General features: G+C 70.8%; 865 protein-coding genes, 8 tRNA genes, 7 pseudogenes and 1 riboswitch (1 of these 881 only partly in view). Of the genes and pseudogenes, 499 read left to right on the forward strand and 381 right to left on the reverse strand.

What is annotated here, in order from left to right:
- Positions 1-542: 542 nt before the first annotated feature.
- Both mycP and eccCa read right to left on the reverse strand, forming a co-directional pair.
- Complete coding sequence (mycP, locus tag JKJ07_RS08985; protein ID WP_236028684.1) at positions 543-1,796, reverse strand: type VII secretion-associated serine protease mycosin; 1,254 nt, start codon at positions 1,794-1,796, stop codon at positions 543-545.
- A 118-nt stretch (positions 1,797-1,914) separates the two neighbouring features.
- Entirely contained in the window at positions 1,915-5,883 is a 3,969-nt protein-coding gene (gene eccCa / locus JKJ07_RS08990; protein ID WP_202990841.1) for a type VII secretion protein EccCa, read from the reverse strand.
- A gap of 142 nt (positions 5,884-6,025) precedes the next feature.
- Here eccCa and eccD point away from each other — a divergent pair, with 142 nt between their 5' ends.
- Entirely contained in the window at positions 6,026-7,459 is a 1,434-nt protein-coding gene (eccD, locus tag JKJ07_RS08995; RefSeq protein WP_202990842.1) for a type VII secretion integral membrane protein EccD, read from the forward strand.
- Between the two features lie 102 nt (positions 7,460-7,561).
- On the opposite strand, the gene JKJ07_RS09000 is transcribed toward eccD, so the two are convergent.
- Positions 7,562-8,065: an inorganic diphosphatase gene (locus JKJ07_RS09000; protein WP_202990843.1), complete on the reverse strand. Its 504-nt coding sequence runs from the start codon at positions 8,063-8,065 to the stop codon at positions 7,562-7,564.
- A 936-nt stretch (positions 8,066-9,001) separates the two neighbouring features.
- Here JKJ07_RS09000 and dacB point away from each other — a divergent pair.
- The 6 genes from dacB (at position 9,002) to folE (ending at position 16,254) form a co-directional block, all read left to right on the forward strand.
- Complete coding sequence (gene dacB, locus JKJ07_RS09005; protein ID WP_307834180.1) at positions 9,002-10,375, forward strand: D-alanyl-D-alanine carboxypeptidase/D-alanyl-D-alanine endopeptidase; 1,374 nt, start codon at positions 9,002-9,004, stop codon at positions 10,373-10,375.
- 84 nt (positions 10,376-10,459) lie between these two features.
- Positions 10,460-11,521, forward strand: coding sequence for a zinc-dependent metalloprotease (locus JKJ07_RS09010; protein ID WP_202990844.1), 1,062 nt, complete (start codon positions 10,460-10,462; stop codon positions 11,519-11,521).
- Positions 11,522-11,535: 14 nt separating this feature from the next.
- Entirely contained in the window at positions 11,536-12,588 is a 1,053-nt protein-coding gene (tilS, locus tag JKJ07_RS09015) for a tRNA lysidine(34) synthetase TilS (RefSeq protein ID WP_202990845.1), read from the forward strand.
- 138 nt (positions 12,589-12,726) lie between these two features.
- A complete protein-coding gene (hpt, locus tag JKJ07_RS09020; RefSeq protein WP_184954633.1) occupies positions 12,727-13,302 on the forward strand; it encodes a hypoxanthine phosphoribosyltransferase in 576 nt (191 codons plus the stop codon).
- A gap of 289 nt (positions 13,303-13,591) precedes the next feature.
- Positions 13,592-15,610, forward strand: coding sequence for an ATP-dependent zinc metalloprotease FtsH (gene ftsH / locus JKJ07_RS09025; RefSeq protein ID WP_202990846.1), 2,019 nt, complete (start codon positions 13,592-13,594; stop codon positions 15,608-15,610).
- Positions 15,607-16,254 carry a GTP cyclohydrolase I FolE gene (folE, locus tag JKJ07_RS09030; RefSeq protein ID WP_202991765.1) on the forward strand — a complete coding sequence of 216 codons (648 nt, stop codon included), beginning with the start codon at positions 15,607-15,609 and terminating at the stop codon, positions 16,252-16,254. The genes ftsH and folE overlap by 4 nt, the downstream gene beginning before the upstream one ends.
- On the opposite strand, the gene JKJ07_RS09035 is transcribed toward folE, so the two are convergent.
- Positions 16,251-16,745, reverse strand: coding sequence for a carboxymuconolactone decarboxylase family protein (locus JKJ07_RS09035; protein WP_202990847.1), 495 nt, complete (start codon positions 16,743-16,745; stop codon positions 16,251-16,253). The genes folE and JKJ07_RS09035 overlap by 4 nt on opposite strands.
- 64 nt (positions 16,746-16,809) lie before the next feature.
- Between JKJ07_RS09035 and JKJ07_RS09040 the strand changes: the two genes are divergently transcribed.
- Together JKJ07_RS09040 and JKJ07_RS09045 are read left to right on the forward strand one after the other, a co-directional pair.
- On the forward strand, positions 16,810-17,283 hold the full coding sequence (locus tag JKJ07_RS09040; RefSeq protein WP_202990849.1) for a MarR family winged helix-turn-helix transcriptional regulator: 474 nt from the start codon (positions 16,810-16,812) through the stop codon (positions 17,281-17,283).
- Between the two features lie 39 nt (positions 17,284-17,322).
- Positions 17,323-17,727 carry a RidA family protein gene (locus tag JKJ07_RS09045; protein ID WP_307834181.1) on the forward strand — a complete coding sequence of 135 codons (405 nt, stop codon included), beginning with the start codon at positions 17,323-17,325 and terminating at the stop codon, positions 17,725-17,727.
- Here the strand turns inward: JKJ07_RS09045 and JKJ07_RS09050 are convergent.
- Positions 17,720-18,418 carry a hypothetical protein gene (locus JKJ07_RS09050; protein ID WP_307834182.1) on the reverse strand — a complete coding sequence of 233 codons (699 nt, stop codon included), beginning with the start codon at positions 18,416-18,418 and terminating at the stop codon, positions 17,720-17,722. The genes JKJ07_RS09045 and JKJ07_RS09050 overlap by 8 nt on opposite strands.
- Positions 18,415-21,039 carry an FtsK/SpoIIIE domain-containing protein gene (locus tag JKJ07_RS09055; RefSeq protein WP_202990851.1) on the reverse strand — a complete coding sequence of 875 codons (2,625 nt, stop codon included), beginning with the start codon at positions 21,037-21,039 and terminating at the stop codon, positions 18,415-18,417. Before JKJ07_RS09055 ends, JKJ07_RS09050 begins: the two co-directional genes overlap by 4 nt.
- Before the next feature lie 163 nt (positions 21,040-21,202).
- Between JKJ07_RS09055 and JKJ07_RS09060 the strand changes: the two genes are divergently transcribed.
- A complete protein-coding gene (locus JKJ07_RS09060) occupies positions 21,203-21,688 on the forward strand; it encodes a hypothetical protein (protein WP_202990853.1) in 486 nt (161 codons plus the stop codon).
- A gap of 2 nt (positions 21,689-21,690) precedes the next feature.
- Here JKJ07_RS09060 and JKJ07_RS09065 read toward each other — a convergent pair whose 3' ends face one another.
- The 7 genes from JKJ07_RS09065 to JKJ07_RS09095 all read right to left on the reverse strand — a co-directional run bounded on the left by JKJ07_RS09065 (position 21,691) and on the right by JKJ07_RS09095 (position 30,209).
- Positions 21,691-22,296, reverse strand: a complete 606-nt coding sequence (locus tag JKJ07_RS09065; RefSeq protein WP_202990855.1) for a hypothetical protein — start codon at positions 22,294-22,296, stop codon at positions 21,691-21,693.
- Complete coding sequence (locus tag JKJ07_RS09070; protein WP_202990858.1) at positions 22,293-23,408, reverse strand: M23 family metallopeptidase; 1,116 nt, start codon at positions 23,406-23,408, stop codon at positions 22,293-22,295. The genes JKJ07_RS09065 and JKJ07_RS09070 overlap by 4 nt, the downstream gene beginning before the upstream one ends.
- Complete coding sequence (locus JKJ07_RS09075) at positions 23,405-23,950, reverse strand: hypothetical protein (protein WP_202990860.1); 546 nt, start codon at positions 23,948-23,950, stop codon at positions 23,405-23,407. Before JKJ07_RS09075 ends, JKJ07_RS09070 begins: the two co-directional genes overlap by 4 nt.
- 4 nt (positions 23,951-23,954) lie before the next feature.
- Positions 23,955-25,895, reverse strand: coding sequence for an MraY family glycosyltransferase (locus JKJ07_RS09080; protein ID WP_202990862.1), 1,941 nt, complete (start codon positions 25,893-25,895; stop codon positions 23,955-23,957).
- A 1-nt stretch (position 25,896) separates the two neighbouring features.
- Positions 25,897-29,448 carry an ATP-binding protein gene (locus tag JKJ07_RS09085; protein WP_307834184.1) on the reverse strand — a complete coding sequence of 1,184 codons (3,552 nt, stop codon included), beginning with the start codon at positions 29,446-29,448 and terminating at the stop codon, positions 25,897-25,899.
- Positions 29,449-29,551: 103 nt separating this feature from the next.
- On the reverse strand, positions 29,552-29,914 hold the full coding sequence (locus JKJ07_RS09090) for a hypothetical protein (protein WP_202990866.1): 363 nt from the start codon (positions 29,912-29,914) through the stop codon (positions 29,552-29,554).
- A gap of 1 nt (position 29,915) precedes the next feature.
- Positions 29,916-30,209, reverse strand: a complete 294-nt coding sequence (locus JKJ07_RS09095) for a hypothetical protein (protein WP_184954644.1) — start codon at positions 30,207-30,209, stop codon at positions 29,916-29,918.
- A 341-nt stretch (positions 30,210-30,550) separates the two neighbouring features.
- Between JKJ07_RS09095 and folP the strand changes: the two genes are divergently transcribed.
- From folP to JKJ07_RS09135, 8 genes are all read left to right on the forward strand, one after another.
- Complete coding sequence (gene folP / locus JKJ07_RS09100) at positions 30,551-31,384, forward strand: dihydropteroate synthase (RefSeq protein WP_202991768.1); 834 nt, start codon at positions 30,551-30,553, stop codon at positions 31,382-31,384.
- Positions 31,385-31,401: 17 nt separating this feature from the next.
- Positions 31,402-31,782: a dihydroneopterin aldolase gene (folB, locus tag JKJ07_RS09105; RefSeq protein WP_236028685.1), complete on the forward strand. Its 381-nt coding sequence runs from the start codon at positions 31,402-31,404 to the stop codon at positions 31,780-31,782.
- Positions 31,779-32,306: a 2-amino-4-hydroxy-6-hydroxymethyldihydropteridine diphosphokinase gene (folK, locus tag JKJ07_RS09110; protein ID WP_202990870.1), complete on the forward strand. Its 528-nt coding sequence runs from the start codon at positions 31,779-31,781 to the stop codon at positions 32,304-32,306. Before folB ends, folK begins: the two co-directional genes overlap by 4 nt.
- A gap of 35 nt (positions 32,307-32,341) precedes the next feature.
- Entirely contained in the window at positions 32,342-32,821 is a 480-nt protein-coding gene (locus tag JKJ07_RS09115; RefSeq protein ID WP_202991769.1) for a DUF3180 domain-containing protein, read from the forward strand.
- Positions 32,822-32,949: 128 nt separating this feature from the next.
- Positions 32,950-34,191: an ABC transporter permease gene (locus JKJ07_RS09120; protein WP_202990873.1), complete on the forward strand. Its 1,242-nt coding sequence runs from the start codon at positions 32,950-32,952 to the stop codon at positions 34,189-34,191.
- Between the two features lie 31 nt (positions 34,192-34,222).
- Positions 34,223-34,507: a DUF3053 domain-containing protein gene (locus tag JKJ07_RS09125; RefSeq protein ID WP_236028686.1), complete on the forward strand. Its 285-nt coding sequence runs from the start codon at positions 34,223-34,225 to the stop codon at positions 34,505-34,507.
- Between the two features lie 51 nt (positions 34,508-34,558).
- On the forward strand, positions 34,559-35,050 hold the full coding sequence (locus JKJ07_RS09130) for a hypothetical protein (RefSeq protein ID WP_202990877.1): 492 nt from the start codon (positions 34,559-34,561) through the stop codon (positions 35,048-35,050).
- Positions 35,051-35,265: 215 nt separating this feature from the next.
- Positions 35,266-36,510: a hypothetical protein gene (locus JKJ07_RS09135; RefSeq protein WP_202990879.1), complete on the forward strand. Its 1,245-nt coding sequence runs from the start codon at positions 35,266-35,268 to the stop codon at positions 36,508-36,510.
- 3 nt (positions 36,511-36,513) lie between these two features.
- Here JKJ07_RS09135 and JKJ07_RS09140 read toward each other — a convergent pair whose 3' ends face one another.
- Together JKJ07_RS09140 and JKJ07_RS09145 are read right to left on the reverse strand one after the other, a co-directional pair.
- On the reverse strand, positions 36,514-37,638 hold the full coding sequence (locus JKJ07_RS09140) for an NADH-quinone oxidoreductase subunit D (protein ID WP_202991770.1): 1,125 nt from the start codon (positions 37,636-37,638) through the stop codon (positions 36,514-36,516).
- Positions 37,639-37,655: 17 nt separating this feature from the next.
- The gene (locus JKJ07_RS09145; protein ID WP_202991771.1) at positions 37,656-38,600 is read right to left on the reverse strand and encodes an SAM-dependent methyltransferase; all 945 of its coding nucleotides are present in this window, start codon (positions 38,598-38,600) and stop codon (positions 37,656-37,658) included.
- A gap of 846 nt (positions 38,601-39,446) precedes the next feature.
- Between JKJ07_RS09145 and JKJ07_RS09150 the strand changes: the two genes are divergently transcribed.
- The 10 genes from JKJ07_RS09150 to JKJ07_RS09195 all read left to right on the forward strand — a co-directional run bounded on the left by JKJ07_RS09150 (position 39,447) and on the right by JKJ07_RS09195 (position 50,981).
- Positions 39,447-40,313, forward strand: coding sequence for a Rossmann-like and DUF2520 domain-containing protein (locus JKJ07_RS09150; protein WP_202990881.1), 867 nt, complete (start codon positions 39,447-39,449; stop codon positions 40,311-40,313).
- Between the two features lie 56 nt (positions 40,314-40,369).
- Positions 40,370-41,227, forward strand: coding sequence for a pantoate--beta-alanine ligase (gene panC / locus JKJ07_RS09155; RefSeq protein WP_202991772.1), 858 nt, complete (start codon positions 40,370-40,372; stop codon positions 41,225-41,227).
- Positions 41,227-41,652, forward strand: coding sequence for an aspartate 1-decarboxylase (gene panD, locus JKJ07_RS09160; RefSeq protein ID WP_202990883.1), 426 nt, complete (start codon positions 41,227-41,229; stop codon positions 41,650-41,652). Before panC ends, panD begins: the two co-directional genes overlap by 1 nt.
- A gap of 119 nt (positions 41,653-41,771) precedes the next feature.
- The gene (locus tag JKJ07_RS09165; protein WP_307834185.1) at positions 41,772-42,677 is read left to right on the forward strand and encodes a septum formation family protein; all 906 of its coding nucleotides are present in this window, start codon (positions 41,772-41,774) and stop codon (positions 42,675-42,677) included.
- Between the two features lie 62 nt (positions 42,678-42,739).
- Entirely contained in the window at positions 42,740-44,383 is a 1,644-nt protein-coding gene (locus JKJ07_RS09170; protein ID WP_202990887.1) for an L-aspartate oxidase, read from the forward strand.
- A gap of 14 nt (positions 44,384-44,397) precedes the next feature.
- A complete protein-coding gene (gene nadC / locus JKJ07_RS09175) occupies positions 44,398-45,249 on the forward strand; it encodes a carboxylating nicotinate-nucleotide diphosphorylase (RefSeq protein WP_202990889.1) in 852 nt (283 codons plus the stop codon).
- Between the two features lie 30 nt (positions 45,250-45,279).
- Positions 45,280-46,038 carry a type III pantothenate kinase gene (locus JKJ07_RS09180; RefSeq protein ID WP_202990891.1) on the forward strand — a complete coding sequence of 253 codons (759 nt, stop codon included), beginning with the start codon at positions 45,280-45,282 and terminating at the stop codon, positions 46,036-46,038.
- 55 nt (positions 46,039-46,093) lie between these two features.
- The gene (gene lysS / locus JKJ07_RS09185) at positions 46,094-47,602 is read left to right on the forward strand and encodes a lysine--tRNA ligase (RefSeq protein ID WP_202990893.1); all 1,509 of its coding nucleotides are present in this window, start codon (positions 46,094-46,096) and stop codon (positions 47,600-47,602) included.
- 149 nt (positions 47,603-47,751) lie between these two features.
- Positions 47,752-48,108, forward strand: a complete 357-nt coding sequence (locus tag JKJ07_RS09190) for a histone-like nucleoid-structuring protein Lsr2 (RefSeq protein ID WP_202990895.1) — start codon at positions 47,752-47,754, stop codon at positions 48,106-48,108.
- A 350-nt stretch (positions 48,109-48,458) separates the two neighbouring features.
- Entirely contained in the window at positions 48,459-50,981 is a 2,523-nt protein-coding gene (locus JKJ07_RS09195) for an ATP-dependent Clp protease ATP-binding subunit (RefSeq protein ID WP_202990897.1), read from the forward strand.
- 105 nt (positions 50,982-51,086) lie between these two features.
- Here JKJ07_RS09195 and JKJ07_RS09200 read toward each other — a convergent pair whose 3' ends face one another.
- From JKJ07_RS09200 to JKJ07_RS09210, 3 genes are all read right to left on the reverse strand, one after another.
- Positions 51,087-52,466 carry a glycoside hydrolase family 43 protein gene (locus tag JKJ07_RS09200; protein ID WP_202990899.1) on the reverse strand — a complete coding sequence of 460 codons (1,380 nt, stop codon included), beginning with the start codon at positions 52,464-52,466 and terminating at the stop codon, positions 51,087-51,089.
- Positions 52,466-54,961 (reverse strand): alpha-L-arabinofuranosidase family protein, encoded by a 2,496-nt coding sequence (locus JKJ07_RS09205; RefSeq protein WP_202990901.1) that lies wholly within the window; start codon positions 54,959-54,961, stop codon positions 52,466-52,468. The genes JKJ07_RS09200 and JKJ07_RS09205 overlap by 1 nt, the downstream gene beginning before the upstream one ends.
- 128 nt (positions 54,962-55,089) lie before the next feature.
- Complete coding sequence (locus JKJ07_RS09210) at positions 55,090-55,986, reverse strand: iron-sulfur binding domain-containing protein (protein ID WP_202990903.1); 897 nt, start codon at positions 55,984-55,986, stop codon at positions 55,090-55,092.
- Between the two features lie 21 nt (positions 55,987-56,007).
- Between JKJ07_RS09210 and JKJ07_RS09215 the strand changes: the two genes are divergently transcribed.
- The 4 genes from JKJ07_RS09215 (at position 56,008) to JKJ07_RS09230 (ending at position 58,445) form a co-directional block, all read left to right on the forward strand.
- Positions 56,008-56,511 carry a glycine cleavage system transcriptional repressor gene (locus JKJ07_RS09215; protein WP_202990905.1) on the forward strand — a complete coding sequence of 168 codons (504 nt, stop codon included), beginning with the start codon at positions 56,008-56,010 and terminating at the stop codon, positions 56,509-56,511.
- Positions 56,508-57,038: a peptide deformylase gene (gene def, locus JKJ07_RS09220; protein ID WP_202990907.1), complete on the forward strand. Its 531-nt coding sequence runs from the start codon at positions 56,508-56,510 to the stop codon at positions 57,036-57,038. The genes JKJ07_RS09215 and def overlap by 4 nt, the downstream gene beginning before the upstream one ends.
- A 93-nt stretch (positions 57,039-57,131) precedes the next feature.
- On the forward strand, positions 57,132-57,929 hold the full coding sequence (locus JKJ07_RS09225) for an adhesin (protein WP_202990909.1): 798 nt from the start codon (positions 57,132-57,134) through the stop codon (positions 57,927-57,929).
- Positions 57,930-58,445: a 2'-5' RNA ligase family protein gene (locus JKJ07_RS09230; protein ID WP_202990911.1), complete on the forward strand. Its 516-nt coding sequence runs from the start codon at positions 57,930-57,932 to the stop codon at positions 58,443-58,445. It begins immediately after the preceding gene.
- Between the two features lie 284 nt (positions 58,446-58,729).
- Here the strand turns inward: JKJ07_RS09230 and JKJ07_RS09235 are convergent, their stop codons facing one another.
- From JKJ07_RS09235 to JKJ07_RS09260, 6 genes are all read right to left on the reverse strand, one after another.
- Positions 58,730-59,062: a DUF6518 family protein gene (locus tag JKJ07_RS09235; RefSeq protein WP_236028687.1), complete on the reverse strand. Its 333-nt coding sequence runs from the start codon at positions 59,060-59,062 to the stop codon at positions 58,730-58,732.
- Positions 59,063-59,118: 56 nt separating this feature from the next.
- Positions 59,119-59,466 carry a hypothetical protein gene (locus JKJ07_RS09240; RefSeq protein ID WP_307834235.1) on the reverse strand — a complete coding sequence of 116 codons (348 nt, stop codon included), beginning with the start codon at positions 59,464-59,466 and terminating at the stop codon, positions 59,119-59,121.
- A gap of 11 nt (positions 59,467-59,477) precedes the next feature.
- Positions 59,478-60,668 carry a DNA integrity scanning diadenylate cyclase DisA gene (disA, locus tag JKJ07_RS09245; protein WP_202990915.1) on the reverse strand — a complete coding sequence of 397 codons (1,191 nt, stop codon included), beginning with the start codon at positions 60,666-60,668 and terminating at the stop codon, positions 59,478-59,480.
- 73 nt (positions 60,669-60,741) lie between these two features.
- Positions 60,742-62,160: a DNA repair protein RadA gene (gene radA, locus JKJ07_RS09250; RefSeq protein WP_202990917.1), complete on the reverse strand. Its 1,419-nt coding sequence runs from the start codon at positions 62,158-62,160 to the stop codon at positions 60,742-60,744.
- Positions 62,161-62,189: 29 nt separating this feature from the next.
- The gene (locus tag JKJ07_RS09255) at positions 62,190-62,927 is read right to left on the reverse strand and encodes a hypothetical protein (protein ID WP_202990919.1); all 738 of its coding nucleotides are present in this window, start codon (positions 62,925-62,927) and stop codon (positions 62,190-62,192) included.
- Positions 62,928-63,027: 100 nt separating this feature from the next.
- Positions 63,028-63,855, reverse strand: a complete 828-nt coding sequence (locus JKJ07_RS09260; RefSeq protein WP_202990922.1) for a UbiA family prenyltransferase — start codon at positions 63,853-63,855, stop codon at positions 63,028-63,030.
- A 25-nt stretch (positions 63,856-63,880) separates the two neighbouring features.
- On the opposite strand from JKJ07_RS09260, the gene JKJ07_RS09265 reads away from it, so the two are divergent.
- Genes JKJ07_RS09265 through JKJ07_RS09280 form a run of 4 tightly spaced genes read left to right on the forward strand, consistent with a single transcriptional unit; the run spans position 63,881 to position 67,325 of the window.
- Positions 63,881-64,615 (forward strand): methyltransferase domain-containing protein, encoded by a 735-nt coding sequence (locus JKJ07_RS09265; protein WP_438871376.1) that lies wholly within the window; start codon positions 63,881-63,883, stop codon positions 64,613-64,615.
- Positions 64,612-65,766 (forward strand): acyl-CoA dehydrogenase family protein, encoded by a 1,155-nt coding sequence (locus tag JKJ07_RS09270; RefSeq protein WP_202990924.1) that lies wholly within the window; start codon positions 64,612-64,614, stop codon positions 65,764-65,766. The genes JKJ07_RS09265 and JKJ07_RS09270 overlap by 4 nt, the downstream gene beginning before the upstream one ends.
- 49 nt (positions 65,767-65,815) lie before the next feature.
- Entirely contained in the window at positions 65,816-66,877 is a 1,062-nt protein-coding gene (locus tag JKJ07_RS09275) for a type III polyketide synthase (protein WP_202990926.1), read from the forward strand.
- Positions 66,867-67,325, forward strand: coding sequence for a DUF6023 family protein (locus tag JKJ07_RS09280; RefSeq protein ID WP_202990929.1), 459 nt, complete (start codon positions 66,867-66,869; stop codon positions 67,323-67,325). Before JKJ07_RS09275 ends, JKJ07_RS09280 begins: the two co-directional genes overlap by 11 nt.
- A gap of 14 nt (positions 67,326-67,339) precedes the next feature.
- Here JKJ07_RS09280 and JKJ07_RS09285 read toward each other — a convergent pair whose 3' ends face one another.
- Positions 67,340-68,110, reverse strand: coding sequence for a hypothetical protein (locus JKJ07_RS09285; RefSeq protein WP_202990931.1), 771 nt, complete (start codon positions 68,108-68,110; stop codon positions 67,340-67,342).
- Positions 68,111-68,445: 335 nt separating this feature from the next.
- On the opposite strand from JKJ07_RS09285, the gene JKJ07_RS09290 reads away from it, so the two are divergent.
- Genes JKJ07_RS09290 through ispF form a run of 3 tightly spaced genes read left to right on the forward strand, consistent with a single transcriptional unit; the run spans position 68,446 to position 70,148 of the window.
- Complete coding sequence (locus JKJ07_RS09290) at positions 68,446-68,931, forward strand: CarD family transcriptional regulator (protein ID WP_030443670.1); 486 nt, start codon at positions 68,446-68,448, stop codon at positions 68,929-68,931.
- A 38-nt stretch (positions 68,932-68,969) separates the two neighbouring features.
- Complete coding sequence (gene ispD, locus JKJ07_RS09295; protein ID WP_202990933.1) at positions 68,970-69,665, forward strand: 2-C-methyl-D-erythritol 4-phosphate cytidylyltransferase; 696 nt, start codon at positions 68,970-68,972, stop codon at positions 69,663-69,665.
- A 9-nt stretch (positions 69,666-69,674) separates the two neighbouring features.
- Positions 69,675-70,148 (forward strand): 2-C-methyl-D-erythritol 2,4-cyclodiphosphate synthase, encoded by a 474-nt coding sequence (gene ispF / locus JKJ07_RS09300; RefSeq protein ID WP_202990935.1) that lies wholly within the window; start codon positions 69,675-69,677, stop codon positions 70,146-70,148.
- Positions 70,149-70,197: 49 nt separating this feature from the next.
- Here the strand turns inward: ispF and JKJ07_RS09305 are convergent, their stop codons facing one another.
- Positions 70,198-70,431, reverse strand: a complete 234-nt coding sequence (locus tag JKJ07_RS09305) for a hypothetical protein (protein ID WP_202990937.1) — start codon at positions 70,429-70,431, stop codon at positions 70,198-70,200.
- Positions 70,432-71,032: 601 nt separating this feature from the next.
- Between JKJ07_RS09305 and JKJ07_RS09310 the strand changes: the two genes are divergently transcribed.
- Positions 71,033-72,187, forward strand: a complete 1,155-nt coding sequence (locus JKJ07_RS09310) for a tetratricopeptide repeat protein (protein ID WP_202990939.1) — start codon at positions 71,033-71,035, stop codon at positions 72,185-72,187.
- 19 nt (positions 72,188-72,206) lie between these two features.
- On the opposite strand, the gene JKJ07_RS09315 is transcribed toward JKJ07_RS09310, so the two are convergent.
- The 6 genes from JKJ07_RS09315 to JKJ07_RS09340 form a co-directional block, all read right to left on the reverse strand.
- Positions 72,207-73,196, reverse strand: coding sequence for an N-acetylglucosamine kinase (locus JKJ07_RS09315; RefSeq protein ID WP_202990941.1), 990 nt, complete (start codon positions 73,194-73,196; stop codon positions 72,207-72,209).
- Entirely contained in the window at positions 73,193-74,449 is a 1,257-nt protein-coding gene (locus JKJ07_RS09320) for a family 4 glycosyl hydrolase (protein ID WP_202990943.1), read from the reverse strand. The genes JKJ07_RS09315 and JKJ07_RS09320 overlap by 4 nt, the downstream gene beginning before the upstream one ends.
- Positions 74,446-75,327 carry a carbohydrate ABC transporter permease gene (locus JKJ07_RS09325; protein WP_307834186.1) on the reverse strand — a complete coding sequence of 294 codons (882 nt, stop codon included), beginning with the start codon at positions 75,325-75,327 and terminating at the stop codon, positions 74,446-74,448. The genes JKJ07_RS09320 and JKJ07_RS09325 overlap by 4 nt, the downstream gene beginning before the upstream one ends.
- Positions 75,324-76,262, reverse strand: a complete 939-nt coding sequence (locus JKJ07_RS09330; protein ID WP_202990945.1) for a carbohydrate ABC transporter permease — start codon at positions 76,260-76,262, stop codon at positions 75,324-75,326. The genes JKJ07_RS09325 and JKJ07_RS09330 overlap by 4 nt, the downstream gene beginning before the upstream one ends.
- A gap of 1 nt (position 76,263) precedes the next feature.
- Positions 76,264-77,580 (reverse strand): ABC transporter substrate-binding protein, encoded by a 1,317-nt coding sequence (locus JKJ07_RS09335; protein WP_202990947.1) that lies wholly within the window; start codon positions 77,578-77,580, stop codon positions 76,264-76,266.
- Positions 77,581-77,798: 218 nt separating this feature from the next.
- Complete coding sequence (locus JKJ07_RS09340; protein WP_202990949.1) at positions 77,799-78,980, reverse strand: ROK family transcriptional regulator; 1,182 nt, start codon at positions 78,978-78,980, stop codon at positions 77,799-77,801.
- A 205-nt stretch (positions 78,981-79,185) separates the two neighbouring features.
- Here JKJ07_RS09340 and JKJ07_RS09345 point away from each other — a divergent pair, with 205 nt between their 5' ends.
- Both JKJ07_RS09345 and JKJ07_RS09350 read left to right on the forward strand, forming a co-directional pair.
- Positions 79,186-80,376: a chitosanase gene (locus JKJ07_RS09345; protein WP_202990951.1), complete on the forward strand. Its 1,191-nt coding sequence runs from the start codon at positions 79,186-79,188 to the stop codon at positions 80,374-80,376.
- Positions 80,377-81,072: 696 nt separating this feature from the next.
- Positions 81,073-81,741: a hypothetical protein gene (locus JKJ07_RS09350; RefSeq protein WP_202990953.1), complete on the forward strand. Its 669-nt coding sequence runs from the start codon at positions 81,073-81,075 to the stop codon at positions 81,739-81,741.
- On the opposite strand, the gene JKJ07_RS09355 is transcribed toward JKJ07_RS09350, so the two are convergent.
- Positions 81,738-82,895, reverse strand: coding sequence for a homogentisate 1,2-dioxygenase (locus JKJ07_RS09355; RefSeq protein ID WP_202990955.1), 1,158 nt, complete (start codon positions 82,893-82,895; stop codon positions 81,738-81,740). The two genes, JKJ07_RS09350 and JKJ07_RS09355, sit on opposite strands and share 4 nt — an antisense overlap.
- A gap of 73 nt (positions 82,896-82,968) precedes the next feature.
- Between JKJ07_RS09355 and JKJ07_RS09360 the strand changes: the two genes are divergently transcribed.
- The 4 genes from JKJ07_RS09360 to JKJ07_RS09375 are packed head-to-tail and all read left to right on the forward strand — an operon-like array spanning position 82,969 to position 86,263.
- Complete coding sequence (locus tag JKJ07_RS09360) at positions 82,969-83,814, forward strand: hypothetical protein (protein ID WP_202990957.1); 846 nt, start codon at positions 82,969-82,971, stop codon at positions 83,812-83,814.
- Positions 83,811-84,911 carry a fumarylacetoacetate hydrolase family protein gene (locus JKJ07_RS09365; RefSeq protein ID WP_202990959.1) on the forward strand — a complete coding sequence of 367 codons (1,101 nt, stop codon included), beginning with the start codon at positions 83,811-83,813 and terminating at the stop codon, positions 84,909-84,911. The genes JKJ07_RS09360 and JKJ07_RS09365 overlap by 4 nt, the downstream gene beginning before the upstream one ends.
- A 33-nt stretch (positions 84,912-84,944) precedes the next feature.
- Positions 84,945-85,403 (forward strand): SRPBCC family protein, encoded by a 459-nt coding sequence (locus tag JKJ07_RS09370; protein ID WP_202990961.1) that lies wholly within the window; start codon positions 84,945-84,947, stop codon positions 85,401-85,403.
- A gap of 14 nt (positions 85,404-85,417) precedes the next feature.
- On the forward strand, positions 85,418-86,263 hold the full coding sequence (locus JKJ07_RS09375) for a PQQ-binding-like beta-propeller repeat protein (protein ID WP_202990963.1): 846 nt from the start codon (positions 85,418-85,420) through the stop codon (positions 86,261-86,263).
- On the opposite strand, the gene JKJ07_RS09380 is transcribed toward JKJ07_RS09375, so the two are convergent.
- Positions 86,256-87,566 (reverse strand): aspartate aminotransferase family protein, encoded by a 1,311-nt coding sequence (locus tag JKJ07_RS09380; RefSeq protein WP_202990965.1) that lies wholly within the window; start codon positions 87,564-87,566, stop codon positions 86,256-86,258. The two genes, JKJ07_RS09375 and JKJ07_RS09380, sit on opposite strands and share 8 nt — an antisense overlap.
- A 76-nt stretch (positions 87,567-87,642) precedes the next feature.
- On the opposite strand from JKJ07_RS09380, the gene JKJ07_RS09385 reads away from it, so the two are divergent.
- Positions 87,643-88,410 carry a LysR family transcriptional regulator gene (locus JKJ07_RS09385; protein WP_236028689.1) on the forward strand — a complete coding sequence of 256 codons (768 nt, stop codon included), beginning with the start codon at positions 87,643-87,645 and terminating at the stop codon, positions 88,408-88,410.
- Between the two features lie 1,049 nt (positions 88,411-89,459).
- Here the strand turns inward: JKJ07_RS09385 and JKJ07_RS09390 are convergent.
- Positions 89,460-90,707, reverse strand: a complete 1,248-nt coding sequence (locus JKJ07_RS09390; protein WP_307834187.1) for an ROK family protein — start codon at positions 90,705-90,707, stop codon at positions 89,460-89,462.
- A 52-nt stretch (positions 90,708-90,759) separates the two neighbouring features.
- On the opposite strand from JKJ07_RS09390, the gene JKJ07_RS09395 reads away from it, so the two are divergent.
- A complete protein-coding gene (locus JKJ07_RS09395) occupies positions 90,760-91,971 on the forward strand; it encodes an MFS transporter (protein WP_202991777.1) in 1,212 nt (403 codons plus the stop codon).
- Here the strand turns inward: JKJ07_RS09395 and hisC are convergent.
- From hisC to hppD, 4 genes are read right to left on the reverse strand one after another with little or no spacing between them, the layout of a single operon-like run.
- The gene (hisC, locus tag JKJ07_RS09400) at positions 91,968-93,053 is read right to left on the reverse strand and encodes a histidinol-phosphate transaminase (RefSeq protein WP_202990967.1); all 1,086 of its coding nucleotides are present in this window, start codon (positions 93,051-93,053) and stop codon (positions 91,968-91,970) included. The two genes, JKJ07_RS09395 and hisC, sit on opposite strands and share 4 nt — an antisense overlap.
- Before the next feature lie 4 nt (positions 93,054-93,057).
- Positions 93,058-94,056, reverse strand: coding sequence for an RDD family protein (locus JKJ07_RS09405; protein WP_202990969.1), 999 nt, complete (start codon positions 94,054-94,056; stop codon positions 93,058-93,060).
- Entirely contained in the window at positions 94,053-94,601 is a 549-nt protein-coding gene (locus JKJ07_RS09410; RefSeq protein WP_307834188.1) for an RDD family protein, read from the reverse strand. The genes JKJ07_RS09405 and JKJ07_RS09410 overlap by 4 nt, the downstream gene beginning before the upstream one ends.
- 10 nt (positions 94,602-94,611) lie before the next feature.
- A complete protein-coding gene (gene hppD / locus JKJ07_RS09415; protein WP_202990971.1) occupies positions 94,612-95,766 on the reverse strand; it encodes a 4-hydroxyphenylpyruvate dioxygenase in 1,155 nt (384 codons plus the stop codon).
- 180 nt (positions 95,767-95,946) lie between these two features.
- Between hppD and JKJ07_RS09420 the strand changes: the two genes are divergently transcribed.
- A complete protein-coding gene (locus JKJ07_RS09420; RefSeq protein ID WP_307834189.1) occupies positions 95,947-97,278 on the forward strand; it encodes a PQQ-binding-like beta-propeller repeat protein in 1,332 nt (443 codons plus the stop codon).
- 70 nt (positions 97,279-97,348) lie between these two features.
- The gene (locus JKJ07_RS09425) at positions 97,349-99,016 is read left to right on the forward strand and encodes a fumarate hydratase (protein ID WP_202990973.1); all 1,668 of its coding nucleotides are present in this window, start codon (positions 97,349-97,351) and stop codon (positions 99,014-99,016) included.
- A 3-nt stretch (positions 99,017-99,019) separates the two neighbouring features.
- Here the strand turns inward: JKJ07_RS09425 and JKJ07_RS09430 are convergent, their stop codons facing one another.
- Positions 99,020-99,535, reverse strand: a complete 516-nt coding sequence (locus JKJ07_RS09430; protein WP_202990975.1) for a hypothetical protein — start codon at positions 99,533-99,535, stop codon at positions 99,020-99,022.
- A gap of 296 nt (positions 99,536-99,831) precedes the next feature.
- Here JKJ07_RS09430 and JKJ07_RS09435 point away from each other — a divergent pair, with 296 nt between their 5' ends.
- The 5 genes from JKJ07_RS09435 to rlmB are packed head-to-tail and all read left to right on the forward strand — an operon-like array spanning position 99,832 to position 109,735.
- Positions 99,832-102,777 (forward strand): AfsR/SARP family transcriptional regulator, encoded by a 2,946-nt coding sequence (locus JKJ07_RS09435; RefSeq protein ID WP_498370748.1) that lies wholly within the window; start codon positions 99,832-99,834, stop codon positions 102,775-102,777.
- A complete protein-coding gene (locus JKJ07_RS09440) occupies positions 102,774-105,779 on the forward strand; it encodes an AfsR/SARP family transcriptional regulator (protein WP_202990979.1) in 3,006 nt (1,001 codons plus the stop codon). Before JKJ07_RS09435 ends, JKJ07_RS09440 begins: the two co-directional genes overlap by 4 nt.
- A gap of 38 nt (positions 105,780-105,817) precedes the next feature.
- On the forward strand, positions 105,818-107,173 hold the full coding sequence (locus JKJ07_RS09445; RefSeq protein WP_236028779.1) for a class II fumarate hydratase: 1,356 nt from the start codon (positions 105,818-105,820) through the stop codon (positions 107,171-107,173).
- 31 nt (positions 107,174-107,204) lie between these two features.
- Positions 107,205-108,617 carry a cysteine--tRNA ligase gene (cysS, locus tag JKJ07_RS09450; protein ID WP_202990982.1) on the forward strand — a complete coding sequence of 471 codons (1,413 nt, stop codon included), beginning with the start codon at positions 107,205-107,207 and terminating at the stop codon, positions 108,615-108,617.
- On the forward strand, positions 108,617-109,735 hold the full coding sequence (rlmB, locus tag JKJ07_RS09455) for a 23S rRNA (guanosine(2251)-2'-O)-methyltransferase RlmB (protein ID WP_202990984.1): 1,119 nt from the start codon (positions 108,617-108,619) through the stop codon (positions 109,733-109,735). The genes cysS and rlmB overlap by 1 nt, the downstream gene beginning before the upstream one ends.
- 584 nt (positions 109,736-110,319) lie before the next feature.
- On the opposite strand, the gene JKJ07_RS09460 is transcribed toward rlmB, so the two are convergent.
- Positions 110,320-110,393: transfer RNA gene (locus JKJ07_RS09460), tRNA-Thr, on the reverse strand.
- 136 nt (positions 110,394-110,529) lie between these two features.
- On the opposite strand from JKJ07_RS09460, the gene JKJ07_RS09465 reads away from it, so the two are divergent.
- The gene (locus JKJ07_RS09465) at positions 110,530-111,615 is read left to right on the forward strand and encodes an ABC transporter ATP-binding protein (RefSeq protein WP_202990986.1); all 1,086 of its coding nucleotides are present in this window, start codon (positions 110,530-110,532) and stop codon (positions 111,613-111,615) included.
- 51 nt (positions 111,616-111,666) lie between these two features.
- Here JKJ07_RS09465 and JKJ07_RS09470 read toward each other — a convergent pair whose 3' ends face one another.
- Positions 111,667-114,462 carry an Hsp70 family protein gene (locus JKJ07_RS09470; protein WP_202990988.1) on the reverse strand — a complete coding sequence of 932 codons (2,796 nt, stop codon included), beginning with the start codon at positions 114,460-114,462 and terminating at the stop codon, positions 111,667-111,669.
- Positions 114,463-114,500: 38 nt separating this feature from the next.
- On the opposite strand from JKJ07_RS09470, the gene JKJ07_RS09475 reads away from it, so the two are divergent.
- Positions 114,501-114,920, forward strand: coding sequence for a GNAT family N-acetyltransferase (locus JKJ07_RS09475; RefSeq protein ID WP_202990989.1), 420 nt, complete (start codon positions 114,501-114,503; stop codon positions 114,918-114,920).
- 254 nt (positions 114,921-115,174) lie between these two features.
- The gene (locus tag JKJ07_RS09480) at positions 115,175-118,453 is read left to right on the forward strand and encodes a S8 family serine peptidase (protein WP_202990991.1); all 3,279 of its coding nucleotides are present in this window, start codon (positions 115,175-115,177) and stop codon (positions 118,451-118,453) included.
- A gap of 85 nt (positions 118,454-118,538) precedes the next feature.
- Here JKJ07_RS09480 and JKJ07_RS09485 read toward each other — a convergent pair.
- Together JKJ07_RS09485 and JKJ07_RS09490 are read right to left on the reverse strand one after the other, a co-directional pair.
- Positions 118,539-118,705, reverse strand: a pseudogene (locus JKJ07_RS09485) (IS30 family transposase); the annotation flags it as partial.
- A 356-nt stretch (positions 118,706-119,061) separates the two neighbouring features.
- A complete protein-coding gene (locus JKJ07_RS09490; RefSeq protein ID WP_202990993.1) occupies positions 119,062-119,934 on the reverse strand; it encodes a hypothetical protein in 873 nt (290 codons plus the stop codon).
- 96 nt (positions 119,935-120,030) lie between these two features.
- On the opposite strand from JKJ07_RS09490, the gene JKJ07_RS09495 reads away from it, so the two are divergent.
- Entirely contained in the window at positions 120,031-121,812 is a 1,782-nt protein-coding gene (locus JKJ07_RS09495; RefSeq protein WP_202990995.1) for a potassium channel family protein, read from the forward strand.
- Here the strand turns inward: JKJ07_RS09495 and JKJ07_RS09500 are convergent.
- A complete protein-coding gene (locus JKJ07_RS09500) occupies positions 121,795-123,012 on the reverse strand; it encodes a DUF4032 domain-containing protein (RefSeq protein WP_202990997.1) in 1,218 nt (405 codons plus the stop codon). The genes JKJ07_RS09495 and JKJ07_RS09500 overlap by 18 nt on opposite strands.
- 117 nt (positions 123,013-123,129) lie before the next feature.
- Here JKJ07_RS09500 and JKJ07_RS09505 point away from each other — a divergent pair, with 117 nt between their 5' ends.
- Positions 123,130-124,584 (forward strand): trypsin-like serine peptidase, encoded by a 1,455-nt coding sequence (locus JKJ07_RS09505; RefSeq protein WP_307834190.1) that lies wholly within the window; start codon positions 123,130-123,132, stop codon positions 124,582-124,584.
- Positions 124,585-124,594: 10 nt separating this feature from the next.
- The gene (locus JKJ07_RS09510) at positions 124,595-125,311 is read left to right on the forward strand and encodes a phosphatase PAP2 family protein (RefSeq protein WP_307834191.1); all 717 of its coding nucleotides are present in this window, start codon (positions 124,595-124,597) and stop codon (positions 125,309-125,311) included.
- Here JKJ07_RS09510 and nagA read toward each other — a convergent pair.
- From nagA to JKJ07_RS09525, 3 genes are read right to left on the reverse strand one after another with little or no spacing between them, the layout of a single operon-like run.
- On the reverse strand, positions 125,277-126,368 hold the full coding sequence (nagA, locus tag JKJ07_RS09515) for an N-acetylglucosamine-6-phosphate deacetylase (protein WP_202990999.1): 1,092 nt from the start codon (positions 126,366-126,368) through the stop codon (positions 125,277-125,279). The two genes, JKJ07_RS09510 and nagA, sit on opposite strands and share 35 nt — an antisense overlap.
- On the reverse strand, positions 126,365-127,288 hold the full coding sequence (locus JKJ07_RS09520) for an ROK family protein (RefSeq protein ID WP_202991001.1): 924 nt from the start codon (positions 127,286-127,288) through the stop codon (positions 126,365-126,367). Before JKJ07_RS09520 ends, nagA begins: the two co-directional genes overlap by 4 nt.
- Positions 127,285-128,208: an SIS domain-containing protein gene (locus tag JKJ07_RS09525; RefSeq protein ID WP_202991003.1), complete on the reverse strand. Its 924-nt coding sequence runs from the start codon at positions 128,206-128,208 to the stop codon at positions 127,285-127,287. The genes JKJ07_RS09520 and JKJ07_RS09525 overlap by 4 nt, the downstream gene beginning before the upstream one ends.
- Positions 128,209-128,400: 192 nt before the next feature.
- Between JKJ07_RS09525 and JKJ07_RS09530 the strand changes: the two genes are divergently transcribed.
- The 4 genes from JKJ07_RS09530 (at position 128,401) to JKJ07_RS09545 (ending at position 131,632) form a co-directional block, all read left to right on the forward strand.
- Positions 128,401-129,186 carry a DeoR/GlpR family DNA-binding transcription regulator gene (locus JKJ07_RS09530; protein ID WP_202991004.1) on the forward strand — a complete coding sequence of 262 codons (786 nt, stop codon included), beginning with the start codon at positions 128,401-128,403 and terminating at the stop codon, positions 129,184-129,186.
- Between the two features lie 47 nt (positions 129,187-129,233).
- Entirely contained in the window at positions 129,234-130,220 is a 987-nt protein-coding gene (locus tag JKJ07_RS09535; RefSeq protein ID WP_202991006.1) for an ATP-binding cassette domain-containing protein, read from the forward strand.
- The gene (locus JKJ07_RS09540; RefSeq protein WP_202991008.1) at positions 130,217-131,209 is read left to right on the forward strand and encodes an ABC transporter permease subunit; all 993 of its coding nucleotides are present in this window, start codon (positions 130,217-130,219) and stop codon (positions 131,207-131,209) included. The genes JKJ07_RS09535 and JKJ07_RS09540 overlap by 4 nt, the downstream gene beginning before the upstream one ends.
- A gap of 96 nt (positions 131,210-131,305) precedes the next feature.
- On the forward strand, positions 131,306-131,632 hold the full coding sequence (locus JKJ07_RS09545) for a DUF3263 domain-containing protein (protein WP_202991010.1): 327 nt from the start codon (positions 131,306-131,308) through the stop codon (positions 131,630-131,632).
- On the opposite strand, the gene JKJ07_RS09550 is transcribed toward JKJ07_RS09545, so the two are convergent.
- On the reverse strand, positions 131,629-133,812 hold the full coding sequence (locus JKJ07_RS09550; RefSeq protein ID WP_202991012.1) for an AAA family ATPase: 2,184 nt from the start codon (positions 133,810-133,812) through the stop codon (positions 131,629-131,631). The genes JKJ07_RS09545 and JKJ07_RS09550 overlap by 4 nt on opposite strands.
- A gap of 112 nt (positions 133,813-133,924) precedes the next feature.
- Between JKJ07_RS09550 and JKJ07_RS09555 the strand changes: the two genes are divergently transcribed.
- From JKJ07_RS09555 to JKJ07_RS09570, 4 genes are all read left to right on the forward strand, one after another.
- Positions 133,925-136,678: an alpha/beta fold hydrolase gene (locus tag JKJ07_RS09555; protein ID WP_202991014.1), complete on the forward strand. Its 2,754-nt coding sequence runs from the start codon at positions 133,925-133,927 to the stop codon at positions 136,676-136,678.
- Entirely contained in the window at positions 136,675-137,541 is an 867-nt protein-coding gene (locus tag JKJ07_RS09560; protein WP_202991016.1) for an ABC transporter permease, read from the forward strand. Before JKJ07_RS09555 ends, JKJ07_RS09560 begins: the two co-directional genes overlap by 4 nt.
- A gap of 77 nt (positions 137,542-137,618) precedes the next feature.
- A riboswitch (SAM riboswitch) is annotated at positions 137,619-137,742 on the forward strand.
- Between the two features lie 11 nt (positions 137,743-137,753).
- Positions 137,754-139,037: a threonine synthase gene (gene thrC / locus JKJ07_RS09565; RefSeq protein ID WP_202991018.1), complete on the forward strand. Its 1,284-nt coding sequence runs from the start codon at positions 137,754-137,756 to the stop codon at positions 139,035-139,037.
- A gap of 290 nt (positions 139,038-139,327) precedes the next feature.
- Positions 139,328-140,305: a GNAT family N-acetyltransferase gene (locus JKJ07_RS09570; protein WP_202991020.1), complete on the forward strand. Its 978-nt coding sequence runs from the start codon at positions 139,328-139,330 to the stop codon at positions 140,303-140,305.
- On the opposite strand, the gene JKJ07_RS09575 is transcribed toward JKJ07_RS09570, so the two are convergent.
- A complete protein-coding gene (locus JKJ07_RS09575; protein ID WP_202991022.1) occupies positions 140,244-140,735 on the reverse strand; it encodes a hypothetical protein in 492 nt (163 codons plus the stop codon). The two genes, JKJ07_RS09570 and JKJ07_RS09575, sit on opposite strands and share 62 nt — an antisense overlap.
- The gene (locus tag JKJ07_RS09580; protein WP_438871377.1) at positions 140,735-141,277 is read right to left on the reverse strand and encodes a GNAT family N-acetyltransferase; all 543 of its coding nucleotides are present in this window, start codon (positions 141,275-141,277) and stop codon (positions 140,735-140,737) included. The genes JKJ07_RS09575 and JKJ07_RS09580 overlap by 1 nt, the downstream gene beginning before the upstream one ends.
- 61 nt (positions 141,278-141,338) lie before the next feature.
- On the opposite strand from JKJ07_RS09580, the gene JKJ07_RS09585 reads away from it, so the two are divergent.
- A complete protein-coding gene (locus JKJ07_RS09585) occupies positions 141,339-142,256 on the forward strand; it encodes a hypothetical protein (protein WP_202991026.1) in 918 nt (305 codons plus the stop codon).
- Positions 142,257-142,566: 310 nt separating this feature from the next.
- Positions 142,567-144,189: a chaperonin GroEL gene (groL, locus tag JKJ07_RS09590; RefSeq protein ID WP_202991028.1), complete on the forward strand. Its 1,623-nt coding sequence runs from the start codon at positions 142,567-142,569 to the stop codon at positions 144,187-144,189.
- Between the two features lie 64 nt (positions 144,190-144,253).
- Here the strand turns inward: groL and JKJ07_RS09595 are convergent, their stop codons facing one another.
- Complete coding sequence (locus tag JKJ07_RS09595) at positions 144,254-149,617, reverse strand: Ig-like domain-containing protein (RefSeq protein WP_202991030.1); 5,364 nt, start codon at positions 149,615-149,617, stop codon at positions 144,254-144,256.
- Between the two features lie 140 nt (positions 149,618-149,757).
- Here JKJ07_RS09595 and JKJ07_RS09600 point away from each other — a divergent pair, with 140 nt between their 5' ends.
- Together JKJ07_RS09600 and JKJ07_RS09605 are read left to right on the forward strand one after the other, a co-directional pair.
- Positions 149,758-151,557: a glycerol-3-phosphate dehydrogenase/oxidase gene (locus tag JKJ07_RS09600; protein WP_202991031.1), complete on the forward strand. Its 1,800-nt coding sequence runs from the start codon at positions 149,758-149,760 to the stop codon at positions 151,555-151,557.
- Positions 151,554-151,814, forward strand: coding sequence for a DUF4031 domain-containing protein (locus JKJ07_RS09605; RefSeq protein WP_202991032.1), 261 nt, complete (start codon positions 151,554-151,556; stop codon positions 151,812-151,814). Before JKJ07_RS09600 ends, JKJ07_RS09605 begins: the two co-directional genes overlap by 4 nt.
- On the opposite strand, the gene JKJ07_RS09610 is transcribed toward JKJ07_RS09605, so the two are convergent.
- Entirely contained in the window at positions 151,798-152,475 is a 678-nt protein-coding gene (locus tag JKJ07_RS09610) for an HD domain-containing protein (RefSeq protein WP_236028691.1), read from the reverse strand. The two genes, JKJ07_RS09605 and JKJ07_RS09610, sit on opposite strands and share 17 nt — an antisense overlap.
- Before the next feature lie 505 nt (positions 152,476-152,980).
- On the opposite strand from JKJ07_RS09610, the gene JKJ07_RS09615 reads away from it, so the two are divergent.
- Positions 152,981-154,168, forward strand: coding sequence for an FUSC family protein (locus JKJ07_RS09615; RefSeq protein ID WP_202991034.1), 1,188 nt, complete (start codon positions 152,981-152,983; stop codon positions 154,166-154,168).
- 1 nt (position 154,169) lies between these two features.
- Here JKJ07_RS09615 and JKJ07_RS09620 read toward each other — a convergent pair whose 3' ends face one another.
- Entirely contained in the window at positions 154,170-156,329 is a 2,160-nt protein-coding gene (locus JKJ07_RS09620) for a PrsW family intramembrane metalloprotease (protein ID WP_202991035.1), read from the reverse strand.
- A gap of 45 nt (positions 156,330-156,374) precedes the next feature.
- The gene (locus JKJ07_RS09625) at positions 156,375-156,671 is read right to left on the reverse strand and encodes a GroES family chaperonin (RefSeq protein ID WP_184957120.1); all 297 of its coding nucleotides are present in this window, start codon (positions 156,669-156,671) and stop codon (positions 156,375-156,377) included.
- Between the two features lie 111 nt (positions 156,672-156,782).
- Between JKJ07_RS09625 and JKJ07_RS09630 the strand changes: the two genes are divergently transcribed.
- Together JKJ07_RS09630 and JKJ07_RS09635 are read left to right on the forward strand one after the other, a co-directional pair.
- Entirely contained in the window at positions 156,783-158,039 is a 1,257-nt protein-coding gene (locus JKJ07_RS09630; protein ID WP_202991036.1) for an AI-2E family transporter, read from the forward strand.
- Between the two features lie 40 nt (positions 158,040-158,079).
- Entirely contained in the window at positions 158,080-158,679 is a 600-nt protein-coding gene (locus JKJ07_RS09635) for a hypothetical protein (RefSeq protein WP_202991037.1), read from the forward strand.
- Positions 158,680-158,741: 62 nt separating this feature from the next.
- On the opposite strand, the gene JKJ07_RS09640 is transcribed toward JKJ07_RS09635, so the two are convergent.
- The 5 genes from JKJ07_RS09640 to JKJ07_RS09655 form a co-directional block, all read right to left on the reverse strand.
- Complete coding sequence (locus JKJ07_RS09640; RefSeq protein WP_202991039.1) at positions 158,742-159,077, reverse strand: DUF1416 domain-containing protein; 336 nt, start codon at positions 159,075-159,077, stop codon at positions 158,742-158,744.
- A gap of 2 nt (positions 159,078-159,079) precedes the next feature.
- A complete protein-coding gene (locus JKJ07_RS09645; protein WP_202991041.1) occupies positions 159,080-159,928 on the reverse strand; it encodes a sulfurtransferase in 849 nt (282 codons plus the stop codon).
- Positions 159,929-160,112: 184 nt separating this feature from the next.
- Complete coding sequence (locus tag JKJ07_RS52200; protein ID WP_369076995.1) at positions 160,113-160,289, reverse strand: Ms5788A family Cys-rich leader peptide; 177 nt, start codon at positions 160,287-160,289, stop codon at positions 160,113-160,115.
- Positions 160,261-161,055 carry an LmeA family phospholipid-binding protein gene (locus JKJ07_RS09650; RefSeq protein ID WP_307834192.1) on the reverse strand — a complete coding sequence of 265 codons (795 nt, stop codon included), beginning with the start codon at positions 161,053-161,055 and terminating at the stop codon, positions 160,261-160,263. Before JKJ07_RS09650 ends, JKJ07_RS52200 begins: the two co-directional genes overlap by 29 nt.
- A gap of 69 nt (positions 161,056-161,124) precedes the next feature.
- Positions 161,125-162,126, reverse strand: a complete 1,002-nt coding sequence (locus tag JKJ07_RS09655) for a hypothetical protein (RefSeq protein ID WP_307834193.1) — start codon at positions 162,124-162,126, stop codon at positions 161,125-161,127.
- 257 nt (positions 162,127-162,383) lie between these two features.
- Here JKJ07_RS09655 and JKJ07_RS09660 point away from each other — a divergent pair, with 257 nt between their 5' ends.
- The 6 genes from JKJ07_RS09660 to pstB all read left to right on the forward strand — a co-directional run bounded on the left by JKJ07_RS09660 (position 162,384) and on the right by pstB (position 168,350).
- Entirely contained in the window at positions 162,384-163,106 is a 723-nt protein-coding gene (locus JKJ07_RS09660) for a winged helix-turn-helix transcriptional regulator (protein WP_179854978.1), read from the forward strand.
- A gap of 10 nt (positions 163,107-163,116) precedes the next feature.
- Entirely contained in the window at positions 163,117-163,989 is an 873-nt protein-coding gene (gene mshD, locus JKJ07_RS09665; protein WP_202991045.1) for a mycothiol synthase, read from the forward strand.
- Positions 163,990-164,269: 280 nt separating this feature from the next.
- Positions 164,270-165,367, forward strand: a complete 1,098-nt coding sequence (gene pstS, locus JKJ07_RS09670; RefSeq protein ID WP_202991047.1) for a phosphate ABC transporter substrate-binding protein PstS — start codon at positions 164,270-164,272, stop codon at positions 165,365-165,367.
- Between the two features lie 41 nt (positions 165,368-165,408).
- A complete protein-coding gene (gene pstC / locus JKJ07_RS09675) occupies positions 165,409-166,482 on the forward strand; it encodes a phosphate ABC transporter permease subunit PstC (protein WP_202991049.1) in 1,074 nt (357 codons plus the stop codon).
- Positions 166,479-167,564, forward strand: coding sequence for a phosphate ABC transporter permease PstA (gene pstA, locus JKJ07_RS09680; RefSeq protein ID WP_202991051.1), 1,086 nt, complete (start codon positions 166,479-166,481; stop codon positions 167,562-167,564). Before pstC ends, pstA begins: the two co-directional genes overlap by 4 nt.
- Before the next feature lie 9 nt (positions 167,565-167,573).
- Positions 167,574-168,350: a phosphate ABC transporter ATP-binding protein PstB gene (pstB, locus tag JKJ07_RS09685; RefSeq protein WP_133874204.1), complete on the forward strand. Its 777-nt coding sequence runs from the start codon at positions 167,574-167,576 to the stop codon at positions 168,348-168,350.
- A 113-nt stretch (positions 168,351-168,463) separates the two neighbouring features.
- Here the strand turns inward: pstB and JKJ07_RS09690 are convergent, their stop codons facing one another.
- Positions 168,464-169,255 (reverse strand): NUDIX hydrolase, encoded by a 792-nt coding sequence (locus tag JKJ07_RS09690; RefSeq protein WP_202991053.1) that lies wholly within the window; start codon positions 169,253-169,255, stop codon positions 168,464-168,466.
- Positions 169,256-169,302: 47 nt separating this feature from the next.
- On the opposite strand from JKJ07_RS09690, the gene JKJ07_RS09695 reads away from it, so the two are divergent.
- Positions 169,303-170,280, forward strand: a complete 978-nt coding sequence (locus JKJ07_RS09695) for a Gfo/Idh/MocA family protein (protein ID WP_202991055.1) — start codon at positions 169,303-169,305, stop codon at positions 170,278-170,280.
- Positions 170,281-170,326: 46 nt separating this feature from the next.
- Here JKJ07_RS09695 and JKJ07_RS09700 read toward each other — a convergent pair whose 3' ends face one another.
- From JKJ07_RS09700 to JKJ07_RS09710, 3 genes are all read right to left on the reverse strand, one after another.
- A complete protein-coding gene (locus JKJ07_RS09700; RefSeq protein WP_202991057.1) occupies positions 170,327-171,340 on the reverse strand; it encodes an inorganic phosphate transporter in 1,014 nt (337 codons plus the stop codon).
- A 3-nt stretch (positions 171,341-171,343) separates the two neighbouring features.
- Positions 171,344-171,970, reverse strand: coding sequence for a DUF47 domain-containing protein (locus JKJ07_RS09705; protein WP_202991783.1), 627 nt, complete (start codon positions 171,968-171,970; stop codon positions 171,344-171,346).
- Positions 171,971-172,049: 79 nt separating this feature from the next.
- Positions 172,050-173,012 carry a PI-PLC domain-containing protein gene (locus JKJ07_RS09710; RefSeq protein WP_307834194.1) on the reverse strand — a complete coding sequence of 321 codons (963 nt, stop codon included), beginning with the start codon at positions 173,010-173,012 and terminating at the stop codon, positions 172,050-172,052.
- 89 nt (positions 173,013-173,101) lie between these two features.
- Here JKJ07_RS09710 and sigJ point away from each other — a divergent pair, with 89 nt between their 5' ends.
- Positions 173,102-173,968, forward strand: coding sequence for an RNA polymerase sigma factor SigJ (gene sigJ / locus JKJ07_RS09715; RefSeq protein WP_202991059.1), 867 nt, complete (start codon positions 173,102-173,104; stop codon positions 173,966-173,968).
- Here sigJ and JKJ07_RS09720 read toward each other — a convergent pair.
- Positions 173,948-174,454, reverse strand: a complete 507-nt coding sequence (locus JKJ07_RS09720) for a DUF402 domain-containing protein (protein WP_202991061.1) — start codon at positions 174,452-174,454, stop codon at positions 173,948-173,950. The two genes, sigJ and JKJ07_RS09720, sit on opposite strands and share 21 nt — an antisense overlap.
- A gap of 112 nt (positions 174,455-174,566) precedes the next feature.
- Between JKJ07_RS09720 and JKJ07_RS09725 the strand changes: the two genes are divergently transcribed.
- The gene (locus JKJ07_RS09725) at positions 174,567-176,555 is read left to right on the forward strand and encodes an ATP-dependent DNA helicase (protein ID WP_498370750.1); all 1,989 of its coding nucleotides are present in this window, start codon (positions 174,567-174,569) and stop codon (positions 176,553-176,555) included.
- A 477-nt stretch (positions 176,556-177,032) separates the two neighbouring features.
- Positions 177,033-177,902: a hypothetical protein gene (locus JKJ07_RS09730; protein WP_202991063.1), complete on the forward strand. Its 870-nt coding sequence runs from the start codon at positions 177,033-177,035 to the stop codon at positions 177,900-177,902.
- Here the strand turns inward: JKJ07_RS09730 and JKJ07_RS09735 are convergent.
- On the reverse strand, positions 177,896-178,270 hold the full coding sequence (locus JKJ07_RS09735) for a DsrE family protein (protein ID WP_202991065.1): 375 nt from the start codon (positions 178,268-178,270) through the stop codon (positions 177,896-177,898). The genes JKJ07_RS09730 and JKJ07_RS09735 overlap by 7 nt on opposite strands.
- Before the next feature lie 14 nt (positions 178,271-178,284).
- On the opposite strand from JKJ07_RS09735, the gene mtfM reads away from it, so the two are divergent.
- The 10 genes and pseudogenes from mtfM to JKJ07_RS09780 all read left to right on the forward strand — a co-directional run bounded on the left by mtfM (position 178,285) and on the right by JKJ07_RS09780 (position 184,424).
- A complete protein-coding gene (gene mtfM / locus JKJ07_RS51070) occupies positions 178,285-178,389 on the forward strand; it encodes a small membrane protein MtfM (protein ID WP_268919125.1) in 105 nt (34 codons plus the stop codon).
- Entirely contained in the window at positions 178,386-178,988 is a 603-nt protein-coding gene (locus JKJ07_RS09740; RefSeq protein ID WP_202991067.1) for a heme-binding beta-barrel domain-containing protein, read from the forward strand. The genes mtfM and JKJ07_RS09740 overlap by 4 nt, the downstream gene beginning before the upstream one ends.
- A 49-nt stretch (positions 178,989-179,037) precedes the next feature.
- On the forward strand, positions 179,038-179,433 hold the full coding sequence (locus JKJ07_RS09745; protein ID WP_133876919.1) for a Fur family transcriptional regulator: 396 nt from the start codon (positions 179,038-179,040) through the stop codon (positions 179,431-179,433).
- Position 179,434: 1 nt separating this feature from the next.
- Positions 179,435-180,469 (forward strand): CAF17-like 4Fe-4S cluster assembly/insertion protein YgfZ, encoded by a 1,035-nt coding sequence (gene ygfZ / locus JKJ07_RS09750; protein WP_202991069.1) that lies wholly within the window; start codon positions 179,435-179,437, stop codon positions 180,467-180,469.
- Positions 180,470-180,479: 10 nt separating this feature from the next.
- Complete coding sequence (locus tag JKJ07_RS09755; protein WP_202991071.1) at positions 180,480-181,313, forward strand: beta-keto acid cleavage family enzyme; 834 nt, start codon at positions 180,480-180,482, stop codon at positions 181,311-181,313.
- A complete protein-coding gene (locus JKJ07_RS09760) occupies positions 181,310-182,212 on the forward strand; it encodes an asparaginase (RefSeq protein ID WP_202991073.1) in 903 nt (300 codons plus the stop codon). The genes JKJ07_RS09755 and JKJ07_RS09760 overlap by 4 nt, the downstream gene beginning before the upstream one ends.
- An 84-nt stretch (positions 182,213-182,296) precedes the next feature.
- Positions 182,297-182,671, forward strand: a pseudogene (locus JKJ07_RS09765) (helix-turn-helix domain-containing protein); the annotation flags it as partial.
- 20 nt (positions 182,672-182,691) lie between these two features.
- On the forward strand, positions 182,692-183,162 hold the full coding sequence (locus JKJ07_RS09770) for a hypothetical protein (RefSeq protein WP_202991077.1): 471 nt from the start codon (positions 182,692-182,694) through the stop codon (positions 183,160-183,162).
- A 66-nt stretch (positions 183,163-183,228) separates the two neighbouring features.
- Positions 183,229-183,543: a DUF2516 family protein gene (locus tag JKJ07_RS09775; protein ID WP_202991079.1), complete on the forward strand. Its 315-nt coding sequence runs from the start codon at positions 183,229-183,231 to the stop codon at positions 183,541-183,543.
- Entirely contained in the window at positions 183,540-184,424 is an 885-nt protein-coding gene (locus JKJ07_RS09780) for an alpha/beta fold hydrolase (protein WP_202991081.1), read from the forward strand. Before JKJ07_RS09775 ends, JKJ07_RS09780 begins: the two co-directional genes overlap by 4 nt.
- On the opposite strand, the gene JKJ07_RS09785 is transcribed toward JKJ07_RS09780, so the two are convergent.
- The gene (locus tag JKJ07_RS09785; RefSeq protein WP_202991083.1) at positions 184,421-185,458 is read right to left on the reverse strand and encodes a PKD domain-containing protein; all 1,038 of its coding nucleotides are present in this window, start codon (positions 185,456-185,458) and stop codon (positions 184,421-184,423) included. The two genes, JKJ07_RS09780 and JKJ07_RS09785, sit on opposite strands and share 4 nt — an antisense overlap.
- A 199-nt stretch (positions 185,459-185,657) precedes the next feature.
- Here JKJ07_RS09785 and JKJ07_RS09790 point away from each other — a divergent pair, with 199 nt between their 5' ends.
- Positions 185,658-186,077: a hypothetical protein gene (locus tag JKJ07_RS09790; RefSeq protein ID WP_202991085.1), complete on the forward strand. Its 420-nt coding sequence runs from the start codon at positions 185,658-185,660 to the stop codon at positions 186,075-186,077.
- A gap of 47 nt (positions 186,078-186,124) precedes the next feature.
- Complete coding sequence (locus tag JKJ07_RS09795) at positions 186,125-186,934, forward strand: EI24 domain-containing protein (RefSeq protein WP_202991088.1); 810 nt, start codon at positions 186,125-186,127, stop codon at positions 186,932-186,934.
- Here JKJ07_RS09795 and JKJ07_RS09800 read toward each other — a convergent pair.
- The 3 genes from JKJ07_RS09800 to JKJ07_RS09810 all read right to left on the reverse strand — a co-directional run bounded on the left by JKJ07_RS09800 (position 186,899) and on the right by JKJ07_RS09810 (position 190,219).
- On the reverse strand, positions 186,899-187,909 hold the full coding sequence (locus JKJ07_RS09800; protein ID WP_202991090.1) for a LacI family DNA-binding transcriptional regulator: 1,011 nt from the start codon (positions 187,907-187,909) through the stop codon (positions 186,899-186,901). The genes JKJ07_RS09795 and JKJ07_RS09800 overlap by 36 nt on opposite strands.
- A gap of 16 nt (positions 187,910-187,925) precedes the next feature.
- Positions 187,926-189,344 (reverse strand): GH1 family beta-glucosidase, encoded by a 1,419-nt coding sequence (locus JKJ07_RS09805; RefSeq protein WP_202991092.1) that lies wholly within the window; start codon positions 189,342-189,344, stop codon positions 187,926-187,928.
- Between the two features lie 116 nt (positions 189,345-189,460).
- Positions 189,461-190,219, reverse strand: a complete 759-nt coding sequence (locus JKJ07_RS09810) for a maleylpyruvate isomerase family mycothiol-dependent enzyme (RefSeq protein ID WP_202991093.1) — start codon at positions 190,217-190,219, stop codon at positions 189,461-189,463.
- 68 nt (positions 190,220-190,287) lie between these two features.
- On the opposite strand from JKJ07_RS09810, the gene JKJ07_RS09815 reads away from it, so the two are divergent.
- Positions 190,288-191,331, forward strand: a complete 1,044-nt coding sequence (locus JKJ07_RS09815; protein ID WP_307834195.1) for a UDP-N-acetylmuramate dehydrogenase — start codon at positions 190,288-190,290, stop codon at positions 191,329-191,331.
- Between the two features lie 4 nt (positions 191,332-191,335).
- On the opposite strand, the gene JKJ07_RS09820 is transcribed toward JKJ07_RS09815, so the two are convergent.
- Entirely contained in the window at positions 191,336-191,866 is a 531-nt protein-coding gene (locus tag JKJ07_RS09820; protein ID WP_202991097.1) for a CAP domain-containing protein, read from the reverse strand.
- Positions 191,867-192,223: 357 nt separating this feature from the next.
- On the opposite strand from JKJ07_RS09820, the gene JKJ07_RS09825 reads away from it, so the two are divergent.
- The 25 genes from JKJ07_RS09825 (at position 192,224) to JKJ07_RS09945 (ending at position 214,094) form a co-directional block, all read left to right on the forward strand.
- Positions 192,224-192,922: a response regulator transcription factor gene (locus JKJ07_RS09825; RefSeq protein ID WP_184954773.1), complete on the forward strand. Its 699-nt coding sequence runs from the start codon at positions 192,224-192,226 to the stop codon at positions 192,920-192,922.
- 89 nt (positions 192,923-193,011) lie between these two features.
- On the forward strand, positions 193,012-195,357 hold the full coding sequence (locus JKJ07_RS51655; RefSeq protein WP_202991099.1) for a chemotaxis protein CheW: 2,346 nt from the start codon (positions 193,012-193,014) through the stop codon (positions 195,355-195,357).
- A gap of 1 nt (position 195,358) precedes the next feature.
- Positions 195,359-195,796 carry a chemotaxis protein CheW gene (locus JKJ07_RS09835; protein ID WP_184954775.1) on the forward strand — a complete coding sequence of 146 codons (438 nt, stop codon included), beginning with the start codon at positions 195,359-195,361 and terminating at the stop codon, positions 195,794-195,796.
- Positions 195,796-196,668 (forward strand): hypothetical protein, encoded by an 873-nt coding sequence (locus JKJ07_RS09840; protein ID WP_202991101.1) that lies wholly within the window; start codon positions 195,796-195,798, stop codon positions 196,666-196,668. The genes JKJ07_RS09835 and JKJ07_RS09840 overlap by 1 nt, the downstream gene beginning before the upstream one ends.
- An 11-nt stretch (positions 196,669-196,679) precedes the next feature.
- Complete coding sequence (locus JKJ07_RS09845) at positions 196,680-197,870, forward strand: protein-glutamate methylesterase/protein-glutamine glutaminase (protein ID WP_202991102.1); 1,191 nt, start codon at positions 196,680-196,682, stop codon at positions 197,868-197,870.
- Positions 197,867-198,712, forward strand: a complete 846-nt coding sequence (locus JKJ07_RS09850; protein ID WP_202991105.1) for a CheR family methyltransferase — start codon at positions 197,867-197,869, stop codon at positions 198,710-198,712. Before JKJ07_RS09845 ends, JKJ07_RS09850 begins: the two co-directional genes overlap by 4 nt.
- Before the next feature lie 5 nt (positions 198,713-198,717).
- Positions 198,718-199,104, forward strand: a complete 387-nt coding sequence (locus JKJ07_RS09855; protein ID WP_184954779.1) for a response regulator — start codon at positions 198,718-198,720, stop codon at positions 199,102-199,104.
- Positions 199,101-199,586 carry a chemotaxis protein CheX gene (locus JKJ07_RS09860; RefSeq protein ID WP_202991109.1) on the forward strand — a complete coding sequence of 162 codons (486 nt, stop codon included), beginning with the start codon at positions 199,101-199,103 and terminating at the stop codon, positions 199,584-199,586. Before JKJ07_RS09855 ends, JKJ07_RS09860 begins: the two co-directional genes overlap by 4 nt.
- Positions 199,583-199,945, forward strand: coding sequence for a response regulator (locus tag JKJ07_RS09865; protein ID WP_202991111.1), 363 nt, complete (start codon positions 199,583-199,585; stop codon positions 199,943-199,945). The genes JKJ07_RS09860 and JKJ07_RS09865 overlap by 4 nt, the downstream gene beginning before the upstream one ends.
- 7 nt (positions 199,946-199,952) lie before the next feature.
- Positions 199,953-200,441 (forward strand): hypothetical protein, encoded by a 489-nt coding sequence (locus JKJ07_RS09870; protein ID WP_202991113.1) that lies wholly within the window; start codon positions 199,953-199,955, stop codon positions 200,439-200,441.
- A gap of 137 nt (positions 200,442-200,578) precedes the next feature.
- The gene (locus JKJ07_RS09875) at positions 200,579-201,025 is read left to right on the forward strand and encodes a flagellar hook assembly protein FlgD (protein WP_202991114.1); all 447 of its coding nucleotides are present in this window, start codon (positions 200,579-200,581) and stop codon (positions 201,023-201,025) included.
- 24 nt (positions 201,026-201,049) lie between these two features.
- Complete coding sequence (locus JKJ07_RS09880; RefSeq protein WP_202991116.1) at positions 201,050-202,333, forward strand: flagellar hook protein FlgE; 1,284 nt, start codon at positions 201,050-201,052, stop codon at positions 202,331-202,333.
- Positions 202,334-202,442: 109 nt separating this feature from the next.
- Entirely contained in the window at positions 202,443-202,730 is a 288-nt protein-coding gene (locus JKJ07_RS09885) for a flagellar FlbD family protein (protein WP_202991118.1), read from the forward strand.
- The gene (locus tag JKJ07_RS09890; protein ID WP_202991120.1) at positions 202,730-203,521 is read left to right on the forward strand and encodes a flagellar motor protein; all 792 of its coding nucleotides are present in this window, start codon (positions 202,730-202,732) and stop codon (positions 203,519-203,521) included. Before JKJ07_RS09885 ends, JKJ07_RS09890 begins: the two co-directional genes overlap by 1 nt.
- Positions 203,522-203,525: 4 nt before the next feature.
- Complete coding sequence (locus tag JKJ07_RS09895; RefSeq protein ID WP_202991122.1) at positions 203,526-204,542, forward strand: flagellar motor protein MotB; 1,017 nt, start codon at positions 203,526-203,528, stop codon at positions 204,540-204,542.
- Between the two features lie 12 nt (positions 204,543-204,554).
- The gene (locus tag JKJ07_RS09900; protein WP_202991124.1) at positions 204,555-205,013 is read left to right on the forward strand and encodes a flagellar basal body-associated FliL family protein; all 459 of its coding nucleotides are present in this window, start codon (positions 204,555-204,557) and stop codon (positions 205,011-205,013) included.
- Positions 205,014-205,130: 117 nt separating this feature from the next.
- Entirely contained in the window at positions 205,131-206,078 is a 948-nt protein-coding gene (locus JKJ07_RS09905; RefSeq protein WP_202991126.1) for a flagellar motor switch protein FliM, read from the forward strand.
- Entirely contained in the window at positions 206,075-206,830 is a 756-nt protein-coding gene (gene fliN, locus JKJ07_RS09910) for a flagellar motor switch protein FliN (RefSeq protein ID WP_202991128.1), read from the forward strand. Before JKJ07_RS09905 ends, fliN begins: the two co-directional genes overlap by 4 nt.
- Positions 206,831-206,835: 5 nt before the next feature.
- A complete protein-coding gene (gene fliO / locus JKJ07_RS09915; RefSeq protein WP_202991130.1) occupies positions 206,836-207,279 on the forward strand; it encodes a flagellar biosynthetic protein FliO in 444 nt (147 codons plus the stop codon).
- On the forward strand, positions 207,276-208,133 hold the full coding sequence (gene fliP / locus JKJ07_RS09920; RefSeq protein WP_202991132.1) for a flagellar type III secretion system pore protein FliP: 858 nt from the start codon (positions 207,276-207,278) through the stop codon (positions 208,131-208,133). Before fliO ends, fliP begins: the two co-directional genes overlap by 4 nt.
- Positions 208,130-208,894, forward strand: a complete 765-nt coding sequence (locus JKJ07_RS09925) for a flagellar biosynthetic protein FliR (RefSeq protein WP_202991134.1) — start codon at positions 208,130-208,132, stop codon at positions 208,892-208,894. The genes fliP and JKJ07_RS09925 overlap by 4 nt, the downstream gene beginning before the upstream one ends.
- Before the next feature lie 8 nt (positions 208,895-208,902).
- The gene (locus tag JKJ07_RS09930; RefSeq protein WP_202991136.1) at positions 208,903-209,994 is read left to right on the forward strand and encodes an EscU/YscU/HrcU family type III secretion system export apparatus switch protein; all 1,092 of its coding nucleotides are present in this window, start codon (positions 208,903-208,905) and stop codon (positions 209,992-209,994) included.
- A gap of 164 nt (positions 209,995-210,158) precedes the next feature.
- Entirely contained in the window at positions 210,159-212,213 is a 2,055-nt protein-coding gene (flhA, locus tag JKJ07_RS09935; protein ID WP_202991138.1) for a flagellar biosynthesis protein FlhA, read from the forward strand.
- On the forward strand, positions 212,191-213,858 hold the full coding sequence (locus JKJ07_RS09940) for a flagellar biosynthesis protein FlhF (RefSeq protein ID WP_202991140.1): 1,668 nt from the start codon (positions 212,191-212,193) through the stop codon (positions 213,856-213,858). Before flhA ends, JKJ07_RS09940 begins: the two co-directional genes overlap by 23 nt.
- On the forward strand, positions 213,855-214,094 hold the full coding sequence (locus JKJ07_RS09945) for a hypothetical protein (RefSeq protein ID WP_202991142.1): 240 nt from the start codon (positions 213,855-213,857) through the stop codon (positions 214,092-214,094). The genes JKJ07_RS09940 and JKJ07_RS09945 overlap by 4 nt, the downstream gene beginning before the upstream one ends.
- 63 nt (positions 214,095-214,157) lie before the next feature.
- On the opposite strand, the gene JKJ07_RS09950 is transcribed toward JKJ07_RS09945, so the two are convergent.
- The 14 genes from JKJ07_RS09950 to JKJ07_RS51665 all read right to left on the reverse strand — a co-directional run bounded on the left by JKJ07_RS09950 (position 214,158) and on the right by JKJ07_RS51665 (position 227,143).
- A complete protein-coding gene (locus JKJ07_RS09950) occupies positions 214,158-215,981 on the reverse strand; it encodes a flagellar hook-length control protein FliK (RefSeq protein ID WP_202991145.1) in 1,824 nt (607 codons plus the stop codon).
- A gap of 31 nt (positions 215,982-216,012) precedes the next feature.
- Complete coding sequence (locus JKJ07_RS09955) at positions 216,013-217,023, reverse strand: transglycosylase SLT domain-containing protein (protein ID WP_202991147.1); 1,011 nt, start codon at positions 217,021-217,023, stop codon at positions 216,013-216,015.
- Positions 217,020-217,463 carry a flagellar FliJ family protein gene (locus JKJ07_RS09960; RefSeq protein WP_202991149.1) on the reverse strand — a complete coding sequence of 148 codons (444 nt, stop codon included), beginning with the start codon at positions 217,461-217,463 and terminating at the stop codon, positions 217,020-217,022. The genes JKJ07_RS09955 and JKJ07_RS09960 overlap by 4 nt, the downstream gene beginning before the upstream one ends.
- Before the next feature lie 96 nt (positions 217,464-217,559).
- Positions 217,560-218,867, reverse strand: coding sequence for a FliI/YscN family ATPase (locus JKJ07_RS09965; RefSeq protein WP_202991151.1), 1,308 nt, complete (start codon positions 218,865-218,867; stop codon positions 217,560-217,562).
- 15 nt (positions 218,868-218,882) lie between these two features.
- Positions 218,883-219,563, reverse strand: coding sequence for a FliH/SctL family protein (locus tag JKJ07_RS09970; RefSeq protein WP_236028697.1), 681 nt, complete (start codon positions 219,561-219,563; stop codon positions 218,883-218,885).
- Positions 219,547-220,572, reverse strand: coding sequence for a flagellar motor switch protein FliG (fliG, locus tag JKJ07_RS09975; RefSeq protein ID WP_202991153.1), 1,026 nt, complete (start codon positions 220,570-220,572; stop codon positions 219,547-219,549). The genes JKJ07_RS09970 and fliG overlap by 17 nt, the downstream gene beginning before the upstream one ends.
- An 85-nt stretch (positions 220,573-220,657) precedes the next feature.
- The gene (gene fliF, locus JKJ07_RS09980; protein ID WP_202991155.1) at positions 220,658-222,286 is read right to left on the reverse strand and encodes a flagellar basal-body MS-ring/collar protein FliF; all 1,629 of its coding nucleotides are present in this window, start codon (positions 222,284-222,286) and stop codon (positions 220,658-220,660) included.
- Position 222,287: 1 nt separating this feature from the next.
- Positions 222,288-222,662 carry a flagellar hook-basal body complex protein FliE gene (fliE, locus tag JKJ07_RS09985; protein ID WP_202991156.1) on the reverse strand — a complete coding sequence of 125 codons (375 nt, stop codon included), beginning with the start codon at positions 222,660-222,662 and terminating at the stop codon, positions 222,288-222,290.
- An 8-nt stretch (positions 222,663-222,670) separates the two neighbouring features.
- Positions 222,671-223,063: a flagellar basal body rod protein FlgC gene (locus tag JKJ07_RS09990; protein WP_202991158.1), complete on the reverse strand. Its 393-nt coding sequence runs from the start codon at positions 223,061-223,063 to the stop codon at positions 222,671-222,673.
- Positions 223,064-223,065: 2 nt separating this feature from the next.
- Positions 223,066-223,413, reverse strand: a complete 348-nt coding sequence (locus JKJ07_RS09995; protein ID WP_202991160.1) for a flagellar basal body rod protein FlgB — start codon at positions 223,411-223,413, stop codon at positions 223,066-223,068.
- Positions 223,414-223,600: 187 nt separating this feature from the next.
- Positions 223,601-223,924 (reverse strand): hypothetical protein, encoded by a 324-nt coding sequence (locus JKJ07_RS10000; protein ID WP_307834196.1) that lies wholly within the window; start codon positions 223,922-223,924, stop codon positions 223,601-223,603.
- Positions 223,925-223,940: 16 nt separating this feature from the next.
- Positions 223,941-224,327 (reverse strand): flagellar export chaperone FliS, encoded by a 387-nt coding sequence (gene fliS / locus JKJ07_RS10005; protein WP_236028698.1) that lies wholly within the window; start codon positions 224,325-224,327, stop codon positions 223,941-223,943.
- Between the two features lie 46 nt (positions 224,328-224,373).
- Positions 224,374-225,765: a flagellar filament capping protein FliD gene (gene fliD / locus JKJ07_RS51660; RefSeq protein WP_202991164.1), complete on the reverse strand. Its 1,392-nt coding sequence runs from the start codon at positions 225,763-225,765 to the stop codon at positions 224,374-224,376.
- Positions 225,766-225,901: 136 nt separating this feature from the next.
- Entirely contained in the window at positions 225,902-227,143 is a 1,242-nt protein-coding gene (locus JKJ07_RS51665; RefSeq protein WP_202991166.1) for a flagellin N-terminal helical domain-containing protein, read from the reverse strand.
- A 270-nt stretch (positions 227,144-227,413) separates the two neighbouring features.
- Between JKJ07_RS51665 and JKJ07_RS10020 the strand changes: the two genes are divergently transcribed.
- The 8 genes from JKJ07_RS10020 to JKJ07_RS10055 all read left to right on the forward strand — a co-directional run bounded on the left by JKJ07_RS10020 (position 227,414) and on the right by JKJ07_RS10055 (position 234,611).
- On the forward strand, positions 227,414-227,899 hold the full coding sequence (locus JKJ07_RS10020; protein ID WP_202991168.1) for a flagellar protein FlgN: 486 nt from the start codon (positions 227,414-227,416) through the stop codon (positions 227,897-227,899).
- Positions 227,899-229,308, forward strand: a complete 1,410-nt coding sequence (gene flgK / locus JKJ07_RS10025; RefSeq protein ID WP_202991170.1) for a flagellar hook-associated protein FlgK — start codon at positions 227,899-227,901, stop codon at positions 229,306-229,308. Before JKJ07_RS10020 ends, flgK begins: the two co-directional genes overlap by 1 nt.
- Positions 229,309-229,323: 15 nt before the next feature.
- Complete coding sequence (locus tag JKJ07_RS10030; protein ID WP_202991172.1) at positions 229,324-230,220, forward strand: flagellin N-terminal helical domain-containing protein; 897 nt, start codon at positions 229,324-229,326, stop codon at positions 230,218-230,220.
- A 41-nt stretch (positions 230,221-230,261) separates the two neighbouring features.
- A complete protein-coding gene (fliW, locus tag JKJ07_RS10035) occupies positions 230,262-230,660 on the forward strand; it encodes a flagellar assembly protein FliW (protein WP_236028700.1) in 399 nt (132 codons plus the stop codon).
- An 88-nt stretch (positions 230,661-230,748) separates the two neighbouring features.
- The gene (gene csrA, locus JKJ07_RS10040; RefSeq protein WP_202991176.1) at positions 230,749-230,991 is read left to right on the forward strand and encodes a carbon storage regulator CsrA; all 243 of its coding nucleotides are present in this window, start codon (positions 230,749-230,751) and stop codon (positions 230,989-230,991) included.
- Positions 230,992-231,125: 134 nt separating this feature from the next.
- Complete coding sequence (locus JKJ07_RS10045; RefSeq protein WP_202991178.1) at positions 231,126-232,670, forward strand: methyl-accepting chemotaxis protein; 1,545 nt, start codon at positions 231,126-231,128, stop codon at positions 232,668-232,670.
- A gap of 316 nt (positions 232,671-232,986) precedes the next feature.
- Positions 232,987-233,730 (forward strand): hydrolase, encoded by a 744-nt coding sequence (locus JKJ07_RS10050; RefSeq protein ID WP_202991180.1) that lies wholly within the window; start codon positions 232,987-232,989, stop codon positions 233,728-233,730.
- Positions 233,731-233,813: 83 nt separating this feature from the next.
- Positions 233,814-234,611, forward strand: coding sequence for an SRPBCC family protein (locus tag JKJ07_RS10055; protein WP_236028701.1), 798 nt, complete (start codon positions 233,814-233,816; stop codon positions 234,609-234,611).
- Positions 234,612-234,660: 49 nt separating this feature from the next.
- Here JKJ07_RS10055 and JKJ07_RS10060 read toward each other — a convergent pair whose 3' ends face one another.
- Positions 234,661-236,076 carry a PAS domain-containing sensor histidine kinase gene (locus tag JKJ07_RS10060; protein ID WP_307834197.1) on the reverse strand — a complete coding sequence of 472 codons (1,416 nt, stop codon included), beginning with the start codon at positions 236,074-236,076 and terminating at the stop codon, positions 234,661-234,663.
- A 57-nt stretch (positions 236,077-236,133) separates the two neighbouring features.
- Positions 236,134-236,346, reverse strand: a complete 213-nt coding sequence (locus tag JKJ07_RS10065) for a DUF7455 domain-containing protein (RefSeq protein WP_202991182.1) — start codon at positions 236,344-236,346, stop codon at positions 236,134-236,136.
- A 294-nt stretch (positions 236,347-236,640) separates the two neighbouring features.
- On the opposite strand from JKJ07_RS10065, the gene JKJ07_RS10070 reads away from it, so the two are divergent.
- Positions 236,641-237,048, forward strand: coding sequence for a response regulator (locus JKJ07_RS10070; protein WP_202991184.1), 408 nt, complete (start codon positions 236,641-236,643; stop codon positions 237,046-237,048).
- Here the strand turns inward: JKJ07_RS10070 and JKJ07_RS10075 are convergent.
- Both JKJ07_RS10075 and JKJ07_RS10080 read right to left on the reverse strand, forming a co-directional pair.
- Positions 237,003-237,788, reverse strand: a complete 786-nt coding sequence (locus JKJ07_RS10075) for a class I SAM-dependent methyltransferase (protein WP_202991187.1) — start codon at positions 237,786-237,788, stop codon at positions 237,003-237,005. The two genes, JKJ07_RS10070 and JKJ07_RS10075, sit on opposite strands and share 46 nt — an antisense overlap.
- 2 nt (positions 237,789-237,790) lie before the next feature.
- Positions 237,791-238,546, reverse strand: a complete 756-nt coding sequence (locus tag JKJ07_RS10080; protein WP_202991188.1) for an SDR family oxidoreductase — start codon at positions 238,544-238,546, stop codon at positions 237,791-237,793.
- 124 nt (positions 238,547-238,670) lie between these two features.
- Between JKJ07_RS10080 and mshA the strand changes: the two genes are divergently transcribed.
- The 3 genes from mshA to JKJ07_RS10095 all read left to right on the forward strand — a co-directional run bounded on the left by mshA (position 238,671) and on the right by JKJ07_RS10095 (position 241,279).
- Positions 238,671-239,939 carry a D-inositol-3-phosphate glycosyltransferase gene (gene mshA, locus JKJ07_RS10085; RefSeq protein WP_202991189.1) on the forward strand — a complete coding sequence of 423 codons (1,269 nt, stop codon included), beginning with the start codon at positions 238,671-238,673 and terminating at the stop codon, positions 239,937-239,939.
- Positions 239,933-240,421 (forward strand): type III secretion system chaperone family protein, encoded by a 489-nt coding sequence (locus JKJ07_RS10090; protein WP_202991190.1) that lies wholly within the window; start codon positions 239,933-239,935, stop codon positions 240,419-240,421. The genes mshA and JKJ07_RS10090 overlap by 7 nt, the downstream gene beginning before the upstream one ends.
- A gap of 363 nt (positions 240,422-240,784) precedes the next feature.
- Complete coding sequence (locus tag JKJ07_RS10095; RefSeq protein WP_202991191.1) at positions 240,785-241,279, forward strand: GNAT family N-acetyltransferase; 495 nt, start codon at positions 240,785-240,787, stop codon at positions 241,277-241,279.
- Between the two features lie 40 nt (positions 241,280-241,319).
- On the opposite strand, the gene JKJ07_RS10100 is transcribed toward JKJ07_RS10095, so the two are convergent.
- Positions 241,320-242,537: an MFS transporter gene (locus JKJ07_RS10100; RefSeq protein WP_202991192.1), complete on the reverse strand. Its 1,218-nt coding sequence runs from the start codon at positions 242,535-242,537 to the stop codon at positions 241,320-241,322.
- A gap of 26 nt (positions 242,538-242,563) precedes the next feature.
- Positions 242,564-243,898, reverse strand: a complete 1,335-nt coding sequence (locus tag JKJ07_RS10105; protein WP_307834198.1) for an MDR family MFS transporter — start codon at positions 243,896-243,898, stop codon at positions 242,564-242,566.
- Positions 243,899-244,023: 125 nt separating this feature from the next.
- On the opposite strand from JKJ07_RS10105, the gene JKJ07_RS10110 reads away from it, so the two are divergent.
- On the forward strand, positions 244,024-244,779 hold the full coding sequence (locus tag JKJ07_RS10110) for a phosphoglyceromutase (protein ID WP_438871379.1): 756 nt from the start codon (positions 244,024-244,026) through the stop codon (positions 244,777-244,779).
- A gap of 76 nt (positions 244,780-244,855) precedes the next feature.
- Here the strand turns inward: JKJ07_RS10110 and phoU are convergent, their stop codons facing one another.
- Positions 244,856-245,509 carry a phosphate signaling complex protein PhoU gene (gene phoU, locus JKJ07_RS10115; RefSeq protein WP_202991195.1) on the reverse strand — a complete coding sequence of 218 codons (654 nt, stop codon included), beginning with the start codon at positions 245,507-245,509 and terminating at the stop codon, positions 244,856-244,858.
- Between the two features lie 200 nt (positions 245,510-245,709).
- Between phoU and JKJ07_RS10120 the strand changes: the two genes are divergently transcribed.
- Together JKJ07_RS10120 and JKJ07_RS10125 are read left to right on the forward strand one after the other, a co-directional pair.
- Positions 245,710-246,999, forward strand: coding sequence for a sensor histidine kinase (locus JKJ07_RS10120; protein WP_438871380.1), 1,290 nt, complete (start codon positions 245,710-245,712; stop codon positions 246,997-246,999).
- 31 nt (positions 247,000-247,030) lie between these two features.
- Entirely contained in the window at positions 247,031-247,714 is a 684-nt protein-coding gene (locus JKJ07_RS10125; RefSeq protein WP_020512993.1) for a response regulator, read from the forward strand.
- Here the strand turns inward: JKJ07_RS10125 and JKJ07_RS10130 are convergent.
- Positions 247,711-248,574, reverse strand: a complete 864-nt coding sequence (locus JKJ07_RS10130; RefSeq protein ID WP_307834199.1) for a DUF3109 family protein — start codon at positions 248,572-248,574, stop codon at positions 247,711-247,713. The genes JKJ07_RS10125 and JKJ07_RS10130 overlap by 4 nt on opposite strands.
- 111 nt (positions 248,575-248,685) lie before the next feature.
- Here JKJ07_RS10130 and JKJ07_RS10135 point away from each other — a divergent pair, with 111 nt between their 5' ends.
- Entirely contained in the window at positions 248,686-249,507 is an 822-nt protein-coding gene (locus JKJ07_RS10135; protein ID WP_202991196.1) for a sugar phosphate isomerase/epimerase family protein, read from the forward strand.
- A 3-nt stretch (positions 249,508-249,510) separates the two neighbouring features.
- Here JKJ07_RS10135 and JKJ07_RS10140 read toward each other — a convergent pair whose 3' ends face one another.
- Positions 249,511-250,071, reverse strand: a complete 561-nt coding sequence (locus JKJ07_RS10140; RefSeq protein ID WP_202991197.1) for a CGNR zinc finger domain-containing protein — start codon at positions 250,069-250,071, stop codon at positions 249,511-249,513.
- Positions 250,072-250,187: 116 nt separating this feature from the next.
- Here JKJ07_RS10140 and JKJ07_RS10145 point away from each other — a divergent pair, with 116 nt between their 5' ends.
- From JKJ07_RS10145 to JKJ07_RS10165, 5 genes are all read left to right on the forward strand, one after another.
- Positions 250,188-251,105 carry a proline dehydrogenase family protein gene (locus JKJ07_RS10145; RefSeq protein WP_202991198.1) on the forward strand — a complete coding sequence of 306 codons (918 nt, stop codon included), beginning with the start codon at positions 250,188-250,190 and terminating at the stop codon, positions 251,103-251,105.
- Between the two features lie 198 nt (positions 251,106-251,303).
- A complete protein-coding gene (locus tag JKJ07_RS10150) occupies positions 251,304-251,516 on the forward strand; it encodes a helix-turn-helix domain-containing protein (protein WP_127498359.1) in 213 nt (70 codons plus the stop codon).
- Positions 251,517-251,679: 163 nt separating this feature from the next.
- A complete protein-coding gene (locus tag JKJ07_RS10155) occupies positions 251,680-251,781 on the forward strand; it encodes a 30S ribosomal protein bS22 (protein ID WP_007465623.1) in 102 nt (33 codons plus the stop codon).
- A 69-nt stretch (positions 251,782-251,850) separates the two neighbouring features.
- Positions 251,851-252,915 carry an NAD-dependent epimerase/dehydratase family protein gene (locus JKJ07_RS10160; RefSeq protein WP_202991199.1) on the forward strand — a complete coding sequence of 355 codons (1,065 nt, stop codon included), beginning with the start codon at positions 251,851-251,853 and terminating at the stop codon, positions 252,913-252,915.
- Positions 252,912-253,919: a lysophospholipid acyltransferase family protein gene (locus JKJ07_RS10165; RefSeq protein WP_202991200.1), complete on the forward strand. Its 1,008-nt coding sequence runs from the start codon at positions 252,912-252,914 to the stop codon at positions 253,917-253,919. The genes JKJ07_RS10160 and JKJ07_RS10165 overlap by 4 nt, the downstream gene beginning before the upstream one ends.
- 105 nt (positions 253,920-254,024) lie before the next feature.
- Here the strand turns inward: JKJ07_RS10165 and JKJ07_RS10170 are convergent, their stop codons facing one another.
- Together JKJ07_RS10170 and JKJ07_RS10175 are read right to left on the reverse strand one after the other, a co-directional pair.
- Entirely contained in the window at positions 254,025-255,221 is a 1,197-nt protein-coding gene (locus tag JKJ07_RS10170) for a DUF5667 domain-containing protein (protein WP_307834200.1), read from the reverse strand.
- A gap of 166 nt (positions 255,222-255,387) precedes the next feature.
- Positions 255,388-256,251 (reverse strand): ECF subfamily RNA polymerase sigma factor, BldN family, encoded by an 864-nt coding sequence (locus tag JKJ07_RS10175; RefSeq protein ID WP_202991792.1) that lies wholly within the window; start codon positions 256,249-256,251, stop codon positions 255,388-255,390.
- A gap of 423 nt (positions 256,252-256,674) precedes the next feature.
- Between JKJ07_RS10175 and JKJ07_RS10180 the strand changes: the two genes are divergently transcribed.
- From JKJ07_RS10180 to hemB, 8 genes are all read left to right on the forward strand, one after another.
- Complete coding sequence (locus tag JKJ07_RS10180) at positions 256,675-258,168, forward strand: AMP-binding protein (protein ID WP_307834201.1); 1,494 nt, start codon at positions 256,675-256,677, stop codon at positions 258,166-258,168.
- Entirely contained in the window at positions 258,165-258,413 is a 249-nt protein-coding gene (locus tag JKJ07_RS10185) for a glutaredoxin family protein (protein WP_202991202.1), read from the forward strand. Before JKJ07_RS10180 ends, JKJ07_RS10185 begins: the two co-directional genes overlap by 4 nt.
- Before the next feature lie 10 nt (positions 258,414-258,423).
- A complete protein-coding gene (locus JKJ07_RS10190) occupies positions 258,424-259,065 on the forward strand; it encodes an HAD family hydrolase (protein ID WP_202991203.1) in 642 nt (213 codons plus the stop codon).
- A gap of 215 nt (positions 259,066-259,280) precedes the next feature.
- Positions 259,281-260,039, forward strand: coding sequence for a redox-sensing transcriptional repressor Rex (locus JKJ07_RS10195; RefSeq protein ID WP_202991204.1), 759 nt, complete (start codon positions 259,281-259,283; stop codon positions 260,037-260,039).
- The gene (locus JKJ07_RS10200) at positions 260,036-261,325 is read left to right on the forward strand and encodes a glutamyl-tRNA reductase (RefSeq protein WP_202991205.1); all 1,290 of its coding nucleotides are present in this window, start codon (positions 260,036-260,038) and stop codon (positions 261,323-261,325) included. Before JKJ07_RS10195 ends, JKJ07_RS10200 begins: the two co-directional genes overlap by 4 nt.
- Complete coding sequence (hemC, locus tag JKJ07_RS10205; RefSeq protein ID WP_202991206.1) at positions 261,322-262,251, forward strand: hydroxymethylbilane synthase; 930 nt, start codon at positions 261,322-261,324, stop codon at positions 262,249-262,251. The genes JKJ07_RS10200 and hemC overlap by 4 nt, the downstream gene beginning before the upstream one ends.
- Positions 262,248-263,834 carry a bifunctional uroporphyrinogen-III C-methyltransferase/uroporphyrinogen-III synthase gene (locus tag JKJ07_RS10210; protein WP_202991207.1) on the forward strand — a complete coding sequence of 529 codons (1,587 nt, stop codon included), beginning with the start codon at positions 262,248-262,250 and terminating at the stop codon, positions 263,832-263,834. Before hemC ends, JKJ07_RS10210 begins: the two co-directional genes overlap by 4 nt.
- 8 nt (positions 263,835-263,842) lie before the next feature.
- Entirely contained in the window at positions 263,843-264,829 is a 987-nt protein-coding gene (gene hemB, locus JKJ07_RS10215) for a porphobilinogen synthase (RefSeq protein ID WP_202991208.1), read from the forward strand.
- A 1-nt stretch (position 264,830) separates the two neighbouring features.
- On the opposite strand, the pseudogene JKJ07_RS10220 reads toward hemB, so the two are convergent.
- The 3 genes and pseudogenes from JKJ07_RS10220 to JKJ07_RS10230 form a co-directional block, all read right to left on the reverse strand.
- Positions 264,831-267,152, reverse strand: a pseudogene (locus tag JKJ07_RS10220) (lamin tail domain-containing protein); the annotation flags it as partial.
- A 106-nt stretch (positions 267,153-267,258) separates the two neighbouring features.
- Positions 267,259-268,275 (reverse strand): GNAT family N-acetyltransferase, encoded by a 1,017-nt coding sequence (locus JKJ07_RS10225; protein WP_202991210.1) that lies wholly within the window; start codon positions 268,273-268,275, stop codon positions 267,259-267,261.
- An 87-nt stretch (positions 268,276-268,362) separates the two neighbouring features.
- Positions 268,363-269,418, reverse strand: coding sequence for a lytic transglycosylase domain-containing protein (locus JKJ07_RS10230; RefSeq protein WP_236028705.1), 1,056 nt, complete (start codon positions 269,416-269,418; stop codon positions 268,363-268,365).
- 654 nt (positions 269,419-270,072) lie between these two features.
- On the opposite strand from JKJ07_RS10230, the gene JKJ07_RS10235 reads away from it, so the two are divergent.
- Complete coding sequence (locus JKJ07_RS10235; protein WP_202991212.1) at positions 270,073-270,291, forward strand: FmdB family zinc ribbon protein; 219 nt, start codon at positions 270,073-270,075, stop codon at positions 270,289-270,291.
- Between the two features lie 862 nt (positions 270,292-271,153).
- Positions 271,154-273,784, forward strand: coding sequence for an adenylate/guanylate cyclase domain-containing protein (locus JKJ07_RS10240; RefSeq protein ID WP_202991213.1), 2,631 nt, complete (start codon positions 271,154-271,156; stop codon positions 273,782-273,784).
- On the opposite strand, the gene JKJ07_RS10245 is transcribed toward JKJ07_RS10240, so the two are convergent.
- Complete coding sequence (locus tag JKJ07_RS10245) at positions 273,781-274,281, reverse strand: phospholipase (RefSeq protein ID WP_202991214.1); 501 nt, start codon at positions 274,279-274,281, stop codon at positions 273,781-273,783. The genes JKJ07_RS10240 and JKJ07_RS10245 overlap by 4 nt on opposite strands.
- Positions 274,282-274,445: 164 nt before the next feature.
- Here JKJ07_RS10245 and JKJ07_RS10250 point away from each other — a divergent pair, with 164 nt between their 5' ends.
- Positions 274,446-275,459: a potassium channel family protein gene (locus JKJ07_RS10250; RefSeq protein WP_202991215.1), complete on the forward strand. Its 1,014-nt coding sequence runs from the start codon at positions 274,446-274,448 to the stop codon at positions 275,457-275,459.
- Here JKJ07_RS10250 and JKJ07_RS10255 read toward each other — a convergent pair.
- The 3 genes from JKJ07_RS10255 to JKJ07_RS10265 are packed head-to-tail and all read right to left on the reverse strand — an operon-like array spanning position 275,456 to position 279,148.
- A complete protein-coding gene (locus JKJ07_RS10255; RefSeq protein WP_202991216.1) occupies positions 275,456-276,259 on the reverse strand; it encodes an SAM-dependent methyltransferase in 804 nt (267 codons plus the stop codon). The genes JKJ07_RS10250 and JKJ07_RS10255 overlap by 4 nt on opposite strands.
- A gap of 14 nt (positions 276,260-276,273) precedes the next feature.
- Entirely contained in the window at positions 276,274-277,296 is a 1,023-nt protein-coding gene (locus tag JKJ07_RS10260) for a 2-oxoacid:ferredoxin oxidoreductase subunit beta (protein WP_202991217.1), read from the reverse strand.
- Positions 277,289-279,148, reverse strand: a complete 1,860-nt coding sequence (locus tag JKJ07_RS10265) for a 2-oxoacid:acceptor oxidoreductase subunit alpha (RefSeq protein ID WP_202991218.1) — start codon at positions 279,146-279,148, stop codon at positions 277,289-277,291. Before JKJ07_RS10265 ends, JKJ07_RS10260 begins: the two co-directional genes overlap by 8 nt.
- 178 nt (positions 279,149-279,326) lie before the next feature.
- On the opposite strand from JKJ07_RS10265, the gene ndhC reads away from it, so the two are divergent.
- The 6 genes from ndhC to JKJ07_RS10295 all read left to right on the forward strand — a co-directional run bounded on the left by ndhC (position 279,327) and on the right by JKJ07_RS10295 (position 282,954).
- On the forward strand, positions 279,327-279,704 hold the full coding sequence (gene ndhC / locus JKJ07_RS10270; protein WP_202991219.1) for an NADH-quinone oxidoreductase subunit A: 378 nt from the start codon (positions 279,327-279,329) through the stop codon (positions 279,702-279,704).
- Between the two features lie 69 nt (positions 279,705-279,773).
- Complete coding sequence (locus JKJ07_RS10275; RefSeq protein WP_202991220.1) at positions 279,774-280,301, forward strand: DivIVA domain-containing protein; 528 nt, start codon at positions 279,774-279,776, stop codon at positions 280,299-280,301.
- Positions 280,298-280,795 (forward strand): SRPBCC family protein, encoded by a 498-nt coding sequence (locus tag JKJ07_RS10280; protein WP_202991221.1) that lies wholly within the window; start codon positions 280,298-280,300, stop codon positions 280,793-280,795. The genes JKJ07_RS10275 and JKJ07_RS10280 overlap by 4 nt, the downstream gene beginning before the upstream one ends.
- A 108-nt stretch (positions 280,796-280,903) precedes the next feature.
- The gene (locus JKJ07_RS10285; protein ID WP_307834237.1) at positions 280,904-281,482 is read left to right on the forward strand and encodes a DNA-3-methyladenine glycosylase I; all 579 of its coding nucleotides are present in this window, start codon (positions 280,904-280,906) and stop codon (positions 281,480-281,482) included.
- A gap of 13 nt (positions 281,483-281,495) precedes the next feature.
- Positions 281,496-282,044: a hypothetical protein gene (locus JKJ07_RS10290; RefSeq protein WP_202991223.1), complete on the forward strand. Its 549-nt coding sequence runs from the start codon at positions 281,496-281,498 to the stop codon at positions 282,042-282,044.
- Positions 282,045-282,147: 103 nt separating this feature from the next.
- Positions 282,148-282,954 carry a S1 family peptidase gene (locus JKJ07_RS10295; protein ID WP_202991224.1) on the forward strand — a complete coding sequence of 269 codons (807 nt, stop codon included), beginning with the start codon at positions 282,148-282,150 and terminating at the stop codon, positions 282,952-282,954.
- A gap of 391 nt (positions 282,955-283,345) precedes the next feature.
- On the opposite strand, the gene JKJ07_RS10300 is transcribed toward JKJ07_RS10295, so the two are convergent.
- Both JKJ07_RS10300 and JKJ07_RS10305 read right to left on the reverse strand, forming a co-directional pair.
- A complete protein-coding gene (locus JKJ07_RS10300) occupies positions 283,346-284,179 on the reverse strand; it encodes an enoyl-CoA hydratase-related protein (RefSeq protein ID WP_202991225.1) in 834 nt (277 codons plus the stop codon).
- Positions 284,176-284,985, reverse strand: a complete 810-nt coding sequence (locus JKJ07_RS10305) for a PaaX family transcriptional regulator (RefSeq protein ID WP_202991226.1) — start codon at positions 284,983-284,985, stop codon at positions 284,176-284,178. The genes JKJ07_RS10300 and JKJ07_RS10305 overlap by 4 nt, the downstream gene beginning before the upstream one ends.
- A gap of 257 nt (positions 284,986-285,242) precedes the next feature.
- On the opposite strand from JKJ07_RS10305, the gene JKJ07_RS10310 reads away from it, so the two are divergent.
- The gene (locus JKJ07_RS10310) at positions 285,243-285,410 is read left to right on the forward strand and encodes a DUF3117 domain-containing protein (RefSeq protein ID WP_014694782.1); all 168 of its coding nucleotides are present in this window, start codon (positions 285,243-285,245) and stop codon (positions 285,408-285,410) included.
- A 77-nt stretch (positions 285,411-285,487) separates the two neighbouring features.
- Entirely contained in the window at positions 285,488-286,900 is a 1,413-nt protein-coding gene (locus JKJ07_RS10315) for a leucyl aminopeptidase family protein (protein ID WP_202991227.1), read from the forward strand.
- On the opposite strand, the gene JKJ07_RS10320 is transcribed toward JKJ07_RS10315, so the two are convergent.
- Positions 286,890-287,498 (reverse strand): O-methyltransferase, encoded by a 609-nt coding sequence (locus tag JKJ07_RS10320; RefSeq protein ID WP_202991228.1) that lies wholly within the window; start codon positions 287,496-287,498, stop codon positions 286,890-286,892. The genes JKJ07_RS10315 and JKJ07_RS10320 overlap by 11 nt on opposite strands.
- A gap of 229 nt (positions 287,499-287,727) precedes the next feature.
- On the opposite strand from JKJ07_RS10320, the gene JKJ07_RS10325 reads away from it, so the two are divergent.
- Together JKJ07_RS10325 and JKJ07_RS10330 are read left to right on the forward strand one after the other, a co-directional pair.
- A complete protein-coding gene (locus JKJ07_RS10325) occupies positions 287,728-289,005 on the forward strand; it encodes a S1C family serine protease (protein ID WP_438871381.1) in 1,278 nt (425 codons plus the stop codon).
- A gap of 66 nt (positions 289,006-289,071) precedes the next feature.
- Positions 289,072-289,494: a twin-arginine translocase TatA/TatE family subunit gene (locus JKJ07_RS10330; RefSeq protein ID WP_202991230.1), complete on the forward strand. Its 423-nt coding sequence runs from the start codon at positions 289,072-289,074 to the stop codon at positions 289,492-289,494.
- 4 nt (positions 289,495-289,498) lie between these two features.
- Here the strand turns inward: JKJ07_RS10330 and JKJ07_RS10335 are convergent, their stop codons facing one another.
- Genes JKJ07_RS10335 through JKJ07_RS10345 form a run of 3 tightly spaced genes read right to left on the reverse strand, consistent with a single transcriptional unit; the run spans position 289,499 to position 292,494 of the window.
- The gene (locus JKJ07_RS10335; protein ID WP_202991231.1) at positions 289,499-290,647 is read right to left on the reverse strand and encodes an Mrp/NBP35 family ATP-binding protein; all 1,149 of its coding nucleotides are present in this window, start codon (positions 290,645-290,647) and stop codon (positions 289,499-289,501) included.
- Between the two features lie 21 nt (positions 290,648-290,668).
- Positions 290,669-291,214: a DUF1003 domain-containing protein gene (locus tag JKJ07_RS10340; protein WP_202991232.1), complete on the reverse strand. Its 546-nt coding sequence runs from the start codon at positions 291,212-291,214 to the stop codon at positions 290,669-290,671.
- Complete coding sequence (locus tag JKJ07_RS10345) at positions 291,211-292,494, reverse strand: magnesium transporter MgtE N-terminal domain-containing protein (RefSeq protein ID WP_202991233.1); 1,284 nt, start codon at positions 292,492-292,494, stop codon at positions 291,211-291,213. Before JKJ07_RS10345 ends, JKJ07_RS10340 begins: the two co-directional genes overlap by 4 nt.
- A gap of 27 nt (positions 292,495-292,521) precedes the next feature.
- Here JKJ07_RS10345 and JKJ07_RS10350 point away from each other — a divergent pair, with 27 nt between their 5' ends.
- Positions 292,522-293,394, forward strand: coding sequence for a PhzF family phenazine biosynthesis protein (locus JKJ07_RS10350; protein WP_202991234.1), 873 nt, complete (start codon positions 292,522-292,524; stop codon positions 293,392-293,394).
- 370 nt (positions 293,395-293,764) lie between these two features.
- Here the strand turns inward: JKJ07_RS10350 and JKJ07_RS10355 are convergent, their stop codons facing one another.
- Together JKJ07_RS10355 and JKJ07_RS10360 are read right to left on the reverse strand one after the other, a co-directional pair.
- Positions 293,765-294,262, reverse strand: coding sequence for a hypothetical protein (locus tag JKJ07_RS10355; protein ID WP_202991235.1), 498 nt, complete (start codon positions 294,260-294,262; stop codon positions 293,765-293,767).
- On the reverse strand, positions 294,259-294,975 hold the full coding sequence (locus tag JKJ07_RS10360; RefSeq protein ID WP_202991236.1) for an HAD family hydrolase: 717 nt from the start codon (positions 294,973-294,975) through the stop codon (positions 294,259-294,261). Before JKJ07_RS10360 ends, JKJ07_RS10355 begins: the two co-directional genes overlap by 4 nt.
- Positions 294,976-295,111: 136 nt before the next feature.
- Between JKJ07_RS10360 and JKJ07_RS10365 the strand changes: the two genes are divergently transcribed.
- From JKJ07_RS10365 to JKJ07_RS10375, 3 genes are all read left to right on the forward strand, one after another.
- A complete protein-coding gene (locus JKJ07_RS10365; RefSeq protein ID WP_202991237.1) occupies positions 295,112-296,035 on the forward strand; it encodes a DMT family transporter in 924 nt (307 codons plus the stop codon).
- 232 nt (positions 296,036-296,267) lie between these two features.
- A complete protein-coding gene (locus tag JKJ07_RS10370) occupies positions 296,268-296,873 on the forward strand; it encodes a hypothetical protein (protein ID WP_307834202.1) in 606 nt (201 codons plus the stop codon).
- 183 nt (positions 296,874-297,056) lie between these two features.
- Positions 297,057-297,812: an SDR family NAD(P)-dependent oxidoreductase gene (locus JKJ07_RS10375; protein ID WP_202991793.1), complete on the forward strand. Its 756-nt coding sequence runs from the start codon at positions 297,057-297,059 to the stop codon at positions 297,810-297,812.
- A 50-nt stretch (positions 297,813-297,862) separates the two neighbouring features.
- On the opposite strand, the gene JKJ07_RS10380 is transcribed toward JKJ07_RS10375, so the two are convergent.
- The 4 genes from JKJ07_RS10380 to trxA all read right to left on the reverse strand — a co-directional run bounded on the left by JKJ07_RS10380 (position 297,863) and on the right by trxA (position 301,344).
- The gene (locus tag JKJ07_RS10380; protein ID WP_202991239.1) at positions 297,863-298,366 is read right to left on the reverse strand and encodes a DUF4190 domain-containing protein; all 504 of its coding nucleotides are present in this window, start codon (positions 298,364-298,366) and stop codon (positions 297,863-297,865) included.
- A gap of 129 nt (positions 298,367-298,495) precedes the next feature.
- Positions 298,496-298,903, reverse strand: a complete 408-nt coding sequence (locus JKJ07_RS10385) for a CoA-binding protein (protein ID WP_202991240.1) — start codon at positions 298,901-298,903, stop codon at positions 298,496-298,498.
- Between the two features lie 24 nt (positions 298,904-298,927).
- On the reverse strand, positions 298,928-300,868 hold the full coding sequence (locus JKJ07_RS10390) for an intein-containing Rv2578c family radical SAM protein (protein ID WP_202991241.1): 1,941 nt from the start codon (positions 300,866-300,868) through the stop codon (positions 298,928-298,930).
- A 113-nt stretch (positions 300,869-300,981) separates the two neighbouring features.
- Positions 300,982-301,344 carry a thioredoxin gene (trxA, locus tag JKJ07_RS10395; RefSeq protein ID WP_202991242.1) on the reverse strand — a complete coding sequence of 121 codons (363 nt, stop codon included), beginning with the start codon at positions 301,342-301,344 and terminating at the stop codon, positions 300,982-300,984.
- Between the two features lie 466 nt (positions 301,345-301,810).
- Between trxA and JKJ07_RS10400 the strand changes: the two genes are divergently transcribed.
- The 7 genes from JKJ07_RS10400 (at position 301,811) to JKJ07_RS10430 (ending at position 306,895) form a co-directional block, all read left to right on the forward strand.
- A complete protein-coding gene (locus tag JKJ07_RS10400) occupies positions 301,811-302,443 on the forward strand; it encodes a TrmH family RNA methyltransferase (RefSeq protein WP_202991243.1) in 633 nt (210 codons plus the stop codon).
- Between the two features lie 81 nt (positions 302,444-302,524).
- Positions 302,525-303,187, forward strand: coding sequence for a DUF6758 family protein (locus JKJ07_RS10405; protein WP_369076996.1), 663 nt, complete (start codon positions 302,525-302,527; stop codon positions 303,185-303,187).
- Between the two features lie 132 nt (positions 303,188-303,319).
- Entirely contained in the window at positions 303,320-303,478 is a 159-nt protein-coding gene (locus JKJ07_RS10410; RefSeq protein ID WP_166661190.1) for a hypothetical protein, read from the forward strand.
- Positions 303,479-303,487: 9 nt separating this feature from the next.
- On the forward strand, positions 303,488-304,372 hold the full coding sequence (locus tag JKJ07_RS10415) for a PH domain-containing protein (RefSeq protein WP_202991244.1): 885 nt from the start codon (positions 303,488-303,490) through the stop codon (positions 304,370-304,372).
- Between the two features lie 82 nt (positions 304,373-304,454).
- Positions 304,455-305,309 (forward strand): PHP domain-containing protein, encoded by an 855-nt coding sequence (locus JKJ07_RS10420; RefSeq protein ID WP_202991245.1) that lies wholly within the window; start codon positions 304,455-304,457, stop codon positions 305,307-305,309.
- A gap of 52 nt (positions 305,310-305,361) precedes the next feature.
- Positions 305,362-305,979 carry a MarC family protein gene (locus tag JKJ07_RS10425; RefSeq protein WP_202991246.1) on the forward strand — a complete coding sequence of 206 codons (618 nt, stop codon included), beginning with the start codon at positions 305,362-305,364 and terminating at the stop codon, positions 305,977-305,979.
- 91 nt (positions 305,980-306,070) lie between these two features.
- Complete coding sequence (locus JKJ07_RS10430; RefSeq protein ID WP_202991795.1) at positions 306,071-306,895, forward strand: RecB family exonuclease; 825 nt, start codon at positions 306,071-306,073, stop codon at positions 306,893-306,895.
- 34 nt (positions 306,896-306,929) lie between these two features.
- On the opposite strand, the gene JKJ07_RS10435 is transcribed toward JKJ07_RS10430, so the two are convergent.
- On the reverse strand, positions 306,930-307,787 hold the full coding sequence (locus JKJ07_RS10435; protein ID WP_202991247.1) for an oxygenase MpaB family protein: 858 nt from the start codon (positions 307,785-307,787) through the stop codon (positions 306,930-306,932).
- 41 nt (positions 307,788-307,828) lie between these two features.
- Positions 307,829-308,263 carry a Fur family transcriptional regulator gene (locus JKJ07_RS10440; RefSeq protein ID WP_202991248.1) on the reverse strand — a complete coding sequence of 145 codons (435 nt, stop codon included), beginning with the start codon at positions 308,261-308,263 and terminating at the stop codon, positions 307,829-307,831.
- 172 nt (positions 308,264-308,435) lie between these two features.
- On the opposite strand from JKJ07_RS10440, the gene JKJ07_RS10445 reads away from it, so the two are divergent.
- Complete coding sequence (locus JKJ07_RS10445; protein WP_202991249.1) at positions 308,436-308,912, forward strand: DUF2231 domain-containing protein; 477 nt, start codon at positions 308,436-308,438, stop codon at positions 308,910-308,912.
- Here the strand turns inward: JKJ07_RS10445 and JKJ07_RS10450 are convergent.
- Positions 308,909-309,229, reverse strand: coding sequence for a translation initiation factor 2 (locus tag JKJ07_RS10450; protein ID WP_307834204.1), 321 nt, complete (start codon positions 309,227-309,229; stop codon positions 308,909-308,911). The genes JKJ07_RS10445 and JKJ07_RS10450 overlap by 4 nt on opposite strands.
- A gap of 64 nt (positions 309,230-309,293) precedes the next feature.
- Here JKJ07_RS10450 and JKJ07_RS10455 point away from each other — a divergent pair, with 64 nt between their 5' ends.
- Complete coding sequence (locus JKJ07_RS10455; protein ID WP_202991251.1) at positions 309,294-309,470, forward strand: hypothetical protein; 177 nt, start codon at positions 309,294-309,296, stop codon at positions 309,468-309,470.
- Positions 309,471-309,487: 17 nt separating this feature from the next.
- On the opposite strand, the gene JKJ07_RS10460 is transcribed toward JKJ07_RS10455, so the two are convergent.
- Positions 309,488-310,030, reverse strand: coding sequence for a hypothetical protein (locus tag JKJ07_RS10460; protein WP_236028707.1), 543 nt, complete (start codon positions 310,028-310,030; stop codon positions 309,488-309,490).
- A gap of 303 nt (positions 310,031-310,333) precedes the next feature.
- Between JKJ07_RS10460 and JKJ07_RS51670 the strand changes: the two genes are divergently transcribed.
- Positions 310,334-310,567 carry a hypothetical protein gene (locus tag JKJ07_RS51670; protein ID WP_307834242.1) on the forward strand — a complete coding sequence of 78 codons (234 nt, stop codon included), beginning with the start codon at positions 310,334-310,336 and terminating at the stop codon, positions 310,565-310,567.
- A gap of 62 nt (positions 310,568-310,629) precedes the next feature.
- Here JKJ07_RS51670 and JKJ07_RS51675 read toward each other — a convergent pair.
- Both JKJ07_RS51675 and JKJ07_RS10470 read right to left on the reverse strand, forming a co-directional pair.
- Positions 310,630-310,794: pseudogene (locus JKJ07_RS51675) on the reverse strand (FmdB family zinc ribbon protein); the annotation flags it as partial.
- A 28-nt stretch (positions 310,795-310,822) separates the two neighbouring features.
- Positions 310,823-311,458 (reverse strand): 5-formyltetrahydrofolate cyclo-ligase, encoded by a 636-nt coding sequence (locus JKJ07_RS10470; RefSeq protein WP_202991253.1) that lies wholly within the window; start codon positions 311,456-311,458, stop codon positions 310,823-310,825.
- 81 nt (positions 311,459-311,539) lie between these two features.
- Between JKJ07_RS10470 and JKJ07_RS10475 the strand changes: the two genes are divergently transcribed.
- The 6 genes from JKJ07_RS10475 to JKJ07_RS10500 all read left to right on the forward strand — a co-directional run bounded on the left by JKJ07_RS10475 (position 311,540) and on the right by JKJ07_RS10500 (position 317,471).
- Entirely contained in the window at positions 311,540-313,525 is a 1,986-nt protein-coding gene (locus JKJ07_RS10475) for a diguanylate cyclase (protein WP_202991254.1), read from the forward strand.
- Positions 313,526-313,573: 48 nt separating this feature from the next.
- Entirely contained in the window at positions 313,574-314,491 is a 918-nt protein-coding gene (locus JKJ07_RS10480) for a UTP--glucose-1-phosphate uridylyltransferase (RefSeq protein WP_202991255.1), read from the forward strand.
- A complete protein-coding gene (locus JKJ07_RS10485; RefSeq protein WP_202991256.1) occupies positions 314,488-315,795 on the forward strand; it encodes a molybdopterin molybdotransferase MoeA in 1,308 nt (435 codons plus the stop codon). The genes JKJ07_RS10480 and JKJ07_RS10485 overlap by 4 nt, the downstream gene beginning before the upstream one ends.
- Entirely contained in the window at positions 315,796-316,428 is a 633-nt protein-coding gene (locus tag JKJ07_RS10490) for a GNAT family N-acetyltransferase (RefSeq protein ID WP_202991257.1), read from the forward strand.
- Between the two features lie 154 nt (positions 316,429-316,582).
- On the forward strand, positions 316,583-317,317 hold the full coding sequence (gene sepX / locus JKJ07_RS10495) for a divisome protein SepX/GlpR (RefSeq protein WP_202991258.1): 735 nt from the start codon (positions 316,583-316,585) through the stop codon (positions 317,315-317,317).
- Positions 317,318-317,397: 80 nt separating this feature from the next.
- Positions 317,398-317,471, forward strand: a tRNA-Ala gene (locus tag JKJ07_RS10500).
- A 314-nt stretch (positions 317,472-317,785) separates the two neighbouring features.
- On the opposite strand, the gene JKJ07_RS10505 is transcribed toward JKJ07_RS10500, so the two are convergent.
- Positions 317,786-319,390 (reverse strand): hypothetical protein, encoded by a 1,605-nt coding sequence (locus JKJ07_RS10505; RefSeq protein ID WP_202991259.1) that lies wholly within the window; start codon positions 319,388-319,390, stop codon positions 317,786-317,788.
- Positions 319,391-319,628: 238 nt separating this feature from the next.
- Between JKJ07_RS10505 and JKJ07_RS10510 the strand changes: the two genes are divergently transcribed.
- Positions 319,629-320,873 (forward strand): GAF domain-containing sensor histidine kinase, encoded by a 1,245-nt coding sequence (locus JKJ07_RS10510; protein ID WP_202991260.1) that lies wholly within the window; start codon positions 319,629-319,631, stop codon positions 320,871-320,873.
- A gap of 171 nt (positions 320,874-321,044) precedes the next feature.
- Here JKJ07_RS10510 and JKJ07_RS10515 read toward each other — a convergent pair whose 3' ends face one another.
- The 3 genes from JKJ07_RS10515 to JKJ07_RS10525 form a co-directional block, all read right to left on the reverse strand.
- The gene (locus JKJ07_RS10515; protein ID WP_202991261.1) at positions 321,045-323,462 is read right to left on the reverse strand and encodes a bifunctional polysaccharide deacetylase/glycosyltransferase family 2 protein; all 2,418 of its coding nucleotides are present in this window, start codon (positions 323,460-323,462) and stop codon (positions 321,045-321,047) included.
- A gap of 50 nt (positions 323,463-323,512) precedes the next feature.
- Positions 323,513-324,505, reverse strand: coding sequence for a hypothetical protein (locus JKJ07_RS10520; RefSeq protein ID WP_202991262.1), 993 nt, complete (start codon positions 324,503-324,505; stop codon positions 323,513-323,515).
- A 1,125-nt stretch (positions 324,506-325,630) separates the two neighbouring features.
- Complete coding sequence (locus JKJ07_RS10525) at positions 325,631-327,208, reverse strand: dolichyl-phosphate-mannose--protein mannosyltransferase (protein WP_202991263.1); 1,578 nt, start codon at positions 327,206-327,208, stop codon at positions 325,631-325,633.
- A 75-nt stretch (positions 327,209-327,283) separates the two neighbouring features.
- On the opposite strand from JKJ07_RS10525, the gene rsmI reads away from it, so the two are divergent.
- Complete coding sequence (gene rsmI / locus JKJ07_RS10530) at positions 327,284-328,129, forward strand: 16S rRNA (cytidine(1402)-2'-O)-methyltransferase (RefSeq protein ID WP_202991264.1); 846 nt, start codon at positions 327,284-327,286, stop codon at positions 328,127-328,129.
- On the opposite strand, the gene JKJ07_RS10535 is transcribed toward rsmI, so the two are convergent.
- Positions 328,126-329,412, reverse strand: coding sequence for a hypothetical protein (locus JKJ07_RS10535; RefSeq protein WP_202991265.1), 1,287 nt, complete (start codon positions 329,410-329,412; stop codon positions 328,126-328,128). The genes rsmI and JKJ07_RS10535 overlap by 4 nt on opposite strands.
- Before the next feature lie 193 nt (positions 329,413-329,605).
- Between JKJ07_RS10535 and metG the strand changes: the two genes are divergently transcribed.
- The gene (gene metG, locus JKJ07_RS10540; RefSeq protein WP_202991266.1) at positions 329,606-331,402 is read left to right on the forward strand and encodes a methionine--tRNA ligase; all 1,797 of its coding nucleotides are present in this window, start codon (positions 329,606-329,608) and stop codon (positions 331,400-331,402) included.
- A gap of 205 nt (positions 331,403-331,607) precedes the next feature.
- The gene (locus JKJ07_RS10545) at positions 331,608-332,864 is read left to right on the forward strand and encodes a PKD domain-containing protein (RefSeq protein ID WP_202991267.1); all 1,257 of its coding nucleotides are present in this window, start codon (positions 331,608-331,610) and stop codon (positions 332,862-332,864) included.
- A gap of 73 nt (positions 332,865-332,937) precedes the next feature.
- Here JKJ07_RS10545 and JKJ07_RS10550 read toward each other — a convergent pair whose 3' ends face one another.
- Positions 332,938-333,972 carry a hypothetical protein gene (locus tag JKJ07_RS10550; protein WP_202991268.1) on the reverse strand — a complete coding sequence of 345 codons (1,035 nt, stop codon included), beginning with the start codon at positions 333,970-333,972 and terminating at the stop codon, positions 332,938-332,940.
- A gap of 68 nt (positions 333,973-334,040) precedes the next feature.
- On the opposite strand from JKJ07_RS10550, the gene JKJ07_RS10555 reads away from it, so the two are divergent.
- The 7 genes from JKJ07_RS10555 to JKJ07_RS10585 all read left to right on the forward strand — a co-directional run bounded on the left by JKJ07_RS10555 (position 334,041) and on the right by JKJ07_RS10585 (position 340,148).
- Positions 334,041-334,940 carry a TatD family hydrolase gene (locus JKJ07_RS10555; protein WP_202991269.1) on the forward strand — a complete coding sequence of 300 codons (900 nt, stop codon included), beginning with the start codon at positions 334,041-334,043 and terminating at the stop codon, positions 334,938-334,940.
- A gap of 31 nt (positions 334,941-334,971) precedes the next feature.
- Complete coding sequence (gene rsmA / locus JKJ07_RS10560) at positions 334,972-335,859, forward strand: 16S rRNA (adenine(1518)-N(6)/adenine(1519)-N(6))-dimethyltransferase RsmA (protein ID WP_202991270.1); 888 nt, start codon at positions 334,972-334,974, stop codon at positions 335,857-335,859.
- On the forward strand, positions 335,856-336,431 hold the full coding sequence (locus JKJ07_RS10565; RefSeq protein WP_202991271.1) for a Uma2 family endonuclease: 576 nt from the start codon (positions 335,856-335,858) through the stop codon (positions 336,429-336,431). The genes rsmA and JKJ07_RS10565 overlap by 4 nt, the downstream gene beginning before the upstream one ends.
- The gene (locus JKJ07_RS10570; protein WP_202991272.1) at positions 336,428-337,375 is read left to right on the forward strand and encodes a 4-(cytidine 5'-diphospho)-2-C-methyl-D-erythritol kinase; all 948 of its coding nucleotides are present in this window, start codon (positions 336,428-336,430) and stop codon (positions 337,373-337,375) included. The genes JKJ07_RS10565 and JKJ07_RS10570 overlap by 4 nt, the downstream gene beginning before the upstream one ends.
- 7 nt (positions 337,376-337,382) lie before the next feature.
- Positions 337,383-339,167 carry an ABC-F family ATP-binding cassette domain-containing protein gene (locus JKJ07_RS10575; RefSeq protein WP_202991273.1) on the forward strand — a complete coding sequence of 595 codons (1,785 nt, stop codon included), beginning with the start codon at positions 337,383-337,385 and terminating at the stop codon, positions 339,165-339,167.
- A gap of 64 nt (positions 339,168-339,231) precedes the next feature.
- The gene (locus JKJ07_RS10580; RefSeq protein ID WP_236028711.1) at positions 339,232-339,708 is read left to right on the forward strand and encodes a DUF4383 domain-containing protein; all 477 of its coding nucleotides are present in this window, start codon (positions 339,232-339,234) and stop codon (positions 339,706-339,708) included.
- Entirely contained in the window at positions 339,708-340,148 is a 441-nt protein-coding gene (locus JKJ07_RS10585; RefSeq protein WP_202991274.1) for a DUF4383 domain-containing protein, read from the forward strand. Before JKJ07_RS10580 ends, JKJ07_RS10585 begins: the two co-directional genes overlap by 1 nt.
- Here JKJ07_RS10585 and JKJ07_RS10590 read toward each other — a convergent pair.
- On the reverse strand, positions 340,145-340,747 hold the full coding sequence (locus JKJ07_RS10590) for a TetR/AcrR family transcriptional regulator (RefSeq protein ID WP_236028832.1): 603 nt from the start codon (positions 340,745-340,747) through the stop codon (positions 340,145-340,147). The two genes, JKJ07_RS10585 and JKJ07_RS10590, sit on opposite strands and share 4 nt — an antisense overlap.
- 243 nt (positions 340,748-340,990) lie before the next feature.
- On the opposite strand from JKJ07_RS10590, the gene JKJ07_RS10595 reads away from it, so the two are divergent.
- From JKJ07_RS10595 to cysN, 11 genes are all read left to right on the forward strand, one after another.
- On the forward strand, positions 340,991-341,179 hold the full coding sequence (locus JKJ07_RS10595; RefSeq protein WP_202991276.1) for a hypothetical protein: 189 nt from the start codon (positions 340,991-340,993) through the stop codon (positions 341,177-341,179).
- Positions 341,169-341,351 carry a hypothetical protein gene (locus tag JKJ07_RS10600; protein WP_202991277.1) on the forward strand — a complete coding sequence of 61 codons (183 nt, stop codon included), beginning with the start codon at positions 341,169-341,171 and terminating at the stop codon, positions 341,349-341,351. Before JKJ07_RS10595 ends, JKJ07_RS10600 begins: the two co-directional genes overlap by 11 nt.
- Before the next feature lie 123 nt (positions 341,352-341,474).
- A tRNA-Gln gene (locus tag JKJ07_RS10605) sits at positions 341,475-341,545 on the forward strand.
- A gap of 66 nt (positions 341,546-341,611) precedes the next feature.
- A complete protein-coding gene (glmU, locus tag JKJ07_RS10610) occupies positions 341,612-343,072 on the forward strand; it encodes a bifunctional UDP-N-acetylglucosamine diphosphorylase/glucosamine-1-phosphate N-acetyltransferase GlmU (RefSeq protein WP_202991278.1) in 1,461 nt (486 codons plus the stop codon).
- 223 nt (positions 343,073-343,295) lie between these two features.
- Positions 343,296-344,276, forward strand: a complete 981-nt coding sequence (locus JKJ07_RS10615) for a ribose-phosphate diphosphokinase (RefSeq protein ID WP_202991279.1) — start codon at positions 343,296-343,298, stop codon at positions 344,274-344,276.
- A 384-nt stretch (positions 344,277-344,660) separates the two neighbouring features.
- The gene (locus JKJ07_RS10620; RefSeq protein WP_202991280.1) at positions 344,661-345,293 is read left to right on the forward strand and encodes a 50S ribosomal protein L25/general stress protein Ctc; all 633 of its coding nucleotides are present in this window, start codon (positions 344,661-344,663) and stop codon (positions 345,291-345,293) included.
- 89 nt (positions 345,294-345,382) lie between these two features.
- Positions 345,383-345,970 (forward strand): aminoacyl-tRNA hydrolase, encoded by a 588-nt coding sequence (pth, locus tag JKJ07_RS10625; RefSeq protein WP_202991281.1) that lies wholly within the window; start codon positions 345,383-345,385, stop codon positions 345,968-345,970.
- 140 nt (positions 345,971-346,110) lie between these two features.
- A complete protein-coding gene (locus JKJ07_RS10630; protein WP_202991282.1) occupies positions 346,111-347,958 on the forward strand; it encodes a sugar transferase in 1,848 nt (615 codons plus the stop codon).
- 23 nt (positions 347,959-347,981) lie between these two features.
- The gene (locus tag JKJ07_RS10635) at positions 347,982-348,872 is read left to right on the forward strand and encodes a 3'(2'),5'-bisphosphate nucleotidase CysQ (RefSeq protein ID WP_202991283.1); all 891 of its coding nucleotides are present in this window, start codon (positions 347,982-347,984) and stop codon (positions 348,870-348,872) included.
- A gap of 54 nt (positions 348,873-348,926) precedes the next feature.
- Positions 348,927-349,838 (forward strand): sulfate adenylyltransferase subunit CysD, encoded by a 912-nt coding sequence (cysD, locus tag JKJ07_RS10640; protein WP_202991284.1) that lies wholly within the window; start codon positions 348,927-348,929, stop codon positions 349,836-349,838.
- Complete coding sequence (gene cysN, locus JKJ07_RS10645; protein ID WP_202991285.1) at positions 349,838-351,136, forward strand: sulfate adenylyltransferase subunit CysN; 1,299 nt, start codon at positions 349,838-349,840, stop codon at positions 351,134-351,136. Before cysD ends, cysN begins: the two co-directional genes overlap by 1 nt.
- On the opposite strand, the gene JKJ07_RS10650 is transcribed toward cysN, so the two are convergent.
- Positions 351,120-351,992 carry an ATP-binding protein gene (locus JKJ07_RS10650; protein WP_202991286.1) on the reverse strand — a complete coding sequence of 291 codons (873 nt, stop codon included), beginning with the start codon at positions 351,990-351,992 and terminating at the stop codon, positions 351,120-351,122. The genes cysN and JKJ07_RS10650 overlap by 17 nt on opposite strands.
- Before the next feature lie 96 nt (positions 351,993-352,088).
- Here JKJ07_RS10650 and JKJ07_RS10655 point away from each other — a divergent pair, with 96 nt between their 5' ends.
- From JKJ07_RS10655 to JKJ07_RS10685, 7 genes are all read left to right on the forward strand, one after another.
- Complete coding sequence (locus tag JKJ07_RS10655) at positions 352,089-353,099, forward strand: LacI family DNA-binding transcriptional regulator (RefSeq protein ID WP_202991287.1); 1,011 nt, start codon at positions 352,089-352,091, stop codon at positions 353,097-353,099.
- Between the two features lie 332 nt (positions 353,100-353,431).
- Complete coding sequence (gene arfA / locus JKJ07_RS10660) at positions 353,432-354,889, forward strand: arabinosylfuranosidase ArfA (protein ID WP_202991288.1); 1,458 nt, start codon at positions 353,432-353,434, stop codon at positions 354,887-354,889.
- A 53-nt stretch (positions 354,890-354,942) separates the two neighbouring features.
- Positions 354,943-356,259, forward strand: coding sequence for an ABC transporter substrate-binding protein (locus tag JKJ07_RS10665; protein ID WP_202991289.1), 1,317 nt, complete (start codon positions 354,943-354,945; stop codon positions 356,257-356,259).
- Positions 356,249-357,196: a carbohydrate ABC transporter permease gene (locus JKJ07_RS10670; RefSeq protein WP_202991290.1), complete on the forward strand. Its 948-nt coding sequence runs from the start codon at positions 356,249-356,251 to the stop codon at positions 357,194-357,196. Before JKJ07_RS10665 ends, JKJ07_RS10670 begins: the two co-directional genes overlap by 11 nt.
- Entirely contained in the window at positions 357,193-358,017 is an 825-nt protein-coding gene (locus JKJ07_RS10675; RefSeq protein ID WP_202991291.1) for a carbohydrate ABC transporter permease, read from the forward strand. The genes JKJ07_RS10670 and JKJ07_RS10675 overlap by 4 nt, the downstream gene beginning before the upstream one ends.
- Positions 358,018-358,019: 2 nt before the next feature.
- The gene (locus tag JKJ07_RS10680) at positions 358,020-359,711 is read left to right on the forward strand and encodes a family 43 glycosylhydrolase (RefSeq protein WP_202991292.1); all 1,692 of its coding nucleotides are present in this window, start codon (positions 358,020-358,022) and stop codon (positions 359,709-359,711) included.
- A 359-nt stretch (positions 359,712-360,070) separates the two neighbouring features.
- Positions 360,071-360,982 (forward strand): glycoside hydrolase family 43 protein, encoded by a 912-nt coding sequence (locus tag JKJ07_RS10685; RefSeq protein ID WP_307834205.1) that lies wholly within the window; start codon positions 360,071-360,073, stop codon positions 360,980-360,982.
- Here the strand turns inward: JKJ07_RS10685 and JKJ07_RS10690 are convergent.
- Genes JKJ07_RS10690 through galE form a run of 3 tightly spaced genes read right to left on the reverse strand, consistent with a single transcriptional unit; the run spans position 360,979 to position 363,317 of the window.
- Complete coding sequence (locus JKJ07_RS10690) at positions 360,979-361,185, reverse strand: hypothetical protein (RefSeq protein WP_202991293.1); 207 nt, start codon at positions 361,183-361,185, stop codon at positions 360,979-360,981. The genes JKJ07_RS10685 and JKJ07_RS10690 overlap by 4 nt on opposite strands.
- Positions 361,186-361,215: 30 nt before the next feature.
- Positions 361,216-362,346 carry a galactokinase gene (gene galK / locus JKJ07_RS10695; protein WP_202991294.1) on the reverse strand — a complete coding sequence of 377 codons (1,131 nt, stop codon included), beginning with the start codon at positions 362,344-362,346 and terminating at the stop codon, positions 361,216-361,218.
- A complete protein-coding gene (gene galE, locus JKJ07_RS10700; protein WP_202991295.1) occupies positions 362,343-363,317 on the reverse strand; it encodes a UDP-glucose 4-epimerase GalE in 975 nt (324 codons plus the stop codon). The genes galK and galE overlap by 4 nt, the downstream gene beginning before the upstream one ends.
- Before the next feature lie 244 nt (positions 363,318-363,561).
- Here galE and trpS point away from each other — a divergent pair, with 244 nt between their 5' ends.
- Genes trpS through JKJ07_RS10720 form a run of 4 tightly spaced genes read left to right on the forward strand, consistent with a single transcriptional unit; the run spans position 363,562 to position 366,471 of the window.
- Complete coding sequence (trpS, locus tag JKJ07_RS10705; RefSeq protein ID WP_202991296.1) at positions 363,562-364,584, forward strand: tryptophan--tRNA ligase; 1,023 nt, start codon at positions 363,562-363,564, stop codon at positions 364,582-364,584.
- Positions 364,581-365,129 carry a 2'-5' RNA ligase family protein gene (locus JKJ07_RS10710; protein WP_438871395.1) on the forward strand — a complete coding sequence of 183 codons (549 nt, stop codon included), beginning with the start codon at positions 364,581-364,583 and terminating at the stop codon, positions 365,127-365,129. Before trpS ends, JKJ07_RS10710 begins: the two co-directional genes overlap by 4 nt.
- 27 nt (positions 365,130-365,156) lie before the next feature.
- Entirely contained in the window at positions 365,157-366,068 is a 912-nt protein-coding gene (locus JKJ07_RS10715; RefSeq protein WP_202991298.1) for a YihY/virulence factor BrkB family protein, read from the forward strand.
- A 7-nt stretch (positions 366,069-366,075) separates the two neighbouring features.
- Complete coding sequence (locus JKJ07_RS10720; protein WP_202991299.1) at positions 366,076-366,471, forward strand: hypothetical protein; 396 nt, start codon at positions 366,076-366,078, stop codon at positions 366,469-366,471.
- On the opposite strand, the gene JKJ07_RS10725 is transcribed toward JKJ07_RS10720, so the two are convergent.
- Complete coding sequence (locus tag JKJ07_RS10725) at positions 366,468-367,052, reverse strand: TetR/AcrR family transcriptional regulator (protein WP_202991300.1); 585 nt, start codon at positions 367,050-367,052, stop codon at positions 366,468-366,470. The two genes, JKJ07_RS10720 and JKJ07_RS10725, sit on opposite strands and share 4 nt — an antisense overlap.
- Before the next feature lie 98 nt (positions 367,053-367,150).
- Here JKJ07_RS10725 and JKJ07_RS10730 point away from each other — a divergent pair, with 98 nt between their 5' ends.
- The 9 genes from JKJ07_RS10730 (at position 367,151) to JKJ07_RS10770 (ending at position 376,544) form a co-directional block, all read left to right on the forward strand.
- The gene (locus JKJ07_RS10730; RefSeq protein ID WP_202991301.1) at positions 367,151-368,170 is read left to right on the forward strand and encodes a hypothetical protein; all 1,020 of its coding nucleotides are present in this window, start codon (positions 367,151-367,153) and stop codon (positions 368,168-368,170) included.
- A gap of 12 nt (positions 368,171-368,182) precedes the next feature.
- Positions 368,183-368,404, forward strand: a complete 222-nt coding sequence (locus JKJ07_RS10735; RefSeq protein WP_202991302.1) for an SCO4848 family membrane protein — start codon at positions 368,183-368,185, stop codon at positions 368,402-368,404.
- 212 nt (positions 368,405-368,616) lie between these two features.
- Positions 368,617-369,717: a BMP family lipoprotein gene (locus JKJ07_RS10740; RefSeq protein WP_202991303.1), complete on the forward strand. Its 1,101-nt coding sequence runs from the start codon at positions 368,617-368,619 to the stop codon at positions 369,715-369,717.
- A gap of 112 nt (positions 369,718-369,829) precedes the next feature.
- On the forward strand, positions 369,830-371,341 hold the full coding sequence (locus JKJ07_RS10745; RefSeq protein ID WP_236028714.1) for an ABC transporter ATP-binding protein: 1,512 nt from the start codon (positions 369,830-369,832) through the stop codon (positions 371,339-371,341).
- Positions 371,338-372,594 (forward strand): ABC transporter permease, encoded by a 1,257-nt coding sequence (locus JKJ07_RS10750; protein ID WP_202991304.1) that lies wholly within the window; start codon positions 371,338-371,340, stop codon positions 372,592-372,594. Before JKJ07_RS10745 ends, JKJ07_RS10750 begins: the two co-directional genes overlap by 4 nt.
- A gap of 5 nt (positions 372,595-372,599) precedes the next feature.
- Entirely contained in the window at positions 372,600-373,868 is a 1,269-nt protein-coding gene (locus JKJ07_RS10755) for an ABC transporter permease (RefSeq protein ID WP_202991305.1), read from the forward strand.
- Between the two features lie 5 nt (positions 373,869-373,873).
- Positions 373,874-374,587: a cytidine deaminase gene (locus tag JKJ07_RS10760; RefSeq protein WP_202991306.1), complete on the forward strand. Its 714-nt coding sequence runs from the start codon at positions 373,874-373,876 to the stop codon at positions 374,585-374,587.
- Positions 374,580-375,857, forward strand: coding sequence for a thymidine phosphorylase (locus JKJ07_RS10765; RefSeq protein WP_202991307.1), 1,278 nt, complete (start codon positions 374,580-374,582; stop codon positions 375,855-375,857). Before JKJ07_RS10760 ends, JKJ07_RS10765 begins: the two co-directional genes overlap by 8 nt.
- A 6-nt stretch (positions 375,858-375,863) precedes the next feature.
- Positions 375,864-376,544 (forward strand): DUF4272 domain-containing protein, encoded by a 681-nt coding sequence (locus tag JKJ07_RS10770; protein ID WP_202991308.1) that lies wholly within the window; start codon positions 375,864-375,866, stop codon positions 376,542-376,544.
- Between the two features lie 155 nt (positions 376,545-376,699).
- Here the strand turns inward: JKJ07_RS10770 and JKJ07_RS10775 are convergent, their stop codons facing one another.
- Positions 376,700-377,497 (reverse strand): putative RNA methyltransferase, encoded by a 798-nt coding sequence (locus JKJ07_RS10775; RefSeq protein ID WP_202991309.1) that lies wholly within the window; start codon positions 377,495-377,497, stop codon positions 376,700-376,702.
- 26 nt (positions 377,498-377,523) lie between these two features.
- Between JKJ07_RS10775 and JKJ07_RS10780 the strand changes: the two genes are divergently transcribed.
- The 6 genes from JKJ07_RS10780 to JKJ07_RS10805 all read left to right on the forward strand — a co-directional run bounded on the left by JKJ07_RS10780 (position 377,524) and on the right by JKJ07_RS10805 (position 385,093).
- The gene (locus JKJ07_RS10780) at positions 377,524-378,609 is read left to right on the forward strand and encodes an adenosine deaminase (RefSeq protein WP_202991310.1); all 1,086 of its coding nucleotides are present in this window, start codon (positions 377,524-377,526) and stop codon (positions 378,607-378,609) included.
- A 457-nt stretch (positions 378,610-379,066) separates the two neighbouring features.
- A complete protein-coding gene (locus JKJ07_RS10785; RefSeq protein ID WP_236028840.1) occupies positions 379,067-382,630 on the forward strand; it encodes a sensor histidine kinase in 3,564 nt (1,187 codons plus the stop codon).
- The gene (locus JKJ07_RS10790) at positions 382,627-383,031 is read left to right on the forward strand and encodes a roadblock/LC7 domain-containing protein (RefSeq protein WP_071807364.1); all 405 of its coding nucleotides are present in this window, start codon (positions 382,627-382,629) and stop codon (positions 383,029-383,031) included. Before JKJ07_RS10785 ends, JKJ07_RS10790 begins: the two co-directional genes overlap by 4 nt.
- A gap of 91 nt (positions 383,032-383,122) precedes the next feature.
- A complete protein-coding gene (locus tag JKJ07_RS10795; protein WP_202991800.1) occupies positions 383,123-383,500 on the forward strand; it encodes a DUF742 domain-containing protein in 378 nt (125 codons plus the stop codon).
- Between the two features lies 1 nt (position 383,501).
- A complete protein-coding gene (locus JKJ07_RS10800; RefSeq protein ID WP_133874399.1) occupies positions 383,502-384,089 on the forward strand; it encodes a GTP-binding protein in 588 nt (195 codons plus the stop codon).
- A 74-nt stretch (positions 384,090-384,163) separates the two neighbouring features.
- Positions 384,164-385,093: a phosphotransferase family protein gene (locus JKJ07_RS10805; protein WP_202991312.1), complete on the forward strand. Its 930-nt coding sequence runs from the start codon at positions 384,164-384,166 to the stop codon at positions 385,091-385,093.
- Positions 385,094-385,240: 147 nt separating this feature from the next.
- Here the strand turns inward: JKJ07_RS10805 and JKJ07_RS10810 are convergent, their stop codons facing one another.
- Entirely contained in the window at positions 385,241-385,699 is a 459-nt protein-coding gene (locus JKJ07_RS10810; RefSeq protein WP_202991313.1) for a DUF2000 domain-containing protein, read from the reverse strand.
- A gap of 103 nt (positions 385,700-385,802) precedes the next feature.
- On the opposite strand from JKJ07_RS10810, the gene JKJ07_RS10815 reads away from it, so the two are divergent.
- Both JKJ07_RS10815 and JKJ07_RS10820 read left to right on the forward strand, forming a co-directional pair.
- Positions 385,803-386,267 carry an Lrp/AsnC family transcriptional regulator gene (locus JKJ07_RS10815; RefSeq protein ID WP_236028715.1) on the forward strand — a complete coding sequence of 155 codons (465 nt, stop codon included), beginning with the start codon at positions 385,803-385,805 and terminating at the stop codon, positions 386,265-386,267.
- 18 nt (positions 386,268-386,285) lie between these two features.
- Positions 386,286-386,933, forward strand: coding sequence for a 4a-hydroxytetrahydrobiopterin dehydratase (locus JKJ07_RS10820; RefSeq protein ID WP_202991314.1), 648 nt, complete (start codon positions 386,286-386,288; stop codon positions 386,931-386,933).
- Here the strand turns inward: JKJ07_RS10820 and JKJ07_RS10825 are convergent.
- The 6 genes from JKJ07_RS10825 to deoC form a co-directional block, all read right to left on the reverse strand.
- Positions 386,922-387,881, reverse strand: coding sequence for a tetratricopeptide repeat-containing glycosyltransferase (locus tag JKJ07_RS10825; protein ID WP_202991315.1), 960 nt, complete (start codon positions 387,879-387,881; stop codon positions 386,922-386,924). The two genes, JKJ07_RS10820 and JKJ07_RS10825, sit on opposite strands and share 12 nt — an antisense overlap.
- A gap of 1,031 nt (positions 387,882-388,912) precedes the next feature.
- The gene (locus JKJ07_RS10830) at positions 388,913-391,243 is read right to left on the reverse strand and encodes a serine/threonine-protein kinase (protein WP_236028716.1); all 2,331 of its coding nucleotides are present in this window, start codon (positions 391,241-391,243) and stop codon (positions 388,913-388,915) included.
- Between the two features lie 24 nt (positions 391,244-391,267).
- Positions 391,268-392,161 (reverse strand): SatS C-terminal domain-containing protein, encoded by an 894-nt coding sequence (locus JKJ07_RS10835; RefSeq protein ID WP_202991316.1) that lies wholly within the window; start codon positions 392,159-392,161, stop codon positions 391,268-391,270.
- A gap of 100 nt (positions 392,162-392,261) precedes the next feature.
- The gene (locus JKJ07_RS10840; protein ID WP_202991317.1) at positions 392,262-393,086 is read right to left on the reverse strand and encodes an aldehyde dehydrogenase family protein; all 825 of its coding nucleotides are present in this window, start codon (positions 393,084-393,086) and stop codon (positions 392,262-392,264) included.
- On the reverse strand, positions 393,079-394,503 hold the full coding sequence (locus JKJ07_RS10845; protein WP_202991318.1) for an aldehyde dehydrogenase family protein: 1,425 nt from the start codon (positions 394,501-394,503) through the stop codon (positions 393,079-393,081). Before JKJ07_RS10845 ends, JKJ07_RS10840 begins: the two co-directional genes overlap by 8 nt.
- Before the next feature lie 5 nt (positions 394,504-394,508).
- Complete coding sequence (gene deoC, locus JKJ07_RS10850; RefSeq protein ID WP_202991319.1) at positions 394,509-395,459, reverse strand: deoxyribose-phosphate aldolase; 951 nt, start codon at positions 395,457-395,459, stop codon at positions 394,509-394,511.
- Between the two features lie 60 nt (positions 395,460-395,519).
- On the opposite strand from deoC, the gene upp reads away from it, so the two are divergent.
- Complete coding sequence (upp, locus tag JKJ07_RS10855; protein ID WP_202991320.1) at positions 395,520-396,152, forward strand: uracil phosphoribosyltransferase; 633 nt, start codon at positions 395,520-395,522, stop codon at positions 396,150-396,152.
- On the opposite strand, the gene JKJ07_RS10860 is transcribed toward upp, so the two are convergent.
- Entirely contained in the window at positions 396,149-396,634 is a 486-nt protein-coding gene (locus JKJ07_RS10860; RefSeq protein WP_202991321.1) for an NUDIX hydrolase, read from the reverse strand. The two genes, upp and JKJ07_RS10860, sit on opposite strands and share 4 nt — an antisense overlap.
- A gap of 145 nt (positions 396,635-396,779) precedes the next feature.
- On the opposite strand from JKJ07_RS10860, the gene JKJ07_RS10865 reads away from it, so the two are divergent.
- Positions 396,780-397,463, forward strand: coding sequence for a GOLPH3/VPS74 family protein (locus JKJ07_RS10865; RefSeq protein ID WP_202991322.1), 684 nt, complete (start codon positions 396,780-396,782; stop codon positions 397,461-397,463).
- A 9-nt stretch (positions 397,464-397,472) separates the two neighbouring features.
- Here the strand turns inward: JKJ07_RS10865 and JKJ07_RS10870 are convergent, their stop codons facing one another.
- Both JKJ07_RS10870 and JKJ07_RS10875 read right to left on the reverse strand, forming a co-directional pair.
- The gene (locus JKJ07_RS10870; protein WP_202991323.1) at positions 397,473-399,107 is read right to left on the reverse strand and encodes a phospho-sugar mutase; all 1,635 of its coding nucleotides are present in this window, start codon (positions 399,105-399,107) and stop codon (positions 397,473-397,475) included.
- A 27-nt stretch (positions 399,108-399,134) separates the two neighbouring features.
- On the reverse strand, positions 399,135-401,051 hold the full coding sequence (locus JKJ07_RS10875) for a serine/threonine-protein kinase (RefSeq protein ID WP_202991324.1): 1,917 nt from the start codon (positions 401,049-401,051) through the stop codon (positions 399,135-399,137).
- A 618-nt stretch (positions 401,052-401,669) separates the two neighbouring features.
- Here JKJ07_RS10875 and JKJ07_RS10880 point away from each other — a divergent pair.
- Complete coding sequence (locus tag JKJ07_RS10880) at positions 401,670-402,926, forward strand: amidohydrolase (protein WP_307834206.1); 1,257 nt, start codon at positions 401,670-401,672, stop codon at positions 402,924-402,926.
- Here the strand turns inward: JKJ07_RS10880 and JKJ07_RS10885 are convergent.
- The gene (locus tag JKJ07_RS10885; protein ID WP_236028720.1) at positions 402,923-403,867 is read right to left on the reverse strand and encodes a DUF4349 domain-containing protein; all 945 of its coding nucleotides are present in this window, start codon (positions 403,865-403,867) and stop codon (positions 402,923-402,925) included. The genes JKJ07_RS10880 and JKJ07_RS10885 overlap by 4 nt on opposite strands.
- A 108-nt stretch (positions 403,868-403,975) precedes the next feature.
- Here JKJ07_RS10885 and JKJ07_RS10890 point away from each other — a divergent pair, with 108 nt between their 5' ends.
- The 4 genes from JKJ07_RS10890 (at position 403,976) to JKJ07_RS10905 (ending at position 407,307) form a co-directional block, all read left to right on the forward strand.
- Positions 403,976-404,611: an MBL fold metallo-hydrolase gene (locus tag JKJ07_RS10890; RefSeq protein ID WP_202991326.1), complete on the forward strand. Its 636-nt coding sequence runs from the start codon at positions 403,976-403,978 to the stop codon at positions 404,609-404,611.
- 1 nt (position 404,612) lies between these two features.
- Positions 404,613-405,518, forward strand: a complete 906-nt coding sequence (locus JKJ07_RS10895; RefSeq protein WP_202991327.1) for a hypothetical protein — start codon at positions 404,613-404,615, stop codon at positions 405,516-405,518.
- A gap of 67 nt (positions 405,519-405,585) precedes the next feature.
- Positions 405,586-406,323 carry an SCO6745 family protein gene (locus tag JKJ07_RS10900; RefSeq protein WP_202991328.1) on the forward strand — a complete coding sequence of 246 codons (738 nt, stop codon included), beginning with the start codon at positions 405,586-405,588 and terminating at the stop codon, positions 406,321-406,323.
- Positions 406,324-406,365: 42 nt separating this feature from the next.
- On the forward strand, positions 406,366-407,307 hold the full coding sequence (locus JKJ07_RS10905; protein ID WP_202991329.1) for a GNAT family N-acetyltransferase: 942 nt from the start codon (positions 406,366-406,368) through the stop codon (positions 407,305-407,307).
- Here the strand turns inward: JKJ07_RS10905 and JKJ07_RS10910 are convergent.
- Entirely contained in the window at positions 407,304-407,765 is a 462-nt protein-coding gene (locus JKJ07_RS10910; RefSeq protein WP_202991330.1) for a gamma-glutamylcyclotransferase, read from the reverse strand. The two genes, JKJ07_RS10905 and JKJ07_RS10910, sit on opposite strands and share 4 nt — an antisense overlap.
- 86 nt (positions 407,766-407,851) lie before the next feature.
- On the opposite strand from JKJ07_RS10910, the gene JKJ07_RS10915 reads away from it, so the two are divergent.
- The gene (locus JKJ07_RS10915) at positions 407,852-409,297 is read left to right on the forward strand and encodes an NAD(P)H-quinone dehydrogenase (RefSeq protein ID WP_202991331.1); all 1,446 of its coding nucleotides are present in this window, start codon (positions 407,852-407,854) and stop codon (positions 409,295-409,297) included.
- Here JKJ07_RS10915 and JKJ07_RS10920 read toward each other — a convergent pair.
- On the reverse strand, positions 409,227-409,964 hold the full coding sequence (locus tag JKJ07_RS10920) for a DedA family protein (RefSeq protein WP_202991332.1): 738 nt from the start codon (positions 409,962-409,964) through the stop codon (positions 409,227-409,229). The genes JKJ07_RS10915 and JKJ07_RS10920 overlap by 71 nt on opposite strands.
- Positions 409,965-410,308: 344 nt before the next feature.
- Here JKJ07_RS10920 and JKJ07_RS10925 point away from each other — a divergent pair, with 344 nt between their 5' ends.
- Positions 410,309-410,842, forward strand: a complete 534-nt coding sequence (locus tag JKJ07_RS10925) for a GNAT family N-acetyltransferase (protein WP_202991333.1) — start codon at positions 410,309-410,311, stop codon at positions 410,840-410,842.
- Here the strand turns inward: JKJ07_RS10925 and JKJ07_RS10930 are convergent.
- On the reverse strand, positions 410,830-411,351 hold the full coding sequence (locus tag JKJ07_RS10930) for a TetR/AcrR family transcriptional regulator (protein ID WP_202991334.1): 522 nt from the start codon (positions 411,349-411,351) through the stop codon (positions 410,830-410,832). The genes JKJ07_RS10925 and JKJ07_RS10930 overlap by 13 nt on opposite strands.
- A gap of 76 nt (positions 411,352-411,427) precedes the next feature.
- Between JKJ07_RS10930 and JKJ07_RS10935 the strand changes: the two genes are divergently transcribed.
- Positions 411,428-411,871 carry a DoxX family protein gene (locus JKJ07_RS10935; RefSeq protein WP_202991335.1) on the forward strand — a complete coding sequence of 148 codons (444 nt, stop codon included), beginning with the start codon at positions 411,428-411,430 and terminating at the stop codon, positions 411,869-411,871.
- 154 nt (positions 411,872-412,025) lie between these two features.
- Here the strand turns inward: JKJ07_RS10935 and JKJ07_RS10940 are convergent, their stop codons facing one another.
- Positions 412,026-413,783 carry an acetyl/propionyl/methylcrotonyl-CoA carboxylase subunit alpha gene (locus JKJ07_RS10940; RefSeq protein WP_202991336.1) on the reverse strand — a complete coding sequence of 586 codons (1,758 nt, stop codon included), beginning with the start codon at positions 413,781-413,783 and terminating at the stop codon, positions 412,026-412,028.
- Positions 413,784-413,805: 22 nt separating this feature from the next.
- Between JKJ07_RS10940 and JKJ07_RS10945 the strand changes: the two genes are divergently transcribed.
- Genes JKJ07_RS10945 through JKJ07_RS10955 form a run of 3 tightly spaced genes read left to right on the forward strand, consistent with a single transcriptional unit; the run spans position 413,806 to position 416,092 of the window.
- Positions 413,806-414,360, forward strand: coding sequence for a PadR family transcriptional regulator (locus JKJ07_RS10945; RefSeq protein ID WP_307834207.1), 555 nt, complete (start codon positions 413,806-413,808; stop codon positions 414,358-414,360).
- A 28-nt stretch (positions 414,361-414,388) separates the two neighbouring features.
- Positions 414,389-415,333 carry an ATP-binding cassette domain-containing protein gene (locus tag JKJ07_RS10950; RefSeq protein WP_202991337.1) on the forward strand — a complete coding sequence of 315 codons (945 nt, stop codon included), beginning with the start codon at positions 414,389-414,391 and terminating at the stop codon, positions 415,331-415,333.
- Between the two features lie 3 nt (positions 415,334-415,336).
- A complete protein-coding gene (locus JKJ07_RS10955; protein WP_202991338.1) occupies positions 415,337-416,092 on the forward strand; it encodes an ABC transporter permease in 756 nt (251 codons plus the stop codon).
- On the opposite strand, the gene JKJ07_RS10960 is transcribed toward JKJ07_RS10955, so the two are convergent.
- From JKJ07_RS10960 to JKJ07_RS10980, 5 genes are all read right to left on the reverse strand, one after another.
- Complete coding sequence (locus JKJ07_RS10960; protein ID WP_202991339.1) at positions 416,089-416,709, reverse strand: Maf family protein; 621 nt, start codon at positions 416,707-416,709, stop codon at positions 416,089-416,091. The two genes, JKJ07_RS10955 and JKJ07_RS10960, sit on opposite strands and share 4 nt — an antisense overlap.
- Positions 416,710-416,773: 64 nt before the next feature.
- Positions 416,774-417,910, reverse strand: a complete 1,137-nt coding sequence (locus tag JKJ07_RS10965) for a S8 family serine peptidase (protein ID WP_202991340.1) — start codon at positions 417,908-417,910, stop codon at positions 416,774-416,776.
- A 2-nt stretch (positions 417,911-417,912) separates the two neighbouring features.
- On the reverse strand, positions 417,913-419,229 hold the full coding sequence (locus JKJ07_RS10970; RefSeq protein ID WP_202991341.1) for a hypothetical protein: 1,317 nt from the start codon (positions 419,227-419,229) through the stop codon (positions 417,913-417,915).
- A 65-nt stretch (positions 419,230-419,294) separates the two neighbouring features.
- Positions 419,295-419,711 (reverse strand): hypothetical protein, encoded by a 417-nt coding sequence (locus tag JKJ07_RS10975; RefSeq protein WP_202991342.1) that lies wholly within the window; start codon positions 419,709-419,711, stop codon positions 419,295-419,297.
- A 133-nt stretch (positions 419,712-419,844) separates the two neighbouring features.
- A complete protein-coding gene (locus JKJ07_RS10980; RefSeq protein WP_202991343.1) occupies positions 419,845-420,042 on the reverse strand; it encodes an acyl-CoA carboxylase subunit epsilon in 198 nt (65 codons plus the stop codon).
- Between the two features lie 101 nt (positions 420,043-420,143).
- On the opposite strand from JKJ07_RS10980, the gene JKJ07_RS52515 reads away from it, so the two are divergent.
- The 4 genes from JKJ07_RS52515 (at position 420,144) to JKJ07_RS11000 (ending at position 425,553) form a co-directional block, all read left to right on the forward strand.
- Complete coding sequence (locus JKJ07_RS52515; protein WP_498370749.1) at positions 420,144-423,698, forward strand: serine/threonine-protein kinase; 3,555 nt, start codon at positions 420,144-420,146, stop codon at positions 423,696-423,698.
- Positions 423,699-423,761: 63 nt separating this feature from the next.
- Positions 423,762-423,977 carry a hypothetical protein gene (locus JKJ07_RS10990; RefSeq protein WP_202991344.1) on the forward strand — a complete coding sequence of 72 codons (216 nt, stop codon included), beginning with the start codon at positions 423,762-423,764 and terminating at the stop codon, positions 423,975-423,977.
- A gap of 39 nt (positions 423,978-424,016) precedes the next feature.
- Positions 424,017-424,751, forward strand: a complete 735-nt coding sequence (locus tag JKJ07_RS10995; RefSeq protein WP_202991345.1) for a M50 family metallopeptidase — start codon at positions 424,017-424,019, stop codon at positions 424,749-424,751.
- Positions 424,752-424,884: 133 nt separating this feature from the next.
- Entirely contained in the window at positions 424,885-425,553 is a 669-nt protein-coding gene (locus JKJ07_RS11000; RefSeq protein WP_202991346.1) for a M50 family metallopeptidase, read from the forward strand.
- A 1-nt stretch (position 425,554) separates the two neighbouring features.
- Here the strand turns inward: JKJ07_RS11000 and JKJ07_RS11005 are convergent, their stop codons facing one another.
- Positions 425,555-427,117 (reverse strand): acyl-CoA carboxylase subunit beta, encoded by a 1,563-nt coding sequence (locus JKJ07_RS11005; protein WP_202991805.1) that lies wholly within the window; start codon positions 427,115-427,117, stop codon positions 425,555-425,557.
- Positions 427,118-427,262: 145 nt separating this feature from the next.
- Here JKJ07_RS11005 and JKJ07_RS11010 point away from each other — a divergent pair, with 145 nt between their 5' ends.
- The 3 genes from JKJ07_RS11010 to JKJ07_RS11020 are packed head-to-tail and all read left to right on the forward strand — an operon-like array spanning position 427,263 to position 429,778.
- Positions 427,263-428,264 carry a hypothetical protein gene (locus tag JKJ07_RS11010; protein WP_202991347.1) on the forward strand — a complete coding sequence of 334 codons (1,002 nt, stop codon included), beginning with the start codon at positions 427,263-427,265 and terminating at the stop codon, positions 428,262-428,264.
- A gap of 22 nt (positions 428,265-428,286) precedes the next feature.
- Positions 428,287-429,138, forward strand: a complete 852-nt coding sequence (locus JKJ07_RS11015) for a biotin--[acetyl-CoA-carboxylase] ligase (protein ID WP_202991348.1) — start codon at positions 428,287-428,289, stop codon at positions 429,136-429,138.
- Between the two features lie 4 nt (positions 429,139-429,142).
- Entirely contained in the window at positions 429,143-429,778 is a 636-nt protein-coding gene (locus JKJ07_RS11020) for a PH domain-containing protein (protein WP_202991349.1), read from the forward strand.
- On the opposite strand, the gene JKJ07_RS11025 is transcribed toward JKJ07_RS11020, so the two are convergent.
- From JKJ07_RS11025 to JKJ07_RS11035, 3 genes are read right to left on the reverse strand one after another with little or no spacing between them, the layout of a single operon-like run.
- A complete protein-coding gene (locus JKJ07_RS11025; protein ID WP_202991350.1) occupies positions 429,711-430,232 on the reverse strand; it encodes a GtrA family protein in 522 nt (173 codons plus the stop codon). The two genes, JKJ07_RS11020 and JKJ07_RS11025, sit on opposite strands and share 68 nt — an antisense overlap.
- Before the next feature lie 27 nt (positions 430,233-430,259).
- On the reverse strand, positions 430,260-430,871 hold the full coding sequence (locus JKJ07_RS11030) for a GtrA family protein (RefSeq protein ID WP_202991351.1): 612 nt from the start codon (positions 430,869-430,871) through the stop codon (positions 430,260-430,262).
- On the reverse strand, positions 430,852-431,610 hold the full coding sequence (locus tag JKJ07_RS11035) for a sigma-70 family RNA polymerase sigma factor (RefSeq protein WP_202991352.1): 759 nt from the start codon (positions 431,608-431,610) through the stop codon (positions 430,852-430,854). Before JKJ07_RS11035 ends, JKJ07_RS11030 begins: the two co-directional genes overlap by 20 nt.
- A 270-nt stretch (positions 431,611-431,880) precedes the next feature.
- Between JKJ07_RS11035 and JKJ07_RS11040 the strand changes: the two genes are divergently transcribed.
- From JKJ07_RS11040 to JKJ07_RS11055, 4 genes are all read left to right on the forward strand, one after another.
- Positions 431,881-433,710, forward strand: a complete 1,830-nt coding sequence (locus JKJ07_RS11040) for a phosphoenolpyruvate carboxykinase (GTP) (RefSeq protein WP_268919128.1) — start codon at positions 431,881-431,883, stop codon at positions 433,708-433,710.
- A 22-nt stretch (positions 433,711-433,732) separates the two neighbouring features.
- Positions 433,733-434,587, forward strand: coding sequence for a hypothetical protein (locus JKJ07_RS11045; RefSeq protein WP_202991354.1), 855 nt, complete (start codon positions 433,733-433,735; stop codon positions 434,585-434,587).
- A gap of 372 nt (positions 434,588-434,959) precedes the next feature.
- The gene (locus tag JKJ07_RS11050) at positions 434,960-436,078 is read left to right on the forward strand and encodes an NAD(P)/FAD-dependent oxidoreductase (RefSeq protein ID WP_438871396.1); all 1,119 of its coding nucleotides are present in this window, start codon (positions 434,960-434,962) and stop codon (positions 436,076-436,078) included.
- Between the two features lie 32 nt (positions 436,079-436,110).
- Positions 436,111-436,893: an isoprenyl transferase gene (locus JKJ07_RS11055; RefSeq protein ID WP_202991356.1), complete on the forward strand. Its 783-nt coding sequence runs from the start codon at positions 436,111-436,113 to the stop codon at positions 436,891-436,893.
- A 38-nt stretch (positions 436,894-436,931) separates the two neighbouring features.
- Here JKJ07_RS11055 and otsB read toward each other — a convergent pair whose 3' ends face one another.
- Positions 436,932-437,738, reverse strand: a complete 807-nt coding sequence (otsB, locus tag JKJ07_RS11060) for a trehalose-phosphatase (RefSeq protein ID WP_202991357.1) — start codon at positions 437,736-437,738, stop codon at positions 436,932-436,934.
- Positions 437,739-438,007: 269 nt separating this feature from the next.
- Between otsB and phoH2 the strand changes: the two genes are divergently transcribed.
- The 3 genes from phoH2 to JKJ07_RS11075 all read left to right on the forward strand — a co-directional run bounded on the left by phoH2 (position 438,008) and on the right by JKJ07_RS11075 (position 441,322).
- Entirely contained in the window at positions 438,008-439,420 is a 1,413-nt protein-coding gene (gene phoH2, locus JKJ07_RS11065) for an RNA 5'-3' helicase PhoH2 (RefSeq protein WP_202991358.1), read from the forward strand.
- A gap of 306 nt (positions 439,421-439,726) precedes the next feature.
- Positions 439,727-440,470, forward strand: coding sequence for an aggregation-promoting factor C-terminal-like domain-containing protein (locus JKJ07_RS11070; protein ID WP_202991359.1), 744 nt, complete (start codon positions 439,727-439,729; stop codon positions 440,468-440,470).
- A 108-nt stretch (positions 440,471-440,578) separates the two neighbouring features.
- Positions 440,579-441,322: a serine protease gene (locus JKJ07_RS11075; RefSeq protein ID WP_236028722.1), complete on the forward strand. Its 744-nt coding sequence runs from the start codon at positions 440,579-440,581 to the stop codon at positions 441,320-441,322.
- Here JKJ07_RS11075 and JKJ07_RS11080 read toward each other — a convergent pair.
- Together JKJ07_RS11080 and glpX are read right to left on the reverse strand one after the other, a co-directional pair.
- Positions 441,312-441,965, reverse strand: a complete 654-nt coding sequence (locus JKJ07_RS11080) for a rhomboid family intramembrane serine protease (protein ID WP_202991361.1) — start codon at positions 441,963-441,965, stop codon at positions 441,312-441,314. The genes JKJ07_RS11075 and JKJ07_RS11080 overlap by 11 nt on opposite strands.
- A gap of 62 nt (positions 441,966-442,027) precedes the next feature.
- Positions 442,028-443,071, reverse strand: a complete 1,044-nt coding sequence (gene glpX, locus JKJ07_RS11085; protein ID WP_202991362.1) for a class II fructose-bisphosphatase — start codon at positions 443,069-443,071, stop codon at positions 442,028-442,030.
- A 100-nt stretch (positions 443,072-443,171) separates the two neighbouring features.
- On the opposite strand from glpX, the gene JKJ07_RS11090 reads away from it, so the two are divergent.
- Entirely contained in the window at positions 443,172-443,744 is a 573-nt protein-coding gene (locus JKJ07_RS11090) for a DUF4245 domain-containing protein (RefSeq protein ID WP_307834211.1), read from the forward strand.
- A 4-nt stretch (positions 443,745-443,748) separates the two neighbouring features.
- Here JKJ07_RS11090 and JKJ07_RS11095 read toward each other — a convergent pair whose 3' ends face one another.
- From JKJ07_RS11095 to JKJ07_RS11110, 4 genes are read right to left on the reverse strand one after another with little or no spacing between them, the layout of a single operon-like run.
- A complete protein-coding gene (locus JKJ07_RS11095) occupies positions 443,749-443,952 on the reverse strand; it encodes an exodeoxyribonuclease VII small subunit (protein WP_202991363.1) in 204 nt (67 codons plus the stop codon).
- On the reverse strand, positions 443,949-445,178 hold the full coding sequence (xseA, locus tag JKJ07_RS11100) for an exodeoxyribonuclease VII large subunit (protein WP_202991364.1): 1,230 nt from the start codon (positions 445,176-445,178) through the stop codon (positions 443,949-443,951). The genes JKJ07_RS11095 and xseA overlap by 4 nt, the downstream gene beginning before the upstream one ends.
- A 9-nt stretch (positions 445,179-445,187) precedes the next feature.
- Positions 445,188-445,775 carry a hypothetical protein gene (locus JKJ07_RS11105; protein ID WP_202991365.1) on the reverse strand — a complete coding sequence of 196 codons (588 nt, stop codon included), beginning with the start codon at positions 445,773-445,775 and terminating at the stop codon, positions 445,188-445,190.
- Positions 445,776-445,831: 56 nt separating this feature from the next.
- Positions 445,832-446,338, reverse strand: coding sequence for a hypothetical protein (locus tag JKJ07_RS11110; protein ID WP_202991366.1), 507 nt, complete (start codon positions 446,336-446,338; stop codon positions 445,832-445,834).
- A gap of 52 nt (positions 446,339-446,390) precedes the next feature.
- Between JKJ07_RS11110 and JKJ07_RS11115 the strand changes: the two genes are divergently transcribed.
- On the forward strand, positions 446,391-447,404 hold the full coding sequence (locus JKJ07_RS11115; RefSeq protein ID WP_307834239.1) for a 4-hydroxy-3-methylbut-2-enyl diphosphate reductase: 1,014 nt from the start codon (positions 446,391-446,393) through the stop codon (positions 447,402-447,404).
- On the opposite strand, the gene JKJ07_RS11120 is transcribed toward JKJ07_RS11115, so the two are convergent.
- The gene (locus JKJ07_RS11120; protein WP_202991368.1) at positions 447,401-448,534 is read right to left on the reverse strand and encodes a DNA recombination protein RmuC; all 1,134 of its coding nucleotides are present in this window, start codon (positions 448,532-448,534) and stop codon (positions 447,401-447,403) included. The two genes, JKJ07_RS11115 and JKJ07_RS11120, sit on opposite strands and share 4 nt — an antisense overlap.
- Positions 448,535-448,588: 54 nt before the next feature.
- On the opposite strand from JKJ07_RS11120, the gene JKJ07_RS11125 reads away from it, so the two are divergent.
- Positions 448,589-449,344 carry a hypothetical protein gene (locus tag JKJ07_RS11125; RefSeq protein ID WP_202991369.1) on the forward strand — a complete coding sequence of 252 codons (756 nt, stop codon included), beginning with the start codon at positions 448,589-448,591 and terminating at the stop codon, positions 449,342-449,344.
- On the opposite strand, the gene JKJ07_RS11130 is transcribed toward JKJ07_RS11125, so the two are convergent.
- The 4 genes from JKJ07_RS11130 to JKJ07_RS11145 form a co-directional block, all read right to left on the reverse strand.
- Positions 449,341-449,889 (reverse strand): hypothetical protein, encoded by a 549-nt coding sequence (locus JKJ07_RS11130; RefSeq protein WP_202991370.1) that lies wholly within the window; start codon positions 449,887-449,889, stop codon positions 449,341-449,343. The two genes, JKJ07_RS11125 and JKJ07_RS11130, sit on opposite strands and share 4 nt — an antisense overlap.
- A 67-nt stretch (positions 449,890-449,956) precedes the next feature.
- Positions 449,957-452,494 (reverse strand): valine--tRNA ligase, encoded by a 2,538-nt coding sequence (gene valS / locus JKJ07_RS11135; RefSeq protein WP_202991371.1) that lies wholly within the window; start codon positions 452,492-452,494, stop codon positions 449,957-449,959.
- Positions 452,495-452,534: 40 nt separating this feature from the next.
- Positions 452,535-453,032: a methylated-DNA--[protein]-cysteine S-methyltransferase gene (locus JKJ07_RS11140; RefSeq protein WP_202991372.1), complete on the reverse strand. Its 498-nt coding sequence runs from the start codon at positions 453,030-453,032 to the stop codon at positions 452,535-452,537.
- Positions 453,033-453,052: 20 nt separating this feature from the next.
- The gene (locus JKJ07_RS11145; RefSeq protein WP_202991373.1) at positions 453,053-454,471 is read right to left on the reverse strand and encodes an AlkA N-terminal domain-containing protein; all 1,419 of its coding nucleotides are present in this window, start codon (positions 454,469-454,471) and stop codon (positions 453,053-453,055) included.
- Between the two features lie 108 nt (positions 454,472-454,579).
- On the opposite strand from JKJ07_RS11145, the gene JKJ07_RS11150 reads away from it, so the two are divergent.
- The 3 genes from JKJ07_RS11150 to JKJ07_RS11160 are packed head-to-tail and all read left to right on the forward strand — an operon-like array spanning position 454,580 to position 456,962.
- Complete coding sequence (locus JKJ07_RS11150) at positions 454,580-455,395, forward strand: alpha/beta fold hydrolase (RefSeq protein ID WP_202991374.1); 816 nt, start codon at positions 454,580-454,582, stop codon at positions 455,393-455,395.
- A 22-nt stretch (positions 455,396-455,417) separates the two neighbouring features.
- The gene (gene ychF, locus JKJ07_RS11155) at positions 455,418-456,503 is read left to right on the forward strand and encodes a redox-regulated ATPase YchF (protein ID WP_202991375.1); all 1,086 of its coding nucleotides are present in this window, start codon (positions 455,418-455,420) and stop codon (positions 456,501-456,503) included.
- Between the two features lie 6 nt (positions 456,504-456,509).
- Positions 456,510-456,962, forward strand: coding sequence for a nucleoside 2-deoxyribosyltransferase domain-containing protein (locus JKJ07_RS11160; protein ID WP_202991376.1), 453 nt, complete (start codon positions 456,510-456,512; stop codon positions 456,960-456,962).
- Here JKJ07_RS11160 and JKJ07_RS11165 read toward each other — a convergent pair.
- The 4 genes from JKJ07_RS11165 to JKJ07_RS11180 are packed head-to-tail and all read right to left on the reverse strand — an operon-like array spanning position 456,959 to position 460,701.
- On the reverse strand, positions 456,959-457,546 hold the full coding sequence (locus JKJ07_RS11165; protein ID WP_202991377.1) for a Uma2 family endonuclease: 588 nt from the start codon (positions 457,544-457,546) through the stop codon (positions 456,959-456,961). The genes JKJ07_RS11160 and JKJ07_RS11165 overlap by 4 nt on opposite strands.
- A 52-nt stretch (positions 457,547-457,598) precedes the next feature.
- Entirely contained in the window at positions 457,599-458,687 is a 1,089-nt protein-coding gene (locus tag JKJ07_RS11170) for an alcohol dehydrogenase catalytic domain-containing protein (RefSeq protein WP_202991378.1), read from the reverse strand.
- Positions 458,684-460,075: an aldehyde dehydrogenase family protein gene (locus JKJ07_RS11175; protein ID WP_202991379.1), complete on the reverse strand. Its 1,392-nt coding sequence runs from the start codon at positions 460,073-460,075 to the stop codon at positions 458,684-458,686. The genes JKJ07_RS11170 and JKJ07_RS11175 overlap by 4 nt, the downstream gene beginning before the upstream one ends.
- Positions 460,075-460,701 carry a TetR/AcrR family transcriptional regulator gene (locus JKJ07_RS11180; protein WP_202991380.1) on the reverse strand — a complete coding sequence of 209 codons (627 nt, stop codon included), beginning with the start codon at positions 460,699-460,701 and terminating at the stop codon, positions 460,075-460,077. Before JKJ07_RS11180 ends, JKJ07_RS11175 begins: the two co-directional genes overlap by 1 nt.
- Before the next feature lie 60 nt (positions 460,702-460,761).
- Here JKJ07_RS11180 and JKJ07_RS11185 point away from each other — a divergent pair, with 60 nt between their 5' ends.
- Together JKJ07_RS11185 and JKJ07_RS11190 are read left to right on the forward strand one after the other, a co-directional pair.
- Positions 460,762-461,934, forward strand: a complete 1,173-nt coding sequence (locus JKJ07_RS11185; protein WP_202991381.1) for an acyl-CoA dehydrogenase family protein — start codon at positions 460,762-460,764, stop codon at positions 461,932-461,934.
- Positions 461,931-463,460 (forward strand): long-chain-fatty-acid--CoA ligase, encoded by a 1,530-nt coding sequence (locus JKJ07_RS11190; protein WP_202991382.1) that lies wholly within the window; start codon positions 461,931-461,933, stop codon positions 463,458-463,460. The genes JKJ07_RS11185 and JKJ07_RS11190 overlap by 4 nt, the downstream gene beginning before the upstream one ends.
- Here JKJ07_RS11190 and JKJ07_RS11195 read toward each other — a convergent pair.
- Positions 463,440-463,862, reverse strand: a complete 423-nt coding sequence (locus JKJ07_RS11195) for a (deoxy)nucleoside triphosphate pyrophosphohydrolase (RefSeq protein WP_202991383.1) — start codon at positions 463,860-463,862, stop codon at positions 463,440-463,442. The two genes, JKJ07_RS11190 and JKJ07_RS11195, sit on opposite strands and share 21 nt — an antisense overlap.
- Positions 463,863-464,045: 183 nt before the next feature.
- On the opposite strand from JKJ07_RS11195, the gene JKJ07_RS11200 reads away from it, so the two are divergent.
- Both JKJ07_RS11200 and JKJ07_RS11205 read left to right on the forward strand, forming a co-directional pair.
- Positions 464,046-464,363, forward strand: coding sequence for a 4a-hydroxytetrahydrobiopterin dehydratase (locus JKJ07_RS11200; protein ID WP_202991807.1), 318 nt, complete (start codon positions 464,046-464,048; stop codon positions 464,361-464,363).
- A gap of 16 nt (positions 464,364-464,379) precedes the next feature.
- The gene (locus JKJ07_RS11205; protein WP_202991384.1) at positions 464,380-464,742 is read left to right on the forward strand and encodes a PH domain-containing protein; all 363 of its coding nucleotides are present in this window, start codon (positions 464,380-464,382) and stop codon (positions 464,740-464,742) included.
- On the opposite strand, the gene JKJ07_RS11210 is transcribed toward JKJ07_RS11205, so the two are convergent.
- The 5 genes from JKJ07_RS11210 to JKJ07_RS11230 form a co-directional block, all read right to left on the reverse strand.
- On the reverse strand, positions 464,739-465,470 hold the full coding sequence (locus JKJ07_RS11210; RefSeq protein ID WP_438871386.1) for a Type 1 glutamine amidotransferase-like domain-containing protein: 732 nt from the start codon (positions 465,468-465,470) through the stop codon (positions 464,739-464,741). The genes JKJ07_RS11205 and JKJ07_RS11210 overlap by 4 nt on opposite strands.
- Complete coding sequence (locus tag JKJ07_RS11215; RefSeq protein WP_202991386.1) at positions 465,467-466,300, reverse strand: nucleotidyltransferase domain-containing protein; 834 nt, start codon at positions 466,298-466,300, stop codon at positions 465,467-465,469. The genes JKJ07_RS11210 and JKJ07_RS11215 overlap by 4 nt, the downstream gene beginning before the upstream one ends.
- The gene (locus JKJ07_RS11220; protein ID WP_202991387.1) at positions 466,291-467,025 is read right to left on the reverse strand and encodes a class I SAM-dependent methyltransferase; all 735 of its coding nucleotides are present in this window, start codon (positions 467,023-467,025) and stop codon (positions 466,291-466,293) included. The genes JKJ07_RS11215 and JKJ07_RS11220 overlap by 10 nt, the downstream gene beginning before the upstream one ends.
- 20 nt (positions 467,026-467,045) lie before the next feature.
- Entirely contained in the window at positions 467,046-467,993 is a 948-nt protein-coding gene (locus tag JKJ07_RS11225; RefSeq protein ID WP_202991388.1) for a G5 domain-containing protein, read from the reverse strand.
- A 136-nt stretch (positions 467,994-468,129) separates the two neighbouring features.
- Positions 468,130-468,693 (reverse strand): NADPH-dependent FMN reductase, encoded by a 564-nt coding sequence (locus JKJ07_RS11230; protein ID WP_202991389.1) that lies wholly within the window; start codon positions 468,691-468,693, stop codon positions 468,130-468,132.
- A 102-nt stretch (positions 468,694-468,795) separates the two neighbouring features.
- Here JKJ07_RS11230 and JKJ07_RS11235 point away from each other — a divergent pair, with 102 nt between their 5' ends.
- Entirely contained in the window at positions 468,796-469,275 is a 480-nt protein-coding gene (locus tag JKJ07_RS11235) for a MarR family winged helix-turn-helix transcriptional regulator (protein ID WP_202991390.1), read from the forward strand.
- On the opposite strand, the gene JKJ07_RS11240 is transcribed toward JKJ07_RS11235, so the two are convergent.
- Positions 469,272-469,868, reverse strand: a complete 597-nt coding sequence (locus JKJ07_RS11240) for a TetR/AcrR family transcriptional regulator (RefSeq protein WP_202991391.1) — start codon at positions 469,866-469,868, stop codon at positions 469,272-469,274. The genes JKJ07_RS11235 and JKJ07_RS11240 overlap by 4 nt on opposite strands.
- 63 nt (positions 469,869-469,931) lie before the next feature.
- On the opposite strand from JKJ07_RS11240, the gene JKJ07_RS11245 reads away from it, so the two are divergent.
- Positions 469,932-470,384 carry a GNAT family N-acetyltransferase gene (locus tag JKJ07_RS11245; protein WP_202991392.1) on the forward strand — a complete coding sequence of 151 codons (453 nt, stop codon included), beginning with the start codon at positions 469,932-469,934 and terminating at the stop codon, positions 470,382-470,384.
- A 307-nt stretch (positions 470,385-470,691) separates the two neighbouring features.
- On the opposite strand, the pseudogene JKJ07_RS52205 reads toward JKJ07_RS11245, so the two are convergent.
- From JKJ07_RS52205 to JKJ07_RS11260, 3 genes and pseudogenes are all read right to left on the reverse strand, one after another.
- Positions 470,692-470,988 (reverse strand): annotated as a pseudogene (locus JKJ07_RS52205) (toll/interleukin-1 receptor domain-containing protein); the annotation flags it as partial.
- Between the two features lie 152 nt (positions 470,989-471,140).
- Positions 471,141-471,596 carry a nucleoside 2-deoxyribosyltransferase domain-containing protein gene (locus JKJ07_RS11255; RefSeq protein ID WP_202991393.1) on the reverse strand — a complete coding sequence of 152 codons (456 nt, stop codon included), beginning with the start codon at positions 471,594-471,596 and terminating at the stop codon, positions 471,141-471,143.
- Entirely contained in the window at positions 471,593-471,814 is a 222-nt protein-coding gene (locus tag JKJ07_RS11260; RefSeq protein WP_202991394.1) for a hypothetical protein, read from the reverse strand. The genes JKJ07_RS11255 and JKJ07_RS11260 overlap by 4 nt, the downstream gene beginning before the upstream one ends.
- 299 nt (positions 471,815-472,113) lie before the next feature.
- On the opposite strand from JKJ07_RS11260, the gene JKJ07_RS11265 reads away from it, so the two are divergent.
- Positions 472,114-472,665, forward strand: coding sequence for a DUF6886 family protein (locus tag JKJ07_RS11265; protein ID WP_202991395.1), 552 nt, complete (start codon positions 472,114-472,116; stop codon positions 472,663-472,665).
- 59 nt (positions 472,666-472,724) lie between these two features.
- Positions 472,725-473,561 (forward strand): hypothetical protein, encoded by an 837-nt coding sequence (locus tag JKJ07_RS11270; protein WP_202991396.1) that lies wholly within the window; start codon positions 472,725-472,727, stop codon positions 473,559-473,561.
- A gap of 6 nt (positions 473,562-473,567) precedes the next feature.
- On the opposite strand, the gene JKJ07_RS11275 is transcribed toward JKJ07_RS11270, so the two are convergent.
- From JKJ07_RS11275 to JKJ07_RS11330, 12 genes are all read right to left on the reverse strand, one after another.
- Positions 473,568-473,963, reverse strand: coding sequence for a PIN domain-containing protein (locus tag JKJ07_RS11275; protein WP_202991397.1), 396 nt, complete (start codon positions 473,961-473,963; stop codon positions 473,568-473,570).
- Positions 473,960-474,199, reverse strand: coding sequence for a hypothetical protein (locus JKJ07_RS11280; protein WP_202991398.1), 240 nt, complete (start codon positions 474,197-474,199; stop codon positions 473,960-473,962). Before JKJ07_RS11280 ends, JKJ07_RS11275 begins: the two co-directional genes overlap by 4 nt.
- Before the next feature lie 69 nt (positions 474,200-474,268).
- Entirely contained in the window at positions 474,269-474,859 is a 591-nt protein-coding gene (locus JKJ07_RS11285; protein WP_202991399.1) for a TetR/AcrR family transcriptional regulator, read from the reverse strand.
- Positions 474,856-476,058, reverse strand: a complete 1,203-nt coding sequence (locus JKJ07_RS11290; protein ID WP_202991400.1) for an acyl-CoA dehydrogenase family protein — start codon at positions 476,056-476,058, stop codon at positions 474,856-474,858. Before JKJ07_RS11290 ends, JKJ07_RS11285 begins: the two co-directional genes overlap by 4 nt.
- Positions 476,058-477,050 (reverse strand): phosphotransferase family protein, encoded by a 993-nt coding sequence (locus JKJ07_RS11295; protein ID WP_202991401.1) that lies wholly within the window; start codon positions 477,048-477,050, stop codon positions 476,058-476,060. Before JKJ07_RS11295 ends, JKJ07_RS11290 begins: the two co-directional genes overlap by 1 nt.
- Positions 477,047-477,823: an SDR family oxidoreductase gene (locus tag JKJ07_RS11300; RefSeq protein WP_202991402.1), complete on the reverse strand. Its 777-nt coding sequence runs from the start codon at positions 477,821-477,823 to the stop codon at positions 477,047-477,049. The genes JKJ07_RS11295 and JKJ07_RS11300 overlap by 4 nt, the downstream gene beginning before the upstream one ends.
- Complete coding sequence (locus JKJ07_RS11305) at positions 477,820-478,563, reverse strand: SDR family oxidoreductase (RefSeq protein WP_202991403.1); 744 nt, start codon at positions 478,561-478,563, stop codon at positions 477,820-477,822. Before JKJ07_RS11305 ends, JKJ07_RS11300 begins: the two co-directional genes overlap by 4 nt.
- A 47-nt stretch (positions 478,564-478,610) precedes the next feature.
- Positions 478,611-479,873 (reverse strand): ABC transporter substrate-binding protein, encoded by a 1,263-nt coding sequence (locus JKJ07_RS11310; RefSeq protein ID WP_202991404.1) that lies wholly within the window; start codon positions 479,871-479,873, stop codon positions 478,611-478,613.
- Entirely contained in the window at positions 479,873-480,898 is a 1,026-nt protein-coding gene (locus JKJ07_RS11315; protein WP_202991405.1) for a branched-chain amino acid ABC transporter permease, read from the reverse strand. The genes JKJ07_RS11310 and JKJ07_RS11315 overlap by 1 nt, the downstream gene beginning before the upstream one ends.
- The gene (locus JKJ07_RS11320) at positions 480,895-481,773 is read right to left on the reverse strand and encodes a branched-chain amino acid ABC transporter permease (protein ID WP_202991406.1); all 879 of its coding nucleotides are present in this window, start codon (positions 481,771-481,773) and stop codon (positions 480,895-480,897) included. Before JKJ07_RS11320 ends, JKJ07_RS11315 begins: the two co-directional genes overlap by 4 nt.
- Position 481,774: 1 nt before the next feature.
- Complete coding sequence (locus JKJ07_RS11325) at positions 481,775-482,479, reverse strand: ABC transporter ATP-binding protein (RefSeq protein ID WP_202991407.1); 705 nt, start codon at positions 482,477-482,479, stop codon at positions 481,775-481,777.
- Complete coding sequence (locus tag JKJ07_RS11330; protein WP_202991408.1) at positions 482,476-483,162, reverse strand: ABC transporter ATP-binding protein; 687 nt, start codon at positions 483,160-483,162, stop codon at positions 482,476-482,478. The genes JKJ07_RS11325 and JKJ07_RS11330 overlap by 4 nt, the downstream gene beginning before the upstream one ends.
- Positions 483,163-483,344: 182 nt before the next feature.
- Between JKJ07_RS11330 and JKJ07_RS11335 the strand changes: the two genes are divergently transcribed.
- Positions 483,345-483,989, forward strand: a complete 645-nt coding sequence (locus JKJ07_RS11335) for an alpha-ketoglutarate-dependent dioxygenase AlkB (RefSeq protein WP_202991409.1) — start codon at positions 483,345-483,347, stop codon at positions 483,987-483,989.
- Positions 483,990-484,125: 136 nt separating this feature from the next.
- Here JKJ07_RS11335 and JKJ07_RS11340 read toward each other — a convergent pair whose 3' ends face one another.
- Positions 484,126-485,643, reverse strand: coding sequence for an MFS transporter (locus JKJ07_RS11340; protein WP_202991410.1), 1,518 nt, complete (start codon positions 485,641-485,643; stop codon positions 484,126-484,128).
- Between the two features lie 101 nt (positions 485,644-485,744).
- Between JKJ07_RS11340 and JKJ07_RS11345 the strand changes: the two genes are divergently transcribed.
- Positions 485,745-486,491 (forward strand): TetR/AcrR family transcriptional regulator, encoded by a 747-nt coding sequence (locus JKJ07_RS11345; RefSeq protein ID WP_202991411.1) that lies wholly within the window; start codon positions 485,745-485,747, stop codon positions 486,489-486,491.
- A 21-nt stretch (positions 486,492-486,512) separates the two neighbouring features.
- Here the strand turns inward: JKJ07_RS11345 and JKJ07_RS11350 are convergent, their stop codons facing one another.
- The 8 genes from JKJ07_RS11350 to JKJ07_RS11385 all read right to left on the reverse strand — a co-directional run bounded on the left by JKJ07_RS11350 (position 486,513) and on the right by JKJ07_RS11385 (position 496,642).
- Positions 486,513-487,499: a succinate dehydrogenase/fumarate reductase iron-sulfur subunit gene (locus JKJ07_RS11350; RefSeq protein WP_202991412.1), complete on the reverse strand. Its 987-nt coding sequence runs from the start codon at positions 487,497-487,499 to the stop codon at positions 486,513-486,515.
- Positions 487,499-489,469, reverse strand: a complete 1,971-nt coding sequence (locus JKJ07_RS11355; RefSeq protein WP_202991413.1) for a fumarate reductase/succinate dehydrogenase flavoprotein subunit — start codon at positions 489,467-489,469, stop codon at positions 487,499-487,501. The genes JKJ07_RS11350 and JKJ07_RS11355 overlap by 1 nt, the downstream gene beginning before the upstream one ends.
- Before the next feature lie 14 nt (positions 489,470-489,483).
- Positions 489,484-490,308, reverse strand: coding sequence for a succinate dehydrogenase subunit SdhC (sdhC, locus tag JKJ07_RS11360; protein WP_202991414.1), 825 nt, complete (start codon positions 490,306-490,308; stop codon positions 489,484-489,486).
- A gap of 283 nt (positions 490,309-490,591) precedes the next feature.
- Positions 490,592-491,065 carry a hypothetical protein gene (locus JKJ07_RS11365; protein WP_202991415.1) on the reverse strand — a complete coding sequence of 158 codons (474 nt, stop codon included), beginning with the start codon at positions 491,063-491,065 and terminating at the stop codon, positions 490,592-490,594.
- Positions 491,066-491,721: 656 nt separating this feature from the next.
- Positions 491,722-493,185, reverse strand: a complete 1,464-nt coding sequence (locus JKJ07_RS11370; protein WP_202991416.1) for a TldD/PmbA family protein — start codon at positions 493,183-493,185, stop codon at positions 491,722-491,724.
- On the reverse strand, positions 493,182-494,618 hold the full coding sequence (locus JKJ07_RS11375; RefSeq protein WP_202991417.1) for a TldD/PmbA family protein: 1,437 nt from the start codon (positions 494,616-494,618) through the stop codon (positions 493,182-493,184). The genes JKJ07_RS11370 and JKJ07_RS11375 overlap by 4 nt, the downstream gene beginning before the upstream one ends.
- A gap of 32 nt (positions 494,619-494,650) precedes the next feature.
- A complete protein-coding gene (locus JKJ07_RS11380; protein ID WP_202991418.1) occupies positions 494,651-494,857 on the reverse strand; it encodes a Uma2 family endonuclease in 207 nt (68 codons plus the stop codon).
- An 18-nt stretch (positions 494,858-494,875) separates the two neighbouring features.
- Positions 494,876-496,642, reverse strand: a complete 1,767-nt coding sequence (locus JKJ07_RS11385; RefSeq protein ID WP_438871397.1) for a prolyl oligopeptidase family serine peptidase — start codon at positions 496,640-496,642, stop codon at positions 494,876-494,878.
- 154 nt (positions 496,643-496,796) lie between these two features.
- Between JKJ07_RS11385 and mshB the strand changes: the two genes are divergently transcribed.
- The 4 genes from mshB to JKJ07_RS11405 are packed head-to-tail and all read left to right on the forward strand — an operon-like array spanning position 496,797 to position 500,581.
- On the forward strand, positions 496,797-497,699 hold the full coding sequence (mshB, locus tag JKJ07_RS11390; protein WP_202991420.1) for an N-acetyl-1-D-myo-inositol-2-amino-2-deoxy-alpha-D-glucopyranoside deacetylase: 903 nt from the start codon (positions 496,797-496,799) through the stop codon (positions 497,697-497,699).
- On the forward strand, positions 497,696-498,190 hold the full coding sequence (locus JKJ07_RS11395; RefSeq protein WP_202991421.1) for a hypothetical protein: 495 nt from the start codon (positions 497,696-497,698) through the stop codon (positions 498,188-498,190). Before mshB ends, JKJ07_RS11395 begins: the two co-directional genes overlap by 4 nt.
- Before the next feature lie 9 nt (positions 498,191-498,199).
- Complete coding sequence (locus JKJ07_RS11400; protein WP_202991422.1) at positions 498,200-500,083, forward strand: VanW family protein; 1,884 nt, start codon at positions 498,200-498,202, stop codon at positions 500,081-500,083.
- Positions 500,084-500,110: 27 nt separating this feature from the next.
- Positions 500,111-500,581 (forward strand): hypothetical protein, encoded by a 471-nt coding sequence (locus JKJ07_RS11405; protein ID WP_202991423.1) that lies wholly within the window; start codon positions 500,111-500,113, stop codon positions 500,579-500,581.
- A 2-nt stretch (positions 500,582-500,583) separates the two neighbouring features.
- On the opposite strand, the gene JKJ07_RS11410 is transcribed toward JKJ07_RS11405, so the two are convergent.
- The gene (locus JKJ07_RS11410) at positions 500,584-501,549 is read right to left on the reverse strand and encodes a GNAT family N-acetyltransferase (protein WP_202991424.1); all 966 of its coding nucleotides are present in this window, start codon (positions 501,547-501,549) and stop codon (positions 500,584-500,586) included.
- Positions 501,550-501,631: 82 nt separating this feature from the next.
- On the opposite strand from JKJ07_RS11410, the gene fdxA reads away from it, so the two are divergent.
- The 11 genes from fdxA (at position 501,632) to JKJ07_RS11460 (ending at position 513,242) form a co-directional block, all read left to right on the forward strand.
- Positions 501,632-501,955 carry a ferredoxin gene (gene fdxA, locus JKJ07_RS49730; RefSeq protein ID WP_307834213.1) on the forward strand — a complete coding sequence of 108 codons (324 nt, stop codon included), beginning with the start codon at positions 501,632-501,634 and terminating at the stop codon, positions 501,953-501,955.
- The gene (gene dapC / locus JKJ07_RS11415) at positions 501,952-503,043 is read left to right on the forward strand and encodes a succinyldiaminopimelate transaminase (protein ID WP_236028867.1); all 1,092 of its coding nucleotides are present in this window, start codon (positions 501,952-501,954) and stop codon (positions 503,041-503,043) included. Before fdxA ends, dapC begins: the two co-directional genes overlap by 4 nt.
- 125 nt (positions 503,044-503,168) lie before the next feature.
- Entirely contained in the window at positions 503,169-503,579 is a 411-nt protein-coding gene (locus tag JKJ07_RS11420; protein ID WP_202991426.1) for a hypothetical protein, read from the forward strand.
- Entirely contained in the window at positions 503,576-505,342 is a 1,767-nt protein-coding gene (locus tag JKJ07_RS11425) for a WXG100 family type VII secretion target (RefSeq protein WP_202991427.1), read from the forward strand. Before JKJ07_RS11420 ends, JKJ07_RS11425 begins: the two co-directional genes overlap by 4 nt.
- Before the next feature lie 161 nt (positions 505,343-505,503).
- The gene (locus tag JKJ07_RS11430; protein WP_202991428.1) at positions 505,504-506,532 is read left to right on the forward strand and encodes a S8 family peptidase; all 1,029 of its coding nucleotides are present in this window, start codon (positions 505,504-505,506) and stop codon (positions 506,530-506,532) included.
- A gap of 88 nt (positions 506,533-506,620) precedes the next feature.
- Positions 506,621-507,076 (forward strand): hypothetical protein, encoded by a 456-nt coding sequence (locus JKJ07_RS11435; RefSeq protein WP_202991429.1) that lies wholly within the window; start codon positions 506,621-506,623, stop codon positions 507,074-507,076.
- A 636-nt stretch (positions 507,077-507,712) separates the two neighbouring features.
- The gene (locus JKJ07_RS11440; RefSeq protein ID WP_202991430.1) at positions 507,713-508,363 is read left to right on the forward strand and encodes an SIMPL domain-containing protein; all 651 of its coding nucleotides are present in this window, start codon (positions 507,713-507,715) and stop codon (positions 508,361-508,363) included.
- A 62-nt stretch (positions 508,364-508,425) separates the two neighbouring features.
- Positions 508,426-509,754: a DUF4407 domain-containing protein gene (locus tag JKJ07_RS11445; RefSeq protein ID WP_202991431.1), complete on the forward strand. Its 1,329-nt coding sequence runs from the start codon at positions 508,426-508,428 to the stop codon at positions 509,752-509,754.
- 31 nt (positions 509,755-509,785) lie between these two features.
- Positions 509,786-510,310: a PadR family transcriptional regulator gene (locus JKJ07_RS11450; protein WP_202991432.1), complete on the forward strand. Its 525-nt coding sequence runs from the start codon at positions 509,786-509,788 to the stop codon at positions 510,308-510,310.
- Positions 510,307-510,984: an ABC transporter ATP-binding protein gene (locus JKJ07_RS11455; protein WP_202991433.1), complete on the forward strand. Its 678-nt coding sequence runs from the start codon at positions 510,307-510,309 to the stop codon at positions 510,982-510,984. Before JKJ07_RS11450 ends, JKJ07_RS11455 begins: the two co-directional genes overlap by 4 nt.
- A complete protein-coding gene (locus tag JKJ07_RS11460; RefSeq protein WP_202991434.1) occupies positions 510,981-513,242 on the forward strand; it encodes an ABC transporter permease in 2,262 nt (753 codons plus the stop codon). Before JKJ07_RS11455 ends, JKJ07_RS11460 begins: the two co-directional genes overlap by 4 nt.
- 3 nt (positions 513,243-513,245) lie before the next feature.
- On the opposite strand, the gene JKJ07_RS11465 is transcribed toward JKJ07_RS11460, so the two are convergent.
- The 5 genes from JKJ07_RS11465 to JKJ07_RS11485 all read right to left on the reverse strand — a co-directional run bounded on the left by JKJ07_RS11465 (position 513,246) and on the right by JKJ07_RS11485 (position 516,897).
- Positions 513,246-513,809 (reverse strand): hypothetical protein, encoded by a 564-nt coding sequence (locus JKJ07_RS11465; RefSeq protein ID WP_236028727.1) that lies wholly within the window; start codon positions 513,807-513,809, stop codon positions 513,246-513,248.
- A 520-nt stretch (positions 513,810-514,329) separates the two neighbouring features.
- A complete protein-coding gene (locus JKJ07_RS11470; RefSeq protein ID WP_202991436.1) occupies positions 514,330-515,007 on the reverse strand; it encodes a hypothetical protein in 678 nt (225 codons plus the stop codon).
- Positions 515,004-515,495: a hypothetical protein gene (locus tag JKJ07_RS11475; protein WP_202991437.1), complete on the reverse strand. Its 492-nt coding sequence runs from the start codon at positions 515,493-515,495 to the stop codon at positions 515,004-515,006. The genes JKJ07_RS11470 and JKJ07_RS11475 overlap by 4 nt, the downstream gene beginning before the upstream one ends.
- Positions 515,496-515,569: 74 nt before the next feature.
- Positions 515,570-516,040 carry a hypothetical protein gene (locus tag JKJ07_RS11480; protein ID WP_202991438.1) on the reverse strand — a complete coding sequence of 157 codons (471 nt, stop codon included), beginning with the start codon at positions 516,038-516,040 and terminating at the stop codon, positions 515,570-515,572.
- 464 nt (positions 516,041-516,504) lie between these two features.
- Complete coding sequence (locus tag JKJ07_RS11485) at positions 516,505-516,897, reverse strand: RidA family protein (protein WP_307834214.1); 393 nt, start codon at positions 516,895-516,897, stop codon at positions 516,505-516,507.
- 31 nt (positions 516,898-516,928) lie between these two features.
- Here JKJ07_RS11485 and JKJ07_RS11490 point away from each other — a divergent pair, with 31 nt between their 5' ends.
- On the forward strand, positions 516,929-517,657 hold the full coding sequence (locus tag JKJ07_RS11490; RefSeq protein ID WP_202991440.1) for a class I SAM-dependent methyltransferase: 729 nt from the start codon (positions 516,929-516,931) through the stop codon (positions 517,655-517,657).
- Here the strand turns inward: JKJ07_RS11490 and JKJ07_RS11495 are convergent.
- The 5 genes from JKJ07_RS11495 to JKJ07_RS11515 all read right to left on the reverse strand — a co-directional run bounded on the left by JKJ07_RS11495 (position 517,654) and on the right by JKJ07_RS11515 (position 520,919).
- Positions 517,654-518,364 carry a carbon-nitrogen hydrolase family protein gene (locus JKJ07_RS11495; protein ID WP_202991441.1) on the reverse strand — a complete coding sequence of 237 codons (711 nt, stop codon included), beginning with the start codon at positions 518,362-518,364 and terminating at the stop codon, positions 517,654-517,656. The genes JKJ07_RS11490 and JKJ07_RS11495 overlap by 4 nt on opposite strands.
- A gap of 29 nt (positions 518,365-518,393) precedes the next feature.
- Positions 518,394-519,125: a class I SAM-dependent methyltransferase gene (locus JKJ07_RS11500; protein WP_202991442.1), complete on the reverse strand. Its 732-nt coding sequence runs from the start codon at positions 519,123-519,125 to the stop codon at positions 518,394-518,396.
- A gap of 85 nt (positions 519,126-519,210) precedes the next feature.
- The gene (locus tag JKJ07_RS11505) at positions 519,211-519,594 is read right to left on the reverse strand and encodes an SRPBCC family protein (protein ID WP_202991443.1); all 384 of its coding nucleotides are present in this window, start codon (positions 519,592-519,594) and stop codon (positions 519,211-519,213) included.
- A complete protein-coding gene (locus JKJ07_RS11510; protein WP_202991444.1) occupies positions 519,591-519,905 on the reverse strand; it encodes an ArsR/SmtB family transcription factor in 315 nt (104 codons plus the stop codon). Before JKJ07_RS11510 ends, JKJ07_RS11505 begins: the two co-directional genes overlap by 4 nt.
- A gap of 33 nt (positions 519,906-519,938) precedes the next feature.
- Positions 519,939-520,919: a DNA polymerase III subunit beta family protein gene (locus JKJ07_RS11515; RefSeq protein ID WP_202991445.1), complete on the reverse strand. Its 981-nt coding sequence runs from the start codon at positions 520,917-520,919 to the stop codon at positions 519,939-519,941.
- A gap of 161 nt (positions 520,920-521,080) precedes the next feature.
- Between JKJ07_RS11515 and JKJ07_RS52210 the strand changes: the two are divergent.
- Together JKJ07_RS52210 and JKJ07_RS49735 are read left to right on the forward strand one after the other, a co-directional pair.
- Positions 521,081-521,404 (forward strand): annotated as a pseudogene (locus tag JKJ07_RS52210) (helix-turn-helix domain-containing protein); the annotation flags it as partial.
- A 124-nt stretch (positions 521,405-521,528) separates the two neighbouring features.
- Positions 521,529-521,924, forward strand: coding sequence for an integrase core domain-containing protein (locus JKJ07_RS49735; RefSeq protein ID WP_369076997.1), 396 nt, complete (start codon positions 521,529-521,531; stop codon positions 521,922-521,924).
- Between the two features lie 135 nt (positions 521,925-522,059).
- Here the strand turns inward: JKJ07_RS49735 and JKJ07_RS11530 are convergent, their stop codons facing one another.
- Positions 522,060-522,656 (reverse strand): LysE/ArgO family amino acid transporter, encoded by a 597-nt coding sequence (locus JKJ07_RS11530; RefSeq protein ID WP_202991448.1) that lies wholly within the window; start codon positions 522,654-522,656, stop codon positions 522,060-522,062.
- Between the two features lie 69 nt (positions 522,657-522,725).
- Here JKJ07_RS11530 and JKJ07_RS11535 point away from each other — a divergent pair, with 69 nt between their 5' ends.
- A complete protein-coding gene (locus JKJ07_RS11535; protein ID WP_202991808.1) occupies positions 522,726-523,520 on the forward strand; it encodes a LysR family transcriptional regulator ArgP in 795 nt (264 codons plus the stop codon).
- Here JKJ07_RS11535 and dapD read toward each other — a convergent pair.
- Complete coding sequence (gene dapD / locus JKJ07_RS11540; protein ID WP_202991449.1) at positions 523,510-524,457, reverse strand: 2,3,4,5-tetrahydropyridine-2,6-dicarboxylate N-succinyltransferase; 948 nt, start codon at positions 524,455-524,457, stop codon at positions 523,510-523,512. The two genes, JKJ07_RS11535 and dapD, sit on opposite strands and share 11 nt — an antisense overlap.
- 65 nt (positions 524,458-524,522) lie before the next feature.
- Here dapD and dapE point away from each other — a divergent pair, with 65 nt between their 5' ends.
- Positions 524,523-525,593, forward strand: a complete 1,071-nt coding sequence (dapE, locus tag JKJ07_RS11545) for a succinyl-diaminopimelate desuccinylase (protein ID WP_202991450.1) — start codon at positions 524,523-524,525, stop codon at positions 525,591-525,593.
- On the opposite strand, the gene JKJ07_RS11550 is transcribed toward dapE, so the two are convergent.
- Positions 525,590-525,781 (reverse strand): hypothetical protein, encoded by a 192-nt coding sequence (locus JKJ07_RS11550; protein ID WP_202991843.1) that lies wholly within the window; start codon positions 525,779-525,781, stop codon positions 525,590-525,592. The genes dapE and JKJ07_RS11550 overlap by 4 nt on opposite strands.
- Before the next feature lie 179 nt (positions 525,782-525,960).
- On the opposite strand from JKJ07_RS11550, the gene JKJ07_RS11555 reads away from it, so the two are divergent.
- From JKJ07_RS11555 to JKJ07_RS11575, 5 genes are all read left to right on the forward strand, one after another.
- The gene (locus tag JKJ07_RS11555) at positions 525,961-526,740 is read left to right on the forward strand and encodes an LOG family protein (RefSeq protein WP_202991451.1); all 780 of its coding nucleotides are present in this window, start codon (positions 525,961-525,963) and stop codon (positions 526,738-526,740) included.
- Between the two features lies 1 nt (position 526,741).
- Entirely contained in the window at positions 526,742-527,293 is a 552-nt protein-coding gene (locus tag JKJ07_RS11560) for an LOG family protein (RefSeq protein WP_202991452.1), read from the forward strand.
- 268 nt (positions 527,294-527,561) lie between these two features.
- The gene (locus JKJ07_RS11565) at positions 527,562-528,584 is read left to right on the forward strand and encodes a LacI family DNA-binding transcriptional regulator (RefSeq protein ID WP_202991453.1); all 1,023 of its coding nucleotides are present in this window, start codon (positions 527,562-527,564) and stop codon (positions 528,582-528,584) included.
- Between the two features lie 29 nt (positions 528,585-528,613).
- Positions 528,614-532,333, forward strand: coding sequence for an ATP-dependent helicase (locus JKJ07_RS11570; RefSeq protein WP_438871387.1), 3,720 nt, complete (start codon positions 528,614-528,616; stop codon positions 532,331-532,333).
- Positions 532,330-535,704 (forward strand): ATP-dependent helicase, encoded by a 3,375-nt coding sequence (locus tag JKJ07_RS11575; RefSeq protein WP_202991454.1) that lies wholly within the window; start codon positions 532,330-532,332, stop codon positions 535,702-535,704. Before JKJ07_RS11570 ends, JKJ07_RS11575 begins: the two co-directional genes overlap by 4 nt.
- Here JKJ07_RS11575 and JKJ07_RS11580 read toward each other — a convergent pair.
- On the reverse strand, positions 535,701-536,111 hold the full coding sequence (locus tag JKJ07_RS11580; RefSeq protein WP_202991455.1) for a pilus assembly protein CpaE: 411 nt from the start codon (positions 536,109-536,111) through the stop codon (positions 535,701-535,703). The two genes, JKJ07_RS11575 and JKJ07_RS11580, sit on opposite strands and share 4 nt — an antisense overlap.
- Before the next feature lie 222 nt (positions 536,112-536,333).
- Between JKJ07_RS11580 and cspE the strand changes: the two genes are divergently transcribed.
- On the forward strand, positions 536,334-536,537 hold the full coding sequence (cspE, locus tag JKJ07_RS11585; RefSeq protein WP_015625344.1) for a transcription antiterminator/RNA stability regulator CspE: 204 nt from the start codon (positions 536,334-536,336) through the stop codon (positions 536,535-536,537).
- Positions 536,538-536,599: 62 nt separating this feature from the next.
- Here cspE and JKJ07_RS11590 read toward each other — a convergent pair whose 3' ends face one another.
- Positions 536,600-537,313, reverse strand: coding sequence for a lysophospholipid acyltransferase family protein (locus JKJ07_RS11590; RefSeq protein WP_202991456.1), 714 nt, complete (start codon positions 537,311-537,313; stop codon positions 536,600-536,602).
- Positions 537,314-537,432: 119 nt separating this feature from the next.
- Between JKJ07_RS11590 and JKJ07_RS11595 the strand changes: the two genes are divergently transcribed.
- Both JKJ07_RS11595 and JKJ07_RS11600 read left to right on the forward strand, forming a co-directional pair.
- Positions 537,433-537,624: a hypothetical protein gene (locus JKJ07_RS11595; protein ID WP_202991457.1), complete on the forward strand. Its 192-nt coding sequence runs from the start codon at positions 537,433-537,435 to the stop codon at positions 537,622-537,624.
- A gap of 41 nt (positions 537,625-537,665) precedes the next feature.
- Complete coding sequence (locus JKJ07_RS11600) at positions 537,666-538,547, forward strand: hypothetical protein (RefSeq protein ID WP_202991458.1); 882 nt, start codon at positions 537,666-537,668, stop codon at positions 538,545-538,547.
- On the opposite strand, the gene JKJ07_RS11605 is transcribed toward JKJ07_RS11600, so the two are convergent.
- From JKJ07_RS11605 to JKJ07_RS11620, 4 genes are all read right to left on the reverse strand, one after another.
- Positions 538,544-539,479, reverse strand: coding sequence for an ABC transporter permease (locus JKJ07_RS11605; RefSeq protein WP_202991459.1), 936 nt, complete (start codon positions 539,477-539,479; stop codon positions 538,544-538,546). The genes JKJ07_RS11600 and JKJ07_RS11605 overlap by 4 nt on opposite strands.
- Positions 539,469-540,233, reverse strand: a complete 765-nt coding sequence (locus JKJ07_RS11610) for an ABC transporter ATP-binding protein (protein ID WP_202991460.1) — start codon at positions 540,231-540,233, stop codon at positions 539,469-539,471. Before JKJ07_RS11610 ends, JKJ07_RS11605 begins: the two co-directional genes overlap by 11 nt.
- 12 nt (positions 540,234-540,245) lie before the next feature.
- Positions 540,246-541,316, reverse strand: coding sequence for an ABC transporter substrate-binding protein (locus JKJ07_RS11615; RefSeq protein WP_202991461.1), 1,071 nt, complete (start codon positions 541,314-541,316; stop codon positions 540,246-540,248).
- A gap of 73 nt (positions 541,317-541,389) precedes the next feature.
- Entirely contained in the window at positions 541,390-541,800 is a 411-nt protein-coding gene (locus tag JKJ07_RS11620) for an RrF2 family transcriptional regulator (protein WP_184955084.1), read from the reverse strand.
- Between the two features lie 169 nt (positions 541,801-541,969).
- On the opposite strand from JKJ07_RS11620, the gene JKJ07_RS11625 reads away from it, so the two are divergent.
- From JKJ07_RS11625 to JKJ07_RS11650, 6 genes are all read left to right on the forward strand, one after another.
- A complete protein-coding gene (locus JKJ07_RS11625; protein WP_202991462.1) occupies positions 541,970-543,283 on the forward strand; it encodes a M16 family metallopeptidase in 1,314 nt (437 codons plus the stop codon).
- Complete coding sequence (locus JKJ07_RS11630) at positions 543,280-544,599, forward strand: M16 family metallopeptidase (protein ID WP_202991463.1); 1,320 nt, start codon at positions 543,280-543,282, stop codon at positions 544,597-544,599. The genes JKJ07_RS11625 and JKJ07_RS11630 overlap by 4 nt, the downstream gene beginning before the upstream one ends.
- Entirely contained in the window at positions 544,596-545,567 is a 972-nt protein-coding gene (gene nudC, locus JKJ07_RS11635; protein WP_202991464.1) for an NAD(+) diphosphatase, read from the forward strand. Before JKJ07_RS11630 ends, nudC begins: the two co-directional genes overlap by 4 nt.
- A 102-nt stretch (positions 545,568-545,669) precedes the next feature.
- Positions 545,670-546,563, forward strand: a complete 894-nt coding sequence (locus JKJ07_RS11640; RefSeq protein ID WP_202991465.1) for a phytanoyl-CoA dioxygenase family protein — start codon at positions 545,670-545,672, stop codon at positions 546,561-546,563.
- A 27-nt stretch (positions 546,564-546,590) separates the two neighbouring features.
- The gene (locus JKJ07_RS11645; protein WP_202991466.1) at positions 546,591-547,043 is read left to right on the forward strand and encodes a hypothetical protein; all 453 of its coding nucleotides are present in this window, start codon (positions 546,591-546,593) and stop codon (positions 547,041-547,043) included.
- On the forward strand, positions 547,040-547,489 hold the full coding sequence (locus tag JKJ07_RS11650; RefSeq protein ID WP_202991467.1) for a hypothetical protein: 450 nt from the start codon (positions 547,040-547,042) through the stop codon (positions 547,487-547,489). The genes JKJ07_RS11645 and JKJ07_RS11650 overlap by 4 nt, the downstream gene beginning before the upstream one ends.
- Here JKJ07_RS11650 and JKJ07_RS11655 read toward each other — a convergent pair.
- Positions 547,486-547,731: a mycoredoxin gene (locus JKJ07_RS11655; protein WP_202991468.1), complete on the reverse strand. Its 246-nt coding sequence runs from the start codon at positions 547,729-547,731 to the stop codon at positions 547,486-547,488. The two genes, JKJ07_RS11650 and JKJ07_RS11655, sit on opposite strands and share 4 nt — an antisense overlap.
- An 82-nt stretch (positions 547,732-547,813) precedes the next feature.
- On the opposite strand from JKJ07_RS11655, the gene JKJ07_RS11660 reads away from it, so the two are divergent.
- The 3 genes from JKJ07_RS11660 to JKJ07_RS11670 all read left to right on the forward strand — a co-directional run bounded on the left by JKJ07_RS11660 (position 547,814) and on the right by JKJ07_RS11670 (position 550,914).
- Complete coding sequence (locus tag JKJ07_RS11660; protein WP_202991469.1) at positions 547,814-549,946, forward strand: ATP-dependent DNA helicase UvrD2; 2,133 nt, start codon at positions 547,814-547,816, stop codon at positions 549,944-549,946.
- A 124-nt stretch (positions 549,947-550,070) separates the two neighbouring features.
- Complete coding sequence (locus JKJ07_RS11665) at positions 550,071-550,409, forward strand: hypothetical protein (protein ID WP_202991470.1); 339 nt, start codon at positions 550,071-550,073, stop codon at positions 550,407-550,409.
- A 142-nt stretch (positions 550,410-550,551) separates the two neighbouring features.
- Entirely contained in the window at positions 550,552-550,914 is a 363-nt protein-coding gene (locus tag JKJ07_RS11670) for a WhiB family transcriptional regulator (protein WP_184955094.1), read from the forward strand.
- Positions 550,915-551,514: 600 nt separating this feature from the next.
- Here the strand turns inward: JKJ07_RS11670 and JKJ07_RS11675 are convergent.
- The 4 genes from JKJ07_RS11675 to JKJ07_RS11690 all read right to left on the reverse strand — a co-directional run bounded on the left by JKJ07_RS11675 (position 551,515) and on the right by JKJ07_RS11690 (position 555,846).
- Positions 551,515-552,789: a M18 family aminopeptidase gene (locus JKJ07_RS11675; protein ID WP_202991471.1), complete on the reverse strand. Its 1,275-nt coding sequence runs from the start codon at positions 552,787-552,789 to the stop codon at positions 551,515-551,517.
- 26 nt (positions 552,790-552,815) lie between these two features.
- On the reverse strand, positions 552,816-554,165 hold the full coding sequence (locus tag JKJ07_RS11680) for an ABC1 kinase family protein (protein WP_202991472.1): 1,350 nt from the start codon (positions 554,163-554,165) through the stop codon (positions 552,816-552,818).
- A 213-nt stretch (positions 554,166-554,378) separates the two neighbouring features.
- On the reverse strand, positions 554,379-555,413 hold the full coding sequence (locus tag JKJ07_RS11685; RefSeq protein ID WP_202991473.1) for a ThiF family adenylyltransferase: 1,035 nt from the start codon (positions 555,411-555,413) through the stop codon (positions 554,379-554,381).
- A gap of 271 nt (positions 555,414-555,684) precedes the next feature.
- Positions 555,685-555,846, reverse strand: a complete 162-nt coding sequence (locus JKJ07_RS11690) for a DUF5679 domain-containing protein (RefSeq protein WP_164842208.1) — start codon at positions 555,844-555,846, stop codon at positions 555,685-555,687.
- A 471-nt stretch (positions 555,847-556,317) separates the two neighbouring features.
- Between JKJ07_RS11690 and JKJ07_RS11695 the strand changes: the two genes are divergently transcribed.
- The gene (locus tag JKJ07_RS11695) at positions 556,318-556,851 is read left to right on the forward strand and encodes a M48 metallopeptidase family protein (protein ID WP_202991474.1); all 534 of its coding nucleotides are present in this window, start codon (positions 556,318-556,320) and stop codon (positions 556,849-556,851) included.
- Positions 556,852-556,870: 19 nt separating this feature from the next.
- On the opposite strand, the gene JKJ07_RS11700 is transcribed toward JKJ07_RS11695, so the two are convergent.
- Together JKJ07_RS11700 and JKJ07_RS11705 are read right to left on the reverse strand one after the other, a co-directional pair.
- On the reverse strand, positions 556,871-557,467 hold the full coding sequence (locus tag JKJ07_RS11700) for a hypothetical protein (protein ID WP_202991475.1): 597 nt from the start codon (positions 557,465-557,467) through the stop codon (positions 556,871-556,873).
- Positions 557,464-558,723, reverse strand: a complete 1,260-nt coding sequence (locus JKJ07_RS11705; protein ID WP_202991476.1) for a zinc-dependent metalloprotease — start codon at positions 558,721-558,723, stop codon at positions 557,464-557,466. Before JKJ07_RS11705 ends, JKJ07_RS11700 begins: the two co-directional genes overlap by 4 nt.
- A gap of 90 nt (positions 558,724-558,813) precedes the next feature.
- Between JKJ07_RS11705 and JKJ07_RS11710 the strand changes: the two genes are divergently transcribed.
- From JKJ07_RS11710 to JKJ07_RS11720, 3 genes are all read left to right on the forward strand, one after another.
- Positions 558,814-559,842: a YlbL family protein gene (locus JKJ07_RS11710; RefSeq protein ID WP_202991477.1), complete on the forward strand. Its 1,029-nt coding sequence runs from the start codon at positions 558,814-558,816 to the stop codon at positions 559,840-559,842.
- Between the two features lie 79 nt (positions 559,843-559,921).
- Positions 559,922-562,864: a UPF0182 family membrane protein gene (locus tag JKJ07_RS11715; RefSeq protein WP_202991478.1), complete on the forward strand. Its 2,943-nt coding sequence runs from the start codon at positions 559,922-559,924 to the stop codon at positions 562,862-562,864.
- 95 nt (positions 562,865-562,959) lie between these two features.
- Positions 562,960-563,033 (forward strand) — tRNA-Met (locus JKJ07_RS11720).
- Positions 563,034-563,700: 667 nt separating this feature from the next.
- Here the strand turns inward: JKJ07_RS11720 and JKJ07_RS11725 are convergent.
- Both JKJ07_RS11725 and JKJ07_RS11730 read right to left on the reverse strand, forming a co-directional pair.
- Positions 563,701-563,774 (reverse strand) — tRNA-Met (locus JKJ07_RS11725).
- Positions 563,775-564,355: 581 nt separating this feature from the next.
- Positions 564,356-564,859, reverse strand: a complete 504-nt coding sequence (locus JKJ07_RS11730; RefSeq protein ID WP_202991479.1) for a MarR family winged helix-turn-helix transcriptional regulator — start codon at positions 564,857-564,859, stop codon at positions 564,356-564,358.
- 60 nt (positions 564,860-564,919) lie between these two features.
- Between JKJ07_RS11730 and JKJ07_RS11735 the strand changes: the two genes are divergently transcribed.
- Positions 564,920-566,107: an FAD-dependent monooxygenase gene (locus tag JKJ07_RS11735; RefSeq protein ID WP_202991480.1), complete on the forward strand. Its 1,188-nt coding sequence runs from the start codon at positions 564,920-564,922 to the stop codon at positions 566,105-566,107.
- A gap of 143 nt (positions 566,108-566,250) precedes the next feature.
- Here JKJ07_RS11735 and JKJ07_RS11740 read toward each other — a convergent pair whose 3' ends face one another.
- The 9 genes from JKJ07_RS11740 to JKJ07_RS11780 form a co-directional block, all read right to left on the reverse strand.
- Positions 566,251-566,574 (reverse strand): hypothetical protein, encoded by a 324-nt coding sequence (locus tag JKJ07_RS11740; RefSeq protein WP_202991481.1) that lies wholly within the window; start codon positions 566,572-566,574, stop codon positions 566,251-566,253.
- A 74-nt stretch (positions 566,575-566,648) separates the two neighbouring features.
- On the reverse strand, positions 566,649-567,785 hold the full coding sequence (locus tag JKJ07_RS11745; RefSeq protein WP_236028728.1) for a DUF6745 domain-containing protein: 1,137 nt from the start codon (positions 567,783-567,785) through the stop codon (positions 566,649-566,651).
- A gap of 28 nt (positions 567,786-567,813) precedes the next feature.
- On the reverse strand, positions 567,814-568,131 hold the full coding sequence (locus tag JKJ07_RS11750; RefSeq protein WP_202991483.1) for a DUF8820 family protein: 318 nt from the start codon (positions 568,129-568,131) through the stop codon (positions 567,814-567,816).
- Between the two features lie 401 nt (positions 568,132-568,532).
- Positions 568,533-569,402, reverse strand: a complete 870-nt coding sequence (locus JKJ07_RS11755) for an STM4011 family radical SAM protein (protein WP_202991484.1) — start codon at positions 569,400-569,402, stop codon at positions 568,533-568,535.
- Positions 569,399-570,703 carry an STM4012 family radical SAM protein gene (locus JKJ07_RS11760; protein ID WP_202991485.1) on the reverse strand — a complete coding sequence of 435 codons (1,305 nt, stop codon included), beginning with the start codon at positions 570,701-570,703 and terminating at the stop codon, positions 569,399-569,401. The genes JKJ07_RS11755 and JKJ07_RS11760 overlap by 4 nt, the downstream gene beginning before the upstream one ends.
- The gene (locus tag JKJ07_RS11765) at positions 570,700-571,488 is read right to left on the reverse strand and encodes an STM4013/SEN3800 family hydrolase (RefSeq protein WP_202991486.1); all 789 of its coding nucleotides are present in this window, start codon (positions 571,486-571,488) and stop codon (positions 570,700-570,702) included. The genes JKJ07_RS11760 and JKJ07_RS11765 overlap by 4 nt, the downstream gene beginning before the upstream one ends.
- Positions 571,476-572,666, reverse strand: coding sequence for an STM4014 family protein (locus JKJ07_RS11770; protein WP_202991487.1), 1,191 nt, complete (start codon positions 572,664-572,666; stop codon positions 571,476-571,478). The genes JKJ07_RS11765 and JKJ07_RS11770 overlap by 13 nt, the downstream gene beginning before the upstream one ends.
- The gene (locus JKJ07_RS11775) at positions 572,666-573,586 is read right to left on the reverse strand and encodes an STM4015 family protein (RefSeq protein ID WP_202991488.1); all 921 of its coding nucleotides are present in this window, start codon (positions 573,584-573,586) and stop codon (positions 572,666-572,668) included. The genes JKJ07_RS11770 and JKJ07_RS11775 overlap by 1 nt, the downstream gene beginning before the upstream one ends.
- A 38-nt stretch (positions 573,587-573,624) precedes the next feature.
- On the reverse strand, positions 573,625-574,326 hold the full coding sequence (locus tag JKJ07_RS11780) for an SDR family oxidoreductase (RefSeq protein WP_202991489.1): 702 nt from the start codon (positions 574,324-574,326) through the stop codon (positions 573,625-573,627).
- A gap of 125 nt (positions 574,327-574,451) precedes the next feature.
- Here JKJ07_RS11780 and JKJ07_RS11785 point away from each other — a divergent pair, with 125 nt between their 5' ends.
- A complete protein-coding gene (locus tag JKJ07_RS11785; RefSeq protein ID WP_202991490.1) occupies positions 574,452-575,012 on the forward strand; it encodes a TetR/AcrR family transcriptional regulator in 561 nt (186 codons plus the stop codon).
- Positions 575,013-575,063: 51 nt separating this feature from the next.
- Here the strand turns inward: JKJ07_RS11785 and JKJ07_RS11790 are convergent, their stop codons facing one another.
- From JKJ07_RS11790 to JKJ07_RS11800, 3 genes are all read right to left on the reverse strand, one after another.
- Positions 575,064-576,137, reverse strand: coding sequence for a lamin tail domain-containing protein (locus JKJ07_RS11790; RefSeq protein ID WP_236028730.1), 1,074 nt, complete (start codon positions 576,135-576,137; stop codon positions 575,064-575,066).
- Between the two features lie 64 nt (positions 576,138-576,201).
- A complete protein-coding gene (locus JKJ07_RS11795) occupies positions 576,202-577,803 on the reverse strand; it encodes a DUF5305 family protein (protein ID WP_307834215.1) in 1,602 nt (533 codons plus the stop codon).
- A 65-nt stretch (positions 577,804-577,868) separates the two neighbouring features.
- Positions 577,869-578,333 carry a hypothetical protein gene (locus JKJ07_RS11800; RefSeq protein ID WP_202991491.1) on the reverse strand — a complete coding sequence of 155 codons (465 nt, stop codon included), beginning with the start codon at positions 578,331-578,333 and terminating at the stop codon, positions 577,869-577,871.
- A 112-nt stretch (positions 578,334-578,445) separates the two neighbouring features.
- On the opposite strand from JKJ07_RS11800, the gene JKJ07_RS11805 reads away from it, so the two are divergent.
- Positions 578,446-579,192, forward strand: coding sequence for a pentapeptide repeat-containing protein (locus JKJ07_RS11805; protein WP_202991492.1), 747 nt, complete (start codon positions 578,446-578,448; stop codon positions 579,190-579,192).
- A 26-nt stretch (positions 579,193-579,218) separates the two neighbouring features.
- The gene (locus JKJ07_RS11810; RefSeq protein ID WP_202991493.1) at positions 579,219-580,469 is read left to right on the forward strand and encodes a TerC family protein; all 1,251 of its coding nucleotides are present in this window, start codon (positions 579,219-579,221) and stop codon (positions 580,467-580,469) included.
- Positions 580,470-580,534: 65 nt separating this feature from the next.
- Here JKJ07_RS11810 and JKJ07_RS11815 read toward each other — a convergent pair whose 3' ends face one another.
- Together JKJ07_RS11815 and JKJ07_RS11820 are read right to left on the reverse strand one after the other, a co-directional pair.
- A complete protein-coding gene (locus JKJ07_RS11815; RefSeq protein ID WP_202991494.1) occupies positions 580,535-581,758 on the reverse strand; it encodes a translation initiation factor 2 in 1,224 nt (407 codons plus the stop codon).
- Between the two features lie 158 nt (positions 581,759-581,916).
- Positions 581,917-582,768 carry a spermidine synthase gene (locus JKJ07_RS11820; protein ID WP_202991495.1) on the reverse strand — a complete coding sequence of 284 codons (852 nt, stop codon included), beginning with the start codon at positions 582,766-582,768 and terminating at the stop codon, positions 581,917-581,919.
- Positions 582,769-582,883: 115 nt separating this feature from the next.
- Here JKJ07_RS11820 and JKJ07_RS11825 point away from each other — a divergent pair, with 115 nt between their 5' ends.
- Positions 582,884-583,264: a hypothetical protein gene (locus JKJ07_RS11825; RefSeq protein ID WP_307834216.1), complete on the forward strand. Its 381-nt coding sequence runs from the start codon at positions 582,884-582,886 to the stop codon at positions 583,262-583,264.
- Positions 583,265-583,271: 7 nt separating this feature from the next.
- Here the strand turns inward: JKJ07_RS11825 and JKJ07_RS11830 are convergent, their stop codons facing one another.
- Both JKJ07_RS11830 and malQ read right to left on the reverse strand, forming a co-directional pair.
- Positions 583,272-583,451 (reverse strand): antitoxin, encoded by a 180-nt coding sequence (locus JKJ07_RS11830; protein WP_202991496.1) that lies wholly within the window; start codon positions 583,449-583,451, stop codon positions 583,272-583,274.
- The gene (malQ, locus tag JKJ07_RS11835; RefSeq protein WP_202991497.1) at positions 583,448-585,388 is read right to left on the reverse strand and encodes a 4-alpha-glucanotransferase; all 1,941 of its coding nucleotides are present in this window, start codon (positions 585,386-585,388) and stop codon (positions 583,448-583,450) included. The genes JKJ07_RS11830 and malQ overlap by 4 nt, the downstream gene beginning before the upstream one ends.
- Positions 585,389-585,485: 97 nt before the next feature.
- Here malQ and JKJ07_RS11840 point away from each other — a divergent pair, with 97 nt between their 5' ends.
- Together JKJ07_RS11840 and JKJ07_RS51680 are read left to right on the forward strand one after the other, a co-directional pair.
- A complete protein-coding gene (locus tag JKJ07_RS11840) occupies positions 585,486-585,758 on the forward strand; it encodes a hypothetical protein (RefSeq protein ID WP_202991498.1) in 273 nt (90 codons plus the stop codon).
- Positions 585,759-585,810: 52 nt separating this feature from the next.
- Positions 585,811-587,052 carry a chitosanase gene (locus JKJ07_RS51680; protein ID WP_202991499.1) on the forward strand — a complete coding sequence of 414 codons (1,242 nt, stop codon included), beginning with the start codon at positions 585,811-585,813 and terminating at the stop codon, positions 587,050-587,052.
- A 3-nt stretch (positions 587,053-587,055) separates the two neighbouring features.
- Here JKJ07_RS51680 and JKJ07_RS11850 read toward each other — a convergent pair whose 3' ends face one another.
- The 3 genes from JKJ07_RS11850 to JKJ07_RS11860 form a co-directional block, all read right to left on the reverse strand.
- Positions 587,056-588,294, reverse strand: coding sequence for a glycoside hydrolase family 16 protein (locus JKJ07_RS11850; protein ID WP_202991500.1), 1,239 nt, complete (start codon positions 588,292-588,294; stop codon positions 587,056-587,058).
- A gap of 105 nt (positions 588,295-588,399) precedes the next feature.
- Positions 588,400-589,257 (reverse strand): carbohydrate-binding protein, encoded by an 858-nt coding sequence (locus JKJ07_RS11855; RefSeq protein WP_202991501.1) that lies wholly within the window; start codon positions 589,255-589,257, stop codon positions 588,400-588,402.
- A gap of 74 nt (positions 589,258-589,331) precedes the next feature.
- Positions 589,332-589,793 (reverse strand): ATP-binding protein, encoded by a 462-nt coding sequence (locus tag JKJ07_RS11860; protein WP_202991502.1) that lies wholly within the window; start codon positions 589,791-589,793, stop codon positions 589,332-589,334.
- A gap of 21 nt (positions 589,794-589,814) precedes the next feature.
- Here JKJ07_RS11860 and macS point away from each other — a divergent pair, with 21 nt between their 5' ends.
- Both macS and JKJ07_RS11870 read left to right on the forward strand, forming a co-directional pair.
- Positions 589,815-590,951 (forward strand): MacS family sensor histidine kinase, encoded by a 1,137-nt coding sequence (gene macS / locus JKJ07_RS11865; protein WP_202991503.1) that lies wholly within the window; start codon positions 589,815-589,817, stop codon positions 590,949-590,951.
- Between the two features lie 5 nt (positions 590,952-590,956).
- The gene (locus JKJ07_RS11870; RefSeq protein ID WP_236028732.1) at positions 590,957-591,610 is read left to right on the forward strand and encodes a response regulator; all 654 of its coding nucleotides are present in this window, start codon (positions 590,957-590,959) and stop codon (positions 591,608-591,610) included.
- Between the two features lies 1 nt (position 591,611).
- Here the strand turns inward: JKJ07_RS11870 and JKJ07_RS11875 are convergent, their stop codons facing one another.
- The 6 genes from JKJ07_RS11875 to aroA form a co-directional block, all read right to left on the reverse strand.
- Entirely contained in the window at positions 591,612-592,169 is a 558-nt protein-coding gene (locus tag JKJ07_RS11875) for a DUF5709 domain-containing protein (protein ID WP_202991504.1), read from the reverse strand.
- Positions 592,170-592,178: 9 nt separating this feature from the next.
- Complete coding sequence (locus JKJ07_RS11880) at positions 592,179-592,952, reverse strand: ATP-binding protein (RefSeq protein WP_236028733.1); 774 nt, start codon at positions 592,950-592,952, stop codon at positions 592,179-592,181.
- Positions 592,953-593,193: 241 nt separating this feature from the next.
- The gene (locus tag JKJ07_RS11885) at positions 593,194-594,066 is read right to left on the reverse strand and encodes a hypothetical protein (RefSeq protein ID WP_236028892.1); all 873 of its coding nucleotides are present in this window, start codon (positions 594,064-594,066) and stop codon (positions 593,194-593,196) included.
- Between the two features lie 144 nt (positions 594,067-594,210).
- Complete coding sequence (hisN, locus tag JKJ07_RS11890) at positions 594,211-595,005, reverse strand: histidinol-phosphatase (protein ID WP_202991506.1); 795 nt, start codon at positions 595,003-595,005, stop codon at positions 594,211-594,213.
- Between the two features lie 9 nt (positions 595,006-595,014).
- Positions 595,015-596,157 (reverse strand): ribosome small subunit-dependent GTPase A, encoded by a 1,143-nt coding sequence (rsgA, locus tag JKJ07_RS11895; RefSeq protein WP_202991815.1) that lies wholly within the window; start codon positions 596,155-596,157, stop codon positions 595,015-595,017.
- 3 nt (positions 596,158-596,160) lie between these two features.
- On the reverse strand, positions 596,161-597,384 hold the full coding sequence (gene aroA, locus JKJ07_RS11900) for a 3-phosphoshikimate 1-carboxyvinyltransferase (protein ID WP_438871398.1): 1,224 nt from the start codon (positions 597,382-597,384) through the stop codon (positions 596,161-596,163).
- Between the two features lie 134 nt (positions 597,385-597,518).
- Between aroA and JKJ07_RS11905 the strand changes: the two genes are divergently transcribed.
- The 5 genes from JKJ07_RS11905 (at position 597,519) to rsrA (ending at position 601,832) form a co-directional block, all read left to right on the forward strand.
- A complete protein-coding gene (locus tag JKJ07_RS11905; RefSeq protein WP_202991508.1) occupies positions 597,519-598,199 on the forward strand; it encodes an SOS response-associated peptidase in 681 nt (226 codons plus the stop codon).
- 1,226 nt (positions 598,200-599,425) lie between these two features.
- A complete protein-coding gene (locus tag JKJ07_RS11910; RefSeq protein WP_202991509.1) occupies positions 599,426-599,821 on the forward strand; it encodes a WhiB family transcriptional regulator in 396 nt (131 codons plus the stop codon).
- Positions 599,822-600,077: 256 nt separating this feature from the next.
- Complete coding sequence (locus JKJ07_RS11915) at positions 600,078-600,671, forward strand: alpha/beta hydrolase family protein (protein ID WP_202991510.1); 594 nt, start codon at positions 600,078-600,080, stop codon at positions 600,669-600,671.
- A 66-nt stretch (positions 600,672-600,737) separates the two neighbouring features.
- Positions 600,738-601,538, forward strand: coding sequence for a sigma-70 family RNA polymerase sigma factor (locus JKJ07_RS11920; protein ID WP_202991511.1), 801 nt, complete (start codon positions 600,738-600,740; stop codon positions 601,536-601,538).
- Between the two features lie 6 nt (positions 601,539-601,544).
- Complete coding sequence (rsrA, locus tag JKJ07_RS11925; RefSeq protein WP_184955137.1) at positions 601,545-601,832, forward strand: mycothiol system anti-sigma-R factor; 288 nt, start codon at positions 601,545-601,547, stop codon at positions 601,830-601,832.
- Between the two features lie 60 nt (positions 601,833-601,892).
- On the opposite strand, the gene JKJ07_RS52435 is transcribed toward rsrA, so the two are convergent.
- Positions 601,893-601,967 carry a 50S ribosomal protein bL37 gene (locus tag JKJ07_RS52435; RefSeq protein WP_369752275.1) on the reverse strand — a complete coding sequence of 25 codons (75 nt, stop codon included), beginning with the start codon at positions 601,965-601,967 and terminating at the stop codon, positions 601,893-601,895.
- A 125-nt stretch (positions 601,968-602,092) separates the two neighbouring features.
- Here JKJ07_RS52435 and JKJ07_RS11935 point away from each other — a divergent pair, with 125 nt between their 5' ends.
- Complete coding sequence (locus JKJ07_RS11935) at positions 602,093-602,311, forward strand: biotin/lipoyl-binding carrier protein (protein WP_202991513.1); 219 nt, start codon at positions 602,093-602,095, stop codon at positions 602,309-602,311.
- Here the strand turns inward: JKJ07_RS11935 and JKJ07_RS11940 are convergent, their stop codons facing one another.
- Positions 602,312-603,094, reverse strand: a complete 783-nt coding sequence (locus tag JKJ07_RS11940; RefSeq protein ID WP_202991514.1) for a hypothetical protein — start codon at positions 603,092-603,094, stop codon at positions 602,312-602,314.
- A 198-nt stretch (positions 603,095-603,292) separates the two neighbouring features.
- A complete protein-coding gene (locus tag JKJ07_RS11945) occupies positions 603,293-603,823 on the reverse strand; it encodes a hypothetical protein (RefSeq protein ID WP_202991515.1) in 531 nt (176 codons plus the stop codon).
- 1,123 nt (positions 603,824-604,946) lie between these two features.
- On the opposite strand from JKJ07_RS11945, the gene JKJ07_RS11950 reads away from it, so the two are divergent.
- On the forward strand, positions 604,947-605,222 hold the full coding sequence (locus JKJ07_RS11950; protein WP_202991516.1) for a hypothetical protein: 276 nt from the start codon (positions 604,947-604,949) through the stop codon (positions 605,220-605,222).
- 77 nt (positions 605,223-605,299) lie between these two features.
- Here JKJ07_RS11950 and JKJ07_RS11955 read toward each other — a convergent pair whose 3' ends face one another.
- Positions 605,300-605,890, reverse strand: a complete 591-nt coding sequence (locus JKJ07_RS11955; RefSeq protein WP_202991517.1) for a hypothetical protein — start codon at positions 605,888-605,890, stop codon at positions 605,300-605,302.
- Entirely contained in the window at positions 605,887-607,245 is a 1,359-nt protein-coding gene (locus JKJ07_RS11960; protein WP_202991518.1) for a glycosyltransferase, read from the reverse strand. The genes JKJ07_RS11955 and JKJ07_RS11960 overlap by 4 nt, the downstream gene beginning before the upstream one ends.
- Before the next feature lie 442 nt (positions 607,246-607,687).
- On the opposite strand from JKJ07_RS11960, the gene JKJ07_RS11965 reads away from it, so the two are divergent.
- Positions 607,688-607,936, forward strand: a complete 249-nt coding sequence (locus JKJ07_RS11965; protein WP_202991519.1) for a hypothetical protein — start codon at positions 607,688-607,690, stop codon at positions 607,934-607,936.
- 293 nt (positions 607,937-608,229) lie between these two features.
- On the forward strand, positions 608,230-608,754 hold the full coding sequence (locus JKJ07_RS49750) for a hypothetical protein (protein WP_236028734.1): 525 nt from the start codon (positions 608,230-608,232) through the stop codon (positions 608,752-608,754).
- A gap of 97 nt (positions 608,755-608,851) precedes the next feature.
- Here JKJ07_RS49750 and JKJ07_RS11975 read toward each other — a convergent pair whose 3' ends face one another.
- Entirely contained in the window at positions 608,852-610,372 is a 1,521-nt protein-coding gene (locus tag JKJ07_RS11975) for a tetratricopeptide repeat protein (RefSeq protein ID WP_438871399.1), read from the reverse strand.
- A 161-nt stretch (positions 610,373-610,533) separates the two neighbouring features.
- Between JKJ07_RS11975 and JKJ07_RS11980 the strand changes: the two genes are divergently transcribed.
- The 5 genes from JKJ07_RS11980 (at position 610,534) to JKJ07_RS12005 (ending at position 616,752) form a co-directional block, all read left to right on the forward strand.
- Positions 610,534-611,571: an SIS domain-containing protein gene (locus tag JKJ07_RS11980; RefSeq protein ID WP_202991818.1), complete on the forward strand. Its 1,038-nt coding sequence runs from the start codon at positions 610,534-610,536 to the stop codon at positions 611,569-611,571.
- A 27-nt stretch (positions 611,572-611,598) separates the two neighbouring features.
- A complete protein-coding gene (locus tag JKJ07_RS11985) occupies positions 611,599-613,146 on the forward strand; it encodes a sensor histidine kinase (protein ID WP_202991520.1) in 1,548 nt (515 codons plus the stop codon).
- Between the two features lie 294 nt (positions 613,147-613,440).
- A complete protein-coding gene (locus tag JKJ07_RS11990) occupies positions 613,441-615,126 on the forward strand; it encodes a nitrite/sulfite reductase (protein ID WP_202991521.1) in 1,686 nt (561 codons plus the stop codon).
- Between the two features lie 151 nt (positions 615,127-615,277).
- Positions 615,278-616,039 carry a phosphoadenylyl-sulfate reductase gene (locus JKJ07_RS12000; protein WP_202991522.1) on the forward strand — a complete coding sequence of 254 codons (762 nt, stop codon included), beginning with the start codon at positions 615,278-615,280 and terminating at the stop codon, positions 616,037-616,039.
- Positions 616,021-616,752 (forward strand): sirohydrochlorin chelatase, encoded by a 732-nt coding sequence (locus JKJ07_RS12005; protein ID WP_202991523.1) that lies wholly within the window; start codon positions 616,021-616,023, stop codon positions 616,750-616,752. Before JKJ07_RS12000 ends, JKJ07_RS12005 begins: the two co-directional genes overlap by 19 nt.
- On the opposite strand, the gene JKJ07_RS12010 is transcribed toward JKJ07_RS12005, so the two are convergent.
- From JKJ07_RS12010 to JKJ07_RS12025, 4 genes are all read right to left on the reverse strand, one after another.
- Positions 616,749-617,105: a GntR family transcriptional regulator gene (locus tag JKJ07_RS12010; protein ID WP_202991524.1), complete on the reverse strand. Its 357-nt coding sequence runs from the start codon at positions 617,103-617,105 to the stop codon at positions 616,749-616,751. The two genes, JKJ07_RS12005 and JKJ07_RS12010, sit on opposite strands and share 4 nt — an antisense overlap.
- Before the next feature lie 5 nt (positions 617,106-617,110).
- Entirely contained in the window at positions 617,111-617,911 is an 801-nt protein-coding gene (locus tag JKJ07_RS12015; RefSeq protein ID WP_202991525.1) for a hypothetical protein, read from the reverse strand.
- 784 nt (positions 617,912-618,695) lie between these two features.
- Positions 618,696-618,950 carry a WhiB family transcriptional regulator gene (locus tag JKJ07_RS12020; RefSeq protein WP_202991526.1) on the reverse strand — a complete coding sequence of 85 codons (255 nt, stop codon included), beginning with the start codon at positions 618,948-618,950 and terminating at the stop codon, positions 618,696-618,698.
- Between the two features lie 460 nt (positions 618,951-619,410).
- Positions 619,411-620,361, reverse strand: a complete 951-nt coding sequence (locus JKJ07_RS12025) for a diacylglycerol/lipid kinase family protein (protein ID WP_202991527.1) — start codon at positions 620,359-620,361, stop codon at positions 619,411-619,413.
- Positions 620,362-620,413: 52 nt separating this feature from the next.
- On the opposite strand from JKJ07_RS12025, the gene JKJ07_RS12030 reads away from it, so the two are divergent.
- Positions 620,414-620,809 (forward strand): hypothetical protein, encoded by a 396-nt coding sequence (locus JKJ07_RS12030; protein ID WP_307834217.1) that lies wholly within the window; start codon positions 620,414-620,416, stop codon positions 620,807-620,809.
- A 38-nt stretch (positions 620,810-620,847) separates the two neighbouring features.
- Positions 620,848-621,540, forward strand: a complete 693-nt coding sequence (locus JKJ07_RS12035; protein ID WP_202991528.1) for a FadR/GntR family transcriptional regulator — start codon at positions 620,848-620,850, stop codon at positions 621,538-621,540.
- Positions 621,541-621,545: 5 nt separating this feature from the next.
- On the opposite strand, the gene JKJ07_RS12040 is transcribed toward JKJ07_RS12035, so the two are convergent.
- Positions 621,546-621,905, reverse strand: coding sequence for an ATP-binding protein (locus JKJ07_RS12040; protein WP_202991820.1), 360 nt, complete (start codon positions 621,903-621,905; stop codon positions 621,546-621,548).
- A 145-nt stretch (positions 621,906-622,050) separates the two neighbouring features.
- Complete coding sequence (gene sodN / locus JKJ07_RS12045; RefSeq protein ID WP_202991529.1) at positions 622,051-622,455, reverse strand: superoxide dismutase, Ni; 405 nt, start codon at positions 622,453-622,455, stop codon at positions 622,051-622,053.
- 86 nt (positions 622,456-622,541) lie between these two features.
- Here sodN and JKJ07_RS12050 point away from each other — a divergent pair, with 86 nt between their 5' ends.
- From JKJ07_RS12050 to JKJ07_RS12060, 3 genes are all read left to right on the forward strand, one after another.
- The gene (locus JKJ07_RS12050; protein WP_369076998.1) at positions 622,542-622,850 is read left to right on the forward strand and encodes a S26 family signal peptidase; all 309 of its coding nucleotides are present in this window, start codon (positions 622,542-622,544) and stop codon (positions 622,848-622,850) included.
- A 144-nt stretch (positions 622,851-622,994) separates the two neighbouring features.
- Positions 622,995-624,230 (forward strand): NAD(P)-dependent malic enzyme, encoded by a 1,236-nt coding sequence (locus JKJ07_RS12055; protein ID WP_202991530.1) that lies wholly within the window; start codon positions 622,995-622,997, stop codon positions 624,228-624,230.
- A 23-nt stretch (positions 624,231-624,253) separates the two neighbouring features.
- Positions 624,254-625,204, forward strand: a complete 951-nt coding sequence (locus JKJ07_RS12060; RefSeq protein ID WP_202991531.1) for a zinc-binding dehydrogenase — start codon at positions 624,254-624,256, stop codon at positions 625,202-625,204.
- A gap of 123 nt (positions 625,205-625,327) precedes the next feature.
- Here JKJ07_RS12060 and JKJ07_RS12065 read toward each other — a convergent pair whose 3' ends face one another.
- Positions 625,328-626,203, reverse strand: coding sequence for an alpha/beta hydrolase family protein (locus JKJ07_RS12065; RefSeq protein ID WP_202991532.1), 876 nt, complete (start codon positions 626,201-626,203; stop codon positions 625,328-625,330).
- A 133-nt stretch (positions 626,204-626,336) separates the two neighbouring features.
- Here JKJ07_RS12065 and JKJ07_RS12070 point away from each other — a divergent pair, with 133 nt between their 5' ends.
- Positions 626,337-626,501, forward strand: a complete 165-nt coding sequence (locus JKJ07_RS12070) for a hypothetical protein (RefSeq protein ID WP_202991533.1) — start codon at positions 626,337-626,339, stop codon at positions 626,499-626,501.
- 3 nt (positions 626,502-626,504) lie between these two features.
- On the opposite strand, the gene JKJ07_RS12075 is transcribed toward JKJ07_RS12070, so the two are convergent.
- The 8 genes from JKJ07_RS12075 to JKJ07_RS12110 all read right to left on the reverse strand — a co-directional run bounded on the left by JKJ07_RS12075 (position 626,505) and on the right by JKJ07_RS12110 (position 636,949).
- Positions 626,505-627,620, reverse strand: a complete 1,116-nt coding sequence (locus JKJ07_RS12075; RefSeq protein ID WP_202991534.1) for an acetate/propionate family kinase — start codon at positions 627,618-627,620, stop codon at positions 626,505-626,507.
- Positions 627,617-629,689, reverse strand: a complete 2,073-nt coding sequence (gene pta, locus JKJ07_RS12080; protein WP_438871388.1) for a phosphate acetyltransferase — start codon at positions 629,687-629,689, stop codon at positions 627,617-627,619. Before pta ends, JKJ07_RS12075 begins: the two co-directional genes overlap by 4 nt.
- A gap of 215 nt (positions 629,690-629,904) precedes the next feature.
- Entirely contained in the window at positions 629,905-630,063 is a 159-nt protein-coding gene (locus tag JKJ07_RS12085; protein WP_202991536.1) for a hypothetical protein, read from the reverse strand.
- Positions 630,064-630,394: 331 nt separating this feature from the next.
- Positions 630,395-630,574, reverse strand: a complete 180-nt coding sequence (locus JKJ07_RS12090) for a DUF6104 family protein (protein ID WP_202991537.1) — start codon at positions 630,572-630,574, stop codon at positions 630,395-630,397.
- Between the two features lie 58 nt (positions 630,575-630,632).
- On the reverse strand, positions 630,633-634,355 hold the full coding sequence (locus JKJ07_RS12095; RefSeq protein ID WP_202991822.1) for a multifunctional oxoglutarate decarboxylase/oxoglutarate dehydrogenase thiamine pyrophosphate-binding subunit/dihydrolipoyllysine-residue succinyltransferase subunit: 3,723 nt from the start codon (positions 634,353-634,355) through the stop codon (positions 630,633-630,635).
- A gap of 155 nt (positions 634,356-634,510) precedes the next feature.
- Positions 634,511-635,335, reverse strand: a complete 825-nt coding sequence (locus JKJ07_RS12100) for an ABC transporter permease subunit (RefSeq protein ID WP_202991538.1) — start codon at positions 635,333-635,335, stop codon at positions 634,511-634,513.
- Complete coding sequence (locus tag JKJ07_RS12105) at positions 635,332-636,252, reverse strand: ABC transporter ATP-binding protein (RefSeq protein ID WP_202991539.1); 921 nt, start codon at positions 636,250-636,252, stop codon at positions 635,332-635,334. The genes JKJ07_RS12100 and JKJ07_RS12105 overlap by 4 nt, the downstream gene beginning before the upstream one ends.
- A gap of 40 nt (positions 636,253-636,292) precedes the next feature.
- Positions 636,293-636,949 carry a hypothetical protein gene (locus tag JKJ07_RS12110; protein WP_202991540.1) on the reverse strand — a complete coding sequence of 219 codons (657 nt, stop codon included), beginning with the start codon at positions 636,947-636,949 and terminating at the stop codon, positions 636,293-636,295.
- Positions 636,950-637,043: 94 nt separating this feature from the next.
- Between JKJ07_RS12110 and JKJ07_RS12115 the strand changes: the two genes are divergently transcribed.
- The 8 genes from JKJ07_RS12115 (at position 637,044) to JKJ07_RS12150 (ending at position 646,656) form a co-directional block, all read left to right on the forward strand.
- Entirely contained in the window at positions 637,044-637,808 is a 765-nt protein-coding gene (locus tag JKJ07_RS12115) for a GNAT family N-acetyltransferase (RefSeq protein ID WP_202991541.1), read from the forward strand.
- Positions 637,805-638,590 carry a lysophospholipid acyltransferase family protein gene (locus JKJ07_RS12120; RefSeq protein ID WP_202991542.1) on the forward strand — a complete coding sequence of 262 codons (786 nt, stop codon included), beginning with the start codon at positions 637,805-637,807 and terminating at the stop codon, positions 638,588-638,590. Before JKJ07_RS12115 ends, JKJ07_RS12120 begins: the two co-directional genes overlap by 4 nt.
- Before the next feature lie 68 nt (positions 638,591-638,658).
- Positions 638,659-639,372, forward strand: a complete 714-nt coding sequence (locus JKJ07_RS12125; RefSeq protein WP_202991543.1) for a response regulator transcription factor — start codon at positions 638,659-638,661, stop codon at positions 639,370-639,372.
- Positions 639,373-639,382: 10 nt separating this feature from the next.
- The gene (locus tag JKJ07_RS12130) at positions 639,383-640,963 is read left to right on the forward strand and encodes a sensor histidine kinase (RefSeq protein ID WP_202991544.1); all 1,581 of its coding nucleotides are present in this window, start codon (positions 639,383-639,385) and stop codon (positions 640,961-640,963) included.
- A gap of 39 nt (positions 640,964-641,002) precedes the next feature.
- Complete coding sequence (locus JKJ07_RS12135; RefSeq protein WP_202991545.1) at positions 641,003-642,523, forward strand: S1C family serine protease; 1,521 nt, start codon at positions 641,003-641,005, stop codon at positions 642,521-642,523.
- Between the two features lie 196 nt (positions 642,524-642,719).
- On the forward strand, positions 642,720-645,902 hold the full coding sequence (locus JKJ07_RS12140) for a cyclic nucleotide-binding domain-containing protein (protein ID WP_202991546.1): 3,183 nt from the start codon (positions 642,720-642,722) through the stop codon (positions 645,900-645,902).
- A 31-nt stretch (positions 645,903-645,933) separates the two neighbouring features.
- Positions 645,934-646,149, forward strand: a complete 216-nt coding sequence (locus tag JKJ07_RS12145) for a hypothetical protein (RefSeq protein ID WP_202991547.1) — start codon at positions 645,934-645,936, stop codon at positions 646,147-646,149.
- A gap of 18 nt (positions 646,150-646,167) precedes the next feature.
- Complete coding sequence (locus JKJ07_RS12150; RefSeq protein ID WP_202991548.1) at positions 646,168-646,656, forward strand: hypothetical protein; 489 nt, start codon at positions 646,168-646,170, stop codon at positions 646,654-646,656.
- A 234-nt stretch (positions 646,657-646,890) separates the two neighbouring features.
- On the opposite strand, the gene JKJ07_RS12155 is transcribed toward JKJ07_RS12150, so the two are convergent.
- Positions 646,891-647,505 (reverse strand): hypothetical protein, encoded by a 615-nt coding sequence (locus tag JKJ07_RS12155; protein WP_202991549.1) that lies wholly within the window; start codon positions 647,503-647,505, stop codon positions 646,891-646,893.
- 187 nt (positions 647,506-647,692) lie between these two features.
- On the opposite strand from JKJ07_RS12155, the gene JKJ07_RS12160 reads away from it, so the two are divergent.
- From JKJ07_RS12160 to rocD, 4 genes are all read left to right on the forward strand, one after another.
- Positions 647,693-648,301, forward strand: a complete 609-nt coding sequence (locus JKJ07_RS12160) for an ATP-dependent Clp protease proteolytic subunit (protein ID WP_202991550.1) — start codon at positions 647,693-647,695, stop codon at positions 648,299-648,301.
- A gap of 118 nt (positions 648,302-648,419) precedes the next feature.
- Positions 648,420-649,028, forward strand: coding sequence for a hypothetical protein (locus JKJ07_RS12165; RefSeq protein WP_202991551.1), 609 nt, complete (start codon positions 648,420-648,422; stop codon positions 649,026-649,028).
- A 297-nt stretch (positions 649,029-649,325) separates the two neighbouring features.
- Positions 649,326-650,132: a dimethylargininase gene (gene ddaH, locus JKJ07_RS12170; protein WP_202991552.1), complete on the forward strand. Its 807-nt coding sequence runs from the start codon at positions 649,326-649,328 to the stop codon at positions 650,130-650,132.
- Positions 650,129-651,340: an ornithine--oxo-acid transaminase gene (gene rocD / locus JKJ07_RS12175; RefSeq protein WP_202991553.1), complete on the forward strand. Its 1,212-nt coding sequence runs from the start codon at positions 650,129-650,131 to the stop codon at positions 651,338-651,340. The genes ddaH and rocD overlap by 4 nt, the downstream gene beginning before the upstream one ends.
- Here rocD and JKJ07_RS12180 read toward each other — a convergent pair.
- From JKJ07_RS12180 to JKJ07_RS12190, 3 genes are all read right to left on the reverse strand, one after another.
- Positions 651,285-652,583, reverse strand: coding sequence for an RNA polymerase sigma factor (locus JKJ07_RS12180; protein WP_369076999.1), 1,299 nt, complete (start codon positions 652,581-652,583; stop codon positions 651,285-651,287). The genes rocD and JKJ07_RS12180 overlap by 56 nt on opposite strands.
- Positions 652,584-652,595: 12 nt before the next feature.
- The gene (locus JKJ07_RS12185; RefSeq protein WP_236028737.1) at positions 652,596-653,015 is read right to left on the reverse strand and encodes a YciI family protein; all 420 of its coding nucleotides are present in this window, start codon (positions 653,013-653,015) and stop codon (positions 652,596-652,598) included.
- 106 nt (positions 653,016-653,121) lie between these two features.
- Positions 653,122-654,273: an FHA domain-containing protein gene (locus JKJ07_RS12190; RefSeq protein ID WP_202991555.1), complete on the reverse strand. Its 1,152-nt coding sequence runs from the start codon at positions 654,271-654,273 to the stop codon at positions 653,122-653,124.
- A 126-nt stretch (positions 654,274-654,399) separates the two neighbouring features.
- On the opposite strand from JKJ07_RS12190, the gene JKJ07_RS12195 reads away from it, so the two are divergent.
- Both JKJ07_RS12195 and JKJ07_RS12200 read left to right on the forward strand, forming a co-directional pair.
- Positions 654,400-655,203, forward strand: coding sequence for an SCO4651 family lipoprotein (locus JKJ07_RS12195; protein WP_202991556.1), 804 nt, complete (start codon positions 654,400-654,402; stop codon positions 655,201-655,203).
- A 109-nt stretch (positions 655,204-655,312) separates the two neighbouring features.
- Positions 655,313-656,125 carry a hypothetical protein gene (locus JKJ07_RS12200; RefSeq protein WP_202991557.1) on the forward strand — a complete coding sequence of 271 codons (813 nt, stop codon included), beginning with the start codon at positions 655,313-655,315 and terminating at the stop codon, positions 656,123-656,125.
- Here the strand turns inward: JKJ07_RS12200 and JKJ07_RS12205 are convergent.
- Together JKJ07_RS12205 and JKJ07_RS12210 are read right to left on the reverse strand one after the other, a co-directional pair.
- Positions 656,122-657,192, reverse strand: a complete 1,071-nt coding sequence (locus JKJ07_RS12205; protein ID WP_202991558.1) for a 1-acyl-sn-glycerol-3-phosphate acyltransferase — start codon at positions 657,190-657,192, stop codon at positions 656,122-656,124. The genes JKJ07_RS12200 and JKJ07_RS12205 overlap by 4 nt on opposite strands.
- Positions 657,192-658,046 carry a patatin-like phospholipase family protein gene (locus tag JKJ07_RS12210; RefSeq protein WP_202991559.1) on the reverse strand — a complete coding sequence of 285 codons (855 nt, stop codon included), beginning with the start codon at positions 658,044-658,046 and terminating at the stop codon, positions 657,192-657,194. The genes JKJ07_RS12205 and JKJ07_RS12210 overlap by 1 nt, the downstream gene beginning before the upstream one ends.
- A gap of 84 nt (positions 658,047-658,130) precedes the next feature.
- Between JKJ07_RS12210 and JKJ07_RS12215 the strand changes: the two genes are divergently transcribed.
- Positions 658,131-659,342: a serine hydrolase domain-containing protein gene (locus tag JKJ07_RS12215; RefSeq protein ID WP_438871400.1), complete on the forward strand. Its 1,212-nt coding sequence runs from the start codon at positions 658,131-658,133 to the stop codon at positions 659,340-659,342.
- Between the two features lie 441 nt (positions 659,343-659,783).
- Here the strand turns inward: JKJ07_RS12215 and JKJ07_RS12220 are convergent, their stop codons facing one another.
- Positions 659,784-661,181 carry a glycosyl hydrolase family 18 protein gene (locus JKJ07_RS12220; protein WP_202991561.1) on the reverse strand — a complete coding sequence of 466 codons (1,398 nt, stop codon included), beginning with the start codon at positions 661,179-661,181 and terminating at the stop codon, positions 659,784-659,786.
- A 107-nt stretch (positions 661,182-661,288) separates the two neighbouring features.
- Between JKJ07_RS12220 and JKJ07_RS12225 the strand changes: the two genes are divergently transcribed.
- Positions 661,289-661,717: a GNAT family N-acetyltransferase gene (locus JKJ07_RS12225; protein WP_202991562.1), complete on the forward strand. Its 429-nt coding sequence runs from the start codon at positions 661,289-661,291 to the stop codon at positions 661,715-661,717.
- Positions 661,718-661,775: 58 nt separating this feature from the next.
- Positions 661,776-662,588: an Fpg/Nei family DNA glycosylase gene (locus JKJ07_RS12230; protein ID WP_202991563.1), complete on the forward strand. Its 813-nt coding sequence runs from the start codon at positions 661,776-661,778 to the stop codon at positions 662,586-662,588.
- Here the strand turns inward: JKJ07_RS12230 and JKJ07_RS12235 are convergent.
- From JKJ07_RS12235 to JKJ07_RS12245, 3 genes are all read right to left on the reverse strand, one after another.
- Entirely contained in the window at positions 662,566-663,864 is a 1,299-nt protein-coding gene (locus tag JKJ07_RS12235; protein ID WP_236028738.1) for a polysaccharide deacetylase family protein, read from the reverse strand. The genes JKJ07_RS12230 and JKJ07_RS12235 overlap by 23 nt on opposite strands.
- 113 nt (positions 663,865-663,977) lie before the next feature.
- Entirely contained in the window at positions 663,978-665,348 is a 1,371-nt protein-coding gene (locus JKJ07_RS12240; protein ID WP_202991564.1) for an FAD-dependent oxidoreductase, read from the reverse strand.
- An 86-nt stretch (positions 665,349-665,434) separates the two neighbouring features.
- On the reverse strand, positions 665,435-666,613 hold the full coding sequence (locus tag JKJ07_RS12245) for a carboxylate-amine ligase (RefSeq protein ID WP_202991565.1): 1,179 nt from the start codon (positions 666,611-666,613) through the stop codon (positions 665,435-665,437).
- 271 nt (positions 666,614-666,884) lie between these two features.
- Here JKJ07_RS12245 and JKJ07_RS12250 point away from each other — a divergent pair, with 271 nt between their 5' ends.
- Together JKJ07_RS12250 and JKJ07_RS12255 are read left to right on the forward strand one after the other, a co-directional pair.
- Complete coding sequence (locus tag JKJ07_RS12250) at positions 666,885-668,141, forward strand: chitinase (RefSeq protein ID WP_202991566.1); 1,257 nt, start codon at positions 666,885-666,887, stop codon at positions 668,139-668,141.
- 29 nt (positions 668,142-668,170) lie between these two features.
- Positions 668,171-669,373 (forward strand): carbohydrate-binding protein, encoded by a 1,203-nt coding sequence (locus JKJ07_RS12255; RefSeq protein ID WP_202991567.1) that lies wholly within the window; start codon positions 668,171-668,173, stop codon positions 669,371-669,373.
- A 3-nt stretch (positions 669,374-669,376) separates the two neighbouring features.
- Here the strand turns inward: JKJ07_RS12255 and JKJ07_RS12260 are convergent, their stop codons facing one another.
- Positions 669,377-670,000 carry a DedA family protein gene (locus tag JKJ07_RS12260; protein ID WP_307834219.1) on the reverse strand — a complete coding sequence of 208 codons (624 nt, stop codon included), beginning with the start codon at positions 669,998-670,000 and terminating at the stop codon, positions 669,377-669,379.
- A gap of 133 nt (positions 670,001-670,133) precedes the next feature.
- Here JKJ07_RS12260 and JKJ07_RS12265 point away from each other — a divergent pair, with 133 nt between their 5' ends.
- Genes JKJ07_RS12265 through JKJ07_RS12290 form a run of 6 tightly spaced genes read left to right on the forward strand, consistent with a single transcriptional unit; the run spans position 670,134 to position 675,803 of the window.
- Positions 670,134-670,466: a PadR family transcriptional regulator gene (locus JKJ07_RS12265; RefSeq protein WP_307834220.1), complete on the forward strand. Its 333-nt coding sequence runs from the start codon at positions 670,134-670,136 to the stop codon at positions 670,464-670,466.
- On the forward strand, positions 670,463-671,374 hold the full coding sequence (locus tag JKJ07_RS12270) for a hypothetical protein (protein ID WP_202991569.1): 912 nt from the start codon (positions 670,463-670,465) through the stop codon (positions 671,372-671,374). Before JKJ07_RS12265 ends, JKJ07_RS12270 begins: the two co-directional genes overlap by 4 nt.
- A 52-nt stretch (positions 671,375-671,426) precedes the next feature.
- Positions 671,427-673,073: an alpha-amylase family protein gene (locus JKJ07_RS12275; protein WP_202991570.1), complete on the forward strand. Its 1,647-nt coding sequence runs from the start codon at positions 671,427-671,429 to the stop codon at positions 673,071-673,073.
- A gap of 45 nt (positions 673,074-673,118) precedes the next feature.
- Positions 673,119-673,883 carry a 3-oxoacyl-ACP reductase FabG gene (fabG, locus tag JKJ07_RS12280; protein ID WP_202991571.1) on the forward strand — a complete coding sequence of 255 codons (765 nt, stop codon included), beginning with the start codon at positions 673,119-673,121 and terminating at the stop codon, positions 673,881-673,883.
- A 49-nt stretch (positions 673,884-673,932) separates the two neighbouring features.
- Positions 673,933-674,337, forward strand: a complete 405-nt coding sequence (locus JKJ07_RS12285) for a hypothetical protein (protein WP_236028739.1) — start codon at positions 673,933-673,935, stop codon at positions 674,335-674,337.
- A gap of 2 nt (positions 674,338-674,339) precedes the next feature.
- Entirely contained in the window at positions 674,340-675,803 is a 1,464-nt protein-coding gene (locus JKJ07_RS12290) for a glutathionylspermidine synthase family protein (protein WP_202991573.1), read from the forward strand.
- Between the two features lie 13 nt (positions 675,804-675,816).
- Here the strand turns inward: JKJ07_RS12290 and JKJ07_RS12295 are convergent, their stop codons facing one another.
- Both JKJ07_RS12295 and JKJ07_RS12300 read right to left on the reverse strand, forming a co-directional pair.
- Entirely contained in the window at positions 675,817-676,236 is a 420-nt protein-coding gene (locus tag JKJ07_RS12295) for a hypothetical protein (protein WP_202991574.1), read from the reverse strand.
- Entirely contained in the window at positions 676,229-676,594 is a 366-nt protein-coding gene (locus tag JKJ07_RS12300) for a hypothetical protein (protein WP_202991575.1), read from the reverse strand. Before JKJ07_RS12300 ends, JKJ07_RS12295 begins: the two co-directional genes overlap by 8 nt.
- 71 nt (positions 676,595-676,665) lie before the next feature.
- Here JKJ07_RS12300 and JKJ07_RS12305 point away from each other — a divergent pair, with 71 nt between their 5' ends.
- From JKJ07_RS12305 to JKJ07_RS12315, 3 genes are all read left to right on the forward strand, one after another.
- Positions 676,666-677,565, forward strand: a complete 900-nt coding sequence (locus JKJ07_RS12305) for a Gfo/Idh/MocA family protein (protein WP_202991576.1) — start codon at positions 676,666-676,668, stop codon at positions 677,563-677,565.
- Positions 677,566-677,687: 122 nt separating this feature from the next.
- Positions 677,688-678,308, forward strand: coding sequence for an ECF RNA polymerase sigma factor SigK (sigK, locus tag JKJ07_RS12310; protein ID WP_202991577.1), 621 nt, complete (start codon positions 677,688-677,690; stop codon positions 678,306-678,308).
- Positions 678,305-679,051 carry an anti-sigma factor gene (locus JKJ07_RS12315; RefSeq protein WP_202991578.1) on the forward strand — a complete coding sequence of 249 codons (747 nt, stop codon included), beginning with the start codon at positions 678,305-678,307 and terminating at the stop codon, positions 679,049-679,051. The genes sigK and JKJ07_RS12315 overlap by 4 nt, the downstream gene beginning before the upstream one ends.
- A gap of 7 nt (positions 679,052-679,058) precedes the next feature.
- Here the strand turns inward: JKJ07_RS12315 and JKJ07_RS12320 are convergent, their stop codons facing one another.
- The gene (locus tag JKJ07_RS12320) at positions 679,059-679,349 is read right to left on the reverse strand and encodes a hypothetical protein (protein ID WP_202991579.1); all 291 of its coding nucleotides are present in this window, start codon (positions 679,347-679,349) and stop codon (positions 679,059-679,061) included.
- Between the two features lie 270 nt (positions 679,350-679,619).
- Here JKJ07_RS12320 and JKJ07_RS12325 point away from each other — a divergent pair, with 270 nt between their 5' ends.
- Positions 679,620-679,985 carry a hypothetical protein gene (locus JKJ07_RS12325; RefSeq protein ID WP_202991580.1) on the forward strand — a complete coding sequence of 122 codons (366 nt, stop codon included), beginning with the start codon at positions 679,620-679,622 and terminating at the stop codon, positions 679,983-679,985.
- 41 nt (positions 679,986-680,026) lie between these two features.
- Here the strand turns inward: JKJ07_RS12325 and JKJ07_RS12330 are convergent, their stop codons facing one another.
- Entirely contained in the window at positions 680,027-681,031 is a 1,005-nt protein-coding gene (locus tag JKJ07_RS12330; RefSeq protein ID WP_202991581.1) for an AraC family transcriptional regulator, read from the reverse strand.
- Positions 681,032-681,319: 288 nt separating this feature from the next.
- Here JKJ07_RS12330 and JKJ07_RS12335 point away from each other — a divergent pair, with 288 nt between their 5' ends.
- Complete coding sequence (locus JKJ07_RS12335) at positions 681,320-681,670, forward strand: STAS domain-containing protein (RefSeq protein ID WP_133874633.1); 351 nt, start codon at positions 681,320-681,322, stop codon at positions 681,668-681,670.
- A gap of 72 nt (positions 681,671-681,742) precedes the next feature.
- Here the strand turns inward: JKJ07_RS12335 and JKJ07_RS12340 are convergent, their stop codons facing one another.
- The 3 genes from JKJ07_RS12340 to JKJ07_RS12350 all read right to left on the reverse strand — a co-directional run bounded on the left by JKJ07_RS12340 (position 681,743) and on the right by JKJ07_RS12350 (position 684,824).
- Positions 681,743-683,326, reverse strand: coding sequence for an MDR family MFS transporter (locus tag JKJ07_RS12340; protein WP_236028740.1), 1,584 nt, complete (start codon positions 683,324-683,326; stop codon positions 681,743-681,745).
- The gene (locus tag JKJ07_RS51685) at positions 683,323-683,958 is read right to left on the reverse strand and encodes a TetR/AcrR family transcriptional regulator (protein ID WP_202991582.1); all 636 of its coding nucleotides are present in this window, start codon (positions 683,956-683,958) and stop codon (positions 683,323-683,325) included. Before JKJ07_RS51685 ends, JKJ07_RS12340 begins: the two co-directional genes overlap by 4 nt.
- A gap of 62 nt (positions 683,959-684,020) precedes the next feature.
- On the reverse strand, positions 684,021-684,824 hold the full coding sequence (locus tag JKJ07_RS12350; protein WP_202991583.1) for an alpha/beta hydrolase: 804 nt from the start codon (positions 684,822-684,824) through the stop codon (positions 684,021-684,023).
- A gap of 68 nt (positions 684,825-684,892) precedes the next feature.
- On the opposite strand from JKJ07_RS12350, the gene JKJ07_RS12355 reads away from it, so the two are divergent.
- Positions 684,893-685,240, forward strand: coding sequence for a winged helix-turn-helix transcriptional regulator (locus tag JKJ07_RS12355; RefSeq protein ID WP_202991584.1), 348 nt, complete (start codon positions 684,893-684,895; stop codon positions 685,238-685,240).
- On the opposite strand, the gene JKJ07_RS12360 is transcribed toward JKJ07_RS12355, so the two are convergent.
- The gene (locus JKJ07_RS12360) at positions 685,218-685,592 is read right to left on the reverse strand and encodes a VOC family protein (protein WP_202991585.1); all 375 of its coding nucleotides are present in this window, start codon (positions 685,590-685,592) and stop codon (positions 685,218-685,220) included. The genes JKJ07_RS12355 and JKJ07_RS12360 overlap by 23 nt on opposite strands.
- Positions 685,593-685,643: 51 nt before the next feature.
- Positions 685,644-686,114 (reverse strand): hypothetical protein, encoded by a 471-nt coding sequence (locus JKJ07_RS12365; RefSeq protein ID WP_202991586.1) that lies wholly within the window; start codon positions 686,112-686,114, stop codon positions 685,644-685,646.
- Positions 686,115-686,182: 68 nt separating this feature from the next.
- Between JKJ07_RS12365 and JKJ07_RS12370 the strand changes: the two genes are divergently transcribed.
- Positions 686,183-687,373 carry a serine hydrolase domain-containing protein gene (locus JKJ07_RS12370; protein WP_202991587.1) on the forward strand — a complete coding sequence of 397 codons (1,191 nt, stop codon included), beginning with the start codon at positions 686,183-686,185 and terminating at the stop codon, positions 687,371-687,373.
- Positions 687,373-687,729 carry a nuclear transport factor 2 family protein gene (locus JKJ07_RS12375; protein WP_202991588.1) on the forward strand — a complete coding sequence of 119 codons (357 nt, stop codon included), beginning with the start codon at positions 687,373-687,375 and terminating at the stop codon, positions 687,727-687,729. Before JKJ07_RS12370 ends, JKJ07_RS12375 begins: the two co-directional genes overlap by 1 nt.
- On the opposite strand, the gene JKJ07_RS12380 is transcribed toward JKJ07_RS12375, so the two are convergent.
- A complete protein-coding gene (locus JKJ07_RS12380) occupies positions 687,730-689,538 on the reverse strand; it encodes a CocE/NonD family hydrolase (RefSeq protein WP_202991589.1) in 1,809 nt (602 codons plus the stop codon).
- 128 nt (positions 689,539-689,666) lie between these two features.
- On the opposite strand from JKJ07_RS12380, the gene JKJ07_RS12385 reads away from it, so the two are divergent.
- Positions 689,667-691,265: a serine/threonine-protein kinase gene (locus JKJ07_RS12385; RefSeq protein ID WP_202991590.1), complete on the forward strand. Its 1,599-nt coding sequence runs from the start codon at positions 689,667-689,669 to the stop codon at positions 691,263-691,265.
- Positions 691,266-691,310: 45 nt separating this feature from the next.
- On the opposite strand, the gene JKJ07_RS12390 is transcribed toward JKJ07_RS12385, so the two are convergent.
- The gene (locus JKJ07_RS12390) at positions 691,311-691,790 is read right to left on the reverse strand and encodes a helix-turn-helix domain-containing protein (RefSeq protein ID WP_202991591.1); all 480 of its coding nucleotides are present in this window, start codon (positions 691,788-691,790) and stop codon (positions 691,311-691,313) included.
- A gap of 141 nt (positions 691,791-691,931) precedes the next feature.
- On the opposite strand from JKJ07_RS12390, the gene JKJ07_RS12395 reads away from it, so the two are divergent.
- Positions 691,932-692,243: a hypothetical protein gene (locus JKJ07_RS12395; RefSeq protein WP_202991592.1), complete on the forward strand. Its 312-nt coding sequence runs from the start codon at positions 691,932-691,934 to the stop codon at positions 692,241-692,243.
- On the opposite strand, the gene JKJ07_RS12400 is transcribed toward JKJ07_RS12395, so the two are convergent.
- Positions 692,231-693,016, reverse strand: a complete 786-nt coding sequence (locus tag JKJ07_RS12400; protein WP_438871389.1) for an isocitrate lyase/PEP mutase family protein — start codon at positions 693,014-693,016, stop codon at positions 692,231-692,233. The two genes, JKJ07_RS12395 and JKJ07_RS12400, sit on opposite strands and share 13 nt — an antisense overlap.
- 64 nt (positions 693,017-693,080) lie before the next feature.
- On the opposite strand from JKJ07_RS12400, the gene JKJ07_RS12405 reads away from it, so the two are divergent.
- Positions 693,081-694,043 (forward strand): ArsR/SmtB family transcription factor, encoded by a 963-nt coding sequence (locus JKJ07_RS12405; RefSeq protein WP_202991594.1) that lies wholly within the window; start codon positions 693,081-693,083, stop codon positions 694,041-694,043.
- A 790-nt stretch (positions 694,044-694,833) separates the two neighbouring features.
- On the opposite strand, the gene JKJ07_RS12410 is transcribed toward JKJ07_RS12405, so the two are convergent.
- The 3 genes from JKJ07_RS12410 to JKJ07_RS12420 form a co-directional block, all read right to left on the reverse strand.
- Positions 694,834-694,908 (reverse strand) — tRNA-Arg (locus JKJ07_RS12410).
- Between the two features lie 117 nt (positions 694,909-695,025).
- Positions 695,026-695,682 carry a DUF305 domain-containing protein gene (locus JKJ07_RS12415; RefSeq protein WP_202991595.1) on the reverse strand — a complete coding sequence of 219 codons (657 nt, stop codon included), beginning with the start codon at positions 695,680-695,682 and terminating at the stop codon, positions 695,026-695,028.
- Positions 695,682-696,491, reverse strand: coding sequence for a thioredoxin-like domain-containing protein (locus JKJ07_RS12420; protein ID WP_236028741.1), 810 nt, complete (start codon positions 696,489-696,491; stop codon positions 695,682-695,684). The genes JKJ07_RS12415 and JKJ07_RS12420 overlap by 1 nt, the downstream gene beginning before the upstream one ends.
- 85 nt (positions 696,492-696,576) lie before the next feature.
- On the opposite strand from JKJ07_RS12420, the gene argS reads away from it, so the two are divergent.
- The 4 genes from argS to thrC (JKJ07_RS12440) are packed head-to-tail and all read left to right on the forward strand — an operon-like array spanning position 696,577 to position 702,022.
- Positions 696,577-698,241, forward strand: a complete 1,665-nt coding sequence (argS, locus tag JKJ07_RS12425; protein WP_202991596.1) for an arginine--tRNA ligase — start codon at positions 696,577-696,579, stop codon at positions 698,239-698,241.
- A 2-nt stretch (positions 698,242-698,243) separates the two neighbouring features.
- A complete protein-coding gene (gene lysA, locus JKJ07_RS12430) occupies positions 698,244-699,629 on the forward strand; it encodes a diaminopimelate decarboxylase (RefSeq protein ID WP_202991597.1) in 1,386 nt (461 codons plus the stop codon).
- A complete protein-coding gene (locus JKJ07_RS12435) occupies positions 699,626-700,939 on the forward strand; it encodes a homoserine dehydrogenase (protein ID WP_202991598.1) in 1,314 nt (437 codons plus the stop codon). The genes lysA and JKJ07_RS12435 overlap by 4 nt, the downstream gene beginning before the upstream one ends.
- 33 nt (positions 700,940-700,972) lie before the next feature.
- Positions 700,973-702,022: a threonine synthase gene (thrC, locus tag JKJ07_RS12440; RefSeq protein WP_202991599.1), complete on the forward strand. Its 1,050-nt coding sequence runs from the start codon at positions 700,973-700,975 to the stop codon at positions 702,020-702,022.
- Here the strand turns inward: thrC (JKJ07_RS12440) and JKJ07_RS12445 are convergent.
- Positions 702,008-702,451: a MarR family winged helix-turn-helix transcriptional regulator gene (locus JKJ07_RS12445; RefSeq protein ID WP_202991600.1), complete on the reverse strand. Its 444-nt coding sequence runs from the start codon at positions 702,449-702,451 to the stop codon at positions 702,008-702,010. The two genes, thrC (JKJ07_RS12440) and JKJ07_RS12445, sit on opposite strands and share 15 nt — an antisense overlap.
- 144 nt (positions 702,452-702,595) lie before the next feature.
- Here JKJ07_RS12445 and JKJ07_RS12450 point away from each other — a divergent pair, with 144 nt between their 5' ends.
- Together JKJ07_RS12450 and JKJ07_RS12455 are read left to right on the forward strand one after the other, a co-directional pair.
- On the forward strand, positions 702,596-705,823 hold the full coding sequence (locus tag JKJ07_RS12450) for an efflux RND transporter permease subunit (RefSeq protein WP_202991601.1): 3,228 nt from the start codon (positions 702,596-702,598) through the stop codon (positions 705,821-705,823).
- Positions 705,824-705,880: 57 nt separating this feature from the next.
- The gene (locus JKJ07_RS12455) at positions 705,881-707,125 is read left to right on the forward strand and encodes an MFS transporter (RefSeq protein WP_202991602.1); all 1,245 of its coding nucleotides are present in this window, start codon (positions 705,881-705,883) and stop codon (positions 707,123-707,125) included.
- A 45-nt stretch (positions 707,126-707,170) separates the two neighbouring features.
- Here the strand turns inward: JKJ07_RS12455 and JKJ07_RS12460 are convergent, their stop codons facing one another.
- Positions 707,171-707,584, reverse strand: coding sequence for a hypothetical protein (locus JKJ07_RS12460; RefSeq protein WP_202991603.1), 414 nt, complete (start codon positions 707,582-707,584; stop codon positions 707,171-707,173).
- A 54-nt stretch (positions 707,585-707,638) separates the two neighbouring features.
- On the opposite strand from JKJ07_RS12460, the gene thrB reads away from it, so the two are divergent.
- From thrB to JKJ07_RS12475, 3 genes are all read left to right on the forward strand, one after another.
- Positions 707,639-708,550: a homoserine kinase gene (thrB, locus tag JKJ07_RS12465; RefSeq protein WP_202991604.1), complete on the forward strand. Its 912-nt coding sequence runs from the start codon at positions 707,639-707,641 to the stop codon at positions 708,548-708,550.
- Positions 708,551-708,879: 329 nt separating this feature from the next.
- A complete protein-coding gene (rho, locus tag JKJ07_RS12470) occupies positions 708,880-710,928 on the forward strand; it encodes a transcription termination factor Rho (RefSeq protein WP_202991605.1) in 2,049 nt (682 codons plus the stop codon).
- Between the two features lie 130 nt (positions 710,929-711,058).
- Positions 711,059-712,225, forward strand: coding sequence for a nitric oxide synthase oxygenase (locus tag JKJ07_RS12475; RefSeq protein ID WP_202991606.1), 1,167 nt, complete (start codon positions 711,059-711,061; stop codon positions 712,223-712,225).
- On the opposite strand, the gene JKJ07_RS12480 is transcribed toward JKJ07_RS12475, so the two are convergent.
- Together JKJ07_RS12480 and JKJ07_RS12485 are read right to left on the reverse strand one after the other, a co-directional pair.
- Complete coding sequence (locus JKJ07_RS12480; protein ID WP_202991607.1) at positions 712,209-712,823, reverse strand: RNA ligase family protein; 615 nt, start codon at positions 712,821-712,823, stop codon at positions 712,209-712,211. The genes JKJ07_RS12475 and JKJ07_RS12480 overlap by 17 nt on opposite strands.
- A gap of 3 nt (positions 712,824-712,826) precedes the next feature.
- Positions 712,827-713,723, reverse strand: coding sequence for a phosphatase domain-containing protein (locus tag JKJ07_RS12485; protein WP_202991608.1), 897 nt, complete (start codon positions 713,721-713,723; stop codon positions 712,827-712,829).
- A 201-nt stretch (positions 713,724-713,924) separates the two neighbouring features.
- On the opposite strand from JKJ07_RS12485, the gene rpmE reads away from it, so the two are divergent.
- Together rpmE and prfA are read left to right on the forward strand one after the other, a co-directional pair.
- Complete coding sequence (gene rpmE / locus JKJ07_RS12490; RefSeq protein WP_014694406.1) at positions 713,925-714,149, forward strand: 50S ribosomal protein L31; 225 nt, start codon at positions 713,925-713,927, stop codon at positions 714,147-714,149.
- A gap of 80 nt (positions 714,150-714,229) precedes the next feature.
- Positions 714,230-715,321, forward strand: coding sequence for a peptide chain release factor 1 (gene prfA, locus JKJ07_RS12495; RefSeq protein WP_202991609.1), 1,092 nt, complete (start codon positions 714,230-714,232; stop codon positions 715,319-715,321).
- Between the two features lie 4 nt (positions 715,322-715,325).
- Here prfA and JKJ07_RS12500 read toward each other — a convergent pair whose 3' ends face one another.
- Together JKJ07_RS12500 and JKJ07_RS12505 are read right to left on the reverse strand one after the other, a co-directional pair.
- On the reverse strand, positions 715,326-716,663 hold the full coding sequence (locus JKJ07_RS12500) for an outer membrane protein assembly factor BamB family protein (RefSeq protein ID WP_202991610.1): 1,338 nt from the start codon (positions 716,661-716,663) through the stop codon (positions 715,326-715,328).
- An 8-nt stretch (positions 716,664-716,671) separates the two neighbouring features.
- Positions 716,672-718,195, reverse strand: a complete 1,524-nt coding sequence (locus JKJ07_RS12505) for a GGDEF domain-containing protein (protein ID WP_202991611.1) — start codon at positions 718,193-718,195, stop codon at positions 716,672-716,674.
- Positions 718,196-718,274: 79 nt separating this feature from the next.
- On the opposite strand from JKJ07_RS12505, the gene prmC reads away from it, so the two are divergent.
- From prmC to JKJ07_RS51690, 4 genes are read left to right on the forward strand one after another with little or no spacing between them, the layout of a single operon-like run.
- Positions 718,275-719,141 (forward strand): peptide chain release factor N(5)-glutamine methyltransferase, encoded by an 867-nt coding sequence (gene prmC / locus JKJ07_RS12510; RefSeq protein ID WP_202991612.1) that lies wholly within the window; start codon positions 718,275-718,277, stop codon positions 719,139-719,141.
- Positions 719,142-719,178: 37 nt separating this feature from the next.
- Positions 719,179-719,823 (forward strand): L-threonylcarbamoyladenylate synthase, encoded by a 645-nt coding sequence (locus JKJ07_RS12515; protein WP_202991828.1) that lies wholly within the window; start codon positions 719,179-719,181, stop codon positions 719,821-719,823.
- Position 719,824: 1 nt separating this feature from the next.
- Positions 719,825-720,418 (forward strand): arsenate reductase/protein-tyrosine-phosphatase family protein, encoded by a 594-nt coding sequence (locus JKJ07_RS12520; RefSeq protein WP_202991613.1) that lies wholly within the window; start codon positions 719,825-719,827, stop codon positions 720,416-720,418.
- Positions 720,415-721,359 carry an L-threonylcarbamoyladenylate synthase gene (locus JKJ07_RS51690; protein WP_202991614.1) on the forward strand — a complete coding sequence of 315 codons (945 nt, stop codon included), beginning with the start codon at positions 720,415-720,417 and terminating at the stop codon, positions 721,357-721,359. Before JKJ07_RS12520 ends, JKJ07_RS51690 begins: the two co-directional genes overlap by 4 nt.
- On the opposite strand, the gene JKJ07_RS12530 is transcribed toward JKJ07_RS51690, so the two are convergent.
- Positions 721,352-722,809 (reverse strand): SDR family oxidoreductase, encoded by a 1,458-nt coding sequence (locus JKJ07_RS12530; RefSeq protein ID WP_202991615.1) that lies wholly within the window; start codon positions 722,807-722,809, stop codon positions 721,352-721,354. The two genes, JKJ07_RS51690 and JKJ07_RS12530, sit on opposite strands and share 8 nt — an antisense overlap.
- Positions 722,810-722,889: 80 nt before the next feature.
- Between JKJ07_RS12530 and glyA the strand changes: the two genes are divergently transcribed.
- The 14 genes from glyA (at position 722,890) to JKJ07_RS12600 (ending at position 734,798) form a co-directional block, all read left to right on the forward strand.
- Complete coding sequence (glyA, locus tag JKJ07_RS12535) at positions 722,890-724,179, forward strand: serine hydroxymethyltransferase (RefSeq protein WP_202991616.1); 1,290 nt, start codon at positions 722,890-722,892, stop codon at positions 724,177-724,179.
- Positions 724,176-724,682: a hypothetical protein gene (locus JKJ07_RS12540; protein ID WP_307834222.1), complete on the forward strand. Its 507-nt coding sequence runs from the start codon at positions 724,176-724,178 to the stop codon at positions 724,680-724,682. Before glyA ends, JKJ07_RS12540 begins: the two co-directional genes overlap by 4 nt.
- Positions 724,683-724,891: 209 nt before the next feature.
- Positions 724,892-725,122: an AtpZ/AtpI family protein gene (locus tag JKJ07_RS12545; protein WP_184955242.1), complete on the forward strand. Its 231-nt coding sequence runs from the start codon at positions 724,892-724,894 to the stop codon at positions 725,120-725,122.
- Between the two features lie 15 nt (positions 725,123-725,137).
- The gene (atpB, locus tag JKJ07_RS12550; RefSeq protein ID WP_202991617.1) at positions 725,138-725,932 is read left to right on the forward strand and encodes a F0F1 ATP synthase subunit A; all 795 of its coding nucleotides are present in this window, start codon (positions 725,138-725,140) and stop codon (positions 725,930-725,932) included.
- Between the two features lie 79 nt (positions 725,933-726,011).
- Positions 726,012-726,236 carry an ATP synthase F0 subunit C gene (locus JKJ07_RS12555; protein ID WP_202991618.1) on the forward strand — a complete coding sequence of 75 codons (225 nt, stop codon included), beginning with the start codon at positions 726,012-726,014 and terminating at the stop codon, positions 726,234-726,236.
- 31 nt (positions 726,237-726,267) lie between these two features.
- Complete coding sequence (locus JKJ07_RS12560; RefSeq protein ID WP_202991619.1) at positions 726,268-726,831, forward strand: F0F1 ATP synthase subunit B; 564 nt, start codon at positions 726,268-726,270, stop codon at positions 726,829-726,831.
- Positions 726,831-727,652, forward strand: a complete 822-nt coding sequence (locus JKJ07_RS12565; protein WP_202991620.1) for a F0F1 ATP synthase subunit delta — start codon at positions 726,831-726,833, stop codon at positions 727,650-727,652. The genes JKJ07_RS12560 and JKJ07_RS12565 overlap by 1 nt, the downstream gene beginning before the upstream one ends.
- 83 nt (positions 727,653-727,735) lie before the next feature.
- Positions 727,736-729,427, forward strand: coding sequence for a F0F1 ATP synthase subunit alpha (gene atpA, locus JKJ07_RS12570; protein ID WP_202991621.1), 1,692 nt, complete (start codon positions 727,736-727,738; stop codon positions 729,425-729,427).
- A gap of 3 nt (positions 729,428-729,430) precedes the next feature.
- A complete protein-coding gene (locus JKJ07_RS12575; RefSeq protein WP_184955248.1) occupies positions 729,431-730,360 on the forward strand; it encodes a F0F1 ATP synthase subunit gamma in 930 nt (309 codons plus the stop codon).
- The gene (atpD, locus tag JKJ07_RS12580) at positions 730,360-731,802 is read left to right on the forward strand and encodes a F0F1 ATP synthase subunit beta (protein WP_202991622.1); all 1,443 of its coding nucleotides are present in this window, start codon (positions 730,360-730,362) and stop codon (positions 731,800-731,802) included. The genes JKJ07_RS12575 and atpD overlap by 1 nt, the downstream gene beginning before the upstream one ends.
- A gap of 158 nt (positions 731,803-731,960) precedes the next feature.
- Positions 731,961-733,085, forward strand: coding sequence for an LCP family protein (locus JKJ07_RS12585; protein WP_438871390.1), 1,125 nt, complete (start codon positions 731,961-731,963; stop codon positions 733,083-733,085).
- Positions 733,086-733,192: 107 nt separating this feature from the next.
- Positions 733,193-733,474, forward strand: a complete 282-nt coding sequence (locus JKJ07_RS12590) for a F0F1 ATP synthase subunit epsilon (protein WP_202991623.1) — start codon at positions 733,193-733,195, stop codon at positions 733,472-733,474.
- Between the two features lie 8 nt (positions 733,475-733,482).
- Entirely contained in the window at positions 733,483-733,950 is a 468-nt protein-coding gene (locus JKJ07_RS12595; protein WP_202991624.1) for a DUF2550 domain-containing protein, read from the forward strand.
- A 50-nt stretch (positions 733,951-734,000) separates the two neighbouring features.
- Positions 734,001-734,798 carry a PhzF family phenazine biosynthesis protein gene (locus JKJ07_RS12600; RefSeq protein ID WP_202991625.1) on the forward strand — a complete coding sequence of 266 codons (798 nt, stop codon included), beginning with the start codon at positions 734,001-734,003 and terminating at the stop codon, positions 734,796-734,798.
- Here the strand turns inward: JKJ07_RS12600 and JKJ07_RS12605 are convergent.
- The 3 genes from JKJ07_RS12605 to JKJ07_RS12615 all read right to left on the reverse strand — a co-directional run bounded on the left by JKJ07_RS12605 (position 734,730) and on the right by JKJ07_RS12615 (position 737,446).
- Positions 734,730-735,974, reverse strand: coding sequence for a tRNA ligase subunit PheS family protein (locus JKJ07_RS12605; protein WP_236028742.1), 1,245 nt, complete (start codon positions 735,972-735,974; stop codon positions 734,730-734,732). The genes JKJ07_RS12600 and JKJ07_RS12605 overlap by 69 nt on opposite strands.
- A gap of 507 nt (positions 735,975-736,481) precedes the next feature.
- Complete coding sequence (locus JKJ07_RS12610) at positions 736,482-736,871, reverse strand: VOC family protein (protein ID WP_202991626.1); 390 nt, start codon at positions 736,869-736,871, stop codon at positions 736,482-736,484.
- On the reverse strand, positions 736,871-737,446 hold the full coding sequence (locus JKJ07_RS12615) for a cob(I)yrinic acid a,c-diamide adenosyltransferase (protein WP_202991627.1): 576 nt from the start codon (positions 737,444-737,446) through the stop codon (positions 736,871-736,873). The genes JKJ07_RS12610 and JKJ07_RS12615 overlap by 1 nt, the downstream gene beginning before the upstream one ends.
- A gap of 42 nt (positions 737,447-737,488) precedes the next feature.
- Here JKJ07_RS12615 and murA point away from each other — a divergent pair, with 42 nt between their 5' ends.
- A complete protein-coding gene (gene murA, locus JKJ07_RS12620) occupies positions 737,489-738,775 on the forward strand; it encodes a UDP-N-acetylglucosamine 1-carboxyvinyltransferase (RefSeq protein WP_202991628.1) in 1,287 nt (428 codons plus the stop codon).
- 21 nt (positions 738,776-738,796) lie between these two features.
- Here the strand turns inward: murA and JKJ07_RS12625 are convergent, their stop codons facing one another.
- Positions 738,797-739,135: a hypothetical protein gene (locus JKJ07_RS12625; RefSeq protein ID WP_202991629.1), complete on the reverse strand. Its 339-nt coding sequence runs from the start codon at positions 739,133-739,135 to the stop codon at positions 738,797-738,799.
- Between the two features lie 136 nt (positions 739,136-739,271).
- Between JKJ07_RS12625 and JKJ07_RS12630 the strand changes: the two genes are divergently transcribed.
- Together JKJ07_RS12630 and JKJ07_RS12635 are read left to right on the forward strand one after the other, a co-directional pair.
- A complete protein-coding gene (locus JKJ07_RS12630; RefSeq protein WP_202991630.1) occupies positions 739,272-740,120 on the forward strand; it encodes a 3-hydroxyacyl-CoA dehydrogenase family protein in 849 nt (282 codons plus the stop codon).
- Positions 740,121-740,138: 18 nt separating this feature from the next.
- Positions 740,139-740,459 (forward strand): hypothetical protein, encoded by a 321-nt coding sequence (locus JKJ07_RS12635; protein WP_202991631.1) that lies wholly within the window; start codon positions 740,139-740,141, stop codon positions 740,457-740,459.
- On the opposite strand, the gene JKJ07_RS12640 is transcribed toward JKJ07_RS12635, so the two are convergent.
- The 5 genes from JKJ07_RS12640 to JKJ07_RS12660 form a co-directional block, all read right to left on the reverse strand.
- Positions 740,456-741,745 (reverse strand): hemolysin family protein, encoded by a 1,290-nt coding sequence (locus JKJ07_RS12640; RefSeq protein ID WP_202991632.1) that lies wholly within the window; start codon positions 741,743-741,745, stop codon positions 740,456-740,458. The two genes, JKJ07_RS12635 and JKJ07_RS12640, sit on opposite strands and share 4 nt — an antisense overlap.
- A gap of 160 nt (positions 741,746-741,905) precedes the next feature.
- Positions 741,906-742,658 (reverse strand): hypothetical protein, encoded by a 753-nt coding sequence (locus tag JKJ07_RS12645; protein ID WP_202991633.1) that lies wholly within the window; start codon positions 742,656-742,658, stop codon positions 741,906-741,908.
- A complete protein-coding gene (locus tag JKJ07_RS12650; protein WP_202991634.1) occupies positions 742,645-745,245 on the reverse strand; it encodes an FtsK/SpoIIIE domain-containing protein in 2,601 nt (866 codons plus the stop codon). The genes JKJ07_RS12645 and JKJ07_RS12650 overlap by 14 nt, the downstream gene beginning before the upstream one ends.
- 57 nt (positions 745,246-745,302) lie before the next feature.
- Positions 745,303-746,640, reverse strand: coding sequence for a hypothetical protein (locus tag JKJ07_RS12655; RefSeq protein ID WP_202991635.1), 1,338 nt, complete (start codon positions 746,638-746,640; stop codon positions 745,303-745,305).
- 9 nt (positions 746,641-746,649) lie between these two features.
- Positions 746,650-747,264: a DUF4126 domain-containing protein gene (locus JKJ07_RS12660; RefSeq protein WP_202991636.1), complete on the reverse strand. Its 615-nt coding sequence runs from the start codon at positions 747,262-747,264 to the stop codon at positions 746,650-746,652.
- Between the two features lie 68 nt (positions 747,265-747,332).
- Between JKJ07_RS12660 and nucS the strand changes: the two genes are divergently transcribed.
- Positions 747,333-747,992, forward strand: a complete 660-nt coding sequence (gene nucS, locus JKJ07_RS12665; RefSeq protein WP_202991637.1) for an endonuclease NucS — start codon at positions 747,333-747,335, stop codon at positions 747,990-747,992.
- An 18-nt stretch (positions 747,993-748,010) separates the two neighbouring features.
- Here the strand turns inward: nucS and JKJ07_RS12670 are convergent, their stop codons facing one another.
- Genes JKJ07_RS12670 through JKJ07_RS12680 form a run of 3 tightly spaced genes read right to left on the reverse strand, consistent with a single transcriptional unit; the run spans position 748,011 to position 751,652 of the window.
- The gene (locus JKJ07_RS12670; RefSeq protein WP_202991638.1) at positions 748,011-749,504 is read right to left on the reverse strand and encodes a DUF6297 family protein; all 1,494 of its coding nucleotides are present in this window, start codon (positions 749,502-749,504) and stop codon (positions 748,011-748,013) included.
- Complete coding sequence (locus tag JKJ07_RS12675) at positions 749,501-750,148, reverse strand: ABC transporter ATP-binding protein (RefSeq protein WP_202991639.1); 648 nt, start codon at positions 750,146-750,148, stop codon at positions 749,501-749,503. Before JKJ07_RS12675 ends, JKJ07_RS12670 begins: the two co-directional genes overlap by 4 nt.
- A gap of 13 nt (positions 750,149-750,161) precedes the next feature.
- Complete coding sequence (locus JKJ07_RS12680) at positions 750,162-751,652, reverse strand: aldehyde dehydrogenase family protein (RefSeq protein WP_202991640.1); 1,491 nt, start codon at positions 751,650-751,652, stop codon at positions 750,162-750,164.
- Positions 751,653-751,748: 96 nt separating this feature from the next.
- Between JKJ07_RS12680 and JKJ07_RS12685 the strand changes: the two genes are divergently transcribed.
- Positions 751,749-752,090, forward strand: coding sequence for an Rv1322 family protein (locus tag JKJ07_RS12685; protein ID WP_438871391.1), 342 nt, complete (start codon positions 751,749-751,751; stop codon positions 752,088-752,090).
- Positions 752,091-752,105: 15 nt separating this feature from the next.
- A complete protein-coding gene (locus tag JKJ07_RS12690) occupies positions 752,106-752,912 on the forward strand; it encodes an alpha/beta hydrolase (RefSeq protein WP_202991641.1) in 807 nt (268 codons plus the stop codon).
- Here JKJ07_RS12690 and JKJ07_RS12695 read toward each other — a convergent pair.
- The 4 genes from JKJ07_RS12695 to mce all read right to left on the reverse strand — a co-directional run bounded on the left by JKJ07_RS12695 (position 752,887) and on the right by mce (position 757,897).
- Positions 752,887-754,008 carry an AI-2E family transporter gene (locus JKJ07_RS12695; protein WP_438871392.1) on the reverse strand — a complete coding sequence of 374 codons (1,122 nt, stop codon included), beginning with the start codon at positions 754,006-754,008 and terminating at the stop codon, positions 752,887-752,889. The genes JKJ07_RS12690 and JKJ07_RS12695 overlap by 26 nt on opposite strands.
- A 141-nt stretch (positions 754,009-754,149) precedes the next feature.
- Positions 754,150-755,589: a Laminin subunit beta-1 gene (locus tag JKJ07_RS12700; protein ID WP_202991642.1), complete on the reverse strand. Its 1,440-nt coding sequence runs from the start codon at positions 755,587-755,589 to the stop codon at positions 754,150-754,152.
- Between the two features lie 254 nt (positions 755,590-755,843).
- Positions 755,844-757,148, reverse strand: coding sequence for a DivIVA domain-containing protein (locus JKJ07_RS12705; RefSeq protein WP_202991643.1), 1,305 nt, complete (start codon positions 757,146-757,148; stop codon positions 755,844-755,846).
- A 281-nt stretch (positions 757,149-757,429) separates the two neighbouring features.
- On the reverse strand, positions 757,430-757,897 hold the full coding sequence (gene mce / locus JKJ07_RS12710; RefSeq protein WP_202991644.1) for a methylmalonyl-CoA epimerase: 468 nt from the start codon (positions 757,895-757,897) through the stop codon (positions 757,430-757,432).
- 91 nt (positions 757,898-757,988) lie between these two features.
- Between mce and JKJ07_RS12715 the strand changes: the two genes are divergently transcribed.
- Positions 757,989-759,173 (forward strand): acetyl-CoA C-acetyltransferase, encoded by a 1,185-nt coding sequence (locus JKJ07_RS12715; protein ID WP_202991645.1) that lies wholly within the window; start codon positions 757,989-757,991, stop codon positions 759,171-759,173.
- Positions 759,170-760,123, forward strand: a complete 954-nt coding sequence (gene meaB / locus JKJ07_RS12720; protein WP_202991646.1) for a methylmalonyl Co-A mutase-associated GTPase MeaB — start codon at positions 759,170-759,172, stop codon at positions 760,121-760,123. Before JKJ07_RS12715 ends, meaB begins: the two co-directional genes overlap by 4 nt.
- On the opposite strand, the gene JKJ07_RS12725 is transcribed toward meaB, so the two are convergent.
- Positions 760,120-760,713, reverse strand: coding sequence for a PadR family transcriptional regulator (locus tag JKJ07_RS12725; RefSeq protein ID WP_307834223.1), 594 nt, complete (start codon positions 760,711-760,713; stop codon positions 760,120-760,122). The two genes, meaB and JKJ07_RS12725, sit on opposite strands and share 4 nt — an antisense overlap.
- Positions 760,714-760,766: 53 nt before the next feature.
- Here JKJ07_RS12725 and JKJ07_RS12730 point away from each other — a divergent pair, with 53 nt between their 5' ends.
- The 6 genes and pseudogenes from JKJ07_RS12730 to JKJ07_RS12755 all read left to right on the forward strand — a co-directional run.
- Positions 760,767-761,948, forward strand: a complete 1,182-nt coding sequence (locus tag JKJ07_RS12730) for an FAD-dependent oxidoreductase (protein ID WP_202991647.1) — start codon at positions 760,767-760,769, stop codon at positions 761,946-761,948.
- 122 nt (positions 761,949-762,070) lie between these two features.
- A complete protein-coding gene (locus tag JKJ07_RS12735) occupies positions 762,071-762,544 on the forward strand; it encodes a hypothetical protein (RefSeq protein ID WP_202991648.1) in 474 nt (157 codons plus the stop codon).
- 332 nt (positions 762,545-762,876) lie between these two features.
- Complete coding sequence (locus JKJ07_RS52215) at positions 762,877-763,329, forward strand: hypothetical protein (protein WP_438871393.1); 453 nt, start codon at positions 762,877-762,879, stop codon at positions 763,327-763,329.
- A gap of 241 nt (positions 763,330-763,570) precedes the next feature.
- Positions 763,571-765,244 carry a coenzyme B12-dependent isobutyryl-CoA mutase large subunit gene (gene icmA, locus JKJ07_RS12745; protein ID WP_202991650.1) on the forward strand — a complete coding sequence of 558 codons (1,674 nt, stop codon included), beginning with the start codon at positions 763,571-763,573 and terminating at the stop codon, positions 765,242-765,244.
- Positions 765,245-765,395: 151 nt separating this feature from the next.
- Positions 765,396-766,343, forward strand: coding sequence for a tetratricopeptide repeat protein (locus JKJ07_RS12750; RefSeq protein ID WP_202991651.1), 948 nt, complete (start codon positions 765,396-765,398; stop codon positions 766,341-766,343).
- A gap of 15 nt (positions 766,344-766,358) precedes the next feature.
- Positions 766,359-767,252, forward strand: a pseudogene (locus JKJ07_RS12755) (arginase family protein); the annotation flags it as partial.
- 1,433 nt (positions 767,253-768,685) lie between these two features.
- On the opposite strand, the gene JKJ07_RS12760 reads toward JKJ07_RS12755, so the two are convergent.
- Positions 768,686-770,638, reverse strand: a complete 1,953-nt coding sequence (locus JKJ07_RS12760; protein ID WP_202991652.1) for a penicillin-binding transpeptidase domain-containing protein — start codon at positions 770,636-770,638, stop codon at positions 768,686-768,688.
- A gap of 209 nt (positions 770,639-770,847) precedes the next feature.
- Between JKJ07_RS12760 and JKJ07_RS12765 the strand changes: the two genes are divergently transcribed.
- Both JKJ07_RS12765 and JKJ07_RS12770 read left to right on the forward strand, forming a co-directional pair.
- Positions 770,848-775,779, forward strand: coding sequence for an NAD-glutamate dehydrogenase (locus tag JKJ07_RS12765; RefSeq protein ID WP_202991653.1), 4,932 nt, complete (start codon positions 770,848-770,850; stop codon positions 775,777-775,779).
- Positions 775,780-776,045: 266 nt separating this feature from the next.
- Positions 776,046-778,250 (forward strand): heavy metal translocating P-type ATPase, encoded by a 2,205-nt coding sequence (locus JKJ07_RS12770; protein ID WP_202991654.1) that lies wholly within the window; start codon positions 776,046-776,048, stop codon positions 778,248-778,250.
- A gap of 476 nt (positions 778,251-778,726) precedes the next feature.
- Here the strand turns inward: JKJ07_RS12770 and JKJ07_RS12775 are convergent, their stop codons facing one another.
- The 4 genes from JKJ07_RS12775 to JKJ07_RS12790 form a co-directional block, all read right to left on the reverse strand.
- Positions 778,727-779,431, reverse strand: a complete 705-nt coding sequence (locus JKJ07_RS12775; protein ID WP_202991655.1) for a TetR/AcrR family transcriptional regulator — start codon at positions 779,429-779,431, stop codon at positions 778,727-778,729.
- On the reverse strand, positions 779,412-779,867 hold the full coding sequence (locus JKJ07_RS12780; protein WP_202991656.1) for a thiol-disulfide oxidoreductase DCC family protein: 456 nt from the start codon (positions 779,865-779,867) through the stop codon (positions 779,412-779,414). Before JKJ07_RS12780 ends, JKJ07_RS12775 begins: the two co-directional genes overlap by 20 nt.
- Positions 779,864-780,298, reverse strand: a complete 435-nt coding sequence (locus JKJ07_RS12785) for a hypothetical protein (protein ID WP_202991657.1) — start codon at positions 780,296-780,298, stop codon at positions 779,864-779,866. The genes JKJ07_RS12780 and JKJ07_RS12785 overlap by 4 nt, the downstream gene beginning before the upstream one ends.
- A gap of 146 nt (positions 780,299-780,444) precedes the next feature.
- Positions 780,445-781,881: a glycoside hydrolase family 3 protein gene (locus JKJ07_RS12790; protein WP_202991658.1), complete on the reverse strand. Its 1,437-nt coding sequence runs from the start codon at positions 781,879-781,881 to the stop codon at positions 780,445-780,447.
- Positions 781,882-782,010: 129 nt separating this feature from the next.
- Between JKJ07_RS12790 and JKJ07_RS12795 the strand changes: the two genes are divergently transcribed.
- The 3 genes from JKJ07_RS12795 to JKJ07_RS12805 are packed head-to-tail and all read left to right on the forward strand — an operon-like array spanning position 782,011 to position 784,944.
- Positions 782,011-783,201: an ROK family transcriptional regulator gene (locus JKJ07_RS12795; RefSeq protein ID WP_202991659.1), complete on the forward strand. Its 1,191-nt coding sequence runs from the start codon at positions 782,011-782,013 to the stop codon at positions 783,199-783,201.
- Complete coding sequence (locus JKJ07_RS12800; protein ID WP_202991660.1) at positions 783,173-784,045, forward strand: ABC transporter ATP-binding protein; 873 nt, start codon at positions 783,173-783,175, stop codon at positions 784,043-784,045. The genes JKJ07_RS12795 and JKJ07_RS12800 overlap by 29 nt, the downstream gene beginning before the upstream one ends.
- Positions 784,046-784,050: 5 nt before the next feature.
- A complete protein-coding gene (locus tag JKJ07_RS12805; protein ID WP_202991661.1) occupies positions 784,051-784,944 on the forward strand; it encodes a ribokinase in 894 nt (297 codons plus the stop codon).
- On the opposite strand, the gene JKJ07_RS12810 is transcribed toward JKJ07_RS12805, so the two are convergent.
- The 4 genes from JKJ07_RS12810 to JKJ07_RS12825 form a co-directional block, all read right to left on the reverse strand.
- On the reverse strand, positions 784,941-785,855 hold the full coding sequence (locus tag JKJ07_RS12810) for a methyl-accepting chemotaxis protein (protein WP_307834225.1): 915 nt from the start codon (positions 785,853-785,855) through the stop codon (positions 784,941-784,943). The genes JKJ07_RS12805 and JKJ07_RS12810 overlap by 4 nt on opposite strands.
- The gene (locus JKJ07_RS12815) at positions 785,825-785,989 is read right to left on the reverse strand and encodes a hypothetical protein (protein ID WP_202991662.1); all 165 of its coding nucleotides are present in this window, start codon (positions 785,987-785,989) and stop codon (positions 785,825-785,827) included. The genes JKJ07_RS12810 and JKJ07_RS12815 overlap by 31 nt, the downstream gene beginning before the upstream one ends.
- A 98-nt stretch (positions 785,990-786,087) precedes the next feature.
- A complete protein-coding gene (locus tag JKJ07_RS12820) occupies positions 786,088-786,441 on the reverse strand; it encodes a DoxX family protein (protein WP_202991663.1) in 354 nt (117 codons plus the stop codon).
- Between the two features lie 10 nt (positions 786,442-786,451).
- Complete coding sequence (locus JKJ07_RS12825; protein ID WP_307834226.1) at positions 786,452-786,919, reverse strand: DUF6232 family protein; 468 nt, start codon at positions 786,917-786,919, stop codon at positions 786,452-786,454.
- Between the two features lie 52 nt (positions 786,920-786,971).
- Here JKJ07_RS12825 and JKJ07_RS12830 point away from each other — a divergent pair, with 52 nt between their 5' ends.
- The 4 genes from JKJ07_RS12830 to JKJ07_RS12845 are packed head-to-tail and all read left to right on the forward strand — an operon-like array spanning position 786,972 to position 791,713.
- Positions 786,972-787,745: an enoyl-CoA hydratase/isomerase family protein gene (locus tag JKJ07_RS12830; RefSeq protein WP_202991664.1), complete on the forward strand. Its 774-nt coding sequence runs from the start codon at positions 786,972-786,974 to the stop codon at positions 787,743-787,745.
- Positions 787,746-787,784: 39 nt separating this feature from the next.
- A complete protein-coding gene (locus JKJ07_RS12835) occupies positions 787,785-788,384 on the forward strand; it encodes a hypothetical protein (protein WP_202991665.1) in 600 nt (199 codons plus the stop codon).
- A 26-nt stretch (positions 788,385-788,410) separates the two neighbouring features.
- A complete protein-coding gene (locus JKJ07_RS12840; protein ID WP_202991666.1) occupies positions 788,411-790,033 on the forward strand; it encodes an Hsp70 family protein in 1,623 nt (540 codons plus the stop codon).
- A gap of 57 nt (positions 790,034-790,090) precedes the next feature.
- Positions 790,091-791,713 carry an acetolactate synthase gene (locus tag JKJ07_RS12845; protein ID WP_202991667.1) on the forward strand — a complete coding sequence of 541 codons (1,623 nt, stop codon included), beginning with the start codon at positions 790,091-790,093 and terminating at the stop codon, positions 791,711-791,713.
- A 4-nt stretch (positions 791,714-791,717) separates the two neighbouring features.
- On the opposite strand, the gene JKJ07_RS12850 is transcribed toward JKJ07_RS12845, so the two are convergent.
- Genes JKJ07_RS12850 through JKJ07_RS12860 form a run of 3 tightly spaced genes read right to left on the reverse strand, consistent with a single transcriptional unit; the run spans position 791,718 to position 792,786 of the window.
- Positions 791,718-792,056, reverse strand: coding sequence for a PLDc N-terminal domain-containing protein (locus JKJ07_RS12850; protein ID WP_202991668.1), 339 nt, complete (start codon positions 792,054-792,056; stop codon positions 791,718-791,720).
- A gap of 38 nt (positions 792,057-792,094) precedes the next feature.
- Positions 792,095-792,403, reverse strand: coding sequence for a DUF202 domain-containing protein (locus JKJ07_RS12855; protein WP_202991669.1), 309 nt, complete (start codon positions 792,401-792,403; stop codon positions 792,095-792,097).
- Positions 792,400-792,786 (reverse strand): YidH family protein, encoded by a 387-nt coding sequence (locus JKJ07_RS12860; protein WP_202991670.1) that lies wholly within the window; start codon positions 792,784-792,786, stop codon positions 792,400-792,402. Before JKJ07_RS12860 ends, JKJ07_RS12855 begins: the two co-directional genes overlap by 4 nt.
- Positions 792,787-793,160: 374 nt before the next feature.
- On the opposite strand from JKJ07_RS12860, the gene JKJ07_RS12865 reads away from it, so the two are divergent.
- The 6 genes from JKJ07_RS12865 (at position 793,161) to ligA (ending at position 801,104) form a co-directional block, all read left to right on the forward strand.
- The gene (locus JKJ07_RS12865; protein WP_202991671.1) at positions 793,161-793,937 is read left to right on the forward strand and encodes an electron transfer flavoprotein subunit beta/FixA family protein; all 777 of its coding nucleotides are present in this window, start codon (positions 793,161-793,163) and stop codon (positions 793,935-793,937) included.
- Positions 793,938-793,955: 18 nt separating this feature from the next.
- Positions 793,956-794,888: an electron transfer flavoprotein subunit alpha/FixB family protein gene (locus JKJ07_RS12870; protein ID WP_202991672.1), complete on the forward strand. Its 933-nt coding sequence runs from the start codon at positions 793,956-793,958 to the stop codon at positions 794,886-794,888.
- Positions 794,889-794,953: 65 nt separating this feature from the next.
- A complete protein-coding gene (locus tag JKJ07_RS12875) occupies positions 794,954-796,138 on the forward strand; it encodes a cysteine desulfurase family protein (RefSeq protein ID WP_202991673.1) in 1,185 nt (394 codons plus the stop codon).
- 10 nt (positions 796,139-796,148) lie between these two features.
- Positions 796,149-797,270: a tRNA 2-thiouridine(34) synthase MnmA gene (gene mnmA / locus JKJ07_RS12880; RefSeq protein WP_202991674.1), complete on the forward strand. Its 1,122-nt coding sequence runs from the start codon at positions 796,149-796,151 to the stop codon at positions 797,268-797,270.
- A complete protein-coding gene (locus tag JKJ07_RS12885) occupies positions 797,263-798,255 on the forward strand; it encodes a methionine synthase (RefSeq protein ID WP_307834227.1) in 993 nt (330 codons plus the stop codon). Before mnmA ends, JKJ07_RS12885 begins: the two co-directional genes overlap by 8 nt.
- 401 nt (positions 798,256-798,656) lie before the next feature.
- Complete coding sequence (gene ligA, locus JKJ07_RS12890; RefSeq protein ID WP_498370751.1) at positions 798,657-801,104, forward strand: NAD-dependent DNA ligase LigA; 2,448 nt, start codon at positions 798,657-798,659, stop codon at positions 801,102-801,104.
- On the opposite strand, the gene JKJ07_RS12895 is transcribed toward ligA, so the two are convergent.
- Complete coding sequence (locus JKJ07_RS12895; RefSeq protein ID WP_202991677.1) at positions 801,094-803,169, reverse strand: putative bifunctional diguanylate cyclase/phosphodiesterase; 2,076 nt, start codon at positions 803,167-803,169, stop codon at positions 801,094-801,096. The two genes, ligA and JKJ07_RS12895, sit on opposite strands and share 11 nt — an antisense overlap.
- A gap of 258 nt (positions 803,170-803,427) precedes the next feature.
- Between JKJ07_RS12895 and gatC the strand changes: the two genes are divergently transcribed.
- On the forward strand, positions 803,428-803,727 hold the full coding sequence (gene gatC / locus JKJ07_RS12900) for an Asp-tRNA(Asn)/Glu-tRNA(Gln) amidotransferase subunit GatC (RefSeq protein ID WP_202991678.1): 300 nt from the start codon (positions 803,428-803,430) through the stop codon (positions 803,725-803,727).
- 5 nt (positions 803,728-803,732) lie between these two features.
- Positions 803,733-805,196 carry an Asp-tRNA(Asn)/Glu-tRNA(Gln) amidotransferase subunit GatA gene (gene gatA / locus JKJ07_RS12905; RefSeq protein ID WP_202991679.1) on the forward strand — a complete coding sequence of 488 codons (1,464 nt, stop codon included), beginning with the start codon at positions 803,733-803,735 and terminating at the stop codon, positions 805,194-805,196.
- On the opposite strand, the gene JKJ07_RS12910 is transcribed toward gatA, so the two are convergent.
- A complete protein-coding gene (locus JKJ07_RS12910) occupies positions 805,193-806,596 on the reverse strand; it encodes a M1 family metallopeptidase (protein WP_202991680.1) in 1,404 nt (467 codons plus the stop codon). The genes gatA and JKJ07_RS12910 overlap by 4 nt on opposite strands.
- A 76-nt stretch (positions 806,597-806,672) precedes the next feature.
- Between JKJ07_RS12910 and gatB the strand changes: the two genes are divergently transcribed.
- Entirely contained in the window at positions 806,673-808,172 is a 1,500-nt protein-coding gene (gene gatB / locus JKJ07_RS12915) for an Asp-tRNA(Asn)/Glu-tRNA(Gln) amidotransferase subunit GatB (RefSeq protein WP_202991681.1), read from the forward strand.
- 9 nt (positions 808,173-808,181) lie between these two features.
- On the opposite strand, the gene JKJ07_RS12920 is transcribed toward gatB, so the two are convergent.
- From JKJ07_RS12920 to JKJ07_RS12930, 3 genes are all read right to left on the reverse strand, one after another.
- The gene (locus JKJ07_RS12920; protein WP_202991682.1) at positions 808,182-809,771 is read right to left on the reverse strand and encodes a metallophosphoesterase family protein; all 1,590 of its coding nucleotides are present in this window, start codon (positions 809,769-809,771) and stop codon (positions 808,182-808,184) included.
- Positions 809,772-809,833: 62 nt separating this feature from the next.
- On the reverse strand, positions 809,834-811,009 hold the full coding sequence (locus JKJ07_RS12925; RefSeq protein ID WP_438871394.1) for a PQQ-dependent sugar dehydrogenase: 1,176 nt from the start codon (positions 811,007-811,009) through the stop codon (positions 809,834-809,836).
- 53 nt (positions 811,010-811,062) lie between these two features.
- Positions 811,063-811,437 carry a PH domain-containing protein gene (locus JKJ07_RS12930; RefSeq protein ID WP_202991684.1) on the reverse strand — a complete coding sequence of 125 codons (375 nt, stop codon included), beginning with the start codon at positions 811,435-811,437 and terminating at the stop codon, positions 811,063-811,065.
- A 64-nt stretch (positions 811,438-811,501) separates the two neighbouring features.
- On the opposite strand from JKJ07_RS12930, the gene JKJ07_RS12935 reads away from it, so the two are divergent.
- The 3 genes from JKJ07_RS12935 (at position 811,502) to JKJ07_RS12945 (ending at position 815,630) form a co-directional block, all read left to right on the forward strand.
- Positions 811,502-812,587 (forward strand): WD40/YVTN/BNR-like repeat-containing protein, encoded by a 1,086-nt coding sequence (locus tag JKJ07_RS12935; protein WP_202991685.1) that lies wholly within the window; start codon positions 811,502-811,504, stop codon positions 812,585-812,587.
- Positions 812,587-812,886 (forward strand): MoaD/ThiS family protein, encoded by a 300-nt coding sequence (locus JKJ07_RS12940; RefSeq protein ID WP_202991686.1) that lies wholly within the window; start codon positions 812,587-812,589, stop codon positions 812,884-812,886. Before JKJ07_RS12935 ends, JKJ07_RS12940 begins: the two co-directional genes overlap by 1 nt.
- A 119-nt stretch (positions 812,887-813,005) precedes the next feature.
- A complete protein-coding gene (locus tag JKJ07_RS12945) occupies positions 813,006-815,630 on the forward strand; it encodes a putative bifunctional diguanylate cyclase/phosphodiesterase (protein WP_307834228.1) in 2,625 nt (874 codons plus the stop codon).
- Between the two features lie 4 nt (positions 815,631-815,634).
- On the opposite strand, the gene JKJ07_RS12950 is transcribed toward JKJ07_RS12945, so the two are convergent.
- Positions 815,635-816,648 carry a LacI family DNA-binding transcriptional regulator gene (locus tag JKJ07_RS12950; RefSeq protein WP_202991687.1) on the reverse strand — a complete coding sequence of 338 codons (1,014 nt, stop codon included), beginning with the start codon at positions 816,646-816,648 and terminating at the stop codon, positions 815,635-815,637.
- Between the two features lie 309 nt (positions 816,649-816,957).
- Between JKJ07_RS12950 and JKJ07_RS12955 the strand changes: the two genes are divergently transcribed.
- From JKJ07_RS12955 to JKJ07_RS12970, 4 genes are read left to right on the forward strand one after another with little or no spacing between them, the layout of a single operon-like run.
- Complete coding sequence (locus tag JKJ07_RS12955) at positions 816,958-818,244, forward strand: ABC transporter substrate-binding protein (RefSeq protein ID WP_202991688.1); 1,287 nt, start codon at positions 816,958-816,960, stop codon at positions 818,242-818,244.
- A gap of 55 nt (positions 818,245-818,299) precedes the next feature.
- A complete protein-coding gene (locus JKJ07_RS12960) occupies positions 818,300-819,280 on the forward strand; it encodes a carbohydrate ABC transporter permease (protein ID WP_202991689.1) in 981 nt (326 codons plus the stop codon).
- A complete protein-coding gene (locus JKJ07_RS12965) occupies positions 819,277-820,134 on the forward strand; it encodes a carbohydrate ABC transporter permease (protein WP_202991690.1) in 858 nt (285 codons plus the stop codon). Before JKJ07_RS12960 ends, JKJ07_RS12965 begins: the two co-directional genes overlap by 4 nt.
- A gap of 35 nt (positions 820,135-820,169) precedes the next feature.
- Complete coding sequence (locus JKJ07_RS12970; RefSeq protein WP_202991691.1) at positions 820,170-822,623, forward strand: glycoside hydrolase family 2 protein; 2,454 nt, start codon at positions 820,170-820,172, stop codon at positions 822,621-822,623.
- A 356-nt stretch (positions 822,624-822,979) separates the two neighbouring features.
- On the opposite strand, the gene JKJ07_RS12975 is transcribed toward JKJ07_RS12970, so the two are convergent.
- Positions 822,980-825,520 carry an MFS transporter gene (locus tag JKJ07_RS12975; RefSeq protein WP_307834229.1) on the reverse strand — a complete coding sequence of 847 codons (2,541 nt, stop codon included), beginning with the start codon at positions 825,518-825,520 and terminating at the stop codon, positions 822,980-822,982.
- Positions 825,521-827,001: 1,481 nt separating this feature from the next.
- Positions 827,002-828,849 (reverse strand): dihydroxy-acid dehydratase, encoded by a 1,848-nt coding sequence (gene ilvD, locus JKJ07_RS12980; protein ID WP_202991692.1) that lies wholly within the window; start codon positions 828,847-828,849, stop codon positions 827,002-827,004.
- 101 nt (positions 828,850-828,950) lie between these two features.
- Between ilvD and JKJ07_RS12985 the strand changes: the two genes are divergently transcribed.
- The 6 genes from JKJ07_RS12985 (at position 828,951) to serA (ending at position 838,003) form a co-directional block, all read left to right on the forward strand.
- On the forward strand, positions 828,951-831,284 hold the full coding sequence (locus tag JKJ07_RS12985) for a putative bifunctional diguanylate cyclase/phosphodiesterase (protein WP_307834230.1): 2,334 nt from the start codon (positions 828,951-828,953) through the stop codon (positions 831,282-831,284).
- 198 nt (positions 831,285-831,482) lie between these two features.
- The gene (locus JKJ07_RS12990) at positions 831,483-833,312 is read left to right on the forward strand and encodes an acetolactate synthase large subunit (RefSeq protein WP_202991693.1); all 1,830 of its coding nucleotides are present in this window, start codon (positions 831,483-831,485) and stop codon (positions 833,310-833,312) included.
- A 2-nt stretch (positions 833,313-833,314) separates the two neighbouring features.
- A complete protein-coding gene (gene ilvN / locus JKJ07_RS12995; RefSeq protein ID WP_184955320.1) occupies positions 833,315-833,830 on the forward strand; it encodes an acetolactate synthase small subunit in 516 nt (171 codons plus the stop codon).
- 59 nt (positions 833,831-833,889) lie between these two features.
- On the forward strand, positions 833,890-834,903 hold the full coding sequence (ilvC, locus tag JKJ07_RS13000; protein WP_202991694.1) for a ketol-acid reductoisomerase: 1,014 nt from the start codon (positions 833,890-833,892) through the stop codon (positions 834,901-834,903).
- A gap of 168 nt (positions 834,904-835,071) precedes the next feature.
- Positions 835,072-836,313 (forward strand): mannosyl-3-phosphoglycerate synthase, encoded by a 1,242-nt coding sequence (mpgS, locus tag JKJ07_RS13005; protein ID WP_202991695.1) that lies wholly within the window; start codon positions 835,072-835,074, stop codon positions 836,311-836,313.
- A gap of 85 nt (positions 836,314-836,398) precedes the next feature.
- Positions 836,399-838,003 (forward strand): phosphoglycerate dehydrogenase, encoded by a 1,605-nt coding sequence (gene serA, locus JKJ07_RS13010; RefSeq protein ID WP_202991696.1) that lies wholly within the window; start codon positions 836,399-836,401, stop codon positions 838,001-838,003.
- Here serA and JKJ07_RS13015 read toward each other — a convergent pair.
- Positions 837,990-838,352 carry a hypothetical protein gene (locus JKJ07_RS13015; RefSeq protein WP_202991697.1) on the reverse strand — a complete coding sequence of 121 codons (363 nt, stop codon included), beginning with the start codon at positions 838,350-838,352 and terminating at the stop codon, positions 837,990-837,992. The genes serA and JKJ07_RS13015 overlap by 14 nt on opposite strands.
- Before the next feature lie 312 nt (positions 838,353-838,664).
- On the opposite strand from JKJ07_RS13015, the gene JKJ07_RS13020 reads away from it, so the two are divergent.
- The 3 genes from JKJ07_RS13020 to JKJ07_RS13030 all read left to right on the forward strand — a co-directional run bounded on the left by JKJ07_RS13020 (position 838,665) and on the right by JKJ07_RS13030 (position 841,347).
- A complete protein-coding gene (locus tag JKJ07_RS13020; RefSeq protein ID WP_202991698.1) occupies positions 838,665-838,997 on the forward strand; it encodes a hypothetical protein in 333 nt (110 codons plus the stop codon).
- A 93-nt stretch (positions 838,998-839,090) separates the two neighbouring features.
- Complete coding sequence (locus JKJ07_RS13025) at positions 839,091-840,116, forward strand: 3-isopropylmalate dehydrogenase (RefSeq protein WP_202991839.1); 1,026 nt, start codon at positions 839,091-839,093, stop codon at positions 840,114-840,116.
- A 133-nt stretch (positions 840,117-840,249) separates the two neighbouring features.
- Entirely contained in the window at positions 840,250-841,347 is a 1,098-nt protein-coding gene (locus tag JKJ07_RS13030; RefSeq protein WP_202991699.1) for a branched-chain amino acid aminotransferase, read from the forward strand.
- Positions 841,348-841,350: 3 nt separating this feature from the next.
- On the opposite strand, the gene JKJ07_RS13035 is transcribed toward JKJ07_RS13030, so the two are convergent.
- Positions 841,351-842,097: a tyrosine-protein phosphatase gene (locus JKJ07_RS13035; protein ID WP_202991700.1), complete on the reverse strand. Its 747-nt coding sequence runs from the start codon at positions 842,095-842,097 to the stop codon at positions 841,351-841,353.
- Between the two features lie 250 nt (positions 842,098-842,347).
- On the opposite strand from JKJ07_RS13035, the gene cimA reads away from it, so the two are divergent.
- Positions 842,348-843,925: a citramalate synthase gene (cimA, locus tag JKJ07_RS13040; protein WP_202991701.1), complete on the forward strand. Its 1,578-nt coding sequence runs from the start codon at positions 842,348-842,350 to the stop codon at positions 843,923-843,925.
- On the forward strand, positions 843,922-844,302 hold the full coding sequence (locus JKJ07_RS13045) for a RidA family protein (RefSeq protein WP_202991702.1): 381 nt from the start codon (positions 843,922-843,924) through the stop codon (positions 844,300-844,302). Before cimA ends, JKJ07_RS13045 begins: the two co-directional genes overlap by 4 nt.
- Here JKJ07_RS13045 and thrS read toward each other — a convergent pair.
- Both thrS and JKJ07_RS13055 read right to left on the reverse strand, forming a co-directional pair.
- Positions 844,280-845,470 carry a threonine--tRNA ligase gene (gene thrS / locus JKJ07_RS13050; RefSeq protein ID WP_202991703.1) on the reverse strand — a complete coding sequence of 397 codons (1,191 nt, stop codon included), beginning with the start codon at positions 845,468-845,470 and terminating at the stop codon, positions 844,280-844,282. The genes JKJ07_RS13045 and thrS overlap by 23 nt on opposite strands.
- Before the next feature lie 206 nt (positions 845,471-845,676).
- The gene (locus JKJ07_RS13055; protein ID WP_236028746.1) at positions 845,677-847,011 is read right to left on the reverse strand and encodes a M23 family metallopeptidase; all 1,335 of its coding nucleotides are present in this window, start codon (positions 847,009-847,011) and stop codon (positions 845,677-845,679) included.
- A gap of 144 nt (positions 847,012-847,155) precedes the next feature.
- Between JKJ07_RS13055 and JKJ07_RS13060 the strand changes: the two genes are divergently transcribed.
- Positions 847,156-847,956 (forward strand): aggregation-promoting factor C-terminal-like domain-containing protein, encoded by an 801-nt coding sequence (locus tag JKJ07_RS13060; protein ID WP_202991704.1) that lies wholly within the window; start codon positions 847,156-847,158, stop codon positions 847,954-847,956.
- A gap of 44 nt (positions 847,957-848,000) precedes the next feature.
- Here the strand turns inward: JKJ07_RS13060 and JKJ07_RS13065 are convergent, their stop codons facing one another.
- From JKJ07_RS13065 to JKJ07_RS13100, 8 genes are all read right to left on the reverse strand, one after another.
- Complete coding sequence (locus JKJ07_RS13065) at positions 848,001-849,587, reverse strand: serine/threonine protein kinase (RefSeq protein WP_202991705.1); 1,587 nt, start codon at positions 849,585-849,587, stop codon at positions 848,001-848,003.
- The gene (locus JKJ07_RS13070) at positions 849,587-850,168 is read right to left on the reverse strand and encodes a hypothetical protein (protein ID WP_202991706.1); all 582 of its coding nucleotides are present in this window, start codon (positions 850,166-850,168) and stop codon (positions 849,587-849,589) included. Before JKJ07_RS13070 ends, JKJ07_RS13065 begins: the two co-directional genes overlap by 1 nt.
- 262 nt (positions 850,169-850,430) lie before the next feature.
- Positions 850,431-851,942 (reverse strand): family 16 glycosylhydrolase, encoded by a 1,512-nt coding sequence (locus JKJ07_RS13075; protein ID WP_202991707.1) that lies wholly within the window; start codon positions 851,940-851,942, stop codon positions 850,431-850,433.
- Between the two features lie 201 nt (positions 851,943-852,143).
- A complete protein-coding gene (locus JKJ07_RS13080; protein WP_202991708.1) occupies positions 852,144-852,647 on the reverse strand; it encodes a DUF6985 domain-containing protein in 504 nt (167 codons plus the stop codon).
- Positions 852,644-853,654 (reverse strand): endonuclease/exonuclease/phosphatase family protein, encoded by a 1,011-nt coding sequence (locus JKJ07_RS13085; RefSeq protein ID WP_202991709.1) that lies wholly within the window; start codon positions 853,652-853,654, stop codon positions 852,644-852,646. Before JKJ07_RS13085 ends, JKJ07_RS13080 begins: the two co-directional genes overlap by 4 nt.
- 33 nt (positions 853,655-853,687) lie before the next feature.
- Complete coding sequence (locus JKJ07_RS13090; protein ID WP_202991710.1) at positions 853,688-854,698, reverse strand: endonuclease/exonuclease/phosphatase family protein; 1,011 nt, start codon at positions 854,696-854,698, stop codon at positions 853,688-853,690.
- A 52-nt stretch (positions 854,699-854,750) separates the two neighbouring features.
- Entirely contained in the window at positions 854,751-856,094 is a 1,344-nt protein-coding gene (locus JKJ07_RS13095; protein WP_202991711.1) for a M16 family metallopeptidase, read from the reverse strand.
- The gene (locus tag JKJ07_RS13100; RefSeq protein ID WP_202991712.1) at positions 856,094-857,410 is read right to left on the reverse strand and encodes a M16 family metallopeptidase; all 1,317 of its coding nucleotides are present in this window, start codon (positions 857,408-857,410) and stop codon (positions 856,094-856,096) included. Before JKJ07_RS13100 ends, JKJ07_RS13095 begins: the two co-directional genes overlap by 1 nt.
- A gap of 27 nt (positions 857,411-857,437) precedes the next feature.
- Between JKJ07_RS13100 and arfB the strand changes: the two genes are divergently transcribed.
- On the forward strand, positions 857,438-857,875 hold the full coding sequence (gene arfB, locus JKJ07_RS13105) for an alternative ribosome rescue aminoacyl-tRNA hydrolase ArfB (RefSeq protein WP_236028747.1): 438 nt from the start codon (positions 857,438-857,440) through the stop codon (positions 857,873-857,875).
- Positions 857,875-858,588, forward strand: coding sequence for an alpha/beta fold hydrolase (locus JKJ07_RS13110; protein ID WP_202991714.1), 714 nt, complete (start codon positions 857,875-857,877; stop codon positions 858,586-858,588). Before arfB ends, JKJ07_RS13110 begins: the two co-directional genes overlap by 1 nt.
- Here JKJ07_RS13110 and JKJ07_RS13115 read toward each other — a convergent pair whose 3' ends face one another.
- The 3 genes from JKJ07_RS13115 to JKJ07_RS13125 form a co-directional block, all read right to left on the reverse strand.
- On the reverse strand, positions 858,589-860,163 hold the full coding sequence (locus JKJ07_RS13115; RefSeq protein ID WP_202991715.1) for a hypothetical protein: 1,575 nt from the start codon (positions 860,161-860,163) through the stop codon (positions 858,589-858,591).
- Positions 860,164-860,251: 88 nt separating this feature from the next.
- Positions 860,252-860,965 (reverse strand): class I SAM-dependent methyltransferase, encoded by a 714-nt coding sequence (locus JKJ07_RS13120; protein WP_202991716.1) that lies wholly within the window; start codon positions 860,963-860,965, stop codon positions 860,252-860,254.
- Positions 860,966-861,214: 249 nt separating this feature from the next.
- On the reverse strand, positions 861,215-861,760 hold the full coding sequence (locus tag JKJ07_RS13125) for a hypothetical protein (RefSeq protein WP_202991717.1): 546 nt from the start codon (positions 861,758-861,760) through the stop codon (positions 861,215-861,217).
- A gap of 78 nt (positions 861,761-861,838) precedes the next feature.
- Between JKJ07_RS13125 and JKJ07_RS13130 the strand changes: the two genes are divergently transcribed.
- On the forward strand, positions 861,839-862,825 hold the full coding sequence (locus JKJ07_RS13130) for a hypothetical protein (protein WP_202991718.1): 987 nt from the start codon (positions 861,839-861,841) through the stop codon (positions 862,823-862,825).
- A 3-nt stretch (positions 862,826-862,828) separates the two neighbouring features.
- On the opposite strand, the gene JKJ07_RS13135 is transcribed toward JKJ07_RS13130, so the two are convergent.
- Positions 862,829-863,770 carry a 3-methyladenine DNA glycosylase gene (locus tag JKJ07_RS13135; protein WP_202991719.1) on the reverse strand — a complete coding sequence of 314 codons (942 nt, stop codon included), beginning with the start codon at positions 863,768-863,770 and terminating at the stop codon, positions 862,829-862,831.
- A gap of 172 nt (positions 863,771-863,942) precedes the next feature.
- Here JKJ07_RS13135 and JKJ07_RS13140 point away from each other — a divergent pair, with 172 nt between their 5' ends.
- From JKJ07_RS13140 to JKJ07_RS13155, 4 genes are read left to right on the forward strand one after another with little or no spacing between them, the layout of a single operon-like run.
- The gene (locus JKJ07_RS13140; protein WP_202991720.1) at positions 863,943-864,878 is read left to right on the forward strand and encodes an ABC transporter ATP-binding protein; all 936 of its coding nucleotides are present in this window, start codon (positions 863,943-863,945) and stop codon (positions 864,876-864,878) included.
- Positions 864,875-865,717, forward strand: coding sequence for an ABC transporter permease (locus JKJ07_RS13145; protein ID WP_202991721.1), 843 nt, complete (start codon positions 864,875-864,877; stop codon positions 865,715-865,717). Before JKJ07_RS13140 ends, JKJ07_RS13145 begins: the two co-directional genes overlap by 4 nt.
- A 9-nt stretch (positions 865,718-865,726) precedes the next feature.
- A complete protein-coding gene (locus JKJ07_RS13150; RefSeq protein ID WP_202991722.1) occupies positions 865,727-865,990 on the forward strand; it encodes a helix-turn-helix transcriptional regulator in 264 nt (87 codons plus the stop codon).
- A gap of 39 nt (positions 865,991-866,029) precedes the next feature.
- A complete protein-coding gene (locus JKJ07_RS13155) occupies positions 866,030-866,821 on the forward strand; it encodes a fumarylacetoacetate hydrolase family protein (protein ID WP_202991723.1) in 792 nt (263 codons plus the stop codon).
- Here the strand turns inward: JKJ07_RS13155 and JKJ07_RS13160 are convergent.
- Positions 866,792-867,544 carry a TetR/AcrR family transcriptional regulator gene (locus tag JKJ07_RS13160; protein ID WP_202991724.1) on the reverse strand — a complete coding sequence of 251 codons (753 nt, stop codon included), beginning with the start codon at positions 867,542-867,544 and terminating at the stop codon, positions 866,792-866,794. The two genes, JKJ07_RS13155 and JKJ07_RS13160, sit on opposite strands and share 30 nt — an antisense overlap.
- Positions 867,545-867,565: 21 nt before the next feature.
- On the opposite strand from JKJ07_RS13160, the gene JKJ07_RS13165 reads away from it, so the two are divergent.
- From JKJ07_RS13165 to JKJ07_RS13175, 3 genes are all read left to right on the forward strand, one after another.
- Entirely contained in the window at positions 867,566-868,363 is a 798-nt protein-coding gene (locus tag JKJ07_RS13165; RefSeq protein WP_202991725.1) for an SDR family oxidoreductase, read from the forward strand.
- 68 nt (positions 868,364-868,431) lie between these two features.
- Positions 868,432-868,503: transfer RNA gene (locus tag JKJ07_RS13170), tRNA-Gln, on the forward strand.
- Between the two features lie 91 nt (positions 868,504-868,594).
- A tRNA-Glu gene (locus JKJ07_RS13175) sits at positions 868,595-868,667 on the forward strand.
- Positions 868,668-869,917: 1,250 nt separating this feature from the next.
- Here JKJ07_RS13175 and JKJ07_RS13180 read toward each other — a convergent pair.
- Positions 869,918-870,592, reverse strand: a complete 675-nt coding sequence (locus tag JKJ07_RS13180; protein ID WP_202991726.1) for an MBL fold metallo-hydrolase — start codon at positions 870,590-870,592, stop codon at positions 869,918-869,920.
- A gap of 25 nt (positions 870,593-870,617) precedes the next feature.
- On the opposite strand from JKJ07_RS13180, the gene JKJ07_RS13185 reads away from it, so the two are divergent.
- Genes JKJ07_RS13185 through JKJ07_RS13195 form a run of 3 tightly spaced genes read left to right on the forward strand, consistent with a single transcriptional unit; the run spans position 870,618 to position 872,862 of the window.
- The gene (locus JKJ07_RS13185) at positions 870,618-871,316 is read left to right on the forward strand and encodes a DUF998 domain-containing protein (RefSeq protein WP_438871402.1); all 699 of its coding nucleotides are present in this window, start codon (positions 870,618-870,620) and stop codon (positions 871,314-871,316) included.
- The gene (locus JKJ07_RS13190; RefSeq protein ID WP_202991728.1) at positions 871,313-871,666 is read left to right on the forward strand and encodes a YciI family protein; all 354 of its coding nucleotides are present in this window, start codon (positions 871,313-871,315) and stop codon (positions 871,664-871,666) included. The genes JKJ07_RS13185 and JKJ07_RS13190 overlap by 4 nt, the downstream gene beginning before the upstream one ends.
- On the forward strand, positions 871,663-872,862 hold the full coding sequence (locus tag JKJ07_RS13195) for an RNA polymerase sigma factor (RefSeq protein ID WP_202991729.1): 1,200 nt from the start codon (positions 871,663-871,665) through the stop codon (positions 872,860-872,862). The genes JKJ07_RS13190 and JKJ07_RS13195 overlap by 4 nt, the downstream gene beginning before the upstream one ends.
- Here the strand turns inward: JKJ07_RS13195 and JKJ07_RS13200 are convergent.
- The 4 genes from JKJ07_RS13200 to JKJ07_RS13215 are packed head-to-tail and all read right to left on the reverse strand — an operon-like array spanning position 872,831 to position 877,882.
- On the reverse strand, positions 872,831-873,577 hold the full coding sequence (locus JKJ07_RS13200) for an MBL fold metallo-hydrolase (RefSeq protein ID WP_202991730.1): 747 nt from the start codon (positions 873,575-873,577) through the stop codon (positions 872,831-872,833). The two genes, JKJ07_RS13195 and JKJ07_RS13200, sit on opposite strands and share 32 nt — an antisense overlap.
- On the reverse strand, positions 873,574-874,362 hold the full coding sequence (locus JKJ07_RS13205) for an alpha/beta hydrolase (protein WP_202991731.1): 789 nt from the start codon (positions 874,360-874,362) through the stop codon (positions 873,574-873,576). Before JKJ07_RS13205 ends, JKJ07_RS13200 begins: the two co-directional genes overlap by 4 nt.
- Positions 874,363-874,414: 52 nt before the next feature.
- Positions 874,415-877,174 (reverse strand): helix-turn-helix transcriptional regulator, encoded by a 2,760-nt coding sequence (locus JKJ07_RS51695; RefSeq protein WP_202991732.1) that lies wholly within the window; start codon positions 877,172-877,174, stop codon positions 874,415-874,417.
- A gap of 21 nt (positions 877,175-877,195) precedes the next feature.
- Positions 877,196-877,882, reverse strand: coding sequence for an IclR family transcriptional regulator (locus tag JKJ07_RS13215; protein WP_023561932.1), 687 nt, complete (start codon positions 877,880-877,882; stop codon positions 877,196-877,198).
- Positions 877,883-877,931: 49 nt separating this feature from the next.
- Between JKJ07_RS13215 and leuC the strand changes: the two genes are divergently transcribed.
- The 4 genes from leuC to JKJ07_RS13235 all read left to right on the forward strand — a co-directional run bounded on the left by leuC (position 877,932) and on the right by JKJ07_RS13235 (position 881,565).
- Positions 877,932-879,371, forward strand: coding sequence for a 3-isopropylmalate dehydratase large subunit (gene leuC / locus JKJ07_RS13220; RefSeq protein ID WP_202991733.1), 1,440 nt, complete (start codon positions 877,932-877,934; stop codon positions 879,369-879,371).
- A gap of 17 nt (positions 879,372-879,388) precedes the next feature.
- On the forward strand, positions 879,389-879,976 hold the full coding sequence (gene leuD / locus JKJ07_RS13225; protein WP_202991734.1) for a 3-isopropylmalate dehydratase small subunit: 588 nt from the start codon (positions 879,389-879,391) through the stop codon (positions 879,974-879,976).
- Positions 879,977-880,164: 188 nt separating this feature from the next.
- On the forward strand, positions 880,165-881,016 hold the full coding sequence (locus tag JKJ07_RS13230) for an HU family DNA-binding protein (protein ID WP_202991735.1): 852 nt from the start codon (positions 880,165-880,167) through the stop codon (positions 881,014-881,016).
- Between the two features lie 105 nt (positions 881,017-881,121).
- Entirely contained in the window at positions 881,122-881,565 is a 444-nt protein-coding gene (locus JKJ07_RS13235; protein ID WP_202991736.1) for a hypothetical protein, read from the forward strand.
- Here the strand turns inward: JKJ07_RS13235 and JKJ07_RS13240 are convergent.
- From JKJ07_RS13240 to cofC, 4 genes are read right to left on the reverse strand one after another with little or no spacing between them, the layout of a single operon-like run.
- Complete coding sequence (locus JKJ07_RS13240) at positions 881,522-882,394, reverse strand: NUDIX hydrolase (RefSeq protein ID WP_202991737.1); 873 nt, start codon at positions 882,392-882,394, stop codon at positions 881,522-881,524. The genes JKJ07_RS13235 and JKJ07_RS13240 overlap by 44 nt on opposite strands.
- A gap of 2 nt (positions 882,395-882,396) precedes the next feature.
- Positions 882,397-884,649, reverse strand: coding sequence for an RNA degradosome polyphosphate kinase (locus JKJ07_RS13245; RefSeq protein ID WP_202991738.1), 2,253 nt, complete (start codon positions 884,647-884,649; stop codon positions 882,397-882,399).
- Between the two features lie 55 nt (positions 884,650-884,704).
- Positions 884,705-884,902: a cold-shock protein gene (locus JKJ07_RS49765; RefSeq protein ID WP_236028748.1), complete on the reverse strand. Its 198-nt coding sequence runs from the start codon at positions 884,900-884,902 to the stop codon at positions 884,705-884,707.
- Positions 884,903-884,919: 17 nt separating this feature from the next.
- Positions 884,920-885,567, reverse strand: coding sequence for a 2-phospho-L-lactate guanylyltransferase (cofC, locus tag JKJ07_RS13250; RefSeq protein WP_236028749.1), 648 nt, complete (start codon positions 885,565-885,567; stop codon positions 884,920-884,922).
- Positions 885,568-885,708: 141 nt separating this feature from the next.
- Between cofC and JKJ07_RS13255 the strand changes: the two genes are divergently transcribed.
- The 7 genes from JKJ07_RS13255 (at position 885,709) to JKJ07_RS13285 (ending at position 890,978) form a co-directional block, all read left to right on the forward strand.
- Positions 885,709-886,437, forward strand: coding sequence for a lysophospholipid acyltransferase family protein (locus JKJ07_RS13255; RefSeq protein WP_202991739.1), 729 nt, complete (start codon positions 885,709-885,711; stop codon positions 886,435-886,437).
- Entirely contained in the window at positions 886,437-887,432 is a 996-nt protein-coding gene (locus JKJ07_RS13260) for an NAD(P)H-dependent glycerol-3-phosphate dehydrogenase (protein ID WP_202991740.1), read from the forward strand. Before JKJ07_RS13255 ends, JKJ07_RS13260 begins: the two co-directional genes overlap by 1 nt.
- A gap of 76 nt (positions 887,433-887,508) precedes the next feature.
- On the forward strand, positions 887,509-888,612 hold the full coding sequence (locus JKJ07_RS13265) for a cystathionine gamma-lyase (protein WP_202991741.1): 1,104 nt from the start codon (positions 887,509-887,511) through the stop codon (positions 888,610-888,612).
- Positions 888,613-888,626: 14 nt separating this feature from the next.
- Positions 888,627-888,983 (forward strand): hypothetical protein, encoded by a 357-nt coding sequence (locus JKJ07_RS13270; RefSeq protein ID WP_307834231.1) that lies wholly within the window; start codon positions 888,627-888,629, stop codon positions 888,981-888,983.
- A gap of 89 nt (positions 888,984-889,072) precedes the next feature.
- Complete coding sequence (locus tag JKJ07_RS13275) at positions 889,073-889,426, forward strand: GntR family transcriptional regulator (protein ID WP_202991742.1); 354 nt, start codon at positions 889,073-889,075, stop codon at positions 889,424-889,426.
- Positions 889,423-890,304 (forward strand): ATP-binding cassette domain-containing protein, encoded by an 882-nt coding sequence (locus tag JKJ07_RS13280; protein ID WP_202991743.1) that lies wholly within the window; start codon positions 889,423-889,425, stop codon positions 890,302-890,304. Before JKJ07_RS13275 ends, JKJ07_RS13280 begins: the two co-directional genes overlap by 4 nt.
- On the forward strand, positions 890,301-890,978 hold the full coding sequence (locus tag JKJ07_RS13285; RefSeq protein WP_202991744.1) for a hypothetical protein: 678 nt from the start codon (positions 890,301-890,303) through the stop codon (positions 890,976-890,978). Before JKJ07_RS13280 ends, JKJ07_RS13285 begins: the two co-directional genes overlap by 4 nt.
- Positions 890,979-890,980: 2 nt before the next feature.
- Here JKJ07_RS13285 and JKJ07_RS13290 read toward each other — a convergent pair whose 3' ends face one another.
- The gene (locus JKJ07_RS13290) at positions 890,981-891,487 is read right to left on the reverse strand and encodes a protein-tyrosine phosphatase family protein (protein WP_202991745.1); all 507 of its coding nucleotides are present in this window, start codon (positions 891,485-891,487) and stop codon (positions 890,981-890,983) included.
- A 107-nt stretch (positions 891,488-891,594) separates the two neighbouring features.
- Here JKJ07_RS13290 and JKJ07_RS13295 point away from each other — a divergent pair, with 107 nt between their 5' ends.
- Complete coding sequence (locus JKJ07_RS13295; protein WP_202991746.1) at positions 891,595-892,689, forward strand: D-alanine--D-alanine ligase family protein; 1,095 nt, start codon at positions 891,595-891,597, stop codon at positions 892,687-892,689.
- A gap of 5 nt (positions 892,690-892,694) precedes the next feature.
- Here the strand turns inward: JKJ07_RS13295 and JKJ07_RS13300 are convergent, their stop codons facing one another.
- Positions 892,695-893,330 carry a DUF3515 family protein gene (locus JKJ07_RS13300; RefSeq protein WP_202991747.1) on the reverse strand — a complete coding sequence of 212 codons (636 nt, stop codon included), beginning with the start codon at positions 893,328-893,330 and terminating at the stop codon, positions 892,695-892,697.
- 1 nt (position 893,331) lies between these two features.
- Positions 893,332-893,565: an Lrp/AsnC ligand binding domain-containing protein gene (locus tag JKJ07_RS13305; protein WP_133874791.1), complete on the reverse strand. Its 234-nt coding sequence runs from the start codon at positions 893,563-893,565 to the stop codon at positions 893,332-893,334.
- A 103-nt stretch (positions 893,566-893,668) separates the two neighbouring features.
- Here JKJ07_RS13305 and JKJ07_RS13310 point away from each other — a divergent pair, with 103 nt between their 5' ends.
- On the forward strand, positions 893,669-894,607 hold the full coding sequence (locus JKJ07_RS13310; protein WP_202991748.1) for a thiamine-phosphate kinase: 939 nt from the start codon (positions 893,669-893,671) through the stop codon (positions 894,605-894,607).
- Between the two features lie 15 nt (positions 894,608-894,622).
- A complete protein-coding gene (locus tag JKJ07_RS13315) occupies positions 894,623-895,075 on the forward strand; it encodes a GNAT family N-acetyltransferase (RefSeq protein ID WP_202991749.1) in 453 nt (150 codons plus the stop codon).
- 260 nt (positions 895,076-895,335) lie between these two features.
- Here JKJ07_RS13315 and rpmB read toward each other — a convergent pair whose 3' ends face one another.
- Entirely contained in the window at positions 895,336-895,527 is a 192-nt protein-coding gene (gene rpmB / locus JKJ07_RS13320) for a 50S ribosomal protein L28 (protein ID WP_026207002.1), read from the reverse strand.
- 572 nt (positions 895,528-896,099) lie between these two features.
- Between rpmB and JKJ07_RS13325 the strand changes: the two genes are divergently transcribed.
- Positions 896,100-897,935: a DAK2 domain-containing protein gene (locus JKJ07_RS13325; protein WP_202991750.1), complete on the forward strand. Its 1,836-nt coding sequence runs from the start codon at positions 896,100-896,102 to the stop codon at positions 897,933-897,935.
- Positions 897,932-900,145, forward strand: coding sequence for an ATP-dependent DNA helicase RecG (gene recG / locus JKJ07_RS13330; protein WP_202991751.1), 2,214 nt, complete (start codon positions 897,932-897,934; stop codon positions 900,143-900,145). Before JKJ07_RS13325 ends, recG begins: the two co-directional genes overlap by 4 nt.
- A gap of 52 nt (positions 900,146-900,197) precedes the next feature.
- Here the strand turns inward: recG and JKJ07_RS13335 are convergent, their stop codons facing one another.
- Entirely contained in the window at positions 900,198-901,358 is a 1,161-nt protein-coding gene (locus tag JKJ07_RS13335) for a cell wall anchor protein (protein ID WP_202991752.1), read from the reverse strand.
- Between the two features lie 345 nt (positions 901,359-901,703).
- Here JKJ07_RS13335 and rsmD point away from each other — a divergent pair, with 345 nt between their 5' ends.
- The 5 genes from rsmD to rpmF all read left to right on the forward strand — a co-directional run.
- Positions 901,704-902,267: a 16S rRNA (guanine(966)-N(2))-methyltransferase RsmD gene (gene rsmD, locus JKJ07_RS13340; protein WP_202991753.1), complete on the forward strand. Its 564-nt coding sequence runs from the start codon at positions 901,704-901,706 to the stop codon at positions 902,265-902,267.
- Positions 902,264-902,743, forward strand: coding sequence for a pantetheine-phosphate adenylyltransferase (gene coaD, locus JKJ07_RS13345; protein ID WP_202991754.1), 480 nt, complete (start codon positions 902,264-902,266; stop codon positions 902,741-902,743). The genes rsmD and coaD overlap by 4 nt, the downstream gene beginning before the upstream one ends.
- 101 nt (positions 902,744-902,844) lie before the next feature.
- The gene (locus JKJ07_RS13350) at positions 902,845-903,342 is read left to right on the forward strand and encodes a hypothetical protein (protein WP_202991755.1); all 498 of its coding nucleotides are present in this window, start codon (positions 902,845-902,847) and stop codon (positions 903,340-903,342) included.
- 90 nt (positions 903,343-903,432) lie between these two features.
- Complete coding sequence (locus tag JKJ07_RS13355; protein ID WP_202991756.1) at positions 903,433-903,996, forward strand: YceD family protein; 564 nt, start codon at positions 903,433-903,435, stop codon at positions 903,994-903,996.
- A 5-nt stretch (positions 903,997-904,001) separates the two neighbouring features.
- Positions 904,002-904,110, forward strand: partial view of a 50S ribosomal protein L32 gene (gene rpmF / locus JKJ07_RS13360; RefSeq protein WP_014694262.1) — the 5' portion only. The gene runs 65 nt beyond the window's last position; only the first 109 of its 174 coding nucleotides appear in the window; it begins with the start codon at positions 904,002-904,004; the stop codon falls past the right edge of the window.

Consider the following 904,110-nt stretch of genomic DNA (forward strand, 5'->3'; position numbering starts at 1 on the left):
GGGCCGGGGTTTGTGAGTGCTCTCTTGCTGGGTCTGGGCCGGGGTTTGTGAGTGCTCTCTTGCTGGGTCTGGGCCGGGGTTTGTGAGTGCTCTCTTGCTGGGTCTGGGCCGGGGTTTGTGAGTGCTCTCTTGCTGGGTCTGGGCCGGGGTTTGTGAGTGCTCACTTACTGCATCTGGGCCCGGGTTTGTGAGGACTCACTCACTGGGGTCTGGACCGGTGTTTTTGAGGACTCACTCACCGGGTCAGGTTCGGTGTTTGTGAGCGCTCACTTACTGCGTCCGGGTCGGTGTTTGTGAGGACTCACTCACTGCATCTGGTTCCGTGTTTGTGAGTGCTCACTTACGGCGTCTGGGGTTGGTGTTTGTGGGAGCTCGCTCACCAGCATCGTGGTCCGGTGTTTGTGAGGACTCACTTACCAGTCGCGGGGCTGACGTTTGTGAGTGCTCACTTACCGGCTCGTGACTGATGTAAGCGAGTACTCACTCACCGATCCGAACCGCGAATGTCTACAAAGGGCGCTCGGCCGGCGACGCGACAGCGGTTAGGTGGTGCCGGCAAAACGGCGGACGGTGAGAACCGCGGCCATTATGGACAGCAAGAACAGGGCCGCCGCGGCCCACCAGGTTTGGTTGGGGGGCGTGGGGGCCGAAGCCGTGGGCGCGGCGCCGCTTCCGGCGTCCTTGTCGGGGTCGGCCGGGACGAATTGTTGCGTCTCGCCGTCGGGGGCCGATTGGGCCTGGCCGGGGACGGGGGCGCTGCCGAAGCGGGCGATGCCCGGGGACGGGGACGTGTCGAGCGGGTTTTCGAAGACCGGGTCGACCGAGGCGGTCAGGGCGCCGACCGGGTCGACCAGGCCGAAGCCGAACACCGGGTCGCGGCCGGGGGCGCCTTTGTCTTTCGCCGTGCGGATGATGCGGTTGATGACCTCGCCGGCGGGCATGTCGGGCCAGCGGGAGCGGATCAGCGCCGCGGTGGCCGAGACCATGGGGGCCGCGAAGCTCGTGCCCTGCACCTTCCAGTAGTCGCCGCCGGAGTTGGCGCCGATCAGTTGGGTGGCGGGGGCCGTGACGACCGTTTCCTTGCCGGTGATCGAGCCCGACCACAGGGTGGCGCCGTCGCGTTCCATGCCGGCCACGGCGAGCACGCCGGGTTCGCGAGCCGGATACCAGACTCCGGTCGTCGACGATGCGCTGATGTTGCCCGTGCAGGCGATGACCACGACGTCTTTGGCGAACGCGTAGTCGAGCGCCGCGGCGAGGGCGGCGCTGCTGCCGTTGCCGCCGAGCGACAGGTTGATCACCTTGGCGCCCTTGTCGACGGCCCAGCGGACACCCTGCGCGACGATCAGGGCGTCGTTGTAGCGGTTGTCCTCGTCCAGGACCCGTACGGGGAGGATCTTGGCCTTGGGTGCGATGCCGACCACGCCGGTCTGGTCGTCGCCGCGGCCCGCGATGATGCCGGAGACCGTGGTGCCGTGGCCGACCAGGTCGGTGTCGCCGTCGCCCTTGTCGTCGACCAGGTCGAGGCCGGGCAGCACCTGGCCCAGCAGGTCGGGATGGTCGGCGTCGACGCCGGAGTCGATCACCGCGACCGTCACCCCGGCGCCGTTGGCGTAGGTCCACGCCTCGGTGACGTTGAGGGTGGACAGATGCCACTCGTCGGCGCGGACGGAATCGCCTTGGAGCGGGCTCGGTTCGGCTGGCACGCCAGGCGTGGCGGCGACCGGATTGACCGGAATGCCGAGTGCGAAGAGCCCAGCCATCGCGGCAGCGGCCAGTCGGCGACCACTCACCAAGGCGCACCGCCTCCAAAGGCCGGGAACACGGTCGATGCAGATTACTCCGAAACCGCGCTTTGGGGAGGGGATCGGTCGATGGTTGTCGCACCGCCAGTCTGTTAAATCTTCGTGCGTCTCAGAACGGCGGCAGGTGGGCCAGCTGAATCAGCCGTACGCCCTCACGCCGCGTGACGAGCCGGCCACGACCGGGCGGCATCGGTGTCGGCCGGACCGGGCCGACGAGCGCGCCCTCGTCGGCCGGGCCCGACATGACCAGGCCCGGCGCCGAGAGCTCGCGCAGCCGCTGGATGATCGGCTCGTAGAGGGACCGGCCGGCGCCGCCCGCGCGTCGCGTGAGAATCAGGTGCAGGCCGACGTCGCGGGCCTGGGGCAGATACTCGAGCAGCGGCGTGAGCGGGTTGGTCGGCCCCGCCACGACCAGGTCGTAGTCGTCGACCAGGACGAACAGCTCGGGGCCGGTCCACCAGGAGCGCTCGCGCAGCTGCTGAGCGGTCACGTCGGGGCCGGGCAGGCGACGTTCCATGTAGCCGGCGACCGACTGCATCAGCTCGAGCGTTTTCTGGGCCTGGATGCCGTAGCCGATGCGGTGATCCGTCTCGGGCAGGTCCATGAGGGAGCGCCGATAGTCGACCAGGATGATCCGGGCCTCCTCGGGCGCGAACCGCTGCGTGATCGTCGTGGCCACGCCGCGCAGGAACGTCGACTTGCCGCACTCGGCGTCGCCGAAGAGCAGGAAGTGCGGGTCCGAGGCGAAGTCGATCTCGACGGGCTGCAGGTCGGCCTCGGAGATGCCGATGGGCAGGCGGAGCCCGCTGCTGCGCGACAGATCCAGATCCGCGTACGGCACCACGGCCGGCAGCAGGCGCACCCGGGGAGCCGGAGCGCCGTGCCAGTTGGCCGCGATCTCCTTGACCAGGTCGCTCGTGTCGGCCAGCGTGCTCAGCTCCGGTCGCACCGTGAGCAGGTGCAGGAACTTCTGCTTGTCCGTCGGGTGCTCGATGATGCCGCGGCCGGGCTTCTCGGGCACCGTCATCGCGGCCCGGCGGTTGACCGTCGAGTCGCTCGGGTCACCCAGCCGCAGCTCGAGCCGGGAGCCGAAGAGGTCGCGGATCGCCGGCCGGAAGTCCATCCACCGGGAGGTCGCGGCGACGACGTGGATCCCGTACGAGAGGCCTCGGGTGGCGATGTCGGTGACGACCGATTCGAGCTCTTCGTACTCTTTGCGCAATGTGGACCAGCCGTCCACGACGAGGAACACGTCGCCGAACGGGTCGTTGTCGCCGGCCTGCGAGGCGGTGTTCGCGCGGCGCCGCCGGTATGACGCCATCGAGTCGATGCCCATCGCGCCGAAGCGGGCCTCCCGCTCGGCCAGCAGGGTCGAGATCTCACCCACCGTACGGCGGACGCCCACCGTGTCGAGGCGGCCCGAGACGCCACCCACGTGCGGCAGGTCGCGCAGCGTGCCGAGCGCCCCGCCGCCGAAGTCGAGGCAGTAGACCTGCACCTCGGCTGGGGTGTGGGTGAGCGCGAGCCCGCACACCATCGAGCGCAGCGCCGTCGACTTGCCGCTCAGCGTCGAGCCGACCACGGCGACGTGCCCGGCCGCGCCCGCCAGCTGCAGCCACATGACGTCGCGCAGCTGCTCGCGGGGCTTGTCGACCATCGCGATCGGCACCTGCAGCGCGCCGTGCAGCTCGGGGTTGGCGAAGGCCAGGCCGCGGGCCGAGTCGGCCACCACCGGGCCGAGCAGCTCGTCGAGCGCCGCCGACTGGGTGAGCGGCGGCAGCCACACCTGGTGGGCCGGTGGTCCCTGCCCGCCGAGCCGGTCGACCGTCACGTCGAGCACGCTCTCGCCGGCCGGGATCTCCTCGGGTTTGGGCTCGATTGGCTTGACCGGTTTGGGCGCGGGCACATAGCGCGTCGAATACGACAGCACCTGCGGCTCGGCTCCGGCGCCCCCGGCGGCGGCACGCGTGCGGGCCTTGGGCAGCGGACCCGAGACGTACGCCGCCTTGAAGCGCAGCAGCGGCTCGGTGCCGAACTTGAGATAGCCGTGACCGGGCGAGCGGGGCAGCTCGTACGCGTCCGGCACGCCGAGGACGGCGCGGGACTCCAGCGCGGAGAAGGTTCGCAGACCCACCCTGTACGACAAGTGGGTGTCTAGCCCGCGCAGCCGGCCCTCCTCGAGCCGCTGGCTGGCCAGCAGCAGGTGCACGCCGAGCGAGCGGCCCAGCCGTCCGATCTGGACGAACAGGTCGATGAAGTCGGGCTTGGCCGACAGCAGCTCGGAGAACTCGTCGCAGATCACGAGCAGCGACGGCAGCGGGGGCAGGGCGGCCCCGCCGGCCCGGGCCTTCTCGTAGTCGCGCAGGCTGGCGTAGTTGCCCGCCTTGCGCAGCACCTCCTGCCGCCGGATCATCTCGCCGTCGATCGCGTCGACCATGCGGTCGACCAGCGGCAGCTCGTCGGCCAGGTTGGTGATGACGGCGGCGGTGTGCGGCAGCCGGTCGAGCGAGGCGAAGGTCGCGCCGCCCTTGAAGTCGATCAGCACGAAGTTGAGCGTCTCGGACGAATGCGTGGTGGCCAGCGCCAGCACCAGCGTGCGCAGCAGCTCGGACTTGCCGGAACCGGTGGCGCCGATGAGCAGGCCGTGCGGGCCCATGCCGTCCTGCGCCGACTCCTTGAGGTCGAGCTCGACCGGGGCGCCGTCGGCCCCCACGCCGATCGGCACGCGCAACTTGTCGCGATTGGGGCGCGGCATCCAGGCCTGGGCCACGCTGAACGTCTCGGGATCGCCGATGCCGAGCAGGTCGGACAGGCCCATCTCGGTGGCCAGCGGGGTGTCGGCCGACTTCGACATCGCGGCCAGGCGCAGCGGGGACAGCCGGCGCGCGACCGCCTCGGCCTGCTCGACGCCGAGCCGGTCGGGGGTGCCGACCTCGGCCTCGTGCTCCATCGAATACGTGTTGAGCACCCGGCGGCCGCCGTGATGGGCCACCTCGAGCACGAGCAGCGAGCGGTCGAGCAGGCGCGGGGGCTGCTCGTCGAGGTCGAGCACGGTGACGCCGTCGATGCCGTCGTCGAGCTGGGTCGCGCCCTTGAGGTCGGCGCCGTCGAGCACGATCACGACGTGCGGCGTGCTGATGCTCTGCCCCATCGGATTGAACCGCGGGCGGTTGCCGATCACGTCTTCGAGCAGCTTCTCCAGCTCCTGGCCGGTGCTCGCGACCAGGCGCACGTGGCCGAGCGCGTCGGTGCGGGCCGGGTGCAGGTTGTGCGGCAGCCACTTGACCCACTCCCACGAGGAGCGGCGCTCGGGCCCGGCGCAGACCGCGACGATCAGGTCGTCGGGCGCGTGGAAGGTGGCCAGCTGGGCGACGACCGCGCGGCTCAGGCCCTGCACGTCGGCGGTCGTGCCCGGTCCGCTGCCGCGCAGGAAGACCCGCGCGAACCCGCGCAGCGAGGCCGCCACGGGCAGGTCGGGCACCACCGAATAGGCGTCCAGGAAGCGGCGCAGCGCCCCCGCGGTCATCGGCTCGAGCTCGTCGAGCGGGCGGGTCACCGGCGGCAGCAGCGGGGTGGCCAGCGTCTGCGGGCCGACGGCCAGCCGCACGACGCCGAAGTCGGGGTCGCTGGTGCGCCGCTCCCATACTCGATGGCTGCCGGCGGTGGACCAGAGCTTGGTGGGATCGGGATGACGATAGAGCAGGCCGACACGCTGCTTGTTGGCCGTCTCGCGGACGCGTTTGCGCAGGCCCGAGAGGTGCCGCAGGTATTCGCGGCGGGCCGCCATCATCTCGGCCTTCTTGGGCGAGCCGTTGGAGCCGAAGCTGGTGACCAGCATGGCGATCGACGAGATGCCGAACAGGCCACCGATCACGTAGGCGTACGGCCCGGTGCTGCCGCGGCCCATCATCATCGCCATCGCAACCGAGCCGCCGAGCATCGGCAGGGCCATCATCGCCTGCTGCCAGCGGCCCCCGGTCGCCTGCGGGATCTCGGGTGGCGGCTCGACGGCGATCTCGCCGGTCGGAATCTCCGGCGCGGGGCGCCGGGCCGACCGCTTGATCACAACCGTACTCATTCCGCCTTATTTCCCTTTCGTCCACAAAGGTGCAGCTCCGCAGCCGGGCGCTGCGCTGGCCTCATGGTAGGTAAAGTGCGCTTGCGTCCGCAGCCTCGTCCTCATCGATGAGGAAAAGCGGGCACATGGGGGAGGTGGATCGATGAGTATCGGACTGGCGCGGGTCACGATCAGCGCCCCGCAGCGCCGCATCGACGTGGCGCTGCCGGAGCACGTGCCGCTGGCCGAGTTGCTGCCCGAGGTGCTGCGGCACGCGGGCGAGGGCCTGGCCGACGACGGCGAGAAGCACGGCGGCTGGGTGCTCCGGCGCACCGACGGCGTCGCCCTGGCCACGGCTCAAGGTCTTTTCCCCCAGGGCGTACGGGACGGCGAGGTGCTCCACCTGGTGCCGGCCCACGACGAGTGGCCCGAGCTCGAGTACGACGATGTGGTCGAGGCCATCGCCGAGGGCGCCCGTCGCCGCGGCAACGCCTGGACGCCTGCCTCCACCCGCACGGCCACCCTGGTCGGGGCCGGGGTGCTGCTCGCGCTGGGCCTGCTCGCGGTGCTCGCCGCCGGACCGGGGTGGACGGGCGCCGCCTTCGCCGGGCTCGGCCTGGCGGTGCTGCTCGCGCTGGCCGGGGTGACGGCCTCCCGGGCGTACGGGGATGCCCGCGCCGGAGCCGCCCTCGGGGCGTACGCGATGCCGTTCGCCTTCGCCGGCGGCGCCGTCCTGGTCGCCACCGACGACCGGGTCGGCGTGTTCGGCCTGCTGCCCTGGCTCGGCGGCTCCGAACTGCTGGCCGGCTCGGTCGCGCTGCTGCTGGTGGCCGCCCTCGGCGCGGTCGGCGTCTCGGGCCAGCTGCGCCTGTTCACGGCGGGCGCCGTGGTCGGCCTGTTCGGCGCGATCACCGCCCTGACCAGCATGGTCACCAGCGCCGCGGGGGCCGCCGCCGTGCTGATCTCGATCCTGGTCTGCGGGATCGGCGCGCTGCCGCTGCTGGCGATCCGCTTCGGCAAGGTCCCCATGCCGCCGGTCACGCTGCCGACCGGGGCCGAGGCGGCCGAGGGCTTCACCGGGGTCAGCGCGGCCAGCGCGCTCGACGCCGCCCGTGAGCGCCCCGACCGGGCCACCGTCTTCGCGGCCGTCACCCGCACCGAGGAACTGCTGGCCGGCATGCTGCTCGGCCACGCCGTGCTCGCCGTGGCCGCGTTCGGGGTGCTCTCCGTGGCCGACTCGCTCTCGGCCCGCATCCTGATGGGCGTCTCCGCGGCGGCGCTGCTGCTGCGCTCGCGGCTGTTCGTCACGCTGCGCCAGCGGGTGCCGCTGGTCATCGGCGGCCTGGCCGGGGTGGCCGCGCTCGGCATCGACATGCTGCGCGGCGCCGACGCGACCGTGCTGCTCGGCGTGACCGCGGCCGCGCTGGTGCTGGCGCTGATCACCGTGGTGGCCGGCGCGACCTACTCCCGCAAGCCGCCCTCGCCCTATCTGGGCCGCGCCGCCGACCTGCTGGACACGCTCGTGGTCGTGTCGGTGATCCCGGTGGCGTGCGCCGTGGTCGGTCTCTACGACGCCGTGACCAGCATCAGCATCTGAAAAGAGAAACGCGCGGACGATGCTTTTCGGCTTCGTCCGCGCGTGCGGTCGCGCGACGTCGGCGGGCGACGGCGGGGCGCGACCTCTCGTTGGTGACTCAGGTCAGTGGTCGAGGCCCTCGGCCTCGGCGGCCTCCTGGCGCTTGAAGGAAGCCCTGATCTCTTCCTCCGCCTCGACCCGGCCGGTCCAGGTGGCGCCCTCGACCGACTTGCCCGGCTCGAGGTCCTTGTAGACCGTGAAGAAGTGCTGGATCTCCATCCGGTCGAACTCGCCCAGGTGGTGGATGTCGCGCAGGTGCTCCTGACGCGGGTCCTCGAAGGGGACGCAGAGGACCTTGTCGTCGCGGCCCTTCTCGTCGGTCATCCGATACATGCCGATGGCGCGGGCCCGGATCAGGCAGCCCGGGAACGTCGGCTCCTGCACCAGCACGAGCGCGTCCAGCGGGTCGCCGTCCTGGCCCAGGGTGCCCTCGATGAAGCCGTAGTCGGCCGGATACTGCGTCGAGGTGAACAGGGTCCGGTCGAGGCGGATGCGACCGGTCTTGTGGTCGACCTCGTACTTGTTGCGGTGTCCCTTGGGGATCTCAACCACTACGTCGAAATCCATAACGTGACTCCCTTGTTCGCCCGCTGAGAGATACCGGTGCCACGGGCGGGAAAGACTGCGGCCGGACAGAGGCGGCCACAGGATCCGCGCGCGACGACGTGCCGGATGTCGCTAGTCTCCCCTAAGTCTTACGCCGTGTTCTAGGAGGGGCTCGTGGGGAGGCAAGATTCACACGATGGTCCCGACTACGACGGCGTGTCCGAGTCGCATCGGGGCTCCGGAAACGGTAACCCGGCGGCGGCCCGTGCGGATGATTCTTCGGCGCAGCCCGGCCCGACCGTCGATCTCAGGGGTCACGTGACGGCACAAAAGCCGCAGCAGTCCCCAGAAACCCCGGCTCAGCCACCCGTTCGGCCGGAATCGACGCCCGGTCGGGCACAGGTTTCCAGCGATTCGCGGCAACCCCAGCGCGGGGACGCGGACGGGCCGCAAGATCGGCAGGTGCGGCCGCAGGATTCGGGACAAGATCACAGTGGTTCGGCTGACGAGACGGCGCGGATTGCGGCGCCCTCCGCGGAGCGTGCGCAGGGGGCCTGGGCTACGGCTCCGGCTGAGGCGGGCGGCGGGACCTATGGGCGAGCTTCGGTGCCGATCAACAACGTGCGGCCGACGTCGCCGGCTGCGGCCAGTGGGCGGAGCGGGCCGGCTGCGGAGAGCGGACCTGCGGCGGGGCCAGCGGCGAGCGGGCCGGCTGCGGGGAGCGGACCTGCGGCGGGGCCGGCGGCGACCGGGCCGGTGGCGGGGAGCGGGCCTGCGGGGGCGGGTGCCAGGGGCGGTGCCGGGGTGGCGGGCGCCGTTGGCGGGGCTGCCGGGGGTGTCGCGCTGAATGCGCTTGACCCGGCATTATCCCCCGTAGCGGGCGATTCGGCCCGGACCGACGACGGCGCCGGGCCAGGTGCAGTGGGTGCCGATTCCCCAAGTCGTACGAAATGGTTTGTGGCCCTTTCGGTGGTGATCGTTTTGGTGGTCGCCGCGGGCGTGGTCGGACTGGTGCGCCCGGGCCCGGTCGACGGCTGGTTGTCGGCCGAACCCACCACATCGCCCACGCCGGCCCCGGCCACGCCCGAAGCGTCGCCCACGCCGGTGCTCGTGGCGGCGACCGGTGGTGGCACGGCACTCACCAGCGACGGCGTGACCAGGGCGATCGACCCGCTCGTGAAGTCGGCCGCGCTGGGCACGAAGGTGCACGTGGCGGTGCTCGACGTGGGCTCGGACGAGGTGCTCTACGCGCGTAACGCGGACACGATGACCACGCCCGCCTCGACGACGAAGCTGCTGACGGCGGCCGCGATCCTGGATGCGCGCGGACCGTCGTACCGGCTGAGCACCCGCGTGGTGGCGGGCAGCGCGCCGGGCGAGGTCGTGCTGATCGGCGGCGGCGACCCGACGCTGGCCACGGCCAAGAACACGCTGTTCCCCGGCGCCGCGCGGCTCGATCTGCTGGCGGCCCAGGTCAAGAAGGCGCTGGGGACGACCAAGCCAACCCGTTTGCTGTACGACACCTCGCTGTTCAGCGGGCCCGAGACGGCTCGCGGATGGGACTCCAGCGACATCTCGTTCGGGCAGGTCTCCCGCATTCAGGCGCTCATGGTCAACGCGGGACGGGTGAAGCCGATCCACAACGAGTTCGGCGGTGACCCGCGCTCGTCGAATCCGGCCGACGCGGCGGCCAAGGCGTTCGCGAAGATGCTCGGGGTGCCGGCGGCGGCCGTGAAAAAGGGCAAAGCGCCGGCCGCCGGTCAGCAGCTGGGGATCGTCCAGTCGCCGCCGATGGTGCAGCTCACCGACTGGATGCTCGAGCAGAGCGACAACACGGCGGCCGAGGTGCTGGGCCGGCAGGTCGCGATCGCCGGGGGCAAGGCGGGCACGTTCGACAACGCCACCGACGCGATCATCGGCCGGATGCGCGACCTCGGGCTGCCCGCCGACGAGGCCAACCTGTACGACGCGAGCGGCCTGTCGCGCAACAACGGGATCAGCCCGACCCTGCTGACCCAGCTGCTGGCGTTCGCCGCGTCGGGGCAGAAACCCGCGCTGAGCAGCATGTTCGGCGGGCTGCCGGTGGCCGGCTGGTCGGGCACGATGACCAAGCGGTTCGTCAAGCCCGCGCCCAACCAGGTCGGGCAGGGCGTCGTGCGGGCCAAGACCGGCACGTTGAGCGGCGTCAACACGATGGCCGGGGTGCTGACGACGGCCGACGGGCGGCTGCTGGTCTTCGCGATCATGGCGAGCGGGTCGGCCAACGCGGTGACCGGGCGGGCGGCGCTCGACCGGGTGGCCGCTCGCATGGTCTCGTGCGGATGCCTTTAGTCCGGTTCGGGCGGCGGACGTGGGTGCTGATCTCCGGGTTTCACCTGAGGTCTGGGCTCGATTTCCGCGGGTACGGTGGTGGGCATGGCGCAGTTCGTTGATTGGGACCTGGCCGCCGCGACCGCGGGCGCGCTGTCGAAATCCGGCCCCGCGGTGTCTTATGACGACGCGATGGCGGTGGTGACCGAGCTGCGGAATCTGACCGACGAGGCGGCCGGGCACGTGGCCGCCTACACGGGTCTCACCTCGCAGGTCGAGGTGCCGCCCGTGCGGGTGGTCGACCGCAAGGACTGGGCCGCGGTCAACATCGCGGGCCTCAAAGAGGTGATCATCCCGCTCGTCAGCCGGCTCTCGGGCGACAAGCAGCCGGGCGGGCTGGCCGACGCGATCGGCTCGCGGGTCACCGGCGTGCAGGCCGGCACGATCCTGGCCTACATGTCGGGCCGGGTCCTCGGGCAATACGAGGTGTTCTCCGGCAACCCCGGCCAGCTGCTGCTCAACGCGCCCAACATCGTCGAGGTGGAGCGCAAGCTCGGCGCCGACTCGCGCGACTTCCGGCTCTGGGTCTGCCTGCACGAGGTCACCCACCGCACCCAGTTCACCGCCGTCCCCTGGATGCGCGGCTATTTCCTGGGCGAGGTGCAGGCCTTCGTCGACGCGTCGCAGAGCACCGAGCACATCCTCGAGCGCATGCGCCGCGGCGTGGCCACCCTGTCCGACGCGCTGCGCGACCCCGATTCGCGCTCCTCGGTGCTCGACATCGTGCAGACCCCGGGGCAGAAGGCGGTGCTCGACCGGCTGACCGCGCTGATGACCCTGCTCGAGGGGCACGCCGAGTTCGTGATGGACGGGGTCGGCCCCGAGGTCATCCCGAGCGTCGAGTCGATCCGGGCCAAGTTCAACCGGCGGCGCGAGAGCGGCAACCCGCTCGAGAAGGCCGTGCGCCGGCTGCTCGGCATCGAGGTCAAGATGCGGCAGTACGCCGAGGGCCGCAAGTTCGTGCACGGCGTGGTCGAGCGGGTCGGCATGGACGGCTTCAACAAGATCTTCGACTCGCCGCTCACGCTGCCGCGGCTCGACGAGCTCGGCGACCCCGACGCCTGGGTGACCCGGGTGCACGGGTCGCAGCCCGCGATCGGCGGCTAGTCCGTGACCGCCTGATGGCCCGGATCCCGCCCGCCGTCGCCGCGGTGCGGCTGGCCGTGCGCCGGGCCCTGCCCGCGGACGGGCTGGTGCTGGTGGCGTGCTCGGGCGGGGCGGATTCGCTGGCCCTGGCGGCGGCGGCTCGGTTCGTGGGCCGGTCGGTCGGGCTCGTCACCGTCGACCACGGGCTGCAGGCGGGGTCGGCGGCGCGAGCGGCCGACGTGGCGGCCTGGGCCTCCTCCGCTGGTCTGGAGCCGGTGACGGTGGAGACGGTGTCGGTGGACGGGCTGCCGGGCGGGCCCGAGGCGGCCGCGCGGACGGCCCGTTATGCGGCGTTGGAAGCGGCGGCGGCGCGGGCCGGAGCGGCGGCTGTGCTGCTCGGGCACACCCGCGACGATCAGGCCGAGACGGTGCTGCTGGCGCTGGCCCGGGGCGCGGGGCCGCGGGGGCTGGCCGGGATGCCGGCGCGCAAGGGCATCTTCGTACGGCCGCTGCTCGACGTGGCCCGGGCCGACACGCGCAAGGCGTGCGCGGCTCAGGGGCTGGTGCCCTGGGAGGACCCGCACAACTCGGATCCGGCGTTCGCTCGGTCCCGCGTACGGGGGACGGCTCTTCCTGCCCTGGTCGAGGCGCTGGGGCCGGCCGTGGTGGCGAATCTGGCCCGGTCGGCGTTGATGATCGCAGCCGACAACGAGGCGCTGGACGCGTTGGCCGCCGAGGCCCTGTGGAAAACCGAGGACGGCCTGTGGACAACCGAGGCCGACGAGCTTGACAGCGGTGTAGCTTCTGCCGACACGTCCCTGGGTGGGCGGGGGAGGCGGCGGCTGCTCGGCACGCCAAAACGCCCGCCTCTTGAAATTTCGGAATTGTCGGGCATGCGGCCGGCATTGCGGCGGCGGGTGCTGCACAGGTGGGCCCGGGAACTCGGCGCGCCCGGAAGCGCGTTGTCTCATCGGCACGTGGAGGCCCTCGACGCCCTCGTCACGCAGTGGCACGGGCAGGGGGCGGTGCACCTGCCGGGCGGCATTCAGGTGATCCGTGAGCGGGGCGCACTCGTTCGAGTGCCCTGACGCCTTGTGAGAGTTGTCACTCCTAGTGTCGGATTCTCCGGTCACGGTGGGTGGAACGGGCCCTTTTCCAGGGGTTCAGGCCGAGTTGATCGGTGCCCCGTGCGGCGACCGGCAACCTTCGTACGGCACGCTGGGTCCATGGCTGACGGGTCCTGGTACGACTCCGACATCGATCACGTGATCATCTCCGAGGAGCAGATCCGGGAAAAGATCGCCGAACTGGCGAAGCAGGTCTCCGCCGACCACACGGGGGCGGAGGGCGGCATCCTCCTGGTCTGCGTGCTCAAGGGCGCGGTCATGTTCATGGCCGACTTCGCCCGCGCGCTGGCCGGTCACGGTCCGTCCACCGAGATGGAGTTCATGGCCGTCTCGTCGTACGGGCAGGGCACCACGTCCTCGGGCGTCGTGCGCATCCTCAAGGATCTCGACCGCGACATCACCGGCCGCCACGTGGTCGTGGTGGAGGACATCGTCGACTCCGGGCTGACCCTGTCGTGGCTGATGAAATATCTGCAGTCGCGCTCGGCCGCCAGCGTCGAGGTGGTCGCGCTGTTCCGCAAGCCCGACGCCGTGAAGGTGCAGGTCCCGGTGAAGTACGTCGGGTTCGACATCCCCAACGAGTTCGTCGTCGGTTACGGTCTGGATTTCGCGGAGCGCTACCGTGAGCTGCCGTATGTCGGGGTGTTGAAGCCCGAGGTCTACGCCCGTAGCTGAACCGTTTCTCAGTCTGTTCTCAGAAATCCGTCCTTATGGGCGGTTTTGCCACCAAAGCTTGCTGAACGGGCGGCAGCCGGCGGATGTCCGGGCGACGGGCTCACGGGTTCGCAAGCGGCACCCACGGTGTACCGTCGAGTGACCGATGGCGCAGTGTCACAAGCGCCGGAGGGGCCGGGGGTTTCTTCGCTACCGCGGGGGTATCAGACCGGGGCCGTCGGTGGGCGGCACGTTGAGGTGACCAGGACGCCGATCAGGAGGGTCCGGGCGCTTGGCGCCCGACAACAGTATGGAACGTACGCGTTTCTTCCGCCGCCCGGTGGTCTGGATCATTCTGGTGATCATCGGCGTGATTGCGCTGAGCTCGTTCTTCACCAGTGGTCCGAGCTACCAGCGCGTAGATACCTCGGTGGCGCTCGAGCGCCTGAACCAGCCGGGCATCGAGAAGGTCGTCCAGAAGGACAAGGAGCAGACGCTCCAGATCGATCTCGCCTCGCCCGAGCGGTTCGAGGGCAAGACCACCGACAAGATCGAGACCCAGTATCCGTACGAGGTCACGCAGGCGATCTGGAACGAGGTGCAGGAAGCCAAGACCGCGGGCCGGATCACCGGCACGATCAACGCCACGGTCTCGGGTGACAACATCCTCTTCAGCCTGCTGATCAACCTGCTTCCGATCGCGATTCTCGTGATCCTGCTGCTGCTGTTCATGTCGCAGATGCAGGGTGGCGGCTCGCGGGTGCTCAACTTCGGCAAGTCCAAGGCGAAGATGATCACCAAGGACACGCCCAAGACGACGTTCGCCGACGTGGCGGGCTCGGAGGAGGCTGTTCAGGAACTGCACGAGATCAAGGACTTCCTGCAGAACCCGGCGAAGTATCAGGCGCTCGGCGCCAAGATCCCGAAGGGCGTGCTGCTGTTCGGCCCGCCCGGAACGGGTAAGACGCTGCTGGCCCGCGCGGTCGCCGGCGAGGCCGGAGTGCCGTTCTACTCGATCTCGGGTTCCGACTTCGTCGAGATGTTCGTGGGTGTCGGCGCGAGCCGCGTCCGCGACCTGTTCGAGCAGGCCAAGTCGAACGCGCCGGCGATCGTCTTCGTCGACGAGATCGACGCCGTCGGCCGGCACCGCGGCGCCGGCATGGGCGGCGGTCACGACGAGCGCGAGCAGACGCTCAACCAGCTGCTCGTCGAGATGGACGGCTTCGACACCAAGGGCGGGGTCATCCTGATCGCGGCCACCAACCGGCCCGACATCCTCGACCCGGCGCTGCTGCGTCCCGGCCGTTTCGACCGCCAGATCCCGGTCGACAACCCGGACATGGAGGGTCGCAAGCAGATCCTCCGGGTGCACGCCAAGGGCAAGCCGTTCACGCCTGACGTCGACCTCGACTCCGTGGCCCGTCGCACGCCGGGCTTCTCCGGCGCCGACCTGGCCAACGTGATCAATGAGGCCGCGCTGCTGACCGCGCGTAACGAGAAGCGGGCGATCTCCAACGAGTTCCTCGAGGAGTCGATCGACCGCGTCATCGCCGGCCCCGAGCGCCGCACGCGGGCGATGAGCGACAACGAGAAGAAGATCACCGCGTACCACGAGGGTGGGCACGCGCTGGTGGCCTACGCGTTGCCGCACTCCGCGCCGGTGCACAAGGTGACGATCCTGCCGCGTGGCCGCTCGCTGGGTCACACGCTGGTGCTGCCGACGGAAGACAAGTACACGCAGACCCGCGCCGAGATGATCGACACCCTGGCCTACGCGCTGGGTGGCCGGGCCGCCGAGGAGCTCGTCTTCCACGAGCCCACCACCGGCGCCGGCAACGACATCGAGAAGGCGTCGGGCCTGGCCCGGGCCATGGTCACCCAGTACGGCATGAGCTCCAAGCTCGGTGCGGTCAAGTACGGCACCAGCGGCGACGAGCCGTTCATGGGTCGCAACATGGGTCACGAGCGGGACTACTCCGACTCGGTGGCGGCCGACATCGACGCCGAGGTGCGCGCGCTCATCGAGCTGGCGCACGACGAGGCGTGGGAGATCCTGGTCGAATACCGGGACGTCCTCGACAGCATGGTCCTCGAGCTGATGGAGAAAGAAACCATCACCCGCGAGGACATGGACCGGATCTGCGTCCGCGTGGTCAAGCGCCCGCCGATGTCGCCGTTCAACGGCTTCGGCAAGCGCCTGCCCTCCGAGGCGCCCCCGGTGCTGACCCCGGCCGAGCGCGACAAGCTCAAGGCGCAGGCCGAGGCGGACGGGCAGATCGCCGTCGGGCCCAACCCGAACGGCAGCAGCAGCTCGGACGGCAGCAACTGAGCAGCGACGACGACGAGCTGGACTATCTCGCCGCCCGTTTGGTCGACGGCAAGCTCACCGGTGCGCCGGTCGAGCAGGCCGTCGACCTCGGGCGGATCGAGAAGGCGGTTCGCGAGATCCTCATCGCGGTCGGGGAAGATCCCGACCGCGACGGCCTGGAGCGCACCCCGGCCCGCGTGGCCCGGGCGTACGCGGAGCTGTTCGCCGGCCTGCGGGTCGACCCGGCCGACGTGCTGCGCACCACCTTCGAGGCCGACCACGAAGAGATGGTCCTCGTCCGTGACATCGAAGTGATGAGCATGTGCGAGCACCATCTGCTCCCGTTCAAGGGCGTGGCGCACATCGGCTACATCCCCGGCCCGCACGGCCGGATCACCGGGCTCTCCAAGCTGGCCCGCCTGGTCGAGGTCTACGCCCGCCGGCCCCAGGTGCAGGAGCGGCTGACCTCGCAGATAGCCGACCTGCTGATGGCCAAGCTGGACGCGCGCGGGGCGATAGTCGTGCTCGAGTGCGAGCACCTGTGCATGGAGATGCGCGGCATTCGCAAGGTCGGCGCCCGTACGGTCACCTCGGCCGTGCGCGGGGCTTATCAGACCGACGCCAAGGTGCGCGCCGAGGCGATGGCGTTGATCAACGCCCGTTAGGCCCCCACCATCCGGTTGGCCAGGGTCGACATCGTGTACGTCCCGATGCCCAGCACCACCTCGAGCGCGTTGCGGGTGGTGAAGCCGGCCGCGAGAAACTCCGTCAGATCCGCTTCGCCGGCCGTCGCCAGCACCTGAAGCGTGAAATCGTGCAGTGCCGCCAAGCGAAGATCAGCCGGTCGCACCCCCGTACGCAGGGCGGAGATCAGCTCCGCGTCCGCGTTCAACTGCCGCAGGCGGCCGGTGTGCATGGCCAGGCAGACCCGGCACTGGTTGCGGGCGGCGATCACCATCACCACCACCTCGCGGGCCAGCGGGTCGAGCGTGGTCGCCTCGAACAGCTTGCTGGCCTGCAGAAACCCGCCGAGCAGCTCGGGCGACTCGGCCAGCAGGGCGACCGCGCCGGGCAGGTGACCGAGGTGCTGCACGGTCGACGCCATCAGCGGACGGGAGGCGGCGGGCGCCGATTCGAGGGTGTGCTGGATGAACATCGATCCTCCGGTAAACTCGTCAACGTGGTTGTCGAAACAGTAAACCAGGTTGTCGAGTTTGCCAATGCCGCCCGCGCCTGAGGACCCGCCCGGCTTCGAGCTGCCGCTGTTGCTGTTCGCCGGGTTCCGCACGCTCATCGACGAGCTGCACGCCGAGCTCGCGCGGTGCGGCCATCCCGACGCGCGCCCGGTGCACGGCTTCGCGATGCAGGCGATCGGGCCGGCCGGGGCCACCGCCAGCGAGGTCGGGCGGCGGCTGGGCGTCTCGAAGCAGGCGGCCGGCAAGACCGTCGACCGGCTGGCCGCCCTCGGCTACGTCGAGCGGGTGGACGACCCGCACGACGCCCGGCGCAAGCTGATCCGGCTGACCCCGCACGGCCTCGACATGCTGAACCAGTCGGCCGAGATCTTCGACCGGCTGCGGGCGCGGTGGGTCGAGCGGCTGGGCGCCGAGCGGGTCGCCTCGCTCGAAAGCTCCCTGCGTACGGTCGTGCCCGCCACGGGCTTCCCCGTCGACGTGCCCGGCTGGTTCGGTTAATCGGTGTCCGCCACTCCGGCACGCCGCGATACTGGCCCGGTGATCGAGAAGAAGCTCAACCCGCCGACCGTCCACGAGCCCCCGGGCTACTCCCACATCACGGTCTCGTCCGAGGGCCGCCTCGCCCACCTGGCCGGCCAGTGCCCGCTCGACCTCGACGGCAAGGTCGTCGGCGAACCGGGCGACTTCGACGCGCAGACCGACCAGGTGATCGCCAACTGCCTGGCCGTGCTCGAGGCGGCCGGTGCCGCGCCCGGCGACGTGGTGCGCTCGGTGATCTACGTGGTGAGCTCCGACAGCGCCCAGCTCGCCGCCGTCTGGGACCGGCTCAACGAGTCGCCGCTGGCCCCGGCCTTCAGCACGGCATCGACCCTGCTCGGCGTGACCGTGCTCGGCTTCCGCGGGCAACTGGTCGAGGTCGACCTGACCGCGACCCTCAGTTGAAGAAGCTCGCCAGCCCCACACCCATGCAGGTCAGCAGCACCGGCACCAGACACGCGACCGCCCCGATGATCGGGGTGCGGTCGACCCCTCCCGGCTCGCCGGACTTCGCCTCGCCGCCGTAGACGAAGCCGATCGTCACCCAGCCCAGGCCGAAGGCGAGGACGGGCATCGTCAGGCCGCACAGCAGGGCATAGGTCGGCACCGAGCCGGGCGTCGCCACCAGATAGAGCGCGATCTGCACGATCAGCACCGCGCCGGCGAATGGGCCGTAGATGAGCAGATTGCGCGCCCACGGCCGCCAGCGGCGGGCCGGCGCCGCCTCGGTCAGGATCGCGTCACCGGCGTCGGCGGCCCGGCGGGCCTGCTGCAGCGCCCCGAGCGCACCGGCGGGACCCGTTCCGGCGGCCTGAGCGGCCACCTCAAGGTCGGACGGCTGCGGGCGCACCTCGGGCACCGGCACGCCCAGTTCGTGCGTCAGGCGGGCCTGCTGGGCGGCCAGCCGGGAGCGTACGGACGTCAGCTCCTGCCGCGCGGCCGTGACCGCCGCCTGATGCTCGGCCGACGCGGCGCTCGCGGCCCGCCGTACGGCGTCGAGGCGCTGGGCGGCCGCCAGATAGTCGGCCCACGGGCCCGGGGCCGGGGGAGTCGGCTGGGCCGGGATCGGGCTCGTCGTCTGCTGCTGCTCGGTCACGGCTCATCACCCCAGTCGTCGCCCACCCCAGGGTCGAGGAACGGCAGGACCGTGACCGTGCGGCCGGACTGCCGGTCGTGCAGCAGCGCGCGATTGGGCCGGGGCAGCCACTCGACCGGCTCACCGAGCACGGCGCCGATCTCGGCCGGCGGCACGTTGAGGAACAGCAGCCCGGCCACGGCGTCACCCGCCGTAAACAGGCGCGAGTCACGCCACCACGAGAGCAGATGCGCGCCTCGGGACGGGCCGTCGCGCAGGAACTCCGGCAGGGTGCCGGGCACCATCGCGTCGAGCCCGAAGACCACGCGATAACCCGGGCGGGCGGGATCGAGCTCGGCGGCCAGCCCGGCCCGGTCGACGCGCACCACTTCCTGCCGGTGACCCAGCTCGGCGGCCAGGGCCTCGGCGAGCCGGTCACCCTCGGCGACCAGGGAGCAGATCACAAACCGTGCCGTACGCGGTTGGTGGAACGCGGCCACACTGCGAGCGGCCGCGTCGAGCACCTCGGACGCCGACGCCTGCGAGCCGAAGATCGCCAGATGCCGCCCGGGGGAAGCGTCGAGCGGGAACGCCGCCGTGGACAGGCTCACGTCGAGCAGGCGACCGACCAGGGCGGCCGGACCGCTGCCCCGACCGGCCAGCGCCGCCCGATAGGTCGGGTCGTCGGCCAGATGCTGATGCGCGTAACCGGCGAAGATGCGCGGCGGCTGCGACTCCGGATCGCGGGCGCCCCACAGCTTGTGCCGCAGCTCGCTCAGCAGCTCCTCGTCGGCGTGCGGGTCGGGGAAGCGGATGATGCGCTCGTGACCCCGGGTGGCGCCGCGCGGGCCGCCCAGACCGCCCGCGGTGTTGACCACCGCCGTGCCCAGGGGCAGCCCCGCCGCCGAGTCGTTGGCCGGCTCCAGCACGTCGCCGCCGCCGGGCAACGCGATGCGTACGGGGAACTGGCCGAAGAACGAGTCGCGCTTGGCGTAGAGCGTCGACACACCCGTCGTGTTCTGACTGGCCAGCACGAGGTGGATGCCGCACGAGCGACCCGTGCGAGCCAGCGACTCGATCAGCGTCGTGGCCTCGGTCGCCACCGCGTCGCTGCCCGCGAGCAGGGCCGGGAACTCGTCGATCACGCACAGGATCCGCGGCAACGGACGCTTCAGCCCGTCCTCCGCCGCGGCCACGCGCAGCTCCTTGAGGGTCGAGACACCAGCCCTCTCGTACGCGGTGGAGCGGCGCGACAACTCCGCATTGAGCTCGCGCAGCACCGCCAGACCGTACTCCCGGTCGGCCTCGACCCCGACAGCGCGCGCGTGCGGCAGCCAGGTGCGGTCGCTGCGGGTCGGCACGAACTCGGCGAAGGTGACGCCCTCCTTGAAATCGAGCAGGTAGAGCGCCAGCTCGGCGGGGCTGTACCGAGCGCCCAGCCCGTAGAGCACGTTGATCAGGAAGGCCGTCTTGCCCGCCCCCGAACGGCCGCCGACCATCCAATGTGGGGTCAGGTCGTTGAAGCGCAGCGCCAGCGGGGTGTCCCCGTCGTGCCCGACGACCGTGCTCAGCCCCTCGGCGGCGTCACCCGACCACATCTCGTCACCCGGCTCGGGCAGCAGATCGGCCAGCGTCACCCGGGACGCGGCGGCCGAGTGGGCGGCCAGCTCGCGGCAGACCGAGTCGATCAGGTGGGGCGGCGGATCCTCGTCGAGAAAGACCGGGGCGTTGAGCCACGACACGTCGGGCGTCGAACCGAACGTCGCCCCGGGCGGGTCACCGATCACCGCATAAGGATTGCGGACCGACACCATCGTCGTGCGCGGCAGCGGGGCCTGCGTCGTCTCGGTGGTCAGCGGGGGCGGCGGCCAGCCCGCCACGATCAGATGCAGGCCGGAATCGGGGCCCTGCTGGGCCAGCGCGGCGATGCGCCGCAACTCCTCGCCCTCGGTCAGCTCGGGCAGGCTCGCGATGACCACCAGCATCATGCGGTCACGCCGGGTGCGCCGCGGGGCGACCCCACGCCCGGGGCGCAGCCACTTCTCCGCCTCGGCCAGCACGTCGCGCAGGCCCTGCCGATCGGTGGCCGGCGGCGACAACAGGCCCGCGTCACGCAGATCGGCGAACGGGGCGAACACCTCGCCGCCGCCGATGCCGTCGACCGCGCGGACCAGCAGCGAACCGGCCGGGGCGGCGGCCAGCAGGCGCAACAGGATCGACCGGAGCAGCCCGAAGACGCGGGAGTCGGTGGCGGTAGCGTCGATCGTCAGATGACCCGTGCCGAGCAGCGGGACGATCGCCGGGAAACGGGCGTCGTCGAGCAGTTGGGCCGCGCCGAGCCGCACGAACTGCGGCGGATAGACGCCACCCAGCGGAGTGTTGACCGACTGCGCGTCGAGGGGCGCGCCGAGCCAGCCCGGGGCCAGCGCGGCGGCCGCCGCCCGCAGATCCTCGGCCAGGCGATGCTGCTCACGCGGATCGGGCAGGGAGCCGTCGGCGTCGAGCGCATTACCGGCGGCCTCCGCGAGGGCAGCCGCCTGCCGGTGCAAAGCGGCAGCCTGCTGGACCCGCAAAGCCGAATCCACCACCGCCCTCACCTCCTGTGTGCGCGCATAAAACTTATCCCAGACCAGGTGAGGCATCGCGGTCCCGGTGGCCCGTTCGGTGTCCGCGTCGTCCGGGGTTGTGCCGCCAGAGGCCCGTACGGGGGGATAGGTGTGCGGAGGCACTACTGTCGTGAGTGTGCAGCCGCAGGAGCCCGTGACCGGACCTACGCCCCCACCGCCGGGCGTGACGGAGGCTGAGGTGGCGCCGGTCAAGAAGGGGCGGAATCGGCGGCTGCGGTTGTGGCTGGCGCTGGGGGCCGGGTTTTTGGGGCTGCTCTGTCTCGGGGGCGTGGGGGTGGCAGTGCTGCTCTACGACGAGGAAACGAAGATCGAGCGGGCCGATCCTGACCAGGTGACGTCGAGCTTTCTTCGCGCTTACCTGGTGAGTCGCAGTGACGACGAAGCCGCGCTGTACAGCTGCAAAGAGGGCGCGAGACTGGACGAGATCGCAGCTCTTCGTGCCGAAATGATCAATCGGGAGCAGAACTTCGGGACGACGGTGACGGCGGTCTGGGAAGCGCTTGTCGTCTCCGGCACTTCAGGCGCCTCAACCTCCGTCAACGTTGACCTGGTCATCACCGGATCCAAGGGCGGGCAACAGGTCAGCAGCCGGACAGAACCCTGGACCTTCGGTTTGGTCGATGAGCAGGGGTGGCGTGTGTGTAGCGCCGCCAAGAACGGCTGAGTTCATTCGGCCCAAAGCAGATGGGCCGGAACCTCGAGCGTCCGGGGTGCGTGACCGCTCCAACCCCAGCGATACCAGTCGAGTTCGGTGGTGACGCGGGCGCAGACCTCGCCCTCGTGGTTGGTGTGAATCTCGGTCACCGCCCGCAGGTCGCGTTCCTCACCCCCGTCGTCGAGCAACCGGACCACGCGGCGCCCGGAGAGCGACGTCGCGTCGGGGGCCGCCACCGGCGTGCGCCGCGCGGGTTCGTCCAGCGACACGAGCCGCGAGTTGGCGTCGCCGGCCGGCAGGGTCAGGCCCGCCACGCCGAACTCCTCGACCCAGACCCGTTCGACCGGCACCAGCGGCGCGAAGATCTCGGTCTGCTCGGCCTCGGCGCGATACCACTCGCCCTCGGTCATCACCGGCACATAGGTGCGGCTGCCTTGCACGACCTTCTCGTCCGCGCGCAGGTCGGAACGCCACCCGTGGCCGGGCAGGCCGATCAGCACCCGTCGCCCGCGCAGCTGACCGCTCATCGTGGCCGGCGTCGGCACGATCGGGCGCGGCGGGTCGAGCTCCCACTCGGGGTGCCCGGCGAACGGGTCGGGGAACGGCTCCCGGCTCATCCGGACCCTCCCAGCGGGGTGCCCTGCTCGCGCATGAACTGCACCGGGTCGATCGCCCCGGCGCTGGATCGGTCGTTGTTGAGGTGGACCTCGTAGTGCAGGTGGGGCCCGGACGAGTTGCCGCTGCTGCCGACCCGGCCGATGATCTCACCGGCCGTGACCTCCTGCCCCTCCCGCACGAACGGCTGGACGATCATGTGGCAGTACCTCGTCATGACGTTGCCGGCGTGCTGGATCTCCACCATCCAACCGCATCCGCCCTTGCCCGGGTAGCCGTCGACGTTGCAGGTGCGCCGTCCGTCGTGGTCCTCGTCGCATTTGACCTTCGAGACGATCCCGCTGGCCGCGGCCGCGATCGGCGTCTGCTTGCCGGCGATCAGGTCGACACCCTGGTGAGTCGGCCGGGACGCGGTGCGGAACCCCGAGCCGACCAGCGCGCCGACCGGCAGCGTCCAGCCGGAGGCCGCGATCTGGCCGGCCGAGGCGCACACCATCGACACCGAGTTGCCGACCGCGTTCGCGGCGCCGTCGGCCAGCGAGTTCACGATCTGGGTGGCGATCGGCTCGTGCTTCGCGTACGCGTCGGGGTAGGCGCTGATCTGCACCCGCTGCGCGGCCCGGGTCAGCGGCATCTTCTCCCAGCCCGGGACGGTCTTGAGCTTCTGATAGAACTTCGTGCTCGAGTAGACCGGGTCCTGCACCTGCTTGGGCGTGCCCCAGCCGGTGCTCGGACGCTGCTGGAACAGGCCGAGCGAGTCGTGGTCGTTGCGCGTGCCGAGGTTGCCCAGGTTGTTGAGCCGGGACTCCTGCATGGCCGTGGCGATCGCGATGACCCAGGCCCGTGGCGGCATCTTGAGGTTGGCGCCGACGTTGATGATGACGGCCGCGTTGCGGATCTGCTCGGCGCCGTAGGGCCGGATCCGCGGCAACTTGGTGTCGGGGTCGATCGGCCCGGCCTTGCCGCAGCCGCCCGAGGCGGTCAGCTTGTCGTTGCCCTCGTCGGTGAGACCGCCGACCAGCAGGGCCGTGACGCTGCCGCCGCAACAGAGCAGGGCCAGCGTCGCGACCAGGGCGACGAGCAGAGCGATCTTCCGTGGCCGGGGGATGCTCACGCCGGATCCCAGTCGATCCCGTCGACCCGCCAGTGACCGTCCGGCGAGATCAGCCGCAGGCTGAGTTTCCCGGTGTCCATGGTGACGACCGCGTTGACCACGGTCGCGCTGACCGGCACGAGGCTGGGCCGGCCGAGCACGCGGTCGGCCGGCACCGAGGACGGGTCGACCCCGTCCAGCTCGTCGGCCAGCTTCGAGGTGGAGTTGGGCAGCAGCTGTGCGCGCCACGCCTTCGGCGTCACGTTGCGGTGATCGGCCCAGGCCGAGGAGAAGGCGTAGGCGACCGCCTCGGGCTGAGCTCGTCCCGGCGTGGTCGACGGGCTCGGCGGCGGCTCCGTGTCGATGATGCTGTCGTCCTGTTTGGGATCCACGCTCACCGTCGGGCCCGGTGAAGCGTTGCCGAGCGGCGACGGCGAGTCGTTACCGTCCGCGAACAGCCGGGCGATGCCGATGATGGCCAGGACGATGACGGCCAGGACGATCGCTACGCCCCACCGCGACCGGAAGATTCGGTTGAGGCCGAGTTCGAGAGAGCGGGGCATGCGATCACTTGGCCTCGGAGCGAATACGCGGAGTGGACGGCTCGGAGGTGGTGCTGCCGGTCTCCGGCCGATAGATGGCGTAGGAGGACGGCTGCTCGGACACGTCCGGCTCGGTCCAGCCGGGCGTTCGCCGCTGACGGTTCGGCGGCGCCTTCTTCTCCGGGGCGGCAGTCGCCGGAGCCTCGTCGCGGACCGACTCGGTGCCGTCCGGCCGGGTCGGGGCCGCAGGACCGGCGGTCACGGGCACCGGCTCGGCGCGCTTCGCCGAGTGGGCCGGATCCTCCAGGCGAGCCTCGGGCCGCAGGTTGCCTTGATCGACGTAGACCGTGCGACCGTTGCTCTTGCCGACCACCTGAGCATCGCCGGACTCGGCCGGGTCGACCTTGGAGGCCTCCCGCATGTCCTGGAAGAACCGACGGGTCCAGGAACCCGTGGTGATGGTGCGGGCGTTGTCCTTGCCGCCGAGTTGGGTGATCCGTCGGTAAGGCCGGAGAAGCATCCAACCGACCAGACCGCAGAGGAACACCAGTACGACCTGAAGCCAGCCGGGCAAGGTCGCGGTATTCATGATCAAGTCGACCGCGAAGAGGTAGATCGCTGCGCCTGTGCCGAAGATGACGATGTTGAAGATGGCGGCGACGACAGCGTTTCCAAGCCGCTTGATACCGGCGTTCGCCGGCCGGAGCAGGCCGACGGTTCCCAGGATCGGTGCGGCGATGACCGCCCAGCGGAACACGAGGAAGCCGAGCAGAACGAGCACCGATGCGGTCAGATCGAACATGGCGAACATGATCGCTGCGAGAACAGCGATGAATCCGGCGCCGATGCGATCCATACCATTGACGCCTTGCAGATACTGGTAGGCCTCAGGGTCTTCCTGCTTGATCTGCTCGGCGACCTTCTCCCACTGCGTGTTCTTGGCATCGATGGTCGCATCGCGGTCAGCGGGGTTGGTGCGGAATCGCTCGGCATCGCGCCAGGAGAACGAGCGGGCGTCGTAGAGAGCCCTGCCGTACTTCTGGGCGGTTTCGCTGTCTGCCGAGCCGAGAAGGCCGCGCAGCCAGTTCCGGTAAAGCATTGTCTCGGTCGAGGTGTCGCTCGCTCTGACCGCAGGTGGGCGGTTGTCGTCACACGCTCCGGGCGTCGGGTCGTCGCATTGATCAGCCGGAGTGCTTTGTGACCGCGGGCCGACAGCATCGTGGACCACGCTGAGCGATGAGATAAGCGTTTGATCAGCGATGTTTGCAGAGCGAACGGGCCAGGCGGCAATGGCTGTGACACCTACCATCACCAGAATTGCCCATCCGGCTGTTGTTGTAGCGGCACCCATCTCGGCCTGCCGTGACCGCCAAATAAGGTAGATGCCGACGATGGCCAGCGTGATTACGCCGAATACGCTGAAGACCTTCTCGTAGACGGCCGTAGTGGCCTGCTCGACGAGGGTGTCAGCCCATCCCCACAAGGATTGCGGATCCCACGCCCGCTCCCGCATGGCGTTCGAGGCCCCGATGATCGCGGTCGCAATCATAAATTCGCCGTTGGCGATAGTCGTTTCGAACTTGTAGTCGGGGTCGACAAGCGTTGAAGCGCAGCCACTGTCCAAGTCGTAGGTCGTGTAGCTGTACCCGGCATAGCCATATTGGCTATAGAGTCCCTGCGGTCCGTTCTTCGTCGACGACTCCGGACGTTCCGCGAACCAGCCGGCGAGGCCCGAGTCAGGTGTGCTGGGCGTCGGCGGGGTCAAACAAGAGGCGCGGCTCTCGCTGACCTTGGTCAGACGGTCAACGCAGCCCTTGAAGTCACCCTGCCACTCTTCGACGCTGCACGCGCCCCCCGGAGCCCGCGCAGGCGCAGCCGACGCAGGCGGGGCGGCAACAGCCCACACGATCGACGCCACCACCATGACGAACATCGTCATCAGCAGCGCCAACCCCCGCCGCACCATCTCAAACCTCCAGGTCGGACGGCAACATCGGAATCGCCGGCGCGGCCTTGGCGGCCGTCGGCGTCGTGTCGAGGTGCTCCAGCAGACCTTCAACGTACGACACGTCCACACGCACCTTCTGGACGCGACCGTCGACGTCTCGCATCACGAACTCACGGAAGCCCAGCCGCGACGACGACGAGGTGTCGATCTGCGACAGCGACGCCAGCGTGGCCTCGTAGCCGTCGTGCACCGGCACCCGCAGCAGCCGCAGCGCCTCGGACGCGATCTCCTGATCCTCCGCGATGCGGCCGACGAAGACCGTCGACACCAGGTTTTGCACGTCGAGGCCGAGGATGTCGCGCGGGTTCTGCGACGCCACCAGGGCCGCGAGGTTCCACTTACGCGAGTCGCGGGCCAGGCGTACGAGGAAGGAACGGCCGGACCGCCAGCCCTCCATGAAGTGGGCCTCGTCGAGCCCGACCATCTTGCGCGAGGACATCGAGCCGCCGTAGCAGCGCCGCACCGCGAGCCGGTGGGCCGTGTGTAGCATCGGCAGGGCCAGCGATTCCTCCGCCGACCAGTATTCGCGCTCGATCTTGAGGTCGGGCAGGCGCAGCCCGGCCATCGTGATCACGGTCAGGGCGGCGTCGGCGCCGAGCAGGTGCTGCGGCGGCGAGCCGAAGAACAGCAGCGCCAGCGGCATCTCGGCGGTGTCGAGGAGCAGGTTGGCCAGTTCGCGGCCCTCGTCGTCGTCGAGGCCCTGCAGGGTGCGGACGACGTCGTCGAGGGTGGACGACTCCTCGGCCGGCACCTGGCGGACGGCGTGCCGCAGCAGCGTCGCCGTGGACGCCTCCTTGGCCACCTGGGGCGGCACCAGCATCGAGCAGATGTCCTGCACCAGCATGCGGCGCTCGGCCCGGGCGTTGGAGACCGCGATCTCATATTCGCGATCGCCGCCCGGCCCGGTCGCGAACTCCGAGCGTACGGGCGTGGGAATCAGCGCGTACGGAGCGAGCGTGCCCTGTTCGGAACCGGTCAGGTTGAGCACCCGCGAGTAGGGGCGCAGCTCCGGCATCTGGCACAGGCGGGCCAGCGGGCCGGACGGGTCGAGCAGGGTCACCTGCACACCGCGGCGGGCGTTCAGGTAGCCCAGCGCGCCCATCAGGGTCGACTTGCCACCGCCGGGCTCGGCCACGAAGACCCCGAGGCCGGAACGCTCGCGCACCTCCATCGGGAAGTGCAGGTCGAGGAAGACCGGCCGGCGGCAGGTGCCCGCCGTACGCCCGATCAGGTCGCCCCGCCGGTCGCCGACCGTTGACGCCGCCTGCGGCAGGGCCGCCGCCAGCAGCTTGACCGGCATGCGGCGCACGTAGCCGGTGTTCGCGATCGGCTCGCCGGGGATGAACTCGCGGGCCAGCTGGTCCTGGTTCTTGGGGTGCTGCAGCGAGATCCGCAGCTCCCGGGAGTAGAGCTGGATCAGCCGGCGGGCCCGTTCGAGGCATTCCTCGCGGGTGGCGCCGCCGACGGCGATCCGGTGCCAGCCGTGCGCGCGGGCCGACTCGACCGGCAGCCCGGTGGTCATCTCGTCGCCGATCACCAGCGCCCGCTTGGCCAGGCGTTCCAGCTCGGGCGGGGCGTCGATGCCGTGCTCGGCGTAGTCGAGCTGCTGCGAGCGGATCATCCGGAGCCGGTGCTCGAGGTTCTTGAACGAGCTGCCCGAGCCCAGGATGTCGAGCCGGGACGACAGCTCCATCGGCCACGGCAGCCGCTCGTGGAAGTGCATCCACGGCTCGTGCTTCTCGGGGATCTCGAGCGGTTCCATCCGCCCGACCGACAGCACCGCGACGTGCCTTTCCTCGCCGGTCATCCGGTTGACCAGTTTCACGGTCGACCCGTACGGCGTGCGGTAGCGCTCCACCTGCTCGGTCAGCGCGAGCAGGTCGCCGGTGTCCCACTGGCCGTTCGTGACCGGGCTGAGCGGCCCGGGCGGGGCCATGCAGAGCGCGACCGAGCGGAACAGCAGCCATTCCAGCTCTTGCGGGGTGACTCGCCGTCCCCGCATGCCGAACGCGTTGAGCACCTCGTCGAACTGCTCGACGGCGCGGTTGAGCTTGCGCCGCTCGCCGTCGGAGGTGCCCCGGCCGAAGATCCGCAGGACGCGCTCGGAGAACGTGTCGCCGAGCGAGCGCCGCGCGAACGTCACGCCCAGATACGTCTGGCCCTCGGCGTGGTTGACCGAGAGCAGGTGCCGCTGGGCGGCCACCAGGTGATCCGACCACGAGGTGCCGCCGCGCACGTCGGGCAGCGGCTTCGCGGTGAACGAGTCGACCGTGCGCGCCCACTCGTCGGCCGGGAACGGCCGGTTGGTGCGGCGCAGGTGCAGCCGGAATCCAGCCAATCCCGCGTACTGCTCGGAGATCGCGCTGAGCAGGGCCTCGCGCTCGGCGTCGGGCCGGAACGCCCAGCGCACCTCGGGCAGGTAATACCAGGCCGTGACCGTGCTCTGGGTGAAGGTCAGGTGGCCGGCGATCTCGCTGATCTCCAGCTCCATGACCGGGTCGCGGTCGTTGAACTTGAGCTTGTGCGGCCGCAGCGCCACCGGCTTGGGCTGCTTGAGCTTCTCCTGCTTGGCGGGCAGGTTCTTCGGCTCCTTCTTGCGCCGGGCCGGTGCCTTCTCCTTGCGCTTGGCCGGCGCCTTTTCCGGTACGGGGACCGGCAGCGCCGCCTCGGGCGAGGGGTCCTCCAGCAGCGGCTGCGGCGCGTACGCCTCGACCGGGCCGGGCTGGGGCGGGCGGGCCTGGCCGTTGCCGACGGTCTGCCACAGCGGCGGCGTCGACACCGGCGCGGCCGGCAACGGCGCCGCGGAGACCGGCCCCGCGGACTGCGCGGGGGCGGCCCCGGCCTGGGGGGCCGGCGGCCAGTCGTAGAAGTCGGGCCACTCGTCGAGATCGGGGTCGGCCGGGGCACCGGACTCCTGGAAGAAGTCGGCCTTGGGCCCGATCGGCGCGCGGCTGAACGGCTCGATCGGCTCGACCTGCTCGCGAGTGCCCCACGGGCCGGCCGGACCGTCCTGATCGTCCTCGAAGGCGGGGTCACGCGGCGCGGGCGGTGCGGAGAACGCCGGCGGCGCGGAGACCGGCGGCCCGGCGACAAGCGGCTCGGAGACCGGCGGCCCGGCGACAGGCGGATCGGTAACTGGAGTCGGGGTCGGCGCGACCGCGATCGGGCGCGGCTCGACGGGGGTGGCCGGCGGGGCCGACCCGTTGGCCACTGTGGGCCGGTCGTCGAAGTCGAACCCGAAGTCGAAGTCATGGTCCGGATCGTCCGGGGGCGGGTTCACCGAAGATTCACTCGCCGGGGTGGCCGGGGCCACCGGGGTCGGCGGGGCGGCCCCGCCGAACAGGTCGAGGAACGGCGAATCGATGTCGAGCGTCGTGTCCACCGGCCCGCCGCGCGGCCGCACCGGCTGCGGAGACTGGAAGACGCCGACCGCGCCGTGCCCCGGCGCGGTGACGAACTCCTCGGCGGCCTCGTCCGCGGATTCGGGCGAAGAGTAGTGGTTCGAGCGCACTCCGTTACTCTGCCTGCCCTGGGTGTCGGCATCCGCGCGGGGATGCCCGTGCGGAACGGGTCCGGTCATGCGCCGGCCCCGAGGGAGTACGCGATGGAACTGGTCATACCAACTCCTCCCGAACCCGGATGCGAGTGGCGACAAGTCTCGGATCGCGGCGCTCGACCGCCGGCTCGCGGGTGCGGCGCCAGTCGGTGAGCGCGGTCCGGATGACGACCCGGGCGGGACGGTCGGGGTCGACATGCCGGAACACGTACGACGTCGTGACCATGGCGAGCGCGATCTCCCAGGCCGGGAAGGGATCGAACTCGAAGGTCATCAAGTAGTGCAGGAACATGAAGAGCGGGACCAGCGCCACGAACATGCCGTACTGCGCGTACGGCAGGTGAATGGGCAGGGTGTAGCCCGGGGGGCCCAGATAGACGAGCCTCGCCCGGTAGATGTCGTCGTCGGTACGAAGCCGCATCTCAGTTGAAGATCAGCTTGATGAGGGCGTCGCCGACGAAGAACAGGGTCGCGGCGCCGGCGATGAACGCCAGACCCACGATGGCGATGGCCGAGCTGGTCAGAACCTTGGAGATCTCACCGCGGCTGGCTCGTCCAATGAAGATCACGCCGAGCACCGCGAGCAGGATCGGCGCGATGTTGCTGGCGAAGAAGGTGACGATGCCTTCGGTGTTGATGCCCTTGGGTTCGGGCGCAGCGAGCGTAGCCTGCTGGAGCACGGCCGCGGCCTGCTGGGCGAGCTCAGTGGCGATCATTGGTAAACCTCCCCGTGCCCGGCTAGGGGATTCCGGACACGCTGCAGTTGTGAAGCCTCACGGCACCGCCCATATCGTGCTACTTCCCACCCTGCGCGTCGAGTGAGCCGTTCGGGCATTGCCATGCTCGTCTGCTCTCTCCGGTTCCAACAAATGATGCCCAGTTCCGAAGAGTACGGCCCGCCGTTCTTGGCTACAAGCGTCCGAAACGTTACGCAAGGTGATGGCGTGCGTGAAATTGAGTTACGGGCCATCGTACGCACGTGCGACAACCCCGGCCGCCGTACCCTCGTGCCGTGACGACTGAGCCGACGGATGCGCAGGTCGCGGGACGCGCGCTGATGCATGTGGATCACCCGGTCGTGATGGGCGTCCTCAACGTCACGCCCGACTCCTTCTCGGACGGCGGGAAATACACGGACGTGGACGCCGCCGTCCGGCACGGCGTTGACCTGCACTACGCAGGTGCGAACATCGTGGACGTGGGCGGGGAGTCGACCCGTCCCGGGGCCGAGCGGGTGGACGCCGAGACCGAGATCGCCCGCGTGGTTCCGGTGGTCCGGGCCCTGGCGGCGGCCGGGGTGCCGGTCAGCATCGACACCACCCGGGCCGCGGTGGCCCGGGCGGCCCTCGAGGCGGGCGCCGCCGTGATCAACGACGTCTCGGGCGGCCTGGCCGACAAGGGCATGGCCCGGGTGGCCGCCGAGGCCGGCTGCCCATGGATCCTGATGCACTGGCGCGGGCACTCCCGCCGCATGACCGAGCTCGCCGTCTACGCCGATGTGGTCACCGACGTACGGGATGAGCTGCTGCAACGGGTGGACGAGGCGCTCGCCGCGGGGGTCGGGCCGGAGCAGATCGTCCTGGACCCGGGCCTGGGCTTCGCCAAGACCGCCGAGCACAACTGGGCCCTCAGCACCCACCTCGACGTGCTGATCGGCCTGGGCTACCCGGTCCTGTTCGCGGCCAGCCGCAAGACCTACCTGGGCCGGTTGCTGGCGGGTCCGGACGGTGCCCCGCGCCCGGTCGCCGAGCGCGAGGCGGCCACCCTGGCCACGTCGGTGCTGGCCGTGGCGGCCGGGGCCTGGGGCGTACGGGTGCACGACGTCACCGCCACGGCCGACGCGCTCGCCGTGTGGCGCGCGACCGGATCGCCCCGGCTCCGCGCCCGATGACGGCCGGTGAGGTGCGAATGAGAAGGAGTGAACAGGTGGAGGGCCAGATCACACTGACCGGCCTGCGGATGCGCGGCCGGCACGGCGTCTTCGACTTCGAGCGCGAGCAGGGCCAGGATTTCGTGATCGACGTGCGCCTCGGGCTCGACCTCGCCCCGGCCGCGGCCAGCGACGACGTCGCCGACACGGTGCACTACGGCGAGCTCGCGGGGCGGCTGGCCGAGATCGTCGGGGGCGAGCCGGTCAACCTGATCGAGACGCTGGCCGACCGGCTGCTGACGGCCTGCCTCGACGACCCGCGGGTGTCGGCGGCCGAGGTCACCGTCCACAAGCCGCAGGCGCCGATCCCGCTCGAGTTCGCCGACGTCGCCGTCACACTACGCCGGAGCCGTACGTGACCAGGGCCGTTCTGTCTCTCGGGAGCAATCTCGGCGATCGCGAGGGCCACCTGCGCCTGGCGGTCCGGGTGCTCGGCCGGGCCGTCGAGCGCGCCTCGGTCGTCTACGAGACGCCGCCGTGGGGCGATGCCGGCCAACCGGCGTACCTGAACGCTGTTGTTCTCGTCTCGGACCCGGAGGCCTCCCCGCACGACTGGCTCGAACGTGCCCGGGCGGCCGAGACCGAAGCGGAGCGGGTCCGCGATCCGGAGCGCCGCTTCGGCCCGCGCACGCTGGACGTCGACGTGATCGCGGTGTGCGACGCCGACGGGCGGCCGGTGCTCAGCGACGATCCCGAGCTGACGCTGCCGCATCCGCGCGCCCACCTGCGCGCGTTCGTGCTGCGCCCGTGGCACGACATCGAACCCGCCGCCGAGCTGCCCGGCCACGGCCCGATCGCCCGGCTGCTGGCCGCCCCCGGTCTGGCCGGCGACGTGGCGGCAATGACCCCGCGCCCCGATCTCGCACTAGAGTTCACAGAGTGAGCAGCAACCCGCAGGCGCCCAAGTCGGACCCGTCGATGCGCCCGACCAGCATCTCGGTGTTGATCGTCGCGGGCCTGAGCGCGGCCGCCCTGGGCTGGCTGCTGCTCAGCTTCTCCTATTCGACCCTGCCCGACCTGCCGTGGTCGCCGGTGATCGTGCTGGCCGTGCTGGCCGTCGCCGAGGGGCTGCTGGCGCAGAACACGTCGGCCCGCATCCAGCGCAAGCCGGGCGCGCCCCGGGTCGACCCGCTCGCCGTCGCCCGCTACGTCGCGCTGGCCAAGGCGTCCTCGCTCGTCGGCGCGATCTCGGCCGGCTTCTCGGCGGGCCTGCTGGCCTGGCTGGCGATGGAGCCCACCGAGGCCGCGAGCGGCGATCTGCCGGTCGCGATCGGCGGGGTGATCACGGCCGTGGCGCTGGTCGCGGCGGCCCTCTGGCTTGAACGTTCGTGCCGCATTCCGGAGCAGCCCGACTCCCAGGACAACAACGATTCGGACCGGCCCTCCGGCCTGCTCTGATCCCCTATTTTTCGGCCTTGAACTGAGACCGACTCGTATCCGTATGCTCTGGGCACGGGCATGCGCCCGGCGGATTTCGGCGTGCGTTGCTCACCGCACGGTGCGGACGCACACGAGGAGGCACGGCGATGGCGTACGACGAGGCGACGTACCGTCGGCAGACCGAGGACCCCACGCCCACCGATCCGGCTGCCTACCGGGCCAATACCCTGGCCGCGGCCGAGCAGCGGCGGCGGGCCGAGGAGCTCGACGGCACCGCTGACACCACGGCCGACGTGCTGCGCCGGGCCGAGGCCGACGAGGACGGGCGGGACCGTCTCGGCATCCACCTCGGCTGGGAGGTCGTGCTGCTGGTCGCCGCGGGGGCGATCGGCTTCCTCCTCTGGCGCCTCGACCCCGACGCCCTCAAGCGGCCCGACCTCGACTCCCTGCTCATCACCGGCGCCGCGATCGGCCTGCTCGCCCTGGGCGCGGGCCTGACCCTGCGGGCCGGCGTGCCCAACCTGGCCCTCGGCCCGATCGCCCTGGCCGCCTCCTTCCAGTACGCCGAGCAGGGCGACAAGGGCCTGTTCCAGTCGATCGTCCCGGCGCTGGTGTTCGCCGCGGCCGGCGCCATCGTGATCGGCCTGATCGTCGTCGTGCTGCACGTGCCGGGGTGGGCCGCCACGCTCGCGGCCGGGCTCGGCGTGATCGTCTTCGACCAGCTGCGGGTTGCGCCGGTCGCCGTGCAGGGCGACTACGACCCCACCGACCACGCCTTCTTCCTGTTCGGCGGGTTCGCGCTGCTGGCCGTGCTGGGCGGGGCGATGGGCGCGGCCACCCCGGTCCGCCGCTGGCTCGGTGGCATGCGCCCGACCGGCGACCCGGCCCGGCGCCGCGGCCCGGTCGTCGCGCTGCCGGTGATCGGCTCGCTGCTGCTGTCCTCGGTCTTCGCGGTCGGCGCGGGCATCCTGTTCGCCGCGCTGTCGGACGACCCGGTCGTGCCCGGCACCGGCCTGGAGTGGACGGGCATCGCGCTCGGCCTGGCCCTGCTCGCCGGCACCAGCGCGTACGGGCGGCGCGGGGGCCTGTTCGGCACGCTGTTCGCGGTGGCCGCCCTGACGCTGTTCCTCGACTACGCGGCCCGGCGCAACTTCGACATCGCCCTGTTCGCGATCGCGGCCTGCGTGTTCGCGGCCGGCCTGGTCGTCACGCGGCTCGTCGAGACGTACGGGCGGCCGCTGCCGGTCGCCGGGCCCGCCGACTGGAACGCGGCCCCCACCACGGCCGCGGCCAACTGGTCGCCCGACCTGCCCGAGACCTGGTCCACGTCGACCAGCACCCCGCGTACGGACCGCTGGGACGCCGGGCCCTGGGGAACCAGCCGGTAACCGCCCGGCCGCTCCGCCTATGCTCTTGGTCATGACCACTCCGAGCTTCGCCGAGCTGGACGCCCTGCCCACCGAGGAGCTGCGTGAGCGCGCCTTCACCCGGGCCCGGGAGCGGCACGACATCGGCTTCTTCTGGTCGGTCTTCAAGCACCTGCCCGACGCCGACGAGGCGGCCCAGCTCGACGGCGCGCCCAACTCGATCGGCCCCACGGTCGACGAGGCGGTCGCGCTCTGGCGTGAGCTCGAGGGCCACGGCTACGGCGACAGCGAGCCCCTGCTGCGCGCCGCATTCATCGACTACCTGCAGAAACACTAGGTATCAACGGCCGTCGTTTGGGAAGTGCGCCGCTCTGGGAACTAGCGGCGCATGGCTCTCGGTAACCGGTACAAATCTGCGCCTGGTGCGGGCACTTTGGCCGCGCTCATATTGGTTCTCGTCTTCGGCAGCCCGTGGTATGCGGAGTGGGCCAGCGAGAACACCAACCCCAACACGGCCGGCGGCTGGTGGTTGCGCCTGCTCGCCTGGCCCCGCTGGTCCTTCGACTCGAGCGACTCGCTGCGCGAGATCATCGTCGGCGACCTCAAGGCGATCCTGCTGGTCCTGCTGACCCTGCTCTTCCTGTTCCTGCTGCCGGGCTCGCAGCTGGCCCGGGCCCGCGGCACGATCAGCCAGTTCTTCGCCGGCTGGGCGGCGTACATCTTCGCCGGCGGTTTCGCGGCGCTGCTGACGACGCTCTTCCTGGCCAACCCCTCGCTGCTGGGCGCCTTCCAGGCGGCCGGCAACGGAGCCGCGTACGGGCTGTTCGTGGGGTGGATCGTTGGCTTCGCCACACTCGGCGGGTATCGCGGCACTCGATGAGATGTGAGCCGTCCGCGGCCGCCCCGAAGACGTTCGCAACTGCGAAGTTTCTTGGGCGGCTGCGGGCGGCTCCCGTCTGTCGATCACGATTCGCGCTGGTCGGCGCGTTGTTGGTTAAGCCTTGGCGGCCGTCCGGTATGGCCCAGATTTCGACCATCTGAAGCCCGGCGATCGAACATTTGCCCGATCGCCGCGTCTGGGTAGTATCGGCGGCCATGCCGGATCAGGACTCCGTGGCGGGTAACGCACGCCTGCTTCGCGGCCTCATCTGGGCGGGTGTTCTGCTCGCCCCGGTGGCCGCGCTCGTTGTGCTGCTCGGTCAAAGCTCCAACACCGTGCGGTTCGCCGTGCTCCTCATCGCCGTCGCCGTCGCCCTGATCGGCGCGTCGGTGCTGGTCCGCAGCGACCCGGTGCTCGGCCGCATGGACATCGAGGACCGCGTGGCCGAAGAGGTGGCGAGCCTGCGGCGCGAGCTGCGGGCCGAGTTCGGCGGCGGCCGGCCCCAGGGCCGCGGCGCCGCTCAGGTCCACGGTGGACCGCCCCCGCCGATGCCGGCCCCGGCCGCCGCGGCCGTCGCTCAGGTGCGCCCGCAGCCGCCGGAGGAGGAGCCGTCCGGGTTCTTCGCCGACCTGCCGGCCGAGGGCCAATATCCCGACCCGTTCGCGAACAGCTACCCGGCGAACGCCTACCCGGAGAACTCTTATCCGGAGAGCGACTATCCGGCGAACGAGTACGCGGACGACAGCTATCAGGACGGTTACCCCGAGGACGACTACGCGCCGCCGATGCCGGCCGGCCCGCCGCCCATGGGCACGGCCCGGCCCCCCGCTCCTGTCGCCTCGGCCGCCGTCCGCCCGCCGGCCCGCACCGGCCCCGGCATGACCACCGGCGGCCGCCCGATCAACCCCGAACCCGGCACCTCGACCGGCGGCCGGGTCGTGGCCGCGGCCGCCTCGGTGCCGCCGCCCCCGCCGATCCCGCGGCAGCGCGGAGCGGCCTCGGTGCCCCCGCCGCCGCCCCCGCAGGCCCCGCCACGCGCGTCGGCCACGGTGCGCCCCGGCAACCCGTACGGTCACCAGCCCGACTCGCTCGCCGACGACTTCGGCGCCAGCACCGGCTACGCCGCCCAGGGGCCCGGGGTCTACGGCTCACCCGCGAGCGGCAACACGTACGGCGCGCCCGCCGGCACGTACGGCGGGGGCAATGACTTCGACTCCGACGAATACAACGGCTACGGCGCCCCGAGCTACGGCGCGGCCCCTGAATACGGCCCGGGGTCCGAATACGGCCCGGCCCCCGAATACGGCCCGCCCCAGCACGAGCCCGGCAACACGACCGGCGACCCCAACTACAAGGCCCGCCGCCACCGGCCCTCGGCCAACGACACCAATGTGGGCTCGCTCAGCGACTTCGCCTCGTACGGGGGCTATCAACCCGACCCGGGCCACGGCCGCCGCTGAGCCTCACTTGTCGATGTCGCCCACGACGAAGAACATCGAGCCGAGGATCGCGATCAGGTCAGGCACCAGGCAGCCCGGGATCAGCGTGGCCAGCGCCTGCACGTTGGCGTAGGAGGCGGTGCGCAGCTTCATCCGCCACGGCGTCTTCTCGCCCCGCGACACCAGGTAGTAGCCGTTGATGCCGAGCGGGTTCTCGGTCCAGGCGTACGTGTGCCCCTCGGGCGCCTTGACCACCTTGGGCAGCCGCACGTTGACCGGCCCCGAGATCCGGTCGACCCGGTCCAGGCACTGCTCGGCCAGGTCGAGCGAGACGACCGTCTGCTCGAGCAACACCTCGAACCGGGCATGGCAATCGCCGGCGCTGCGCGTCACCACGGGCACATCCAATTCCCCGTACGCCAGGTAGGGCTCGTCGCGGCGCAGGTCGAAGTCGAGACCGCTGGCCCGCGCGACCGGCCCCGAAGCCCCGTACGCGGCCGCCTGCTCGGCCGTCAGCACGCCGACCCCGACCGTACGGGCGAGGAAGATGTCGTTGCGCCGGATCAGGTTGTCCAGGTCGGGCAGTCGCTTGCGGACGGTCTTGATCGCCTCGCGCGCCCGGCCCGTCCAGCCCGCCGGCACCTCCTCCTTGAGCCCGCCGACCCGGTTGAACATGTAGTGCATGCGGCCGCCGGAGACCTCCTCCATGACCGCCTGCAGGGTCTCGCGCTCGCGGAACGCGTAGAACATCGGCGTGATCGCACCGATCTCCAGCGGGTAGGAGCCCAGGAACATCAGGTGGTTGAGCACCCGGTTGAGCTCGGCCAGCGCCATCCGCAGCCAGGTCGCGCGCTCGGGCACCTCGATGCCCATGAGCCGCTCGACGGCCAGCGCGACCCCCAGCTCGTTGGCGAACGCGGACAGCCAGTCGTGCCGGTTGGCCAGCATCAGGATCTGCCGATAGTCGCGCACCTCGAACAGCTTCTCGGCGCCGCGGTGCATGTAGCCGACGATCGGCTCGCACGTGACGACCCGCTCGCCGTCGAGCGTCAGCTTGAGCCGCAGCACGCCGTGTGTCGACGGATGCTGCGGGCCGATGTTGAGCACCATGTCGGCGGTCTCGAGCCCGGCGCCGGTCCCGACGGTCATCTCACGCAGCTGCTCCGTCACAACAGCATGCTCCCACGCTCGCCGAGCCCCACGTTGTGCAGCAGCCACCAGTGGCTCCCGAGCCCGCCCGGCTCGATCAGCTCGGCCTCCGCCCCGGCCGCGGCCAGCGCCCGCAGATAGCCCGCGGGATCCTGCCGGGCCAGCTCCAGCGGTGGCCGGGCGCCGTCGAGGCCCAGCGCTCTGAGGGCCTCACGCTGGCGAATCAGCCCGTACGGGGTGCCGGCCGCGGCCGCCACCGCATCGATCGCCACGTGCGCCGTCACGTCGCACGAGCCGTCCGGAACCAGCGGCACCTGACGTCCACCCCGGAACCCGGTCAACGACCCGAGCGGCGGCCGCTCGCCCCGCAGGTGCCCGTAGTCGATCGCCAGCGCGCACCCCCGGCGCACCTGCTGAACGGCATCGGCCCAGGCGGCGTCGCGCGGCCAGCCGATCTCGGCCCGTCCCGGCCCGGCCCACCACCGCCGCAGCCAGAACAGGTCGGCCGCGTCGACCAGCCCGCCCAGCGACTCGGCCCCCGTGGCCGGCTCGACGAGGACCTTGCGCAGCCGCCCGTGATCGTCGAGGTCGGCCACGTCGAGCGGCACGTTGTCGAGCCACTCGGTGGCGATCAGCAGCCCGACGATCCCGTCCGGGATGTCCTCGCGCCACGCGATGCCGGCGGCCAGTTCCTTTGGGCGCGGCGCGAGCTCGACCGCGGTCAGCCGCACCCGCTCCGGCAGCAGCGGACGCAACGCGGTCAGCAACTCGGCCCGGCCCGCCCCCACATCGACCAGGTCGAACGTCTTGGGCCGCCCGAGCGCGTCATCGATCCGCTCGACCAGCCGCAACACGGCCCCGGCAAACAACGGCGACGCATGCACGCTGGTGCGGAAGTGATCGGCCGGCCCCTGCTCGCCGCGCACGAAGAACCCCTCGGGCCCGTAGAGCCCGGCCGCCATGGCCGCCCGCCAGCCTTCCACATCGCTCACCCTAGGCGCGCTTATCCACAATTTGGAGTTATCCACAGCCCCCAAATCAAGATCGACAAATCCCCCTAAACTCGGTGCTGGGTGGAGGCCCCCGGTGGGGCGGGCCTATGTTCACCAGTTACCTACAAGATCAGCGCCGCGAAGCTGACCCCGAGGCGGGTAGGCGGCGGGCAGAGCGCGGCGAGCAGAGTGCGCGGGCTGGGCAGCGCGCGCGACGGGCGGGCAGGCGGCGGGCAGAGCGCGGCGAGCAGAGTGCGCAGGCTGGCAGCGCGCGCGACGGGCAGGCAGCGCGCGGGCAGGCGGCGAGCGGGGCGCGGGGGCTGGCGGGTGCGCGCGGCGGGCGGCGGTGCGCGGCGGGTGGAGCGTGCGAGCACGGTGCGCGGTCCGGGCGGCGGGCGGAGCGCGGCGAGCAGTGCGCGGGCAGGCGGTGCGCGCGGGCAGGCGGCGGGCGGTGCGCGGCGGGCGGGCAGTGCGCGCCGCAGGCTGAGCGCGGCGAGCAGTGCGCGGGTGGGCAGTGCGGGCAGCGGCCAGAGTGCGGCGAGCAGAGCGCCGCGGGTGGGCAGGAGCGCGCGGCGGGCAAAATGCGCAGCACGGGCAGCGCGCGCGGAGGGGCAGAACAGCGCGGGACAAAGCCGGCGGCGAGCGCAACGGGAAGAACCGCAGAGCGGCCGGCAAACCCGGGCCGCCCCTGCTGGTTAGGGGTGGTGGACCCCCGCCGGGTGGGATGGGCTTGTTCACACGGTCTTGTCACGAGCATGTTTCGGCGGCGCATACTTGCCCTCGACCGGTACCCCTTTTCGAGGACTGGATCTGGATATGAGCGCATCGTCGCGTCTTACCGTCGGTGTTGTCGGCGCGGGGCGGGTCGGCGCGGTGCTGGGCGCCGCTCTCGACGCCGCCGGGCATCGCGTGGTCGCCGCCGCGGCCGTTTCCGCCGCCTCGCGCGAGCGGGCCGCCCGCCTGCTGCCGCGCGCCGCGATCCTCCCGGCCGACGAGGTCGCCCGCGCCGCCGACGACCTCCTTCTGCTCGCCGTCCCGGACGATGCCCTGGCCGCCGTCGTCGCGGGCCTGGCCACCACCGGGGCGCTGCGCCCGGGCCAGCGGGTCGCCCACACTTCGGGCGCGCACGGCCTGGCCGTCCTGGGTGACGTCGACGGCTTGGCCCTGCACCCGGCGATGACCTTCACCGGCGCCGACACCGACGTCGATCGGCTGGCCGGCATCGCCTGGGGCATCACCACGACCGATCGGGTGTTCGCGGCCCGGCTGGTGGCCGATCTGGGCGGCGTGCCCGAGTGGGTCGCCGAGGACGCCCGCCCGGTTTATCACGCGGCCCTCGCGCACGGGGCGAATCACCTGGTCACGCTCGTGAACGAGGCGGCCGACCTGCTGCGCGCGGCCGGCGTCGAGGAGCCGTCGCGCGTCCTCTCGCCGCTGCTGCACGCCGCGCTCGACAATGCGCTGCGGCTGGGCGACGCGGCGCTGACCGGGCCGGTCTCGCGGGGCGACGCCGGCACCGTCGGCAAGCATCTCGACCGTCTGCCGCCCGAGTCGGTGCCGGCCTATCTGGCCCTGGCCCGGCGCACGGCCGACCGGGCGATCGCCGCCGGCCGCCTCCGCCCCCAGGACGCGGCCCTGCTGCTCGACGTGCTCAGCGGCGCCAACGTAGGGAGCTCGGCATGACACACGTGATCCACACCCGCGAGGACATGACACACGTGATCCACACCCGCGAGGACATGACACACGTGATCCACACCCGCGAGGACATGACACACGTGATCCACACCCGCGCGGAATTGGCCCGTGAGCTGACGACGACGCCGGTCGCGGTGGTGATGACCATGGGCGCGTTGCACGACGGCCACCGCCGGCTCATGCGCGAGGCGAAGAAGCGGGCCGAATTAGTCATCGTGACGATCTTTGTGAACCCGCTGCAGTTCGGCCCGAACGAGGATTTCGACAAATACCCACGCACGCTCGAGGCCGACGTCGAGGCGTGCCGGGCCGAGGGCGTCGCCGTGGTCTTCGCGCCGAGCCGTGACCAGGTCTATCCAACCGGCGCGCCGTCGATCACGATGAACGCCGGCCCGCTGGGCGAGATCCTCGAGGGCGCCAGCCGGCCCGGCCACTTCGCCGGCATGCTCACCGTCGTCCAGAAGCTGCTCATGCTGACCCGGGCCGACGTCGCGTTCTTCGGCGAGAAGGACTTCCAGCAACTCGCGCTGATCCGCCGCATGGTGCGCGACCTCGAGCTGGGCGTCGAGATCGTGGGCGTGCCGACCGTACGCGAGCCGGACGGCCTGGCCATGTCGAGCCGCAACCGCTACCTCTCCCCGGACGACCGCCGGGCCGCCCTGGCGCTCTCCCGGGCGCTGCGCGAGGGGGCCGCGCATTCCGACGCCGAGACGGCCTTGGCCACGGCGACCAAGATCCTGGCCGAGGAGCCCGCCGTACGGGTCGACTACCTCGCGCTCACCGGCGCCGATCTGGGCCCGGCGCCTGCCGACGGCCCGGCTCGCCTGCTGGTCGCGGCCCGGGTCGGCGCCACCCGCCTGATCGACAACGTGCCACTGGCCCTGGAGAGGTCCGCCTGATGCTCCGCACCATGCTCAAGTCCAAGATCCATCGCGCCACCGTGACCCAGGCCGACCTGCACTATGTCGGCTCGGTGACGGTCGATCTCGACCTGCTCGACGCGGCCGACCTGATCCCCGGCGAGCAGGTGGCGATCGTCGACGTGACCAACGGCGCCCGGCTCGAGACGTACGTGATCCCGGGCGAGCGGGGCAGCGGCGTGCTCGGCATCAACGGCGCCGCCGCACATCTGGTGCACCCCGGTGACCTGGTCATCCTCATCTCGTACGGGCAGCTGGAGGACGCCGAGGCGCGGGCGTTCGAGCCTCGGATCGTGCACGTCGACGCCGCCAACAAGATCGTTGAGCTCGGCTCGGATCCGGCCGCGGCGGCCGAGGGTATGGCGGGCGGGCTGCGGCGCGGCGACAGGGTGACCACGGGCTGACGATTCCGCAAACGCCGCCGATCCAGTTTTCGATCACCATATGATCTGAAATCGGACATCGGCGGCGCGTGGGGAAGGCGTAGTTCATGCGACACCGGCTTGGCCCTGGGCGAAACGTCGTGCCACGACGCGCCGGGATCGCCGCCGTCCTGGCCGCAGTGCTGCTCGTCGCGGGCTGCGGGAAGCCGGGCGGCGTCGACGGCGACCTGACCAACGGGTGGGGCGTGCTGGCCCCGGCCTCCGGCTTCGAGCCCAACGAGGGCACCTGCCACAACGCCAACTTCAACCCCGTCGGCCCCCGCGGCACGTACGAGGAGGTCGACTGCGCGGGCAAGCACCGCACCGAGACCGTGTTCGTCGGCACGTACGAGTCGCCGGCCGCGGACGCCGACGTCCCGCCCGCCGACGGTTCGGCCGGTGCCCGTACGGCGTATTCGATCTGTGATCAGAAGACGACGACGTTCGTGGGCGGACCGTGGCGCAACGCGCGGCTGTGGATCGGCGTGACCCGCCCGACCGAGGCGGCCTGGAGCGGTGGCGCCCGCTGGTTCCGCTGCGAGGTGCTCGAGCTCAACTCGGTCGAGGACGACGGCGGCCTGGTGCAGCGCGAGGGCAGCCTGCGTGACGTGCTCGCCGACGGCAGCTCCGACGTGCTCCTCACCTGTTACGCCATCCAGCTCGACGGCAACGGCGCCATCGCCACCATGCCCGCGGTGGGCTGCGGGGCCAAGCACAACGGCGAGTTCGCCGGGGTCTGGTACGCCAAAGATCTCGACTATCCCGACGACGATGCCACCTGGGCGAAGTTCCACGACGGCTGCCGCAACCTGATCGCGGACTTCGTCGGCGTGCCCAAGGACGGCGACCTGCAATACCGTACGGGCGTGGTCTCGCTGCCCGGTGGCGCGGACGTCTGGGCGCAGGGCGATCGGGGCGTGCGCTGTTATCTCTGGCTGGACGGCGTGCAACTGACGGCGACGCTGCGCGGCAAGGGCGTCAAGAGCCTTCCCGTTCAGTACAAGTAACGGTGACCACGAATGTCCGACCCCGGCCACGTGGTGTCGCGACGGCGGAGTGTACTGAGCGGATGTATGTCGCCGACCTTCCGGAGTTGCCCCGCCGGCTCGCCGCGTCCGAGCCGGGCTGGAGCGAGACCACCGACGTGCTGGTCGTGGGTTCCGGCGTGGCCGGGCTGACCGCCGCGCTGCACCTGCGGGAGCAGGGTCTGCACGTCACCGTGGTCACCAAGGTCAACATCGACGACGGCTCGACCCGGTGGGCCCAGGGCGGCATCGCGGCGGTGCTCGACCCGCTCGACACCCCGGCCGCGCACGCTCACGACACCGAGGTCGCCGGCGTCGGTCTGTGCGACCCCGAGGCCGTACGGGTTCTGGTCGAGGAAGGTCCGGCCCGCGTACGGGAGTTGATCCGCCGGGGTGCCGCCTTCGACCGCAACGCCGACGGCTCGCTGATGCTGACCCGCGAGGGCGGGCACCGGGCCGACCGGATCGTGCACGCGGGCGGCGACGCGACCGGCGCCGAGGTGCAGCGCGCCCTGCACGAGGCGGTGCACCGCGACCCGTGGATCCGCCTGGTCGAGCACGCGCTGGTGCTCGACCTGCTGCGCGACGCCGGCGGCCGGGCCTGCGGGCTCACCCTGCACGTGCTGGGCGAGGGCAGCGAGGACGGTGTCGGCGCGATCTTGGCCCGCGCGGTCGTGCTGGCCACCGGCGGCATGGGCCAAATCTATTCGTCCACGACCAACCCGGCGGTGTCGACCGGCGACGGCGTGGCCCTCGCGCTGCGGGCCGGCGCGGTGGTCACCGACGTCGAGTTCGTGCAGTTCCACCCGACCTCGTTCGTCACCGCCGGCGTCACCTCGGTGCAGCGGCCGCTGATCTCCGAGGCGCTGCGCGGCGAGGGCGCCCACCTGGTCGACGAGACCGGCAAACGGTTCATGGTCGGGCAGCACGAGCTGGCCGAGCTGGCCCCGCGCGACGTGGTGGCCAAGGGCATCCACCGGGTGCTGCGGTCCACCGGCGCCGACCACGTCTATCTGGACGCCCGGCACCTCGGCGGCGCGTTCCTCGAGCAGCGCTTCCCGACGATTGTGGCGTCCACCCGCGCGGCCGGTGTCGACCCGGCGACCGAGCTGATCCCGGTCGCCCCGGCCGCCCACTACGCCTCCGGCGGCGTCCGCACCGACCTGCGGGGCCGCACGAGCATTCCCGGCCTGTACGCGTGCGGCGAGGTCGCCTGCACCGGCGTGCACGGCGCGAACCGCCTGGCCAGCAATTCCTTGCTCGAGGGCCTGGTCTTCGCCAAGCGGATCGCCGACGACATCGCCCGCGAGCTGCCCCCGCAGTCCGACCCCGCGCCCCCGAGCGGCGAGCCCGGCTGGGTCGTCAGCCCCGACGTGCGGCCCGAGCTGCAGCGCGCGATGACCCGGGGCGCCGGGGTGCTGCGCTCGGCCGGCTCGCTGGATGCCACGGCCAAGGAGCTGAGCCGCCTGGCCGAGCTGCGCGACACCCCGCGCAATGCCGCCTGGGAGGCGACAAATCTGCTCACCGTCGCGGCCGTCCTGGTCGCGGCGGCCCGCACCCGTCGCGAGACGCGCGGCTGCCACTGGCGCGATGACTTCCCGGTCGCCGAGGACGAGTGGCGCGGCCACCTGCTGCACACTCTCGACGGCGAGACCCGGCTTGCACAGTCCTTCGAAGAGATGGCCTGACCACAGGGGGAACCATGAACGAGCTCGACGTCGCCGAGGTCGAAATGATCGTCCGCACCGCGCTGGCCGAGGATCTCGGCTCGCCGCCGCACGACGTGACCAGCGAGGCCACGATCCCGGCCGGCCAGGTCGACACGGCCGAGCTGGTGGCGCGGGCCGACGGGGTGGTCGCCGGGCTGCCGGTGGCCGCGATCGTCTTCAACGACACGTCGGGCCACCAGGCCTCCTTCGAGCAGAGCGTGGCCGAGGGCGACCGGGTCACGCGCGGCGACGTGCTGGCCGTGATCACCGGTCCCACCCGGGCCCTGCTGACCGGCGAGCGTACGGCGCTCAACCTGCTCAGCCGCATGTCCGGCGTGGCCACTCACACCCGCCGCTGGGCCGACGCGCTGGCCGGCACGAAGGCCACCGTGCTCGACACCCGCAAGACCACGCCCGGCCTGCGCTACCTCGAGAAATACGCCGTACGCGTCGGCGGCGGCACCAACAAGCGCATGGGCCTGTACGACGTGGCCATGATCAAGGACAACCACAAGCTGGCCGCGGGCAGCATCACCGCCGCCTTCCGGCTCGTCCGCGAGACCTTCCCCGAGGTGCCGGTGCAGGTCGAGGTGACCACGGTGGCCGAGGCGGTCGAGGCGGTCGAGGCCGGGGCGACGTTCCTGCTCTGCGACAACATGCCGCCCGACCGGCTGCGCGAGGTCGTGGCCGAGGTGGGTGACCGGGCCGAGCTCGAGGCGACCGGCAACCTACGCTTGGAGACAGTTTCGGATTACGCCGCCACCGGGGTCGACTATCTCTCGGTCGGCGGCCTGACCCACTCGTCCCCCATTCTCGACATCGCCATGGACCTGCGCCCCCGCTGACCGCCGGGCGCCCGAGACAAAGGGTTTCCCGTGCTGCTCTGCATCGACATCGGCAACACGAACACAGTGCTGGCGACCTTCGACGGCGACAAGCTCGTGCACAACTGGCGGATCAAGACCGACGCCCGGTCCACGGCGGACGAGCTCGGGCTGATGTTCCGCGGCCTGCTGGCCGGCGACGCGGTCGAGATCACCGGCGTCGCGGCGTGCTCGACCGTGCCGGCCGCGCTGCGCAGCCTGCGCACGATGCTGGCTCGCTACTACGGCGATCTGCCCAACGTGGTCGTCGAGCCGGGCGTGAAGACCGGGGTGCAGCTGGCCATCGACAACCCCAAGGAGGTCGGCGCCGACCGGGTGGTCAACACCCTGGCCGCGCACGCCCTCTACGGCGGTCCGTCGATCGTGGTCGACTTCGGCACCACCACCAACTTCGACGTGATCAGCGAGCGGGGCGAGTTCCTGGGCGGGGCGTTCGCGCCGGGCATCGAGATCTCGTTCGACGCGCTGGCCGCCCGGGCCGCCCAGCTGCGCAAGGTCGAGCCGGCCAAGCCCAAGTCGGTGATCGGCAAGAACACCGTCGAGTGCCTGCAGTCCGGCATGTATTTCGGGTTCGCCGGCCAGGTCGACGGCATCGTGACCCGCATGATCGACGAGATCGGGCCGGTCAAGGCGGTCATCGCCACCGGCGGCCTGGCCTGGCTGGTCAAGGACGAGTGCAAGACGATCACCGCGCACGAGCCGATGATCACGCTGATCGGCCTGCGGATGGTATATGAGCGGAACGTCTAGGCGCGCCTGAGTAGGCTTTACCGGCCTCCATTCATTTCGTACAGAGAGTCATGCCGTGACCGAGCAGAATGTGCCCGTCCCTGATCCCGCCGAGGACCTTCCCGAGCAGATGCGGGTCCGCCGGTCGAAGCGGGACCGGATGCTCGCCGAAGGGGTGTCCCCCTATCCGGTGAACGTCGCTCGGACGGCGACGCTGAAGCAGGTCCGCGAGCAGTACGCCGAGCTGGCGACCGACACGGCCACGGGCGACCAGGTGTCGGTGGCCGGCCGGCTCATCTTCATCCGCAACGGCGGCAAGCTGTGCTTCGCCACCCTGCGCGACGGCGACGGCACCGAGATCCAAGCCATGCTCTCGCTGGCCAAGGTCGGCGAGGAGCGGCTGGCCGACTGGAAGCAGCTCGTCGACCTGGGCGACATCGTCTCGGTCACCGGCGAGGTGATCACCAGCCGCCGCGGCGAGCTGTCCGTGCTGGCCGACTCGTGGGCGATGAGCGCCAAGGCCCTGCGCCCGCTCCCGGTGGCGCACAAGCCGCTCTCGGAGGAGACGCGGGTCCGCCAGCGGTACGTGGATCTGATCGTCCGCCCGCAGGCGCGAGACACCGTGCGCACCCGGGCCACGGTCGTGCGCAGTCTGCGCGAGTCGCTGTTCCGCCGCAATTTCCTCGAGGTCGAAACGCCAATGTTGCAGTTGCTGCACGGCGGCGCCACGGCCCGTCCGTTTGTGACGCACAGCAACGCTCTCGACACCGATCTCTATCTGCGGATCGCGCCGGAACTGTTTTTGAAGCGGGCCGTCGTCGGCGGCATCGACCGCGTCTTCGAGATCAACCGCAACTTCCGCAATGAGGGTATGGACTCCACCCACTCGCCGGAGTTCGCGATGCTCGAGGCTTACCAGGCGTACGCGGACTACAACGTCATGCAACAGCAGACGCGCGAGTGGATTCAGGAAGCGGCGTTCGCAGTCGCCGGCTCACACGTAGTGACGCACTTCGACGGCACCGAGTTGGATCTCGGCGGCGAGTGGGCGTCGGTGACGCTCTATGGTTCGCTCTCCGACGCGCTCGGTGAAGAAGTGACGCCGTCGACCGATATCGCGCAACTCCAGCGGTATGCCGAAAAGCACGACCTTTCCGTCGATCCGAAGTGGGGTCCCGGCAAGCTCGTCGAGGAGCTGTTCGAGCACCTGGTGCAGCACACCCTGCAGGCGCCGACATTTGTGCGGGATTATCCCGAAGAGACCGCCCCGCTGACCCGGGCCCACCGGGAAACCCCGGGCCTGACCGAGAAGTGGGATCTCTACGTCCGGGGCTTCGAGCTGGCGACCGCCTATTCCGAACTGGTCGACCCGGTCGTGCAGCGCGACCGGCTGCTCGCCCAGTCGTTGCTGGCGGCCGGCGGCGACGCCGAGGCGATGCAGCTGGACGAGGATTTCCTTCGGGCCATGGAGTACGGAATGCCGCCGTCCGGTGGCATGGGAATGGGAATCGACCGGCTTCTGATGGCGCTCACCGGCCTCGGTATTCGCGAAACGATCCTCTTCCCGCTGGTCCGTCCGGAGTAACGACTGGCCGGTCCGGAGTAACGATCGGGACCCGATCCAATCCAAAAACGCGGAAATGTTCGGACCGCCATTGACGGACGACTGCGCCTTGGCGTTATTGTCTGTGCGTTGCTGTGGGGCAGAACCTGTGTTCGGGAGGATTACCGCGCGTGGCCAAGCAGATCATTCACAAGCTGGTCGATGACATCGACGGGGGCGACGCCGACGAGACGGTGAAGTTCGCTCTCGACGGGATTCAGTACGAGATCGACCTGTCGGAGAAGAACGCCGCCAAATTGCGGGAGCTGTTCGACCCGTACGTGGAGGCCGGGGCCAAGGTCGCTCGCGGCGGAGTGGTTGTGGGGGGCCGGGCCGCTCGCGGTCGTGGCGGCGCCACCGCCGACCGGGAGCAGAACAAGGCGATCCGCGAGTGGGCCAAGAAGGCCGGCAAGGACATCTCCGACCGGGGTCGTATCCCGCAGGAGATCGTGGACGAGTTCCACGCCAAGGGGCCGGGTCGCAACTGATCGACCGCCCGTTCGACTCGACCGAGCCCGCCGCACACTGTGCGGCGGGCTCGGTGCTTTTCGCTCGATCTTCGGCGCGCGGCCGTAGGGTTATCCACAGGTGGGGACAACGTTGTCCACAGCCTGTGGACAACGGATCCCCGATTTCGCTGTCCGCGTAGCCGTACTGCTGGGGGAACACCCTCTGAGCGTGCGAAGTTGGCTTAATCAACGTTGCGGAAGGTTTCAAGGGACCGCGAGGGCCCAGCAGGACCACCCGGCGGCGATAGAGTTACGAGTACGGGTATCACCGATGCCCGTGCGCTGGCCCCGCCAGTCATTGGCGCACGGCACGTGAGGAGCACGAGGGCATGTTCGAGCGGTTCACCGACCGAGCGCGACGGGTTGTCGTCCTGGCCCAAGAAGAGGCCCGGATGCTCAACCACAACTACATCGGGACCGAGCACATCCTGCTCGGCCTGATCCATGAGGGTGAGGGCGTCGCCGCCAAGGCTCTGGAGAGCCTGGGCATCTCTCTCGAGGGAGTGCGGCAGCAGGTCGAGGAGATCATCGGCCAGGGTCAGCAGGCGCCGAGCGGGCACATCCCGTTCACGCCCCGCGCCAAGAAGGTTCTCGAGCTGTCGCTGCGCGAGGCGCTGCAGCTCGGCCACAACTACATCGGCACCGAGCACATCCTGCTCGGCCTGATCCGCGAGGGTGAGGGCGTCGCCGCCCAGGTCCTGGTGAAGCTGGGCGCCGACCTCAACCGGGTGCGTCAGCAGGTCATCCAGCTGCTCTCGGGCTATCAGGGCAAGGAGCCGGCCGCGGCCGGCGCGGCGGCGGGCGAGGCCGCGCCGTCGACGTCACTGGTGCTCGACCAGTTCGGTCGCAACCTGACCCAGGCCGCCCGCGAGGGCAAGCTCGACCCGGTCATCGGGCGCGAGAAGGAAATCGAGCGGGTCATGCAGGTGCTGTCCCGCCGCACCAAGAACAACCCGGTCCTCATCGGTGAGCCGGGCGTCGGCAAGACCGCGGTCGTCGAGGGTCTGTCCCAGTCGATCGTCAAGGGCGAGGTGCCCGAGACGCTCAAGGACAAGCAGCTCTACACGCTCGACCTCGGTGCGCTGGTCGCCGGTTCCCGTTACCGCGGTGACTTCGAGGAGCGCCTCAAGAAGGTGCTCAAGGAGATCCGCACCCGGGGCGACATCATCCTGTTCATCGACGAGATCCACACCCTGGTCGGCGCGGGTGCCGCCGAGGGCGCGATCGACGCGGCGAGCATCCTCAAGCCGATGCTGGCCCGCGGCGAGCTGCAGACCATCGGCGCGACCACGCTCGACGAATACCGCAAGCACCTGGAGAAGGACGCCGCTCTCGAGCGCCGCTTCCAGCCCATCCAGGTCGGCGAGCCGTCGCTGGCGCACACCATCGAGATCCTCAAGGGTCTGCGCGACCGCTACGAGGCTCACCACCGGATCAGCATCACCGACGCGGCCCTGGTCGCGGCGGCGACGCTGGCCGACCGCTACATCTCCGACCGCTTCCTGCCCGACAAGGCGATCGACCTGATCGACGAGGCCGGCGCCCGGATGCGCATCCGCCGGATGACCGCGCCGCCGGACCTCCGCGACTTCGACGAGCGCATCGCCCAGGTGCGCCGCGACAAGGAGTCCGCGATCGACGCGCAGGACTTCGAGCGGGCCGCGCAGCTGCGTGACAAGGAGAAGCAGCTGCTGGGCCAGAAGGCGCAGCGGGAGAAGGAGTGGAAGGCCGGCGACCTCGACGTCGTGTCCGAGGTCGACGACGAGCAGATCGCCGAGGTCCTGGGCAACTGGACCGGCATCCCGGTCTACAAGCTGACCGAGGAGGAGACCTCCCGCCTGCTCCGCATGGAGGATGAGCTGCACAAGCGGGTCATCGGCCAGGAGGACGCGGTCAAGGCCGTCTCCAAGGCGATCCGGCGCACGCGGGCCGGCCTGAAGGACCCGAAGCGCCCGTCCGGCTCGTTCATCTTCGCCGGCCCGTCCGGCGTCGGTAAGACCGAGCTCAGCAAGGCGCTGGCCGAGTTCCTCTTCGGCTCGGAAGACGCGCTGATCCAGCTCGACATGTCCGAGTTCCACGACCGCTACACGGTGTCCCGCCTCGTCGGTGCCCCTCCCGGTTACGTCGGCTACGACGAGGGCGGCCAGCTGACCGAGAAGGTGCGCCGCAAGCCGTTCTCCGTGGTCCTCTTCGACGAGATCGAGAAGGCCCACCCGGACGTCTTCAACACCCTCCTGCAGATCCTGGAGGACGGCCGCCTGACCGACGGTCAGGGCCGGATCGTGGACTTCAAGAACACGGTCATCATCCTGACCACCAACCTCGGCACGCGGGACGTGGCCAAGGCGGTCTCCCTGGGCTTCCAGGCCTCGGAGGACGTCGAGAGCAACTACGACCGGATGAAGGTCAAGGTCAACGACGAGCTGAAGCAGCACTTCCGCCCGGAGTTCCTGAACCGCATCGACGACACGATCGTCTTCCACCAGCTCCGCCAGGACGAGATCCTGCAGATCGTCGACATCTTCACCTCGCGCATCGAGGGCCAGCTCAAGAACAAGGACATGGGTCTCGAGCTGACCGACAACGCGAAGAAGTACCTGGCCAAGAAGGGCTTCGACCCGGTGCTGGGTGCTCGCCCGCTGCGTCGCACGATCCAGCGCGACCTCGAGGACACCCTGTCCGAGCAGATCCTCTTCAACGAGCTGCGCCCCGGCCAGATCGTGGTGGTGGACTGCGAGGGCGACCCGGAGAACGTCGAGAAGTCGAAGCTGACCTTCACCGGCGCCGACCGGGGGGTCGCGGTTCCCGACGCGGTTCCGGCCGACCTCGGGGCCACGGCCACCGAGGAGTAAGGCACAAGCAAGGGGAAACGGCCCGGCTGCGCACGTCGCAGCCGGGCCGTTCCGCATGTGGGGCCCGCGCACGCAGCGGGGGGACTACGTGCGCGGGGTTCGGGGTCAGCTCAGCCGCAACACGGTCCCGGTCGAGCCGAGGGAAACCGTCGAGCCCGAGACCCGCAGGTAGCCGCCGTCGGTGCGCAGCTTGATACCCGTACGGGTGCTCTCGCGGCGGAACGCCAGGGGAGTGGTCCCGAGGGTCAGGCCGGTCCCGATGAACTGGTCGGGACGGTCGACTGAGCGCACCACCTCGGTGCCGTCGTCGCGGGCCTCGAAGCGGAACTGCGTGGCGGCCAGGTCGCGGGGAGCCCGTACGACGGCCAGCGCGCCGGCCTCGGCGTGGTGGAGAAAGTCGTTCGGCCGGTCCGCGGGGGAGATCCGCACGATCGGCCCGCCGTCACCCACCGGCACGCCGAACAGCGGGGTGCCGTCCGGATGCCAGTAGAGGCGCTGCACCCGCGCGTGCCGGTTGGGGTCGTAGAGCGGGTCGCCGGTGATGTCGCGGTAGTCGCGGGCGTGGTAGACCAGCACGTCGGTCCGCCCGTCCTCGGCCACGGTGAACGAGTTGTGTCCCGGTCCGTAGCGTGCGGTCGCCGCGTTGGTCACGAAGATCGGGTCGGGCGTCTTCACCCACGACTCGCGCCGGAGCAGGTCGGCGTCCGCGTCCGCCGTGAGCAGGCCCATGCAGTAGCGCGCGTCGGTGGCACTGGCTGAGAAGGTCAGGAACACCCGGCCGTTGCGGATCAGCACGGCCGGCCCCTCGTTGACCCGGTAACCCTGGATCTCCCACTCCCGGGTCGGCGTCGTGATCCGGGTCGGCTTGGTCGCGAGCGACCACGGCGTGCCCATCCGGGCGATGTAGAGGCTCGTGTTGACGGCGATCTCGGGCTCGCTCTGCGCCCACACCAGATAACGCCGGCCGCGGTGGGCGAACGTCGTGGCGTCGAGCGTGAAGCCGTCCCATTCGGTCATCAGCTGGGTCTTGAGCTGCCAGCCGCTCGGGTCGAGCGGGTCGGCCAGCGGGGACTCGAGCACGTACGTCCGGATGCGGAACACGTCGTCGGAGTCGCCGGCCGCGAAGTAGACGTACCACTTGCCGTCGATGCGGTGCAGCTCGGGCGCCCAGATGTGCCCGGCCATCTTGCCGCTCGCCGGGCGCCGCCAGATCACCGTCTCGGCCGCCCCGGACAGCCCGGCCAGGGTGGACGCGCCGCGCAGGGCGATCCGGTCGTATTCGGGCACCGAGCCGGTGAAGTAGAACATGCCGTTGGTGCGCGGCGTGATGAACGGGTCGGCCCGCTGCGTGACCAGCGGCTGCACGGTCGGCACGCCATAGATCTCGGCATCCGTACGCGGTTCGGCGGCCTTGGCGGCGCCCGCCCCGGACAGCCCCGCCACACCGGCGCCGGCCGCGGTGGCCAGCAGAGTGCGCCTCTTCATCAGTTCTCCAAACGCAGGAACGTCACGGAACTGGCCGGGAACTCGCGGGTGAAGGTCGAGCCCAGGCCGCGAACGGTCGAGGTGACCGGCAGGATCGGCTCGGCCGAGCGGGTGTTCTGCTCGCCCGGCTCACCGGCGAGGACGGTCATCCGGCCGGTGGACCCCACCCGGAGCCCGCCGAGGTCGACCTTGGTCAGCGCGGCCTCGGTCGACGCGTTGACGATTTTCACGATCAGTTCCCCCGTACGCTGGTCGCGCGTGACGACCTGGGCGAAGGACTCGGTGACCTGGTTGTCGTCGAAGCTGCCCCACTGCTCGCCGTCGCGGAACAGGGTGACCTTCGTGCCGCGAACCTCGATCCTCAGGTCGTACGTCTGCCCGGTGTTGACCGTGTCGGGCCGGGTGAGCAGCTGTTCCTTGGCCGCGGACGACCCGGTTGCCTTCTCGATCGCGCCCTGGGTGTTGTTCCAGCCGCCCAGGTTCCACCAGTACCAGGTGCCCGAGTCCTTGATCCCGAACGGGATGAGGAAGCCTTCGTCGCCGGCCGTCTTGGTGGCCTTGACGGTGATGTCGTAGTCGGTCGCGGTGATGTCGGTGGCCGCGGCGACCATGGTGTTCTCGGCCGCGACGTCGGTCTGCGCGTACGCCCCGTCGGTGACCGTCCACGTGCCACGGTTCTCGATCGGCGTCCAGCCGTCCGCGTTGCCGTCGTTGAAGTCGTCCGCCAGCAGCACTGTCCCGTCCCGCGTGGTCACCTTGAGGTCGTCATACTTGGCCGCCGTACGCCACGTGGAGAGCCCGACTCGGCCGGTGATCGGCTTCGGCTGCACGACCCGGCCGCCGGTCACCGTGGACGGCACGACCCGGTCGCCGACGTTGGTCATGAACAGCTTCTGCATCTGATAGCTGGTCGAGCCCCACGACTCGTCGTTGTCGAACCAGATCAGGTCGGGCCGCCACTGCACGTTGTCGATGTTGGCGAACAGCGGGGCGTACGAGGCCATCTTGACCACGTCGGCGTTGCGCTCGAGCCCGGTCATGTAGGCGGCCTCGGAGAGCGAGTTGAAGAACTTGGCGTCCTGCGACGCGTATTCGCCGAGGAACACCTTCGGGCCCCTGCGGTCGTACGAGTCGTAGCGGTCGTTGTTCTGCAGGAACCAGTTCGGGCTGTTGTAGTAGTGCTCGTCGACCATCTCGGTGCCCGCGGCTTTGTTCTTGGCCCACAGGCTGTCGAAGGTGACGCCCATGTCGTCCGGCCCGGAGTTGCTGATCACGGTGATGGCCGGGTATTTCGCCTTGATCGCGTCGCGGAACTTGAGGAAGTTGGCGAAGTATTCGTCGGGCAGGTTCTCCTCGTTGCCGACGGCGACCATGGTCAGGCCGAACGGCTTGGGGTGGCCCATCTGCGCCCGCAGCTTGCCCCATGTCGAGGTGGCCGGGCCGTTGGCGAACTCGATCAGGTCGAGCGTGTCCTGGATGTGCCGCTGCAGCAGGGCCGGGTCGTCGGTCGCGCGGTTCTGCCCGCAGCCGGTGACCAGCGCCGGCACCACGGGCAGCGGGGCCGCGCCGATGTCCTCACTGAACTGGAAATACTCGTAGTAGCCGAGCCCGTAGCTCTGGTTGTAGCCCCAGAAGTTCGCGTTGGTGGCCCGGGTCTCGACCGGACCGACCGTGTCCTTCCACTGATACGAGCGGGCGCGCGGGAAGCCCGACGCGGCGTCGTACGCGTAGTGGCTGCCGGTGTTGACCAGGCACCCGCCGGGGAAGCGGACGAAGCCGGGGCGCAGGGCCGCGACCTTCTCGGCGAGGTCCTTGCGCAGGCCGTGGCCCTTGTAGGTGTCCCGCGGGAGCAGCGACACCATGTCGAGCCGATGCGTGCCGGCGCCGGTCGCCGACACCGAGAGCCGCCCGGCGTCGCTGGTGCTCGTGGCGCGCAGCGTGCCCGCGTACCGGGACCAGGTGTTGCTCTTGACGTTGATCTTGAGCGGGGCGGCCAGCGCGGTGCCGTCGGCCGTCGCCAACGAGATGGTCAGGGGCCCCGGGGTGTCGCTGCGGGCCCAGATCGAGAAGTCGTACGCCGCCCCGCGCGAGACCGCGACGCCGCTGTTGTAGCCGGCGTTGGTGACGCTGCTCGGGCCGGTCAGCCGCAGGTAGGTGCGGTTGCGCTCATTGAGCCGTTCGGAATCGTCGACGGTGGTGGCCGTGCCGGTCGCGGTCCAGCCGGTCAGCCCGGTGTATGCGCGGTTGTCCGCGGCCTGGAACTCGAAGGAGCGGTTGCGGACCAGCTCGGCGTAGAGCCCGCCGTCGGCCGCGTAGTTGATGTCCTCGAAGAACACGCCGTACATCTGGTCGCCGATCGCCGCGCCCGGCCGGGCCGGGTCGACGGTGATCGTGTAGTCGGGGGTGGGTGCGGCGGCGGCCGGTGGGGCGACCGCCAAAGGTAGGGCGGCCAGGGCGGCAACGGCGCCGGCCGTGCGGGATCGGAAGCGGGCCACGAGGGTCCTCCCCTTGTTCGCGCTCTCCTCGGTGCGCGACCGGTGGCATCGTTGTCGCACCAGAAAGCGTGAAAGTGGTCGATGTTAGCGTTCACCATAAAGCCAACACCGAGGGAAGGCCAGGGGTCTCAGAGAGCTTGCGGAGGTACGCGCGGCGCGTCACCGGCGAGCACGAAGACGTCCGCGCCCAGCGGCTCGACCAGGCCGTCCTCGACCAGCCCGGCCAGCGCGCGGGCCCGTTGCACGTCGTCGTTCCACACCTCGTCGAGGCGCTGGCGGGGCACCGGGGCGGTCGCGTGGCGCAGCACCTCGAGCAGCAGGCCGCGCACCTGGCGATCGGTTCCGGCGTACCGCTGCGGTTTGCGGCTCGGCCCCTCGAGCGCGGGCGAGCCGTTCAGCCGCCAGGCACAGACCTCCTCGAACGGGCACTCGTGGCAGCGCGGCGAGCGGGCCACGCAGACCAGCGCGCCCAGCTCCATGAAGGCGATGCTCGCGCGGGCGGCCCGGGCCGGCTCGTCGGGCAGCAGTTCGGCCATCGCCACCAGGTCGGCGGCGGTGGTGTTGGGACCCGCGTCGGGCTTGCCCTCGACGGCCCGCGACACCACCCGGCGGACGTTCGTGTCGACCACGGGGTGGCGCTGCCCGTACGCGAAGGTGGCCACCGCCCGTCCGGTGTAGGTGCCCACGCCCGGCAGCGCCAGCAGCTGGTCGAGATCGGACGGCACTTGGCCGTCGTGCCGCTCGACCATGGCCACCGCGCAGGCGTGCAGCCGCATGGCCCGGCGCGGATAGCCCAGCCGGCCCCACATGCGGATCGCCTCGGCGGGCGGGTCGGCGGCCAGGTCGGCCGGGGTGGGCCAGCGGGTCATCCAGGAGCGCCAATGGGGTTCGACCCGGACGACTGGGGTCTGCTGCAGCATCACCTCGCTGACCAGCACACCCCAGGCTGTCGTGTCGGGCTGCCGCCAGGGCAGGTCGCGGGCATTCTGGACAAACCACGTGATGGCGTCATCGGCGAGAGTCATGGCAGGTCTTACTCTAAGCGGGTGCATGAGCTCGCCATCACCGTCATCGGTCCCGACCGCCCCAGCATCGTCGCCAACGTGGCCGAGGCGCTGGCCGGAGTCGGGGCCAACCTGACCGACTCCACCATGACCCGCCTGCGGGGACACTTCACGATGACCCTGATCTGCAACGGGCCCTCTCTGGTGGAGGCACGCGAGGCGCTGTCGCCGCTCGAGGACGTGGTGATCGAGGTCCGGGAGGTCGCCCCCGAGTCTGACAAAAAGGACAACGGCGAGCCGTACGTGGTGAGTGTCCACGGCGCCGATCGGCTCGGCATCGTCGCGGCGGTGACCCGGGTGGTCGCGGTGGCCGGCGGAAACATCACCGATTTGAGTACACGTCTGAGCGGCACCCTCTATGTGCTGATCGCCGAGGTCGACCTGCCGGGCGGGGCCGCCGACGAGCTCGCCGAGCAGCTGGCGGTGGCCGCGGCCGAGCTGGGCGTCGAGGTGACCCTGCGGCGCGCCGAGTCGGAGCTCCTGTGACGATCACCTGGGACGGGCCGGAGGGCAACGTCCTCCCGGTCGTCAGCGCGCCCGCCACGGTGCTCAGCTCGATCGGCGACGAGGTCGACCCGGCCGACCCGGCGATCGTGCAACTCGCCGCCGACCTGGTCGCGACCATGCGGGTCTCGCCCGGCTGCGTCGGCCTGGCCGCCCCGCAGGTCGGGGTGGGGGTGCAGCTCTTCGCGGTCGACGTCACCGGCCACCCCAAGGCCGCCACCACGCACGGCACGTTCGTGCTCTGCAACGCCAAAGTGATCGAGGCCAGCCGCTGGAAGGCCGGGCGCGAGGGCTGCATGTCGGTGCCCGACCTGACCGGCGACGTGAAGCGGGCCGGACGCGTGGTGGTCGCCGCGACCCTGCCCGGCAGCGGCGAAGAGGTCACCGTCACGACCGATGCGTTCGAGGCGCGGGCGCTGCAACACGAGATCGACCACTGCGCCGGAAAGCTTTTTCTCGATCGTGTCGCCGGGGCACACGCGATCTACCAGCGTAAGGTCTACCTCTGACTCATTCCGGCTCTTTTGTTGTGAGCCGGTGTCGCATAACCCCGGCGCGTCGCGGCCGACTCGCGGGCGCGCGGGTTTACCGTGGGCCCCACTATGCGATCGACGGTTGGTCCCCTTCCTTCCGCCGTCTACTGGCGGCGTCGTGCAGTCGTGCTGGGCGCAGTGCTGCTCGGCATCATCGTGCTGTTCGTCTCGTGCTCCGGCGGCGACGACGACAACAAGGGCCAGAAACAGGGGCAGACGCCGACGTCGAGCTCGTCGCAATACCCGACGCCCGAGCCCGGTTCGTCCGAGCCGTTCCTCGACGGCCGGCCCGGCAACAACGGGCCGTCGCTCCCGGCCCCCGGCGACCTCCAGTCGCAGCCGTCCGGCGGCGACGACGGGTCGACCGACACGCTGCCGCCGACCGGTGGCACCGGGACGGGCACAGGCACTGGTACGGGCACCGGCACGGGCGCCGACGGGCAGAACAACAACGTCACCGCGCCGGCCGACGGCTCCTGCGCCGACGGCGAGCTGGCGGTCACCCCGATCCCGTCGTCGACCAACCTCAAGCGCGGCCAGTCGGTCCAGCTCGAGCTCAAGATCAAGAACAACAGCCAGCGTACGTGTTCCCGCGACGTCGGCGCCGATCCGCAGGAGCTCTACATCGACCAGGGCGGCCGCAAATACTGGTCGTCCGACACGTGCAGCACGGCCAAGGGCGGCGACGTCCGGCAGCTCCCGCCGGGCCAGGAGCTGACATACAAGGTCACCTGGAACGGCCGCCAGTCGAGCAGCTGCGCCGGCGGCTCGCCGACCGGTCCCAACCCGCCGCCCGGCCAGTTCGAGCTGCGGGCCCGGCTCGGCACGCTGGTGAGCAACCCGGTCACGCTGACCATCACGGCCTGAGTGGTCGCCGCGCTCGAGCTCTATCTGGACGTCGACGCCACACGCCGGGTCCGGACGTTGTGGCGTGCCCTCGAGGACGAGGGCATCCCGACGATGAAGTCGCTGCTCAACGACAAGCACCGCCCGCACGTCTCGCTGGCCGCGGCCCGCACGCTCGCCCCGGAAGCGGTCGTCGAGGCCCTGGACGGCCTGGCGGTCGGTCGGGGGCTGACGCTGAGCATGGATTTCGTGGGCCAGTTCGTCGGGCGGGTGCTGTGGCTGGGGGTCACCCCGACGGCCGAGCTGCTGACCCACCACGCCGCGGTGCACGAACGGCTGGCGGCCGCGGGCGTCGAGACGTGGGAGCTCTACGAGCCGGGCCGCTGGGTGCCGCACTGCACGGTCTCGATGCGCGTGCCCAACCCGCAGATGGGCCACGCCGTGCGCCGCTGCCTCGAAATCCTGCCGCTGCGGGCAACCGTGACCGGCGCCGGCCTGGCCGACCACGCCAACAACATCGACATACCCCTCACCTGACCCCGGCTCCCTCCAACCTGGCCGGCTTCCCTCCCGCCTGGCCTCGGCTTTCTCCCCGCCTGGTCCCGGCTTCCTCCCGCCTGGCCTCGGCTTTCCCCCGCCTGGCGCTGGCCTCTCTCTCGCCTGGACCCGGCGCCCTTTCACCTCGGCCCGGCGCCGTTTCACCTCGGCCCGGCGCCGTTTCACCTCGGCCCGGCACCCTTCACCTCGGCCCGGCACCCTTCACCTCGGCCCGGCTCCCTTGCGGCTAGATCCGGCTCATTTCGGCTGACCGCGGCTCGCCGTCAGCGGAACCCGGTGGCGGTCAGCAGGACCCAGCCGATCGCGGTCAAGGGCAGCGCGATCACCAGGGCCAGGGCACGCTGCGCCCAGGAACGGCCGACCCACAAAGTGATCAGGATGCCCAGGCCGATCAGGACCGCGCCGGACCCCACCTGACCGGCGTTGTCATACGAGGGATCACCGATGCGGCGCAGCTGGATCACGGCCTCGGCGAACAGGACGGCGCCGGGCATGCCCATCGCCGCCGTCCGCAGCCGGCCCGGTCTCCGAGCGATCACACCGGCCGCCCCGAACACCGCCCCCGCGACCCCCGGTAAGCGCCGCCCTGCCGTCATTGAAGTGCCGCTCTGCCGTCTTTGAAGTGCCGCCGTGCTGTCTTTGAAATGCCGCCCTAGCCGCGCAGGGCCCGCGCCGTGCGCGGAGTCAGGACGACCAGCCCCACGGCTAGCAGGGTGATCACCGCCTGGCCGATGCGCCCCGCGGTCACCCCCGGCGAGGTGTCGACGACGTAGTTGGCGTAGAAGTTCGCCGCCGCGTCGGTCACCAGGATGAGGCCGCCCAGATAAAGCCCCACGACGGGCTGGCGCAGCAGCAGGACCGCGGCCAGCGCGTCGAGGAAGGTCAACGAGACGAAATAGGTCGCCAGCCACCCCGGCATGCCCGGATAACCGCCCGTGGCCAGCTGAAAGACGTGCACCACCGTGCCGTAGGCGAAGACCGCCACGGCGGCCCGCACCACCAGCGGCAAGATCAGACGTAACGCTCGAGGATGGACGCCTCGGCCAGGCGGGACAACCCCTCCCGTACGCCCCGGGCCCGCGCGTCGCCCACGCCGTCGACCGCCTGCAGGTCCTCCACGGTCGCGCCGAGCAGGCGCTGGAGGCTGCCGAAGTGGTCGACCAGCCGGTCGACGATCTGGGTGGGCAGGCGCGGCACCTTGGCCAGCAGCCGGAAGCCGCGCGGCGACACCGCCGCGTCGAGCGAGTCGGTCGCGCCGGGATAGCCGATCGCCTTGGCCACGGCGACCAGGTCGATCATCTCGGTGGCGGTCAGCAGGTCGAGCTCGACCAGCGCCTCGTCGAGCGTGCGGGCCTTGCGACCGGTCGGCAGATAGTCGCGGATCACCAGCGTGCGGTCGGCATCGACCCCGGCCATCAGCTCGTCGAGCTGCAGGGCCAGCAGGCGGCCGTCGGTGCCGAGCTCGACCACGTAACCCGAGATCTCGTCGGCGATGCGGCGCACCATCTCGAGCCGCTGGACGACCGCGACCGCGTCACGCACGGTGACCAGGTCTTCGATCTCCAGGGCCGAGAGCGTGCCGGACACCTCGTCGAGGCGGAGCTTGTAGCGCTCGAGGGTGGCCAGCGCCTGGTTGGCCCGCGACAGGATGGCCGCCGAGTCGTCGAGGACGTGGCGCTGCCCGTTCACATAGAGCCCGATGATGTGCATCGACTGGCTCACCGAGATGACCGGGAAGCCGGTCTGCTTGGCCACCCGCTCGGCCGTGCGATGCCGGGTGCCGGACTCCTCGGAGTGGATCGCCGGGTCGGGCATCAGGTGCACCGCGGCCCGCACGATGCGGGTGCCGTCGCTCGACATCACGACCGCGCCGTCCATCTTGCACAGCTCACGCAGGCGGGTCGCGGAGAACTCGACATCGAGCGGGAACCCGCCGGTGCAGATGCTCTCGACGACGGCGTCGTGGCCGAGCACGATCAGCGCGCCGGTGCGCCCGCGCAGGATGCGCTCGAGGCCGTCGCGCAGCGCCGTGCCGGGGGCCATGAGCGCCAGATTGGCGCGGAGAGGATCGCCGCTCACGCCGCCACCAGTGAGACCGGGACCGGTCGTGGCGGCGGGCGCCGGACGATGCGCCGAGCCGTTGACGCCTGGTCGTGGCGTCGGGCTGGCGGCGGGCTTGGAACCATCGCGGTCGAGCGGCACCTGGACATTCTACGGACTGTCATCCAGCGCAACGAGGCGTGGTTCGATGAATGCTCCGTAGCGTGATGAAACGTCACTTACGGTCACCGCCGTGGGCGGCCGACGCGCGGGCCGCCGACTGCAGTGCGGAGCGCAGATCGCTCACCTCGATCACCTCGATGCCGCGGGGCGCCTCGGGGGCGCAGCCGGGCGGCACCAGCGCCACCTTGAAGCCGAGCCGGGCCGCCTCGGCGAGCCGCCGCCCGACCGCCCCGACCCGCCGGATCTCGCCGGTCAGCCCGACCTCGCCGATCGCCACCAGATGCGGGGCCATCGCCAGGTCGAGCCCGCCGGAGGCGACCGCGAGCGCCATCGCGAGGTCGGCCGACGGCTCGATCAGGCGGATGCCGCCGACCGTGGCCGCGAAGACCTCGCGGTTGTAGAGCTTGAGCTGTTTGGTGCGGCGCTCGAGCACGGCGAGCACCATGGCCAGCCGGGCGCTGTCGAGACCCGACACCGTGCGCCGGGGCGAGCCCTGCACCTCGGCCCCGATCAGCGCCTGCACCTCGGTGACCAGCGCCCGCCGGCCCTCCATGGCCACGGTGACGCAGGTGCCGGGCACGGGCTCGTTGTAACGCGTGAGGAACAGGCCGGACGGGTCGGGCAGGCTGGCGATGCCGCTCTCGTTCATCTCGAAGCAGCCCACCTCGTCGGCCGCGCCGTACCGATTCTTCACGCCGCGCACCAGGCGCAGCGACGAATGCTTGTCGCCCTCGAAGTGCAGCACGACGTCGACCAGGTGCTCGAGCACGCGGGGGCCGGCGACCTGACCGTCCTTGGTGACGTGACCGACCAGCACGGTGGCGATGCCGCGCTCCTTGGCCACGCCGACCAGCGCGGCGGTGACCGCCCGGACCTGGGTGACGCCGCCCGAGACGCCCTCGGTGCCCGGGGCCGAGATCGTCTGCACCGAGTCGACGATGAGCAGGCCGGGCTTGACCGCGTCGAGGTGGCCGAGCACCGCGCCGAGGTCGCTCTCGGAGGCCAGGAAGAGCTTGTCGTGCAGGGCGCCGAGCCGCTCGGCCCGCAACCGCACCTGGCTCACCGACTCCTCGCCACTGACCACCAGGGACGGTGTGCCGGCGCCGGCCGCCCACTGCTGGGCCACGTCGAGCAGCAGAGTGGATTTGCCCACCCCGGGCTCGCCGGCCAGCAGCACCACCGCGCCGGGCACCAGGCCGCCGCCGAGCACCCGGTCGAGCTCGCCGACGTTGGTCGGCACGGCCTTGGCCGGGGCGGCGCTGATCTGCGCGATCGGGCGGGCCGGCTCGGCCGGCATCCGCGAGCTGACCACCCGGCCGGCGCCGAGCGGGGTGCTCACGGTGGACTCGATGACCGAGCCCCACTCACCGCACTCGGGACAGCGCCCCAGCCACTTCGGCGGCTGGTGACCGCAGGCGTCGCAGACGAAGGCGGGGCGGGCGGCCTTCGCGGCCGTGCGGGACGTCGTCACCCCGCAAAGCTAGCGGGACGGTACGACAATTACTCGTGCTCCTCCGCGGTCTCACCCGGCGCGCGTGACGCGGGGGAGAGCGGGATGGCGAACGGCGCGGTCAGCTCGATCGGCTGGGCCTGGCCGCTCACCTCGAAGATCAGGCTCAGCGAGTGGCCCGGGACGAGCTCGTCGCTCAGGCCGGCCGCGACCAGCTTGGTGTCGTCCTCGGGGAGGTAGGTCACACTGCTCAGCGGCGGGATCGTGATGCGCGCGGGCTGCAACGTGGCGGTCGGGGCGATCGACGGCGTGCCGGGCTGGCTGGGCTGCGCCGAGGGCTGCTCGACACCGGTGTTCTGGTCGTTGCCCCCGCCCACCTCGTCGGGCGAGTCGGAGGAACCGCCGGACGGCTCGGGATTCGCGCTCGGCCGACCGGCCGCCGGGCCGCCGTCGAGCCCGATCTGCCGGGCCGAGACGATGCCGGCCTGCTCGTCCTGCAGCGGGCGGCTGCTGATCAGGACGGTCATCTCCGCGGTGCTCTGGTTGAACAGAGCGACCTCGAGCGGGGCGTCACCGTTGGCCGGGTAGCCCTCGGGGTCGTTGTAGATGACCTGCAGATTGCGGATCAGCAGATTGCCGTCGGGGCTCTGCGTGTTCAGACCCGAGATCGGGGTCTTGAGAATGGACGTCTCGGCGACCTGACCGGCCGAGCAGCCGGACAGTGCGATCACGGCGACCGTGGCGACACCCGCGGCCCAGGTGACGCGGCGGGTTCCCAGCGAGCGCATCACGATCCTCCAAGCTGATCAAGCCGACACCGAAGCACACCAAGCGGCGCAAGGCTCAGCCTAGAGGGCGGGGATCGGGCGCGTGCGCCGACCCGTCCATTCACACCACCCGGCCGCTGAAGATCAGCAGGAGAACGTCGATCAGGGCGACGAGAATCACCGCGCGGAACATCGCCACGCCTCGTCCCCGGGCGCGCCTGGTGGCGTACCAGCCGAGCGGAAGGACCACGACGGCGGCCGCGGCGCCCACCCAGCCGGCCCACGACGGCGGCCCGGGCGGCCCGAAGACCAGGGCCAGTGTCGCACTCAGCAGGAGCAGCGCGGCCGCAATGGAGGATCCCGTCGCCCCGAGCCGATGCGGCAGCCCCCGCACGCCAGTGGCCGCGTCGTCCGCGAGGTCGGGCAGCACGTTGGCGAAGTGCGCGCCCCCACCGAGCAGCGCGCCCGCCGCGACCAGCCAGCCGGGCGGCGCCGGATGCCCGGGCAGCGCCACCACCACGAACGCCGGCAGCAGCCCGAACGCCACCAGATAGGGCACCACCGAGAACACGGTGAACTTCAGGGGCCAGTCGTAGAGCAGCGCGAACACGCCGACCAGCGAGATCAGCAGCGTCGCGAGCGGGCCGAACGGCAGGCCCAGCAGCGGGATGGCGAGCGCCGCGATCAACCCCGAGAGGCCCACCGTACGGCGGGAGACCGCCCCCGAGGCGATCGGCTTGTCGGTGCGCCCGGCCGCCCGGTCGCGATCGGCGTCGAGCCAGTCGTTGACCCAGCCCACGGCGAGCTGGGTCGCCCCCACGGCCGCGAAGACGCCGAGCACGGCCCAGCCGCGGTGCCCGACGCCGATCGCCAGCAAGGTCATCGCCACGGTGACCGCACCGCCGGGCTCCGGATGAGACGACTTGATCACTGCCAGCGCTCGGGACATGCGAGCAGTGTGGCGGGTGTGCCGGATGCATGCCACGCTCGATCACATGCCGTCGATGGCCCGTAACGATCCGCGTCAGTACGACGACCTGGCCGACCATTGGTGGCGGCCGGGTGGCCACTTCGAGCTGCTGCACTGGCTGGCCGAGGCGCGGGCCCGGCTGATCCCGTCCGCGAGCATGCCCGGCGCGATCCTGCTCGACGCGGGCTGCGGCGGCGGGCTGCTCGCCCCGCACCTGACCGGCAAGGGCTACACGCACGTCGGCGTCGACCTGCGGGCCGCCGGGCTGGGCCACGCGGCCGCGCGCGGCGTCCGGGCCGTGCGCGGCGACGTGACGGCGTTGCCGCTGGCCACCGGCTCGGTCGAGGTGGTGGCGGCGGGCGAGATCCTCGAGCACGTGACCGACCTGCCGGGCACGGTGGCCGAGCTGAGCCGGGTGCTGCGGCCGGGCGGCCTGCTCGTGCTCGACACGGTCAACGACAACGCGCTCAGCCGCTTCGTGACGATCACGCTGGGCGAGGCGATCGGGCTGGCCCCGGCCGGGCTGCACGACCCGGCGCTCTTCGTCGACCCGGGCCGGCTCACCAAGGAGTTCGCCGCCCACGGCGTACGGCTTCAGGTGCGCGGCGCCCGCCCCAGCGTTCCCGGGCTGCTCCGCTGGCTCGGCCCCTTCGAGAAGCGCAGCCCCCTGGGCCGCATCGTCCCCACCCGTTCGACCGCCGTGCTCTATCAGGGCCACGGCCGTAAGGAGGCGGCATGATCGCCGAAGCCCGGCGGCTCGCGCCCCGGTTCGCGGCCCGCGCGGCCACCTACGACCGCGACGGCGCCTTCCCCGTCGACGACTTCGCCGACCTGCGCGCGTCAGGCCTGTTCGGGCTGATGGTCCCGGCCCGGCTGGGCGGCGCCGGGGCGAGCTTCGCCGACTACGCCGCGATCGCGTACGAGCTGGCCCGGGGCAACGGCGCCACCGCGCTGATCTTCAACATGCACGCGTCGGTCACCGGTGCGCTGGCCGGCGTCACCGACGAGCTGGCCGAGGCCCTGGGGCTGCCCGCCGAGGCGCTGCGGGCCCGCGACGACGCGCTGCGGGCGGCGGCCGAGGGCCGGTGGTACGCGGTGGCGATGAGCGAGCGCGGCGCGGGCTCCCGGCTGTCCCAGCTCACCACGGCGTACGAGGCCGTGGACGGGGGCTACCGCATCCAGGGGGCCAAGACGTTCTGCTCGGGGGCCGGGCACGCCGACGCCTATCTGGTCGCCGCGCGCAGTGCCGCCGACCAGTCGCAGGTCTCGCAGTTCCTGGTGCCCGCGGGCGAGGGCCTGCGCGTCGAACCGACGTGGGACGCGCTCGGCATGCGGGCCACCGGCTCGCACGACCTGCACGTCGACGTCACCGTCCCGGCCGGGGCGCTGCTCGGCGGGGTCGAGGGCCTGGCGCTGGTCGTCGCCCAGCTGGCCCCGCACTGGATGGTGGCCAGCTACGCCGCCGTCTACGTCGGGGTGGCCCGAGCCGCCGTCGACGCCGCGGTCGAGCACGTCAACGAGCGCAAACTGGGCCACCTGCCGGCCATCCGGGCGCGGATCGGCCGGGCCGACGCCGCGGTCGCGGCCGCCCACCTGGCGGTCATGGAGGCGGCCCGCCGGGTCGACGAGCGACCGGGCGAGGCCGAGACGAACCGCTGGGTGTGGCGGGCCAAGCTGCTCGCCGGCACGACCGCGGCCGACGTCGCGGCGTCGATGCTCGAGGCCGCCGGCACCTCCGCGATGCGCCGGGGCCACCCGCTGGAGCGCCTCTATCGCGACGCGCGGGCCGGCTCGCTGCAACCCGCGACCAGCGACGTCTGCGCCGACTGGCTCGGCGTGGACGCGCTCGGCGGCGACGGGGACTCGGAGGGTTCAGCCCCTCGTTGGTGAGAAACACAGCACGGCACAGATGGCGGCGGGCGGGGCCTAGGAGGCACAAGTGAATCGCAACGCGACCATCGCGGGGCTGGGGACGGCGCTGCCGCCCTCGGCCGTGCAGAGCGACCTGTGGGACAACTACTTCTCGCACCACTACACCGGGACCCGGCGTGCGCTGGCCAAGCGGATCTTCGAGAACTCCGGGGTGCGTACGCGGCAGGCGGCAGTCAGCCCCCTGCTCGAGGACGTGTCGGACTGGACCACCGAGCAGCGGATGCGCCGCTACCAGGTCGAGGCCGTCCCGCTCGGCAAGGAGGCGGTGACCCGGGCGCTGGCCGGCGCCGGCCTCGCCGCGAGCGACCTCGGCCTGTTCGCCGTCTGCTCCTGCACCGGCTACGCGACCCCCGGGCTCGACATCCTGCTCGCCCGTGACCTGGGCATGTCGCCGTCGGTGCAGCGGCTGTTCGTGGGGCACATGGGTTGTTACGCGGCGCTGCCGGGGCTGGGCGCGGCGGCCGACTTCGTGACCGCCCGGCAACAGCCCGCCCTGCTGCTCTGCGCCGAGCTGACCAGCCTGCACCTGCAGCCGGCGGCGGTGCGTACGGATTTCCAGCAGATCGTCTCGCACGCGCTGTTCTCCGACGCGGCGGCCGCCGTCGCGCTCACCCCCGGCGGCCCGGGCCTGGTCGTCCAGGACGTCGCCGCGGTCACCGACACCACCACGGCCGACCTGATGACCTGGGAGGTCACCGATCTCGGCTTCCGCATGGGGCTCTCCCCGCAGGTGCCCGCGGTGCTCGACCTGCACGTCCGCAAGCTCGTCGACGACCTGCTCGGCCGCAACGGGCTGGCCATCGGCGACGTCGACGGCTGGGCCGTGCACCCGGGCGGCCCCAAGATCCTCGACGTGGTGCAGGAGCGGCTCGAGCTCGACGATTCCGCGCTCACCGCTTCGCGGGAGGTGCTTTCCGCGTACGGGAACTGCTCGTCGCCGACCGTGCTGCTGGTGCTCGACGCTCTCCGTCGCCGGCCCGCCCCGCCGCGACGGGTGGTCATGCTGGCCTTCGGTCCGGGGCTGACGCTCTACGGCACGCTGCTTCTACAGTCACCATGTGACGGGTGAGCGGGCGCGCGGCGCGATCCTCTATTCCACGGCCGGGGCGCTGGTCGCCGGGGGTGCGACGTGGTGGGTCCTGGCCGCGCCGCCGGAGGAGCCGGCCGATCAGGCGTCACGGTGGCGGGCCGCCGTCGAACAGCAGTTGCCTGACGTCGACGGCCAGGCCGACGCGAAGACGGCCTCGCTGGCCGCGGGCAGCGAGGAGACGCTCGAGTCGTTCGTCGACACGGGGTCCTACCTGGTGTCGCTCGTCTGCCGCGGCGGTCCCGACAGCTTCGTACGGGTGAGCCTGAGCCGGACGGGCAACGACTCGGGGCTGGGGGTGCGCTGTTCCGAGAACCTGCCGCCGGACAGCTTCGAGGTGGGGCTGGGCGGCGTGATGCGGATGACCGTCATGGTCGGTGACGAGGGGCCGGTCGTCTTCCGCTATTCGCTGCAGCGCGTGCCGCGGTAAATCTCTGCCGGCGCTTAAAGGCGGGCCAGGTCTCCGCGGAAGTCTTCCACCGAGGCCGTGCGCGGCACCATGCGGACGATCCGGAAGCCGCGGTCGACGAGCACGGCCGCGGCCGTGGTGTCGGGCGTGCCGAGATGCAGATGGCTGCGCAGGCTGCCGGTCGGATCGTTCAGGATTTGCACGGTCTTCCCGTTGGCCGGCGGCGTCGCCCCGGTCGGCGGGGTGCCCACGGTGGAGGCCGAGGCCTCCGCGGCCGAGACGGTGATCACGGCGATCTCGGGGCCGACGGCGTCGATGGTGTCGGAAACCAGTCCCGTGCAGGCGCAGCCGTCCACGAGCAGGATGACTGCGGGTAGCCGGCCACGCAGCGGCACCGTCTGCCCGTCGGCCGAGACCAGTTCGAGCGCCGGCAGGGTCGTGGCCGGTTCGGGAGTCGAGTTTGCCGTGCGCTGGGTGACCGGCTGGCGGGGCGGCCCGGGCCACGCCGAGGCGAAGAGGCTGGCCACCGTGACCAGCACGGCGAGCGAGATGATGAGAACCGGGGCACGGAGCGTGGTGGCGGCGGCCCGGCGCAGCTTGCGCATCGCGGGCCGGCGAGCGAAGCGCTGCCAGCGCGTCGGCGGATCGGCCAGCCGCAGCTCAGCGCGGACGGCGTCGACCTCGTCGGAGAGCTCGGAGAGATCGTCGGGGATGACGATGACGCCCCACTCCTCGGGCAGGTCGGGCAGGTCGTCCGGCGAACCGCCATCCGACGACCATCCGCCGTTGTCGCTCGCACCAGCCATGACACACCCTCCCCCCGGGCCGACCCAGTCGTTCTCCGGTCGGGGACCTTGCACCCAGCCTTCCTTACGCGAGGCCCGACCGCCAGTAGTGCGCGCTTCCGGACCTTAGCGATAAGCTTGACCTCACAAACGCCGTAGGTGCGAAATATCCGACCCGTGCCCCTTAGGGGTAACCAACTAATCACTCACTGTTACTGAGGCAGCTCGCGGCCCGTCTGTCAAGCCGCAGAAACGCCCATCACAGGGCCTCTGAGCTGCACTAACAGTCACCGGCAGGGCGGGACATAGCTGCCTGAGCGTGTTACCCTAGACACAGCGAAAGGGGCTTCGAACCTATGGTTTTCAGTGTCGGCGAGACCGTTGTTTACCCCCACCACGGGGCCGCACTCATCGAGGCAATCGAAACAAGGGTCATCAAGGGCGAGGAAAAGCAGTATCTTGTGCTGCGCGTTGCCCAGGGCGATCTGACCGTGCGGGTGCCCGCTGAGAACGCCGAAATCGTCGGCGTGCGCGAAGTGGTTGGCGAGGAAGGCCTGGGGAAGGTCTTCGACGTCCTCCGCGCTCCGCACACCGAGGAGCCGACCAACTGGTCGCGGCGTTACAAGGCCAATCTCGAGAAGCTGGCCTCCGGTAACCCCCTCAAGGTTGCCGAGGTTGTTCGTGACCTCTGGCGTCGTGAGCGCGAGCGTGGTCTCTCGGCCGGAGAGAAGCGCATGCTGGCGAAGGCGCGCGACATCCTTGTCGGCGAGGTCGCTCTGGCGGAGAAGAGCACCAAGGACGAGGCCGAGGTTCTCCTCGACAAGGTCCTCACCGAGGCCTGATCCACAACACCGTTTTTGTGTTCGCACAGGACCGCGACGTGACCGCGAAGCTGAATGCCCGCGGTGACGTCGCGGTCCTGGTTCCGGCGGCAGGTGCCGGTCTGCGGCTCGGCCCGGGCGGGCCCAAGGCGTTGCGCCTGCTCTCCGGTGAACCGCTGCTCGTGCACGCGATTCGCCGGGTGGCGGCCTCGCCGTCGGTCCGTCTCATCGTGGTCGCCGCTCCAGCGGCCGAGGTCGAGTCGGTGCGCACACTTCTGGCGCCGGTCGCGCCGGTCACCGTGGTGGCCGGCGGGGCCGAACGTCAGGAGTCGGTGGCACTGGCCCTGGCCGCCGTCCCACCCGAGATCAACATCGTGCTCGTCCACGACGCCGCGCGTGCCCTCACCCCGCCCGCCGTGATCGAGTCGGTGGCCGCGGCCGTCCGCGAGGGCCGTCCCGCCGTGATTCCCGTGCTCCCGGTGGTCGACACGATCAAAGAGGTCACCGTCGGCGAAACAGTCCTCGGCACGGTCGACCGTTCCGTCCTGCGCAGCGTGCAAACCCCGCAGGGCTTCCAGCACAGCGTGCTCGCCGCCGCCCACGCCGCCGCGTCCGACCCGCTGACCGACGACGCCGGCCTGGTAGAGAAGGCGGGCATCCAGGTCACCTGCGTCCCCGGCTCCGAGCTGGCCCTGAAGATCACGCGCCCGTTGGACCTGATCCTGGCCGAGGCGCTGCTCTCCCACCCCCAGTAACCTGACCCGGTGATCAACCACCGGGTCGGCATCGGAACGGACGTGCACGCCTTCGAGGCCGGGCGACCATGCTGGGTAGCCGGCCTGCTCTGGCCCGGCGAAACCGGCCTGGCCGGACATTCCGACGCCGACGTGGCCGCCCACGCCGCATGCGACGCGCTCTTCGGCGCATCCGGGCTGGGCGACCTGGGCAGCAACTTCGGCACCTCCCGCCCGGAATGGTCCGGCGCCTCCGGGGTCGCACTGCTGACCGAGACCGCGCGCCTGGTGCGGGCCGCCTCCTTCGAGATCGTCAACGTCTCGATCCAGGTCATCGGCAACCACCCCAAAATCGGCAAACGCCGCACAGAAGCCCAACAAGTACTGTCGGCCGCGGTCAACGCCCCGATCACCATCTCCGGCACCACCACAGACGGCCTGGGCTTGACCGGCCGTGGTGAGGGGCTGGCGGCTATGGCGGTCGCGCTGGTCACCCAGACCTGAGTCTCCGCGCCGATGGTCAGGACTTGAGTCAGCACCGCCGTTCGTAGAATCACGCCCCGCTCCAGCCGCCCGCCGCTCCCGCCACCGCCGTCACCGCCGCTGCCGCCGTCACCGCCGCTGCCGCTGTCACCGCCGCTGCCGCTGTCACCGCCGCTGCCGCTGTCACCGCCGCTGCCGCTGTCACCGCCGCTGCCGCCGTCACCGCCGTCACCGCCGTCACCGCCGCTGCCGCCGCCGTCAACGCCGCCACCGTCGCTGTTGCTGCTAGCACCACCGCCGCCACCGTCGCTGCTGGTGCCGAAGCTCATCTCCTGCCGCGCGTCGGTGAGTGAGTACTTACATACCCGGAGGAGTTGGCCGCTTCGAGCCGTTGGCGTGGCCGCCGGGAGGCTTGTGCCCAGCGGGTATTGAGTAAGTGAGGACTCACATGCCGGGTTGGCTAGGCTCCTTTGCTTCGGTAGCGCGGCTGCCGGCGCAGTCCTGCGCGTATTAGTGAGTGAGTACTCACATACCCGGGGCAGCTAGACCGCTTCGAGTCGTTGGAGTGGTCGCCGGAAGGTCAATGCCCCCGCGCGGTGTTGAGTGAGGACTCACATACCGGGTGGGCTGGCTCCTTCGCATCTTGGGACTCTCCCTCCAGGCGACGAGCCCTTTCGGTATGTAAGTACTCACTCACCAGCGGGCCGGGGCGTGGGGTTAGCCGGCGGCGACCCCAACGACGCGGAGCCAACCCATCCCGGTATGTGAGTACTCACTCAGCACCACCGGAGTACCGGCGAGAGCCGCACTGTGCCGGGGTGGTGTGGGCGAAATGTGGCCTGACGGGAGCGTGGGGCGGGTTACCCCGCAGCGTGGGATTTCGTGGGAGCGCCTACTCTCGGAGCGTGGCCGCGCCTCTGGAACCCGAAACCACGCCGGAAGAGTATCGGCAGCGTGCGCTGCTGCTGGCCGACCTCGGGAGATATGACGAGGCCGCGCAGGAGGTCGCTTCGGGGCTGGCGGCGGCGCCCGACGAGGCGAGTTTGCTGGCGACCCTGGCCCGCATTCATCTGGCGGCCGATCAACCGGGTGAGGCGTTGCGGGCGGCCGAGCGGGCGGTGGCGGCGTCCCCGTCGACGTTGACCAATCTTGTCGTGCGGGCCATGGCGCTCTCCGACAGTCAGAAGTACGGCGAGGCGGCGCAGGTCGCGAGCGAGATCATTCGGCAGTGGCCGGCCGACGCGTATGCCCAGCGTACGGGGGCGGCCCTGCTCAGCGAGTCGCGCAACGGGCAGGAAGCGCTGAACGCCGCCTGGAACGCTGTCCGGGTCGCGCCGGCCGAGGCCGAGGCGCATCTGGTGCTGGCCGTCGTGGCGGCGCGCCTTCGACTTTTCGATCTGGCGCAACGGGCGTACGCGCAGGCCTTGGATCTTGACCCGGCGATCGGGGACGCCCAGCGGGATGTGGGCATCGTGCGGTTCGAGCGGCGGCGCTGGGCGAAGGCCCTGGAGTCGCTGGCCGATGACGCGACCCTGCCGGTGGCGCCCGATGCCGAGGGCGAATATCCGCAGCCGTTCCCGCGGGCCTATCCGGCGCCGGACCGGCCCGACACCGAGGAACAGCAGGCCACCTCGGCCGACTGGACCGGGGAGGGCGTGGTCAGCCGGCCGAGCAAGCCTGTGCTCGACCCGTCGGCCGACTCGGCGGAGGCGATCCGGCGGCACGTGCTTTTCGGCACCAACGCCACGCTGGTCGCCGGGCTGTTCGCGGGCCTGATGACCTTGACCAGCGCCGGGATCTCGCGAACCTGGGGCGGGCTGATCGGCGTGCTGCTGTTCGCGGGCGTGATCTTCGCGCTCAATCGGGCCGTGCCGGAGCCGTTGGCGGCCGCTTTGACCCGGCTCCGGCAGCACAACCGTCCACTGGCGGCCGCGGCCTACGTGGGCTTCGTGGCGCCTCTCCTGTTGTTCGTCTATGCCCTGGTCGGGGGCGTGGTGCCGCTCGTGGTCGCGATGGCGGTGGCGGCATTGGCCGAGATCTTGATCCTGACCCGCCGCTGACCTGGACAAACCGGTCTGTTCAGGCGGCCTCGCGCTCCGACGACAGGGCGGTTCGCAGGGCGGGTTCGGCGCTGTGTCCGGGAGCGAGGGTGTCCAGGGCCAGCAACGCCGCCCCGACGATAGGTGACTCAGTGGGCACCGAGATCTCGACCAGCGGAGCCTGCCGACAGGCGCCCGCCACCACCTGACGGTGCAGAACCGGGTGCTGCGCGCGCAAAACGCTGCCTCCCAGCACCAGCGCATGCGGCCGGTCGAGCAGGCCCAGCCGGGTCGCCGCCACGCGATGCTGGCCCACGATCTCGTCGGCCTGGCGTCTGATCAGGGCCAGGGCCACCTCGTCCCCCGCGGCGGCCACCTCGAAGAGCAGGTGTGACAGCGGCGGGATCACCTCGCGGGGGATCTCACCGAAGTGCACGGCGATCGAGACGGCCTCGACCGTGGGCCGGTCGAAGTGGGCGGCCACGGCGGCGCTGAGCGCGGTCGGCGCGCCCCGCCCGTCCTCGCCGCGGGCGGCCAGGTGCAGGGTCTGGTCGGCCAGCTCGTGCCCGCCGCCCCAGTCGCCCGAGATCGGGCCGAGGGCGACGAACCGGGCCGTACGACCGTCGGCCGCCCGCCCCGCGCAGTTGTTGCCGGCCCCGCAGGCAACCGTGATCGCGTCCGGCATCGACGTGCCCGAGCGCAGCAGGGCGAAGCAGTCGTTGTCGACCACGGTGCGCCGGGCCCACGACCTGGCCGCGAGCGCCTCCTGCAGCGCGGTCACCTCGACCGGCAGGTCGGCGCCGGCCAGGTACGCCGCCACGATCTCGACGGGTGTGCCGAACGGGATGCCGGCCCGCGCGTGCACGGCCCGGATCAGCTGGTCGAGCACGTGGACCGTGCCGTCGAGGCCGATGTTGTGCGGGGACGACGTGCCGCCGCGGACGTAGCCCAGCACCTCGCCGGACGCCGTGCCGAGCACCACGTCGGTCTTCGAGTTGCCGCCGTCGACCGCCAGATAGAGCGCTCTCATCGGGCCCACGCGAGATGCACCCGGCCGCTCGCGATGAGCCGGTCGGTGAGCGGGTCGGCGATCTCGTGCTGCCCGATCAGCGGGTGCGCAAGCAGCGCCCGATACACCCGGTCACGACCCCCGCGAAGCGCCGCGTCCAGCGCATACTCCTCGTAACCGGAGACATGCCCGATAAGTCCCGACAGATCCGGCGGCAACGGCGAGACCGGCAGTGCCGCCGGGCCGGCCACCGATGCGCGCGCCGACACCTCGACGACGGCATCCGCCGGCAGAAACGGCAAAAGACCCTCATTCCGTACGTTCACCGAGTGCACGGAAGAGTCGTCGAACCCGTGCAGCGAGGCGATCAATCCGACCGCGGCCTCCGAGTAGTACGCGCCCCCGCGTTCCCCGAGCAGCGCCGGCTTCTCCACCAGAGCCGGGTCGCGGTACATCTCGATCAGTTGCGCCTCCAGCTCGGCCACCCGTTGACCCCGCGTCGGTGCGCCGATCAACGACTGCACATGCCGGTCGTGTGAGTAGAAGTACGAGAGGTAGTACGACGGCACATTGCCCAGCGACTGCAGCACCGCGGGCTCCAGGTCGACCTCGGCCGCGATCGACGAGAGGTGCGAGGACAGCAAGCCGGGAAGTTGATCGACACCGTCCACATAGGCGGCTCGCTCCCAGGTCAGGTGGTTGAGGCCGACGTGCTCGAGCACCACCTGCGACGGCTCCACGCCGAGGTGCCCGGCGAACCGCCGCTGGAAGCCGATCGCCACGTTGCACAGCCCGACCGCCCGGTGGCCGGCGTCGAGCAGTGCCCGCGTGACGATCCCGACCGGGTTCGTGAAGTCGATGATCCACGCCCCCGGCTTGGCCCGCTCCCGGATGCGCGCGGCCACGTCGAGCACCACGGGGACCGTACGGAGGGCTTTGGCCAGACCCCCGGCGCCCGTGGTCTCCTGACCGACGCAGCCGCACTCCAGCGGGAATGTCTCGTCGTTGATGCGGGCCTGCTGGCCGCCGACGCGCAACTGGATCAGCGCCACGTCGGCGTCGGTCACACCCGCGTCGAGGTCGGTCGTCCACCAGATCTTGGCCTGGTGCCCGTAGTGCTGGAGGATGCGGGCGGAGAACGCGCCCACCACCTCGAGCCGCTCGGCCGCCGGGTCGATCAGCACCAGTTCGGTGACCATCGAGCCGAGCCGGGCGAAACCGTCGACGAGCTCCGGCGTGTAGGTGGATCCACCGCCGATGACTGCGATTTTCAACCCTTGAATCCCGTCAATGTGATGCCTTGGACGAAGGCACGTTGAGCGAAGAAGAAGATGATGATCAGGGGTGCCATGGCCAGCACCGTTGCCGCCGTGACCAGGTTCCAGTCGACGTGGTGGACACTGTGGAACGACGCGAGGCCGAGCGACAGCGTCCACGAGCTCTCGTTCTCGCTGGTGTAGAGCAGCGGGCCGTAATAGTCGTTCCAGCAGTAGAAGAACTGGAACAGCCCGGCCGCCGCGATGCCCGGACGAGCCATCGGCAGCACGACCCGCAGCAGCGTGCGCCACTCGCCGCAGCCGTCGACCCGGGCCGCGTCGAGATATTCGCTGGGGATGGTCAGCAGGAACTGGCGCAGCAGGAAGATGCAGAACGCGTCGCCGAACAGCGCCGGGATGATCAGCGGGGCCAGCGAGCCGGTCAGGCCGTAGCGGGCCCACATCAGATACAGCGGCACGGTCACGACCTGCGGCGGGAGCATCATCACGCAGATCACGAGCAGGAACAGTCCGTTGCGGCCGCGAAACTTCAACTTCGCCAGCGCGTACGCGGCGGGGACGCTCGACAGCAGCACCAGCACCGTCGACGACACCGCGTAGATGACCGTGTTGAGCAGGTAGTGCGGCAACGGCGTGACCTCGAAGACCCGGACGTAGTTCTCCGGATGCCACGAGTTCGGCCAGTAGTCGGCGGTCAGGGCCTGGTCGCTGGTCATCAGCGAGAGCAGCACGAGATAGACGACCGGGGTCACGAACATGATCCCGAGCGCGATCGCGATGCTGTGCTTGCCGATCCACGCCAGCCGGCGCTGCCGGTTGTAACGCCGGTCCGGGGCCGGCACCTCCACGGCCGGTGGCGACAGGACGGCGGTCACGATTCCTCCCCGGTGAAGGCCTTGGCCCGGCGCAGCAGGATCAGAGTCACGCCCAGTGCCACCACGAACAGCCCGATGGCCAGCGCGTTCGCATAGCCGAGGGCGCTGTAGCGGAAGCCGACGGTGTAGAGCCAGAGCGGATAGGTGAAGGTCGAGCCCTCGGGGAAGCCGAAGTTCGACGAGATGCCGCCGCCGACGGTGGCCTGCCCGCTGGCGATCGAGCCCGCCACCGCCGCCTGGTCGAAGTACTGCAGCGTGTAGATCACACCGGTCACCGCGGCGAACAGGACCACCGGCTGGATCGTCGGCAGCGTGATCGAGCGGAACCGTTGCCACGCGTTCGCGCCGTCCAGCTCCGCGGCCTCGTACAGGCTGGCCGGGACCCCGAGGACGGCCGCCAGGAAGATCACCATCAGGTCGCCGATCGCCCACAGACCGAGCAGGACGAGCGAGGGCTTGGCCCAGGCCGGCGAGTTGAACCAGAGCGGGCCCTCGATGCCGATCATCTCGAGGAAGTGGTTGACCGGGCCGGTGCCGGGCTTGAGCAAGTAGACGAACGCGATGGTGGCGGCCACCGGGGGGACCAGCGCGGGCAGGTAGAACACCGTACGGAAGAAACCGGCGCCCCGCTTGAGCTGGGTCAGCAGCATCGAGAGGCCGATCGCGCCGATGATCCGTACGGGAACGAAAACGACGACCATCCACAGCGTGTTGCGGATCGACTGGAGCAGGAACGGGTCGTCGGCCATCCGCCTGTAGTTGTCCAGCCCCACCCACTCGGGCACCGAGAGCAGGTCGAACTTCGTGAACGAGAAGTAGACCGCCGAACCCAGGGGGTACAGGAAGAACACCGCGATGCCGATCAGCGCGGGCGCGAGGAACGAGAAGGTCGTGGCGCCCTTCCTCACCCGTACGCCCAAGGGTTTGGCGGTCATGTCAGCCGCCCAGCGTCATGACACTGTTGATCTGCTTGTCGGCGTCGGCCAGGCCCGCGTCGAGATCCTTGACCTTGCCCGCCTGATAGCTGTTCAAGAACTGCCCGAACGTTTCCTGGTACGCCGGTCCCGACGCGCTGGGCGGAGTCGTCGACGAGTTCGGGTTGTTGAAGATGTCGATGAACGTCTTGAAGTCGGCGTCAGCGTTGAGACCCGGGTCGGCGATCGCCGCGGTGGTGGTCGGGATGTTCTTGAGCAGCCCGGCCAGCTTGATGACCGCCTTGTCGTTAGTGGTCAGATACTTGATCAGCTCCCACGCGGCCTCAGGGTTCTTGGCGTTCTTGCTGATCCCGACGATGTTGCCGGTCACGTAGCCGCCGCCGTAGTGCGCGGGATCGCTGGCCGGGATCGGCGCCACCCCGTACTTGAGGTTCGGGGTCTGGTCCTTGACGAAAGCCAGGCGATACTCGGCGTCAATGTTGATCGCGACCTGGCCCTTCTGGAAGGCGTTGTCGGCGCTGTACTCGTCACCCAGGCTCGCCCGGAACTTGGTCAGGTTCTCGTAGCCGTACCAGTCGACGAGCTGCTTCTGCCAGGTCATCAGCGTCTTCCAGGCCGGGTCGGCGCCGACCGCGGACTTGCCGTCGTCGGTCAGCCATTTGGCGCCCACGGCCGGGGCGAGATGCGAGGCCGCGTTCTCATAGAAGTCGTAGAGCGGCAGGAAGCCGACGGTCTTGAGCGAGCCGTCCGCGTTCTTGACCGTCAGTTTCTTCGCGTACGCGGTCAGCTCGTCGAGGGTCTTGGGCGGCGCGCTCAGCCCGGCCTTGGCGAACAGGTCCTTGTTGTAGAACATGCCGTACGCGTCGGCCAGGAACGGCATCGCGCAGCGCTTGCCCTGGAACTCGGTGTAGGACCGGGTGGTCGCGTTGAGCTGGTTCAGGTCCACTTTGTCGCGATCGACGTACTGCTTGAGGTCGACCCACGCGCCCGACGAGCAGAACTTGCCGACGATGTCGGTCGAGTACGACAGGCCGACGTCGGGACCGTTGCCGGCGCCGATGGCCTGGGTGACCTTGGAGTCGTCCTGACCGGACTTGATCGTCACCTTGATCTTCGGGTGCTCGGCCTCGAAGTCCTTGACCACCTGGTCGATCGCGGCGGCCTCGCGCTCGGTGAAGAAGTGCCAGAGTTCGACGGTGCCGGCCACCTCCGTGCCGGGGTCGGCGATCTTGTTTTCCTTGGGCGCCGGGGTGCAGGCCGTCGCCAGCGCAGCTGTTGTTATCAGGGCAAAAAGGGCGCGCGGGAACCGTTTGTTCACTGTGGCCTCTCAAGATTCGGCTGTGCGAAGAAACGAAATAAAGCGATAAAACGCGAGAAATCGAAGTGGAACTTCGAGATCGGGAGGGCCTTTAGGGCGGGGTTGGAGCGTGTGTGCTGTCGGGCCGGGAGTGCTGTCGGACCGGGGTTGGAGCGGGACTGCTGTCGGGCCGGGAGTGCTGTCGGGCGGGGGTGGTGCGGGGCTGGCTGAGGAGCGGGTCAGGAGTCGCGGATCGAGGCGATGAGGGAGTCGTGGACGGCGGTGAGGCCGGCGTCGAGGGCGCCCAGCAGCACGGAGTCGTCGTCGATCGAGGTGATGGCGATCGTGCTCTCCAGCGGGGCGGCCCGGCGTACGGCGAAGTTGACCGCGGACAGCAGCCGGTCGCCACCCGCCTGGGCGATCGGGCCGGCCAGCACCACCAGGTAGGGGTCGAGCACGGCGATCACCGCGGCCAGGCCGATCACGATGCGGTCGGCCAGCGCGATCAGGAAGTCGTCGCCCGGGCCCGAGTCGGCGGCCGCGGCCCGTACGGCCTCGGCGGGGGTGCGACCCGGAACGCCGTTGTCCCGGGCCAGCTCGAGGATCGCCGCGCCGCCGAACAGGTCCTGCAGGTCGAGCTTGCGGTGCGAGGAGTCGGGGGAGTAGAGCGGCATGTAGCCGATCTCGCCGGCGCCGCCCCGGGCACCGCGCAGCAGCGTGCCGGCCATGTCGATTGCCAGACCGAGGCCCTCCTCGCCCAGCCACAGCAGGGCGAAGCCCTCCGCCTCGCGGCCCACCCCGCGACGTCGCTCGGCGATCGCGGCCAGGTTGACGTCGTTGTCGACGCCGACGGCCGTGCCGAGCGCCGCGGCGAGTTGCGGCACCAGACCCGTACGCCCGAAGCCGGGCACGTCGACGTGCCGGATCGTCTCGGTGTGCGGGTCGTAGGAGCCGGCCACGCCGAAGTGCACGTGACGGATCCGCTCGGCGGACACGCCGGCCTCGTCGCGCAGCCGGGCGACGACGTCGACCAGCGCGGTCAGCGGGTCGGTGGTGAGGAAGTCGATGCGGGACTCGATGCGCCCGCGAACCGTGCCGGTGAGGTCGCACAGGGCCGCGACCACCGAGGGGGCGCCGCTCGCGCCGATGTCACGGACGGAGACCGCCGCCGCGTACGCCGCCTCGGGGTTGGCGTTGTAGATCTCCGCGTTCGGGCCCGGCCGGCCGCTGTTGTGCCCCACCACGTTGACGAGGCCGGCGTCGGTCAGCCGGCGCAGCACCTCGGAGATCGTCGGGGTCGACAGGGCCGTGAGCTTGCGCAGATCGGCCCGCGTGAGCATGCCGGGGTCCAGCAGGTGAGCCAGAGCCGCGCTCTCGTTCATGGCGCGCAGCAGTTTCGACGAACCGGCCAGACGGGTCACGGCGGCTCCCGGGTGCGAGTCGACTGATTGGCAAACTGACTAACAGTTAGCCCGGACGGTAGGCCGACCGCCAGCGGGTGTCAAGGGTCCGGAAGTCAGCCTAGAGCAGGCTATCGAAGACTATTGATAAACCTTTTTAACAGTTGTAGCGTCTCTCCTCGTCGCGCGCGCCATCCCCACGAATCCCCCCTCTTCGAGGAGCGCCATGAAACGCGCTATTTACGCTGCCGTCGCCCTGGCCGTCCCCGCAGCCGCCCTGACCTACGGGCTGCTTCCGGCCAGTGCCGCCGCCGCCGGGCCGATCAAGGGCCTGGGCGGCAAATGCATCGACGTCGCGGCCGCTAGCTCGGCCAACGGCACCGCCATCCAGCTCTACGACTGCAACAGCACCGCGGCCCAGCAGTGGACCGTGGGCAACACCGACGGCAGCATCCGCGCCCTCGGCAAATGCCTCGACGTGACAGCGGCGTCGACGGCCGACGGCGCCAAGATCCAGCTGTACGACTGCAACAACACCGGCGCCCAGAAGTGGTCCGCCGGCAACGGAACTCTGGTCAATACGGGCAGCGGCAAGTGCCTGGACGTGACGGGCGGCAGCACGGCCAACGCCACTCGCCTGCAGATCTGGACCTGCTCGACGTCGGCCAACCAGAAATGGACGCTGCCCGGCGGTGGTTCTTCCCCCACCACCCCCGCCGGTGTCGGGCTGGACAATCCGGCCAAAAAGGACGTCGCGATGCAGATCGTGTCGGCAGCCGAGAACTCGTCGCTCGACTGGCGGGCGCAGTTCCGCTACATCGAGGACATCGGCGACGGGCGCGGTTACACGGCCGGCATCATCGGCTTCTGCTCGGGCACGGGCGACATGCTCGAGCTCGTGCAGGCGTACACCAACGCCGTACCCGGAAACGTGCTGGCCAAGTACCTTCCGGCGCTGCGCAACGTCAACGGGACGGACTCGCACGCGGGGCTCGACCCGAACTTCACGGCGGACTGGCGTACGGCCGCCGCCGACACCCGATTCCAGGCCGCGCAGGAGTCCGAGCGCGACCGCGTCTACTTCAACCCCTCGGTACGCGACGGCAAGAGCGACGGCGTACGGGCTCTTGGGCAGTTCGCCTATTACGACGCCGCAGTGATGCACGGCTACGAGGGCATGCGGGCGATCCGCAACCAGGCGCTCAAGCGGGCCAAGCCCCCGGCACAGGGCGGCGACGAGCGGGCCTGGCTCAACGCCTTCCTGGACGAGCGCGTGATCGAGATGAAGAAGGAGGAGGCGCACTCGGACACGTCCAGGGTGGACACCGCCCAGCGCCGCTTCCTCACCAACGGCAACTTCGACCTGAACACGCCGCTGGACTTCGCGGTCTACGGCGAGAACTTCCACATCGGCTGAGCTTCGAGGCCGGGGTCGCTCGTCGGCCCCGGCCTCACCATCCGGTCAACACGATGATCTCGGTGACAGACCGGTCGTCGGTGGCAACCCGATGGACCCAACTGGGGCTGAGTTCCTCGAGCTCACGAGCGGCTGCGTCGCTGCGCTCGACATGCCGTTGCACACTCCGCGATGCCACCGCAGCACCGTAGCCCCATCTGCGGCTCCTCCTCGGCCATGGACAATCAACGACCATTGCGGGACCCGGTTGATGTCGGATCCGGCGTGGTAATCGTCCCCAAGCGCGTCGGCCGATGCGGCGCCGTCCGTGACGCGAAGTGCTCCCCGGTGCCGAGATTGCCGGTCAACGGTGGGAGCCTTGGCTCGCTTCCAGCAACAGGTCCGCACGCCGTTTTGTCCCTGGCGGCGACGTTGCGAGCAGGCCGTCGATTTGTCCAACTCTCGGTTCCCTCGCGCCGCTTCAAGCCCCGCGGCGCTTGATCAGCAGCTGCTCGCCGCGCGCATACCTGCACCGCGGGCGAGGCCGCGCAGCCGTGCCGGCCGAGACATCAGTTCGTTATGTCACCCGGGTCGGCCAAAAGGATCACCGGAGCAGCCATCCCAAACCCCCACCCGCCCTGGGGAGAAGGAAGGACAGTAGCGCTTGTCAAGCGGGCGCCCTGAGTTATTCACAGGGTGGTGAGTACCTTATCGGGCATGGTGGATCTCGTGATCGCCGTTGTGGCGGTGGTTGTGCTGGTCGGGGTGGCGGTTGTGCTGGTGCGGCGCGATCGGCTCGGGCGGGGTGCGATCGGGGCGGCGTTGGCCGTGGCTGTGGTGGCGGCGGGCACGTTCGCGGTCACGTTGTATCGCAGTCAGACCGGGGACGATCCGGTGGAGCCGGCTGCCTTGCCGAGGATCATCGGGTCGTCGGCGCCGGCGGAGCAGGGGTTTGGCACGGCGGTGCTCAAGGTTGAGGCGCCGATGAGTACGGAGTCGAAGTATCCGCAGGCGGCGTTGTGGCTGGCGCCGCCGCGAGCGGGCACGGATCCGTACACGGGTGATGTCTCGCTGTTGTGTGCGACGCCGGGCAAGGATGAGAAGGTGCAGAACTGCACTGGGGCCGACGCGCGGGTGTGGAGTGCGGAGCCGCTCGAGGGGCGGGCCACGATCGGGGCGGCGACCGGTGATCCGTTCGCCGACCCGGGTGCGTGCGAGGAGAGTAACGGCGTCAAGTATCAGGACGGGTATCTCGAGCTGGCCGCGGGCAAGGGGTACTGCCTGCACAAGGAGGCAGGGACGGTCGCCCTGCGGGTTCCGTCGTTCCCGGCCGAGAAGCCGCTCCCGGCCCGGATCGACGTCGAGATGTCGGTGCTGAAGGGCTAGCGGTTCCACGTCCAGGCGTAGGCGGTGTCTTCGACGGCCAGGGCTGGGTCGCAGAGGTCCAACGGGCGGAACGTGTCGACCATGACGGCGAGCTCGTCGAAGGCTTCGGCGCCCAGGGCCCGTTCGACCGCGCCAGGCTGGGGGCCGTGGGTGAAGCCGGACGGGTGCAGTGAGATCGAGCCTTGTTCGATGCCGGAGCCGCGGCGGGCCTCGTAGTTGCCGCCGGTGTAGAACATCATCTCGTCCGAGTCGACGTTGTGGTGGTTGTACGGCACGGGGATGGCCAGCGGGTGGTAGTCGACCTTGCGCGGCACGAACGAGCAGACCACGAAGTTGGGGCCTTCGAACGTCTGGTGCACGGGCGGCGGCTGGTGCACCCGGCCAGTGATCGGCTCGAAGTCGTGGATCGAGAACGCCCACGGGTAGAGGCAGCCGTCCCAGCCGACCACGTCGAACGGGTGGTGGGCGTACACGTGCCGGGTCCACCCGGCCCGATGCTTGACCAGCACCTCGACGTCGGTCTCGTCGACCAGCAGCGGCGATGACGGGCCGCGCAGGTCGCGCTCGCAGTAGGGCGCGTGCTCGAGGAACTGACCGCGTACGGAGAGGTAGCGCTTGGGCGGTCCGATGTGGCCGTTGGCCTCGATCGTCAGCAGGCGCGCGGGGCCGTTGAGCGGCACGATCCGGTGCACGACCGAGGTCGGGATGATCACGTAGTCGCCCGAGCCGGCCTCGAGCGTGCCGAACGTGGTCTCGACGGCGACCCGGCCGTCCTCGACGTAGAGCAGCTCGTCGCCGACGGCGTCGCGATAGAGCGGCGAGGGCCGGTCGGCGATCGCGTAGCCGATGCGCACGTCGTCGTTGGCCATCAGCGGGTGGCGGCCGAGCACCGCGTCCGCCGGGCCGGCGTCGAGTTTGTGGGTGCGCAGATGGCGTGGCTTGAGCGGCAGGTTGGGTGAGCGCCGGGCCGGGGGCGCCTCGTGGATGTCGGCCGAGACGATCGCGGTCGGCGCGTGGCGGTGGTAGAGCAGCGAGGAGTCGGACGAGAAACCTTCCTGTCCCATCAGCTCCTCGGCGTACAGGCCGCCGTCGGGTCGCCGGAACTGAGTGTGCCGCTTGTGGGGCACCTCGCCGACGCTGCGGTAGTAGGGCATCGTTGCCTCACTTGAAATCAGACATCTTGGACGTGGTTGTCCGCTTCTGGAAGCGTCTATTAGGTTCGGATTCGTGTCAACGCTGGTGCCTCCGCTCTTCGCCGGGCTGGTGGACGATGCCTCGTTGTTGCCGCCGAGCCCCACCGGCGTCGCCGAGGCCGTCGCCAAGCACGACGAGCACCGTGCGGGCTGGTTCGCCGGCCTGCTCGGGCCCCTGCTCATGCCCGCCTCGCTGATCGGCGCCGACCTGCGCGCCCATGACCTGCCGGTGGCCCTGGTCGGCGACGTGAGCGTGAGCGCCGTGCCGGTCGCCGTGGAGAAGCTGCGGGCGGCCGGGGGTCGCGTGCAGCATCTGGAGGCCGCGGTCGCCCGCCGCGGCGAGGATCCGCAGCCCGGGCTGGCCGATCTGCGTGTGCTGGCGCAGGGTGACGAAAAGCTCCGGGTGTACGCCGAGATCCCGCTGAGCTGGGGTTTGCTGGCCGCGCTGGACACGGTCGCCCAGGCCCGGGCGGACGGGCTGGCCCTGGCCCCCAAGTTCCGGGTCGGCGGGCTCGCGGCCGAGCTGTTCCCGACACCGGTCGAGCTGGCCGCCGTGCTCTGCGCCTGCCGCGACCGTGAGCTGCCGTTCCGCCTGGCCGCGGGGCTGCGGCACGCCATCCGGCACACCGATCCCGAGACCGGCTTCACCCATCACGGCTTCCTCAACGTGCTGACCGCCTCGATCAGCGCGCAGGACGGCGGCGAGGTCGCCGAGGTGGCCGAGGTGCTGGCCGCGACCCATCCGGTGCCGCTGGTCGAGGCCTGCCGGGCCCGCCGGGCCGAACCGCGGCCACTGTTCGCCGGTTTCGGGGCAGCCAACGTCGTCGAGCCGCTCACCGAGTTGGTGCGGCTGGGCCTGATCAACGGTGGGTACGAGTGAGCGACGGTTTCGGGCCGGACAATCTGCCGTACGGGGTGTTCTCCCTGCCTCGCGGCGAGCGGCGTCTCGGCGTACGGCTGGGAACTGGTGTTGTTGATCTGACGGCGCTCGGCGGGCGACTGGCCGCAGGATCGCTCAACCCGCTGATGGCGGCCGGGCGTCGGGAGTGGACGGCCGCGCGTGAGGCAGTGGTGGCGCACGTGGCGTCGGGACCGCCGGTGATCCCGCTGCGCGATGTGACCCTGCACCTGCCGTTCGAGGTGGCCGACTACACCGATTTCTATTCGTCGGAGCATCACGCGCTCAACGTCTCGGCGATCCTGCGCCCCGACGCGCCCGGCCTGTCGCCGCAGTGGAAGCACCTGCCGATCGGCTATCACGGCCGGTCGGCGACGGTGGTCGTGTCGGGCACCCCGATCGTGCGGCCGACCGGTCAGCTGGCCGAGGGCGTGTTCGGGCCGACCCGGCGGCTCGACGTCGAGGCCGAGGTCGGGTTCGTGGTCGGCACCCCGGGCCGGCGGATCACCACCACGGAGTTCGCCGAGCACGTCTTCGGGGTCACGCTGGTCAACGACTGGTCGGCCCGTGACCTGCAGGCCTGGGAGTATCGCCCGCTCGGCCCGTTCCTGGCCAAGTCGTTCGCCACGTCGGTGTCGCCGTGGGTGGTGCCGCTCGACGCGCTGGCCACCGTCCCGCCCGGCCCGCAAGATCCGGAACCGCTCGGCTATCTGCGCCCGGCCGGGCCCGCGTACGACCTGCGGCTGACCGTCGAGTGGAACGACACCCTGGTCAGCACGCCGCCCTTCGCCTCGATGTATTGGACCGCGGCCCAGCAGCTGGCCCATCTGACCAGCAACGGAGCCTCCGTACGGACGGGTGACCTCTACGCCTCGGGCACGGTCTCGGGACCCGTACGGGATCAGGTGGGCTCGTTCCTCGAACTGACCCGCAACGGGGCGGAACCGGTCAAGCTGGCCGACGGCACGCTGCGCGGCTTCCTCGAGAACGGCGACCGGGTGCGGATCGGCGGCACGGCCCGCTCGACGGCCGGGACGGAGATCTCGCTGGGCTCAGTTTCCGGCACGATCGTGGCCTGACATTTGTCGTACCGTGTACGCGGAGGTGACGCTATGTCAACGGTCGTGGTGACCCGCCTGATCGACGCGCCGGTCGCGGCGGTGTGGCAGGTGTTCACCGATCTGCATCGGCGCCGCGAGTGGCTCACCGCCGTCACCCGGGTCGAGGTGCGCAGCCCCGGGCCGTTCGACGCGGGCACGGTGTGGCGCGAGACCCGCGGCATGGCCGACGGCGGCGAGGTCACCGAGGAGTTCCGGGTGCGCGAATGCGAGGTGCCCGAGCGTTTCGTCGTCACCTCGCCCGGCATCGGCGCCGACTATCGCATGACATATTCCTTCGTTCCGGTCATCTCAGGCCGGCATCGCGGCGGCACGATGGTGACCGTAAAACAGGAAGGTGCGCCCACCGCGCCCGCGGGTCGGATCCTCGCGCTGATCTTCGGCGGGCTCGCCGCCGAGACCGCCGAGGGGGCCCTGCGCCGCGACCTCGACGATCTGGCCGCGGTCGCCTGACATAGGCTGCCCGGGTGTCCCGGGTGCTGCTGCGATCTCTGGCGGCGCTCGTGCTGACCGCCGCGGCCGGTCTGATCGGCTGGCGGGTGCTGGCCCCGGCCGAGGTGCTGTCTACGGCGGCCACGCCCAATCCCGCGTCCTCGGTTTCGGCCGCCCAGGTCACCGGCCGTACGAACATGGCCCCGCTGATCGTGGACGAGAGCATGCGCGTCTACGCCGGCAAGCGGCAGGTGCGCGCGGACGGGCCGGTCGACGCGAAAAGCGTGAACACCGCACGGTGGTCGCTGCGGCGCTGGCCCGCGCAGGTGTCGGGAGTCGTGGCGGCGGGGCCGACGGTGATCAGCCGCTGGTCCGACGGGGTGCTGATCGCGGTCGACGGGCGTACGGGGAAGGAACTTTGGCGCGTCGCCACGGGGCTGCCCGCGCCGGAGTATGCGGGACACCGGACCGGCGCGGCGACCGTGTGGGCGCCGGTCGGGCTGCGGGTCACGGGCGATGTGGTGGTGGTCGACGGCGTCGCGTACGGCGTGAGTGATGGCACCTCGCGTCCGGTGCCGGTGGCTTCCCCGTCCGCCGGGGCAGCTACTCCGGTCGACGGAACATTGCTGGGGCTGTCCCGTGGCCGCCCGGTCGTGCTGACTGCGGCTCGGCACTTACGGGTGATGAGCCCGGACGGCCGCGTGATGTCGGAATTCCCGCTGGCTGTCGGAACCGAGAAGCTGACCTGGAAACCGGGGCTGTGGCAGGTCACCGACGACTGGGTGGCGATCGAGCGCCTGACCGGGGACGGGCCGGCCGACCCGGAGGCGCCCGAGCACTACTTCACCACCGACACGGTGATCATCGCTTCGCTCAAGTGAAACGGGGCGCCGCGTCGCCGATCGCCTGGTCGAGGATTTCCAGGCCCAGATCCAGTTCCTCGACCGTGGAAGTCAGGGCGGGCGCGATCCGGAACACCCCGCCCATGCCGGGCAGCTGCACCACGTTCATGTGCAGGCCGAGCTCCAGGCAACGCTGGGTGACGGCCGCCCCCAGCTCGTCGGCGGGCTGCTTGGTGTCGCGATCGAGCACCAATTCCAAACCGACAAGCAGACCCCTTCCCCGTACGTCTCCAATCACGGTGTGCCGCCCAGCGAGCTCCCGCAGGCCGTCGGCGAGGTGCGCGCCCAGCTCACGGGCCCGGTGGTCGAGCTTGTCGGCCTCGAGCACGTCGAGCACCGTGTTGCCGACCGCGGCCACCAGCGGGTCGGACACGTGCGTGGTGAAGAACAAAAAGCCCCGCTCGTGCGCCGTCTGCTCGATCGCAGGGCTGGTCACGATCGCGGCCAGGGGCAGCCCGGCACCGAGGGTCTTGCTCAGCGTCAGGATGTCGGGGGTGACGCCGTCGCGCTGGAACGCGTACCAGTCGCCGGTCCTGCACAGACCGGTCTGTGCCTCGTCGAGGATGAGCAACCCGCCGCGCTCGTGCACCTTGTCGCGCAGCACGGCCAGGTAGCCCGGCGGCAGGTCGAGCACGCCGCCCGAACTCAGGATCGGCTCGACGATGCAGGCGGCCAGGCTGCCCACCGACTGCGCGTCGAACAGCTCGAACGAGAAGTCCAGCTGCCGCCGCCAGTCCAGCTCGCCCTCGGGTCCGGTGAAGTCCGGGCGGTACGCGTTCGGCGTCGGGATGGCGAAGTTGCCGGGCGACGCCGGACCGTACCCCTTGCGGCCCGAGCTGTAGGTGGCGTTCGCGGCCGCCTGCGTCATGCCGTGCCACGAGCGGGCGAACGAGATGACCTCGTGCCGGCCGGTCACCAGCTTGGCCATCCGGATCGCGGCCTCGTTGGACTCGGCCCCCGTGGTCAGCAGCAGCACCTTGCTCAGCGGCTCGGGCAGCGACTCGGCCAGGCGACGAGCCAGCTCGACCACCGGGCGGCTGAGCATGCCGCTGAACAGATGATCAAGGGTGGCGGCCTGGCGCTGCACGGTGGCCACCACGGCCGGGTGCGAGTGGCCGAGGATCGCGCTCATCTGCCCCGACGTGAAGTCGAGCAGGCGACGACCGTCGGCGGTGAACACGAAGCTGCCCTCGGCACGCTCGATGATCTCGGGGACGAAGCGCCCCGCGCCGGAGTAGCGGACCAGGTGACGTTCGGCGTCGGACCAGAAGGAATCAGCCATGACTTCGACGCTAAGGGCCTCGACTTGTGCCGGTCCATCTCAGTTTTCCGCCGTCGCTGTTAAGTAAAGTCGCACAATGACGCTCAATCCGTGGCGCTTGCGGTTGCTGGCCGACCTGGCCACGTACGGGACCGTGCGCGCGGTCGCCCAGCGCGGCAACCACAGCCCGTCGGCGGTGTCGCAGCAGCTGGCCACGCTCGAACGAGAAACCCGTACGGCCCTGCTCGAACGCACTGGCCGCCGGGTGCGCCTGACCGCGGCCGGGGTGCTGCTGGCCGGCCGGGCCCGCGAGATCCTGGCCGCGATGGACGCCGCCGAGGTCGCCCTGCGCGGCCTGACCCTCGAACCGGCCGGCGTTGTCAGGCTGGGCGCCTTCCAGAGCGCGCTGCCCGGCCTGGCGTCGCAGGCCGTGACCTCCCTGGCGGCCCGCCACCCCGACGTGACCGTCGTGCTGCTGGAGATGGAGCCGCACGTGAGCATGCCGGCCCTGCGCCGCGACGAGGTCGACGTCATCATCACGACCACCGACTTCGCCGGGGCCGAGCTCGACCCGTCGATCGACCTGGTGGCGCTGGCCGAGGACGAGGTGGTGCTCGTGCTGCCGGTCGGGCATCCGCTGGCCGCCCTGGAAGCCGTCGACCTGGAAGCCTGCGCCGACCAACGATGGACGTTCGACGTGGCCGGCTCGTACATGTCGGAACTGGCCACCCGCCTGTGCCGCGAGGCAGGCTTCGAGCCGTCGGTGATTTGCCGGTTCAACAACTACATGCTCGCCCTGCAAACACGTGGAGCGCGGCCACTCGATCACGATGCTGCCGGGGTTGGCCGTGGACTCGCGCTATGAGGTAGTCACGCGCCCGTTGGCACCAGCAGTGAAGCGCCGAATCACCGCGGCGGCCCGGCGCCCGTCCACGCCACGACCGGAGATCACGGCCGTGTTGACGACCCTACGTAGTCATTGAATTCGCCATCGCCCCTGGTGCACCGCTAGCCGGGGGGAGGGCTGACGAACGAGCCTCGGCCGGGCACCGTGTAGACCAGTCCGCGGTCGCGTAGTTCGGCAATCGCGTGGCGCGCAGTGGCACGAGCCGAGTCCCGCCTGACAGCTTGACCCCGGCGTCCTCACCGACGTCGGGGCCAGTGGTATCTCTACGACTGACTATCGCCACCCTTGACCTCGCCCTGGCTCCCGCCCGGATAACGGATAGGACTTCAGCGCCGACATCTCGACGTCGATCCGGGCCGGGAATTCGCGCCCGGCATCGGTAGTGGTCAGGGGCCGATCCACAACGCCAGCCAACCAGCAATCATGCTGCTGAGACTGACAGTCAGCGAAAGGATGTCGAACCCTCGGGGCCGACTCGGCTCTCCCGCAACGCGCCCGCGAGGCAGCCCGGCCGAGGCTGCCGATTGGATCCGTCGGTTTGGGTCCCGATAGCGCCCCGCCGCGCGATCACGATCGCGGCCAACGATTCTGCCGAAGCGATCGAACCGATGGAAACCGCATCCGATCAGCCATCCGTTGCCGATCAAGCGGCATGCTCGTCGTTCGCGCGTGAAACCGCCACACCGGAACGGGGCGATCAGTGCGAGGTAAGGGACGAATAGGCCGAGAGCGACGAACGCCGCCAGCCTCCGCTCATCGGAGAACCAGAAGAGTGCGCTCAGCAAGACCAGGGCGATGCCAACGGTCGCTCGCTCTCCCGCCCCGGATGACCGCCGATGACCCATAGGCGAACGCTAAAGCGCTCCTCGCTGTAACGGAACCGTCTCTTTAGGTAGCTGCCCGATTCTTGCTGATTGGCGACTGGGTTGCCGCGTGTGCATAAGTGTCCACAAGAGAAGGTCGTTGTCCGGTGTATCTCGTGGGCGCTGCGGCGGCGGGTTACTTGGTCAGGTGAGCTGGGGCAGCAGGGCGGACCAGGCGTTTTCGGCGGCGCCGGCGATTGGGCCGTCGGGGCCCAGGGCGGCGGCGACCAGCGGGGGCGGGGATTTGCGGCGGATGGCCATCAGGCCCGACTGGTAGGCCGAGTGCAGTTCGGCGGGGGCGGCTGTCAGCAGGTCGGCGGCGATGCTGCCCAGGGTGACCAGGTCGGCGTCCACGCCGTTGACCAGGCCTGCGAGGCCCCGGCCGAGGGCGGCGGCGATCACCCCTACGGCGGCGCGCTCGTCGGGGCCGGTGGCGGCGATGATTTTGCGGGCGTAGGTGACCGGGTCGCGTGGTGGGGGCTGGCCCAGGAAGCGGGCCAGGGCAGTGCCGTCGACGGCGGTGCCCCAGCAGCCGCGGGCGCCGCACGGGCAGATTACTGCGGGGTCGCCGAAGGGCATGTGGCCGAATTCGCCGCTGGCTCCGGTGGCGCCGATCAGCAGGTGGCCCTGGTTGACGATCGCGCCGCCCAGGCCGCCCTCGATGCGGACGTGCAGGGCCACCGAGGCGCCGGTGGCCGCGCCTCGGGCCGATTCGGCGGCGGCGGCCAGGCTGGCGTCGTTGCCGGCCACGAAGACAGCCGGGCCGGAGGGGGCCAGCCGGGCGGCAGGAGAGGCAGGCGCACCGGCAGCGGACGAAGAGGCGGGGGCGGACGAAGAGGCGGGGGCGGACGAAGAAGCGGCGGCGGACAAAGAGGCGGGGGCGGGGGAGAGGGCGGCGGTGGGCCAGAGGGTGGTCAGGTCTACGTTGTGCCAGCCCAGGTTGCTGGCGTCCAGGCGGAGGCCGGGGGCGACGGTGCCGGGGAGCGAGACGCCCATGGCGCGCAGGCGACCCCCGTACGTCTGCTGGAAGCGGCCGACTGCGGCAGTGACCGCCGTGGTGACCTCGGGCCACGTGGTGCCGGCGTGGGGGGCCGTGAGTGAGGCCAGGGTGTGGCCGCCCAGTTCGACCACGTCGATGCGCCAAGACTCGTGGGTGATTTCGGCGGCCAGCACGAGTGGGCCCGCGGGGTGTGGCACCAGCACGGTCGTCGGGCGGCCCCGGGTGCCGCTGGGGGCGGCGGGGGCTTCGGCCAGCAACGTGGCCTGGGAGAGGCGGGCGACGAGCTCGGTGGTGGCGCCGGTGCCGATGCCGAGTTGGCGGGCGGCGTCGGCCCGGGTGATGCCGGGGTGGGTGTGGGCCACCCGGAGCAGCTCGGTTAAGCGCGTCGTCACAGTCGTCTCCCTTCTTTTGCTCTGATCAAGAGCTTATTCTGCGGAGGTGCAGATGAACCGCCCGGCCCTGGCCGCTCTCGGCGCCTCCGCGTTCTTCTATGTGACCGCGGAGACTATTCCCGTCGGGCTGCTGCCCGAGATCGCCACCGGGCTCGACGTGGCCGAAGCCGACGTCGGGCTGCTGCTCACCAGCTACGCCGTCGTGGCGGGGGTCAGCACGATCCCGCTGACCGCGCTGACCATGCGGGTGGCGCGGCACAAGCTGATCGCGATCACCATGGCGATCTTCGTGGTGTCGCAGGCCGCGGCCACGTTCGCGCCGACCTTCGAGGTTCTGGCCGGGGCTCGGCTGATCTGCGCGCTGGCCCACGGCGTCTTCTGGTCGGTGATCGGGCCGGTCACGGCACGGCTGGCGCCGCCGGGGCAGGCGGGCCGGGCGACGGCGCTGGTCTTCGTGGGCAACTCGCTGGCCATCGTGCTCGGCGTGCCGCTGGGCACGGCGCTGGGTCAGTGGCTGGGCTGGCGGGCGGCGATCGGCGCGGTGACCATCGGCGGCGCGATCTGCGTGCTCGTGCTGCTGCGGGTGCTGCCCAAGCTGGCGCCGCGGCCGCACGACCTCGAGACGCGCCCGGCCGAGCAGCTGCGGGCCGCGGTCGCCATCGTGCGCAATCCCCAGGTCGCGCTGCTCTGCCTGATCACCGCGGTGCTGGTGATCGGGCACTTCGCGGCCTACACGTACATCGCTCCGCTGGTGCGCCGGGATGCCGGGCTCGAGGGCGCGGGGCTCAGCCTGCTGCTGCTGGGCTATGGCGCGGCCGGGCTGATCACCAACTTCGCCGTGGGCCGGCACGTCGACCGGCGGCCGGGGACCGTGCTGGTCGCCCTGCTCAGCGTGCTGGCCGTCGCGGCCGGGCTGCTCGCGCCGGTGCTGGGGCTGGTGCCGACCGTGATCGTCACGCTGCTGTGGGGTGGCGCGTTCACGGCCATCCCGGTGATCCTGGCCGCCGGGCCGCTGCGGATCGCACCGCGGGCCCGGGACGCGGCCTCGGCCCTCTATGTGGTGGCGTTCCAGATCGGGATCGGCGGCGGCGCCCTGCTCGGCGAGCGGATGGTGCGGGCCGGTCAGCTGGGCGTGCTGCCGCTGGTGACCGCCGGGCTGGCCGTCGCCGCCGTGGTGCTGGTGCTCACGGCCGGGCGCCGGGTCTTCCCCGCCCGCCTGAGCGAGGAAGACCACCACCGAACCGAGGCGCAACTGGTGAGCTAGCTCTTGAGGGCCACTTCGGCCGCGGCCAGGAAGGCATCGTTCTCGTCGGGCGTGCCGATGGTCACCCGTACGCCGTCACCCTGGAACGGCCGCACGATGACCCCCCGCGACTCGCAGACCTGGGCGAAAGCGACCGACCCGGCCCCCAGCGGCAGCCACACGAAGTTGGCCTGGCTGCTCGGCACCCCGGCCCCCAGCGCGCGCAACGCCTCGGTGACCCGATCGCGCTCGGCCACCACCAGCGCGCACCGCCGGCGGACCTCCTCCTCCTGGGCCAGGGCGGCGATCGCCGCGGCCTGGGCGACCAGGCTGGTCGAGAACGGGGTGAGCACCTTGCGGATCGCCGCCGCGACCTCGGGCTGGGCCACCAGATAACCCATCCGCAGGCCGGCCAGCCCCCACGCCTTGCTCATGGTGCGCAGCACGAGCACGTTGGGCCGGTCGCCGTAGGTGGCCACCCCGTCGGGCACGTCGGGGTCGGTCACCAGTTCCCGGTACGCCTCGTCGAGCACGATCAGCACGTCGGAGGGCACCGCGGCGACGAACCGGTCGAGGTCGGCCTTGCGCACGCTCGTGCCGGTCGGGTTGTTCGGGTTGCAGACGATCACCAGCCGGGTCCGGTCGGTGATCGCGTCGGCCATCGCCTGCAGGTCGTGCTCGTGGTCGCCGGTGTTGGGCACCCGCACGCTGGTCGCCGAGGCCCCGGCCGCGATGATCGGGTACGCCTCGAACGAGCGCCACGCGTAGACGATCTCGTCGCCCGGCAGGCAGGTCGCCTTGACCAGGATCTCGGCCAGCGCGACCGAGCCGCAGCCGGTGACGATCCGCTCGGCGGCCACGCCCAGCTTGGCGGCCAGCGCGTCCCGCAGCGCCACCGCGCCCATGTCGGGGTAGCGGTGCGAGGTGAGCATCGCGTCGGCCACCGCCTCGGCCACCCCGGGCAGCGGCCCGTACGGGACCTCGTTGCTGGCCAGCTTGATCGCCTCGGCGATGCCCAGCTCGCGGGTCAGGTCGGCCAGGTTGCGACCGGGCACGTACGCGGGCAGGGAATCCAGGTCAGCGCGGGTGAGGCGGGAAGACACAGTCTTAAGTCCTGTCTTGGGCGGCGGGCGGGGTGGTCGGACTGGCTTCCGTGTGGGAGCCGTTGCCGCCACTTCCGGCGGTGGCGTCGACCGGTTGACGATCGTCGGGCGGCAGCGCGATCACGACCGTACGGGCTGTCTTGTCGTGGAACGCCTGGCGCAACTGCTGGTCGAAGACCGGCGAGATGCAGTCGATCAGCTGCAGCACGAAGCCGATGCCCGCGCAGCCCCAGGCCGGGGTCCACAGACCGAGGCGGGCCCAGCGGCCGAACGCGCGGCCGAAGCCCAGCGGCTCGGTGTTCTCGACCGCCATGACCTTGATCCGCATGATGCGTTTGCCCAGCGTCTGGCCGGTGCTGCCGATCGACGGGGCCTCATAGACGAGCCACAGCAGGGTGGCCACGATCAGCATGGCCCAGAGCAGGCCGTCCATCCGGCCGGAGCCCTGCACGTCGAAGGCGCTGCCGCCGTTGGCCATCTCGTCCAGGCTGTCGCGATACAGCGGCACGAACTCCTGGATGAACTGGTAGAAGAAGTATCCGTTGACCACGACGTTGAGCAGCAGCACGGCGAGGATGTCGAGCAGCCGGGCGACCAGGCGCGGGCCCAGCCCGGCCAGCGCGTAACCGTGCGGGCGGGCCTGCACCGGCGGGAACATGCCGGCGCGCATGCCCGGGGGCATCTGCTCCCAGCCCGGCGGGGGCTGCCATCCCGGCGGCGGCTGCCAGCCGGGCGGGGGCGGCGGCTGCGGACCCCAGCCCGGGGGCGGAGCCGGCTGCGCGGCGGGTGGCGCGGGCGTGACCGGGGCCGGCGTGACCGGCGTGGGCGGGGCCGACACGGGCGGGGCCGGGGCCGGGGGCGGCTCCTCCTCGACCGGTGGCGGCCCGTCCGGCGGCACCGCGTCGGCCGGGATGGCCTTGCCCAGCCACCCCTCACCGTCCCAGTAACGCTGGGTGTCGGGGTCGGCCGGGTCCTTGTACCAACCGGCAGGCAGCGAGCTCATGGAGAAACCTTAACGACCACGGTGCGGGCGAATTTGTCGTGCAGGGTCTGCTGGTACGGCTTGTCCTGGAGTTGCCACAATCCGTCGACCCAGCTGAAGAGCGGCACGAACATACCGCCGATGTATTCGACGAAGTAGCGCTTGGCCGCCATCCCCCGGGTCAGGCGCAGGGCGGGGTCGAGCGGGACGACCCGGATCTTCATCGCCTTCTTGCCCAGCGTCTGGCCCGTACGGTGCATGTATTCGACCGCGTAGAAGTAGTAAAGCAGGACCATCGCGACGAAAAGCCCCACCTCGAGCAGCAGGACCGGCACGAAGTAGTCGGTGAGCACCTCGTCGAAGTCGGGCTGAGGATCGTACGGGCCCGGGAATTCGATCTGAGTGAACACGACGAGGAAGCCCGGGATGAACAGGACGAAACCGACCGCCGAGAGCAGCGCCATGTCGATCATGTAAGCCAGCAGCCGCTGTGTGAACTCGGCGAGCGGCACCCCCGCCGGGCTCAGCGGCGGGGGTGGCGGAGGGGAAGGCCAAGGGACGGTCACGCGACCAGTGTCACAGATTGCCGCGCAGCTCCTGCTCCCGCTCGATCGCCTCGAACAGCGCCTTGAAGTTGCCCTTGCCGAAGCCGAGGGAGCCGTGCCGCTCGATCAGCTCGAAGAACACGGTCGGCCGGTCCTGCACGGGCGCGGTGAAGATCTGCAGCAGGTAGCCGTCCTCGTCCCGGTCGACCAGGATCTTGCGGCGCTGCAGCTCCTCGATCGGCACGCGCACGTTGCCGATCCGGGCCCGCAGCTCGGGGTCCTCGTAGTAGGAGTCGGGGGTGTCGAGGAACTGCACGCCGGCCGCGCGCATGGCGTCGACGCTGGCCAGGATGTCGTTGGTGGCCACGGCGACGTGCTGGGCGCCCGGCCCGCCGTAGAACTCGAGGTATTCGTCGATCTGCGACTTGCGCTGCGAGACGGCCGGCTCGTTGAGCGGGAACTTGACCTTGCGGGTGCCGTCCGCGACGACCTTGGACATCAGCGCCGAGTAGTCGGTCGCGATGTCGTCGCCGATGAACTCGGCCATGTTCGTGAAGCCCATGACGCGGCGGTAGAACTCGACCCACTCGTCCATCCGGCCCAGCTCGACGTTGCCGACCACGTGGTCGACGGCCTGGAAGAAGCGCTTGGGCTGCAGGCCGGCGGCGATCGCGGGCTGCCGGTCGACGATCGGCTCGCGGGTCACGAAACCGGGCAGGAACGGGCCGTCGTATCCGGACCGGTCGACGAGGGAGTGCAGAGTGTCCCCGTACGTCGCAATGGTCGCGATGCGTACGGTGCCGTGCTCGTCCTTGAGGTCGTGAGGCTCGGTCACGCCGCGGGCGCCGGCCGACACGGCGTGCGCGTACGCCTTGTCGACGTCGGGCACCTCGATCGCGATGTCCTGGATGCCGTCGCCGTGCTTGGTCACGTGGTCGGCGCCCGGCGCCCCGGCGTGCACCGCCCCGACCAGCACGAACCGGGCGCCCCCGCTGACGAGGACGTATTCGGCGTGGTCGCGATAGCCCTGCTCGGGCCCGCGGTAGGCCACGCAGGTCATGCCGAAGGCCGTGGAGTAGAAGTGGGCCGCCTGCTTCGCGTTGCCCACGAGGAACTTGAGGTGATCGACGCCCTTGACGGGAAAGACGTCGTCGGTGCGGGACAGGTTTTCCATCGTCTGCGTCATTGACCGAGGTTGTCGCAGCTCACAGGCCGTTTCAACCCCTGTTCGCGCGGCTGCGCAAGCTGCCCGCCCGCTCTCGTGCCGATCAGGGCGGCGGGTGCAATTTGCACAATGCCGGGGGCTCCCTGCCTGATATTTCCGGCAAATGCTGTCGACACGGGCGAATCAAGATCCTTCGTCCGGGTGATTGACCTCGTTAGCGTGTCGCGCATGGCGTCGGGTGGCAGCCCCTGGAAGGGGTACGCGCTGGTCGCGATCGTGATCGTGATCGTGCTGGCCACCACCGGCGTGTGGAACCCGTGGCCCCAGGTGTGGAGCTGGGTCAACACGAGCGAGCCGATCGCCGGCAACGCGGCCCGCTGGCAGGCCCGGATCGGCGGCAGCCCGCAGAGCGTCTCGATCGTCGGGGACGCCGTGGTGGTCGAATATCGCACGTCGGTCGAGGCGTACGGGCTGACCGCCGGGATCAAGCTCTGGGACAGCGACGCCGACTGGGCCGCGGTGTCGGGCGACGGCAACGACGCGGTGGTCGCCACCGGCCGCCTGCTGACCAAGGGCTACCAGGTGCTCGACCCCCGCAGCGGCGCCCAGCTGCGCGCCGACACCGAGGCCACCGCCGTCTGGACCTACCGCAACGGCCTGCTCGACCTGCACTGCGCCAAGGGCGGCGACTGCCGGTTGACGGCCTGGTCGCCGCGCGGCACCAAGCCGCTCTGGACCGTCGACACGGGCGGGATCGGATTCGTGCTCAACGCGGCCAATCCCGACCTGCCGGACACCCGCCAGCTCACCGCCAACCGGGTCGACGACGACGTGGCCCGCCCCCGGCTGATGCCCAGCCTGATCGGGCTGCCCGACGACGGCAAGACCCGGGTCATCGACACCGCCACCGGCCGGGTGGTGCAGATCGCGCAGCCGGCGTCCGACCAGCGGATCGCGATCGCCGGCGGACGGGTCCTGACCGTCACCGGCGTGGCCCGCGACGGCACCTGCTACTACGGCGTGGTGGCGACCGACCCGCCGTCGTCGGCGCCGGTGTGGCAGCGAGAGGGGCTCAACCTGCGTACGGCCGACAACGGCTCCGATTGCAAGCAGGAACACGACCCCGCGGGTGGCGAGGACGTGGTGCTCGGCGTCGACCCGACCGGCCGCGAGGAGTTGCTGGCGGGGCACGACGGGCGCGTGTTGTGGCGCGGGGCGCGCGACGAGAAGGTGCTCTCGGTCAACGACAGCTTCGGCGTGATCCGCAGCGCCGACTCCCGGACGATCCGCGGCCACAACCTGGGCCGGGGCAAGACTGCCTGGTCACGGCCCGCGGGGGAGGACGTGGGGGCGGCCCTGACCCCGTACGCGGTGATCCTCACCAGCCGCAAGCCCGACCGGGTCGTGGCCGTCGCGCCGGGCAGCGGCCGGGTGCTGGCCGACGTGCGTACGGATGCCGAGGTCTTCGCCGTCGGACCGAGCGGTTTGATAGCCGTATCGGGCCGGGATATGGCCTATCTCCCGTTTGCTTGACCGAACTGGTATGTGCACAGGGCCGTAGCGGTTCGCACATGCCGGGACCGCTGTCCTAGGCTTTCCGCTCATGAGCAGAGGCGCCGCATTCTCGTACTCGCCGCTGTTGCCGCTGGGCGACGACCAGACCGAGTACCGACTGGTCACGGACGAGGGCGTGGACGTGGTGCACGGCCCGGGCGGGCGGCGGTTCCTGACCGTCGAGCCGGGCGTGATGACCCAGCTCACCGCCGAGGCGATGCACGACATCGCGCACTACCTGCGCCCGGCCCACCTGACCCAGCTGCGCGCGATCATCGACGACCCCAAGGCGTCGCCCAACGACCGGTTCGTGGCGCTCGACCTGCTGCGCAACGCGAACATCGCGGCTGGCGGGGTGCTGCCCATGTGCCAGGACACCGGCACCGCGATCGTGATGGGCAAGCGCGGGCGGCACGTGCTCACCGACGGCACCGACGAAGAGGCCATCGCCCAGGGCGTCTATCAGGCGTACACCCGACTCAACCTGCGCTATTCGCAGCTCGCGCCGCTGACCATGTGGGACGAGCGCAACACCGGCTCCAACCTGCCGGCCCAGATCGAGCTCTACGCGGAGGACCCGGGCGGCGCCCCCGACGCGTATAAGTTCCTTTTCATGGCCAAGGGCGGCGGCTCGGCCAACAAGTCGTACCTCTATCAGGAGACCAAGGCGCTGCTCAACCCGGCGCGCATGATGGAGTTCCTCGACGAGAAGCTGCGGCTGATCGGCACGTCGGCCTGCCCGCCGTATCACCTGGCCGTGGTCATCGGCGGCACCAGCGCGGAGTACGCGCTCAAGACGGCCAAGCTGGCCAGCGCGAAATATCTCGACAACCTGCCCCGGCACGGCACGATGTCGGCCCACGGCTTCCGCGACGTCGAGCTGGAGGCGGCCGTCCTCGAGCTGACCCGCGACTTCGGCATCGGCGCCCAGTTCGGCGGTCGTTACTTCTGCCACGACGTACGGGTCGTCCGGCTGCCCCGGCACGGCGCGTCCTGCCCGGTCGCGATCGCCGTCTCGTGCTCGGCCGACCGCCAGGCCCTGGCCAAGATCACCCCGTCCGGCGTGTGGCTGGAGCGGCTCGAGACCGACCCGGCGCGCTACCTGCCCGAGGTCGACCTCGGCGGCGAGCCGGTCGTGCGGGTCGACCTCAACCGCCCGATGGCCGAGATCCGCGCCGAGCTGTCGAAATACCCGGTCAAGACCCGCCTGTCGCTGACCGGCCCGCTGGTCGTGGCGCGCGACATCGCCCATGCCAAGATCGCCGAGCGGCTGGACGCGGGCGAGCCGATGCCGCAATACATGCGCGACCACGCGGTCTACTACGCCGGCCCGGCCAAGACCCCCGAGGGCTACGCGTCCGGCTCGTTCGGCCCCACCACGGCGGGCCGCATGGACTCGTACGTCGAGCGCTTCCAGGCGGCCGGCGGCTCGCTGGTCATGCTGGCCAAGGGCAACCGCTCGGGCCAGGTCACCCAGGCCTGCAACTCGTACGGGGGCTTCTATCTCGGCTCGATCGGCGGCCCGGCGGCCCGGCTCGCGCAGGACTGCATCCGCCACGTCGAGGTGCTCGAATACCCCGAGCTCGGCATGGAGGCGGTCTGGAAGATCGAGGTGGAGGACTTCCCGGCCTTCATCGTCGTCGACGACAAGGGCAACGACTTCTTCGCCGACGTCACCCGCCCCAACCCCCTGCTCCGCATCGGCGCCCGCCCCTGAGTGCTAGGCGGCGCAGTAGCCGGCGACCGGGCTCAGCCACTCCTTGAGCTGGTTCTCGATCGTGCTGTTGAGCTTGGGCAGCGTGGTCACCGTCTTGACGAAGCCCTTGTTGGCCGCGCTGGCCTCGATCTTGGCCGCGGACGTCATGCCGGCCGCCTTGAACTCGGGGTTCTGCGCGGCCGCGGTGTCCTTGCGGATCTTGGCGGCCACCTGCTTGAGCTCGGTCGTCGCGGCGGCCTCGGCCTTGGTGATCTCGGCCTGCTGCTTCGCCTCGCGATAGGTGATCAGCTTGCCCATCGCGGTGCCGAAGTCGCGCAGCTCGACGGTGTAGAGCGTCTGCAGCTTCGCGCACACGGCCTTGGTGTTGGCCGTGTAGTCGGGCGCGGCGCTGCTCGGGGCGGTGCTGGGCGAGGTGGTGACCGGGGCGGCCCCGGTGCTGTCCGCGTCGCTGTCGCTGTCGCAGGCGACGCCGGTCAGCAGGACGCCGGCGGCGAGCACGGCCAGGAGGGCGCGTCGCATGGGGGTTCCTTAGGTCGGGGGACGGAAAACGCTCGCCCGACGGTACGTTCCCCCCCGCCATATCGTCCAACCGCTACGAACAGCCCGCCCGCGCGCGGCACGCGGACGGGCTGCACGTCCCCCGTAGTCACGTCCCCCGCAAGACGCTGGCCGCCGCACCGTGCTGGGGCGATGAAAGAAATGTCATCCACGGCGCGGCGGCGTGGGTCCCAGCCTGGCCGATCGCGCTGTTGTTCCGCTGTCGTTCCGCTCTCGTCACGTCGGGTAGTGTCGATGGGTCCGGAACGGGGGCTGGCATGCGCTATCGCGTTCTCGGGCCACTGTCCGTCGTCGTGGACGGACGGAACGTAGCCATCACGGCGGGCCGTGATCGCATCGTGCTGGCCATGCTTCTCTTGCACGCGGGTCGCGTGCTGGGCGTCGGCGCCCTGGCCGACGCGGTGTGGGGCGCCGACCCGCCGGCCACCGCGAAGGGCCAGCTGCAGACCTGCGTGTCCCGGTTGCGGCGCCTGTTGCCCGGCGGCGCGATCCGCAGCGACCCCGCGGGCTATTGCCTGACCCCCGGTCCCGGCGAGCTCGACGTCGCCGAGTTCACCTGGCTGGCCGACCAGGCCCGGCGGCGGCAGGACGCGGGGCTCTATCGGCGGGCGCTCGACCTGTGGCGCGGGGACGCCGCCGCGGGCATCGACAGCCACGGCGTACGGCTGGCCGCCGACGTCCTCGATCAGCAGCACATCGCCGTGCTGGAGGACTGGGCCGAGCTCGAACTGGCCGCCGGGCATGACCGTGACCTGGTCGGCGCCCTGTTCACCGCGGTCGACCGGTTTCCGCTGCAGGAACGGCTGAGCGGTCAGCTGATGCGCGCGCTGCACCGCTCGGGCCGGCCCGCCGACGCGCTGGCCGAATATCGCCGGGTCCGGTCGGCGCTGCGCGAGGAGCTGGGCCTCGACCCCGGCCGCGACCTGCAGGAGCTGCACACGTCGATGCTCACCGGGGCCGCCCCCGCTCCGCCCGGTCAAGGCCCGATCAGATGCCTTCCCCGTACGGTCGGCGACTTCACCGGACGCGACGAGGTGGTGCGGCGGCTCGTCGGGGCGATCGACGCGGCCGGTGACGCGGGCCCGGTGATCGCCGTGATCGACGGCATGGCGGGCAGCGGCAAGACGACCCTCGCACTGCACGTGGCCACCCTGCTCGGCGATCGCTATCCCGACGCGCACCTCTTCGTCGACCTGCGCGGGCACCACGCCGAGCAGCCGCTCGACCCGGCCGCGGCCCTGCTCGTGCTGCTGCGTCAGCTCGGCGTGGGCAGCGAGCGCATCCCGCCCGGGCTGGTCGACCGGGTCGGCCTGTGGCGCACCGAGCTGGCCCGGCGGCGGGCGCTCGTGCTCTTCGACAACGCCGCCACCAGCGCACAGCTGGCCGACCTGATGCCCACCGGCCCCGGCAGCCTGGCCCTGGTCACCAGCCGCCGCCGGCTGCTCGGCCTCGACAGCGTGCACCCCGAGTCGCTGGCCGTGCTCGACCCGGCCGAGGCGGTCGAGCTGCTGACCCGGATCGCGGGCGACCGGGTGCGGGCCGAGCCGGCGGCTGCGGCCGAGGTGGCGCGCCGATGCGGCGGGCTGCCCCTGGCGTTGCGGCTGGCCGGCGCGCGGCTGGCGCACCGGCCGCGCTGGCGGGTCGCCGATCTCGTGCAGCGGCTGGGCGAGTCGGCCCTGCCCGAGCTCGAGGCCGAGGACAGGTCGGTGGTCAGCGCCTTCGCGGTGTCCTACCGGCAGCTGCCGGAGGGCGTCCGGCGCGTGTTCCGCCTGCTCGGGCTGTGCCCGGCCGGCGACTTCGACGAGCTCACGGCGGCCGCGCTGACCGGGCTCGCGCTGTCCGCGGCCCGGGACGCGCTCGACGACCTGGTCGACGTGCACCTGGTCGACGAGCCCGAGCCGGGCGTCTATCGGCTGCACGACCTGCTGCGCGAATACGCGGCCGCGCTGGCCTCGGAACTGGCCCCCGAGGCCCGGGCCGACGCGCTGGGCGCCCTGCTCGACCTGCAGTTGCAGGCCGCGGCGGCGAGCAACCTGCCCGCGTACCGGTCGGCGGTCGAACGTGACGTCGGCCGGCTGGTGCCGCTGCGGCCCGACCTGCTCGCGGCGGTGGCCGACCCGGTGGCGCGACTGGAACGGGAACGGCCGCACCTGCGCGCCTATGTGGAGGCCGCCGCGACCACGCCCGGACTGGCCCGCTACGCCTGGCAGCTGCCCCGGGCGGCCTGGCGCCTGCTGTTCCAGCGCGGCTACCTCGACGATGTGTACGCCATGAACGAGCGGGCCCTGGTCATGCTGCGGGAGGTCGGCGACCGCCAAGCCACGGCCACCGTGCTCAACTACCTCGCCTCGGTGCACTATCGCCGGTCCCAGCTGGACGAGGCGGCGCGGCTGATCGGGGAGTGCGTCGCGATCCGCCGGACGCTGCCGGACCGGGACGCGCTGGGCCGGGCCCTGGCCAACATGGCCGCCCTGCAGCACGAACTCGGCCGCTGGACGGAATGCATCGAGATCGCCTTCGAGGTGCGCCGGATCGGGGCCGCCCGCTACGGCCGGGACGAGATCAACGTGCTGGCCAACGTGTTCCAGCACCAGGGCCGCTATCACGAGGCGCTGCGCTATCACCGGTTGCGGCTGCTGCAACAGCTCGAGATCGGGGACCGTACGCGGATCGCCGACACCCTGCTCAACCTCGCGGTGATCAAACATGCGATCGGCGCGGTCGGCTTGGCCACGGCCCGCCGGCAGGCGTGGGTGGCGCTGCGGCTCGTCCAGCGGGCGGGGTATCCGCACGGCGAGGCCAACGCGCAGCACGAACTGGCCCTGCTGCTGGCCGCCGAGGGACGCCGGGACGAGGCGATCGCCGTGCACCGGCGGGCCCTCGAGATCGTCGAGCGGCTCAACGACCAGGAGCAGGAGTCGCGGCTCTGCCTCGGGTTCGGCCGGACCCTGCGGCAGGCCGGGGACGGCGAGGCCGCGCGAGCGATGCTGCGCCGGGCGCTGCGGGTGGCCGAACGGTCCCGCATGCCGTATCCGCTGGCCCTGGCCCGGGCCGGGCTCGGGCACGACCTGATCGGCGAGGACCCGGCCGAGGCGCGCCGCCTGCTCGGCCTGGCCCGCGGCCCGCTGGCCACCATGCGAGCCCGCCAGCTGGCGGAGGTCGAGGCCGCACTGGCCGCCGTCGGTGAGGTGGTGCGGGCGTGACGGGCCCGGTGGTGCGCTATCGCGTCCTCGGACCGCTCGCGGTCACTGTGGACGGACGCGAGCTGGCCATCACGGCCGGCCGCGATCGCGTCGTGCTGGCCATGCTCCTGCTGCATCCGGGCCGGGTGCTCGGCGTGGGCACGCTGGCTGACGCGGTGTGGGGCGCGGACCCGCCGGCCACCGCGAAGGGCCAGCTGCAGACCTGCGTGTCCCGGCTGCGGCGCTGGCTGCCCGACGGCGCGATCCGCAGCGACCCGGCCGGCTACTGCCTGGTGCCCGGCCCCGGTGAGCTGGACGTCGCCGAGTTCACGCGCCTGCTGACCCGGGCCCGCGAACACCCGGATCCGGACCTCTGCCGGCAGGCGCTGGACCTGTGGCGCGGGGACGCCGCCGCGGGTGTCGACAGCCACGCCGTACGGATGGCGGCCGCGGCCCTCGACAAGCAGCGGGTGGCCGCCGTCGAGACCTGGGCCGAGCTCGAACTGGCGACCGGCCGCGACGACGACCTGATCGGCGAGCTGTCGGCCGCGGTCGACCGGTTCCCGCTGCAGGAGCGCCTGAGCGGCCAGCTGATGCGCGCGCTGTTCCGGGACGGCCGGCAGGCCGACGCGCTCGGCGAGTTCCGCCGCATCCGGGCCGCCCTCAACGACGAGCTGGGCGTCGACCCGAGCCGCGAGCTGCAGGACGTGCACGTCGCCATCCTGACCGGGTCGCTGACCGAGAAGGCGCCACCGGCCGTCGAGGGGCCGGCCCGGATCAGATGCCTTCCCCGTACGGTGGGCGACTTCACCGGTCGCGAGGCGCTGATCGAACGGCTGGTCACGATGGTCGGGACGGCCGGCCCGGGCCCGATCGCGGTGGTCATCGACGGCATGGCCGGCAGCGGCAAGACCACCCTCGCGCTGCACCTCGCGGCCCTGGTCGGCGATCGCCACGCCGACGCGCACCTCTTCGTCGACCTGCGCGGGCACCACGCCGAGCAGCCGCTCGAGCCGTCGGCCGCCCTGCTCGTGCTGCTGCGGCAGCTGGGCGTGCCGGCCGACCGGATCCCGCCCGACCAGGTCGACCGGATCGGCCTCTGGCGCACCGAGCTGGCCCAGCGCCGGGCGCTCGTGCTGTTCGACAACGCCGGGTCCAGCGCGCAGGTCGCCGAGCTGCTGCCGACCGCGCCCGGCAGCCTGGCCCTGATCACCAGCCGGCGGCGGCTGGCCGGGCTCGACGGGGTGCAGCCGGTGTCGTTGCCGGTGCTGGCCGCGGGCGAGGCGGTCGCGCTGCTGGCCCGGATAGCGGGCGACCGGGTGCGGGCCGAACCGGAGGCGGCCACCGAGGTGGCGCGGCGCTGCGGCGGGCTGCCGCTGGCGGTCCGGCTGGCCGGGGCCCGGCTGGCCCACCGGCCGCGCTGGCGGGTCGCCGACCTCGTGCGCCGGCTCGACCGCGAGGCCGCGCTGCCCGAGCTGGCCGCCGAGGAGCGGTCGGTGGCCAGCGCCTTCGCCGTCTCCTACCGGCAGCTCCCGGCGGAGACGCAGCGGGTCTTCCGGCGGCTCGGGGCGTGCCCGGCGGCCCGGTTCGACGCGCTGACCGTGGCCGCGCTGAGCGGTCTGCCGCTGCCCGACGCGCGGGACGCGCTGGACGACCTGGTCGACGTGCACCTGGTCGAGGAGCCCGAACCCGAGGTCTACCGGCTGCACGACCTGCTGCGCGAGTTCGCGGGGGCACTGGCCGGCGAGAACCCGCACGAGCGGACCGAGGCGCTGCGTGCGGCGCTCGACCAGCAGTTGCACGCGGCGGCGGCGACCAACCTGCCCGCGTACCGGGAAGGGCTTGATCGGGACATCGGGTCGCCCGTGCCGCTGCGCCCCGACCTGCTGGCGGCGCTGACCGACCCGGCCGACCGGCTCGAACGCGAGCGGCTCAACCTCGGCCCGTACGTGGACGCCGCGGCCGCCACCCCCGAGCTCGAGCAGTACGCCTGGCAGCTGCCGCGGGCGGCGTGGCGGGTGCTGTTCGTGCGCGCCCACCTCGACGACGTACTCACCCTGCAGACGAAGGCGTGGCGGGTGGCCGAGCGGATCGGCCACGGTCCGACCATCGCGACGACCCTCAACTATCTGGCCTCGGTGCACTACCGGCGCTCCGAGATGGACGAGGCCGCTCGCCTGATGGAACGGTGCATCGCGATCCGCCGGGAGGCGGGCGAGCCGGCCGCGCTCGGGCAGGCCCTGGCCAACCTGGCCGCCGTGCACAGCGAGTCGGGCCGCTGGGCCAAGAGCATCGAGATCGCGCACGAGGTGCGGCGGTTGGGCCGGGGCCGCCGCACGCGCGACGACGCCAACATCATCGCCACCGGCTACGAGCACCTGGGGCGATACACCGAGGCGCTGCGTTACTACCGGCTCCGCCTGATGATGCAGATCGAGGTCGGTGATCCCACCCGGATCGGCGACACGCTGGTCAGCCTGGCGGTGGTCAAATACCGGGCGGGACGGGTGAGCCGGGCCTCCGCCCGGCGCCAGGTGACGGCGGGTCTGCGGATGCAGCAGCGGGCGAGCTACCCGTACGGGGCGGCTCTGGCGGAGAGCAAGCTGGCCGGGTTGAACGCCGAGGACGGGCGGTTCGCCGAGGCCCTCGCGGGCTACCGCCGGGCGATCGAGAAGGCCGACCAGCTGAAGGACCCGGCGCAGACCGCACTCATCCGCGGCGACTACGGCCACGCCCTGCGCCGGGCCGGTGACCCGGTGGCCGCGCGGCAGATGTGCGAGCAGGCGCTGATCCTGGCCCGGCGGAGCCGGCTGCCCTATCCGATCGCGCTGGCCGAGGCGGCGCTCGCCGAATGCCTGGCCCCCGACGACCCACAGGAGGCGCGCCGGCTGCTCGGCCGGGCCCGGGCCGCGCTGGCCGAGCTGGCGGCGGTCGAGCTCCACGACGTCGAGAAGCGGCTGCTCGAGTTGGGTGGCGAGGATCATCTGCGGACCGGCCCGGTCGGAGAGACGATGGAGCGGTGACGACTGACGAGAGCGGTTACCGGGTCGAGAAGGACACGATGGGCGAGGTCCGGGTTCCGGCCGACGCCCTCTGGCGGGCGCAGACGCAGCGCGCGGTCGAGAATTTCCCCATCTCGGGGCGCGGCCTGGAGTCCGCCCACATCAAGGCGCTGGCCCAGATCAAGGGCGCGGCCGCGCAGGTCAACGGGTCGCTCGGCGTGATCGAGGAGGATCTGGCGGAGGCGATCGCCAAGGCGGCCGCGCACGTGGCCGAGGGCGGCTACGACGACCAGTTTCCGATCGACGTCTTCCAGACCGGCTCCGGCACGTCGTCGAACATGAACGCCAACGAGGTCATCGCCACCCTGGCCGCGCGCGAGCTGGGCCGCCCGGTGCACCCGAACGACCACGTCAACGCGTCGCAGTCGAGCAACGACGTCTTCCCGTCGTCGATCCACCTGGCCGCCACCGAGGCGGTCACGGCCGAGCTCATCCCGGCCCTGGAACACCTCGGCACCGCCCTGCTGGCCAAGTCCGAGGCCTGGTCAGAGGTGGTCAAGAGCGGCCGTACGCACCTGATGGACGCCACGCCGGTCACGCTCGGCCAGGAGTTCTCCGGGTACGCGAGGCAGGTCGCCAACGGCATCGAGCGGCTCACCGGCACCCTGCCCCGGCTGGCCGAGCTGCCGCTGGGCGGCACCGCGGTCGGCACCGGCGTGAACACCCCGCCCGGGTTCGCCCCCGCCGTGATCGAGCGGCTGCGGCAGAGCACCGGCCTGCCCGTCACCGAGGCCCGCGACCATTTCGAGGCCCAGGGCGCCCGCGACGCGCTGGTCGAGGCGTCCGGCCAGCTCAAGGTGATCGCCGTCGGGCTCTACAAGATCGTGAACGACATCCGCTGGATGGGCTCGGGCCCCCGCGCCGGCCTGCGCGAGCTGCGCCTGCCCGACCTGCAGCCGGGCTCGTCGATCATGCCGGGCAAGGTGAACCCGGTCGTGCCCGAGGCCGTCCGCCAGGTCGCGGCCCAGGTGATCGGCAACGACGCGACCGTCGCCTTCGCCGGCTCGCAGGGTGACTTCGAGCTCAACGTGATGCTGCCGGTGATGGCCCGCAACCTGCTCGAGTCGATCCGCCTGCTGGCCAACGCGGCCCGGCTGCTGGCCGACCGCTGCATCGACGGGCTCGAACCGAACGTCGAGGTCGCCCTGGCGTACGCGGAAGGCTCGCCCTCGATCGTCACCCCGCTCAACCGCTACCTGGGCTACGACGAGGCCGCCGCGATCGCCAAGGCCGCCCTGGCCTCGAACCGCACGATCCGCGAGGTCGTGATCGAACGCGGGCACCTGGAGCGGGGCACATTGACCGAGCAGCAACTCGACGAGGCGCTCGACGTCCTGCGGATGACGCGCCCCTGAAGTCGCTTGGCGCGGCCGGTACCCTTGTACGGTGAGTTTGCGCTTGTATGACACCGCGACCCGATCGGTCCGGGACTTCGTCCCGATGACGCCCGGCCAGGTCGGTATCTACCTGTGTGGGCTCACCGTGCAGTCGGTGCCCCATATCGGGCATTTGCGCTCGGCCGTCAACTACGACGTGCTGCGCCGCTGGCTGCTGCACACCAACTACGACGTCACGTTCATCCGCAACATCACCGACGTCGACGACAAGATCCTCGACAAGGCGTCGTCGCAGACCCGCCCGTTCTGGGCGATCGCGCACGCCAACCGGCTCGTGCTGGACGCGAACTATCGCGACCTCAACGTCATCCCGCCGACGTACGAGCCGCTCGCGACCGGGCACATCCCCGAGATGCACGAGCTGATCGAGGAGCTGATCGAGCGCGGCCACGCGTACGCGGCGGCCGGTGGCACCGGCGACGTCTACTTCGACGTGCCCTCGTACGCGGAGTACGGCGCGCTCTCGGGTCAGAATCCCGACGACATGCGCCCGCCGTCCGACGGTGGCGAGCCCGACAAGCGCGACTACCGCGACTTCGCGCTGTGGAAGGGCGTCAAGGCCGACGAGCCGCGCGACGCGTCGTGGCCCTCGCCGTGGGGCCGGGGCCGCCCGGGCTGGCACATCGAGTGCTCCGCGATGGCCCGGCGCTACCTGGGCGACGAGTTCGACATCCACGGCGGCGGGCTCGACCTGACCTTCCCGCACCACGAGAACGAGATCGCCCAGTCCCGCTCGGCCGGCCTGCCGTTCGCCCGGCACTGGGTGCACCACGCGCTGCTCAACCTCGGCGAGGCCAAGATGAGCAAGTCGCTGGGCAACGTGATCGACGTGGCCGCGGTGCAGGCGATGGGCATCCGCCTGGTCGAGCTGCGCTACTACCTGGGCACCCCGCACTACCGCTCGCGCATCGACTACTCCGACGAGGCGCTGCGCGAGGCCGCGGTGGCGTATCGGCGGATCGAGGGCTTCGTGCAGCGGGCCACCGAGATCGTCGGGCCGGGCCGCCCCAAGGACGTGCCGCCCGCGTTCGCCGCGGCGATGAACGACGACCTCAACACGTCGGCCGCACTGGCCGTCGTGCACGACTGCATCCGCGAGGGCAACACGGCGCTCGCGGCCGGCGACGAGGCGGGCATCCGCGGGGCGATCACCGCCGTCCGCGCGATGCTCGGCGTGCTCGGCCTCGACCCGCTCGACGAGGCCTGGACGGGCAAGGTGACCCAGAGCGACCTCAAGCCGGTGGTCGACTCGCTGGTCAAGCTGGCCCTCGAGCAGCGCACCCAGGCACGCGCACGCAAGGACTGGGCGGCCGCCGACTCGGTGCGCGACCAGCTCAAGAACGCGGGAATTCAGGTGGAGGACACTCCGGCCGGTCCGCGCTGGACGGTAGGAGACCACTGATGCCAGGAAACAGCCAGAACGCCAGCAAGCGAGCCACCTCGAAGAAGGGCGCCGCGGCCGGCTCCGGCGGCAAGAACCGCTCCGGCCTCAAGGGCCGCGGCAAGACCCTGCCCGCCGACGAGCGTCCCTGGCACAAGGGCTACTCGGGCACCGAGAAACTGCCCGACAAGACCGCCCGCAAGCAGGACAAGGAACGCCGCGCCGCAGCCGCCGAAGGCCGCGCCCCCAAGGTCGGCCAGCCCGGCACGAAGGACACCACCTGGGGCCGCGGTGGCGGCCGCGCCTACGGCAAGCAGGCTGCCTCTCCCCGCGGCCGCTCCGGCGTCGGTCGCGGTGGCCCGCGCATCGCCCCGGGGCGCCGCTCCAACCCGACCAAGGAAGGCCCCGAGCTGCTGCTGGGCCGCAACCCCGTGGTCGAGGCGCTGCGTGCGGCGGTGCCCGCCACCGCCCTTTACGTCGCCCAGGGCATCGACATCGACGAGCGGGTCGCGGAGATCGTCCGTACCGCTGGTGATCGGGGCATCCCGATTCTGGAGATCGGGCGCAACGAGCTGGACCGGATGACCGGTGGCGTGCTCCACCAGGGCATCGGCCTGCAGGTGCCGCCGTTCGCGTACGAGGACTTCGACGACCTGCTCGCGGCAGCCATGGAGCAGCCCACCCCCTTGCTCGTGGCCATGGACGGCATTACCGACCCCCGCAACGTGGGTGCGGTGATTCGGTCCGTCGCCGCTTTCGGTGGGCACGGCGTGTTCATGACCGAGCGGCGGGCGGCGGGGATTACGGCTACCGCGTGGCGCACCAGTGCTGGCGCCGCTGCTCGGGTGCCGGTCTCGCAGGTGGTGAACCTGACCCGAGCGATCAAGAAGGCCCAGGACGTGGGGTTTGTCGCTATCGGGCTGGATGCTGACGGGGAGACGGATCTGTACGAGCTGGAGGCTGCTGTGGGGCCGCTGCTTGTTGTTGTGGGGTCTGAGGGGCGGGGGCTTTCGCGGCTGGTGGGGGAGACCTGTGATCTGCGGGTTTCTATTCCTATGGCTAGTGAGGTGGAGTCGCTTAATGCCTCGGTGGCTGCTGCTGTGACTTTGGCTGAGGTTTCTCGGCGGCGGTCTGCCTGAGTCCCTCGGGCTCTGCCCAAGACCCTGAGATCCTCGGGCTCTGCCCAAAACCCTGAGACTCTGGGGGCTGCCCAAACCCTCAGAGCCTGGGGCGCTGCCAAACCCCTCAGACCCTGGGGCGCTGCCCAAACCCTCAGACCCTGGGGCGCTGCCCCAGACCCCGGCCATCGCTGCGGAGATCTCCCTGGCGATTGTTGCGGTGGGTGGGTGGGGCTTGGGGGATCTCCTTGCGGCGACTGCCAGGAGCGAATCGCAAAGAGGGGGAGGGCGCAACCAAACCCCGGTTGCACCCTCCCCCTCTTCACGATGAGCTGAGGCAGCCGTCGCAAGGAGATCCCCCAAGCCAACTGCTTTTAGGCGCTTCCCGCGCCTGCACGCTTCCCGCGCCTGCACGCTCCCCGCGCCTGCACGCTCCCCGCGCCTGCACGCTTCCCGCCTCTTCGGCGGCGAAGCCGCAACCCCCTACGGTCAGTTAGCGCCTCCCGCACCGGTTAACCGCACCGTGGGGGTCTGGGGGGTCGCCCCCCAGGTCGGCACGCGAGGAGCCAGGTGCGCGCTTTCTGCGCACAGGGAGACCCGCGACGAGCCCCCGGTCGGGATCGAACCGACGACCTCCCGTTTACAAGACGGGTGCTCTGGCCATCTGAGCTACAGGGGCGGCTGGGTCAGCATACTGGCTGTGAACTTGCTGGCCACCTTGGCATGTCGTGTAAAAAGCTTTACGTTTACATGGCTGTTCCTCCACTCGGATCGTCCGGCACGTTCCTGCCGGTGGAAAGGAAGTCTGTTTCAGCATGGCTACCGTTACGTATGACAAGGCGTCCCGGATCTACCCGGGCTCCGAGCGCCCCGCGGTCAACGAGTTGAACCTCGAGATCGGCGACGGAGAGTTCCTCGTTCTGGTCGGCCCTTCCGGTTGTGGCAAGTCCACCAGCCTGCGCATGCTCGCCGGCCTGGAGGATGTCGACCGGGGGCGCATCCTGATCGAGGGTAAGGACGTCACGAACCTTCCCCCGAAGTCGCGCGACATCGCGATGGTCTTCCAGAACTACGCTCTCTACCCGCACATGTCGGTGTACGAGAACATGGCGTTCGCCCTCAAGCTGCGGAAGACCTCGAAGTCCGAGATCGACCGCCGGGTCAAGGAGGCTGCGGCTCTCCTGCAGCTCGACGAGTATCTGTCGCGTAAGCCGAAGGCGCTTTCCGGTGGTCAGCGTCAGCGTGTCGCCATGGGCCGCGCGATCGTGCGTGAGCCGCAGGTGTTCCTCATGGATGAGCCGCTGTCGAACCTTGACGCGAAGCTGCGGGTGCAGACCCGTTCGCAGATCGCCTCGCTGCAGGCCAAGCTGGGTGTCACCACGGTTTACGTGACGCACGACCAGGTTGAGGCCATGACGATGGGTCACCGCGTGGCCGTCATGCTCGATGGTGTGCTGCAGCAGGTGGACACCCCGCGCGCCCTGTACGACACGCCCGGCAACGTCTTCGTGGCCGGCTTCATGGGCTCCCCGGCCATGAACATCAAGACGGTTCCGCTGACCGAGACGGGTGGCAAGTTCGGCGCGTTCAACGTGCCGCTGACCCGCGAGCAGGTCGCGGCCGCGCAGAGCGGTGGCGGCAAGGTCACCATCGGTTTCCGGCCGGAGGCCGCCGAGCTGACCACCGAGTCGGCGGGCGCGCTGCCGATCGTGGTCGACCTGGTCGAGGACCTGGGTTCGGACGCGAACGTCTACGGTCACGCCGACCTGGACGGCACGCAGGAGCGGTTCGTGGTTCGCACCGACCGTCGCAACATGCCGAACATGGGCGAGACGGTTTACATCCAGCCGCAGACGACCGGCATCCACGTGTTCAACGCGGAGTCCGGCGTTCGCATCTGATCGACTGACTCACCAAAAACCGGGCGGCCCCGAGAGGGACCGCCCGGTTTTTTATTTGGCGAATCGGATGAGGACGAAGTCTTTGTCGGTGGCGCAGGCCAGGTGGGTGAGGTTCCACGAGCAGGTGTCGGTGTTGACGCCGCGCAGCGGGCCGAGCTGCACGGGGGTGTCGCCGAGGTGGCGGCCGGCCAGGGCGGGGTCGTCGACGTAGCCCGCGAAGGGTTTGCTCAGTTCGAGGATGTTGGCCGCGTCGAGGCGGACGGCCGCTTGTTTGCCCGACCAGACTTCCTTGCCGTCGGCGTCGACGAGCCGGGCGTCGGTCGAGTACGCGGTGAGGACGGCCTCGCCGACCGGGATGATCACGTCAGATCGGGGCGCGGCGGTCTTCCAGGCGGTTTTGCCGTCGGGAATGTTCACGGCGACCAGTTGGGCGTTCTCGTCGCCGGGGCCGGTGCCTTCGAGCGCGCAGACGCGGTCGTCGCCGCAGGGGCTGAGCCGCCAGAGCCGTGCTTCGCGGGACGGCGAGGTGTAGATGATGTCGGCGCCGTCGAGGTTGTCGAGCCCATACGCGACGAGGCGGTTGGTGTCGGCGGCTTTGCGCACGAGGAGCCGGCCGTTGTGCGCGACCACGTCGTCGGAGGTGTCGGCGACGTCGGGCCGGGTGGCCAGGATCTTGCCGGTGTTGGCGTCGATGACCCGGGCCGTGTCGTCGGTGCCGCCGATCTGCACGACGCGGGGGTCGTCGCCGAGGTCGGGCGACAGGGGGCGGCCGGTGGCGCCGGCCGGGCCGGACAGGTCGGCCGGGGTGGTGACGCTGAACATCTCGGACTGGGAGCCTTCGAGGTCGGGCTGCTTCCAGCGTTCGTTGCCGTTGGCGAGGTCGAGGCCGAGCAGTTGTTTGTTCTCGCGGTCGGCGATGAGGGCCCGGTCGCCTTGGAAATAGATGTCGTCGTCGTCGCCCAGGGTGCGTTTCCACAGTTGCCGGCCGGTGTCCGCGGCCAGCAGGACGAGCTCGCGGCTGTCGGTCTCGTAGTCGCCGTCGCTGATCAGGGCGACCGCCGCCGGAAGGGCGATCATGGCCTCCCACGCTTTGGCCGTGCCGGCGTCGGGGTTGCTCCAGGCCGGTCGATCCTTGTCGGCGTCGATGGCGACCACGCCGATCTTGCCGCTGTCGGTGTTGGAGCTGGCCAGGTAGGCGCGGTTGCCGTGGATGACGGCGTCGTGGAACGCGGACGTGAGCGGGATGGCCGGCGGGACGTGCACCGGGCTGCCGAGCGTCTGGTAGTCGAGACCGGGGTAGCGGGGCCAGAACGCCCAGGCGGCGGTGGCGCCGGCGGCGATGACAAGGATGAGCGCGGCGGCGGTGGCGACAATCCAGCGGCGGCGGGTGCCGCGGGGCCGGTCGGGGGCGGGCGGCCCGGCCGGCCCGCCGGGGCCAGGGTGGTAGCCGCCGCTCGGGTGCGGGGTGTTCTCGGAGGCGAGCCAGGGTTCGTGGCTGGGCGGGCCGAACGTTCCGGGTGTGCCGGGCCCCGAGGTCTGGCCGGGCAGGGGCGGCGAGCCGGGGAGGGCGTGGCCGCCCGCGGCGATGGCGGCCGCTTCGCCGGTGGCCCAGGGGTCGACGGGCTCGGCGTAGTGCCGGTCGTCGCCGGTGCCGGCGGCCGGAGGAGGCTGGGCCGGGGCCGGCGTCGGTAGTGGTGTCGGCGGGCCCGCAGCCTCGGTTGCGGTCGGCGGGCCGACGGCGGTCGGCGGCCCGGAAGACGCGGTGGCCGTACGGGGTGTGTCAAGGGTGGCGCCCTCGGCCACCGGGAGCTCGGGCTGCTCGAGGACGGTGGGGGCGATGCCCAGCTCGCTGTGCAGCAGGCGGGCCACCAGCGGCACCCGCGAGGAGCCGCCGACCAGGAAGAGCCCGGCCAGCTCGGACGGCTTGAGACCGGCGGCCGCGATCACCGCGCCGGCTTCGGCGACCCCACGCCGTACCAGGGAATCGGCTGTTGCCTCGAGCTCGTCGCGGGTCAGATGCACCGCGTGCTCGACGCCGGGCACCGGAACCGGGGCGAACGAGCTGCGGGAGAGCATCTCCTTGGCGCCGCGGACGTCTTCCCAGAACTGCCGGCGGGCCCGCCACTGGGCCAGCGTCGCCGGCTCGGTCAGCGCCCGCCACGCCTCGGGCTCGGCGCCCGCCAGCGACTTGCCCAGGTGGTCGACCAGGGCCGCGTCGAGGTCGAGCCCGCCCAGGTCGTCGGCCCCGCCCGAGGCCGTGACCGAGTTGGCGCCCGGCCCCTGGTGCCGCACCACAGCGACGTCGAGCGTGCCGGCGCCGAAGTCGAAGACGGCCAGCGAGGAGCCGACCGGCAGCGGCCGGCGCAGCACCTCGGCGAAGTAGCGCGCGGCGGCCACCGGCTCGGGCAGCAGCGCCGTCCCGGCCGGCCAGCCCGCCCGGCCCAGCGCCTCGACCAGCACCGCGCGCCGGGGGCCGCCCCAGGACGCGGGATAAGTGACCTGGGCCGGCGGCAGGAAACCGGCAGTGGCCACGGCCTCGTGGGCCACCGCGCCGAGCAGGGCGGCCAGCAGGTCGGGCACCGGCACGGTGGCGCCGTCGCCCAGCAGCACCGTCTCCGCGTCGACGTGCCTTTTCGGGTGCGGTTCGAGGCGGGCCGGGTCGGCGTGACCCAGCCGCAGGGCGTCGGCGCCCACGTGGAGGCGGCCGCCGGGGTCGAGATAGACCGCCGACGGCAGCAGCGGGCGGCCGTCGAACAACAGCGGTCTCGTACGCCCATCGGGCCGTCGCAACATGGCCACTGTGTGCGAGGTTCCCAGGTCGACGCCGAGCACGAACCCTTCGGTCACGGCCGCCATGCTACGACGAACCCCCTAGGGTGGCCGCCATGCGGATCGAACGAATCACCCAGGCCACGGCGATCCACGCGGCCGCGGGGCTCTTCGACGCGCCCCCGTTGCCCGGGGCGACCGAGCGTTTCCTCGCGGCCGAGGGGCACCATCTGCTGATCGCCTACGACGACGATCGGCCGGTCGGGATGATCTCGGGGGTCGAGATGACGCACCCCGACAAGGGCACCGAGATGTTCGTGTACGAGTTGTCGGTGGCGCCCGAGGCCCGCAGGCGGGGCGTCGCCACGGGGCTGGTCACCGAGCTGGCCGCGATCGCCCGGCGTACGGGGTGTTATGGCATGTGGGTGGGCACCGAGCCGGACAATGCGGCCGCACTCGCCACTTATCGCCGCGCGGGCGCGTCCGAGGAGGCGCCTTTCACTCTGCTCAATTGGGACCTGATCGCCGGCCGGTGACGGCCGAACGGAGAGTGCCCGTCGAGAAAGGACATTTGGCTCCGCATACGCCGATACGGCCGCGATGCCGAAGGAATTACGTGACCTGCGGTAACGCGCGGGAAATTCTCGTGTATAGATGCACCACAATGAATGTCACGGCCTCGTCACAACGTCATCGATCGTAGTGACTTTAATGGCGATCGATCAGAGGATCCGGTGGATGCGCCCCAGTGAACCCCCGCTGGGCGCCGTTCCTTCCGGAGGACCCGTACGTGAGACAACAATTCACTTGGGGCCGGCGAACGTTCACCTCTGTGCTCGCGATCGGCGTGGCCGCCGGCGTGACGTTCAGCGGTGCGCTCCCGGCCGCGGCGGCACCGGGTGCTGACGCGCCCGCCGAGCTGCTGAAGTCGGCCGAGACCCCCGCCGCCCCCAAGGAGGCGCCGGCTGACACCCTCGGCGCCCACGACGCCGAGCTGCTGGCCAAGGCCGAGGCGGCCAACAAGAAGTTCGTCACCGTCATCGTCGCGGCCGAGGCCGGGAAGTCGGCCGACGTTGCCGCGAAGATCAAGGCGCTCGGTGGCGTCGTGACCCGGCACTTCGACGAGATCGGCTACGTGCTGGCCTCGGTGCCGATCGCCAAGGTCGTGGCGGCCGCGAAGCTGACCGGCGTCAAGGCGGTCGACCTCGAAGAGACGATGAAGCTGCCCGAGACGGGCCAGAAGGACAAGTCCGGCAAGCCGGCGCAGCTGGCCGCGCCCGGCCCGACCACGCCCGCCGCGAACCCGTACCTGCCGACCGACGAGACCGGCTCGGTGGACTTCAAGAAGAAGTTCCCCAAGTACGACGGTCGCGGCGTCACGATCGGCATCATGGACTCGGGTGTGGACATCGACCACCCGGCGCTGGCCAAGACCACCACCGGCGAGCGCAAGATCGTCGACTGGGTGACGGCCACCGACCCGCTGCTCGAGAACGACGGCACCTGGCGCGCGATGCTCACCTCGGTGAGCGGCCCGACCTTCACGTACGCGAACCAGACCTGGAAGGCCCCCGCGGGCAACTGGCAGATCAACCGCTTCGCCGAGTCGATCACCGCGGCCTCCGAGCCCGCCGGTGACGTCAACCGCGACGGTGACACCACCGACACGTGGGGCATCCTCTACGACCCGGTGAGCCACGACATCCGGGTCGACACCAACCAGAACTTCGACTTCACCGACGACGCCGTCATGCGGCCGTACAAGGAGAAGTTCGACGTCAACCACTTCGGCACCGACAACCCGGCGACCCCGATCGCCGAGCGGATGCCGTTCGTCGTCGAATACCGCGAGGACGTCGACCTGACGCCGGCCGGCATCGACGGCACCGCCGACTTCGTCAACATCGGCATCCCCGAGGGCCTGCACGCCTCGCACGTGGCCGGCATCGCCGCGGGCAACGACCTGTTCGGCAACGCCGCGTTCGACGGCCAGGCCCCCGGCGCCAAGATCGTCTCGGCCCGCGCCTGCTCGTGGGGCGGTGGCTGCACCAACGCCGCGCTCACCACCGGCATGGCCGACCTGGTGATCAACCGCGGCGTCGACGTGGTCAACATGTCGATCGGCGGCCTGCCCGCGCTCAACGACGGCAGCAACGCCCAGGCTCAGCTCTACAACCAGCTGATCACCAAGTACGGCGTGCAGCTGTTCGTCTCGGCCGGCAACAGCGGCCCGGGCGTCAACACGCACGGCGAGCCGTCCGGCTCCACTGAGGTCGTCAGCGTCGCCGCCAGCATCTCCGACGACACCTGGAAGTCCAACTACGGCGCCGAGACCCGCAAGCCGCTGCAGCTCTTCCCGTTCTCGTCGCGCGGCCCGCGTGAGGACGGCGGCTTCAAGCCGAACATCTCGGCCCCCGGCTCGGCCGTCTCGCTCTCGCCGACGTGGGAGAACGTCGCCGGCCTGACGACCGTGCCCTACACCCTGCCGCCGGGCTACTCGATGCAGAACGGCACGTCGATGGCCTCCCCGCAGGCCGCCGGTGGCGCCGCGCTGCTGCTCTCGGCCGCGAAGGCCAACGGCTTCAAGGTCACCCCGCCGGCGCTGCGCCGCGCGATCTACTCGTCGGCCGACTCGATCCCGGGTGAGCAGACCTACGAGCAGGGCTACGGCCAGATGAACGTGCCGGACGCGTGGAAGCTGCTGGCCAAGAAGCCGGCGACCCGTACGTACACGTCGTCGGCCCCGGTCTGCACGCCGCTGTCCGACCTGCTGGCCACCCCCGGCCAGGGCACGGGCATCTACAACCGCTGCGCCGCCGCCGACGGTGGCCTCAAGGCCGGCCAGGTCAAGGTGCAGACGATCAAGCTGACCCGCACCAGCGGCCCGGCCTACCCGGTGCTGCACACCCTCACGTGGCAGGGCGACCGCTCGTCGTTCGTCTCGTCCCCGGTCGTGCTGCTGCCGCTCAACAAGACGGTCAGCGTCCCGGTCGTGGTGCGGGCCAAGGAGGGCGTGGCCAGCGCGATCCTCAAGGTCGACGACCCGGCCACCCCGGTCATCGACTTCGAGGTGCTCAACACGGTCGTCACCGGCGTCGACACCAAGAAGCCCTCGTACGCCACGTCGTTCTCCGGCCAGGTGGACCGCGCGTCGACCACGTCGTACTTCGTGACCGTTCCCGAGGGTACGAAGGCGCTCCAGGTGGACCTGTCCGGCATCGCGTCCGGTTCGCAGACCCGCTGGATCGCGATCAACCCGTGGGGCGTCCCGGCCGAGGACACGGCGAGCGCGCTGTGCTTCACCAACTACTCCGACCCGGCGACGTGCAAGCCGGAGGAGCGGTCGTACGAGAACCCGATCCCGGGCATCTGGGAGATCGAGGTCGAGGCCCGGCGTACGTCCCCGGTGGTCAGCAACCCGTTCAAGGTGACCGCCAAGATCCAGGGCGTCACGCTGACCCCCGAGACGGTCACGCTGCCCAGCGTCACGGTGAACCAGCCCGCCCCGGTGAGCTTCACCGTGAAGAACAACTTCGGCCCGGTCACCGTGTCGGCGCAGGGCGGCCCGCTCGGCAGCGCGAGCAGCCAGCGTCCGTCCATCGCGGAGGGTGCGAGCCAGGAGCACGCGTTCGCGGTGCCGGCCGGCTCGACCCGCCTGACCGTGGCGATCGGCAACACCAGCGACGCCACCGCCGACCTCGACCTGTCGCTCTACCGCGACGGCGTGCTGGTCGGTCAGGACGCGGACGGTGACTCGGAGGAGTCGATCACGCTGACCAACCCGGCGGCGGGCAACTACACCGCCGTGGTGGACGGCTACGCGGTGCCCGCGGGCACCACGGAGTTCGACTATCTCGACATCTACTTCAGCCCGGCGCTGGGCACGGTCACCGTGCCGAGCACGCCCATCACGCTGGCCAACGGCGCTTCGACGACGGTTTCCGGCACGGTCACCGCGTTGTCGGTGCCGCCGGCCGGCCGGGCCCTGTCGGGCGAGGTCACCATCGTGACCGACGAGGGCGCCATCGTCGGCCGCGGCCCGATCGCCATCACGGCGGTCACCGGCTGATCTCGTAACACTGAAAGAGGCCCGTCCGGCGTTCTGCCGGGCGGGCCTCTTTTGTCCGTTTTATCAAGATCGCTGTACGGCCATCCCGCACGGCCCTGCCGGTGCGTAAGGCAGTGGTCAGCTCGCGGCGTAGTTGTCCACGGCCTTGAACGTAGAGGGCCTGGTAGATCGTCTCGTGGGGCACGTGCCACTCGCTTGGCTGAGGAAAGTCACGGCGCGGCGGCTGATCTGCTCGGGGCTGTGCCGCCATCCCAGCATGGTCACTACCAGTTGTTGTAACGCCGGGCGGGCGGCGATCTTGCCGGTCGCGGGCCGGGGCCGCTGCCCAACTTCAGGCATGCCTGACGGGTTCCTGCACCTTTAGCAACAAGATCCAAATATGCGCGTTTCACTGTGGCGTAGTCCGCCGAACTGCGGGTCCTGATCCCTCAACTCTTGGTCACGACAACCCCTGATCAACCTAGGTGTTGCAACGACCGCTGGAACCTAAGCGCCACGGGGACGTCGGTGACGGTGGCGGGTGGGGTGCCGCGGAATCGGGTTATCCACAGGGTCTAGCGGGTGCTTTTGGCTGTACTGCTGGTTGATTCCGGGGGTCGTCGACCGGGTCAGCGGTACTGCTGGTCGATGCCGGCGATCGGGCGGCCGTCGGGGGTGAAAGGGCGGTGTTCCTGGGTGTCGGTGTCGACCGGCTCCTCGTGCAGGCGCGGGTCGTCGGGGGTGGCGGCCGGCTTGGGTTGCGGCTTCTGCTTCTGCTTGTGCGGCTTGGCCGACGGGGTCTGAGCCGGCTGCTCGGGGGCAGGCGAGCCGGGAATAGCCGTAGCGGGCGCCGAGGTCGGGGTGGCCGCGGGGAGCACCGCGACCCCGCCGCCGGGCAGGCCGGAGATGTCGGGCTCGTCCCCGGCGGGCAGGGTGCGGGGGGAGGTGTTGGCCGGCAGCAGGCCGCCGAGGCCGCCCAGCAGCGGGACGCCGCCGGTGAACATCTTGGACTCGCGGATCGTGGGTTCCGCTGAGAAGTCGCGGGACTGGCCGCTGGGCAGCAGGCTGGACATCCACGGCAGGCCGCTCACGTCGGTGCCGAAGAGCGGCAGGCCCTGGATCGGCAGCGTGCTGTTGGGCACGACATCGGCGGCCGGAAGCGCCGGGAGCGCGGGCCGCTCGTCGGCGGCGGATTCGCGGGGGATCAGGCCGCGGCGGGGTTCGGTGGTGTTCCGGCCGGGGAGCACCGGGTTGAGGTCGGGGCTGTTCTGGCCGGCCTTGAACTGGGTGATCGGGGTCCGCCCGAGTGCGGTGTCCTTCAGCGAGCTGTGACCGAGCGGATTGTCCACATTGAGCCCGTTGCTCTGCCCGAGGAGGTCGGCGAGTTGCTCGTCGGGCAACAGGCCGGACCCGGAGCCGGAGGCGGGCGCTGGATCGGCCTGGGCCGGCGTGGCCGTGAACAGGAAGATCCCACCGGCGAGGGCATACCACAACTTGCGCACTGTTCTCCTCCTGGCGGAGCCGGAATTCGGACCAAAGTGTCGAAGGGGGCAACGACCGGCCCCGCCGGACGGTTCCGGCTGGCTACGATCGCGAACGTGGCTACGGATTCGGGGAAGGACGGCGTACGAAAGTCCTTCGTCGCCCGGCTGCGGGAGCGCAACGGCGACGCGCGGCCGCATTTCGTGATCTGTGGGTCGGACGCACTCGTCTATACGCTGGCCGACGAGTTGGCCAGCTCGGGCCGGCTCCGGCTGACCGTGATCACGCCGCCTGACCTGCGGCCGGGCGTTCCCGATCTCAACGGCCTGCGGGCCCGGGGCGTACGGGTGATCACCGCGGCCCGGCTCGACGAGCGCACCTTCCGCGAGGCCGGCCTGGCCGGTGCCGCCGCCCTGGCCCTCGTGATGCCGGACGACATGGTCAACCTGCATGCGGCGTTGTGCGCGCGGGCCGTCGAGGGCGATTTGCGGCTCGTGATCCGCATGTTCACTACCGGTCTGGCGTACGGGGTCCGCCGTCTTTTCGCCGACTGCGCGGTGCTGTCGGATGCCGCGATGGCCGCTCCCGCCTTCGTGGCGGCCGCGCTCGGCGAGGTCGCGCCGACCCACTTCCGGTACGCCGCCCGCACCCTCACCGTGGCCAAGCGCGGCGACGTGCCGGATCAGTCGGCGCTGCTCACCCTGGCCACCTTCGACGACGCCGGCCGCATGACCGTGCTCCCGGCCGAGCCCGGCGAGCCCGAGCGGCAGCCGGCCGATCTGGTGCTGGCCGAGGCCTCCGGACGCCCGGCGGCCCAGGCGGTGACCGCCCGCCGGCTCGCCCGCGCGGGCCGCCGCCGTCGCCCGTGGCTGTCGATCGGCCGGGCCGCGCGCGTCGGCCTGACCCGCAAGCTGGGCATCGCCGTGCTGGTCGCGCTGGCCCTCACCGTGATCTCCGGCATCCTGCTGACCCGGCTGACCGGCGTCGACGGCTTCTGGAAGTCGATCTACATCACGCTGCTGACCGTGGTCGGCTCGTCCGATGTGGAGCCCGAGAACACGGCCGCCGCCCAGGCCGCTCAGCTGGTGCTGACGCTGGCCGGGGTCGCGCTGCTGCCACTGATCACCGCGGCCGTGGTCGACGGCGTGGTCAAGACCCGGCTGGCCCTGAATCGGGGCGAGGTGCTCAAGGTCCACTCCGGGCACATCGTGCTGGTCGGGCTGGGCACGGTCGGCACGCGGGTGCTGCGCCAGCTGATCGATCTCGGACTCGACGTGGTGGCGATCGACCGTGACCCGAAGGCCCGCGGGGTCAAGGTGGCCGAGTCGCTGGGCGTCCCGGTGGTCACGGGGGACGCGGCGCAGGAGGAGACGCTGCGGGCCGCCTCGATCCACCACTGCCAGTCGCTCGTCGTGGTCTCGACCAACGACGCCGTCAACCTGCAGGCCGCCCTGCACGCCCGGGCCGCCCGCGAGGACATCCGGGTCGTGCTGCGGCTGTTCGACGACGACTTCGCCCAGCGGGTCGAGGCCGCGTTCAACATCAACATCTCGCGCAGCGTCTCGCGGTTGTGCGCGCCCGCGTTCGCCGCCGCCATGCGCGAGCGCGAGGTGCTGGCCACGATCCCGGTCGAGCGGCACGCGCTGCTGGTGGCGGCCGTACGGGTGATGCCCGGCTCGGCCCTCGACGGCGCGCCGCTCGACTCGGCCGAGCGCCCCGAGAGCACCCGCGTGATCGGCATGACCGCGGCCGGCTCGGAGTGGGTCGACTGGCTGCCCGACGGCCGCCGGGTGCTCGCCGCGGGCGACGAGATCGTGGTGGTGGCCCGCCGAGCCGGGCTGCGCGCGCTGTCAGAGGAAGCAGCCTCACACCTGAGCGACTCAGCCGCCGGCGAGTGACTCCACCTCGACGCCGAGCACGGCCTGCTCGTCGGGCTTCTTGGCCAGCACGTCGGTGAGATAGGACTGCACCGCCGGGGCCATGCCGACGTCGCGCCCGGCCCGCTCGGAGAGCAGCCACTTGTGCTGGATGATCTGGGTGAAGATCTCCTGCGGTTCCAGCTTGTGCCGCAGGCCGGCCGGCACCGCGCGCACGACCGGCTCGAACACCTCGGTCAGCCAGCGGTGGGCGGCCTGCTGCTCGTCCGTGAGCAGGCTTTCCGCCCGGTATGTGTCGAGGTCGTTGAGCAGCTGGCGGGCCTGGTTCTCCTCGGCGTCGAGGCCGGTCAGGCGGAGCAGCCGGCGCGTGTGATAGCCGGCGTCGACGACCTTGGGGCGGATCCGGACGCCACCGTCGACAGTGGACATGGCGACCTCGGCCACGTCGAAGCCGAGCTCGTTGAGCCGCCGGATGCGTCCCTCGATGTCGTGCCGGGCGTCGACCCGGGGCACTTCCTGCTCGTACGTCACCTCGTGCCACAGCCGTTCGTAGCGCGCGACGATGTCGTCGACCACGGCCTCGGGGTCGATCGACTCGTGCAGCAGCTCGGCCGCCTCGAGGTCGAGCAGCTCGCCGAAGATGTTGAGCCGCAGGATCTCGATGTCCTCGCTGCGCTGGCCCTCGGAGAGCTTCGGATAGAGGTTGCCGGTCTCGGCGTCGACCAGGTAGGCCGCGAACGCGCCCGCGTCCCGCCGGAACAGCGTGTTCGACAGCGAGCAGTCGCCCCACGAGAAGCCGGTGAGGTGCATCCGCACGATCAGCGCGGCCAGCGCGTCGAGCAGGCGGTTGAGCGTGTTGGGCCGCAGGGTGTGCGAGAACAGCGCGCGATACGGCAGCGAGAACTGCAGGTGCCGCGTGATCAGCACGGTCTCGAGCGGCTCGCCGTCGGGCGTTTCCCGGTCGGTGACGATCGCCACCGCCTCGACGGCGGGGAAGTCGATGCGTTCGAGCGCGCGCAAGAGGTCGTACTCCTTCTCGGCGATCCGCTCGCGGGTCTCCTTCAGCGCGTAGACCACGTCGTTGAGCTTCACGAACCGCACGATGTGGCGCGAGATGCCCTGGGGCAGGGCGACCAGGTGATCGGCCGGCCAGTCCTCGAGCGGAATGCCCCACGGCAGATCCAGCAGCGCCGGGTCGACGAGGGCGGAAGTGATGCGCACCGAACCAGTGTGCACGTTCGGCGGCGCGTCGCTCCCGCAGGTGGCTCGTTACACAGGTACGAGAGCGCGGGATCAGTACATATGTTCTATAAATGAACGAATGGCGGGTTAATCACAGTGCCGTTGAAGACCGGGCGACGTAAGGCAGGCATAGCGATCGCGGCCTGTGCGGCTGTGCTGCTGGCGGGCGCGGCGGGGGCGACCGCCTGGCATGCCGCCGGTGACAACGGGAAGCCGGTCGGCACCTGGCACGACGCCCCGGCCGGAGCCCGTACGCCGGTCGCCGCGGACCAGCGGCTGGGCGACGGGCAGGTCGCCGAGCCGGACGCGGGCGGGGCCCCCGCTAACGGCAAGGTGCAGCCGCGGACGCCGGCGCCCACGCCGACGACCAGCGCCGCGGCGACCGATCCGCGGACCGAGAAGGCGACGGTCGCTGCTCCGCAGCCCGGCACCCCGGAGCGGCCGATCGAGTCCGAGTCGGCCAGTGGCCGCCAGCCGGTCGGTGAGTTGCTCCGGGTGAACAAGCTGCTCAGTTACCTCGGCGGCAAGCCGGCCAAGGAGACGTTCCGCTACCCCGGTGCGTCCTATGTGAAGCTGCACTTCTCGCGGATGGCGCTGCTGCCCGGCGACTACGTCACGGTCACCGACGCCGACGGCACCGAGAGCTACCGGTACGAGGCCACGAAGACCGCGGCCGACAGCGACCGCTGGGCCATGTCGGTCACCGGCGACACGGCAGTGGTCGAGGTGCACCGCGGGGCGAGCGACCAGCTCGGGCTGGGCACCCTGACCGGCGGCCACGGCGTCGACGTCGACCGGGTCGCGCGCGGCTTCAGCCGTACGGAACAGGCCCGGGTGCCCGAGAAGCTGCTCAACCCGCCCGGTCGCACGGGCCGGGAGGAATCGGTCTGCGGCAGCGACACCTCGGCCGACGCCGTCTGCTACAAGTCGAGCGACCCGGTGGCGTACACGAAATCGAAGGCCATCGCCCGGTTGCTGATCAACGGCACCGAGCTCTGCACCGGCTGGCGGGTCGGCCCGCAGAACCGCATGCTGACCAACAACCACTGCTTCACCAGCTCGGCCGAGGCGTACAACACCGAGGTCTGGTTCAACTACCAGTGCGCGAAGTGCGGCGGGTACGACGTCTATCAGCCGACCAAAGTGTGGGGCTCGCAGGTGGTCGCGACCGACCGCACGTACGACTTCACCCTGTTCTCGGTGGACAAGTTCGCCGCGATCCAGAAGTTCGGCTACCTGACCCTCGACACCAAGCGCCCGGCCAAGAACCAGGAGCTGTACGTGCCGCAGCACCCGGCGGGCGAGCCCACGCGCATCGCCGGGTCGCTGGGCGAGAAGGCCAGCAACTGCGCGGTCGTCAACCCGGGCTACGACGGTTACGCCACCGGGTCGGACGTCGCGTACTACTGCGACACCGAGGGCGGCTCGTCCGGTTCGCCGGTGCTGTCGCGCTCGACGAACAAGGTGGTCGCGCTGCACCACTTCGGCGGTTGCCCCAATTCGGGCGTACGGGCCGACCTGCTGGCCGCCAAGCTGGCCAAGTACCTCTAGTTTTGAGGACGTGTCGAAGAAGAACTGGTGGCTCGACGTCGCCCTGCTGGCGGCGTTCGTCGCGTTGACGGCCGCGCTCATGAACGGCCACCTGCTCCGGCTCGACGAGCGGGTGGCCGACTGGTCGCTGAGCCACCAGCCCTGGCTGCCGTACTGGACCGCGCGGGTGCTCAACTACCTGGGCCAGGGCGGTCAGATCCTGATGCCGGTCTCGCTGATCCTGACCGGCTTGCTGACCTGGCGCACCCGCTCGATCCGGGCCGTCTTCCCGTTCGTGGCCGGGTTCGTGCTGACGTACCTGACGATCGGCCCGCTCAAGATCTGGGCCGATCGGGCCGCGCCCCGGTTCGACGGCCCCAACCCGGTGATCATGCACAACCCCGACGCCGCGGGCGCGTACGCGATGAGCTACCCCTCGGGGCACCTCGGCAACTCGCTGGTCTGGTACGCGGTGATCGCGCTGCTGGTCGTCGCGCTCCTGGGCCGGCCGCTGAGCCGCCGGGAGACGTACGGGCTGAGGGTCTTGCCCGTGGCGATCGTGTTCTGCACGACCGTTTACACCGGCTTCCACTGGCTGACCGACTCGATCGCGGGCGCGCTGCTCGGCGTCGTGCTGGCCCGCCTGATCGAGCGGATCCCGTTCGACCGCATCGGGCTGCCCCGGCTGGGCGGCTGGGAACGGCCGGCCGGGCTCACACCCAGCGACCGGCTCGCATCACCCGCTTGACCCGCAGGTCGCTCGAGAGCACGACCAGGTCGGCCCGCAGGCCCGCCTCGAGCGCGCCGATCTCGTCGCCCAGACCGAGCACGCGGGCCGGGGTGGTCGAGGCCATCGCCACCGCGTCGGGCAGCGCGATCCCGGCCGCGACCGTGTTGCGCAGCGCCTGGTCCATGGTCAGCGTGCTGCCGGCGATCGAGCCGTCGCGGGCCAGCCGGGCCACCCGGTCGGCCACGATCACCTCCTGGCCGCCGAGGTCGTAGGTGCCGTCGGCCATGCCGGTGGCGTCCATCGCGTCGGTGATCAGCGCGGCCTTGTCGGGCCCGGCCGTGCCCGCGGCGAACGCCAGCATGCCCGGGTGCAGGTGGATGTTGTCGGCGATCAGCTCGCAGACCACGGGCGCGGCCAGCAGCCCGACGACCGGGCCGGGCTCGCGGTGGTGCGGCGGGCGCATGCCGTTGAACAGGTGGGTGCCGACGGTCGCGCCCGCGGCCACGCCGGCCAGCGTCTGCTCGTACGTGGCGTCGGTGTGCCCGACCGCGGCGGCGACGCCCCGCTCGACCAGGAACGCGATCGCCTCCAGGGCGCCCGGCAGCTCGGGGGCGATCGTGACCAGGCGCACCGAGCCCAGCTCGAGCAGCTCGGTCAGCTCCTTGAGCGACGGGTCGCGCAGGAACTCCGGGTTCTGCGCGCCGCAGCGCACGTGGGAGAGATATGGACCCTCGTAGTGCACGCCCGCGATCAGCCCGGCCTCGACCAGCGGACGGTAGGCCTCGGTGGCGTCGCGCATCAGCTCGAACGGCGAGCTGACCAGGCTGGCCAGCATCGTCGTGGTGCCGTGGCCCAGGTGGAACTCGGCCGCCCCGCGGGCCGACTCGGCGTCCCCGGTGGTGAACGTGTGCCCGCCGCCGCCGTGGCAGTGCAGGTCGACGAAGCCGGGCACGATCACGTCAGGGCCGGCGTCCGGGGCGGCCTCGACCGCCAGGATCGCCGGGCCGTCCACCTCGACGTAGCCCTCGACGACGGCGCCGGGCCGGACGATCTTGCCGCCGATGCGGGTCGTCACTGTGTCTTCTCCAAGTGGTCGAGGGCCAGCAGGGCCGAGCCGATGCAGCCCGCCTCGTCGCCCAGGCCGGCCCGCACGAACTCGGGCGGGCGATGGAAGGTGATCCGCTCGCGGAACGCCTGCTCCAGGGGGTGCAGCAGCTCGTGCCGGGCCTCGGCCAGGCCGCCGCCGATCACGAAGACGCCGACGTCGTAGAGCGCCTGCGCGATGACCATGCCGTCGGCCAGCGCCTCGATCGCCTCGCGCCAGACCGTACGGGCCAGGGCGTCGCCCTCGCCGGCCTTGGTGACGACGTCGAGCGCGGTCGCCCCGGGGGCGCCGGCCAGCTCCGCGTAGCGCAGCCCGATGGCCCGGGCCGAGGCCAGCGACTCCAGACAGCCCCGCTGCCCGCACGGGCAGAGCGGTCCGCCCGGCCGGACGACGATGTGGCCGACCTCGCCGGCCGCGCCGTGTCCGCCGCCGTACCCCACGCCGTCCACGATCAGGGCGGCCGCGATGCCGGTGCCGATCGCCACGAACAGCACGTGCCGATGGCCCCGGCCGGCGCCCAGCCGGGCCTCGGCGGTGCCGCCGACCCGCACGTCATGGCCGAGCACGGCGGGCAGGCCCAGGCGTTCCTCGAGCCGGGCCCGGACCGGCACGTCGCGGAAGCCGACGTTCGACGACCAGACGGCGAGCCCGTTCTCCTCGTCGACGACGCCCGGCACGGCGACTCCCGCCGCGACCGGTTCGAGGCCGTCGGCGCGGGCCTTGCTGGCCAGGCCCTCGGCGACGTCGAGGATCGTGCCGAGGACTGCTTCCGGCCCCCGCTCGGCCAGGGTCGGGTGTCGCTCGGTGTGGTGGACCGTCCCGTCCGGGCGGACCAAAGCGCATTTCATGCCTGTCCCGCCCACGTCCAGGGCGACCACCACTTGGTTCATTTGAGAACTACCGAGCGGGTCAGGTTGCGTGGGTGGTCGGGGTCGAGGCCCTGGCTGGTGGCCAGCAGCACGGCCACGCGCTGCGCGACGACCAGGTCGGCCATCGGGTCGAGCGGGGCCCGGCCGCCGCACCAGCTGCCCAGCGCGGCGTAGCCGCCGTAGTGCCGGCTGTGCACGAACAGGGCGCCGGTCGCCTCGACCTCGTCGGCCAGGTCGGTCGGCACCTCGCCGAACGCCCACACCGCGCGGCGCGGGGCGGCGATCGCGATCGGGCCGTGCCGGTAGTCCATCGCCGGGTAGGCCTCGGCCCAGAAGGCGGCGGCCTCGCGGCACTTGAGCGCGGCCTCCTCGGCCAGGCCGACGGTCCAGCCCCGGCCCAGGAAGGTGATCTGCTCGGCCAGGGCCGGGTGCACCGGCAGCGGCAGGCGCACGGCGACCTCGCCGTCGGCCGCCACCGACTCGATGTCCTCGCCCAGGTGGGCCCGGAGCAGCGCGAGGGTGCTGGTGGCGAAGCGGGTCTGGACCACCGACTCCTCGTCGGCGAAGTCGAGCACGATCGACTGGTCGGCGATCCGCGCCGCGGGCTGCGCCTCGTCGGCCGTGATGACCGTGGTCGGGGTGCCGCCGGCCAGGTCGTTGAGCAGGTCGAGGACCTCGGTGGTGGTGCCCGAGCGGGTGATCGCGAGCACCCGGTCGTAGCGGCGGCGGCGCGGGAACTCGGACGCTTGGAACGCGTCGGTCTCGCCGTGCCCCTCCTGCTCGCGCAGGGCCGCGTACGCCTTGGCCATGAACCACGAGGTGCCGCAGCCGACGACGGCGACCCGCTCGCCGCGCCGGGGGAGGCCCGGGGCGTCGGCCAGCTTCGCGGCCTGCCGCCAGCACTCCGGCTGGCTGGCGATCTCTGCCTTGACGTACGTCATGGGCCACCCTTCAACCACGTGCGCTGTGCGCATAAGCGCGCAGTTCCCGGCACTTTCGAGCGTCATTCTGCGTGGAAGGCTGGCGCGGATGCAACCGTCGCCGCCGCACCGAGCAGGCGTGAGCTTTGCTTGTCGGCCTTTCGCGCACTAATGTGCACACTCTTATCACGTAACGTGCATCTGGGAGTCTGGGTGGACCGGTACGCGCGGTGGAATGCCCTGCTCGAGTTACTCGCCGAGAGTGGCCGGGTCAGCGTGGAGGACGCGGCCGAGCGCCTCGACGTCTCCCAAGCCACCATCCGCCGTGACTTCGACCAGCTGGCCCAGCAGCAGATGATCACCCGGACCCGGGGCGGCGCGGTCGCCAACGGCGTCTCGTACGACCTGCCCCTGCGCTACAAGAGCGCCAAGCACTCGGCCGAGAAGCAGCGGATCGGCGAGGCGGCGGCGGGCCTGGTCACCCCGGGCACGGTCGTCGGGCTCAACGGCGGCACCACGGTCACCGAGGTCGCGCGGGCGTTGGCCGTACGGGCTGATCTGAACGCGGGCGGCGAGGGCTCCCAGCTGACCGTGGTCACCAACGCCCTCAACATCGCGAACGAGCTGCTCGTGCGCTCGCGCATGAAGATCGTGGTGGCCGGCGGCGTCGTGCGGCCGCAGTCCTTCGAGGTGGTCGGCCCGCTCGGCGGCGCCCTGCTCAAGGAGGTCACGCTCGACGTCGTGCTGCTCGGCGTGGACGCGGTGGACGTGGAACTGGGCGCGGCCTCCCACCACGAGGGCGAGGCCGCGATGAACAGCCTGATGGTCGCACGGGCCAAGCGGGTCGTGGTGATCGCCGACTCGTCGAAGCTGGGCGGGCACGCGTTCGCCCGGATCTGCCCGATCACCAAGATCGAGACGCTGGTGACCGACTCCGGCGCCCCCGCGGAGACCGTCGCCCGGTTCCGCGAGGCAGGGGTACACGTTATTACGGCTTGAGGGGCGATCAGCAGCGCATATTGACGGTGCTGTCTAGAGTCTCGCCCGTGACTGCCGTATTGGAGATAGCGGGGCTGCAGAAGACGTATCGCAGCCGTAAAGGGGTGCGAAGAGCGCTCGACGGGTTCGACATGGTCGTCGAGGCGGGTCAGGTCCACGGCTTCCTGGGGCCCAACGGCTCCGGCAAGACGACCACGCTGCGGACGCTGCTGGGGCTGATCACGCCCAACGGCGGCCGCATGGCGATCCTCGGGCGCGAGGTGCCGGCCCACCTGTCCGAGGTGGCGGGTCAGGTGGGGGCGATCGTGGAGAGCCCCCAGTTCTTCGGCAACTTCACCGCGCAGGACACGCTCTCGCTGCTGGCCGAGGCGGGCGACGTCCGCAAGGAGCGGGTCACCGCCGTGCTCGAGCTGGTCGGCCTGCGGGACCGGGCCAAGGACCGGGTCAAGACCTACTCGCTCGGCATGAAGCAGCGCCTGGCCGTGGCGTCGGCGCTGCTCAAGGAGCCGAAGCTGCTGATTTTGGACGAGCCGGCCAACGGTCTCGACCCGGGTGGCATCCGGGAGATGCGCTCGCTGATGCGCAACCTGGCCGAGTCCGGCATGACGGTCGTGCTGTCCAGCCACATCCTCGGCGAGATCCAGCTCATCTGCGACTCGGTCACGATCATCTCGGCCGGTCGCCGGGTGGCCGCGGGCTCGGTGGCCGACGTGCTGGCCAGCCACACCTCGTCCGGCGTGAAGGTGCGCCTGGAGCCGGGCGTCGACATGCGTGGCGCGGTCGAGCTGCTGCGGGCCAACGGCGCCCAGGTGACCGTCGAGCACGACCACTTCACCGTCGGCAACGCCGGCAACCCCGCCCAGATCACCCGGATCCTGGCCGAGCGCGAGATCTACGTGAGCGAGCTGACGCCGACCGCGGCCGACCTCGAGAGCGTGTTCCTGCAGCTCACCGGCACCGCGCCGGTCGAGGGCCGGAACCGCCAGGTGGATCAGAGCGCGGTCGCCGCGCCGACCGGAGGGTGGGGTCAGTGAGCCTCTACACGGCCGAGACCAAGCGGCTGACCAAGCGCCGCTTCACCCGCCTGTTCCTGCTGGGCACGACGCTGATCCTGCTCGCGATCGCGGCCGGCATGTTCTTCACCAACGAGAAGGTCGGCCCGTCGCAGATCGCCTCGGCCCAGGCCCAGGCGCAGCAGGATTTCCAGCGCGCGACCGAGCAGTATCAGCGGGACCAGGCCGCCTGCCAGGCGCCGGGCGCCAACCCGGCGAGCTGCGAAGGCATGTATCAGCCGACGCAGGACGACTTCCAGGCGCAGTGGTACATGCCGCCGACGTTCGACTTCCGCGAGAACTTCCCCGACATGGTGACGACGCTGGCCGCGCTGCTCGCGCTGGTCGCCTTCATCGTCGGCGCGTCCTTCGTGGGCGCCGAGTGGAGCAGCGGCGGCATGATGAACCTGCTGCTCTGGCGGCCGCAGCGGCTGCAGGTGCTGGGCACGAAACTGCTCGCGCTGCTGGTGCTGTTCACCGTGCTGACGGTCGTCTACTCGGCGATCTGGACCGGGATCTTCGTCGGGATCGCCGAGGCGCGTGGCACGACCGACAGCATGACCTCGGGCGCCTGGCAGTCGATCGCCCTGATGGAGCTGCGCGGGCTGGCCCTGGTGCTGGTGGCCGCGGCGATCGGCTTCGGGCTGGCCTCGCTGGGCCGGCACACCGCGATGGCCCTGGGCGTGACGATCGGCGCGGTCATCGTCTTCCAGTTCGGACTCGGGACCGTGCTGTCGCTGGCGAAGGTCAAGTTCGCCGAGGCCTACCTGATCCCGGTCTGGATGATCGCCTGGATGGACAAGGAGATCAAGCTCGAGGACTACAACTCGTGCAACTACTCGTCCGCGGGCGGCTGCCAGCCGGATTCGCTCACGCTGACCTGGCCGATGGCGGGCGGGCTGCTGGCCGGGATCTTCGTCCTCATTGTGGGTGCCTCGATGTGGGCTATGCGTAGTCGGGACATTACGTGACGTAACGTTGACCGCGCGTGCGAGCGGGGATCGTCGGTGCTTATGCTGACGGTCCCCGTTCGTACATTTGTGCTCGTCTCTCTTCTTTGGAGCGTCATGCAGCCGGCCGCGGACTCGTCCGAAGAGCAGCAGCACATTCCGGTGCCGCGGGGTGACAGCGCCCCCGTCGAGCCGGAGCCCGCCCCCCAGGAGACCGGCCTCACCGAGCGCGAGCAGCAGATACTCGCCTTCGAGGCCCGCTGGTGGAAGCACGCCGGCAGCAAGGAGCAAGCCGTCCGCGACACGTTCGGCCTGTCCTCGACGCGTTATTACCAGCTGCTCAACGGCCTGCTCGACAACCCGGCCGCCCTCGAGCACGACCCGGTGCTGGTCGGCCGCCTGCGTCGGCTGCGCTCGACCCGGGCCCGCACCCGCCGCCGTTAGGCCTTGTGCTTCTCGGCATAGGCCGCGAGCCACGCCACCTGGTCAGGGTCCAGAGACGCCCGTACGCGTTCCCGCGCGGCCGCGACGTTGGCCGCGGTGACCGTCGTCGCCTCCAGCGAGTCGCGCATCGCGGCCAGCGCCGACTCGCGGATCAGGGCCGCGCAGTCCGCCGCCGAGAAGCCCTCCAGCTCGGCCCCCAGCGCGGCCAGGTCGACCGCCTCGTCCAGCGGCACCGACTTGGCCGACGCCTTGAGGATCGCGGCGCGTGCCTCGGCGTCCGGCGGCGGCACGTAGACCAGCCGCTCCAGCCGGCCGGGCCGCAGCAGCGCCGGGTCGATCAGGTCGGGCCGGTTGGTCGCGCCGATGACCACGACGTTGCGCAGATCCTCCACCCCGTCGAGCTCGGTCAGCAGCGAGGCCACCACCCGGTCGGTCGTGCCGCCGTCGGTGCCCTGCCCACGGGTCGGCGCCAGCGCGTCCACCTCGTCGAGGAAGACCAGCGTGGGCGCGGCCTCGCGGGCCCGGCGGAACAGCTCGCGGACGGCCCGCTCGCTGTCACCCACCCACTTGCTGAGCAGCTCGGCGCCCTTGACCGAGAGCACGTTGGCCTTGCCCGTGCCGGCGATCGCCTTGACCAGGAACGTCTTGCCGCAGCCGGGCGGGCCGTAGAGCAGCACGCCGCGCGGGGGCGAGACGCCGAGCCGGGCGAACGTGTCGGGGTAGTTGAGCGGCCACAGCACCGATTCGGTGAGCACCTGCTTGACCTCGACCATGTCGCCGACCTCGTCGAGGGTCACCGCGGCCACCTCGAGCGTGGACTCGGCCATCGACGTCGGGCGCACCACGTCGAGCGCGGCCTCGAAGTCGGCCATGGCCACGGTCGGCTTCTCGACGTCGTCGTCCTTCTGCCGCAGCCCGGCCCGCACACCGGCCTCACGGGCCAGCGCGCCCAGGTCGGCCGCGACAAACCCGGGGGTCCGCCCGGCGATCTCGTCGAGCCGCACGTCCTCGGCCAGCTGCAGGCTGCGGGTCAGCACGCCCAGCTGCTCGCGGCGCATGGCCGCGTCGGGCAGCGGCACGGCGAGCTGCGTGGCCAGCAGGTGCGGCGCGCGCAGCGACGGGTCGACCGACTCGGGCCGGCTCGTCGTGGCGATCACCGCGACCCCGGCCCGTACGGTCTCCTCGACCACCTGGTGGAAGATCACGCTGATCGGGCCCGGGTCCTCGCGCGGGGCCAGCGCGTCGGCGTCCGAGAAGAGCAGCACCGTCGCCCCGCCCGAGCGGGCCTCGCGGGCCAGCTCACGCAGCCGGGCGGCGGCCGACTGGTTGGTCAGGGCGGCGATCTCGGGCGCCCAGACCGGCACCACCCGCGCCCCGACCTGCGCCGCGACCGCGCGCACGAGCGCCGACTTGCCGGAGCCGGCCGGTCCCGTGATCAGCACGCCCAGCGAGACCTCGGTGCCGAGCCGCTCCAGCACCTCTTTGTGGTTGAAGCCGAGGTCGAGCAGCTCCTCCAGCTCCTTGGCCTGGGCCCGCATGCCGGGCAGGTCGTCGAGGCTGGGCGGCGGCACCTCGGGATCGGTGGCGGCGGGCGCCGACGGCTGCACCGACGGGCCGGGCACCGGCGACGAGACCGGGCCGTCCTGCCAGCCGACCACGGTGTCCATGGTGATCAGGGCGCCGTCGGTCTCGATCACGGTCAGCAGCGCGGTGTTCCACTGATAGCCCAGCCGGTTGCGCAGGCTCTGCCCGATGTCGGGGCCGCCCACCGGCATCAGCTCCTGCGGGCGCAGCGAGACGTTGTCGCCCTCGCTGACCACCTTGCCCAGCAGCGCCAGCCGCAGCATCTCGGGCGAGACCAGGGCGACCACGTCGGCCGCCCCGGCCAGGGTGACCCGCCGGGCCGCGACCGCGGGCTGCTTGGCCACGGTGACCCGGCCGCCCTCGCGCAGCCCGAGGTTGCCCAGGGTCAGGTCGTCGGCGTAGAGGAACTCGCGGCTCGCGCCGGGCTGGGCCTTGGCCGCGAGCGCCGCCGTGGTGCGGGTGGCGCTGAGCCGTACGGGATCGCCCGCGTTGATCGACAGCGCGGTCATGACCTCGGGGTGCAGCCGCACGATGCCGCGGCGGTCGTCGAGCCCGGTCGGCCGCAGCGTCACGGTCAGCGTAAGTTCGTCAGTCACGCGTGCAGGCCCCTGTCGGTCGCTTTTCCTGATCCCATCGTCCACGCTATCGTCCGCGGTCTCCTGAGAGGTTTCACAGCATCGCTCAGACGCCTCCGGCTAACTTTCATGCATGTCTTGGACCAGCCGGCTGCCCCGGCCCACCCGGCGCCGGGTCGTCGCCGCCTCGGTCGTGCTCGTGCTGGTGGCCGGTCTCGTCGGCTGGGGCGTGTGGCCCGAGCGCGCGGCCTGGACGGCCCAGGACGAGATGATCACCGTGCTCAGCGGCCCCGAGCGCAACGAGAACGTCACGCTCGACAGCCGGCTCTATCTGCCCCGCGACCGCGATGGCAAGGTGCCCGCGGTGCTGCTCGCGCACGGCTTCGGCGGCACCAAGGAGGCGCTCAGCGACGACGCCGAGTCGCTCGCCGAGCGGGGCTACGCGGTGCTCACCTACACCGCCGAGGGCTTCGGGCGCAGCGGCGGCCAGATCCACCTGAACAGCCCCGACCACGAGATCCGCGACGCGCAGGGCCTGCTCGACTGGCTGGCGGCCCGGCCCGAGATCCAGACCGACGCGGCCGGCGACCCCCGGGTGGGTGTGGTCGGCGGCTCCTACGGCGGGGCCCTCGCGCTCATGCTGGCCGGGCAGGACCAGCGGGTCGACGCGATCGTCCCCTCGATCACGTGGAACGACCTGTCCACCGTCTTCCTGCCGCAGTCGGCCGACACGTCGGCCACCGGCGTCTTCAAGAAGGGCTGGGCCGGCGTCTTCTTCGGCAACGGGGGCGCGGTGCCCGCCGTCGGCACGGAGTCGCAGGTGCCGGTCGGGCTCAACGTCGACCCGGCCTGCGGGCGGTTCGCGGCCGACGTCTGCAAGGCCTATCTCGACGTCGCCACCAGCGGCAACCCCTCCCAGGCGACGATCGACCTGCTGCGCAAGTCGAGCCCGGCCCCGACCCTGGGCCAGATCAAGGCGCCCACCCTGCTCATCCAGGGCGCGGTCGACACGCTCTTCCCGCTCAGCGACGCCGACGCGAACGCGCGGGGGATCGCCGCGACCGGCACCCCGGTCAAGGTCGCCTGGTTCACCGGCGGGCACGACGGCGGCGCCGGGCCGCAGACCGATCAAGACCGGGTGAAGTTCCTGACCGCGCAGTGGCTCGACCACTACGTCAAGGGCGAGGGCGAGGCGCCGTCCGACGACTTCACGTATTCGCGGGTGGCCGGCTTCAGCGCGCTCGACCGGGGGCTGGTGACGAACGGCTACTCCGACGACGCGTACCCGGGCCTGGACGGCACCGGCACCACCCGGCTGGCCATCGCGGGCCCGGCGCAGCCGATCGCCAACCCGCCGAACGGCAACCCGGGCGCGCTCTCGTCGCTGCCGGGCACGGGTGGGCGCCTCAGCGAGCTGCTCTCCGGCGTCGCCGCCGACATCCCCGGCCAGCACGCGACCTTCGAGTCGGCCCCGGTGACCGAGGCGATCGACGTGGCCGGATCCCCGACCGTACGGCTGCGGGCCGCCTCGCCGACCGGGGAGGCCACCCTCTTCGTCAAGCTCTACGACGTCGACCAGTCGGGCGCCGAGACGCTGAGCGCCGGCCTGGTCGCCCCGGTGCGGCTGACCGGGCTGCCGGCCACGCTGGAGGACTCGGAGGTGCGGACGGTCCGGCTGCCGGCCATCGTGCGCCAGATCGACGCCGGTCACACCGTACGGGTCGTCGTGGCCACCACCGACCAGGCGTTCCTGTCCCCGGTCGAGCCGGCCACCTACGTCGTCCAGGCAGGCACCGAGCTGCTGCTGCCGACCGTGGTGGGCGAGCCGATCGCCAACCCGCAGACGATCTGGCGGTACGTGCTGGCCGGTCTGCTCGTGGCGATCGCGCTGGGGCTGGCCGCGCTTCTGCTCGTACGGCGGCGCAAGTCGCGCACGCAGCACACGCCCACCGTCCCCGAGCACGCCGACACCCCGCTGGTCGTCGAGGGGCTGCGCAAGGCGTACGGGGACGGCTTCGTCGCCGTGGAGGAGATCAGCTTCACCGTGCGCCGGGGGCAGGTGGTGGGTCTGCTCGGGCCCAACGGCGCCGGCAAGACCACGACGCTGCGGGTGCTGATGGGCCTGACGATGCCGACCGCGGGCGAGGCCCTGGTCTTCGGGCACAAGCTGGTGCCCGGCTCGCCGGTGCTGTCGCGGGTCGGCGCGCTGGTCGAGGGGCCGGGCTTCCTGCCCCACCTGACCGGCTTGGAAAACCTGCAGGCGTACTGGAAGGCGACCGGACGGCCGTGGGCCGACGCCCGCTTCGACGAGGCGCTCGAGATCGCCGGGCTGGGTGACTCGGTGCACCGGCGGACCAAGAAATACAGCCACGGCATGCGGCAGCGGCTGGCCATCGCCCAGGCCATGCTGGGGCTGCCCGAGCTGCTGGTGCTCGACGAGCCGACCGACGGGCTCGACCCGCCGCAGATCGCCGAGATGCGCCGGGTGCTCAAGCGCTACGCCACCGACGGGCGGGCCGTGCTGGTCAGCAGCCACCTGCTGGCCGAGGTCGAGCAGACCTGCACGCACGCCGTGGTGGTCAACAAGGGCCGGATCGTCGCCTCCGGGCCGGTCGAGGAGATCGTCGGCGACTCCCCGTCGGTGCAGCTGGAGGTGTCCGACGTGCCGGCCGCCGAGCGGGTGCTCGACGAGCTGGGCGTGCGCTCGGTGCTGCCCGACGGGCCGTCCGGCCTGATCGTCGACATGAACGGCACGCCCCGCTCCGAGGTGGTGGCGTCGCTGGTGCGGGCCGGGGTCGCGGTCGACCGGGTGGTGCCGCGCCGCCGGCTCGAGGACGCTTTCCTCGCCCTGGTCGGCGAGAACTCGCGGGGGAGTGGAGACCGATGAGCGTTGACGTGAGCGCGGGCGCGACCGGCTACCGGCCGTCGCGCACCCTGCCTATCTGGGCCGAGGTGCGCCGGCAGGCCTCGCGCCGGCGCACCCAGCTCGGCCTGGGCTTCATGGCGGTGCTGCCGCTGATCATCCTGATCGCCTTCGAGTTCGACAGCGGCGGCGACGAGGACGGCAACGGCGGCGCGTTCGGCAGCCTGGTCGACCTGGCCACCTCGGGCGGGCTCAACTTCGCGCTGTTCTGCCTGGCCGTCTCGGCCGGGTTCCTGCTGGTCGTGGTGGTCGCGCTGTTCTGCGGCGACACGGTGGCCAGCGAGGCCAGCTGGGGCAGCCTGCGCTATCTGCTGGCGGTGCCGGTGCCGCGGGCCCGGCTGCTGGCGGTCAAGCTGATGGTCGCGCTGGGCTATTCGGCGGTGGCGCTGGCCGTGCTGACCGGGGTCGGGCTGCTCGCGGGCACCCTGCGCTACGGCTGGCACCCGCTGGGCAGCACGGTGGCGGCCGAGATCGCGCCCGGGGCGGGCCTGCTGCGGCTGCTCGGCATCGCCGGCTACCTGGGCGTCACCATGCTGGTCGTGGCCGGGCTGGCGTTCCTGCTGGGCACCCTGACCGACGCCCCGCTGGGCGCGGTCGGCGGCGCGGTGATGATCTGGATCCTGTCCAGCATCCTCGACCAGATCACGGCGCTCGGCGCGATCCGCAACCTGCTGCCCACCCACTACAGCGACGCCTGGATGGGGCTGCTGTCCACCCCCGTGCAGTCGGACGACCTCGTGAAGGGCGCGCTCAGCGCCGTCGCGTACGCCGTGCTGTGCTGGGGTTTCGCGTTCTGGCGGTTCACCCGGAAGGACATCACCTCGTAGGGGTCTGTCTCACACCTTCGGATCGCGCGTGCCGAAACGCGGGATCCCGTCGTAAGGTGTTGGAAACACAACTGAATACCTCATCCAGAGGGGCAGAGGGATACGGCCCTGCGAAGCCCCGGCAACCACCATGCATGTCTCGACGACGAGGCCGCGCTGGCAGGTGCTAATTCCGTCCCCGATCCCGGGGAAAGATGAGAGGGAAGGCCTCGATGACGTCTACCGTCAACGCACCCACTGCTACCTCCGCCTCGCCCGCCAAGGGTCTCGTCTGTCGCGCCTGCGGTGCCGAATATCCCCTGGTCGCGCAGCACGCGTGTTACGAGTGTTTCGGCCCGCTCGAGGTGGCCTACGATGCTGAGCTCCTCGCGCGGGTCACCCGTGAGCAGATCGAAGCCGGCCCGCAGAACATCTGGCGCTACGCCGGTCTGCTGCCCGCCGGCCAGGACCCGGCGACCCGGGTCACCCTCGACCCCGGCCTGACCCCGCTGGTCAGCGCGCCCGCCCTGGCCGCCGCGGTGGGCCTGCGGGCGCCGCTGTGGGTCAAGGACGACTCGGCCAACCCGACCCACTCGTTCAAGGACCGCGTCGTCTCGGTCGCGCTCACCGCCGCCCGGGGCCTCGGCTTCACCCGCTTCGCCTGCGCCTCCACCGGCAACCTGGCCAACTCGGTCGCCGCCCACGCGGCCCGCGCCGGGGCGCCCAGCATCGTCTTCATCCCGTACGACCTGGAGCAGGGCAAGGTCGTCACGACCGCGGTCTACGGCGGCGACCTGGTGGCCATCGAGGGCTCCTACGACGACGTGAACCGGCTCTGCGGCGAGCTGGTCGAGACCGACGAGTTCGAGGACACCGCGTTCGTCAACGTCAACGTCCGCCCGTTCTACGCCGAGGGCTCCAAGACCCTGGGCTACGAGGTCGCCGAGCAGCTCGGCTGGCGCATCCCGGCCCAGGTGGTCATCCCGATGGCCTCCGGCGAGCTGCTGACCAAGGTCGACAAGGCGTTCGCCGAGCTGGTCGAGATCGGCCTGTGCGAGGCGCCCGAGGGCGGCTGGGCGGTCTTCGGCGCGCAGTCGGCCGGGTGCAACCCGATCGCCACGGCGCTGCACAACGACACCGACGAGATCACCCCGGTCAAGCCGACCGGCATCGCGAAGTCGCTCAACATCGGCGACCCGGCCGCGGGGGCGTACGCGATCGAGGCCGTACGGCGTACCGGCGGCTGGATGGACTACGCCGACGACGACGAGATCCGGGCCGGCATCCGGCTGCTCGCCGAGACCACCGGCGTCTTCGCCGAGACCGCGGGCGGCACGACCGTGGCCGTGCTCAAGAAGCTCGTCGAGAGCGGCAAGCTCGACCCGGAGAAGGAGACGGTCGTCTACAACACCGGCGAGGGTCTCAAGACGTTGGACGCGATCTCGGAACTGGTCGGTCCCACCCATCGGATCAAGCCGTCGCTCAAGGGCGCCCGCGAGGCCGGTCTGCTGGGGTAATAACGGTGAGTAATCGAGCTTCTGGCAGCAAGTGAGAATTCCATCCCGCGAGGACTTGCGCCGGGATATCAGGGTCGGCAAGATGCTCTCTGCGGGAGGGCGCGGCGCCGTACGTGGCCCCTCACCTTCGAGCTTGGCGACAATCTCTCGAGGGGCCCAACGACCCAGCGCCGGAGGCGTTGTGCGTCCGTTCTCCCGACCAATTGCTTGCTACAAGGTCCACCATCCTCGCTCGCCGAGGTGCGATAAATCGCTCGCGTTCATGGCCGTCGCCCGCAAGGGTGGCGGCCATGAACGTATCGACCGGGCCGCTGACGTCCTACGAGATCGTTTACGACATCGCGAGCGTTACGGCACATCACGACTGTCCGGACATTCCTTTCTCGATCCGGGAAAACTTCCTCAAGGGCATCGACAATCCGCCACCGGGCACGGTCATCGAGCGCTATCTGGGCTATCTCGACGACGAGCCGGTCGGCTATGTCGAGCTCGACTTCCCCCAATTGGACAATTTGGACATCGTCGGGGTCGACCTGCTCGTCCTGCCGGAGCATCGGCGGCGCGGCGTGGGCCGGGCGCTCTACGACCTGGCCGTCGAGCGGGCCGCGGTGCACAACCGCAAGCATCTGCAGGCCTCGACCGTCGACCGGCATCCCGACGGCAAGGCGTTCGCCGAGGCGATCGGGGCCAAGCCGGGCCTGGCCGAGCTGCGCAGCCGGCTCGACGTCACCGCGCTCGACGACTCCCTGCTGGCCTCGCTGCGGGCCGAGGCCGAGAAACACGCGACGGGCTACACGCTGCGCCGCTGGCAGGACGTGCCGCCGGACGACCTGATCGACGGGGTGGCCTATCTGGAGGGCCGGCTGAACGCCGACGCGCCGCGCGGCGACCTCACCCTCGAACCGGAGAAGATGGACGCCGCACGCATCCGCGAAGACATGCTCACCCGCCAGAAGCGCGGCCGCCGCAGCTATCAGACCGCCGCGGTCACCGGTGATCGGGTGGTCGCCTGGACCTGGATCGTGGCCGAGGTCGACCAGCCCGCCCACGCCTGGCAGAGCACCACGATCGTCGACCCGGAGCATCGCGGCCACCGGCTCGGCATGCTGGTCAAGCTGGAGAACCTGGCCTACGTGCGCGAGCAGAGGCCGGCCCTGGCCGCGGTCGACACGTTCAACGCCGCCGAGAACGCCTACATGCTCAAGGTCAACCGGGCGATGGGCTTCCGGGTGGCCGATTCCTGGATCGAGTGGCAGAAGGACCTGTGAGCCGGGCCAGCCACGGTCGCAGCGGGAGGTCGGTGGGATAACCGCCGGCCTTCAGCCCCGCGCGCCGCTCGAAGAAGTTGCGGGCGCCCCACGAGCCCGTGGTCGCGTACGAATAGCCGCAGGCGGCCCAGTAGGCCGGCCAAAACAGCGGCCCGAGCAGGGCGTACTGCTTGGCGTGGTGATGCTCGTGCTCGAACAGCTCGCGGCGCTGCTCGTCGAGCAGCCACTCGGCGCTGCGCCGGGTCAGGATCACCGACCCGACCGTGAAGCAGGAGGCGGGCGGGATCGGCAGGCGATAGCCCTCGGCGATCAGCACGCCGTGGCGACCCCGCCTGATCTTGGCCCGGGTGGCCAGCGCGACCAGCAGCCCGGCCCCCGTCGTGCCGTTCAGCGCGGTGAGGACGCCCCTGGTGACGTGGCGCGCGGCCATCACACGACCCGGCGCATGCGCAGCTCGGTCAGGGTGGGGATCACCGGGTGCGGCACGCGCTCGCCGGTGTCGCAGAAGCCGAGCTTCTCGTACGCCCGGACGGCGCGGTCGTTGCCGACGACCACCTCGAGCAGCGTCTCCGGGCGGCCCGCGGCGGCCGACCATGCGGTGACCGCCTCGATCAGGTCGGCCACCACCTTGCCGCCGCGATGGGCCGGCGTCACGTAGACCGCGAAGATCACCGTCTCACCCGGGAAGTCGGGCGACACCGTGCCGCCCGCGTGCCCGATCAGCCGCCCGCCGTCGCCCGGGTCGGCCACGAACTGGGCCAGGCTGCCGCCCGCCGCGGCCTGCGCGACGCGCTGCCGGAACGACTCGTGGGACCGCTGGGCGGCCTGGGCCAGCGTCTCGAGGAAGGCCAGCGGGCTGTCGGCGAGCATCTCGAGCCGCAGCGCACGCATCCGGGCCGCGTCCTCGGGGCGTACCCGGTGCACGTTCCAGCTCATAAGGTCCTCATTACCCGGATCGGGCCGGTGCGGCAAGCCGGTTGCCGGGAATCGGACGGGGTGGCGTGACGGCCCGCTGCTGGGGCAAGGTGTCCGGGTGGAGCAGGGTGACGCGCGCATCTTCATGGTCGAGGAACCGGTGGTGGCCGCCGCCGACCCCTTCGACCCCGAGGGGCGTACGGCCGATCTGAGCTGGCAGCGGCACGTCGACCTCGCGCAGCCCGGCGTCACCGACCCGCTCGTGGCCGGGCCTGGGCTCGGGCAGTGGGCCCGCCGGTTCGGCCGGGTCACCGGGCGGCACGCGGCCCACCTGATCCCGGTCATGCTGCTGACCGCGCTGCCCATGCACTTCTTCGTCGGCCGGGTCGACGACACGATCGTGGCCGCGCCCGCCCTGGCCGACCTGGTCGGCGGGTTCGGCCTGCTGCTGCTCCCGGCCATGTGGCTGGCCTATCTCGCGGTGTCGGCCCTGCCGCTGGTGCTGAGCCTGGCCGGCGCCGTGGGGGTGGCGCTGCCGGCCGCCGCCGAGGGCCGCCGGCCCCGCCCGGGCCGGGTGTGGTCGCTGGTCTCCATGCGGCTGCGCGCCCTCTGGCTCTGGTTCGCCGGGTTCGGCCTGCTCACCGGTGGCCTGCCGCTGCTGCTGACCGAGGAGCAGGTGGGCACGGCGGGCGGCCTGGTCGCGATCGTGTTCGCGATCGGCTCGACTGTCGCGCTGACCTTCGGCGGGCTGCTCGGCTGCGTCGTGCTGGTCGAGCGCGGGCGCGGGCCCCGGCGAGCGACGCACCTGCTCTCGCACTCCCGTCCGGCGGGGCTGGTGGTCGCGGCGGCCGCCCTCACCGTGCTGCCCCGGGTGGCCGACTACGCCCTCGGCGGGCTGGCGGCGACGGTGGCCGGGGTCCTGCTGGTTCAGCTGTGGGCGATCGCCGCCCTGGTGACGTACGGGCAGGCCCGCCGCGCGGTCGAACCGGTGACCAGCCGATCCCTGTTCGCGGAGCTGGACGCCCCGGAGGAGTGACCATCCCGGGTGCCCTGCCCGGTGGTTGAGCCTTGCCCCGGTCGAGGCCGGGGTTTCCTTGCACTCGCACCCCGGGAGTGCTAAACAGGTCATTGGCACTCGCGTCTGGTGAGTGCCAGCAGGTCGGGACGGTGGGGTCTCGGTCGCGGTGTCGCCATCGGCGCCGGGGCACGGGGCCGGTCGTCGCGGGCTATCCGGCTCGACCTGAGGACGTCACGACGCCAGGTGGTGACGTCCGCAGAGTTCCGCACACGTGCGGGGGCGGGGCCAGGCGGCCCGGCACCTCGAATGTCCAGGAGGACACAGCCGTATGGCCAAGATCATCGCATTTGACGAGGAAGCTCGTCGCGGCCTCGAGCGGGGCATGAACCAGCTCGCCGACGCCGTCAAGGTGACGCTCGGCCCCAAGGGCCGCAACGTCGTGCTCGAGAAGAAGTGGGGCGCTCCCACCATCACCAACGATGGTGTGTCGATCGCCAAGGAGATCGAGCTCGAGGACTCCTACGAGAAGATCGGCGCCGAGCTGGTCAAGGAGGTCGCCAAGAAGACCGACGACGTTGCCGGTGACGGCACGACGACGGCGACCGTCCTCGCCCAGGCGCTGGTTCGTGAGGGTCTGCGCAACGTAGCCGCCGGCGCCAACCCGATGGCCCTCAAGCGGGGCATCGAGGCCGCCGTGGCCAGCGTCTCCGAGGGCCTGCAGCAGCTCTCGAAGGACGTGGAGACCAAGGAGCAGATCGCTTCGACCGCCTCCATCTCGGCCGGCGACACCACGGTCGGCGAGATCATCGCCGAGGCCATGGACAAGGTCGGCAAGGAAGGCGTCATCACCGTCGAGGAGAGCAACACCTTCGGCCTCGAGCTCGAGCTCACCGAGGGCATGCGCTTCGACAAGGGCTTCGTGTCGGCCTACTTCATGACCGACGCCGAGCGCATGGAGGCCGTCTTCGACGACCCCTACATCCTGATCGCGAACAGCAAGATCTCCGCGGTCAAGGACCTGCTCCCCGTGCTCGAGAAGGTCATGCAGGGCGGCAAGCCGCTCGTCATCATCGCCGAGGACGTCGAGGGCGAGGCCCTGGCCACCCTGGTCGTCAACAAGGTCCGCGGCACCTTCAAGTCGGTCGCCGTCAAGGCCCCCGGCTTCGGTGACCGGCGCAAGGCCATGCTCGAGGACATCGCCATCCTCACCGGTGGCGCGGTCATCAGCGAAGAGGTCGGCCTCAAGCTGGAGAACGCCGACCTGAGCCTGCTGGGCCAGGCCCGCAAGATCGTCATCACCAAGGACGAGACCACCGTCGTCGACGGCGCGGGCAACGCCGAGCAGATCCAGGGCCGGGTCAACCAGATCCGCGCCGAGATCGAGAAGTCGGACTCCGACTACGACCGCGAGAAGCTGCAGGAGCGCCTGGCCAAGCTGGCCGGCGGTGTCGCGGTCATCAAGGTCGGCGCGGCCACCGAGGTCGAGCTCAAGGAGCGCAAGCACCGCATCGAGGACGCCGTTCGCAACGCGAAGGCGGCCGTCGAGGAGGGCATCGTGCCCGGTGGTGGCGTCGCCCTGGTGCAGGCCGGCAAGACCGCGTTCGACAAGCTCGACCTCTCCGGCGACGAGGCCACCGGTGCCAACATCGTCAAGGTCGCGCTCGACGCCCCGCTGCGTCAGATCGCCGTGAACGCCGGCCTCGAGGGCGGCGTCGTGGTGGAGAAGGTGCGCAACCTGGAGGCCGGTCACGGTCTCAACGCCGCCAACGGCGAGTACGTCGACCTGCTGGCCGCGGGCATCATCGACCCGGCCAAGGTCACCCGCTCGGCGCTGCAGAACGCCGCGTCGATCGCCGCGCTGTTCCTCACCACCGAGGCCGTCGTGGCCGACAAGCCCGAGAAGACCCCGGCCCCGGCCGGCGCCCCGGGCGGCGGTGACATGGACTTCTGAGTCCAGTCCTAGCACCACAAGAAGGGCGGGTCGCCTGGCGGCCCGCCCTTCTTGCTGTCCTCGATCAGATCCGGTGGCGACCCGGGCGGTGCCGGCCGGGGCCGTGCAGGCCGACCGCCGCGGCCAGCTGCAGGCGGTTGCCGCCCGCCATCAGCAGGAACCCGCCGATCAGGACGGCGACGCCGCCGGCCACCACGACCGAGATGATGTCGGCGCCGGTCTTGGCCAGCTTGCCGTTGCCCGCCCCGACGTCGGTCGCCGCCGCGTTCACGGTGACCGTAATGATCGCCGTGCTCGTGCCGCCGTGCCCGTCGCTGATCGTGTAGGTGAACGAGTCCACGCCGCCGGCGTAGCTCTGGTTCGGCGCGTAGGTGACCGTGCCGTCCTTGTTGAGCACCGCGGTGCCGTGCTTCGGCTTGCCGATCTTGACCACCGTCAGCTTGTCGCTGTTGGCGTCGGTGTCGTTCTTCAGCGGCGCGATGACCACCGAGTCACCGGCGCCGACCGAGACGGCGTCGTTCTTCGCGACCGGCTTGGTGTTCGCGCCGGCCACCTTGATCGTGATCGTGCCCTCGGCCATGTTGCCGTCGGCGTCGGCCGCGGAGTAGGTGAAGGAGTCGGTGCCGCTGAAGCCGGCGGCCGCGAGGTAGGTGACCGTGCCGTCCGCGTTCAGCTTGGCCGTGCCGTGCTTCGGCTTGCCGATCGACTTCACCGTGACGGGCACCCCGTGCTCGTCGGTGGTGGGCAGCGTGATCTTGACGGCCTTGCCCGGCTTGGCGGTCAGCGCCTTGTCCGGCACCACCGGGGGAGCGCCCACGGTGATCTTGACCGTCGTCGTGACGTGGTTGCCGTCGCCGTCCACGGCCGTGTAGCTGAACGTGGCGACCCCGGTGAAGCCGGCCGGCGGCGTGTAGCGGATCCCCTTGCCGTCGATCACCGCGGTGCCCTGGTCGGGCGCGGTCACGCTGCTCAGGGTCAGGGTGTGGTCGGGGTCCAGGTCGTTCGCGAGCACCGGGACGGTGATCGCCTTCTCGTACGGCGTGGTCCGCTCGTCCGGCACCGCGACCGCCGCGCCGGAGCTGACCGTCACGGTGACCTTGGCCTCGGCGGTGCCGCCCTTGCCGTCGCTGATCGTGTAGGTGAAGGTGTCGGTGCCGGCGTAGTCGGCGGCCGCCCGGTAGCGGATCTTGCCGTTGACGATGGTGGCCGTGCCGTGGGCCGGGGTGCCCACCGCGGTCACGGTCAGCGTCTGGCCGGTGTTCGGGTCGGTGTCGTTGGCCAGCACGTCCACGTCGACCTGCTTGCCCGCGAGCACGGCGGCCGCGTCGTCGTTGGCCGTCGGGGCCGTGTTGGCCACGGTGACGGTCACCGTGCCGGTGACGGTGTTGCCGGCCGCGTCCCGCACCACGTAGGTGAAGGTGTCGGTGCCGCTGAAGCCGGTGGCCGGCGTGTAGCGGACCTTGCCGTTCACGACGACCGCGGTGCCGTTGGCCGGGGTGCCCACCGAGACCAGCGTCAGCGCGGCGCCCTCGGGGTCGACATCGTTGCCGAGCACCGCGATGTCCACGGCCGTGCCGCCCTTGGTGGTGGCGGTGTCGGGCGCCGCGGTCGGCAGCGCGTCGATCACGATGGTGACCGTGCCGGTGGCGGTGAGGCCCAGGTCGTCGGTGAGCACGTAGTCGAACGTGTCGGTGCCCTCGGTCAGCGCGTTCGGGCGGTAGCCGACGGTGCCGTCCGCGTTCAGCGTGACCGTGCCCTTGGCCGGCGAGCCGAGCGTGGCGATGCTCAGCTTCTGGCCGGTGTTCGGGTCGCGGTCGTTGGCCAGCAGGTCGAGCTTCGTGGTGAAGCCGGGGCGGACCACGAACCGGTCGTCGACGGCGATCGGCGCGGCGTTGCGGACGGTGACGGTGATCGTCGCCGTGGCGGTCAGGCCGTGCGCGTCGCGGATCGAGTAGGTGAAGGCGTCGGTGCCGTAGTAGCCGGCGTTGGGCGTGTAGGTGACCGTGCCGCCGGCGTTGAGCACCGCGGTGCCCTTGGCCGGGTTGGTGATCGCGGTGACGGTCAGGGCGTCGCCGTTGTCGTCGCGGTCGTTGGCCAGCGGCGTGATGGTGACGGCGGTGTCCGTGTCGGTGGTGACGGCGTCGTCATGGGCCTCCGGCGCGGTGTTGATCACGCCGACCGTCACGGTGGCGCCGGCCTGGCCGCCCTTGCCGTCCGCGACCAGGTAGTGGAACGAGTCGGTGCCCACAAAGCCCGCGGCCGGCGTGTAGGTGACCGTGCCGTCGGGGTTCACCGTGGCGGTGCCGTGCGTCGGGGCCACGTCGATCGTGACGGTCAGCGGGTCGTTGTTGGGGTCGGTGTCGTTGGCCAGCACCGCGATCGTGGCGGCGCCGCCCGACGGCACTGTGGCCGCGTCGGGCTTGGCGACCGGCGCGCCGTTGGTGACCACGATGCTCACCTTCTTGGTGTCGGTGCCGCCGTGGCCGTCGCCGACCGTGAAGTCGAAGCTGTCGTTGCCGGCGAAGGCCGTGAGCGGGGTGTAGGTCAGGGTGCCGTCGGCGTTGCGGGCCAGCGTGCCGTGGGCCGGGCTGGTGTAGCCGCTGACGGTCAGCTGGTCGCCGTTCGGGTCGTTCGCGCCGAGCAGCGCGTTGATCCGTACGGCGGTGTTGGTGGCCGTGTGCACGGACTGGTCGGCGGCCGTCGGCGCGGCGTTGGCCACGGTCACGGTGACCGTCGCGGTGTCCTCGTCGGTGCCGTCGGTGACCACGTACGTGAAGGTCGCGTCACCCGAGAAACCGGCCGGCGCCTGGAAGACGACCTTGCCGCCGACGATGGTGGCGGTGCCGTGGTCCGGCGGGCCGACCGACTTGACGGTCAGCGTGTCGGCGGCGTTGGGGTCGGTGTCGTTGTGCAGCACGTCGATCGTGACGTTGCCGCCGTAGGCGACGGCGGCCAGGTCGTCGGCGGCCACCGGCTTGGCGTTGTCGACCGAGACCTTGACCTGGGCGGTGCTGCGCGCGCCGAGGCTGTCCTCGACCACGTAGGTGAAGGTGGCGGTGCCGGTGAAGCCCGCGGCCGGGGTGTAGCCGACCACGTCGCCGGTCAGCGTGGCCGAGCCCGCGCCGGCCTGCGGCTGGGTGATCGAGGCGACGTGGATCGGGTGGCTGTTGGGGTCGGAGTCGTTGGCCAGCACCGGGATGTCGATGCGCACGCCGGCCGCGGTGGCCCGGACGTCGTCGACCGCCACGGGGGCCGCGTTGGCCGTGGTCACGGTGACCGTCGCGGTGTCGGTGCCGCCGTCGCCGTCCGCGATGGAGTAGGTGAACGAGTCGGCGCCGGCCCAGCCCAGGGCCGGGGTGTAGGTGATGGTGCCGTCGGCCTCGACGACCGCGTTGCCGTGCGCAGGCGGGGTGCCGAGCGCGACGGTCAGGTCGGCCCGGGCGTTGTCGGCGTCGGTGTCGTTCTGCCGGACGTCGATCGAGACCGCGACGCCGTTGGTGGTGTTCGCGGTGTCCGCCACGGCCTGCGGCGCCGAGTTCACGCGGAGGGCGGCCGAGGCGGTGTTGTTGGGCACGACGGCGTCGGCGCCGGTGCCGGAGACCTTGGCCACCGCGACCGCGCTGGCGGCGGCGCTCGCCGAGACCGTGGCCGGGATCGTGAAGACGGCCTGGGTGTTCTTGAGCAGCGCGCCCGCCGAGCAGGTGACGACCTGGCCCGCCAGGGTGCAGCCCGAGGGCAGCGGGCCCGCGGTGACGCCGGTGGGCAGGGTCAGCTCGGCCTGCGCGGCCGGCTCGAGGTCGGTGCCGTTGTTGGTGACGGTGACGGTGTAGGTGACGCCGGCCGGGGCGGACCGCTGCACGGCGGCCGGGGCGACGGTCAGCGCGGCCGACAGGTCGGCGTGCGGCTGCTTCACGACCATGGCGGTGCTCGCCGGGACGCCGTTGACGTTCATGTGGGTGAACGAGGCCTCGTACGACGTGTTGGCCAGGTTGGTGATCGAGTAACCGGCCGGGGTGTCGTTGTCGACCTTGACCCGGAAGGTGAGCGTGGTGGTGTCGTTGTGGGCCAGCGTCCCGACGTTGTAGGTGGCGGTTCCACCCGCGAACTGGGCGGTGTCGTCGCCGGCGGCGTCGGTGCGCGGGGCGCCGCCGACCGTGAGCGAGCCCGGGACGTACGTGGTGTGGGTCGGGATCGCGTTGGTCAGCACGGTGTTGAGCGCGGTGTCGGTGCCGTCGTTGCGGACCGTGATCGTGTATTCGATCACGTCGCCGGGCAGCAGGTCGCCGTTGTCGAGGTCCTTGCCGACCACGGTGGACTGCACGTCCGGGGCGAACAGGTCGGTGGTGAAGGTGACCACGCCGGGGTAGAAGGTCTCGCCGCCGGTGGTCAGCGTCAGCTCGGCGTTCTGCACGTTGTTGGTGAGCTTGCCGCTCGCGTCGAACTGGTCGATGTCGACGCCCATCAGGTTCTTGTTGCCGGGCGAGCGGTCGCTGGTCAGATTGACGCCGGCCTCGCTGACGGTGCTGTTGAAGAAGTTGTCCTGCGGGTTGGCCGCGTCCGACATCGGGTTGGCGTCAAGCGTCAGGTTGTCGCCGGTCAGGCCCAGGTCACCCTCGTAGACGACGGTGCCGATGCTGGCGTGCACGGTGCCGCTCTGCGGGGTCTGGAAGCCGCTGACCGGGATCTTCACGGTGCTGTCGGCGCTGTTGCTGTTGACCACGCCGAAGCCGTCGAAGACGCGCAGGCTGTGCATCGGCTCGGCCGAGTTCTGGTAGGCGATCGCGAGGGCCCAGCCGGCGTACCGGTCGCGGCCCGTGCCGGCCTGGATGTCGGCCACGCTGTAGACGCCGCTGCCCGCACCCGCGACGAGCGGGGTCACGTCGGCAAAGCCCTGGTAGGCGAGGTTCGTGCTGTTGGTGAACACGGTCGACGCGGTCACCGCGTTCCAGACCGGGCCGGCCGGCGTACGGAACTTGACGTTGCCCTTGTCGGCGGCGCTCCTGGCGGCCACGCCGCTGTTGCCGGCGGAGGTGTCGGCGCTCCAGTAGAGGCCCGCGAACAGCACCTTGCTGCCCGCCGGGAGGGCGATGGTCGCGGTGCTGTCGTTGAACGTGGACGCGTCGTTGTCGGCGTCCGTGTACTGCATCACGTAGTTGTTGTTGTTGAGCGTGCCGAGGACGTTGCCGGTGGCCAAGCCGTTCTGAGCGTCGGTGCAGGCCGCCAGCGCGGGCGGGCACACCATGTTGGTGTTGCCCCGCAGCAGGATCGAGCCGTTGACGTTGGCCTGGAAACGAGAGCTGAAAGCGGTGGTGATGGCCGCGTCCGCCCGGTTGCCCATGATCGTGATCGTCGCCGTCAGGGCAACGGCGGCCACGACCACCAGGACCAGGGTTCGGTAAGCCTTGGACCGCAGAACGGCTCGGTGCATTCAAGTCCCCGTCGTCTCGAGGGCGGCGACCCGGACTCCGACGGTCCACGGCCAAGAATTGACGCTAAGGACCGTCCGGAGCGGAACGGTTGCACACAGGAGCGGGTTCGGGAGCGCTCGCGGGCGCTAACGTAAGACAGGTGCGTGAACCCTCCGTCTCTCGTTACGCGGCCGGCCGGCTCTCCCCGATCCGACGGGTGGCCGACCTCCGGCGCCTGCGCGACGAGCAGTTCGACGTCCTCGTCATCGGCGGCGGGGTCACCGGCGCCGGCGCCGCCCTCGACGCCGCGTCCCGGGGCCTCAAGGTCGCCCTGGTCGAGGCCCGTGACCTCGCGGCCGGCACGTCCAGCCGCTCCAGCAAGCTGATCCACGGTGGCCTGCGTTACCTCGAGCAACTCGAGTTGCACCTGGTGCACGAGGCGCTGACCGAGCGCGGCCTGCTCTCCACCCGGCTGGCGCCCCACCTCGTGCGGCCCGTGCCGATCCTGGTGCCGCTGCCCGCAGGCAACCCGGCCGTCCGGGTCGGTCGCCGGGCGTACTACGGGCTCGGGGTGGCGGCGTACGACGTGTTCGCCGGCCTCTTCGGCACCGGCCGGGGCATGCCGCTGCACCGGCACCTCAGCCGCGACGGCGCCCGGCACCTGTTCCCCAGCCTGCGGGCCGACACGGTGAGCGGCGCCATCCGCTATTACGACGGCCAGGTCGACGACGCGCGCCTCGTGGTCAACCTCGCCCGTACGGCGGCCAGTCTGGGCGCGGCCGTGGTGACCAGCGCCCGCGTCGTCGGCTTCGTCCGCGAGGCCCGCGAGGTGGTCGGCGTCCGCGTGCGCGACCTGGAGGCCCCCGACTCACCCGAGTTCGAAGTCCGAGCCCGTACGGTCGTGGCCGCCACCGGCGTGTGGAGCGACGACATGTCGCAGATGCTGCGCGATGTCGGCGTACGTCCCGGTTTTCGGGTTCGTGCCTCGAAGGGCGTTCACCTGGTGGTGCCGCGCTCGGCGATCACCGGCGAGGCCGGGCTCATCCTGCGCACCCCGACCTCGGTGCTGTTCGTCATCCCATGGGGCGGCCACTGGATCATCGGCACCACCGACACCGACTGGAAGCTCGACCGCTCGCACCCGGCGGCCTCCGCGCGCGACATCCGATACCTGCTCGACCAGGTCAACACGGTGCTCGACCGGCCGCTGACGACCGACGACATCGAGGGCGTCTACGCCGGGCTGCGGCCCTTGCTCTCCGGCGAGGCCGAGGCCACGTCCAAGCTGTCGCGCGAGCACGCCGTGATCGAGCCGATGCTGGGCCTGATGCTGGTGGCCGGGGGCAAATACACCACATACCGGGTGATGGCGGCCGACGTGATCGACCGGGCCGTACGCCGGCTCGGCGGCCCCGTCCTGCCCTCCCGCACCGACCAGCTGCCGCTGCTGGGCGCGGACGGCTACAACGCGGCCTGGCGCGACCGGCAGGACACGGCCCGCCGGCACGGCGTCACCGCCGGGGTGGTCGAGCATCTCCTCGAGCGGTACGGCACGCTGGCGGTCCACCTGCTGGCCATGGTCAAGGCGGATCCGGAGCTGGCGACCCCGCTCGCGGGCGCCCCGGAATACCTGGCGGCCGAGGTGGCGTACGCGGCCCTCGCCGAAGGCGCCCTGCACCTCGACGACGTGCTGACCCGGCGTACGCGGATCTCGATCGAGACCGCGCACCGCGGCAGCGAGTCGGCCGCCCACGCGGCCGCGGTGATGGGCGACGCGCTGGGCTGGGACAAGGCGGTGCGCGAACGCGAGATCGAGCACTACCTGGCCCGGGTCGCGGCCGAACGGCAATCCCAGACGATGCCCGACGACGCGGCAGCCGACGCGGCCCGGCTCGGCGCGGCCGACGTGCGCGGATTCGCCGCCGACCGCGGGATCGACCTGCTGCAAGTCGATCTTTGATCCTCGTCGACGAGCCGCTCTGGCCCGCCCGCGGGCGGCTGTGGTCGCATCTCGTGAGCGACCTCTCGTACGCCGAATTACACGCGTTCGCCGAAATGCTGGGCGCGCCGCGGCGGGCCTTCGACCGCGACCACTATGACATCCCGGAAAACCGCTTCCGCAGTGCGTTGTGGCTCGGCGCTACCCTGCTGCCCTCCCGCGAGCTGGCCTTTCGCCTGCGGGCCGCCGGGCTGCGGCGGCCTAAGCACCTCGCTTGAGCTCGTTCTCCAGGTTGGCGCGGGCTTTGGCCTCCCACTGCTCGCGCAGCGGGGCCAGGCGATAGATCGAAGGCAGCTCGAGCAGGGCCTTGAGCACCTGGGCCCGACCGGCCTTGAAATCGTCGTCCGGGACATGGGCGTACTCGCGCCGGATCTTGGCGGTGTATTCGGCGTACGCGTCGTCGTCGCCCGCCAGGACGGCCAGGTCGGCGTCGCAGAGCAGCTCGCCGTCGGGGTCGTCCTCGCCGGTGGCGTGACCCGCGGTCAGGCTGACCAGGCGGGCGACCTCCTGCGCGGTGTCTTCCGCGACACCGAGGGTCTGCAGGAGGCCCTCGGCGAACTCGGCGCTGTCACGCTCGTTGGCGTCGCCGAGGGCGCGGGGGTCGTAGACGGCGTCGTGCATCCAGGCGGCCAGGCGGACCCGCTCGGGATGCGGGGCCAGGCCGGCGAAACGGTCGACCACGTCCAGGACGGCCGTCAGGTGATCCGCGGTGTGGTATTGGCGTTGGGGCTCGGACCAGCGGGTCAGCAGGTAGGCGGCGGCTGCTTCCAGGTCGGTGTCTTCTGCGGTGGCGCCGGCCGCTCGAGCAGCCGCGCGGAACCGCTCCACAAGGGTCTCCACGCGGGCAATCCTGACACTGCGGGTGGGTGCTGCCTGCATCCGGCTGGGGGGTGGGTGCTTTTCGTGCTTGCTTGGCGGTCTGTGTGCGGTGTTCGTGTGTCTGTCGCTCTTCGCGCCCGCGTGGCTGTCGTTCTTTCGCGGCGCGCCTGCCTGTCGCTTTGCGCGTGCCCGCGGGCCTGTCGCGCTTCGCGTCCGCCTGGCTGTCGCTCTCTTCGCGGCGCGCCTGCCTGCCTGCCGCTTTGCGCGCGCCCGTGCGCCTGATGCTTTCCGCGTCCGCTCGGCTGTCGTTCTTCCGCGTGCCGTCTGCCTGCCGCTTGGCATCCTCTCGCCGCCGGGGTTGCATCCGCGTCCCGTCGGGCCGTCTCTCTGGCCAATTTGTAGGCGCCGCGGAATATAACCTACCCCAACCGGGGGCCTCCGTCCCTGAAGCCCACCCTACGCGGAATCGGGGCGAGGCTTTTCGTTGTCCACAGGGCCGAGAGTTATCCACAGGCTGGGCGGCCGGGCTTGCGCGGAGGGGAAGCGAAGGTCCTAGGGTTCAGGGATGACCGAGGAAGCGCCGCCGGGGCGAGTCACGCGAGCCGTGGGGCGGGCGCGCGGCGGGTTCCTCGAGGGTCTTCGGCGCACGCGGCACGGGCTGGCCCTGGCCGTGCAGGCCGGCGTGGCGGCGGGGATCGCCTGGTTCGTGGCGCACGACCTCTTCGGGCGGCCCAGCCCGTTCTTCGCGCCGATCGCCGCGGTGATCACGTTGGCCTCGTCGGTCGGGCAGCGCGCCCGGCGTACGGCCGAGCTTGTCCTGGGTGTGGCCATCGGCATCGGGATCGGGGACGCGCTGATCCTGCTGATCGGCAGCGGGCCGTGGCAGATTGGGCTCATCGTGCTGCTCGCGGTGCTGGTGGCGACCGCGGTGGGCGGCGGGACACCGCTCGTGGTGCAGTCGGCGTCGTCGGCGGTGCTGGTCGCGACGCTCACGTCGAGCACCGGGCTGCCGTGGACGAGGTTTCTCGACGCGCTGGTCGGCGGTGGTGTCGGGCTGGTCGTGATGACGTTGCTGCTGCCGCTCAACCCGCTGAACGTCGTGCGCCGGGCGGCCGATCCGGCCCTGCGGGCGCTGGCCGACGGGCTGCATCGGGTCGGCGCCGGGCTGGCCGAGCGGGACCGCACGGCGATCGAGGACGCGCTGGCGCACCTGCGGGCGGCCGAGACGACGTTCGCCGCGTTCTCGGCCGCCGTCACCGCCGCCCGCGAAAACGTGGCTTTCGCGCCGGCCCGGTGGCGCAGCCGGGGTGCGCTGGCGCTCTACGTCGATGGGGCGAGCCACATCACGTACGCCCTGCGGAACTGCCGCGTGCTGAGCCGGCGAGCCGATACGGCGCTGGGGGACGACGAGGCGATTCCCGAGGTGCTGCCGGTGTCGGTGGGGCTGCTGGGCGACGCGGTTGACCTGTTGCGGCAGGAGTGGGCCAAGGGCGTCGAGCCGGTGGCGGCCCGGGAGCGTGCGCTGCGGGCGGCGGCGGAGTGCGGGAAGGCGTACGACGAGGGGGTGGGCTTCTCCGGCGGGGTGATCGTGGCACAGATCCGGACCACCGCGACCGACCTGCTGCGGGCCAGCGGGGTCGACTACGCGGAGGCGCCGAGGCTGGTGCGGCGGGCGGTCGGATGGCACGGGCGGCCGCATTCGGGGCGGCGCAAACACCCTTCCCGTACGGGGTTGGGCCGCCCGCCCACGTGACCTACTGCTGCTGCGGCGGGGTCTCGTGCGCGGGGCGCTGGTCGTCGCTCGTCGCCGGGTCGGACGGGGGCGCCAGGTAGGTGTAGCCGCCGCCCTGGGGCGTGTAACCGGCATAGCCGGGGTGGCTGCCGAAGCCGGGCTGGGCCGAATAGCCGGGCTGGGCGTCGGCGGCGGGGCCGGGCTGAGCCGTGTCGGCGGGCTGGGGAGCGGGGTCCGGTCGGGCCGAATCGGCGGGCTGGCCCGGACCGGACGGAGCTGGGTATTCGGGCTGGGCGGCCGGGCCAGGCTGGGCGTCGGGTTGCGGGCCGTATCCCGGCTGCGCGGTGTGTCCGGGCGGCGTGCCCCAACCAGGCTGCGCCACCTGACCGGGTTGGGCGGCGTAACCCGGCGGAACGCCGTAGCCGGGTTGCGTGGCGGTGTGATCGGGCTGAGTGCCGTACGGCGGTTGGGGCGGGTAGCCGGGTTGGGGCCAGCCGTAGCCGGGGGCCGGGGCCGCGTAACCGGACGCCGGCGGGGCGAATCCGGGCTGCTGGACATAGCCGTACGGCGGAGTGCCGTACGGGTTGGGCGGCGCGCTGTACTGGCCGGGCGGCGGACCGTACGAGCCCGGCGAGGCCCCGTACGGGCTGGGCGCGGCGCTGTAGGGGTTCGGCGGGATCCCGTACGGGCTGGGGCCGGTGTTGTAGTGGCTCGGCGGTGCGCTGTAACCGGGCTGCGGCCAGCCAGGGGCCGCGTACGTCAGTTGGGGCATCTTGATCGGGAGCGGGACCACGGGCTCGGCCGGCGGCGGCACGGTGCGGGTGATGCCGTCGGGGAAGGCGATCTGGTAGTTCTGCCCGTCCCAGAAGGCCTGCGGCGCCTGCGGGTCCTTGGCTGTGAAGACCGTGCGGTATTCGGAGATCTCGGTCAGCAGGCGGCGCTCCTCGGCGGCGGCCCGGTTGATGTCGGCCGGCTTGCGGTCGAGGCCCCGGTTCATGCCGTCGCGCAGCAGGGCCAGCTGGGTGGAGGCGAACTGGAAGCTGCGCATCGCCTTCTGGCCGCCCTGACCGGCCACCCGGCGGGCCCACTGGCGGGCGGAGTAGCGGCGGCCCAGGCTGCCCAGCGCGGCCACCTCGGGCGGGGCGAACCAGCCCGTGTTGACGTAGAACGGGAGCACCCGCTCGGTCAGGCGGCCCTCCCAGCTGCGCAGGGCGATCGCGAAGCCGACCACGGCGAAGAAGAACGGCACCATGAAGCCGAGATAGCCGTACAGCATGATCAGGGGCTGGGCCAGGCTCACCGAGAGCGTGGGCAGCAGGTTGAACGTGCCGTGCAGGATCATCGCCAGCAGCAGGCCGGCGATGGGGGCCAGCCAGCGCACCTTGCGGTCGCCGGAGCGGGCCGCCAGGCCCAGGCCGATGCCGGTCATGGCCGAGAACAGCGGGTGCGCGAAGCCGGTGAACAGGATCCGCACGATGAAGATCGCGAAGAGGTTCTGCAGGCCGGTGGCCGGGCCGTACTCCTCGACGCCCGTCGCGTAGCCGTGTTTGCCTAGGTAGAGGACGTTTTCCACCATGGCGAAGCCGAGCGCCGACATGCCCAGGTAGACGATGCCGTCGGTGATGCCGGACCACTCGACCCGGCGCCGCCAGAAGAGCAGGAGCGGGCCGGCCGCCTTCATCAGCTCCTCGATGAAGGGGGCGACGAGCACGGCGACCAGGGCGTCGGGCAGGCCGATCTTGTCGAAGAGGACGGCCGCGCTGGTGTTGACGACCAGGGCCACGGCGGTGGCGATGGCGGCGCCCCAGGCGAAGCAAAAGGCCAGGTAGCGGATCGGCTCGGGCTCGTAGCGGTCGAGCCAGAGGAAGCTGGCGACCAGCAACGGAACCGGCAGGACGGCCGCGGTCAGGCCGACGGCCAGGCTCGTGCCGCCCATGTCGACGCCGAGGAACAGCAGCATGCCGATGGCGCCGGCGAGCAGGAACAGGACCACGCCGGCGATCGGCAGCCAGCGGCGCCAGCCGGTCTTGCGCGCGGCCACCGGCAGCATCGCCGCGGGGTCGTGGAACGGCGACGAGGCGGGGGAGAGCGAGCCGGCCTCAGGCACGACGACCCCCGCCTCAACAGGGCCGGCCAGGGTGGGCGCGGGATCGGGCGTTCCACCCGGCGTGACGTCGGCCATGCAGCCAGCGTAGTCACCCGAACGGGGTCCGGCCGCCCCCAGGGCTCAGAGGTAGAGGCCGGTGCCGTCCGGCTCGACCCGGCTGGCCGCCACGGCGTGCACGTCACGCTCGCGGAGCAGCACGTATTCCCGGCCGTGAAGCTCGACCTCGGACCGGTCGTCGGGGTCGAAGAGCACCCGGTCGCCGACCACTATCGAGCGCACGTTCGGCCCGACGCCGACGGCCGTGGCCCACGAGAGCCGGCGACCCATCGAGGCGGTGGCGGGGATGACGATGCCGGCGACCGAACGGCGCTCACCCTCGCCGCCGTCCTGCCGGACGAGCACTCGGTCGTGCAGCATGCGGATCGGCAATCCGCTCTCGGTACGGGTGTCGGTGCTCACGATTGCTGACGGTACGCCGCCCGCCGTGGCGGCCACCGTGGGGGAGCGCCCGGAGACTAGGTTGTAGCGGTGAGCCGGTTGCAGCGAGTCCGGGACAACGTGAAGCGCGCCTATGAAACGGGGCGGGAGTCCGTACGCCTCGCTCGCGAGGAATCGACGACCGAACCCGACAACGAGGCCGATTTCGCCCCGCCGCCGCCCGAGCCGGAAGACGTCCACAACTCGACGAACAGCCGCGACGACGCCGAGGTGCCGCACTCGCTGCGGATCGCCGCGGCCTGGGGCTGGCGGCTCATCGTGGTCGGGCTGGTCGGCTGGGCGCTGCTGCGCTTCATCGGCATCATCAGCGTCGTCGTCATCCCGCTCGCGGTCGCGCTGCTGCTCTCGGCCCTGCTCGGCCCGGCGGTGAGCTGGTTCCGGCGGCTGCGGCTGCCGCCCTCGCTGGCCACCTTCCTCGTGCTGATCTGCGGCCTGGCCGCCGTCGCGGGCACGTTCACGCTGGTGATCAACCAGTTCCTCGACGGCCTGCCCCAGCTGACCCAGAACGCCACCGCGGGCGTCCGGCAGATCCAGGAGTGGGCCAAGACCGGGCCCCTGCACCTCTCGGACGACCAGGTCAACCAGGCCATCGACAACGCGCAGGACTGGATCAACACGCACAGCGCGTCGCTCACCTCGACCGGCATCGCCACCGCCGCCACGGTGTTCGAGGTGCTCACCGGCATGCTCCTGGTGCTCTTCTCGACGTTCTTCTTCCTGCGCGACGGGCGCAAGATCTGGCGTTTCGTCGTACGGCTCTTCCCCGTCAACGCCCGCTGGTCGATCGCCGACGCCGGGGACGCCTCGTGGGCCACCCTGGGCGCCTACGTCCGCGCCACCGTGCTGGTCGCCTTCATCGACGCCGTCGGCATCGGCATCGCGCTGGTGATCCTGGACATCCCGTTCCCGTTCCCGCTGGCCGCGCTCGTGTTCCTGGGCGCGTTCATCCCGATCGTCGGGGCCAGCGTGTCGGGCGCGGTCGCCGTGCTGGTGGCGCTGGTCGACCAGGGCTGGGTGATCGCGCTGATCGTGCTGGGCGCGGTGATCCTGGTGCAGCAGGTCGAGGGGCACATCCTGCAGCCGCTGATCATGGGCCGGGCCGTCGCCATCCACCCGCTGGCCGTGATCATTGGCATCGCCTCGGGCGTCGTGCTGGCCGGCATCATCGGCGCGCTGGTCGCCGTCCCGCTGATCGCCGTCCTCAACACCGGCATCCGCCGCCTGGCCCGCCGCCGCCCCGAGGTCCCACCGACCGCCGTGGTCGTCGCCGGCGGCGGAAGCAGCTGACTGCCGAAAACGCGTAGACAGTGGTCGCAGACTGAAGGCGATGAATGCTGACGACGTGACGCGCACGGTAGGACTGGCCCTCGACACGCTTCGGAAGGTCGAGGCGGGCGACTGGCAGGCAAAGGCAGGCGACCTCACCTGGACCCGCTGGGAGACCGTCGAGCACATGGCGGACGACCTTTTCACGTACGCGGCCCAGCTGTCCCCGGCCGAGCCCTCGGTGACCGACCACGTTCCGTACGGCTGGCAGTATCGCCGTGAGGGCGGCCCTGGCCTGACAGTGTTCGTCGATCCGACCGACGGCCCGCGCGGGCTGTTACGGGTTCTCGAATCGTCCGGCGCCCTGCTGGCCGCGATGGTCGCCACGGCTCCGCGCGACCGGATGTCGTTCCACAACTACGGACCGTCCGACCCGAGTGGTTTCGCCGCGATGGGCGTGGTCGAGGTGCTCGTCCACACCAACGACGTGACCGCATGGGATCCGCCCGCCGACCTCTGCGCCGCCGCGCTCGACCGGCTCTTCCCCGACGCGCCGGCCGGCACCGCCCCGTGGACGGCGCTGCTCTGGTCGACCGGCCGCGCCGACCTGCCGGGCCGTCCCCGCCCGACGGCGTGGAAGTGGGACGGCAGCCCACGTTAAAAGGGCGGGCCTCCCCGGCAAGGGAAGCCCGCCCCGAACAGAGCGTGAGCGAAGAAGAAGGATCAGGCCGGGGCCACGGCCAGCGCGACCTCGTTGACGCCGACAGTGGCGTCCACGACGGCCTCGCCGTTGCCACTGCGCGACAGGGCACGCAGGGTCCACGAGCCGGGCGCCGCGAAGAAGCGGAACACGCCCTCGGGCGACGAGACCACCTCGGCGGTGAACTCGCCGGTCGAGTCGAGCAGCCGCACGTACGCGCCGCCGACCGCCTCACCCTCGGTGTTCTGCACGATGCCGGTCAGCACCGTCTCGCGGTTGAGGTCGACCGAGGCCGGGATGGGAGCCGACTGGTCGGGCGCGGCGCAACCGGCCGCGGTGTTGGCTGACGGAGAAGTCATGGTCACGCCTTCCCAGGTTCGTCGCCGAGGGCGATCGGGACGCCGATGAGCGAGCCGTACTCGGTCCAGGAGCCGTCGTAGTTCTTGACGTTCTCGTGGCCGAGGAGCTCCTTGAGCACGAACCAGGAGTGCGAGGAGCGCTCGCCGATCCGGCAGTACGCGATGGTGTCCTTGCTGCCGTCGAGGCCGGCGTCACCGTAGATCTTGGTGAGCTCCTCGTCGGACTTGAAGGTGCCGTCCTCGTTGGCGGCCTTGCTCCACGGCACGCTGATCGCGGTCGGGATGTGACCGGCCCGCTGCGACTGCTCCTGCGGCAGGTGCGCCGGGGCGAGCAGGCGGCCGGCGAACTCGTCGGGGCTGCGCACGTCGACCAGGTTCTTCACGCCGATGGCCTCGACGACCTCGTCGCGGAAGGCGCGGATCGTCAGGTCGGGCGCGGCGGCGGAGTAGCTGGTCTTCTCGCGGACCGGCACGTCCTTGGTGTACGGGCGGGCGTCGAGCTCCCACTTCTTGCGGCCGCCGTCGAGCAGCTTGACGTCGCCGTGGCCGTACAGCTTGAAGTACCAGTACGCGTACGCCGCGAACCAGTTGTTGTTGCCGCCGTAGAGCACCACGACGTCGTCGTTGGCGATGCCGCGCTCGGAGAGGAGGGCGGAGAACTGCTCCTGGTTGACGAAGTCCCGCCGTACGGGGTCCTGGAGGTCCTGCTTCCAGTCAATCTTGACGGCGCCCGGGATGTGGCCGCCGTCGTAGGCGGTGGTGTCCTCGTCGACCTCGACGAAGACGACGCCGGGGGTGTTGAGGTTCTGCTCGGCCCAGTCGGCCGAGACGAGTGCGGTGTCGCGACTCATCGGTTCACTCCCTTGTCAGGTGAGAGATGGGGGTGAGTCAGCGCACGGAGTTTGGTGTCGCACCGCGCGCGGGACCCAGTGGAGATTGGAAATGGATCTCGAGCTGTCGTGCGACGGCGCCACGAATCCGGCTGCATTGCCGGCGGGGAGAAGAGCTAGAAGGTGCTCAGCACACGTGGCCCCGTCAGATGACGGGGCAACACAGGCAGGCGGCCATGCGGCACAGGTCGACCGCACGCCTCTTGGTGAGCAACGGGCTCATGAGAACGGACCCTACCAGCGGTTCATGTGCCGGTAACAGAGACGACCACGATCCGGGAACATGTCTGGGGTCACAGTCCGCCCGCGTTGAGTGACACATCGTCGGCGCCCGCGGTGAACTGAAGACCCTCGGGCCGGGGCTCGACCTTCTGCACGGCCAGCTTGAGCGGCAGCTCGGGCACCCGCAGGTCGACCGAGAGCTTCTGCACGTACGCGTTGACGAGGTTGCGGACGATCGGCACGTTGGGCAGCTCGGCCGCGGTCACGTCGGAGAACCGCACCTGCACGACGCCGTTCTGGACGGCGACGGTGGCCGTGCCCGAGACGTTGAAGGTCTGCCCGAGCGCCTGCAGCGGGGCGCTGCCGACCAGCTTGCCGTCCTTCTCGCTGAGCTTGAGGCCGGGCTGGCCGATCAGCTCGGCCAGCTGGGGGTAGTCGATCGTGCCGGTGCCGGTGACCGTCCGCGCCACGATGTCGCCGGTGCCGCTGCGGATCGTGTCGAGCGGGGCGTTCACGTCGCGGGCGCGGACGTCGAGGTTGGCCACCTTGACCGTACGGTTGTTGCCCGCCGGGCCGGTCAGGTTGGCCAGCTGGATGCGGATCTCCTGATAGTTGCCGTCGAGCACCTGGGTCAGGAACGGGACGCCCTCGATCTTCACGTCCGGCTTCTCGCTGGTCGCATTTTGATCGGCCACCTGCTCGGAGACCCGGTCGCCGATCGTGCGCTCGGCATAGCCGGCCGCGAACCGGTCGAGCACCACGAGCAGGCCGGCGATGAGGATCAGGAACACGAGGAACGTGATCAGCAATCGCCGTCCCCACCGCTTCTTGCGCGGGCGCTGCGTGCCGTAGACCTCGCCGCTCACCGGTCCTCCTGACAGAGCCAAAACTTGCCGAGAACCGTACATGCCCGCACCGGGCACCCCGCGAAACGGCTATGTCAAGAACCAGTGGCTCAACGCGTACGCCGCGGGGGCGACGAGCGCGAACGCGCCGAGCGGGCCCTGCATGTGGCGGGCGACCCAGAATGTCGGCGCGTCACCGGCGAGCTCGCGACCGGCCTGTCCGAAGTTGACCGCCAGGTCGACCAGATGGGCGGCCACGACCGCGGTCAGGCCGACGACGGCGCCCTTGGCCGGCGTGAACGGGAAGACCAGGAAACTGCCCAGGGCGGCCCCCGACAGGGTGCCGAGCATCGCCCCGAGCACGACCCCGGCCACCCCGCGCGGCACCTGGGCGGCTATCCGGGGCTTGGGGAAGACGGCGTCGGCGGCGCGGGCCACCACCAGCGCGACCCCGCCCGCGACGGCGCACACGATGATCGTCTGGGTGCCGGTCTCCTGCCGGGTGAGCAGGATCGGGATCGCGAACGCGACCGCGCCGGCCACGATCGCCAGGGTGGTGCGCCACGAGTCGGTCAGCCGGGCCCTGTCCTGCGCGCGGAACAGTTGCCCGATCAGCGCCACGACGAACCCGCCCGCCGTCACCCACACCAGCGGCAGCAGGGCGGCCTCGGTCCGGGTGACGGCGAGATAGTCGGCCACCAGCGCGGCCACCCCCGCCACCGCGGCCGTCGGGCCGGGCGCGGGTGGGTTGAGGGCCATCACCCAGGCCAGCAGATAGAGCACCTGCACGCCGAACAGCACAATCGCGTACGGAAGGCGCGAGTCGGGTGCCGACGTCAGGGCGCCCAGCACCAGCCCGACCGAGAGCAGCCCCGCGAAACCGGCGATGGCGAGCGACAGCTGCCGCCGTACGGGAACCTCTTCGATCTCCTCGAACTCGTCGTCCGTCTCCTCGGGCTCGTCCGAGGGCCTGGTGGACGGGGTCTCGGAGTCGCTCCGGAGGCCGGCGGGCGGCCGCTTGCCACCGGACCTGGCGATCTCCCGCGAGGCGTCGGCGTCCCAGGGCTCTTCCTGCGGCATGGAGGGGAACACGCCTGCGATCGTGCCAGAAGGTGACCGGTCACCCAATTCGGCGGCGTAAGTAAAAGGCTTGTTACGAAACCGCCATTTGTACGCCGGAAGGGCGTTCACTACATCACTCAGTCAAACGATCGAGGCGTTCCCGGTGATGCATCGGTTAAGGTAAGCCCAGCCCACCCGTCGGTGACGCCGGGAAACTGTCCGCCGATGGCTGGCCGAGAAGTTACGCCATCGAGTCACCCGAGCGGCCCCGCGCCGCAAGGACGGAGGTGAGTGTGGAAATCCTTCTGTTGGTGACGGCACGTGCCGGAGAGCCTTCCGCTGTGCTGCCCGCGCTGGATCTGCTTCCCCACTCCGTACGCACCGCCCCCCGCGATGTCCGCACGCTGGTGTCCGGGCCGAGCCCCGACGCCGTGCTGGTGGACGCCCGCTCCGAGCTCTCCGAGGCCCGCGCCACGTGCCGCATGCTGCACGCGACTGGCATCGGCGTCCCGCTCATGGCGGTCGTCACCGAGGCGGGCCTGATCGCCCTCAACGCCGACTGGGGTGTCGACGACGTCATCCTGGCCAGCGCCGGTCCCGCCGAGGTCGAGGCGCGCCTGCGTCTGGGCGTCGGCCGGCTCAGCAACGCGACCGCCGGCGCCGGTGGCTCGATCCGCGCGGGCGAGCTCAACATCGACCCCGACACGTACGCGGCGAAGCTCAAGGGCCGCCCGCTCGACCTCACCTACAAGGAGTTCGAGCTGCTGAAGTTCCTCGCCCAGCACCCGGGCCGGGTCTTCACCCGCGATCAGCTGCTGCGCGAGGTCTGGGGCTACGACTACTTCGGCGGCACCCGCACGGTCGACGTGCACGTCCGCCGGCTGCGGGCCAAGCTCGGCTCGGAGTACGAGTCGATGATCGGCACGGTGCGCCAGGTGGGCTACAAGTTCGTGGTGCCGCCCTCCGGCCGCCAGCTGCCCGACAACGAGCCGGTCTCGCTTCCGGTCTAGGTTTGAGGGCATGACGCCTGTTCGGATCCTTGACCGGTTGAGCGCCGCCCAGTCGGCCGACGTGCTCGCGTTGGCCGCCGCGGCGGAACAGGCCGACGGCGTCTACCCACTTTCCGAAGATGTGGTGCTTCGTGTGCGCGGCGGGGGAGATCCCGCCGCGCACAAGCATTTCCTGGCGTACGCCCAGGACGGCTCCCTCGCCGGTTACGCGTTCTCCGAGGGCGAGCTCGTGGTGCACCCCGCCCATCGCCGCCGGGGTTACGGCACTGCCCTGCTGACCGCGGCCGGCTCGGGTCCGCTGCGGTTCTGGGCGCACGGCGACGAGGACGGCGCGCGCGCCTTCGCCGAGAAGAACGGCTTCGAGCGCGTACGGGTGCTGTGGCAGATGCGGCGCTCGCTCACCGAGCCCCTGCCCGACATTCCGCTCCCGGCCGGGGTCACGCTGCGCGGCTTCCGGCCCGGCAGCGACGAGGACGCCTGGCTCGGTGTCAACTCCCGGGCCTTCGCCCACCACCCCGAGCAGGGCCGCTGGACCCGCGACGACCTGCTGGCGCGCGAGGGCGAGCCGTGGTTCGACCCGGCCGGGTTCCTGCTGGCGGTGGATATCGCCGACACGCTGCTCGGCTTCCACTGGACCAAGGTGCACCCGGCCACGGGCGACGACCCGGCGCTGGGGGAGATCTACGTGCTCGGCGTCGACCCGACGGGTCACCGCAAGGGCCTCGGCGCCGCGCTGAGCGTGGCCGGGCTGCGGCACCTGGCCGAGCAGGGACTGACCGTGGCCAACCTGTACGTCGACGAGTCGAACACCGCCGCCGTGGCGCTCTACCAGCGGCTTGGTTTCGCCATTTACAAGACGGACATCAACTACCGACGGCCATAATCCGGTGAGGGTGGCAGCCGCCACAGTCGGCCCGTCCCGCGAGTCACGACCCGGACAAGGACGCATCTCGAGGTGGTAACTACCGCCCGGATATATCCGACAATTCCGTCTCTCGTCACTCAGTTCACGCAACGGACAACTCGTACTCAGGGCAAGGCCATGTTGAGGCGTAAACGTGTTCACTGCGCGTTCATTTAGCCCCGGGTAACCGGCTACCTCTCGCTCCTAGCTTCGGTGGTGCCGGTGCGAAGCCGGCATGCAAACCATCGAAGGGAATATTGTGAAGCTCCAGCGGTCCGGTTTTCTGGCAGCCGGCTTTGCTTTGACTGCGACGCTCGCGCTCACCGCTTGCGGCTCGGACAATGAGTCGTCGCCGAACGACGCCGGTGCGTCTGAGGCTGCCGGCAACTGTGTCGCCGGCAGCCTGACGGCTCAGGGTTCGTCGGCGCAGAAGAACGCCATGGACGAGTGGATCAAGACCTACCAGGCCCAGTGTGCCGACGCCAAGGTCGACTACCAGGGCACCGCTTCGGGCGCCGGCATCCAGGCGTTCATCGCGGGCACCGCCGACTTCGCGGGTTCCGACTCCGCCCTGAAGGAGGAGGAGCAGCCGCAGGCCGACGCCAAGTGCCCCGGTGGCGCCGCGCTCAACCTCCCGATGGTCGTCGGCCCGATCTCGGTCGTCTACAACCTGGAGGGTGTGGACGGGCTCCAGCTCGACGCCCCCACGCTCGCCAAGATCTTCGACAGCAAGATCACCAAGTGGAACGACCCGGCGATCGCGGCGCAGAACACCGGCGCCAAGCTCCCGGACAGCGCGATCACCGCCGTGCACCGCTCGGACGAGTCGGGCACGACTGACAACTTCACCAAGTACCTGAGCAAGACCGCCGAGGCCGACTGGACCTACGGCAACGCCAAGGCCTGGAAGGCCAAGGGTGGCACCGGTGCCGCCAAGTCCGACGGTATCGCCACCGCGGTCAAGGGCACCCCGGGCGCCATCTCCTACGTCGAGCTCTCGTACGCCGAGAACAGCGACCTCTCGAAGGCCAAGATCAAGAACGGTGCCGGCGAGTACACCGAGCTGACCGGCGAGAGCGCCGGCAAGGGCATCGAGGGCGCCAAGATCGAGGGCACGGGCAACGACCTGAAGCTCAGCATCGACTACGCCGCCACGACCGCGGGTGCCTACCCGATCGTCCTGGTGACCTACGAGATCGTCTGCAGCAAGGGTTCCGCCAAGGCCGCTCCGCTGAAGGCCTTCTTCTCCTACACCTCCAGCACCGGTGGCCAGAAGGCCCTGGGCGACCTGGGCTACGCCCCGCTGCCGGAGTCGATCCGCAGCAAGGTCGAGACCGCGGTCGCCTCGATCTCCTGACCTGACGAACAAATCCCTCCGAGACGACAGCGAGCGAGCAGATGGGTGACAACCCCTCCTCCCGCTCGGAGAACGCCACCGCCAGCGACTCGGGTGTGACCGGACGTCACACCCGGGGCGCTGGCACCGGTGTTTCACCGAGTAGTCACGACGAGCCCCCATTCGGCGGCGGGGGCGCCCTGCCCAAGAAGACCCGTTTCGGCATGGAGGCCGGCTTCAAGGGCCTCTCCGTGGCGGCGGGCGCGATGGTGCTGGTCATCATCGTCGCCATCGCGATCTTCCTGATCTCCAAGGCCGTGCCGGCCATCCGCGCGGACAACGAGAACTTCCTGACCTTCAACCAGTGGTTCCCGAACGAGACCGAGCCGCGGTTCGGCATCGCCGTCCTCGCCTTCGGCACCGTGCTGACCTCGATCATCGCGCTGCTCGTGGCGGTGCCGATTGCCCTGGGCATCGCACTGTTCCTGTCGCACTACGCGCCCAAGCGGCTGGCCACGCCGCTGGGCTTCGTGATCGACCTGCTGGCCGCCGTGCCCAGTGTCGTCTTCGGCCTCTGGGGCCGGGACGTCTTCATGGAGCCGGTCCGCGAGTTCTCCGGGTGGCTCAACAAATACTTCAGCTGGATCCCGATCTTCGGTGGCGACGGACCGTTCGGCCGCTCGGTGCTGCTCGGCAGCCTGGTCCTCGCGATCATGGTGCTGCCGATCGTCACCTCGCTGTCGCGCGAGGTCTTCCGTCAGACCCCTGGCATGAACGAGGAAGCCGCGCTCGCCCTGGGCGCCACCAAGTGGGAAATGATCCGCACCGCGGTTCTGCCCTACGGCAAGCCCGGCGTGATCGCCGCCGTGATGCTCGGCCTCGGCCGGGCCCTCGGCGAGACGATCGCCCTGGCCATGACCCTCGGCATCGTCTTCAACATCTCGTTCAACATCATCGAGAACGGCGGTAACTCGATCGCCGCCAACATCGCCAACGCCTTCGGCGAGGCCAACGAGACCGGCCGCGGCGCGCTCATCGCCTCGGGTCTCGTGCTCTTCGCGATCACCCTGGTGGTCAACATGGCGGCGCGGGCGATCATCTACCGTCGGCGCGAGTTCCGGGACAGTGCGGCATGAGTCTTCTTGATCGTGAGGCCTCCGGCGTCGTCATGACGCCGGACAACATTCGCACCAAGCGACTGCCGGTGGCCGTCAACCTCGGCGTCGCCGTGGCCGGCCTGGCCATCGCGGCCGCCATCGTCTACGGCTTCGGCATCGGCAACTACGTGCTCGTCGCCGTGCTCGGCGTGATCTTCTACCTGATCGGCCTGCAGATCGTCGCCGGCCGCATCGAGGGTCCGCGCACCGCGCTCGACCGCATGTGGAAGACGCTGATCTACGCCGCCTGTCTGCTGGCGATCCTGCCGCTCGCGTCGGTGGTGTGGACGCTCGTCTCCAAGGGCGTCGAGCGGCTCGACGGCAACTTCTTCAGCACGTCGATGAACAACATCGGCGCCCGCGACCCCGAGGGCGGCGCCTACCACGCCATCATCGGCACGCTCGAGCAGGTCGGCATCGCCACCCTGATCGCGGTGCCGCTGGGTGTGCTCGGCGCGATCTACCTCGTCGAGTACGGCCGGGGCCGGTTCGCCAACACGGTCCGTTTCTTCGTGGACGTCATGACCGGTATCCCGTCGATCGTGGCCGGTCTGTTCATCCTGTCGTTCTGGGTTCTGATCGTCAGCCCTTGGTTCAACAACGGCACCCCGCGGTTCTCCGGTTTCGCGGCCTCACTGGCACTGACAGTGCTGATGCTGCCGACGATCGTCCGCTCCACCGAAGAGATGTTGCGCCTGGTGCCCGGGCCGCTGCGCGAAGGCGCGTACGCGCTCGGCGTGCCCAAGTGGAAGACGATCCTGCAGGTCGTCCTCCCGACCGCGCTGCCCGGCATCGTCACCGGCGTGATGCTCGCCGTCGCCCGCGCGGCCGGCGAGACGGCCCCGGTGCTGCTGGTCGCCGGTGGCGCCGCGTCGATCAACTTCAACCCGTTCGAGGGCGGACAGCAGTCCCTGGCCCTCTTCGTGTACCAGCAGGCCGGTGATGCCTCCCGGTACGCCCCGGCGCGGGCCTGGACGGCCGCGCTGACCCTGGTCGCGATCGTGCTCATCCTGACGATCGCCGCCAAGCTGCTCGCCCGTCGCAACAGTCTGTCCAAGTAGAGGTAACCCATGGCCAAGCGCATCGAGGCGAGCAACGTCTCCTCCTACTACGGCTCGTTCAAGGCGATCGACAGCGTTTCGATGACTGTCGAGCCGAAGACGATCACCGCCCTCATCGGGCCGTCGGGTTGCGGCAAGTCCACGTTCCTGCGGTCGGTCAACCGCATGCACGAGGTGCTGCCGGGCGCCCGCATCGAGGGTTCGCTGACCATCGACGACCAGAACATCTACGACCCGGACGTCGACGTCACCGCGGTCCGCCGGATGATCGGCATGGTCTTCCAGCGGCCCAACCCGTTCCCGACGATGTCGATCTACGAGAACGTCGTGGCCGGCCTCAAGCTCAACGGCGTCAAGAAGAAGTCGGTGCTCGACGACGCCGCCGAGCAGTCGCTCAAGTCGGCGAACCTGTGGAACGAGGTCAAGGACCGCCTGAACCGGCCCGGTGCCGGCCTCTCCGGTGGTCAGCAGCAGCGTCTCTGCATCGCCCGCACCATCGCGGTCGAGCCGCAGGTCGTGCTGATGGACGAGCCCTGCTCGGCCCTCGACCCGATCTCGACGCTGGCGATCGAGGACCTGATGTTCAAGCTGAAGGACCGCTTCACGATCATCATCGTCACGCACAACATGCAGCAGGCCGCGCGCGTCAGCGACAAGACCGGCTTCTTCTCGATCGACAAGACCGGCGACCCCGGCCGCCTGATCGAGTACGACGACACGCAGAAAATCTTCAGCAACCCGACCGAGAAGAAGACCGAGGACTACATCACCGGCCGCTTCGGCTAGGCCAGGAATCTGTTTTGAACGTCACTTGTGGATAAGTCGAATTGTCCATTTGCGGCGGCGTATTTTTTGGCCAGCCCCCTGGGTGTGGCGGGGTTGGGCCAGTTGGTGGCGCGTTACTGCAGGTGCAGTAGCGCGCCGCCGTCGTTTGTCAGTTCGACGCGGGGTGTGACCGGGGTTGCGGCGTCGCGGCGGCTCGCGGCCGCGACCACTTGGGCCATTTCGCCGTACGGGGTGAGCGAGTCGATCACCGAGCGGGTCGGTGGCAGCATCGCCAGCCCGGCCGAGTCCGCCGCCGTGATCCACGTGGTGTCCTCGCTCTCGCCGGACACGTCGCGAGGCAGCTGGCCCTCGGGCAGCAGCGACACGAAGAACCACGTGTCGTACCGCTTGGGCTCGAACTCCGGGGTCACCCAGCGCGCCCACGGGAAGAGCAGGTCGTCTCGCATCCGCAGGCCCCGCCGGCGCAGCAGGTCGCTCAGGGTCAGCTCGCGGGCCAGCACGGCGGCCCGGTCGGCCTCCCAGTCGTCGGTGCCGACGTCGGCGATCGTCCGGTCGGGTTGTTCGACCGGGCCGGCGAGCAGCACGCCGGTCTCCTCGAAGAGCTCCCGTACGGCGGCGCCGACCACGGCGTGGGCACGGTCGGCGGGCGCCCCGAGACGGGCGGGCCAGTCGGTGCGGATCGGCTCGGGGCGGTCGTCCGGGTCGACCCCGCCACCGGGAAACGCGTACAGGCCGCCGAAGGCCATCGTGGTCGCGCGCCTCAACACGTACAGCTGGAAGGTTTGCTCCGACGGCCGCAGGAGCACGACGGTGGCCGCGTCGCGCACCGGCGCCGGCTTCCCGTCGAACTCGCGCGCTCGCTTGATCAGGGCCGGGGGCAGGCGGAACGGCGTGGAATCGGTCACCCGACGATCGTGACACCGCGGCGGGCCAAAACGATACCGTAAGGATCATGACCGATCAGAAGGTTCGCTGGGGCATTCTCGGTCCCGGTGGCATCGCCGCCTCGTTCGCCGCCGACCTGCAGCACGTGCCGGGGGCCGAGCTCGCCGCCGTCGGCTCCCGCCGGCAGGAGACCGCCACCGAGTTCGCCCAGCGGTTCGGTTTCGCCCGGGCCCACGGGTCGTACGCGGATCTGGCCGCCGACCCCGGCGTCGACGTCGTCTACGTCGCCACGCCGCACGCCTTCCACGCCGAGGGCGCCCACCTGTGCGTCGAGGCCGGCAAGGCGGTGCTGGTCGAGAAGCCGATCACGCTCGACCTGCCGGAGGCCGCCCGGCTCGTGGCCGCGGCCCGCGACAAGGGCGTGTTCCTCATGGAGGCCATGTGGATGCGCCTCAACCCGGCCATCCGCAAGATCGCCGAGCTGGTCGAGGAGGGCGCGATCGGCTGGGTCAGCTCGATCCACGCCGACTTCGGCCTGCAGGGCCCGTTTGAGCCCGAGCACCGGCTGCGCGACCCCAAGCTGGGCGGCGGCGCGCTGCTCGACCTGGGCGTCTACCCGATCAACTTCGCCCACCTGATCATGGGGGCGCCCGCTTCCGTGCAGGCCTGGGCGCATCTGACCCCCGAGCGGGTCGACGAGAACACCGGCGTCCTGCTGGGCTGGGAGCCGGGCGCCGTCGGGGCGCTGACCTGCAGCATCAACGGTCAGAGCCGCAACAACGCGACGATCACCGGCACCGACGGGCGGATCGAGCTGCCCGAGGGTTTCTTCGTGCCGCGCTCGTTCGTGGTGCACCGGCCGGGCCGCGATCCCGAGACGCACGAGTACGACTTCCCGGGCAGCGGCTACCAGTTCGAGGCGGCCGAGGTGCAGCGCTGCCTGCTGGCCGGCGAGCTGGAGAGCCCGCTGATGCCGCACGCGACGACGCTGGAGATCATGACGCTGCTCGACACGATCCGCGAGGAGATCGGCGTCGCCTACTAAGACCGTCCGGGGCTCGGCAGCCGAGCCCCGGACGGTAAGAGGTGGCCTAGTTGAAGAAGGGGCGGCTCGCGAAGTAGGCCAAGCAGGCGATCAGGCCGGCCGCCGGGAAGGTGGTCACCCACGCGATCACGATGTTGCCGGCCACGTTCCAGCGCACCGCGTTCAGGCGCTTCGTCGCGCCCACGCCCATGATCGCCGAGGTGATCGTGTGGGTGGTCGAGATGGGCGCGCCCAGCACGTAGGCGTTGAAGAAGAGCACCGAGCTGGCCACCGTCTCGGCCGCGAAGCCCTCGGCCGGGCCCAGGTCGATGATCTTGCGGCCGAGCGTGCGGATGATCCGCCAGCCGCCCGAGTAGGTGCCCGCGGCCAGCATCGTCGCGGTCGTCAGATAGACCCACCACGGGATGTGGCTGGTGCTTTCCTGGAAGCCGCCGACGAAGAGCGCCAGCACCACGATGCCCATCGTCTTGGCCGCGTCCTGGATGCCGTGGCCGAGCGACATCAGCCCGGCCGAGACGGTCTGCGCGATGCGGAAGCCGCGGTTGAGCCGGCCCGGGTTGCCGCGGCGGAAGATCCACATGACCGCGACCATCACGATGAAGCCCAGCAGAAAGCCGACCAGCGGCGACGCCACCATGGGGACCAGGATCTTCTTGACGATCGTGGCCCACTCGACCTTGCCCAGCGACGGCCCGGCGACCAGGGTGGCCCCGACCAGCCCGCCGAACAGCGCGTGTGACGAGCTCGAGGGCAGGCCGAAATACCAGGTGATCAGGTTCCAGGTGATCGCGCCGAGCACGCCGGCGAAGACGATGGCCAGGCCGGGGATGCCGAGCTCGAGGGTGACCAGGCCGCCGCCGACCGTCTCGGCCACCTTGCCGCCCAGGTGCGCGCCCACGAAGTTGCCGACCGCGGCCATCGCCAGCGCCACCCGCGGGGTCAGGGCCCGGGTGCTGATGCTGGTGGCGATCGCGTTGGCCGCGTCGTGGAAACCGTTGGTGTAGTCGAAGGCCATCGCGGCGATGATCACCGCGAGGACCGCGAAGAACTCGGGCGACAAGGTCTAGGACTCCTTGACCGCGATGGTCTCGACGGTGTTCGCCACGTGCTCGAACGCGTCGCAGGCGGCCTCCAGCTCGTCGGCCACCTCCTTCATCTTGAGCACGGTGAGCGCGTCGTACTCGCCGGAGAAGAGCCGGACCAGCAACATCCGGTACGCCCGGTCGCCCTCGTTCTCGAGCCGGTTGATCTCGATCCAGTACTCGTCGAGGTCCTTCATGCTGCGCAGCTTGGGCATCGCGTCCGCGGTGATCTTGGCCTGCTGGTCGAGCACGTCGACCAGCTCGTGCATCTCGCGCGGCAGCGAGGGCAGCTCGGTCAGCCCGTACAGGTAGAGCAAGTTGCCGACGGCCTCGAGGTGATCCATCACGTCGTCCAGCTGCGAGCCCAGCGAGTAGATGTCCTCGCGGTCGAACGGCGTGATGAACGTCGAGTTGATCTTCTTGTAGAGATCGTGCGTGATCTGGTCGCTGTCGTGCTCGACATCGGTCAGCCGGTCGCTCACCGACTGCACGTCGACCCCCGGCAGGGCCAGCTCGTTGAGCAGCTCGGTGCCCTTGACGAGGTTGTTCGCGGCCTGCGTGAACAGGTCGTAAAAGGCGCCCTCGACGGGGCGGAAGGAGAACTTCACGTCACAGACCTCGATCGACGGGCGTGGGATGATCACCAGGAATGCTAAGGCCTTCCCTGGTTCACCTGTCGTTCGCCTGTTAAACGGGTTCTCGTCGCCGATCTGGGCGCGGGCCGTTCGGACGGGGCGAGGGCCGGCGCGCAGTCATGGCCGGTAGCGGTTCGCGGGCCACCCAGCGGCTCACCGGGTGCCGGCGCAGGTGGCGGGCCAGTCCGCGCTGATCGTGGTCGGCGATGACGTCGACCCCGGCCGCGCCGAGCTCGGTCCAGATGGCCGCCCGGGCCCGGCGGGGCCCTTCGGGCAGACCCGAGATGCGCACCGTACGCCCGTCGTCGTGCGCCGACCGCACCAGCGCGTGCAGCAGGTGGCGCTCCTCGGCCGGGATCGGCTCGAGCCCGTCCCAGCCGAACCGCCGGCTCCACGGCTCGCTGATCATCGGGGCCAGCGTGGCCGGCGCCGCCCGGGTGCCGAGGTCGTCGAACGAGCCCTCGGCGAACACGTATCGCACGTCCTGGGTCGCGAGCAGCTCCCGCACGTCGACGATGCCCGTCACCGACACGGTGACCGCGCCCGGCGTCAGGTAGTCGTCCTCGCAGCGGCTGAGCAGCGCGGCGTGATCCCGCAGCTGCTGGTCGAGCATCCGGTACGCCCGCAAGAGCGTCTCGGCGTCGCGGACGGCGCCGGTGAACTCGACGACGAGCCGGAACGGCACCTCCTGGTCGCGGGCGAGCCGGCCGCCGTGGCCGCGGGCCCGCGCCAGCAGCGGGGTCAGCACGAGGCGGCGCAACGTCCGCCCCGGTTGCGGCGCGCCCGGGCCGAGGAACAGCTCGCCGCGTGGGCCGGGAGTGACCGGCACGGTGAGCCCGCCCAGTCCCCGCCGGAGCACCGCGGGCAGCGGGTCGACGTCGCCCGGCCGGGCCAGCGCGTGCGCGGCGGCCAGGTAGGAGCCCTTGCGGCGGGACAGCGAGATTCCGGCCGCGACCAGGCCGGCCACCCCCGCCGCACCGGCGAGGCCGCCCGCGATCATCAGCCCGTCGTTCACTGCGCACCATCCGATTCGTACCAAAAATCCGTTCTCTACTGTGTCACAAGTGCTACCCGGCCCCGGGCAATGTCGCGCAGAATTCCCTCATGCCGTCCTCCGCCGAGGCCTTCGAGGCCGAGCGAAGCCACCTCGTCGCCGTTGCCTATCGGATGCTCGGCAGCGTCGCCGAGGCGCAGGACGTGGTGCAGGAGGCCTGGTTGCGCTACACGCGCGCCGGTGATCAGGAGATTCGTGATCTGCGCGGCTGGCTCACCACCGTCACCGGCCGGCTCTGCCTCGACGTCCTCAAGTCGTCCCGCGTGTCGCGCGAGGCGTACACCGGCATGTGGCTCCCGGAGTACTTCGTGGACCCCGACGTCGGCCCGGCCGCCCAGGCCGAGCAGCGCGACCAGGTCGGCCTGGCCCTGCTCGTCGTGCTCGAGCGGCTCAGCCCCGAGCAGCGGGTGGCGCTGGTGCTGCACGACGCCTTCGCGGTGCCCTACGACGAGGTGGCCCGGGTGCTGGGCACGACCGAGGCGACCGCCCGGCAGCACGCCTCCCGCGGGCGCAAGGCGGCCGCCGACGGCAGCGTGCGGCACAACGCCGGCCTGGCCGAGCAGCGCAGCGTGCTGGCCGCGTTCCTCGAGGCCGTGAACAACGGCGACATGGCCGCGCTGGCCTCGGTGCTCGCGCCCGACGTGGTGTCGATCAGCGACGGTGGCGGCTTCACCAGCACCGCGCTGCGCCCGATCGTCGGCGCCGACAAGGTGTCCCGCTTCTTCGTCGGGATCGCGCACGGCAGCCGGATGGCCGGGGCCGTGCTCGAGCCGGCCCTGATCAACGGCACCGCCGGCATCTTCGTGCGGGGCGACACTGTCTACGGCGCGCTCGGCGTGACCGTCGCCGACGGCCGCATCACCGGGCTCTTCCAGCAGCTCAACCCGGCGAAGCTCCTAGTCAGCGACCTTCTGTAGATATTGGTGGTATTTCGTGGCGAACGGCTCGCGGCCGTCGCCCAGCGCCACCAGCAGCTCGTCGGCCGCCGCGCGGGCCTCGCGGACGAGATCGTCGGGGTAGCCGAACTGCGTGCGGTGCTCCTCGAACTCGTCCTCGTCGCGCAGCTCGACCAGGCCCGTCGAGCGGCGCCGGACCACGTCGAGGTCGAGGTCGATGATGTGGACGGTGTCGCCCTCCCAGCGCGCCGGGGTGGTGATGTCGCAGTAGACCTCACTGGTGCGCGGCTGCGGGTTGAACATGCCCGTCCACCACGTGTGATGGGGGATGAGCAGCACGAACGGGATCTGCTCGACCGACGGGCGGCCGTGGTAGACCGACTCGGTGCCGCGGGTCACGCCCACCCACACGCCCAGCTCGTCCTCGTCGAAACGGCGGGCTGGGTAGTCCCGATGGGCCGAACCGTCGTACTTCGTGTAGACGACCCGGACCGTGTCACTCGGCATGCGAGAACCCTAACGGTGGTCGGCTTCTGTCGGTGGTGGCGGGTACCGTCTGCGCGTGCCCGCAGCAACGAAGAAGACCGCTGAGTCGCCCGGAGAAAGAACCAACGGAGCTATTAAGGCCGACAAACTCCTTCAGGCCGCCGTCGGCGCCGTCCCCGGTGGCTCTTCGCGTCCGGGTCAGGAGGCCATGGTCGCCGCCATCGACAAGGCGATACGTGAGCGTGAGCACCTGCTGGTCCAGGCGGGCACGGGCACCGGCAAGAGCCTGGCCTATCTCACCCCGTCGCTGCTCGTCGACGGGCCCGTGGTCGTCTCCACGGCCACCCTGGCCCTGCAGAATCAGCTGGTCGAGCACGACCTCCCCCGTCTCGCGGCGGCGGTCGAGCCGGTGCTCGGCCGCAAACCCACCTTTGCCGTGCTCAAGGGCCGCCACCACTACCTCTGCGTGGCCAAGATGGAACACGCCGATGAAGAAGCGCCGACCGACACGCTCTTCGACGACGCGCCGCCCAAGCAGACCCAGTGGCTCGGCGAGGCGGGCCGGCTCGGCAAGCAGATCCAGCGGCTGCAGGCCTGGGCCGAGAAGACCAAGACCGGCGACCGTGACGAGCTCGACCCCGGCGTCGACGACACGGCCTGGCGGCAGGTCTCGATGCCCGCGCGCGACTGCGTCGGGGCCCAGCGATGCCCGTACGGGCCGGAATGCTTCGCCGAGGCGTCGCGCGCCCGGGCCCGCGAGGCCGACCTCGTCGTCACCAACCACAGCCTGCTCGCGGTCGACATGCTGGCCGAGCGGCACATCGTGCCCCCGCATAAGCTGCTGATCATCGACGAGGCGCACGAGCTGGCCGACCGCGTCTCCTCCGCCTCGCAGGCCGAGCTGACCCCCGACGCGATCGAGCGCTCGTCCCGCCGCGCCCGCACGCTGATCCCGCCCGCGGCCGCCGAGTCGCTGGCCGAGGCGGCCGACGCGCTGACCGTGGGCCTGGCCGAGACGCCCGCCGGCCGCATCACCGCGGGCCTGCCCGAGCTGCTGCAGCAGGCCGTCACGCTGATCGAGTCGGCCACCCGGGCCGGGCTCACGGCGATCGGCGACGTCAAGAGCGACGACCCCGACCCCGTCCGCAAGCAGCAGGCCAAGGCCGCCCTGGACGACCTCAACGACACGGCGCAGCGGCTGCTCGAGGAGTCCGACTTCGACGTGGCCTGGGTCGAGAAGTCCGACACCGGCAGCGGGCGCCGCGCGCTCGTCGTGGCCCCGCTCTCGGTGGCCGGCACGCTGGCCCAGGGCCTCTACACGGACCGTACGGTGGTGGCGACCTCGGCCACGCTGACGCTGGGCGGCCGGTTCGACACGGTGGCCCGCTCGCTCGGCCTGCCCGCCGCCTCGACCGCCCCGCCGGCCGACCCGCAGTCGCCCGCCTCCGGCGACGGCTGGACGTCGCTCGACGTCGGCTCCCCGTTCGACTATCCGCGCCAGGGCATCCTCTACGTCGCGGCCCACCTGCCCCGCCCGCAGATGTCCGGCCTGCCCGCGGGTGCGGGGGAGGAGCTGGTCAAGCTGGTCGAGGCGCTGGGCGGCCGTACGCTGGGCCTGTTCTCGTCGCGCCGGGCCGCCACCCAGGCCGCCGAGCTGCTGCGCGCCCGCACCGACCTGCCGATCCTGCTGCAGGGCGAGGAGTCGCTGCCGGTCCTGGTCCGCCGGTTCAAGGAGGACAAGGCGAGCTGCCTGTTCGGCGTCATGTCGCTCTGGCAGGGCGTCGACGTGCCGGGCGACGCCTGCCAGCTCGTCGTGATCGACCGGCTGCCCTTCCCCCGCCCCGACGAGCCCCTGGCCGCGGCCCGGGCGGCCGCGGTCGACGCGAACGGCGGGTCCGGCTTCGCGTCGGTCAGCGTGCCGATCGCGGCCGTCCGGCTCGCCCAGGGCGTCGGCCGCCTGATCCGCTCGACGGGCGACAAGGGCGTGGTCGCCGTGCTCGACTCCCGCCTCGAGACGGCCCGCGGTTACGGCGCCTTCCTGCGCAAGTCGTTGCCCCCGTTCTGGTACACGACCCGCCCCGACGTTGCCCTGGGCGCCCTGCAACGCCTGGCCGGAAAGTGAGCCCGATGCGCCAGATCGCCTGCGTGTTCCTCGTCGACGGCAACGCGCCCTACTCCCCGCACGTCTGGGGTCGCGGCTGAGGTGCCGGCCCGCGAGTCACCCCGGGCATCGCCGACATGATCGACCGGTTCCTGGCCGCGGCCGAATACGCCGGCCTGCGGTGAGCCGCCCGCCGCACCGATTCGCATTCGCGCCGGTCCGTCTCCCAAGGCCAAGGCCAAGATCAAAGCCGATGTCCGAGCGGGGTGGTGGGTGACGGACCGTCGCTCCCGCGGGGACCGCGACGCGATGAGCTGGCCGCTGGCGCGTCCAGGGCGCTCATCGCGCCACGGCGACGTGCGTAAATGGTTGCGCGCAACAACCAACGCGCAACAACTAACGCGCAACAACCAACGCGCAACAACTAACGCGCAACAACCAAGAAGCGTGCGGCAGGCTCGCCGCCCTGCGCGGAGGCTGAAGACCGAGCGTGACACCATGGCTGCCGTGACGGCGCCGGAGCGAGTGAGCCGGTCGGCGGCCGAGCCGACGCGCCGGAAGCGGCGCTGGCTGCTGGGCGGGGTCGTCGCGGCCTGGATCGTGGTCGTGTCGGTGCTTGCCGTCTGGTCGGTCGGGCACGAGCGGGCCACCGTGCCCGAGCAGCGTGACCTCAAGCTCGCGGTGGCCGACCTGCAGCAGGCGGCCGGCGTGGTCTACGCCGCGGCCGGGGGCGACGGGCGGGCCGTCGAGCTGGGTGCGCTCGAGCTCACGAAGGAATGCCGGATCACCCCGGCGCGATCGGGCCTGGTCGCCGCCCGCAACGTCACGGTGCTGGTGCCCACCGGGGGCACGGCCGAGGCCGTCCGGGCCATCGCCGATCGGCTGCCCCCGGGTTGGGCGGCCGACGTGACCGAGGAGCGCGGCGGCACGCGGGTCTCGCTGCACGCCGACGCGGGCAACTTCATCGGCATCGACACGGCCACCGAGTCGACCGGTCAGGTGTTCTCGCTGCGGCTGACGACCGGGTGCCGGCCGATCGACGGCAGGACGCCGGAGAGCGCCGACCCGGCCACCCCGTCCGCGCCGGCTGCGCTGGGCGATGTGCTGCGGGGCCTGACCGCGGGCCGGACGGAGCCGCGGGCGCGCGCCGTCACCTGCCCCTCGGGCGCCGTCGCCGGGTCGTACGTGCTGGAAGGTGTGCCCAAGACTGACGATCTGGCCGGACGGATGCGCAAGCTCGCGGGGGAGGCCACGCTCGTCAGCACCGACGCCGGGGCGTACGCGTATCGCAGCGGCGCCGATTCCGTGCTGGTGCTGCCCTCGCCGGCCGACAAGCTGCGCGTGGTGGTCAGCACCCCCTGTCAGTAGACGAGGGCCTGCGCGCCGTCCGACATGATCTCCTCGACGAAGACGGCCGCGCCGGCGATGCGGATGCCGGGCAGCACCTTGTCGGGCGTGATGTCGCGGCGGGCCGCGCACTGGGTGCAGGCCGTCACCCGGCCCGCCGTGAGCAGCAGGTCGAGCAGGTCGGGCAGCGGCGCCGCGTGCGGCAGGTCGAACTCGGCGGCCCGGCCGGGCAGGGCGAACCAGGTCGACTCGCCGGTGAGCCAGAACGAGACGTCCACCCCGGACGAAACGGCCGTGCTGGCCACGGTGAATGCCTGCGAGCAGCGCTCCGGCGCGTCCGCGCCCGCGGTTGCCTTGACGACCAGCAAGCGTGTCATGGCGGCCAGCATAAGATGGCCCGGTCATGGTTACGGAAATCGGGTTCGTGAGCCTGCTGGTCGCCGGTCTCGGCGCGCTGGCGGGCGGGTTCGGCTATCTGGCGATGCGGGTTTCGAGGGGGCGTTGGTGAGCGATCAGCAGGAGAATCCGCTGGGCCCACCGCCCTGGCTCAACGCCCCACCGGTCGACCCTTATCCGTACGAGGACACCCACGACCTGCGGCAGGGCGCCGACCTCAACCCGGCGCTGCTCGGCCTGCTGCCCTTCGTCGGGCTGTGGCGCGGCCGCGGCCAGGGCGGGTTCCCGGCCGAGAAGGACTACGACTTCGCGCAGGAGGTGCGGATCAGCCACGACGGCCGGCCGTTCCTGCGGTTCGAGTCGCGCTCGTGGCTGCTCGACGACGAGTCGAAGCCGATCGGCGAGTGGTCGGTCGAGTCGGGCTTCTGGCGTCCGGTGCTCGACGACGGCCGTGCGACCGACGAGATGGAAGCCGTCATGGTCAACCCGGACGGGGTCGCCGAGATTTACGTCGGCAAGACCATCGGCCCCACCCGGCTCGAGATCGAGGCCGACGCGATCGCCTACACCCCCACCGGTCAGCACCTCACCGGCTCGCAGCGGATCTTCGGCATCGTCGACGGTGCGCTGCTCTACGCCCAGTTCGTGTCGATCGACAAGAGCGAGATCAAGCCGCACATGTCGGCGCGACTGCTCAGGGTCGGCGGCTGAGCACAGAGGGCGTAATCTTGGCTGCGTGTCCGCCTCCGCCCTTGCCGCCATGCTCCGCGAGCGTGGCCTGCGGCTCACCCCGCAGCGCCAGCTGATCCTGGAGGCGGTGCACGAGCTGGGTCACGCCACCCCCGAGCAGGTGCACAACCATGTGCGCGAACGCGCCGCCGGGGTCAACATCACCACCGTCTATCGCACCCTCGAGCTGCTCGAGGAGCTCGGGCTGGTCAACCACACGCACCTGTCGCACGGGTCGCCGACCTATCACGCGGCGGGTGAGGATCAGCACGTTCACCTCGTCTGCCGTGGATGTGGGTCGATCAGTGAGGTAGACCCGAGTGTGATGGAGCCGGTGACCGACCGGCTGCTGAGCGAGCGCGACTTCCGCGTCGACGTGGGGCACGTGTCGCTCTTCGGCGTTTGCGGTGACTGCAAGGAGCTGTGAGATGACCGTGGTGATGGTCGAGGACCTGGACCCCTCGTCCGCCGACGCCGGGGTGCCGGCGCACTACGGCGACCCGATGCGCGAGCAGCGCACGCTGGCCACCGCCGTGGGTCTGGTCGACCGATCGAACCGTGACGTGATCGCCGTGCCGGGCGAGGAGCGCGCCTCCTGGCTGCACACGCTGACCACTCAGCATCTGTCCGGCCTGTCGGCCGGGCAGGGCACCGAGCTGCTGGTCCTCTCGCCGAACGGCCACGTCGAGCAGCACGCGATGGTGACCGAGGACGGCACGACCACGTGGCTCGACACCGAACCGGGCGCGGGCGCGGGCCTGCTCAAATACCTCGAGATGATGCGCTTCTTCACGCGCGTCGAGCCGCGGGACGCCACGGCGGAACTGGCCGTGCTGTCCCTCGTGGGCCCGGGCGCGGCCGACGTCATCCCCGGCCTGGCCGAGCCGAAGGTCAACACGGTGCCGGGCGCCAAGTTCGCCGCCGGCGATGTCCCGCCCGGATCGACCAGCCTCTACGCCGTACGGGAAACCGATTTTGGTCTTGCTCGCCGGGTGCCGCTCGGGATCGACCTGCTCGTGCCCCGCTCGGAGAAGACGGCGGTGATCGAGAAGCTCGGCGTCCCCCTGGCCGGGCTGTGGGCCTACGAGGCGCTCCGGGTCGAGCGGCACACCCCCCGGCTGGGCTGGGAGACCGACCACCGCACGATCCCGGCCGAGGCCGAGTTCCTGGCGGCCGCCGTGCATCTCGACAAGGGCTGCTATCGCGGGCAGGAGACGGTGGCCCGCGTGCACCATCTCGGCCGCCCGCCCCGCCGCCTCGCCCTGCTGCATTTCGACGGCATCGCCACCGACCAGCCGCCGGTCAAGGGCACCCCGGTGGTGCGCGAGGGGCGCGAGGTCGGCTTCATCGGCACCGCCGTGCGCCACCACGAGCTGGGTCTCATCGCCCTCGCCGTGCTCAAGCGCACCGCCACCGACGGGCTGACGGTGGGCGATTCAGCGGTGGCGGTCGACGAACACTAAGGTCACAGCCATGACCGGGACCGTGATCACTGTTGCTCCGACCGGCGCCGAAAGCAGCAAGGCCGACGTGCCCGCGCTGCCCGTCACGCTCGACGAACTCGTGGCCACCGCCAAGGAGTGCGAAGCGCTGGGCGCCGCCATCATCCACGTCCACATCCGGGACGCCGAGGCCCGGCCGACCCTCGACCAGGGCCGGCTGCGAGCCACCGTGAGCGCGCTGCGCGAGTCGACCGGCCTGATCGTGCAGCTCTCCTCGGGCGGCGCGGTCACCGATCCGGAGTCCGACCGGCTGGCCGTGCTCGACGCCGGGCCCGAGATGGCCTCCTGCACGATGGGCACGGTCAACTTCGGCGACGACGTGTTCATGAACCGCTGGGAGTTCATCGTCGACCTGCACTTCCGCATGCAGGAGCGCGGCATCGTGCCGGAATACGAGATCTTCGACCTGGGTCAGCTGACGTCGCTGCAGCGGCTGCTGGGCAAGCACGGGCTGCCCTTCGGCGGGCACGTGCACGTCGACCTGGTGATGGGGGTGCCGGGCGGGATGCCGGCCACCGCGGCCGCGCTCGTCGCGTGCGAGCAGGCCCTGCGTGACCTGCCCGAGGGCACGACGTTCTCGGCCACCGGGATCGGGCGCGGCACCATCCCGGTCATGCTGGCCTCGCTGAGCACGGGCGGGCACCTGCGGGTCGGGCTGGAAGACACCATCACGTACGCCAAGGGCCGCCCGGTCGAGTCGAACATGCAGCTCGTGGCCCGGGCCGTCGGCTTCGCGCAGCTGGCCCAGCGCCCGCCGCTGACCGCGGCCGAGGCCCGTGAGCTGCTCGGCGTGCCGGCCCGATGATCATCGCGGAGGTGGTGCGCTCGGGCTTCGTCGAGAGCGTGCACCACGGTTCGGTCTTCTCCAGCGGCGGCAGCCGGGGCGACGTGACGACCCCGATCTTCCCGCGCTCGTCGAACAAGCCGCTCCAGACGGTCGGCATGCTCCGGGCCGGTCTCGTGCCGCGCGACGGCGCCGACCTTGCCCTGATCAGCGGCAGCCACTTCGGCGAGCCGTTCCACGTGCAGCGGGTTCGCGAGATCCTCACGTCGGCCGGCCTCGACGTCCGCGCCCTGCGCTGCCCTGCGTCGTTGCCGCTGAACGAGAACGCCCGCGACGACTGGCTGCGCGCGGGCGGCGGCCCCGAACGGGTGCTGATGAACTGCTCGGGCAAGCACGCCGGCATGCTCGCGACCTGCGTGGCCAACGACTGGCCGCTCGAGACGTATCGCGAGGCGGCGCACCCGCTGCAGGTGGCGATCGCCGACGCGGTCGCCGACCTGGCCGGCGAGCGGATCACGGCGACCGGCGTCGACGGCTGTGGCGCGCCCGTGCTGGCCCTGTCGCTGACCGGGCTCGCGCGCGCGTTCGAGCGGCTGGTCGCGGCCGAGCCGGGCAGTCCCGAGCGCCGGGTGGCCGACGAGATGCGGGCCCATCCCGAGCTGGTGGCGGGCACCGGGGCCGACGACACCGTGCTGATGGCGGCCGTGCCGGGCCTGCTGGCCAAGGGCGGGGCCGAGGGCGTGGTGGCGGTCGCCGTGCCCGCCGTGGGCGCGGTGGCCCTCAAGATCGACGACGGCGGGATGCGGGCGCGCACCCCGGTTCTCCTCGCCGAGCTGCGTAAACTCGGCGTGAGCGTGCCGCTGATGGAGGAGCTGGTCCTGGGTGGGGGAGAGCCGGTAGGGCAGGTCAGACCCAGGTAGGACCCCTACGGGTGACTCGTTTCACGCTAGCTGGAGTTAGCGTTTTGCTTGCAAGAGCTAGCACCCGGGGCTAGCTTCGAATGCATGGCCACACCCAAGGATCTGCCTGAGGACATCGGCGGTTTCATCCGTGACCTCCGGCAGACCGCGAAGATCTCGCTGCGCCAGCTCGCCGACCGGGCGGGCGTGAGCAACCCGTATCTCAGCCAGATCGAGCGTGGCCTGCGCAAGCCCAGTGCCGAGGTGCTGCAGCAGATCGCCAGCGCGCTGCGGGTGTCGACGCCCGCGATGTATTTGCGGGCCGGCCTGCTCGACAGCGAGGGGCAGCAGGGTGTGCTGGCCGCGGTCGCCGCCGATCCCGAGCTGACGATCGCGCAGAAGCAGACGCTGTCCCAGATCTACGAGACGTTCCGCAACGAGAACGCGCGCACCAAGCAGGACTCCGCCGAAGCCACCACTCCGACTCCCGAGGAGCAGAAATGACCGAGCAGACCAAGACCCGCTTCCCCGCCCCGCTCTACGCCGCGGCCGGCGCCGGTGACATCGCCGTCGAGCAGCTGCGCAAGCTGCCCGCCGTGATCAACGACCTCAGCGAGCGCGCCGCCGCCTCGCTCCGCACCTACAACGAGCAGGCCGGCACCAAGGCCGCCGAGCTGCGCGACAAGGCCTCCACCACCGACTTCGAGGCGCTCCGGGGCAACGCGGCCAGCGTGGCCACCTCGTTCGCCCAGATCGCCCAGGACCGCGCCGTCGCGGCGTACACCGCGCTGGTCGCCCGGGGCGAGCGCGTCGTCGGCACCGGCGTCGTCGAGGCCGCCGACGTGGTCAACGCCGACATCGAGAAGACCGAGGAGCCGGCCGCCATCGAGGCCGCCGACAAGGTCGTCGAGACGGCCGACGAGAAGCCCGCTGCGACCCCCAAGCCCCGCAAGCGCGCCGCTTCCAAGTGACAACCCGGCACGACATGATCAGCGGGGCCCGGCATCTGCTGGGCCCCGCGGCATAGACTTTCCCTCATGGCCTCCTCCGCGCCGATCTTCTACGCCGATGTCGTCGGCTACCTCAACCTGCTCGTCCTCATCCTTTCGCTGGTCGTCCAGGCGGTCGCGCTGATCCACTGCCTGACCCAGAAGGGCGACGGTTTCCAGGCCATCGGCACCCTGCCCAAGGGTGCGTGGGCGGCGATCCTCGCCATCTGCATCGTGCTGACCCTGCTGCTGCAGAGCGCGATCGGCATCTTCGGTCTGATCGGCATCGCCGCCGCCCTGATCTATCTGCTCGACGTCCGGCCCGGCCTGAAGGACCTGTCGGACGGCAAAGGCTTCTGGTGAGGCGGTTCGGCCCGCCGCCACCCGATGGCGGGCCCCGCCTGCATCGTGCCGACCCGACCGGGCCGCGCTCGGGCCGCCCGACCCTGCCCGGCCCGCCGACCGAGCTCATTTCCACCCCTTCCGGCGTACGCCTGGAGCAGTTGATCACCGGGATCGGCGAGCCCGTCACCGTCTTCGCGCACGGGCTGGGCGGCGACATCTCCGGCACCCGCCCGCTGGGCAGCGCGGTCACCGGCCGCCGGGTGTTCTTTCACTTCCGCGGGCATGGCCGCTCCGACGCCCCGGTCGGCCCGTGGAGCTTCGCCGACCTGGCCGACGACCTGCGCGGCGTGGCCGACCTGACCGGCGCCACCCGGGCGCTCGGGGTCAGCATGGGCGCGGGCGCCCTGGCCCGGCTGATCGGCGACACGCCCGACCGGTTCGAGCGGGTCGTCTTCTATCTGCCCGCGCCGCTCGACGGCACCCGGCCCGCGGCCGCCGAGGCCCGCGTCGAGAGGCTGCTGGCCGCGGTCGAGTCGGGCGAGGCGGCGTCGATCGCGGCGGCCGTCGAGGCGGAGCTGCCGCCCTCGGTGCGCAACACGCCGACCGGGTGGAGCTTCCTGCGCCAGCGGGTCGAGCAGTTGCAGCGTGACGGCCTGGCCTCCGAGCTGACGACGCTGTGGCACGAGCCCGCGGTGCCCGACGAGTCGGCCCTGCGGGCCTTCCGGGGGCGGGCGCTGGTGCTCGGCTGCCTGGGCGACGAGGTGCACCCGGTGGCCTGGGCCGAGCGGCTGGCCGGGCTGCTGCCGGGGGCCGAGCTGCACATATACGAACGCCCGGCTGTTCTGTGGAACAACCGGGCGGAGCTTCGTACGCGTATTTCTACGTTTCTGAATTCCTAACTGGCGAGCCAGACCGGGACGAAGTAGTCCTCGCTGCTCCAGTTGGCGACCTTGTCGATCGCCATCGGCCAGATCTCGAAGTGCCAGCCCTTGGACAGCCCGGCCACCGACCGCGACGCCCAGGCGCCGGCCGAGGTGACCGGCGCGCGGTCCTCGACGCCGGCGGGCAGCGAGCTCAGCGCCTGACCGGTGTACTTGAACCACTTCTTGGTGTCGAAGTTGTACATGTACATGCCGGCGGCGTCGGTCCACTTCAGCAGGATGATGCTGACGTAGTCGACCCCGGCCTGCGCGTCGCTGGCCGTGCCCCGGACCGTGGTCCACGAGCTCGCCTTGTTCGGGCTGGCCGGGAACTTCACCGCGACCCGCGGGGCCGTCTTGTCGTACGCGACGTTGAGCGGCGACGCGTTGCGGGCCGCCTTGCCCTTGTCGTTGGTGAACTCGACCTTCGGCGTGAAGGTGCCGTGCTCGAAGTAGTGCGGGACCTGCGTCGACGTCGAGCCCTCGCGCAGCAGCGTGAACTCGCCGTCGCCCCACTCGGTCCAGACCTGGGAGGCGGTCGCGGGCAGGGCGGAGGGGGTGAAGACGCCCTCGACCTGGTAGTCGTGCTCGACGCCACCGGAGACGTACGTGTTGGTGTAGATCGTGCTCTTCTGCCAGCCCAGGTTGCCGGTCGGCGCGGCCACCCCGACGGCGGCCGGGGTCAGCGTGCCCGGGCCCTCGACGGTGCCGTCGTTGAGCGTGACCGCCACCGTGAAGGTGCCGACCGCGGCGTACGTGTGGGTCCAGCTGGTCTCGCCGGCCGCCGCGGTCTGCGCCGCGGTGCCGTCGCCCCAGTTGATGACCCGGCCGATCGCGGCGGGCTCGGTGTCGTCGTCGGCGAGGGCGCTCTGGGTCAGCGTCACCGTCTGGCCGGGCCAGATCGCCGTGCTGTCCAGGGCGTATGTGCCGGTCGGAGCCGCGCCGGCGGCCATGGCGGGCGCGCCCAGACCGACCACGCCGGCGGTGAGGACCGAGGTGAGAAGGGCGGGCAAAGCGCGACGGTAAACGAGTCTCATCTGTCCCCCGTTGATCTGCCTCCCCTTCGAAGACAGAGAGGGGAGCCAGCGGACAATACCGGTGCGGCGGCCCATTGATCAAGCCCGTTCTTCGCGCTGAGCCGTAACCTTTTTCGGCTCTCGGCACGTTGTCTAGAACGTGCGGCTTTCCCCTAAATCAGTCTTTGTCGGACTCGTGGCGTTCGGCCTGCCGATCGCCGTCACGGTCGGCTGGACCCTCGCCACCCCGGTCAAGCGCCCCGCTGCAGTGGGCGTTCCCGGCGGCGAGGGTGCCCTCGGCGCCGCCCCGGTCTCGACCAAGAGAGAGCCGGTAGCCGTCCGCTACACGGCCCGGCCCAACCGTCCGGCCGTCCCCGCGGCCTCGGTCAGCGCCCCCGGTCCCATCACCACCGCGCCGTCGGCTTCCGCGATACCCACGACGGCCCCACCCACACTGACGCCGTCCCCCACACCGTCGTCCACGAGCCCGACCGAGGACCTCCCGCCGCTGAACCAGCCGCCCGTCCCCACCCCGACCGAGATCAGCACGCCGCCCAGCTGGGACCCGCCCTCGTGGGAGCCCCCGTCGCCGGAGTCGTCGTCCACCAATCCGTGACGTCCGCGTCGTCGGCACGTCTTCCGGGGCTGCTCTACTCTTCTGGCGTGAATGCCGAAACCGGCCGCCCCCTCGGCGCCGCCAAGCAGTTCGCGATCGGGGCCGGGCTGCTCGGACGCGGGCTCGGAATCGTGTTGCGCAGCCCGAAGCTGCTGGCGCTGGGGCTGGTGCCGGCGGTCATCGCCGGCGCGCTGTACGCCACGGCCCTCTTCTTCCTGGTCGACTATCTGCCGCAGCTGTCGAGCGCGGTCACCTGGTTCGCCGACGGCTGGGCCAAGTGGGCGCGCGACCTCATGCGGGTGCTCGGCGGCATCGCCCTGCTCGGGGTGTCGGTGCTGCTCGGCATCCTCACCTTCACGGCGGTCACCCTGCTGATCGGCGACCCGTTCTACGAGCGCATCTCCGAGCTGGTCGAGGAGCGGTTCGGCGGCGTGCCCGACGAGGTCGAGGTGGGGTTCTGGCCGTCGCTGCGGCGCAGCCTGATCGACTCGCTGCGGCTGATCGGGCTGTCCATTGTGATCGGCCTTCCGCTGTTCGCGCTGGGCTTCCTGCCGGTGGTCGGGCAGACCGTGATCCCGGTGCTCGGCGGGGCCTTCGGCGGGTGGCTGCTGGCCCTCGAGCTGACCGGTGTGCCGTTCCAGCGGCGCGGGCAGCGGCTGCGGCACCGGCGGGCCGTGCTGGGGGCGAACCGGCCGCTGGCGCTCGGCTTCGGCGTGGCCGTGTTCTGCTGCTTCCTGATCCCGCTGGGCGCGATCCTGCTGATGCCGGCCGCGATCGCCGGCGCGACGCTGCTGGCTCGTCAGACGCTGGGCCACTCGATCTCAGGCCGACCCGCGGACCACCAGCTCAGTCGGTAGCACCACGGCGTCGGGCAGGCCGGGCTCGCCGTTGATCAGGCCGAGCAGCTGGCGGGCCATCGTGCGGCCCATGTCGGCGATCGGCTGGCGCACAGTCGTCAGCGGCGGATCGCTGTAACGGCTTATCTCGAAGTCGTCGAAGCCGATCACGGCCACGTCGGCCGGCACCCGGCGCCCGGCCTCCTTGAGGGCGATCAGCGCGCCGTGGGCCATCATGTCGCTGGCCGCGAACACCGCGTCGAGCGCCGGGTCGGCGGCCAGCAGCGCGCGCATCGCGGTGATGCCCGACTCGCGGGTGAAGTCGCCGAACTGCACGTGCTGGGGCAGCCCGGCCTCGTCGAGCGTGGCCCGATAGCCGGCCAGCCGGTCGATGCCGGCCACCATGTCCTGCGGGCCGGCGATGGTGGCGATCCGGCGGCGGCCGTGGGCGACCAGGTGGCGTACGCCGGAAGCGACCCCGCCGAAGTGGTCGACGTCCACATAGGGGACTGAAGGGCCGCCGATGGGACGGCCGCTGCAGATCACGGGGATGCCGAGGCGGGCCAGGGTGCCGGGGAGCGGGTCGGCGCCGTGCATGGAGGCGAACATGACGCCGTCCACGTGACCGGCCACCGCGTACCGCTCGACCCGGCCGTGGCTCTTCGACGAGCCGGCCATCATCAGCACGAGCTGCTTGTCGGCCGCCTCGAGCTCGACGCCGGCCCCGCGGATGATCGCGGGGAAGAACAGGTCGTCCGAGAACACGCGGTTGGCGGTCTCGGGCAGGATCAGCGCGATCGACTCGGTGCGCTGGGTGACGAGGCTGCGGGCGGCCTGATTGGGCACGTAGCCCAGCTCGTCGACGGCCCGGGTGACCGCCTCCCGGATGGCGGCGGCCACCGAGGTCGAGCCGTTGACGACGCGGGAGACGGTCGCCCGGGACACCCCGGCGCGGCGCGCCACTGCTTCCAGGGTCGGCCGCTCCCGCGTCACCACAAAATCTCACCCCTCGTCAGTTGCCCGGCGCGGCGATGCCGTTGCGCCGGATCACCTCCCGGTACCACTTCGCGCTGTCCTTCGGCGTGCGCTGCTGCGTCGCGTAGTCGACGTGCACGACCCCGAACCGCTTGCGATACCCCTCGGCCCACTCGAAATTGTCCATGAGCGACCAGACGAAGTAGCCCCGCAGATCGACTCCGGCCGCCAGGGCATCATGGCAGGCGCGCAGGTGGCCGTCGAGGTAGTCGACGCGGCGGGCGTCGTGCACCTCGCCGTCGGCCGACGGGACCTCGGGGTACGCCGCGCCGTTCTCGGTGATCATCAGCGGGACGCCGGGGTAGTCGTCGTTGATCCGCTTGAGCAGGCCGGTCAGCGCGGACGGCTCGATGCGCCAGTTCATGTCGGTGACCGGGCCGTCGGGCGCGTGCCAGGCGATGCCCTCGCTGCCGGGCTGGTCGAGCATCGCGGGGGCGCCGGGCTTGGCCGAGACGTACGCGGGTTGATAGAAGTTGATCCCCAGCACGTCGATCGGGGCGTTGATCGTGGCCAGGTCACCGTCGGCGATGTAGGCCAGGTCGGTGAAGCGGGCCATGTGCTCGAGCATGTCGGCCGGATACTGACCCTTGAACAGCGGGTCGAGGAACATCCGGTTGGACAGCCCGTCGATGATCCGGACGGCCTCGAGGTCGGCCGGGTTGGCCGGGTCGACCGGCAGCGCGACATTCGGGTTGAGCGTGATGCTGATGCTCTGGGCGCCGGCCGAGCGCAGCGCCCGCGCCGCCAGGCCGTGGCCGAGCAGCAGGTGGTGCACGGCGGCGAAGACGGCCACCGGGTCCTGCTTGCCGGGCGCGTGCACGCCGCTGCCGTAGCCGAGGTACGCCGAGCACCACGGCTCGTTCAGCGTGGTCCAGGTCTTGACCCGGTCGCCGAGGCGGGCGTGGACGATCTGCGAATACTCGGCGAAGGCCTCCGCGGTCAGCCGGTTGGCCCAGCCGCCGAGGTCCTCGAGGGTCTGCGGCAGGTCCCAGTGATAGAGCGTGACGACCGGGTCGATGCCCTTGCCGAGCAGCTCGTCGGTCAGCCGGTCGTAGAAGTCCAGGCCCTTGACGTTGACCGGGCCGGTGCCGTCGGGCTGGATGCGCGGCCAGGCGACCGAGAACCGGTACGACGCCAGGCCCAGGTCCGCCATCAGCGCCACGTCGTCGACGTAACGGTGGTAGTGGTCGCAGGCGACGTCGCCGGTGTGCCCGTTGTAGACGCGACCCGGCGTACGGCTGAAGGTGTCCCAGATCGACGGGCCGCGACCGTCCTCCCGCGCCGCGCCCTCGATCTGGTACGACGCCGTGGCGGCGCCCCAGATGAAGTCGTCGGGGAAGGTGATCGCGGCGAGGGCCGGCTGCGCCGACGTGGTGGGCGTGACGGTGGCCGTCATGCGTTCCCCGCTTCCTGTGCGAGCTCAACTTAACCGGTTAATCATAGAGGTGCGGGCAAATGCCGCCAGACCGGTAAGTCGAATGTAAGCTCGCTTGTCAGTTCGCCGAGCGGAAATCAGCCCGTGCGGAGGGCGGAAATCAAACGCGGGTCCCCGGTCACTACCAGGCGATCCGTGCGCACCCGGCCCATCAGCATCAGCTGCAGATCGCTGGCCGTGCCGGTGGCCTGCGCGCGGGCGTGGTGATCGTCGGAGTCGAGGATCGTGCCCGTGTCGAGCAGGGCCACCCCGGCCCCGCGCAGCCGCACGAACCACTCGTAACCGGCGTCGTTGGCGACCAGGTGGACCACGCCGTGCAGGTCGGTCGGGCCCTGCCGGCGACCGGCGGGCAGCCAGGTGTCGAGCACCTCGCTCACGCCGTCGGCGGCCAGCTTGGTCTCGATCGGGGTCGGGCGCTCGGCCGCGGACTCGGCGTCCCAGCGGTGCACCGAGACCTCGTGGGCCATCCGGCGCTGCCAGAACGACGCCTTCTTGGCCTGCGGGGCCCAGTTCCACGCGGCGAAGTCGGCGTCGAGGGCCTCGAGCGTCTCGATCGTGCCGGTCAGCTCGCGGCGCAGCCCGTCGAGCGCGGCGTCCCACTCGGGGCGCGGCGGCACCTGCGGCTGGTCGGGGCGATCGGTGACCCCGCGGGCCGCGATCTCGCGGACCCAGTGCAACTCGGACGTCAGATGCTCGACCAGGTCGGCGACCGTCCAGTCGGGGCAGCAGGGGACAGCCGCCTCCGGACCGGCCTGCGCGACCGCGTCCTGCAGCGCGGGGCTGTCGGCCCGCAATGCCGCGAGCCAGAAGTCCTTCGTCGCGTGCAGCCTGTTCATCGCGATTCTCTCCCGCTCCACCGGACCGCCGATGAGGTGCCCGAACCGTTGAGCCTAGGGTGGTTGGCGTGCCTGACGTTACCGCCGCCCCGCAAACCGTCCTGTCGGCGTACACGACGCTACGCCTTGGTGGCCCAGCCGGCATCTTGACGGTCGCCACCGAAACGGACCAAGTGGTGGCTACGGTGCGTAATGCCACGGAAGAGGGGCGGCCGCTGCTGGTTCTGGCCGGCGGCAGCAACGTGGTGATCGGCGACGCCGGGTTCGACGGCACGGTCCTGCTGCTGCGCACCCGGGGCATCCGGGTCGTCGAGGAGCGCGAGGACAGCGTTGTGCTGCGGGTGGCCGCGGGCGAGCCGTGGGACGACCTGGTGGCGTACGCGGTCGAGAAGGGTCTTTCCGGCATCGAGTGCCTGAGCGGGATCCCGGGCTCGGCGGGCGCCACCCCGATCCAGAACGTGGGGGCCTACGGGCAGGAGGTCGCGCACACGATCGTGGCGGTCCACGCGTACGACCGCGAGACCCGGACGCTGCGGGTGATGCCCCCGGCCGAGTGCGCCTTCGCCTATCGGGCCAGCGTCTTCAAGCACAACGACCGCTACGTGGTGGTGGAGGTCGACTTCCGGCTGGCCCGCTCGGCCGAGTCGGCCCCGATCCGCTACGCCGAGCTGGCCCGCAACCTCGGTGTCGAGGCCGGTGACCGGGTCCCGTTGCAGCAGGCCCGCGACACCGTACGCAAGCTGCGCGAGCAGAAGGGCATGGTGCTCGACGCGGACGACCGCGACACGTGGTCGGTCGGCTCGTTCTTCACCAACCCGGTGGTGAGCGCGGCCGAGTGGGCCGGGCTCGGCCTGGACGCCCCGCACTGGCCGGGCGACGACGGCACGGTCAAGATCCCGGCGGCCTGGCTGATCGAGCACGCCGGCTTCCCCAAGGGCTTCGCGGGCGACGGCGTGTCGATCTCGACCAAGCACACGCTGGCGCTGACCAACCGGGGCACGGGCACGACCGAGGCGCTGCTGGGCCTGGCCCGCACGGTGCGGGACGGGGTGCGGGCGTGCTTCGGCGTCGAGCTGCACCCCGAGCCCGTTCTGATCAACTGCGCGTTGTAAGAGCTCAGTCCCAGCCGAAGACCTGGGTGTAGTACGGCACCCCGTTGGCCGCGTAGACGACGCCGGTGCCGATCGACTTGGCGCCGCAGTTGAGCATGTTGGCGCGGTGCCGCGGGCTGGCCATCCACGCCTCGACGACCTCGGTCGCGGTGCGGTAGCCCCAGGCGATGTTCTCGCCGGAGGGCTGCTCGTAGCCGGCCAGGTGCGACCGCCGTACGAAGGTGGTGCCGTCGCGCCAGACGTGGCTGAACAGACCCGTACGGGCCATGTAGACGCTCTGCCGCACCGACGCGACCACCAGCTCCCGGTCGACCGTGAGCAGGCGGCGGCAGCCGTTGGCCCAGCGCCGCTGGTTGGTCATCGTGACGACCTGGGACATCAGCGTGCGCGGGGCGACGGCCGTGGGTGTCACCGTGGCCGTGGCCGGCGCGGCGGCCGGGGGTGCGGGCGGCACCGGCACAGTGGCGTGCGCCGGGGCGGGCACGGCCAGCCCGATCGCCGGTCCGGCGATCAGCAGGACGAGATGTCGCAGCACGGCATAACTCCTCTCCCTGGGCGGCGTCGCCCACCTAGGGATATCGGATCCGGAATCGGGCCGTCCGTCCCTTCTTTGCCCGAAACCGGAAACGCGGGCGCAGAACGTGCCAGTCTGAGGGGATCGGTGATCTTGCGAGGAGCGGGTCGCCGAGGCGGATAGCTCGCTAATCTGTCACTGTCCGTAAATAGACCGTGACATCACGCTATCGTGGCTTTGCGCGGTTGATTCCGCCGCCGGCAGTCGCCGGAGCGAACACACGACACCGACCCTCCACCGAACGCCGGGCGGCGTGCGGGCGGGCGGTCGTGTCCGGACCTGAGCACGAGCGAGGGGTGGGGGCATGGTGAGCACAGGATGAGTCGCCTACTCGTCGTCGAGGACGATCCGGACATCGCACTCGCCCTGCGACTGTTGTTCAGCCGTGCGGGTTACGAGGTGGCGCACGCCGGCGACGGCCGTACGGGCCTCAAGGAGGCGTACGCGGAGCACCCCGACCTGGTGGTGCTCGACGTGGGCCTGCCCGAGATGGACGGGTGGCAGGTGCTCGAGCGGCTGCGCGATGTCTCGGACGTCCCGGTGCTGGTGCTGACCGCGCACGGCCAGGAGGCCGAGAAGGTGCGCGGGCTGCGCGGCGGCGCCGACGACTACCTGACCAAGCCGTTCGCCAACAACGAGCTGCTGGCCCGGGTCGAGGCACTGCTGCGGCGCTCGTCGAGCGGGCAGAACAGCTGGGCCAGCCAGGTCTACGACGACGGGCTGGTGCACCTCGACCCGACCAAGCGCCGGGTTTATGTCAAGGGCGACGAGAAGCGGCTCACTCCCACGGAGTTCCGGCTGCTCAACGCGCTCGTCCGGCACGCCGGGGCGGTGCTCAGCCCGAACCAGCTGCTGACCCAGGCCTGGGACGACCCGACCGGCATCGGGCAGGAGCGCGTCAAGTTCGCCGTGCTGCGCCTGCGCCGCAAGCTCGGCTGGTCCGACCCCGACGATTCACCCATCGAGTCCGTACGCGGATTCGGTTACCGCTACCGCCGTCCCGGTGGAGAGTCCTGATTTCCCCTTGGTAGTGGTCCGGGTGTCCTCAGGTGATGAAGCCGACAACCGATGAGGGCCTTGGAACGCCGAGCAGGAGGTAACGAAGCGTGGAAGACCTTGGTGAGATCGTTGGCGAATTCCTCATGGAAAGCCACGAGAACCTGGACCAGATCGACCGTGACCTGGTCGAGCTCGAGCAGGACCCGAACTCACGAGACCTGATCTCGCGCATCTTCCGGGCGATCCACACGATCAAGGGCACCAGCGGCTTCCTGGCCTTCAGCCGCCTCGAGAAGCTGGCCCACGCGGGCGAGTCGCTGCTGTCGAAGCTGCGCGACGGCGTCATGCCGGTCACCCCGACCACGATCACCACGCTGCTCGCCACCATCGACGGGGTGCGCTCGATCCTCTCGGCGATCGAGGAGACCCAGGCCGAGGGCGATGTCGACATCGACACGATCATCGCGCAGGTCAACGCGCAGATGAACGCCGAGCCGGCCGCCGACGCGCCGGCCGCCGCAGCCGCACCGGCGGCCGAGGCGGAGCCCGAGCGGCTCGACGAGACGGCGGCCCGGCCGGCCCCCGAGCCCGTGGACAACCAGCGCAAGCCGATCGGCGAGATCCTGGTCGAGACCGGCGCCGCGCAGGCCTCGGACGTCGGCTCCGCGCTGGCCCAGCAGATCGAGGGCGACGAGCGCAAGCTCGGCACGATCCTGCTCGACGAGGGCAAGGCCCAGCCGGCCGCGGTCAGCGAGGCGCTGCAGGCCCAGACGCCCAAGCGCAGCATCGCCGACAGCGCGATCCGCGTCGACGTCGACCTGCTGGACACGCTGATGAACATGGTCGGCGAGCTCGTCCTGGCCCGCAATCAGCTGGTCCGCGGCGTGATGGAGACCGGCGACGCCACCCTCGTACGCAGCGCCCAGCGGCTCGGCATGATCACCAGTGAGCTGCAAGAGGGCATCATGAAGACCCGCATGCAGCCCATCGAGCACATCTGGTCGAAGCTGCCCCGAGTCGTCCGCGACCTCAGCCAGTCGCTCGGCAAGCAGGTGCAGCTGGTCATGCAGGGCAAGGAGACCGAGCTCGACCGCAGCCTGCTCGAGGCGGTCAAGGACCCGCTGACCCACCTGGTGCGCAACGCGGTCGACCACGGCATCGAGAACCCCGACCAGCGGATCGCGGCCGGCAAGGGCCCCGAGGGCACGCTCACGCTGCGCGCCTATCACGAGGGCGGGCACGTGGCGGTCGAGGTGGCCGACGACGGCGCCGGCCTCAACGTCGAGCGGATCGCGCAGAAGGCGGTCGAGAACGGCCTGCTGCGCCCCGATCAGATCCCCAACATGGACCGCCGCGACATCATGGCGATGGTCTTCCAGCCCGGCTTCTCGACCGCGGCCAAGGTCACCAACGTCTCCGGCCGCGGCGTCGGCATGGACGTGGTCAAGACCAACATCGAGAACATCGGCGGCGCGGTCAGCGTCGACTCCAAGCCCGGCGAGGGCACAGTCTGGCGGCTCACCATCCCGCTCACGCTGGCCATCATCCAGGCCCTCACCGTCGACTGCGGCGATCAGCGGTACGTCATCCCGCAGGTCGCGGTGCTGGAGCTGGTCTTCATCGACGGTCAGTCGACCAAGATCGAATACGCCTCGGGGGCGCCCGTCTATCGGCTCCGGGGCAAGCTGCTCCCGCTCGTCCGGCTGGACCGCGCGCTCGGCCTCGACGTGGGCGGCGACCAGGGCGTCTACATCATGGTGCTGCAGGCCGACGGCAGGCGTTTCGGCCTGGTCGTCGATCGCGTGCTCAACACCGAGGAAGTCGTGGTCAAGGCGCTCAACTCCCGGTTCAAGGACATCGGCCTGTACGCCGGGGCGACCATCCTGGGCGACGGCAAGGTGGGCCTGATCCTCGACGTCTCGTCGCTGGCCCGGCGCAGCCACCTGGCCGCCGACGCCGAGCGGCAGAACCTGGAGGCCTCGTCGCGGGCGTCCGGCGCCGGTGGCACGGGCGAGCGGCTGCTGGTCACCGCGGTCGGCGAGCGCCGGGTGGCGATCCCGCTCGACACGGTCACCCGGCTCGAGGAGTTCCCGCGCGACCGGATCGAGCACGCCGGCTCCCGCGAGGTCGTGCAGTACCGCGGCCAGATCCTGCCCCTGGTGCGCCTGTCGCACCTGCTCGGGGCTTACGGGGAGGAGCCGGAGGGCGACAACGTCTCGGTCGTCGTCTACAGCGAGGGCGCCCGCAGCGTGGCGCTGGTGGTCGACCGGATCGTGGACATCGCCGAGAACTCGACGACGGCCCGCCGCGACGCCGAGGAGGACGGCCTGGTCGGCACCGCGGTCATCCAGCAGCGCGTGACCGAGCTGCTGGACGTGCGTCGCGCGATCCTCGCGGCCGACCCGAACTTCTACACCGACCTGGAAAACGACGAGCTGCTGGTGGAGGCCTGAGATGGCGAGCCGTCAGTTCGCCACCTTCGAGGTGGCCGAGCAGCTCTTCGGGGTCGAGGTGCACACGGTGCAGGAGGTGCTCTCGTACAACGAGTACACCCCCGTGCCGCTCGCGCCGCCGGCCATCGGCGGGCTCTTCAACCTGCGCGGCCAGGTGATCGCCGCGGTCGACCTGCGGGTGCAGCTCGGCCTGGCCCGCAAGGAGCTCGAGGGCCCGGTGATGAACGTGATCCTGCGCGGCGACGGCGAGCCGGTGAGCCTTGTGGTGGACCGGATCGGCGAGGTGGTCGACCTCGACGACGACACGTTCGAGCCGCCGCCCGACACGCTCAGCGGACCCACCCGCGACCTGGTCGTGGGGACGTTCAAGTTGGACGGCCGGCTGATGCTCGCCCTCGACGTGAACGCGGCCGTCGACACGTACCGCGCCACGACCTGATGTACAGCCTCGTCAGCGCCCCGGTGCTCGGCTTCGACCTGACCCGCCTCACCGGCGGGTCGGCCACGGCCGAGGTCGTGCTGCGCGGCCTGCGGTTGCAGGCCGCCGACCTCCCGCTGCTGGCCGAACGGCTGCCGGACGAGGACACGCGCGGACCGCTGTGGGTCGAGGTGGAGAGCGCGGCCCGCCGGATGCCGTCGCTCAAGGGCATGAACAAGGACGACGCGGCCGGCAGCCTGGCCCTCGTCGAGCGGGCCCCGATCGGCACGGTCGACGCCCTGCTGACCTGCCTGCGCTACGACGTGATGGCCTGGACCTGGACGGGCACCGGCCGCGACGCCCAGCAGTCCGAGGTCGCGGCGGCCGCCACCGCCCTGATCTGCGACGCCGCGGTGGCCAGCTACCTGCGCGAGGTGCTCGACGCCGACACCCGGCGCCGGCTCGGTGCGGGCTGGGTCGCGGCCATGCGCAAGCTGCCGGTCGGCGCGCCGATCGACCTGGGCCCGCACCACTACACGGTCTCGGCCCTGCTCGACCGGCTGCGCTCGCTGCGGTCGAGCGATCTGGCCCGGCTGGTCGCCTCGGCCGACGACGCCCGCCGCAACACCGGCGGCTGGTCCCCGGCCGTGCATTCGGCGTCCTGGGCGGCCTATCTGTCGGATCGGGTCCGCACGGCCGCCGCGGCGCAGATGCTGTTGGTACAGGCCGTCGACACGGCCACCATTCCGCTGGCCGACCGGGCCGGCGGGGTGTGGAACATGCTCAGCGGCGCGGTGCAGGCGCTCGTGGTGCGGGATCTGCTCGACACCTCGACCGCTCACCGGCTGCTCGCCCCCGTCGTGGCCGCACTCGGGCCCGCGTGGCTGGGTTGAGAGGTGACCAGATGATTTCGGTCCTCGTTGTCGACGACTCGGTGGTCGTCCGCCGCTTGATCGTCGACGCTCTCGGTGGCGCCGAGAACATCGAGGTCGTCGGCACGGCGTCCAACGGGCTGCTGGCCCAGGCCAAGATCGACCAGCTGAAGCCCGACGTGATCACGATGGACATCGAGATGCCGCAGATGGACGGCATCACGGCGGTCCGCGAGCTGCGCAAGCGGCACAAGCAGATCCCCGTGATCATGTTCAGCACGCTGTCGGCGTCGGGCGCCTCGGCCACTTTGGAGGCGCTCTCCGCGGGCGCGACCGACTACGTCACGAAGCCGAGCAACGTCGGCTCGATCAACGAGTCGATCAAGGCGGTCCGCGACGAGCTCGTCCCCAAGATCTATGCGCTGTCCGGCCGGCGCCGCCCCGGCGCCCCGTCGGGACCGCCGTCGCGGCCGGGCGCCCCGGCCGCGCCCGCCCGGCCGGTCGCCGGCCGCCCCGGCGCCGCACCGGCCCGCGCGGGCATGCCGCCGGCCGGTCGGCCCGGCGCCGCCCCGGCCGGAGCCGGCCGGCCCGCCACCGCCGCGCCCCGGCGGAGCGCGCCCGGCGGCCGGATCGACATCCTCGCGATCGGCTCGTCGACCGGTGGCCCGGACGCTCTCACCAAGGTGCTGCAGGGCATCCCGGCGGACATCCCGGTGCCCATCGTCATCACCCAGCACATGCCCCCCGTCTTCACCAAGATGTTCGCCGAACGCCTCGACCGCAGCACGCCGCTGCGGGTCGTCGAGGCCGGGGACGGGATGGAGCTGGCGCCCGGCTGGGCGTACATCGCTCCGGGAGACCATCACCTGGTCTTCCATCGCCGGGGCACGGCCACGCTGACCCAGCTCAGCGGCGCGCCCCCGGAGAACTCCTGCCGCCCGGCCGTGGACGTCATGTTCCGGTCCGTCGCGGCGCTCTACGGCGCATCGACCTATGCGGCCGTACTCACTGGAATGGGACATGACGGACGGGGTGGTGCGAAGGTGCTGAGAGACGCGGGAGCCGAGGTGCTGGCGCAGGACGAGGCCACCTCGGTGGTGTGGGGCATGCCGGGCGCCGTGGTCGGCGCGGGGCTGGCGGACGAGATCCTGCCGCTCGACCGGATCGCCGCCCACCTGGTCAACCGGGTCAAGTCCGGCCGGTCGGCGGCGGTGGCCCGATGACGCTCTCGCAGGCCGAGTTCAACTTCGTCTCCCAGCTGGTCCGGCGCGAGGCCTCGATCGTGCTCGCGCCCGGCAAGGAATACCTGGTTGAGGCCAGGCTCATCCCGGTCGCCCGTGCGGTCGGCGCGGCCGGCGTCACCGAGTTCCTGGCCGACCTGCAGCGCCGGCCCGACCCGGCCAAGCAGCGCAAGATCATTGACGCGCTGACCACGAACGAGACCTCGTGGTTCCGCGACCGCGAGCCGTTCGCGGCGCTCAACGACGTCGTGCTGCCCGAGCTGGTCAAGTCCCGCGCGGCGACGCGCAAGATCCGCGTGTGGTCGGCCGCCAGCTCGAGCGGCCAGGAGGCGTACAGCCTGGCCATCACCATGCAGGAGAAGCTCCCGCCGGGCTGGAGCTACGACATCATGGGCACCGACATCTCGACCGAGATGGTCAAGCGGGCCGAGACCGCGGAGTACAGCCAGGTCGAGGTCAACCGCGGGCTGCCGGCCGCCCAGCTGGTGCAGTACTTCGAGCGGGCCGGCGCGCACTGGCGGATCGCGCCGGCGCTGCGCCGCAACGTGTCGTTCCGGCTGATGAACCTGACCGCGCCGCTGCCCGCCATGCAGCCCTTCGACGTCATCTTTCTGCGCAACGTCCTGATCTATTTCGACGTCGCGACCAAGCGCACCGTGCTGCAGAACGTGGCCAAGCTGCTGCGGCCGGACGGCTGGCTCTTCCTGGGCGCGGCCGAGACCACGATCGGGATCGACGACAACTACGAGCGGGTGGCCGCCGGCCGCACCTCCGCCTACCGAGTCCGAAGCGGGGCGTCCCTGGGCGCCGCGAGAAGGGGATGACGCCCATGCGCGCCATGGTGATCGACGATTCCCGCGCGATGCGCATGATCCTCAAGCGCATCGTCACCAAGCTCAACTTCGAGGCGGTGGAGGCGGGCGACGGCAAGGAGGCGCTCGACCTTCTCCACGCGATGACCGAGGTGCCGGAGCTGGCCCTCATCGACTGGAACATGCCGAACATGAACGGGCTCGAGTTCGTCACGCACGCGCGGGCCGATCCGCGCCTGCGCGAGATGACGCTGGTCATGGTCACGACCGAGAGCGAACAGAGCCAGATCGTCCGCGCGCTCGCCGCGGGCGCGCACGAATACGTGATCAAGCCCTTCACCGAAGGGGCCATGATCGAAAAGCTGGCCCTGCTGGGCCTCGTCCCGACCGGAGCGAACTCATGAGCATCGAAGTCGAGGTCAATGAGAACGACCTCGCCGAGATGGTGGAGCAGGTGTGGGAGTCGTATCTGGATCCCGAGGGCGTGAGCCCGCTGATCCCGACCTACGACGAGAACCAGCCGTCCGAGGTGCACTCCTCCGTCTCCATCACCGGTTCCTGGACCGGATACATCGTCTACGCCTCGTCCGTCCAGGCCGCCCGGCGCGCCGCCGGCGCGTTCCTGGCCATGGAGCCGGACGAGGTCGGCGACGAGGACCTCTCCGACGTGCTGGGCGAACTGGCCAACATCGTCGGCGGGAACGTCAAGGCGATGTTGCCACCGGGCGCGCTGCTGTCGCTGCCGCAGGTGGTGCTCGCTCCCGAAGCGACTGCGCGCTTCCCCGGCACCGAACGGATCAGTGGGGTCTACGGGATGTGGGAGGGCGAGCCGGTGTCGATTTCCATGTGGCAGAGCCGCGGTGACAACAAGGAGGGCGCGGAATGAAGATTCTCATCGCTGACGACAGCCGGGTGATGCGGCAGATCGTGGTCCGCACCCTGCGCCAGGCCGGCTTCGGCGATCACGACCTGGTCGAGGCGGCGAACGGGCAGGAGGCCTTCGACATGGTCAATGCGGAGAGCCCCGATCTGGTGCTCTCCGACTGGAACATGCCCGAGATGACCGGCATCGAGGTGCTGAGGAAGCTCCGGGCGGCCGGGAACGACGTCAAGTTCGGTTTCGTGACGTCCGAGAGCACTCCCGAGATGAAGGAACAGGCGGACTCCGCCGGTGCTCTCTTTTTCATCGTGAAGCCCTTCTCGGCTGAGCGATTCGATGAGGTCTTCGCTCCTATTTTGGGATGATTACGACATGTCTGACGTAACGGTTCTTCCTGGCACCCTGGCCGTCCGCAACCTTTTCGAGGACCTGCTCGGCCGGGAGGTGACCGTCAGCCCCGGTGAGCCTCTCAGCGCGGATGAGATTCCCACCTCGACGGTCGCGATTTTTGTCGACTCGGCGCAGAGCATCTACGCCGTGCTCGGGATGGAGCTCGCCCTGGCCGCCAACGCCGGCGCCGCGCTCGGCCTGCTGCCCGCCGGTGCTGCCGAGGACAGCATCGACGACAAGCAGCTCTACCCGAACCTGGCCGAGAACGTGGGCGAACTCTGCAACGTGCTGACCAGCCTGCTCAACCGCGAGGGGGGCCCGCACATCAAGCTGCACCAGGTCGTCTATCCGGGCGAGCCGCTGCCCGGCGACGCCCGGGCCCACCTGATGGCGCTCGGCCGGCGCGTCGACCTGCTGGTCGACGTCAACCGGTACGGCAAGGGCAAGCTCAGCCTCTCGCTGGCGCCCTGATCGCACTCCGCACGCAAGAAGGGCCCGCCGTCCGGCGGGCCCTTCTTGCGTTGCCGGACGGGTTCCTTTCGGTGCTAAGCAAATTGCCGAACCGGCCGAAGCGCATTAAGAGCGTGCTTTACGGACGGGAGCAACCTATGACCTCGCCACTCTCCGGGCTCTCCGGTGCCGCGGCTGCCGCGGCGGCCGGCCCGGGCGCCAAGGAGAAGAGCAAGACCCTGGGCGACCGGGACACCTTCATGAAGCTGCTGGTGGCCCAGCTGAAGTATCAGGACCCGAGCAAGCCGGCCGACTCCACCCAGTTCCTGGCCCAGACGGCCCAGTTCACTCAGGTCGAGAAGCTCGAGGGCATCGCCGACATGCTCAAGGGCCAGCAGTTGATCACGGCCAGCTCCCTGGTCGGCAAGAACGTGGAGTACATGGACGGCGACGGCGTTCGGCACACCGGAGCCATCTCGGCCGCCAAGCTCAACGGCGACAGCGAACCGCTCCTTCGGATCGGGAACACGGAAGTGCCGCTGTCCAAGGTCACGGAAGTCCAGGAGATCACGCCTGGCGGGACCGACGCGACGACCAAGCCGTAACCCTCAACCGAGAAGGACCCACCCATGTTGCGTTCGCTCTATTCCGGCATCAGCGGCCTGCACGCGCATCAGCAGATGATGGACGTGACCGGTAACAACATCGCCAACGTCAACACCGTCGGTTACAAGGCCAGCTCGGTCCAGTTCCAGGACACCCTGAGCCAGATGACCGCCGCGGCCGGCGCCCCGCAGAACGGCCAGGCCGGCTCGAACCCCGGCCAGGTCGGCCTCGGTGTCCGCAACGCCGGCATCACCTCGAACTTCAGCCAGGGCTCGGCGCAGACCACCGGCAAGGCCGGCGACATGATGATCCAGGGCGACGGCTTCTTCATCACCCGCCGCGGCAACGAGGAGCTCTACAGCCGGGCCGGCTCGTTCTTCTTCGACGCCAACGGCACCCTGGCCACCGCGACCGGCGAGCCCGTGCAGGGCTGGACCGCCGACGAGAGCGGCGTGGTCAACCCGGCCGCCAAGCCGGGCGACATCCGGATGCCCCTGGGCAAGAGCATCTCGCCGGTGGCGACCAGCACGGTGGAGATGAAGGGCAATCTGACCAACGACATGCCCGAGGGCGTGACCGACCCGACCACCATCCCGGCCATCGAGATCCCGTTCAAGGCGTTCGACAAGACGGGTAACCCGATCAGCCTCTCGGCCAAGTTCACGCGGACCACCACCGATCCCACGGCCTCCGTCCAGGACTGGCAGGTGACCCTGACGAAGTCGGGTGATGCCGGGCCGGCCACGCCGATCACCGCCACCATTCAGTTCAAGGACGGTAAGCCGGTCGCCACGCCGCCCGCGACGAAGGCGATGCTGGAGTTCTCGGGGGCCACCGCGATCGACCCCAACATCAGTGACACGTTCTCCGTCGACGCCGGGGACCTGACCATGTTCCACGGCCTGACCGAGGCGCGGGTCTCGGACTCGAACGGCAACGCGGCCGGCACGCTGGCCTCGCTGTCGTACACGGTGTCGGACACCGGCCAGATCATCGGCGCGTTCAGCAACGGTCAGAAGAAGGTGCTCGGCCAGGTCGCCCTGGCCACGTTCAAGAACGTCAACGGTCTCGAGAAGACCGGTGACTCCCAGTGGCGCTCCACCGTCAACTCGGGCCTGGCCCAGGTCGGCACGCCCACCAGCTCCGGCCTCGGCCAGGTCATCAGCGGCGCGCTGGAGATGTCGAACGTCGACCTGGCCCAGGAGTTCACCAACCTGGTCATCGCCCAGCGCGGCTTCCAGGCGAACTCCCGCATCATCACGACCTCCGACGAGCTGCTCCAGGAGCTCGTCAGCATGAAGCGGTAACCAGCATCACCAGGAGTTCGGCCGCCGGCCGGGGCAGGCGTCTTCGCGTCTGCCCCGGCCGTCGTCGTGTGAAGCCGATGCCTGCACCACCACCCAGGGATGGCTGTCAGTGATCCTCGTAACTCGCATCAACGGTGCCGTGTTCGCCCTGAACCCCGACCTCGTCGAGCGTGCTGACTGCACGCCCGACACGGTCGTCACGCTGGTCGACGGCACGAAGTACGTCATTGCCGAGTCCGTGCCCGAGTTCATCGAATCAGTGCGGCACTACCGCGCCTCACTGATCGCCCAGGCGAGTCGTCTCGAGGCCGAGCCCACCAACACCCACTCCTCCGCCCCGCCGTCCGCGGACGACGACGACGCCAAGGTGCTTCCGCTGCACCGGAATGGACGCTGATGGACATCTCAACCATCGTCGGTGTAGTCGCCGGCCTCGTCATTGTCTTCACCGTCCAGATCCTGGAGGGCGGCTCGCCGGCCTCCATCCTGCTGATCCCCTCGATGCTGCTGGTGTTCGCCGGTGGTTTCGCCGCCGCCATGGCGGGCGGGGTCATGAAGGACTGGACCGGCGTCGGCACCCAGCTCACCCGGGCTTTCACTCAGAAGGTCACGCCGCCCACCGAGCTGGTCGACGAGGTCGTCAAGCTGGCCGAGCGGGCCCGCCGCGAGGGTCTGCTGGCCCTCGAGGACGCGGTCAAGACGGTCGAGCACCCCTTCCTCAAGCGTGGCCTGCAGCTGGCCATCGACGGCACCGACCCCGACGAGCTGCACGACATCCTGCACGCCGAGATCGCCGCCAAGAAGAAGTCCGACAAGGCCAGCGCGAAGCTGTTCGAGAACATGGGTGGTTACGCGCCGACCATCGGCATCGTCGGCACGGTCATGGGTCTCGTGCACGTGCTCGAGAACCTCGACAAGCCGGACACTCTCGGTCACTCGATCGCCGCCGCGTTCTGCGCCACCCTCTGGGGCGTGCTCAGCGCCAACCTGATCTGGCTGCCGATCGCCTCCCGGCTCGGCCGGCTGAGCGCCGTCGAGGCCGAGGAGATGGAGCTGGTCGTCGACGGCGTCCTGGCCATCCAGGCCGGCTCGAACCCGCGCCTCGTGGCCCAGAAGCTCCGCAGCCTCCTCCCGCCGGACGAGGCCAAGAAGGCCGAGGCGGCCGCGAACACGAAGAAGGCGGCCTGACGCGATGAGCGGTGGCGGGGGCAAGCGCAAGAAGGCTCATGAGGAGCACGAGGAGCACGTCAACCACGAGCGCTGGCTCGTGTCGTACGCCGACATGCTGACCCTGCTGTTCGTTCTCTTCGTGGTTCTGTACTCCATGAGCGACGTCAACATGAAGAAGTTCGCCCAGCTGGCCTCGGGCCTGTCGTCCGGGTTCGGCGCCCAGAGCGTCGCCTTCCAGGGCCAGACCGGCCCGATGGACGGCTCCGGCAACAGCGCCGAGATCGTGCAGATCGACCCGGGGGCCAACCCGGGCGACGGCAAGGCGGGCAACTCCAACATGACGGCTCAGCAGAAGGAGGCGGTCAAGGCCGCGATGGCGGCCGAGGACCGGAAGAAGGCCTCACAGAACGCGGAGGCCGCCACCAAGGAAGCCGAGAACCTCAAGAAGATCGAGAACAAGATCTCCGACGCGCTGGCGGCCCAGAAGCTGCTCGGCTCGGTGCAGTTCACGATCGACCGGCGCGGCCTGGTCGTCACCATCCTGACCAACGAGGTGGTCTTCAACGGCAACCGGGCCGACCTGCAGCCCGGCGGCAAGAAGATCCTCGACGCGATCGCCCCGTCGCTGGCCAAGCTGCCCAACAACATCGAGGTCGACGGCAACACCAACCAGCTCAAGTCCAAGACCACCTTCTACCCGAGCGGCTGGGAGCTCAGCGCGGCCCGCGCGTCCACCACGGTGCGATATCTGATGGACCACGGCGTGGCCAAGAACCGGCTCAGCGCGGTCGGCTTCTCCGACACCAAGCCACTGATCGACCCGAAGGATCCCCGCTCGATCACGATGAACCGCCGCGTCGACGTCGTCGTTCTGACGACGCTCACGGCTGACCAGGCAGCCCTGCTGCCGGCCGCGGCCGGTGCGGACAACAAACTGCACCCGGGTCAAACCTCAGCTGCAGCCAAGGCCGCTCAACAAGCCGCCACCCAGACCGATAACAACAGCGAAGCCAACAACACCAACCCGACGCACGACTGAGAGGAGCTTTCGATGAGCAAGGACGAGACGACCACCACCGCCGCCGACGCCCCCAAGAAGTCCAAGAAAATGCTGATGATCATCGTGGCTGCCGCGGTCGTGCTGCTGGGCGGTGGCGGCGCCGGGGCCTTCTTCATGCTCAAGGGCGACAAGGCCGAGGCGGCGCCGGTCAAGGGCAGCGTCGTGGCCCTCGAGGACGCGATCACGATCAACCTGGCCGACGGGCACTACCTGAAGCTGAACTTCTCGCTGCAGCAGACCGCGGACGCCGGCGCCGAGTCGGTCGACACGAGCGAGGCCCGCGAGCTGGCGATCGACGAGTACACCGGCAAGAAGCTGGCCGACCTCTCGACCGAGAAGGGCCGCGAGGAGCTCAAGTCGGAGCTGACCGCGAAGATCGTGAAGGCGTACACCGAGGACGGCAAGAAGATGGTGATGGGCATGTACTTCACCTCGTTCGTCACCCAGTAACGAAGAGCTAGTAGCCAGTTGGGCGGGTTCACTTCGGTGAACCCGCCCAACTCGCTTTAAGGGGATAAAAACGGTCCTCCGGCTCAGCCGCTCCGGAAACGAGCCGATGGGGACAACGTGACCAACGCCGCACGTACCCCGGGCCGGCTGTCGCGCCGAGGCCAGGGGGCAGGGCCGACCGCTTATGACTTCCGCAAGCCGATCAAACTGTCCCGGGAGCACATCCGGACGCTGCAGATCGCTTTCGAGACGTACGCCCGGAGCTGCGGAACCCTGCTCACCACGCGGCTGCGGGCGGTCAGCAACGTCACGCTGGCCTCGATCGAGCAGCTGAACTACGACGAGTACGTCGCGGCCCTGAACAATCCCACGGTGATCGCCGTGGTGGCGCTCGACCCGCTGCCGGGCACGGCCCTGATGGAGGTCTCCACCTCGGCCTCGATGACCGCGATTGATCACATGCTCGGCGGCCCCGGCGGGCCCCAGCCGGAGCGGCCGCTGACCGAGGTCGAGATGCCCCTGCTGCGCGGCCTGCTCGAGCGGATGCTGGGCGAGCTGCGCTACGGCTTCGAGACGCTGGTCGACATCCACCCCAAGCTCAAGGACATCGAGTACAACGCGCAGTTCCTCCGGGCCCACCAGCCCGGCGACGCCTGCGTGATCGCCTCGTTCGACGTCAAGATCGGCGCCGAGGAGACGATGCACACCTTCTGCCTGCCGTTCAACACGATCTTGCCGGTGCTCTCGCGCACCGAGACGGTGGTGCTGAGCGACGCCGAGCGGGCCACCAAGGAAATGTCGATGCGCAACCTGACGGCCGGCCTTTCCTCGGCCCCGCTGGACGTTGCGGTCCGATTCCAGCCCATTCGCATGCGGACCGATGACATCGTGGACCTACGGCCCGGAGATGTCGTCCCGCTCGGTCATCCGACCAGCCAGCCGCTCGAGGTGACCGTCAACGAGACCGTTTTCGCCCACGCAGTTCCCGGTAACCAGGGTGCCCGGCTCGCCTGTCTCGTCGTGCCCACCCCCAAGGAATCGCCCAAGGAGTCTGGTCGCCCATGACCGCGCCCACCATCACCGCGCCGCAGCTGGCGCTCGCCCGGAACGCGGCCGACGCCGCGCTGGGTGTCCTGCCCACCAGCCGGCCCCTGGCCGTCGCCGAGCCGATCACCGCCAGCGCCGACATCCTGACCGAGGGCCAGGCGGTCACCGCCCGGTTCAGCGGGGCGGCCACCGGCGAGGTCGTCGTGGTGGTCGGGCAGGACCTGGCGGACGCGCTCAAGGAGAGCCCGCTCGGCGAGCTCGACCTGACCGCCGCGGTGCGCCCGGCGCTCGAGGCCGCCGCCCGGGTCTTCGGGCCCGTGGTGCTCGATCCCGGCGTCGTGATGGAGCCGCAGGTGGCCCTGAGCGCGATCGCCGCCAAGGACGGAGCCGTCGCGGTGCCGCTGGTCGAGGGCCCCGAGATCCGCGCCGTGCTGGCCCTCGCGCTGAGCCCGTGGCCGTCCGACGGGCCGGGCGGCGGCAACGTCGCGCGGCGGGAGCCGGCCGGACCCGCGATGCAGCTGCGGGGCGGGCTGGACATGCTGCACGACGTCGAGATGGAGGTCTCGGCGGAGCTGGGCCGCACCCGGATGAGCGTACGGGAGCTCTTGTCGCTGACCCCGGGGGCGATCGTCGAGCTCGACCGGGCCGCCGGCAGCCCGGCCGACCTGCTGGTCAACGGCCGGCTGATCGCGCGCGGCGAGGTCGTCGTGGTCGACGAGAACTTCGGTATCCGGGTCACCGAGATCGTCGCTCCCGGCGTCGAGGGGTAACGGCCTTGTTCGAGCTCGTCCTGCGGATCGGCTTCTCGCTCTTCATCATCCTGGGGATGATGTGGGGCCTGGCCCGGCTCATCCGTCGCCCGCTGCTCGGCCGCGGGCACGGCACGCTGGAGGTGCTCAACCGCCAGCAGCTCTCGCGGGGCGCCTCGCTGGCCGTGGTCAAGGTGGCCGACCGGGCGATGATCCTGGGCGTCACCGATCAGCAGGTCAGTCTGCTCGGCGAGACCGAGGTCGAGATCTTCGAGCATCATCACGCCGAGCATCGCGACCACCTGGAAGTGGACGACGAACTGGCCGCCGAGCTGGCCGACGGGCCCAAGGACCTGCCCGGACGGCATCCGGCGGCGCCCCGGCCGGGCCGGCTCGAGGGCTCGATCCTCTCGCCGCGCACCTGGAAGACGGCGGTGGAGTTCCTCCGCGATCGGACCAGTCACCGATGATCAAGCGCGCGTTGTTGCTGTCGCTGGCGAGCCTGTGGTTCGCGCTGGTGCTCCTGCCCGGGGCGGCGAGCGCGGAGCCTTCCCGTACGCCGGCGGCACCGCAACGCGCGCCCGCGTCCGTGGTGGTCGCCCTGCCCGAGCGAGCCCCCGCGCCGCCGAGCCCGCCGACCCGCCCCGGCCGTCCCAACATCAACGTCAACATCAACGGCACCAACCCGGACGGCAGCCGCCCGGCCACGTCGCTGATCATCATGCTGGGCCTGACCGTGCTCTCGGTCGCGCCCGCGTTGCTGTTGCTCTGCACGTGCTTCACCAAGATCTTCATGGTGCTCGGCATCACCCGCAACGCGCTCGGCCTGACCAGCATGCCGCCCAACCAGGTGCTGGCCGGCCTGGCCCTGTTCATCAGCCTGTTCATCATGGGCCCGACCGTGTCGGCGATGAACGAGCAGGGCGTGCAGCCCTATCTCAAGGGCGACAAGACCCAGTCGCAGGCCTTCAAGGACGGCGTGAAGCCGTTGCAGGACTTCATGTGGAAGACCACCCGTGAGGACGAGGTGGCCTTGATGATCAAGCTGTCGGGCGACGAGCGGCCGCGCAACCGCAACGACGTCGAGCTGACCACGCTGGTCCCCGCCTTCGTCCTGTCCGAGCTGCGGGCCGCCTTCATCATCGGCTTCGTCATCTTCATCCCGTTCCTGCTGATCGACATGGTCGTCTCGGCGTCCCTGATGTCGCTGGGCATGATGATGCTGCCCCCGGTGACTGTTGCTTTACCCTTCAAGCTTCTGCTGTTCGTGCTGGTCAACGGGTGGGGGTTGATCCTCACGGCGCTGGTGGCGTCCTACCGATGAACCTCAGCGTCCCGACCGCCGAGCTGCTGGCCCTGATGCTCGGCGCGGCCCGTACGGGGGCCTGGATGATGGTGTGCCCGCCGTTCAACTCGCGGCTCATCCCGGGCACGGTCAAGGCGCTACTCTCGATCGGGTTGACCCTGCCGATGGCGCCCTACCTGCGGGGCACCATGCCGTCGCTGCAGACGTCGGACATCATCTTCAGCATCCTGATCCAGGTGTTCGTGGGGGCCGGGCTCGGCTTCGTCACCGCGATCCTGTTCGCCGCGCTGCAGGCGGCCGGTGACCTGATCGACCTGTTCGGCGGTTTCACGCTGGCCATGGGCTACGACCCGCTCTCGCAGAACCAGAGCTCGATCTTCGGCCGGTTCTACAACCTCATCGCGGTCACCCTGCTCTTCGCCACCGACGGCCATCAGCTGGTGCTGCGGGGCTTCCTGCAGACGTTCAAGACCGTGCCATTGAATTGGACCTTCTCGCCCGGCACGTTCTCCGAGCTGCTGATCAAAGGACTCGGCGAGCTGTTCCTGGCCGCCGTCCAGATCGCCGGCCCGCTGATCGCCGTCCTGTTCCTCACCGACGTGGCGTTCGGCCTGCTGAACCGGGTCGCGCCGGCGCTCAACGCGTTCCAGCTGGGCTTCCCGGCCAAGATCTTCATGGTGCTGCTGATCTCCGGTATCGCCATCACCGCCCTGCCCGGCGTGCTCGACTCGATCGTCGGGCGCGCGGTCAGCGCCGTGCTCCAGCTCACCGGTACTTAGGGGGTGACATGTCGGGCGAGAAGACTGAACAACCGACACCCCAGAAACTCAAGAAGGCCAAGCGCGAAGGCCAGATCGGCAAGAGCCAGGACATCGGCGCCTGGTTCGGCATGCTGGCCGCGAGCGTGATGCTGCCGCGCACCCTGGAACAGGCGATGAAACACGCCGAGGCGCTGGTGGCGCAGATCCCCGACATCATCGCCGATCCCGAGCCGGCCCAGGCGATGGCCCTGCTCAAGGAGGCCATGATGGGCACGGTGTGGGCCGTGCTGCCGCTCTCGCTGACGATGATGGTGGTCGGCATCGCCGCGGCCGGCGCCCAGGGCGGCATCCGGGTCGCGACCAAGCTGTTCATCCCCAAGTTCAACCGGCTGAACCCGTTGCCCGGCATCAAGAAGATGCTCGGCCCCCAGTCCCTCTGGGAGGGCACCAAGGCCCTGGTCAAGACCGGCGTGCTGGGCGGCGTGCTCTACACCACGACCAAGGACGTCTTCCCGGCGCTGATGAGCGCCGGGCAGCTGCCGCTGGCCGCGCTGTTCGGCACGGTCACCGACGCCGCCCTCAACCTGATCCGGGCCGCCTCGGTGGCCGGCATCGCCATGGCCGCGGCCGACTACTTCGTCGTGCGCCGGCGCACCAACAAGTCGCTGCGGATGACCAAGGAAGAGGTCAAGCAGGAGTACAAGAACAGCGAGGGCGACCCGCTGATCAAGGCCCAGATCCGGGCGCGGCAGATGGCGATGGCCCGCAACCGGCAGATGGCCGACGTGCCGACCGCGGACGTCGTGATGGTCAACCCGACCCACGTGGCGGTGGCGCTGCGCTACGAGGCGCAGAAGGGCGCGCCGCGGGTGGTGGCCAAGGGCCAGGGTCCGCTCGCCACCAAGATCCGCGAGCTGGCGGGCGAGCACCGGGTGCCCATGGTCGAGGACAAGCCGCTGGCCCGCGCGCTCTACGGCGGCGTCGAGGTGGGCCACGAGATCCCGGCCGAGTTCTTCGGCGCGGTGGCCCGGGTGCTGGCGTTCGTCATGAGCCTGAAGGTGAAGGGCTCGGCGGCAGGGCTGCACCGCAACCCACATTCTGAATCAGAAGCCGCATAACTGAAAAGTTAGGAGATTTCCTCACATAGGTACCTCGTACGGGGGAAGATCGGCTTGCGGGATCACCCCTCGCTCAGTGCAGGCGACGGATCGCCGAAGAGGGATACGCCAGGACGGCGAACCGCGCGCAGGGATGGCTCCAACGTCCTTTCCTGGAAGGTGCCGTGAAGAACCGCAACATCAGCAAGCTTGCCGTGCCCGTCGGGGTCGTCGGCATCGTCCTCATGATGGTCGTGCCGTTGCCGACCTTCCTGCTGGACATGCTGATCGCGCTCAACATCACCGCGGCCCTGCTGATCATGTTGACCAGCATGTTCGTCCAGAAACCGCTCGACTTCTCGATCTTTCCGGCCCTGCTGCTGGTGGCCACCCTGTTCCGCCTCGCGCTCAACATCAGCGCGACCCGGCTGGTGCTGAGCGAGGGCGACGCCGGCAAGGTGATTCACGCGTTCGGCAGCTTCGTGGTCGGTGGCAACCTCGTCATCGGCCTCGTCATCTTCCTGATCCTGGTGATCGTCCAGATGGTCGTGGTCACCAAGGGCGCCGAGCGGGTGGCCGAGGTCGGCGCCCGCTTCACCCTCGACGCCATGCCCGGCAAGCAGATGGCGATCGACGCCGACCTCAACGCCGGCCTGATCGACGAGGACCAGGCCAAGAAGCGCCGGGCCGAGGTGGGCGCGGAGGCCGAGTTCTACGGCGCCATGGACGGTGGCTCCAAGTTCGTCAAGGGCGACGCCATCGCCGCCGTCATCATCACGCTGATCAACCTGGTCGGCGGTTTCGCGATCGGCGTGGCCCAGCAGGGCATGGCAGCCGGCGACGCGATGAACCACTACAGCCTGCTGAGCATCGGCGACGGCCTGGTCTCGCAGATTCCCGCGCTGCTGCTGTCGGTGGCCACCGGTCTGATCGTGACCCGCTCGGCCACCTCGGGCGACATGGGCTCGACGGTCACCACCCAGCTCAGCCAGAACAAGCTCGCGCTGCGCATCGCCGGCGGCGCGTCGCTCGCCCTCTGCGTCATCCCGGGCCTGCCGAAGGTTCCCTTCCTGGTCGTCGGCGCGGCCGTCCTGATCGCCGCGCAGAAGATCAAGGACCCGGTGCCCGAGGAGGAGGTGGCGGCGGCCGCGGCGGCCGGCGAGGCGGTCGACATGCCGCCCCCGGACTCGCCCGAGCAGCTCCTCGGCGAGATGCGCGTCGACCCGCTCGAGCTCGCGCTCTCACCCGACCTCGTCGATCTGGTCGACGCCAGCAGCGGGGACCTGCTCGACCGGGTCCGGGCCCTGCGCCGCAAGATGGCCATGGAGCTGGGCGTGATCATGCCGCCGGTGCGGACGCGCGACGATCTCGACCTGCCGCTCTCCTCGTACGCCATCCGGATCTCCGGCACCGACGCGGGCACCGGCGAGGCGCCGCCCGGCACGGTGCTGGCGATCGGCGACGGGCTGCAGGGCCTGCCCGGCAAGGCCGGCGTCGAGCCGGTGTTCGGCCTGCCCGGCAAGTGGGTGCCGTCCGAGCTGCACTATCAGGCCGAGCTCTCCGGGGCGACCGTGGTCGACCGGGCCAGCGTGATCATCACGCATCTGGCCGAGGTGGTCCGCAGCAACGCGAGCCGGCTGCTCGGCCGCGAGGACGTGCGCGCGCTGACCGAGACGGTCAAGCGCACCCACCCGGTCGTGGTCGAGGAGCTGACCCCCGCGGTGCTCAGCCTCGGCCAGATCCAGAAAGTGCTCCAAGGGCTTCTCGACGAGGGCGTGCCGATCCGCGACCTGGTCCGCATCTTCGAGGCGCTCTCCCTTCGGGCAAAGGTCTCCGTCGACCAGGACAGCCTGGTCGAGGCGGCCCGTGCGGCGCTGGGTCCCGCTATCGCGGCTCAGTACACGACCGCCGGCCGTCTCACGGTGATCACGCTCGATCCCATGCTCGAGCAGCAACTGCTCGAATCTCTGCGGCCCAGCGAGACGGGGGCCTTCATGGCGATCGACGGCATGCGTGCCGAGGCGATCGTCAGCGAGGCGGCCCGGCTCACCGAGACCGCGGAACAGCAGGGTCTGGCCCCGGTGCTGGCCTGCTCGCCACAGCTGCGACTGCCCCTGATGCGCCTCCTGCGTGCCGGCTCCCGCCGGATCCAGGTGCTGTCGTACGGCGAAATCTCTGGTTCCACAGCACAGATCGAAACGATTGGGGTGGTCAACGGTGCCTACGCGGGTGCTGCTTGAGGGACCGGCCATCGAGCCGCTTCTGGCTCAGGTGCGCGATGAGTACGGCTCCCGTGTCCGGATCATCTCCGCCGACAAGGTCCGCAGTGGCGGTGTCGGTGGCTTCTTCGCGAAACAGCATTACGAGCTGTCGGTCGAGGTGCCGGACCCGAACGAGGACAGGAATGACATGGCTTCACGGATGAAGACGGCCGACACCGGCCAGCACAGCCTGGAACGGCTCCTCGAGCGGGCCGAGTCGCAGGACCGGTTGGACGACCCGGGCCGGGCGGCGCCCCGTCCGTTCGGGGGCAGCGCCTCACCGCGCTCGGTGACGCCGGCGTCGTTCGGCATGACCCGGCCGGCCGAGGCCGCGTCCCGGCCCGCCGAGACCGCCCCGCGGCCCGCCGCGGCCGAGCACGGGTTCGGCGCCGACGAGGGCCGCAGCGCCGCGTTCGGGGACACCGGGGCCGCGTTCGCCGAGCTGATGGCCGGCCTCAACGGCGGTGACCAGCTCACGTCGCGGCCCAAGCCGGCGCCGCGGGAGGAGCCGGCCCCGACCGTACGGCCGTTCCGTCCGGCCGCGGCCAGCGAGTCGCCGGTCAACGTGGTGCGGCCGCCCGTCTCGGCCCCGCCCGCCCCGGCTCCGGTCATGCCGGCCGTGGTCGCACCGCAGTCGCCCGCCGCTCCGTCCTTCGTGACCGAGCCGCCCGCGCCCCCGGTGGCCGTCGCGCCGGTGTCGCCCGCGCCCGTGTCACCCGCGCCGGTCTCGCCCGCGCCCCGCCTCGCCGACCGGATCGGTGGCCTGGCCGCGAGCGAGATCGAGATCGACGAGGAGCCGCCGCCGCCCGCGCCCGAGCCGGTCGTGCAGACGGCCCCGGCCGAGACGTACGGGTTCCAGCCGGCCTCGCCGGTCTCGGCCGTCCCGGCCCCCGCGCCGGCCGCGGCCGCTCCGGCGGTCGCCGACAACGAGCCGGTCGTCCGGAACCTGATGTCGGTGGGCATGCCGGAGCACATGGCCCGCCAGATCACCGGCAGCGACACGTACGCGGGTGTGCTGAGCGTGCTGGCCGCGCGGCCCAGCGCCCCAGCCATCCCGGACGGGCCGGGTGAGATCCTGGTGCTCGCGGGCGACATCAACCTGGGGGTCACCATCGGCCGCCAACTGCTCGAGCAGATCGGCGTGCCGGAGAACCACCTCCTGCTGGCCGCGCAGTCGACGGCCGGCACCGGGCTGCACTCGTCCCGGCTGATCTCGACGCCGGAGGCGGCCGAGAGCCGCACCGAGAAGCTGCACAGCGCCGAGGAACCCTGGGTCGTCGTGCTCGAGGCGCCGGTCGGCGGCACCGACCCGATCTGGGTCAACGAGATGTGCGACGCGATCGGGGCCACCGCGGTCTGGGCGGTTGTCGACGCCACCCGCAAGACCGCCGACAGCGGCCGTCACCTGCGGGCCCTCGGCGAGGTCGAGTCGCTGGTGGTGCACGGCGTCGAGCTGACCGGCGACCCGGCCTCGGTGCTCGGCCTGGACCTGCCGATCTTCTCGCTGGACGGCAAGCCGGCCACCCCGCACGCCTGGGCCGCCATGCTCTGCGCGCGGATCGCGTCCGACGTCATGCCGGTCGCCGCGGCCCCGCGGCGCGTCACCCGATCGGCGCGGCAGTGATTCGTCCATCGGTCCTGCTGTTCGCGCTCCTGATGAGCGCGCCGGCGCTGTATCGCTACGTGCTCGACGAGGTCGACATCACCGAGGTACTGATCCGGTTCGTGATCGCCGTGCCGATCGCCGCCCTGCTGCTCGCGGGGTTGCGGTTCGTCACCGCGGGTTACGGCCGGCCGGAGGGGAAGCCGGAAGGCACCCCGGTGACACCGACCCCGCTCGACGCGGAGAAGCCGGCCTGACAGGTCCACGTGAAGAGGGGGTGACCGCTGCGGCGGTCACCCCCTCTTCGCATGTCCTGGCGGCTAGGCGGTCGTGTCCAGCCGGCTGGAGCCCGGAGCGGCGGGCCGGATCGTCGGCACGGTCGTCTCGGCGGGCCCGACGGCCGGGCCGGTCTCGCGCCGCCCGCCGCCGGGGAAGCCGGCCGCGGCGAACTGCTGCCGCGCCTGCTCCTGCTGGGCGTTGCCCTGCCGCAGGTCGAGCGACGTATTGCGGAAGCCGGCGTCGTTGAGCTCGCGCCGCAGGTCGTCCATGGCGTTGCGCAGGGCCTCGTTGCCGGCGTCGGTGCCGCTGGTCAGCTGCACGTTGATCTCGCCGTTGCGGATCTCGGCCACCACCTGCACCGGGCCCAGGTCGACCGGGTGCAGGTTCACGGTCAGCCGGTGCACGCCGTCCGCGTCCAGCTTGAGCGGCACGATCCGCATGGCGAGCTGGGCCGCGGGCGGCTGGAAGGCCGGCGCCGAGGCGGGCGGCGGCGGGGTGCCGGCGGCGGGCGCGGCCGGGGCGGCCGCCTGCGGCCCGGAGACCCCGGCCAGGCCGGCCTGCCCGAGCGTGCCCGGGTTGGCGGTGCCGTCCGGCGCCACGCCCGGCGCGGCGCCCGGGTTGACCGGGTTGGCGGTCGCGGTGCCGGCGGTGGCGTCGGGCGCGGCCTGGTCGGGCAGGGCCCCGGGCTGGGCCGGGGCCGCGTCGGGCCCGCCGGCGGCCGTCGTTCCGGTGGTGTCGGCCGGGGACGACGCAGGGCCCGTGGGCGCCTCGGCTCCGGTGCCGGTCGCGGCCCCGGCTCCGGCGTCGGCCGGCGGCGTGGGCGGCGGGGCGAGACCGGCCGGGCGGGGGCCGGCCGGGGGCACCTCGGTGGCGGCGGGCGAGGTCAGCGCGTTCGCGGCGTCGGCCGCAGCCAGCGGGCCGGCCGGGGTCGCGGTGCCGGTCGGATCCGTGCCGACGGCCTGGCGGCCGTCCCCCGGGCCCGCGGCCGGGCCACCCTGGGCGGCCGCGCCGCTCTGGGCGAGCTGCGCCGCGAGGGCCGGTGGGAGCGCTGTGCCAGGGCCCGGCTGGGGGGTGGCGGCGGGGGCGGCCTGTTTCGAGGGTCCGCCGGCGGCCTCTTGACCGCTCGCGTCGGCTGCCGCCGGTGCCGGTGTGTTCGGGGCCGCGGCCGGCTGACCGGCCGCGGCGGCCATCGCGGCGCCGGTCTGGGCGACGGCGGCCGCGGTGGCCTGGGCGTCGGCTGTCTGGGCGCCGGCGGCGTCCGGCTTACCGGCGGCGCCGGTCTCGTCGGCGTCCGCCCGGTCGCTGTCGCCGGTCCGCTCGGTGCCCCCCTGGCCGTCGGCGCGCTCGGCTCGGCCGGCGTCGGCCCGCTCGGTTCCGGCCCGGTCGGCCGGACCGCGGTCGCCGGCCCGATCGGTGCGGTCGGCCCGGTCGGCCCGGTCGGTTCGATCGGCCCGCCGGTCCGGGTCCGAGCGGCGGGCCGCGTCGGCCCGGTCGGTGTCGGTGCGGTTCGTGGCGGTGTCCCGGTCGGCGGTGCGGCGCTGGTCGTCGTCCGCGCGGCGCTGGCCGGCCCGGTTCGCCGCGGCGGCCCGGTCGGCCGCCTCGCGCTGCAGGGCGCTGCGCCCGGCCGCGGCCCGCCCGGCGTCGGCCCGGCGGTCGGCGTCCCGCTCGGCGGCCCGGTCCTCGGCGGCCCGTCGCCCGGCGGCCTCGCGGTCCCCGGTCCGGGTCGGCTCGTCCCGCTTCGGCTTGTCGAGCTCGGCCGAGAGCGCGGAGCCGAACTCCTCCCCGCCCTCGCCCCGCTTCGGCGCGGGGCGCCGGGCGATGTCGGCGGTGCGGTCGGCTCCGCTCACGGAATTCGGCATCTTCATGCGGCTCTCCTGAGATCGGGCGGTCGGCGGATCAGCCGCCGAGCGCGGCGAGGGCCTTCTGGACCTTCGGGACGTACGCCTGGGTCTCCGAGAACGGCGGGATGCCGCCGTACCGGTGCACCGCGCCGCCGCCCGCGTTGTAGGCGGCCAGGGCCAGCGGCAGCGACTTGAACTCGCGCAGGTTGCGGGACAGCAGCTTGGCGCCGCCGTTGATGGCCTGCGCCGGGTCGAACGAGTCCTTGACGCCGAGCCCCCGCGCGGTCGACGGCATCAGCTGCATCAGGCCCTGGGCGCCGGCCTTGCTGACGGCCTTGGGGTCGTACCCGGACTCGACCTTGGCCACCGCCGCGAGCAGCTTGGGTGAGACGCCGTACCGGTTGCCGGCCTGCACGAACAGGTCGGCGTAGGGCACCCCGGCCAGCGAGCCGGTGCCCTGCAGGCTGGCCGGGCGGACCGCGGAGACGGCGTTCTGCGGGGCGACCGGGAGGTCCGAGACGACGCGGCGGATGTGCGTCGGCTTCTCGTACACGCTCTGGATCTTGACGTGATCGCCGGGCTTCGGGGCCGCGATCATCTTGTTGTCGCCGAGATAGATGGCGACGTGGTCGACGGGGGAGTCGAAGGCGAGGATGTCGCCCGGCTTGGCCTGGGCCAGGTTGGCCACCGGCTCGCCCGCCTTGGCCTGCTGGTGCGACAGGCGGGGCAGCTTGATGCCGAGGTCGCTGTAGGCCCGCTGGACCAGCGCCGAGCAGTCCAGGCCCTTGTCCGGGTCGGTGCTGCCGAAGACGTACGGGGTGCCGAGGTATTTCTTGGCCGCGTCGACGACGTTCTGACCGGTGGCCTGACTGTTCAGCCGCATGCCGGCCCCGGCCTGACCGGTGGCGCTGGCCAGCGCGGAGGCGAACGTGCTGGTGCCGCCGGGGCCGGTCGTGCTCACGGTGCCGGTCGTGCCGGTGGCGCCCGGGGCCGGGTTGACCGGGGTGAGCCCGAGCTGGCCCTGCAGCTCCTGGATGCGGTTGAGCACCCCGGTGACACCGATCATTCAGCGCCCCCGCTGCGGGCGGCGTTGCGGGCCTTGCTCGTCATCGCCAGCTCGTCCAGGTTGGCCTGGTCCTTGCGCAGGTCGTTGGCCCGCACCATCTCGGCGTGTCGCTCGGCCATCATCTCGACCGCGCGCCGGCGCTTGGCCGCGTCGGCCAGCACGGCCATCCGCTCGCGCTCGACCTCCTCGGCCTCCTCGACCATGCGGTGCGCGCTCATCAGGGCCCCGGCCAGCGACTGGCGGGCGACGAGGCCGGCCACGATGGCCCGGGCCGTGCCCTCGGTGGGCGCCTCCGCGCCGACCAGGTCGAGTTGCTTACGACGTACGAGGTCCTGGGCCTCACGGATCTGGGCGCGGGACTGGATCACGGCGCCCTTGGCCGCGTCCTCCTGGGCCTTGCGGGCGCGGAGCACGGGCGAGAGCCGGAAGAAACGGTTCACGATCTGCCTCCTAGTGCGGCCGTGGACGGGCCCTCACCTATCCCGGTCGGCCCCGCCACCGATTCGCTGAGCTTCTGCACCCGAGCTGCAACTGGCTCAAGAAGCGGCGATCAGCGCTCGCAATTGGGCCCAGGCCTCCTCGGCGGTGACGCGTTCGTCGAGGCCCTGGCGCAGGAACGCGTTGATGTGGGGCCAGATCGCGGTCGCGCGGTCGGCGTCCGGGTTGGTGCCGGCCACGTAGGCGCCGATCTCGACCAGCTCGCGGACGTCGCGGTGGGCGGCCATCAGCCGGCGCAGCTCGGTGGCGTCCGCGCGCTGCTCCTTGCTCGTGATCTTGTTGGCCACGCGGGAGATCGAGTCGAGCGCCTGGATGCTGGGGAAGTGGCCGGCCGTGGCCAGTTTGCGGTCGAGCACCACGTGGCCGTCGAGGATCGAGCGGGCCGCGTCGGCGATCGGCTCGTTGTGGTCGTCACCCTCGACCAGCACGGTGTAGAGGCCGGTGATGCTGCCGCGCGCACCCGGCCCGGCCCGCTCGAGCAGCGAGGCCAGCATCGCGAACACCGACGGCGGATATCCGCGGGTGGCGGGCGGCTCACCCACCGACAAGCCCACCTCGCGCTGCGCCATGGCCGCACGGGTCACGCTGTCCATCATCAGCAGCACGTCGGCGCCCTCGTCGCGGTAGTACTCGGCGATCCGGGTGGCCACCGCGCCGGCCCGCAGACGCACCAGCGGCGGGGTGTCCGAGGTCGCGATCACCACCACGGACCGGGCCAGGCCCTCCTCGCCCAGGTCGTGCTCGATGAACTCGCGGACCTCGCGACCGCGCTCGCCGACCAGCGCCACGACGTTGAGCTCGGCCGAGGTGCCCCGCGTGATCATGCTCATCAGCGTGGACTTGCCGACGCCGGAGCCCGCGAAGATGCCGATGCGCTGGCCCCGCCCGCACGGCACGAGCGTGTCCAGCACTCGTACGCCCAGGGACATCGGTTTGTCGACCAGCTGCCGCTCCATCGCCGACGGGGGCGCCGCGTCGATGCTGACCATGTGCCCCTTGAGCGGCGGCCCGCCGTCCATCGGGCGGCCCAGCCCGTCCAGGATCCGGCCCTGCAGGTCGGGGCCGACGGCGACCCGCAGCGGCCCGCCCGTGCCGACCACCGGGGTGCCCGCGCCCAGGCCGGCGATCGGGCCGAGTGGCAGGCAGGAGAGCTTGTCGCCGTCGATGGCGGCGACCTCGGCGAAGATCGCCTCCGGGCCCTCGCCCATCTGCACCAGGTCACCGACCCGGGCATCGACCCCGCTGACGGTCACCCGCAGGCCGACCGCCCCGGTCACCCGGCCCCGGGTGAGCGGGCGGGCCGCCTCGATCGCCGCCGACATGCGGTGGCGGAACACGTCCGTCATGGTGTGCCTCTTCCGTTACAGCAGCCGCAACGCTTCCTTGGCCCGGTCGACGGCGGCGGCGATGGTGGCGTCCACCGTCGCCATGCCGGTCTCCGCGACCGCGTCGCCGGGCCGCAGCGCGCCGTCCGGCCGCAGCCGCACCCGGCGCCCCTCGTATTCGAAATCCGTCTCGCCGGCGTCGCCGACCAGCGTGTGATAGTCGTCCGGGTGCAGGCTGACCACCAGCGAGCCCGCGTCGGGCGTGGCCGCCATGGCCCGGCGCAGCGCCGCCACCGTGCGGCCCTGCGGGTCCTCCAGGCTGCGCCCGACGATCGCCTCGGCCAGCTCGAAGGCGTGCGCCAGCAGCACCTCCTGCAGCTCGGCGAAGGTCGGCATGAGCTGATTCTCGTGCTCGGTGACAGCCCGGCCGAGCGCGTTGACCGCCTGGGCCAGCGCGGTTGCCCGGCGCTGGTCGTGAGCCTGCTCGGCCGCCGCCGCGCGGGCCTGGGCGTTCTGCGCGGCGGCCGCGGCCTCGCGCTGGCCCTGGGCCCAGCCCTCGGCGTATCCGGTCGTGCGGGCCTGCTGCTTGACCCGGTCGAGCGAATCGCCGTCGGTCGGCAGCCCGGTGCGCAGGTCGACCGCGAACCGGGCGGTGGAGGCCGACTCGGCCATCGAGCCGCGCAGCACGGGGCTGCTGCTCTCAGGCGATGAGCTCATCGGCCTCGCCACCGCGCTGGACCTCGATCTGCCCGGAGTCCTCGAGCGAGCGGATCACCGAGACGATCTTGGCCTGGGCCTCCTCGACCATCTTGACCTTGACCGGGCCGAGCAGGTCGATCTCCTCGAGCAGGTTCTCGCGACCGCGCTCGGAGAGGTTCTTGGTGACCTTGTCGCGCACGGTGTCGGGCACACCCTTGAGGGCGGTGGCCAGGTCGGCCGGCTCCACCTGGCGCAGCACCAGCTGGATGGCGCGGTCCTCGAGGTTGATGATGTCCTCGAACATGAACATCCGGCGCCGGATCTCCTCGGCCAGCTCGGGGCTGCGGGCGTCCAGGGCCTCCAGGATGAGCCGCTCGGTGGTGCGGTCGGCGCGGTTGATGATGTCGACCAGCGGCTGCAGACCGCCGACCGTGGAGAGCTCGTCCGGCTGCAGCACCGACGAGAGCTTGCGCTGCAGGGCCTGCTCGACCTGGCGGATGATCTCGGGGGAGGTCCGGTCCATCACCGCGATCCGGTGCGCGACCTCGGTCTGCACCTCGATCGGGAGGCCGGCCAGGATCGACGAGGCGAGCGCCGAGGGGATGTGCGCCAGCACCAGCGCGATCGTCTGCGGGTGCTCGTACTGCACGTACGAGAGCAGCTGCCGGGGGTCGGCGTGGCTCAGGAAATTGAAGGGGATGTCGTTCATCGAGGCTTCGAGGCGGTCGAGTATCAACGCCGCGCGATCCTTGCCCAGCGAGGCCTCGAGCAGCTCGCGGGCGTAGTCCATGCCGCCGGAGCCGGCGTACCGGGTCGTGGCCATGGCGTAGAACTCGTCCAGCACGTCGTCGACCTGGGTCGGCTCCAGCTTGCCGAGCCGGGCGATCTCGGCCGAGATCATCTCGACCTCTTTCTCCGACATCTGGGACAGGACGTGCGCGGACTGCTCCTTGCCGAATTGGACGAGCATGATGGCGGCCTTGCGCACGCCTGTCATCGACATGGTGGTGAGCGCCGGTGTGGTCAACGCGTACTCCTCAGGAACCGCAGCGGAAACAAGCCGTCGGACGGCTGTGGCGGCGACCGGGCTGAGCCGGCCGCCGCACGAAGGGTCAGCGCGTCACGTCGGCGGCCAGCCAGCCGCGCAAGAGCACTGCCATCTCCTCAGGTTGATCCTTGACCATCTGCTCGATCTCCCGCTGGCGTTCCTCGCGAGCCTGCACGTTCGTGTCGTCCACAGCCATCCCGGCCTCCAGCATCTGCGCGGGGATCGCCTGGTTGAGCTCGGCGAGCCGCTGTGCCTCGAGCGCGGCCTGCATGTCCTCGAGGTGCTTGCGCTCCTCGGGGGTCAGGCCTCGCCGCTTCTTGCTCTTGCGGCTGAACCGCCAGGCCAGGAAGAGCAGCACGAGGACGAGCCCGGCCAGCCCGGCGGTCTTGTACATCGACATCTGCTTGGCCTCGACGGCCGCCGCGGACGAGGCGCTCAACGCCTCCTGCGCGGCCTTGGCGGCGCTCTGGTCGAACGGCATGGCCGAGACCGCGATGGTGTCGCCCCGCGTGGCGTCGATGCCGGCGGCGGCGGTGACCAGCTGCTGCACCTGCGCCGGGTCGATGGTGGCGCCGGTGCTGCTGTTGAGCAGCACGGCCACGCTCAGCTTCTTGATGCCGCCGGGCGCGCTCCGGCGCACCTCGTTGACCTTGTTGACCGCGTTGTTCTTGGTGCTGCTGCTGTTCTCGTACTGCCCCGGGCCGTTGGCACTGCCGCCGGTGGTGGAGCAGCCGGGGCCGGCGATGTTGTCCGGCCCGAGCACGCCGCCGGCGCAGTTGTTGGCGCCGTTGTAGGCCTCGCGCTGGTTGGTCTCGGAGAGCGCGGGCACCGACGGGTCGGCGTTGAAGGTCTCGCTCTGGGTCTGGGTCTGGTCGAAGTCCAGCGTCGCCGTGGTCACCACGGAGGAGTTGCCCGGACCGACGACGCTGTCGAGCATGCTCTGGATCGACGTGTTCATCCGGTTCTGGAAGGCGACGGTCTGCGCCTCCGTGCCGCTGTCCCCGCCCGTGCCGATGGCCGCACCACCACCGGTCGAGAGGATCTTGCCGTCCGCGCCGGCCACGGTGATCTGGGTCGGGTCGAGGCCCTCGACGCTCGAGGCGACCAGGTGGACGATGCTCTGCACCTGATCGCTGCTCAGCTGCTCGGTGGCGCTCGTGGCCACCAGCACCGACGCGGTCGGCTTGTCCTGGTCGTCGGCGAAGACGTCCTTCTTGGGGATCACGAGGTGCACGGTGGCCGCCTCGACGCCCTCGATCGACTTGATCGTGTTGGACAGCTCGCCCTCGAGCGCGCGCTGGTAGTTCGTCTGCTGCATGAAGTCGCTGGTGGTGATGCCCTGCTGGTCGAGCAGGGCGTACCCGGTGCCGGCGTCGCCGGGCAGCCCCTCGCCGCTCAGCGACAGCCGCAGGTCGTTCACCTGGTCCTGCGGCACCAGCACGGTCTGGCCGTCGTTGGCCAGCTCGTAGCTGGTGCCGGACTTCTTCAGCGACTCGACGATCGCGCTGGCGTCCTTGGACGAGAGGTTGTTGAAGAGGATGGAGTACGACGGCTTCGACGCCCACGTGGCGAAGAAGTAGGCGCCCACGACGAGCGCTATGACTGCCGCGATCGTGACGGCCTTCTGTCCCGGGGTGAAGGACCGGAACGTGTCCGTGACGCGGCGAACCGGAGCGGGAAGGCGGTCGGTCATGTCAGGCCTGCATCCTCATGATTTCCTGGAAAGCTTCCACGGCCTTGTTGCGGACGGCCAGCGTGAGCTGGAGGCCGAGCTGGGCCTCGTTGGCCGCCATCGTGTATTGGGCCGGATCCTGGAGCGTGCCGTCGGCGGCCTGGACCGCGAGGTCGCTCGCCTTGTTCTGCGACGCCTGCACGCTCTCGAGACCGCGCGACAGCATGCTGGCGAAGCTCTCGTTGGGACCCTGCGCCTCGGTGGCCTTGTCGGCGCCGGTCAGCGCGCCGGCCCCGCCGAGGTCGCCGATGCCGCCGAGACCGGTGGCCTTGTCGAGCCCGGACACCGCGGAGACGCTGCCGAACGGGCTGCCGAGCGGGCTTATCGGGGAGACCATGGCCTACCTCACTTCCCGAGGTTGATCGCGGCGGTGTAGGAGTCCTTGGCCCGGTCGACGACCGACAGGTTCGCCTGGTACGCGCGCTGGGCCATCATCATCTGGGCCATCTGCGAGCTCAGGTCGATGTCCGGCTTGCGCACGTAGCCCTGGTTGTCGGCGAGCGGGTTGTCCGGGTCGTGCACCAGCACACCCTCGGCACTGCCGAACGCGACCCCGCCCACCTGAGCGCCGTTGCCGTCCTGGGCCTCCTGGGCGACGACATAGCGCGCCTGGAACGCCTTCTCGGACGTACGGCTGGTGTTGTCCATGTTGGCGATGTTGTCGGAGACGGCGTCCAGCCACTTGCGGTAGACGGTCACGCCGGACCCGGCGACCCCGATAGCGTTGAAAGTGCTCATCGTCAGGCTCCCTTGATCGCGTCGCGCAGCATCGAGTACTTGGTGTCCAGCGCCCGGAGGGTCAGCTGGTAGCGCATCGTCGTGTCGATGTGGGAGAGCGTCTCCTCGTCGAGGTTGACGTTGCTGCCGTTGAGCCGGGTCGGCTCCAGCGACGACTTGGTCTGCGGAGCGACTCCCAGCGGCGACAGGCCCTTGGCGACGGCGCCGCGCAACGCCTCCTCGAACTCAACCTTACGAGCCTTGTAGCCTGGGGTTTCGATGTTCGCAATATTGTTCGCGATAGCGCTCTGCCGGGCCGCGAGGCCGGTGACCGCGACGCGCAGGGCGGACGACGAGACATCGTCGAACACAGCAGCTCCTTGTGTAGGTCCAAGGGCGCCGATCCGTGGCAGTTCGGTGAGCGATCCGTCGCTCGTACATTGCAGTTCGGTTGGTGCGCCGATTCGCTGAGCGTCAGACGGTTGCCAGCAGGTTGCTGAAACGCGAGAACGCCCCGGGGCCCCGCATAGGGGGTCCCGAGGCGTTCCGGCCGGCTCGTCACATGGCCCGGTCGACGTAGACGGGTCGTTTGACCGCCTCTCCCGTCTCGATCCGGGTCGTCATCGACATCTGCTGGCGGGTCGCGGTCATCCGCCGGGCGATCTCCTCCGCCACCCTGAGCTGGCGGGTCAGGATCTCGTCGGCCCGCGGCTTGAGCTCCAGCGGCAGGGCGCCCAGCTCCGTCGGCGGCTTCCACAGGCTGGCCGGCGGCGTCTCGGCGTGCCGGTGCTCGTCGTCCAGCATCGCCTCGATCGACGCCACGTCCAGCTCGAGCTCGTCCAGCGCATCGCTCCAGGCGTGCCGCCAGTCTCCGCCGCTCACGGTGCTCATCCGCTCGTCAGCCGGCCACCGCCGCGGCCGCGGCGTCGCGCCAGGCGTCGCGCAGCGGCTCGACGAAACCGCGGCAGACGGCGACCCGCTCGGGGCTCTTGGCGATGTTCGCCCCGATCAGCTCGGTGATCAGGTAGCCGTACAGGTTGGCCAGGCCCGGGGCGCCCGACCAGGCCTCGACGTCGAGGCTGACCTGCAGCTCGATGACGATCTCCTGGGCGTGCGTGATCTTCTCGTGGGCGGTCTCGAGATCGCCGGCCCGCAGGGCCTCCTCGCCCTGGCCCAGGTCGAGGACCAGGCGGTCGTACAGCATGATCAGCAGCTTGGCGGGCGAGGCGGTCTGGATCGAGTCCTGCAGGTAGCGGTTGCGGAGGTTCGGGGCGGTCACGGTCATCGGTCTCCTAAGTCAGGGCCCTGCGATGGCTGGTCGGGGCGGTGGATCAGAGGCCGGAGAGCTGGCCGGCGAGCCAGGTGGACTGGTTCTTGAGCTTGCCCAGGGAGGTCTCGAGGTCGGAGTACTGCTTCTGCAGCGCGGTCTTCTTGGCCGCGAGCCGGATGTCCCAGTTGCTGATCTGGCTGTTGAGGCCGTCGATCTCGTTCTTGCGACCGGTGATGACCGAGGTGACGTTGGTGGTCTGGTCGCCCGCGAACTTCTCCATCTGGTCGGCGAACTCGATGCCGGCCGCCTGGATCTGCAGCGGGTTCTCGTTGTAGGCGGTGGTGAACTTGGCCGAGTCGAAGGTGAGCTTGCCGGTGCTGTCGAGCGCCACGCCGAACTTCGACATCGAGACGGTGAGCTTCTCGAGGTTGGTCTTGGTGGCCGCGTCGCTCGGCTGCGTCTTGTCGTACGAGGGGTTCGTGTAGGTCAGGCCCAGGCTGATCTTGCTGAGCAGGGCCTGCGAGATGTTGCGGACCGAGAAGTCACCGGTGAGCGGCGAGCCCTTCTTGGTGGCCGCGTCGTAGGCGGTCTGCCGGCCGATCTCCGAGAGCGAGTTGTTGGCCGCGTCCACCAGCGCCTGCATCTTGCTGGCGATGCCGCTGACGTCCTGGTCGGAGGTGATCGTCACGTCGTTCTCGAGCTTCGAGACGGTGATCGAGACACCCGGCATGAGCTTGCTGAAAGTGTTGGTGTCACTGGTGACGGAGTAACCACCGTTGTCGGCGTTGTCGTCGCCGCCACCGATGTCGAGCTGGGCGTTGGCGGCGGTGGCCACGTTCATCAGGGGCGAGGTGACGCCGTCGAGCCCGCTGTCGATCCGGAAGGCATTGCTGCTGCCCGTCTTGGCCCCGCTGATCTGCAGGATGTCGCTGCTGCCGCCGGTGGTGACCACCGTGGCCTTGAGGCCGATGCCGGCCGCGTTGATAGCGGCGGCGACCGCCTTCGGCGACTTGTCGTCGCCCAGCGTGATCGTGTTGACCTTGTCGTTGGTGCTGCCGTCGAGCGGGCCGGTGGTGATCTGGATGGTGCCGGAGCTGATGTCGCCGCTGGTCGGCACCTTGGCCGTGGTGATCTGGTTCTTGGCCAGGCTCTTGACGTTGAACACGGTGGTCCCGGAGGCGCCGTTGGTGCCGGTCACGGCGGTGGCGGTCACGGAGCTGGAGCTCGACGTGGCCTTGACCCCGCGCCAGGTGCTGAGCTGGCCCAGGCTGTCCGCGGTGTTCTTCATCGACGTCAGCGCGGCGTTCACCGACTGGTAGGAGGCGACCGCGGTCTGGGCGGTCGTCACCTTCGACTTGAGCCGGTTCTGGGGTGCGGCCTCGACCTGCATCAGCGAGCTGATCATGGAGGAGGTCTGAAGGCCACTGACGAGTCCGTCAACCGAAGTGCTCACCGGAGCCTGCCTTTCACTGCTTTAAGACGAAGCGGGGGCAGCCGCTTTTGACGGCTACCCCCACCTATTCGGCCGTTCGCCGATGAGATTCAGTTGCTTACGGTGGCAGTTCGGTTAGCGCACCAGTTCGCTTCGCTTAGCGCAGCAGCGACAGGACGTTCTGCGCCGACTGGTTGGCCTGGGACAGCATCGAGGTGCCGGCCTGGGTCAGGATCTGCGACCGGGTGAAGGACACCATCTCCTGCGCCATGTCGGTGTCACGGATACGCGACTCCGACGCGGACAGGTTCTCGACCGCCACGTTGAGGTTGTTGATGGTGTGCTCGAAGCGGTTCTGCACAGCACCGAGCGTGGCCCGGCTGTCCGTGACCGACGACAGGGCCTTGTCGATCGCCTTGAGCGCGGCGTCGGGGTCCTTGGTGAGGTCGAGGGCCGCGGTGCCGAGCGTCTCGGAGTCGACGCCGCCGATCGAGATGCCGATCTTCTGGTTGGCGTTCGCGCCGACCTGGAACTTGCCGGTGTTGCCGCCGGTCTTCGTCATCGTGCTGGAGTCGATCGTCGCGTCGGTCAGCACGCCACCGGTGTTGTCGGCCACCGAGAAGTCGCCGGAGCCGGACATCGAGTAGGTCGTGTTGTTCTGCGCGTCGACCTTGGCCGACATGGTGATCTCGTTGCCCTGGTAGCCGGCCGCCTTGAGGGCCTTCTCGGTCGCCGTGTTGACGGCCTTGGCCAGGTCTTGCGCGCTGGAGCCCTCGGGCAGCGCGTCGACCTGGACGGTGATCGGCGTCGAGGCGAGGTCGGTGCCGTTCGGGCTCTTGGTGCCGCCGCCGACCTTGCCGATGTCGAAGCTGAACCCACCGGCGGCGGTGGCGCCGGCCGGCAGGGCCGCCGCCTCGCCGGTGACGGCGTCTTTCGGAATGGTGGTGGACGTGGCCTTGACGGTGTTGCCGAAGGTGCCGTCGAGCAGGTTCTGCTTGCCGAACGCCGTGCTCTTGCCGATCCGGTCCAGTTCGGCGTTGAGCTGGCCCATCTCCTTGTTGGCGGCGTCGGCGGCCGACGAGTCGGTGGCGCCCGAGTTGGCCGCCTGCACCGACAGGTCACGCATGCGCTGCAGGATGGCGGTGGTCTCGTTGAGCGCGCCTTCAGCAGTCTGCGCGACCGAGACACCGTCCTGCGTGTTGCGGACGGCGACCTTGAGACCGCCGACCTGCGAGCGCAGGCCCTCGGAGATCGAGAGGCCGGCCGCGTCGTCGGCGGCCCGGTTGATGCGGAAACCACTGGACAACTTCTCCAGCGACTTCGACATCTGGCTGTCGGTGACCGACAGGTTCCGGTAGGCGTTCTGCGCGGCGATGTTCTGGTTGATACGAAGACCCATGAGTGCTTCCTCCTTGAGGGGTCTTGGAGCGGCCCATCCATGGGGCCGTGGCCTTACGCCAGGCCGATCGGCGCGGTGCCGACGGTTCATGAGCAGTGTGCGAGATTTCCTCGTGCATTTCCGGCGAACCCGAAGAAACCCGAGTGAGACTCACATGAACCGGTAATGCACCGGATCGGGCTAAATCCCTCAGTGGAGTCGCAGACATGCCGACGTGTCCGAATGAGCGGGTTGACCCGGGCCCGACCGGAGGCGAGACGGAGGACCAGGGTGAGTCTGACCGACCTGGCCAGCGTCCTGTGGCGTTCACGTGAGCTGCTCGAGATGCTGTTGTTCAAGCTGGAGGAGGAGCAGCTGCTCCTCGCGGCCAACCGCTCCCGCTGGCTGAGCCACGCCACCCGGGAGGTCGAGGTGGTGCTGGAGCAGATCCGGCAGACCGAGGTCATCCGGGCCGCCTACGCGCAGGACGTCGCCGTCGAGCTCGGGCTCTCACCCGAGGCCTCGCTCGGCGAACTGGCCGACGCCGCCCCCGCGCCCTGGTCCGATCTGCTGCATCAGCACCGCAAGGCGTTCCTGCTCCTCACGTCCGAGATCAGTGCCCTGGCCGACGTCAACCGTGACCTGCTCACAGCCGGGCAACGCGCAGCACGCGAAACCATGCTCGCGTTCGCCGAAACTGTGGAAACGTACGGACCGCAAGGCCAGACCGTTTCCGGCGGCATCCGCCGCTCCAGCCTGGTGGATGAGGCGATCTGATGGCTAGTTCATTCAGTGGCATCAACACGGCGCTCACGTCGCTCTACGCGCAGCGCCGCGGCCTGGACATCACGGGCCAGAACATCGCGAACGCGAACACCGAGGGATACACGAAGCAGCGGGTGCGCATGGCGTCGCAGACCGGCAGCCTCAACCCCGGTGTGTACGCGACGACGACGCAGGTCGGCAACGGCGTGACCGTGGCCGGCGTCGAGCGCGGCCGCAACGCGTACCTGGAGGAACGCGGGCGTACCGAGCACGCGAACTCGGCCTACCTGCAGAGCCAGAAGGCCGCGTACGGGCAGATCGAGAGCGTCCTGGCCGAGCCGAGCGACACCGCGTTGCAGGCCCGGCTGCACGACATGTGGGACGGCTGGAACGACGTCGCCAACAACTGGCAGGACCCGTCGACCCGCTCGTCGCTGCTCGAGAAGAGCCGTACGGTGGCGATCACCCTGAACGACACGCGGGCCTCGCTCGCCAGTCAGTTCGGCGCGAACCGCAACGAGATGAGCGCGTTCGTGGATCAGGTCAACACGATGGCCGACAACATCGCGAAGATGAACAACCAGGTCGTCGTGGCCCGGGCGGCCGGCCTCGAGACGAACGAGCTGCAGGACCAGCGGGACGTGGCCGTCATGAAGCTCTCCGAGCTGGTCGGCGCCACCTCGCTGGCCAAGACCGACGGCTCGATCAACGTCTACGTCGGAACGTCGCCGCTGGTCAGCGACTTCTCGACGCGCAAGCTGGAGCTCTCCGGCCCGCCCAACCTCGACTCGTGGACGCCGACCACCCAGGTCGCGCTCAAGTGGGCCGGCACCGACACGACCGCGCCCGCGGGCGGCACCATGGGCTCGATGCTCGACACGATGAACACCATCATCCCGGGCATCTCGGGCCAGCTCGACGCCGTGGCCAAGGGCCTGGCCGACAGCGTCAACGGCCTGACCACGACCGGGTACGACGTCAACGGCGACCCGGGTACGGCGTTCTTCTCGGGCGACAACGCGCGCGATCTCAAGGTCGCGATCGACAACCCCGACAAGGTCGCCTTCTCGGCCGGCAACCCCAAGGCCGTGCCGCCCGAGGTGGCCGCGATCGACAACGACCGGGCCGACGAGCTGGCCGCGCTCGGCACCTCGCAGAACGGCCCCGACGCCACCTATCAGCAGATGATCGGCCAGCTCGGGGTGGCCTCGCAGTCCTCGTCGCGGCGCAGTGAGATCCAGGACGCCGTACGGGATCAGGTCGACACCTCGCGCGAGGCCGAGTCGGGGGTCAACCTCGACGAGGAGATGACCAACCTGCTGACCTTCCAGCGCGGTTACGAGGCGGCCTCGCGGGTGCTCACCACGATCGACTCCATGCTCGATCAGTTGATCAACCGCACCGGTCTCGTCGGCCGCTAGCGGTAGGGGGCTCGCATGACCATTCCCAGCAGGGTCACCGACACCAGCATGCGGCACCGCATGCTGGGCGACCTCAACCGCAGCATGGCCAAGGGGCAGAAGCTGCAGGAGCAGATCTCCAGCGGCAAGCAGCTCAGCCGGCCCTCCGACTCGCCGACCGGCACGGTCACGTCGCTGCAGTTGCGCGGCGAGATGCGGGCCACGCAACAGTTCTCGCGCAACGCCGACGACGGCCTCGGCTGGCTCGGCACCATTCAGGACAAGCTCGGCGACGCGTCAGGACAGATCATCCGCGTACGGGATCTGACCGTGCAGGGCCTCAGCTCGGCGAACAACGCGTCGGCGCGCGAGGCGATCGCCGTCGAGATCGACAACATCCGCCAGTCGATGATCGGCGAGGCGAACACCAAATACCTGGGCCGGCCCGTCTTCGGCGGAACCACGCCGGGTGCGGTCGCCTTCAGTGAGACCGGCGATTACGTCGGCAATGACGGGCAGACGACCCGGTCGGTCGGACCGAACGCCAAGGTACGAATCGACACGACCGGCGCCGAGGCGTACGGAGCGAACGGCAGTGACACTCAGCTCTTCAAGGTGCTGGGTGACATTTCGGCGGCGCTTCGCTCCAATGACGACGTTGCCCTGAACACCGGTCTGTCGAATCTAGATACGGCGCACGATTTACTAAAGTCCACCCTTTCGGACGTTGGCGCCCGATATAATCGGATTACGCAGATGAAGCAGTCCGCTGATGATCACTTGCTGTCCGTGACGTCGCAGCTGTCCGATATCGAGGATGTCGACCTGCCCAAGGCGATTATGGAATTGCAGATCCAGCAGACGTCTTATCAGGCCGCCCTGGCCGCCTCGGCCAAGGTGATCCAGCCCTCGCTCATCGATTTCCTGAGGTGACCATGAGTATTCGTACCGCGACCCGACCGATTGAGGCCTCGATGTCCGACCCGTCGCTGGGTCTGCCGACCATCACGATGGCGGTGCCGATGCCCGGCTTCCCGGCGCACCGGGAATTCGTGCTCGTGCGGCTCAACGAAGATGGCCTGCTCTACGCGTTCACGTCCACTGAGGACCCGGACCTGCGCTTCCTCGTGGCGCCGCCGGAGCCGTTCTTCCCGGACTACGCGCCCGAGATCGAGGCCGACGTCTTCGCCGCGCTCAACACGAAGGACGCCGACCGCCTCCTGCTGCTGACCGTGATCACGGCCGGCACCAACGAGACCACGGCGAACCTGATGGCCCCGATCGTCGTCGACCGGGACAGCATGCGCGCCATGCAGGTGGTGCTCAGCGGCACGGGATTCCCCGTCCGCGCGGTCATGAACCCGATCTACTGACATTTCCGCAGGCGCGGCCGTACGCCCGGCGCACGGTCGCGCCTGTCTCGCGATGCTGTCCGTCCACGGATGGAGGAGGGCACCGACGATGCTCGTACTGACCCGGCGCTCCGGGGAGAGCGTGATGATCGGCAACGATGTCGTCATCACCGTGCTCGAAGCGCGTGGCGACGTGATCCGGCTGGGCATCCAGGCTCCGCGTGACGTGCAGGTGCATCGCGAAGAGGTGTACCGGGAGCTGCAGGCCTCGAACAAAGAGGCCGCCTCGCCCACACAGGACAAGGTGCAGGCGGTCAGCAAGATGCTGAAACCGCCGGCCACATCGGACTGAGAGCATTTCCGAACGCCCCGTCGCAGCAGCGGCGGGGCGTTTGTTTTTGGGCATTCCTCTGTCAAAAGGCCGCATTAGCTGAAGGATGTTCATTACCGCTCGAGAGGTGCGGTTCCGGCTTCGTAGGGGGATCGATGTCGCGATTGGCCGAACTCGGTATCGCCAAACGTCTCGCCATGATCGTGGTGGTGGGCGCCGTCGCGCTGGCCGCGCTGGCCGTGATCTCGCTGACCGGTCAGAACCGGCTGGCCGATCAGGGCAACAACGTCTCGCACCTGCAAGCCTGTCAGGCGGCGATGAACCACCTCGACACCCGCCAGAGCGAGCTCAAGGTCGACGCCTACCGCTCGGCCCTCGGGCAGGACGTGAGCCAGGACGTCGTCGACGACGTGCAGTCGGCCTCCGAGGCGGCGGACGCCGTGGCCAGTTGCGGGCTGCCCGCCGACATGGCGCAGACGTTCACCGAGGACCGCCCGGCCTTCGTCGACTTCGGCGCGTTCATCTCCGACTACGCGGCCTCCTCGGACAAGCGCAGCCGGATCGGCGAGATCTCCGAGCGCAACAACGTCACCGACGACAAGCTGGGCGCGCTGATCGACCGGGTCACCGCCGCGGTCGAGACCGAGGAGGGCGACATGGCCTCCACGATCAGCCAGACCCGTACGCTCTCGATCGTCGTCGCCATCGTGGGGCTGGCGCTGCTGATCGGCCTGGCCATCCCGCTGGCCCGCTCGATCCTGGTGCCGGTGCGCACCCTCGGGGCCGTCATCGACGGGCTCTCCCGCGGCGACCTCACCGGTCGCAGCGGCATCACCAGCCGCGACGAGCTGGGCAAGATGGCCTCCGGCCTGGACGGCGCGCTCGAATCGATCCGCGGCTCGCTCGAGACGATCGGCCGGGACGCGGATGCGCTGGCCGGCGCGGCGGGCGAGCTGTCGGCGGTGGCGTCACAGATCGCCGAGGCGGCCGGCAACACCGACCGGCAGACCGCGGCGGCCTCGGCCGAAGCCGACGAGATCTCCCGCAACGTGCAGACGGTGGCGGCCGGCTCCGAGGAGATGGGCCTGGCCATCCGCGAGATCTCCCGCAACACCAGCGAATCGGCGCAGATCGCGGCGGTCGCCGTCTCGGAGGCGGCCCGGGCCACCGAGACCGTGCGCCAGCTGGGCGACTCGTCGGCCGAGATCGGCAACGTCATCAAGCTGATCACCTCGATCGCCGAGCAGACCAACCTGCTCGCGCTGAACGCCACGATCGAGGCGGCCCGCGCGGGTGAGGCGGGCAAGGGCTTCGCCGTGGTCGCCAGCGAGGTCAAAGACCTGGCCCAGGAGACCGCCCGCGCGACCGAGGACATCGGCTCCCGGGTCGCCGCGATTCAGCAGGACACCGGCGGGGCGGTCGAGGTGATCTCGCGGATCAGCGACGTCATCGGTCAGATCAACGACTTCCAGACCACGATCGCGTCGGCGGTCGAACAGCAGACGGCAACCACCGGCGAGATGAGCCGCAGCATCGCCGAGGTGGCCAGCGGCTCGGCCCGGATCGCGGCCAACATCTCCGACGTCTCCAGCGCCAGCGCAGCGGCCGTGCAGGGCGTGGAACAGACGAAACAGGCCTCGAACGGCGTGGCCCGCACGGCCGACGACCTGCGCTCGTTGGTCAGCTCGTTCCGCATTTGATCTAGTGGGTCGTGTAGTTAAGCCCCCCACCAGAACCCCTCCACCCACCCTGGGGGCAGTGGTCGGAACCGTACCGGGTGTCAAGCCAGGGGCGGCCGTTATCCACAGGACGCTCGCAGGGCGGAAACCGGCGGCGAAAGTTGTCCACAGCGCTCCCGGGAGCGGGAAGCGGGGGAACGAGGCTGCCCGGCGGACGCGTTCAGCCGGAACGTGCGCACCCGGACTGCACCAGGCACGGAACGAGACTGACAACGACGAGGCTCCACTCTTTGGGTCAGACGGGAAGAGCCCGTCAAGCAGAGGCCGGGGAGTGACAGTGGGCGCGGAGCGGGAATCAGTCATCGGTGTGGTCAGCGCCGTCGACGCGCTGGATCTGACGGCCGATGCGCATGTGCACACCGGTTTCGCGGCCGGGCGGGACGCTGTCGGGGTGGTTGTGTCGGCCGCCGACCTGGCCGGGCTCCGCGCGATCACCTTCGCCGATCAGGCCGGGCCGGAGACGACCTGGCTGTCCACCTATGCCGACTCGGTGCGGCGGGCCCAGCGGCGTACGGAGATCACTCTGCGCATCGCGGCCGAGGTCGAGGTTGTGCGCCCGGACGGCTGGCTCGCCTTGCCGCCCGACATCAGCGCGCTCGAGGCGCTCTCGGTCGCCGTCTCGCGGCTGCCGTTGCTCACCGGCGTGGCCGGCGCCCGTGAGGTGCGCGCCCTGCTGACCGAGGGCAAACTCAGCGCCGACCAGGTGGCCGAGGAGCTGGTCACCGCGACCGTACGCGGCATCGAGCGCGCGTCCCGGTACGCCCCGACCCAGCTCGCCCGCCCGCTCGGCCTGCTGGCCCAGGTGGGGCTGGACGACGCCGTGCTCGGCCCCGACCTGATCGACGCGCTCGCCACGGCCTGCCGCGAGACCGGCACCGTGGTCGAGATCAGCGAGGCTTGGCGGTCCCCGTCGCCGCGGGTGATCGCGATGCTGCGTGCGGCCGAGGTGACGATGGTCCCCGCGAGTGACGCCCGGTACGCGACCGAGGTCGGGCACTGGCAGTACGTGCGCCGGGTCTGAGCCGAAACCGGCCGCTGCCAGTAATTGTCTCCGTACTCTCAGTCATGCCAGCAGTCAGAACGCGTAGGCATGGGAGAGATGCGATGAGTATGGTTCAGCAGGCCATCGAGGTGAGTGCGCCGTTGCACACGGTGTACGAGCAGCTCGCCGCGTTCGAGAATTACCCGCAGTTCATGAGCGGCGTGCAAGAGGTCACCGCGATCGGCCAGGACCAGACCCACTGGATCATGAATGTCGAGGGGCACCGCCGCGAGTTCGACGCGCAGATCACCGAGCGCTCGCTGGACAAGCGGGTCTCCTGGTCGACCATGGACGGGCCGCTGCTCGCCGAGACCATCACCTTGCGGCCCATGGGCGAGACCAAGACCCAGGTGGTCGCGCAGCTCGAGGCCGACATCGCCTTCCTGATGCCGAACGACCGGCACGGCCAGGCCTCGCTCACCAAGCGCCTGAAGTCCGACCTGACCACGTTCAAGAGCCTGGTCGAGAACGGAAAGCTCGGCGCCAGCACGAAGAAGCTGACCCGCCCGGTGCCGACCCCGGCCGCCGTGGCCGCCCGGGCCAAGAACCGCGCTCATCCGGGGGCCGGCTGGGGCACCAGCGCCGCCGAGCACAGCAACGCCAGCCGGGCCGACTTGCCCTATCACGGCCTGTCGGCGTCCACGATGGCCACTCGGGTCGACATCACCTCGGCCCCCGGCATCAACGACGCGCACGACCTCGACGACGTGCTGGCCCCGGGTCGCCGGATCGCCCGGCCGGGCGCCGTCAGCGGGGGCGCCGGCGCCAGCGCGCGGATGGGCGGCCGGGCCGACAAGAAGGACGCCTGGGGCGACGGCATGATCAACGAAGAGGACCGGGGCAGCGCTCACGATTGGTAGCCACCACTGACCGGACCGCCCGTCTCGCCGTCGCGAGGCGGGCGGCTTTCTATCCCAAAGCGGCTTCCCACGTGGCGATCAGCCGGGCCCCGTGCGGGTCCGCGTGCTCGTAGCGCACCGAGCCGCCGTTGGCCTCGACCAGGTGCCGCACGATGAACAGCCCCAGCCCCGAGCCCCGCATGAACCGCCCGAACAGGTTGGGCAGCAGCTCGTCGAGGATGCCCTGACCGCTGTCCTGGACGATCAGGTCGACCTGCTCACCGTGCCGCACCGCCGAGATCACCACCGGAGCGACCCCGTACGCGATGGCGTTGGTGACCAGGTTTTGCAGCACGGCGCTGACATGCCCCCGGTCGGCCAGCGCGGCCAGCTCGTCGTCGACCTCGATCAGCACCTCGCCCGGGCCGGCCGTCGACGCCGCGGCGACCCCCACGGCCACCTCGTGCAGGGGCACCGGGACCCGCCGCGCGGTGATCGAGCCCATGTCGAGCCGGAACAGCAGCTGTAGGTCGTTCATCATCTTGATCAGCCGCTGGGTGTTCTTGTCGATCTTGGTGGCGAGCTCGAGCCGGATGTCGTCGGGCAGGTCGTCCCAGTCGGCGTGGAGCAGCTCGGCCAGGCTGGCGATCGAGCTGATCGGCTGCGCGACGTCGTGGGTCAGCATCGACGTGAGGTCGTTCTTGAAGGTCAGCGCAGTCTCGAGCCGGGTGTTGGTCTCGCGCAGCCGGGCGTTGCCGCGTTCCAGCTCGGCCGCCTTCTCGCCGAGCGTCTCCTCGGCCCGCTTACGGTCGGCGATGTCGACATAAGTCGCCACGTACGCCCGGGGTGCGCCCGCCTCGTCCGGGATCGGCGCGACGCTGGCCAGCACCGGCACCGTGCCGCCGTCGACGCGGGGGAGCAGCCAGTCGCCGCCGGCCGCCGGGGGCACGGGCGGGGGGTCGAAGCGTACGGGCTCGTCGGCGTCGTGGCCGGTCAGCTCGCGCCAGCGCCGGTTCACGTCGATCACCCGGTAGTTGGCGTCGAGCACCATCACGGCCTCGTTCATCGACTGGAACAGGGTGTCGGTGAACCCGGCGAGCTCGCGCCGGCGGCGGTCGGCGCCGACCAGCGTACGGATCAATTGGCCGAGCAGGACGAGCACGGCGATCGCGAGCAGGGTCGCCATCGACGCGACGACGTGCCGCGGGAGGGCGGCCAGGCAGAAGGCGGCCGCGGCCAGCGTCAGGAGAATGGCGGAGCCGTGCACGACCCGGCCGGCGATTCGGCTGTGCACCGGGAGCGTCTGCAGCAGCAGCGCTATTCCGGCCGGGACGAGCGCGGCCGCCGGATCGGCGAGGAAGCCGTCCGGCGGAGCGCCTTTGAGTGACATGAGCAGGGCCGTGGTGCCGAAGACGGCGACCGCGACACCGGCGCACCCCGCGGTCAGCCGGGAGAGCCTGCCCAGATCACGCGCCGCATCATGCACGTAATCCCCTCAAGATCTGAGGAAACGAGCATAACGGAACGTATGCGCGTCAAGCGGTCACTTTCCGGCCCACTCGTAGCCGTCCTCGAGGACGATGCGCTCGGCCACCTTGACGATGTCCTCGTGGTGCCGGTTGCCGTGGTGGCCGCAGAAGGCCAGCTCGCCGCCGCTGGTCAGCGTGACCACCAGCTTGGCGGCGGCGCTGCAACGGTCGCAGCGCTCGGTCAGCGAAGCAACGGTGGTGATCTCGGGCGACAGCAGGCTGGACATATCGCTCTCCTTGCTCAGTGGCGGTGTGTAGCGGTACGAGGTGTCAATCGGTCCTCCACCGCGCCGCTTTAGCTGTTCTGTTCGATCTTCCAGGGCCGTCCGGCGGGGCCGCCGGTGTTGCAACCCGAGTGCAACCGGGTCACCCCCAACGATGCCCTGAACCCGGCCCGGACATGCGCTGCCGGACGGGTGAAGTCACTAACAAATCCAAAGGCCAGACCGTGCAACCTGCTGCCGATAGCGTGAGAGCGCGAACCGGCACGGAACGTGACATCAGAACCACCGGGAGGATCCATGTCGCAGGCGCCCGCATCCGAGACGCGGCCCACGGTCCTGGTTGTGGACGACGAGGAGGACCTGCGCGACATCATGCGGCGGATGCTCGAGCGCCGCGGCTTCGCCACCCTCGTCGCCGGCGACTCCCAGCAGGCCATCGCCGCCTGCCGCGAGCATCCCGGGGACATCGACATCCTCGTCACCGACCTGGGGCTGCCCGGCGTCTCGGGCGGCGAGCTGTCGCGATCGGCCACCCAGCTGCGGCCCGAGATGAGCGTCGTCTACATCTCCGGCCTGCCCAAGGAGCTGGCCGTGGCCGACGGGCTCATCGGCGAGGACGCGCTGCTGGTCAAGAAGCCGTTCAGCAGCGAGGTGCTGGTTCAGACCCTGCGCTCGGTGCTGGGCGAGGACGACGACACGGCGTAGGGGACCGTCAGCTCGCCGAGGCGCCAGCGGGCCGGGCCGTCGAGCACCGGCCAGCCCTCCGCGCGCATCCGCCGGCACGTCGCCACCCAGCGCTGACGCGGCCCGAACGGCGTCGCCTCGGTCTCCCACGCCCGGCCCAGGGCCTGTAGCAGCGTGTGCACCGGCGCGCCCGGCACGTTGTGGTGGATCAGCGCCTTGGGCAGCCGCTCGGCGAACGTCGCCGGATGATCCAGATCGGACAACCGGGCGGAAAAGGTCAACGTCGTCGGCTCGCCGGCCTCGACCACGGTCCACGTCGCGATCCGGCCCAGCTCGTCGCACGTGCCCTCGACCAGCACGGCCCCGGTGGCGGTCATCGCCGACCAGGCCGCGGCCACCTCGTCCTCGGCGTACTGCCGCAGGACGTTGAACGCGCGCACCACCACCGGGCGCAGTCCCGCCAGCTCGAAGCCGCCGCGCCGGAACTGCAGGTGCGGGGGCTCGGCGTGCGGCTGGGCGGCCGCCACCCGTACGGGATCGATCTCCAGCCCCACCACCGTGACGTCGGAACGCACGGCGACGGCCAGCCGGCTGCGCAGCTCGACGGCGGTGACCGGGGTGGCGCCGTAACCCAGGTCGATCACGAGCGGGTCGGCCGCCCGCCGCAGCAGATCACCGCACCGGTACGCCACATAGTTGTCGACGCGACGCAGCCGGTTGGGATTGGTCGTCCCCCGGGTGATCGCGCCGACCGGCTTCACGACTACTTCTCCCGGTGGACCTTGTGCTGCGCCGCCTGCGCGATCGGGCGCACCACGATGCGGTCGAGATTGACGTGGTGGGGCCGGGTCGCCGCGTACGCGATGATGTCCGCGATGTCGTCGGCCACCAGCGGTTCCCGTACGCCGTCGTAGATGGCATCCGCCTTGGCCCGGTCGCCGCCGAACCGCTTGAGCGAGAACTCGTCGGTGCGGACCATGCCCGGATCCACCTCGATGACCCGTACGGGCTTGCCTGACAGTTCCAGCCGCAGCGTGCCGACCAGGGCCGTCTGGGCGTGTTTGGCCGCCGTGTAACCCCCGCCGCCCTCATAGACCGTGAACGCCGCCGTCGAGCCGACCGTCACGATCGTCCCCGCGGCGCTCGCCTCCAGCGCCGGGAGCAGCGCCTTGGTCACCCGGAGCGTGCCCAGCACGTTCACGTCGTACATCCACTGCCAGTCGTCGACCCCGCCCGACGCGACCGGGTCGAGCCCCTGCGCCCCGCCCGCGTTGTTGACCAGCAGCGTGACCGCGCCGCCGAGCCCGCCCACCGCCGCGGCCAGCGCCGCCACCGACTCGTCGGACGTGACGTCGCACTCGACCGCGGTGGCCGCGGGCCCGATCTCCGCAACCAGAGCGGCCAGCCGATCGGCCCGGCGAGCCGCCGCGACGACGTGGAACCCCTCGGTCGCGAGCCGGCGGGCGGTGGCCGCCCCGATGCCGCTCGACGCGCCAGTCACCACTGCGATGTTCTGCATCCCCCCATGATTCCCGATGACTTGAGTCACCCCCGAGTGACGGCATAGTGGTTCAGCGGACCGGTGCGGGGAAGATTAGTGACTGCGCAACTATCTGCGCGTCCAGGTCCAGGAGGATGAAATCGTGGCAGAATGGCCGACCCCGCGGCGCATCGCCACCCTCTCGGTTCACACGTCCCCGCTCGAGCAGCCGGGCACCGGCGACGCCGGCGGCATGAACGTGTACATCGTCGAGGTGTCGAAGCGGCTCGCCCGCCTCGGCGTCGAGGTCGAGATCTTCACCCGCGCCACCCACAGCGAGCTTCCCCCCGTCGTCGAGATGGCCCCCGGCGTCACCGTCCGGCATGTCACCTCGGGCCCCTTCGAGGGGCTGTCGAAGGAGGAGCTGCCCGCCCAGCTCTGCGCGTTCACCAATGGCGTGCTGCGGGCCGAGGCGGCCCACCCGCCGGGCCGGTACGACCTGATCCACTCGCACTACTGGCTCTCGGGCCAGGTCGGCTGGCTGGCCCGGGAGCGCTGGGGCGTGCCGCACGTGCACACCGCGCACACCCTGGCCAAGGTCAAGAACAGGCTGATCGCCGCCGGTGACCGCCCCGAGCCCAAGGCCCGGGTGATCGGGGAGGAGCAGGTGATCGCCGAGTCCGACCGGCTGGTCGCGAACACCCGGTTCGAGGCGCAGGATCTGGTCGCCTACTACGACGCCGACCCCGCCCGCACCACGGTCGTGCAGCCCGGCGTCGATCTCGGCCGCTTCTGCCCCGGCCCGGCCGATCGGGCCCGGTTCGGGCTGCCCGAGCGGGGCAAGGTGATCGCCTTCGTCGGCCGGATCCAGCCGCTCAAGGCGCCCGACGTGCTGATCTCGGCGCTGGCCGGCATGCGCGGCACCGACACCAGGCTGGTCATCTGCGGCGGCCCGAGCGGCACCGGGCTCGACCGGCCGAGCGCGCTGATCGAGCTGGCCGCCTCGCTCGGGCTCAGCGATCAGGTCGTCTTCCTGCCCCCGCAGAACGGCGCCGGGCTGGCCGCCCTCTATCGCAGCGCCGACGTGGTCGCCGTGCCGTCCTACAACGAGTCGTTCGGGCTGGTCGCGCTCGAGGCGCAGGCCTGCGGCACCCCGGTGGTGGCGGCCGCGGTCGGTGGCCTGGTGACCGCCGTCCGCCACGGGCTGAGCGGCCTGCTCGTCGACGGGCACGATCCGCAGGAGTGGGCCCGCGTGCTCGACGAGTTGCTGGCGGCCCCGCGCGAGCTCCGGCGGCTGGCGGCCGGGGCGGTCGCGCACGCCGCCGACTTCTCCTGGGACCGTACGGCCGAGGGGTTGCTTGCCGTCTACCGTGGGGCGGTGACGGAGCATCGCGCCCTGATCGCGAAGCGCCTGGAGGCGTACGCATGGTGACCGACCTGATCGAGAAGGTGCTGACCGACCGCGAGCTCGAGTGGGAGACCACCGGGCCCGGGGCCTATGTCGTCACGCTGCCCGGCACGCACAAGCTCAAGACCGCGGTCAACCTGATCGTCGGCGAGCACGCCATGCGCATCGAGGCGTTCGTCATGCGCCGGCCCGACGAGCGGCACGAGGAGCTCTGGGCGTGGCTGCTGCGAAAGAACGCCCGCATGTACGGCGTCTCGTTCTCGATCGACGCGGTCGGTGACGTCTATCTCACGGGGCGGGTGGCGCTGGGCGGCCTCGACGAGGACGAACTCGATCGTCTGCTCGGGTCGGTGCTCACGTACGCCGACGAGTCGTTCGACACGATGCTCGAGATCGGCTTCGGCACGTCGATCCGCCGCGAGTGGGAATGGCGGGTCAAACGCGGCGAATCGCTGGCCAACCTGCAGGCCTTCAAACACCTCGCGCCGACCGAGGACGAAGCCTGACCGTCCTTTTTGGGTAGGTTCAGCGGTGGGCCGGATGTGGGACAGGTCATCCGCCGATCGGCCAATTGTCGATGACTGTGATGGTGCAGACAGATGGCGGACAGCCAGTTGGCTTGTCTGCCTTGACTGCCCCAACTAGCGTAATCAATGGACGTCGGACCGTTAGTTCGGGGAACTGGTTGATCGGAGACGATCGCCGCGGCCGACGTTTGGGGACGGGTGGCATATGCCGTTGGGGGACGGCGCGACCCGAGACCGGCGGTTAGTGCGGGCGACGCCTATGGGGATGGGCGTCGTCCGCCGCCGCCGGTGCCAAGCAAAGACGGCCTGACCGGGCCGTCCTTTTTCCGTTAGGGGCGGGCGATGCCTGAGCTGCAGCTGCTCCGAGCCGGTCATGCGCCCGCGGTCCTGGCCTTCGAGCTGGACAACCGGGCCTACTTCGCGGCTTCGGTCTCCGACCGCGGCGACGACTATTTCGACGAGTTCACCGAGCGGCTGCACGCGTTGCTGGCCGAGCAGCAGGCCGGGGTGTGCGCCTTCTACGTGCTGGTCGACGAGCACGACGCGGTGGTCGGCCGGTTCAACCTGTATGACATCGAGAACCACTCCGCCGACCTGGGTTATCGGGTCGCCCAGCAGGTTTCCGGTCGTGGCCTGGCGACCGCGACCGTCCGGGAGTTGTGTGGCCTGGCGCCGGCCGAGCACGGGTTGCGCACACTGCGCGCCGCCTCCGCCCACGAGAACGTAGCGTCTCAGAAGGTGCTGACCAGGGCCGGTTTCCGCCCCGTCGGCCCGGCCGCCCCGGCTGATCTGGGCGGCAAGCCGGGCACGTGGTTCCAGCGCGACCTGCTGCCCTGAGAGACGACGCCACCTGCCGCCCCGGAAAACGCGGGAGCGGTCAGTGCAGGTCCGCGGTCGCCGATGTTTCGGCCCGGATGGCGGTCACCCGGCGTTCCCGCGGCGGCCCCGCCAGCAGATGCAGGCCGGCGGCGAGCGCCCCCAGCGCCCCCACGGCGAGCCAGTGCCCGTCGCCCAGGAATTGCAGGCCGGCGCCGCCCAGCGCGGGGGCCAGGAACGACGCCGCCGGGAAGGTCAGGAAGAACACCGCCTGGTAGCGGCCCCGCAGCGCCAAGGGGGCCAGCTCTGAGTTGATCTCGGCGTTGGGCGGTGCGGCCAGCATGCTGCCGACGGTCCAGATCACCACGGCCAGCAGATAGACGGCGAGGTGGTCGGCCACGACCAGCAGGGCGAAGCCGAGGCCGTCGACGAGCAGGGCCAGCGCGAGCACCCGGTGTTTGCGGCGGCCGTCGATCAGCCGGGGTACGAAAAGCTGCCCGAGCACGATCAGCGCCCCGCCCAGGGCGACCACCGAGCCGTACGCGGAGGGCGACAACCCGTCGGCCTGCATGGCCAGCGGGACGATGGTCTGGCTCTGGGTGTAGATCAGTGCCTGGATGAGGGTCAGCGCCACGAAGACCAGGAAGATCCGGTCTCGCAGGACGGTGCCGAGCCCGGCCCGGCTGGTGGTGACCGGGTGGCGCAGGGTTTCCGGCACCTTCCAAGCGATCAGCAGACCGGTGATCAGGGTGCACGCCGCGTCGATCAGGAACAGGCCCAGATAGCTCCACTGGGCGAGCAGCCCGGCCAGCAGCGAGGCCCCGGCCAGCCCCAGGTTGAGCGCCCAGAACTGCAGGTTGAAGGCGCGCGAGCGCTTCTCGGCGGGGGTCACGTCGATGATCGCGGCCACGAACGCGGGGCTTGCCATCGATTGGGCCACCCCGAGCAGCGTGCAGAGCGCCGCGATCACCATCAGCTCGCTGCTCAGGGCCAGCGCGAACAGTGCCGCGACAGTGGCGAAATGCGAGGTCAGCAGGGTGCGGCGGCGGCCCCAGCGGTCGGTCAGCACGCCCCCGGCCAGGGTTCCGGCCAAACCCCCGATCCCGTACGTCCCCACGATGAGTCCCGCCTGCGCGGTCCCGGCGCCGCGCTGCGAGGTCAGGTAGAGCGAGAGGAACAGGATCGCGAAGCCGCCGACCTTGTTGATCAGCAGGCCGGTCCAGAGATACCAGTACGTGGCGGACAACCCGCCGGCCGTGTCACGCAGCCATGCCCGCACCGGAGCTCCCGCAATAGGTAACCGTCTTAACTGATACGGACGTTACCGCGAGGGAGTTCGGTCGGCGCGTCGGCCACCGGCTCGGCGACCGCCGGCACCGGCGCGGGCGGCTCGAAGCCCGGCTCGGGACCCGAGCCGGAAATTGGAACCGGCGCGAGCTGCCGCATGCGGCGCTGCCGGCTCGGCCCGGACACCAGATGCCCCACCGCGACCAGCGCGCACACGACGAAGCAGCCGAGCCAGAGGGCCGTGTTGCCCAGATGCTCCTGGGTCAGGCCGCCCACCACGGGGGCCAGGGCCGTGCCGGCCGACCAGCTCAGCGAGTTGAGCCCCTGATAGCGGCCGCGCATCGAGGCCGGGGAGAGCGCGGCGACAGTGGTCGCGTTGCTGGGCGACTGGATCATCTCGCCGAGCGTCCAGATCACCACGCTGAGCGCGAAGAACCACGACGCGTGCGCGAAAGCGGTGAGCCCGAAGCCCACGCCGATGATCAGCGAGCCCAGCGCGAGCACCCGGGCCGGCTCGCGGCCGCCGATCAGCCGGGGCACGAAGAGCTGCCCGAGCACGATGAGCACGCCGTTGACGGCGATCACCCAGCCGTACGTCGCCGCCGACAAGCCCTCGGCCGTCATGGCGATCGGCAGCGTCGACATGTGTTGCATCATCACCGCGATGCCGCCCAGCGAGACCAGCAGATAGGCCATGAAGACGCGGTCGCCGAGCACGGCGAGCATGCCGCCGGAGTCGCGCGGACGGCGCTCGCCCGCAGAGCCCTGGGAAAGCGGCCTGGTCTCGCGAACGAAGATCAGGCAGATCAGCGCGGTGACCAGCGTCGTGCCCGCGTCGACCACGAAGAGCAGCAGGTAGTCGACCTTGGCGGCGAGCCCGGCGCCGACCGCGGAGAGCGCGAAGCCCAGGTTGATGGCCCAGTAGTTGAGCGAGAAGGCCCGCACCCGGTCACGCTCGGGCACGATGTCGACCATCATCGCCGAGAAGGCCGGCCGGACCGCCTCGGTGAACAGGCCGAGCGCGAAGGTCGCCACGAGGATCTGGGCGTAGTGCTGCGCGAAGCCGAGCGTGAGCATGAGCGAGGCCGCGCCGAACTGGGCGGTCAGCATCGTCGGCTTGCGGCCCCAGCGGTCGGCCAGCACCCCGCCCAGCGTCGTGCCGAGCGCGCCGCCGACCCCGTAGAGGCCGATGACCAGGCCCGCCTGGCTCTGCGAGAAGTGCCGGTCGGCGGTCAGATAGATGGCCAGGAAGATCACCACGAACGCGCCCAGGCGGTTGATCAGCGTGCCCGCCCAGAGCAGCCAGAACTGCCTCGGCAGGCCACCCACGGCTTGATCGAACCAACCCCGCACGTCGTTCCCCCGTAAGTAGCGCCGAGCCTTTATTCCCTTACAACCTAGGACCCGCCGCAACCGGGTTTCCATGTGGTGGTCACCACTTGAGGGTCCGCGCCCGCCGTTCAGGCGCCTGCGGCAGGATGGGGGGCATGACAGGGACTTTGGTGCTGCTGCGACACGGCAACAGCGAGTGGAACGCCAAGAACCTCTTCACCGGCTGGGTCGACGTCGACCTCGACGCCAAGGGGGAGGCCGAGGCCCGCCGCGGTGGCGAGCTGCTGAAGGAGAGCGGCGTGCTGCCGGACGTGGTGCACACCAGCGTCCTGCGCCGCGCCATCCGGACGAGCGAGATCGCCCTGCACATCACCGACCGCCACTGGATCCCGGTGAAGCGGTCGTGGCGGCTCAACGAGCGTCACTACGGCGCCCTGCAGGGCAAGGACAAGAAGCAGACCCTCGAGACGTACGGCGAGGAGCAGTTCATGCTCTGGCGCCGGTCCTACGACGTGCCGCCGCCGCCGATCGAGGCCGGCTCGGAGTTCGCCCAGTTCGACGACCCGCGCTACGCGCTGCTCCCGCCCGAGGCCAAGCCGAAGGCCGAGTGCCTCAAGGACGTGCTGGTGCGGGCCCTGCCCTACTGGTACGACGAGATCGTGCCGGACCTGCGGGCGGGCAAGACGGTGCTGGTCGCCGCGCACGGCAACTCGCTGCGCGCCTTCGTGAAGCACCTCGACAGCATCTCCGACGAGGCGATCTCGAAGCTGAACATCCCGACCGGCATCCCGCTGCGCTACGACCTCGACGACGACCTGCGCCCGCTCAAGCCGGGCGGCGAATACCTCGACCCCGAGGCGGCGAAGGAAGCGGCGGCCGCGGTCGCCAACCAGGGCCGCTAGAAAAGACGGCACACAGCAAGAGGCCGGGACGCCCCCGTGGCGTCCCGGCCTCCGCGCGACCAGGCGAGCGTCAGGCTCAGCTCTGGTCGCCCACCGGCTCTCCGGTGATCAGGTAAACCAGCTGCTCGCCCACGTTGACGGCGTGGTCGGCGTACCGCTCGTAGAAGCGGCCCAGCAGCGCGCCGTCGATCGCGGTCTCCGCGCCGTACGGCCAGTCGTCGTCCAGCATGACCTTGAAGAGCTGGCGCTCCAGCTCGTCGATCTCGTCGTCCTGGTGCTCGAGCTTGGCCGCCAGCTCGGCGTTCGGCTTGGCCAGCAGGTTGGCGATGCTCTCGGCCATCTGGTCGGCCACCTCGGCCATGCCTTGGAAGACCGGGCGCAGCTCGGCCGGCACGGCGGGCGACGGGTGCCGCCGGGCGGCCGTCTTGGCCACGTGCTCGGCCAGGTCGCCCATCCGCTCGAGGTCGGCCGAGATGTGCAGGGCCGTGATGACCATCCGCAGGTCGGACGCGACCGGCGCCTGACGGGCGATCGTGTCGGCCACCTTGGCCTCGACCTGGCTGTTGAGCTCGTCGACCTCGTGGTCGCGCTCGATCACGGCCTGGGCCGCTTTAAGGTCGGCGGTGAGCAGGGCCTTGGTCGCCTTCCGCATCGCCTCTCGGACGGCCTCCGCCATGGTTACCATCAGGCGGCTGACCTCGTTGAGATCGGCCTGAAACTCCTCGCGCATGTCCTCGTCCCGGGGTTCGGTGTGGCCGTCCCATAGCGGGGGCACGACCTTGGGTTGGTCTACAAACTATGCGCGCCTGACGGCGGTCTCGTGAACAGCGATGAACGACGCCGGGCGCAGTGGTGAACATTATTCGACACGTGCCCGGTTTGTCCGGATCATCGTAGTAGCCAGGTAAACAATGACCCTACGATCGCAGCGTGGACCTGGCGTACGGCATCCCTCTGATCCTCGCCGCGCTCGTCGTCGGCGCGGTCGGGGGCCTGGTGATCGGCCGTGCCCGCAGGTCGCCGAGGCCGGGCGAAAAGTCTGATAACCGGCCGCACGAGGGGGGACACGTCATCGACACCGACGAACCGCACACCGGCAAGCACGGCATGAAGGGGCTCGGTCGCAAGAGCCTCGACTCGCTGCGCGTCGGCGTGGTGGTTCTCGACGCCGAGGACCACCCGGTGCTGGTCAATCCGGCCGCCCGGGCGATGGGCCTGCTGCGCTCGGGCGGGGCGCCGGGCACGATCGCGGCCCACCCCATCCTGCGCACGCTGGCCGGCCAGGTGCGCCGCACGGGCGTACGGCGGGAAGTCGAGCTCGATCTGCCCCGGGGTCGCGCCGGCGCCGCGCAGGCCCCGCTCGGCCTGCACCTGCGGGCCGTCGCCCTCAACCAGACGCACGTCGCGGTCGAGGCGGCCGACGTCACCGAGTCGCACCGGCTGGCCCGGGTCCGCCGCGACTTCGTGGCCAACGTCAGCCACGAGCTCAAGACGCCGATCGGCGCGCTCCAGCTGCTGGCCGAGGCGCTGCTCGACGCGACCGAGCTGCCCGCGGCCGACCCGGCCGAGGCGCAAAACGAGGACCTGCTGGCCGCCCGGCGGTTCGCCGAGCGGATCCATCACGAGTCGGCCCGGATGGGGCGCCTGGTCAGCGAGCTGCTCGAGCTGACCCGGCTGCAGGGCGCCGAGCCGCTGCCCACCCCCGAGCCGGTCGCGGTCGACTGGGTGATCGCCGAAGTGATAGACCGCACCCGCACCACGGCGTCGGCCAAGACGATCGAGGTCGTCTACAACGGCCCCAAGGGCGCCACCGTCTACGGCAGCGACAGCCAGGTCGCCACCGCCGTGACCAACCTCGTCGAGAACGCGATCGCGTATTCCGGGGAGGACACGAAGGTCGAGCTCACCCTGCGTGAGGACGACGACTGGGTCGAGATCGACGTGGCCGACCAGGGCATCGGCATCGCGCCGCACGACGTCGACCGCATCTTCGAGCGTTTCTACCGTGCCGATCAGGCACGATCCCGGTCCACCGGCGGAACCGGTCTGGGCCTGGCGATCGTCAAGCACATCGCGACCAACCACGGCGGCCGGGTCAGCGTGACCAGCAGCCTGGGCGACGGCTCGACATTCACCCTGCGCCTACCGGCGCGTCCCCCCGAAGCCCCCTTGCCGTTACCGACGGCAATTGAGATCGAGTCCGGTGCGGCCGGACGTTAGTCCCGGCAGCCGGAAGATGGAAGGAACCACATTGGCCCGCGTGCTCGTGGTCGAAGATGAGGAGTCGTTCTCCGACGCCCTGTCGTACATGCTGCGCAAGGAGGGCTTCGAGGTGTCGGTCGCCCCGACCGGGACCTCGGCGCTGACGCAGTTCGACCGGACCGGTGCCGACATCGTGCTGCTCGACCTCATGCTTCCCGAGATGTCCGGCACCGAGGTGTGCCGTCAACTGCGGCAGCGCTCCGCCGTGCCGATCATCATGGTCACCGCCCGGGACAGTGAGATCGACAAGGTCGTCGGCCTGGAGATCGGCGCCGACGACTACGTGACCAAGCCGTATTCGCCGCGGGAGCTGGTCGCCCGGATCCGCGCCGTCCTGCGTCGCCAGGGCACCGAAGCCGCCGAGGTCTCGACGCCCACGCTGGCCGCCGGCCCGGTCCGGATGGACGTCGAGCGGCACGTCGTCACCGTCGACGGCGCCGGTGTGCAGCTCCCGCTCAAGGAGTTCGAGCTGCTCGAGCTGCTGCTGCGCAACGCCGGCCGGGTGCTCACCCGCGGCCAGCTGATCGACCGGGTCTGGGGCGCCGATTACGTCGGCGACACCAAGACCCTCGACGTCCACGTCAAGCGGCTGCGCTCCAAGGTGGAGCCCGAGCCGTCGGCGCCGCGTTACATCGTCACCGTGCGCGGCTTGGGCTACAAGTTCGAGCCTTAGGATTTCGGGGGCGCGGCGGGCTCACGTCCGCCGCGCTTCTTCGGCCCCTCGGCCGCCGCGGTCGCCGGGTGCACCGCCACCACGCCGGCCTTGAGCCGGGCGTCGCACAGCTCGGCCAATTTCCCGTACGCCGGCCGGCCGATCAGCGCGATCAGCTCGGGCGCGTACGAGATGTACATCGGGTCGCTGCCCACGTGCGCCTCGGGCGACGAGGTGCACCACCAGTCGAGGTCGTGCCCGCCCGGCCCCCAGCCCCGCCGGTCGAACTCGGCCAGCGTCGACTGCAGCACCTTCGACCCGTCCGGCCGCTTGATCCAGTCCTGCTCGCGGCGCACCGGCAGCTGCCAGCAGACATCCGGCTTGTATTCCAGCGGGTGCTTGCCGTCGCGCAGCGCCTGGGCGTGCAGCGCGCAGCCGCCACCCCCGGCGAAGTTCGCGTCGTTGAGGAACACGCACGGGCCGTCCTCGGACTGGATCGCCGTGCGCCGGGCCGGCTTGGACCCGTCGATCGTGTCGACCTCGGTGTAGTTCTTGAACCCGCGGCGGTAGTGCTGCCAGTTCTCCGGGGTCAGCTTCTGGGCGGCGGCCTTGACCCTGTTCTCGTCGTCGGCGTCGGTGAAGAACGCCCCGTGCGAACAGCAGCCGTCCTGCGCGCGCCCGGCCACGATGCCATGGCAGGCCGAGCCGAACACACAGGTCCAGCGGGACAACAACCAGGTCAGGTCGGCCCGTACGAGGTGCTTCTCGTCATCGGGGTCGAGGAACTCGATCCACTCACGAGGGAAGTCGAGGTCGACCTCGGCGGCGCGGTCAGCTGCCGCGGGGTCGAGGGTGATGCGGATCGGGGTACGGCGGCTCACTCGCGACAGCGTACGCGCGCCGGTGACCAAAGCCGCGCTGACGCCCGGTATGAGCGCATATACCCGGTCGAGGAGGGGGCGCCCGCGACAATCGGGTCTACGCTTGACCCTGTGAGCTCCCGCGTCCCCGTGCTTCTGTCCAGCTCGTCGGTCTTCCCCGAGCCGACTGCCGCCGCGTTCGAAATGGCGGCCACGGTCGGTTACGACGGCCTCGAAGTCATGGTGTGGACCGACCGTGTCAGCCAGGATGCCGGTGCGCTGAAGGGTCTGTCCGACCATTACGACCTGCCGGTGCTCTCGGTGCACGCGCCCTGCCTGCTGGTCACCCAGCGGGTCTGGAGCCCCGACCCGTGGGAGCGGCTCAACCGGGCCGCCCAGCTCGCCGAGACGCTCGGCGCCCCCACGGTCGTGGTGCACCCGCCGTTCAGCTGGCAGCGTGACTACGCCAAGAATTTCGCCGCCGGGCTGGCCAAGGTGCAGGCGCGGCACCCCGACCTGTCTTTCGCGATCGAGAACATGTTCCCGGTCAAGATGGCGGGCCGCTGGTTCGTGCCCTACACCCCGGGCTGGGACCCGACCGAGACCGGCTTCGACGCGTACACGCTCGATCTGTCGCACTGTGCCGCGTCGCGGATCAACGCGCTCGGCATGGCCGACAAGATGGGCTCCGCCCTCAAGCACGTGCACCTGGGCGACGGCACCGGCGAGGGCCGCGACGAGCATCTGGTGCCGGGCCGGGGCAACCAGCCCTGCGCGGAGCTGCTGCGGTCGCTCTCGGCGCGCGGCTTCAAGGGCTCGGTGGCCTTGGAGGTCTCGACGCGCAAGGCGGCCAGCCGCGCGGTCCGCGAGGCCGACCTGCGCGAGTCCCTCGAATTTGCCCGCAAGCACCTGGCGCCGGCGGATTCGTCCACCCCGGCGATTACGCGGGCGTAAGGCCTATAGAGCGACTGCCTCGCGGAGCGAAGCGGAGCCAGCAAGCTCAGCTCGCTTGCGGGCGCGGTGTGCGGCCACGTGGGAGCGGGTCGCGCAGCGTTCCGAGCAGAAGCGCCGGCAGTTGTTGGACGACGTGTCCAGATAGACGTTGCCGCAGCGCTCGTCGGCGCAGATGCCGAAGCGGGCGCTGCCGTATTCGCACAGCCACACCGACAGGCCCCAGACGGCGCCGGCCAGGTATTCCGCGCTCACCGACGAGCCGCGGCTGGTGACGTGCATGTGCCAGTCACCGGCGTCGTGGCCGGAGATGCGGGGCTGCACCGGGAAGATCTCGAGCAGCGAGTTGAGCTCCTTGACCGCGTCGGCGTCGCGGCCGGACGTCCCGTACTCGAAGACCTCACGCAGGCGGCGCTGGGCGCGGCGGAACATCGCCACGTCCTTCTCGACGACCTCGTCGCGCATCCAGGCCTGCTCGTCGGCGAACAGGGCCCGCAGCCCGGCGAGATCACCCAGCTCCGCGTTGACGAGGTCGACCGCGGTTCGCGCGTACGCATCGAAGTTCACCCGACAAAGGTAGCCGCCCCCGCGCCGCGCGAACATAAGCCGAACGCGTGCAGGCGGGGCAGCCACGCGAGTGGCACTCCCGCGATACCGGGTGTTCCGGACGATACGCTCGGGACATGCTCCGTTCCCTGCTTCTGGCCGCCGCCGGTTCGGATCGTCTCGGGCGCCTGGCCGGCTCCGCACCCCTCGGCCGGAACGCCGTCCGCAAGTTCGTCGCCGGCCGCGATGCCGACGAGGCGCTGCGCACCGGCCGCACACTGGCCGACGACGGCCTGGCGATCACCTTCGACCACCTGGCGGCCGAGACCCGCAGCGCGGAGCAGGCGGTCGCGGTCCGCGACGAATACCGGGCGCTGCTGGGCAAGCTCAAGGGGGCCGGTCTCGCCCCGGCCGCCGAGGTCAGCGTGAAGCTCTCCGCCCTCGGTCAGCGGCTCGACGAGAAGCTGGCCTACGAGCACGCTCAGGCCGTCTGTGCGGCCGCGGCCGAGGCCGGCACGACGGTGACGCTGGACGCGGAGGACCACACGCTCACCGACTCCACCCTCGAGATCCTGGCCGACCTGCGCAAGGACCACCCGGGCACGGGCGCGGTGCTGCAGGCCTATCTGCGGCGCACCGAGGGCGACTGCCGTGAGCTGGCCACCAGCGGCTCGCGGGTGCGGCTGTGCAAGGGGGCGTACGCGGAGCCCGAGTCGGTCGCGTTCCAGTCGCCGCTCGACATCGACAAGTCATACGTGCGCTGCCTCAACATCCTGATGTCGGGCGAGGGCTATCCGATGATCGCCACCCACGACCCCCGGCTGATCGCCATCGCCGAGGACAGGGCGCGCTGGTTCGACCGCACCGCCGACGAATACGAGTTCCAGCTGCTGTACGGCGTGCGCACCGAGGAGCAGGCCCGGCTGGCCGCCGGGGGCAATGTCGTGCGCGTCTACCTGCCGTACGGGGAGCAGTGGTACGGCTATCTGATGCGTCGGCTGGCCGAGCGCCCGCGCAACGCGGCAGTCCTCGGACGCGGTCTGGTCGGCCGATAGTCGCCCCATTGGCAACAATTCGGGCTAAACACCACCAGATCCGGCGTGTCGGCCTTGACTTTTTCTGGCCTTTTTCACGGAACGTATCGCGTTGGTCACAGCCGTATCGATACCGTCCTTATGACACGCACGTTTGCCGCCGCGTCGCAAGACCTTCCCGGTCGCCGCGGCTGTGCTGCGAAAGGATCGGTGCGACACATGACAGGTCCAGCCCAGACCGAGGAGAAGCTCTCGGAGGTGCGGTTCCTGACCGTGGCCGAGGTGGCCGCTCTGATGAGGGTCTCCAAGATGACGGTCTATCGGCTGGTGCACGGGGGTGACCTCACCGCCGTCCGGGTCGGGCGGTCGTTCCGCGTCCCCGAGCACGCCGTGCACGAATACCTCCGTGGCGCTTTCTCGCAGACCGCGTAGGACGCTCGCCCGGGGTCGTTTTTGGCGGGTCCCCGGCGGGCCGGTACGCTGGTGCGGTTGGTTCCCCGTGGTCACGTGCTCCGGGGGCCGTCGAATCAGATCGGATTCGGGTGCCGCCCAGGGCGCGCCCGGCCGAGCCACCAGGTTTCGAGAGGCATTCCGTATGGGCTCCGTGGTCAAGAAGCGCCGCAAGCGTATGGCGAAGAAGAAGCACCGCAAGCTGCTGCGCAAGACCCGCGTCCAGCGTCGTCGTCTGGGCAAGTGATCCGAGGCCGGGCGTGATGCCCGGCCGGTCGGACACTTGCCGCACGCCGCATCGGAAGGTGCGCCTGTCGTGACCTCTCCGCCCAGCGTCGTCGTGGTCACCGGAGTCAGCCGTTATCTCGGCGCCCGCGTGGCCGCCCGTCTCGCAGCAGATTCCCGGGTCGACCGTGTCGTCGGCCTGGATCCGCACGAACCGCCCACGGCTCTGCGTGAGCTGCTGGCCGATGTCGAGCTGATCCGGGCCGACGCCCGCGCGGCGTCCGGCGCCATCGCCGACCTCGGTGCCGAGGCCGTCGTGCACCTCGCGGTGACCAGCGCGCCCGACGCCCAGCACGGCCGGGCCGCGATGAAAGAGCAGAACGTCATCGGCACGATGCAGCTGCTCGCCGCCGCGCAGGCTGCACCCCGGCTGCGCAAGCTCGTCGTGCGCTCGTCCACGGCCGCCTACGGCGCGTCGTTCCGCGACCCCGGCGTCTTCACCGAGGACACCGAGCCGCGGGCCGTGCCGCGCGGCTCGTTCGCGCGCGACATCCTCGACATCGAGGGTTACGTGCGCGGCTTCCGGCGGCGCCGGCCCGAGGTGGCGGCCACCGTGCTGCGCTTCGCGCCCTTCATCAGCTCGACGGCCGACACGACGCTGACGCGATACTTCGCTCAGCCGGTCGTGCCGACCGTGCTCGGCCGTGACGCGCGGCTCCAGTTCGTGCACGTCGACGACGCCCTCGAGATCCTGCACCGCTCGATCGTCGAGGAGCACTCCGGCACGTTCAACGTGGCCGGCGCCGGCATTCTGGCGCTCTCCCAGGCCATCCGCCGGGCCGGGCGCATCTCGGTGCCGCTGCCCGAGGGCACGCTCTCGACCCTGGCCGGGGTCGCCCGCAACGTGGGCATCGGCCAGATCGGCTTCGACCAGATCGACCTGTTCGTGCACGGCCGCGTGGTCGACACGACCAGCCTGGTCCGCGAGTTCGGGTTCACGCCGCGCACGACGGCCGAGGCCTTCGACGACTTCATCCGAGGCCACGCCAACGGCTCGTCTTTGACCGCCGACCGGGTCGCCGCGGCCGAGAAAGCGATCCTCGAGGGGATCCGCCGGGTGCGCTCCGGCGCGAACGCCGGGGGTGACCGGCGTTGAGTCAGGACGAGTTTCGCGGCATGCTTCCGGGGCAGGCCGACTTCACGCTGCCCCAGCCGGCCGAGCCGGTGCGGGTCAACGGCCGGCGCCCGATCCCGGAGGTGCCGTCGATGAACGGGAACGGTCACCACACCCCCGCGCCCGAGCCCGAGGCCGACGTCCTCGACGTCTGGGACCAGCGGGTGGCCCGCGGCCTGGCCTTCCTGCGGCGACGGCTCACCGGCGGTTACGAGGTCGACGAGTTCGGCTTCGACCGTGAGCTCAACGACGCCGTCTTCCAGCCCCTGCTGCGGGTGCTGCACCACGACTGGTTCCGCACCGAGGTCTTCGGCATCGAGAACGTGCCGGCCAAGGGCGGCGGCCTGGTCGTGGCCAATCACTCGGGCACGTTCGCGCTCGACGCGCTGATGCTGGGCGTGGCGATCCGCGACCAGCACCCCGAGGAGCGGCATCTGCGGCTGCTCGGCGCCGACCTGGTGTTCCGCATGCCCGTAGTGAGCGAGCTGGCCCGCAAGTCGGGCGCCACCGTGGCCTGCAACCCCGACGCCGAGCGCCTGATGAGCACGGGCGAGCTGGTCGGCGTGTTCCCCGAGGGCTTCAAGGGCATCGGCAAGCGCTTCGCCGACCGTTACAAGCTGCAGCGGTTCGGGCGGGGCGGGTTCGTCTCGGCCGCGCTGCGCACCGGCACCCCGATCGTCCCGGTGGCGATCGTCGGCGCCGAGGAGATCTATCCGATCCTGGCCGACATCAAGCCGCTGGCCCGGCTGCTCGGCGTGCCCTATTTCCCGGTCACGCCGACGTTCCCGTGGCTCGGCCCGCTGGGCCTCGTGCCGCTGCCGAGCAAGTGGCTCATCCAGTTCTGCCCGCCGATCCCGACCGAGCACCTGACCGACCTGGCCGACGACCCGATGGTGGTCTACAACCTGGCCGACCAGGTGCGCGAGACGATCCAGGCCACGTTGCTGGAGTTGCTCGAGAAACGGCCGGACGCCTTCGGGTTGTGACCGATAGTCACTGGATCGTGACGACCTGTGCGCCTATAGTGACAAGTGAGGGGCGGAGCCGGTAACTCCCGGCAACGCCCCTCGCCATGTCTGCTGCTTGTGCTGTCAGTTGCCCCCGAAGATGCCGTCGAGCAGCCCGCCCAGCGGGTCGTCCGGCGCGACATCCTGCTGCGGCAGGATCTCGTCGGGCGGCGAGGTCGACTGCATCGGCGTGCCACCGGGCGGCAGGGTCGGAGCGCTCGTCTGGGTGCGCTGCCCCTTGACCTTCGGGCTCGTCGTGGCGGTCGGCGCGACGGCCGGGTCGCTCTGCCGCGGTTCCGTCGTCGGGCCGGCCTTGCTGCTGCCGCCGGGACGGGTGGGGGTCTTGCCGCCGTGGCCGGACGGCTTCGCCGTGGCCTGGTCGCTGTCGTCGGCGCCGGCCGCGCAGCCCTTCAGCTTGGGCCCGAGCCCGTCGGTGCCCGCCGCGGTGACGTTGTCACAGGCCAAGCCCGTACGCAGGGACTCCGCGCGATCGTTGACCGAGTCGAGCAGCGCGATCGACTTCAGCGCCCGCTCCTGGTTGGCCGACGAGAGCCGGGTCAGCGCGGGGCTCAGCGTCTGGCGCTGCTGGTCGGCGAACGAGTCGACGGTGGCCAGCGGCTTGATGTCCTTGCGGGCGACCGCCGACGTGGTCAGCAGCTTGACGCCCTTGCGGGTGTCGGCGTCCATGTCGTCGAGCACCCCGGGGAACTCGATGTCGTCGCCCTTCATCGCGACCGCCTCGGTGAGCCGGTTGCGGGCGAAGTCCAGCGACAGCTGGCCCCGCGTGACGTCCGAGCCGGCCATCGCCAGCTGGGCCCGTTCGGTCGAGCGCTTGACCCCGTACAGGGCGTCGCCCGGTGACGCGTTCTCGCTGGCCGCGGAGATGCCGGAGACCGCTAGGGCGCCCGCGGCGACCCCGATGACGATCGCGCCGCGGGCCCGGATGCGGCCGCCGTGGCCGAGCAGTCCGTGCCCGAGCCGACCGGCGCGGGCCGTGGCGGGCTGGATGGCGGTAGCGGGCTCGTCGACGGCGGCGACGGCGGTGCGGCCGATGCCGTCCCGCTCGGCCGTGGCGACCAGCATCGCCCTCAGCCCGGTGCGGAACTCGGGATCGACCCGGGCGCCGGGCCGTGCCGTGGACAGGCTGTTGCCGATGGCCACCAGCTCGGCGAGCTGCTCATCGGCCGCGCCCCGGCTGTGGTGCCGGGGGCCGCCGGTGGTCTCGTCGAGAAGCTCCGCGAAGCGCTCGGCGCTCCGCCGGTCCAGAAAGTCGAATCTCACCACGGGCACCTCCCCTCGCTCGTGAATGTCTCGCCGGCAGCATCGCCGGCGGTCGCGACGATGCCGGGGGCCGACAGTGCCGCCCGGGGTCGCACTCGGACAAACGCGCGACACGCGTCCCCGGTTACGGGGGACATCGGCCGGTATCGGGTATGGGAGGGCCGCGTCACGCTTGGAATCCGTCGGGCAGGAGACGGGCCAGAGCGCGGACGGCTCGATACTGCAGCGCCTTGATCGCGCCCTCGTTCTTGCCCATCGTCTGCGCGGTCTCGGCCACCGAGAAGCCCTGCAGGAACCGCAGCACGATGCACTCCTGCTGCTCCGGGTTGAGCTGCTTGACCGCGGTGAGCAGGGCGACGTTGGTGATGTGGTCGACCACCGACGACTCCGGGCTGCCCTCCGGCCCCCGCGCCTCGCGGTCGGCGTCGAGCACGTCGCCGGTCGTCACCTCGAGGCGGTACCGGCCCGACTTGAAGTGGTCGGCGACCAGGTTGCGGGCGATCGTGACCAGCCAGGCCCCGAGGTCGCGGCCCTGCCAGGTGAAGCTGCCGATCCGCTTGAGCGCGCGCAGGAAGGTGTCCGACGTCAGGTCCTCGGCGAGCTGGCGGTTGCCGACCCGGAAGTAGACGAAGCGGAACACCGTGTCGACGTACCGGTCGTAGATCAGCCCGAACGCCTCGGCCTCGCCGGCCTGGGCCCGTTCGACCAGCGCCCACACCTCGGCGGCGGCGTCACCCGGGTCGGGGCGGGCCGGATACTTCGGCGGCTCGGCGTCGCGCTGCGGCCCGGTCGTGCTCTGCGCGGGCACGACGACGGTCTGCTCGCCGGCCGGCGCCTCGGGCAGGTTGCTGCGCTGACCGGCGGTCGGCTGAGCGGGCATCGGGGGACGTCCGGGCACGGCCACCCGGCCGCCCCCGGCCATCGGCTTGGCGTTGCCGGTCGGGGGCATCCGCTGACCCGGCGACTCGTTGACGTGCGGGCGGTTGCGGGTGCGCTTGGGACCGTCACCACGGATGGTGTTGACGACCATGTCGGCTAGAGAGGGGCGGTACGAATCCCCGGCGTAAACATGACTCACTGCGCCTCCTCGACCCGGCGGCTCTGCTCCGGCTGCGTATCCGTCCCGCCAGACTGGGATTCGCAGGTTTTTCGTGCTTGCGGCACAGCGGCCTCCTCGGGATGAGGGGTGACAACTCATAGCAAAACGGGTGAAGTGGCCCGCATTTCGGCAGACCAACCTCACCCATGGCTGTGGAGTCCGTTACTCAGACGCGAAGTATCACGGACACCGAACACACGGAGTCGCACTCCGTGTGCGCTGCGCGAAAATAGTACGAAGTGGCGCAGACAAGACACAAGGAACGTCTGCCACGATGACCGAGACGGGTGTCCGCGCGACGGACAGCCTGTCCGCCGTCCACTTCCGTGGATGTTTGTGCCAGACTTCTGCCTCGTGGACGAAGCAGCCCGCGACCCGGTCGCCGGGGCCGCCGCGCGCCGGCCCCAAGGCCTGGCCCTGATCACCACCGATGCCGAGTTGACCTGGGCCGACGTCGACCAGCGGGTCACCGCCGCCGCGCACCGGGTGGCCGCTCTCGTGCCCCCGGGCGAGCGGGTCGCGATCGTCCTCGGCAACTCGATCGAGTTCGCGGTGACTTTCTTCGGGGTCCTGCGGGCGGGGCGTGTCGCCGTGCCGCTCAACCCTGGTTACACGGCCGACGAGCTCGACTACGCGATCGCCGACTCGGGAGCGGCCCTGATCGTCGGCGACTCGGCAGGCGGGTCCGGCCCTCCCCGCGTACGGGCAAGCTTTGCTCTCGACGAGGAGCCGGGCGGAGAGTTGCCGCACGTGTCGGCGACCGACCTCGCCGTGCTGCTCTACACGTCGGGCACCAGCGGGCGGCCCAAGGGCGCGATGCTCACGCACGCCGCGCTGGCCGCCAACCACGACCAGCTCGACGCGATCGCCCCGCCCGTCGTGGGCCCGGACGACGTCGTGCTGCTGGCCGTGCCCATGTTTCACGCGTACGGGTTGAACACCGGCCTCGGCAGCGTCGCCCACCACGCGGCGACCGGCGTGCTGATCGACCGGTTCGACGCGGCCGCCTCCCTGTCGGTGATCGCCGAGCGCGCGGTGACCGTGGTGGTAGGCGTGCCGGGCATGTATTCGGCCTGGTCGCGGCAGCCGAGCGTGAAGATGGCGCTGCGCAGCGTGCGGACCGCCGTGTGCGGGGCGGCGCCGCTCGTGCCCGACGAGATGGCCCGGTTCGGCGCCGCCACCGGCAAGAGCATCCTGGTCGGCTACGGGCTGACCGAGACCGCGCCCGTGCTGACCACCACCGCCGTCAGCGACCGCGGCAAGCCCGGCTCGATCGGCCGGCCGCTGCCCGGGATCTCGCTGCGGCTGCGCTCGGCGGCCGGGCAGGTGCTCTGGGAGGACGGCACCGCCTCGCCCGACGACGATCTGGCCGAGCTCGACCTCTCCGTCGAGGACGTGGCCGGCACCGACCCGGGCGAGATCGTGGTGCGCGGGGCCAACCTGTTCTCCGGCTACTGGCCGGACGGGCACGACGGGCCCGGCGCCGACGGCTGGTGGGCCACCGGCGACGTGGCCTACGCGGACGGCGACGGCGACCTGCACCTGGTCGACCGGATCGACGAGCTGATCCTGGTGCACGGCTTCAACGTCTATCCGGCCGAGATCGAGCGGGTGCTGGGCGCGCATCCCGGGGTCGCCGAGTCGGCAGTGGTCGGCGTGCCCGACCACGACGCCGGGCAGCGGCCGCACGCGTTCGTCGTGGCCGCCATCGATCCGCCGCCCACCCCCGCCGAGCTGCAGGTCTTCTGCGCCGCGCAGCTCGCGCGGTTCAAGCTGCCGACAGTCGAGCTGGTGCGTGAGCTTCCCCACTCGGCGACCGGCAAGGTGCGCAAGAGGGAGCTGCATTGAGTCGCGTGACATTGATCAGCCGCGAGGGCTGCCACCTGTGCCAGGACGCCGAGGCGGTGCTCGAGCGAATCCTGCCCGGCCAGTGGGAGCGCGTCGACGTCGACTCGTCGATCGAGCTGGAGCGCGACTTCGGCGACCGGGTGCCGGTCGTGCTGCTCGACGGCGCCGAGCACGGCTACTGGCGGGTCGAGGAGGCCCGGCTGCTCCGGGATCTGGCGAAACCACCCGGGGCGCCCCGCCTGTAGGTTGTTCGCCGTGGCGCGCACTCATCTTGTCTGGGACTGGAACGGCACCCTGCTCGACGACCTCAGCCTGGTGGTCTCGTCCACGAACGAGGCGTTCACCGCGGTCGGCGGGCGCCTGGTCGACGCCGACGAGCATCGCAGCCGGTTCCGCCGGCCGGTCGCCGAGTTCTATGCCGAGATCCTCGGGCGCGCGGTCGACGAGGAGGAGTTCGGCCGGCTCGACCGGATCTTCCACGACGCGTACCGGCTCGGCCTGACCGACATGGCACTGGCCGCGGACGCGTCGGCCGCGCTCAAGGAGTGGCCGGGCTCGCAGTCGCTGCTCTCCATGTGGTTCCACTCGGAACTGGTGCCGGCCATCGAGACGTACGGGCTGGCCGGGGTCTTCACCCGGGTCGACGGGCTGCGCACCGAGATCGGCGGGCACCTCAAGGCGGGCCACCTGGCCGAGCACCTCGCCGCGCTGGGCCTGACCGGCGACCAGGTCGTGCTGATCGGCGACTCGCTGGACGACGCGGCCGCGGCCGACGCCGTGGGGGGCGAGATCGTGCTCTACACCGGGGGCTTCACCGACCCGTCGCGGCTGCGGGAGTCGGGTCGTCCGGTCGCGGACACTCTGGTCGAAGCGGTCGCGATCGCCCGTACGCTGTAGCAGGGTGGTCGGTGGAGGGGCGAACCGGGCATACTTCAACGGTTCGGGTCATTATCACGCCAGATGATCTTTGTCCACCCGCACTACCAAGATCGCGATTTGTGCACGCCTTCACAAGCGCCTAGTCTTCATGCCGAAGAACCCCGGTAGCACAGCCGGTTGATCCAGGCGCCCGGGGGTTCCACAGGTTCGCAACCTCGTCGGCACGGAGTCAGATGAGCCAGCAGCGTCACGGAGTCACGCCCGGTAATGCCCCAGGCGACCGAGCCGGCGCAGTGTCGGCCTTCCCGGATCTGCCGGAGGCCACCATTGCCCGGCTGCCCGAATACCTGCGCGCCCTGCACAACCTGGGCGAGGGCGGGGCGGACACGATCTCGAGCGAGGGCCTGGCCGCGGCGGCCGGGGTCAACTCGGCGAAGCTCCGCAAAGATCTTTCCCACCTGGGGTCGTACGGAACCCGTGGCGTCGGTTACGACGTGACCCTGCTGATCGAGCAGATCGAGTACGTGCTCGGTCTCGACCAGCGCCGGGCGGTCTGCCTGGTCGGCCTGGGTAACCTCGGCCACGCGCTGGCCGGCTACGACGGGTTCGCCAGCCGCGGCTTCAAGATCGTCGCGCTCTTCGACGCCGACGAGGCCAAGGTCGGCGAGCAGATCCAGGGCCTCGTCGTCAGGCACATCGAGGAGCTGGGCCGCGTCGCCGTCGAGGAGAACATCGCGATCGGCGTCATCGCCACCCCGGCCCGGGCCGCCCAGGCCGTGGCCGACGTGCTGGTCGACGCGGGCGTCACCAGCATTCTCAACTTCGCCCCGTGCGTGCTCTCGGTTCCGGCCAACGTCGACGTGCGCAAGGTCGACCTGGCCATCGAGCTGCAGATTCTCTCTTTCCACGAACACCGCAAGGCATCGCTGACCGCGCTGCCGGGCGGCCGCTCCGCCGCGGCGGCGGGCAACCAGGAGGCGGTCGGGTCGTGAATCTCCTCAGCGTCGGTGCGTCCTATCGCACCGCCGACGTCGCCACGCTCGAACGCATCGTCATCGCCGACGACGCGGTCCCCGGCGTGCTGGAGAAACTGGTCGCCCAGCCGTTCGTGGGGGAGGCGGTCGTCCTCTCCACGTGCAACCGGGTCGAGATCTACGCCGCGGTCAACACGTTCCACGGCGGCCTCGGCGACATCTGCAACGTGCTGTCCGAGGTGTCCGGCATCCCGGCCACCGACCTCGCCGGCCACCTGTATGTGCACTACGACGAGGCGGCGGTGCTGCACTCGTTCAAGGTCTCCAGCGGCCTCGACTCCATGGTGGTGGGCGAGTCCCAGATCCTGGGCCAGCTGCGCGACGCGTATCACGCGGCCACCGAGGCCGACACGGCCGGCCGGCTGCTGCACGAGCTGATGCAGCAGGCCCTGCGGGTCGGCAAGCGGGCGCACTCCGAGACCGGGATCGACCGGGCCGGGCAGAGCGTCGTCACCGCCGCGCTCGACGTGGCCGAGGGCGAGCTGGGCGATCTCACCGGCCGGCGCGCGCTGGTGATCGGCGCGGGCGCGATGGGCGCGCTCTCCGTCGCCACGCTGACCCGGGCCGGGGTCGGGCCGCTGCGGATCACGAACCGGAGCGCCGCGCGGGCCGAGCGGCTGGCCGAGGCGTACGGGGCCGTGGCCGTTCCCTACGACGAGCTGGACGCCGCCCTGCGCGAGGCCGACCTGGTCGTCTCGGCCACCGCGTCGACCGAGCCGGTGCTCACCCGGGCCCGCCTCGAGGCCGCCGCGCCGCTGGTCGTGCTCGACCTGGCCGTCCCGCGCGACGTGGCCGCCGACGTGACCGACGTTCCCGGCGTGACCGTGATCGACATCGACAGCCTGGCCTCGACCCGCCGGTCGATGCCGGCCGCGGCCGAGACCGCCGCCGTCGAGCAGATCGTCACCAGCGAGGTTGATCACTTCCTGGGCTGGCTGCGCGGCGCCGACATCGCGCCGACCGTGGCCGCGCTGCGCACCCGGGCCGAGGACGTCGTGAGCGCCGAGCTGCGCAAGCTCTATTCGCGCCGGTCGGAATTCACCGAGGAGCAACGGGCCGACGTTTCCCGTACGCTGCATCGCGTCGTCCAGCAGTTGCTGCACTCGCCGACGGTGCGGGTGCGCCAGCTGGCCGCCGAGCCCGGTGGTGATCAGTACGCCGCGCTGCTGCGCGAGCTGTTCGACCTGGACGTGCCCCATGCCACACCCGCCAACGCGGTTCCTGAGATCGGAGGACAGGCGTGACGACCCCCCTTCGCCTCGGTACGCGGGGCAGCACGCTGGCTCTGGCCCAGTCGCAGCTGACGGCCGACGCGCTCACCGCGGCCACCGGCCGCCCGGTCGAGCTGGTGCGGATCGTCACGACGGGTGACCGCTCGTCGGCCCCGGTGGCCCAGCTCGGGGTGGGTGTCTTCGTCTCCGCGCTGCGCGACGCGCTGCTCGCCGGCGAGATCGATTTCGCCGTGCACTCCTACAAGGACCTGCCCACCGCCGCCCACCCGGGGCTGCACATCGCGGCCATCCCCGCCCGCGAGGACCCGCGTGACGTGCTGATCGCGAAGGGCGGCCAGAAGCTGGCCGAGCTCCCGCCCGGCTCCGTGATCGGAACCGGCGCGGTGCGCCGAATCGCGCAATTGCATGCTTTGGGCCTAGAGTTGCAGGTCACGCCGATCCGCGGAAACATCGACAGCCGGATCGCCCGGGTTCACGGACCCGAGGCCGATCTGGATGCCGTCGTTCTCGCCCGGGCCGGCGTGGTGCGAATCGGCAGGGCCGCCGAGATCGCAGAAACGCTCGACCCGATGCTCATGCTGCCCGCCCCCGCCCAGGGCGCGCTGGCCGTGGAGTGCCGGGCCGACGACGCAGACCTGGTCGAACTGCTGGCCGCGCTCGACCACGCACCGTCCCGGGCCGCCGTCACGGCGGAACGGGCGATGCTCGCCACGCTCGAGGCCGGGTGCTCCGCCCCGGTTGCGGCACACGCCGAACTCGCCGAGGGCGAGGACGGCGACGAGATTTACCTGCGCGGTGCGGTGATCAGCCCGGATGGGGTTCGAGCCATCCGGCTGTCGCGCACCGGAACGCCCGCCGACGCGGCGGAGATCGGCAAGGCGCTCGCCGCCGATCTCCTCGACGCCGGCGCCGACACCCTGATCGGGAGCACAGAATGACCACCCGCACCGCCCGCAAGCCAGCAGGACGCATCGCGTTCGTCGGCGCCGGACCCGGCGACCCGGAACTGCTGACCCGCCGCGCGCACGCCGCGCTCACCGAGGCCGACCAGGTGGTCTACGACCGTGGAGTGCCCGAGTCCCTGCTGACCGCCATCCGGGCCGAGGCCAAGGCGGACGCCCAGTTCAGCCCGGCCGAGGGAGCGCCCGGCGACGTCGCCAAGGTGCTGCTCTCCGCGGCCAAGTCCGGCCTGTCCGCCGTGCACCTCGTGGCCGGCGACCCGTTCGGGCACGAGGCCGTCGTCAAGGAGGTGCAGGCGGTCGCGCGCACCGCGGTGCACTTCGAGGTCGTGCCCGGCCTGGGTCAGGCCGAGGGCGTGGCCACGTACGCGGGGGTTCCGCTGCCCGGCGTGCGCGTCACGGCCGACGTCGGCGACGTGTCCGCGCTCGACTTCGACGCGCTGGCCGCCGCGGCCCTCAAGGGCTCGTTCGCGGTCGCGGTCGACGCCGGCGACCTGGCCGCCGTGCGTGACGGCCTGCTGGCCGCGGGCGTCGAGCCGGGCATCCCGGTCGCGGTGACCGGCGACGGCACCGGCGAGACGCAGTACACGACGACCTCGACGGTCGACAGCTTCGTGGCCGCCGCGCTCGGCTTCACCGGCCGCGTGGTGCTCACCGTCGGCACCGATGTCGCCGAGCGCGACACCATGAGCTGGTGGGAGAACCGCCCGCTGTACGGCTGGAAGGTGCTGGTGCCGCGGACCAAGGAGCAGGCCGGCGCGATGAGCGCCCGGCTGCGGGCCTACGGCGCGATCCCGTGCGAGGTGCCGACCATCGCGGTCGAGCCGCCGCGCACCCCGGCCCAGATGGAGCGCGCGGTCAAGGGCCTGGTCGACGGCCGGTACGCCTGGGTCGTCTTCACCTCGGTCAACGCCGTCCGCGCGGTCTGGGAGAAGTTCGACGAGCACGGTCTCGACGCCCGGCACTTCGGCGGCGTCAAGATCGCCTGCATCGGCGAGGCCACGGCCGACGCCGTCCGCGCCTTCGGCATCCAGCCCGAGCTGCTGCCCCAGGGCGAGCAGTCGAGCGAGGGCCTGCTGGCCGAGTTCTCGCCGCACGACGAGATCCTCGACCCGGTCGGCCGGGTGCTGCTGCCCCGGGCCGACATCGCCACCGAGACGCTGGCCGCCGGCCTGATCGAGCGGGGCTGGGAGGTGGACGACGTGACCGCATACCGGACGGTCCGGGCCGCGCCGCCGCCGGCCGAGATCCGCGACGCGATCAAGTCGGGTGGCTTCGACGCGGTGCTCTTCACCTCGTCCAGCACCGTACGCAACCTGGTCGGCATCGCCGGCAAGCCGCACGCCCGCACGGTCGTCGCGGTGATCGGACCCAAGACCGCCGAGACGGCCACCGAGTTCGGCCTGCGCGTCGACGTCCAGCCCCAGCACGCCTCGGTGCCGGATCTGGTCGAGGCGCTGGCGTCGTACGCGGTGGAGCTGCGCGAGAAGCTGGCCGCCATGCCGGCCAAGCAGCGTCGCGGCTCGAAGGTCCAGGGACCCACGGCACTCCGCTTCCGCTAGGGGATCAGATGTTTCCCGATGTCCGTCCGCGCCGTCTCCGCCGCAGCCCGGCCATGCGCCGCCTGGTCGAAGAGACCAGGCTGGCGCCGGCCGAGTTCGTGCTGCCGCTCTTCCTGCGCGAAGGGCTGACCGAGCCGCGCGAGATCAGCTCGCTGCCCGGTGTCATGCAGCACTCGCGGGATTCGTTGCGCAAGGCTGCCCACGAGGCGGTCGCGGCGGGGGTCGGCGGCCTGATGCTCTTCGGCGTACCTGACAACGACAACAAGGACGCGACGGGCTCGGCCGGTCTCGACCCCGAGGGCATCCTCAACGTCGGCCTCCGCGACCTCGTCTCCGAGGTCGGGGACTCGACGGTCGTGATGGGCGACTTGTGCCTCGACGAGTTCACCTCGCACGGGCACTGCGGGGTGCTCGCAGAGGACGGCTCGGTCGACAACGACGCCACCTTGGAGATCTACGCCAAGATGGCCATCGCCCAAGCCGACGCCGGAGCCCACATGGTGGGGCCGTCGGGCATGATGGACGGTCAGATCGGTGTCATCCGGCGTGCTTTGGACAAAGCGGGCTATCAGGACGTCTCGGTGCTGGCCTACTCGGCGAAATACGCGGGCGCGTTCTACGGCCCGTTCCGCGAGGCCGTCGAGTCGACCCTGGAGGGTGACCGCCGGCAATACCAGCAGGACCCGCCGAACCTGCGCGAGGCGCTGCGCGAGGTCGACCTCGACGTGGCCGAAGGCGCGGACATCGTCATGGTCAAGCCGGCCCTGCCCTACCTCGACGTGATCGCCGCCATCCGCGAGCGGGTCACCATCCCCGTGGCGGCTTATCAGGTCTCCGGCGAATACGCGATGGTCGAGGCGGCGGCCCGCAACGGCTGGATCGACCGCGAGCGGGTCATGCTCGAGACGCTCACGTCGATCAAGCGGGCGGGCGCGCAGATCACCCTGACGTACTGGGCCACCGAGGCCGCCCGCCTGCTGCGCGACCGCTACTGACCTAGTCGTCGTTGAGGATGGTCCCGGTTCCGCGGCCGTCCACCACCCGTACGGCCGACAGGGCGGTCACCTCCAGGGTGAGCCGCTCGTCGTGCTCGCGCAGCCGGTCACCGCGCACCTGAACCGGGAACTCGACCCTGACGCCGCCGGCGGGGATGGTCCGGCAGCCCAGATACGGGTCGTAATCCGCGTACGGCAGGGTGGTTGTGCCCGGCACGGTGACCGCGCAGACCGTCAGCGCCTGGCTCATCGGCCGGGTCAACGTGACCGGGAAGATCAGCGGTGTGCGGCCCGAGTTGCCCTCGACCACGCTCGCGTCCCCGACCGTCAGTCCGGCCCGTGACTGGAAGCGCGCCACCTGCGGATCGTGGTCGCTCTCGCCGTCCGGGTGGTCGGCGTTGAGGTGGGCCGAGCGCATCTGGATCAGGTCACCGTGCAGCGCGTCGTTGACGAACAACTGGTCGAGCGTCTGCGCCTGGCCCTCGAAGACGTACGAATACGCCGCGCTCGGGGCCTCGGCGACCAGGTCGTCCCACAGGTTGTGCAGCCCCGTCGCGTACAGGGGGCCGAGCTGGTCGCCGGGCGTGGCCGGGGCCGGGTCGTCGGGGCGCGGGAACACGTTCAGGTCGCCGCCGAACACCACCCTCGCGTACGGGTGGGTGGCCTCGATGGCGTCGGCGATCGCGGCCCCGTACGCCGCCTGCTCGCGCCGCTGCCCGACCCGGGTCTCCGGTCCGGACGGGAAGTGGTTGCTGATCGCCCACAGCCGATAGCGGTCGTTCGAGCCGGGGGCGGCCCGCACCTCGAACAGCCCGACCTGCGGGGCTCGCGTGTAGACGTTGGCGCCGTCGACCCCGGTCGACCGGTCGACGTCGGCCGGCAGCACGGCGTTGAACACCTTCGGGTTGGCGACGTCGGTGTTGCCCGGCAGCGGCGCCCCGCGATAGGCCACCTGCAGCGACATCTGGTCGGCGGCGACGAGCGACAGCCGGTCGGTGCGATAGAGGAAGCCCGAGACGATGCCCCGCGCGTCGGCGCCGCCCCGGTCGGACGCGGCGTCGTACGCGGGACCGCCGGTGCGGCCGATCGTCAGCGCCAGCTCCTGCAGCGTGTCCGGCTTGCCGTCCGCGTTGTCGGCCGTCCCGCAGCTCAGCGCGGCCGCGACGACCCGGCAGACGTCCTGGTCCTCCGCCTCTTGCACGAGGATCAGGTCGGGCGCGTGCAGGCCGGTCACGACCTGACGGGCCAGCCGGCCGAGCCGGGCGTCGTATTCGGACTGGCCGGCGGGCACGTAGTCGAACGGCGGGGCGACTCCCGGGCAGCCGCTGTTGCCGGTGAAGTCGCAGCCGTCGTTCGGGTCGTCGCGGAAGTCGTACAGGTTCTCGACGTTGAACGTGGCGATCGAGAGCTCACGCTGCCGGTCGGCGGGCCTGGGCGGGTTGTTCGCGGCCGGGTCGGCGCCGCGCGTGAACGCGACCGAGCCGACCTGGATGCCGTACTTGTTGAACGCGTAATAGAGCCCGCCGACCGCGTCGCCGCTGGTGGTGTCGAAGGTGCGGGCGGGCGGGAGCAGCACCGAGCTGTCGCCGGCCGCGGCCTTCACCCCCATCGGACCCAGCATGATCCGGTTGCCGTTCCCGTCGGCCACCTTGTCGAGCGGGTGGGCGTCGCGGAAAACCCTGCGCCCGTACGGGTCGGGGCGCTTCAGCACCGGATCGTCGCGGTCGACCAGCCACACCTCGGCGTCGTCGGTGGACGCGTACGTCTTGGTGTTCGAGACGACGCCCGAGCCGGCCCGCACCCGCAGCTGCATGCCCTCGCGCTGCTCCCAGAAGAGGTCGGCCGCGGCCCGGTCGGCGGGCGGGATCGCGTCGTCGATCTGCACCTCGGCGGCGACGTCGAGCCCCGTGGTCAGGGTGGTGACCCATTCCGCGCTGGTCAGCTGGGTCAGGTTGAAGTATTCGGCGACCCGGGCGCTCACGGTGATCTCGTCGCCGGGCTTGGGGGTGTAGCCGCCGATCAGCGTCGAGAACGTGCCCATGAAGACGAAGACGCCGTCGGAGCTGGCCGGATCGCCGTCGGTGGCGGACTTGCGGCTCTGCAGGAAGAAGCCGTACTGCTCGAGGCCGGCGCTGGTGTGCGAGCGGGCGAGCTGGGTGACCACGCCCCGGACCTGGTATTTCGCGCTGCTCGAACCGTTGCCGGAGGCCGGGGCGTACGGGGATCTCGCGGTGGTGCCCTGAATCGCGCCCACCGTGAGCGGGTCCTGCGCCGTGTTCGTGGCGGCGTGGGCGGCCGTCGGGGTTGTGATGAGGGCGGCGGTCAGTAGCGGCATCAACCAGCGACCCAGCACGGTGCCTCCACGGCGGACCGGCGGTTGCGTCTGCTGTCGCTTCAGCCGTCGACTCTTCCGGTCGCAGACGTTGAGCTTAGTCGATGGACTCGAGGCTTTGAACCAGTTGCGAAACGTCGGCACCGTACTCGAACCAGTCGCGGTCGGCCTGATAGCCCAGCTCCGCGTTGACCTTGAGCATCGACTCGTTGTGCTGCGCGTTCCAGGTCTGCACCTCGCGCAGCCCCGCCTCGGCCGAACGCAGCTCGAACAGCATGCGCGCCTTGATCGCCCGGTCGATGCCGTAACCCCGGTGGTCGCGCACGACGATCGTGTCGTACTGGTCGGCGCGCTCGGGGTGATGGGCCGGGACGACCACCTCGGTCAGGCCCGCGACGACGCCGCTCTCGTCGTGCAGGGCGAGCACTATGTACGGCTTCAGGCCGCGTTTGTGCAGCGTGTCGAGGGAGTCGCGGAGCCGCTGCGGGTCGGAGGAGCGGGGCGCCAGGTCGAGGTCGTCGTCGTCCTGCGCCTCCAATTTGGCCTGCGCGTACGCCTCGAGCAGGTGGTCGGGCGGGCCGCCGGGGTGGAACTCGACGCGATAGCCGGCGCCGATGCTGCCCGCCATCACCGTGAGGGCGGGCCAGTCCACCGAGGACAGGGCCAGCACGCTGCGGGTCTCGACGAACTCGCGCTCGAAGCCGAGGGACTCGTAGAAGGCGATCGCCGGGGTGCCGCCGATGGCCTCGACGCCGATCGTGGAGAAGCCTTCCAGGTATGCCCGGCGGGCCGCGACCGCCACGAGCTGGCGGCCCAGTCCACGCCGGCGCAGGCGGGGGCTGACCATTATCTCGAGCACGCCGATGTCGCCGAGCAGCAGCATGCTGACCACGGCGAAGATCTCGCTCTCGCCCTCGGGCAGCCGATCGTCCTCGGCGACCCAGCTGATCCGGCGTTCACCCGGCATGGTCTCGGAGAGGTAATCGCGCACCTGACCGTCGACCCACGCCGGGTCTTCGGGGAGGTCGGTGGCGAGAACCGCGTTCACCGTCTCCACGAGCGACCGGATCTCCGCCGCCGAAGCGGTCCGGGGATCCCATTCACGAACCCTCACCCGTACAGCTTGCCGGTAAGCGTTCCGTCTGGGAAGTGCTGCGAACGGAAATGTATAGGTATCGTCACCCTGCGTGCAAGTTCGTGGTCAGGCGCGGGACCGCTTCCCGTAATCATTGGCCGCGTCGAACACTTTCTGTGCATAAGGCCGGACCGCGTTGTACGTCAGGATCGAATCCCACCAGGAGTCCGCCCTGGACATGTCGCGCCCGTTCTGACACAGATATTTCGCCGCGGTCATCGCCGCGTCGTCGATGTCGTTGGGATCGGCGATGCCGTTGTTGTCGGCGTCCACCTTGTAGGAGTTCCAGGTGGCCGGGATGAACTGCATGGGTCCGACCGCTCGGTCGTAGGTGGTGTCCTGGTCGAGCGCGCCACGGTCGGTGTCCGGGATCAGCTGGCGGCCGCCCTTGCCGTCGAGCGGCAGCCCCAGAATCGCCGGCAGGGCCGTGCCGTCGGTCGAGAGCACGGCCCCGTTGGCGCTGCCGTGCGACGACTCGACCTTGGCGATCGCGGCCAGCGTGGTCCAGCTCAGCCGGCACGACGGCGTGGTGCGGGCGGTGACGAGCTCGGCATAGCCGTACGCCTGCACGGCCACCACCGGGATGCCGACCCGGGTGCCGATCTGCCCCGCCCACCCGGCGAGCGCGTCGGCCGGGCGGCCCCCGTTCTGCACCGCCGTGGTGGGCGCGACGGTCTGCGCCTGCGTCGGGACGGCCGCGCTGGGCAGCCCACCCAGGGGGCTCTCGGGCAGCCCGCCCGGCTGACCCGCCGACGGGACACCGGCCGCCGCCTCGAGCGGGAAATCGGGGGTGGCGCTGGGGGAGGGCGCCGACTGAAGGGCCTCGGGCACCAGATAGGCCCCGGCCGTGCCCGCCGCGCCGAGCAGCACGACGGCGATGACCGCGGGGACGATGAGCCGCCCACTGGGCCGCTTGGCCCACGCCGCCACCCGCCCGAACGGCTGTCGGCGACGCTTGACGACAACCGCTAGTTTGCCGGTGCTCGGCTTGCCGTCCCCGCTGCCCTTACTGACCGCCGGCTGTTTCGAGCTGCCGGCCGTGGCGTCCACTTTTGTCTTGTCGGCGGAGTCGTCCTTGGCCGGCGCCGCACTGAGCCGCGCCGCCCGCTCCACCTCGCTCATCGGGCCCGGGGGTGTCGCCGCCGTCACCGCTTTTCCGGCTGCTGCCGTCCCAGCTTTTTCGGGTGCCGCCGTGCCCGATCCGGCCTTCGAACCCAGGCCGGGCTGGGCCGCACTCCCGGCGGCCGGGCGGATGCCGGTCGGACTCGCGCCGGTCGGACTTGCGTCGGTCGGACTCGCGCCGGCCGGGCTCTCGGCTGCGGAGTCTGTCCCGCCGCCCGAGCCCGCCGGTTCTCCGCCAGCGGCGCCCTCGTCTGCCGTGCCCGATGCCTTCGGGCCCGCATTGGCTGTATCCACGCCGGCTCCCGCGGGCTCGCCCGCGCGGGGCTTGGGAATGGCTTTGGGGCTCGTCTCTGTGGCGGGGCTCGGCTCGAGCGGGGCCGCGCCCGAGCTGGCCAGGGGCCCACCCTGATGAGGCGCCGCAGCTCTCAGCTCGGGCCGTGTCACCTCTTTGTCCTGCCGCTCCACCACGCGCACGACACTACCCAACCCGAGCCCGCCCGGGCGGGCTCGCGTTGACGCCTGTGGATAACTCTCGGCCCTGTGGATAACCGGCCGGACCAGGCCGGTGAGGCGTAGGCTTTGGGCCCGCCCCCGGTTGGGTGGGGTAGGGCTGGTGGCTGGTTCGCGACCCCGCCGAGGGCCTACTCTTCGGGCATGCCGCGTTACGAGTTCCGCTGCCGCGCCTGCGGCGACACGTTCGAGGTCAACCGGCCGATGAGCGAGGCCGCCGCGCCCACGGCGTGTCCGCAGGGCCACGGCGACACGGTGAAGCTGCTCTCGACTGTCGCCTTCACCGGTCGCGGCGGCAGCGCGCCCTCGCGACCCGCGGCCCCGTCCGGCGGCGGCTGTTGCGGCGGCGCCTGCGGCTGCTGACCGCGACCGCCCAATCGGCAGCGCCCGGCGACGACCGGCAGCGCCCGGCGACGACCGGCAGCGCCCGGCGACGACCGGCAGCGCCCGGCGACGACCGGCAGCGCCCGGCGACGACCGGCAGCGCCCGGCCACGACCGGCCACATCCGGCAGTGCCTGGCCACGCCCAGCCACGACCGGCCGAGCATGAGGGCAGGCAGCCAAAGTGCATCGCGTCAGGCCCCTCGGCTCGAGCCCAGATGGCGGCCCAGCCGGCCTCGACACCCGGGGCTTGTGACCCGGCCCGGGCGGCCGGACTCGGCAAACGTCCCCTACCCGGCCCGGGCCGTGTCACCGACCCGGTTCTTCTCTTCGGTCGGCCCGAGCGGCTTGCCCCCGGCCCGAGCGAGCAGCCCCCAGCAGGGGCACGCTAATCTCTCGGCCGCCCGCGAAGAGGTCCACGAAGGCCGCTCCGGCCCCGCCCAGGACCGACCCCGTCCGAATGGCGGGACGGGCTGCCCGATCTTGCACTCTGAGTGGGGAATTCCACGCTGATCTCCCTGAACGGCGGACCAGCAGTGCGACCTGCGGCGATACGTACGGAAATATGATGATCTAGCAGTACGGGGGCTTCGCCGCGACGCGTCGCACAGGTGTGCCCCTTGCGGGGACCGCCGAACGGGCGGCCGGAACTGGCCGACCGCGGCGTGACTCTGCTCGATCCATTTCGTTACGTCACGCGTAGTGCTTAACGAAGCCGCTGGTGTCCTCCGTCCAGGGTCGGCCGTGGCGGGTGGATGATTACCGTCCGTTTCTACGATGGCCGGTGACACAGTGATACGGCAGCATGAGATGCGACTTCCCAAAGGGGGCGGAGGTTCCACCGTGTCGGGACGAACCGAGCTGCCGAGCGGGCTGGTGACCTTTGTGTTCACCGATATCGAGGGCTCGACGCGGTTGGCCCGGATGCTCGGTGACGATTACGGCTTGGTCCTCGGCGATCACCGCTCGGTGATCAGGACTGCGTTGAGTGACTTCGGCGGTGTCGAGCTCTTCACTGAGGGTGACAGTTTCTTCATCGCTTTCCATGATCCGTCGCAAGCTGTCGCGGCCTGTGTGGAGGCCCAGCGGCAACTGTCCGCATTCGCCTGGTCCAGTCCGGATGTCGCACCGCGGGTGCGCATGGGCATGCACACCGGCTGGGCCCGCCCGATCGGGGACGGCGAGTACGCCAGCGTCGAGGTGCACCGCGCGGCCCGTGTCGCCTCGGCCGCGCACGGCGGCCAGATCCTCTGCTCCGGAGCCACCGCACTGACCCTCCTGACGACCCCGCAAGAAGCGCTGACGGCCCCCGAAAGAACACCGGGGCGAAAAGATGTCGACCTGCTCGACCTCGGCCCGCACCGGCTCCGCGGCTTCGACGACGACGAACGCATCTTCCAGGTCCTCGCGCCCGGCCTCGAGCGCGATTTTCCCCGTCCGCGCACCGCCGGGGCGGCCACCGACAACCTCCCCGTCCCGCTCACCCGTTTCCTGGGCCGCCGGGCCGAGCTGACCGAGCTCACCACCCTCATCAACCGCCACCGCATCGTCTCGATCGTGGGGCCGGGCGGCGCGGGCAAGACGCGACTGTCGCTCGCGCTGGCAGGTCAACTTCTTCCCGCGTACGAGGATGGGGTCTGGACGGTCGATGCCGCGGGCTCGCAGCAGGGGCTGGCGCCCGCGACCGCCGCCGCCCTCGGCGTGCGCACCGAGCCGGGTCGTCCGGTGCTCGAGACGCTGCTGGAGCACTGTGCCGGGCGCCAGTTGCTGCTCGTCCTGCAGACCGCCGACACCTCCCCGGCCGCCTGCGCCACCCTCGTACGGCGTCTGCTGGCTCGCTGCCCGCGAGTGAGTGTGCTGGTCACCAGCCGGGTGCCGCTGAACGTGCCGGGCGAGGTGGTCTGGCGCATCCCGCCGCTCGCCCCCGCCGACACCTTCGCCCTGCTCGCCGAGCGCGTCGCCGAATCCTGCGGGGGCCGTTACGACGAGGCCGGCCTGGAGGATGTCGCCGCCCTGCTGGAGGGCTCGCCCCTGGCGGTCGAGCTGGCCGCGGCCCGTCTGCGCGCGCTGTCGCCGAGCCAGCTGGTGTCCCGCCTGAGCGACCCGCTGGCCGCGCTCGACCCGATCGAGGTGGAGTCGGGCGATCGGCACGAGAGTTTGAGCGCCACTCTGGATTGGTCCTATCGGACGCTGAGCCCGGCCGCCGCGAGTCTGCTGCGCCGGCTCGCGGTCTTCGCCGGCACGGTCGATCTGGCCACGGTGGAGTGGTGCGGCGCCGACGCTCTGGGCGCGCTGTCCGAACTGGCCGACAAGTCGCTGGTCGAGGTGGTGCCGGGGCCGCGTTACCGGCTTTCCGGCCAGGTCCGGGCGTACGCGTCCCGTCGCCTGACCGCCGCCGGGGACGAGCGTGCGGCCCGGGACAGGCACGTCGCCTGGGCCCTGCACACGCTGGAGTCCGTCGCGGTCGACACCGACGGCCAGGTCCGCACCACGTCGCTCACCGAGATGACCGCGTATGTGCCGGAGTGGGAGACGGCGCTGCGCTGGGCTGCCACCAAGGGCAGTGTGCGCGCCGGTCTGCGCCTGGCCCTGGCCCTGGACCCGTGGTGGCGCGAGCACGGCGGCGCCGGTGAGGGCCGTGACCTGCTGTTCCGCCTCTATCAGCGGCTCGACGGGGTCGATGTGGAGCCGCGGGTGCTCGCGTACGCCCATCTGGTGCACGCCGGCCTGTCGGAGGACCGCACCGAGCGGACGAGGTTCCTCGACCGGGCCGAGCGGATCGCGCGCGCCGAGGACAACCAGGCCCTGCTCGTGCACGCGCTGGCTGGGCATCGGACGACCCTGGTCGAGGGCGGCCGGTACGACGAGGCCGAGCAGCTGTGCCGCGAGGTGATCGACGAGGCCGAGCGCAACGGGGCCGCCGAGTCCGCCCTGCCCGCCGTGATCGCGCTGGCCGAGCTGTTGTGGCGGCGCGACGAGCTGAATGGAGCAGCCGAGCTGCTGGGCGGCGCCCGGCCGGCCGAGGCGAGCTGCCCGGAGCACCGCGGCAAGCGTACGGTCGACTGGCTCCTCGGCATGGTCGCGCTGCGGCGCGGTGACCTCGTCGCCGGTCACGACCACCTGGTGGTGGCCCTGCGGTCGCGGCTGCGGCACGGGTTCCGCGGCTCGGCGGCCGACGCGGTGGCGGCGATCGCGGTCCGCTGCGCGATGGGTGGCGACCCCACGACCGCCGCGGTGCTGTTCGGCGGGGCCGAGGCGGCGCGTGGGGCCCGGCGTACGGAGATGTTCGGGCGCTTCTGGTCGGCCCAGCAGCTGTCGTTGCGCTCGGCGCTGGGCGATGCCGCCTTCGACGCCGCGTACGCGGACGGGGTGGGTCTGGGTTTTGATCGGATCGTCGCCATGGCGCTCGCCGTCGAGCACCCCGACCTCGAGGACGGCGCGGCCCGGTTCGCCCCGACGCTGCAGGGCAGCTAACGGGTCCGCATCAGCCGCTCCGCACGGTCGAGGTCGGCCTGGCGCACGAACGAGACCGAGCCGAAGATGCGTACGGCCTGGTAGTACGTCCACGCCACGCTGTAGCAGGCGGCCCGCACGAGCACGCTGTAGCGCACGCAGACCCGCTTCATGTCGGCGTAGAACGTGTCGTCGAGGCGCGTCTTGTTCGCCGCGAACCGGCCCAGGTCCTTGTAGTTGCGGTAGCCGAAGTCGTGGTGCCAGCAGGCGTTCGCGAAGTCGAAGCCGAGCGGGCGTTCCGGGCTGGCCGAGCAGTAGTCGGTCGACCAGTCGAAGCCGTAGCTCGCCCAGGGCTCCCGGTCGAGGCGGGCCGCGTTCCACTTGGCCGTGCTGGCCGCGGTGGGCTGGGTCCAGCCGGCCAGGACGGTGGCCTTGTCGGTGGTGGTGGCCCGGGCGATCCCGGCGGGGGCGACGAGGGCCAGCGCCAGGGCGAGGACGAGAGCGATGCGTCGGGTCATCACAGCAGTTTTGAAACGATGGCCGTTCACATACAACGTTGTCTATCCAGCTTTCCCGAAGCGTGCCGAAGCTCTTTTTTGATGTTCCTGAACGATGATTAATGTGATGTCCTGGGTGGTCGCCTGGGACACGATCGCTATGGTGTCACCGTGCGGGGCATTACATGATCAATCTGCCGAGGGTCCGACAAGGGCCCCTGCGCGCGCTGGCCGTCCGAATGGCCCTCGCGATCGCGCTCGTCCTGGTCACAGTCACGATCATCTACGCCGATCGGGACGGCTACCGTGACGTCAACGAGGACGGGCTGACCCTGCTCGACTGCTTCTACTATGCGGTCGTCTCGCTCTCCACCACCGGCTACGGCGACATCACGCCGGTCACCCCGCACGCGCGCCTGATCAACGTCCTGTTCATCACCCCGGCCCGCGTGCTGTTCCTGATCATCCTGGTCGGCACGACCCTCGAGGTGCTGACCGATCAGTACCGCAACAGCCTGCGCGTGACGCGGTGGAGGCGAAAGTTGAAGGACCACATCATCATCTGCGGGTACGGCACCAAGGGCCGGGCCGCGGTCGCCGCGCTGCTCGAGACGGGCTACGACAAGTCGCGGATCGTCCTGGTGGAAAACCGGCCCGACGGCGTACGCCAGGCCATGGCCAACGGGCTGGCGGTGATCGAGGGCAACGCGACCCGCTCGGCCGTGCTGCTGCAGGCCGACGTCAAGAACTGCAAGGCCGTCATCATCGCGACCGACAGCGACGAGGCCTCGGTGCTGATCTCGCTGACCGTCCGCCAGTTGACCGCCGGCCAGGTGCGGATCATCGCCTCCGTCCGCGAGCAGGAAAATGCGGCCCTGCTCAAGCAGAGCGGCGCCCACCACGTGATCGTCTCGTCGGCCACCGCGGGTCGGCTGCTCGGCCTCACGACCACCGCGCCGCCGCTCATCGACGTGGTGGAAGACCTGCTCACCCCCGGTCAGGGCATGGCCCTCGCGATGCGCAGCGCCGAGCGCGACGAGGTCGGCCGCAACCCGCGCGAGCTGTCCACGCTGGCCGTCGCGCTGATCCGCCGGGGCAAGGTGCTACCCCTGGGCGGCGAGCAAAAGGTCACCATCGAGACCGGCGACCTGATCGTCTACATCCGCGACGAAAGCAACAGCGTCGACGTCGCCGTCTAGGGTTTGCGGCCCACCCCGGCAAACTCGGAGACCTTGTCGGTGATCTCGTGCCGCGACGGGTCGGGCCGCCACGCCGAGCAGGTCACCAAGCCGGGCGGCAGCAGCTCGAGCCCGTCGAAGAAAACCAAGATTCCTTCCCTCGTACGGGCGGTGATCGGTGCCGCGCCGCTCTCGTTCCAGTCGCGCATCGACTTCTCGACCGCGGGCCCGTTGACCTCCGTGGTCGGGTGCGAGATGACCAGGTAGCTGCCGGAGGGCACCGCGTCGACCAGGCGGCGCACCACCGTACGGGCCTCGGCGTCGTCGATCACGAAGTTGACGATTCCGAGCAGCATGATCGCGACCGGCCGGGTGAGGTCGAGGATGCCGGCCGCCCTGTCCAGGATGGGCGCCGTGTCGCGCAGGTCGGCCTCGACATAGTCGGTGGCGCCCTCGGGCGTGCTGGTCAGCAGCGCGCGGGCGTGCACCAGCACCATCGGGTCGTTGTCGACGTAGACGATCCGGCTGTCGGGGGCGGCCGCCTGCGCGACCTCATGGGTGTTGCCGGCGGTGGGCAGGCCGGTGCCGATGTCGAGGAACTGCCGGACGCCGGCCTCGGCCGCCAGGAACTGCACCGCCCGGCCGAGGAACTCCCGGTTCGCCCGGGCCGACTGCACCAGCTCCGGCATCAGGGCCAGCGCGTATTCGGCGGCCTCCCGGTCGGCGGCGAAGTTGTCCTCGCCGCCGAGCAGGTAGTTCCACACCCGGGCGGAGTGCGCGACCTCGGTCCGGAGCAGCTTGTGGAGCTCGTCCTCGGTCACAGCGGCGCCCCTTCTTACATGATGGTCCAGGTGTCGGCCTTGTTGAGCAGCGCGTCGAGCATCTCGTCGGCGGTGCCGTCGGCCTGGGACTTGGCGTCCACCAGCTGCTTGGTGATCAGCTCGTCGTAGGACGGGCGCTGCACGTTGCGGAAGACGCCGATCGGCGTGGTGCCGAGGTCGGAGCCGGAGAGGCGGGACAGGGCGAACGCGTACGCCGGGTCGTCGACCGTGGCGTCGTGCACGAGCGCCTCGCCGCCCTCCTCCACCTTGAGCCCGAAGCTGCCCGCCGGGTGGGTCACCGAGAACTGCTTCTCGGCGCCGAACGTGATCGGCTGGCCCTGCTCAAGGCGGATCAGGTGGTCGTCGCGGCTGCTCGGGTCCTTGATCAGCTCGAACGCGCCGTCGTTGAAGATGTTGCAGTTCTGATAGATCTCGACGAACGCCGAACCCTGGTGCTCGGCCGCCGCCCGCATCACCGACTGCAGGTGCTTGGCGTCCGAGTCGATGGTCCGGGCGACGAAGGTGGCCTCGGCGCCCAGGGCCAGCGAGATCGGGTTGAACGGCGAGTCGGCCGAGCCCGCCGGGGTCGACTTCGTGATCTTGCCGAGCTCGGAGGTGGGCGAATATTGCCCCTTGGTCAGGCCGTAGATCCGGTTGTTGAACAGCAGGATCTTCAGGTTGACGTTGCGGCGCAGCGCGTGGATCAGGTGGTTGCCGCCGATCGACAGCGCGTCGCCGTCACCGGTGACGACCCACACCGACAGGTCGGGCCGCGACACCGACAGCCCGGTGGCGATGGCCGGCGCCCGGCCGTGGATCGAGTGCATCCCGTACGTGTTCATGTAATACGGGAAGCGCGAGGAGCACCCGATGCCCGAGACGAACACGATGTTCTCGCGGGGGATGCCCAGCTCGGGCATGAACCGCTGCATGGCGGCCAGGATCGAGTAGTCGCCGCAGCCGGGGCACCAGCGGACTTCCTGGTCGGACTTGAAGTCTTTGGCGGTCAGCTTCAGTTCCACCGTGGGGCTAGCCATTCTTGACCACGTCCTCCAGCATGTTCTCCAGCGTCGCAGCGGTGAACGGAAGACCGCTGACCTGGTTGAAGGGGACCGCGTCGACCAGGTATTTCGCGCGGATCACGTGGGCCAGTTGGCCCAGGTTCATCTCCGGGATGACGACCTTGTCATACGCCGCGAGCACCTCGCCCAGGTTGGCCGGCAGGGGTGCCATGTGCCGCAGGTGGGCCTGCGCGATCGGCAGGCCGCGCTGCCGCAGGGCCCGGCAGGCGGCGCCGATCGGCCCGTACGTCGAGCCCCAGCCCAGCACGAGCACGCGGGCGTGCTCGTCGGCGTCCTCGACCTCGAGCTCGGGCACCTCGATGGCCTCGATCCGGGCGGCCCGGGTGCGCACCATGTGCTCGTGGTTGGCCGGATCGTACGAGATGTCGCCGGTCTTGTCGGCCTTCTCCAGGCCGCCGATGCGGTGCTCGAGCCCGGGCGTGCCCGGGATCGCCCACGGCCGGGCCATGGTCTCGGGATCGCGCAGATAGGGCAGGAAGCGGCCGTCGTCGCCGTTGGCTCCGGTGGTGAACTCGACCGAGATGTCGGGCAGCTCGTCGGAGGAGGGCAGCAGCCAGGGCTCGGAGCCGTTGGCCACGTAGTTGTCCGACAGCAGGATGACCGGGGTGCGGTATTTCAGGGCGATCCGGGCCGCCTCGATCGCCGCGTGGAAGCAGTCCGACGGCGACTTGGGCGCGATCACCGCCAGCGGCGCCTCGCCGTGCCGCCCGTACAGGGCCATGTTGAGGTCGGCCTGCTCGGTCTTGGTCGGCATGCCGGTCGACGGGCCGGCCCGCTGCACGTCGACGATGACCAGCGGGAGCTCCAGCGCGATGGCCAGCGAGATCGTCTCGCCCTTGAGCGCCACCCCCGGGCCCGAGGTCGTCGTGACCCCCAGAGCGCCCCCGTACGAGGCCCCGAGCGCGGCGCCGATGGCGGCGATCTCGTCCTCGGCCTGCATCGTCGTGATGCCGAACTTCTTGTGCTTGCTCAGCTCGTGCAGGATGTCGGACGCCGGGGTGATCGGGTAGGCGCCCAGGAACAGCGGCAGCTTGGACCGCACGCTCGCCGCCACCAGCCCGAGCGCGAGCGCCTGGTTGCCGGTGATGTTGCGATACGTGCCCGGCTTCATGCGCGCGGGCTTGATCTCGTAGCGGACGGCGAAGTCTTCCGTCGTCTCGCCGAAGTTCCAGCCGGCCTGGAAGGCGGCCTTGTTCGCCGCGACCAGGTCGGGGCGCTTGGCGAACTTCGACTCCAGGAACCGCAACGTCGAGGAGAACGGGCGCGAATACATCCAGCTCAGCAGCCCGAGCGCGAACATGTTCTTGGCCCGCTCGGCGTCCTTCTTGGCCACGCCCAGCTCGGCCAGCGCGCCCACGGTCATTGACGTCAGGGCGACCGGGTGTACGGCGTATTCGGCGAGCGAGCCGTCCTCGAGCGGGCTGACCGCGTAACCGACCTTGGCCAGGTTGCGCTTCGTGAACTCGTCGGTGTTGACGATGATGTCGGCGCCCGCCGGCAGGTCGGACAGGTTGGCCTTGAGCGCGGCCGGGTTCATCGCGACCAGCACGTGCGGCGAGTCGCCGGGCGTCAGGATGTCGTAGTCGGCGAAGTGCACCTGGAAGCTCGACACACCCGGCAGGGTGCCCGCGGGGGCGCGGATCTCGGCCGGGAAGTTCGGCAGGGTGGAGATGTCGTTGCCGAGCTGGGCGGTTTCCGAGGTGAATCGGTCACCGGTCAGCTGCATGCCGTCGCCCGAGTCGCCGGCGAACCGGATGACCACCCGGTCCAGCTGTTCGACACGCTTCGCTCCAGCGGAAACGGACACGTTCGCAACCTCCCAAAGGGTGCCGACCGGCGAGCGAGCACGTCTGTGGCAGGCCCGCGTTCGTCATCTCCAGCCTACGTCGCCGCTCCTTACCGAGCGCTCCCAGGCCGTTGACCACAGTAGCCAGCATGGGCTTGTCCGAACACCGGAGTCCACTATCCGGCTACGCTGTCGGGTCGTGGACGGGTATCTGGGGTCGTACGCCTTGCTCGGCCTGGTGGCGGCGGCCGGCGTGCTCGTCTTCGTGGGCGCTTTCGGGGCCAACAAGCTGCTCCGACCGGCCTCCCCGGCGCAGCCGCCGGGCAAGTTCGTGGCGTACGAGAGCGGCATCGACCCGGTCGGCGGCGACTGGGCGCAGGCCCAGATCCGCTACTACGTGTACGCGTACCTCTATGTGCTTTTCGCCGTGGAGGCCGTTTTTCTCTTTCCGTGGGCGGTCGTCTTCGATCTGCCGGGCTTCGGCTGGGCCACCGTGACCGAGATGGGCGTCTTCGTCGCGGTCCTCGCCCTCGGCATCCTCTACGCCTGGCGTAAAAAGATCCTGACCTGGACCTGAGGCCCCGTCGCCGGGCGTGTCGGGGTGGCGGGCTCGCCACGCGCAGCCTGGCATGCCAACATCGTGCGCATGGGCCAGCTTTTCCTCTTCATCGTCGTGGCACTGGTCGTCGCCGCGATCGTGTTCGGCGTGACCGTGATGATCGGTGGCGGCGACAACGCATTGACGCCCGTCGAGCCGGACGGGGCGGCCGTGCCGCTGCCGAGCGACCGGCCGCTCGGTGAGGAGGACATCTCGCGCACGAAGTTCGACACCGCCTGGCGTGGTTACCGCATGTCCCAGGTCGATCAGGCGCTGCAGCGGGCGGCCTACGACATCGGCTACAAGGGCGAGCTCATCGGCGTGCTCGAGGCCGAGGTGGCCGCGCTGCGCGACGGGCGTACGGCCGACGCCGACGTGCTCCGGCGCGCCCGCGAGGCGGCGATCGCCCCGTCCGAGGCCGCCGCCGCACCCGCTGCCGCTCCCGCCCCTGCTCCAGCTCCAGCTCCAGCTCCCGCCGAGGGTGACCAGCAGATATCGGTGACCGCGGCCGCGCCCGAGACCGTGCCCGACGACGCCCCGGTGGCCGCCCGCACCGAGCCGGCCGAACCCCGGTGAGCGCGCCCGACCCCGTCGACGGTTTAGGCGACGCCGCCCGGCCCGGCTCCGGCGAGGTGACCGCCACGGTCATCGTCAACGCGCCCGCCGAGCGCGTCTTCGCGGCCTTCCTGAACTGGGAGAAGCAGTCCGACTGGATCCCGTTCACCAAGGTCCGGGTGGTGCGGGGCGACGGTGGCGAGGGCAGCCTGGTCGAGGCGGTCACGGCCCTCGGGCCGGCGGTGCTGCGCGACGAGATGCAGGTCGTCAAGATCAATGCCCCGTACGAGCTGAGGGTCGTGCACTGCGGCAAGGTGCTCCAGGGGCCCGGCACGATGCGCTGCACGGCCATGTCGGGCGACCGCACCCAGGTCGTGATGCACGAGTGGTTCCACTTGCCGGCCGGCCCGGTCGGCAAGCTGGCCTGGCCGGTGCTCTGGCCCGGCTCGAAGCTCAGCCTGACCGGCGCCCTCAAGAAGTTCGGGCGGCTGGTCGAGGAAGGCAAGCTGCCCTAGCCGGTTTTGTCGTACGGCGGCTCTAGGTTGGTCGCCATGACAGACACCTCGGCGTTCGGGGCCCCGCAGCCCGGCGTGGCCCCGGCCGGCCTGCTCGAGGCGGGCCTGGTGCTCGGCGACGACGGCCGGGCCCGCTGCTTCTGGGGCGGCAGCACCCCTGACTACGTCACATATCACGACTCAGAGTGGGGCCGTGAGGTGCGCGGCGACGACGCCCTGTTCGAGCGGATGACCCTCGAGGCGTTCCAGTCCGGCCTGTCCTGGATCACGATCCTGCGCAAACGGCCGGCGTTCCGGGCCGCGTTCGCCGGCTTCTCGATCGACAAGGTGGCCGCGTTCTCCGACGCCGACGCCGCGCGCCTGATGGCCGACACCGGCATCGTCCGCAACCGCATGAAGATCGACGCCGCCCTGGCCAACGCCCGGGTGGCCGCCGACCTGCCCGAGGGGCTCGACGCCCTGCTCTGGTCGTACGCGCCCGCGCACAAGCCGCCCCGCCCGGCCACCCGGGCCGACGTGCCGGCCATCACGCCCGAGTCCAAGGCGATGGCCAAAGACCTCAAGAAGCGCGGCTTCCGCTTCGTCGGCCCCACGACGGCATACGCGTTGATGCAGGCGACGGGCATGGTCGACGACCACCTGGCGGGTTGCTGGGTCCCGCCGATCGAGCCCGCAAAGGCCACGTGATGAGATGGACCGCATGGCTCAGTGGGCGGTGATCATTCCGGCGGAGCGGTGGGCGACCGAGCGCCTGTTCCACCACGACACGGTGACGGTGACGGGTGGCGCGGGTCGGGTCGGCCCCGACGACGAGGTGCTGCTGGTCGCGGGCGGTGACGTGGTGGCGCTGACGCAGGCGGTGCGGGGCGACGGCGACGACCTCGTCCTGGCCTACGTGCGACGCGCCTTCGACGCGCCGGTGCCGGCCGGTGAGCTGGGCCTGAGCGACGACGCCGGGGTCGCCCCGGTCGAGCCCGAGTTGTTCCGGCGCCTGGCCGCCGCGATCGGCCAGGTCGGCGCGGCCGGCGACAAAAAGACGTGGTTCGTCAGCGTCGCGTTGCCGATCGAGGCGGCCACGCCGGCCGAGGCGGTGCGCCAGTTCTGGTCGCACGTGCTCGAGCTGGGCCCGGTCGAGCTGCCGACATACGTCTGGCCCTCGGGCGACGAGCTGGCCATGCAGGCGTTCGTCCTGGGCGCCGAGGCCAACCAGGATCCCGAGGAAGAAGACGAAGAGGAAGAGGAGGATTAGCTCCGCGATATGACCGTTCTGGGATCGCCACATACATAGATCTCGATGTTTAGGCTCCTCCCCAATCGCGTCCTACCGGGCGCGCTCGTGGTGGGAGGACCGAATGGTCAAGTGGCGGATTCTTGTGAGCACGGCCGTGGCCGCGCTCACCGTGGCGGCGTGGGGCACGACCGCCGAGGCGGCGCCGACCGTGCCGCCCGGCGACGGGGCGGTCGTCAGCCCGTCAGTGGTCGGCGGCAGCCGGGCCACGCAGGGTGAGTTCCCCTGGATGGTGCGCCTGTCGATGGGCTGCGGCGGCGCCCTCTACAGCCCGAACCTGGTGCTCACGGCCGCGCACTGCGTGAGCCGCACCGGCACGAACACGTCGATCACGGCCACGCTGGGCACCGTCGACCTGCAGTCGAGCAGCCGGATCACCCGCACGTCGAACTACGTCTACCGCGCCCCCGGCTACAACGGCAACGGCGACGACTGGGCCTTCATCCGCCTCTCCAGCCCGGTCACGACGCTGGCCACGCTGCCGATCGCCACCACCACGGCGTACGACTCGGGCACGTTCACGATCGCCGGCTGGGGCGCCAACCGCGAGGGCGGCGCCCAGCAGCGCTACCAGCTCAAGGCCACCGTGCCGTTCGTCAGCGACTCCACCTGCAACTCATCGTCGATGTACGCCGGCCAGGTCATCGCGGCCGAGGAAATCTGCGCCGGCTACGCCGCAGGCGGCGTCGACACATGCCAGGGCGACTCCGGCGGCCCGATGTTCCGCCGCGACGCGAGCAACGCCTGGATCCAGGTAGGCATCGTGAGCTGGGGCGACGGCTGCGCCCGCCCCAACAAGCCCGGCGTCTACACCCAGGTCAGCTACTTCTCATCCTCGATCCGCAGCGCCGCCAGCAGCCTCGGCAGCTGACCCGCTCCGCGGCGCGGCCCTCAGCCCCCCGGCCCGGCGGCTGACCCGCTCCGCAGCCCCCGCCGCCGACATCTGGCCGTCTCCGGTAGTGAGTGAGTACTCACAAACTCGGTATGTGAGTACTCACTCACCTCGGTGGCGGCGGCCGCGGGACGGCTCGCTTGCGGGCCGAGGTGACGCTCCTGCTCCGGACGGCGAGGACGTACCCGACAAGGTTGTGAGGACTCACTTACCTGGAATGGCGTGGTCAAGTGACCGATCCATCTGGTTTGTGAGTACTCACTTACCTGTGGGTGGCGGTGCCATGCGAGCCGAAGCCGCTCAGTGTGGGCCAGCCCGCTCGGTTTGTGAGTACTCACTCAACAAAGAAGCGAGACGCCCGCCGCAGGGGCTAGCGCCCCTCGAAGGCGGGCTTCTGCTTGTTCACAAAAGCGTCGACGGCAGCCTTGTGATCGGCCGTAGCGCCGCAGATGGCCTGTGCCTGGGCCTCAGCCGCCAGCGCGTCAGACAACGTCCCCGCGTCGCCGATGGAGAGCTCCCGCTTGATCGCCCCATAAGCGATAGTCGGCCCCGCAGCGAGCCGTGCCGCCAGTTCCTGGGCCGCCGGCAGCACCTGCTCGTCGTCGTCGGTCAGCTGGGAGAGCAGGCCGATCTCGTACGACCGCTGGGCCCGCACCGGCTCGGCCAGCAGCAGCAGTTCCAGCGCGCGGGCGTGCCCGACGATGCGTGGCAGCGACCACGAGACGCCGCTGTCGCCGGCCAGGCCCACGTTCGCGAAGGCCATCAGGAAGCTCGTCTTGGGTCCGCCGATCCGGAAGTCGGCCAGCAGCGCGAACGACGCCCCGGCCCCGGCCGCCGTGCCGCGCACCGCCGCCACCACGGGCTTGGGCATGCTGGCGAGCCGCTGGGCGATCGGGTTGTAGTGCACCCGTACGGTGTCCAGGTCGGTGCGCCCCGACTCGAGCTGCGCCGCGTGCTCGCGCAGATCTTGGCCCACGCAGAACGCCGTGCCCGCCCCGGCCAGCACGATCGCCCGGCACGACTTGTCGCTCTCGAGTGACGCCAGCGTGTCGCGCAGCGCCTCCTTGAGGTCGACGGTCAGGGCGTTCATGGCCTCGGGGCGGTTGAGCGTGAGCGTGACAACCGCGCCGGTGCGGTCGACAAGAAGAGGCTCTGCCTTTAGTCCGATCACGGGCGGCGGGTGGGGTGGTTGGACGGCAGTCATGTGTCCGAGAATCCCACACGTCCGCGAGCCACCGAGTGCAGGCATCGCTCCACATATCGATCAGCGGCGGGCCTCAGCCGGGTCGCGTGGCGATCGAAGAAGCCGGCCGCACTCGCACCCGGCCAGCGCGCCGGCAGCAGCGTGGCGGGCAGCTGAGGGTCGCGGAACAGGAACGAGCGCCAGGCGTGCACCAGGTGGAAGCGGGCCGCGTACGCCTCCTCGTCGCTGCTGCGGGCGTTCACCGACGTCACCACGGGCCGCAGGTCGGCCACGAAGTCCTCGTACGACCGGGCCAGCTCGGGCAGATCCCAGGCCCGCCCGACCACCTCGGCCGCCCCGGGCGATCCGGCCGCGTGGCTCGCGCTGAACCGTTCGTAGCCCACCCCGGCCTCGCGCAGCACCGCGTCCGCCTCCTCGGCCGGGCGGGGCGCCACCCACGCGTTCTCGCCGAGCGCGCCGTAGCCGAGGAACGCCAGCCGGCCCGCCTCGCGTTTGCCGAGCGGGCCGCGCAGCAGCACCAAATCGAACTTTCCGTCCCAGCTGACCCGGCCTGTCCGGTAGATCCGGGCCGACGCCTCGTCGAGCCGGCGCGCGGCCTTGGGGGTCAGCAGATAGCCCGGTCCGGAGACCAATCGCATGGGGTGCAGCCACCCTTGACGCACCATCCGGGACACCGCCGTACGCACCGCGGGCGGCGCTATGCCGAGCGGCGCAAGCAGTCTGACCAGGGCCGCAACGGGTGCCCGCCCGCCTCGGGGGCGGAGATAGTCGCCGTACAGGTCGAAGAGTGCCGACCGCGCCTGCATGACCGCACATTGTGACAGCCCGAAAGGCGATATGCTAGACGCTGTCACATCCGCCCGGGCTGGGTTTGGGTTCGCCGGTGTTCATCAGGGAAAATGTTTGATCGGCACGGTGGGCCGGGGCGCGTCAGCACGCGCGAAGGCCCTCGGCCGCCGGTCGGAAACGAGGTACGGGCGCCGTGTGGGGCTGAGCACACGGCGTAAGAAGTGGCTGTGGGGAAACCCACCGACACCCTGATGTAGGTCTGAGGGGAGACAAGATGGCGGCGATGAAGCCGCGGACGGGCGATGGTCCGCTGGAGGTCACCAAGGAGGGTCGGGGCATCGTCATGCGTGTCCCGCTGGAAGGTGGTGGCCGTCTCGTCGTTGAGATGACTCCGGACGAGGCCAGCGCGCTGGGTGACGCGTTGAAGTCGATCGCCGGCTGACGTTTCACGCGAGCCCGCCGGTACGGTACCGCCCGGACCGGCGGGCTTTCCACGTCTTCGAGAAAGGTCATTCTCTCGTGTATTCGATCCGGTTGACCGACCACCTCGACGACGCCCTGACCCGCATCGTGCCGATCGGTGCGCCGGGTCCACTGTCGCACCCCGACGGCACTCTGGGTGCCGAGATCGCCGCACTGGCCGATCCGGACCAGCCGGCCGGTGCCGTGCAGATACTTCCCCGCCCGCTCACCACCCCGGCCAAGGTGCTGCTGGTGCATGTCGGCGCGGGTGACGAGGCCGGTTGGCGAGCGGCCGGTGCGGCCGCCGCGCGTGCCCTCGACGGCGACGAGCAGGCCCAGTTCCACCTCGGTGCGGCGGCCTCGGCCGATTCCGTACGGGGTGTGGCCGAGGGCCTGTGGCTCGGCGGCTACCGCTATCGCGACGGCCGCGAGGAACCCCGTACGGCCGGCGCCGCTCTCGTCGTGGACGACCCTTCGGCGTACGGGGAAAGCTTGACCTCGGCCGAGGTGGCGGCGCGCGCGACGTGGCTCGCCCGCGACCTCACCAACGCCCCGCCCTCGCTCAAGAACCCGGATTGGGTCGCCGAGGAGGTCAGCGGGGCCGCGGCCAAACGCCCCGGCCTCGAGGTCCGCGTGCGAGCCGGTGACGAGCTGGCCCGGTTCGGCGGCCTGCGGGCGGTCGGCGGCGGCTCCCGGTTCCGGCCCTGCCTGGTCGAGATGGTGTGGAACCCGCCCGGCGCGACCACCCACGTGGTGCTGGTCGGCAAGGGCATCACGTTCGACAGCGGCGGCATCTCGATCAAGACGCGCGACGGCATGAAGCTGATGAAGATCGACATGGCCGGCGCGGCCGCGGTGGCCGCGGCCACGCTCGCCGCCGCCGACCTGGGTCTGCCCGTGCGCGTCACAACCCTGCTGCCGCTGGCCGAGAACGCCGTCAGCGGCGCCGCGTACCGCCCCGGCGACGTGATCACCCACTACGACGGCACCACCAGCGAGTCGACCAACTCGGACGCCGAGGGCCGCCTGGTGCTGGCCGACGCGCTGGCCTACGCCGCGGCCGAACTCGCGCCGGACGTGCTGATCGACCTGGCCACCCTCACCGGCGCGGCCAAGGTCGCCCTCGGTTCGAGCATCGCGCCCCTCTACGGCGACAGCGACGAGCTAACCGCCGCGCTGCTGACGGCGGGCCGCGCGGCCGGCGAGGAGATGTGGCGGATGCCGCTGCACGGCGACTACCGCGAGCTGTTGCGCAGCGACGTGGCCGACCGGCACAGCTCGCCCACCCACGGCGGCGGCATGGCGGCGCTGTTCCTGCGTGACTTCACGGGCCCGCTGGCCGGTCGCTGGGCCCACATCGACATGGCCGCGACCTGCTGGAGCGAGACCTCCGAGCTCGAGCTGACCCGCGGCGCGACCGGCTGGGGCGTACGGACCCTGATTCGTTACCTGAGCGCCGTCAGCGCTTGACGGCGGCCAGCAGGCCCGCGCCCGACGGCACGATCGCCGGGATCCACTCCTCCGACTCCCGCACCGCCCGTACGGTCTCGCGGACCGTCAGCGTGTCGACGTCGCGCGCGGCCGGGTCGCTGATCCGGCCGCCCGCCATCGCGCCGTTGACCAGCAGCACCCCGCCCGGCCGGAGCAGGCGCAGGGCGGCCTCGGCGCAGGCACCGAACTCGGTCGCGTCGGCGTCGACGAAGACCAGGTCGTACGCGCCGTCGGCCAGCCGGGGCAGCACGTCGAGCGCGCGGCCCGTGATGATCCGGGTGCGCGAGGCGGCGAAGCCGGCCTCGGCGAAGATGCGCCGGGCGATCCGCTGATGCTCGTTCTCGACGTCGATCGTGGTGAGCACGCCGTCGGCCCGCATGCCCCGCAGCAGCCAGACGCCGCTCACCCCGGCTCCCGTGCCGATCTCGACCACCGCCTTGGCGCTGCCGGCCGCGGCGAGCAGGCGCAGCACCGACCCCGCGGCCGGGGTGACGCTGTCGAGGCCGAGCTCGTGCGCGAGGCTGCGCGCGGTCTGCAGGACCACGTCCTCGTCGGCATACACCTCGGCGAACTGCATGGCCTGGCCTGTCGACGGGCCGATCGGACGGGCTGGCGGGACGATGACGACCTCCGGGGCGTTTGCGGACGCGCGTGGATTCAGCCGCGCACATCGGATAAGAGAGTAGAGGGAACTGCCGAGGGGATGCACCGGGCCGTCGATGCATAAACGGGCCGGGGCAGGGCGTCGCCCGGGATCCGTGTCATTCTGGAGTGGGATCCGGGAGGAACTGAGTGGAGGCACCGACGTGACCGACGGCTGGAATGCTCGGCCCCTTCCGCCGCCCGCCCACGGTCAGCCCCTGCCACCTGCGGGCGGTCCGCCCCAGCCGGGCTCGCCGTGGTGGTCCGACGCGCTCGCCGACCCGTGGCGCGACCCGTACGCGCCGACCGCCGTCGTGGTGCAGAATCCGGGCGCCTCGGCCGGGCCGGTGCCCGAGGCCGTCCCCGACCCCGACGCCCCCCGCCGGTCCTTCACCCCGATCCTGGTCATCTGCCTGGTCACGGCCCTGCTGGCGGGTGGTCTGGGCGGCACGCTGGGCTTCCTTTTCGCCGTCAAGAGCGGCTACGGAAACGGCGGCGGAGGCACCGCGCTGGGGTCCACCCCGCAGGACCCGCCGGCCGCCGCGAACCGGGCGCCCGACTCGCTCGCCGGGATCGCCGCCAAGGTGCTCCCGAGCGTGGTCACCGTGCGCGTCACGGGTGCGATCGGCACCGGGTTCGTGGTCTCCGGCGACGGCTACGTGGTCACCAACGACCACGTCGTGGAGGGCGCCGACGACACCATGTCGGTGGTCTTCAGCGACGGCTCCACCGCCCCGGCCAAGCTGGTCGGCCGCGATCCGCAGTCCGACGTGGCTGTGATCAAGGTCGCCAAGTCCGGCCTGCCCGCGGTGGCGATCGGGGACTCGGACGCGATCGCGGTCGGTGACCCGGTGCTCGCGTTCGGCTCACCGCTGGCGCTGCGCAACACGGTGACGTACGGGATCGTCAGCGCGGTCGACCGCACGATCGAGGCCGGCGACGCGGGCACGACCCGGTATTACGCGGCCATCCAGACCGACGCCGCGGTCAACCAGGGCAACTCCGGTGGTCCGCTGGTCAATGCGGCCGGCCAGGTCATCGGGGTCAACTCGGTGATCCGCTCGGTCGGCGGCAACGAGACCGAGGCCGGCAACATCGGCCTGGCCTTCGCGATCCCGATCAACCAGGCCGAACGCGTGGCGGTCGACATCATCGACCACGGCAAGGCCCGCCGTACGGTGATCGGCGCCGAGGTGGTCACCGGCGGCACCAGCACGTCGGGGGCCCGGCTGCGCTCGGTCGAGCCGGCCGGCCCGGCCGCCGCCGCCGGCATGAAGTCCGGTGACGTGGTCACCAAGCTCGACGGCCACGTGCTCGAGGACGGCACCGACCTGATCGCCCTGGTCCGCAAGTACGACCCGGGCGCCACGGTCTCGGTGGAGTACCGTCGCGGGACGAAGACGGAAACAGCCTCGGTGACCCTGGTCGCCGACTCCAACTGATCGCCGTCCGGACCGCCAAGTGTCACCTCGTGTGCGTAGGCTTGGCACCGGACCTGGGGAGGCCACATGTTCGAGAATTTGAACTGGTGGGAGATCGGCGCGCTGCTCATGCTGGCGCTGCTGATCTTCGGTGAGCGGCTTCCCAAGGTGATCGGCGACGGCCTGCGCATGCTGCGCGGCCTGCGGGCCATGGCGCAAAACGCGACCAGCGACCTCAACCGTGAGCTCGGCACCGACCTTCAGCTGCAGGATCTGCACCCCAAGGCGTTCATCCGCAAGCACCTGATCAGCGAGGAGGACGAGGCGGCGATCCGCAAGCCGCTGCAGGGCCTGCTCGACGACGTGAAGCAGGACCTGAACGGGGTGAAGACCGACCTCACCGAGGTCGCCGCGGCCGCCGACATCAAGAACACCAGCAACAGCACGCCGTCGGACAAGCCGGCCACGGCGGTCGCGCCGAGGCAGAAGTTCGACCTCGACGCGACCTGAGCGCTCAGCGCCGGGTGTTGACCATCAGGCCGAGCGGCTTGCCGACCAGCGACTCGCGGCGCACGGCCAGCTTGTCGGCCACGGCGTCGAGGGCCTTGGCGGCCGGCGCGTCGGGGGTGGCCAGCACGATCGGGTCGCCGGCGTCGCCCGCCTCACGCACGCGGGTGTCGAGCGGCACCTGACCCAGCAGCGGCACCGAGGCGCCCACCGTGGTGGTCAGCGAGTCGGCCACGGCCTGCCCGCCGCCCGCGCCGAAGACCTCCATGCGCGAGCCGTCGGGCAGCTCCAGCCACGACATGTTCTCGACCACGCCGACCAGGCGCTGGTGGGTCTGCAGGGCGATCGCGCCGGCCCGCTCGGCCACCTCGGCGGCGGCGGTCTGCGGGGTGGTGACGACCAGGATCTCCGCGTTGGGCAGGAGCTGGGCCAGCGAGATGGCCACGTCGCCCGTGCCCGGGGGCAGGTCGAGCAGCAGCACGTCGAGGTCGCCCCAGTAGACGTCGGCCAGGAACTGCTGCAGCGCGCGGTGCAGCATCGGGCCGCGCCACACGACCGCGGCGTTGCCGGCCGTGAACATGCCGATCGAGATCACCTTCACGCCGTGCGACTGCGGCGGCATGATCATGTCTTCGACCCGGGTCGGCCGGCCGTCCACGCCCAGCATGCGGGGCACCGAGTGGCCGTAGATGTCCGCGTCGATCACGCCGACCGAGAGCCCGCGCTTGGCCAGGGCCGCGGCCAGGTTGACGGTCACGCTCGACTTGCCGACCCCGCCCTTGCCGCTGGCCACCGCATAGACCCTCGTACGCGAGCCGGGCTGGGCGAACGGGATGACCGGCTCGGCCGTGCCGCTGCCGCCGCGCAGGGTCTCCTGCAGGGCCTTGCGCTGCTCTTCGTCCATCACGCCGAAATCGACGCTGACCGACGTGATGCCGGGGATCTTGGTGAGGGCGGCGGTGATGTCGGAGTTGAGCTTGTCGCGCAGCGGGCAACCGGCCACGGTCAGCAGCAGCTCGACCCGGACCGTGCCTTCGGCGACGGTGAAGCCCTTGACCATGCCGAGGTCGGTGATCGGGCGGCGGATCTCGGGGTCGTCGACGGTGGCCAGCGCGGCCTGGATCGCGTCCTCGATGGTGGAGGCGGGTGCGGACATGATGCCCATGCTACGTCGGGGCTATCGGCGATCCTCGTCCCAGTCCTTGCGATCCTCCTCCCAGTCCGTACGGGCTCTTTTCTCCCGCCGGTGCGCGGCTTCGTCCAGCTCGTCGGCCAGCCGGGCCAGCTCGGACCGCAGGAAGTCGCGGGTCGCCACCTCGCCCAGCGCGATCCGCAGCGACGCGATCTCGCGGGCCAGATATTCGGTGTCCGCCTTCTGCATCGCGGCCCGCCGGCGGTCCTCCTCCATGGCCAGGCGGTCGCGGTCGGTCTGGCGATTCTGCGCGAGCAGGATCAGCGGCGCGGCGTACGACGCCTGCAACGACAAGATCAAGGTCAGGAACGTGAACGTGTACGGGTCGAAACGCAGATTCGCCGGCGCGAGAGTGTTCCAGCCGAACCAGGCCGCGATCACCAGCGTCATCCACACGATGAACTGGGCCGTGCCCATGTAGCGCGCGATGCTCTCGGACCAGCGGCCGAACGACTCCGGGTCGAAGCGGGGCAGCCGCACCCTGCCCGGCTCGACGGGCTGGTCCAGGCGGTCGCGGCGGGGCTCGGTCACAGCGTGACCTCGCTGCTCTCGGACTCGTGCAGGTCACGGTCGCGCCAGTCTCGGGGCAGCGAGTGGTCGAGCACGTCGTCGACGGTCACCGCGCCCACCAGGCGGCGCGACGAGTCGATCACGGGCATCGCGACCAGGTCGTACGTGGCCATCTGTTTGATGATCTCGGCGAGCGTGGTCTCGGGGCGCAGCGGCTCGAGGTCGTTGTCGATGATGCCGCCCAGAATCGACGACGGGGGCTCGCGCAGCAGCCGCTGGAAATGCACCATGCCCAGGTATTTCCCGCTCGGCGTGGCCGACGGCGCACGCGCCACGAACACCTGTGCGGCGACCACCGGCGACAGCTCGGGCTCGCGGATGCGGGCCAACGCCTCGGCCACCGTGGTGTCGGGGGTCAGGATCACCGGCTCCGAGGTCATGACGCTGCCCGCCGTGCCCGGGCGATAGTTCATCAGCTGCCGCACCGGGGCGGCCTCCTCGGGCTCCATCAGATCGAGCAGCACGGCCTGCTCGGCCTTGGGCAGCTCGCCGAGCAGGTCGGCGGCGTCGTCCGGGTCCATCCGCTCGAGCACGTCGGCGGCGCGTTCCCGATCGAGCCGGACGAGGATCTCGACCTGGTCGTGCTCGGGCAGCTCCTCCAGCACGTCGGCCAGCGTGCGGTCGCTCAGCGCCACGGCGACCTCGTTGCGCCGGGCGTCGGGCAGATCCTGCAGCGCGTTCGCCATGTCGGCCGGCTTCATCTGCTCGAGCAGGGCCAGCAAGTTGGAGGTGCCCTGGGTGTCGGTCGGGCCGATCAGGCCGCGAACCCGGTCGTAATCGGCCTGGAAGACGTGGCCGCGCCGGGCCAGCCGGCCGGTGTGCTCCCGTACGGCGATCCGGGTCACCAGGTATTCGTTGTTGCGGTTGAGCTCGGTGCCGATGTCGACCACCGCGCCGGTCGTGCCCGGCCCGTCGCCGTCGTCGGGCACCACCGTCACCCGCCGGTCCAGCAGATCCTCGACCAGCAGCAGCTCGTTGGGCCGCTTCTCGAACCGGCGCAGGTTGAGCGAGCCGCTGGCCAGCACGACCCCCTCGGCGTCCATCGACGTCACCCGGCCGATCGGCAGGAAGATGCGCCGGCGCAGCGCCATCTCGGCCACCAGCCCGACCACCTGCGGGGGCCGGTTCGTGGTGCGAAGGCGTACGACTGCGTCGCGGACCCGCCCGACCCGGTCACCGTTGGGGTCGAAGACAGGCAACCCGGCGAGCCGGGCCAGATAAACCCTCGTCCCCATGGTCACGGCTCCAGCCTAGGTTAGGGTCCGGACATGTCAGGAGTGGCGTACGAGATCGTCGACGTATTCACAGATCGGCCGTTCGCGGGGAATCCACTCGCCGTGGTCTACGACGCCACCGATCTGGCCACCGACCAGATGTATACCCTGGCCCGCGAGTTCAACCTGGCCGAGACCGTTTTCGTGCTGCCGCCGACCGCTCCCACGGCCACCTACCGGGCCCGCATCTTCACGCCCGAGGGCGAGCTCCCGTTCGCCGGCCACCCGACAGTCGGCGCCGCGGTCACCTCGATGCGGCGCGGCCTGTTTTCACCGGGACAGGTGGTTCAGGAGTGCGGCGCGGGCCTGCTGCCGATCACCGTGACCCCCGGCGGCTCGGCCACGGTCACCGGCGGCACACCCCGGCTGGGCCCGCCGCTCGACCCCACGCAGCTGCTCGCCATCGCCGGCCTGACCTCCGACGATTTCTCGGGCGCCCCGCCGCGGTCGGCCGGCTGTGGTCTCGACTGGACATTCCTTCCCGTACGCCGTGAGGCCCTCGCCGACATCGAGATCGACACTCCCGCGGCCCGCCGCGCCGGCCTCACGGGGCTGTCCGTGTTCGCCTGGTCCGAGTCGACGTCGGAGGCCCACGCCCGGGTCTTCTGCCCCGGTGCGGCCGTCCCCGAAGACCCGGCCACCGGTTCGGCCGCGCTCGGCCTGGGCGTGTGGCTGGTCGCCGCCGGATGGCTGCCCGCCGACGGCACCTCGTCCTACCGCGTGCACCAGGGCCACGAGATGAAGCGCCCGTCCCTGCTGGACTGCACCGTGACGGCCGCCGCCGGCTCCGCCACCCAGGCCACCGTCACCGGCCACGCCGTCCCGATCGCCACCGGCACCATCATCGTGCCGCCCTTCATCGGCTGAAGATCGATTCACCCCTGTTGCTGAAGATTCTTTCCCCTGGAGTGCCCACCACCACCCCCGGCCACCCAGGGGCGCTGTCGGGGTGACCCTACGGGGTGTCAAGCTGACGGGGTTGAGTTGTCCACAGGAGGCGCTCGGCGCGGTTTCGAGCTCGCGGAGATATCCACAGGCGATCGCCGGCCGTTGTGCCAATCTGCGACGCGCCTGAACGCGCTTATTAGCGTGGAGTAGTTGTCAGCGCCGTTCAGCGTGGCGCTGGGGTCAGTGCCGCTCAACGCGATGCGCGTGTTAGCGCTGCTCAACGCGGACGCGGGTGTCAGCGCCGTTCAGCGTTGCGTTGGGGCCAGTGCCGCTCACCGCGACGCAGCTGTTAGCGCCGCTTCACCCGATGCAGCCGGAACGGGCGGCGGGTCTCCACCCGGGCCGGCGTCTCCCGAGGCTCGGCCGCTCCCGACTCGACCGGCAGGTTCGGCCGCTCGGTCACCGGCTGGTCGACCACCGGGGTCAGCCGCACGACCACGCACCCCGTCGACGCCCAGCGGGCCGCCACTTCGTCGGCCGTCCCCGAGGCGTTCAGCCGCTTGGCCGCCAGCTGCGGCGCCACCGAAGCCCACTCGTCGGTGCCCGGGGCGATCCGGGCCACCACGGCCTCGGTGATCACGATGAGGCCGCCGTTGTCGCCGCGGAGGCGTACGGTGGCCCGGGTTGTCTCGGCCAGACCCGGCGCGAACTGCTCACCCGGGCCGCTGACCACGATCAGCGTGCCGTCGAGGGGCAGCACCCACAGGGCCAGGGCCGGCCCGTCGCCGACGGAGATCCAGGCCAGCGCGGCCTTCTTGAGCGCCTCGTCGAGCACCGCGGAAGTCACGGGGCAATCTTAAGCGGCCGTGCGATGCGGGCGTGGTCGACGAGCCCGACCACCTCGGTGAGCGACCGGACCGTACGGCCGGCGAAGTTGGTGTCGGCGTCGAAGACCAGGTGGTTGACCAGGTCGGGGGCGGCCAGGCGAACCGGGGTCATGCCCACCGCGGCGGCGCCGGTCAGCTCGTGACTGCCGCCGTCACCCACATACAGGCACTCGCTCGGGGGCACGTCGAGCTGCTCGCAGGCGGCCAGGTAGATGCGCGGATCGGGCTTGCAGACCCCCAGCCGTACGGAATAGATAGTCGCGTCGAGCAGGGGAGCGACCGGCAGGCTGGGCAGGAACGCCGGCAGCTCGTGCGTGCAGTCGCTGATCAGGGCGGTGCTCAGACCGCGCCGCTTGATCGCCGCGAGCGCGCTGACCGCGTCGGCGCGCAACCGGGTGTCGGCCTTGAGGGCGTCGACGCGCAACGGCACGCCGGCTCGCACCTGATCCGTACGGGGGTGTCCACCGGCCTGCTCGATCACCCACCGTAGGGTGGCCTCGGCGGACCCGTAACGTCCTCGCGCGCGGGCCCGGAACGTGCGGTCCAGCACCCCGCGGACCGCCTCGGGATCGGCGCCGAGCGACCGGGCGATCTCCGCGTGCTGGGGTCCCCGTTGGACAGATCGAGTCAGGGTGCCGAAAAAATCGAACACGACCGCACGGTATGCGGGCATGGCAAAACGCCTCCCGGGGCATCGAGGGGGATGAAAAGGGCGGCAAACCTCGGTGACTGTAGCGACAGCATTACTTTCCGTTCAATAGGGGTTCGCAAACTGTGGTGCAGAAGTCCGCAAGAAGCGACGGCCGGGGATGAATGAGCGCTCATCGCGCCATCGCGCCGGTTTACCGACGGCCCTCGCGCTGATCGTCGCGGTCCTCGCCGTCTCGTCCTCGGCCTCGCTGATCGTCTACGCGGCCGCTCCCGCCCTGGCCATCGCGTTCTGGCGCAACGCGCTGGCCACGGTCGTGCTGACCCCCATCACGTACGGGCCCCGGCGCGCCGAGATTCTCGGTTCCACCCGCCGTACGAGGCTCTTCGCCGTGCTCGCCGGCCTCGCGCTCGCCGCCCACTTCGCCACCTGGATGCCCAGCGTGCAGCTCGGCTCGGTGGCCACGGCGGCCGCCCTGGTCGCGACCCAGCCGGTCTGGCAGGGCCTGATCGCGGCCGCCCAGGGTCGCCGGCCGTCGCTGTCGGGCTGGATCGGCATCGGGCTGGCGGTGGCCGGCGCCGCCTGGGCCACGGGCGCCGACATCGGCGTCTCCGGTCAGGCCGTCTTCGCCGACGTGCTGGCCCTGCTGGGCGGCATCTTCGCCGCGATCTACACCGCCCTCGGCGAGCGGTCCCGCACCGAGTTGAGCACGACGACATACACGTGGATCTGCTACGGCACCTGCGCCGTCATCCTGGCCGGGGTCTGCCTGGCTGCCGGGCTCCCGCTGGCCGGCTACGACAACCGCACCTGGCTGGCGATCCTGGCCCTCGTCGCGGGTGCCCAGTTGCTGGGTCACTCGATGTTCAGCTACGCCCTCCAGCGCACCTCGGCCACCACTGTCAGCGTGCTCGGGCTGCTGGAGGTTCCGGGCGCTGCGCTGCTGGCCTGGGCCTGGCTCGGTCAGGAACCGCGGGCGGCCGCCCTGCCCGGCATCGCGCTCCTGATGGCCGGGGTGGCCGTTTTCATTCTCGGCGCGACCAGGGCCGGCCGCCCCGCCGTCGACCCGTCACTCACCGACTGAACCCGACCCCGCCCAGCCACCTCCTCCCGGCGCCGCCCCTCGCCGGCCGTCACCCCTCCCAGCCGCGGCCCCTCCCGGCCGCCACCCCTCCCGGCCACCCAGCTCTGCGCCGGGCGTTTTGGGCGTTTCGTTCGTTGAGTCCTGCGGGCGCTCGCCTGGCGGGCTTCGCCCGGGCGCGGTAGAGAGGGGGAATGCGATGTACGGCTCTCGATTCCGAATCGGTTGTCTCCTGGTGCTCGGGGCGGTTCTCGTGATCGGCGGCTGCGCCGACCCGGCCGGCGAGCGGCCCGCCGACGGCCCCGGCCTGACCGGCGGCTGGAGCACCGCGGGCTGCGAGTTCCTGCGCCTGCCGGAGCACATGGCGGTCGCCGGGGTGGCCATGCCGGTCACGCCGGCCAAGCTCGAGGCCGCGATGGACCGCATCGACCGGGCGGGCCGGGCCGAGTTCGCCACCAGCTACGCCGGCCTCGAGGTCGACCAGGAGAACGCGCGCGCCATCGTGCACCGGGTGCCGTCGGCGGCCTTCGACGATTACATCCGCCGGGCCGCCGAGGACACCTGCATCGTCGTCCGGGACGCCGCCCACCCGGCCACCGACCTGGCCGTCTGGCACGACCGGGTGCTGGCCGACCTCGACTTCTGGACCCACAGCGGCGTCCGTATCGTCTCGGTCGGGGCCCGCCACGACGGCGCCGGGGTCGAGATCGGCACGCAGGATCTCGATCGGGCCCGCACCGAGCTGCCCGCCCGCTACGGCCCCGAGGCCCCGCTGCTCTTCATCCAAGAAGCCCCGGTACGCCCGTTGGCCAACCCGACCGCCACTCCGCGCGTCGACTGAGCCGAGGTTCCACCGGCCGGGGTCGGCTCTTCGGCGCGAAACGCCTGGTTGACGTGCGGATTGGCGTCCCTCCGGGTCGTCCGGTGGATCCGGGCTGAGAGGATGTGCCGGGGAACGCCGGAAGACGCTGTGAGGTGAGGGGTCGAGGTGGAGGCTGAGGAGCCGCAGGAAGCGCCGGTCACGATGCGACTGGACGGCAAGGTCGCCCTGGTCACGGGCGCGGGCAGCCCGGACGGGATCGGCTACGCGACGGCCCGCCGGCTGCGTGACCTCGGGGCGCGGGTGGCGATCGTCTCGACCACGCGGCGCATCCACGAGCGCGCCGCCGAACTGGGCATCACCGGGTTCGTCGCCGATCTGACCGACGAGGCCGAGGTGGGCGCGCTGGCCGACGCCGTCTCCGATCACCTGGGCGACGTCGAGGTGCTGGTCAACAACGCCGGCCTGACCAGCCGGGCCAGTCCCGAGATTCTCCGGCCGGTCGCCCAGCTCACGTACGACGAGTGGAAGTCCGAGATCGACCGGAACCTGAGCACGGCCTTCCTGTGCAGCCGGGCCTTCCAGGGCGGCATGGCCGAGCAGGGCTGGGGCCGCATCGTGAACCTGTCGGCGACGGCCGGCCCGGTCAACGCGCTGCCGACCGAGGCGGCGTACGCGGCGGCCAAGGCGGGCGTGGTCGGCCTGACCCGGGCGCTCGCGATGGAGCTGGTCGCCGACGGCGTGACTGTCAACTGCGTGGCGCCGGGCACGATCTACACCGCCGCGTCCACGGTCACCGAGATCAAGCAGGGCCTGGGCACGCCGATCGGCCGTCCCGGCGCGCCCGACGAGGTAGCCGCGGCGATCGCGTTCCTCTGCTCGCCGGCCGCCTCCTACATCACCGGTCAGATGCTGGTCGTCGACGGCGGCAACAGCGTCCGCGAGGCCGAGTTCCGCTGAGCCCGCCCCGCGGCCGGCTGGTCATTTGACCGGCCGGCCGCGGTGGGCGGTTACGGGCTCGTGCTCGAGTTGACCGCGAAGACGATCGCGATCACGTAGAACGCGCAGACCAGGACGCCGAGGCCGGTGAAGATGTAGCCCAGCCAGAGGCCGGCCGTGGCCAGGCCGTCGCCCTGCTCGCCGGTCTGGCGGATCTGCTTCTTCGAGATGTGGCCCATCACGATCGCGGCCGGGGCGAACACGAACGCGAACACCAGCGCCAGGATGGCCATCGTGTTGGTCGTGGCCACCACCGGCGCGGCGTAGGGCTGGCCGTAGCCGGGCTGCCCGTACGGCTGGCCGCCCTTATAAGCGTCCTGCCCGTAGACGGGCGGCGGCTGACCGTACGGCTGGCCGCTCGAGGGCGCACCGTACGGCTGGCCGCTGGACGGCTGACCGTAGGGCTGCCCGCTCGACGGCTCGGCCGAATACGGCGTCGTCGGGTCGTACGGCTGCTGCCCGTAGGGCTGCTGGGGCTGGTATGGATCCGGTGTGCCACCGGGTGGATAAGTCATCAGGTCCTCCTCGTTCCCCGGCACGGTACTAGCCGGGACGCAGCGGAGGACACGATAGGTGGACGTGTCCGCAGGTTGCGACGGTAATCGGACTGATCCTGCCCGATCCCGCGCCGCGCGGGCGCCCGCCTAGGTGAGCTTGCTGAGGCTGCCCACCGCGCGCTCGACGGCGAGGCAGCGGTCCTCGACGTAGTCGATCCCGGCCTCCTCGGCGATCCGCCGCGCCTCGGCCGACACGATTCCGCTCTGCAGCCAGACCGCGGGCGCCTTGATCGCGACCGCCTGCCGGACCACCTCGACCGCGTCGTGCGCCGGGCGGAAGATGTCGACCAGGTCGATCGGCTCGCCGATGTCGGCCAGCGTCGCCACCGTCGGGACCCCGAACACCTCGTCGACGAACGGGTTGACCGGGATGATCCGCCAGCCGTGCCGGAGCATCTGCAGCGGCACGGTGTGGGCCGGCTTGAACGGGTCGCGCGACGCGCCGACCACGGCGATGACGTTGGCCTCCGCCAGGATCTGCTGTGCATCCCTCATGTGATCGACTGTAGTCACGGTTTCTCACAACAGCGTCAACTGGCGATCATCGTCGGGCTCGGGGGCCGGGGCCACGGTGCGCGCCTCGCCCGGCTCGGCCCGGTGCAGGCCGTGCCGGCGGGCCGCCATGCGCACCCGCGCGGTGACCTCGCGCTGGTAGGTCTGTGGCGCGTAGGACCCGTTGCCGTAGAGCTCGCGATAGCGCGGCGCCAGATCGGGCCGGGTGCTGGTGAGCCACGCGGCATACCACTCCCGGGCGCCGGGGCGCAGATGCAGCGGGAGCGCGGTGACGCTGGTGGCGCCGGCGGCCGCGATCGCCGCGACGGTCTCGTCGATCGACTCGTCGGTGTCGGTGAGGCCGGGCAGGATCGGCGCCATCAGCACGCCGACGGCGAACCCGGCGTCGGTCAGCCGGCGAACCGCGTCGAGCCGGCGGCGCGGGCTGGGGGTGCCCGACTCGACGGCCCGCCAGACCTGCTCGTCGAGGAAGCCGACGGAGAACGACAGCCCGACCCGGGTGACCTCGGCCGCCTGGGTCAGCAGCTCGAGGTCGCGCAGGATCAGCGTGCCCTTGGTGAGGATCGAGAACGGGTTGGCGTGGTCGCGCAGGGCGGCCAGGATCTCGGGCATCAGCCGATAGCGGCCCTCGGCGCGCTGATAGACGTCGACGTTGGTGCCCATGGCGATGTGTGCGCCCCGCCACCGCGGCGCGGCCAGCTCGCGGCGGATCAGCTCGCCCGCGTTGACCTTGACGACGATCTTGGTGTCGAAGTCGTGGCCGGAGTCGAGGTCGAGATAGCTGTGGGTGTGCCGGGCGAAGCAGTTGTGGCTGACCACGCCGTCGGCGATGAAGTCGCCAGTGCCGGTGGAGATGTCGAACAGCGGCAGGGTGAGCCCGAGATCCTCGATGTCGACCACGGCGAGCTGGCGGCCGGCCCGCACGCCGACGCCCGAGGCGTCGAGCGGGGCACCGTCGATGCCGGTGAGATGCCGGAAGCGCAGCGCGGCCCACAGGTCGCGGTCGATCTCGACCGTGCCGGTGCCACCGCCACCCCGGACGCGGACGGGCGTGCGACTGGGTAGACCGAGATAGGTCAGCGCGGCGGTGACCCGGGACAGGAACAGCCGGTCGCCGCTGGTGAAGCTGATCGCCAGGCGGTCGGCCGTGCCCACGGCCCCGAAGGCGCCGGCCAGAAAGCCCCTGTACCACCCCGTGGTGGGCAGGTCGGGCCAGCGCAGCGCCTCGTGCAGGCGGACGTCGTCGAGATAGCCGTCGGCCCGGACCCAGGCGTCGCCCTCGCGGGACTGCGGGGCCGCGCCCTCGCCCCGGCCGGCGTCGCCCCGGATCAGGCCGCACAGGAAGCCCGCCCGATAGTCGGGGGACTCCTTGGGCGGCTCGGCGAAGTGGCCGACGCCGAACATGAGGTCGCCCACGGCGAGCGCGGGCTGGTGGGGCTCGGCCGGGCTGACGTGGCGCCAGCCGCGGTCGGTGAGGAACCGGTGGTCGCCGCTGGAGACCAGGCGGGTGCCGTCGGCCAGGGTGACCCGGAAGGCGGCCTTGGTGGTCGACCACTGGTCGAGCACCGTGGTGGGCACGTAGCGCCGGGTGGAGCCGGCGCCCATCGTGCCCATGATGGCGTCACCCTTACGCAGATCGGCCAGCCGTCGGGTGGTGCCGTCGGCCATCAGGATCGGGGTGTCGCCCGACAGGCAATACGCACAGGCGTGGGAGCAGCCGCGATAGGGATTGATGGTCCACTCGAACGGCACCCGGGACGCGCCCGGCACGCGATTGATCAGGCTCTTCGCCTGGATCTCGTAGAACGTCATGCCGGCGAAGCCGGGGGTGTCGAACGTGCGGACAGCGGCGCCGGGCAGCGCCAACGGCAGGGGTGGAGCCGCCGGCGCTGCCCTGTCGAGGAGCGAGCCGCCGTCGGAAGGGGCCGACAGGTTGGACCATCGCATGGCGAAGAGTCGAACACATGTTCGATCCGGTTGTCCAGTCAGGTGTGGCGTGTCGCCCCGGGCATGCGAAAGGCCCGCGAACCGAACCGGTTCGCGGGCCTCTGACCAGGAAGCTAGTGGCTGTGAGCCGCGAGCTGCTGGCGCACCTCGTCCATGTCGAGCTTCTCCACCTGCTCGATCAGGTTTTCCAGGGCCGACTCGGGAAGAGCGCCGGGCTGGGAGAAGACGATGACGCCGTCGCGGACGGCCATGATCGTCGGGATCGAGCGAATGTCGAACTTCGCGGCGAGCGCCTGCTCGGCCTCGGTGTCGACCTTGCCGAAGGTGATGCCCTCGTGCTTCTCGGACGACCGCTCGTAGGTCGGAGCGAAGCGGACGCACGGCCCGCACCAGCTTGCCCAGAAGTCCACCAGGACGATGCCGTCCTTGCCGGTGACCTCGTCGAAGTTCTCAGCGGTCAGCGCAACCGTCGCCATGATGTCTCCGTCCACGGGAAATTGGCTTTCGTGCGATGAAACCCATAGTTCACGTCAGCAATTCCCGCTTCAGGGCCGGGCGACACGTGGTCTGGAGCACCAAATCGAGACACCGAGTGGGGCTTGGGCAACCCATCGTAACGATTAGTGAGCAGACTGCTCTCGATTACCGAGCAAGTTGTGACGTCCGTTTTGCGCTGGAGAATCCGGACATGGCCGTGAAGGGCGGACGGTACCGCCAATGACCTCGGCGATCCTTCCTGCCGAGGGTAATAGGAAAGAATGTTAAATGTGACCTGAGTCACTGGCGAATTTCCTTCACATGCATACGCAGGGTGAGGCAGACTCTCGTGCAACAGAGCGTGGGCGGCGGGTGCCGGGGAGGGCCCCGCCGCTCATTGCGTCTCCCCCGTTCTCAACACGGGGGCGAACCAGCGGCGTGCGGGGCTGGGTAGCGTAACCGCCCATGATTGCCGCTGAGGACGAGTCCGCCGAGGTCGGCGTCGGGCCGTGGACCGGTGACCCGCCCGACGACCCGCGCTACGACCCTGAGCTGCTCGCGGGGGGCGATCGCCGAAACGTCGTCGACCGCTACCGCTACTGGAGCCGCGAGGCGGTCGTCGCCGATCTGGACACCCGCCGCCACGACTTCCACGTCGCCATCGAGAACTGGCAGCACGACTTCAACATCGGCACCGTGGTGCGCAACGCCAACGCCTTTCTGGCCGCCGAGGTGCACATCGTGGGGCTGCGGCGGTGGAACAGGCGCGGCGCCATGGTCACGGACCGTTACCAGCACGTGCGGCACCACCCGACGATCGAGGAGTTCGTCGCCTGGGCCACCGGGCTCGACCTGCCGGTGATCGGGATCGACAACCTGCCGGGCTCGCGGCCGATGGAGACGACCACCCTGCCGAGGCGGTGCGTCCTGCTCTTCGGCCAGGAGGGCCCGGGGCTGTCCGAGCCGGCCCGGGCGGCGTGTGCCGAGTTGTTCTCGATCGCCCAGTACGGCTCGACCCGGTCGATCAACGCGGGCGTGGCCAGCGGCATCGCGATGCACGCCTGGATCCGCGCGCACGCGGGACCCCCGCCCGGGTGAATCTTGCTGATAGGCCCGGGTTCTGCGGATTCGCTTGACGCGGCCTCGCGCGGGCCGCACGGTAAGAGCGTGGGTGTCACAGTGAGTTGCCCCAGATGTGGTGCACAGGTGCGCAAGCCCGACCTGATGCACAGCGAATGGCGGTGTGACAACTGCGGCGATGTCCCGCCGTTCCACGTCGCGGAGCACATCAACGCCGACATCGTCGACAGCATGCTGCGCCGCCAGCCGGCCCCCGGGGCGGGAGTGCCGTTCTGGTGCCCGTGGCCGTTGCCCGCGGGGTGGATGGTCACCGGTGTCGGCTGGGCGGGTGACGACCGCCGCGGCGTCCGGGCGGCCGCGCTCGCCTGCAGCGGCCCCGAGCCCCTGGGTGGTGGGCCCGCCGATGTCGTGCTGATCGCCGAGCAACCCGGCGTCGGCCTCGGCACCAGGTTCGCCGGCATCCCCGGCATCGATCCGGGTCACCTGATCGCCGAGGCGCTCGCCGACGGTAACGGGCACCCGGGTCCACATGCCAAGATCAAAGCGGCCGGCCACCCCACTCCACTGTGGTGCGTCAAGTCCCCGGAGGATCGAAGCGCATACGTGAGTGAGGCGAAAGGAATGTGGCTCTATGCGATAGCCTGGCCCGCAAGCGCGGGCTACTTCCTCGCGGAGCATGTCGTCCTGCACGACCTCTCCGAGGGGCTGCCGCCCGAGCTCGTGTACGGAGCGCCGTCGCCGTACCTGCAGGGCAAGGCCTAGCCAAGTTGGGCCCTGACCTGCGGGAATGGAATCGGCTTTTCGGCCACAATGTTCACACCGAGCGACGAAGCTGATACCGTCAGTACTGCCGCGGCGCTGACCGTCACCCGCACCCACAGGAGAAGGCCCGCCATGATCAAGAAGGTTCTGACCTGGCTTGGTATCGCGTTCTTGATCTTTTTCATCGCCTTCAACCCGAACTCGGCAGCGTCGGTGTTCGAGTCACTCGGAGGCACGATCGCCGATATTGCCCGAGGCTTCGGCACGTTCTTCACCAACCTCGTCGCTTAGCATCACCACATGGGTGGTCCAGCTGAGCCGCACGAGCCTCGAGGCGAGGGCGCCGGTCGTCCTCGGGACGACGACGAGAACTTCGGGTACAACGACCCGGCGTTCGATGAGGACCCCGATCGTGCACGGCGGCGCCGGCCCTATTCGGACGGCCCTGGCTTCAATCCGGACGCCGGCTTCAACCCGGACGCCGGTTACTCGGAAGATGCGGGCTACGCGCGGGACACCGGCTATCGCGCCGGTTACGACGACACCGCCGACGAGTACGAGCCGCCCATCTTCACCGAGGAAGAGCTCGAGGGCCTGGGTCCCGAGGGTGGCGGCGGCGGACCGCGCCGCGTGCTCCCGCTCGAGGACGAACCGACCACTCTGGTCGCTCGCTATCTCTTCCCCACCGAGCGCTATCGCGGCGAGTGGAAGCGGCACTGGATCCACCTGACCACGCCGCTGGGCATCGGGGCGGGCGCCACCCTCCTCCTCGGCTATCTGGCCGGCTTCCTCACCCGGCAGAACATCAACGGCCTGGTCACCGCGGCCGTCCTGATCTGGCTCGGCGTGATCAGCTGGGTCGCCTGGAAAGTCTTCGACTGGTATTTCGACCGCTTCATCCTGACCAACAAACGGGTCATGGTGGTCAACGGCATCATCACCCGCCGGGTCGCCATGATGCCCCTGCTGCGGGTCACCGACATGAAATACGAGCAGTCCGCGCTGGGCCGCATGCTCAGCTACGGCACGTTCGTGCTCGAGTCGGCCGGTCAGGATCAGGCGCTGCGCGAGGTCAAGCACCTGCCCAACCCCAACGAGCTCTACTTGCGCGTGGTCGAGGAGATGTACGAGCCGCAGGCGGTCGAGGCGCGTCTCGGCAAGGACAGCGACGGCGACGACGCTTGACGGGCGTACGGGAACGGGGTTGTGACGCAGGGATCGTCGCGCCCGGCAGCAACGGGTGGCGCGAGGCCGGTAGCGTTTTGCGGTGACCCGAATCGACCTGCACTGCCATTCCACGGCCAGCGACGGCACCCTCACCCCTGCCGAGCTGGTCAAGGCGGGCGCCGCGGCCGGTCTCGACGTCATGGCGATAACCGACCACGACACCACCGGCGGCTGGCAGGCCGCGGCCGACGCCCGGCCCGAGGGTCTGCGGCTGGTGCGCGGGGCCGAGCTGTCCTGCCGGTGGCACGGCGCCGAGGAATGGCCGATCGCGCTGCACATGCTGGCCTACCTGTTCGACCCGGCCGAGCCGCGCCTCGCCGGTGACCTGGCCCGCCTGCGTACGGATCGGGAACAGCGGGCCGAGAAGATCGTGCGCAAGCTGGCCGCCGACGGCGTCCCGATCACGTGGGACGAGGTCTTCGGCTACGCCCGGGGCGGCTCGGTCGGGCGGCCGCACATCGCGCAGGCCCTGATCCGGGCGGGACTCGTGCGCACCACCAACGAGGCGTTCGCCTCCCGCTGGCTGGGCGCGCGCTACTTCGTACCGAAAGCAGATCTTGATGTTTTCGAGGCCGTGCGAGCAGTGCGTGCGGCCGGGGGCGTGGCCGTTTTCGCCCACCCCCGAGCCACCGTACGAGGGAGGGTCGTGCCGGATCGGTTGATCGTCGAGCTGGCCGAGGCGGGGATGTTCGGGCTCGAGGCCGACCACGAGGACCACTCGCCGGCCGAGCGGGAACACGTGCGCGCGCTCGCCGGCGACCTCGGGCTCGTGGTCACCGGATCGTCCGACTTCCACGGGACGCACAAGACCGTCCAACTGGGTGACTTCACGACCGACCCCGAGGCGTACGAGAAAATCGTGTCGGCCGCCACCGGCGTCCCCGTCCTGGGGTGACTCTGGACGCACCCGACTGCGATCGAGCGGGTGCGGCACCTACCTTGATCGGGTGAATCTCAAGCTGCTCGGCGAGGTCTTCGTGACCTTGCTGGTCATTGTCGACCCGCCCGGCATGGTGCCGGTGTTCCTCGCCCTGACCGGCACGATGGACGGCCGCGCCCGGATGAAGGCGGGCACGCAGGCCGTCCTGCTCGCGCTCGGGGTGATCGTCGGGTTCGCGGTGGCCGGGCAGACCCTGCTCGACTATCTGCACGTGGAGCTGCCGGCCCTGCAGGGCGCGGGTGGTCTGCTGCTCATCCTGGTGGCGTTGCAGCTGCTCACCGGCAAGGCCGACGAGCCGTCCGACCAGGGCGGCACCACCAACGTGGCGCTCGTGCCCATCGGCACGCCGCTGCTGGCCGGGCCGGGTGCGATCGTGGCGACGATGCTGTTCGTGCAGCGGGCCGAGAGCGCCGACGAATACCTGGTCATCGGCATCGGGATCCTGCTGGTCATGCTGGCCGTGTGGCTCGTGCTGCGGTTCTCCGGAGTGATCGTCAAGCTGCTCCGGCCGGCCGGCATCGAGGTGCTCACCCGCATCGCCGGCCTGCTGCTGGCGGCCATCGCGGTGCAGCTGATCGCCGACGCGATCGACGCTTTCGTCCAGCTTTACATCAACGCGCCCTGACGGCGTTTTTGTCGTACCCGGCTGGCAGGATTGCTTCGTGCCCCCCACCAAGTCCCGCGGAGCGGTCCCCGAGCAACTCGGCTTCGACGGCATGCCCGAGCGGCTCTTCGTGTGCACGCCGAGCAAGCTCGGGGCGTTCGAGGACTGCCCGCGTCGCTATCGCTATTCCTACGTCGACCGTCCCTCGCCGCCCAAGGGCCCGCCCTGGGCGCACAATTCGCTGGGCGCGAGCGTCCACACGGCTTTGAAGAACTGGTATGCGCTGCCCGCCGACCGGCGCGAGCCCGAGGCGCTGCCGGGGCTGCTCAAGGCCACGTGGGTCCGCGAGGGCTATCGCGACGTCGAGCAGGAACGGGTGGCCTATCGGGCGGCGCTGCGCTGGCTCGAGACGTACGTGCGGGGTCTTGATCCGCTCGACGAGCCGCTCGGGGTGGAACGGGTCGTGGCCACCAAGACGTCGGTGCTGGCGTTCAACGGCCGGGCCGACCGGATCGACGCGCGCCAGGGTCCCGACGGTCCCGAGGCGGTGATCGTCGACTACAAGACCGGCCGCTCCGGGCTCGACGCCGACGACGCGCGGGGGTCGCAGGCGCTGGCGCTCTATGCGTATGCGGCTCAGCGGGTCTTCCGCCGCCCGAGCTATCGGGTCGAGCTGCACCATCTGCCGACCGGCACGGTCGCGTCGCACGAGCACACCGAGGAGTCGCTGGCCCGCAAGGTGAGCCGGGCGGAAGACACGGCCCGCGACATCATGGCTGCCGAACGAGCGGTGGCGGCCGGCGCCGATCCCGACGCCGAGTTCCCGACCAATCCGGGGGCGCTCTGCTCATGGTGCGACTTCCGCCGGTCGTGCCCGGCGGGTCAGGAGGCTCCCGCCAAAGACCAGTGGGAGTCGGTCAACCACCTGACGGTCTGACCCGCGACCCCCTTTTTGTTCTCGGCCGGCCCCGCTAGCCCTCCGCGACTCCGGCTCGTTCGAGTGCTGCCTTGCGGATGGGAGGGACGCGGTATTTGCTCGGGAGTGAGCTGATCACCGTGTCGAGCAGCAGGCGCAGGCCGCGTGCCGAAAGGTTCGCCGTCAGGTCGGTGGTGGGCCACCCCGGCCCGCCGTAGAGGCGCCGGGCCCACGACGGGAGCAGGCCGATCGCGGTGCTCGCCACGCCCAGGTAGGCCCAGCGGGTGGGGCCGAGGGTGAGACCCAGGCGCAGGGCGGCCGGTCCCCAGTCGGGTGCGGGCGGCACGGTGAGAAACAGGGCCGTCTCGGCGCCCTCCTTGGTGAGGGTCAGGCCGGGGCGCATCTCGTCGTAATACGTGGCCACCTCGGCGGCCGTGCCGGGCACCGTCGCGGGGTCGAGACCGACGAGTTCGGCCGCTTTGAGCTGCTCGGTGTAATACCGGTCGATCTCGTCGGGCGTCAGCTTCACGCCGGCCCTGGTCGCGGTGTCGAGGAACGATTCGACCTCGGCCACGTGCACCCAGCGGAGCAGGTCGGGCTCGTCGATGCGGAACTTCTCGCCCGTACGGGGGTCTGTGGCAGTCATGTGGGAGTGGATGCGGCGCAGGCGGCTCGCGGCCCGCTCGACCTGCTCGGTCGTGCCGTAGATGACCGTGGCGACGTATTCGGAGGTGCGGTTGAGGCGGCCCCACGGGTCGGAGCGGTAGCCCGAATTCTGCGCGACCCCGGCGACGGCCTGCGGGTGCAGCGCCTGCAGATAGAGCGAGCGGAGGCCGCCCAGCAACAGGATCGGTTCGCGATGAAGTTTCCAGGTGACCGAATCCGGCCCGAACAGCCCGACGTCGACGCTCATACTTCCAGCGTGCCACGCTCGGAGCGCAAAGTTGAACTCGTTCAGGTAGTTGTTTCCGCCGCCCGCCGGCTCTGGCAGGCCGGACACAGGCCCCAGAACGTGACCTCGGCCTCGTCGAGCTCGAAGCCGTGCGAGCCGGCCGGGGTCAGGCAGGGGCGGTCGCCCACCGCGCAGTCGACGTCGGCGATCTCGCCACAACCCCGGCAGACGATGTGGTGGTGGTTGTCGCCGACCCGGGCCTCATAACGGGCGGGGCTGCCGGCCGGCTCGAGGCGGCGGGCCAGCCCGGCCCGCGACAGGGCGCCGAGAACGTCGTAGATGGCCTGGGTCGACACCGAGTCGAGGCGGGTGCGGGCCCGGGTCGCGATGTCCTCGACCTCGAGATGCCCGCCCTCGGCCAAGATCTCCAGCACGGCGAGACGTGGCTTGGTGACCCGAAGGCCGTGCTCACGCAGCAGGTCCTCACCGTTCGACATCGGTCCATGACAGCACGGAACCGGCGATTCCCCAACTCCCCGCCTTCGGTTCGACAAGATCGGGTGCTAGTTGAACCGGGTCGTCCCGACAGGCGTATGCGCAGGCAGAAAGATGCTTGCGTCGTCAGATATCTCTAAGCTGGCGGCCCGAACCAGTTCCTGAGGAGGCGTCGTGTTCGACCAGATCAACGGCCTGCCGGTGCACGCGCTCGTGCTGCACGCCGCTGTCATTTTCGTCCCGCTGCTCGCGCTGGGGGCAGTGGTCTACGCGCTGGTTCCCCGCTGGCGGCCCAAGCTGGGCTGGGCGCTCGTGCTGCTGGCGATCGCCGCGCCCGCATCCGCTTTTGTGGCGAAGGCCTCAGGCACGCAGCTCTACAACCGCCTGCTCGACCAGGGCATGAGCGGGCCCGGCAAGGAGATCCTCGACGACCACATGGGCTTCGGCACCCTCACCGCGTGGTTCGCGCTCGCGCTCGGCGTGGTGAGCCTCGTGATGGTGGCGCTCACGTGGCGTCGTGGCGGCGGCCGGCTCCCGATGATCGGCGAGGTCGGCGCGGCCGTCGTGCTGATCGTGCTGGCGGCGCTGTCGGGCTACTACGTCTTTAAGACCGGTGACTCGGGGGCGACCGCGGTGTGGGGCTCCTACTAAAAGATCATCCGGGCGCAGAGCAGGCACAACAGGATCAGGGCGATCGCGCCCGCGACCAGGCCCACCCCGTACGTGACCGTGCGGGCGGAGCCCTCGGCGTTGTCGAGAGCGTCCTGATCCTGCGCCGGCAGGCTGCGCGGCGGCGGCGGATGCGCGATCGTCGGCGGCCGCCAGTTCGGCGACGGGCGGGCGGTGCGCGGCGGCCCCGGATAGTCGTGGCCCGGCTCGGGCTTGGCCGGCGGGGGAACGGGCTCAGCGGAATCGGGATCCGGTCGTTGCCAGTACGCGTCGTCCGGGACGCCGGTGGGGGAGCTCACGTTCACCGACGGTACAGCCGAAGGGGGAAGACTTCCGCAGCGGCGCGGGCCTACCCTCGTAGGCGTGGACATCCTGGATGAGCCCGAGCGCGACAACGACGCCGAGCGCGTGGTCGATTTCGACTCGGAAGAGGCGGCCCTCCTTCCCGACCAGACCCGGGACGACACCGAGCGTGGGTGGGGCGAGCGCTCCTACGACAACGACGACCGCCTGCTGGAGGACCGCCCGCCGCACTGGTGACCGGCGAGCCCGCGTGGTCATGACGGCTCCGGCGGGCGGATCTGGACTGCGAAACTCTGGCCGGGCTTGGCCACCGCCTGCGCGGCCTCGTCGGGTGTCAACGCCAGCAGCAGGCCGCCGATGGCCGGATCGTCGGAGCCGGTGACCTGAAGGACCAGCGCCGAGTCGGCCACCGGCGTCGTGCTGCCGCTGGACTCATCAAGACGCAACAGGTCGACCCGGTTGCCCGCCTCGACCAGCGCCAGCGCCGCGGGATCGGCCAGCCGGACGGGGACGCCCACGCTGCCCGCCGGGACCTGGCCGTCGTCGCTCGCCGGCGCTGAGGCCGGTGGCGTCTTGGCGGCGGGTGCCGTGAGCGCCGGTGGGGGCTCGCACTCGCTGGAAGGTGACCACGACGTCAGAGCGGCGGAGCCCAGCAGGATCGCGACCACTGCGAGGCGTAGCAGCTTGCCGCGAGCCGGCCGGCGCCAGCGCACGGGATCGAGGCGCCCGTCGCCGCCGTCGCGGCTGGGTGATCCCGGCGCCTTGGGGAGGGCAGCAGCCAACCTGGTCCTGCCCATCGGCCATGCCCCTTCCGGTCGCTCCGACGTCGCAGTCCTGCGGCGCCGGGGCGAACGTTAGGCGGGCCGGAAGATCGTCCGCTCGACCCCTGTGGATAACCCGGAATTGTGGATAACTCGGGGAGCTCCTCGGGGATGGCGTACCTTCACAAAGCCCCCCGGGTGGGTGGTCTCGGGGGTTGGCCTTGGTGGGTGGTCTCGGGGGTTGGCCTTGGTGGGTGGTCTCGGGTAACGGGACTGGATCTCGGGTGCCAGGGCACGACAAACCGCGCCGGCCCTGTTTCGGGCTCGGCGCGGTTCGGAGTGGGTCAGGACGCGGCGGGGGTCTTCGAGCTGCTTGACGAGGACGTCGTGGAGGACGAAGTCGACGAGCCGGACGAGGACGAGGAGCTCGAGGACGACGAGTCACCCGAGGACGAGGTCGACGTCGAGGACGTGGACGATGGCGTGGAGCTCGCGGCGGCGTCCTTCTTCGTGGACTCGTTGCTGCCGGACTTCTCGGCGCCCACGTTGCCGGAGCGGGAGTCGTTTCGGTAGAAGCCCGAACCCTTGAAGACGATGCCGACCGAGTTGAAGACCTTGCGGAGTTTGCCCTGGCAGTTCGGGCATTCGGTCAGGGCCGCGTCGGAGAACGACTGCACGGCCTCGAGCTGGTGTCCGCACTCGGTGCAGGCGTACTGGTAGGTAGGCACGGCTCCTCCGGATCTGGTCGGCTGCTGGCACTCGCCAACTCCGAGTGCCAATGTTGCGCCATCGGAGGTCATTTCGTCCACTCGGCCTGCTGGCTGAGCGTCAGTTGCCGAAAACGGTCAGACCGGCGCCGGGGGTGATGGCGGCGTGGACGGGGCGGTCGTGGGGTTCGGCCGGCACGTGGTCGACCAGCTCACCGTCGTGCAGCAGGGCCACCACGAACGTATCCCCGGTCAGGCGGGCCAGCGCCCGGTCGTAGGAGCCGCCGCCCCGGCCCATGCGCATGCCGCGGCGGTCGACGGCGAGCGCGGGCACGAAGACGAGCCGCGCCCGGGCGACGGCCGTGACGCCGAGCCGGGGGCCGGCGGGCTCAAGCAGCCCGCGCGGGCCGGTGACGAGCGGCTCGCGGGGACCGGTGGCCAGACGCGAAGGGGTGGGGGACGGATACGCGGCCCAGTCGAGGTCGTTGTCCGGAAGGAGGACGGGCAACAGCACCGGGGCATGGGCGGAAAGCGACACCACCAGATCGGCGCCGCCCGGCTCGCGACCCACCGGCACGTACGCCGCCAGCAGGGGACGGTCCTCACGGCGTACGAGGGAAAGGGCTTGATCTTGAATGGCGACGGCGGCGGAGGTCAACGCGGAGGGTGTCAGGGCGCGACGGGAAGTGAGCAGCCGATTGCGTAGCGCAGTCTTCTCGGCGCGAGATCTTTCCGCATCACGGGTTAAATCGGGCACGCAACACCCCCTTTTGAAAACCGGCAAACGGTGCACACTATGTCAGCATCGCTCCAAAGAGGGCCATTCCCGGGAGGATGCGTGACGCTGCGTGGCCGGCTCACCACCGCCTTTCTGGTGGTCGTGCTCGGTCCGGTCCTGCTCGGGTCCATCTTTGTCGCCATAACTGTCGCCACGGTGAGCCGGGATCGGACCGCCGAGCGGCTCGACCATGCCACGACGACGGTGCGGACGGGAATGGCGGCGGCCTGCCGGCAGCTGCAGGCGGCGGCCGACGCGGTGGCGGTGGTCCCCCCGGACGACCGGTCGGCGGTGGCGAGCCAGCTGATCACACGCGGTCTGGCCACCGACATCAAGATTGTCGGGCAGGTGACGGCGCGGGCCGGCGGGACGACGATTCCGGCGCCGCGACCGGTCGAGTTCACCGGCTGGCAGGACTGCGCGGCTCCGGCGGACGGGCCGGCCACCGCGATCGCCGCCCGCTCGATGGCCGGCAACGAGCTGGTCACCGCCGCGCAGAACGTCGACCAGGCCTTTCTCGCCCGGCTGGCCGCCGCCAGCGGCACCGAGGTCAGCCTGACCGGCGGCGATCGGCCGAGCGAGGAGCATCGTCGCCTCCAGGCCGAGCCCGGCCAGCCCCTGCACCTCACGCTGATCGTTCCCCCGAGCAAACCCACCTTCCTGTACGCCCTGCTGCCCGCCGTGGTGCTCGCCGTCGCGCTGGCCGCCGTGCTGGTGGCGCGATGGCTGGCCTACTCGACCACCCGCCCGTTGGGCGAGCTGGCCTGGGCCGCCGACCGGGTGGCCGACGGCGACCTGGACACCCGCGTACCGATTCTGCGCGCCGACGAACTGGGCCGGCTCGCCGCCACCTTCAACCGGATGACCCGCGAGCTGCAGGCGTACGTGCAGGCGCTGACGGCCAGCCGGGACCAGCTGCGCGGGCATCTGGCGATCCTCGGCGAGACGCTGTCGAGCACCCACGACCTGCACCGGATCCTGCAGGTCATTCTGCGTACGGCCCTGGCCGCGACCGGGGCCCGGGCCGGTCTCGTGCTGCTGCTCGACCCGGCCACCGACCAGCTGGTCGCCCGTTGCGGCGTGGGGCTGCCGGGCGACTGGGACGTGCCCGACAGCGAGCTGATCAAGCGGCGGCTGCCGATCGGGCCGGGCGTGCTCGGGGCGGTGGCCGCGACCGGCGAGCCGCGGCGGGGGCAGGGTTCGCCGGCGTCGGCCGAGCCGCCCTGTCTCACGTACGTGGCCGTGCCGATCTGTGCCCCCGCGGTGGCCGAGGAACCGGGCGACCCGCAGCCGCTGCCCGACACGCTCGGGGTGCTCGCCCTCTACGACCGGGTCGGCGGGGACGCGTTCGACGACGCCGACTTGCACACCTTGCGTACGTTCGCCGGACAGGCCGGAGTGGCCGTACACAACGTACGGATGCACGAGGAGGCGCAGCGGCTGTCGCTGACCGACCCCCTGACCGGGCTGTGGAACTACCGTTACCTGCGGGAATCGTTGCGCCGGGAGGTGGAGCGGGCCAGCCGATTCGGGCGCATGCTCGCGGTCCTGGTGCTCGACCTCGATCACTTCAAGGAGGTGAACGACACGTACGGGCATGCGGCCGGTGACGCGGTGCTGGGCGAGTTCGCCCGGCGGATCCGGGTCGGGCTGCGCGAGGTCGACGTGGCGTTCCGCCAGGGTGGCGAGGAGTTCGTGGTGCTGCTGCCGGAGACCGACGCGTACGGTGGCGCGATCGTCGCCGAGCGTCTCGGTGCGGCGGTGCGCAGCCGTCCCGTGGCCGTCGACGGTGTCCAGATTCCGATCACGGTGTCGATCGGAGTGGCGGTCTATCCCGAGCACGGCGAGAATTCGGTGCAGGTGCTCGCGGCCGCCGACCGCGCGCTGTACGCGGCCAAGAACGCCGGACGCGACACGTACCGGTTGGCGGAACCCGGGGATGTGACGAAGTCAGGGGTTTCTTCCGACGATCATGAAGGAAACTTTGATCAGACGACGGCCGTGCCGGGTGGGTTACGACCGCAGCAACACAGGCGTGGCCGCTAGTCTCGCGGCATACCCCGGGCAGGACCGAGCGAAAGTGCGGTGACCTTGATGACCACGAACGGGCAGGCGCCCGGCCGCCGGGCGGTGAAGGCCGTCATCCCGGCGGCGGGCATGGCGACCCGGTTCCTGCCGGCCACCAAGGCCGTGCCGAAGGAACTGCTGCCCGTGGTCGACCGGCCCGTCCTGCAGTACATCGTGGAGGAGGCCGCGGCCGCCGGGATCACCGACGTGCTGCTGGTCACCGGCCGGGGCAAGACCTCGATGGTCGACCACTTCGACCGGCGGCCCGACGTCGAGGCCCGGCTGGAGGAGAAGGGCGACACCAAGCGGCTGGCCGAGGTGCGCCGCACGAGCGAGCTCGCCGACATCTACACCGTCCGGCAGGGGGAGGCGCTCGGGCTCGGCCACGCGGTCGGCACCGCCGCCTCGCACGTCGGCGACAACGCCTTCGCGGTGCTGCTGGGCGACGAGTTCGTCGAGCTCGACAAGCCACTGCTGCCCGCGATGCTCGACCTGCAAGCCCGTACGGGGGGAATTGTCCTGGCCCTGGGTGAGGTGAAGCCGGAGGAGACGTCGCGCTACGGCATCGCCTCGGTCAACCCGTCGGCCGAGGGCGGCGACGACGTCGTCGAGGTCACCGGGCTGGTCGAGAAGCCCGACCCCGACGAGGCGCCGAGCAACCTGGCCGTGCTCGGCCGCTACATCCTGCCCGCGAGCATCTTCGAGGCGATCGCGAACACCAAGCCCGGCAGCGGCGGCGAGATCCAGCTGACCGACGCGATGGCGCAGCTGCTGGCCGACGGCGTGCCCGTGCACGCGGTCGTCTACGGCGGGCACCGCTACGACACCGGCATGCCGCTGGGCTACCTGCAGACGGTCGTCATGCTGGCCGCGCAGCGCGACGACCTGGGCGAGGAGTTCCGGAGCTGGCTGGCCGAGTTCGTCGCCGGCGGTGCGAAGGGATGACGGCAACGGCCGATGCCGAGGCGGCCGCCAACGAGCTGATGCCTCTCGCCGAATACCTGGGCAGCGTGCTGCGCAGGCTTCGCGCGCTGCCCCCGCTCGACCTCGACCTGACCCAGGCGCACGGCAACGTGCTGGCCAACGACGTGCTCGCGCCGCACCCCTATCCCGCCTTCGACCAGGCCGCGATCGACGGCTACGCGGCCCGCTGGGAAGACCTGACCGGGGCCGGGCGGGTCGGCTCGCATCCGTCGCTGGGGCGCTTCGAGGGCGGCCGGCCGGTGCGGCTCAACGTCGTGGGCGACCTCGGCGCGGCGAGCTGGCGTCCCGTACGCCTCAACCCCGGCACCTGCTTCTCGGTGGCGGCCGGGGCGCCGCTGCCCATCGGCTCCGACGTGGTCGTGCCCGTGCACTGGACCGATCAGGGCATGGCCGCCGTCGAGATCCAGCACGCGCCCAAGCGGGGCTCCGGCGTACGGCGGGCCGGCGACGAAGTGGCCGCGGGGCAGGTGCTCGCGCCGGCCGGGGCGTACGTGACCCCGGCCATGGTGGCCACGTTCGCCGCCTCCGGCATCGGGCACGTCGTGGTGCGGCCCAGCCCCCGCGTCGTGGTCGTGGCGACCGGTGACGAGCTGGTCGACGTGGGCCGGCCCAGCCAGCCCGGCCAGATAGTGGACGCCAACTCGCATGCGCTGACGGCGGCCGCGGTCGAGGCGGGCGCCCTGGCCTACCGGATCGGCATCTGCGACGACGACCCCGAGGGCCTGCGCGGCCTGCTCGAGGATCAGACCCTGCGAGCCGACCTGATCATCACCACCGGCGGCACCGGCACCGGCCCCGGCGACATGCTGCGCCGCGTGCTGTCCCGGCGCGACCCCGGCCGCGGCGCGGTCGAGTTCACCGACGTCGCGCTCAGTCCCGGCGCGACCCTCGGCTTCGGCACGGTCGGCGGCGAGGAGGTGCCGGTCGTCTGCCTGCCCGGCGAGCCCGGTTCGGCGCTGATCGGCTTCGAGGTGCTGGCCCGCCCGGTCATCCAGCTGCTGGCCGGGGCCGAGCCGGTGTTCCGTACGAGTGTGAAGGCGCACCTGCTGGAGACGATCTCCTCCCCGGGCGGCCTGCGGGAGTTCCGTCCCGCGCACGTGGCCGAACGGCGCGGCGGGGGACATACGGTGCAACCGCTGGCCGGTGGGCCGTACACTCTCTCCGGCCTGGCCGAGGCCAACGGACTGCTGGTGCTCGGCGAGCGGGTCACCACGGCGGCCGCCGGCTCGACCGTGGATGTGCTGCTTCTCGACCGGAGGCGATAGATGCTGGGGTCCACACCCGGGTGGCCCGCCGTGCTGGCGGACGGCCCGGTGTTGTTGCGGCCTTACAAGCGCGGCGACGGCCGGTCCTGGTCCGAGGTGCGGATCGCCAACCAGGAATGGCTCGCCCCTTGGGAGTCGGCGCCGCCCGGCCCGTGGTCCGAGATGAACTCGACCCGCGCCTACAGCTACGTCTACTCCGACATGAAACGGGCCGCCCGCCGCGGCGACAGCATGCCGTTCGCGGTCTGCCTGCGCGAGGACGACGGCAGCGAGCGGCTCGTCGGCCACGTCAACCTGGGCAACATCGTCCGGAGAGCCTTCAGTTCGGCGTACGCGGGGTATTGGGTCGACCATCGGGTGGCCGGCCGCGGCGTCATCCCGACCGCCCTCGCGCTCGCCGTCGACCACGCGTTCGGCCCCGGCGGGCTGCACCGCATCGAGGTCAACATCCGCCCCGAGAACCGGCCCTCCCGGCGCGTGGTGGAGAAGCTCGGCTTCCGCGAGGAGGCCTATCACCAGCGCTACATGCACATCGACGGCGGCTGGCGCGACCACCTCGGCTACGCGTTGACCAGCGAGGAGGTAGCCGCCGAGGGTGGTCTCATGGCCCGCTGGCGGCGTGTCCGGGCCTGACCCCGGTGTGCCTTATTGATCCTTACAGCTCGACGCGCGGCGCGTCGGGCGCATTTCCGCAGCTCGCGGCCGTAATCTCGGGGAGATTGGGTCTTGCGGACCGGCTTGTGAACGTGCACGAGCGGGCCGCCCACAGCTGACGGGAGGGGTGAGGGTGCCGACCTCGGTGCTCCTCGCCGTCCTCGCCGCGGCCGGACTGCTCGCCCTCGCACCGGCGCTGGTACGCCGGTACGACGCCACCGAGCGGCTCGCCGCGGAGCGGGCGTCGTCGACGGCGAGGGTGCTTCAGCGCCAGCGCCGTCGTCGTACTGTGCCCGGACGCCGACCGATCAACCCCGGACGGCTGGTCACGGTTACGGTTCCGGCCCCCCTTTCTCCCCAGAAGCCGCAGCGCCGGCTGCGCCTGGTCACACCCGGCCGCCGACCGGCCCGGCGCCTGCCGGAGCGAAGGCACACCCCGGCGGTCGTCCGCCGGCGCCGGGTTTTCGCCGCCCTGCTGCTGCTCAATATCATCGAGCTGGTCGGCGTGGCCGCCGTCGGCCCCGGCTTCTGGATCGGCTTCGCGGTCACCGGCGCGCTGCTGGCGATCGACCTGGTGCACCTGCGCAACCGGGCCCTGGCCGACCGCCGCCGCCGGCGCATCGAGGCCCGCGAGGCGGCGTGGCTGGCCGCCCAGCAGGCGATGGTCCGCCGCGAACAGGCCCGCCGGGCCCGCGACCGCCGCGAGAAGCAGAAACAGCTGGCTGCGCAGCGCGAGGCGGCCCGCCGTACGGCGATGGGTCTCGACCGCGACGAGGCGCCGGCCGCGCCGCCGTCGGTGCACTACCGCCGGACCGGAGGGCTGCGGGGGCGGGCCTACGAGGCCGGGGGACGACACCACACGGCATAGGGTGGGGCCGGTTCGCGATCGCTGGTCTAGACCTGTTAACCTTGCCGAGGTTCCACGGACTGCGGTCCGCGGGCTGGTAGGGGGCTGTGGCGCAGTCTGGTAGCGCACCTCGTTCGCATCGAGGGGGTCTGGGGTTCAAATCCCCACAGCTCCACAAACTCTGACGCCTCGTGTCCGCAAACAACGCGGACCCGGGGCGTTTGTCATATCTGCTCCGGGGGCCGAGCCCCCGGACGCCCCACGGTGCGGTCAGTTGCGCCGGGTGGGGGTCAGGCGGGCTGGGCTGCGGATCTGGGGCAGAGGATCAGTACGCAGCTGGAGACGCGGACGTCGTCCAGTAGTAGGCCGTGGCCGGCCGCCGTCGCGAGGCCGAGAAGGATTCGTAGCATCGGGACCTCCGTCAGAGCGTGGGGCTCACAGTACTGACGGAGGGTCCCGAAAAGGGACATAACGCCTAGGGCGTGTCGGCTACGACACCGGCGTCGTCGGGGTGCGGGTGATCCGGTACGTGGCTGGTTCCGCGTCACCCACCAGCACGAGTGCGGGGGCTTCGCTGTTGCCGGTCGCGCAGGTGAACTCGGTGTCGTTGCCGGGGCAGAAGTTCCAGCCGTCGCGGTTGACGTGGACCTCCAGGGCGCCCGAGCCGGACAGCTTCTCGATCGTCGTGGTCAGCTGGGCGGGAGTGATGTATTGCGGCATCCGGAAGCACCGGGTGAACTGGTCGGCGCTGAACTCCGCGACGACCTCCTCATTCCAGGGCTGGCAATACGCCATGGTCCGCTTGTACTGCAGGACGAACTTGTAGTCACCGGCGGCGGGGGCGGTGAACAGCACCCGGGTGTATCCGGACCGGGGCGAGGGGACCTTCTCGTACTCGGGCCGCGCGACCCCGGTGGCCGACGGCGGGAACAGGACGTCGGTCGCGGCCGGGTCGGCGCGGGTGAACTCGTAGCAGTGCACCTCGCCGGCCTTGGTGAAGGTGCCCTTCTGGGCCGGCTCGGGCAGCCCGAAGATGCCGATCTCCTTGCAGACGAACGGCTCGTCGTGCGTGAACGTGACCGAATACGGGACGTCCTCGGGCAGGCTCGACGTGTCGCCGCTCGCGACCAGGGTGAAGGTGCCGGCCTTGGTGAACTCGCAGACGCCGTCGGCCGGGATCCAGTACGTGTGATTGCAGGCGCTGCTGCCGAGCGACTCCGTGCCTTCGAGCGCGATGAGGGTGCGTGACGCGCCGGTCGCGGTCGTGTTGGTGATGCGGTATTTGCCGGCCGTGGGTACGTGGATCGTCCGGCAGCGGATGCCGTTGAGCGGGTCGGCCGTCGGGTCGCCCAGCATGCCGGGCGAGAGCTCGGGGCAGCCGGCCCGTGAGGTGAGCGACCGGATCTGGATCTCGTTGTCGGGCTTGGTCGGGTTCGCGACGGCCATGGCCACGTAGTCGCCGGTGGCCCGGATCTGGCACGGCGGGTTGTACCGGAGAGGCCACCCGCAGGCCCCGACGTTGTCGAGGTCGTACACGTGGACGTTGCCGGACTGGGAGAACCCGAGGATGTTCTCGCCGTTCGTGGCGGCGAACCGGACGCAATGCGCCTCGAGCTCGTCGGTCTGGGGCAGCGCGACCCGCGGCGCGTTCCAGTCGGTGGAGATGCGGGTGGTGCAGTCGGCCGGGTCCTGGCGGATCGCGGCGACCCGGTAGGTCATCGTGTCGGTGGCCGACGTGTTGTTGATCCGCACCTGGTAGTCGTCCTCGGCGCGCACGGTGCATTCCCACAGCGAGCCGCGCGGGGCCGGGCAGAGGCGGCTCTCGTCGGCCCGGAACACCCAGCCCGAGTGGGCGACGCCCGCGCCGCGAACCTGCAGGTAATACCGCCCGGCGGGGAGGTGGACGTCGGTGCAGCCGGTGCCGCCCGGCGGGATCACCACCGTGTTGATCTGCTCGGCGGTGAGGTTGCCGAGGCGGCCCGGCTCGAGCTTGGTGCAGTCGGCGGCGGCCGGGGCGGGGGCCGGTGACTCGGTGACCGACGGCGGGGCGGCCGGCTCGTCGGCGCGGGCGGTGCCCGTGATGGTGAAGGACATGACTAGGCCGCACAGCAGTGCGGCACCCCAACGTTTCAAGACGTTCCCCCGTACTTGGTCGTCATGGTGTCCTCAGTGGATATCACGTCGAGCGTCGATCTCTCCACCCCGCTCGCGACATATGCGTACGGGGAACGCATATTTCAGCGGAGGGCCACCGAGCCGCGGGCGATTAGTGCTAAACATGAGGGTTGCTACTTTTGTGTGGTACCTCTGAAGGCAGCCTCGGAGGTGACCCATGAAAGCTCCCCTGCCCGACAACGAGACCGACCGGCTCGCCGCCCTCTACGCGCTCGACATCCTCGACAGCGAACCGGAGCAGGACTTCGACGACATCGTCGCGCTCGCCTCGAACGTCTGCGGCACACCGATGTCTCTGGTCACTCTGCTCGACACGGATCGCCAATGGTTCAAGGCCCGGGTCGGGACGGAAAAGACCGAGACCGACCGCGACAGCGCGTTCTGCGCCCACGCGGTGCTGGGCCGCGACCTGCTGGTCGTGCCGGACGCGACCAAGGATCGCCGGTTCGCCGACAATCCGCTGGTCACCGGCGAGGACGGCATCCGCTTCTACGCCGGGGCGCCGCTGGTGACCACCGACGGGTTCGCGCTCGGCACGCTCTGCGTGGTCGACAACGAGCCCCGCCGCCTCGACATCGAGCAGCTGCAGGCCCTGCGCGCGCTGGCCCGGCAGGTCACCTCACAGATGGAGCTGCGCCGGCACGCGGTCGCGCTGGCCAACACCACGGCCCGGCTGCAGGAGCTCGAGCGGCGCAAGGACGACCTGGCCGCGCTGCTCGGCGGGGACCTGCGGGCGCCGCTCCGCCTGATCTCGGCGTACGTGGAAAAGCTCGGGAAGACCGGGTATCACGATGCCGAGATGGCCGACCTGGTCGGGCGCGCCACCGCCGGGCACATCCGCGGCTTCCTCGACCTGCTGCACCACCTCAGCACGATGGCCGAGGCCGGGTTCGGCACCGAGAGCCTGCACATGCGCCAGATCGACCTCACGCGCATCACGCAGCGGGCGGTCGAGGCCGTACGCCCGATCGCCGCCACCAAGCAGATCTGGATCCTCAACCAGGCCGGCGGTCCCGCGTTGCCGATCATCGCCGATTCCGTACGGCTCGAGCAGGTGCTCACCCATCTGCTGTTCGCGGCGGTCAAGTACACGCCGTCGGGCGGACGGGTGCGGGTGGGCACCGAGATCGAGGCCGGTCCGGCGATCCGCCTCGACGACATGGACCTGCCCGACGGCATGCGGCCCGAGCTGTTCCCGCACCTGTATTACGGCGCGATCGCCAACCCGGCGAACATTCCCGGACCCGACCGCGGGCTGGCCGTGGCCAAGAAGATCCTCGACGCGCATCACGCGACGGTCGCCCTCTCGGACCGGCCCGGCGACGGCACCTCGCTGCACGTGGTGTTCCCGTCGGCCGACCTCACGCCGGCGGCCATGCTCGACGATCTGATCACCATTTAGTTCCCCGTACGCAATCGGCCCGTACGCAATCGGCCCGTGCTCGCTCGGCTGCAGTTCGAGCGGGCACGGGCCGACGCTTCACCCGGTGCTGACCCGGGTTTTCACCCGGTTTCGAGCCGGGCTTCCACCCGGTTTCGAGCCGGGCTTTCACCCGGTTTCGAGCCGGGCTTTTCACCCGGTGTAAACCGGGCCGGAGCCGCCACCCGGGGGCGAGCCGGCTGACGGAAGATCCTCGGGGCCGAGCTCCGCGCTCTGCTGGTGCCGCACCGGCTGCGTCGGCACCGCCGGACGCGCGACGGCCCGGCCCGCCGCCGGATGCGTCTCGACCCGGCCCTGCCCCAGCGTGGAAGGCCAAGTGTCCACAACGGGCGCAACCTCGGCGGGCGGGGGAGGCGGCGCCTCGGTGCGGGCGACCAGGCCCGCGCGGTGCAGCTTGTGCCAGCGCAGCCGCCCGCCGGTCAGCGCGGTGGTCGCCGACTGCATCAACACCAGATACATCAACTGCCGGTAAGCGAACTGCTGCAACGGCAACCGCCAGAGCGGCTTGAGCGACTCCTTGTCGAACCGGAACGCCACCGCCGCGGTGAACAGCTGGAGGGCGAGCATGCCCAGCCACGCGACGACGGTCTCCTCCAGCTCCCAGAAGACCAGGCCGTAGACGAGCATGATGTCGACCACCGGCGCGAGCATCGGCAGCGCGACCCCGAACAGGGCCAGGAACGGCAGCCCGACCCGGCCGAAGCGGCCCGACGGTCCCCGGTCGAACAGGGCCCGGCGGTGCTTCCACATCGCCTGCATGGTGCCGTAGCTCCACCGGTAGCGCTGCCGGTACAACTGCTCCAAAGTGGCCGGCGCCTCGGTCCAGGCCTTCGCGTCCTCCGCGTACACGACCCGCCAGCCCTGCCGCAGCATGGCCATGGTGACGTCGGTGTCCTCGGCCAGCGTCTCGTCGCTGATCCCGCCGACCTGCTGCAGGGCCTCGCGGCGGAACGCGCCGATCGCGCCGGGCACGGTCGGCATGATGCCGAGCACCTCGTACAGGCGGCGGTCCAGGTTGAAGCCGATCACGTATTCGATGTGCTGCCAGGCGGCGACCATCCGCTCCCGGTTGCCGACCTTGACGTTGCCGGCGATCGCGCCCACCGTCGGATCACCGAACGGCTGCACCAGCGTCCGGATCGAGTCCGGCTCGAAGATCGTGTCGCCGTCGACGGTGACGATCAGGTCGTGCCGCGCGAGGGCGATGCCCGTGTTGAGCGCGTTCGACTTGCCGCCGTTGGGCACGCGCACCACCCGTACGTTGGGCAGTCTCAGCTGCTCGACGAGGGCGGCCGTGCCGTCGGTGGACCCGTCGTCGACGACCACCACCTCGATCGCCGGGTAATCGCCGCCGGCCAGGGAGCGTACGGCCGCCTCGATCCCCTCTTTCTCGTTGTAGGCGGGCACGATGACCGACACCGGCTCGACCACCTCGGGCCCCCAGCTCCAGCTCGGCTTGCGGCGCTGCCGGGCATGCCGGGTGGCGAGGAGCAGCAAGAGCGCCGTACGGCCGATCGTCAGCGCCCCGACGATCAGGAACAGGATGGCGATGAACCAGACCAGGCCGTCCGCGACCCGTACGGTCCAGATGACCGCGCTGCCCCGCCAGACGTCACTGTGCGCGGCGTCGGGGTTCTCCGGCAGCAGGGGCACCTTCGCCTTCGCGGCCGCAGCGGCCTGGTTGCTCTGCTCGATCGTGCGGTTCAGGCCCTCGGTCACGGTCGTGAACTTGTAGCCCCGCGCCTTCATGGCCGGGATGAACTGGCGCAGCGCCTCGACGGACTGCTGCCGGTCGCCACCCGCGTCGTGGAACAGGATGACGGCTGAGTTCTCGCCGGTCGGGGTGGCGTTCTTGATGATCTGCGGTACGCCCGGCCGCTGCCAGTCCTCGCTGTCCAGGTCGTTGACGACGACCAGGTAACCCTGCCGGCCGGCGTCCTTGATGATCTTCCAGTTGATCTCGTCGATGGCCGCGTTCTTCGACGAATACGGGAACCGGGCCAGGTTGGTGTGCACGCCGGTGGCCCGGGCGATCGCCACCTGCGTCTGCGACAGCTCCAAGGTGCGCCGCCACGGAGCCAGACGCTGCAGGTTCGGGTGGGTGAACGTGTGCAGGCCGAGCTCGTTGCCTTCGTCGGTGATGCGCTTGCTGAGTTCCGGATGCCGCGACACCTCGGAGCCGACGACGAAGAACGTCCCGTGCGCGTCGTTCTCCTCCAGCACGTCGAGGATCTTCGGCGTCCAGGCCGGGTCGGGGCCGTCGTCGAAGGTCAGCGCGATCGTCTTCGGCGGCATGCGGCTCGTGCTGGCCTGGCCGCCGGTGGTGTTGATGACCGGGCCGCCGTTGAGGATCTCCTCGGGGACGCCGGCCTGATCGCCGACCTCGGAGTCGAGGTGGTCGCTCTTGAACTCGGCATTGATGTACGCCTGCACCACCAGGACACCGACGAAGACCAGCACGAGCAGGGAGCCGAGCATGATCCGGGGGCGGGGGAGCAGCCTGCGCCGTACGGGGCCGCGGCCGCGCGTGCGGGTCCGGGTGGGCGGCATGGGGGGTGGGGTGTTGGGGGGTGGAGCCTTGTGGGCGGGGGTGTGAGGCGTCACTGCGGCACCTTGGTCGTGAGGGGTATCGAGCCCGTCGGCGACGGGTCGGTGGCCTTGGGCTTGGTGTCGGGCTGGGCGGCTGTGGTCGCGGTCGTTCCGGAGTCCTCCGCGTCTCCGGAACTGCCGTTGTCCTTGGTGCCGCCGCTGTTGCCGCTTCCGCCGCCACTTCCAGCGCTGCTGCCGCTTCCGCCGCCGCTTCCAGCGCTGTTGCCGTTGCCACCGCTGCTGCCGGCGCCGCTTCCGCCGCCGCTTGTTCCGCCGCTGCCGCTGTTCGTGCTGTTGCCGCTTCCGCCGCCGCTTTCGCCGCCGCTGGAGCCGTCTCCAGAGCCGGACGAGCCCGAGCCGTCCTGGCTCGGGCTCGTCGTCGGGTCGTCGACGACCGATCCGCCGCCCTCCCCGCCGGTTCCTGGTGGCGCCGGCGGCACCGGCGGTGTCTTGACCGGGGTCACCGGTGGCGTGGTCGTCGGTGTGGTCGGGGGCGTGGTGGTCGGTGTGGTCGGCGGCGTCGTCGACTCCGGCGTCCGGGGCGAGGTGCTCGGGACCGGCGTGGGCGTCCGCGACGGCGTCGGCCTCCGCGTGGACGGCGGCACCCGAGTCGACTCGAGCCGGGGCGGCTGCGGCCGTACGGTGGTCCGGCGCGGCTGCGCCTCCACGACGGGAAGCGCGCGGGCCGCCTGGGTCGGCGAGGGGGTCGGGGCCGGCGGCGGGCTCGGCTTGACCGCCGGCGTCTCCTTCTTCTCCTCGGGCTCCAGGCCGGGCAGCGGCAGCACGGCGCTGGAACGGACCGGCCCGCCGGCCAGGCTGACGCTGATCAGGCCGCCGTACAACATGACGAGCACACCGAACGCGTACGCCAGCCGCCGCAAGAACCGGCTGCGGCGCCCGGTGCTGTCCACGAACACCGGTGCGGGGGCCTCGACCGAGATCACTTCGGTCTCAGGAAAATCGGAGGCGTCGAAATGCGGGTTTTCTGGCTCCTGCGAAGTCACGCGGCGAGCTTAAAAAGATAAATCGCGATCTTGCGACGTCTCACTCTTCCGCATGACGGATGATCGTTTTCCGGAATTCAACCGAAATGATGAGCCCTAGAGTTTGACCAGATGGGGACTTGTATGTGCCACCGCCGGGCGCGCGTCGCTGAGCAGCATCGCAAAGGCGAAGAGCTCAAAGTTACGCGATTTTGCCAATTGTTTTGCTGTCGCATCCCCGACAGTGAAAGAGGCAAAAGCCCGAAGCTTATTCACGCGGTGATTTGCACTTCTTAATGAGAATATACCGCTATGTCCGGGTTGTCGAATCGGCTTGATCGAAATTTGAAAGTTCCCCAGGCCACCCGTTGTGTCCGACATCGGAGGTCGTTAAGCTTCATCTTGCGCGCCCCTATCGCCCGCTTCCCCCGTGGCAGGCGATCGGGGCGCGCCCTTTCTTTCCCCAGCCCCGCGTGAAGCCAGCCCGCGGATCCCAGACTCGCGTGAAGCCAATCCGCGGATCCCACCTCAGTCCGCGGGCGCTGACTTTTCGTAGAGCCGGCCCGCGGACCCCGGCCTCCCGTGAAGCAAGTCCGCGGAGGGCAGCGTCCCGCAGTGGGCCCCTGAGCCTCGGGTCCACCACCCGTGCCGGTCGCACCACTGTGTCCGAGGCGCCCCGCGACTGCCGTGCCTGTGGATAGCCCGCCCGCCCCTGTGGATACCGATCCAGTCGCTCATCGTCACTTGTGGACAACTCCACCCCGTCAGCTTGACTCGGAGTAGGTTCCACCCAACACGTCTCCCGTGGTGGGCGGGGGAGGCGGTGGCCGTACAGCGATCTTGCGAAGTTGATCTCGGCGGTGGCGGTGGCGGTGGCGGTGGCGCATCGGCTGTCTGGCGGATCGGCTATCGGGCGGTAGCGGTCGCCATGGACGGCGGCGACCCCAGCGCGGGGCCGCGAAAGCGCCGGCGGGGGTGATCGTCCCGAGAAGCGACAAGCCAACACGGTCGGCGAGTGCGCCGGGCCGGGAGAGCGGCAAGGCACCGCCCGGGCGGAAAGCACCGGGCCGGGAAAGCGACAAGCCGCCCCGTGGCAACAACCACGACGGCGGCCTGTGCGAGCCGAAGACAGCTAAGGGGCCAGGGTCAGATCCAGCGGCCCCCCAGCCACATCCGCCCCGACCAGCTCTCGTACGGGAGCAGTTGGGCGGTGAAGATCGGGTAGAAGTAGGCGAAGCACACGGCTATCAGCACGATGTAGGCGCCGACCACCACCGTGCCTATCAGTTGGCGGTCGGATCGTGCCTTGCCCTGGGTTATGCCTTCGGGGGGCGTCATGATGGCGCCCAGCACATAGACGACGGCCAGGATCAGGAACGGCAGGGCCGGCAGCGCGTAGAACGAGAACATCGTGCGCCCGTCCTTGACCGCGTAGTAGAACCACGGCAGCAGGCCCGCGACCGCCGGCACCAGGATCGCCCAGGCGCGCCAGTCGCGGCGGGCCAGGCCGAACCAGATCAGGGCGGCCAGGGCGGGCAGGAAGCTCCACCACAGGATCGGCGTGCCGAGCAGCAGGATCTCGCGGGCGCAGCTGGGGGCGCCGCAGTTGCCGCTGTTGTTCCAATAGAAGGCGACCGGACGCCCGAGCAGCAGCCACTGCCACGGCCACGACTGATAGATGTGCCGTTCGGTCAGGCCACTGTGGAACCTGTACGCCTCGTGGTGGTAGTGCCACAGGTTGAGCAGCGCGCCGATCACCGGCGGCTCGCTCATGCCGTTGGCCTCGCGATAGTGGCGGAAGTAGCCGGTGTCGGTGACGAACCAGCCGGTCCACGTGGCCAGGTAGATCACGAACGTGAGGCCGAAGCTGAGGAGCAGCCAGCCGAGGTCGCCGATGATGCCGGCCAGGAACGGGCCCCGGACGCCGGCCGAGCGGCGCGCCTGTGTCCGCCACAGGATGACCAGGGCGGCGAAGAACGGGGCGAAGAACAGCGCGTTCCATTTGACGCCGCAGGCCAGGCCGAACGTGACGCCCGCGACGAGCAGCCACCACGGCACGATGCGGGGCACGGCCGGGGTCTTGGCCGGGTCGAACCCTTTCTCGAGGGCCTTGAGCCACTGGCGTCGATAGTGGTCGCGGTCGAGCACGAGGGCCGCGAACGTGGCCAGGATGAAGGTGCCGAGGAAGATGTCGAGCAGCGACGTGCGCGACAGCACCAGCTGGAAGCCGTCGAGCGTCATCAGCAGGCCGGCCAGCCCGGCCAGCAGCACCGAGTGGAACAGCCGGTACGTCACCCGGATGAGGATCAGGATCATCACGGTGCCGGCCACCGCGGCCGGGAAGCGCCAGCCCAGCTCGGTGTTGCCGAACATCAGCTCGCCGAGGGCGATGAGCCATTTGCCGAGCGGGGGATGCACCACGTACGCCGGGCCGTTGGTCTTCTCGTCCCATTCGACGCCGTGCTGCAGCATGTCCCAGGCGTCGGTCGGGTAATACACCTCGTCGAAGATGTAGCCCTTCGGACTGCTGATCCCGTTGAGCCGCAGGATCGCCGCGATCGTCACGATCAGGGCCGTGACCAGCCACGAGTGCGGGTTCAGCCAGTTGTCGAGCGTCTTGAGCCGCCGCCGCACGATCTCGGGAACCGCCCGTACGCCCCCGGGTTCGGCCGCCGCGGGCTCTTCCGGGGTCAGCTCTGTCTCCGTCGTCGCCGCCGTAGTCACCCCGCGATCGTAGGACCTGCGACTGGGAGGCGGTGCCCGCCGTCACCTCGTCGCGGCGTGTGATGGACTTTCCGGGTGGTTCCCACCAACGAAGGCCGTGTCGTGCTCGTCGGCGCGCCGCTGGGCAACATCGGCGACGCCTCGGCCCGGTTGCGCGAGATATTGGCAAACGCCGATGTAGTGGCGGCCGAGGACACACGCCGGCTGGCTCGTCTGGCGCGCGATCTCGGCGTGACTGTCGGCGGCCGGGTCGTTTCATATTTTGAGGGAAACGACGAACGCCGTACGCCCGAGCTGGTCGAGGCGCTGGCCGGGGGCGCAGTCGTCGCGGTGGTCACCGACGGGGGCATGCCGAGCGTCTCCGATCCGGGGTATCGCCTGGTCCGGGCCGCCCTCGACGCGGGTTTCCCGGTCACGGCGGCGCCCGGGCCGAGCGCGGTCACGACGGCTCTCGCGCTCTCGGGCCTGCCCAGTGACCGCTTCGTCTTCGAGGGCTTCCTTCCCCGTACGGGGTCCAACCGCCGATCGCGCCTGCGGGAGCTCGCGGCCGAGCCCCGCACGCTGGTCTTCTTCGAGGCGCCGCATCGCATCGCGGGCATGCTGGCCGACGTGGCGGCCACGTTCGGCGACGAGCGGCTCGCCGTGGTCTGCCGGGAGCTGACCAAGACGTACGAGGAGATCCGGCGCGACACCGCGGCCGAGCTCGCCGCCTGGGCCCAGCGGGAGGAGCCGCGCGGCGAGATTACGGTGGTGGTGGGTGGTGCCCCGGCCCGCCCGGCCGAGCGACCGCCGGACGACGACCTGCGCGCGGCGGTCGCGGCCCGGGAGGCGGCCGGATCGTCGCGGCGGGACGCCATCCAGGCCGTCGCCGACGAGTTCGGGATCAAGAAGCGCGAGGTGTACGCGCTGGTGCACGGCTAGTACGCGGCGGCCAGGAAGCCGGCCAGCAGGGCAAGCGGGCCGGCCAGGCTGAGCAGCACGGCGCCGCGCCGGGCCCGGGCCGTCTCGAGCCGCCGCGCCTTGGTCACTCCCGCGATCGCGTAGCCACACAGCAGCACCAGCGCGAACCCGAGCAGCCAGCGCAGCTGCAGCAGGGCGCCGGTCCCGCCCACGTACGCCTGGCGGCTGTCCGGGCTGACCATGCGTGCGGGCGTGACCGTGCCGGCCAGCCGGGCTTGCCCCTCGACCCCGAGCAGCCGCACCTGCGTGATCGTGTAGCGGCCGTCGGCCGACGCGAACCGCCCGGCGCACCGCTGAGTCACGCCGTCGCCGGTGCACTGGGTCGTGGTGACGTAGCCCTGGTCGCCGTGCCCGACCGCCAGCCAGAACGGCTCCGCGCTGACCCAGGCGAAGAACGCCGCCACCAGGCCGAGCGCCACCAGCGAGACCTGGGCCGAGAGCGGCCGCCCGGACGGCTTGGCCCGGGCCCGGCCGGTGCCCCGATGGCGGGCCCGGGTGAGCGCCGGCGGGGGCTCCTCGCCCGGCTTGACCTCGATCGTGTCGTCGACCGGGTCGCGCCAGAAGGCCGAGTTCTCGAGCCGTTGCAGGCGGGCGTCGGTGGCCGGGGTGCCGGTCGGCGGGGGCAGCGGCTCGGTGGGACGCGTCCGCGGGCTGCCCGCCTGACGCGGCCGCATCGGCATCGGGTGGTCGAGCGGCACGGTCGGGCGGTGGTGCAGGCTCGGCTCGGGCAGCACCATGACGTCGTCCGGCGGCGGCGTGACCTCGGCCTTTGGCCTCGGCCGGGGCGAGGCGGCCGGGGCTTCGGGTGCAGCCGTCGGGGCGTCGACCGATGGTGGGGCCGGCGGGGCGTCGACCGATGGTGGGGCGTCGACCGATGGTGGGGCGTCGACCGATGGTGGGGCGTCGGCGGCCACCGTCTCGGGTGATTTTCGCGCCGTGTGCCCGGCGGCGGGCCGCAGCGGCGTGTAGCGGTGCGGGTCCGGCTGGTCGTGGTCGCGCTCGACGGCCGCCGGGGGCTTCGCGGCGACGGGCGCGAGCTCCTCCTCGGTGTCCTGGACCCCGGCCTCATGCCCCTCGGCCGCCTCGCCGGTGCGGGGCGCCGCGGCCGGCGGCACCAGCACGCCGGTGCTGCCCGCGGCCTGTTCGGCGCCGGCCTTCGTCGGCTCCGGCGGCCAGCGCCGGGCGGGGGCGTCGGCCGGGCGGTCGGTCTCGCCGCGCCACCAGGCGGCGTCGGGATCGGGCAACGCCCACGGGTCGGACCCGCTGCGAGGCGTTTCCCCAGGTTGTGGCGAGTCTCCGGGCACGGGTCCATTGGACTACGCGGGCGCGCGGGGGAGCACGTTTTGAATCGGGCGTGTCGTGATAAATAGGGATCTCGCCGAGGGCGGAGCGAATCCGTTCGCGGCGGACCCCGGCCGCTCACTACGCTTGTACCCCATGAGTCACGTTCTCGCCGCGGTTGCCTGGCCCTATGCCAACGGCCCGCGCCACATCGGTCATGTCTCCGGCTTCGGGGTGCCCTCCGACGTTTTCAGCCGGTACATGCGCATGGCCGGCCACGACGTGCTCATGGTCTCGGGAACTGATGAGCACGGCACGCCGATCCAGGTGCAGGCCGACGCCGAGGGCGTGACCGCCCGCGAGCTCGCCGATCGGTACAACCGCGTCATCGTCGAGGACCTGCACGGTCTCGGCCTGTCCTACGACCTGTTCACCCGCACCACCACGCGCAACCACTACGCCGTGGTGCAGGAGCTGTTCACCGCGCTCGAGCGCAACGGATACATCGTCAAGCGCACGACGCTGGGCGCCCGGTCGCCGTCGACCGGCCGCACCCTGCCCGACCGTTACATCGAGGGCACTTGCCCGATCTGCGGTTACGACAGCGCGCGCGGCGACCAGTGCGACAACTGCGGCAACCAGCTCGACCCCGAGCAGCTCATCAACCCGCGCTCCAAGATCAATGGGGAGACGCCGGAGTTCGTCGAGACCGAGCACTTCTTCCTCGACCTGCCCGCGTTCGCCGAGGCCATCGGCAACTGGCTCGACCAGCGGGAGAACTGGCGGCCCAACGTCCTGAAGTTCTCGCGCAACCTGCTCGACGACCTGCAGCCCCGGGCCATCACCCGTGACCTCGAGTGGGGCGTGCCGATCCCGCTCGACGGCTGGCGCGACCGCAACGACAAGCGGATCTACGTCTGGTTCGACGCCGTGATCGGTTATCTCTCGGCCTCGATCGAGTGGGCCCGCCGCTCCGGCGACCCCGAGGCGTGGCGCGAGTGGTGGTCGGCCGACGCGCAGGGCAAGGACGCCCGGGGTTACTACTTCATGGGCAAGGACAACATCGTCTTCCACTCGGTGATCTGGCCGGCGCTGCTGCTCGGCTATTCCGGCGAGGGCGACAAGGGCGGCGAGCCGGGCGAGCTGGGCCGGCTCAACCTGCCGACCGAGGTGGTCTCGAGCGAGTTCCTGACGATGGAGGGCAAGAAGTTCTCCTCCTCGCGGCGGGTCGTCATCTACGTGCGCGACTTCCTGGAGCGCTACGACGCCGACGCCCTGCGCTACTTCATCGCGGTCGCCGGTCCCGAGTCCAACGACACCGACTTCACCTGGGCCGAGTTCGTGCGGCGCAACAACGACGAGCTGGTCGCCGGCTGGGGCAACCTGGTCAACCGCTCGATCTCGATGGCCGCCAAGAATTTCGGCGCCATCCCCGAGGCGGTCGACCTGACCCCCGAGGACGAGGCGCTGCTGGCGGTGGCAAAGGCCGGCTTCGCCACGGTCGGCGAGCTGATCGGCAAGCACCGGCAGAAGGCCGCGATCGGCGAGGCGATGAAGGTCGTCGCCGAGGCCAACAAATATCTGTCGGAGCAGGCCCCGTGGAAGCTCAAGTCCGAGGAGGAAAAGCCGCGCCAGGGCACCGTCCTGGCAGTTGCGCTTCAGGTCGTCAGCGACGCCAATACGCTGCTGACGCCATTCCTGCCGCATTCCGCGCAAAAGGTGTTCGAGCTGCTCGGCGGCGAGGGCGTGCACGCGCCGATGCCGCGTATCGAGGAGGTCGAGGATCTGGACGGCGGCCCCGGTTACCCGGTGCTCACGGGCGATTACGCGGTCGGCGCCCGCTGGGAGTCTGTGCCATTGGTCACAGGCACCCCGTTGGCCGCTCCCAAACCCGTCTTCCGCAAGCTCGAGCCCGCGGTCATCGAAGAGGAGTTGGCTCGTCTAGCAGGGTGACTTGGTTCCATTGATGAGGCTCATTGGCACTAACGGTGCTAATGAGCCTCATCCTTTTATCGGATTGATCGATGAGGAGAAGATCCGGTAGCTTCTGTGCTCCACGGGGGAACACCAGCGTTACATCGATACGGCTTCGTTCTGTCCTGGCCGGGTCGATAGTGCCCCCTTCGTGAGGTTTTACCCCCCTCGAAGGAGCATTTCCTTGAAGACTCGCCTCTCGCGCCCGCTGCTCGCGGCCGTGATCAGCGGTGCCCTGGCCAGCGGCCTCGCGGCCGCGCCGGCACTGGCTGAGCCGCCGCCGCTGCCCGGCGCGACCGAGCTGCCGCCCGCGACCACGCCTCCGGTCACGCCGCCGACCACGCCCGACACGTCGCCGCCGCCGGTCACGACTCCGCCGCCGCCGGCCACCACGCCGCCGGCCACGACTCCGCCGGCCACCACGCCGCCCGCGACGACTCCGCCGGCCACCACGCCGCCGGTCTCGCCGCCGGTCACCACGCCGCCGCCGGCCGCTGACACGAAGGCGCCCTCGGGCGCTTTCAGCCTGAACCGCTGGTCGATCTGGACCGGCCAGTCGGTCACGATCACCATTGTCGGCGTCGCCGACAACGTGAGCGCCGGCCCCCAGATCACGCGCGTGGTCACCTGGGGTGACGGCACGACGCAGACCCTGCACCACACCGCGAAGAACGTGTCGCACACGTACAAGTCGAACGGCAAGAAGCCGATCACGCTGACGCTGACCGACGCCGCGGGCAACAAGAAGGTCGCCAAGTCGGTCGGCCCGACCGTCTCGTCCCCGGCGCTGAAGTACAAGCTGAACAAGTCGTCGGTCTGGGCCGGCGAGAAGTTCGTCTGGGAGATCACCTCGGTGCCCGCCGGCACGAAGAAGATCTCGGTCGCCTGGGGTGACGGTCGTTCGTCGATCCTGCCGATCAAGAAGCAGAAGGTCACGCGCTACTACTTCGCGACTCCGGGCAACGCACCCGTGCCCCCGGGCGTGAAGCAGCTCAAGGCGTACCTGGTCAACGGGTATGGCGCGGCCACCCCGATCAACGTCGGCAAGGTGACGCTGAAGCGGGACACCTCGCGTCCGGTCCTCCGGGTCACCCCGCCCTCGAAGGCGAACAAGGCCTCGTCGTGGAAGGCCGTCAAGGGCACCGCGACCGACACCGGCTCCGGCGTCAAGGAGATCGCGATCGTGGCCATGGTGGCCAAGAGCGCCACCACGGTCGTCTGCTGGTCGCCGCGGTGGAAGAAGTGGCTCAACGCCAACACGTTCACCCCCGACTCCTGCTTCGTCGTGGTGAAGCCCTCCAAGGGCAAGTTCTCGCTCGCTCTCAAGAACACGCCCAAGGGTTACCTGGGCATCATCGGCGTGGCCGGTGACTGGGCGGGCAACGCCAGTGCGACTGCCTCGGCCGCCGACCCGTTCGTGTACGAGCGCATGCTCAGCTGATCTGACGGCAGAGCACAGCGAAGCCGGCGTCACCCCGGGAGGGTGGCGCCGGCTTCGGCGTTTCGAAGAGCGGTTACAGCGCGTACGGGATGTCGGCGATGTGGTGGTCGAGGAGCTCGCCCACCGGCGCCCAGGACTCGTAGACGCCCCGCTCGTAGCAGCGGGCGCCCGTGGCCGACAGCGAGTCGTTGTCGGGCCGCACCAGCCGCAGCCGCGCCCAGGCCTCGTCGCGCTGCAGCACCCAGCACGGGATCCCGCGCCACAGGGCCTGCTCGGCCCGCCGGCTCAGGGTCGACACCGGATAGCGGGCCGCGCGGGTCAGCGCCCGCACGCGGAACTCCTCGGGCGGGTCGGCGACCGCCTCGTATTCCTTGCCCTTGATCTGCCCGACCAGCTTCGCCGAGCCGGTCGTGGTGCAGGGCACGTATTCGCGGTCGGGGCTCACACCAGGAAGGTGGTCGAGCAGGCCGCGCCAGCGGGGGCCGGCCAGCCGCAGCCAGCCGTTCTGCTCCGGCTGGTACGTGTAGAGGATGACCTCCTCGCCGCCCGGCACGTGCGCGATGATCTGCGAGTTGGCCGGGATCGGCAGATCGGCGAACCCGGCCGTGATGTATTCGGGGATCAGCTCGTCGGTGCTCGGCGTGAAGCCGGTGCCGAGGATCATCGCGCCGATCCGTTGATGCGACTGGATCAAGGCCAGGCCGGGCTGCGCCGGGCCGCCCGGCACCTCGTAGTCGAGGGGATCCACGGCCCGCCAGCGCAGCGCGTACGCCACCTCGGAGTCGGTCACGCCGTCGGTGCCGAGCAGGGCCAGGTCGCGCGGGTCGGTCAGGTGCGCCAGGTCGCAGGCGCGGTAGCAGAACCCGTACGGGAGCCAGCCGCCGAGATGGCCGGAGACCTGGGCCGGAGAGAGGATCTTGGTCATGCGGGTGCCGCGTCGCACGGCCGCCGTCGCCCGGATCTGCCGCAGCATCGGCTCGTCGCGATAGTTGGCCGACTGGCTCATCTGTTGAACCTGCGCCCAGCCGAGGTCGCGCCGGAGCGGGGCGGATAGCGGGGGCTCGAGCGGATCAGTGTCGATCACGCTGTCCTCGCCGGTCACGGTCACGGTCGGAAACTAGACAACAGCGGTGGACCTCAGGTGAACAAACAGTGGCCTACAGGTTGAAGTGCAGAATGTCTCACATGCCATCGTCACCATCGGAATCCCGCCGCGAGAAGGCACGTCGCCGAGCCGGCGAGTTCCCCGCCGAGCCCGAGCCGCTCGCCGTCGGCGTCTTCGACAGCCACACCCACCTCGACCTGACGATTCAGGAGGCGGGGGTGCCCGGGGGCGAGGCCGCCGACCCGGTCGAGGCGCTGCTGACCGCCGCGGCGAAGGCCGGCGTCGACCGGGTCGTGCAGGTCGGGGTGGACGAGGCGTCCTCGCGTTGGGGGGCCGAGCTGGCCGCCCGGCACTCGTCGGTGCTGGCCGCGGTGGCGCTGCACCCGAACGAGGCACCGCTGCTGTCCGATCTGGACGGCTCGCTGCGGGCGATCGAGGCGCTGGCGGCCGAGCCCCGGGTGCGCGGCGTGGGGGAGACCGGTCTCGACACATTCCGTACTCCGGAGGAGGGCCGGGCGGCGCAGGAGGCGAGCTTCCGGGCGCACATCGCCATCGCCAAGCGCCACGGCAAGGCCCTGATCATCCACGACCGCGACGCCCACCAGGACGTGCTCCGGGTGCTCGACTCCGAGGGCGCGCCGGAGACGGTCGTGATGCACTGCTTCTCCGGCGACGCCGGCTTCGCGGCCGAGTGCGTACGGCGGGGCTTTTATCTCAGTTTCGCGGGGACGGTGACCTTCGCCAGCGCCGGCAGCCTGCGCGAGGCGGCGGCCCTGACCCCGCGCGAGCAGATCATGGTCGAGACCGACGCGCCCTACCTGACGCCCGTCCCGCACCGGGGCCGGCCCAACGCGTCCTATCTGATCCCGCTGACCGTGCGCGCACTGGCCGAGACCCGGGGCGACGACGTCGACGAGCTGTGCGCCGCGATCTCGGCCAACGGCGAGCGGGTCTTCGGCCCTTGGCGCTAGGCGCTTCCGCCCCCGGCTAGGCTTGCAGGTCATGGCTGACGCACTTCTCGGCCCGGCGGAGATCCGGGAACTGGCGGCCCGGCTCGGCGTGGCCCCCACGAAGAAGCTCGGCCAGAACTTCCTGCACGATCCGAACACCATCCGGCGCATCGTGACCGCGGCCGGCCTTGTGCCCGGCGACGTCGCGCTCGAGGTCGGGCCCGGGCTCGGCTCGCTCACGCTGGGCCTGGCCGGGGCGGTGCGGCACGTGCACGCCGTCGAGATCGACCCCCGGCTCGCCGCGGCGCTGCCCGAGACGGTCACGGCCGCGCACCTGAGCGTGCACAACGCCGACGCCCTGCACGTCCGCGGCGCCGACTTCGATCCCGCGCCCACGATGCTGGTGGCCAACCTGCCCTACAACGTGGCCGTGCCCGTCGTGCTGCACCTGCTGGCCGAGCTCCCCACGCTGCGCGGCGGCCTGGTCATGGTGCAGAAAGAGGTGGCCGACCGGCTCGTCGCGGGTCCCGGTTCCAAGGTGTACGGGGTGCCCTCGGTCAAGCTGGCCTGGTATGCGGAGGCCCGCTCGGCCGGCAAGGTCCCGCCCGCGGTCTTCTGGCCGGTGCCCAATGTGGATTCGGGGCTGGTCGCCTTCACCCGGCGCACCCCTCCGGGTGACATCGACCGGGCGGCGGTCTTCGCGGTGGTCGACGCCGCCTTCGCCCAGCGCCGCAAGACCCTGCGGGCGGCCCTCGCGGGCTGGGCCGGCGGCGCCGCCCGGGCCGAGGAGCTGCTGGTCGCGGCCGGAATCAGCCCGCAGGCCCGAGGCGAGTCGCTCACCGTGCACCAGTTCGTGGCGATCGCGGCCGCGGCCAAACTGTCGCCCGGCGGCGGTAAGCTCAGCCCGTCCGATAAGCAGCCCGAGGAGGTGGACTCATGACCGCGCAGCCGGCAGCCCCCGCCGGGTGGTCGCCTGACCCGATCAGGCAGCGCCGGGCCGACCACCTGCTCGAGGATGTTCTTTCCCTCCCCGACGACGCCCCCCGCGTCGAGCTCCGTGACGGAGTCATGATCGTGGTCCCCTCACCGACGCTCGGCCACCAGAACATTGGAAACCTCCTGTGGCTGTGGTTCCGGCAGAACGCGCCGGGAGAGTTCACCGCGGGCACCGCAGTAGGTGTGGCCGTGACTCTGCAGGACAGCCTGGAGCCGGACGTCCTGCTCCTTCATCAGCCCGTAAATATGAGCAACCACTTCTTTCTGCCCACGCAGGTCGCCATCGCTGTCGAGATCGTCTCGCCCGGCACGAAACGCCGGGACCGGTTCGACAAGCCCTCCGAATATGCGGCGCTGGGCATCCCCCATTTCTGGCGTATCGAACAGGGCCCGATCCACGTGCATGCGTACGACCTTGTCAACGACAGGTACGAGCCCGCTGGTGACTCGGACACCGAGCTGGTGCTGAATGCCCCGTTCGAGATCAAGCTGCCGATTCGGGACATCACTCCGTGACCGAAGCCTGGGGACCGGACGACGACGAGCCGCGCCGGCACCATGGACCGGTCCGGGTCCGGGTGCCTGCGAAGATCAATCTGCATCTCGGTGTGGGTCCGTTGCGGGAGGACGGGTTCCACGAGCTGAACACCGTCTATCACGCGATCAGCCTGTTCGACGAGATCACCGCCCGGGCGGGTGACACCCTCACCCTGACCATGGAGGGCGAGGGCACCGGCACGCTCGCGCTCGACGAGAGCAATCTGATCATCCGGGCCGCCCGCGCGCTCGCGGCTCGCGCCCGCGTGCCGGCCTACGCCCGGCTGCACCTGCGCAAGACGATCCCGCTCGCGGGCGGGCTGGCCGGGGGCAGCGCTGACGCCGCGGCCACCCTGCTCGCCTGCGACCTGCTGTGGGGCACCGGCCTCACGCGCGAGGAACTGGCCGAGGTGGGCGCCACGCTCGGCTCCGACGTGCCGTTCCTGCTGCACGGGGGCACCGCCCTGGGCACGGGCCACGGCGAGGCGATCAGTCCGATCCTGGCCCGGCCGACCACGTGGCACTGGGTGGTCGCGATAGCCGACGGCGGCCTGTCCACCCCCGAGGTCTATCGCAAGCTCGACGAGCTGCGCGACGGGTCCTGGCCGCCCAAGGCGCTGGGCGACGCCGACGAGCTGATGGCCGCCCTGCGCCAGCGCGACCCCGAGGTGCTCGGTGCCGCGCTCGGCAACGACCTGCAGCCGGCCGCCCTCGCGCTGCGGCCCGAGCTGGCCGACGTGCTCAAGTGCGGCAGCGAGGCGGGCGCGGTCACCGGGCTCGTCTCCGGCTCCGGCCCCACCTGTGTGTTCCTGGCCACCGACGCGGCGCACGCGGGCCGGGTCGCGGCCGGGCTGAACGCGGCCGGGGTGTGCCGCGAGGCGGTCACCGCCCGGGGCCCGATGCCCGGCGCGCGGGTAACGTAGAGCCATCGTGGCGAACATCATCAACCTGGACCGGGTCAACAAGGGTTACGGCGCCGCCGGTCAGCTGCTCACCGACGTCTCTCTCGGGCTCGACGACGACGCCCGCATCGGCATCGTCGGCCTCAACGGCGCCGGCAAGTCGACCCTCCTGCGGCTGCTGGCCAAGAGCGAGGAGCCCGACTCGGGCCGGGTCACCCATCGGCGCGACCTGCGGGTCGCCACCCTGCCCCAGACCTTCAACCTGGCCGCCGAGCTGACCGTGCGCGACGTCGTGCTCGGCACGGCCTGGCTGGCCGAGGGCATGGGGGCCGAGCACGAGTGGGCCGGTGACGCCGGGGTGCGCGCCATCCTCGACGGTCTCGGCATGCCCCACCTGGGCCTCGACACCCCGGTCGGCCCGATGTCGGGTGGCGAGCGCCGCCGGGTGGCGCTCGCGGCCCTGCTCGTACGGGAAAGCGATCTTTTGATCCTCGACGAGCCGACCAACCACCTCGATGTGGCCGGTGTCGACTGGCTCGCCCGCCACCTGCTGACCCGGCGCGGCGCGCTGATCGTCGTCACGCACGACCGCTGGTTCCTCGACGCCGTCTGCACCGCCACGTGGGAGGTCGTCGACGAGCAGGTCCACGCCTATGAGGGCGGCTATGCGGCCTGGACGCTGTCGCGGGCCGAGCGTCAGCGGGTGGCCGCCGTCGTCGAGGCCCGCCGGCAGAATCTGCTCCGTAAGGAGATCGCCTGGCTGCGCCGCGGCCCGCCCGCCCGCACCTCCAAGCCCCAGTTCCGCATCGACGCGGCGAACGCCCTGATCGCCGACGTGCCCCCGGTGCGTGACAAGGTCAGCCTGCAGCGCCTGGCCACCTCGCGCCTGGGCAAGCAGGTCTACGACCTCGAGGACGTCAAGCTGCAGGCTGGGCCCAAGACGATCTTCGAGGGGCTGACCTGGCAGGTGGGTCCGGGTGACCGGTTCGCCATCCTGGGCGCCAACGGGGCCGGCAAGACCACCCTGCTGCGGCTGCTGGCCGGGGTCACCACGCCCGACGGCGGCCGCCTGGTCACCGGCTCGACCGTGCGCGCGGCGTTCCTGTCGCAGGAGCTCAAGGAGCTGCCCGGCGACCTGCGCCTGCTCGAGGCGGTCGAAGAGGTGGCCAAGCGGGTCAAGCTGGGCGACCGCGAGCTCTCCGCGGGTCAGCTGGCCGAGGTGTTCGGCTTCACCGACAAGCGCATCTGGACCCCGGTCAGCGATCTCTCGGGTGGCGAGCGGCGCCGGTTGCAGCTGTTGCGCCTGCTGGCCACCGAGCCCAACGTGCTGCTGCTCGACGAGCCGACCAACGACCTCGACACCGACACGCTGGCCGCGCTCGAGGACCTGCTCGACTCGTGGCCGGGCACGATGATCGTCGCCAGCCACGACCGTTACCTGGTCGAGCGGGTCACCGACACGGCGTACGGGATGTTCGGCGACGGTCGCCTCGTGCACCTGCCCGGCGGCATCGACGAATACCTCGCGCGCGCTTCGTCCGGCCAGGAGCAGACCCTTTCCCCCGTACGGGAGGAGAAGCCCGGCCTGTCCGCGGGTGACCTGCGCCAGGCCCGCAAGGATCTGACCCGGCTCGAGCGGCAGATCGCCAAGCTCGACGAGCGCGAAGTCAAGATCAACGAGAAGCTGGCCCAGCATGGCAGCGACTACGACAAGATCATGGAGCTGGACGCGCAGCTCAAGGCCGTACGGCAGGAGCGGGCCGAGGTCGAGGAGGCCTGGCTGGAGCTGGCCGAGCAGGTGCCCGGAAACTGATCCGGGGGGTGTGCCTGCGCCGCTTGGGGGCAATACGCGAGAATCGGCGGGACAACACCTGACCTTGGAGACGGACACCATGGCGCACACCCCGGTCAACCACCCGCTACGGCCTCTCTATCGCGCGCTCAGCCTCATCGCGGGCGCGTACCTGGTCGTCTTCGGCGTGATCGGCATGATTCAGACGTCCGGCGAGAGCTTTACCGGCGTGACCGGCGTGCGGGTCCTCGGCCAGGAGAGCAACATGCTGTGGTCGATCCTCGCGCTGATCGTCGGCATCGTCGTGGTCGCCGCGGGCGCGATGGGCCGCAACCTCGACGTCGCGGCGGGCAAATACCTCGGCTGGACCCTGCTGGTGATCGGCAGCTACGAGCTGGCCACCAACCGCACCGACGCCAACCTCTTCGGTTTCAGCATGGCCACCGTCGTGGTGACGTATCTGGTCGGTCTGATCCTCATCCTGTCCAGCCTGTACGGCAAGGTCGCGCCGCAGTCCCAGGCCGGCGCGCCGCGGCAGGTGCGGGAGGGCCGGCCCGCCTGATGGCGCACTACCCCCTCAACCACCCCCTGCGTCCCCTCTATCGCACGCTCGCCTTCCTCGCCGCGGCCTACCTGACGCTCTTCGGCGCCATCGGCCTCGGCGTGACGGCGGGTGACCCGTTCTTCCACCGCGGCGCCGACTGGGTGCTCGGGCTGCGCACCAATCCGGCCACGGCCTGGGTCAGCCTGCTGCTGGGCCTGGCGCTGCTGGTCGCCGTGGTGGTCGGCCGCAACCTCTATCACCAGGTCACGCTCGTGCTGGGCTGGGTGCTGGCGGGGCTCGCCATGATCGTCATGGCCGTCCTCCAGACCGACGCCAACGTCCTCAACTTCTCGATGATCAACGTTGTGGTGCTGGCCGGGCTCGGACTGGTCGTCATCACCGCCGGCCTCTACGGCAAGATCGGCGACTCGGCCGACGCCCCGCAGGTCGCCCGCTAGCGCGTCTTCCTGGTCAGCAGGGTGGGCTTCGCCTCGAGGTGGGACAGGCCGTTCCACGCCAGGTTGACCAGGTGGGCGGCGACTGTCTCCTTCTTGGGCTTGCGCGCCTCCCGCCACCACTGGCCGACCAGCGCCACCATGCCCACCAGCGCCTGCGAATAGAGCTCGGCCAGCTTGGGGTCGAGCCCGCGCGCCTTGAACTCGGCGCCCAGGATGTGCTCGACCTGGTGGGCCACGTCGTTCATCACGCTCGAGAACGTGCCCGCGGGCGACAGCACCGGCGACTCGCGGGCCAGCACCCGGAAGCCGTGCGGCTCCTCCTCGATATAGCCGAGCAGCGCCAGCGCCGCCTGCTCGAGCAGCTCGCGCGGGTGCCCGGCAGTCAGCGCGGCGGCGATCCGGTCGAGCAGGGCGCGGACCTCGCGGTCGACGACCACCGCGTAGAGGCCCTCCTTGCCGCCGAAGTGCTCGTAGACCACCGGCTTGGACACCTTGGCCCGGGCGGCGACCTCTTCCACGCTGGTCGCGTCGAAGCCCCGTTCGGCGAAGAGCTGACGGCCGATCGCGATCAACTGCTCACGGCGCTGCGCGGCCGACATGCGGACCCGGGGGGTTGTCGCGGGTCGCGTGCGTCGCTGTCGGCCCGTGGCGCCGTCTGGATCCGTCACCCGGCCATCTTGCCAGCTCTGTCCTGATCCCATCGCCCCGCAACGGTGATCACGCCGTGGGCAGCTTCGCGCTGTTTCAGGCGATTGAAGGTGGCACATCTACAGACTTACAACCCGGCGTCTCGATGTGCTTATGTAGGTACATGGTGATGAACGACGTCATGGGGTGGCGTAATGATGACTCCAGATGAACGAGACAGGGCGCAGCTCAAGCGGATGGAGTTCTTCGAGCAGTCCGAGAATGACCGCCTGATGATTCAGCGCTATCGCGAGAACGAGTGGTTCTACATCGACAGGCTGGTGGACGTTGCCCGTAATATCGGGAGACTAGACGAGCGACTAGGGGATAGCGATGAATCTTGAAGAGGTTCGTGCTCAGTTGCATGAGCACGCCCGCCAGTCTCAGGAAGAAACAGCCCAGATCTACGACCGGCTAGCTGCGATGGCCCGTCGCCAAGGTGATGAGCGGGCGGCGCTCGGCTACGAACGAGAAGCTGCGCAGGAGCGGGCCAAGCCCTTGCCGAACGCGGCCTGACGCCTCTTCTCCGGTGAGCCCCTGCCGTGTGCTGCGGTGAGGGCTCACCGCCGAAACGGGTTGACCCGGTGCCGCTAAGATGTGACCGGTGGGCATGGCCCGTGAGGGAGATGTCCGTGATGGTCCCGGATCGTCTAATGGTAGGACCGCGGCTTTTGGTGCCGTTTATAGGGGTTCGAATCCTCTTCCGGGAGCAGTCTGTCTGCGGCTGAGTCGTCGCCGCCTCTTCTGAGTGACCGCTGCGAACACTGGAGTACCGCGTGAGTCAGGCCCCTCGTCGTACCGTCGTCGTCCTCGCTGCCGGAGAGGGCAAGCGGATGAAGTCCGCCACGCCCAAGGTGCTGCACCCCATGCTCGGGCGCACGCTGCTCGGGCACGTGCTCACCGCCTCGGGTTCGGCCGGCGCCGAGCAGACGATCGTGGTAGTGGGGCACAAGGCCGACCAGGTCGAGGCCCACCTGGCCGAGGTCGCGCCGGCCGCCACGCCGGTGCTGCAGGCCCAGCAGAACGGCACCGGTCACGCCGTCCGGATCGCGCTCGAGGCCGTGACCGAGACGGCCGGCACCGTGGTCGTGCTCAACGGTGACGTGCCGCTGCTGCGGGCCGAGACGGTGGCGAGCCTGATCGAGGCGCACGAGTCGGGCGCGCGCGGCGCGACGGTGCTGGCGGCCGAGGTCGCCAACCCGACCGGCCTGGGCCGGATCGTGCGGGACGGCGCCGGCAACCTCGAGAAGATCGTCGAGGAGCGGGACGCGTCGGCCGAGGTGCGGGCGATCCGCGAGATCAACGCCGGCATCTACGCGTTCGACCTGGTGTCGCTGCGCGAGGCGCTCTCGAAGCTGTCGACCGACAACGACCAGGGCGAGGAATACCTGACCGACGTCTTCGGGATCATGGCCGCGGTGGGTCACCCGGTCGGGGTCTTCGTGGCGCCGGACGCCGACGAGACGCTGGGCTGCAACGACCGGGCCGAGCTGGCCAAGCTGCGGGCGCTGCTGCGCGACCGGGTCAACGAGGCCTGGATGCGTACGGGCGTCTCGATCCTCGACCCGTCGACCACCTGGATCGACGTCACTGTGGCGCTGGAGCCGGACGCCGAGATCGACCAGAACTCGCAGCTGCTGGGCTCGACCACGGTCGGCGCGGGCGCGATCGTCGGGCCGGACACGACGCTGATCGACAGCACGGTCGGCGCGGGCGCGGTGGTGCTGCGGACGCACTCGATCGGCGCCGAGATCGGGCCGGAGGCGACCGTCGGGCCGTTCTCGTTCCTGCGCCCGGGCACGCGACTCGGTCGCAAGGCCAAGGTCGGCGGCTTCGTCGAGACCAAGAACGCCGAGCTGGGCGACGGCGCGAAGGTGCCGCATCTGTCGTATGTGGGCGACGCCTCGATCGGGGCCAAGGCCAACATCGGCGCCGGCACGATCTTCGCCAACTACGACGGCGTCAACAAGCACCGCACCACGGTGGGCGAGGCCGCGTTCGTCGGCTCCGACACCGTGCTCATCGCGCCGGTCGAGATCGAGCCGGGGGCGTACGTAGCCGCCGGCAGCGCCATCCAGAAGGGCGTGCCCGCGGGCAGCCTCGGCGTGACGCGGGCGCCGCAACGCAACGTCGAGGGCTGGGTCGCGCGCAAGCGGGCCGGCACGGTCTCGGCTGCCGCGGCCGAGAAGGCGATCGCCAAGAAGGCCGAAGGCGGCGAGGTAACCAGCGCGGAGTGACGGGTTGGGGTTAGCTGGAGGTGGACGCAAGGCCACTGCCGGGTATCCGACAGCGGCGTGCCGAGGCCGATGGCCGGTGGGGTGACCGTCCCTGAGCTGGAATGTTCCGGCGGGGGTGAGGCATCCCACGCGGTGGCCTCGGAACGTGGCGGCGGAGTAGCCGCGGGGGATACTTCACTCCGATTGATCCCCACCCCCTCGATCCAACGGGAGTAGCGAGCCGATGGGCAGCATCGTCGCGGAGAACCGTAAGTCTCTGATGCTTTTCTCCGGCCGGGGTTTTCCGGAGCTGGCCGACGAGATCGGCCAGGTGCTCGGCGTGGCCCCGACCCCCGCCGACTCGTACGAGTTCGCCAACGGGGAGATCTTCGTCCGCTTCAAGGACTCCGTTCGCGGGTCGGACGCGTTCGTCGTGCAGTCGGTGACCGAGGGCGTGAACCGCTGGGTCATGGAGACCCTGATCATGATCGATGCCCTGAAGCGGGGCTCGGCCAAGCGGATCACCGTCGTGCTGCCGTTCTATCCGTACGCGCGGCAGGACAAGAAGCATCGCGGCCGCGAGCCGATCTCGGCCCGGCTGGTGGCCGACCTGCTCAAGACGGCGGGGGCCAACCGCATCCTCACGGTCGACCTGCACACCGCGCAGATCCAGGGCTTCTTCGACGGCCCGGTCGACCACCTGTTCGCGATGGACATCCTGGCCGAGCACGTGCAGAAGAAGTACGCCGGCCGCCCGATGACCGTGGTCGCGCCCGACTCGGGGCGCGTGCGCGTGGCCGAGCGGTGGACCGACCGGCTGGGCGGCTGCCCACTGGCGTTCATCCACAAGACCCGTGACCCGCTCAAGCCCAACCAGGTCGTCGCCAACCGCGTGGTCGGCGAGGTCGAGGGCCGGGTCTGCCTGATCGTCGACGACATGATCGACACCGGCGGCACGATCACCAAGGCGGCCGACATCCTCTGGGAGGAGGGCGCGGCCGACGTGATCGTGGCCTCGACCCACGCGCTGCTCTCCGACCCGGCGACCGAGCGCCTCAAGAACAGCCGGATCAGCGAGCTGGTGGTGACGAACACGCTGCCGCTGCCGCCCGAGAAGCGGCTCGACAAGATCACCGTGTTGTCGATCGCGCCGCTGCTGGCCCGCGCGATCCGCGAGGTCTTCGACGACGGCTCGGTCACGACCCTGTTCGGCGGTCTGAGCTAAGGCGGCGGGGAAAAGCAGCAAAAACTGCGTCGTTGTCGGTTTTCAACCGCCTCAACGCGGAGATTCTTCGATGCAAGTTGCATCGGGAGGGTGAAGTTTTCGCGGAGTGCCCGAGCGGGCCGGACCCGCTGAGTCGTGCGTGCGCGCAGCAGGTAAGCTAGTGCGGTTGCCACGGCGAGGGTGCCCCGCGGTCTGCTGAGGTTCGCAGCCGCTCGGGGGCACCGTGATCGACGCGGTGCTCCGGGCCTGTGCCCAGCGCGCCCCCTTGCCCGGCAGCGCCGACGACGGCCTCCAGCACCGACGGCGGCCGATTTCCACACACTGCCGGACCGTACGCACGCCGACTTAGTCGCAGCCCGATCGAAGAGTTTCAGGAGTTTCCCCGTGTCCGAGGTAAAGATCAGCGCCGAGCCCCGCACCGAGTTCGGCAAGGGTGGTGCCCGCCGCACGCGCCGGGCCGGTTTGGTGCCCGCCGTGCTTTACGGCCACGGCGAGAAGCCGCAGCACATCGCGCTGCCGGCCCGTGAGTTCGCGGCCGCGATCCGGCACGGTGGGCTCAACCAGGTTTTCACCATCGACATCAACGGCGCGTCCGGCACCACGCTGGCGCTGCCCAAGGCCATCCAGCGTGACCCGATCAAGGACACGTACGAGCACGTCGACCTGATCATCGTCAAGCGTGGCGAGAAGGTCCAGGTCGACGTCCCCGTGACGCTGGTCGGCGAGGCCGCCCGCAACACCCTGGTCGTCAGCGAGTCGACCACCCTGGCCGTCGTCGCCGAGGCCATGCACCTGCCCTCCGGCTTCGAGGTCTCGATCGAGGGCCTCGAGGCGGGCGCTCAGGTCACCGCGGCCGACGTCACGCTGCCGAGCGGCAGTGAGCTGGCCGTCGAGCCCGACTTCGTGCTCGCGCTCATCTCGCAGGCGCAGACCGCCGAGCAGATGGAGGGCGACACCGCCGAGGGTGGCGACGAGGCCGCCGAGGGTGGCGACGAGGCTGCTTCCACCGAGGAGTAAGAGTCCTCGCCTAGTCGGCGTACGAGCAGTGACCGGGGAAAGTGCCATGCGGGCACTTTCCCCGGCTTCGTGTCTGGAGGGGAACGGCAGTGAGCGACGAGTCGCCATGGCTGGTGGTCGGGCTCGGTAACCCGGGCAAGGAGTACGCCGGCAACCGGCACAACGTGGGCTTCATGGTGGCCGACCTGCTGGCGTCCCGGGTGGGTGCGAAGTTCGGCCGGGCCAAGCGCGCCCACACCGAGGTCGCCGAGGGGCGGCTTGGCTTCGGAGGCCCCAAGCTCGTGCTGCTCAAGCCGCTGACCTACATGAACCTGTCCGGCGCGCCTGTGGTCTCGCTCGCACAGTTCTTCAAAGTGCCGGTAGAGAACGTGATTGCCGTGCACGATGAGTTGGATGTGCCTTTCGGGCAGATACGAGCCAAGCGTGGCGGTGGTGAGGGTGGCCACAACGGCCTGCGGTCCATGTCGAAGTCCCTGGCGAGCAAGGAGTACGCCCGGGTCCGCTTCGGTGTCGGCCGCCCGCCGGGGCGGCAGGATCCGGCCGACTTCGTGCTCTCCGACTTCTCCGGCTCCGAGCGCAAGGAGCTGGAGTTTCTCGTCGACCGGGCGGCCGACGTAGTCGAGGCGATCGTGCTCGAGGGCGTGGAGTGGGCGCAGAACAAATACCACGGCGGTTGATTTAGCGGGGTCGAACAAATAGATCGTTTGGGCGGTTTTGTCCGTCTACCGATCCCGTGACGCTCTCGACCGTACGACCGTTGGTCAGACGTATGCACCGATTCGGTGCGGAATGACCGGCGGGATGGGGGAGGTGCGGAATGCGGCGGGACCTGTCCGCGACGGAGGCGGTGCTGGCCCAGCCGACGGTGCTGCTGCCGGCGATTCGACCGGTGCGGCCACCTGTGCATCCGCCCGAGGGCTACGGCCGGTCGAATCATCCACCGGCCAACCAGGGCCCGCGGCGCTCGAAGATCCCGGCGCCGGTGATCCCGCTGAGCCCGCCGCCGGCTGGCGCGGGCACCACGGGAGCCGCGCTGAAGGATGCGGCCACGACGACGACGCGCCCGAACGCGGGGCCGCCGATCACCCAGGAGCGGCCGGACAACGCGCCGCCGCTGGTGACCCGGGGCAAGAAGGACCCGGCGCGCAACCAGGCGATCGACCGGCACTGGTCCGAGCGCCCCAGCCGATCGGCGGCGGCCCGCCCCGCGACCCGGCCCTTCGTCCGCGTCCGGGGCCGGCACGCGGCCATGTCGAGGCGGCAGCGCTGGGAGCGCAGCTACGTCCGCTCGCTCGTGCTGTGCGACCTGATCGCGGCCACCGCGGCCGGCGCGGCGACCTTCGGACTCCGGTTCGGCGACGAGGTGACCAGCTACAACCTCGCGTACATGATTCTGTCGGCGCTGCTTCCGGCGCTGCTGCTGGCCGTGCTCGCGGTCGCCCGGGCGTACGAGCGCAGGTATCTCTTCGTCGGCACGGACGAGTATCAGCGGGTGCTCCGGGGCGGGGTCGGCCTGATCGCCGGGGTGTCCGTGGTGTCGTACGGGCTCGATCTTGATCTGGCCCGGGGCTATGTGCTGGCCGCTCTCCCGGCGGCGATCGTCTCGTCAGTGGTGCTGCGGTTCGCGCTGCGCAAACGGCTGCACGTGACCCGGTCGCGGGGCGAGAGCATGCGCCGGGTGATCCTGGTCGGGCACGAGCTCTCGGTCATCGGCATGACCCGTCAGCTGCGGCGGGAGCGCTATCACGGGCTCGAGGTGGTCGGCGCCTGCCTGCCGCCGGGGCACGACGGCGTGGGCGTCGGCGGGCCGCAGGGCCTGACCGTCTACGGCACGTTCGAGGACGTCGCGGGCGCGGTCGAGCAGGCCGACGCCGACACCGTGGTCGTGCTGAGCTGCCCCGAGCTCGACGGCGAGGCCGTACGCCGGCTGGCCTGGCGGCTGGAACGCGACGAGATCGACCTCGTGGTCGCGAGCGCGCTGGTCGACGTGGCGGGGGCTCGGACGACGATCCGGCCGTTCGACGGGCTGCCCATGCTGCACGTCGAGCACCCGCGCCTGCACGGCGGATCGCGGCTGGTCAAGGAGGCCTTCGACCGGCTCGGCGCCCTCGGCCTGTTGATGATCTTCGGGCCGCTGCTGCTGGGCGTCGCACTGGCTGTGCGGTGCACGTCGCGGGGGCCGGTACTCTTTCGTCAGGTGCGGGTCGGTCGGGACGGTCGATTGTTCCGCATCTTCAAGTTCCGGAGCATGTATGTGGATGCCGAGGCGCGGCTGGCCGAGCTGCGGCATCTGAACGAGCACGACGGCGTGCTCTTCAAGATCCGTGACGATCCGCGGGTGACCCGGGTCGGGCGGTATCTGCGCCGGTTCTCGCTGGACGAGCTGCCGCAGCTGCTCAACGTGCTGCTGGGGCAGATGTCGCTGGTCGGACCGCGGCCGCCGCTGCCGTCCGAGGTGGCGGCGTACGCCGACGACGTGCGGCGCCGGCTCGCCGTCAAGCCGGGCATGACGGGCCTGTGGCAGGTATCCGGACGTTCGGATCTGCCGTGGGAGGAAGCGGTCCGCTTGGACCTGCGCTATGTGGAGAACTGGACCCTCAGTTTGGATCTGGTGATCCTGTTGCGCACCATGACCGCAGTGGTGCGCTCCTCCGGAGCGTACTGACGGCGTAGAGGAGCGGCTGAGCTATGGGCGAGCGGACAGAGACGTCGGCGCGCGTGAACTCCCAGCGGGAGAGCAGTGACGGCGGTGTCCCGCCGGTGAACGACGCGGGCTTCGCCCGCTGGCTGGCCGACCGCGCGGGGCAGATTCTGCTTCAGGTGCGCGACGAGATGGGCTTCGCCGACGGCAAGGCCCTCAAGGCGGCCGGCGACAAGGCCGCGCACCACCTGATGCGCGCCGAGCTGGCCCGCTGGCGCCCGGCCGACGCGGTGCTCTCCGAGGAGGACGACCACGCCCGCGACGCGTGGCTCGAGGGCGAGAACACGACCGTAAGGCCCGAGCGCCTCAGCTCGTCCCGCGTGTGGATCATCGACCCGCTCGACGGCACCCGCGAGTTCTCCGAGGAGGGCCGGGCCGACTGGGCCGTGCACGTCGCGCTCTGGACGGCCGACTGCTCGAGCCCGTCCTGCCTGTCCGCGGGCGCGGTCGCGATGCCGGCTCAGCACCGTACGATCGCCACCGACCACTCCCCGGCGTACCCGCCCCTGCCGTTGAACGCGGCGATCGGTGGCCCGATCCGCATCGCCGCCAGCCGCACCCGGCCGCCGGCCTTCGTCACCGCCCTGGCCGAGGAGATCGGGGCCGAGCTGGTGCCCATGGGCTCGGCCGGTGTGAAGATCGCGGCAGTGATCAACGGCGATGCCGACGCGTACGTGCACGCCGGTGGCCAGTACGAATGGGATTCGGCCGCGCCGGTCGCTGTGGCATTGGCCACTGGCCTGCACGCTAGCCGAATCGACGGTTCTGAGCTGAAATACAACGAGGCCGACCCTAAGTTGCCGGACCTGGTGGTGTGCCGTAAGGATCTCGCTCCTCGGTTGCTTGCAGCGTTGCAGCGTCACCTTCCGTCAGAATGACGGTTCCCTTTTAGTGCAACCCCGCAATCCCCCGGAGAGGTCTGGAGCCTGCCGATGACCCAGACGAAGCCGTACCGCGTCTCGCATCTCGATGCGCTCGAAGCCGAGAGCATTTTTGTGATGCGCGAGGTCATGGCCGAATTCGAGCGTCCCGTCCTGCTCTTCTCGGGCGGCAAGGACTCGATCGTGATGCTGCGTCTCGCCGAGAAGGCGTTCGCCCCCGCGCGCATCCCGTTCCCAGTCATGCACGTCGACACCGGCCACAACTTCGCCGAGGTGCTCGAATATCGCGACCAGCGGGTCGCCACGCTCGGGCTCAACCTGGTGGTGGCCAGCGTGCAGGAGGCGATCGACAGCGGTCACGTGCGGGAGCTGCCCGACGGCACCCGCAACCGGATCCAGACCCCGGTGCTGCTGGCCGCCGTCGAGAAGTACCGCTTCGACGCGCTGTTCGGCGGCGCCCGGCGCGACGAGGAGAAGGCCCGCGCCAAGGAGCGCATGTTCAGCTTCCGCGACGAGTTCGGCCAGTGGGACCCGAAGAACCAGCGCCCCGAGCTGTGGGCGCTCTACAACGGGCGGCACCACCCCGGCGAATCGATCCGCGTCTTCCCGCTGTCGAACTGGACCGAGCTCGACGTCTGGCACTACATCGCCAAGGAGCGCATCCCGCTGCCGAGCATCTACTACGCGCACGACCGTGAGGTCGTCGAGCGCAACGGGATGTTCTACGCGGTCAACGAGTTCATCCGGCTCCGCGACGGCGAGACCTCCGAGGTCCGCCGGGTGCGTTACCGCACGGTGGGCGACGCCTCGCAGACCGCCGCCGTGCTCTCCGAGGCCGACACGGTGGAGAAGGTGATCGACGAGGTCGCCGCCACCCGGATCACCGAGCGGGGCGCGACCCGCGGTGACGACAAGGTCAGCGAGGCCGCGATGGAAGACCGCAAGCGAGAGGGTTACTTCTGATGAGTCAGGCCGTTCTTGAGCACGAGACGGCGCCCTCCGCGCGCATGGACCTGCTGCGGTTCGCCACCGCGGGCAGCGTCGACGACGGCAAGTCGACCCTGATCGGCCGGCTGCTCTACGACACCAAGACGATCTTCGCCGACCAGCTGGAGGCGGTCGAGGCGGCCAGCGCGTCCCGCGGCGACGAATACACCAACCTGGCGCTGCTCACCGACGGCCTGCGGGCCGAGCGCGAGCAGGGCATCACGATCGACGTGGCCTACCGCTACTTCGCGACGCCCAAGCGCAAGTTCATCATCGCCGACACCCCGGGGCACATTCAGTACACCCGGAACATGGTCACCGGCGCCTCCACCGCCGACCTGGCGCTGATCCTGGTCGACGCGCGTAAGGGCCTCGTCGAGCAGTCCCGCCGGCACGCGTTCCTCACGTCGCTGCTGCGGGTGCCCCACCTGGTGCTCTGCATCAACAAGATGGACCTGGTCGACTGGGACAAGGCGGTCTACGACAAGATCGCCGACGAGTTCACCTCGTTCGCGGCCAAGCTCGAGATCGGCGACCTGACGATCATTCCGGTCTCCGCGCTGAACGGCGACAACATCGCCTCCCGCAGCGAGAACAGCCCGTGGTACGACGGGCCGTCGCTGCTGCACCACCTCGAGCACGTGCACATCGCCAGCGACCGCAACCTGGTCGACGTGCGGTTCCCGGTGCAATACGTGATCCGTCCCCAGTCGACGACGGTGACCGACTATCGCGGTTACGCCGGTCAGGTCGCCTCGGGCGTGCTCAAGCCGGGTGACGAGGTGATGGTGCTGCCGTCCGGCATGACCAGCACGATCGCCGGCATCGACACCGCCGACGGCCCGGTCGACGAGGCGTTCCCGCCCATGTCGGTCACCGTGCGGCTCAACGACGAGATCGACATCTCGCGCGGCGACATGATCTGCCGGCCGCACAATGCGCCGGCGGTCGCGCAGGACGTCGAGGCGATGGTCTGCTGGATGGACGAGTCGGCCCCGCTGCGGGTCGGCGCCAAATACGCCATCAAGCACACCACCCGCTCGGCCCGTACGGTGGTCCGTGGCCTGCAGTATCGGCTCGACGTCAACACCCTGCACCGCGACGAGCAGGCGGACGGGCTTCAGCTCAACGAGATCGGCCGGGTGCGGCTGCGCACCACCGTGCCGCTGCTCGCCGACGAGTATCGCCGCAACCGCACGACGGGCGGCTTCATCCTCGTCGACGAGGGCACCAACCGTACGGTGGGCGCCGGCATGATCATCGAGGCCCAGTAGGGCGCTCGTTGCGCACGCTCGACGGCAGTCGCGGAGAGTCGTTCCGGGGCTGCCGTCGCGCCTTCTCCAGCCGCGGCTGCATGGTCGCCCAGACCACCTTCCCCGTACGGGTGGGAAGCGTGCCCCACGCGACCGCCAGTGCACTGACCACCTGCAGCCCCCGCCCGCGCTCGTCGAGCGGGTGATCCCGGCGTACCCGGCTCAGTTTGATCCGATGCGGCGGCGCGGCGACCCCGTCGGCCACGCTCAGGTGAATGCCCGCGCCCCGCAGGCTGACCACGACCGTCATCTCGGTGCGGGCGTGCTCGATCGCGTTGTTGACCAGCTCGCTCATCACCGACCGGCTCGGGTGCAGCAGCTCGACCCGTTCCCAGGCCAGGCACGCGTCGCTGACCAGGTTGCGGGCCAGGCTGGGGGCCTCGGGCTCGGGGCCCAGGGTCAGCATGAGCCGCTCGGTCAGCGGCAATCGGCTCGCGATGGCCACCCGGGCCTGGCGCACCCTGGCATAGACGGGCAGATAGTGCCGGGCGCCCAGGCGCTGCATCCGGTCGGCCAGCGGCAGCTCGGGCGGGATGCACAGGGCCAGCTGCACCGGCGGTGTCATGGCGGCCGCGGTGCGCTGGGCCGCCATCCACGTGGGCGCGCTGGCCGCGGCGGGGTCGTCGAGTTCGGACAGGTCGACGATGAGCGCCTCGGGGTGCTCGGCCAGGCACTTGTTGATCCGTTCGGTGGCGAGCTTCCACAGCGTGCGGTCCCACCGGCCACGGATGGTGAGAAGCACGACCGATGCGTCGACATCGCTCTCGAGGTGCATCGCGGGCTGCTCAGCCGGCAGACACGCTGCGCGCGGGTACATGCCGCCACGGTAATCGCGAACGCAGATCCTTTAGCCCTCGCTTAGCTCCCGCGGGTGATCGGACTTAAGTACTGCAACGTTGTATAGTCCATCTCCGTGCCGCCGGGCCTCAAGGATGTCGCCGCGCGGGCCGGTGTGTCCATCAAGACGGTCTCCAATGTCGTCAACGGATATGTGCACGTGGCCCCCGCGACCCGTGCCCGCGTGCAGGCCGCCATCGAGGCGCTCGGCTACGTGCCCAACATTGCCGCCCGCCAGCTGCGCAGCGGCCGCTCCGGGGTGATCGCGCTGGCCGTGCCAGAACTGCAGTCGCCCTACTTCGCCGAGATCGCCGGGCTGATCGTGCAGGCCGCCGAGCGCCGCTCGTGGACCGTGCTGATCGACCAGACCGACGGGCAGGCCGAACGCGAACGCAACCTGGTCGCGGGTCTGCGCCGGCACGCCATCGACGGCCTGATCTTCAGCCCGCTGGCCCTGGCCGGCGAGGAGTTGGCGCTGCGCGACGGCACCCCGATGGTGCTGCTCGGCGAGCGCGTATGGCACGGCCCGGCCGACCACGTGGCGATCGACAACACCGCCGCCGCGGCCGACGCCACCCGCCACCTGACCTCGCTCGGCCGCCGCCGGATCGCGGCCATCGGGGTGCAGGAAAGACCCTCGGCCGTCACCGCCCACCAGCGCCTGGCCGGCTATCGGGCCGCGCTGGCCGAGGCCGGGCTGCCCGCCGACCCCGCTCTGGAGATCCCCGCCGACGGGTTCCACCGGGCCGACGGCGCCGCGGCGATGGCCCGGCTGCTCGACGCGGCCGAACCGCCGGACGCCGTGTTCTGCTTCAACGACCTGCTGGCCCTCGGGGCGCTGCGCACGTTGCTGTCGCGCGGGGTTTCGGTGCCGGAGGACATCGCGGTGATCGGCTTCGACGACATTGAGGACGGCCGCTTCTCGACACCTACGCTGAGCACGATCGCGCCGGACGCCCCGCGGATCGCCCAGCTCGCCGTGGATCTGCTGGCCGAGCGCCTGGGTGATGGGCCGGCGGCGGCGGGGGCGCCTCGCGAACTCCGCGTGGACCATCGCCTGATTGTGCGCGAAAGCACCTGTGGATAACCCGTTTTGCCCCTTGCGCCCGGCGTAGCTTGACCCCAACGTCCCTGGGTGGGCGGGGGAGGCGGCGGCTGCTCCAGGCAAGATCGACGATCAATGCGGGCGGGGAGGCGGCGGCCGCTCCGGGCAAGATCGACGATCAATGCGGGCGGGGAGGCGGCGGCCGCTCCGGGCAAGATCGACGATCAATGCGGGCAGGGACGCGGCGGCCGCTTCGGACAAGATCGACGATCAACGTGAGCCGGGGCCGGCGCGAGCGTCACATTTCGGGTGTGTTTCGGGATCCTGACGGTGATCTCTTTACAACGTTGAATCCAACGTTGTAAAAACTCTGCATGGCAGTGGCGCAGCTCACCCTCGACCCCGCGTTCCGGATCGCTCCGGTCGATCCCCGGCTCTTCGGCTCGTTCGTCGAGCACATGGGCCGGTGCGTCTACACCGGAATCTTCGAGCCCGGACACCCCGAAGCCGACGACGACGGCCTGCGGACCGACGTGCTCGACCTCGTCCGCGAGCTCGGCGTCACCACGGTCCGCTACCCCGGCGGCAACTTCGTCTCCAACTACCGCTGGGAGGACGGCGTCGGCCCGCGCGGCGACCGCCCCCGCCGTCTCGACCTGGCCTGGCGCAGCCTCGAGAGCAACGCCTTCGGGCTCAACGAGTTCATGCGCTGGTCGAAGCTGGCCGGCGTCGAGCCGATGATGGCGGTCAACCTGGGCACCCGCGGCGTCGAGGCGGCCGCCGAGCTCGTCGAATACTGCAACCTGGCCGACGGCACGGCCGCCGCCGACCTGCGCCGCAAGCACGGCGTCGCGCAGCCCCACGACGTACGGATGTGGTGTCTGGGCAATGAGATGGACGGGCCGTGGCAGATCGGCAGCTTGACCGCCGACGAGTACGGGCGGCTCGCGGCCCGCGCCGGGCACGCCATGCGCCGGGTCGACCCGAGCATCGAGCTGATCGCCTGTGGCAGCTCCAACTCGGGCATGCCGACGTTCGCGGCGTGGGAGGCCACGGTCCTCGAGCACGCGTACGACCAGGTCGATTACATCTCGCTGCACACCTACTACGACCCCGAGAAGTTCGACGAGGCCAGCTTCCGGGCGTCCGCGGTCGACCTCGACGGGTTCATCGACGACGTGGTGGCCACAGCCGATCACGTACGGGCGAAGAAGCGCCACTCGAAGCGGATCAAACTCTCGCTCGACGAGTGGAACGTCTGGTATCAGTCGCGGTTCACCGAGCCCGAGGACCGCGGGATCGAGGAGACGCCGGCGCTGATCGAGGACGACTACAACGGCACCGACGCCGTGGTCGTCGGCAACCTGCTGATCAGCATGCTGCGGCACGCCGACCGGCTCTCGCTCGGCTGCCAGGCCCAGCTCGTCAACGTGATCGCGCCGATCCGCACCGAGGCCGGCGGCCGGGCCTGGCGGCAGACGATCTTCCACCCGTTCGCGCGGACCGCCCGGCTGGCCCGCGGCACCGTGCTGCGGCCCGCGCTCACCGGTCCGTCGATGAGCACCGGCCGCTTCGGCGACGTGCCTGCCGTCGACGCCGTGGCCACCCACGACGAGCAGACCGGCGAGGTCAGCGTGTTCGTCGTCAACCGCGGCACCGAGCCCGTGCCGCTCTCGCTCGACCTGCGGGCGTTCCCGAAGCACCGCCTCCGCGAGCACGTCTCGCTCACCGCCGACCGGCCCGAGCCGGTTACGCGGCAGCCCACCGAAGAAATCCTTCTCCCTCCCGTCTCCTGGCACGCGTTGTGCCTTGCTCCCGAGGAGTCAATGTGAACAACGTCCAAGCCGCCCCACCCGCCACCCTTAAACGGCCTGAAGGCATTCTCATGCTGACAAGAAGAGGCTTGATAGCCGGCGCCGGCGGCGCCATGTTCCTCGCCGCCTGCAGTGACGGCGGACCCAACGACAAGGTCACCGGCGGCGGCAACAACGCCGCGGCCGCCCCCACCGAATACTCCGGGCCGAACGTGACGCTCGCCTTCTGGAACGGCTTCACCGGCGGCGACGGCCCGTTCATGAAGAAGCTCGTCGAGCAGTTCAACGGCGAGCACCCCAACATCAAGGTGTCGATGAACACCTACGAGTGGGCCGACTACTACCAGAAGACGCCGGCCGCCGTGTCCACCGGCAACGGCCCGGACGTCGGGGTCATGCACGTCGACCACGTGGCCACCAACGCCGCCCGCGGGGTCATCCTGCCGCTGGAGGACCTGGCCAAGGCCCTGAACTTCAAGGCCGAGGACTTCTCGCCGCCGGTCTGGAACGCGGGCGTCTACAACAACACCCGCTACGCGATCCCGCTCGACGTGCACCCGCTCGGCTTCTTCTACAACAAGACGGTGATGGAGAAGGGCGGTCTCGACCCGGAGAAGCCGCCCACCACCAACGACGAATATCAGGCGGCGCTGGAGCAGATGAAGTCGAAGGGGATCCAGGGCGACTGGGTCACCCCGTTCGAGTTCACCGGCAGCATGCAGTTCCAGTCGCTGCTGTGGCAGTTCGGCGGGCAGCTCTTCGACGACGGCGCGACCAAGGCGCTGTTCGGCGAGCAGGCCGGCGTGCAGGCGCTGACCTGGATGACCGACCACATCAAGAACGGCTACAGCCCCAAGAACGTGGCCCAGGACGCCGACATCCTGGCCCTGCGCAACGGCAAGAATGCCTTCAACTGGAACGGCATCTGGACCATCAACACGCTCAAGGAGGACAAGAACCTCGAGTGGGGCGTGGCGCCGCTGCCGCAGATCGGCACCCAGAAGGCGGCGTGGGCCGGCTCGCACCAGTTCGTCCAGTTCAAGCAGAAGACCAAGGACGACAACAAGCTGACCGCGGGCAAGGTCTTCATCAACTGGATCAGCCAGCACTCGATCGAGTGGGCCCGGGGCGGTCAGGTGCCGGCCCGCGCCGAGATCCGGGACAGCGCCGACTTCAAGGCGCTGCCGGAGCAGTCGGCCATCGGCACGCAGATCGACTATCTGCACTTCCTGCCGCCGAAGCCGGGCATTGCCGACGCGATGGCCACCGTCGTCACGTCGATCAACGAGGCCGTGCTGGGGCGCAAGGATCCGGCCAAGGCGCTGGCGGACGGCGCGGCCAAGGCCAACCAGATTCTGGAACAGAACGCCAAGAAGTATGGCAGCTGAGACTTTCGTACGAAGCGAAGCGCCGGCCACTTCGGAGGCCGGCGCGACCAAAGTACGCCGTTACGGGACGCTCACCCCCTACCTGTTCCTCCTCCCGTATTTCGTCGTCTTCGCCACCTTCGTGCTGGCGCCGGCGGCGTACGGCCTGTGGATCAGCCTGCACGACTGGGACTATCTGCTGCCCGGCAAGCCGTTCGTGGGGCTCGACAACTATCAGGCGCTGTTCGACTCCGACTCCGCGGTCTTCAGCTTCTTCTGGGAGAGCATGTCGGCCACGGGCATCTTCACGGTGCTCAGCGTGCCGCTGCTGCTGACCGTGCCGCTGGCCCTGGCGCTGCTGCTCAACCGCAACTTCCGAGGCCGTACGTTCTTCCGGGCCGTGTATTTCGCCCCGTACGTGCTCGGGGTGGCCGTGATCGGCGTGCTCTGGCGCTTTCTGCTCGACCCGAATCTGGGTGTGGTCAACGCGGTGCTGGGCGCGATCGGGCTGCCGGGGAGCACACCGTGGACGACGGCGCTGCCCTGGGGCTGGGTCACGCTCGTCGGCGTGACGGTGTGGTGGACGCTCGGCTTCAACGCCGTGATCTATCTCGCCGGGCTGCAGGACATCCCGCGCGAGCTGTACGAGGCGGCGCGGATCGACGGGGCCGGCCGGTGGTCCGAGTTCCGCCATGTCACGCTGCCCGGCCTGCGTCCGGTGCTGCTGTTCGTCACGGTCAACACGATCCTGGTCTCGGCCAACATGTTCGGCCAGTCCTATCTGATCACGCAGGGGGCGCCGGGCACCGAGACCCGTACGGCGATCATGTACATCGCCACGGTCGGCCTGAACGAGTTCAAGATGGGCTCCGCCGCCGCGATGAGCTACCTGCTCACCGCGTGCCTCCTGGTGATCAGCCTGCTGGTGTTCCGGCTGTTCAGGGAGAAGGACGCATGAGACGAGTCAAGCCCGTCGCCTGGTACACCGTCCTGATCGGACTGAGCCTGGTCTTCATCGCGCCCCTGGTCTGGATGCTGCTCACCGCGTTCAAGACGCCCAGCGAGGCCACCCGGGTGCCACCCACCGTCCTCCCCGAGGAGCCCACCGCGGGCGCCTTCGACGTCCTGCTGGGCAACTCGCAGACGCCGGTGCTGCGCTGGTTCCTCAACAGCGTGCTGGCCGCCACCGGGCAGGCCGTGCTGGTGCTGGCGGTCGCCTCGATGGCCGCGTACGCCCTGGCCCGGCTCGACTTCCGGGGCAAGCGGCTGATCTTCGGCATGGTCATCGCGACCCTGTTCATCCCGGGCTTCGTGCTGATCATCCCGAACTTCCTGATCGTCGACCGGCTCGGCATGCTCGACACCCTGTGGGCCCTGATCATCCCCGGGGCGGCCGGCGCGTTCGGCGTCTTCTTCCTGCGGCAGTTCTTCCTCAGCCTGCCCCGCGAGCTGGAGGAGGCGGCCGTGCTCGAGGGGGCCAACCAGTGGCAGATCTTCACCCGGGTGGTGCTGCCCCTGTCCAAGCCCGCCCTGGCCACGCTGGCCGTGATCAGCTTCCTGACCAACTGGAACGACTTCCTGTGGCCGGTCTACGTGCTGTTCAGCCCCGAGCAATACACGCTGCCGCCTGGTCTGGGGATCCTGCAGGGCGCCTACACGATCAACTATCCCGTGATCATGGCGGGCGCGCTGGTCGCCAGCATCCCCGTGCTGCTGCTGTTCGTGGTGGCGCAGCGCTACGTGATCGAGGGAGTCTCCCGTTCCGGCCTGAAAGGATGATCATGCGACGCCTGACGGCCGCGCTCGCCGCGGTGATCACACTGCTGACCCTGACGGCCGGCGCCCGAGTTCCCGTGCCCGCCTCGGCGTCGTTCGCGGACACCTTCGCCGACCCGGTGATCGTGCGCGGCGACGACGGCTTCTACTACGGTTTCGGCACGTCCGACCCCCTGCGCGAGGGCGAGAAGGTCACGCATCGCATCCCCATCGCGCGCTCGCCCGACCTGAAGCGCTGGACCTACGTCGGCGACGCGTTCAACACCCTTCCCCCGTACGCGACCACGGGCGCCTCGCTGTGGGCACCGGACGTTCGTAAGATCACCGGCCGCTGGGTCATGTACGTGACCGTCACCGAGACGACGAGCGGAACGGGCGCGTCGGCGATCGGCGTGGCCACCGCGCCCCGGCCGACCGGCCCGTGGACGTTCGCCCCCGAGCCGGCTGTGCCACCCCGCGCGGCCCCCGGCGGCGGCTGGTGGTGGACCTTCGACCCGGCCCAGCTGACCACCCCCGACGGCCGGAAATACCTCTACTACGGCAGCTACTTCGGCGGCGTCTGGGTCAGCGAGCTCACCCCCGACGGCCTGCGGATCACCGGCACCCCGACCCGCGTCGCGATCGACAACAAGTTCGAGGGCGCGTACGTCGTCCGCCGCAACGGCTTCTACTACCTGTTCGCCTCGTCGGCCAACTGCTGCGCGGGTCCGACCACCGGATACTCCGTCTCGGTGGGCCGGTCCAAGAGTCCGCTGGGCCCGTTCACCGACCGCGACGGGCTGCGGCTCGACGCCTCGCGGGCCGGCGGCACCCCGGTGATCGCGCCGAACGGCAACCGCTGGGTCGGCACCGGCCACAACGGACTGATCACCGATCGGCACGGCCAGGACTGGTTCGTCTACCACGCGATCGACCGCAACGATCCGTTCCTCGACGAGCCGTACGGCATCAACGAGCGCCCGATGCTGATCGACCGGCTCGACTGGATCGGCGGCTGGCCGGCGGTGAACGGCGGCGCCGGGGCCTCCGACGGACGGGACACCCCGCCGGCCCGCGTCCCTGCCCCGGGCAAGCCGATCTTCGCGGAGGAGTTCGGCGATCGGAACGACGGCGAGTCGGGTGGCCTGACGGCGGGCTGGAGCTGGGTGCGGCAAGATCCGGCGGCGACCGTCAGCGGGGGACAGCTGCGCTGGCCGGTGCAGGGCGCCGATCTCACCGGCACGGGCAACGACGCGGGTGTGCTGCTGCGCGAGCCGCCGAAGGGCAGCTGGATCGCCGAGACCAAGCTGACCCTGCCGCTGGGCGAGGACACCGTGCGCAACTACCAGCAGGCCGGTCTGATCGCGTACGCCGATGACGACCTCTTCGCGCGGCTGAGCGCGGTGGCGATCTGGAACACGCGTCAGGTCGAGTTCGGCAAGGAGATGCCGTACGCGGAAAAGTTGTCGTACGGCGGCACTATCGTGGGCGCACCGGGAGAGACAGTGACGTGGTTGCGGTTGGCCCATCGAGCGGATCCGGCCAACGGCGAACACGAGTATCGGGCAGGGATCAGCCGCGACGGCAAGCGCTGGACCTGGGGTGGAGTGTGGACGCTGCCCGCCGACAGCTCGCCTCGGGTCGGCTTGATCGCTCACGGCGGCGCGGAGCCGGCGGTCACCGCGTCGTTCGACTACGTCCGGTTCTACCGATGGTGAGGCCCGATCATGAGGGGCCACGAGAGGTAGCGCCGGCTCGATGGGGGAGTGCCGCGCCGCGGCAAACGGTGGCGGGGCAGGAGCGGGCCGCGCCGCGGAAAGTAGTGGCGCGGCGGGGATGGGCTGCGCCGCGGAAAGTGGTGGCGGGGCGGGGATGGGCTACGCCGTGGAAAACGGTGGCGGGGCAGGAGTGGGCTGCGCTGCGGAAAACGGTGGCGGGGCGGGGATGGGCTGCCGGGTGGGTGCTGCTGGCTGGGGTGCTGCTGGTGAGCGGCTGCTCGAGCGGTAGTTCGTCCGGCAGCCCGGCAGCCACCCCGCACTCCGCCGACAAATCGGAAATGTCGGAAGCGAGGCAGGGCGTGACGTTCACCAATCCGGTGCACAGCGACAACTTCCCCGATCCGGGGGCGCTGCGGGTCGGCGAGACCTGGTACGCGTACGGGACCAATGGCCCCGCTGGGAATGTGCCAGTGCTGACCTCGCCCGACCTCGTGACCTGGACACCCGTGGCCGATGCGCTGCCGCAGATCGGCAAGTGGGCCACCGCGGGCAACACCTGGGCGCCCGAGGTGATTGAGGGCCCGGGCGGCACCTACCTGCTCTACTACACGGCCCGGTCGACCAAGACGAACGTGCAGTGCATCGGCGTCGCCGAGGCCGACAAGCCCGGCGGTCCGTTCGTGGATCAAAGCGACGAGCCGCTCGTCTGCCAGGCGAAGGAGGGCGGCTCGATCGACGCCAGTCCGTTCACCGACGAGAACGGCGACCGCTGGCTCTACTGGAAGAACGACGGCAACGCGATCGGGCAGCCCACCTATCTCTACGGCGCCCGGCTGTCCGCGGACGGCCTGAAGATCAGCGGCGAGTCCAAGCGGCTGCTGGTCAACGACGCTGGGTGGGAGGCGCACGTCATCGAGGCGCCGCAGATGGCGCGGCACGACGGCAAGCTCTACCTGTTCTATTCGGCCAACGCGTTCGACAAGGAGGAGTACGCGCTGGGCTACGCCACCTGCGAGGGCCCGCTCGGCCCGTGCGTCAAGGCGGCGGAGAATCCGATCCTGCACACCTCACCGGCCGCGGCCGGGCCCGGTCACGGGTTTCTGGTGACCACGCCGGGCGGCGAGTCGTGGCTGCTCTATCACGCGTGGCCGCCGAGCGCGGTCGGCAGCGTCGCACCCGGCCGGCAGCTCTGGCTCGACCGGGTGGACTGGGTCGACGGCCGTCCCGTGGTGAAGGGCCCGACCGTCGAGGAGCAGCCGGCGCCGAACTAGGACTTGTCCTCGTCGCGCTCGGTGGCCTCCTCGATGGCCCCGGTGATCGCGCCGGTGAGGTCGCCCGCGGGCACGGCGATGTCCTCGCCGAAGCCCTCCTCGGTGCCCCGCTCGGGCTCGGGCGCGGTGGCCCCGCCGGCGAAACCGAACTCGTTGGGCTCGTCGTGCTCTTTGTCCTGCTCGTTGTCCTGGGAAGTCGTCATGCCCCACCGGTTACCCGGTGGGGCGGCGACCTAAAGCTTCGTGGCGCCCGGCCCCGCTGTGACGGTCCACGCGGTCGGGGCGGTGAAACCCGCTTCCGCGTACGCCTGTTCGACCGCCGCCGTGACCAGGTCGGCCTTGTCCGCGTCGAGCAGGGTCAGCACGCAGCCGCCGAAGCCGCCCCCGGTCATCCGCGCGCCGTACGCACCTTCGGCGAGGGCCGTCTCGACGGCCAGGTCGACCTGGGGCACCGTGATCTCGAAGTCGTCCCGCATCGAGGCGTGCGAGGCGGTCAGCAGCGGGCCGATCTCGCGCACCTGACCCGCCTTGAGCAGCCGCACCGTCTCGAGCACCCGGTCGTCCTCGGTGACGATGTGCCGCACGCGGCGGCGCATGACCTCGTCGTCCAGGCGGGCCAGGGCGTCGTCGAGCTCAGCCCCGGTGACGTCGCGCAGCGCGGGCACGCCCAGCAGGCGGGCGGCCTCCTCGCACGACTTGCGGCGGGCGCCGTACTCCCCGTCGACGTGCTGGTGCGGGGCATTGCTGTTGACGACCAGGATGGCCAGACCCTCGGCGGCCAGGTCGAACGGGATCTGCTCGACCTCGTAGGACCGGCAGTCGAGGAACAGCGCGTGGCCCTCGCGGCAGCGGATCGATGCTGACTGGTCGAGGATGCCGGTGGGCGCGCCGACGTAGACGTTCTCGGCCCGCTGGGCGATCGCCGGGCGCCGCTCGAGCGGCACGTCGAGCCCGCCCAGGTCGATCAGCGCGGTCAGCACCGACGACTCGAGCGCGGCCGACGACGACAGGCCGGAGCCCAGCGGCACGTCGGAGTCGACGGCGATCCGCGCGCCGGGCACGTCGTGGCCCGCGTCGCGCAGGGCCCAGACGACGCCGGCGACATAGGCCGCCCAGCCGGTCACCTCGCCCGGCTCGGTGTGGCCGAAACTGATCGCCTCGTCCTGGAACGTCGAGCACACCGTCCACTCCCCGGCGGGGGCCGGGCCGACCGCGGCCACCGTGCGCTGCGGCAGCGCGAAGGGCAGCACGAAGCCGTCGTTGTAGTCGGTGTGCTCGCCGATCAGGTTGACCCGGCCGGGCGCGGCCCAGAGCCCGCTCGGCTCGGTGCCGTATTCCTTGCGGAACGCGTCGCGGGCGTTCATGCGACGTGCGAGCGGTAGAAGGACCAGGCGTCGCCGATCATGGCCTGGAGCGTGTTCTTCTCGGGCACCCAGCCCAGCTCCTCGCGGGCCCGGGCCGACGACGCGACCAGCGTGGCCGGGTCGCCCTCGCGGCGCGGCGCCAGCTCGACCGGCAGGTCGACGCCGGTGACCTCGCGGGCCACCTCGACGACCTGCTTGTTGGAGAAGCCGTTGCCGTTGCCGAGGTTGTAGATGCGGTGCTCGCCGGCCGTGGCCGCGTCGAGCGCGAGCAGGTGGGCCCGGGCCAGATCCTGCACGTGGATGTAGTCGCGCACGCAGGTGCCGTCGGCGGTGGGGTAGTCGTCGCCGAAGATCTGCAGCTTCTCGCGCTTGCCCGCGGCGACCTGCAGGGTGATCGGGATGAGGTGGGTCTCGGGATCGTGCCGCTCGCCGATCTCGTGCCCGCCGGAGATGTAGGCTCCCGCGACGTTGAAGTAGCGCAGCGAGACGGCGGCCAGGTTGTGCGCGAACGCCTCGGAGGTGAGCGCGTGGTCGAAGGTCAGCTTGGTGGCGCCGTACGTGTTGGTCGGCGCCTTGACCGCGTTCTCGGTGATCGGCAGCTCGACCGGGTTGCCGTAGACGGCGGCGGTGGAGGAGAAGATGAACCGCGGGACCCCGGCGGCGCGCACCGCGTCGAGCAGGGCGAGCGACTTCACCACGTTGTCGTGCCAATACAGCTCGGGCTTGACCATCGACTCGCCGGCCGCGATCAGCCCGGCGAAGTGCAGCACCGCGTCGAACCCGGAGCCGGGGGTGAGCACCTGGGCGGCGTCGGCGATGTCGGCCTCGACGAAGGTGGCCTCGGGCGCGACCGCGGCCCGGAAGCCGGTGACCAGGTTGTCGAGGACGGTGACCTCGTGGCCGGCGTCCAGCAGGAGTCGGCTGGTGACGCTGCCGACGTAGCCGGCGCCCCCGGTGACGAGCAGTTTCACGGCGCGCTACCCCTTCGCAGAGTGTTCCTCCGGCAAGCGTAGGCAGTCGCCGGACTACTCAAATACTTCCATCAACTTCGCTCATAAGTCAACACTTTCAAACATCCGACGTGGGCGGCGGCCGCGGTGGCGGGCGGGCGGCGGGCGCGGTGGCAAGTGGGCGGCGGGCGAGTGGCGGGCACGGTGGCGGGTGGGTGCCACGCCGGTTCGCTGAGCGCTGCACCGGACTGTCACAATGGTCGGCATGTCCGATGTCGCCCGCCGTCCACGCGTGCTTTCCGGCATTCAGCCGACTGCCGACTCGTTCCACCTCGGCAACTATCTCGGCGCCGTGCGCAACTGGGTGGCGCTGCAGGAGACCCACGACGCGTATTACTGCGTGGTCGACCTGCACGCGATCACCATGGGGCACGACCCGGAGGCGCTGCGCCAGCGCACCCGCATCTCGGCCGCCCAGCTGCTGGCCCTCGGCCTCGACCCCGAGCGCTGCACGCTGTTCGTCCAGTCCCACGTGCCCGAGCACGCGCAGCTCGGCTGGGTGCTCAGCTGCATCACCGGCTTCGGCGAGGCCGGCCGCATGGTGCAGTTCAAGGACAAGTCGGCCAAGGCCGCCGACACGACGACGGTGGGCCTGTTCACCTACCCGATCCTGCAGGCCGCCGACATCCTGCTCTACCAGGCCGACCAGGTGCCCGTCGGCGAGGATCAGCGGCAGCATCTCGAGCTGACCCGCGACCTCGCGCAGCGGTTCAACACCCGCTTCGGGCGCACGTTCACGGTCCCGTCGCCGTTCATCCTGAAGGACACTGCCAAGATCACGGATCTGCAGGACCCGACGGCCAAGATGTCGAAGTCGGCCTCCTCGCCCAACGGCATCATCGAGCTGCTGGAAGACCCGGCCCGCTCGGCCAAAAAGATCAAGTCGGCGGTCACCGACACCGGCCGCGAGATCCTCTACGACGAGGAGAACAAGCCCGGCGTCAGCAACCTGCTCACGATCTATGCCGCGCTCACCATGCGGACCATAGACGAGCTGCTCGAGCAGTACGAGGGCCGCGGCTACGGCGACCTCAAGAAGGACCTGGCCGAGATCGTGGCCGATTTCGTCAAGCCGGTGCAGGAGCGCACCCGGGCCTACCTGGAGGATCCGGGCCACCTCGACAAGGTGCTCGCGATCGGCGCCGAGAAGGCCCGCGCGGTCGCCTCGGTCACCCTCGGCGAGGCGTATCAGCACATCGGCTTCCTCAGCCCGACCCGCGGAGCCTGACTCCCTTGTCCGACCCCTCCACCACCCGCATAGGCGTCGCGATCGACATCCCCGAGCCCTGGGGTGAGCTGCTGACCCGGCGCCGCGCCGAGGCCGGCGATCCCCAGGCGGCCTACACCCCGGCCCACGTGACGCTGCTCGGCCCGACCGAGGTGCGCACCGACGCCATGCCCCGCATCGAGAAGCACCTCGAGGCGGTGGCCGCGGCCCAGGTGCCGTTCACCATCCACCTGCGCGGCACGGGCACGTTCCGGCCGGTCACCGAGGTGGTCTTCGTGACCCTGGCCGTCGGGATCAGCGAGTGCGAGCTGCTGGCCGAGGCGATCGTCAGCACCGACGACGTCAACCGGGGCACCCGGTTCCCCTATCACCCGCATGTGACGGTGGCTCAGGACGTGCCGTCCGAGGCGCTGGACGCGGTCTTCGACGACCTGGCCGGCTTCTCGGCGAAGTTCCACGTCCCGGCGTTCACGCTGTTCTCGCACGGCGGCGAGGGCCCCTGGCGCCGCCGCCGGGATTACACGCTGGGTGCTCCGGTCAACTGACGACGTGACGTCGGTTACGGTCGGCGCGTGAATCCGATCGATCGGGCGTACGACGCGGCCGAGGCCCGCATCATGTGGCTCCGGCACCGGTCCCGCTATTTCGATCACCTCAGCCGGGCCGTCGTGCGCTACATCGACGTGCAGGGTGGGCGGCTGGCCGCGGCGATCGCCTACTACGGGTTCTTCGCGGTGTTCGCGCTGCTGCTGATCGGCTATTCGATCTTCGGCATCCTGCTCAACAACAACGAGGACCTGTTCGACATCGTCCGCGACTTCCTCCGCGAGAACCTCCCCTTCCTCGACATCGGGGCGATCCTGGACAGCGGCCGGACGGTCGGCATCGTCGGCATCGTCGGCCTGACCTTCACCGGCATCGCCTGGGTGGAGGCGATCCGCTCGTCGCAGCGGCTGATCTGGCGGCTCAACGAGCAGCCGGGCTACATCGGCGTGCGGCAGGTGCTCGACCTGATGGTGCTGCTGGGTGTCCTCACGCTGCTGGCGCTCACCCAGCTCGCCGTCTACGGCCTCGAGCTGCTGCTCGACTGGATGGCCGACGGCATCGTCCAGACCGTTGTCGAATACGGGCTCCGAATCGCGGTCAACATGCTGCTGGCGGCGGCGCTGCTGGCCGCGGTGCCGAGGCTGCGCATGACCGTGCGGCGGATGGCCCCACCGGTGCTTCAGGTTGGCATCGGGCTGATGCTGCTCAACACGGTGGGCAAATCCTTCGTCGATCTGGTGCAGCGCAATCCGGCCTACGGCCTGGTCGGCTCGGCCGTCGGCGTGCTGGTCTACCTGTACGTCTTCAACCAGTTGCTGCTGTTCGGAGCGGCCTGGGCGGCGACCAGCCCGCACGGCCGGGTCATCGATCTGTCAGCTGACGATAAAAGTGCTCCCGTGGGGCAAAACACCTGGATTCGGCACACCAGCCCGGAATGATGGCCCCGTGGGCACTCTCGTGACATTGGACCTGCCGGCCGGCTCGCCGGTGGCCGACCTTCCCTGGGTCATCACGATCGGATCGATCGGCGACGAGGAGGACTGGGAGCCGGTGGTCTGCGGGCCGTACGAGCGCGCCCACGCCCTCGCGCTGGCCCAGGCCGTGGTGGCCGACGAGGAGTTGATGGCGGTGGTCGAGCCGCTGCTGCCGCGCCCCGACGCCGAGGCCATCCGCGACGAGATCGAGCTGGCCCGCGCCGCCGTGGAGGCGCCCGCCGACGAGACCGAGGCCGAGTCGGCCGAGGAGTACGAGACCCGGCGCGTGCGCCCGGGCCGGCCGCCGACCGAGGCCGAGGTGCGCGCGGGCTGGTCGCGCATAGCCGCCCGCCTGACCACGGTCTAGCGGTTGTAGAGGGTCCGGATGCCGCGCAGATAGGTCTCCTTGTCAGGAGTGCCGAGCAGCATGCGCTGCAGGGCGTAGCCGGGGATCAGCGAGTAATACGCGGCGGTGGTCGCGACGACGTCGGTGTCCGCCGGCAGTTCGCCGCTCTCGACGGCGTGTTCGACGATCACCTGGACGCCGGCCCGCAGGTCGTCGTAGCGCGCGAAGACGATCTTGCGGATGCCCGGGTCGATCGTGGATTCGCCCCACACCTGCAGGGCGATCGGCAGGAAGCCACCCGGCCCGGCCTGTTCGTCAATGACGTCGACGAGCAACTCCATCGACTCGAACAGGGGCAGCCGCCGGTCGGCGATGGCGTCGATGCGGGCGCGGATGCCGCCCACGACGCCCTGGGCGATGGCCGCGATGATCTCGTCCTTGGACTTGAAATAGCGGTAGACCGCGCCCACCGAGAGGCCGGCCTCCTTGATCAGATCTTGCATCGACGTGTGGTGCAGCCCCTTGCGCAGGAAGCAGGCACGGGCCGCGACGAGGATCTGCTCGCGGCGGGCGGTCAGGTGGTCTTCGGAGACGCGTGGCACGCCCCACATCGTAAAACGAACGCTCGTTCTTGACGCCGGGCAGTGACTGGGAACATGCTGAGCCCATAAAAGAACGAGCATTCGTTTTAGGAGAGATCATGCGTCGCTCGCCCGTCACCCTCGGCGTGCTCATCGCGATCGTCGTGGTGGCCGTCCAGGCCCTGCTGGTCCCGCTCTTCGCCGCCCCGGCGGCCAACATCGCGCCCCGCGATCTGCCCATCGCGGTGGCCGGCCCACCCGCCGACGCCGGCGCCGCGGGCGGGGCCCCCGGTCCGGGCGCGATCGCCGCTCGCCTCGAGGCCGAGCACCCCGGCGCCTTCGCGGTCACGACCGTCGCCGACGCGGCCGCGGCCGACGCCGCGATCAAGAACCGGGAGGTCTACGGGGCGATCCTGGTCACCGCGGCCGGGCCCGAGGTGCACGTCGCCTCGGCCGCCTCGCCCACCGTGTCGGCGCTGCTGACCCAGGCCGCGGCCGGGCTCGGTCCGCAGGTGCCGGTGCGCGACGTCGTGCCGCTCGACGCGAACGACCCCCGCGGCAGCGGGTTCGCGGGCGGGTTCCTGCCGCTGGCCATCACCAGCCTGCTGGCCGGCGTCCTGATCTTCCTGCTGGTCCGGCGGCGGGCGGCCCGGTTTGCCGCGCTGCTCACCTACGGGGTGCTGGCCGGGCTCGCGACGGCCGTCGTGCAGCAGGGCTGGCTCGGCATCCTGCCCGGCGACTACCTGCTGGTCGCGGCCGCGCTGGGTCTGTTCGCGCTGGCCGTCTCGGCCGCCATGACCGGGCTCGCGGCCCTGCTCGGGCGGGGCGGCCTCGGGCTCGGCGCCGCGGTGATGTTCCTGGTCGGCAACGCGCTGGCGGGCATCACGGCCGCCCCCGAGTTGCTGCCGCAGCCGTGGGGCGAGGTCGGGCAGTGGCTGCCGATCGGGGCCGGGGCGTCGCTGGTCCGGTCGGCCGCCTACTTCGACGGCGCGGGCGCGGCCCAGGCCGTCGCGGTCCTCACCGCGTACGCGGGAACGGGGTTGATCTTGACTCTGATCGGGCGCAGCGGGCTGGTGTCGAAAGAGGGGCCGGCTGCGCAGCACGCGGAGGCCCGCGAGGAGCTCGTCACCGCGCGCTGACATAGTCGGCGCATGGTCATCACGAAGCGGTGGGCAATCTTCCTGACGGCGGTCGGGGTCTGGACCTGGGTCATCTGGCCCCGGTTCGGCCTGGCCATCTGGCAGGACGACCGCTCGTTCGCCGACGGGCGGCCGACCTCGTTCCTGCTCGTGCACGCGGTGCTGATCGGGGCCTCGCTGGCCATCGGCACCACGGTCGGCGTCCTCGGCGTAAAAGCCTGGCGGAAAGGCTGACGCCACCGCAAGGTTTCTGGCCGGTTACCACAGGGACCGATGATTTGCCGCACTACCGGATAGAAGCGACGCCGTGAGTGCCGCGCGATTGCGGGCAGATAACGGTGCGCCAACAGTCCGGTCCAAAGTGCCTCCGACGTTCTGGCCTGCGGCTACGCTCCCGCGGTGAAGACTCACCGACAAGTGTCGGTGTGCGTTGGAAGGAGGGCGTCTTGCGCCCAGTACGTGGGAACCGGATCGTTGCGATTCTCGCGGCAGGTGGGCTGACGCTCGCCGCCGCGGCCTGTAGCGACGCTCCCGACGAGACCCCCGCCGGCAGTGGTTCGAGCGGCGCCGCCACCGCTGCCTACAAGGCCTGCATGGTCACCGACACCGGTGGCATCGACGACAAGTCCTTCAACGCCTCCGCCTGGGCCGGGCTGCAGGCGGCCAAGACCGAGGCCGCCGGCGTCGACCCGAAGTACGTCGCGTCGACCGCCGAGGCCGACTACGAGCCCAACCTGCGCGGCTTCGTGACCCAGAAGTGCAACTTCATCCTGTCGGTCGGCGGCCTGATGAGCGACTCCACCAAGGCGGTCGCGGCGCAGAACACGGCGCAGCAGTTCGGCATCGTCGACAGCTCGATCCAGGGCGCGGCGAACGTCTACCCGATGCAGTTCGCCACCCAGGAGGCCGCGTTCCTCGCCGGTTACCTGGCCGCGGGCTACTCCAAGTCGGGCAAGGTGGCCACCTTCGGCGGTCTCAAGATCCCGCCGGTGACCATCTTCATGGACGGCTTCGCCGACGGCGTCGCGCAGTACAACAAGGTGAAGAGCAAGAACGTCCAGGTGCTCGGCTGGGACAAGGCCGGTCAGAACGGCAGCTTCGCCGAGGACTTCGCCAGCCCGGCCAAGGGCAAGGCGCTGGCCAGCACGTTCGTCGCCCAGGGGGCCGACGTGATCATGCCGGTGGCCGGCGGCACGGGCCTGGGCGCGGCCGAGGTCGCCAAGGGCTCCAGCGGCAAGGTCTCGATCGTCTGGGTCGACCAGGACGGCTGCAAGAGCGCGGCGCAGGACTGTGACGTCTTCCTGACCACCGTGGTCAAGAACATCACCGACGCGGTGCAGCAGGCGGTCGTGGCCGGTGCCACCAACCAGCCGCTCACTGCCACCCCGGGCTACCTGGGCACGCTGAAGAACAACGGTGTCTCGCTGGCGCCGTACAACCAGTTCGACAGCAAGATCGACCAGGGTCTGAAGGACGAGGTCGAGAAGCTCAAGGCGGACATCATCGCCGGCACCATCAAGGTCGAGTCGGCCAGCGCTCCGGCCTGACGATTCACTAGGTAACATCGGCCGCCGCGGGCTGCGAGACTTTTTCGCAGCTCCGCGGCGGTTCCCCTTCAACTGGACAGCCGAAAGCTAGGAGATTCCGCTGAGACTCGAATTGCGCGGCATCACCAAGCGCTTCGGCGACCTGGTGGCCAACGACCACATCGACATCACCGTCGAGCCCGGTGAGGTGCACGCCCTGCTGGGCGAGAACGGCGCCGGCAAGTCGACGCTGATGAACCAGCTCTACGGCCTGCTCCAGCCGGACGAGGGCGAGATCCTGGTCGACGGCGAGAAGAAGGTCTTCCGCAGCCCCCGCGACGCCATCGCGGCCGGCATCGGCATGGTCCACCAGCACTTCATGCTGGTCCCCGTCTTCACCGTGGCCGAGAACATCGCGCTCGGCGCCGAGGAGACCCGCGGCGGCCCGCTCGGTTGGCTCGACCGCCGCCGCAACCGGCGCGACGTGCTCGAGACGTCGAAGCGCTACGGCCTGCCGGTCGACCCCGACGCCCTGGTGGAAAATCTGCCGGTCGGCGCGCAGCAGCGGGTCGAGATCGTCAAGGCGCTGACCCGCGAGGTCGACCTGCTCATCCTCGACGAGCCGACGGCCGTGCTGACCCCGCAGGAGACCGACGAGCTGCTCGCGGTCATGCGGTCGCTGGCCGAGACCGGCAAGTCGATCGTCTTCATCACCCACAAGCTGCGCGAGGTCAAGGCCATCGCCGACCGGATCACGGTGATCCGGCGCGGCCGCACGGTCGGCACCGCCACCCCCGACACCTCCGAGGACGAGCTGGCCGCGCTCATGGTCGGCCGCGACGTCAGCCTCGAGGTCAGCAAGACCCCGGCCGACCCCGGCCGCGAGGTGCTCAAGGTCTCGGGCCTGGTCGTCGACGACGACCGGGGGGTCCGCGCGGTCGACGGCGTCGACCTGGTGGTGCGCTCGGGCGAGGTGCTCGGCATCGCCGGGGTGCAGGGCAACGGGCAGACCGAGCTGGTCGAGGCGATCATGGGCCTGCGCGAGATCCGGGCGGGCGCGGTCGAGCTCGAGGACAAGAGCCTGGCCGGCCGCACGACCAAGCAGGTGCTGCGCGCGGGTGTCGGCTACGTGCCCGAGGACCGCAGCCTCGACGGCGTCGTCAAGGACTTCACCGTCGCCGAGAACCTGGTGCTCGACATGTACGACCGGGCGCCCTTCGGCAACGGCTTCGCGCTCAACCCCAAGGCGATCGACGAGTCGGCCCGCGAGCGGGTGACCCAGTTCGACATCCGTACGTCGTCACCGCAGTCCACGGTCGGCACCCTCTCCGGCGGCAACCAGCAGAAGGTCGTGGTCGCCCGCGAGATGTCCCGCCCGCTCAAGCTGCTGATCGCCGCGCAGCCGACCCGCGGGGTGGACGTCGGCTCGATCGAGTTCATCCACAACCAGATCATCCACGAGCGTGATGTCGGCACCGCCGTGCTCGTCGTGTCGAGCGAGCTGGACGAGGTGGTCGGCCTGGCCGATCGCATCGCGGTGATGTATCGCGGCCGGATCCTGGCCGTCGTCGCACCGGACATGCCCCGTGAGGAGATCGGTCTGCTCATGGCCGGCGTAGTGACGCAAGCAGAGGACACGGAGTGACAACCGAAGCCCCGGAAAAGAAGGCGGAGCCCAAGAAGGAAGAGTCGTTCCTCGGCGTCTTCCTGCACAACCTCTGGTCGGCCAACACCGTCGTCGTGACGATCCTGTCGATCCTGCTGGCGCTGGTCATCGGCGCGGTGCTGATCGTCGTCTCGGACTCCGACGTGCTCGCCACGTTCTCGTACTTCACCGCCCGGCCCAGCGACGCGCTCACCGCGAGCTGGGATCTGATCAGTCACGCGTACGCCGACCTGTTCAAGGGCGCGATCTTCGACCCGGCCGCCGTGCAGGCCTGGTTCAGCGGCAGCGGCGACTGGAAGACGGTGTTCAACCCGCTCTCCGAGACGCTCACCTACGCCGCTCCGCTGGTCTTCACCGGCCTCGCGGTCGCGCTCGCGTTCCGCGGCGGCCTGTTCAACATCGGCGCGCAGGGCCAGGCGGTCATCGGCTGCGTCACCGCCGGGGTGGCCGGCTTCGCCATCGGGCTGCCGCCCGTTCTGCACCTGATCGTCGCGCTGCTCTTCGGGGTGATCGGCGGCGCGCTCTGGGGCTTCGTGCCCGGCCTGCTCAAGGCCCGCACCGGCGCCCACGAGGTGATCACCACGATCATGCTCAACTACACGGCGACGCTCTTCCTGGGCTGGCTGATCCTGCAGAGCGGTGTGCAGGACCCGAACCGCACCGACGCCGTCAGCAAGACCATCGACTCCACCGCCGGCCTGCCCGCCCTGCCCGCACCGCTGCGGGTGCACCTCGGCATCGTGCTCGCGGTGCTGGCCACGGCCGGGGTGGCCTGGCTGATCAACCGCTCGTCGTTCGGCTTCGAGCTGCGCGCCGTGGGCGTCAACCCGCCCGCGGCCAAGACGGCGGGCATGAGCGTGGCCCGCACCTACATCATGCTGATGGTCGTGGCCGGCGGCCTGGCCGGCCTGGGCGGCGCCGTGCAGGTGCTCGGCACCGCCGACCGGCTGACCGGCCAGGTGGCCGGCAACATCGGCTTCGACGGCCTGCTGGTCGCCCTGCTCGGCCGCAACAAGCCGTGGGGCGTGTTGTTCGCCGCGATGCTCTACGGCGGCCTGCGCGCCGGCGGCAACCTGATGCAGGTCGACGTGGGCGTCTCGCTCGAGCTCGTCACCGTCCTGCAGGCCCTCATCGTCATCTTCATCGCGGCGCCCGCCCTGGTGAAGTCGATCTTCCAGCTCCGCGATGCCCGCACCGCGCGGCTCGGCGCGTCCATGGCGAAGGGTTGGTGAGCGGCGTGTCCACCGCAACCGTGGAAGATCTGGCCGAGGCCACCGCCCCGGACAGGTTCTGGAACCGGCAGCGCCGCTTGGGTGCCGCGCTGGTCGTCATCGGCCTGATCGCCGCCGTGATCTTCGGCTCGCTGGCCGAGTCGGCGACCGCCCGCTTCACCATCAGCGAGGACGCCGAGGGCGCGGCGCTCTCGATCAACGGTCAGCTCGGCGCCATCCTGTTCGGTATCGTCACGATCGCCGCCGGTGGCGCGCTGCTGGCCGGCGTGGCCAAGCGCTGGCAGACCACGCTGCTCGTGCTCGGCATCGTGACCTTCGTCTTCTCGTTCCTGTGCTGGCAGGTGGCCGGCAAGTTCCTCCCGCTGGTCGACACGGCCAGCGGCTCGCTGGAGCTCGCGCTCCCGCTGATCCTGGGCGCCCTGGCCGGTGTGCTCTGCGAGCGCTCGGGCGTGGTCAACGTCGCCATCGAGGGCCAGTTCCTGATGGGCGCGTTCGGCGCCGCCCTGGTCGGCACGCTGGCCACGAGCGTGTGGGCCGGCCTGATCAGCGCGGTCGTCGGCGGCGTCATCATCGCCTCGCTGCTGGCCGTGCTGGCCATCCGCTTCCTGGTCGACCAGGTCGTCGTCGGCATCGTGCTCAACCTGCTGGCCCTGGGCATCACCGGCTTCCTGTACGAGCGGCTGATGCAGCCCGACGCGTTGAAATACAACTCGCCGCCGCGGCTGCCCGAGTGGCGGATCCCCGGCCTGGCCGACATCCCGGTCGTCGGGCCCGTGCTGTTCGAGACCAACCTGCTGGTCTGGCTGGCGCTGGCGCTGGTCGTCGTGATCCACCTCGGCCTGACCCGCACCCGCTGGGGCCTGCGCACCCGGGCCGTCGGCGAGCACCCCACCGCGGCCGACACGGTCGGCGTCCGGGTGCGCGGCCTGCGCTACATGAACGTGCTGCTGGGCGGCGTCGTGGCCGGGGCCGGCGGGGCGTATTTCACGCTCGTCTCGACCGGCGCGTTCAACAAGAACATGACCGCCGGCGCCGGCTTCATCGCGCTGGCCGCCCTGATCTTCGGCCGCTGGACCCCGTTCGGCGCGCTGGGCGCGGCCCTGTTCTTCGGCTTCGCCCAGAAGCTGGCGAACTACCTGAGCGCGGTCGGCAGCCCGGTGCCCAACCAGTTCCTCAACATGCTGCCGTACATCGCCACCATCATCGCCGTGGCCGGTCTCGTCGGCCGGGTGCGGGCGCCTGCCGCCGACGGCGTGCCCTACGTGAAAAGCTGAGGTCCATGGAGATCGACTGGGCCGGGCTGCGCGCCGCGGCGACCGAGGCCATGCGGCACGCGTACGCGCCGTACTCCGACTTTCCGGTCGGGGCGGCGGCGCTGGTGGACGACGGCCGGGTGGTCGTCGGCTGCAACGTCGAGAACGCCTCGTACGGTGTGGGCCTGTGCGCCGAGTGCGGGCTGGTCAGCCAGCTGCACATGACCGGCGGCGGGCGCCTGGTCGCCTTCTCGTGCGTCGACGCCACCGGCAACCCGCTGATGCCGTGCGGCCGCTGCCGCCAGCTGCTGTGGGAGAACGGCGGGCCCGAGCTGCTCGTCGAGTGGCACACCGGGCCGCTGCGGATGGCCGAGCTGCTGCCGCACGCGTTCGGCTTCGAGGACCTGGAGCGCGTCGCCGGCGTCCTGAACGCCCCCGAGGTGCCCACCGAGCTGGCCAAGTGGCGCGGCCGCGGCACCGTTTTCGTGCACCCCGACCTGTCCGGCGGCGAGACCATCTGGACGTGCTACTGGGAGCGGTCCGGCGGCAGTGCCGACGCCGAGAAGGGCGTGCTCGAGGAGGGCCCGAACTTCGCCACCCCGGCCGAGGCGGTGGCCTGGGGGCGCGTGCGCACGCCGCGGATCGTGGTCGTGGACGCCGAGGGCGCGCTCGCGTGGGCCGGCGAGGGCCCGGCCCCCGAGGGCATTCCGGCGACGTGGAAGGAGGACGGCGATGAGTGAGTTCGCAGCCGTGGACGTGATCCGGGCCAAGCGGGACGGGCACACGTTGAGCGACGCCCAGATCGACTGGGTCGTCGACGCGTACACCCGCGGGGCGGTGGCCGACGAGCAGATGTCGGCCCTGGCCATGGCGATCCTGCTGCGCGGCATGACCCCGGCCGAGATCGCCCGCTGGACCGCCGCCATGATCGCGAGCGGTGAGCGGCTCGACCTCTCGTCGGTCACCCGCCCGACCGCCGACAAGCACAGCACCGGCGGCGTCGGCGACAAGATCACGCTGCCGCTGACCCCGCTGGTCGCCGCGTGCGGGGCCGCCGTGCCCCAGCTCTCCGGCCGCGGCCTCGGGCACACCGGCGGCACGCTCGACAAGCTCGAGTCGATCGCCGGCTGGCGCGCGTCGATCAGCAACGACGAGTTCAAGCGGCAGCTGCAGGACGTCGGCGCGGTCATCTGCGCGGCCGGCGACGGCCTGGCCCCGGCCGACCGCAAGCTCTACGCCCTGCGCGACGTCACCGGCACGGTCGAGGCGATCCCGCTGATCGCCAGCTCGATCATGAGCAAGAAGATCGCCGAGGGCACCGGCGCGCTGGTGCTCGACGTGAAGGTCGGCTCCGGCGCGTTCATGAAGGATCTGGCTACCGCTCGCGAGCTCGCGAGCACGATGGTGCGGCTCGGCAAGGACAGCGGCGTCAACACCATCGCGCTGCTGACCAACATGAGCACCCCGCTCGGCCTCGCCGTGGGCAACGCCAACGAGGTCGCCGAGTCGGTCGAGGTGCTGGCCGGCGGCGGACCGTCCGATGTGGTCGAACTCACTCTGGCCCTGGCCCGCGAGATGCTCGCCGCGGCCGGGATCGACGCCGACCCGGCCAAGGTGCTCGAATCCGGCGCCGCCATGGACACGTGGCGGGCGATGATCCGGGCCCAGGGCGGCGACCCCGACGCCCCGCTGCCCGTCGCGCGCGAGACCGAGGTGCTCCGCGCCGAGTCCGACGGCATCGTGACCTCGCTCGATGCGTACGGGATCGGGGTGGCCGCCTGGCGTCTGGGCGCCGGCCGGGCCCGCAAGGAGGACCCGGTCAGCTTTGGCGCCGGGGTGCAACTCAAGGTCAAACCGGGCGACGCGGTGCGCGCCGGCGACGTGCTGCTCGAGCTGCGCGCGGACGATCCGGCTCGCATCCCGGCGGCCCGCGCGACTGCGGCCGAAGCGGTCCTCATCGGCGCGGAGCGACCCACTTCTACAAATTTGGTGCTCGACCGCATAGCCTGACGCACCATGCAGAAGGCCGCACCCGACCCGCGCGCCGTTCGCGAGGCCAGCCTCGACGAGCTGGCCCGGCTCGGGCTGCCCCTGCCCCCGCCCGGCTTCCCGCTGATCTGGGAGCCGGGCGACGCGATCGAGCTGCGGCCGACCGCCGACATCGAGGCCCGGGCCGCGGTGCTGCACGTGGTGGTGGCCCGCTGCTTCGGCATGCCGACCGAGGCGGCGATGAGCTGGCTGCTCGGCTCGCGCCTGGTCGATCTCGTCACCCCGCCGGAATGGCAGTTCGTGATCGGCGCCAAGGGCGACCACCGCTCGTTCGTGCTGCATCACGACGCCGTGTTCGCGCTCGCCTGGCTGCTGGGCCTGAGCCGGCATCTCGACCCGACGGCCCCGCCCGAGGGCCGGCTCATGTCGCAGATGCCCGATCTGCCGGCGGGGGAGACGTACGGGAGTTGGCGTTCGCGGTCGCTGATCACCCCGCGTGACCCGATCGAGGCCGCGGTCCTGCTCGATCTCTACTACTGCCTCGACTGGGCCTTCCAGGAGGCCGAGCAGGCCGGTCGGCAGCTGCCGGGCGAGGTCGACGGCAACGCGATCGGCCAGCGGCGATGGGCGTTGGAGTGGGCCGTGATCTTCCACGGGCCGTACCACGACAAGCCCGCCGACTGGGAAGAAGTCGATCTTTCTATTTGAGATCAAGATCAAAGGGCAGATGTCCCGGCGGGGTGGGGGGTGCGGACCGTCGCTCCCGCGGGGACCGCGGCGGCCTGAGCAGGGCGCCGGGGCGCCCAGAACGCTCAGACCACCACGGCGACCTGCGTAAATGGTTGCGCCCCAAAGCCCAAAGATCACAAAGGCCGGTAGGTCGTCAGTAGTACTGAAGCCGTCACCCGGCTTGCGGTGGGGTTCGCATCGGGCACGTGGCGGGCGCTCGGGGTCATGCCGATCAGGGTGCGGGTCTCGTCCGCGGTCAGGTCGAGGTCGCGGCGCAGCTTCTCCGTCGGGCCGGGCTCGAAGTGGGCGTTCAATGCATCCTGCACTCGCACCTCTTTATCCGGGTCGACCTGGATCAGCCCGTACTCCTCGATCAGCTCGCCCAGGTGATCCGGCGCCGGCGTCACGACCAGCAGGCGCCCGCCCGGCCGCAGCACCCGGCGGAACTCGGCGCCGTTGCGGGGCGCGAAGACGTTCAGGATCACGTCGGCCACCCCGTCGGCCAGGGGGAGCGGGCGCCACAGGTCGGTCAGCACCGCCGCCGCCCGGTCGTGCACCCGGGCCGCCCGGCGCAGCGCCGGCTTGGAGACGTCGAGGCCGAGCCCGCTCGCTTCCGGGGCGGCGGCCAGCACCCGGGCGAGGTAGTGCCCGGTGCCGACCCCGGCGTCGACGATCAGGCCCGAGCTGACGGCCGCGGCGGCCAACTCGTCCGCGATGAAGTCGTAGTGACCGGCGGCCAGGAAGCCGGCCCGGTCGGCGACCATCTCGGCGGTGTCGCCCACGTGCGGCATGCGGCCCGCGGTCAGGTCGGCGTAGCCCTGCTTGGCCATGTCGAAGCTGTGCCCGGCGGGGCAGCGCAGCGACCGCTCCACGCGTTGGAGGCCCTGCCGGCAGACCGGGCATCGCAGGTACGGCAATGCTCCGTCGATCATTGGTCCCCTGCCTCTAGGCTCTGCTGATGGCCGCCATCGCATTCTCCGACATCGTCCCGGCGCCGAAGGTGCTGCTGCACGACCACCTCGACGGTGGGCTGCGCCCCGCCACGATCGTCGAGCTGGCCGAGCGGGTGGGCCACGAGCTGCCCGCCACCGACCCGGCCGCGCTGGGCGAGTGGTTCGTCGCCGCGGCCGACTCCGGCTCGCTGGAACGCTACCTGGAGACGTTCGCCCACACGGTCGCGGTGATGCAGACCGTGGAGGGCTTGCACCGGGTGGCCAAGGAGTGCGCGCTCGACCTGGCCGCCGACGGCGTGGTCTACGCCGAGGTGCGCTACGCGCCGGAGCAGCACCTCGAGCGCGGCCTGTCGCTCGACGAGGTGGTCGACGCGGTCAACGCCGGCTTCGCCGAGGGGGCCGCCGAGGCCGCCGCCCAGGGCACCCCGATCCGGGTCGGCGTGCTGCTGACCGCGATGCGGCACGCGGCCCGCTCGCAGGAGATCGCCGAGCTGTCCGTGCGCTACCGGGACGCGGGTGTCGTCGGGTTCGACATCGCCGGGGCCGAGGCCGGTTTCCCGCCCACCCGGCATCTCGACGCCTTTGAATACCTCCAGCGTGAGAATTTCCACTTCACCATCCACGCGGGCGAGGCGTTCGGGCTGCCGTCGATCTGGCAGGCGATCCAGTGGTGCGGTGCCGACCGGCTCGGCCACGGCGTGCGGCTGGTCGACGACATCACCGGCTCCCCGGCCGCGGGCGACGTGGTGCTCGGCCGCCTCTCGGCGTACGTGCGGGACAAGCGCATCCCGCTCGAGCTGTGCCCGTCGTCGAACGTGCAGACCGGCGCGGCGCCCTCGATCGCCGAGCACCCGATCGGCCTGCTGCACGATCTGCGCTTCCGGGTCACCGTCAACACCGACAACCGGCTGATGAGCGGCACGTCGATGTCGCGCGAGATGGCGCTGCTGTCCGAGGCGTTCGGGTGGGGCTGGAGCGAGCTGCAGTGGCTCACGATCAACGCCATGAAGTCGGCCTTCATCCCGTACGACGAACGGCTGGCGATAATCAATGACCTGATCAAGCCGGGGTACGCGAAGCTGATCGGCTAGCGGCACAAGACTGTTACCTCTCGCGGTCCGGCAAGCGACATTGCCGGTTCGGCGCCACTGATCATCCGTTCGGCCAGAATGGTCCCTACAAACACTGCGAAATCCGGCATCTCACCTTGCCGATCGTTCGCAACCGCGACATCGTTCCTCCTGCCGCGATCCTTTACGATCGTGCGCGGTTGGATCGGCGTACCCCCGCGCCGGGCCGGCCCGACAGAGTGACACTGAGAAAAGTTCACATCTACCGACCGTGATATTGATCGGCGACGTGGAGAGCAATGCGCGTCACACAACCGGTCCGTGTCCGGCGGCCCTTTCTCTTTGACACTCGTCGTGATGGAATCTCGGGGGCCCGACGCGGCAGTCGGCCGTGTGTGGCGCCCGGTGAGCCGAGTGCCGGGGCCCGAAACAGGAGGACGGTGACGTGAGCAAGCGCCCCAAGACGGCGACCGGCGTCATGTCGCGTCTCCGTCGGCCGGCCGATCGGATGCGAGATCTGCCGATCTGGTCGAAGCTTGGCCTCATCATGCTGGTGCCCACCCTGGCGACGATCATCGTCGGCGTCAGCGGCCTGGTCGACCACATCGATGAAGCCAACAACGCGGAGCGCGCCCGCACCCTTTCGGTGCTGTCGGAGGCGGCCGGTGGTCTCGTCGACCACCTGCAGAACGAACGCGCCTACGGCATGATGATCACGACGATCGACGATCCCAACAGCCCCGACCTGGCCAAGGCGAAGCAGGACTACGCCGCCGAGAGCTCCCAGGTCGACGCGGCCAAGGTGCCGTACGCGCAGCAGAAGGCCGCGCTCGACGACGTCCCCGAGAACGTCAGCACGCTGCTCCTGCGTCTCGACCGCAACCTGGAGGAGCTGCCCGCGCAGCGCAGCCAGATCGCCAACAAGCGGTCCGACGCCCAGGACGCGACGCAGGAGACCTACACCCGGCTGATCAACGACCTGCTGGCCGTGCGCAACGCCGCGGCCCAGCTGGCCAGCGACACCGAGCTGAGCGACCACCTGCGCGCCGTGGCCGCGGTGGCCACCGCCAAGGAGTTCGTCTCCCAGCAGCGCGACATCGGCCACGAGGTGATCGCGGCCCGCGAGCTCAACGGCTCGCTGCGGCAGGACATGCTGCGGGCCCAGCTCGGTTACCAGCTGGCCGGCGACACGCTGGTGCAGGTCGGCTCGCAGGCCGACCGCACGGCGTTCACCGACATCAACAAGACGAGCGCCGGTTACGCCGCGACGAACTACTCCAACCCGCTGACGATCAACCAGGGCGCCAACAACCGGCGCATCCTGTTCAACACCGAGCAGTGGGACAACGCCTTCAAGGGCTACGGTCAGGAGTTCCGCAAGGTCGAGGCGCGGATGGACTCCGAGATCGTCAACGAGGCCACCACCCTGCGCAACGACGTGAACCGGCGGGTCTTCATCGAGACCAGCGTGCTGCTCGGCATGCTGCTGCTCGCGATCCTGTTCGCCTGGCTCGTCGCCCGGTCGATGGCCCGCTCGCTGCGCGAGCTGCGGCAGGGTGCGCTCTCGGTCGCGCAGTACGGCCTGCCTCACGCCGTGAGCCGGCTGCGTGACCCGCAGCTCTCCGCCTCGCTGACCCCGGCCCAGGTGGCCGACCAGATCGCCGAGCCCCTACCGGTACGCAGCCGCGACGAATTCGGGCAGGTGACCGAGGCGTTCAACGCGGTTCACCTCGAGGCCGTGCGCACCGCCGCCGAGCAGGCCGCCCTGCGGGCCTCCGTCGCGACGATGTTCGTCAACCTGGCCCGTCGTTCACAGATCCTGGTCGACCGGCTCATCGGCCACCTCGACCGGCTGGAGCGCGGCGAGGAGGACCCGGACCGCCTGGCCGAGCTCTTCCAGCTCGACCACCTGGCCACCCGAATGCGCCGTAACGACGAGAACCTCCTGGTGCTCGCGGGCGCCGACTCGACCCGCGTGCAGCGCGAGCCGGCCGCCCTGATCGACGTGCTCCGCGCCGCCCAGTCCGAGGTCGAGCACTACACGCGCATCGAGTTCGGCATGATCGACCGGGACATCGAGGTGGCGGCGCACGCCGTCAACGACATGGTCCACCTGGTCGCCGAGCTGTTCGACAACGCGACGGCGTTCTCCCCGCCCAACTCGACGGTCATCGTCGAGGCCCGGCGGCTCGGCGACGGCGCGCTGCTCACGGTCGAGGACCGCGGCATCGGCATCAGCCACGAGCAGCTCCGCGACCTCAACGAGCGCCTGGCCAACCCGCCGATGGTGGACGTGGCCGTCTCCCGCATGATGGGCCTGGTCGTGGTGGCCCGGCTGGCCAACCGGCACGCCGTCAAGGTCGAGCTCCGCCCGGCCGACAACGAGCGCGGCACGGTGGCCGAGGTCGGCCTGCCGCTGTCGGTGCTCACCGGCGGCCAGAACCAGCCCGCCGTCGGCGGCGGCCGCATGCAGGTCGGCGCCGGCTACGACGAGCAGGGCCGCCCGGGCATGCCCGAGCCGCTCGCGCTCGAGAGCGGCGGTGGCCGCGGTGGCTACCCGACCGGCCGCCCGTTCGACCCGAACCCGCCGATGAACACCGGCGGCATGCTCGGCACGAACGGCCGCTCGGTGCCGGCCTGGTCCGACCTGACCGGGGCGTCGTCCAACGGCTTCGGCTCCAACGGCTCGCTCAACGGGCTCAACGGTGGCAGCAACGGCGGCGGCAGCAACGGCTCGAACGGCTTCTACGGCCCGCGCAGCAACGAGCCGATCCCGCCGCTGCCCTCCTCCGGCCCGCCGTCGTCGCCGCAGGGCTTCGCCGGCCCCGACGGGCTGCCGCAGCGTCGCAACGGCGAGCCGCCGCGCCCCGAGGGCGACATGAACGGTTTCGGCGCGACCATCCCGCGTCAGCTCCCGGCCAACCCCGAGAACCACGGCCGCAGCCCGTTCGTCCCGCCGGTCTCGGCCCCGCCGGTGCCGCCGATCTCGGCTCCGCCGGTGCCCTCCGGCCCGCCGTACGGTGGTCGCCCGATCTCGTCGCCGCCCGGCTCGGAGCCCCCGGTCTCGGCCCCGCCGACCGACAGCCCGGTCTCGGCCGCGCCGCCGGCCTGGCCGCCGGTCGCCCCGGAGCGCGAGCCCCAGGCGCCGCACGTGCCCGAGAGCCTCGCCGCGGCGCTCGACATGACCGCCGAGCTCCCGCGTTACCGGCCGGAGCAGCGTGACCAGGGCCCGCAGGTCGAGCGTCCGGTCAACCCGCAGACCGCGCCGATCCCCGCCTCCGCCCCGCCGGCCGCCCCGGTCTCGGCGACGCCCGCCTCGGGCGTCCCGCAGTCCGAGGCCCAGCGCGCGGCGGCGTCGGCCCGGGCGGCCCACGAGGCGGCGACCGTGCAGGCCGCCGAGGCTCAGGCCACCGCGGCCGCGCAGATCGCGGCGGCCCAGGCCGCCCGTCAGCGCGACACCGGCCAGGGCCAGTTCGCCGACGAGACGATGGAGCTGCCGATCTTCCGGGAGCTCGAGTCGGCCTGGTTCACCACGGCCCGTCCGGCCGAGGCCAAGCCGGCCTCCAACGGCGGTCTCGACGAGCCGGTCAGCTCGCAGCGGATCCCGACCGGGGAGCCGTCGCGATCGATCGGCGTGCCGCAGCAGGCCGTCTCGCCCGAGTCGCGCGACCGCGATCCGGCTACTGTTGGTGTCGGCGCCGCCAACGGCGCCGCGCAGAACGGCACCAGCCCGAATGGCAGCAACCCGTGGCAGACCGCGGCCGACGAGGGCTGGAATGCCGCTCAAGCGGCGGCGGAGGCGCAGGTCGACACCACGACCACCGCGGGTCTGCCCAAGCGCACCCCGATGGCGCAGCTCGTTCCGGGCGGCGTCGACCGGGCCGACCAGTCCGTACAGCGCCGTACCCCCGAGGGTGTCCGCGGTCTCCTCTCCGCTTACCACCGAGGCGTGCAGCGCGGCCGCAACACCGAATCGACCAACCCGGAGGAGACTCCGGGAGGGCAGCAGTCCTCGCAGGCTGGCAAGGAGCATGAGGCATGACATCTACGCAGGATCTCGGTTGGCTGCTGGCCAACTTCGCCGACCGCGTACCCGGCGTCGCACATGCGATCGCGGTCTCCGCTGATGGTCTGCTCCTCGCGGCCTCACGGGACCTTCCCCGGGACCGCGCCGATCAATTGGCTGCCATCGCCTCCGGCTTGGTGAGCCTCACTCAGGGTGCCGCAAGGTGCTTCGAGGGTGGCGCCGTGCTGCAGACGGTGGTGGAGATGGACAACGGGTTCCTTTTCCTGATGTCCATCTCGGACGGCTCGTCCTTCGCGGTGCTCGCGGCGCGCAGCTGCGACGTCGGACAGGTGGGTTACGAAATAGCCCTCCTGGTCGACCGTGTCGGCGAGGCTCTTACCCCCGCTCCGCGTTCGGCGGCCGGGGTCCTCGGCTGAACGGGCAGTCGGCCGGCGTCTTCGGCCGCTGTTCAAAAAGTTGAAAACTAGAGACACTTCTAAGGGTTCGAGAAAGGGGTGAGCGGTGACGATGCCCGAACGTGACGAGCCGACCGGCGCGCTGGTCAGGCCGTATGCCGTAACCCGTGGTCGGACCCGACCGAAGCTTGAGATAGCGCTGGAAGCGCTGGTCGAGACAACCGTTCGCGGACGCTCCGGCATCCGCGGCGGGCAGGGTGGAAGCGAGCATCAGTACATCGCGGCGATGTGCGACGGCGGCCGAGTTCAGTCGCTGGCCGAGATCGCGGCACGCATGCAACTGCCGCTCGGTGTGGCTCGAGTGATCGTCGCGGACATGGCCACTGATGGCCTGGTCGCGGTGTACGAGCCCACCTCGCTGGACGACGAGACCGACGCGGTAGGCACGGAACTGCTGGAAAGGGTGCTGAGTGGACTTCGCAGGCTCTGACATGTCGCACCGTCCCGCTGCGGGGCGCGTGACGTCGGCGAAGATTGTGATCGCCGGCGGGTTCGGCGTCGGTAAGACGACGCTGGTCGGTTCGGTCTCGGAGATCACCCCGCTGACCACCGAGGCCATCATGACCTCGGCGGGTGTGGGTGTCGACGACAACCGGCAGGTTCCGGGGAAGATGACGACCACCGTCGCCATGGACTTCGGGCGTATCAGCATCGACCGCGACCTGATCCTCTATCTGTTCGGAACGCCGGGCCAGACTCGTTTCTGGTTCATGTGGGACGAGCTGGTGCGGGGCGCGATCGGTGCCGTCGTGATGGTGGACACTCGGCGTCTCGCCGACTGCTTCGCCGCGATCGACTTCTTCGAGCACCGGCGGCTGCCGTACCTGGTGGCCATAAACTGCTTCGACGGCATGCAGTATCACAACGCCCAGGACGTGCGGGACGCGCTGGCGATCTCGAGTGACGTCCCGGTGGTGAGCTGCGACGCGCGTAACCGTGAGTCGACGAAGAACGTCCTCATCTCGCTGGTCGAGTATGTGCTGACGATGCGTCGTACACGCGCGGTAGCGCCCGCCTGACGACTGGTCGAAGCCCCGCACCGCGAGCCGGTGCGGGGCTTCGTGCTGTCCAAAATCGATTAGGGTCGCTCGTCATGCGTGTCTTCCTGACGATCGACGACGTGAACGAGCTGCTGCCCGGCCGGCGGGTCACCGATCTGCGGCGGCTGACCGGCGGCACCAAAAAGGGTGTCTATCGGCTCCGGCTCGACGACGGCGGCTCGGTGATCCTCTACCTGTGGGCCGAGTCGGAGAACTACTGGCCGGTGTCCGAGACCGTGCCCGACGACCCGTTCACCGACGCGTCCGGCGCCGAGCTGTTCGTGACCAACCGGGCCGTGCTGGCGGCCGCGGGCGTCCGGGTGCCGGAGGTGCTGCTGGCCGGGCCCGACCTGGTGCTGGTCGAGGACGCCGGCGACGAGACGCTCGAGGCGCTGATGGAGCGCGATCCCGTGGCGGCGGCCGGGCCGCTGGCCGAGCTCGGGCGCACGCTGCGGCGGATGCACACGACGTACGGGCCCGAGTGGGGCATCCCGGCCGCGCGGCCCGTGCAGACCCGGGTGCCGGAGGAGATGATCCTGGACCGGGCACTCAGTCTGCTGGGCAAGGTGGTGCCCCGCGACCGGCGGCTGGCGGCGGCCCGCGGCCGGATCGAGGACCGCTTGCGCACGATGCGGTCGGCGATCGAGCCGCGTCGCGAATACGCCCTCGTGCACGGCGAACTGGGGGCCGACCACGTGCTCGTGAACCCGGACGGCGAGCCGGTGATGATCGACATCGAGGGCGTGACGTATTTCGACGTCGAGTGGGAGCACGCCTTCCTGCAACTGCGCTTCGGGGCGGCGTACGGGGAACTGGGGCCCGTCGCCCTGGACCCGGCGCGCCTCGAGTTTTATCGGTTCGCGCAGGTCATCGGTCTGATCGAGGGGCCGCTGCGGATCGCCGACACCGACTTCCCGGACCGGCAGTGGATGCTCGACCTGGCCGAATACAACATCCAGAAGGCGATAGCGCCTGTTTCGTAGCTGTGGCGGGGCTGCGGCAGGGCCCAGATCCCGCCTGGCGGCGTCCCGGAAAAGCCCGGTTCCAACCCCGGGAGCCGGGCTTTCCCGGGCCACCACCAGACGAAATCTGGACCCGGCCTCGCTCCCACCCCAGCCACGAAACAGGCGCTAGCCGAGTAGGGGCAGCTTGCCGACGAGCTTGTCCACCGGGTTGCGCGGCCCGACCACGCTCACCGCGTAGTAATCGATCTTGTCGGCCTCGGTGCCGCTCACGGTCTCCAAATATTCGCTGTAGACCCGAGTGTGCTGAGCCGCCGCGGGCATGTCGGCCACGAAGAAGTCGGGGCGCGCGGCCGCCTTGGCCCTGATCGTGCGCAGCGTCTCGGCGTCGGCCGCCAGCACCGTGCAGCCGGCCCAGGGCAGGCCCGGGTGGGTGTGCCCGTCGGCGTCCACCGCGTCATCGCCCAGCAGGCCACCGACCGCGCGCGAGGTGGCGGCGGCCGTGCAGATCGCGGCGTTGGCGGCCCGCCCGGCCGGCAGTTCGGCGTCGACCACGACCACCCACTTGAGCCGGGCCGCGCGGGTCGGGGCGCTCTGGTCGATCTCGTCCGCGGTGAATCCGATCATCGTCTGCTCTCTCCGTGCATGTGTGCGCTGTACGGACGAAATGCTAGGCAGGTGTTAGGTTCAGCGGCAATGAATCCGTACTAGTCTCGGAAAGAGGCCGGAATTGGCGGACCTGGACGAACTAGATAAGGCGATCCTGCGGGAATTCCAGTCGGATGCACGGAAGACCAACCGGGAGGTCGCGGCGGCCGTTGGCGTCTCGCCCACCACCGCCCTCGACCGCACCCGGGCGTTGCGGCAGCGGGGCGTGATCCGTGGCGCGATCCTCGACGTCGACCTGAAGTCGATCGGCCGGCCGGTGCAGGCGCTGATCGCCATCCGGATCCGGCCGCCGTCGCGCCGCAACATCGAGGCGTTCCGCGAGTGGGTGAGCACCCTGCCCGACACCCTCGGCCTGTACGTGACGACCGGCACCGACGACTTCATCGTGCACGTGGCCGTCCCCGACAACGACAGCCTCTACGAGTTCGTCATCGACCGGCTGACCCAGCGCCCCGAGGTGGCCGACGTGCGCACCTCGATCGTCTACGAGCACATTCGCAACAACGGGATCGCGCCGTCGCCGTGAAGGGGCGACGATAGGCACATGACGAAGCTCGATGGACGGCAGATCGCGGCGGAGCGGCTGGACGGCTGGGTCTATGTGCCCGCCGGCCTGCAGACCAGCATCGAGACCAAGGACTTCAGCACCGGGCTGGCCCTGGTCAACGCGATCGGCGAGGTGGCCGAGCAGCAGAACCACCACCCCGACCTGACCCTGCGCTACCCGGCCGTCGACATCAGGCTGAGCAGCCACGACGAGGGCGGCGTGACGATCCGGGACGTCCGCCTGGCCCGCGCGATCTCGTCGGTCGCGTCCGGGCTGGGCCTGCACCCGTCGGCCGACCAGGTGTCGCGGCTCGAATGGGCGCTCGACAGCCCCGCCCACGCGTCGGTCTCCCCGTTCTGGGCCGCGGTGTTCGGCGTACGCGACGACGACGGCGAGCTGACCGACCCGGCCGACCGCCTGCCCGTGGTGTGGTTCCAGCGCTCCGGTGAGGAGCCGGACCGTCAGCGCTGGCACCCCGACCTGTGGCTCGACCCGTCCCAGGTGCAGCCCCGCATCGACGCCGCCGTGGCCGCCGGGGGCACCCTGGTCAGCGACGCCGACGCGCCCGCGTTCTGGGTGCTGGCCGACCCCGAGGGCAACCGCATGTGCCTGTGCACCTGGCTGGACAGAAACTCAGCCGACTAGGTCCATCAGGCCGCGCAGCTCCGCCAACGCCCGCGGGTCCGGCCGGCGGCCCCCGGTGTCGACCACCTCGGTCACCCCCGCCAGCAGCCGCCGGGCCGTGGCGACATCGCCCAGCTGGGCCAGGGCCTGCGCGGCCAGCCAGTCGCAATACGCCGGCGGGCCGCCCGCCGCCCGCATCTGCTCGACCAGGGCCAGGCAGACCTCGTCCAGCCCCGCCGCCAGCACGAGCCGCGCGAGGAAGTCGGTGCCGCGCAGCCACTCCGGCGTGCCCGGAAAGAGCTCACGCAACGTCTCGAAGGTGTCGACCGCCTCCTGCCGCCGCCCCGCCCCGATCAGGCTGCGTCCGAGGTCGAGGAGCGTACGGGCAATCAGCTCTCGATCTTGCCCGGCGCCGGCGAGCGTCAGCCGGGCCAGCTCGACGTTGCGCACCGCCTTGGCTGTTCGCACTGCCGGACCCGCATAACCGTGATGCTTCAACACGATCGCCGCCCGCGGTGCCGCCGCTGTCCGCCCGACCAGCCTCTCGTGCACCCGCCCCTGCCACCGCACAGCGTCCTTCCGGTGCAGGTGAGCCGCGGTGTTCGTGTACGGCAGCTCGTCATGCGCGTTGTCGATCTCGACCTCGACCACGTCGGCGTCGCAGTCCTCGAGGAAGGCTCGCAGCAGGCGGGGATCGCCCTCGTACCTCTGATCGGCGTCCACAGTCATCACCCAGAGAGCGCTCCACCCGCTGAGAGCTTCGTTGCGCGCTTTACTGAAGTCGTCGGCCCACTGCCCCTGGGTGAGGGCGGCACCGCGCTCTGCGGCGATCTGGGGCGTTCGATCTCGCGACCCCGTGTCGTGCACATGGATCTTGTCAACCACGCCGCTCAGGGAGTCCAGGCAGCCGCCGATCTCGGCCTCCTCGTCCCGCACGATCAGGCTGGCCGCCAGAAACGGAATGCTCACAAGAGTCGGTTCGGCACTTCAACCCCAAACCTGAACGAGCCCTTTCCCGTACGCCACGTCGACTCCCACAACCGCATTGGCGCCGAACCCGCTGCACCTCGCGACCTGGGACGGGCGCCAGGTCCGTAGCGCGTGCTCCGGCCGTGGTGGTGGGTCCGGCGAGCGCGTACTCCGCCTAAGACAGCGCAACTCCGCAGCGGCCAGCCGATGTAAGCACTCACTTACAGCACCACGCGAACCCGACTCAAAGCCCCGGGCCGATGTGAGCACTCACTTACAGCACCACGCGAACCCAACTCAAGCCCCAAGCCGATGTGAGCACTCACTTACAGCACCACGCGAACCCAACTCAAGCCCCAAGCCGATGTGAGCACTCACTTACAGCATCACGCCAACCCAACTCAAGCCCCAAGCCGATGTGAGCACTCACTTACAGCACCACGCCAACCCAACTCAAAGCCCCAAGCCGATGTGAGCACTCACTTACCGAAAAAGCGGCAATATCTCGGCGACGGCTGAGGCCAGGACAACTTCGCTGGCTGCTCAACCCGAGACCGGCCGCACACCATGTCGAGCAGGTCGAACCGGCAGCCCGCCACCATGTAAGTGAGCACTCACATCCGTTTGGGTTGCGGGCGGGCTGGCGCGGTGTTGTAAGTGAGTGCTCACATCGGTTTGGGTTGCGGGCGGGCCGCGCGGTCTTGTAAATGCTCACGTCGGTCTGGGGTTGTGGGTGGGATGGCACGGTCTTATAAGTGAGTGCTCACATCGGTTTGGGGTGCGGGCGGGCTGGCGCGGCTTTGTAAGTGAGTACTCACATCGGCTCGGCCCCAGAGGCGCGAGCGCCGTATTGGAAGTGAGTACTCACAAACCGGTAGGCGAGGAGCAGGGCCGCGAGACGCCAGCCCTCGGTTGTAAGCGAGCACTCACTTACCGCGGCAGCCGTAAGGCGAGCCGTCAACAGAGCCGCAAAAGCGATCGACCCGGCCCCGCAAATGCGGAACCGGGCCGATCAAAGCGTGCAGCGCCAGCTAGCGAGAGCCATGCCCCGCGTTGTTGTTGCGATACTCGTCGGCGCCCTCGCGGTCGCGGGTGAAATCCCAGCCGCCGGCTGCCTCGCGCCCCGGGCGGCCGCCCATGGCGAAGCCGCCGATCTCCTGCCCGCGCCGCCAGCCGCGGAAGTAGCCCGTCGTGTGGGCGGCGATGCTGGCCGCGTCGCGGACGATGCGCAGGGGGCGTTCGTCGCGCAGCGGGGAGCCGGGCACCAGGTTGGCCTGGGGCACGCGCTTGGGCAGGCCGGCCGCGGTCTCGGCGGCCACCGCGGGGGTGGACGCCTTTTCGGCGGCGCGCCAGCCCGTGTCGTTCGGGTTGGTCCAGTCGAGCTTGTCGGACTGGTCGTTGTGACCGGTGAACCAGGCCGAGCGGGCCGCCGCGAAGATCAGCAGATCGGTGTCGTTGCTGTCGGACGCGACCGGCGGGTTGATGCTGCGGTCGAGCGCGGTCAGCTTGCTGCTCGTCGTCGACGGCGACACCGGGCGGCGGACGCCGTTGCGTCCCTCGACCAGGCGCAGCGACGGCGGGTCGCTGACGGCGGGCATGTCGGTGACCGTGGCGTCGAGGCCGTTGGGCAGCTGGGAGTCGACCAGGCGCAGGGCCGGCGGCTCCTTCGGCATGTCCTGCCAGGGCGGCCGCACCCGGCCGTCGGCCGGCGGCGCGCTCGTCGAGGCGGCCGGTGTGGTCAGCGCGTCGTCGGAGCCGCTGGTGTTCATCAGCGGCCAGTTGGCGCGTGAGCCGGGCTCGGGCGCCTCCTGCCCGCCGGGACGCTGCGCGGGCATCGGCAGCGAATAGTCGGTGGCCTCGCCGGTCGGGGTCGCGGACCGGGTCGCCGGGCGGGGCGGGATGACCGTGCGCTGCCGCTCGGCGCGGGCGCTGTTGATCGCCGCGTTGGTCAGCGTGGCGCGGAACGGCTGGCCGCTCTCGGCCGGGCTGGATCCGTTCGGCGCGCCGGAGGACGGCGCCGACGCGGCCGGGGAGACCGAGGCCGCCGGGAACGTCGTGCCGGTCGGCGGGGCCGGGGTGCGCGAACCCGGAACCGGGCGCGAGCCCGGCGTGATCGGCGTCATGCCCGGCGGAGGCGGCGGCGTCGAGATCGGCCGGTTGCCCGGGGCGGCCGCGCGGTTGGGGAACAGCGAGCCGAGGCCCTCCCCGGCGCTGCGGGCCCGGGCCGCGGGAGCCGCGGGCGGCTGCGAGACCGGCCGGGGCGCCAGCGGCGGCGGCATGACCGGGTCGGGCGCGACCGGAGGCGTGGTGAGCGGGCGCGGCGTGATCGGGCCGGTGCCGGTCGACGCGGGCTCGGGGCGGGTGCGCCGGCCGAACCGCGAGGCGTCGCCCGTCACCGACTGCAGCGGAGCGGGCTCGGCGGCGCGGCGGGTGCGGCGGCCACCGTCGGGGGTGCTGCGCGCGGCAACCGTGCCGATCAGGGAGGCGCAGGCGGCGTCGGAGGCACGCACCGCGGCGACCGCCTGGCGCACCGTCTCGCCCGCGGCGGGAGCCAGCGACTTGTTGACCCCACCGCGGCGGGGCGACTCGCTGATCGCGACGTGAAGCGCGGTGACGGCGGCGATGATCTCGTCTTCGGTGCCGGAGCCGGCCCGGGTGAGTTCGCGGGCGACGTCCTCCGCGACCCGCTGGGGATCGCCGTTCGCGCCCAGCCGGCCCGGCTCGGGCAGCGCGTCGAGCACGGCCAGGGCGAGCGGGTGGGACGGGTCGGGATAGGCCCGCAGGGCGGCCGGGTAAAGCTCGCGCAGCACCTCGCGCAGGGCGATGGCGGCCGCGTGCCGGCCGCTGAGCAACGCGACGTGCGCCGAGAGGACCGGCTTGTAGCTCACCAGGTCGCGCGGCACGGGCAGGGTGCCGGCCGTGAGGGCGCCCGCCTGCAGCGCCCGGGCCAGGCCGACGGCCCGGCGCGCGGCCGGCGGCGCCTGCATCTCTTCGACGGAGTCGTCGTCGGCGAACCGCTCGGCGAAGTCGTCGGTGGTGTCGTCGTCCGCCACCACGAGCGGCCGGCCGGCCGCGGTGAGCAGGGAGGTGACCAGGTGGTCGTCGCTGTCGGCGGCGACCGCGGCGTCGGTGAATCCACTCGTCCGTTCCACGAGCAGCGAGCCGAACTCGGCGTATCCGCCGGGGTCGTCGCTGATCTCGTGGACGCCGAGCAGTCGTCCTGCGTCGTCCACCACGGCGATGGTCAGTAGTGCGGCCGAGGCCGCACGCACCGATTCATCCGCCGACGCCAGACCGCAGTACACGCGCACGAGCGCCACGGCGTCGTCCTCCTCCCCAGGGGGCAGCTGTCGTTCGGCCAAGGATTGATGGTCCCTGGTGAGGGGTCAGTCGCGCCAGTCCACAGCTGCAGAGATCTTGCCGATTACCGAGCGCCAGCCGAGACTTGCCTGTTGTGCCCCGATTTTCTTCAATCGACGGCGACCGAAGAATCCGCCCATCCCACCGTTCTCGGCGGAGCGAAGCGACTCGTCAAGGTCGTCGAGCGGTGAACCGGGCGCCAGTGCCAAGATCACCGGCTTGAGCCGGAGGGCGTGACCGAGGTCACGCGCAACCTCGCCCGCGGCGATGAGCAACGGCAGGTCCCATGTGTCGTGTCCGCCGCGCAGATTTTCCACCACGAGGTCGAGCTCGTAGCGGTTCTCCGGCAGCGGGTCGATGTCGGTCGACTGTACCCGGTCGGCCAGGGTGACCCAGGAGTCGATTTGTGCGAGATCGTGCGGAGCACCCGAACGAATGAAGGAGACCAGCGACTCGGGGGTCTTGAAGGCGATCAACCGGCCCTTGTGGGTCAGGAAGGCGGGCACCTCCTCGTCCTCCGCCTGGGTGCCGGCCTCGTCCGCCTCGTCCTCGAAGTCGGCCGGGTCGGGCTCGTCGGCCGCCTTCGCGTCCTTGCCGTCCTCGTCCGTCTCACCCTGGGCCAGCAGCGCCTGGAACTCGTCGTCGACGATGACCTCTTCGTCGTCGTCCTCCGCGGCGGCGGCTCGGCGCTTGCGGGCCTCGAACGGGTCGTCCTCGTCGACCTCGATCTCGGTCGGCGTCAGCGTCGAGGACTTGCGGTAGGCCCGCAGGGTGAGGGCGACGCCGCCGGGCAGCGCGATCTCGACCGGCTCGACGCCGGTCTCGTCCCAGAGGGCACGCCCGGAGAGGCCGCCGGACTGCGCAGCGGACTTCGCGGCCACGGGCGCGGACGCCTCGGGCTCGTCGGACTGGCTGGTCACGGTGACCTCCGGGATCAATCTGGCCTATGGGACGAGTGATTCTGCCGACACACCCTAATGGGCGTGGCTGGAAAGGAACTGACCGGTCCGGTGCAAACGGTCAGAAGCCCTTCGGATGCCAGACCGTCTTGATCTCGAGGAGGGCGGTCATCGCACCAGTACCCGGGTCCTCCGTGTAGTCAACGCCCGAAGAGGGGCGAATGACCCGCTTGAGGGTGCCGGCCGCCGCCCGTTCGAGTTCGGTCGCCAGTTCCGGGTCGCCCACGCCGGACAGGTCGAGCGCGTTCACGTCGTCGTGCGAGGCGAGCCACGGCGCGATCTCGGCGGCCTGGCCGGTTAGCACATTCACCACCCCGCCGGGCACGTCGGAGGTGGCCAGCACCTCGCCCAGGGTGATCGCGGCCTGCGGGTTGGACGCGACGACGACCACTGTGTTGCCGGTCACGACGGCCGGGGCGATCACGCTGACCAGGCCGAGCAGCGAGCCGGGGGCGATCACGCCGACGACCCCGGTCGGCTCGGGGGCCGAGAGGTTGAAATACGGCCCGGCCACCGGGTTGGCCCCGCCGGCCACCTGGGCGATCTTGTCGGACCAGCCCGCGTACCAGACCCAGCGGTCGACCGCGGCGTCCACCTCGGCCCCGGCGACGCCCAGCGACTTGAACTCGGCCCGGCGGGCCTCGAGCATCTCGGCGGTCCGATAAAGCACCTGGCCGCGGTTGTACGCCGTGGCGCCGGCCCACTTGGGCTGGGCCGCGCGGGCGGCCACCACGGCGTCGCGGGCGTCCTTGCGGGAGGCGAGGGCCACGTTGTCGCCGTCCACCAGATAGGTCCGTCCTGATTCGCTGCGCGGAAACTTCCCGGCGACGTACAGCTTGTAGGTCTTCCGCACCGCGAGGCGGGACGGGGTCGCAGACTTAGGCAAGGTACGCCTCCAGGCCGTGCCGGCCGCCCTCGCGGCCGTAACCGGATTCCTTGTAGCCGCCGAACGGCGACGTCGGGTCGAACTTGTTGAACGTGTTGGCCCACACCACACCGGCGCGCAGCTGATCGGCCACGGCCAGAATCCGCGAGCCCTTCTCGCTCCAGATGCCGGCCGAGAGCCCGTACGGGGTGTTGTTGGCCTTCTCGACCGCCTCGGCCGGCGTGCGGAAGGTCAGCACCGACAGCACCGGGCCGAAGATCTCCTCGCGGGCGATCCGGTGGGCCTGGGTCACGCCCGTGAAGATCGTCGGGGCGAACCAGAAGCCGCGGTCGGGCAGCTCGCAGGGCGGTGACCATCTCTCCGCGCCCTCGCCGGCCCCGATTTCCGACAATTCAGTAATCCGGTCGAGCTGGGCCCTCGAGTTGATCGCGCCGATGTCGGTGTTCTTGTCGAGCGGGTCACCCACCCGCAGGGTCGCCATCCGGCGCTTCAACGCATCGAGGAGCGAGGAAGCGATCGACTCCTGCACCAGCAGCCGGGAGCCCGCGCAGCAGACGTGGCCCTGGTTGAAGAAGATGCCGTTGACGATGCCCTCGACGGCCTGGTCGATCGGCGCGTCGTCGAAGACGATGTTGGCCGCCTTGCCGCCGAGCTCGAGCGTCAGCTTCTTGCCCGTGCCGGCCACCGAGCGGGCGATCTGCCGGCCCACCTCGGTCGAGCCGGTGAAGGCGACCTTGTTGACGTCGGGGTGCTCGACCAGATAGCGGCCCGTGTCGCCGGCGCCGGTGACAATGTTGACCACGCCCGGCGGCAGGTCGGCCTGGCGGCAGACGTCGGCGAAGAACAGCGCCGAGAGCGGGGTCGTCTCGGCCGGCTTGAGCACCACGGTGTTGCCCGTGGCCAGCGCCGGGGCGATCTTCCAGGCCAGCATGAGCAGCGGGAAGTTCCACGGGATGACCTGACCGGCCACGCCGAGCGGGCGCGGGTCGGGGCCGAGCCCGGCGTATTTGAGCTTGTCGGCCCAGCCCGCGTAGTAGAAGAAGTGGGCGGCGACCAGCGGCAGGTCGACGTCGCGGGACTCCTTGATCGGCTTGCCGTTGTCGAGCGACTCCAGCACGGCCAGCTCGCGGGAGCGCTCCTGCAGGATGCGGGCGATCCGGAACAGGTATTTCGCGCGTTCCGAGCCGGGCAGCGCGGACCAGCTCTCGAAGGCGCGGCGGGCGGCGGCGACGGCCCGGTCGACGTCTTCCGGCCCGGCCAGGGCGACCTCGGCCAGCACCTGCTCGTCGGCCGGGTTGATGGTCTTGAACGTGTCTTTGGCCTCGCCGAACTCGCCGTCGATGAACAGCCCGTACGACGGGGCGAGCTCGACGATCGAGCGGGACTCGGGCGCGGGAGCGTACTCGAAGAGCGACATCGGCCTCAGTCCAGCGTGAAGTAGTCAGGACCGGCGTAGTGGCCGGTGGTCAGCTTGGTGCGTTGCATCAGCAGGTCGTTGAGCAGCGAGGAGGCGCCGAACCGGAACCAGTCGGGGTGCAGCCAGTCGTCGCCGCAGGTCTCGTTGATCATCACGAGGTATTTGATGGCGTCCTTCGTCGTGCGGATGCCGCCGGCCGGCTTGACCCCGACCTGCCGCCCGTAGCGCTCGCGGAAGTCGCGCACCGCCTCGAGCATCAGCAGCGTCACCGGGGGCGTGGCGTTGACGCCGACCTTGCCGGTGGAGGTCTTGATGAAGTCGGCGCCGGCCAGCATGGCCAGCCAGGACGCGCGCCGGACGTTGTCGTAGGTGGCCAGCTCGCCGGTCTCGAGGATGACCTTGAGATGGGCCGGGCCGGCCGCCTCCTTGACCGCGACGATCTCGTCGAAGACGTGGGCGTAGTCGCCCGCCAGGAAGGCGCCCCGGCTGATCACCATGTCGATCTCGTCGGCGCCGTCGGCCACCGCGTTGCGCGTGTCGGCCAGCTTGACCTCGAGCGGGGCTTGCCCGGACGGGAAGGCGGTGGCGACGCTGGCCAGGTGGACGCCGGAGCCGGCGAGCACCGCGGCCGCCGTCGGCACCATGGCGGGATAGACGCAGACCGCGGCGACCGGCGGGCAGGTGGGATCGGCCGGGTCGGGCCGCAGGGCCTTGGCCGACAGGGCGCGCACCTTGCCCGGGGTGTCGGCGCCCTCGAGCGTGGTGAGGTCGACCATGCGGATGGCCAGGTCGATCGCCTGCGCCTTGCTGGTGGTCTTCACCGATCGGGTGCCGAGCGCCGCCGCCCTGGCCTCGATGCCCACCTTGTCGACGCCCGGCAATCCGTGCAGGAAGGTCCGGAGATCGGCGGGGGAATCGGGCAGGCCGGACAGCCTCGACGTCGCTGTCGCAGTCATGAGAAGGATTCTACGCGGGCCCCCGACAGTTGATCTTGGATGACCGGTAGGTTGATCGGCGTGGACGTACTCGTCGTAGATCACCCGCTGGCCCAGACCCGGCTCACCGCGATGCGCAAGTCGGAGACCGACTCGGGGGTCTTCCGGGCGTCCCTGCACGAGTTGACCACCATGGTGGTCTACGAGGCGGCGCGCTCGTTCGCCACCGAGACCTATCCGATCGACACGCCGGTCGCCCCGACCGAGGGCATCCGCCTGGCCAACCCGCCGCTGATCGTGCCCGTGCTGCGGGCCGGCCTGGGCATGGCCGACTCGGCGCTGGCGCTGCTGCCCGAGTCGTCGATGGGCTTCGTCGGCCTCGCGCGCGACGAGCACACGTTCGAGCCCCGGGCCTACATGGAGTCGCTGCCCGTCGACCTCTCCGGCCAGCCGGTGCTGGTGCTCGACCCGATGCTGGCCACCGGCGGCTCGCTGCTGCACTGCTGCAAGCTGCTGGTCGACCGCGGCTGCACCGACGTGATCATCTGCTGCGTGCTGGCCGCGCCCGAGGGCGTCCGCCGCCTCGAGGAGTCGGGCCTGCCGCTGCGCCTGGTCACCGCCTCGATCGACGAGGGCCTCAACGACAAGAAGTACATCGTGCCCGGCCTCGGCGACGCCGGCGACCGCCAGTTCGGCGGCATGAGGCGCTTCTAAGAGACGAAGCTCCAGCTCAGCGCCTTGCCGTCGGCGAACGGCATGACCCCGTGGAAGACCGTCGGGGAATCGGCGAAGACCAGGGGCAGGAAGTGGCGGTCCGACTCCCACATGGGCACCTGGCCGGCCAGCACGTCCGCGACCGGCACCCAGTGCAGGCTGCCCTCGTCGTTGCCGGCCGGCGGGGTGCCCGTCCAGGCCGGCACGCGAAAGACGAAACCGAACCAGTTCGCGCCGCCGCGGCCGAAGCCGGGCCACGAGATGGTGCCCGCCAGGTCGACCGTCGTGCAGTCGAGCCCGGCCTCCTCGTGGATCTCGCGGCGCAGCCCGCTCACCACGTCCTCGTCGGGCTCCAGCTTGCCGCCGAGCCCGTTGTACTTCCCGTAGTGCAGGTCGTCCGGCCGGGTGTCCCGCCGGACCATGAGCACCTGATCACGGGAGGGTGACAGCACGTAGCCGAGAGTCGCGATGATCGCCTGCACGGCACGACCTTAGCCAACAGCTCGACATCGACCTCCCGGGGCGAAGTGCCCGCCGAGCGGAGGCGAAGGCCAGCAAGCACAGCAACCGGGATATAACCGACCTGGCGATCTGATTGCGTGACTGGGGACACTATCGTTTCGATCCATGACCTCCATGCCTCTCGCCGAGGAACTGCTCCTCCTCGCGTACGACGACCAGACCGGCAAGGCGACCGGCTCCCGGATCGGGCTCGACCTCGGCATGGCCGCGGCCGTGCTGGTCGACCTCGCGCTGGCGGGGCGCATCGCCTATGTCGACGGCTACCTCAAGGTGATCGACCCGAGCCCGATCGGCGACACCATCGCCGACGCCGTGCTGGCCAAGGCGGCCGGCGACGAGCCGCACACGCCCGCCCAGTGGCTCCAGCGCCTGCGCCACCGGCTGCGCGCCCGCGTGCTGGAAGACTTGGTGGCCCGGGGTGTGGTGCAAGACGTGGACGAGACCCAGATGGGCGTGATCCACGTGCACCGCTATCCGACCACCGACCCGGCCTTCGAGGCCGAGATCCGGGGCCGGCTGGCCGAGGCGCTGACCACCGGCGCCCTCTGTGACGAGCGCACCGCCGCGCTGGCCACCCTGCTGGTCTCCTGCCGCATGGAGCCCGCGCTGCGGCTGCCCCCGGAGGACGTCGCCAAGGCGCACGACCGCCTCGAGCAGATCGCCTCGGGCGCCGGTTTCATGGCCGGCGCCAACCTGGAGGACTCGATCGTGCGGCCCAGCGTCGCGCTCGTGGTCGCCACGCTGGGCAAGGCCATCCAGGCCGCCCTGGGTGCGCCGAAGACGGCCTGAGCCAGGGAGCTACACCCCGAGGGCAGCGGCGATCTCTCGTCGCAGCCCGACCAGGCCGTCGCCCGCCCGTGCGCGGGCGGCGGCCAGACCACCGGCGTCGACCGGAACGACCACTTCCAGGTACGCCTTGAGTTTCGGCTCGGTGCCCGACGGCCGGATGACCGCCCGCGCCGCCGCCGTGCGGAACGTGAGCACGTTGTTGGCCGGGTCGTCGGTCACGCTGACGTCCTGCCCGAGCAGCGACTGCGGCGGCGCCGAGCGGGCCCGGGTCATCGCCGCCCCGATCTCGGCCAGGTCGTCGACCCGCACCGAGAGCTGGTCGGTCGCGTGCACCCCGAACTCCGTGGCCAGCTCGTCGAGCCGGTCGGCCAGGGTGCGCCCCTCGGCCTTGAGCCCGGCCGCCAGCTCGGCCACGGTCAGCGCGGCCGTGATGCCGTCCTTGTCGCGCACGAGGGCCGGCGCCACGCAGTAGCCGAGCGCCTCCTCGTAGCCGTACGCCAGCTCCTCGGCCGCCCGGACGATCCACTTGAACCCGGTCAGCGTCTCGGCGTAGGGCACGCCCCGGGCCGCGCACAGGCGGCCCAGCAGTTGCGACGAGACGATCGTGGTCGCGTACGTCCCCGGGACGCCCCGCCGGATCAGGTGATCGCCGAGCAGCGCGCCCAGCTCGTCGCCGCGCAGCGCCCGCCACCCGTCAGTCGTCGGGATGGCCACCGCGCAGCGGTCCGCGTCGGGGTCGTTGGCGATCGCCAGGTCGGCCCCGGACGAGGCGGCCAGCGCGAGCAGCAGGTCCATCGCGCCTGGTTCCTCCGGGTTGGGGAACGCGACGGTCGGGAATTCCGGGTCGGGCTCGGCCTGCGCGGCCACCACGGCCGGGGCCGGGAAGCCGGCCGCCGCGAACGAGGCCAGCAGCGTCGAGGCGCCCACCCCGTGCATCGGCGTGTACGCCACGGCGAGGTCGCGCGGGCCGCCCGGCGTCAGCACAGCCGCGGCGCTCCCGGCGTACCGCTCAATGATCTTGTCGTCGAGAAGGGTGCCCGGCGAGCCCAGCGGGATGTCGGCGATCGGCCCCACGGCCCGGATCGCGGCCTCGATCCCGGCGTCGGCGGGCGGCACGATCTGGGCGCCGTCGCCGCCCGGTCCGCCCAGCTCACGCCCCAGATAGACCTTGTAGCCGTTGTCCTGCGGCGGGTTGTGGCTGGCGGTGACCATGACCCCGGCGACCGCGTCGAGAGCCCGTACGGCGTAGGCCAGCACGGGCGTCGGCAGCAGGCTCGGCATGATCAGGGCCGCACGTCCGGCGCCGGTCGCGACCCGGGCGGTCTGCTCCGCGAACTCCTTCGAGCCGTGCCGGGCGTCGTACCCGATCACGAGCGGGCCCTCGCCGCCCTGCTCGGCCAGCCACGTGATCAACCCGGCCGCGGCCCGCGTGACGACCGCGAGGTTCATCCCGTTCGGCCCGGCGCGCAGCCGACCCCGCAACCCGGCCGTGCCGAAGGTCAGCGGGCCGGCGAACCGGTCGCGCAGCTCGGCCTCGGTGCCGGGCAGCCCGTCGATCAGGCGGGTCAGCTCGGCCCGCGTGGCCGGGTCGGGATCGTCCGCCAGCCAGGTCTCGGCCAGGGACTTGAGTTCGTCAGGCGCCATCAGGGATTGATAGCACGCCGACGTGGATCAGGAGGCCTGCAGGGCGTAGGTCTTGATCATTTGATCGAAGATCGGCTTGCTGCCGGCGAACTGGGTCTCGTTGGTGGTGAGGAAGAACGAGTACGCCTTGCCGCCCGAGATGACTGCGCCCCAGAGCCCGTGCCGGGCCTGGTCACCGGTTCCGCAGGTGTATTCGAGCACCGCACCGTCCCGACCGGCGATCTTGGTGTTGGTCAGACCCACCTGCGCGTACGGCTTGGGGCAGTTCGTCGAGCGTGTTTTGAGCGTGTTTTCCGCGACCCCGAGGAACGACTGCGGCGTGGCCTTGGAGGACGCGTTCTCGACGAGGATGCGAACCTTGCGCTTGGTGTCGTTGGGGTCCACGAAGTCGACGTAGACGCCGCCCGGCTTCTTGGCCCAGGCCTTCGGCACCTGCACCTTGACGCCGCGCTCGTTGTATTCCTGGGTGGCGAACGACACGGGCTTGGTCTCGGCATTGCCGGTCGGGGCCGCGGTCGGCGCCCCGGCGTCGTCACCGCCCCCGCCGGCCAGCGAGAACACCAGCACCAGCACGATCACCACGGCCAGCGCGCCGCCCCCGGCGATCAGCTGCTGCTTGCGCGGCCAGCCCTTGACCGTCTCGACCGCCTTGCCGGTGGTCTCCTTCGCGGTGGCCACGGCGTTGGCCAGCATGGCCTTGCGCTTGGCGGCCGGGCTGCCGCTGATCGTGCCGGCCATCGGGTCCCGGGCCGCACGGGCGCCGTTCCACGCCTCGCGTGGCGGGAGCACGTTGGTGGTGTCGCCCGAGGCGGCCGGCATCAGGCCGGTCGGGGTCGACTCGGCGGCCCGCCGGCGGGCCGAGCCCGGGCCGGAGGCGCCGCCCTGCTGCAGCTTGTTGAGGTGGTCGGTGAGCGAGTCACCCGGCGCGAGCATGGCCCGGCCGCCGATCTGGCCGCTCTTGGCGGGCGAGATCGGCTGGGTCTCGGCAGGCCCCGCGGGCGCCGCGGGCGGGCGCTGCGCGGGGACGACCGAGTAGGGGTCGGTCATCATGTGCGGCGGGCTCTTGCTGGCCAGCGGGCCGGCGAGCTGCTGCCGCAGGATGGTGCGCGCGGTCTGCACGTCCATCCGGCGGTCGGGGTCCTTCTCGAGCAGGCCCATCAGCACCGGCGTGAGCGAGCCGGCCCGGACGGCCGGGGCCGGCGGGTCCTCGACCACGGCGTGCATGGTCTCGATCGGGTCGCCCTTGTCGAACGGGGGCCGGCCCTCGACCGCGGTGAAGAGCGTGACACCGAGGGAGAACAGGTCGCTCGGCGGGCCGAACGAGCTGCCCATCGCGCGCTCGGGCGAGATGAAGTGGGGCGAGCCGAGCACCATGCCGGGGGTGGTCAGCTGCACGTCGGTGGGCATCCGGGCAACGCCGAAGTCGGTCAGCACGCAGCGGCCGTCACCGCAGATCAGCACGTTGGCCGGCTTGACGTCGCGGTGCAGCACGCCGTGCGCGTGGGCGACCTCGAGCGCGCCCAGCAGCGCGATGCCGATCTTGGCGACGACCCGGGGCGCGACCGGCCCGTCCTCGATCACCATGTCGGCCAGGCTGCGCGCGTCGAGCAGCTCCATCACGATCCACGGGCGGCCGTTCTCGTGCACGACGTCGTAGACCTGCACGACGGCCGGGTGCTGCAGGGCGGCCGCGGCGCGGGCCTCGCGCATGGTCCGCTCGTACATCGCGTCGCGGTCGCTGGGCGCCAGGCCGGGCGGGAGGATGACCTCCTTGATCGCCACGTCACGGCGCAGCAGCGTGTCGGCCGCGCGCCAGACCGTGCCCATGCCGCCATGACCCACCGCGGCACGTAATGTGTACCGCCCGCCGATGAGGGTGCCCGGGGCTGCGCGTCCGCTGGTCGGAGCGTTGTTGCCACCGCTCCACGTCGGAATCTGAGTCACTGAGGATGCCACCGAGGGGGTCTAGGGGCCGTCGACCGAACCCCGCTATCTTGCCGTGCCCCCACCCCGATTTGAAAGTCACGGTTGCCGTGTTCCGGTGAACTCGACGGTAGGTGACCACGAAATTGCATTGGGTGGGCACTTTCGGACGCTGAGTGCGAAAGTCCTCACTCAGCCGGATTGAACGAGGGTTCAGGAGGCGATCCGGTCGACCCGGACGCGATCACGACCCGACCGCCGGGACGGAGCCTGAGCCGACCGGCGGATTCGGCGAAGGTCGCCGGGGTAACAAGGAACGTCTTACCGTTGACGGAACAGGCGTTGTGTCTTCGTGCCACAGTGGGCGAGGTATGCCATGCCACATCTCGAGCGGTGCGTGCGGCGTTGACCAACCGGTCGAACGCCTGGACCTCACCTCCGGACAGATCTCCGGACGGACTCTCGGTGTGCTCTATCGGAGCCCGCCGTGGCACCGTAGAAAGCTCCCATCAGGGCTTTCGTGACCGAGCGCGATACGGCGCGTACGGGAATGGCGTTGCACAGCGTTACCTAAAACGGTCTAAGCTGTCGCCCGTCTCCGGAATGCGACAAACACTATATGAAGATGCGGATGCCGACGTGACTACGACTCTGAAGGAGCCCGCAGGGGCCCAGAAGGAGTGGCCCGGGCCGTTGCCCGGCGCCGAGCCCCTGCCCGGCCAGCTCGACCGCTGGCTCGCCGCTCACGGCGCGGAGCTCGTAGCGATTCGGCGTCACATCCACGCGCACCCCGAGCCGTCCTATCACGAGTTCGAGACGGCGGCCCTGGTCGCCCGCGAGCTCGCCGTGGCCGGGCTGTCGCCGCGCATGCTGCCCGAGGGCAACGGTGTGATCTGCGACATCGGCGAGGGCGACCGGGTGATCGCCTTCCGGGCCGACCTCGACGCGCTGCCGCTGCAGGACCTCAAGGACGTGCCGTACAAGTCGACGGTGCCCAACGTCGCGCACGCCTGCGGCCACGACGTGCACACCACCGTCATGCTCGGCCTGGGCCTGGCGCTGCAGCAGCTCGCCCAGCAGGGTCAGCTGCCGGGCCGGATCCGCCTGATCTTCCAGTGCGCCGAGGAGACCGTCCCCTCCGGAGCCCCCAAGCTGATCGCGGCCGGCGCCCTCAAGGACGTCGCCGCCATCTACGCCCTGCACTGCTACCCGCAGCTGCCGGCGGGCCTGGTCGGGGTGCGCTCCGGCCCGTTCACCGCGGCCGCCGACACCGTCGACGTCAAGCTGACCGGCCCCGGCGGCCACACCGCCCGGCCGCACCTGACGGCCGACCTGGTGTACGCGCTGGCCAAGGTCATCACCGACGTGCCGGCGCTGCTGGGCCGCCGGGTCGACCCGCGGGCCGGCCTGTCGATGGTGTGGGGCGCGGTGCACTCGGGCGAGGCGTTCAACGCGATCCCCGGCGAGGGCCGGGCCCGCGGCACCGTGCGGGTGCTCAGCCGTGAGGCCTGGCGGACCGCCCCCGAGCTGGTCACCCAGCTGGTCAAGGACGTCGTCGCGCCGACCGGGGCGCACGTCGAGGTGGGCTATCACCGCGGCGTCCCGCCGGTGATCAACGACCGGATGGCCGCCGCGATCGTGGCGGGCGCCGCGGGTGCCGCGCTCGGCCCCGAGCGGGTGGTCGAGGCCGAGATCAGCATGGGCGGCGAGGACTTCTCGTTCTATCTCGACCAGGTGCCGGGCGCGATGATCCGGCTGGGCACCGGGGTGCCTGGCTCGGACGAGAAGCACGACCTGCACCAGGGCGACTTCGATGTGGACGAGAGCTGCATCGGCTACGGCGTGCGGGTCATGGTCCACACCGCGCTGGCCGCCCTGGCGACAGGCGCGTTCTAGGGCTGCGGCGGCGCCGGGGGCCCCGAGATCGGGGGCTGCGGCGCGGCCGGGGCCACGTACGCCGGACGCCGGCGCGAGCGGTTGTACCGGCGTACGGCGTAAATGATCGCCCAGATCGGTAGGCCGAACGCGATCAGCCAGGGCAGCAGCGCGCCCAGCACGGTCAGCAGCACCTTGAGCGAGGCCAGCAGCGCGTCCCAGCCCGCGCCGAGACCGCTCAGGAAGCCGGGCGGGCCGTCGTCGGCGACCGCCTCGGCCTCTGGGTCGAGCAGGGTGACCGTGATCGTCGAGAGGGCGGTCAGGTCGGCCAGGTGCCGCTTCTTGGCCTGCAGCGACGCCAGGTCGGACTCGCGGGTGGCCACCTCGCGCTCGAGCATCACCAGGTCGTTGAGCGATTTGGCCTGGGCCAGCAGCTTGCGGCCGCTGTCGACCCGGGCCTGCTGCACGGTGATCCGCGCGTCGAGGTCGACGGTCTGGTCGGTCACGTCCTCGGTGTTGATCTGGCGCTGCTCCTCGGTGCCCAGCTTGGACAGCTGGTCGACCACGCCGGCGAACTTGTCGGCCGGGATGCGCAGCTCCATCGAGGCGGTGTCGGAGCCGGAGCCGCTGCTGCGGTTGTCGCCGCTGACGAAACCGCCGGAGGTCTTCGCGATGCCGGTGGCCTGCGACGCCGCGGCCTCGACGTTGTCGACCCGGACGGTGACGGTGCCGCGGTAAATGATCGAGCGCTGGTCGACCTGCAGGTCGGGCGCCTGGGCCTGGGCGTCCTTGCCCGTCTCGGGCGCGCCTGCTCCGCCCTGGTCCGGGACGGCTTGTTCGGCCGCTTGCGGCGCCCCGCCCGCGGAGGAGGCCGAGTTGTCCGACGCGCCGTCCCCGCAACCGGCCAGCATCAGGCCGGCGAGGACTAGGGTGCCGAAGATATATGTCTTTCGAGAGCGCATGCTTTCTCCCAACCCCGTTTCGGTGTGCCCCTGGGACGTGCGGCAGACGTTTTCCGGTTCCGGCAGACTGCGAGTTGAGCGGTTACGAATCAGCAGCGGAGGGGTCCCGTGCAGATCACGAAGTTCACGCATTCCTGTCTCCGGATCGAGGGCGCGGGTGTCCTCGTGGTCGATCCGGGCGCGTTCAGCGAGCGGGCGGCGCTCGACGGCGCCGACGCGGTGCTGATCACGCACGAGCACTTCGACCACCTCGATCCGGAGGCGCTCGCCGAGACGCTGGCGCGGCGGCCGGAGCTGCGGTTGTTCGCCCACGCCGATGTGCTGGCCCAGCACCCCCAGTTCGCCGAGGTGTCGACCCCGGTCGAGCCGGGCGCGGAGTTCGAGGCCGCGGGTTATCGCGTACGGGTTCATGGCGGTCAGCACGCGGTGATCCACCCGGACATCCCGCGCATCACGAACGTGGGTTATCTGATCGCCGACGAGTCGACGAATCTCTACCACCCCGGGGACTCGTTCACCGTGCCGGAGGACACGACGGTGGACACGCTGTTCGCGCCGTTGAATGCTCCGTGGATGAAGCTCTCCGAGTCGATCGACTTCGTCCGCGCCGTGCGGCCGGGCCGGGCCTACGCGCTGCACGACCACCTGCTCACCGAGACCGGGGCCAAGGTGTCGGACGGGCACCTCGAGCGGCTCTCGGGCACGAAGTACGCGCACGTCGCGCCCGGCACCACCATTGCCTGACGTGCCCGGCGCAACCGACGAGCTGATCCAGCGGCTCTACGAGTCCCCGCCGGAGGGCTTCGTAGCGGCCCGCACGGCCGCGATCGACGACGCCCGCAAGGCCGGTGACCGGGCCACCGCCAAGCGCCTGGCCGCGCTCAAGAAGCCGACCGTGGCCGCCTGGGTGGTCAACCTGCTCGCGCTGCGCAAGCCCGAGCTGATCGAGGAGCTCGTCGAGCTGTCGAGCTCGCTGCGCGAGGCCCAGCGCGGGCTCGACGGCGCGGCGCTGCGGGAGCTCACCAACCAGCGCCGCCAGGTGGTCTCGGCCCTGGTCACGGCGGCGAGCAAACTGGCCCGGGCCGAGGAGCCGGCGCTCAAGCTGCCGCTCGGCGAGGTCGAGGCGACGCTGACCGCCGCGCTGGCCGAGCCCGACATCGCGGCCCAGGTGCGTACGGGAAGGTTGATCCGGGCCGCCACCTATGCGGGCTTCGGAGAGGTGCCCCGGCCGCGGTTGCGCCTGGTCACCGACGAGGCTCTCGGGGAGGACGACGAGAGCGCGGCCGACGACGAGGCCGAAGTGGTCGAGTTCCCCCGGGAACGGGCCGCGGTGGCCGAGCGCCGGCGCCGGGAGTTCGAGCAGCGCCGCCGCGACCTGCGCCGGGAGCTGACGAACGCGCAGGCGGCCGAGAAGCGCGCCGACGGTCAGCTGGAACGGGCCGAGGCGGCCGAGCGTGACGCTGGTCACGTCGTCGAGGACCTGGACGCCGAGCTGGCCGAACTGGAACGCCGGCGCACCGAGGCGCAGGCCGACGTGGCCCGGCGCAAGCAGGCTCGCCGCCTCGCCGAACGGGAGGCGGCCGCGGCCCGGCGCCAGGTCGGCGACGTCCAGGCCGCCTTGGAGGATCTTGAATCGGACGAGCCGGAATGATCGGGTTTGCCGCCCCGGATGGGAAGAATATTTTCCAGATGCGCTCAGGGAGAGCAGAATCGGGCGGGTGACCCCCGAACAGGCAGCCGCCAACGCCAAGACGGGGCTAGCGACGATCGTGGGTGCCTTCGCCGAGTCGCCACAGACGCTGCGCCGTGCGCGCCTGCTGGGTCTGTCCGGCTGGGCCTATCACGTCTCGGCGCGCGCGGGCGCGCTCGGCGACGTCCGTCCCGAGACCGTCGCCGCCTCGATCGGCCTGATCGCCCCCGAGGCCGTCATGGACGGCTGGGAGGCGACGGCCAAGACCTCCGCGCCCATGGAGGTGGCCACCTGGCACCTTCACGAGCTGTGCACCTGGGGTGTGGAGCAGATCAGCGGCTTTCCCCGGCTGGCCCGGCTGCACGAGCTGACCGGCCGGGTGGTGGCCGCGGTCGACTACGCGGGCCTGCCCCTGTTCGCCGCGTGGCGGGCCATGCCGGTGCCCGATCAGACGACCGGCGCGCAGACCGCGGTGCTGCTGCACCTGCTGCACGAGCACCGGCTCGGCGTCCAGCTCGTGGCCGTGCGGGCCGCCGGGCTCACCCCGCTGCAGGCGATCATCGCCGGGCCCGAGGGCGAGACCGGGGCGGTGGCGTTCGGGTGGCAGCCGCCCTATCCGCCGGCCGGGCCGATCGTGCGGCGGCTGATGTGGGCCGAGTCGGTCGCCGACGCCATGGCCGGTCAGGCGTACGCGACGCTCGACCTGGGCGAACGGGTCGAGCTCATCGGCCTGCTCGAATCCCTGCGGCACCGGCTGCAGCAGTAAAAAGGCTCGCCCGCCCCCGCTCGGCCGTGGTCCCATGCCGGGGTGACTGAGCTTCCCGACGGCTGGAGCACCCGCCGGCCCACCCTCGACGACCAGCCCGCGCTCCTCGAGCTCGTGCACGCCAGCGACATCGCCGCGATCGGCTACCCCGACTTCAGCCCGGAAGACCTGCGCGAGGCCCTCACCGAGCCGAACACCGACCTGGCCCGCGACTGCTGGGTGGCGCTCGACCCCGCGGGCCGCATCGTCGGCTGGGCCTATCCGAGCAACGCCACCGGCGAGAATCGCGACTTCATCGAGGTCTACACGTGGCCCGAGCGCGGCCGCCCGGCGATCCGACCGCTGCTCGAGCTGATCCTGGCCCGCGCGGCCGAGCGGGGCGCCGAGTTCGGTCACAGCCCGTACGAGGTGCGGGCCGGCGCCGTGCCCAGCGAGACGGCGTACATCGAGCAGCTGACCGCGTACGGGTTCGGCTTCCTCAAGCAGCACGCGCGCATGCAGATCCCGCTCGACGGCGTGTCAGCGACCCCGCCCGAGCCGCCGGCCGGGGTCACGATCCGGACCGTACGAGCGGACGACGAGGCCGACCTGCGCGCCTTCCACGGCGTCGTCGAGCAGGCGTTCCTCGACTCCGACCACCGGGCCGCGCCCTTCGACGCGTGGCGGGCGCAGGCCAGTGCCCTCGACGAGTGGTTCGTGGCCGAGGTCGACGGCGTGGTGGCGGGCGCGCTGGAATCCTCGTACGACAGCGACGAGGCGAACGACGAGGGCTGGGTCAAGCGGCTCGGCGTGCTGGGGGCGTACCGGAAAAGGGGTTTGGGCGAGGCTCTGTTGCGCCGTGCCTTCGCCGCCTATGCCGCCAAGGGGCGCGCCAAGGCCGGGCTGGGGGTCGACATGGCCAACCCGACGCGGGCGGCCCGGCTCTACCTCGCGGTCGGCATGAAGCCGCTCTACGAAGCCAACATCTATCAGAAGGTGCTCTAAGCCTCGGGTGACGGCGTGCCGGTGGGACGGCGCCGCAGCTCCTCGACGTAGTCGTCGGGGGCGCCCGCCTTCTCCGCGGCGTTGGCGATCTCGCTCAGATACCACGCGGTGGGCAGGCCGCCCTCGTAGCCGGCGAAGACGTAGACCCACGCGCTGAACTCGCCCTCGAGCGTGGAGACACGCACGGTGACCTTCTGATAGGCCCCCGCGGTGACGCCCTCGACCTCGTCGAGCTGTGACGCATCCCACGGATGGACGTCGTACAGCGACACGAAGACCCGGTCGCCGGGCGACTCGACGATCGTCGTGACCGCGCCTTCCGAGCCTATTTCCCCCTCACCGGCAAAGGTCAGACGCCAGCCTTCTATCCACCCCACGCCAACCATCGGCGAATGCGGACAGTAGGCCCGCATGCGGGCCGGGTCGAGGTTTGAGCCATACGCGGCGTAATGACGCACGGCGATGACGATAGCCCGAGCGGGCGGTGGGGGAGAATACAAGGAGTGCGTGTCGGCACAACTGCCATGGGAAGGTTGGAAACGTCGTGAGTCGGATCGTGATCATCGGTGGGGGACCGGGCGGGTATGAGGCGGCCCTGGTCGCCGCCCAGCTCGACGCGGACGTCACCCTCGTCGAAGCGGACGGACCGGGCGGTGCCTGCGTCCTGACCGACTGCGTGCCCTCCAAGACCTTCATCGCCAGCTCCGAGATCATGACGGGTTATCGGCACAACGACCGGTTCGGCATCCGCTCGCAGGGGCTCGACGGGGTCACGGTCGACGCGGTCGCGGTCAACGACCGGGTCAAGAAGCTCGCGCTCGCCCAGTCCGGCGACATCCAGGCCAAGCTGGTCAAGGCCGGGGTCGACGTGGTGCACGGCCGGGCCCGCATGGGCGAGGACACGCTCGGCCACACTCACCAGGTGCTGGTCACCCCGCATCAAGCAGAGTCTTCAGTCCGGTCAGGGGCGGCGGTGGGGTGGTTGGATGGGGAGCCGTACGCGGTCGAGGCGACCACCGTGCTGCTGGCCACCGGGGCCACGCCGAGGGTGCTGGCCACGGCCCGGCCCGACGGCGAGCGCATCCTCGACTGGCGTCAGCTCTACGACCTCACCGAGCTGCCCTCACACCTGATCGTGATCGGTTCCGGCGTCACCGGCGCCGAGTTCGCCAGCGCCTATCTGGCCATGGGCGTGCAGGTCACCCTGGTGTCGAGCCGTGAGCGGGTGATGCCGCATGAGGACGCCGACGCCGCGATGGCCATCGAGCGGGTGTTCCGCGAGCGGGGCATGACGATCCTGAACCAGTCCCGGGGCAACGCGGTCGTCAACACCGGCTCGTCCGTGCAGGTCACCCTGGGCGACGGCCGGGTGATCGAGGGTTCACACGCCCTGATCGCCGTCGGCGCCATCCCGAACACCGCCGACCTCGGCCTGGCCGAATACGGCGTGCAGGTCGGCGACGGCGGCTACGTGACCGTCGACCGGGTGTCACGCACCAACGTGCCCGGCATCTACGCCGCCGGTGACTGCACGGGCGTGCTCCCGCTGGCCAGCGTGGCCGCCATGCAGGGCCGCATCGCGATCTGGCACGCGATGGGCGAGGCGGTGGCCCCGCTGCGGCTGCGCACCGTCTCGGCCAACGTCTTCACCGACCCCGAGCTGGCCACCGTCGGCGTCTCGCAGAACGACGTCGACGCGGGCCGGATCCCGGCCCGTCAGGTGATGCTGCCGCTGACCGGCAACGCCCGGGCCAAGATGGCCGACCTGCACGACGGCTTCGTCAAGCTCTTCTGCCGGCCGGCGACGGGCCAGATCGTGGGCGGGGTCGTGGTGGCGCCCAAGGCGAGCGAGCTGATCCTGCCGATCACGATGGCGATCGAGAACAACCTGACCGTGGACCAGCTGGCCCACACGATCACTATCTACCCGTCGTTGTCGGGGTCGATTGCGGAAGCGGCGCGTCAGCTGATGCAGCACGAGCTGCAATGACGTCCTTCTGACCGGCTGCGGCGGCCGCCAGCTCCTCGTCCTTGCGGCCCCCGAAGAGGGCGAGGATCCAGCCGGCGGTGCCGAAGACGACGGCCGCGGTGGCGGCGATCGCGAACAGCCGCCACGCGGACTGGGTGATCGCCGTGCCGCCGACGTGGCCGACCAGCCCGCCGTAGCTGCCCCAGGCGAGCGCGGCCAGGCCGTCGTAGAGGACGAAAAGCTTGATCGGGTAGCGGCGGCGGCCGGCGTGGAAGCCGGCCGCCATGCGCCCGCCGGGAACGAAGCGGCAGAGCAGCAGCACCAAGGGGCCGGGGCGGCGCAGCCCGCGGGTGAACCGCTCGGCGGCCTGCTTGGTCTTGGAGACCTCTTTGGCCTCCTCGTCGTGCTTGGGGCCGTAGCGAGCCCGCAGGGCGGACAAGCGGCTCGACCCCCGCTCTCCGGAGGAGCGGCCGAGGGTGAACGCGATCGCGTCGCCGGTGAACATGCCCAGCGCGCCGATGATGATCACCAATGCAAGATCAAGATTTCCGTAGACAGTCAGCGCCCCGGATGTGATCATGATCGCCTGGATCGGGACGACAGGAATCATCGCGTCGATCGCCAGGAAGCCGAAAAGAGCAAGGTACGCCCATGCCGGTGTTGCCATCATGGTCAACAAGTCGGTCATAGGTCATGCCACCTCACGGTGTTTCGGAGTCCACGTCATTCTCGGCGAGGACACCTGAGAATGGGCTGTGTTCAGCATGCTCCCTGATCAGACCCGGTCGTCGGTGATGCCGGACACGGTAGTGCCTCGATCCCTCCGGCGCTGCCCATTATCGGACCGCGAGCGTCTCGTAAGGGAGAGATGTCCGGGTTCGTCCCGCACATTTTTCGCTCGCAGCGGAGCGGGCGTACCGTGAGATTGCCGGAACGCCGGGTCCCCCGTTCTCGGTGTGCCGGCCGGTGGGCCGTCCGTAGGTCCCGTACGGGCGGTCCACTCGTCACTCGCGCCTCGCCTACCCTGTGCGAGTGCCTTCGCTCGTCGCGCCCACGGTCGACGCCCACGACTCTTTTCTCGCCGCCATGGACGAATACGTGGCCGAGGGGCGGGGCGGGCTCGACGATTTCAGCAACATAGGCAACGACCTCCGGGCGTACGCGGCCACGTGGTCGACGCCGGCCGGGTTCGCCCGCTTCGTCGCCTATCTGCGCGCGCAAGCCCTGGAGGAGACGCCCCGCCCGCTCGGCTTCGTGCCCACGACCGTGCTGTGGTGGCTCGACGGCACGGAATATCTGGGCCGGCTCAACATCCGGCACCGGCTGGCCCCCGGTCCGGCGGGGGAGCGCAACGGTCACATCGGCTACGACGTGCGGCCCGGGGCTCGCCGCCGGGGGCACGCCACCGCGATGCTGGCCGCCGCCCTGCCCCTCGCGACCGCGCTGGGCCTGCCGCGGGTGCTGATCACCTGCGACGTCGACAACGAGGCTTCGCGCCGGACGATCGAACGCAACGGCGGACGCCTGGCCGACCGCCGGGACGAGAAGCTGCGCTACTGGCTGTAGCCCGGATTCAGCTGCCGGAACAGTGCTCGCGCCAGGTCGAGCGGATCCTGGTCGCGGCCGGGAAAGGCGCCGGAGAGCCACAGCGTCGCGAAGCCGTGCGCGATCGACCAGCCGGCCTGCCCGGCCGTTTTGTCCGTGTCTTCGCCGTAGAGGGCCTCACTCGACTTGGCCCGCGCGGCCAGCAGAGCCGGGTCGTCCGCGTGGTAGAGATCGGGCCGGAACATGACCTCGAAATGGGCCGGCCGGCTCAGTGCGAACCGCACGTAGGCCACCCCCATCTCCAGGAAGTCGTCACCGGCCAGCGCCGTGGCCAGCTCCTCGAACCCCGCGGCGGCGAACGCCGTGAGCAGCCCCGCCTTGTCGCCGAAGTGATGCGCCGGGGCCGCATGCGACACCCCCGCTCGCCGGGCCAGGTCGCGCAGGCTCAGCGCCGCGACCCCGTGCTCCTGGATCGCCGCGGCGGTGGCCTCGAGCAGCACTCGCCGTAGATCCCCGTGGTGGTACGCCATGCCCTCAAGCCTAACTTGCCATTGACAAGATGGCTGTGACGGCTCAATCTTGACGTTGACAAGATTGGAGCTCGAGATGGCACCCCTGCTTGCCTTGATCGTGGGAAGTGTCCTGGCCCGGCTCGTCGGCCTGCTCGGGGTCGAGGCCCTCGACGGATGGTGGCCGGCGCTGCGGGTCGGCCTGGCCCTGATGTTCGTGCTGACCGGCCTGGCCCATTTCGGACTGGGGCGCCGCGAAGGGTTGATCGCGATGGTGCCGCCGTCGCTGCCCAACCCGGGGCTGTTAGTGACCGTTACCGGCGTGCTGGAACTGGCCGGCGCCGTGGGGCTGCTGCTGCCGGCTACGGCCCGTTTGGCCGCCGGGTGCCTGGCCGTGCTGATGCTGCTGATGTTCCCGGCGAACGTGTCGGCCGCGCGGCGCCACCTCGAGCTGGGCGGAGAACCGGTGACACCGCTGAAGGCGCGCATCCCTATGCAGGCGCTGTTCGTTGCTGCCGCGGTGGCGGTCACCCTCGGTTGATCAAGCCCAGCACAGAGGCCCGCCCTCCACCGGGGGCCCCCGCCACCACCATTTTATCGAGCGGGACCGATCTTGACGGGCGCCCCTGTGGACAACCTGGAATTGTGGATAACCCTCGACCCGTACGGGCGGACGCCTAACCTGGGCCGATGTTTCAGTCGATGCTGCAGACCACGGCGCCGGCGGTGACGGTCTCGCCGACCTTGATGGACAGTCCCGAGACCGTGCCCGCCTTGTGGGCCTGCAGGGGCTGCTCCATCTTCATGGCCTCGACCACGACGATCACGTCGCCCTCCGAGACCGTGTCGCCGTCGGAGACCGCGACCTTGACGATCGTGCCCTGCATCGGGGCCGTCAGCGCCGCCGCGCCGGCCGCCTGGGCGCCCGACCCGCCCGCGCCGCCTGTCCGCCGCGCCGCCGGTCGGCCCGGGGTGGCCGGGGCCGCGCCGCCTTGCAGCAGCTTTGCGGGCACGCGGACCTCGAGCCGCTTGCCACCCACCTCCACGACGATCGTCTCGCGCTCGTCGGCCTCGCCGCCCGCAACGGCCCCGCCGGCGAACGGCTCGACGCCGCCCGCCCACTCGGTCTCGATCCATCGCGTGTGGACGGTGAACGGCTCCGAGGCGAAGGCCGGATCGCGGACCACCGCGCGGTGGAAGGGAAGCACGGTCGCGATCCCCGTGATGACGGTCTCGTCGAGCACGCGACGGGCGCGCTCCAGCGCCTCCTCCCGCGTACGGGCCGAAACAATGATCTTGGCGAGCAGGGAGTCGAAGTTGCCGCCGATGACGCTGCCCGCCTCGACTCCCGCGTCGACCCGCACGCCGGGGCCGAGGGGCCACGACAGGGATTCGACCGTGCCGGGGGCGGGCAGGAAGTTGCGACCCGGGTCCTCGCCGTTGATGCGGAACTCGATGGAGTGGCCGCGCGGCGCCGGGTCGTCCGTGAGCTCGAGCGTCTCGCCCGCGGCGATGCGGAACTGCTCGCGTACGAGGTCGAGGCCCGCCGTCTCCTCGCTGACCGGGTGCTCGACCTGCAGGCGCGTGTTGACCTCGAGGAACGAGATCGTCCCGTCCTGGCCGACCAGATATTCGACCGTGCCGGCGCCGTGGTAGCCCGCCTCGCGGCAGATCGCCTTGGCGCTCTCGTGGATGGCCGCGCGCTGCTCGTCGCTGAGGAACGGCGCCGGCGCCTCCTCGACCAGCTTCTGATGGCGGCGCTGCAACGAGCAGTCGCGGGTGCCGACGACGATCACGTTGCCGTGCGTGTCGGCCAGCACCTGGGCCTCGACGTGCCGCGGCCGGTCGAGATAGCGCTCGACGAAGCACTCGCCGCGCCCGAACGCCGCCACCGCCTCGCGCGTCGCGCTCTCGAACAGCGACGGGATCTCGTCGAGCGTGCGGGCCACCTTGAGGCCCCGGCCGCCCCCGCCGAAGGCCGCCTTGATCGCCACGGGAAGGCCGTGCTGTTCAGCGAAGGTGATGATCTCGGCCGCGTCGGCCACCGGCTCGGGCGTGCCCGGCACCAGCGGCGCGCCGGCCCGCTGCGCGATGTGCCGCGCGGTGACCTTGTCGCCCAGGTCGCGGATCGCCTGCGGCGTGGGGCCGATCCAGGTCAGCCCGGCGTCGAGCACCGCCTGCGCGAACTCCGCGTTCTCGGAGAGAAAGCCGTAACCGGGGTGGACCGCGTCGGCCCCGGCCCGCCCGGCCACGTCGATCAGCTTGTCGATGCGCAGATACGTGTCGGCCGCGCTCTCGCCACCCAGCGCGTACGCCTCGTCGGCGAGCCGGGCATGCAACGCGTCACGGTCGCTGTCGGCATAGACGGCGACGCTGGTGAGACCCGCGTCCTGACAGGCCCGGACGACCCGGACGGCGATCTCGCCACGGTTGGCGATCAAGACCTTGCGCACGGGCTGAGCTTACGCTTAAGGAGTGTCCGCAACGCGCATGATGATCCTCGGCCTGGTCCAGTGGATGGAACCGGTGCACGGCTACGACGTCCGCCGTGAACTGCTCAGTTGGAACGCCGACAGGTGGGCGAACGTGCAACCGGGGTCGATCTATCACGCGTTGCGAAAAATGACCGACGAGGAGCTGCTCCACGAGGTCACCACCGAGCAGGTCGGCGCCCGTCCCGCGCGGACGACGTACGGGATCACCGACAAGGGCAAGGCCGAGTTCCAGTCGTTGCTGCGCCAGGGCTGGTGGAATCTGTCGCCGGGGGTCGACCCGTTCATGGCCGCGTTCTCCTTCCTGCCCGCGCTCCCGCCCGCCGAGTCGGCGGCCGCCCTGCGCAATCGGGCGACGCAGCTGCGGGCCGGCCAGCAGCAACTCGAGGCCGCGACCAAGGCCGACTGGGCGGACAACAAGCCGATCTATGTGTCCTGGTTGTGGGAGCGCAGCATCGTGATGGCCGAGGCCGAGATCGCGTGGTGCGAGCGGACCGCGCAGCGGATCGAGGAGAAGGGTGAATTCAAGTTTGACTAGTCAAAGTTTACGGCCATAGTCTGCGAGCATGATTGAGACTCGCGGCTTGCGCAAGTCGTTCACCTCGCGCCAGGGGCGCGACAAGAAAACCGTCGAGGCCGTACGCGGTGTCGACCTCGATGTGGCCGAAGGCGAGATCTTCGGGTTCCTCGGTCCGAACGGGGCCGGCAAGACCACCACCCTGCGCATGCTGGCCACGCTGATCGAGCCCGACGACGGCACGGCCACCATCGCCGGCGCCGATCTGCGCGCCGATCCCGGCGAGGTCCGCCGCCGCATCGGCTACGTCGCGCAGGGCGGCAGCACCTGGGACGACTCGACCGCGCGGGAAGAGCTCGTGCTGGAGGCCCGGCTCTACGGCGTGTCCAAAGCGGAAGCCCAGCGGCAGGCCGTGCGCGTTCTCGAGGGCTTCCAGCTCAGCGAATACGCGGACCGCAAATGCAAGACCTACTCGGGCGGGCAGCGCCGACGGGTCGACATCGCGCTCGGCATCATCCACGAACCCAAGGTCGTCTTCCTCGACGAGCCGACCACCGGCCTCGACCCGCAGAGCCGGGCCCACATGTGGGACGAGATCAGACGGCTGCGTGCGGAGGGCATGACCGTCTTCATCACGACCCACTACCTCGACGAGGCCGACGCGCTCTGCGATCGGATCTCCATCATGGACAACGGCGAGATCGTCGCCTCCGGCACGCCCGCCGACCTCAAGCGCGAGATCTCCGGCGACGTCGTCCGGGTGGGGCTGCCCGTCGACGCGGTGACGGCGGCGGCCGAGGCGCTCAAGAACTACAAACTCGAGACGTACGAGGACAACGTGCGCCTGTACGTGGAGGACGGCGCGGTGTCGATCCCGCAGATCCTGCGCGCCCTCGACGCGGCCGACGTCCCGCTCGGCACGATCGAGTTGCACCGCCCCAGCCTCGACGACGTGTTCCTGACCAAGACCGGCCGATCGCTGCGGGAGAGCTGAGCCATGAAGCTGCTACGCGACACTTCGCTCATCTTCAACCGGCAGATGCAGTTTCTGCTGCGCAATCCGGTGTGGATCCTCGTCGGCGTCTTCCAGCCGGTGATGTATCTGCTGCTCTTCGCCCCGCTGCTCAAGCCGGCCCTGCAGGTGCGGACCGACGCCGAGGCGTACGAGATCTTCGTACCCGGTCTGCTCGTGCTGCTCGCCATCTTCGGGGGCCTGTTCCAGGGCTTCGGCCTGATCGCCGAACTGCGCGCGGGCGTGATCGAACGCTCCCGGGTCACCCCGATCAGCCGCCTGGCCCTGCTGCTCGGCCGCTCCCTGCGCGACGTCGTCTCGCTGATCGCCCAGGCCGTGATCATCACGCTGCTGGCCCTGGCGTTCGACCTGCGCGTCTTCCTGGGCAACCTGCTCCTGGCGTACCTGATGCTCGCCCTGATCTCGCTGATGACGTCGGCGGTCAGCTACGGCGTGGCGCTGGCGGTCAAGAGCGAGGACGCGCTGGCCCCGCTGATGAACACGGTCGCCCAACCGGTGCTACTGCTCAGCGGCATCCTGCTTCCGCTCACGTACGCCCCCGGCTGGCTGCAGGGCGTGGCCGACTGGAACCCGTTCTCGTGGGCGGTGAACGGAACCCGCGCGCTGTTCCGGGGCGATCTGGGCGCGCCCGCGGTCTGGCAAGGCTTGGTGATCATGGCCGTGCTGGCGGTGCTCGCCGTGGCCTGGGCCGGGCGAGGGTTCGCCAAGAGCGTCCGTTAGCCCTGCTGGTTCCACAGCGCGATGTAGGGGACGCCCATTTCCGCGAGCAGGTTGCGCAGCAGCGGGAGGGACAGCCCGATGACGTTGCCGGGGTCGCCTTCGATCCGCTCCACGAAGGCGGCCCCACGCCCGTCCAGCGTGAACGAGCCGGCGACGTGCAACGGCTCACCGCTGGCCACGTACGCCGCGATCTCGGCGTCGCTGACGTCGGCGAAGTGCACCGTGGTCAGCCCGACCGCCTCGGCCTGCTTGCCGGTGACGAGGCTGGTCACGTGGTGGCCGGTATGCAGCACGCCGGACTTGCCGCGCATTCGCATCCAGCGCTGGGTGGCCTCCTCGGCGTTGGACGGCTTGCCGAACACTTCACCCTCGAACGCCAGCACAGAATCACACCCGAGCACCACAACCCCCGGATCAGCATTCAACTGAGCGGCGATGGTGCGCGCCTTCATCCGAGCCAGGGCAAGACACAGCGCGTACGCATCCTCAGCCTCGACGCCGGACTCGTCGACGCCACTGACCATCACTTCGGCCTCAATACCCGCGGCACTGAGCAGCCCCCGACGGGCCGGGCTGGCCGAAGCAAGAATCAACCGGTACGCAATGTCCTTCTGCACAACCCGAGGCTACAAGTTCACCTGCATTATCAACGCACCCTTAACGGCGTTTCAGCCCCAAACTTCAGTTCCGCCCCCGCCGCCGCAGCAAGAGCACAAGCACCACAGCCGCCGCCGCAACAACCCCAGCCAGCCCCCCGAACAGCAAAACCCCACTGTTGCCGGCAGGCTCACTCTCAGCCGCCGGCGGAGCCGTCTCCGGCCGCACAACCGGCGGCGCGCTCGAAGCCGTGGCAGTGGCCGATGGGGTGGCACTTTCCTCACCACCCTCGAGCGGTGGCACTTCGGCGGTCAACGCTTTAACAATGTTGAGCCGCCCAAACCCACACTCATCATCGCGTCCAGGAGGCCCAATATCGTCCGCGGTAGCAGTTATTCGGTGCACGACTTCTCGGGCTGAGAGTTCTGGGAATTTAGCGCGAACAAGTGCGGCCGCACCGGAAGCAATGGCGGCAGCCGGCGATGTTCCCGAAACATCTACATACTTTTTCTCGGGTTCTGCGGTCGTTATCTTAATGCCCGGAGCACAGATTTGGACGCGTTTGTCCTTGACGGACTTTCCGGAATACTGGCCGTCTGGTCCCACCGACCCGACTGCGAGAACGCCTTCGATGGCTGCAGGATATCCAATGATGAGGTCTCCGGGCGCATTCCCGACAGATCCAACGACTACTACGTCGGAATCTTTTGCCCTCGAGACTGCATCCTGCACGTCAAACGATGGGCCGATCGCCGCGGAGATGTTGATCACGCGAGCCTTGTTGTCGATTGCCCAATCAATTCCATCCGCCATCTCGTTCGATGGCGCCTTGATCGTATTTGAGATTTTGACAGGTAGAACTTTTGCGGCGGGAGCGATTCCTAGTACTCCATTTGATCCTCTGCCGTGAGCTGCGACCAGTGCTGCCATCTCGGTTCCATGGCCGACCCTGTCGCTGCGCCCATCGCCGCTTTGGCCTGGAATCAAATTCGCGCCGGGGAGAAGGTTTCTGCGTACATCAGGATGCGGAAAAGCTCCTGTGTCGAGAACTGCAACCGTAACTCCGGAACCCTTAGTGAGTGTATGTGCTTGATTAATACGAAGTGCCTTGAGATACCACTGATCGGTGCGAAAGCTGTCAGCTTGAGCCGGGCTTGCCGGAACGGTGATGCCGGCCGCGATGGCTATGAGCCCCACGGCCGCCATAAACCGATAGCGCATCCTCAACGAAGTCCGATCGCCGGTCCCGGGTCGACGCGCTGTTCCCGGGTGGGGAGAACGACAGGGTCAACACCCTGATCGGTCTGCCAAGGATTGTCGGGATCCCAGTGTGACTCTGCTGAGTCTGCTTTACCCGGTCGGCGGCCGGCTGATTGCCCATAGGGCATTCCACCCGCCATGTGTTCGCCCGAAGGCGCACCTCGCAATGCGGTCCGCCCATGTGGGCCTTCGCCTATCACGCCGCCTACTGGGTTTACTCGCTGCGCTTGAGGGCGAGAGCCTGCAGGCTGACCGAGGCCGACGCCCGGAACTCCGCCAATCACGCCCCCTGGAGGGAGCGGTCGGCCACCACCGATGGCGGTATTCGTGTGGAGGAAACCTTCGCGAGGTACGCCTGCGCCACGTCCAGGCTGTGCCGCAGTAGGGGGAGCCTGGCCAGGGCTGCTGGGACCGCGATTGCTGATACTCGGCGGCAGCAGCCCGGGAGCAGCGATCGGTCCCGTTCCTCCGGGCAGGGTTTGCGGCAAGGGGTTGGGCGTGGTGGAAGGTGAAGCGAACGTCGGAGCCGCGGGGTTGGCACCGCCCAGAATAAGGCCCGGTTGCTGAGTCGGGATGGGCGTCGGAGGTGGCGGAACCGCGCCGCCAGCTGTGGGGAAAGTAACCGAAGGCCGAGTCTTGGTGCTCCCGCCACCACCGTCGCTACCGTACGTCGGGACGATCGGTGGAATCGGCGGAGGTGGGAACGTATCGGTGACGCCGTTCGGATCCTTCGTATTGTCACGGAAGCTCGGCTTGTAGAGCGTTGGCGTCCGGATGCTTAGTTGTGCTGTCGCCAGTTCACCGCTCACGCCACTCAGCAGGGTGACCGCTTGGCGGTGCAGCTCCTCCTGCCGGCCGGCGGCTACCGGCGGTTGATCGCCGCCGCTGGGGCTGGGGCTAGGCGTCGGCGTGGGGTTGTTCTGCTTCGCTTGCTGCTGGACCGCATAGTCGTGCAGCAAGCCCGTGTTCGACGCGTACTCGTCGGCGATCTTCTGCATGTCGCGTTGGGCAAGGCTGATCGACAGGGTCGCTGCAGCGAAGGCGTCGTGGTTCGCGATCGCAGCCTCGTAGGTCTCATCCAGGTTGTTGATGAGATCGTCCAGACGAGCGACGTAGGCCGCGGCTGCAGCGTTTCGCTCCGGCGGCCATGCGGCAGCCAGGTTGTCGCGGTAGTTCTGGACCTGCCAGCGGTGCTCATTGATCAGGTCTGCGGACTGCTTCCACCCAGTGAGCAACTGGTAATGCTTGTCGGTGTCCGCACTCTTGATCAGCTGCAGCATCGTGTCGACCGTCTTCGACGCCCAAGGGGTGCCGCCGCCCCCGCCGCCGCCGTCTGCGATGAGCATTAGAGGATCTCCTCGCTGGTGTTGCCAAGGTTGCCGAAGGCATTCTCGACGTCGCTGACCTTGGCGCGAGAGAATGCGTCAGACCCGCGGTACTTGTCGCTGATGTCCGAAGCCGCGTTGGCCAAGTCCTGGGTGCCGTTCGCGTAGTTGTACACGTTCTGATGCGTCACGTCTTGGGCGTCTCGATGGGCCAACAAGAACGACGTGAGCTCGATGAACTCTCCGTTGGGCGAGGGGAGAGGTGTGCCCATGGATTCCGAGACGCTGGCCATGTGGGGGGCGTAGCTGTCCTGCACGTTCGCGGCTAGTTTGGCTGCGAACTGTTCCATGGCTTGGATGTCGGCCTCGATCGAGCCGAAGTCTGTCGTGCCGTAGTCACGCAGCCAAGCAGGACCGCGGTCCTCCTCCGGAATCATCTGCGTCCTCCCCCGAAAACCGAACACACGAAAACCGAACACGCGAAACCGAACACAAGTACGCGAAGCGTCTGTGAGAGTAGTCGGTCACTGCCAGCAGTGGGGGACCCTGTGGACAGTGACCGGCGATGATCTAGCCAGGTAGGGCGGAGGTTCGCCAGGAGCGCGGGCCCATCGACGGGCGTGCGGAGCGGGCCCACGTGGAGGGGCGCGGCGCGGCCGGGGCGGCATCAATTTTGCTGGATGCGGCCGCCAGTATCGTGACCAGTGCGGCCAGCTCCTCGGCGGCCGGTTCGCCGCGCACGACGCTGACCAGGGGTTCCGTATCCATTGACCGAGCGTACGACGTTGTGGGGTTGAACCGGTGACACGCATCCCACACTCGGCTGATCGATTCGCTGTCGCTCGACATGACCGGGTATTTTCTCCGTGATGTCTTCCTCTCCCCCGCTCGTAGTCGCTGACCGTTACCGGCTTGTCGCGCCGCTCGGTCAGGGCGGGATGGGTCGTGTCTGGCGGGCGACCGATGTCGTCCTGCACCGTGAGGTCGCCATCAAGGAGCTGGTGCCGCCGCCCGGGCTGACCCCCGGCGAGCGGCAGGAGATGCGCGAGCGGTCGCTGCGTGAGGCCCGCGCCATCGCCCGGCTCAACAACATCAACGTGGTTCGCGTGTTCGACGTGCTGCGCACCGACGCCGACCCGTGGATCGTCATGGAGTACGTGCCGTCCCGCTCGCTGCAGGACACGCTGGCCGCCGACGGTCCTTTCAGCCCCGTACGGTCGGCGGAGATCGGCCTCGGCGTGCTCAACGCGCTGCGCGCCGCCCACCGGGCCGGGGTCGTGCATCGCGACGTCAAGCCGGGCAATGTGCTGATCGGCGCGGACGGGCGCGTCGTGCTCACCGACTTCGGCCTGGCCACCGTCCCGGGTGACCCCAACGTCACGCGTACGGGTCTGGTGCTCGGCTCCCCGGCCTACATCGCCCCCGAGCGCGCTCGCGACGGTTCCGCCGGTCCCGCGGCCGACCTCTGGTCCCTCGGCGCCACGCTTTATGCCGCGGTTGAGGGCGCCTCGCCGTTCGCCCGGCCGTCCGCGATCGCCACACTCGCCGCCTTGGCCACCGAGAATCCGCCGCCCGCGCGCAACGCCGGCCCGCTCAAGCCGGTGCTCAACGGTCTGCTCCGCAAGGACCCGACGCATCGCATCAACGCCGAGGAGGCCGAGCGTCTGCTGCTGCGCGCCGCCGGTCGGCGCTCCAAGCTGAGCTTCCCGATGAGCCCGACCATGCGCCGCCCCGGCGTGGGCCGCGATCGGTCGGCGCTCACCGGTGGCACTTCGGCGACCCCGGTTGTGCCCGGCCCGCGGCCTCCGGTCGCCCGTCCGGCCAACCCGCCGGGCCCGCCTCCGATCACTCCGGGTCACCCGGCGGCCGGCGAGGGCCGGCCGCCGATCTTTACGCCGGGCAAGGCGCCGGTCGGCCGTTCCACCCCCGAGCCCCCGACCCGAGGCCGTACGACCGAGCCACCCGCGCGCGGCCGAGTGCCCGAGCCGACCGTCCGCGGCCGTACGCCGGAACCACCCGCCCGCGGCCGCGCGCCCGAGCCGCCCGTTCGTGGTCGCACGCCGGAGCCCTCGGCGCGGCGCCGCCCGGCGGCCGAGACGCCCACCCGGGTCGACGGCCCCAAGGTTGACGCCCCGCGCATGGACGCCACGCGCGTCGACGGCCCGCAGATCGACGCCACGCGTGTCGACGCCCCGCGTATGGATGCCACCCGCGTCGACGGTCCGCGCCCCGACGCCACCCGCGCCGACGGCCCGCCGGTGCAGGACGACCGCACCACGGTGGTCGGCCCGCCCAGCCCTCAGGCGAGCGGCGGCCTTTCCCGTACGGCGAGGGGGACGCAGGCCGGTTTCACCGCGGCCGACGTCGCCGCGAACCGCCGGAAGAAGGCCGCCCCCGAGCACGAGCGGTCGCTGGCCGACGCCACTGCGCTGCTCCCGCGGGTGGGGGCCGACGGGCTGCCCAAGGAGAGCAAGCAGGACAAGCCCTCGGCCGACCCGACGACCCGGATCGCGCTCCCGGCCAAGCGGCCGTCCGAGGCGGCCCCGAAGCCGCCCGCGGCCAAGGCCACGCCGCCCGCCGCGGACCCGGCCGACAAGACGACGAAGATCTCCGAGCCGGTCGACAAGACCACCAAGATCACGCCGCCGAAGACGGCCCCGGCCCAGGCCAAGCCGGTCGTCCCGGAGGCGACTCAGGTCGTGACCCCGGCCCAGGCCGAGCCGCCGGCCCAGGACGCGACCCAGCTCGTAAAACCGGCCAACACTGAGCCGGCCAAGGCTGGTCGTGCCGATGCCGAGTCGGCAAAGGCGGCACCCGCGACGGCTGAGCCCACGAAGAGCGAGCCCAAGTCGGCCGCAGCCGTGAAGAGTGAAGCCGCAAAGGCCGAGGCGCCCGAGACCACGTCCAAGACGGCCGCCGCGCAGACCGGTGCGGCGACCAGCGCAGAGACGGACGTGTCCAAGACCGACGCGACCCCGGACGGTGCGAAGGCCGACGCGACCCCGGACGCCGCGAAGACTGAGGCGACCCCAGACAGCGCGAAGACTGACGCGACCCCGGATGACGCGAGGACCGACGCGACCCCGGACGCCGCGAAGACTGACGCGACTCCGGACGCCGCGAAGACTGACGCGACCACGGATGACGCGAGGACCGACGCGACCTCGGGCAGCGCGAAGGCCGACGCGACCCCAGACAGTGCGAATGCCGACGCGACCCCGGGCAGCGCGAAGACCGACACGGCCCCGGACGACGCGAAGCCCGATACGACCGCGGACGGCGAAAGCTCTGACGCGGCCACGGACAAAGCGAAGAACAGCGCAAACGCGGCCGCCGCAAAGACTCCCGGCTCCGAGATCGTGCCCGCGACGACCGACGCGGCCACGGCCGACGCGGAAACCGACGCGGACGCGAAAGACGCGGCCGCCACGGTCGAGCCCGACAAGACCACGGCAGAAAGCGCCAAGGCCGAGAGCGCACCCGCCCCCGAGCCGAAGACCGCCGGCAAAGCAAAGGACGTGGACGCCACCACGACCCTGGCTGCCGCAGCCCTGGCCGACCAGACCACCAAGATCGCCGAGCCGCCCAAGCGAGAGCTCAAGCCGGAGCCCACGGTCAAGCCCGAGGACGACGGCGACGACCACATGGCGCCGGTCCCGGCGTTCAGCCGGCCGAGCCGCCCCGCCTGGGCCCCCATGCCGCACGGCCCCACCCCCGGCATCACCGTCTTCGGCACCCGGCTCACGTACGGCCAGGCCGCGATCGGCGGCGGCGTCATCCTGCTGGTCATCGTGCTGATCGCGGTCCTGATCGGGCAGTCGCTCGGCGATGACGGCGACGACCAGAGCCAGGCCGGCGCCGCACCGCCCCCCAGCGCGGCGGCCACCACCGGCGGCAGCTCGGCGGCTCCGGCCGCCCCGTCGAACGCGGCCACCACCAAGCCCAGTTCGCCCTCCGCGGCCCCGTCGACCACTGCCGCGCTCGCCCTGCCGTCGACCTGGGAGATGCGCACGGACAGCAGCGGATTCAAGATCCCGTTGCCCAAGAGCGCCACGACTTCCCGCTCCGGCAGTGAGGTCGAGATCCGGTGGAGCAACCGCTACCTGCTGATCGACCAGACCAACAGCCCGAAGGGCAGCGCCCTCGAGGATTACAAACAGCAGGAGCGTGACCGCGCCGGCTCGGCCTATCGGAACTACGAGAAGGTCAAGATGGTCGAGGTGAAGAACTACTTCAAGCAGGCCGTCGACTGGGAGTTCTTCTACACCACGAGCACCGGCAACCGGCAGCACGCGGTGAAGCGCAACATCATCGTCAGCGACAAGCAGGCGTACTCGATCTCGTGGTATGTCTCGCCCGAGGACTGGGCGGCCTCACAGTCCGATTTGAAGCTGATCTACCAGGGTTTTCAGCCCAAGAAGTAACTCCGGGGAGTGACAACGGGGATGAATGGGTAATTCACCTCCTGTCACGGACGGAGGTGCGACATGAACTGCCGACGGTACGGCAGGAAGCCGACACTGGTTCTCTGGTTGCTGGTGGCCATCGCTGACCTGGTCTTTCTCACCATTGCGGCCGGTGCGCTCGTCATGATCGCGATCGTTGCCCTGCTGGCGCTGGTCGTCGGCGGCGTGTTCGCCGCACGCCTGCTGGCCAAGCCCGCCCAGGCGCCCGAAGCAGTGGTGGTCCGCCGCCGGGCGTGAACAGCCGGCACATAGCGCGATCGGATACAGTTCCGCGCTGTGATCGACGGTGTGACTGACTTCTGGGACAAGCTGCTCGGCGCGCAACCGGATCCGCCCGGTCTGCTCGTCCTGCTCACGGCCCTGGCCGGTTTTCTCGCGGTGTCGTTCCGCCCGGTCTGGCGGGTGGCCCGCAACGCCGTCACGATCGCTCACGAGGGTGGTCACGCGCTGTTCGCTCTGCTCACCGGGCGTCGCCTGCGCGGCATCCGGCTCGAGTTCGACACGTCCGGCCTCACGCTGTCGTCGGGCCGCCCGACCGGTCCGGGCATGATGCTCACGCTGCTCGGCGGCTACATCGCGCCGTCGCTGGTCGGGGTGCTCGGGGCCTGGCTGCTCGGCGGCAACCGGATCACGCTGCTGCTCTGGCTTGCCGTCGCCCTGCTGCTCCTGATGCTGATCAACATTCGGAACCTGTTCGGCGTCCTGTCGCTGGTCATCACGGGGGCGATCGTCTTCGGCGTGTCCTGGTGGGCGTCTCCCGAGGTGCAGGCCGCTTTCGCGTACGCCGGGGTCTGGTTCCTGCTGTTCGGCGGGGTGCGCCCGGTCTTCGAGCTGCAGGCCCTGCGCCGCCGGGGCCGGATGCGCGAGTCCGACGCCGACCAGCTCGCCCACATCACGCACGTGCCGGCCCTGTTCTGGGTCGGCTTCTTCCTGATCGTCAACCTGATCGCCGTCGTGATCGGCGCCTTCCTGCTGGCCGGCCAATGGCTGCCGGAGCTGAGCACGCAGTAGCCGCACGGCGCCGAACCGGCTCCCGGCCGCACGGGGCCGAACCGGGTCCCGGGCGCACGGGCCGGCCGGATCCGGTACGCAACGGCCGATCATCCGATAGGGGTGCTCAAAAACCGGAGTTAGCGTCCGACTCATGGACGCTCCGCCGGGATTGGCCTGGTCAACGGCCGTTGTGGGCTTCGTCCTGGCCATGCCCCTTTTCAAGATCACGCATCATGCGATCACGCTCGCGCACGAGGGCGGCCACGCGCTGATCGGTTTGATCTTCGGTGGGAAGCTGCTGAAGAAGAAGGTGCACCTCACCAGCGACGGCGGCGGCGCCACCCACATCGAGATCGGCGGGCTCGGCCGCGTCTTCATGCTGCTGGCCGGTTATCTGGGCCCGTCCGTGGTCGGTCTGTCGGGTGCGTTGATGCTGGTCCATGGTTTCGAGCCCAGCGCGGTCATCATGCTCAGCCTGGTTTTCGGCATCTTTGTGCTGGTGCTGACCCGGAACGCGTTCGGGCTGCTCGTCGCCGCGGGCACCGTCGGTCTGCTCTGGGTGCTGGTCAGCCGCGCCACCGACCAGGTGCAGCTGGTTTTCGCGTACGTCTGGGTCTGGTTCATGCTGATGGGCAGCACCCGGATGATCCCGCGCGTGTTCTGGGGCGTCCGGCAGCAGAAGGGTGTGCAGGATCCGGAGTTGCTGGAGAAGCACACCCACATCGGCGACGTCGTCTGGCTGTTCCTGTTCTGGATCGGCACGTTGGGCGCGCTCGTCTATGGCGGCGCGATGATGCTGCGCCACACCGGGGCGGCCTGACTCAGAGCGGGATGTTGCCGTGCTTCTTGGGTGGCAGCGTCTCGCGTTTGGTGCGCAGCGTCCGCAGCGCCCGCGTGATCTGGGCCCGCGTCTCCGACGGCCTGATCACCGCGTCCACATAGCCCCGTTCGGCCGCGATGTACGGGTTGGCCAGCGTGTCCTCGTATTCCTGGATCAGCTCGGACCGTCGCGCCGCGGGGTCGTCGGCCGCGGCCAGGTCACCGCGGTAGAGGATGTTGACCGCGCCCTGCGACCCCATCACCGCGATCTGGGCCGTGGGCCAGGCGAAGTTGAGGTCGGCGCCGAGGTGCTTCGAGCCCATCACGTCGTACGCCCCGCCGTACGCCTTGCGCGTGATCACCGTCACCTTGGGCACGGTGGCCTCGGCGTACGCGTAAATGAGCTTCGCCCCCCGCCGGATGATGCCCTCCCACTCCTGCGAGGTGCCCGGCAGGAATCCCGGCACGTCGACGAAGGTCACCACGGGAATGTTGAAGGCGTCGCACGTACGGACGAATCGGGCCGCCTTCTCGGAGGCCGCGATGTCGAGCGTGCCCGCGAAATGCATGGGCTGGTTGGCCACCACGCCGACCGGCCGCCCCTCGACCCGCCCGAAGCCGACCACGATGTTCTGCGCGTAGAGCGGCTGCACCTCGAGGAAGTCGTCCACGACCGTCTCGACGACCTTCTTGATGTCGTACGGCTGATTGGCCGAATCCGGGATCAGGGAGTCCAACGCGAGATCGTCGTCCGTCGCCGACAGGGCAGCCGGCATCTCGAAGATCGTGGGGTCGTCCAGGTTGTTCGACGGCAGGTAGGACAGCAGCGCCCGCACGTAGTCGATCGCATCGTCCTCGTCGGACGCCAGGTAGTGCGCGTTTCCGCTGCGCGTGTTGTGCGTGCGCGCGCCGCCCAGCTCCTCCATGCCGACCTCTTCGCCGGTGACCGTCTTGATCACGTCGGGGCCGGTGATGAACATGTGCGAGGTCTGGTCGACCATCACGGTGAAGTCGGTGATCGCGGGGGAGTAGACCGCGCCGCCCGCGCACGGGCCCATGATCAGCGAGATCTGCGGGATGACGCCGCTGGCCCGCACGTTGCGGAAGAAGATGTCGGCGTAGAGGCCGAGTGCGACCACGCCCTCCTGGATGCGGGCGCCGCCGGAGTCGTTGATCCCGATGATCGGGCAGCCGATCTTCATGGCCAGGTCGAGCACCTTGACGATCTTCTCGCCGAAGACCTCGCCCAGCGAGCCGCCGAAGATCGTGAAGTCCTGGGAGAAGACGCAGACCTGCCGGCCGTCGACCGTGCCGTAGCCGGTGACCACCCCGTCCCCGTACGGGCGGTTCTTGTCGAGGCCGAAGTTGGTCGAGCGATGCCGGGCCAGCTCGTCGAGCTCGACGAACGAGCCCTGGTCGAGCAGCATCGCGATCCGCTCGCGGGCCGTCTTCTTGCCGCGCGCGTGCTGCTTCTCGACCGCGCGGGCGGACCCGGCGTGCACGGCCTCGCCCGTACGTCGTTCGAGGTCAGCGAGTTTGCCGGCGGTGGTGTGGATGTCGGCCACGACGTCGTCGTCCTGGTGGGTGGTCACGCTCGTTCCTCACGCTTCCCGAGGGTCTACTCGTCAGTAGTTTGATCGTAGTGCGCTACCAGGGGCCATGGCGGCCCGTGCGCGTTTCGCACGCAATGCCCCATTCGTTACCTGTGTCGTGACGAACTGGATGACCGCGGCCGGTATCGCCCTCATCGCCGGAGGGCTGGCCACGCTGATCTGCTTCCGAACCGTGCTGTTCGGCGGGGGCGGGCGGCGGGCCCGGAGCGACGCGGAGGACGGCATCCAGCCCAAGTCGCGCCGCGCGCGGGGCAACCGGCGCCGCGATCGAGTGGCGGAGCCGGTCGCGGCGGCCGCCCTTCCCGCCCTTCCAGCCGACGTCGACCAGCGCGCTCCCCACGCCGAGGATCAAGACCTTTTCCCGTACGAGGATGAGCCCGTCGACGTGCCGTACGCGGTCGAGGAGCCGTACGAGGTCGAGGCGCTGTACGAGGAGCCGTACGACCCGGAGCCGTACGAGCCCGAGCTCGAACCCGCGCTGAGACTGGTGCTGGACGACATCGAGGAGGAGGTCGCGCCCGCGTACAGCGAGGAGCGCTACGGCCACCGCGTCGAGGGCTGGGTCCGCCCCGAATACAGTCACGTCCCCGAGGAGCCCCCGGCCGGCGAGTATTGGACCCCGATCCCGGTCGATCTGGAGCCCGACCCCGAGCCCTCGGCCAAGGGCTACGGCTGGCCCATGGCGGTCGAGCGGCTGCCCTCGGTTCCCGACTACGAGCCGTCCACCGGTTTCGACCTGGCGCCGATCGAGCACGAGCCGACCGAGATCGTCGCCCCCCGTACGCCCGCGCGTAAGCGACGCGACCGGGCGCCGATCAGCGACCGCGACCGGGCCAACCGCATCCGCCTGCCCCGCAGCTGGTCCGCCCGGGACGACAAATATCAGGAACCGGCCGCCCGCGAATGGCGGACCGAGAACGACTCCGTGCCGCGTCGCCGCCGGGCCGAGTCCACCCAGATGTTCACCGCGGTGACCGACGACCCGCCACCTGCCAGCCGGCGTCGCCCCCGCCCGCGGCCGCGCCCCTCGGCGGAGCCGGTCGACCGCAGCACGACGATGTATGTCAGCCGCCACGCGGCCGAACCGCCGCCCCGCTGACCCCGGCGCTAGGCTCGGCCCCATGGCCTCGCCGTTCACGGATCTCGACCGACCACCGCTGTCCGAGCGTTCCCTGGCCCGTGCGCTCGTGACGCTGGGCAGCCTGTGGTCGCGGGTCGACGTGCGCGCCGCGACCGCCTCGACCAACGCCGACGTCGCCGCGGCGGCCGCCCGGGGCGAGCCCGAGGGGCTGGTCGTCGTGGCCGAGCAGCAGACCGCGGGCCGGGGCCGGCGTGACCGCCAGTGGACCTCGCCGGCCCGCGCCGGGCTCACGGTGAGCGTGCTGCTGCGTCCCGGCCAGGCCGATCGCGAGCGCGAGTGGGCCGCCCTGACGCCGGCCTCGTTCGCCTGGCTGCCGCTGCTGGCCGGGGTGGCCCTGCGCGAGGCCGCCGAGCGGGTGGCCGAGGTCGAGGCCGCCCTCAAGTGGCCCAACGACCTGCTGGTGGGCGGCGGGAAGTGCGCCGGCATCCTGGCCGAGGTGGCCGGCGACGCCGTGGTGGTCGGCATCGGGCTGAACGTGACGACCCGCGCCGAGGAGCTGCCCGAGACCACCGGCCTGCCCGCGACCTCGCTCAAGGTGGCCGGGGCCGCCGTCACCGATCGCGACCCGCTGCTGCGGGCCCTGCTGCGCGGCTTCGCCTCCTGGTATTCGGGCTGGCGCGAGGCGGGCGGCGACGCGGAGATGTCCGGCCTGCTCGCGGCGTACCGGCGGAGCTGCGCGACGATCGGCAAGCAGGTGCGGGTGCTGCTGCCCGCGGGCGAGCCCCTTACCGGCGAGGCGACCGACGTGGACCGGGACGGCCAATTGATCGTCCGGACGGCGGACGGCGCGGTGCATCGTGTCTCGGCGGGTGACGTGCTGCACGTACGCTGACCGCGTGGCGTTCCCGGACGAAGTGCTGGCCGACGAGGAAGAACTCGTCCTGCACCTGCATCCCCATTGGAAGGCGGCCCTGCGCCCCGGCCTGCTGGTGCTGCTCGCGGTCGTGGTGACCACCGTGGCCTGGGTGATGCTGCCCAGCACCGAGGGCGGGCTGATCGCTTTCCTGGTGGTCGCGGCCATCATGCTCTATCAGGGCATCCGGTACGGGGTGGCGCCGCTGGTGATCTGGCGGTGCACCCACTACGTGCTGACCGACGAGCGGATCCTGCTGCAGGACGGCGTGATCGCCCGCGAGCGGCGGGACCTGCCGCTCAACCGGATCAACGACCACGTCGTGACCCAGTCGGTGCTCGATCGCCTCTTCGGCTCGGGCACCCTCAAGATCGACTCGATCGGCGAGCAGGCCGTGACCCTGCTCGCCGTGCCCCGCGCCCAGAGCGTGCAGACGCTGCTCTACGAGCTGATCGAGCAGGACCGCGTCCGGCATCCGGAGGACGAGGAAGAGGAAGCCGAGCCGGAGGTGCCCGTACAGCGGAAGGGGTTTTTCCGGAGGCGGCCCGGGGCTAGCGGGACGGCTGCGGATCCTCGGCGCTCAGCTCGGCCAGACCCGCCACCGCGTCGAGCTCGGTGAGGTCGGCCTCGTGCCCGTCGACGGGCGGCTTGAGGAAGACGAACGTGCGATAGGCCCAGAACCGGAAGACCGTGGCGATCACGATGCCGATCAGCGTGACGGCCATGAAGGCGACCTCGTCGTGCTGCTCGGTCAGGCCGAAACCGTACTTGCCGATGGCGATCGAGCCGGACTGGATGACCATGCCGACGAGATTGAAGCCGAAGAACAGCGTGTACTCCCGCCGCAGGGCGGTGCGGCTGTGGTTCCGGTACGTCCAGTAGCGGTTCGCGATGTACGCCAGCGTGGTGGTGACCACGGTGGCGATGACGCTGGCCTTGACGGCGCCGATGGGCAGCGCGACCCACGTGATCGCCATGTAGAGCAGCGTGTTGCCGGCGCCGATGACCCCGAAGGCGAGGACTTCCGGGGCGAGACGGCGCAGGTGGTCCGCCAGCTCACGTGCTGAGGGCATTGGTCAACCTTACGGGAGAGGGGACGGTCACGCGGTGTCACGGACAGGCGAGGGCGGAGGCATGCCGGCTGCCCGGTGTTCCTGTCGTGGTGGCGTGGCCGCTGGGGTCGTGTCCGGAAAGACGAACCGGCGATACGACCAGAAACGGAACAGCGAGCCGGCGGCAGTGCCGACCAGCTGACCCGAGATGTTGTCCGCGAGCTGGGTCTGGAAGATCGGTGAGAGCTGCCCGAGACCGTAGTGACTGATCGCCAGGCAGGCCAGGCCGATGCCGAGGCCGATGGCGTTGAGCACGAAGAACATCGTGTATTGCCGGGCCATGTGGGCGTGGGCGCGATCACGCCACGTCCAGAACCGGTTGCCCGCGAACGCGAACGTGGTCGCGATGACGGTCGAGATGGTCTTGGCGATCAGGGTCTCGAAGCCGGACTGCAGCAGCACGTTGAAGATCGCGACGTCGATCGCGAACGCGATGCCACCCACGGTGCCGAACTTGCCGAGCTCGCGAATCAGTGCCCGGAACCGGGGACGCAGGCCGGTGGGCTGCGTCGCTGAGTCGTCGGGCACGGTTTCGAGCGTACCGGCGGCAGTCACGGACCGCTGTTTTCGTTGGCGAGTCTTAACCGCTGGACCTCGCATGGTGACGCTGCCGGTACGGAGGGTGGATCTCGCTGATCTCGGCGATCTCCGCAACTCTCTTCCGGCACTCACCACACCACCTCAGATGTACGCGCATTCGATTGCTGTCCCGCGGGGCAAGCCGCCCGCGCAGGTGAACCCCCAGCCGGTCGCCGGCCCAGCGGCACTCCGGGTGCTCGGCCGTCGTCACGTGCTGTTGCAGATAGAGGCTGCGCAGCCCCTCCCGCGCCCGGTGCGCGAGCACTGCCACGGCGTTGGGCGTCATGCCCAGCATCCCGGCGACCTCGGCCGGGCTGTTCCCTTCAACGGCGGTCTGCCACAACACGTCACGCCAGCGCTCCGGGAGCTGGCGGAACGCGGCCGCCGCGTACGTGCGTTCCAGGCGGTCGAGCGCCGGGTCGGTGTAGGGCTGGCCCTCGTCGTACCGGGTCAGGTCGTCGGTGAACTCGAGCCGCCGGTCGCGCCGGGCCCGGTGGTAACAGACGTGCCGCATGGTGGTGAACAGGTAGGCCCGGAAGGCGACCAGGGGGCCACGGCCGGCCCGGAGCGAGGCGAACACCTTGGCGAAGGTCTCGGCCACCAGGTCGTCGACGTCGGCCGGGTGACTGACCAGCCCGTACGCGAAATGGCGGGCCGGACCGCGGTGCCGCTCGTAAAGAGTCCCGTACGCCGCGGTGTCGCCGGCCCGGACCGCGGCCAACAGGTCCGTGTCCGGTGGATCGTCGTCCGGCATCGTCATTCCTGCCTCCTGCGGCGGGAGTAAGAGGAAAGCCCGATACCGACCAGCTTAAGCCGTTAGGTCCGTTTTGTGAAAGTCGACCGCACGGCACCCGTTGGCGGTCCTGCACAAAACTGCGCCGTTCGGCGAAGGATCAATCGTCTACGCGCACGCTGGCCGAGGATTGTGCGGTTATCCACAGCAACGGCCGATGAACTGAACGTGTCCGCCGCCTAGGCTGAGCGAACTCCACCCAAGACCCAGGCCGGCTGCTACCGGCCTTTGTGGTCATTGGTCAGTGCCGACCGAAGGAGAACCGCCTTGACGCAGCCCACCGAGCACCGTCGCCTTCTCGCCTGGATCGAGGAGGCCGCCGCCCTGACCACCCCCGACCGCATCGTGTGGTGCGACGGGTCGCAGGACGAGTGGAACGAGATCACGAACTCCCTGGTCGACTCGGGCGCGCTGGTGCGTCTCGACCCGGAGAAGAAGCCGAACTCCTTCTGGGCGCGCACCGACCCCGGCGACGTGGCCCGGGTCGAGGAACGCACGTTCATCTGCTCGGTCGACGAGTCCGACGCCGGTCCCACCAACAACTGGACCGACCCGGCCGAGATGAAGGCGACGATGACCGAGCTGTATCGGGGGTGCATGCGCGGCCGGACGATGTACGTGATCCCGTTCTGCATGGGCCCGCTCGACGCCCCGCAACCCATGTTCGGCGTCGAGCTCACCGACAGCCCGTACGTGGTGGCCAGCATGCGCATCATGACCCGGATGGGCACCGCGGTGCTCGAGGCGATGGGCGACGACGCCGACTTCGTGCCCGCGCTGCACTCGGTCGGGGCGCCGCTCGAACCGGGCCAGGCGGACGTGGCGTGGCCGTGCAACGAGACCAAATACATCTCGCACTTCCCCGAGACCCGCGAGATCTGGTCCTACGGCTCCGGCTACGGCGGCAACTCACTGCTCGGCAAGAAGTGCTACGCGCTGCGGATCGCCAGCGTGGCCGCCCGCGACGAGGGCTGGCTGGCCGAACACATGCTGATCATGAAGCTGACCTCGCCCGAGGGTCAGGTCCGCTACATCGCCGGCGCCTTCCCCTCGGCCTGCGGCAAGACCAACCTGGCCATGCTCGAGCCCACCCTGCCCGGCTGGAAGGTCGAGACCGTCGGCGACGACATCGCGTGGATGCGCTTCGGCTCCGACGGCCGGCTGTGGGCCACCAACCCCGAGTTCGGCCTGTTCGGCGTGGCGCCCGGCACCGATTTCCACACCAACCCCAACGCCATGCGTACGCTCGCCCGCGGCAACTCGGTCTTCACCAACGTGGCCCTGACCGACGACGGCGACATCTGGTGGGAGGGCATGGGTCAGCCCCCGGCCCACCTGCGCTCGTGGCGCGGCGAGGACTGGACCCCCGATTCGGACGCCCCGTCGAGCCACCCCAACAGCCGATTCTGTACGCCCATCGAGCAGTGCCCGATCCTGGCCGACGAATACCACGACCCCCGGGGCGTGCCGATCGACGCGATCCTCTTCGGCGGCCGCCGCAAGACGACGATCCCGCTGGTCACCGAGGCCCGCGACTGGGTGCACGGGGTCTATCTGGGCGCCACCCTGTCCAGCGAGACCACCGCGGCCGCGGTCGGCCAGGTCGGGGTCGTGCGCCGCGACCCGATGGCGATGCTGCCGTTCATCGGCTACCACGCCGGCGACTACTTCCAGCACTGGCTCGACATGGCCAAGGGCGCCCCCGGCGACGCGGCCCAGCTACCCAAGATCTTCTACGTCAACTGGTTCCGCCGCGACGACGAGGGCGGGTTCCTGTGGCCCGGCTTCGGCGAGAACAGCCGCGTCCTCAAGTGGGTCGTCGAGCGGCTCGACGGCAAGGGCGAGGCGGTCGAGACCCCGATCGGCCACGTGCCCACGGTGGCGGCCATCGACCGTACGGGAATGGATCTGTCGGACGAGGCGCTCGAGGCGGTGCTGCGCGTCGACCGCGACGAGTGGCTGGCCGAGATTCCGCAGGTCACCGAATGGTTCACCAAGTTCGGCGACAAACTGCCGGCCGTGCTCTGGTCCGAGCTGGACGCGCTGCGGGCACGCTTGCAGGACTGAGCGGCGGGGTAAACCCGCGTAGGTGACGAACGAAGCGGGGCGGCCCCGCGTGCTGCGCGCGCTGACCGCCCTGCTGTTCGCGACGGCCACCGCCACCGTCGTGGTCGAGATCCTCAACTACTTGTACGCCCCGTCGCACGGCTTCGGCTTCGCGGTGCGCACCGGCTGGGCGCTGCTGCGCACGCTCGGCTGGCTGCTGCTGATCCGCCAGGTCCGCCGCGACCGAGCCGTGGCCCGCCCGCTCGGCCTGATCCTGGCCGTCACCACGATTTTCGCGGTCGGCCGCCTCATCGTTCCCCGCTCCGGCCTGCCCCCGTGGCCCGGCGTGATCGGCTTCGCGGTGCTGTTCGTGCTGTGCGTCGCCGTGGTCGCGTTGCTCTACCGCCACCCGGTGGTTCGCGACCACCTCGTACGCCACCCCAACCGCCTCGTCCTGACCCGCTCGGGCCTGACCGTCCAGGAAGCCACCCCGCGCCGCGCGCCCGTGACCGGTTGGCTGCTGACCGCCCGGATCGCGGCGTTCACCTACAGCCCCCTGATGCTGGTCCCGGCCCTGATCTCGTTCGGCGAACTCCGCGACCGTCCATCATGGCTGCTCGGCGTCCTGTTCTGGGTGGGCTCCGGCATCGCGGTGAGCTACGCGGTGCTGCTGTGCACCATCTTCCTGATGCGCGGCAAGGCGGGGGCGCGGCGGGCTTTGAGCTGGCTGACCTTGCTGGTGCTGGTCTGGGATTTGCCGCTCTGCTACCTACTGCTCGGGACGGACGGGCTGATCCGCGACGGCGGGCCTCTTGTGGCGGCTGCGGCTCTTACTTGGTTCGCCCTTTACCGGGCCGGGAGTCTGTCCCGGAAATCTACGTCGCTCAACAACGCATAGGTGTCGTGCCTCCGGGCAGGCAAACTCGTGGCTCGGCTTCGTGTGGTTGGCGTGCTTTCGGTGAGCAGCTCGTTATCGCTTGTTGCCGTGCTTCCGGTGAGCAGCTCGGTATCGCTTGTTGCCGTGCTCGCGGTGAGCAGACTCGAAGCCTGGCACCGCGCTGCCGGTGAACAAACTCGCAACTCGCCACCGCGTAAATGCCGTGCTCCCTGTGGACAATTTTTTGCTCGGCAACGGATTGGCGCCTGCACCTGTGGATAACTCGTTCCTGCCGCTTGACAACGCGTAGGGTCACCCCACCAGCTCCCCGAGGCGGGTGGGGGTTAGGGATGGCCGTACAGGCGATCTTGAGGAATGTCCTAAATGGGCGGAATGTGTGTGGAGAAATTTGACGTAGCGATCGTCGGGGCGGGGCCGGCCGGGTCGGCGGCCGCCCTGGCCGCGCGGCGCGAGGGCGCACGAGTGCTGCTGCTCGACAAAGCCGCCTTCCCCCGCGACAAGACCTGCGGCGACGGCATAGCGGCCGAGGCCATAACCGTCCTCGAGCAGCTCGGCGTCGAGGGTGTGACCGACGGCTATCCACCCATCGAGCGCCTACGTCTCATCGCCCCCAGCGGCGTGGCGGTAGCCCGCCCCATGCCCCGCGCCGCCCACACCGTGCCGCGCAAGGTCTTCGACGAGCGGCTCGTGCGGGCAGCCGTCGCCGCGGGGGCCGAGCTGCGGCGGCACACCGTCCGGGCGATCCACGACGACGGCGCGGGTGTCACCATCGACGGTCAGTTCCGGGCCGGTGTGCTCATCGGGGCCGACGGCGCCGGGTCGGTGGTGCGGCGCGCGCTCGGTCACGCCGTCAACCCGCCGGGCCACCTGGCCGTGGCCGTTCGCGGCTACACCCGCACCACCAACACCACCGAGCAGGTCATCGTCACAACCCGGCGGCGGTGGCCCGCGTACGCGTGGGAGTTTCCGCTCGGCGACGGCACCGCCAATGTCGGCTACGGCGAGGTGCTCAGGGGCGAGCCGCTGTCCAGGTCGTACCTGCTGGAGTCGCTCGATCGGCTGTTGCCCGGCGTGGGTAGCCCGACCGGAATGCGAGGCCACCACCTGCCGCTGTCGACTCGGCGGCCGCCGGCCGTACGGGGGCGGGTGTTGCTCGCGGGTGACGCGCTGTCGCTGATCAACCCGTTCACCGGTGAAGGCATCTTTTATGCCGTGCTGTCCGGCTCGCTGGCCGGGTGGGCGGCCGCACACAAGACCGACTATCGCCGTGCCCTGCGGCAGCGGCTCGGTCGGCATCTGCGGCACTCAGGGTTCGCGGCCTTGCTCAGCCGTCAGTCGCGCGTGGTCGACGCCGCGGTGGACGCGGCTGCCCGGGATGCCGCCGTCTTCGACCGGATGGTGGACCTGGGCCTCGGTGACGGGGTTTTCGATCTTCGCACTATCGGGCGCATCGCCTCCCGGTTAGGTCACCGTCATGTGGCCACCCCTTGAGTCGCTACCCGTGAGGGCTAGGGTTTGAGGCGATGAGTCTGCGGTCCTTGATTGTTACTCCGTTCTACCGCGTGTACGAACGGCGGCTGGCCGGCAAGCTGGCCGGCAAACCCGTGCCCCAGCACGTCGGCGTCATGTGCGACGGCAATCGTCGCTGGGCCCGTGAGATGGGCTTCGTCGACCCCAACGACGGTCACCGGGTCGGCGCGGCCCGCGTCAAGGAGCTGCTCACCTGGTGCGACCAGGCCGGCATCAAGCACGTGACTCTTTACCTGCTGGCCACCGACAATCTGCGGCGCCCGGCCGTCGAGCTCGACCCGCTGCTCAAGATCATTGAGGATCTCGCGACCGAGCTCGCCGAGGACGGCAACCCGTGGCGGCTGCGCATGGTGGGTGCCCTCGACGTGCTGCCCGCCCCCACGGCCGTGGCGCTCAAAGCAGCCCAGGAGAAAACCCGTGACCGTACGGTGGGGGTCGAGGTCAACATGGCGGTGGGCTACGGCGGCCGTCGTGAGATCGCCGACGCCGTCCGCTCGTTGTTGCACGAGCAGGCCGCGGCCGGGCGCACGATCGAGGAGATGGCCGAGATCCTCGACGTCGAGCACATCGCCGAGCACCTCTACACCCGCGGGCAACCCGATCCCGACCTGGTCATCCGCACCAGCGGCGAGCAGCGGCTCTCCGGCTTCCTGCTGTGGCAGTCGGCGCATTCGGAGTTCTACTTCCACGACGCCAACTGGCCCGACTTCCGCCGCATCGACTTCCTGCGGGCACTCCGATCGTACGGAAGCCGGCAGCGCCGCTACGGAGCCTGAGCCGGTCGTAGGGGCAGCCGCCGGCGCCGCTACGGGACTTAGAAGCGCTCCAGCCCCTGCCGCAGGAACTCGGCCACCGCGTCGGGTGAGTCCAGGGTCAGGTCGGCCGCGCTGGACACCTCGGCGCCGGTCTCCGGATTGGCCACGGCGACGGCCACCCCGAAGAACGACGGGTCGACTGCCTCGCGGGCCCGCAACGCGTCGAACGCCTTGATGTCGGACATGTCATCCCCGAAATACCACGCGCAGCCCGCGTCACGGACGCCCTCGGTGATGACCATGCCCTTGTCCTGATCGACCGGCGGCTTCAGCTCGACGACCATGCGGCCGCCCTGCACGCGCAGCCCGAGCCGCTCGGCCTGCTCGTGACCCCAGCGCTCGACCGTGGCCGCCTCGGCCGGGGCGGTGCGGTAGTGCAGAGCCACGGAGAGACGCTTGTATTCGACCAGGATCGAGCCCGGCAGCTCGGCCTTGGCCTGCTCGGCGAGGTCGGACATCGCGGGCACCCAGGGCAGGGCGGCCGGGTTGGTCACGACATCGCCCTCATGCCACACCTCGAGGCCGTAAAGCCCGTAGAGGTCGACACGCTCCAGCGACGAGAACCGGGAGCGGAGGAAGCTGACCGGCCGGGCCGACACGATGGCGACGCGGTTGACGACCCCGGCCAGACGCTCGAGGACGCCGAGGACGGCGGGCGCCGGCTGTGAGGCGTCCGGGTCGTCGGTGACCGGGGAGAGGACGCCGTCGAAGTCGAAAAAGAAGGTGGTCGACGCGGCTTGGCCGGCGGTGAACGCCCACGCCTCGTCGATGCTCAGCGGATGGGTCGGACGCGGAGTCTGTGCCACGTCGTCAGATTACCTGCCGCACGTCCCGTTGCACGTCAGAGAAATTAGCCAAGAGTTGAGCGTCACCCGTTTTTACGTACTACCGCGTAGCGGAGTTGACCGCTAGCGTTTGAGTCATGGCACGGGGTCATCCCGAGCCAGCCGGCCGGCCCGGACCTGCGACAAGTGCGCCACGGGGCCCCGCAATCCGACCCCGTGCATGGAAACGGGCGCCGGAGGTGGCGGACCGCGGGCGTACCGGGTTGCACGCCCGCCGCTGGAGCAGGCCTGTGACATCTCGCCGTTCTGACGCCGACGTCTCTTCCCGCGACGCGGCCGTCGAAGTCTCCACCAGTCGGGCCCGAACGGGGCGGCAGTCCCGAGACAGGCACGCTGACGCGGAACCGGCCCCTCAGGGCCGTGTTTTCGTTCTGGACACTTCGGTCCTGCTGTCCGACCCGGCGGCGTTCCGCCGGTTCACCGATCACGAGGTGATCATTCCCCTGGTGGTCATCTCCGAGTTGGAGGGCAAGCGTCACCACCCCGAGCTGGGTTGGTTCGCGCGGCAGTCGCTGCGCTTCCTCGACGAGTTGCGAGTCAAGTACGGCCGGCTCGACGAGCCGGTGCTGTGCAACGACGAGGGCGGCACCCTGCGGGTCGAGCTCAACCACGCCGACCAGAGTGTGCTGCCGCAAGGCTTCCGCAACGACTCGAACGACACCCGCATCCTCTCGGTCGCCCTCGGGCTGGCCGCCGAGGGCCGCGAGGTGACGCTGGTCAGCAAGGACATGCCGCTGCGGGTCAAGGCGGCGTCGGTGGGCCTGACGGCCGACGAGTATCGGCACGGCCAGGCCAGCGATCCGACGTGGACCGGCATGGCCGACCTCAAGCTGGGCGAGGACCAGGTCAATTCCCTGTACGGGGGAGAGGAGCTGGAGCTGGAGGAGGCCGAGCACCTGCCGTGCCACACGGGACTGGTGGTGCACTCGCCGCGCGGGTCCGCGCTGGCCCGGGTGACGCCGGACAAGACCGTACGGCTGGTGCGGGGTGACCGGGAGGCGTTCGGCCTGCGGGGCCGCTCCGCCGAGCAGCGGGTCGCGCTCGACATCCTGCTCGACGAGTCGATCGGCATCGTCTCGCTGGGCGGCCGGGCCGGCACCGGCAAGTCGGCGCTCGCGCTGAGCGCCGGCCTCGAGGCCACGATGGAGCGCAATCGCCACAAAAAGGTCATCGTCTTCCGTCCCCTGTACGCGGTGGGCGGGCAGGAGCTGGGTTACCTGCCCGGCTCCGAGAACGAGAAGATGTCGCCCTGGGCGCAGGCGGTGTTCGACACGCTGGGCGCGGTGGCCCACGCCAACGTGGTCGAGGAGGTCATGGCCCGCGGCATGCTCGAGGTGCTGCCGCTGACCCACATCCGCGGGCGCAGCCTGCACGACGCCTTTGTGATCGTGGACGAGGCGCAGTCGCTGGAACGCAACGTGCTGCTGACCGTGCTGTCCCGCATCGGCCAGGGCTCGCGGGTGGTGCTGACCCACGACGTGGCCCAGCGCGACAACCTCAGGGTGGGCCGGCACGACGGCGTCACGGCGGTGATCGAGGCGCTCAAGGGCCACCCGATCTTCGCCCACGTCACGCTGACCCGTTCCGAGCGGTCGCCGATCGCCGAAGTGGTCACCGACCTGCTCGAGGAGATCCCCCTCTGAGGAAACTCTGAGTAGTGAGGGGAATCCGTGCCGTGAGTGCGGATTCCCCTCCCGGAGGACACGGTTCCGGGGTTTTTTTCACCCGTTTTGGGCCGGAAATCGTTGTGAGCAAGTTCACAAGACCGCCTGGTCATTTCACATCCACTTCACCGTGAGCCATGGTGTCTGGCGAGCGCCAAACGTGGTCATCGCGGTCGGAGATCGACTTCGCGCCACTGTCCCGGCCCGGTTGGGTCGCGGTGCTCGCGGCATGTCTCGCCCCCCTGCGAGGCTGTCGCGTCATTGCCCCCAACGAAGGGATGCTTCGTGAATCGGCTCTGGAGCCGGGTCGGAGTACGAGTCACCGCGGTCAGCCTGCTGGTAGTGGGTGCGGCCGGCGGTATCTACCTCGGACAGGACCGGGAAGTCCAGCAGCAGAGCGCCGAAGCGAGCGTCGTCGCGCAGGTCGCCGTCGACAACTCGCAGCTGCTGAAGCAACGTCAGGCCGAGCACGCTGCCGCTCGCGCCTTCCAGCGTCAGACCGAGGCCAACGCCGCCGAGAAGGCCGCGTCCGCCGCGAAGGCCGCCGCCGGCAAGGCGCACACGGCCGAGCGCAAGGTGATCGCCCAGAAGAAGGCGGCCGCCGAGGCCGAGGCGAAGAAGAAGGCGGAGGAAGAGGCCGCCGCCAAGGAGGAGGAGTCCGACTCGGGTTCCGGCTCGGGCGGCACCCCGGAGTTCGACGGCGACATCCCCGCCTCCTGCAACGAGTTCAGCGGCAACCGGGCCACCGGCTGCGCCCTGATGCTCGACGCCGGCTTCAAGATCTCGCAGTTCTCGTGCCTCGAGAAGCTGTGGAAGAAGGAAAGCGGCTGGAACCACAAGGCCACCAACAAGAGCTCGGGCGCGTACGGGATTCCGCAGGCCCTGCCGGGCAAGAAGATGGCCTCGGCCGGCAGCGACTGGAAGACCAACCCGGCGACCCAGATCGAGTGGGGCCTCGGCTACATCGAGGGCCGCTACGGCACTCCGTGCAGCGCCTGGGGTCACTCGCAGGACGTGGGCTGGTACTAAGTAGACAGGCATCGTGAACGGGCCGCGCGGCGAACCGCGCGGCCCGTTTCACTGTGATCAAATGTCTGTATGGTCCGAAATGTCGTTTCGCTGGTCATGGTCGCTGTCATGACCGTCGTGCTGACGACCGACGTCCGGCCCGTCGAGGCCGGCGTGAGCGCCACCCCGGTCGTCGGTGGCCTGGTGGCGCCGCAGGGCAAGTTCCCGTGGGCGGTGCGCCTCTCGATGGGCTGCGGCGGCGCGCTGACCGAGCCGCGCGTCGTGCTCACCGCCGGGCACTGCGTCGACGGCACCGGCAAGAACGACGGCATCGAGGTCACCGCGGGGGTGGCCGACCTCAAATCCCGGAGCGCGCAGACCGCCCGGTCCGAGCGGGTGATCCGGGCCGAGGGCTTCGTCGACGAGGTGCACGGGGACGACTGGGCGGTGATCCGGCTCGACCGGCCGCTGCGCCTGCCGACCCTGCCGCTGGCCCAGGACCCGATCGGGGCCGGGCGCTACACGGTGATGGGCTGGGGCCAGACCCGCGAGGACTCCATCCAGCAGGAGCAGCGGCTGCACTACGCCACCGTGCCCACCGTGCCCGACGACAACTGCGCCACGGCGTACCAGAAGGCGGGGGTCAAGCTCGTGCGCGACGAGCAGCTGTGCGCCGGGTCGCCCGGGGTGGACACCTGTCAGGGTGACAGCGGCGGGCCGATGATCGGGCGCGGCCGGCACGGCGAATGGGTGCAGGTGGCGATCGTGAGCTGGGGCCTGGGCTGCGCGCGGGACGGCTACCCCGGCGTCTACACGCAGCTCTCGACGTTTCGTCCGGCGATCGAGAAGGCCGTCCGGAAACTCAGAGATTGAACGTCGTGTCGAGTTTCGCCGGGCGGACCCGCTTGCGGCGGAACAGGATCGCCGCGATGACGCCGCCCAGCAGGCCGAGCAGGTGGCCCTGCCACGAGACGGGCTGGTCGGTCGGCAGGATGTTGTAGAGCTGATACCAATACAGCAGGCCGATGAACGCGGCCACCCCGAAGTTCCACCACGAGCGCTCGACCAGGCCCCGCATGACCAGCAGGCCGAGATAGCCGAAGATCACGCCGCTGGCCCCGACGACCACGCTGTTCGGATCGCCCACGAACCAGACGCCCAGGCCGCTGACCAGCATGATCACGAAGGTCGACCAGATGAACCGCTTGGTGCCGCCGGCCAGCGCGAACGTGCCGACCAGGATGAGCGGGACGGCGTTGCCATAGAGGTGATCCCACCCGGCGTGCAGGAACGGGCTGAACAGCACGCCGTCGAGCCCGTCGACCCGGTGCGGGATGATGCCGCCGGCCACGTCGAGCTGGCCGGCGCCGATGCCGACGTCGATCGCCTCGATCAGGAAGAGCACCGGGATCACGGCGCACATCGTCACGAAGGCCCGGCCCAGCGACGCGTAGAACGCGTCGGTGCCGAACTTGGCCTCTGCCTCTGCGCGTGCCTCGGCTGCCCCGTAGCTCATCATTCGATAGTTCCAGGCGAGGGCGAGGCCCGCCAAACGGGCGGGCCTGCCACAGCGAATTCTCAGATTACGGGCTCGCTGTCACCGAGCGTCACCGTCGGGAGGTGGCCGTCGAAGTCGACCGCCGAATACAGGGCCAGCTTCTCCAGGCGGTGGTACGAGTCGATGACCCGGATCGTGCCGCTCTTGGACCGCATCACGATCGACTGGGTGTGCGCCCCGCCCGACCGGTAGCGCACGCCCTTGAGCAGGTCGCCCGAGGTCACGCCGGTGGCCACGAAGAAGCAGTTGTCGCCGGTGACCAGGTCGTCGGTGGTCAGCACCCGGTCGAGGTCGTGCCCCGCGGCCAGCGCCTTCTCGCGCTCGGCGTCGTCGCGCGGCCACAGCTTGGCCTGGATCGTGCCGCCCAGGCACTTGAGCGCGCACGCCGCCGTGATGCCCTCGGGTGTGCCGCCGATGCCCATCAGCACGTCCACGTCGGACTCGAGCCGGGCCGCCGAGATCGCCCCCGCGATGTCGCCGTCGGAGATGAACTTGATGTTGGCGCCGGCCTGACGGACCTCCTCGACCAGCTGCGCGTGGCGCGGGCGGTCGAGGATGCAGACGGTCACGTCGGAGATGCTGGAGCGCTTGGCCCGGGCGATCCGCTTGAGGTTCTCGGCGGTGCCGGCGTTGATGTCGACGACGTCGGCGCAGTCCGGCCCGACGGCGATCTTCTCCATGTAGAAGACGGCGCTGGGGTCGAACATCGCGCCCCGCTCGGCCACGGCCAGCACGGCCACCGCGCCCGGCATGCCCTTGCTCATCAGCGTCGTGCCGTCGATCGGGTCCACCGCCACGTCGACCTCGGGCCCGGTGCCGTCGCCCACCTGCTCCCCGTTGAAGAGCATGGGCGCCTCGTCCTTCTCGCCCTCGCCGATCACCACGACCCCGCGCATCTGAATCGAGTTGATCAGTTTGCGCATGGCGTCGACGGCCGCGCCGTCACCGCCGTTCTTGTCGCCGCGGCCGACCCAGCGGCCCGCCGCCATCGCGGCGGCCTCGGTGACGCGAACCAGATCGAGGGCGATGTTGCGGTCGAGATCTTGCGGGAACCGTGCGGGCATGGGCGCCTCCTCGCGACGATGCGGGGCCGGTGGATGACCCGATCCTCACACGTTCGGATGCGCAAAGTCCCGTGTCAGCGACATGGTTAACAATGGGTGGGTGGAACCCGCATCGCCCGCCGCACCCGCGACCGCCCCGGCCGACCCGCCCGCGCGCCTCGGCCGCGGCGAGGGGCGCTCGCCCCGAGACATGATCATGTCGCTGGCCGTCCTGCTGATCCCGATCGCGCTGTTGCTCACCTTCTATCGGCTGGTGCTCGACGGCGACAAGCCGGTCTCCGTCGACGCCGCGCCGACGTTTCAGGAGGCCCAGCGGGCCGGCCTGTTCCCCGTGCTGACGCCGGCCGGCCTGAGCGACGACTGGCACACCTCGACCGCCACCTTCCGCCGGGCCGAGAACGGCGCGACGCTGCGGGTCGGCTACGTCGACCCCGACAAGGACCCGGTGCAGCTGGTGCAGAGCAACGTGCCCTCGGCCACGCTGTTGCCCACCGAGCTGACCAAGGAGGCCGAGCGGGTCGGCACCTTCCGCTCGCCCGCCGGGGTGTGGCAGCTCTACGACACCCGGCCGGGGGAGCAGGCGCTGGTCCTGGCCGACCAGACCCGCACGATCGTGATCGTCGGCAAGACCGACGTCGGCAATCTGGAAACGCTGGCCGGCTCGCTGAAGTAGGGGGTCAGCTCTCGCTGCGGGCGGCGCGGGCGGCCTCGATCCGCTCGCGGGCCCCGTCGAGCCAGCGCTGGCAGACGTCGGCCAGCTTCTCGCCGCGCTCCCACAGCGCCAGCGACTCCTCCAGCGAGCTGCCGCCCTGCTCCAGCCGCTCGACCACGCCGGCCAGCTCGGTGCGGGCCTGCTCGTAGCTCAGCTTCTCGTCACTCACTCGTTCTCCCGTACGGCTGCTCGCAGCTCGCCCTCGGCGAGCCGCACCCTGATCACATCGTCGGCCTTGACCTCGTCGGCCGCGCGCACCACATGCCCGTCGTCGCGCTGCACGATCGCGTAGCCCCGCTGCAGGGTGGCCGCCGGGGACAGCGCGCGCAGCCGGGCGACCGTGTGCCGCAGCTCGTCGTCGGCCCGGCGCACCCGGTGCTCGAGGCTGCGCACGGCCCGGTCACGCAGCGCCGTCACCTCGGTCGCGCGCTGGTCGATCAGCTGCTCGGGGCGGGCCAGCGAGGGCCGCGAGCGCCACGACTCGATGCGGTGGGTCTCGCGATCGATCAGCGTGAGCACGGCCCGGTCGAGCCGGCGCCGGGCGTGTTCGATCAGCTGCGTCTCCTCGCCGAGGTCGGGCACGATGCGCTTGGCCGCGTCGGTCGGCGTGGAGGCGCGCAGGTCGGCCACGTAGTCGAGCAGCGGCGCGTCGGTCTCGTGGCCGATCGCGCTGACCACCGGGGTGCGGGCGCCGAAGACGGCCCGGCAGAGCGCCTCGTCGCTGAACGGCAGCAGGTCTTCCACGCTGCCGCCGCCGCGGGCGATCACGATGACGTCGATCGTGTCGTCGTTGTCGAGCACCTTGAGCGCGTCGATGATCTGGGGCACCGCGGTGGGGCCCTGCACCGGCACGTTGACCACCCGGAAGTCGACCGAGGGCCAGCGGCGGCGCGTGTTCATCAGCACGTCGCGCTCGGCGGCGCTGGCCCGGCCGGTGATCAGGCCGATCCGCCCGGGCAGGAACGGCAGCCGGCGCTTGCGCTCGCGGGCGAACAGGCCCTCGGCGGCCAGCAGCTTCTTCAGCCGTTCGAGGCGGGCCAGCAGCTCGCCCAGCCCGACCTGGCGGATCTCGTCGGCGCGCAGGCTGAGGGTGCCGCGGGCCGGATAGAACTCGGGCTTGGCGTGCAGCGTGACCCGGGCCCCCTCGCTCAGCCCGGGCGCGCCGGAGTCGAGCACGTCGCGGTGGGCGGTGACGGTGAGGCTGAGGTCGGCCGAGGGGTCGCGCAGGGTCAGGAAGACCACGGTGGAGCCGGGGCGGCGGCTGATCTGGGCGACCTGGCCGTCGACCCACACCCAGCCCAGCTTGGCGATCCAGGCGCTGACCTTCTGGCTGACGACGCGGACCGGCCACGGCTCCTCGGCGGAACTCTTGGGCGGCGGCGCGGACTCAGTCACCCGGCCAGACTACGGAAGGCCTCCGACATTCTCGTCGTCCGCCGCCCGGGGCCGGTCGTCCCGGGCGTGCCTCCCGGTGGCGCGCGGCTCGGAGTGGGCCGACGCCCACGGCGACGCGGTCACGCGCGGCTTCCGCGGCTTCGCCGGGGCCGGGCGCACCTGGGCCACGACCAGCGCGACGATCACCGCGACGCAGAGCCAGAAGAGCAGATCGGCCACCGTACGGGCGGGGTCGAACCGCCACCCGCCGGGATCGCGGGCCAGCATCGTGAACGGGAAGCCGTGCCGGGTCACGTAGCCGCTCGAGCAGCACTCCACCGCGAGCGCGGGGATCGCCGTGCCGACCAGTCCGGCCAGGGCCACCCCGGCGCCGGCCAGCGCCGCGACACCCGACGGCAGCCGCCCGACGCGGCCCGCGCCGAGCAGCAGCAGACCCGTGATCAGCAGCACCACGTGGAAGGTCACATACGTGGCCGAGACCAGGCCCATGGCCAGGTTGAGCACGCCGAGCGCCACGCAGGCCCACCCGAGGATCAGGCGCAGCGTCGCGATCATCGAGGCGAGGGAGCCGGGTTCGTCCTCGGCGGCCTGAGGCATGGGTCCGAGTATCTCGGCAAACGAATCCCGTCATCGGCGATTCGCCCCAGATGCACTCAGGGGGTACGCCGGGCCCGGCCGATCAGCACGACCGCCACCACCACGATCAGACCCACGTACGACCAGATCAGCAGGTCGGCGGCGAGCGTGAGCAGGTCGGCCGTCCAGGAGGCGGACTGGGCCAGCCGGTATGCCGTCTCGGCGTCGTCGGCCACCGCGCCCCGCTGCAGCCAGTGATAGGGCCACCCGCGGTCGCTGATGTACGCGAACTGGCAGCACGTGCGCGACTGCCCGGCGAGCAGCCCGGCCCCCGTGCCGATCAGCGCGAACCCGGCCGTCACGGCCCCGGTCAGCAGGCGCGGCAGCCGGATCCGGTGCGGCATCAGCAGCACGAGCCCGCCGGTCGCCAGCACCGCGCCCACCGCGACGTCGAGCGCGGCGCTGCTCGCGTGCAGGTTGAGCAGAATCCACGTCATGCCGCCGACCAGCGACAACGCACCCAGAATGAACCGCAGTGCGCGTCCCGTGACGGCCGTTTTGTCCCGCCTGTCCTCGTCAAGCACCCGACGAGTATCCCGGTGAACGCCGTCCGGGTCGAGGGCCGCTGTGGCGCTGATCGCAGCCCGGCCGGGTGTCGGCCCCGGCACGTACCATGGCCGGGTGAGCGAACCTCGGAAGCGTGTCCTGCTGGCCAAGCCGCGCGGCTACTGCGCGGGTGTCGACCGTGCGGTGCAGACCGTCGAAGAGGCGCTGAAGCTCTATGGCGCCCCGGTCTACGTGCGTAAGCAGATCGTGCACAACAAACACGTGGTCAGCACGCTCGAGGCGGCCGGCGCGATCTTCGTGGAGGAGAACGAGGAGGTCCCCGAGGGATCGACAGTCGTCTTCTCGGCCCACGGCGTCGCGCCCGAGGTGCACGAGCAGGCCAAGGCGCGCAACCTCAAGGCCATCGACGCGACGTGCCCGCTGGTGACGAAGGTGCACCACGAGGCCAAGCGCTTCGCCAAGGACGACTACGACATCCTGCTCATCGGTCACGAGGGCCACGAGGAGGTCATCGGCACGTCCGGCGAGGCCCCCGCGCACATCCAGCTCGTCGACGGCCCCGACTCGGTCGACCAGGTCGTCGTGCGCGACCCCTCGAAGGTCGTCTGGCTGTCGCAGACCACGCTCTCGGTCGACGAGACGATGGAGACGGTGGCCCGGCTCAAGACCCGGCTGCCGCTGCTTCAGTCGCCGCCGAGCGACGACATCTGCTACGCCACGTCGAACCGTCAGCACGTGGTCAAGGAGATCGCGCCCGAGTGCGACGTCGTGATCGTCGTCGGCTCGACCAATTCCTCCAATTCCGTACGGTTGGTCGAGGTCGCGCTCAACGCCGGTGCTCGGGCCGGCCACCTGGTCGACTACGCCGCCGAGATCCAGGACGAGTGGCTCGAGGGCGCCACCACGGTCGGCGTCTCGTCCGGCGCCAGCGTCCCCGAAGACCTGGTCATGGAGGTGCTGGGCCACCTGGCCACCCGCGGCTTCGGCGAGGTCACCGAGTTCACCACGGCCGAGGAACGCCTCACGTTCTCCCTGCCCCAGGAGCTCCGCCGCGACATGAAGGCTGCGGCAGCAAAGGGCTAGCTGAGCTCCGGCGCCTGGGGTTGCCTGGGCGCCACCTCGAGCTGGATCGGGGTGGGGATCTCGTCGTCCGAGACGCCCATCTCGGCCAGTTTGCGCGCGCTGACCAGCACCCGCGATTCCAAGGAGCCGACCGCCCGGTTGTACGCGGTGACGGCCCCGCCCAGCGACGCGCCGAGCTTGCCCACGTGGTCGCCCAGCGTGGCCAGCCGGGCGTGCAGCTCGCGGGCCAGGCTGTGCACCTCGACCGCGTTGCGGGCCAGCTCCTCCTGTCGCCACGAGAACGCCACCGTGCGCAGCATGGCGATCAGCGTGGCCGGCGTGGCCAGCACCACGTTGCGCCGGAAGGCGTGCTCCATCACCGCCGGGTCGTGCCGCAGGGCGGCGTCGAGGAACGGGTCGGCCGGCATGAACAGCACCACGAAGTCGGGCGCCGACTCGAACGCCGTCCAGTACTCCTTGGCCGCCAGCGCGTCGATGTGCGCGCGCAGGTGCCGGGCGTGCTGATCGAGGAAGCCGTCGCGGGTTCGCTCGTCACGGGCCTCCAACGCCGACAGGTACGCCTCCAGGGGCGCCTTGGCGTCGACGACGACCGTTCGGCCGCCGTGCAGCTTGACGACCAGATCGGGCCGTACGCCGGAATTGTCCGTTGCCGCCGTGACCTGCTCAGCAAAGTCACAGTGTTCCAGCAGGCCGGCCGCCTCGACGATCCGGCGCAGCTGGTGCTCGCCCCACCGGCCGCGCACCTGCGGGGTCCGCAGCGCCGCCACCAGTTGCTTGGTCTCGGTGCGCAGCTCGCCCGAGACCGTGCTCATCGTGCGCACCTGCTCGCGCAGCTCGGCGTACGCGTCCACCCGGTCCCGCTCCAGCTCAGCGACCCTTTCCTCGTAGCGGCGCAGGGTCTCGTGCAGCGGCGCCACGGCCCGCGCGACGGCCTCCTGGGACTGCGCGGTGGCCTCGTAGGACAGTGAGCGCAGCGACTGCTCGAGGCGTTCCTCGCCGTCGGCGCGGGCCTGAACCGTGGCCTCGAGCCGCGCTATGTCGGCGGCCGCCCGCAGGCGTGCGGCGAGCCAGCCCAGGGCTCCGCCGACGGCCAAGCAGACAAGCACTACGACGAGCGTCGAAACAGTCACATACCGGAGCCTGCCAGACCCTGGCCACGGGAAATGCGCGGGTACCGTGGAAACATGAGCGTGTTGCTGATTCTCGGCATCGTCATTGTCGTCCTCCTCGTGATCCTTCTGGCCCGGCGCAGCGGCGCGGCGTCGCAGCAGACCCGGCTGGAGGACGCGCGCGCCGAGGCCCAGCGGTGGTACGAGCGGCTCGGCGGCCAGCTGATGAACCTGCACGGTGACGACGCGGCCGCCCGGCAGGCGCTCTCCGACGCGGGCGAGCGCTACAACGCGGCCGGCGGTCAGCTGCAGCAGGCCAACTCCGTCAAGCAGTACGAGCTGGCCCGTGAGTCGGCTCTCGAGGGCCTGCAGTACGTGCGAGCCGCGCGCCTCGCCATGGGCATCGACCCCGGCCCCGACCTGCCGGCGCTCGCCGCCGCCCAGGGCGCGGGTCAGCTCACCAAGGAGCGCGAGGTGAACGTCCAGGGCCACGCCTACAAGGCGGGCCCGCAGCCCGGCGCCGACACGCCCTACTACTACCCCGGCGGCCGCGTCCAGGGTCGCCCGGTGCCCGCCGGGTGGTATTCGACGCCGGTCTGGAAGACGGCGCTCGGCGCGGGCGCGGGTGTGCTCGGCGGCATGCTGATCTTCGACGCGCTGCTCTCGCCCGGCTTCGGTGACATGGGCTACGGCGACGGCTTCTCCGACGGCTACGCCGACGCCGCGCAGGACTTCGGCGGCGACGGCGGCGACATGGGCGGCGGCGACTTCGGTGGTGGCGACTTCGGCGGCGGAGATTTCGGCGGCGGGGATTTCGGCGGCGACTTCTAGCCGTCGGCGGGCAGGTATTTGGCCAGCTCGCGGCGCAGGCGTCGCGGGCTCGGCCAGATCTCGCTGAGGTCGGCCGTGAACGACTGCCCGTCCACCGTCTCGGCCAGCGCGGGCGGCCCGACCTGCTCGTCCTGCACCGGATGCACGACGTCGAGGTCGACCGGCGTGACCTCGAGCAGGTTCTTGAAGCCCTCCCGGCGCACGGTCACGTGTTTGATGTCGGCCCAGTCGAGCAGGATCGGATCGCTGTCCTGGGCGGCCAGCTCGAGCCCGCCCGCCGAGACCCGCACCCACGTGGTCAGCGAGCCGCGGGTCGAATACGTGTAGGCCCCGGCCGCGAGCCCGGCCACCACGGCCGCCTGCAGCGCGGTCTGCCACCAGCGATACCCGGCCCCGCCCGCGCCCAGCAGCGCGGCCAGCGGCGCCACCAGGGCGAACGACAGCATCAGGAGCACAAAGAGCGCGAGGAACGTCCGCACCGGCGACGACTTGAACAGCACGGCGTCGCGGGCGGGCGCCTCGACCTGCTCGGGCGCGATCGGCATGCGTTCATGCTGCCCTGCCGCGGGCCCCGGTTCCGGCGAAATCGCCAGAGCCGGGACCCGTGGGACATCAGAACGCGCTGGCGATGACCAGCTCGGGGGTGCGGCCCGGCAGCATGTCGAGCTTGGCTATCCGCCCGGCCGCCTTGAGGTCACCCTCGACCAGGGCCAGGCGGTCGAGCAGCTCGGCCGGCCCGAGCGCCTCGGCCAGCGGCACCTCGGCCTTCATCGACAGCTTGCGGTCCGACTTGGCCCGCCGGACCTGCCGCAGCGCCTCCCCGGCCAGGTCGAGCAGCGCGGCGTCACCCTCGCCGGCGACCCGGGTCAGCTCGTACGGCGTGGGCCAGGTCGACTGATGCACCGAGCCGTAACGCCACCACGACCAGACCTCCTCGGCCACGTAGGGCAGGAAGGGCGCGAACAGCCGCAGCAGCACCGACAGCCCCGCCGCCAGCGCCGCCCGGGCCGAGTCGGCCGCCGGCCCCTGCGCGTACGCCCGCTCCTTGACCAGCTCGATGTAGTCGTCGCAGAACGTCCAGAAGAACGCCTCGGTCGCCTGCAACGCCTCGGTGTGGTCGTACCGGTCGAAACCCTCGGTGGCCGTGGACACCACCGTGGCCAGCCGGGCCAGCATCGCCCGGTCGAGCGGCTCGGTCACCGGCTGCCGCAGCGCCTCAGCCGCGCCCAGCCCGAGCGCGAACTTCGACGCGTTGAGCAGCTTGGTCGCCAGCCGCCGCCCGACCTTGATCTGGGCCGGGTCGAAGGCCAGGTCGGCGCCGGGCCGCCCGTTGGCCGCCCAGTAGCGCACGGCGTCGGAGCCGTTCTGCTCGAGCAGGGCCAGCGGCGTGACGACGTTGCCCTTGGACTTGGCCATCTTCTTGCGGTCGGGGTCGAGGATCCAGCCCGACAGGACGGCCGAGCGCCACGGCAGCACGCCGTTCTCCAGGTCGGCCCGCAGGACCGTGGAGAACAGCCACGTACGGATGATCTCGTGGGCCTGGGGCCGGTGATCCATCGGGAAGACCCGGCGGAACAGATCTTCATCGTCGTGCCACCCGCCGACGATCTGCGGCGTCAGCGACGACGTGGCCCAGGTGTCCATCACGTCGGGGTCGGCCGTGAAGCCGCCCGGAACGTCGCGCTGAGAATCGTCGAAGCCGGGCGGACACTCCGAGGAGGGGTCGACCGGCAGGGCCGATTGGTCCGGTATGAGAAACTTGTCGTAATCCGGTTCGCCAGCGTTGTCGAGCCGGTACCAGATCGGGATGGGCACGCCGAAGAACCGCTGCCGGCTGACCAGCCAGTCGCCGGTCAGGCCGTTGACCCAGTGCTCGTAGCGGTGCCGCATGTGCTCGGGGAACCAGCGCAGCTCCCGCCCGCGCTCGATCATCTTTTCCCGGATGCGCTCGTCGCGGCCGCCGTTGCGGAAGAACCACTGCCGGCTCGTGACGATCTCGAGCGGCGAGTCGCCCCTCTCGTAGAACTTGACCGGGTGCGTGATCGGCCGGGGCTCGCCCAGCAGGTCACCGGTCTCGGTCAGGATGCGGACGATCTCGCGCCGGGCCGCGTTGACGGTCAGCCCGGCGAAGTCGCGATAGGCCGCCTCGGCGACATCCGCCGGGCGGTCGGGCAGGAACCGGCCGTCGCGCCCCAGCACGACCCGCGTCTCGAGCTGCAGGTCGCGCCACCAGATGACGTCGGTCAGGTCGCCGAACGTGCAGACCATCGCGATGCCGGTGCCCTTGTCCTTCGCGGCCGCCGGATGGGCCAGGACGGGCACCTCGACGTCGAAATAGGGCGAGCGGACCGTGGTCAGGCCCGCGTAGCGCTCGTCGCCGGGGTGATAGACCAGCGCGACGCAGGCCGGCAGCAGCTCGGGCCGGGTCGTCTCGATCTCGACCGGGCCGTCGGGGCCGTGGAAGCGCAGCCGGTGATAGGCGCCGGGCCGTTCCCGATCCTCCAGCTCGGCCTGCGCGACCGCCGTCCGGAATCCGACATCCCACAGCGTCGGGGCCTCGGCCGAATACGCCTCGCCGCGGGCCAGGTTGTCGAGGAAGGCCCGCTGCGAGACGGCCTGCGACCGCCGCCCGATCGTCGTGTAGGTCAGGCCCCAGTCGACCGACAGCCCGAGCCGCCGCCACAGCGCCTCGAACGCCTTCTCGTCCTCGGCGGTCAGCCGCCCGCACAGCTCGACGAAGTTGCGCCGCGAGATCGCGACGGCCTGCTTCGGCGGGCTGGCCGGCGGCTGCCACTCGGGGTCGTAGGGCAGCGCCGGGTCGCACCGGACGCCATAGACGACCTGGACCCGGCGCTCGGTCGGCAGGCCGTTGTCGTCCCAGCCCATCGGATAGAAGACGGCCTTGCCGCGCATGCGCTGGAACCGCGCGACCGTGTCGGTGTGCGTGTACGAGAAGACGTGCCCCATGTGCAGCTCGCCCGATACGGTCGGCGGAGGCGTGTCGATCGCGTATACATCCGCCCGCTCCTTCGAGCGGTCGAACGCATACGTGCCCTCCTCCTGCCAGGTGCGCGCCCACTTGTCCTCGAGGCCGTCGAGCGACGGCCGCTCGGGGAGACCGGCGCGCCCGGTCGTTCCCGTATCAGTCATGCGCTGAATGCTACGGCCGACCGGGCCGTTCGACCTGTGATTAACGCTGGGCCTCGTGGTTGAGCAGCACCCGCTTGACCTCCAGGCCCCAGCGGTAGCCGCCGAGCGAGCCGTCGGTGCGCAACACCCGGTGACACGGCGTGAACAGGGCCACCGGGTTGCGCGCGCAGGCCGCGGCGGCCGCCCGGATCGCCGCGGGGCGACCGCTGAGCCGGGCGAACTCCGAATAGGTCACCGGGGCGCCCGGCTTGATCTCGCGCATGACCTGCCACGCGTGCCGCATGAACTCGCCGCCGCTGAACTGCTCGACCACGACGGCGTCGAGCACGGCGCGGTCACCGTCGAAATAGGACCGCACGTGCCCGGCCACCGGGCCCACGTCGTCGGCCGGCTCCGCGGGGTCGCGCAGGTCGGGGTGGATGAGCGGGACGAGCTCGCCCACGTCTTCGGTGAAGCCGGCCGCGCGGACGCCGCCGGTATCGCTCACGACGACCGTGAACGGGCCGGCCGGGGTGTCGAGGGTGCGGTACTTCAACATGGTGTCCTCCAGGGGGTGACTCAGGACGCTCGCCACAGGCGGATGAGCGCATATGACCGCCACGGGCGCCACCTCTCGGCGTACGTGGCGAGGGTCTTGGGGTCGCCGGGCAGGCCGAGGGCCTCGGCGCCGCGGCGAACCGCCAGGTCGGTGGGGAGAAAGACGTCGGGATCGCCGATCGCGCGCATCGCCACGTAGCCGGCCGTCCACGCGCCGACGCCGGGCAGCTCCTGCAGGCGGGCAACCGTCTCGTCGCGATCCGAGCCCGGGTTCAGGTCGAGCTTGCCGTCGGCGACCGCGTCGGCCAGCGCCCGGATCGACTCGCGCCGCTTCGCGGGCATCCCGAACGCGGTGTCGGGCAGCTCGGCGATCTCGGCCGCGCTCGGGAACCCGATCAGCCCGTCCGGCCGCCGGAACGAGCGGATCATGCGGCCCAGCGTCGTGCGCGCGCCGGACACGCTGACCTGCTGCCCGACGATCGCCCGGACCGCCATCTCGAACCCGTCGACCGAGCGCGGCACCCGTACGCCGGGCTCCTTCGCCACCGTCTCGGCGAACGCGGGATCGGCGCCCAGCGTCGCGTCGACGGCCTCGGGATCGGCGTCCAGGTCGAACAGCCGGCGGCAGCGGGCCACGGCCGGCGCCAGGTCGCGCACGTCGCTCAGCCGCAGCGTCGCCGAGACCCAGCGGTCGGCCGGGGTGAGCGTCACGGTCGCGCTTCCGTGCGGCAAGGACAGACCCCGCCCGTACGAGTTCCCGTCGCGCTCCTCGACGCCCGGCAGCGCGCGCGTGGCGAGGAAGTCGAGCAGCGACGCGATGTGCAAAGGCGAGCGGTACGCCAGTCGCAGGTTGATCGTGCCCGCCTCGGCCCGCGCGATCGGGCGCTTCTCGCGCAGCTTGCCGGGCGCCTGCGCGTACACCTCGAGGATCGTGTCGTTGAACTGCCGCACGCTGCCGAACCCGGCCGCGAAGGCGATCTCGGACAGGCCCAGGTCGGTCGTCTCGATCAGGATCCGGGCCGTCTGCGCGCGCTGCGCCCGGGCCAGCGCCAGGGGACCGGCGCCCAGCTCCGCGGTGAGCAGGCGGTTGAGGTGGCGCTCGGTGTAGCCGAGCCGGCTCGCCAGGCCGGGCACGCCCTCGCGGTCGACCACGCCGTCGCCGATCAGCCGCATCGCCCGCCCGACCAGGTCGGCTCGGACGTCCCACTCGGGCGAGCCGGGCGCGGCGTCGGGGCGGCAGCGTTTGCACGCGCGGAAACCGGCGCGCTGGGCGGCGGCTGCGCTCGGATAGAAGCGGACGTTCTCCCGCTTCGGGGTCATCGCCGGGCAGGACGGGCGGCAGTAGATGCCGGTGCTGGTCACCGCGGTGCAGAACCAGCCGTCGAAGCGCTGGTCCCGGCTGTCCACGGCGCGGTAGCACCGCTCGAAGTCCAGTTCCATGCCCATGAGTCTCCTGCCTTCGGGCCCGGATGGCTGGCGGGATTCGGACATGAGCGTCTCGTGTCAACTTTGGTTGACGACTGAGGCTGTGTCAACTACGGTTGACGCATGGAGACGCTTGGCGCGACCGACATTCGGTATCGGACCTTCGGCGGCGGCGGTCCCAAGATCGTGCTGCTGCACGGCGGAATGCAGACGTCCCGCAACTTCACCCGGCTCGCGTTGGCGCTGGCCACAACCTTCACCGTGTACGTTCCGGACCGCCGCGGCCGTGGCCGCAGTGGCCCGGTCGGCGACGACTACGGCGTGCGGACCGAGATCGACGACCTCAGGGCGGTGCTCGACCAGACGGGGGCGGGCAACGTCTTCGGGCTCAGCTCGGGCGCCGTGATCGCCTTGCAGGCGGCCCTTTTCCTGCCGATCCAGCAGCTCGCGCTCTACGAGCCGCCGCTTCCCCATGGGGATTTCAACCCCGTTGCGTGGCGCCCTCGCTTCGAGAAGGAAATGGCCGCCGGGCGCACGGCGGCGGCCTTCGTGACGACCGTCAAGGGCACCGGTGACCTGCGGTTCGCACCCCGCGTGCTGCTCACCCCGCTGGTCCGGCTCGGCATGCAGCTCGACGCGCGCGACAACCGGCCGGCCGACTACACGCCGTTCGGAAAGCTCGTGCCGACCATGCGCCAGGACGCGACCGTCGTCGCGGAGTCGGCCGGACCGCTGACCCGCTTCGCCGCGGTCGAAGCCGAGACGCTGCTGCTCGGCGGCGAGCGCTCCCCGGCGTACCTGAAAGGGGTCTTGAACGGCCTGGAACCCGTGCTGCCACACGTGCGGCGGGTGACGCTGAGCGGCGTGGGGCATCTCGCGGCCGACAACCGGGGCAAGCCGGAACTGGTCGCGGCGGAACTGCGGAAGTTCTTCCGGTGAGGCTTGCGTAGACTGACGTTCCGTGAGCCTCACCATCGGAATCGTCGGCCTGCCGAACGTCGGCAAGAGCACCCTGTTCAACGCCCTGACCAAGAACGACGTGCTCGCCGCGAACTACCCGTTCGCGACGATCGAGCCCAACGTCGGCGTGGTCGGGCTGCCCGACGAGCGACTCGGTCGGCTCGCCGAGCTGTTCAGCAGCGAGAAGATCCTCCCGGCCCCGGTGAGCTTCGTCGACATCGCCGGCCTGGTTCGCGGCGCCTCCAAGGGCCAGGGCCGCGGCAACGCGTTCCTCGCCAACATCCGCGACGCCACGGCGATCTGCCAGGTCGTGCGCGCGTTCTCCGACCCCAACGTGCTGCACGTCGACGGCAAGGTCTCGCCCGCCGACGACATCGAGACGATCAACACCGAGCTCATCCTGGCCGACCTCCAGACGGTCGAGAAGGCGCTGCCCCGCCTGCAGAAAGAGGCCAAGCTCAAGAAGGACCGGGCCCCCGTGGTGGCCGCCGCCGAGGGCGCCTTCAAGGTCCTCAACGACGGCGTCACCCTGCACAAGGGCGCGGCCGCGGCCGGCGTCGAGGTCGAGCTGCTGGGCGAGCTGCACCTGCTGACCACGAAGCCGTTCATCTACGTCTTCAACGTCGACGAGGACGAGCTCAACAACACCGCGTTCCTCGACGAGATGCGCGCCCTGGTCGCCCCGGCCGAGGCCGTCTTCATGGACGCGAAGATCGAGTCCGAGCTGATCGACCTGCCGCCGGACGAGGCGCAGGAGCTGCTGGAATCCACGGGCCAGACCGAGCCCGGCCTCGACCAGCTGATCCGGGTCGGCTTCAACACGCTGGGCCTGCAGACCTACCTGACCGCCGGTCCGAAGGAGGCCCGCGCCTGGGTGATCCCGGTCGGCGCCACCGCCCCCGAAGCCGCGGGCGTCATCCACAGCGACTTCCAGCGCGGCTTCATCAAGGCCGAGATCGTCTCCTTCGACGACCTGATGACCGCGGGCTCCATGTCAGCCGCCAAGGCCGCCGGCAAGGTCCGCATGGAAGGCAAGGACTACATCATGAAAGACGGCGACGTCGTCGAGTTCCGCTTCAACGTGTAGTCGCCGATGACTGTGGTCGTCGCGCCGGAGTGGCCGGAGTCGCCGCCCCGGCCGGGCATCTTTCTGGCCGGAGGCATCAGCGGCGTCCGCGACTGGCAGCGGGACGCCATCGAGCACCTGCGTCCGGTCTGGCCGGCCGTCTACAACCCGCGGCGGCCGAACTTCCCCATGGGCGACGACACCGCGGGCGCCCGGCAGATCCGCTGGGAGTTCGACCAGCTCGCGCGGGCCGACGCCATCCTGTTCTGGTTCTCGTTCGAGACGACGCAACCGATCGTGCTGTACGAGCTGGGCCGGTGGGCCGCCTCGGACAAGCCGCTCGCGGTCGGCGCCGACCCGCGTTACGAACGCCGCTTCGACGTCGTCCAGCAGCTCGGCCTCGCCCGCCCCGGCCTCCACGTCCACCCCGACCTGGAATCAACCTGCGCCGCCGCGAACACCCTGACCGAGCGCCTCTAGCTCGGCGTCGAGCGGCCGGGCACCAGCTGGCCCAGGTCGAGCTCGAGGGGAAACGGCTTGCTGATGCGCAACTCGTGGCGATAGATCCCGGTCGGCACGTGCGACCGGGTCGGCTCGTCGAGCTCGTAGGCGTGGATGACCGGTGAGCCCCCCTCGTCTTCAACACGCCAGTAATGCGGGATGCCAGCTTCCGCATATTTGCGCAGCTTGACCGTCCGGTCGCGGTGGGCGGATTCCGGTGAGACCACCTCGACGACCAAGAGCACCTGATCGGGCGTGTAAAACGTGCGATCAGGATCGAACGGTGCGGTTACGACAAGAGCGTCTGGCTCAGGACGATTCCGCTCGTCGAGTCGGATCGTCATCTCCCGCTCAACCTCGAGTTCCGCCGGCGCCTGTTCCGCCAGGGCAACCACCAGTGCTGTGACGATCCGGGCGTGCCAGGACCGCTGCGGGGACATCATGAAGACGAGCGCTCCATCGATCAGCTCGGTGTGACGGGGAGCTTCGGGAAGGTGGTCGAGGTCATCGGCAAACCAGCCCTCAAGCCGAGGCGGCCGCATCCACTCGGGCACCGCAGTCATGGCGTCACCGTAGCACTCTGTGATGGCGCTCTCGCCGTCATCGTGTCGCCCTTCAGAGGGTCACCACCGAGCGGGCGCCCTCGCCTCGGGACATGTTGTCGAAGGCTTCGGGGACGTCGGGCAGCGTGATGCGGTCGGTGATCAGGTGGTTGAGGGAGAGGCGGCCCGACAGGACGTCGTCGGCCAGGCGGGGGATTTCCAGGTCGAAGTCGGCTGAGCCGTAGACCGAGGAGCGCAGGGTGCGGGCCGACGAGAAGATGTCCAGGGCGGACAGTGAGACCTGGTCGTCGTTGGAGCCCATGCCGACGACCGTGACCTTGCCGCCGCGGCGGGTGGCGCGCCAGGCGGCTCGGATGGTGGCGGCCCGGCCGACGCATTCGAACGCGTGGTCGGCGCCCCGGCCCGATGTGCGGCCGCGGATGTCTTTGGAGAGGGTGTCGGACGAGACCACGAAGTCGGTGGCGCCCGCGGCCTCGGCCAGGCCCTTCTTGGCCTCGGTGACGTCGACCGCGATGACCTGAGAGGCGCCGGCGGCCCGGGCGGCGGCCACCACCGACAAGCCGACGCCGCCCAGGCCGATCACGACGGCCGACTCGCCGGGGCGCACCTGGGCCGTGTTGCGTACCGCGCCCGCGCCGGTCAGCACGCCGCAGCTGAGCAGGGCGGCCAGCTCGAACGGGAGCGACGACGGGACGCGGATCACGGCGTTTTCGGGGGCCACGACCTGCTCGGCGAACGCGCCCAAGCCGAGGGCGACATGCACCGGTACGCCGTCCAGGGTCACGCCGTTCTCCAGCGAGGCCACGCCCGACGAGGTCGAGCACAGCCACGGCTCGCCCTGCTCGCAGAACCAGCAACTGCGGCACGCGGGCTGCCAGTTGAGCACCACGTGGTCGCCGACGGCGGCGCGGGTGACGTTGGCGCCCACCTCGACGACCTCGCCCGCCGCCTCGTGCCCCAGCACCAGCGGGTACGACGGGCGGATCGTGCCGTTGACCATGGACAGGTCGGAGTGGCACACGCCGGCCGCCCGCACCCGTACGCGGACCTGGCCGGGACCCACCTCGGGCAGCCGCAACTCGGCCACGCCGGGCCGTGCCCCCGCCTCGGTGAGCACCAGTCCGTTGAAGTACGCCGTCATCGCTGGATCGCCTTCACCTGCTGGAACTCGGCGAGCCCGTGCTCGCCCAGTTCGCGTCCGACACCTGACTGCTTGTAACCGCCGAACGGCGCCCGCGGGTTGAACGCGCCGCCGTTGATGTCGACCTGACCCGTACGCATGCGGCGGGCCACGGACAGCGCGCGCTCCTCGGAGCCCCAGACGCCGCCGGCCAGACCGTACTTGGAGTTGTTGGCGATCGCCACGGCCTCGTCGTCGGACGCGAACGGGATGATCGACAGCACCGGGCCGAAGATCTCCTCCTGGGCCAGCTCACTGGCGGGGTCGACGTCGGCGAAGACGGTCGGCGCGACGAAATATCCCTTTGGCGGGACGGGGGAGCCGCCCGCCACCAGCCGCGCCGAGGCCCGCGAGATGAACCCCTGCACGCGCTCTTGTTGCGTACGGGAAACCAAGGGGCCGAGCCGCGTCGACTCGTCGAAGGGATCACCGACCGGATAACCCCCGGCGGTCTTGGCGGCCAGCGAGACGGCCTCGTCGTACAGGCTCTCGTGCACCAGCATCCTGGTCCACGCCGTGCAGGTCTGGCCGGAGTTGAGGAACGCGTTGCCCACCCCCACCTTCACCGCCCGTACGAGGTCGGCGTCTTCGAGGATGACGTTGGCCGACTTGCCCCCGAGCTCGAGCGCGACCTTGGCTATCCGGTCGGCGGCGGCGTGGGTGATGGCGCGCCCGGTCGCCGTCGAGCCGGTGAACGAGACCATGTCGACGTCGGGGTGCCCGGCGATGGCGGCGCCGACGACCGGACCCGTGCCCGTCACCACGTTGAGCACGCCCGGCGGCAGCTGCGCCTCGTGGGCCGCGTCGACCAGCAGGAACGCCACGAGCGGGGTCAGCTCACTCGGCTTGAGCACGACCGTGCACCCGGCGGCCAGGGCGGCGGCCACCTTGGCCACGACCTGGTGCAGCGGATAGTTCCACGGGGTGATCGCGCCGACCACCCCGACGGGTTCGCGCTCGATCAGCGAGTTGCCGACCGTCTCGGGCTGCGGAAGAACCAGATCCGCGTACGACCGGAGGACCGTGAGCGGCAGCCCGGCCTGCACCGCCTTGGCGATCTTGAGCGGGGTGCCGAGCTCGAGCCCGACCGTACGGGCGATGTCACCGGCCCGGGCCGCGAGCGCCGTGTGCAGCCGGTCGAGATGGGCGAACCGGTCGGGCGCGACGGACCAGCTGTCGAAGGCCGCCCGGGCCGCCGCGACCGCGCGATCGACGTCGGCGGCCGTGCCCGCGGGCACGTGGGCCAGCACCTCCTCGGTGGCCGGATTCTCCACCGCGATCGTCTCGGCGGAGGCGGGTGCGACCCACTCCCCGCCGATATAGAGGTGCTTGCGGTCGAGCGATGTCATCAGCGGGTCCCCATCTCGTATCGGGCCGTGAGGCCGGTGATCAGCAGGTCCAGTCCGAGTTCGAAGGCGCCCTCGTCCACGGCTTCATGATGCTCCGCCAGGCGGGGGGCGTGGCCGAGGTGTGGATAACGGTCGTACAGCTCGGGATCGGCGTCGAAGCCGAGCGCGAACGAGCCCAGCGCCGAGCCGGTGACCAGATAGCGCATGAGCGCGCCGATGTGCGTGGCCCGCGCATAGGACCAGCCGGCGTCGACCAGTGCGCCGTACACCGCCTCGGCCATGGCCAGACCGCCCGGACGCCGGCCGGGGCCCTCGGCCAGCACGGGCACGATGTTGGGGTGGGCGGAGAGCACCGCGTGGTAGGAGCGGGCCCAGCGTCGCAGCGCCTCGGGCCACTCGCACTCCTCGAACGCCGACACGTCCACCTGTGCGGTCACCGCGTCGGCCACCGCTTCCACGATGTCGGATTTCGTGGCGAAATGGTTGTAGAGCGACGGCCCCTGAACGCCCAGCTCGGTCGCGAGCCGCCGGGTCGAGAGCGCGTCCAGCCCCTCCGCGTCGACCAGCGCGCCGGCCGCTTCGATGATCCGCGAACGGGTCAGCAGCGTCTGCCTGGGCCGCGCCATAAGAAACCTCCGGAGAGAATGCACTGGACGCCGTAAAACTTACACCGCTAGTTTAACGGCATGGACTTCTCGCTCACCGACGAGGAACGCGCGATTCGCGACACCGCCCGCCAGTTCATCACCCGCGAGGTCATGCCGCTGGAGCAGGAGGCGCTGCTCCGCGAGCGCCGCCACGAGCCCGGCCTCGACCGCAGCGAACTGCGCGAGCTCCAGCTCAAGGCCAAGAAGTTCGGCTTCTGGGGTCTGTCCACACCGGAGGAGTACGGCGGGATGGAGCTGCCCGCCGTCCTGCAGTCGCTGATCTGGACCGAGGTGGGCCGCACCTTCGTGCAGTTCAAGTTCGGCGGCGAGGCCGACAACATCCTCTACTACGCCAACGAGCAGCAAAAACAGGAGTTCTTGATCCCGACGATCGAGGGCGAGCGGATCAGCTGCTTCGCGATCACCGAGCCCGGGGCCGGCTCCGACGCGGCGAACATCAAGCTCAGCGCCCGGCCGGACGGCGACGACTGGATCCTCAACGGCGAGAAGACGTTCATCACGAACGGCAACGACGCCGACTTCGTGATCGTGGTCGCGGTGACCGACCGGGAGAAGGGCGTACGCGGCGGCGGCACGACGGCCTTCCTGGTCGACCGCGACATGGGCTGGCGCTCCGAGTTCATCCAGACCATGGGCGAGGGCGGGCCGGCGTCGCTCATCTTCGACGACGTCCGGGTGCCCGCGCGCAACATCCTGGGCGAGATCGGCCAGGGCTTCGAGCTGGGCATGAAGTGGATCGGCAAGGGGCGCTACCTGATCCCGTCCAACGCGCTGGGCATCGCCGAGCGGGCCCTGGGCATGGCGATCGACTATGCCAACACACGCGAGACCTTCGGCCGCAAGATCGGCGACAACCAGGCCATCCAGTGGATGATCGCCGACTCCGAGGTCGAGCTGGAGGCCGCCCGCTGGCTCATCCTGCGCGCGGCCTGGACTGTTGACCAGGGCGAAGACCCTCGGCACGCCTCCTCGATGGCCAAGCTCTACGGGGCCAGGATGGTCAACGACGTGGTCGACCGGGTCATGCAGATCCACGGCGGGATGGGCTACACCCGCGAGCTTCCGATCGAACGGTGGTACCGCCAGGTGCGACTCATGCGTATCTATGAAGGTACCGATGAGATGCAGCGCCTGATCATTTCCCGCGACCTCCTCCGCGGGTACACCAAGATCGGAGGGCACTTGGCATGACCCAACTGTCGCTCGCCACCGTCCTGGCGGAGTCGGCCCGGAAATATCCCGACAAACTAGCCGTCATTGACAGCGCCACCACCGAGCGGATCACTTACCGAGATTTGTGGCAACAGACCCTGGCGTACGCGGGAGGTCTGGACATCAATCCGGGCGACGTGGTGGCCGTCCAAATTCCCAACCTCGCCGACTTCCCCCGGGTCTACTACGCCGTGCTGGCGGCCGGCGGCACCATCGTCCCGATGCACCTTCTTCTCACCCCCGAGGAGAACGCGTACGTCCTCAAGGACAGCGGGGCGAAGATGCTGGTGGCCCACTCCAGCCAGCTGGAGAACGCCGTCGCCGCAGCCAAGCTCGCCGGCGTCCCGGTCGTCTCGGTCGGCCCGGCGGTGCCCGGCATCCAGAGGTTGGAAGACGCTCCGGGGAAGCCGCTGCGCACCTATGTCAGCCGCGAGGCCGAAGACGTCGCCGTCATCTTCTACACGAGCGGCACCACCGGCAAGCCCAAGGGCGCGCTGCTGACCCACCTCAACCTCGTGATGAACACGATGGTCAACGTCTTCGACGTGCACGAGCTGTACGACGACGACGTGGTGATGGGCTGCCTGCCGCTGTTCCACACGTTCGGCCAGACCGTCGGCATGAACGGCACGTTCCGGCTCGGCGGCACGATCGTGCTGATGGCCCGGTTCAGCGGCGAGGCCGCGATCCCGCTGATGGTCAAGGAGAACGTGACCATCTTCCACGGCGTGCCGACCATGTACATCGGGCTGCTGGAGGCCGCGGCCAAGGCGGACACCCTGCCGTCCCTGCGCATCTGCGTGTCGGGCGGCGCCTCGCTGCCGGTGGCGGTGCTCGAGAAGTTCACCGAGACCTTCCACGCGACGATCTACGAGGGGTACGGGCTCTCCGAGACCTCGCCCACGGCGACCACCAACCAGCCCACGTTCGGGGCCAAGCCGGGCACGGTCGGGCATCCGATCTGGGGTGTCGAGGTGGAGATCGCGCGGGCCGAGGTCGACGAGCGGATCGAGCTGCTGGACGACGGCGAGCTCGGCGAGATCGTGATCCGGGGGCACAACGTGTTCGCCGGCTACCTCAACAACCCCGGGGCGACGGCCGAGGCGGTCGTCGACGGCTGGTTCCGTACGGGGGATCTGGGCATCAAGGACGCGGACGGCTTCATCTCGATCGTCGACCGCAAGAAGGACCTGGTGATCCGGGGCGGCTTCAACGTGTATCCGCGCGAGGTCGAGGAGGCGCTGGCCCGGCACCCGGCCGTGCAGCAGGTGGCCGTGATCGGCGTGCCCGACCCGGTGCACGGCGAGGAGATCTGCGCGGTGGTCGTGCCCGGCCCGGGCGGCGTCACGGCCGAGGAACTGATCGAGTGGTCGCGCGAGAAGCTCGGCAAGCACAAATATCCGCGGCAGATCCGGTTCGCCGAGACGCTCCCGCTCGGGCCCAGCTTCAAGGTGCTCAAGCGCGAGCTGCGCAAGACGTACGGGTCAGGTCAGCAGGGCGGGTAGCTCGGCGACGATCGGCTTGTCCGCGGGCAGCCAGTGCACGCTGTCCAGCTCGTCCTTGGCGAGCCAGCGCATGGACGTGTGCTCCAGCGCCCGCGGCACGTCGCCTTCCAGCAGCCGTACGGCGAAGACGCGCAGGACGGCCCGGCCGTGGGCGAGGGGGACATCGGGGCCGACCCGGTCGCCCACCTCGACGCGGACGCCCAGCTCCTCGGCGCACTCGCGGGCCAGGGCCACCTGATCGGTCTCGCCCGGTTCGACCTTTCCGCCCGGAAACTCCCACCGGCCGGCCACCTCGGGCGGCGCCGAGCGTTCGCAAGCCAAAACCCGACCATCGACGATGATCACCGCGGCCACGATGACTCTTCGTGACGTTGGCGTCTTGACGTGCTGTTTCTGCGGCATGAGATCAAAGCTTCCCACAAAAGTTTACTCTTCAGGGTGCCCGAGGCGTCCCGATCGTCACGCAAACACGTATATGTGGGCGTGGACATGCTTGTCGCGGAAGGCAAGACTGTGGGCACCGACCATGACGACACGGCGACAGTTTGGCCACAAGCCGGCAACGACGCCAAGGGGGGTGCGGCGATGCGGGTCAGAAGACAGCGGGTCAAGACTTCCGACTACCTCAGCGACGCGCTGACGCTGCTCAGCGGCTGGGAGCGCGACGGTGTCCAGCTCAAGCGCGAACTGGCGTGCGACGACAGTCAGCATGCCGCATTGACGGAACGGATCAAGGTGGCGGCGGACACACTGCGCATACGCCCCTCCATCCGGCGAACCGACGGTCACACTCAGATCTGTCTGGGTGATCGCGACGGCGATGCCATCACAGACGGTGAGGTCACCCTCGCCGCCCGGATCGAGGACTTCTACCGTACGGTCACGGCTCCGCATAGCTCTTGATCGCTACCCTCGGGCCATGAGCGAAGTCATCTACGACAACAAGGGCCAGCTTCAGCAGATCGAGAGCGGCCTGCTCGACGGCGAGCAGATCATCGCCGTGTACGACGCGGTCGGGGTCGGCACCGGCTTCATCGGGCTGACCAACCGCCGCGTGATCATCCAGGACAAGTCTTTCGTCGGCAAGCGGGTCGCGCTCACCAGCATCCCGTATTCCAAGGTGAGCAGCGTCAGCGTCGTGAGCAACAAGAGCTGGGCCGGCCAGTTCTTCTCCACCGGCACGATCGCGCTCACCGTCGGCACGCACACCTACGAGGTCGAGTTCCGCGGCTCGGAGAAGACCCACCACGTGCACAACGTGATCCTGCACTACGCCAGCTAGAGCACCCTCGTGGGCAGCGGCGTCTCGGTCACCGAGCCGTCGGCGGCGCGCGTCAGCGAATAACCCCGCGGGCCGGGCCGGTCGGCCACCACCTCGGCCAGGGTGGTGCCGCGATAGACCAGCCCGGCGCCGTCGTCGGTGGCATACCCGTCGCCGAGCGTGCCGTCGCCGATCAGCTCGTGCATCTTGGGCCGCCGCTGCTCCTCGGCGTCGTAGTGCACGCCGTTGGAAAAGGGCAGCCAGCCCAGCCCGTCGGTGAAGCCGCGCAGGTCGGGGCCGAAGCTGTCGGTGCTGCCGCCCTGGTGCCAGCAGATCGAGCCGGCCGAGACGCCGCTGAGCACGACGCCCGCCTGCCACGCCTCGTGCAGGATCTCGTCGACGCCGTGCACCCGCCAGACCGCGCACAGGTTGGCCACGCTGCCGCCGTGCACCCAGATGACGTCCTGCTCGAGCAGGTGGGCGCGGATGTCGGCGACATTGGGCATCGGGAACAGCTGCAGGTGCGAGGCGACGAACTCGGTGCCCGCGAACGCGCGGTAGTGGGCGCCGATGACCTCTTCGGGATCGCCGGTGGCCTGGGTCAGCACGCAGATCCGGGGCTTGGCCGTCGCGTTGGCCAGCTCGGCCGCGAGCCGGTGGATCTTGCCGGGGCGCCAGTCGTTGGACCCGTACCGGCCGACCTCGAAGAACGCGCTGGTGGCCAGGATCGTGGGCTCGTCGGCAGTCACCGCACCATCATCGTGCATGCGTCGGCGGTGTCGAGCACGAGATCGGCCGCGATGTCGACGGCCAGCCGCAGCTTCAGGGTGTCGCCCTCGAGCGCCGCGAACGCCTGGTCGACCCGCTCACCGAAACGCTCGGGCGCACCGGGCAGCTTCGCGGTCGCGGCCACGGCGCCCTTCTCGTTGATCAGCCAGCGGCCGGCCGCACCGTGCAGGGCGTGCGTGCACACGCCGACCATCCGGAACAGGCAGCCGGCCACGAAGGCGGTGTCGGCCCGGCTGATGCCCTTGCGGGCCAGCGCCACCAGGAAGTCGGCCTCCCACAGCCCGGCCACCAGGGCCTGCGACAGTGCGGGCGGGAAGGTCCGCAGGTCGTCGCGCAGCCTGGTCAGCTCGCCGGCCGGGTCGCTCAGGATTTTGCCGAGAGCCAGTTCCCCCGCGTACGCGTGGTCGGCGAACCCGAGCGGGTGGCCCGCCTGCGTGTGGAAGGCGTACCGGCCCTGCTCGACGTCGGCGACCACCCCGCGTACGCGGTCGAGGTCTCGATAGATGAAGTCGAGCGCGGCCCCGTCGACCTCCAGCCACCCGCCGCCGTCGACCCACGGCCCCCACCCGCCGGGCCCGGTGACCTGCGCCGACTCCCCGGCCAGGGCCCGCGCGACCCGGCCCAGGTGCTCGAGGTCGAGCGGCTGGCGATAGTAGAGGCCCAGGTCGGTGTCGGACTCGGGGGTGTGCGTGCCCCGGGCCCGGCTGCCGCCCAGCACCACGCCGACGATGCCGGGCACCCGGGCCACCTCGGCGGCGATCGCGGCCAGCCGGGCATCGCTCAGGCCCATTTGCGCGCCTCGATCAGAACCCGGGTCGCGTGCGATACGAACATGCCCTTCACGGTGATCTCCTCGTGCACGGCCCGCAACCGATCCCGGTATTTCTCGATCGTGAAGCCGGGCACCGTCCAGACGACCTTGCGCAGGAAGTGCGCGACCGCGCCGATGTCGTAGAACTCCGCCCGCAGCCGCTCGGCCTTCAGCTGCACGACCTCGAACCCGGCGGCCTCGGCGGCGGCCCTGATCTGCTCGGGATGCTGCCGGTCGGGCGGCGGCAGCGGGCCCATCATCGCCTCGGACAGCTCACGATTGCTGCCCGCGCCGATCTGCTGCGACAGGAAGATCCCGGTTTCCCGTACGACGCGAGCCGTCCCGGCCCAGTCGGTGTTCACCGGATGACGGCTCACCACCAGGTCGAACGCGCCGTCGGAGAAGGGCAGCCCGGCGGTCGCCACGACGGTGGGCACCCTCGTCCGCGCGACCTGCGGCATCCACGCCTCGGTGGCGACCAGCAACCCGGGAGCGCGGGCCTTGTCGATCGCGTACGCGAAGACCTCGCCCCCGCCGGTCTGCACGTCGAGGGCCCGGCCGGCCGTGGTGAGCCGCTCGGCGACCAGGTCGGCGTACCCCCAGGAGGGTCGCTGCTCGGTCGCGCGGCCGGCGAACCAGGAGAAATCCCAGCCGTCGAGCGAAACGGCGGCGGCCTCGTCGAGCAGCGCATCGAAGTCGTTCACTCGCGTGAGTCTGGGACCGGCTACCTCGTGCCGCAATCGATTTGCGGGAGCTCGTCCACGGTCTGCCCACCGAGCAGCGCGATGTCCTGGTCGAGCACGGAGATCGAGGCGCCGCTCTCCTCGGGCCGGGGCTCCGGGCAGGCCTTGCGGCCGAGGGGCACGCAGAGCCCAAGACGCCTCTCGTCGCAGCGGTCGCCGTGCGCACGGTCGAAGCCGCGCCGGGCGCCGAACGCGATCACGCGATGCTGCGGCTGCCGGGTGACGGTGATGTCCATGAGCTTGCGGTCGGTCTCCCGGCCGTCGGTCAGCGTGACCAGGTAGCGCAGTGTCTCCTCGCCCGTCACGCCCGCGGCCTGCACCTTCTGGACCCCGCGGGGCAGAAAGGGGTCGCGGACGTATCGCGTCTGGAACGGGACGTCGCGCGTCTCGGTGTCGGTGCGCGTCGTGACCTGCGGCTGCGACGGGGCGGCGGCCGTGCCGGAGTACGAGCCCGATCCCGCGCCCGAGTTCGTGACGGCGGGCGGCTTCTGCGCGGCGGGTGGCGCGATCGGCTTGGCCGGCGCCTGCCGGGGAGTGCCCGGCTCCTGCTTCGGCGCGCGGGTGGCGGTGCGATCTGCCTTGTCGGAGATGCGCGGGAGACCGGCGGCTTGTCCGGCGGCTTGCCCGGCGGCGTGCCCGGCCGGCAGGTGCGGGGGCTCGGCGGCGAACGCGGCCGGCGGTGGCATGGGCACGCTGCCGGGCTCGGCGGTGGCGATGCCGATGCCTGAGCCGGGCTCGGGTGCGGCCGCCCCGGTGCCGGTGCCGGCGGCATCGCCGACGGCGGTCACGATCCGGGGCGCGTCGGGGTCGTCCCCGGTCAGGGCGGCGATCCCGGCCACGCCGCCGCCGATCACGATGAGCAACGCGCTCGCGCCGACGGTCATCCGGACGCCGAACGGCAGCCGGGCCCACCAAGACTTTCGTGGCATTTCGAGCAAATGCTGAAGAGAGTCACTAGTTGTCTGGTTTTGCACCCAAGCATTGTGCGCCGCGGCCCCCGGGATGCAAGCACCTCCGGGGGCCGTTTGGTCATTTACGCCCTTTTCGGGCGGTCTTGCGTTACCTTCAGGCGCCCTTGCGGACGGTCTCGAGGGCCTTGCTCCACTGCACCGTCTGGTCGAGCACCGCGCCGAGGGCCTGCTCCTGGCGCTCGCTCGGCAGGAACGTGCTGTAGTTCTCGAAGTCGGTCGCGAGCGACAGCAGGACCTGGGCGCGCACGTCCGCGATCATGAGCTCGCCGGCGATCAGCCGCAGGTGCTCGACGGCGCGGGCGCCACCGACCGAGCCGTAACCGACGAAGCCGGCGGCCTTGTTGTTCCACTCCTTGAAGAGGAAGTCGATCGCGTTCTTGAGCGCACCCGAGGTGGAGTGGTTGTACTCCGGGGTCACGAAGACGAAGCCGTCGAACGAGTCGATCTTCTTGGCCCACTCGATGGTGTGCGGCTGGCTGTACTGGCCCATCGACGGCGGGATGGCCTCGTCGAGGTGGGGGAGGTTGTAGTCGAGGAGGTCGACCAGCTCGAACTCGGCGTCGGTGCGTTTGGCGGCGACGTCGTAGACCCACTTGGCCACGGCCTCGCCGTTGCGGCCCGGGCGGGTGCTGCCGAGGATGATTCCGATCTTGGTCATGATCTTCCTTGCCTTTGGGGATGTCGCGCCGGTGTGTGTCCTTGCGCTCTAACTTGCTTCGTCAAACAACTATTCCGGCACGCGCCGCCTACGATCAATGTCATGTCCGCCACATCACCCGATCCGGCGTTGCCGCCGGGTCTCCACGCGCTCTCGGCGAGCGAAGAGGCGGTCATGCGGGCATTCGGCCGGATCCTGCTCGTGCTGCCCCGCGCGATGAACGCCGACCTCGAAGCCGAGCAGCGCATGTCGCTGAGCGAATACAGCGTGCTGCGACACCTGTCAGAATCCCCGCACGGCCGCATGCGGATGAGCGAATTGGCGCAGGCGTGCGACATGTCACTCAGCGGCATGACCAGGCTGGCCGCGAAGCTGGAGACGCTCGGCTTCGTCAAGCGCGTCAAATGCGACGAGGACGCCCGCGGCTGGAACGCCGTGCTGACCGACAAGGGGCTGGCCCGGCTGCGCGAGGCGTGGCCCGCTCACCTGGGCAGCGTGCGCCGGCACATCTTCGACCACCTGGGCGATCTGGACCTCGACGCGCTGGCCCGGACCCTCAACAAGATCGCCGGAGATTCCTAGCCCGAGACACCTAGCCCGTACGCCGCCAGGGCCGTGTCGAGCATGCGTTCCTGGTCGGCCGCGGGGTAGTGCGAGGGGTCGGCGGCGGCAAACGCGGCCACGCCCTCGGCCATCGCGATCAGGCCCAGCGCGGCCGGCTTGACCTGCGCCGGCGTCCAATCCGGGGCGGACGCCGCGACCAGCCGCTCGATGCGGGCCCGCCACGACCGGTTGTGCCGCCGGTGCATCGTGATGAGCTCACCGTCCGACACCGCGGCGGCGAGGAACCCCATCCAGACCACGCTGTCGGTCACCGTCTCGGGGTCGGTCGCCAGCCCCCGATGCAGGACGGCCCGCAGCGCCTCCCGCGGTGTCGCGGCGTCGGCCTCGAGCGCGTCGACCCGTACGCGGCTCTTCTCGTGCAGCAACTCGCGCGCATGCAGCAGCAGCGCGCGCCGATTGGGGAAACGATGCATGACGAGCCCCGTCGTGCATCCGGCGGCCGCGGCCACCGCCCGTACGGTCAATTTCTCCAGGCCCTGATGCGCCAGCACATCCCACACCGCGCGCGACAGCGCTTCCCCCTGAGCCGGCCGATCCGCCGTCCGTGCCATGCGCTCCATCGTAACAGGTGTTACCGTAACGTCTGTTACGCCGCTCTCGCGCCGGGGGAAGTCATGACCATGATCGAGGAACGCCCGTGGGACGACCCCGCCGGGTCGTCGCTGCGCCGAGCCCAGGAAACCGAGCTCGACCTTCGCTACGGCCTCGGCAACCACGAGCCCGGCCCGCTCCCGTCGGCCGCCGACATCGACGTCTTCCTGGTCGCCCTGACCGACGACGGCCACCCCCTGGGCTGTGGCGCCCTGCGGCGGCTGTCACCCACGAGCGCCGAGATCAAGCGCATGTACGTCACCCCGCCGGCCCGCGGCACCGGGGTATCCACCGCCATCCTGCGCGCCCTGGAAGCCGCCGCCCTGACCCGCGGCTGGACCACAATGCGCCTGGAAACCGGCCCCGGCCAGCCCGACGCGATCCGCTTCTACGAACGCGAGGGCTACAAGCAGATCCCCCTCTACGGCCACTACATCGGCTCCGACATCTCGGTCTGCTACGAACGCACCCTCTGAGGCTCACCCTCCAAGACGGCCAGCACCATGTCGACCAAGTCGGTGGCGCCCTGGTCGCGAATCTCGCGGGCCATGGCTTTCCGGTGCGGGGTGGCCGAGCCCGCACAGGCGTCACCCTGTCCCGTTGACGCGCCGGCACCGTCCCGCCCGGTGCGGCGAGGTCGTTCAGCTCCTTGGCGCGGGCGGCCACGATTGAGAGCTGCCGCTCCCACACGTCACCTTGGACGATCGGCGGCAGCGCGTCCTCCGGCAACGACGCCTCGGCCAGATACACGACGATCGGGACGTGCGCGCCCCAGAACGCGCCCAGCTCGGCCCCGCACCAGCTCGACGCCACCGACCGTTGGGTGGCGACGAAGACGCACACCGAACACGACTTCACCGCGGCCCGCAACTGCTCCCGCAACGACGCGCCCGCTTTGATCTCGGAAGGCCGCCAGTAGGGCACGTGGCCATGGTCGAGCCAATCGGCGACATTCTGGAACTCGGGTTTGTTGTCGAACGAGTGGCTGATGAAGACCGTCATCGCGACCCCCTCCGTACGGCCGGTCCGGACGATATCGATCCCCGAGCCGGATCGACACCGCCGCAAAGTGATCGACATCGGCCAATCGGTCGACCGGGAACCCGTTACTTCGTACCCGGCTCCAAGGTCTGGGTGTTGCCGATCCGATGGGGTGACGGCGACGCCGCCGACGACTGGAGGTGGGTGGAAAGCCGGCACCAAGAAGCCCGGCCGCCTCGGACGATCGCGAGTCAGCGGCGCCCGGCCAGGATGTTCGCGGCGGCGCAGGTCGATTCCAGGTCGGGGTGGACGTGGAGGCCGGGGCGGGCGAGGCCGAGCTGCTGGACGACGTCGAAGCGGCGTTCGTAACGCGGGTCGGCGCCGACCGCGAGCGGCTTGTCCGAGGCGGCCCAGCGGCCCAGCTCGTACAGCACGATCGGTTGCGTCGTCTCGAACGAGAACCAGAACAGAATGGCGTCGGCCCGCGCGAGCTGGTCGAACTCCCAGCGGATCTGCCGGGCGCCCGCGGTGTCGTCGCCCATCGGAAACTGCGCCCGCCGCGGGTTGTAGACGGCCGGCCAGACCGGACGCAGGTGCTCGATGGCCTCCCGCTGCCAGTCACGGACGCCGCTGATGCCCCCGGCCAGAAAGATGCCCGGCCGGGGCGGTGACTCCGGCCGCTCCGGGGCGACGATCACCACCGTCATCGGGCGGGCCGGGAGCCGGCGGCGTGGCGCATGGCGAACCATAGGTGGTTCGACCGGCAGGCCGCCACGCGTCGGGGTTCTTCGCCTACCAGGCCATCGTGTCCGGCGGTGTAGGTGCCGTCGGCCCGGAAAGCCGCCGAGCCGAAGCTCAGCAGCGAATGGCGACCGGGGATCGGCCCATCAGTCTCGACATCCGTACTCACGTAGATCTCAGCCACGCGCGGACGGTAGCCGACTAGCGGCTCGCGCACCGTCCTGATCACCGCTGCTGGCTCGAAGATCTACGCGGGCGACGACGGCGAACGGGTGAGTCGGACAGGTTGTGCGACTGGCGCTGCCACCTGCGGATTCAGGATGGCCGGCATGGTCGGATGGGTGCTGGTCGTGGGGGTGATCGCCGCGTTCGGGGCCGTTTTCTGGGTGGGTGAGCGGCTGATCGGGCCGGACGGTCGCGAGGAGCTCGAGCAGATGTGAGGCGGGGGCTGATTCTCGCGGGGAAAACCGGTAAGACCGAGGGATGCGACCTCGAGCCGGTGAAGTTCTGCATTTCAGTGAGGATCCGACTATCGCCCGGTTCGTGCCGCACGTGGCGCCGACCTCGGTGGAGGCCGAGGCGTACGTCTGGGCTGTGGGTTTCGACCGCGCCCCGGATTACTGGTTTCCCCGGCAGTGTCCGCGGGCCATGGCCTGGGTGGTCGAGGAAACGTCCGATCAGGACCGTGAGCGCATCGTCGGGGCCGGCTGCGGGGTCAGGGTGCATGCGGTCGAGTTCGGGTGGTTGGAGGCTATCCGTACGGCGAAGCTTTTCGCCTATCGCCTGCCGGCCGGGCCGTTCCGGCCGATCGCCGCGCCGGGGTCGGCGCCGCACGCGATGGTCGCCACCGAGGCGGTGGAGCCGCTGGGCCCGCCCGACCCGGTCGGTGACCTGTTCGCCCTGCACGCGGAGGCCGGCATTCAGTTGCGCGTGCTCGACAACCTGTGGCCGTTCTGGGACGAGGTCGTCCGGAGCACGCTCGGGTTCAGCGGGATCCGGCTGCGCAACGCCCGGCCCCAGCCGGCCGCGACGTGAGCGTGCGGCCGCGCGGATATTGAGCGGAGGCCGGCGGCCGAAACTGGTTCAATCGTCGGGTGGACGAACCCTTGACCTGGAGCGTCGTCGCCAACGTCAGCCGGGATGCCTACACGCCGCAGCGCGGCAAGGCCAAGCGGCCCGGCACGCGCCACTTTGTTCCGGGCGCCAAAGTCTGGGTGATGCCGGTGGTGTGGGGCGACGGCGGCGATCAGCGCTATGTGGTCGGAACCCGGCGGGGCACGGGTGGCCGTCACCTCATCCGGCTGGTGCTGAACACCGACCGCCTCGTGAACTTTTCCGTCAAGCCCGTCCACAGCCCGGCCGTCTACGCCGCGATGGGCCAGCCCCACTATGCCGACGTGGCCCCGACGCTCTATCTGGATCGCGAGCACGCGCAGCACTCGGCGGACGCCTGGAAGTGGGACCGGACCCGGCGGCCGCATCTCGGGCTGTGGGAGTTCGATTCCGGCATGCACAACGCGGATGAGGAGTGCGCGTTCTGCGACGGCCGGGACGCGGCCCAGGCGGGCGAGGAAGCCATCAACCCGTACGAGGTGCCGATCGCGGAGAACGAGGGCTCGGTCGACTGGTGGAGCACGGACCACGGTCTGTGGCGGGCGGGCTGGCTCACCGAGAAGGACATCGTCAACCCGAACCGGCTCGACGATCTCGCGCTGCGGCTCCTCGGTTTCGCCCGCAACAGGGCCCGCCGCCGCGCGGAACTGCTGGCGGAGGCCGTCGCGGGCCGGACGCTGGCCGAGTTGCAGGCCGACGGCTACGGACGGGATCGGCTCCGGTTCGTGCGGGGCGATCGCCGGCCACGCCGGCTCGACGGCATCGTGCAGGCGTGGCTCGACGACGATGACCGAGTCGTGCGAACCCAGTCCGGCTGACCGGTCCTACACCGCCACCAGCCGGACGCGGCCACCGCACAGCTTGGCCATGTCGTCGACGTCGGAGGTCAGGATCGCCGCCGGTGCGGGCAGCCGCAGCGCCACCTCGGCGACCATGGCATCGATGGCGTACTTGTGTCCGTGCAGGCCCGCCGTTTTCAGCAGCCCCGCGCTTCGACGAGCGGTCTCCTTCGTCACCGCCTCGACTCGGATCCGGGACAACAGCCAGGTCAGTCGCGCGATGTCCACACCGGAGTGGGAAACCTCGATGATCGTGGCGGCGGAGATGGCCACGTCGGCCCCGTCACGCTCGACCTGCTCGAGCAGCCGTAGCACCTTGCGATCCCGGTCGATCCAGCCCGAGAAGCCCTGTGAGTCGAGCACCACCGACTCAAGGCTCACGCCGCTTGCCCCGTGGCCTCGGTCCCGTGCAGGAGTGTCCGGGCCTCGGCCATCTCCTCGTCGGTGAAGGCGCCGAACTCGCCTTGATAGCGATCCAGATCCTCCCGCAGGAGCCGGCGCCGCTCGGCCCGCTCGGCCAACTCGGTGAGATAGCCGGAGACGTTATCGGTGTGCGACTTCATGCTCTCCAGCAGTTCCACCGGCAGTGTGATGGTGACCTTCTTCGTGCCTCCCATGAGCCGACCATACCACGGTATTACCGCAATGCGGGGCGATGCCGACGGGGACGGATGCGCGGATCCGGCTCAGGAACGCGGAGGACCGGCCAGCAGCGACGTGATCGTCCGGGCGAGGCGGGCCCGGGCGGCGTTGACCGGCAGGTCCATGTTTTCGCGCCACGTCGACCAGGTCGGCCACATGCTGACGGCGGTCAAGGCGTCGAGCAACTCGTCGTCGTCTTTGACCTCGTCGGCGAACAGCTCCGCCAGTTCGTCGCGCACCCGTTTGACGTGCATGCGGCGATAGCGGCGCAGCGTCTCGGAGAACGGCTCCTTGATGGCCGCCGCCTTGGCCGTGGGCCCGATCTGTTCGAGCAGGCGGGCCCGCTGCTTGCAGTAGGCGTCGATCCGCTCGGGCAGCGGCAGGTCGGCCGCGATCGGCTTGTGGGCGGCGTCGCGCACCTCGAGCACCCGTTTGCCGCTCGCGGTGAACAGCGCCTCCATGTCGGCGAAGTGGCTCCACAGGGCGCGCAGCGAGACGCCGGCCGTCTTGGCGATGCGGTCGGCCGTCGGGCGCAGGTCGCCCTCGCCGATCAGCTGCAGGTGGGCGTCGACGATGGCGGTTCTCGTGCGCTCGGACCGGGCCGTACGCCCGTCGACGCGCTGCTGTCCAGTCACGATGAGGCGCTCCGGTAGCGGTTCAGCTCCCGCCGGGCCAGCGAGCGCTTGTGCACCTCGTCCGGGCCGTCGGCGAGCCGTAGCGTACGCGCCCCCGCCCACAACGACGCGAGCGGCGTGTCCTGGCCGACGCCGGCGGCGCCGTGGGTCTGGATGGCCTTGTCGAGGATCCACTCCACCGTCTGCGGCACGAGGATCTTGATGGCCTGGATCTCGGTGTGCGCGCCCTTGTTGCCGACCGTGTCCATCAGCCAGGCCGCCTTGAGCACGAGCAGCCGGGCCTGTTCGATGCGCACCCGCGACTCGGCGATCCAGTCCTGCACCACGCCCTGCTCGGCGAGCGGCTTGCCGAACGGCGTACGGGAAAGGGCTCGGGTGCACATCAGCTCGAGGGCACGCTCGGCCATCCCGATCAGGCGCATGCAGTGGTGGATGCGGCCGGGGCCGAGGCGCGCCTGCGAGATGGCGAACCCGCCGCCCACCTCACCGATCAAGTTCGACTGCGGCACCCGTACGCCGTCAAAAAGCACCTCGGCGTGCCCGCCGTGATCGCCGTCGGTGTAGCCGAAGACCGTCATGCCGCGCTTGACCGTGACGCCGGGAGTGTCGCGCGGGACGAGCACCATGCTCTGCTGCACGTGCCGGGCGGCCTCGGGGTCGGTCTTGCCCATCACGATGAAGATCTTGCAGTTCGGGTTCATGGCGCCGGTGATGTAGAACTTGTGACCCGTGATGACGTAGTCGTCGCCGTCGCGCTCGATGCGGGTGCCGATGTTGGTGGCGTCGGACGAGGCGACCTGCGGCTCGGTCATCGCGAAGGCCGAGCGGATCGTGCCGTCGAGCAGCGGTTTGAGCCATTGCTCCTGCTGCGCCGGGCTGCCGAACTCGGCCAGCACCTCCATGTTGCCGGTGTCGGGGGCGGCGCAGTTGAGCGCGGCCGGGGCGATCGCGGGACTACGTCCGGTGATCTCGGCCAGCGGGGCGTACTGCAGGTTGGTCAGGCCGGCCCCGTGCTCGCCGGGCAGGAACAGATTCCACAGGCCCGCGCTTTTCGCCGCCGCCTTGAGCTCTTCCAGGATCGGCGGGGGTGACCAGGAGTCGCTGTGGAAACCGGCCTCGGCCGGATAGACGTGCTCGTCCATGAAGGCGAGCAGCCGCTTGCGGTAGTCCTCGGTCGTGGAGTCGAAGCCGAAGTCCATCAGTGTCCCTCCAGCGCCTCGTGGCCGCGCATGACCAGTGGGCCGACCATCCGGCCGATCGTCTCGAAACCCTCGCCCACGGTCTGGCCCTGAACGTATCGGTAGTGCACGCCTTCGAGAATCACCGCGAGCTTGAATGCGGCGAATCCCACGTACCAATGCAGATCGCTCACGTCGCGGCGGCTGCGCTCGGCGTAACGCGCACCCAGCTCGGCCAGGCTCGGGTGGCCCGGCACGCGCAGCGGCGCCCGGAGCTGCCCGTCGGTGGCCACGTTGAGCGGCAGGTCGGCGTAGACGAACATCAGCGCGACGTCGCTCAGCGGGTCGCCGAGCGTCGACATCTCCCAGTCGAGCACGGCGTTGACCTGCAGCTCGTCGCCGATCAGCACGTTGTCGAGGCGGAAGTCGCCGTGCACGACCGTGCCCGGGCCGCCGGCCGGGATGTCGACGGCGAGCCGGGCGTGCAGCTCGTCGATGCCGGCCACCTCGCGACTGCGGGACGCGTCGAGCTGCTTCTTCCACCGGCTGACCTGCCGCTGGTTGAAGCCCTCGGGCCGGCCGAAGTCGGCCAGGCCGATCGCCGCCGGGTCGAGCGCGTGCAGGTCGGCCAGGGTGTCCACAAGCGACAGGATCAGGGTGCGCATCGCCTCGGGGCCGAGCGCCTCGAGGTCGGTGATGTCGCGATAGATCTTCCCGTCGACGTGTTCCATCAGATAGAAGGGCGCGCCGATCACGTCGGTGTCGGTGCACAGCAGCACCGGGCGCGGCGCCGGGAACCCGGCCTTGGCCAGCGCCTCCAGCACCCTGTGCTCGCGGGCCATGTCGTGCGCGGTGGGCAGCACGTGCCCGAGCGGCGGCCGGCGCAGCACCCAGCGGTGTTCGCCGTCGGTCACCGCGTAGGTCAGGTTGGATCGGCCGCCCGCGAACATCCGGCCGGTCAGCTCGCCACTCCTCAGGAACGACTGCAGGCGGGAGAGGTCGAGGCCCTTCACCGGGGGCCACCCTCGAACGCGCGCTGCATCTTGTTCATGCCGCCGAGCCAGCGATCGGGGTCGTCGGCGCGCAGCCGATAGAACTCGGCCACCTCGGGGTGCGGCAGGATCAGGAAGCTCTCGCCCTCGAGCGCCTCGCTCACCTTGGCCGCGACCGCGTCGGGCTCCAGCGCGCTCTCGGCCAGCAGGGCCGCGCTCGCGCTGCCCCGGGCGCTGCCCCGGGTCAGCATGTCGGTGCGCACGCCCTGCGGGCAGAGCGCCTGCACGATCACACCCCGATGCCCGTACGTGGCCCGGAGCCACTCCGCGTACGCCAGGGCGGCGTGCTTGGTGACGGCGTAGGGCGCGCTGCCCAGCAGGGACAGCAGCCCGGCCGCGCTCACCGTGATCACCAGCCGCTTGGGTTCGCCCTGGTCGAGCCACCGGGGCAGCAACGCGCGGGTGACGTAGACGTGGGACATCACGTTGACCGCGAAGTCGCGCGTCCACACCTCGTCCGGGGTGTCCTGGTCGCCGGCGCTCAGCACGCCCGCGTTCGCGCAGAACAGGTCGATGCCGCCCAGCTCGGCCCAGGCCGTGTCGATCAGGCGGCGGGTGTCCTCCTCGTTGGCGGCGTCGCCCGGCACCGGCAGGCCGCCGATCTCGCTGGCCACCGCCTCGGCCGCGGCCGGGTCGAGGTCGTTGACGATCACCTCGGCCCCCTGGGCGGCGAACCGGCGGGCCAGCGCCGCGCCGATCCCGCCGCCGGCGCCGGTGACCACGACCCGCTTCACTGCATCTTCCCGGTCAGCGTGACCCCGCCGTCGAGCACGAGGGTCTGCCCGGTGATCCAGGCGGCGTCGGGCGAGCTGAGGAAGGCCACCGCACCCGCCACGTCCTCGGGGACGCCCAGCCGGGCCAGCGGATAACCGGCCGAGACCTGCTCCTCGCGCCCCTCGAACAGGGCCGACGCGAACTTGGTCTTGACCACGGCCGGGGCGACCGCGTTGACCCGCACCTTCGGGGCCAGCTCGACGGCCAGCTCCTCGGTGAGGTGGATCAACGCGGCCTTGGTGACCCCGTAGAAGCCGATGCCGGGCGCCGGGCGCACGCCCGAGACCGACGAGATGTTGACGATCGAGCCGCCCTCGGTCAGCCCGCCGCGCAACGCCTCCTGCACCCAGCCCAGCGTGCCGACGACGTTGACCTCGAAGATCTTGCGGGCCGCGCCCAGGTCGAGCCCGGCCAGCGGGCCGTACACCGGGTTGATGCCGATGTTGTTGACCAGGGCGGTGACCGGGCCGAACTGCCCGAGCACGGTGTCGATCACCGCGGCCCGGTGGTCGGGGTCGTCGCCCTTGCCGGCCACGCCGATCGCGACCTCGGCGCCGCCCAGGTCCTTGGCGGCGGAGTCGAGTGCCGCCGCGTCCCGGCCGGTGATGCACACCTTGTAGCCGTCGGCCACGAAACGTTGCGCGATGGCGAACCCGATTCCCCTGCTGGCCCCGGTCACGATCGCCACTTGGTCCGCCATCGGCGCTCCCTCACTCGTTACTGATCAGTTCGGTCCCGCAGCCCACCCTATGCAGCCGGGATGCCGTTCGCTGGCGGGGCCACCGCGGCGGCCTCGTAGACCTCGACCGCGCCGTCGCCGTCGTCGGTCCGGTACGCCTTGCCGAAATACTTGGCCACGCCGCCCTCAATGGTCGTGAGCTGCTCGCCCGCATAACCCGAGTGGTCGTCGGCGGAGTAGCGCACGGGCACCAGGCCGGGACCGGTGAAGCCGCCCTTCTGCACCGCCTCGATGATGCCGTCGCGGGTCAGGTCCTTGCCGGCCGACTGCAGCGCCTGGACGAACAGGTACGCGACGGACATGCCGTACACGACGTTGTTGTCCATCTCGGCGCCGCTGTTGTACTCCTTGTTGACCTTTGTGTAGAGCTCGATCCACGGGTTCGCCGCGTCGTTGGCCAGCGGCAGATAGTTCGCCGCGACGACGCCCTCGAGCAGCGGCGCGGCCGCCCCCAGCGTCTTGGCCAGCGTGGTCGGGTCGGAGCCGACGTTGCTCACCACGAACTGCGGCTTGAACCCGATCTTGGCGGCGGTGCCGATCGACAGCGCGGTGAAGCCGGGCACCGTGGCCAGCACGACGACCTGGCAGCCGGCCGCCTTGAGCGCGCCGATCTGCGGCCCGACGTTCGGGTTGCTGGTCACGTACGACTGCTTGGCCGCGACCGGGCCGAGCACCTTCTCGACCCCGGCCAGGCTGTCCCGCCCGAAGTCGTCGTCCTGCCCGAGGAAGCAAACCTTCTTGCCCGCGTACGTCTCCTTGATGTGGGTCGCCAGGATCTTGCCCTCGACCGTGTAGTCCGGGTTGAAGCCGAACGTGCCGGGATATTTGTCGGGCTGGTTCCAGCTGCGGCTGCCGCTCGCCACGAACAGGTCGGGCACCCGGTTGGTCTTGAGGAAGTCGAGCACGCCGCTGTGGGTCGGCGTGCCCAGCCCGTTGAGGATCGCGAACACCTTGTCCTGCAGGACGAGCTGACGGACGACCTGCTGGGTGTTCGCCGGGTTGTAGCCGTCATCCATGATCTTGTAAGTGATCTTGCGGCCGTGCACGCCGCCGTTCGCGTTCACGTAGTCGAAGTAGGCCTTGGTGGCCGGCGCGATCTTGGAATAGCCGGCGGCCGCCGGGCCGGTGAGCGGCATGTGCGTGCCGACGACGATCTCGGTGTCGGTCACCCCGGGCGTATCGGCGCTGCCGCTGCTGCCCCCGCCACCCGAGTTGCTGCAGCCGGCCGCGGCCAGCAGCACGGCGGCAAGGACGGTCGCTGTGCGTTTCATCAGTGGCCTTTCTTCTTGAAGGGGATGCTCTTCGTGAAGGGGACGCGCAGGGACGCGAGGCCACCCGGCGCGGCGAGCATGACGACGACGAGGACGACGCCGAAGAACGTGAGCGCGAGGTTGCCCTCCAGGCGTTGCGAGCCGGCCGCCTCACCGATCTCGTGCGCGACCGCGGGCAGGGCCACCAGCAGCACCGCGCCGATCAGCGCGCCCGACAACCGGCCCAGGCCGCCGATGACGATCGCCATCAGCAGGAACAGCGACAGGGTGAGCGGGAAGGCGCCGGGGGAGACGCTCTGGGCGATGACGGCGAACAGGGCCCCGGCCAGTCCGGCGCACGCGGCGGAGACCACAAAAGCCGCGACCTGCGTACGGGCGACGCTGATGCCCGCGAGTCGAGCCGCTGTCTCGTCATCCCGTACGGCCTTCATGTCCCGCCCGAAGCGGCCGCGCGTCAGCAATGCCAGCACCAAGACCGTGACCAGCGCGCCACCCCAGCACAGCCAGGCCTGCCACTGCTCGTTCGTCATCGACTCGGGCGGCGGGTTGAGCATGACCGACAGGCCCTGATCGCTGTTGAACGTCTCGTCGAACGTGCTGGTGATGCTGGGGACCACGACCGCCACGGCCAAGGTCAGGCCGGCCAGATAGGGGCCGCGGAGGCGGGCCGCGGCCAGGCCGATGACGGCGCCGACGGCGGTGGTGACCAGGACCGCGACCAGGATGCCGACGGGCAGGAGGTTGAACTTGTTCTGCCAGAGGGCGAGCGTGTAGGCGCCGGTGGCCATCAAAGCGCCGTGGCCCAGGGAGAGCTGGCCGTTGAGTCCGGTGAGGACGGTCAGGCCGGCGGTCACGCAGAGGTAGGCGCCCACGGTCGCTAGCTGATACGTGCGGAACGGCGGGAGCGTGTATGTCAGGGCGACCACGATGATGGCGCCGGCCACGACTACCAGCCACGGGCTGATCTTTTTGGCCTTGGTCCGATCCGTGGCCTTCGTTCCGGCCCGATCCTGGAGGGCTGTCATGCGGTCCTCGCTTTCGAGCGGGCGAACAGGCCGTCGGGGCGGCTGAGCAGGACGATGACGAGCAGGGCGAGCACGGCCATGGGGGCGACCGTGGCGCCGAGATAGCCGCTGATGTACGAGAGCAGCAGGCCGACCAGCAGGCCGCCGAGCACCGCGCCGATCGGGCTGTCGAGGCCGCCCAGCACGGCCGCGGTGAAGGCCGAGATGAAGACGATGTCCATCGCCGTCGGGTGCAGGCCCAGCTCGGTCGGGATCACGAGCATCCCGGCCAGCGAGCCGACCCCCGCGGCCAGGGCCCAGCCCAGCGTCAGCATGCCGCCGACGGGCACGCCGAGCAGCCGGGACACGTCGGGCGCGAACGCGGCCGCGCGCATCCGCAGGCCGGTCGGCGTACGGGTGAAAAGGAGCGTGAGCAGGACGACCACCGCGCCCACGGCGCCGAACACGAAGAGGTCGTAGCGGGACAGCAGCGCGATCCCGCCGATCTCGAACGCGTCGCGGCTGAGCGGGGCCTCGGCGGGCCGGAACTCGTTGCCGTAGATCATCCCGAGCACGCCCTGGATGATCAGCACGAGCCCGAGCGCGACCACTACGCCGTTGAGCGGCGACGAATGGTCGACGAAGCGCATCACCACCCGCTCGACGCCCGCGCCCAGCAACAACCCGGCGACGACGGCGACGAGAAAACCCAGCCAGTACGACCCGGTGGCGTCGGCGACCGAATAGCCCACGTACGCCGTGGCCACCGCCATCGCCCCCTGCGCGAAGTTGACGATGCGGGCGGCCCGCCAAATCAGCACCAGGGCCAGCGCGAACGCGGCGTAGACGGCGCCCCGGCTGAGCCCGTCGAACGTCAGGAACACAAAACGGTCCATGTCAGAACCCCAGATAGGCGTGGCGGAGCTCGGCGTCGTCGACGAGCGTCGCGGCGTCGTGCCGGGTGACGATGCGGCCCAGCGAGAGCACCACGCCCTGGTCGGCGATCGAGAGCGCGCTACGGACGTTCTGCTCGACCAGGAGCACGGCCAGACCCGTACGGTCGCGCAGGTCCCGCAGCAGGGCCATGATCTGCGCGGTGATCTTGGGGGCGAGCCCGAGCGACGGCTCGTCGAGCAACAGCAGCCGCGGCTGGGCGGCCAAGGCGCGGCCGATCGCGAGCATCTGCCGCTCGCCGCCGGAGAGCTGATGGCCCTCGTTGCGGCGGCGCTCGGCCAGGCGCGGGAACAACTCGTAGATCGGCTCCAGCGACGGCTGCGGCTTGCGCCAGAGCCCGCCCAGCCGCAGGTTCTCCTCGACCGTGAGCTCGGTGACGACGCCGCGCCCCTCGGGCACGTGGGCGATGCCATGCCGTACGAGGTGCTCGACCTTGATCTTCCGAAGGTCGTGCCCGTCCAGTCTGATAGAGCCCGTCTGCGGCGGCAGGAGGCCGGACAGGGTGCGGAGCAGGGTCGACTTGCCGGCGCCGTTCGCACCCAGGACGGCGACGATCTGGCCGGGCTCGACGGTGAGGTTGACGTCGTGCAGCACGGGGGCGGCGCCGTAGCCCACCGTGAGGTTCTCGACCTCGAGGAGCGCCGTCATGCCGCTGCTCCCAGGTAGGCCTCGGCGACCTTCTCGTTGCTGCGGATCTCGCCCGGGGTGCCGAGCGCGATCGGCTTGCCGAAGTCGAGCACCAGGATCTCGTCGCAGACCGACATGACCAGCTCCATGTGATGCTCGACCAGCAGGACGGTGCACTCGGTCTCGCGGATCAGGTCGGCCAGCCAGCGGATCTCGTCGGTGTCGAGGCCACCGGCCGGCTCGTCGAGCATCAGGATGCGCGGCCGGGCGGCGAGGGCCCGGGCCAACTCGACGCGCTTGCGTTTCGCGTACGGGAGGGCCTTGGGGAAATTGCGGGCGTGCTCGGCCACCCCGCATCGTTCGAGCGCGGCCCAGGCCTCGGCTTCGCTGCGCGGGCCGACCTGCACGTTGTCGAGGACGGTCATGCCGTCGAACTGGCCGACACCCTGCAGCGTGCGGGCGATGCCGTGCCCGGTGAGCTGATGGGGGCGGGCCCGGAACGGCTTGCCGTCGAGCGTCATCGAGCCCTTCTCGGGGGCCACGAACCCGCTGATGACGTTGAACAGGGTCGTCTTGCCGGCGCCGTTGGGCCCGATGATGCCGACCACCCGACCCGGCGGGACACGCAGCGAAACGTCGTCAAGGGCAAGCAAGCCCCCGAATCGCACGGTGATGTGGTGCAGGGAAAGGCCTTCCGTTGACATGGTCACCTCGGCTCGGGGGCGGCCTACGAACGGGCATGCCCGTCCTCTGTGGAGCGTGAAGGTCAACTATTTACACTGGCAGTGTAACTTTCTCCCCGGGCACGTCAACCGCCTGTTTCCAAGTTGTTTCCATGCGCGTTCAGCACATGGCGATGATCGAACATCCGTACTAATATGGCCGCATGACCAGCACCTACCAGCCGTCGATGTTCGACCTGGCCGACGCCGGAGGGGCCCCCGCCGCGGGCGTCGGCCGGCTGGCCGGGCGCATCACGCGACATCAGCTCACCGCCGGCGCCTGGGTCGACGTGCTGCCGGGCTGGCTGCACGGGTCCGACACGGTTTTCGAGACGCTGCTGGGCATCGACTGGCGGGCCGACCGCCGGCAGATGTATGACAGCGTCGTCGACGTCCCGCGTCTGCTCCGGTGGTTTGGCGGCGACGAGGAGCTGCCGCATCAGGCCCTCACCGAGGCCAAGCTGGCACTCAACGCTCACTACGCCGACGAGCTGGGCGAAGAGTTCGTCACCGCGGGCATGTGCCTCTATCGCGACGGCCGCGACAGCGTCGCCTGGCACGGCGACACGCTCGGCCGTTCGGCCCGCCACGACACCATGGTCGCCATCGTCTCGCTGGGCTCGCCGCGCAATCTCTCGCTCCGGCCCCGCGCCGGCGGCCACGAGACGCTCCGGTTCCCCCTGGGCCACGGCGACCTGATCGTCATGGGCGGCTCCTGCCAGCGCACATGGGAGCACGCCATCCTCAAGACGGCGAAGGCCGTCGGCCCGCGCATCAGCGTCCAGTTCCGCCCGATCAACGTCGCCTGACTCCGTCCGGGGTGCGGTGCCCGGCGCGCCGGCCACTCCCCGGCCGCCACGCGAAACGCCCAGCGCGTCCGCCACTCCGCGGCGGCCCACGCGAAACGCCCGGCGGGTGCCTCCGCCGAGCGTTTCGGGGCTGGGTCTACGGCGTGGTCTGTGGGCTGAGCTCGGCCGAAGGGGCGGGTTCGTCGGGGGTGGGCCGGGGCTTGGGCCGCAGCACCGCGATGGCGACCATCGCCGCCGTGAGGCCGCCGATGACGCCGATCAGGGAGGTAGAGGCGATGGCGGAGACGAACGAGTCCTGGGCGACTCGGGTCAGGGCCGCATCCCCCGTGGTGGCGGCGATGCGGAGGGCGTCGCCGATCGAGTCGCGGGCCTGGGCGGTCACGTCGGTCGGCATGGCGGCGCGGTATGTAGCCGTGAGCACGCTGCCCAGCACGGCGACGCTCAGGGCCGTGCCCACCTGCTGGACGGTGTCGTTGACGGCCGAGCCGACACCGACGCGGTCGGGTGGCAGGGCTGACATCAGCGTGCCGTAGGCGGCGGGGCCGGCGGTGCCGCTGCCCATGCCCATGACGACCAGGGCGAGGGCCAGTTTGCCGTAGCCGTCGCCGGGGGCGAGCGATGCGAGGATCCCGAAGCCGGCGGCCATCAGCAGCAGGCCGGCGGCCAGGGCCGTACGGGTGCCGAGCTTTTTGTCGATGACGACGCCGATGCCGTTGAAGACCATGGCGGTGACGATCATGGGGATGAACGCCGTGCCCGCCTTGAGCGGCTCGTAGCCGAGGACGAACTGCAGGTATTGCGTCAGGGCGAGCAGCACGCCGCCGGCCGAGAACGAGAGCAGGACGATCGACAGGCTGGCGCCGGCGAAGTTGCGGTCGCGGAACAGTTGCAGCGGCAGCATGGGCTCGTCGACCCGGCGCTCCCACACGACGAACGCGGTGAGCCCGGCGGCCGCGACGGCGAAACCGCCCAATGTGGAGGCGGAGGTCCAGCCGTGCAGCGGGGTCGAGATCACGCCCCAGACCAGGGCGGCCATGCCGATCGTGGAGAACAGCGCGCCGAGCAGGTCGGGGCGGCCGGCCGTGCCCTTCGACTCGGGGATGATGGCCAGCGCGGCGACGATGCCGAGAAGCGCGATCGGCACGTTGAGCAGGAAGATCGAACCCCACCAGAAGTGCTCCAGCAGCAGCCCGCCCAGGCTGGGGCCGCCGAGCGCGCCCAGCATCAGCACCGAGCTCCAGATGGCGATGGCCTTCTTGCGCTCGTCCTCGGCGAAAACTGTCGTGAGGATCGACAGCGTGCCCGGCATCAAGAACGCCGCGCCCACACCCATCAGACCCCGTACGGCGATGAGCTGTGCCGGGGTTTGGCAGAGCGTGGCCAGCACCGACGCGCCGCCGAAGACGATCAGGCCGATGACCAGGCCCCGGCGGCGGCCGTGGCGGTCGGAGAGGCTGCCCGCGGTGAGCAGCAGGCCCGCGAAGACCAGGATGTACGCGTCGATGATCCACTGAATCTGGGCGGTGCTGGCACCGAGGTCGCGGATCAGCGACGGGATCGCGATGTTGAGCACCATGTTGTCGACGACGACGACCAGCAGGCTCAGGCAGAGCACGCCCAGGATCAGCCAGCGCCGTGGATTGCGCTCGGTCATGACGGCCTCTCTCGTACGGTGTGCGATGGACTCGAACACCGTACCAGTGAGCTCGAACACTGTGCGAGTGCAATTAGAATGGCCTGGTCGAGAGGAATTGCATGCCGAAAGACCACGACTCGTTCACCAGCTCGGTGTGGCTCAAGCCCCCGCGCACGCCGAGCGGGCAGCCGTCGCTGAGCCGCGACCAGATCGTGCGCGCGGCGATGGAGATCCTCGACGAGGACGGCCTGGACGGGTTGAGCATGCGCCGGCTCGGCACGAAGCTGGACGCTGGCGCGACCTCGCTCTATTGGCACGTCGCGCACAAGGACGAGCTGCTCGAGCTGGTCGTCGACGAGGTGCTGGGCGAGGTCTACGTGCCCGAGCCGGGCGACACGAGCTTCCGGATCGGGGCGTCGGTCGTCGCCAACGGCATGCGGGCGGCGCTGCTGCGGCACCCCTGGGCGCTCAGCCTGCTCGGCCGGCATCCGACGCTGGGGCCCAACGCGATGCGGATGGGCGAGCGGTTGATGAAGCTCTTCGTCGCGGCGGGCTTCACCGGCATCGAGCTGTCGCACGCGACGGCCCTGTTGAACTCGCACGCGATCGGCGCGGCCACGGCCGAGGCGGCGGTCAAGGCGGCGCTCACCCGCACCGGCAAGACGTACGGGGAGGTCGCCGAGGAGGTCGAGCCCTATCTGGAACGGCTCGCGCCCGACAACCCGGAATACACGAAGTGGCGCCACGAGGTCCAGCCGCTCAATCGCGACCCCGAAAAGCTGCTCGAGAACACGTACGCCTTCGGCCTGGAACGCATCCTCGACGGGCTCGAATCGTGGCTGGCGGACAACCGCCCGGGCCAGTGAGCGGCCCGGGCGGTCACAAGATCAGTCCCGTGATTCCGGCTTGTGATAGCTGATCTGGTCGAGCGGCAGGGGGAACTCCTGGTCGCCGAACGGTGAGGGGCCGCCCTGCACGGGCAGCGTGACCTCGGTGACGTCCATCTTGCCGTCGTCCCGTACGGGCGGGGGCTCGGCCAGGCGGGCGCTGGAGAACGGCGTGGCGTCGCCCGCGCCGGTGACCCCGGTCGACACGCTGGGCGCCATCGACTCCGATTCGAGCTCGTCGCGCCGGAAGATCTTGCGGCCGAGCCAGACCAGCGGGTCGTAGCGCCGGTCGACCACGCGCTCCTTCATCGGGATGATCGCGTTGTCGGTGATCTTGATGTGCTCGGGGCAGACCTCGGTGCAGCACTTGGTGATGTTGCAGTAGCCCAGACCCTGACTGGCCTGCGCGTACTGCTTGCGGTCGTCGCGCGCGTCGAGCGGGTGCATGTCGAGCTCGGCCGCGCGGATGAAGTATCGGGGGCCCGAGAAGGCCTCCTTGTTCTCCTCGTGGTCGCGCACGACGTGGCACGTGTTCTGGCAGAGGAAGCACTCGATGCACTTGCGGAACTCCTGGCTCCGCTCGACGTCGATCTGCTGCATCCGATACTGGCCCGGGGCCACCCCGGCGGGCGGCGCGAAGGCCGGGGTCTCGCGCGCCTTCTCATAGTTGAAGGACACGTCGGTGACCAGGTCGCGGATCACCGGGAACGTACGCAGCGGGGTGATCGTGACCGTCTCGTCCTCCTCGAAGGTGGACATCCGGGTCATGCAGCCCAGCCGCGGCTTGCCGTTGATCTCGACCGAGCACGAGCCGCACTTGCCCGCCTTGCAGTTCCACCGGCAGGCCAGGTCGGGCGTCTGGGTCGCCTGCAGCCGGTGGATGATGTCGAGCACGACCTCACCCTCGTTGACCTCGACGTCGTAGTCCTGGATGTCGCCGCCGGACTCGTCGCCCCGCCAGACGCGGAAGTGGCGCTTGGTGCCCATTACTTCGCCTCCGTCTTGCTCTGCGCGTCAGTGCGGGCGCCGGGGATGTGCACCCCTTCGGCCTGGTCGAACTGGCCCATCTCGTCCTCGGTCAGGTATTTGCTGAGCTCGGTGCGGTCGAAGAGCCGGATCAGCTCGTCGCGCATGCGGGGCAGCGGCTTGCGTTCGAGATGCACGTCGCCGTCCTCGCCGAGCGAGCAGACCAGGTTGACCAGGCGCCACTGCGGGTTCATCTGCGGGAAGTCCTCCCGCGTGTGGCCGCCGCGCGACTCCTCCCGTTCGAGGGCCGCCTTGGCCGTGCATTCCGAGACGATCAGCATGTTGCGCAGGTCGAGCGCGAGATGCCAGCCCGGGTTGTAGCGCCGGCCGCCGGTCGCGCCCACGTTGGCCACCCGCAGCTTGAGCTCCTGGAGCCGCTTGAGCGCGTCGGCCAGTTCGCCCTCGCGCCGGATGATGCCGACCAGATCGCCCATCACAGCCTGAAGATCTTGCTGGAGCCCGTACGGATTTTCGCCGCTCTGCCGCTGCAAAGGCGCCAGCGCCGTCGTGACCGCGGCCTCGACGTCCTTCGTGCTGACCTTGGGCTTCTTGTCGAGCGTTTCCGTGTACGCCGCGGCGTGCTCGCCGGCCCGCTTGCCGAACACCAGCAGGTCGGACAGCGAGTTGCCGCCGAGCCGGTTGGACCCGTGCATGCCGCCGGACACCTCGCCCGCGGCGAACAGGCCCAGCACCGTGCCCATGGCCGCCGCCGAATCGGGCTCGACCTCGACGCCACCCATCACGTAGTGACAGGTGGGGCCGACCTCCATCGCCTCCTTGGTGATGTCGACGTCGGCCAGCTCCTTGAACTGGTGATACATCGACGGCAGGCGCTTGGTGATCTGCTCGGCCGGCATGCGGGTCGACACGTCGAGCAACACCCCGCCCGCCTTGGTGCCACGACCCGCCTTGACCTCGGAGTTGATCGCGCGGGCGACCTCGTCACGGGGCAACAGCTCGGGCGGGCGGCGGTTGTTGTCGGGGTCGTTGTACCAGCGGTCGGCCTCCTCCTCGGTGTCCGCGTATTGCTTGCGGAACACGTCGGGGACGTAGTCGAACATGAAGCGCTTGCCCTCGCTGTTGCGCAGCACGCCGCCGTCGCCCCGCACCGACTCGGTGACCAGGATGCCCTTGACGCTGGGCGGCCAGACCATGCCGGTCGGGTGGAACTGGAGGAACTCCATGTTGATCAGCGTGGCCCCGGCCCGCAGCGCGAGGGCGTGCCCGTCGCCGGTGTATTCCCAGCTGTTCGACGTGACCTTGTAACTGCGGCCCACGCCACCGGTCGCCAGAATCACCGCGGGCGCCTCGAGCAGCAGAAACTCGCCCGACTCGCGGTAATAACCGAACGCGCCGGCCACTCGGTCGCCGTCGAGCAGCAGCTCGGTGATCGTGGTCTCGGAGAAGACCCGGATGCGCGAGTCGTAGTTGCCGGTCTCGGCGAAGTCTTCCTGTTGGAGCGAGACGATCTTCTGCTGCAGGGTGCGGATCAGTTCCAGACCCGTACGGTCGCCGACGTGCGCGAGCCGCGGGTATTCGTGCCCGCCGAAGTTGCGCTGCGAGATCTTGCCGTCCTTCGTACGGTCGAAAAGCGCCCCGTACGTCTCCAGCTCCCAGATGCGCTCCGGGGCCTCCTTGGCGTGCAACTCGGCCATGCGGAAGTTGTTGAGGAACTTGCCGCCCCGCATCGTGTCGCGGAAGTGGACCATCCAGTTGTCGCGCGAGTTGACGTTGCCCATCGCCGCCGCGGCGCCGCCCTCGGCCATCACCGTGTGGGCCTTGCCGAACAGGGACTTCGAGATGATCGCCGTGCGCTTGCCGGCCAGCCTGGCCTCGATCGCCGCGCGCAGACCGGCGCCGCCGGCCCCGATCACGACGACGTCGTACAGGTGGCGCTCGACTCGTGCGGTGTTGCGCTGTTCAGAAGTCATGGTGTGCGCGCCCCTCAGCCGATGAACCGCAGATCGGAGAACCAGCCGGCCGAGAGCGCCATGACGTAGAAGTCGGTCAGCGCCAGCGTGCCGAGCGTGATCCAGGCCAGTTGCATGTGGCGCACATTCAGCTTCGACACGAAGGTCCAGACGCGGTAGCGCACGGGGTGCTTCGAGAAATGCTTGAGGCGGCCGCCGGTGATGTGCCGGCACGAGTGACAGGACAGCGTGTAGGCCCAGAGCATGACCACGTTGCCGACCAGGATGACGTTGCCCAGCCCGAAACCGAACCCGCCGTCACCGCTGCGGAACGCGATGATCGCGTCCCACGTGTTGATCAGCGAGATGATCATCGCGGCGTAGAACGCGTAACGGTGCGCGTTCTGGAAGATCAGCGGGAAGCGCGTCTCACCGGAGTATTTCTCGTGACCGTCGGGCACCGCGCACGCGGGCGGCGAGAGCCAGAAGGCGCGGTAGTACGCCTTGCGGTAGTAGTAGCACGTCAGCCGGAAGAGCAGCAGGAACGGCAGCGTGAAGGAGGCCTCGGGGATCAGCCAGAAGCTGGGCAGCGGCGTGCCGAACAGGGACGAGCCCTCGACGCAGCGGTCGGTCAGGCACGGGGAGTAGAACGGCGTGAGGTAGTGGAACTCCTCGACGAAATACCACTTGTGCATGAATACGCGGACGGTCGCGTAGGTGACCCACGCGCCCAGGCCGATGAAAGTGATCAGCGGCGCTAGCCACCATCGGTCGGTGCGCAGCGTCTTGGCCGTGATCGCCGCGCGTGATCGTTGTGGACCGGAGGGCCCCACGCCCGGCCTCGTTGCCGTCGTCGTCATTCGATCTCCTGACGTGCCTGTACCAGTGACCCGGCCGGCGAGCGAGGGGAGCCCGGCAGCCGCCATGCTTGCGTGATGTGTCGCACACGTTACGCCGGGGGCCGGACAGTTTCGCGCTCAGGGATGGGGTCTGGATCACAAAATTCGACCCCGATCACATCGATAGGCCGACAACCGCTAATGGATCTTGGTCCCTCTGATCCAAAACGGACGGCCAGACATCAGCCGGGCAGAAGCTTCCGCCGGTGTGTCCCGGGACCTTTTGGTGCGGCGCGGCGCTGGCTCAGAGGTCGGGGGCGGCCAGGCGGCGGATGGGGCCGGCGCACGACTGCGGTGACCACTCCAGCAGGTCGTCGGCGAGGGGGACGCCGCGGTCGTTCTTCGGCGGCAGGTAGAAAGGCTGCGTCGGCGATTTGACCAGCCGCTCCGAGGTGTCGGCGTAGACGGTGCGCGCGTCGAGGATCCGGCGCCACGCGTCCTGGGCCCGCTCGTCAGCGACCTGGGTCAGGTAGATCCGGATCGCCTCGTTCTCGTTGCGGATCGCCGCCGCGCGGGCGGGCACGCTGGTGGTCGCGCCGGGCGGGGTCAGCCGGTTGAGGCGCAGCTCCAGGTCGAGGCAGTTCTGATCCCGGACGGCACGGGTCTCGCGGGCGTCGTCGGCCCGGTCCCGCACCCCGCTGACGGCGTCGATGACCGACAGCCCGCCCACACACAGCGCGATCACGACGATGGCGGCACCGACCGAGATCCCCGCCACCCACCAGCGCCGCCGCCGACGCTGCTGCTCGTCCGGCGTCCCCGCTGGGCTACCGAAACTGAACGCCGCCCGCCGCCCCTTCGCCACCGGTCCGGGGTCACGCACTGAGCCGCCGGAGTCGGACACGTCGGACCCAGGCCCGGCGTCTGCACCTGACTTGGGTGCATCGGATCCAGGCCCGGCGTCCGCGCTCGAGCGGGAGCCGGAAGCCCAGCCCCAGCCTGATCCCGAGCCGGTGTCTGTGCTGCCGGCCGCCGCACTTCCGCGACCGGCATCGGCGTCCCCGGCCGGCGCCTCGTCGCCCGAATTGTCCGGTGTAGAGACGCCGGTGGGGTCCGGGGAGGAACGCAGCACTCGCCGGGTGGCGTCGTCCTGGTCAGGGTCGCGCGGCGTGTCGCTCACGGGCCAAGTGAAACACGCCGGTCAATGCGCCGGGCAGGGCACAATTCGCCGGTCGCCGGTCGCCGGTCGCCGGTCGCCGGTCGCCGGTCGCCGGTCGCGACGCCAGACGCGATGCCGACGCCAGACGCGATGCCGACGCCAGACGCGACGCGACGCCGACGCCAGACGGCCGGTCGCCGGCCCGCGCTCGGGAGACGTCGGGCCGCGCTCGGGAGGCGGCGGGCCGCGCTCGGGAGGCGTCGGGCCGGCGAAGCTCAGCCCGAGGCGTTGCCCGTCAGGTTCCACGACGCCAGGTGCAGGGCCGGTGCCGCGTAGCGGGTGCCCGACCAGCGATCCGGCAGCAGGATCGACTCGCTGCCGATGCCCAGCACCCGGCCCGGCCCCAGCGCCTGCGGATACGACTGGGTGAAGCGCATGTTGCTCACCGCCCCGGTCACCTCGCCGTCCTCCACCAGCCAGACGCCGTTGCGGGTCAGGCCGGTGATGACCAGCGTCTTGGGGTCGAGCACCCGCGTGTACCACAAGTCGGTGATCAGCAGGCCGCGCCGCATGCCGGCCACGAGCGGGCGCGCCGACTCGGCGACCGGGCTGGACGGGTCGGCCGGGGGCAGGGCCGGCTCGGTCGCGGCGAGCGCGGCCTCCATCCGTACGTGGGTGGGGTAGGGACCCCACGTGCGCGAGGCCGGCGACGCGTGGCCGGTCGACGTGGCCCCGGCCGTGGCCGCCGACATGCGGTCGTGCGCCACCGCCTTGGTCACGCCGTCACGCACCAGCACCAGCGACTCGCGCGGGGTGCCCTCGTCGTCGAACGGCAGGCCCGGCGCGGGTTCGGCCCGGCTGCCCAGCGGCTCGTCGATCAGGGTCACCGACGGGTCGAACTGATCCTCGCCGAGCTCGGCGAACGACTGCTGCTGCGCGTACGACTTGCCGTTGAACCCGAACATCGCGAAGTTGTCGAGCAGGTCGGCCACCGCCTCGGGCTCGAGCACCACCTCGTAGTGGCCCGGCGGCAACTCGACCGGGCTCTGCCCCGCCCGCGCCTTGGCCGCCGCGCGGGCCCCCAACGCCGAGCCGTCGAGGTCGCCGAGCCGCCCGCCGGCCAGCCGGGCCACGCCGTCGGCGCCGCCGATCCGGGCGATGCCGTCCATCGCGGCCTCGGCCGTGCGCCCCTCGACCGACTGCCCGGCGCTGTTGGCGAAGGCCGCCGATGTGTAAGTCGTGCGGCAGTAGCCGGCCGTCTCGAGGCCACCGGCGGCCCGCACGAAGTCGCGTACGCGGTCGGCTCTTTCGGCCGGGGTGGCCCGCGCGGTCGCCTCGTCGAACCCGAAGTCGAGCCCGGATCGCTCGCCCGAGCCGGGATAGCCCGCCGAGTGGTGCAGCGGGGTCGGCGGGGTCAGGCCGGGCCACGTGCCGTCGGGCGGGCTCAGCCGCACCGCCGCGACCGTGCGCTCGACCAGGCCACGCAGGCCGTCGGCGTCGACCAGCGTGGTCGAGCCCGCCGCCGTGCGCCCGTCGAGATGCAGCCGCAGCCGGACGTTCGTGACGGCGTCGGCCACGTTCTGGTGGATCATCGAATTCGCGAAGCGGGTCAGCGCCTCGGCGTCGTGCTGCACCATGACCTCGGCTTCGGCGGCCGGCCCGGCCACCTGCCGCACCAGCTCGACGACCCGGGCCGCCAGCTCGAGCTCGGCCCCCGTCCGGATGATGTCGATGCTCATCCCCGCACCCCCACACGCACGTTGGTGAACCGGGCCGGAGCGGCCGGATGGCCGGTGTGCCCCACCTGCCCGGGCTGGCCCTTGCCGCAGTTCGGCGTGCCCCAGGCGATGGTTTCGGAGGAGAGCATGTCCATCGACTGCCAGAATTTGGGGCCGATGCCGGTGTAGGTCGGGTTGCGCAGCATGCGGCCGAGCTTGCCGTTCTTGATCTCGTAGCCGATCTCGCAGCCGAACTGGAAGTTGAGCCGCCGGTCGTCGATCGACCAGGAGCGGTTGACATCCATGAACACGCCGTCCTCGGTGTTCGCGATGATCTCGTCGAGCGTGTGCGGGCCGGGTTCGAGGCCCACATTGGTCATCCGGACCATCGGCAGCCGGGCCCAGCCGTCGGAGCGCACGCTGCCCGCGTAGTCGAGGCCGGCCACGGCGGCCGAGTCGCGCCCGGCCAGCACGCCGACCCAGATGCCGTCGCGCACGGCGTCGCGCTTGGTCGCCGGGGTGCCCTCGTCGTCGTAGCCGAAGCTGCCGAGCGCGCCCGGGATGCCCGGGTCGATGGTGATGTTCATGAGCTCGGAGCCGTAGCGCAGCGAGCCCAGCTTGTCGAGCTCGAGCCAGCTCGTGCCGGCGAACGCGGCCTCCCACCCGAGGATGCGGTCGAGCTCGATGGCGTGGCCGACCGACTCGTGGATCTGCAGCGCGAGCTGTTCGCCGCCGAGCACGAGCGTGGTCTCGCCGGTCGGGCAGAGCGGCGCGCTGAGCAGGGCCCGCGCCTCCTCGGCCAGGCGGGGGGCGTTGCCGATTAGGTCGAGGCGGTCGACCAGCTCCCAGCCGCTCGTGCCGTACTGCCCGCCGTAGGACGGCCACGACCGCCGCTGGATCTCGCCGTCGCCGAACGCGCTGGCCCAGACGCCGGCGCCGCACTCGCGGGTGTGCTGATCGATGCGGTGGCCCTCGCTGGAGACGAACCACTTGCGGGTGTCCCAGACCCCGCTGACCGCCTCGGCGAGGTCGGACCCGGCCGCCTTGGCCGCGGCGGTGGCCTCGACCAGCAGGTCACCCTTGGTCGAGAGCGAGACCTCGAGCGGGTCGATCTCGCAGTCGTTGGCCCAGCTGGCCTCGATCGCGCCCGCGGGCACGAGGTCGATCGGCGGGCCGGGCACGGTGGCGCTGGCCACGGCGATCTGCGCGGCCCGGCGCCCGGCCGCGCGGGCGGCGGCGTCGGAGAGATCGGGCACGGCGTAGAAACCCCAGGAAGACCCGACCAGAGCCCGTACGCCGAGGCCGGCGCTCTCGCTCGAGCCGACGTTCTGAATGTCGCCGTCACGGGCCGACACCGACTCCACCCGGCGCACCATGATGCGGCAGTCGGCATAGCGGGCCCCGGCATCCAGAGCGGCCTGCACCGCCGAGTAAGCCTCATCGAAGTGACTCATGAACCGACCCTAGGGGACCGGTACGACAGAAATCAGTCCGGCAACAGCGCCGCGAGATCGAGATCGACGAGGACCGGCTCGGTGAGGTGCAGAATCTCACCGCCATGGGTCATGGAGCGTTTCTCGTACGTCGTCCCGACCAGCTCGAACAGGTCGATGGTGAGTGCGATGTGGTCGACGACCAGATACCACGGGATCCCGGCCGATTCGTAGTAGTGCTTCTTCAACGCTCGGTCCATCGCCGGCTTGATATTTGACTAGCTTCGATCCTGAAGGAAGGCCAGTTCCTCGGCGAGGGTGGCGGTCGGGCGTGAGGGCAAGCCGGGTAGCTCGGCGCCGATCAGCAACAGGGCGTCGGTGGGTTCGGCGCCGTGCAGGGTGTGGTGGGTGTAGACGTCGGCCGAGTCGCGGTGGTCGCCCAGATAGCGTTCGGCCAGCACCGGGGGCTCGTCGTGCCAGTCGACGACCGGGTTGCGGGCCACCCCGCGGTGGAAGACGTCAGCGCGGCGCAGCACGGCCATCGCGGCCAGCCAACCCCCGACCCCGGTTCCCCGTACGGCGACCGTGTTCAGATCCAGGTCGGGGTGCTTGCCCTGCAGCGCCCGCAGCGCGTCGACCTGGTCGGAGAGCGCCACGTCGACCAGCCGGCGGTGCACCACCTTCTCGTAGCTGGGGGCGACCCCGGGGGTGCCCCGGCCGTCGATGCTGACCACGGCGAACCCGGCGTCGGCCCACCACTGCCGCTCCTGCCAAGCCGCCGGGTCGTTGACCACCTGCTGATGGCCGGGGCCGTCGCCCAGGGTGACCAGCACCGGGATCTTCGTGCCGCCCACGAACACCGCCGGGTAGAGCACGGCGGCGGGCAGGCGGCGGTCGGTGACCCGTTCGAGCACGGGTGACGGCGCGTACGGAAGCGGCATCGCGAGGTTGCCCAGGGCGGCCACCCGGGCCTCGCCCCGCCACACCACGTCGTCGACGACCAGCACGTCGCCGCCGGTGTGGGCGTGGTGCCAGCCGGGGGCCTCGGTGACCTTGCGCGCCTCGGCTCCGCCGCCGCCGAGCGACGTGCGTACGCGGAAGACCGACTGGGTCGCCGGGTCGTCGTCGGTGCCCTCGACCACCAGGTCGGGCGCGGGGCTGCCGGGCCGCGGCACCGTGCCCACCACCCGCCGCACATAGAGGCCGGGCGGGGTCAGCAGGCTGCCGTCGGCGAACAGGCAGCGCGCGTCGAAGCCGTCGTGGGCCAGTTCGCCGCCGACCAGCACGCGGCCGTCGGGCAGGTGCCGCGGCGTGCCCGCCACCGGCTCGACCCAGCGGGCGTCGGCCAGCTCGGCGTGCACCTGCGTCTCGCCCGTACGGGGGTCGACCGCGAGCACCAGCCCGTGCTGCTGCATGCGGCGCAGCACGGTGATCAGCGGCCCGCCGCCGTCGGCCCAGCGCACGCTGACGACGTGCGGATACGTCTCGCGGTCCCAGTGCACGTCGACCCAGCCGAAGTCGAGGTCGAGCAGGTGCAGACTGGTCGAGGCGGCCGTGCGCGCGGCCAGGATCTGGCTGCCGTCGGGCGACCACCACCAGCCGCGATCGCGCCCGAAGCGCCGGGCCGTCTCGTCCGGCACGCCCCAGCCGATCGTGCCGCAGTGCTCGCGCCACGCGTTGCCGGACTCGCCGGCCAGCAGCCGGTCGCCGTCGGGGCCGACCACCCGCAGCGACGGGGAGCCGCCCTGCCGGCTCACGTAGCCGATGTTGCCGCCGCGCGGATCGGGCCGTGGGTCCTCGGCGGGCTCGTCGGTGGGCACCTCGGCGACCGTGCCCCGCACCAGGTCGGCCCGGAACAGACGGCCCGCGCGGGCGAACGCGGCCACGCAGGCGTCGCGATCGGTCGCGTACGAGGCCAGCGGGCCCGGCGCGACCAGGGACTCGGCCGCCGTCGCGACGTTGAGCACCCAGAGCGAGGCGACCGGGTCCTCGGGGCCGGTGGAACGCAGGAACGCCACCCGCCGGCCGTCCGCGCCGACCGTCACCGCGTGCGGCGCGCCGTGGCGGAAGTGGCCGGTGCGCTCCGCGAGTCCAGGGAAGTCCACCCGGACAGCATCGCTGATCAAGGGCCACTTGTGCGCCCCAAACCCGCGCACGGCGTCCGAACCGTCGCCGATGATCCCGCGTACAGTTGCGCGCGTGACTGACGCCTTGCCCGCGCGCCGGCTGCTGCTGGTGCACGCCCACCCCGACGACGAGGTCACCGGCACCGGCGCGACCATGGCCCACTACGCCGCGGCCGGCGCCCACGTGACGCTCGTGACCTGCACGCTCGGCGAGGAGGGCGAGATCCACGTCCCCGAGCTGGCCCGGCTCGAGGCGGCCCAGGCCGACCAGCTCGGCGGTTATCGGCTGGTCGAGCTGTCCCGCGCGTGCGCCGCGCTCGGCGTGACCGATCACCGGTTCCTCGGCGGCGCCGGGCGTTATCGCGACTCCGGCATGATGGGCCTGCCCACCAACGACCACGCCCGCGCGTTCTGGTCGGCCGACCTCGACGAGGCCGCCGCGCACCTGGTCGAGATCATGCGCGAGATCAAGCCCCAGGTGATGATCACGTACGACCCGAACGGGTTCTACGGCCATCCTGACCACATCCAGGCGCACCGGGTGGCCATGCGCGCGGCCGAGCTGGCCGGCGCCGACGGCCCGCAGAAGATCTACTGGACCGCGATGCCGCTGAGCGTGCTGCGCGACGGCATGGACGCGTTCCGCGAGCTCTCCGACAACCCGTTCGCCGGTGTCGAGAAGGTCGAGGACCTGCCGTTCGGCCACTCCGACGACGAGATCGCCGCGCGCATCGACGGCACCGACTTCTATCACCAGAAGGTGGCGGCCATGCAGGCCCACGCCACCCAGATCCCCGACAACTCCTGGCTGTACGGCATCGCCGGCGACTTCGGCGGCGAGTTCATGGGCGTGGAGTACTTCACGATCGCCAAGGGGTCGCGCGGCCCGGGCGAGGGCCCGCACGGCTGGGAGAGCGACCTGTTCGGCGGGCTCGAGCTCGAGCAGCCGGCGGCGGCCGACGCGGCCTCGCGATGAGCACCGAGGTGAGCACCCCGCTGGAGGAACCGCCCGCCCCCGAGCCGAAGAAGCCCGGCTGGGATCCGGTGCTCCGGGTCGCCGGTGTCGTGATCTCGATCCTGGCCGCCCTGATCAGCGGCTTCCTCGAGATCAACCTGAGCACGCTGCGGGCCGGTGACTTCGTCACGATCTGGCGCGGCGACGCGATCGGCTCCGGCGGCGGCCCGCTGCTCGGCCTGTCGATCCTGCTGGCCGGCGGGCTGAACTGGGCGATCGCCTGGTTCGCGGTGACCACCACCCGCCGCCGCTGGGCGCTCGGCCCGCCGTGGGCGCTGTGGACGCTGCTCATGCTGGGCGCGGCCGGCGTCCGCACCGACGAGGGCGACTACCTGCTCGGCGGCGAGAACTGGGTCGCGCTCGTGATGATCCTGGTCGGCAGCCTGACGTACGCTGTTTACTCCTATCGCCTGATCTTGAAGGGGCGGTTGCCGCAACAAACGCCACGGTGAGGTGAGCACGTGACGTCGAAGTCCGAGTGGTTCGGTCCGCAGCCGCCCGCGGGAGCGAGGCCGGACGACACCGTCATCCTCAACGAGGCACCCGACGGCAGCGTTTCGGTTCCCGATGGGGCGGACGCCACAGTTCCGCTGCCGATGAGCTCGGCGACGGCGATCATCCCGGCCGCGCGTCAGGCGCCGCCGCAGGAACGGATCGAGACGCCGCCACCGCCGCCGTCACCGCCCCGCAAGAAACGGAAGTGGCTGGTCGCGGCGAGTGTGGTCGCGCTGCTGGGCGCCGGTGCGGCCGGGTCGGCGGCCTACGTGACGACCGGTGACATCCCGCGCGGGGTCGAGGTGCTCGGTCTTAGCCTCGGCGCGTTGACCCTGGCCGAGGCCGAGAAGGCGCTGCGGGATCATGTCGCGGCGCGCTCGGCCCAGCCGGCCCGCGTCCGGCTCGACGGCAAGGACGTCACGGTCCCGGCCGAGTCGGTCGGTCTCGCCTTCGACGTGCCGGCCACCGTCGATGCGGCGGCCACGAGCGGGGTGCGGTTCTTCGGGACCAAGAGCATTCCCCCAGCCGTACGCGTTGACGAGGCCAAACTCACGGCGGCGCTCCGCAAGCAGCTGAACACCGAGCGGGTCACCGTGCGCCGGCCGGCGATCGCCTTCCGGGGTGTCGAGCCCGTGGTGGCGTACGGGAAACCCGGTCTTGATCTTGATGGGGGCCTCGCGGCCGAGCGGGTGATCGCGGCGTGGCCGACGGGTGGGGTGGCCGATGTGCCGCTGACCACGCGCACCCCGGTGATGGCCCGGGAGCAGGTCGACGCGCTGGTCGACGAGGTGGCCAAGCCCGCCGTGGCCGCGCCGGTGACCGTGACCGTGGGCGCGAAGTCGCTCGTCCTGACGCCCGCGGCCATCGCGAAGGGCCTGGTCTTCCGCGCGGACAGCACCGGCAGGCTGACTCCGGCGATCGATGCCACGCGGCTGCGCACGGCCGGGGCCACCGAGTTCCGCAAGGTCGAGACGGCGGCCAAACCGGCTTCCGTACGCCTGCAGGACGGCAAGCCGCAGGTCGTGGCGGGCACTCCCGGCCGGCTCGTGGACGTCACCAAACTCGGCCCCGAGCTGCTCAAGGTGCTCCCGGCCACGGGTTCGCGCGAGGTCACCGGCGTGCTGGCCACGGCCGAGTCGGAGACGAGCGTCGCCGACGTGACCAAGCTCGGCATCAAGGAGAAGGTGTCGACCTTCACCACGTATTTCACCGGCGGTCGCAACGCCCCACGCAGCCAGAACATCATCACCGTGGCCAAGGCCGTGGACGGCGCGGTCGTGCAGCCGGGGGCGACGTTCTCGCTCAACAAGCACACCGGCGAGCGCAACTACGCCAAGGGTTACAAGGACGCCCCGGTGATCGTCGGCGGCGTGCTCGAGCCGGGTGTCGGCGGCGGCGCCTCCCAGTTCACGACGACGCTGTTCAACGCGGCCTACTACGCGGGCCTCGAGGACGTCGAGCACAAGCCGCACTCGTTCTACTTCTCGCGCTATCCCGCGGTCATCGAGGCGACGATCTTCTATCCGACGCTCGATCTCAAGTTCAAGAACACCACCCCGTACGGGGTTCTGATCGACACCGCCACAACCGGGCGCTCGGTGACCGTGACGTTGTGGAGCACGAAGGTCTACGACAGCGTCAAGACCGTCTACGGCCCCAAGCGCAACCGGACCAGCCCGCCCACCGTGCAGCGCGAGGCCGGTCCCCGGTGCATCGCTACCAGCGGACTCCCAGGCTTCACCCAGGACGCATGGCGCGTCATCCGCAAGGATGGCCAGGAGGTCGAGCGCGAGAAGTTCACTTGGCGTTACGATCCCGAGCCACGATTCGTCTGCGGCGGCACGGAGTAGTCCGCCGGGCAGGTTCCGGGAGGGCATATGAGGCAGCAGCGCTGGTTCCCGATCGCGGCGCTGGCGATCGGCCTGTTCGCGATCAACGCGGTGGCCCGGCTGGTCACCCGGTTCGCGTTCGACGACAACGACGCCGCCGAGACCCGTACGACGGTCATCATGTTCGCGCTGATCGGCGTGGTGCTGGCCGTTTACGCGTTCCGGGCCTCGCACCGGCGCCGCCCGTCGGAGTGGCTCGTGCCCGACTGGGCGCTCGGCGTGGCCGGCGCGATGGTGCTGACCCTCCTGGTCGGACCGTTCGTCAGCGGCGAGCAGCCGTTCGCGAGCGGCTCCGACCACTTCTTCGCCCAGATCGCCCTCTACGCCGCGTTCGCCGGCGGCGGCACCCTGGTCGGCTACTGGGTCTCGGTCGCGCTCGGCCACGACTATCGCTCGCGCTCGCTCAAGGCCTACGGCGAGATGCGCCAGGCCAAGCCGCGCAAGATCGTCCGTCGCTGACGTTAGTCGAGTGGTGCCTCGCGTGTCAGATACGTGTGGTGCGTGGTGAAGCCGACCCGGCCGTAGAGCGTGACCGCGCTCGTGTTGCGCTCCTCGACCTGCAGATAGACCCGCGAGCTGCCGTGCTGGGCGCCCCACTGGGCCAGCCCGCGCAGCACGTGCTGGGCCAGGCCCTGCCGGCGGGCGTGCGGGGCCGTCTGCAGCAGCGCCACGCCGAGCCAGCGGCCGGGCCCGGTGACCGCGCCCCGGCCCACTGCGAGCAGGCCGCCGTCGGCGTCGCGAACCTGGGCGAAGACGACGTCGGCGGGGGCGCTCAGGATGCGTCCGGCGGCCGGCGGCAGCGTGCCCTTGTGCTCGGCGACCATGACGAACCAGTCGTCGCCGGGGCTGTCGGCCAGCTCGACCGGGGACAGATCGGGCCGGGCCGGCAACACGCCGGTCAGCGCGGCCAGCGAGGTCGTCTGCACCAGGGTGAGCGGCCGGGCGCCCCAGCCGCGGGCGTCGAGGGCGGCGTTGACCGGAGCGGCCAGCGGCATCGGCGCGTTGATCAGCGGGCGCTGGCCGTGTGCCGAATACCACTCCTCGACCGCGTCGATGGCGGCCTCGAGCGGCCGGTCGGGATCGCCCACCGCGAGGGCCGAATTCGCCCGGCCGGTCCAGTTCTCGGCGGCCCGGAGGAGCCAATTGCCCAGCTTGGCCTGCGTCGGAGCCGGCCAGGCGTCGTTCGCGGCCAGCTCGAGGGCGATCACCTCGGCCGCGGGCGGGCGGCGAGCGGCGGGCACCCTTTTCGCGCGATGAACCTCACGCAGTGGGACGCGGACGGTGCCCTTCTCGGTGGCGATCGTAAGATCGGTCTCGGTGAGATCGACCAGCTCACCGAGGGCATCCGTATAGAGCGTCCGGTTCTGGGAAACCCCTACAATGCGGCGTACCACCACCCGGTGCCCCACATCCTGCCGACGGAGCACGTGTCACCTCCTCCGGCGGTGATACTAGGCTCTGCAACTGTCGCCGGCGGTCCCCGCGGCAAGGCTTTGGAGGGAAAGACCCGTGACCTACATCATCGCTGAGCCCTGCGTCGATGTGCTTGACAAGGCATGCATCGAGGAATGCCCGGTCGACTGCATCTATGAGGGCAACCGGATGCTCTACATCCACCCCGATGAGTGCGTCGACTGCGGGGCCTGTGAGCCGGTCTGCCCCGTCGAGGCGATCTTCTACGAGGACGACGTCCCCGACCAGTGGAAGGACTACACGACGGCGAACTACGAGTTCTTCGAGGACCTCGGCTCGCCCGGTGGCGCGGCCAAGGTCGGCAAGATCGAGAAGGACACGCCGTTCGTCGCGTCGCAGCCGCCCCGGGGCGAGAGCTGAGCGGGCTGTCCGCGGCCCTGCCGGATTTCCCCTGGGATCTGCTGGAGCCGGCCAAGGCCCGGGCGGCCGCGCACCCCGACGGCGTAGTCGACCTCTCGGTCGGCACGCCCGTCGACCCCGTGCCGCCGCTGATCCGGCGCGCCCTCGCGGACGCGTCGGATTCGCCGGGTTACCCGCTCACCGCGGGCACCCCGGCCCTGCGCGCGGCCATCGCGCAGTGGCTCGTCCGTGAGTGCGGCGCCTCGGGCACCCCTGATGTGCTGCCCACGATCGGCTCCAAGGAGCTGGTCGCCTGGCTGCCCACCCTGCTCGGCGTCGGTCCGGGCGACACCGTCGTGATCCCGGCCATCGGCTACCCGACGTACGAGGTCGGTGTGCGCCTGGCCGGGGCCAAGGTGATCCGGTCCGACGCGCTGACCGCGGTCGGGCCCGACCCGTCCGTACGCCTGGTCTGGATCAACTCGCCGTCCAACCCGACCGGCAAGGTGCTGCCCGTCGAGCACCTGCGCAAGGTCGTCGCGTGGGCCCGCGAGCGCGGCGCCGTGGTCGTCAGCGACGAGTGCTACCTGTCGCTGGGCTGGGAGACGAAGCCCGTCTCGGTGCTCGACGACGCGGTGACCGGCGGCGACTACACCGGCGTGCTGGCCGTGCACTCGCTGTCCAAACGGTCCAACCTGGCCGGCTATCGGGCCGGCTTCGTCGGCGGCGACCCGGCCCTGATCGGCGAGCTGCTCGCCGTCCGCAAGCACGGCGGCATGATCGTGCCCGCCCCCGTGCAGGCCGCGATGATCGCCGCGCTCGGCGACGAGGAGCACGTGGCCGCCCAGCGCGCGGTCTACGCCCGCCGCCGCGACGAACTGCGGGTGGCGCTCACAAAAGCGGGATTCGAGATCAGCCACTCCGAGGCCGGCCTCTACCTGTGGTCGACCCGCGGCGAGGACTCCTGGAAGACCGTCGACTGGCTCGCCGAACGCGGCATTCTGGCTGCTCCCGGTGCCTTCTACGGCCCCGCCGCCGAGCAGCACGTGCGGATCGCTCTGACCGCGACCGACGAGCGAGTGGCCGCGGCGGTCGCCCGCCTGGCCTAGGTCCTGTTTCGTAGCTGGGCCCGGCCGCAGCCCCGCCCCAGCTACGAAACACGGCCTAGGTTCAGGTAGACAACGGTCGCTACCCTCGGTGCGTTGCGAGACGACGTAGCTACGGGGAGGCGGTCGTGAGTGACGGCATTCGCGTCGAGACCGACGGTCTGAACAAGTTCTCCGACCAGGTCCAGGACGACACGTCCCGGACCCTCGAGCCGGGGTATTCCGACGCGCGGGTGTCCTTCGGCACCGGGGTGCGCTTCGGAACGAACAACGCCAGCGGCAGCGTGCACGCCGCCAAGGCCCGATACGCGGCGAGCGTCGAAGCCTCGACCGCGAACATCGAGGAATACATGGCTGCGGCCCGCGTGCTGGCCGACGCGGCGGCCAAGGTGGCCGAAGCGCTCGACGCCACCGACATGCGCGCGGCCGACCGCACCGACTGGATCAACGGTGCGCTGGTCACGGCGGCGACCGAGGCGCAGGCCCGGCGTCAGGCGGCCGAGCGGGCAATCCCGCACGGCGGGCGGCAGGCGATATGAGCGACCCGGTGCTGACCAGCAGCTACTGCACGAACTGGGGAGCGTTCAACACGCCCCGGCTGTGGTCGATGGTGATGAACGAGGAAGATGGGCTCGCCCGCGAGCAGGTGCAGGGCTGGAAGCGGCTGGCCGGCTCGATCCGCGGCCAGCATCAGGCCCTCGCCACGGCCAAGGCCGACCTGATCGCCGCGTGGCCGCCCGACCAGAACGCGTCCGCCGAGGCCTTCCTCAACGAGCTCGACCGGCTGATGGCCCGGCTCCAGGTGGCCGCGACCGACGCCGACACCACGGCGAACGGCCTCGACAAGATCTTGAACGCGCTCGACACGGCCAAGAAGTCGATCGAGCCGCTGTGGGAGAAATACAAGGACAAGAGCGACGACCTGGTGCCGCGCTGGTTCGACAGCGCCGAGGACGAGATCGACGAGCAGGCCCGCGCCATCATGATCACGATGGAGGGCGCGGTCTCCGACGCGGTGGCCGACCTGCGGGTGCCCGATCCGTACAACTTCAGCGTGGGCGAGGGGCCGCAGGAGTGGCCGCCCAAGCCGCAGCCCGGGGGTGGCGGCTCGGGCTCGGGCTCGGGTCGTCTTGGGTCGGGCGGCATCAGCACCGCTTTGCCGCATGACCCGCCGCCGCCGTTGCCGGGCCAGGAGCCGATCCTGCCCGACGATCCGGGCTCGCCCGGTTTGCCTGGTGGGCCTGGCTCGCCCGGTTCGCCTGGCTCGCCTGGCTCGCCTGGTGGGCCTGGTTCGCCTGGCTCACCCTCCGATCCCGGCGCGGGCGTCGGGGTTCGTCCCGGCGGGCCTGATCTGGCCGGGGTGATCAACCCGCCCGCGACTTTGCCGGCTCCGATCGGTGGCGGTCCGGCGGGCCCGGTCCCGGGTGGGGGTGCGCCGCCGTCGCTGGGTGGCGTTCCGCCGCTGGTGCCGGGGGTGCTGCCGGGCGGTGGTGGCGGCGGTGGTCCGGTGCCGGGCGCCGGTGTCGGCCGTCCTCCGGTGAGCGGGGCCGGTCGTGGTCCGGCCGTGGGGCGGACGCTGCCGTCGGGCGCGGTCATCGGCGGGCCCGGGTCGGTCGGTGGGCCGGGTGCCACGGGTGGTCGCGGCGTCGGCAATCCCGGTGTCGGTGGTGCGGGACGCGGTGTGGGGTCCCGGCCCGGCGGTATCGGTGGCATTGAGGGCGGGTCCGGCCGTGGCGGCGGTGGGCCGCAGCTCGGCGGGGCCGGTGGTCCTGGTGGAGCGGCCGGTCGTGGCCTCGGGGGCGTACGCGGTCCCGGCGCCGCTCGCGGCCGGTCCGGACGCCGTGACGGTGACGAGGTCGGTGGCATCCGTCCTGGTGCCGGCGACGTGGAGGCCTTCGGGTCGGCCCCGGGCGGCGCTTCCGGCGTGGTCGGCGGCCCGCTGGGTGGCGTCGGCGGCGGTCGCGCGGGCATCGGTGGACCCGGCGCCGGTGGCGGCCGGGCCGGTGTGGGCGGTGTCGGTGCTGGTGGCGGTCGGCTGGGTGCCGGGGCGGGCCGTGGTGGTGCCGCGCGGGCTCCGCGACCGAGCTGGCTGCCGGACGACCCGGTCGGACCCGATCGGCACACCTTCGCGGGCGGAACCCAGGGTGGGCGGGGCTCGCGGTCCCCCCACGGCGAGGAGCCGACCGGCTTCGACCCCGACAACCTGTGGCAGGTCGCCGAGGGCGTCAACCCGGTGATCGGCCCCGACGCGGACGACGACTGGCACGACCCCGGCCCGAACGTGATCGGCCGCCGCGGGTGAGACGGTTCGCCGGGCGGGACGGGATCGACGGCGTACGACGCGGTCGGTCTCGCCCTGCTCGGCTGCGTGGCCGGTCTTGGGATTTCGACCGGTGGCCCGGCGGCCGCGCTTTTCCGGCGCTTCGACGAGCAGGAGCTGCGCTGTTCGCTGCCCTGCTTGTCGTGCTGCTGACCGGGGTGCCCGCGCGGGCCGACTCGTGGCGGGATCGGCAGTGGTATTTCGGGCCCATGCGTCTCGAGGAGGCCCAGCAACTGGGCAAGGGCGGCGCCGGGGTGACCGTGGCCGTGATCGACACCGGCGTGGACACCCGGCATCGGGACCTGCGGGGCGCGACCGTGCCCGGCTGGATCGTGACGCGGGACGAGCCTTCCGACAATGTGGACACCGGACCGCACGGCACCGGCATCGCGACCCTGATCGCCGGCCGCGGCCACGGGGAGGGCAGCGGCCTGCTCGGCGTGGCCCCGCGCAGCAAGGTCATGCCGATCCGGCCCGTCAACGACGACCTGCTCGTCGCCAACGGCATCAAGTGGGCCGCCGACCACGGCGCCAAGGTCGTCAACATGTCGTTCGACCTGGAATCCGACCAGGTGCTCGAGGACGCGATCGCCGAGGCGTTCGCCAACGACGTCGTGCTGGTCGGCTCGGCCGGCAACGGCGGGGGCGGCGTGGTCGATCCGGCCGCCTTCCCGAACGTCATCGCCGTCGGGTCGGTCGGCCGCGACAACCGGATCGCGTCGTTCTCCAACCACGGGCCGGAGGTCGACCTGGTCACGTACGGGGTCTCGATCCCGGTGGCCCGCCCCGGCAACAAATACGACGTCAGTAACGGCACGAGTCTCTCGTCGGCCCTGGTCGCGGGTGGGGTCGCGCTGATCCGCGCGCGCTATCCCGACATGCGCGCCGAGGAGGTCGTGAACCGGCTCATGTCGACGGCCGTGGACCGTGGCCCCAAGGGCCGCGACGACCGCTACGGCGAGGGGCAGCTCGACCTGGTCGCGGCCCTGACCGCCCCACGGGCCGAGCCGTCCACCCCGCCGGCCTCGCGGAAGCCCGCCCAGAACGCGGCCACGACGACGTCCACGAACGACAGTGGCCTGCCACCGTTTCTGATCGTGGCCGTCGGCGTGCTGGTGCTGGTCGTCGGGGTGGCGGTTCTCATGCTCCTTCGGGCACGCCGACGTTCCTGACGGGGGCGGGTCGGCCACCCGATACGGGCATTCGCGGGGGCGGATGCCTGCGCTACTCTCGGTATCACCGGAGATCGGGGGAGCGCCGGTGAACAAGACAATCAACGGTATTGACCGCACAGGCACGGCTTACGCGATGGTCGACCCGGTGGGCCGATGTGTCGACATAGGTCTGCGTTCCGGCTGGTGGTCGGCGCTGGGCCCGGCCCGCGTCGCCGCGGGCCTGCTGGAAGCGTTGGAAGCGGCTCGCATACAGGCGGCACTGGCGCCGCTCATGCAGCGCGGCGAGGGGCACGACACGGCCCGCTCGCGGATTTCCGAGGCGTACAGGCTGATCGACGAATGCCCCGAAAAGCCGGCCCTCCAGGTGATCATCGGCCCACGCGGCCTGTTCCGGCTGCACGTTCGTGGCGGCCGCATCGACGGCGCCGAGATCGGCCCGGTCACCCCGGCCGACACTGACCGCATCGCTGCCGACGCCCGCGACGCACTCACCGAACTGTCCGGGCAGCGCATCGGCACTCGATACGCGCCAGCGGGCTGAACGCCGCCCACCCGCCGGCCGTCTCGCGCGCCTCCAGTAAGTGAGTACTCACATCGAGGACGGGCCTGTCCGGCGGCGGTAAGTGAGTACTTACTTCCAGGATGTCCCTGCCCGGCGGCGGTAAGTGAGTACTCACTTTCAGGATGTCCCTGCCCGGCAGCGGTAAGTGAGTACTCACTTTCAGGATGTCCTCGCCCGGCAGCGGTAAGTGAGTACTCACTTTCAGGACGTCCCTGCCTGGCTGCGGTAAGTGAGGACTCACATCCAGGACGGGTCGGCTCGGCGGCGGTGAGTGAGGACTCACATCCAGGACGGGCCGGCTCGGCGGCGGTAAGTGACTGCTTACATCCGGGACGGGCCGGTCCGGCGGTGGTGAGTGAGTACTTACTTCCAGGACGTCGCGCCCGGCATGCGGTAAGTGAGTACTCACATCCAAGACGTCCTTGTTCGGCCGCGGTAAGTGAGTCCTCACAAACGTTGGGGTCGACCGACTGCGGGTCGGCTGGCGGGGGGCGTCTCGAGTTGGCGGAGGGCGTTCGAGTTGGCGGCAGCGCGGATGACAGGCGGGGCGGCAAGGAGCGCGCGCACGAAGGTCGCGGAGCGCGCGGCGTGGCTTCGGCGGGTAGCGTCGGGGGCATGGTCGAGCAGCCGGTGATTGTGGTTCGTGGTGAGGCGTTTCGGGAGGTGCCGCCCGAGCAGGCGCTTCTCACTGTCACCCTGTCGGCGCGTGACCGGGAGCGGGAAGCGGTCGTGAGCCGGCTGTTGGAGCGGTCTCGTGAGCTGCACGAGTTGCTGGCCCAGTCCGGCGAGGCGATCGAGCGCCGCGAGACCGGCGGCGTGCACGTGTTGCCCGAGCTCAAGCGGGGCAGCGAGCGCGTGGTGGCGTACACGGGAAGCATCGTCACGACGATCACCGTTGTCGACTTTGAGCCGCTCGGGCAGCTGTTGTTGCATCTGGCCCGGCTCGAGCATGCGGCGGTGTCCGGGCCCTGGTGGCAGCTGCGGCCGGGCAGCCGGGCGGGGGCCGAGGTGCGGCGGGAGGCGATCACCGACGCGCTGGCGCGGGCCCGCGAATACGCCGCGGCGGTCGGGGCCGAGGTGGATCGGCTGGTCGAGATCGCCGACGAGGGTGCGGGCGGCGGCGGGCAGCCGATGATGCGCATGGCCGCGTTCGATGCGGGGGCGCCGGAGTCGGCCGGTTTCGACGTTGATCCGCAGCCGCAGTCGGTGCAGGCCTCGGTGATAGTTCGGGTGACCATCACCGATCCCGATCTTGGGGAGCGGTGAAGCGGCAGTAAAACCGGCCGTTTCGGGCACGCAACGCCCCAAGATCGGCAAGACTCGGCTGCATGCCGAGGGGCCGCCGGGACGTGCTGCTGCGGGTGGCGAACGTCAACCCGGCCAGCGTGACCACACACACCGACCGGGTGCTCTACTCCGCGATCGGCATCTTCATCCTGCTCTATTTCGGGTACGCCACGGTCGGCGGCGCCGCGTTCATCGATGCCGGCTCGAACTATCAGCACCCGTGGTATCGCTGGCTGGTCGGCCCGATGGTGGCCGCGGGCGTCGTCGCCTACGACCGGGCGGTGGTCGGGCGGGTCGCGATCAGCTATGAGCAGCTCGAGTCGACCGACCCCCGGCACTTCCTCAAAAAACCGACCATCGGCCTGTACGCCGGACGCCTCGGACTGGCCCTGCTGTTCGCTGTGCTGATCACCGAGCCGTTGATGCTCTCGCGCTACCAGGGCGAGATCGACGCGCGCCTCAACGAGGTGCACAACCAACAGCTGAGCAAGATCGACCGTACGGGCGTGGTGGGCACTTATGCGGCCCGGATCGAGGCGCTCAAACGGGAGACGGTGGCGGACGACGCCGTGGTCAGTGGCCTGACCGAGCGCGCCGCCCAGAAACGGCAGGACGCCCGCAGGCTTTATCAACAGGCGGTCGCCGACTCGGCCGGTGACGGTGTGACCCGCGCGGCCGGCTGCCCGAGCGGCGGCTCCTGCGATCAGCTCGTCAAGCGGTCGCGTTCGCTCGACGACGAGGCGACCGCGCTCGACGTGCAGGCCGGGCGGCTGCTCGACACCCAGCGCACGGCCCGCGAGGCCCGCGCCGAGGAGCAGGTCGAGCTGACCGGCCGGATCGCCGAGCAGCGCGAGGCCAACGAGGTCGCGGTCAAGGCCGACGCCGGCTTCGGTGCCCGCACGGCCGCCATGTGGCACCTGGTGACCAGCGACTTCTGGGGTGTCGGGGTCTTCTATCTGGGCATCACGCTGCTGCTGGTGGCGCTCGACTGCGCCGCCGTCGGCCTCAAGTTCGCCTCGCGGGGCAACGGTTACGAGCGCAACGAGGCCCGGACCGCCCGCCGCCGCGAGCACGAGGCCACGCTGATCCACGAGCGCGAGATCCAGGACGCGCGGACCTACGGCGAGGCGATGGCCCGGGTGGTGGCCGACGGCATCGAGGCGGCCACGCACGACGTCGAGGTGGCCCGCGACTCGGCCGAGCGGGCCAGCGCGGTGCTGCGTACGTCGGTGGTCGTGCCGCCCGAGATCCGCCGGCTGACCGCGCACCGCGGCCGCCATCACCGGCCCGTGCACGCCGAGTTCCGCCACGACGAGGACGCGGGCCGCCATCGGAGCCCGCTGCGCGCGCTGCCGGCGGAGCCCGAGTAGAGCTATGTAGCCATGTGTATAGTGGCGCGCCATGACGATCGCCACGGCTTTCCTCGCGTTGCTCGAGGGGCGGCCCCAGCACGGCTACGACCTGAAACGCGCGTACGACGAGCACTTCGGCGGCGACCGCCCGCTGCACTACGGGCAGGTCTACACCACCCTGGCCAAGCTGCTGCGCAACGGACTGGTCAGCGTCGACGGGGTCGAGGGCGACGCCGGCCCCGACCGTAAGCGCTACACGATCACCGAGGCCGGGGTTACCGACGTGCGGCGCTGGCTCGACGAGCCCGAGAAGCCGGATCAATACCTGCAGAGCGCCCTGTACGCCAAGGTGGTCGGCGCCCTGCTGACCGGCCGGTCCGCCGCCGCGGTGCTCGACGTGCAGCGCGAGGAACACCTGGTCGCCATGCGTGAGCTGACCCGGCGCAAGCAGAGCGGCGACCTGGCCGACCGGATCATCTGCGACCACGCGCTGTTTCACCTCGACGCCGACCTGCGCTGGCTCGAACACACGGCCACGCTGCTCGACGAGCTGGCCGAGCGGATCGGCCGATGAACCCGCTTCTGGACGCCGAGGGGCTGCACAAGGCGTACGGGCCGACGACCGCCCTGGCCGGGGCCGACCTGCGGGTGCACGCGGGCGAGATCGTCTCGGTGATGGGCCCGTCCGGGTCGGGCAAGTCCACCCTGCTGCACTGCGCGGCCGGGCTGACCAGGCCGGACGCCGGGCATGTGGGCTACGACGGCCAGGAGCTGTCGAGCCTGAACGACGTCAAGCGCAGCGCGTTGCGCCGTCGAGAGTTCGGCTTCGTGTTCCAGTTCGGCCAGCTGGTGCCCGAGCTGACCGCGCTCCAGAACGTGGCGTTGCCGCTGCGCCTGGACGGCGTCTCCCGGCGTACGGCCGAGCGCCGCGCCACCGGCCTGATGGACCGGCTCGGCCTGGCCGACAAGGCGCGCTCGCGGCCCGGGGAGCTCTCGGGCGGGCAGCAACAGCGGGTGGCCGTGGCGCGGGCCCTGGTCACCGGCCCGCGGGTGATCTTCGCGGACGAGCCGACGGGCGCGCTCGACTCCGTCTCGGGCGAGCAGGTGATGGAGATGCTGACCCGCTCGGCCCGCGAGGCCGGGGCGGCGGTCGTGCTGGTCACCCACGACGCGCGGGTGGCGGCGTACGCGGATCGCGGAATCGTCGTGCGCGACGGCCGCAGCACAGAGCGGATGGCGGCGCGATGAGGCGGGTCGTGGCCGAGTTGGCGCTGGGGATCCGGCTGGCCTTCCCGAGCGGCCGCCACGGCTGGCTGCGCACGGCGATGGCCTCGGCCGGGGTAGCCATCGGGGCGGCGGCGCTGCTGCTGGGCGCCTCGGTGCCGGTCATGCTGGACGCCCGCCAGGACCGCATGCTGCAGCGCGACGACAGCGTGGGCCTGCACGAGGTGCCGCCCGGGCAGACGCTGATCGTGGCGTCCGTCGACTCGCAGTGGGGCAGCAACGCCGTACGGGGAAGGTTGATCTGGCCCGAGTCGCCCGCGGCGCCGCTGCCGCCCGGCGTGCCCGCCATCCCGGGCGACCAGCAGATGTACGCGTCACCCGCCCTGCAGGCCGCGCTGGCCGGGCCGGACGGCGACACCCTGCGCCGCCAGATGCCGTACGAGGTCGTCGGCACGATCGCGCCCGCCGGGCTGTCCGGGCCGCACGAGTTCGCGTACTACGCCGGCTACAAGCGCGCCGAGGCTCTGGTCGGGGTGAACTCGTGGCGGGTCGACCGGTTCGGCTACTCGCTCGACGACGGCGAACCCCGCCAGGGCACGTACGTCGTGGTCGCAACCATGCTGGCCACGCTGCTGCTGCCCATCGCGATCTTCATCGGGGCCGCGCTGCGTTTCGGGGCCGACACCCGCGACCGCCGGCTGGCCGCGATCCGGCTGGTCGGCGCGGACAGCCGGGCGGTGCTGCGGATCGCGCTCGGCGAAAGCCTGGTGCCGGCCGGGCTCGGACTGGCGGCCGGCACGGTGCTCTATCTGCTGGTCCGCAGCCGGTCGGCCGACCTGCGGCTCTTCGACGTCAGCGTCTTCCCGGCCGACATCAGTCCCGTGCCCGTGCTGGCCCTGCTGGTCGTCGCGATCGTGCTCGCCCTCTCGGCCGGACTGACCCTGCTCGGCTTCCGCGGCGTCGCGGTCGAGCCGCTGGGCGTGTTCCGCCGCTCGACCACCTGGAACGGCCGGCTCTGGTGGCGTCTGCTGCCTCTGGCCGCGAGCCTGTGGCTGCTCCGGCCCGTGCTCACCGGCGCGTCGAATCCCGACGAGGAGCGGGCCGGGATCGGTGTGGTCCTGGCGGTCCTCGCGCTGATCCCGCTCGTGCCCTATCTCGTGCCGCTGGCCGCTCGGGTGCTGCCCAGCGGGTCGGCGGCGTGGCAGCTCGCGTCGCAGCAGCTGCGTCAGAACCCGGCCGCCTCGACCCGGGCTGTCACCGGCATCGTCGTCGCCGTCACCGGTGCGATCGCCCTGCACGCGACGTTCGGCGCCGCCAGTGCCCGCCGCGAGGTGCCGGACAACCCCGCCGACCCCGCGTACATCCTGCAAGCCCCCGGCCCGCAGACGGATGCGGCCATGCGGGCGCGCACCGCAAGATTCGAGAGCGTCGACGGTATCCGGGCCGGCACGGTCGCTAAATATGGCCTGTACGGCAGCCCGACCAGCTACGCCAGCGGCCACCTCGTGATCGGCGACTGCGAGTCGCTGCGGCAGGTCGCGACCTTCGACCGGTGCGCCGCCGGGGACGCCTTCGTCGTCGGCGACCCGGGCCGGTCGATCACCCTGGACGCCGGGAAGCTCGACCCCGCCCCCGGCCGGAAACTGCCGATTCCGTCGGGCGCCCGCCCGGCCCGGCTGGTCGGCACCGACGCGCAGAACGTCACCTTCGGGCTGCTGCTGACCTCGACCCCCGCGGCCGTGGCGGGCGTGCGGCCCTGGTTCGTCGAGACGCGGATGTTCGCCTCGGAGGACGCGCCGGCCACGGCGGCCGGTCAGCTGCGCGGGGTGGCGGCCGAGATCGACCCGCTGGCCATGTTCACCGCGATCGTTCCCGAATACGACAAGTACGCATCGCTGCGCGTCGCGCTCAACCTCGGGTCGGCCGTGATCCTGCTGATGATGGGCGTCGGACTGCTGCTCGACGTGGCATCCCGCCTGCACGACCGGCGAAGGCTCCTCGGCGTGCTGGCCGCGGTCGGCGCCCGCCGCTCCACAGTGATCTGGTCGGTGCTGCTCCAGGCGTTCGTACCTCTGCTGGCCGGGCTCGCCCTCGCGATCGGCGCGGGCATCGGCCTCGGGGCCGTGCTCATGCGCCTGTCACAGGTGCCCGTTACCTTCGACGCGGCCGCCGTCCTGGCGCCGGTGGCTGTCGGCTCCGCCCTCGTGCTGGCCACCACCGTCGGCGTCCTGCTGCCCGCGGCCCGCCGCGTCACCAGCACCGAGCAGCTCAGATACGAGTGACGATCAAGAGCTTTCCTCCTGTACGCCGGAGACCCGCACCGGCACCGTGAAGATCGCGCCGTCGCAGGCCTTCTTGGCGCCGGCCGCCATGCTCAGCCCGCCGCGCACGTTGAAGGCGCCGATGGCGTTGCGGCCCACCTCCCACAGCACGTCGAAGCGGGGCTGGGCCAGCCGGACGGTCGCCGGGTCGCAGCCGGCCCGCTCGTGCTCGGGGTCGGCGGTGACCGGGCCGTTGGCCGACACCGACGTGATCCTGATCGGGAAGCCGTTGTCGTTGGTCACCGTGACGACCAGGTCGCCGGTCGTGCCCGGCTGCAACGGCTTGTTCAGGTCGGACCGGGCGCGCAGCGACAGCTCGACCGGTGGGCCGTCGGCCGCCGCCACCTCCGAGCCCGTGATCTGCCAGTAGGCCCAGGCCGCGCTGGCGTTCACGACCACCGCGGCGGCTGCGGCGATGCCGAGGATCAGCCGGGTCCGCCGGTCCAGCCGCCGTTTACGGCCCGGGTCGGCCCGCCGGACCTCCCACGTCGGCTCCTCGTGCTCGGCCGGGTCCAGTTCGATGTGCATGTCGGGAATCCTGTTGCCGTCGGGGCCGCTTCCGTAGAGGCCGCCGCCCTCCCGGAGTCGAGTGAGCGCCTCGTGCCGCATCATGACCGTGCCGCCGTCGTATTTCGGGCAGGCCGAGGGATCGGGATGAGCATGCGGGGCCTTCCTCCTCAGCGACGGGTGCGAGACTCGTGTGTAACAACGGTCGCTGACGACCCCTGGTCATGTGATCGGCATTCCGTCCGCGGTTCTGCGCGCATAAATCGCACACTTGCGCCTGTCCGGCCTAATCCCAAAGGGGGAAAGGGCGGCGTCGCCGACGTCACCGCACTGACCAGGGCATTCACCGCAGGGCCCACTGTCGTGGCCGGACGGCGGACTAGCACCAGTGACGCGCCCGGCCAAATGTGCAACTTTCACGGTGCCGCTGGGCCGATGCCAATTCCGAAGGATTCACCATTCTTGGGTACCCGGAATTGACCGAGCCCGCGGTGTGGGACCCCACCGCGGGCTCGATCATTCCCCCACCATTGAGGAATGCCTACGGAGCAGAACCGCTGGCGGACGGCTCCGGCTCACGCGTCTCGGACTCCGCCCCCGCGGGTGAGGACACGGGTGGCGATGTGGTCGTGGCTTCTTCCTTCGGCGCCGGGGGAGTGGTGGTGGGCTTCCCGACCGGCTTGGGTGTGGGCTTCGCGTCCGGTTCGGCCGGGGGCTTCGCGGCCGGTGCCGGGGCGAGATCGGGAGCGGCGGGCTTGCCAGCCACGGCCGGCTCGACCTCGGGAATCGCGGCCACGGCGGCGGCCACGAGTGTGATCTGCAGCGGCTCCGAGGCCGGGCTGTCGGGGCCGGTCCAGGTGGAGGCGGTGGCCCGGACGACATAGGACACCGAGCCCGCCGGTGGCGTCTTGTCCACGCACGTGCGGGTGGCAGCCGGAACGGTGCACACGACCTGACGGCCGCTCTTGTGCACCCGCACCACGACATACCCGGTAACGGGCCGACTGGGCGCGACGTCCGGCTGGGCCCACTCGATCGCCGGCCGGCCATCCGCCATCTCTGCCTTGGGCTGGGCAACAGCGGGCACGCGGCCGGTGCTGCCCTTGGCCTCGGTGGTCTGATCGATCTCCCAATTCGCCCAGGCCGAGAGGCCGCTGCCGGCCGCGATCAGCCCGGCGGCGACAACAAGAACCGCTGCTGTGGTCCGGCCGCGTCTCACTGTGCGGTGACCTTTCCAGTCAGAAGCAGAGGAATCGTGAAGGTGGCGCCCTGGCATGCTGAGTTGCTCGCGTTGGTCATCTTGACCGCGCCGTCGATTTGAAAGATCGATGACTTTCTGGGGCCGATGTTCCAGGCCACCGGATAGCTGGGCCGGACCAGTACGACGCCCGTGTTCACACACCCGGCCGCGGCGTGGGCAGCGTCCGCCTCGACCGGGGTGGAGCCCTGCGCAACTCGGTAAACAGCTACGGGGAAGGAGTTGTCGTTCGTGATCTGGACCCGAAGCCGGGTTTTGGTTCCCGGGTAGAGGGCGGCGCCGAACGGAAGGACTCCCTTGCCTCTCAGCGGAATCACCGTTCCGACCGTGGCAGTCGCGCGGGCCTGACCGGACATCCGCCACGCGGCCCACGCCGCACCGCTGGCGACGAGTGCTGAGGCCACTCCGGCGGCGGTGAGAACCTTCGCCTTCCTGGTTGTTCGGCTCATCGTCACGCTCTCTCGTCGATCGACTAATCACCGCTCGAGGAGGGGAGAGGCCGTCGACCCCTCCCCTCCGGCGATCAGGAGTCGAGGCTCTCCGCGTCGACCGAGACCTGGAAGGTGATCGGAGCGCCCTTGCAAGCGTCGTCCGGGTTGTCCTTCAGCTTGATCGAGTTGTTCCACGTGTAGGTGTGCGTTCCCGCGTTGGCTTCCAGCTCGAACGAGTTGAAGGCGGCGTCCTCGATGGCCACGAAGTTGTCCGCGTCGCAGCCGTCCTGCGTGGTGGCGAAGCCGCTGAGGCTCGCGCCGGTGACCAGAACCCTGAAGGGGTTCGTGTTGTTCACCGTGAACTCGACGCCGGTGCCGGGGCCCGGCACCAGCGGCCCGGTCAGCTTGGCGTCGACGATGCCCACCGGGGTCGCGGAGCCGGCGCTCGCGCTCGCGGTGGCGCTGTTGCTGACGGTCCAGGCGGCCCAGGCGGCCGCGCCTCCGCCGATCGCCACGACGGCGGCGGCAACGGCGGCGACGGAACGCTTGGTGTTCTTGCGCATGGGATGTTCCTCCAGGAACGGGCGAGAAATCGCGGGTGGTGCTTGGAATGTGTGGGGCCGGGGCTCGAAGCGTTCCGGCGCTGCGACAAAGATGGCGGAACGGAAACGACGAAGCGATAGTGCTTCCGCCCGTCCTATGCGGAACGGGAAGTCAGCCGGGTATCGATGATCGGACTAACCCGTGAGACTGACGGAAACGTGAAGGATCAACCGTTGCCGGCCCGTTGGCGATCACCGGTTGTTGCTGGTCGCAGGGCTGGGCTGCGGGAACCAGGGCCCTATCAGGCGGGCGCCGGGCGTTCAAGCCGCCGCTGATCCATTGTGGCGCGTGACCCCCAATTTGAGGGGGTCGGCGTGAAGCAGATGCGAAGAGAAATCGCGATGCTTGCCTGGGGGCAAGTGTGGCTTTCCACTAAAGGGGGAGCCGGGCTCACCTGAAAGAGGCTTAGCGCTGACGGTTCTGTTCAGGCGGGCAGGACGGCGAGGGCCTCGATCTCGACCCGGAAGTCGGGGCTGACCAAGCCGGCCACTTGCACCAGGGAGCTGGCCGGCGGGTTCGCCAGGTCGATGAACTCGTCGCGGGCCGTGCGGAAGGCGGGCAGGTCGGCCAGGCTGGTCAGGAAGATCGTCAGCTTGACCACATCGGACATCGTGGCGCCGGCCGCGGCCAGGGCCGTCGTGATGTTGCGGAAGACCTGGCGGGTCTGTTCGAGCGCGTCGTCCTCGCCGACCAGGCGGCCCTCGGCGTCGAGCGGCACCTGCCCCGAGACGACGACCGTGGGACCGGTGAACGCGACCGCGTGGCTGTAGCCGTTGGTCGGCGGGGAACCCTCGGGCCGTCCGTAATGACGCTGCACGATCATGAGCCTAGTCGCTAGGGTCGGCCGCATGGTGCGAGTCTTCGGCGAGGTCGCCGCCCTCTACGACGACGTGCGGCCGGGCTATCCGGAAGCCGTACGGGAAATGATCGAAGACTATGGCGGCGCGCCGGAGAGCATCGTCGAGCTCGGGGCGGGCACCGGCAAGGGCACCGAACTGCTGGTCGGGCTGGGGGCGCCGCTCACCGCGCTGGAACCCGACCCGCGGATGGCTGCCGTGTTGCGGGCCAAGTTCCCCACGGTCGAGGTGCTCGAGACGACTTTCGAGGGCTGGCAGCCGTACGGGGAACCGGGGTTGATCGCCTGCGCGATGGCGTGGCACTGGATGGACGCCGGGACGCGCAACCGGAAGGCATTTGACGCTCTCGCGCCGGGCGGCACGGTGGCGCTGTTTCAGCACAAGTTCGCCTATGCCGACCGGGCGCAGGATCGGGCCATCACCGAGGTGCTGACCGAGATCGACCCGAAGGTGGCCGACCGCGGTGATCACTGGGTGCGTGACGACGTGACCGCCGCCGGGCTGTGGGCCGACGTCGAGGAGCGCCGCCTCACGACGTATCCGGTCTATCCCAAGCAGCGCTATCTCGAGCTGCTCCAGACGTTCTCGCCGTTCCTGCGGCACACGCCCGACCAGCAGCGCCGCGCCCTGGACGGGGTCGGCGCGGCGCTCGACAGCTTCGGCGGCTCGGTGACGCTCGAATTGCGCACGAGCCTCGTGCTGGGACGGAAGAAGGCTTAGACGCGGGCGAGCTGCTCGGCGTAGAGGGTGGCCCGCGCGATCTCGCCCACGGCGCTGCCGGCCCGCGCGGCGACCATGCCGTCGGGGGTCCAGATGCCGGAGCGGCCCGCGGTCTCGGGATAGTCCGGGCCGGTCGCGCCCGCGCTCGAGGCGATCGCCGTCCACACCCCGTACGTGGTGCTGATCTTGCGGGCCCGCTCGGCCATCACGGCCTCGGCGGCGGGCTCGTCGACCACGCCGGCCACGTAGGCGTCGATGCCCAGCTCGGCCGTGGCCGCCCAGTGCTCCTCGATGCCGGTGTCGCGGCAGATGGCCAGGCCCAGCCGCCAGCCGTCGACCTCGATGACCTCGGGGCCGGGGCCGGGACGGAACCGTGCCTCGGCCGAGCCGTGCGGGTGCACCTTGCGATAGACGACCCGCGCGCCGTCGGCGTCGACCAGCAGCGTCGCGATGTGCGGGCCCGCGATCGGGGCGCCGGCCAGCGCGATCGAGTCGGTGGCGGCGCAGGCGTCGATCAGCGGGCGCAGCCGCGGGTCGTCCGGCGCGAGCAGCGGCGCGTCCACGTCGTACCCGGTCAGGGACAGCTCGGGGAAGACGACGACCCGGGCGTGGGCGGCCCGCACGGTGGCGGCGTGCCGGGTCACGTTGGCGGCGATGTCGAGGGCGTGGACGGGCGGCTGGGCGACGGCGAGGATCAACGAGCGCATGGGCCGATCTTTCTTTGGGGGGTGGGGGGTTACGGACGGACGGCTTCGACCAGGAACCGATGGGCGGTCACGGTGAAGGCGCCGTGCAGGCGGATGAACGTGTCGAGGCGCTCCAATGCGTCTTGGTAAAGCCTCGGTGAGAAGTCACGGATCTGCCAGGGCAGATCGCGAAGTTGGCGCACGATGCCGCCCACATCCTGGAAGGCGACCGGCGGGCGCTCCTCGCGAACGTCGAGCACCTCGAGGCCGGCGTCGGTCAGGGCCGCCACCGCGACCTCGGCGTTCCAGGGCTGGCGGTGAGCCGGTGGCGCCCCCAGCGCCACGTTCAGCTCGGCCAGGTCGTCGCTGCCCACCTGCTGGCTGAGCAGCGTGCCGCCGGGACGCAGCAGGCGCACGATGTCGGCCGCGGGGAGCCGGCCGTGCCGGCTGAGCACCACGTCGAACTCGTTCTCGCCGCCGGGCAGCTCGGTCAGCACCTGCACGCCGAAGGGGTAGAGCCGGTCGCGGGCCACCGGGGTGTTGCGCGACCAGCTCTCGACCGCGACCGTGTGCGGCGGGAGGGGCGCGAGCTCGGCCAGGAACTCGCCGTTGCCGGTGTCGAGGTCGAGCAGCGCGGCGGCCCGGCGCACCAGGGCGCGGGCGATCCCGGGGAACGACCAAGTGGGCTCGGAGCCCACGTCACGCCCGTCCAGCCAGGCGAACTCCCAGCCGGTGGCGCGCTCGCCGGCTGCCGAGTCCTCGTACTGCTGCCCGATGCGCACCCGACGACCGTAGCCAGTCGTCCTGTGCGCGGAGCACCCGATGTGACGTGGCTCAAGCGCGTACGCGTGAAGGGGACGTAAATTGTTACGCCGCCGCGACCTCGACCCGGCGCAGCAGGCCCGGCCAGCCCCGCCCCATTCCTTCGAGGGCCGTCGAACCAGGCGCGAACCCGTCGTGCAGCAGGAAGAGCCGGGTGCCGTCGCCCTCGGGCTCGAGCCGCCAGGTGATCGTGGTGTCGAGCACGCCCTCGGCGAAGGTGTAGCGCAGCAACTTCTCGGGTTCGACCTCGAGAATCTCGCACTGCTGCTCACCCCACGATCCCATGTCGAGCGTGAAGCGGTGCCCGACGACCGGCCTGATGTCGCCCGCGGCCCACCACTTCGCGTGCAGCTCCGGCTCGGTCAGCACCCGCCACACGGCAGCCGGCGGGCGTGCGACGAACTGGTCGCACTCGATGCTGTTCTTCACAGGTCTTCTCCTTCGGCAACGTCGCGCAGCGCCTTGAGGCGTTCGCGCCAGAAATGCTCGAACGGATGCAGCCAGTCGCTCACCTCGGCCAGCGGATCGGCGGCCAGGTGGTAATACCGATGACGGCCGCGCGGCTCCTCGCTGACGAGCCGCGCGTGCCGCAGCACGGCCAGGTGTTCCGAGACGGCCGGGCGGCTCAGCGCGAACCGCCCGGCCAGCTCACCCGCGGGCAGCGGGCCGTCGCGCAGGGCCTCCAGCAACTGGCGGCGCACCGGGTTGGCCAGCGCGCCGAACACATCCACGTCGGGCATGCGCCTCATGATGCGTCGGAAATCTCCGACACGTCAAGCCCGTACGGGCATCAGGATCGAGAATCGGGAGTCGTCGCCCGGGACGCGGACGGCCAGCGGCTTGATCGGGCCGTCCAGCTCCAGCACGAGCTGACCGGCGCCGCCCGCGTCGAGCGCCTGCAGCAGGAACTCCCGGTTCACCACCACGTGGTCGTCGTTCAAGGTCAAAGTCACGGCCTCGTACGTCGTCCCTTCGTGCTCCCTCGTCTCGACCGGGGCGGCCGCCATCTGCGCGCGCAGGGCCTCGGTGTCGACCGTCAGCCGGGTGCTGGGCGCGGGCAGACCGTCGAGCAGGCGGCGGTGGTCCGGGTAGTCCAGATCCAGCGGCTTGGTCCCGAGGTCGCCCGCGGTGACCTGCTCCGGCGACAGATCCAGCACCGTCCGGCCGCCGGTCGACCGGGCGCGCAACTCGTCGACGAAGGGCAGCGGCAGCACCGAGCGGGTCGGCGGCCCCTCGACCCCGGCCGCTGCCGACGCCACGGCCAGCCGGAACCGGTCGGTCGCGACCAGCGTGAGCACGCCGTCGGCCACGTCGAACAGCACGCACCGCAGCATCGGCAGCTCGGGGTCGGCCCCCGCGGCGAAACGGACGGCATCGATCGCGGCGGCCAGCGCGGCCGCGGGCAGGGTGATCCGGGTCATGAGATTCTCCTCCAGGTCGAGCAGGGCGTGGATGCGGAGGAGCTCACGCTTCGCGTCGGCCAGCCCGTCCTCGAGCCGGCGCCGATGCTGGTCCAGCCTTTCCCGTACGGCCGGGGACGGCTCCCGTACGGCCTGGGCGATCTCGGCCACCGGCATGCCGACCCGGCGCAACCCGGCGATCAGCCGCGCGGCCCGGATCTGGTCGGCGGAGTAGCGCCGATAGCCGGTGGCTGTGTCGACCTCGGCCGGCACCAGGACGCCCGCGCCGTCGTAGAACCGGAGCGCGCTGACGCTGAGCCCACTGGCCCGCGCCGCCTCACCGATGCTGAACATGTCTCCTCGCACTACCAGGACGCTGCCGCCTCAACCATGTCGAGAGTCAACCCACCGCAAGATTTTCTAGTCGGTGTACGGCCATCCCTAGCTCTAAAACTGCCAGAGGTTGCTAACACTTCGGGTCTCCGATCGTTGGAGATCGACTTATGCCCCCGTCGATGGAACAGAAGCTGGACCGCCAGGCACAGCATCGCCTGGCGGTCCTGCGGCACGTTGAGGAAGTCACCGGCAACGTCGCCCGCACCTGCCGCTACTACGGGATCAGCGGGCCGACCTACTACAAATGGCTGCGCCGCTACCAGGACGAAGGCCTCACCGGCCTGCGCGACCGTTCGAGCGCACCGCACCACTGCCCGACCGCGACGCATGCCGACATCGTGAACAAGATCGTCTACCTACGGCAGAACTATCACTTCGGCCCGGTCAAGATCCAGATGTACCTGAAGCGGTACCACGACATCACGATCACCAGCTCGGCGATCTACAACATCCTGGTCCGCCACACCCGCAACCGGCAAGGCGCCGATCTCTGGCCGGCTGCCCAGGCAGCGACGCCGCGCCAAGTACTACCAGTTCACCGCAATCGACGACTGCACCCGGCTACGCGTGCTGCGCATCTACCCGCGCTGCGACCAGAAGACCGCCGTCCAGTTCCTGGACTACGTCCTGCAGCGTCTGCCCTTTCGCGTCGAAGTCATCCAGACCGACAACGGCGCCGAGTTCCAGACCGAGTTCCACTGGCACGTGCTCGACCAGGGCATCGCGCACACCTACATCAAACCCGCATCGCCGCACCTCAACGGCAAGGTCGAGCGTTCCCACCGCATCGACGCCGAAGAGTTCTACCGCATGCTCGACGGTGTCGTCATCGATGACACCGGTGTCTTCAACGACAAGCTGCGTGAATGGGTGGATTACTACAACTACCACCGCCCCCACGGGGCCCTGGACGGCCAGACACCCTACGAACGTCTCAAGCAGAAAACCGAGACCCAGGCGTAAACCGGCTCCGGCAGATGCACACCTAGCCCCCGCCCGCCTCGGGGAGATGTGGGGGACAACCTACGCCTTGTCAAGCCGACGAGGTCTCGTCGTCCACAGGCCGATTTCGGTGCTCTGTCGTTCTTCACAGGGGGCTCACCCGAGCAGGAGCATCGCCGCTACGGCCAGCATTACGGCGGCGATCACACCGTCCAGCACCCGCCACGCCGACGGCCGGGCCAGCAGCGGAGCCAGGCGGTGGGCACCCGCGCCCAGGGCCGTGAACCAGACCAGGCTGGCGGCGGCCGCGCCCGCCCCGAAGAGCCAGCGGTGGTCGTGTTGCTGGGCGACCGAGCCGAGCAGCAGCACCGTGTCCAGGTAGACGTGCGGGTTCAGGTAGGTCAGGGCCAGGCAGGTCAGGATCGTCGCGCGCAGCGTGGCCGGGGCGCGGCCGGCGGGGTTGAGGGCGGCCGGTCGCAGGGCCCGGCGGGCGGCCATGACCGCGTACGTGATCAGGAAGGCCGCACCCACCCACTTGATCACGGTGACCGCGGAGGGGCGGGCCGTGACCACCGCGCCCAGCCCGCCGATGCCGGCCAGGATCAGCAGCAGGTCGGACAGCGCGCAGACCAGCACGACGGCCAGCACGTGTTCGCGGCGCAGGCCCTGGCGCAGGACGAAGGCGTTCTGGGCCCCGATGGCGACGATGAGCACGGCGGACGCGGCGAAACCGGCGAGGGCAGAGGTGAGCACGGATTCGACGCTAGGCGGGGCCTGCCGCGTACTCAAACTAAAGATTTTGAACTTGCATTAGCATCGCTAATCGTGGACTTCGCCCAACTGGCCACGTTTCAGGCGGTCATCGACACCGGCAGCTTCGAGGCGGCGGCGCGTGAGCTGCATGTCACGCCGTCCGCGGTGAGTCAGCGGATCAAGGCGCTCGAGCGCTCGGTGGGGCAGGTGCTCGTGCGGCGCGCGAAGCCCTGCGTGGCCACCCCGGCGGGGGAGGCGCTGGTGCGGTTCGCGGGGCAGGTCGCGCTGCTGGAGCGGGAGGCGCTGGCCCAGGCGCGCGACGGCACCCGGGTCTCGATCGTGGTGAACGCCGACTCGCTGCACACGTGGTTCCTGCCGGCGCTGGCCGCCGTGCCGGGGCCGCAGTACGAGCTGCACACCGACGACGAGCACTACACGGCCGACCTGTTGCGATCCGGTACGGCCATGGCCGCCGTCACCGCCGACGAGGAAGTCGTGCAGGGCTGCCGGATCGAGCGGCTCGGCTCGATGCGCTATCTGGCGTGCGGAAAGAACACCCAAGCCGTGATCTTGTACGACCGGAAGGACCGCCTGCAGCACCGCATCTGGCCGGATAAATCGGACACCCCCGTGCACTACGTCCCGTCGGCGTCCGCGTTCATCGAGGCGATCAGGCTCGGCCTCGGCTGGGGCGTGGTCCCCGAATGGATCGCCCGCGAGGACATCGCCGCCGGCCGCTACGAAGACCTGGGCCGTCACCTCGACGTCCCGCTCTACTGGCAGTACTGGCGGATCGGCTCGGCGGTGCTGGAGGAGTTGACGGCCGCCGTCAAAGCGGCGGCCGCCCCCTATCTCAAGAGTTAGCGTGCAGCGCCGCGTTGAGCTCGATGCCCGTGCCCTTGCGCGGCTTGGCCTCCAGCGCCCCGGTCACCGAGTTGCGCCAGAACAGCAGCCCGTTGACGCCGGACAGCTCCCGCGCCTTGACGACCTTGCCGTCGGGCAGGGTGATCTTGGATCCGGCCGTGATGTAGCAGCCCGCCTCGACCACGCAGTCGTCGCCCAGCGAGATGCCGATGCCCGCGTTCGCGCCGAGCAGGCTGCGCTCGCCGATGCGCACCTTGTCCTTGCCGCCGCCCGAGAGCGTGCCCATGATGGACGACCCGGCGCCGACGTCGGAGCTGTCGCCGACCACGACACCCTGCACGATGCGGCCCTCGACCATCGACGTGCCGAGCGTGCCCGCGTTGAAGTTGGCGAAGCCCTCGTGCATGACCGTGGTGCCCGAGGCCAGGTGGGCGCCGAGCCGCACCCGGTCGGCGTCGGCGATCCGTACGCCCGACGGCACGACGTAGTCGGTCATGCGCGGGAACTTGTCGACGCCGAAGACGGCCAGGTGGCGACCGGCCGCGCGCTCGAGGAAGCGCAGCTCGTCGACCCGGTCGGGCGGGCACGGGCCGGCCGACGTCCAGGCCACGTTGGCCAGCGCGCCGAAGATGCCGTCGAGGTTGACCGAGTTGGGCACGACGAAGCGGTGCGAGAGCAGGTGGAGGCGCAGGTAGGCGTCGGCGGCGTCCTTGATCGGGTCGGCCAGCGACGCGATCGTCGTGCGCACCTCGACCGTCGACAGGCCGGGCAGCGCCTTGGGCCCGGTCAGCCCGGCCGGCAGCACCGGGGCCTCGGCCGGCGGCTCACCCAGACCCAGGAAACCCTCCGGGAACCAGGTGTCCAGCACCTGCCCGGTCGCGGTGACGGTGGCCAGTCCGATGCCCCACGCGGGCGAGGTCGAGATCGCAGTTTCCACGTGGCGAACACTACTAAAGGCCCAGCACCCGCGATGATTCACGTCCGGCCGGTATCGTGCGCGCTATGGCCAACCCGCTAACCCCGGACGTGTTGGTCGACCCCGTGGAGCTCACCCGCACCCTGGTCGACATCGAGTCCGTCTCCCGCAACGAGCAGGCGATCGCCGATCACGTCGAAGAGGTGCTCCGTCAGGTCTCCCATCTGAGCGTGGACCGTCTCGGCAACACCGTGATGGCTCGTACGGATCTGGGACGCGAACAACGCGTGGTGCTCGCCGGCCACCTGGACACCGTGCCGTTGAACGACAACTTCCCGTCCACCGTCGTCGACGACCTCATCTACGGCTGCGGCACGTCCGACATGAAATCCGGCGTGGCCCTGGCCCTGCACCTCGCGGCCACGCTGCCCGATCCGCGCTACGACCTGACCTACCTGTTCTACGAGGCCGAAGAGATCGACTCCAAGTTCAACGGCCTGCGCCTGGTGGCCGAGGCCCACCCCGAGTGGCTGCTGGCCGACTTCGCCGTGCTGCTCGAACCGACGTACGGGGTGGTCGAGGCCGGCTGTCAGGGGACGCTGCGAGTCGAGGTGCGGACCACCGGACGACGGGCCCACGCGGCGCGGGCCTGGCGCGGGGTCAACGCGATCCACGCGGCCGGCGAGGTGCTGCAACGGCTGTCCGACTACCGTCCGCGCACGGTCACGATCGACGGCTGTACGTATCGTGAGGGCCTCAACGCCGTGAAGATCAACGGAGGCGTGGCCGGGAACGTCGTGCCCGACGCCTGCGTGGTCGAGGTCAACATGCGCTTCGCCCCGGACCGTACGGAGAAGCAGGCGCTCGAGCACGTGCACGAGGTCTTCGAAGGCTTCGAGGTGGAGCTGACCGACTCGGCCCCCGGGGCGCTGCCCGGGCTGAGCGCGGCGCCGGCCCGCGAGTTCCTGACCGCGGTCGGGGCCGAGCCGGCGGCCAAGCTGGGCTGGACCGACGTGGCCCGGTTCGCGGCGCTGGGCATTCCGGCGCTCAACTACGGCCCCGGCGATCCGCTGCTGGCCCACGCGCAGGACGAGCACGTCGAGATCGGCAAGATCCGGGACGGGGCGGCGACCCTCTATCGGTGGCTGTCGAGTTAGAGCGCGGGACGGACGGTCACCCGGCCGATGGCCCGCGCCACCTTCGCCGGCGGGATCTCCACCGTCGCCTCGGGATCGAAGCCGGGCCGCGGCCGGTCGCCGAACGCCATGCGGCGCTCCTCGACCACCAGTTGGATGCGCCGCTGCATGCGACGCTGCATCTTCATTCGCTCGTATCGGGTCGTCACGGTGGCTCCTTAAGCCCGGGAGCCCGGCCGAGGCCGAGAGATCTTAGTAACTGAACAGACGCCCTGGAGCTACCGTCCGTTGCTTCAATCTGGCAAAAAGGTCGCCGACCCGCAATCCTCTTACCGAAACCCACCCGGTTGTTCACCGTGCTACTGACCGTCCGCACTACCTTTTAGGCATGACGGACAGCACCAACGGGCGACGCGGCGGCGGGCCGGAGCGTCATCGGGGCGCGGTCACGCTGCGACGCGAGTCGATCCCGCCGAGCACGGCCGACGAGAAACTGCTCGATTCGCACCATCGACGGGAGTGGAAGACCAAGGACGCCTGGCGGGCGCTGCGGATCCTCTCGGAGTTCGTCGAGGGCTTTGACACCCTGGCCGACCTGCCCCCGGCGGTCAGCGTCTTCGGCTCGGCGCGCAGCCACCCCGACAGCCCCGAGTGCGAGATGGCCGCCGCCCTGGGGGCCGCCCTGGCCGAGGCGGGCTACGCGGTGATCACCGGCGGCGGCCCCGGCGTGATGGAGGCGGCCAACCGCGGCGCCACCGAGGCCGGCGGCATGTCGGTCGGGCTCGGCATCGAGCTCCCCTTCGAGCAGGGCCTCAACGACTGGGTCGACGTCGGCATCGACTTCCGCTACTTCTTCGTCCGCAAGACCATGTTCGTCAAGTACGCCCAGGCGTTCGTGGTGCTGCCCGGCGGCTTCGGCACGCTCGACGAGCTGTTCGAGGCGATCACGCTGGTGCAGACGAAGAAGGTCACCCGGTTCCCGGTCATCCTGATGGGCACGGCCTACTGGACCGGCCTGCTCGACTGGGTCAAGGGCACGCTGCTGGCCGACGGCAAGATCAGCGAGAGCGACCTCGACCTGATCCAGCTGACCGACGACGTGGACGAGGCGGTGCAGCTCATCGTGGACGCCGACGCGGCGCTCGCCGAGGGCCAGGGGCAGCACTGACGTGGCCGCCATCTGCGTCTTCTGCGCCTCCTCGAGCACGCTCGAACAGAAATGGCTCGACCTGGCCACCCGTACGGGTGAGGAAATCGGCGCCCGCGGGCACTCGCTGGTCTCGGGCGGCGGCTGCGTCGGCATGATGGGCGCGGTGGCCGACGGGGCCCGGGCCGGCGGCGCCCACACCCTCGGCATCATCCCGCAGACCCTCGTCGATCTCGAGGTGGCCGACCTGGCCTCCGACGAGCTGGTGATCACCGGCGACATGGGCGAGCGCAAGAACATCATGATCGATCGGTCGGACGCGTTCATCACGCTGCCCGGCGGCCTCGGCACCCTCGACGAGCTCTTCGAGGTGTGGACCACCGCCACCCTCGACCTGCACGACAAGCCGATCGTGCTGCTCGATCCCGAGGGCTTCTACGACGGCATGCTGGCCTGGCTCGGGCAGCTCGCCGATACCGCTTTCGTGCGATCCGAGGCACTCGAACGGGTGGTCGTGGCCAAGTCGATCGCGTCGGCGTTGGACGCGATCGAGGAACGGGTAAGGCGCGGCTGAGGGTGTCACGCCGGGTGGGTGTCACCACACCCACCCGGCGTGACCAGGGCCCCGGCGGGCCCGCCGGACAGCACGGGGGCGCGCCCACGCGCTCTCACCGGGACACGCCGGTGCGCACACTTCCGGCTGTCCGGCGGCGTCGCGCCCGCCGGGGCACGGCTGCTGCATCGGTTGAGCCCGACACTGCACGGCAGGTCGGCACGCGTCAATCAAGCACCTGCGAACGTGCGCATGGTGCTCGTTCTCCGAGCGTGGAACACTGCGAGACATGCCCCCGCAACGGGCGACCCTGCTACAGGTCGCACAGCGGGCCGGTGTGTCCCGCAGCACGGCCTCCTTCGTCCTGGCCGGACGCCACCTGGACATGAGGATCTCCGAAGACGCCCGGCAACGGGTGCTCCGGGCGGCTCAGGAGCTGGACTACCGGCCCAACCTCATGGCGCGGAGCCTGCGCACCAAGGTCACCAGGACCGTCGCGCTGGTCTCCGACACCCTGGCCTCCGACCCGTACGCGGGCCGGGCCATCAACGGGAGCCTGGCCGCCGCCGTCGCGCACGGCCACCTGCTCTTCATCGGCGAGACCGAGGGCGACCCGGTCGTCGAGGAAAAGATGATCTCGGACTTCCTCGACCGGCAGGTCGACGCGTTCGTCTACGCCAGCATGTTCACCCGCTACGTGCGCGTGCCCAAGCAGCTCAAGGGCCGCCCGGTGGTGCTGCTCAACTGCCTGACCCGCGGCTCGCAGCCGGCCCAGCACCAGATCGTGCCGGACGAGCTGGCGGCGGGCTGGAGCGCGGCCACGACCCTGCTCGAGGCCGGGCACAGCGGCGGCATCCACCTGGTCGGCAACCCCGGCGAGCACGTCTTCGCGGCCCGGGAGCGGCTGGCCGGCATCCGCGAGGGGCTGCACACGGCCGGCGCCCGGCTGGCCGGGACGATCGAGTGCGAGTGGTGGCCCGATTCCGCGTACGAGGCGGTGAGCCGCGCCCTGGCCGAGGGGCTGCTGCCGCGGGCGCTGATCTGCCTCAACGACCGCATCGCGCTCGGCGCCTATCAGGCCCTGCGCGAGGCGGGCCTGATCATCCCGGACGACGTGTCGGTGATCTCGTTCGACGACTCCGAACTGGCGGCCTGGCTGCGGCCCCAGCTCACCAGCATCTCGCTCCCGCACTACCAGCTCGGCTGGCAGGCGGTCGAGAAGCTGCTGGGCCCGCCGACCGGCCCGGCGGTGCACCGGTTGCCGATGCCGGTTCGCCGTCGCGCCTCCGTGGCGAAACCGCCTGTTCGTTAACGTCGGACCCTCGTGGTTTCCTTTATGCCGTGACCACGTCGGCTTCCTCGTCCGCAGCGGTGCGCCGCCCGGCGTATCGCCTGGTCCGGCGTCCACCGCGAGCGCTCCCGCCGCTGCTGCGTGATCCGCTCCAGGCTTACGCGGCCGCGCACGTCGACGGTCCCCTGCTCGTGGTGGGCGGCCCCGGCACGGGCAAGACGACCACGCTCGTCGAGTCGGTGGCCGCGCGCATCGCCGACGGTGTCGACCCGGAACGCATCCTGGTCCTCACCTTCGGCCGCCGCGGGGCCACCGCGCTGCGCGACCGCATCGAGGCCCGGATCGCCGCCGACCCCGGTCGCATCGTCCACGAGCCCCTGGTCAGAACCTTCCACGCGTACGCGTTCGGCCTGCTCCGCCGGGCCGCGGCCGAACGCGGCGAGCCGTCGCCCCGGCTGCTCACCGGCCCCGAGCAAGACCTGATCATCCGCGAGCTCCTCGCCGTCTCGGGAGACACCGAGGAGCCCGACCCGATCGGCTGGCCCACGGCGCTGCGCCCGGCCCTGCCCACCCGCGCCTTCGCCCAGCAGCTGCGCGACCTCATGCAGCGCGCCGCCGAGCGGGGCATCGACGCGGTCGAGCTGGCCCGCCTCGGCGAGCGTCTGGGCCGCGACGACTGGCCGGCCGCCGCCCGATTCCTCCGCGAATACGTCGCCGTTCTCGCCCTGCGCGACGTGACGACGCGTGGCTCCGCCGCCTACGACCCGGCCGAACTCGTACGGGCCGCCTCGGGCCTGCTCGTCGACACTCCCGAGCTGCTCGAATCCGAACGCCGCCGGCTGGCCTACGTCTATGTGGACGAGCTGGCCGACACCGACCCGGCCCAGATCGAGCTGTTGTCGCTGGTCGCCGGGGGTGGCAAGCCGCTGGTCGCGTTTGGCGACCCCGACTCCTCGGTGTACGGCTTCCGCGGCGCCGACCCGGCGGCGGTCGCCTCCTTCCCGGCCAAATTCCGCACGGCGTCCGGGGCGCTCGCCGAGACGCTGACGCTGCACACGAACTACCGCGCGCCGAGCAGCCTGCTCTCCGCCACCTCACGGGTGGCCCGTCGCATGCGCGGCCCGATCAAACACCGCCCCATGCACCCACCGGCCCCCCTGATCGGCCCCGAACCCCCACCCGCCCCGCCTGCGTCACTGGCCGAGCCCGCCTCGCGGTCCCTCCCCGCCCAGTCCGCATCGCCCTCCACCCCGGCCGCGCCCACGCCGCCTGTCCTCACGTCGCCCTCCACCCCGGCTGCGCCCACCTCACCTTCCACCCCGGCCGAGGCTGTTGTGCGGACATTTCGGGCGGCGACGGCGGAGGCTGCCTACGTGGCGCACGCCCTGCGCGAGGCCCACCTGCTGCAAGGCGTTCCGTGGTCCAAGATGGCCGTGATTCTGCGCAGCACGTCGTTGCAGCTGCCGTCGTTGCAGCGGGCGCTGGCCGCCGCGGGCGTGCCGACCGTGACCCACGCCGAGGATCTGCCGCTGCATCTGCAACCCGCCGTCGCGCCGTTCCTGCTGCTCCTGCGGTGTGCGCTCGACCCCGAGGCGCTCACCGAGGAGACCGCGGTCGCGCTGCTGCACTCGTCGCTGGGCGGGGCCGACCCGCTGGCCGAGCGGCGGCTGCGGCAAGGGCTGCGCGCCCTCGCGCTGGCCGCGGGCGACCGGCGCCCGTCCGGCGAGTTGCTGGTCGACGCCGTACGGGATCCGGCCGGGCTCGACATGGTCGAGCGGCGCTGGGCCGTGCCCGCGCAGCAGGTGGCCCGGCTGCTGGCCACCGCCCGCGAGGCCGCCGCCGCCCCGGGCTCGACGGCCGAGCAGGTGCTGTGGACGATCTGGCGGGCCAGCGGGCTGGCCGACCGGTGGTATGCGATGAGCACCCGCTCCGGCCCCTCGGCCGACAACACGGACATCGCCCGCGCCCGGCAGTGGCGGGCCGAGGCGGCCGACCGCGATCTCGACTCGATGGTCGTCCTGTTCGACGCGGCCGCCCGCTTCGTCGACCGGCTGCCCGGCGCGCGCACCGAGGTCTTCCTCGATCACGTGCTCGCCCAGGATCTGCCGGCCGACTCGATCGCGCCCAGCGCCGACCGTGGCGAGGCCGTGCGGCTGCTGACCGCGCACGCCGCCAAGGGCCTCGAGTGGGACGTGGTCGTGCTGGCCGGCGTGCAGGAGGGCATCTGGCCCGACCTGCGGCTGCGCGGCAGCCTGCTCGGCTCGGAGCGCCTGGTCGACGTGCTCGCGGGCCGGGTCGCCTCGGGCCAGGCGGCCGTGGTCGGCCAGACGTCGGCGCTGCTCGACGAGGAGCGCCGCCTGTTCTACGTGGCCACCACCCGTGCCCGCCACAAGCTCATCGTCACCGCGGTGGCCTCGGCCGGGGTCGGCGGCTCCGAGGGCGAGGAGCAGCCCAGCCGCTTCCTGACCGAGCTCGGCGTGCCCGACGAGGGCCCCGGCAACCCGCCTCCGCCGCCGCCCGAAGACCCGGGCCCCAATCTCTGGGATACCGACCCCGACCCCACCGAGCCGCCGGACGAGGACCCGGAGGGCCCGGAACCGGCCGGACCGATCGAGACCGACCCGGACAACCCGCAGTCCCCGGATGTGGAGCGGCAGGTCGGGCCGGGCGAGACCGATCCGGACAATCCGCAGGCACCCGACGTCGAGGGTGCCGGCAAGGCCGCCGGGGAGCTGGTCGACCTGTTCGAGGCCATGGCCGACGAGCCGCCCGGCGACGTGCCGGTGGGCCGCCCGCCGCGGGCGTTGACGCTGGCCGCCCTGGTGGCCGAGCTGCGTACGGTGGTCGTCGGCAGTGACCAGACGCCCGCCCGCAGGCGCGCCGCCGCCGCGGAGCTCGCCCGGCTCGCGGCGGCCGGGGTGCCGGGCGCGCACCCGGACGAGTGGTGGGGCCTGCGCCCGCTCTCCGACGACCGTCCGCTCGTCGACGAGGGCGAACCTGTCAAGGTCACCCCCTCCTCGATGGAGAGCGCCCTGCGCTGCAGCCTGCGCTGGCTGCTCGAACGGCACGGCGGCGCCGCGCCCCCGGGCCCGGCCCAGGGCGTGGGCAACCTCGTGCACGCCGCCGCCATGCTGGCCGAGGACGCCAACGCCGACCGCGAGAAGCTGGTCGAATACGTCAGCGCCCGGTTCGAGGCGATCGAGCTGGCCGCCCGCTGGCTGGCCGGCCCCGAGCAGGATCGCGCCCAGGCCATGGTGGACAAGCTGCTGCGCTGGCTGGCCGTCAACCCGCGGCGGCTGCTGGCCATCGAGCACGAGTTCACCGTCCGGATCGAGGACGAGAAGCGGCCGATCCAGCTCACCGGCCGGGTCGACCGGCTCGAGATCGACGAGGACGGCCGCCTGGTCGTGATCGACCTCAAGACCGGCAAGACCACCGCGGTCGCCGCGGCCGACGTGGCCGAGCACGCCCAGCTGGCCGGCTATCAGACCGCCGTCGAGGCCGGGGCGTTCGCCGATTACGGCGCCGAGAGCGGGGGCGCCGCCCTCGTGCAGCTCGGCCCGGGCAAGGACGCCCGCGAGCAGATGCAGCTGCCGCTGGCCGACGCGGCCGACCCCGAGTGGGCGCACGAGATGGTCCGCCGCACGGCCGAGACGATGGCCGCGGCCACCTTCTCGGCCGTGGCCAACAGCCGTTGCCGGGTCTGCCCGGTCCGCACCAGCTGCCCGATCTCCGGCAAGGGCCGCCAGATAGTCGACGAGGGCAAGTGACCCAACCCAGTTTGTTCGCCGAGGAACCGGCGAAGCCGCGGCGGCGTGCCGACTCCGGCCCGCGATACACGCCGGAGGAGCTGGCCCACCTGCTGCGCCTGCCCCGCCCGACCACCGAGCAGTCCGAGATCATCTCGGCCCCGGTGGAGCCGCTGCTGGTGGTGGCGGGGGCCGGGTCGGGCAAGACCGAGACGATGGCCTCCCGGGTCGTCTGGCTGGTCGCGAACAGCTACGCCCATCCCGACGAGATCCTCGGCCTCACGTTCACCCGCAAGGCCGCCGGCGAGCTGGCCCACCGCGTCCGCACCCGGCTCGGCCAGCTCATCCGCCGCCTGGGCCGGGACGACGCGTTCGCGGGCGAGGCCACCATCTCGACCTACCACTCGTACGCGGCCCGGGTCGTCACCGAGCACGGCCTGCGCGCCGGGTTCGAGCCGTCGGCGCGGCTGCTCACCGAGGCGGCCCGCTGGCAGATCGTCGACTCGCTGGTCCGGTCGTACACGGGCGAGATGACCGGCGTGAACCGCGCCCCGAGCACCGTCACCGACGACGTGCTCGCGCTCTCCGGCGAGCTGGCCGAGCATCTGGTCACCCCGGACGAGCTGGCCGCCTGGACCGGCCGGTTCTTCGCCGATGTGCAGGAGCTGCCGGGCAAGGTCTACAAGGACGTGGCCGACACCCTGGCCCGGCAGCGGCAGCGGCTCACCCTGCTGCCCCTGGTCCGGCTGTACGACCAGCGCAAGATCGACCTGGAGGCGATGGACTTCGGCGACCAGATGGCCCGCGCGGCGCTGGTCGCCCGCGATCATCCCGAGGTCGGCGAGATCGAGCGCGGCCGTTTCAAGATCGTGCTGCTGGACGAGTATCAGGACACCAGCCACGCCCAGGTCACCATGCTCAACGCGCTGTTCGGCGGCGGGCACCCGGTGACCGCGGTCGGCGACCCCTGCCAGTCGATCTACGGCTGGCGCGGCGCCTCGGCGGGCACGCTCGACCGCTTCCCCGAGGAGTTCACGCTGCCCGGCGGCGAGCCGGCCCGGGTCGGCGGCCTGACCCGCAGCTGGCGCAACCGTCCCGAGATCCTGCGGGTGGCCAACACGCTGTCGGCCCCGCTGCGCGCGTTCGGCGCCCGGGTGACCGAGCTGCGGGCGGCCGAGCGGGTGTCGGGTGCGGTCGGGGGCCGTACGGTGGCCTGCGCTCTGTTGCCCACGTTCGCCGAGGAGGCGGACTGGATCGGCGACTCGATGCTCACGGCGTGGCGGATCATCGCCGGCCTGCCGCAGGCGCTGCCCGAGGAGATCCCGGTCGAGAAGCGCCCGACCAGCGCCGTGCTGGTGCGGGTGCGCAGCCAGATCCCGGCCATCGAGGAGGCGCTGCGCCGCCGCGGGCTGCCCGTCGAGGTGGTCGGCCTGGGTGGCCTGCTCGACACCCCGGAGGTCCGCGACGTCGTCTGCACGATGCGCGTGCTGGCCGACCCGACCGACGGCGCCTCGCTGCTGCGCCTGCTCACCGGCGCCCGCTGGCGGATCGGCCCGCGCGACCTGGTCGCCTTGCACCGCCGGGCCCGGGGGCTGGCCGCGGCCCGGGCCGCCGTGGTCACCGGGGCCGAGCCCGACGACGTGGTGGCCGACCGGCTCGACGACGCCACCCTGGTCGAGGCGATGGCCGACCTGGGCGCCCCGCAGCAGTATTCGGCGGAGGGCTATGGCCGGCTGCACGCGTACAGCCGGGAACTGAGTGCCCTGCGGCAGCGCCTCGACCAGCCGTTGCCCGACCTGGTGGCCGACATCGAGCGCACTGCCGGCCTGGATGTCGAGGTCGCCGTGCGGGGCTGGGCGGCCGGGGACGCCGGGCTGGCCCGCGGCCACCTCGACGCGCTGGCCGACACCGCCGCCCGCTACTCGGCCGAGACCGACGGCGGCACGCTGGCCGGCTTCCTGGCCTTCCTCACGGCCGCCGAGGAGGAGGAGCGCGGCCTCGAACCGGGGCAGGTCGACGTGGTCGAGGGCGCCGTGCAGATCCTCACCGCGCACGCCGCCAAGGGCCTGGAGTGGGACGTCGTGTCGGTGGCCGGGCTGAGCAAGGGCGTCTGGCCGGGCCTGGTCCGCAACTCGGATCAATACCTGATGGGCATCGGTGTGCTGCCGTTCCCGCTGCGCGGCGACTCCGACGGCCTTCCGCGGCTCGATCTCTCCGCCGCCGTCGACCAGAAGGGCGTGGTCAACGCCGTCTCCGCGTTCGGCGCGGCCTGGCGGGAGCACGACGAGCGGGAGGAGCGCCGGCTCGCCTACGTGGCCGTCACCCGGCCCCGCCGCCTGCTGCTGGCCTCGGGCTACTGGTGGGGCGACGGGGTGAAGCGCCCGCGCGGCCCGTCGGTCTTCCTCGACGAGATCCGCGCCGCCTGTGCGGAGGGCGCCGGCGTGGTCGACGTCTGGACGCCCGAGCCGGCGCCCGGCGCGACCAACCCGGCGGCCGAGGCGGTCGTCTCGGCGCAGTGGCCCTCCGACCCGCTGGGCCTGCGCCGCCCGGCCATGGCGGCCGCGGCCGACCTGATCCGCCGCATCATGGCCGGCGGAGATCCGGAGGCCGCCGAGGAGTTCGCCGAGCTGGCCGAGGCCGAGCCCGAGGTGGCCGAGCGGGCCGGGCTGGCCGCCCAGCTCGTCGGCCTCCCCAACGATCCGGACGTCTCCCGCTGGCGCCGCGAGGCCGACCTGCTGCTGGCCGAGCGGGACGAGCGGTCCCGCCGGGACGGCCCGATCGAGGTGGCCCTGCCCCCGCACCTCTCGGTGTCGCAGCTCGTGGTGCTGCGCCGCGACCCGCAGGCGCTGGCCCGGTCGCTGCGTCGCCCGCTGCCGCACCGGCCGATGCCGCACGCCCGGCGGGGCACGGCGTTCCACGCCTGGCTCGAGCAGCGGTTCGGCGCGGTCCGGCTGATCGACATCGACGAGCTGCCGGGCGCCGCCGACGACGACGCGGCCGACGACGCCGAGCTGCTCGCGCTGCAGCAGGCGTTCCTGGCCGGCGAGTGGGCCGAGCGCACGCCGATCGAGGTCGAGGTGCCGTTCGCGACCACGATCGCCGGCGTGGTGGTGCGGGGGCGGATGGACGCGGTCTTCGCCGACACGGCCAACCGGTTCGACGTGATCGACTGGAAGACCGGCCGGCGACCCGAGGGCGCGGACGCCGACGCCGCCGCGGTGCAGCTGGCGGCGTACCGGATCGCCTGGGCCGCCCTGGCCGGGGTGCCGCTCAACCGGGTGCGGGCGGGCTTCCACTACGTACGGGATCAGGTGACCGTCCGCCCGGTCGACCTGCTCGACGCGGCCCAGCTCGCCGCCCTGGTCGAGCGGCTGCCCGAACGGGTGATTTAGGCCGCCCCCGCCGCCGCCAGCAGGTGCAGAAGCGCTCCCGCGTACGCCCCCTCGACCGTCTCCGCCGCGAAGGTGCGCTCCTCGCCGAGCAGGTCGATGAGCACCTCGTAGCCGGCCGGCCCCCGACGCAGCGCCCGGAACGTGCCGCCGAGCAGTTCGCGCAGTTGATCCTCCCGGGGCAGCCAGACCGTCTCGTCCATCTCGACGTCGTCGAGGGCCCACTCCGTGGTGCCGTTGAAGCCGATCACCTGGCCCTCCGGCAACGTGTGCACCTCGATAGTCATGTTGCTCAGCACGAACACCTCGTCGTCGAGGTCGTGGTCCGGGATGGCGAAGCGGTCGCCGAGCGCCGGCTTCCAGGTCAACCCGGCCTCCCTGAGCTGCTGTGCCAGTTGTACGCCGATCACCGGCAGACCTCCTTGAACGTGTTAGGCTCTCCGCGTTGTCAGTTTGGTTCCCAAGTACTCAGGAGCGCCTGTGGGGAAGTCTGCCCCAGGCGCTCTTTGTCGTAACCCGGGTCTTCCGGTACGGGCGATCAGTACGGCAGCACGAGACTCGCGAAGTGCGGGTCTTATTACCTCGTTCCCGTCCATAATGGGCGAGAACGATCGACCGTCGAGGAGACGATCATGGTTACCGGCGTTGTGAAGTGGTTCAACGCGGACAAGGGCTTCGGGTTCATCACCCCGGACGACGGCGGCGCCGACGTCTTCGCCCACTTCTCCGCGATCCAGACCTCCGGCTACCGCAGCCTGGACGAGAACCAGCGTGTCGAGTTCGAGGTGACCCAGGGCCAGAAGGGCCCGCAGGCCGCGAACATCCGCCCGCTCTGATGTAGCGAGAAAGGCGCCGTACCCCTCGGGGTGCGGCGCCTTTTTCATGCGCTGAGAAAACGTCAGACGGCGGCGGCCTGCGGCAGCGGGGCCGTGCCGCCCAGGTGGGCGGGCAGCCACCAGCGGTCGTCGGGGCCCGACGGCTTCTCGGGATAGGCCCGCTGGGCCGCGTCGAGCAGGCCGCTCAGGCGCTCCTTGAGGGCCGCGGTGAGCGCGTCGGGCGACGTGCCCTTGGGCATCTCGAGCGCCTGGCCGATCTTGATGAGCACCGGCACGTGCCGCTTGGTCAGCTCTTTCTTGTGATTCTTGGTCCACAGCCGATGCGGGCCCCAGACGGCCATCGGGATCAGCGGCACCTTGGCCGAGCGGGCCAGCCGCACCGCGCCCGACTTGAGCTCCTTGACCGTGAACGACTCGCTGATCGTGGCCTCGGGGAAGACGCCGACGATCTCGCCCTCGCGCAGCGCCTCGTTGGCCGCCCGGAACGAGGCGGCGCCGGCGTCACGGTCGACCGGGATGTGCCGCATGCCGCGCATCAGCGGTCCACTGATCTTGTGGTCGAAGACGGACTTCTTCGCCATGAAACGGACGAGCCGCTTGGCCGGCTGGGCCCCCAGGCCGCAGAAGATGAAGTCGAGATAGCTCACGTGGTTGCTCGCGAGCACCGCCCCGCCCTCGCGCGGAATGTTCTCCGCGCCCTCGATCTCGATCTTGAGGTCGAGCACCCGGAACATCGTCTTGGCGAAGGCGACGACCGGCGGATACACGAGTTCCATGGCAAGACGGTAGCGGAAGTCCCTGAACTTATCCTGGGTCAGGTGCAACGTCCGGCGCCGATCGTGCGTCTTAAGCATTATCGGCTGTTTTCCTCGGACGTGACCTTGGAGGTACCGGCATGCGCGGACCATCCGCCCGCCGGGAGTTCGGCTTCGTGCTCGCGCTGGCCGTCGCCGGTCTCGCGCTGGTTCTCGTGGTCGCGTTCGCCCCGTGGTATCCGCCGGCCACCGGTTACCCCGACGTCAGCCCGACCTTCTGGCAGCAAGTGACCGCCGTCTTCGGCGCTACGGAAGGCAACACCACCCCCTAGCCGTGACAAGATCCTCAGGATCGTGGTGTTCACTGGAATCCATGTCCGAGACTTCCGCCTGGAGCCGGCCGGGTGATCGGTTCGGCTCCGGCCTGGTCACGACCGCTCCGGGGGCCCCGCCGCGGCAGCCACCGCCCCCGCCGGAGGCCGATCCCGAGCAGCCCGACGACCCGGAGAACCGGCGCCGGCGGCAGATGCGGATCTTCGGGGTGGTCGCGGGCGCGATCCTGGCCGTCGGGTTGACCGTGGTGCTGATCGTGGCCTTCTCGGGCGGCGGCGACCCGTTCCGCTCCAAGGCCGAGGCCCCGACCGACGTCCGTCCGCCGCTCGCCCAGGCCTGCCCGGCGCCGACCGGCTCGCCGAGCGCCGCGCCGACCCAGACGCCGAGCGCGCTGCCGCCCGAGACCGGCGCGCGCACCACCGACACCGAGGCCGGCATCTCGTACAAGGCCTATGGCGCCCCCTGGGAACCGTGGACCGACACCTGGCGCGCGGGGACCCTCGAAGTGCCGTACAAGGTGGGTCAGCATTTCGTCACCGAGCAGTACAGCGGTGGCAGCTACCACGCCTCGATCCTGTCGGGGGCGATTCCCGCGGCCGACAACGACGCCGTGACGCTCAACCTCGAATGCGTCGGCCGGCAGGTCGCGGCGGACGTCCGCGCCGAGTATTACCCGCAGCCCAACACCATGGACCCGATCCGCGACGAGCTCACGACGGTGGGCGGCCGGCCGGCCTATGTCAGCGAGTTCCGGCTGCACTTCTCGTCGCCCGGCCTGACCGCCACCGAGGAGCTCTCCGCGGTGGCGGTCATCGACGTCGGCAAGACGACCGCGGCGATCCTGTACGTCTCGATCCCCGGCACCCACAAGCAGTACGACTACGTGATCGACGACGTCCTCAAGTCGGTGCGCCCGGTCTAGTTGCTCAACAAACCCCAGCGGCGGCGCAGGGCGTTGTCGGCCGCGTTGAACAGCACGTCGATCAGGATGCCGATGATCAGCACGACGATGATGTAGCAGATCACCAGGCTCGAGTCGCTCAGATCCCGGGCCTGCTGCATCCGTACGCCGATGGACAGCGCCCCCGGCACGATGACCAGCAGCTCGCCGGCCATCAGGCTGCGCCACGAGAACGCCCAGCCCTGCTTGAGGCCCGAGATGAATGAGGGCAGCGACGCCGGCAGGATCAGGTGCCGGTATTTCGCGACGCCCCGCATGCCGAGCACCTGCCCGACCCGCAGCCACGTCCGCGGCACGTAGTCGATGCCGCTGATCAGGCCGTTGGCGACCGACGGGGCCGCACCCAGGATCACCACGAACAGGATCGCGCTCTCGCTGAGCTGGAAGAGCAGGATGGCCAGCGGGAACCACATGATCGAGGGCATGGTCTGCAGCCCGGTGATCAGCGAGCCGATGGCCGCCCGCAGCGGGGCGAACTGCGACACCAGGGCGCCGATGATCGTGCCGATGACCACGGCCAGCAGGAAGCCGGTGAACGCGCGGGTCATCGTCACCCGTACGCCGTCCCAGAAGTCCGCCGTGGTGATCACGCTGCCCAGGTCGGTGAAGACCGTCTCGGGCGAGGGCAGCACGTAGATCGGCTTCCACTCGGCCCAGACCACGATCTGCCAGACCAGCAGCACGATCGCGATCGCGGCCAGCTTGGGCCAAGTGTTCTTCCAGATCCGCTTGCCGCGCTGCCCCTTGTCCCGCTGGGGCTGCAGTTCGAGCGCGTCGAGACCGGCGACCTCGGCCGCCTCGGGGCTGACGCCGACCTTCTCGACGACCGGGGCCGTGCTGTCGCCGCTGGTGCCCTCGAGCCCGGCCCGTGCGGACGGAAATTTACTGGGCATGGCGGGCGACCTCCGCACGGAGACGATCGGTGATCTCACCGGCCTGGGCGGACACCTCGGGGGAGTCGATGCGCCGGGGCCGCTCGTGGGTGATCGCGTAGTCCTCGATCACCCGGCCCGGCCGGCTGCTGAGCAGGATCACCCGGTCACCCAGCCGGACGGCCTCGCGCACGTTGTGCGTGACGAACAGGACGGTCAGCGACTGCTCGCGCCAGATCCGCTCCAGCTCGTCGTGCAGGATGTCGCGGGTCATCGCGTCGAGCGCGCCGAACGGCTCGTCCATCAGTAGGATGTCGGCGTTCTGGGCCAGCGCGCGGGCCAGGGCGACACGCTGGCGCATGCCGCCGGAGAGCTCGTGCGGCCGCTTGTCGCTGAAGCCGCTCAGCCGCACGATGCCGAGCAGTTCCTCGGCCCGTTTGCGGCGCTCGGGCCGGGACACGCCCTGCAGCCGCAGCGGCAGCTCGACGTTGCCCCGGACCGAGAGCCACGGGAAGAGCGCGGCCTCCTGGAACATCAGCGACACCTTGCGACCGCCGATGTCGAGCGTGCCGCCGGAGATCTGATCGAGCCCGGCCACCAGCGAGAGCAGGGTGCTCTTGCCGCAGCCGGACGCGCCGAGCAGGCAGACGAACTCGCCCCTCTGCACGGCCAGCGAGACCCGGTCGAGGGCCAGCAGGTCGCCGTAGCTCTTGGAGACGCTCTCCAGGCGTACGAGCGGACCCGTTCTGACGTCCTGTCGTTCCAGGAGGCTCATCGTTCAGACCTCTCAGGCCGCCGCGTCGCTGACCTCGGGCTTGCCCGCGGCCTTGAGCAGCTCGTTGAGCGGCCCGAGGTCGTAGATGCCCTTGAGGTCGACGGGCTTGAGCAGACCGACGTCCTCGGCGTGCTTCGCGCTGGTGAACAGCGACGAGGCGACCGGGTCGGCGGTGAAGGTCAGGTTCTTGAACGAGGCGGCCAGCACCTCGTCCTTGAGCGGCTTGCCACTGAGCGCCTCGAGCTGGGCGTTGGCGGCCTTCTGGGCGTCGGCGTCGTTCTTCTCGATGTAGTCGAGCGACTCGAGGTGCCCCTGCAGCAGCTTCTTGACCGTGCCGGGGTATTTCTTGAGGAACTCCTGCGTGACGATCAGGTGGGTCGTCACGAACAGGCCGCTCGGCCAGAGGTCCTTCTCGTCCACGAGCACCTTGCCCTTGGACTCCAGGATCAGCCGGCTGTAGTTGGGCTCGGGCACCCACGCGCCGTCGATCGCGCCCTGGGCGAAGGCCTGCAGCGCGGTCGCGTTGTCCTGCGGCAGCACCGAGACGTCGCCGCCGCCCTGCTGGTCGGCGTTGAGGCCGTTCTCCTTGAGCCAGGCGCGCAGCGCGACGTCCTGCGTGTTGCCCAGCTGCGGGGTGGCGATCTTCTTGCCCTTGAGGTCGGCTGGGGTGTTGATGCCCTCCTTGACCACCAAGCCGGCGCCGCCCGAGGTGCTGCCCGCGATGATCTTCAGGCCGGTGCCCTTGGACTGCGCCCAGCCGTTGATGGCCGGGTTGGGGCCGATGTACGTGGCGTCGATCGCGCCCGAGAACAGCGCCTCGATCGCGGCCGGGCCGGCGTTGAACGTCTTGGTCTCGAGCTTGGTGCTGCCCAGCGCGGTCTCGAAGAACTTCTTGTTCACGCCGACCAGCGCGGGAGAGTGGGTGATGTTGGGGAAGTAGCCGAGCCGGAGGGAAGCGGCCTCGGCGCTGCCGCCGTCGCCCGACGAGGAACCCTCGTCGTCGCCACCGCAGGCGGCCAGCAACGATGCGGACAGCAGGGCGGTGGCGGCAACAGCAAGCGCACGGAAGGTGCGGGAGCTCATGCCCCCGCCTCCGCTTCGCTACGGCAGAGGCCTGAGCCGGGCACTGTGCCTAATGATTCGCTCGCAAGCTCACTCATGCGGACTCCTTGATGGTGGAGAGTTCAGCCAGGGTTTTGTGGTCGACGACGCCCTCGATGGCCTCCTCGACCGCGACCCACACGTCGTGCAGCCCGAAGGCGGCCCCGTGATAGGTCGCATGGGTGGTGGGCAGCCCGCGGACGGTGGCGAGCGCGCCCCCGACGGCTCGCACGACGTCGCCGACGGTGATCTCCTCGGCGGGGCGGGCGAGCGCGTATCCGCCGTCGACGCCGCGGTGGCTGTGCAGCAGCCCGGCGCGGCGCAGGTCGAGCAGGATGCCCTGCAAGAAGCTGAGCGGGATGTCCTGGGCGGCGGCCAGGGTCGCCGCCTTGACCAGGCGGGGATGTTCCACCGTGACCGAGAGCATCGCCCTCACGGCGTAGTCCGTGCGTGCCGAGACGTACACGTTGCCCCCAGTCCCCGCCAAAACCCGCGTTCGCCTATCTAGTTGATGGGAATGATGGTCTAGGTGGAGATTGGAGTCAAGGCCGGTCCGCCATCGGGGAATCTCACCCGGTGTCCATGTGGTGACCTGCAGTGGCGACGATGACCTCGGAAGGCGCTAATGTCATTTTGTGGCGCGCAGAATCAAGATCCCCGCGACGAAGTACCCGGTGGAGCGATTCACCCTGGCCAACGGATTGCGGGTGGTGCTCACGCCTGACCGCAGCGCCCCGGTCGTCGGGGTCGCGGTCGTCTACGACGTGGGCATCCGGTCCGAGCCCGAGGGGCGCACCGGCTTCGCTCACCTCTTCGAGCACCTGATGTTCCAGGGCTCGGAAAACCTGGAGAAGCTGGCCCACTTCCGCCACGTGCAGGGCGCCGGCGGCACCTTCAACGGCTCGACCCACCTCGACTACACCGACTACTTCGAGGTGCTGCCCTCCGGCGCCCTCGAGCGGGCGCTGTTCCTCGAGGCCGACCGCATGCGCGGCCCCCGGCTGACCGAGGAGAATCTGCTCAACCAGATCGACGTGGTCAAGGAGGAGATCCGGGTCAACGTGCTGAACCGGCCGTACGGCGGGTTCCCCTGGCTGCGCCTGCCCCCGGTGATGTTCTCGACGTTCCCCAACGCCCACGACGGGTACGGCTCGTTCGGCGACCTCGACAGCGCCACCGTCGCCGACGCGCAGGCCTTCTTCGACCGCTATTACGCCTGCGGCAACGCGACCCTGGCCGTGGCGGGCGACTTCGACGTGGTCAAGGCGACCGAGATGATCCACCGCCACTTCGGCGACGTCCCGGCCCGCCCGGCGCCGTCGCTGCCCAGCTTCGACGAGCCCGACCTGACCAGCGAGCAGCGCGACGTCTACACCGACCGGCTCGCCCCGCTGCCCGGCGTGGCCAGCGCGTGGCGGGTGCCCGACCCGATCGGCGACTTCGACAACTACCTGCCGTACGTGGTGCTGGCCGAGGTGCTCACCGACGGCGACGCGTCCCGGCTGGTCGAGCGGCTGGTGCAGCGCGACCGCACGGTGACCAGCATCGGCGGCTACATCGGCTTCATGGGCGACGAGTTCCAGGTCCGCAACCCCACCGCGCTGCTGCTGCAGGCGCACATGCCGCCCGGCGGCGACGGCGAGAAGGTGCTGCGCACGGTCGACGAGGAGCTGGAGCGCCTGGCCGCCGACGGGCTGCAGCCCGGCGAGCTCGAGCGGGTGCAGGCTCGCATCGCGACCCACCTGCTGCGCGACACCGACTCCGTGCTCGGCCGGGCGCTGCCGATGGCCGTGCTCGAGCTCCAGCGCGGCCGTCCCGAGCTGCTCAACGAGCTGCCCAAGCTGGTCGGCGAGGTCACCGGGGCGCAGATCGTCGCCGCGGCCGCCACCCTGCGCCCCGAGCGGCGCGCCACCGTCGAGGTCCTCCCCGGAGCCGGAGCTGTCGCATGAGCATCAAGACCCTGCCCGACCTGATTCCGGACGCGAAGCTCAAGCTGCCCAAGGAGGCCGAGCGCACCCTGGCCGGCGGCCTCACCGTGATCGCCATCCGGCGCGCCGCCGTGCCGCTGGTCGAGCTGCGGCTGCGGGTGCCGTTCGGCAAGGCCCACCTGCCCCGGGCCACCCTGCTCTCGCAGGCGCTGTTCACCGGCACGGGCGCGATGTCCAGCGTCGACATCGCGGCCGAGCTGCAGACGGTCGGCGGTGGCCTCTCGGCCGGGCTCGACCCCGACCGGCTGATCGTGTCGGGCAACTCGCTGGCCTCCGGCCTCGACCGCATGCTCGAGATCCTGGCCGCGGTGCTGACCGACCCGGCCTATCCGAACGAGGAGGTGGCGACCGAGCGCGACCGCCTCGTCGACCACATCCAGGTCGCGCTGTCCCAGCCGGCCCACCTCGCCCGTACGGCGTTGCTCAAGCGGATGTTCGGCAAGCACCCGTACGCGGTGCAGACGCCCGAGCCCGACCAGGTGCGCGCGGTGCGCCCGGCCGCGCTGCGCACCCTGCACGCCGAGCGGGTCCGCCCCGAGGGCGCGGTGCTGGTGCTGGTGGGTGACATCAACCCGGAGAAGGCGATCGACGCCGCCGAGAAGGCGCTCGGCAGCTGGACCGGCCCGGCCAAGACGGCCGAGGCGCCGCCCACGCCGCCGCTCGTGCCCGGCCCGCTGCTGCTGGTCGACCGGCCCGGCGCGGTGCAGTCGTCGCTGCGGATGGCGCTGCCCGCGGTCGACCGCACCGACCCCGGCTACGCCGCCCTCCAGCTGGCCAACCTGGTCTTCGGCGGCTACTTCTCGTCCCGCTGGGTCGAGAACATGCGCGAGGACAAGGGCTACACGTACGGCCCGCACACCTCGATCGAGCACTATCTGGCCGGCTCGGCCCTGATGGTCTCGGCCGAGGTCGCCACCGAGGTCACCGGCCCGTCGCTGCTCGAGACCCACTACGAGCTGGGCCGCATCGCCAGCCTCCCGCCCGCCGAGGACGAGCTCGAGCAGGCCCGCCGCTACGCCCTGGGCACGCTGCGGCTGGGCATGTCGACCCAGGCCGGCCTGGCCGGTCTGGCCAGCATGTACGCCAGCTTCGGGCTGCGCCTCGACCACCTCCGGCAATACTCGGCCGCGCTGGCCACCGCGACCCGCGAGCAGGTGGCCGACGCGGCCGCCCGCTTCCTCGCGCCGACCAACGCGGTCACCGTGGTGCTGGGCGACGCCGAGAAGGTGCAGGGGCCGCTGTCCGCGCTCACCGCGGTGGAACGAAGCGCCGAGTGAGTGCGCCCGAGGAGCCCGACGTCCGCGAGCAGCCCGGCGCTCAGGTCGACGCCCCGCCGCTGGCCCGCAGCACCCTCGACCGGGCCGCCGAGCACCGCACCGACGAGGAGTGGCTGGCCGCGGCGTGGGACCGCGGCCTGGTCCTCGTCATCGACCTGACCAAGGGCGGCCGGGCCCTGCTGGCCGACGAGGGGCTGGTGCTGCTGCCCGCGGCCGAGGCGCCCGCGGCCGAGCGCTGGTTCCTCGGCGTCGACCCGGACGGCACGCCGCTGTGGACGGTCGACGCGCCGCTGCCCGAGGTGGCCGGCGCCCGGGCGGTCACGCTGCGGGACGTCGGTCACCTGCTCGACGATCGGGACGCGGGCGTGTTCACGGCGGCCGTGGCCCTGGGCAACTGGCACGCGAGCCACAAGTTCTCCCCCCGTACGGGCCTGCCCACCACGGCCGTCGAGGCCGGCTGGGCCCGCGAGGACACCGAGGGCAACACGATGTGGCCGCGCACCGACCCGGCCATGATCGTGCTCGTGCACGACGCCGTGGCCGGTCCCGAGGGCCGCTGCCTGCTCGGCCACAACGCCGCCTGGGGCCGCGCGGCCGACGGCGGGGTGCGCTTCTCGTGCCTGGCCGGTTACGTCGAGCCCGGCGAGTCGGCCGAGGCCAGCGTGGCCCGTGAGGTCGACGAGGAGGTCGGGCTCACGCTCACCTCGCTGACGTATGCGGGCAGCCAGTCCTGGCCCTTCCCGGGCTCGCTGATGCTGGGCTTCCACGCCACGGCCGACCCCGCGCAGCCGATCACGCTCGACCCGGCCGAGATCGACGAGGCGCACTGGTTCACCCGCGAGGCGGTGGCCAAGATGATCGCCGGGGAATATCACGATCCGGCCAGCGGTGTCCCGATGAGCCTGCCGATGCCCTCTTCCATCGCGTTCTATCTCATTGAGCGCTGGTTGGGCGGTTTGGCCGGGTAACGGAATCAACTTGATCTAATCAGAGAAGTTTTCGCCTGAGCGAGTAACCAGAACGGGGCCCAGCCGCGTCTCGGTATACAAAGACCGAGAGGTGGAAGATCGATGACGCAGGTGCAAGCACCCGCTTGGGCCCCGATGACCGCGGACGAGCGGGCCCAGTTCGACCGGGACGGGTTCCTCGTCGTGCCCGGGGTTCTGTCCGAGAGCGAGATCGAGGTCGCGCGCACCGCCGTCCTCGGCGCCTTCGAGCGGGCCGGGCAGCCCGGTGGTCATGGGCTCGGCTCGACCGGCGCGCTGCACCAGCTCTCCGCGGTGACGTCGCTGCCCGAGCTGGCCTTCCTGCTCGACCACCCGGTGGCATTCCGCTACATCTGGTCGCTGCTGGGCTGGAACGTGCACGTCTACCACTCGCACATCGACGTGCACCCGCAGATCCACGAGAAGCAGAAGGACTGGTGGCACTGGCACCAGGACGGCGGCCGGCAGAACCGTGAGATCGAGACCGACCCGCGCCCGACGCTCTCGGTCAAGCTGGCCTACTGGCTGTCCGACGTGAGCGAGACCGGCCGCGGCAACTTCACCGTGCTGCCCGGCAGCCACAAGACCAACTGGCTGCCCGGCCCGCCCAACCGCGGCACCCCGTGGCCGCAGCCCGAGGGCGCGCTGCAGATCACCGCGAACCCCGGTGACCTGGTCGTCTTCGACCGCCGCCTGTGGCACGCGCGCTCCGACAACTACTCGGAGGTCACCCGCGTCGGCGCCTTCTTCGGCTACACCTACCGGTGGATCGCCGGTCGCGACGAGGTCGCCGACCTGCCGAACACCCCGGAGTGGGCCGGCTTCAACGACGTGCAGAAGCAGCTGCTGGGCCACTGCCCGCAGGGCGACGGCACGGGCGACCACGCCTGGGGTCACTACCCCGAGACCACGCCGCTCTACGGCGCGCTCAAGGAGCGGGGCCTGCTCGACTCGAGCATCCCGGCTCTGATCCCGTAACACGCGTTTCCCGGATAACCTAATGATGTGGGGCAAACCGGGACATTAGACAAGACGGTGACCGCGGCGGGCCGGCTTCTCCTCGAGGCACTGGGGGAGAAGAGCCCGGCGCGGTCGTTGTCACGTCTGAGCGACTCGCCGCGCGCCGTCCGGCTGCTGCGCGAGCTCTTCACGGTCGCGGTGCGGCGCGGCTTCGTCGGGCGCGATCCGCGCGACGTCACGGCGTACGTGCGCGACCTGCTCGAATATCAGGAGTTGGCGACCGGCGGGGTGCTGGCCCGCGAGACCGAGGCCGTGATCCGCTCGGTGCTCGGCGAGCCCGAACTGGCGTACGGGATCTCGGATCTGCGGCGCTTCGAGCTGATCTGCTACATCGTCGGTGACCTGGCCCGGCCGCCCGGGGTGCCCACGGCCGAGCTGGCCGCGCTCGTCAGCCAGGCCGAGTGGCGGCTGACCCGCCTCGACCGGCTCGCGCCATGAGCCCGATCTTCTCGCCGGTCCACGGCATCCACACCGCCGCCGGGCGCTACCTGCAGCGTGTCGCCTACGAGGACGCGCCGCCGCGCAGCGTCGAACCGACTTCCGCCGCGCGCCACGTGTGGGAGATCGCTTTCGGACTCGCCGCCCGTCGCCGTTTCGACGCCGACAGCCCGCTGGCCGAGATCCGGCGCACCGTGACGACGACCCTGCGGCGGCACGCGGCCGCGGCCCTGCCCGCGCTGGCCGCCGAGATGCTGATCCGCGACGCGCTGGGCGAGACCGTGCCCGTCGACGAGATCGGCGACGCCGTCCGCAGCCGGGCCCACCTGATGCTCTTCGCCGGCCTCGTGGACGAGCTCGCCATGACCGACGGCGAGCTCGAAGACCTGGTCATCCAGGCCGAGGAGCTCGCCGTCGACGCGATCGCGGAGACCGTACGGGATTAGCTGGCAGCGAGGGCCGCGAGGTGTTCCTTCACCTGAACGATGGACGGGTTGGTCAGCGCCGACCCGTCGTCGAACTTCAGGGTGGGGACGGTCTGGTTGCCGCCGTTGACGCTCATCACGAAGTCGGCCGCGTCGGGCTGCTGCTCGATGTCCACCACCTCGTAGGCGATGCCCTCACGGTCGAGCTGCGACTTGAGGCGGTGGCAATAGCCACACCAGGACGTCGAGTACATGGTCAACATCGGTCGGATTTCCCTTCGGATGGGTCACATGGCACAGCGCCTTACGGCACAACGTCAGGCCCGGGTGCCATGATTCCCTACCGTGCGGACTGATGCGGTGCTGGCCGGGCTCGACCCCGAGCAGCGGACGGCGGTGACCGCCCCCGCCGGCCCGGTCTGCATCCTGGCCGGCGCCGGCACCGGCAAGACCCGGGCGATCACCCACCGGATCGCCTATCGGACGCTGACCGGCGAGGTCAGCCCCCGGCACATCCTCGCGGTCACCTTCACCGCGCGGGCCGCCGCCGAGATGCGCTCCCGGCTCACCGAGCTGGGCGCCGCGGGCGTGCAGGCGCGCACGTTCCACGCGGCGGCGCTGCGCCAGGTGCGCTATTTCGCGCCCCGGCTGCTGGAGGGCCGGGCCATGCCCGAGCTGCTCGAGAGCAAGGCGCGCATGGTCGGCCTGGCCGCGGCACGAGCCGGGGTGCGCGCCGACCGTACGGGGGCCCGGGATCTGGCCAGTGAGATCGAGTGGGCCAAGTCGTCGCTGGTCGAGCCGACCGAATACGCCGTCGCGGCCAAGAAGGCCCTGCGCGAGCCGCCGTTCGAGCCGGCCAAGGTCGCCGAGGTCTTCGCGGCGTACGAGTCGCTCAAGCGCCGCCAAGGGGTGATCGACTTCGAGGACATGCTGCGGGCCGCGGTGTGGGGCATCGAGGAGCACCCGGACGTGGCCGAGCAGATCCGCTCGCAGTATCGCCACTTCGTCGTCGACGAGTATCAGGACGTCAACCCGCTGCAGCAGCGCCTGCTCGACGCCTGGCTGGGCGGGCGGGACGACCTGACCGTGGTCGGCGACGCCAGCCAGACGATCTACTCGTTCACCGGCGCCACCTCGGCCTACCTGATCGACTTCCCGCGGCAGCGGCGCGAGGCCGTGGTGATCCGCCTGGTCCGCGACTACCGCTCCACCCCGCAGGTGGTCGGCCTGGCCAACGCGGTCATCCGGCAGGCCCGCGGCAACGAGGCCCGGCTGCGGCTCGAGCTGGTCGGCCAGCGACCGCCCGGGGCCGAGCCCGAGCTCAAGATCTTTCCGGATGAGGCGGGGGAGGCCGTTGCGGTGGCCCGCCGCTGCCGCGACCTGATCGCGTCGGGCACCCCGGCGAGCGAGATCGCGATCCTGTTCCGGACGAACGCGCAGTCCGAGACGTACGAGAAGGCACTGGCCGAGGCGGAGGTGCCCTACGTCGTACGGGGGGCCGAGCGGTTCTTCGAGCGACCCGAGATCCGGCAAGCCATGATCGCGATGCGGGCCGCCGTCCGCTCCATCCCCGGCGAGACCCCGCTGGTGCAGGCGGTGGTGGAGGCGCTGGCGGCGACCGGCTGGCAGCGCGAGCAGCCCCCGCCCGGCGGTTCGGCCCGCGAGCAGTGGGAGGCGCTGGCCGCGCTCGTCGCCCTGGCCGAGGACTACGCCCGTACGCCCACGCTGGAGCCGATCGGGCAGGCCGGGGCCGTGCAGCGGGACGTGACGCTGACCGCCTTCAACGACGAGCTGAGCCGGCGGGCCGAGCAGCAGCACGCCCCGACCATGGCCGGTGTGACGCTCGCCTCACTGCATTCGGCCAAGGGCCTCGAGTGGGATGCCGTCTTCCTGACCGGGCTGGCCGACGGCACGCTGCCGACCACGTACGCCAAGACGCCCGAGCAGCTCGAGGAGGAGCGCCGCCTGCTCTACGTGGGGGTCACCCGGGCCCGGCAGTGGCTCTGGCTCTCGTACGGGCAATCGCGCTCGACCGGCGGCCGCGCCCGGCGCCCGTGCCGGTTCCTGCCGCAGCTCGAACGAAACTCGTCGACCGAGCGCGCCGGGGACCGGAGTCGGAAACCCGACCGAAGGCGCCCTCAGGTGTCCTCGTGCCGGGTCTGCGGCACCACCCTGCTGGCCGGCGCCGACCGCAAGCTGGGCCGCTGCCCGACCTGCCCGTCCGACCTCGACGAGGAGCTGTTCGAGCGCCTCCAGCAGTGGCGCGCGGCCACCGCGAAGGAGCTCAAAGTCCCTGCGTACGTCGTTTTCACCGACGCCACGCTGGTGGCGATGGCCGAGCGCAGGCCCGGCAACCCCGCCGAGCTGCTCGCGATCGCCGGGATCGGGCCCCGCAAGCTGGGGCAATACGGCGAATCGGTCTTCGCGTTGGTGGCCGGAGCGAGCGCCGAGGAAGTTGCTCGAAAAAACTTTGGATAATTCGTTTGCCCTCTCCTGTAGGGCAGGCATAGCCTCAGATCACACCTCGCCGAGCAGCAATGTTCGGCGGGCGAGAACGAAGCGATACCACGACGAGAGCAAGGCGATGGAGGAGGTGGCAACGATGGAGATCTACACGATGAGCATGACGCAACCGTCGATGCCGCTGACCCGTGCCTGCGCTCCGTCCGCCTCGCTGATCGCCTCGGCCCCCGTGTGGGCTCCGGCGGCAGTCGAGCGGGCTCCGTTCGTGGCCACCGCTCCGATCTCCGGACCGGTGCTGGCCGCTGAGCGGGCCCCGGCTTCGCAGGTGCACCAGGTTTCCGCCCGGGCCGAGCTGGGTGGCGCACTGGAGCTTCAGCGGGTCGAAGGCAGCACTGGGTTCAAGGGCAGCAATGTCTCCATCAGCAAGCGCTACACGGATGGTGGCAGCGGTGTCCCGCCTCGAGGAAGGCCGGTCTGATCAACAGACCCCTGGCTCACCTCGAGGCCGCGGAACCCGTAACCGGGATCCGCGGCCTTAATTTTTTGCCGGCTCACCCGCCGGTGCACGACCTGAACGGCGATCCAGAAGATCGATGAGAAGAGAGAGGTGACCGGGCTTTATGAGTCTGGCGCTGGCCCCACTCGACGTGAGCGTCGAGATCGAGGCAAACCTGCCCTGTCGGAAGTTCGACCCGGACCTGTGGTTCTCGGACTCCCCGGCCCAGCTGGAACTGGCCAAGTCGCTCTGCGGGGACTGCCCGCTGCGCGTCGAGTGCCTGGCCGGCGCGGTCGAGCGGAACGAGCCCTGGGGTGTCTGGGGTGGCGAGATCTTCGAGCGCGGTGCCGTGGTTCCGCGCAAGCGGCCGCGTGGCCGTCCTCGCAAGGTCGACGTGGCGCGTGACGCCGAGTTGGCCCACGAGGTCGAGGAGCGGCTCGCCGCGAACGGACTCGACTCCCGCAACGCCGTCCGACTGGCGGCCTGACATGACCATCCTCACCCACCACCGGAAGCAGACCCCCGCGATGTCCACGACCTCCACGACTTCCCCGGCCTCCCCGACTTTTTCGACTTCCGCGAACGGAGCACTGAAGATGAGACTTCTCCAAGAGGCGTTATCACGGGCCCGAATGCGGCGGCCTCAGAGTGACTACACACCTGAGGCACACCGTCCCGCTCGCCAGGTCGCCCTGGAAGCGCGTCACGCCGCCACCCGCCAGCTCGGCGGACGGCGATTCTGATACCCGCGATAACCGCGACTGACTGAAGAGCACGAGAAGAAAGCCGAGAGGCCCGGCCGCTGAGATGCGGACGGGCCTCTCGTCGTATTCAGCTGACGGCTTGGGCGCTCACCGTGTTGCGTGTTCGTCCGGTCGTCCGGTCGTCCGGTCGTCGATCGACCGGGCCTGTGGGCAGATTCCGGTTGCTTGTGGACGAGCCGCAGCCCCGCTGCACCCGCCTGTGGACAACCCGCCCCGCACGACTTGACACCCCGTAAGGTCCACAGCAACGCCCCTGGGTGGTCGGGGGTGGTGGTGGGCTTATAGGCGCGCGCGAAACAAGATCAGGGGCGTAAGCAGGGGAATCAGGCGCGGGCGGAGAGGAAGACCTCGATCGCGCGGCTGAGGTAGGCCGGGTCGTCGACGTGGCACATCTCACGGGCCGAGTGCATCGAGAGCAGCGGCACGCCGACGTCCAGGGTGGGGATGCCGATCCGGGCCGCGGTGATCGGGCCGATTGTCGAGCCGCACGGCACGGAGTTGTTCGACACGAACTCCTGGTAGGGCACGCCGGCCGCCGCGCACGTGCGGCTCCACAACGCCGCGCCTACGCCGTCGGTCATGTAGCGCTGATTTGCGTTGATCTTCAAGAGCGGGCCGGCCCCGGCGACCGGGCGGTTGACCGGGTCGTGGCGGTCGGGGCGGTTCGGGTGCACGGCGTGGCCGGCGTCCGACGACAGACACCACGAGCCGGCGATCGCGCGGGCCAGGTCGGACCGGTCGCCGCCGAGCCCGGCGGTCACCCGCTCCAGCACGTCGGCCAGGAACGGCCCGGCCGCGCCGGAGCGGCTCTCCGACCCGATCTCCTCGTGGTCGAAGGCGGCCAGCACGGCGATCGCGCCGGCCGGCTCGGCCGCCAGCAGCGCGGCGACCCCGGCGTGCACCGACGAGAGGTTGTCGAGGCGGGCCGAGGCGAACAGCTTCTCGCCGGCGCCGAAGCGGGCCGGGGCAGCCGAGTCGACGGTGACGATGTCGTAGCCGGCCACGTCGGCGTCGGAGATGCCGGCCAGCTGGGCCAGGTGACCCATGACATCGGCCTGGGCGTCACCCGCGCCCCAGACGGGCTGCAGCTCGCGCTGCTTGTCGGGGGCGAACGAGTCGTTCACGGCCCGGTCGAGGTGGATCGCGAGGTGGGGGATGCGCGCGAACGGGCCGGTGCGGACCAGATGCGCGGTGCCGTCGCGGTGCACGACCCGGCCCGCGAACTCGAGCTCGCGGTCGAACCAGGACGGCACGACCGGGCCGCCGTACACCTCGACACCGGCCTGCCACCAGCCGAAACTGACCGTCGACGGCTTTGGCTTGAGCTTGAAGCCGGGCGAGTCGGTGTGCGCGCCGAGGATGCGGAACGGGGTGCCACGGCCGGCCGCCGAGGGCAGGGCCAGCGCGATGACCGAGCCGTCCCGCACGATCAGCAGGCGGGCCCCCGGGCGTACGGCATCGGTCCAATCGGCCGTCTCATCGAGCGTTTCGTAGCCCGCCTCGGTCAGCCGGCGGGCCACCTCGGCGGCCGCGTGATAGGAGCTCGGTGCCGCGGAGACGAAGGCGGCCAGGTCATCGATGTGCGCAGCGGCGTCCATCGGCCCATCAGATCATGGCCGGCACTTCAGCTCATGGGCGGCGCGAAGCCCGGCAGCCACTCTTCCAAGATCCCGCGGTACGGCGCCTCGGCCTCGAGCTGGCACAGCACGCCGATCGAGCCCAGCGTCACCCGGTGGATCATCAGGTAGGACGGCGGCAGGTTGAGCTTGCGGCTGAGCTGATAGGCCGGGGAGCGCGGGCTGCTCAGCCGGGTCGCCTCGCCGCGCAGCCAGGCCCGGGTGAAGCGGAACTTCTCGACCGCGACCGGCTCGATCATGGGGCGCAGGAAGTCGAGCACGGCCTGCGCGTCGATCTCGTCGTCGGGCTTGATGAAGCCCTCCTCGCGCAGCCCGTCGGCCACGCCCGCGGCGTCACCGTCGAGCGCGAGCCGCACCAGCCGGCCGATCGGCTCGGGCAGCCCCTCGGGCAGCCGGGCCACCGCGCCGAAGTCGATCACGCCGAGGCGGCCGTCGGGCAGCATCCGGAAGTTGCCCGGGTGCGGGTCGGCGTGCAGCAGGCCGGCCCGGGCGGGCGCGGAGAAGTGCAGCGTGGCCATCAGGCGGCCGGCCTGGTCGCGCTCCTCCAGGGTGCCGTCGCTGATCACCTTGGCCAGCGGCGTGCCCTCGACCCACTCGGTGACGAGCACGCGCGGGGCCGACGCGATCACCTTCGGCACGAAAATCTCAGGATCATTCCCGTACGCCGTGGCGAAGGCTCGCTGGGTCTCCGCCTCCATCGCGTAGTCGAGCTCCTCGGTGATGCGCTCCTTGAGCTCGGCCAGCAGCGGCTTGATGTCCATGCCGGGCTGAATGACCTTGAACATGTGGGCCAGCCGGGACAGCTGCTTGAGGTCGGCCAGCAGGGCCTCGCCGGCGCCCGGATATTGCACCTTGACCGCGACGTCGATGGTCTTGGGCTTGGCGTTCTTGCGGGCCGGCGGCAGTTTCCAGACGGCCCGGTGCACCTGGCCGATGCTGGCCGCGGCCGCCGGCACGTCGTCGAACTCGGCGAACTTGTCGCGCCAGTCCGCGCCGAGCTGCTCGGCCAGCGCCTTGTGCAGGCTGGCGGCCGGCATCGGGGGCGCGGCCTCCTGCAGCTTGGTCAGCGCCTGCCGATACGGGCCGGCCATCTCCTCGGGCATGGCCGCCTCGAAGACGCTCAGCGCCTGCCCGAACTTCATGGCGCCGCCCTTGAGCTGGCCCAGGACGCTGAACAGCTGCTCGGCGGTGCGCCGCTGGATGTCCTCCGAGATGACGTCGGAAGCGATCCCGACGGCGCGCTTGCCGAGGCCCAGCGCGGTGCGCCCGGCGAATCCCAGCGGTAGCGCCGCCAGCTTGGCGGTGCGGGCCGCCGCACGCCGCGGTATGTCGCTCACCAGATCATTGTGACCGACGCCGGAGCAGCAAACTGCCCGCCTGAGCCGGGTTGCCCCTACTACGCCCGAAAAGTCCCCTGTCCTTCGACACCAAATCTCCCCACAAGCCTCGTCCGTTGCCTTCACCAAGAGTCACCGCCGTCGAGGCTCGGAGCGGCCCGACAAGGTAGTCGATGGTCCATAAGTTCCTTTCGTGAGAGTTCACCCTCAGCGTCAGAGGTTCTCGGGGCTGCGCCGGGGTGAGCGGCGGGCGCAGTCGCAGTCGGGGTGCGGCGGCCACGTGCGGCGGCGCTGACGGGACGGGGTGGTCAGCTCGATCGAGGCGCCCAGCGTCTCGGGAGAGCCGCCGTCGACGAGGATCAGCGCCTCCTCGACCGCCACCGCGGTGGCGGCCAGCAGCGTGGCCACCGTGCACGGCTCGGGCGCCGTGCGCGGCGGCGGGCCCGGCCAGGCGGCGTCGCGGTCCTTCCGGTGCAGATCGAGGCAGGCCAGGCAGGGCGCGCCGGCGGGGAGGACCAGGGGGCCGATCATCGGGGCGCCGTCGCGGATAGTCACGGCCAGGTGGGGCTGGCGGCGGCCCGCGTGGGCGGCCGCGACCACGGTGATCGGGCTCTCGGAGTCGAGCTGGACGACCAGGGTGGCCGGCTGACCGCGGACGCCGCCGGTCTCGACGCCCTCGACGGTGCGGGTGATGGCCCGCTGGACCGCCTCGCTGCGGGGCCGGCCGATGTCGGAGGCGCGGAGCGGGCCGCCCGCGAGCTCGCCGCGATGCACCGTGCCGGGCAGGTCGGGGTGGATGTGACCGACACCGGCCTCGGCCAGCGCGACGGCGATCGGGGCGCCCAGCCGGCCGTGCCCGCTGACCACCACGCGGGCCGCACCCCGGCGGCGCAGGCGGGTGGCCGGGGTGGGGGAGTTCTCACTGCGCAGCGCGAGCACCGCGGCCTCGCCGGCCAGGCGGTCGGCCGACCGTACGGGAGGGAGAAGTGCCGTGGCCGGCACGGTCAGACCCGCGGCGTCGAGCGCGTCGAGCACGGCCCTGGCCTCATCGGGCGGGACGCCGTCGGCGACGGCCTGAAGCAGCACCACTCGCTCGGGACGGCTGCCGTCGAGCAGGTCGAGCACGCGGGCCGCACGGCGATCGGGCAGGCGCAGCACCACGGCGCGGGCGGGATCGGAGCCCAGCTGCAACTCGAAGCGGTTGCGCCAGACGCGGGGGAGTCCGGGGATGAGCGTGGGACGGTTCACGCGTCACAGGATGTCACCGCAAGGATGCGGAGCGAATCAGTTTTCCACAGGCACCGACGGCCCGTGACACGGTTTGTCCACAGGCTCGGGGAAGTTATCCACAGGCTGTGGGAGTTGTCCACAACCTCACTCAACGTGCGTGGACGGAAGCGGTTGCGCCTGGCCGGGGTATTGCACCGGGGAGGGCGACTCGCCCTCCCCGGGTGGGTGAACGGCCTTGTCGCAGGCTTGACGATGGCCTAGTGGGGCGAAGCCTGCGGGGCCGTCCGGCTCAGACCTTGGCCTTGCCCAGGATGCGGTTCACAGTCGTCCCGCACACCGGGCACTTGCCCTTGGCCATGTTCATGCCCGTCTTCGAGACCTCTACGGTGCCCTGGAAGTCGCGCTTCTCCTTGCACTTCACGCAGTAGCCGTTGTACGTGTTGTCGGCCACGGTTCCTCCTCGTTCATGTTGTCGGCCGGGTCGATCCCGATGCCTGCTCGCGGTGGCAGGCCGCGACCTGTGTTCGGCGCTGGACCGCTCCGACCACGCGGATGTGGCCACCCGTCGGGGCGGTCACTACCCAGGTCAGGCCTGTTCCATGTCAGCGCAGCGTCGGCGGTCTCGCCGACAGCGCTGAGTGTGCCGGTCCGAATCGCCCTTTTTGGGATGTTGTGCCGCAACACGCCGTGTTGTGCCATCAAACGGGCAGAAATGGGACGTTGGACGCGATGGTGCCGACAACTCGGCCATGAGTTAGGTTGGCAAACCGTCATCGATGTTGCGGGCCGGAAAATTTTTTCGGTATTACCTGGACGAAGTACACATATCCCCCGGGTGTCATCCGGCGTACTCTTGCGGTGACATGGGTCTCACGGATTAGCGTCTCAACGTGAACCCGAATCTGGGCTGCGCGAGCCGGTAATGGCCCGCACGCGCAAGCCTGTCGTGGAAGTGCGGCGCAGCCAGCGCCGTCGGCGCACAGTGTCCGCGTATCGCGACGGTGAGCGCGTGGTCGTGCTCATCCCCGACCGGTTCTCCCGCGCCGAGGAGACCGAGTGGGTCGAGCGGATGCTGGCCCGCCTCGCGGCGCGCGAGGAGCGCATTCAGCGCACCGATGACGAGCTGCAGATCAGGGCGCGCCGCCTGACGAACCGCTACCTCGCCGATCACGCCGAGCGGGTCCGGCCGGCCAGCGTGCGCTGGGTGACCAACCAGAACGGCCGCTGGGGCTCCTGCACCCCCGACGACGGCACGATCCGCATCTCCCACCGCATCCAGGAGATGCCCGACTGGGTGATCGACTACGTGCTGCTGCACGAGCTGTCCCACCTGGTCGTGCCGAGCCACAACGCGGAGTTCTGGGAGCTGGTCAACCGCTTCGGCAAGGCCGAGCGCGCCCGGGGCTATCTGGAGGGCATCTCGGCCGCCACCGGCCTCGTGCTGGCCGACGACTGAGTCGCGGCCCCGCGGCGGCTCAGCCGCCCAGCAGCGCCCGGGTGTTGTCCCAGCCCTCCAGGGCCGGGTCGAGGCTCGCCAGCTCGGCCGGGCCGCGCAGCCGGCGCCACTCGGGCGTCGAGGCGACCTCGCTGGGGGCCGGGGCATCCCGCCGGACCACCTGCGCGCTCGCCGTGTCGAGGTCGTGGTCGGTCAGCCAGGGCGGCGCGGGCAGGCTGGTGGCCAGGCTCAACAGCCCGTTGCCGGGGCCACCCGAGGCCACGGCGACCGCCTTGCCTTCCAGCGGTTGCAGCAGCTTGCCCAGGATCATGCCGGGCACGTCAGGGGCGTCGGCGGCCAGCACGGCGGCCTGGTCGAACCCGTCGGCCGTGGCGGCCTTCAGGACGGGCAGGACGGTCGCCGTCGGCACCTCGTAGATGCGCATGCCGGGCCAGGCGATCTCCTCGGCCAGCCCGAGATCGTCACTCGTGGCCGCGACGGCCGCCTCGGCCTGCGCGAGCCGCGCCAGCAGGTCGACCACGTCCTCGGCCAGGGCGGCCCGCCAGGCGGTCAGCTCGACGCCGGGCGGGCTCCACGTCACCGGCACCAGCAGTGCCGCTACCAGTCGGCGCGTCACGCTTTCTTGTCGTCGCCTTCGCCCTGGTCGCCCTCGTTCTTCTCGAGGTTCTCCAGCTCGCTGATGTCCCAGTCGGCAGTGCCCTGGGCGAAGACCTGCGGCTCGGCGAAATCCTCGTCGGTCGGCAGCAGGTCGGGGTGGCCCCACAGCGCGTCGCGGCCCTGCACGCCACGGTGCTCGAGGACCGCGGCCCACAGCACGCCCGCCTCACGCAGGCGGCGCGGCCGCAGCTCGAGACCGACCAGCGCGGCGAACGTCTGCTCGGCCGGGCCGCCCGCCGCGCGCCGGCGCCGGAACGCCTCGCCCAGCTGGACCACGGACGGCAACCGGTCGCCGGCCGCGCTGTCGACCACGTGGCCGACCCAGCCCTCGATCAGCGCCAGCGCCGTCTCGAGCCGGGCCAGGCTCTGCTTCTGCTGCGGCGTGTCCTCCGGCGTGAAGATGCCCTCGAGCGCCATGGCCTGCATCGACTCCGGGTCGGCGGGGTCGACGCGGCTCATCGCTTCCTCGATGGCCTCACGATTCACGGTGATGCCGTTCGCGTACGTCTCCACGGCGTTCAGCACGTGCGCGCGCAGCCACGGCACATGCCCGAAGAGCCGCTGGTGGGCCGCCTCGCGCAGGGCGACATAGAGCCGTACCTGGTCCTCGGGGATCTCCAAACCGTCCCCGTACGCCTTGATGTTGGCCGGGACGAGCGCGGCGGTGCCGGTGGGGCCCAGGGGCAGGCCGATGTCGCCGGCCGACAGCACCTCGGCCGCGAGCTGACCCAGGGCCTGGCCGAGCTGCCCGCCGAAGAGCGCCCCACCCAGGGTCGCCACCATCGACTGCATCGGGCCGAGCTGGGCCTTCGCCTCGTCGGGCACGAGGTCGCCCATGGCGCCCACCATGCGGCCCGCGATCGGGTCGCACAGCTTCTTCCACACCTCGAGCGTGTTGTAGATCCACTCGTTGCGGTTCCAGGCGGCGGCCACACGGATGCCGCTGGGCAGCGCGGAGGCCGGGTCGAGCCACAGATCGGCGAGCCGCAGCGACTCCTCGACCTGGTGGCGCTCGAACATGTTCACCGCGGGGTCACCGGCGGCGGACAGCTGACTCTGGGCGACCTGGCGGGCGAGGTCCCAGTTCACCGGGCCGCTGCCGGGCCCGGCGAACATCTGCTGCAGCTGCGCCATGAACTGCTGCATCTGCTGCGGGTCGGAGGGGTCGGGCGGCTGGGCGCCCGGCAGTGAGAAGCCGAACGGGATATCAGGCACGTGTCCAACCGTACGCGTGAAACGCCCGCTCCGGACCGATGGCGGTGTCAGCTCAGAGAGAACTCAGGGAGGGGCGATAGTCTCACGCGCATGAGACGTCGTGGTGTCACCGTAATCCTCGGCGCCCTGATCACCGCCCTGCTGGCAGTCGGTGTGATGGCCGCACCCCTGCCGTACGTGGTGTTGAAGCCCGGCCCGACCGTGAACACCCTCGGATCGGACAACGGCACCGAGGTGATCCAGGTGACGGATGCGAAGACCACCACGTCGGCCGGTCAGCTGCGCCTGACCACGGTGAACGTGCAGTCGCAGGTCGAGTTGGTCTGGGCGATCAGCAGCTGGTTCAGCTCGTCCGACGCGGTTGTCCCGCGTGAGCTGATCTACCCGCCCGACCGTACGGAGAAGCAGGTCGAACAGCAGAACGCCGAGGAGTGGACCGAGTCGCAGAACAGCGCGGTCACGGTCGCACTGACCAAACTGGGCTACCCCCCGCGCGCGGTGGTCAACAAGGTCACCGACGGCGGGGCCGCAGTCGGCGTCCTGCAGAAGGACGACGTGATCACCGCGGTCGACGGCACCCCGATCGACAGCCCGTCGAGGCTGACCGCGCTGGTCCGGGCCAAGCGGGCGGGCAGTGTGCTCACCGTCTCTTATCTGCGGGCCGGCAAGGCGGCGACCGCGAAGATCACCACCAAGGCCTCCGCGGACGACAACACGCCGCGGCTGGGAATCGAGATCACCCCGAAACAGGACGCCCCGTTCAAGGTCGAGATCGATCTCGACAAGATCGGCGGACCGAGCGCGGGCCTGATGTTCACGCTCGGAATCATGGACAAGATCAAGCCGGAGGATTTGACCGGCGGAAAGATCATTGCGGGTACGGGGACGATCGACAACGACGGCAACGTGGGCCCGATCGGCGGGATCCCGCAGAAGCTCGTCGGCGCCAAGAAGGCCGGCGCGGAATTGTTCCTCGTGCCCAAGGCGAACTGCGCCGAAGCGCTGCGGAACTCGGTCGACGGGCTTCCGATGGCCGAGGTGGCCACCGTGGACGACGCGCTCACGGCGCTCAAGACCTTCACGGGTGGTGGCACCCCCAAGCCCTGCTCGGGTGCGTGACAGATGACGTACGGTGAATCACCGGCCCGACTGAAATGTGGAGCCTCCGTTGGTAATGCGTAACAGCCCTCTGCCGAGGATGAGCCGGCGCGGTCGCGTCACGGTCGGCGTCCTGGTCGGGGTCTTTCTTCTTTTCACGCTGCTCGGGTGGGGCATCGACGCGTACACCGATTACCTCTGGTTCAACGAGGTCGACTTCGTCAACGTCTTCTCCGGTGTTCTCCTCACCCGTCTCCTGCTGTTCCTGGTCATCGGCCTCGCGGTCGCGCTGATCATCGCAGGCAACCTCTATCTGGCCTATCGGCTCCGGCCCCTGCTGCGGCCGCACTCGGCCGAACAGGCGACGCTCGAGCGCTACCGCATGATCATCGCGCCGCGCCTGGGCACCTGGATCACCGTGCTCACGCTGATCATCGGCTTCTTCGCGGGCCTCTCCGCGCAGGGCCGGTGGAAGGACTGGATGCTGTTCCGCAACGGCGGCAGCTTCGGCATCCAGGACCCTGAGCACAAAGTAGACGTCGGGTGGTACGTCTTCGACTACCCGATGCTGCGCTACGTGCTCGGCGTCGCCTTCACCGCCGTCGTGCTCTCGGTGCTCGGCTCGCTCGCCATGCACTACATCTTCGGCGGCGTCCGCCTGCAGGGCGTCGGCGACCGGATGACCACCGGCGCACGGGCTCACCTGACCTCGCTGGTCGCGCTGTTCGTGCTGCTCAAAGCCGTGGCGTACGTGCTCGACCGCCGGGCCCTGCTGCTCGAGCAGCACGTCTCCCCGGGCCTGTACGGGGCGGGTTACACCGACGTCAACGCGTTGATGCCGGCCAAGGAGATACTCGCGTACATCTCGATCGTCGTGGCGATCGCGATCATCGTGTTCTCCAACGCGGGCATGCGGAACCTGGTATGGCCCGGCGTCTCGCTGGCCCTGCTGGCGATCTCGGCGGTGGCGATCGGCGGCATCTACCCGCTCGCCGTGCAGAACTTCTCGGTCAAGCCCAGCCTGAGCGAGAAGGAAGCGCCGTACATCCAGCGCTCGATCGACGCCACCAGAGCGGCCTTCGGGCTCAGCAACACCCAGGTCGATCCCTACCGCGCGACCACGGTCGTCCCGCCGAGCGGCCTGGCCACCAATGCCAGCGCCCAGAACGCCCGCCTGATCGACCCGCAGCTGGTCTCGCAGGCGTTCACCCAGTCGCAGCAGTCCCGCGGCTTCTACGACTTCGGCGCCAAGCTCGACGTCGACCGCTACTCGATCGACGACAAGACCGGCGACTACGTGGTCGGCGTGCGCGAGATCAACGACGACAAGCTGACCACCCAGCAGCGCAACTGGCTCAACCGGCACACCGTCTACACCCACGGCTACGGCCTGGTGGCGGCGCCGGCCAACCAGTTCTGCGGCGGCCTTCCGTATTTCGTCTCCGGCTTCCTCGGCGACGACCGACCGAGCAACTGCTCCGCGCCGGAGGAAGAGATCGAGGTCGACCAGCCGCGGATCTACTACGGCGAGCAGTCGACCGAGTACGCGATCGTCGGCCAGGAGGACGAGAACCGCCGGGTCGAGTTCGACCGCCCGCAGGAGGACAACAACAACGCCGAGGAGCTCTACACCTACACCGGTGAGGGCGGCGTCTCGATCGGCTCGTTCTTCCGCCGGCTGGTGTTCGCGATCAAGAACACCGAGAGCAACTTCGTCCTGTCCGACGCGGTCAACTCCGACTCCAAGCTCATGTACATCCGTGAGCCGCGCGAGCGGGTGGCCAAGGTCGCGCCGTTCCTGACGATCGACGGCGACCCGTACCCGGCGGCCGTCGACGGCCGGATCGTGTGGATCCTCGACGGATACACGACGTCGGCCAGCTACCCGTACTCGCAGAAGATCAACCTGGCCACCGAGACGCAGGACGAGCTCACCGGCCAGGGGCAGTTCGCGCTGGCCCGCGACGACGTCAACTACATGCGCAACTCGGTCAAGGCGACCGTCGACGCGTACGACGGCACGGTCAAGCTGTACGAGTTCGACGACAACGACCCGGTGCTCAAGGCGTGGAACAAGGCCTTCGGCGGGGATCTGATCATCCCCAAGGCGGAGACGCCGCAGTCCCTCGAGGACCACTTCCGCTACCCGCAGGACCTGTTCAAGGTGCAGCGCAACCTGCTCACCCGGTTCCACGTCACCGACCCGCAGGCGTTCTTCTCGGGTCAGGACTTCTGGCAGGTGCCGAACGCGCCCGACTCGCCGTCGAACAACCAGAAGCAGCCGCCGTTCTACCTCAACGTGCAGCTGCCCGAGCAGCAACAGACCCGGTTCCAGCTGACCGCCGGCGTCACCCCGGCCAACCGCGAAAACCTGGCCGCGCTGATCTCCGGTTCGTACGTCGACAACAAACCCGTGCTGCAGGTGCTCGAACTGCCGGACCAGACAGTCACACCAGGCCCGGTGCAGGTCCATCAAAAGATGACGGCCAACGCCGACGTGCGACAGCAGATCACCCTGCTGTCCAACAACGCGCAGTCCCAAGTGCTCTACGGCAACCTGATAACCCTGCCCGTCGAAGGCGGCGTGCTCTACGTCGAACCGGTCTACGTGCGACCCAGCAACCAGGAGAACGCGGCACCCCAGCTGCAGAAGATCCTGATGTCGTACGGCGACGGCGGCACGTACGTGGTCCTCGCCAACAACCTGCAAGAGGGCCTGAAAGCGCTGGTCGACAAGGGCAAGGCCGCCCAGAGCGGCAACAACAACACCGGCAACAACAACACCGGCGGCAACACGGGCACCACAAACCCGCCGCCGCCGGAAACCCTCACCGGTGAACTGGCGGCCGCCGCGACCGCCCTCGACCAGGCCATCGCCAACGTCAAGACCGCCCAGCAGTCCGGCGACTTCGCCCGCTACGGCGAGGCGCTCAAGGCCCTCGACACCGCGATGACCAACTTCGAGAACGCCCGCAACGCCGCCGGCGGCGCGGCCCCCAACCCGTCCGGATCGGCAGCACCATCGCCGACCCCGAGCGGCTGACCCTGCTTGTTGGACCCCGGTGACCCGCCGTGTCGCGGGTCACCGGGACCCGTTTTGCAGCCGACGTCAGGGTTGCGCTAGTGTTAACAGGCCGACGCGGGGTGGAGCAGCTCGGTAGCTCGCTGGGCTCATAACCCAGAGGTCGCAGGTTCAAATCCTGTCCCCGCTACGAGTCGAGAGGCCTCTGTCCGCTGTGAAGCGCGGACCGGGGCCTCTTCGCTGTTTCCTGGGGGCCGAGCCCCCAGACCCCACGTTCCGGTGGGGGCGGGGGTGCATTGGTTGCGGTCGGTCCTGCGACTTCGTCGCGGGGTTGGCCTGAGGGCCTCGACGTAATGCGTCGGCTCTGACTCCCCACCGCGCCGGGTTTTGTTGCAGCCTGAGTCTGGTCTTGCCGGGCTCGATCTCGGCGGGCCGCCGTCGCCAGTTCCGGGCCTAGGGTCAGCGCTAACCGCGTGCTTGCTCTCGAGCGTCAGGCTTGGTCATAGCTTCAGCGCCAGTTTCAGCCCGGTCGCTGTTCTGGCGCAGCGTGTCCTCGGCCCGGTTGCCGTCCTGGCGTTGCGTCCGCCCTGGCCCGGTTGCTGTTCTGGCGTTGCGTCGGCTCCGGCCGCTGTCCTGTCACGGCCCCGGCCGCAGCTCCGCCCTGCCGCTGCCCTGGCGTGGCCCCAGCCCCGGCCGCTGTTCTGGCGTGGTCCCGGTCCCGGCCGCAGCGCGGACCTTGGCCGCGAGTTGTGCGACCCGTGGTGAGACATTAGGTATACCGGCGGTCGCGGGCCCCTCGGAAGATTCGCGTGGAAACGGAAACGCGGTTCGCCCGAAGGCGAACCGCGTTTCGTTTGTAGCGGGGACAGGATTTGAACCTGCGACCTCTGGGTTATGAGCCCAGCGAGCTACCGAGCTGCTCCACCCCGCGTCGGCTTCTAAAGCTTACCTCGTTCGGTTCAGTCGCATCCGACCGCCCCCAACGACCGCCCCCAACGACCGCCCCCAACGGCCGCCCGCTCGGTGCCGCCTGCCCCGTCGAGCCGGTTCGGTTTTGCCTGGCCCCCGGCCGGTCAAGCCCGCTCGGTGCTGTCCGTTCCGGTCGAGCCTGTCGAGTTCTGTTCGATCCTGCCGCCGGTCGAGCCGTTCGGTGCTGCCCGGCCCGTCCTGTCTGCCCAGTCCCATCGGTTCGAGCCCGGGCCCACTTTGCTCGTCCCGGCCGTCTCGGTCCCGCCCTCAGTTTGCTCGGTTCGAGCGCCTCGGATTCGCTGCGCCGCGGGGTGCACTGAACCTCGGTGAGCGGTTCCAGTTCTAGCAGCCCGTCTCTGCGGCACCTGGTGTCGGCGAACTTGACCTCAGTGGTCCTGATCCGGCGGCCGCGTTCGGCGGACCGGACCAGCGGCCCTATCTCGCGGTACAGCAGCCGAGCCGAGATTGGTCCTGGCGGCTTCGTCCGGGCGGCCGTAACTCCTGCCCCTGACTTCTGTGCCCCGATCGCCCTGTAGTTCGGGTCTAAGGGGTGGGTGGGCGGTGGTGGAGGCGGGTGTTGGCTTTGGTGGCTGCTGTGGTTAGGCGGGAGAGGAACGTGGTGACTTGGGTGAGGGTTTCGGGGGTGGTGTGGTGTAGGACGTCGGCTATTTCGGTGCCGGCGAACGACAGGAAAGTGCGGGCCTGGGCGCGGGCGTGGGGGGTGGGGCGGAGAGTTACGCGGCGGCGGTCGGGGTGTTCGCGGGTTCGGGTGATGTGGCCGGCTGTTTCGAGGCGGTTCAGCAGCACCGTGGTTGCGCCGGAGGTCATGCCTATTTGGCGGGAGAGGTCTGCGGGGGTGAGCGGGCGGTTCTGTTCGGCGGCCCAGACGATGTTGCTCAGGGCGTTCGCGTCTGACGTGGGGAGGGACATCCACGTGGCTAGGTGCAGGTTCAGTTCGGCGAACGTGACGGCCCAGTCTCGTAGCTGCTGCATCACGGCGGTCTGAGCGGGGGACCAGTCGACGGTCAGCGGGTCTGCTTCCGGCATGCAACTTCCTTCACTATGAAGTAGCTTCACTGTAAAGCATTAGGGGAGTGAAGCGAGATCATGGCATCAGCGCGGGTAATTGTGTCCGGGGCGAGCATTGCCGGTCTTTCGGCGGCCCACTGGCTCCGGCGTACGGGGTGGGAAGTCACCGTCGTCGAGCGGGCCGAGAGCTTTCGGGACGGCGGGCAGAACGTCGACGTACGGGGAATCGCTCGTCAGGTTCTCGAGCGGATGGGATTGTTCGACGCGGTCAAGGCGCAGAACACCACCGAGACCGGGACCGTGTTGATCGGCGCGTCGGGTGAGGTGCGGGGCGAGCTGCCCTCCGACGACCCGGACGGGGCCACGGCAGAGCTCGAGGTGTTGCGCGGCGACCTGGCCCGCACGATTCTCGATCATCTGCCCGACGGGATCGAGTTCGTCTACGGCGACACGATCGACGAGGTGACCGACGGGCCCGACGAACTGGCCGTCACCATGGCCTCGGGGCGGTCGTTGCGGGCGGATCTGCTGGTCATCGCCGAAGGGGTGCGCTCGACGACCCGCGATCGGGTGTTCGGGGCGACGGTCGATCCGCACGAGCTCGGGATCACCATGGTGTTCGGAACCATCCCGCGTACGCCGAGCGACGACACCCGGTGGCGGTGGTACAACACGGTTGGCGGGCGCCAGATCCACCTCCGGCCCGACAATCACGGCACCACCCGCGCGATCCTCTCCTACGCCCGCGGCGACGATCTCACCCGCCTCGACCTGCCCGACGCCTTGGCCCAGGTCAGGAGCCGGTACGCGGACGCCGGCTGGGAAGCGCCGCGGATCCTCGACGGGTTCGACGCGTCCGACGACGTCTACATCGACCACCTGACCCAGATCCGCATGAGCACGTGGCATCGGGGCCGGGTCGTGGTCGCGGGCGACGCCGGGTGGTGTGTGACTCCGTTGGGTGGCGGTGGTGCGTCCCTGGCGCTGACCAGCGGATATGTTTTGGCCGCCTATCTCGCGCAGCGGCCGGGCGACCTTCCGGCGGCCCTTTCCTCGTACGAGAAATGGATGCGCCCGCTCGTCGACGACGTCCAGAAGCTTCCGCCGGGGATCGAGCACTTCGCGTATCCGCAGACGCGGCTCGGATTGGCGTTGCGTGGGCTGCTCGACAAAGCCCTGACGTCGTCGCTGTTCGGATCGCTCGCCGCCAAGCTCACCCACGTCGCCGAGACCGACCAGCAACTCCCCGAGATGGCCCAAGTCTGAAGACGCCAGTACGCGAAACGGGCGGCCCGAGTCTGAAGGGTGCCGGTACGCGAAACGGGCGGCCCGAGTTTGAGGCGCCGGTATGCGCCCGGTATGCGAAACGGGCGGCCCGCGATTGTCGCGCGCCGCCCGTTCGGGGTGGGTCAGGGCAGGTCGTAGCCCACGGCGATCAGGTATTTGTTGCTGGGGCAGGACTTGCCGATGATCGAGCTGTTCTCGGTATGGTTCCACGGGCCGAAGTAGTAGGCCCCACCCGAAGTGCCCTGCACATTGGTGGCGCAGTAGATCATCGTGCGGTAGTAGCCGCTGCCCTTCTGGCACCAGAACGTGCCGCTGCCGCCCAGGCCCCACTTCGCATAGAGCCGGGAACAGCTGGTGGCGCTCGCGGAGGCCGGAGCCGCTGCCACGCCCACGGCCGCGGCGACCAACGTCGTCACCAGCAAGGTGCGTTTGATCAGGTTGCGCATGTATTCCCCCATGTCGATCTCGTAGCGGGCTCACCGTACCCGGTGAAGATCGACATGGCTGCCCCGCTCGGGGACTACGTCTGAACCTGTGGCCGGTATTCCTCCGGGGTGAGGCCGAAAGTCCACGCGACTCCCTCGCGGGCGGTGCGGGTGCTCGGGGGAACGCGCAGCCAGTAGACGCGGCTCGTGCCGTCCGGCTCGGGGGTGGCGTTGACCACCTCGACCATGACCAGCGGCTCGTCGCCGGTGAGGGGCAGGAACCACAGGGTGCCGGTGTCGTCCTGGTGGAGGCTGCGGGCGCCGGCCTCTTGCAGGTAGCGCTCGTAGCCGAAGTGCTCCAGCATGACGCGACGCAACTCGGCGTTCGACTCGGCGCCGATGCGGTCGGCCGTCAGGTGGGGCAACTCCGCGGCGAGGTCGGTGGGGATGGGCATGCCGCGCCAGGCCCACAGGGCGTAGCCGTCGGGGTATTCGATGGCCGGGCCCTCGCCGCGATGCAGGCGGCCCACATTGTCGCGGGCCAGCAGCGACGGGCGCTCGGTGAGGATCGCGAACCGTGCCCCGGCCCACCACCAGCCGCAATGCCGGGCGACGGCGGCCAGGCCGGTGAGACCCGCCATCAGGCCGGAGTGCAGGCGGTCGGCGGCCTCGAAAGTGGACAGCCATACGCCGTCGTGCTGACCGTAGATCGCGTCGAGCAGCCGGGGCCGGGCCGTGGGGAAATCAGCGGTGAGGTCTTCGCCGAGACGCAGGCGGATCCGCCCGGCGACCCTGTCCATCACGAGCTCCCACGAGCGGCGACCGGCCGCGGCCCCCAACTGGGCCCAGCCCTCGGGGCCGAGCGCGGCCGAGGCTCGTTCGCGGGCGGCCGCCCACGGCTCGGTGCGAATCTGGCGGCGGACCGACGGGCCCATGCTCTGCCCCGGCGTCCAGCCTTGCCGGGTCAGCGCGTCGCGCACGGATTGCGCGTCGTGCACGGATGGCGCGTCGTGCACGGATTGCGCGTCCGAAGCCTGATTCGGCGTGCCGGAGGCGAGGATGGCGGCGGCCATGGCCCCGGCGCGGGGTGAGCCCAGCCAGTAGATGCGTTCGGGCTCGGGAAGACCGGCTTGGCGATAGGCCTCCCGGACCCCGGCCTCGGCGGCGGGGCGGCCGGCGGGGGCTGTGTCGAGGGCGGCGGCCAGCCACTGGTCTTCGACGGCGGCGGCCATGGCTTCTTGTTCGGGGGTCAGCCTCATCTCAGTCGGCCACTGGGCGGAACGAGCCAGGGATGTATTCGCGCTGGCGGACGACACGATAATGGCCGGCCGGAAGCGAGATCGGGCCGTGCTCCTCGTGGGTGACCCGCCCGTAGGAGGGGACCTCGACGAACATGCTGGACGGATCGTCGACGTCGGCCAGCAGCTGCAGCCCGGGTCCGCCGACCACGTGAGCGTGGCCGGTCGCCTCGCCGCGGGCCAGCACCATGCGGCCCTGACGATCACGCGGCACCGCCGAGCAGGGCGGCACATCGTCCTTGGCCACCGGCACGATCAACACGTCGCCTTGCCGATACATCAGCCCTCCCGAGGTCATCGACTCCGCAAACCGTATCGGCCGGGTACGACATTTCCGCGGGGGCGGAGACGGCCGCCGAAGGGCGGGGCAGGTGCCGTGTGGCGGGATTGCGCGGGCGGCGGAGGGGGAGAGGTGGGTGCCGCAAAGACGCGGCGGAGGAGGGGGAGAAGTGGGTGCCGCGAAGGCGCGGGCGGCGAGGGGAGGTGGGTGCCAAGAAGGCACGGGTGGCGAGGGAAGAGGTGGGTGCCACGTAGACGCGGGTGGCAGGAGGAGAGGTGGGTGCCACGAAGGCGCGGAGGCGGGCAGAAACGGGTGCCACGAACGTGCGGGTGGGAGGGGAAGAGGTGTGCCGCGAAGGGTGGTGGTGGACAAGCGAGGGCCAGGGGGTGGAGAGGCGCGGGCTAGGAAGGGACCGCGGGCGCCGGGAAGGCGACCGGAATCCGTTCGAGCAGCCCGTCCGCGTAGACGTCGCGGAGGCCGAGTGGCTTCAGGTGTACGTACCCGATGTGGCAGTCGCACAGCGAGTTCGTGCAGGGGCGCGGACGCAGGGCCGCCTGCCAAGAGCCGTCGTAGAGGTTGCCCAGTGGCGTCGGGATGAAATGGCACCGCCGTACGGTGCCGTCGCCCAGCACCGAGATCGCTGTCTCGCCCGCGTGGCACGGCAGGCCGAGCGACGGATGCGGCCGCACGCTGTCGCCGAACAGCGGGTCGAGCGCGGTCCACCGCTGCTCCTCGGCGGCCGTGTAGACATGACCGTCGGCTGCGTTGATCCACAGGTAGACCGACGGCGGCAGCGCGGAGCGCAGGGCCACCGCCGCGTCGTAGTGCGCGGGCAGCCCGACCACCCCGACCGAATAGCGCACTTTCAGCGTATCGAGGCGGCGGCAGCGGTCGAGGAAGCGTTCGAGATTTACCTGCCCCGGGTGATACGTCGCCCACAGCGCGGCCACCTGCGGGTCGGCGTCGGAGAGCCATTCGACCCGCGCGGCCAGGTTGGTCTGGATGGCCACGCGGGCGACGTGCGGCAGGTGGGACAGCCGCACGATCGTCTCGCGATACCAGCTGCGGGTCAGGCCTTCGCCCCACGGCGTGAAGAGGATCGACAGCCGCCGGTCGGTCGTCTCGGCGACCCACGAGGCGAAGCGCAGCAGGTCGGCCTTGTCGGCCCGGAGCAGCGCGGGCGGGTCGACGCGCTTGGCGAACGGGCAGTACGGGCAGTCGTAGTTGCAGCTGGCCAGCGGGCCCCGATAGAGCACGTAGAGATCGTTCATCGCGGCACGTACGCCCCCATCGCCTCGCGCACCGGGCCGGACACCAGCCACGGGCCGATGGCGTCGGACTGGGCGAGCCCGGCCGGGGTCAGCACACACCGGTCGTCGTGCAGCCAGCCCCGCTCGACCAGCTCGCCGAGTTGCGGGAAGTCGTCCACATGGGAGCTGCCGAAACGCGACTGATAAAGCGAAGAGTCGACCCCGTCCGCGCGGAGCAGCGACTTGAGCAGCCACCGCCGCCGTTGCTCGGTCTGGTCGAGATCGAAGCCGATTTCGGCGTACGAGAAATCGCTTTGGGGCCGGGTGAGGTAGTCGTCGATGACGGCCCGCACCTCGGAGACGCCGACCGCGTAGTCGAACGAATAGTGCAGCGAAGTCGTGTACGACCGGGCGCCGCAGCCCAGCCCGACCATCCCGTCGTCCTGGCAGCAGTAGTCGGGGCCGTCGATCACGGGCGCGTCCGCCCGGCGGAACTGCCGCATGGACCGCTGCGAGTAACCGGCGGCGGCGAGCACCTCGACGGCCTGCCGATAGAGCTCTTGCCGCTGCTGATCCCAGCCGGCCCGCCCGTTCGCGCGGCGGCCCAGACCGGTCAGCGGTCGCACATAGAGCGGGTAGAGGTAAAGCTCCTCGGGCGCCCAGCGAAGCGCCTCGTCGAGCGAGTGCTTCCAGGTGGCGGCGGTCTGCCCGTCGATGCCGTAGATCAGGTCGAGATTGAGCACCGGGATCTTCGCCGCACGGATCGTCTTGAGCGCGGCCAGCACCTCGGGCAGCCGTTGCGGACGACCGGCCGCGTGGGCCTCGGTGTCGAGAAAGCTCTGCACGCCCATGCTGACGCGGGTGACACCACGCTCGGCCAGCACCGACAGCCGGTCGGCGGTCGCGGTCGCGGGGGACGTCTCGACCGACACCGGCAACGGGTCGGAACCGAACGCCAACTCGACGATCTCGAACAGCGACGTCAGCTCGGGCGCGGTCAGATAGGTCGGGGTGCCGCCACCGATCGCGAGCTGGGCGAACGACGCGTCGGCGGCGAGCGAATCGCGCACCGCCACGGCCTGCCGGCGCAGCTGGGCCAGATAGGCCGTGACCTGCTCGGCGGGTGGGTTGGCCCGGGTGAAGAGGTTGCAGAAGCCGCAGCGCATCTCACAGAACGGCAGGTGGACGTACCCGAAGAGGGCCTTTTGATTCTCCTGGGCCCACACCTCGGTGAGTGGCCGGCGCGGCTCCAGGCGGCGATAGGCGGTCTTGTGCGGATAGGCGTAGAGATAGCCCTGATAGGGCGAGTCGTCGATATTCACAAGACAAAGCTCCCGTACGGCACTGTCCAGACCGCCTCGTGGGCGACGCGATGCCCGACGTGGCCGTCCTCCCCGTAGAGCGTGCCGTGATCCGAGCAGATGATCACCTGACACGGCCGGCCGCGGCTCGCCGCCAGGTCGAACAGCTCGCCCAGCCGGCCGTCCACATAGTCCAGCGCGGCCGCGTGGCTGGCCAGGCTGTCGTCGGTCGCGCCGGGCAGGTAGTGCTTGTTGGGCTGGTGCAGCGCGGCCACGTTGACGAAGGTGAACAGCGGCCGATCCGGGGGCAGGGCGGCGACGATCGAGGTCAGGCGGGCGATCTGCGCGCCGAGGCCGTCGGGCGCGGTGACACCGAAGTCGCTTTCCCAGTGCGACTCGGCGAACAGGTCCGGCAGCACCCGCCCGAGCGGCGCGGCCGGGTTGAAGAAGCCGACGCCGCCGAGGCAGACGGTGTGATAGCCCGCCGCGGCGAGCCCGGCCGGCAGGTCGGGGGCGTCGAAGACATAGGTCGACGGGCCGCTGGTCTCGCTGCCGCCGAACCGGGCCGCGAACAGCCGCTCGTGCGGGCCGGGGGTCACCGGGGTGGGCAGGAAGCCGGCGAAGAACGCGTGATGCGCCGCGTAGGTGAAGCTGGCCGGGGTGTGCCGCTCCTCCCAGCGCCCGCCGGGCAGGTGCCGGGCCAGCGTGGGGGTGCGACCGGCGGCGAGCTCGGCCACCGCGACGTCGTAGCGCAGCGTGTCGAGCGTGACGAGCAGCAGGTCGTGGCTCCCGATCAGCTCACGCACGCGCCGGCCCAGCTCTCGTAGCGCCCGTCGAGCAGGGCGGCCACTTCGGAGTCGTACGTGTCCTGGCCGTTGAGCAGGTCGCCGAACGCGTTGACCTCGGCCACCGCGTGCGAGCGCCAGCCCGAGCGGAACATCAGGTCGACGCCGACGTGCAGGCTGCGCGGGAAGCAGCGCGCGACCTCGACGCACGTATGCATGGCTTCCTCCCAGGCCGTGCTGCCCGCCGCCGCCCGGACGGCCGCCACCTCGCCCCGGGCGTTGCCGAGATGCAGGTTGGTCAGCGGGGTGCGGCTCGTGCGGGCCACGATGTGCGACGGCTCGCCCGCGATCACGACGACGCGCAGGTCGAGCACCCGATCGCCCAGCCCCGCCTTGGGGAACCAGCGCTCGACGTGCAGCCCGTCGGGCGCGAGCCGGTCGACGATGCTCGCGATCGTGGCCTCGTCGTCGTAACGCCGGACGCGCAGATTGTTGTGCAGCCGCCCCTCGGCGCCGATCTCGACCGAGGTCATCGCCATGATCCGCGACCCCGAGACGGCCAGCGCGAGCACGCCCGAGGCCGACGATCCGTGCGCGGGCTTCACAAAGACCCTTCCCCACCCGTACGTCGTCAGGGCCGCTCGCAGCGCGGCGAAGCTCGCCACCGGCGGCAGCGCGGGCGGCACCGGGATGCCCGCCTCCGCCAGCAGCGCGTGACAGCGCCGCTTGTCGTTCATGGTGAGGATGTCGCCGACCGGGTTGAGCAGCCGTCCGCCGCCCGCGGCCACCCGCTCGAGGGCCCGGGCCAGCCCCGCATAGGCCGCCGCCGCACCGACGATCTCACCCGGCAGGGCCGCCGAAGGCAAAGCGCTCCCGGGCGCGGCGGAAGAGTTGGCAGGGAGTGAAGGGACCGGCCCGCCGGAAGAGTTGGCGGGGAAAGAAGCAGGCGGCCCGGCGGAAAAAGGGCCGTCAGAGAAAGGGCTATCAGAGGAAGAGGCGGCCCGCAGCAGGACGTCCACTTCGGAGTCCTCGCCGGGTGAATCGATGCGCACGGTCGTGCCGGGGCCCGGCACCGGGCCGCCGGTGAGCACGTCGCGCCACGGAAAGATCGTGGGCGCGGGCAGCCCGGCCCGGGTCACGGCCTCGGTGAAGAGGGTGACCCGGCGGTTGGCCGGGTTGCCCACGACCGCGAGCCGCATTACTCCGACACCGCTGTGTATCGGCCCCACTCCTCTTCCTGCTGGCGGTCGGAGACGTCGACCTGGACGCCCGGCAGCTCCTCGACCAGACGCTGCGCGAGCTCCTCGCTCAGGAAGTGGTGGCTCAGGTTGAGCGACGTGAGGTGGGTGAGCGGCTGGCCGGCCAGCAGCGCCTCGCCGCCCGTGTCGGACAGCGCGCCCAGCGACAGGTCGAGCGCGCTCAGCCGGGCCACCACCGGCGCGGCGGCCAGGGCCGCGGCCACCTCGTCGGCGATCTCGGCGTTGCGCACCGCCAGCGAGGTGAGCGCGGGCAGCGCCCGGCCCGAGAGGATCGGCGCCAGGTCGTCGGCGCGGGCGTCGCCGCCGTAGTTGTCGACGCCGAGCCACAGCTCGAGGTGGGTGAGCTGGGGGAAGTCGGAGGCGCCGACGGCCCGGACGATCTCGGCGGGCAGGCCGCCCGACTCGAAGGCCAGCTCGCGCAGGCTCTCGTGGCGGACCGGCTTGAGCTCGAGACCGTCGGCGCCGCGCACCCACAGCCGCTCGAGCTGCGGGAACGCCTCGAACAGGGCGGTGATGTCGGCCTGCTTGATCCAGGAGATCTCGCACTGCTCGAAGGTGAGCTCGGCCGCGAACAGCGAGCGCAGCCGACTCAGCCGGGGCGCGTTGCGCACCAGCAGATCGACCGGGAAGGCGCGCCCGTAGGACTCGCCCCACTCGCCGACCACCAGCGCGCCGGGGCCGCCGTCGCCGGTGCGTTTCAGCAGGGCCTCGAGGGCCTGCTCGAGCTCCTCCTCGCCGGCGTCGAACTCCTCGGCCTCGAGGCGCCACGCCACGGCGGCCGGATCGTCGGGGGTCTCATCGGCGTCCCAGGCCACGATGGGAAGGCCCGCGAACGTGCTGATCTTCGAACTGATCGTCACGGGCGAGACCCTAGCAACGCCCCCCGACAAAATCCCGGTCAGCTCACCAGCTGGGGATACAGCAGCGTCAGGTCACCGGCGAGGGCCGACTTGACGCTCCGGGTGACGTCGTCGGCCAGCACCTCGTGGGCGTCGGCCTCGATCCCGTCCAGGGCGGCCGCGGCGACGTCGGCGGCGGCCGACTTGGGCGCGTCGATCCGCACCGTCATGTCGGTGTCGACATACGCCACGTGCAGCCCGGTCACCTTGATGCCGCGCTCGCGCAGCTTGAGCCGCAGCGAGTTGGTCTGCGACCACAGGGCCGCCTTGGAGGCGCTGTACGGCCCGCCGTCGGCCAGCCAGGAGAGCGCGGAGTGCACGTTGAGGATGTGGCCGCCGCCGTTGCGCTCCAGCACCGGCACGAACGCCCTGGTCACAAGCAGCGGGCCGTAGAAGTTGGTCTCCAGGTCGCGGCGGACGTCGCCGATCGGCGAGTCCAGGTACGACGCGCCGGCCGCCGCGCCCGCGTTGTTGATCAGAATCGTCACGTCGGCGGCCCGCTCGGCCGCCGCGGCGATCGACGCCTCGTCGGTGACCTCGAGCCGCAGCGGGATCGCGCCGGGGTGCGTGATCGTGCGCGGGTCGCGGGCGGTGGCGTACACCTTGGCCGCGCCCCGCGTGAACAGGTCGTCGACCAGCGCCTTGCCGATGCCGCGGCTGCCGCCGGTGACGAGGACGACCGAGTCCTTGATCGCAGTCATGCCAGCTGCCTTTCTCGTACGGATAAACCGATCGGTTTCCACGACCGTAAACCGATCGGTTTCCACCCGGCAAGGCCCTGTGATCTACGAAACCGATCGGTTTCCAGACCAGGTAGTCTGGTCGGGTGACCGTTACTCGAGACCGTCTGCTCGACGCGGCGGCCGACCTCTTCTATCGCGAGGGCCTCAGCGTGGGCGTCGAGGCGCTGACCAGGGCGGCCGGCGTCTCCAAGCGATCGATGTATCAGCTCTTCGGCAGCAAGGACGAGGTGGTCGCGGCCAGCCTCGACCGGATCGGGCCGGGCTTCAACGCGAGCCTGCTGCCCGCCGGCGACGCCGAGGGCGGCCCGCGCGAGCGGATCCTGCACGTCTTCCGGGTGCTCGACGAGGTGTCGGCGCAGGCGGGCTTTCACGGCTGCCCGTTCGTGGCCACCTCGATCGAGATCAAGGCGCCCGACCATCCGGCCCGGGCGGTCGCCCGGCGCTACAAGGACGGGCTGACCGCCTTCTTCCGGCACGAGGCGCAGGCGGGCGGGGTGGCCGAGCCGGAGCGGCTGGCCCGGCAGCTCACGATGACGTTCGACGGCGCCAGCGCGTGGGCCGTCATGCATGGCGGAGGGCTCGACCGGGAGGGCGTACGGATGGCCGAAACCCTGCTCGACGCCGCGGGCCTGCCCGCGAACTGAGAGAGGCCCGGCTCCCTCGCGGGGGCCGGGCCTCTGGTTCAGCTCGAGAGATCAGCAGGCGGTGTAGCCCGGGGAGACGGTCTTCCACACGCAGGCGTCGATGTTCGTGCCGGCCGCGTTGCGCAGGGTGGCCTGCTCGCCGTTGTTGTTCCAGACGTAGCCCACCTTGCCCGCGCGGCCCCAGTAGCGCTGGTTGCCGGCGTTGGTGCCCTTGCCGCTGCGGATGAAGACCGACGCGCCGGCAGCCAGGTTGTAGCTGGGGAACGTGTAGATGATCTTCGCCTGGTCGCGGACGGTCCAGCCCTTGAGGTTGATGGCGGACTTCGTCGTGTTGGTCAGCTTGGCCCACTCGGTGTTGAGGCTGCCGTTGCTGCCGGTGTCCACGCCGGGGGAGTCGTACTGGATCCCGGTGAACTTGACCGTGCCGACGGCCGGGCTCGGCGGCGGGGTGGTCGGGGTGCCGGCGCCGGCGATCCACTGCTTGGCCTCGGCCGAGGTGGCGCCGAGGACGCCGTTCGAGTCGTCGCCGCTGATGACCGCGCGGAAGGTCTGGTCACCGCTGGGCTGACCGGTGAGGGTGCTCAGGGTGTTGCCGGTCTTCTCGTCCGGGTCGGTGTCGAAAGACTTCACGTTCACCCAGCTGCTGCCCGACTTGCGCTGCACCTGCACCTTGAGGCCGGGCTGGTTGGGCAGGACGCTGATGCCGGCGATGGCCTGGCCGTTGACGACCGGGCTGGGCCGGCTGACCCAGAACGTCGGATCGATCCGGGCCTTGACCGTGATCCGTTCCGACTGGACGTCGCCCTGCTGCACCCGGAAGTAGAAGCCCGAGTCGAGGAAGCGCTTGATCGTGAACTTGCCGCTGGCGTCGGCCGTGGCGCTCACGTAACCAGCGGCGGTCGTCCAGTCGCGGGCACGCTCCCAGTTGTTCCAGCCGATGGAGGTTTCCCAGAGGTCGACCGTGGTGCCCGGGTCGGCGGTGCCCGTCATTTCGAACTCGGCGAAGCCGAGGACTTCTGCCGGACCGGAGAGGGTTGGTGTTGCGGCGGCCGAGGCGGGAGCGGCAATGGCGAACGTCGCCGCGACCCCGATCACGACGGCCTTGGTCACGAGCCTGGAGATCATTCGCAGCAGCGTAGTGCAGATGGGCGTCTCTTGTATGGCCCGGTAGGACAATTACGAACAACCATCAGGTCACCGACGAAGATGTCTTCCTTCGATGGGTTCCCGCGCTGTTCGGGCGTTTTATGTGTTCGACATTTTGTAAGACCGGTTCGTCGAGCGGCACTCGGTAGCGGTAGGTGATTCCCTCGTCACGGACAACGAAATCATCGGCGTCCGGACGGCGCCACGTGAGGATCATTTGGCCATATCGCTCGGCCAGTTTGACCAGCGCGGGAAAGCTGTCGACGTTCACGACCGGCTTCCCGGGCGGACTGTTCATCGGTTCGACATGCACCAAAAGGTGCTGATGGCGGCGTTCGATCTCCGCCCGGGTGCGCGGCGGCTCATTGCGACGAGTCCGCAAATAGATCAACAGCGCCCCGGCCATAGCGGTCAGAAACGCCAGAATCGCGTACGAACGGGCGGTGCTCGCGTTCATGACCTGGTGTCCGAAGATGGCGACTTCGCGTGCTTGGACTGTTGTTGCAGGAGTGGCGCCGGCCGATGAGCTGAGCGAGCTGCCGGCCACCACGATCAGCTGTACGTCGTTCATCTCGAACCGGGTGGTCGCGGTGAAGGGCGCGATCCCGGCCGAGCTGACGAGGCTGCGGAGCTCGATGGCGATCGGGTTGCCGACCCCCACGCCGGTCGCCCGGGACGCGGCGGCGGCACGGTCGCTCAGCGCCTTGAGGTCGAGCCGCACGGTCCGCTGGTAGGCCGAGCCGGTGAACTGCTGGGCGGGCACGAGCGCCATGGTCGTACGCCAGCCGGTGCCGTTGGTCAGCTCGGCGCCGAGCGCGAAGGTGCCGGGCGGCCCCTCGTACCGGGTGCGCAGGTCGATGCGGTCGGTCAGCCGGCGGAAGACCGGGTCGGGCGACGTCACCGTCGTGCCGTCGTAGGCGGGCGACGGCGGGACCCGGGCCGAGTAGGAGAACGTGGTCGTCTGCGCCGGTCCCGGCGGCACGGCGACGGTCGCGGTGACGGGTTTCGTCCAGCCGACCAGGCCGAGGCCGAGTGCGAGGCCGGCGATCGCGGCGGTGGCCACGGCCAAGGCGCGTACGTGGGCCGGCATGCGTTCGAGGATCCGGACGACCTCCGCCGCCTGCGCCCACGAGCCGGCTTGGCGAGACATGGCCTTCACTTTCTTCTTCCGCCGGCCCCTCGGGACCTGCCTGCGGGTCAGCGTCGCCGTCGTCCCGCCGCCGGCGATCAAGAACACGATCATCCCCAACCCGGACGGGCTCAGGAGAGGTTTCAGCCAAATGCCGCCGTGCGGGACGTGCAGGGCCGCCTTGCCGATCAGCTGGGCCGCGGTGGGGTGGGGAAGGTCGACGGACTGGTTGTTGTCACCCTTGAACACGAAGCCGCCCGCCGCCGAGCCGCCGATGATCCGGTGCAGCACCCGCTGACCCGACTTGGCGTCCCGGTAGGCCGCGATGTCGCCGATCCCGTACGAGCTCCGGCGCGCGACCACGACGAGGTCGTCCTTGTAGTAGACGGGGTTCATGCTCACGCCGTACGTGATGACGTAGGAGACGCGCTCGGTGGCGACCGCCCATACGCCGACGGCCGTCACCCCGAGGACGACGGCCACGATCAGATGGCGGATCGGATGGCGAATGAGCACCCCACGACGAAGAAAAGAAGCCTGCGACCCGAGGTGATCGAGTCGCAGGCTTCATTCAAACGTGATTACGAGGTCGGCATCTGCGAGTTCGCGGCGACCACCGCGATCTCGATCTTGCTGAGGGCGTTGTAGTACTTGTTGGCGCCGACCACGCAGCTGTAGTTCGTTCCGGTCAGGATCTGGGTGCAGGTGATCCAGTCCGACACCGGCTTCGACGCGCCTTCGGTGCCGCCCGTGCCGGTCACCCGGGCGAGAACGGTAGATCCGGCCGCGACGGTGGAGGAGCCGTTCGGGGCCGTGATCTCGGCCGAGACGCCGGTGATCTCGTTGGGGCTCAGGAGCGGCTGGACCACTCGGGCGGACTTGACGATCGCGAGCCCGTTGACGGTGACGCTGATGCTGCCGCCGCCGGTGACGCCGCCGGCGAGGCTGCTGTCGGCCTCGACGCCCGGCGCGGTGAAAGCGGACGCTCCGGCCGCGACGGCCCCGGCCGCGATGACGCCACCGATGATGCGAGTCAAGTTGCCCATATTTCGTTCCCCCCGTTGATGTCCCTTGCACCTGTTGATTCGGCCCTCGGTCGAGGCGGAGAAGTGCTAACTGGTTGCAAGCCGATGCGGGCGGTCTGGGACAGTGGGGGAAATGCCTGAACGGGAGCTCCACGCCGACTGCTCGCGCTGCGTCGCCCTCTGCTGTGTCGCGCCGGCCTTCGCCAAGTCGTCCGACTTCGCCATCGACAAGCCGGCCGGCACACCCTGCCGCAACCTCGGCGACGACTTCCGCTGCACGATCCACGAGCGGCTCGACAGCAGCGGCTTCCACGGCTGCGTCGTCTTCGACTGCTTCGGGGCGGGGCAGCGGCTGACCCAGGAGACGTTCGGCGGCGCCGACTGGAGGCAGCGGCCCGAGATGTTCGCCGCCCTGCCGATCATGCGGCAGCTGCACGAGCTGATGTGGTTCGTCACCGAGGCGCTCAAGCTGGACGAGGCCCGCCGCGTACATCCGAAGCTGCGGGACGCTCTCGCCGAGACCGACCACCTCGCCGCCGGCTCGTCGGCGGAGCTGCGCGGCCTCGACCTGGACGCGATCCGGCGCCGGGTCAACCCGCTGCTGCAGCGGGCCAGCGAGCTCGCCCGGGCCTCGTTCCCGAAGCGGAAGGATCACCGCGGGGCCAACCTGATCGGCCGCCGGATGCGCGGGGCCGACCTGCGCGGGGCGAGCTTCCGGGGTGCGCTGCTGATCGGAGCCGACCTGCGCGACGCCGATCTTCGCCGGGCCGACTTCACGGGCGCGGACCTGCGCGGGGCCGATCTGCGTGGCGCCGATCTCACCGGAGTGCTTTTCTTCACCGATTCGCAGCGTCGCGCGGCGGTCTCGTCAAGCGGATAGAAACATCGCAGCCCTAGGATGTCCTGATGCAGGATGTGTCGGGTGTGGTTTGGCTGCTGACTGTTCTCGGCATCATCGGTCTGCTGCTGTATGACTTCTTCTTCCACGTACGCAAGGCGCACATCCCCTCGCTCGGCGAGGCGACCCGCTGGACGATCGTCTACGTCTCGATCGCCGTGCTCTTCGGCGTCGGGGTGTGGATCTTCGGCGGCAGCGACATGGGCGCCGAATACTTCGCGGGCTATGTCACCGAGAAGGCGCTCTCGGTCGACAACCTGTTCGTCTTCCTGTTGCTGTTCTCGAGCTTCAAGGTGCCCCGCGCCGACCAGCAGAAGGTGCTGCTCGTCGGCATCGTGGTGTCGCTGCTCGCCCGCACCGGGTTCATCTTCCTGGGCTCGGCGCTGATCAACTCGTTCGCCTGGGTGTTCTACCTGTTCGGGCTGATCCTGCTGATCACCGCGGGCAACCTGCTGCGCGAGCAGCGCAACGACGACGAGGCGCCGGACAACTTCGTGATCAAGGTGGCCCGCCGCCTGCTGCGCACCTCGGACGAGTACGACGGCGACAAGCTGTTCACCGTGCAGGACGGCAAGCGGGTCCTCACGCCGATGCTGCTGGTCATGGTGGCGATCGGCGGCACCGACATCCTGTTCGCGCTCGACTCGATCCCGGCGATCTTCGGCCTGACCCAGAACGTCTATCTGGTCTTCACGGCCACCGCGTTCTCGCTGCTCGGCCTGCGCCAGCTGTACTTCCTGATCGACGGGCTGCTCGACCGGCTGGTCTACCTCTCGTACGGGCTGGCCGCGATCCTCGCCCTGATCGGCGTCAAGCTGATCCTGCACGCCATGCACGAGAACAACGTGCCGTTCATCAACGACGGCGAGCCGATCCACGTCGCCGAGATCTCCACGGCGCTGTCGCTCTCGCTGATCATCGGGATCCTGGTCGTCACCGTGGTGGCGTCGCTGCTCAGCCCCAAGGGCCGGGCCCAGACGTACGTGGCCGCGGCGCGCCGGCACGCCAACGAGTTCCTCGACATCGAGAAGGACCCGGCCTACTGCGACGAGATCTTCCACCGTCTGCTGGTGGAGGAGGCGCACCTCAAGAGCCTGCCCGAGCGCTACCGGGCCCGGATCCGCGCCGAGGACGAGCTGATGGCGCTGCTGCAGCGGGCGCACAAGGTGCACGACGAGCGGGTCGCCAACGGCACCTGCTTCGTGCCGGCGGGCGCCCCGCTGGCCAAGGAATCACCCTTGAAGAGCGCCGAGAAGTAGAAGCGCGAAGACGCCGAGAAGGAGAAGCGGGAAGACCGGGCCGCCCCGAGACGGCCCGGTCCTCATCAGCCCTGGCGGTGGCTGCCCCGTCCGCTGCTGCCCACCTCGCCATCGTGGCGAGCGCCGCTGCCGCCGGCGCTGCCGCCGCGCACGCGAGCCGCGTTGCCGGCGAAGCGGGCGGCCGTGCGCCGGACCGACTCGGCCCGGTCACCGGCCTCGCTCTGGCTCACCCATTCCTCGGCGGCGGCGCGAGGCCGGGGCGCCGTGGCGGGCGGGACGTCGAGATAGGCGGAAAGGTTGGTCTGGTTCTCGAACTCGGCGAGCGGGCTCGCCCCGGCGGTCGCGCCCCCGGCGACCAGGCTGGCCACGCGGGCGGCGAGGTCGGCGGCGCGGGAGTCGAGGTCGGGCTGCCCGGTCAGGGTGGCGTCGTCGGCCGGCCGGGCCGACCAGGCCCGGCGCTGCGGCACCTCGGGGCGGACGTCGATCTGCGGGCGGGCCGGGTCGGCGACCGGGCCGAGGCTGTCGAGCGCGGGCCGGATGTCGGACGGCGCGGGGACGACGACGGGCGGCCCGGACACGACGACCGGCGGCCGGATGTCGTACGAGCGCTCGGCGGCCGGGATCTCGGAGGAGGGGTAGGCCACCGTGGCATAGCCGGGGCGGGCATCCTGAGCGGGCGAGGCCGGCGCGGTGGAGACCGGGGCGGCCGAGGTCGGCATGGCGGAGACGGGCTTGTTCGTCTCGACCGACACCGCCCCGATCAGCGACACCGTCTGGCCCTCGCCGCCCGGGAAGTTGGTGAACTCCGGGCCGATCACGAGGCGGGACAGCATGCGCAGCTGCGGCGGGGCGATGCCGAGGTCGGTCGCGTGCTCCACGCGGTAACGGGCGATGGCCTGCCGGAGCGTGTTCGCGACCCGGTCGGCGTCACCCACCGTGGTCAGATCGCCACCCGCGAAGACTAGCGCGGGGAAGCTGCCGCCGGGGCCCGCGCAGACGAGCTGGATCTGGGTCACGGTGGCCTGCCGGCCCGTGTCGCGGTTGCCGGGCTGCACCCGCAGGTGCTGCGGCCAGGGCCAGCGCAGCTCGCCGGTGTCGGCGGCGCCGGGGCCGCGATAGAGCACCCGCTGGTCGGTCACGACGACCTCGGTCTCCTCGGGCAGGGTCCACCGGGGGAGCGAGGCGGGCTCGTCGAACGCGTACTCCGCCACGGCGGTGTGGCCGCTCCACAGGATGCGCTCGGAGTCGGTCGAGATCGTGTCGCGTAGCGCAGCGTAGTACTCGGGCATGCGTGTTCCCCCCACTGTCGCCGCGCCCCGATAACGCGACCGTTACCGATTACAACCTTGTGACCTCGCGCAAACAAGTCGGCAGCCGCGAATCACACCGGATTTCCTGACGAGAACACGACAGGCCGAAAATACTTGCACGATCGGCCGACGCGATGTTACGTACGGTTACCGAAGAGGCCGACCGGTGGGGACGGTGATGCCACGGCGACACTGTCCGTGACGGGCTTCGTGCCCCCGGCGAAGCGGTCGAGGTCGGTCTCGAGCCGCCCGGGAAACCAGTCCCCGGCGGCCCGGCGGGCGAGCCCGGCCACCGGCGGCGGGGTGCGCCCGGCGATGACGACGAGGTTGCCGTAGCGGCGGCCGCGCAGCACGGAGGCGTCGGCCACGAGACACGCCTCGGGCAGCGCGGCGCGGATCGTGGCGACTTGGACCTTGGCGTGGCGCAGCGGCGGCCCGTCGGTGACGTTGGCGATCAGGTGGCCGGCCGGGTCGAGCACGCGGGCCAGCTCGTGCGCGAACTCGACCGAGGTCAGGTGGGCCGGGGTGCGGGCGCCGGCGAAGACGTCGAGCACGATCAGGTCGTAACCGCTGTCGCGCATGCCCTCGACGGCGGCGCGCGCGTCCCCCACCCGTACGCGGATGTTGGCCTTGGGCGGCAGGGGCAGGGCCTTGCGCACGAACTCGACCAGCGGGCCGTCGATCTCGACCACGCGCTGGGCCGAGCCGGGCCGGGTGGTCGCGAGGTAGCGGGGGATCGTCAGGGCGCCGCCACCCAGGTGCAGCGCGCGCACCGGCTGCCCGGGCGGGGCCAGCAGGTCGATCGCCGCGGCCATCCGGCGTACGTACTCGAATTGCAGGTGGGTGGGGTCGGCCAGGTCGACGTGCGACTGCGGGGCGCCGTCGAGCAGCAGGGTGAAGGCGGTGTCGCGGTCGGGGTCGGGCAGCAGCTCGGCGACCCCCGACGCCACCGTCTCGACCAGTCGTTCCGACCTCTTGCGCTGCGCCACGCAGCAAGTATCCACGGCCGCCGAACAGCCCGTTCGGGGTTATTTGGGGGAAAACGACTCATCCGGCCGAAAAGATACTCAAGACTTGGGTCTGCGCGACAGAGGAGGTACAGCCGTGTCCACGAGCAATGTCTTGGCGCAGATCATCGGCGAGCAGCAGCGACGCCCGCCGACGCCCCCGGCGGCCGGGGACATGCCCGCGATCATCGCGGCGGCTCAGGTCGAGGCCGGCCCGCCGTTGAAGATCCGGCGGCACCTGGCCGAGGAGGGTCCGGCGTTCTGGCGCTGGGACTGCGCCAACTGCGGCGAGTACGGCGGGGGCCGGCATCACTCGGATGCGATCAACCGGGCCACCCGGCACTGCGCGGAGCACCCGGAGCACCGCTCCTCGCTGCTGCCGCCGCTGCTGTGCCGGCAGCGCGACAGCTACATGCCGCCGCACCCCATGCTGTTCGCGGTGGACGACGACCCGCCGCCCCCGCCGCTCGCTATCTGAAACCCTGCTATGGGCGGGTGTCGCCCTGGCCGGTGCGCTTCTGGGCCTCGTCGACGGCCCGGTCGATGTGCGAGCTGTGCTTGTGGCCGGTGCGCTTGTCGACCTCGTCGCCGATCTTCTCGAGCGCCTGGTCGACCTTCTCGTCGTTCTTGTCGAGGAAGTCCTTGGCCTTGTCGAGGAAACTCATCGCTGTGCCTTTCGTTGGTTGAGGATCGCGGCGATCGTACGAACCCGCGGATCCTCGGCGATCGCCTCGAGCCCGGCGGTCAACGGCATCCGCCAGTTCGGGTATTCGTTCATAGTGCCCGGCAGGTTGGGCTGCGCGAGCTCGCCGAGCACGTCGTAAAGCGATGCGGTGACAAAACGGCACGGCGTACGGGCCAGGAACTCGTGCATCGCCACGATGATCTCGTCGTCCGAGGCGCCCGCGGCGATCAGGCCGTCGCCCTCGAGGACGGCCACCAGAGCGTCGCGGTCGCGCCGGGCGTTGCGCCGCTCCTCCTCGACCGGCCCGGCCAGCTGGTCGAGCTCGGCCCGCACCCGCACCTGCTCGCCGGTCAGGAACCCGGCCGCGGTCGGCAGGTCATGGGTCGACACCGAGGCCAGGGCGTTGCGCTTGTAGTCCTCGGCCGGCACGAACGGCTGGTCCGGCTCGGTCCACTCGCGGGTGAAGTAGAGGACGGCCGAGCCGAGCATGTTCATCCGCTCCAGCGTCTCGGTGACCGCGGGCTGCACCGTGCCCAGATCTTCGCCGATCACCACCGCGCCCGCGCGCGAAGCCTCCAGGGCCAGGATGCCCAGCATCGCCTCGGGGTCGTAGTGCACGTAGGTGCCCTCGGCCGGTCCCATGCCCGGCGGCACCCACCACAGCCGCCACAGCCCGGCCACGTGGTCGACGCGCAGGCCACCCGCGTGCCGGAAGATCCGCCGCAGCATGTCCCGGTACGCCGCGTACCCGGTCTCGATCAGCATGTCGGGCCGCCAGGCGGCGAGCCCCCAGTCCTGGCCGAGCTGGTTGAACGCGTCCGGCGGGGCGCCCGTGTGCACGCCCGCGGCCAGCACGTCCTGCAGCAGCCAGCCGTCGGCGCCGTTCGGGTCGATGCCCACGGCCAGGTCGTGCACGACGCCGACGGGCATGCCACCGGCGCGGGCCGCCTCGTTGGCCGCCTCCAGCTGGGCGCCGAGCAGCCGCTGGAGCCAGGCGTGATAGGCGATCCGGTCGCTCTGGAACTCCCGGACGGCGGGGGAGTCGGGGCGGCGCAGCTCCTCCGGCCACTCCGTCCAGTTCGGCCCGTGCCGCTCGGCCAGCGCGCAGAACCGGGCGAAGTCGGTCAGGCCCGGGTCGGACTCCAGGTCGACGTCGCCCGCCATCGGCCAGAGCAGGTCGAGCGCCGCCCGTTTGGCCTGCCAGACCGCGCTGTAGTCGATCAGGCCGTCGGCGGTCGGGGCGGGCTTGAGCCGGTCGACCGCGGCCCGCACGCCGGGATCGGCCCGGCGGTATTCGTCGGTGTCGGCGATCCGCAGGTAGAGCGGGTTGGCGAAGCGGCGGCTGGACGGCGAGTACGGCGAGGCCGGCACGGGCAGCGTCGGGGTGATCGCGTGCAGCGGGTTGAGCAGCACCAGGCCCGGGTCGCCCGAGACGGTCAGGAACTCGCGCAGGTCGCCCAGGTCGCCCATGCCCCACGAGCGCGCCGAGTGCAGCGCGTACAGCTGCACCATCCAGCCCCAGGTCTGCGGCGGCTCGGGGAGCTCGGTGGGCACGACGACGAGCGTCACGTCCTGGTCGCCGACGTGCAGGCGGTGCCAGCCCAGCGGCAGATCGGCCGGGATCGCGCTCACCTCACGCGTCGTGCCGTCCTCCAGCGTGATCGTGGCCGGTCCGGGCAGCTCACGGGTGCCGCCCTCGCGCACGACGACGGTTCCCGGCATCAGACCGAGAGCCTTCCTTTCCCGTACGGCGGAAAGCTCCTCGCGAATCGCCGAGGGGCCGGTCGCGTCGACCCCCAGCAGGCCCAGCACGCCCACCACCGACTCGTCGGCGACGTCCTTGCGCTCGCGATGCCAGTCCTCGTACCACGTCGCCACCCCGTGCGCCGCCGCCAGTTCCGCCAGATCGGCGTTCATCCGGGCCCCTCTCGTCTCACTGCCGCTGGTCATACCCTGCCCGATGAGGGGGTAGTCCGGGGACATGTCGTTGCGAGGATCGGTCAGGATGGGACACATGTCTGCAGTGGTGAAGTTCTGGTCGCGCCTGTCCGCCGCCGTTCTCGGGGCGACGCTGGCCCTCGTCGTGCCCGTGCACGCCTGGGCCGCGAGCACCGGTGTGACCGACATCGCGGTCGAGGCAGCGCGCTCCCGGCGGCGCGGCGGTTTCGGGTTCTTCGGCATCTTCGGCGCCGTGTGCTGCCTGTTCGTGGTGGCGGCGATCGTGCTGGTGATCGTCCTGGTCGGCCGGAACCGCAAGCGGCGCGACGACGGCTCCCCGCGGAAGTAGGCGTTTTCCCGAACCGCGGTGATCTTGGGTGAGCGCGACCTAGCGTTGAAGGATGCGGATCCGCGCTCACCACGTCCGGTCGGTCGCGTTGGCCGCCGGGGTCGCCGTGACCCTGTGCGTCCCGCTCGCCATCTCGGTGGCCGCCGGCGCCGACGACACCGTGCTGATCACCCGGGGCCGCCCGGCGATCGCGTCGTCGAACACCGGCGCCGAGGTCGCCGCGCGGGCCAACGACGCGAGCACGGTGACCCGCTGGGCCAGCGTGACCGGGCCGGGCACGCAGTGGGTGCGCATCGACCTGGGCTCGGTGCAGCGGATCGAGCGGGTCCGCCTGACCTGGGCGAGCACGTACGCCCGGACGTATCGGGTGCAGGCGTCGATCGACGGCTCGAACTGGACCGACCTGTACGCGACCTACGCGGGCAACGGCGGCGCCGACGACCTCAAGCGGCTCAGCGGCAACGGCCGTTACCTGCGGGTGCTGGCCACCCAGCGGGCGCGCACGAGCGGGGGCTACGCGCTGCGCGACGTGCGGGCGTACGGGCCCGCGGCCAAGGTTCTGCCCGCCGCGGCGCCGGCGACCGGCTCGCTCGTCTCGGGGCTGGAGGACACCCGCAAGAAGGAGCGGGCCATGCAGCTCGTCTCCAGCGCGGAGAACTCGACCCTGACGTGGCGGCACCAGTTCGCCTACATCGAGGACATCGGTGACGGGCGCGGCTACACGGCCGGGATCGTCGGCTTCACCTCGGGCACGTCGGACATGCTGGCCGTGGTCACCGAATACACCCGCCGCAAGCCCGGCAACGGCCTGGCCAAATATCTGCCCGCGCTGCGCGCCGTCAACGGCTCCGACTCGCACGCCGGCCTCGACCCCGGCTTCCCGGCCGCCTGGCGGGCCGCCGCCGCGGATCCGGTCATGCAGCGGGTGCAGGAGAACGCGCGCGACACGTATTACTTCAATCCGGCGCTGCGGTTCGCCCGGGCCGACGGGCTGCGGGCGCTCGGCCAGTTCGCCTATTTCGACGCGGCCGTGATGCACGGGGTGTCGGGCCTGCGGGCGATCCGGGCCGCGGCCCTGCGCACGACCAAGACGCCGGCCCAAGGCGGCGATGAACTGGCCTATCTGAACGCGTTCCTCAACGCCCGGGTGGCGGAGATGCGTACGGAGGAGGCTCATTCCGACGTGAGCCGGGTCGAGACCGCCCAGCGGATGTTTCTCCGCCGGAGCAATCTCGACCTGACCACGCCGCTCAACTGGAAGGTCTACGGCGACGCCTACCGCCTCGCGGGGTGACGCCTACGCCTTCGTCCACTTCTGGTTGGTCGTGCCGCCGCAGTCCCACAGCTGGAGCTGGGCGCCGTTGTTCGCGTTCCAGTCCTTGATGTCCACGCACCGGTTGGCCGAGAGGTTCACCAGGTCGCCGGCGCCCGAGAGGGTCCAGCGCTGCACCGGGTTGCCGTTGCAGGTGACGAGCTGGATCGGCGTGCCGTTGGTGAGCGCGCCCCCGGCCGGGTCGAAGCACTTGCCCAGCGCGGTCAGCGTGCCGTTGGAGTTGAAGGTCCACTTCTGGGCGCCGCTGTTGTTGCAGTCCCACATCTGGATCCGTACGCCGTCCGCGGCGTTGCCGTTCGGGATGTCGATGCAGCGTCCGCTGAACGTGCTCTTGAGCATGGTGCCGCCGGTCGAGGGCGGCGGGGTGGTGCCGCCGTCGTTGTTCCAGGCGTTGACGCGCACCCAGTCGACGAGCATGGTCTGCGGGAGCACCGTGCTGCCGTCCGGGTAGCCGGGCCAGTAACCGCCGACCGCCACGTTCAGGATCATGAAGAAGTTGTGGTCGAACACCCACTGGCCGGGCAGGTTGGCCGGAGTGACCCGGAAGTACTCGGATCCGTCGAGGAACCAGCGGATCAGGTTGGGCGACCACTCCACGGCGTAGTTGTGGAAGTCGTTACCGAGCGGCGCACCGTTGACCCGGTTGCCGCCGATGCTCGCGCCGCCGGAGTAACCGGGGCCGTGCACCGTGCCGTACAGGGTGTTGGGCTCCTTGCCGACGTTCTCCATGATGTCGATCTCGCCGGTGTTCGGCCAGTTGTTGCCGCCCAGCATCCAGAACGCCGGCCAGATGCCCTGACCCTTCGGGATCTTGATGCGGGCCTCGAACTTGCCGTACGTCTGCGCGAACTTGTCAGCGGTCAGGATGCGACCCGACGTGTATTGACAGGTGCCGTAGTGGCACTGGTAACCGGCCGGGTTCTCGCGGCGGGCGGTGATCTCGAGCTGGCCCGCGCCGTTGACCCGGACGTTGCTCGTGGAGTTGGTGTAGTACTGCTGCTCGTTGTTGCCCCAGCCGCTGCCGCCGATGTCGAACTTCCACTTGCTGGAGTCGATCGGGCCGGCGGCGCCGTTGAACTCGTCGGACCAGGTGACGGCTCCGACCGCGGCTTCGGCGGTGTCGTTGCGGCCGGCGGCGAACAAGCCGCCGGTGAGGGTTGTCGCGATCACAGCCGCGGCGAGAAGCACTCTGGCTTTACGCATGGGGGATGCCTCCGGGGGAAGAGGTGCGTATCGGAAACAGTCTTTAAAGATTGACGGCCTACGGTCAAGGGAGACTGGTTCCGGAACCCCGGATAACGCCTTTTCTTACAACTTCTTGAAAAGATTGGGCAGGGCGGACGGCTCCCACCCGGGCAGCGCGGTGTGCGCCGCCTTGACCTCGTACGTCGCGCCCTCGAAGGTCACCCGGTCGCCGACCTGATAGTCGGTGAACGTCTTCCACGCGGCGGGCTTGGCCGGCGGCGGCGTGGTCGGTGCCGCGGACGTCGGCGTGGCGGACGTCGGCGTGGCGGACGTCGGCGTGGCGGACGGGGTTGTCGGCACCGGCATCGGCTTGGCGCCCGCGGTCACCTTGACGAAGTCGACTTCCATGCGGCCCGGCCGGCGTCCGTCGGTGGCCAGGTTGAGCACCAGCGCGATCGGCAGCCCCGGCTCGTCCGGCGTCAGCTTGAGGCTCGGCGTGCCGTCGACCGACCAGATCACGGCCTCCGGCGACCAGTCGATCGCGTACGTGTGGAACCGGCGGCCCGAGGTCGGATCGGCGTCCTTGTCGAGCACTTCGACGTCGCCGCGCAGCACCCGGCCGAACTTGTCGACCGCCCCGAACGCGCGCCACGGCCCCGTCGAGCGCCGCACCTTGATCCGGGCCTCCGCGTGCCCGTACGGCTCCGCGAACGCCTGCCGGGTGCTGATCAGCCGGTCGACGACGAGGTTGCCGTCGCCGTCCAGGCGGCCGTTGCGCTCGTCGCCGTCGAGCAGCCACCGGGCCGGGTCGAGGGGCTCGCCGCGCCGGCCGTCGAAGGAGTCGTCGAAGACCGGACGGTGCTCGGCCGCGACGGCCACGCCGCCCTGACCGGTGAAGAAGACGGCGCCGGCCAGCCCGGCCCCGGCGACCACGAGGGCAAGTGCCGCACGTGGTCTGATCCGCCATCCAGCCTTGCTCACCATCGCCCCCTGTACGTCACAGCAGGCACACCCTCGTAAAAGTGAGAGCTTCTCGCAAGATCGGCGCCGAGTTCTTAAGACTCGCTTAAGGAAGATCGGCTGGAGACCCGCACGGTCGTGCCCTCGGCACTCGTCGTGAGGCGGAACGTATCGGTCAGCTCCTCGGCCAGCCACAGGCCCCAGCCGCCGGGCTGATCGGCCGCCGGGCGCACCGTGGGCTCGTGCCGCCGGGCCGGCAGCCCGCCCCCGGCGTCGCTCACCTCGCACACCACGTCGCCGTCGGACGACCACATGACGACGCGCCCGGCGCCGCCGCCGTGCCGCACCGCGTTGGTGAGCAGCTCGTTGACCGCCACCACGAAATCGTCCAGGCGGTCGCCGCGCAGTCCGGCCGACCCGGCACAGGACGCGACGGAGTGACGCAACGTCGTGATGGCGTCACGGTCGAAGGTCTGAGAGAGCAAAATCTCGGTGCCGATGCCTTCGACCGTAGGCCACGTCTGATCTTCCCGCAGGGCGGGCCACGGGTGGCGCATCTCATGTGGGATCGTCGGCGCATGCCGGACGCGCGGAACAGTGGGCTCGAGGCGCCGCTGTGGCGAGCGATCGCGGTCTATCGAATCGCCGCCCTGACGTACGCGACGATCCTGGTCATCGGCAACATCAGCTACTACAAGCGACCGATGCTGGCCTGGCCGGTGCTCGCCGTGATGGCGGCGTGGACGGTCTTCACCACGTACGCGTACGCCGATCCGGCCCGCCGCCGCGCCCCGCTGTTGCTCACCGACATGGCGGTCGTGATGGCCGCGCTCACCGCGAGCATCGAGATCGTCGGCCGGCACTCGCTCGAGACCGGCCGGCCCACGCTGGCGGTCGCCTGGCACGTCGCGCCCGTGCTGTGCTGCGCGGTGCGGTTCGGCCGCCGGGGTGGCATCGCCGCCGCCCTCGTCATGGGGGCCACCGACCTGCTCGTGCGGGCCCACTACGACCAGTCCGCGCTCACCGGCTCGGTGCTGATGCTGCTGGCCGCGATCGCCGTGGGGTATCTCGTGCGCATCGCCGAGGTGGCCCAGGAGCGGCTCGAGCGCGCGGTCGAGCTCGAGGCGGCCACCCGGGAGAGGGAACGGCTGGCCCGCGACATCCACGACTCCGTGCTGCAGGTGCTGGCGCTGGTCAAGCGGCGCGGGGCCGGGCTCGACGGCGAGGCCGGGGAGCTGGCCCGGCTGGCCGGCGAGCAGGAGGCGGCGCTGCGCACCCTGGTCGGCGGGCGGCAGGCCGCGGTCGATCCGGTCGGCGACGAGCTCGACCTGATGGCCCTGCTGCACCCGTACGCGACGGCCGACGTCACCGTCTCGGGCCCGGCCGGCGCCGTCCCGCTGCCCGCGCACGCGGCCCGGGAGCTGCGCGCCGCGGTGGCCGCCGCCCTCGACAACGTGGCCCGGCACTGCGACCCCGGCACGAAGGTCTACCTGTTCGTGGAGGACGACCCCGGCCAGGTGGTGGTGACCGTGCGCGACGACGGCTGCGGCATCGAGCCCGACCGGCTGGCCCAGGCCGAGGCGCAGGGCCGGCTCGGCGTCGCCCAGTCGATCCGCGGGCGCATCGGCGACCTGGGCGGCGAGGTGCGGATCGTCTCCGCGCCGGGCCAGGGCACGGAGGTCGAGATGAGCGTGCCGCGCGTCCCGATATCGTGACGGGCATGACGGCAGCGATCCGGGTGATGGTGGTCGACGACCACCCGATGTGGCGTGAGGGCGTCAGCCGCGACCTGACCGCGGCGGGCTACGACGTGGTGGCGACCAGCGGCGAGGGCCGGCAGGCCGTGCGCATCGCGGCCGCGGCCCGGCCCGACGTCGTCGTGCTCGACCTGCAGCTCCCCGACGTGTCGGGCGTCGAGGTGATCAACGGTTTGCAGACCGAGGTGCCCGGCGTACGGGTTCTGATGCTCTCGGCCAGCGGCGAGCAGCAGGACGTGCTGGACGCCATGAAGGCCGGCGCGACGGGCTACCTGCTCAAGTCGGCCGGCCAGGCCGAGTTTCTCGACGCGGTGAGCCGCACGGCGGCCGGCGACACCGTCTTCACCCCCGGCCTGGCCGGGCTGGTGCTGGGCGAGTTCCGGCGGCTCGCCGTGACCGAGCCGGCCGGGGCCGACGAGGGCGCGCCGAAGCTCACCGAGCGCGAGACCGAGGTGCTGCGGCTGGTGGCGAAGGGCCTGTCGTACAAGCAGATCGCCGAACGGCTCGTGCTGAGCCATCGCACGGTGCAGAACCACGTTCAGAACACGCTCGGCAAGCTCCAGCTGCACAACCGCGTGGAACTCACGAGATACGCCATCGAGCAGGGGCTCGACTGACTCACTCGTACTTGGGGGCGTTCGTCTCGTGCATGGCGAGCTCCTCGGCGCTCGCGCCACCGCCCGACGCGCCCGCGTCGTAGGCCACGCTGTCGGCCTCGTCGTCGAAGCCGTAACCCTCGTCGGGCGCGACCAGGCGGCCCACCGGCTGCGGGTCGGCGTCGTCGAGCTGGCCGTCGTCGTAGAGCGAGACCTGCGAGTCGGGATCGGAGGTCGGGCTCGCGCCCCACACGTCGGCGTCGAAGTTGCGCTGCTCGGAGCTGTCGACGGTCTCGTCGACGGGGTCACGGTTCGGCTGGACCTCGTCCTCCGCGCCGAAGTCGGGCTCCTCCTGGCGCAGCCGGCGGTCGAGGGACTCGCCCTCCCGCTGCTCCTCCGCGGTGTCGCCAAAGCGGTTGGAGCCGCCCGGTCCGACGCCGGCCAGCGCGGCCGGGTCGGCGCCGTCGGCCCAGCGCCCGGTCTCCACCTCGTCGTACGCGGTCGAATCGTCATCCGCGGTGTCGGGCAGGCCGGAGGCCTCCGGGTCGGACACCTCGGCGGGGTAGTCGTTGTCTCGCATGACGGCAATCTACCCGCGGACGGGGGCTTGCATGCTTGCCGCCGAGACGTCGTTTTCGTCCCCGTTCTCCCGCGCGAGCAGTGCCCACACCACTTTGCCGCCGTCGAGCCGCAGGCTGCCCCAGTGCGCGGCCACCGAGTCGATCAGAAGCATCCCCCGGCCCCCGTACGCGGTGGGGGGCACCGGGCTGCCCGAGAACGTGGGCACGTGGTCCGAACGGTCGCGCACGGCCACGCTGAGGCCGTCGCCGTGCGCCGCCACGAGCACGACCATCGGCGTACGGGCGTGCACGACGACGTTGTTGACGAGCTCGGTGACCACGATGCAGGCCGGGCCGGCCAATTCGGGCCGCTCCCAGCGGGCGCAGGCCTCGGTGATCAGCTCGCGGGCGCGGCGGGCGGCGCCCAGGGCCGGCTCCAGGTCGAGGCCGAACCGGTGGTCGGGGTCGGGCCGGCCGATCTCGGCGATCGCCTCGGGCGCGCTCGGCCAGATCGGCCAGCCCAGGCCGGGCCAGGCCGCCCCGCCGCGGACGTCGCACAGGGCGAGATGGGCGCCGGGCCAGTCGGCGGTCTCGTCGCGCAGCTCCCGCAGCACGGCCAGCACGAGAGGCGCGGGCAGGATCAGCTCGCCGGTGTCGACCAGCAACGCCTCGGGCTGCTCGGCCAGCACGTCCAGCAGGGCCGCACGCAGCGCCGGGGCGGTGTCGGCGTCCAGTTCCCCGGTCAGCCGGACCAGCGGGTACTCCGACCCGCGATCGACCAGATGCCGCAGCTCGCTCGCCATGATCGCTCCATTGTGCATAACGCGCGCCCTTTTCGCATTTCCCGCGCACTCCGGGTAACAAGGACCGCCTTCCGTAGAGAGCCGTACGGAACTATTCGGGACATACCGTCCCGGGGGTCATGGTCAGCATGTACCCGGGGGCGCATGACTCATGCCACCGCGGTCCCGGGAAATGCCCGGTATCCCAGGAACGTTCGCGTTCCCTTTCCGGCGCTGCCCCCTTGCCGACGCGCTGGTCGGTTCAGCGGCTCGTGGGTGCGGTGCGGAGCGGGGCCGGCTCGGGGCGGCGCGTGGGTGGCGGCGCGGCCGGGGCCTGGTGGTGCTGGGGCTCGGCGTAGCGGGTCAGCGCGATCACCGACGCCAGCGTGACCACGAAGCCCACCCCGGCCAGCCACTCCTTGCCCGGCTCGATGCGATCGCCGAGCAGCAGCAGGCCGACGATCGCGGCCGGAACCGCCCCCGCCGCGTCCATCGCCGCGACCGCCGCCGTGGTCGAGCCGCGCTGCATCGCCAGCCCCAGCAGCAGCTGGCCGACCAGCGAGTGCACGACGAGCAGATAGAGCAGGGGGTTGGCGAAGAAGCCGGTCACCGTGTGCTCGTTGGCCAGCGGGCGGGCGGCGATGGCGGCCGCGGAGAACCCCACGCCGGCCAGCGAGCCGAGCACCACCGAGCCGAGCGCGCCCTGCAGCCGTACGGCGAAGATGCCCAGGCCGCCGATGAGCAGCAGGGCCAGGGTCAGGCCGGCGATCGCGGCCGCACCCAGCGGGCGCGCGACGGCCGGCTGCGCCGATTTGACCAGCGCGGCGATGCCCACCATGAGCAGCACCAGCAGCACGATCTCGGCGGCCGGCAGCGACCACTTGAGCAGCAGCACGCCGAGCACCGCGGTCACGCCGAGCCCGGCGGCCACGCTGGCCTGCACGAGGAACAGCGGCAACTCCTCGCGGGCGAGGAAGGCGAGCACGAAGCCGAGCACCTGGCAGCCGAGGCCCAGCAGGTAGGTTCGCTGACCGGCCAGCCGCACGAGCAGGCTGGGGTCGAAGGTGTGGTGCACCGTCGTGCGAGCCGCAGCCGCCGACTGCAGAAGGTTCGCCACCCCGTACGCCAGAATCATGGCGGCGAGGAAGCACCAGCCCGAGGACACCACGTGACGCACGATAGACCAGCCTCGCCCCGGCATCAGCGCTTCGGGGGACACGGTCGTCGCGGGGTGTTTGTCCGCTTACGCAGCGCTATAACTTCTGGGGTTTTTGTCCGGTTACCGGCTAAGGGCCGTTAGTACCTTCTCGTGCAGCAAACCGTTCGTCGCGATCACCGACGACTTGTCGGCCGGCGGGCGCCCGGACAGGTCCGTGATCGTGCCGCCGGCCTCCTGCACGATCGGGATCAGGGCCGCCATGTCCCACAGCGACAGCTCCGGCTCGACCATCGTCTCCAGCGCGCCCTCGGCCAGCAGCATGTAGCCGTAGAAATCCCCGTACGCCCGGCTCCGCCACGCGGCCAGGCTCAGGTCGACGATCTGCTGCAGGCGGCCGGCCTGCTGCCAGCCCTCGAGACTGGCGTAGCAGACGCTGGCGTCCGCGACCCGGCCGACACCCGAGACCTGGATCCGGGTCGCCGCGTGCTGGTGCTTTCCCGCGTACGCCCCGTGGCCGCGCGCGGCCCACCAGCGGCGGCCCAGCGCGGGCGCGCTGACCAGGCCGGCGACCGGGGTGTCACCCTCGAGCAGGGCGATCAGCGTGCCCCAGATCGGCACCCCGCGCACGAAGTTCTTGGTGCCGTCGATCGGGTCGATCACCCAGCGGCGGGTGCCCGGGCCGGCGGCCGCCTGGGTCGCGCCGAACTCCTCGCCGAGCACGCCGTCACGCGGGCGGGCGCGGGCCAGCGTCGACCGGATAGCCTGCTCGACGGCCGTGTCGGCGTCGGAGACCGGGGTCAGGTCGGGCTTGCTCTCGACCCGCAGGTCGAGCGCCCGGAACCGGCCCATCGAGATCGAGTCGGCGGTGTCGGCGAGAAGGTGGGCCAGGGACAGATCGTCGGCATAACCAGCCATGCCCGAACGCTAGCCGATCGAGCCGGGCTCCTCATCGCCCCCGGCCGCTCTTGCGCGCTCGGCCTCGCGTTGGCTTTCTTGCCGCTCGGCTTCGTCGGCTCGTTCCGCCTCGCGCGGGTCGGTGTCGCCCGCTCTCGAGGCCAGCAGCCGCCGGTACGACTCCAGGCGGCGCGGGTCGGCCTTGCCCTCGGCGACCCAGGCGTCGAGGCGGCAGCCCACGTCGGCGGCCGTGTGCCCGCAGTTCGGCTGGTCCTCCAGCGTGCCCTCGACCAGGTCGGGGAAGCCGTGCAGCAGGCTCTCGGCGCTCACGTGGGCCAGCCCGAAGCTGCGGATGCCGGGCGTGTCGATGATCCAGCCCGGGTCCTTCTTGCTCTTGCCGACCGCCGGCAACCGCAGGGCGACCGCGCTGGTCGACGTGTGCCGGCCCTTGCCGACCGCGCTGACCACCCCGACCGCGCGCAGGGCGTCCGGCACCAGACGGTTGACCAGCGTGGACTTGCCCACCCCGGAATGGCCGACGAGCACCGAGATGTTGCCGGCGAGCCGTTGGCGCAGCTCGGTCAGATCGCTGTCGGGGTCGATCGCCACATAGGGCAGATCGAGCTCGGCGTAGTAGCCGACGATCTCCTCCGGGCCGGCCAGGTCGGCCTTGGTCAAGCAGAGCAGCGGCTCGATGTCCGCGTCGTACGCCGCGACGAGGCAGCGGTCGATGAACCCCGTACGGGGTGGGGGGTCGGCCAGCGCGCTCACGATGACCAGCTGGTCGGCGTTGGCCACCACCACCCGCTCGAGCCGGCCCTCGGGGGTGGTGTCGTCGTCGTCGGCCGTGCGGCGCAGCACCGACGTGCGCTCGCCGATCCGCACGATGCGGGCCAGCGCGCCCGGCGCCCCCGACACGTCACCGACCAGGGACACCCGGTCGCCGACGACGACCGACTTGCGGCCCAGCTCGCGGGCGCGCATGGCGGTGATGACCGGGCTGTCGGGCGGCGCGTCCTCGCGGAAACAGCCGTACCGGCCGCGGTCCACCGTGATCACCAGGCCGTCGACGGCGTCGTCGTGCTTCGGGCGCGTCCGGGTACGAGGGCGCGACGAACGGCCGGGGCGGACCCGGACGTCGTCCTCGTCGTACTCCCGCTTGCGAGCTGGCAGGGTCTAACTCCTCGCCACGAGTCCCGCCCAGAGTTCGGGGAACTCGGGCAACGTCTTCGACGTACAACCTACGTCGGTCAGCGTGATGCCCGGGACGGCCAGTCCGATAACCGCGGCGGCGTGGGCCATCCGATGATCCGCGTACGTCTCCCAATCGGTCTGGTGCAGCGGGCGCGGCTCGATGCGCAGGCCGTCACGGAACTCGGTGACCTCGGCCCCGGCCTTGCCCAGCTCGGTGGCCAGGGCGGCGATGCGGTCGGTCTCGTGGCCCCGGATGTGCTCGACCCCGCGCAGCTCGGACGGCCCGTCGGCCAGCGCGGCCAGCGCGGACACGACCGGGGTCAGCTCGCTCACCTCGGACAGGTCGGCGGTGATCCCGTGCAGCTGGCCCGAGCCGCGGACGGTGAGGCCGTCGGCCGACTGGGTGACCTCGGCGCCCAGCGCGGTCAGCAGCTCGACCAGGCGGCCCACCGGCTGCCAGCTCTCGGCCGGCCAGCCGCCCAGCGTGACCGAGCCGCCGGTGACCATGGCGGCGGCGAAGAACGGCGCGGCGCCCGACAGGTCGGGCTCGATCACCCACGTGCGGCCCCGGAGCGGCCCCGGCTCGACGGCCCAGACATCGGGCACCGACTCGTCGACCACAGCGCCCGCGGCCCGCAGCATGTGCGTGGTCATGCGCAGGTGGGGCGCGGACGGCACCGGCGGCCCCTCGTGACGCAGCACGAGCCCCTTGGTGAAGCGCGGCGCGGAGAGCAGCAGCCCCGAGACGAACTGGCTCGAGCCGGACGCGTCGATCACGGCCTCGCCCCCCTCGACCAGCCCGGCGCCGCGCACGGTGAGCGGCAGCCCGCCGGTGGCCGACGCGTCGATCGACACGCCGAGCGAACGCAGGGCCTCGACGATCGGGCGCAGCGGCCGGTTGCGTGCGTGCGGGTCGCCGTCGAACTCGACAGTGCCCTCGGCCAGCGCGGCGGCCGGCGGCAGGAACCGCATGATCGTGCCCGCGAGCCCCACGTCGACCCGGGCCGGGCCGCGCAACGGGCCGGGCTCGAGCCGCCACCGCTCGTCGTCGGACGAGTCGACGGCGACCCCGATCGCGCGCAGCCCGGCCGCCATCAGCTCGGTGTCACGGGCGCGCAGGGGCCGCTCGACCACCGACGGCCCGTCGGCGAGCGCGGCCAGCACGAGGGCGCGGGCGGTCATGGACTTCGAGCCGGGCAGCCGCACGGTGGCGCCGACCGGGCCGGACGCGGACGGGGCGAGCCAGGGGCGGGGTTCAGCAGTCACGCGGCCATTCTGCCGAAGGGGGCTGGAATTTTCGTGGACGTTTCCCGTCCCCCGAGACGGTAGCGTTGCCCGGCATGTGCGGGCGGTATGCGACAACCAGGAGCGAGGCCGACCTGGAAGACCTGTTCGAGGCCGTGAGCGTGGCCGAGCAGGCGGCCCCGAGCTGGAACGTGGCCCCGACGGATCCCGTACCGGTGATTCGCGTGTCGGCCACGCACGAGGCCCGGGTCGTCGACCGGGCACGCTGGGGCCTGGTGCCGCCCTGGGCCAAGGACCTCCGGGCCGGCGCCCGCATGATCAACGCCCGCTCAGAGACCGTGGCCACGTCACGCGCCTTCGCCCCGTCCTTCGCCCGCCGCCGCTGCCTCGTGCCGGCCGACGGCTGGTTCGAGTGGGTGGAACGCAAGCCGCACTACATGACCCCGGCCGACGGCTCGGTGCTGGCATTCGCCGGCATCTGGACGACATGGGGCCCGGATTCGGTGCTGACCTGCAGCGTCCTGACCACGGCGGCGGTGGGAGAGTTGGCCCGCGTCCACGACCGGATGCCACTGATCCTGCCGGCGACGCGCTGGCCGTCATGGCTGGCCGGCGGCGGTGACCCGGCGGAGCTGCTGACCCCCCTCAGCCCGGCCGAACTGGCGGCCATCGAGATCCGCCCGGTCCGCCCCGACGTGGGCAACGTCCGCAACAACGGCCCCCAACTGCTGGAACCCCCACCGACCCCGGACACCACCCCGGCCACCCTGTTCTGACCCTCCGCCCCGGCCGCATGCCCTCTGTGCCGGCCCCGCCGCTTGCCTCTCTGCCGGCTCCGCCGCTTGCCTCTCTGCCGGCTCCGCCGCCGCTTCCTTGCCCGGCATAGGCGCCCGCCCGTCCCGCCCTGCCGTTGCCCGCCCAACGCCTGCTGCAGCTCTGCCCTGCCGCCCCACGCCCCGCCGCGGTCCTTCCCGCCTAGCGCCCAGTTGGAGCCTTGCGCTGTCCGCGCACGCCGCCGTCCTCCCGCCCTGCCGCCACGCCCTGCCGCCCCACGCTCTGCCGCCGCCCTGCTCGCCCCCGCGCCCTGCTGAAGCCTTGGCCTGCCCGCGCACCGCCGCCGCCCTGCCGCCCCACGCTCTGCGGCCGCCCTGCTCGCCCCGCGCCCTGCTCGCCCCGCCGCTCTGCTCGCCCCGCGCTCTGCTGCGGCTTTGCTCGTCCCGCGCCCTGCTCGTCCCGCGCCCTGCTCTGCTACGGCACCCGCCCTTCCATAGCCGTTCCGGTCATTGAGCCGCGACGCCGGCCCGCTCGTCAGATGTGCCAACTTCCGCCGTCGGGCCGGAAGTGACTGTCGCTAGATCCATATGAATGCGCAGCTCAGGACCGGTTTTGATGGTCCGCGGTTATCCACAGTCGAGAGTTGTCCACAGGTGGGCCGGTGACGGGACATCGAAGATCGGTTGATTCCGACACAATCGGCGGTGGTGGGGGTCCCCCTGGGAGGGTGGGTAATGCGCTTGTGGGAGTTGCTTGCCGGTGTGGGGGCGTAGGGCGGGCTCTGCTACGTTCCTCGCGCTTTGCCGACGGTGCTTGCGGGTCCTCGGCGCGTCGTCGTCGGGTGGCTGCGTCGGTTTGGAGGCGCTCGCTGTGGGGGCTGGTGACGGTCTGGAGCGCTCCGCTGGGTGCGGCGGGAGCAGCGGCTGGCCGGTCGGCGTTGCGTCTCTTTGGTCGCAAATGTGAGTCGTGACGGCTAGTAGTGAGGGTGTGGGCGGTCAGCCGTGCGGGTGGCTGAAACGTGGGCCCGCGGGCTGAGCTGCGGCAAGATCAAGATTCGGTTTTGTCAATGGATGTCCGCATTTTTTATTGGCAACTTTATTTCAAGATAGATAAGCCCCTTGTTCTGATCTCCTACCCTGCGATACAAAACTGCGCCGGAGTGGTGCAGGTTCGCACGGTGCGAGCCCGTGGCCACACGCAGTGCCGGTCCCACGGGGGAGGTGGGCTGATGACACGGGCTCGTATGCCGCGTCCACATGAGGTAGCCATCGCGCGGAGGGATCCGCGCCTGCTCGAGGCGATCAGCGAACGACGCAGCGACGAGGCTTGGCGGACCCGCGGCGCATGCCGTTCGGTCGATCCGGAGACGTTCTTTCCGGCGCCTAACGAACCGTCCGAAGGTGCGGTTTCGCTGTGCGGCTCGTGCACCGTCCAAGGGCCGTGCCTGGCCTGGGCGTTGCAGGTCGGCGACTGCCACGGCGTCTGGGGCGGGACGACCCCGCGCGAACGCCGGGCGATGCTGGTGGCCTGGCGCGAACGCGTCGGTCCCGGCGGCGAGACCGTCGACGACGACACCGACGAGGAAGACCGCAGGTTGCTCAGCCTCACACCGATCAGCCGCTGACCAATCGTCGTCCGCCGGCCGGCACGCCCCCACGGGAGTGCCGGCCAGGCGCGCGCCGATGAACGGCGGCCAGCGCGCGCCGATGAACGGCGGCCAGGCGTGCGCGGATAAACGGCGGGCCGGCGGAGGCGCAAGCCGGCGACAGTGTGGGTCGAGACGTGCGCGGCCGGCAAAACGCGGGCAGGCGAAGACGCGCGGGCGGAGACGCGGGCGGCAAACACGCGGGCCGGGCGAGAGCGGGCTGGTGAAATAGGGCGTGACCGAGATCGAGACGCCCCGCGGGCCGGCGCATGTGCGGATCAGCGAGCCGGAAGGCCAACCCCTCAGCACGCTCATGCTCGGGCACGGGGCCGGCGGTGGGGTCGACGCGCCCGACCTCAAGGCCGTGCACGACGCCGCCGTGGCCGCGGGCGTACGGGTGGTGCTGGTGACCCAGCCCTATCGCGTGGCGGGCCGGCGTGCGCCCGCTCCGGCCGCGCAGCTGGACGAGGCCTGGTCGGCCGTGGTTGAAGCCGTACGGGGGAAGTTGCCCTTGATCGTCGGTGGGCGGTCGAGCGGGGCGCGGGTGGCCTGCCGGACGGCCGCCGGGCTCGGGGCCGTGGGAGTGCTAGCGCTGGCGTTCCCGTTGCATCCGCCGGGCAAGCCGGAGAAGAGCCGGGCCGCGGAGTTGCCGGCCGGCGTGCCGACGCTGGTGCTCAACGGGGATCGGGACGCGTTCGGGGTGCCCGTCGGCGGGGGCCCGGTCGAGGTGATCGTGCGCCCGGGGGCGACTCATGACCTGCGCAAAGGCGTCGCCGAGACGGCCGTGCTGGCGGTCGGGTGGCTGCGGGCGCACGGGTGGGCGCGCTGAAGGAATGCAAGTTGCGCTCGCGTGGTTATAAGCCCCGGAGCTTGAAAGTCGGAAGGGGTTTTACTGGTGCGAGCCGGAACCGAAAGCCTCGAGCGTGGGGGCCGGGACGTCGATCGGGTGCGGAACCTGCTGGGTTCCCCCGAGTGGCCGGCCACCGAGACCGCCAATGTGACGCCATCGGTGAGTGTCAGCACACCGGCGGTTTTCACAGCCGCTGATGGGGCACTACCCGTATCCTCGGCGGGGCGGTCGAGGGGAGATCTCAGGGTGGCCCAAACAGAACGGACCGAGGAGCGCAGGGCGCGCTTCGAGCGGGACGCGTTGCCTTTCGTGGACCAGCTGTATGCGGCTGGCCTGCGGATGACGCGTAACCCCGCCGACGCGGAAGACCTGGTGCAGGAGACGTATCTGAAGGCGTTCTCCGCGTTCCACCAGTTCGAGGAGGGCACCAACCTCAAGGCCTGGCTGTACCGCATCCTCACGAACACCTATATCAACTCGTATCGGCGCAAGCAGCGTCAGCCGGTGCAGGCTCCCACCGAGGAGATCACCGACTGGCAGCTCGCCTCGTCGGAGTCGCACACGTCGGTCGGCCTGCGTTCGGCCGAGACCGAGGCGCTCGACCGGCTGCCCGACAGCGACATCAAGGAAGCCCTGCAGGCCCTGCCCGAGGACTTCCGCCTGGCCGTCTACCTCGCTGATGTCGAGGGTTTCTCGTACAAGGAGATCGCCGACATCATGGGCACGCCGATCGGCACCGTCATGTCCCGGCTGCACCGCGGCCGGCGAAACCTGCGCAAGACGCTGGAGCAGTACGCTGCCGACCGGGGAATCACCCGGACCGCTTCGGAACCGCAGGAGGCCTGACCCGAGATGAGCGGCCTGAACGGTGAGGATCACGAGACCGACTGCGGCATCGTGATCAGCGAGGTCTATCTCTACCTCGACCTGGAGTGCAGCGAGGACCGGCGCACGTTGATCCAGAAGCATCTGGACGACTGCGACGGGTGCCTGCGGGAGTATGGCATCGAGCACGAGGTCAAGGCGCTGGTGTCGCGCTGCTGCGGCGACGAGAAGGCGCCGCGGGAGCTGCGCGAGCGGCTGCGGGTCAAGCTCGACCAGCTCGAGGTGCAGGTCGAGACCAGGGAATACCTGCCCTGACGCGACGTGACACAAGAAAGGCCCCGCTTCCGCGGGGCCTTTCTTCGTCGGTGCGCAAGCTCAGCTGTTGGGCCGCTTGCCGTGGTTCGCGCTGCTCTTCTTACGAGCCTTCTTCTTGCGAGCCTTCTTGGCCATAGGTGACTCCTTGTTCGTGCGGTGTTTCCCGAGCCGATGGTAGTCGGCGCGTCCGCCCGGCTCGGACTCGCCCGACACCGATCCGTGGTTTGATACCGATACCGACAGACCGAGGAGGGTTCCCCATGGCCGACGAGATCCGGGCCGAGATGGTAGCCAACGTGTGGAAGGTCGTGGCCAGCAGCGGCGACACCGTGGCCGAGGGGGACACCCTGGTGATTCTCGAGTCGATGAAGATGGAGATCCCGGTGGTCGCCGAGACCGACGGCACGGTGGCGGAGCTCGTCGTGCACGAGGGCGACGTGGTGCAGGAAGGCGACCTGATCGCCATCATCCAGGGCTGATCAGGCCGGCTCGCCCGAGTCGACCGGCCCGCCCGGCAGCTGCAGCTCCACCGCGGGAAAGCCGACGGGTTGCGGCTGGTCGGCCCAGAGCGCGCGCAGCTGACCCTGCAGGAAGGCCATGAGCCGGCGTCGGTATTCGGCGTCGAAGACTTCCAGCGTCTCGATCTGTTCCTGCAACGCTTTCCGTTTGACCGAGAGCCCGCCGACCGCGTCCTCGTACCGGCGCTGGGCGCGCTGCTCGAGTTGTTCGGCGGCCTGGTTCCCGCCGGCGACGATGCTTTCCGCCTCGGCGCGCGCCTCGGTCAGCAGCGACTCGGCCTGACGCCTGATCTCGGCCGCCTGCTCCTGCGCGTCCCGCTGGGTGATCTCGGCCGTCGCGCGGGCCGCGGTCAGCAGTTTCTCCGCGTCGGCCCGCATCTTCTCGGCGTATTCGTGCGCCTCGGCGCGGCAGTGCTCGGCGTTCCTCTCCGCCTCGGCCAGCACCGCCTGCGCGGTCGTGTTCGCCGCGGCGACGTATTCCTCGGCCGTCCGCTGGGCCAAGGTCAAAACCTGGAGCGCCTCGCCGGGCGGCACCGGTGCGGGCGGCACCGGTGGCGGCGAAGGCGGTGATGGTGGCGCCACCGGCGGGGGCGGGGGCGGCGCCGGCGGAGGTGGCGCCGGTGCGGGCGGCACCGACGAGGGTGGTGTCATCGGGGAGACGACGGGATGAACCGCGGTCACGCTGTCGACGGAGGCGCGGCCGAGCAACAACCGGACGCGTCCGGTTATGGGCTTGTCGTTCACGGGTCTCTCCCGTCCCTCTCAGGGGTTGGTGCCGCTGGGCGAAAGGCGTTACCCAGCGGCACCAAAGGGGCAGAACAAGGCGTTGTCAGCCCAAGATCTCGTGCGATCAGGGCCGCGCTGGCCTAACGATTCCCCTGCCGATCAGTGACCCACATCCGTGCGGCAGGAGAATCTCGGCGTATGCCGGCCCGCGATCAGTTACCGGCCATTCGGTCCGTGGTGGCCGGGACGGCCGATCGGGCCGTGGTGACCCGGACGGATGACCGGACCCGGGTGACCCGGGCGGAAGAACGGGCGAGGGTGACCGTGCCGGAACACACCCCGGTGACCCGGACGGATCTGGCCCCACCAGCCCGGCCGGAACTGGACCGGGAAGCCGCGAGTCAGCGCGAACGGGCGGCCGAAGCCGGCGGGGCCCCAGTCGTCGTCGCTCTCGACCTCGAGGGCCCACGTGCCCCGGCGCGCGCCGAGCTGCACCAGGTCGCAGTCGTGGTCGTCCCAGGCACCGCTGCGCTCGCCGAACTGCCCCGCGAGCTCACAGGCCCGCAGCGACCGGTAGAAGCCGACGACCTGGGTGCCGTCGCGCCACTGAGCGACCTGGCCGGCCCCGGACTTGCTCTCCACGGCAGCACCGGCGGTGGCCGACGCCTGGGCCGGCGCGGTTCCGACGGCCAGTGCGGCGAGTACGCCGAACCCTCCCATGGTCAGGGCGCGGGTGAGCTTCTTCATCGCATTTCCTTTCGTACCGTGTTGCTCGGTGACTTACGGAGGGGAAAACCGCATTTCGCCCACGCCGGAAGTCGAACGCGCGGATGTCGTCGAGCGCCGGAATGACGGGCGGCCGACAGCCGTTCGGCGGACCTCTCTCGAAGGCCCGGCGGCGGCCCACGAGAACGGGAGTCGATGAATTTCCGGGTGGATGCTGGGAAGGTGTCCGGCGGGCCGGTTCGGCGCCCCGGAACGGCGACACCGCGGCAACGCGGCGGTACGCAAGGTGACCGCTTCCGGGCCGGGTCGTGCGTGCCGAGAGCGGCCGGAGCGTCGCGGACCGTGTGCGGGCCGTGCGACGCCTCGGACGAAGGGGCAGCCGTGACCGTCGACGGACCCAGGGCGCGGTCGAAGGGTGGCTTTGCCTGCGCTAAATCGGATTGGCCGCCGCTGTCGCACGGGGTCGCTGCGGCCCCGGGCACCGGAGCTTGTGCGTCGCCGGCACCCCTTCGGCTTCGTACGAAAGGGTCATACGCACATATTTTCGGCCGTTCCCCGTGGCCTGGTCGGCCCCGCCCGGCCCGGAAAGGGACGATGAGCTCCCTGGCCGCCGGTCGGCCGTTTTCGTCGCTACTCCCCCGAAATGATTGCCGACGAGGGTTCGCGCCCTATTGCTCTGCGCCGGTCGTCCTGATAGCAGGTCGTTGCCACACGGCAACGGTGTGTGGAGGTTCAGTCAGACGTTTCTGGCAAAATCTAAGTCATGTCGAATGCCAGAAGGTCTTTCGGCCGGATTCCTTCTGCGCCGAGCTTGATCTTTCATGTTGGCCGGTGGCAGCGATCGGAACTATTCCGCGATGAAACCCGCATTGTGTGGACCTGATCGCCTGCTCGAATAGCGCGGCTGGTCGTCCGGGGGCCGCTATTCGGAAGCGGGGCGCGCACGCGGAGTGAGCGCATCGTGCCTGTTCTGCCATCGCGGCCGGCAATTGATCCAACAGCCGGCCGTTCGTTGTCACATGCTCGGCTGAATCTCGGCCAGGACGAGCGGAGCCAGGTTTGGTCACCCGAGCCGCGGTTATCGCTCGATTTGTCGCGGGCCGCCCGACCGCGATCTTCGTTGAATGAGTAAGGAAAAGGCCCGATGGGAACGAGCAACATGACCCTCCCGACCCGGTGGCGAGCGGCGTACAAGGCGGCTCTGGAGCTTCTCGAGAGCGACAAGCCCTACAACGACCCGCAGGACGCCCGGGCCCGGGCCCGTGTGCAGCGCCTGCGGACAGACACCCGCCGGTGGATCCGGGAGCAGAAGACAATGGCGGCGGCCGGACTTCTCTCCCCGGTGCAGACCTTGTTCATCGCGCACATCCCCGACAACTGGCGCGAGATCGACCTGCGGCGCCGGAGCCTGCGGCAATAACCGCGGCCGGCCGGGAAAAGATTGGCGCCCGGACCGCGAGATCGCGGTCCGGGCGCCATTTATTCGACGATTTAAATTTATGAGGCGTGGCCCGCTACGGCGGGAAAACGCGCGGGCTCCGGCGGGAACTCGGCCTCGAGGGAACCGCCCCACAGCATGTTCAACTGCCGCTGTATCGAGCCGGTCAGTTGTTGCCGGCAATAGGCGTCGAACATCTCCAGCGCCTGGATCTGCTTCTCCAGGGCCAGTCGCTTCGTCGGAAAGCCGCCGACGGCGTCCTCGTAGCGTTGCCGGGCGCGCAGTTCGACCTGCTCGAGCCGATCGCGGCCGTCGGCCCGGATCCGTTCGGCCTCGACCCGCGCGTCGGCCAGGGCCAGTTCGGCCCGGCGCCGGGCTTCGGCGGCCCGGCCGGCCGCGTCGCGTCCCACGAGGAGGGCCTCGCTCTGCGCCCGCGCCATCGCTTCCTCGGCGGCCGCGCGGATCTTCTCGGCGTCCAGCCGGGCGTCCTGCCTGATCTGCCCGGCCCGGGAGCGGGCCTCGGCCCGGATCAGCTGCGCGCGTTCGTCGGCCGCGGTGACGTAGGCCTCGGCGGTGCGCCGGGCCAGCGTCAGCACCTCCGGGCTCTTGTCGTTCACGGCGTCAGCGCGTTCCGCGTGCCGGGCGGTCACGGCGACTTCTCGGACATGTAGCCGCTGTAATAGACCGAGCTGGAACCGGTCGGCACCGCTGCCTCGTCACGAGCCGCCGGCAGCTCCGGAACCGGCCGGGGGAACAGTTCCCAATCCGGCCGGCGGAACGCGCGAGCCGGAAGCAGCGCGAGGCATCTGATCGCGCCGATGCCGAGAAGGTTGTAGGCCGCCTCCAGGGGAGTCAGCAGAATCCAGGTCCGCAACTTCTCCGACCGGCTCATGGCCGGCCGACCGGCCAGGTAGTGACCGGCCTTGGCGTAGCGCACAAGGACGTAGAGCGTTCCGTAGAGGATGATCCAAGGCGGCTGCGGCGGGGTGGCCTCGACGAGCAGGACGACGGCACAGACCATCCATGCGGGACCGCACAGGAGCCGCAGCAGGACGAGCGCGCGGATCCGGCGCGGGTGCCCTGTCGCCAGGACCGTCGCCAGCACCCGCCACCGCCTGGTCGCCGTGCGCAGCAGCTGCCGATAGACGCTGGCCACGTCGGCCGGCGCCCTCCGCCAGGCGATCGCCCCGGACACCGGGACCACGTCGCCGTCCAGGTCCGGATATCGCGCCAGGCACCGGTCGTCGCCGTCGGCGGCCGGGTCCATCGGGAGGCGCTCGTGCTCGAACAGGACAGCCGCGCGGTAGACCGACAGCGCGCCCGGTCCGATCTGCATCGCCCGCAACGCCGACCGGCGAGTCGGGCGCATGACGCCGGTGCCGGTGTTGAGGTCGACCAGGCGGGTCAGCAGGTTCTGCCCGACGTTGCCCATCAGCACCTCCGCGGTGGTCGCCACGACGTTCGGCTGGGCGAACTCGCTGAGCTGGCGTTCCAGCGCGTGCCCGTCGAGCACGCAGGTGCTGTCGACGGCCATCACGAAATCCCAGTCCTCGGGGTCGAGCCGGTCGAGAACGTAGCGCTGGGCGGCCCGACGGCCACCGTGTCCCGTTCGATGCCAGCGGACCCGCGGGTGCGCGAAGGGCTGCACCGGCGCCTGGGTCGAGCCGTCGTCGACCACGTGGATCTCGTCGACGACGACGCGGCTCTGCGCGAGGATCGACTCGACGCAGGCCCGCAGGTCGGACTCGGCCAACTCGTGCACGCCGACGATGGCGACCACGCGGCCGGTCACCGGTGCGGTTTCGGGTGGCCGGCGGCGCCGGGCGAGCGGATAGAGGGAATAGATCACGGCGCCGTTGCTGATCCACCAGAAAGTGAGCAGAGCCGGGTGGTCGATCCGCCCGCGGAAGTGCCACGTGGCCGCGATCAAGCCGACGAAGAAAGTGCCGGCGATCACCGCGCAGATGAGGAAGACACGCCGCGAGGCGAGTTTGTCGGACGACATCGGAACTCCTCAGCAGAGCTTCTCGGAAAGGGCAGGCAACGGCACTGCCCGGCGGCTCAGTATTGAGACGATCCGGCTGCGTCCGAGGAAACTGCGCGGGCCGACGTTCGCACGAAAGTGCGCCGGCGCCCGGCCGGACCGGCTCGCCCTCTACGACAGTGCTCATCCGATCGGTCAGCCGGACGTTATCCATTCGCCGTCACGGCGGCACCCGCGACCGAATTCGGGCGTCGCCGCGAGCGAGTTCTACCTCCTGCAAGAAGCGGTTCGCCGAGCAGTCGATGCTCCTTCGCCGGACGACAGCCCGGACCCGGCGGCGCCGCCGGCGGCGCACCGGCGAAATCGATGATCCGGCCGAACCCGCCGGGGGTTCCCGACGTCCCCCGTGAGGGAACCCCCGGTTGCGGCACGGCACGACACAGGAAAGGGATGCGGCCGGCTCATGACCAAACTGGAGATCCTGGCGCTGTTGTCGTCAGTCATCGTGCTGAGTCAGCTGCGGAGCCGACGGCCGGACGGGCCGCCGCAACTCGGCGCCGACCGCCTGGCTCACCAACCGGTGTTCGGCCCTCGGGACACCTGGCCGAGCTATCACGGGCCGTACCCCCTGGCCGACGCGCTGCCCCGGCGGCGACCCGTCCGCCACCACCGGATGCTGTTGCGGAGCTGCTATGTCCGCCGCCGGCGGTGACCCGTACCCGTCATCACCATGATGCCGGCATTCCCATTTTCCGGACCTGACGAATGTGCCGGCCCCAGCGCTGTCCGGCTGGTCGCGAATAGTCCGCGCTATGCGGTCGACTTTTCGGGACCAAGCAATTTAACGACGCGCCGGCCCGCTGGCCGGTTTCCGCCGCGCGCCTTTCATCCGTTGGCGCTACCTGTGCGTGTCGTGCCGGCGCCGGGAACGGATCTGCGTGCTTTTCTGATCTTGCGCAAGGGGCGTCCTGCGCGGTTTGGAAGTCCTTCAAAAGGAGCACGTAAATGAAGACAGCCATGCGTGTCGTCGCGGTGTCCGGCCTGGGCCTGCTGGCCGGTCTGACGATCGCCACCGGCCCGGCCCAGGCGGCCGGCGGCACGGCGCAGTCGGACAGCAAGCCGGCCGCGCAGCAGGGGATCGGCCGGGACGACATCGTCGGTTACTTCCGTTCCCCCGCCGTCTGCGAGGTCGCCGGCCGCCTCGGCGAGCGGTCGGGCCAGTGGGACGACTACGACTGCGAGTTCGTCCACATCGGTTTCCGGCGCGGTGGCTGGGTGCTGCGGGCCGAGTGCGACCGTGGCTGGGGCGGCCACGGTCACCACCACAAGCCGGCCAAGCCGCACGGCACCAAGGACAACGACGTCAAGGGCGACGACGGTTACACCAAGCCGGCCGCCACCAAGCCGGCGGCCACCAAGGACGACGGTTACACCAAGCCGGCCGCCACCAAGCCCGCGGCCACCAAGCCGGCGGCCACCAAGGACGACGGCTACACCAAGCCGCAGGCGGCCGAGCCCGACAAGTACTGATCGCACTGCCGGCACGTCGCCGGTGCGAGACACCACGTCATTTTCGTTGCCGGGCATGCCATGGGCATTCCCGGCAACGACGTTTCCGCCGGCCGGCCTAGCCGCGCCGCCAGCGCAGGGAGAGGCGGCTCCGGCCCCGCTGCCGGGGCACGGCGGGCATCCGGGTCATCGCCGTCGCCAGCTGGCGTGTCGACTGGTCGAGGTCGGGTGTGGACAGGGCCAGCTCGGCGAACGAGCGCGCGCCGGGCCGCGACGCCACCTCGGTCAGCCGGGTGGTGACCACCGCGGCCACGTCGGCCCGCGCCGACGGGTCGATCCAGGCCGCCACGATCAGGGCGAACAGCGCCGCCTCGGTGACCCGATCGACGCCGCCGTCGACCAGTTCGAGCAACATCCGCCGCCGGACCGAATCGAGCCAGGCCTCCTCGGAGCGGTGGTGCAGCAGGCCCAGGCAGGCCCAGATCTCGGGCGCGGCGACGTCGGCCGGCGGGTGGGCCAGCAGCGCCAGCAGGTCGGCCGGGGTCACCATGATCAGTTGCAGGGCCGCGTCGTACGCCGCCGGCGGGTGCGCCCACGAGAGCGAGGCGACCTGACGGAGCCGCCGTACGGCGTCGGGGGTGGGCTCGTCGGGCACCGGAGCGCCGCCGCGGGGCAGGGGCGCGGCCGCGGGGGTGCCGCTCAGCCAGGGGGTGTCGCGGCAGCAGTCGGCCAGGTCGGTGTGCTCGTGCGACTCGTCGGGGTGGTCGCGGATGTAGTCGGCCAGCCGGACGAGATGCATCAGGTCGCCGTCGGCGCGGTGCCTTAGGCGGTGGGCGGTGTGCACGGCGCAGTCGTACTCGGGGTCGCGTTCGAGGGCACGATCGACCCAGCTCAGCGCGTCGTCGAGGCGGCCGTTGTCGGCCAGGGTGCCGGCGATGTCGGCGTACACGGAGAGGTCGTCGGGGTCGTGGGCCACCGCGCGGCGCAGGGCCGCGAGCGCCTCGGGCAGCTTGCCGGCGCTGCGGTAGGCGTACCCGAGCCAGATCTCGCCGAGCTTGGACGGCCGGACGCGGGCGCCGCGGGAGGCCCAGTCGACGGCCAGGTCGTGCTCACCGACCCGGCGGGCCAGCGCGGAACCGGCGCCGAGCAGCATGGCGTGCTCCGGATAGGCGGCCAGCGCGTGCCGCACCACGGTCAGATAGGGCCGCAGTGTCGGCGGCGCCGGTTCGCCCACCCGGGTGCAGAGCCGCATGAGAACCTGGGCGAGCAGGCCGGGCTCGATCCGGACGCCCAGAGCGGGCTCGCCCACCCAGGGGATGCCCGCCCAGTCGGCGGCCGGTGACTGCCCGCTGGCCGCGGCGAGCAGGGGCAGGCCGTCCTCGGGGCGACCGGCCGCGGCGAGCAGATGCGCGCGGGCGGCGAGCCGGCCGGGCGACGCGTGCGGCCCGGCGCGAAAGAGATCGAGCCCGCCGCCGGGGCGAGCGGCGAGGCGGCCGAGCACCTCGTGCACCTCGGGAAGCGTGGGGGCGTGGGCCAGTGCGCCGGCGAGGTGATCGGCGGCCCGCTCCGGTTGATCCGTCGCCAGGGCCGATCTTGCCTGTTCAAGAGCGCGGTCGGCGGCGCGGCGTACATCCACGATGCAAGACAGTAGGGGAAAGTGCCCTTCCTGTCAGTAGCCGGATCGCTGCGCATTAGTGCTCGAAACGTTGACCAATTAAGCTGTTTCTTGCAAGACTGCGCATCAATCGCGCGCACAGCTGCTCATCTGGGGAGGAACACGTGACACCACGAGGCCAGGGGATGGCCGCGGACATCGCGGAACAACCGGGCGGATTCGCGCGGTTGCTCGAGAGTGAGCGCGCCGGCGCGATCGCCGCCGTGGCCGCCGAGGTGGCCCGCCGCAAGCCCCGGAATGTCGTGTTCGTGGCTCGGGGCACCTCCGATCACGCGGCGCTCTACGGGGCGTACCTGTCCGAGATCCGGCTGGGGCTGCCGGTGGCCAGCGCCTCGCCGAGCGCGATCACGCTGTTCGGCGCCCGGCCCGACTTCACCGGCACGCTCGTCGTCGGCGTCAGCCAGAGCGGCGGCTCGCCCGACCTCACCGGCGTGCTGCAGGTAGCCCGCGAGACCGGCGGGCTGACCCTCGCGGTCACCAACAACCCCGAATCCCCGCTGGCCCAGGCGGCCGAGTTGTCGATCGACGTGGCGGCCGGCCACGAACGGGCGGTCGCGGCCACCAAGACGTACACGGCCGAGCTTCTCGCCTTGTTGCTGCTGGTGGAGGGCATCCGGGCGGGCGACGGCGCGCTGCCCGACGACGAGCGGGCCGCGCTCGACAAGCTGCCCCAGCTGGCCGAGGACGCGCTGGCCGACCGTACGGCCGACGACCTCGCCCAGCGCTACCGGTTCGCGTCCCGGCTGGTGACCACCGGTCGCGGGTACGCCTACCCGACCGCCCGCGAGGCCGCGCTCAAGCTGATGGAGACGTCGTACCTGCCGGCGCTGTCCTTCTCGGGCGCCGACCTGCTGCACGGGCCGCTGGCCATGACCGACCCGGACGTGCCGGTGCTCGCGGTGGTGGGCGACGGGCCGGGCGGGCAGTCGATGCGCGACGTGGTGACCCGGCTCGGCGAGCGGCGGGCCGACGTGGTGACGATCGGCGCGAGCGACGTGCCGGGCGCGGCCGGGCGGCTGCCGGTGCCGGCGGTGACCGACGAGCGGTACAGCGCGCTGCTCGACATCCTGCCGCTGCAGAAGCTGGCCCTCGCCCTGGCGCTGGCCCGTGGCGAGGACCCCGACTCGCCGCGTGGGCTGAAGAAGGTCACCACGACGCTCTAGGAAACAACGGCGTGGCACGCTTGGCGCGTGTCAACGTTGCGTGATCTGGCCGAGGAGCACACCGGCCTGGGCCCGGCCGACATCGACCATCTGCACCGGATCGCCGGTGACTGGCAGCTGCTGTCCGACCTCTCCTTCGCCGACCTGCTGATGTGGGTGCCGGTGAAGGGGGAGGCCGGGCAGCCCCGTCAGTACCTCTGTGTCGCGCAGGTGCGGCCGACCACGGCCCCGACGGCGTACCAGGACGACCAGGTGGGCAAGATCGACAGCGGCCCCGAGGTGGCCCACCTCGACATCGCTCTCGCCCAGGAGCGGATCTGGCGTGAGGGCGACCCGGTCTGGTACGGCGACACTCCCGCCCGGCACGAGGCGATTCCCGTACGGCTGCGCGACCCGAACGACCGCGAGGAGGGCTACAGCGAGGTCATCGCGGTGATCGGCCGCGACACCAACCTCTCCACCGCCCGTACGCCGTCCCAGCTCGAGCTGAACTATCTGACCACCGCGGACGACCTGGCCCAGATGGTCGCCGACGGCACCTTCCCGCCGCCCCGGCACCCGGGCGAGACCACGTCCGCGCCCCGGGTCGGCGACGGCCTGGTCCGCCTCGACGCGGGCGGCAAGGTCACCTACGCGAGCCCGAACGCCCAGTCGGCGTACCGGCGCCTGGGTTTCAACGCGCACCTGGTCGGCGAGGAGCTCTCGGCGCTGACCAGCCGGCTCGCGGCCGACCCGCTGGAGGGCAACGACACCGCCGAGCGGATCCTGTCCGCGCTGCGCGGCGAGTCGCCGCCCCGGCAGGAGATGGAGGCCCGCGGCGCGACCGTGCTCATCCGGGCCCTGCCGCTGCTGCCGGCCGGGGTGCCGATCGGCGCGCTCGTCCTCGTCCGGGATGTGACCGAGGTCCGCCGCCGCGACCGGGCGCTGATGACCAAGGACGCGACCATCCGCGAGATCCACCACCGGGTCAAGAACAACCTGCAGACCGTGGCCGCGCTGCTGCGCCTGCAGGCCCGCCGGGTCGACGCGCCCGAGGCCCGGCACGCGCTGCAGGAGTCGGTGCGCCGGGTCGCCTCGATCGCCCTGGTGCACGAGACGCTGTCGATGTCGAGCGACGAGGCGGTCGAGTTCGACGGGATCGTCGACCGGGTCGCCACCGCCGCCACCGAGGTCGCGTCGACCAGCGTGTCGGTCAAGATGCGCCGCACGGGCACCTTCGGGGTGCTGCCCGCCGAGATCGCCACCTCGCTGGTCATGGTGCTCAACGAGCTGCTGATCAACGCGGTCGAGCACGGCTTCCCGGCCGGGGAGGACGACGACGAGCCGCCCGCGGAACCGATCGAACCGGGTGAGGTGGTCGTTTCCGCCCACCGGTTCCGCAAGCAGCTGCACGTCACGGTGGCGGACAACGGACAGGGGTTACCCCAGGATTTCCGCGCCGACGACAGCCAGCGGCTCGGCCTGCAGATCGTGCGCGCGCTGGCCACCGGCGAGCTGCGCGGCAGCATCGAGCTGCGCAATCGGGCCGGCGGGGGCACGGAGGCGGTGCTGGTCGTGCCGTTGGGCAAGCGCTGAAAGCTCCCACCTGGTGGGCTCCGACACACTCCCGAAATCTGGACCGCACTGGCCCAGATTCATTCGGCGTGAGAGGCTTGCCGACATGACCGCTGCTCTGGACCGCCGCTTCGTGGCTCGCCGCCACGTTGATTACGGCCGTGTCCGCAGCGCGATGTGTCCGGCTTCCTGACGCCGTCCGGATTATTTTTCGGGCGCGCGAAGACGCGCCGGCCACTCCTGACACTGTAGTCACGAGCCCCTGAGAGCCGTGAGCGTCTGATCGCGCCCACCGACTCCAGGAGGACCGCCGACATGGCGACCCCAGCTAAGCCGACCGCCCGCCCTCGCAAGGCGCGTGGCGAGGGTCAGTGGGCGCTCGGACACCGCGAGCCGCTCAACCCCAATGAGCGGATCAAGAAGGACGACAACCCGCTCAACGTCCGCGCCCGCATCGAGAACATCTATGCCCACACGGGCTTCGCCTCGATCGACCCGCAGGATCTGCGCGGCCGTTTCCGCTGGTGGGGGCTCTACACCCAGCGCAAGGCGGGCATCGACGGCGGGCGCACGGCGGTGCTCGAGCCGCACGAGCTCGAGGACGAGTTCTTCATGCTGCGGGTGCGCATCGACGGCGGCGCGCTGTCGGTGGCCCAGCTCCGCGTGATCGCGGACATCTCGAAGGAGTTCGGCCGCGACAGCGCGGACATCACCGACCGGCAGAACATTCAGCTGCACTGGATCCGGGTCGAGGACATGCCCGAGATCTGGCGCCGCCTCGAGGCCGTCGGGCTGCAGACCACCGAGGCGTGCGGCGACTGCCCGCGCATCGTGCTGGGCTCGCCCGTGGCCGGGGTGTCGGTCGACGAGGTCATCGACGGCACGCCCGCGATCGACGAGATCCTGAAGCGATACATCGGCGACCCGCGATACTCCAACCTGCCGCGCAAGTTCAAGTCGTCGATCGGCTGGCTGGCCGACGCGCCGTACGAGACCAACGACATCTCGCTGGTCGGCGTGGTGCACCCGCAGCACGGCCCCGGCTTCGACCTGTGGGTGGGCGGCGGCCTGTCGACCAACCCGCGGCTGGCCGAGCGGCTCGGCGTCTGGGTGCCGCTCGAGGACATCCCGGACGTCTGGGAGGGTGTCGTCGGCATCTTCCGCGACTACGGCTACCGCCGCCTGCGCAACCGGGCCCGCCTGAAGTTCCTGCTGGCCGACTGGGGTGTGGCCAAGTTCCGCGAGATCCTCGAGAAGGAATACCTGGGCCGCGCGCTGATCGACGGGCCCGCGCCCGACCTGCCGGCCAAGCCGATCGACCACATCGGCGTGCACAAGCAGATCGACGGCCGCAACTACATCGGGGCCGCCCCGGTGGTCGGCCGGTCCTCCGGCACCCAGCTGGGCAAGCTGGCCGACCTGGTCGAGCAGCACGGCTCGGACCGGGTGCGGCTCACGGCGTACCAGAAGCTCTTGGTCCTTGACGTGGCCGACGAGATGGTCGAGCCGCTGATCGCCGGGATGCGCCAGATCGGGCTGGAGGCGCGGCCCTCGGCCTGGCGCCGCGGCACGATGGCCTGCACCGGCATCGAATACTGCAAGCTCGCGATCGTCGAGACCAAGGCGCGCGGCGAGGAGCTGGTGGCCCGGCTCGAGGAGCGGCTCAAGGACTTCGACGCCGACATCTCGATCCACATCAACGGCTGCCCCAACGCCTGCGCCCGCACCCAGGTCGCCGACATCGGCCTCAAGGGCCAGCTGGTCATGAACGCCCACGGCGAGCAGGTCGAGGGCTTCCAGGTGCACCTGGGCGGCGGGCTCGGCATGGCGCAGGGGCAGACGGCGGGCTTCGGGCGCAAGCTCCGGGGGCTCAAGGCCACGGCAGAAGAGCTTCCCGCGTACGTGGAACGACTCGCCCGCAACTATCTGGACGGACGGACGGCCCGGGACGAGACGTTCGCCGACTGGGTCATGCGGGCCGACGAGGAGCTCCTCAAATGAGCGACGCCCGATCGACACCCATGTATTGCCCGTACTGCGGCGAAGAAGACCTGTTCCCCAACGAGGCATCACACGGAGCGTGGGAGTGCCACTCCTGCACCCGAGTCTTCACGGTCAAGTTCAACGGCTTGCTTTCCAAGGGAGTCAACCGATGACAGTCGTGGCCGCCACCTCTCTCAACCTGGTCAACCTCGGGGCTCCCGTGGTTCAGGACCCGACGCGGCGCTCCCGTGACGAGCTCGAGGCGCTGGCGCGCGACGCCGGCCGCGAGCTCGAGGGCGCGCCCGCCGAAGTGATCGCCAAGTGGGCGACCGACACCTTCGGCGACCGGTTCTGCGTCACCAGCTCGATGGCCGACGCCGTGGTCGCGCACGTCTTCTCCCGGGTCTCGCCGGGCGTCGACGTCGTCTTCCTCGACACCGGCCTGCACTTCCCCGAGACGCTCAAGGTGCGCGACATCGTGGCCGCGACCATGGACGTCAACGTGCGCTCGATCCGCCCGCGCCGCACGGTCGGGCAGCAGGACGGCGAATACGGGCCGCGGCTGTTCGCCCGCAGCCCCGACGAGTGCTGCTTCCTGCGCAAGGTCGAGCCGCTCGAGCGCGCCCTGTCCGACTACGACGCCTGGGCCACCGGCCTGCGCCGCGACGAGTCGCCGACCCGCGCCAACACGCCGGTCGTCGCGTTCGACGCCAAGAAGGGCAAGGTCAAGGTCAACCCGATCGCGGCGTGGACCCAGACCGATGTCGACCGCTACATCAGCCGCTGGAACGTGCCGGTGAACGAGCTGTTCAAGAAGGGCTACGGCTCGATCGGCTGCTGGCCGTGCACCCGCACCACCAAGGCCGGCGAGGACCCGCGCGCGGGCCGCTGGGCGATGTTCGAGAAGACCGAATGCGGACTGCACGTCTGACCGGCCGCACCGCGGTCGTCCTGGTCGCCCACGGCAGCCGGGACCCGCGGGCGGCCGCATCCACCCAGGCATTGGCCCGAGCCGTGCGCCGGGCCCACCCGTCGTGGGACGTGCACGCGTCGTTCCTCGACCACGCGGGCCCGCGGCCGCTCGACGTGCTGCGCTCGCTGCCCGGCCGCCGGGTCGTGCTGGTGCCGTTGTTGCTCACCGCGGCCTATCACGGCCGGGTCGACATCCCCGCCGTGGTCGCCGAGGCGGCCTCGCTGCCCGTCGACGTGACCCTGGCCGACGTGCTGGGTCCGTCGCCGCTGCTGGTCGACGGCGTCGCGCGGCGGCTCGGCCCGGCCCGGCTGGACGCGGTCGTGCTGGCCGCGGCGGGCACGCGGGACGCGGCCGCCCGCGAGACGATCACATGGGCCGCCGGGGCCCTGAGCGCCCGCCTGAGCGTTCCGTGCCTGGCGGCGTACGCCTCGGCCGCCCCGCCCGACCCCGGCGCGGCTGTGAGCCGTCTGCGGGCCGCTGGTGCCCGGAGGGTCGGCATGGCGACCTATTTCCTGGCGCCCGGTTATCTGTACGACGTGGCGGTGCGCTCCGCGCTCGAGGCGGGCGCGGTGTCGGCGGCCGAGCCGCTGGGGGACGCGCCCGAGCTCGTACGGCTGGTGGCCGCCCGCGTCCGGGCCGCCGCCGGCCGAACTCTGCCCGTCGCGGCCTAGCCTTTTGCCAGTGCTGCCTGCACGATTCGGACGGCCTCGCTGGTGTCGATGCCGAGGGCGGCGATGACGGCGGCGTACTCGGCGGCGGCACGATGGGCCCGTTCGCGGCCCTGCTCGCCGGCCGCGGAGACGAACGAGCCGGCCGAGCCGCGGGTCTCGATCAGGCCCGCCTCCTCCAGCTCCCGATAGGCCCGGCCGACCGTGTTGACGGCCAGACCGAGATCCGCGGCCAGGCGGCGGATGGTCGGCAGGCGGGTGCCCACGGCCAGCGTGCGCTCCTGGATCTGCGCGGCGAGCTGAGCGCGCAGCTGCTCGAACGGCGGCACCGGCGACGCCGAGTCGATGACGATCATGCGAGTCATCGGACGCCGAAGCCACGCAGGGCGCGCCGTCCGTCCCCGACCGTGATCAGGGCGAGCGCGATCACGCTGAGGACGATGAAGACGAGCCAGCCCGAGTTCCACGGGTCGAGCCCGGCGTCGAACACCGACACGACCGGCAGCGACCACACCACGGTCGGCAGGGCCACCTCGCGGGCGTCCTCGACGCGCATGAGGAAGTCGGCCCGCAGCGAGCCCTCGTCGTCGGCCACCACCGGGTGGGTGAGCACATGGTGCAGCTGGACGGCCGTGCCGGCCGCGACCCCGCACAGGCCGATGAGCAGAATGACCGCCGCGTATCTGGCGGCGCCCTCCCGGACGGTCAGGGTCGCGATCGCCAGCACCGCCGCGCCCGCGTACGTGGTCACCAGCAAGGCGGCTCGCGGCACGCCGAGCACAGTGCGCCAACCGGGCCGGACGGAGTGGGTCGCCCGGCGGGGCAGCGCCGCGGCGGCCTGCTGATCGACCCGCCGGACCTGTCGGTCGAGCAGGGAAAGGCCCAGGACCAGAGCGGCCACCAGGGCACCCAATGCCACCAGAGCCCAGCGGCGCTGGGTGCCGAACGCGGCGTCGGCGGGGCGGATCGGCAGGGCGGAGACGTAGACGAGGGCGGTGGCGACCAGGAACACGGCCGGGATCACGGCGGCGGCGAGTCGTGCGCGGCGTCTGACCGTCAGGCGGGCCGCGAGCATGGGGGTGGGCGTTACTTCGGTCAGGGCGCGGGCGGCCAGCCATTGGCGGGCCAGCTCCAGCTGTGTGGGACGCGCGTTGCTCGGCATGGCGGCCTCCCTGGCTTGTCGCAAGTCTTGTCTCAATAGAGTGCGACAACGTTTGCGACAAGTCAATCGTGGGCCTGGTTGGTGCTTGACGGGGTGCGGGATCGGCGCTGCGGTGGCGCGACGGGCTCGGTAGCAGCGGCTGTGGCGGGGCGGTGGCCGGAGCCGGGCCGGGTCGCGCCGCGCAGGGGCCGGGGGAGTCGCCTCAGGCCGCGCTCTACGTTCAGGGAGCGCACGGGCCGCTCAGGCCGCCCGGGGCCCGCTCAGGCGCGTTAGGGGTGTTAGATGCGGCCCACCCGACCGGGGGACCCCCACCCTACTCATGGCGCCGCTTGATCGTCGGCGACTGTCCACAGTCTCTCACGAAAGCGAAAATCGGCGTTCGAGTTATCCACAAGTCTCCCCGCGCCACGGCCGGAGCTCGCGCTACGGCCGTCCGTCCAAATCGGCCTCGCGAGGAGCCATCGGTTCGCGCTAATGCGGTTGGGCGCCGCCACGTGGCGTACGGGATGAGTGAGGCGACCCGGTGACCGTCGCTCAGCGTTACCGGCGGTTGTGCGCTCCGCCGACGTCCACGGCCGGTGAGGGGAATGTGGACCATTCGTGTCGGTGACGCAATTTCGAGATCATTTCGCGGATTCTCGATGAAACCCAACGTGATCGAATTGGCGCACTCGGCGAACCTCTCGGGTTCCTCTCAGGATTCGGCGCGCTGAGTAATCGATCGGAAACAGCAAGACGCCCCGGTGCCGTTCGGCCCGGGGCGCAAATGCTGTGGGGGATTGGTTCAGGCGGTGGGAGCGCCGACCCGCAGGCCGCCGCGACGCTTGACCGCGCGCCGCTCGTCTTCGCTCATACCGCCCCATACGCCGGCATCCTGTCCGGACTCGAGGGCCCAAGTAAGGCAGCCCTCGGTCACGGGACACCGCCGGCACACGGCCTTGGCCTGCTCGACCTGCAGGAGCGCGGGGCCAGACGTCCCGATCGGGAAGAACAGCTCCGGGTCCTCGTCGCGGCAGATCGCATCGTGACGCCAGTCCATGGCGGCAACACTCCTTGTTTCGGATGGGGTAATGAATTGCGTTACTGGTTTACCTATGCGTGCGCGGGCGGCCTGCGGGGTGTGTGACCCTCGGCTCGCCGTGCGTAGCAAGCTTTTGTGTTATCGGATGCTGTTCGGCGCCTCTTGATTAGGAACGCGCGCAAGCAGCAACCGGTTACTTCTTATCGCTTGTGAATGCTTTCACGAACTCGTGCGATGTCAAGGGTAGCGCCGGAAGTTTCTCCGGGCGGGTGAGCTGGCTCACGCCCTCTTTGTCCGGTTCTGACGCTTGCGCCGGAGCCGGTTGACCTACGCCTCCATCAATGTAGTACGGTCCGCGTCCCTCTGCCGACCTTTTGACCGTGTTTCTGTAACGGATTGTGAGGCCGGGGCTTAACGTGACCCGCCGGTAACCGTAGGTTGGTCACTCTTGCTCCGGCCCTATTCGCCTACCCAGCGGTCAGCAGATCACACGTAGCGCTTCGGGAACGGACACGAAGTGCACCTTCTGACGCTCGCCCAGATAATCGCCGTCCAGCTGAAACGCCTGCGGCCGGCTCGCGATCACGGTGAACTCGTCCTGGTCGTGCAGGTGCACCACCTGCTTGCCGTGCGGCTCGGCCTTGCGCAGGGCGAGCTGGGCCATCGTGCGGCTCGTGCTGGTGACGGCGAGACCACGCAGCGCCATCACGTCGAGCCCGCGGTCGAACGAGGCGCCGGGGCTCGGGTTGATCGGGCGGTCGCCCAGGTAGGTCCAGGGGGCGGTGTTCTGGACGATCACGGTGCCGAGGTCGGCCTCGGCGGGCTCGCCGGGACGCTCGATGGTGAGCGGCGGGGACTTGCGATCCTCCCGGGTGAGCATCTGCCCGACCACCGAGCGGAAATAGAGAGCGGGCGTCGACGTGCGCCCCCGCAGCCGCGCCTGCTCGACCCGGCGTACGACGGCGGCGTCCAGACCCATGCCGGCGGCGAAGGTGAAATAGCGGTCGTCGGCCCGGCCGAGCCCGATCACCCGGTGCCGGCCGTCGCGCAGGCCGTCGAGGATCACGCTGACGCCCTCGACCCAGTCGCGGGGCAGGCCCAGCGCGCGGGCGAAGACGTTGGTCGATCCGCCCGGGACGACGGCGAGCGCCGGCAGCACGTGGGCCCGGGGGCCGGTCAGCCCGCTGAGCACGGCCTCGGCGGTCATCAACCCGTTGACCGCCTCGTTCACCGTGCCGTCGCCGCCCAGCGTGACAACCACGTCGACCCCGCTCTCGGCGGCGGAACGAGCCAACGTCGCGGCGTGACCACGGCGGGTCGTGTATTCCACCGACAGCTCGACCGCGCTGCGCAGTGCCCTGACCAGGACGTCCCGGCTGCGCTCGCTGGTGGTCGTAGCCTTGGGGTTGACCAGCAGTAACGCTCGCATGCGCGGCACTGTACCCAAGAGCCGCCCGAAACACTGTCGGTATGGTGCTCGAGTGACCGGTGAGAAGTCAGTCGTTGACAACCCCGCGAGCCTGATGTGGGCGGTGCGGCTGCTCTATCTGGAGTGCGCCGCCCTGGCCGGGCTCACTGTCTATTTGGTCGTCCTCGATCTGACGAGCGATTCGGTGAACGTCGGAGTGGCCGTCGCATTGACCGTGTTCGCCGCTCTCGGCGTGGCGGCGATCTTCTTCGTGGCGCGGGGGCTCGGCCGCCGCACCCGGGGCGCGCGCGGGCCGGCGATCGTCATCCAGCTCTTCACGATCGCCACCGGCGGCTTCCTGCTGCAGGTCGGCCCGGTCTGGCTGGGCGTGGTGCTGATGGTCCTCGGGGTGCTCGTCGGCCTGCTGACCGTGCTCCCGGCCAGCACCCGAGCGCTGGGCATCGATTAATCGCCCTCATTCGGCGGGCCAGGGCCTACCCTGATGAGGTGACCGGATCAACGGTGCGCCCGCCCGCGTATCAGCTGCTGGCGGACGAGTTACGGGCCGACATCACTTCGGGACGACTGCAACCCGGCGAGCGCCTGCCACCGGAGCCCGAGTTGTGCGTCAAGACGGGCGTCAGCCGCAGCACGGTCCGCGAGGCCCTGCGGCTGCTGGCCAGCCAGCATCTGATCGTCACGACCCGCGGGGTCACCGGGGGCAGCTTCGTCGCGCATCCCGACGCCGAGCAGCTGGCCGAGAGCCTGACCACGGGGTTCACGCTGCTGACGAAGTCGGACGGGGTGGGTTTCGCCGACCTGCTCGAGTTGCGCCGGGCGATCGACGTGCCGGCCGTGGGCCTGGCCGCGCTGCGCCGCGACGACGACAACCTGACCGAGATCCGGGGCGCGTTCTTCGACCCCGCCGTCGACGACTTCGAGACGATGATGGCCGCGCACGCCGCCTTCCACATGGCCGTCGCCAAGGCCACCCAGAATCCGCTGTTCGAGCTGGTGGCGCGGCCGCTCTATCACGCCGAGTTCGGCGAGGAGGTCACCGACGACCTGCCCCCGGGCTACTGGCGGCAGATCGACGCCGACCACCGGCTGCTGCTCGATTGCCTGATCATGCGGGACGCGGAGTCGGCGACCCGGGCCGCGACCCAGCATCTCGACTACATGGCGGCGGTCGTGCGTTAAGACCCTCAGCCACCCGTACGGCGGGTGACCAGCCGGATCGTCGCGCGCTGGCCGGTCGCCTCCGCGGCCGCCGAGGTGGTCAGCGCGGTCAGCACCTTCCAGGCGAACGACGACTCGGCGGGCAGTTTGGCCCCCCGTACGGTCGTGACCGTGACCTCGACGGTCAGCGCGTCCTCCGTGACGGCGAAGCGGCACTCGAGCTCGGCGCCGCGCGTGGCGATCGCCAGCAGCATCGCGCACGCCTCGTCGACCGCGATCCGCAGATCCTCGATCTCGTCGAGCGCGAAGTGCAGCCGGGCGGCCAGGCCGGCCGTCGCCGTGCGCAGCACGCCCAGATAGCCGCCGTCGGCGGGCACGGTGAGCATGACGACGTCGTCACCGATCGCCGGGTCCGGGTGTGTGTCCGTCAGCTGAGTCACCGTTGCTCCTCCCACCGCTGAGCAGACTCTAGTAGCAGAGCGCAGTCGGCCGGTACGCCCGGTGGGCGTACCGGCCGGCACGACGCGGAACTCAGGCCTGCTTGGTCTCCCAGAAGATCTTCGAGATCTCCTCGATCTTGCCGAGCAGCTGGTCGGCCACGGCGGGGTCGACCGAGCCCTTGGCGCCCGAGGCGCCGGCGAGCTTGGTGGCCTCGTTGAACAGCTGGTGCAGGTTCGGGTACTTCTCGAAGTGCGGGGGCTTGAAGTAGTCGGTCCACAGCACCCACAGGTGGTGCTTGACCAGCTCGGCCCGCTGCTCCTTGATGAGGATGGCCCGAGTGCGGAACTCGGGGTCGGTGTTCGCCTGGTACTTCTCGGCGATGGCCTTGACCGACTCGGCCTCGATCCGGGCCTGCGCCGGGTCGTAGACGCCACAGGGCAGGTCGCAATGGGCGCTGACCACGGTCTTCGGCGTGAGGAAACGTGGAAGTCGCATCAGGACTCCTCCATACGAGTTTGCGATGATCCAGGGTTGACACTACCCCTTACACACTGCCCGTAACGTCGTGGAGGACTGATGCCGTGAGGTGGCAACTACCACTGTTCGCGGTGCTTGTCCGGGGACCGTCGATGGTGCCCGCGCTGCACTCCGGGGACGCGCTGCTCGTACGCCGGGGCGGGCGCGTAGAGGCCGGTCAGATTGTGGTCGCGCGGTTCCGCTCCCGGCCCGGCCTGCTGGTCGTCAAGCGCGCGGTGCGGCCGCAGGACGGCGGCTGGTGGATCCAGGGCGACAACGAGTTCATCGAGGATGACAGCCGGGCGTACGGGGTGGCGGATGTCATCGGGCGGGTGGTGATTCGCTACTACCCGCGGGTCGGTCGGCTAGGTTAAGGTCGCACCACCGCGGAGCCCACTCGCCCTCGCGGTTGCTTCTTACGGGTGATCCCCGCATCGCGCTCCGATCCGGCGCACATCTCGCCGCTGTGATCGACAGGCGCCTAGTCGACCTACGTCCTGATGCCGGTTGGAGTCACCATGTCCTACTTCAGTTTCGAACTCGATCCCGCCCTCGCCGCCGATCCCGTCTTCGACCTGCACAAACACGGCAAGATGGAGATCGCGCTGACGGTCCCGCTGGAGAGCCGCGACCACCTGTCGCTGGCCTACACGCCCGGCGTGGCCCGGGTCTGCGAGGCCATCGCGGCCGACGCCGAGCTCTACCCCGACTACACGTGGACGGCGAACACCGTCGCGGTCGTCACCGACGGCTCGGCCGTGCTCGGGCTGGGCAACATCGGCGCCAAGGCCGCGATGCCGGTCATGGAAGGCAAGGCCATCCTGTTCAAGCAGTTCGGCGGGGTCGACTCGATCCCGATCTGCCTCGACACCCAGGACGTGGAGGGGATCGTCGCGGCGGTCAAGGCCATGGCGCCCTCGTTCGGCGGCATCAACCTCGAGGACATCAGCGCCCCGCGTTGCTTCGAGATCGAGCGCCGCCTCGACGCCGAGCTCGACATCCCGGTCTTCCACGACGACCAGCACGGTACGGCGGTGGTCACGCTGGCCGCCCTGCGCAACGCGGCCAAGCTGCTCGACCGGCGGTTCGGCGACCTGCGCGTCGTGATCAGCGGGGCCGGCGCGGCCGGAGTCGCGATCACCCAGATGCTGATCGCGGCCGGGATCGACGGGGCCAACGTCATCATCTGCGACTCGCGCGGCATCATCCACGCCGAGCGCGGCGACCTCACCCCGACCAAGGCCGAGCTGGCCGCGACGACCAACTTCTCCGGGCGTACGGGGGGCATTGCCGAGGCTTTGATCGGCGCGGACGTCCTGATCGGGGTGTCCGGCGGGCTGATCGAGGAGAGCGCGGTGGCCGGCATGGCGCCCGGCGGCGTCATCTTCGCGATGGCCAACCCGACGCCCGAGGTGGCGCCCGCGATCGCCCACAAGTACGCCGCGATCGTCGCCACCGGCCGCAGCGACTTCCCCAACCAGATCAACAACGTGCTGGCGTTCCCGGGCATCTTCCGCGGCGCCCTCGACGTGCGGGCGAGCACGATCACCGAGGGCATGAAGGTGGCCGCGGCCGACGCGATCGCCGCCGTCGTCTCGGACGACCTGAGCGCCGACGCGATCGTGCCCTCGCCGCTCGACCCGCGGGTCGCCCCCGCCGTCTCGGCCGCCGTCGCCGCGGCGGCACTGGCCGACGGCGTGGCCCGTCGCTCCGCGCCGATGGCCCCCGAGCAGCGGACCGCGCCAGTTCGCTAGCCGGACCACTAGGGTCGGAAGCTATGCGCGCTGCCTACGCCGTAGCTTCCGACCCCACCGATCCGCGCTCCGCCCTGCGCGTCGGCGACCGGCCCGACCCGGAGCCGCCCGAGGGCTGGGTGACCGTCGAGGTGCGGGCCGCCTCGCTCAACCAGCACGACCTGTGGTCGCTGCGCGGCGTGGGCCTGCCCGCCGACCGGCTGCCGATGATCCTGGGCTGCGACGCGGCCGGCGTCGACCCGGACGGCAACGAGGTCGTCATCTATCCCGTGGTCGAGGACAAGGCCGACCCGCGGGGCTTGTCGCTGCTCTCCGAGCGGCACCCGGGCACGCTGGCCGAACGCGTCGCCGTGCCCCGGGAGAACCTGGTGCGCAAGCCGGCCGGGCTGTCGTTCGTCGACGCGGCCTGCCTGCCGACGGCCTGGCTTACGGCCTATCACATGCTGACCACGCGGGGCCGGGTCGCCGACGCGTCCTCGGTGCTGGTGCAGGGCGCCGGCGGGGGAGTGGCCACGGCGGCGGTCGTGCTCGCGGTCGCCATGGGCAAGCGCGTGTACGCCACCAGCCGCGACGCGGGCAAGCGGGCGAAGATCGCCGAACTGGGCGCAACCGCCGTGGAACCTGGGCTGCGCCTGCCCGAGCGGGTCGACGTGGTGATCGAATCGGTCGGCGCTCCCACGTTCGAGCACTCGATGAAATGCTGCGCACCCGGCGCCCGCATCGTGGTGTGCGGCGCGACCGGCGGCCACCTGGCCACCGTCGACCTGCGCCGAGTGTTCGCGATGCGACTCGACATCCTGGGCAGCACGATGGGCACCGGGGCCGAACTGACCGCGCTGCTCGACCTGCTCGTCGAGAAAAACGTACGGCCGGTGGTCGACTCGACGTACGGGTTCAGCGCGGTGGCTGACGCCTTCGCGCGCCTGGAGTCGGGCGACATCTTCGGCAAGGTGGCCGTCGACCTGCTGCATTGAAGCCGATAGTTATCCACAGTCCGCGGTTGTCCACAGGGCCCCCGGCCAAGATCGCCCCCGACCACTAAACTGGGCCAGGTGGGGGTCCCCCCGGTGGAGGGTGGGCCCTTGCCAAGATATACATCAAAGATCATCTATGTATGTGGCGATCTTGCCTCGGGTGGCGTCGCTCTTCAAGCGGTCGCGAGCGCTCTCGTCGCCATAGAGGGTCCAGCGCCAGAAGTCGGTCGACGTGGTCGTGACGATCCCGAGCGCCCGTCCGCCGATGGTGTGCCCGCCATCGGTGACACTGACGAACGCCTTGGGCCACTTGACCGCGTCATAGGCGGCCCGCCCGTCTGAATACGCGACCGTGGCGTCCTTCCGGCCGTGCACGAACAGCATCGGCGCCGCCGGCCCGGTGAACGGCTGCGGCAGCACCTGACGGCCGGCCAGCACCACCCCGGCGCGCAGCCGTACGTCGCGGGCGTTGCTGAAGAGCCCGAGCGTCGTGACCCCGCCCGCCGAGTGTCCGGCCGCGGCCACGCGCTCCTCGTCGGCGGCCGGGACGGCGGCGAGCGTACGAGTGATCACGTAGCTGGCGTCGGCGGGCTGGTTGAGCACGTCGAGCACATTGAACTGCTCCACCCCGCGCGAGGTGAACGGGTAGGCCGGCGCGGCCACGACGAAACCGGCGCGGGTCCAGGCCGTCAGCAGCTCGCGATAGTCGGCCGGGCGGCCGCCGAGCCCGTGGCTGAACAGGATCAGCGGGAACGGGCCGTCACCCTCGGGCACCCAGACCGTGGTGGGCAGCGGCCGGTCGGCGCCCCGCCGCAGCTCGAGCGTGCGCGTGTCGACCGTGAAGGACCGGGTCGGCGCCGTCCCGGCGGGAAGGGGAGCGGCGGTAGTAGCAACCGGTGGGGAAGAGGGCGGCGGCAGCGAGGCTATGGGCTCAGGATCCGCTGAGCAACCGGAAAGGACGACGACGGTCAGGGCGAGAGCGACGGCACGGCGATGCACCCGACCCATTGTGCGTCGGCGCTCTCACGATGGGGTGAAATCCCCCGGACGAATGACGTTTGTCCTGGTCGGAGCTGTGATGACTAAGATACGGGGCTCGGTCGGCGTGCATTCTTTCGCTATGGTCTTGCGCATGTCTGACAACAGCGTCGACCCGAGCGGCAACACCGAGGCGTTCCGGGCGTTCACCCAGAGCCCTTCGCCTGAGCCCGCGCCGGCGTCCAAGACCCCACTGATCGTCGGCGGCGCCGTCGTCGCGGTGGTGCTGGTCGCCCTCATCATCTGGCTGGTCGCCTGACTTTCAGCGCGACAGCGAGAGCGCCTTCCGGGACTGGTCGGCGATCTCCAACTCCTCGTCCGTGGGGATCACACAGACGGGAATGCGAGCGCCCGGCGGGGAGATCACCTCGTCGCGGCGCTCGTTGCGTTCCGGGTCGATCGCGATGCCGAGCGGTTCCAGGCCCGAGAGAGACGCCGAGCGTACGGCGGCCGAGTTTTCTCCCACCCCGGCCGTGAAGGCGATGGCGTCGACCCGGCCCAGCACGGCCAGGTAGGACCCGACGTATTCGCGGATGCGCCGGCAGTAGACGTCGAAGGCCAGCGTCGCCCCCGGGTCGCCCGCCGCCCGCAGCTCCAGCACCGAGCGCAGGTCGTTGACCCCGGCCATGCCCTGCAGGCCGCCGTGCCGGGTCAGCGAGGTCTCGATCTCGTCGAGCGGCAGGCCGGCCACCCGGTGCAGGTGGAAGATCACGGTCGGGTCGATGTCGCCGCTGCGGGTGCCCATCACCAGGCCGGGCAGCGGGGACAGGCCCATCGAGGTGGCCACGCTGCGACCGCCCTCGACGGCGCACGCGCTCGCGCCGTTGCCCAGATGCAGGGTGATCACGTTGGTCCGCGCCGGGTCGCGGCCCAGCACCTGGGCGGTGCGCCGGGAGACGTACGCGTGGGAGGTGCCGTGGAAGCCGTACCGGCGGATCTGCCAGCGCTCGGCCAGCGACCGGTCGATGGCCCAGGTGACGCCCTCGGGTGGGATCGTGGCGTGGAACGCGGTGTCGAACACGGCCACCTGCGGCACGTCGGGCAGCAGCTTGCGGGCCACCTCGATGCCGGTCAGCGCGGCCGGATTGTGCAGCGGGGCCAGCGGCACGAGCGCCTCGACCCGGGCCACCACCTCGTCGTCGATCAGCGTGGGACCGGTGAACTCGGCGCCGCCGTGCACCACCCGATGCCCGACCGCGGCCAGCCCGGCCAGGTCGGCCTCGTCCATGATCCCCTGCAGCGCGGCCCGGTGGTCGGCCACCTCGCCGCCCGCCTCGCCGATCCGCTCGATCAGGCCCTTGGCGACCGTGTCGGGCCCGTCGAAGAGCCGATACTTCACCGAGGACGAGCCGCTGTTGAGCACCAGCACCCGGCTCATCGCGCGGCCGCCTGAATCGCCGTGATCGCCACCGTGTTCACAATGTCCTTCACCGTCGCGCCGCGGGACAGGTCGTTGACCGGCCGGTTGAGGCCCTGCATGACCGGGCCCACGGCGACCGCGTTGGCCGACCGCTGCACGGCCTTGTAGGTGTTGTTGCCCGTGTTGAGGTCCGGGAAGATCAGCACCGTGGCCTGGCCCGCCACCGCACTGCCGGGCAGCTTGGTCGCGGCCACGGCGGGGTCGACGGCCGCGTCGTACTGGATCGGGCCCTCGACCGGCAGGTCGGGCCGGCGCTCGCGGACCAGCGCGGTGGCCGCGGCGACCTTCTCCACATCGGCGCCCGCCCCGGAACTGCCTGTCGAATAGGACAGCATCGCCACCCGCGGCTCGATGCCGAAGGCGGCCGCCGTACGGGCCGAGGAGAGCGCGATGTCGGCCAGCTGGGCCGCGTCGGGGTCGGGGTTGACCGCGCAGTCGCCGTAGACCAGCACCCGGTCGGCCAGCAGCATGAAGAACACGCTGGACGCCACCGACACGTCGGGGATCGTCTTGATGATCTCGAAGGCGGGCCGGATCGTCGCCGCCGTGGTGTGGTTGGCCCCCGACACCATGCCGTCGGCCAGCCCCTCGGCCACCATCATCGTGCCGAAGTAGTTGACGTCGCGCACCACGTCGTACGCCAGGTCGAGCGAGACGCCCCGCTTCTTGCGCAGCTCGGCGTAGCGCTCGGCGAAGTCGTCGCGCCACGGGCTGTGGGCCGGGTCGACCAGCTTGGCCGCCCCGATCTCGACGCCCAGCTCGCGGGCCCGGCGCCCGATCTCGCCGGGGTCGCCCAGCAGCGTCAGGTCGGCGACGCCGCGGCGCAGCAGGGTCTCGGTGGCCCGCAGGATGCGCTCGTCTGTGCCCTCGGGCAGCACCAGGTGGCGGCGCTCGGTGCGGGCCCGGTCGATCAAATCGTTCTCGAACATCAGCGGCGTGACCCGGCTCGACCGCGCTACGTCGAGCACCCGGGCCAGCTCGGTGGTGTCCACATTTTCCTCGAAGGCGCCCAGCGCGGCCTCGATCTTGCGTGGGGTGCCCGTGCCCAGCCGCGCCTGGATGTGTGAGGCGGCCGCGATCGTGTGATAGCTGTCCGCGTCGACCAGCAGCATCGCCAGGCCGGTGTTGAGCTTCTCGATGACCCGGACGACCCGCGGGTCGGGCGGCTCGCCCAGCGTCAGCACCAGCCCCGACAGCGTCACGTTGCCCGCCGCGTGCGCCGCGCTGGCCGCCAGCAGCAGATCGGCCCGGTCGCCGGGGGTGATCATCAGCGCGCCGTCGGTCAGGTGGTCGAGCACGGTCGGCACGTGGGCCGCGCCGACGACGTAGTCGAGCACATCCCGGTCGAGCGCGCCCTCGCCGCCCGACACGACGGTGGCGTCGAGCGCGGCGGCCACCTCGGCCACGGTGGGTGCGGCCACGGCGGGCACGGAGGGGATCGACCACATCGGCACGGGCAGGCCGGCGTCGGGCGTCACCTTTTCGGCCACCCGGTTCGCGATCACGGCGACGACGGTGGCGTCCAGGTCGACGAGCGAGTGATAGGCGCTGCGGGCGGCGGCCACCAGCGATTCGGCGCCCCGGCCCTCGCCACTGATCACCGGCACCACGACGCTGCCGAACTCGGTGGCCAGCCGCGCGTTGAAGCCCAGCTCACGGGGGATCTCGTCGCGCTCCTTGGCCCCACCGGCGGCGAAGTCGCTGCCGATCACGACCACCGACGCGGCCTGCCGTTCGACCTCGCGGTAGCGCTCGACGATCCGCGAGATCAGCTCTTCCCACTTGCCGTCGGCGACCAGCGCGCTCGCCTCGGCCATGGTCACGCCGTACGACTCCGCATAGGGCGCGACCACCGGATACCGCTTGGTCAGCATCGTGAGCAGCGAATCCTCACCCGGCCCGGCGACCAGGGGCCGGAACACCCCGATCCGCGCGACCTGCCGGGACAACAACTCCACCAGCCCGAGCGCGACGGTGCCCTTGCCGACACCGGGCCCTAGGCCGGCCACATAGACGCTTCGTGCCACGCCCTTCAACCTACCGGCCGCCTCTTGCCCCCGCCGGGTCGAAAGTCCTAACTCCGCATGACCATGGCCTCTCAAGATCAATTTCAAATTCCCGATGTCCCGGCTGGGTGGTGGGTACGGACCGTCGCTCCCGCGGGGGCCCGGGCGGGCTTCGCTGGCCGCTGGCGCGTCCAGAACGCGAAACCCACCCGGGCGACCTGAGTGAGTGGTCGCGCTCACCCCGAAGTCAGGCCGCCCAGGATCAGGGCCAGCCCCGCCTCGAAGGCCGTCTCGTGATCGATCCCGGGCATGCCGGGCGGCAGCTCGGGGTCGGGGCCGGCCTGCTCCTCCAGCACGCTGCCGACGGTGAAGCGGCTGGCCGTCAGCATCGCCATCTGCGCGTCGCATTCGGGCACTGTCGCCGGGCAGCGACTCCAAGTATGTGTAGAGCCCGTGGGTGGTCTCGGCCCTTAGGACGTAGGCGTTGGTGCGCTGCCCGGGGGGTGGATCCGTCAGCGGGCGGGTGCGAGGTATGGCCGCGGAGCGGACATGGCGTCACCACTTATGCACGTCGCCCGGGTGGGCTTCGCGTTCTGGACGCGTCAGCGGCCAGCGAAGCGCGCCCGGGCCCCCGCGGGAGCGACGGTCCGCACCACCCACCCGGCTAGGACATCTGGCTCTTGATCTTCCTGAAGTTCGTAGTGTTCATCGAGAGGCCGCGGACACCTACTCGTCATCCTCGTCGTCGTCCCGGGCCAGCCACGTGGCGAATCGCTCGATCGGGGTCTCGAACTCGGGGTTCATGTCGACGAAGGTGCGCAGCTGCTCGGCCACCCACTCCAGCGTCACGCTCTCCTCGCCGCGCCGGCTGACCAGTTCCTCGATGCCACGATCGGTGAAGTACATGCCCGGATAGTAAGAGGGGGCGCCCCGCCGCGGCGGAGCGCCCCCATCCCTCACGAGATCACGGACGCGGCAGCGCGGCCTCGATCAGCGCCGCCTGCTCGGCCTCGTGCAGCTTGGCCGAGCCGACCGCCGGGGCGGCCGCGGCCGGGCGCGAGATGCGACGCAGCCGCACCCCCTCGAGGTGCTCGAGCAGGTTGAGCGCGACGAACGACCAGGCGCCCTGGTTGGCCGGCTCCTCCTGCACCCAGACGAAGTCCTCCGCGTCGGGGAACTGCGCCAGCACCGCCTTCAGCTCGTCGACCGGCAGCGGATAGATCTGCTCCATCCGGATGATCGCGGTGTCGGTGATGCCCCGCTCGGCCCGGGCCTGGAACAGGTCGTAGTAGACCTTGCCCGAGCAGAGCAGCACGCGCTTGACCGAGCCCGCGTCGAGCGGCGAGCCGTTGACGCCGGCGTCGCCGATCACCGGCTGGAACGTGCCCTCGGTGAAGTCGGCGACCTGCGACACGGCGAGCTTGTGCCGCAGCAGCGACTTCGGCGAGAACACCACCAGCGGCTTGCGCTTGGTCGACAGGGCCTGCCGGCGCAGCAGGTGGAAGTAGTTGGCCGGGGTCGTCGTGTTGGCCACCCGCATGTTGTCCTGCGCGCAGAGCTGCAGGAACCGCTCGGGCCGGCCGGAGGAGTGGTCGGGACCCTGGCCCTCCTGGCCGTGCGGGAGCAGCAGCACCAGCGACGACTGCTGGCCCCACTTCACCTCGCCGGACGAGATGAACTCGTCGACGATCGACTGGGCGCCGTTGACGAAGTCGCCGAACTGCGCCTCCCAGAGGACCAGCGCCTCCGGGTTCTCGACCGAGTAGCCGTACTCGAAGCCCATCGCCGCGTATTCGCTGAGCAGCGAGTCGTGCACGAAGAACCGGGCCGAGCCGGTGGTCAGCGTGGACAGCGGCAGGAAGTCCTTGCCGGTCTTGGCGTCGACCACCGAGGCGTGCCGGGAGACGAACGTGCCGCGCCGCGAGTCCTGCCCGGCGAGCCGGACGGTGACGCCCTGGGCCAGCAGCGAGCCGAACGCGACGAGCTCGCCGAAGCCCCAGTCGATGCCGCCCTCGGTGCCCATCTTGGCCCGCCGCTCGAGCAGCTGCTGCACCCGCTTGTGCGGGGTGAAGCCCTCGGGCAGCTCGACGTGGGCCTGGCCGACCGCGCGCACGCCGGCGGCGTCGATCGCGGTGTCGACCTGGGGCTCGGGCTCCTCGCTGATCACCCGCGGGCGGGGCGGGGTGCCGGCCGCGTCCCGGGTGGCCTTGAAGACCTGCTCGAGCTGGGACTGGTAGTCGCGCAGCTGCTCCTGGGCGTCGTCCACGGTGATGTCACCCCGGCCGATCAGCTCCTCGGTGTAGAGCTTGCGGACCGAGCGCTTGGTGTCGATGATCTCGTACATCCGCGGGTTGGTCATCGACGGGTCGTCGCCCTCGTTGTGCCCGCGGCGGCGGTAGCAGACCAGGTCGATCACGACGTCCTTGTTGAACGCCTGGCGGTACTCGAAGGCGAGCTTCGCGACCCGCACGACGGCCTCGGGGTCGTCGCCGTTCACGTGGAAGATCGGCGCCTGGATCATCCGGGCCACGTCGGTCGAATACATCGACGAGCGGCTGTATTCGGGGGCGGTGGTGAAGCCGACCTGGTTGTTGACGATCACGTGGACCGTGCCGCCCGTGCGGTAGCCGCGCAGCTGCGACAGGTTGAGCGTCTCGGCCACCACACCCTGACCGGCGAACGCGGCGTCGCCGTGCACCAGCAGCGGGAGCACCGTGTAGCCGTGCAGGCCCAGGTCGAGGCGGTCCTGCTTGGCCCGGACGATGCCCTCGAGCACCGGGTCGACCGCCTCCAGGTGCGACGGGTTGGCCACCACGCTGACCGTGGTCGCGTGCTCGCCGTCGGGCGTCGTGTATTTGCCGGTCTGGCCCAGGTGATATTTGACGTCGCCGGAGCCGTGGGCCGACTTCGGGTCCATCTGACCCTCGAACTCGTTGAAGATCTTCTCGTACGGCTTGCCGACGATGTTGGCCAGCACGTTGAGCCGGCCGCGGTGGGCCATGCCGATGACCAGCTCGTCCAGCCCGGCCTCGGCCGACGACTCGAGCACCGCGTCGAGCAGCGGGATCAGCGACTCGCCGCCCTCGAGCGAGAACCGCTTCTGGCCGACGAACTTGGTCTGCAGGAACGTCTCGAAGGCCTCGGCCGCGTTCAGCCGGTTGAGGATGTGCTTCTGCTCGTCCGAGTCGGGCTTCGTGTATTTGATCTCGATGCGGTCCTGGATCCAGCGCCGCTCCTCGGGGCCCTGGATGTGCATGTACTCGATGCCGACGCGGCGGCAGTACGTGTCGCGCAGGACGCCGAGCACCTCGCGCAGCTTCATCCGCTGCTTGCCGGCGAACCCGCCGACCGGGAACAGCCGGTCGAGGTCCCACAGCGTGAGGCCGTGCTGCAGCACGTCGAGGTCGGGGTGCCGGCGGATCTCGAACTCGAGCGGGTCGGTGTCGGCCATCAGGTGACCGCGCACCCGGTACGCGTGGATCAGCTCGACGACCCGGGCCGCCTTGTCGATCTGGCCCTCGGACGTGCGGGCGACGTCGCGCACCCAGCGGACCGGCTCGTACGGGATGCGCAGCGACGTGAAGATCTCGTCGTAGAAGTCGTGCTCGCCGAGCAGGAACTCGTGCATGGCCTTGAGGAACTCGCCGGACTGCGCGCCCTGGATGACCCGGTGGTCGTAGGTGCTGGTCAGCGTGGTGGTCTTGCTGACGCCGTGCTCGGTCAGGGTCTCGTCGCTCATGCCGGCGTAGGGCGCGGGGTATTCCATCGCGCCGACGCCGACGATCGCGCTCTGCCCGGTCATCAGGCGCGGGATCGAGTGGACCGTGCCGATGCCGCCCGGGTTGGTCAGCGAGATCGTCGTGCCCGAGTAGTCGTCCATGGTCAGCTCGTTGCGGCGGGCCCGGCGGACCACGTCCTCGTACGCCTGCCAGAACTTGCGGAAGTCCATCCGCTCGCAGTTCTTGATGGACGGCACGACCAGGCTGCGCGAGCCGTCCTTCTTGGCGAGGTCGATCGCGATGCCGAGGTTGATGTGCTCGGGCTGGACCATCGCGGGCTTGCCGTCGACCTCGGCGAACGAGTTGTTCATCTCGGGGTGCTTGGCCACCGCGCGCACCAGCGCCCAGCCGATCAGGTGGGTGAAGCTGACCTTCCCGCCCCGCCCGCGGGCGAGGTGGTTGTTGATCACGATGCGGTTGTCGACCATGAGCTTCGCGGGCACGGCGCGCACCGACGTGGCGGTCGGCACCTCCAGCGAGGCGTCCATGTTCTGCACGATCTTGGCGGCGACGCCGCGCAGCGTGGTGACCTTGGCCCCGTCGGACTTGCCGTTGGACGCGGCCGGCGCGGGCTTGGCCGCCGGCTTGGGTGCGGCCTCGGGCTTGGCCTTGGCGGGGGCAGACTCCGTGGTGGGAACAGTCGGCTTGACCGGGGCGACCGTGGCCGCGGCCGGGGCGTCGGTGCCGGCGCGGGCCGCGGACGCGGTCGCGTTGGCTGCCTTCGCCTCGTCGGGCGTCACGATCGATCCTGTGGCCATCGCGGGCTTGTAGTCGGCGAAGAAGTCGTGCCAGGCCGGGTCGACGCTGGTGGGGTCGGCCAGATAGCGCTGGTACATCTCGTCGACGATCCACTCATTCGGCCCGAAGTCCGCGAGTGGGTTCTCGTGCGAAGTCTGCTGGGTCGACACTTCCGTGTTCGCCTCTTTCACCATGTTTGTCAGCACGCGACTGTTTCGTCACATGGGACGGGAAGGATTCGGCCTCAAGGCTACGCCGTGGGTGCGGGCGAACAACTTCCCACGTCGAGTGTGTGACCTGTCGGCCGAATCCCTCCGGCGAAACGTCAGCTGATGTCGCGTCGCTTCGTCAGCCAGGTGCCGAAGAAGCCGAGCACGACCGCGTAACCGATCATCACCACGGCCCCGACCCAGCGCGGCGGGCTGCCGGGCAGGTCGGTGCCGGAGATCATCAGCTGCGACGCCGTCGTCGGCACCAGCACCTGCAGGTTGTTGATCCACTCGGCCACGTACTCGCTGAGCAGGAAGAAGATCAGACCGATGGCCGAGGTGCCGACCACGTAGGTGATCGCCAGGATCAGCGTCGCCGCGATCTGGCTGCGGATCAGCACGCCGGCGCCCACGCCCAGGATCGCCCAGAGCACGAAGGCCAGCAGGTTGAGCCCGATCGCCCGCCACACGGCGGCCTCGCCGAGCTGGCTGCCCAGGTCGAGGTTGTTCATGATCAGCGGGACCACGAGCAGGTTGAGGACCGTGGTGAACAGCCAGACGAGCACGCCGATGACGGCCGCGGCGGCGAACTTGGCCAGGATGACCGACTCGCGGCGCGGCGTCGTCAGGAACGTCGTGGTCGCCGTGAGGTGGAAGAACTCACTGGTCACGATGATCGCCGAGAGCAACAGGACGACCAGCACGCCGAAGTACTGCCCGCTGGTGTAGAGGTTGGTCGCCACGTTGATCGGCTGCAGCGCGGCCTCGATCTGCGCGGTCTGCGTGTCGGACACCCCGGCGTCCGACGGCGGCTGACCCGCGCTGGCCTGGGCCCAGTTGGCCAGCACGCTGGCCGCGTACAGGGGAACCAGGATGATCCCCATGATCCACCACAGCGAGGTGGTGCGGACCTTGAAGAGCTCGGCGTTGACCAGACTCATCGGATGCCCGCCTTTCCGGCCGTGAGCTGCAGGAAGACCTGTTCGAGGTCGCCGCGCTCGGTGGCCAGCTCGTGCAGCTCGACCCCCGCCGCGAAGGCCGCGTGACCCACCGCGGCGGCCTCGGCCCCGTGCACCAGCAGGGCGCCGTCCTGGGTCGCGGTCACCGACGCGTTGAGCTCCGAGAGGGCGGCGGTCAGCGCCTCGGCCTGCGGGGTGCGCACCCGCACCTGCACGCCGCCGGTCATGCCGCCGAGCACCTCGTCGACCGGGCCCTGCGTGATCAGCTTGCCCGCCGCGACGATCACCACGTCGTCCGCCAGCAGCTGCATCTCGCCCAGCAGGTGGCTCGAGACCAGCACCGTACGGCCGTTGGACGCCAGCGACTTGAGCAGGTCACGCATCCAGCGGATGCCCTCGGGGTCGAGCCCGTTGGCCGGCTCGTCGAGGATCAGCACCTGCGGGTCGCCCAGCATGGCGGCGGCGATGCCCAGCCGCTGCTTCATGCCCAGCGAGTAGCCCTTGAACTTGCGGCCGGCGGCCGGCGTGAGCCCGACCAGCTCGAGCACCTCGTCGGCCCGCTTGTCGGGCAGGCCCGAGGCCCGGCAGATCATCCGCAGGTGGTTGCGGCCGGTGCGGCCCCGGTGCGCGCTCGAGGCCTCGAGCACCGCGCCCACCTTGCGTACGGGATCGCTGAGCTCGGTGTAGCGCTGACTGCCGAAGGTGGCCGTGCCCGCGGTCGGAGTGACCAGGCCGAGCAGCATGCGCAGGGTGGTGGTCTTGCCGGCGCCGTTGGGGCCCAGGAAGCCGGTCACCCGGCCTGAGCGGACGCGGAACGACAGATCATCTACCGCTCGGAGTTTTTTGTACTGCTTGGTGAGGCGATCGACGACAATCTCGTCGGTGCCTGGCCCGGTCATCGACAGAGTCCCCTTCCCCGTGGAGTGAGTGGTCAACTTACTAGGTGGTGGCGATCCAGGTGGCCCTGGCCCTGGCCAGCGGCGTGCCGTCCGGGTCGTACAGGGTCGAGAGCACTTTCGCCTTGCGACCCGAGAACTCGGTCGCCTCGCCCACCACGACACAGGTCGAGCCGGGCTCGGGCAGCGCGTCGGCGGCCACCGCGATCCGGCCCAGCACATAGGTGCGGCCGCTGCGCAGCGCAGTCCACCCGCCGGGGCAGTCCAGCGCGGCCCACACCACCTCCAGGCCGGCCTCGGCGGGCACGACCCAGGGCGCGGCGGTACGCCCGTCGGGCAGCGGCCCGGAGAAGATGCGCAGCCCGTCCGTCCGCTCCGGCCCGCAGACGTAACAGGTGGGGAACGGGTGCCGGGTGAAGCCCTCGTACGACTCGGCCGCCGCCACCGCCACCGCCAGGCCCACCGGGGTGACGGCCGGGATCTCGCCCTCGGCCTCGGAAACGGTCGCCACCAGCGTGTCGCCGTCGTGCACTGCACCGGCGGAGAACCTGAGCTCGGTGTCCAGCGGCGGCGGCACCCGCAGCGTGACCTCGAGGACCGGGGAGCCTGCCCGGGCGCCGGCCGCGGCCGCGAACGCGCCCGCTGACCACCCTCCGTTGCCGGACGCGGGCGGGCCGTTGAAACGTGCCGGAATCTGCATGCGAGGAACACTCGCACAAGCCGTTCATTTTGTAGCCATGAATCGCCTCCTGGCGCGACATTCCATCGGCAGTTGTCGCACTTACACACATCACATGGCCGTTCTACTGACTGCCGCCGCCCCCACCGGGACCAGCGGCTACACCCTGCTCATCGCCGACGACCCGAGCCTGGTCGCGGCCGCGCAGCGACTGCGCCACGACGTCTTCGGCAGTGAGCTCGGTGCGACCCTGCCGGGCGCCACCGCCGACGGGCGCGACGTCGACGAGTTCGACGACTACTGCGACCACCTGATCGTGCGCGACGACGCGACCGGCGCGGTGGTCGGCACCTACCGGATGCTCCCGCCCAAGGCGGCCGAGCGGGCCGGGCGGCGCTACGGCGACAGCGAGTTCGACCTGTCCGCGCTGCACCCGCTGCGCGACCAGCTGGTCGAGACCGGCCGCTCGTGCGTGCACCCCGACCACCGCAGCGGTTCGGTGATCAACCTGATGTGGGCCGGCATCGCCCGCTACCTGCACCTGAACAACCTGCGCTGGCTGGCCGGCTGCGCCTCGGTGCCGCTGAACGACGGCGGCGTGACCGCGGCCGGGGTCTGGGCCCGCGTGCAGGCCAAGCACCTGTCCCCGCCCACCCTGCGGGTCACCCCGCGCAACAACTGGCTGGCCCGCACCGAGCTGGTCGGCGACCCCAAGACGCAGCCGCCCGCGCTGCTCAAGGGCTACCTGCGGCTCGGCGCCTGGGTCTGCGGCCAGCCCGCGTACGACCCGGATTTCGACTGCGCCGACTTCTACGTGCTGTTCTCGATGGACCGCATGGACCCGCGCTACCGCCGCCACTTCCTCGGCGCCGCGCGATGATCGCCGGGGGCGCGCTGACCGGCCTCTGGCAGCCGGTCTCGGGCTGCGGCGACCACTGCCGCGACGGCGCCGACCGCCATGTCACCCCGGGCGCCGGCACCCTGCGCATGATCGGCCTGGCCTTCGTGCTGGTCGGCGGTCTGCTGCTGGCTCCCCTGCTGCGGGGGCCGGCCCTGCAGGCCGTGGCCCGTGCGATGCTGCGGGTGCTCGGCATCCGGCTCGTCCGCCGCGGCCCGGCTCTCAAGCCCGGCAGCCTGCTCGTCGCCAACCATGTCTCCTGGCTCGACATCCTGGTGCTGATGGCGGTCTCGCCGGTGCGCCTGGTGGCCAAGGGCGAGGTCGGCGCGTGGCCCGGGATCGGGGCGCTCGCGGGCCTGTCCGGGGCGATCTTCATCGACCGCTCGCGGCCGAAGTCGCTGCCCGGCACCGTCGGCGAGGTGGCCGCGGCGCTGCGCTCGGGCCGTACGGTGGCCGCCTTCCCCGAGGGCACGACGTTCTGCGGCGCCAACCGGGGCCGGTTCCGCCCGGCGCTGTTCCAGGCCGCGGTCGACGCGGGCGCCCCGGTGGTGCCAGTCTCGATCAACTACGACTCGACGGCGGCCGCCTTCATCGGCGACGACACCCTCTTCGATTCCGTACGCCGGGTGGCCGCGCTACGGTCGCTGACGGTCACCCTGGTCAGCGCGCCCGCGCTGCGCCCGGCCCCCGGCGCCGACCGGCGCATGCTGGCCCGCGCCGCCCAGGCCTCGATGGGAGTGGGCGGCTACCGCCTGGCCGCCTGAGAGCGTTTACAGAAAACTTTCAGCTTCCGTGCAGCCCCGGTGCAGCGGGCTGATAAATACTGGGTGTCATGGCCGCTACGACCCAGCCCAAGCAGAGCGAGGCGAAACTGCTCGTCGTCGAGGACGACGCGAACATCCTCGAGCTGCTCTCCGCCAGCCTTCGCTTCGCCGGCTTCGACGTGAGCACCGCGACGAGCGGCAGCGCGGCGGTCAGCGCGGCGAAGAACACCACTCCCGACCTCGTCGTGCTCGACGTCATGCTGCCCGACCTCGACGGTTTCGAGGTCATCCGGCTCATGCGCGAGGGTGGCCAGCGCACCCCGGTGGTCTTCCTGACCGCCCGCGACGGCACCGACGACAAGATCCGGGGCCTGACCCTGGGCGGCGACGACTACGTCACCAAGCCGTTCAGCCTCGAGGAGCTCACCGCGCGGATCCGGGCGGTGCTGCGGCGCACGACGCAGGGCGACGACGAGCCGTCCCGCCTGGTCTTCGCCGACCTCGAGCTCGACGAGGAGACGCACGAGGTCTATCGCGCGGGCCAGCGGGTGCAGCTCTCGCCGACCGAGTTCAAGCTGCTGCGCTACCTCATGCTCAACGCCAACCGGGTGCTCTCCAAGGCGCAGATCCTCGACCACGTCTGGAAGTACGACTTCCGCGGCGACGACAACATCGTCGAGTCCTACATCTCGTACCTGCGGCGCAAGGTCGACAACGTCCAGCCCCGGCTGATCCATACGCTGCGCGGGGTGGGTTACGTGCTGCGCAAACCCGCCGTCTGAGCCCCCTGCCGTGACGCTCACCGAGCGGGTCCGCGCCTCGATCCCGCCGCAGCCCAGCCTGCGTAAGGTCTCGCTGCGCATCAAGCTGGTGGCGTCCGTCCTCATCCTGGTGTTCGCGGCGCTCACCGCGATCAGCGCCGCCAGCACGTACGCGCTGCACAACTACCTGCTCGACCGGCTCGACACGTCGTTGTCGATCTATGCGGCGACGATCGCCAAGGCCCGCCAGGGCTCCGAGATCCCGGTCCCGAGCGACTATTATGTCTCGTCCAGCAGCATCGACGGGGTGCGGCCGGACCCGCCCGTGGTGGGCGACCCCGACCTCGGCCCCGAGGACACCCCGCCCCTGGTCAAGGGCTCCGACGTGGTCAACCCGCTGCTCGGCGAGCCGTACACGGTGCGCTCCCCGAGCGGCAAGGTCGTGTGGCGGGTCGTGGTCGTGATCGACCAGTGGGGCTCGGTCATCCAGGTCGGCGAGAAGCTCTCGGTGATCGGCCTGGCGGTCAACCAGATGGTCTGGGTCGACCTGCTGGTCGGCGTGGGCGTGCTGATCGCCCTGGCCTCGATCGGCGCGGCAATCGTGCGCCAGAGCCTCGTGCCGCTGCTGCAGATAGAGCGCACGGCGGCGGCGATCGGGGCCGGCGACCTGACCCAGCGCGTGCCTGATCCCGAGGCGCACGACGGCGAGCCCCAGACCGAGCTGGGCCGGCTGGCCAAGGCCCTCAACGCGATGCTGGCCCAGATCGAGGCCGCGTTCAGCGCGCGCGAGCAGTCGGAGGCGGCGGCCCGGGCGGCCGAGGCGGTCGCGGTCGAGGCGGCCGACTCCGCCCAGGCCTCCGAGGCGCGCGCGGTCGAGTCCGAGGGCAAGATGCGGCAGTTCGTGGCCGACGCCTCGCACGAGCTGCGCACGCCGCTGACCACCATCCGCGGCTTCGCCGAGCTCTATCGCCAGGGCGCCGTGACCAACCCCGACGACGTGGCCCGGCTGGTGCGCCGGATCGAGGACGAGGCCGCCCGGATGGGCCTGCTCGTCGAGGACCTGCTGCTGCTGGCCCGGCTCGACCGCGAGCGCCCGCTCACGCTGGGCCCGGTCGAGCTGCCCGTGCTGGCCCTCGACGCGGTGCAGGCGGCCGAGGCGACCGCGCCCGAGCGCACGATCGAGCTCGAGGTCCGCGACCAGCCGGAGCAGCTCGTGGCGTACGGCGACGACGCCCGGCTGCGTCAGGTGATCGGTAACCTGATGACCAATGCGCTGGTCCACACCCCGGCCGAGGCCACCGTCACGCTGCGGCTCTACGCCGAGTCGGGCGATCGCGCGGTGGTCGAGGTGGCCGACACCGGGCCCGGGCTCTCGCCGCAGCAGAAGGAGCACGTCTTCGAGCGGTTCTATCGCGCCGACGAGGCCCGCACCCGCAACACCCAGCGGGCCGCCACGGGCACGGGGCTCGGTCTGGCGATCGTTGCGGCAATCGTCAGGTCGCATCAAGGCAACGTCGAGGTGATCTCCGAACCGGGCCAGGGAGCCACCTTCCGGGTGACTTTGCCTACCCTAAATCCGGATAAAGGCTTCACAGAAAACATCCAGGCCTGACACAGGTCGGTCCGAGAGCTACGGGGCAAGGTTGTGGGCATGAACGAGAACGAGACCGACCCGCGACCCGCGGACGCCTCCTCTGAGAGCAGCAGCCCGGAGCGGGGACAGTCTGAGCAGCCGACCGCCGCGCTGCCCGCCGCTGCCCCGCAGCCGGCGGCGCCGCAGGCCCCCCAGTGGGCCCGGCCGGTGTCGAGCGCTCCCCAGCCGGGCGGCGCTCCCCAGGCAGCCCCCCAATCGGGTGTTCCGCAGTCCGGTGTCCCCGTCACGGGCGCTCCCACTCATCAGTGGCCGCAGCAGGCGCCCTGGCCGCAGCAGCAGCACTACCCCGGCTACGGCCAGCAGCCCGGCTACGGTCAGCCGCACGCCGCCTACAACCCCGGGTGGGCGCAGACCCACACCCAGCCCCTCGGCGGCGAGACGCAGGGCCAGCCCTGGACCCCGACGGCCGACGGCCAGCCCGCCTGGGCCCTGCCGGTCGACCAGCAGCGGCCCCGCAACACCGGCCGCGGCCGCAAGATCTTCGTGGCCGGCGCCGCCGCGGTGCTGATCGCGCTGGGCGCGGGCGGCGTGGGCGCGGCGACCGCGCTCGCCTTCGACGACGACGGCTCGTCCCCCTCGGTGCTGACCGGCAACTCCTCGGTGACCCGCGTGGTCGACCGCTCGTCGCTGGCTCAGATCGCCGCCGCGGTGCAGGACAGCGTCGTCTCGATCACCACCGGCAGCGGTGAGGGCTCCGGCGTGGTCATCTCGGGCGACGGCTACATCGTCACCAACAACCACGTGGTCGCGAGCGCCCAAAATGACAAGGTCACCGTGATCTTCGCCGACGGCAAGAAGGCCGACGCCACCATCGTCGGCACCGACGAGCGCACCGACCTGGCCGTCGTCAAGGTCACCGACGTCGCCGACCTCAAGCCCGCCACCTTCGGCAGCAGCGCCAAGATGCAGGTCGGCGACACCGTGCTGGCGATCGGCAGCCCGCTCGGCCTGGAGGGCTCGGTCACGGCCGGCATCGTCAGCGCCAAGGACCGCACGATCCAGTCCGGCAGCGAGGGCGGCCAGCAAGGCCAGCAGGGTGCCTCGACCACCATGTCGGGCCTGCTGCAGACCGACGCGCCGATCAACCCCGGCAACTCCGGCGGCGCCCTGGTCAACACCAACGGCGAGATCATCGGCATCAACTCGGCGATCGCCACCCAGGGCCAGAGCACGGGCAACATCGGCCTCGGCTTCGCGATCCCGAGCGACAAGGCCAAGCAGGTGGTCGACGACCTGATGGCCGGCAAGAAGGTCAGCCACCCGGCGCTTGGCGTCAGCGTGACCGAGGCCGAGAACGGCGGCGCTTTGGTGAGTCAGGTCACTGCCAACAGCGCGGCGGCCAAGGCCGGGCTCGAGCAGGGCGACGTGATCACGGCGGCCGACGGCAAGAACATCGGCGACTCCGACGACCTGGTCGCGGCGGTCCAGTCTGGCGCGGTCGGGCAGAAGATGACGCTCGACTTCACCCGCGGCGGCGAGAAGAAGCAGGTCACAGTCACTCTGGCCGAGGCCCAGTAGAGAAGCTTTGCCCTTTCGCTACGGCGGGTGGTGTGACAAGGGGGTTGTCACGCCGCCCGCCGTACGTTTGTTCGGCGCTAATCTCCGACTTCCGGAGGAATCCGTTCTTTTCCCCACCCGGGACTCGCCATCACGCAGGCAAACCGCCTAATCTCCATTCGCCATCGGCGGTACCCCGGCAGTGAGAGGCACCAGGTTGACCTACGTCGAGACCCGCGGGAATGTGTGGGACGCGCTGGCGGGTCGCGCCCCCGGTGAGCCCTCCGGGCCGGCCGACCCCGGGCTGTGGGGCGCGGTCGTCGACCGGCTGAACCCCACCAGCGCCCGTCCCGTGCTCCGCGCCGGAGTCGAATACGTCCAGCTGACCGGCGCCCGCGGCAGCGACTACATCATGCTGCGCTCGCCCGATGACGGCGAGCGCGCCAGCTATCTGCGGCTGACCCCCGAGGAGTGGGAGCTCGCGCTGCTGATGGACGGCGAGCACACGGTGGCCCGGCTGGTCGCCGAGTTCGCCCGCATCGCCGGCCGGCTCGCCCCCGACCAGGTGCGCCGCGTCGTCGCCGACCTGGCCGGCAACCGCATGCTCGACGAGCTGCCGATGGACGCGTTCCGCCCGCTGCAGGAGCTGCGCCGCAAGCCGGTGGGGGAGCGGGTCGGCAATTCGCTGCTGGCCGCGGCCCGGGGCCGCCGCATGCTGCTGCTCAACGTCGACGGCCTGGTCTCGCTGCTCTACCGCACGGGCGGCAAGCTGTTCTTCAACAAGGCCGTCGGCATCGTCACCGCCGTGCTCGCCGTGGCCGGCCTCGGCCTGTTCGTCGCCACCTGGACCCGCGGCAGCCGCTCGCTGTTCCTGACCGGCGATTCCTACCTGTACGGCGCGATCACCCTGATCCTGCTCAACGCCCTCGTCGTCGGCGTCCGCGAGTACGCCCGGGCGATGGCGGCCAAACACTCCGGGCGCGAGGTGCCCGCGGCCGGGTTCCTGGTCTGGTTCGGGCTGCCGTCGCTGTTCGTCGACACCAGTGACGTCTGGATGGCCGGCCGCCGCGCCCGCATGCTGGTCTCCGCGGCCGGCCCGCTCAGCGCGTTGCTGCTCGGCGGGCTCGCGCAGCTGGCCGGACTGACCCTGCCCGCGGCGGCCGACCTGGGCTTCAAGCTGGCGTTCCTGTGTTACCTGAGCGCCTTCGTCCACCTCAGCCCGCTGCTCCCGCTCGACGGGCAATACCTGCTGATGAACTGGCTCGAGGTGCCGCAGCTGCGCAACCGGGCGCTGGCCTGGGTGGGTGGCCGCCTGCGGGGCCGTCCGCCGCAGTGGGGCAAGCTCGACCGCGAGGGCCGTCTCATCGCCCTGTACGGCTTCCTGGCCGTCTGCTGGCTGGCCGCCGCGGTCAACGTGGCCTTCCGTCTCTGGGAGGACAGGCTCTCCGGCGTGGCCACCGGGCTGTGGCACGAGGGCGTCACCGGCGCCCTCCTGCTGATCGCGATCACCCTCGGCCTGGCCGCCCCGATCGTGTATTTCCTCGTCGGCCGGCTCACCCGATGGTGGAGCCTGTCCCGGCTGCGCCGCGTCGAGAACGACCGCGAGGCCGACAGCCCCCGCCGGCTGGCCGCGCTGCGCGCCTCCGACCTCGGCGGCCTGCCCGAGCCCGCGCTGCAGGGCCTGGCCTCGCGCGCCCGCTGGGTGCACCCGCCGACCGGCCGCCAGATCGTCATCGCGGGGGCCGCCCAGCAGGCCGTCTTCGTGGTCGTGGAGGGCGCCCTGGAGGCCCGCCGGCCCGGCGACCCGCCCGGCACGATCCGCCACCACGTCGGCCCCGGCGCCGTGGTCGGCCTGGTCAACGCGATCACCGGCCGGTCCACCCAGCTCGACTGGCACACAGCCGGCACGACCCTGCTCTCGATCCCGACCGCCACGGTGGCCACTGTGGTCGGTCCGCTGCCCGGCCCGCCGCCGCACGACCGGGCCGAGGCCGAGGCGCTGTTCGCCGACACCCCCGCGCTGGCCGGGCTGGCCACCGACCAGCGGCTCGCGCTGATCGCCTCGGCCCACCCGGTCGACCTCGACCCGGGCGCGCCGGTGATCCTGCCCGGCCCCACCCACGCGGTGGTGGTCGAGTCCGGCGTGATCGCGCTGCCCGACGGCGTCGAGCTGCGCCGCGGCACCCTGGTCGGGCCGGTCGGCGACGGCAGCCCCGGCATGGTGGCCCAGACCATCACCCCCGTACGGCTGTGGGTCCTGCCCGACGCCTCCGATCTGCCGCCGCTGGTCGGCGCCACCCACCGGCCGGGCTCGCCGATGCCCGTGGTCACGGCCAAGGGGTCGCTGCGCTCCGGCTCCCCGCGCGGCGCGGCCTACCCGCCGCTGACGATCCCGCCCGGCCCGCCCGACGGCCGCGACGCCCCCGAGGCCGACCGCCGTTTCGAGCGGGTGCTGACCTGGCTGGTCGTCGTGCTGCTGACCACGGCCCTGTTCCTGACCGGCCTGTCGTTCCGCCCCGGCCCGGCCTGGGCCGAGATGCCGGCCGACCGGGTGCTCCTCTCGATCGACGAGGGCCAGGTCACGGCCACCTTCGACGGCGCCCCGGCCACCCTCGCCGACGGCGCGCGGCGCTACCTCGACCAGGGTGAGGTGATCGAGGTGCCGGCGCGGGCCGCGGCCACCCTCACGTTCGCCGGCGGGTCGACGACGATGCTCTGCGCGAACACCCGGGTCGGCATCGGCAACCTCAGCACCGGCGGCGGCCGCGACCAGGCCCCGAAGGCCACCATCTCGCTGCAGACCGGCCGCGTCCTCGCCGGCACGGGCAGCACCAGCGGGGCGTACAAGCCGCTCGCTTTGACCGTGGACCGCAGCCAGGGCACGGTCACCAACAGCGGCGCCGCCTGGTATCAGATCGAGCCTTCGACGGTGGTCGTCTCGTCGGGCACGGTCGCCGTCGACGGCAGGACCAGCGAGGTCGCCGGCACGTCGCTGGGGTGCGCGGGTGAGGCCCCGGTCGAGGCGCCGCCGTCGAGCAGCCCCGAGCCGCTGCCGAGCGACGAGCCCCTACCGTCCGATTCGGAATCGATCAATCCGTCGATCGCCCCGAGCGCGACGCCCACGCCTACCGATACTGTGACTACACCGTCACAGACCGATGATCCGGGCGACGGCAACGACCCGGGTCAGCCCGACGACAACCCCACCATCGCCCCGCCGACGACCCGCCCGACGACGCGTCCGACCACGCCGCCGGCGACCACCAACCCGACGCCGCCGCGGACGACCCCGCCCCGCACCACCGCGCCGCCGCCCGCCACGACGCCGCCTGCCACCACCGCCCCGCCGGCGGAGACCCCGCCCCCGGGGCCGGAGGAAGGGTCGACGGCGCCGAACTGACGGGGGGACGGCCCCTTCGTCAGGAGGTTCGATGCTCTGCTGGTTCTGCGCCGAGTCGGCCCGGGCGAGCTGCCGCTTCTGCGGCCGCGGCGTCTGCGCCGAACACGCCCGGTTCGGCCCCTACCTGCTGCAGGTGAGCCGGTCGGAGTCCCGGCGCCGGGCGGAGGCGCTGGTGGTGGACGACGCGGTGCAGTGCGGCACCTGCCGGCCGCGTCCGCACCCGGTGGCCATGCCCGAACTGGACTGAACGACGTACCGTCAGGGCATGGCTCGCAACGACGGCTACGAAGACCTGGGCGCCTGGTCGGAGTTCGGCACGGTGAGCGGCATGGTCGCCGCCCGCACGACGGAGAATCTCACCGAGGCGCACACCGGCTTCGGCGACCGTCCCGACGAGCTCGACGGCCTGCCCGACGTGACCGTGGGCGCCAACGTCGCCGAGGCGGTCGGCGCGCTGGAGGCCGAGCTGTCCCCGCCACCGCCCAAGGGCTACGACAACGAGGTCGACGCCGACGGCGACGGCACCCTCGACGACGCGACATACCGCGGCCGCGCCGACGGCGGCGTCGACATCCTGGTCGACGTGAACGACGACGGCCGGGTCGACTTCATCGGCACCGACCTCGACCTCGACAACCGGGTCGACTACGCCGACTACGACAAGGACCACGACGGCGTCTTCGAGAAACGCATGCACGACGACGACGGCGACGGCTTCCTCGACCGCTCGACCTGGCTCCACCCGGGCAGCTGACTCTCCGCCTGAAAGACCACCTACGGTGCACGTGCTGCTCGCGGAGGCTCGCGCCGATCGGCCTGCTGATCGAAGCCCGGTCCGCCGGTAACCTCCTCGTCGCGGGCGAGATCGGCGCAGGATGTACGTGCAGGTCTTGATGTGGAGGCGCTCGTGAGCCGGTACTCCCTCGATGTCTGCGGCTTGGCTCAACCGTCGACCGGCGCGGTGGCCAGGGCGCCAAGACCTGAGTGGTCAGAGCATCCACATTTCTTCGGCGCCGAGGATGCGGCCGCCGTCGATGGTTAGTTTGATCAAGTGCTGGCCGGTCTTGGCCTGCTTGAGGAACTTGGCCATGCTGACCCGGACCGAGTCGCCGGTGGTGGGGTCGATCATGGTGTAGCGGCCGGCGGGGTCGGCGCCCAGGCGGCGTAGGCGGAGGTTCTTGTTGCGGATGTAGTAGTCGTGGCAGAGGACGCCCTCGCCGGTGGTGAAGTGGTCTTCGCGGCAGGCCTTGGCGGCGTCGGGCCACTCGAAGTATTCGACCAGGTCGAAGGTGACGCGGTTGCCCCGGTACGAGGTGACGTACGCGTACTGGGTGCCGAAGAGGTCGGTCCCGGCGACGACGGTCTTGCGGGGCTGGGATGTCCGGCCGGTCTTGGTGGCGGTCGTTCTGCTCGGGACGGGTGGGTCCGCCGCGGGTTTCTGACGCGGCAGCTGAGTCGTGGGCGCTGCGGGAGGGGCCGGCGTGGGAGCCGGTACGGGCTTGGGAGTGACGTCGGCGGTGGCTGTGCAGGCGGCGAGCGGCAGCAATAGGGTGATCGTGGTGGCGGCGGCGACGGCGATACGCCGTACGGGGAAGGTTGTCATGCTCGTCAGGGGTGGCCTCGCGCGCTCCGGATACGGCGTGTCGGCCACCCGACGGGCGGGGTTATGCCGTGAGCTGATTCGCCCAGAGGGGAATCGGTGGGATGTGCGGGCCCGCTGAGTAAAGCTTGGGAGCGTCGAACGGCCGGTCGGGTTCCGGCTCCACCGGCGGATGCGAGAGGGTGTTGTCATGAGTGTTGACGAGTTGACGATGCGGGGCGGCGGCGCATCCTTCGATGACCAGGTGTTCGAGCGGCTCCTGCGGGAGCGGATCATCTTTCTCGGCAGCGAGGTCAACGACGAGGTGACCAACCGCATCTGTGCCCAGATGCTGCTGCTGGCCTCGGCCGACAGCGAGAAGGACATCGCGCTCTACATCAACTCGCCCGGCGGCTCCATCAGCGCCGGCATGGCGGTGTACGACACGATGCAGTACATCAAGAACGACGTGGCGACGATCGCGATGGGCATGGCGGCCTCGATGGGCCAGTTCCTGCTCTGCGCCGGCACCCCCGGCAAGCGGTATGCGCTGCCGCACGCGCGGATCATGATGCACCAGCTCTCCGGCGGCATCGGCGGCACCGCGGCCGACATCGCCATCCAGGCCGAGAGCATGCTGCACATCAAGAACGTGATGAACGAGCGGATCGCGTTCCACAGCGGGCACACCCCGGAGGAGATCGAGCGCGACTCCGACCGCGACCGCTGGTTCACCGCGCAGCAGGCCAAGGAGTACGGCCTGGTCGACCACGTGATCAGCAAGGCGGCCCAGGTGGGCAACAACTCCGCGCTGGTCTGACCTGCGGGTTCACCGCTTCTCAACGGGCACGTGGCAGTCGCCGCGTGCCCGTTGTGTCGTCCTCGGCGGTTTCGGGTAAGAGCCGTTCATCCCCCGAATCTGCCAAGGAGGTGCTGACGTGAGGATCCCGACGTTCTCCCGCCAGTCCACGAGCGATACCGCGGAGACACCCGAGCGCCCGGCCACGACCGGCACTGTGACGCGGCCGCGCGACGACAACACGACCGAAGTCCGACCCACCCCCGTACGCCCCCGGCGCGACGACGAGGACACGCTGCGCGACCTGCCCCCGGCCCCGCCGCCGGCCTCGCGTCGCACCGAGCCGCCCGCGCCGCCGCGCCCCTCCGGCACCGCCCCCGTCGAGCGCCCGGCCGACCCGGATGCCGCCGTTACCGCCGGCCCCAAGCCGCGCGCAAGCCTGCTGGCCACCCTCGGCCTGATCCTGGGTGTGGCGTCCGTGCTGCTCGTTCTCTCCGGGCCGCTGCTGGGCTACGGCATCGGCGTGGCCGGCCTGGCCCTGATCCTCTCGCTGAGCGGCATCCACGCCACCGGCAAGCGCCACGTCGCCGGCAAGACCGACGCCCTGCTGGGCATGGTGCTGTCGCTGGGCGCGATCGTGCTCGGCGTGCTCGCGCTGACCGGGTCGCTCAGCTGGCTCGGCACCGACGTGCAGCCGGTGAACAGCCTCCGCGAGTGGCTTGACGCACAGTTCGTGGACCGTTTCTAAAGGTTTACCCCCGGCAATAGTCGGGCATCAGACAGTTGCGGGCGGCGATGCGCCGGACGCGATGATCGGAACCGGGACTGGCGCTCACCAGTCCCGCCCCGGAAGAGTCCGGCGGTGCGCCGGCAGTCATTCGCCTCGAGGGCGGCCTGGTTCAGGCCGCCCTCGACGCACGTCCGGGCCCTGTGCGGCGCAGACACAACGAATCTTCGGTGCGGCCGCGGATCACGCAACGATCGAACGCGGCAAGCATGGTTGAACTAAGGCATTCGAAGGTCCGGCGCGCCTAGCGTTTCAGGCATGACGATCACGGCTTCGCCGCGCCGCTACCTCATGTGCCGGCCCACCCATTTCGCGGTGACCTATCGGATCAACCCGTGGATGGATCCCACGGCGCCCTACGACAACGCGCTCGCCGTCAGCCAGTGGGAGAGCCTCCGGCAGACGTATCTCGACCTGGGTCACACCGTCGAGCTGATCGAGCCGCTGCCCGGGCTGCCCGACATGGTGTTCTCCGCGAACGGCGCCACCGTGGTCGACGGCCGGGTGCTAGCGGTGCAGTTCCGCGACGCCGAGCGGGCCGACGAGGCCCCCGCGTACGCCGCCTGGTTCCGCGAGCACGGCTTCGAGGTGATCGAGCCCAAGCACACCAACGAGGGCGAGGGCGACATCCTGCTCGCCGGGGACGTGCTGCTGGCCGGCACCGGCTTCCGCACCGCGCACGCGTCGCACGCCGAGACCCAGGAGGCCCTGCGCCGCCCGGTGATCACGCTCCAGCTCGTCGACCCGTCGCTCTACCACCTCGACACGGCGCTCTGCGTGCTCGACGACACCAACATCGCGTACCTGCCGGCGGCGTTCTCGCCCGGTTCGCAGGCCGTGCTCCAGCAGCTCTATCCGCACGCCGTGATCGCCAACGCGGAGGACGCGGCCGTGCTCGGCCTCAACGCGGTCAGCGACGGCCGTACGGTTGTGCTGCCGGTGCAAGCCACCCATCTCGCGGCCGAGCTGCGGGCGGCCGGCTACCAGACCGTCGGGGTCGACGTCTCCGAGCTGCGCAAGGCCGGCGGCGGACCCAAGTGCTGCACGTTGGAGGTGCGTTCATGACAACCGTGGAGAACCGTACGCCGAACGAGCTGGCCGAGGCCGAGCGGCACACGGCGCACAACTATCACCCGCTGCCGGTCGTGATCGCCGAGGGCGAGGGCGCCTGGGTGACCGACGTCGACGGCCGCCGCTACCTGGATTTCCTGGCCGGCTATTCGGCGCTCAACTTCGGCCACCGGCACCCCGGCCTGATCGCCGCCGCCCACGCCCAGCTCGACCGGATCACCCTGACCAGCCGCGCGTTCGTGCACGACCAGTTCGCCGAGTTCTGCCGGTCGCTGGCCGAGCTCTGCGGCAAGGAGCTGGTGCTGCCGATGAACACCGGCGCCGAGGCCGTCGAGACCGCGATCAAGGTGTCCCGCAAGTGGGGCTACCAGGTCAAGGGCGTGCCGGACGGCCGGGCCGAGATCATCGTGGCCGCTGACAACTTCCACGGCCGGACGACCACGATCGTCAGCTTCTCGACCGATCCCGACGCCAAGGCCGACTTCGGGCCGTACACGCCTGGGTTCGTCGTGGTCCCGTACGGGGATGAGACCGCCCTGCGCGAGGCGATCACCCCGAACACGGTGGCCGTGCTGCTGGAGCCGATCCAGGGCGAGGCGGGGGTGCTCGTGCCGCCGGCGGGCTACTTCGCCGCCGTGCGCGCGCTCTGCGACGAGCACAACGTGCTGATGATGGCCGACGAGATCCAGTCGGGTCTGGGCCGCACCGGCCGCACGTTCGCGATCGAGCACGAGGGCGTCGTTCCCGACCTGTACGTCCTGGGCAAGGCGCTGGGCGGCGGCATCGTGCCGGTCTCGGCCGTCGCCGCCGACCGCGACGTGCTGGGCGTCCTCAAGCCCGGCGAACACGGCTCCACCTTCGGCGGCAACCCGCTGGCCTGCGCGGTCGGCACCGAGGTCGTACGCCTGCTGGCCACCGGCGACTTCCAGCGCCGCTCGGCCGAGCTGGGCGAGCACCTGCACGCCCGGCTCACCGCGCTGATCGGCCACGGCGTCATCGCCGTACGCGGCCGGGGTCTCTGGGCCGGTGTCGACATCGATCCGTCCCTGCTCACCGGGCGGCAGGCCTGCGAACGGCTCGCCGAGCGGGGCGTGCTGGCCAAGGACACCCACGGCTCGACGATCCGGCTGGCCCCGCCCCTGGTCGTCACCCGGGCCGAGATCGATCACGCGGTGGATCAGCTGGCCGCGATTCTCGGCTGAGCTCGGCCCGGGCCAGCAGGAGGCCTCGCTCCCGCTCGTTGCGGGTCAGCGAGGCCGCCCGGGTGAACTCCGCCCGCGCCTCGGCGTGCCGGTCGAGCCGGGCCAGCAGGTCGCCGCGCACGCTCGGGAGCAGGTGGTAGTCGCGCAGGGCGGGCACGGCCAGCAGCTGGTCGACCAGCTCCAGCCCGGCCGCGGGCCCGTACGCCCGGGACAGCGCCACCGCCCGGTTCAGCTCGACCACCGGCGACGGCGCCACCGTGGCCAGCCGCTCGTAGAGCCGGGCCATGAGCTGCCAGTCGGTGTCGGCGAAACGGCCGGCCCGGGCATGGCAGGCGGCGATGGCGGCCTGCAGCACGTACGGCCCGGGGCGGCCGCCGGCCAGCGCCTCGGCATGCTCGAGCGCGGCCAGGCCGCGACGGATCAGCAGCCTGTCCCAGCGGGCCCGGTTCTGGTCGGCGAGCAGGATCGGCTCGCCGTCCGGGCCGGTGCGCGCGCCCGTACGGGAGGCCTGTATCTCCATCAGCGCGATCAGGCCGTGCGCCTCGGGCTCACGCGGGACCAGCCGGGCCAGCACGCGGCCCAGCCGCAGGGCGTCCTCGCACAACGCCGGCCGCATCCAGTCGTCGCCTGAGGTGGCCGAGTAGCCCTCGTTGAAGATCAGATAGACGACCTCCAGCACCGAGGCGAGCCGGTCGGCCAGCTCGTCGCCCCGCGGCACCTCGAACGGCACCCGGGCGGCGGCCAGCGTCTTCTTGGCCCGCACGATGCGCTGGGCCACCGTCGATTCCGGCACCAGGAACGCCCGGGCGATCTCGCCGGTGGTCAGGCCGCCCAGCAGCCGCAGGGTCAGCGCGGTGCGGGCCTCGGTGGACAGCACCGGGTGGCAGGCCACGAAGACCAGCCGCAGCAGGTCGTCGCCGATGCCGTCGTCCTCGGCGACCGTCGTGCCGATGTCGGGAACCGACTCCGGCAGCTCCCGGCCGACCTCCTCGATCTTGCGGCGGTAGGTCTCGGCGCGCCGGATGTGATCGACGGCCCGGCGCTTGGCCGTGGTCATCAGCCAGGCGCCGGGGTTGTTCGGGACACCGTCGGAGGGCCACTGCTCCAACGCCGCGACCAGCGCGTCCTGCGCGAGCTCCTCGGCCACGCCGACGTCGCGGACCAGCCGGGTCAGCCCGGCTACGAGGCGGGGCGCCTCCATGCGCCAGACGGCGTCGATCGTACGGTGGATGTCAGTGGCCACGGTGCGGACCGATCAGGTGAACCGGGACGACTTGTCGCGCTCCGCCACGGCCTGCCGCTGCTCGTCGGTCATCGTCTCGCTGAAGTCCTCGGGCCCGATGACCGGCCGGATCTCGATGTTGCTCGGCTCACCGGCCGGCGGGCGGAGCGGGTAGCGCTTGAACCACTCGACGCATTCCTCGAGCGACTTGGTCTCGACCAGGAAGAAGCCGCCGATGAGCTCCTTGGTCTCGGCGAACGGCCCGTCGACCACGGTCTTGCGGTCACCGTCGATGACGATCCGGGCGCCCCGGGAGCTCGGATGCAGCCCCTCGGCCGCCAGCAGCACGCCGGCGTCCATCAGCTCCTGGATGAACGCGCCCATCGTGTCGAAGACCTCGGTGGCGGGCGGGATGCTGGCCTCGCTCTCGGTCGTGGCCTTGGTGATCACCATGAATCGCAACGCTGTCTCCTCACGTCGGTGTGCCTTCCACCTACGCGTCGATCGGCGGCCGTCCCGTTCGACACCCGGCCGGAACTTTTCCGGCCGGGTGTTTTTGTCAGCTTCGCTCGAACTTGCGCAGGGCCATCGTCGGGGCCTCGCCCATCACCGATTCGGGTTGGACGACGCCGCCGGTGGCCCACATGTTCGACCGGCCCACCTGTACGCCCCCGTAGAGCTCGACCACGTCGTTCGGGCCCAGGGTGCGGCTCTCCTGGCGGTGCAGCGCGATCCGCTCGTCGTCGTTGACCGTGCCGCCGGGGCGGACGCCGCTGCCGTTGGTGCTGATGTCCTGCACGGTGAGGTTGCCGTCGGTGCGCAGCGTGAACTGGACGTGCCCGCGGCTGATCCACTTGCGGGCGTCGTCGGTCAGCCACTGGCCGAGCATGATGCCGCGGCCGCCCTCGGGGGCGCGGCCGACCACGATCGGCTCGTCGGTCGAGACCACGAACCGGCGGCGGATGACCCCGTCGATGCGGACGGAGAGCACCTCGACTGCGGGCCGGGGGCCGGCGTCGCGCAGCTTGGCGCCGTGCCGGGGGCAGGTGGGCGCGCCGGAGCGCAGGGACGGCGGCGGCTGCGAGACCGGGCTGGTGAACGTCCGCATGTCGGCGAACGGGCTGTCCGGGTCGCCGCCGGAGCCGAAGCTGGTGCAGTTGGGCTCGGGGCACGTCCAGATGCGGGCCAGCAGGCGCTCACCGACCGGGGAGCGCTCGGCCGGCCTGGGCGGCTCGCCCCGGCCGACCCGGGCCATGAGCACCGGGCTGCCGCCCTCGCCGGCCACGGCGGCCAGCAGGCGGCCCGGCTCTTCGACCCACGGGTGCCGGTCACGGTTGCCCCGGCTGCGGGTGAGCACCGGCAGGCCGAGCAGCTCGGCCACCTCGAAGACGCGATCGTCGAGCTGGGGCACGACCTCGACCTTGCCGTCGTCGGACCAGCGCCGGATGACCATTCGCTCGTTCGAGGTCAGGTCGGTGTCGGAGAGCAGGCCGCGCGGGGTCACCACGTAGACCGGGACGTTCTCCTCCGATACGCGGCGGCCGAGGGCGTCGATGACGAGGCCGAGGCGCACCGAGCTCGCGGGGCGGCCGCCGTCCAGGTCGGCATAACGCACGATCTCCGACATATCCACGACCGCGCGGGCGAGCGCGGGGTCGGTGGTGAGGCGCGCCTCGATGGCGTCGAGGACCTTGCTGACCTCGAATCTCACAGGTCCTCCCGGTGGTCCGCTGGTGTCTGTGCAACGGCAATCATGCCCCGTCCCCGCACTCGGCGAATGTCGCACCCCTCCGTTACCGTGTGGCCCGCGTAGAGATACATCGACGGGGGAGAAATCATGAGGACTCGAGGGCTGGCTCTCGCGGGCGCGCTGGCGGCGGTCGTCGCGCTCGGCGGCTGCGGCGACAAGCAGGTCACGACGGGCATCGCCGAGGGCGGTTCCGGCGCTCCCACGGCCCCGGCGACGGCCACCACGACGGCCCCGGCGGCCGCGGCCGGTCCGGCTGCCGAGCTCGAGGCGGCCGCGACCAAGCTCAGCGACGCGCCGGTCAAGGTCGACGTGATCTCGCTGGCCGGCGTGACCATCTCGGGTGCCTTCGACGCCAAGGCCCAGCAGGGTGACATGACCATGGAGCTCGGGCCGGCCGGCGGCATGAGCATGAAGCAGCTCGGCAACGATCTCTATGTCAAGGTCACCGGCTCCATGGCCGCCGCGGTCGAGGGGGCCGCGGCCAAGAAGTGGATGCACATCGACCTCAGCACCGTGCCCGAGTCGAGCTCGCTCAACATCAAGAACAACGACCCCAAGGTCACGGCCAAGCTGCTCACCTCGGCCATGTCGGTCAAGAAGACCGGTGACAACAAGTTCTCGGGCACGGTCGACATGACCAAGTCGCCGACCTTCAACGCGCAGACCGCCAAGGGCCTCGCGGGCAAGATGAAGGCCGTGCCGTTCACGGCCGAGGTCGACGCCGAGGGCCGCCTGGTCGAGCTGACCTTCGACATGGAGAAGATCGCGGCCGGGGCGGGCGAGATGATCACGCGGTATTCCGACTTCGGCGTCCCGGTGGCCGTCGAGGCCCCGCCCGCGGCGCAGGTCGTCGAGATGCCGGCCTCGTTCAAGAAGGCGATGGGCGCCTGACACAGGGGTCCGGCCCGACCGTGATGTCCGTTTGCCGTTCGCGGCCGCCGGGAATTGATGTCGGTGAGCCGGCGTCAATCGGGCGTCCGGCCGGGCGGAAGGGACGGACATGCGGACACCACGGCTCGCCGGGCTGGGTCTCGCGACGATGGCGACGGCGGCGCTGACGCTCGCCGGCTGCGGCGACGGGGGCAGCGCGACGCCCGGGGCGAGCGCACCCGGGCCCGGCGCGAGCGCCACCGCCACGGCCTCGGGCAGCGCCGCCGATCCGGCCGCCGTCGAGGCCCTGACCAAGGCGACCTCGCAGCTCGGCACGACCAGCTTCAAGATGACGGCCAGCTCGGGCTCCGGCTTCAAGCTGACCGGGGAGGTCGACCCGGCGCAGGGCGTGGGCACGGTCGACATGAAGGCCAGCGGCCCCAACGCCGAGGTCAGCGTCAAGACGCTGCTGGCCGGCCAGGATCTCTACCTGCAGATCCCCGGCGTCACCAAGGCCGGCACGTGGACCCACGTCGACGTGGCCCGGCTGCCCGAGGGGGCCAACGTCGGCCTGCGGCCCGGCCAGATCGACCCGGTCAACACCTCGAACCTGCTCAGCTCGTCGACCGACGTGCACGCCACCGGTGGCAACAGCTACGCCGGGACGCTCGACCTGACCAAGGCGGCCGGGCTGGCCGGCGTCTCGCAGGTGACCGTCGACCAGACCGGCGCCCAGGCGCAGAAGGTGCCGTTCACCGCGGGCCTGGACGACCAGGGCCGGCTGGCCGAGCTGACCGTGCAGATCCCGGCCGTCAACGGCCAGGCCGCGCAGCCGCTCGAGGTGCTCTACAGCGACTACGGCGTGCCGGTGACGGTGGCCAAGCCGGCCGCCGCCGAGGTCACCGAGGCCCCGGACAGCCTTTACAGCTCGCTCGGCAGCTAACGGCCGGCATCACTGGGAGCGGATTTGCGCGCGGTCCAGTCCGTGCTCAACGGGCGGAAGGCCGGCCGGTTCTCCTCGATCCAGGCGTCGATCCGCTCCCACCAGTCGTAGAGCCAGGCCACGCGCTCCTCCTCGCCGGTGGGCACCTCCTCCGGCGGGACGCTCCAGAACTTCATCACGAGCCGCTTGTCCATCGGCAGCTCCTGCCACACGTCGGCCACCGTCAGCATGCGGTCGAGGCCGGTGTGGGCCACGAAGATGACCCCGGCGTCGGGGGCGGCGTCGATCGCCGAGAACAGGCCACCCGGTTTCGGCGGGAGCACGTGCCGCAGATTTTCCGCCCGTTCAGCCGCGTCGGCCAGGCCGCGGGCCCGCAACCGGGCGATCGCGCTGGTGCGGCGGCGCGGCGTGAAGTTGCCGCCCTCCGGGAAGATCACGAACGCGTCGTTGTCGTCCAGCCCGTACGCCGTCTCGCCGATCTGCTGCTCCAGTGTGGACGTGCCCGTGCGGCCGGGCGTGATGAACCGGTTGGGCAGCCGGTTGAGCAGCACGTCGACGGCCGGGTCCCACTGCAGGGTCGCCTTGAGCACGATCCGCGGCTCGCGCTGGAACCAGTTGGTCAGCGCGTGGATCAGGATGAACGAGTCGCCCGGCCCGGCGTGCCGGCTGACCACGATCTCGGGCCGGCCGGGCAGCGCGGTGTCGGGGTCGGTGCCGACCACGTCGACGGTCAGGTGTAGCGCCCACTTGGCGAACCAGAACAGGATCGCCAGGAACTTCCCGGTCACGACGTAGTGCGCGCGCTGGAACCACGGGTTGCGGATCTTGGCGCCGAACCCGGAGGCGACCCAGAGCACGGCCAGCACCACCAGCGCGGCCGCGTCCCAGAGCAGATAAAGGATGGCCGCCAGCACGAGCCGGGGCACGCGCAGGTGACCGGGCACCAGCGGCGAGGCCAGCAGCGCGAGCACGAGCCAGACGGGGACCGTGATCAGCACGGCGGCGGCCAGCACGACCACCGCGGGGGCGATGACCAGGCGACGGACCCAGATGGGGGGAAGGGGCATCAGAGCACGTCCGGCCCGGGCTGCGGCGGCACGTTGGCGGCCAGGTAGCGACGGGACGCGGTGTAGGCGCGGCTGATCCGGCGTCCGACGGCGGCCATGTCGCGGTAGGCCCAAGGACTGTCGTCCCGGCTCTCGCCGCCGCCGGTGGGGAGCACGTGCACCCGTACATCGTCGGGCAGCGACGCAAGCTCGCGGGCGAACCGATGCCGGCGAGCGATCTCGAAGGCCACCTGGGCCACCTCCCAGGGCCGGCGCGGAACGCTGAGCGTGCGTTCGACCCGGCCCACCTGCAGCACGAAGACCAGCTTGGCGCCGAGTCGCACGGCCTCGCCGATCGGGATGGAGTTGACGATGCCGCCGTCCACATAGTGCTCGCCCGAGATCTGCATCGGCGGCAGCAGGCCGGGCACGGCCGACGAGGCGAGCACGGCGTCGACCAGGGGGCCGCTGTCGAACCAGTGCTCGGCGGCCCGCTCGATGCTCGCCGCGCAGCAGTGGAACGGCACCTTGAGGTCGGCGAACGTCGTCTGCTCGCCCAGCTCGGCCTCGAGCAGCCGGCGCAGCGGGAGCGGCGAGTGCAGATGGGTGCGGGCGGCGAAGCGGCGCAGCTGCCGGCCGATCGAGTCGCCGTAGACGGTGGCCGCCTCGGGCGACGTCCAGAGCCGGACCAGACGCTGGGTGACCGCCTCGCTCGGATCCGTCGCGACCAGGGCGCCGTTGACTGCCCCGATCGAGGTGCCGACCACGACGTCGGGCCGGAAACCCGCCCGGAACAGGGCGCGCAGCATGCCCACTTCGACGGCGCCGAGCACGCCCCCGCCGCCGAGCACGAACGCCACCGGACTGTTGACCATGACTTCATCGTTCCACGAGTTCGTGGAATCATCGTCGCCGTGCCTGTTACCCGCCGCGCTCTGGTCCTCGCCGCAGGCGGTGCCGTGCTGGCCGGCTGCGGGAAGACTGGCACGTCGGCGTGGGCCGAGCCCGCGGGTAGCCCCGGAATCGTGCCGACGACGCGGCCGGCCCCAACGGTCGCCCCGGTGCGCGTGGTCCTCACCAAATACCTCAAACCGACCCCGGACAACCCCAAGCATCCCGGGTACGCCGGTGCGGTCGCGCACGTGCAGCAGGACAACCGGACCCTGCTGACCGTCAACGTGGGCCACGCCCTGCGCTATCAGGCGGGCCCGGTCGAGCTGCCCGCCGCGCGACGGGTCGCCATGCGTACGGACTCGATCTTCGACCTGGCCTCGATCACCAAGGTCTACACCGCGATCCTCGTGCTGCAGCTCGTCGACCAGGGCAAGGTCGACCTGAACGCGCCGGTCCGCCGCTACCTGCCCGAGTTCACCGGCGCGGGCAAAGACAAGATCACGGTGGCCATGCTGCTCGCGCACACGAGCGCCCTGCCCGTCGGGGCCAAAGTCACCGGCTTCCGTACGAACGTCGAGCGCTGGCGGTCGGTGATGACGACGCCGCTGGTCAAGGGCGGGGTGCCGGGCACGACGTTCCGTTATTCAAGCGTCGGGCTCATGGTGCTGGGCCGGCTCGTCGAGAAGCTCGCGGGCCAGACACTCGACAAGGCGCTGGCCGACCGGATCACGACACCGCTCGGCCTGAAGGACACCGGGTTCCTGCCGCTGAAGTGGGTGAAAGACAAGTCCCGCCTGGTCGCGACCGACGCCCGTACGTCCCGGGGCCTGCTGCGCGGCACAGTGCACGACGACGTGGCCAACCACCTGGGCGGCGTGGCCGGGCACGCGGGCCTGTTCGGCACGGCCCGCGAGGTCGCGGTGATCGGCCAGCTGCTGCTCAACGGCGGCACGTACGGCGGCCAGCGCATCCTCTCGGCCGCGGTCGTCGCGCAGATGCTGACCAACGTCAACAAGGGCAAACCCGCCGTCGACCCGGAACGCCCTCGTCGCAGTGCCGATCACGGCCTCGGCGTCGAGATGAACCAGCCCTGGTTCATGGGCAAGCTGGCCGCACCGACCGCCTTCGGCCACACCGGCTTCGCGGGCACGTCTTTGCTGGTCGTCCCGTCCCGCCACCAGGTGATCGTGCTGCTCACGAACCGCGCCCACCCGAACTGGAGCTGGTCCAACCCGGACACCCACCGGGTCGCACTCCACAACGCCCTGGCCACCTGACAGTCATCGACGATCTTGGATTTCCCAGACAGGGGCCCGCCCTCCACCGGGGGTCCCCCACCTGGGCCCATTTTAGTGCTCCGGGGCGATCTTGGTTGGTGGCGCTGTGGACAGCGGCGGATTGTGGATAACGACAGGTGTCGATTGCGGTTCGGGTGTGCCGCATGTTGATTGCGCTACGGTCCGCCGCCGTGCTGGCCGCGTTTGTCGCGCCTTGGCGCTACCGGGGCGGCGTCCGCTCCCGAGCGGTGGCCGGGCAGCCGCTCCCGTTCACGTTGATTTGATCGCTTTTGGTTTGACCGCTACCACTTACGCAGGTCGCCCGGGTGGGCTGAGCGTTCTGGGCGCGCCAGCGCCCTGCTCAGCCCGCCCGGGTCCCCGCGGGAGCGACGGTCCGTACCCACCACCCCGCTAGGACATCCAGATCTTGATGTTGATCTTTCAGCCAATTCCCTTCAGGTACGCGCCATTCTGGTTCTGGAACTCCCAGCTGTAGAACTTGTCCCAGTTGATCGACCAGGTCATCAGGCCCCGGAAGTTCGGGTTGGTGCCGCTGCGGAGCGTGTAGGAGCCGCAGTTCGTGTTGCGGATCAGGCAGTTGACGGCCTGCTGGATGGCCGACGGGGCGACGTAGCCGTTGCCCGCGCTGACCGACGACGGGGCGCCGAACGCGATCTGATCTTCCCGCAGGCCCGGGAAGACGTTGTTGGCGTTGCCCGCGACCGGGAAGCCGGCGAGCAGCATGTCGGTCATGGCGATGTGGAAGTCGGCGCCGCCCATGGAGTGGTACTGGTTGTCCAGGCCCATGATCGAGCCCGAGTTGTAGTCCTGGACGTGCAGCACGGTGATGTCGTTGCGCAGCGCGTGGATGACCGGCAGGTACGAGCCGGCGCGCGGGTCCTGACCACCCCACGGGCCGGAGCCGTAGTACTGGTAGCCGAGCTGCACGAAGAACGTCTCGGGGGCCATGGTGAGCACAAAGCCGGCGCCGTAGCGCGCCTTCAGCGATCGCAGCGCCGAGATCAGGTTGACGATGACCGGGGTGGTCGGGTTCTTGAAGTCGGTGTCGCCGGTGTTGAGGGAGAGCGAGTGGCCCTCGAAGTCGATGTCGACGCCGTTCAGGCCGTACTTGTCGATGATGGCGCTGACCGAGCTGACGAACTTGTCACGCGCGGCGGTGGTGGTCAGCTGGACCTGGCCGTTCTGGCCGCCGATGGAGAGCAGCACCTTCTTGCCCGCATCCCGCTTGGCCTTGATGGCGGCGATGAAGGCGGCCTCGCTCTCGACACCCGGGCACTCGGTGGCCGGGCAGAGCGTGAACCGGATGTCGCCCGAGGTCACCGAGGTCGGCTCGCCGAACGCCAGGTTGATGATGTCCCAGTTGGCGGGGACGTCGGCCATCCGGACGTAACCGGAGCCGTTGGCGAAGCTGGAGTGCAGGTAACCGATGAGCGCCCGCTTGGGGAGACCCGTGTTGGGCGGCGGGGTCGTCGGGGGTGTCGTGGGCGGTGTTGTCGGCGGGGTCGTCGGGGGCGTGGTGGGGGGAGTCGTCGGGGGCGTGGTGGGCGGCGTGGTCGGGGGTGTGGTGCCGCCGCAGGCCCCGTTGTCGATCCAGACGTCCCACTGCCCGCTGTGGGTCGACGGGGCCTCGTTCTGGGTCCACCACTTGGCGGTGTAGTTGCGGCCGTTCTGCGAGGCCACGTTGTCTTTCACATAGACGGAGGCGGCACTCCAGGCCGGTGCGCACGCCGCGGCGGCGCTGGCGCTGGAGGCGAGGTAGACAGTGCCACCGCCGGCCGCGAGCACCGCGGCCATGACGAAGATCATCGATCGGCGCATGACCAGAGTATGAATACTGTAAAGTTTATTTGTAAATAGGCTCACAGTTACGGTGCGCCCTGTGGAGATCTTCTACGAGCCGTTGCGGCCATCCGACCACGCGGCGTATGCGGAGTTTCTGGCCAGTCCATGCTGGTGAAGCCGTCTGGGACGAGTCGGCGCACACCCACTGGATCGTGGTGGACGGATGCCGCTGCGGCTTCGTGCGGGCTTTCGACCTCGACGACGGGACGCCGCTGTTCGACCTGCGCCTGGCGAGCGACTGCCGCGGCCGGGGCATCGGCACGGCGGCGCTGGGCTGGCTCGTCGGCTACCTGTTCGGCCTGCTGCCCGGCATCAATCGCATCGAGGGAACCACGCGCGACGACAACAGGGCCATGCGCGAGGTCTTCCGGGCCAACGGGTTCGCCAAGGAGGCCCACTACCGCGAGGACTGGCCCGGCGATGACGGCACACTGCACGACACGATCGGCTACGCCCTGCTGCGGCGCGACTGGATGACGGGGACGACCACACCCGTACGGTGGGCGACCTGAACCCCCGCTCATCGGCTCGGATGGCGCTAAATCGGTGCACCTGGGTAGCGTTGCCGTCGTGCCAGAGGGACACACCATTCATCGGCTCGCGGCGCGGCATCGGGAGCTCTTCGCGGGGCAGGTTGTGCGGGTCGGCAGTCCGCAGGGCCGGTTCGTGGCCGGGGCCGAGCGGGTCGACGCACGCCGTCTGGTCGACACGGAGGCGTACGGGAAGCATCTTTTCCACCACTATGAGGGCGACCTGAGTGTGCACGTGCACCTCGGCCTCTACGGCAAGTTCGCCGACGGGGTGGCGCCCGTGCCGGAGCCGGTCGGGCAGGTGCGGATGCGGCTGGTCGGTGACGCGCACTGGCTCGAGCTGCGCGGGCCGACCGCCTGCGAGGTGTTCGACCCGGCGCAGGCCCAGTTGCTGCGTGACCGGCTCGGGGCTGATCCGCTGCGTGACGACGCCGACCCGGGTTCGGCCCTGGCCAAGGCGCGGTCGAGCACCAAGCCGATTTTCGCGCTGCTGCTGGATCAGTCGATCGTGGCCGGGTGCGGTCTCATCTACGCCAACGAGGTGCTCTTCCGGGCCGGTCTCGCGCCGACCACGCCGGGGCGCATGGTCGGGGCCGAGCAGTGGGACGAGCTCTGGACCGACCTGCGCGCGCTGATGAAGGAGGGGGTGGCCCGCGGCCGCATCGACACGGTGCATACCCGGCACACACCCGAGGCGATGCAGCGGGCGCCGCGCGTCGACCGGCACGGGGGCGAGGTCTACGTCTATCGCCGTCCCGGGCAGCCGTGCCTGGTCTGCGGCACCGCGGTCGCGCGTGGGGAGCTGGCCGCGCGCAACCTCTACTGGTGTCCTAGCTGTCAGCCGGCGGCGTGACCGTGGGCTCGGGGGTGGCCGGCGTTTCGGGCTCGTCCTGAGCGCCGGGGATGCCGAGGGTGAAGTTCTCGGTCAGCCAGGGCAGCAATTTCTCGTACGCCTTGATGGTGGCCGGCTGGTTGAAGTCGTGTGACAGCACGATCGCGCCCGGCCGCACCTGCTTCTGGATGTCGCGGACCATCCGGGCGATGTGCTGCGGCTCGGTCTCGTTCTCGGGGTGCTCCCAGTCGCGCGGGTCCACCTCCCAGTAGAGCGAGGTCATCCCGCCGTTGGCGGCCACGCCGACCAGCCGCTCGGTGAAGTTGCCGCCGGGGGCCCGGAAGAACGGGATCTGCGCGCCCGGCACGGCGGCCAGGATCGCGGCGTTGGTCCGATCGAGGTCGTCCTTGATCTTCGCCGGCTGGTCCTTGCCGATCTTGAGGCTGTGGTCCCACGTGTGGTTGCACAGCGTGTGCCCCTCGGCCACGATCTGCCGCACGATCTCGGGGTGCCGCTTGACCTGCGCCCCGACCAGGCAGAACGTCGCCTTGACCTGATATTGGGAGAGCAGTTCGAGGATCTTCGGCGTCTGCACCGGGTCGGGGCCGTCGTCGAAGGTGAGCGCGACGACCTTGCTGCCGGTGGTGCGCAGCGAGCTGCCCGGGCCGAGGTCGGAGCCGGGCTTCTTGGCGCCGGCCTCGGTCGCCTCGGCCGCGGGCTCGCTCGGCGCGGGGGCGGCCTTGGTCGGCTCGGGGGCGGGCTTCGCGGGCGGGCTGTCCTGCTCCTGCTTCTCGGGCGCGCGCTGGTCCTCGCGCTCGGGGGCGGCCTGCGGCTCCTGCTCCGGCTTCTTCTTCTCGGTCTGCACGCCGGCCACCGCCTGGGCGGCCGCGTTCACCGCCCCGAAGCCGTCGCGGCGCTGCTCGGCCGGCATGGCCAGCAGGACGATGCCGATGGCGACCAGCGACGCGAGCATGGCCTGCTGCCGCTTCTTGCCCATCAGCAGCCACGACTCGATCGGCAGGGTGCCGGGGGCGCGGTGCGAGCCGGTGGCGGGCGGGCGGCCGGACGGCGGGCGCTGGGCCGGGACGCGGACGGCGGCGTGCCGGCCGGTGCGGGCCGGGCGCTGATGCCGGGACGACCGGCTGCGTTGCGAGATCGGCGAGTCGGTCAGGGTGGTCACCGACACCCGCGGAACGCCGCGGGCGGGGACGTCGGCCAGGGACTCGGGTCGCCGGTGCCGGCCGGAGGGCGCGGCCTCGCCACCCTGGACCGGGATTCGAGGAGAGTGCGGCGACATCCTGCGTTCCTACCGTGCCGCATGATCAAGCGCGATACCGGATCGGTGGTTGTCGCCTCACGGTGCGCGATAGTTCCTGGCAGCGCTCTGGGAACACGGAAACGCAAATACGGTCAAAGGCTGGCGTGTACCGCCTCAGTGGCCTTTCGGGCAGCGATCAGCACCGGATCCCACACCGGGGCGAACGGCGGCGCGTAGCTGAGGTCGAGCGACGTCATCTCCTCGACGGTCATCTTGTTCCACGTGGCCACCGCGAGAGCGTCGATCCGCTTGGCGGCCTCGGCCCGGCCGACGATCTGGGCCCCCAGCAACACGCCCGTACGCTTCTCGGCGATCAGCTTGATGGTCATCGTCTCGGCGCCCGGGTAGTAGCCGGCCCGGCTGGTCGAGTCGACGCTCGCGGTGACGAAGGCGAAGCCGGCCGCGTGCGCCTCCTTCGACGTGAGCCCCGTCCGCGCCACCTCGAGCTCGCAGACCTTGGTGACCGCGGTGCCGATCACGCCGGGGAACGTCGCGTAGCCGCCGCCGATGTTGATGCCGGCCACCCGGCCCTGCTTGTTGGCGTGGGTGCCGAGCGGCACGTGCACCGGCCGCCCGGTGAGCAGGTGCCGGGTCTCGACGCAGTCGCCGGCCGCCCACACCCCCTCGACGCCCTCGACCCGCATGCGCAGATCGGTCCGTACGCCCCCGGCCGGGCCCACCGGCAGCCCGGCGTCCTCGGCGAGCGCAACGTTCGGGCGTACGCCCAGACCGAGGACCACGACGTCGGCCGGCAGCGTGCCGTCCGGGGTGACCACGGCCCGCACCCGCCCGCCCGCGGTCTCGAGCCCGTCGACGTGCGCGTCGGTCACCACCTCGATGCCGAGGGCGCGCATCGACTTCTGCACCAGCGCCCCCATCTCGGGGTCGACCGTCTTGCCCATCGGCTGCGGCGACTTCTCCAGCAGCGTGACCTCGAGGCCGCGCTGCACCATCGCCTCGGCCATCTCGACCCCGATGTAACCGCCGCCGATCACCACGGCCCGGCGCGGGCGGGGCTCACGGTCGAGCCAGTCGTGGATGGCCTGCCCGTCGTCGAGCGTCTGCACGCCGAAGACACCCGCGTCGCGCACGCGGGCCCACTCCGGCGTGAACGGGTTGGCCCCGGTCGCGTACATCAGGTGGTCGAAGGGCTCCCGCGTCTCGCCGCCGCCGGCCAGGTCGTGCGCGACCACCTCGCGCCGGTCGAGGTCGATGCCGACCACCTCGTGCCGCAGCCGCACGTCGATCCCGGCCTTGCGGTGCTGCTCGGGGGTGCGGGCGACCAGCTTGTCGCGGTCGGTGACAGCGCCGCCGATCCAGTACGGGATGCCGCACGCCGAGTAGGAGGTGAAGTGCCCCCGCTCGAAGACGGTGATCGCCAGTTCGTCCTCGCCGAGCCGCTTGCGCGCCTGCGACGCGGCCGACATCCCGGCGGCGTCCCCGCCGATGACCACGAGTCTCATCCGGCGTACCCCCGATCTCCGACCCCAGCCTACGTCGCGTCCCCGTCTCCCCGGGTCAGTCGGCCGAACCGGCGGCTCCCGGGACGTCAGCCGGCCGCCGGCTCCGGGACGTCGCCTCGGGTCAGCCGGGCGAAGCGGTCGACCACGTCGCTGATCGAGCCGCCCTGGGCCAGGATCGCGCGCTGCCGGGCGGCGCCGGTGCCGTGTGAGCGCAACCGCCCCATCAGGACGGTGGCCGTCTCGAGGTCGCCGTGCCGCTCGAGCCCGGGCCGCACGTAGTCGAAGAGCTGCCGCATCAGCTTCCAGGCGGGCCGGGGCTCGCGGGTGGCCATGTCGATGTTCAGCCCCTCGAGGCCGTCGTGCGCGGAGCGCCAGTGCGCGGCCATCAGCAGCGGGTGCGGCACGTCGGGGGCGGGCTTGCCGTCGCGCACCTCGTTGAGCAGCGTGGCGACCAGGGCCCGGGCCAGCGCGGCGAGCAGCACCGCGTCGTCGGCGGTGGGCATGACGTCGCCCATCCGGATCTCGACGGTGGGGTAGCGCGCGGACAGCCGGGCGTACCAGTAGAGCATGCCCTCGTCGAGCATCGCACCGCTCGCTTCGAGGTCGCCCACGAGCTGCTCGTACTCGGCGAACGAGCGCAGGTAGGGCGTGGGGCCGACGGTGGGCCAGCGCTCCCACATCAGCGACCGCCAGCTGGCGTAGCCGGTGTCGCGCCCGCTGAACAGCGGGGAGTTGGTGGTGGCGGCCTGGAAGATGGGCAGCCAGGGCCGCAGGTGGTTGAGGATCTGCACCCCGGTCTCGTCGTCGGGCACGCTCACGTGCACGTGGGTGCCGCAGAGGCCGGGGCCGGGGGAGAGGTCGCCGAAACGCTCGCGCATGCGGTGATAGCGCGGCTTGTCGACGATGCGGACGTTCGGTCCGGCGGCCGGGCCGGCGCCCATGGCCAGCAGGCGGGCCCCGGCCTGCTCGGCCGCGCCGGCCACCGCCGAGCGCAGCTCCCGCAGGGCCTCGCCCAGCACGTGGAGATCGAGCTGGGGTGGGCTGGCCACCTCGATCTGCCCCCGGGTCAGCTCGTGTTGCACGGCTTCACCCAGTTCGGGCGGCACGAAGTCGAAGACCTCCTCGACCGCCTCCACGGCCCGCGGCTCGACCGCGTCCACCAGCAGGTATTCCTCTTCGACGCCGAGTGTCAGCAGGTCTTGGGACTCGGCTCGCTCGGCCAGCTCGGGGTCGATGATGGTCGCGCCCGTGGCACCCGTATCCATGCGGCCCGGATTACCCGGTCATTGCCGCATGGAAACAGTCTTGGCGGTCGTCACGATCACCACGTTCACGGCGACCGCGGCCGCCGATCCCGGGCGCACGCGGTCCCCCTGACCTTCGTCAACCGGAACCGGATCCAGCTCCGTCGATAGCCCGACCCGCATACCAGGGGCGGGACCTTTAAGGATGTTTAAGGTCCGGCCCTCTGGACTTTTACTGTTAACAGTCCTAATGATTGATACATCTCATTGGGTTGTGCGTGGAGGGACCGTCATGAAGCGCTCCAGATCGATAGTTCTGACGACCGTCGCGGCACTCGTCGCCGGTGGCACGGCGACCTACTTCTCGAGCACGGCCTCGGCCGCGGTGGCCTGCGCGCCGGCCTGGAGCGCCTCGCAGGTCTACACCGGCGGCAACACGGCCTCGCAGAACGGCACCAACTACAGCGCGAAGTGGTGGACGCAGAACGAGTCCCCGGCCACCCACAGTGGACAGTGGGACGTCTGGAAGAACGACGGCGCCTGCGGCAGCGGTCCCACGACCCCGCCGACCACACCTCCCACCACTCCGCCGACGACGCCGCCCACGACCCCGCCGACCACGCCGCCCACCAACCCGCCGTCGAACGGCCAGCTGCCCAAGCACTTCCTCACCGGCTACTGGCAGAACTTCGACAACGGCGCCGCCCCGCTCAAGCTGGCCGCCGTCCCGAACAACTACGACCTGATCGCGGTCGCCTTCGCCGACGCCACCAGCACCCAGGGCGCGGTCACCTTCAACCTCGACCCGGGCCTGGCCGCGGCGGTCGGCGGTTACACCGACGCCCAGTTCAAGGCCGACATCGCCACGCTGCACTCACGCGGCAAGAAGGTCGTCATCTCGGTCGGCGGTGAGAAGGGCACGGTCGCCGTCAACAGCGCCGCCGCGGCCACCGCGTTCGCCGACTCGGTGCACCGCCTGATCACCACGTACGGCTTCGACGGGGTCGACATCGACCTGGAGAACGGGCTCAACCCGACCTACATGGCCCAGGCGCTGCGCAGCCTGCGGACGAAGGTGGGCTCGAGCCTGATCATCACGATGGCGCCGCAGACCATCGACATGCAGAACGCGCAGTCCTCGTACTTCGCGCTCGCGCTGAGCATCAAGGACATCCTCACCGTGGTGTTCACGCAGTTCTACAACTCGGGCGCCATGCTCGGCTGCGACCAGATGAACGCGTACTCGCAGGGCACGGTGAACTTCCTGACCGCGTTGGCCTGCATCCAGACCCAGGGCGGCCTGCGGCCCGACCAGGTCGCGCTCGGCCTGCCGGCCAGCACCCGGGCCGCCGGTGGCGGCTACGTCGCCCCCTCGGTCGTCAACAACGCCCTCGACTGCCTGGCCCGCGCCACCAACTGCGGCACCTTCAAGCCGCCGGCCACCTACCCGGGCATTCGGGGCGCGATGACCTGGTCGATCAACTGGGACGTGACCAACGGCAACGGCTTCGCCAACACGGTCAAGCCCCACCTCGCCACCCTCCCCTGAAACCCCCACCCCGCAGCAGGAGAATCCCCGTGAAACTGAGCAGGAAGCTGGCTGTCGTCGGCACCGTCGCACTGGCCGCCACGGCCGCCGCGGTGCTGCCGATGGCAACCTCGAGCGCCGCGGCCGCGTGTGCCCCCGCGTGGAGCGCCTCGCAGGTCTACACCGGCGGCAACACCGCCTCGCAGAACGGCGTCAACTACAGCGCCAAGTGGTGGACGCAGAACGAGTCGCCCGCCACCCACAGTGGACAGTGGGACGTCTGGAAGAACGACGGCGCCTGCGGCGGCACCACGCCCCCGACCACGCCGCCCACCACCCCGCCGACGACGCCCCCCACGACGCCGCCCAGCACCGGCACCAAGATGGCCTCGGCGCCGTACGTCTACCCCGGCTGGGGCAACCCGCCGGCGCCCGCGACCGTCGCCAACGCCACCGGCGTCAAGGCGTTCACCATCGCGTTCGTGCTCGCCAGCAACGGCTGCAACCCGGCCTGGGACGGCGAGAGCGGCCTGACCGGCGGCGTGCACGCCAGCTACATCGCCCAGGCCCGCGCGGCCGGCATCGACATCGTCCCGTCCGTGGGCGGCTGGAGCGGCAACAAGCTCGGTCCGAACTGCTCGACGCCGGAGGCGCTGGCCGGGGCGTACCAGAAGCTGATCGACGCGTTCCAGCTCAAGTCGATCGACATCGACATCGAGAACTCCGACGAGTTCGAGAACACGGTCGTCCAGGACCGCGTGCTGAACGCGCTCAAGATCGTCAAGCAGAAGAACCCGTCGGTGAAGACGATCCTGACCTTCGGCACCTCGCCGACCGGCCCGAACTACTACGGCACCCGGCTCGTGCAGCAGGCCAAGGCGCTGAACGCGAACATCGACATCTTCACGCAGATGCCGTTCGACTTCGGCGGCGGCGCGGACATGTACGGCTCGACCGTAGGCGCCACCGAGGGCCTGAAGAACCTGCTCAAGACGACGTTCGGCTACACCGACGCCCAGGCGTACTCGCACATCGGCATCTCCGGTATGAACGGGCTCTCGGACCAGCAGGAGCTCACCACCACCGACACGTGGACGCGGATCCGCGACTACGCCAAGAGCAAGGGCCTCTCGCGGTTCACGTTCTGGTCGGTCAACCGTGACCGCGGCTGCGCCGGTGGCGGCGTGGTCTCGGACTGCTCCGGCATCGCGCAGGCCGACTGGGCCTTCACGAAGATCAGCGCCGGCTTCTGATCCTTACCCGTCCCCTGACGCGCGGCCGCTCTGTCCAGCGGCCGCGCGTCGCCGTTTGCGCACCTTCTTGGTGACCCAGCTGGCGATCGTGACGATGAAGAACGCCCAGATCGCGTAGTCGAAATACTGGCTGTACTTCTCGAGATCCTGATAGCGCGAGCCGAGCAGATAGCCGCCGCCGACGAAGATGGCGTTCCAGACCCCGCTGCCGATCGCGGTGAAGATCGTGAACTGGGCGAGCGGCATGTGGTTGGCGCCGGCCGGGATCGACACCAGGCTGCGGACGACCGGCGCGCACCGTCCGAACAGGACGGCCGCCTTCTCGTGCTTGGAGAACCAGCGGTCGGCCTTCTCCAGGTCGTCGGCGTCGACCAGCGGGATGCGGTCGAGCCAGCGGCGCAGCCTCTCCTCGCCCAGGCCGTAGCCGAGCCAGTAGAGCAGCAGCGCGCCGCCGACCGAGCCGGCCGTGGCGGCCAGAAAGACCAGGATCAGGTTGACCCGGCCCTCGCTGGCCAGGAAGCCGCCGAGCGAGAGCACGATCTCGCTGGGGATCGGGGGGATGAGGTTTTCCAGGGCGACAAGCAGGCCCACGCCCACCTCGCCCCACGACTCGATGACGGACGCCACCCACCCTGTCAGCCCACCTTGCTGACTCAGACCCGCTTCAGCCACCGTTCGTTGATACCCGCCGGACCTGAATCCAACCTGAAGCGTGATCCGGCGGTTTGCATATGCCGACCGTCGGTATATTCTTTCCGGCGTGAACGAGCCGACCTTCCTCATCCTCACGGCCCTGGCCGGCGAGTCGATGCACGGTTACGCCGTGATCGAGGACGTCGAGCACATGACCGGCGGCCGCGTGCGCCTGCGCGCCGGCACGCTCTACGCCGCGCTCGACCGCCTGCGCGGCGAGGGCCTGATCGAGGTCGACCGGGAAGAGGTCGTCCAGTCCCGCCTCCGGCGCTACTACCGGCTGACGGGGGCCGGCGAGCAGAGTCTCGAGGCCGAGTCCGCCCGGCTGCGCGCCCAGGCCACGCTCGCGGAGGGCCGGCTCCGCGCCCGCCGCACCAATTTCGGGGGAGCCACCGCATGACCGAGATCCGCTACCGGCGTCTGCTCGCGCTCTATCCGCGCCACTTCCGGCAGGAGTACGGCGACGAGATGCTCGGCGTGCTCATGGCCGACCCGCGTCCCGGCGCGGCCCAGGCGTTCGACGTCGTGCGCGGGGCGATCGCGGCCCACCTGCGGCTGATGGTCACCGGCCAGAGCCGGGCAGCCCGCACCGTGGCGATCTTCGGCGCGATGCTGTTGTTCGCCGTCGCGCTGCGCCGGCTCATGCCCGAGTTGCGGGCCTTGCAGCTTTACCCGGAGTACGCGCAGCCGGTCGAGCCGGCCACCTGGGCCCGGCTCGCAGGCTGGGGCGTCGCCCTGGTCGCGGCCTATCTGGGGTGGCGTCTGCTCGGGGCGGTCGGGGCGACCGTCGGGCTGGCCGGCGAGATCGCCGCCCCCGCGCGGTTCTATCTCGAGACCCCGGCCACGGTGCTCTACGCGTATTGGCTGATCGTCGCGGCCGTGATCGTGCTGATCGCCGGCCTGGTGGCGGCCGGGCGCGGCGGGCCGGAGCCACGCGGCCTGCCCTGGGTGGCCGCCGCGGGCACGCTGCTGATCGCCCAGGGTTCCTTCTATCCCCGCGCGCTCAGCCTGTTCGGCACGGTGCTCTTCCTTGCCGCGGCGGTGCTTGTCGCGGTGGCCGTCTTCCAGCAGGAGCCCGAGATCCGCGCCCGGCTGCTGTGCTGGGCCGCGCCCGTGATCGTGACGGTGCCGTTGGTGCAGTGGGGCTTCGGTGGCCTCATCAAATACAACATGGGCCACCCCGATTCGCTGCAACTGATCAGCCCGCTGCAGTGGGCCGTCCTCGTGCTGGTGCCGCTGGCCGCCTTCGCCGGGGTGTCGGTGCTCAGCCGTCGCGACATTCCGGGTCTGACCACGTCCCGCCGGTGATCCTCGGCGGTCAGCGGTTTCGAGCTGTGGGGTCACGGTGAAGTAGAGGGGCATGACTGACCGGTGGTATCGGAAAGCCGTTGTCTACTGTGCCGACATCGACACGTTCGCCGACTCGAACGGGGACGGCTGCGGCGACATCCGCGGGATGATCAACAGGCTCGACTATCTGGCCCGGCTCGGCGTCAACTGCCTGTGGCTCAACCCGATCCACCCGACGCCGGATCTCGACGACGGCTACGACGTGTCCGACTTCTACAACATCGACCCGCGCTTCGGAAACCTCGGTGACTTCGCCGAACTGCTGCACCAGGCGGGCAACCTCGGCATCAAGGTCATCATCGACCTGGTCGTCAACCACACCTCGGACAAGCACCCGTGGTTCCAGTCGGCCCGGTCGTCGCCCGATTCGCCATACCGTGACTGGTATGTCTGGTCGGAGACCGAGCCCGCCGATCGCAAGCAGGGCATGGTCTTCCCCGGTGAGCAGGACGAGACCTGGACGTACGACCGCACGGCCAAGCTCTGGTATTACCACCGGTTCTACAAGTTCCAGCCCGACCTCAACATCAACAACCCCGAGGTCCGCGAGGAGATCAAAAAGATCACCTCGTTCTGGCTGCAGCTGGGCGTGGCCGGGTTCCGCATGGATGCCGTGCCGTTCATCATCGAGCAGACCGAGCCCGGCAACCCGAACTCGCCCAAGGATCTCGACTTCCTGACCGAGCTGCGCCAGCACGTGCAGTGGCGCAAGGGCGACGCCGTGCTGCTGGCCGAGGCGAACGTCGAGCCCGCCCAGCTGGTCGACTTCTTCGGCGACAAGGGCGGCTCGAACAATCGCATCCACATGCTGTTCGACTTCATGCTCAACGGCCGGCTGATCCTGGCCCTGGCCCGCGAGGACGCCGAGCCGATCATCGACGGCCTGCGCGACACCCCGATGCTGCCCGAGGGCGGCCAGTGGGCCACGTTCCTGCGCAACCACGACGAGATCGACCTGTCCCGGCTCACCGCCGAGCAGCGGGCGGAGGTCTTCGCGAAGTTCGGCCCGGAGCCCGAGATGCAGCTCTACGGCCGGGGCATCCGGCGGCGGCTGGCCCCGATGCTCGGCAACGACCGCCGGCACCTCGAGCTGGCCTACGCCCTGCAGTTCAGCCTGCGCGGCACCCCGGTCATCCGCTACGGCGAGGAGATCGGCATGGGTGACGACCTCGCCGAGGACGGCCGTTACGCGATCCGCACCGGCATGCAGTGGTCGCTCACCGACAACGGCGGTTTCTCCCGGGCCAAGCCCAAAGACCTGGCCCGCCCGGTGATCAGCGGCGGCGACTACGGCTGGGAGAAGGTCAACGTGACCCTCCAGCGGCACGACCCCAACTCGCTGCTCTCCTGGTTCGAGCGCATGATCCGTACGCTCCGGGAGGCCCCCGAGGTCGGCACGGGCAGCTGCACGCATGTCGATATTCCGGGCACGACCAGTGTGTTGGTCCACCGCGCGGACGGCGAGACCGGCACGATGGTCTTCGTGCACAACTTGGGAACCGAGGCGGCGACGCTCGACCTGAGCTCGCTCGCCGCCGAGGCCGACCAGCCCAACGACGTCCTGGCCGACCAGGAATACCCGGAGCTGGGCAAATGGGACAAGGTCGAGGTGGCCGGGTACGGATACCGGTGGATTCGCCTACGTCGTACGGTCTGATCCTGGGTTAAAGTGCACTCCCAGTGCAAATATTCGGAGGCATAAGTGTCGCAGTCCGTTCCCACTCGCGTCGCCATCGTCACCGGGGCCGCCCGGGGCATCGGTGAGGCCACCGCTCGCCAGCTCGCCGCCGACGGCATGGCCGTGGCCGTCGTCGACCTCGACGAGGGCGCGTGCGCCAACACCGTGACGGCGATCCACGACGCGGGTGGGACGGCCCTCGCGGTGGGGGCCGACGTCTCCGACCCGATCCAGGTCGGCGCGGCCGTCGAGCGGGTCAAGGCCGAGCTCGGCACCCCAACCGTGCTGGTCAACAACGCCGGCGTGCTGCGCGACAACCTGCTGTTCAAGATGACCGACGACGACTGGGAGACCGTGATGGCGGTCCACCTGCGCGGCGCCTTCCTGTTCAGCCGGGCCGTGCAGAAGCACATGGTCGACGCGGGCTGGGGCCGCATCGTCAGCCTCTCCAGCACCTCCGCCCTCGGCAACCGGGGCCAGGCCAACTACGCCGCGGCCAAGGCCGGCCTGCAGGGCTTCACCAAGACCCTCGCGATCGAGCTGGGCCGCTACGGCATCACCGCCAACGCCGTGGCCCCCGGATTCATCGTCACCGACATGACCGCGGCCACCGCGGCCCGGGTCGGGGTCGATTTCGCCCAGTTCGAGAAGGCTGCGGTGGCCCAGATTCCCGTGGGGCGGGCGGGTCGCCCCGAGGATGTCGCGAACACCGTATCCTTCCTCGTCAGCGAGGGTGCCGGCTTCGTGTCCGGGCAGGTCATCTATGTTGCCGGAGGGCCCCGCGCATAGTGCAGCGGTTGCTGTGAGGCGCTACAAAGGGATGATGATGAACCGACGCATGAGCTCTCGTAGCGTGTCGCTCACCAGCACGTTCTTGCTCCTCGCGGCGGGCGGGCTGGCGGCCTGCGACAACGACGACGACTACGACGACGCCGGTTTCTACTGCGCCGACGCCAACGGCACGGTCGTCGACGAGGACTACTGCGACGACGACGACAACAACGGTGGCTCCGGCCTCGGGGTGCTGCCGTTCTTCATCTGGTATTCGTCGGGTTATCGCTCGGGCTATCCGGTGGGCTACAAGCTGCCCCCGGGCGGCAACAAGTTCGCGTACAACGACACGAAGGCGCGGCAGTCGTTCGGCCTGCCCGCCAGCGGCCGGATCGGCAACGGCACGATCAAGACGAGCGTGGTCGGCAAGGGCGGCGTCGCGCGCAGCAACAGCAAGAGCGGGGGCAGCTGAGCGTGCGCCGAGTCGCATACGGTCCGGTTCGTGACGGCTGGAAGCTCACCAACTTCAGCCTCGGCCTGACCTACAACGACACCGAGCTGCCCGACGGGACGATGGTCTCGTACTGGCAGGAGGGGCCGTTCTACGACTTCACCGCGGCCGAGATCGAGGAGCTCGAGACGGCCACCGCCGCGCTCTACGAGATGTGCCTCGAGGCCGGCGACTGGATGGTCAAGCAGTGCCCGCGCCACACGTTGCAGGGTCGCAAGGACGGCTTCTTCGCCTCGGTCTGCAACCCGCAGTCGTGCTATCTCGCCAAGATCGGCATCCCGGAGTTCGCGCACGAGCAGATCATCCGGACGTGGTTCGACGGCGACGCCGAGACGTGGACGCACTACGACAAAGACCCCGACATGCGGCTGCCGATGGAGACGCCGGACTATTCGCCGACGGTCTACGGCCGCTTCGACCTCTGGTACAACGGCGCCGGCAGCACCCCCAAGCTGCTCGAATTCAACGCGCAGACGCCGACGGCGCTGGTCGAGAGCGCGGTCATCCAGTGGCACTGGGCCGACCAGACCAACCTGACCAAGCACGAGTGGCGCCAGTGGAACTCGATCCACGACCGCCTGGTCGGCTGGCCCGCCAGTCCCGGTGAGCCGGCCGAGCCGGGCGCCTGGAAGCGCAACATCGACAAGCTCCGCGAGGCGCGCACCTGGCTCCCGGAAAAGCCCAAGATCTTCTTCGCGTACGAGACGTCCGAGCGCACCGGCGAGGACAGGATGAACGTCGCCTACCTGATGGCGACGGCCGAGGAAGCGGGCTATCCGGTCGAGCTGATCGCGATGAGCCAGATCGGGTGGGACGTCGCCGGTGACCGCGTGGTCTTCGTGCCCGGCCCCGGTCAGGAGCACAAGTCCGAGCCGATCGACGTCATCTTCATGCTCTATCCGTGGGAGTGGTTCTGGAGCGAGGAGGGCGGCAAGGCCTTCTTCCGCAACATGGCCGACCCCACCAAGCACGGCACGGTCTGGATCGAGCCGCCGTACAAGGCGGCCCTGCTCGGCAACAAGGCCCTGCTCCCGGTGCTGTGGATGCTGTTCGGCGAGCACCCCGAGCGCAGCAAATACCTGCTCCCGGCCTATTTCGCCGAGTCCTCCAAGGCGGCCACGCTGACCAGCTACGCCAAGAAGCCCATCTGGGGTCGCGAGGGCGGCTCGGTCACGCTGGTCAAGGACGGCCGCACGATCACCGAAAACCCTTCCGAGTACGGGTCGGACGGGCGCTTCGTCGTGCAGGAGCTCTGCGAGCTGCCGTCCTTCGAGGGCCTGGAGGGCGTCGTGCACCCGGTGATCGGCTCGTGGCTGATCGACGGCGAGCCGGCCGGCATGGGCATCCGTGAGGGCCTCGGCGACAAGGGCCTGGTCACCAACGACGCCAGCTTCTTCGTCCCGCACGTCATCGAGGCGGAGGACTAGGGCATAGGGAGCCCTACGCGCGGGGGCGGTGCCGCCAGATCCACCAGAGGCCGATGAAGGGCAGCACCAACGGGACGTAGCCGTAGCCGCTGCCGAAGCGCGACCACACCGTGTCGTCGGGGAAGTCGGTGGTGTCGGCGACGGTCAGGATGCCCACGATCAGCACCCCGAGCAGCTCGATGCTGCAGCTGACGAGCGCGATCAGCCGGCCCCGGACGCCGCCGATCGCCAGCCCGACGGTGGCCGAGATGTAGACCAGGCCGGCGAACGCCGAGAGCAGATAGGCCAGCGGGGCCTCGCCGAAGTGCGTGGTGATCTGCACGAGGGCGCGGGCGCTGGCCGAGAGCGCGAAAATGCCGTACACCAGCAGCAGGACCCGGCCGAGACCGCTGCCCAGTGCGGCGTCCTGGGGGCGAGTGGAGGCTTCAGGCACCGGTCACCGACGCAATCTGCTGCAGCCGCAGCACGAGAACCGGCAGCACCAGGCAGGCGATGCCGAGGATCAGGCTGCCCCAGCGGGTCGGCTCCAACCGGGCCAGATAGGCGCCGACCGGCACGAAGGCAATCGTGGTGATCAGATAGCCGCCGAACGTGGCGGTGTCGCTCGGCCGGGAGTCGCCGAACAAGCCGACGACCGCGATGACGACGAGCACGGCGACCAGCGCGCTGAAGACCGCGGCGGCCAGCAGGTCGAAGCGGCTCGGCGCGCGGTTGAGGGCGGCGCGCAGCAGATACCACGCCGCCAGCACCAGGGCGGCGACGATCGTCACCACCGACAGAGGACCGTTCACCCGGCACAGCGTACTGATGGACTTCGGCCTGGTAGCTTGCGGCTGGAAGATCAGAGAGGCAGGCGACTCAGATGCGCTTCGGACTGTTCGGCACGGGGCCCTGGGCCCACCAGGCACACGCTCCGGCGCTGGCCGCCCACCCGCAGGTCGAGCTCGTGGGGGTCTGGGGGCGCAATCCCGGCAAGGCCGCCGAACTCGCCGCCGAGCACGGCTCCCGGGCGTACGGGAACCAGGACGACCTGATCGCCGACGTCGACGCCGTGGCGATCGCGCTGCCGCCGAACGTGCAGGCCCCGCTCGCGTTGCGCGCCGCCCGCGCGGGCCGGCATCTGCTGCTCGACAAGCCGATCGCGTTCACCAGCGAGGAGGCGGCCGAGATCGTCGCCGCGGTCGACGAGCGCGACCTCGCCTCGGTGGTCTTCTTCACCCGCCGGCTCATGCCGCAGCTGGCCGAGTTCCTCACCGACGCGGCCGCGACCGGCGGCTGGACTGAAGCCCGGGTCGACCACCTCGGCTCGATCTTCACCGACGACAACCCGTTCGGCGCGTCGCCGTGGCGCAAGGAGAGCGGCGGCCTGTGGGACGTCGGCCCGCACGCGCTCGCCCTGGTGCTGCCCGTGCTGGGCCCGGTGACCGAGGTGACCGGCCTGGCCGGCCCGCGTGACATGACTCACCTGCTGCTGCGCCACGCGAGCGGCACGATCAGCAACCTGACCCTCTCGGTCGACTCCCCGCCCGCCGCCGAGCGCGAGGACGCCCTGTTCGCGGGCGAGGCCGGCGTCCGCACGCCGCCCGACATGCCGTGGTCGCCGGTCGACGCCCTGGGCCGCGCGATCGAACAGCTGATCGCCAAGGCCGGCGGCGGTCCCGCGTCCGAATTGGACGTCCGCCTCGGCGCCGAGGTGACCGCGATCCTGGTCGCCGCCCAGGAGGCGATCGCCACGGGCCGTACGGTTGCTGTCGCCAGGTAGCCGGCGTTCGATCCCCGCTCTCCTTTCGACCGCCGGGAAGTTTTCCCGATCGGTGACCAGTCCGGGCGTACGGATGGAGCGAATTGGGGTTTGAATGACGGCAACCGGCGAAAGGCGGACCCATGGCGGAGCGCGGAGCAAGCCGTCGCCCGGAGCATCTGGCGGCGGTGCCGGACAGCGGGGCGCCGCCCCCGGCCGATGCCGGTGAGCTGCTGCGTGAGGTGGCCCGCGGCGACGAGAAGGCCTTCGGGCGGCTCTACGATCTGGTCGCGCCGCGCGTCTACGGCCTGATCCGGCGGGTGCTGCGTGATCCGGCGCAGGCCGAGGAGGTGGCGCAGGAGGCGCTCGTCGAGGTGTGGCGCTCGGCCGCCCGCTTCGATCCGGCGCGCGGCTCGGCTACCTCGTGGATCTTCACGATCGCGCATCGCCGGGCGGTCGACCGGGTGCGCTCCGAGCAGGCGGCGAGCGAGCGGACGATCCGGGCCGGCGTGGCCTCGGTCGACACCCCGTACGACGCGGTGGCCGACGAGGTGTCCGGCCGGCTCGAGCGTCAGCAGGTCAGACGGTGTCTCGAAGATCTCACTGAACTGCAGCGGCAGGCGGTGACGTTGGCTTACTACCAGGGCCATTCGTATCCGCGGGTGGCCGAACTGCTCGGCACGCCCCTGCCGACGGTGAAGACGAGAATGCGCGACGGGTTGATCCGGTTGCGCGACTGCATGGGAACGGGGGTCTCGGCGTGACCACGGAGATCCACACCCTCGTCGGCGCGTACGTGCTCGACGCGGTGGACGACATCGAGCGCGCGTCGTTCGAGCGTCATCTGCGCGAGTGCGACAGCTGCCGCCTCGAGGTCGACGAATTTCGGGAGACCACCGCTCAGATGGCGCACGACACGTGGTCGGTGCCGCCGCCCTGGCTGCGCGACAACGTCATGTCCGAGATCTCGCGGACGCGTCAGGCCCCGCCCGTGATTCCCGAGGCCCCGGCGGCGCCCCCGGTGCGCGGCGTGTCCCGCCGGCGGTGGCTCGTCTCCGCGGCGGCCGTGGTGGTCGCGGCGGCCGGGGCGGGTTCCGCCGTCTATGTGGTGCAGGATCAGCGCGTACGGGATCAGCGGCAGATCGCCGAGGCCGCGCGGGTCGACCAGGCCCGGGTCCGGCAGATCCTGGCCGCGCCCGACGTCGTGCTGAACGAGCAGCCGGTGTCGAGCGGTGGCCGGGTGACCGTGGCCAGCTCGCGCCTGCACAACGCGGGCGTCGTGCTCCTGGCCGCGGACGCCGCGCCCGCCGGCCGGGTCTACCAGCTGTGGACGATCCGGGGCGGCGGCGATCCGGTCAACGCGGGCGTCCTGGCTGACGGGCAGTCGGCCGACGTGGTGGTCGTCGAGGGCCTGCCCGGCGCCAGCGACGTCGCCGTGTCGCTGGAGCCGCCGGGGGGATCGGCCCAGCCGACCTCGACGCCGGTGGCCGACGTCAAACTGACGTGACGCTTCGTCAGGGCACGGTGCGTTCGATGGCGGCGGCGCCGTCGCGCTCGAGCTCCTGGCGGGCGCGCTCGACGTTCTCGGGGGTGGGGTCGCGGCCCTCGGCGACGGCCAGGTCCTCCGGGTCCCACGGCTGATCGGCCCCCGTACGCACGTGGGGCTCCTCGCCGGGCTGCAGGAACTCGGGGTTGTCACTGTCCGGGGCGCCGCCGGTGATGAACGCGCCGACGGCGACGTCGTCCTCGATCGCGTCGGCCACCTCCGGCGTCTCCTCCAGCGGCTGGCGCATCTCGTCGGTCATGATGTCCTCCATTACTCGGCTCACCTCCGGTAGTACCCCATCGATGTGGGTATTCACCATGGGTCGGAATGGGACGATCGTGTCGTCCGCTGGTCAAACTGAGCGCTAACTGGACAGGACCTGCGCGTTACGGATGGACGCTTAGTAGCGGGCCGAATACATTTTCGCCTTGACGCCCGTTCGCGGGGGCCGGGTGGGATGCGCCCGGGCCCCGGCACGAGCGGGCGGGGTGAGGGGGAAACGCATGACCGAGAGTCGGGGAGGGCGGTCGTGACCAGCCTGTCCGATGCCGAGCGGGACGCGTGCGACGCGCTGCAGGCCCTGGCGGGTCTGGCCGCGCTGCTGCGCCGCCCCGCCGCGGACGTGCCGGGTCTCGACCCGGCCGACCCCGCGGCCGACGATGCCCGTCGCCTCCTGCTGAACCTGGCGGAGGACGGTGGTCAGGCGGCGGCCCGGGTGCTGGCCTATCTGCGCACCCAGCGCGGCGCCGGCGACGGCGACCTGGTCGCGGTGCCGCCGCGGCTGGGCCCGTGGCGCGAGTGGGTGCCGCCGCGCGGTCACATCTTCGGCCTGACGGAGGCGCGGCCCACCCCGAACGAGGTTCCCCAGCCCCGCCGCAGCGATCCCGGCGAATAGCCGCCGGGCATTGCCTCGGCGGGGGCCGCAGGGTCTTCGCCTCAGTGGGGTGCCCGCAGGGTCTCCGACGGGGATTCGCCGAACCGGGCCCGATAGGCCGACGCGAACCGGCCCAGATGCGCGAAGCCCCACCGGTGCGCCACGGCCGCGACCGTCACCCGTACGGGGTCGGCCCGGCGCAACGCGTCGTGCACCCGGCCCAGCCGCACCTGCTGCAGATAGGTCATCGGGGCGGTGCCGACGTGCCGCCGGAAGCCCTCCTGCAGCGACCGGACGCTCATGTTGGCCACGCGGGCGAGGTCGGTCACGGTGAACGCGCGTTCCGGCTCGGACTGGATCGCCTCGACCACGCGGCGGATCGCCCGGGGCGGGCCGGCGGTGATCGGACCGGTCAGCTCGGCGTGATAGCGGTGCGGCAGGCTCAGCAGCAGCCCGCTGAGGATCGTGCTGCGCAGTTGCTCGGCCATCATCGGCTCGGCGAACAGGCTCGACTCGTATTCGAGCTCGTCGCACAGCAGCCGGATGAGCCGGGTCCAGCTGTAACCCGGACCGGTGGAAAGGTCCACCTCCGGGGGGAGGCCCAGGGGTCCCTCGATCGGGTGTCCCAACAGTCCAGACAATTCGTCCTCGAGCGCTTTCCGCTCGATCTTGACCGCCAATTCGGCGGAGTTGGCCCCGCGGGACGTGTAGACCGGGCTGCCGGGGCCGAAGATGACCGCCGTGGACGGCCCGGCGACCACCTCGTGACCCGCGTGCCGGGCGTGCAGGCGTCCCGCGGTCGGGATGCTTACGTGATAGGCGTCGAGTTCGGCTACGAGCAGCGTCACAGGGCTGGTGAAGCTGAGCCGGCCGACCGTCAGGGGTCCGAGTTGGATCACTCCGACACCTAACTCGAAGTTGTCGGTGCCTTCGGGCATACCGACTGCTACCGGATAGTAGAAACGATTTAGCACCGACCGGGCCTCATCGATGTCAACCCCGCTGAAGTGGACGATGTCCGGGACCTCGGGGAACACGTGGGCATACCTCGGGAAGACGTCAACCATGCCGAGAGGCGCTCCATCGCATACGGTGAGTATTCGACCCCAACACGTGGAACGTCAACGTTGCCGCCACGCGATGACCGATCCAGCACATTCAGGCCATATGAACTACTCTGGCGTTCCGCGCCTACGTGGCGTAACTTGCAGACCAGCGGATTGTTGTAGGGACGCGGTTGGAGAGTGGCGCCGGGGCGAGGCGTCCGATGCCTGTCAGGGCCTTCTGAGGCCGGCAGTGCGTCCTCCTCGCGGAATTCGGCGTCGGCCCCGCTCGACGCCAGGAAGAGGGCAGCCGTGTATCTGCCGATCACCACGCGCCAGTTGGCTGATGGCACCGTCGAGATCGCCCCCAGTGGGGAGATCGACCTCGACAACGCCCACGTGATGCGGGACGCCGTCAACGACGTGCTGACCAGCTCCACGCCGGGCAAGATCTGCCTCGATCTCCAGCGCGTCATGCTGATCGACAGCATCGGGATCGGCATCCTCGTGGCCTGCTTCCACACCGCCGCCGCCAGCGGCATCAAGCTGGTGGTGAGCCACCCGAGCCCGACGGTCTACCGCCAGCTCTGGGTGTCGGGCCTGGTGGGCCTGCTGGGCTGCGCCGAGCCGCCCTCCCCGCGCACGTCGGTCAACCTGCACTGACGAGCTCCTGACGCGACTGAGCGGCCACCCCCGAGGGGGCAGCCGCTCATCAGTTCGTGCTCAGGCGAGCGTTCAGTGCGCGCTCAGCGCCGCTTCCTCGCGGGCCCGCCGCTCGTCGCCGCTCAGGTCGGAGAGCGGCTTCTCCTTGATGAAGAGCACCGCGATGATCGCCAGGAACGCGATCGGCGCCCCGACCAGGAACAGCTCGGCCGTGGCCGTGCCGTAGATGTCGGCGACGATCGTCTTGACCTCCGGGGGCAGCTGGGTCAGGTCGGGCACCGCGTGCCCGCCGCCGCCGGACGCCGTCGCCGTCTCGCCGAACTTCTCGGCCGTCAGCGACGACACCCGCGAGGCCAGCACGGCGCCCAGCGCGCTCACGCCGATCGCGCCGCCCATGCTGCGGAAGAACGTCAGCGTCGACGTGGCCGCGCCCAGCTCCGCCGCGGGCACGTCGTTCTGCGCGGCCAGCACCAGGTTCTGCATCAGCATGCCGACACCGACGCCCAGCACGGCCATGTGCAGCGACAGCACCAGCACGCTCGTGGTCGCGCCGATCGTGCTCAGCAGGAACATTCCGACCGTCATGATGACGGCCCCCGCGACCAGGTAAATCTTCCACTTGCCGAACTTTGTGATGAGCGCCCCGGCGACGACCGACGAGACCAGCAGACCGAAAATCATCGGCAGGCTCATCAGGCCGGCGACGGTCGGGGACTTACCGAGCGCAACCTGGAAGTACTGCGACAGGAACACCGTGCCGCCGAACATCGCCACGCCGACCAGCACGCTGGCGATGATCGTCAGGGTGACGGTGCGGTTGCGGAAGATGCCGAGCGGGATGATCGGCTCCGGGGCGCGGGACTCGACCCACACGGCCAGCGCCAGCAGGACGACGCCGCCGGCCACGAACGCCGCCGTCTCCCAGGACGCCCAGTCGAAGTGCTGACCGGCCAGCGTCGACCAGATCAGGAGAGTGCTGACCCCGGCGGTGATGAGGAAGGCGCCGAGCCAGTCGATCTTCACGCCCTTCCGGCGTACGGAGGGAAGGTGAAGTGTCTTCTGGAGCAGGGCGATCGCGGCGATCGAGAACGGGACGCCGATGAAGAAGCACCAGCGCCAGCCGAGCCACGACGTGTCGACCATGAGACCGCCGATCAGCGGGCCGGCGATCGTCGCGACGCCGAAGACCGCGCCGAACATGCCGGCGTAGCGGCCCATCTCGCGCGGCGGGATGATCGCGGCCAGCACGATCGTGGCCAGCGCGGTCATGCCGCCGGCGCCGATGCCCTGCACCACGCGGCTGACGACGAGCACCTCGACGTTGGGGGTGAAGCCGGCGATCAGCGAACCCGCCACGAACAGCAACAGCGAGAGCTGGACCAGCAGCTTCTTGCTGTAGAGGTCGGCCAGCTTGCCCCACAGCGGGACGGTGGCCGTCATTGCCAGCAGCTCGGCGGTGACGATCCAGGTGTAGACGGACTGGCTGCCGTTGAGGTCGGCGATGATCCGGGGGAGGGCGTTGGAGACGACGGTCGAGGCGAGGATCGACACGAACATGCCGAGCATCAGGCCGGACAGGGCCTGCACGACCTGGCCGCGGGACATCCGGCCGGTGGTGGGGTCGTCGGGGACGGCCTCGGGCTGAGTCAGGGTCATCGGGTGACTTCCTCGTGAGTAGGTGCCGGCTCGGTCAGGCCGGAGCCGAGAATGACGAAGGCCTCGCGCACGAGGTCGAGGAGGTCACGGTTGTCGTCGGTGGCCCAGCGCATCATCGAGGTGCGTAGCGCGGCCCCCGCGGTGGTGGCGACGAGCTGGGGAAACAGGCTGTCAGGAGCAATTCCCGTACGCGCGGCGACCGCGGCCACGGTCTCCTCCTCGGCGCACTCCCCGCGCGCCACGAGAAGCGGCAACAGCGACGGGTTGCTCTTGATCACGCGCAGCCGCAGCAGCCAGACGTCACGCTCGGCCTGGATCTGCTCGATGTCGGGCTGCATGGCCTCGAACAGCGCGTTGAGGAGAGGCACCCCGGCCGGCACGGCGAGCAGCCGATCGTGGATCGAGGGCCCGTCCGGCAGCGGCCCGCCGAGCAGAGCATCGTCCTTGGTCGCGAAGTAGTTGAAGAACGTCCGCGGCGACACGTCGGCCGCCTCGGAGATCTCCTCAACCGTCACATGATCGCGCCCACGCTCGTCGACGAGCCGCAGAGCCGCCGCCACGAGCGCGTCCCGGGTCTGCCGTTTCTTCCGATCCCGCCGGCCGGGGGCGGCGTCGGTCGCTGTGTTTCCCACTCGGGCAGGCTAAGTCGAATCTTGCAGCCCCTGCAAACTTTTACCGACTGCAGTGACGAGCGTTACGACGCACCCCGGAGGAACTCGGCGGTGGCGGTGACGGCCTGGGTGACGTACGTGTCGTTGTCGTAGAAATCTGTGTGGCGGTCGCTGTCGAGCCAGAGGGTCTCGTCGGCGGCCATCGCCTCGGCCAGGTCCGGGGAGCAGTAGTCGTCGCGGCGGCCGTGGATGATCAGGCTGGGTGGGAGCAGGGGGCGTACGCCCAGCACGTCCAGGGTCATCAGGCTGTGCAGGGAGCCTCGGGTCACGCGGTTGGTCCAGTTGGCGGGGTGCTTCGAGTAGTACTGCCAGGGTTCGTCGCCGGGCATCGCCGCCTCGCCTTCGGGGGCCACCGCGGGCAGGAAGTCGTCATAGCGGTCGATCATGTCGGTCAAGGCTTTCCCGTACGCCGCCCGGCCCATCCGTTCGGCGAACCAGGCCGGGCTGTTGTAGGCCCCTGCGATGCCCGCGACCGCCACCACGCGCGGGTCGAGGGCGGCCGCGCGCATGGCGTAGCCGCCGCCGAGGCAGATGCCGACGACTGCCACGTCGTAGCCGTCGAGGAAGCTCACCGCGGCCCGCAGGTCGGCGAGTTTGCCCTGGCTGTCCTCGTGTTGCGGGCGGCCTTCGCTCTCGCCGAAGCCGCGGTGGTCGAAGGCGAGCGTGGTGAAGCCCGCGGCCGCCAGTCGTTCCGCGTACAGGCCGGTGACCTGTTCTTTCACGCCGGTGAAGGGTCCGGTGAGGACGATGGCCCGCGGGCCGGGGGTGGGGTGGAGGACGCCGGAGAGGGCCAGGCCCTCGCTGTGGATGGTCACGCGTTCGGTCACGCCGCGAGATTAGGCTGCTACCCGACGGAGGGGCAGAAGGCACTTTCGCGTACCCATAAAGGGCAGTCATGGATCTGGTCGTCCCCGACGTGCTCGAGGAGAGCTGCACCACCCGGCAGGCGCTGGAGCGTCTCGCCGCGAAATGGCGGGTGTTGCTGATCTATTCGCTGCTGGCCGGTCCGCAGCGGCCCGCCGATCTGCGCCGGCGGGTGCCCGGCATCACGCAGAAGATGCTGACCGAGACGCTGCGGGGCATGGAGGCCGACGGGCTCGTCGAGCGGCGCGTGCTCAAGGACACCGCGCCGCAGCACGTCGAATACGGGCTGACCGATCTCGGGCACACGCTGCGGGAGCCGCTCGCCGCGATCTGCGACTGGGCCGCGCGGCACCCGGTCAGCCCGGCTCCCGCCGACTGATCTTCAGGACCAGACCTTCGGGCGTACGCACGTGGAGCTGGTCGCCGAAGTCGCGGTCGTGGCCGACGCCGGCGATCGGGAAGCCGGCCCGGTGCAGGTGGGATTCGAGCTCGGGCAGCGGCATCGACGCGTCGAACGTGAGCTCGATCGTGTCCTCGCCGCGGTCGCGGTCGGGCGGGCGCGGGATCAGTCCGATCTGGATCGTGCCGAGCTGCATGAGCACCCAGTCGCTGTCGTCGCCGCCGTGGATCACCTCGCCGCCGAGCAGGCGGTAGAAGGCGATCGACGCGGCCAGGTCGTCCACGTGCAGCATCGGGCGCAGCAGCAGCCCCGGATCCGTTCGCGTCGCCATGACTGCCCCCTTTTCACCCGATATCACCGCATCTGACGCTCACTCAACGACTCAATCGTTCAGCTGGGTGCGCTCGATCTCGGACAGGGCCGCGGTCAAGACCTTTTCCGCCGTACGCCCACCGAGCAGCTCGGCCAGCAGCAGCGCGGCGTGCCGGGCCAGCGCGTCGGGCTTGGGCACGTCGGCCGCGTCCTCGTCGAGCACGCCGAGCGAGCCCGCCAGCAGGTAGAGCACGACATGCGGGTCGGTCTGCGGATGCCAGGCGACCGACGACCGGACACAGCGCTGCAGCACGTCGCGCACGGCGTCACCGTCGAGGCCGTCGGGGTGGGCCTCCTCGAGCAGCAGGCGCACGGAGGTGCCGAGGATCAAGCCGGTCTGCGCGGGGTCGAGCGCGGCCAGCTCGGCCGTCGCCACGTCGAGCGCCTCGGCGTCGTGCGCCTGCGCCGCGGTCACCGCCGCCGTCGTCGCGGCCGCGATCGGCCGGGCCGGGGCGGGCAGCTCCCGCCAGTTCTGAGTCATGGCCAGACCTTAGCCACGGCCCCCGACAAAAACTGAAAATGTCGGGGGGTGGTGGCAGGCTGTGCCCCATGTCGAGTCAGCTCCAGCAAGCCATGGCCGCGCGGGTCGAGCGCGGTGAAGTCCCCGGCCTCCTGGCCCTGGTCGCCCGGGGCGACGACGTGCTGGTCGAGACGGCCGGCGTCACCGAGTTCGGCGGCCCCGTGCCGATCCGCCGCGACACCCCGTTCCACATCACCTCGATGACCAAGCCGGTGCTGGCCGCCGTCACGATGATGCTGGCCGAGGACGACGCGCTCGACCTCGAGCAGCCGGTCACCCACTTCCTGCCCGAGCTGGCCGGTCAGCGGGTGCTGGCCCGGCCCGACGCTCCGCTCGACGAGACCGTCCCGCTCGCGCGGCCGATCACCGTCGAAGACCTGCTGACGTTCACCCTCGGCTTCGGCCAGCTGATCGGGCCCGGCGGCGACATCGATCCGCCCTTCCCGATCGTCCGGGCCTGGCGCGAGCTCGGCCTGCAGCTGGCCGAGCCCGAGCCGCGCACAGTCCACGAGCCCGACGAGTGGATCCGCCGGTTCGGTTCGCTGCCGCTGATCCACCAGCCGGGCGAGACATGGATGTACAACACGGGCACGCTCGTCCTGGGTGTCCTGCTGGCCCGCGCGGCCGGCAAACCGCTGGGCGAGCTGCTGCACGAGCGCGTGTTCGCCCCGCTCGGCATGACCAGCACCGGCTTCTGGCTGCCCGCCGAGCGCATCGCCCAGGTCCCCCCGCATTATCTGGGCGACGGTTCGGGCCCTCCGGCCCGCCAGACAGGCGAGCCGGCCGAGGCGTGGACCAGGCCGCCGGTCTTCCCGAGCGGCTCGGCCGGGCTGCTCTCCACCGCCGACGACTATCTGGCCTTCGCCCGCTTGCTGCTGCAGGGCGGCGTGCACGGCGGCACCCGGCTGCTGTCCGAGCGGTCGGTGGCCGCGATGACCACCAACCGCCTGAGCCCCGAGCAGATCGAGGGCGGCGGGTTCTTCCTGGGCGGCTCGGGCTGGGGTTACGGTCTCGCGGTCACCGTGCGGGCCGACGAGGTCAGCGCTCCCGGGCGCTACGGCTGGGCCGGGGGCTACGGCACGGATTGGTTCACCGACCCGCGCGAGGGCTTGATCTTCATCCTGCTCAGCCAGGTCAGCGACCTGTTGTGGAACGGGGCACTGACCGAGCTCGGCCAGTTGGCGTACGGTGCGGTCGGGGAACGGCCTGGGGAGGCTTGATGACCAGTCTCGAGACGGTGACGGCGTGGGTCGCCGGTTATCGCAAGGCGTGGGAGTCCAACGATCCGCGGCACATCGCCGCCCTGTTCGCCGAGGACGCGGCGTATTTTCCGGAACCGTATGCGAAACCGTGGCTCGGCCGCGACGCGATCGTCGAGCAATGGCTGAAGATCAAAGACGAACCGGGCAGCACGACGTTCGAGTGGCACCCGCTGATAGTCACGGAGGATCTCGCGATGATCGAGGCGAAGACGGTCTATCCGGACGATACGTACAGCAATTTGTGGGTGCTCCGGCTCGACAATCTCGGCCAGGCCCGCCAATTCACCGAATGGTGGATGAAACACCCCGCCTGATCAATTTGTCGCCGCGACCGGCAGCACGAGTCGCGATTGCGCACAGTGGATGGTGTGCTCCTGCGGCCGCAGTTCGGTCGCGTCCGCGGGCGAGCCCAGATTGCGGGCGAAACGCGGGAACGACCCGCCCGAGACCTGCACGCGCAGCCGATGACCGGCCGCGAGCCGGTGAAAGCACGGGTCGAGGGTGAGGGCGAGCCGCTGCAGTTGACCGGCCCGCATCGACGGGTCGAGCCGCCGCATCCCGTCCGCGAAGTTCCGCGAGTGTCCGCGTTTGTCCACGTCACAGAGCCGTACGAACACGTCCGCGTGCTCCGGCTCGACCGAGACGGCCAGCTCCAGCACGGGCGCGCCGATCACGTCGACGGCCGTGGGCAGCGGATCGGTCGTGAAGGTCACCACGTCGGGGCGGGCCTCGAGCGCCCGGTTGTCCTTGACCCCCATCGAGCCGGTCAGCGTCCGCCCGCCCACGGTCGGCGTCGGCTCCGCCGGGTCGTACCGGAAACGCACGGTTTCGCTCGCCGACCGCCGGGTGCCGCCGGCTGAGCCCGCGCCGGCATCGTCACCTGCGGGAAGAGCCACGAGCAAGCCGACCAGCGAATCGGGCGAATCGGTTGGCCCGTTGCCCGGAGCGGGGCCGCCACCAGTCGAGCCGCCGAAAGTGGCGGTTGGATCGTCGGTGGGCGTGCTGCCGGGGGCGGGGTTGGCGGCGAGGGTCAGGGTGCGGTCGGCGTGCAGTTGGAAGATCGCGGGCGCCGACGGGGGTGGCCAGGAGGCCAGTTCGTGCCAGCGGCGCTCGCCCGTCCGGAAGACGCGAACCGGGGACTTGCGGCTCGACGGACCGTCGGCCATGTGCTCGTCGAGCCAGGCCAGGCTTTCGCGGGCCATCGTCATCGCGCCCTGCAGACCCACGGTCAGGTGGGTCCACGGGCCCACCGTCAGACCCACCTCGACGTTGCGGGCGTGCAGGGCCTCGTACTGCCGCAGCGACTGGTCGACGAACAGGTCCTGCCAGCCGCTGATGATCAGCACGGGCGTGTCGACCTTGTCCAGGGCCTTGCCGGCTCGGTAGGGCTCCCACCACGGGTCGTCGTCGTCGGGATGCGAGAGCCACTCCCGATACCAGGGGGCGCGGCCGCGCAGCACCGGATCGGCCGCCTCCGGCAGCGGCACGCCCTCGAGCGCGGGCCGCAGGCGGCGGGCGGCCGAGGCGTCGTTGAGCGCCCGGCGCAGCAGGCCGCCGTCCTCCTGATGGGCGATCAGGTCGCTCCAGCTGAGAAAGTCGCCGAGCGTGAACGCGCCAGTGCCGTAGACGGCCTCGCGGAAGTCGTGCGGACCGACATACACGACGGCGGCCCGCAATTCGGGCGGCGGGTCCTGCATCATCGTCCATTGTGCCCAGGCCAGGTACGAGGCGCCGAGCGTGGCCAGCCGCCCGTCGAACCAGGGCTGTTCCCGCAGCCAGGCGACGGTGTCCAGCCCGTCCTCGGCCTCCTGCGCCATCGGCGTGAAACGGCCGCCCGACCCGAACGTGCCCCGGACGCTCTGCAGGATCACGTGATAGCCGCGCGCCGCGAACAGCCGTCCGTTGAGCGCCGAGGCGGGAAACCCACGCCCGTACGGGCTGCGCATCAGCACCGTGCCGCGGGGGCGGGCGGTGACCGGGGCGTAGTGATCGGCCACCAGCACCACGCCGTCGCGCATCGGCGTGCGCGCGGTCGCCAGCACATAGTCGTTCGCCGCGGGCCCCTGGCGCAGAAGGCGCGACAATGCCGCATCGGCGAGTCGCTGCCTGATCGAGTTGGCCATACCGCTCCTTGATCAATTACCCGAAGGTCGGGAAGGACGCGACTAAACAATGCCGGAATGTGAAAGCGAGCGCGATTCGAGCCGTACTCGGATGTGCGATTTCGCGGCCGGGTTGGCAGACTGCCACGGTGGAAGTTCGGCAGGCACTCGGCGGCCGCTACACATTGCTGAGCGAACTCGGCAATGGCGGCATGGCCGTGGTGTGGCGTGCCCGCGACGAGGTGCTCGGCCGCCCGGTCGCGGTCAAGGTGCTGGCGGGCCGGTTCGCCGGTGATCCACAATCGCGGGCCCGCATCCGTGACGAGGCCCGGGCCGCGGCCAACCTCTCGCACCCCAACATCGCCCAGGTCTACGACTACGGCGAGGCCGACGACCTGCCGTACGTGGTGATGGAGCTGGTCAACGGCCCGACCCTGCAGCAGCGGGTGTCCTCCGGGCCGCTGCCGCCGCGCACGATCTTCCGCATCTGCGGCGAGGTGGCGGCCGCGCTCGCCGTCGCCCACGAGGACGGCCTGGTCCACCGCGACATCAAGATGGCCAACATCATGATCGCGCCCTCGGGGGTCAAGGTCGTCGATTTCGGCATCGCCGCCGTGGCCGGTCCCGCCGCCCCGGAGGACATGCTGGTCGGCACCCCGGCCTATCTCGCGCCCGAGCGGCTCACCGGCGACGCGGTCGAGCCGGCGTCCGACGTCTACGCGCTCGGCGTGCTGCTCTATCGGCTGCTCGCGCACGAGTCGCCGTGGACGGTCGAGAGCACGACCCAGATGCTGCAGGCCCACGTCTACGTCGAGCCCGAGCCGCTGCCGGAGCTGCCCGGTGTGCCCGCCGCGGTGGCCGACCTGATCCACGACTGCCTGCGCAAAGATCCCGCCGAGCGGCCCAGCGCGAGCGAGGTGTCGGCCACGCTGGCCGACGCGGCCGAGGCGGCGTCGGTTCCCGATCCCGTACGGGATGACAACGAGCCCACGGCCTTCCGCCTGCCCCGGCCCGCGCCGCCGCCCGCCGAGCCCCCGCGGTACGCCGCCGAGCCGGGTCCCTGGCCGACCGGCGCGGCGCACAATTCGGCCCGGCCCGCCACGGTGATCGACCGGCCGATGCACGCGTCGCGGCGACCTCCCACCGCGGCCGGGGGCCGGTTCTCCGGCGTACGGCGGAAATATGTCTTCGCCGGTGGAGGCGTCGCCGTCGTGCTCGTCGGCGCACTGATCGCGTGGCTGCTCAGCGGCGACCCCGAGGCGGCCGGAGAGCAGCGGGCGGCCGCCCCGACGGCCTCGGCGGCACCGACCGTGACCAGCGCGGGTGTCTCGCCGTCGGCCTCCCCACGCGGCAACCTCCCGGTGCCGGCCGCCACCGACCGGCCCGGCCCCGGACCGATCGTCGGCAGCGGGCCCGTGCCGTCGATGATTCCGTCCGCATCGCCCGGCGTCACCCGAACCGTGAGTGCCGCGCCCGCACCCAGCGCGTCGATCGACGTGTCCCCGACGGTGTCGGCACCCCCGGCCGGCCAGCGGCTCGAGTCGCCCGGCGGTGCCGCCTTCGCGCTCTGCGACAAGGGCAAGGCGTCGCTGACCGGGTTCGAGCCCGCCGACGGCTTCACGGCCCGGCCGATCGAGCCGGGGCCGGCGTTGACCGCGCGGGTGCTGTTCAGCGGGGCGACGTCGAAGTATCGGATGGCCGTGACGTGTGTCGGGCAGACGCCGACGCAGGTGGTCCTGCCGCTGTAGGTCCTGTTTCGTGTCCGGGGCAGGGCTGCGACCGGGGAACGAGGCCTAACCCCGCAGGGTCTCGCTCGGCGGGCAGCCGTATTCGGCGCGATACTCCGCGGCGAACCGTCCCAGGTTGACGAAGCCCCAGCGCCGGGCCACCGTCTGCACGGTCATTCCGTCCTGCGGGTCGCCGGCCAGCAGTTCCCGGTGCACCCGATCCAGCCGTACGCGGCGCAGATAGGTCATCGGCGTGACCCCGAGATGCCGGCGGAACGCGGTCTGCAGGCCACGGATCCCGACCCCGCCCGCCGCCGCGATGGCGCTCACGGTCATCGGCCGCTCCGGGTGCTCGTGGATGAAGGCGATCGCGCGGCGCAGCACGGGCGACGGCACCGACGGGTTCACCGCGATCATGGTGGCCGCGATGAGGCGTACGAGCTCGGCGTTGGGTTTGCCGTCGACGGTCTCGGCCAGCTCGGCGGCAATGGTGACCGGCAGTCGCAAAAGGACGAACGTGGCCTCGCCGCCCGTCTCGGGTGTCATTTGTCCGGATCCCTCCGCCGCGCCACCTGGGGCGGCACGACTACCCCGGTTCTCTCGCGAGTGCACATCGGACGTCGATAGCCGATGCGATCCGTGGCACGCTGCGGTTATCCGTGACTGAGGCCGGGAAGGACAAGCGACATGACTAGGGAGAACTTCAACACCGAGGCGGCCGAGGGCGATCGCGACCGCAGGTTCCACGGCGGCGCCCCCGCGCACCTCGACGACGACGAGCTGGCCCGCCGCACCGAGGAGGAGCGGGCCGCGGCCGGCGTGACCGACTACGACCCCGGCGCCGTGCCGCCGGCCACCGACGACCCGGTGCCGTACGACCCGGAGGCCGACCTCGTCGAGCAGGACATCGAGAGCGTGACCGCCCGGCAGGAGGCGGAGGGCGAGAACGTGCCGCTCGGCAAGGACAACCCGTTCCCGCCCACGCGCTACGCGGAATAGCCCCGCATCAGGCCGTTCAGCCCGCCGTACTCCAGGGCATCGGCGACGGCGGCGTACGTGCCGGTGGTCAGCGCCTCCTCGGCGGCATGCCGGGCCACCGCGTACGCCGCCTGGGCCACCGCCGACCCCAGGCTGACCCGCGCCACCCCCAGCGCGGCGAACTCGGCCACACTCGGCCCGCCCGCTCCCGCCATCACGTTCAGCGGCGCCGGAATCTTCGCCGCGAGCGTCCCCACCGTCTCGGGGTCGGTGACCCCCGGCACGAAGATCCCGTCCGCGCCCGCGTCGAGATAGGCCGACGCCCGCGCCACCACCTCGTCGACGTCACCCGCACCCCGCAGGTACGCGTCGAGCCGCGCGTTGATGAACAGCTCGGCCCCCGCCGCCGCCCGGGCCGCCGCGAGCCGGGCCGTCTGCTCCTCGACCCCGCGAGCGCCGTCCTCGATGTTCACCCCGGCCGCCCCCGCCGCGACCACCGCCCGTACGGTCGTCGCCACGTCTTCCGGTTCCACCCCGAACCCGGACTCGATATCGGCGGTCACCGGCACCCGCACGGCCCGGACAACCCGCCGCACCAGCGCGACGGCATCGTCCCGGCTCAGCGCGTCCCCGTCGGGCGCGCCCAAACTCCAGGCCACGCCCGCACTGGTGGTGGCCACGGCTCGCGACCCGGCCGCCTCGACGATCCGCGCGCTGGCCGCGTCCCACGCGTTGACCAGCACCAAGGGCTTACCCGGCATGTGCAAGGAGCGGAGGTTTTCGGTCACCGCCACAGTCTTCGCCGCGGCTCCGGCAACCCGTACTGTTTGAGTCTCAGCTAAATCCACGGAGCCGACATTGGTCTCGATCGCCCTCTCGGCCGCCTCCGCCACCCGCATCCGTTTCGCGATCTCCGCCCTCTGGGAAACCCTCGCGGCCGTACGGATCCTCCGCTCACCCGGCGTGCCCGCGGTCTACCGCACGTGGGCCTCCCAGGCGGCCCTCCCCGCCGACAGCCTGCTCGCCACGCTGGTCGCCCCACCCGGCGCCTACACCCCCGACTTCCTGACCCCACCCCCGACGGGTCTGACCGCCGACCTGGACACCGAGCTGGCCGCCTTACGCGCCACCCCAACCGACGTCATCCGCGCCCACCTGGATCTCCTACCCGGGCTTACTCTTCGGCCCGGTGCGCTGACTCGGCTCTACGACGACCCCACCGCCGGCCTGGCCGCGCTGTCCGACGAGATCGCCTCCTTCTGGTCCACCGCCATCGCCCCCAGGTGGCCCCGCATGAAGGCTTTGCTGGACGCCGAGGTGCAACGCCGTGCCCAGATGCTCGCCACCACCGGCACGGAAGGCGTCCTGGCCGACCTGCACCCCGCGGTCACCTGGCAGAACGGCATCCTGCACGTCAACCAGCCCCACTGCACCGCCCCCGACGTCCCCACCGGCACCGGCCTGATCCTGATCCCGTCGGTCTTCATCTGGCCCACAGTCATGACCGTCTCCGCCGGCCCGACTCCCCAACTGGCCTATCCCGCCGCAGGCGTAGCCACCCTCTGGGAACCCACCACAACCACCCCCGACGCCCTGACCGCCCTGATCGGCCGCAGCCGAGCCAACGTCCTGACCGAACTGACGACCCCGCTGTCCACCACGGAGCTTTCCGCCCGCACAGGCATCACCCCCGGCGGCATCTCCCAACATCTAGCCGTCCTCCGCGCCGCGGGCCTGATAGTCACCCACCGCCAGGGCCGATCCCTACTGAACACCCGAACCCCAGCCGCGGAAACCCTGCTGTCAGCCACCACCCACTGAGGTCAGGCAGTTGATCGCTCCCGGCCGCAGCGCGGGCTGGGCTACCGGCACCTGTGCCTCCGTTGTCACGTCAGCCGCACGGCATCAACGGTGTGACGCAAAGTGCGCTCGAAGCGCTGGTCTCCGCTCGGCCGATCCCGCTGCCGCGGGCCTCGAACCCGCCCTCGCCGCCTCGGCCGGGGCCCGGCTGCCAGTCAGTCCGAAACTCTCCGCGCACACGAACAGCACACTGCCCTCATCAGCCGGTGCAGCTGCGCCACCAACGCCGCCAACCCACTGGCCGGAGGCTCGGACCCCGCTCGATGCCAAGGCCAGCCCCAGCCGCCGCCCAGAGCCAAAGCGCAAACCCCGGCACCCCCCAACGTCAAGGTCGCACCTCAAACACCCACACACCGCACCACCACACGATCGCGATGCCCCGGCCCTCGCCCCACGGCGTAGTGCCTGACGCACACCGCGCCACCACACGATTGAGGGGTGACCATTCCAGTCCAAGCGATCGCACGCCGCGCCACCACACGATTGGGGGTGGGGCATTCCAGTCCAAGCGATCGCACGCCGCGCCACCACACGATTGGGGGTGGGGCATTCCAGTCCAAGCGATCGCACGCCGCGCCACCACACGATTGGGGGTGGGGCATTCCAGCCCAAGCGATCGCACGCCGCGCCACCACACGATTGGGGGGTTCGGGGGGGGCTCGCCCCCACGGCGTGGGGTCTGGGGCTCGGGCCCCAGAAAGGAATGCACCACGCCAAGGTGAGCGCTTTCCGCGAACATGATGAGCCTAAGTGGTGCCCCCGGCAGGATTCGAACCTGCGCTTTCGCCTCCGGAGGGCGACGCTCTATCCCCTGAGCTACGGGGGCTCAAGTGAGTAGAACCCTAGCAGGTGTGCCGGGGTGGTCGACAACTGGGTTACGGCGAGCCCTCCAACGACGGAGGCCCCGAACCAAGCGGTTCGGGGCCTCGCGACAATGAAGGCGTCAGCTGGCTTGGACCTTCTTGAGGAGGTCGTCGATCAGACCGAGTTCGGTTTGCTGGGACTTGACCATGCTTTCGGCGATCCAGTCGACGTCCTTGTTGTCGGACAGCTTCACTGCCTCCTGGGCCATGTGGATGCCGCCCAGGTGGTGCTGGCGCATCAGGGTCAGGAACTCGGTGTTGAGCTCCTTGCCGCTGGCGGCGCGCAGCTTGGTGAGTTGCTCGGGGGTGGCCATGCCGGGCATCAGGCCGTTGACGATCGAGCCGGCCGAGTTGGGCATCCAGGCCATCGGCTCCTGGGAGCTGGTCGGGCTCAGGTCCCAGTCGCGCAGCCAGGCCTGCATGTAGCCGATCTGGCCGTGCTGGGTGAGCGCGATGTCGTTGGCCACGTAGACGATCTCGGCGTCGTCGGACTTCTGGTGGGCGATCATCGACATTTCCACGGCTTGGGCGTGGTGGGTCGACATGTCGCGCAGGAAGCCGGCTTCGACCGAGTCGTCGCCGGGTTTCGTGAAGTGCGGGATGGACAGGCCGATGCCGATGCCCAGGGCCACGCCGAGGATCAGCGCCAGCGCGGCCCAGAGCGGGCCGCGGGAGCGGTGGGTCTCGGTCGGCGCGGCGGCGTCGGCCGCCGCGCCGGGGTTCGTCGAGACGGTCATTACTTGTTCATGACCGCGCCGTTGCCGGCCGAGGCCTGCAGCGGGCCGGTCGTGGTGTTGCCGCCGGAGCAGGAGATGCCGGGCTCGAGGGCGGAGACCAGACGGGTGTCCTTGATGAATTCGTCGATCTTGGCGTCGTTGACGTCGTCCGTCTTGTACTGGAAGCCCCAGACCTGCACCGAGACATTCTTGTCGAGGCCCGCGTACGGCGACATCATCGTGTAGTCCTGGCCCTCGACCTTCTTCTTCAGAACGTCGACCTGGTCGGCCGCGAGACCCGGCTTGTACGTGATCCAGACCGCGCCGTGCTCGAGGCTGTGCACCGCGTGCTCGTTGGCGATCGGCGCGTCGTAGACGTCACCGGAGCAGTTCTGCGGCGTCGAGTTGTGCGCGCCGCCGACGGGCGGGCTCGTCACGTACTGCTGGGGGCCCTGCTTGTGGGACGTGTCGTTGATCGCCGCGTTGTTCTGCTTGCGGTAGTTGACCACGCCGGCGATCTCGGAGACCTTGTCCTCCCAGCTGCGGGAGCCCTGCACGGCCGCGAAGACGCCGTAGCCGATGATGCCGACGGCGACCAGGACGACCACGCCGGCCACGGCGATGGGGCCCCAGTTGCGGCCGCCCGCGACCTTGACCGGGGTGACCGGCTTGCGGCCCTTGCCGCCACCGCCGCCCTTGCCCGCGGGGCCCTTGCCGCCGCCGGTCTTCTTGGCGGCGGAGGAGCCGGCCGGCGGCTTGCCCTGGCCGGAGGTCTTGGTGACCTTGACGGAGGACGGGACCCGTTCGGGACCCGGCGTGCTCATGCTCATCGTGCCTCGTCGATTCTTTGTGAGAGAGAGGGCGGGGCTCGGGTGGCCGCCGAGCGACGAAGTCTACCCCCGATAGCATGGCCGGGTGACTCCCGCCAACCTTGCTGCCACCGTTCTCTCAGCTGCTCGTAGCGTGTTCGAGACCCGCGGGCTCGACACGTCGGCGCTGCCCGAGGCCACGACGGTCGAGCGACCCCGCAACCCCGAGCACGGTGATTACGCCTCCACGCTAGCCCTGCAGCTGGGCAAAAAGGCCGGGGTGGCGCCGCGCGAGCTGGCCGCGGATCTCGCCGCGGAGCTGGGGCGGCAGCCGGGCGTCAAGTCGGTCGAGATCGCCGGCCCGGGCTTCCTGAACATCCGGCTCGACGCGGCCGCCGCGGGTGTCCTGGCGCGCGACATCGTGCTGGCCGGCGAGGGCTACGGGCACACCGACACCCTGGCCGGTGAGCGGATCAACCTGGAGTTCGTCTCGGCCAACCCGACCGGCCCGGTGCACATCGGCGGCGTGCGGTGGGCGGCGGTCGGCGACGCGCTCTCGCGGCTGCTGCGCGCGACGGGGGCGACGGTCGGCACGGAGTATTACTTCAACGACGCCGGCTCCCAGATCGACCGCTTCGCGAAATCCCTGTACGCCAGTGCGAAGGGCGAGCCCGCCCCCGAGGACGGCTACGGCGGGGAGTACATCGCCGAGATCGCCACCGCGGTTCAGGCCGAGGCCCCCGATGTGCTGAAGCTGGGCGAGGCCGAGGCGCTCGAGACGTTCCGCCGGGTCGGTGTCGATCTGATGTTCGCCGAGATCAAGCAGTCGCTGACCGAGTTCGGCGTGCACTTCGACACGTATTTCAACGAGAAGGACCTGCACGAGCGGGGCGAGCTGCAGGAGGCGCTCGACCGGCTGCGTGAGCAGGGCCACATCTACGAGGCCGACGGCGCGACCTGGCTGCGGACCACCGAGTTCGGCGACGACAAGGACCGGGTGCTCCGCAAGTCGGACGGCGACTGGACGTATTTCGCCGCCGACTGCGCCTACTACCTCGACAAGCGCAAGCGCGGGTTCGAGCGCGTCGTGATCATGCTGGGCGCCGACCACCACGGGTACATCGGCCGGATGAAGGCCATGGCGGCGTGCTTCGGCGACGACCCGGCCAAGAACCTCGAGATCCTGATCGGCCAGCTGGTCAACCTGGTGCGGGACAAGCAGCCCGTACGGATGAGCAAGCGGGCCGGCACGGTCGTCACGCTCGAGGACATCGTCGAGGCGATCGGGGTCGACGCCACCCGGTACGCGCTGGCCCGGTTCTCGTCCGACTCGCCCATCGACATCGACATCGACGAGTGGACCCGGGCGACCAAGGACAACAAGGTGTATTACGTGCAATATTGCGCGGCCCGCACCTTCAACGTGGCGAAGCAGGCCGCCGATCTCGGCGTGACGCGGGGCGAGCCCGGTGACTTCCAGCCCGCGCTGCTCAGCCACGAGAAGGAGAACGACCTGCTCAAGGCGCTGGGCGAGTTCCCCGAGGTGGTGGCCCGCTCGGCCGAGCTGCGCGAGCCGCACCACGTCGCCCGCTACCTGGAGGATCTGGCCGGGGCCTATCACCGGTTCTACGACAACTGCCGGGTCACGCCGCGCAGCGACGAGACGGTCACCGACACTCACCGTGCGCGGCTCTGGCTCAACGACGCCACCCGTACGGTGATTGCCAACGGGTTGGGCCTGCTCGGCGTCTCGGCGCCCGAAAGGATGTAGGGATGCGAGCTCATGAGGCCGGGGCGCTGCACGGCGACCTCGGACAGCGGGGCCCTGCCTGGCTGCGTACGCCCGAGGACGTGAACGCCCTGGTGCCGCAGCTCTGGCCGCGGACCGTGAGCCGCGCCGAGGCGGGGCACCTGGAGATCGGCGGCGTCAGCGTCACCGACCTGGCCGCCGAGCACGGCACGCCGGCTTATCTGCTCGACGAGGACGACCTGCGCGCCCGCTGCCGTGACTTCGCGGCCGCGTTCGCCGACTGCGACGTCTATTACGCGGGCAAGTCGTTCCTCTGCAAGGCGGTCGTCCGGATCATCGACGAGGAGGGCCTGCACCTCGACGTCTGCTCCGGCGGCGAGCTGGCGGTGGCGCTGGCGGCCGGGTTCCCGGCCGAGCGGCTGGGCTTCCACGGCAACAACAAGTCGGTCGCCGAGCTGCGCCGGGCGCTCGAGGCCGGGGTGGGCCGGATCATCGTCGACTCGTTCGACGAGATCGAGCGGCTGACCGAGTTGTCCAAAACAATGCAAAAGCGCCCGGACGTTCTGGTGCGAGTCACGGTGGGTGTCGAAGCGCACACCCACGAGTTCATCGCGACCGCCCACGAGGACCAGAAGTTCGGCTTCTCGCTGGCCGGCGGCTCGGCCTTCACGGCGGCGGTCAAGATCCTCGACGAGGGCGTGCTCAACCTGAAGGGGCTGCACTCGCACATCGGGTCGCAGATCTTCGACACCAGCGGCTTCGAGGTGGCGGCGCGGCGCGTGCTCGAGCTGCAGGCGCAGGTCCGTGACGCCCGCGGGGTCGAGCTGGAAGACCTCGACCTGGGCGGCGGCTTCGGCATCGCCTACACCACCCAGGACGACCCCAGCACCCCCGGCGACCTGGCGAAACGGCTCAACAAGATCGTCGAGTCGGAGTGCGAGCTGGCCAACCTGCGCAAGCCGAAGCTGTCGATCGAGCCGGGCCGGGCGATCGTCGGGCCCGCGGTCCTGACGCTCTACGAGGTCGGCACGGTCAAGGACGTCGACGGCATCCGGACGTATGTGAGCGTCGACGGCGGCATGAGCGACAACATCCGTACGGCGCTCTACGACGCGTCCTACTCGGCGACCCTGGCCGGCCGGGCCAGTGCGGCCGAGCCGTTGCTGGCCCGCGTGGTGGGAAAGCATTGTGAATCCGGGGACATCGTCGTGAAGGATGAATTCCTGCCCGCCGACGTGCAGCCCGGAGATCTTCTTGCCGTGCCCGGCACCGGCGCCTACTGCCGGAGCATGGCCAGCAACTACAACCACGTCCCTCGGCCGCCCGTGGTGGCCGTGCGCGATGGCGCCTCGCGCGTGATCGTGCGGCGGGAGACCGAGGACGACCTGCTCGCATTGGATGTTGGATGACGCAGCCTGCAAAGCCCGTCCGCCTCGCCCTCCTGGGCTGCGGCACCGTCGGGTCGGAAGTCGTACGCCTGCTGAACGCCCAGGCCGAAGATCTGACCGCCCGGATCGGCGCCCCGCTCGAGATCGTCGGCATCGCGGTGCGCCGGCTCGGCCGTGAGCGCGGCGACCTGCCCGTCGACCCGGGCCTGTTCACTACCGACGCGCTCGGGCTGGTCAAGCGCGACGACGTGGACGTGGTGGTCGAGGTCGTGGGCGGCATCGAGCCGGCCCGCACCTGGCTGGTCGAGGCGCTGCGCGCCGGCAAGAGCGTGATCACGGCCAACAAGGCCCTGCTGGCCGAGGACGGCGCCGCCCTGCACGACGCGGCGGCCGAGGGCAACGCCGACCTCTACTACGAGGCGTCCGTGGCCGGCGCGATCCCGCTGCTGCGCCCCCTGCGCGAGTCGCTGCACGGCGACCGCGTCACCCGGGTCACCGGCATCGTCAACGGCACGACGAATTTCATCCTCTCGTCGATGGACTCCTCCGGGGCCGGCTTCAGCGAGGCCCTCGACGAGGCCACCGAGCTCGGATATGCCGAGGCCGACCCCACGGCCGACGTCGAGGGCTTCGACGCCGCGGCCAAGGCGGCCATCCTGGCTTCGCTCGCCTTCCATTCGCGGGTCACCGCGGCCGACGTCTTCCGCGAGGGGATGACGGGTGTGACCGCGGGCGACATGGCCAGCGCGAAGGAGATGGGCTGCACGATCAAGCTGCTCTGCATCGCCGAGCGCGGGCCCGACTCGGCCGGGCAGGAGTCGGTGAGCGTGCGCGTGCACCCGGCGATGATCCCGCGCAGCCACCCGCTGGCCGGGGTCGGCGACGCCTTCAACGCGGTGTTCGTCGAGGCCGAGGCGGCCGGTCAGCTCATGTTCTACGGCCGGGGGGCGGGCGGCACGCCGACCGCGAGCGCGGTGCTGGGCGACATCGTGGCGGCGGCCCGCAACCGGCTCTCGGGCACCCGCGCGCCGAGCGAGAGCAACTACGCCCACCTGCCCGTACGGCCGATCGGCGAGGCCGTGACGAGATATCACATCAGCCTCGACGTGGCCGAACGACCGGGCGTGCTGGCCAGTGTGGCCGGCGTCTTCGCCCAGCACGAGGTGTCGATCGCGACCGTACGGCAGTCCGGCCGCGCGGAGGACGCCAAGCTGGTCATCGTGACCCACGGCGCCCCCGACGCCAACCTGGCCGCGACCGTCGAGGAGCTGTCGCGGCTCGATATCGTGCGGTCGATCGCGAGCGTGCTGCGGGTCGAGGGTGGAGCCTGAGTAATGCCGACGTCTGACGTGAGGAGCACTGCCATGTATCGGGGACTCATCGAGGCGTATCGGGACCGGCTGCCGGTCACCGACAAGACCCCGGTGGTCACGCTGCACGAGGGCAACACGCCGCTCGTGCCCGCGCCGGTGCTCTCCGCGCGGACGGGGGCTGACGTCTACCTCAAGGTCGAGGGGGCCAACCCGACCGGGTCGTTCAAGGACCGCGGCATGACCATGGCCGTCTCCAAGGCCGTGGAGGAGGGCGCGAAGGCGATCATCTGCGCGTCCACCGGCAACACCAGCGCCTCCGCCGCGGCGTACGCGGCCCGGGCCGGGGTCACCTGCGCGGTGCTCGTGCCGCAGGGCAAGATCGCGCTGGGCAAGCTGGCCCAGGCGCTCGTCCACGGCGCGAAGCTGCTGCAGGTCAACGGCAACTTCGACGACTGCCTGGCGTTGGCCTCGAAGCTGTCGCAGGACTTCCCGGTCTCGCTGGTCAACTCGGTCAACATCTTCCGCCTGCACGGTCAGAAGACGGCCGCCTTCGAGATCGTCGAGGCGCTGGGCGACGCCCCCGACATCCACTGCCTCCCGGTCGGCAACGCCGGCAACATCTCGGCGTACTGGATGGGCTATCAGGAGGACCACGAGGCGGGCAACAGCACCCGCCTGCCGCGCATGTTCGGCTTCCAGGCGTCGGGCGCCGCGCCGATCGTCACCGGCAAGGTCGTCGAGGAGCCCTCCACGATCGCCACCGCCATCCGGATCGGCAACCCGGCCAGCTGGACCAAGGCCCTCGACGCGCGCGACACCTCGGGCGGCCTGATCTCCGCCGTGACCGACCGCGAGATCCTGACGGCCTATCGGCTGCTGGCCCGCGAGGTCGGCGTGTTCGTCGAGCTGGGCAGCGCGGCCAGCGTCGCCGGTCTGCTGCAGCAGGCGGCCGAGGGCAAGATCCCGGCCGGCTCGACGGTCGTCTGCACGGTCACCGGTCACGGGCTCAAGGACCCGGAGTGGGCCATCTCGACCGCCCCGTCGCCGACGACCATCCAGAACGACGTCCTGATCGCGGCGCGGGAGCTAGGGCTGGCCTGAGCCGGCCGCCTTGATGATCAACGCGGTGGCCTGAGCCACCAGATCGAGCTCCTCGGCTGAGAGACGGCTGAGGATCGTACGCATCTTCTCGTCCCCGGCGTTGAAGATGCTCCCGATGAGATCGCGGCCCGTGCGTGTCAGCGCGATCCGGCGGACCCGCCGGTCGTGCGGATCCTCCGCGCGCGCCACCAGGTCTTGCACGACGAGCCGATCGATCATGCCGGTCAGCGCGGCCGCGCCGATCCCGAGCAGGCCGGCCAGCTCACCGCCCGAGACGGAGCCGTGGCGGGCGAGCAGCATGAGGATTTTGAGCTGCGACAGGGTCAGGTGCGAGGAGAAGAGGGGATCCTCCCGGTCCTCCGCGATCAGGTCCTGCAGCCGCTGCTGCGCGCCCATAATGTCCGCGATGAGCTGTTCTCGTGTGGCCATCGCGGGACCCCTTCTCTGTGACGCGCCGATGGCCGTACCGAGTCCATCTCTTTACGGACGCTACCAGCGGACCCCGGCGGAAAACCATTTGTTCGTGTCGGGCAAAATATTTATGCTGGACGAACTATTACCGGGGGAGCGCACATGTCATTCCTGACCCGGCTGAGCCTGGCCAACAGAGGGCTCATCGCCCTGATCGCCATCATCATCACCGGCTTCGGCCTCTTCGCCATCCCATCGCTGAAACAGCAGCTGTTCCCGTCGATCGAGTTCCCCGCGGCCTTCGTGACCGCGACGCTCCCGGGCGCCGGCCCCGAGATCATCCAGGATCAGATCACGGAACCGCTCGAGGACGCGGCGAAGGGCCTCGACGGCATCGACAGCGTCACGTCGAGCACCCGCGAGGGCATCGCGACGGTGACTGTCGCCTTCGTCTTCGGCACCGACATCGACACCGCGGTCAACCAGCTGACCACGGCGGTCAACCGGGTGCAGCCGTCCCTGCCCGCCGACGTCACGCCGACGATCTTCGCGGGCGGCACCGACGACATCCCGGCGATCGTGCTGGCCGCCTCGGGCGGGGGTGACGAGAGCGAGCTGCTCGAGCGGCTCAACGACACCGTCGTGCCGGAGCTCAACGCGATCTCCGGCGTGCGCGACACCCAGATCACCGGCGCCCGCGCGGCCCAGGTCGTGATCACGCCCGACTTCGCCAAGCTGACCGCGGCCGGGGTCACCCCGCAGGCGATCACCACCGTGCTCCAGCAGAACGGCATCTCGGTGCCGGCCGGCGCGGTCAACGACGGCAACCGGTCGCTCACCGTGCAGGTCGGCACGCCGCTCACCTCGATCGACCAGCTCAAGCAGGTCTATCTCACTGGCTCCCGGGGCCCGGTGCAGCTCGGCTCGGTGGCCACGGTTGAGAGCAAGCTGCCCGCGGCGACCTCCTACACCCGCACCGACGGGCAGAACAGCCTGGGCATCGCGGTCACCGCCCGCCCCGACGGCAACCCGGTCGACATCTCGCACGAGGTCCGCGACAAGCTGGCCGACCTGCAGAAGGCGTCCGGCGCCACGCTGACGGTCGTCGTCGACCAGGCGCCGTTCGTCGAGCGCTCGATCGAGAGCCTCACCACCGAGGGCCTCCTCGGCCTGGTGATGGCCGTGATCGTCATCCTGGTCTTCCTGCTCTCGGTGCGCTCGACGCTGGTCACGGCCGTCTCGATCCCGCTGTCGGTGCTGATCGCCCTGATCGCGCTCTGGACCGGTGATTACACGCTCAACCTGCTCACCCTGGGCGCGTTGACGATCGCGATCGGCCGCGTGGTCGACGACTCGATCGTCGTCCTGGAAAACATCAAGAGACATCTGGAGTACGGCGAGCCGAAGGTCCACGCGATCGTCTCGGCCGTGCGCGAGGTGTCGGGCGCGGTGACCGCCTCGACCCTGACCACGGTCGCCGTGTTCGCGCCCATCGCGCTGGTCGGCGGTTTCGTGGGCCAGATCTTCTCGTCGTTCGCCATCACCGTCACCGTGGCCCTGCTGGCCTCGCTGGTCGTGGCGCTGACCGTGGTCCCCGTCCTGGCGTACTGGTTCCTCAAGCCCCCGCCCGAGGGCGCCGACCCCGAGGCCATCCGGCAGGCCGCCGAGGAGAAGGAGCGCCGCAGCCCGCTGCAGCGCGGCTATCTCCCGGTGATCAATTTCGCCACCAAGCGGCGGTGGACCACGCTGACGATCGGCCTCGTCGTGCTGATCGGCACGCTCGGGCTGGCCAGCCGGCTCGAGACGAACTTCATCGACCAGTCCGGTCAGGACTCGCTCTCGATCTCGCAGGAGATGCCGGTCGGCACCAACCTGGCGGCCACCGACGCGGCGGCCAAGCAGGTCGAGCAGGTGCTGGCCGACACCGAGGGCGTCAAGACCTATCAGGTGTCGCTGGGCAGTGGCGGCGACTTCAACCCGTTCGTCGGCGGCGGGGGCGCCAGCACCGCGAGCTTCAACGTCGGCCTCGAGGAGGACGCCGACGCGGTCGAGCTCACCGATCAGCTGCGCGAGAAGTTCGCCGGCATGAACGGCATCGGCGAGGTCAGCATCGGCGGCGACAGCTCCGGGCTGGGCGGCGGCAACGAGCTGTCGGTCCAGGTCAAGGCGGCCGACCTCGACGCGCTGACCGGCGCCACCGAGCAGGTGCAGCAGGCGATGGCGGCCACCGGCGGCGTCGTCGAGGCCAAGAGCTCGCTCGCGGCCAGCGTCCCGCGGCTCCAGGTCTCGGTGAAGCGTGAGGTCGCCGCGCAGTACGGCCTGACCGAGGCGGGCATCGCGCAGAGCGTGGCCGGCGCCTTCCGGTCGGCGCCCGCCGGGCAGATGACGGTCGACGGCTCCGGCCAGGACGTGGTCATCTCGTTCGGCACGGCCCCGGCCAGCCCGGAGGCGCTGCGCAAGCTGCCGGTCACCTCCGCCCGCGGCGTCGTGCCGCTCGGCACGCTGGCCGAGGTCAAGGAGGTCAGCGGCCCCGAGGAGGTCACCCGCGTCGACGGCGACCGCACGGTCACCGTGACCGGCACGGCGACCGGCTCCGACCTCGGCGCGGCCACCCGTGAGCTGCAGCAGAAGCTCGACGACCTGACCCTGCCGGCCGGCGCCACGGCGACCATCGGCGGCACCAGCGCCGACCAGGCCGAGGCGTTCCAGCAGCTGGGCCTGGCCGTGCTGGCGGCCATCGCGATCGTCTTCATCATCATGGTGGCGACGTTCCGCAGCCTCATCCAGCCGGTGATCCTGCTGGTGTCGATCCCGTTCGCGGCGACCGGCGCGATCGCCCTGCTGCTGATCACCGGCACCCCGCTCGGCGTGCCCGCGCTGATCGGTGTGTTGATGCTCGTCGGCATCGTGGTGACAAATGCCATCGTGCTGATGGATCTGATCAACCACTACCGGGCGGCCGGCATGGGCGTGCAGGAGGCGGTGATCGAGGGCGGCCGGCACCGTCTGCGGCCGATCCTGATGACCGCCATCGCGACCATCTTCGCCCTGATCCCGATGGCGCTCGGCCTCACCGGCGAGGGTGGCTTCATCTCGCAGCCACTGGCCATTGTGGTCATCGGCGGCCTGGTCAGCTCGACGCTGCTCACCCTGGTGCTGGTGCCGACGCTCTACACGATGGTCGAGAACAGCAAAGAGAAGCGGCGGCAGAAGCGGCTGGCCAAGCGTGGCGCCGTCACCCCGCCCGAGGAGCCGGTGGAGCCGGACGACAACGGCGGTCCGGCCGGGCCGCCGGAGCCCAAGCCGCAGCCGAGCGGTGCCCTGCGCGGCTACACGGATCAGTTCGAGGTGCTGAAGATGCCGAAGCGCCCCGACACCGCAACGGAGTAACGACGAAGACGCCGGGCGGTCGGATCTCGATCCGGCCGCCCGGTAACGTCCCGGTACGTGGCAACAGCGTTTTCGGTCGTTACTCGGAACCGGGATTTCCGGCGGCTCTTCGCGGCCGAGCTCGTCGTCTTCGGCGCCGACTGGTTCGTGATGGTCCCGCTGCTCGTGCTGCTGCCCGAGCTGACCGGCAGCGGCATCTGGGGCGGCCTGGTGCTGGCCGCCGACACCGGCATCAACGCGCTGCTGCTGCCCTACACCGGCACGATCGCCGACCGGTTCGACCGGCGGAAGATCCTGATCATCGCGAACCTGGCCGCGGTCGTCGCGGTGCTGCTGCTGTTCGCGGTGCGCTCGGCCGCCACGGCCCCGCTCGCCCTGGTCGCGATCGGCGCGATGGCGGTGGCGAAGGCCTTCTACTCCCCGGCCGCCTCGGCCGCGCTGCCCAACGTCGTCGACCCGGACGACCTGCCCGCGGCGAACACTGTCTCGGGCTCGGCCTGGGGCACCATGACGATCGTCGGCGCCTCGCTGGGCGGCGTGGTGGGTGCGGCCTTCGGCCCGTACGCGTGCTTCGGCATCACCGCCGGGCTGCTGATCCTGGGCGCCGCGCTGACCTTCACCATTCGCCGTCCCCTGCAGGCGGGCCGCGACGAGAGCACGCCGGCGCCGCGCACCCGGCACGCGCTGCGCGAGTCGTTCGGCTATCTGCGGCAGAACCCGCGCATCCGGGCGCTGGTGACCGTGAAGATGGCGGCCGGGCTGGGCAACGGCGTGCTGACCGTCTTTCCCCTGATCGCCGGGCTGCACGGGGCGGGCGTGCTCGGCGCCGGCCTGCTTTTCGCCGTACGCGGGGCCGGGGCGCTCGCCGGACCCTTCGTGCTGGGCCCGGTCATCCGCCGCCGGTCGTGGCTCTTTCCGGGGCTGGCCCTCTCGATGTCGACCTACGGCCTCGGCTATCTCGGCGTGGCCGTGGCCCCGTGGTTCCCGCTGGTGCTGGCGCTCGTCTTCGTCGCGCATCTGGCCGGCGGCGCCAACTGGGTGCTGTCGAACTACGCGCTGCAGGGCGAGGTGCCCGATCGGCTGCGCGGACGGGTCTTCTCGACCGATCTGATGCTGGCCACGCTGGCCATCGCGATCAGCCAGCTGGGCGCGACCGCCGTGGTCGACCTCGTCGACGAGTGGGTCATCCTGGCCGGCTGCGGCCTGGTCACGCTGCTCTACGCGATCGGCTGGCGGATCGCGACCCGCAAGGTGGCCCGATCGGAGCCGTCAGCGGCCGGGACCGGCCCAGGGGTCAGCTGAGGAGCAGTCAGCGGCCGCCCGGCCCCAAGGTTGGCGGAGGAGCCGTCAGCGGCCAGGACCGGCCCAGGGGCCGGCTGGGGAATCGTCCGGAACGGGGGCGGAAAGGGGCGGCGCCGACAACCGGGCCGACTCGGAGCGGATCGAGGCGAACGCGGCCACCAGCAAGGCCAGGCCGCCCGCGAACAGCAGCGTGAAGATGAACGAGATGATGCTGCTGAGCAGGCCGAATTGGGTCGCCGACCAGTCGAGCCGCAGGATCACGTGGCTGAAGGCCAGCTGATAGAGCAACGACACGGCCGTCTCGGCCAGCAGCACGATCAGGCCGGCGCGGGCCAGCGTGTGACTGCGCCCGGGCAGCCGCCGCTCCGCGCGGCCGAGCAGAGCCAGGCCGACAACCAGCACCACCAGCACCGGTAGCTGCACGATGAAGAAGCTGAACAGCGAGGCCATGAATTCCACGGGGCTGAACCTACCGGGGGGATATGACAAAAGATCAAGCCCTAGTCTGTGGCGATGGGCTTGACCTTCGCCTCCGCGCCGGTTTCCGTTCGCACGCCGGCCACCAGCGCCAACCTCGGCCCCGGCTTCGACGCCCTGGGCCTGGCCCTGACGCTGTACGACGACCTCACGGCCCAGGTCACCGACGGCGGCTTCGCGGTGACGGTGACCGGCGAGGGCGCGGGCGAGCTGCCGGGCGACGAGACCCACCTGGTGCTGCGCGCGATGCTGGCGACCTTCGACGAGCTCGGCGAGCGCCCGCCCGGCCTGGCCGTCGAGTGTGTCAACCGGATCCCGCAGGCGCGTGGCCTCGGCTCCTCGTCGGCGGCCATCGTCGGCGGTGTGCAACTGGCGCGTGGCCTGGTGGCGAACGGTCTGCGAACGATCGGCGACGAGGCCGCGCTGCGCATCGCGGCCCGGCTCGAGGGCCACCCCGACAATGTGGCGCCGTGCCTGCTCGGCGGCTTCACGATCGCCTGGAGCGAGGGCGCGGGCGCGCGGGCCGTGCGTCTGGCGCCGGCGAGCAACGTACATCCGACAGTCTTCATTCCGGCCGAACGCGGCTACACGTCGTCGGCCCGCGCGGCGCTGCCGCCGGCCGTCCCGCACGCCGACGCGTCCTTCAACGCCGGTCGTGCGGCCCTGCTGACCCACGCCCTGACCAGCGATCCCAGCCTGCTCTGGGCGGCCACCGAGGATCGCCTGCACCAGGGTTATCGGGCCGAGGGCATGCCCGGCACGGCCTCGCTCGTGGCGGCCCTGCGCTCGGTCGGCGTGGCCGCCGTGGTGAGCGGCGCGGGGCCCTCGGTGCTGGCGTTGACGCAGGTGCCGGCCGATTTCCACCCGGGAACAGAATGGCGCGCCGAGTCGTTGGGCGTGGATGGCGCCGGTGCTCTTGTCAAAGGGAGTATGGTGGAACTCGCCTAGCGGGGCCCTGTTGCCGCAGGTCGCACGAGTTGACTACGCTCAAGACCTAGCACAGCCGCGAAGCGAGCGATCTCTGCGGTTCGGCGCGCACCCCCGAGACTTCAAAAGGCCTTTCTGGCCGTCTCACCTCTCCAAGGCACACGCCGGGCAGCAGCAGAAATGTCGCTGCACTCGCCGAGACCTACTCGTCAACCCCTGACGGGCAGGGACACCGTCGAGCTGCCGTGCTGCAAAACTCCCGCGCCGCTTTGCGAGGCGGGTAACCGGAACTCCCGGCCACCAGGCTGCAGAACCGGGAGTCTCGGGCTTTTTCCGACGGAAGGAATCCATTGAGCGACACCACCGACGTGACGTCGGGTGTTTCTGACGTCGCTGACGCCGGCGCTAGCACCACTGCGACGGCCACGAAGCGCCGCCGCGGCGGCACCGGCCTGTCCGCGATGCTGCTGCCCGAGCTGCAGAGCCTCGCCGCGTCCCTCGGCATCTCCGGCACCGCCCGGATGCGCAAGGGCGAGCTGATCACCGCGATCACCGAGCGTCAGAGCGGCGGTGCGCCGGCCGAGAGCGCGCCGGCGCCGCGCCGCAGCAAGGCCGCCGCGCCCGCCGAGGCGGCGCCGGCTCCGGTCGTCGCCACGGCCCCCGTGGCCGCCTCGGCCAAGGTCGAGCCGCCCGTCGTGCAGGCCGCCCCGGCCGACGCGCCCACCGGTCCGATCAGCGCCGCGCCGACCGAGGCGCCCCAGACCGCTGCCGCGCAGCCGGAGGCGGCCCCGGTCGCCGAGGGTGGCAGCCGCCGCGGCCGCAATCGGGAGCGCGAGTCCCGTGAGCCGCGCGAATCCCGTGAGCCCCGTGAGTCCCGTGAGTCCCGTGAGACGACGGCCCCGGCCGCCGAGACCGAGACGGCCGAGCGGGTCGAGCGCGCCGAGCGTCCGGAGCGGGGCGAGCGCAACCGCGACCGCGATCGCCAGCGCAACGACCGCCAGCGGGACGACCGGCAGCGCGACGACCGTCCGCGTGAGGACCGGCAGCGCGACGACCGCCCGCGCAACGAGGGCCGCAACGACCAGGGCCGCAACAACAACAACAGCAACGACGATGACGACGACGACAGCGGCGACGGTGGCCGCCGGAGCCGCCGCAGCCGTTTCCGTGACCGCCGGCGTGGTCGTGACCGCGACGGCAACGAGGGCGGCGGCCAGCGTGACGGTGGCGGCCGCGAGCCGCACGTCAACGAGGACGACGTGCTCGTCCCCGTGGCCGGCATCCTCGACGTGCTCGACAACTACGCGTTCGTCCGCACGACCGGTTACCTCTCCGGCCCGAACGATGTGTATGTGTCGATGTCGCAGGTCAAGAAGCACGGCCTGCGCCGCGGCGACGCGGTCACCGGCGCCGTGCGGGCCACGCCCCGCGAGGGCGGCCAGGGCGACCAGCGCCGCGACAAGTACAACCCGCTGGTCCGGCTGGACACCATCAACGGGATGGAGCCCGAGGAGGCCCGGCGCCGGCCGGAGTTCTACAAGCTCACCCCGCTCTACCCGCAGGAACGGCTGCGTCTCGAGACCGAGCCGCACATCCTGACCACCCGCGTCATCGACCTGGTCATGCCGATCGGCAAGGGCCAGCGGGCGCTCATCGTCTCGCCGCCCAAGGCCGGCAAGACGATGGTGTTGCAGGCGATCGCCAACGCGATCACCCACAACAACCCGGAGTGCCACCTGATGGTCGTGCTGGTCGACGAGCGGCCCGAAGAGGTCACCGACATGCAGCGCTCGGTCAAGGGCGAGGTCGTCGCGGCCACGTTCGACCGGCCGCCGCAGGACCACACCACGGTCGCCGAGCTGGCGATCGAGCGGGCCAAGCGCCTCGTCGAGCTCGGCCACGACGTGGTCGTCCTGCTCGACTCGGTGACGCGGCTCGGCCGGTCGTACAACCTGGCCGCGCCGGCCTCCGGTCGCATCATGTCGGGTGGTATCGATTCGACGGCGCTCTATCCGCCGAAGCGGTTCCTGGGCGCGGCGCGCAACATCGAGAACGGTGGCTCGCTCACCATCCTCGCGACCGCGCTGGTCGAGACCGGCTCGATGATGGACACGGTGATCTTCGAGGAGTTCAAGGGCACGGGTAACGCCGAGCTCAAGCTCGACCGCAAGATCGCCGACAAGCGGGTCTTCCCGGCCATCGACATCGACCCGTCCGGCACGCGCAAGGAAGAGATCCTGCTCGGCAAGGAAGAGCTGGCGATCATCCACAAGCTCCGGAAGGTGCTGCACTCGCTCGACTCGGGGGCGGCGCTCGACCTGCTGCTCGACCGGCTCAAGCAGACCCGGACGAACGTCGAGTTCCTGATGCAGATCGCGAAGTCGACGCCCGGCGAGTAAACGCACAAAAAAGGCGCGATCCCTCTTAACGGAGGGATCGCGCCTTTTTGTCGCACAACGGGTGTGTCCGATACCGGGCAGGGTCGTGCGAATCTCCCATTCTGAATTGGCAATACGGTGGGAGGCGCCGATGAACGTGCCCGGCTATCGGGACACACCGATCGAGCCCTGGGACCGTACGGCTCCCGCGGATCCCGGTGAGGCCGAGGACTTCCTGCGGCAGTGCTACACGGAGAACCCGCGCCTCGGTCCGGTCGAGCCCCGGCTGGCGATCGTCCGGGCCCAGATCGCGGCCACCGGCACCTACGTGCACACCACCGAGGAGCTCGCGTACGGCGCGAAACTGGCCTGGCGCAACGCGAGCCGGTGCATCGGCCGCCTCTACTGGCGCAGCCTGGTCGTCCTCGATCGGCGCCGAGCCCGTACGGCCGATGAGATCTTCTCGCTCATGGTGAATCACCTGCGGACGGCGGGCGGCAACCAGATCCGTCCCGTGATCAGCGTCTTCGCCGCCGCGCAGCCGGGCCAGCCGTACGCCCGCATCTGGAACGAGCAGCTGATCCGCTACGCGGGTTATCGCGGCGCGGACGGCTGCCCGATCGGCGACGGGCGGCAGCAGCAGTTCACCGCCGCGATGCAGGGGTTCGGGTGGCGCGGCAAGGGCGACCAGTTCGACGTGCTGCCGCTGGCGATCGAGACCCCGGCCGAGGGCGTACGGCTCTACGAGTTGCCCGAGCGGGCCATCCGCGAGGTGCCGCTGACCCATCCCGAGTACGCCTGGTTCGCCGAGCTCGGCCTGCGCTGGCACGCCGTCCCGGCCATCTCCAACATGCGGCTCACCATCGGCGGCGTGCACTACCCGCTGGCGCCGTTCAACGGCTGGTATCTCGGCACCGAGATCGGCGCGCGCAACCTGGCCGACGGCGACCGCTACGACATGCTGCCGGTCATCGCGACCCGGATCGGGCTGGACACCACCCGCGAGTCGACGCTCTGGCGGGACCGGGCGCTGGTCGAGCTCAACCGGGCCGTGCTGCACTCGTTCGAGCTGGCCGGGGTCAAGATGAGCGACCACCACACCGAGTCGCAGCGCTTCCTCAAACATCTCGGCAACGAGGAGAGGGCCGGCCGCAGGGTGCCCGCCGACTGGACGTGGATCGTGCCGCCGATGTCGGGCGGGATCACCCCGGTGTTTCACCGCTACTACGACGAGGCGGACCTGCGGCCGGCGTTCTATCTCGACGACGAGGCGGCCGAGCTGGCCCGCGGGGAGTGTCCGGTCAGGCGAACTCATTGACGGCGAAGGTGGCGCCGAGCCGCGCGCCGGGGGCGTCCGCCGGCTCGGCCCGCACCCACTTCAGCACGCGGACCGAGAACTCGTCGGCCGGTATGCGCCCCGCCGACCGTACGACGAAGCCTTCGGAACTCGCGGCGTCGCGGCGGGTCGCCCAGGCCGCCCGGGCCTCGGTCAGGCTGCCCCCGCGATAGAGGACCGGCACCACCGGCAACTCCAGCCGAGTGGCCCAGTCAACCGTGTCGTCCCAGCCCAGCAGCGTGTCGGTCTCGTCCCAGATGCCGAAGACGATGAACACGCCGGGCAGGTCGGAGTAGGCGATGGTGCGCCGGGCCCACATCGACTCGCCGCAGACCCGCCAGTCGTCCGGGATCCGGTACGACGTCATGGCCCACAACGCCTTGGCCGGCCGGTCCCAGGGCTCGGTGTCGCAGTCGGGCGACCGGCCGTACATGGCGTCGCGCGTGAAGGTCAGGTTGCCGCCGTCGAGCTTCTCGGTCACCACGAGCTCGCCGTCGAGCCAGGTCAGATCGTGCTGGACCATGTCGTCGGCCGTGGCGCCGGGCGAGCCGGGCAGGTGGAGCGTGTCCGGATACCGCACCGCTCAGAAGTCTCCCTCCGCTACCTGGAAAACGGTCAGCCCCAGCTCACGCCACATGCGCACCACCTGTTGGCGGTCGTCGAAGACCCCGGCGATGCGCCAGCGGTGGCTGATCTCCGTGGTGAAGATCTCCTGTTTGACCACCGCGTCCTTGCGGTTGTCGCCCGCGGGCCGCATGAATAGTGCTTCGTACGGCACGTCCACGTAAAGATCCAGCCAGGCCTCGGTTTCGGCGCGGGAGACCTCGTCGCGTCCCGAGCAGAAGACGATCGCGTTCCCGGCCGCGTGCATGGCCCGCACCGCCTCGATCACGGCCCGGTTGGGGGTGTCCTGGCCGACCCGGTGCCAGTCGTACGGGCGGCGGCCGTTCATCAGCGCGACCGTGCCGTCGATGTCGACCAGGATCGCCGGCGGCAGCTCCACGGGCGGGTCCTCGATCACACCCGGGCCGCCGGTTTCCCCGTACGGGATGGGCAGTGGCAAGGTTTTCCCGGCGAGATAGGTCTCGTGCATGCGGCGGATGCCGTCCGCGCCGACCCGTTCGTCCTCGCTCCGCGTGGCATCGCGCCGCAGGCACTCCTCGAGCGGCACGTCCGTGAAGTCGTGCACCTCGAATCGGGCCCCGTGCCGGGCGGCCATCCGGACCCACCGGCGTACGGCGTCGTCGCGCAGGTTGGTGTCGTCGACGATCACGCTCGCCCCCGTGCGCAGGAGCGCGTCGACCGTCGTGCGCTGGGCCAGCGTGACCTGAGCCTCGGCCCAGTCGGTGTAGAGCCGCCGGCCGTGCAGCATGCGGCGCAGATCGTCGCGGTTGACCCGGACGACGCGCGGCTGGAGCGTACGGGCGAAGGTGGTCTTGCCGGACGCCGGCAGGCCCCTGGTGATCAGCAGTCGTGTCATCAGTCGAGAACTCCGGACAAAGCGGCAGGAAAGCGCCGGGAATACCCCGCCCACGGCGTACGTTGAAGCGCAGGTCACGCCGATTTCGCCAGGACGCGGCGACATGGCAGACTAGTACATCGGCCAGTAAAGGTTCCGGTTCACGCCGCCAGCAATCTCGGCGACCCGGCGACCGTTTTCCATTGAGGGAGACCGAGTTACATGAAGAGCGGCATCCACCCGGAGTACACGACCACCGAGGTCATCTGCTCCTGCGGCAGCACCTTCTCCACCCGCAGCACCGCCAAGGGCGGCGAGATCCGCGTCGAGACCTGCAGCGCCTGCCACCCGTTCTACACCGGCAAGCAGCGCGTCCTCGACACCGCGGGCCGGGTCGCGAAGTTCCAGGCCAAGTACGCCAAGGTCAACGCCGCGAAGAAGAAGTAACTGCTTCAACGGCGCCCGTTCCCGGTTCTCCGGGGCGGGCGCCGTTCGCATGTCGAGGCAGCCCTAAAAGGGAGATACCCGTGAGCAACGATCGGCTGACCACCCTTCTCGCCGAGTACGCCGAGCTCGAGAAGCGGATGGAGGACCCCTCCATCCACTCGGACCAGGCCCTCGTGCGCCGGGTCGGCCGACGCTTCGCCGAGCTGGCCCCCCTCTACGCGGCCAACGCCGAGCTCGAGGCGGCCCGGGCCGATCTGGCCGCGGCCAAGGAGCTGGCGGCCGAGGACCCGGGCTTCGCCGCCGAGGTCGAGGCGGTCGCGGCCACGCTGCCGCCGCTCGAGGAGAAGCTCGGCGAGATGCTCATCCCGCGCGACCCCAACGACGCCAAGGACGTGATCATCGAGATCAAGGCGGGCGAGGGCGGCCAGGAGTCCGCGCTGTTCGCCGGCGATCTGCTGCGCATGTACACGCGCTACGCGGAGCGCCACGGCTGGGTGGTCGAGGTGATCGACTCGCAGGAGTCGGACCTCGGCGGCGTCAAGGACATCTCGGTCGGCGTGCGCACCAAGGGCGCGCCCGAGGGCGGTCACGGCGTCTGGTCCCGGATGAAGTGGGAGGGCGGCGTGCACCGGGTGCAGCGCGTGCCGGTCACCGAGTCGCAGGGCCGCATCCACACCTCGGCGGCGGGCGTGCTGGTGCTGCCCGAGGCCGAGGAGGTCGACGTCGAGATCGCGCCGAGCGACCTGCGCATCGACGTCTTCCGCTCGTCCGGGCCGGGCGGGCAGTCGGTCAACACCACCGACTCCGCCGTGCGGATCACCCACCTCCCCACCGGCACGGTGGTGAGCTGCCAGAACGAGAAGAGCCAGCTGCAGAACAAGGAGTCGGCGCTGCGCATCCTGCGGTCCCGGCTGCTGGCGATCGCCCAGGAGGAAGCCGACGCGGCCGCCTCCGACTCGCGCAAGGCGCAGGTGCGTACGGTGGACCGCTCCGAGCGGATCCGGACGTACAACTTCCCGCAGAACCGGATCACCGACCACCGGATCGGCTACACCGCCTACAACCTCGACCTGGTGCTCGGCGGTGAGCTCGACGCCGTGCTCGACGCGCTGGGCGAGGCCGACCGCGCGGCCCGCCTGGCCGGCGAGTCGGAGATCGGCCGCCGGGGCTGACGGTCTAGCGGACGGCGACGACCTGATAGTCGTCGCCCACCGTGCAGACCAGATAGCCGGGCACCGAGGAGCACGGGCGGCCGGCCATGGCGCCGATCGTGCCCAGCATCCGCTGCCGGCCGGTCCGCAGATCCCAGCGAATCACCGCCGTACGGTCCGGGGGCGAGACGGTCGAGCGCAGCACGAGCACCGAGGCCTCGTCGGGCGCGCTCCAGGCCAGGGTGCCGAAGGCCGGCTCGCCCAGGGCCGCGCCCGTCTCGGCATCGACGAGCACGTTGCGGCCGTCGTCCAGGCCCTCGCCGAGCACGAGCCGGTCGGGGGTGACCTGGAAGGCGTTGACGGCGCCGTCCAGCCGCCAGCGGCGCTCGCCGGTCAGCGGGTCGTACGCGACCAGGCCGGCGCCGTCGTTGAGGCACAGGGCCGAGCCGCACGGGAAGGCGTACCCGTTGGTGTCGGGCGCCCGCCACAGCTCGGTCATCGTGTCGGCGCGGTAGACGCTCATGTCGAAGAGCTCGCGGCGTGATCGGTTGACCACCAGGACGTCGCGGGTGCCGCTGAGGTCGTTGAAGTAGCCCTCGTCGGGGTTGCCCTTGACCCACGGGACCTTGGCCGTGCTGATCAGCTCGCCCGTCGCGTACGAGTAAATGTTGATCACGCCGGCGCCGGTGGCCGTGATGATCTTGTCGGGCCGGTCGCCCGGGATGACCGTGTAGTTGCCCACGCCCGGGGTGTCGCGGCGCCAGATCGTGCTGTGGTCGCTGAGCCGGATCAGCCGCATGCGGGCCAGGTCGGCGCGGTCGGTGTATTCGGTCAGCAGCGCCGTCTCGCCCGACACCGTGTACGGCTCGCCGGCCGTGCGCCACAGCTCGGCCCCGGTCGCCGTCGAGATCGCGATCGTCTGCCGGTGGAACTCGGCGTGGAAGGCGGACTGCTCGTTGACCGCGGGCAGCTCGACGACGTGGCCCTCGGTCGGCACGAGCAGCATGCCCGCGGACTCGGCGGCCTGCAGATAGCCGATCGTGGTGTCGAACGGGCGCTGCCAGCGAACCGCGCCGGTGGGCAGGTCGTAGGCGGTGACCGCGGCCAGGCCGTTGACCGAGCGGTGCACGAAGACGCCGTCGCTGGTCAGCGTCGTGCCCTGGGCCTGTGCGATCGAGATGCTCCACACCGGACGGACGCCGAGCGGCTCGGGCACGTGCGAGCCGGCCAGCCCGGCCAGGCAGAGGGCGGCGATCAGCCCGAGACCGGTCTGCCGGACGAGCCGGCGGTCGAACCGGGGCGAGCCGACGGGATCCGGGCCGTCGTGGGCCGGGGAGATCTCGCCGAGCTCGATCGTGCTCATCGCAGGGGTTACGTCATCTCGGAGAGGGGCCGGGTCGGCAACCGGTTCGCCGCGGCCGCGGCCAGCGCGGCGCTGAGCGTACGCCCGTTGGCCCCCACCTCGGACCAGCCCGCGGCCAGGCTGATCGGCGTGCCCGGCACCAGGATCTGCCAGTTCTCGGCGTTGGTGGCCGCGGTGATGCGCCGCGACACCTCGGCCGCCTGGGCCGTGCCCGCGCCCGGCAGCACGACCACGAACTCGTCGCCGGCGAACCGGGCCACGAAGTCGCCGCGGCGCATGACCCGGTTGAGCACCCCGGCGATGCGTTGCAGCACGAGGTCGCCGCAGTGCCGGCCGTGCCGCGCGTTGACCTCGGTGAAGCCGATCAGGTCGCACACGCCGATCGCGGCCCGGTCGCCGCGCTGCAGCATCGTCGCCACGTAGCGCTCGAGCTGCCGGCGGTTGGGCAGGCCGGTCAGGGGATCGGTGAGCGTCTCGTCGCCGTAGCGGCCGGGGTCGCGCTGGGTCTCCTGCGCGTCGAGCCGGGCCGCCACGCCGTCGAGATAGCCGTCGCGCAGCCGGTCGATGCGCTGGGCGGCCAGCCGGAACGCGTAGCGGTCGGCGGCGTGCGCGGCCGCGTGGTCACCGGCGGCGGCATGGCAGATGCTGCGCAACCGGGCCGGCTCGGCCGCGCCCAGGATCTCGGCCGACACCGGCACCGAATCCAGCATGGACAGCGCCTGACCGGGGCGGCCGGCGGCCATGGCGAGACAGACGTGACCGAGATGCTGCAGGTCGCGGGTGCGCACGCTGTCGCCGCCGCCGGTCAGCCACTCGGCCGCGTTGGCCTCGGTCTCCTCGCCCAGCGCGGCCCGGCGGGCCAGCGAATAGCCGTACGCCGCGCGGCTGCCGGGCCGCATGTGGTCGGCGCCGATCGAGACGTATCGCGTGAGCTCGGCGTCGATGTCGCGCAGCACCCGCAGGCAGCCGTCGGTGTCGCCCTGGTGGTCGAGCGAGACGGCGTTGCGCAGCCGGATACCGGGGGCCGCGAAGATCTCGGGGGCCAGGCCGACCGCGGCGCCGACCTGCCGGGCCTGCTCGATCGCGGTCAGCGCGTGGCCGTGAAAGCCCAGATAGGAATAGGCCATGGCCAGGTCGTGCCAGCCCCAGGCGGTCTCGGAGTCGTTCTCCTGCACGGCGGCCAGGGCGCGGGACGCCTGCACGAGGTGGGTCACGCCCCGGTCCAGATTGCGCTCGAGGTGGGCGCCGAGGGCGGCGAAGGCGTGCATCTGGCCGCGCAGATAGGCGTCCGGGATCTCGCGGACGGCGTTCTCGGCGATCGTCATCGCGGTCGCCAGCTCGGCTATCCGGCCCAGGTTGATCAGCGCGCCGAACCGCTGCACCAGCGCGTACGCCCGGGTGGTGGGATCCGCCGCGACGGCCAGCACCTTGTCGAGGATCGGCAGCGCCTCCGCCGAGCGGCCGTTCTGCTGGAGCCGCCCGGCGCGACGCAGCTCCTCGGTGTTCTCCGCGAGCTGGTCCAACCAACTCACCAGGCGCCTCCCACTGGTGCCGCGCGTCCTGCACCGACCCGGCCGATCGGCGCCGCACGTGACGTTTGAAGATTATGCCGTGGACAACGACTCCGAAGACACCTCCCGGCCGCCGGTTCGGGCCCCGCTGAGCCGGGCCCTGGCCACGGCGGTCGTCGATCTCTCGGCGGCCGGGGTCGAGTCGCCCCGGGTCGACGCTGAGCTGCTGGCCGCGCACGTGCTGGGCGTCTCACGTGGGCGGTTGCTGCTGGTCGACTCGCTGCGGCCCGAGGAGTTGAGTCGTTTCACCGCCCTCGTGGCCGAGCGGGCGCGACGGATTCCGCTGCAGCATCTGCTGGGCACGGCCGCGTTCCGGCATCTCGAACTTCAGGTCGGCGACGGCGTCTTCGTCCCACGACCCGAGACGGAGCTTCTCGCGGGCTGGGGGATCGAACACACCGCGCCGGGCGCGACGGTGGTCGATCTGTGCAGCGGGACCGGGGCGATCGCGCTCGCGGTGGCCGACGAGGCCGCGCCGGGCCGGGTCGTCGCCGTCGAACGGTCGGCGGCGGCCCTGTCCTTTTTGCGGCGCAACGCCGCCGCCTTTCCGGTTGTCGAGGTGGTCGAGGGCGACGTGACCGATCCGGGGCTGCTGCCGGGCCTGACCGTCGACGTCCTGCTCTGCAACCCGCCGTACGTTCCCTCGCAGACCCCGGTCCCGCCGGAGGTGGCGCGTGATCCGGCCGAGGCGGTGTTCGGCGGCCGCGACGGGCTCACCGTGATCCGCCCGGTCATCGCGCTGGCCGCGAGGCTGGTCAAACCCGGCGGTGTGGTGGGTATCGAGCACGACGACGTGCACGGCGAGGCGGTGCCGGAGCTGCTGCGGGCCGACGGCCGGTTCACCGAGGTGACCGCCCATGACGACCTGACCGGCCGGCCCCGGTACGCGACGGCCAGGCGGGCCTGATCGATATGCGCGATCGCATGGCAGACTGCACGGTGTGATGCTCTACGACTGCCGTACCACCGCGGACCGTGATCGCGGCATCGCCGCCGCCATCGAAGCGGTCAAAAGCGGTGAGCTGGTCGTCATGCCGACCGACACGGTGTACGGCGTCGGGGCGGACGCGTTCACCCCGCACGCGATCACCTCGCTGCACCATGCGCGCAGCGTCACCAACCAGGTGCCCCCGCCGGTGCTGGTCGGCTCCCGGCACACGCTCGACGGCCTGGTCTATTCGCTGCCCAAGGCGGCGCGCGAGCTGGCCGACGCGTTCTGGCCGGGCGCGCTCACCCTTTACGTGGAGCATTCGCCGAGCCTGCAGTGGGATCTGGGGGACACCGGCGGCCGCGTCGCGGTGCGGATGCCGCTGCACCCGGTGGCCCTCGAGGTGCTGCGTGCGGTCGGCCCCATGGCGGTCACCACTGCCAACAAGGTGGGTCAGCCGGCCCCGATCACCGCCGAGGCCGCTCGCGACCAGCTGGAGTACGCGGTGCGGGTCTATCTCGAGGCGGGCCAGGCGCACGATCCGGCGCCGAGCACGGTCGTCGACGTCAGCGGCGAGGTGCCGCAGGTGCTCCGGGCGGGGGCGATCCCGTTCGAGAAGCTCCGTGACGTGGTGCCCGAGATCCTCGCGGCGGAGGACTGACTTGACCGCCTTCACCGTCCTGCACGTGTGCATGGGCAACATCTGCCGGTCCCCGATGGCCGAGCGCCTGCTGGCCCGGGCCGTCCGCGACCGCACCGGCGAGCAGGGCGACCAGCTGGTGCACAGCGTCAGCGCGGGCACCGGCGGCTGGCACGAGGGCGAGGAGATGAACCCGCCCGCCGCCCGCCAGGTCAAGGCCCGCGGCGGCTCCGACACCGGCTTCGAGGCCCGCAAGCTGCGCGGCGACTTCATCGACGAGGCCGACCTGATCCTCACGGCGACCGCCGACCAGTACGACTACGTGGTCGCCCTGCGCCCCGACGCGGCCGCCCGCACGTTCGTCACCGGCGAGTTCGGCCGGCTGCTGGGCGCGGTCGACGCGAGCGCGCTCCCGCCGGGCGAGCCCAAGCCCGAGGCCGTACGGGCGCGCGGGGCCGCCATCGTCGCCGCCGTGCACGTGCTGCGGGGCGACGACGGGCCCCGGCCGTCCGACGACCTCGACGACCCGTGGGGCCGCGGCGACCAGACCTTCCAGCGCGTCGGCGACGAGATCGAGGACACCACGGTCCCGTTCGCCAAGCTCCTGCTCCCGTGACCGTCGTCAGTCCCGACGCCGAGGGGCTGCGCCGCGCCGTCGAGGTGCTGCGGGCCGAGTCGGTGGTCGCCTTCCCCACCGAGACCGTCTACGGCCTGGGCGCGAACGCGTTCTCCGAGCGCGCGGTGGCCGAGATCTATCGCCTCAAGCGCCGCCCGTCGTGGAACCCGCTGATCGTGCACGTGGCGAACGTCGAGGCGGCCCGGGGCCTGGCCGAGAGCTGGCCCGGCACCGCCAACGAGCTGGCCGCCCAGTTCTGGCCCGGGCCGCTCACGCTGGTCGTGCCGCGGGCCCGCCGCCTCGAGGGCGTGGGCGCGAGCAACGACACCATCGCGATCCGGATCCCGGCCCACGAGGTGGCGCTGCGCCTGCTCGAGGCCTCCGGGCTGCCGCTCGCCGCGCCCAGCGCCAACCGCTCCGAGAGCATCTCGCCGACCACCGCCGAGCACGTGCTGCGCAGCCTGCCCGACGTGCCGCTGGTGCTCGACGGCGGCCCGGCGTCGTGGGGCATCGAGTCCACGGTCGTCGACGTCACCGGCGAGACCCCCCGGCTGCTGCGACCGGGCGCGCTGCCCCTGCGGGCGATCCGCGACGTGGTCGGCCTGATCCTCCTGCCCGACGAGGGCCCGGCCGACGGCGCGGTCCGCTCCTCGCCGGGCATGAGCCGCCGCCACTACGCCCCGCGGGCCACGTTGCGGCTGGTCAAAGAGGTGGATCAGACCGGTCTGTCCGGCCCGGTGGGAGTGCTCACGTACGAGGGGGCCGACGTCGAGGGCGCCGAAGTCCTCTCGGCCGACCCGCGCGAATACGCCGCCGACCTCTACGCGGCCCTGCATCGCCTGGACGACGCCGGGGTGGCGACGATCCTGGTGCGGGAGCCGCCGCAGACCGAGGACTGGCTGGCCGTCCGCGACCGCCTGGGCCGCGCCGCGGCTAAGTAGCCTTCGTTGTCTCCGCGCCGCGGGCGATGTTGCGGGCCATGCCGTTGAAGATGATGCCGTGGAAGGGCAGGACGGCCGCCCAGTAGGCGTGGCCGGCCAGGCCGCGCGGCACGAAGACGGCCCGCTGGCGATAGACGCTGCCGCCGTTGCCGTCGGGGGCGGCGCGCATCTCGAGCCAGGCCCGCCCCGGCACGCGCATCTCGGCCCGCAGCCGCAGCAGTTTGCCCGGCTCGATCTCCTCGACCCGCCACCAGTCCAGCGCCTCGCCCACCCACAGGCGCTCGCGGTCGCGGCGGCCCCGGCGCAGGCCCACCCCGCCGGCCAGCCGGTCCAGCCAGCCCCGTACGGCCCAGGCCAGCGGGAACGAATACCACCCGTTCTCGCCGCCGACGCCCTCGATGACCCGCCACAGCGCCTCGGCCGGGGCCCGCACCGCGCGGCTGCGCTCGTCGACGTAGACGCTGCCGCCGGACCAGTCCGGGTCGCTCGGCAGGGGTTCGGCCGCCCAGTCCCGGCCGGCCGCGTTCGACCAGCGGGTCTCCACGTCGGCGTCGCGGATCTTGCCGAGCGCGACCCGGACCGCCTGCTCGAAGCCGAGCGGCTCGCCGGGGGCGTACTCGCGGATGTCGTTCTCGTGGGCCACGGCCTCGTGCACCAGGCTTGCCACCAGCGGGCGGGCGATCGCGTTGGGCACGGGGGTGACCACCCCGACCCAGTGCGACGACAGCCACGGGCTGAGCGGCCGCAGCGGCACGATCACGCGGCGGCGCAGGCCGGCCACCCGGGCGTAGCCCTGCATCATCTGCCCGTACGTGAGCACGTCGGCGCCCCCGACGTCGAAGCCGCGGTTGACCTCGGGCGGCAGGCCGGCCGCGGCGATCAGGTAGCGCAGCACGTCGCGGACGGCGATGGGCTGGATCTGGTTGCGCACCCAGCGCGGGGTGACCATCACCGGCAGCCGCTCGGTCAGGTAGCGCAGCATCTCGAACGACGCCGAACCGGAGCCGATGATCACCGGGGCCCGCAGCACGGCCGTCGGGACGCCGCTGGCGAGCAGGATCCGCGCGACCTCGGCCCGCGAGCGCAGGTGCGGCGAGGGCTTGTCGCCGGGCGGCGGTTCGGGGCCGCCGAGGTAGACGATCCGCGCGACGCCGGCCGCCCGGGCCGCGGTCGCGAAGTTCGTCGCCGCCTCCCGGTCGAGCTTCTCGAAGTCGGCCCGGCCCAGCGAGTGGACCAGGAAATACGCGACGTCGACGCCCGCCAGGGCGGCCGGCAGCGTCCCGGCTTCGTTCAGGTCGCCCTCGACCACCTCGGTCCGGCCGGCCCACGGCACGTCGCGCAGACGGCTCGCGCCGCGGGTCAGGCAGCGCACCTCGTGGCCGGCCTCGAGCAGGCGCGGCGCGAGCCGCCCGCCGATGTATCCCGTCGCACCCGTCACCAAGCACCGCATAAACACAGACTGTGCCCTCGGAATGACCTGGTGAAGCCATATGCTCGAATCGGCAGCGCGGCCTACTCGGGGGAGGGCACGTGGACACGTTCTGGGGGCCGGATTTCGGCGCGCTCGAGAGCGCCGATCCGGAGATCGCCCGGGTTCTGCTGGCCGAGGTCGAGCGGCAGCGCACCGGCCTGCAGCTGATCGCCAGCGAGAACCTCACGTCGCCGGCCGTGCTCGCCGCGCTGGGCTCGACGCTGGCCAACAAGTACGCCGAGGGCTATCCGGGCGAGCGCTACTACGGCGGCTGCCTCGAGGTCGACAAAGCGGAGCGGCTGGCCGTCGAGCGGGCCAAGGAGCTCTTCGGGGCCGAGCACGCCAACGTACAGCCGCACTCGGGCGCGGCGGCCAACCTGGCGGCGTACGCGGCCCTGGCCGAACCCGGCGATCCGGTGCTGGCCATGAAGCTGCCGCACGGCGGGCACCTGACCCACGGCAGCCGGGTCAACTTCAGCGGCAAGTGGTTCCACCCGATCGGCTACCGGGTCCGCCCCGACACCGAGGAGATCGACTACGACGAGGTGCGCGACCTCGCGCTGGCCCACCGGCCCAAGCTGATCATCTGCGGCGCCTCGGCGTACCCCCGTCTGATCGACTTCGCCCGGTTCCGCGAGATCGCCGACGAGGCCGGCGCCTATCTGGTCGTCGACGCTGCGCACTTCATGGGCCTGGTCGCCGGTCGGGCCATCCCGTCGCCGGTGCCGCACGCCGACGTGGTCACCTGCACCTCGCACAAGGTGCTGCGCGGCCCCCGCGGCGGCCTGATCCTGTGCCGGGCCGAGCTGGCCCAGCGGATCGACAAGGCCGTCTTCCCGTTCAGCCAGGGCGGGCCGATGATGCACGTCATCGCGGCCAAGGCGGTGGCCCTGCGCGAGGCGTCGCAGCCGAGCTTCCGCACGTACGCCCGGCAGGTCGTCAAGAACGCGCAGGCGCTGGCCGCGGGCCTGGCCGCCGAGGGGATGCGGCCCGTCGCCGGCGGCACCGACACCCACCTGGCGCTGGCCGACCTGCGCGGGCTCGGGGTGTCCGGCCGCGACGCCGAGACGAGGTGCGATCTGGCCCGCATCACGCTCAACAAGAACGCCATCCCGTACGATCCGGAGCGACCCGCGGTGGCCTCGGGCATCCGGGTGGGCTCGCCGAGCGTGACCACCCAGGGGATGCGCGAGGGCGAGATGCGGCAGATCGCCGCGCTGATCGGCGTGGCCGTGCGCAGCGATCCGGACACCGCGGGCGGGGCGTCCCGGCTGGCCGACGCCGCGGACGAGGTGGCTGCCCTGGTGCGACGGTTCCCGGCGTACGGGCGGCAGGAGGTGATGGCGTGAACACGGAGATCGATGAGTTCGAGCGGGAGCGACTGCGGGCGCTGGAGTTTCAGCGGCAGCAGGCCGAGGAAGAGGACAAAGACGACCTCTCCCTGCCCGATCTGCCTCCGCTCCCGGCCGATCCCCGCTGGCGAGTGGCGCACCTGCCGTTCCTGAGCGCGGTCTCCTTCGCCCTCCTGCTCTTCGCCGCCTCCATCGGTTTCGTCACCGGCGGGCCGGCCTCGGCGCTCGGCGCGTCGGCCGGCGTCATGATCGTGACCGTCAGCTTCACGATGTCGACGCTCGTCATCGCGTGGGCCGACACCGTTCGCCCGGCTCTGCTGATGCCGCTCGCCCTTTTTACATATGTTCTGAAGTACGGGGCACTCGGCGTGGTGCTGGCCTACGGCGTATCGACGACGTGGCCGGGTAAGAACGCGCTGGGGTACGGGATCGTCGCCGGCGTGGTCGTCTGGACTGCCGTTCAGGCGTGGTGGTTTCACCGAGTTAGTCGCCCGAACTGATCTTCTTACAGCCGTTTCGCCTCGTCAGCGCCCTATTCGTGGTTTGTTGACCACGAAACGGTGACGTGAACGGTTGTGTGTTGTCCGGTTATGGCGAAGGGGGAGTACCGTGTCCTTCCAGTTGCGAGACCCCTGACGCCTGGACAACTGCGGTTGTGCGGGGGGTCCCGCTTAGCCTCGTGTTTCCTGCTGATATCGTTCGGGCCGTCATGACCGGTCAAGAACCTCCCAGGAACCCCAGCGGTGACGACCAGCCCCCGCCCGACACGGGCATGGGAATGACGGCTGTCGCTTACCTCATCTCGGGCATGTTGGTGTGGGGAGCGATCGGTTGGCTGGTTGATCACTGGCTCGGCACCAAGGGCATCTTCGCCGGAATCGGCGCTGTCGTTGGTATCGGCGGCGGTGTCTACCTCATCGTGCGCCGTCTCGGCGCCTGACAGGAAAGGGCTACGGTGACCGGTCAGTCGACTGTTCTCGCAGCGGAAGTTCCGTTCCCGCCGAAGGTCGAGGACTTCTACCTGCCCAGCATCCTGCCGTGGGGCGAGCACAACTCGTATTGGTTCACGAAGATCACGGCGCTGCTGTGGATCTCGATCGCCATCATCATCATCTTCTTCCTGGTCTCGTACCGGAAGCCGGCGCTGGTGCCGACCAAGAAGCAGTGGATCGCCGAGAGCATCTACGGCTTCGTGCGGAACAACATCGCGGTCGACATGCTCGGCAAGCGCGGCATCAACTTCGCGCCGTACCTGACGACGCTGTTCGTCTTCATCCTGCTGATGAACTTCTGGGCCATCGTGCCGTTCGCGCAGATCTCGCCGAACTCGCACATCGCCTTCCCCGCCGTTCTCGCGGTCATCAGCTACGTGATGTTCATCTACATCGGCATGAAGCACCATGGCGGCCTGAAGTACTTCAAGCACGCGCTCATCCCGCCGGCGCCGTGGTTCATCCTGCCGTTGCTGATTCCGATCGAGTTCTTCTCGACGTTCCTCGTCCGGCCGTTCTCTCTCGCCGTCCGTCTCTTCGCCAACATGTTCGCCGGCCACATGCTGCTGCTGGTGTTCACGCTGGGCGGCTTCGCGATGCTGAACGCCAACGTGTGGTTCGCGCCGTTCTCGGTCGTCTCGTGGGTGATGACCATCGCCCTGACCTTCCTGGAGTTCCTGGTCATCTGCCTCCAGGCCTACGTCTTCACGGTGCTGACCGCGAGCTACGTCCAGGGCGCGCTCGCCGACGAGCACTGAGCAACTCCACGCATCACCCTGCATCACCCCGTTTGTCGTCCCGCGTGATCGTCACGCGAGATACCAGGAGGATCCTGAAATGCTCTTCGCCGAAGTTGTCGGTAGCACCGCTGCCATCGGTTACGGCCTCGCCGCCATCGGCCCCGGCATTGGTGTGGGTCTGGTCTTCTCGGCCTACATCCAGTCGACCGCTCGTCAGCCGGAGTCGTCCCGCCTGACCCTGCCGTACGTCTGGATCGGCTTCGCCGTTATCGAGGCGCTCGCGCTTCTGGGTATCGCCTTCGGCTTCATCTGGGCCGGCTAGTCACTCCCGTACTCCTCGTTGGGAGGTGTCCATGATCACCGAAGTTCTGACCGTCGCGGCTGAAGCCGGCGAGTCGGACCACAACCCGATCATCCCGCTGTGGCAGGAGGTCGTGCTCGGCCTCATCGCGTTCAGCATCCTGTGCTTCGTGCTCATGAAGTTCGTCTTCCCGATGATGGAGAAGACCTTCGCGGCGCGGGTGGACGCGATCGAGGGTGGCATCAAGCGCGCCGAGGCTGCTCAGGCCGAGGCCAACCAGCTCCTCGAGCAGTACAAGGCCCAGCTGGCCGAGGCTCGCACCGAGGCCGCGCGCATCCGCGACGAGGCCCGGGCCGATGCCGAGGGCATCCGCCAGGACATCCTGGCCAAGGCCCGCGAGGAGTCGGACCGCATCATCGGTGCCGGCCAGGAGCAGCTCGCCGCACAGCGCGAAAGCATCGTGCGTGAGCTCCGCTCCGAGGTCGGATCGCTCGCGGTCGACCTGGCCAGCAAGATCGTCGGCGAGAGCCTCGCCGACGAGGCGCGCAGCCGGGGCACGGTCGAGCGGTTCATCAACGAGCTCGGCCCGGCCGGCTCGGCGGGCGGGCGGCGCTGATGGCGTCGACCGCCGGTCAGCAGGCCACGGCCGAGGCGGGCGCCAAGTTCGCCGCCGGCACGGCCACCGCCACGAGCGGGCAGGTCGCCGCGGCCGCCGACCAGATCCTGTCGGTGGCCGGGCTGCTGCGCGCTCAGCCGCGGCTGCGCCGGGCGCTGACCGACCCGTCGCGCTCCGGCGCCGATCGGGGCGCCCTGATCCGCTCGCTGTTGTCAGGCAAGGTGGCCGAGGTCGTTCTCGACACCCTGGCGACCCTGGTGTCGGGCCGGTTCTCCCGGCCGGCCGAGCTGCTCGACGCCGTCGAGCGGCTGGGTGCCGACGCGGTGCTGGACTCGGCCCAGAAGGACGGCAAGCTGGCCGACATCGAGGACGAGCTGTTCCGCTTCGGGCAGATCGTCTCGGGCAACCCCCAGCTGGCCGTCACGCTCGGTGACGCCGGTGCGCCGCAGGAACGCCGGGTTAAGCTGGTGGAGGACTTGCTCAAGGGCAAGGCCCAGCCGGCCACGGTGCGGCTCGCCGAGATCGCTCTCGAGGGCTTCGGGGGTCGTGGCTTCGAGTCGTCGTTGACCCGGTTGGTGGAGCTGACCGCCGCGAAGCGGGACCGTGAGGTCGCGTACGTGACGGTGGCCCAGCCGCTCTCCGACGCCGACGAGCAGGCGCTGGCTGCCAAGCTGTCCGACATCTACGGTCGGCCGGTCTCGCTCAAGGTCGACGTCGATCCCGCGATCATCGGCGGCGTCAGTGTCCGGGTCGGCTCCGACCTCTACGACGGCACGATCCTGCGTCGGCTCAACGCCGCCAAGCAGGCATTCGCGAAGTAGATTTTCCTCGATCCCGCGGCGACGCGGATCGAGCAGGCCCCTCGGTGGCGGGAACGTCCCGAGCTAGACAGAGAAGGCAGAGGATGGCCGAGCTGACCATCTCCTCGGACGAGATCCGGGGGGCGCTAGAGCGCTACGTCTCGTCCGCTACCAATACGGTGACCCGCGAAGAGGTCGGCATCGTCTCCGATGCGGGCGACGGCATCGCGCACGTCGAGGGCCTGCCCTCGGTGATGGCGAACGAACTGCTCGAGTTCGAGGACGGCACGCTGGGTGTCGCCCAGAACCTCGACGTCCGCGAGATCGGCGTCGTGGTCCTGGGTGACTTCGCCGGCATCGAGGAGGGCCAGCAGGTCAAGCGGACCGGCCGCGTTCTCTCGGTTCCGGTCGGCGACGCCTTCCTCGGTCGCGTGGTCGACCCGCTGGGCCGGCCGATCGACGACCGCGGCGACATCGCCAGCGAGGGCGACCGCGAGCTCGAGCTCCAGGCTCCCAACGTGATGGCCCGCCAGCCGGTGAAGCAGCCGCTGCAGACCGGCATCAAGGCGATCGACGCCATGACGCCGATCGGCCGCGGTCAGCGCCAGCTGATCATCGGCGACCGCAAGACCGGCAAGACCACGGTCGCGATCGACACGATCATCAACCAGCGCGCCAACTGGGAGTCCGGCGACCCGGAGAAGCAGGTTCGCTGCATCTACGTCGCGATCGGGCAGAAGGCGACCACCATCGCCTCGATCCGCGGCACGCTGGAGGCCCAGGGCGCGCTCGAGTACACGACGATCGTCGCCGCTCCGGCCTCCGACCCGGCCGGCTTCAAGTACATCGCGCCGTACACCGGCTCGGCCATCGGCCAGCACTGGATGTACGCCGGCAAGCACGTCCTGATCGTCTTCGACGACCTGACCAAGCAGGCCGAGGCCTACCGCGCCGTGTCGCTGCTGCTGCGCCGCCCGCCGGGCCGCGAGGCGTACCCGGGCGACGTCTTCTACCTGCACTCCCGGCTGCTCGAGCGCTGCGCCAAGCTCTCCAACGAGCTCGGTGGCGGCTCGATGACCGGCCTGCCGATCATCGAGACCAAGGCCAACGACATCTCGGCCTACATCCCGACGAACGTCATCTCGATCACCGACGGCCAGATCTTCCTGGAGACCGACCTGTTCGCCTCGGGTGTCCGCCCGGCGATCAACGTCGGCACCTCGGTGTCCCGGGTCGGCGGCTCGGCGCAGGTCAAGGCGATGCGCTCGGTCTCCGGCCGCCTGCGCCTCGACCTGGCCCAGTTCCGTGAGCTGGAGGCCTTCTCGGCCTTCGCCTCCGACCTGGACCGCGCGTCGCGGGCTCAGCTCGAGAAGGGCGTCCGCCTGGTCGAGCTGCTCAAGCAGCCGCAGTACTCGCCGTACTCGGTGGTCGAGGAGGTCATCACGATCTGGGCCGGCACCACCGGCCAGCTCGACGACATCGACGTGGCCGACGTGCGCCGCTTCGAGCAGGACTTCCTGAGCTGGGTCAAGCGCAACCGCAGCGACACCTACACCGCGATCGACTCGACCGGCCTGCTGTCGGACGACGACATCGAGAACCTGAAGAGCGGCGTGACGGAGTTCAAGGAGCTCTTCAAGCGCGGCGAGACGGGTTCGGCGGTCAACGAGAACCCGGCCGAGCCGCTCGAAGAGGGCCGCCAGACGCGTGAGACGGTGACCCGCGAGGTTCCCCGTCCGGCCGAAGGCCACCCATCCAACCCCCCCGCCGCCGCCCCTAACTCGACTGAAGGCTGAGTCATGGCCGGTCAGGTACAGGCGCTTAGGCGGCGCATCCGCACCGTCAAGTCGACCAAGAAGATCGCAAAGGCGCAGGAGCTGGTGGCCACCAGCCGCATCGCCAAGGCTCAGGAGCGCGTTCAGGCTTCCAAGCCGTACGCGGAGGCGATCACCCAGGTCCTGACCGCCCTGGCGTCCAACGCGACGATCGACAACCCCCTGCTGGTCCCGCGCGAGCGGGTCCGGCGGGCGGGTGTCCTGCTCATCACCAGCGACCGCGGCCTGGCCGGCGCCTACAACGCCAACGCCATCCGCACCGCCGAGCAGCTGATCGAGCGGCTCAAGGCGGACGGCAAGGACCCGGTGCTCTACGTCGTCGGCCGCAAGGGCGTCGGCTACTACCGGTTCCGCAACCGGCCGATCGAGACCAGCTGGACGGGCTTCTCCGAGCGGCCGTCGTTCTCGGACGCCAAGGCGATCGGTGACGCCCTGCTGGACGCGTTCGTCGCGGGCGCGGACGACACCGACGAGACCTACGGCCCCGACGGGATCCAGGGCGTCGACGAGCTGCACATCGTCAGCACGCAGTTCAAGTCGCTGATGACGCAGAGCGCCGAGGCGCACTTCCTGGCCCCCATGCAGGTCGAGGAGCGCGAGGTCGAGCCCGGGCTGCGCCCGGCCTACGAGTTCGAGCCGGACGCCGACGAGCTGCTCGACGCGCTGCTGCCGAAATACCTCAACACGCGGATCTACGCGGCGTTGCTGGACTCGGCGGCCAGCGAGTCGGCCTCCCGGCGGCGGGCGATGAAGAGCGCGTCGGACAACGCGGACGACCTGCTCAAGCGGTACACGCGCGAGATGAACTCCGCGCGGCAGGCTGCGATCACCCAGGAAATCAGTGAGATCGTCGGCGGCGTCGAGGCGCTGTCCTCGGCAGGAAGTGATATGTGATGACTGCTGTAGCTGAGCCCACCAAGGCGGAGACCGGTGTCGGCCGCGTCGTCCGGGTCATCGGCCCGGTCGTCGACGCCGAGTTCCCCCGTGACGCCATGCCGGACATCTTCAACGCGCTGCACGTCTCGGTGACCCTCTCCGAGGGCACCAAGACGCTGACGCTCGAGGTCGCCCAGCACCTGGGTGACAACATCGTCCGCGCCATCTCGATGCAGCCGACCGACGGCCTGGTCCGCGGGGCCGAGGTCGCCGACACCGGCTCGCCGATCTCGGTGCCCGTCGGCGACGTGACCAAGGGCCACGTGTTCAACGCCCTCGGCGAGGTGCTCAACGTCGACCCGTCGACGCTGGACATCCAGGAGCGCTGGGCGATCCACCGCAAGCCCCCGGCCTTCGCCGACCTCGAGCCCAAGACCGAGATGCTGGAGACCGGCATCAAGGTGCTCGACCTCCTCGCGCCGTACGTGCGTGGTGGCAAGATCGGCCTGTTCGGCGGCGCGGGCGTGGGCAAGACGGTGCTCATCCAGGAGATGATCATCCGGGTGGCCCGCAACTTCGGTGGTACGTCGGTGTTCGCCGGTGTCGGCGAGCGCACCCGTGAGGGCAACGACCTCATCCTGGAGATGGAGGAGGGTGGCGTGCTCGACAAGACCGCCCTCGTCTTCGGCCAGATGGACGAGCCGCCGGGCACCCGCCTGCGGGTCGCCCTGTCCGCGCTGACCATGGCGGAGTACTTCCGGGACGTCCAGAACCAGGAGGTGCTGCTCTTCATCGACAACATCTTCCGGTTCACCCAGGCCGGTTCCGAGGTCTCCACCCTGCTCGGCCGCATGCCCTCCGCCGTGGGTTACCAGCCCACGCTGGCCGACGAGATGGGCGAGCTCCAGGAGCGCATCACCTCCGTCCGGGGCAAGGCCATCACCTCGCTCCAGGCGATCTACGTGCCCGCCGACGACTACACCGACCCGGCGCCGGCCACCACGTTCGCCCACCTGGACGCGACGACCAACCTCGAGCGGTCGATCTCCGACAAGGGCATCTACCCCGCCGTGGACCCGCTGGCCTCCAGCTCGCGGATCCTGGCGCCCGAGTTCGTCGGCGCCGAGCACTACGCGGTCGCCCGTGAGGTGCAGCGAATCCTGCAGAAGTACAAGGACCTGCAGGACATCATCGCCATCCTCGGCATGGACGAGCTCTCGGAAGAGGACAAGGTCACGGTGCAGCGGGCCCGCCGCATCGAGCGCTTCCTCTCCCAGAACACGTACGCCGCCGAGCAGTTCACCGGCGTCCCCGGCTCGACGGTCCCGCTCAAGGAGACCATCGAGGCGTTCAAGAAGATCAGCGAGGGCGAGTACGACAACTTCCCCGAGCAGGCCTTCTTCATGTGCGGTGGCCTCGAGGACCTCGAGAAGAACGCACACGAGCTGATGAAGGGCTGACGCCCACTCAGAGTCAACGAGGCCGCGCCGACTGTAATAGTGGGCGCGGCTTCGTCGTGCTCGGGAAAAGTAGTGTCCGTTTTGTTAGCTTGTGCGGCGATTCGGGGAGCGCTCGCTCGTTACTGTTGTCGGCGTCGGATCGAGGCATTGGGGAGCAAGTGGCGAAGAGCGGGAAACGACGCACGCCTCTGTGGGCGCGACTGTGCGCCATCTTCGGGTGCGTGCTCATGGTGGTCGCCGGTGGCGCCCTGGTGACCCAGCAGGTGCTGGTGTCCCGCTACGCCGGGTCGATCGAGACGCAGAACCTGCTCGGCGCGCCCGCCGCCAACGCCAACACCAAGGTGTCGGACATCAAGGGCCCGCTCAACATCCTGCTGGTCGGCATCGACCCGCGCACCGACGAGCAGACCCCGCTCAGCGACTCGATCATCGTGGCGCACATCCCCAAGGACATGAAGCAGGCATACCTGTTCTCGATCCCGCGTGACCTGGTGGTCGACATCCCGGCGTTCGAGAAGACCGGCTTCAAGGGCGGCCGCTCCAAGATCAATGCCGCCATGGGGTACGGCAGCGCGGTCGGCAACGGCAAGCACGACGTGGTGCAGGGCTTCGATCTGCTGGCCAAGACGGTCGGCCAGCTCACCGGCATCCCCGAGTTCGACGCCGGCGCCATCATCAACTTCAACGGCTTCAAGGCGATCGTCGAGGCCATGGGCGGCGTCACGATGACGATCGACCAGAACGTGAAGTCCGAGCACCTGCAGCCCAACGGCAAGCCGCGCCCACGCCTGGCCCGCTGCGCCGACAACTCGTGCTCCCACCCCTACTACGGCCCCCAGGCCGAATACAAGATCGGCACCAAGCATCTGCAGGCCTGGCAGGCGCTCGACTACGTCCGGCAGCGCTACGGCCTGCCCCGCGGCGACTACGACCGCCAGCGGCACCAGCAGCAGTTCATCAAGGCCATGGCCAAGCAGGCCCTCGGCAAGGACGTGGTGACCAACCCGGCCAAGCTCGACCGCGTGCTCAAGGCGGCCGGCAAGGCGCTGATCTTCGACGGCGGCGGCCACAACGTGGTCGACTGGGCCTTCTCGATGAAGAACATCCGCTCCGACGACATGACGCTGATCAAGCTGCCGGGCGAGTCGATCATGGTCAACGGCAACTACCGCGGCGAGGAGCTCGACGCCAGCGCGAAGGATTTCTTCACGGCGGTCCGGCAGGACACGGTGCAGGACTTCGTGTTCCGTAACCCGGAGTACATCAACAACAACGGCGCCTGACCGTGTGGGGGTTGCCACCCCCTACCACGGCGACCGGCGGCGCCGATTAGACTTCACCCATTCGGCGGTGCCGCCGGAGGTCAAAGCAGGCTCAACAGGAGGACAGCGTGGCCAACCAGCTGCCCGTGAAGGTCGTTGCCGTCGAGGAACGCATCTGGTCCGGCGAGGCCGAAATGCTCGTCGCGCGCACCACCGAGGGTGAGATCGGCGTGCTGCCCGGTCACTCGCCGCTGCTCGGCCTGCTCAAGGAGCCGTCGCAGGTGCGGGTCAAGCTCGCCGGGGGCGAGCAGCTCACCTACGACGTGTCCGGCGGTTTCCTCTCGATCGACGCCGACGGCGTGACCGTCCTGGCCGAGAGCGCCACGCCCGCCTCTCCCGAGTCTCGCTGACACCGGCGATGCGGGTTCTGGAAGTCTTCGGAATCTGCGTCGGTGCGCTGCTCCTTGTCCTCTTCGCGGTCTTCTTCCGCCGCCGGCTGCTCATGCTCGGCGGCGGGACGATCCGCTTGCAGATCCGCGTCACCACCCTCGTGCCGGGCCGCGGCTGGTCCCCGGCGATCGGCCAGTTCGCGGGGGGCACGCTGCGGATCCATCGCATGTTCAGCTTCGCCTTCCGCCCCAAACGCATCCTCGACCGGGCCACGACCGTGGTCGAGAGCCGGCGTCCCCCCGAGGGCCCCGAGCGCCTGACGATGCCCGGTCACTGGGTCATCCTGCGCCTCACCACCACCCTCGACGAGATCGAGATCGCCATGGCCGAGTCCACGGTCACCGGCTTTCTCTCCTGGCTCGAGGCCGCGCCTCCGGGCCCACCCGGCAGTGTCGCGCCCCGCCCGGTCATCCAGCCCCGCACGATCGAGCCGTGACGGCCTGATTGGCTCTCGCCGCCTCCGCCCCCGCGTTCTAGCGTCGAGGCATGCGGATCCGAATCGTCGATGCCTTCACCGACCGCCCGTTCGCCGGGAATCCCGCCGGAGTGGTCGTGCTCGACCGCTTTCCTTCGGACGAGTGGATGAGCCAGGTCGCGGCCGAGGTCAACCTCTCCGAGACCGCCTTTGTGCACCCGCTCGACGACGGCGAGGCCGACTACGCCCTGCGCTGGTTCACTCCCGCCGTAGAGGTGGCGCTGTGCGGCCACGCCACGCTGGCCACCGCCCACGTGCTGGCGGTCGACGGCACGGTCAGCTTCGCGACCCGCAGCGGCGTGCTCACCGCCACGGCCGGGCCCGACGGCTCCTACACGCTCGACTTCCCGACGGCGCCCCTGACCCCGCTGGCGCCCGACGCCAAGCTGCTCGACGTGCTCGGCGCCGCGCCCGTCTCGGTGCACCACACCGGCCCCAACACCGACGACGTGCTGCTGGAGCTGGCCGACGAGACCGCCGTACGGAATCTGACGCCCGACCTGGCCACGCTGGCCACCTACGACCAGCGCGGCGTGATCGTCACCGCCCGGGCCGACGACCCCGGCGCCGGCTACGACTTCGTGTCCCGCTTCTTCGGGGCCGCGGCCGGCGTGGGGGAGGACCCGGTGACCGGCAGCGCCCACACCGCACTGGCCCCGTTCTGGTCGGCCCGGCTCGGTGGGCGCACCGAGCTGGTGGGCTATCAGGCCTCCCGGCGGGGCGGGCTCGTCCAAGTCTCCCTACGCGGCGACCGCACCCTGCTGACCGGCAAGGCCGTCACCGTCATCGACGGCACACTCCACGCCTGACCCATCGCGGCGGTTGCTCATCAGGCCTGCGTAGAGGCGGTCGCGCAGGGCGTTGGCGGCCTGCTTGGGCAGGGCCCGGTGCAGGTCGCGCAGCACGACGCGGAGCAGCACGTTGACCTCGCCGTCGCGGATGCCGAGCCGCTCGCGGGAGGCTTCCGGCAGCGCGGCGGGCGGGGTGACCGACTCGATGGCCACCTCCTCGACCAGGTGGGCATCCGCCCCGAGCAGCTCCCGCACCCGATCGCCCAGCTCCTCGGCCGTCACGCCGGCGGGCAGGGCCACCGAGATGTCACGCCGGGCCGCGGGCTGGAGCGAGACGGGCCGGTACGGCGTCAGGTCGAGCAGTTGGCCGCTGACCCTCGGGTCGGTCGAGCGCAGCAGGCGGATGTCGTCGATGCCCTTCCGGAGCATCAGCAACCGGTCGAGACCGAGCCCGAGCGCCAAGCCTTGCCGCCCGGACCCGATGACCTGCCGCGCCGCGACTCCGCACTCGCCGATCTCGACCCAGGCGTTTCCCACTAGAGCCTCGATCTCCAGGCCACCGGTCGTGTAGGGATGGGCCGCCGGGTTGGCGCGCCACTCCGCGCCGGGCAGGACCGCCGCCACGACGGCCGCGACAAGCGCAATCAAGTCCCCGCCGAGTCCGAGTGAGTCGGCTTGGGTGGTGGGCTCGGTCGGGGCGGGTTCGTCGGCCGCCGCGGGTGCATCGGCCGGGGCGATCGGTATGGCCGGGGCGGGCTGCTCGGTCGGGCTGGGCGTTTCGGCGGGGGACGGGCCGACCCACCAGAGGTCGAGTTGGTGGGGCGTGCCGGTGTGCAGGCGGTCGATGGAGTCGCGGCGATAAACCATGCCCGGGCACACGATCAGCGCCTCGGTGACCGGCAGTTGCCGCAACGCGCCCGGAATGAGCGCGGATGTCTGAGACCGCAGCATCCGTCGCTCGTCCACATACCGGGTGTACCGGCTGTCGCGGGCCGCCGCCGATGGGCTGTAGCCGAGCCGGTCGTAGTTGTCGGCCACGTCGACGATGCGGTCACCGCGATGGACGATCACGGCGGCCTCCGGATATCGGGCGTGTGCCGCTGCGAGCACGGCATCGACGATCAGTTGGATCGCATGCGGGCCGGCTGCGGGGTCGGTGAGGTCGCGTACGGCCAGGTCGGTGGCGAGGGTCATCGGGCTCTCCTTGTCGGAAGGAGGCTGCCCACGCGAGAGGCCGGAACGAGAAATGGCCGCCCCGTGGGACGGCCAAGAGAAGTGCGCAGGTCAGCCGGCCGCCAGAGGAGGCCGAGCAAACACAGCGCGAGACGTCATACCCCGATGGTGACACCAACGGCGAAGCCGGTCACCAGATTTTCGAGCGCAACAAATGAAACACATGTAAACAAGGCCCGCCCCACCGGGGGACCCCCGCCCACGGCCATTTTATCGGGTGGGGCGGATCGGGACGCCGGTCGGCGGGGCGGGCTGTGGATAACCCGAGACTGTGGACAACGGAAGATCTGGACCGGGAGTGTGCCAAGGCCTGTTTTATAACTGGGACGGGGCTGCGGCAGGGCCCAGATCCCGCCTGGCGGCGTCCCGCGAAAGCCCGGATCCAACCCCGGGAGCCGGGCTTCCACGGGCCACCACCAGACGAAATCTGGACCCGGCCTCGCTGCCGCCCCAGTTATAAAACAGGCCTTAGTCGGGTGGGCCTGACTGGAGTTCGACCTCGTAGCCCCACGCGTCCTCCAGGTAGGCCGCGTAGGAGTCGGGGCCGCCGGCTCGTGGGTGGCGGTCGGGGAAGAGCAGGGTCCAGCCGTGGGCGGGCGCCTCGGCCGTGAGGCGGTCGACCGAAGCGGGGCTGCCCGCGTTGAAGGCCAGGTGGTTGAGGCCGGGCGCGAGGCGGTCGTGCACCTCGCCGGAGAGGGCCGGTGATTGCTCCAGCACCAGATAGACGCCCTCGCAGAGCCACGACCGGCCGCCGGGCCAGTCCTGATATTGCTGCCAGCCCAGCTCGCCCAGCAGCCAGCCCCAGGGCGTGAGCGCGCCGGGCAGGTCGGGGACCCAGAGTTCGACGTGGTGCAGCATCAGGCCGCGCCTCCGCCGGGGACCCACTTCACGTCGCCGCCCGGGTTGGCGATGCGGGACAGGATGAAGAGCAGGTCGGAGAGGCGGTTCAGGTATTTCGCGGGCAGCTCACCCGTACGGGAGGGGTCTGTCTGCAGCAGGGCCCAGGTCGAGCGCTCGGCCCGGCGCGCGACCGTGCGGGCCACGTGCAGCAGGGCCGCCCCGGGGGTGCCGCCGGGCAGCACGAAGCTGTCGAGGGCGGGCAGCCGCTCGTTGAACTCGTCGCACCAGCCCTCGAGCCGGGTCACGTACTGCTCGGTGATCCGCAGCGGGGGGTACGGCGGGTTCTCCGTCTCGGGGTTGCACAGGTCGGCCCCGACGTCGAAGAGATCGTTCTGAATGGCGGTGAGCACCTTGCGGACGTCCTCCGGCAGGTCACCGAGGGCCAGCGCCACCCCGATCGCCGCGTTGCACTCGTCGGCGTCCGCGTACGCCACGATCCGCGGGTCGGTCTTGCCGGCGACCTCGTTGTTGCCGAGGCGGGTCTGCCCGGCGTCGCCGGCGCGTGTGTAGATGCGAGTGAGGTGAACGGCCATGCCCCCACCCTACGGACGCGTCCCTGTGCGCTTGCCCATACCATGGCCCGCGTGGATGTGATCAGGGTGAAGGGCGGCACGCCGCTGACCGGTGAGGTCACTGTGGGTGGCGCGAAGAACTCGGCGCTCAAGCTGATGGCGGTCGCGCTGCTCGCGCCGGGCCGCAGCGTCGTCGAGAACGTTCCGCGGATCACCGACATCGCCATCATGGCCGAGGTGCTGCGCCGGCTGGGGTGCCAGGTGTCGCTCGAGGGCGGTCAGGCCACCATCGACGTGCCCGACAATCCGGGCAGCGAGGCCGACTACGACCTGGTCCGCCGCCTGCGGGCGTCGATCTGCGTGCTCGGCCCGCTCCTCGCCCGTACGGGATATGTCCGCGTCGCCCTCCCCGGCGGCGACATGATCGGCTCCCGCGGCCTCGACATGCACGTCTCGGGTCTGGCCCGGATGGGCGCGCAGATCTCCGGCGAGCACGGCTTCGTGATCGCCTCGGCGCCAGGCGGCCTGCGCGGCGGCAAGATCTGGCTGGACTTCCCGAGCGTCGGCGCCACCGAGAATCTGCTGATGGCGGCCGTGCTGGCCAAGGGCGTGACCGAGATCGACAACGCGGCCCGCGAGCCCGAGATCGTCGACATCTGCGAGATGCTGACCGCGATGGGCGCCAAGATCGGCGGCGCCGGCACGTCCACGCTCACCATCGAGGGCGTGCAGGAGCTCCAGCCCGTACGGCATCGGACCGTGGGCGACCGCATCGTCGGCGGCACCTGGGCGTTCGCCGCCGCGATGACCCGGGGCGACGTGACAGTGCAGGGCGTGCGGCCCGAGTTCCTCGACGTGGCGCTGGACAAGCTGGTCACGGCGGGCGCCTCGGTCGAGCCGGGCGACAACCGCTTCCGCGTCCGGATGACCGAGCGCCCCAAGGCCGTCGACATCGTGACCCTGCCCTATCCGGGCTTCGCGACCGACCTGCTGCCGATGGCGATCGGGCTGGCCGCCGTGGCCGAGGGCTCCTCGCTGATCACCGAGAACATCTTCGACGGCCGCTTCATGTTCGTGAACGAGATGGTGCGCCTGGGCGCCGACATCCGCACGGACGGCCACCACGCGGTGGTCAACGGGCGGGAGCGGCTTTCCGGGGCGCCGGTGCGGGCCACCGACATCCGGGCCGGGGCGGGGCTGGTCATCGCCGGCCTGTGCGCCGAGGGCGTGACCGAGGTCGGCGAGGTGCACCACATCGACCGGGGCTATCCCGACTTCGTGGCCGACCTGGCCAAGCTGGGCGTCGAGGTCGAGCGGGCCGACGTGCCCGAGCCGACGTTCGACTTCTGACAAGGCCTCGGCGAAAGCGGGCTAGACCGAGCCGACCAGCCGCCGGGCCGTCTCGACGTGCTCGGCGAAGACCAGCACGATGGTGCGGCCCTCCCGGTCGTACGTGTGGGTCGCTCTGATGCCCGCCTCGCCGAGGAGCTGCCGGATCTCGTCGGCCACCTCGGCGTCGGTGGTGACCGCGGCCGGGCAGAGCAGGCCGTAGTCGTCGGAGTCGCCGAAGATGGCCAGCCCGGTGCCCGCCTCGGGTTCCGTCGCGAGCGTCCACTGCAGGCCCATCCGCCAGAAGACCGCGCCGAGCAGGCCGACCAGGCCTACGGCGATCAGCGGCCCGATGAGGTACCAGCCGTTGCCCGACGCCATGGGCATAGTCTCGCACCGGTACGTGCGCTTTTTCCCCGAAATTGCCCCGATCGGGCGGCACCCCCTGGGCTGAGTTTCCGTTCAGTAACCCGGCTAATGTGAGCCTGTTGTTCTCGACGTCGAGGGAGAAGCACACATGGCGGGTCGACTCGCGGTCATCGGCTCCGGGCTGATGGGTTCCGGCATCGCGCAGGTCTCGGCGCAGGCCGGCTGGCACGTCACGATGCGGGACGTGGACGACGCGGCGACCGGCCGCGGCATGGTGGCGATCCGTGACTCGCTGAGCCGGTTCGCGGCCAAGGGCAAGATCACCGAGGAGGAGGCCGAGGCCACCCTGGGCCGGATCACTCCCACCACCGACCTCGACGCGGCCGCCGACGCCGACGTGGTGGTCGAGGCCATCTACGAGAAGGTCGAGGCCAAGCACGACGTCTTCCGCACCCTCGACAAGATCTGCAAGGCCGACGCCGTGCTCGGCACGAACACGTCGGCCATCCCGATCACCCAGATCGCGACCGTCACGCAGCGGCCCGAGTCGGTGGTCGGCATCCACTTCTTCTCGCCGGTGCCGATGATGAAGCTGGTCGAGCTCGTCCGGGGCTATCAGACCTCCGACGAGACGCTGGCCGCCGCCCGGGCGTTCGCGGAGGAGGTCGGCAAGACCTGCGTCGAGGTCAAGCGGGACGTGGCCGGCTTCGTCTCCAACCGCCTGTTCAGCGCGATACTGGTCGAGGCGGTCCAGCTGGTCGAGTCGGGCGTGGTCAGCGCGGCCGACCTCGACACCGTGATGAAGCTGGGCTTCGGCCACTCGATGGGCCCGCTGGCCACGGTCGACCTGACCGGCCTCGACGTCATGCTCAACGCGGCGACGAACATCTACCGCGACACCGCGGACGAGAAGTTCTTCCCGCCGGAGCTGCTGCAGCGCATGGTGCAGGCGGGCGACCTGGGCCGGAAGACCGGTAAGGGCTTCTATACGTACTAAAGGTCCTATTATTTCCGTATGGCGAATACGGGACCAGGGCCCGAAGAGATGCAGTGGGCGCTCGCCGAGGCCAGCAAGGAGGCCTTGGCGGTCGCCCCGGGCTGGTTCCGCGCGTGGCCCCCGGGGTCGGACGAGCGCTGGTCGGCCGTGAACGTGCGGGCGGCCACGCAGGTCGTCGTCAACCACAGCCGCGAGGACGACCGGCACCCGAACAGCTGGACCGTGCGCGCCGTCTTCGGCACTCACACGGTCGAGCTGCGCCTGGGCCCGTACGACTCCAAGGAGCAGGCCATCCTGGTCGCGCACGCCGTGCTGTCGGTGGGATACAAGGACGCCTAGGCGTCCTGCTCCTCGAGCTCGCGCGGGGCCACCCGCAACCGGATCTTGGTGATCGCCCGGCCGGTGACCTCGACGACCTCGGCCGTGTGCCCGTCGACCTGCACGGACTCGCCCGGCTCGGTGGGGATGTGCCCGAGGTGGGCCAGCACCAGGCCGGCCACCGTCGTGTAGTCGCCCTCGTCCAGGTGCTCGACGTCGACGCCGATGTCGGGCAGGTCGTGGATCGGGAACGTGCCGGGCAGCAGCATCGAGCCGTCGGGCTCGCGCACCACCGACTGCACGTCGCGGTCGGTCTCGTCGTAGATCTCGCCCACGACCTCCTCGACCAGGTCCTCCATGGTCACGATGCCGTCGATGGCGCCGCGCTCGTCCACGACCAGCGCGAGCTGCTGGCGCTGGACCCGCATCTGCTTCATCGCGTCCGACACCTTGAGCGTCTCGGGCAGGAACAAAGGCGCGTACATGTGATCTCGTACGGGACCCTGGGCGTTGATCAGATCGCGCAGGTGCACCACGCCGAGCACGTCGTCGAGGCCCATCGGCCCGGTGACCGGCGCCCGCGAGTGACCGCCCGCGATCAGCTGGGCCAGGGCCTCGTGCGAGTGCGCCTCGCCGCCGACGATGAGCACGTCGCGCCGGGGCACGAGGATCTCGCGCAGGATCCGGTCGGCGATCTCGAACGCGCCGCTGATGATCGTGCGCTGCTCGGGCGTGAACTCCTGCTGCTGGGTGACCAGGTCGCGGATCTCCTCGGTGGTCACCTCCTCGCGGGCCGCGTTCGGGTCGGCGCCGGTCAGCCGGACGACCATGTCGGTCGACTTGCCGAGCAGCCAGACCACGGGCCGCGACAGCGAGGCCAGCATGTCGAGCGGGCGGGCCACCAGCATCGCCCAGCCCTCGGCGCGCTGCATCGCGATGCGCTTGGGGGCGAGCTCGCCGATCACCAGCGTGAAGAAGGTCAGCACGATGGTGACCAGCACGATCGACACCGGCTCGGCCGCCGTGCCCAGGAAATCCAGGGGGCCGGTCAGCGGCTTGGCCAGCGACACCGCGGCCGAGGCCGAGGCCAGGAAGCCGGCCAGCGTGATGCCGATCTGGATGGTGGCGAGGAACCGGTTGGGGTCGCGGGCCAGCTTGGCGAGCGTGCGGCCGGTGCGGCTCTGTCGCTCGAGCCGCTGCAGCTGACTGTCCCGCAGCGAGATCAGCGCCATCTCGCTGCCGGAGAACGCCGCGTTGAGCAGCACCAGCACGACGACGAGCACGATCTGCCAGCCATATCCGCCCATGGCGGCGACCAACCCCTTCGATTGTGATCCCGCCGTGTTACCCGCCGACGGTAAAGGTCAAGCCTGTCAGAACCGGGCGATGGCTCGCTCCGCGGAGTGACATTTTGGCGGACGGCGAATCAGTGGGTCGAGGCGAACGCCAGGGACAGCGGACGGCGGATCAGTGGTTTGAAGCGAACGCCAGGGACATCAGCGTGGCCGCGACCATGCCGCCCAGCAGGGTCAGCCCGATGCCGCCGATGTCGAGCCGCGCCTGCAGCCGGCGATGCGCGCAGAACGCCGCCACCGGCACCCCGGCCGACGGCGCCACCAGGAAGGCCAGCCAGCCCAGCCCGCGGATCACCGCCCCGCCCCAGATGCCGGTGCTGCCGAAGGTGACCAGCCCCGAGCCGACCAGGCCGGCCATCGCCGCGATGAGCGCGCCCAGCAGCGGCAGCAACGGCAGCGCCCAGCGGGGCAGCGCGCGCCGCCCGGCGGGCCGGATGGTGTGGTCGATCCGTTCGGCCGCCCGGGCCAGCAGGGCTCGCGGCGACTGCCGGGGCACCGGCGGCCGCTCCGAACCCGACTCGTGCCGCGGCAGCGCCGCCCGCGGCAGCGACTCGGCCGCGGCCGGCTCCGGCAGCTCGCCGATCGCGCGCACCCGCAGGCCGCGGGCCCGGCGCAGCTGGTCCCAGAGCCGGGCCGCCTCGCGGTCGATGTCGAGCACCTGGGCCGCCGCCGCCCCGGCCCAGCGGTCGGCCGACAGCGCGTCCCCCTCGGCCCGGGCCAACTCTCCCGCGGCCTGGGCCGAGCTCTCCTGATAGGCCTGCTCGGCGTTGCCCAGCTCGTGATCCCGGCGCCGGGTCGCCTCGGCCAGCGCGCTCACCATCAGCTGATAGTCGCGGCCGATCGGCTGACGGTCACGTGTGGTCACTGTTCACCTCGTACGGGACGATGACTTCGGGTGTGCGGTGCACCGAGCGGTCGAAGAACAGGGCCCGCCGGGTGCGCGGATACCAGGCCGGACCGCCGGGCTGCGGATAGAGCGGGGCCAGGTCAGCGCCCTGCACGTCGAGGGCGACCCAGGCCCCGATCGGGTCGAGCCGGGCCCCCAGTCCGCCCAGCGAGTCGCGCAGCCGGGCCACCGAACGCCACCAGCCGAGCACGTGGGTGCGCTGCTCCGGGCCCTCGGTGACGAGCCGGCGGAGCACGGACTGGTCGGCGCCGGCGTCGAGGGCGTAGCCGATCACGTAGTGCGGCACGTCGAGCAGCGTCGTCTCGGGCAGCGCGTCGCACCAGTCGGCCGAGGGTAGCTCGGCGATCAGGCGGGCCGCCGGCCGGGCCGCGTCGGTGTCCAGGCAGACGATGCTGAAGTGCGCGGGGCCCTGCGCGGCCAGCGACAACGCGGCCGCGGCGAGGATGTCACAGGCCTCGTCCGTACGGGTCCCGAGCACCGCCAGGTTGCGGCCCGGCATGCGCCCCAGCCGGAGCCGGGCCGGTCGCGCCGCCACGTCGATGCGCTCGCCCAGCACCGCGCCGGGGGAGGAGCCGACGGGGTGGGCGGCGCTGGGCACCGGACCGGCCGGGCGGCAGCTCTCGGGCAGCAGCGGCACGGCGTCGCCGTCGAAGAGGCGGGGCTCCTCGCAGCCGTCGGGCCGGTCGCGCCACAGCCGCCGTTGCAGGCTGCGCCAGACCAGCCGGTCGCCCGCGTCGGGCAGCCGGACGATCTGGTTGGCCCCGGACGCGCCGGACTGGGCGTTGACGACGGCGTGGAAGCGCGGGATCACCGCGGCCGCCAGGTTGTCGTCGGCCAGGATGCGGCGGGCCTTGGGCAGGGCGATCCGCAGCGTGAACTGCCCGATCAGACCGGAGCGGCCCCACAGCGCCTCGATGCCGCTCACGTCCTGGCTGGCCAGGATCAGGTGGATGCCCTGCGAGCGGCCCCGGCGGGCCAGGTCCTCGAGCAGGGCCACGGCCTCGTCGGCGACCGCGTCCCGGCCGGCCAGCAGCACCTGGAACTCGTCGATGACCGCGACGATGCGGGGCCAGTGCCCGTCCGGGTCCTCCGCGCGCAGCTCGGCCAGCTTGGACGCGTCGAACCGCTTGGCCGCCTGGGCCCGGGTGCGCAGCTCCTCGCTCAGGTGCCGCAGCATGGCCAGCCCGAACTCGCGGTCGCCGTTGACGTTGATGCCGGCCAGACGCACCTGGGGCAGCCAGCCCGGGTCGCGTGGCCCCGGCACGAACCGCGCGAACGACACGCCCTCCTTGAAGTCGAGCAGATAGAGCGCGAGCTCCTCGGGGCCGTAGCGGGTGGACAGGGCGGCCAGCCATGCGTACAGGAGGTTGGTCTTGCCCGACCCGGACGGCCCGCCGATCAGCGCGTGCGGCGGGTCGTCGCCCAGCGGCACCTCGATCAGCGAGCCGTCGGTGCTGTCGCCGACCGGCGCGACCAGCCCGTGCGCCGACGACTCGGCCCAGAATTCGCGCGGCTCCAGGTCGGACAGGCGGGCCGGGGGCGGGCCGGCCCGCAGGCGCTCGGCGGTGGCCCGGCAGAAGGCGGCGACCCGGTCGGCGGGCGGCGCGGGGTCGAGGCGGATCTCCAGGTCGCCGGTGATGTCGCAGGTCGCGGTCTGGTCGCGCACCTGCAGGCGGCGCACGGTCGGGTGCTCGGCGAGCTCGAGACCCCGTACGAGAAGGTGCACTCCACACGAGACCCCGGTGCGCACGATCCGGTCGAGCTGGGCCCGCTGGGCGTTGGTCAGCTCCTCGGTCGTGGCCGAGTCGGCCAGCAGCACGACCACCCGCCACGGCTCGGGCCGCGGGCCGGGAGTGGCCGCGGTCAGGTCGGCCAGCGACTGGTATTCGCCGGCCAGCACGGTCTCGTTGACCCGGCAGATGTGCTCGACCAGCTCGTCGAGGGCCGGCCCGAGCCCGCCCGGCCCGACGAACGAGATGCCCAGCGGGGCGAACGACGCCAGCGTGCCGCCCAGGTATTCGGGGTCGTAGACGGTCAGCTCGACGTCCCCCGGGCGGGTGGTGCCGAGCGCGCGCAGCAGCAGGCCGGTGATCACGCCGTCGGCGGTCTCGGCCGGCCCGTCCAGGTTGACGTGGGCCGCGTCGAGGAACGGGACGAGCGCGGGCAGGGCGGCCGTGTCGTCCAGGGTCAGCGTGCCGATCCGGAGCAGGCCGGGGCGGGCGCCGGGCTCGGGCTCGGTCGGCGACCACATGCGCCAGGGCAGCCCGGCCGCCCCGGTGGCGTTGCGGGCGGCCAGCTGCCGCACGTTGCCGGCCAGCCGCGACGACTCGAACTGGAAGCGGCGCTGGATGTCGCGGCGGGCCGAGTCGCGCGCCTCGGCCAGCTGGTTGAGGCAGGTCGAATACGCGTCGCGCACGAGCTGCCGCCGGGTCTGTGCCTCGCCCCGGGCCGTCTCGGCCTCGGCCAGCACCACCCGGGCCGCTCCGCGCGCCTCGGCCAACTCCTGCCGGACGGCGGCGACCAGCGCGTTGCGGTGGTTACCCACACGACCCCCCGAAATTCACGTTGGGGGATTTTACCTATTTTCGCCCGAAGCGTCGGATTATGTGCTGCGTGTCGGGGTGCTTCGCTGCCGGGCCACGAGCCGCGGGTCGGTGGTGATCAGCTCGTCCCAGAGCCGGGCCGCGACCAGCGCGGCCGCCTCGTTGTGCCAGCGCCGCAGGGTGCCGCGGGGCACATAGCGGCGCATCCAGTCGAGCGCCTGCCGTGCGTCCCGGTCCAGCCCGTCGGTCCGGAGTTTCCGCCCGTACGGGTTGAGCCCGAGCACGGTGCAGAAGTGCAACGCGTTGTAGTGCCGCCACTCGTCGGTCGTCTCGAACGCCCCCGCCGGGCGCAGCCGATCGATCTTGTCCTGGAGCAGCGCCCGCAGCTCCACCGCCCGCTCGAGCGGCTGGTCGAGCGCGCGCCCGCGGAGCCGCCGGTCGACGGCGGGCAGGTCGGTCAGCGGGCTGCGCATCAGCCGGCCGAGGTCGCCGTAGTTGTCGAGCGCCTGCCGCGCGAACCGCAGGAACTCGTCCTCGCCGGTGGCCAGCAGCCGGTGCCGCTGCCGGCGCCGGGGCAGCGCCTCGGCCAGCAACAGCAGGGCCGATCTGTCCTGCCGCAGCCGCTCCTCGCCGCGGAACGCGAGCACGTCGAGCCCGCGCCGCACCGGACCCTCCAGCCCGGCCACCGACATCGCCGCCGCGACCAGCAGGAACTGCAGGACCGTGACGACGGTGTCGTCCACCGCGACCAAGGTGACCGCGGCCGGCCCGCCGACCAGGACGGTCACGACGACGGCGGCGGTGGCCGAGCGGGTCAGGTCGGGGCGCAGCCGCTCGCCCACGTCGAGCGCGTCCGAGACGGCGATCAGGAACCCGAGGATGAGCAGGTCGAGGCCCATCGCGGCCAGGGCCAGGCCGGGGCGGCCCAGGCTGATCGGCAGCAGCAGGGCGGCCAGGGCCAGCGCGTACAGGGCGGCGGCGACGGTGAGCGCGGCGGTCACCATCGGCGGGCGCACCTGATCGCGGAACCGCCAGAGCAGCAACAGGCCGCCGGCCAGCGGCGCCAGCACGATCAGCCGGACGGCCGACGGCAGCACGACCAGCGTGACCAGGAACGCCCCGGCCAGGATCAGCCAGCCCAGGTCGATCTGGCGGCGCTCGGGAACCGAGGACGGCAGCAGCGCCACCGTGGCCCCGGCCCAGAGCAGGGCGGGCACGCAGAGCAACACCTCGGCCGCCGTGCCGCGCGGGTCGACGGTCCACAGTGCCACCCCGCCCGCGTACGCGAGCAGCGCGCCGGCCGCCCGCAGCGCCGCCTGTCGCATCGGGTCACGACCGGCCAGATAGCAGGCGGCCCACCAGGCGAGGGCGAAAGCGACGACGGCGAGGGCGGGCACGGCGAAGAGTCAATCACCCAGCCGCGGCGCGCCGGTAGCGACGAGAGCCTTCTTACGTCGCCGCCGGCGCACCACCCAGACCCCCGCGAGGACCATCAGCAACAGTCCGACCAGGACCAATACCGGCAAGAGGATGGCCAGAACGGACATCACGACGCTGCCGATGTCTTCCGCCGTGCTGGCCACGGGGGCGCCGAAGCCGGCCGTAGTGGCGTTCACCACTGGGCGGGAGGACGCCTTCACGCCGTGCACGACGAGCGCGATGACCACCCCGACCGCGATCGGCACCCACTGGTGCGACCCGAAGAACGAGCCGGGGTCGCTGACCGTGACCGTCTCGGACGAGGAGCCCGCGCCGAACGCCAGGCCGCCCGCGGTCGGCCGGACCACGGTCTGCACCACGTCGTTCACGTGATCGACTACCGGCACCTTGTCCGCCACCACCTCGATCGCCAGCAGCAGGGCCAGGATCAGCAGCGTCCAGCCGTTGGACAGCCAGTCCCAGCCGGTGGGCAGGTCGATCGTGTCGGTGTATCGGGCCAGCACGCCCATCGTGAGCAGGGGGATGTAGGCATTGAGTCCGGCGGATGCGGCCAGGCCGGTGCCGGTCAGCGCTTCGAGCACGGCTTCAGGATGACAAACCCACGCGAGCGCCGCCCGTCGAGCCTAAGAGGGTCCGGTACTGTCGTGCGGTGCGTCTGGTCATCGCGAAGTGCTCTGTCGACTATGTCGGCCGGCTGTCCGCCCACCTGCCCACGGCCGTCCGGCTGGTGATGGTCAAGGCCGACGGCTCGGTCTCGATCCACGCCGACGACCGTGCCTACAAGCCCCTGAACTGGATGAGCCCGCCCTGCAAGCTGCAGGAGGCGCCCGGCGTGTGGAAGGTCGTCAACAAGGCCGGCGAGGAGCTGCGGATCACCCTCGAGGAGATCTTCCAAGACACCTCGTACGAGTTGGGGGTCGATCCCGGCCTGGTCAAGGACGGTGTCGAGGCTCACCTGCAGGAGCTGCTGGCGGCCCACCCGGAGACGTTCGGCGAGGGCCACACCCTGGTCCGGCGCGAGTTCATGACCGCCATCGGCCCGGTCGACCTGCTGCTCAAGGACCCGGCCGGCGTCTCGGTCGCGGTCGAGGTCAAACGCCGCGGCGAGATCGACGGCGTCGAGCAGCTCACCCGCTACCTCGAACTGATGAATCGCGACCCGCTGCTCGCCCCGGTCCAGGGCGTCTTCGCCGCGCAGGAGATCAAGCCGCAGGCCCGCGTCCTCGCCACCGACCGCGGCATCCGCTGCGTGGTAGTCGACTACGACAAACTCCGCGGCATGGAACGCGACGAATTGACCCTGTTTTGATGGCGATCGCGTTCTGAGTCAGTTCGACAGTTCGGTGCGGTCGTCGCCGGTCGTGCCGGACAGGTAGATGCGGGCGCCGCCGACGCCGATGATGGCCTGGAGCAGCAAGAGGGTCGGGGTGAGCTCGCCCGAGCCGATGGCGATCCAGGCCGGGATGCCCAGCAGCAGCATGTCGGGGCCCATCACGGCGTTGACCAGCGGGCCGGTCGAGAGGGTGCCCATCGGGGTGTCCAGCGGCAGCAGCTCGTTGCGGACGAAGCCGACCCGGGCCCGGTGCACCGCGGCCGCCGCGCCGACCGGGCCGAGGGTCAGGCCCAGCGCCCACCATGGGCCGGCGGCGAGGTCGCCCAGCAGGTCGAGGGTGGTCAGCGCGATCGCCGCCCACAGCCCGGCCAGCACGCCGGGCACCCACAGCCGTTGCAGGACGGCCTGGCGGGACGACAGCCCGAGCAGCCGCAGCAGCACCGGGTTGCCCGCGTCGGTCTTGACGTTGCCGCTCGCGGTCAGGCCGGCGATCAGGCAGCCAGCCAGCACCGCCGCGCCCAGCACCCAGCCCGGCGCCCCGCCCAGCAGCACCGGCAGCGCGGCCGTCAGCAGCAGCCACAGCAAACGGGTGCGGCGCCGCAGCGTCAGCAGCAGATCCTGCGCGACCAGCACCGGCAGCCGCGGGAAGAGCGGGGTCGAGCGCAGCCGGCGCCGGGCCCAGAAGCGGCGCTCGATCATGTCGGTCAGGAACGACGGTTCCATGCCGAACGCCGTGTCGAACAGGGTGCCCGCGGTGCGCGAGGCGTCGAGGACGCGGTCGCTCGGCGTCGCCGCCAGCCCCCGGATCACCAGGGCGAGCGCCACGATCACGACTAGCGCGACCGCGCCCACGACCGGGAGCAGCGCCGAGATCGGGGGCCACTGCGTGATCACCGCGGGCCGGTCGAGCGTGGCCGCGGTGACCAGGCCGGCCAGCCCGGCCGCGAAGACCAGGCCGGCCAGCCGGTCGAGGGCGTCGCCCCACCGGCCGCCGGCCTGCGCGGCCGTCGCCACCAGCAGCAGCACCAGCCCGACGAGCGCGCCGCCGGTGACCAGCAGGGCGACCTCGTCGCCGGCCTCGGACCGGGGCGCGGCGTGCCCGGCGATCGCCAGCGCGGCCAGCCCGCCCAGCAGTGCGGCGGCGATGCCGGTCAGCCGCAGCGAGGGCAGCAGCAGCCGGCGCCGGCTGACCGGGGCCGTCAACAGCCAGGAGGCGGCGGCCCGGCTCAGCGCGAGCGGCCCGAACCGGCGCAGCGCCAGATAGAGCAGCCCGTAACAGACGGCGACGAGCGACCCGGCGGTCAGCGCCGAGGCGTCCGGCGCGGACGGCCAGAAGATCGCGGCGACCTGCCGGTGCAGCATCCCGCCGATGATCGCGATGGTCAGCGCGCCGATGTACAGGCTGTTCAGGGTGGCGCCACGCTCGCGGTGCGACGACTGGGTGCGGCTGATCCACCGCCGTACGGGGGAAAGGGGGACGACGGTCACGGCGTGCCCGCGCTCAGCGACTCCATCGTGGTGACCTCGGCCCCGGAGGCGAGCGCGAAGGCGTCGTCGTGGCTGGCCATCAGCAGCGAGCCGCCGCCCGCGACGTAGTCGGCCAGCAGGCCCGCCACGTCGGCCCGGCCCTCGCGGTCGAGGCGCTGCTCGGGCTCGTCGAGGATCAGCAGCGAGCTGGGCCGCAGCAGCGCGATGGCCAGCACGAGCCGCTGTTTCTGCCCCGACGACAGCTGCGGCGGGATCGCGTCGGCGTGCCCGGCCAGGCCGAACCGCTCCAGGGCCTCGTCCACCCCGGCCGAGGAAGGGTCCTGCCCGTGCGCGCGGCAGACCAGCTCGGCGTGCTCGCGCGCGGTCAGCCCCGGATACCAGGTCGGGGGCTCGACCGTGGTCACCACGGCCCGCCAGAACTCGGGGGTGGCGCCCGGGTCGCCGCCGAAGACCTGGATCGTGCCCTCGTCGGGCTGCTGCAGGCCGCTCACGCAGCGCAGCAGCGTCGACTTGCCGATGCCGTTCTCGCCGACCACGCAGACGCCCCCGCCGGCCGGCACGGTCAGCGAGACCCCGACGAGCACCGGTGTGGAGCCGTAGCCGACATGCAGGCCGTCGACCTCGACAGCGGGGTGATCCACCACTTCAGGGACGTTACTACTTCCGCCCGTAGAGGATTCTGAGGGCCTTGATGATGGCGCCGACCTGGGCCGGGGTGCGCTCGAAGGTCATCGCGGGCAGCACCGACGGACCCCGGCGTACGGTAATGGACTTGGACCGGGCGAACTCGCGCAGCCCGTCCTCGCCGTGGATGCGCCCGAAACCGGACTCGCCCACGCCGCCGAACGGAAGGTTGCCCATGCCGACGAAGCTGAGCGTGGAGTTGACCGCCACCATCCCCGAGCGAAGCCGGCGGGCGATGCGCAGCGCGTTCTTCCGGCCGAAGACAGCACCCCCCAGCCCGTACGGGGTGTCGTTGGCCTTCTGGAGGGCCTTGTCGGCGTCGGCCACCTTGGTGATCGTCAGCGTGGGCCCGAAGGTCTCGTCGCGGATCTCGCTCGACTCGGCCGGCACGTCGACCAGCACGGTGGGCGCCACGTACGGGGGTTGCACGGCCTCGGCCCCGCCCAGCACCGCCCGGCCGCCCTTGGCCAGCGCGTCGTCGATGTGGTCGCGGATGATGTCGAGCTGGCGCGGCATCGTGATCGGGCCGATCTCCTCGCCCGTCCGCAGCTTGGCCGCCTTCTCGGTGACGGCGCTGACGAACTCGTCGTAGATCGGGGCGACCGCGTACACCCGCTCGATGCCGATGCAGGTCTGCCCGGCGTTGGTCATCGAGCCCCAGACCGCCGCCTCGGCCGCGGCCGGGATGTCGGCGTCGGCGTCGACGATCAGCGCGTCCTTGCCGCCCGCCTCGATCACCGCCGGTACGAGGTTTTCCGCGCACGCCGCCAGCACCTTCTTGGCCGTGGCGGTCGAGCCGGTGAACGCCATCTTGCCCACGCCCGAGCGGCACAGGGCGGCCCCGGCGTCACCCAGGCCGTGCACCGCCTGCAGCACCGGCTGCTCGGGCACCACCTCGGCGAACGTGTCGACGAGCCACTGGCCGACGATCGGGGTGTATTCGCTCGGCTTGAAGACCACGGCGTTGCCCGCGGCCAGGGCCCCGCTGATCGGCCCGACCGGCGTCAGGATGGGGTAGTTCCACGGGCCGATCACGCCGACCACCCCGTACGGCTGGTATTCGACGTGCCCGGAGTGCTCGGCCACCAGCAGCCGGGTGCGCATGCGGCGCGGCCCGAGCACCCGCTTGGCGTTGCGGGCGGCCCAGTCGAGGTGCTCGACGGCGGCGACGGCCTCGACGGCCGCGTCGGCGTGCGGCTTGCCGGTCTCGAGACCGGTCAGCGTGGCCAGCTCCTCGACGCGGCGCACGATCAGCGACCGCCAGCGCAGCAGCCGCTCGCGCCGGCCGTCGTAGCCGAGCGCCTGCCACCAGCGCGCGGCCTCGGCGGCGCGGCGGACCGTCTCGTTCACGGCCTCGGCGTCGGCCACCGGCACCCGGCCGGCCTCCGCGCCCGAGGCGGGGTTCGTGGAGATCAGTACGCCGTCCTCGACGACCGGGAGGCCGGGCACACGGGTAGCGGTCATGAACGCGAGTCTAATTCGCTTGTTACCGGCGAGTCATCAACTGATTTGGCTCACGTCAAGCGGCTCGTGACCGGCCTCACCCGTACGCTTGTGAATGTGAGCCCTCGCCGTAACCACTCCCGCCGCCGCGACGCCGGGGTGACGCCGCCGCCGGAGCTGACCGACGAGCGGGTCCGCAAGGGCATCGAGGGCGTTCAGCAGTGGCAGGACGGCGAGTGGATGGTCCGCTCGATCTTCGGCGGGGCCGCCGTGAAGACGTACAAGTGCCCGGGGTGCATGCAGGAGATCCGTCCCGGCGTGGCCCACGTGGTGGCGTGGCCGGTCGACGGCAGCGGCGACCTGACCGACCGCCGGCACTGGCACACCGGCTGCTGGCGGGCGCGCGACCGGCGCGGCCCCGGCATCGAGCGCTCGCGCAACGCACCTCGCTACGGGTAGTAGAGGATCTTTCCTATGAGCAACCCCATCCGAGCCAACTCGATCCTGCCCGCCCACCGGGAGGACATCGAGCTGGAGACGGCCGACGGCCTCACCCTCGTCGGCGAGCTGGCCCGCCCGCTCGACCGCGACCCGGTGGCCACGCTGGTCTGCCTGCACCCGCTGCCCACCCACGGCGGCATGATGGACAGCCACGTCTTCCGCAAGGCGGCGTGGCGGCTGCCCGCGCTGGCCGGGCTGGCCGTGCTCCGCTTCAACACCCGCGGCACGTCCAGCGTGCGCGGCACCAGCGAGGGCACGTTCTCGGCCGGGGCCGACGAGAAGTTCGACGTGGCCGCCGCGATCGAATACGCCGAGTTCGCCGACCTGCCGAACATCTGGCTGCTGGGCTGGTCGTTCGGCACCGACCTGACGCTCATGCACGGGCTCGACCCGGCGGTGGCGGGCGCGATCCTGCTCTCGCCGCCCCTGCGCTATTCGCAGCCCGAGCACCTCAAGGAGTGGGCCGCCGACGGCAAGCCGCTGACCGCGATCGTCCCCGAGTTCGACGACTACCTGCGCCCGGCCGAGGCCACCGAGCGGTTCGCCGCCGTGCCGCACGCCGAGGTGCTGCCGATTCCGGGCGGCAAGCACCTGTGGGTCGGCGACGCCGAGAAGGTGCTCGACGAGGTGGTCAAGCGGGTCGCGCCGGGCGTCGAGATCCCGCTGCCCCGCACGTGGGACGGTCCGATGGAGACGGGCGACATGAACGCCTACGCGGACCGGACGACCGCGGCGTTCAGCGACGTGCCGATGCCTACTTCGCCTCCTGGCTCGGAATGACCACCTCGCGCATGATCAGCTGGATGGCGGCCACCATCGGGATCGCCACCAGCGCACCCACCACGCCGAAGAGCGCCACACCGAGCAGGGCCGCGACCACGGCGGCGACGTCGCTGACCTTCACCGAGCGGCGCATCACGTTCGGATAGATCAGGTAGTTCTCGATCTGCTGATAGAGCAGGAAGAAGACGGCGCAGACGATGCCGTCGGTCAGCGACGAGGCGAACCCGACCAGGCTCACGATCACCGCTCCCAGCGTGGCGCCGATCTGCGGGATCAGGTCGGTCACGGCGACGACCACGGCCAGGGCGAACGGGTAGGCCAGGCCGAGGATCACGGCCAGCAGCCAGGTGCTCGCGCCGGCCAGCACGGCGATCGAGATCGCGCCGACCATGTACGCCCCGACCTTGGTCAGGATCTCGTCGGTCAGCAGCCGTACGCGGACCCGGCGGGACGCCGGCACGAGCGAGTAGCCCGTCTCGCGGATGCGGTCGAACGAGGCCATGAAGTAGATCGTCAGCACCAGCACGGTCAGCAGGTTGAAGATCGTGCCCGCGAGTACCCGGCCCACGCCGACCACCCCGCCGACCGCGCCGCCCACCGTGCCCGGGTTGAGCGCGCTGGTCACCCGGTTGAGGATGTCGTAGCGCTGGACCAGGTCGTTGATCGTCTCGTTGCGCTGCAGGCTCTGGATGTATTCCGGCACGTTCTCGATGAGTTGGGTGGTCTGGCTGACCAGCGGCGGGATCAGCGCGACGATGCCGCCCGCGAGCAGCGCCACCACCGACAGCGCGACGATCGCCACGGCCAGCCCGCGCGGCACACCCCAGCTGCGCAGCCGGACGACCGCGGGGTTGAGCCCAATCGCCAGGAAGAGCGCGATGAAGATCAGGACGAGGATGCCCGACGCGTTGGCCAGGCCGCCGTAGATCGCGTACGCCAGGAGGGCGCCCAGTCCGCCCAGCAGGCCGATCATGAACGGGTTGCGGCGGTCGAGCGGCGGGCCGGGCCGGCCGAAGCGCCCGGCGAGGTGCTCCTCGGCCTCCGGTTCCAGCGGCTCGTCGTCGCGCGGGGTCTCGTCGTCTTCCGTGGCCACCCGGATCCTCCACACTGGTGGGTGAGCCGGAATCGCTCGCGCCGGCCGCACAGTCTCGGCGGAGACGTTAATCCTGCGGGGTCGGCGCCGCCACCCGGCCCGCCGCGCGCGTGACGCGGGGCTCAGGGCGACGGCGGACGATCACTCGGCGTCGGCGCCCACCCGCGACGTGGGCGGCACGGTGACCTTGGCCGACGCGGTGACCTTGCCGCCGGCGGCCGCGGGCTTGACCGCCGCGTGCTGACCGGCAGGCTTGTCGGCGGCGTGCTGCCCCGTGGGCTTGTCGGCGGCGTGCTGGCCTGTGGCTTGGTCGGCGGCCGGCGGCTCTTCGGGCTCCTCCGGCGAGTTGGCCGCGGCCAGCACGGCCGCGGCGGCCAGCTCGGCCACCCGCTTCGCTTCCTTCTGCACCTGGCGGCGGACGTCGGCGGCGTGCCGCTCGGCCGCCTCGCCGGCCCGCTGGGCCTCGGCCACCCGCTTCTTCTCCGCCTCGAGCTCGGTGCGCGCCTCGGCCAGCCGCTTGTGCACCTGCTCGGCCTCGTCGGTGCCGGCCCGCGCGCGCTCCTGGGCCGTGGCCAGCTCGCGCTCGGCGTCGGCGACCTTGGCCCGGGCGGTCTCGAGCTCGCGACCGGCCTCGGCGATCTTCTCCTGCTGGGCCGCGATCTCGTTGCGGACCGCGGTGGCCTGCTCGTCGGAGCGGCGCAGGACCTCCTCGGCGTACTTGTCGGCCTCGCTGCGCAAGTCGGCGCACTGCTTCTCGACACCCGCGCGCATCTGGGCCAGCTCCTGCGTGAGCGCCTGACGCTTCTGGGCCATCTCCTGCTCGAAGGCGCCGCGCTGCTCGCCGGCCTCGCGCTCGGCCGCGGTGCGCAGGGCGGTGATCTCCTGCTGGTTCTTCTCCCGCAGCGCCTTGATCTCCTGCTCGGCCTGCATGCGGGTGGACTGGGCGTAGCCGTCGGCCTCGGCCCGGGTGCGGTGGCCGGCCTGCGCGGCCTGGTCGGTGTGCTGCTGGGCCTCGGCGCGGGCCCGGGTCAGCACTGTCTCGGCCTCGGTGCGCATCTGCTCGGCGGACTGCCGGGCCGCGGCCAGCGCCTTCTCGGAGGCGGCGCGCTTGGCCGCGTCGGCCCGCTCCTCCTCGGCGCGGCGGGCGGCCAGGGCGATCTCGAAGTCGCGGATGCCGTTGTGCGCGTGGGCCTCGGCCTCGGCCCGCACCCGCTCGGCCTCGGCCAGGCGGGCCGCGATGTCGTCGGTGGCCGACGCCTTGATCGCCTCGGCCTGCTCCTCGGCGATCGTAAGGATCTGCTCGACCCGCGGGCCGAGGTGGCGGAAGGAGACCTCGGGGCCCGGCCCGACCTGCTTGCGGGCCTGCACGATCTCCTGCTGCAGCCGCTCGATCTGCGCGTTCATCGCCTGCATCTGCGAATAGGCCTGCTCGCGCTCGGCCGCCAGCGCGGCGATCTCGTTCTCGGCGCGGGCGACGTACCGCTCGACCTGCTTCTTCTCATAGCCCCGAAGGGCGATGTCGAAGCTGGGTTCGGTGGCCGCGTCTCCGCCGAGACCAAGAATTTCACCGCCGTGCGACATGCTTCCCATCCTCACATACGCAACGTCCGCCCTCGGGGGGATACACACCGTCCCGGGGGGAGTATGCGTCTAGTTGTGATATGTCTGACCCGGCTTGCGACTTTCGCAGAAGCAAGGCTATGCGCGAAAACGAGCCGGGCCGTATCGGAGAAACTCCGATACGGCCCGCATCGATGCTCACTCAACGACCGGGCGACCCATACGGTCGCGCACCGCGAGGGTGCCCGCAACCGCAGGGGGCCCGGCCGGAGAAATCAGGAGTTCGTCTTCGCCGCCACCGGCTTGTCGGCCTCGGGACCGCTCGGCCGGGGGCCCTCGGTGGCGCGCTGAGCGGGCGCCGCCTCGGCCGCCTTGGCCACCGCCTCGGCCGCCTTGGCCGGGCCGACCCCGGGCACCAGGCCGGAGAGGCCGGAGAGCATCTGACCGAGCTGGTTGGTGACCGCGTCCTTCTGGCGGGTCAGATCCTCCACCTCGCGCTTGGCGGCCTGCGTGGTCAGCTCGGCCTCGGTGCGGGCCTCGCTGAGCAGGCGCTGCGCCTCGGAGCGGGCCTCGCTGACGTTCTTCTCGGCCAGGGCGCGCGCCTTGTCGGTGGTCTCGGCGGCGTTGCGCTCCGACTCGATGCGGCGCTGCTCGGCCCGCTGCGAGATCTCCTTGGACCGGTCTTCGGCGGCGCGGGCGCGCTCCTCGGCCTCGGCCACCATCTTCTGCGTGGCGCTGACCTGGGCGGCGTGCCGCTGCGACTCCTCGCGCTCGGCCTTCTCGCGGCGCTCGGCGATCTCGAGCGCCAGGGCCTGCAGGTCCTTGTCGCGCTTGTCGCGGGCGTCGGTCAGCAGCTTCGTCGCCTCGGCGCGCTTCTCCTCCGCCTCGCGTGACGACTTGGCCCGCAGCTGGGTGATCTCGCGCTCGGCCGTGGCGCGCAGCGAGGCCACCTCGCGCTCGACGGTCGACTTGAGCTCGGCCACCTCGTGCGCCGTGACCGTGCGCAGCTGCTTGGTCTCGCGGTCGGCGTCGGAGCGCAGCGTGTCGGCCTCGCGGCGGGCCTGCACCCGGGCCTCGGCCGCCTCGCGCTCGGCGTGGGTGCGCACCTGGCCGGCCTCGCGCTCGGCGGTGGCCTTCATCGCGGCCGCCTCGGCGCGGGCCTTGTCGGTGATCTCCCGAGCCTCCAGGCGGGCGGCGGAGAGGATGCCCTCGGACTCTCGCTTCGCCTCGCTCCGGTGATCGTTCGCCTGTTCCTCGGCCAGCCGCAGGATCTGCTCGACCCGGGTGCCCAGCCCGGAGAGCGTCGGCCGGTTGTTCTCCTCGAGCAGCTTGTTGCTGTCGGCGAGCTTCTGCTCGACCGCGTTGAGCCGCTGCTCGGCCTGGCGCAGCCGGCGCTGCGCGTCGTTCATCCGCTGTTCGGCCTCGCCCTGGGCCTGCGACGATTGGTTGAGCGCGGCGACGAGGCGGCCGAGGTGGGCGTCCACCTGCCCGCGGTCGTATCCGCGGAGCACAACGGTGAAGTCGTGCTGAGAATTCGCGGAGTCGAAAAATGCCAAATTCTGATCCTGCTGCTGGGGCATTGGGCCATCCTGGCGAAGACGCACGAGCCACGCAAGAGCGGAACGGCTACGGAAAAGACACGTAGATCAGCTTTGAGCTGGCCCGTAGTGAGCGGCTCCACCGTTCGGCCGGACGAACGTCACCCGCCCGGCGGCCGGGGTCCGTCGCGGTGTCACCTGCTGTATCCGGGGTCGCCGCGATGATCGTCGGGAGAGGACCGCGGCCGCGGCCCTCTATGCCCCGAGATCCTGCCAGGCCGGGAAGGCCACGTCAGGATGATTCATCCTTAAGGGGTACGAAATCAGGCAGGCTCCACCAACTCCACCAGAACGCCCCCGGCGTCCTTGGGGTGGACGAAGTTGATTTTGGAGCCGGCCGTGCCGCGGCGCGGGGTGTCATAGAGCAGGCGCAGCCCGCGGGCCCGCAGCGCCGCCGAGGTGGCCTCGACATCGGCCACTGTGTAGGCCAGCTGCTGCATGCCGGGGCCGCTGCGGTCGAGGAACTTGGCGATCGCCGAGTCGGGCCGGGCCGGGGCGAGCAACTGAAGGCGGGGACCGTCGTCGTCGCCGATCGCGAGCATCGCTTCCCGTACGCCTTGCTCCTCGTTCGTCTCTTCGTGCACGCAGCGCATGCCGAAGGTCTCGGCGTAGAAGCGCACGGCCTCGTCAAGATCCGGTACGGCGACCCCTACGTGATCTATCCGTAGAGGCGCGACCTCGCCGGATGTGACATTCTCAGACTCGGCGGCGCTAGGTGAAGGCTGGGTCATCCTATTAGTCTTGCCTAAACGGCCGTTAAGGCCAACGGGGCGTCCCCCCTCAAGACACCCCTGAGTCCGCCCGGCAGATCGGAATCCAACCGTGACCAGCTCGGTGATCGTGAGCGGCGCCCGTACCCCGATGGGCCGCCTGCTCGGCAACCTCAAGAACGTGCCGGCCACGACGCTCGGCGGCTACGCCATCGAGGCCGCCCTCTCGCGCGGCGGCCTCCGCCCCGACCAGGTGCAGTACGTCATCATGGGCCAGGTGCTGCAGGCCGGCGCCGGTCAGATCACCGCCCGCCAGGCCGCGGTCGCCGCGGGCATCCCGATGAGCACCCCGGCCCTGACCGTCAACAAGGTGTGCCTCTCCGGGCTCGACGCGATCGCGCTGGCCGACCAGCTCATCCGGTGCGGCGAGTTCGACGTGATCGTGGCGGGCGGCATGGAGTCGATGACCAACGCGCCGCACCTGCTGATGACCCAGCGGCAGGGCGTCAAGTTCGGCGACGTGCTGGTGCGCGACCACACGGCGTACGACGGGCTGATCGACCCGTGGGACGGCACCTCGATGGGCGAGTCCACCGAGCGCAGCGGCGTGCACCTCGGCATCACCCGCGCCGAGCAGGACGCGTTCGCGGCCCAGAGCCACCGGCGGGCGGCCGCCGCGCAGCGCGAGGGCCGGTTCGCCGAGGAGATCGTGCCGATCAAGTCGGGCCAGCGCGAGGAGGATCCGGTCGTCGACGTCGACGAGGGCGTCCGGCCCGACGCGACGGCCGAGTCGCTGTCGAAGCTGCGGCCCGCGTTCACCCCGGGCGGCACGATCACCGCGGGCAGCTCGTCGCCCATCTCGGACGGTGCGGCCGCGGTCGTGGTGATGAACAAGGCCAAGGCCGAGGCGCTCGGGCTGCGCTGGCTGGCCGAGATCACCGCGCACGGCAACGTGGCCGGCCCCGACAACTCGCTGCAGTCGCAGCCGGCCAACGCCATCAAGCACGCGCTCGACAAGGCCGGGCTGACCGTCGACGACCTCGACCTGATCGAGATGAACGAGGCGTTCGCCCAGGTCGTGCTGCAGTCGATGCGCGAGCTCAAGGTCGACGAGGAGATGGTCAACGTCAACGGCGGGGCCATCGCGCTGGGTCACCCGATCGGCATGTCGGGCGCCCGGCTGGTGCTGACGCTCGCCCTCGAGCTGCGTCGCCGCGGCGGCCTCTACGGCGCGGCGGGGCTGTGCGGCGGTGGCGGGCAGGGTGACGCGCTGATCATCAAGGCTGCCTCGGCGTGAGCCGTTCGCACGACGTCCCGACGCTGGTGGAGAAGGCGCGGGACGGGGATGCGCGGTCGGTGGCCCGGCTGATCAGCCTGGTCGAGAACGGCGACCCGGCGCTGCCCGAGGTGGCCGCGGCCCTCGCCCCGTACGGGGGAAGGGCCCAGGTGATCGGTCTGACCGGCTCACCCGGCGTGGGCAAGTCGACGACCACCAACGAGCTCGTACGCTCCCTGCGCGCCCGGGACAAGCGGGTCGGGGTGCTCGCGGTCGACCCGTCGAGCCCGTTCAGCGGCGGCGCGATCCTCGGCGACCGCATCCGCATGCAGGACCACACCACCGATCCGGGCGTCTACATCCGGTCCATGTCGAGCCGGGGGCAGCTGGGCGGTCTCGCGGCGGCCACACCCCAGGCCGTACGGGTGCTGGAAGGGGCCGGCTGCGACGTGATCCTGGTCGAGACCGTCGGCGTCGGGCAGGCCGAGGTCGAGATCGCCTCGCTCGCCGACACGACGCTGGTGCTGCTCGCCCCGGGCATGGGCGACGCGATCCAGGCGGTCAAGGCGGGCGTGCTCGAGGTGGCCGACGTCTTCGTGATCAACAAGGCCGACCGGCCCGGCGCCGACGCCACCTACCGCGACATCCAGGGCATGCTCGGGCTGGGCGAGCGCGCGCCGGGCGACTGGCGGCCGGCGGTCGTGCGGGCCACCGCGGTCAAGGCCGAGGGCATCGGCGACGTCACGGCGGCCATCGACAAGCATCGGGACTGGCTGGAGCAGACCGGTCACCTGGCCACGCGTCGCGAGCGCCGGGCCGCGGTCGAGGTCGAGGCGATCGCGCTCGGCGTGCTGCGGGCCCGGATCGGCGACCTGCGCCAGGGCACGGCGCTGAGCACGCTCGCGGCCGGGGTGGCCAACGGCGAGATCGACCCGTACGCCGCCGCCGACGAGCTCATCAAGGGCCTCTAGCCGAACTCCTCGAGCGTGTCCTGGATGAGCTGCAGGTTCCAGGTCAGCGTGCCGTCGGTCAGATCCTGCACGACCCCGCGGAGCCAGGTGATCTCGGCCGTGAGCAGGGCCGCGCGGTATTCGTCCTCGATCAGGAAGAGCCGGGGCAGGCCCGCGGGCGCGGCCTCGTGGATGGCGGCGACCTTGGCCGTCAGCGCCTCGACGCGCTGCGCGAGCAGATCCCGTACGTGCTCGGGGTTTATCAACGCGAGGAAGGCGAGCGCGGCCGGGAACTCGGGGAACTCCCGGGCCGGCACGGTCAGCGCCTCGGCCAGCCAGCGCCGCATCGTGGCCGCGCCCGCGTCGGTGATCTCGTAGATCGTGCGCTCGGGCCGGCCGGCCTCGCGAGTCGTGCCGCCCGGGCGGGCCAGGCCGTCCCGCACGAGCCGGTCGAGCGCCTGATAGACGCTGTTGCGCTGGGCCACGTTGACGATCTGGTCCTGGCCGCGCTCTTTGATCATCTGCTGCATCCGATACGGGTGCATGGGCGCCTCGGTGAGCAGCGCCAGCAGCAGCATGCCCAGATTCGATCGGCGCGGTTCGGTTGCCACTGATCAAGCCTAAAGGGTTGACGGCTCTTAGTCATGAGATGGATAGTCATTACATGACTAAGCCAGTTGCCCTGATCGCCGGCGGGGGCATCGCCGGCACCGTCGCCGCGCTCGCCCTGCACCGGGCGGGCTGGGCGCCCCACGTCTTCGAGGCCCGCCCCGCGGATGCCGACGAGCGGGGCGCGTTCCTGACCGTGGCCGTCAACGGCCTGACCGCCCTGCGCGCCCTCGACCTCGATCCGTCCGTGGTGCTCGCCGCGGGCTTCCCGACCCCCACGCTGACCATGAGCAACGGCGCCGGGCGCCACCTGGGCGTGCTCCCGCTCGGCGGTCCCACGCCCGACGGCACGACCACGACCACGATCCGGCGCGTGGACCTCTATGCGGCGCTGCGCTCGGCCGCCGTGGCGAGGGGCATTCCGCTCTCGTACGGGAAAGGTCTGCGCGACTTCACCGAGGGGCCGGGAGGGGTGAGCGTCACCCTGACCGACGGCTCCACCGCCGAGGGCGCGCTGCTGGTGGGGGCGGACGGCATCCGATCCCGTACGCGGGAACTGCTCGACCCCGGCGGCCCGGCGCCCTCCTACCTGGGGTTGCTCAACGCGGGCGGGTTCACGACGGGGCCGGTCGACGGGGTCGCCCTGGAGCCGGGCATGGTGCACATGGCCTTCGGGCGGCGCGCCTTCTTCGGCTGGACCGCGGCGCCGGACGGCTCGGTCTGGTGGTTCGCCAACCCGCCCAGCAAGCAGCCGGTGCGTCCCGGTTCGTATCCCGGCTCCGCCTGGCGCGACTTCTTGATCGACTTGTTCGCCGCCGACGCCTTCCCGGCCGCGGCGATCATCCGGGCCACGCCCGAGGTGCTGGGACCGTGGAACACCGACGACCTTCCCCGCGTACGGGTGTGGCACTCGAACCGGGCGGTGCTGATCGGTGACGCGGCGCACGCCGTCGCGCCCTCGTCCGGGCAGGGCGCGTCGATGGCCTTCGAGGACGCGGTGACACTCGGGCTGTGCCTGCCGGCGGGTTCTCCCGTCGCTGACGGGCTGGCCGCCTACGAGCAGCGCCGCCGGCGCCGGGTCGAACGCGTGGTGGCCGTCGGCCGGCGCAACGGCAGCGGCAAGACGGCCGGACCGGTCGGGGCGGCGATCCGGGACGCGATGTTCCCGCTCGTCATGAAGGTCCTCTATCGCAAGGGCAACCCGCAGGCGTGGATCCTCGACCACCGGGTCGCTTGAGAGTTTTTCGGTCACTTTCGGTAAGCATTCGGGTGACCACCCATACCGACGTTGACCCGATCGGCAACCGCCTCGCAACGCCCTAAGCTGGGACTACGTCGTCGTCAGGAAGGAGGGACGTCATGGTCAACCCGGTCACGTTCCCCCGATCGGCCGGCACCACGGCCACCTATCTTCACCCTCTGTTGCAGTCGACGGTGCTGCAGTCGACAGTCCTCGCAGCCGCGGCGAAGCCCGTTGAGGCCGCCCCGAGCGTGACGCAGGTGCGCGAACCCGCCGTGCCCGCGGTGACCGCCGTGCAGCCCACCGCCGCCTACGCGGAGAACCTGGCCCGCGACGCCGCCACCGCCGTCCGCGCGGCCACGGTCACCGCCAAGACCACCCGCCGCAGCGACCAGGCGGCCGACGACGACGCGTTCGCCGAACTGGCCCGCCAGGCCTCCCTGGACCGCGCGTCGTCCCAGGTCGGCATGCTCCTGACCCGAGCCGCGGCCGAACGCCGGGTCGCCGTCACATCGGGCCTGCCCGCCGCCCGCCTGGCCCAGCTCGACACCACCACGTCGCGCCTCTACCACGCCCTGGACGTCCTCGTCTGACGCCCGCTCCGTCCCGGCCTTGTCGCGCGCTGGACGCCTTCGTCTGACGCCCGCTCCGTCCCGGCTGTCTCACGCGCTGGACGCTCTCGTCCGAGCTCGTGCCCCCGGCTCGGCTTTGTCACGCGCCGGACGTCCTCGTCCGAGCTCGTGCCCCGGCCCGCGACGCCCACTCCGTGTCCTGTCACGGCGTGGGCGTCGTTTTTTGGGGGCCGACCCCGATGCTCCCTGTGGACAACTTCGTAGGCCCTCGCGCCGCCTGTGGACAGATCGCCCTGCCTGCTTGACATGGGTCTAGGTTCGCTTCCATCTCGATCTCGGCCTGGTATCTGAGCGTGGACGAGCGGAGCGTGATCGCTGACCAGCTTCGTGAAGGCGTCGCCCGGACGGCCATCGGCGCGGAGTTGGGCCGGCCCCGATGCACGATCAGCCGCGAGAGCGGGCGCCCTGTCCGTCCATACCGCCGAACGCCCGACCGCGGTCCCCGCCGAACTCAACGGACGCCTCGCGCGAACCCTCGACTGGGACACCCCTGCCGAACGCCTGGCTACACTCCGGCACGCCAGCTGGAAGCAGTGCTGCAACGACCCTGGAATCCGCCGCGGGTGGGGGTTAGGGCTTCAACCGCACCGTATGCGACGAATGATCTACTCCCGCCCCTTCACCGGCAGCCGGGACCGCGCCGATGCTCTGCCGCAATGGCTGCTTACCTACAACCGCCACCGCCCCCACACCGCGGCTCGGAGGCCATCAGTCGCGTCAATAACAGTGCTGGTCACTGCAGCTAGAGATGGCTGTGAGGGTGATCCGGGAAATGGTGGGAGGCGGGTGGCTGAACCACCCGCCACGGCCGGGGGTCGCGTAACGGCCCGGGCCACCCGCCGGCTTGCGAGGCGCGCCCGGGGCGGTCGTATTGCTTCTGTGGACGGTCACGACTCGTACGGGATGGGTCTTGTTCTTTTGGGATGTGACCGCGGGCGGGGCGATTGACCTTAGCGATCGTTCAGGAATGGCCCTAGGATGACACGCATGGATGCTGCCGACATCGCTGCGGGGCGGGAGCGCTGGCAGCGGCGCTACGATGCCGCGCGCAAGCGGGATGCTGACTTCACGACGCTCTCCGGGGCCACGGTCGAGCCGGTTTACGGCCCGCCCGCGGGGGCCGGCTATCCGGGGTTCGACCGCATCGGGTGGCCGGGCGAGTTCCCCTACACGCGTGGCCTCTATCCGACCGGTTATCGCGGGCGCACCTGGACGATCCGGCAGTTCGCCGGGTTCGGCAACGCGCGCCAGACCAACGAGCGCTACAAGATGATCCTGGCCGCCGGTGGGGGCGGGCTCAGTGTCGCGTTCGACATGCCGACGTTGATGGGGCGTGACTCCGACGACGAGCAGTCGGCCGGCGAGGTGGGGCACTGCGGCGTCGCGATCGACTCGGCGGCCGACATGGATGTGCTCTTCGACGGCATCGACCTCGAGAAGACCACGACCAGCATGACGATCTCGGGGCCGGCGGTGCCGATCTTCTGCATGTATCTGGTGGCCGCCGAGCGGCAGGGCGCCGACATCCACCGGCTCGACGGCACGCTGCAGACCGACATCTTCAAGGAATACATCGCGCAGAAGGAGTGGCTCTTCCAGCCGGAGCCGCACCTGCGCCTGATCGGCGACCTGATGGAATACTGCGCCCGCGAGATCCCGCGCTACAAGCCGTTGTCGGTCAGTGGCTATCACATCCGCGAGGCCGGCTCGACCGCCGCGCAAGAGCTGGCGTACACGTTGGCCGACGGCTTCGGCTACGTCGAGCTGGGGCTCAGCCGGGGGCTCGACGTCAACCAGTTCGCGCCGGGGCTCAGCTTCTTCTTCGACGCGCACATCGACTTCTTCGAGGAGATCGCCAAGTTCCGGGCCGCGCGGCGCATCTGGGCCCGGCACCTGCGCGACGACTACGGCGCCACCAGCGAGAAGGCGTTGTGGCTGAAGTTCCACACGCAGACGGCCGGCGTCTCCCTCACGGCTCAGCAACCAGTCAACAACGTCGTCCGTACGGCGGTGGAGGCGCTCGCGGCCGTCCTGGGCGGGACGAACTCGCTGCACACCAACGCGCTCGACGAGACGCTGGCGCTGCCCACCGACGAGTCGGCCGAGATCGCCCTGCGCACCCAGCAGGTGATCATGGAGGAGACCGGCGTGGTCAACGTGGCCGACCCGCTCGGCGGCTCGTGGTATCTGGAGGAGCTGACCGACCGGATCGAGGCCGAGGCGGAGGAGATCTTCGCGCGCATCCGGGAGCTGGGCGAGGACGGCAGCATCACGGCCGGCATCCTGCGCGGCATCGAGGACGGCTGGTTCACGGCCCACATCGCCGACTCGGCCTTCGTCTATCAGCAGGCCGTCGAGAAGGGCGAGAAGCGTACGGTCGGCGTCAACGCGCACACCGGCACGGTGGCCAAGGAGCTGGAGATCCTGCGGGTGTCGCACGAGGTCGAGATCGAGCAGAATCGCGCGCTCGGGTCCCGGCGGTCAGAGCGCGACCCCGTACGGGTCAAGGCCGCCCTCGACCGCATGGTGGAGGTCGCCCGCACCGGGGCGAACATGATCCCCGCCATGCTGGAGGCCGCGCGGGCCGAGGCGACCCTCGGCGAGATCTGCGGCGTGCTCAAGGACGAGTGGGGCATCTATCGGGAACCGGCCCGGTTCTAGCGCCTGCTTGATCGAATCGGACAAAAGCGGCGCGTGCCGGGCGGATCTTGCGCAACCGCCCGGCAGGGCCGAGGATCGGCGGAAACACGCTCCTGTGACGTCCGATATCGGCGCGGCGGAGCGCCTCGTCTGCGTGCGAGACTAGGTAACCATGAGCGACCCACGGACCACTCCGTCGATCTTCACCCGCGGCGCGGTCGATCTCAGCGCGCTGCGCGCCCCGGCTGCGTCCCCGGCCAAGAGCCCCGCCCCCGGCAGCGCGGCTCCGCACGAGAGCCACGACGGCCCGTCCGGCACCATCCCCGGCGGCCTGCCCGGTGGCGCCGGCCCCGAGACGATCATCGACGTCACCGAGGCCAACTTCCAGACCACCGTCCTCGAGCGGTCCCTGAGCACCCCCGTCATCCTCGACTTCTGGGCCGACTGGTGCGAGCCCTGCAAGCAGCTGTCGCCGATCCTCGAGCGGCTGGCCCAGGCGGGCGGCGGCTCCTGGGTGCTCGGCAAGGTCGATGTGGACGCCAACCCGCGCCTGGCCCAGGCGCTGCGGGTGCAGGGCATCCCGATGGTGGTCGCGGTGGTCAACGGCCAGCTGGTCGAGGGCTTCACCGGGGTGCTGCCCGAGTCCCAGATCAAGCAGTACGTCGACGCGGTGCTCAAGGCGGGCGGGGTCGCCGTCGAGGCGGCGGCCGACCCGCGGCTCGACGCGGCCGACGACGCGCTCATGGGTGGCGAGCTCGACGAGGCCGAGGCGGCCTACCGCAAGATCCTGGCCGAGCACCCGGCCGACGCGGCCGCCGAGTCCGGCCTGGCCCAGGTCGAGCTCTATCGCCGCATCTCCGGCGCCGACGCGGCCTCGGCCGTCGCCAAGGCCGACGCCGCGCCCGACGACATCGACGCCCAGCGGCTCGCCGCCGACGTCGAGGTGCTCAGCGGGGAGGCGGACAAGGCCTACGCTCGGCTCGTCGCGCTCGTCCGGCGCACCTCCGGAGACGACCGCGACGCCGTACGCAAGCACCTGCTGTCGCTGTTCAGCGTGGCCGGCCCCGACGATCCCGCGGTGGCCGGAGCCCGACGGGCCCTGGCCAGCGCCCTCTTCTAGCCAGGGAGCCGCTCCGTGCGCCGCATCGCCGTCCTTGACGCACCGTCCAATCTCGGTCTGCGCCCGCCGACCGCGACGTCGGTGCCGGGCTGCGCCAAGGCGCCCGGAGCCCTCCGCGACCACGGGCTGATCAGCAAGCTCGACGCCCGCGACGCCGGCTGCCTGACCCCGCCCCGATACGACGCGGGCGACTGGCGGCCGGGCGACGGCGTGGCCCACGCGGCCCAGATCGCGGCCTATTCGCGGCGGCTGGCCGACCGGATCGGCGGCATCCTCGACGCGGGCGAGTTCCCGGTCGTGCTGGGGGGCGACTGCTCGATCCTGCTCGGCTCCGGCCTGGCCATGAACAGGCTCGGCGAGTCGGTCGGCGGGCGCATCGGCCTGGTCTTCGTGGACGGGCACTCCGACTTCCGGCACCCGGGCAACGCGTCGTACGTGGGGGCGGCCGCGGGCGAGGATCTGGCGCTGGTCACCGGGCGCGGGCAGGCCGACCTGGCCGCGATCGAGGGCCGCCGGCCCTACTTCCGCGACGTCGACGTGGTCGTCATGGGCATCCGCGCGCAAGACGAATACCGCCTCGACCTGCAGGCGGCCGGCATCGTCACCCGGCCCGTGCCCGCGCTCCGGGCCGAGGGGGCCGCCCGCAGCGCGCAGTGGGCCCGCGACCAGCTGGTCGACTGCGCGGGCTACTGGGTGCACATGGATGTCGACGTGCTCGACCCCGCGGTGATGCCGGCGGTCGACGCCCCGTCGCCGGGCGGGATTGCCTTCCCCGAGCTCGAGATCCTGCTGGCCGGGCTGGTGGAGTCGCCGCACTGCATGGGCGTCGAGATCACGGTCTTCGACCCGGACTACGACACCGACGGGTCGTACGCGGCCGAGATCGTCAGCGCCATCACCGCCGGGCTGGCCAACGCCCACACCGTGACCCCGCGCCCCGACCTGGTCGCGGCCCGGGCCGACCTGAGCGAAGCAGCCCAGCCCGCGGAAGCCCCGGTGGCCGACGAGCCGGGGCGGCTGGGCCCGTCGGCGCCCCGCTTCGACCGGGCCGCGTCGCTGATCGCCGGCCTCGACCGCGCCGGCCTGAACCGAAACACGGAGTCGAGCGGGCCCGATCGCGCCGGGCTCAACCGGGCGACGGAGTCGAACGTTCCCGACCGCGGCGGGCTGAACAGCGATCTGGGCGGACTTAGGCGGGCCACGGAGTTGGGCGGGCTCAACCGCGGCGACAGCGGCGGCGGTGGGCTGAATCGTGACCTGGGCGGGCTGAATCGAGCTACCGACCTGGGCGGGCTCAACCGTGGTGAGGGCGGCGCAGCTGGGCTCATCCGGCCACGGTCGCCCAATCCCCGGGTGGGCCGGGCCGAGTCGTTGATAGCGGGACTCAACCGCGGCGGGTCGCAGGCCGGTGGGCTACGGCGTCCGGCCGCGACGCCCGATGACGAGCGCGAGCAGCGCCGAGCCGCGGCCGCCGCCGAGAGCGTCTCGCTGGCCGCCGCGGGCATGTCGGACGAGGTCGCCCTCCCCGCCACGACCCTGCTCGGGGTGGAGGAAGCCGCCGAGGTCGCGTTCGAGGAGGCCGAGCCTGACGCCGACGGCGTGGACGCCCCGGAGACCGACCTGGCCACGGAGGTCGCGGCGAGCTATCGGGTTGACCATGGCGAGTCCGTCGAGGACGGGGGTCAGACCGCGCCCGGTCACGACGACGACAGCGCCGCCGAAACGGCCCTCACGGATCACTGGACCGAGGCCGGCGCACCGGCGGGGGACGATGATCCGGTCGACGCCGCGCCGGCTGACGAGGTTGATGCCGATCCGGCGGCGGGCTGGATCGGGGACACGGATCTGACCGACGTCGCGCCGGCCGAGGAGATCGACGCCGACCCGGTGGACCACTGGGTCGAGGGCGCGGAGCCGGTCGAGAGCGACGCTCGTCCGGCAGAGCATTCGACCGAGGACACGCATCCGGGCGAGCCGGAAGAGATCGACGCGGATCCGGGCGCGACGGATGAGGCGGCTGAGGAGCACCGGGCCGAGGGTCGCGACGGTAACGAGCCGGACGAGGAGCCGGCGGCTCGGCTGGTGCCGCGGCCGCTCGGGCAGGCGCCGCTGCTCGACTCCGAGCCGCTGCCCGCCACCCGGCCCGGCATGCTGCGGCCCCGGGGCGCCGACGAGGGGCCGTTCTCGTTGCCGGCCCAGCGCCCCGCCTTCGACCTGGGCTCGGGCGCCCCGGCCGACATCGCCTGAGCCGGCCGCCGGGTCGCCCCGCCTAAGCCGGCCGCGCTGCCCGAGCCGGCCGCGCTGCCCGAGCCGGCCGCGCTGCCCGAGCCGGCCGGTGTCCGTTACTTGGCCAGGTTGGTCAGGAAGCGGGAGACGATCGGGACCGCGGCCTCCGACCCCGCCCCGCCCTTCTGCACCATCACGGCGAACGCCACGTCGCCCTGATAGCCGATGAACCACGAGTGGGTGTCCTCGGTGGCCTCGCTGAACTCGGCCGTGCCGGTCTTGCCGAACACCGGGCCGCCCGGCACGCTGCGCAGGGCCGTGGCCGTGCCACCCGTCACCACCTCGCGCATCATCTTGCGCAGCGCCGTCACCGACGGCTGGTCGAGGCTCGCGCCGTCGGCGGCGGGCGCGGCCGGGGCCGGGTCGAGCACGAGTTTGGGCTGCTTGAACTGGCCGCGGGCGATCGCGGCCGTCGCGCCCGCCATGGCCAGCGGGCTGACCGCGGTCGCGCCCTGGCCGAAGGTGGCCGCGGCCAGCTCGGTCGGGCTGTCGGCGGGGGAGAGCTTGCCGCTGAACGCCTCGACGCCGAGATCCCACTTGCCGCCCAGGCCCACCGCCTCGGCCGCCGTACGCAGCCCGTCCGCGCCCAGCTTGGGGGCCAGCCCGACGAAGGCCGTGTTGCACGATTTGGCGAAGTCCACGTGGAACGGCACGTTGCCCAGGACCATGTCGTGGGAGTTCTTGAACTGGCGGCCACCGACCACAGCGATCTTGGGGCACGCCACGACCGAGTCGGCCGTCGCGGCTTTCTTTCGCAGGATCCCGTACGTGGAAATGGCCTTGAACGTGGATCCGGGGGCGACCTGGCCGGTGAGGGCGGTGTTGACCCCGCCGCCGTCGGGCCCGTTGGCCACCGCGAGCACCGACGAATCGCTGACCTTGATGGCCACCAGCGAGCTCGGCTGCTTCTCGCCGGCCAGCGCCTGATCGGCCGCGACCTGGGTCTTCACGTCGATGGTGGTTTTGATCGGCTTGCCCGCCACCGGATCGGTCCGGAAGATCTCCTTGGGGGCCATCTCCTCCTGACCCGTGCCGTTCGCCTGGTCGCCGTCGGTGCCGCCGCTGATCGCCACCGAGACCCCGGCCGTGCCGCGCAGCGCGGTGTCGTATTTCTGCTGGAGCCCGCCGTGACCCACGGTGTCGCCCTGCACGAGCGTTTGCGGGTTCTTCTGGAGGTCTTCGGCGGTCGCGGCGTCGACCGTGCCGAGCAGCGCGCGGGCGAAGATCCTGGTCGGCGCGAGCTCGCGGTCCTCCTTGATGAAGGCCGTGCCGTTCAGCGCCCGCAGGCCGGGCCGGATCTTGTTGTAGTCGGGCTCGCGCAGCGTGATGAGCTCGAGGAAGGACTCGGGCTGGGCGTTCTTGATCCGGTCGGCCAGATTGGTTGTGTCGACCGTGACGCCGATCTTTTTGAACTCGGCGGCCAGCCCGGCCCGCAGCTTGGCCAGGTCGGTCACCTTTTGCGGCTCGACCCCGACCTGGATCACCGTGCGCGGGGTGACGATCGGCTGGCCGGCCGCGTCGAGGATGCTCGCGCGGTCGGCCGGCAGGCGGAGCACCGAGAACTTGTCGCCGCTGGTCAGGTCGCTGTGCAGCACCGAGGGCTCCCACACCACGCGCCAGCCGTCGCTGTTCTGCTTGGTCAGCCGCACGGTGCTCTGGTAGGACCATTTGACGTCGCCGGGCAGTGTCCAGTCGAGCTTGAGGCCGCTGGTCGCGTTGTCGCCGGTGGTCTTCGGCTCGCCGTCGGCGGTGACCGTGAGCGGCTGCTTGGCGAGCTCGCCCGAGACCGTCTTGATCTGCTCCAGGACGGCCGGCGCGGCGATCTTGCCGCCGTCGGCGCCGACGAATCCGACCTTGCTCAGGTCGCCCGCCTTCCAGCCGGCCACGAAGTCGGCCAGGGTGCCCTCGGGGCCGTCCTTCGAGCAGCCGGCGAGGCCACCGGCCACCAGGGCCAACGTGACGGCCGCCCCGACGGCGCGGTGCACGGATCGGTACGGACCGCGGTGCATGGGAACCTCTTTCGCCGGGTATCGGCCGGAACGTAGGAGACGGTAGTGAACCGGTGCACGTTCCGCTGACCCCACTCCGGTGAGATAGGTCAAATCCGCCGCCCATCGGCCCGTTCACACCGCGGCTGTCCTAGTGCCCGGCGCGGGGCTCTAGGCTGTCCTCGACACGTTGAACCCACAGTGTCGTGGGTGAGGGGAGCGCCAGAGCCATGGCTGTCGCCGACGAGGCAGCGACCGAAACCGATGCCGACAACGATCTCATCGCCGGGCCGGGCCTTGCCCTGACCGGTCGCCTCGGCGCCAGCGCCGAGGAAGGGGATCTCGACGAGACGCTGCCCAACGGGGAGCGGCTCATCGCCCAGGCGGTGGAGGTGGCCGGCGACGACCACGCCACCGCCTCGCTCGTGGGGCGGTATTGGCGGTTCGCGCCGGACGAAGAACTGGTGGGCCTGACCCCGCAGGAGATGTACGACGCCGCGATCAGCCACCGTGAGCTGGCCGCGACGCGCCTCCCGGGAGAGCTCAAGCTCGCGATCACGCCGCCGGGCGGGTCGCAGTGCCACACCATCCTGCAGGTCGTCACCGACGACATGCCGTTCCTGGTCGACTCGGTGATCGCGCTGCTCTCCGCGCACCAGCAGCAGGTGCATCTGCTGGTGCACCCGTTGATCGTGGTGCGCCGGGAGCCGCTGGGCGCCCTCGGCGAGCTCGCCGCCGACGTCGAGCCCGACGACGCGATCGACGGCGACCTGGTCGAGAGCTGGATCCGCATCGAGCTCGACCCGATCCGCAGCCCCGAGGCCCGCGAGCAGCTGCTCAACGAGGTGCGCCGGGTGCTGACCGACGTGCGCGACGCGGTCGAGGACTGGCCCCGCATGCGGCAGCGGGCCCTGGTCATCGCCGACGAGCTGGCCACGGCCCGCGGGTCCGAGCGTAAGCTGCCGGTGCCCGACAAGGACGTCACCGACTCGATCGAGCTGCTCAAGTGGCTGGCCCACGACCACTTCACGTTCCTGGGCTATCGGGAGTATCACCTCGACGGCGACGTGCTGACCGCCGTCGCGGGCACCGGACTGGGCATCCTGCGGGGCGACGGGCGGCCGCGCAAGCTCTCCACGATGGCCGACGAGGCGTTCCAGCGGGCCCTCGAGAAGCGCCTGCTCGTGATCACGAAGGCGAACTCGCGGGCCACCGTGCACCGCTCGGCCTACCTTGACTACATCGGCGTCAAGATCTTCAACGAGGCCGGCGAGGTGGTCGGCGAGCGTCGCTTCCTGGGCCTGTTCAGCTCGTCGGCCTATCGCACCAGCGTGCGTGAGCTGCCGGTGGTCAAGCGCAAGGTCCGCGAGGTGCTCGACCGCTCCGGCCTTTCCCCGCGCGGGCATTCCGGCAAGGACCTGCTGCAGATCCTCGAGACGTACCCGAGGGACGAGCTCTTCCAGATCAAGACCGATGACCTGTACGAGGCGGTGATCGGCGTGCTGCGCATGGCGGGCCGCCGCCAGTTGCGCCTCTTCCTGCGGCGCGACGGGTACGGCCGGTTCATCTCGTGCCTGATCTATCTGCCGCGCGACCGGTTCACGACCGGCAACCGGCTGCGCATGCAGGAGATCCTGCTGCGCGAGCTCAACGGCGTGGGCGTCGACTACACGACCCGGGTGACCGAGCGGATGCTGGCCCGGGTGCACTTCATCGTGCGTACGGATCCGGCCGACCCGCCGGGCCAGATCGACCCCAACACGCTGGCCGAGGCGCTGGCCGACGCCACCCGCATGTGGGACGACGACTTCTCGCTGGTGCTCGAGCGCAAGCTGGGCGAGGAGGCGGCCCGCGACCTGTTCGCGCGCTATGCGACGGCCTACCCCGAGAGCTACAAGGACGGCCACACCCCGTACGAGGGAATGCAGGATCTGGCGAAGCTCGAGCTGCTCGAGGAGGAGGGGCAGCTCGAGATGCACCTCTACCGCAAGCGGCGGCCCGGGCGCGACGGCGTGCTCGAGGCCGACGACCACGACATCCGGTTCAAGGTCTATCGGTACGGCGAGCCGATGATGCTCTCGGCGGTGCTGCCGGTGCTGCACTCGCTGGGCGTCCAGGTGATCGACGAGCGGCCGCACGAGATCCGCCGCACCGACGGCACGATCTACCTCTACGACTTCGGGCTGGAGCCGCCGGCCGCGCATCGCGAGCTGGCCGAGGTGCGGCCGCAGGTGGAGAACGCGTTCGCGGCCGCCTGGCGGGGCGAGGCCGAGGTCGACGGGTTCAACGAGCTGGTGCTGCGGGCCGGGCTCACCTGGCGGCAGGTGGTGGTGCTCCGGGCGTACGCGAAATATCAGCGCCAGACCGGGTCGGTGTTCTCGCAGCGGTATCTCGAGTCGACCTTCATCGCCTATCCCGAGATCGCGCGCCTGCTCGTCCGGCTGTTCGAGACCCGCTTCTCGCCGCGGCTCGAGGCGGGCGAGACCGAGCGCGGCCGGATCGCCGACGAGCTCGTCGAGCGCATCACCGCCCTGCTCGACGACGTCGACAGCCTCGACCAGGACAGGATCCTCCGGTCCTACCTGACCCTGATCCAGGCCACCCTGCGCACCAGCTTCTTCCAGCGCGGGGCCGACGGCCGCCCGAAGTCGTACATCGCCTTCAAGCTCGACCCGACGGCCATCCCCGACCTGCCGCAACCCCGCCCCAAGTACGAAATCTTCGTGTATTCGCCGCGCTTCGAGGGCGTGCACCTGCGGTTCGGCGCCGTGGCCCGCGGCGGTCTGCGCTGGTCGGATCGGCGCGAGGATTTCCGCACGGAGGTGCTCGGCCTGGTCAAGGCGCAGATGGTGAAAAACGCGGTGATCGTGCCGGTCGGTGCCAAGGGTGGCTTCGTGCTCAAGCAGAAGCCGGGCGACCGCGACGAGGCGGTGGAGTGCTACAAGCGCTTCATCACGGCGCTGCTCGACGTCACCGACAACATCCTCAGCGGCAAGATCATCCCGCCCCGCGACGTGGTGCGCCACGACGGCGACGACCCCTATCTGGTGGTCGCCGCGGACAAGGGCACGGCCACGTTCAGCGACATCGCCAACGAGATCTCGGTGTCCAAGGAGTTCTGGCTGGGCGACGCGTTCGCCAGCGGCGGCTCGGCCGGCTACGACCACAAGAAGATGGGCATCACCGCCCGCGGCGCGTGGGAGTCGGTCAAGAAGCACTTCCGCGACCTGGGCGTCGACACCCAGCGCGAGGACTTCACCGTGGTCGGCGTGGGTGACATGTCGGGCGACGTCTTCGGCAACGGCATGCTGCTCAGCGAGCACATCCGGCTGGTGGCCGCGTTCGACCACCGGCACATCTTCCTCGACCCCACGCCCGCCGCTCTCGAGTCGTTCAATGAGCGGAAGAGGCTGTTCGATCTGCCGCGGTCCTCATGGGACGACTACGACCGGTCGCTGCTCTCGGCCGGCGGGGGCATCTATCCCCGTACGGCGAAATCGATCCCCGTCTCGCCCGAGGTGCGCGCGGCGTTGGATCTCGGCGAGGCGGCCACGATCAGCCCGGTCGAGCTGATGCGGGCCATCCTGCGCGCGCCGGTCGATCTGCTGTGGAACGGCGGCATCGGCACGTACGTGAAGGGTGCGGCCGAGACGCACGCCGACGTGGGCGACAAGACCAACGACTCGATCCGGATCAACGGCGGGCAGCTGCGGGTGCGGGTGGTCGGCGAGGGCGGCAACCTGGGGCTGACCCAGCGCGGACGGATCGAGTTCGCGCGGTCCGGCGGGCGCATCTACACCGACTTCATCGACAACACGGCCGGGGTCGACTGCTCCGACCACGAGGTCAACATCAAGATCCTGCTGGGCGGCGCGGTCACCGACGGCGAGATGACCCTGCCCGAGCGCGACGAGCTGCTGGCCACGATGACCGACGAGGTGGCGGCGCTCGTCCTGCGCGACAACTACGAGCAGGCCAACGCGCTCGGCAACGCGCGGGCGCAGGCCCACTCGCTGTTGCCGGTGCACCGCCGGTTGCTCGACGACCTCGAGTCCAGCGGCCAGCTCAACCGTGAGCTCGAGGCGCTGCCGACCGACGCCGAGCTGGCCGCCCGCTACGACGCGGGGGACGGGCTCACCGCTCCGGAGTTCGCGGTCCTGCTGGCGTACGTGAAAATCAGTTTGGAACGCGAAGTGCTGGCCGACGAGATCGTCGACGAGGCCTGGACCAACAGCGTGCTCAGCCGCTATTTCCCGACGCCGCTGCGTGAACGGTGCGCGGGGCGGATGTCCGGCCACCGGCTGCGCCGCGAGATCATCTCGACCGCCCTGGTCAACGAGGTGGTCAACCGGGGCGGCACGTCGTTCGTCTATCGCGCGATGGAGGAGAGCGGGGCCTCGGCGGCCGACGTGATCCGGGCCTACACGGTGATCCGGGAGGCGTACGGGCTGGCCGGCATCTGGGCCGACGCCGAGGCGCTCGACAACAAGGTGCCGACCGAGGCGCAGACCCTGGTCTTCCTGGAATCGCGGCGGCTGCTCGACCGGGCGGTGCGGTGGCTCGTCAGCACCCGCCGCTCGCCGATCGACGTGGCCGGCGAGATCGCCAAGCTGGGCGCCGGGATCCAGACGTTGCTGCCGCAGATGCCGCAGGTGCTGCGCGGCATCGAGCGCCGGTCGATGGACGAGCACATCGCCACGCTGGTCAACAAGGGCGTGCCGATGGACCTGGCCGAGCGGGTCACGTGGTGCAACTACGGTTTCGGCCTGCTCGACATCCTCGAGACCGGGGTCGGCACGGGCAAGCCGCCGGTCGAGGTGGCCGGGGTCTACTTCGCCCTGTCCGAGCGCTTCCACATCGACCAGCTGCTCTCCCACATCTCGTTCCTGCCCCGCGGCGACCGGTGGCAGACGCTGGCCCGCATGGCGCTGCGCTACGACCTGTACGCGGCGCTGGCCGCCCTGACCGCCGAGGTGCTGCAGTCGACCCCGTCGGACGCCACGGCCGACGAACGGGTCTCGGAGTGGGAACGCGTCAACGCGGCCTCGATCGCCCGAGCCGCCAACGCGATGGGCAATGTGGCCGACACCCCGGCCGAACTGGCCGCGCTGTCGGTGCTGCTGCGCCAGATCCGCACCCTGGTCAAGACGTCCGCAGCCTGACCTGACCGCTGAGAGGGGCCGCCTTTGTGCGGCCCCTTTCGCATGCCCCGGTCCGCCCGCGCCGCCTTCTACCCGGCCCCGCGCCGCCTTCTACCCGGCCCCGCGCCGCCTTCTACCCGGCCCCGCGCCGCCTTCTACCCGGCCCCGCGCCGCCTCCCGCCCCGCCCCGCGCCGCCTTCCGCCCGCGTCGCCCCGCCCTCCGTCCTGCCCCGCTGGCCGAGCCCTCCGCCTCCCCTGGTACCCCCAAGGGGTATAGGGTAGTGAGCATGGAGCGGGTGATCGAGCTGGAGATCGGCGGGATGACGTGCGCCGCGTGCGCCAACCGCATCGAGAAGAAGCTGAATCGGATGGACGGCGTCACCGCGACCGTGAACTACGCCACCGAGAAGGCCCGCGCCACCGTGTCCGCCGCGTTCACCGCCGCCGACCTGATCGCCGTGGTCGAGAAGACCGGCTACACCGCGGCCGAGCCGCAGCCCCTCGAGGCGGCCAAGCCCGAAGCCGCGAGGGACACGCTCCGCGACCGGCTTGTGATCTCCGCTGCGCTGAGTGTTCCCGTCATCGTGCTGGCGATGGTGCCGGCCTGGCAGTTCGACTACTGGCAGTGGTTGTCCTTGACGCTGGCCGCGCCCGTGGTCGCGTACGGGGGCTGGCCTTTCCATCGGTCGGCCTTCGTCAACCTGCGGCACGGCGCCGCCACGATGGACACGCTCGTCTCGATGGGGACGCTGGCCGCGTTCGGGTGGTCGGTGTGGGCGCTCTTCCTCGGCGACGCGGGCATGCCCGGAATGTCGCACCCGTTCTCGCTGACCGCCCGCGAGGGTGACGCGATCTATCTCGAGGCGGCCGCCGGGGTCACGACGTTTCTGCTGGCCGGCCGCTATCTGGAGGCCAGGGCCAAGCGGCATGCGGGCGACGCGCTGCGGGCGCTGCTCTCGCTCGGGGCCAAGCACGTCACGATCCTCGACGGCGGCCGGGAGCGGGTGATTCCGGCCGCTGAGCTTGTCGTCGGGGCCCACTTCCTCGTGCGCCCGGGGGAGAAGGTCGCCACCGACGGCGTGGTCGAGGAGGGGTCGTCGGCCCTCGACGTGAGCCTGCTGACCGGCGAGTCGGTTCCGGTCGAGGTGCGCCCGGGCGACCCGGTGACCGGCGCGACGATCAACGAGGGTGGCCGGCTCGTCGTCCGGGCCACCCGGGTCGGCGCCGACACGCAGCTGGCGCAGATGGCCCGCCTGGTCGAGGAGGCGCAGAACGGCAAGGCGGCCGTGCAGCGGCTGGCCGACCGCATCTCGGGCGTCTTCGTGCCGGTGGTGATCGCGCTGGCGGTGGGAACGCTCGGCTTCTGGCTCGGCACCGGGCGCGGCCCGACAGCCGCCTTCACCGCGGCCGTCGCCGTGCTGATCATCGCGTGCCCGTGTGCCCTGGGGCTCGCTACGCCTACTGCGCTGCTGGTGGGCACGGGCCGGGGCGCGCAGATGGGGATTCTGATTCGCGGGGTCGAGGCCTTGGAGTCGACCCGTCGCGTGGACACGATCGTGCTCGACAAGACGGGCACGGTCACGACGGGCCGGATGTCGGTGGCCGCAGTGGTGCCGGTCGACTCACCTCATCGCGGCGAATCCGAAACGGCGGACTCGGTGATTCTGCGGCTGGCGGGAGCGGTGGAGGCCGCCTCGGAGCACCCCATCGGCCGGGCGATCAGCGAGGCGGCCCGCGTGGCCGGGCCGCTGGCGGCAGTCTCGGACTTCCGGGCGACGGCCGGGGTCGGCGTACGGGGAATGGTTGAAGGTCGTGAAGTTGTGGTGACGGCCGGCAGGCCCGCGTCGCCGGCGGCTTCCGGTGGCGACGGTGCCGGGGTGCCGGTCGAGCCGGAGGCGGCCACCTGGGTCGAGGTCACCGCGGACGGGACGGTTCTCGGATGGATCGCGCTGGCCGATGCCGTACGGCCGACCAGCGCCGCCGCCGTGGCTTCCCTGAAGGGGCTCGGGCTGACGCCGATGCTGGTCACGGGTGACTCGCCGGCGGTGGCGTCAGTGGTGGCCGCCGAGGTCGGGATCACCGAGGTCGAGGCCGGGGTGCTGCCCGCGGGCAAGGTCGACGTGGTCAAGCAGCTGCAGGCGCGGGGCCGCTCGGTGGCCATGGTCGGTGACGGCGTGAACGACGCGGCCGCGCTGGCCCAGGCCGACCTCGGGCTGGCGATGGGCGCCGGCACCGACGTCGCCATCCAGGCCTCGGATCTGACCCTCGTGCGCGGCGACCTGACCGCGGCCGTCGACGCCGTACGCCTCTCGCGGCGCACCCTGGGCATCATCCGCGGCAACCTGTTCTGGGCGTTCGCCTATAACGTCGCCGGCCTCCCGCTGGCCGCCGCCGGCCTGCTCAACCCCATGATCGCCGGCGGCGCGATGGCCTTCAGCTCGGTCTTCGTCGTGCTCAACAGCCTGCGCCTGCGCCGTTTCCGCCCCGCCTGAGTCGTGCTCAACAGCCCAGCGCCTGCGCCGTTTCCGCCCCGCCTGTAACGATCACGAACTGTCAAGATTGCGGTACGGCCACCGCCTCCCCCGGCCACCCTGGGAAATGGGGGTAACCCTACGCCGATGTCAAGCTGCTCGCCGGTGGCCTGTGGACAAGCCGGCTGGCCTGTGGATACAGCGTGAGCCGGGTCGCGGCGGATTGCTCCCGAAATCCACTGCCGCGCCCGGCTCACCGTCTGCGTCGCGGAGACTCGGCCTGGTCCCGTAGGCCGAGTTGGTCCGCGACGTCCCCAGACCCACCTGCGGACATAACGCTACGTGCCGGCGGGCGGACGCCGGAAGCTCCGCGTACGCGAAATGGCCGTTCGGTCACCACGACCCGGGCGACAGATCCGGATAAGTGTGGACACGAGGGCATAAAGCCCGATCAGCGATTACTCACCGTGAAGACGACCGAGCACTACCCACGGTGATCAGTCGTCCTTACGCACCGTCTCGATCAGGGCCAGCACCTGGCGCAGGGCCGGTCGCAGCACCCGCAGCCGCGACAGCGACACCATCCGGTCGATCAGCGGCACCGCGCCGTCGATCAGGCGCCGGGTGCGCCGCTGGCCGGGCGACTTGTCGTACACCCAGAACAGGATCACGCCCATCCAGCCCAGCCAGAGCAGCTCGGGCAGCTCCTTGCGCAGCTCGGGGTCGAGCTTCGCGGTCGAGCCGTCCACCACGTCGCGGAAGATCGCGATGGCGGCCTCGCGGGCCGGCGACGACTCCTTCGAGAACGGGCTCAGCGGCGACGTCGGCTCGGCGGCCGACTTGAAGAACGTCGCCGCGAACGAGTGATAGGGCTCGTTGACGTCGATGCCCGCGTGCAGCACGCCGCGCAGCCGGGGCGCCAGCTCCTTCTCGGTGGTCAGCACGGACTCGGCGGCGACCCGGTGCGCGACCTGATTGCGGTCGTAGAACCCCTGGATCAGGTGTTCTTTGGAATCGAAGTAGTAATACGCGTTGCCGACCGCGACCCCGGCCTCCTTGGCGATGGCCCGCATGGTCGTCTCGGTGTAACCCCGCTCGCGGAACAGCCGCAGCGCCGTCTCGAGGATCAGCTGACGGGTCTGCTCGCCCCGCGCCCGCCGGGGCTTCTCCGCGGGGTCGGGTTCAGCGGCAGCGGTCGTCACACCCGTCACCGTAGTCCCCCGCGGCGGAGCCGAAGTCCTCCGGCGCGGAGTCGAAGTCCCTCGTACGGACTCTGACCGCCGACGCCGCGGCGATGAATGCCCGCGCCGCGCCCGACCCCATCCGCTCCGACAGCCCCCGATAGTCGGCCAGCGCCCACAGGCAGGCCGCCCAGGCCCCCTCGCCGGTGTAGACCGACCCCTCGTCCCCGATCACGGTGATGTCCCGCAGCGTCGCCTCGTGGTCGAGCCCCGGGAACCGATACCGCGCCTCCGCCGACCCGGCCGGCACGAACTCCAGGGGTACGAGCTGGGCCCGCCCCTGGAGCCATTTGCGCGCCGTACGGCAGATCGGGCACCCGCCGTCGTAGAGCACTGTGAAGGAGGTGATGGCCCGGCCGCCCCCTCGTCCGGCCGGGCCATCCTCGGTGGTGGTCATGCCCGGGCCGGCGGCGGGCCCTGCGGCGGCATCGGCGGGTGCATCGGCAGGCGCCCGGCCGGCGGCAGCGGTGGCACGCTCTGCTGCTGACGCAGGCGCCCGCGGCGGTAGCGACCGAGGAAGAACACGTTGAGGAAGTGCAGGGCGCCCAGCACGAGCAGCACCAGCCCGACCTTGCTGGACAGGGTCTCGAGCGCCTCGCTGGTGTCCGCGATCGTCTGGCCCGACCGCATGGTGACCGTCACGTAGCCCAGGTTGAGCAGGTAAAACCCCATGACCAGCAGTTGGTTGATCGCCTTGGCCAGCTTCTCGTCGCCGAACACCTCGGCCAGGAAGACCATGCCGTTGCGCGAGAGCGTGGTGGCCACCCAGACGGTGAGCCCGATGCTCACCGCGAGATAGACCAGGTACATCCAGACCTTCGGGTCCATCGGAACGCCTTTCTCGAACGTGTTCAACTTTCTGAGGACAGCGTAAGCCCACGACTTGAACATGTTCAAGTGGTGTGACGTGGAAGGCAGGAGAGGCAGAAAGAAAGAGCGGCCCGTACGAGACGGGCCGCTCGGAAATGCGAGTTCTACAGCGCAGCAAGCCCCAGGGCCTCGGCGGCGGCCCGCCCGTTGGCCAGGCTCGCCCCGTGGGTCGTGACGAAGGCCCGCGCCCGAGCCGGCCGCCAAGCCGACGGCCAGCCCATCTCGACGACTCCCACGGTGTGGGCGGCCGAGAGCTGCTCGATCAGGGCCCGGTGCGATTCCTGCCGGTGGGTGTGCCGGCCCACCACCACGATCGGCCGAGCGCCCGCGTGCGCCGTCAGCTGGGCGGCCGACGCGGCGGCGGCCTCGACCTCGACCTGCTCGACCCCGTCGAGGTGCGGGGCCAGGCCCCACGGCACGACGCCCTCGGCGATCGAGTAGCCCGACGCCAGCTGCACGACCAGCGGCGACGAGAGGCCGGTGAGCGACCCCTCGACCCGCACCGCGCGCCGGGCCGCGGCCAGCCCCAGGTCGTCGGCCACGGTCACCGCTGTACGGGGGGATGCCGTCCATGCGGCGAGCGCGGTGTTGCGGGCCACTGCCTGCTCGAGGCGAGCCGCCGGCACCCCGGCCACGATCGCCGCGACCACGGCCTCGACCAGTTCGTGGGTGACCTCGGCGCCGATGCAGAGCAGATCGGCGCCGGCGGTCAGGGCCCGTACGGCGGCCTGGGGAATGCCCCCGGCGGCGGCCGCGGCCCCCGCCATCTCGAGGGCGTCGGTGACGATCACGCCGTCGAAGCCCAGCGTCGAGCGCAGCAGATCCTGCAGGGCGGCCGTGCTGAAGGTGGCCGGGTCGTCGCCGGTCAGCACCGGCACCCGGATGTGGGCCGACATGACGGCCTTGGCCGACCCGGCGACCGCGGCGAAGGGCGGCAGGTCACGCGTCTCGAGGAGCTCGCGGGGCACGTCGACGGTCGGCAGCGAGAGATGCGAGTCGGTGACGGTCGCGCCGTGGCCCGGGAAGTGCTTGGCGCACGCCGCCACCCCGGCCGACTGCAGCCCGTCGACCGCGGCGCGCGCGTGCCGGGCCACCAGCAGCGGGTCGGCGCCGAAGGACCGCGTGCCGATGATGGGGTTGTCGTCGGCCGTGTTGACGTCGACGGTGGGGGCCAGGTCGAGGTTGATCCCGGCCGCCACGAGGTCGGCGCCGATCGCCGCGTACACCGCGCGGGTGAGATCCTCGTCGTCGACCGCGCCGAGCGCCGCGTTGCCGGGGTAGGGGCTCCCGGTGCGGTGCGCGAGCCGGGTGACGTCGCCACCTTCCTCGTCGATCGCGATCAGCGCGTCCGGGCGGCCTTCGCGCAGCCGGGCGGTCAGCGCGGCCACCTGGGCGGGGTCGGCGACGTTGGTGCCGAAGAGCGTGTGGCCTGCCAATCCTTCGCCCAGGAGGGTGACGGCCCAACCGGGAGCGTTCCCACCTTTGAAGGCCGCCAGCAGGGTGCCGAGAGCGAGGCGGCGGAGTGCGGGGTCGATCGCCATGATGTCCTTCCGGTGACGCAAGTCTGGTCTGTGCACCCCGCGAGCTGCCATGATCGCTCGGTGTCGGGCCCGATACAGGGGCGCCGCTAATCTAATAGGAAACTATCCTAAAAAGTAGAGGATCCTGCCATGGCCTCCACCCGCCTTCCGGGCACGCCCCGGCTGCTGCGCGCGCTGAACGACCGCGCGGCGCTGGAACTGCTGCTCAACCGGGGTCCGCTGACGCGTGCGCAGCTCGGCGAGATGACCGGGTTGAGCAAGGTCACCGCGTCCCAGCTGGTGGAGCGCCTGGAGCAGCGCGGCCTCGTGCGCCGGGTCGGCGAGCAGGCCGGCGGCCGCGGTCCCAATGCCCAGCTGTACGCCGTGACCCCCGGCAGCGCGCACGTCATCGGCGTCGACGTCGGCCCCGATCGGGTGGTCGCGGCCTGCGCCGACATCACCGGCTCGATCATCGGCCGGGTCGAGCAGTCCACCAAGGACACCGACGACCCGGTCGGCGTGGTGCACAACGCCGTGGTGCAGGCCGCGACCGACGCCGGCACCGACATGACCTCCGTACGCCGGGTCGTGCTGGGCACCCCGGGCCTGGTCGACCCGGAGAGCGGCGAGATCTCGTTCGCCTGGGACCTGCCCCGCTGGCATCGCGGCCTGCTCGACGACCTGCGCCGCGACCTGAGCACGACGGTGGTCTTCGGCAACGACGTGAACATGGCGGCCGTGGCCGAGTCGAGCACCGGCGCCGCCGCCGGCGTCAAGGACTTCGTGCTGATCTGGGCCGGCCGTGGCGTCGGCCTGGCCAGCGTCATCGACGGCCGCCTGCACCAGGGCAGCACCGGCGCCGCGGGCGAGATCGGCTATCTGCCTGTGGCCGGCGCCGAGGTGCCCCGGCATCTGGGCCGCAAGGCGACCAAGGGCGGCGTGCGGGGCGCGTTCCAGAGCATCGCGGGCGCCGACGCGGTCAAGGCGATCGGCAAGAAGTACGGCTTCCGGGGCGTGGAGGCGGCCGACGTCGTGCGCGACGCCGTCGAGGCGGGCCCGGCCGGCGAGCCGGTGCTCGACGAGCTGGCCGCCCGGCTGGCCCTCGGCGTGGCCGCGACCTGCGTGGTCCTCGACCCGCCGCTGGTCGTGCTGGCCGGCGAGGTGTCGCAGGCCGGCGGTCCGGCCCTGGCCGCGCGGGTCGAGAACGAGGTGGCCTCGATCACCCTGGTCAACCCGAAAGTGGTGATCACCGGGGTCGAGGCCGAGCCCGTCCTGCACGGCGCTCTGCACACCGCCCTCGGGGCCGTACGCGATGAGGTGTTCGGCTCGACCACCGCATGAAGGCCACCGCCTGAGCGGTCGTACTCGTGCGTGGTTGGATGGACGCGTGCGAAAGCCCGACGAAGACACTGTCATCGCCTTCGACCAGGTCAGCGTGATCCGCGGCGGAAACCATCTGGTCCGCGGCCTGACCTGGCAGGTCGAGCTGGACGAGCGGTGGGTGATCCTGGGCCCGAACGGCGCCGGCAAGACCACGGCGCTCAACCTGGCCTCGGGCCGGCTGCATCCGTCGCGGGGCACGGCGTGGGTGCTCGGCGAGCGCCTCGGCCGCACCGACATCAACGAGCTGCGCACCCGGATCGGCCTGGCCACCGGCCAGTTCGCCGAGAGCGTGCCGCCGAGCGAGCGGGTCGTCGACGTCGTGGTGACCGCCGCCTGGTCGGTGGTCGGGCGCTGGCGTGAGTCGTACGACCCGCAGGACGAGGCCCGCGCCCGGCAGCTGCTCGAGCAGCTCGGCATGGGCGCGCTGGCCGAGCGCGAGTTCGGCACCCTCTCGGAGGGCGAGCGCAAGCGCACCCTGATCGCCCGGTCGCTGATGACCGACCCCGAGTTGATGCTGCTCGACGAGCCGGGCGCCGGGCTCGACCTGGGCGGCCGCGAAGACCTGATCGCCCGCTTGACCGAGCTCGCCCTCGACCCCGACTCGCCGGCGATGGTGCTGGTCACCCATCACGTCGAGGAGATCCCGCCCGGCTTCACCCACGGCCTGCTGCTGCGCGAGGGCACGATCGTCGCGGCCGGGCTGCTGGGCGAGGTGATGACCGCCGACAACCTGTCCAAGACGTTCGGGCTGCCGCTGATCGTCGACCGGTTCGGCGACCGTTACGCGGCGCGGGCGGCCTGACCCGCATGGCCCCGCGGATCGTCGTCGCCGGCAGCGCGAACATGGACCTGGTCGGGCTGGCGCCGCGCCTGCCCCGGCCGGGCGAGACCGTGCTCGGCGACGACTTCCTGATGATGCCCGGCGGCAAGGGGGCCAACCAGGCGATCGCGGCCACCCGGGCCGGTGGTCACACGGTGTTCCTGGGCGCGATCGGGTCGGACGCGTTCGGCGTCAACCTCAACGCCCGGCTGCACGGGGCCGGCGTCGACATGCAGCACGTACGCACGAGTTACGGCGCGTCCGGCGTTGCGGTCATCATGGTCGACCACCAGGGCGAGAACTCGATCCTCGTCGCGCCCGGGGCCAACAACGCGTTCGTCGGCCTGACCGCCGCCGAGCGGGCCGCCATCGCCGCCGGTGACGTGCTGCTGTGCCAGCAGGAGATCCCGGTCGAGACGGTGGTCGCGGCGGCCCGCGCGGCTCGCGACGGCGGCACCCGCATGGTCCTCAACGCGGCGCCCGCCCGGGCCCTGCCCGAGGAGCTGCTGGCCTGCATCGACCTGCTGGTCGTCAACGAGACCGAGGCGCTGGCCGTGACCGGCGGCGCCGAGATCGACGTGCCCGGCCTGCTGGCCCTGGTGCCGCGGGTGGTGCTGACCCAGGGCGGCAGCGGCTCGCGCTACGCCGACCGCGAGGGCCGCGACGAGACCGTGCCCGCGTTCCACGTCGAGGTCACCGACACCACCGCGGCCGGCGACGCCTTCACCGGGGCGCTCGCCGTGGCCTGGGGCGAGGGCCGCGACCTGGTCGAGGCGGTGCGCTGGGCCAACGCCGCGGGCGCCGCGTGCGTCCGGCGGATGGGCGCCTCGAACGCCCTGCCCACCCGCGACGAGATCGACGAGGTCTTCCGGGCCGGCTAGCTGGCCCGGGCCGTGGCGACGAAGCGGCTCACCTCGGAGCGCAGCACCTCGGCCAGCTGCGAGAGCCCGGCGGTGCCCGGTGCCCCGCCCCCGTCGACAGCCGTCGCGATGCCGTTCACCAGCCCGCTCATCTCGCGGATGCTGTTGGTCACCGCCTCCAGCACGGCCACCGCGTCGGCCGCGGCGTCCTGCACGGTGTTCACCTGGCCGAGGATCTCGTCGCTGGACGAGCTGGTCTCGGCGGCCAGGTTCTTGACCTCGCCCGCCACCACGCTGAAGCCGAGCCCGGCCTCGCCGGCCCGGGCCGACTCGATCGTCGCGTTCAGCGCGAGCAGCCGGGTCTGCTTGGCCACCTGGTTGATCAGGTCGACCGCCTTGCGGATCTGGTCGGACGCGCTGCGCAACGAGGTGACCGTGGTCAGCCCGCGCTCGGCCTCGGAGACCGCGTCGCGGGCGAAGTCGGCCAGCCCGTTGGCCGACGCGCCCATCTCGGTCGCCGCCGTCGCCACCTGCTCCGAGACGGTCAGCACGGCCGACTCCAGCTCGTCGGCCAGCGCGACCCGGGCCCCGGCGGCCTGGGCGACCTGGTCGGCGCTGACGCTCATGGCCTTGAACGAGGTGGTCATCTGGTCGGCGGTGTGCCGGAAGGCGCCCTGCAGCCCGCGGGTCAGGATGCGGCGGTGGAAGCGGCCCTCGGCGGCGGCGGTCGAGGCGGCGCCGGCCTCGCGCAGGAACGCGTCGCCGGTGTCGAGGAAGTTGTTGAGCGCGGCGCGGGCGGCGACGGCCTCGGGGGAGTCGCCGATGTCGGGCAGGCGGGCCTCGAGGTCACCGGCGGCGGCCCGGCGGCAGACGTCGGCAATCAGCGCCAGGGCGGCGTCGGTCATGCGCTCGTCCGGTTGGTCAGGGTCCACACGAACTCGTCGTACGTCTGCCCGCCGAGCTCGCCCAGCAACGCCTGCCAGCCCGCCTCGACCGCGGCCGGGGTGGTCGCCTGCCGCTGCTCCGTCGCGCGGATCCGGTCGTAGAGGCGCTTGACCTCGGCCACCGCCGCGGGTTCGGGCAGCCGCCGGTTGGAGTGATAGCCGGCGAGCCGCCCGTCGGGGCCGAACGACGGCGTCTTGAAAAGTCAGGAAAGTCGGACTGTCAGCGGGCGACGCGGCGGGCCCAGAGCACGAGCGGCACCTGCAACGGCAGCCGCCCGAAGGCGATCGCACGCTTGCCCGGGGAGGCGTGGCGCCAGTCCACCGCCATCTTGACGTTGGCCGGGAAGACCCCGACGAAGAGCGCCGCGGCCGCCGTCCCACCCCATTTCCTCGTACGGGGGTGGACGATCGCCGCGGCCACGGCGAGCTCGGCCGCACCGCTCAGATAGGTCCACGTGCGGCGCCGGCCGGGCAGTGAGCGCGGCACGATCGAGTCGAACGGGCGCGGCACGGCGAAGTGCAGCACTCCCGTGGTGGTCAGCAGCGCGGCCAGGGCGACGGCATCCTTCTTCACGGGTCGCATATTACCGGCGAGTAGCCGGTTCCAGCGCGCGTTGCAGGGCCCGATAAATGCGCCCGAACCGGGCCGCGTCGGGGGTGCTGAGCAGCAGCACGTCGCCCGCGGCGGTGCGGGCCCAGATCTCCCGCACGCGGCTGCCCCGGTCGTACGAGCGGTCGACACGCTCGAGCAGGACGTCGGCCAGCGGCGCAGTGGCCAGCCCGACCAGCACGCCCCCGCCGGCCAGGGCGATCGTGGTGGCGGTGGAGGCGTCGATGACCAGCGCGACCAGCACGGCCAGCAGCCCGACGGCGAGCGGCGTGAGGATCGCCAGCCCGGTCACGCCGCGGCCGGCGATCGTGCTCCAGGACCGGCGGCCGCGCGTGTGCCACACCTGGAGCAACTCCTCCAGGCGCAGATCGCGGCCGTGCATCCGGACCCCGGTGGAGGTGATCCACACGTCCGGATCCCGGTAGTAGGTGGTCATCTTCATCTGAGGTACCCGTCGTAGGCTGGCCTGAACCAATCTTCAGGGGAGGCGCGCGGTGGGCGAGTTCGTGACGTTGGAGACTACCGACGGCATCGGCACGATCCGGTTGGATCGTCCTCCGATGAACGCGCTCAATACGCAACTGCAGGAAGAGTTGCGGGCCGCCGCGCATTCCGCCACCACCGACGAGCAGGTCAAGGCCGTCATCGTGTACGGCGGGGAGAAGGTCTTCGCCGCGGGCGCCGACATCACCGAGTTCACGAAGGTGGGCTATCCCGAGATGGCCGTGCGGGCGGCCGCGCTGTCCAGCGCGTTCGACGCCGTGGCCCGCATCCCCAAGCCGGTCGTGGCCGCGATCACCGGCTACGCCCTGGGCGGCGGCTGCGAGCTGGCGCTGGCCTGCGACTGGCGGGTCGTGGCGGACGACGCCAAGCTGGGCCAGCCCGAGATCAAGCTCGGCATCATCCCGGGTGCGGGCGGCACCCAGCGGCTCGCCCGGCTGATCGGCCCGGCCCGCGCCAAGGATCTGATCTTCTCGGGCCGCATGGTCGACGCCGAGGAGGCGCTGCGCATCGGGCTGGCCGACCGGGTCGCCCCCGCGGCCGAGGTCTACGCCACGGCGGCCGCGCTCGTCCGGCCGTACGTGTCGGGCCCGTCCCTCGCCCTGCGGGCCGCCAAGCTGGCCGTCGACGGCGGGCTCAACACCGACCTGGCCTCCGGCCTGGCGCTGGAGTCGCAGCTGTTCGCCGGTCTGTTCGCCACCGACGACCGGGTCGAGGGCACCGCGGCGTTCGTCGAGAAGCGTAAGCCCACATTTACTGGGCGTTAGGCCTCGACCCCATCGATCCTTTGCCATAAAGTCCGCAATGTGGAACCGGTTCCGGTCACGCGCAAGGTGCGCCGCACCGTGCGCATGGCCGTTGCGCTGGTGGTCGGCCAGGCGATGCTGTGCGCGCTGATCGGCTGGCTCACGCTGGGCCGCCACCAGTCCGAGCCGGCCCGCTCGCCCGGTTCGGCAGTGGTCGACCAGCTCGCCGTCCCGCCGCTGGCTCCCACCGGCGCCACCTCGGCGCCGCCGCCCCCGTCGCGCAGCGCCATCTCGGCCACCAAGCAGACCCGCAAGCCGGCGTCGATCGTCTCGCCGCGCCCGGCGCCGGCCCGCAGCACCTCCGCCATTCCCGCTGCCCCGCCCCGCAGCCCCGAGCCGATCCTGGCGCCGCCGGAGGACCCCGAGGTCGTGCCGCCGGTGCCGCCCACCACGTCGCCTACGCCGCTCCCGAAACCCCCGCTGTTGCCGACCTCACCGGCGTCCACGCCGATGCCCTCCGAGTCGCCCGGCTTCGTGCAAGATCCCGTACGGGTGGGGGACGAATGCCACCCGGTGGGCGCTTACGGGCGAACCGTCGAGGGCGACCTCGTGCGTTGCACGCGTGACTGGCGGCACGGGCCGCGCTGGAAGATCGTGTGACGGCGGGTACCCCCTAGACTCAGGGAATGGCCATCGACCAAGGTGAGCCGAAAAGGCATGCCCTCGGCGTGGACTTCGGCACCTCGAACACCGTCGCGGTGGCGCGCTGGCCCGACGGCCGCGCGCGCCCGATCCTGGTCGACGGCTCGCCGCTGCTGCCCTCGGCCGTCTATGCCGAGCCCAGCGGCGCGCTCGTGGTCGGCCGCGACGCGGTGCACAGCGCCCGGCTCGACCCGGTGCGCTTCGAGCCCAACCCCAAGCGCCGCATCGACGACGGCACGGTGCTGCTGGGCGAGCAGGAGTTCCCGGTCGTCGACCTGATCGCCGCGGTGCTGGCCCGGGTGGCCGAGGAGTGGCACCGCGCGGTCGGCCCGGTGCTGCCCGACGTCACCCTGACCTGCCCGGCCACCTGGGGCGCGACCCGCCGCTCGCTGCTGGCCGAGGCCGCCGCCCGGGCCGGGCTGACCAACGCCCGCCTGGTCGCCGAGCCGGTCGCCGCGGCGACGTATTTCGCCGAGGTGCTCGGCCGTGACGTGCCGATCGGCTCGGTCGTGGTGGTGCACGACTTCGGCGCCGGCACGTTCGACGCCAGCGTCGTCGCCCGTACGGCCTCGGGCTTCGAGGTGATGGCGATCGACGGGCGCGACGACATCGGCGGCCTCGACATCGACGCGGCCATCGTCGAGCACCTGAAGACCAGCGAGTGGGAACGGCTGCTCGAGCCGACGACGGCGCAGGAGCGGCGGGCCCAGCGCCAGCTGTGGGAAGAGGTGCGGATCGCCAAGGAGCGCCTCTCGCGGGCCCAGTCGGCCGATTTCGTGGTGCCGCTGCTCGACACCGAGGTGCACCTCACCCGCGACGAGCTCGAGAAGCTGGCCCGCCCGGTGCTCGACCAGACCATCCGGGTCACCAAGGGCCTGCTCGACTGGGCCGCCCTGCCCGAGGGCCGCCTGGCCGGCGTGTTCCTGGTCGGCGGCGCGAGCCGGATCCCGCTGGTGGCCACGCTGCTGCACCGCGAGCTGGGCGAGGCCCCGGTGGTGATCGAGCAGCCCGAGCTGGTGGTGGCCGAGGGCAGCATCCTGGCCGACGCGGCGATGCTGGCGACCGGCGCGGCCGCACCCGGCCTGACCTCGGAGCTGCGGCTGGTCTCCACGGGCCGGGCCGAGTCGGCCACCGTACGGGTGGCCACCGCGACCGTGCGCGTGCCCGGCACGACGGGCCTGCAGCCGGCGGTCGACCCCTGGCCCGATGCCGACCACGGCTGGGTCCCCGACCCGCACGCGACAGTGCCGACGCCGAAGCCGAAGTTCGAGCCCCCGGTCTCGACACCCCCGGTCGCGTCGTCGCCCCCGGCCAGCCCGCCCTCGCACGGCATGGCCGCGGTCCGCCCGGTCTCGTCGCGGCCCGTCTCGCCGTCCCGCCCGCCGATCTCCCGGCCGCGCCCCCAGCCGCAGGTCTCCCAGGCCGTCCGGCGCACCAAGAAGCGGGGCGGGTTCCTGCGCGCGCTGCAGATCCTGTTCAGCACCGCGATCATGATCCTGGTGCCGCTGGCCGCCCTCGTGATCGCGTACGGCTACGGCAACGGCAAGCCGATCCTGGTCGACGCGGAAAACCTTTGGGAAGACATCCGAAGCCTGCTCGGCTTCTGAGGTGACTCACGGGTAACGTGCGGCTACACCGGCGACGAGGCTGAGGGGTAGCACACGATGGCAGAAGTGATCGAGGGGCACGGCGGCGAGCTGGCGCTGGCCGCGGCGCGGGCGTTCGGGGTGAACGAGATGTTCACGCTGTCCGGCGGGCACGTGTTCCCGCTGTACGACGCCGCGCACAAGACCGACTTCCCGATCTACGACGTGCGCCACGAGCAGACCGCGGTCTTCGCGGCCGAGGCGGTGGCCAAGCTGCAGCGCCGGCCCGGCCTCGCGGTGCTCACCGCCGGCCCCGGCGTGACCAACGGCATCTCCGGCCTGACCAGCGCGTTCTTCAACGCCTCGCCGGTGCTCGTGCTGGGCGGCAGGGCGCCCGCCTTCCGCTGGGGTGCGGGCAGCCTGCAGGAGTTCGACCACGTGCCGCTGGTCGCCCCGGTCACCAAATACGCGGCCACGGTCGGCGACACCGACGCGATCGCGGGCGAGGTGCGCGCGGCCCTGACCGAGGCGCTCACCGCCCACCGCGGCCCGGCCTTCCTCGACATCCCGCTCGAGGTCGTCTTCTCCAGCGGCGAGGCCGCGGCCCCCGGCGAGCCGGCCGTCCCGGTGCTCGAGGCCGACCCCGACGAGGTCGCAAAGGCGGCGTCGCTGCTGGCCACGGCCCAGCGGCCGGTGATCATCGCGGGTTCCGACGTGTGGGGCGGCAACGCGATCGCCGAGCTGCGGGCGGCCGCCGAGGCGCTGCAGGTGCCCGTGTTCACCAACGGCATGGGCCGCGGCGCGCTGCCGCCGTCGCACCCGCTCGCCTTCGCCAAGGCCCGCCGGCCCGCGCTCAACGAGGCCGACCTGGTCTGCGTGATCGGCACCCCGCTCGACTTCCGGCTCGGCTTCGGCGAGTTCGCCGAGGCGCGGGTGGTGCACATCGTGGACGCGCCGAGCCAGCGGGCCACGCACGTCGAACCGGTGGTCTCGCCCGCCGGCGACCTGCGGCGCATCCTGGCCGCGATCGCGGACTGGCCGGGCGACCGGGCCGATCACACGGAGTGGATCTCGGGGCTGCGCTCGGCCGAGGACGCGGGCAAGGCGCGCGATGCCGAGGCGATGGCGGCCGAGACCGACCTGATCAAGCCGGCCCGCATCTACGGCGAGCTGCGCAAGGTGCTCGCCCCCGACGCGGTGACCATCGGGGACGGGGGCGACTTCGTCTCGTACGCGGGAAGGTATTTGGAGCCCGCGCAGCCCGGCACCTGGCTCGACCCGGGTCCGTACGGGTGTCTCGGCACCGGCATGGGCTATGCGATGGGGGCCCGGGTGACCTATCCCGACCGCCAGATCTGCGTGCTGATGGGCGACGGGGCGGCCGGCTTCTCGCTGATGGACGCCGAGTCCCTGGTCCGGCAGGGGCTCCCGGTCGTCATGGTGGTCGGCAACAACGGCATCTGGGGTCTCGAGAAGCACCCCATGCAGGCCATGTACGGCTACGACGTGGCAGCCGACCTGCAGCCCGGCCTGCGCTACGACGACGTGGTCAAGGCGCTGGGCGGCGCGGGGGAGACGGTCGAGAAGGCGGCCGAGATCGGCCCGGCCCTCGAGCGCGCCTTTGCCGCCGGGGTGCCCTACCTGGTCAACGTGCTGACCGACCCCGGCGACGCCTACCCGCGCTCGTCGAACCTCGCCTGACGCCTCAGTCCTCCTCGCGGTTGTTGAGATCCTTCTCCCACTGGGCGAGCATCTCGCGATCGCGCTTCGACTGCTCGGTGTCGACCGAGCGGAGGAAGTCGGCGTCGTCGTCCGGCGAGGCCGGAGCGGGGCGCCTGCGCACGATCCCGCCCTCGACGGGAGCGGGCCGCGGGCGTCCCCAGAAGAAGTACGCGAGCGGGCCCAGCAGGGGGATGAGAAGGATCACCAGCACCCACACCACGCGGGGGGCGTTGCGGACGCGAGCAACCGACAGACAGCTGATCAGCGCCAGCACGAAGAGCACCAGCTGCACGGCAGCCAAGAAGATGAACAACCGGACCATGAGGCAATGATGACGCGCTCCGGCCGATCCGGCGACGATCAGAGCGTGACAATGACCCCCGCGAGCACCGCGAGGGCGACTGTGGTCAGGGCGTACGCGGTGATCGAGCGCCGGCCGCGGTGCGGCGGGCGGCGGCGCAGGGCCCGGGCTCGGCGGTAGGCCAGGGCGACCAGGACCGACCAGCCGAGGCCGGCCAGCGCCGCGGTGATCCACTGGGCCGGGCCCGCGTCGGGGTGGAAGGCGGGCCGGGCGGCGAGCAGGAAGACGACGGCGCCCGACAACGCCGTACGCCGCCAGGCGAGCCGGGTGCGCTCGGCCGCCGCGCCGTGGTCGGGCGGCTCCGTCATCGGGGGCTTTGCAGCACTACCGCCACGATCAGCAGCAGCGCGCCCAGCGCCACGACCACGGCCAGGAAGGCCGGGAACCGCGAGCCGGGCAGCTCCTCGCCCAGCCGCATCGCCCGCTCGGTGCGGGCCCAGTGATCGACCGCCCGCAGCGCCACCAGGCCACCCAGCACGAGCAGCGAGATGGCGATGATCTCGCGCAGATAGGCGATGGGCAGCGGCGGCAGGAACTGGGCGCAGCCGAGCCCGCCCGCGACCAGCGCCAGGCCGGTGCGGATCCAGGCCAGGAACGTGCGCTCGTTGGCCAGCGAGAACCGGTAATCCGGGGTGCGGCCGACGGTGGGCGTCTTCTCCGGGTCTATCCATTGCCGCAGCGCACCGAACACAGGGAGATTATTGACCTCTGGGGTCAAGAAGAGCGGGCCCAGAGGGTGCGGACTTCGTCACTCACGCAGGCCTCGCGCAGGTGGCCGCACTTGCACCACGGTGAGTCGGGGTCCACTCGGCCATGGGTCTCCAGCACCATGCCGGGGCCGCGTGGTAGACGATGTGAGGCGGACGGAAGCAACCCGTCGGCCAGTGGAGTGGTAAGGCCGGACATTTCGTACACCTCCCTACACCGACTGTAGCGATTCGGCGGTCGGGGCGGGTGAGGTGAGTCACTCTTCGTGGCCGACGACGCCTAAGCTACCGACGGGTAACCTGTCGGGAGGCGTCCGGCCGCAACGGTGCGTTCACAACAGGAGGTCGTAGGAGCGCGATGAATATCGTCGTACTGGTCAAGCAGGTGCCCGACTCCGGTGCCGAGCGCACGCTGAGCGCCGACAACACGGTCGAGCGCGCGTCGGCGAACAACGTCATCAACGAGATGGACGAGTACGCCATCGAGGAAGCCTTGAAGATCAAGGAGGCGCACGGCGGCGAGGTCACCGTCCTGACGATGGGGCCGGCCGGTGCGACCGAGTCCATCCGCAAGGCGCTGAGCATGGGCCCCGACAAGGCCGTGCACGTCTCCGACGACGCGCTGCACGGCTCGTGCGCCGTCGCCACCTCCAAGGTGCTGGCCGAGGCGCTCAAGACCCTCAACGCCGACCTGATCATCGCCGGCGCCGAGTCGACCGACGGCCGGGTGCAGGTCATGCCGCACATGCTGGCCGAGCGGCTGGGCGTCGCCGCGCTGACCGGCGCGCGCAAGCTCACCGTGGACGGCTCGCAGCTGACCGTCGAGCGGCAGACCGACGAGGGCTACGAGGTCGTCACCGCGGCCACCCCGGCCGTCGTCAGCGTGTGGGACACCATCAACGAGCCGCGTTACCCGTCCTTCAAGGGCATCATGGCCGCCAAGAAGAAGCCGGTGCAGGCGCTCACGCTGGCCGACCTGGGCATCTCTGCCGACGAGGTCGGCGCGGCCGGTGCCACCAGCGCCGTGCTCGAGTTCGCGCCGCGCCCGCCGCGCTCGGCCGGCACCAAGGTCACCGACGAGGGCGACGGCGGCGCGCAGCTGGTCGCGTACCTCGCCACCGAGAAGTTCGTCTGAGCCGGGGGAGAGGGAATCATGGCTGAAGTACTGGTCGTCGTCGAGAACGGCGTCAAGAAGGTCACGCTCGAGATGCTGACCATCGCCCGAGGTCTGGGCGACGTCTCCGCCGTCGTGTTCGGTGAGGCCGACACGGCCAAGCTGGGCGAGTACGGCGCGGCCAAGGTCTACGTGGCGTCGGGCGACGACGTGGACGGTTACCTGGTCGCTCCCAAGGCGGCCGTGCTGGCCGACCTCGTACGGGAGAAGCAGCCCGCCGCGGTGCTGCTGGCCTCCACGCAGGAGGGCAAGGAGATCGCCGGTCGGCTGGCCGTCAAGCTCGACAACGGGCTGCTCACCGACGCGGTCGAGGTGGCCGCCGACGGCACCGCCACGCAGGCCGTCTTCGCCGGCTCGGGAATCGTCAAGTCCAAGGTCACCAAGGGCCTGCCGATCGTGACGATCCGCCCCAACTCGGTCACCCCGGTTGCCGCGGCCGCGACGCCCGCCGTCGAGCAGCTCACCGTCGCGGTGTCCGATGCCGACAAGCTGACCAAGGTGGTCGAGCGGGTCGTCGAGCAGAAGGGCTCGCGCCCCGAGCTGACCGAGGCCGGCATTGTCGTCTCCGGCGGCCGCGGCGTGGGCAACGCCGACAACTTCAAGCTGGTCGAGGAGCTGGCCGACCTGCTCGGCGGCGCGGTCGGCGCGTCCCGCGCGGCCGTCGACTCCGGCTTCTATCCGCACCAGTTCCAGGTCGGTCAGACCGGCAAGACGGTCTCCCCGCAGCTGTACGTCGCGCTCGGCATCTCCGGCGCGATCCAGCACCGGGCCGGCATGCAGACCAGCAAGACGATCGTCGCGGTCAACAAGGACCCCGAGGCCCCGATCTTCGAGCTGGCCGACTACGGCGTGGTCGGCGACCTGTTCAAGATCGTCCCGCAGGCGGCCGACGAGATCCGCAAGCGCAAGTAAGTCCCGATCGAGCGGCCCGGTGCTTAGCGCCGGGCCGTTCGTAGTCTCGGAGCGAGGCATAAGCTTTGGCCGTGACGGCCTACTTGGATCACGCCGCGACCACGCCGATGCTCGACGAGGCGCTGGCGGCATATGTTGCGGCGGCCCGCGAGGCCGGCAATCCGTCGTCCCTGCACGCGGCCGGGCGGCATGCGCGGCGCCTCGTCGAGGAGTCGCGCGAGCGCATCGCGGCCGTCCTCGGCGCCCGGCCCTCCGAGGTGATCTTCACCAGCGGCGGCACCGAGGCCGACAACCTGGCCGTCAAGGGCATCTTCTGGGCCCGGCGGGCCGGTTCGCTCAACCGCAGCCGCGTGGTCGCCTCGGCCGTCGAGCACCACGCCGTCATGGACACCGCCGAGTGGCTCGGCACGCACGAGGGCGCCCAGCTCAGCTGGCTGCCGGTCGACGGCGCCGGGCGGGTCGATCCGGCGTCGCTGGCCGAGCTGCTGGCGGCGTACGGGGAAGAGATCGCCGTCGTCAGCGTGCAGTGGGCCAACAACGAGGTCGGCACGATCCAGCCCGTGGCCGAGCTCGCGCGCCTGGCCGCCGAGGCGGGTGTGCCGTTTCACACCGACGCCGTGCAAGCCGTCGGGCAGGTGCCGGTCGACTTCACCGCCAGCGGCGCCGCGGCCATGACCGTCACCGGGCACAAGGTCGGCGGCCCGGTCGGCGTCGGGGCGTTGCTGCTCGGGCGGGACGTGGCGTGCACCCCGCTGCTGCACGGCGGCGGCCAGGAACGCGACGTGCGGTCGGGCACGCTCGACACGGCCGGGGTGGCGGCCTTCGCCACAGCGGTCGAGATCACAGTCAAGAGCCAGGCCGCGTACGCGGAAAGGGTCGGCTCCTTGCGGGACGAGCTGGTGCGCCGGGTCGTCGCCGCGGTGCCGGACGCGATCCTCAACGGTGACCCGGCCGACCGGCTGGCCGGTAACGCGCACTTCAGCTTCCCCGGCTGTGAGGGCGACGCGTTGCTGCTGCTCCTGGACGCGCAGGGGGTCTGCTGCTCGACCGGCTCGGCCTGCTCGGCCGGGGTCGCCCAGCCCAGTCACGTGCTGCTCGCCATGGGCGCCGACGAGGATCGGGCCCGCTCCTCGCTGCGCTTCACGCTCGGCCACACCAGCACGTCGCACGACGTGGACGCGCTGCTGGCCGCCCTGCCCGGCGCCGTCGAGCGCGCCCGCCGGGCCACCGCCTGGAAAACGCCCCGTTAGGCTTGGTGCCATGCGAGTTCTAGCGGCCATGTCGGGCGGGGTCGATTCCGCCGTCGCCGCCGCGCGCGCCCACGCCGCCGGCCACGACGTCACCGGGGTGCACCTCGCGCTGGCGCGCAACCCCCAGACCTACCGCACGGGCGCCCGCGGCTGCTGCACGCTGGAAGACTCCCGCGACGCCCGGCGCGCCGCCGACGTGATCGGCATCCCCTTCTACGTGTGGGACATGGCCGAGCAGTTCCAGGCCAGCGTCGTCGACGACTTCGTGGCGGAATACTCGGCCGGCCGCACGCCCAACCCGTGCCTGCGCTGCAACGAGAAGATCAAGTTTGAGGCCGTGCTCGACCGGGCCGTCGCGCTCGGCTTCGACGCCGTCGTCACCGGCCACCACGCGCGCCTCGGGGCCGACGGGCTGCTGCGCCGCAGCGTCGACGAGGGCAAGGACCAGTCGTACGTGCTGGCCGTGCTCACCCGGGCCCAGCTCGACCGGGCGGTCTTCCCCCTCGGCGACTCGACCAAGGCCCAGGTGCGCGAGGAGGCGGCCGAGCGCGGGCTGGCCGTGGCCGACAAGCCCGACTCGCACGACATCTGCTTCATCGCCGACGGCGACACCCAGGGCTTCCTGCGGGGCAAGCTGGGCGACGCCCCCGGCGACATCGTCGACGGCCGCACCGGCGAGCGGCTGGGCGGCCACAACGGCGCCTACGGGTTCACGGTGGGCCAGCGCAAGGGCCTCGATCTGCGGGTGCCGGCGGCCGACGGGCGGCCGCGCTACGTGCTCTCTATCACCCCGGTCACCAACACCGTGACCGTCGGCCCGCGCGAGGACCTCGAGGTCGGCACGGTCAGCGCGTCCAAGGTCATCTGGCACGGCGCGGCGTCGCCGCTGGAGTGCGACGTGCAGCTGCGGGCTCACGGCGAGGTTTATCCGGCCACGGTGACGATCGAGGGCGACACGCTGACCGCCCGGCTGCACACGCCCGCCCGGGGTGTCGCGGCCGGCCAGGCGATCGTGGCCTATCAGCGCTCGCCCGAGGGCGATGTGGTGCTGGGCTCGGCGACGATCACCGCTGCGGCCCCCGCCGCCCCCGTCCCCCCGTCGAGCGCCCTCCCGGTGGCCTCGCGTGCCTGATTTTCCCTGGCGGCCCGGGTCGGCCACCGGCGTCGGGTCGCTGCCCGGCGCCGACATCGCCGAGGCCCAGCGCATCGTCTTCGGCGAGCTGCCCGAGCTGCCGCACCTGGCCGAGCTGCCCGCCCGCGGCCCCGGAGCCGACATGATCGGGCGCAGCGCCGGTTTCCTGGTCGAGCTGCCCGTCCAGCTCTACGCCGGCCGGTGGCAGGTCGCCCCGCGCCCCGGCAAAGACCTGCGGGTCACCGCCGACCTGCTGGAACGCGACCTCGACCAGCTCACCGAGCAGGGCGAGAAATACACCGGCCCGCTGAAGATCCAGTCGGCCGGCCCGTGGACGCTGGCCGCCTCGATCGACCTGCAACTCGGCGGACGCCTGCTGCGCGACGCCGGCGCCGTGCGCGACCTGACCGACTCGCTGGCCGAGGGCCTGCGCCGGCACGTGGAGGATGTGCGCAAGCGGCTGCCCCGGGCCGAGATCCTGCTCCAGCTCGACGAGCCGTCACTGCCCACGGTGCTGGCCGGACGAGTGCCGACGGAGAGCGGGCTAGGGGCTTATCGCGCCGTTCCCGGTCCTGACGCGGCAACCGCCCTGCGTACGGTGGTCGAGGCCGTCGGTGTGCCGGTGATCGCGCACTGCTGTGCGCCCGACGTGCCGCTGCAGGTCTTCCGGGACGCGCGGGCCGCTGCCGTGGCTCTTGACCTGTCGCTGCTCAAGGATCTCGACCCGCTGGGGGAGATGCTCGAAGCCGGTCTGGGGCTGTTCGCCGGGGCCGCGCCGACGACGCCACCGGCGGGCGGGATCGACGGCAAGAAGGTGGCCGACCGCGTCAGCACGCTGTGGAAGCGGCTCGCCTTCTCGCCGGCCCTGCTGCCGCGCCAGGTGGTGATCACGCCTGCTTGCGGGCTGGCGGGGGTGTCGCCGAGCTATGCCCGAGCGGCACTGACCGCCTGCCGCGAGGCGGGGCGTCGGCTCTCCGAGGTGTAGTTCACGCTCGGCCTCCGAGCTGCCCTCGCGACTCCGCCCTGACCCGGCGCCAAGATTACGACGCCGGGAAGCCGCCATGCCCCGACCCGGCGACCCGCCGGTGTAGCTCGCCCCGCGCTCAAGATCGTCCTGCCGGCGGAGCCCACCCCGGCCCCAAGATCGTCCTGCCGGCGTAGCCCACCCCGGCCCCAAGATCGTCGCGCCGGTGTAGCCCACCCTCCCGGGGGCCACCGCCACGGCCGATTTTACTGAAGTTCGCCGATCTTCGCGGCCGCCCCTGTGGATAACTTCGAACTGTGGACAACCGCCGCGCAGGCGTGCCCAGCACCGAAAATGTCGGGGGTGGCGACTACCGTTCCGGGTAGTTCTCGAACGCGGAGGTTCCGGTGTCTGAAGAGATCGTGGATGCGCAGCCCACTGCCGAGCAGGAGGCGGCCGCCGGCCAAGACCCGACCCCGGAGGCCAGCGCCCGGCATGCCGAGCTGAGCGACGAGCTGCGCGGTCACCAATACCGGTATTACGTGCTCGACTCGCCCACCATCTCCGACGCCGAGTTCGACCGGCTGCTGCGCGAGCTCGAGGCGCTCGAGACCGAGTTCCCCGCGCTGCGCACCCCCGAGTCCCCGACGCAGAATGTCGGCGGCACGTTCTCCACGCTGTTCACCCCCGTCAAGCACGCCGAGCGCATGCTCTCGCTCGACAACGTCTTCGACGACGAGGGGCTGGCCGGCTGGGTCGAGCGCACGCTGCGCGACGCGGGCGGCCCGGCCGAGTTCATCTGCGAGCTCAAGGTCGACGGCCTGGCGATCAACCTGACCTATGAGAAGGGCCGGCTCGTGCGCGGCGCCACCCGCGGCGACGGCACCGAGGGCGAGGACGTCACGTCCAACGTGCGCACCATCCGCGAGATCCCCGAGCGGCTGGCCGGCGACAACCCGCCCGACCTGGTCGAGGTCCGCGGCGAGATCTACTTCCCGGTCTCCGCGTTCGCCGACCTCAACGCGTCGCTGGTCGAGCAGGGCAAGGCACCGTTCGCCAACCCGCGCAATGCCGCCGCGGGCAGCCTGCGGCAGAAGGATCCCCGCATCACGGCCTCCCGCGGGCTGCGCATGGTCGTGCACGGCATCGGCGCGCGCGCCGGCTTCACCCCCACGTCACAGTCACATGCGTACGAGGCTTTGCAGGAGTGGGGCCTGCCCACCAGCAACCGGTGGAAGCTGGTGGGCGACCTGGCCGGCATCCGCGACTACATCGCCTATTACGGCGAGCACCGGCACGACGTCGAGCACGAGATCGACGGCGTCGTCATCAAGACCGACTCGGTGGCCATCCAGGGCCGGCTGGGCTCCACGTCGCGGGCGCCGCGCTGGGCCATCGCCTTCAAATATCCGCCTGAGGAGGTCACCACCAAGCTCCTCGACATCGACGTGAACGTGGGCCGCACGGGCCGGGTCACGCCGTTCGCCGTGCTCGAGCCGGTGAAGGTGGCCGGGTCCACGGTCGCGCTGGCCACGCTGCACAACGCGCGCGAGGTCGAGCGCAAGGGCGTCTGGATCGGCGACACGATCGTGCTGCGCAAGGCGGGCGACGTGATTCCCGAGGTGCTCGGCCCGGTGATCGACCTGCGCCCCGAGGACGCGCGCCCGTTCGTGATGCCGACGCACTGCCCGGCCTGCGGCACCGAGCTGGCGCCGGCCAAAGAGAGCGACATCGACATCCGCTGCCCCAACACGCGGTCGTGCCCGTCGCAGCTCCGCGAGCGGGTGTTCCACCTGGCCGGGCGGGGCGGGTTCGACATCGAGGTGCTGGGTTACAAGGCCGGGCAGGCGCTGCTCGACTCGGGTGTGATCACCGACGAGGGCGACCTGTTCGCGCTGACCGAGGATCAGCTGCGGCAATCGCCGTTCTTCGTCAACCAGGACGGCAGCCTCGGGTCCAACGCGGTGAAGCTGCTGGAAAACCTGGAGCGGGCCAAGGATCGCCCGCTCTGGCGCGTGCTGGTGGCGCTGTCGATCCGCCACGTCGGGCCGACCGCGGCGCAGGCGCTGGCCCGGCAGTTCGGCTCGATGGAGGCGATCGAGGCGATCGTGGCCGCCACCCCGGGCAGCGCCGAGGAAGCCGCCGCAGTCGAAGCGGCCACAGCCGACGCGGCCACGGCCGAGAGCGGCGCGGTTGAGGGTGGCACGGCCGAGAGCGGCGCGGTTGAGGGTGGCACGGCCGAGAGCGGCACGCCCGAGGCGGCAACGGCCGATGCTGACCTCAGCGCCGAGGCGGCTGCTCCCAAGAAGGGCAAGGCCGAGCCCGATCTCCTGTCGACCGTGGAGGGCGTCGGCCCGACCATCGCCGAGAGTCTGCGCGAGTGGTTCGCGGTCGACTGGCATCGCGACATCGTGCGCAAGTGGCGCGAGGCCGGCGTCCGCATGGCCGACGAGCGGGTCGACGAGGGCCCGCGCCCGCTCGAGGGCCTCTCGCTGGTTGTCACCGGCACGCTGGCGACCCACTCGCGCGATCAGGCGACCGAGGCCGTGACGTCGCGCGGCGGCAAGGTGAGCAGCTCGGTCTCGAAGAAGACGGCGTTCGTGGTGGTCGGCGACAACCCCGGCAGCAAGTACGACAAGGCGCTGTTGCTCAAGGTGCCGGTGCTCGACGAGGCGGGCTTCGCCGTGCTGCTGGCCGACGGGCCTGACGCGGCACGAGAGGTCGCCGAGATCGGAGCCGACGCACCAGAGGCCGCCGACGCACCAGAGGCCGGCGGCGCATCAAAGGCTGCCGACGCACCAGAGGCCGCCGACGCAGGAAAGGCCGGCGACGCAAAAGGGGCCAAGAAGGGCGGCGACGCTACTGAGTAGGCAGCGCCACGGTGGGCCGCAGCGGGCGGTAGCGGGCCAGCCAATCGGCCAGGTCGGCGGCCGGCATCGGCCGGGCGTGGAACCAGCCCTGGGCCGCGTGGCAGCCCGCCTCGGCCAGCAGGCGCCACGTGCGCTCGTCCTCCACGCCCTCGGCCACGGCTCGCAGCCCCAGCGCCTCGGCCAGGTCGATGACGGACCGCACTATCGCGGCGTCGCCGTGGTCGGTGGCCATGCCCAGCACGAACGAGCGGTCGATCTTCACCTCGGCCAGGGGCAGCCGGCGCAGGTGCTGCAGCGACGAATACCCCGTGCCGAAGTCGTCGAGCGAGATCGCGATGCCCATCCGGTCCAGGCGCGTGATCGTGCTCAGCACGCGGTGCGGGTCGGCCATCAGCGCGCTCTCGGTGATCTCCAGCTGGAGCAGGTCGGGCGAGATGTCGTACCGGCGCAGCAGGTCGTCGACCCGATCGGCGATGTCGCCCGCGTGCAGGTCGCGCACGCTGACGTTGACCGCCGCCCGCAGCGGTCGGCCCGCGTCCCGCCAGGAAGCCAGCTGCGCCACCACGTCGTGCAGCACCCGGCCGGTGAGCAGCCGCATCACGGGCGTGGGCTCGGCCACCCGGATCAGCTCGTCCGGCCCGACCAGCCCGCGCTCCGGGTGCCGCCAGCGCAGCAGCGCCTCGACCCCGACGACCTCGCCGGTCGCGATGGCGATCTGCGGCTGGTAGAAGAGCACGATCCCGTCGTCGGGCGCGTCGGAGCGCAGCGCGTGCCGCAGGTCGGCCAGCAGGGTCAGCCGGTCGGGGGAGTGGTGGGCCGCGTCCGGGCCGTAGATCGCGTACTGGTCGCCGCGCTGCTTGGCGTCGTACATGGCCGCCTCGGCCTCGCGCAGCAGCGTCGCGCCGTCGCCGCCGGGTTCTCGCTGCAGCGCGATCCCGATCGAGGCCGTCACGTCGAGCGGCGTGCCGTCCAGCGCGAACGGCCGGTTGAGCGCCTCGGCCAGGTGCTCGGCGATGCGGCAAGCGGCCGGCGGCCCGTCGACCCGGGTGGCCAGCACCGCGAACTCGTCGCCGCCGAGCCGCACCACCAGGTCGTGCGCGGGCACCACGTCGGACAGCCGCCGCCCCACTTCGGCCAGCAGCCGGTCGCCGACGCCGTGGCCGAGGGCGTCGTTGACCGTACGGAAGCGGTCGAGGTCGAGCAGCAGCAGCGCCAGCCGCCGCCCCTTCGGCTGCGACAGCACCGCCGCGTGCAGCGCGGGCCGGTTCGGCAGCCCGGTCAGCGCGTCGACCCGGGCCGCCCGCTCGAACTCGCCGGCCGAGCGGACCATCCGGTGCACGGCGTGCAGGGCGAGCAGCACGAGCGGCACGAAGGCCAGCCCGACCTGCGCGGTCGCCAGCACCACCGGCCCGAGCAGCAGCAGCGCGGCCGTGGCGAGCAGTTCGACCCCGAAGCGGCGCAGCCGGCGCAGCCGCTGGAGCTGTCCCGGCCGGTCGGCCATCGACCGGGCGACGAGCGCGGCCAGCCCGTAACGGGCGACGATCCAGGCGCTGGCCGCGGCCACCGTCAGCAGCGCGTCGCCCCAGTCCGGCCCGGGGCCGATGCGCAGCGAGACCAGCGCCACGACCAGGCAGGCCGCCCCCAGCGCGACGGCGTGCTGCACGGCCAGGTGCAGGATCCGCTGCGCGGTGTGCCGCATCCGGAAGCCGGCCACGGTGACCGAGACCAGCTGGACGGCCAGCGCGGGGCCGTAACCCCAGGCCAGCGCGATGGCGAAGGTGAAGCAGATGGACGGCAGGATCACCTCGCTGGCCCGCCGGTTGGCCACCACGTACGGCCGGGCGTCGACGATCACGGCCAGGAAGCCCATCAGCCAGTACGCGGCGGGCAGCGCCTCGAAGTGCGGCCGGTCGAGCGCCCACAGTCCGGCGTCGACGGCCGCCACGAGCAGGCCGGTGACCACCAGCGCACGCCGGCGCCGGGCCCGTTCCGGTGGCGCACCGCCGGAGGAGGCCGGCCGCCGCTGTACGACGTCGTCGTAACCCCCGTCGTACGCCGCGTCCATACGACCTCCACCGTGGCCTCGAGCACCGATCGTTCCCACGATAGATCCACATGGGCGATTAACCGCTAATCGCCTTTCCCGTTATCAAATCGGCATGAGCGGCCAAACGCTCAATAACCCCAAATTACCTCTTCCGAGCGACGCTTCCGGCAAGGTCCGAGCGACGCTGCCAGCAAGGCCCGTCCCGGCCGCCAGGCGGAACCGCGGGCGAAATAGACTCGTACGGTCAGCGACAGCTTTGACAGAAAGTAGGGCAGGATGGCCGCCATCTCCCGCGAAGAGGTTGCGCACCTCGCGCGCCTGTCGCGGCTCGCCGTGACCGAGGAGGAACTGGATCGGTTCGCGGGCCAGCTCGACGTGATCCTGCAGTCCGTGGCCCGGATCGGTGACGTGGCCGCCGACGACATCCCGCCGACGTCGCACTCCGTGCCGCTGACCAACGTGTATCGCGACGACGTGCCGGTCCCGTGCCTCACGCAGGAGGAGGCGCTGTCCGGCGCCCCCGACGCGTACGAGGGCCGTTTCCGGGTGCCGCAGATTCTGGCTGAGGAGGACTGACCGCCGTGTCTGACCTGACCAAGATGTCGGCGGCCCAGCTCGCCAAGGCGATCGCCACCAAGGAGGCCTCGGCCGTCGAGGTCGCCACCGCCCACCTCGACCGCATCGATGCCGTCGACGAGCGGGTGCACGCGTTCCTGCACGTCGACCGCGAGGGCGCGCTCGCCGCCGCGGCCGAGGTCGACGCGGGTGCCAAGACGGGCCCGCTGGCCGGCGTGCCGGTGGCCGTCAAGGACGTCATCACCACCAAGGGCGTGCCCACCACGGCCGCCTCCAAGATCCTCGAGGGCTGGCGCCCGCCGTACGACGCGACGATCGTCGAGCGGCTGCGCGCGGCCGGCACGGTGATGCTCGGCAAGACCAACATGGACGAGTTCGCGATGGGCTCCTCCACCGAATACTCGGCGTACGGGCCCACCAACAACCCGTGGGATCTCGGCCGCATCCCGGGTGGCTCCGGCGGTGGCAGTGCCGCGGCCGTGGCGGCGTACGAGGCTCCGCTGGCCATCGGCACCGACACGGGCGGCTCGATCCGGCAGCCCGGCGCGGTCACCGGCACGGTCGGCGCCAAACCGACGTACGGTGGCACCTCGCGCTACGGCCTGATCGCGTTCTCCAGCTCGCTCGACACCCCCGGCCCCTGCGCCCGTACGGTCGAGGACGCGGCGCTGCTGCACTCGGTGATCGCCGGCCACGACCCGCGCGACTCCACCTCGATCCCGCAGCCCGTGCCCGACGTGGTCGGCGCGGCCCGCCTGGGCGCCTCGGGTGACCTGAGCGGCGTCAAGCTCGGCGTGGTCAAGGAGTTCGCGGGCGACGGCTCCGAGCCGGGCGTGCTCAGCGCGTTCCACGAGTCGCTCGAGGCCCTGGTCAAGCTGGGCGCCGAGATCGTCGAGGTCTCCTGCCCCCACTTCCAGTACGCGCTGCCGGCTTACTACCTGATCGCCCCGAGCGAGGCCTCGTCCAACCTGGCCCGCTTCGACGGCGTGCGCTACGGCCTGCGTACGGGCGACGACGGCAGCCGCTCGCTCGAGGAGGTCATGTCGCTGACCCGCGACGCCGGCTTCGGCCCCGAGGTCAAGCGGCGCATCATCCTCGGGACGTACGCGCTGTCCAGCGGCTACTACGACGCCTACTACGGCCAGGCGCAGAAGGTCCGCACCCTGATCACGCGGGACTTCGAGGCGGCCTGGAATAACGTCGACGTGCTGGTCTCGCCGACCACCCCGTTCGTCGCCTTCCCGTTCGGCTCGCGCACGAGCGACCCGTATCAGATGTATCTGGCCGACCTCTTCACGATCCCCACCAACCTGTACGGCGGCCCCGCGATCTCGGTGCCGTGCGGGCTCTCGGAGGGTCTGCCGGTCGGCTTCCAGGTAATGGCCCCCACGATGGCCGACGACCGCATGTATCGGGTCGCCGCCGCCCTCGAGTCGGCGGTCGGCTCGCTGACGCCCCCCACGCTCTAGGCAGGTGTGGTCGGGGAGTCCAGCCAGGTGTTGATCAGGCTGGTGAAGTTCCGGCCCGTGTGTTTGTTGACGAACGTGATGAACGACGCCCGGTCCTGCTGGGTGTTTCGCTGAGTTTGCACCCAGGCGGTGGCCAGCGCGAAGAAGCGCTGGTCGCCCAGGGCGTCGTTCAGTTCCTTGAGCATGGCCGCCGGGCAGTAGTAGACGTTGCTCTCGGCGAAGTGCCCGGCCTGCGGCTTCCCGGGCGGGCCGAGCTGTTTGCGCAGGCCGGCGTCGCGGCTGCGCAGCACGCTTTCGAGGTCGGCGTCCGACATGGAGTGCCGTTCCTGTTTCCACAGCAGCTGGGCGTAGGTGGCCCAGCCCTCGCTCAGCCACAGGTCCCGCCAGGTCGTCGGCGTGATCGAGTCGCCGAACCAGTGGTGGGCGTATTCGTGCAGCAGATCCTCCTCGAACGGGCCCGGGTAGAAGTGCGGGATCCGGCCGCCGATCGTGACCATCTGCTGAGTCTCCATGCCCGAGCGGGAGTCGACGACCACGATGCCGCCGCTCGGAAACGGGTACGGTCCGAAGCGCTTCTCCAGGAAGGTCAGGAACTCGGGGGACTTCCGCAGCGACGGGACCAGGCGTTCGTCGAGGCCGGGGCGATACCAGTAGCTCAGCGGCAGCCCACGCGGCCCGCTCGCGGTGATTTCCTTGTAGCGGCCCACGGCGAGGGTCTGCAGGTAGGTCGCCATCGGGTCGGTGCTGCGGTAGCGGAACGTCGAGCCCGTACTGCCCGCGGGTGTGCCGCCGGCGATCGCCGACCAGCCGTCGGGCACGGTGACGGCGATGTCGTAGAGCGCCTCGTCGGAGGGATGGTCGTTGGCCGGATACCAGGTGAAGGCCCCGTACGGCTCCTGCATCGTCCACAGCCCGCCCTCCGGTGACACGGTGAGGCCGAGCGGCTCGGCGTCGTTGCGGTTCGACGGCATCGGGGTCGTCGACGGCGTGCCGCGATAGGGCACCGCGAGCGTCAGCTGCCGGTCCTTGCGCGCGGGGGCCGACACGATCAACTTCTCTCCCCGTACGGCGGCCGGGACGTTCGCGCCGTCCACGGTGACCTGGCCCAGCCCGTACGGCTTGAAGTCGAGCTTGATCTCGCGGGCGTCCGCCGTGGGCCGAATGAGCAGGGTCGCCGTACCGGAAAGGGTCTTGGGCTGCCAGGTGAGGTCGAGGTCGTAGTGCAGGACGTCGAGCCCGGGATTGCCGTGCTGCGGATAGAGCGGATCAGCCAGCGGCTCGGAGAGGCCGGCCACGTGCTCGACCGAAGGCGTGGTGGGAGCCGGAGTCGGAGCCGGGGCAGGGGCGTCACAGGCCGCGAGAAGGAGGAGCATTGCTGCGGCGAGGGGAGCGCGGCGCATGCGCGGGACGGTACCCGTCCGGTGCACCTCCCGGGTCACGGAAATTCTGTCGGACCGGCCCACTAGTCTTGTTCGCATGACCACCACCGCGCTGCCCACCTACGAGGACGCTGTCTCGCGTTACGAGCCGGTCATCGGGCTCGAGACCCACGTCGAGCTGGGCACGGCCACCAAGATGTTCTGCGGCTGCCGCACGGATTTCGGCGCCGAGCCGAACACGCAGGTCTGCCCGGTCTGCCTGGGCCTGCCGGGCGCGCTGCCGGTGGCCAACCGCGCGGGCATCGAGGCCACGATCCGCATCGGCCTCGCGCTGAACTGTGACATCGCCGAGTGGTGCCGCATGGCGCGGAAGAACTACTTCTATCCCGACATGCCGAAGAACTTCCAGACCTCGCAGTACGACGAGCCCCTGTGCGTCGACGGCTACGTCGATGTCGAGGTCGACGGCAAGCAATACCGGATCGGCATCGAGCGGGTGCACCTCGAGGAGGACACCGGCAAGAGCCTGCACGTGGGCGGCGCGACCGGCCGCATCCACGGCGCCACCGAGTCGCTGGTCGACTACAACCGGGCCGGCATCCCGCTCGTCGAGATCGTGACCAAGCCGGTGCCGGGCCTGGGCGCGCTGGCCCCCGAGGTCGCGAAGGCCTACGTGGCCGAGCTGCGCGACATCATCCGCTCGCTCGGCGTCTCCGACGTGCGGATGGAGCAGGGCTCGCTGCGCTGCGACGTCAACACCTCGCTCAACAAGCCGGGCGAGGAGTGGGGCACCCGCACGGAGACCAAGAACGTGAACTCGCTGCGCTCGGTCGAGCGCGCGGTCCGTTCCGAGATCATCCGGCAGACCAGCCTGCTCGACGTGGGCACCCGCATCTTCCAGGAGACCCGCCACTTCCAGGAGACGACGGGCGACACCCGCTCCGGCCGCTCCAAGGAGACGGCGACCGACTATCGCTACTTCCCCGAGCCCGACCTCGTGCCGATCGCGCCCGACAAGGCGTGGGTGGCCGAGCTCAAGGCCGCCCTGCCCGAGAAGCCGAGCAGCAAGCGGGCCCGCCTCCGCGAGGATTGGGGCATCAGCGCGACCGACATGGAGTCGGTGGCCAACGCGGGCGCGGTCGAGCTGATCGAGGAGACCATCGCGGCCGGGGCCTCGCCCGCGGGCGCGCGCAAGTGGTGGATGGGCGAGCTGGCCCGCCGGGCCAACGAGACAGGCGTCGAGCTGGCCGCCGTCGGGGCCACCCCGGCCCAGGTCGCCGCGCTGCAGAAGCTGGTCGACGAGGGCAAGCTCAACGACAAGCTGGCCCGTCAGGTGCTCGAGGGCGTCGTCGAGGGCGAGGGCGACCCGGCCGCTGTGATGGCCGCCCGCGGTCTCGGGGTCGTCTCCGACACGGGCGCGCTGACCAAGGCCGTCGACGAGGCGATCGCCGCCAACCCCGACATCGCGGCCAAGGTCCGCGACGGCAAGGTGGCCGCGGCGGGCGCGCTGGTCGGCGCGGTCATGAAGACCACGCGCGGCCAGGCCGACGCCAAGACGGTCCGCGATCTGATCCTGGAGCGCCTCGGCGCCAGCTGAGAAAACCGGCTAGGGGGTCGGCGACAGCGACGGTGCGGGCGTCTCCTCGGCGTCCGCGCCGACCACGTTGCGCTGCATCTCCACGTTGGATTGGCCGGTGCCGCCCAGCCTGATGTCGTCGTAGGCCTTGAGCTGCCTGTTCTCGTCGAAGTAGAGCACCGACAGGCTCAGCGGCGTCGGCTCCTCCTTCTCGAGCCCGCGCAGCCCGGCCCCGCCCGTCGAGCCCTCGATCATGAGCCGGGTGGCCAGCGGGGTCCCGTCGGTTCCGGAGGCCGCGGGGGCGGGCGACGCCGACGGTTCCAGCGTGGGGGCCGGCAGCAGCTCGACCGAGCGCTGGTGCCGGTGCCCGGAGAGCACGAGCGGCACCACCCCCGACAGCGGCGGCGCCATCGCCGGGTCGTGCACGAGCGCGATGTCGACCGGCTTGTCCGAGGCCCGGATGGTGTCGGCCAGCTGCGACCCGGCCCGCAGCAGCGGCGACTGGGTCGGATCGTCCGCGTTCTCGGCGGGCGGGGTCTCGCTCTTGTCGGGGGTGAACTCCGGGTCCCCGATGCCACCGATGGTCAGGCCGGCCACCGTGGTGATCTTGTTGTCGAGCACGGTCGCGTTGCGCTGACGGGCCACGGCGGTCTGGATCGACGCCGAGTCGTGGTTGCCGCGAACCCAGATGTACGGCACCCCGACCGACGGGATCGACGACGCGTACCCGGTCTCGGCCGTGCTGCCCCAGTCGACCAGGTCGCCCGTGTCGATGACGGCGTCGATGTCGAACGTCTGCACCACCGTCCGGATCAGCCCGTACGCCTGGGGGCTGAGGTGCAGGTCGGAGACGTGCAGGAGGCGGGTCGTGTTTTCCGCGGGCTCGTAGACGGGCAGCGACGACACGGTCGTGTAGAGCCGGCTCACGTTGCTGACGATCTGGTTGAGCTGGTCGGCGTACTTGCCGTAGTTGTCGGCGATCCGGCGCGCGTCACCGACCACGGCGGGCGCGTTGACCAGCAACCCCTCGTAGCGCGGCTCGGCGATCGAGTCGGGCCGCAGGGTGCTCGCGGCCAGGCCGAGGCTGCCCCCGGTGACCAGCAGGGCGGTCACCCCCGAGGCGGCGACCCGGCGGACGTTCCGGAAGATCAGCGCGCTCAGGATCAGGGCGCTGAGCACAGCGATGCCCAGCGTGCGCACGCCCAGGCGGATCACGCCGTCGCGCACGTCGGAGACCGCGTTTTCGCCGGCCCGGCTGATCGTGGCCGGGTCGTCGATCAGGGCCTCGGTGCGGTTCTGGTCGAGCGCGGCCAGGTTGACCTTGAGATGGATCGGGCCGTCGTGGCTGTCGAGGTGCAGCGAGCCGAGCGGCGGCAGGTCGACCTCGGTGCCGCCCAGGACCGACGGGTTGATCGACATCTCGGCGCGGAACGGCCCCACGTTGACGTTGGCGTGCGCGAACAGCATCGTGCCGATGACGGCGCCGCCCACGCTGATCACGGCGATCATGGCCGCGACCCGCACCCGCCTGGTCCACGGGCTGCGCCTGACCCTCCGCCACGCGGACGGGAATCGGCGGACCACCGACAAGAGGCGCCGGGGCGGAGTCTGCTCGATCATCGTCGGCTCACCTGCCCCGCCCCTTCGCCCGTCAAACCGTGCTCCCCACCACCGTGGCATGGTCAGCTGCGGCCGGCGCCACCGTCCGAGAAGACCAGCCGAACGATCCGGTCGTCGTCGGGGCCGGGGGTGCCCGCCTGCTCCTGGTTCGACGTGCCGGCCCAGAGCGAGCCGTCGGGCGCGGCGACGATGCTGCGCAGCCGGCCGTACTCGCCGACGAGCGCCTCCTGCGGCGTGCCCAGCACGGTGCCGTTCTCGGTCACGTTGAGCAGATAGACGCGCTTGCCCTGCAGGCAGGCGGTGGCGACCATCTGCTCGAGCACGGCGACCCCCGAGCAGTCGGAGTCCTTCACCGGCCAGCTGAACATCGGGTTGGTCAGCTTGGTGTCGCTGCCGGGGCCGTCGGCCTTGGGCCAGCCGTAGTTCTTGCCCTTGGCGATCACGTTGAGCTCGCCCGACTTCTTCTGGCCGCTGTCACTCGCGTACAGGCGCTTGGTCTTGTCCCAGGCCAGGCCCTGCACGTTGTGATGGCCCGAGCTCCAGACCAGGCTGTCCTTCGCCGGGTTGCCGGGAGCGGGCTTGCCGGCCGTGGTCATCCGCAGGATCTTGCCGCCGAGGCTCTTCGGATTCTGCGCCTGCGTGCCGGTCGGCGTGCCGTCGCCGGTGCCCGCGTAGAGCTGGCCGTCGGGGCCGAAGGCCAGCGCGCCGCCGTTGACGCCGGTCGAGCGGGGGATGCCGGTCAGGATGGGCGTCAGCTTCCCGCCGAGCACCAGCTTGCCGACCCGGTTGTCCTTGGCGGTGGAGTAGTAGACGTACACCGTCTTGTCGGTCTCGTACTTCGGCGAGATCGCGATGCCCAGCAGGCCTCCGTCGCCGGTGGCGCGCACGTCGGCGAGCCGCTGAGCCTCGGTGACCGTCAGGCCCTCGGCGTCGGACTCGGGGCCGACCTTGAGGATGCGGGCGGTGTCACGCTCGGTCACCAGCGCCGACCCGTCGGGCAGGAAGGCCATGCCCCAGGGCACGTCGAGCCCCTTGGCCAGCACGGTGACCGCGACCTCCTGGCTGCCGCCGCTGGGGCTCTGCGCCTCGTCGGAGGCGTCGGCCGACGGCTTGGGCAGGTTGGGCGGCGCGCCCTGCTGATCGGGATCGGGCGGCCCGAAGCTGCAGGCCGAGGCGAGCCCCAGCACGGCGGCGAGCGTCACCGAGACGGCGCGGGCCCGACGGGAACGCACGATCACTCGACCTCCTCGAGGGTTCGACGCACCCCAGGGTAGCGAGGCCGGCTGGGAAGCTACTCGGAGTGGCCGATCTGTTGCTGACCTGCGGCCAGAACCCGGGGCAGGTTGTCGGGCGTGACCCCGGTGAGCCGGATGACCTTGCCGTTGTCGAGCAGTGCGGAGATCTGCCCGCTGCGGTCGGGGGCCAGCTCGTTGACGCGCTGCCAAGGCACCTTGGTGCTGCCGACGAGGGCGCGCACCCGCAACTCGTCGGCGTAGACGTCGGTGCCGGCCCGCCAGGCCCAGACGAAGATCGCGGTCGGGATCAGCAGAACCGGAGTGAGCTGCCACATCGCGCCGGCCAGGGGGATGGCGCAGACGAACGCGATCACGGCGGCGACCATCAGGGCGCCGGTCTTGCGGACGCGCAGCAGGGGCTTGGAACTCACGACTTCATCCTCCCACCCACGGTGTGCGGTGCTTTCGCCGGTCCCGGGCCGGATAATCGTGCGCATGACTGTCCTGCTCGCGATCGGCACACAGAAAGGCCTGTTCCTGGCCTCGAGCGACGACGACCGGCGGACCTGGCGCGTCGGTCCGGCCCACTTCCCCGGCACGGCGGTCTACACCGTCGGCGTCGACACCCGCGGCGCGCGGCCCCGGCTGCTGGCCGCCGTCGACAACTCCCATTTCGGCCCGAGCGTGGCCGTCAGCGACGACCTCGGCGCGACTTGGCACGAGCCCGAGACCGCCCCCATCGCCTTTCCGGCGGACGCGGGGGTCGCGGTCGAGCGCGTCTGGCAGATCGTGCCCGGCCATCCCGACGAGCCCGGCGTGGTCTACGCGGGCTCGCAGCCTTCCGCGCTGTTCCGCTCGACCGACGGCGGGGAGTCGTTCGAGCTGGTCCGCGGCCTGTGGGACCACCCGCACCGCCCGCAGTGGGGGGCCGGGTTCGGCGGCCAGGCGATCCACACGATCCTGCCGCACCCCGGCGACCCGTCCCGGCTGCTGGTGGCCATGTCGACGGGCGGGGTCTACCGCTCGGCCGACGGCGGCGCGAGCTGGGCCCCGGCCAACAAGGGGATCAAGGCGTACTTCTTCCCGGACCCGTGGCCCGAGTTCGGTCAGTGCGTGCACCGCGTCGCCCGCGACGCCGGCGATCCGGAGCGGCTGTACGCGCAGAATCACCACGGGGTCTACCGCTCGGCCGACGGCGGCGACAGCTGGCAGTCGATCGCGGACACCCTGCCGTCCGACTTCGGCTTCCCGATGGTCGCCCACCCGCGCCGGCCGGGCACGATCTGGAACTTCCCGCTCACCGCGGACGGCGAGCGCCACCCCACCGACCTGTTGTGCCGGGTCTATCGGTCGACCGACGCGGGCGAGAAGTGGGAGCCGCAGCAGCGTGGCCTGCCCCCGGGCCCGTATTACCCGGTCGTGCTGCGCGACGCGATGTGCACCGACGAGCACGACCCGGTGGGCGTCTACTTCGGCACGAGATGCGGGGAGGTGTTCGCCACCAACGACGAGGGGGAGAGCTGGGCGACCGTGGTGTCGCATCTGCCCGACGTGCTCAGCGTGCGGGCGGTGACCGCCTGATGCCGGTGCTGCTGGTGCCGGGCGTGCTGCGGGCCGAGGCGGGCGGCGAGTCGCGGCTCGAGATCGCCGCCGCCGGCACCCTCGGCGCGGTGCTGGCCGAGGTCGGCGAGCGGTGGCCGCGGCTGGCCCGGCGCATCCGCGACGAGCAGGGTGCCGTCCGGCGTTACGTGAACGTCTATGTGGACGGCGAGGACGCCCGGCGGGTGGCCGGCCTCGACACCCCGGTCGGCGGCGCCTCGGAGATCCAGGTGCTGCCGTCGGTGGCCGGCGGCTCCGTTTCCGGCGACGGTTGTCCGTAGCCGACGATCTGGACGTGCGAAGGTCCAACACGCGGCCGTAACCTGTTCGAGGGACGTTCGTTGTCCGGTGCAGCTCCCTCTGTCCCCCTTGTTTGACGAGACGCCGAGGATCCGTCGACGTGGCAGTGCCGCTCCCCCCGCGCACCGCCCGGCCTCGTGGCCGGGTGTGGCTGTCGGCCGTGCCCGCGGCCGCGGCGATCGTGCTGCTGACCGGCCTGACCGGGGTCGTCGCGCCCGAGCTCGCCCTGGCCCTCGGGGCCGGCGGCTGTGCCCTCTGGGCGTCCGCCCTGCTCGTGCGGGCCGCGCTCTCGATCCACCACGCCGACCGCTCGTTCGTGGCCTGCCGTGGTGCCGGCTTCGTCGGCCTGGGTGCGCTCGCCACCGCGCTGGCCGTGCTGGTCACGCTGCTGTCGCCGCCGGGCGCGACAATCTGGGTGACCGTCGCCTTCGGCCTGGCCGCGGCCTGCTTCGCGGTCGGCACCCTGCTGCTGCCCGGCTCGGGCAAGGGCTGGATCGTGCACTCCCGGCGGGCCTTCGACGGCCTCGGACTGGGCGTCAGCCTGGCCTTCGCGGGCTATCTGCTCACCCCGGAAGAGGCGGAACACCCCGGCGGCCTGCCGGTGACCCTGATCGGCGCCACCGGCATCGCGATCGTGCTGGTCGCCATGCTGCGCGGCTGGCCGGCCCGGCGCCCGGCGGTGCGTTGCGGCATCGGGGCGATCCTCGTGCTCTGCGGCCTCGCCGCCGTCACGACGATGCTCGCGGCCGGGGCCGGCGGCCCGCTGCTGGTCGCGACCGGGCTGCCGATCGTGGCCGGCCTGGCCCTGACCGCCGAGGGCGGCTCCCGCCGGGACCTGCCGGCGCCGCCGCTCGAGCCGCGCAACCCGGATCAATATCTGGCCAGTTATCCGTTGCTGGCCGTGCCGGCCGCGGTCGGCGTGCTGGCCGCGGTCTGGCATCTGATCGTGGCCCGCCAGTTCGACTCGACCAGCATCATCCTCGGCATCGCCATGGTCGCCGTGCTGGCGATGCGCGAGCTGCTCGTGGTGCACGACATCCGGCGGTACGCGAGCCAGCTGCTGACGGCCGAGGCGCACTTCCGCTCCCTGGTCGCCGGGGCCACCGACCTCACCCTGGTGCTCGACGAAAATCTGCGGATCACGTGGCAGTCGCCGGCCGCGTCCCGCCTGTTCGGGCTGGACGACGACGAGGTCGTCGGCCGCACGTTCCGCGATCTGATCCACGCCGACGACGCCGAGACCGCGCAGGAGATCATCGACTCGGTGCTGGCCGGTGAGCCCACGGACGGGCCGCCCGCGCTGGTCACGGCCCGGATGCGGGACGGCGCCGGGTGGTGGCGCGACACCGAGTCGACGATCTCCGACCAGCGCGGGGTGCCCGAGGTGGCGGCGCTGGTGGTGCACGTGCGCGACATCGGCGAGCGCCGGCACCTCGAGCGCACGCTGCACAAACTCTCGTACACCGACCAGCTCACCGGGCTGGCCAACCGGCGGGCGCTGATGCGCGACCTGCTGGCCCACCGGCGCCGGGCGGGCCGGCCGGGCACGCTGCTGGTGATCGACCTGCACGGCCTGGCCGAGATCAACGACAGCCGGGGCCGCGCGACCGGCGACGCCGTGCTGATCGAGGTGGGCCGGCGGATCCGCGGCCTGCTCGCCGCCGAGGACGTGCCGGCCCGGCTCGGCGGCGACGAGTTCGCCGTGCTGACCGCCGACGGCGCCGTGCTGGCGTACGCGCTGGCCACGCGCATCGCGACCGTGCTGGCCGAGCCGCACCAGCTGCCCGGCACGATCGTCGAGCTGCACACCAGCATCGGCCTGGCCGAACTGGCCGGCGGCAGCGACTCCGACGAGGTGCTGCGCCACGCCGACCTGGCCCGCAAGCGCGCCCGCCAGCTCGGGCTCGACCGCGTCGAGTGGTACGACCCCGACGTCGAGATGAAGCTGAACCGCCGGATGGACCTCGAGCGCGAGGTGCTCGGCGCGGCCGAGCGGGGCGAGCTCGACCTGGTCTTCCAGCCGGTGGTCGACCTGCGCGACCAGCAGCCCGTCGGCGTCGAGACGCTGCTGCGCTGGCGGCATCCGCAGCTGGGCACGATCCTGCCGCACGAGCTGCTGCCGATCGCCCGCGCCGTGGGCATCTCGGCCGAGCTCGACGAGTGGGTGCTCGACACCGCCTGCAAGCGGCTGTCCGGCTGGGCGGGCGGCGACAACGGCTTCTGGCTGTCGGTCAACGTCTCGCCGCGTGAGCTGCTCACGGCCCGGTTCCCCGACCGGGTGGCGGCGACCCTGAAGCGGTACGGCGTGGCCCCCGAGCGCCTGGTGGTCGAGGTGGCCGAGGCCTGGATCGCCGAGGACGTGCCGGCGATCGTGGCCTCGCTGGCCGGGCTGCGCAAGCTGGGCGTGCGGGCCGCGCTCGACGACTTCGGCGCCGGGCAGGCCTCGCTGTCCCACCTGCGCCGCCTGCCGGTCGACATGCTCAAGCTGCACGCGTCGCTGGCCGGCGCCACCTCCGAGGCGGCGGGCAACGGCCCCGCGGTGATCGACGTCGTGGTCAGCCTGGGCCGCCGGCTGGGTCTCGAGATCGTCGCCAAGGGCCTGGAGTCCGAGGAGCAGATCGAGCGGGCGGCGCAGGCCGGCTGTCTCTACGGCCAGGGCTTCGCGGTGGGCCGCCCGGCGCCCGCCGAGCGCATCGAGGCCTACCTGGAGACGCACCGCACCTGAGGCTTCAGCGCGGTGGTGCGGTGCTTCCCCGCGGGGTCAGGTGGGCCGTTCCCGCCTCGACGTTGCTGACCTGCTTGCCGTCGATCGCGGCCAGCAGCTCGCGGGCGGCGTGCGCGCCGTATTCGGCGATGTCGCGCGACAGGGCCGTGAGCGGCGGGTGCACCAGGCTGCACAGCGGCGAGTCGTCCCAGGCCACGATGGACAGGTCGCCCGGCACGGCCAGCCCCATCTCCTGCGCCACGGCCAGGCCGGCCACGGCCATCACGTCGTTGTCGTAGATGATGGCGGTGGGGCGGTCGGCGCCGATCAGGAGCCGGCGCGTCGCCCGGCCGCCCTCTTCGCCCGTGTAGTCGGACGGCACGGTCAGCGCCTCGTTGAGGCCGAGCGCGGCGCAGACGTCGTTGAAGGCCCGGGTGCGGGTCTGCGTGTGCAGCAGGCCGGGCAGGCCGCTGACCCGGGCGATCCGGCGATGGCCGAGCGCCGTCAGGTAGCGCACCGTCTCGGTGATCGCGCCGGCGTCGTCCGACCACACCTGGGCGATCTTGCCGGTGTCGCCGGGCCCGCCGATGACGACCGCCGGAAGTTGCAGCTTTTGCAGAACCGGGATGCGGACGTCGTTCTCGCGGAGGTCGGTCACGATGACGCCGTCGATGCGGCGCTCGCCCCACCACCGGCGATAGACCTCGACCTCCTGCTCGGGGGTGGCCACCACCTGCAGGGTCAGCGCGTAGGAGCGGGCGGCCAGCTCGGCCTCGAAGCCGCTGATCAGGCCCATGAAGAACGGCTCGATGCTGAGGATGCGGGCCGGGCGCGACAGGGTCAGGCCGACGGCACGCGCGCTGGCCCCGGACAGCGCTCGCGCGGCGCTGTTGGGGTTGAAGCCGATCTCCTGGGCGATCGCGACGATGCGCTGCCGGGTCGCCTCGGAGACGCCGGGCTGGCCGTTCAGCGCGTACGACACCGCGCCTTTCGACACGCCCGCCCGCCGCGCTATGTCGGCGATCGTGGGCCGCTTCACTCGGTCTCCTCTTTTCCCGCCGAGCCTACCGGCGGAGTTTACCGGTGCAGGAATCGGTAGAGCGCTCTCACGCGAATCCGCGCCGTCATGGCGGATCGGCCGAGGCGTGTCTTGATCGGTTAAGTGTTGGCGACCACACCCACTTTGTAAACAGCGATCGCCACTTTAGTCCGTTTCACCCTGCTTAACGGACACTGACAACGTTGACAGATCACCGGCGTAACACGGTATTGACACTTATCGAGGACCGGCTTAGCGTCTCCACAACTTACCCGGTTCAGTAAATCTCTCTCCGGCATGGAGGCTCCAATGAGACGGACTTTGAGCGCGGTCGCGGCCGGCCTCGCGGCAACCTTGGTGATCGCGGGCTGCAGCGGTCGTGACCTTGAGAGCAGCAACAAGACCGAGGGCGGCAGCGGCGAGCAGATCACGCTGAAGGTCGCGTTCTGGGGCGACATGGGCCTCGACAAGCTCAAGGCCGACTACGAGAAGGCCCACCCGAACGTCAAGATCGTGCTGAACACGGGCGAGTTCAACGCCCAGCACGAGGACCTGCAGAAGAAGCTGGTCGCGGGCACCGGCGCCCCGGACATCTCGGCGGTCGACGAGGGCTTCATCGTTCAGTTCCGCAACCAGTCCGACAAGTTCGTCAACCTGCTCGACAAGGGCGCCGGCGACTTCGAGTCGAAGTATCTGGACTGGAAGTGGAAGGCCTCCATGTCGTCCGACGGCAAGCAGATCGGCCTCGGCACCGACGTCGGCGGCCTGGCCATGTGCTACCGCTCCGACCTGTTCAAGGCGGCCGGCCTGCCCACCGATCGCGAGGAGGTCTCGAAGCTCTGGACCAACTGGGACCAGTTCATCGAGGTCGGCAAGAAGTACGTGGCCAAGACCGGCAAGAAGTTCGTCGACTCCGGCACCAACATGTTCAACCCCGTGCTCGCCCAGCAGCCGGTCGGCTTCTACAACGAGCAGGAGCAGCTGCAGATGGACGGCGGCCCCAAGGTCGCGTTCGACGTGAGCATGAAGGCGATCGACGCCGGCATCTCGGCCAACCTGGCCAGCTTCCAGCCCAACTGGAACCAGGGCTTCAAGAAGGACCAGTTCGCCGTGCTGGCCTGCCCGGCGTGGATGCTCGGCCACATCCAGGAGACCGCGCCCGACCAGAAGGGCAAGTGGGACATCGCCGCGATCCCCGGCGGCGGCGGCAACTGGGGCGGCTCGTGGTGGACCGTCCCGTCGCAGGGCAAGAACATCGACGCCGCGGTCGACTTCGTGAAGTGGATGGTTCAGCCCGAGCAGCAGATCGAGGTCTTCGAGACGGTCGGCAACCTGCCCTCGCAGCCCGACCTCTACAAGGACCCGAAGGTGCTGGCCTACAAGAAGGAGTTCATGAGCAACGCGCCCACCGGCCAGATCTTCGCGGCCACCGCGGCCGGCCTCAAGCCGCAATACCTGGGCAAGAAGAACGGCCCGACCCGCGTGGCCGTGGAGAACGTGATCACCCGCGTGCAGCAGGGCGGGCTCAAGTCGAGTGCGGCGTGGCCCGAGGCGGTCAAGCAGGCCGAGAAGGTCGCCAAGACCGGTAAGGCCTGACGGTTCAGCCAGGCGGGGCGGCGGCACGCCGCCCCGCTCTTCCCTAGGAGAGGCCGTGTCCCTCACTGAGCTCCGGCCGGCGTCGCATCGCCCCGCCCCGCCGCCGAAGAAAGTCAGAACCAGGAGCTGGCTCTACCGGTTCGACAACAAGACCATCCCGTACGTCTTCATCTCCCCGTTCTTCATCCTGTTCGGCATCTTCGGCGTCTTCCCGCTGATCTTCAACGGCGTCGTCGCGGTGCGGAACTGGCGGCTGGACGACCCGACGCTGACCGGCTGGGCCGGCCTCGGCAACTTCGAGCGGCTGCTGTCCGACGAGGACTTCTGGAACGCGCTGGGCAACACGTTCGGCATCTTCATCCTGTCGACCGTGCCGCAGCTGCTGATCGCGCTGATCATCGCGAACCTGCTCAACCGCAAGCTGCGCGGCACGACCTTCTGGCGGATCGGCATTCTGCTGCCGTATCTGACCCCGGTCGTCGCCTCGACCCTGGTCTTCGCGATCTTCTTCGCCCGCGACAACGGCATGGCCAACTGGTTCCTGTCGCTGGTCGGCTTCGGGCAGGAGACCCCGCTCGACTGGCGGGCCCAGAAGTGGAGCGCGTGGATCGCCATCGCCACGATGGTCAACTGGAAGTGGATCGGCTACAACGCCTTGCTCTACCTGTCGGCGATGCAGGCCATCCCCAAGGACGTGTACGAGGCGGCGGCCGTCGACGGCGCCGGCGCGTGGCGGCAGCTGTGGCGGATCACCGTGCCCATGATCCAGCCGGTCGTGGTGTTCACCGTGATCCTGTCCACCATCGGGGGGCTGCAGCTGTTCAACGAGCCGATGATGTTCGACGAGAACCCGCAGTCGGCCAGCGGCGGCTCGGCCCATCAGTTCCAGACAATCGCCCAGCTCATCTACAAGGTCGGCTGGAAGGACCTCGACCTGGGTTACGCCGCGGCGATGTCCTGGGCTCTGTTCCTGATCATCCTGCTCGTCGCCGGCCTCAACACCCTGCTCACCCGGCGCATCGGAGGCGACCGATGACCAAGACGTACATCAATCGCGCGCCTCAGGACACCGGCGGCACCTGGCTGACGTACGTGAGCCTCGGGGTGGTCCTGCTCTTCTCGGCCTTCCCGGTCTACTGGATGTTCGTCATCTCGACGAGCACCGACGAGGCCGTGGCCCAGATCCCGCCGTCCGTCCTGCCCGGCGGCGAGTTCTGGACCAACGCGAACGAGGTGTTCACGCTCAATGAGGTCTTCTTCGCGGCCTCGCTGATCAACAGCGTGATCGTCTCGTCCGTGATCACCCTGGCCACGCTGTTCTTCTGCTCGCTGGCCGGCTTCGCGTTCGCCAAGCTGCGCTTCCGCGGCCGCAACGCGCTGCTGGTGGTGGTCGTGCTGACCCTGACCGTGCCCAGCCAGCTCGGCATCGTCGCCCTCTACATCGTGATGGGCAAGCTCGGCTGGAACGGCACCCTGCTCGCGGTCATCGCCCCCGGGCTGGTCAGCGCGTTCGGCGTCTTCTACATGCGGCAGTTCATCGCGCACGCCGTGCCCGACGAGCTGGTCGAATCGGCCCGCATCGACGGGGCGCTGAACATGCGCGTCTACTGGAACATCGTGCTCCCGGCGATCCGCCCGGCGCTCGCCGTGCTCGGCCTGCTCACGTTCGTGATGGCCTGGAACGACTTCCAGTGGCCGCTGATCCAGCTCAACGGCACCGACTTCCCGACCTCGATGGTCGCCCTGTCCGACCTGGCCAGCGGCAACTACGTGATCTATCGGCGGGTGCTGGCGGGTGCGTTCATCGCCACAGTTCCGCTGATCGTCCTGCTGTTGATCGGCGGACGGCAGATCGTACGGGGGATCATGGAAGGCGCAGTCAAGTCCTGATCCGTGTTTGTGGATAGGCCCGCAGAAGGAGAACCGTGACCTCGTATCGACCCCTGCACGACGGCTGGACCCTGACCGGAGGCGACATTTCCGGTGTTCCGGCCGCCGTGCCCGGATGCGTGCACACCGACCTGCTGCGGGCCGGCCGGATCGACGACCCGTACCTGGACGCCAACGAGATCAAGCTCGGCTGGATCGGGCGTACGGAATGGGTGTATTCGACGTCTTTCTCCGCCACCCCCGGTGGACGCACCGACCTCGTCTGCGCCGGTCTCGACACCGTCGCGGCCGTCGAGCTCAACGGCGAGATCATCGGCGAGACGGCCAACATGCACCGCGGTTACCGTTTCGACGTCAGCTCGCTGCTGGTCGACGGGGACAACGAGCTGAAGGTCAAGTTCAAGAGCGCTTACGCGTACGCCGAGGGGCAGCGCGACCGGCTCGGCGCGCGCCCCAACGCGTACGACGAGCCCTTCAACTTCATTCGCAAGCAGGCCTGCAACTTCGGCTGGGACTGGGGACCGACCCTGGTCACGGCGGGCATCTGGCAGCCGATCGGGCTCGAGACGTGGACGACGGCCCGGCTGGCCGAGGTGCGCCCGCAGGTGACGGTGACCGGCGGCGTGGGTCGGGTCGAGCTGCGGGTCCGGCTCGACCGGATCTCCGACGCCCCAGTGAAGATCACCGCGTCGGTCGGCGGGCGTACGGCCCAGGCCACGGTCAGCGGCATCGAGGCGCTGCTGATTCTCACCGTGGACGACCCTGAACTGTGGTGGCCGCGCGGCTATGGCTCGCAGACCCTGTACGACCTGGACGTCACCCTTTCGTCCGGTGCGGAACAGCTCGACTCCTGGTCCCGCAAGATCGGCTTCCGGTCCGCGCGCGTGGACACGGCCGACGGCGGGTTCACCGTCGTGATCAACGAGCAGCCGGTGTTCGTACGGGGAATCAACTGGATCCCCGACGACGTCTTCGCCGACCGGATCACCCGCGACCGGCTGGCCGCCCGATTCCGCCAGGCGGCCGACGCGAACGTCAACTACCTGCGCGTCTGGGGCGGCGGCCGCTACGAGTCGGCGGACTTCTACGAGCTCGCCGACGAGATGGGCTTCCTGGTCGGGCAGGACTTCCTGTTCGCGTGCGCGGCCTACCCCGAGGAGGAGCCGTTCCGCTCCGAGATCGAGGCCGAGGCCCGCGAGAACGTCGTGCGGCTGGCGTCGCACCCGAGCCTCATCGTGTGGACCGGCAACAACGAGAACCTGTGGGGCCACGAGGACTGGGGCTGGAAGCCGGCGCTCAACGGGCGTACGTGGGGTGCGGGCTTCTACTACGACCTGCTCCCGCGCGTCGTCGGGGAACTCGACCCGTCCCGCCCGTACTGGCCCGGCAGCCCCTACTCGGGGAGTGCCGACCGCTATCCCAACGACCCGGCCTACGGCACCACGCACATCTGGGACGTGTGGAACACCGACGACTACACGAAATACGCCGCCTACCGCCCGCGCTTCGTCGCCGAGTTCGGCTTCCAGGCCCCGCCCACGTACGCCACCCTGCGCCGCTCGATCTCCGACAGCGTGCTCGCGCCCGACTCGCCCGGCATGGCCCACCACCAGAAAGCCATCGGCGGCGACGGGAAGCTGTCCCGCGGCCTCGCGAACCACCTGCCTGCTCACCGGGACTTCGACGACTGGCACTACCTGACACAGCTCAACCAGGCCCGCGCGCTGGCCTTCGGCATCGAGCACTTCCGCTCGCTGAGCCCGCTCTGCACCGGCACGATCATGTGGCAGCTCAACGACTGCTGGCCGGTCACGTCGTGGGCCGCGGTCGACGGCGACGGGCGCAAGAAGCCCCTCTGGTACGCGATGCGCGACGCCTACGCCGATCGCCTGCTCACGTTCCAGCCCCGTACGGGCTCCGCGCTCGCCGCCGGCGGCCCGCTCACCGCCATCGAGCCCGGCGCGGTCTTCACCCCCGACGGCGCCCCCGCCCTGGTGGCAGTCAACGACGGCCGCACGCCCTGGACCCTCGCCACCACCGTGACCCGCCGCAACCTGGCCGGCGACGTGCTGGCCACTCACGACGTGTCGGCCACCATCGACCCCGGCGCGTCGGTGACCCTGACACTCCCGGCCGACGTCGCCACCCCCGGCGACCCGCGCACCGAGCTGCTGGCCACCGACACCGGCACGACGTGGTTCTGGGCGTCCGACAAGGACATCGCGTGGCCTTTGGCCGACTACACGACCGAGGTCACCCGGGCCGGCGACACCACGACCGTGACCGTGCACGCCTCGACGATCCTGCGCTCACTCACCCTCTTCCCCGACCGGCTCTCTCCCTCCGCGGAACCCGACCGTGCGGCCGTCACCGTCCTGCCCGGGCAGTCGGCGACCTTCACGATCCACTCGCCGGAGCCCCTGGACGAAGGTGCTCTGACCAGCCGGCCGGTCCTGCGTTGCGTGAACGATATGGGGTCGGCGCAGTGATCGCTTGAGCCCTGTGGATAACCCTGAATTGTGGATAACCCGTTCCGCTCGGCTGGGTTCGATACGCTTTTTTAGGGTGGCGACCCCCGGGCGGGAGGGCCATATTCCGCGGTGATCAAATTCTGCCTACGCGATGATCGGACAGGTGTCAGCCGCGCGGTGATCAGGCTTCTCCACTGCGCGGCGACCAGGAACTTCGCCGCGCAGTGTCGAGCTTCAGCCACGATGACCAAGCACCTCCGCCGCACGGCGACCAAGCCCACGGCGACCGAGCATTGCTGCCGCGCGGCGTTCGCGTTAGTGCCTCCGCGGCGACCGAGCTGAGGCGACCGAGTCGCCTCTCCGCGGCGGAGTCCTCAGTGGAGCGCCGCAACCGTGGCCGGCGTCCCCAGCGTGATGTCGTGCGCCGCGTGGTCCCCCGTCAGCTCGACCCGCGTAGCCACCGGCGCATGCCCGCTGGCCGCCACCGTGTACACCCCCGGCGGCAGATCCCGCAGCTCATACCGCCCCTCGTGATCGGTCGTAGCCGCCCCCGCCACCCGCCCGTGACGGTCCACGGCCACCACCGAAGCCTCCGGAATCGGATGCCCCGACCCCGCCGCCCGGACGTTCCCCGTCAGCACCCCGCCCACGGCCAGCGCCAGATCCACCGGCCCCGGCTCATTGGGCGAGACCGTCCGCGAAGCCGGCCGGGCGTGGGCCGCGGTGGCCGTCAGCGTGTACTCCGGCCCGTCCAGTCCCGGCAGCTGATACCGGCCGTCCGGCCCGGCCGTGGTCGTCGCCACCACTTCGCCCTTCGTGTTGGTCAGCGTCAGGGTCGCCCCGGGCAGCCCGCGGCCCGCCCGGTCGGTGACGCGTCCGGTGATCTGCCCGGCCCCAGCCAGCGAAAGCACCCGCCTTATCTCCCCGGCGGCCACGTTGATCACGGCTGCGGCGGGCTGGTGCCGGTCGGCCGCGCAGATCAGCAGGAACGAGCCGCCGGTGTGCAGCACCATCCGGTACGTGCCGTCGTCGCCGGTCACCGCGCGGGCCAGCTGCTGCCCGCCGAAGTCGGTGATCGTCAGCGTGGCGCCGGGCAGCGGTAGCCCGCCGGGGCCGTCGATCCGGCCGCGGACGACCGCGTCGCCCGGGCCGGTTGGCTCCTCGGGGGCGGCCGGGTCGTCGGTCAGCGTGGCAGTGTCCATGTCGAGTGTCCGTTCGAGACTTGGCCCGGTGTCGAACAACCGGGCGAGATCGGCGTCAAGGTCGGCAAGGTCGGTGCGAGCCAGGGCATGTTCAGCGGTGGAACGAGCGGGCGGGGCGGCACCGGGCGAGTCCGGTCCACCCCGCGAAGGGGAGTCCGGTCCACCCCGCAACGGCACGTGCGGAAGAAACAGGAAGAGCACGAAGGCAACGACAAGAATGGCCGCGGCGACCAGGAAGATGCCGTCCACCGCGTCCGAGAAGCCCGCTTTGAACGGATGGGCCAGGGCGGGGGTCACCCGCTCGAGGAACGACGTGTCGTCCAGGGCGGAGCCCTCGCCGCGGAGCGCCCCGGTCAGGGCGGGCTCGGCGGCGGCCGCGCGCTGGGCGGCGGTGTCCTCCCGGAACGCGGCCGCGATCTTATCGCCCACGGTGGCGAACAGCAGCGACAGGAAGACGGCGGTGCCCGCGGTCGCGCCCATCTGCCGGAAGAACGTCGACGACGCCGTGGCCACGCCGATCTCGGACCGCGGCATGGCGTTCTGCACGGCCAGCGTGACCGGCTGCAGCACGAATCCGAGCCCGAGCCCGAAGACTCCCATGTGGATGCCGGTCTGCCAGAACGGCGTGTCCACCCCCACGGTGTGCAGCAGGGTCAGCCCGGCGATCATCAGGGCCGCACCCGTCGCCGGGAAGACGCGATATTTACCCGTACGGGAAATGGTCTGTCCCGAGACGAGCGAGCCGGCCATGATGCCCGCCGTCATCGGCAGCAGCTGCAGCCCCGACTCGGTCGGCGTCGCGCCCCGCACGATCTGCAGGTAGAGCGGCAGCAGGGCGAGCCCGCCGAACATCCCCATGCCGGTGACGAACCCGCCGCCCGCGGTCAGCGCGAACGTGCGGTTGCGGAAGAAGCGCAGCGGGATCAGCGCGGCCGGCCCCATCCGCGTCTCCACGATCAGGAAGAGCGCGAGCCCGGCGGCACCGACGAGGTAGCACGCGATCGACTTCCCGGCGTCCCAGCCCCACGTACGCCCCTGCTCGGCCACGGTCAGCCACGGCACCAGGCACACGCACAGTGTCAGCGCGCCCCACCAGTCGATCCGATGCTCGCGCCGCGTGTGCTTGATCCGCAGCACCCGCGCCACGACGGCCATCGCGACCCCGCCGATCGGCACGTTGACCAGGAACACCCAGCGCCAGCCGGTGATCCCCAGCAGCTCGTCCGTGCCGGCCAGGAACCCGCCGATCACCGGCCCGAGCACGCTCGCCGAGCCGAACACGGCCAGGAAGAAGCCCTGATAGCGAGCCTGTTCGCGGGGCGGCACGAGGTCGCCCAGGATCGCCAGGGCCAGCGAGAACAGCCCGCCCGCGCCCAGCCCCTGCACCGCCCGGAACGCGGCCAGCTGATACATCGACCCGGCGAACGCGCAGGCCGCCGAGCCCACCACAAAGATCGAGATGGCGGCCAGGAAGAACCGCTTACGCCCGTAGATGTCCGACAGCTTGCCGTAGAGCGGCGTCGAGATCGTCGCGGTGATCAGGTAGGCCGTGGTCACCCACGCCTGCACGGTGAGCCCGTGCAGGTCGTCGCCGATCGTCCGGATGGCCGCGGTGACAATCGTCTGGTCCAGCGCGGCCAGGAACATGCCGAGCATCAGCCCGGCGAGCACCTCCAGGGTCTGCCGATGGCTGCGCTGCTCAGTGGTGCTCACGCATCGAGCAACGAGGCGGCCCCGGCGGAAGTTGCCCTTTGGGAAAGATCAAATCCATAAAGTACGAGTTCTCCGACGCGCTCTGCTGCCTAGCATCGGCGCCGTCGGGGTCACTCCCCTCAGGCCGCTACCGGCTGGATCGGTTGCTATCGGTCGCGACCCATCGACTTGCCCTAACCTAACTTGCCCCGGTTGCCGCTTCGCGATCCTGATCACGAAGCTCAGGCCGGATCGACTGCTGCCTCGAGGCGGCTGCCGGCCGGTCGATTCGCGTCGGGACCAGCCGTCCGGTCCGTGTTGCGGCCGGCCCTAACAGCGTTCCGGCCAGCCGTCCGTTTCAGGTCGCGGACGGGCCGTCTCGACACGTAACACGACCGCCCGTCCGATTTCGCGGAGCGCCCGACTGACCGATTACGACGCGCCAGGGCGTCCTTGCACTCCCGCGCCGCGGCGAGGGCGACGTCCCCAACCCGCCGACGATGCCTCATCCGGTCGCCCGTGACGTTCAGCCAGGCGGCGTAGGGCGGTGTGGTCCTGACAACACTCTCGATCGTGGTGCGCGGCACTCAAGACAGCGAAGGCACGAACGCCGGGCCCGCGGGCCCGGCCGGCTCGGGCTTGGGTGGACCCGACGTCAGTGCGAGGAGGGGACGGCGACGCGTCAGGCGACGTCGCCTGGTGCCAATCGAACTCGGAACATACGCCCGGCCGACCACGAACCGACCCGCGGTCGAACACGCGGCGTGCTCGAACGAGAAACCCCGGCCCGGACCTATCCCCGTTCAGGGCGGCCGGCACAGAGTTGATCACCGCGGAAGTCCCCACAGTTCATGGGCCCGCCCACGCGACCAACTCGCCGACGGGACCCCGGTCGCGGTCTTCGACGTCCTCGACGACTGCACCCGCCTGCTACGCCGCCGCTTCGGAAACCGCGGCATGTTGGGGTGTCGGGGCGGGGCGGGGCGGGGTGAGGGGCATGGGCCTGGTGGGGTGTCGGGCGGGGGCGCGAAACTCGGGGGTGTCGGGCGGGGCGCGGAACTCGGGGTGTCAGGTGGTGGACGCGAACAAAGCATGTGGGCGTCGGGCCTCGGGAGAGCCTGCGGGCGTGATCAGGCGGGGCGGGTGACAAGTGCGCCAGCTTCCGGCCCGCGCGCGGGGTCTAACAGGCAACGGTCGCTGGGCAGATCGAGGAGTTCAAGACGGCGGGGGCAGTGTGTCCGCGCGCGACCTCGGGATCCGGGTGAGTGTCAGGATTTCGGTGGGGTCCACGGCGTGCCGGCGATTGTTGAGGCGGTCCGCAGTCGTTCGCGGGCGGTGGTCACGTGACTCGTGATGCGTCCGGCGGGTGCTTCGTTGTCCGGGGGCAGGATGGAAATGCGGGCCGCCGGTGGCGGCCGACGGCCGCGGCCACGCACTCGGCGTGTGCGTGGCCGCGGGGACGGTCGTGCTGTGCGGTTGTGGACTGCGACGTGGCGTACGGGTTATTCAGGGACCTTGCGGTAAGCCCCGTCGCTCGCGCTGGTGGCCATGGAGGCGTAGGCGCGCAGGGCCGCCGACACCGGGCGCCGGCGGTCGACCGGCGTGTACGGCTTGGGGCGGCGCTCCTGTTCGTGGCGGCGCTGGGCCAGGGTCTCGTCGTCGACGTGCAGCGTGATGCCGCGGCCGGGGATGTCGATGCTGATCTCGTCGCCGGTTTCGACCAGGGCGATCAGGCCGCCCGCGGCCGCCTCGGGGGAGACGTGGCCGATGGAGAGGCCGCTCGTGCCGCCGGAGAAGCGGCCGTCGGTGATCAGCGCGCACGCCTTGCCGAGGCCGCGGCCCTTGAGGAACGACGTGGGGTAGAGCATCTCCTGCATGCCGGGGCCGCCGCGCGGGCCCTCGTAGCGGATGATCACGACGTCGCCCTCGACGACCTGCTTGCCGAGGATGCCGTCGACGGCGGCGTCCTGCGACTCGAAGACGCGGGCGGGGCCGGTGAACTTCCACAGGGTCTCGTCGACGCCGGCCGTCTTGACCACGCAGCCGTCGGGGGCGAGATTGCCGAAGAGGATGGCCAGGCCGCCGTCGACCGTGTAGGCGTGGTCGATCGAGCGGATGCAGCCGTTCTCGGCGTCGGTGTCGAGCGTCGCCCAGCGGTTCTGCGTGCTGAAGGGCTGCGTCGTGCGCACCCCGCCCGGCGCCGCGTGGAACAGCTCGAGGGCGGCCGGCGAGGGCGATTCGGCCCGAATGTCCCACTCGTCGAGCCACGATGTCAGGTCGGGTGAGTGCACGGAGCGGACGTCGGTGTTCAGCACGCCGCCCCGGTTGAGCTCACCCAGCAGCGCGGGGATGCCACCGGCCCGGTGCACGTCCTCCATGTGGTATTTCGGGCTGTTCGGCGCGACCTTGGACAGGCACGGCACCCGGCGCGAGATCGCGTCGATGTCGGCCACCGAGAAGTCGATCTCGGCCTCACGGGCCGCGGCCAGCAGGTGCAGCACCGTGTTGGTCGAGCCGCCCATGGCCACGTCGAGCGCGACCGCGTTTTCGAAGGCGGAGCGGTTGGCGATGCTGCGGGGCAGCACCGACTCGTCGTTCTCCTCGTAGTACTGCTTGGCGATCTCGACGATCAGCGAGCCGGCCTTCTCGAACAGCGCCTTGCGGGAGGCGTGCGTGGCCAGCGTCGAGCCGTTGCCCGGCAGCGACAGGCCGATCGCCTCGGTCAGGCAGTTCATCGAGTTGGCGGTGAACATGCCGGAGCAGGAGCCGCAGGTCGGGCAGGCCGAGCGCTCGATGGTGTCGAGCTGCGCGTCGGTCACGTTCTCGTTGGCGCTGGCGCTCATCGCGTCGACCAGGTCGAGCTTCTCGTGCACGACGCCCTCGATGGCGATCGTCTTGCCGGCCTCCATCGGGCCGCCCGAGACGAACACGGTCGGGATGTTGAGCCGGAGCGCGGCGATCAGCATGCCGGGGGTGATCTTGTCGCAGTTCGAGATGCAGACCAGGGCGTCGGCGCAGTGCGCGTTGACCATGTATTCGACCGCGTCGGCGATCAGCTCGCGGCTGGGCAGCGAATAGAGCATGCCGCCGTGGCCCATCGCGATGCCGTCGTCGACCGCGATCGTGTTGAACTCGCGCCCGACCCCGCCGGCCTCGGCGATCGACTCCGCGACCAGGCCGCCCATGTCTTTGAGGTGCACATGACCCGGTACGAACTGGGTGTAGCTGTTGGCGATGGCCACGATGGGCTTGCCGAAGTCGTCGTCGGTCATCCCGGTGGCGCGCCAGAGGGCACGCGCGCCGGCCATGGTCCGACCGTGGGTCGAGGTCCGGGAACGCAGGTCAGGCATCCCCTCAGTGTGCCACTCGAAGAAGTAAGGACCGCCAATTGCGTCCACAAGACGGGACGCGGGGGCTACTTAAATAGATCGGGATCAGGCAGAGTGTTCGCGTGCAATCACCGTCCGGCGTGGAGCTGGCCGGGCTGGCGAGCCTCCTGGTCGCGGTCCCGGCCGTTGCCCTGCTGGGCGATTCCGGTCGCAAACACACCGGCGCCGCTCGTCGAGCCCATCTTCTTCTGGCCGCCGGGGGAGCTGTCGCGACCGCGGCCGCCCTGGCCGGCGTGATCACTGTGCTTCTCACCACCGCCGCCCCACCCCGTACGGGTCTGGGCACGGCCGTCGCCGCCGGCACCGCGCTCGGCGTGCTGACGCTGCTGGTCGGGGTGGCGATGCTGCCCGGCGCGGCCGAAAACGCGGGCGCGGCCGTCCGGCACCTGCTCGACGGCCTGGTCATCGCGGCCGCCATCTGGTTCGTGGGCTGGGTGCTGATCGCCGAGCCGACCCGGGTGCTGGGCGACGCGACCCCGATGGCCTGCCCCTCGGTGCTGATCCCGGCCGGGTTCGCGGTCGTGTCGCTCGGGCTCACGATCGTGCTGGCGCTGCACGCCCATCGCCCGCGGCTGACCACCGTACGGGTGGCGGCCGGGGTGACGCTCGTGTCGTTCGCGGCGGTCGCCATCGCCTGGGGCATCTGCCAGGACCGGGACGGCGTCGTGCTGGCGGGCGCGCTGATGCTGCCGGCGGGCCTGTTCGTGATCGCGCGCGCGGTCAAGGTGGCCGACCGCCCGGTCGAGGTCGTGGGCGACGTCGTCGAGCGCAACACGGCGTACGCGGTCGTGCCGATGGTGGCCATGGTCACGGCGCTCGGTTATCACCTGGCCCGCGGGGGCGATTTCGACCTGTACGGCTTCCTGGGCGCCGGGGTCGAGGGCTTCGCGCTGGTCGGCCGGCAGTTCCTGGCCCTGCGTGACGTCCGGCGGTACACGCTCGAGCTGCGCGAACGCGAGGCCCACTTCCGCGAGCTGGCCCACACCGACCCGCTGACCGGTCTGGCCAACCGCCGAGGGCTGCAACGGGCGCTGCGCGCGAGCGGCGATTCGCGGGTGCTGGTCGGCATCGACCTCGACGGCTTCAAGACGGTCAACGACATGCGCGGCCACGACGTCGGCGACGCGGTGCTGACCGAGGTCGGCGAGCGGGTTCGGCGCAACCTGCTGGAGGGCGACGTGGCGGCCCGGCTCGGCGGCGACGAGTTCGCGGTGCTCATGCGGGGCAACGCGGAGGAGGCCATGCTCACCGCGCACCGGCTGCTCGCGGTGCTCGGGGAGCCGTACGAGGTGGAAGGTCTGGCGGTCTTCCTGTCGGCCAGCATCGGCGTGGCCGACTCGAACACGCTGAGCCCGGCCGACACCGGCGAGCTGATCCGGGACGCCGATCTGGCCCTGCGCTACGCCAAACAGCGCGGGAAGAACAGGGTCGAGCGCTATCAGGCCCGGTACGACGAGCTGCTGCGCCGCCGGGGCACGCTGGAGAGCGAGCTGCGGCACGCGATCGACCGCGATCAGCTGCGGCTCGTCTTCCAGCCGGTCGTGGCCCTGCCCTCGATGCGGCCGGTCGGGGCCGAGGCGCTGCTGCGCTGGCATCACCCGACGCTGGGCTCGGTGCGGCCCGACGAGTTCATCCCGGTCGCCGAGGAGTCGGGGCTGATCAACCGGATCGGCGCATGGGTGCTCGAGCACGCCTGCATCCAGCTCGCCGACTGGCTGTCGCGCGGCCACGACGTGTGGGTGTCGGTCAACCTGTCGCCCAAGGAGCTGCACTCGACCGACTTCGCGGGGCACGTGGCCGACGTGCTCGAGCAGCACGGGGTGCCGCCGCAGCGGCTGGTGCTCGAGGTGACCGAGCACGCCGTGGCCACCGACATGGAGGAGCTGATCAGCCGGCTGGCCGAGCTGCGGGCCACCGGCGTACGGGTCGCGCTCGACGACTTCGGCGCCGGTTACTCGTCACTGGGCCAGCTGCGCACGCTGCCGGTCGACATTCTCAAGATCGACCGTGCCCTGGTCGCCGAGCCCGAGTCCCGTACGGGCATGGCCGCGCCCCTGGTCGACGTGGTGGTCCGGATGGGACACCGGCTCGGGCTGGAGGTGCTGGCCGAGGGCATCGGCACCCCGGCGCAGCGGGCCGCGGTCGAGGAGGCCGGCTGCCGGTTGGGTCAGGGCTCGCTCTTCGGCTGGGGCGTGCCCGCCGAGCATCTCGAGGCCCAGTTGCAGACGCTGCGCTCGGGCGGTCCCAGCCGGCCGCTCCCGGCGCCCCGCTCGGCCCCGCCCGCCGACGCCGCCGCGCGCAGCCAGGTGGTCATGCTCGGCCCCGGAATGCGGCAGCTCAGGGCGCTGCTGCCGAGTGATCCCGGGTTCGTGGCCCCCACGGGTGAGAGCGAGTGATCAAAATGTGGGATCAGTTGACTCACCGCTTGAGATGGGGCAAGGTGGCTTGCATGTGCTTCGCGTCCCGAGTACTTATGTGAGCGCACTCCAGTCGCAATAGCGACCAGAGTGCGCTAGGTCCCGTGCTACCAGGCACGAGGGCCTTTTTTGTTGCTCAAGTAACGGAACGCCCAACCCGTAAAGGTATGAAGTGCCATGACGAGACCCACTCCTGAGACCCTCGCCCACCGAGCCAACCCGGCCACTGTCGCGGCGGCCGCCACCCCGGCCCCGGCCGTAGCCACTCCGGTTTCCACCTCGGGCGCCGGGTCGCTCGTGCGGTCGCTCGAGGCGCTCGGGGTCGAGGTCGCGTTCGGCATCCCCGGCGGCGCGATCCTCCCCGCGTACGACCCGCTCTACGACTCCAAGGTCCGGCACATCCTGGTGCGCCACGAGCAGGGCGCGGGCCACGCCGCCACCGGCTACGCGCAGGCCACCGGCAAGGTCGGCGTCTGCATCGCCACCAGCGGCCCGGGCGCCACCAACCTGGTCACCCCGATCGCCGACGCGTACATGGACTCGGTGCCGATCGTCGCCATCACCGGCCAGGTCGCCCGCCCGTCGATCGGCACGGACGCCTTCCAGGAGGCGGACATCCAGGGCATCACGCTCCCGATCACCAAGCACAACTTCCTGGTGCAGACGCCCGAGGAGCTGCCGCGCATCCTGGCCGAGGCGTTCCACCTGGCCATCACCGGCCGCCCGGGCCCGGTCCTGGTCGACATCCCCAAGGACGTGCTGCAGGCGCAGACCACGTTCACCTGGCCACCGACGCTCGACCTGCCGGGCTACCGCCCCACGCTGCACCCGCACGGCAAGCAGATCCGCGAGGCGGCCCGCCTGATCGCCGCGGCCAAGCGCCCGGTGCTCTACGTGGGCGGCGGCGTGCTCAAGGCCGGCGCCACCGACGGGCTGCGCAAGCTGGCCGAGCTCACCGGCATCCCGGTCATCACCACGCTGATGGCGCTGGGCGCGTTCCCCGACTCGCACCCGCAGCACCTGGGCATGCCCGGCATGCACGGCACGGTCCCGGCGGTCTACGCGCTGCAGAAGTCCGACCTGCTGATCACGCTGGGCGCGCGCTTCGACGACCGGGTGACCGGCAAGCTCGACTCGTTCGCGCCGGACGCCAAGATCGTGCACGCCGACATCGACCCGGCCGAGATCGGCAAGAACCGGCACGCCGACGTCCCGATCGTGGGCGACGCCCGGCACGTGATCGACGAGCTGATCGCCGCGGTCTCGGCCACGGCCGAGGGCCCCGGGCAGTACGAGCCGTGGTGGGCCACGCTGAACGAGCTGCGCCAGCGCTATCCGCTGGGCTACGAGGAGCCGACCGACGGCTCGCTGGCCCCGCAGTACGTGATCGAGCGGATCGGCGAGCTGGTCGGCCCCGAGGCGATCTACGTGGCCGGCGTCGGTCAGCACCAGATGTGGGCCTCGCAGTTCATCAAGTACGAGAAGCCGGGCACCTGGCTCAACTCGGGCGGCGCCGGAACCATGGGTTACGCCGTTCCCGCCGCGATGGGCGCCAAGGTCGGCCGGCCGGACACCCCGGTCTGGGCGATCGACGGCGACGGCTGCTTCCAGATGACCAACCAGGAGCTCGCGACCTGCGCCCTGGAGGGCATCCCGGTCAAGATCGCCGTCATCAACAACGGCAACCTGGGCATGGTCCGGCAGTGGCAGACCCTGTTCTACGACGGCCGCTACTCGAACACCGAGCTGGGCACGCACAAGCACCGCATCCCCGACTTCGTGAAGCTGGCCGAGGCGCTGGGCTGCATCGGCCTGCGCTGCGAGTCGAAGGACGACGTCGACAAGATCATCAAGCAGGCGATGGAGATCAACGACGCCCCGGTGGTCATCGACTTCACGGTCGGCAAGGACGCGATGGTCTGGCCCATGGTCGCGGCCGGCACCAGCAACGACGAGATCATGTTCGCCCGGGACGTGCGCCCGAACTTCGAAGAGGACGACCTCTGATCATGAACAAGCACACCTTGTCCGTGCTGGTCGAGAACAAGCCGAGCGTGCTCGCGCGGGTCAGCGGCCTGTTCTCCCGGCGCGGCTTCAACATCGACTCCCTGGCGGTCGGCGAGACGGAGAACCCGGACGTCAGCCGCATCACGATCGTGGTCAACGCCGACTCCTCACCCCTGGAGCAGGTGACCAAGCAGCTCAACAAGCTGGTGAACGTCCTGAAGATCGTCGAGCTGGACCCGCAGCAGTCGGTTCAGCGCGAGCTCCTGCTGGTCAAGGTGCGCGCCGATCGTGCGCAGCGCAGCCAGGTGCTCGAGACGGTCGAGCTGTTCCGGGCGAGGGTGATCGACGTCGCTCCGGACACCCTCACGATCGAGGCCACGGGTAACCCCGACAAGCTGGACGCGTTGCTGCGCGACCTCGAGCCGTACGGCATCAAAGAAATGGTCCAGTCCGGGCTCGTGGCCATCGGCCGCGGCTCCCGCTCGATCACCACCGGCCCGGCGCTGCGCGCCGCCTAAAAAAGCCGTCCTCAGCCCCGCCACCGCCCTTAACCGGACTAAAGACTCAAGGATTAAGAATGACCGCGGAAGTTTTCTACGACGACGACGCCGACCTGAGCATCATCCAGGGCAAGAAGGTCGCCGTGATCGGGTACGGCAGCCAGGGCCACGCCCACTCGCTGTCCCTGCGCGACTCGGGCGTCCAGGTGGTGGTCGGTCTGCAGGAGGGCTCGAAGAGCCGGGCCAAGGCCGAGGAGCAGGGCCTCGAGGTCAAGACGCCCGCCGAGGCGTCCGCCTGGGCCGACGTGATCATGGTGCTGGCGCCGGACACCGCGCAGCGCAAGATCTACGCCGAGTCGATCGCGCCGAACCTGTCCGCGGGCAAGGCCCTCTTCTTCGGCCACGGCCTCAACATCCGGTTCGAGCTGATCAAGCCGCCGGCCGACGTGACCGTGGCCATGGTCGCCCCCAAGGGCCCGGGCCACCTCGTCCGCCGTCAGTACGTGGACGGCAAGGGCGTGCCGTGCCTGGTTGCCGTCGAGCAGGACCCGACCGGCGAGGGCCTCGCGCTCGCGCTCTCCTACGCGAAGGCGATCGGTGGCGCGCGGGCCGGCGTCATCAAGACCACCTTCAAGGAGGAGACCGAGACCGACCTGTTCGGCGAGCAGGCCGTCCTCTGCGGTGGCACCGCGGCGCTCGTGCAGACCGGTTTCGAGGTGCTCACCGAGGCCGGCTATGCGCCCGAGATCGCGTATTTCGAGTGCCTGCACGAGCTCAAGCTGATCGTCGACCTCATGTACGAGGGCGGCATCTCCCGCATGCGCTACAGCGTGTCGGACACCGCCGAGTTCGGTGACTACGTCAGCGGCCCGCGCGTGATCAACGCCGAGACCAAGGCGGAGATGAAGCGGATCCTGGCCGACATCCAGTCCGGCGAGTTCACCCGCCAGCTGATCGAGGACGACGACAACGGCCGTCCGCTGCTCACCAAGTATCGCGAGCAGGGCGCCGCGCACCCCATCGAGGTCACCGGCAAGAAGCTGCGCGACATGATGAGCTGGGTCGACCGTCCGATCACCGAGACGGCCTGACGGTTTATTGCGAAGGCCCGGTTTCCGCAGCGGAAACCGGGCCTTTTCCGTGACCGTGCGATTACCTGAAACGTGCGTGTTACTTCCCGCTTACCTGGGTCGCGCCCGAAACTGAATTGTGCGCTGTTCGGGCCTTTGAGAGTGCGTTTCGCCGGGTATCTTCGCGAGATGCGACTGGCTGATTCTTTTCGGAGTGAGCGCTTCGGCGCGGTCCGGATTCATGAGCTGCAGCGGGTGATCGAGCTGGACTCGGGCGCCTCGGTCGGTGCGGGCAGTCAGGTTGTGCCGGCCGAGGCGCTTCGCGCCGTGGAATCGCAAATGGTCATTGTCGTTCCGTGCATGAATGAGACACGTTCCGTCATCGAGGGTGTCCTCTCCGGCATTCCGCACGACTGCCTCATCGTGCTGGTGTCGAACAGCGACCGCGGGCCGGTCGACCGATACGAGATCGAGGCGCAGACCGTCGAGCAGTTCTGCCGGCTGGCCGGCCGCTCAGCGATCACCGTGCATCAGAAGGATCCGGGCGTCGCCGCGGCCATCAAGGCGGCCGGCATGCCCGAGCTGATCGACGACGACGGGCTCGTCCGCAGCGGCAAGGGCGAGGCGATGCTGCTCGGCATGGCCCTGGCCGCGATGACCGGCCGTCGCTACCTCGGCTATGTCGACGCCGACAACTACGTGCCCGGCTCGGTCCACGAATACTGCAAGGTCTACGCGGCCGGGCTGCACCTGGCCGGCTCGCCTTATTCGATGGTCCGCATCTCGTGGCACTCGAAGCCCAAGCTGCGCGACAACCGCCTGTTCTTCAGCCGCCGCGGCCGCAGCTCGGCGATCACCAACGAGTGGCTCAACCGGTTCCTGGCCGAGTATTCCGACTTCGGCACCGAGGTGATCGCCACCGGCAACGCGGGCGAGCACGCGATGACCCTCGACCTGGGCCTCAAGCTGCGCCTGGCCGGCGGGTTCGCCGTCGAGCCGTACGAGTTCATGGACCTGTTCGAGCAGTTCGGCGGAGTGCTGGAGAGCACCGACGCGGACGTGATGGCCAGCTCGGTGCCGGTGCTGCAGATCGAGACCCGCAACCCGCACTTCCACGACAACAAGGGCGAGGAGCACGTGCAGGGCATGCGGATGCAGGCCCTCAACGTGCTCTACCACTCGCCCGTCACGCTGCCCGCGGTCCGCCAGGCGATCGTCGAGTTCATGGTCGAGCAGGGCGCGCTCGAGGTGGGTCAGGAGCCGCCGCGCGAGCGGGTCTACCCGCCCGTCGGCACGCTCGATCTCGACCTGCTCTACGACGCGCTGGACGCCGAGGCGCTCAGCTTCCGGCAGCCCGACGGGCTCGCCCTGGCCGGTCACCCGGCCGCCCCGCCCATCGATCGGGATCAAATTCCGAGACGCGTCGCCTGACCAAGCGCGGTGTGACGGCAGTCACATCACTGTGGACCTCCGGGACTGCTTACGATCGGGTCCCGCGATCCCCGGAGGCTGCCGAGTGACGCCCGTCGTCCTGATCGCCGAAGAGCTGGCCCCCGCTGCCCTCGACGTGCTCGCCCACGACTACGACGTCCGGCACGTCGACGGCACCGACCGCGCCGCCCTGCTGGCCGGGGTGGCCGAGGCCGACGCGCTGATCGTCCGCAGCGCCACCCGGGTCGACGCCGAGGTGCTGACGGCCGGCTCGGGGCTGCGCGTGGTGGCCCGGGCCGGCGTCGGGCTCGACAACGTCGACGTGCCCGCCGCGACCGCCCGCGGCGTCCTGGTGGTCAACGCGCCGACCAGCAACATCGTGTCGGCCGCGGAACAGGCGATCGCGCTGCTGCTCGCGGTGGCCCGGCACACGGCCACCGCCTCGGCCGCGCTCAAGGCCGGCCGCTGGCAGCGCTCGCGTCACGTCGGCGTCGAGGTGCAGGGCAAGACCGTCGGCGTGGTCGGCCTGGGCCGCATCGGGGTGCTGTTCGCCCAGCGCATGGCGTCGTTCGGCACCCGGCTGATCGCCTACGACCCGTACATCCAGCCCGCCCGGGCCGCGCAACTCGGCGTACGGCTGGTGGGCCTGGAGGAATTGCTGCGCGAGAGCGACTTCATCTCGATCCACCTCCCCCGTACGCCGGAGACCGTGGGCCTGCTCGGCGAGAAGGAGCTGGCCCTGGTCAAGCCCGGGGTCCGGATCGTCAACGCGGCCCGCGGCGGGCTGATCGACGAGGCCGCGCTGGCCGCCGCGCTGACCGAGGGCCGGGTCGCCGGGGCCGGGCTCGACGTGTTCGTCACCGAGCCGACCACCGAGTCCCCGCTCTTCGCCTTCGACAACGTGGTGGCCACGCCGCATCTGGGCGCCTCCACGGCCGAGGCGCAAGACAAGGCCGGCCTGTCCGTGGCCCGCAGCGTGAAGCTCGCGCTCGACGGCGAGTTCGTCCCCGACGCGGTGAACGTGCAGGCCGGTGGCGTGGTCGACGAGGACGTGCGGCCGCTGCTGGCCCTGGCCGAGAAGCTGGGCAAGGTCTTCACGGCGGTGGCGGGCGGTGTCGCGGCCACCGTCACGGTCGAGGTGCGCGGCGAGATCGTCTCGCACGACGTCGGCGTGCTGCGCCTCGCGGCCACCAAGGGGCTGTTCACCGCGGTGGTGGACGAGCGGGTGACCTATGTCAACGCGCCCCAGCTCGCGCTCGACCGGGGCGTGGAGGTCGAGCTCGTGGTCAGCGATGAGCCCGCCGAGCATCACAACCTGGTCACCGTACGGGGTGCGCTGCCCGACGGCCGGGCGGTGCGGGTGGCCGGCACGCTGACCGTGCACGGCGCCCGCGAGATCGCCAAGCTGACCGGGGTCGACGGGTTCGACCTCGACCTCACCGCGGAGGGCGTGCTGCTGTTCTTCCGCTACAGCGACCGCCCCGGCATCGTCGGCGCGATCGGCACGCTGCTGGGCGAGGCCGGCGTCAACATCGCGGCCATGCAGGTGGCCCGGTGGGAGGCGGGCGGCGAGGCGCTGATGACGCTCACCGTCGACTCGTCGGTCGATGCCGAGCTGCTCTCCACGGTGGCCGCGGCGATCGGCTCGGAGCGGGGGAGCGCGGTCGACCTGCGCCTCAACGGCTCCTGACCGGCGGTGGGTACACCGTTCCGTCCTGCAGGTCGAGCAGGTCGAGGTTGAGCTCGCCAGCCAGCCGCTCGATCGTCTCGAGCACCTCGTCCGGGCAGTTCTCGTCCAGCCGCATCTGGATGTGGTCGGCCGCGGCGTGCAGCGGGGCGTGCGCCCACGGCGAGCCGGCCGCCGTGGCGCGCGGGCCGCGGTCGGGATAATCGCTGGTCAGGGCGTCATAGAAGGCGACGACGCGCGGGTCGGCCGGGCGTTGCGGGTGCTCACCGCGCGCGCATCGCGCGTTGGCGGCCCGCACGGCGTCCGGCAGGTCCGTCTTGTCCATCGCCCACACCACGAGGTCGAAACTCACCGGCGCATGGTGCCATCACGGCGGGTCCCAAAGCGGAAGAACCGCCCCGACACGCGGGGGAGGCGCCTTGCGCGTCTTCCGCCCGCATCGCTAGCGTTGACCCCGCCGCACGACGCGCCGACGGGCACGTCTTCGGGTGATGTTCCCGTCATCGCACGTCGCGCGGCCGTTCGGCGGGACCGAGCCACGCGTCTTGTCGCCACGGCCCCCACGATCGTCTTGCCGCGGTCGTGGGGGCTGTCCGCGTTCCGGCCTTCCCCCGAGCCCCCGTCACGGTGAGTCTCCGGCCACTCGTTCGGCTCGAGGAGCTGTATGGATAGGAACACCGTCCGGGTGCCGGGCGCCAAGATCGCCTTCGTGCTGGGTGGCGACGACGACCCGGCCACCGTCGACGACTTCGACGTGGTGGTGACCCTCGACGACGGCAGCCGGTGGAGCGCGACCCTGGTCACCCTGCCCGCGATCGAGCGGACCATGGATCGCTGGCGGGGCACCGGCGAGTGTCTCGACGGCGCCTTCTTCCAGAGCCAGGATCTGGTCATCCTCCGTCACCCCGGCGTCACCGCGGCGACCGATGTGCTGAGCCGGCTCGTCGCCGCCGGGCAGATTCCTTACACCCTCGTACGGCTGGAGGATGCGGACTGAACGTTCACTAGGTGGGACCGGCGTACCGAAGATCGGGACCCAGGCGTTAGCCTGGATCCCGAGTCATTCCGACCTTGAGGAGCAGACGTGAGCGTGGCGCGGATCGCGGTGGTGGCCGGCGACGGCATCGGTACCGAGGTGACGGCCCAGGCTCGCAAGGTCATTGAGGCGGTGCTCCCCGGCGCCGAGTTCGACGACTACGACCTCGGCGCCCGCTTCTACAACCGCACCGGCGAGGTGCTCCCGCAGGCCATCCAGGACGAGCTGGCCCTGCACGACGCCATCCTGCTCGGCGCCATCGGCGACCCCAGCGTCCCGCCGGGTGTCCTCGAGCGTGGCCTGCTGCTCAAGCTCCGCTTCGACTTCGACCAGTACGTCAACCTGCGCCCGTCCAAGCTCTGGCCCGGCACGACCAGCCCGCTCGCGGGCGTCAAGCCCGGCGAGATCGACATGGTCGTGGTCCGCGAGGGCGTCGAGGGTCTCTACGTCGGCGCCGGCGGCGTCCTGCACAAGGACACCCCCGCCGAGATCGCGACCGAGGAGAGCCTCAACACGCGGCACGGCGTCGAGCGGGTCGTCCGCGACGCCTTCGCGCGGGCCCAGCGCCGCGAGCGCCGCCACCTGACGATGGTCCACAAGACCAATGTGCTGACCAAGGCGGGCGGCCTCTGGGCGCGCACGTTCGCGGCCGTCGCGGCCGAGTTCCCCGAGGTCACCACGGAATACCAGCACATCGACGCGGCCAGCATGTTCATGGTCAGCAACCCCCAGCGGTACGACGTGGTCGTGACCGACAACCTCTTCGGTGACATCCTCACCGACATCGCCGCGGCCGTTACCGGCGGCATCGGCATGGCGGCCAGCGGCTCCGTCAACCCGGAGCGCAAGTTCCCGTCGACGTTCGAGCCGGTCCACGGCTCCGCGCCGGACATCGCCGGTCAGGGCATCGCCGACCCGGCGGCCGCCATCCTCTCCGCGTCGCTCCTGCTCGAGCACCTCGGCCACCACGACGAGGCCCGCCGAGTATCCGAGGCGGTCGCCGCCGAGGTCGCGTCCCGCACGACGGGCACCTCGCTGCGCACCGCCGAGGTCGGCGACCGCGTTGCCGCCGCGCTGTAACTACGCAGCGTAGGGGGCCCTTTCACCCGCTCCGGTCTGTGGATTGAACGACCGTTCGGGGTAGATTCAGGAGGCACTACGGGTGCTTCCGCATGCCCTCATTCGTCTTTGTCAGAAAGCAGGTCCACTTGTCATGAGCGGTGGTGACAACCTCGAGTTCGAGATCCGTCCGAACCCGGCACCCGTGGCAGATGCCGAGCGCGCCGCGCTCCTCGCCAACCCCGGCTTCGGCCGCATCTTCACCGACCACATGGTCACGATTCGCTACGCCGACGGCAAAGGCTGGTACGAGCCGCGCGTCGAGGCCCGGGCCCCGATCCCGATGGACCCGGCGTCCGCCGTCCTGCACTACGCGCAAGAGATCTTCGAGGGCCTGAAGGCGTACACGCTGCCCGACGGCGGCGTCGCGATGTTCCGGCCGGACGCGAACGCGACCCGTTTCGCCCAGTCCGCCCAGCGCATGGCCATGCCCCAGCTCCCCGTCGAGACGTTCCTGCAGTCCCTGCGCGAGATCATCGCGGTCGACCGCTCGTGGCTCCCGCCGGGCGACGAGGGCAGCCTCTATCTGCGCCCGTTCGCGTACGCGAGCGAGGTCTTCCTGGGGGTCCGGCCCTCGATGGAATACCTCTACCTGGTGATCGCGTCCCCGGTCGGGCCCTACTTCTCGGGCGGCGTCAAGCCGGTGTCGGTCTGGGTGACCCCCGACTACACCCGCGCGGCCCCCGGCGGCACGGGCGCGGCCAAGTGCGGCGGCAACTACGCGGCCGGGCTGTCGGCCCAGGCCGAGGCCATCGAGAACGGCTGCGACCAGGTCGTCTATCTCGACGCGGTCGAGCGCCGCTACATCGACGAGCTCGGCGGCATGAACGTCTTCTTCGTGCTCGACGACGGCACCCTGGTCACCCCGCCGCTGACCGGCACGATCCTGCCCGGCATCACCCGCGACTCGGTGATCAAGCTGGCCGAGCGGGCCGGCCGCAAGGTCGTCGAGCGCCCGGTGAGCCTCGACGAATGGCGTACGGGGTCGGCCTCGGGCGCCATCCGGGAGGCCTTCGCCTGCGGCACCGCGGCCGTGATCACCCCGATCGGCTCGGTCAAGTCGGCCGGCGGCGGGTTCTCGATCGCCGACGGCGGCACCGGCGAGGTCACCTCCGACCTGCGCAAGCAGCTGGTCGACATCCAGCGCGGCCGCGCCGAGGACCCGTTCGGCTGGGTCCACCGCGTCCTCTGATCGTTACGCCGGCTCCAGCAGGTGGGCGCGCATCGCGGCCACCTGCTGGTCGGTCAGACCGATCTCGGCCACGTAGTTCTCGACCGAGCCGTGCAGGGCGCGCAGATCGTCCAGGAACATCCGCATCGCGGCGGGCGGCGAATCCCACATGTGCTGTTTGCCCAGCACGGCCGACGGGTGCTTCTCGAGCAGATAATCCGTCAGCGGCCGCATCGCCTGGGTCGTCAGGGCGTAGTCGTTCGCGATGTCCTCGTCGGACACGCCCAGCAACGACAAAGCCAGAGCACAAACCGTCCCCGTACGGTCCTTGCCCGCCATGCAGTGCACGATGACCGGCGCCTGACCCGGGTCGGCGATGATCTGCAACGAGGCCAGGATCGCCTCCCGCCCGTCCTCGGCGAAGTTCAGGTAGCGGTCGGCCAGCCAGCGCTCGTGCACCACGTCGTCCGGGTGGTCGATCGTCTCCCAGTCGACGTGGTTGAGCACGAGATTTTGATAGGCCAGCCCGTACCGCTCGGCGACCCGGCCGTACTTCTCGATCTCGAACGGCCGGCGCAGGTCGATCACCGTGTGCACGCCGAGCGCCTCGAACGCGGCCGCGTCGTCCTCGCCGAGCCGGTGCAGCGCGTCGGAGCGGAAGAGCCGGCGCCAGCGGACGGTGCGACCGTCGAGGCCCGGATAACCGCCGACGTCGCGGAAGTTGTAGGTCGCCGAGAAGCCGAGGTTGCGGGGGAACTGTTCGACTGCCACGAGCCCAACCTAGCCCGCCCGAACGAACGACGCTGTGACGTAGAAGTGTCCCCCGGGCGAGCGACACCGTCCCAATCCGTGGATTTCCTGTTCCACTTCCACGTGGGCGTGGCATGCTTCGCAACGTGACCCACTCCGTGCTGATTATTCGCACCTAGCGCGCCGGCTGACTTCTCGCCGACGCGCAGACCTCCCGCATCCGCGGGGGGTCTTTTTGTTGGTCACCAAGAATCCTTGAAGGGAACGCGCCATGGAGTACCAGGTCTTCGACACGACGTTGCGCGACGGCGGGCAGCGTGAGGGGATCAGCTACTCGGTCGCCGACAAGCTGGCGGTCGCGAAGCTGCTGGACGAGTTCGGCGTGGGCTTCATCGAGGGCGGCTGGCCCGGCGCGATGCCCAAGGACACCGAGTTCTTCGCCCGCGCCCGCACCGAGCTCGACCTCAAGAACGCCGTGCTCGTCGCGTTCGGCGCCACCCGCAAGGCCAACGTCGACGTCGCCGCCGACCCGCAGGTGCAGGCCCTGCTCGACGCCGAGACCCCGGTGGTCTGCGTGGTCGCCAAGAGCGACATCCGGCACGTCGAACGCGCGCTGCGCACGACCGGCGACGAGAACCTGGCCATGGTCCGCGACACCGTGCGCCACCTGGTCGCCAGCGGCCGCCGCGCGTTCGTCGACTGCGAGCACTTCTTCGACGGCTTCCGCCACGACCCCGAATACACGGCGAGCGTCGTGCGGACGGCCATCGACGCCGGGGCCGAGCGCGTCATCATGTGCGACACCAACGGCGGCATGCTGCCCTCGATGATCACCAAGGCCATCACCGAGGTCGTGGAGCGTACGGGGGTCTCGGCTGATCTGCTCGGCATCCACTGCCAGAACGACACCTCGTGCGCGGTGGCCAACACGGTCGCCGCCGTCGAGGCCGGGGTCAAGCACTTCCAGTGCACCGCGAACGGATACGGCGAACGGCCCGGCAACGCGGACCTGTTCGCCACGGTCAGCAACATCCAGCTCAAGCTCGGGCTGCAGGTCCTACCGGACGGCTGCCTGGAGAAGGCGACGCGGGTGTCCTCCGCGCTCGCCGAGATCGCCAACATCGCCCCCGACACCCACCAGGCCTACGTCGGGGCCGCTGCCTTCGCTCACAAGGCGGGGCTGCACGCGAGCGCGATCAAGGTGGATCCGCTGCTCTACAACCACGTCGACCCGTCGGTTGTGGGCAACGACATGCGGATCCTGGTGACCGAGATGGCCGGCCGGGCCAGCATCGAGCTCAAGAGCCGCGAGCTCGGGATCGACCTGGCCGGCCATCCGGACACCCTCAGCACGGTCACCCAGCGGGTCAAGGACCTGGAGGCGGGCGGCTGGTCGTTCGAGGCCGCCGACGCGTCCTTCGAGCTTCTCGTACGCGACGAGCTGCTCGACGGCAAGCTGGCCCGCCCGTTCAGCCTCGAGTCGTACCGGGTGCAGGTGGAGCACCGCGAGAACGGTTCCGTGGTCTCCGAGGCGACGGTCAAGGTCCGCGTACGGGGGGAGCGGGTGATCGCCACGGCCGAGGGGAACGGCCCGGTCAACGCGCTCGACGAGGCCCTGCGGGCCGCCCTGACCCAGTCCTACCCGCAGCTCAAGAACTTCGAGCTGACCGACTTCAAGGTACGCATCCTCGAGGGCAGCCACGGCACCAACGCGATCACGCGGGTGCTGCTCGAGACCGGCGACGGCGACCGCGACTGGACCACGGTCGGCGTGCACGAGAACATCGTCGAGGCCTCGTGGGTGGCGCTGGTGGACGCGCTCACCTACGGTCTCGCCGAACAGTCGTGAGGATCTTCAGCGGCTCCTCCTTCGAGGACCAGATCGGGTACGCCCGAGCCGTGGTGTCCGGCGACCACGTCTACGTCTCCGGCACCACGGGCTTCGACTACGCCACGATGACGATTCCCGAGGGCGTGGTCGACCAGGCCCGGCAGGCGATCGGCAACATCGTGGTGGCGCTGGCCGAGGCCGGCTGCTCGCTGGCTGACGTCGTACGGGTGCGGTATTTGCTGCCTTCGCGCGAGGATTTCGAGCCCTGCTGGCCCGTGCTGCGCGAGGCTTTCGGCGAGGCCCGCCCGGCCGCCACCATGATGGTGTGCGGCCTGGCGGACCCGCGCATGCGGATCGAGATCGAGGTCGACGCTAGGGTCGCGCCTCCTCACTGAGCCTCCTGATCGCGGCGGCCACCGGCATCGCGGGCACCTGGCGGCCGTCGCGATGCCGCAGGGCGACCAGGCCGTCCGGCGCCTCCCGCCGGCCGATGATTCCCGCGTACGGGATCTTCTGTTCCGCCGCCGCCCGGATGCGCCCGCCGATCGAGCCGTCGTGCCGGGCCTCTGCCCGCAGACCGGCGGCGACGGCGGCTCTTACGAGCGCGTTCGCGGCGTCTCCCTGCTCCTCCGAGACGGGCAGCACGGCCAGCTGCACGGGGGAGTACCAGAGCGGGAAAGCCCCCTCGTGCACCTCGATCAGATGCGCGAACAGCCGTTCCATCGACCCGGCGAGACTGCGGTGAATCATGACCGGCCGCTCCTGCTCGCCCGACGAGCCGGCGTACTTCAGATCGAACGCCTCCGGCTGGTGGTAGTCGACCTGAATGGTGGCCAGGGTCCACTCCCGGCCGGCGGAATCGGCGACCTGCACATCGATTTTCGGTCCGTAGAAGGCGGCCTCGCCCCTCGCCTCAACGAACTGGACATTTTGGACTTGCAGGGCCTCGCGCAGCAGGGCCTCGGCGGATGCCCAGCCGGCCTCGTTCCCGCCGTACTTCTTGCCCTCCCCGCGCAGCGACAGCTGATACGACGACGGCTCGATCCCCAGCGCCGCATGCACCTGCCGCATCAGCCGCAACACCTCGGCCACCTCGTCGGCGGCCTGCTCCGGCGCGCAGAAGATGTGCGCGTCGTTGAGCTGGATGGCCCGCACCCGCGCCAACCCGCCCAGCACCCCCGACCGCTCGGCGCGATACATCGGCCCCAGCTCCGCGATCCGCAGCGGCAGGTCGCGATAGGACCGTCCCCGCGACTTGTAGATGAGCGCATGATGCGGACACTGGCTGGGCCGCAACATCAACTCCTCCTCACCCATCGGCGCGAACATGTCCTCGGCGAAGTTGCGCCAGTGCCCCGACTTCTCGAACAGCTCCCGCTTGCCGAGTGCCGGCGAATAGACGTGCTGATATCCGTTACGGCGTTCCAGCTCATGCAGATAGCTCTCGACCGCGTGCCGCGCGGCAGCCCCGGCGGGCAACCAGAACGGCAGCCCCGCCCCGATCAACGGATTGGAGTCGAAGAGGTCGAGCTCCCGCCCGAGCTTGCGATGGTCGACGTGCATCGGTTCTCTCCCTTGCTTTTACGGGCGAGACTTCCTCCGGGCACGCGAACGGCCCCGGGCATCCCGCCCGGGGCCGTGTCTGTCGCTGCGAATCAGGTCAGCACAAACGCACACCGGGACACCCCGGCGTCGTCGTCATCTGCTGCCCGAACCTCATGTGGCCGATGCTAGAGGCGTTGCCCGACCACCGTCACCCGATTAACCGCTCAGGGCTCGAACGGGAGGCCATTGCCGATGAACGGTGCGTCGCCGTAGGCGAAGACACCCCCGTCCCCGGCCAGCAACCAATAGCCGGCGCCGCTGCGGGTGGCGCAGACCCCGACGACCGGCCGCCGCAACGTGACGCCGCCGGCTGAGCCGTAGAACCCGGCCGAGCCGTACGCGAAGATGCCGCCATCGGCGCCGACGAGCCAGTAGCCGTTGCCGGACGGGTGTGCGGCGATGCCGACGACCGGGGCGTTGAGCGGGCGGCCGCCCATGGAGCCGTGAAAACCGGAGGCTCCGTACGCGAAGATGCCGCCGTCCGACGCGACGAGCCAGTAGCCGTTGCCCGATGGATGCGCGGCGATGCCGACGACGGGGGCGTTGAGCGGGCGGCCACCCATCGACCCATGGAACCCGGCCGCACCGTACGCGAAGATGCCGCCATCGGCGCCGACCAGCCAGTAGCCGTTGCCCGATGGATGCGCGGCGATGCCGACGACCGGGGCGTTGAGCGGGCGGCCGCCCATGGAGCCGTGAAAACCGGAGGCTCCGTACGCGAAGATGCCGCCGTCCGACGCGACGAGCCAGTAGCCGTTGCCCGACGGATGCGCGGCGATGCCGACGACCGGGGCGTTGAGGGCCTGACCACCCATCGACCCGAAGAAGTCGGCGGCGCCGATCGTGAACACCCCACCGTCCCGGGCGACCAACCAGAAGCCTTGACCGGTGGTCGGTGAGAGGGCGAGCCCCCGGAAATACCCGGCGGAGGGCGCCGGGCCGAGGCCCGGGAAGTCGACGTTGATGGGGTCGCCGGGCCGGATCGCGCCACCGGTGCGGCGGTTCACCGCGGCGTTCAAGGCCTCGTACGTCTGCCCGCGCAGCCGTGCCTCTAGGTGCAGGTGGTTGCCGAAGGAATGGCCGGTGTTGCCGACCACACCGATCAGCTGGTTCTTCGCGACCGAGGCGCCGACGGCGGTCTTGATCTCGTGCAGGTGCGCGTAGAGCGTCTCCCAGCCCGAGCCATGGTCGATCACCACTTTGTTGCCGTATCCGTCTCCTTGATCCCGCGCCACGCGGACCGTGCCGCCGTAGGCAGCGACCACGTTCGGCCGCCCGGTCCCGGTGCCGATGTCGATTCCGGCGTGGAACTTCCGCTGACCGTTGAGAGTGCGCCAGCCGATCAGACTGGTGACGGTGCCGCTGGTCGGCCACTGCATGACCCCGACGGCGGCGAAGCTCGGTGCGCCCGGCAGGCCGAGCCCACCGAGCGCGGCGCCGGCGGCGGTCGCCCCGGAGAGCGCGAGCAGACGCCTGCGGCTGAGGGGTGTCGATGACATGACGAGATCCTTTCGGAAGATGCTGAGCTCTCCCGAGAAGACACCGCGACCGGCCGCCCGCACAGTGCAGCCCTGCACTGGTCTCCGCGTCGCCGAGAGCCGCCAGGGTGCAGGGGTGCACTGCCACATGACGAGGCGGCGGCATTGACTGCGGTCATCGATGTCCGCGTCAAGAGGGGAGCGACCATGTCGCTTGCGAAAGGCCGCCGGCTCATGTCGGCTGTCGCCGCCTGCATCACTCTCGCCATGGCTCCGGCGGTGCCCGCCGCCGCCGCGGCGAACGACTACTGGCTGGACCCCGATCAGGGCCTGGGGTCCGGCCAGCGCCTGGTCTCCGCCGACGGGCAGTACGTCATGTCCATGCAAGGTGACGGGAACCTGGTGCTGTACGCCCCCGGCAACCGTGCCATCTGGGCCAGCGGCACCGGCGTCGCCGGGTCCGACTTGCAGATGCAGGGCGACGGGAACCTGGTGATCTATACGCCGCCGCAGCCGGCTCGACGCGCCGTATGGGCCAGCGGCACCAGCGGCGCCCTGAGGCTGGAGCTGCAGACTGACGGCAACTTCGTGCTCTACACGACCAGCGGGCACTCCGCGCGATGGTCCGGCGCGACGATCACCGATCGCAACAACATCGCCAGGGTCAAATACAACGGGTACGTGGCCATGCGCGGTCGTGGTTGGGCCGACTCACAGTTCCCGCAGTGCCTCGAGCCGCTGTGGAACGGCGAGAGTGGCTGGCGCTGGAACGCTCAGAACCCGTCGTCCGCTGCTTACGGGGTGCCGCAGTCAAATCCCGGGTCGAAGATGGCCAGTGCCGGCGCGGACTGGCGTGAGAACCCCGCGACCCAGATCTCCTGGGGTCTCTCGTACATCAAAGCCACCTATGGCGATCCGTGCAACGCGTTCCGCCTTTGGAGCAGCCGCAGTCCGCACTGGTACTGACCTCTGAACTGGTACTGACCTTCGATCGGTGTCGCGGCGGTCGGTCAGCCCGGGCCTTCGCACGGGAAGGCGGGATTCTTGCCCGGGGCGCGTGTCACGACGACCGCCGCGACCACCTCGCCCTCGGCGGTGACGATGCGGCTGACCTCGAGATGGTCGGAGGATGCGACGAGCTTTCTCGCCTCCGGCAGAGGCACCTCGATCAGCTCGACCGCAATCTGCTGACCGATGGCCTTTTCGTTGAAGTACTGCGCGCCCCGCCAGGAGGCCAAAGTCGCGGGTCGTTCGAAGCCGTAAACGACTTCGACGTAGCGGACGGCGTCGGTCTCGCTCAGGTTGTGCATCGCCAGCATCAGGGTGTTCCCTGGCTTCGGCGATGCCGTGCCGATGAAGTATTCGCAGTCCCTGGTGGCCGTCCCCGGGGTGGGTGACGTGATGCTGCCGCGTGCCGTCGAGAACGACGTCCGGGTGATTCCCGCGGCCGCCCGGACCGGTGCCGGCTGAACGGTCTGAGGGGCCTCGATGTTCTCGCGGGAATCTTCGTGACTGGCCCAGAAACTCGCACCGGTGACACCGGCGGCGATCAGCGCGACGAGCGGGACGGCGACGACGGGGCGGCGCAGCGACCGGCCGAGAAGCACGGGCCGGCGGGGTTGGGCCAGCTCCCGGAACCGGCTGCCCCAGGCTTGCAGGTCATGGGGCCGGTCGTTCGGTTCGGGGGCGAGCATCGACAGCACGTGGGCCGTGAGCCCGGGGGCGAGCGCCAGGCGCTTGACCGCCTTGCGCAGCACCCGATCCCGGCGGCCGGGTCCCTCGGCCGAGTCCGGCGGAGGGTCCTGGCCGGTCAGGCAGAAGAAGGCCAGGGCTCCGACGGCGTAGATGTCGGCGCTGGGCAGCCGCGGGTTGTGCGGCATCGCGAGCACTTCGGGGGCGCTGTAGGCGGGGGTGTGCCGGCCCGCGAGGTCGAGGCCGTCCCGGGGCAGCTGCATGGTGGACACGTCGATCAGCACGAGGCCACGATCGGACGTCACGAGGCAGTTGGTCGGCGAGACGTCACGGTGGACGGTGGGGTTGCCCGCGGTCTGCGTGAAGGAATGCAGGCGCGCGAGGGTCGTGCAGGCGTCCTCGATCCACCGGGCGCGCGTCTCGACGTTCGTGGTCTTCGTCGGAGCGGTACGGATCGTGGTGGCGAGGCTTTCGCCCTCCACCCACTCCATCTCGATGATGATCGACTCGTGTCCGGAGGAGTCCGGCTGCCCCAAATGGTGGGGTGGCGGTCCGGAGGTGAACTCGTTGACCCGGACCAGATGATCCAGGCGCATGTGTCGCAGCAGGGTGGTCTGATCGCGCCACCGGGACCTGTCCTGGGCCGACGGCCAGCCGGTGGGCGGGTCGATCGGCGGGTGCTGGACCTTCACCGCGAGCGGGAGCGGTGAGTCCAGGCTGCCGTGGTAGCGGGCGCGCCACGTGATGCCCTCGCCGCCGACGATGCCCTCGCCGAGCAGCTCGTAACGATCGGGGTCGTCGGCCGGGCCGACGTACCAGCCGTTCGGGTCCTCCGGGCCGAGGTGGCCGGCATCGAACCTGGGCGGCGATACGTCGCCCACCGTGTGCGAATGCTCCGACGTCATTACGGCACCCACCGGTTACGGATCGCATACCGGGCCAATGACCAGCGAAAATCGGTTCCCGGCCGGGTGGGGTCGTCGGCCACCAGATCGGGTACGCCGTGACCGCTGAGCGTCTCGCGCACCGTCTGGATGACATTGCGGACGTACTGCGGCGACAGCCCGAGCGCCGTTCCGATCTGCTGGTAGGTCGCGGGTGCGGCGTCCGAGCCCTGCTGGCTCAGCATCGGTGCGCACAGCGCTTCCACCACCTTGCGCTGCGCCGGGGTGAGGGGGAACGGCGTGGTTGTCGTGACGACGTCGGAGGGGGAGGGCTTGACGTCCGAGAGGCCGTCGGAGGTCGTCACGCCGCTGACGTCCAGATCGATCTGGACGGTGGTCCCGGCCATGCCGGCGATGACGATCTGGAGCGTACGGTGCGGCAGCGACGTCACCGCCGCGCCGGGTTCGACGACGTGGTCCTCGCCGGCGACGGGCCGCAGCACGAACGGCTTGGTGGTCGAGTGATTCCGGACCAGCACACAATCCTCGAGGACGGTGACGGAGCCCGCCGTACGGGAGATGTGGCTGTCGTTCGGGAGCATGATCGTGCAGTCCCGGCCCCGGCCGAATGTCAGGGTGTCACCGCGGGTCAGTTGTCGGGCGTTTCCGTGATGGGTCACCCGGACCGTGCCGTCCGGCTGCGATGAACCCGGCAATGAGCTCCACATCCCTGTAAGCGCGCGAATCCGGCCGAGCCAATTCTGGCAGCGCCACCACGGATGTGTCATTGATGACTCCGGACAGTGAAGTCAGCCCGGACGGCCGAACCCCCCGGGGGAGTTCGGCCGTCCGCTTCCGGCTCGGTCAGGCGCGGGTGTAGATGGTCAGCCAGTCGATTTTGATGTGGCCGGATCCGGTGGGCCGGGACGACGATCCGGACTCGGATTGCAGGACCCAGTGCATCGGCAGGCTCGGGATCTTCTTCGTGAAGGTGCGGATCAGGCGACCGTCCAGGTAGACCTTGACCGAGCCGGGCAGCCACTCGGTTGTGGCGGTGTGCCAGCCGGAGGCGAACGCGGTGCCTGACGAGGCCGCGTCCTGGCCGCCGTTCGCGTCGGCGTAATGCATGAAGGCCTCCATGTTTCCGGTGAGTGCGCCCTCCGGCCAGTCGATCTCGCCGTGGGCCGGCCACACGTCGTCGTCCGGCCACAGCAGCCACGCGGAGTTCCAGCCGGTCATGCCCGGGTCCACCTTGAACCTGACCTCGTACCGGCCGTAGGTCTGCGTCGGGGTGCGGGGGAGGATCGCGGCCGAGTAGGCCACACCGTTCTCGCTGTGCAGGTAGTAGTCGGCCGTGCCGCCGGACACCGAAACATCCTTGCCCGTACGCCAGACGCCGCCGCCGTGGGTGTCCGGCGGGTTGTGGGGATAGTCGTACTGGTCGAACTTCGCCGCATAGCTGCCCGGCCAGCTGCCGAGGGCGACGTCGTTGGTGAAGTCCTCGGTGAAGATCTGCCGCCAGCCGGCCAGGTCGCCGACGGGCAGGGGCTGCCCCGACGGGCTGCTGCCGGCGGCCGGGATGGTCACCATGACCGAGGCCGTTGGTCCGCTCCCCGCCGCGTTGCCGGCGGCCACCGACAACTGGTAGGTCGAACCCGGGTTGAGCAGGTTGAACGTCGCGCTACGCACACTCGCCCCGGCGGTGCCGCTCCACGGCCCGGTTCCCTGCGAATCGGTCCCGTTGCGCCCGTACGTGTATCCGGTGATGGCCGAGCTGCCCGTCGACGCGGGCGGTGACCAGTTCAGGGTGGCCGAAGTCCCCGACACCGTGGCGCTGACTGCCGTCGGCACGCCGGGAACGGCGGCGCCCTGCTCATAGCTGCACAACGTCGACTTGAGGCCGTTCGCGGTCGACGACGCCTCCTGCAGGACGTGCGCCGAGGCGGCACCCGAGGGGGCGGTGACGCTGGCGGTGACCGGCTTCCAGGCCGTGGTGGACAACGCAGTCGGGGTGCCCGCGGACTCGCTCAGGTAGGTGCCCGCGGAGTTGTACCACTCGACCACCAGCTTCGCCGTGCCGGAGCCGCCGACGAGGCGGTCCTGGGCCGACACGGTCCAGCTCTGCCCGGCCGAGACCTGCAGTTGCGGCATCCAGAAGGCGCGCCCGGTGGTGGTGAAGGCCCAGCTCGCGCCGGGGACGTCACTGACCGCCGTCCGGCTCACCGTCCCGGAGTCGAGGGCGCCCCAGCCGTTCAGGTTGGTGGCCAGCACCGGATTGGAGCAGCCGTTCCCGGCGGCTGCCTCGCTCGGGGTTATCGTGCCGACCAGCGCGGTTGCCGTCAGAGCCGAAACAGTGAGAATTGCCTTCCAACGCATGACTCGCTCCCTGCGTGAAGGTGGCTGCTACGGCCGCCGGCGGAGGTGATCAGCCACAGATCTCTCTGAACCGGCAGCCAACCAGCGCCCAGCCGCCCGCGACAGTGCACCCCCGCACGTGACCGCCCAACCGGTGAAGCCGTTAGCTCACACGGGTGACAAGACGAAGTGCGGCGCTGCGGTCAATGCGTGAGGGCGACGTCAGCGGAACGAGCGGTAGATGATGCCCTCCAGCGCAGGATCCCCGTACGCCGCGGCGTTGGTGACGTGGCCGTCGTACGGGCTTACTTTGGTGATCTCGGCGCCGTCGCGGAAGACCAGTTGCAGGCCGTGTTCGGGTTCCCAGTCGCAGTTGCATTCCAGTGAGACGTAGACGTGGTCGGCCTCGCGGCTGACCGTGATCTCGTAGCCGGGCTGGATGTGGTCGAGCACCTGGTCGGGGCCGGCGATGTCGACATCGACAAAGTCGACGAGCTCGGTGATGTCGCGGTAGTAGGCGTAGATATGCGGGGTGGCCGCGACAAGCGCGCTGCGGTCCAGGGCGAGGAACGTGCGGATCGCGGCGTGGAAGTCCGGGCCGGCGTCGTAGCCCTCGACGAGGAAACGAGCCTCCTGCCCCAGAAGGGGCACCAAGATCGGTGAGCTCTCGAACCAGCCGGCGGCGGCGTCCTCGACGACCGGGCCCAGGCCGGGGATCTCCGTCACGACGCGGGGACCGTGAGCTTGGCGATGATGGCGCGGTGGTCGCTGCGGGGGATGCCGTGCACGCTCGTTTCCCGTACGCCGATCCGTTCGTCCACGAGCACATGGTCGATCGTCACCGGCGGGATCGGGTTGCCGTCGTACGGGCCCCAGGTGCCGATCAGGCCCTTGCCGGTGGCGTCGGCGGCGTCGCGGTAGCCGCCGGCGATCAGTTCGCGCAGCGGGGCGTGGTCGAGGGTCGCGTTGAAGTCGCCGAGCAGGATCACCGGGGTGGCGCTCTGGTCGGCGCGCGGCTCGGCCAGCAGGTCCTTGCGCCACTGGGCGAGCACCGAACCCGCGTACGGGGCCAGGGGGTGAGCCGATTCGACCAGAACCGGCCCGGCCGAGGGGACCTGCACGGTCGCGTACGCCTGCATGAAGCCGCCGCCGTTCTTGTCGGCGCCGGGGGAGCTGATCGGGTAGCGCGAGTAGAGCCCGGAGCCGTCCGCGCGGGGCTCGTCGGCCAGCGACGAATATGGCAGCAGCGCGCCCAGCCCGGCGTCGGCCAGTGCCTGTCTGCCCTCGGGGGTGAACTCCTGCACCGCCAGCACGGCCACGTCGTGCTCGGTGACCAGTTTGACGATCGCGGTCGCGTCGGCCTTGCCGAAGAGCATGTTCGACGTCATCACGGTCAGCGGCACGCCCTGCTGGGGGCCCTTGTCGCGGCTCGGGATCATGCGCGGCAGCACGGCCGAGGCCAGCGCGATCGCGACGATGACGGCGACCGCGGCCACTGTCCAGCGGCGGGTGGCCAGGGCCAGGATCGCGGGCACCCAGGCGGCGGCCGCGACATAGGGGGTGAAGGCGAACAACTGGACCACCGGGCCCCGTTCCCAGCCGCCGAGCCGGATCACGGCCCACGCCAGGAAGGGGAGGATGAACAGCCAGAACAGCACGGTCAGCGCGGCCTTTCGTCGTCGTCGGGGGTGACCGGCCTCACGACCGGCGCTCGGCGCGCTGGTGATCGTCATGGCGGCGAGGCTAACCACCCCACGCCAGACCAACTATGACGCGGCGGGAAGAGTGACCGTCGCGACTAACGCACGGTGGTCGCTTCCTGCCACCGAATGAACAGACGTCCCCCGTACGCCTATCCGCTTGTCCACCAATATGTGGTCGAGCGTCACGGGCGGGATCGGCAGCCCGTCGTAGGGGCCCCAGGTGCCCGACAGGCCCTTGCCGGTGGCCGCGGCGGCGTCGCGATAGCCGTGCGAGATCGCCTCGCGCAGCGCCGCGTGGTCGAGTGTCGAGTTGAAGTCGCCCAGGATCAGCTTGGGCGGCCCCGCCCGGTCGGCCCGGGGCAGCGCCTCGAGGTCGGCGCGCCACGCCTGCTCGGCCGCCAGCGCGTACGGGGCGAGCGGGTGCGCCGATTCCAGGAAGATGGGGCCCGAGCCGGGTGGCTGGATGGTCGCGTACGCCTGCAGGTTGCCGTCCTGGAGCCCGCCGCCGTCGCCGCGCCGCGAGCCCTGATCGGTCAGCGGATAGCGGCTGTAGAGGCCCGACCCGGTGGTGCCGATCTCGTCGGCCAGCGCGTGATGCGGCAGCAGCTCGTCGAGCCCGGCCGCGCTCAGCCCGGCCGCCGCCTCGGGCGTGAACTCCTGCACCGCCAGCACCGCGACGTCGTGCTCGCGGACCAGCCGGACCACCGCCGCGGGGTCGGCCGCGCCAATGAACACGTTGACGGTCATGACGGTCATCGGGATGCCGGTCGCCGGGCCCTTGTCGCGGTCGGGCACGGCCCGGGGCAGCACGGCCGCCGCCAGCAGCACGGTGGCCAGCGCGGCCACGGCCGCCGCCAGCCACTTGCGGGTCACCAGGGCGAGCGCCAGCGGCACGAGCGACCACAGGGCCGCGTACGGCGTGAACGCGACCAGCTGCACGAGGAACCCGTGCTCCCAGCCGAACAGCCGCACCACCGCCCAGGCCAGGGCCGGCAGGGCCAGCAGGATGAGCAGCGCGGTGCGCCTCACCCGCCGGCCCGGCCGGACCTCGGACGGTGTCGTGGTGATCGTCATGGCGGCAAAGCTATCGGTCGTACCTTGCCGGTCGCTGGAAAGGGGCCGTGATTCAGATCTCCGCGTCGACCACGTCGCCGATCTTCGCCGCCACCAGCTCGTCACGGATCACCGCCGCGTCGCCCTCGACGACCAGGGTCAGGCCGTGCGGGTGCAGATGCCGCCCGGCGGCCGCACTGACCTCGGCCAGCGGCGTCTCCAGATATTGCGAGCGCAGCGCCGGGTAGTAGTCGTCGGGCAGGCCGTGCACCACCAGGGTGCTCAGCGCGCCCACGATCGAGCCCGGGGTCTGCATCTCGACCGACAGCTGCCCGGCCCGCCACGACCGGGCGACGGCCAGCTCGTCCTCGGTGATGCCGAACTCCTGCGTGCGGGCGATCTCGCCGAGCGTGTCGACGATCGCGGGCACGGTCACCGCGGTCTGCACCCCGGCGGCCACCTCGAACCGGCCGAAGCGCCGGCTCATCGCGTATGCGCCCCGGATCCCGTACGTGTAGCCCTTGACCTCGCGGATCAGGTGGTTGAGGCGGGACGTGAAGGCGCCGCCGAGCACCGTGGCGGCCAGCGTCATGGCCACGAAGTCGGGCGTGGCCCGCTCGGGTGAGCGGTGCCCGATGCGCAGCGTGGACTGCACCGAGCCGGGCCGGTCGACCAGCAGGATCTTGCGCTCGCCGCGCACCGGCACGTCGAGCGGCGGCTCGGCGGTCAGCGGGTTGCCCTCGACGCCACCGAACGCGGCCTCGCCCAGCGCCTTGAGGTCGAGCGTGCTCAGGTCGCCCGCCACCAGCAGCACCGACGGCCGGTGCAGCCAGGACTGGTGGGTGACCACATCGTCCACGGTGACCGCGGCCATCGAGGTGGGGTCGCCGTGCATGGGGCGGCCGAACCGCACGTCCGCGCCGAACAGGTCGGCCCGCAGGGCGGCGTCGGCGCGCGGGCCGGGCTGGGCCCAGTCCATCCGCAGCGCGGTCACCTCGTCGTCGCGGACCCGCGTGACGTCGGCCGGGTCGAGCCGCGGCGTGCGGACCGCCTCGGCGGCCAGCCGCACCGCGTCGAGCAGCTGCGGCACCGGCGCCGAGACCCCGACGCGGAACGTGTCCCAGTCGACGCCCGGCGAGAGCTCGGCGCCCAGGCTCTCGAGAGCGATCGCGTACGCCGCCGAGTCGCGCTTCTTGGTGCCCTCCTCGAGCGACTTGGCCAGCACGGTGGCCGTGCCCTCGCGGCCCGCGGTCTCACGGGCGGCGCCCGCGTCGGCCAGCAGCATCGCGCTGGCCAGGACCTGACCGGGCAGGTGGGCGCCGATCACGAGGCCGCCGCCGGCCTGGACGCGCTGCAGGTCGGGGAACGTGTACGGCCGGGCCTCGCCGGGCTCGGGCCGGGTGGCGATCAGCGTCATCAGTTCTCCCCGTTCTCGGGCAGGTAGGTCAGGGTGACCCGGGATTCGGGCTTGAGGGCGTACTTGGCGGCGTCGGTGACGTCGTCGGCGGTCACCGCGAGCCACTGCGGCAACCTGTACGCCGCCGCGCCCGGATCGCCGAACTGCGTCGTGTAGCGCGAGAGCGCGTCGGCCCGGCCGCCCACGGTGGACACCTGCCGCCACCACCCGGTGGTCAGCAGCGCCTTGGCCCGCGACAGCTCCTCCTCGGTCACCGGCTCGGTCACCAGGCTGCCGATCACCTCGCTCAGGCCCTCCTCGAGCGTCTCGACCGGCACCCCGTCCTTGGCGGTGGCGGTGATGATCAGCGGCGCCGGGGCGTGGGCCAGATCCACCCCGTACGACCCGATGTAGTCGGGCTGCGCGATCCGGGCGCCGTCGGCCAGGCGCTGGTAGAGACGGCTGCCGCGGCCGTTGCCGAGCACCGCGGCCAGCACGGTGATCGCGTCGTACCCGGCCGTGCCGAACGGGTGCGTGCGGTGCGACAGATAGATCCGGGGCGCCGGGACGGCCGCGGTCACCGTTTCCCGTACGGGGGAAGTGGCCGGACCGGGCAGGTGACTGTGCGGCGCCGGCGGGATCGACGACACCGGCTCGAGCACGCCGAAGTACTTCTCGGCCAGCGCGAACACCTCGGCCGGCGACGCATCCCCGGCCACTGTCAGCACGGCGTTGTTGGGCGCGTAGTACTGCTGGTGGAAGGCCTTGAACGTGTCGAGGGAGGCCGCGTTCAGGTCCTCCATCGAGCCGATCGTGGCGTGGTGATAGGGGTGGCCCTCGGGGTAGAGCAGGGCCAGCAGGCGCAGCCAGGCATCCCCGTACGGCACGTTCTCGTAGCGCTGGCGGCGCTCGTTCTTGACCACCTCGCGCTGGTTGTCCAGCGTCTCCTGGGTCAGCGCGGGCACCAGCCCGCCCATCCGGTCGGCCTCCAGCCACAGCGCGAGCTCGAGGTGCTCGGCCGGCATGGTCTCGAAGTAGTTGGTGCGGTCGGGGTTGGTGGTCGCGTTCAACGAGCCGCCGTTGCCCTGCACGAGGCGCATGTGCTCGGTCTTGGCCACATGCTGGGAACCCTCGAACATCAGATGCTCGAACAGATGCGCGAAGCCGGTCTGGCCGGTGGGTTCATGGCGCGACCCCACGTCGTACCAGAGATTGACGCAGACCACCGGGGCGGTCCGATCCTCACTGACGACGACCCGCAGGCCGTTGTCGAGGCGCGTGGATTCGATGGGCCACGGATAGCCGGTCACGACGGCCGGCGCAGTTGAGGACGTCACCCGTTCATACTGCCTTGTCCGCGTGCCATGCTGGGCGGCGTGGTGGATGACGTCCGGGTCAATGATCGGCTGACTATCCCGGCGGCCGAGCTCGCCTGGCGCTTCTCGCGTTCCAGCGGCCCCGGTGGCCAGGGGGTGAACACGACCGATTCGCGGGTTGAGCTGTCGTGGGACCTGGCCGGTTCGGCGCTGCTGCCGCCCATGCTCAAGGAGCGCGCGGCCGAACGCCTCGGCGCCCGGCTGGTGCAGGGTGTGCTGACGGTCACCGCCTCGGAGCACCGCTCGCAGCTGCGTAATCGGGAAGCCGCCGCGGCTCGCCTGGCGGGTCTGGTCGCCTCGGCCATCGCCGCGCCGCCCCGCGTACGGCGGGCCACCCGGCCGTCCAAAGGCTCGGTCGAACGCCGCATCGCCGAGAAGAAGCGCCGCGGCGAGACCAAACGCAACCGCCGCTCGTATCCCGACTGATGCCCCTGATCGTGGTGCTGCACGGCCTGGCCGGCAGCGCGGACGAGATGGCCCCGCTGGCGGCCCGCCTGTCCGCGGCCGGCCATCGGGTCGTCGCCCCCGACCAGCGCGGCCACGGCCACCACGAACGCCACCCGGCCGATGTGTCCCGCGAGGCCTATGTGGCCGATGTGCTGGCCCTGCTCGACGAGCCGGCCTTCCTGGTGGGCCAGTCGATGGGTGCGCACACCGCGATGCTGGCGGCCGCGGCAGACCCTTCCCGCGTACGGGGTCTGGTGATGATCGAAGGAGGCGTGGGCGGCTCGACCGACGACTATCCCGAGCGGCTGCGCGCCTATTTCGCCTCGTGGCCGATCCCGTTCGCCGACGAGTCCGCCGCACGCGAGTTCCTGGGCGACCGCCCGATCACCGACGCCTGGATAGCCGGCTTCGAACGCCGCCCCGACGGCCTGTGGCCCCGCTTCGACCCCGACGTGATGAAGGCCGCGATCGCCCCCGTGGCCGCCACCGCCCGCTGGTCCGAGTGGCGCTCGCTCACCGTTCCCGTGCTCCAGATCCTCGGCGAACACGGCTCGATCCCACCCGACGAGGTCGAACAGATGGCCGCCCCGCGGGTCGTCGTCCCCGGCGCGGGCCACGACGTGCACCTGGAGGCCCCCGACGAGACGGCCCGCCTCATCCTCGAGTTCGTGGCCGCCCGCCCGGACGCGTGATCAGCCGATCCCGTACGCGCGGAAGACGGTGACTTCGGTGTAGGCGCCCCCGGCGACCGTGGCGCGGACCTTCAGGGCGACCGCACTGGTCTTCGGGTTGGAGACCATCGCGTACCAGGTGCCGCCGATTTTCTGGACCGGCACGGTGCGCCACGTCTGGCCGCTGTCCGGCGACATCTGCGCGGTCAGCTTGCTCAGCTTCGGGTCGGTGCCGCGCTTGGCGTCGGGGTCGACCGTGCTGCGGTACAACCGGATCGCGACCTTGGTGGTGCTGCCCGCCTTGGCCTTGTTGGTCAGGCTGAGCCCGGTGGGCAGCAGATGCGCGGAATAGACCCCGGCCAGCGCGCTGGCGTTCGGCTTGGACTGGAACCTGTACGTGACCCGGCTGGTCGTCGACATCATCCCGGACGGGAACGTGATCTCCGGGTAGTAGCGGGTGGCGGTGTTGGTCAGCGTGTACCAGCCGGCCTTCTTGACCGTGTAATACAGGTAGGTCGAATCCGGTTCCCAGCCCTTGTCCTGCTTGCCGGCCACCCGCTTGCCGCCGAAGTCGAGCGTCGCCACGGCCTTGTCGCCGCCCTCGACCGAGCCGTCCCGCGGGAACCCGGGGTCGGCGAACATCTCGTTGAGGCCGAACGAGATCCGGCCGCGGATGGTGACCGGCAGCTGCGCGCTGGGCCCCCAGGCGGAGTTGAAGAAATTCAGCCCGTACGTCTTCCCGGCCGCGACCGTGCGCTTGGCGAAGTAGCTGCCGATGTTCCAGGTCTCGCCGGTCTTCGTGGGCGCCGACGAGCTGACCCGGACGTCCCATGTGCCGGGCGAGGCGAACACGGTGGTGGCGGTCGGCCGGTCCGTGCCGCCCAGTCCGGCGTACAGGCTGTCGCCGCACCCGCTCCCGATCGCCTGCATCGCCAGGTCGGAGTAGATCGACCCGGACGGTCCGCGCTTCTGCACCACCTTGACGGCGGCCAGCTGGCCCTTGCTGAAGGTGCGGCCCAGCCCACCCGGCACGCCGTTGGTGTGGTGCAGCACCGCGTAGCTGTTCGAGGTGCCGGAGTGGTCGCTCCACGACCCGAGCGCGGCGAAGCCGAGATACTTCGACGCGAACGGCACGATGAACAGCTTGGTGCCCGGGGAGGCGGACGCGTCGATCCCCTCACTGGCGCTGGTCCGCGTGCAGATCCGCATCGTCATCGTGCGTTCGAGACCCGTCGGAGCCGGGCTGATCGCGAGCCCGACCCCCTTGCCCTGCCGGGCGTCGATCGTCAGCTTCGCCGAGCCGGAGACCTTCACGGCCTTGCCCGACAGCGTGATCGTGTTGCCGGTGGTCACCGAGGTCAGCACGGCGTACGTGCCCTTGGGCAGCTTCTTGGCCGTGCCCGAGGTCGCCGAGTAGATCGAGCTGCTCACCACGTCGACCAGCCGCAGGCCCGCCTTGACCTTGACCCCGTTGCGATTCACCACGGTGACGGTCAACGTGTGAGTGGCCGCCACCGCGGCGCCACCCACGCCCAGCAGCAGGGCCGGAACCACGGCCAGGGCCAGCAGACGGCCCGGCTTCACAAGAGAGAACATGGCAATCCCCGCAGCGAAGGAGAGGTAAGGCGCCGAGATCATGCCACACAGGACGGTACGGTGTCGTCCCCTTCTTTCCGCCGGCCTGCTATCGGCGGTCGAGCCTGACGCAGCGGGCCACGAGAAAGACAGGCAGCCGCGCCGCGTCCCTGCGATCATCGGTCCGCCACGCGGCCGGGGGCGAGGGTTCGCTCGTGGCCGTGAGAAGCAGGTCGTGGCGGCTCAGCGTGTTCACGTAGGTCGACAGCGTGCGGTGATTGGCCCCGACCTGCCGGCGCAGGGCCGCGGACTGGTTGTCGGCAACCCAGAAACCCTCGTCGTAGTAGCTCTGATCGGCGGGCCAGGTGCCCGCCACCAAGGCCGTGCCGGCGAAGCACGGGTGCAGGATCGAGAAGACGAACAAGCCACCGGGCCGCAGCACCCGCCGCACGGTGGCGGCCGCGCCGTCGAGATCGTCGATGTCGGCCAGCCCGAAGTTGCAAACGACCGCGTCGAAGGACTCATCTTTCAGCTCGGTCGCGTCCGCCGCATCGGCGTGCACATAGGCGACGCCCAGCGGCTCGGCCTGTTCTTGGGCGCGGGCCTTGTCGAGCAGGGCCCCGGAGAGATCGACCCCGACGGCGGTGGCGCCTTGGCGGGCGAGCTCGCGCGTGACCCGGCCGTGCCCGCACGCGAGATCAAGCACCCGCCGGCCCCGCGCCGGACCGAGGTGGTCGAGCACAGTCGTCAACACCGGATCCCGCGGGTCGGAGAAACCAGCGTCATAGAAGTCGGCCACCGCGTCATACCTCGCACCACGCATGCCCCCATTCAACCGAACACCGACAGCGCCGCTCCGGGCAGTCGTTCCGTTGACTCGGCGGTGAAGACTGAAGAGCAACTGTGGGAGGCAACGTGACTCAGAGTCGGCGCGGCCGGTGTCCGGTGTGCAAGCGGGTGGTGGCCCTCACCGCCGACGGAAACGTGGCGCGGCACAACGGCACCATCCGTGCCTACGCGCCGCCCGAGGAGTGCCGCGGGGGCGGGCAGCCACCGGAGGCTTAGGCCGTTCTCACGCCGCCCAGAAGATCGTGCATTCGCCGTGGCGGGCGGCCGTGGCGAAGAAGCCGGTCAGGTCGTCGTATCGGTCGGCCAGCTGAATCCGGTACATCTCCACTCTCTCGTCCGAGAACACCGGCGTCACGATCCGCTCGGGTGGCAGCGGCTGCCCATAGGTCGGCGACTCGAAGTCATAGTCGACCCGTACGGTGTCCCGCTCGACCAGCGCGTCCCGCAGACGAGGAGCGAGCGCGGCGAACGGCGTCCGCTCGAGCAGGGCAGCCGCCTCCACCACCTGAGCCGGATCCAGCGAACGAGAGTCGCCCCAGGCCCCGAACGCGTTCTCCGCATCCGGAAACAACGCCCCGGAGCGGAACGGGTTGACCCCGAAGCCGGCCGCCGCGAACAACGGCCCGAACACCTTCCACTCCCAGTCGAGCTCGAGCCGCTCCGCCCCACCAAACTTGGTCACCCGCTCGTACGCGGTTGAGGGATCGCCCCGAATGTCCTCCCGCAACCCCGGCGACAGCCGAATGAGATCGCCCAGCAGGCTCATCACGCATCCCCTCCTCGGTTGTGCCGTCCGCCAGCAACAGACAGTCGATCACCTGACGTGTCAAAGGGGTGCTGATTTTCCATGCGTAGATTCCCGATAGTGGTCCTGCTGGTGCTGGCCCTGCTCGCGATCGCGGCTCCCGCACGGGCCGCGGCTGGGCAGTCGTTGCTCGTCGGCGGGGAGCGGCTCAACCCCGGGCAGAGTTTGACCTCGCCGAACGGGCAGTTCCGGCTCACGATGCAGGCCGACGGCGCGCTCAGGGAGTTTCGTGCGGAGATCGAGCCCGTATGGCAGGCGGTCAACCTGCGGATGAGGGCCGGCTCGACGTTGGAGATGCAGGGTGACGGCAACCTGGTCATTTACGGGCCCGGGCACGTCGCGCTGTGGTCTTCCGGGACGGCCGGGCGCAACGGGTCGGTGCTGCGTCTTCAAGATGACGGCAACCTTGTCCTCTATGCGCCCGGCAACAGAGCCGTCTGGGCGACCGGCACCTGCGAACGGCACAACGGGTCGCTTTTGTGCGGGCCGATCCTCGCCAAGTATCGGGAGCAGTCCGCCCTGCTCGGGCTGCCGATCACGGGGGACTTCGCCGCCGGTGGGGGCCGGGGGCGGGGCATGCACTTCCAGCATGGATCCGTTTACTTCTCGCCCGCGACGGGGGCGCATTCGGTGCGCGGCTGGATCCGCAGCCGGTGGGCGATGAACGGGTGGGAGAACGGGCCGGTCGGGTTCCCGACGTCCGACGAGTTCGGCTACAACGGCGGGCAGCGCAGCACCTTCCAGTTCGGCTGCTCGATCACCGTCGACCCGCAGCAACGGATCAAGACCGGTTGTACGGGGAAGAAGTTCGACGAGGGGAGGCAACTTCCGCCTCCGCGCGACTGCGGCGTGACCAGCGGCGGCTACGGCACCGACGGGCTGTTCCGCCTGTACGGCACGCCGCTCACCCAGGACCTCGCCATGCCCGGTCTTCGCGAGCGCTGGATCTCCTTCGCGATCTACCAGATCACCCTGCCGGCCGGGGATGTTCCGATCGGGTGGGCGATCAAGTATTGCGGGATCGGGTAGCGCTCAGCGGCGGTTGGCCGGGGCGACTGCCTCGCGGCTGCGGGCCGCGCCCTCGGGGCCCATCAGCTCTTCGCAGACGCGGATCAGGCGGGCCCGCAGGGCGGCCGCGCGGCGGGCGAACTCGCGCTGGCGGGCCACGTATTCCGCCTTGCCCTCGGGGGTCTCGATCTTGACCGGGGGGTGGCCGTAGGAGCTCAGGTCGTACGGGCTGGCTTGCATGTCGAGCAGGCGGATGTCGGAGGCCAGGGCGAAGCAGTCGAGGGCCAGCGCGCCCGGGACGGCGGCGCCCAGCTTCGTCGCCCACTTGTGCACGTCCATCGCGGCGTGCAGGCAGCCGGGCTGGTCGAGGTCGACCTGGGTGGCCCGGGTCGGCTGCAGGCGGTTGAGCCCGACGGCCTCGGGGGTGAAGAAGCGGAACGCGTCGTAATGCGTACAGCGGATGGGGTGTTGCTCGACGACCCGGTCGGTCTCGGCCAGGCCCAGGCGCAGCGGCAGCGGGTGGCGGTGCTCGGGATCGCGATAGACCATGGCCCACTCGTGCAGGCCGAAGCAGCCCGAGAAGACCGGGCGGGACGCCGTGGCGGTGAGCAGGCCGTGGATGTAGCGCACGCTCTCGCCGCGGGCGTGCACGTACGCGTCCTGGTCGAGCGTGACCACGCCGTCGGGATAGGTCATGTAGAACTTCCACGACGACTGCTCGGCCAGGCCGTCGGGCGCGGGCGCGAGGCCGGCGCCGACCCCGGGATGCCAGCGGCGCAGCACGGAGGGCCGGGTGCCGTAGTAGTCGTAGAGGAAATCCTCGATGGCGTGCTTCTCGCCGGTGGCCCGGCGGGCACGGTGGCCCGCGGTCATCTCGTCGGCCCGCTCGGCGTGGGCCCGGGCGAGGGGAATCCAGGTCACCGAGGGCAGCGTCGTGGTGAGCGCCCTCACCTGCTTGATCCCCATGGCATCAGCGTATCCAGCCGAGGCGATCAACACGATCACCGTTAGGCGCGAATGCAATCTGCGTCGCGGACGAAAGTGGCGTAAGCGTCCAATTCGGTCAGTCAATTGTCAGATACCGAACGTCTGCTCGCAGATGTAGTACACCTACTACATTCTTGATAGTGTGCTGGACATGGGAGGAATGACTCTGACGGGGGCGCTCGAGTCGGGCCCGCAGGTGCCGGCCGACGAGCGGGTCATCGACGTCCGTGACCTGCGGATGCGCTACGGGACGAAGGACGTCCTGCACGGTGTGAGCTTCGCCGCCCGCAGCGGTGAGGTGCTCGCGCTGCTCGGGCCCAACGGCGCGGGCAAGACCACGACGATCGAGATCCTCGAGGGCTTCCGCATGCGGTCCTCGGGCGAGGTGACCGTGCTCGGCGTCGATCCGGCCAAGGCCGGCGAGGCGTGGCGGGCCCAGGTCGGCGTGGTGCTGCAGTCCTGGCGCGATCACGGCAAGTGGCAGGTCCGCGAGCTGCTCGGTCATCTCGGGCGGTATTACCGGCGGTTCTCCACCGACCGCAAGACCCGGCCCTGGCCGGTCGACGACCTGCTCGACGTGGTCGGCCTGACCGCGGCGGCCGCGACGCGGGTCCAGCGGCTCTCCGGCGGCCAGCGGCGCCGCCTCGACGTGGCGATCGGCATCGTCGGCCGGCCCGACCTGCTGTTCCTCGACGAGCCGACGGTCGGGTTCGATCCGGCCGCCCGGCGCGAGTTTCACGACCTGGTGCATCGGCTGACCGATGTGGACGACACGACGATCCTGCTCACCACCCATGATCTCGACGAGGCGGAGAAGCTGGCCGACCGCATCCTGATCCTCAACGGCGGGCACATCATCGCTGACGGCTCGGCCGACGACCTGTCGCGCCGGGTGGCCGGCGAGAGCGAGATCCGCTGGAGCCGCGACGGGCAGCGGTTCGTCCACTCGGCGGCGAACCCCACTCCGTTCGTACGGGAACTGCTTCTGCAGCACGGCGACGCTGTCGAAGACCTTGAAGTGCGGCGTAACAGTCTGGAAGACACCTACATGCGACTGGTCGCCGACACGGAGGGAAGCGCGCGATGATCGAGACGTTGCGGGTCGGCGCCGCCCGCGGGCTCATCGAGCTGCGCCAGACGCTGACCAACTCCCAAGACCTGTGGGGCTATTTCTTCCCGTCGGTCGGCCTGCTGATCACGCTCTTCTTCACCAACGACGCGAAGGTGCCGGGCACCACCTTCTCGCTCGGCGCGGCCACCCTGCCCAGCTCGATCGGCATGCTGCTGGCGTTCGGCGGCCTGCTGACCATCGCGCAGTACCTGGTCGTCGAGCGCGAGGACGGCACGCTGCTGCGAGCCAAAGCCACCCCGTACGGGATGACGGGCTATCTGGTCGGCAAGGTCGTCATGATCGGTGGCATGACGATCTTCTCGGTGCTGGTCGTGCTGATCCCCGGCCTGTTCCTGGTCGACGGCGTTCAGGTCGACCTCGGCGGCATCCTGACGCTGGTCTGGCTGCTCCCGCTGGCCGTCGTGGCCACCATGCCGATCGGCGCGGCGATCGGCTCGATGCTGGAGAACCCGCGCCTGCTCGGCCTCGTGATGCTCCCGATCTTCGGGCTGGTCGCGATCTCCGGCATCTTCTACCCGATCACCGGCATGCCGGGCTGGTTGCAGGCCGTCGGGCAGCTCTTCCCGATCTACTGGCTAGGGTTGGGCATGCGATCGGTGTTCCTGCCCGACGCGCTGGCCTCGGTCGAGCTGGGCGATTCGTGGCGTCATCTCGAGACGTTCGGGGTGCTCGCCGTCTGGGCGGTGCTGGGCCTGCTGGTGGCGCCGGTGCTGATGCGACGGATGGCGCGGCGCGAGTCAGGCTCCGCGGTGGCCGCGCGGCGGGAGCGGGCGCTGGCCACGGTGGGTCGATAGAGAGAGCTGATGGGCAGCAACGAGGTTACTTACAACCGGATTGCGATGCTCCGCGCCGAGCGCGGGGTCTCGCGGCGGCAGCTCGCCGACGCCCTGGGGGTCCACTATCAGACGGTGGGCTACATCGAGCGCGGCGAGTTCAGCCCCAGCCTCCACCTGGCCCTGCGCATCTCGCGGTATTTCGAGGTCCCGATCGAGGTCATCTTCTCGCTCGATCCGTTCCCGCGGCTGGGTGCGACCGCGAACGAAATGAACGGCGAGCGCTCGGCGTAGATTTCCCTTGAAGAGCCGTCAGCGTAGAGGGGATCAACCGTGCGATTCGCCCGTTTTGTTCATGCCGGAGGAGTGTCGTTCGGCGTCGTCGAGGGTGACGCGTCGGGCCTGACCATCGCCGAGATCGGCTCGCTGCCGTTCGAGGAGGTCCGGTTCACCGGTCAGCGCTGGGCCCTGGCCGACGTACGCCTGCTCGCCCCCATCTTCTCCAGCAAGGTGATCGGCGTCGGCCGCAACTACGCCGACCACGCCGCCGAGTTCGGCAACGAGGTGCCCAAGGAGCCGTTGATCTTCATCAAGCCGTCCACCTCGGTGATCGGCCCCAACGACGCGATCCGGCTGCCCCCGCAGTCGCAGCGGGTCGAGGAGGAGGGCGAGCTCGCCGTCGTGATCGGCGCCACCGGGGCCCGCCGCCTCGACCGGGCCGGCGCCGAGAAGGCGATCTTCGGCTACACCATCGGCAACGACGTCACCGCCCGTGACCTGCAGCGCAGCGACCCGCAGTGGACGCGGGCCAAGGGCTTCGACTCGTTCTGCCCGATCGGCCCGTGGATCGTCACCGGCCTCGACGTGAGCGACCTCGAGATCCGCGCCGAGGTCGGGCGCAACCCCGAGGCGCTCGAGACGGTGCAGCTGGGCCGCACGAAGGACATGGTGTTCGACGTGCCGACCCTGGTGTCGTACGTGTCGCATGTCATGACCCTGCTGCCGGGCGACATCATCCTGACCGGCACGCCCGCCGGGGTCAGCCAGATCACGCCCGGCGACACGGTGTCGGTGAGCATCCAGGGCATCGGCGAGCTACGAAACCCCGTCGTCTCCCTCGACTGACCCCTCGATCCCGCGCAGCAGCAGGTCCAGACCCAGCCCGTACGAGTCCTGGGCCTGCTGGTCGCTGCCCCGGTCGAAGGCGCCCGCGTTCCAGATCGAGGTCATCGTGGGATGCCGCTCGACGTCGAACCAGCTCTCCCACATCTCGCCGCGCTGCAGCCACCACTCGTCGGTGCTGAGCCCGGTCGTACGGCGTAACAACGCGCCCTCCGCCTCGTGCCGGGCCGCCGCCGTGATCCACGACGTGATCGTGGTGGCGGCCGGGCTGAGCCGGCGGATCGGCAGCCCCAGCGTGGCCACTGCCGCGAGCATGAACTCGGTCTCGGCCAGCATGCCCGGCCCGACCGGCGGCCGCACCCGCGAGACCTCGGCCAGCCAGGGATGCGCCCGATACATCGCGAAGGTGCGCTCGGCGAAATAGCCCACGCGCTCCCGGAAACTGCCCCCGGCGGTCAGCTCGCGGGCCCACAGCACCTCGTCGACCATCAGATCGACCAGCTCGGGTCGCGAAGGCGCGTACGTGTAAAGGCTCATCGTGGCGACCGACAGATCGGCGGCCACCCGGGCCATGCTCGCCGCCTCCAGCCCCTCGGCGTCAGCGATACGGACAGCGGTGGCGACCACCACGTCGACGGTGAGCCGGGGCGGACGGCCGACCGGCTTGCGGGCCGGGATGTGCCGGCGCCAGAGCAGCGGAAGGATCCGCGGGCTGAACTCCTCCATGATTCCGTATACCCTACGGGAATGAAGGTCCTGGTCACCGGAGCCACCGCGAACGTGGGCCGCATGGTCGTCGACGAGTTGCTGGCCCGAGGTGCCGACGACATACGAGCGCTGACGGTCGACCCGGCGCGGGCCGGACTTCCGTCATCCGTCGAGGTCGTCCGCGGTTTCGTGAGCCGGCCGTCGACGGTTCCCCTGCACGGCGTCGACGTGCTCTACCTCGCGCCGCACATTCCGACCGCGTACGAGGTGTGCCGGCGGGCTGCCGACGCGGGCGTGCGGCGAATCGTCGACCTGGCCGGCGCCAAAGGCGACCACTGGCAGGAGATCGAAAACGCCGTCGAAGCCTCCGGAGTGCCGCACACCCACCTCGAACCGGGCGAATTCATGGCCAACGCCACCCTCTGGGCCGACCAGATCCGCGCCGGCGACGAAGTGCGCGACGGCTACGCCGGTTCGGCCAACGCGGCGATCGCCCAGGAAGACATCGCCGCCGTCGCCGCCCACGTGATCGTCACCACGGGTCACGAAGGCCAGTCGTACGAGCTCACGGGACCCCAGTCTTTGACCCGACGCGAAAAGGTCGAAGCGATCGGCCGGGCCCTCGGGCGTGACCTCCGCTACATCGAACTCACCCACGACGAGGCGGTCGAACAACTGCGGCCGGTCATGGGCGAATACGCCGAGTGGTATCTGCAAGGCGCCGCCCAGCTCACCCGACACCCCCAAGCCGCCGTGCCGACCGTCCCCGAACTGCTCGGCCGGCCTGCGAAAACATACGAGCAGTGGGCCCGCGACCACGCCGGCCTGTTCCGATGACGGAACCCGATTTGGTGGGCCCTGAAGCGTCAGGTAAGGTTTTCTCTCGGCACGGGAAACCGGGCCAATGGGGTATGGGGTAATTGGCAGCCCGGCTGATTCTGGTTCAGCTAGTCTAGGTTCGAGTCCTGGTACCCCAGCGCAACCACTCCCACGGGGGAGGCGGCGCTGGACTTCTGATAGAGTTCGGCCCGTCGCCAACGCGGAAGCGGAAGCAACAAGTAAGATCCTGGCCCCGTCGTCTAGCGGCCTAGGACGCCGCCCTCTCAAGGCGGTAGCGAGGGTTCGAATCCCTTCGGGGCTACATTCGGGTTGAGCTCGTCCGCAGAAAGCGCGGACGGGCTCATTCCGCGTTCTGCCTGGGGGCCGAGCCCCCAGACCCCACGTTACGGTGCTTGCTCTTTCGCGCGTCGGTGACGGGGAGGTGGTGCTTGGGGGCTGCGCCCCTTGCCCCCAACAGCACTGAACCTTGCTCTTCATGAAGCCCAAGCGAGGGCCGGGCTCCCTGCCAACCCAGTCCAGCCGGTGGTGGGGCTGCGCTTCTTGGTCCTGCCAGTAACTCGACGCCGCGCCAGAACCAACCCGGGGGGCGCTCTTCTTGCCCCTAAGCGAGCCTTATCTGGTGTTGAGGGCTGCGTTCCTTGCCCTCAACAGGGGCCAACGGGTGCTCGGGCTGTACTTATCGCCCCTGGCTGGGCCGAACCCAGGGGGCCGCGCTTCCTGTCCCCGCACCGAAAAGGTTGACGTCAGCGACACCCCCCAGCGCGGTCGACGTCAGCATCAACCCAAGACAGACGGCGTCCCCGGCATCCAGAAGACCGACGGTGCCCCCGGCTTCCACTCGCTGCCGCCACTAACGCAGCTCAATCGGTGCTGGGGCTGTGCTCCCCGCCCTAGCTTTGCCCTCAATAGGGCCCAACGGGTGCTGGGGCTGGGCTCGTGGCGGCTGGCTGAGCTCAACAACCGAGGGGACCGCGTTTCTTGCCCCCGCAACGAAAAGGTCGACCTTAGCGACACGGCCAGCACGGGCAACGTCAACATCAAACCCCAAGACCGCAGGCGCCCCGGCTTCCACCTTGCTGCCACCACCATCGCAGCCCAACCGGTGGTGGGGCTGCGCTCTCCGCCCAACTGGACCCAATCGGGGGGTGCGCTCCTTGCCCCCGCCATAACCAATCCGTGCTTCTTGCGCTCCAGCAGAGCCCGGCCCGAGGTTGCCCCCACGGAGCCCAGTCGGAGGTCCGCCGCCCTCACATCGCCCAGCCGGGGTGCGCCGCTCTCACATCGCCCAGCCGGGGGTGCGCCGGCCTCACAGCGCCCACCCGGGGTGCGCCGGCCCCACAACGCCCAGCCGCGGGGCGCGCCCCCCGGAGCGCAGCTAAGGGTGCGCAGCCCCCATAGAGAACAGCTGAGAGTGCGCCGCCTCCACGGGGCCTAGCTGAGGGTGCGCCGCCTGGACAGGGTTCGACCGAGGTGTGTCCCGTGTGCCTACAGAGCCCAACCCCGTGCCCTTCGCGAAATTCGGCCGGGTTGGAGTGGGGGCGGTTCGGGGGGTTAGGGGGTCCAGATTGCGTTGTCGTGGGCGAAGTAGATCTGGCGGGGGTCTAGGGATAGGAGGCGGGGGAGCCAGGACGGGTGGGTGGCTAGGGCGGCCTTGTGGGCCATGGCGTCGGTGGTGAAGAGGGTGGCGTTGTCGTGGGATTGGCCGGCCACGATCACGGTGCCGTCGCGGCGGTGGATTACCAGGGACTGGTGGCCTGCGGTGTGGCCGGGGGTCGGGATGATGTGGACGCCGGGGGCTATTTCGGCTTCGCCGGTCAGTTCTTCGATGTGGGCGCCCGGGTGGTCGACCAGGTCGGGGAGTGTGTGGCTTTCGGGGGCTCGGGCCAGTTCCAGTTCGGCCCGTTGGGCGAAGATCGGGCGGCCGGCCAGCTCGGGGTTGCCGCCGCAGTGGTCGAAGTGCAGGTGGCAGTTCATGACCATGCGGACGTCGGCGATGTCGGCCCCGGCGGCTTTGAGGGCGCCGGCCAGGGGGATCCGCGTCGGGTGGTACCAGGCGTCCACTTCGGCGTTGCCGCCCATGCCGGTGTCGACCAGGATCAGGCCGGCTTCCGGATGGTCCACGAGGTATCCCAGCGTGGGCTCCACCCGGACCTGGCCCGTGCCCGTCTCCTCGGCCGGCCGTACGAAATATCCGTAGTCGATCCGGCGCACGAAAATGTCGCTCACCCACGTCAACCTACCGACGACCCCAATGACGAAGACGTGTGACGCGGGTCATAGATCGTCGGCGTCATTGCGCGGTGGGGGCTCCGAGGTAACGGCAGTCGAAAAGGGGGAGGACCTCACAATTACTGCCGTCAAGACCGATACCGGCCGGGGGCTCTTGCTCGCCGGGGTGTGGGCGGGGCCGTTGTTCGTCGGGTCGAATGTGGTGCAGGTGATGGTGCGGGACGGGTTCGATCTGCGGCGGCATCCGCTCAGCCAGCTGATGCTGGGTGGGGCGGGGTGGGTTCAGTCGGTGACCTTCGTCGTGGTGGGGCTGGCCGTTGTGGCGCTCGCGGTGGGGCTCAGGGAGCAGCGGGCGACGGCCGTGTTCGTCGGTGGGTTCGGGGCGGGGCTGGCGGCGGCGGGGCTGTTCGTGCCGGATGCCGCGAACGGGTTTCCCGCGGGGGCGCCGGCGGTGGTGCCGATGTCGTGGCACGGCGTCGCGCATGCGACGGCGGCGGTGCTGGCGTTTCTGGCCCTGGCGGGGGCGTGTGTCGTGCACGCCGTTCGCGCGGGAAGGCGGCGGGCGGTGCTTCCCGCTGTCCTCAGTGGGATCGTGGCGGTGGTGCTGTTGCTGCCGACGCCGCCGGAGCACGCGAGTGTGCAGCTCGCGGTGACCGGGCTCGTCTCGTTCGGCTGGACCACCGCGATTGCCCTGAACGCGATCCGAGGGGGAGAACGATGAAATATCTCCTGCTGGCCTACACGCCGCTCGCCGCCTGGGATGCGGGGGTCGGGGCGGAGGAGGCCGTCGAGGTCTATTCGCGGTTTCAGCGGGAGCTCACCGAGAGCGGCGAGCTGGTGTCGACCGAGGGGCTCGGGCATCCGGCGGTGAGCACCACGGTGCGGCGCACCGAGCACGGCGTGGTCGCCACCGACGGGCCGTTCGCCGAGCTCAAGGAGGTGCTCGCCAGCTTCGCGGTGATCGACTGCGCGAGCCGGGAGCGGGCGGTCGAGATCGTGGGGCGGCTCGTCGCGATCCTGGGGGAGCCGATCGAGATCCGGCCCATCCTGGGCGGGGAGTTCCGGGGGTGAGCACGCCCGCGCTCGAGCACCTGCTGCGCAGCGAGGCGCCGCAGGTGCTGGGCGCGCTCGTCCGGCGGTTCGGGCACTTCGACCTGGCCGAGGACGCGGTGCAGGAGGCGCTGCTCGCGGCGAGCCGGAAATGGCCGGCGGACGGTGTCCCGGCCGACCCGCGCGGCTGGCTGATCCGGGTCGGCTATCGGCGGCTGGTCGACCTGCTGCGCGCCGATCAGGCCCGCCGGCGGCGCGAGTACGAGGCCGCGACCGCCCCACCCGCGGCACCCGGGTCGGCGGTGGACGACAGCCTGACCCTGCTGCTGCTCTGCTGTCATCCGTCGCTCGAGCCCACCGCCCAGGTCGCCCTGACCCTGCGCGCCGTGGGCGGCCTCACCACCGCCGAGGTCGCTCATGCGTCCGGGCTGAGCGAGAACACCATGAGCGCCCGGATCAGCCGCGCGAAGAAGCACCTGCGATCGACCTCGTTCGTGAAAGGGCGGGTGGAGGCCGTACGGCAGGTGCTCTACCTGATTTTCAACGAGGGTTACACGGCCTCCCGGGGCGACCGCCTCGACCGGGTCGACCTGGCCCACGAGGCGATCCGCCTGACCCGCATGCTGCACCAAGCCGAGAGGGGCGAACTCGAGACGACCGGCCTGCTCGCGTTGATGCTGCTCACCGAGGCCCGCCGCCCCGCCCGTACGGGTGAGGACGGCCGCCTGGTGCCGCTCGAGGAACAGGACCGCGAACGGTGGGACCAGGCGCTGATCCGGGAGGGCACCGAACTGCTCGACGCGGTCTGGGCCGAGCCGGACGCGGGGCCGTACCGGATCCAGGCGGCCATCGCGGCAGTGCACGCCGCGCCCGGAGACACGGACTGGCCGCAGATCGCCGCGCTCTACCAGGGGCTCGAGGCGGTCATGCCCACGGCGCCGGTCCGGCTGAGCCGCGTCGTGGCGGTGGCCCAGGCGTACGGGCCGGGGCAGGGCCTGGCGTTGCTCGACGAGCAGCCCGACCTGGCCCATGAGCCGCTCACCCGGCAACGTGAGCAAGCCGTACGGGCTCATCTGCTGGAACGGACGGGCGCGCACGACGAGGCGGCCCGGCTCTACCGTGCGGCGGCCGGGCTGACCGCCAACACGGTGGAGCGGCGTTATCTGCTGGGCCGGGCCGATCGGCTCACTCCCAAGCCGTCCGGACCCCCGGGGTGAGCCACGTCATCGCGCCGGGTGGGAAGGCCGCGTCGATCTGCGCGCGGCCCTCGTGGAAGTGGGACCAGCCCTCGTAGTGCACGGGGACAATGCGCCGCGGCTTTATAAAACTGCAGAGCGAAGAAGCATCGCGGCCGGTCATCGTGAAACGGGCGGGACCGGTGAGGCCGAACTGGACCTTGCCCAGGTGCAGCACGGCCGTGTCGACGGTGAGGCGGGAAGCCACCTCGAGGACGCCCGGGAAGACGACGGTGTCGCCCGAGATCCAGACCACCGAGGAGGAGCCGGGCGGCCGCAACGCGAATCCGGTGGTGGGTCCGACGATCGGCACGCTCCAGGCCGGCCCGTGCCGCGACGGGGTGGCCGTGATCTCGACGTCGCCGATCGTGGTGCGCTGCCACGGCGTCAGCCCCACACAATTCAGCCGGCGGGCGCCCGCCGGTGTGGTGACCACGACGGGCACCGAGGGCAGCAGCTCCCGTCCGGCGTCGTCGAGGTTGTCCGCGTGCTGGTCGTGGGTGAGCAGGATGCCGTCGAGCGCTCCCAGCGACGAGGGCGGGAGCGCCGGGCCCGCCGTTTTCCGCGACGACGTGCCCCAGCCGAACGAATAGCGCCGGCCGGGGGCGTCGAAGGTGGGATCGACGAGCAGCCGCACGCCGCCGAGCTCGATCAGCGTGGTCGGCCCGCCGATGTGGGTGATCGCCAGTCCGGTCATCGAGCGTTGGCGAGCGCCCACTCGAGGGCCTTGTCGGCCACCTTCTCCCAGCCGGGCTCGCCGCACGTCCAGTGGGAGCGGCCGGGGAACTCGAAATACTCCGCGGGGGCGGCCTTGTAATGGCTCGCATTCGACTTGTTCACCGACGGCGGCATGATGTGGTCGGCCCCGCCCGCGATGAACAGCAGCGGCGCCCGTTCCTTGTTGTGGAAGTCGACCCACGTCTCCTGCTTGCCGGGCTTGAAATTCGCGATCAGCCCGTACGCCCAGACCCAGCTGCCCGGCGCGGGAATGGCGTACCGGTCGTAGGCCTCTTGCGACTCCGCCTCGGAAAGCGTGTTGCAGAACGCGTAATGCCACTGCTCGGGGGTGAAACCGGCGGCCTGGTGCCGCTTGGCGGGGTTGTTGAGGATCGGGAAGAGCGATTTGAGTTGCGACGGCGGGTTGACGTAAATCCCCTCCGGCGGCGCCGAGTCGATGACCACGCCGGCCGATCCGTGTCCGCGGTCGAGCAACAGCTGAGTCAGCGTGCCGCCGAACGAGTGGCCGATGATGACCGGCTTCTCGGGCAGGGCCGTGATGACCTTTTCGAGGTGGGCGATTGTCTCGGGAACGGTCACCGCGGCGATCGGCGAGGTGTCGGCGCGCAGGGCCTCGACCTCGACCTCGAAGCCGGGATAGGCCGGGGCGACAACGGTGTGCCCCTTCGCCTCGTAGTAGGAAATCCAGTGCTCCCAGCTGCGCGGAGTCACCCAGAGGCCGTGAACCAGAACGATCGTGGTCATGTGCCGATCGTGCTGGGAGCGCGTCCACCCGCGAATCACGCGTCTCACGTAGTCAGTCGTGCACCTTGCCGCGCAACTGCCGGCGCGACCGCACCCCGAGCTTCCGATACACCTTGCGCAGGTGGTAATCGACGGTGCTGGCACTCAGGAACAGATGCGCCGCGATCTCGGCATTGGTTCCCCCGTCCCGGGCCAGGCGGGCCACGGCGGCCTCCTGCGGGGTCAATGCCGTCTCGTCGGTCTCCCGTACGGGGTGAAGCACCGTCCCGCCCAGCGCGCGCAGCTCCTTGCGGGTCCTCTCCGCGAACGCCTCGGCCCGTACGCCCTCGAACATCTCGAGCGCCGTGGCCAGTTGCTCGCGGGCGTCCCGGCGGCGGCGTTGCCGGCGCAGCCACTCGCCGTAGAGCAGATGCGCCCGGGCCAGATCGCCGTGACAAAGGCCGTCGCCGAGATGCTCGATCGCCCGCCGGTACGGGGTTTCGGCCTCGGCCGCCGGGGCCAGCAGGGCCCGTGAGCGCTCGAGCACCCCGAGCGCGCGGGGCGTGCCGCAGGCCTCGGCGACCACCGTGAGGTCGGCCGCGGCCAGTTTCGCCGTACGCCGGTCGCCCGCTCGCAGCGCGGCCTCGGTCAGGTCGGGCAGCGCGTCGGCGTAGCGGTGCGGCCGGCCCAGCTCGACCAGCCCGAGCAGGGTCTCGCGGGCCGCCGCGTACTGGCTCTCGGCGTTGTCCAGCACCGCGAGGCTGAGCCTGGTCCACGCGTGCAGGCCGCCCAGGCAGAGCATCTCGAAGACGCCGAGCGCGGCCGCGACCGATTCGCGCACGCCCGGCCCGGCCCGCCACGTCGCCAGCTCGGGATGCCGCCACACCTGGGCCTGATCCGCGGTCATGCCGAGCGCCGCCCGCAGCCGCAGCCCGGCCGCGTCGTGCCGGTCGGCCTCGTTCAGCCCGCCCAGCAACGTCCAGGTCATCGTGCCGAGATAGTGCACCAGGTCGAGCGCGTGCAGGGCGCCGCTGCGGCGGGCGGCCTGCTCGGCCCGGCGCAGCAGCCCGTCCTTGGCGGCGTCGTCCCACAGCAGCGTGCACAGGTTGACGCCGACCACGAGCCGGGCCAGCAGGGCCTCGTCGCTCAGCGCCGGGCCGGCGAGCGCGTCCACCGCCCGGCGCACGGCGGGCAGCCCGCCGGCGTATCCGTGGGTGGTGAATTCGGCGTAGCCGGCCAGGATCAGCTCGTCCAGGCCGGTCGGGCCGGGACCGACCAGCCGGGCCGCCTCGGCCGCGATCTCCGGCTCGCTCACCGCGGACAGGTGCTCGGCGCTGCGAGCCAGCTCGATCGCCTGCACGACGGCGCGCCGGGCCCGTTCCCGGTCGTCGCCGAACGCGCGCGCCGCGGCCAGGCAGCGGGCGGCGCCCAGCCGTTGCCCGTCCGGCGTTCCCGTGTTGACCTCGGCCAGCGACCGCGTCATGAGGGCGCTGCCGCGCGCCGCGCCCGGCAGTGCGCTCTCGTCCAAGTCGTCCAGCAAAAGCAGCGCCTGACCGTAGGCGCCGGCCGCGAGCGCGGCCTCGGCCGCCCGCACCTGCCGGACGGCCCGCGCCCCGGGATCCGGGGTCAGTTCGGCCGATCGGGTCAGGAAGGTAGCCCGGGCGGTGTGCCCGCCGCGGGCCGCGGCCCGGTCGGCGCGCGTCTCGAGCTCGGCCGCCGTCGTCTCGTCGGGACCGTCGGCGGCCGCGGCGAGATGCCAGGCCCGGCGATCCGCCTCGGACTCACCCGTGATCGTGGCGGCCAGGGCGCGGTGGGCGGCCCGCCGGGCGGCCGGGGTGGCCCCGCCGTAGACGGCCGAGCGCACCAGGGGATGCCGGAATGTGCACGCCGGGGAACCGGTGACGAGCCGGTCGGCCTCGGCCGGGGCGGCGTCGGCGGGGGTGACGCCGAGCAGCCGGGCGGCCGCGGTGAGACCATCGCCGGCGGTGCCCGCGCCCGCCGCGGCCAGCAGCAGCCAGGTGCGGGTGGCCGCGGGACAGCCGTCGATCCGGGCCGCGTAGTGCGCCTCGAGCCGGCTGCCGATGGGTGCCGGCTCGGGCAGGGCGACCGTCCCGCCCAGCTGCCCGGCCGTGAGCTCGTGACCCAGATCGGTCAGGGCGAGCGGATTGCCGCCGGTGGCCCGCGCGATGTGCTCGGCCCGGGCCCGGTCGACCACGGAGTCGACGACGTCGGTGAGCAACGCCACGGCCGCCTCCGGGGCCAGGCCGGCGATCTCGCGCACGGCCACGCCGGCGAGCAGCCCCGGGCCGCCTGGGCCGTCGCCTTCCGTGCGCAGGCCGAACAGCAGCACCACACCCTCGGCGTGCAGGCGGCGGGCCACGAAGGCCAGGGCCCGCAACGACTCCTGGTCGAGCCACTGCGCATCGTCCACGACACACAACCGCGTGCGGGGCGACGCCTGGCCGTCCGTGCGGCGGGAACCGGCCAGCAGGGTCAGCGCGGCCAGGCTGACCAGATAGAGGTCGGGTGGCGGGCCGTCAGCGAGGCCGCAGGCCACTTCGAGCGCCGCCAGCTGAGTCGCGGGCAGCCGGGCGCGGTCGCCGAGGAGCGGGATCAGCAGGCGGTGCAGGGCCGCGTACGGGAAATCGGTCTCGGGCTCGACGCCGCTGATCCACAGGGAATCCGTCGCGCGACCCTCCGCGTACCGCAGCAGTGCGGTCTTGCCGACGCCGGGCTCGCCGCGCAGCACGAGGCTCGCGCTGCGCCCGGATCGCGCCCCGGTGAGGAGGGAATCGAGCGCGGCGCACTCCGTCTCACGACCGAAGAGCCGCACGCGGCGACTCTATCGACGCTTCTACAGACCCGAAAGCCGCTGTCCGGCCCGCACCACGGCCATCGCGTGCCGTTCGCCGGGACGACGGCCGAGGCGCTCGATCGGACCGCTTATCGAGATGGAGGCGATGACCCGGCCCGTCCGGTCGCGGATCGGCGCCGAGACGCTGGCCACACCGGGCTCGCGCTCGGCCACGCTCTGGGCCCAGCCCCGGCGGCGCACCTCGGCCAGGGTGCGGCCGGTGAACTTGCAGCGGGGCAGCAGCGGCATGACGGCCTCGGGCGGCTCCCAGGCGAGCAGGATCTGGGCGGCCGAACCGGCGACCATCGGCAGCACCGAGCCGACCGGCACGGTGTCGCGCAGGCCGCTGGCGCGCTCGGCCGCGGCCACACAGATACGCTCGTCGGCACGGCGCAGGTAGAGCTGCGCGCTTTCCCCGGTCGCGTCCCGCAATGCGGAAAGCAGGGGCTCGGCCGCGGTCAGCAGCACGTCCGGCGCGGCGTTGGCGAGCTCGCCCAGCCGGGGGCCCGGCCGCCACCGGCCCTGGGTGTCCCGCACCAGCATCCGGTGGATCTCCAAGGCCTGGGCCAGGCGATGTGCGGTCGCCCGCGGCAGTTTCGTGCGGTCGACGAGTTCGGCCAGGCTGGCGCCGTCGACACACGCCGCCAGGATGACTACCGCCTTGTCGAGAACGCCGACACCGCTCATACTGTGTCCCACAAGCCGAAACATACCTCCCAGAATTTAGGATGTCCAGATGGTGGGAGTCACTCCGAGGACCCTGGCCGAAAAGGTCTGGGACGACCATGTCGTGCGTGCTGCCGAGGGTGAGCCTGATCTGCTCTACATCGACCTGCACCTGTTGCACGAGGTGACCAGCCCGCAAGCCTTCGACGGCCTGCGCATGGCGGGCCGCCCGGTTCGACGCACCGATCTCACGCTCGCGACCGAGGATCACAACACGCCGACCGGTTATGCCGACCCGGCCTTCAACACCCAGCGCGGCGAGCTCTTCACGATCGCCGACACGACCTCGCGGACGCAGATCGAGACGCTGCGCAAGAACTGTGCCGAGTTCGGTGTTCAGATCCGCCCGCTGGGCGACGTCAATCAGGGCATCGTGCACGTGATCGGGCCGCAGCTCGGCCTGACCCAGCCCGGCATGACGATCGTCTGCGGCGACTCGCACACCGCGACCCACGGCGCGTTCGGCGCGCTGGCCTTCGGCATCGGCACCAGCGAGGTCGAGCACGTGCTGGCCACCCAGACGCTGCCGCAGGGCAAGCCGAAGACGATGGCGGTCACCGTGGTCGGCGAGCTGCGCCCCGGGGTCAGCGCGAAGGATCTGATCCTGGCCCTCATCACGCAGACCGGCACCGGCGGCGGCAACGGCCACATCGTGGAGTATCGCGGCGAGGCCATCCGCAAGCTCTCCATGGAGGGCCGGATGACCATCTGCAACATGAGCATCGAATGGGGCGCCAAGGCCGGCATGATCGCGCCGGACGAGACGACCTTCGCGTATCTCGAGGGCCGCGAGAACGCGCCCAAGGGCGCCGACTGGGACGCCGCGGTGGCGTACTGGAAGACGCTCGTGACCGACGAGGACGCGGAGTACGACACCGAGATCATCCTGGACGCCGCGGCGATCAGCCCGTTCATCACCTGGGGCACCAACCCGGGCCAGGGCGCGCCGCTCGACAGCGTGGTGCCGGACCCCGACGAGTTCATCGAGGAGACCGACCGCAGCGCCGCCCGCCGCGCCCTGGAATACATGGACCTCGAGCCCGGCACCCCGTTCCGCGACGTGCCGGTCGACGTGGTCTTCGTGGGCTCCTGCACCAACGGCCGGATCGAGGACCTGCGGGCCGCGGCCGACGTGATCCGGGGCCACCGGGTGCACGACGACGTCCGCATGATGATCGTCCCGGGCTCCTACAAGGTGCGCGAGGCCGCCGAGGCCGAGGGGCTCGACAAGATCTTCACCGAGGCGGGCGCCGAGTGGCGGTTCGCGGGCTGTTCCATGTGCCTGGGCATGAACCCGGACACGCTCAGCCCCGGCCAGCGGGCCGCCTCGACCTCCAACCGCAACTTCGAGGGCCGGCAGGGCAAGGGCGGGCGCACCCACCTGGTCTCGCCTCAGGTCGCCGCCGCCACCGCCGTGGTCGGCAAGCTGGCCGCCCCCGCCGATCTGTAGAACGGAAGAGACGAGAGATGGACAAGTTCGTCACCCACAGCGGCAAAGTGATGCCGCTGCGCCGTTCCGACGTGGACACCGATCAGATCATCCCGGCCGTTTATCTGAAGCGGGTCACCCGCACCGGATTCGAGGACGGTCTGTTCAGCGCCTGGCGCGACGATCCGGGCTTCGTGCTCAACAATCCGGCCCACACGGGCGCCACGATCCTCGTCGCCGGTCCCAATTTCGGCACCGGATCCTCACGTCAGCACGCCGTCTGGGCGCTGCGGGACTGGGGTTTCAAGGTGGTCGTCGCCGCCCGATTCGGCGATATCTTCCGGGGCAACGCGCTCAAGGAGGGGCTGCTGCCCGTCCAGCTCGACCAGAAGGCGGTCGAGGCGCTCTGGGATCTGGCCGAGAGCGAGCCGGAAAAGCAGATCACCGTGGACCTCGAGGGCCGCCGGGTGGTCGCCGACGATGCCTCGTGGTCGTTTCCGATCGACGATTTCAGTCGTTGGCGCCTCATGGAAGGGCTCGACGACATCGGACTGACCCTGCGCCACGCCGACATCATCACCGACTTCGAAAAAAATCGGCCTTCCTTCAAGCCGGTGACCGCCTGAGGGTGAAATCCCTTGTCAGCACTACGTTTTTCGCCCCCGCCGCATCCCCGGCGGGGGCGAATGCGTTGTAACGCAAGGGTTTTTTATGACACTAATGTTTGTGTCTGCTGGTCAGAGGGCATACGGTGCGCGCAGAATGGCTCGCATTGGGCCAGTGAGGCTCAGTTCTCACGTTTGGGAGGAAAACCGTGAACAAGGCCGAGCTCATCGAGGCGCTCGCAGCCCGATTGGGAGACCGCAAGTCCGCCACGGCGGCACTGGATGCGGTCATCGCTGAGGTGCAGGGTGCTGTCACCAAGGGCGATCGGGTTGCCATCACCGGCTTCGGCGTCTTCGAGAAGCGGGCACGCAATGCGCGTACCGCCCGCAATCCGCGCACGGGCGAGCCGGTGAAAGTGAAGAAAACCTCCGTGCCGGCGTTCAAGCCGGGCACCGCTTTCCGCGAGATGGTCGCGGCCGGAAAGGTCGCGAAGGCGGCCGCTCCGGCGAAGAAGGCGGTTGCCACGAAGGCCACCGCGGCCACGAAGGCGACCCCGGCGCGGAAGACGGCTGCCACGAAGGCGACCGCGACCCCCGCTACCAAGACCACGGCGGCCAAGAAGACGACCGCCACCAAGGCCACCGCCACCAAGTCGACGGCGGCCAAGGCCACCGCGACCAAGGCGACCGCCACCAAGGCCACCGCCACCAAGGCGGCCCCGGCCAAGTCGACGGCGACGAAGGCGACGGCCGCCAAGAAGACGGCCGCCACCAAGGCCGCCCCGGCCAAGACCACCACCGCCGCCACCAAGGCGACGGCGGCCAAGAAGACCACTGCCACCAAGGCGGCCCCGGCCAAGTCGACGGCGACGAAGGCCACCACCGCTACGAAGGCGACGGCCGCCAAGAAGACGGCCGCCACCAAGGCCGCCCCGGCCAAGACCACCGCCACCAAGACGGCGGCGGCCAAGAAGACGACCGCCCGCAAGACCACCACGGCGGCCGCGGCCGAGACTCCGTCACGGGCTCGCGCCACTAGCACGGCGCGCAAGTCCCGCTAGTTTCGCGGATTGCATCATGTTCGCCCGATAAGGCGTCCACCCTAACGGTGGACGCCTTTCGTGTGTGCGGGCGCCGAAAGCGGTGCTGGGCCTACCGTCCGGGGCATGGAGCGCAGAGCATCACCGCGGGGGCTGGTCGGCCGGTCGCTGATCGCCACGCTGGTGTTCGCGGCCGCCGTGGTGCCCGGCTGGACGCTGGGCACGCTGGCCGAGCGGTACACCGGCTCGGAACTGCTCGACTGGTGCGTCACGGGCCTCTGGGGCGCGCTCGCCGTGCGCGTGCTGGCGCCCCACGCGTCGTACCGGCCGCGGGACGCCTGGCTGGGCCTCATCCCGCTCTACAACTGGTATCTCGTCTGTGTGCTCGGCTGGCGGGTCGCGTCGCTGCCGTTCCGCGACTGGGAGCCGCGCGACGACGAGCTGTGGCGGGCCCGCTGGCTCACCGGCGACCTGATCGGCTACTGGCGGGCCGATCCGGTGCCGGTGGGCGCGGCGGCCCGGGCCGCTAAAGCCGCGTCGGCTCCAGCAGGCAGTCGCCGCTCCAGGTGAGCAGCCAGGCCGAGCCCTTGGGCGTCTTGTAGGGCTCGGGGTCGGCCTCGTCGCGCAGCGCGGCCAGCAGGTGCGGGATTATCTTGCCCTGGCTGCAGATCGCGGGCAGGGCCGTGCCCGACCGCAGCTCCAGCAGGCGCTGCGCGGCCAGTTTGGCCTTGGCCGGCGCCTCGTCGGCCTCGGCCGGCTCGGCGAAGGCGCCGTCCACCACGATCGGCATGCCGCCCAGCGCCGCGGCCAGCGGTTCCAACGTCTGCTTGCAGCGCAGCGGGGTCGCGGTGACGAGCCGCTCGGGCCCGATCGGGCCGCAGATCTCGGCGAACCGCTCGGCCTGCTCCTCGCCCAGCTCGTCGATCGGCCGCAGCGCGTCGTTGCCGGACCACTTCTTGCGCTCGCCCGCGTGCGCGTGCCGCACCAGCACCACGACGTCGGTCACCGGGGGCAGCGTCGCCACGTGCTCGAGCACCGCGCGCTCGTCGGCGTAGCTGACCCGCTCGGCGGCCTCGGCGAGCGACAGCCACGCGACCTGGTCGACCTCGTCGGTGTCCTGCACCGGGCCGCCCTCGCCGACGGCGTCCATCAGCCAGTACGTCACTGTCTTGGGCCGGCCGTCGGGCAGGGTGTACGCCACCTCGGGCAGCGCCAGCCGCACGCGGCCCCGCCAGCCCGTCTCCTCCAGCACCTCGCGAGCGGCCCCGATCAGCGGGTGCTCGCCCTTGTCGAGCTTGCCCTTGGGCAGCGCCCAGTCGTCGTAGCGGGGACGGTGCACGAGGCAGACCTGGCCGTCGCGCAGAAGCACTCCACCGGCGGCGTGAACGGTGTCGGTCATCTTCAGGACGCCTTGCCGATCACCCGGCGCAGCAGGGCCTCCTGCAGGTGGACGTGCGGCTCGGTGAGGTTGGCCGGGTGCCGGTGCCAGTTGCCCTCACCGTCCAGGTCGAAGCCCTCGGTGCCGTCGCTCATCGACAGGTCGAGCACGTAGCGCAGCTCCTCGCGGGCGGTCGGCATGGTCACACGGACGAGCGCCTCGACGCGACGGTCGAGGTTGCGGTGCATCATGTCGGCCGAGCCGATCCAATACTCGGCGTCGTCGCCCGCGCCGAACCGGAACACCCGCGAGTGCTCCAGGAAACGGCCGACGATCGAGCGCACGCGGATGTTGTCCGACAGGCCGGGCACGCCGGGCCGCAGCGCGCACATGCCCCGGATGATCAGGTCGACCTTCACGCCGTCCTGCGAGGCGCGATAGAGCGCGTCGATCGTCTCCTCGTCGACGAGCGAGTTCACCTTGATCTGCACCAGCGCCTCGCCGCCCTCGCGGGCGATCCGGGCCTGCTCCTCGATCCGCTCGATCAGGCCCTGGCGCACCCCGTGCGGGGCCACCAGCAGCCGCCGGTACGACCGCTGGCGGCTGTAACCGGTGAGCACGTTGAACAGGTCGGTGACGTCGGCGCCGATCTCGGGGTCGGCCGTGAGCATGCCGAAGTCCTCGTAGAGCCGGGCGGTCTTGGGGTGGTAGTTGCCGGTGCCGATGTGGCAGTAGCGGCGGATCTGGTTGCCCTCCTGCCGCACGACCAGCGCCGTCTTGCAGTGCGTCTTGAGCCCGACCAGGCCGTAGACGACGTGGCAGCCGGCCCGCTCCAGCGTGCGGGCCCAGGCGATGTTGGCCACCTCGTCGAAGCGCGCCTTCACCTCGACCAGCACCACGACCTGCTTGCCGGCGGCGGCCGCGTCGACCAGCGCGTCGACGATCGGCGAGTCGCCCGAGGTGCGATAGAGGGTCTGCTTGATGGCCAGCACGTTGGGGTCGGCCGCCGCCTGCTCTATGAACCGCTGAACGCTGGTCGAGAACGAGTGATACGGGTGGTGGACCATGATGTCGCTCTCGCGCAGCCGGTTGAAGACGCTGCGCGGCACCTCGCCGTCGGCCAGCTGCGGGTGGGTCGCCGGCACGAACGGGCGGTCCTTGAGGTCGTCGCGGTCGCACTCGCCGAACACCTGCCACAGGGCCGACATGTCGAGCAGGCCGGGCACCCGCTGCACGTCCGAGCTGACCACGTCGAGCTCGCGCACGAGCAGGTCGAGCACGTGGTCGCTGATCGAGGCGGCCACCTCGAGGCGCACCGGCGGGCCGAAGCGGCGCTGGGCCAGCTCGCGCTCGAGGGCCTGCAGCAGATCCTCGTCGCGGTCCTCGTCGACCTCGAGCTCGGCGTTGCGGGTGACCCGGAACGAGTGCCACTCCTCCAGCTCCATGCCCGGGAAGAGCTGGTCGAGGTGGGTCGCGATGAGCTCCTCGACGGGCAGGAAGCGCACCGCCCGGCTGTCGTTCTGCACGGTCACGAACCGCGGCACGTTGTTCGGCACCTTGATCCGCGCGAACAGCTCGCCCCCGGCGTCCTCCGGGTCCCGCAGCACGACCGCGAGGTTCAAGGAGCGGTTCGAGATGTACGGGAACGGGTGGGCCGGGTCGACGGCGAGCGGGGTCAGCACGGGGAATACCTGCTCGCGGAAGTAGCTGCGCAGGCGCTCGCGCTCGGGGGCGTCGAGATCGGCCCACTTCACGATCTCGATGCCCTCGGCCTGCAGCTTGGGCCGCACCTCGTCGGAGAAGCAGGCCGAGTGCCGGGTCACCAGGTCGGCCGTGCGCTGCGAGATCATCTCGAGCTGGTTGCGCAGCGAGGACCGGTCGCCGCCACGCATCGGCAGGCCCGCGTTCAGCCGCCGCTTCAGGCCCGCCACTCGCACCATGTAGAACTCGTCCAGGTTGCTGGCGAAGATGGCCAGGAACTTGGCCCGTTCGAGCAGCGGGGTCTCCGGGTCCTCGGCCAGGGTCAGCACCCGGGCGTTGAAGTCGAGCCAGGAGAGCTCGCGGTTGAGGAACCTGTCCTCCGGCAGCTCGGGCCGCTCGGCGGCGGTCTCGGTCGGGTCGTCGATGCTGCTGGTCACCACGTGCTCCGTCGGTTTCGGATCTGCGGCTGCCACGGTCTCGCCCACGGGTGCCGGATCGGTCGGGGTCGTACGGGGGAGATAGCGGCCGTTCGGGCCACGCCGGCGGGTTTCGGGGGTCCGGGGCGAGGTGTGCATCGCACCATCATTGCCGGTTTCTGCGGAACGTGAAACGAACAAATCTCGGAACGGGTCAGGCGACCCCGGGAATTCTCACCTGCCGGACGCCCCCGGCGGGGTCGGCCTCGATGTCGACGCGTTGCCCGAGGCGGAGTTTGCGCAGCCCCGAGGCGTCGAAGGCCGGTGCCCCGAAGGCCAGCTCAGAGCCGTCGTCGAGCAGCAACGTGCCGCTTCGCGAGGCCGGGTCGAAGGTCGCGATTGTGCCCTGCATGCCCTAAAAGCTACCGTTCACGCGGCCGAGACGCAGGCCACCTTGAGTCCCAGGTCACGCAGCAGCTCACAGGTGTGCCGCCCGGCGCCCAGACCGAGCACGGTGGCCAGGTCGGCCGGGGTGTCGACGTCCTGCCGCAGGCCCGGCCACTCGCCCTCCAGCGGGCGCGCCCCCGAGGCCGCGTGCGCCGCCGCCGAGCCGATGCCGAAGCGCGGATCGAGCGGCTCGCCCGGCCCCACGGCCAGCAGCACCGTGCCCGAGCCGGCGGCGTCGGCCACGAAGCCGCGCCCGCCCCGGGCCGCGGCCAGCGCCGCGTCGAGCTGCTCGGGGCGCAGCGCGGGCAGATCGCCGGCCAGCACCGCGCGATGCCGGCTCAGCCCGGCCACCTCGTCGGCGCCATAGCGCATCGCCTCGTTGAGCCCCGCGTCCGGCCGGTCGGGCACCACCCGGGCCCCCAGGGCGGCCACGGCCGCCCCGGCCACCGGGTCGTCGGTCACCACCAGCAGCTCGGCCACCGCCGGGGCGGCCAGCACTGCCGCCGCCGTGTCCCGCACCATCGCGAGCGCCAGCTCCCCGTGCCGGGCGGCCGGAACCGCGCCACGCAGCCGGCTCTTCGCGGCCCCGAGCCGTTTGACCGGCATCACCGCAGTCCAGTCGCGCACCATTCGGCCAAGTCTGCCAGCGACCGGAGGTAAGGACCCCTACCTGGTACCGCAGGCTTCGAGCAGGCATGATTTCGTCGCAGGTACGACGACAGGCGGCGGGGGCACGCCGCGTCCCGGTAGCAACAGCAGGCAGGAGGGGCCGTGGCACACCGCAGGCTCGGGTTCTGGCGGCGTTTCGCGGCGCTTCTGGTGATCCCGGTGCTGAAGGTCTGGACCAGACGGACCTGGCTCAATTCGGACAACATCCCGCGGTCGGGCGGGGTGATCATCGCTTCCAACCACGTGTCGCACTTCGACCCGGTCGTCGTGGGTTACTACATCTTCAGCGCCGGTCGCTGGCCGCGCTTCCTGGGCAAGGCCAGCCTGTGGAAGGTGCCGCTGCTCGGCGGCTTCCTCCGCAAGGTGCAGCAGATCCCCGTGGAACGCGGCAGCGTGGAGGCCGTGAAGTCGCTCGACGTGCTGGTCGAGGCGCTCGAACAGGGCGGCGTCGTGGTGATCTATCCCGAGGGGACGACCACGCGCGAGCCCGACCTGTGGCCGATGCGCGGCAAGACCGGCGCGGCCCGGCTGGCCCTGCTCACCGGCGCCCCCGTGGTGCCCGTGGCGAACTGGGGGGCCGAGCAGATCTTCGACCCGCGCACGAGCAAGCTGCGGTTCCGCCCGCGGGTGCCGGTGACCGTCACCTCCGGCAAGCCGGTCGACCTGAGCAAGTGGCAGGGCGCGACCCCGACCCGGGCCGTGCTCGAGGAGATGACCGAGGCGATCATGCACGACATCAGCGGACTGCTCGGCGCCCTGCGGGGCGAGACGCCGCCGCCCACCCTCTACGACCGCCCCCGCAAGAAGATCACGAACGCCGAGGACGCCTGATGGCCCGCGCGGCGGTGCTCGGGGCCGGCGCCTGGGGCACGGCCTTCGCCAAGATGCTGGCCGAGGCCGGGGCCGACGTCACGATCTGGGCCCGGCGCGAGGCGGTGGCCACCTCGATCCGTGAGCACCATCTCAACGAGGCCGCGCTGCCCGGGCTCAAGCTGCCCGACCGCATCACGGCCACCAACGACCTGGCCGAGGCGGTGGCCGGGGCCGAGCTGGTGGCGATCGCGGTGCCGTCGCAGACGCTGCGCGGCAACCTGGCCGAGTGGGCCGGGTCGTTCGAGCCCGACTCCACGCTCATCTCGCTGATGAAGGGCATCGAGCTCGGCACGACCAAGCGGATGAGCCAGGTCATCGTCGAGACGGCGCGGGTCGACCCCAGCCGGGTCGTGGTCGTCTCGGGGCCCAACCTGGCGCCTGAGATCGCCGCCGAGCAGCCCGCCGCGACCGTCGTGGCCGGCACCGACCACGACCGCTGCCGGGCCGTCCAGCACGCGCTCGCGCTGCCCTACATGCGGCCGTACACGAGCGAGGACGTGATCGGCTGCGAGCTGGGCGGCGCGGTCAAGAACGTGATCGCCCTGGCCTACGGCATGGCGGCCGCGATGGGCCTGGGCGACAACACCAAGGCGTCGCTGATCACCCGGGGCCTGGCCGAGACCGCCCGGCTCGGCGTGGCCCTGGGCGCTGACCCGCTGACCTTCGCCGGCCTGGCCGGGCTGGGCGACCTGGTCGCCACGTGTTCGTCGCCACTGTCGCGCAACCGCACCTTCGGCGAGCAACTGGGCCTGGGTAAGACTCTGGAGCAGGCGCAGGTCGCGGCCCGGCAGACCGCCGAGGGCGTGAAGAGCTGCCTGGCGATCCGCGACCTGTCGCGCGCCCACGGGGTGGAGATGCCGATCACCGAGCAGGTGGAGCGGGTCTGCCACGAGGGCGTCGACCCGCGGGTCGCGGTCAAACTGCTGATGGGCCGGGAGATGAAGCCAGAGTGAGAGAGCGCAGCGAACGAACCATCAGGCTCAGCGTGTTTGTGCCTCATGTCGATTCGGAGCGAAGCGGAGAATCGGCATGAGCTTTTCGGACGGCACGAGGGTCGTGCACGCGGGTCTGCCGGAGGCCGAGGCGGGCGATCCGTTCCTGCCCGGCCCGGTCTTCGCGGCGCCCTATCACCTCGACCCGGCCGCCGGTCAGGTCGGCGACAACGGCTACGGCCGGCCCGACAACCCGACCCGGCGGCGGCTCGAGTCGGCGATCGGCGAGCTCGAGGGCGGCCGGACGCTGACCTTCGCCAGCGGGCAGGCCGCCATCACCGCTCTGCTGCTCTCTGTGCTCCGCACGGGCGACACGGTGGCCCTGCCCTCCGACGGGTATTTCACGGTCCGCAGCTTCGCCGAGAGCACCCTGCGCGACCTCGGGGTGAAATCGATCGCGGTGCCGACCGCCGGCCCCTATCCCGACTTCTCGGGCGTACGCCTCGTGCTGCTCGAGACGCCGGCCAACCCGGGCCTCGACGTCTGCGACATCCGCGAGGTCTCGGCGCTGGCCCACGCGGCCGGCGCGCTGGTCGCCGTCGACAACACGACCGCCACCCCGCTCGGGCAGAATCCGCTCGCGCTCGGCGCCGACCTGGTGGTCGCCTCCGGCACCAAGGCGCTGACCGGCCACTCCGACGTGCTGCTGGGCTACGTGTCGGCCAACGACACCGAGCTGCTCGACAAGGTCGAGACGTGGCGCAAGCACACCGGCGCGGTGCCCGGCGCCTTCGACGCGTGGCTGGCCCATCGCTCGATCGCCACCCTCGACCTGCGCCTGGCCCGGCAGAGCCAGAATGCGGCCGCGGTGGCCGCGCTGCTGAGCGGGCGGGAGGACGTCACCGGCGTACGGTGGCCGGGGTTGAGCTCCGACCCGTCGTACGCGGTGGCCTCGACCCAGATGCGGCGCATCCCCGGCGTGGTGTCGTTCGACCTGGGCGACGCCGAGCGGGTGGCCCGCTTCCTGACCGCGGCCGAGCTGGTCTTCGCGGCCACGTCGTTCGGCGGCGTGCACACGACGGCCGACCGGCGCGCCCAGTGGGGTGACGACACCAGCCCGGGTTTCGTACGCCTTTCGTGCGGCATCGAAGACACGGTGGACCTGCTGGCCGACCTGACCGCCGCGCTCGACCAGTCCTGATCTAGGTTGCCGGAGTGAGTTGGGACAGCTTCTCCGGTGACCAGGTGGCGGCCATGACCCAGGGGTCGAGCTTCTTCGCCGACCCCGGCGAGCGGGAGTGCCCGGCCTGCGGCGCGACCTCGCTCCGGGCCTATTTCAACGCCCCCGAGAACGCTCGCCGGCCCACGCTGGTCAGCTATGTGTGGTGCTCGTCGTGCCGCAAGTTCGTCGGCACGCGGGCCAAGCACCCCGAGGGCCTGGTCTTCAGCGACCCGCTGGCCACCCTCACCACCGCCGAGCGGCGCGAGCTGGAGCGCAGCCTGGTCGGCTTCCTCGAGCACCTCGACGGCCTCTGGGACGACGGCGTGCTGCCCCAGACGTTCGCGGCCTGAGACTGCCGAACCGCCCTCTTGCCCTCGCTTGCATCGCGGCTCTATGGTTCGTTACATGAGTAATGAACCACTGCACTAAGGAGGCTCGCGTGTTCCACGACCGCAGCCCCATCTATCTGCAGATCGCCGACGGCATCAAGAACGACGTCCTGAGCGGGGCCCTCAAGGAGGACGACCAGGTCATGTCCACGAATCAGTACGCGGCCTTCTATCGGATCAACCCGGCCACCGCGGCCAAGGGCTTCGCTCAGCTCGTCGACGAGGGCGTGCTCTACAAGCGGCGCGGCATCGGCATGTTCGTCAGCCCCGACGCGCCCGCCAAGCTGCGGGCCGAGCGGCGGCAGCGGTTCTTCGCCGAGGTCGTCGACCCGATGCTCGAGGAGGCCAAGCGGGTCGGGATCGGCGTCGACGACATCACGCACTACCTGGGGAGCCGGCGATGATCGAGCTGCGCGGCGTCACGGTCCGGTACGGCAGCACGGTCGCCGTCGACAACGTCGACCTTGAGCTGCCCACCGGCGCCATCTACGGCCTGCTGGGGCGGAACGGATCGGGCAAGACCAGCCTGCTCAGCGTCCTCGCCTCGTACCGCAAGCCGTCTGCCGGCACGGTGCTGATCGACGGCGAGGCGGCGTTCGAGAACCCGCGGCTCATGCGGCAGACCAGCTTCATCCGCGACACCCTGGACCTGAGCGGCTCCGACCGGATCAGCACGGTGTTCGCCGTGGCCCGGTGGCTGCGTCCGGGCTGGGACGCCGAGTACGCGGGCAAGCTGCTCGACCTTTTCGAGCTCCACCCCCGCGAACGCGTCGGGGGGCTCTCCCGGGGCGAACGTTCCATGCTGGGCGCGACCCTGGGCCTGGCCGGCCGGGCCCCGCTGACCATCCTCGACGAGTCCTACCTGGGCATGGACGCGGTGGCCCGCACGCTCTTCTATCGCGAGCTGCTCGACGACTATCTGGCCCACCCGCGCACGATCGTGCTCTCGACCCACCTCATCGAGGAGGTGGCCGAGCTGTTCGAGCGGGTGATCATCATGGATCGGGGCCGGATTCTGCTGCACGACGAGACCGACGCCCTGCGCGGGCGGGGCGTCACCGTGACCGGGCCGGCCGACCTGGTCACCGCGTTCGCGGCGGGCCACACCGTGCTCGGCGAGCACAGTCTGGGCACCGTACGGGCCCTGACCCTGGACGGCCGCCTCGACCCCGACGAGATCGCCCGCGGTGAACGCGACGGCCTGTCCTTCGGGCCGCTCGGCTTGCAGGAGCTCTTCGTCCACCTCACCTCGCAGCCCCGGCCCCTGGAGGCGTCCCGATGAGCGTCAGCGCGGTCCTGTTCCAGCTCTACCGTCCGGTCATCTACTGGGGCCTGGCGATCGTCGTCACGCTCGAGATCGCCGCGGTCGCGGCGATCCTGACGGTCAACCCGCTCGGCTTCAGCTTCTGGCTCGTCGTCGTCGGCTCGGCCGCCAAGTACTGGCCGCTCGTCACCGGCATCCTCATGATCAGCACGTATTTCCGGCTGATCGTGACCAACGGCGTGACCCGGCACGAGTTCCTGCGCGGGTTCGCGGTCTTCGCGCTGGGCATCGTGGTGCTCTTCCCGGCCCTGGTCGTGATCGGCCACGGCGTCGAAAGCACCGTGCTCGGCCTGCTCGACCAGCGCGGCGACACCTATCCGGTGTTCCGCTTCGGCGAGGCCGCGAACGAATACCTGCATGTGCTTCCGGCCACGGCGGCCTACCTGGCGTCGGGCATGGTGATCTCAGCCGGGTTCTACCGGTTCCGGCCACTGATCGGGCTGCTGCTGATCATCCCTGGCTCGCTGCCGATCATGGCGAGCAGCGGGCTCATCACGATCGACGAGTTCGGGGTGCTGACCCAGCGGGCCCCGCTGGCCGTCGCGCTGACGATCGTGCTGGCGGCCACGGCCACGGCCGGAATCGCGGCGCACCGGCTCATGCGGGACGTCGCGATCCGGCGTACGGGCTGATCTCAGGCGCTGTCGGCGAGCCGGCGCGACGGGTGGGACGCCACGAAGTCGTAGAGCCAGTCCTGGGTCACCGGCATCTCCGTGCCGCCGGTGACCCGGCTCAGCGCCTCACCCGGGGGGATCCCCAGCAGCACCAGCGTCGTGCAGGCGAGCAGCGTCGAACGCCCTATCCCGCCGAAGCACTGGGTCACGACGAAACGGCCGGCCCGCACCTGGCCCGCCAGCTGACCGGCCAGCGAGACGACCTGCACGGCCTCGTCGCGCGGGACGCCGCCGTCCGGCACCGGGAACGAGACGAACTGCAGCCCGTACGACGAGGCGGCCGCGGCGGTGTCGCCGAAGCCCAGCCGATGCTGTTCGACGGTGGTCAGGGCCGAGACGAGCACGTTGACCCCGGCGCGGGCCAGCGCGCCGAGCTGCTCGACCGGCCAGGCGTCGGCGCGCGGGTGCGCGATCGTCGCCAGTTGCCCGGGCCCCGGCCCGGCGATCACGTGGAGTGCTGCTCTCATGAACTGCCCGTTCCCCTGTCCCGGCCCGGCGGCCGGGTGATCCCGCGAGTGGCTAACGCAGAGTAGGGTCACCCCCGGCATGACCGCTAGCGAGAGGCCCAAAGAAAGTGACGACCCCTCGGAAAACCCGCGTCGCGATCGTCTTCGGCGGTCGCAGCTCCGAGCACGCGATCTCGTGTGTGAGCGCCGGCAGCATCCTGCGCGCGCTCGACCCGGACCAGTACGAGGTGCTTCCGGTCGGCATCACCCGGGAGGGCCGGTGGGTGCTCTCCGGCGACGACCCCTCGGCGCTGGCGATCCAGGACAAGCGGCTGCCCGAGATCACGGCGGCCAGCGGTAACGCCGTCGTGCTGGCGGCCGACCCGACGGCCACCGAGCTGATCGTGCACGACCCCGCGGACGGCATGTCCACGCTGGCCGGGGTCGACGTCGTCTTCCCGGTGCTGCACGGGGCGTACGGGGAGGACGGCACCATCCAGGGCATGCTCGAGATGGCCGGCCTGCCGTACGTGGGGGCCAACGTCTTCGCCTCGGCCGCGGCCATGGACAAGGAGTTCACCAAGAAGCTCGCGCTGGCCGAGGGCATCCCCGTCGGGCCGTACGTGGTGCTCCGGGCCGGCGTCTCCTTCGCCGAGGAGGACAAGGAGCGGCTCGGCCTGCCCGTCTTCGTGAAGCCGTCGCGCGCGGGCTCGTCGCACGGCATCACCAAGGTCACCGACTGGGCCGACCTCGACGAGGCCATCGCCACCGCGCGCCGGATCGACCCCAAGGTGCTGGTCGAGGGCGCGATCGTGGGCCGCGAGATCGAGTGCGGCGTGCTCGAGGGCGAGGCCGGGGGAGCGCCCGAGTCGTCGCTGCTGGCCGAGATCCACGTCGACGCCAACGACTGGTACGACTTCGAGACCAAATACCTCGAGGGCAGCCACTACACCATCCCGGCCGACCTGCCCGCCGAGGTCACCCGCCAGGTGCAGGAATACGCCCGGCGCACCTTCACCGCGCTCGACTGCGCCGGCCTGGCCCGGGTCGACTTCTTCGTCACCGCCGACCACCAGGTCTACCTCAACGAGATCAACACGATGCCGGGCATGACGCCGACCTCGATGTTCCCGCTGATGTGGGCGGCCACCGGCCTCGAATACCCCAAGGTGGTCGACCGTCTGATCCGGACGGCGCTGCACCGCGGCACCGGCCTGCACTGAGAGCGCTAGCCCTTGCAGCCGCTGGGCACGCCCTTCGTGGTCGACTTCACGGTCTTGACGACGGGCTCGGAGAACTCGTTGGCCCACTGCCCGGTCTGCTGATAGCTGCCGGGCACGCTCACCTGCACGGCGACCTCGCGGTCCATCGTGGTGAAGACGTCGGTGGCCGGGCCGTCGGCGGCCCACCAGCAGACCCCGTCCATCGCGAGCATGGTGGCGTCCAGCGGCACACAGCCGTCGGCGCCGCCGTCGATCCGCTCACACATCACCGGCTGCTTCACCCCGCAGGCCAGGGTGATCGCCGGCTCGCCCCAGGCCGCGTTCTGCTCGGGGCCGGCGGTGACCTTGCGGCCGGTCAGGCCCCGCAGCTCGGTCGGCAGCTGCGACGTGACCGCCAGACAGACCTGGGTGGTGCGCGCGTCGAGGGCGGGCGCGGCCATCTGCACCGGCGTCGACGGCACCGGGGCCGGCGCGGAGGCCGACGCGGTCGCCCGCTCATTTGTTTGTTGCGGCGTGATCTGCGAAAACGCGACGAGTCCCACGATCACGGCGACCGGCACGGCGACCAGCGTCGCCCACAGGGCGGCACTGCGCGTCGTCTTGTCCCGGGTCTTTGCCGGCGGGTTCTCGAGGTCGACCATGTCAGAGGTTTACCACGGAGCAGGTGAGAGTCCGCATGATGCCGGGTACGTACTGGACTTTGCTCACAATGAGCCCCCCGAGGTCGTCGACCGTGTGCGCCTCGGCCAGCACCACCACGTCATAAGGGCCGGTGACCGCGTCGACCCGCACCACACCGGGGATTTTGCCGATCGCGGCGGCCACGTCATGGGCCCTTCCGACCTCAGTTTGGATCAGGATGTATGCCTGTACCACGCTCCGACTCCATTCCGCCTCCGCCGTAACCCGAACGTGAAACTACCGTAAGGATCCGCTCGACAGCGGGACGCCACCACCGCCGACGAAAGGCCGTACACCCGTGAGCATTGCCGAGGCCGGAGAGTTCGGGCTCATCGCCCGAGTGGTCGCACGGCTCGAGAACGGTCCGACGACCCTGCTCGGTCCGGGCGACGACAGCGCGATCGTCGCCGCCCCCGACGGCCGGATCGTCGCCTCCACCGACGTCCTGGTCGAGGGTCGCCACTTCCGCCGAGACTGGTCGTCCGGCGCCGACGTCGGTCACCGGGCCGCCGCGGCCAACCTGGCCGACATAGCCGCCATGGGTGCGGTGCCGACGGCCCTGCTGGTCGGCCTGTGCGCCCCCGCCGACCTCGAGCTGAGCTGGGCCGAGGAGCTGGCGGGCGGGCTCTCCGACGAGGCCGCGCTGACCGGTGCCTCGGTCGTCGGCGGCGACACGTCCGCCAGCCCGACGCTCACCATCGCCGTGACCGCCCTGGGCGATCTGGGCGGCCGCAAGCCCGTGCTGCGCAGCGGCGCCCAGCCCGGCGACGTGATCGCGATCGCCGGCCGGGTCGGCCACGCAGCCGCCGGCTACACGGTCCTGTCCCGCGGCTTCCGCACCCCGAAGGCGCTGGTCGAGGCGTACCGGCGGCCGGCCGTCCCGTACGAGGCCGGCCCTGCCGCGGCCCGCGCGGGCGCCACCGCGATGATCGACGTCTCCGACGGCCTGCTGCAGGATCTGGGTCACATCGCGCAGGCCAGCGTGGTCGGCGTCGACGTCAGCACGGCCGCGTTCGACGTCTCCGACCAGATGCGCGACGCCGCGGCCGCCCTCGGCGTCGACCCGCTGCAGTGGATCCTGGGCGGTGGCGACGATCACGCCCTGGTCGCCACTTTCCCGCCCGAGGCCGCGTTGCCGCCGGGCTGGACGGCCATCGGCAAGGTGCACGAGAGCACCGGGGTCACCGTCGACGGCAAGCCGTGGAGCGGGCCGGTGGGCTGGGACCACTTCCGGTGATTACGCTCTTGCCTCGTGTTCAAGATCAAGCAGGCTGATTTCGCTGAGCCGTCGGTGCGGGCGCTGCTCGTCGACGTGCTCGGCGAACTCTCCGAACGCTACGGCGGCACCGGCGACGACACCCCGATCGCCGCCGACGACTTCACGACCCCGAACGGCGCCTTCTTCGTCGCCGACGACGGCACGGCACTTGTCGGTTGTGCCGGATGGCGCCGACACGGGAAGGATGCCGAGCTGAAGCGCATGTTCACGGCCAAGCCCGTACGGGGTCAAGGCCTGGGCCGGCGCCTGCTGGCCACGATCGAGGACTCGGCGCGCGCCGCAGGCTGCCGGCGTTTGATCCTCGAGACCGGGGACAAGCAGCCTGAAGCCGTCGCGCTGTATGTGTCAGCGGGTTACGTGCGGATTGAGGACTTCGGCTACTACGCGGGGCATGACAGCGTGCTTTCCTACGCCAAAGACCTATAACGTACGAGTTGTCGCCTCATACAGACGCATTCGGGCCGCTCGCGCTGTGCCGGCGGCCCGGGTGCGACACCGGGCCGTAGCGCCCGCTCGGGATGTTCCCGGTGGTCGGGCTCTAAGCGTGCTCCGGTTCCCTACCCGCGGTCGCTCAGGGCCGCATGTCCCCCGCTTGTCCGGGCGCGCTTGTCCTGGGGTCCGTGCCCGGAAAGCACAACCAGCCCCCCGGTCACGTGGACCGAAGGGCTGGGTGGCACAAGCCAGAATTAGGCGCGGACGACCTTGCCGGCCTTGATGCACGAGGTGCAAACCTTGAGCTTCTTGGTCGTGCCGCCACCGGCCGGGGTGCGCACCGACTGGATGTTCGGGTTCCAGCGGCGGTTGGTCCGCCGGTGCGAGTGGGACACGTTGTGGCCGAAGCCCGGTCCCTTGCCACAGACGTCGCACACGCTAGCCACGGGATAACTCCTGAGTCGAAACGAAACTTGAAGGCGCCCAGCGAACACCGCCGCACAGGCAACTGCGCAAGGTTACCCGATGCCTGCCCCCAACAGCGAATCGCCCCCGCCCCGCAGCCGGCCCCCGGCCGCGATCGCCCCGCCCCCGGCCGCGATCGCCCCCGCCCAGCAGCCCGCCCGTGGTCGCGATCGGCCCCGCCCAGTAGCCCGCCTGCGGCAGCGATCGGACCCGCCCCGCAGCCCGCCCGTGGTCGCGATCGGCCCCGCCCGGCAGCCGCCTGTGGTCGCGATCGGCCCCGCCCCGCAGCCCGCCCGCGGCAGCGATCGGCTTCTGCCCCGCAGCCCAGCCCCGCTCCACGGCGACCATTCCATGCCGTTGCCCCACTCCATGATCACGCCCCGCCCACCAGCCCAACCCACCCGACCGGGGGGCCTCCACTCTAAAAAGGAAAGGGCTGCCACCCCCGAGTTATCCACAGGCGGCGGCATGAGTCCGATTTGTGAAACGGAGTCGTCCACAGGGGGTGGCGCGCTCCCGAGAAGTTGTCAGGCGTCGTTAGTACGATTTTCGAGTGCTGGAGACCCTGGACGCCGCTGCCGTCCGCCGCTGGTGTGGCGGTGGGCTCAGTGCGCTCCGGGCTCATCAGCGCGAGATCGACGAGCTGAACGTCTATCCCGTGCCCGACGGTGACACCGGCACCAACCTGGTGCTCACGCTCACCTCGGCCCAGGAGGCGCTGGAGGCCGCCGAGGCCGAGTTCGCGGGGGCGGTCGAGCAGCCGCGGCCCCCGGCCAACGCGCTGCGCCGCATGGCCCGAGGCGCGCTGTTGGGGGCTCGCGGCAATTCGGGCGTCATCGTGTCGCAGATCTTGCGGGGCATGGCCGACAGCCTGGCCGCGTCGGTCGCTGTGCGGGGGGCCGATTTGGCTCGGGCGTTGCGGTCGGCCTCCGAGGCCGCTTACGCCGCCGTGGCCCGGCCGGTTGAGGGCACAGTTTTGTCCGTCGTGGCGGCGGCGGCCGATGCCGCGGGCCGGCTCAAATCTGACGATCTCGTCGCCGTGGCCCGGGCCGCTGCCTTCGCGGCGGCCGAGGCGCTCGCCCGCACGCCTCAGCAGTTGCCCGCCCTGGCCCGCGCGGGCGTGGTCGACGCGGGCGGCCGCGGCCTGGTGGTGCTGCTGGACGCCCTGGTCGAGGCCCTCACCCTGGCCGACGCCCGCCGCCCCGGCGACCAGAAGGGTCACGAGCCGAGCGATCAGAAGAGCAGCGACCAGAAAAGCCACGAGCCGAGCGACCAGAAGAGCAGCGATCAGAAGAGCAGCGACCAGCAAAGCCAAGAGGCCGACGACCCGAGGAGCGGCCGGCCCGGCGAGCCGAAAAGCCACGACTCCGGCACCCCGAGGGACCCCAGCAGCGTCGGTCACAAGGAGCGCACCGAGAACGGTCACGCCGAAGACAGTGCCAAGGGCGAAGCACAGCCCGAGCAAGACGGCCACCACGGCGAAGGCGCCTACGGCTACGAGGTGCAATACCTGCTCGACGCCGAGGCCGAAGCGGTAACCAGGCTGAGGCGCGAGCTAGCGGCCCTGGGCGACTCCCTGGCGGTGGTCGGCTCGGGCGACCCCGGCCTGGCCACCTGGAACGTCCACGTCCACGTCCCCGCCGGCGGCATCGGCCCCGCGGTGGAAGCCGGCGTAGTCGCAGGCCGCCCCCATCGCATCACGGTCACGCCGCTCGACCCCAGAGGCCACGAGCATCCCACCGGCCGGGGCGCCGTGGTCGTCGCGGCCGGTGACGGGTTGACCGCGTTGTTCGAGGCCGAGGGGGCCACCGTGGTCGGCCGCAATCCGTCGACGGCCGAGATGCTCGACGCCATCGAGCGGTCCGGCGCCCGCTGTGTCGTGCTGCTGCCCAACGACGCCAACACTCACGCCGTGGCCGTCGAGGCCGCGAAGGAGGCGGGGGAGTCCGGCCGCCAGGTCAGCGTCGTGCCCACGCGATCGCCCGTGCAGGCGCTCGCGGCCCTCGCCGTACGGGATCCGGGCCGGCCTTTCGCCGACGACGTCATCGCCATGGCCGAGGCCGCCGGGGCCTGCCGCTACGGCGAGGTCTGCACGGCCCAGCGGGATTCGCTCACGGTCGCCGGGCCGTGCCGGGCCGGGGATCTGCTCGGGCTGGTCGACGGCGAGGTGCATGTCATCGGCGACGACCTGGCCCAGGTCAGCGCCTATCTGCTCGACCGCATGCTGGGCGGCGGGGGCGAGCTGGCCACGCTCGTGCTCGGGGCCGACGCCCCGGCCGAGCTCGAGCCGGCCCTGCGCGCGCACGTCGCCGCGGGCTGGCCGTTCGTCGAGCTGGAGTGTTATGCGGGCGGGCAACCCCGCTATCACCTGCTGGTTGGAGTGGAATGAGCGACGAAGCAGTCGAGGCAGTCAAAGAGTCCACGACCGACACCCCGTTGACCGAGCTGCTCAAGAAGCACGAGGCGAAGGCCCTCGCCACCCACCTCGACCTGCACACCGCGGGCGATCTGATCTATCACTTCCCCCGGCGGTACGACGAGCGCGGCGAGCACACCGACATGCACGGCCTGCAGGTCGGCGAGCAGGTCACCGTGCTGGCCCAGGTGCAGTCGATGACCGTCAAGCCGATGCGCCAGCGTCGCGGCAACATGCTCGAGATCACCATCGGGGACGGCTCGGGGGCCACGCTGACCTGCACGTTCTTCAACCAGGCGTGGCGTGAGCGCGAATTGAGAAGGGGCCGCTGGGGGCTGTTCGCGGGCAAGGTCACCGATTTCCGGGGCAAGCGCCAGCTCAACAGCCCCGCCTATCAGCTGCTCAGCGCGGACGCCACGCAGGACGAGGCAGCCGAGGAGATCGAGGAGTTCGCGGGCGCGCTGATCCCGGTCTATCCGGCCGCGCAGGCCATGCCGACCTGGACGATCGCCCGCTGCGTGCGCACGGTGCTCGAGACGTTCCAGCCGCCCAAGGATCCACTGCCTTCCGCCGTACGGGCCAATCGCGACCTGGCCGGCATCGGCTATGCCCTGCGCGAGATCCACCGGCCGTCGTCGCGGGGTGCCCTGGAGACGGCGAAGAAGCGCCTCAAATGGGACGAGGCCTTCGCCGTGCAGCTCACGCTCGTGCAGCGCCGGGCCCGGGCCGCCGCGTCGCCCGGTCGTTCGCGGCCGCGCAGCGAGGGCGGCATCCTGGCCAAGTTCGACGCGAGCCTGCCGTACGAGTTGACCGAGGGCCAGGCACAGGTGGGTGAGGAGATCGCCGCCGACCTGGCCAAGCCGCACCCGATGCACCGGCTGCTGCAGGGCGAGGTCGGTTCGGGCAAGACGCTCGTCTCGGTGCGCGCGATGCTGCAGGTCGTCGACGCCGGGGGCCAGGCCGCCCTGCTGGCGCCGACCGAGGTGCTCGCCACCCAGCACTATCGCGGGATCGGCGCGCAGCTGGGCGCGCTGGGCCGGGCCGGGGAGATCGACGGCGACCCCGCGGGCACCCAGCTCACCCTGATCACGGGCTCGCTGGGGGCGGCCGCCCGGCGCGCGGCGCTGGCCAAGGTCGCGGACGGCACGGCCGGTATCGTCGTCGGCACGCACGCCCTGCTCTACGAGGGCGTCGACTTCCGCGATCTGGGCCTGGTCGTCGTCGACGAGCAGCACCGGTTCGGCGTCGAGCAGCGTGACGCGTTGCGGGCCAAGGCCGCGACCCCGCCCCACGTCCTGGTCATGACGGCCACCCCCATTCCCCGTACGGTGGCCATGACCGTCTACGGCGATCTCGAGACCTCGGTGTTGTCGCAGCTCCCGCGGGGCCGCTCGCCGATCGCGTCGCACGTCGTGCCGCCCGAGAAGCCCGCCTTCCTCGACCGGGCCTGGCGACGCGTGCGCGAGGAGGTGCAGAAGGGCCATCAGGCGTACGTGGTCTGCCCGCGGATCGGCGAGGGTGCGGCCGACGAGGACGTCGAGCCGCCGAGCGACAACGAGCCGGCCCGCCGTCCCCCGCTCGCGGTCACCGAGGTGGCCCCCATCCTCGAAGAGGGGCCGCTGCACGGTCTGCGCATCGCCATGCTGCACGGCAAGCTGCCGGCCGACGAGAAAGACGCGATCATGCGGAGGTTCGCCGCGGGCGACCTCGACGTGCTCGTCGCGACCACGGTGATCGAGGTCGGCGTCGACGTCCCGAACTCCACCGTCATGATCATCATGGATGCCGACCGCTTCGGCGTCTCGCAGCTGCACCAGCTGCGCGGCCGGGTCGGCCGAGGCTCCGCGCCGGGCATCTGCCTGCTGGTCACCGAGTCGGTCGAGGGCACCCCGGCCCGCGAGCGGCTGGACGCGGTCGCCTCGACCACCGACGGCTTCAAGCTCAGCGAGATCGACCTGGAGCAGCGTCGCGAGGGCGACGTGCTGGGCGCCTCCCAGTCGGGCAAGCACTCGCATCTGCGCCTGCTGTCGCTGCTGCGCGACGCGAAGCTGATCACCGAGGCCCGCGCCGAGGCCGACGAGCTGGTCGGCGACGACCCCAGCCTGAAGAAATATCCCGAGCTGGCGGCCTCGGTGGCGGCGCTGGTCGACGAGGAACGCGCCGAATATCTCGAGAAGGGCTGACACGAAAAAGCGCGCCGACCGAAGTCGGCGCGCTTTCTCGTTGCTAGGCCGGTCAGGCGGTGAACTTCACCTTGCGGCGGCGGGCCATGACGAACAGGACCGCGCCCAGGGCCAGCAGAAGGCCGGCGCCACCGGCGATGCTGCCGGCGACCGGGCCGGTGACGGGCAGGCCGCCACCGCCACCCTCACCCGGGGAGGACTCGGTCGGGGTCGGCGTGGGGGTCGCGTCGCAGTCGGCCGGCTTCTCGAGCTCGTCCCACTTCAGCGCTTCCTGCGCCTCACCGTTGATCGTGGCGTTGACGATCAGGCCCTTCTCGCCCTTGAGCTCGAGGGTCTTGGTCTCGCCGGGCTTGGCGACCAGGGTCTGGGCCTCGCCCTTGTTGGGCTTGAGGGCCAGGGTGATGGTCTCGTCGCCCTTGGTGTTGTCGATCCCGAAGATCAGCGAGTCACAGGTGACCTCGTAGCCGACCTCGGCCTCGCCACCCTCAGACGGCGGGTTGCAGTTCTCGGGCTTCTCCCACTTGCCGACCAGGATCGGCTTGCGGCTCTCGCCCTCGAAGACCAGCACCTTCTCGGCGTTCTCGGCCGGGATCTGGACCGCCACCGGCTCCTCGCCGGCCTTGACGGTGACCTTCTTCTCGAAGTCCTTCGAGCCCTTGATCGTGAAGTTGGCGTCGGCGGTGGCGTCCTTGCCGTTGGCCAGGGTGACCGTCACGCCCTCACACGAGGAGGCGAGCTGCGCGTCAGGCTTCGGCGACTCCTCCTTGGAGCACGTGCCGTGGAACTTGACGAAGCCGCGCTTGTGGTCGTACTGGATCCACTCGTCGCTCCACTTGACCTGCACCTCGAGGCCGGCGCCGCGGGCGCCCTTGTCGCCGGCGACGCGCTGCGTGCCGACGAGCGGCTCGTTGCTCTTGTGCGGGAAGGCCGGGTCGGCGTCGTCGGGGGTGTGGACGATGCCCTCGACCGGGGTCGGGAACGACGCGACCTTGAGGAAGCGGTAGTTCTCCGCGCCCTTCTCGTTGCCGTTGTCGGTGTTCACTTCCCAGGTGACAACCCAGTCGCCAGTGGTCGTGTCACACGTGGCGCTGCCCTTGACGAAACTATCGTGCGCGCTGGCGGGCGAGGCGAAGAACGCGACACCGGACAGACCGATGAGCGTTCCAGCAGCCACGGCGGTCATACGCCGCAGCTTGGACTTCAGCAGGTTCACGCCTACTCCTGTCTGGGGATTCAGGGGTACGGCGTAAGGAAGCGGGCGGGCCTGTCGCCGGCGGTCTCGGGCGATGGCCTGCGTCGACGCCTCCCCACGTCGAAGGCCGGCAGTCGGTGGAGACGCCAGCAACAGCGCCTGACCATAACGACTAATGAGAATCTGGGAAATCCCTCAGCGACGCTTAAAGGTCTTGATGCAAATCCGTGATTTTCCATTTACCGAACGGATCGGGGTCGATGCCCAGAGTGGCGATCGGCTGCGGAATTGTTCACTCCTTCGTTGCGGTGCGTAAGTGGTGAAGTAGCTTCGAGTCGTGTTCACCGCTGAACCCCGCGAGGTGCCATGACCAGGATCATCGCCGGTTCGCACGGCGGGCGGCGACTGTCCGCTCCGGCCGGTGCGCTGACCCGTCCCACATCGGACCGTGTCCGCGAGGCGTTCTTCAGCGCCCTCGATTCGATGATCGACCTGAAGGGCGTCCGGTTCGCGGATCTTTACGCGGGTTCGGGTGCGGTCGGGCTCGAGGCCCTTTCCCGGGGGGCAAGTCACGCCCTTCTGGTCGAATCGGACGCTCGCGCGGCCCGCACGATCCGCGACAACATCGTGGCGCTCAAGGTCGGCAGCGCGGCCCGGCTGGTCACCGGCAAGGTCGCCCAGGTCGTCGCCGGCCCGCCCGACGGGGGCGCCTACGACGTGGTGTTCGCCGACCCGCCGTATGCGGTGACCGACGCCGAGCTGGTCGAGGTGCAGCAATCGATGATCGACTTCGGGTGGCTGGCCCCGGACGCGGTCGTGATCCTCGAGCGGGCCACCCGCGGCGGGGCAGTGAGCTGGGTGGACGGCGTCACTGCCGACCGCAGCCGCAAGTACGGGGAGACCACGCTTTGGTACGGTCGCCGATCATGAGACGAGCGGTGTGTCCCGGCTCCTTCGACCCGGTCACCAACGGCCACCTCGACATCGTGGGCCGGGCCTCCCGGCTGTTCGACGAGGTCATCATCGGCGTTCTGATCAATCAGTCGAAGACGGGCCTCTTCACGATCGAGGAACGGATCGAGATGCTCGGCGAGGCGACCGCCTCGTACGAGAATGTCCGGGTCGCCTCGTTCCACGGGCTGCTCGTCGACTTCTGCCGCGACCAGGGCGCGGCCGTCGTGATCAAGGGCCTGCGCGCCGTCAGCGACTTCGATTACGAGTTGCAGATGGCGCAGATGAACATCGGGTTGTCGGGCGTGGAGACACTCTTCATGCCGACGAACCCCCTTTATTCTTTCCTCTCGTCCAGCCTGGTCAAGGACGTCGTCAAGTGGGGTGGCGACGCCTCGGCGTACGTTCCCGACTTCGTCGGCGAGCGGCTGGGCACGCGCCTGAAGCAGACCTAGCCCGTACGGCGGGGCTTCGGCGCGCCGGTAACGGGTGCGACGGTGACGCAGTAACGTGATCGCACCACGCTGCGTGGCGCTAAGACGGGAGTGAGGCACCGGTGGATCCGCTCGACCGCATCGACGAGATCATCGAACTCGTGCAGGAGTCGCGCTCCGTCCCCATGTCGCGAACAAACTTCATGTTCGACCGGGGCGAGATGATCGAGCGGCTCGACGAGCTCCGTTCCGAGCTGCCGTCCGAGCTGCGCAAGGCCGCGGCCGTGCTCGACGAGCGCGACCGGATCATCGAGGCCGGCCGTCGCGAGGCCGACCGGATCATCAGCGAGGGTGAGACTGAGCACGCCCGCCTCGTCTCCGTGAACGAGATCACGGTCTCGTCCGAGCACGAGGGCGCCCGGATCATCGCCGAGGCCCGCACCGAGGCCCAGCGGCTGCGCGAGGAGGTCGACGACTACGTCGACACCGCGCTGGCCAACTTCGAGCAGTTCCTGACCAGGGCATTGGCGTCGATAGAGCGTGGCCGCGACAAGATGCACGCGCTCCGTGAGATCGGCACCTTCCAGGGGGAAGACAGCGAGCGCCCGCTGCCGTTCTAGAAGGGTCGCCCTCGCACGGGGGCGATTCGACGGTAGGGCGGCAGCTCAGGTAACCTTTTCTGTCGGCCTACCCATGGCTGAGGAAACACTATGCCCAAGTCATCGCAGAGTCACCTGGACCCCAGGCAGCCGCTTGTCGTCGACACGACGAAGCTTCCGCGGCAGCCTGGCGCGACGCGTGCCCTGAACAGGGTGATCCCGGCACCGGTCAACCTCGGTCTGGAACTGATCTCGGTCCCCGAGGGGTCCGACGTCGAGCTCGATCTGACGCTCACGTCGGTCTCCGAGGGGGTTTATGTCAGCGGCAGGGTCCGCGGTTCGCTCTCGGGCGAGTGCGGTCGCTGCCTCAACGAGATCAACGAGTCCTTCGACGTCAAGATCGCGGAGTTGTTCGCCTACGAGGACAGCACCACCGAGGAGACGACCGACGAGGACGAGGTTGGCCGGATGCAGGGCGACCTGTTCGACCTGGAACCGGCGTTGCGGGACGCGGTGGTGCTGACGCTGCCGACCAACCCGCTCTGCCGGCCGGATTGCCCAGGCCTGTGCCCCGACTGCGGGGTGCATTTCGACGATCTTCCGGCGGAGCACAGCCACGAGGACGTCGATCCCCGCTGGGCCGCTTTGCGTAACCTGTCACAGACTGAGGAGTAGGAACCGTGGCCGTCCCCAAGCGCAAGATGTCGCGCAGCAACACCCGGTCTCGCCGGGCGAACTGGAAGGCGACCGCGGTCTCGACCGTGGCCTGCCCCCAGTGCAAGTCGCCGA

The sequence above is a fragment of the Paractinoplanes lichenicola genome, assembly GCF_016785085.1.
In the GTDB taxonomy this organism is placed as follows: domain Bacteria; phylum Actinomycetota; class Actinomycetes; order Mycobacteriales; family Micromonosporaceae; genus Actinoplanes; species Actinoplanes lichenicola.

Coding starts and splice junctions, on each gene's coding strand:
- JKJ07_RS11015 (WP_202991348.1), top strand. CDS start 428,287: ATGGCCTCGCCGTTCACGGATCTCGACCGACCACCGCTGTCCGAGCGT.
- JKJ07_RS11745 (WP_236028728.1), bottom strand. CDS start 567,785: ATGGCCGCCGCCGTCGAAGACCAGTGGCTGGCCGCCGCCCTCGACACA.
- JKJ07_RS13030 (WP_202991699.1), top strand. CDS start 840,250: ATGAGCGGTGGTGACAACCTCGAGTTCGAGATCCGTCCGAACCCGGCA.
- JKJ07_RS09745 (WP_133876919.1), top strand. CDS start 179,038: ATGCTCCGCGAGCGTGGCCTGCGGCTCACCCCGCAGCGCCAGCTGATC.
- JKJ07_RS12070 (WP_202991533.1), top strand. CDS start 626,337: ATGTCTGACAACAGCGTCGACCCGAGCGGCAACACCGAGGCGTTCCGG.
- JKJ07_RS10385 (WP_202991240.1), bottom strand. CDS start 298,903: ATGAGGGATGCACAGCAGATCCTGGCGGAGGCCAACGTCATCGCCGTG.
- JKJ07_RS11450 (WP_202991432.1), top strand. CDS start 509,786: ATGACGATCGCCACGGCTTTCCTCGCGTTGCTCGAGGGGCGGCCCCAG.
- JKJ07_RS11000 (WP_202991346.1), top strand. CDS start 424,885: ATGGACGCTCCGCCGGGATTGGCCTGGTCAACGGCCGTTGTGGGCTTC.
- JKJ07_RS09930 (WP_202991136.1), top strand. CDS start 208,903: ATGTCGGGCGAGAAGACTGAACAACCGACACCCCAGAAACTCAAGAAG.
- JKJ07_RS09825 (WP_184954773.1), top strand. CDS start 192,224: ATGAGTCGCCTACTCGTCGTCGAGGACGATCCGGACATCGCACTCGCC.
- JKJ07_RS10305 (WP_202991226.1), bottom strand. CDS start 284,985: ATGCAGGCGCGGTCGGCACTCTTCGACCTGTACGGCGACTATCTCCGC.
- JKJ07_RS10770 (WP_202991308.1), top strand. CDS start 375,864: ATGCAGAAGGCCGCACCCGACCCGCGCGCCGTTCGCGAGGCCAGCCTC.
- JKJ07_RS12370 (WP_202991587.1), top strand. CDS start 686,183: ATGTCGAGTCAGCTCCAGCAAGCCATGGCCGCGCGGGTCGAGCGCGGT.
- ygfZ (WP_202991069.1), top strand. CDS start 179,435: ATGACCGTGGTGATGGTCGAGGACCTGGACCCCTCGTCCGCCGACGCC.
- JKJ07_RS11990 (WP_202991521.1), top strand. CDS start 613,441: ATGGCGACCCCAGCTAAGCCGACCGCCCGCCCTCGCAAGGCGCGTGGC.
- gatC (WP_202991678.1), top strand. CDS start 803,428: ATGGCCGCCATCTCCCGCGAAGAGGTTGCGCACCTCGCGCGCCTGTCG.
- JKJ07_RS11190 (WP_202991382.1), top strand. CDS start 461,931: ATGACCCAACTGTCGCTCGCCACCGTCCTGGCGGAGTCGGCCCGGAAA.
- JKJ07_RS11290 (WP_202991400.1), bottom strand. CDS start 476,058: ATGGACTTCGGCTTCGACTCCACGACCGAGGACTACCGCAAGCGGCTG.
- JKJ07_RS11950 (WP_202991516.1), top strand. CDS start 604,947: ATGGGAACGAGCAACATGACCCTCCCGACCCGGTGGCGAGCGGCGTAC.
- JKJ07_RS11695 (WP_202991474.1), top strand. CDS start 556,318: ATGGCCCGCACGCGCAAGCCTGTCGTGGAAGTGCGGCGCAGCCAGCGC.
- JKJ07_RS09035 (WP_202990847.1), bottom strand. CDS start 16,745: ATGTTCATCCAGCACACCCTCGAATCGGCGCCCGCCGCCTCCCGTCCG.
- JKJ07_RS11840 (WP_202991498.1), top strand. CDS start 585,486: ATGTCTGCAGTGGTGAAGTTCTGGTCGCGCCTGTCCGCCGCCGTTCTC.
- JKJ07_RS09200 (WP_202990899.1), bottom strand. CDS start 52,466: ATGAAGAGGCGCACTCTGCTGGCCACCGCGGCCGGCGCCGGTGTGGCG.
- JKJ07_RS51665 (WP_202991166.1), bottom strand. CDS start 227,143: ATGGGTCTTCGTATCAACCAGAACATCGCCGCGCAGAACGCCTACCGG.
- JKJ07_RS13135 (WP_202991719.1), bottom strand. CDS start 863,770: ATGGGGATCAAGCAGGTGAGGGCGCTCACCACGACGCTGCCCTCGGTG.
- JKJ07_RS13355 (WP_202991756.1), top strand. CDS start 903,433: ATGCCCAAGTCATCGCAGAGTCACCTGGACCCCAGGCAGCCGCTTGTC.
- pstB (WP_133874204.1), top strand. CDS start 167,574: ATGGCCAAGCGCATCGAGGCGAGCAACGTCTCCTCCTACTACGGCTCG.
- cysN (WP_202991285.1), top strand. CDS start 349,838: ATGAGTCAGGCCGTTCTTGAGCACGAGACGGCGCCCTCCGCGCGCATG.
- JKJ07_RS11170 (WP_202991378.1), bottom strand. CDS start 458,687: ATGACGGCGTACTTCAACGGACTGGTGCTCACCGAGGCGGGGGCACGG.
- JKJ07_RS09010 (WP_202990844.1), top strand. CDS start 10,460: ATGGCGCAGTTCGTTGATTGGGACCTGGCCGCCGCGACCGCGGGCGCG.
- mpgS (WP_202991695.1), top strand. CDS start 835,072: ATGCGACTGGCTGATTCTTTTCGGAGTGAGCGCTTCGGCGCGGTCCGG.
- JKJ07_RS13300 (WP_202991747.1), bottom strand. CDS start 893,330: ATGGTCGACCTCGAGAACCCGCCGGCAAAGACCCGGGACAAGACGACG.
- JKJ07_RS11125 (WP_202991369.1), top strand. CDS start 448,589: ATGAGCGTGTTGCTGATTCTCGGCATCGTCATTGTCGTCCTCCTCGTG.
- JKJ07_RS11830 (WP_202991496.1), bottom strand. CDS start 583,451: ATGAGTTTCCTCGACAAGGCCAAGGACTTCCTCGACAAGAACGACGAG.
- gatB (WP_202991681.1), top strand. CDS start 806,673: ATGACCACCACCGCGCTGCCCACCTACGAGGACGCTGTCTCGCGTTAC.
- JKJ07_RS10380 (WP_202991239.1), bottom strand. CDS start 298,366: ATGACTTATCCACCCGGTGGCACACCGGATCCATACCAGCCCCAGCAG.
- hemB (WP_202991208.1), top strand. CDS start 263,843: ATGTTTCCCGATGTCCGTCCGCGCCGTCTCCGCCGCAGCCCGGCCATG.
- JKJ07_RS11380 (WP_202991418.1), bottom strand. CDS start 494,857: ATGGACCGAGCGTTGAAGAAGCACTACTACGAATCGGCCGGGATCCCG.
- JKJ07_RS10320 (WP_202991228.1), bottom strand. CDS start 287,498: ATGCAGTTCGCCGAGGTGTATGCCGACGAGGACGTGGTCCTGCAGACC.
- JKJ07_RS09775 (WP_202991079.1), top strand. CDS start 183,229: ATGGCCTCCTCCGCGCCGATCTTCTACGCCGATGTCGTCGGCTACCTC.
- JKJ07_RS10430 (WP_202991795.1), top strand. CDS start 306,071: ATGCCCGAGCGGCTCTTCGTGTGCACGCCGAGCAAGCTCGGGGCGTTC.
- JKJ07_RS10230 (WP_236028705.1), bottom strand. CDS start 269,418: ATGAGCGAGGTGGAGCGGGCGGCGCGGCTCAGTGCGGCGCCGGCCAAG.
- JKJ07_RS11630 (WP_202991463.1), top strand. CDS start 543,280: ATGAGCATCAAGACCCTGCCCGACCTGATTCCGGACGCGAAGCTCAAG.
- JKJ07_RS12760 (WP_202991652.1), bottom strand. CDS start 770,638: ATGCACCGCGGTCCGTACCGATCCGTGCACCGCGCCGTCGGGGCGGCC.
- JKJ07_RS11750 (WP_202991483.1), bottom strand. CDS start 568,131: ATGTATCGGCAAGGCGACGTGTTGATCGTGCCGGTGGCCAAGGACGAT.
- JKJ07_RS09770 (WP_202991077.1), top strand. CDS start 182,692: ATGACCGAGCAGACCAAGACCCGCTTCCCCGCCCCGCTCTACGCCGCG.
- JKJ07_RS10585 (WP_202991274.1), top strand. CDS start 339,708: ATGGCGCACTACCCCCTCAACCACCCCCTGCGTCCCCTCTATCGCACG.
- JKJ07_RS09875 (WP_202991114.1), top strand. CDS start 200,579: ATGACCTCGCCACTCTCCGGGCTCTCCGGTGCCGCGGCTGCCGCGGCG.
- sigK (WP_202991577.1), top strand. CDS start 677,688: ATGGCGGAGCGCGGAGCAAGCCGTCGCCCGGAGCATCTGGCGGCGGTG.
- sodN (WP_202991529.1), bottom strand. CDS start 622,455: ATGCGACTTCCACGTTTCCTCACGCCGAAGACCGTGGTCAGCGCCCAT.
- JKJ07_RS11770 (WP_202991487.1), bottom strand. CDS start 572,666: ATGCGGCTCGCGGTCGTGGGCAACCCGGCCAACCGCCGGGTCACCCTC.
- JKJ07_RS11355 (WP_202991413.1), bottom strand. CDS start 489,469: ATGACTTCTGAACAGCGCAACACCGCACGAGTCGAGCGCCACCTGTAC.
- JKJ07_RS11755 (WP_202991484.1), bottom strand. CDS start 569,402: ATGAACGATCTCTACGTGCTCTATCGGGGCCCGCTGGCCAGCTGCAAC.
- JKJ07_RS11465 (WP_236028727.1), bottom strand. CDS start 513,809: ATGCACATCGAACTGGACCCGGCCGAGCACGAGGAGCCGACGTGGGAG.
- JKJ07_RS10290 (WP_202991223.1), top strand. CDS start 281,496: ATGGCTCAGTGGGCGGTGATCATTCCGGCGGAGCGGTGGGCGACCGAG.
- JKJ07_RS10260 (WP_202991217.1), bottom strand. CDS start 277,296: ATGGCTAGCCCCACGGTGGAACTGAAGCTGACCGCCAAAGACTTCAAG.
- JKJ07_RS09345 (WP_202990951.1), top strand. CDS start 79,186: ATGAAACGCGCTATTTACGCTGCCGTCGCCCTGGCCGTCCCCGCAGCC.
- JKJ07_RS11510 (WP_202991444.1), bottom strand. CDS start 519,905: ATGCCCGACGTGGATGTGTTCGGCGCGCTGGCCAACCCGGTGCGCCGC.
- JKJ07_RS09730 (WP_202991063.1), top strand. CDS start 177,033: ATGGCTGCCGTGACGGCGCCGGAGCGAGTGAGCCGGTCGGCGGCCGAG.
- JKJ07_RS09870 (WP_202991113.1), top strand. CDS start 199,953: ATGTCTGACGTAACGGTTCTTCCTGGCACCCTGGCCGTCCGCAACCTT.
- JKJ07_RS13065 (WP_202991705.1), bottom strand. CDS start 849,587: ATGACGTCGGAGCATTCGCACACGGTGGGCGACGTATCGCCGCCCAGG.
- JKJ07_RS11710 (WP_202991477.1), top strand. CDS start 558,814: ATGAGACGTCGTGGTGTCACCGTAATCCTCGGCGCCCTGATCACCGCC.
- JKJ07_RS12765 (WP_202991653.1), top strand. CDS start 770,848: ATGGCTGTCGCCGACGAGGCAGCGACCGAAACCGATGCCGACAACGAT.
- JKJ07_RS11740 (WP_202991481.1), bottom strand. CDS start 566,574: ATGCGCAACCTGATCAAACGCACCTTGCTGGTGACGACGTTGGTCGCC.
- JKJ07_RS10970 (WP_202991341.1), bottom strand. CDS start 419,229: ATGCTGCAGCTGATCAAGAGTGCGGACACCGACAAGCATTACCAGTTG.
- JKJ07_RS49750 (WP_236028734.1), top strand. CDS start 608,230: ATGAAGACAGCCATGCGTGTCGTCGCGGTGTCCGGCCTGGGCCTGCTG.
- JKJ07_RS13280 (WP_202991743.1), top strand. CDS start 889,423: ATGATCGAGCTGCGCGGCGTCACGGTCCGGTACGGCAGCACGGTCGCC.
- JKJ07_RS09350 (WP_202990953.1), top strand. CDS start 81,073: ATGGTGGATCTCGTGATCGCCGTTGTGGCGGTGGTTGTGCTGGTCGGG.
- JKJ07_RS11735 (WP_202991480.1), top strand. CDS start 564,920: ATGGCATCAGCGCGGGTAATTGTGTCCGGGGCGAGCATTGCCGGTCTT.
- JKJ07_RS10775 (WP_202991309.1), bottom strand. CDS start 377,497: ATGATCGACGGAGCATTGCCGTACCTGCGATGCCCGGTCTGCCGGCAG.
- JKJ07_RS09385 (WP_236028689.1), top strand. CDS start 87,643: ATGACGCTCAATCCGTGGCGCTTGCGGTTGCTGGCCGACCTGGCCACG.
- JKJ07_RS11320 (WP_202991406.1), bottom strand. CDS start 481,773: ATGGACCGTTTTGTGTTCCTGACGTTCGACGGGCTCAGCCGGGGCGCC.
- JKJ07_RS12515 (WP_202991828.1), top strand. CDS start 719,179: ATGCTCTACGACTGCCGTACCACCGCGGACCGTGATCGCGGCATCGCC.
- JKJ07_RS13215 (WP_023561932.1), bottom strand. CDS start 877,882: ATGAGCGGTGTCGGCGTTCTCGACAAGGCGGTAGTCATCCTGGCGGCG.
- JKJ07_RS09645 (WP_202991041.1), bottom strand. CDS start 159,928: ATGAGTCGCGACACCGCACTCGTCTCGGCCGACTGGGCCGAGCAGAAC.
- JKJ07_RS10565 (WP_202991271.1), top strand. CDS start 335,856: ATGACCGCGCAGCCGGCAGCCCCCGCCGGGTGGTCGCCTGACCCGATC.
- hppD (WP_202990971.1), bottom strand. CDS start 95,766: ATGACGCAGACGATGGAAAACCTGTCCCGCACCGACGACGTCTTTCCC.
- JKJ07_RS13200 (WP_202991730.1), bottom strand. CDS start 873,577: ATGACCGGACTGGCGATCACCCACATCGGCGGGCCGACCACGCTGATC.
- JKJ07_RS11025 (WP_202991350.1), bottom strand. CDS start 430,232: ATGCCCTCAGCACGTGAGCTGGCGGACCACCTGCGCCGTCTCGCCCCG.
- JKJ07_RS10615 (WP_202991279.1), top strand. CDS start 343,296: ATGGGCAGCATCGTCGCGGAGAACCGTAAGTCTCTGATGCTTTTCTCC.
- JKJ07_RS13055 (WP_236028746.1), bottom strand. CDS start 847,011: ATGTCATCGACACCCCTCAGCCGCAGGCGTCTGCTCGCGCTCTCCGGG.
- JKJ07_RS11405 (WP_202991423.1), top strand. CDS start 500,111: ATGAGGCAGCAGCGCTGGTTCCCGATCGCGGCGCTGGCGATCGGCCTG.
- JKJ07_RS11330 (WP_202991408.1), bottom strand. CDS start 483,162: ATGTCAACGGAAGGCCTTTCCCTGCACCACATCACCGTGCGATTCGGG.
- JKJ07_RS09195 (WP_202990897.1), top strand. CDS start 48,459: ATGTTCGAGCGGTTCACCGACCGAGCGCGACGGGTTGTCGTCCTGGCC.
- JKJ07_RS11860 (WP_202991502.1), bottom strand. CDS start 589,793: ATGCGCCACCCGTGGCCCGCCCTGCGGGAAGATCAGACGTGGCCTACG.
- JKJ07_RS10765 (WP_202991307.1), top strand. CDS start 374,580: ATGAGTGAGTTCGCAGCCGTGGACGTGATCCGGGCCAAGCGGGACGGG.
- hpt (WP_184954633.1), top strand. CDS start 12,727: ATGGCTGACGGGTCCTGGTACGACTCCGACATCGATCACGTGATCATC.
- JKJ07_RS12225 (WP_202991562.1), top strand. CDS start 661,289: ATGCGGAGTTTCTGGCCAGTCCATGCTGGTGAAGCCGTCTGGGACGAG.
- JKJ07_RS11495 (WP_202991441.1), bottom strand. CDS start 518,364: ATGCGCTCGTTGATCCTCGCCGTCGCCCAGCCGCCCGTCCACGCCCTC.
- JKJ07_RS11140 (WP_202991372.1), bottom strand. CDS start 453,032: ATGTTGAAGTACCGCACCCTCGACACCCCGGCCGGCCCGTTCACGGTC.
- panD (WP_202990883.1), top strand. CDS start 41,227: ATGCTCCGCACCATGCTCAAGTCCAAGATCCATCGCGCCACCGTGACC.
- JKJ07_RS12060 (WP_202991531.1), top strand. CDS start 624,254: ATGCGCGCTGCCTACGCCGTAGCTTCCGACCCCACCGATCCGCGCTCC.
- JKJ07_RS10845 (WP_202991318.1), bottom strand. CDS start 394,503: ATGTCGCTCTTCGAGTACGCTCCCGCGCCCGAGTCCCGCTCGATCGTC.
- fliW (WP_236028700.1), top strand. CDS start 230,262: ATGTCCGACCCGTCGCTGGGTCTGCCGACCATCACGATGGCGGTGCCG.
- JKJ07_RS09125 (WP_236028686.1), top strand. CDS start 34,223: ATGACCACTCCGAGCTTCGCCGAGCTGGACGCCCTGCCCACCGAGGAG.
- JKJ07_RS09895 (WP_202991122.1), top strand. CDS start 203,526: ATGAGCGGTGGCGGGGGCAAGCGCAAGAAGGCTCATGAGGAGCACGAG.
- JKJ07_RS11980 (WP_202991818.1), top strand. CDS start 610,534: ATGGCCGCGGACATCGCGGAACAACCGGGCGGATTCGCGCGGTTGCTC.
- JKJ07_RS10785 (WP_236028840.1), top strand. CDS start 379,067: ATGTCGCGTCTCCGTCGGCCGGCCGATCGGATGCGAGATCTGCCGATC.
- JKJ07_RS12380 (WP_202991589.1), bottom strand. CDS start 689,538: ATGGCCAACTCGATCAGGCAGCGACTCGCCGATGCGGCATTGTCGCGC.
- JKJ07_RS11325 (WP_202991407.1), bottom strand. CDS start 482,479: ATGACGGCGCTCCTCGAGGTCGAGAACCTCACGGTGGGCTACGGCGCC.
- JKJ07_RS12700 (WP_202991642.1), bottom strand. CDS start 755,589: ATGTCGCACGGCGGTGAAATTCTTGGTCTCGGCGGAGACGCGGCCACC.
- JKJ07_RS12955 (WP_202991688.1), top strand. CDS start 816,958: ATGAGACGGACTTTGAGCGCGGTCGCGGCCGGCCTCGCGGCAACCTTG.
- JKJ07_RS09950 (WP_202991145.1), bottom strand. CDS start 215,981: ATGAAGATGCCGAATTCCGTGAGCGGAGCCGACCGCACCGCCGACATC.
- JKJ07_RS10250 (WP_202991215.1), top strand. CDS start 274,446: ATGATCAATCTGCCGAGGGTCCGACAAGGGCCCCTGCGCGCGCTGGCC.
- JKJ07_RS11810 (WP_202991493.1), top strand. CDS start 579,219: ATGCAGGATGTGTCGGGTGTGGTTTGGCTGCTGACTGTTCTCGGCATC.
- JKJ07_RS13235 (WP_202991736.1), top strand. CDS start 881,122: ATGGAGCGCAGAGCATCACCGCGGGGGCTGGTCGGCCGGTCGCTGATC.
- JKJ07_RS09755 (WP_202991071.1), top strand. CDS start 180,480: ATGACCGGGACCGTGATCACTGTTGCTCCGACCGGCGCCGAAAGCAGC.
- JKJ07_RS12150 (WP_202991548.1), top strand. CDS start 646,168: ATGGCTCGCAACGACGGCTACGAAGACCTGGGCGCCTGGTCGGAGTTC.
- JKJ07_RS51680 (WP_202991499.1), top strand. CDS start 585,811: ATGCGGATCCGCGCTCACCACGTCCGGTCGGTCGCGTTGGCCGCCGGG.
- JKJ07_RS12625 (WP_202991629.1), bottom strand. CDS start 739,135: ATGGCGTCGGGCAACGGCTGGTACCTCATCGGGCCGCTGATCGCCGTA.
- JKJ07_RS13205 (WP_202991731.1), bottom strand. CDS start 874,362: ATGACCACGATCGTTCTGGTTCACGGCCTCTGGGTGACTCCGCGCAGC.
- JKJ07_RS12055 (WP_202991530.1), top strand. CDS start 622,995: ATGTCCTACTTCAGTTTCGAACTCGATCCCGCCCTCGCCGCCGATCCC.
- JKJ07_RS12735 (WP_202991648.1), top strand. CDS start 762,071: ATGGTCAACCCGGTCACGTTCCCCCGATCGGCCGGCACCACGGCCACC.
- JKJ07_RS12115 (WP_202991541.1), top strand. CDS start 637,044: ATGGCCGTTCTACTGACTGCCGCCGCCCCCACCGGGACCAGCGGCTAC.
- JKJ07_RS10480 (WP_202991255.1), top strand. CDS start 313,574: ATGACCACGAACGGGCAGGCGCCCGGCCGCCGGGCGGTGAAGGCCGTC.
- JKJ07_RS12085 (WP_202991536.1), bottom strand. CDS start 630,063: ATGGCGATGCTGACGGCCAGCCGCTTCACCGTCGGCAGCGTGCTGGAG.
- JKJ07_RS12155 (WP_202991549.1), bottom strand. CDS start 647,505: ATGACAACCTTCCCCGTACGGCGTATCGCCGTCGCCGCCGCCACCACG.
- JKJ07_RS12795 (WP_202991659.1), top strand. CDS start 782,011: ATGGCCTCCACCCGCCTTCCGGGCACGCCCCGGCTGCTGCGCGCGCTG.
- JKJ07_RS11675 (WP_202991471.1), bottom strand. CDS start 552,789: ATGGACGCCGCTGCGCACATCGATGACCTGGCCGCCTTCGTCTCCGCG.
- JKJ07_RS10330 (WP_202991230.1), top strand. CDS start 289,072: ATGTTCGAGAATTTGAACTGGTGGGAGATCGGCGCGCTGCTCATGCTG.
- JKJ07_RS12395 (WP_202991592.1), top strand. CDS start 691,932: ATGACTAGGGAGAACTTCAACACCGAGGCGGCCGAGGGCGATCGCGAC.
- fliS (WP_236028698.1), bottom strand. CDS start 224,327: ATGACCGTGACCGCCCCGAACCTCCGCAACCGCTACCTGCAGGACTCG.
- JKJ07_RS12555 (WP_202991618.1), top strand. CDS start 726,012: ATGCTCTTCGCCGAAGTTGTCGGTAGCACCGCTGCCATCGGTTACGGC.
- JKJ07_RS11130 (WP_202991370.1), bottom strand. CDS start 449,889: ATGCCGATCGCGCCCGAGCAGGTCGAGGCGCCCGCCCGCGACGCCGTG.
- JKJ07_RS11340 (WP_202991410.1), bottom strand. CDS start 485,643: ATGACCGAGCGCAATCCACGGCGCTGGCTGATCCTGGGCGTGCTCTGC.
- JKJ07_RS12990 (WP_202991693.1), top strand. CDS start 831,483: ATGACGAGACCCACTCCTGAGACCCTCGCCCACCGAGCCAACCCGGCC.
- JKJ07_RS10070 (WP_202991184.1), top strand. CDS start 236,641: ATGTCGCAGGCGCCCGCATCCGAGACGCGGCCCACGGTCCTGGTTGTG.
- JKJ07_RS11160 (WP_202991376.1), top strand. CDS start 456,510: ATGACTGTGGTCGTCGCGCCGGAGTGGCCGGAGTCGCCGCCCCGGCCG.
- rocD (WP_202991553.1), top strand. CDS start 650,129: ATGACAACCGTGGAGAACCGTACGCCGAACGAGCTGGCCGAGGCCGAG.
- JKJ07_RS11605 (WP_202991459.1), bottom strand. CDS start 539,479: ATGCCCAGTAAATTTCCGTCCGCACGGGCCGGGCTCGAGGGCACCAGC.
- trxA (WP_202991242.1), bottom strand. CDS start 301,344: ATGGCGACGGTTGCGCTGACCGCTGAGAACTTCGACGAGGTCACCGGC.
- JKJ07_RS09115 (WP_202991769.1), top strand. CDS start 32,342: ATGCGCCCGACCAGCATCTCGGTGTTGATCGTCGCGGGCCTGAGCGCG.
- JKJ07_RS09265 (WP_438871376.1), top strand. CDS start 63,881: ATGCATGCCACGCTCGATCACATGCCGTCGATGGCCCGTAACGATCCG.
- JKJ07_RS11815 (WP_202991494.1), bottom strand. CDS start 581,758: ATGCCCGAGTACTACGCTGCGCTACGCGACACGATCTCGACCGACTCC.
- JKJ07_RS12855 (WP_202991669.1), bottom strand. CDS start 792,403: ATGACGGAGCCGCCCGACCACGGCGCGGCGGCCGAGCGCACCCGGCTC.
- JKJ07_RS10310 (WP_014694782.1), top strand. CDS start 285,243: ATGGCGGCGATGAAGCCGCGGACGGGCGATGGTCCGCTGGAGGTCACC.
- JKJ07_RS10760 (WP_202991306.1), top strand. CDS start 373,874: ATGGAGATCGACTGGGCCGGGCTGCGCGCCGCGGCGACCGAGGCCATG.
- JKJ07_RS11455 (WP_202991433.1), top strand. CDS start 510,307: ATGAACCCGCTTCTGGACGCCGAGGGGCTGCACAAGGCGTACGGGCCG.
- JKJ07_RS11715 (WP_202991478.1), top strand. CDS start 559,922: ATGAGCCGGCGCGGTCGCGTCACGGTCGGCGTCCTGGTCGGGGTCTTT.
- JKJ07_RS13090 (WP_202991710.1), bottom strand. CDS start 854,698: ATGACGATCACCACGACACCGTCCGAGGTCCGGCCGGGCCGGCGGGTG.
- JKJ07_RS13085 (WP_202991709.1), bottom strand. CDS start 853,654: ATGACGATCACCAGCGCGCCGAGCGCCGGTCGTGAGGCCGGTCACCCC.
- JKJ07_RS12240 (WP_202991564.1), bottom strand. CDS start 665,348: ATGAGACTCGTGGTCATCGGCGGGGACGCCGCCGGGATGTCGGCCGCG.
- glpX (WP_202991362.1), bottom strand. CDS start 443,071: ATGCCCGCACGGTTCCCGCAAGATCTCGACCGCAACATCGCCCTCGAT.
- panC (WP_202991772.1), top strand. CDS start 40,370: ATGACACACGTGATCCACACCCGCGAGGACATGACACACGTGATCCAC.
- JKJ07_RS12110 (WP_202991540.1), bottom strand. CDS start 636,949: ATGCAGATTCCGGCACGTTTCAACGGCCCGCCCGCGTCCGGCAACGGA.
- JKJ07_RS13185 (WP_438871402.1), top strand. CDS start 870,618: ATGACGAAGACGTGTGACGCGGGTCATAGATCGTCGGCGTCATTGCGC.
- JKJ07_RS12865 (WP_202991671.1), top strand. CDS start 793,161: ATGAATATCGTCGTACTGGTCAAGCAGGTGCCCGACTCCGGTGCCGAG.
- JKJ07_RS13150 (WP_202991722.1), top strand. CDS start 865,727: ATGGGCAGCAACGAGGTTACTTACAACCGGATTGCGATGCTCCGCGCC.
- ilvD (WP_202991692.1), bottom strand. CDS start 828,849: ATGCCTGACCTGCGTTCCCGGACCTCGACCCACGGTCGGACCATGGCC.
- JKJ07_RS11610 (WP_202991460.1), bottom strand. CDS start 540,233: ATGAGCCTCCTGGAACGACAGGACGTCAGAACGGGTCCGCTCGTACGC.
- JKJ07_RS13260 (WP_202991740.1), top strand. CDS start 886,437: ATGGCCCGCGCGGCGGTGCTCGGGGCCGGCGCCTGGGGCACGGCCTTC.
- fliN (WP_202991128.1), top strand. CDS start 206,075: ATGACCGCGCCCACCATCACCGCGCCGCAGCTGGCGCTCGCCCGGAAC.
- JKJ07_RS10150 (WP_127498359.1), top strand. CDS start 251,304: ATGACAGGTCCAGCCCAGACCGAGGAGAAGCTCTCGGAGGTGCGGTTC.
- JKJ07_RS12340 (WP_236028740.1), bottom strand. CDS start 683,326: ATGACCCTGACTCAGCCCGAGGCCGTCCCCGACGACCCCACCACCGGC.
- JKJ07_RS12090 (WP_202991537.1), bottom strand. CDS start 630,574: ATGTACTTCACCGATCGTGGCATCGAGGAACTGGTCAGCCGGCGCGGC.
- ilvN (WP_184955320.1), top strand. CDS start 833,315: ATGAACAAGCACACCTTGTCCGTGCTGGTCGAGAACAAGCCGAGCGTG.
- JKJ07_RS11655 (WP_202991468.1), bottom strand. CDS start 547,731: ATGTTGACCATGTACTCGACGTCCTGGTGTGGCTATTGCCACCGCCTC.
- JKJ07_RS12185 (WP_236028737.1), bottom strand. CDS start 653,015: ATGGTGATCACCAAGGCCACGACCGAGAGCGAGGCCAGCATCCCGCCC.
- JKJ07_RS11850 (WP_202991500.1), bottom strand. CDS start 588,294: ATGCGTAAAGCCAGAGTGCTTCTCGCCGCGGCTGTGATCGCGACAACC.
- JKJ07_RS09620 (WP_202991035.1), bottom strand. CDS start 156,329: ATGGCCGACGTCACGCCGGGTGGAACGCCCGATCCCGCGCCCACCCTG.
- JKJ07_RS09225 (WP_202990909.1), top strand. CDS start 57,132: ATGCGATCGACGGTTGGTCCCCTTCCTTCCGCCGTCTACTGGCGGCGT.
- JKJ07_RS11615 (WP_202991461.1), bottom strand. CDS start 541,316: ATGAGCTCCCGCACCTTCCGTGCGCTTGCTGTTGCCGCCACCGCCCTG.
- nadC (WP_202990889.1), top strand. CDS start 44,398: ATGAACGAGCTCGACGTCGCCGAGGTCGAAATGATCGTCCGCACCGCG.
- JKJ07_RS13245 (WP_202991738.1), bottom strand. CDS start 884,649: ATGCACACCTCGCCCCGGACCCCCGAAACCCGCCGGCGTGGCCCGAAC.
- JKJ07_RS10805 (WP_202991312.1), top strand. CDS start 384,164: ATGCGTGTCTTCCTGACGATCGACGACGTGAACGAGCTGCTGCCCGGC.
- JKJ07_RS10415 (WP_202991244.1), top strand. CDS start 303,488: ATGGGTGGTCCAGCTGAGCCGCACGAGCCTCGAGGCGAGGGCGCCGGT.
- JKJ07_RS10690 (WP_202991293.1), bottom strand. CDS start 361,185: ATGACGACTTCCCAGGACAACGAGCAGGACAAAGAGCACGACGAGCCC.
- icmA (WP_202991650.1), top strand. CDS start 763,571: ATGGATGCTGCCGACATCGCTGCGGGGCGGGAGCGCTGGCAGCGGCGC.
- sdhC (WP_202991414.1), bottom strand. CDS start 490,308: ATGACGACGACGGCAACGAGGCCGGGCGTGGGGCCCTCCGGTCCACAA.
- mtfM (WP_268919125.1), top strand. CDS start 178,285: ATGGTTACGGAAATCGGGTTCGTGAGCCTGCTGGTCGCCGGTCTCGGC.
- JKJ07_RS10110 (WP_438871379.1), top strand. CDS start 244,024: ATGGGGGGCATGACAGGGACTTTGGTGCTGCTGCGACACGGCAACAGC.
- JKJ07_RS11175 (WP_202991379.1), bottom strand. CDS start 460,075: ATGACATCGCTCGACCGCAAGCACCTCTATATCGGCGGGGAGTGGGTC.
- thrB (WP_202991604.1), top strand. CDS start 707,639: ATGGGCTTGACCTTCGCCTCCGCGCCGGTTTCCGTTCGCACGCCGGCC.
- JKJ07_RS09520 (WP_202991001.1), bottom strand. CDS start 127,288: ATGAACCAAGTGGTGGTCGCCCTGGACGTGGGCGGGACAGGCATGAAA.
- fliE (WP_202991156.1), bottom strand. CDS start 222,662: ATGGTCTCCCCGATAAGCCCGCTCGGCAGCCCGTTCGGCAGCGTCTCC.
- JKJ07_RS11800 (WP_202991491.1), bottom strand. CDS start 578,333: ATGGGCAACTTGACTCGCATCATCGGTGGCGTCATCGCGGCCGGGGCC.
- JKJ07_RS10210 (WP_202991207.1), top strand. CDS start 262,248: ATGACCACCCGCACCGCCCGCAAGCCAGCAGGACGCATCGCGTTCGTC.
- JKJ07_RS52200 (WP_369076995.1), bottom strand. CDS start 160,289: ATGTGTCACTCAACGCGGGCGGACTGTGACCCCAGACATGTTCCCGGA.
- JKJ07_RS10300 (WP_202991225.1), bottom strand. CDS start 284,179: ATGACTGCCGTCCAACCACCCCACCCGCCGCCCGTGATCGGACTAAAG.
- JKJ07_RS10485 (WP_202991256.1), top strand. CDS start 314,488: ATGACGGCAACGGCCGATGCCGAGGCGGCCGCCAACGAGCTGATGCCT.
- JKJ07_RS12680 (WP_202991640.1), bottom strand. CDS start 751,652: ATGACCGCTACCCGTGTGCCCGGCCTCCCGGTCGTCGAGGACGGCGTA.
- JKJ07_RS10930 (WP_202991334.1), bottom strand. CDS start 411,351: ATGGCGTACCACCACGGGGATCTACGGCGAGTGCTGCTCGAGGCCACC.
- JKJ07_RS09425 (WP_202990973.1), top strand. CDS start 97,349: ATGAGCAGAGGCGCCGCATTCTCGTACTCGCCGCTGTTGCCGCTGGGC.
- JKJ07_RS11165 (WP_202991377.1), bottom strand. CDS start 457,546: ATGACTGCGGTGCCCGAGTGGATGCGGCCGCCTCGGCTTGAGGGCTGG.
- JKJ07_RS09170 (WP_202990887.1), top strand. CDS start 42,740: ATGTATGTCGCCGACCTTCCGGAGTTGCCCCGCCGGCTCGCCGCGTCC.
- trpS (WP_202991296.1), top strand. CDS start 363,562: ATGTCCGATGTCGCCCGCCGTCCACGCGTGCTTTCCGGCATTCAGCCG.
- JKJ07_RS09210 (WP_202990903.1), bottom strand. CDS start 55,986: ATGACTCTCGCCGATGACGCCATCACGTGGTTTGTCCAGAATGCCCGC.
- JKJ07_RS10730 (WP_202991301.1), top strand. CDS start 367,151: ATGCGTCGCTCGCCCGTCACCCTCGGCGTGCTCATCGCGATCGTCGTG.
- JKJ07_RS09235 (WP_236028687.1), bottom strand. CDS start 59,062: ATGACGGCAGGGCGGCGCTTACCGGGGGTCGCGGGGGCGGTGTTCGGG.
- JKJ07_RS10920 (WP_202991332.1), bottom strand. CDS start 409,964: ATGACCGACTTGTTGACCATGATGGCAACACCGGCATGGGCGTACCTT.
- JKJ07_RS12235 (WP_236028738.1), bottom strand. CDS start 663,864: ATGTCGCCGCACTCTCCTCGAATCCCGGTCCAGGGTGGCGAGGCCGCG.
- JKJ07_RS10390 (WP_202991241.1), bottom strand. CDS start 300,868: ATGCGATGGTCCAACCTGTCGGCCCCTTCCGACGGCGGCTCGCTCCTC.
- JKJ07_RS10590 (WP_236028832.1), bottom strand. CDS start 340,747: ATGTCGGCCGCGCAGCGCCGTGAGCAGTTGATCGCGATCGGCCGTCAG.
- JKJ07_RS10955 (WP_202991338.1), top strand. CDS start 415,337: ATGAAGCTGCTACGCGACACTTCGCTCATCTTCAACCGGCAGATGCAG.
- JKJ07_RS10980 (WP_202991343.1), bottom strand. CDS start 420,042: ATGGATACGGAACCCCTGGTCAGCGTCGTGCGCGGCGAACCGGCCGCC.
- JKJ07_RS12000 (WP_202991522.1), top strand. CDS start 615,278: ATGACAGTCGTGGCCGCCACCTCTCTCAACCTGGTCAACCTCGGGGCT.
- JKJ07_RS12010 (WP_202991524.1), bottom strand. CDS start 617,105: ATGATCGTCATCGACTCGGCGTCGCCGGTGCCGCCGTTCGAGCAGCTG.
- JKJ07_RS11145 (WP_202991373.1), bottom strand. CDS start 454,471: ATGGAACTGGACTTCGAGCGGTGCTACCGCGCCGTGGACAGCCGGGAC.
- mshD (WP_202991045.1), top strand. CDS start 163,117: ATGACGCCTGTTCGGATCCTTGACCGGTTGAGCGCCGCCCAGTCGGCC.
- JKJ07_RS11790 (WP_236028730.1), bottom strand. CDS start 576,137: ATGATCTCCAGGCTCGTGACCAAGGCCGTCGTGATCGGGGTCGCGGCG.
- metG (WP_202991266.1), top strand. CDS start 329,606: ATGAGTCACGTTCTCGCCGCGGTTGCCTGGCCCTATGCCAACGGCCCG.
- csrA (WP_202991176.1), top strand. CDS start 230,749: ATGCTCGTACTGACCCGGCGCTCCGGGGAGAGCGTGATGATCGGCAAC.
- JKJ07_RS10065 (WP_202991182.1), bottom strand. CDS start 236,346: ATGTCCAGCCTGCTGTCGCCCGAGATCACCACCGTTGCTTCGCTGACC.
- JKJ07_RS11425 (WP_202991427.1), top strand. CDS start 503,576: ATGAGCGACCCGGTGCTGACCAGCAGCTACTGCACGAACTGGGGAGCG.
- JKJ07_RS12205 (WP_202991558.1), bottom strand. CDS start 657,192: ATGCCCCTTCCCCCCATCTGGGTCCGTCGCCTGGTCATCGCCCCCGCG.
- JKJ07_RS10375 (WP_202991793.1), top strand. CDS start 297,057: ATGCGACTGGACGGCAAGGTCGCCCTGGTCACGGGCGCGGGCAGCCCG.
- JKJ07_RS13095 (WP_202991711.1), bottom strand. CDS start 856,094: ATGACGCTGATCGCCACCCGGCCCGAGCCCGGCGAGGCCCGGCCGTAC.
- JKJ07_RS12420 (WP_236028741.1), bottom strand. CDS start 696,491: ATGAGCATGAGCACGCCGGGTCCCGAACGGGTCCCGTCCTCCGTCAAG.
- JKJ07_RS10780 (WP_202991310.1), top strand. CDS start 377,524: ATGGCCGCCATCGCATTCTCCGACATCGTCCCGGCGCCGAAGGTGCTG.
- JKJ07_RS12615 (WP_202991627.1), bottom strand. CDS start 737,446: ATGGCCGTTCACCTCACTCGCATCTACACACGCGCCGGCGACGCCGGG.
- JKJ07_RS12475 (WP_202991606.1), top strand. CDS start 711,059: ATGAACGTGCCCGGCTATCGGGACACACCGATCGAGCCCTGGGACCGT.
- JKJ07_RS11370 (WP_202991416.1), bottom strand. CDS start 493,185: ATGAGCATCGACATCATCCGGACGGGGGCCGAGCTCGAGCTGGCGGCC.
- JKJ07_RS09805 (WP_202991092.1), bottom strand. CDS start 189,344: ATGACGGCCACCGTCACGCCCACCACGTCGGCGCAGCCGGCCCTCGCC.
- pstC (WP_202991049.1), top strand. CDS start 165,409: ATGGGTGACAACCCCTCCTCCCGCTCGGAGAACGCCACCGCCAGCGAC.
- JKJ07_RS09370 (WP_202990961.1), top strand. CDS start 84,945: ATGTCAACGGTCGTGGTGACCCGCCTGATCGACGCGCCGGTCGCGGCG.
- JKJ07_RS09880 (WP_202991116.1), top strand. CDS start 201,050: ATGTTGCGTTCGCTCTATTCCGGCATCAGCGGCCTGCACGCGCATCAG.
- JKJ07_RS10400 (WP_202991243.1), top strand. CDS start 301,811: ATGATTGCCGCTGAGGACGAGTCCGCCGAGGTCGGCGTCGGGCCGTGG.
- JKJ07_RS11515 (WP_202991445.1), bottom strand. CDS start 520,919: ATGTTCAGCATCGGTGAGGCGGCGCGGGCCAGTGGGCTCAGCGTCAGC.
- JKJ07_RS09835 (WP_184954775.1), top strand. CDS start 195,359: ATGGCGAGCCGTCAGTTCGCCACCTTCGAGGTGGCCGAGCAGCTCTTC.
- JKJ07_RS09135 (WP_202990879.1), top strand. CDS start 35,266: ATGCCGGATCAGGACTCCGTGGCGGGTAACGCACGCCTGCTTCGCGGC.
- hisN (WP_202991506.1), bottom strand. CDS start 595,005: ATGGCTGGTTATGCCGACGATCTGTCCCTGGCCCACCTTCTCGCCGAC.
- JKJ07_RS11945 (WP_202991515.1), bottom strand. CDS start 603,823: ATGAAGAAGCTCACCCGCGCCCTGACCATGGGAGGGTTCGGCGTACTC.
- JKJ07_RS11280 (WP_202991398.1), bottom strand. CDS start 474,199: ATGGGAGGCACGAAGAAGGTCACCATCACACTGCCGGTGGAACTGCTG.
- JKJ07_RS10360 (WP_202991236.1), bottom strand. CDS start 294,975: ATGCCCGCATACCGTGCGGTCGTGTTCGATTTTTTCGGCACCCTGACT.
- JKJ07_RS11870 (WP_236028732.1), top strand. CDS start 590,957: ATGACGGCAGCGATCCGGGTGATGGTGGTCGACGACCACCCGATGTGG.
- JKJ07_RS09610 (WP_236028691.1), bottom strand. CDS start 152,475: ATGCAGGCAGCACCCACCCGCAGTGTCAGGATTGCCCGCGTGGAGACC.
- JKJ07_RS11265 (WP_202991395.1), top strand. CDS start 472,114: ATGCGACCTCGAGCCGGTGAAGTTCTGCATTTCAGTGAGGATCCGACT.
- JKJ07_RS10350 (WP_202991234.1), top strand. CDS start 292,522: ATGTCAGGAGTGGCGTACGAGATCGTCGACGTATTCACAGATCGGCCG.
- leuC (WP_202991733.1), top strand. CDS start 877,932: ATGGTGGGAGTCACTCCGAGGACCCTGGCCGAAAAGGTCTGGGACGAC.
- JKJ07_RS09560 (WP_202991016.1), top strand. CDS start 136,675: ATGAGCGTTGACGTGAGCGCGGGCGCGACCGGCTACCGGCCGTCGCGC.
- JKJ07_RS09595 (WP_202991030.1), bottom strand. CDS start 149,617: ATGCACCGAGCCGTTCTGCGGTCCAAGGCTTACCGAACCCTGGTCCTG.
- JKJ07_RS12500 (WP_202991610.1), bottom strand. CDS start 716,663: ATGAGCACGATCGAGCTCGGCGAGATCTCCCCGGCCCACGACGGCCCG.
- JKJ07_RS09855 (WP_184954779.1), top strand. CDS start 198,718: ATGCGCGCCATGGTGATCGACGATTCCCGCGCGATGCGCATGATCCTC.
- murA (WP_202991628.1), top strand. CDS start 737,489: ATGGCCCGCGTGGATGTGATCAGGGTGAAGGGCGGCACGCCGCTGACC.
- JKJ07_RS09810 (WP_202991093.1), bottom strand. CDS start 190,219: ATGAACAGGCTGCACGCGACGAAGGACTTCTGGCTCGCGGCATTGCGG.
- dapE (WP_202991450.1), top strand. CDS start 524,523: ATGGCCAACCCGCTAACCCCGGACGTGTTGGTCGACCCCGTGGAGCTC.
- rsmD (WP_202991753.1), top strand. CDS start 901,704: ATGACCAGGATCATCGCCGGTTCGCACGGCGGGCGGCGACTGTCCGCT.
- JKJ07_RS13145 (WP_202991721.1), top strand. CDS start 864,875: ATGATCGAGACGTTGCGGGTCGGCGCCGCCCGCGGGCTCATCGAGCTG.
- JKJ07_RS13160 (WP_202991724.1), bottom strand. CDS start 867,544: ATGGAGGAGTTCAGCCCGCGGATCCTTCCGCTGCTCTGGCGCCGGCAC.
- JKJ07_RS12275 (WP_202991570.1), top strand. CDS start 671,427: ATGACTGACCGGTGGTATCGGAAAGCCGTTGTCTACTGTGCCGACATC.
- ilvC (WP_202991694.1), top strand. CDS start 833,890: ATGACCGCGGAAGTTTTCTACGACGACGACGCCGACCTGAGCATCATC.
- JKJ07_RS11885 (WP_236028892.1), bottom strand. CDS start 594,066: ATGATTCTGGCGTACGGGGTGGCGAACCTTCTGCAGTCGGCGGCTGCG.
- JKJ07_RS12575 (WP_184955248.1), top strand. CDS start 729,431: ATGGCCGGTCAGGTACAGGCGCTTAGGCGGCGCATCCGCACCGTCAAG.
- JKJ07_RS12485 (WP_202991608.1), bottom strand. CDS start 713,723: ATGACACGACTGCTGATCACCAGGGGCCTGCCGGCGTCCGGCAAGACC.
- JKJ07_RS49765 (WP_236028748.1), bottom strand. CDS start 884,902: ATGCAGGGCACAATCGCGACCTTCGACCCGGCCTCGCGAAGCGGCACG.
- folP (WP_202991768.1), top strand. CDS start 30,551: ATGCATGTGGATCACCCGGTCGTGATGGGCGTCCTCAACGTCACGCCC.
- valS (WP_202991371.1), bottom strand. CDS start 452,494: ATGACTGATACGGGAACGACCGGGCGCGCCGGTCTCCCCGAGCGGCCG.
- JKJ07_RS10595 (WP_202991276.1), top strand. CDS start 340,991: ATGATGACTCCAGATGAACGAGACAGGGCGCAGCTCAAGCGGATGGAG.
- JKJ07_RS11665 (WP_202991470.1), top strand. CDS start 550,071: ATGGAGATCTACACGATGAGCATGACGCAACCGTCGATGCCGCTGACC.
- JKJ07_RS12105 (WP_202991539.1), bottom strand. CDS start 636,252: ATGACCGGGCCAGGCACCGACGAGATTGTCGTCGATCGCCTCACCAAG.
- cimA (WP_202991701.1), top strand. CDS start 842,348: ATGGAGTACCAGGTCTTCGACACGACGTTGCGCGACGGCGGGCAGCGT.
- JKJ07_RS12450 (WP_202991601.1), top strand. CDS start 702,596: ATGTCATTCCTGACCCGGCTGAGCCTGGCCAACAGAGGGCTCATCGCC.
- JKJ07_RS12730 (WP_202991647.1), top strand. CDS start 760,767: ATGACTAAGCCAGTTGCCCTGATCGCCGGCGGGGGCATCGCCGGCACC.
- JKJ07_RS52515 (WP_498370749.1), top strand. CDS start 420,144: ATGTCTTCCTCTCCCCCGCTCGTAGTCGCTGACCGTTACCGGCTTGTC.
- JKJ07_RS11555 (WP_202991451.1), top strand. CDS start 525,961: ATGACGGACAGCACCAACGGGCGACGCGGCGGCGGGCCGGAGCGTCAT.
- JKJ07_RS12160 (WP_202991550.1), top strand. CDS start 647,693: ATGAGTGTTGACGAGTTGACGATGCGGGGCGGCGGCGCATCCTTCGAT.
- JKJ07_RS11105 (WP_202991365.1), bottom strand. CDS start 445,775: ATGCCTCAGGCCGCCGAGGACGAACCCGGCTCCCTCGCCTCGATGATC.
- JKJ07_RS13285 (WP_202991744.1), top strand. CDS start 890,301: ATGAGCGTCAGCGCGGTCCTGTTCCAGCTCTACCGTCCGGTCATCTAC.
- JKJ07_RS11235 (WP_202991390.1), top strand. CDS start 468,796: ATGTCCGCCACATCACCCGATCCGGCGTTGCCGCCGGGTCTCCACGCG.
- JKJ07_RS12800 (WP_202991660.1), top strand. CDS start 783,173: ATGAGGTGTTCGGCTCGACCACCGCATGAAGGCCACCGCCTGAGCGGT.
- JKJ07_RS11595 (WP_202991457.1), top strand. CDS start 537,433: ATGCGCGGACCATCCGCCCGCCGGGAGTTCGGCTTCGTGCTCGCGCTG.
- JKJ07_RS10975 (WP_202991342.1), bottom strand. CDS start 419,711: ATGATTCCGGAGGAGGACCGCGGTCCTGCTTGGCTGCGTGACTACGGC.
- JKJ07_RS12200 (WP_202991557.1), top strand. CDS start 655,313: ATGCGGACACCACGGCTCGCCGGGCTGGGTCTCGCGACGATGGCGACG.
- JKJ07_RS12560 (WP_202991619.1), top strand. CDS start 726,268: ATGATCACCGAAGTTCTGACCGTCGCGGCTGAAGCCGGCGAGTCGGAC.
- JKJ07_RS12360 (WP_202991585.1), bottom strand. CDS start 685,592: ATGGCGACGCGAACGGATCCGGGGCTGCTGCTGCGCCCGATGCTGCAC.
- JKJ07_RS13070 (WP_202991706.1), bottom strand. CDS start 850,168: ATGCTCCCGAACGACAGCCACATCTCCCGTACGGCGGGCTCCGTCACC.
- JKJ07_RS10195 (WP_202991204.1), top strand. CDS start 259,281: ATGAGCCAGCAGCGTCACGGAGTCACGCCCGGTAATGCCCCAGGCGAC.
- JKJ07_RS12135 (WP_202991545.1), top strand. CDS start 641,003: ATGAACGAGAACGAGACCGACCCGCGACCCGCGGACGCCTCCTCTGAG.
- JKJ07_RS12025 (WP_202991527.1), bottom strand. CDS start 620,361: ATGCGAGCGTTACTGCTGGTCAACCCCAAGGCTACGACCACCAGCGAG.
- JKJ07_RS11460 (WP_202991434.1), top strand. CDS start 510,981: ATGAGGCGGGTCGTGGCCGAGTTGGCGCTGGGGATCCGGCTGGCCTTC.
- rsmA (WP_202991270.1), top strand. CDS start 334,972: ATGGCTGACGCACTTCTCGGCCCGGCGGAGATCCGGGAACTGGCGGCC.
- JKJ07_RS10155 (WP_007465623.1), top strand. CDS start 251,680: ATGGGCTCCGTGGTCAAGAAGCGCCGCAAGCGTATGGCGAAGAAGAAG.
- JKJ07_RS11075 (WP_236028722.1), top strand. CDS start 440,579: ATGACCGTCGTGCTGACGACCGACGTCCGGCCCGTCGAGGCCGGCGTG.
- JKJ07_RS13130 (WP_202991718.1), top strand. CDS start 861,839: ATGCGTAGATTCCCGATAGTGGTCCTGCTGGTGCTGGCCCTGCTCGCG.
- JKJ07_RS09445 (WP_236028779.1), top strand. CDS start 105,818: ATGGGCGAGGTCCGGGTTCCGGCCGACGCCCTCTGGCGGGCGCAGACG.
- JKJ07_RS11055 (WP_202991356.1), top strand. CDS start 436,111: ATGAGTCTGCGGTCCTTGATTGTTACTCCGTTCTACCGCGTGTACGAA.
- JKJ07_RS10175 (WP_202991792.1), bottom strand. CDS start 256,251: ATGGTCGTCAACACCATCCGTGGTGACGGTCCCAAGCGCACCCGCAAC.
- JKJ07_RS12785 (WP_202991657.1), bottom strand. CDS start 780,298: ATGGACCCGAAGGTCTGGATGTACCTGGTCTATCTCGCGGTGAGCATC.
- JKJ07_RS09065 (WP_202990855.1), bottom strand. CDS start 22,296: ATGAGCCGGGAGCCGTTCCCCGACCCGTTCGCCGGGCACCCCGAGTGG.
- JKJ07_RS11225 (WP_202991388.1), bottom strand. CDS start 467,993: ATGCCACGAAAGTCTTGGTGGGCCCGGCTGCCGTTCGGCGTCCGGATG.
- JKJ07_RS09140 (WP_202991770.1), bottom strand. CDS start 37,638: ATGACCGTCGGGACCGGCGCCGGGCTCGAGACCGCCGACATGGTGCTC.
- JKJ07_RS10045 (WP_202991178.1), top strand. CDS start 231,126: ATGTCGCGATTGGCCGAACTCGGTATCGCCAAACGTCTCGCCATGATC.
- JKJ07_RS12365 (WP_202991586.1), bottom strand. CDS start 686,114: ATGACTCAGAACTGGCGGGAGCTGCCCGCCCCGGCCCGGCCGATCGCG.
- JKJ07_RS10650 (WP_202991286.1), bottom strand. CDS start 351,992: ATGTACCCGCGCGCAGCGTGTCTGCCGGCTGAGCAGCCCGCGATGCAC.
- JKJ07_RS09120 (WP_202990873.1), top strand. CDS start 32,950: ATGGCGTACGACGAGGCGACGTACCGTCGGCAGACCGAGGACCCCACG.
- JKJ07_RS10795 (WP_202991800.1), top strand. CDS start 383,123: ATGCCCGAACGTGACGAGCCGACCGGCGCGCTGGTCAGGCCGTATGCC.
- JKJ07_RS09735 (WP_202991065.1), bottom strand. CDS start 178,270: ATGCTGGCCGCCATGACACGCTTGCTGGTCGTCAAGGCAACCGCGGGC.
- JKJ07_RS09075 (WP_202990860.1), bottom strand. CDS start 23,950: ATGCCCCGCTCTCTCGAACTCGGCCTCAACCGAATCTTCCGGTCGCGG.
- JKJ07_RS12920 (WP_202991682.1), bottom strand. CDS start 809,771: ATGATCGAGCAGACTCCGCCCCGGCGCCTCTTGTCGGTGGTCCGCCGA.
- JKJ07_RS10665 (WP_202991289.1), top strand. CDS start 354,943: ATGCTGACAAGAAGAGGCTTGATAGCCGGCGCCGGCGGCGCCATGTTC.
- JKJ07_RS09890 (WP_202991120.1), top strand. CDS start 202,730: ATGGACATCTCAACCATCGTCGGTGTAGTCGCCGGCCTCGTCATTGTC.
- JKJ07_RS13110 (WP_202991714.1), top strand. CDS start 857,875: ATGCCCCTGATCGTGGTGCTGCACGGCCTGGCCGGCAGCGCGGACGAG.
- JKJ07_RS09720 (WP_202991061.1), bottom strand. CDS start 174,454: ATGCCGAGTGACACGGTCCGGGTCGTCTACACGAAGTACGACGGTTCG.
- JKJ07_RS11375 (WP_202991417.1), bottom strand. CDS start 494,618: ATGAGTCACTTCGATGAGGCTTACTCGGCGGTGCAGGCCGCTCTGGAT.
- JKJ07_RS11600 (WP_202991458.1), top strand. CDS start 537,666: ATGTCCGAGACTTCCGCCTGGAGCCGGCCGGGTGATCGGTTCGGCTCC.
- JKJ07_RS13115 (WP_202991715.1), bottom strand. CDS start 860,163: ATGTTCTCTCTTGTGAAGCCGGGCCGTCTGCTGGCCCTGGCCGTGGTT.
- JKJ07_RS11345 (WP_202991411.1), top strand. CDS start 485,745: ATGCCGAAAGACCACGACTCGTTCACCAGCTCGGTGTGGCTCAAGCCC.
- JKJ07_RS11215 (WP_202991386.1), bottom strand. CDS start 466,300: ATGGGCCTGAGCGATGCCCGGCTGGCCGCGATCGCCGCCGAGGTGGCC.
- JKJ07_RS10335 (WP_202991231.1), bottom strand. CDS start 290,647: ATGTCCGCACCCGCCTCCACCATCGAGGACGCGATCCAGGCCGCGCTG.
- JKJ07_RS10965 (WP_202991340.1), bottom strand. CDS start 417,910: ATGCGCTATCGGTTTATGGCGGCCGTGGGGCTCATAGCCATCGCGGCC.
- JKJ07_RS09270 (WP_202990924.1), top strand. CDS start 64,612: ATGATCGCCGAAGCCCGGCGGCTCGCGCCCCGGTTCGCGGCCCGCGCG.
- JKJ07_RS10680 (WP_202991292.1), top strand. CDS start 358,020: ATGCGACGCCTGACGGCCGCGCTCGCCGCGGTGATCACACTGCTGACC.
- JKJ07_RS11395 (WP_202991421.1), top strand. CDS start 497,696: ATGAGCACCGAGGTGAGCACCCCGCTGGAGGAACCGCCCGCCCCCGAG.
- JKJ07_RS10950 (WP_202991337.1), top strand. CDS start 414,389: ATGATTGAGACTCGCGGCTTGCGCAAGTCGTTCACCTCGCGCCAGGGG.
- JKJ07_RS09130 (WP_202990877.1), top strand. CDS start 34,559: ATGGCTCTCGGTAACCGGTACAAATCTGCGCCTGGTGCGGGCACTTTG.
- JKJ07_RS12840 (WP_202991666.1), top strand. CDS start 788,411: ATGGCCATCGACCAAGGTGAGCCGAAAAGGCATGCCCTCGGCGTGGAC.
- thrC (WP_202991018.1), top strand. CDS start 137,754: ATGACGTCTACCGTCAACGCACCCACTGCTACCTCCGCCTCGCCCGCC.
- fliF (WP_202991155.1), bottom strand. CDS start 222,286: ATGACCGACCGCCTTCCCGCTCCGGTTCGCCGCGTCACGGACACGTTC.
- JKJ07_RS10555 (WP_202991269.1), top strand. CDS start 334,041: ATGTCTCACATGCCATCGTCACCATCGGAATCCCGCCGCGAGAAGGCA.
- JKJ07_RS12845 (WP_202991667.1), top strand. CDS start 790,091: ATGGCAGAAGTGATCGAGGGGCACGGCGGCGAGCTGGCGCTGGCCGCG.
- flgK (WP_202991170.1), top strand. CDS start 227,899: ATGGCTAGTTCATTCAGTGGCATCAACACGGCGCTCACGTCGCTCTAC.
- JKJ07_RS09355 (WP_202990955.1), bottom strand. CDS start 82,895: ATGCCCTACTACCGCAGCGTCGGCGAGGTGCCCCACAAGCGGCACACT.
- JKJ07_RS09845 (WP_202991102.1), top strand. CDS start 196,680: ATGATTTCGGTCCTCGTTGTCGACGACTCGGTGGTCGTCCGCCGCTTG.
- JKJ07_RS12750 (WP_202991651.1), top strand. CDS start 765,396: ATGAGCGACCCACGGACCACTCCGTCGATCTTCACCCGCGGCGCGGTC.
- JKJ07_RS11350 (WP_202991412.1), bottom strand. CDS start 487,499: ATGGGCACCAAGCGCCACTTCCGCGTCTGGCGGGGCGACGAGTCCGGC.
- JKJ07_RS12940 (WP_202991686.1), top strand. CDS start 812,587: ATGCCGGTGCTGCTGGTGCCGGGCGTGCTGCGGGCCGAGGCGGGCGGC.
- JKJ07_RS10235 (WP_202991212.1), top strand. CDS start 270,073: ATGCCGCGTTACGAGTTCCGCTGCCGCGCCTGCGGCGACACGTTCGAG.
- JKJ07_RS12850 (WP_202991668.1), bottom strand. CDS start 792,056: ATGGTCCGGTTGTTCATCTTCTTGGCTGCCGTGCAGCTGGTGCTCTTC.
- JKJ07_RS10295 (WP_202991224.1), top strand. CDS start 282,148: ATGGTCAAGTGGCGGATTCTTGTGAGCACGGCCGTGGCCGCGCTCACC.
- JKJ07_RS12375 (WP_202991588.1), top strand. CDS start 687,373: ATGACCAGTCTCGAGACGGTGACGGCGTGGGTCGCCGGTTATCGCAAG.
- JKJ07_RS10630 (WP_202991282.1), top strand. CDS start 346,111: ATGCGGCGGGACCTGTCCGCGACGGAGGCGGTGCTGGCCCAGCCGACG.
- JKJ07_RS09430 (WP_202990975.1), bottom strand. CDS start 99,535: ATGCGACGCGCCCTCCTGGCCGTGCTCGCCGCCGGCGTCCTGCTGACC.
- JKJ07_RS13020 (WP_202991698.1), top strand. CDS start 838,665: ATGGATAGGAACACCGTCCGGGTGCCGGGCGCCAAGATCGCCTTCGTG.
- JKJ07_RS12120 (WP_202991542.1), top strand. CDS start 637,805: ATGATCGCCGGGGGCGCGCTGACCGGCCTCTGGCAGCCGGTCTCGGGC.
- phoU (WP_202991195.1), bottom strand. CDS start 245,509: ATGCGCGAGGAGTTTCAGGCCGATCTCAACGAGGTCAGCCGCCTGATG.
- cofC (WP_236028749.1), bottom strand. CDS start 885,567: ATGGTGCGCGACTGGACTGCGGTGATGCCGGTCAAACGGCTCGGGGCC.
- JKJ07_RS13075 (WP_202991707.1), bottom strand. CDS start 851,942: ATGCGTTGGAAGGCAATTCTCACTGTTTCGGCTCTGACGGCAACCGCG.
- JKJ07_RS09285 (WP_202990931.1), bottom strand. CDS start 68,110: ATGGCTGGTGCGAGCGACAACGGCGGATGGTCGTCGGATGGCGGTTCG.
- JKJ07_RS11440 (WP_202991430.1), top strand. CDS start 507,713: ATGGTCGAGCAGCCGGTGATTGTGGTTCGTGGTGAGGCGTTTCGGGAG.
- JKJ07_RS10990 (WP_202991344.1), top strand. CDS start 423,762: ATGAACTGCCGACGGTACGGCAGGAAGCCGACACTGGTTCTCTGGTTG.
- JKJ07_RS11910 (WP_202991509.1), top strand. CDS start 599,426: ATGACACGGGCTCGTATGCCGCGTCCACATGAGGTAGCCATCGCGCGG.
- JKJ07_RS10030 (WP_202991172.1), top strand. CDS start 229,324: ATGACCATTCCCAGCAGGGTCACCGACACCAGCATGCGGCACCGCATG.
- JKJ07_RS12415 (WP_202991595.1), bottom strand. CDS start 695,682: ATGACCGTCTCGACGAACCCCGGCGCGGCGGCCGACGCCGCCGCGCCG.
- atpA (WP_202991621.1), top strand. CDS start 727,736: ATGGCCGAGCTGACCATCTCCTCGGACGAGATCCGGGGGGCGCTAGAG.
- JKJ07_RS09290 (WP_030443670.1), top strand. CDS start 68,446: ATGGTTTTCAGTGTCGGCGAGACCGTTGTTTACCCCCACCACGGGGCC.
- JKJ07_RS09840 (WP_202991101.1), top strand. CDS start 195,796: ATGTACAGCCTCGTCAGCGCCCCGGTGCTCGGCTTCGACCTGACCCGC.
- JKJ07_RS11030 (WP_202991351.1), bottom strand. CDS start 430,871: ATGCGAGGTCCAGCGGTTAAGACTCGCCAACGAAAACAGCGGTCCGTG.
- JKJ07_RS12965 (WP_202991690.1), top strand. CDS start 819,277: ATGACCAAGACGTACATCAATCGCGCGCCTCAGGACACCGGCGGCACC.
- JKJ07_RS11670 (WP_184955094.1), top strand. CDS start 550,552: ATGAGTCTGGCGCTGGCCCCACTCGACGTGAGCGTCGAGATCGAGGCA.
- arfA (WP_202991288.1), top strand. CDS start 353,432: ATGGCAGTGGCGCAGCTCACCCTCGACCCCGCGTTCCGGATCGCTCCG.
- JKJ07_RS12305 (WP_202991576.1), top strand. CDS start 676,666: ATGCGCTTCGGACTGTTCGGCACGGGGCCCTGGGCCCACCAGGCACAC.
- JKJ07_RS13120 (WP_202991716.1), bottom strand. CDS start 860,965: ATGCGTGGTGCGAGGTATGACGCGGTGGCCGACTTCTATGACGCTGGT.
- JKJ07_RS12390 (WP_202991591.1), bottom strand. CDS start 691,790: ATGACACCCGAGACGGGCGGCGAGGCCACGTTCGTCCTTTTGCGACTG.
- ddaH (WP_202991552.1), top strand. CDS start 649,326: ATGACGATCACGGCTTCGCCGCGCCGCTACCTCATGTGCCGGCCCACC.
- JKJ07_RS11230 (WP_202991389.1), bottom strand. CDS start 468,693: ATGACCAAGATCGGAATCATCCTCGGCAGCACCCGCCCGGGCCGCAAC.
- JKJ07_RS09260 (WP_202990922.1), bottom strand. CDS start 63,855: ATGTCCCGAGCGCTGGCAGTGATCAAGTCGTCTCATCCGGAGCCCGGC.
- JKJ07_RS12270 (WP_202991569.1), top strand. CDS start 670,463: ATGACCGAGATCCGCTACCGGCGTCTGCTCGCGCTCTATCCGCGCCAC.
- JKJ07_RS11960 (WP_202991518.1), bottom strand. CDS start 607,245: ATGTCGTCCGACAAACTCGCCTCGCGGCGTGTCTTCCTCATCTGCGCG.
- eccCa (WP_202990841.1), bottom strand. CDS start 5,883: ATGAGTACGGTTGTGATCAAGCGGTCGGCCCGGCGCCCCGCGCCGGAG.
- JKJ07_RS12195 (WP_202991556.1), top strand. CDS start 654,400: ATGAGGACTCGAGGGCTGGCTCTCGCGGGCGCGCTGGCGGCGGTCGTC.
- JKJ07_RS12565 (WP_202991620.1), top strand. CDS start 726,831: ATGGCGTCGACCGCCGGTCAGCAGGCCACGGCCGAGGCGGGCGCCAAG.
- JKJ07_RS11245 (WP_202991392.1), top strand. CDS start 469,932: ATGACCATGATCGAGGAACGCCCGTGGGACGACCCCGCCGGGTCGTCG.
- JKJ07_RS12780 (WP_202991656.1), bottom strand. CDS start 779,867: ATGACCACCACCGAGGATGGCCCGGCCGGACGAGGGGGCGGCCGGGCC.
- JKJ07_RS09865 (WP_202991111.1), top strand. CDS start 199,583: ATGAAGATTCTCATCGCTGACGACAGCCGGGTGATGCGGCAGATCGTG.
- JKJ07_RS11445 (WP_202991431.1), top strand. CDS start 508,426: ATGCCGAGGGGCCGCCGGGACGTGCTGCTGCGGGTGGCGAACGTCAAC.
- JKJ07_RS12320 (WP_202991579.1), bottom strand. CDS start 679,349: ATGACCGACGAGATGCGCCAGCCGCTGGAGGAGACGCCGGAGGTGGCC.
- JKJ07_RS11780 (WP_202991489.1), bottom strand. CDS start 574,326: ATGACTGCGATCAAGGACTCGGTCGTCCTCGTCACCGGCGGCAGCCGC.
- JKJ07_RS13165 (WP_202991725.1), top strand. CDS start 867,566: ATGAAGGTCCTGGTCACCGGAGCCACCGCGAACGTGGGCCGCATGGTC.
- rsrA (WP_184955137.1), top strand. CDS start 601,545: ATGAGCGGCCTGAACGGTGAGGATCACGAGACCGACTGCGGCATCGTG.
- JKJ07_RS12330 (WP_202991581.1), bottom strand. CDS start 681,031: ATGGTTGACGTCTTCCCGAGGTATGCCCACGTGTTCCCCGAGGTCCCG.
- JKJ07_RS11195 (WP_202991383.1), bottom strand. CDS start 463,862: ATGCCGCAGAAACAGCACGTCAAGACGCCAACGTCACGAAGAGTCATC.
- JKJ07_RS09330 (WP_202990945.1), bottom strand. CDS start 76,262: ATGACCGCCAAACCCTTGGGCGTACGGGTGAGGAAGGGCGCCACGACC.
- JKJ07_RS09315 (WP_202990941.1), bottom strand. CDS start 73,196: ATGAGAGCGCTCTATCTGGCGGTCGACGGCGGCAACTCGAAGACCGAC.
- tilS (WP_202990845.1), top strand. CDS start 11,536: ATGGCCCGGATCCCGCCCGCCGTCGCCGCGGTGCGGCTGGCCGTGCGC.
- JKJ07_RS12015 (WP_202991525.1), bottom strand. CDS start 617,911: ATGCCGAGCAACGCGCGTCCCACACAGCTGGAGCTGGCCCGCCAATGG.
- JKJ07_RS11310 (WP_202991404.1), bottom strand. CDS start 479,873: ATGAAACGCACAGCGACCGTCCTTGCCGCCGTGCTGCTGGCCGCGGCC.
- JKJ07_RS11185 (WP_202991381.1), top strand. CDS start 460,762: ATGGACTTCTCGCTCACCGACGAGGAACGCGCGATTCGCGACACCGCC.
- JKJ07_RS09570 (WP_202991020.1), top strand. CDS start 139,328: ATGAACGTATCGACCGGGCCGCTGACGTCCTACGAGATCGTTTACGAC.
- thrC (WP_202991599.1), top strand. CDS start 700,973: ATGTATCGGGGACTCATCGAGGCGTATCGGGACCGGCTGCCGGTCACC.
- JKJ07_RS09395 (WP_202991777.1), top strand. CDS start 90,760: ATGAACCGCCCGGCCCTGGCCGCTCTCGGCGCCTCCGCGTTCTTCTAT.
- JKJ07_RS10145 (WP_202991198.1), top strand. CDS start 250,188: ATGCTCCGTTCCCTGCTTCTGGCCGCCGCCGGTTCGGATCGTCTCGGG.
- JKJ07_RS12910 (WP_202991680.1), bottom strand. CDS start 806,596: ATGCGCCGCGCTCCCCTCGCCGCAGCAATGCTCCTCCTTCTCGCGGCC.
- JKJ07_RS12530 (WP_202991615.1), bottom strand. CDS start 722,809: ATGCGGTGCTTGGTGACGGGTGCGACGGGATACATCGGCGGGCGGCTC.
- JKJ07_RS10440 (WP_202991248.1), bottom strand. CDS start 308,263: ATGTCGAACGGTGAGGACCTGCTGCGTGAGCACGGCCTTCGGGTCACC.
- JKJ07_RS09475 (WP_202990989.1), top strand. CDS start 114,501: ATGCGGATCGAACGAATCACCCAGGCCACGGCGATCCACGCGGCCGCG.
- JKJ07_RS11730 (WP_202991479.1), bottom strand. CDS start 564,859: ATGCCGGAAGCAGACCCGCTGACCGTCGACTGGTCCCCCGCTCAGACC.
- JKJ07_RS10095 (WP_202991191.1), top strand. CDS start 240,785: ATGCCTGAGCTGCAGCTGCTCCGAGCCGGTCATGCGCCCGCGGTCCTG.
- groL (WP_202991028.1), top strand. CDS start 142,567: ATGGCCAAGATCATCGCATTTGACGAGGAAGCTCGTCGCGGCCTCGAG.
- JKJ07_RS12600 (WP_202991625.1), top strand. CDS start 734,001: ATGCGGATCCGAATCGTCGATGCCTTCACCGACCGCCCGTTCGCCGGG.
- coaD (WP_202991754.1), top strand. CDS start 902,264: ATGAGACGAGCGGTGTGTCCCGGCTCCTTCGACCCGGTCACCAACGGC.
- JKJ07_RS10080 (WP_202991188.1), bottom strand. CDS start 238,546: ATGCAGAACATCGCAGTGGTGACTGGCGCGTCGAGCGGCATCGGGGCG.
- JKJ07_RS09575 (WP_202991022.1), bottom strand. CDS start 140,735: ATGGCCGCGCGCCACGTCACCAGGGGCGTCCTCACCGCGCTGAACGGC.
- atpD (WP_202991622.1), top strand. CDS start 730,360: ATGACTGCTGTAGCTGAGCCCACCAAGGCGGAGACCGGTGTCGGCCGC.
- JKJ07_RS11255 (WP_202991393.1), bottom strand. CDS start 471,596: ATGACGGTGGTGATCGTCGCCCCGGAGCGGCCGGAGTCACCGCCCCGG.
- JKJ07_RS13240 (WP_202991737.1), bottom strand. CDS start 882,394: ATGACCGACACCGTTCACGCCGCCGGTGGAGTGCTTCTGCGCGACGGC.
- JKJ07_RS09545 (WP_202991010.1), top strand. CDS start 131,306: ATGCAGCCGGCCGCGGACTCGTCCGAAGAGCAGCAGCACATTCCGGTG.
- JKJ07_RS09900 (WP_202991124.1), top strand. CDS start 204,555: ATGAGCAAGGACGAGACGACCACCACCGCCGCCGACGCCCCCAAGAAG.
- JKJ07_RS11315 (WP_202991405.1), bottom strand. CDS start 480,898: ATGACAGCCCTCCAGGATCGGGCCGGAACGAAGGCCACGGATCGGACC.
- JKJ07_RS11935 (WP_202991513.1), top strand. CDS start 602,093: ATGGCCGACGAGATCCGGGCCGAGATGGTAGCCAACGTGTGGAAGGTC.
- JKJ07_RS11150 (WP_202991374.1), top strand. CDS start 454,580: ATGGAGACGCTTGGCGCGACCGACATTCGGTATCGGACCTTCGGCGGC.
- JKJ07_RS12100 (WP_202991538.1), bottom strand. CDS start 635,335: ATGAGTCTGGTCAACGCCGAGCTCTTCAAGGTCCGCACCACCTCGCTG.
- JKJ07_RS10735 (WP_202991302.1), top strand. CDS start 368,183: ATGGTCATCACGAAGCGGTGGGCAATCTTCCTGACGGCGGTCGGGGTC.
- JKJ07_RS12805 (WP_202991661.1), top strand. CDS start 784,051: ATGGCCCCGCGGATCGTCGTCGCCGGCAGCGCGAACATGGACCTGGTC.
- JKJ07_RS11565 (WP_202991453.1), top strand. CDS start 527,562: ATGCCCCCGCAACGGGCGACCCTGCTACAGGTCGCACAGCGGGCCGGT.
- JKJ07_RS09150 (WP_202990881.1), top strand. CDS start 39,447: ATGAGCGCATCGTCGCGTCTTACCGTCGGTGTTGTCGGCGCGGGGCGG.
- JKJ07_RS09760 (WP_202991073.1), top strand. CDS start 181,310: ATGATCATCGCGGAGGTGGTGCGCTCGGGCTTCGTCGAGAGCGTGCAC.
- JKJ07_RS09615 (WP_202991034.1), top strand. CDS start 152,981: ATGACCGAGGAAGCGCCGCCGGGGCGAGTCACGCGAGCCGTGGGGCGG.
- JKJ07_RS11240 (WP_202991391.1), bottom strand. CDS start 469,868: ATGGCACGGACGGCGGATCGGCCGGCTCAGGGGGAAGCGCTGTCGCGC.
- malQ (WP_202991497.1), bottom strand. CDS start 585,388: ATGAACGCCGATCTGGCGGAACTGGCGGCGGCGCACGGGGTGGCGACG.
- JKJ07_RS12935 (WP_202991685.1), top strand. CDS start 811,502: ATGACTGTCCTGCTCGCGATCGGCACACAGAAAGGCCTGTTCCTGGCC.
- JKJ07_RS10275 (WP_202991220.1), top strand. CDS start 279,774: ATGGGCCAGCTTTTCCTCTTCATCGTCGTGGCACTGGTCGTCGCCGCG.
- JKJ07_RS11080 (WP_202991361.1), bottom strand. CDS start 441,965: ATGAGCTACGGGGCAGCCGAGGCACGCGCAGAGGCAGAGGCCAAGTTC.
- JKJ07_RS10410 (WP_166661190.1), top strand. CDS start 303,320: ATGATCAAGAAGGTTCTGACCTGGCTTGGTATCGCGTTCTTGATCTTT.
- JKJ07_RS09970 (WP_236028697.1), bottom strand. CDS start 219,563: ATGAGCTCATCGCCTGAGAGCAGCAGCCCCGTGCTGCGCGGCTCGATG.
- JKJ07_RS12075 (WP_202991534.1), bottom strand. CDS start 627,620: ATGAGCCGGGTGCTGGTGCTCAACAGCGGCTCGTCCTCGGTGAAGTAT.
- JKJ07_RS10870 (WP_202991323.1), bottom strand. CDS start 399,107: ATGGCGCCTGACGAACTCAAGTCCCTGGCCGAGACCTGGCTGGCGGAC.
- JKJ07_RS09435 (WP_498370748.1), top strand. CDS start 99,832: ATGCGCTATCGCGTTCTCGGGCCACTGTCCGTCGTCGTGGACGGACGG.
- JKJ07_RS10790 (WP_071807364.1), top strand. CDS start 382,627: ATGACATCTACGCAGGATCTCGGTTGGCTGCTGGCCAACTTCGCCGAC.
- JKJ07_RS11905 (WP_202991508.1), top strand. CDS start 597,519: ATGTGCGGGCGGTATGCGACAACCAGGAGCGAGGCCGACCTGGAAGAC.
- JKJ07_RS12220 (WP_202991561.1), bottom strand. CDS start 661,181: ATGCGCCGATCGATGATCTTCGTCATGGCCGCGGTGCTCGCGGCCGGC.
- arfB (WP_236028747.1), top strand. CDS start 857,438: ATGCTGGGCGGCGTGGTGGATGACGTCCGGGTCAATGATCGGCTGACT.
- JKJ07_RS10435 (WP_202991247.1), bottom strand. CDS start 307,787: ATGAGCGTCGACGTCGGGCTGTTCGGGCCGGATTCGGTCACCTGGAAA.
- JKJ07_RS09555 (WP_202991014.1), top strand. CDS start 133,925: ATGTCTTGGACCAGCCGGCTGCCCCGGCCCACCCGGCGCCGGGTCGTC.
- JKJ07_RS09635 (WP_202991037.1), top strand. CDS start 158,080: ATGAATGCTGACGACGTGACGCGCACGGTAGGACTGGCCCTCGACACG.
- JKJ07_RS11305 (WP_202991403.1), bottom strand. CDS start 478,563: ATGGCGGACCAAGTGGCGATCGTGACCGGGGCCAGCAGGGGAATCGGG.
- eccD (WP_202990842.1), top strand. CDS start 6,026: ATGAGTATCGGACTGGCGCGGGTCACGATCAGCGCCCCGCAGCGCCGC.
- JKJ07_RS09525 (WP_202991003.1), bottom strand. CDS start 128,208: ATGACGTACGTCAAGGCAGAGATCGCCAGCCAGCCGGAGTGCTGGCGG.
- JKJ07_RS10600 (WP_202991277.1), top strand. CDS start 341,169: ATGAATCTTGAAGAGGTTCGTGCTCAGTTGCATGAGCACGCCCGCCAG.
- JKJ07_RS12605 (WP_236028742.1), bottom strand. CDS start 735,974: ATGACCCTCGCCACCGACCTGGCCGTACGCGACCTCACCGACCCCGCA.
- JKJ07_RS12595 (WP_202991624.1), top strand. CDS start 733,483: ATGCGGGTTCTGGAAGTCTTCGGAATCTGCGTCGGTGCGCTGCTCCTT.
- JKJ07_RS11335 (WP_202991409.1), top strand. CDS start 483,345: ATGACCAGCACCTACCAGCCGTCGATGTTCGACCTGGCCGACGCCGGA.
- JKJ07_RS09955 (WP_202991147.1), bottom strand. CDS start 217,023: ATGATCGGTGTCACCGGGGTGCTCAACCGCATCCAGGAGCTGCAGGGC.
- JKJ07_RS11035 (WP_202991352.1), bottom strand. CDS start 431,610: ATGACGATGCCGGACGACGATCCACCGGACACGGACCTGTTGGCCGCG.
- JKJ07_RS09095 (WP_184954644.1), bottom strand. CDS start 30,209: ATGATCGCCACTGAGCTCGCCCAGCAGGCCGCGGCCGTGCTCCAGCAG.
- JKJ07_RS12245 (WP_202991565.1), bottom strand. CDS start 666,613: ATGGATACGGGTGCCACGGGCGCGACCATCATCGACCCCGAGCTGGCC.
- folB (WP_236028685.1), top strand. CDS start 31,402: ATGAGAAGGAGTGAACAGGTGGAGGGCCAGATCACACTGACCGGCCTG.
- JKJ07_RS10820 (WP_202991314.1), top strand. CDS start 386,286: ATGACGAAGCTCGATGGACGGCAGATCGCGGCGGAGCGGCTGGACGGC.
- JKJ07_RS09255 (WP_202990919.1), bottom strand. CDS start 62,927: ATGCGCTCGCTGGGAACCCGCCGCGTCACCTGGGCCGCGGGTGTCGCC.
- JKJ07_RS12640 (WP_202991632.1), bottom strand. CDS start 741,745: ATGGGCGGATATGGCTGGCAGATCGTGCTCGTCGTCGTGCTGGTGCTG.
- JKJ07_RS10460 (WP_236028707.1), bottom strand. CDS start 310,030: ATGGGCAGGACCAGGTTGGCTGCTGCCCTCCCCAAGGCGCCGGGATCA.
- recG (WP_202991751.1), top strand. CDS start 897,932: ATGAGCGACGAAGCAGTCGAGGCAGTCAAAGAGTCCACGACCGACACC.
- JKJ07_RS09055 (WP_202990851.1), bottom strand. CDS start 21,039: ATGCCTCACCTGGTCTGGGATAAGTTTTATGCGCGCACACAGGAGGTG.
- cspE (WP_015625344.1), top strand. CDS start 536,334: ATGGTTACCGGCGTTGTGAAGTGGTTCAACGCGGACAAGGGCTTCGGG.
- rlmB (WP_202990984.1), top strand. CDS start 108,617: ATGCCAGGAAACAGCCAGAACGCCAGCAAGCGAGCCACCTCGAAGAAG.
- JKJ07_RS12790 (WP_202991658.1), bottom strand. CDS start 781,881: ATGGCGATCGACCCCGCACTCCGCCGCCTCGCTCTCGGCACCCTGCTG.
- JKJ07_RS10365 (WP_202991237.1), top strand. CDS start 295,112: ATGAATGAGCGCTCATCGCGCCATCGCGCCGGTTTACCGACGGCCCTC.
- rpmE (WP_014694406.1), top strand. CDS start 713,925: ATGAAGAGCGGCATCCACCCGGAGTACACGACCACCGAGGTCATCTGC.
- JKJ07_RS11650 (WP_202991467.1), top strand. CDS start 547,040: ATGAGCCCGATCTTCTCGCCGGTCCACGGCATCCACACCGCCGCCGGG.
- JKJ07_RS12005 (WP_202991523.1), top strand. CDS start 616,021: ATGCGGACTGCACGTCTGACCGGCCGCACCGCGGTCGTCCTGGTCGCC.
- JKJ07_RS12545 (WP_184955242.1), top strand. CDS start 724,892: ATGACCGGTCAAGAACCTCCCAGGAACCCCAGCGGTGACGACCAGCCC.
- JKJ07_RS12355 (WP_202991584.1), top strand. CDS start 684,893: ATGGATCTGGTCGTCCCCGACGTGCTCGAGGAGAGCTGCACCACCCGG.
- JKJ07_RS11490 (WP_202991440.1), top strand. CDS start 516,929: ATGGTGCGAGTCTTCGGCGAGGTCGCCGCCCTCTACGACGACGTGCGG.
- JKJ07_RS09625 (WP_184957120.1), bottom strand. CDS start 156,671: ATGCTGCACGACCGAGTGCTCGTCCGGCAGGACGGCGGCGAGGGTGAG.
- JKJ07_RS10810 (WP_202991313.1), bottom strand. CDS start 385,699: ATGATCGGATTCACCGCGGACGAGATCGACCAGAGCGCCCCGACCCGC.
- JKJ07_RS10675 (WP_202991291.1), top strand. CDS start 357,193: ATGAGACGAGTCAAGCCCGTCGCCTGGTACACCGTCCTGATCGGACTG.
- JKJ07_RS12435 (WP_202991598.1), top strand. CDS start 699,626: ATGACGCAGCCTGCAAAGCCCGTCCGCCTCGCCCTCCTGGGCTGCGGC.
- JKJ07_RS09405 (WP_202990969.1), bottom strand. CDS start 94,056: ATGAGCTCGCTGCCTGCCGGTTGGTACAAGGACCCGGCCGACCCCGAC.
- JKJ07_RS10505 (WP_202991259.1), bottom strand. CDS start 319,390: ATGTCCTTCACCATCACGGGCACCGCCCGCGCCGACGAGCCGGCCGCC.
- cysD (WP_202991284.1), top strand. CDS start 348,927: ATGACCCAGACGAAGCCGTACCGCGTCTCGCATCTCGATGCGCTCGAA.
- JKJ07_RS11480 (WP_202991438.1), bottom strand. CDS start 516,040: ATGCGCAAGAACACCAAGCGTTCCGTCGCCGCCGTTGCCGCCGCCGTC.
- JKJ07_RS12635 (WP_202991631.1), top strand. CDS start 740,139: ATGGCGAATACGGGACCAGGGCCCGAAGAGATGCAGTGGGCGCTCGCC.
- JKJ07_RS09080 (WP_202990862.1), bottom strand. CDS start 25,895: ATGGTGCGGCGGGGGTTGGCGCTGCTGATGACGATGTTCGTCATGGTG.
- JKJ07_RS12125 (WP_202991543.1), top strand. CDS start 638,659: ATGGCCGCTACGACCCAGCCCAAGCAGAGCGAGGCGAAACTGCTCGTC.
- JKJ07_RS09860 (WP_202991109.1), top strand. CDS start 199,101: ATGAGCATCGAAGTCGAGGTCAATGAGAACGACCTCGCCGAGATGGTG.
- JKJ07_RS09965 (WP_202991151.1), bottom strand. CDS start 218,867: ATGACGGACGTGTTCCGCCACCGCATGTCGGCGGCGATCGAGGCGGCC.
- JKJ07_RS12870 (WP_202991672.1), top strand. CDS start 793,956: ATGGCTGAAGTACTGGTCGTCGTCGAGAACGGCGTCAAGAAGGTCACG.
- mce (WP_202991644.1), bottom strand. CDS start 757,897: ATGACCCAGCCTTCACCTAGCGCCGCCGAGTCTGAGAATGTCACATCC.
- JKJ07_RS13290 (WP_202991745.1), bottom strand. CDS start 891,487: ATGAGAGCAGCACTCCACGTGATCGCCGGGCCGGGGCCCGGGCAACTG.
- JKJ07_RS09040 (WP_202990849.1), top strand. CDS start 16,810: ATGCCGCCCGCGCCTGAGGACCCGCCCGGCTTCGAGCTGCCGCTGTTG.
- JKJ07_RS11805 (WP_202991492.1), top strand. CDS start 578,446: ATGCCTGAACGGGAGCTCCACGCCGACTGCTCGCGCTGCGTCGCCCTC.
- thrS (WP_202991703.1), bottom strand. CDS start 845,470: ATGCACGTCGACCATCGCAAGCTCGGGCGGGAGCTCGACCTCTTCGAC.
- JKJ07_RS12825 (WP_307834226.1), bottom strand. CDS start 786,919: ATGAAGATGACCACCTACTACCGGGATCCGGACGTGTGGATCACCTCC.
- JKJ07_RS09990 (WP_202991158.1), bottom strand. CDS start 223,063: ATGAGCACTTTCAACGCTATCGGGGTCGCCGGGTCCGGCGTGACCGTC.
- JKJ07_RS13265 (WP_202991741.1), top strand. CDS start 887,509: ATGAGCTTTTCGGACGGCACGAGGGTCGTGCACGCGGGTCTGCCGGAG.
- JKJ07_RS10055 (WP_236028701.1), top strand. CDS start 233,814: ATGAGTATGGTTCAGCAGGCCATCGAGGTGAGTGCGCCGTTGCACACG.
- JKJ07_RS10935 (WP_202991335.1), top strand. CDS start 411,428: ATGGCACCCCTGCTTGCCTTGATCGTGGGAAGTGTCCTGGCCCGGCTC.
- ftsH (WP_202990846.1), top strand. CDS start 13,592: ATGGAACGTACGCGTTTCTTCCGCCGCCCGGTGGTCTGGATCATTCTG.
- JKJ07_RS10670 (WP_202991290.1), top strand. CDS start 356,249: ATGGCAGCTGAGACTTTCGTACGAAGCGAAGCGCCGGCCACTTCGGAG.
- JKJ07_RS12040 (WP_202991820.1), bottom strand. CDS start 621,905: ATGCTCACCGTGCCCGCCGACGGCGGCTATCTGGGCGTGCTGCGCACG.
- fliP (WP_202991132.1), top strand. CDS start 207,276: ATGATCAAGCGCGCGTTGTTGCTGTCGCTGGCGAGCCTGTGGTTCGCG.
- lysA (WP_202991597.1), top strand. CDS start 698,244: ATGCGAGCTCATGAGGCCGGGGCGCTGCACGGCGACCTCGGACAGCGG.
- JKJ07_RS10090 (WP_202991190.1), top strand. CDS start 239,933: ATGGTGACCGACCTGATCGAGAAGGTGCTGACCGACCGCGAGCTCGAG.
- JKJ07_RS10865 (WP_202991322.1), top strand. CDS start 396,780: ATGACCTCCATGCCTCTCGCCGAGGAACTGCTCCTCCTCGCGTACGAC.
- galK (WP_202991294.1), bottom strand. CDS start 362,346: ATGAACGCCCGCGACGCGTTCCGCAAGGAATACGGCACCGAGCCGAGC.
- JKJ07_RS12020 (WP_202991526.1), bottom strand. CDS start 618,950: ATGGACTGGCGTCACGATGCGATCTGCCGCGACGAGGACCCGGAGCTG.
- JKJ07_RS11965 (WP_202991519.1), top strand. CDS start 607,688: ATGACCAAACTGGAGATCCTGGCGCTGTTGTCGTCAGTCATCGTGCTG.
- JKJ07_RS12445 (WP_202991600.1), bottom strand. CDS start 702,451: ATGGCCACACGAGAACAGCTCATCGCGGACATTATGGGCGCGCAGCAG.
- JKJ07_RS09695 (WP_202991055.1), top strand. CDS start 169,303: ATGACCGATCAGAAGGTTCGCTGGGGCATTCTCGGTCCCGGTGGCATC.
- JKJ07_RS11880 (WP_236028733.1), bottom strand. CDS start 592,952: ATGGCGAGCGAGCTGCGGCATCTGGTCGATCGCGGGTCGGAGTACCCG.
- JKJ07_RS09000 (WP_202990843.1), bottom strand. CDS start 8,065: ATGGATTTCGACGTAGTGGTTGAGATCCCCAAGGGACACCGCAACAAG.
- sigJ (WP_202991059.1), top strand. CDS start 173,102: ATGCCGTCCTCCGCCGAGGCCTTCGAGGCCGAGCGAAGCCACCTCGTC.
- JKJ07_RS10510 (WP_202991260.1), top strand. CDS start 319,629: ATGAAAGCTCCCCTGCCCGACAACGAGACCGACCGGCTCGCCGCCCTC.
- JKJ07_RS11050 (WP_438871396.1), top strand. CDS start 434,960: ATGTGTGTGGAGAAATTTGACGTAGCGATCGTCGGGGCGGGGCCGGCC.
- JKJ07_RS12770 (WP_202991654.1), top strand. CDS start 776,046: ATGGAGCGGGTGATCGAGCTGGAGATCGGCGGGATGACGTGCGCCGCG.
- JKJ07_RS09090 (WP_202990866.1), bottom strand. CDS start 29,914: ATGCGGCTTCGTACCGACGACGACATCTACCGGGCGAGGCTCGTCTAT.
- mnmA (WP_202991674.1), top strand. CDS start 796,149: ATGCGAGTTCTAGCGGCCATGTCGGGCGGGGTCGATTCCGCCGTCGCC.
- JKJ07_RS09145 (WP_202991771.1), bottom strand. CDS start 38,600: ATGGCGGCCGGGCTCTACGGGCCCGAGGGGTTCTTCGTGCGCGGCGAG.
- JKJ07_RS12250 (WP_202991566.1), top strand. CDS start 666,885: ATGAAGCGCTCCAGATCGATAGTTCTGACGACCGTCGCGGCACTCGTC.
- JKJ07_RS11180 (WP_202991380.1), bottom strand. CDS start 460,701: ATGGCGCGGCCCAGGCAGACGCTGCTGACCCGTTCGCGGATCATCGAA.
- JKJ07_RS12895 (WP_202991677.1), bottom strand. CDS start 803,169: ATGGACGCGGCGTACGACGGGGGTTACGACGACGTCGTACAGCGGCGG.
- JKJ07_RS10885 (WP_236028720.1), bottom strand. CDS start 403,867: ATGCGCTCTCGAAAGACATATATCTTCGGCACCCTAGTCCTCGCCGGC.
- deoC (WP_202991319.1), bottom strand. CDS start 395,459: ATGACTGCGACAGCGACGTCGAGGCTGTCCGGCCTGCCCGATTCCCCC.
- JKJ07_RS09925 (WP_202991134.1), top strand. CDS start 208,130: ATGAACCTCAGCGTCCCGACCGCCGAGCTGCTGGCCCTGATGCTCGGC.
- JKJ07_RS11200 (WP_202991807.1), top strand. CDS start 464,046: ATGCGGGTCAGAAGACAGCGGGTCAAGACTTCCGACTACCTCAGCGAC.
- JKJ07_RS12610 (WP_202991626.1), bottom strand. CDS start 736,871: ATGCTGCACCACGTCGAACTCTGGGTCCCCGACCTGCCCGGCGCGCTC.
- pstA (WP_202991051.1), top strand. CDS start 166,479: ATGAGTCTTCTTGATCGTGAGGCCTCCGGCGTCGTCATGACGCCGGAC.
- JKJ07_RS11590 (WP_202991456.1), bottom strand. CDS start 537,313: ATGGAACTCGTGTATCCGCCGGTCGTCGCCTTCGCCAAGACGATGTTC.
- JKJ07_RS13190 (WP_202991728.1), top strand. CDS start 871,313: ATGAAATATCTCCTGCTGGCCTACACGCCGCTCGCCGCCTGGGATGCG.
- JKJ07_RS10800 (WP_133874399.1), top strand. CDS start 383,502: ATGTCGCACCGTCCCGCTGCGGGGCGCGTGACGTCGGCGAAGATTGTG.
- JKJ07_RS11205 (WP_202991384.1), top strand. CDS start 464,380: ATGAGCGAAGTCATCTACGACAACAAGGGCCAGCTTCAGCAGATCGAG.
- JKJ07_RS11640 (WP_202991465.1), top strand. CDS start 545,670: ATGACGCAGGTGCAAGCACCCGCTTGGGCCCCGATGACCGCGGACGAG.
- JKJ07_RS09640 (WP_202991039.1), bottom strand. CDS start 159,077: ATGACTTCTCCGTCAGCCAACACCGCGGCCGGTTGCGCCGCGCCCGAC.
- JKJ07_RS12690 (WP_202991641.1), top strand. CDS start 752,106: ATGAGCAACCCCATCCGAGCCAACTCGATCCTGCCCGCCCACCGGGAG.
- JKJ07_RS11875 (WP_202991504.1), bottom strand. CDS start 592,169: ATGCGAGACAACGACTACCCCGCCGAGGTGTCCGACCCGGAGGCCTCC.
- JKJ07_RS09380 (WP_202990965.1), bottom strand. CDS start 87,566: ATGGCTGATTCCTTCTGGTCCGACGCCGAACGTCACCTGGTCCGCTAC.
- JKJ07_RS10515 (WP_202991261.1), bottom strand. CDS start 323,462: ATGCCGCCCACCCGGACCCGCACGCGCGGCCGCGGCCCCGTACGGCGC.
- leuD (WP_202991734.1), top strand. CDS start 879,389: ATGGACAAGTTCGTCACCCACAGCGGCAAAGTGATGCCGCTGCGCCGT.
- JKJ07_RS11475 (WP_202991437.1), bottom strand. CDS start 515,495: ATGAGCCGAACAACCAGGAAGGCGAAGGTTCTCACCGCCGCCGGAGTG.
- JKJ07_RS10635 (WP_202991283.1), top strand. CDS start 347,982: ATGGGCGAGCGGACAGAGACGTCGGCGCGCGTGAACTCCCAGCGGGAG.
- JKJ07_RS12285 (WP_236028739.1), top strand. CDS start 673,933: ATGAGCTCTCGTAGCGTGTCGCTCACCAGCACGTTCTTGCTCCTCGCG.
- JKJ07_RS09465 (WP_202990986.1), top strand. CDS start 110,530: ATGGCTACCGTTACGTATGACAAGGCGTCCCGGATCTACCCGGGCTCC.
- JKJ07_RS09850 (WP_202991105.1), top strand. CDS start 197,867: ATGACGCTCTCGCAGGCCGAGTTCAACTTCGTCTCCCAGCTGGTCCGG.
- JKJ07_RS12705 (WP_202991643.1), bottom strand. CDS start 757,148: ATGCCCCAGCAGCAGGATCAGAATTTGGCATTTTTCGACTCCGCGAAT.
- macS (WP_202991503.1), top strand. CDS start 589,815: ATGCCGGACGCGCGGAACAGTGGGCTCGAGGCGCCGCTGTGGCGAGCG.
- JKJ07_RS10490 (WP_202991257.1), top strand. CDS start 315,796: ATGCTGGGGTCCACACCCGGGTGGCCCGCCGTGCTGGCGGACGGCCCG.
- JKJ07_RS12210 (WP_202991559.1), bottom strand. CDS start 658,046: ATGGTCAACAGTCCGGTGGCGTTCGTGCTCGGCGGCGGGGGCGTGCTC.
- JKJ07_RS12145 (WP_202991547.1), top strand. CDS start 645,934: ATGCTCTGCTGGTTCTGCGCCGAGTCGGCCCGGGCGAGCTGCCGCTTC.
- JKJ07_RS13140 (WP_202991720.1), top strand. CDS start 863,943: ATGGGAGGAATGACTCTGACGGGGGCGCTCGAGTCGGGCCCGCAGGTG.
- JKJ07_RS12630 (WP_202991630.1), top strand. CDS start 739,272: ATGGCGGGTCGACTCGCGGTCATCGGCTCCGGGCTGATGGGTTCCGGC.
- JKJ07_RS10245 (WP_202991214.1), bottom strand. CDS start 274,281: ATGACCCGACGCATCGCTCTCGTCCTCGCCCTGGCGCTGGCCCTCGTC.